At 39.1% G+C, this 922,746-nt stretch carries 757 protein-coding genes, 3 tRNA genes, 2 other RNA genes, 5 pseudogenes and 3 riboswitches (2 of these 770 cut by a window edge); of the genes and pseudogenes, 443 read left to right on the top strand and 324 right to left on the bottom strand.

The window, feature by feature from the left end:
- Positions 1-962 carry the 5' portion of a PDDEXK nuclease domain-containing protein gene (locus tag H9L23_RS14115; protein WP_187591021.1) on the bottom strand. It extends 22 nt beyond the left edge of the window, so the window shows 962 of its 984 coding nt (coding positions 1-962); its start codon is at positions 960-962; its stop codon lies off the left edge, out of view.
- Between the two features lie 128 nt (positions 963-1,090).
- Here H9L23_RS14115 and H9L23_RS14110 point away from each other — a divergent pair, with 128 nt between their 5' ends.
- The gene (locus tag H9L23_RS14110; protein ID WP_187591020.1) at positions 1,091-3,100 is read left to right on the top strand and encodes a thioredoxin domain-containing protein; all 2,010 of its coding nucleotides are present in this window, start codon (positions 1,091-1,093) and stop codon (positions 3,098-3,100) included.
- Between the two features lie 10 nt (positions 3,101-3,110).
- Positions 3,111-3,617: an FKBP-type peptidyl-prolyl cis-trans isomerase gene (locus tag H9L23_RS14105; protein ID WP_187591019.1), complete on the top strand. Its 507-nt coding sequence runs from the start codon at positions 3,111-3,113 to the stop codon at positions 3,615-3,617.
- A gap of 63 nt (positions 3,618-3,680) precedes the next feature.
- Here the strand turns inward: H9L23_RS14105 and H9L23_RS14100 are convergent, their stop codons facing one another.
- From H9L23_RS14100 to H9L23_RS14080, 5 genes are all read right to left on the bottom strand, one after another.
- Positions 3,681-4,313, bottom strand: coding sequence for a Uma2 family endonuclease (locus H9L23_RS14100; RefSeq protein WP_187591018.1), 633 nt, complete (start codon positions 4,311-4,313; stop codon positions 3,681-3,683).
- A 40-nt stretch (positions 4,314-4,353) separates the two neighbouring features.
- Positions 4,354-5,571, bottom strand: a complete 1,218-nt coding sequence (locus H9L23_RS14095) for an outer membrane beta-barrel protein (protein ID WP_187591017.1) — start codon at positions 5,569-5,571, stop codon at positions 4,354-4,356.
- Positions 5,564-6,148, bottom strand: coding sequence for an RNA polymerase sigma factor (locus H9L23_RS14090; RefSeq protein WP_187591016.1), 585 nt, complete (start codon positions 6,146-6,148; stop codon positions 5,564-5,566). Before H9L23_RS14090 ends, H9L23_RS14095 begins: the two co-directional genes overlap by 8 nt.
- 120 nt (positions 6,149-6,268) lie before the next feature.
- Positions 6,269-6,964 carry a DUF4397 domain-containing protein gene (locus H9L23_RS14085; protein ID WP_187591015.1) on the bottom strand — a complete coding sequence of 232 codons (696 nt, stop codon included), beginning with the start codon at positions 6,962-6,964 and terminating at the stop codon, positions 6,269-6,271.
- Positions 6,965-7,130: 166 nt separating this feature from the next.
- Complete coding sequence (locus H9L23_RS14080; protein ID WP_187591014.1) at positions 7,131-8,753, bottom strand: ABC-F family ATP-binding cassette domain-containing protein; 1,623 nt, start codon at positions 8,751-8,753, stop codon at positions 7,131-7,133.
- A gap of 445 nt (positions 8,754-9,198) precedes the next feature.
- Between H9L23_RS14080 and H9L23_RS14075 the strand changes: the two genes are divergently transcribed.
- The 4 genes from H9L23_RS14075 (at position 9,199) to H9L23_RS14060 (ending at position 11,932) form a co-directional block, all read left to right on the top strand.
- Complete coding sequence (locus tag H9L23_RS14075; RefSeq protein WP_187591013.1) at positions 9,199-9,798, top strand: hypothetical protein; 600 nt, start codon at positions 9,199-9,201, stop codon at positions 9,796-9,798.
- A gap of 286 nt (positions 9,799-10,084) precedes the next feature.
- Positions 10,085-10,645 (top strand): hypothetical protein, encoded by a 561-nt coding sequence (locus tag H9L23_RS14070; protein WP_187591012.1) that lies wholly within the window; start codon positions 10,085-10,087, stop codon positions 10,643-10,645.
- A 135-nt stretch (positions 10,646-10,780) separates the two neighbouring features.
- Positions 10,781-11,356, top strand: coding sequence for a nitroreductase family protein (locus H9L23_RS14065; protein ID WP_187591011.1), 576 nt, complete (start codon positions 10,781-10,783; stop codon positions 11,354-11,356).
- Between the two features lie 123 nt (positions 11,357-11,479).
- Positions 11,480-11,932 carry a 3-oxoacyl-ACP synthase gene (locus H9L23_RS14060; protein ID WP_187591010.1) on the top strand — a complete coding sequence of 151 codons (453 nt, stop codon included), beginning with the start codon at positions 11,480-11,482 and terminating at the stop codon, positions 11,930-11,932.
- 519 nt (positions 11,933-12,451) lie between these two features.
- Here H9L23_RS14060 and H9L23_RS14055 read toward each other — a convergent pair.
- From H9L23_RS14055 to H9L23_RS14040, 4 genes are all read right to left on the bottom strand, one after another.
- Positions 12,452-13,618: a DUF3298 and DUF4163 domain-containing protein gene (locus H9L23_RS14055; protein WP_187591009.1), complete on the bottom strand. Its 1,167-nt coding sequence runs from the start codon at positions 13,616-13,618 to the stop codon at positions 12,452-12,454.
- A 99-nt stretch (positions 13,619-13,717) separates the two neighbouring features.
- On the bottom strand, positions 13,718-14,605 hold the full coding sequence (locus H9L23_RS14050; RefSeq protein WP_187591008.1) for a polysaccharide deacetylase family protein: 888 nt from the start codon (positions 14,603-14,605) through the stop codon (positions 13,718-13,720).
- A 12-nt stretch (positions 14,606-14,617) separates the two neighbouring features.
- Positions 14,618-15,979: a M1 family aminopeptidase gene (locus H9L23_RS14045; protein ID WP_187591007.1), complete on the bottom strand. Its 1,362-nt coding sequence runs from the start codon at positions 15,977-15,979 to the stop codon at positions 14,618-14,620.
- A gap of 53 nt (positions 15,980-16,032) precedes the next feature.
- On the bottom strand, positions 16,033-16,911 hold the full coding sequence (locus H9L23_RS14040) for a polysaccharide deacetylase family protein (RefSeq protein WP_187591006.1): 879 nt from the start codon (positions 16,909-16,911) through the stop codon (positions 16,033-16,035).
- A gap of 177 nt (positions 16,912-17,088) precedes the next feature.
- Between H9L23_RS14040 and H9L23_RS14035 the strand changes: the two genes are divergently transcribed.
- Together H9L23_RS14035 and H9L23_RS14030 are read left to right on the top strand one after the other, a co-directional pair.
- Entirely contained in the window at positions 17,089-19,596 is a 2,508-nt protein-coding gene (locus H9L23_RS14035) for a S9 family peptidase (protein ID WP_187591005.1), read from the top strand.
- 466 nt (positions 19,597-20,062) lie between these two features.
- Positions 20,063-20,485, top strand: a complete 423-nt coding sequence (locus H9L23_RS14030) for a PepSY-like domain-containing protein (protein WP_187591004.1) — start codon at positions 20,063-20,065, stop codon at positions 20,483-20,485.
- Positions 20,486-21,105: 620 nt separating this feature from the next.
- Here H9L23_RS14030 and H9L23_RS14025 read toward each other — a convergent pair.
- Complete coding sequence (locus H9L23_RS14025; protein ID WP_187591003.1) at positions 21,106-21,942, bottom strand: M57 family metalloprotease; 837 nt, start codon at positions 21,940-21,942, stop codon at positions 21,106-21,108.
- A gap of 122 nt (positions 21,943-22,064) precedes the next feature.
- Here H9L23_RS14025 and H9L23_RS14020 point away from each other — a divergent pair, with 122 nt between their 5' ends.
- Together H9L23_RS14020 and H9L23_RS14015 are read left to right on the top strand one after the other, a co-directional pair.
- Complete coding sequence (locus H9L23_RS14020; RefSeq protein WP_187591002.1) at positions 22,065-24,890, top strand: S8 family serine peptidase; 2,826 nt, start codon at positions 22,065-22,067, stop codon at positions 24,888-24,890.
- A gap of 545 nt (positions 24,891-25,435) precedes the next feature.
- The gene (locus H9L23_RS14015; protein ID WP_187591001.1) at positions 25,436-27,088 is read left to right on the top strand and encodes a M28 family metallopeptidase; all 1,653 of its coding nucleotides are present in this window, start codon (positions 25,436-25,438) and stop codon (positions 27,086-27,088) included.
- An 81-nt stretch (positions 27,089-27,169) separates the two neighbouring features.
- On the opposite strand, the gene H9L23_RS14010 is transcribed toward H9L23_RS14015, so the two are convergent.
- Together H9L23_RS14010 and H9L23_RS14005 are read right to left on the bottom strand one after the other, a co-directional pair.
- Complete coding sequence (locus tag H9L23_RS14010) at positions 27,170-27,772, bottom strand: outer membrane beta-barrel protein (RefSeq protein ID WP_187591000.1); 603 nt, start codon at positions 27,770-27,772, stop codon at positions 27,170-27,172.
- A 319-nt stretch (positions 27,773-28,091) separates the two neighbouring features.
- On the bottom strand, positions 28,092-28,649 hold the full coding sequence (locus tag H9L23_RS14005; protein ID WP_187590999.1) for an NADPH-dependent FMN reductase: 558 nt from the start codon (positions 28,647-28,649) through the stop codon (positions 28,092-28,094).
- A 104-nt stretch (positions 28,650-28,753) separates the two neighbouring features.
- Between H9L23_RS14005 and H9L23_RS14000 the strand changes: the two genes are divergently transcribed.
- Entirely contained in the window at positions 28,754-29,956 is a 1,203-nt protein-coding gene (locus tag H9L23_RS14000) for an MFS transporter (protein ID WP_187590998.1), read from the top strand.
- Between the two features lie 53 nt (positions 29,957-30,009).
- Here the strand turns inward: H9L23_RS14000 and H9L23_RS13995 are convergent, their stop codons facing one another.
- The 8 genes from H9L23_RS13995 to pyrE form a co-directional block, all read right to left on the bottom strand.
- Positions 30,010-30,651, bottom strand: coding sequence for an outer membrane beta-barrel protein (locus tag H9L23_RS13995; RefSeq protein ID WP_187590997.1), 642 nt, complete (start codon positions 30,649-30,651; stop codon positions 30,010-30,012).
- Positions 30,652-30,812: 161 nt separating this feature from the next.
- Positions 30,813-31,442: a hypothetical protein gene (locus H9L23_RS13990; protein WP_187590996.1), complete on the bottom strand. Its 630-nt coding sequence runs from the start codon at positions 31,440-31,442 to the stop codon at positions 30,813-30,815.
- An 11-nt stretch (positions 31,443-31,453) separates the two neighbouring features.
- Positions 31,454-31,741 carry a hypothetical protein gene (locus H9L23_RS13985; protein WP_187590995.1) on the bottom strand — a complete coding sequence of 96 codons (288 nt, stop codon included), beginning with the start codon at positions 31,739-31,741 and terminating at the stop codon, positions 31,454-31,456.
- Positions 31,714-32,106 (bottom strand): hypothetical protein, encoded by a 393-nt coding sequence (locus H9L23_RS13980; RefSeq protein WP_187590994.1) that lies wholly within the window; start codon positions 32,104-32,106, stop codon positions 31,714-31,716. The genes H9L23_RS13985 and H9L23_RS13980 overlap by 28 nt, the downstream gene beginning before the upstream one ends.
- Before the next feature lie 311 nt (positions 32,107-32,417).
- Positions 32,418-35,018 (bottom strand): ATP-dependent chaperone ClpB, encoded by a 2,601-nt coding sequence (gene clpB, locus H9L23_RS13975; protein ID WP_187590993.1) that lies wholly within the window; start codon positions 35,016-35,018, stop codon positions 32,418-32,420.
- Positions 35,019-35,611: 593 nt separating this feature from the next.
- Positions 35,612-38,287: an alpha-L-rhamnosidase gene (locus H9L23_RS13970; RefSeq protein ID WP_187590992.1), complete on the bottom strand. Its 2,676-nt coding sequence runs from the start codon at positions 38,285-38,287 to the stop codon at positions 35,612-35,614.
- A gap of 144 nt (positions 38,288-38,431) precedes the next feature.
- Entirely contained in the window at positions 38,432-38,830 is a 399-nt protein-coding gene (locus tag H9L23_RS13965; protein ID WP_025146901.1) for an SRPBCC family protein, read from the bottom strand.
- A 36-nt stretch (positions 38,831-38,866) separates the two neighbouring features.
- Positions 38,867-39,532 (bottom strand): orotate phosphoribosyltransferase, encoded by a 666-nt coding sequence (gene pyrE / locus H9L23_RS13960; RefSeq protein WP_025146900.1) that lies wholly within the window; start codon positions 39,530-39,532, stop codon positions 38,867-38,869.
- A 279-nt stretch (positions 39,533-39,811) separates the two neighbouring features.
- Here pyrE and H9L23_RS13955 point away from each other — a divergent pair, with 279 nt between their 5' ends.
- Positions 39,812-39,988 carry a hypothetical protein gene (locus H9L23_RS13955; protein WP_162800095.1) on the top strand — a complete coding sequence of 59 codons (177 nt, stop codon included), beginning with the start codon at positions 39,812-39,814 and terminating at the stop codon, positions 39,986-39,988.
- An 8-nt stretch (positions 39,989-39,996) separates the two neighbouring features.
- On the opposite strand, the gene H9L23_RS13950 is transcribed toward H9L23_RS13955, so the two are convergent.
- Complete coding sequence (locus H9L23_RS13950) at positions 39,997-40,749, bottom strand: DeoR/GlpR family DNA-binding transcription regulator (protein ID WP_187590991.1); 753 nt, start codon at positions 40,747-40,749, stop codon at positions 39,997-39,999.
- Between the two features lie 55 nt (positions 40,750-40,804).
- Between H9L23_RS13950 and nudK the strand changes: the two genes are divergently transcribed.
- Together nudK and H9L23_RS13940 are read left to right on the top strand one after the other, a co-directional pair.
- Positions 40,805-41,383 (top strand): GDP-mannose pyrophosphatase NudK, encoded by a 579-nt coding sequence (gene nudK / locus H9L23_RS13945; protein ID WP_187590990.1) that lies wholly within the window; start codon positions 40,805-40,807, stop codon positions 41,381-41,383.
- Between the two features lie 100 nt (positions 41,384-41,483).
- A complete protein-coding gene (locus H9L23_RS13940) occupies positions 41,484-42,527 on the top strand; it encodes an NAD(P)-dependent alcohol dehydrogenase (RefSeq protein ID WP_187590989.1) in 1,044 nt (347 codons plus the stop codon).
- 75 nt (positions 42,528-42,602) lie between these two features.
- Here H9L23_RS13940 and H9L23_RS13935 read toward each other — a convergent pair whose 3' ends face one another.
- On the bottom strand, positions 42,603-43,478 hold the full coding sequence (locus H9L23_RS13935) for a hypothetical protein (RefSeq protein ID WP_187590988.1): 876 nt from the start codon (positions 43,476-43,478) through the stop codon (positions 42,603-42,605).
- A 498-nt stretch (positions 43,479-43,976) separates the two neighbouring features.
- Here H9L23_RS13935 and H9L23_RS13930 point away from each other — a divergent pair, with 498 nt between their 5' ends.
- A complete protein-coding gene (locus tag H9L23_RS13930; protein WP_187590987.1) occupies positions 43,977-44,588 on the top strand; it encodes an NUDIX hydrolase in 612 nt (203 codons plus the stop codon).
- A 146-nt stretch (positions 44,589-44,734) separates the two neighbouring features.
- On the opposite strand, the gene H9L23_RS13925 is transcribed toward H9L23_RS13930, so the two are convergent.
- The 5 genes from H9L23_RS13925 to H9L23_RS13905 all read right to left on the bottom strand — a co-directional run bounded on the left by H9L23_RS13925 (position 44,735) and on the right by H9L23_RS13905 (position 48,161).
- Positions 44,735-45,340, bottom strand: a complete 606-nt coding sequence (locus tag H9L23_RS13925) for a hypothetical protein (RefSeq protein ID WP_187590986.1) — start codon at positions 45,338-45,340, stop codon at positions 44,735-44,737.
- Positions 45,330-45,833 carry an RNA polymerase sigma factor gene (locus H9L23_RS13920; RefSeq protein WP_187590985.1) on the bottom strand — a complete coding sequence of 168 codons (504 nt, stop codon included), beginning with the start codon at positions 45,831-45,833 and terminating at the stop codon, positions 45,330-45,332. The genes H9L23_RS13925 and H9L23_RS13920 overlap by 11 nt, the downstream gene beginning before the upstream one ends.
- 382 nt (positions 45,834-46,215) lie before the next feature.
- Positions 46,216-46,677, bottom strand: a complete 462-nt coding sequence (coaD, locus tag H9L23_RS13915) for a pantetheine-phosphate adenylyltransferase (protein ID WP_187590984.1) — start codon at positions 46,675-46,677, stop codon at positions 46,216-46,218.
- A 153-nt stretch (positions 46,678-46,830) separates the two neighbouring features.
- The gene (rsmD, locus tag H9L23_RS13910; protein ID WP_187590983.1) at positions 46,831-47,364 is read right to left on the bottom strand and encodes a 16S rRNA (guanine(966)-N(2))-methyltransferase RsmD; all 534 of its coding nucleotides are present in this window, start codon (positions 47,362-47,364) and stop codon (positions 46,831-46,833) included.
- Entirely contained in the window at positions 47,355-48,161 is an 807-nt protein-coding gene (locus H9L23_RS13905) for a DUF3822 family protein (RefSeq protein WP_187590982.1), read from the bottom strand. Before H9L23_RS13905 ends, rsmD begins: the two co-directional genes overlap by 10 nt.
- A gap of 455 nt (positions 48,162-48,616) precedes the next feature.
- On the opposite strand from H9L23_RS13905, the gene H9L23_RS13900 reads away from it, so the two are divergent.
- The 3 genes and pseudogenes from H9L23_RS13900 to H9L23_RS13890 all read left to right on the top strand — a co-directional run bounded on the left by H9L23_RS13900 (position 48,617) and on the right by H9L23_RS13890 (position 52,241).
- Positions 48,617-49,756: a putative sensor domain DACNV-containing protein gene (locus tag H9L23_RS13900; protein WP_187590981.1), complete on the top strand. Its 1,140-nt coding sequence runs from the start codon at positions 48,617-48,619 to the stop codon at positions 49,754-49,756.
- A 305-nt stretch (positions 49,757-50,061) separates the two neighbouring features.
- A pseudogene (locus H9L23_RS13895) lies at positions 50,062-51,494 on the top strand (ATP-dependent DNA helicase).
- Between the two features lie 75 nt (positions 51,495-51,569).
- Positions 51,570-52,241: an MCP four helix bundle domain-containing protein gene (locus H9L23_RS13890; RefSeq protein WP_187590980.1), complete on the top strand. Its 672-nt coding sequence runs from the start codon at positions 51,570-51,572 to the stop codon at positions 52,239-52,241.
- Positions 52,242-52,805: 564 nt separating this feature from the next.
- Here the strand turns inward: H9L23_RS13890 and H9L23_RS13885 are convergent.
- A complete protein-coding gene (locus tag H9L23_RS13885; protein WP_187590979.1) occupies positions 52,806-53,651 on the bottom strand; it encodes a CvfB family protein in 846 nt (281 codons plus the stop codon).
- Positions 53,652-53,890: 239 nt separating this feature from the next.
- On the opposite strand from H9L23_RS13885, the gene H9L23_RS13880 reads away from it, so the two are divergent.
- The 4 genes from H9L23_RS13880 (at position 53,891) to H9L23_RS13865 (ending at position 59,146) form a co-directional block, all read left to right on the top strand.
- A complete protein-coding gene (locus H9L23_RS13880) occupies positions 53,891-54,493 on the top strand; it encodes an LURP-one-related/scramblase family protein (RefSeq protein WP_187590978.1) in 603 nt (200 codons plus the stop codon).
- A 162-nt stretch (positions 54,494-54,655) separates the two neighbouring features.
- Complete coding sequence (locus H9L23_RS13875; protein ID WP_187590977.1) at positions 54,656-56,392, top strand: ABC transporter ATP-binding protein; 1,737 nt, start codon at positions 54,656-54,658, stop codon at positions 56,390-56,392.
- Positions 56,376-58,136, top strand: a complete 1,761-nt coding sequence (locus H9L23_RS13870) for an ABC transporter ATP-binding protein (RefSeq protein ID WP_187590976.1) — start codon at positions 56,376-56,378, stop codon at positions 58,134-58,136. Before H9L23_RS13875 ends, H9L23_RS13870 begins: the two co-directional genes overlap by 17 nt.
- A gap of 119 nt (positions 58,137-58,255) precedes the next feature.
- Complete coding sequence (locus H9L23_RS13865; RefSeq protein ID WP_187590975.1) at positions 58,256-59,146, top strand: SMP-30/gluconolactonase/LRE family protein; 891 nt, start codon at positions 58,256-58,258, stop codon at positions 59,144-59,146.
- Between the two features lie 405 nt (positions 59,147-59,551).
- On the opposite strand, the gene H9L23_RS13860 is transcribed toward H9L23_RS13865, so the two are convergent.
- A complete protein-coding gene (locus H9L23_RS13860) occupies positions 59,552-63,634 on the bottom strand; it encodes a hybrid sensor histidine kinase/response regulator transcription factor (RefSeq protein ID WP_187590974.1) in 4,083 nt (1,360 codons plus the stop codon).
- Positions 63,635-64,382: 748 nt separating this feature from the next.
- Between H9L23_RS13860 and H9L23_RS13855 the strand changes: the two genes are divergently transcribed.
- From H9L23_RS13855 to H9L23_RS13815, 9 genes are all read left to right on the top strand, one after another.
- Positions 64,383-67,385, top strand: coding sequence for a SusC/RagA family TonB-linked outer membrane protein (locus H9L23_RS13855; RefSeq protein WP_187590973.1), 3,003 nt, complete (start codon positions 64,383-64,385; stop codon positions 67,383-67,385).
- Between the two features lie 28 nt (positions 67,386-67,413).
- Positions 67,414-69,021, top strand: coding sequence for a RagB/SusD family nutrient uptake outer membrane protein (locus H9L23_RS13850; RefSeq protein ID WP_246474692.1), 1,608 nt, complete (start codon positions 67,414-67,416; stop codon positions 69,019-69,021).
- 11 nt (positions 69,022-69,032) lie between these two features.
- Positions 69,033-70,142 (top strand): SusE domain-containing protein, encoded by a 1,110-nt coding sequence (locus H9L23_RS13845; RefSeq protein ID WP_187590972.1) that lies wholly within the window; start codon positions 69,033-69,035, stop codon positions 70,140-70,142.
- A 168-nt stretch (positions 70,143-70,310) separates the two neighbouring features.
- The gene (locus H9L23_RS13840; RefSeq protein ID WP_223190981.1) at positions 70,311-71,363 is read left to right on the top strand and encodes a glycoside hydrolase family 53 protein; all 1,053 of its coding nucleotides are present in this window, start codon (positions 70,311-70,313) and stop codon (positions 71,361-71,363) included.
- 138 nt (positions 71,364-71,501) lie between these two features.
- Positions 71,502-74,042: a membrane or secreted protein gene (locus H9L23_RS13835; protein ID WP_187590971.1), complete on the top strand. Its 2,541-nt coding sequence runs from the start codon at positions 71,502-71,504 to the stop codon at positions 74,040-74,042.
- A gap of 20 nt (positions 74,043-74,062) precedes the next feature.
- Positions 74,063-76,486: a DUF4982 domain-containing protein gene (locus H9L23_RS13830; protein WP_449426755.1), complete on the top strand. Its 2,424-nt coding sequence runs from the start codon at positions 74,063-74,065 to the stop codon at positions 76,484-76,486.
- Between the two features lie 265 nt (positions 76,487-76,751).
- A complete protein-coding gene (locus H9L23_RS13825) occupies positions 76,752-77,027 on the top strand; it encodes a hypothetical protein (RefSeq protein WP_187590969.1) in 276 nt (91 codons plus the stop codon).
- 136 nt (positions 77,028-77,163) lie between these two features.
- Positions 77,164-77,352 carry a cold-shock protein gene (locus tag H9L23_RS13820; RefSeq protein ID WP_090503206.1) on the top strand — a complete coding sequence of 63 codons (189 nt, stop codon included), beginning with the start codon at positions 77,164-77,166 and terminating at the stop codon, positions 77,350-77,352.
- A gap of 246 nt (positions 77,353-77,598) precedes the next feature.
- On the top strand, positions 77,599-78,270 hold the full coding sequence (locus H9L23_RS13815; RefSeq protein WP_187590968.1) for a hypothetical protein: 672 nt from the start codon (positions 77,599-77,601) through the stop codon (positions 78,268-78,270).
- Position 78,271: 1 nt separating this feature from the next.
- On the opposite strand, the gene H9L23_RS13810 is transcribed toward H9L23_RS13815, so the two are convergent.
- The 12 genes from H9L23_RS13810 to H9L23_RS13755 form a co-directional block, all read right to left on the bottom strand.
- Positions 78,272-78,613 carry a hypothetical protein gene (locus tag H9L23_RS13810; RefSeq protein WP_187590967.1) on the bottom strand — a complete coding sequence of 114 codons (342 nt, stop codon included), beginning with the start codon at positions 78,611-78,613 and terminating at the stop codon, positions 78,272-78,274.
- Between the two features lie 698 nt (positions 78,614-79,311).
- Positions 79,312-80,220, bottom strand: coding sequence for a bifunctional molybdenum cofactor biosynthesis protein MoaC/MoaB (moaCB, locus tag H9L23_RS13805; RefSeq protein WP_187590966.1), 909 nt, complete (start codon positions 80,218-80,220; stop codon positions 79,312-79,314).
- A 1-nt stretch (position 80,221) separates the two neighbouring features.
- Complete coding sequence (locus H9L23_RS13800; protein WP_187590965.1) at positions 80,222-80,665, bottom strand: molybdenum cofactor biosynthesis protein MoaE; 444 nt, start codon at positions 80,663-80,665, stop codon at positions 80,222-80,224.
- Between the two features lies 1 nt (position 80,666).
- On the bottom strand, positions 80,667-81,773 hold the full coding sequence (locus H9L23_RS13795) for a ThiF family adenylyltransferase (RefSeq protein WP_187590964.1): 1,107 nt from the start codon (positions 81,771-81,773) through the stop codon (positions 80,667-80,669).
- A 5-nt stretch (positions 81,774-81,778) separates the two neighbouring features.
- Positions 81,779-82,012, bottom strand: a complete 234-nt coding sequence (locus H9L23_RS13790; protein ID WP_187590963.1) for a MoaD/ThiS family protein — start codon at positions 82,010-82,012, stop codon at positions 81,779-81,781.
- Between the two features lie 4 nt (positions 82,013-82,016).
- On the bottom strand, positions 82,017-82,514 hold the full coding sequence (locus H9L23_RS13785; protein WP_187590962.1) for a molybdopterin-binding protein: 498 nt from the start codon (positions 82,512-82,514) through the stop codon (positions 82,017-82,019).
- Between the two features lies 1 nt (position 82,515).
- Entirely contained in the window at positions 82,516-83,256 is a 741-nt protein-coding gene (locus H9L23_RS13780) for a sulfite exporter TauE/SafE family protein (protein ID WP_187590961.1), read from the bottom strand.
- 3 nt (positions 83,257-83,259) lie between these two features.
- Complete coding sequence (locus H9L23_RS13775; RefSeq protein WP_187590960.1) at positions 83,260-84,438, bottom strand: molybdopterin molybdotransferase MoeA; 1,179 nt, start codon at positions 84,436-84,438, stop codon at positions 83,260-83,262.
- Between the two features lie 7 nt (positions 84,439-84,445).
- Positions 84,446-85,426: a GTP 3',8-cyclase MoaA gene (moaA, locus tag H9L23_RS13770; protein ID WP_187590959.1), complete on the bottom strand. Its 981-nt coding sequence runs from the start codon at positions 85,424-85,426 to the stop codon at positions 84,446-84,448.
- Entirely contained in the window at positions 85,423-86,013 is a 591-nt protein-coding gene (locus H9L23_RS13765; protein WP_187590958.1) for a nucleotidyltransferase family protein, read from the bottom strand. Before H9L23_RS13765 ends, moaA begins: the two co-directional genes overlap by 4 nt.
- Positions 86,014-87,129 (bottom strand): XdhC family protein, encoded by a 1,116-nt coding sequence (locus H9L23_RS13760; protein WP_187590957.1) that lies wholly within the window; start codon positions 87,127-87,129, stop codon positions 86,014-86,016.
- A 139-nt stretch (positions 87,130-87,268) separates the two neighbouring features.
- Positions 87,269-87,499: a hypothetical protein gene (locus tag H9L23_RS13755; RefSeq protein WP_187590956.1), complete on the bottom strand. Its 231-nt coding sequence runs from the start codon at positions 87,497-87,499 to the stop codon at positions 87,269-87,271.
- A 156-nt stretch (positions 87,500-87,655) separates the two neighbouring features.
- Here H9L23_RS13755 and H9L23_RS13750 point away from each other — a divergent pair, with 156 nt between their 5' ends.
- Positions 87,656-87,838, top strand: a complete 183-nt coding sequence (locus H9L23_RS13750) for a Sec-independent protein translocase subunit TatA/TatB (RefSeq protein ID WP_138821906.1) — start codon at positions 87,656-87,658, stop codon at positions 87,836-87,838.
- A gap of 51 nt (positions 87,839-87,889) precedes the next feature.
- Here the strand turns inward: H9L23_RS13750 and H9L23_RS13745 are convergent, their stop codons facing one another.
- The 3 genes from H9L23_RS13745 to H9L23_RS13735 are packed head-to-tail and all read right to left on the bottom strand — an operon-like array spanning position 87,890 to position 90,207.
- Positions 87,890-88,681 (bottom strand): molybdopterin-dependent oxidoreductase, encoded by a 792-nt coding sequence (locus tag H9L23_RS13745; protein WP_187590955.1) that lies wholly within the window; start codon positions 88,679-88,681, stop codon positions 87,890-87,892.
- Positions 88,665-89,381 (bottom strand): cytochrome b/b6 domain-containing protein, encoded by a 717-nt coding sequence (locus H9L23_RS13740; RefSeq protein ID WP_187590954.1) that lies wholly within the window; start codon positions 89,379-89,381, stop codon positions 88,665-88,667. The genes H9L23_RS13745 and H9L23_RS13740 overlap by 17 nt, the downstream gene beginning before the upstream one ends.
- A gap of 37 nt (positions 89,382-89,418) precedes the next feature.
- On the bottom strand, positions 89,419-90,207 hold the full coding sequence (locus H9L23_RS13735) for a DUF1223 domain-containing protein (RefSeq protein WP_223190980.1): 789 nt from the start codon (positions 90,205-90,207) through the stop codon (positions 89,419-89,421).
- 130 nt (positions 90,208-90,337) lie between these two features.
- Here H9L23_RS13735 and H9L23_RS13730 point away from each other — a divergent pair, with 130 nt between their 5' ends.
- Genes H9L23_RS13730 through H9L23_RS13715 form a run of 4 tightly spaced genes read left to right on the top strand, consistent with a single transcriptional unit; the run spans position 90,338 to position 92,173 of the window.
- Positions 90,338-90,937 (top strand): sigma-70 family RNA polymerase sigma factor, encoded by a 600-nt coding sequence (locus tag H9L23_RS13730; protein ID WP_187590952.1) that lies wholly within the window; start codon positions 90,338-90,340, stop codon positions 90,935-90,937.
- Position 90,938: 1 nt separating this feature from the next.
- Positions 90,939-91,205, top strand: a complete 267-nt coding sequence (locus tag H9L23_RS13725; RefSeq protein ID WP_187590951.1) for a zf-HC2 domain-containing protein — start codon at positions 90,939-90,941, stop codon at positions 91,203-91,205.
- 60 nt (positions 91,206-91,265) lie between these two features.
- The gene (locus H9L23_RS13720) at positions 91,266-91,544 is read left to right on the top strand and encodes a hypothetical protein (RefSeq protein ID WP_187590950.1); all 279 of its coding nucleotides are present in this window, start codon (positions 91,266-91,268) and stop codon (positions 91,542-91,544) included.
- Positions 91,545-91,591: 47 nt separating this feature from the next.
- The gene (locus H9L23_RS13715; RefSeq protein WP_187590949.1) at positions 91,592-92,173 is read left to right on the top strand and encodes a peroxiredoxin-like family protein; all 582 of its coding nucleotides are present in this window, start codon (positions 91,592-91,594) and stop codon (positions 92,171-92,173) included.
- A 920-nt stretch (positions 92,174-93,093) separates the two neighbouring features.
- Here the strand turns inward: H9L23_RS13715 and H9L23_RS13710 are convergent.
- A complete protein-coding gene (locus tag H9L23_RS13710; RefSeq protein WP_187590948.1) occupies positions 93,094-94,836 on the bottom strand; it encodes an ABC transporter ATP-binding protein in 1,743 nt (580 codons plus the stop codon).
- 127 nt (positions 94,837-94,963) lie between these two features.
- On the opposite strand from H9L23_RS13710, the gene H9L23_RS13705 reads away from it, so the two are divergent.
- Both H9L23_RS13705 and H9L23_RS13700 read left to right on the top strand, forming a co-directional pair.
- Positions 94,964-95,545 (top strand): Crp/Fnr family transcriptional regulator, encoded by a 582-nt coding sequence (locus H9L23_RS13705; RefSeq protein WP_187590947.1) that lies wholly within the window; start codon positions 94,964-94,966, stop codon positions 95,543-95,545.
- Positions 95,546-95,606: 61 nt separating this feature from the next.
- On the top strand, positions 95,607-96,578 hold the full coding sequence (locus H9L23_RS13700; RefSeq protein WP_187590946.1) for a quinone oxidoreductase family protein: 972 nt from the start codon (positions 95,607-95,609) through the stop codon (positions 96,576-96,578).
- Positions 96,579-96,720: 142 nt separating this feature from the next.
- Here the strand turns inward: H9L23_RS13700 and H9L23_RS13695 are convergent, their stop codons facing one another.
- Complete coding sequence (locus H9L23_RS13695; RefSeq protein WP_187590945.1) at positions 96,721-97,692, bottom strand: Gfo/Idh/MocA family protein; 972 nt, start codon at positions 97,690-97,692, stop codon at positions 96,721-96,723.
- A 284-nt stretch (positions 97,693-97,976) separates the two neighbouring features.
- Between H9L23_RS13695 and H9L23_RS13690 the strand changes: the two genes are divergently transcribed.
- The gene (locus H9L23_RS13690) at positions 97,977-99,065 is read left to right on the top strand and encodes a metallophosphoesterase (protein WP_187590944.1); all 1,089 of its coding nucleotides are present in this window, start codon (positions 97,977-97,979) and stop codon (positions 99,063-99,065) included.
- Position 99,066: 1 nt separating this feature from the next.
- Here H9L23_RS13690 and H9L23_RS13685 read toward each other — a convergent pair whose 3' ends face one another.
- Positions 99,067-99,426 (bottom strand): winged helix-turn-helix transcriptional regulator, encoded by a 360-nt coding sequence (locus H9L23_RS13685; protein WP_187590943.1) that lies wholly within the window; start codon positions 99,424-99,426, stop codon positions 99,067-99,069.
- Between the two features lie 77 nt (positions 99,427-99,503).
- Here H9L23_RS13685 and H9L23_RS13680 point away from each other — a divergent pair, with 77 nt between their 5' ends.
- Both H9L23_RS13680 and H9L23_RS13675 read left to right on the top strand, forming a co-directional pair.
- On the top strand, positions 99,504-100,388 hold the full coding sequence (locus H9L23_RS13680) for an NAD(P)H-binding protein (RefSeq protein ID WP_187590942.1): 885 nt from the start codon (positions 99,504-99,506) through the stop codon (positions 100,386-100,388).
- A gap of 545 nt (positions 100,389-100,933) precedes the next feature.
- The gene (locus H9L23_RS13675) at positions 100,934-101,131 is read left to right on the top strand and encodes a hypothetical protein (protein ID WP_025142793.1); all 198 of its coding nucleotides are present in this window, start codon (positions 100,934-100,936) and stop codon (positions 101,129-101,131) included.
- 6 nt (positions 101,132-101,137) lie between these two features.
- Here the strand turns inward: H9L23_RS13675 and H9L23_RS13670 are convergent, their stop codons facing one another.
- From H9L23_RS13670 to H9L23_RS13660, 3 genes are all read right to left on the bottom strand, one after another.
- Positions 101,138-102,097, bottom strand: a complete 960-nt coding sequence (locus H9L23_RS13670; protein ID WP_187590941.1) for an alpha/beta hydrolase — start codon at positions 102,095-102,097, stop codon at positions 101,138-101,140.
- A 114-nt stretch (positions 102,098-102,211) separates the two neighbouring features.
- Positions 102,212-103,741: an ArnT family glycosyltransferase gene (locus tag H9L23_RS13665; RefSeq protein WP_187590940.1), complete on the bottom strand. Its 1,530-nt coding sequence runs from the start codon at positions 103,739-103,741 to the stop codon at positions 102,212-102,214.
- Positions 103,742-104,419, bottom strand: a complete 678-nt coding sequence (locus H9L23_RS13660; RefSeq protein WP_187590939.1) for a phosphatase PAP2 family protein — start codon at positions 104,417-104,419, stop codon at positions 103,742-103,744.
- A 148-nt stretch (positions 104,420-104,567) separates the two neighbouring features.
- On the opposite strand from H9L23_RS13660, the gene H9L23_RS13655 reads away from it, so the two are divergent.
- Positions 104,568-105,404: a ThuA domain-containing protein gene (locus H9L23_RS13655; RefSeq protein WP_187590938.1), complete on the top strand. Its 837-nt coding sequence runs from the start codon at positions 104,568-104,570 to the stop codon at positions 105,402-105,404.
- A 107-nt stretch (positions 105,405-105,511) separates the two neighbouring features.
- On the opposite strand, the gene H9L23_RS13650 is transcribed toward H9L23_RS13655, so the two are convergent.
- On the bottom strand, positions 105,512-106,267 hold the full coding sequence (locus H9L23_RS13650) for a hypothetical protein (protein WP_187590937.1): 756 nt from the start codon (positions 106,265-106,267) through the stop codon (positions 105,512-105,514).
- 290 nt (positions 106,268-106,557) lie between these two features.
- Here H9L23_RS13650 and ssrA point away from each other — a divergent pair.
- Positions 106,558-106,924, top strand: a transfer-messenger RNA (tmRNA) gene (gene ssrA, locus H9L23_RS13645).
- 75 nt (positions 106,925-106,999) lie between these two features.
- Here the strand turns inward: ssrA and H9L23_RS13640 are convergent.
- A complete protein-coding gene (locus H9L23_RS13640) occupies positions 107,000-108,199 on the bottom strand; it encodes a pyridoxal phosphate-dependent aminotransferase (RefSeq protein ID WP_187590936.1) in 1,200 nt (399 codons plus the stop codon).
- A gap of 62 nt (positions 108,200-108,261) precedes the next feature.
- On the bottom strand, positions 108,262-108,654 hold the full coding sequence (locus H9L23_RS13635) for a DUF1573 domain-containing protein (protein WP_025142781.1): 393 nt from the start codon (positions 108,652-108,654) through the stop codon (positions 108,262-108,264).
- A gap of 172 nt (positions 108,655-108,826) precedes the next feature.
- Here H9L23_RS13635 and H9L23_RS13630 point away from each other — a divergent pair, with 172 nt between their 5' ends.
- Together H9L23_RS13630 and H9L23_RS13625 are read left to right on the top strand one after the other, a co-directional pair.
- On the top strand, positions 108,827-111,247 hold the full coding sequence (locus H9L23_RS13630) for an alpha-ketoacid dehydrogenase subunit alpha/beta (protein WP_187590935.1): 2,421 nt from the start codon (positions 108,827-108,829) through the stop codon (positions 111,245-111,247).
- A 455-nt stretch (positions 111,248-111,702) separates the two neighbouring features.
- On the top strand, positions 111,703-113,826 hold the full coding sequence (locus tag H9L23_RS13625) for a tetratricopeptide repeat-containing sensor histidine kinase (protein WP_187590934.1): 2,124 nt from the start codon (positions 111,703-111,705) through the stop codon (positions 113,824-113,826).
- A gap of 1 nt (position 113,827) precedes the next feature.
- On the opposite strand, the gene H9L23_RS13620 is transcribed toward H9L23_RS13625, so the two are convergent.
- The 9 genes from H9L23_RS13620 to H9L23_RS13580 all read right to left on the bottom strand — a co-directional run bounded on the left by H9L23_RS13620 (position 113,828) and on the right by H9L23_RS13580 (position 122,915).
- A complete protein-coding gene (locus H9L23_RS13620) occupies positions 113,828-114,583 on the bottom strand; it encodes a LytR/AlgR family response regulator transcription factor (protein WP_187590933.1) in 756 nt (251 codons plus the stop codon).
- Positions 114,584-114,706: 123 nt separating this feature from the next.
- Complete coding sequence (locus H9L23_RS13615; RefSeq protein WP_187590932.1) at positions 114,707-115,315, bottom strand: DUF1684 domain-containing protein; 609 nt, start codon at positions 115,313-115,315, stop codon at positions 114,707-114,709.
- A gap of 2 nt (positions 115,316-115,317) precedes the next feature.
- Entirely contained in the window at positions 115,318-116,415 is a 1,098-nt protein-coding gene (aroC, locus tag H9L23_RS13610) for a chorismate synthase (RefSeq protein ID WP_187590931.1), read from the bottom strand.
- Positions 116,416-116,541: 126 nt separating this feature from the next.
- Positions 116,542-117,810, bottom strand: coding sequence for a 3-phosphoshikimate 1-carboxyvinyltransferase (gene aroA, locus H9L23_RS13605; RefSeq protein ID WP_187595488.1), 1,269 nt, complete (start codon positions 117,808-117,810; stop codon positions 116,542-116,544).
- Positions 117,811-117,947: 137 nt separating this feature from the next.
- A complete protein-coding gene (locus H9L23_RS13600) occupies positions 117,948-119,087 on the bottom strand; it encodes a chorismate mutase (RefSeq protein ID WP_187590930.1) in 1,140 nt (379 codons plus the stop codon).
- A gap of 131 nt (positions 119,088-119,218) precedes the next feature.
- A complete protein-coding gene (locus H9L23_RS13595) occupies positions 119,219-120,052 on the bottom strand; it encodes a prephenate dehydratase (protein ID WP_187590929.1) in 834 nt (277 codons plus the stop codon).
- Positions 120,053-120,686: 634 nt separating this feature from the next.
- Entirely contained in the window at positions 120,687-121,649 is a 963-nt protein-coding gene (locus tag H9L23_RS13590) for a sterol desaturase family protein (RefSeq protein ID WP_187590928.1), read from the bottom strand.
- Between the two features lies 1 nt (position 121,650).
- Positions 121,651-122,709, bottom strand: a complete 1,059-nt coding sequence (aroB, locus tag H9L23_RS13585; protein WP_187590927.1) for a 3-dehydroquinate synthase — start codon at positions 122,707-122,709, stop codon at positions 121,651-121,653.
- A complete protein-coding gene (locus tag H9L23_RS13580; RefSeq protein ID WP_025142770.1) occupies positions 122,709-122,915 on the bottom strand; it encodes an RNA-binding S4 domain-containing protein in 207 nt (68 codons plus the stop codon). Before H9L23_RS13580 ends, aroB begins: the two co-directional genes overlap by 1 nt.
- A gap of 94 nt (positions 122,916-123,009) precedes the next feature.
- On the opposite strand from H9L23_RS13580, the gene H9L23_RS13575 reads away from it, so the two are divergent.
- Positions 123,010-124,194, top strand: a complete 1,185-nt coding sequence (locus H9L23_RS13575) for a proline dehydrogenase family protein (RefSeq protein WP_187590926.1) — start codon at positions 123,010-123,012, stop codon at positions 124,192-124,194.
- 341 nt (positions 124,195-124,535) lie between these two features.
- Here H9L23_RS13575 and H9L23_RS13570 read toward each other — a convergent pair whose 3' ends face one another.
- The 5 genes from H9L23_RS13570 to H9L23_RS13550 form a co-directional block, all read right to left on the bottom strand.
- The gene (locus tag H9L23_RS13570; RefSeq protein ID WP_187590925.1) at positions 124,536-124,856 is read right to left on the bottom strand and encodes a DUF962 domain-containing protein; all 321 of its coding nucleotides are present in this window, start codon (positions 124,854-124,856) and stop codon (positions 124,536-124,538) included.
- A gap of 8 nt (positions 124,857-124,864) precedes the next feature.
- The gene (locus H9L23_RS13565; protein WP_187590924.1) at positions 124,865-125,500 is read right to left on the bottom strand and encodes an HAD family hydrolase; all 636 of its coding nucleotides are present in this window, start codon (positions 125,498-125,500) and stop codon (positions 124,865-124,867) included.
- A gap of 128 nt (positions 125,501-125,628) precedes the next feature.
- The gene (locus tag H9L23_RS13560) at positions 125,629-128,337 is read right to left on the bottom strand and encodes a PQQ-dependent sugar dehydrogenase (RefSeq protein ID WP_187590923.1); all 2,709 of its coding nucleotides are present in this window, start codon (positions 128,335-128,337) and stop codon (positions 125,629-125,631) included.
- A gap of 273 nt (positions 128,338-128,610) precedes the next feature.
- Positions 128,611-130,020: a PQQ-dependent sugar dehydrogenase gene (locus H9L23_RS13555; protein ID WP_187590922.1), complete on the bottom strand. Its 1,410-nt coding sequence runs from the start codon at positions 130,018-130,020 to the stop codon at positions 128,611-128,613.
- 93 nt (positions 130,021-130,113) lie between these two features.
- Positions 130,114-130,296 carry a hypothetical protein gene (locus tag H9L23_RS13550; protein WP_187590921.1) on the bottom strand — a complete coding sequence of 61 codons (183 nt, stop codon included), beginning with the start codon at positions 130,294-130,296 and terminating at the stop codon, positions 130,114-130,116.
- A 353-nt stretch (positions 130,297-130,649) separates the two neighbouring features.
- Between H9L23_RS13550 and H9L23_RS13545 the strand changes: the two genes are divergently transcribed.
- From H9L23_RS13545 to H9L23_RS13525, 5 genes are all read left to right on the top strand, one after another.
- The gene (locus H9L23_RS13545; RefSeq protein ID WP_223190979.1) at positions 130,650-131,552 is read left to right on the top strand and encodes a helix-turn-helix domain-containing protein; all 903 of its coding nucleotides are present in this window, start codon (positions 130,650-130,652) and stop codon (positions 131,550-131,552) included.
- A gap of 117 nt (positions 131,553-131,669) precedes the next feature.
- Complete coding sequence (locus tag H9L23_RS13540) at positions 131,670-132,671, top strand: aldo/keto reductase (RefSeq protein WP_246474691.1); 1,002 nt, start codon at positions 131,670-131,672, stop codon at positions 132,669-132,671.
- Positions 132,672-132,853: 182 nt separating this feature from the next.
- Complete coding sequence (locus H9L23_RS13535) at positions 132,854-133,042, top strand: cold-shock protein (protein ID WP_187590919.1); 189 nt, start codon at positions 132,854-132,856, stop codon at positions 133,040-133,042.
- 4 nt (positions 133,043-133,046) lie between these two features.
- Positions 133,047-133,244 carry a cold-shock protein gene (locus H9L23_RS13530; protein WP_187590918.1) on the top strand — a complete coding sequence of 66 codons (198 nt, stop codon included), beginning with the start codon at positions 133,047-133,049 and terminating at the stop codon, positions 133,242-133,244.
- 259 nt (positions 133,245-133,503) lie between these two features.
- Entirely contained in the window at positions 133,504-134,280 is a 777-nt protein-coding gene (locus tag H9L23_RS13525; RefSeq protein ID WP_187590917.1) for a helix-turn-helix domain-containing protein, read from the top strand.
- Between the two features lie 266 nt (positions 134,281-134,546).
- On the opposite strand, the gene H9L23_RS13520 is transcribed toward H9L23_RS13525, so the two are convergent.
- Complete coding sequence (locus H9L23_RS13520; RefSeq protein WP_187590916.1) at positions 134,547-135,815, bottom strand: Hsp70 family protein; 1,269 nt, start codon at positions 135,813-135,815, stop codon at positions 134,547-134,549.
- 79 nt (positions 135,816-135,894) lie between these two features.
- Positions 135,895-137,988 (bottom strand): HRDC domain-containing protein, encoded by a 2,094-nt coding sequence (locus H9L23_RS13515; RefSeq protein WP_187590915.1) that lies wholly within the window; start codon positions 137,986-137,988, stop codon positions 135,895-135,897.
- 227 nt (positions 137,989-138,215) lie between these two features.
- On the opposite strand from H9L23_RS13515, the gene H9L23_RS13510 reads away from it, so the two are divergent.
- Positions 138,216-138,289, top strand: a tRNA-Ile gene (locus H9L23_RS13510).
- Between the two features lie 198 nt (positions 138,290-138,487).
- On the opposite strand, the gene H9L23_RS13505 is transcribed toward H9L23_RS13510, so the two are convergent.
- Positions 138,488-138,943, bottom strand: a complete 456-nt coding sequence (locus tag H9L23_RS13505) for a JAB domain-containing protein (protein ID WP_187590914.1) — start codon at positions 138,941-138,943, stop codon at positions 138,488-138,490.
- Between the two features lie 302 nt (positions 138,944-139,245).
- Between H9L23_RS13505 and H9L23_RS13500 the strand changes: the two genes are divergently transcribed.
- A complete protein-coding gene (locus tag H9L23_RS13500) occupies positions 139,246-139,908 on the top strand; it encodes a S1 family peptidase (RefSeq protein WP_187590913.1) in 663 nt (220 codons plus the stop codon).
- Positions 139,908-140,372 (top strand): hypothetical protein, encoded by a 465-nt coding sequence (locus H9L23_RS13495; RefSeq protein WP_187590912.1) that lies wholly within the window; start codon positions 139,908-139,910, stop codon positions 140,370-140,372. The genes H9L23_RS13500 and H9L23_RS13495 overlap by 1 nt, the downstream gene beginning before the upstream one ends.
- Positions 140,373-140,818: 446 nt before the next feature.
- Here H9L23_RS13495 and H9L23_RS13490 read toward each other — a convergent pair whose 3' ends face one another.
- The gene (locus tag H9L23_RS13490; RefSeq protein ID WP_187590911.1) at positions 140,819-141,583 is read right to left on the bottom strand and encodes a hypothetical protein; all 765 of its coding nucleotides are present in this window, start codon (positions 141,581-141,583) and stop codon (positions 140,819-140,821) included.
- Positions 141,584-141,637: 54 nt separating this feature from the next.
- Here H9L23_RS13490 and H9L23_RS13485 point away from each other — a divergent pair.
- A tRNA-Ile gene (locus tag H9L23_RS13485) sits at positions 141,638-141,711 on the top strand.
- A 118-nt stretch (positions 141,712-141,829) separates the two neighbouring features.
- Here the strand turns inward: H9L23_RS13485 and H9L23_RS13480 are convergent.
- Positions 141,830-142,720 carry a winged helix-turn-helix domain-containing protein gene (locus tag H9L23_RS13480; protein WP_187590910.1) on the bottom strand — a complete coding sequence of 297 codons (891 nt, stop codon included), beginning with the start codon at positions 142,718-142,720 and terminating at the stop codon, positions 141,830-141,832.
- A gap of 102 nt (positions 142,721-142,822) precedes the next feature.
- On the opposite strand from H9L23_RS13480, the gene H9L23_RS13475 reads away from it, so the two are divergent.
- Together H9L23_RS13475 and H9L23_RS13470 are read left to right on the top strand one after the other, a co-directional pair.
- Positions 142,823-143,893: a ligand-binding sensor domain-containing protein gene (locus tag H9L23_RS13475; RefSeq protein ID WP_187590909.1), complete on the top strand. Its 1,071-nt coding sequence runs from the start codon at positions 142,823-142,825 to the stop codon at positions 143,891-143,893.
- A gap of 142 nt (positions 143,894-144,035) precedes the next feature.
- Complete coding sequence (locus H9L23_RS13470; RefSeq protein WP_187590908.1) at positions 144,036-144,470, top strand: VOC family protein; 435 nt, start codon at positions 144,036-144,038, stop codon at positions 144,468-144,470.
- A gap of 118 nt (positions 144,471-144,588) precedes the next feature.
- Here H9L23_RS13470 and H9L23_RS13465 read toward each other — a convergent pair whose 3' ends face one another.
- From H9L23_RS13465 to H9L23_RS13450, 4 genes are all read right to left on the bottom strand, one after another.
- Entirely contained in the window at positions 144,589-145,989 is a 1,401-nt protein-coding gene (locus H9L23_RS13465; RefSeq protein WP_246474690.1) for a TolC family protein, read from the bottom strand.
- A gap of 76 nt (positions 145,990-146,065) precedes the next feature.
- Positions 146,066-147,430, bottom strand: a complete 1,365-nt coding sequence (locus H9L23_RS13460) for an HlyD family secretion protein (protein WP_187590906.1) — start codon at positions 147,428-147,430, stop codon at positions 146,066-146,068.
- Complete coding sequence (locus tag H9L23_RS13455) at positions 147,423-148,427, bottom strand: ABC transporter ATP-binding protein (RefSeq protein ID WP_187590905.1); 1,005 nt, start codon at positions 148,425-148,427, stop codon at positions 147,423-147,425. Before H9L23_RS13455 ends, H9L23_RS13460 begins: the two co-directional genes overlap by 8 nt.
- A gap of 149 nt (positions 148,428-148,576) precedes the next feature.
- On the bottom strand, positions 148,577-148,915 hold the full coding sequence (locus tag H9L23_RS13450; RefSeq protein WP_187590904.1) for a hypothetical protein: 339 nt from the start codon (positions 148,913-148,915) through the stop codon (positions 148,577-148,579).
- 852 nt (positions 148,916-149,767) lie between these two features.
- Between H9L23_RS13450 and H9L23_RS13445 the strand changes: the two genes are divergently transcribed.
- Both H9L23_RS13445 and H9L23_RS13440 read left to right on the top strand, forming a co-directional pair.
- Positions 149,768-150,163 carry a DUF5071 domain-containing protein gene (locus H9L23_RS13445; protein WP_187590903.1) on the top strand — a complete coding sequence of 132 codons (396 nt, stop codon included), beginning with the start codon at positions 149,768-149,770 and terminating at the stop codon, positions 150,161-150,163.
- Between the two features lie 156 nt (positions 150,164-150,319).
- Entirely contained in the window at positions 150,320-150,664 is a 345-nt protein-coding gene (locus H9L23_RS13440; protein ID WP_187590902.1) for a hypothetical protein, read from the top strand.
- A 283-nt stretch (positions 150,665-150,947) separates the two neighbouring features.
- On the opposite strand, the gene H9L23_RS13435 is transcribed toward H9L23_RS13440, so the two are convergent.
- Complete coding sequence (locus H9L23_RS13435) at positions 150,948-151,766, bottom strand: glycoside hydrolase family 16 protein (protein WP_187590901.1); 819 nt, start codon at positions 151,764-151,766, stop codon at positions 150,948-150,950.
- A 369-nt stretch (positions 151,767-152,135) separates the two neighbouring features.
- Here H9L23_RS13435 and H9L23_RS13430 point away from each other — a divergent pair, with 369 nt between their 5' ends.
- Both H9L23_RS13430 and H9L23_RS13425 read left to right on the top strand, forming a co-directional pair.
- On the top strand, positions 152,136-152,600 hold the full coding sequence (locus tag H9L23_RS13430; RefSeq protein ID WP_246474689.1) for a DUF983 domain-containing protein: 465 nt from the start codon (positions 152,136-152,138) through the stop codon (positions 152,598-152,600).
- Between the two features lie 48 nt (positions 152,601-152,648).
- Positions 152,649-153,521: a helix-turn-helix domain-containing protein gene (locus tag H9L23_RS13425; RefSeq protein WP_187590900.1), complete on the top strand. Its 873-nt coding sequence runs from the start codon at positions 152,649-152,651 to the stop codon at positions 153,519-153,521.
- A 251-nt stretch (positions 153,522-153,772) separates the two neighbouring features.
- Here the strand turns inward: H9L23_RS13425 and H9L23_RS13420 are convergent, their stop codons facing one another.
- Positions 153,773-154,669, bottom strand: a complete 897-nt coding sequence (locus tag H9L23_RS13420) for a helix-turn-helix domain-containing protein (protein ID WP_187590899.1) — start codon at positions 154,667-154,669, stop codon at positions 153,773-153,775.
- A gap of 539 nt (positions 154,670-155,208) precedes the next feature.
- On the opposite strand from H9L23_RS13420, the gene spt reads away from it, so the two are divergent.
- The 10 genes from spt (at position 155,209) to H9L23_RS13370 (ending at position 166,426) form a co-directional block, all read left to right on the top strand.
- Positions 155,209-156,414, top strand: coding sequence for a serine palmitoyltransferase (gene spt / locus H9L23_RS13415; protein WP_187590898.1), 1,206 nt, complete (start codon positions 155,209-155,211; stop codon positions 156,412-156,414).
- A complete protein-coding gene (locus H9L23_RS13410) occupies positions 156,411-157,532 on the top strand; it encodes a hypothetical protein (RefSeq protein WP_187590897.1) in 1,122 nt (373 codons plus the stop codon). Before spt ends, H9L23_RS13410 begins: the two co-directional genes overlap by 4 nt.
- Positions 157,529-158,518, top strand: coding sequence for an NAD-dependent epimerase/dehydratase family protein (locus H9L23_RS13405; protein ID WP_187590896.1), 990 nt, complete (start codon positions 157,529-157,531; stop codon positions 158,516-158,518). Before H9L23_RS13410 ends, H9L23_RS13405 begins: the two co-directional genes overlap by 4 nt.
- Before the next feature lie 20 nt (positions 158,519-158,538).
- On the top strand, positions 158,539-159,864 hold the full coding sequence (locus tag H9L23_RS13400; protein WP_187590895.1) for an inositol-3-phosphate synthase: 1,326 nt from the start codon (positions 158,539-158,541) through the stop codon (positions 159,862-159,864).
- Positions 159,864-160,319, top strand: a complete 456-nt coding sequence (locus H9L23_RS13395) for a phosphatidylglycerophosphatase A family protein (protein ID WP_246474688.1) — start codon at positions 159,864-159,866, stop codon at positions 160,317-160,319. Before H9L23_RS13400 ends, H9L23_RS13395 begins: the two co-directional genes overlap by 1 nt.
- A gap of 4 nt (positions 160,320-160,323) precedes the next feature.
- Positions 160,324-160,698 (top strand): GtrA family protein, encoded by a 375-nt coding sequence (locus tag H9L23_RS13390; protein ID WP_187590894.1) that lies wholly within the window; start codon positions 160,324-160,326, stop codon positions 160,696-160,698.
- Entirely contained in the window at positions 160,699-163,242 is a 2,544-nt protein-coding gene (locus H9L23_RS13385) for a DUF5686 and carboxypeptidase-like regulatory domain-containing protein (protein WP_187590893.1), read from the top strand.
- A gap of 10 nt (positions 163,243-163,252) precedes the next feature.
- The gene (locus H9L23_RS13380) at positions 163,253-164,542 is read left to right on the top strand and encodes a DUF4833 domain-containing protein (protein WP_187590892.1); all 1,290 of its coding nucleotides are present in this window, start codon (positions 163,253-163,255) and stop codon (positions 164,540-164,542) included.
- 326 nt (positions 164,543-164,868) lie between these two features.
- Positions 164,869-165,489 carry a sterol desaturase family protein gene (locus H9L23_RS13375; protein ID WP_187590891.1) on the top strand — a complete coding sequence of 207 codons (621 nt, stop codon included), beginning with the start codon at positions 164,869-164,871 and terminating at the stop codon, positions 165,487-165,489.
- A 1-nt stretch (position 165,490) separates the two neighbouring features.
- Positions 165,491-166,426, top strand: a complete 936-nt coding sequence (locus tag H9L23_RS13370) for a phosphatase PAP2 family protein (RefSeq protein WP_187590890.1) — start codon at positions 165,491-165,493, stop codon at positions 166,424-166,426.
- Positions 166,427-166,800: 374 nt separating this feature from the next.
- Here H9L23_RS13370 and H9L23_RS13365 read toward each other — a convergent pair whose 3' ends face one another.
- The 3 genes from H9L23_RS13365 to H9L23_RS13355 form a co-directional block, all read right to left on the bottom strand.
- Positions 166,801-167,502, bottom strand: a complete 702-nt coding sequence (locus H9L23_RS13365; RefSeq protein ID WP_187590889.1) for a hypothetical protein — start codon at positions 167,500-167,502, stop codon at positions 166,801-166,803.
- A gap of 667 nt (positions 167,503-168,169) precedes the next feature.
- Entirely contained in the window at positions 168,170-168,877 is a 708-nt protein-coding gene (locus tag H9L23_RS13360; protein WP_187590888.1) for a LytR/AlgR family response regulator transcription factor, read from the bottom strand.
- Entirely contained in the window at positions 168,874-170,547 is a 1,674-nt protein-coding gene (locus tag H9L23_RS13355) for a histidine kinase (RefSeq protein WP_187590887.1), read from the bottom strand. Before H9L23_RS13355 ends, H9L23_RS13360 begins: the two co-directional genes overlap by 4 nt.
- Before the next feature lie 109 nt (positions 170,548-170,656).
- On the opposite strand from H9L23_RS13355, the gene H9L23_RS13350 reads away from it, so the two are divergent.
- Positions 170,657-173,044 (top strand): TonB-dependent receptor domain-containing protein, encoded by a 2,388-nt coding sequence (locus H9L23_RS13350; protein WP_187590886.1) that lies wholly within the window; start codon positions 170,657-170,659, stop codon positions 173,042-173,044.
- A 710-nt stretch (positions 173,045-173,754) separates the two neighbouring features.
- Here H9L23_RS13350 and H9L23_RS13345 read toward each other — a convergent pair.
- Positions 173,755-174,129 (bottom strand): LytR/AlgR family response regulator transcription factor, encoded by a 375-nt coding sequence (locus tag H9L23_RS13345; RefSeq protein WP_187590885.1) that lies wholly within the window; start codon positions 174,127-174,129, stop codon positions 173,755-173,757.
- A gap of 363 nt (positions 174,130-174,492) precedes the next feature.
- On the bottom strand, positions 174,493-174,930 hold the full coding sequence (locus H9L23_RS13340) for a hypothetical protein (RefSeq protein ID WP_187590884.1): 438 nt from the start codon (positions 174,928-174,930) through the stop codon (positions 174,493-174,495).
- Positions 174,931-175,482: 552 nt separating this feature from the next.
- Between H9L23_RS13340 and H9L23_RS13335 the strand changes: the two genes are divergently transcribed.
- From H9L23_RS13335 to H9L23_RS13270, 14 genes are all read left to right on the top strand, one after another.
- Positions 175,483-176,379 (top strand): hypothetical protein, encoded by an 897-nt coding sequence (locus H9L23_RS13335; RefSeq protein WP_187590883.1) that lies wholly within the window; start codon positions 175,483-175,485, stop codon positions 176,377-176,379.
- Positions 176,380-176,481: 102 nt separating this feature from the next.
- The gene (locus tag H9L23_RS13330) at positions 176,482-177,093 is read left to right on the top strand and encodes a TetR/AcrR family transcriptional regulator (RefSeq protein ID WP_187590882.1); all 612 of its coding nucleotides are present in this window, start codon (positions 176,482-176,484) and stop codon (positions 177,091-177,093) included.
- Positions 177,094-177,137: 44 nt separating this feature from the next.
- Positions 177,138-177,356, top strand: a complete 219-nt coding sequence (locus tag H9L23_RS13325; protein ID WP_187590881.1) for a hypothetical protein — start codon at positions 177,138-177,140, stop codon at positions 177,354-177,356.
- Positions 177,357-177,367: 11 nt separating this feature from the next.
- Positions 177,368-178,654 (top strand): MFS transporter, encoded by a 1,287-nt coding sequence (locus tag H9L23_RS13320; protein ID WP_187590880.1) that lies wholly within the window; start codon positions 177,368-177,370, stop codon positions 178,652-178,654.
- Positions 178,655-178,830: 176 nt separating this feature from the next.
- Positions 178,831-179,010, top strand: a complete 180-nt coding sequence (locus H9L23_RS13315) for a hypothetical protein (protein ID WP_025142680.1) — start codon at positions 178,831-178,833, stop codon at positions 179,008-179,010.
- A 211-nt stretch (positions 179,011-179,221) separates the two neighbouring features.
- Complete coding sequence (locus tag H9L23_RS13310) at positions 179,222-181,975, top strand: glycoside hydrolase family 2 protein (RefSeq protein ID WP_187590879.1); 2,754 nt, start codon at positions 179,222-179,224, stop codon at positions 181,973-181,975.
- 374 nt (positions 181,976-182,349) lie between these two features.
- A complete protein-coding gene (locus H9L23_RS13305) occupies positions 182,350-182,667 on the top strand; it encodes a DUF6660 family protein (protein ID WP_187590878.1) in 318 nt (105 codons plus the stop codon).
- Between the two features lie 111 nt (positions 182,668-182,778).
- Positions 182,779-187,152: a CusA/CzcA family heavy metal efflux RND transporter gene (locus H9L23_RS13300; RefSeq protein WP_187590877.1), complete on the top strand. Its 4,374-nt coding sequence runs from the start codon at positions 182,779-182,781 to the stop codon at positions 187,150-187,152.
- Positions 187,153-187,163: 11 nt separating this feature from the next.
- A complete protein-coding gene (locus H9L23_RS13295; RefSeq protein WP_187590876.1) occupies positions 187,164-188,327 on the top strand; it encodes an efflux RND transporter periplasmic adaptor subunit in 1,164 nt (387 codons plus the stop codon).
- Between the two features lie 542 nt (positions 188,328-188,869).
- Positions 188,870-190,096, top strand: coding sequence for a Pycsar system effector family protein (locus H9L23_RS13290; RefSeq protein WP_187590875.1), 1,227 nt, complete (start codon positions 188,870-188,872; stop codon positions 190,094-190,096).
- Positions 190,096-192,135: a polyphosphate kinase 1 gene (gene ppk1, locus H9L23_RS13285; protein WP_187590874.1), complete on the top strand. Its 2,040-nt coding sequence runs from the start codon at positions 190,096-190,098 to the stop codon at positions 192,133-192,135. Before H9L23_RS13290 ends, ppk1 begins: the two co-directional genes overlap by 1 nt.
- 107 nt (positions 192,136-192,242) lie before the next feature.
- Complete coding sequence (locus H9L23_RS13280; protein WP_187590873.1) at positions 192,243-193,157, top strand: SdiA-regulated domain-containing protein; 915 nt, start codon at positions 192,243-192,245, stop codon at positions 193,155-193,157.
- 359 nt (positions 193,158-193,516) lie between these two features.
- On the top strand, positions 193,517-197,122 hold the full coding sequence (locus tag H9L23_RS13275; RefSeq protein ID WP_187590872.1) for a BamA/TamA family outer membrane protein: 3,606 nt from the start codon (positions 193,517-193,519) through the stop codon (positions 197,120-197,122).
- Between the two features lie 141 nt (positions 197,123-197,263).
- Entirely contained in the window at positions 197,264-199,687 is a 2,424-nt protein-coding gene (locus H9L23_RS13270) for a GAF domain-containing protein (RefSeq protein WP_187590871.1), read from the top strand.
- Between the two features lie 322 nt (positions 199,688-200,009).
- On the opposite strand, the gene H9L23_RS13265 is transcribed toward H9L23_RS13270, so the two are convergent.
- Positions 200,010-200,612: a GIN domain-containing protein gene (locus H9L23_RS13265; protein ID WP_187590870.1), complete on the bottom strand. Its 603-nt coding sequence runs from the start codon at positions 200,610-200,612 to the stop codon at positions 200,010-200,012.
- Positions 200,613-200,881: 269 nt separating this feature from the next.
- Here H9L23_RS13265 and H9L23_RS13260 point away from each other — a divergent pair, with 269 nt between their 5' ends.
- Positions 200,882-201,238: a response regulator gene (locus tag H9L23_RS13260; protein ID WP_187590869.1), complete on the top strand. Its 357-nt coding sequence runs from the start codon at positions 200,882-200,884 to the stop codon at positions 201,236-201,238.
- Positions 201,239-201,362: 124 nt separating this feature from the next.
- Here the strand turns inward: H9L23_RS13260 and H9L23_RS13255 are convergent, their stop codons facing one another.
- Both H9L23_RS13255 and H9L23_RS13250 read right to left on the bottom strand, forming a co-directional pair.
- Positions 201,363-202,664 (bottom strand): ABC1 kinase family protein, encoded by a 1,302-nt coding sequence (locus H9L23_RS13255; RefSeq protein WP_187590868.1) that lies wholly within the window; start codon positions 202,662-202,664, stop codon positions 201,363-201,365.
- Positions 202,665-202,671: 7 nt separating this feature from the next.
- Positions 202,672-203,325: a TetR family transcriptional regulator C-terminal domain-containing protein gene (locus H9L23_RS13250; protein ID WP_187590867.1), complete on the bottom strand. Its 654-nt coding sequence runs from the start codon at positions 203,323-203,325 to the stop codon at positions 202,672-202,674.
- Positions 203,326-203,550: 225 nt separating this feature from the next.
- On the opposite strand from H9L23_RS13250, the gene H9L23_RS13245 reads away from it, so the two are divergent.
- The 5 genes from H9L23_RS13245 to H9L23_RS13225 all read left to right on the top strand — a co-directional run bounded on the left by H9L23_RS13245 (position 203,551) and on the right by H9L23_RS13225 (position 209,861).
- Positions 203,551-204,405 carry an HD domain-containing protein gene (locus H9L23_RS13245; RefSeq protein ID WP_187590866.1) on the top strand — a complete coding sequence of 285 codons (855 nt, stop codon included), beginning with the start codon at positions 203,551-203,553 and terminating at the stop codon, positions 204,403-204,405.
- 257 nt (positions 204,406-204,662) lie between these two features.
- On the top strand, positions 204,663-204,803 hold the full coding sequence (locus tag H9L23_RS13240; protein WP_187590865.1) for a Sec-independent protein translocase subunit TatA/TatB: 141 nt from the start codon (positions 204,663-204,665) through the stop codon (positions 204,801-204,803).
- A 56-nt stretch (positions 204,804-204,859) separates the two neighbouring features.
- Complete coding sequence (locus H9L23_RS13235; RefSeq protein ID WP_187590864.1) at positions 204,860-205,072, top strand: hypothetical protein; 213 nt, start codon at positions 204,860-204,862, stop codon at positions 205,070-205,072.
- Between the two features lie 227 nt (positions 205,073-205,299).
- Positions 205,300-208,848 carry a PKD domain-containing protein gene (locus H9L23_RS13230; protein ID WP_187590863.1) on the top strand — a complete coding sequence of 1,183 codons (3,549 nt, stop codon included), beginning with the start codon at positions 205,300-205,302 and terminating at the stop codon, positions 208,846-208,848.
- Between the two features lie 2 nt (positions 208,849-208,850).
- Positions 208,851-209,861, top strand: coding sequence for a PorP/SprF family type IX secretion system membrane protein (locus tag H9L23_RS13225; RefSeq protein ID WP_187590862.1), 1,011 nt, complete (start codon positions 208,851-208,853; stop codon positions 209,859-209,861).
- A 120-nt stretch (positions 209,862-209,981) separates the two neighbouring features.
- Here H9L23_RS13225 and rpoN read toward each other — a convergent pair whose 3' ends face one another.
- Positions 209,982-211,454: an RNA polymerase factor sigma-54 gene (rpoN, locus tag H9L23_RS13220; protein ID WP_187590861.1), complete on the bottom strand. Its 1,473-nt coding sequence runs from the start codon at positions 211,452-211,454 to the stop codon at positions 209,982-209,984.
- Positions 211,455-211,621: 167 nt separating this feature from the next.
- On the opposite strand from rpoN, the gene mscL reads away from it, so the two are divergent.
- Entirely contained in the window at positions 211,622-212,011 is a 390-nt protein-coding gene (gene mscL / locus H9L23_RS13215; protein ID WP_187590860.1) for a large-conductance mechanosensitive channel protein MscL, read from the top strand.
- 41 nt (positions 212,012-212,052) lie between these two features.
- Here the strand turns inward: mscL and H9L23_RS13210 are convergent, their stop codons facing one another.
- On the bottom strand, positions 212,053-212,925 hold the full coding sequence (locus H9L23_RS13210) for a ChaN family lipoprotein (protein WP_187590859.1): 873 nt from the start codon (positions 212,923-212,925) through the stop codon (positions 212,053-212,055).
- Between the two features lie 131 nt (positions 212,926-213,056).
- Between H9L23_RS13210 and H9L23_RS13205 the strand changes: the two genes are divergently transcribed.
- From H9L23_RS13205 to tsaB, 8 genes are all read left to right on the top strand, one after another.
- Complete coding sequence (locus H9L23_RS13205; protein WP_187590858.1) at positions 213,057-213,818, top strand: LiaF transmembrane domain-containing protein; 762 nt, start codon at positions 213,057-213,059, stop codon at positions 213,816-213,818.
- A gap of 20 nt (positions 213,819-213,838) precedes the next feature.
- Positions 213,839-214,180 carry a DUF4288 domain-containing protein gene (locus tag H9L23_RS13200; protein ID WP_187590857.1) on the top strand — a complete coding sequence of 114 codons (342 nt, stop codon included), beginning with the start codon at positions 213,839-213,841 and terminating at the stop codon, positions 214,178-214,180.
- Positions 214,177-215,238: a sensor histidine kinase gene (locus tag H9L23_RS13195; protein ID WP_246474687.1), complete on the top strand. Its 1,062-nt coding sequence runs from the start codon at positions 214,177-214,179 to the stop codon at positions 215,236-215,238. The genes H9L23_RS13200 and H9L23_RS13195 overlap by 4 nt, the downstream gene beginning before the upstream one ends.
- Complete coding sequence (locus H9L23_RS13190; RefSeq protein ID WP_187590856.1) at positions 215,216-215,950, top strand: LytR/AlgR family response regulator transcription factor; 735 nt, start codon at positions 215,216-215,218, stop codon at positions 215,948-215,950. The genes H9L23_RS13195 and H9L23_RS13190 overlap by 23 nt, the downstream gene beginning before the upstream one ends.
- Positions 215,951-216,199: 249 nt before the next feature.
- On the top strand, positions 216,200-216,358 hold the full coding sequence (gene rpmH, locus H9L23_RS13185) for a 50S ribosomal protein L34 (RefSeq protein WP_010601723.1): 159 nt from the start codon (positions 216,200-216,202) through the stop codon (positions 216,356-216,358).
- 67 nt (positions 216,359-216,425) lie between these two features.
- Positions 216,426-216,824, top strand: a complete 399-nt coding sequence (locus H9L23_RS13180) for a ribonuclease P protein component (protein ID WP_187590855.1) — start codon at positions 216,426-216,428, stop codon at positions 216,822-216,824.
- Positions 216,808-217,038 (top strand): membrane protein insertion efficiency factor YidD, encoded by a 231-nt coding sequence (gene yidD, locus H9L23_RS13175; RefSeq protein WP_187590854.1) that lies wholly within the window; start codon positions 216,808-216,810, stop codon positions 217,036-217,038. Before H9L23_RS13180 ends, yidD begins: the two co-directional genes overlap by 17 nt.
- Before the next feature lie 250 nt (positions 217,039-217,288).
- Complete coding sequence (gene tsaB / locus H9L23_RS13170) at positions 217,289-217,984, top strand: tRNA (adenosine(37)-N6)-threonylcarbamoyltransferase complex dimerization subunit type 1 TsaB (RefSeq protein WP_187590853.1); 696 nt, start codon at positions 217,289-217,291, stop codon at positions 217,982-217,984.
- 2 nt (positions 217,985-217,986) lie between these two features.
- Here tsaB and H9L23_RS13165 read toward each other — a convergent pair whose 3' ends face one another.
- Entirely contained in the window at positions 217,987-219,399 is a 1,413-nt protein-coding gene (locus tag H9L23_RS13165) for a DUF5723 family protein (protein ID WP_187590852.1), read from the bottom strand.
- Positions 219,400-219,429: 30 nt separating this feature from the next.
- Positions 219,430-220,998, bottom strand: a complete 1,569-nt coding sequence (locus tag H9L23_RS13160; protein ID WP_187590851.1) for a hypothetical protein — start codon at positions 220,996-220,998, stop codon at positions 219,430-219,432.
- 90 nt (positions 220,999-221,088) lie between these two features.
- Between H9L23_RS13160 and H9L23_RS13155 the strand changes: the two genes are divergently transcribed.
- The 3 genes from H9L23_RS13155 (at position 221,089) to H9L23_RS13145 (ending at position 224,862) form a co-directional block, all read left to right on the top strand.
- Positions 221,089-221,475, top strand: a complete 387-nt coding sequence (locus tag H9L23_RS13155) for a DUF423 domain-containing protein (protein ID WP_187590850.1) — start codon at positions 221,089-221,091, stop codon at positions 221,473-221,475.
- Positions 221,475-223,955 (top strand): replication restart helicase PriA, encoded by a 2,481-nt coding sequence (priA, locus tag H9L23_RS13150; protein WP_187590849.1) that lies wholly within the window; start codon positions 221,475-221,477, stop codon positions 223,953-223,955. The genes H9L23_RS13155 and priA overlap by 1 nt, the downstream gene beginning before the upstream one ends.
- Before the next feature lie 250 nt (positions 223,956-224,205).
- Entirely contained in the window at positions 224,206-224,862 is a 657-nt protein-coding gene (locus tag H9L23_RS13145) for a protein-L-isoaspartate(D-aspartate) O-methyltransferase (protein ID WP_187590848.1), read from the top strand.
- 93 nt (positions 224,863-224,955) lie between these two features.
- On the opposite strand, the gene smpB is transcribed toward H9L23_RS13145, so the two are convergent.
- A complete protein-coding gene (smpB, locus tag H9L23_RS13140) occupies positions 224,956-225,405 on the bottom strand; it encodes an SsrA-binding protein (protein WP_055905348.1) in 450 nt (149 codons plus the stop codon).
- A 604-nt stretch (positions 225,406-226,009) separates the two neighbouring features.
- On the opposite strand from smpB, the gene H9L23_RS13135 reads away from it, so the two are divergent.
- On the top strand, positions 226,010-226,489 hold the full coding sequence (locus H9L23_RS13135; RefSeq protein WP_187590847.1) for a TlpA family protein disulfide reductase: 480 nt from the start codon (positions 226,010-226,012) through the stop codon (positions 226,487-226,489).
- Between the two features lie 123 nt (positions 226,490-226,612).
- Here H9L23_RS13135 and H9L23_RS13130 read toward each other — a convergent pair whose 3' ends face one another.
- On the bottom strand, positions 226,613-228,478 hold the full coding sequence (locus H9L23_RS13130; protein ID WP_025142639.1) for an Nramp family divalent metal transporter: 1,866 nt from the start codon (positions 228,476-228,478) through the stop codon (positions 226,613-226,615).
- A complete protein-coding gene (locus H9L23_RS13125) occupies positions 228,465-229,127 on the bottom strand; it encodes a metal-dependent transcriptional regulator (protein ID WP_187590846.1) in 663 nt (220 codons plus the stop codon). Before H9L23_RS13125 ends, H9L23_RS13130 begins: the two co-directional genes overlap by 14 nt.
- A 127-nt stretch (positions 229,128-229,254) precedes the next feature.
- On the opposite strand from H9L23_RS13125, the gene H9L23_RS13120 reads away from it, so the two are divergent.
- The gene (locus tag H9L23_RS13120) at positions 229,255-229,725 is read left to right on the top strand and encodes an Lrp/AsnC family transcriptional regulator (RefSeq protein ID WP_025142637.1); all 471 of its coding nucleotides are present in this window, start codon (positions 229,255-229,257) and stop codon (positions 229,723-229,725) included.
- A gap of 177 nt (positions 229,726-229,902) precedes the next feature.
- On the opposite strand, the gene H9L23_RS13115 is transcribed toward H9L23_RS13120, so the two are convergent.
- The 4 genes from H9L23_RS13115 to H9L23_RS13100 all read right to left on the bottom strand — a co-directional run bounded on the left by H9L23_RS13115 (position 229,903) and on the right by H9L23_RS13100 (position 232,433).
- Positions 229,903-230,313 carry a GxxExxY protein gene (locus tag H9L23_RS13115; RefSeq protein ID WP_187590845.1) on the bottom strand — a complete coding sequence of 137 codons (411 nt, stop codon included), beginning with the start codon at positions 230,311-230,313 and terminating at the stop codon, positions 229,903-229,905.
- Positions 230,314-230,385: 72 nt separating this feature from the next.
- Positions 230,386-231,033 (bottom strand): alpha/beta fold hydrolase, encoded by a 648-nt coding sequence (locus H9L23_RS13110; protein WP_187590844.1) that lies wholly within the window; start codon positions 231,031-231,033, stop codon positions 230,386-230,388.
- Positions 231,033-231,713 (bottom strand): uracil-DNA glycosylase, encoded by a 681-nt coding sequence (gene ung / locus H9L23_RS13105; RefSeq protein ID WP_187590843.1) that lies wholly within the window; start codon positions 231,711-231,713, stop codon positions 231,033-231,035. Before ung ends, H9L23_RS13110 begins: the two co-directional genes overlap by 1 nt.
- A gap of 201 nt (positions 231,714-231,914) precedes the next feature.
- Complete coding sequence (locus H9L23_RS13100) at positions 231,915-232,433, bottom strand: thioredoxin family protein (RefSeq protein ID WP_187590842.1); 519 nt, start codon at positions 232,431-232,433, stop codon at positions 231,915-231,917.
- A gap of 115 nt (positions 232,434-232,548) precedes the next feature.
- Here H9L23_RS13100 and H9L23_RS13095 point away from each other — a divergent pair, with 115 nt between their 5' ends.
- Positions 232,549-233,088 (top strand): DUF2892 domain-containing protein, encoded by a 540-nt coding sequence (locus tag H9L23_RS13095; protein ID WP_187590841.1) that lies wholly within the window; start codon positions 232,549-232,551, stop codon positions 233,086-233,088.
- A gap of 114 nt (positions 233,089-233,202) precedes the next feature.
- Positions 233,203-235,224: a M3 family metallopeptidase gene (locus tag H9L23_RS13090; protein WP_187590840.1), complete on the top strand. Its 2,022-nt coding sequence runs from the start codon at positions 233,203-233,205 to the stop codon at positions 235,222-235,224.
- Between the two features lie 359 nt (positions 235,225-235,583).
- Here the strand turns inward: H9L23_RS13090 and H9L23_RS13085 are convergent, their stop codons facing one another.
- On the bottom strand, positions 235,584-236,081 hold the full coding sequence (locus H9L23_RS13085; protein ID WP_187590839.1) for a YdeI/OmpD-associated family protein: 498 nt from the start codon (positions 236,079-236,081) through the stop codon (positions 235,584-235,586).
- Positions 236,082-236,256: 175 nt separating this feature from the next.
- On the opposite strand from H9L23_RS13085, the gene H9L23_RS13080 reads away from it, so the two are divergent.
- Positions 236,257-236,811 (top strand): pyridoxamine 5'-phosphate oxidase family protein, encoded by a 555-nt coding sequence (locus tag H9L23_RS13080; RefSeq protein ID WP_187590838.1) that lies wholly within the window; start codon positions 236,257-236,259, stop codon positions 236,809-236,811.
- Positions 236,812-236,915: 104 nt separating this feature from the next.
- On the opposite strand, the gene H9L23_RS13075 is transcribed toward H9L23_RS13080, so the two are convergent.
- The 8 genes from H9L23_RS13075 to H9L23_RS13040 form a co-directional block, all read right to left on the bottom strand.
- Positions 236,916-237,128: a hypothetical protein gene (locus H9L23_RS13075; protein WP_025142630.1), complete on the bottom strand. Its 213-nt coding sequence runs from the start codon at positions 237,126-237,128 to the stop codon at positions 236,916-236,918.
- Positions 237,129-237,267: 139 nt separating this feature from the next.
- Positions 237,268-238,977, bottom strand: a complete 1,710-nt coding sequence (gene lysS, locus H9L23_RS13070; protein ID WP_187595366.1) for a lysine--tRNA ligase — start codon at positions 238,975-238,977, stop codon at positions 237,268-237,270.
- 63 nt (positions 238,978-239,040) lie between these two features.
- Positions 239,041-239,397: a helix-turn-helix domain-containing protein gene (locus H9L23_RS13065; RefSeq protein WP_187595365.1), complete on the bottom strand. Its 357-nt coding sequence runs from the start codon at positions 239,395-239,397 to the stop codon at positions 239,041-239,043.
- Between the two features lie 4 nt (positions 239,398-239,401).
- Positions 239,402-239,695 (bottom strand): type II toxin-antitoxin system HigB family toxin, encoded by a 294-nt coding sequence (locus H9L23_RS13060; protein WP_187595364.1) that lies wholly within the window; start codon positions 239,693-239,695, stop codon positions 239,402-239,404.
- 57 nt (positions 239,696-239,752) lie between these two features.
- Complete coding sequence (locus H9L23_RS13055; RefSeq protein ID WP_187595363.1) at positions 239,753-241,669, bottom strand: AMP-dependent synthetase/ligase; 1,917 nt, start codon at positions 241,667-241,669, stop codon at positions 239,753-239,755.
- A gap of 646 nt (positions 241,670-242,315) precedes the next feature.
- Positions 242,316-242,642 carry a HesB/IscA family protein gene (locus H9L23_RS13050; protein WP_025142623.1) on the bottom strand — a complete coding sequence of 109 codons (327 nt, stop codon included), beginning with the start codon at positions 242,640-242,642 and terminating at the stop codon, positions 242,316-242,318.
- Between the two features lie 72 nt (positions 242,643-242,714).
- Entirely contained in the window at positions 242,715-243,128 is a 414-nt protein-coding gene (gene iscU, locus H9L23_RS13045) for a Fe-S cluster assembly scaffold IscU (protein WP_025142622.1), read from the bottom strand.
- 127 nt (positions 243,129-243,255) lie between these two features.
- Positions 243,256-244,467, bottom strand: coding sequence for an IscS subfamily cysteine desulfurase (locus tag H9L23_RS13040; RefSeq protein ID WP_187595362.1), 1,212 nt, complete (start codon positions 244,465-244,467; stop codon positions 243,256-243,258).
- A 117-nt stretch (positions 244,468-244,584) separates the two neighbouring features.
- Between H9L23_RS13040 and mce the strand changes: the two genes are divergently transcribed.
- Both mce and H9L23_RS13030 read left to right on the top strand, forming a co-directional pair.
- Positions 244,585-244,992 (top strand): methylmalonyl-CoA epimerase, encoded by a 408-nt coding sequence (gene mce, locus H9L23_RS13035; protein WP_187595361.1) that lies wholly within the window; start codon positions 244,585-244,587, stop codon positions 244,990-244,992.
- A 504-nt stretch (positions 244,993-245,496) separates the two neighbouring features.
- Positions 245,497-245,781, top strand: coding sequence for a hypothetical protein (locus H9L23_RS13030; RefSeq protein WP_187595360.1), 285 nt, complete (start codon positions 245,497-245,499; stop codon positions 245,779-245,781).
- On the opposite strand, the gene H9L23_RS13025 is transcribed toward H9L23_RS13030, so the two are convergent.
- Positions 245,778-246,476, bottom strand: coding sequence for a hypothetical protein (locus H9L23_RS13025; RefSeq protein WP_187595359.1), 699 nt, complete (start codon positions 246,474-246,476; stop codon positions 245,778-245,780). The two genes, H9L23_RS13030 and H9L23_RS13025, sit on opposite strands and share 4 nt — an antisense overlap.
- A gap of 7 nt (positions 246,477-246,483) precedes the next feature.
- Positions 246,484-246,651, bottom strand: coding sequence for a hypothetical protein (locus H9L23_RS13020; RefSeq protein WP_187595358.1), 168 nt, complete (start codon positions 246,649-246,651; stop codon positions 246,484-246,486).
- Between the two features lie 351 nt (positions 246,652-247,002).
- Here H9L23_RS13020 and H9L23_RS13015 point away from each other — a divergent pair, with 351 nt between their 5' ends.
- The 8 genes from H9L23_RS13015 (at position 247,003) to H9L23_RS12980 (ending at position 253,560) form a co-directional block, all read left to right on the top strand.
- Complete coding sequence (locus H9L23_RS13015) at positions 247,003-247,251, top strand: type B 50S ribosomal protein L31 (protein WP_025142617.1); 249 nt, start codon at positions 247,003-247,005, stop codon at positions 247,249-247,251.
- Positions 247,252-247,323: 72 nt separating this feature from the next.
- Complete coding sequence (locus H9L23_RS13010) at positions 247,324-248,496, top strand: putative sugar nucleotidyl transferase (protein WP_187595357.1); 1,173 nt, start codon at positions 247,324-247,326, stop codon at positions 248,494-248,496.
- 47 nt (positions 248,497-248,543) lie between these two features.
- On the top strand, positions 248,544-249,305 hold the full coding sequence (tpiA, locus tag H9L23_RS13005; protein WP_187595356.1) for a triose-phosphate isomerase: 762 nt from the start codon (positions 248,544-248,546) through the stop codon (positions 249,303-249,305).
- The gene (gene prmA, locus H9L23_RS13000) at positions 249,306-250,145 is read left to right on the top strand and encodes a 50S ribosomal protein L11 methyltransferase (protein WP_187595355.1); all 840 of its coding nucleotides are present in this window, start codon (positions 249,306-249,308) and stop codon (positions 250,143-250,145) included.
- Positions 250,146-250,241: 96 nt separating this feature from the next.
- Complete coding sequence (locus H9L23_RS12995; RefSeq protein WP_187595354.1) at positions 250,242-251,594, top strand: UDP-N-acetylmuramate--L-alanine ligase; 1,353 nt, start codon at positions 250,242-250,244, stop codon at positions 251,592-251,594.
- 112 nt (positions 251,595-251,706) lie between these two features.
- Entirely contained in the window at positions 251,707-252,027 is a 321-nt protein-coding gene (locus H9L23_RS12990; protein WP_187595353.1) for a helix-turn-helix domain-containing protein, read from the top strand.
- A 119-nt stretch (positions 252,028-252,146) separates the two neighbouring features.
- Positions 252,147-252,626, top strand: a complete 480-nt coding sequence (locus tag H9L23_RS12985) for an Lrp/AsnC family transcriptional regulator (RefSeq protein ID WP_187595352.1) — start codon at positions 252,147-252,149, stop codon at positions 252,624-252,626.
- A 4-nt stretch (positions 252,627-252,630) separates the two neighbouring features.
- Complete coding sequence (locus tag H9L23_RS12980; protein ID WP_223191072.1) at positions 252,631-253,560, top strand: EamA family transporter; 930 nt, start codon at positions 252,631-252,633, stop codon at positions 253,558-253,560.
- Between the two features lie 257 nt (positions 253,561-253,817).
- Here the strand turns inward: H9L23_RS12980 and H9L23_RS12975 are convergent, their stop codons facing one another.
- The 5 genes from H9L23_RS12975 to H9L23_RS12955 all read right to left on the bottom strand — a co-directional run bounded on the left by H9L23_RS12975 (position 253,818) and on the right by H9L23_RS12955 (position 259,889).
- Positions 253,818-254,936, bottom strand: a complete 1,119-nt coding sequence (locus H9L23_RS12975; RefSeq protein ID WP_187595351.1) for a GNAT family N-acetyltransferase — start codon at positions 254,934-254,936, stop codon at positions 253,818-253,820.
- Between the two features lie 72 nt (positions 254,937-255,008).
- The gene (locus tag H9L23_RS12970; RefSeq protein ID WP_187595350.1) at positions 255,009-255,203 is read right to left on the bottom strand and encodes a hypothetical protein; all 195 of its coding nucleotides are present in this window, start codon (positions 255,201-255,203) and stop codon (positions 255,009-255,011) included.
- Positions 255,204-255,290: 87 nt separating this feature from the next.
- Positions 255,291-255,857, bottom strand: a complete 567-nt coding sequence (gene scpB, locus H9L23_RS12965; RefSeq protein ID WP_187595349.1) for an SMC-Scp complex subunit ScpB — start codon at positions 255,855-255,857, stop codon at positions 255,291-255,293.
- A gap of 251 nt (positions 255,858-256,108) precedes the next feature.
- On the bottom strand, positions 256,109-259,114 hold the full coding sequence (locus H9L23_RS12960) for a two-component regulator propeller domain-containing protein (protein ID WP_187595348.1): 3,006 nt from the start codon (positions 259,112-259,114) through the stop codon (positions 256,109-256,111).
- Positions 259,104-259,889, bottom strand: coding sequence for a LytR/AlgR family response regulator transcription factor (locus H9L23_RS12955; protein WP_187595347.1), 786 nt, complete (start codon positions 259,887-259,889; stop codon positions 259,104-259,106). The genes H9L23_RS12960 and H9L23_RS12955 overlap by 11 nt, the downstream gene beginning before the upstream one ends.
- A 124-nt stretch (positions 259,890-260,013) precedes the next feature.
- On the opposite strand from H9L23_RS12955, the gene H9L23_RS12950 reads away from it, so the two are divergent.
- Positions 260,014-260,739: a ferritin-like domain-containing protein gene (locus H9L23_RS12950; protein WP_187595346.1), complete on the top strand. Its 726-nt coding sequence runs from the start codon at positions 260,014-260,016 to the stop codon at positions 260,737-260,739.
- Between the two features lie 19 nt (positions 260,740-260,758).
- Positions 260,759-261,604 carry a ferritin-like domain-containing protein gene (locus H9L23_RS12945; RefSeq protein ID WP_187595345.1) on the top strand — a complete coding sequence of 282 codons (846 nt, stop codon included), beginning with the start codon at positions 260,759-260,761 and terminating at the stop codon, positions 261,602-261,604.
- A gap of 275 nt (positions 261,605-261,879) precedes the next feature.
- Here H9L23_RS12945 and H9L23_RS12940 read toward each other — a convergent pair whose 3' ends face one another.
- Positions 261,880-263,004, bottom strand: a complete 1,125-nt coding sequence (locus H9L23_RS12940) for a CofH family radical SAM protein (protein ID WP_187595344.1) — start codon at positions 263,002-263,004, stop codon at positions 261,880-261,882.
- Positions 263,005-263,179: 175 nt separating this feature from the next.
- Here H9L23_RS12940 and H9L23_RS12935 point away from each other — a divergent pair, with 175 nt between their 5' ends.
- Both H9L23_RS12935 and H9L23_RS12930 read left to right on the top strand, forming a co-directional pair.
- Positions 263,180-264,424: a M16 family metallopeptidase gene (locus tag H9L23_RS12935; RefSeq protein WP_187595343.1), complete on the top strand. Its 1,245-nt coding sequence runs from the start codon at positions 263,180-263,182 to the stop codon at positions 264,422-264,424.
- Entirely contained in the window at positions 264,417-265,688 is a 1,272-nt protein-coding gene (locus H9L23_RS12930; RefSeq protein WP_187595342.1) for a M16 family metallopeptidase, read from the top strand. The genes H9L23_RS12935 and H9L23_RS12930 overlap by 8 nt, the downstream gene beginning before the upstream one ends.
- A 57-nt stretch (positions 265,689-265,745) precedes the next feature.
- On the opposite strand, the gene ppnP is transcribed toward H9L23_RS12930, so the two are convergent.
- Genes ppnP through H9L23_RS12915 form a run of 3 tightly spaced genes read right to left on the bottom strand, consistent with a single transcriptional unit; the run spans position 265,746 to position 269,931 of the window.
- On the bottom strand, positions 265,746-266,027 hold the full coding sequence (gene ppnP, locus H9L23_RS12925) for a pyrimidine/purine nucleoside phosphorylase (protein WP_187595341.1): 282 nt from the start codon (positions 266,025-266,027) through the stop codon (positions 265,746-265,748).
- A gap of 2 nt (positions 266,028-266,029) precedes the next feature.
- The gene (locus tag H9L23_RS12920; protein ID WP_187595340.1) at positions 266,030-267,925 is read right to left on the bottom strand and encodes a DUF3857 domain-containing protein; all 1,896 of its coding nucleotides are present in this window, start codon (positions 267,923-267,925) and stop codon (positions 266,030-266,032) included.
- A complete protein-coding gene (locus H9L23_RS12915; RefSeq protein WP_187595339.1) occupies positions 267,925-269,931 on the bottom strand; it encodes a DUF3857 domain-containing protein in 2,007 nt (668 codons plus the stop codon). The genes H9L23_RS12920 and H9L23_RS12915 overlap by 1 nt, the downstream gene beginning before the upstream one ends.
- A 251-nt stretch (positions 269,932-270,182) precedes the next feature.
- Between H9L23_RS12915 and guaB the strand changes: the two genes are divergently transcribed.
- The 10 genes from guaB to H9L23_RS12865 all read left to right on the top strand — a co-directional run bounded on the left by guaB (position 270,183) and on the right by H9L23_RS12865 (position 283,853).
- Positions 270,183-271,652, top strand: coding sequence for an IMP dehydrogenase (guaB, locus tag H9L23_RS12910; RefSeq protein ID WP_187595338.1), 1,470 nt, complete (start codon positions 270,183-270,185; stop codon positions 271,650-271,652).
- Between the two features lie 511 nt (positions 271,653-272,163).
- A complete protein-coding gene (locus H9L23_RS12905; protein WP_187595337.1) occupies positions 272,164-274,743 on the top strand; it encodes a TonB-dependent receptor in 2,580 nt (859 codons plus the stop codon).
- Positions 274,744-275,106: 363 nt separating this feature from the next.
- Positions 275,107-275,700 carry an LOG family protein gene (locus H9L23_RS12900; protein ID WP_187595336.1) on the top strand — a complete coding sequence of 198 codons (594 nt, stop codon included), beginning with the start codon at positions 275,107-275,109 and terminating at the stop codon, positions 275,698-275,700.
- Between the two features lie 198 nt (positions 275,701-275,898).
- Positions 275,899-276,360 carry a MaoC family dehydratase gene (locus H9L23_RS12895; RefSeq protein ID WP_187595335.1) on the top strand — a complete coding sequence of 154 codons (462 nt, stop codon included), beginning with the start codon at positions 275,899-275,901 and terminating at the stop codon, positions 276,358-276,360.
- Positions 276,361-276,418: 58 nt separating this feature from the next.
- Positions 276,419-276,958 carry a hypothetical protein gene (locus H9L23_RS12890; RefSeq protein ID WP_187595334.1) on the top strand — a complete coding sequence of 180 codons (540 nt, stop codon included), beginning with the start codon at positions 276,419-276,421 and terminating at the stop codon, positions 276,956-276,958.
- Positions 276,959-277,287: 329 nt separating this feature from the next.
- Complete coding sequence (locus H9L23_RS12885; RefSeq protein ID WP_187595333.1) at positions 277,288-278,916, top strand: acyl-CoA carboxylase subunit beta; 1,629 nt, start codon at positions 277,288-277,290, stop codon at positions 278,914-278,916.
- Between the two features lie 231 nt (positions 278,917-279,147).
- Entirely contained in the window at positions 279,148-280,104 is a 957-nt protein-coding gene (gene trxB / locus H9L23_RS12880; protein WP_187595332.1) for a thioredoxin-disulfide reductase, read from the top strand.
- Between the two features lie 634 nt (positions 280,105-280,738).
- Entirely contained in the window at positions 280,739-282,649 is a 1,911-nt protein-coding gene (locus H9L23_RS12875; RefSeq protein WP_187595331.1) for a beta-N-acetylhexosaminidase, read from the top strand.
- A 63-nt stretch (positions 282,650-282,712) separates the two neighbouring features.
- Complete coding sequence (locus H9L23_RS12870) at positions 282,713-283,309, top strand: hypothetical protein (RefSeq protein WP_187595330.1); 597 nt, start codon at positions 282,713-282,715, stop codon at positions 283,307-283,309.
- A 172-nt stretch (positions 283,310-283,481) separates the two neighbouring features.
- On the top strand, positions 283,482-283,853 hold the full coding sequence (locus H9L23_RS12865; protein ID WP_187595329.1) for a diacylglycerol kinase family protein: 372 nt from the start codon (positions 283,482-283,484) through the stop codon (positions 283,851-283,853).
- Here the strand turns inward: H9L23_RS12865 and H9L23_RS12860 are convergent.
- From H9L23_RS12860 to H9L23_RS12850, 3 genes are read right to left on the bottom strand one after another with little or no spacing between them, the layout of a single operon-like run.
- Positions 283,842-284,408, bottom strand: a complete 567-nt coding sequence (locus tag H9L23_RS12860) for a DUF922 domain-containing protein (protein WP_187595328.1) — start codon at positions 284,406-284,408, stop codon at positions 283,842-283,844. The genes H9L23_RS12865 and H9L23_RS12860 overlap by 12 nt on opposite strands.
- A gap of 36 nt (positions 284,409-284,444) precedes the next feature.
- The gene (locus tag H9L23_RS12855) at positions 284,445-285,044 is read right to left on the bottom strand and encodes a hypothetical protein (RefSeq protein ID WP_187595327.1); all 600 of its coding nucleotides are present in this window, start codon (positions 285,042-285,044) and stop codon (positions 284,445-284,447) included.
- On the bottom strand, positions 285,031-285,528 hold the full coding sequence (locus H9L23_RS12850; protein WP_187595326.1) for an RNA polymerase sigma factor: 498 nt from the start codon (positions 285,526-285,528) through the stop codon (positions 285,031-285,033). The genes H9L23_RS12855 and H9L23_RS12850 overlap by 14 nt, the downstream gene beginning before the upstream one ends.
- A 465-nt stretch (positions 285,529-285,993) precedes the next feature.
- Between H9L23_RS12850 and H9L23_RS12845 the strand changes: the two genes are divergently transcribed.
- The 4 genes from H9L23_RS12845 to H9L23_RS12830 all read left to right on the top strand — a co-directional run bounded on the left by H9L23_RS12845 (position 285,994) and on the right by H9L23_RS12830 (position 290,453).
- Positions 285,994-287,376 carry a dicarboxylate/amino acid:cation symporter gene (locus H9L23_RS12845; protein WP_187595325.1) on the top strand — a complete coding sequence of 461 codons (1,383 nt, stop codon included), beginning with the start codon at positions 285,994-285,996 and terminating at the stop codon, positions 287,374-287,376.
- 97 nt (positions 287,377-287,473) lie between these two features.
- Positions 287,474-287,974: a hypothetical protein gene (locus H9L23_RS12840; protein WP_187595324.1), complete on the top strand. Its 501-nt coding sequence runs from the start codon at positions 287,474-287,476 to the stop codon at positions 287,972-287,974.
- Positions 287,975-288,588: 614 nt separating this feature from the next.
- Complete coding sequence (locus H9L23_RS12835; RefSeq protein WP_187595323.1) at positions 288,589-288,951, top strand: BlaI/MecI/CopY family transcriptional regulator; 363 nt, start codon at positions 288,589-288,591, stop codon at positions 288,949-288,951.
- A gap of 5 nt (positions 288,952-288,956) precedes the next feature.
- Entirely contained in the window at positions 288,957-290,453 is a 1,497-nt protein-coding gene (locus H9L23_RS12830) for a M56 family metallopeptidase (RefSeq protein ID WP_187595322.1), read from the top strand.
- Between the two features lie 272 nt (positions 290,454-290,725).
- Here the strand turns inward: H9L23_RS12830 and H9L23_RS12825 are convergent, their stop codons facing one another.
- Both H9L23_RS12825 and H9L23_RS12820 read right to left on the bottom strand, forming a co-directional pair.
- A complete protein-coding gene (locus tag H9L23_RS12825; protein WP_187595321.1) occupies positions 290,726-293,386 on the bottom strand; it encodes a TonB-dependent receptor in 2,661 nt (886 codons plus the stop codon).
- Positions 293,383-294,339 (bottom strand): GLPGLI family protein, encoded by a 957-nt coding sequence (locus H9L23_RS12820; RefSeq protein WP_187595320.1) that lies wholly within the window; start codon positions 294,337-294,339, stop codon positions 293,383-293,385. The genes H9L23_RS12825 and H9L23_RS12820 overlap by 4 nt, the downstream gene beginning before the upstream one ends.
- Before the next feature lie 548 nt (positions 294,340-294,887).
- On the opposite strand from H9L23_RS12820, the gene rplU reads away from it, so the two are divergent.
- The 3 genes from rplU (at position 294,888) to H9L23_RS12805 (ending at position 296,772) form a co-directional block, all read left to right on the top strand.
- Positions 294,888-295,199 carry a 50S ribosomal protein L21 gene (gene rplU, locus H9L23_RS12815; RefSeq protein WP_025146774.1) on the top strand — a complete coding sequence of 104 codons (312 nt, stop codon included), beginning with the start codon at positions 294,888-294,890 and terminating at the stop codon, positions 295,197-295,199.
- Positions 295,200-295,252: 53 nt separating this feature from the next.
- A complete protein-coding gene (gene rpmA / locus H9L23_RS12810; protein WP_187595319.1) occupies positions 295,253-295,678 on the top strand; it encodes a 50S ribosomal protein L27 in 426 nt (141 codons plus the stop codon).
- Between the two features lie 236 nt (positions 295,679-295,914).
- A complete protein-coding gene (locus tag H9L23_RS12805) occupies positions 295,915-296,772 on the top strand; it encodes a hypothetical protein (RefSeq protein ID WP_187595318.1) in 858 nt (285 codons plus the stop codon).
- Between the two features lie 128 nt (positions 296,773-296,900).
- Here the strand turns inward: H9L23_RS12805 and H9L23_RS12800 are convergent, their stop codons facing one another.
- The 7 genes from H9L23_RS12800 to H9L23_RS12770 all read right to left on the bottom strand — a co-directional run bounded on the left by H9L23_RS12800 (position 296,901) and on the right by H9L23_RS12770 (position 305,310).
- Entirely contained in the window at positions 296,901-297,875 is a 975-nt protein-coding gene (locus H9L23_RS12800) for a polyprenyl synthetase family protein (RefSeq protein WP_187595317.1), read from the bottom strand.
- Between the two features lie 3 nt (positions 297,876-297,878).
- Entirely contained in the window at positions 297,879-299,033 is a 1,155-nt protein-coding gene (locus H9L23_RS12795) for a carboxypeptidase-like regulatory domain-containing protein (RefSeq protein WP_187595316.1), read from the bottom strand.
- A gap of 6 nt (positions 299,034-299,039) precedes the next feature.
- Complete coding sequence (gene rnr / locus H9L23_RS12790) at positions 299,040-301,172, bottom strand: ribonuclease R (protein WP_187595315.1); 2,133 nt, start codon at positions 301,170-301,172, stop codon at positions 299,040-299,042.
- Positions 301,173-301,576: 404 nt separating this feature from the next.
- Positions 301,577-302,629, bottom strand: coding sequence for a sialidase family protein (locus H9L23_RS12785; protein ID WP_187595314.1), 1,053 nt, complete (start codon positions 302,627-302,629; stop codon positions 301,577-301,579).
- Positions 302,630-302,636: 7 nt separating this feature from the next.
- Positions 302,637-304,340: an ABC transporter ATP-binding protein gene (locus H9L23_RS12780; RefSeq protein WP_187595313.1), complete on the bottom strand. Its 1,704-nt coding sequence runs from the start codon at positions 304,338-304,340 to the stop codon at positions 302,637-302,639.
- The gene (locus H9L23_RS12775) at positions 304,340-304,597 is read right to left on the bottom strand and encodes an Imm32 family immunity protein (protein WP_025146781.1); all 258 of its coding nucleotides are present in this window, start codon (positions 304,595-304,597) and stop codon (positions 304,340-304,342) included. The genes H9L23_RS12780 and H9L23_RS12775 overlap by 1 nt, the downstream gene beginning before the upstream one ends.
- Positions 304,597-305,310, bottom strand: a complete 714-nt coding sequence (locus H9L23_RS12770) for a 3'-5' exonuclease (protein ID WP_187595312.1) — start codon at positions 305,308-305,310, stop codon at positions 304,597-304,599. Before H9L23_RS12770 ends, H9L23_RS12775 begins: the two co-directional genes overlap by 1 nt.
- Positions 305,311-305,405: 95 nt before the next feature.
- On the opposite strand from H9L23_RS12770, the gene H9L23_RS12765 reads away from it, so the two are divergent.
- The gene (locus H9L23_RS12765; protein ID WP_187595311.1) at positions 305,406-305,903 is read left to right on the top strand and encodes a DUF1579 domain-containing protein; all 498 of its coding nucleotides are present in this window, start codon (positions 305,406-305,408) and stop codon (positions 305,901-305,903) included.
- A gap of 101 nt (positions 305,904-306,004) precedes the next feature.
- On the opposite strand, the gene H9L23_RS12760 is transcribed toward H9L23_RS12765, so the two are convergent.
- From H9L23_RS12760 to H9L23_RS12735, 6 genes are all read right to left on the bottom strand, one after another.
- Entirely contained in the window at positions 306,005-306,901 is an 897-nt protein-coding gene (locus tag H9L23_RS12760) for a DUF72 domain-containing protein (RefSeq protein WP_187595310.1), read from the bottom strand.
- Positions 306,902-307,045: 144 nt separating this feature from the next.
- Positions 307,046-307,270, bottom strand: a complete 225-nt coding sequence (locus tag H9L23_RS12755) for a DUF433 domain-containing protein (protein ID WP_187595309.1) — start codon at positions 307,268-307,270, stop codon at positions 307,046-307,048.
- A gap of 113 nt (positions 307,271-307,383) precedes the next feature.
- Positions 307,384-308,772: an arginine decarboxylase gene (locus H9L23_RS12750; protein WP_025146786.1), complete on the bottom strand. Its 1,389-nt coding sequence runs from the start codon at positions 308,770-308,772 to the stop codon at positions 307,384-307,386.
- 998 nt (positions 308,773-309,770) lie between these two features.
- Entirely contained in the window at positions 309,771-310,085 is a 315-nt protein-coding gene (locus tag H9L23_RS12745; protein WP_187595308.1) for a hypothetical protein, read from the bottom strand.
- Positions 310,086-310,178: 93 nt separating this feature from the next.
- Positions 310,179-311,111 carry a citrulline utilization hydrolase CtlX gene (gene ctlX / locus H9L23_RS12740; RefSeq protein ID WP_246474937.1) on the bottom strand — a complete coding sequence of 311 codons (933 nt, stop codon included), beginning with the start codon at positions 311,109-311,111 and terminating at the stop codon, positions 310,179-310,181.
- A gap of 118 nt (positions 311,112-311,229) precedes the next feature.
- Positions 311,230-312,681 carry an arginine deiminase family protein gene (locus H9L23_RS12735; RefSeq protein WP_187595307.1) on the bottom strand — a complete coding sequence of 484 codons (1,452 nt, stop codon included), beginning with the start codon at positions 312,679-312,681 and terminating at the stop codon, positions 311,230-311,232.
- Between the two features lie 382 nt (positions 312,682-313,063).
- On the opposite strand from H9L23_RS12735, the gene argS reads away from it, so the two are divergent.
- Together argS and H9L23_RS12725 are read left to right on the top strand one after the other, a co-directional pair.
- Positions 313,064-314,836 (top strand): arginine--tRNA ligase, encoded by a 1,773-nt coding sequence (gene argS / locus H9L23_RS12730; protein WP_187595306.1) that lies wholly within the window; start codon positions 313,064-313,066, stop codon positions 314,834-314,836.
- 418 nt (positions 314,837-315,254) lie between these two features.
- A complete protein-coding gene (locus H9L23_RS12725; protein WP_187595305.1) occupies positions 315,255-318,737 on the top strand; it encodes a gliding motility-associated C-terminal domain-containing protein in 3,483 nt (1,160 codons plus the stop codon).
- 149 nt (positions 318,738-318,886) lie between these two features.
- On the opposite strand, the gene H9L23_RS12720 is transcribed toward H9L23_RS12725, so the two are convergent.
- Positions 318,887-320,011 (bottom strand): AI-2E family transporter, encoded by a 1,125-nt coding sequence (locus tag H9L23_RS12720; RefSeq protein ID WP_187595304.1) that lies wholly within the window; start codon positions 320,009-320,011, stop codon positions 318,887-318,889.
- Positions 320,012-320,310: 299 nt separating this feature from the next.
- On the opposite strand from H9L23_RS12720, the gene mnmE reads away from it, so the two are divergent.
- From mnmE to H9L23_RS12700, 4 genes are all read left to right on the top strand, one after another.
- Positions 320,311-321,672: a tRNA uridine-5-carboxymethylaminomethyl(34) synthesis GTPase MnmE gene (mnmE, locus tag H9L23_RS12715; RefSeq protein WP_187595303.1), complete on the top strand. Its 1,362-nt coding sequence runs from the start codon at positions 320,311-320,313 to the stop codon at positions 321,670-321,672.
- A gap of 250 nt (positions 321,673-321,922) precedes the next feature.
- Positions 321,923-322,303, top strand: coding sequence for a helix-turn-helix domain-containing protein (locus tag H9L23_RS12710; RefSeq protein WP_187595302.1), 381 nt, complete (start codon positions 321,923-321,925; stop codon positions 322,301-322,303).
- Between the two features lie 11 nt (positions 322,304-322,314).
- The gene (locus H9L23_RS12705) at positions 322,315-322,758 is read left to right on the top strand and encodes a hypothetical protein (protein WP_187595301.1); all 444 of its coding nucleotides are present in this window, start codon (positions 322,315-322,317) and stop codon (positions 322,756-322,758) included.
- Positions 322,755-323,981, top strand: coding sequence for a site-specific integrase (locus H9L23_RS12700; RefSeq protein ID WP_187595300.1), 1,227 nt, complete (start codon positions 322,755-322,757; stop codon positions 323,979-323,981). The genes H9L23_RS12705 and H9L23_RS12700 overlap by 4 nt, the downstream gene beginning before the upstream one ends.
- A gap of 359 nt (positions 323,982-324,340) precedes the next feature.
- On the opposite strand, the gene H9L23_RS12695 is transcribed toward H9L23_RS12700, so the two are convergent.
- Positions 324,341-324,784: a hypothetical protein gene (locus H9L23_RS12695; RefSeq protein ID WP_187595299.1), complete on the bottom strand. Its 444-nt coding sequence runs from the start codon at positions 324,782-324,784 to the stop codon at positions 324,341-324,343.
- Positions 324,785-325,136: 352 nt separating this feature from the next.
- On the opposite strand from H9L23_RS12695, the gene H9L23_RS12690 reads away from it, so the two are divergent.
- Complete coding sequence (locus tag H9L23_RS12690; RefSeq protein ID WP_246474936.1) at positions 325,137-326,123, top strand: DUF932 domain-containing protein; 987 nt, start codon at positions 325,137-325,139, stop codon at positions 326,121-326,123.
- 591 nt (positions 326,124-326,714) lie between these two features.
- Here the strand turns inward: H9L23_RS12690 and H9L23_RS12685 are convergent.
- The 4 genes from H9L23_RS12685 to H9L23_RS12670 all read right to left on the bottom strand — a co-directional run bounded on the left by H9L23_RS12685 (position 326,715) and on the right by H9L23_RS12670 (position 331,029).
- Positions 326,715-329,387 (bottom strand): carboxypeptidase-like regulatory domain-containing protein, encoded by a 2,673-nt coding sequence (locus H9L23_RS12685; protein ID WP_187595298.1) that lies wholly within the window; start codon positions 329,385-329,387, stop codon positions 326,715-326,717.
- A gap of 10 nt (positions 329,388-329,397) precedes the next feature.
- Complete coding sequence (locus H9L23_RS12680) at positions 329,398-330,237, bottom strand: GLPGLI family protein (RefSeq protein WP_187595297.1); 840 nt, start codon at positions 330,235-330,237, stop codon at positions 329,398-329,400.
- A 52-nt stretch (positions 330,238-330,289) separates the two neighbouring features.
- Positions 330,290-330,628 (bottom strand): hypothetical protein, encoded by a 339-nt coding sequence (locus H9L23_RS12675; RefSeq protein WP_187595296.1) that lies wholly within the window; start codon positions 330,626-330,628, stop codon positions 330,290-330,292.
- A gap of 62 nt (positions 330,629-330,690) precedes the next feature.
- Positions 330,691-331,029 carry a hypothetical protein gene (locus H9L23_RS12670; protein ID WP_187595295.1) on the bottom strand — a complete coding sequence of 113 codons (339 nt, stop codon included), beginning with the start codon at positions 331,027-331,029 and terminating at the stop codon, positions 330,691-330,693.
- Between the two features lie 317 nt (positions 331,030-331,346).
- Here H9L23_RS12670 and H9L23_RS12665 point away from each other — a divergent pair, with 317 nt between their 5' ends.
- The 4 genes from H9L23_RS12665 to H9L23_RS12650 all read left to right on the top strand — a co-directional run bounded on the left by H9L23_RS12665 (position 331,347) and on the right by H9L23_RS12650 (position 335,505).
- Positions 331,347-333,269 carry a tetratricopeptide repeat-containing sensor histidine kinase gene (locus tag H9L23_RS12665; RefSeq protein WP_187595294.1) on the top strand — a complete coding sequence of 641 codons (1,923 nt, stop codon included), beginning with the start codon at positions 331,347-331,349 and terminating at the stop codon, positions 333,267-333,269.
- 11 nt (positions 333,270-333,280) lie between these two features.
- The gene (locus tag H9L23_RS12660) at positions 333,281-334,027 is read left to right on the top strand and encodes a LytR/AlgR family response regulator transcription factor (protein WP_187595293.1); all 747 of its coding nucleotides are present in this window, start codon (positions 333,281-333,283) and stop codon (positions 334,025-334,027) included.
- A gap of 544 nt (positions 334,028-334,571) precedes the next feature.
- The gene (locus H9L23_RS12655) at positions 334,572-334,805 is read left to right on the top strand and encodes a sensor histidine kinase (protein WP_187595292.1); all 234 of its coding nucleotides are present in this window, start codon (positions 334,572-334,574) and stop codon (positions 334,803-334,805) included.
- A gap of 445 nt (positions 334,806-335,250) precedes the next feature.
- Entirely contained in the window at positions 335,251-335,505 is a 255-nt protein-coding gene (locus tag H9L23_RS12650) for a hypothetical protein (protein ID WP_025145498.1), read from the top strand.
- A gap of 394 nt (positions 335,506-335,899) precedes the next feature.
- Here the strand turns inward: H9L23_RS12650 and H9L23_RS12645 are convergent, their stop codons facing one another.
- Positions 335,900-336,598 carry a sensor histidine kinase gene (locus tag H9L23_RS12645; protein WP_187595291.1) on the bottom strand — a complete coding sequence of 233 codons (699 nt, stop codon included), beginning with the start codon at positions 336,596-336,598 and terminating at the stop codon, positions 335,900-335,902.
- A gap of 425 nt (positions 336,599-337,023) precedes the next feature.
- Here H9L23_RS12645 and H9L23_RS12640 point away from each other — a divergent pair, with 425 nt between their 5' ends.
- From H9L23_RS12640 to H9L23_RS12590, 12 genes are all read left to right on the top strand, one after another.
- Positions 337,024-337,659: a response regulator transcription factor gene (locus tag H9L23_RS12640; RefSeq protein ID WP_029986051.1), complete on the top strand. Its 636-nt coding sequence runs from the start codon at positions 337,024-337,026 to the stop codon at positions 337,657-337,659.
- Positions 337,660-337,923: 264 nt separating this feature from the next.
- Complete coding sequence (locus tag H9L23_RS12635; protein WP_084153134.1) at positions 337,924-338,115, top strand: hypothetical protein; 192 nt, start codon at positions 337,924-337,926, stop codon at positions 338,113-338,115.
- Positions 338,116-338,224: 109 nt separating this feature from the next.
- Positions 338,225-339,817 carry a hypothetical protein gene (locus H9L23_RS12630; RefSeq protein WP_187595290.1) on the top strand — a complete coding sequence of 531 codons (1,593 nt, stop codon included), beginning with the start codon at positions 338,225-338,227 and terminating at the stop codon, positions 339,815-339,817.
- Between the two features lie 433 nt (positions 339,818-340,250).
- A complete protein-coding gene (locus H9L23_RS12625) occupies positions 340,251-340,637 on the top strand; it encodes a serine O-acetyltransferase (RefSeq protein ID WP_187595289.1) in 387 nt (128 codons plus the stop codon).
- 212 nt (positions 340,638-340,849) lie between these two features.
- Positions 340,850-341,254: a response regulator gene (locus H9L23_RS12620; protein ID WP_025145504.1), complete on the top strand. Its 405-nt coding sequence runs from the start codon at positions 340,850-340,852 to the stop codon at positions 341,252-341,254.
- On the top strand, positions 341,254-342,327 hold the full coding sequence (locus H9L23_RS12615; RefSeq protein ID WP_187595288.1) for a sugar transferase: 1,074 nt from the start codon (positions 341,254-341,256) through the stop codon (positions 342,325-342,327). Before H9L23_RS12620 ends, H9L23_RS12615 begins: the two co-directional genes overlap by 1 nt.
- 29 nt (positions 342,328-342,356) lie before the next feature.
- On the top strand, positions 342,357-343,040 hold the full coding sequence (locus H9L23_RS12610) for a TolC family protein (protein WP_246474935.1): 684 nt from the start codon (positions 342,357-342,359) through the stop codon (positions 343,038-343,040).
- 8 nt (positions 343,041-343,048) lie between these two features.
- A complete protein-coding gene (locus tag H9L23_RS12605; RefSeq protein ID WP_187595287.1) occupies positions 343,049-345,187 on the top strand; it encodes a GumC family protein in 2,139 nt (712 codons plus the stop codon).
- A gap of 78 nt (positions 345,188-345,265) precedes the next feature.
- A complete protein-coding gene (locus H9L23_RS12600; protein WP_187595286.1) occupies positions 345,266-346,477 on the top strand; it encodes an O-antigen ligase family protein in 1,212 nt (403 codons plus the stop codon).
- A gap of 106 nt (positions 346,478-346,583) precedes the next feature.
- The gene (locus H9L23_RS12595; protein ID WP_246474934.1) at positions 346,584-347,582 is read left to right on the top strand and encodes a glycosyltransferase; all 999 of its coding nucleotides are present in this window, start codon (positions 346,584-346,586) and stop codon (positions 347,580-347,582) included.
- On the top strand, positions 347,579-347,737 hold the full coding sequence (locus H9L23_RS26635) for a hypothetical protein (RefSeq protein WP_246474933.1): 159 nt from the start codon (positions 347,579-347,581) through the stop codon (positions 347,735-347,737). The genes H9L23_RS12595 and H9L23_RS26635 overlap by 4 nt, the downstream gene beginning before the upstream one ends.
- A 17-nt stretch (positions 347,738-347,754) precedes the next feature.
- Entirely contained in the window at positions 347,755-348,963 is a 1,209-nt protein-coding gene (locus H9L23_RS12590; RefSeq protein WP_187595285.1) for a glycosyltransferase, read from the top strand.
- A gap of 40 nt (positions 348,964-349,003) precedes the next feature.
- Here the strand turns inward: H9L23_RS12590 and H9L23_RS12585 are convergent, their stop codons facing one another.
- The 3 genes from H9L23_RS12585 to H9L23_RS12575 are packed head-to-tail and all read right to left on the bottom strand — an operon-like array spanning position 349,004 to position 352,048.
- Complete coding sequence (locus H9L23_RS12585) at positions 349,004-349,783, bottom strand: glycosyltransferase (RefSeq protein ID WP_187595284.1); 780 nt, start codon at positions 349,781-349,783, stop codon at positions 349,004-349,006.
- A gap of 17 nt (positions 349,784-349,800) precedes the next feature.
- Positions 349,801-350,655, bottom strand: a complete 855-nt coding sequence (locus H9L23_RS12580; RefSeq protein ID WP_187595283.1) for a glycosyltransferase family 2 protein — start codon at positions 350,653-350,655, stop codon at positions 349,801-349,803.
- 40 nt (positions 350,656-350,695) lie between these two features.
- On the bottom strand, positions 350,696-352,048 hold the full coding sequence (locus H9L23_RS12575; protein ID WP_187595282.1) for a lipopolysaccharide biosynthesis protein: 1,353 nt from the start codon (positions 352,046-352,048) through the stop codon (positions 350,696-350,698).
- A gap of 261 nt (positions 352,049-352,309) precedes the next feature.
- On the opposite strand from H9L23_RS12575, the gene H9L23_RS12570 reads away from it, so the two are divergent.
- Positions 352,310-352,819, top strand: a complete 510-nt coding sequence (locus H9L23_RS12570; protein ID WP_187595281.1) for a serine acetyltransferase — start codon at positions 352,310-352,312, stop codon at positions 352,817-352,819.
- On the opposite strand, the gene H9L23_RS12565 is transcribed toward H9L23_RS12570, so the two are convergent.
- The 4 genes from H9L23_RS12565 to H9L23_RS12550 all read right to left on the bottom strand — a co-directional run bounded on the left by H9L23_RS12565 (position 352,820) and on the right by H9L23_RS12550 (position 357,446).
- On the bottom strand, positions 352,820-353,713 hold the full coding sequence (locus H9L23_RS12565; RefSeq protein WP_187595280.1) for a glycosyltransferase family 8 protein: 894 nt from the start codon (positions 353,711-353,713) through the stop codon (positions 352,820-352,822).
- A gap of 3 nt (positions 353,714-353,716) precedes the next feature.
- Entirely contained in the window at positions 353,717-355,078 is a 1,362-nt protein-coding gene (locus H9L23_RS12560; RefSeq protein WP_187595279.1) for a UDP-glucose dehydrogenase family protein, read from the bottom strand.
- 130 nt (positions 355,079-355,208) lie between these two features.
- Positions 355,209-356,381: a glycosyltransferase family 2 protein gene (locus H9L23_RS12555; RefSeq protein ID WP_187595278.1), complete on the bottom strand. Its 1,173-nt coding sequence runs from the start codon at positions 356,379-356,381 to the stop codon at positions 355,209-355,211.
- A gap of 147 nt (positions 356,382-356,528) precedes the next feature.
- Entirely contained in the window at positions 356,529-357,446 is a 918-nt protein-coding gene (locus H9L23_RS12550) for a glycosyltransferase family 2 protein (RefSeq protein ID WP_187595277.1), read from the bottom strand.
- 286 nt (positions 357,447-357,732) lie between these two features.
- Here H9L23_RS12550 and H9L23_RS12545 point away from each other — a divergent pair, with 286 nt between their 5' ends.
- The gene (locus H9L23_RS12545) at positions 357,733-358,566 is read left to right on the top strand and encodes an LCP family protein (RefSeq protein ID WP_187595276.1); all 834 of its coding nucleotides are present in this window, start codon (positions 357,733-357,735) and stop codon (positions 358,564-358,566) included.
- Between the two features lie 142 nt (positions 358,567-358,708).
- Positions 358,709-358,924, top strand: a complete 216-nt coding sequence (locus H9L23_RS12540) for a hypothetical protein (RefSeq protein ID WP_187595275.1) — start codon at positions 358,709-358,711, stop codon at positions 358,922-358,924.
- A gap of 254 nt (positions 358,925-359,178) precedes the next feature.
- On the opposite strand, the gene H9L23_RS12535 is transcribed toward H9L23_RS12540, so the two are convergent.
- On the bottom strand, positions 359,179-359,490 hold the full coding sequence (locus H9L23_RS12535; protein ID WP_187595274.1) for a hypothetical protein: 312 nt from the start codon (positions 359,488-359,490) through the stop codon (positions 359,179-359,181).
- Positions 359,491-359,791: 301 nt separating this feature from the next.
- On the opposite strand from H9L23_RS12535, the gene H9L23_RS12530 reads away from it, so the two are divergent.
- The 3 genes from H9L23_RS12530 to H9L23_RS12520 are packed head-to-tail and all read left to right on the top strand — an operon-like array spanning position 359,792 to position 362,453.
- Entirely contained in the window at positions 359,792-360,769 is a 978-nt protein-coding gene (locus H9L23_RS12530; protein ID WP_187595273.1) for an aldo/keto reductase, read from the top strand.
- A 12-nt stretch (positions 360,770-360,781) separates the two neighbouring features.
- Positions 360,782-361,519, top strand: a complete 738-nt coding sequence (locus tag H9L23_RS12525) for an SDR family oxidoreductase (RefSeq protein WP_187595272.1) — start codon at positions 360,782-360,784, stop codon at positions 361,517-361,519.
- 19 nt (positions 361,520-361,538) lie between these two features.
- Positions 361,539-362,453 carry a helix-turn-helix domain-containing protein gene (locus tag H9L23_RS12520; RefSeq protein ID WP_187595271.1) on the top strand — a complete coding sequence of 305 codons (915 nt, stop codon included), beginning with the start codon at positions 361,539-361,541 and terminating at the stop codon, positions 362,451-362,453.
- 450 nt (positions 362,454-362,903) lie between these two features.
- Here H9L23_RS12520 and H9L23_RS12515 read toward each other — a convergent pair whose 3' ends face one another.
- Entirely contained in the window at positions 362,904-363,170 is a 267-nt protein-coding gene (locus H9L23_RS12515) for a hypothetical protein (protein ID WP_187595270.1), read from the bottom strand.
- A 397-nt stretch (positions 363,171-363,567) separates the two neighbouring features.
- On the opposite strand from H9L23_RS12515, the gene H9L23_RS12510 reads away from it, so the two are divergent.
- From H9L23_RS12510 to H9L23_RS12500, 3 genes are all read left to right on the top strand, one after another.
- Positions 363,568-363,954 (top strand): hypothetical protein, encoded by a 387-nt coding sequence (locus H9L23_RS12510; RefSeq protein WP_187595269.1) that lies wholly within the window; start codon positions 363,568-363,570, stop codon positions 363,952-363,954.
- A 213-nt stretch (positions 363,955-364,167) separates the two neighbouring features.
- On the top strand, positions 364,168-365,697 hold the full coding sequence (locus H9L23_RS12505; RefSeq protein WP_187595268.1) for a DEAD/DEAH box helicase: 1,530 nt from the start codon (positions 364,168-364,170) through the stop codon (positions 365,695-365,697).
- A gap of 58 nt (positions 365,698-365,755) precedes the next feature.
- On the top strand, positions 365,756-365,944 hold the full coding sequence (locus tag H9L23_RS12500) for a DUF3891 family protein (RefSeq protein ID WP_187595267.1): 189 nt from the start codon (positions 365,756-365,758) through the stop codon (positions 365,942-365,944).
- Positions 365,945-366,031: 87 nt separating this feature from the next.
- Here the strand turns inward: H9L23_RS12500 and H9L23_RS12495 are convergent, their stop codons facing one another.
- A complete protein-coding gene (locus tag H9L23_RS12495) occupies positions 366,032-366,184 on the bottom strand; it encodes a lmo0937 family membrane protein (RefSeq protein WP_187595266.1) in 153 nt (50 codons plus the stop codon).
- A gap of 436 nt (positions 366,185-366,620) precedes the next feature.
- On the opposite strand from H9L23_RS12495, the gene H9L23_RS12490 reads away from it, so the two are divergent.
- Both H9L23_RS12490 and H9L23_RS12485 read left to right on the top strand, forming a co-directional pair.
- A complete protein-coding gene (locus H9L23_RS12490) occupies positions 366,621-368,177 on the top strand; it encodes an ATP-binding protein (protein WP_187595265.1) in 1,557 nt (518 codons plus the stop codon).
- Positions 368,167-368,532: a response regulator gene (locus H9L23_RS12485; protein ID WP_187595264.1), complete on the top strand. Its 366-nt coding sequence runs from the start codon at positions 368,167-368,169 to the stop codon at positions 368,530-368,532. The genes H9L23_RS12490 and H9L23_RS12485 overlap by 11 nt, the downstream gene beginning before the upstream one ends.
- 66 nt (positions 368,533-368,598) lie before the next feature.
- Here H9L23_RS12485 and H9L23_RS12480 read toward each other — a convergent pair whose 3' ends face one another.
- The 7 genes from H9L23_RS12480 to H9L23_RS12450 form a co-directional block, all read right to left on the bottom strand.
- Positions 368,599-368,907, bottom strand: a complete 309-nt coding sequence (locus H9L23_RS12480; protein WP_187595263.1) for a hypothetical protein — start codon at positions 368,905-368,907, stop codon at positions 368,599-368,601.
- A 72-nt stretch (positions 368,908-368,979) separates the two neighbouring features.
- The gene (locus H9L23_RS12475; protein WP_187595262.1) at positions 368,980-369,420 is read right to left on the bottom strand and encodes an Hsp20/alpha crystallin family protein; all 441 of its coding nucleotides are present in this window, start codon (positions 369,418-369,420) and stop codon (positions 368,980-368,982) included.
- Positions 369,421-369,718: 298 nt separating this feature from the next.
- Positions 369,719-371,956: a xanthine dehydrogenase family protein molybdopterin-binding subunit gene (locus tag H9L23_RS12470; protein ID WP_187595261.1), complete on the bottom strand. Its 2,238-nt coding sequence runs from the start codon at positions 371,954-371,956 to the stop codon at positions 369,719-369,721.
- A 25-nt stretch (positions 371,957-371,981) separates the two neighbouring features.
- The gene (locus tag H9L23_RS12465) at positions 371,982-373,001 is read right to left on the bottom strand and encodes an FAD binding domain-containing protein (RefSeq protein WP_187595260.1); all 1,020 of its coding nucleotides are present in this window, start codon (positions 372,999-373,001) and stop codon (positions 371,982-371,984) included.
- Positions 372,994-373,506 carry a (2Fe-2S)-binding protein gene (locus tag H9L23_RS12460; protein ID WP_187595259.1) on the bottom strand — a complete coding sequence of 171 codons (513 nt, stop codon included), beginning with the start codon at positions 373,504-373,506 and terminating at the stop codon, positions 372,994-372,996. Before H9L23_RS12460 ends, H9L23_RS12465 begins: the two co-directional genes overlap by 8 nt.
- 83 nt (positions 373,507-373,589) lie before the next feature.
- Positions 373,590-376,109 carry an excinuclease ABC subunit UvrA gene (uvrA, locus tag H9L23_RS12455; protein WP_187595258.1) on the bottom strand — a complete coding sequence of 840 codons (2,520 nt, stop codon included), beginning with the start codon at positions 376,107-376,109 and terminating at the stop codon, positions 373,590-373,592.
- 42 nt (positions 376,110-376,151) lie between these two features.
- Complete coding sequence (locus H9L23_RS12450; RefSeq protein ID WP_187595257.1) at positions 376,152-376,658, bottom strand: RNA polymerase sigma factor; 507 nt, start codon at positions 376,656-376,658, stop codon at positions 376,152-376,154.
- Between the two features lie 218 nt (positions 376,659-376,876).
- Here H9L23_RS12450 and H9L23_RS12445 point away from each other — a divergent pair, with 218 nt between their 5' ends.
- The 3 genes from H9L23_RS12445 to H9L23_RS12435 all read left to right on the top strand — a co-directional run bounded on the left by H9L23_RS12445 (position 376,877) and on the right by H9L23_RS12435 (position 379,136).
- On the top strand, positions 376,877-377,776 hold the full coding sequence (locus tag H9L23_RS12445; protein WP_246474932.1) for an SDR family oxidoreductase: 900 nt from the start codon (positions 376,877-376,879) through the stop codon (positions 377,774-377,776).
- A gap of 245 nt (positions 377,777-378,021) precedes the next feature.
- A complete protein-coding gene (locus H9L23_RS12440) occupies positions 378,022-378,516 on the top strand; it encodes a hypothetical protein (protein ID WP_187595256.1) in 495 nt (164 codons plus the stop codon).
- Positions 378,495-379,136, top strand: coding sequence for an alpha-ketoglutarate-dependent dioxygenase AlkB family protein (locus H9L23_RS12435; protein ID WP_246474931.1), 642 nt, complete (start codon positions 378,495-378,497; stop codon positions 379,134-379,136). Before H9L23_RS12440 ends, H9L23_RS12435 begins: the two co-directional genes overlap by 22 nt.
- Before the next feature lie 102 nt (positions 379,137-379,238).
- On the opposite strand, the gene H9L23_RS12430 is transcribed toward H9L23_RS12435, so the two are convergent.
- Positions 379,239-379,868 (bottom strand): nitroreductase family protein, encoded by a 630-nt coding sequence (locus H9L23_RS12430; RefSeq protein ID WP_187595255.1) that lies wholly within the window; start codon positions 379,866-379,868, stop codon positions 379,239-379,241.
- A gap of 93 nt (positions 379,869-379,961) precedes the next feature.
- On the opposite strand from H9L23_RS12430, the gene H9L23_RS12425 reads away from it, so the two are divergent.
- Complete coding sequence (locus tag H9L23_RS12425; protein WP_246474930.1) at positions 379,962-380,315, top strand: winged helix-turn-helix transcriptional regulator; 354 nt, start codon at positions 379,962-379,964, stop codon at positions 380,313-380,315.
- Positions 380,316-380,447: 132 nt separating this feature from the next.
- Here the strand turns inward: H9L23_RS12425 and H9L23_RS26880 are convergent, their stop codons facing one another.
- Entirely contained in the window at positions 380,448-380,573 is a 126-nt protein-coding gene (locus H9L23_RS26880) for a hypothetical protein (RefSeq protein ID WP_262892389.1), read from the bottom strand.
- A gap of 168 nt (positions 380,574-380,741) precedes the next feature.
- Entirely contained in the window at positions 380,742-381,629 is an 888-nt protein-coding gene (locus tag H9L23_RS12415; RefSeq protein ID WP_187595254.1) for a helix-turn-helix domain-containing protein, read from the bottom strand.
- Between the two features lie 179 nt (positions 381,630-381,808).
- Here H9L23_RS12415 and H9L23_RS12410 point away from each other — a divergent pair, with 179 nt between their 5' ends.
- From H9L23_RS12410 to H9L23_RS12400, 3 genes are all read left to right on the top strand, one after another.
- A complete protein-coding gene (locus H9L23_RS12410; protein WP_187595253.1) occupies positions 381,809-383,326 on the top strand; it encodes an alpha-L-fucosidase in 1,518 nt (505 codons plus the stop codon).
- A 207-nt stretch (positions 383,327-383,533) separates the two neighbouring features.
- Positions 383,534-383,878 carry an L-rhamnose mutarotase gene (locus H9L23_RS12405; protein ID WP_187595252.1) on the top strand — a complete coding sequence of 115 codons (345 nt, stop codon included), beginning with the start codon at positions 383,534-383,536 and terminating at the stop codon, positions 383,876-383,878.
- Positions 383,879-384,129: 251 nt separating this feature from the next.
- Positions 384,130-384,885 carry a GH12 family glycosyl hydrolase domain-containing protein gene (locus H9L23_RS12400; protein ID WP_187595251.1) on the top strand — a complete coding sequence of 252 codons (756 nt, stop codon included), beginning with the start codon at positions 384,130-384,132 and terminating at the stop codon, positions 384,883-384,885.
- A 20-nt stretch (positions 384,886-384,905) separates the two neighbouring features.
- On the opposite strand, the gene H9L23_RS12395 is transcribed toward H9L23_RS12400, so the two are convergent.
- Positions 384,906-385,427 carry a CAP domain-containing protein gene (locus H9L23_RS12395; protein ID WP_187595250.1) on the bottom strand — a complete coding sequence of 174 codons (522 nt, stop codon included), beginning with the start codon at positions 385,425-385,427 and terminating at the stop codon, positions 384,906-384,908.
- Positions 385,428-385,957: 530 nt separating this feature from the next.
- Here H9L23_RS12395 and H9L23_RS12390 point away from each other — a divergent pair.
- The 30 genes from H9L23_RS12390 to H9L23_RS12245 all read left to right on the top strand — a co-directional run bounded on the left by H9L23_RS12390 (position 385,958) and on the right by H9L23_RS12245 (position 450,660).
- Positions 385,958-389,227 carry a SusC/RagA family TonB-linked outer membrane protein gene (locus H9L23_RS12390; protein WP_187595249.1) on the top strand — a complete coding sequence of 1,090 codons (3,270 nt, stop codon included), beginning with the start codon at positions 385,958-385,960 and terminating at the stop codon, positions 389,225-389,227.
- A 20-nt stretch (positions 389,228-389,247) separates the two neighbouring features.
- Positions 389,248-391,134 (top strand): RagB/SusD family nutrient uptake outer membrane protein, encoded by a 1,887-nt coding sequence (locus H9L23_RS12385; protein WP_187595248.1) that lies wholly within the window; start codon positions 389,248-389,250, stop codon positions 391,132-391,134.
- Between the two features lie 24 nt (positions 391,135-391,158).
- Positions 391,159-392,352, top strand: coding sequence for a DUF5000 domain-containing lipoprotein (locus H9L23_RS12380; protein ID WP_187595247.1), 1,194 nt, complete (start codon positions 391,159-391,161; stop codon positions 392,350-392,352).
- 42 nt (positions 392,353-392,394) lie between these two features.
- Positions 392,395-393,507, top strand: a complete 1,113-nt coding sequence (locus H9L23_RS12375) for a DUF4998 domain-containing protein (RefSeq protein ID WP_187595246.1) — start codon at positions 392,395-392,397, stop codon at positions 393,505-393,507.
- Between the two features lie 36 nt (positions 393,508-393,543).
- Complete coding sequence (locus tag H9L23_RS12370; RefSeq protein WP_187595245.1) at positions 393,544-393,987, top strand: hypothetical protein; 444 nt, start codon at positions 393,544-393,546, stop codon at positions 393,985-393,987.
- Positions 393,988-394,266: 279 nt separating this feature from the next.
- Positions 394,267-397,029, top strand: a complete 2,763-nt coding sequence (locus H9L23_RS12365; RefSeq protein ID WP_187595244.1) for a glycoside hydrolase family 78 protein — start codon at positions 394,267-394,269, stop codon at positions 397,027-397,029.
- 475 nt (positions 397,030-397,504) lie between these two features.
- Positions 397,505-401,692 carry a hybrid sensor histidine kinase/response regulator transcription factor gene (locus H9L23_RS12360; protein WP_246474929.1) on the top strand — a complete coding sequence of 1,396 codons (4,188 nt, stop codon included), beginning with the start codon at positions 397,505-397,507 and terminating at the stop codon, positions 401,690-401,692.
- 175 nt (positions 401,693-401,867) lie between these two features.
- Complete coding sequence (locus tag H9L23_RS12355) at positions 401,868-404,711, top strand: TIM-barrel domain-containing protein (RefSeq protein ID WP_187595243.1); 2,844 nt, start codon at positions 401,868-401,870, stop codon at positions 404,709-404,711.
- Between the two features lie 41 nt (positions 404,712-404,752).
- On the top strand, positions 404,753-407,917 hold the full coding sequence (locus H9L23_RS12350; protein WP_187595242.1) for a SusC/RagA family TonB-linked outer membrane protein: 3,165 nt from the start codon (positions 404,753-404,755) through the stop codon (positions 407,915-407,917).
- Positions 407,918-407,934: 17 nt separating this feature from the next.
- Positions 407,935-409,518, top strand: coding sequence for a RagB/SusD family nutrient uptake outer membrane protein (locus tag H9L23_RS12345; RefSeq protein WP_187595241.1), 1,584 nt, complete (start codon positions 407,935-407,937; stop codon positions 409,516-409,518).
- Positions 409,519-409,550: 32 nt separating this feature from the next.
- On the top strand, positions 409,551-410,786 hold the full coding sequence (locus H9L23_RS12340; RefSeq protein ID WP_187595240.1) for a glycan-binding surface protein: 1,236 nt from the start codon (positions 409,551-409,553) through the stop codon (positions 410,784-410,786).
- 69 nt (positions 410,787-410,855) lie between these two features.
- The gene (locus tag H9L23_RS12335) at positions 410,856-412,622 is read left to right on the top strand and encodes an alpha-L-arabinofuranosidase (RefSeq protein WP_223191071.1); all 1,767 of its coding nucleotides are present in this window, start codon (positions 410,856-410,858) and stop codon (positions 412,620-412,622) included.
- Between the two features lie 344 nt (positions 412,623-412,966).
- Positions 412,967-414,292, top strand: coding sequence for an alpha-L-arabinofuranosidase (locus H9L23_RS12330; RefSeq protein ID WP_187595239.1), 1,326 nt, complete (start codon positions 412,967-412,969; stop codon positions 414,290-414,292).
- Between the two features lie 15 nt (positions 414,293-414,307).
- Positions 414,308-417,157: a beta-galactosidase GalA gene (galA, locus tag H9L23_RS12325; RefSeq protein ID WP_187595238.1), complete on the top strand. Its 2,850-nt coding sequence runs from the start codon at positions 414,308-414,310 to the stop codon at positions 417,155-417,157.
- 46 nt (positions 417,158-417,203) lie between these two features.
- On the top strand, positions 417,204-419,957 hold the full coding sequence (locus H9L23_RS12320; RefSeq protein ID WP_187595237.1) for a glycoside hydrolase family 2 protein: 2,754 nt from the start codon (positions 417,204-417,206) through the stop codon (positions 419,955-419,957).
- A 19-nt stretch (positions 419,958-419,976) separates the two neighbouring features.
- Entirely contained in the window at positions 419,977-422,154 is a 2,178-nt protein-coding gene (locus H9L23_RS12315; protein WP_187595236.1) for a glycoside hydrolase family 3 C-terminal domain-containing protein, read from the top strand.
- A 20-nt stretch (positions 422,155-422,174) separates the two neighbouring features.
- Positions 422,175-425,156 (top strand): glycoside hydrolase family 2 protein, encoded by a 2,982-nt coding sequence (locus H9L23_RS12310; RefSeq protein WP_246474928.1) that lies wholly within the window; start codon positions 422,175-422,177, stop codon positions 425,154-425,156.
- 312 nt (positions 425,157-425,468) lie between these two features.
- Positions 425,469-425,741, top strand: coding sequence for a hypothetical protein (locus tag H9L23_RS12305; protein WP_187595234.1), 273 nt, complete (start codon positions 425,469-425,471; stop codon positions 425,739-425,741).
- A gap of 10 nt (positions 425,742-425,751) precedes the next feature.
- Positions 425,752-428,241 carry a glycosyl hydrolase gene (locus tag H9L23_RS12300; protein WP_187595233.1) on the top strand — a complete coding sequence of 830 codons (2,490 nt, stop codon included), beginning with the start codon at positions 425,752-425,754 and terminating at the stop codon, positions 428,239-428,241.
- Between the two features lie 33 nt (positions 428,242-428,274).
- The gene (locus H9L23_RS12295; protein WP_187595232.1) at positions 428,275-430,419 is read left to right on the top strand and encodes a glycoside hydrolase family 31 protein; all 2,145 of its coding nucleotides are present in this window, start codon (positions 428,275-428,277) and stop codon (positions 430,417-430,419) included.
- Between the two features lie 215 nt (positions 430,420-430,634).
- Positions 430,635-433,721 (top strand): SusC/RagA family TonB-linked outer membrane protein, encoded by a 3,087-nt coding sequence (locus tag H9L23_RS12290; protein ID WP_187595231.1) that lies wholly within the window; start codon positions 430,635-430,637, stop codon positions 433,719-433,721.
- Positions 433,722-433,747: 26 nt separating this feature from the next.
- Positions 433,748-435,457: a RagB/SusD family nutrient uptake outer membrane protein gene (locus H9L23_RS12285; RefSeq protein ID WP_187595230.1), complete on the top strand. Its 1,710-nt coding sequence runs from the start codon at positions 433,748-433,750 to the stop codon at positions 435,455-435,457.
- A gap of 87 nt (positions 435,458-435,544) precedes the next feature.
- The gene (locus tag H9L23_RS12280; protein ID WP_187595229.1) at positions 435,545-438,004 is read left to right on the top strand and encodes a glycoside hydrolase family 95 protein; all 2,460 of its coding nucleotides are present in this window, start codon (positions 435,545-435,547) and stop codon (positions 438,002-438,004) included.
- A 37-nt stretch (positions 438,005-438,041) separates the two neighbouring features.
- Positions 438,042-439,730, top strand: a complete 1,689-nt coding sequence (locus H9L23_RS12275; protein ID WP_187595228.1) for an alpha-L-fucosidase — start codon at positions 438,042-438,044, stop codon at positions 439,728-439,730.
- Between the two features lie 72 nt (positions 439,731-439,802).
- Positions 439,803-440,816, top strand: coding sequence for a GntR family transcriptional regulator (locus tag H9L23_RS12270; RefSeq protein WP_187595227.1), 1,014 nt, complete (start codon positions 439,803-439,805; stop codon positions 440,814-440,816).
- Between the two features lie 24 nt (positions 440,817-440,840).
- Positions 440,841-442,442: a glycoside hydrolase family 43 protein gene (locus H9L23_RS12265; RefSeq protein WP_187595226.1), complete on the top strand. Its 1,602-nt coding sequence runs from the start codon at positions 440,841-440,843 to the stop codon at positions 442,440-442,442.
- A gap of 291 nt (positions 442,443-442,733) precedes the next feature.
- Positions 442,734-445,850, top strand: a complete 3,117-nt coding sequence (locus tag H9L23_RS12260; protein ID WP_187595225.1) for a SusC/RagA family TonB-linked outer membrane protein — start codon at positions 442,734-442,736, stop codon at positions 445,848-445,850.
- A 26-nt stretch (positions 445,851-445,876) separates the two neighbouring features.
- Complete coding sequence (locus tag H9L23_RS12255) at positions 445,877-447,349, top strand: RagB/SusD family nutrient uptake outer membrane protein (protein ID WP_187595224.1); 1,473 nt, start codon at positions 445,877-445,879, stop codon at positions 447,347-447,349.
- Positions 447,350-447,406: 57 nt separating this feature from the next.
- Positions 447,407-448,888 (top strand): alpha-L-rhamnosidase N-terminal domain-containing protein, encoded by a 1,482-nt coding sequence (locus tag H9L23_RS12250; RefSeq protein WP_187595223.1) that lies wholly within the window; start codon positions 447,407-447,409, stop codon positions 448,886-448,888.
- Positions 448,885-450,660, top strand: a complete 1,776-nt coding sequence (locus tag H9L23_RS12245; protein WP_187595222.1) for a family 78 glycoside hydrolase catalytic domain — start codon at positions 448,885-448,887, stop codon at positions 450,658-450,660. The genes H9L23_RS12250 and H9L23_RS12245 overlap by 4 nt, the downstream gene beginning before the upstream one ends.
- Before the next feature lie 904 nt (positions 450,661-451,564).
- Here H9L23_RS12245 and H9L23_RS12240 read toward each other — a convergent pair.
- The 8 genes from H9L23_RS12240 to H9L23_RS12205 all read right to left on the bottom strand — a co-directional run bounded on the left by H9L23_RS12240 (position 451,565) and on the right by H9L23_RS12205 (position 465,806).
- Positions 451,565-453,775, bottom strand: coding sequence for a GH92 family glycosyl hydrolase (locus H9L23_RS12240; protein ID WP_246474927.1), 2,211 nt, complete (start codon positions 453,773-453,775; stop codon positions 451,565-451,567).
- Between the two features lie 87 nt (positions 453,776-453,862).
- Positions 453,863-455,377 carry a glycoside hydrolase family 28 protein gene (locus H9L23_RS12235; protein WP_187595220.1) on the bottom strand — a complete coding sequence of 505 codons (1,515 nt, stop codon included), beginning with the start codon at positions 455,375-455,377 and terminating at the stop codon, positions 453,863-453,865.
- A gap of 24 nt (positions 455,378-455,401) precedes the next feature.
- Positions 455,402-457,612 carry an alpha-N-acetylglucosaminidase gene (locus H9L23_RS12230; RefSeq protein ID WP_187595219.1) on the bottom strand — a complete coding sequence of 737 codons (2,211 nt, stop codon included), beginning with the start codon at positions 457,610-457,612 and terminating at the stop codon, positions 455,402-455,404.
- A gap of 35 nt (positions 457,613-457,647) precedes the next feature.
- Positions 457,648-458,871, bottom strand: coding sequence for an acyltransferase family protein (locus H9L23_RS12225; RefSeq protein WP_187595218.1), 1,224 nt, complete (start codon positions 458,869-458,871; stop codon positions 457,648-457,650).
- A gap of 70 nt (positions 458,872-458,941) precedes the next feature.
- Entirely contained in the window at positions 458,942-459,922 is a 981-nt protein-coding gene (locus tag H9L23_RS12220) for a purple acid phosphatase family protein (RefSeq protein ID WP_187595217.1), read from the bottom strand.
- A 197-nt stretch (positions 459,923-460,119) separates the two neighbouring features.
- Positions 460,120-461,793, bottom strand: coding sequence for a RagB/SusD family nutrient uptake outer membrane protein (locus H9L23_RS12215; RefSeq protein WP_187595216.1), 1,674 nt, complete (start codon positions 461,791-461,793; stop codon positions 460,120-460,122).
- Positions 461,794-461,811: 18 nt separating this feature from the next.
- Entirely contained in the window at positions 461,812-464,850 is a 3,039-nt protein-coding gene (locus tag H9L23_RS12210; protein WP_187595215.1) for a SusC/RagA family TonB-linked outer membrane protein, read from the bottom strand.
- Positions 464,851-464,918: 68 nt separating this feature from the next.
- Positions 464,919-465,806, bottom strand: a complete 888-nt coding sequence (locus H9L23_RS12205) for an inositol oxygenase family protein (protein WP_187595214.1) — start codon at positions 465,804-465,806, stop codon at positions 464,919-464,921.
- A 499-nt stretch (positions 465,807-466,305) separates the two neighbouring features.
- Here H9L23_RS12205 and H9L23_RS12200 point away from each other — a divergent pair, with 499 nt between their 5' ends.
- The 9 genes from H9L23_RS12200 to H9L23_RS26625 all read left to right on the top strand — a co-directional run bounded on the left by H9L23_RS12200 (position 466,306) and on the right by H9L23_RS26625 (position 476,450).
- Positions 466,306-467,313: a LacI family DNA-binding transcriptional regulator gene (locus H9L23_RS12200; protein WP_187595213.1), complete on the top strand. Its 1,008-nt coding sequence runs from the start codon at positions 466,306-466,308 to the stop codon at positions 467,311-467,313.
- A 125-nt stretch (positions 467,314-467,438) separates the two neighbouring features.
- Positions 467,439-469,067 (top strand): sodium/sugar symporter, encoded by a 1,629-nt coding sequence (locus tag H9L23_RS12195; RefSeq protein ID WP_187595212.1) that lies wholly within the window; start codon positions 467,439-467,441, stop codon positions 469,065-469,067.
- Between the two features lie 52 nt (positions 469,068-469,119).
- Positions 469,120-470,538: a glycoside hydrolase family 28 protein gene (locus tag H9L23_RS12190; RefSeq protein WP_187595211.1), complete on the top strand. Its 1,419-nt coding sequence runs from the start codon at positions 469,120-469,122 to the stop codon at positions 470,536-470,538.
- Between the two features lie 436 nt (positions 470,539-470,974).
- Complete coding sequence (locus H9L23_RS12185; protein WP_187595210.1) at positions 470,975-472,036, top strand: LacI family DNA-binding transcriptional regulator; 1,062 nt, start codon at positions 470,975-470,977, stop codon at positions 472,034-472,036.
- A 16-nt stretch (positions 472,037-472,052) separates the two neighbouring features.
- Positions 472,053-472,412 (top strand): hypothetical protein, encoded by a 360-nt coding sequence (locus H9L23_RS12180; RefSeq protein WP_187595209.1) that lies wholly within the window; start codon positions 472,053-472,055, stop codon positions 472,410-472,412.
- 62 nt (positions 472,413-472,474) lie between these two features.
- Complete coding sequence (gene uxuA / locus H9L23_RS12175; protein WP_187595208.1) at positions 472,475-473,638, top strand: mannonate dehydratase; 1,164 nt, start codon at positions 472,475-472,477, stop codon at positions 473,636-473,638.
- A gap of 170 nt (positions 473,639-473,808) precedes the next feature.
- Positions 473,809-474,720, top strand: coding sequence for a helix-turn-helix domain-containing protein (locus H9L23_RS12170; protein ID WP_187595207.1), 912 nt, complete (start codon positions 473,809-473,811; stop codon positions 474,718-474,720).
- A 300-nt stretch (positions 474,721-475,020) separates the two neighbouring features.
- Positions 475,021-475,692: a hypothetical protein gene (locus H9L23_RS26630; RefSeq protein ID WP_246474926.1), complete on the top strand. Its 672-nt coding sequence runs from the start codon at positions 475,021-475,023 to the stop codon at positions 475,690-475,692.
- Positions 475,662-476,450 (top strand): hypothetical protein, encoded by a 789-nt coding sequence (locus H9L23_RS26625; RefSeq protein ID WP_246474925.1) that lies wholly within the window; start codon positions 475,662-475,664, stop codon positions 476,448-476,450. The genes H9L23_RS26630 and H9L23_RS26625 overlap by 31 nt, the downstream gene beginning before the upstream one ends.
- Here H9L23_RS26625 and H9L23_RS12160 read toward each other — a convergent pair.
- The 4 genes from H9L23_RS12160 to H9L23_RS12145 all read right to left on the bottom strand — a co-directional run bounded on the left by H9L23_RS12160 (position 476,447) and on the right by H9L23_RS12145 (position 479,737).
- The gene (locus H9L23_RS12160; RefSeq protein WP_187595206.1) at positions 476,447-476,605 is read right to left on the bottom strand and encodes a hypothetical protein; all 159 of its coding nucleotides are present in this window, start codon (positions 476,603-476,605) and stop codon (positions 476,447-476,449) included. The two genes, H9L23_RS26625 and H9L23_RS12160, sit on opposite strands and share 4 nt — an antisense overlap.
- 101 nt (positions 476,606-476,706) lie before the next feature.
- Positions 476,707-477,342, bottom strand: coding sequence for a DJ-1/PfpI family protein (locus tag H9L23_RS12155; RefSeq protein ID WP_187595205.1), 636 nt, complete (start codon positions 477,340-477,342; stop codon positions 476,707-476,709).
- 78 nt (positions 477,343-477,420) lie between these two features.
- Complete coding sequence (locus H9L23_RS12150; protein WP_187595204.1) at positions 477,421-479,220, bottom strand: tyrosinase family protein; 1,800 nt, start codon at positions 479,218-479,220, stop codon at positions 477,421-477,423.
- Positions 479,221-479,251: 31 nt separating this feature from the next.
- A complete protein-coding gene (locus H9L23_RS12145; protein ID WP_187595203.1) occupies positions 479,252-479,737 on the bottom strand; it encodes a hypothetical protein in 486 nt (161 codons plus the stop codon).
- A 585-nt stretch (positions 479,738-480,322) separates the two neighbouring features.
- Here H9L23_RS12145 and H9L23_RS12140 point away from each other — a divergent pair.
- Entirely contained in the window at positions 480,323-481,510 is a 1,188-nt protein-coding gene (locus tag H9L23_RS12140) for an FAD-dependent oxidoreductase (RefSeq protein ID WP_187595202.1), read from the top strand.
- A 13-nt stretch (positions 481,511-481,523) separates the two neighbouring features.
- Positions 481,524-483,287, top strand: coding sequence for a flavin monoamine oxidase family protein (locus tag H9L23_RS12135; RefSeq protein ID WP_187595201.1), 1,764 nt, complete (start codon positions 481,524-481,526; stop codon positions 483,285-483,287).
- 799 nt (positions 483,288-484,086) lie between these two features.
- On the opposite strand, the gene H9L23_RS12130 is transcribed toward H9L23_RS12135, so the two are convergent.
- From H9L23_RS12130 to H9L23_RS12115, 4 genes are all read right to left on the bottom strand, one after another.
- Positions 484,087-485,280 (bottom strand): serine hydrolase domain-containing protein, encoded by a 1,194-nt coding sequence (locus H9L23_RS12130; RefSeq protein WP_187595200.1) that lies wholly within the window; start codon positions 485,278-485,280, stop codon positions 484,087-484,089.
- Between the two features lie 27 nt (positions 485,281-485,307).
- Positions 485,308-486,156, bottom strand: coding sequence for a helix-turn-helix domain-containing protein (locus H9L23_RS12125; RefSeq protein WP_187595199.1), 849 nt, complete (start codon positions 486,154-486,156; stop codon positions 485,308-485,310).
- 101 nt (positions 486,157-486,257) lie between these two features.
- Positions 486,258-487,052 (bottom strand): AraC family transcriptional regulator, encoded by a 795-nt coding sequence (locus H9L23_RS12120; RefSeq protein ID WP_187595198.1) that lies wholly within the window; start codon positions 487,050-487,052, stop codon positions 486,258-486,260.
- A 159-nt stretch (positions 487,053-487,211) separates the two neighbouring features.
- Positions 487,212-488,042 (bottom strand): SDR family oxidoreductase, encoded by an 831-nt coding sequence (locus H9L23_RS12115; RefSeq protein WP_187595197.1) that lies wholly within the window; start codon positions 488,040-488,042, stop codon positions 487,212-487,214.
- Between the two features lie 334 nt (positions 488,043-488,376).
- Here H9L23_RS12115 and H9L23_RS12110 point away from each other — a divergent pair, with 334 nt between their 5' ends.
- Entirely contained in the window at positions 488,377-489,009 is a 633-nt protein-coding gene (locus H9L23_RS12110; RefSeq protein ID WP_187595196.1) for a DUF5710 domain-containing protein, read from the top strand.
- A 7-nt stretch (positions 489,010-489,016) separates the two neighbouring features.
- On the opposite strand, the gene H9L23_RS12105 is transcribed toward H9L23_RS12110, so the two are convergent.
- A complete protein-coding gene (locus H9L23_RS12105; protein ID WP_187595195.1) occupies positions 489,017-490,147 on the bottom strand; it encodes a BamA/TamA family outer membrane protein in 1,131 nt (376 codons plus the stop codon).
- A gap of 204 nt (positions 490,148-490,351) precedes the next feature.
- On the opposite strand from H9L23_RS12105, the gene H9L23_RS12100 reads away from it, so the two are divergent.
- Positions 490,352-492,940: a phosphatidylglycerol lysyltransferase domain-containing protein gene (locus tag H9L23_RS12100; RefSeq protein WP_187595194.1), complete on the top strand. Its 2,589-nt coding sequence runs from the start codon at positions 490,352-490,354 to the stop codon at positions 492,938-492,940.
- On the opposite strand, the gene H9L23_RS12095 is transcribed toward H9L23_RS12100, so the two are convergent.
- The 4 genes from H9L23_RS12095 to H9L23_RS12080 all read right to left on the bottom strand — a co-directional run bounded on the left by H9L23_RS12095 (position 492,941) and on the right by H9L23_RS12080 (position 496,679).
- Positions 492,941-493,615 carry an AcvB/VirJ family lysyl-phosphatidylglycerol hydrolase gene (locus H9L23_RS12095; protein WP_187595193.1) on the bottom strand — a complete coding sequence of 225 codons (675 nt, stop codon included), beginning with the start codon at positions 493,613-493,615 and terminating at the stop codon, positions 492,941-492,943.
- Positions 493,616-493,622: 7 nt separating this feature from the next.
- Positions 493,623-494,330, bottom strand: a complete 708-nt coding sequence (locus H9L23_RS12090; RefSeq protein ID WP_187595192.1) for an AcvB/VirJ family lysyl-phosphatidylglycerol hydrolase — start codon at positions 494,328-494,330, stop codon at positions 493,623-493,625.
- Between the two features lie 2 nt (positions 494,331-494,332).
- A complete protein-coding gene (locus H9L23_RS12085; protein ID WP_187595191.1) occupies positions 494,333-494,902 on the bottom strand; it encodes an outer membrane beta-barrel protein in 570 nt (189 codons plus the stop codon).
- A 301-nt stretch (positions 494,903-495,203) separates the two neighbouring features.
- On the bottom strand, positions 495,204-496,679 hold the full coding sequence (locus tag H9L23_RS12080; RefSeq protein ID WP_187595190.1) for a PAS domain-containing sensor histidine kinase: 1,476 nt from the start codon (positions 496,677-496,679) through the stop codon (positions 495,204-495,206).
- Positions 496,680-497,000: 321 nt separating this feature from the next.
- Between H9L23_RS12080 and H9L23_RS12075 the strand changes: the two genes are divergently transcribed.
- The 4 genes from H9L23_RS12075 (at position 497,001) to H9L23_RS12060 (ending at position 500,053) form a co-directional block, all read left to right on the top strand.
- The gene (locus H9L23_RS12075; RefSeq protein ID WP_187595189.1) at positions 497,001-497,561 is read left to right on the top strand and encodes an RNA polymerase sigma factor; all 561 of its coding nucleotides are present in this window, start codon (positions 497,001-497,003) and stop codon (positions 497,559-497,561) included.
- Positions 497,554-498,327 (top strand): HEAT repeat domain-containing protein, encoded by a 774-nt coding sequence (locus H9L23_RS12070; protein ID WP_187595188.1) that lies wholly within the window; start codon positions 497,554-497,556, stop codon positions 498,325-498,327. Before H9L23_RS12075 ends, H9L23_RS12070 begins: the two co-directional genes overlap by 8 nt.
- A gap of 23 nt (positions 498,328-498,350) precedes the next feature.
- Positions 498,351-499,253 (top strand): DUF4097 family beta strand repeat-containing protein, encoded by a 903-nt coding sequence (locus tag H9L23_RS12065; protein WP_187595187.1) that lies wholly within the window; start codon positions 498,351-498,353, stop codon positions 499,251-499,253.
- A 74-nt stretch (positions 499,254-499,327) separates the two neighbouring features.
- Complete coding sequence (locus tag H9L23_RS12060; RefSeq protein WP_187595186.1) at positions 499,328-500,053, top strand: hypothetical protein; 726 nt, start codon at positions 499,328-499,330, stop codon at positions 500,051-500,053.
- Between the two features lie 722 nt (positions 500,054-500,775).
- On the opposite strand, the gene H9L23_RS12055 is transcribed toward H9L23_RS12060, so the two are convergent.
- Positions 500,776-503,418 (bottom strand): outer membrane beta-barrel protein, encoded by a 2,643-nt coding sequence (locus tag H9L23_RS12055; RefSeq protein ID WP_187595185.1) that lies wholly within the window; start codon positions 503,416-503,418, stop codon positions 500,776-500,778.
- A 351-nt stretch (positions 503,419-503,769) separates the two neighbouring features.
- Between H9L23_RS12055 and H9L23_RS12050 the strand changes: the two genes are divergently transcribed.
- Both H9L23_RS12050 and H9L23_RS27090 read left to right on the top strand, forming a co-directional pair.
- Complete coding sequence (locus H9L23_RS12050) at positions 503,770-504,483, top strand: 2-hydroxyacid dehydrogenase (RefSeq protein ID WP_394355248.1); 714 nt, start codon at positions 503,770-503,772, stop codon at positions 504,481-504,483.
- Complete coding sequence (locus H9L23_RS27090) at positions 504,480-504,767, top strand: NAD(P)-dependent oxidoreductase (RefSeq protein ID WP_394355247.1); 288 nt, start codon at positions 504,480-504,482, stop codon at positions 504,765-504,767. The genes H9L23_RS12050 and H9L23_RS27090 overlap by 4 nt, the downstream gene beginning before the upstream one ends.
- A gap of 116 nt (positions 504,768-504,883) precedes the next feature.
- Here H9L23_RS27090 and map (H9L23_RS12045) read toward each other — a convergent pair whose 3' ends face one another.
- Entirely contained in the window at positions 504,884-505,687 is an 804-nt protein-coding gene (gene map / locus H9L23_RS12045) for a type I methionyl aminopeptidase (protein WP_187595184.1), read from the bottom strand.
- A gap of 454 nt (positions 505,688-506,141) precedes the next feature.
- Here map (H9L23_RS12045) and H9L23_RS12040 point away from each other — a divergent pair, with 454 nt between their 5' ends.
- Positions 506,142-506,828: a DUF2461 domain-containing protein gene (locus H9L23_RS12040; protein ID WP_187595183.1), complete on the top strand. Its 687-nt coding sequence runs from the start codon at positions 506,142-506,144 to the stop codon at positions 506,826-506,828.
- A 126-nt stretch (positions 506,829-506,954) separates the two neighbouring features.
- Here the strand turns inward: H9L23_RS12040 and H9L23_RS12035 are convergent, their stop codons facing one another.
- Positions 506,955-507,701, bottom strand: coding sequence for an SDR family oxidoreductase (locus tag H9L23_RS12035; protein WP_187595182.1), 747 nt, complete (start codon positions 507,699-507,701; stop codon positions 506,955-506,957).
- Positions 507,702-507,782: 81 nt separating this feature from the next.
- Here H9L23_RS12035 and H9L23_RS12030 point away from each other — a divergent pair, with 81 nt between their 5' ends.
- The 4 genes from H9L23_RS12030 to H9L23_RS12015 all read left to right on the top strand — a co-directional run bounded on the left by H9L23_RS12030 (position 507,783) and on the right by H9L23_RS12015 (position 511,826).
- A complete protein-coding gene (locus tag H9L23_RS12030) occupies positions 507,783-508,160 on the top strand; it encodes a winged helix-turn-helix transcriptional regulator (protein ID WP_187595181.1) in 378 nt (125 codons plus the stop codon).
- A gap of 232 nt (positions 508,161-508,392) precedes the next feature.
- Complete coding sequence (locus tag H9L23_RS12025) at positions 508,393-508,947, top strand: YciE/YciF ferroxidase family protein (protein WP_187595180.1); 555 nt, start codon at positions 508,393-508,395, stop codon at positions 508,945-508,947.
- A gap of 15 nt (positions 508,948-508,962) precedes the next feature.
- Positions 508,963-511,155 carry a catalase gene (locus tag H9L23_RS12020; RefSeq protein WP_187595179.1) on the top strand — a complete coding sequence of 731 codons (2,193 nt, stop codon included), beginning with the start codon at positions 508,963-508,965 and terminating at the stop codon, positions 511,153-511,155.
- Between the two features lie 65 nt (positions 511,156-511,220).
- Positions 511,221-511,826 carry a hypothetical protein gene (locus tag H9L23_RS12015; protein WP_246474924.1) on the top strand — a complete coding sequence of 202 codons (606 nt, stop codon included), beginning with the start codon at positions 511,221-511,223 and terminating at the stop codon, positions 511,824-511,826.
- Here H9L23_RS12015 and H9L23_RS12010 read toward each other — a convergent pair.
- Positions 511,823-512,311, bottom strand: a complete 489-nt coding sequence (locus H9L23_RS12010) for an ankyrin repeat domain-containing protein (RefSeq protein WP_187595178.1) — start codon at positions 512,309-512,311, stop codon at positions 511,823-511,825. The two genes, H9L23_RS12015 and H9L23_RS12010, sit on opposite strands and share 4 nt — an antisense overlap.
- Before the next feature lie 324 nt (positions 512,312-512,635).
- On the opposite strand from H9L23_RS12010, the gene H9L23_RS12005 reads away from it, so the two are divergent.
- The 3 genes from H9L23_RS12005 to H9L23_RS11995 all read left to right on the top strand — a co-directional run bounded on the left by H9L23_RS12005 (position 512,636) and on the right by H9L23_RS11995 (position 514,181).
- Positions 512,636-513,097 (top strand): PA2169 family four-helix-bundle protein, encoded by a 462-nt coding sequence (locus H9L23_RS12005; RefSeq protein ID WP_187595177.1) that lies wholly within the window; start codon positions 512,636-512,638, stop codon positions 513,095-513,097.
- A 220-nt stretch (positions 513,098-513,317) separates the two neighbouring features.
- Positions 513,318-513,698 carry a LytR/AlgR family response regulator transcription factor gene (locus H9L23_RS12000; protein WP_187595176.1) on the top strand — a complete coding sequence of 127 codons (381 nt, stop codon included), beginning with the start codon at positions 513,318-513,320 and terminating at the stop codon, positions 513,696-513,698.
- Between the two features lie 15 nt (positions 513,699-513,713).
- Positions 513,714-514,181: a hypothetical protein gene (locus H9L23_RS11995; protein WP_187595175.1), complete on the top strand. Its 468-nt coding sequence runs from the start codon at positions 513,714-513,716 to the stop codon at positions 514,179-514,181.
- Positions 514,182-514,191: 10 nt separating this feature from the next.
- On the opposite strand, the gene H9L23_RS11990 is transcribed toward H9L23_RS11995, so the two are convergent.
- Both H9L23_RS11990 and H9L23_RS11985 read right to left on the bottom strand, forming a co-directional pair.
- Positions 514,192-515,331 carry a sensor histidine kinase gene (locus H9L23_RS11990; RefSeq protein ID WP_187595174.1) on the bottom strand — a complete coding sequence of 380 codons (1,140 nt, stop codon included), beginning with the start codon at positions 515,329-515,331 and terminating at the stop codon, positions 514,192-514,194.
- 237 nt (positions 515,332-515,568) lie between these two features.
- Positions 515,569-516,294: a LytR/AlgR family response regulator transcription factor gene (locus H9L23_RS11985; protein WP_187595173.1), complete on the bottom strand. Its 726-nt coding sequence runs from the start codon at positions 516,292-516,294 to the stop codon at positions 515,569-515,571.
- Between the two features lie 631 nt (positions 516,295-516,925).
- On the opposite strand from H9L23_RS11985, the gene H9L23_RS11980 reads away from it, so the two are divergent.
- Positions 516,926-517,417 carry an anthrone oxygenase family protein gene (locus tag H9L23_RS11980; protein ID WP_187595172.1) on the top strand — a complete coding sequence of 164 codons (492 nt, stop codon included), beginning with the start codon at positions 516,926-516,928 and terminating at the stop codon, positions 517,415-517,417.
- 540 nt (positions 517,418-517,957) lie between these two features.
- Here the strand turns inward: H9L23_RS11980 and H9L23_RS11975 are convergent.
- Positions 517,958-519,232 (bottom strand): peroxiredoxin family protein, encoded by a 1,275-nt coding sequence (locus H9L23_RS11975; RefSeq protein ID WP_187595171.1) that lies wholly within the window; start codon positions 519,230-519,232, stop codon positions 517,958-517,960.
- A gap of 137 nt (positions 519,233-519,369) precedes the next feature.
- A riboswitch (SAM riboswitch) is annotated at positions 519,370-519,476 on the top strand.
- Between the two features lie 323 nt (positions 519,477-519,799).
- Between H9L23_RS11975 and H9L23_RS11970 the strand changes: the two genes are divergently transcribed.
- Both H9L23_RS11970 and H9L23_RS11965 read left to right on the top strand, forming a co-directional pair.
- Positions 519,800-522,964, top strand: coding sequence for a SusC/RagA family TonB-linked outer membrane protein (locus H9L23_RS11970; protein ID WP_187595170.1), 3,165 nt, complete (start codon positions 519,800-519,802; stop codon positions 522,962-522,964).
- An 11-nt stretch (positions 522,965-522,975) separates the two neighbouring features.
- Positions 522,976-524,409, top strand: a complete 1,434-nt coding sequence (locus tag H9L23_RS11965; RefSeq protein ID WP_187595169.1) for a SusD/RagB family nutrient-binding outer membrane lipoprotein — start codon at positions 522,976-522,978, stop codon at positions 524,407-524,409.
- Between the two features lie 179 nt (positions 524,410-524,588).
- On the opposite strand, the gene H9L23_RS11960 is transcribed toward H9L23_RS11965, so the two are convergent.
- Positions 524,589-524,789, bottom strand: coding sequence for a YtxH domain-containing protein (locus tag H9L23_RS11960; RefSeq protein WP_187595168.1), 201 nt, complete (start codon positions 524,787-524,789; stop codon positions 524,589-524,591).
- A 453-nt stretch (positions 524,790-525,242) separates the two neighbouring features.
- Here H9L23_RS11960 and H9L23_RS11955 point away from each other — a divergent pair, with 453 nt between their 5' ends.
- From H9L23_RS11955 to H9L23_RS11920, 8 genes are all read left to right on the top strand, one after another.
- Positions 525,243-526,265, top strand: coding sequence for a GntR family transcriptional regulator (locus tag H9L23_RS11955; RefSeq protein ID WP_187595167.1), 1,023 nt, complete (start codon positions 525,243-525,245; stop codon positions 526,263-526,265).
- A gap of 9 nt (positions 526,266-526,274) precedes the next feature.
- Positions 526,275-527,867 (top strand): solute:sodium symporter family transporter, encoded by a 1,593-nt coding sequence (locus H9L23_RS11950; RefSeq protein ID WP_187595166.1) that lies wholly within the window; start codon positions 526,275-526,277, stop codon positions 527,865-527,867.
- Between the two features lie 387 nt (positions 527,868-528,254).
- A complete protein-coding gene (locus H9L23_RS11945) occupies positions 528,255-531,560 on the top strand; it encodes a SusC/RagA family TonB-linked outer membrane protein (RefSeq protein WP_246474923.1) in 3,306 nt (1,101 codons plus the stop codon).
- Entirely contained in the window at positions 531,560-533,491 is a 1,932-nt protein-coding gene (locus H9L23_RS11940; protein WP_187595165.1) for a RagB/SusD family nutrient uptake outer membrane protein, read from the top strand. Before H9L23_RS11945 ends, H9L23_RS11940 begins: the two co-directional genes overlap by 1 nt.
- A 17-nt stretch (positions 533,492-533,508) precedes the next feature.
- On the top strand, positions 533,509-534,744 hold the full coding sequence (locus H9L23_RS11935; protein WP_187595164.1) for a DUF5000 domain-containing lipoprotein: 1,236 nt from the start codon (positions 533,509-533,511) through the stop codon (positions 534,742-534,744).
- Positions 534,745-534,778: 34 nt separating this feature from the next.
- On the top strand, positions 534,779-536,002 hold the full coding sequence (locus tag H9L23_RS11930) for a DUF4998 domain-containing protein (RefSeq protein WP_187595163.1): 1,224 nt from the start codon (positions 534,779-534,781) through the stop codon (positions 536,000-536,002).
- Positions 536,003-536,255: 253 nt separating this feature from the next.
- Positions 536,256-538,301 carry an alpha-amylase family protein gene (locus H9L23_RS11925; protein WP_187595162.1) on the top strand — a complete coding sequence of 682 codons (2,046 nt, stop codon included), beginning with the start codon at positions 536,256-536,258 and terminating at the stop codon, positions 538,299-538,301.
- Positions 538,302-538,415: 114 nt separating this feature from the next.
- Positions 538,416-540,626 (top strand): alpha-galactosidase, encoded by a 2,211-nt coding sequence (locus H9L23_RS11920; RefSeq protein ID WP_246474922.1) that lies wholly within the window; start codon positions 538,416-538,418, stop codon positions 540,624-540,626.
- A 479-nt stretch (positions 540,627-541,105) separates the two neighbouring features.
- Here H9L23_RS11920 and H9L23_RS11915 read toward each other — a convergent pair whose 3' ends face one another.
- Complete coding sequence (locus H9L23_RS11915) at positions 541,106-545,185, bottom strand: hybrid sensor histidine kinase/response regulator transcription factor (protein WP_187595161.1); 4,080 nt, start codon at positions 545,183-545,185, stop codon at positions 541,106-541,108.
- 443 nt (positions 545,186-545,628) lie between these two features.
- Between H9L23_RS11915 and H9L23_RS11910 the strand changes: the two genes are divergently transcribed.
- The 12 genes and pseudogenes from H9L23_RS11910 (at position 545,629) to H9L23_RS11860 (ending at position 564,725) form a co-directional block, all read left to right on the top strand.
- Positions 545,629-546,102, top strand: a complete 474-nt coding sequence (locus H9L23_RS11910) for a CHRD domain-containing protein (RefSeq protein WP_187595160.1) — start codon at positions 545,629-545,631, stop codon at positions 546,100-546,102.
- A gap of 15 nt (positions 546,103-546,117) precedes the next feature.
- A complete protein-coding gene (locus tag H9L23_RS11905) occupies positions 546,118-548,952 on the top strand; it encodes a SusC/RagA family TonB-linked outer membrane protein (RefSeq protein WP_187595159.1) in 2,835 nt (944 codons plus the stop codon).
- An 11-nt stretch (positions 548,953-548,963) separates the two neighbouring features.
- Positions 548,964-550,715, top strand: coding sequence for a RagB/SusD family nutrient uptake outer membrane protein (locus H9L23_RS11900; protein WP_187595158.1), 1,752 nt, complete (start codon positions 548,964-548,966; stop codon positions 550,713-550,715).
- 16 nt (positions 550,716-550,731) lie between these two features.
- Positions 550,732-553,857, top strand: coding sequence for a SusC/RagA family TonB-linked outer membrane protein (locus H9L23_RS11895; protein ID WP_187595157.1), 3,126 nt, complete (start codon positions 550,732-550,734; stop codon positions 553,855-553,857).
- An 11-nt stretch (positions 553,858-553,868) separates the two neighbouring features.
- A complete protein-coding gene (locus tag H9L23_RS11890) occupies positions 553,869-555,692 on the top strand; it encodes a RagB/SusD family nutrient uptake outer membrane protein (protein ID WP_187595156.1) in 1,824 nt (607 codons plus the stop codon).
- Positions 555,693-555,913: 221 nt separating this feature from the next.
- Complete coding sequence (locus tag H9L23_RS11885; protein ID WP_187595155.1) at positions 555,914-556,189, top strand: hypothetical protein; 276 nt, start codon at positions 555,914-555,916, stop codon at positions 556,187-556,189.
- A 320-nt stretch (positions 556,190-556,509) separates the two neighbouring features.
- Positions 556,510-557,943 carry a zinc metalloprotease gene (locus tag H9L23_RS11880; RefSeq protein WP_187595154.1) on the top strand — a complete coding sequence of 478 codons (1,434 nt, stop codon included), beginning with the start codon at positions 556,510-556,512 and terminating at the stop codon, positions 557,941-557,943.
- A 51-nt stretch (positions 557,944-557,994) separates the two neighbouring features.
- On the top strand, positions 557,995-559,392 hold the full coding sequence (locus H9L23_RS11875; RefSeq protein ID WP_187595153.1) for an alpha-L-fucosidase: 1,398 nt from the start codon (positions 557,995-557,997) through the stop codon (positions 559,390-559,392).
- Entirely contained in the window at positions 559,392-559,886 is a 495-nt protein-coding gene (locus H9L23_RS26620; protein ID WP_246474921.1) for a glycoside hydrolase family 20 zincin-like fold domain-containing protein, read from the top strand. The genes H9L23_RS11875 and H9L23_RS26620 overlap by 1 nt, the downstream gene beginning before the upstream one ends.
- A pseudogene (locus tag H9L23_RS27085) lies at positions 559,844-560,982 on the top strand (beta-N-acetylhexosaminidase). The gene H9L23_RS26620 and the pseudogene H9L23_RS27085 overlap by 43 nt, the downstream one beginning before the upstream one ends.
- Before the next feature lie 18 nt (positions 560,983-561,000).
- Entirely contained in the window at positions 561,001-562,503 is a 1,503-nt protein-coding gene (locus H9L23_RS11865; protein WP_187595152.1) for an alpha-L-fucosidase, read from the top strand.
- A gap of 158 nt (positions 562,504-562,661) precedes the next feature.
- Positions 562,662-564,725 (top strand): glycoside hydrolase family 2 protein, encoded by a 2,064-nt coding sequence (locus H9L23_RS11860; RefSeq protein ID WP_187595151.1) that lies wholly within the window; start codon positions 562,662-562,664, stop codon positions 564,723-564,725.
- 761 nt (positions 564,726-565,486) lie between these two features.
- On the opposite strand, the gene H9L23_RS11855 is transcribed toward H9L23_RS11860, so the two are convergent.
- The 4 genes from H9L23_RS11855 to H9L23_RS11840 form a co-directional block, all read right to left on the bottom strand.
- Entirely contained in the window at positions 565,487-566,680 is a 1,194-nt protein-coding gene (locus H9L23_RS11855; protein WP_187595150.1) for a hypothetical protein, read from the bottom strand.
- A 15-nt stretch (positions 566,681-566,695) separates the two neighbouring features.
- On the bottom strand, positions 566,696-568,342 hold the full coding sequence (locus tag H9L23_RS11850; RefSeq protein WP_187595149.1) for a hypothetical protein: 1,647 nt from the start codon (positions 568,340-568,342) through the stop codon (positions 566,696-566,698).
- Positions 568,343-568,506: 164 nt separating this feature from the next.
- Positions 568,507-568,839 carry a hypothetical protein gene (locus H9L23_RS11845; RefSeq protein WP_187595148.1) on the bottom strand — a complete coding sequence of 111 codons (333 nt, stop codon included), beginning with the start codon at positions 568,837-568,839 and terminating at the stop codon, positions 568,507-568,509.
- On the bottom strand, positions 568,749-570,305 hold the full coding sequence (locus H9L23_RS11840) for a DUF4280 domain-containing protein (protein WP_187595147.1): 1,557 nt from the start codon (positions 570,303-570,305) through the stop codon (positions 568,749-568,751). The genes H9L23_RS11845 and H9L23_RS11840 overlap by 91 nt, the downstream gene beginning before the upstream one ends.
- 368 nt (positions 570,306-570,673) lie before the next feature.
- Between H9L23_RS11840 and H9L23_RS11835 the strand changes: the two genes are divergently transcribed.
- The 5 genes from H9L23_RS11835 to H9L23_RS11815 all read left to right on the top strand — a co-directional run bounded on the left by H9L23_RS11835 (position 570,674) and on the right by H9L23_RS11815 (position 578,607).
- Positions 570,674-572,014, top strand: a complete 1,341-nt coding sequence (locus H9L23_RS11835) for a histidine-type phosphatase (RefSeq protein WP_187595146.1) — start codon at positions 570,674-570,676, stop codon at positions 572,012-572,014.
- A gap of 119 nt (positions 572,015-572,133) precedes the next feature.
- The gene (locus tag H9L23_RS11830; RefSeq protein ID WP_187595145.1) at positions 572,134-574,956 is read left to right on the top strand and encodes a TonB-dependent receptor; all 2,823 of its coding nucleotides are present in this window, start codon (positions 572,134-572,136) and stop codon (positions 574,954-574,956) included.
- A 159-nt stretch (positions 574,957-575,115) separates the two neighbouring features.
- Entirely contained in the window at positions 575,116-576,348 is a 1,233-nt protein-coding gene (locus H9L23_RS11825) for a hypothetical protein (protein ID WP_187595144.1), read from the top strand.
- Positions 576,349-576,918: 570 nt separating this feature from the next.
- Positions 576,919-577,182 (top strand): hypothetical protein, encoded by a 264-nt coding sequence (locus tag H9L23_RS11820; RefSeq protein WP_187595143.1) that lies wholly within the window; start codon positions 576,919-576,921, stop codon positions 577,180-577,182.
- A gap of 21 nt (positions 577,183-577,203) precedes the next feature.
- On the top strand, positions 577,204-578,607 hold the full coding sequence (locus H9L23_RS11815; protein ID WP_187595142.1) for an alkaline phosphatase: 1,404 nt from the start codon (positions 577,204-577,206) through the stop codon (positions 578,605-578,607).
- Positions 578,608-578,779: 172 nt separating this feature from the next.
- Here the strand turns inward: H9L23_RS11815 and H9L23_RS11810 are convergent, their stop codons facing one another.
- Positions 578,780-579,562: an HAD-IIA family hydrolase gene (locus tag H9L23_RS11810; RefSeq protein ID WP_187595141.1), complete on the bottom strand. Its 783-nt coding sequence runs from the start codon at positions 579,560-579,562 to the stop codon at positions 578,780-578,782.
- A 191-nt stretch (positions 579,563-579,753) separates the two neighbouring features.
- Between H9L23_RS11810 and H9L23_RS11805 the strand changes: the two genes are divergently transcribed.
- Positions 579,754-580,284: a hypothetical protein gene (locus tag H9L23_RS11805; RefSeq protein WP_187595140.1), complete on the top strand. Its 531-nt coding sequence runs from the start codon at positions 579,754-579,756 to the stop codon at positions 580,282-580,284.
- A 9-nt stretch (positions 580,285-580,293) separates the two neighbouring features.
- On the opposite strand, the gene H9L23_RS11800 is transcribed toward H9L23_RS11805, so the two are convergent.
- The 4 genes from H9L23_RS11800 to H9L23_RS11785 form a co-directional block, all read right to left on the bottom strand.
- Entirely contained in the window at positions 580,294-581,022 is a 729-nt protein-coding gene (locus H9L23_RS11800) for an esterase family protein (protein WP_187595139.1), read from the bottom strand.
- A gap of 64 nt (positions 581,023-581,086) precedes the next feature.
- The gene (locus H9L23_RS11795; protein WP_187595138.1) at positions 581,087-581,674 is read right to left on the bottom strand and encodes a GDSL-type esterase/lipase family protein; all 588 of its coding nucleotides are present in this window, start codon (positions 581,672-581,674) and stop codon (positions 581,087-581,089) included.
- 228 nt (positions 581,675-581,902) lie between these two features.
- Complete coding sequence (locus tag H9L23_RS11790; protein WP_187595137.1) at positions 581,903-582,982, bottom strand: fatty acid desaturase family protein; 1,080 nt, start codon at positions 582,980-582,982, stop codon at positions 581,903-581,905.
- Positions 582,983-583,314: 332 nt separating this feature from the next.
- Positions 583,315-583,485: a hypothetical protein gene (locus H9L23_RS11785; protein ID WP_168202429.1), complete on the bottom strand. Its 171-nt coding sequence runs from the start codon at positions 583,483-583,485 to the stop codon at positions 583,315-583,317.
- Positions 583,486-583,796: 311 nt separating this feature from the next.
- Here H9L23_RS11785 and H9L23_RS11780 point away from each other — a divergent pair, with 311 nt between their 5' ends.
- A complete protein-coding gene (locus H9L23_RS11780; protein ID WP_187595136.1) occupies positions 583,797-586,403 on the top strand; it encodes a DUF7133 domain-containing protein in 2,607 nt (868 codons plus the stop codon).
- 68 nt (positions 586,404-586,471) lie between these two features.
- Here the strand turns inward: H9L23_RS11780 and H9L23_RS11775 are convergent, their stop codons facing one another.
- Complete coding sequence (locus tag H9L23_RS11775) at positions 586,472-586,639, bottom strand: hypothetical protein (protein WP_187595135.1); 168 nt, start codon at positions 586,637-586,639, stop codon at positions 586,472-586,474.
- A gap of 394 nt (positions 586,640-587,033) precedes the next feature.
- On the opposite strand from H9L23_RS11775, the gene epsC reads away from it, so the two are divergent.
- Both epsC and cysM read left to right on the top strand, forming a co-directional pair.
- Positions 587,034-587,846, top strand: a complete 813-nt coding sequence (gene epsC / locus H9L23_RS11770) for a serine O-acetyltransferase EpsC (RefSeq protein ID WP_187595134.1) — start codon at positions 587,034-587,036, stop codon at positions 587,844-587,846.
- Between the two features lie 10 nt (positions 587,847-587,856).
- Entirely contained in the window at positions 587,857-588,729 is an 873-nt protein-coding gene (cysM, locus tag H9L23_RS11765; protein ID WP_187595133.1) for a cysteine synthase CysM, read from the top strand.
- A 10-nt stretch (positions 588,730-588,739) separates the two neighbouring features.
- Here cysM and H9L23_RS11760 read toward each other — a convergent pair whose 3' ends face one another.
- The 3 genes from H9L23_RS11760 to H9L23_RS11750 form a co-directional block, all read right to left on the bottom strand.
- Positions 588,740-589,123, bottom strand: a complete 384-nt coding sequence (locus H9L23_RS11760; RefSeq protein WP_187595132.1) for a response regulator transcription factor — start codon at positions 589,121-589,123, stop codon at positions 588,740-588,742.
- Positions 589,124-589,132: 9 nt separating this feature from the next.
- Complete coding sequence (locus H9L23_RS11755; RefSeq protein WP_025142354.1) at positions 589,133-589,450, bottom strand: hypothetical protein; 318 nt, start codon at positions 589,448-589,450, stop codon at positions 589,133-589,135.
- A gap of 543 nt (positions 589,451-589,993) precedes the next feature.
- A complete protein-coding gene (locus tag H9L23_RS11750) occupies positions 589,994-591,580 on the bottom strand; it encodes a 7TM diverse intracellular signaling domain-containing protein (protein WP_187595131.1) in 1,587 nt (528 codons plus the stop codon).
- A gap of 158 nt (positions 591,581-591,738) precedes the next feature.
- Here H9L23_RS11750 and H9L23_RS11745 point away from each other — a divergent pair, with 158 nt between their 5' ends.
- The 3 genes from H9L23_RS11745 to H9L23_RS11735 all read left to right on the top strand — a co-directional run bounded on the left by H9L23_RS11745 (position 591,739) and on the right by H9L23_RS11735 (position 595,564).
- Entirely contained in the window at positions 591,739-593,355 is a 1,617-nt protein-coding gene (locus tag H9L23_RS11745) for a Na+/H+ antiporter (protein WP_187595130.1), read from the top strand.
- Positions 593,356-593,460: 105 nt separating this feature from the next.
- Complete coding sequence (locus H9L23_RS11740; protein ID WP_187595129.1) at positions 593,461-594,744, top strand: ATP-binding protein; 1,284 nt, start codon at positions 593,461-593,463, stop codon at positions 594,742-594,744.
- Positions 594,745-594,790: 46 nt separating this feature from the next.
- Positions 594,791-595,564: a GDSL-type esterase/lipase family protein gene (locus H9L23_RS11735; RefSeq protein WP_187595128.1), complete on the top strand. Its 774-nt coding sequence runs from the start codon at positions 594,791-594,793 to the stop codon at positions 595,562-595,564.
- On the opposite strand, the gene H9L23_RS11730 is transcribed toward H9L23_RS11735, so the two are convergent.
- Positions 595,561-595,785: a helix-turn-helix domain-containing protein gene (locus tag H9L23_RS11730; RefSeq protein WP_187595127.1), complete on the bottom strand. Its 225-nt coding sequence runs from the start codon at positions 595,783-595,785 to the stop codon at positions 595,561-595,563. The genes H9L23_RS11735 and H9L23_RS11730 overlap by 4 nt on opposite strands.
- A gap of 637 nt (positions 595,786-596,422) precedes the next feature.
- Between H9L23_RS11730 and H9L23_RS11725 the strand changes: the two genes are divergently transcribed.
- From H9L23_RS11725 to H9L23_RS11715, 3 genes are read left to right on the top strand one after another with little or no spacing between them, the layout of a single operon-like run.
- On the top strand, positions 596,423-597,193 hold the full coding sequence (locus H9L23_RS11725) for a TlpA family protein disulfide reductase (RefSeq protein ID WP_187595126.1): 771 nt from the start codon (positions 596,423-596,425) through the stop codon (positions 597,191-597,193).
- Positions 597,190-600,381, top strand: coding sequence for a SusC/RagA family TonB-linked outer membrane protein (locus tag H9L23_RS11720; RefSeq protein WP_187595125.1), 3,192 nt, complete (start codon positions 597,190-597,192; stop codon positions 600,379-600,381). Before H9L23_RS11725 ends, H9L23_RS11720 begins: the two co-directional genes overlap by 4 nt.
- A 9-nt stretch (positions 600,382-600,390) precedes the next feature.
- The gene (locus H9L23_RS11715; RefSeq protein WP_187595124.1) at positions 600,391-601,749 is read left to right on the top strand and encodes a RagB/SusD family nutrient uptake outer membrane protein; all 1,359 of its coding nucleotides are present in this window, start codon (positions 600,391-600,393) and stop codon (positions 601,747-601,749) included.
- Between the two features lie 249 nt (positions 601,750-601,998).
- Here H9L23_RS11715 and H9L23_RS11710 read toward each other — a convergent pair whose 3' ends face one another.
- From H9L23_RS11710 to H9L23_RS11700, 3 genes are all read right to left on the bottom strand, one after another.
- Positions 601,999-602,856: a hypothetical protein gene (locus tag H9L23_RS11710; RefSeq protein WP_187595123.1), complete on the bottom strand. Its 858-nt coding sequence runs from the start codon at positions 602,854-602,856 to the stop codon at positions 601,999-602,001.
- A 375-nt stretch (positions 602,857-603,231) separates the two neighbouring features.
- Positions 603,232-603,420 (bottom strand): hypothetical protein, encoded by a 189-nt coding sequence (locus H9L23_RS11705; protein ID WP_187595122.1) that lies wholly within the window; start codon positions 603,418-603,420, stop codon positions 603,232-603,234.
- Positions 603,421-603,452: 32 nt separating this feature from the next.
- Positions 603,453-603,764, bottom strand: a complete 312-nt coding sequence (locus H9L23_RS11700) for a hypothetical protein (protein ID WP_187595121.1) — start codon at positions 603,762-603,764, stop codon at positions 603,453-603,455.
- Between the two features lie 693 nt (positions 603,765-604,457).
- Between H9L23_RS11700 and H9L23_RS11695 the strand changes: the two genes are divergently transcribed.
- Positions 604,458-604,955, top strand: a complete 498-nt coding sequence (locus H9L23_RS11695) for a LytTR family transcriptional regulator DNA-binding domain-containing protein (protein WP_187595120.1) — start codon at positions 604,458-604,460, stop codon at positions 604,953-604,955.
- A gap of 14 nt (positions 604,956-604,969) precedes the next feature.
- Here H9L23_RS11695 and H9L23_RS11690 read toward each other — a convergent pair whose 3' ends face one another.
- The gene (locus H9L23_RS11690; protein WP_187595119.1) at positions 604,970-606,217 is read right to left on the bottom strand and encodes a sensor histidine kinase; all 1,248 of its coding nucleotides are present in this window, start codon (positions 606,215-606,217) and stop codon (positions 604,970-604,972) included.
- Positions 606,218-606,449: 232 nt separating this feature from the next.
- On the opposite strand from H9L23_RS11690, the pseudogene pxpB reads away from it, so the two are divergent.
- The 5 genes and pseudogenes from pxpB (at position 606,450) to H9L23_RS11665 (ending at position 612,699) form a co-directional block, all read left to right on the top strand.
- Positions 606,450-607,210: pseudogene (gene pxpB / locus H9L23_RS11685) on the top strand (5-oxoprolinase subunit PxpB).
- Positions 607,185-608,188: pseudogene (locus H9L23_RS11680) on the top strand (5-oxoprolinase subunit C family protein). Before pxpB ends, H9L23_RS11680 begins: the two co-directional pseudogenes overlap by 26 nt.
- Positions 608,189-608,190: 2 nt before the next feature.
- On the top strand, positions 608,191-608,946 hold the full coding sequence (locus H9L23_RS11675) for a 5-oxoprolinase subunit PxpA (RefSeq protein ID WP_317175296.1): 756 nt from the start codon (positions 608,191-608,193) through the stop codon (positions 608,944-608,946).
- Positions 608,943-610,127 carry an NRAMP family divalent metal transporter gene (locus H9L23_RS11670; RefSeq protein ID WP_187595117.1) on the top strand — a complete coding sequence of 395 codons (1,185 nt, stop codon included), beginning with the start codon at positions 608,943-608,945 and terminating at the stop codon, positions 610,125-610,127. The genes H9L23_RS11675 and H9L23_RS11670 overlap by 4 nt, the downstream gene beginning before the upstream one ends.
- Before the next feature lie 10 nt (positions 610,128-610,137).
- The gene (locus tag H9L23_RS11665; RefSeq protein WP_187595116.1) at positions 610,138-612,699 is read left to right on the top strand and encodes a M1 family metallopeptidase; all 2,562 of its coding nucleotides are present in this window, start codon (positions 610,138-610,140) and stop codon (positions 612,697-612,699) included.
- A 264-nt stretch (positions 612,700-612,963) separates the two neighbouring features.
- Here the strand turns inward: H9L23_RS11665 and H9L23_RS26870 are convergent, their stop codons facing one another.
- Positions 612,964-613,098 (bottom strand): hypothetical protein, encoded by a 135-nt coding sequence (locus H9L23_RS26870; RefSeq protein WP_262892388.1) that lies wholly within the window; start codon positions 613,096-613,098, stop codon positions 612,964-612,966.
- Between the two features lie 182 nt (positions 613,099-613,280).
- On the opposite strand from H9L23_RS26870, the gene H9L23_RS11660 reads away from it, so the two are divergent.
- From H9L23_RS11660 to H9L23_RS11640, 5 genes are read left to right on the top strand one after another with little or no spacing between them, the layout of a single operon-like run.
- Positions 613,281-614,663, top strand: a complete 1,383-nt coding sequence (locus H9L23_RS11660; RefSeq protein ID WP_187595115.1) for a mercuric reductase — start codon at positions 613,281-613,283, stop codon at positions 614,661-614,663.
- Positions 614,664-614,665: 2 nt separating this feature from the next.
- On the top strand, positions 614,666-615,625 hold the full coding sequence (locus tag H9L23_RS11655; protein WP_187595114.1) for an ABC transporter ATP-binding protein: 960 nt from the start codon (positions 614,666-614,668) through the stop codon (positions 615,623-615,625).
- Entirely contained in the window at positions 615,618-617,189 is a 1,572-nt protein-coding gene (locus tag H9L23_RS11650; protein WP_187595113.1) for an ABC transporter permease/substrate-binding protein, read from the top strand. Before H9L23_RS11655 ends, H9L23_RS11650 begins: the two co-directional genes overlap by 8 nt.
- Positions 617,189-618,337: an ergothioneine biosynthesis protein EgtB gene (egtB, locus tag H9L23_RS11645; protein WP_187595112.1), complete on the top strand. Its 1,149-nt coding sequence runs from the start codon at positions 617,189-617,191 to the stop codon at positions 618,335-618,337. The genes H9L23_RS11650 and egtB overlap by 1 nt, the downstream gene beginning before the upstream one ends.
- A 7-nt stretch (positions 618,338-618,344) precedes the next feature.
- Positions 618,345-619,319 carry an L-histidine N(alpha)-methyltransferase gene (locus H9L23_RS11640; RefSeq protein WP_187595111.1) on the top strand — a complete coding sequence of 325 codons (975 nt, stop codon included), beginning with the start codon at positions 618,345-618,347 and terminating at the stop codon, positions 619,317-619,319.
- Here the strand turns inward: H9L23_RS11640 and H9L23_RS11635 are convergent.
- A complete protein-coding gene (locus tag H9L23_RS11635) occupies positions 619,316-620,389 on the bottom strand; it encodes an aminotransferase class V-fold PLP-dependent enzyme (RefSeq protein ID WP_187595110.1) in 1,074 nt (357 codons plus the stop codon). The two genes, H9L23_RS11640 and H9L23_RS11635, sit on opposite strands and share 4 nt — an antisense overlap.
- A gap of 112 nt (positions 620,390-620,501) precedes the next feature.
- On the opposite strand from H9L23_RS11635, the gene H9L23_RS11630 reads away from it, so the two are divergent.
- Positions 620,502-620,978 carry a DinB family protein gene (locus tag H9L23_RS11630; protein ID WP_187595109.1) on the top strand — a complete coding sequence of 159 codons (477 nt, stop codon included), beginning with the start codon at positions 620,502-620,504 and terminating at the stop codon, positions 620,976-620,978.
- A 159-nt stretch (positions 620,979-621,137) separates the two neighbouring features.
- Positions 621,138-621,521, top strand: a complete 384-nt coding sequence (locus H9L23_RS11625; protein WP_187595108.1) for a VOC family protein — start codon at positions 621,138-621,140, stop codon at positions 621,519-621,521.
- 259 nt (positions 621,522-621,780) lie between these two features.
- Here H9L23_RS11625 and H9L23_RS11620 read toward each other — a convergent pair whose 3' ends face one another.
- The 4 genes from H9L23_RS11620 to H9L23_RS11605 all read right to left on the bottom strand — a co-directional run bounded on the left by H9L23_RS11620 (position 621,781) and on the right by H9L23_RS11605 (position 625,933).
- Complete coding sequence (locus H9L23_RS11620) at positions 621,781-622,977, bottom strand: acetate/propionate family kinase (protein ID WP_187595107.1); 1,197 nt, start codon at positions 622,975-622,977, stop codon at positions 621,781-621,783.
- Between the two features lies 1 nt (position 622,978).
- Positions 622,979-625,066 carry a phosphate acetyltransferase gene (gene pta / locus H9L23_RS11615; protein WP_187595106.1) on the bottom strand — a complete coding sequence of 696 codons (2,088 nt, stop codon included), beginning with the start codon at positions 625,064-625,066 and terminating at the stop codon, positions 622,979-622,981.
- A gap of 336 nt (positions 625,067-625,402) precedes the next feature.
- The gene (locus H9L23_RS11610) at positions 625,403-625,603 is read right to left on the bottom strand and encodes a hypothetical protein (protein WP_187595105.1); all 201 of its coding nucleotides are present in this window, start codon (positions 625,601-625,603) and stop codon (positions 625,403-625,405) included.
- Between the two features lie 111 nt (positions 625,604-625,714).
- Positions 625,715-625,933, bottom strand: coding sequence for a DUF6965 family protein (locus H9L23_RS11605; protein ID WP_187595104.1), 219 nt, complete (start codon positions 625,931-625,933; stop codon positions 625,715-625,717).
- Positions 625,934-626,250: 317 nt separating this feature from the next.
- Here H9L23_RS11605 and H9L23_RS11600 point away from each other — a divergent pair, with 317 nt between their 5' ends.
- Together H9L23_RS11600 and H9L23_RS11595 are read left to right on the top strand one after the other, a co-directional pair.
- Positions 626,251-626,913: a competence protein CoiA family protein gene (locus H9L23_RS11600; protein ID WP_187595103.1), complete on the top strand. Its 663-nt coding sequence runs from the start codon at positions 626,251-626,253 to the stop codon at positions 626,911-626,913.
- Between the two features lie 219 nt (positions 626,914-627,132).
- Positions 627,133-627,519 (top strand): LytR/AlgR family response regulator transcription factor, encoded by a 387-nt coding sequence (locus tag H9L23_RS11595; RefSeq protein WP_187595102.1) that lies wholly within the window; start codon positions 627,133-627,135, stop codon positions 627,517-627,519.
- A 48-nt stretch (positions 627,520-627,567) separates the two neighbouring features.
- Here the strand turns inward: H9L23_RS11595 and H9L23_RS11590 are convergent, their stop codons facing one another.
- Positions 627,568-628,149 (bottom strand): DUF4142 domain-containing protein, encoded by a 582-nt coding sequence (locus H9L23_RS11590; protein ID WP_187595101.1) that lies wholly within the window; start codon positions 628,147-628,149, stop codon positions 627,568-627,570.
- Positions 628,150-628,423: 274 nt separating this feature from the next.
- Between H9L23_RS11590 and H9L23_RS11585 the strand changes: the two genes are divergently transcribed.
- The 3 genes from H9L23_RS11585 to H9L23_RS11575 are packed head-to-tail and all read left to right on the top strand — an operon-like array spanning position 628,424 to position 633,408.
- The gene (locus H9L23_RS11585) at positions 628,424-630,808 is read left to right on the top strand and encodes a TonB-dependent receptor (RefSeq protein WP_187595100.1); all 2,385 of its coding nucleotides are present in this window, start codon (positions 628,424-628,426) and stop codon (positions 630,806-630,808) included.
- 23 nt (positions 630,809-630,831) lie between these two features.
- Complete coding sequence (locus H9L23_RS11580) at positions 630,832-632,073, top strand: DUF4374 domain-containing protein (RefSeq protein ID WP_187595099.1); 1,242 nt, start codon at positions 630,832-630,834, stop codon at positions 632,071-632,073.
- Positions 632,074-632,106: 33 nt separating this feature from the next.
- On the top strand, positions 632,107-633,408 hold the full coding sequence (locus tag H9L23_RS11575) for a PepSY-associated TM helix domain-containing protein (RefSeq protein ID WP_187595098.1): 1,302 nt from the start codon (positions 632,107-632,109) through the stop codon (positions 633,406-633,408).
- 226 nt (positions 633,409-633,634) lie between these two features.
- Here H9L23_RS11575 and H9L23_RS11570 read toward each other — a convergent pair whose 3' ends face one another.
- From H9L23_RS11570 to H9L23_RS11555, 4 genes are all read right to left on the bottom strand, one after another.
- On the bottom strand, positions 633,635-633,835 hold the full coding sequence (locus H9L23_RS11570) for a hypothetical protein (RefSeq protein WP_055910391.1): 201 nt from the start codon (positions 633,833-633,835) through the stop codon (positions 633,635-633,637).
- A 271-nt stretch (positions 633,836-634,106) separates the two neighbouring features.
- Complete coding sequence (locus tag H9L23_RS11565) at positions 634,107-634,826, bottom strand: DUF481 domain-containing protein (RefSeq protein ID WP_187595097.1); 720 nt, start codon at positions 634,824-634,826, stop codon at positions 634,107-634,109.
- A 43-nt stretch (positions 634,827-634,869) separates the two neighbouring features.
- A complete protein-coding gene (locus tag H9L23_RS11560) occupies positions 634,870-635,121 on the bottom strand; it encodes a hypothetical protein (protein ID WP_187595096.1) in 252 nt (83 codons plus the stop codon).
- 133 nt (positions 635,122-635,254) lie between these two features.
- Positions 635,255-636,604, bottom strand: coding sequence for an alpha-L-fucosidase (locus tag H9L23_RS11555; RefSeq protein ID WP_187595095.1), 1,350 nt, complete (start codon positions 636,602-636,604; stop codon positions 635,255-635,257).
- A gap of 193 nt (positions 636,605-636,797) precedes the next feature.
- Between H9L23_RS11555 and H9L23_RS11550 the strand changes: the two genes are divergently transcribed.
- Both H9L23_RS11550 and H9L23_RS11545 read left to right on the top strand, forming a co-directional pair.
- The gene (locus tag H9L23_RS11550; RefSeq protein WP_187595094.1) at positions 636,798-637,649 is read left to right on the top strand and encodes an SDR family oxidoreductase; all 852 of its coding nucleotides are present in this window, start codon (positions 636,798-636,800) and stop codon (positions 637,647-637,649) included.
- 28 nt (positions 637,650-637,677) lie between these two features.
- Entirely contained in the window at positions 637,678-638,502 is an 825-nt protein-coding gene (locus H9L23_RS11545) for an ion transporter (protein ID WP_187595093.1), read from the top strand.
- 58 nt (positions 638,503-638,560) lie between these two features.
- Here the strand turns inward: H9L23_RS11545 and H9L23_RS11540 are convergent, their stop codons facing one another.
- Entirely contained in the window at positions 638,561-638,869 is a 309-nt protein-coding gene (locus H9L23_RS11540) for a hypothetical protein (protein WP_187595092.1), read from the bottom strand.
- A 162-nt stretch (positions 638,870-639,031) separates the two neighbouring features.
- On the opposite strand from H9L23_RS11540, the gene H9L23_RS11535 reads away from it, so the two are divergent.
- The 3 genes from H9L23_RS11535 to H9L23_RS11525 all read left to right on the top strand — a co-directional run bounded on the left by H9L23_RS11535 (position 639,032) and on the right by H9L23_RS11525 (position 642,717).
- Positions 639,032-639,703 (top strand): DUF4142 domain-containing protein, encoded by a 672-nt coding sequence (locus H9L23_RS11535; RefSeq protein WP_187595091.1) that lies wholly within the window; start codon positions 639,032-639,034, stop codon positions 639,701-639,703.
- Positions 639,704-639,906: 203 nt separating this feature from the next.
- Entirely contained in the window at positions 639,907-641,856 is a 1,950-nt protein-coding gene (locus H9L23_RS11530) for a glycoside hydrolase family 97 protein (RefSeq protein WP_187595090.1), read from the top strand.
- A 264-nt stretch (positions 641,857-642,120) separates the two neighbouring features.
- Entirely contained in the window at positions 642,121-642,717 is a 597-nt protein-coding gene (locus H9L23_RS11525; RefSeq protein ID WP_187595089.1) for an FMN-dependent NADH-azoreductase, read from the top strand.
- A 103-nt stretch (positions 642,718-642,820) separates the two neighbouring features.
- On the opposite strand, the gene H9L23_RS11520 is transcribed toward H9L23_RS11525, so the two are convergent.
- The gene (locus H9L23_RS11520; protein WP_187595088.1) at positions 642,821-643,183 is read right to left on the bottom strand and encodes a response regulator transcription factor; all 363 of its coding nucleotides are present in this window, start codon (positions 643,181-643,183) and stop codon (positions 642,821-642,823) included.
- Positions 643,184-643,471: 288 nt separating this feature from the next.
- On the opposite strand from H9L23_RS11520, the gene H9L23_RS11515 reads away from it, so the two are divergent.
- Positions 643,472-643,783: a hypothetical protein gene (locus H9L23_RS11515; RefSeq protein ID WP_187595087.1), complete on the top strand. Its 312-nt coding sequence runs from the start codon at positions 643,472-643,474 to the stop codon at positions 643,781-643,783.
- A gap of 216 nt (positions 643,784-643,999) precedes the next feature.
- Here the strand turns inward: H9L23_RS11515 and mnmA are convergent, their stop codons facing one another.
- Complete coding sequence (mnmA, locus tag H9L23_RS11510) at positions 644,000-645,091, bottom strand: tRNA 2-thiouridine(34) synthase MnmA (protein ID WP_187595086.1); 1,092 nt, start codon at positions 645,089-645,091, stop codon at positions 644,000-644,002.
- Between the two features lie 433 nt (positions 645,092-645,524).
- Between mnmA and H9L23_RS11505 the strand changes: the two genes are divergently transcribed.
- Positions 645,525-647,810: a GH92 family glycosyl hydrolase gene (locus H9L23_RS11505; RefSeq protein ID WP_223191068.1), complete on the top strand. Its 2,286-nt coding sequence runs from the start codon at positions 645,525-645,527 to the stop codon at positions 647,808-647,810.
- Between the two features lie 149 nt (positions 647,811-647,959).
- Positions 647,960-649,366, top strand: a complete 1,407-nt coding sequence (locus tag H9L23_RS11500) for a DUF6794 domain-containing protein (RefSeq protein ID WP_187595085.1) — start codon at positions 647,960-647,962, stop codon at positions 649,364-649,366.
- 33 nt (positions 649,367-649,399) lie between these two features.
- On the opposite strand, the gene H9L23_RS11495 is transcribed toward H9L23_RS11500, so the two are convergent.
- Entirely contained in the window at positions 649,400-649,813 is a 414-nt protein-coding gene (locus tag H9L23_RS11495; protein WP_187595084.1) for an EamA family transporter, read from the bottom strand.
- A gap of 140 nt (positions 649,814-649,953) precedes the next feature.
- On the opposite strand from H9L23_RS11495, the gene H9L23_RS11490 reads away from it, so the two are divergent.
- The 5 genes from H9L23_RS11490 (at position 649,954) to H9L23_RS27080 (ending at position 652,799) form a co-directional block, all read left to right on the top strand.
- Entirely contained in the window at positions 649,954-650,283 is a 330-nt protein-coding gene (locus H9L23_RS11490) for an ArsR/SmtB family transcription factor (protein ID WP_187595083.1), read from the top strand.
- Between the two features lie 39 nt (positions 650,284-650,322).
- Positions 650,323-650,889: a DUF6428 family protein gene (locus tag H9L23_RS11485; protein ID WP_187595082.1), complete on the top strand. Its 567-nt coding sequence runs from the start codon at positions 650,323-650,325 to the stop codon at positions 650,887-650,889.
- 19 nt (positions 650,890-650,908) lie between these two features.
- Positions 650,909-651,328: an arsenate reductase ArsC gene (locus H9L23_RS11480; RefSeq protein ID WP_187595081.1), complete on the top strand. Its 420-nt coding sequence runs from the start codon at positions 650,909-650,911 to the stop codon at positions 651,326-651,328.
- A gap of 1 nt (position 651,329) precedes the next feature.
- Positions 651,330-652,394, top strand: coding sequence for an ACR3 family arsenite efflux transporter (gene arsB / locus H9L23_RS11475; protein WP_187595080.1), 1,065 nt, complete (start codon positions 651,330-651,332; stop codon positions 652,392-652,394).
- 84 nt (positions 652,395-652,478) lie between these two features.
- A complete protein-coding gene (locus H9L23_RS27080) occupies positions 652,479-652,799 on the top strand; it encodes a DUF5763 domain-containing protein (RefSeq protein ID WP_394355246.1) in 321 nt (106 codons plus the stop codon).
- A 632-nt stretch (positions 652,800-653,431) separates the two neighbouring features.
- Here the strand turns inward: H9L23_RS27080 and H9L23_RS11470 are convergent.
- The 3 genes from H9L23_RS11470 to H9L23_RS11460 form a co-directional block, all read right to left on the bottom strand.
- Positions 653,432-654,283, bottom strand: coding sequence for an SDR family oxidoreductase (locus H9L23_RS11470; RefSeq protein ID WP_187595079.1), 852 nt, complete (start codon positions 654,281-654,283; stop codon positions 653,432-653,434).
- Between the two features lie 100 nt (positions 654,284-654,383).
- The gene (locus H9L23_RS11465) at positions 654,384-655,217 is read right to left on the bottom strand and encodes an SDR family NAD(P)-dependent oxidoreductase (protein WP_317175295.1); all 834 of its coding nucleotides are present in this window, start codon (positions 655,215-655,217) and stop codon (positions 654,384-654,386) included.
- Positions 655,218-655,305: 88 nt separating this feature from the next.
- On the bottom strand, positions 655,306-656,217 hold the full coding sequence (locus H9L23_RS11460) for a helix-turn-helix domain-containing protein (RefSeq protein ID WP_187595077.1): 912 nt from the start codon (positions 656,215-656,217) through the stop codon (positions 655,306-655,308).
- 167 nt (positions 656,218-656,384) lie between these two features.
- Here H9L23_RS11460 and H9L23_RS11455 point away from each other — a divergent pair, with 167 nt between their 5' ends.
- From H9L23_RS11455 to fabF, 4 genes are all read left to right on the top strand, one after another.
- Positions 656,385-656,972: a TetR/AcrR family transcriptional regulator gene (locus tag H9L23_RS11455; RefSeq protein ID WP_187595076.1), complete on the top strand. Its 588-nt coding sequence runs from the start codon at positions 656,385-656,387 to the stop codon at positions 656,970-656,972.
- A 38-nt stretch (positions 656,973-657,010) separates the two neighbouring features.
- Positions 657,011-657,496, top strand: a complete 486-nt coding sequence (locus H9L23_RS11450; RefSeq protein WP_187595075.1) for a PaaI family thioesterase — start codon at positions 657,011-657,013, stop codon at positions 657,494-657,496.
- Positions 657,497-657,507: 11 nt separating this feature from the next.
- Positions 657,508-658,278 carry an SDR family oxidoreductase gene (locus H9L23_RS11445; RefSeq protein ID WP_187595074.1) on the top strand — a complete coding sequence of 257 codons (771 nt, stop codon included), beginning with the start codon at positions 657,508-657,510 and terminating at the stop codon, positions 658,276-658,278.
- A gap of 153 nt (positions 658,279-658,431) precedes the next feature.
- Positions 658,432-659,697 (top strand): beta-ketoacyl-ACP synthase II, encoded by a 1,266-nt coding sequence (gene fabF / locus H9L23_RS11440; protein WP_187595073.1) that lies wholly within the window; start codon positions 658,432-658,434, stop codon positions 659,695-659,697.
- 378 nt (positions 659,698-660,075) lie between these two features.
- On the opposite strand, the gene H9L23_RS11435 is transcribed toward fabF, so the two are convergent.
- On the bottom strand, positions 660,076-660,726 hold the full coding sequence (locus tag H9L23_RS11435; protein ID WP_187595072.1) for a YceH family protein: 651 nt from the start codon (positions 660,724-660,726) through the stop codon (positions 660,076-660,078).
- A 174-nt stretch (positions 660,727-660,900) separates the two neighbouring features.
- Here H9L23_RS11435 and H9L23_RS11430 point away from each other — a divergent pair, with 174 nt between their 5' ends.
- From H9L23_RS11430 to H9L23_RS11415, 4 genes are all read left to right on the top strand, one after another.
- Positions 660,901-661,524, top strand: coding sequence for a (2Fe-2S)-binding protein (locus tag H9L23_RS11430; RefSeq protein WP_187595071.1), 624 nt, complete (start codon positions 660,901-660,903; stop codon positions 661,522-661,524).
- Positions 661,521-662,504, top strand: coding sequence for an FAD binding domain-containing protein (locus tag H9L23_RS11425; protein WP_187595070.1), 984 nt, complete (start codon positions 661,521-661,523; stop codon positions 662,502-662,504). The genes H9L23_RS11430 and H9L23_RS11425 overlap by 4 nt, the downstream gene beginning before the upstream one ends.
- Before the next feature lie 2 nt (positions 662,505-662,506).
- Positions 662,507-664,630 carry a xanthine dehydrogenase family protein molybdopterin-binding subunit gene (locus tag H9L23_RS11420; RefSeq protein WP_187595069.1) on the top strand — a complete coding sequence of 708 codons (2,124 nt, stop codon included), beginning with the start codon at positions 662,507-662,509 and terminating at the stop codon, positions 664,628-664,630.
- Between the two features lie 508 nt (positions 664,631-665,138).
- Positions 665,139-666,185, top strand: coding sequence for an NAD(P)-dependent alcohol dehydrogenase (locus H9L23_RS11415; protein ID WP_187595068.1), 1,047 nt, complete (start codon positions 665,139-665,141; stop codon positions 666,183-666,185).
- Between the two features lie 48 nt (positions 666,186-666,233).
- Here the strand turns inward: H9L23_RS11415 and queG are convergent, their stop codons facing one another.
- Positions 666,234-667,169: a tRNA epoxyqueuosine(34) reductase QueG gene (gene queG, locus H9L23_RS11410; RefSeq protein WP_187595067.1), complete on the bottom strand. Its 936-nt coding sequence runs from the start codon at positions 667,167-667,169 to the stop codon at positions 666,234-666,236.
- Positions 667,170-667,306: 137 nt separating this feature from the next.
- On the opposite strand from queG, the gene H9L23_RS11405 reads away from it, so the two are divergent.
- The gene (locus H9L23_RS11405) at positions 667,307-667,513 is read left to right on the top strand and encodes a hypothetical protein (protein ID WP_187595066.1); all 207 of its coding nucleotides are present in this window, start codon (positions 667,307-667,309) and stop codon (positions 667,511-667,513) included.
- Between the two features lie 61 nt (positions 667,514-667,574).
- Here the strand turns inward: H9L23_RS11405 and H9L23_RS11400 are convergent, their stop codons facing one another.
- The 3 genes from H9L23_RS11400 to H9L23_RS11390 form a co-directional block, all read right to left on the bottom strand.
- Entirely contained in the window at positions 667,575-669,083 is a 1,509-nt protein-coding gene (locus tag H9L23_RS11400) for a bifunctional GNAT family N-acetyltransferase/carbon-nitrogen hydrolase family protein (protein WP_187595065.1), read from the bottom strand.
- A 225-nt stretch (positions 669,084-669,308) separates the two neighbouring features.
- Positions 669,309-670,331 carry a Holliday junction branch migration DNA helicase RuvB gene (gene ruvB / locus H9L23_RS11395; protein ID WP_025144690.1) on the bottom strand — a complete coding sequence of 341 codons (1,023 nt, stop codon included), beginning with the start codon at positions 670,329-670,331 and terminating at the stop codon, positions 669,309-669,311.
- Positions 670,332-670,362: 31 nt separating this feature from the next.
- Positions 670,363-671,256, bottom strand: a complete 894-nt coding sequence (locus H9L23_RS11390; RefSeq protein WP_187595064.1) for a 3-hydroxyacyl-CoA dehydrogenase family protein — start codon at positions 671,254-671,256, stop codon at positions 670,363-670,365.
- Between the two features lie 558 nt (positions 671,257-671,814).
- Between H9L23_RS11390 and H9L23_RS11385 the strand changes: the two genes are divergently transcribed.
- From H9L23_RS11385 to H9L23_RS11375, 3 genes are read left to right on the top strand one after another with little or no spacing between them, the layout of a single operon-like run.
- Positions 671,815-674,925: a SusC/RagA family TonB-linked outer membrane protein gene (locus H9L23_RS11385; RefSeq protein ID WP_187595063.1), complete on the top strand. Its 3,111-nt coding sequence runs from the start codon at positions 671,815-671,817 to the stop codon at positions 674,923-674,925.
- 11 nt (positions 674,926-674,936) lie between these two features.
- Entirely contained in the window at positions 674,937-676,538 is a 1,602-nt protein-coding gene (locus H9L23_RS11380) for a SusD/RagB family nutrient-binding outer membrane lipoprotein (RefSeq protein WP_246474916.1), read from the top strand.
- Between the two features lie 21 nt (positions 676,539-676,559).
- Positions 676,560-677,474 carry a DUF1735 domain-containing protein gene (locus tag H9L23_RS11375; protein WP_187595061.1) on the top strand — a complete coding sequence of 305 codons (915 nt, stop codon included), beginning with the start codon at positions 676,560-676,562 and terminating at the stop codon, positions 677,472-677,474.
- Positions 677,475-678,077: 603 nt separating this feature from the next.
- Here the strand turns inward: H9L23_RS11375 and pdxH are convergent.
- Positions 678,078-678,728 carry a pyridoxamine 5'-phosphate oxidase gene (gene pdxH, locus H9L23_RS11370; RefSeq protein WP_187595060.1) on the bottom strand — a complete coding sequence of 217 codons (651 nt, stop codon included), beginning with the start codon at positions 678,726-678,728 and terminating at the stop codon, positions 678,078-678,080.
- A gap of 46 nt (positions 678,729-678,774) precedes the next feature.
- Here pdxH and H9L23_RS11365 point away from each other — a divergent pair, with 46 nt between their 5' ends.
- Positions 678,775-679,338 (top strand): YqgE/AlgH family protein, encoded by a 564-nt coding sequence (locus H9L23_RS11365; RefSeq protein WP_187595059.1) that lies wholly within the window; start codon positions 678,775-678,777, stop codon positions 679,336-679,338.
- Positions 679,339-679,476: 138 nt separating this feature from the next.
- Here the strand turns inward: H9L23_RS11365 and purE are convergent, their stop codons facing one another.
- Together purE and H9L23_RS11355 are read right to left on the bottom strand one after the other, a co-directional pair.
- Complete coding sequence (purE, locus tag H9L23_RS11360) at positions 679,477-679,977, bottom strand: 5-(carboxyamino)imidazole ribonucleotide mutase (protein ID WP_187595058.1); 501 nt, start codon at positions 679,975-679,977, stop codon at positions 679,477-679,479.
- Between the two features lie 49 nt (positions 679,978-680,026).
- Entirely contained in the window at positions 680,027-681,166 is a 1,140-nt protein-coding gene (locus H9L23_RS11355; RefSeq protein WP_187595057.1) for a 5-(carboxyamino)imidazole ribonucleotide synthase, read from the bottom strand.
- A 54-nt stretch (positions 681,167-681,220) separates the two neighbouring features.
- Here H9L23_RS11355 and H9L23_RS11350 point away from each other — a divergent pair, with 54 nt between their 5' ends.
- Positions 681,221-682,411 carry a BaiN/RdsA family NAD(P)/FAD-dependent oxidoreductase gene (locus H9L23_RS11350; protein ID WP_187595056.1) on the top strand — a complete coding sequence of 397 codons (1,191 nt, stop codon included), beginning with the start codon at positions 681,221-681,223 and terminating at the stop codon, positions 682,409-682,411.
- Between the two features lie 244 nt (positions 682,412-682,655).
- On the opposite strand, the gene H9L23_RS11345 is transcribed toward H9L23_RS11350, so the two are convergent.
- The gene (locus tag H9L23_RS11345) at positions 682,656-683,372 is read right to left on the bottom strand and encodes a hypothetical protein (protein ID WP_187595055.1); all 717 of its coding nucleotides are present in this window, start codon (positions 683,370-683,372) and stop codon (positions 682,656-682,658) included.
- Between the two features lie 203 nt (positions 683,373-683,575).
- On the opposite strand from H9L23_RS11345, the gene H9L23_RS11340 reads away from it, so the two are divergent.
- Positions 683,576-685,771, top strand: coding sequence for a B12-binding domain-containing radical SAM protein (locus H9L23_RS11340; protein ID WP_187595054.1), 2,196 nt, complete (start codon positions 683,576-683,578; stop codon positions 685,769-685,771).
- A 40-nt stretch (positions 685,772-685,811) separates the two neighbouring features.
- Here H9L23_RS11340 and H9L23_RS11335 read toward each other — a convergent pair whose 3' ends face one another.
- The 5 genes from H9L23_RS11335 to H9L23_RS11315 form a co-directional block, all read right to left on the bottom strand.
- The gene (locus H9L23_RS11335; protein WP_187595053.1) at positions 685,812-686,084 is read right to left on the bottom strand and encodes a hypothetical protein; all 273 of its coding nucleotides are present in this window, start codon (positions 686,082-686,084) and stop codon (positions 685,812-685,814) included.
- Positions 686,085-686,150: 66 nt separating this feature from the next.
- Positions 686,151-686,540: a type II toxin-antitoxin system VapC family toxin gene (locus tag H9L23_RS11330; protein WP_187595052.1), complete on the bottom strand. Its 390-nt coding sequence runs from the start codon at positions 686,538-686,540 to the stop codon at positions 686,151-686,153.
- Positions 686,527-686,748, bottom strand: coding sequence for a hypothetical protein (locus tag H9L23_RS11325; protein WP_187595051.1), 222 nt, complete (start codon positions 686,746-686,748; stop codon positions 686,527-686,529). Before H9L23_RS11325 ends, H9L23_RS11330 begins: the two co-directional genes overlap by 14 nt.
- A 40-nt stretch (positions 686,749-686,788) precedes the next feature.
- Positions 686,789-690,016, bottom strand: a complete 3,228-nt coding sequence (locus H9L23_RS11320) for an amidohydrolase family protein (RefSeq protein WP_187595050.1) — start codon at positions 690,014-690,016, stop codon at positions 686,789-686,791.
- 14 nt (positions 690,017-690,030) lie between these two features.
- Entirely contained in the window at positions 690,031-690,999 is a 969-nt protein-coding gene (locus H9L23_RS11315) for a PDDEXK nuclease domain-containing protein (RefSeq protein ID WP_187595049.1), read from the bottom strand.
- Positions 691,000-691,115: 116 nt separating this feature from the next.
- Here H9L23_RS11315 and H9L23_RS11310 point away from each other — a divergent pair, with 116 nt between their 5' ends.
- The 10 genes from H9L23_RS11310 to rplT all read left to right on the top strand — a co-directional run bounded on the left by H9L23_RS11310 (position 691,116) and on the right by rplT (position 701,696).
- The gene (locus H9L23_RS11310; protein WP_187595048.1) at positions 691,116-693,008 is read left to right on the top strand and encodes a RecQ family ATP-dependent DNA helicase; all 1,893 of its coding nucleotides are present in this window, start codon (positions 691,116-691,118) and stop codon (positions 693,006-693,008) included.
- 147 nt (positions 693,009-693,155) lie between these two features.
- The gene (locus H9L23_RS11305) at positions 693,156-694,463 is read left to right on the top strand and encodes an MFS transporter (RefSeq protein ID WP_187595047.1); all 1,308 of its coding nucleotides are present in this window, start codon (positions 693,156-693,158) and stop codon (positions 694,461-694,463) included.
- Between the two features lie 22 nt (positions 694,464-694,485).
- Positions 694,486-695,223: a (Fe-S)-binding protein gene (locus H9L23_RS11300; RefSeq protein ID WP_187595470.1), complete on the top strand. Its 738-nt coding sequence runs from the start codon at positions 694,486-694,488 to the stop codon at positions 695,221-695,223.
- A gap of 459 nt (positions 695,224-695,682) precedes the next feature.
- Positions 695,683-696,579: a hypothetical protein gene (locus tag H9L23_RS11295; protein WP_187595046.1), complete on the top strand. Its 897-nt coding sequence runs from the start codon at positions 695,683-695,685 to the stop codon at positions 696,577-696,579.
- A 159-nt stretch (positions 696,580-696,738) separates the two neighbouring features.
- Complete coding sequence (locus H9L23_RS11290; RefSeq protein WP_187595045.1) at positions 696,739-697,830, top strand: acyltransferase family protein; 1,092 nt, start codon at positions 696,739-696,741, stop codon at positions 697,828-697,830.
- Between the two features lie 95 nt (positions 697,831-697,925).
- On the top strand, positions 697,926-698,420 hold the full coding sequence (locus tag H9L23_RS11285) for a hypothetical protein (protein WP_187595044.1): 495 nt from the start codon (positions 697,926-697,928) through the stop codon (positions 698,418-698,420).
- A 114-nt stretch (positions 698,421-698,534) separates the two neighbouring features.
- Positions 698,535-700,460, top strand: a complete 1,926-nt coding sequence (gene thrS, locus H9L23_RS11280) for a threonine--tRNA ligase (protein WP_187595043.1) — start codon at positions 698,535-698,537, stop codon at positions 700,458-700,460.
- A 17-nt stretch (positions 700,461-700,477) separates the two neighbouring features.
- Positions 700,478-701,047 (top strand): translation initiation factor IF-3, encoded by a 570-nt coding sequence (infC, locus tag H9L23_RS11275; protein WP_056872808.1) that lies wholly within the window; start codon positions 700,478-700,480, stop codon positions 701,045-701,047.
- A 29-nt stretch (positions 701,048-701,076) separates the two neighbouring features.
- Positions 701,077-701,277, top strand: a complete 201-nt coding sequence (rpmI, locus tag H9L23_RS11270) for a 50S ribosomal protein L35 (protein WP_010600880.1) — start codon at positions 701,077-701,079, stop codon at positions 701,275-701,277.
- A gap of 74 nt (positions 701,278-701,351) precedes the next feature.
- Complete coding sequence (rplT, locus tag H9L23_RS11265; RefSeq protein ID WP_025144714.1) at positions 701,352-701,696, top strand: 50S ribosomal protein L20; 345 nt, start codon at positions 701,352-701,354, stop codon at positions 701,694-701,696.
- Between the two features lie 382 nt (positions 701,697-702,078).
- On the opposite strand, the gene H9L23_RS11260 is transcribed toward rplT, so the two are convergent.
- Both H9L23_RS11260 and H9L23_RS11255 read right to left on the bottom strand, forming a co-directional pair.
- Positions 702,079-703,530, bottom strand: coding sequence for a DUF294 nucleotidyltransferase-like domain-containing protein (locus H9L23_RS11260; RefSeq protein ID WP_187595042.1), 1,452 nt, complete (start codon positions 703,528-703,530; stop codon positions 702,079-702,081).
- Positions 703,520-704,191 (bottom strand): 3'-5' exonuclease, encoded by a 672-nt coding sequence (locus H9L23_RS11255; protein WP_187595041.1) that lies wholly within the window; start codon positions 704,189-704,191, stop codon positions 703,520-703,522. The genes H9L23_RS11260 and H9L23_RS11255 overlap by 11 nt, the downstream gene beginning before the upstream one ends.
- Positions 704,192-705,021: 830 nt before the next feature.
- Between H9L23_RS11255 and mutS the strand changes: the two are divergent.
- The 4 genes and pseudogenes from mutS (at position 705,022) to H9L23_RS11235 (ending at position 709,502) form a co-directional block, all read left to right on the top strand.
- Positions 705,022-707,633, top strand: a pseudogene (mutS, locus tag H9L23_RS11250) (DNA mismatch repair protein MutS).
- A gap of 75 nt (positions 707,634-707,708) precedes the next feature.
- Positions 707,709-708,236 carry a C40 family peptidase gene (locus H9L23_RS11245; RefSeq protein WP_187595040.1) on the top strand — a complete coding sequence of 176 codons (528 nt, stop codon included), beginning with the start codon at positions 707,709-707,711 and terminating at the stop codon, positions 708,234-708,236.
- Between the two features lie 187 nt (positions 708,237-708,423).
- Positions 708,424-708,897, top strand: coding sequence for a TlpA disulfide reductase family protein (locus tag H9L23_RS11240; RefSeq protein ID WP_187595039.1), 474 nt, complete (start codon positions 708,424-708,426; stop codon positions 708,895-708,897).
- A complete protein-coding gene (locus tag H9L23_RS11235; RefSeq protein ID WP_187595038.1) occupies positions 708,897-709,502 on the top strand; it encodes a thioredoxin family protein in 606 nt (201 codons plus the stop codon). Before H9L23_RS11240 ends, H9L23_RS11235 begins: the two co-directional genes overlap by 1 nt.
- On the opposite strand, the gene H9L23_RS11230 is transcribed toward H9L23_RS11235, so the two are convergent.
- Positions 709,499-710,686: a DUF1624 domain-containing protein gene (locus tag H9L23_RS11230; RefSeq protein WP_187595037.1), complete on the bottom strand. Its 1,188-nt coding sequence runs from the start codon at positions 710,684-710,686 to the stop codon at positions 709,499-709,501. The genes H9L23_RS11235 and H9L23_RS11230 overlap by 4 nt on opposite strands.
- A 275-nt stretch (positions 710,687-710,961) precedes the next feature.
- Here H9L23_RS11230 and H9L23_RS11225 point away from each other — a divergent pair, with 275 nt between their 5' ends.
- The 3 genes from H9L23_RS11225 (at position 710,962) to H9L23_RS11215 (ending at position 714,000) form a co-directional block, all read left to right on the top strand.
- Complete coding sequence (locus H9L23_RS11225) at positions 710,962-712,386, top strand: glycoside hydrolase family 125 protein (RefSeq protein ID WP_187595036.1); 1,425 nt, start codon at positions 710,962-710,964, stop codon at positions 712,384-712,386.
- A 238-nt stretch (positions 712,387-712,624) separates the two neighbouring features.
- Positions 712,625-713,812, top strand: coding sequence for a GAF domain-containing sensor histidine kinase (locus H9L23_RS11220; RefSeq protein WP_246474915.1), 1,188 nt, complete (start codon positions 712,625-712,627; stop codon positions 713,810-713,812).
- A complete protein-coding gene (locus H9L23_RS11215) occupies positions 713,809-714,000 on the top strand; it encodes a hypothetical protein (protein ID WP_187595035.1) in 192 nt (63 codons plus the stop codon). Before H9L23_RS11220 ends, H9L23_RS11215 begins: the two co-directional genes overlap by 4 nt.
- Positions 714,001-714,140: 140 nt before the next feature.
- Here H9L23_RS11215 and H9L23_RS11210 read toward each other — a convergent pair whose 3' ends face one another.
- Entirely contained in the window at positions 714,141-714,494 is a 354-nt protein-coding gene (locus tag H9L23_RS11210) for a nuclear transport factor 2 family protein (RefSeq protein WP_187595034.1), read from the bottom strand.
- Between the two features lie 176 nt (positions 714,495-714,670).
- Complete coding sequence (locus H9L23_RS11205; protein WP_187595033.1) at positions 714,671-716,935, bottom strand: glycoside hydrolase family 95 protein; 2,265 nt, start codon at positions 716,933-716,935, stop codon at positions 714,671-714,673.
- A 221-nt stretch (positions 716,936-717,156) separates the two neighbouring features.
- Here H9L23_RS11205 and H9L23_RS11200 point away from each other — a divergent pair, with 221 nt between their 5' ends.
- From H9L23_RS11200 to H9L23_RS11165, 9 genes are all read left to right on the top strand, one after another.
- Entirely contained in the window at positions 717,157-719,310 is a 2,154-nt protein-coding gene (locus tag H9L23_RS11200) for a GH92 family glycosyl hydrolase (protein ID WP_187595032.1), read from the top strand.
- Between the two features lie 501 nt (positions 719,311-719,811).
- On the top strand, positions 719,812-720,417 hold the full coding sequence (locus H9L23_RS11195) for an RNA polymerase sigma factor (RefSeq protein ID WP_187595031.1): 606 nt from the start codon (positions 719,812-719,814) through the stop codon (positions 720,415-720,417).
- Between the two features lie 71 nt (positions 720,418-720,488).
- Positions 720,489-721,634: a FecR family protein gene (locus H9L23_RS11190; RefSeq protein ID WP_187595030.1), complete on the top strand. Its 1,146-nt coding sequence runs from the start codon at positions 720,489-720,491 to the stop codon at positions 721,632-721,634.
- 125 nt (positions 721,635-721,759) lie between these two features.
- A complete protein-coding gene (locus tag H9L23_RS11185) occupies positions 721,760-725,296 on the top strand; it encodes a SusC/RagA family TonB-linked outer membrane protein (RefSeq protein WP_246474914.1) in 3,537 nt (1,178 codons plus the stop codon).
- Positions 725,297-725,300: 4 nt separating this feature from the next.
- Positions 725,301-726,728 carry a RagB/SusD family nutrient uptake outer membrane protein gene (locus H9L23_RS11180; protein WP_187595028.1) on the top strand — a complete coding sequence of 476 codons (1,428 nt, stop codon included), beginning with the start codon at positions 725,301-725,303 and terminating at the stop codon, positions 726,726-726,728.
- Position 726,729: 1 nt separating this feature from the next.
- Positions 726,730-727,704 (top strand): DUF5117 domain-containing protein, encoded by a 975-nt coding sequence (locus H9L23_RS26600; RefSeq protein ID WP_246474913.1) that lies wholly within the window; start codon positions 726,730-726,732, stop codon positions 727,702-727,704.
- Positions 727,677-729,182, top strand: a complete 1,506-nt coding sequence (locus tag H9L23_RS26595) for a zinc-dependent metalloprotease (RefSeq protein WP_246474912.1) — start codon at positions 727,677-727,679, stop codon at positions 729,180-729,182. The genes H9L23_RS26600 and H9L23_RS26595 overlap by 28 nt, the downstream gene beginning before the upstream one ends.
- A 5-nt stretch (positions 729,183-729,187) precedes the next feature.
- Complete coding sequence (locus H9L23_RS11170; RefSeq protein WP_187595027.1) at positions 729,188-729,724, top strand: DUF3347 domain-containing protein; 537 nt, start codon at positions 729,188-729,190, stop codon at positions 729,722-729,724.
- Positions 729,725-729,982: 258 nt separating this feature from the next.
- Entirely contained in the window at positions 729,983-730,339 is a 357-nt protein-coding gene (locus H9L23_RS11165) for a hypothetical protein (protein ID WP_187595026.1), read from the top strand.
- Positions 730,340-730,652: 313 nt separating this feature from the next.
- Here H9L23_RS11165 and H9L23_RS11160 read toward each other — a convergent pair whose 3' ends face one another.
- The gene (locus H9L23_RS11160; RefSeq protein WP_187595025.1) at positions 730,653-732,473 is read right to left on the bottom strand and encodes a M60 family metallopeptidase; all 1,821 of its coding nucleotides are present in this window, start codon (positions 732,471-732,473) and stop codon (positions 730,653-730,655) included.
- A 321-nt stretch (positions 732,474-732,794) separates the two neighbouring features.
- Positions 732,795-733,955, bottom strand: coding sequence for an FAD-dependent oxidoreductase (locus tag H9L23_RS11155; protein WP_187595024.1), 1,161 nt, complete (start codon positions 733,953-733,955; stop codon positions 732,795-732,797).
- Positions 733,956-734,040: 85 nt separating this feature from the next.
- Between H9L23_RS11155 and H9L23_RS11150 the strand changes: the two genes are divergently transcribed.
- The 3 genes from H9L23_RS11150 (at position 734,041) to map (H9L23_RS11140) (ending at position 736,615) form a co-directional block, all read left to right on the top strand.
- Positions 734,041-735,000, top strand: a complete 960-nt coding sequence (locus H9L23_RS11150) for a helix-turn-helix transcriptional regulator (RefSeq protein WP_187595023.1) — start codon at positions 734,041-734,043, stop codon at positions 734,998-735,000.
- A gap of 165 nt (positions 735,001-735,165) precedes the next feature.
- Positions 735,166-735,795 (top strand): TetR/AcrR family transcriptional regulator, encoded by a 630-nt coding sequence (locus H9L23_RS11145; protein WP_187595022.1) that lies wholly within the window; start codon positions 735,166-735,168, stop codon positions 735,793-735,795.
- Between the two features lie 55 nt (positions 735,796-735,850).
- Entirely contained in the window at positions 735,851-736,615 is a 765-nt protein-coding gene (map, locus tag H9L23_RS11140) for a type I methionyl aminopeptidase (RefSeq protein WP_187595021.1), read from the top strand.
- A 164-nt stretch (positions 736,616-736,779) separates the two neighbouring features.
- Here the strand turns inward: map (H9L23_RS11140) and H9L23_RS11135 are convergent, their stop codons facing one another.
- A complete protein-coding gene (locus H9L23_RS11135) occupies positions 736,780-737,028 on the bottom strand; it encodes a hypothetical protein (protein WP_187595020.1) in 249 nt (82 codons plus the stop codon).
- Between the two features lie 250 nt (positions 737,029-737,278).
- On the opposite strand from H9L23_RS11135, the gene H9L23_RS11130 reads away from it, so the two are divergent.
- From H9L23_RS11130 to H9L23_RS11105, 6 genes are all read left to right on the top strand, one after another.
- A complete protein-coding gene (locus tag H9L23_RS11130) occupies positions 737,279-737,509 on the top strand; it encodes a hypothetical protein (protein WP_187595019.1) in 231 nt (76 codons plus the stop codon).
- 207 nt (positions 737,510-737,716) lie between these two features.
- Positions 737,717-738,283 carry an RNA polymerase sigma factor gene (locus H9L23_RS11125; protein WP_187595018.1) on the top strand — a complete coding sequence of 189 codons (567 nt, stop codon included), beginning with the start codon at positions 737,717-737,719 and terminating at the stop codon, positions 738,281-738,283.
- Positions 738,284-738,361: 78 nt separating this feature from the next.
- Positions 738,362-739,537 (top strand): FecR family protein, encoded by a 1,176-nt coding sequence (locus H9L23_RS11120; protein WP_187595017.1) that lies wholly within the window; start codon positions 738,362-738,364, stop codon positions 739,535-739,537.
- A 208-nt stretch (positions 739,538-739,745) separates the two neighbouring features.
- Positions 739,746-743,144, top strand: a complete 3,399-nt coding sequence (locus tag H9L23_RS11115) for a TonB-dependent receptor (protein ID WP_223191066.1) — start codon at positions 739,746-739,748, stop codon at positions 743,142-743,144.
- An 11-nt stretch (positions 743,145-743,155) separates the two neighbouring features.
- A complete protein-coding gene (locus tag H9L23_RS11110; RefSeq protein ID WP_187595016.1) occupies positions 743,156-744,934 on the top strand; it encodes a RagB/SusD family nutrient uptake outer membrane protein in 1,779 nt (592 codons plus the stop codon).
- A gap of 288 nt (positions 744,935-745,222) precedes the next feature.
- Complete coding sequence (locus tag H9L23_RS11105) at positions 745,223-746,143, top strand: metallophosphoesterase family protein (protein ID WP_187595015.1); 921 nt, start codon at positions 745,223-745,225, stop codon at positions 746,141-746,143.
- Between the two features lie 135 nt (positions 746,144-746,278).
- Here the strand turns inward: H9L23_RS11105 and H9L23_RS11100 are convergent, their stop codons facing one another.
- Together H9L23_RS11100 and H9L23_RS11095 are read right to left on the bottom strand one after the other, a co-directional pair.
- Positions 746,279-747,703: an MATE family efflux transporter gene (locus tag H9L23_RS11100; protein WP_187595014.1), complete on the bottom strand. Its 1,425-nt coding sequence runs from the start codon at positions 747,701-747,703 to the stop codon at positions 746,279-746,281.
- 408 nt (positions 747,704-748,111) lie between these two features.
- Entirely contained in the window at positions 748,112-748,531 is a 420-nt protein-coding gene (locus H9L23_RS11095; protein WP_187595013.1) for an acyl-CoA thioesterase, read from the bottom strand.
- Positions 748,532-748,809: 278 nt separating this feature from the next.
- Here H9L23_RS11095 and H9L23_RS11090 point away from each other — a divergent pair, with 278 nt between their 5' ends.
- From H9L23_RS11090 to H9L23_RS11045, 10 genes are all read left to right on the top strand, one after another.
- Positions 748,810-749,019, top strand: a complete 210-nt coding sequence (locus H9L23_RS11090) for a hypothetical protein (protein ID WP_187595012.1) — start codon at positions 748,810-748,812, stop codon at positions 749,017-749,019.
- A complete protein-coding gene (locus H9L23_RS11085; protein ID WP_187595011.1) occupies positions 748,988-749,230 on the top strand; it encodes a hypothetical protein in 243 nt (80 codons plus the stop codon). Before H9L23_RS11090 ends, H9L23_RS11085 begins: the two co-directional genes overlap by 32 nt.
- Positions 749,231-749,508: 278 nt before the next feature.
- Positions 749,509-749,793, top strand: coding sequence for a 30S ribosomal protein S15 (rpsO, locus tag H9L23_RS11080; RefSeq protein WP_025146265.1), 285 nt, complete (start codon positions 749,509-749,511; stop codon positions 749,791-749,793).
- A 175-nt stretch (positions 749,794-749,968) separates the two neighbouring features.
- Complete coding sequence (gene pnp / locus H9L23_RS11075) at positions 749,969-752,104, top strand: polyribonucleotide nucleotidyltransferase (RefSeq protein ID WP_187595010.1); 2,136 nt, start codon at positions 749,969-749,971, stop codon at positions 752,102-752,104.
- 138 nt (positions 752,105-752,242) lie between these two features.
- Positions 752,243-752,422 carry a hypothetical protein gene (locus H9L23_RS11070; RefSeq protein WP_025146263.1) on the top strand — a complete coding sequence of 60 codons (180 nt, stop codon included), beginning with the start codon at positions 752,243-752,245 and terminating at the stop codon, positions 752,420-752,422.
- A 3-nt stretch (positions 752,423-752,425) separates the two neighbouring features.
- Positions 752,426-752,902: a DUF6036 family nucleotidyltransferase gene (locus H9L23_RS11065; protein ID WP_187595009.1), complete on the top strand. Its 477-nt coding sequence runs from the start codon at positions 752,426-752,428 to the stop codon at positions 752,900-752,902.
- Positions 752,903-753,571 (top strand): ribulose-phosphate 3-epimerase, encoded by a 669-nt coding sequence (rpe, locus tag H9L23_RS11060; RefSeq protein ID WP_187595008.1) that lies wholly within the window; start codon positions 752,903-752,905, stop codon positions 753,569-753,571. It begins immediately after the preceding gene.
- A gap of 136 nt (positions 753,572-753,707) precedes the next feature.
- Entirely contained in the window at positions 753,708-756,128 is a 2,421-nt protein-coding gene (locus H9L23_RS11055) for a TonB-dependent receptor (RefSeq protein WP_187595007.1), read from the top strand.
- Between the two features lie 490 nt (positions 756,129-756,618).
- Positions 756,619-757,692, top strand: coding sequence for a 3-phosphoserine/phosphohydroxythreonine transaminase (serC, locus tag H9L23_RS11050; protein ID WP_187595006.1), 1,074 nt, complete (start codon positions 756,619-756,621; stop codon positions 757,690-757,692).
- Positions 757,693-757,769: 77 nt separating this feature from the next.
- On the top strand, positions 757,770-758,720 hold the full coding sequence (locus H9L23_RS11045) for a D-2-hydroxyacid dehydrogenase (protein ID WP_187595005.1): 951 nt from the start codon (positions 757,770-757,772) through the stop codon (positions 758,718-758,720).
- A 247-nt stretch (positions 758,721-758,967) separates the two neighbouring features.
- On the opposite strand, the gene H9L23_RS11040 is transcribed toward H9L23_RS11045, so the two are convergent.
- Both H9L23_RS11040 and H9L23_RS11035 read right to left on the bottom strand, forming a co-directional pair.
- Positions 758,968-759,492, bottom strand: a complete 525-nt coding sequence (locus H9L23_RS11040) for a hypothetical protein (RefSeq protein WP_187595004.1) — start codon at positions 759,490-759,492, stop codon at positions 758,968-758,970.
- 121 nt (positions 759,493-759,613) lie between these two features.
- Complete coding sequence (locus H9L23_RS11035) at positions 759,614-760,393, bottom strand: SAM hydrolase/SAM-dependent halogenase family protein (protein WP_187595003.1); 780 nt, start codon at positions 760,391-760,393, stop codon at positions 759,614-759,616.
- A 103-nt stretch (positions 760,394-760,496) separates the two neighbouring features.
- On the opposite strand from H9L23_RS11035, the gene H9L23_RS11030 reads away from it, so the two are divergent.
- From H9L23_RS11030 to H9L23_RS11010, 5 genes are all read left to right on the top strand, one after another.
- Positions 760,497-761,456 carry a PhoH family protein gene (locus H9L23_RS11030; protein WP_025146255.1) on the top strand — a complete coding sequence of 320 codons (960 nt, stop codon included), beginning with the start codon at positions 760,497-760,499 and terminating at the stop codon, positions 761,454-761,456.
- A gap of 94 nt (positions 761,457-761,550) precedes the next feature.
- The gene (locus H9L23_RS11025; protein ID WP_187595002.1) at positions 761,551-761,829 is read left to right on the top strand and encodes a hypothetical protein; all 279 of its coding nucleotides are present in this window, start codon (positions 761,551-761,553) and stop codon (positions 761,827-761,829) included.
- Between the two features lie 108 nt (positions 761,830-761,937).
- A complete protein-coding gene (locus tag H9L23_RS11020; RefSeq protein WP_187595001.1) occupies positions 761,938-762,882 on the top strand; it encodes a phosphoribosylaminoimidazolesuccinocarboxamide synthase in 945 nt (314 codons plus the stop codon).
- A gap of 45 nt (positions 762,883-762,927) precedes the next feature.
- Complete coding sequence (locus tag H9L23_RS11015; RefSeq protein WP_187595000.1) at positions 762,928-763,305, top strand: STAS domain-containing protein; 378 nt, start codon at positions 762,928-762,930, stop codon at positions 763,303-763,305.
- A gap of 71 nt (positions 763,306-763,376) precedes the next feature.
- Positions 763,377-764,282, top strand: a complete 906-nt coding sequence (locus tag H9L23_RS11010) for a ribonuclease Z (RefSeq protein ID WP_187595467.1) — start codon at positions 763,377-763,379, stop codon at positions 764,280-764,282.
- Positions 764,283-764,537: 255 nt separating this feature from the next.
- Here H9L23_RS11010 and H9L23_RS11005 read toward each other — a convergent pair whose 3' ends face one another.
- From H9L23_RS11005 to H9L23_RS10995, 3 genes are all read right to left on the bottom strand, one after another.
- Positions 764,538-765,491 (bottom strand): MlaD family protein, encoded by a 954-nt coding sequence (locus H9L23_RS11005; protein ID WP_187594999.1) that lies wholly within the window; start codon positions 765,489-765,491, stop codon positions 764,538-764,540.
- A gap of 172 nt (positions 765,492-765,663) precedes the next feature.
- Positions 765,664-766,440, bottom strand: coding sequence for an N-acetylmuramoyl-L-alanine amidase family protein (locus tag H9L23_RS11000; RefSeq protein ID WP_187594998.1), 777 nt, complete (start codon positions 766,438-766,440; stop codon positions 765,664-765,666).
- 10 nt (positions 766,441-766,450) lie between these two features.
- Positions 766,451-767,314 (bottom strand): N-acetylmuramoyl-L-alanine amidase family protein, encoded by an 864-nt coding sequence (locus H9L23_RS10995; protein WP_187595466.1) that lies wholly within the window; start codon positions 767,312-767,314, stop codon positions 766,451-766,453.
- Positions 767,315-767,388: 74 nt separating this feature from the next.
- Between H9L23_RS10995 and H9L23_RS10990 the strand changes: the two genes are divergently transcribed.
- The 5 genes from H9L23_RS10990 to trxA all read left to right on the top strand — a co-directional run bounded on the left by H9L23_RS10990 (position 767,389) and on the right by trxA (position 773,871).
- On the top strand, positions 767,389-770,049 hold the full coding sequence (locus H9L23_RS10990; protein WP_187594997.1) for a putative LPS assembly protein LptD: 2,661 nt from the start codon (positions 767,389-767,391) through the stop codon (positions 770,047-770,049).
- Between the two features lie 4 nt (positions 770,050-770,053).
- The gene (locus tag H9L23_RS10985) at positions 770,054-771,298 is read left to right on the top strand and encodes a competence/damage-inducible protein A (protein ID WP_187594996.1); all 1,245 of its coding nucleotides are present in this window, start codon (positions 770,054-770,056) and stop codon (positions 771,296-771,298) included.
- A 56-nt stretch (positions 771,299-771,354) separates the two neighbouring features.
- Positions 771,355-772,716, top strand: coding sequence for a dihydrolipoamide acetyltransferase family protein (locus tag H9L23_RS10980; RefSeq protein ID WP_187594995.1), 1,362 nt, complete (start codon positions 771,355-771,357; stop codon positions 772,714-772,716).
- 70 nt (positions 772,717-772,786) lie between these two features.
- Positions 772,787-773,401, top strand: a complete 615-nt coding sequence (locus H9L23_RS10975; RefSeq protein ID WP_025146244.1) for a hypothetical protein — start codon at positions 772,787-772,789, stop codon at positions 773,399-773,401.
- A 173-nt stretch (positions 773,402-773,574) separates the two neighbouring features.
- Positions 773,575-773,871, top strand: coding sequence for a thioredoxin (gene trxA, locus H9L23_RS10970; protein WP_187594994.1), 297 nt, complete (start codon positions 773,575-773,577; stop codon positions 773,869-773,871).
- A gap of 3 nt (positions 773,872-773,874) precedes the next feature.
- Here the strand turns inward: trxA and pdeM are convergent, their stop codons facing one another.
- The 4 genes from pdeM to H9L23_RS10950 all read right to left on the bottom strand — a co-directional run bounded on the left by pdeM (position 773,875) and on the right by H9L23_RS10950 (position 780,056).
- A complete protein-coding gene (pdeM, locus tag H9L23_RS10965) occupies positions 773,875-774,513 on the bottom strand; it encodes a ligase-associated DNA damage response endonuclease PdeM (protein WP_187594993.1) in 639 nt (212 codons plus the stop codon).
- 109 nt (positions 774,514-774,622) lie between these two features.
- Positions 774,623-777,100: a ligase-associated DNA damage response DEXH box helicase gene (locus H9L23_RS10960; protein ID WP_187594992.1), complete on the bottom strand. Its 2,478-nt coding sequence runs from the start codon at positions 777,098-777,100 to the stop codon at positions 774,623-774,625.
- Positions 777,101-777,435: 335 nt separating this feature from the next.
- Positions 777,436-779,025, bottom strand: a complete 1,590-nt coding sequence (locus tag H9L23_RS10955) for an ATP-dependent DNA ligase (RefSeq protein ID WP_187594991.1) — start codon at positions 779,023-779,025, stop codon at positions 777,436-777,438.
- 2 nt (positions 779,026-779,027) lie between these two features.
- Positions 779,028-780,056 (bottom strand): ligase-associated DNA damage response exonuclease, encoded by a 1,029-nt coding sequence (locus H9L23_RS10950; RefSeq protein WP_187594990.1) that lies wholly within the window; start codon positions 780,054-780,056, stop codon positions 779,028-779,030.
- Positions 780,057-780,211: 155 nt separating this feature from the next.
- Here H9L23_RS10950 and H9L23_RS10945 point away from each other — a divergent pair, with 155 nt between their 5' ends.
- Together H9L23_RS10945 and H9L23_RS10940 are read left to right on the top strand one after the other, a co-directional pair.
- Positions 780,212-780,823: a SatD family protein gene (locus tag H9L23_RS10945; protein ID WP_187594989.1), complete on the top strand. Its 612-nt coding sequence runs from the start codon at positions 780,212-780,214 to the stop codon at positions 780,821-780,823.
- Positions 780,823-781,533: a DUF3307 domain-containing protein gene (locus tag H9L23_RS10940; RefSeq protein WP_187594988.1), complete on the top strand. Its 711-nt coding sequence runs from the start codon at positions 780,823-780,825 to the stop codon at positions 781,531-781,533. Before H9L23_RS10945 ends, H9L23_RS10940 begins: the two co-directional genes overlap by 1 nt.
- A 34-nt stretch (positions 781,534-781,567) precedes the next feature.
- Here the strand turns inward: H9L23_RS10940 and H9L23_RS10935 are convergent, their stop codons facing one another.
- The 6 genes from H9L23_RS10935 to H9L23_RS10910 all read right to left on the bottom strand — a co-directional run bounded on the left by H9L23_RS10935 (position 781,568) and on the right by H9L23_RS10910 (position 790,072).
- Positions 781,568-783,736 carry a S9 family peptidase gene (locus H9L23_RS10935; RefSeq protein WP_187594987.1) on the bottom strand — a complete coding sequence of 723 codons (2,169 nt, stop codon included), beginning with the start codon at positions 783,734-783,736 and terminating at the stop codon, positions 781,568-781,570.
- A 98-nt stretch (positions 783,737-783,834) separates the two neighbouring features.
- Complete coding sequence (locus H9L23_RS10930) at positions 783,835-784,518, bottom strand: DUF4412 domain-containing protein (protein ID WP_187594986.1); 684 nt, start codon at positions 784,516-784,518, stop codon at positions 783,835-783,837.
- A 23-nt stretch (positions 784,519-784,541) separates the two neighbouring features.
- On the bottom strand, positions 784,542-785,318 hold the full coding sequence (locus H9L23_RS10925) for an enoyl-CoA hydratase/isomerase family protein (protein WP_187594985.1): 777 nt from the start codon (positions 785,316-785,318) through the stop codon (positions 784,542-784,544).
- Between the two features lies 1 nt (position 785,319).
- Positions 785,320-787,407 carry a ComEC/Rec2 family competence protein gene (locus tag H9L23_RS10920; RefSeq protein WP_187594984.1) on the bottom strand — a complete coding sequence of 696 codons (2,088 nt, stop codon included), beginning with the start codon at positions 787,405-787,407 and terminating at the stop codon, positions 785,320-785,322.
- 3 nt (positions 787,408-787,410) lie between these two features.
- Positions 787,411-789,444: a helix-hairpin-helix domain-containing protein gene (locus H9L23_RS10915; protein WP_187594983.1), complete on the bottom strand. Its 2,034-nt coding sequence runs from the start codon at positions 789,442-789,444 to the stop codon at positions 787,411-787,413.
- 292 nt (positions 789,445-789,736) lie between these two features.
- Complete coding sequence (locus H9L23_RS10910; RefSeq protein WP_025146232.1) at positions 789,737-790,072, bottom strand: MerR family transcriptional regulator; 336 nt, start codon at positions 790,070-790,072, stop codon at positions 789,737-789,739.
- A 116-nt stretch (positions 790,073-790,188) separates the two neighbouring features.
- Here H9L23_RS10910 and alaS point away from each other — a divergent pair, with 116 nt between their 5' ends.
- Positions 790,189-792,807, top strand: coding sequence for an alanine--tRNA ligase (alaS, locus tag H9L23_RS10905; protein ID WP_187594982.1), 2,619 nt, complete (start codon positions 790,189-790,191; stop codon positions 792,805-792,807).
- 64 nt (positions 792,808-792,871) lie between these two features.
- Here alaS and H9L23_RS10900 read toward each other — a convergent pair whose 3' ends face one another.
- The 3 genes from H9L23_RS10900 to H9L23_RS10890 all read right to left on the bottom strand — a co-directional run bounded on the left by H9L23_RS10900 (position 792,872) and on the right by H9L23_RS10890 (position 794,701).
- On the bottom strand, positions 792,872-793,375 hold the full coding sequence (locus H9L23_RS10900; RefSeq protein ID WP_187594981.1) for a hypothetical protein: 504 nt from the start codon (positions 793,373-793,375) through the stop codon (positions 792,872-792,874).
- A gap of 125 nt (positions 793,376-793,500) precedes the next feature.
- Positions 793,501-793,998: a hypothetical protein gene (locus H9L23_RS10895; protein ID WP_223191065.1), complete on the bottom strand. Its 498-nt coding sequence runs from the start codon at positions 793,996-793,998 to the stop codon at positions 793,501-793,503.
- Between the two features lie 109 nt (positions 793,999-794,107).
- Positions 794,108-794,701, bottom strand: coding sequence for a hypothetical protein (locus H9L23_RS10890; RefSeq protein ID WP_187594980.1), 594 nt, complete (start codon positions 794,699-794,701; stop codon positions 794,108-794,110).
- Positions 794,702-795,016: 315 nt separating this feature from the next.
- On the opposite strand from H9L23_RS10890, the gene H9L23_RS10885 reads away from it, so the two are divergent.
- The 6 genes from H9L23_RS10885 (at position 795,017) to H9L23_RS10860 (ending at position 802,574) form a co-directional block, all read left to right on the top strand.
- Positions 795,017-796,204, top strand: coding sequence for an ATP-binding protein (locus H9L23_RS10885; protein WP_187594979.1), 1,188 nt, complete (start codon positions 795,017-795,019; stop codon positions 796,202-796,204).
- A gap of 103 nt (positions 796,205-796,307) precedes the next feature.
- Positions 796,308-797,771, top strand: a complete 1,464-nt coding sequence (gatB, locus tag H9L23_RS10880) for an Asp-tRNA(Asn)/Glu-tRNA(Gln) amidotransferase subunit GatB (RefSeq protein WP_187594978.1) — start codon at positions 796,308-796,310, stop codon at positions 797,769-797,771.
- Positions 797,771-798,883, top strand: coding sequence for a TlpA disulfide reductase family protein (locus H9L23_RS10875; protein ID WP_187594977.1), 1,113 nt, complete (start codon positions 797,771-797,773; stop codon positions 798,881-798,883). The genes gatB and H9L23_RS10875 overlap by 1 nt, the downstream gene beginning before the upstream one ends.
- Positions 798,884-798,986: 103 nt before the next feature.
- Complete coding sequence (locus tag H9L23_RS10870; RefSeq protein WP_029274338.1) at positions 798,987-799,676, top strand: response regulator transcription factor; 690 nt, start codon at positions 798,987-798,989, stop codon at positions 799,674-799,676.
- 309 nt (positions 799,677-799,985) lie between these two features.
- Positions 799,986-800,708, top strand: a complete 723-nt coding sequence (locus H9L23_RS10865; protein WP_187594976.1) for an RluA family pseudouridine synthase — start codon at positions 799,986-799,988, stop codon at positions 800,706-800,708.
- Between the two features lie 75 nt (positions 800,709-800,783).
- Positions 800,784-802,574, top strand: coding sequence for a chloride channel protein (locus H9L23_RS10860; protein WP_187594975.1), 1,791 nt, complete (start codon positions 800,784-800,786; stop codon positions 802,572-802,574).
- A 162-nt stretch (positions 802,575-802,736) separates the two neighbouring features.
- Here H9L23_RS10860 and H9L23_RS10855 read toward each other — a convergent pair whose 3' ends face one another.
- Positions 802,737-804,140 carry a sigma-54-dependent transcriptional regulator gene (locus tag H9L23_RS10855; RefSeq protein ID WP_187594974.1) on the bottom strand — a complete coding sequence of 468 codons (1,404 nt, stop codon included), beginning with the start codon at positions 804,138-804,140 and terminating at the stop codon, positions 802,737-802,739.
- 105 nt (positions 804,141-804,245) lie between these two features.
- On the bottom strand, positions 804,246-805,493 hold the full coding sequence (locus H9L23_RS10850; protein ID WP_187594973.1) for a serine hydrolase: 1,248 nt from the start codon (positions 805,491-805,493) through the stop codon (positions 804,246-804,248).
- Between the two features lie 83 nt (positions 805,494-805,576).
- Positions 805,577-805,772, top strand: a riboswitch (cobalamin riboswitch).
- A 95-nt stretch (positions 805,773-805,867) separates the two neighbouring features.
- Between H9L23_RS10850 and H9L23_RS10845 the strand changes: the two genes are divergently transcribed.
- The 15 genes from H9L23_RS10845 to H9L23_RS10780 all read left to right on the top strand — a co-directional run bounded on the left by H9L23_RS10845 (position 805,868) and on the right by H9L23_RS10780 (position 821,158).
- Positions 805,868-807,904, top strand: a complete 2,037-nt coding sequence (locus H9L23_RS10845; protein WP_187594972.1) for a TonB-dependent receptor — start codon at positions 805,868-805,870, stop codon at positions 807,902-807,904.
- Positions 807,901-809,028 carry a YncE family protein gene (locus tag H9L23_RS10840; RefSeq protein WP_187594971.1) on the top strand — a complete coding sequence of 376 codons (1,128 nt, stop codon included), beginning with the start codon at positions 807,901-807,903 and terminating at the stop codon, positions 809,026-809,028. Before H9L23_RS10845 ends, H9L23_RS10840 begins: the two co-directional genes overlap by 4 nt.
- A gap of 9 nt (positions 809,029-809,037) precedes the next feature.
- Positions 809,038-810,174 (top strand): YncE family protein, encoded by a 1,137-nt coding sequence (locus tag H9L23_RS10835; RefSeq protein ID WP_187594970.1) that lies wholly within the window; start codon positions 809,038-809,040, stop codon positions 810,172-810,174.
- A gap of 35 nt (positions 810,175-810,209) precedes the next feature.
- Positions 810,210-811,343 carry a PKD domain-containing protein gene (locus H9L23_RS10830; protein WP_187594969.1) on the top strand — a complete coding sequence of 378 codons (1,134 nt, stop codon included), beginning with the start codon at positions 810,210-810,212 and terminating at the stop codon, positions 811,341-811,343.
- A 58-nt stretch (positions 811,344-811,401) separates the two neighbouring features.
- On the top strand, positions 811,402-812,334 hold the full coding sequence (locus H9L23_RS10825; protein ID WP_187594968.1) for a PKD domain-containing protein: 933 nt from the start codon (positions 811,402-811,404) through the stop codon (positions 812,332-812,334).
- An 18-nt stretch (positions 812,335-812,352) separates the two neighbouring features.
- Positions 812,353-813,456, top strand: coding sequence for a DUF5074 domain-containing protein (locus H9L23_RS10820; protein WP_187594967.1), 1,104 nt, complete (start codon positions 812,353-812,355; stop codon positions 813,454-813,456).
- 394 nt (positions 813,457-813,850) lie between these two features.
- Positions 813,851-814,044: riboswitch (cobalamin riboswitch) on the top strand.
- A gap of 98 nt (positions 814,045-814,142) precedes the next feature.
- Positions 814,143-816,011: a TonB-dependent receptor plug domain-containing protein gene (locus H9L23_RS10815; RefSeq protein WP_187594966.1), complete on the top strand. Its 1,869-nt coding sequence runs from the start codon at positions 814,143-814,145 to the stop codon at positions 816,009-816,011.
- Positions 816,012-816,051: 40 nt separating this feature from the next.
- A complete protein-coding gene (locus H9L23_RS10810) occupies positions 816,052-816,642 on the top strand; it encodes a DUF6580 family putative transport protein (protein ID WP_187594965.1) in 591 nt (196 codons plus the stop codon).
- 518 nt (positions 816,643-817,160) lie between these two features.
- A complete protein-coding gene (locus tag H9L23_RS10805; RefSeq protein ID WP_187594964.1) occupies positions 817,161-818,093 on the top strand; it encodes an ABC transporter substrate-binding protein in 933 nt (310 codons plus the stop codon).
- Entirely contained in the window at positions 818,094-818,684 is a 591-nt protein-coding gene (locus H9L23_RS10800; RefSeq protein ID WP_187594963.1) for a hypothetical protein, read from the top strand.
- Positions 818,684-818,869: a Sir2 family NAD-dependent protein deacetylase gene (locus tag H9L23_RS26965; protein WP_317175294.1), complete on the top strand. Its 186-nt coding sequence runs from the start codon at positions 818,684-818,686 to the stop codon at positions 818,867-818,869. The genes H9L23_RS10800 and H9L23_RS26965 overlap by 1 nt, the downstream gene beginning before the upstream one ends.
- Positions 818,827-819,375 (top strand): SIR2 family NAD-dependent protein deacylase, encoded by a 549-nt coding sequence (locus H9L23_RS10795; RefSeq protein WP_317175299.1) that lies wholly within the window; start codon positions 818,827-818,829, stop codon positions 819,373-819,375. The genes H9L23_RS26965 and H9L23_RS10795 overlap by 43 nt, the downstream gene beginning before the upstream one ends.
- Positions 819,365-820,090: a Dph6-related ATP pyrophosphatase gene (locus H9L23_RS10790; RefSeq protein WP_187594962.1), complete on the top strand. Its 726-nt coding sequence runs from the start codon at positions 819,365-819,367 to the stop codon at positions 820,088-820,090. Before H9L23_RS10795 ends, H9L23_RS10790 begins: the two co-directional genes overlap by 11 nt.
- A 131-nt stretch (positions 820,091-820,221) precedes the next feature.
- On the top strand, positions 820,222-820,731 hold the full coding sequence (locus tag H9L23_RS10785; RefSeq protein WP_187594961.1) for a YMGG-like glycine zipper-containing protein: 510 nt from the start codon (positions 820,222-820,224) through the stop codon (positions 820,729-820,731).
- A gap of 94 nt (positions 820,732-820,825) precedes the next feature.
- Complete coding sequence (locus H9L23_RS10780) at positions 820,826-821,158, top strand: Dabb family protein (RefSeq protein ID WP_187594960.1); 333 nt, start codon at positions 820,826-820,828, stop codon at positions 821,156-821,158.
- Between the two features lie 429 nt (positions 821,159-821,587).
- On the opposite strand, the gene H9L23_RS10775 is transcribed toward H9L23_RS10780, so the two are convergent.
- Both H9L23_RS10775 and H9L23_RS10770 read right to left on the bottom strand, forming a co-directional pair.
- Positions 821,588-821,839, bottom strand: coding sequence for a hypothetical protein (locus H9L23_RS10775; RefSeq protein ID WP_187594959.1), 252 nt, complete (start codon positions 821,837-821,839; stop codon positions 821,588-821,590).
- Positions 821,840-821,859: 20 nt separating this feature from the next.
- On the bottom strand, positions 821,860-822,552 hold the full coding sequence (locus tag H9L23_RS10770; RefSeq protein ID WP_187594958.1) for a DUF3291 domain-containing protein: 693 nt from the start codon (positions 822,550-822,552) through the stop codon (positions 821,860-821,862).
- A 129-nt stretch (positions 822,553-822,681) separates the two neighbouring features.
- Here H9L23_RS10770 and H9L23_RS10765 point away from each other — a divergent pair, with 129 nt between their 5' ends.
- The 9 genes from H9L23_RS10765 (at position 822,682) to H9L23_RS10725 (ending at position 829,630) form a co-directional block, all read left to right on the top strand.
- Positions 822,682-823,161, top strand: a complete 480-nt coding sequence (locus H9L23_RS10765; protein WP_187594957.1) for a GAF domain-containing protein — start codon at positions 822,682-822,684, stop codon at positions 823,159-823,161.
- Positions 823,162-823,174: 13 nt separating this feature from the next.
- Positions 823,175-823,780 (top strand): DNA-3-methyladenine glycosylase, encoded by a 606-nt coding sequence (locus H9L23_RS10760; RefSeq protein WP_187594956.1) that lies wholly within the window; start codon positions 823,175-823,177, stop codon positions 823,778-823,780.
- A gap of 54 nt (positions 823,781-823,834) precedes the next feature.
- Positions 823,835-824,323, top strand: coding sequence for a pyridoxamine 5'-phosphate oxidase family protein (locus tag H9L23_RS10755; RefSeq protein ID WP_025146202.1), 489 nt, complete (start codon positions 823,835-823,837; stop codon positions 824,321-824,323).
- 64 nt (positions 824,324-824,387) lie between these two features.
- Positions 824,388-825,683, top strand: coding sequence for a kynureninase (gene kynU / locus H9L23_RS10750; protein ID WP_187594955.1), 1,296 nt, complete (start codon positions 824,388-824,390; stop codon positions 825,681-825,683).
- A 6-nt stretch (positions 825,684-825,689) separates the two neighbouring features.
- A complete protein-coding gene (locus tag H9L23_RS10745; RefSeq protein WP_187594954.1) occupies positions 825,690-826,550 on the top strand; it encodes a bestrophin family protein in 861 nt (286 codons plus the stop codon).
- Positions 826,550-827,452, top strand: coding sequence for a histone deacetylase family protein (locus tag H9L23_RS10740; RefSeq protein WP_187594953.1), 903 nt, complete (start codon positions 826,550-826,552; stop codon positions 827,450-827,452). The genes H9L23_RS10745 and H9L23_RS10740 overlap by 1 nt, the downstream gene beginning before the upstream one ends.
- Before the next feature lie 42 nt (positions 827,453-827,494).
- The gene (locus H9L23_RS10735) at positions 827,495-828,178 is read left to right on the top strand and encodes a pseudouridine synthase (RefSeq protein WP_187594952.1); all 684 of its coding nucleotides are present in this window, start codon (positions 827,495-827,497) and stop codon (positions 828,176-828,178) included.
- A 38-nt stretch (positions 828,179-828,216) separates the two neighbouring features.
- Positions 828,217-828,951 carry a hypothetical protein gene (locus tag H9L23_RS10730; protein WP_187594951.1) on the top strand — a complete coding sequence of 245 codons (735 nt, stop codon included), beginning with the start codon at positions 828,217-828,219 and terminating at the stop codon, positions 828,949-828,951.
- A 70-nt stretch (positions 828,952-829,021) separates the two neighbouring features.
- Positions 829,022-829,630 carry a hypothetical protein gene (locus H9L23_RS10725; protein ID WP_187594950.1) on the top strand — a complete coding sequence of 203 codons (609 nt, stop codon included), beginning with the start codon at positions 829,022-829,024 and terminating at the stop codon, positions 829,628-829,630.
- Here H9L23_RS10725 and H9L23_RS10720 read toward each other — a convergent pair.
- From H9L23_RS10720 to H9L23_RS10710, 3 genes are all read right to left on the bottom strand, one after another.
- Complete coding sequence (locus tag H9L23_RS10720; RefSeq protein ID WP_187594949.1) at positions 829,620-830,990, bottom strand: MATE family efflux transporter; 1,371 nt, start codon at positions 830,988-830,990, stop codon at positions 829,620-829,622. The two genes, H9L23_RS10725 and H9L23_RS10720, sit on opposite strands and share 11 nt — an antisense overlap.
- 272 nt (positions 830,991-831,262) lie before the next feature.
- Complete coding sequence (locus tag H9L23_RS10715) at positions 831,263-831,892, bottom strand: AlbA family DNA-binding domain-containing protein (protein WP_187594948.1); 630 nt, start codon at positions 831,890-831,892, stop codon at positions 831,263-831,265.
- Between the two features lie 10 nt (positions 831,893-831,902).
- The gene (locus H9L23_RS10710) at positions 831,903-832,388 is read right to left on the bottom strand and encodes a DUF4442 domain-containing protein (RefSeq protein WP_187594947.1); all 486 of its coding nucleotides are present in this window, start codon (positions 832,386-832,388) and stop codon (positions 831,903-831,905) included.
- Positions 832,389-832,467: 79 nt separating this feature from the next.
- Between H9L23_RS10710 and H9L23_RS10705 the strand changes: the two genes are divergently transcribed.
- Positions 832,468-832,776 (top strand): phosphoribosylpyrophosphate synthetase, encoded by a 309-nt coding sequence (locus H9L23_RS10705; RefSeq protein WP_187594946.1) that lies wholly within the window; start codon positions 832,468-832,470, stop codon positions 832,774-832,776.
- 36 nt (positions 832,777-832,812) lie between these two features.
- Here the strand turns inward: H9L23_RS10705 and H9L23_RS10700 are convergent, their stop codons facing one another.
- Positions 832,813-833,133 carry a hypothetical protein gene (locus H9L23_RS10700; protein ID WP_187594945.1) on the bottom strand — a complete coding sequence of 107 codons (321 nt, stop codon included), beginning with the start codon at positions 833,131-833,133 and terminating at the stop codon, positions 832,813-832,815.
- Between the two features lie 79 nt (positions 833,134-833,212).
- On the opposite strand from H9L23_RS10700, the gene H9L23_RS10695 reads away from it, so the two are divergent.
- The 3 genes from H9L23_RS10695 (at position 833,213) to H9L23_RS10685 (ending at position 835,797) form a co-directional block, all read left to right on the top strand.
- Positions 833,213-834,445 carry an MFS transporter gene (locus tag H9L23_RS10695; RefSeq protein ID WP_187594944.1) on the top strand — a complete coding sequence of 411 codons (1,233 nt, stop codon included), beginning with the start codon at positions 833,213-833,215 and terminating at the stop codon, positions 834,443-834,445.
- A gap of 113 nt (positions 834,446-834,558) precedes the next feature.
- Positions 834,559-835,452 carry an oxygen-dependent coproporphyrinogen oxidase gene (hemF, locus tag H9L23_RS10690; protein ID WP_187595464.1) on the top strand — a complete coding sequence of 298 codons (894 nt, stop codon included), beginning with the start codon at positions 834,559-834,561 and terminating at the stop codon, positions 835,450-835,452.
- Positions 835,453-835,797, top strand: a complete 345-nt coding sequence (locus H9L23_RS10685) for a hypothetical protein (protein WP_187594943.1) — start codon at positions 835,453-835,455, stop codon at positions 835,795-835,797.
- Positions 835,798-835,804: 7 nt separating this feature from the next.
- On the opposite strand, the gene H9L23_RS27075 is transcribed toward H9L23_RS10685, so the two are convergent.
- From H9L23_RS27075 to H9L23_RS10650, 7 genes are all read right to left on the bottom strand, one after another.
- On the bottom strand, positions 835,805-835,960 hold the full coding sequence (locus H9L23_RS27075; RefSeq protein WP_394355258.1) for a PLDc N-terminal domain-containing protein: 156 nt from the start codon (positions 835,958-835,960) through the stop codon (positions 835,805-835,807).
- Positions 835,961-836,023: 63 nt separating this feature from the next.
- Positions 836,024-836,830 (bottom strand): endonuclease V, encoded by an 807-nt coding sequence (locus H9L23_RS10675; protein ID WP_246474911.1) that lies wholly within the window; start codon positions 836,828-836,830, stop codon positions 836,024-836,026.
- Positions 836,831-837,035: 205 nt separating this feature from the next.
- A complete protein-coding gene (locus tag H9L23_RS10670) occupies positions 837,036-838,271 on the bottom strand; it encodes a hypothetical protein (protein WP_187594941.1) in 1,236 nt (411 codons plus the stop codon).
- 96 nt (positions 838,272-838,367) lie between these two features.
- Positions 838,368-838,676 carry a hypothetical protein gene (locus H9L23_RS10665; RefSeq protein WP_187594940.1) on the bottom strand — a complete coding sequence of 103 codons (309 nt, stop codon included), beginning with the start codon at positions 838,674-838,676 and terminating at the stop codon, positions 838,368-838,370.
- Between the two features lie 19 nt (positions 838,677-838,695).
- Positions 838,696-842,607, bottom strand: coding sequence for a hypothetical protein (locus H9L23_RS10660; protein WP_187594939.1), 3,912 nt, complete (start codon positions 842,605-842,607; stop codon positions 838,696-838,698).
- Between the two features lie 187 nt (positions 842,608-842,794).
- Entirely contained in the window at positions 842,795-843,250 is a 456-nt protein-coding gene (locus H9L23_RS10655) for a hypothetical protein (RefSeq protein ID WP_187594938.1), read from the bottom strand.
- Positions 843,250-843,807 (bottom strand): Panacea domain-containing protein, encoded by a 558-nt coding sequence (locus tag H9L23_RS10650; RefSeq protein ID WP_187594937.1) that lies wholly within the window; start codon positions 843,805-843,807, stop codon positions 843,250-843,252. Before H9L23_RS10650 ends, H9L23_RS10655 begins: the two co-directional genes overlap by 1 nt.
- A gap of 696 nt (positions 843,808-844,503) precedes the next feature.
- Between H9L23_RS10650 and H9L23_RS10645 the strand changes: the two genes are divergently transcribed.
- The 3 genes from H9L23_RS10645 (at position 844,504) to H9L23_RS10635 (ending at position 846,705) form a co-directional block, all read left to right on the top strand.
- Complete coding sequence (locus H9L23_RS10645) at positions 844,504-844,818, top strand: DUF3892 domain-containing protein (protein WP_187594936.1); 315 nt, start codon at positions 844,504-844,506, stop codon at positions 844,816-844,818.
- A 229-nt stretch (positions 844,819-845,047) separates the two neighbouring features.
- Complete coding sequence (locus tag H9L23_RS10640; RefSeq protein WP_187594935.1) at positions 845,048-845,926, top strand: SMODS domain-containing nucleotidyltransferase; 879 nt, start codon at positions 845,048-845,050, stop codon at positions 845,924-845,926.
- Between the two features lie 8 nt (positions 845,927-845,934).
- Positions 845,935-846,705 (top strand): hypothetical protein, encoded by a 771-nt coding sequence (locus tag H9L23_RS10635; protein ID WP_187594934.1) that lies wholly within the window; start codon positions 845,935-845,937, stop codon positions 846,703-846,705.
- Between the two features lie 392 nt (positions 846,706-847,097).
- Here H9L23_RS10635 and H9L23_RS10630 read toward each other — a convergent pair whose 3' ends face one another.
- Positions 847,098-847,814 carry a hypothetical protein gene (locus H9L23_RS10630; RefSeq protein ID WP_187594933.1) on the bottom strand — a complete coding sequence of 239 codons (717 nt, stop codon included), beginning with the start codon at positions 847,812-847,814 and terminating at the stop codon, positions 847,098-847,100.
- A 71-nt stretch (positions 847,815-847,885) separates the two neighbouring features.
- Between H9L23_RS10630 and H9L23_RS10625 the strand changes: the two genes are divergently transcribed.
- Positions 847,886-848,284 (top strand): hypothetical protein, encoded by a 399-nt coding sequence (locus H9L23_RS10625; RefSeq protein ID WP_187594932.1) that lies wholly within the window; start codon positions 847,886-847,888, stop codon positions 848,282-848,284.
- A gap of 369 nt (positions 848,285-848,653) precedes the next feature.
- On the opposite strand, the gene H9L23_RS10620 is transcribed toward H9L23_RS10625, so the two are convergent.
- Positions 848,654-849,640, bottom strand: coding sequence for a hypothetical protein (locus H9L23_RS10620; RefSeq protein ID WP_187594931.1), 987 nt, complete (start codon positions 849,638-849,640; stop codon positions 848,654-848,656).
- A gap of 176 nt (positions 849,641-849,816) precedes the next feature.
- Here H9L23_RS10620 and H9L23_RS10615 point away from each other — a divergent pair, with 176 nt between their 5' ends.
- The 5 genes from H9L23_RS10615 to H9L23_RS10595 all read left to right on the top strand — a co-directional run bounded on the left by H9L23_RS10615 (position 849,817) and on the right by H9L23_RS10595 (position 854,758).
- A complete protein-coding gene (locus H9L23_RS10615; protein WP_187594930.1) occupies positions 849,817-850,812 on the top strand; it encodes a hypothetical protein in 996 nt (331 codons plus the stop codon).
- A gap of 367 nt (positions 850,813-851,179) precedes the next feature.
- Complete coding sequence (locus H9L23_RS10610) at positions 851,180-851,692, top strand: hypothetical protein (RefSeq protein ID WP_187594929.1); 513 nt, start codon at positions 851,180-851,182, stop codon at positions 851,690-851,692.
- 125 nt (positions 851,693-851,817) lie between these two features.
- Positions 851,818-853,041, top strand: coding sequence for a toll/interleukin-1 receptor domain-containing protein (locus tag H9L23_RS10605; RefSeq protein ID WP_187594928.1), 1,224 nt, complete (start codon positions 851,818-851,820; stop codon positions 853,039-853,041).
- Between the two features lie 4 nt (positions 853,042-853,045).
- Positions 853,046-853,960, top strand: coding sequence for a hypothetical protein (locus H9L23_RS10600; RefSeq protein ID WP_187594927.1), 915 nt, complete (start codon positions 853,046-853,048; stop codon positions 853,958-853,960).
- A gap of 18 nt (positions 853,961-853,978) precedes the next feature.
- Complete coding sequence (locus tag H9L23_RS10595) at positions 853,979-854,758, top strand: hypothetical protein (protein WP_187594926.1); 780 nt, start codon at positions 853,979-853,981, stop codon at positions 854,756-854,758.
- A gap of 119 nt (positions 854,759-854,877) precedes the next feature.
- On the opposite strand, the gene H9L23_RS10590 is transcribed toward H9L23_RS10595, so the two are convergent.
- From H9L23_RS10590 to H9L23_RS10570, 5 genes are all read right to left on the bottom strand, one after another.
- The gene (locus H9L23_RS10590) at positions 854,878-855,129 is read right to left on the bottom strand and encodes a HigA family addiction module antitoxin (protein ID WP_187594925.1); all 252 of its coding nucleotides are present in this window, start codon (positions 855,127-855,129) and stop codon (positions 854,878-854,880) included.
- 17 nt (positions 855,130-855,146) lie between these two features.
- Positions 855,147-855,407, bottom strand: a complete 261-nt coding sequence (locus H9L23_RS10585) for a hypothetical protein (RefSeq protein WP_187594924.1) — start codon at positions 855,405-855,407, stop codon at positions 855,147-855,149.
- A gap of 220 nt (positions 855,408-855,627) precedes the next feature.
- Complete coding sequence (locus H9L23_RS10580; RefSeq protein WP_187594923.1) at positions 855,628-855,969, bottom strand: hypothetical protein; 342 nt, start codon at positions 855,967-855,969, stop codon at positions 855,628-855,630.
- A complete protein-coding gene (locus tag H9L23_RS10575; protein WP_187594922.1) occupies positions 855,947-856,513 on the bottom strand; it encodes a recombinase family protein in 567 nt (188 codons plus the stop codon). Before H9L23_RS10575 ends, H9L23_RS10580 begins: the two co-directional genes overlap by 23 nt.
- A gap of 242 nt (positions 856,514-856,755) precedes the next feature.
- A complete protein-coding gene (locus H9L23_RS10570; protein WP_187594921.1) occupies positions 856,756-857,118 on the bottom strand; it encodes a helix-turn-helix domain-containing protein in 363 nt (120 codons plus the stop codon).
- Between the two features lie 428 nt (positions 857,119-857,546).
- Here H9L23_RS10570 and H9L23_RS10565 point away from each other — a divergent pair, with 428 nt between their 5' ends.
- The 3 genes from H9L23_RS10565 to H9L23_RS10555 are packed head-to-tail and all read left to right on the top strand — an operon-like array spanning position 857,547 to position 860,031.
- On the top strand, positions 857,547-859,289 hold the full coding sequence (locus H9L23_RS10565) for an integrase catalytic domain-containing protein (protein WP_187594920.1): 1,743 nt from the start codon (positions 857,547-857,549) through the stop codon (positions 859,287-859,289).
- Positions 859,289-859,516 carry a hypothetical protein gene (locus H9L23_RS10560; RefSeq protein ID WP_187594919.1) on the top strand — a complete coding sequence of 76 codons (228 nt, stop codon included), beginning with the start codon at positions 859,289-859,291 and terminating at the stop codon, positions 859,514-859,516. Before H9L23_RS10565 ends, H9L23_RS10560 begins: the two co-directional genes overlap by 1 nt.
- An 8-nt stretch (positions 859,517-859,524) precedes the next feature.
- Entirely contained in the window at positions 859,525-860,031 is a 507-nt protein-coding gene (locus H9L23_RS10555) for an ATP-binding protein (protein ID WP_187594918.1), read from the top strand.
- 820 nt (positions 860,032-860,851) lie between these two features.
- On the opposite strand, the gene H9L23_RS26590 is transcribed toward H9L23_RS10555, so the two are convergent.
- The 4 genes from H9L23_RS26590 to gyrA all read right to left on the bottom strand — a co-directional run bounded on the left by H9L23_RS26590 (position 860,852) and on the right by gyrA (position 865,802).
- Positions 860,852-861,538, bottom strand: a complete 687-nt coding sequence (locus H9L23_RS26590) for a tetratricopeptide repeat protein (protein ID WP_394355257.1) — start codon at positions 861,536-861,538, stop codon at positions 860,852-860,854.
- Positions 861,539-861,603: 65 nt separating this feature from the next.
- On the bottom strand, positions 861,604-861,996 hold the full coding sequence (locus H9L23_RS26585; protein WP_246474909.1) for a hypothetical protein: 393 nt from the start codon (positions 861,994-861,996) through the stop codon (positions 861,604-861,606).
- 99 nt (positions 861,997-862,095) lie between these two features.
- Entirely contained in the window at positions 862,096-863,184 is a 1,089-nt protein-coding gene (locus H9L23_RS10545; RefSeq protein WP_187594917.1) for a tetratricopeptide repeat protein, read from the bottom strand.
- 26 nt (positions 863,185-863,210) lie between these two features.
- Complete coding sequence (gene gyrA, locus H9L23_RS10540) at positions 863,211-865,802, bottom strand: DNA gyrase subunit A (RefSeq protein WP_187594916.1); 2,592 nt, start codon at positions 865,800-865,802, stop codon at positions 863,211-863,213.
- 665 nt (positions 865,803-866,467) lie between these two features.
- Here gyrA and H9L23_RS10535 point away from each other — a divergent pair.
- On the top strand, positions 866,468-867,679 hold the full coding sequence (locus H9L23_RS10535) for a TCR/Tet family MFS transporter (RefSeq protein ID WP_187594915.1): 1,212 nt from the start codon (positions 866,468-866,470) through the stop codon (positions 867,677-867,679).
- 134 nt (positions 867,680-867,813) lie between these two features.
- Here the strand turns inward: H9L23_RS10535 and H9L23_RS10530 are convergent, their stop codons facing one another.
- On the bottom strand, positions 867,814-869,166 hold the full coding sequence (locus tag H9L23_RS10530) for a PhoH family protein (protein WP_187594914.1): 1,353 nt from the start codon (positions 869,164-869,166) through the stop codon (positions 867,814-867,816).
- 753 nt (positions 869,167-869,919) lie between these two features.
- Between H9L23_RS10530 and H9L23_RS10525 the strand changes: the two genes are divergently transcribed.
- On the top strand, positions 869,920-872,079 hold the full coding sequence (locus H9L23_RS10525; protein WP_187594913.1) for an FUSC family protein: 2,160 nt from the start codon (positions 869,920-869,922) through the stop codon (positions 872,077-872,079).
- Between the two features lie 560 nt (positions 872,080-872,639).
- Here H9L23_RS10525 and H9L23_RS10520 read toward each other — a convergent pair.
- Positions 872,640-874,106, bottom strand: a complete 1,467-nt coding sequence (locus H9L23_RS10520) for a glutamate synthase subunit beta (RefSeq protein ID WP_187594912.1) — start codon at positions 874,104-874,106, stop codon at positions 872,640-872,642.
- 3 nt (positions 874,107-874,109) lie between these two features.
- Entirely contained in the window at positions 874,110-878,609 is a 4,500-nt protein-coding gene (gene gltB, locus H9L23_RS10515; RefSeq protein WP_187594911.1) for a glutamate synthase large subunit, read from the bottom strand.
- Positions 878,610-879,031: 422 nt separating this feature from the next.
- Here gltB and ffs point away from each other — a divergent pair.
- Both ffs and fsa read left to right on the top strand, forming a co-directional pair.
- Positions 879,032-879,131, top strand: an RNA gene (gene ffs, locus H9L23_RS10510) — signal recognition particle sRNA small type.
- An 86-nt stretch (positions 879,132-879,217) separates the two neighbouring features.
- Entirely contained in the window at positions 879,218-879,877 is a 660-nt protein-coding gene (fsa, locus tag H9L23_RS10505) for a fructose-6-phosphate aldolase (protein WP_025141909.1), read from the top strand.
- A gap of 822 nt (positions 879,878-880,699) precedes the next feature.
- On the opposite strand, the gene H9L23_RS10500 is transcribed toward fsa, so the two are convergent.
- From H9L23_RS10500 to H9L23_RS10490, 3 genes are all read right to left on the bottom strand, one after another.
- Positions 880,700-881,206 carry a D-glycero-alpha-D-manno-heptose-1,7-bisphosphate 7-phosphatase gene (locus H9L23_RS10500; RefSeq protein ID WP_187594910.1) on the bottom strand — a complete coding sequence of 169 codons (507 nt, stop codon included), beginning with the start codon at positions 881,204-881,206 and terminating at the stop codon, positions 880,700-880,702.
- A 141-nt stretch (positions 881,207-881,347) separates the two neighbouring features.
- Complete coding sequence (locus tag H9L23_RS10495; protein ID WP_187594909.1) at positions 881,348-882,634, bottom strand: sugar MFS transporter; 1,287 nt, start codon at positions 882,632-882,634, stop codon at positions 881,348-881,350.
- 93 nt (positions 882,635-882,727) lie between these two features.
- The gene (locus H9L23_RS10490; protein WP_187594908.1) at positions 882,728-883,846 is read right to left on the bottom strand and encodes a formylglycine-generating enzyme family protein; all 1,119 of its coding nucleotides are present in this window, start codon (positions 883,844-883,846) and stop codon (positions 882,728-882,730) included.
- A gap of 183 nt (positions 883,847-884,029) precedes the next feature.
- On the opposite strand from H9L23_RS10490, the gene H9L23_RS10485 reads away from it, so the two are divergent.
- A tRNA-Lys gene (locus tag H9L23_RS10485) sits at positions 884,030-884,102 on the top strand.
- 151 nt (positions 884,103-884,253) lie between these two features.
- Here H9L23_RS10485 and H9L23_RS10480 read toward each other — a convergent pair.
- The 7 genes from H9L23_RS10480 to H9L23_RS10450 all read right to left on the bottom strand — a co-directional run bounded on the left by H9L23_RS10480 (position 884,254) and on the right by H9L23_RS10450 (position 893,426).
- Positions 884,254-886,746: an Hsp70 family protein gene (locus H9L23_RS10480; protein WP_187594907.1), complete on the bottom strand. Its 2,493-nt coding sequence runs from the start codon at positions 886,744-886,746 to the stop codon at positions 884,254-884,256.
- A gap of 19 nt (positions 886,747-886,765) precedes the next feature.
- On the bottom strand, positions 886,766-887,155 hold the full coding sequence (locus H9L23_RS10475) for a hypothetical protein (RefSeq protein WP_187594906.1): 390 nt from the start codon (positions 887,153-887,155) through the stop codon (positions 886,766-886,768).
- A gap of 19 nt (positions 887,156-887,174) precedes the next feature.
- Positions 887,175-888,782: a hypothetical protein gene (locus H9L23_RS10470; RefSeq protein ID WP_187594905.1), complete on the bottom strand. Its 1,608-nt coding sequence runs from the start codon at positions 888,780-888,782 to the stop codon at positions 887,175-887,177.
- A gap of 484 nt (positions 888,783-889,266) precedes the next feature.
- The gene (locus tag H9L23_RS10465) at positions 889,267-891,090 is read right to left on the bottom strand and encodes an ABC transporter ATP-binding protein (protein WP_187594904.1); all 1,824 of its coding nucleotides are present in this window, start codon (positions 891,088-891,090) and stop codon (positions 889,267-889,269) included.
- 256 nt (positions 891,091-891,346) lie between these two features.
- A complete protein-coding gene (locus H9L23_RS10460) occupies positions 891,347-892,180 on the bottom strand; it encodes a carboxylesterase family protein (RefSeq protein WP_187594903.1) in 834 nt (277 codons plus the stop codon).
- 64 nt (positions 892,181-892,244) lie between these two features.
- Entirely contained in the window at positions 892,245-892,652 is a 408-nt protein-coding gene (locus tag H9L23_RS10455) for a VOC family protein (protein WP_187594902.1), read from the bottom strand.
- Between the two features lie 39 nt (positions 892,653-892,691).
- The gene (locus tag H9L23_RS10450) at positions 892,692-893,426 is read right to left on the bottom strand and encodes a helix-turn-helix transcriptional regulator (protein ID WP_187594901.1); all 735 of its coding nucleotides are present in this window, start codon (positions 893,424-893,426) and stop codon (positions 892,692-892,694) included.
- A gap of 1,086 nt (positions 893,427-894,512) precedes the next feature.
- Here H9L23_RS10450 and H9L23_RS10445 point away from each other — a divergent pair.
- From H9L23_RS10445 to H9L23_RS10425, 5 genes are all read left to right on the top strand, one after another.
- A complete protein-coding gene (locus H9L23_RS10445) occupies positions 894,513-895,232 on the top strand; it encodes a hypothetical protein (protein ID WP_187594900.1) in 720 nt (239 codons plus the stop codon).
- Positions 895,233-896,136: 904 nt separating this feature from the next.
- Positions 896,137-896,829 carry a cytidylyltransferase domain-containing protein gene (locus H9L23_RS10440; RefSeq protein WP_187594899.1) on the top strand — a complete coding sequence of 231 codons (693 nt, stop codon included), beginning with the start codon at positions 896,137-896,139 and terminating at the stop codon, positions 896,827-896,829.
- Positions 896,830-897,001: 172 nt separating this feature from the next.
- A complete protein-coding gene (locus tag H9L23_RS10435) occupies positions 897,002-897,901 on the top strand; it encodes an SDR family oxidoreductase (protein ID WP_187594898.1) in 900 nt (299 codons plus the stop codon).
- Complete coding sequence (locus H9L23_RS10430; RefSeq protein ID WP_187594897.1) at positions 897,898-898,824, top strand: NAD(P)H-binding protein; 927 nt, start codon at positions 897,898-897,900, stop codon at positions 898,822-898,824. Before H9L23_RS10435 ends, H9L23_RS10430 begins: the two co-directional genes overlap by 4 nt.
- A 17-nt stretch (positions 898,825-898,841) precedes the next feature.
- The gene (locus H9L23_RS10425; protein ID WP_187595462.1) at positions 898,842-899,765 is read left to right on the top strand and encodes a helix-turn-helix domain-containing protein; all 924 of its coding nucleotides are present in this window, start codon (positions 898,842-898,844) and stop codon (positions 899,763-899,765) included.
- Between the two features lie 148 nt (positions 899,766-899,913).
- Here H9L23_RS10425 and H9L23_RS10420 read toward each other — a convergent pair whose 3' ends face one another.
- The 3 genes from H9L23_RS10420 to H9L23_RS10410 all read right to left on the bottom strand — a co-directional run bounded on the left by H9L23_RS10420 (position 899,914) and on the right by H9L23_RS10410 (position 902,290).
- Positions 899,914-900,543, bottom strand: a complete 630-nt coding sequence (locus H9L23_RS10420; RefSeq protein ID WP_187594896.1) for an NAD(P)-dependent oxidoreductase — start codon at positions 900,541-900,543, stop codon at positions 899,914-899,916.
- Positions 900,540-901,358 (bottom strand): inositol monophosphatase family protein, encoded by an 819-nt coding sequence (locus tag H9L23_RS10415; protein WP_187594895.1) that lies wholly within the window; start codon positions 901,356-901,358, stop codon positions 900,540-900,542. Before H9L23_RS10415 ends, H9L23_RS10420 begins: the two co-directional genes overlap by 4 nt.
- Positions 901,359-901,426: 68 nt before the next feature.
- The gene (locus tag H9L23_RS10410) at positions 901,427-902,290 is read right to left on the bottom strand and encodes a helix-turn-helix domain-containing protein (protein WP_187594894.1); all 864 of its coding nucleotides are present in this window, start codon (positions 902,288-902,290) and stop codon (positions 901,427-901,429) included.
- A gap of 195 nt (positions 902,291-902,485) precedes the next feature.
- Here H9L23_RS10410 and H9L23_RS10405 point away from each other — a divergent pair, with 195 nt between their 5' ends.
- Complete coding sequence (locus H9L23_RS10405; protein WP_187594893.1) at positions 902,486-903,238, top strand: SDR family NAD(P)-dependent oxidoreductase; 753 nt, start codon at positions 902,486-902,488, stop codon at positions 903,236-903,238.
- 71 nt (positions 903,239-903,309) lie between these two features.
- Here the strand turns inward: H9L23_RS10405 and H9L23_RS10400 are convergent, their stop codons facing one another.
- The gene (locus H9L23_RS10400; RefSeq protein WP_187594892.1) at positions 903,310-903,744 is read right to left on the bottom strand and encodes a GNAT family N-acetyltransferase; all 435 of its coding nucleotides are present in this window, start codon (positions 903,742-903,744) and stop codon (positions 903,310-903,312) included.
- Positions 903,745-903,779: 35 nt separating this feature from the next.
- Positions 903,780-904,664: a pepsin/retropepsin-like aspartic protease family protein gene (locus tag H9L23_RS10395; RefSeq protein ID WP_187594891.1), complete on the bottom strand. Its 885-nt coding sequence runs from the start codon at positions 904,662-904,664 to the stop codon at positions 903,780-903,782.
- 221 nt (positions 904,665-904,885) lie between these two features.
- Here H9L23_RS10395 and H9L23_RS10390 point away from each other — a divergent pair, with 221 nt between their 5' ends.
- From H9L23_RS10390 to araA, 5 genes are all read left to right on the top strand, one after another.
- The gene (locus H9L23_RS10390; RefSeq protein ID WP_246474908.1) at positions 904,886-905,755 is read left to right on the top strand and encodes an alpha/beta hydrolase; all 870 of its coding nucleotides are present in this window, start codon (positions 904,886-904,888) and stop codon (positions 905,753-905,755) included.
- 366 nt (positions 905,756-906,121) lie between these two features.
- A complete protein-coding gene (locus H9L23_RS10385) occupies positions 906,122-906,514 on the top strand; it encodes a cupin domain-containing protein (RefSeq protein WP_187594890.1) in 393 nt (130 codons plus the stop codon).
- Between the two features lie 114 nt (positions 906,515-906,628).
- A complete protein-coding gene (locus H9L23_RS10380; RefSeq protein WP_187594889.1) occupies positions 906,629-908,329 on the top strand; it encodes a ribulokinase in 1,701 nt (566 codons plus the stop codon).
- Positions 908,326-909,027, top strand: coding sequence for an L-ribulose-5-phosphate 4-epimerase (locus H9L23_RS10375; protein WP_187594888.1), 702 nt, complete (start codon positions 908,326-908,328; stop codon positions 909,025-909,027). Before H9L23_RS10380 ends, H9L23_RS10375 begins: the two co-directional genes overlap by 4 nt.
- A gap of 294 nt (positions 909,028-909,321) precedes the next feature.
- The gene (araA, locus tag H9L23_RS10370; protein ID WP_187594887.1) at positions 909,322-910,812 is read left to right on the top strand and encodes an L-arabinose isomerase; all 1,491 of its coding nucleotides are present in this window, start codon (positions 909,322-909,324) and stop codon (positions 910,810-910,812) included.
- 122 nt (positions 910,813-910,934) lie between these two features.
- Here araA and H9L23_RS10365 read toward each other — a convergent pair whose 3' ends face one another.
- The 8 genes from H9L23_RS10365 to H9L23_RS10330 all read right to left on the bottom strand — a co-directional run.
- The gene (locus tag H9L23_RS10365) at positions 910,935-911,210 is read right to left on the bottom strand and encodes a hypothetical protein (protein WP_187594886.1); all 276 of its coding nucleotides are present in this window, start codon (positions 911,208-911,210) and stop codon (positions 910,935-910,937) included.
- Positions 911,198-911,392, bottom strand: a complete 195-nt coding sequence (locus tag H9L23_RS10360) for a transcriptional regulator (protein ID WP_187594885.1) — start codon at positions 911,390-911,392, stop codon at positions 911,198-911,200. The genes H9L23_RS10365 and H9L23_RS10360 overlap by 13 nt, the downstream gene beginning before the upstream one ends.
- A gap of 201 nt (positions 911,393-911,593) precedes the next feature.
- Positions 911,594-912,610 carry a zinc-binding alcohol dehydrogenase family protein gene (locus H9L23_RS10355; protein WP_187594884.1) on the bottom strand — a complete coding sequence of 339 codons (1,017 nt, stop codon included), beginning with the start codon at positions 912,608-912,610 and terminating at the stop codon, positions 911,594-911,596.
- A 105-nt stretch (positions 912,611-912,715) separates the two neighbouring features.
- On the bottom strand, positions 912,716-913,504 hold the full coding sequence (locus H9L23_RS10350; RefSeq protein WP_187594883.1) for an SDR family oxidoreductase: 789 nt from the start codon (positions 913,502-913,504) through the stop codon (positions 912,716-912,718).
- A 245-nt stretch (positions 913,505-913,749) separates the two neighbouring features.
- Entirely contained in the window at positions 913,750-915,945 is a 2,196-nt protein-coding gene (locus H9L23_RS10345) for a DUF5703 domain-containing protein (RefSeq protein WP_246474907.1), read from the bottom strand.
- A gap of 314 nt (positions 915,946-916,259) precedes the next feature.
- A complete protein-coding gene (locus tag H9L23_RS10340; RefSeq protein WP_187594882.1) occupies positions 916,260-917,687 on the bottom strand; it encodes a sialate O-acetylesterase in 1,428 nt (475 codons plus the stop codon).
- 167 nt (positions 917,688-917,854) lie between these two features.
- Entirely contained in the window at positions 917,855-919,879 is a 2,025-nt protein-coding gene (locus H9L23_RS10335) for an aceric acid hydrolase (RefSeq protein ID WP_187594881.1), read from the bottom strand.
- Positions 919,880-919,882: 3 nt separating this feature from the next.
- On the bottom strand, positions 919,883-922,746 hold the 3' portion of the coding sequence (locus H9L23_RS10330; protein ID WP_187594880.1) for a glycosyl hydrolase. 559 nt of this gene lie beyond the right edge of the window; the window shows 2,864 of its 3,423 coding nt (coding positions 560-3,423); the start codon falls outside the window, past its right edge; it ends in the stop codon at positions 919,883-919,885.

Here is a 922,746-nt window from a genome sequence, read left to right as displayed (position 1 = left end):
TGTTGTCTGTCCTGTTCTATAATTGCTTTTAATTCCTCTTCTTTTGGTAAATACAATAGATATTTACTGGCAAACAACTGATTTTTATCACTTAAAACTGAATATTTTACAATTGTTTCATCCTTTTCGGTGCAGAGTAATAATCCAATGGTTGGATTGTCGCCATCATTTCTTTTCAAATCATCATACATTCTAACATACATATCTATTTGTCCGATGTCTTGATGGTTTAAACTTGTTGTTTTAAGATCAATGATTACGAAGCATTTTAAAATATAATTGTAGAAAACGAGGTCTATAAAGAAATCTGAAGTATCTGTTACAATATGTTGCTGACGCGCAACGAAAGCAAATCCTTTACCAAATTCCAGTAAAAACTTTTGAAGATGGTTTATAATTGCAGATTCTAAGCTTTTCTCTGTATTTTTAGTATCAGGATCCAATCCTAAAAATTCAAAAATATAAGGATCTTTTATATAGTCTTGAATGTTTGGTTTCGGATTGTTCGTTTTTGGTCCGGTTAAGGAGCGTTCGTATGATAAAGAATTTATCTGCCTCTGTAATTCTCTACTGTTCCAACTTGATGTTATAGATTCTTCTATATAAAACTTTCTTTTTTCTTCAGAATCTAATCTGGATAACAGCCGATAATGTGTCCAACTCAATTCGGTACGCAATGCGTACCAAATTGGAAATGCAGAATAAAAAGATCGCATATTATTCAAATTTCTTTCATCAAAACCTTTCCCAAATTCCAAAGTTAATTGATTTGAAAGGATTCTTAAGGTTGCAGCGCCATACTCTGCACGTAATTTTCCCTGCTGTTCATCCTCAACAATAAGTTTTCCAATTTGCCAATACGATTCTAGCAATGCAGAATTTGCCGCACGAAATACTTTCAGGCGGGATTGGCTAATAATCTCTTTTATGGCATTAAATAACTCATTTTTGCTTAATTCCATTCATCGTATAGATTTCCAACTAAAGTATAAAAACAAAAACTAAATAGAAACAGGTTTGTAGATTATTAATAGATTTACACCTCAAAATTAAAATTCCATTTTCCCGCATACATTTTACATCACCTGTCATGTCAGAAACCAATAATTTAATACACGCTTCATCGCCATATTTACTGCAACATGCTCATAATCCTGTTAATTGGTATGAATGGGGGCAAGAGGCGTTAGCAAAGGCAAAAGCAGAAAATAAGCTCATTTTGGTGAGCATAGGGTATTCGGCTTGCCATTGGTGCCATGTAATGGAGCGCGAAAGTTTCGAAAACCATGAAGTTGCTGAAGTGATGAACCAGCATTTCATTTGTATTAAGGTAGACCGGGAAGAGCGTCCTGATATAGATCAGATTTATATGTATGCCATTCAGTTAATGACTGGGAGCGGAGGATGGCCTTTGAACTGTATCTGTTTGCCAGATCAGCGTCCGATTTACGGAGGAACATATTTCCGTAAAAATGATTGGATCAATATTCTTGAAAATGTTGCTGCACTTTGGGCAAATGAACCTGATAAGGCTATTCAATATGCGGAGCGTCTAACTTCAGGCATTAAAGACAGTGAAAAAATAATCCCGGCGCTTGAAACAGAAGAATACACTAACGATCATCTGACCGAAATTATTGAACCCTGGAAACGCCATTTCGATATTGGTTACGGAGGATACAACCGTGCCCCAAAATTTCCTTTGCCTAATAATTGGGTGTTTTTACTACGCTATGGTTTTTTAAAAGATGATGAATCTGTTTTTACAGCTGTTTGCCATACCCTTGAAGAAATGAGCAGAGGAGGTATTTACGATCAGATTGGTGGTGGTTTCGCGCGTTATTCGGTTGATGATAAATGGCATGTGCCACATTTCGAAAAGATGCTTTATGACAATGCACAACTGATCAGTTTATATGCAGAGGCTTATCAATGTACCAAGTTTGATTCTTTTAAACAGACCGTAGTAGAAACCATTAACTGGGTTTTTGAAGAGATGACTTCAGCCGATGGCTTGTTTTATTCGGCTCTCGATGCAGATAGTGAAGGTATTGAAGGTAAGTTTTATGTTTGGGATAAGGCGGAGTTCGATCAGGTTTTAGGTGAAGATGCAAAATTATTGGGCGCCTACTACAATATTACAGAAGAAGGCAACTGGGAAGAGGAACAGACCAATATTTTACGTAAAACCATCAATGATGATCAACTACTTGCCAGATTTGATATTGAAGCAGAAGTGCTTTACGATAAAGTAAAATCGGCTAAGGAAAAATTAATGGACGTGAGGAGTAAAAGGATCCGCCCGGGCCTGGATGATAAATGTTTAACCGCATGGAATGGTATGATGATTAAAGCTTTGGCAGATGCTGCACAGGTTTTAAATCACACACAATATTATGAAAAAGCATCAGCTGCAGCCACCTTTATTTTAAATCACCTCAAATCAGAAAAAGGTGGTTTATACCGCAATTTCAAAAACGGGAAAGCTTCTATTACAGGATTTTTAGATGATTACGCTTTTTTTATAGAAGCCTTGATTGCTTTGTATGAGTATGATTTTGATGAAAAATGGTTAGAAGAAGCAAAATTACTAACAGATTACGTAATCGATAACTTTACTGATGCAGATTCGCCTATGTTTTTTTATACCTCCGCAGAAAGTGAAGATTTAATTGCTCGTAAACACGAAGTAATGGATAACGTAATCCCGGCTTCAAATTCTACCATGGCACAAAATTTAAAGAAACTGGCTTTGCTTTTTGATATTGATGTTTATGCTGAAAAAGCTTCAGCAATGCTGGCTGCGGTTCAGCCGAAGATCAAAACTTATGGTTCAGCCTACTCTAACTGGTCTATTCAGTTATTGAACGAAGTTTACGGGATAAACGAAATTGCCATTACCGGCTTAGAAAGCGATTTGGTTAAATTAGAATTAAGCGGACATTATATTCCGAACAAAATTACATTAGGCGGAACAAAAAGTAACCTACCACTGTTAAAAGGTAAGCAAAGCAATGAAACAAAAGTTTATATTTGCCGAAATAAAGTATGCCAGTTGCCGGTTAACACTGTTGAGGACGCATTAGAGTATTTACAATAAATTAATTTAAATGAATATTTCACCAAACTCTGTAGTAGCGTTAACTTACGAATTGCATACTACTAACGAAGAAGGACAACAAGTTTTTGTAGAAAAAGCTGACGAACAAAATCCTTTAGTATTTTTATATGGCGTTGGCATGATGTTGCCTAAATTTGAAGAGCACTTAACTGGTTTAAAAACTGGTGACGAATATGGCTTTGAGCTATCTGCTGCAGATGGTTATGGCGATCTTGATCCAGGTGCTTTTGCAGATCTTCCAAAAACAATGTTTACTGAAGCAGGTGGCGAATTGCCAAATGTTGGTGATGTTATTCCTTTACAGGACAATAATGGTAACCAGTTCAGAGCAGGAGTTACTGCAGTTCATGATGAAACCATTTCAGTTGATTTAAACCACCCAATGGCTGGTAAAAACTTATTGTTCAGTGGTGTAATCTTAAATGTACGCGAAGCTACTCAAGATGAATTGGCTCACGGTCATGCTCACGGAGCTGATGGTCATTCAGGTCACTAAACAATAGATATAAACAATAAAGGGCTCAGGTTTAAAAACTTGAGCCCTTTTGCTATAATATTATTATAAATTCTTAAAAACCTCTTCTAAAATTAGCGTAAAACCGGGTAAAATAGGGGTAGTTACCTCTTCGCCTTCGGTAAGCAGTTTGGTGGGCTGAAATCTACCCTGATGATCCAAAATATACCTGAAAAATGATTTATCCGAAGAGCTTACAATCCAATATTCTTTAACACCTGCTTCTTCATAAACCTCATATTTGTTAATCAGTTCTTTTTTGTTGTTGCCCGGTGACAAAATCTCCACCAAAATATCAGGCGCACCTATACAACCACGTTCGTCGAGTTTACTCTGATCGCAAATTACCACTAGGTCGGGCTGTATAACGGTGTAAATCTCTTTGTCAATCTGATTTTTCTTAGCTAACCGGACATCAAATGGCGCCGAATAAACGCGACAGGATTTTCCTTGCAAGGTATTATATATTAGCCCGAAAATATTCGTTAAAACGCCTTGTTGAATATGGGAAGGGGCAGGACTCATTCTAAAAACACGTCCTTTAATAATTTCAAGGCGCTCTTCAAATTCAAAGCGCATATAATCGGCATAACTGTAAATAGCAGAGAAATCTATCTCATTAACTGTTTTAACAGGAGGGAGTTTATCTTCAGTTGAATATGGCTTGATATTCTTCATATTAGGTGTTTACCAAATATACTAAATATCTTAGTTTTCTCTAAAAATCGATTTTTAAACGCAGTCCACCATTGGTAAGATTGAGGTTTTCTTTTGAAAAAGTTTTCATCGGCAGTCTCAAAAAGGGCTCTATGGCAATGTTATTTTTTTTAGATATTTTCTGCTTGTAACCTAAAGAAAAATTATAGAATCCGATGTACTTATCAGGATCTATACTGGCTTCAGGCTGAGGCTCTGTGGTTTTTTCCTGAACAATAAATGTTTTCGAGTCAGCATAGCCATTAACAGGAGCAGAAGAAACATTCTGAACCTGGTTAACAATATAGTTGTTCTGTTGTGAGCTATTCAAAACAGCTAATGCCGAAACCCCGATATTGGTGTACAATTTTTCACTGATCTTATACTTTAATTCTAAAGGAATATTAATTCCACGCACTTTAGAATCAACCGATTCCAGGTTTCTGCCCGATAAAGTTTGTGGGGCGCCCGCGTTCAGCGATTCTGTGGTGCTAATGGCTGCATAAGAAACACCAGAATTAATAGACAGTTTATTTGCAATGGCATACGATAATGAAAAGCCATAGTTCATATTTACCTTATTATCATTACCCATTGCAGGGGCAACATATACATCAGGCTGCCATTTAGAGTTGTCATTAGTTTTAGATGAAGTTTTTTGCTGGTTGACACGACTATCCTGCGCCAATAACTCTTCGAACGTTGCTTTTTTATTCGGTAAGGCTTTTTTCTTTTCAGTTAAAATTTCGAAGTTTTTAGGGTTAAAAGTCGAAATATTAGTGCCTGCAAGTTTATTATCCAATAAATTGTTGTTTACAGGCAATAAACCTTCTGAATGATCTTCAAAAGTATAATTCTTGTTCTCTTCAACCGTCAGGTTTGTAATTTCTGTAATTTTATTTGGACGGTTGGCCGCAATAAGGTTATTTAAAACAGTGGTTGTATCATTTAATGGATTAGGGGTGTTTTTTGTAGGTGTACTATCACTAAGGTCAGTTGTTAAATTTGGTTGCGTTTTAGGCTTAGCTATGGCAAGATCAGTTTTTTGACCGGTATTGTTCAGGGCAAAAAATACCCCGCCGAAAACAAAAATCAGGGCAGCAGAAGCCCACATAGGCCAGTATGCTATCCTCCGTTTCTTATTCTCATTTCCCGAAAAGCGCTCCCAGGCACCAGTAGGATAAGTTTCCTCATGGTTTTGGAGTTGCGCGGTGATATGCTCAATTAATTCCTTATCCATTTTTCTCGTATGAATTGACCATGGTATTTAAATAAAGGGTACGTAACTTATTTTTAGAACGTGTTAAATACACACGGCTCGAACTTTCGGGGATATTCAGTATTTTCGATATCTCATCGTGTGCAAAACCCTCAATTTCGTATAAGTTAAACACCAGTCTTTGTGTATCTGGTAAGTGATTTAATAAATTCAAAATATCATTAACATGAAGTTCCGAAGCAACCGAAACCTGCGTAACCGGGTGTTCGCTTTCTGCAAGGTCATCTACATAAAACTGCACTTTCGAACTCCGTATTTTATCTATTGCTGTTCTTGAAGCGATCTGGGCAATCCAGCCTTTAAACGACCGCTGCAGTTCCTCCGGATTTTTAGGCGCCTTAAAGCCGGCAACATGTTTAAAAATCTTGATAAAACTGTCATTTACAAGCTCTTCACTATCCGAAGGGTTCTTGGTGTACCTTAAAATAATGCCCATTAAATAGCCATAAAATGATTTATACATCATTTCTTTACAGCTATTGTCGTTTTTTACACAGCCTTTTAAAATTTCCTCAAAACTGAGTATTTTTTTTATCACCCCTGTAAAGGACTATTTATTAAAGGTTTATCATGATTAATTGCTTGCAAATTTAAGAAAATAACACCACCCAATTTTTTGAGTGGTGTCAATTTTCAATCTCACAGGTAGTGTGATTTTTTATTTATTCGTCATAACCGATAAACCCAGTCCGGTAGTATCGGTTTTACTGGTTAAACCTTTGGCCCAAATGGTGTAAATCTTTCCTTTTTCAATTTTAATGGCTGGTAAGCTTACTTTAACCGTTCCACTTTGCTTTAATTGAAAAGTATAGCTGTCGTTAGGTGAAATATTGGTAAAAGTTGTAAACTCTTTAAAAGCTTTTGCTGTAAATAAAGGGGCATCAGTTCCTGCAACAGCTAAATCGTAAGTTGCAGTTCCAGGGCTTAAATTTACAAAACGAACTTTTGCCTTATCAGTTTCCGGAGCTTTTAAATCATCTTCCAGGATTAAAAGTTTTGTCGATTTTAAAGTATCAACCACAAACACCGAATAGAATGAGCCTGATTTTAAGCCTGCAGTTGCTGTAGTTACATATTTTAAAGAGTCTTTTTTAGCTACTCCAACCAACCTTGTTCCAGGATAGGCTGCATAATAGCCCAAATCTTTGGTGTAAGTAAAAAAGTTTATTTTTTGGTTGTCCAATATAAAATCCAAAGGACCAGTTCCAGGCGATGCATGAACAAAACCAATGCCTGCTGCTTCTATCGGATCGTTATTGAAATCCTTTTTACAAGCTGTAATGGTTAAAGTTATTGCAAATAGAGAGAGTATAATTTTTGCCGTAGTGCTAAAATTTTTCAAATTCGTTTTCATTTTAATGTTTAAATCAATTTTATGAACAAAATTGGTTAATGGCCATTAACGCTTTTTTCTTGTTAAACGGTTAATGGAATGAAAACGCTACAGCGGGTTTCAATTTTATAAAGAAAAAGCCACATGTTGTTGCATGTGGCTTTTAAAATGTGTTTATAATGAAGGCTTAAGCATACATTTCTTCACGAAGTTTTGCAACGTCGCTACTGTTAATATACTCATCGTAAGTCATTAATTTATCAATGGTACCTTTTGGAGTAATCTCGATAATGCGGTTGGCAACCGTTTCTGTTAACTGGTGATCTCGTGAGGTAAACAATATTGCGCCTTTAAAATCTTTCATCCCGTTGTTCAGTGCCTCGATCGATTCAAGGTCCAGGTGATTGGTTGGCTCATCAAACATTAATAAGTTCGCCTGTTGCAACATCATTCTGGAGAACATGCAGCGCATTTTTTCACCTCCTGAAAGTACTTTTACGTTTTTAAGCACCTCTTCGCCCGAGAATAACATACGGCCTAAGAAACTACGTACAAACTGCTCATCAGCATCCGTTCCGGAATATTCACGTAACCAATCCACAAGGTTTTCATCTTTACCAGCAAAATATTCAGAGTTATCGTTCGGGATATCAGCAGTGCTGATGGTAACGCCCCACTTAAATTCACCTTTATGATCAGTATCCCTACCGGTTAACACATCGTAAAATGCTGCGGTTGCTAAACTGTTCTGCGATATAACTGCAATTTTATCTCCTTTATTTACCATAAAGGTAACTTTGTCGAATAAAATGCCATCATTTCCACTTTTGCCTAAAGCATCAACCTGTAAAATCTGGTCGCCAGCCTCACGACCTGTATTGTTGAAGATAATTGCCGGATACTTTCTGCTCGATGCTTTGATTTCAGTAATATCGATCTTATCCAAAGCTTTTTTACGCGAAGTTGCCTGTTTCGATTTAGAGGCATTCGCACTGAAACGACGGATAAATTCCTGCAGTTCCTTCACCTTATCTTCCATTTTCTTGTTCTGGTCGCTGCGCTGTTTTAAGGCCAGCTGACTCGATTCGTACCAGAAAGTATAGTTACCGGTGTAAATGCTCATTTTCGCAAAGTCGATATCCACAATGTGGGTACAAACGGCATCCAAAAAGTGCCTGTCGTGACTTACTACCAATACGATATTCTGGTAATCGGCCAAAAAGTTTTCTAACCAGGCAATCGTTTCGATGTCCAAATCGTTGGTAGGCTCATCCAGTAACAAAATATCCGGATTACCGAACAGGGCTTGTGCCAATAACACACGTACTTTTTGCGTGTTATCCAGTTCTTTTAGTAATTTATAGTGGTTATCTTCAGTAATGCCCAAATTGCTCAACATGGTTGCTGCGTTGCTTTCCATGTTCCAGCCATCCATTTCAGCAAAAAGATTTTCCAGTTCTCCGGCACGTTCGCCATCCTTTTCTGAGAAATCTTCTTTCATGTAAATGGCATCTTTCTCTTTCATGATGGCATAAAGTTCTTTATGGCCAATCATTACGGTTTCTAATACCGAAAACTCATCAAATTCGTAGTGGTTTTGCTTTAAAACGGCCATTCTTTCGCCTGGAGTAAAAGCCACGCTACCAGAAGTCTGGTTAACCTCTCCTGATAAAATTTTAAGGAAAGTAGATTTACCTGCTCCGTTAGCCCCAATTACGCCATAGCAGTTGCCCTGGGTAAATTTTAGGTTAACATCTTCAAATAATGTGCGTTTGCCGTATCGTAATGATAAATTAGAAACTGAAATCATGCTGTAATTGAAATAAGCCGCAAAGATAGGGAAAAAGGTTGAGGGTAGGAAAGTGTTTAATGGTTTGATTGTTTTATTGTTGAAAGGTTGGAGGTTGGAAAGTTTGAAGGTGTTTGAATGTTTAAGGTTGAAAGGTTTTATTGTTGAAAGGTTGGAGGTTGGAAAGTTAAAAAGTTGGAAGGTTTTTGAATGTTTTAAGGTTGAAAGGTTTTAAGAATTTGGAAATGTAGGGGTTGGTGTTTTGTGGCAGATACAGCCCCGTTATTCGCTTTACTCCGTTGCACTACGTGTTCGCTACTACCGGGGTTTATTTTACAAAGTTGGGAAGCTTTTGGCCAATAGTTTAAAACCTATAGCCTTAAATTAACAACATTAATACATGGTTGATCAGTTTTTATCTTGGTAGAATTTTGTATTTTAGTAGTACACACAAAATGAAATCAATATGAAAAAATTAACACTAGGCATCATTATGTCTTCTATTTCCCTCGTGGCCTACAGCCAAAGTTCCCAGTATAAATATAAAGTAGATTTTTATGGAGATACTATACTAGTTGATGAGCGGGATAATACCATTGGCAAACAGAAGAAAGATTTTTTTGGTAATACCATCGTTGTGGATAAAGATGGCAAAACCATCGCCAGGCAAAAGCAGGATTTTTTAGGCAATACCATTTTAGAAAATGAAGCCGGAAAAACCGTGGGTACACAAAAGAAAGACTTTTCTGGTAATACCATATTAGAAACCGAACGAGGACAAAGCCTGGTACCAAAGCCTTTAGGCGGTTTGGTTCCGGGTGATGGGAACACAGAAGTTAGGGTGAGGCAAAAAACAGATGTATTCGGCAATATCACTATTGAAGACTACCAGGGACAAACGCTAAATGTTTATAAAACCGATATGTCGGGAAACATAATCATAGAAGATGGTAACGGCAAAACGATAGGCAAACAGAAAAAGAATTCTTTTGGCGAAACCATTATTGAAGATGAGCGTGGAAATGTATTGGCAAAATATAAAAAAGATGTTTTGGCGATACGGTGATAGAAGATGGTAATGGTAAAAAGATAGGGATTTATAAAACAGATATTTTTGGAGATAAAACTTTTGTTCCAGAACATTAATTAATTAAACCTCGCAGGTTTTTAAAACCTGCGAGGTTTGGACATCCCGATTATATACCAGCGTTGTAAACGAAAGCGGGGCTAAAGATCCGGTGAAAAACCGGGCCCCTGATTTCCAAAAAAAAACCTGAACTCAATAACTAAATGCAGTAACTATATTTTATGATCCCGGAGTTTTTATCTGCTAAAAATTTTATTTTAGCCTTATGCAAAATCATCTCTTGCTCGAAACCATTAAAACCACCCTTCAAAAAAGCAAAGTAGAAAAACTGGCTGCCATTGCTTCAGAAGAAACCTTTTCGGTAAAAGACCTGATCGATTTAAGTTTTTATCATGATGAACAGATCGGGTTTCGGGCGGCATGGATTCTGGAGAACGTTTATACCGCCCACCAGCTTCGCTTTTTGCCTCATACGATTTATTTCTTGGATAAACTCCCACAACAGCATAATTTATCAGCATTGAGGCACTATGTTAAAATTCTGGCCTTTATGACGAAGAAAAATGCTGCTGAAGCGGTTAAAAAGATCGTTGCCGGTTACGATACCGGTCATTTGGTAGAAGTGGTTTTTGCCTGGCTCATTGATGAAAAAATTCCTGTGGCCATAAAATCACACTGCCTTAATATTCTGGCAAATTTAAACACTAAACATCACTGGATCAGGGAAGAGCTCTTGCAAACCATGGATTTTCTGGTGGATAAAGAAAGCATTGCCTTTTTTGCTAAAGTGAAACAAATTAGGAAACAGCTTTCGGTTTGCAGTTAACGGTTTGTAGTTATCGGTTTCCAATTGATAGTTCTTAATTAACAGTTCAGCGTTTTCAGTTAACATAAAGTCAAATCTTTATCGCTTTTCAACCCTAAACCTTCTACCTTACGCCTTAAACCTTATATTTACAACATGAGTACTACATACGAAACCATCTCAAAAGTTATAAAAGAACGTCGCAGTATTTTTCCTGCAAGCTATATTAAAAAGGAAATTCCGGTTGAGGTAATTAATCAGATTTTAGAAACTGCTAATTATGCACCCACACATAAATTAACCCAGCCTTGGCGCTTTGTGGTAATCAGAAAAGCTGGCTTGGCTAAATTAGGCGAAGAATTAGGAAGATTATATAAGGCACTGGTTAGCCCGCAACAGTTTTTACAGAAAAAGTACGATAGCTTTGCTGAGAAAACCAGTCAAGCCGATTGCATTATTGCCATTAATATGCAGGTGAGCGGTAAAATACCAGAATGGGAGGAGTTGGCAGCAGTATCATGCGCGGTGCAGAATATGGCTTTAACTGCCGAAAGTTTGCAAGTTGGTGCTTATTGGAGTTCGCCACCCTTAATTGACGATTTGGGCGAATTTTTAGGCCTGGGTGAAAATGAAAAATGTATCGGCCTATTTTACATGGGCTATCATAACGAAAAACCCTGGGAACCAAATCGTACACCGATGAGCGAAAAGGTGAGGTGGATAGAGGCGTAGTCTTTAGTCAACAATCTTTAGTCCTGAGTCTGTTTCCTGGTTAATGGTTTGATAGTCCATGGCTATTACACTATGAACCATTCTACATCATCCATCTTACATCTTCCATTATCCATCATTAACATGTCTACATTAAAATCTAAACTCTATCAGCTTTGCTTAACTTTTATTCAAAACAGGATAGAAAATATCGAATATTCGCTGCAGCAAGCCAGGCAGGCATCTAATGATGATACGAAAAGCAGTGCAGGCGATAAATATGAAACTACCCGCGAAATGATGCAGCAGGAGATGGACCGTAACAATAAATTACTATATGAAGCGGGACAACAGAAAATTGCATTACAGCAGATCGAAAATGTAGAATCGGATCAGGTTGTTAAAAACGGTAGCGTGGTGTTAACGTCCGAAGGTAATTTTTACATTAGCATTAGTGCGGGTGAATTAAATGCCGACGATCAGAAATTCTTTGCTGTATCTCAGGCTTCGCCCATTGGCAAATTCCTGATCGGGAAAGCGAAAAACGAAAGTTTTAAGTTTAACGGCAAGGATTATTTAGTGAAAGAGATATTGTAGTTTTCAATTAGCAGTTTTGAGTACGTGCGTATGCTAGTTTGATGCGTGCGTATGTTAGTTTGATGCGTGCGTATGCTAGTTTGATACGTGCGTATGCTAGTTTGATGCGTGCGTGTGTTAGTTTGATGCGTGCGTATGTTAGTTTGATGCGTGCGTATGCTAGTTTGATACGTGCGTATGCTAGTTTGATGCGTGCGTGTGTTAGTTTGATGCGTGCGTATGTTAGTTTGATGCGTGCGTATGCTAGTTTGATGCGTGCGTATGTTAGTTTGATGCGTGCGTATGCTAGTTTGATGCGTGCAGGTGTTAGTTTGATGCGTGCAGGTAACCCTTTGGATCTGTTCGGTTCTGTTCAATAAACTGTGTTAAAAAGAAAATTAATATTTATTCCCGCTGATTTAAGGAGATGAGCGCAGAAGCAGTTTTCAGTTAGCAGTGTGCAACTCACAGTTAACCGATTTAAACAGTTAACCAGTTTAAACAATTAACCGATTAACCATTTCACAATTAACCCACTAACTATTTAATCCCCATCCTTTGCACAAAAGCTGGTACTAAATAAGTCTTTAAATCTGCATAAGGCACAAATACTACAATCTGTCCCTGGGCATAACTGGCTACTTCATAAGGATTGTACATAAAAGCAATGCCATTGGAGTTGAAATAAAAGTTATTATTCGGTTTTATAAAATCATCAAAAAGCACAGTACTTAATGCATCTTTGGCTTTAATATTATATTCTTTACGGAGATTGCGTTCTAAAATGCCTTGCAAGGTGTTCGAATCTATTTTAACAATGTCGCTAAGCACCATTTGTTTTTTGTTCTTTACATCCAGGCAATACATTACACTGCTGTAATTACCATGTGCACCACCGGTGTAAGCATCAGCCAGGAAATCAATCACCACATAACCATTATCATTATAACTCACTGATTGCTGAGTGTTGTTGGTGTAATTCATCCAGGCCTCAAAATCACCGCCACGGCCATCTTTTGATTGCTCAGCAACCTGCGATTTATAATCTTTAAAATAGTCAGCAGCAATATTTTTAAAACCGATTGAGCGGTCAACCTGCGATTTTATTCCTAATATCTTTTTAAGTTCAGTATTTAACCAGGTACCAGATTCATCGGTATTTTTACTTTCCAGGTACTCAAAACTGATTTGTGCTGCCGGCGATTTGGCCTGATTGGCAAAAGCTTTAACCGAATCTGCGTAAATGCCGGTATTGAACGGATAACTCCCGTCAGGATATTTTTCTGTTAGTATAATCGGGAATTTTTTCGCTTTATCTCCACTTTCCCATGTGCCATTAAAGCCATTTCCGGTCCATTTTAAGGCTAAATGCGGCGATTTAAAATCCTGGGTAAAGTACGATTCGTAATAACTGTATTCGGTAAGCACTAAGCTATCTTTACCAATCAGGGTATCGGTTGATAGGTTAAGCCATGAGCCATCATAATAATAAGATCCGCTTACATCATCATTAACCTTCTGCAGATGCACCACCACTTTTTTGCCGGCAATGGTGCCTTCTAATCTTTTATAAAAAGTTTTGGTTAGTTCTTTTTTAGTATTGCTTGTAGTATCTGTTGTTCCGGTATTATTGTTGCCGTTTTTAGGATTATTACAGGCAGATAATATCGCTAATCCGAAAAAACATAAGAAAAAAGAGTATTTCATAGGGTTGTTGTTACAGGGCTTTTTGTTGAAAGGCTTGAAGGTTTAACTTTTCAACCTTCAAACCTTTCAGCAATCAAACTTTACAACATTTAAACCTCTTTACTTAGATTTTGTTTTATTAAAGCTCTTGTTAATGCTGTAATATAAGTTTTTTGCGGTATATCTTCCCGGATCAATAATCCTTCTGATGGTATAAAGCGGATAATTTTCGTCTCTTGCGGTAGATAGGATGAAAGCGGCCTTAAAGCCATGTTCTTTTAACTTATGCAAGGTTGATGATTTGAAAACGCCGTAAGGAAAAGCAAAATATTCTACTTTTTTTCCGGTAATCTCCTCTAGTTTTTTGGTCGGTTCATCAATTTGGGTCGTCCAGTCGGCATCCGTAAACTGGGCGAAATTTTTATGGTCGTAGGTATGGCTGGCAATTGTATTTCCTTCGTCAGATAATTGTTTAATCTGCTCTTTCGTCATGTAACTGATTCTGCCCTTTCTACCGATAGATACCGTCATGATAAAATAAACACCTTTAAAACCATATTTTTTTAATGTGGCGTTTCCAACGGTGAATTGATCTTCATCGGTATCATCAAAACTAATAATGATGGGTTTTTCAGGCAGTTTCGCACCATAAACCAGGTAATTGTACAATTGGTCGGGCTGAATGGTATGGTAACCACTATCGGCAAGCATTTTTATATGTTCGCGAAATTTATCAGGGGCAATAATATCATCGTGTGCCCTTTTACTGTCGCTGGCAATGTTATTCCTGATCTGGTGATAGCAGAGTACAGGCACCTCTCTGCGGGCCATGATGGTTTTGTTATCAGCAGGTTTTGTGTTTGTTGAGTCTGTTTTAACCGCTTCTGTAGTATTTGCAGCAGATGAGGTTTTTTCTTTTTGTTTATTGCCCGAACAAGCAAATGAAAATGATGCTAAAAACAAAATGGATAGCAGGGTATGGGCTGCTGGTTTTAAATGTAAATTCAAGGTTTTTATAATTTATTTGATCAAAGATACAGCGTTTTCAGAAAGGATAAAGTCTTTTTCGTAAGCATCCCACTCTTTTTGGGTAATGCCCGATTTTAAAGCGTTTCTTTTAAAGAAATTGTAATCAGTTAATTCATTTTTAGTGGTTAAACAGGTATTTAAGAATTTAAACATGCGTTTTTCCCCAATCATCTGTTCTAAACCGCGAAGTAAAAATGGGCCGTAAGAATAACGGTAAGTGCCTGATATTTCATTAGCCTCTTTAATGCTATTTAAAGGTTTGGCCTTAAAGTTTTTTAATTGTTTCCCTCTTTCCGCAAAGTATTTGGTACTGAAAGTTTTTCCGAATTTTTCTTCAGCTGCTTTAACCGACAAATACTCGGCGGTTGATTCTAAAAAGAACCATAACAAAGTAGAATTGGGTTGTAACACATTTCCGAAATAATAATGGCCGATTTCGTGAGCAATAAACGGATAATCGGTAGAATCTTTAAGTTTATGATGTTCTACATCAATCATATCGCCTAATTTGATACCTGCAAAGGCAATTGTTGGGAAAGCCACAAAACCCCAGCTTCTGCCTTTATTAAATTTTTCTACAGGCGAATGCTCTATAAATACATTTTTAGTATCGTAAGGAATCTTTAAAACTTTAAAGTAGTAGGCTTTCATTTCGGCAATGTTATTTTCAAAAACCTCCAGCTGCTTATCATCCATCTGGCTGTTTAAAAATAATGCACCCCTGGTTTTTTGTACACCATAATCTCCGGCAAAAATCATTGGGGCAATGGGTAAATCAGATTTAAACCTGGCAACAGGTCCTGGTTTTGGCTGATCGCCGTTTATAAAGATCATTTTGGCATCTTTGCTGCTTACCTGGATATCAAAGGTCATCTGCTCAATCTGTCTGTCGTTTTTGACATCGTAAATAATAGGGTACCATTTAGACTGATCAGCAGCCCTCATGGTTTTGCCATTAAAGGCAATCAAACCTTTAAAATCAATAAAGTTCAGCGTGTCGGTATAAATGGGGAAAGCGCCGGTATAAGTGATGTGCAGTTTGCCCGGGTTTGCCATGGTGCTGTCCTTATATAAGGGGGCATAAGTTAAGCCTTCGCCACGCATGGCTCCACCATAAAAACCACTGTATTTTAAAGTTTGATTAACTGAATCCTTGATGGATTTAATGTTAAAACCTTTGTTTAATAATATTTGATAATCCTTCCCTAAGTTAGGAATATTGCTCAGCACAAAATCGCAGGTAATCTGTCCTGTGGCCATTACCACTTCAATTTTACCACTTAAATGCGGCGTTTGCGCATGGATTTTAAAGATCTGGAACAATAATAAAACGAGTAGCACTAATTTTTTCATATTGGTTCGGTATAAAAAAGAAAATCCCGATGTGAAAATCGGGATTTTTTTGCTTAAAAGCTATTTTTAATACTGTTACTTAATGTTTTTGGCGACCAGTAACCGCTGGCAATAATCCGGCGAATGGTAAACAAAGGATCCTTTTCGTCGCGCTTGGTTGATAATTGGTAAGCCATCCTGAAACCACGTTTTTTCAGTTCAGGGATTCCTTCAGCATTCCATAAACCAAAAGGATAGGCAAATTCGGTCATTGTTTTGCCAGTAATTTCTTCCAGTTTTTTAGTCGGTTTATCTAACTGCTCTTCCCAATCTTTACCAGCATATTTTTTAAAGTTTTTATGATCATAGGTATGACTACCGATGATGTTGCCTTCATCAGAAAGCTGTTTAATCTGCTCTTTGGTCATGTAATCAACAAATTTCCCTTTTCTTCCGATCGAAACCGTCATGATGAAATAAACCGCTTTATAGCCCAGTTTCTCTAAAGTAGGACGTACAATGGTAAACTGGTCCATATCCGTATCATCAAAAGTTAGCATAATTGGCTTGCTTGGCAGGGCAGCACCGGTATTGAGGTAAGCATAAAGCTGATCGGGCAAAATGGTGTGGTAACCACTATCGGCCAGCATTTTCATTTGGTCTTTAAAATTCTGAATTTCTACGATGTAATCTTTACCTACTTTTCCATCAGTTGGTTTCCAGTTTCTTACCTGGTGATAACATAAGATTGGCACCTGTTTTCTGGCCAGGATAGTTTTGGCATCGGCAACTTTTATTTTAGAAACGTCAACTGGTGTTCCGGTACTTGCTGCGGTTTTGGCCGTTTGCGCGGTAGCATCTTGATCAGCAGATTTTTCGGTTTGTGATTTAGACTGGCAGCTGGCAAATAAAATTACCCCAGCGGTTAGGATGGTTAAAAAGCTATATTTCATTTATTAGGGATGTATAGCTGCAAAACTATAAAATCCGTTACTTATTTAAGTATTAAAATAAAAGGTGTTAATAATTATTTTGCGTCAGCGAAATTGCGCTAACTATCGCATTTATTACATATTAAAGCCTGATTAATATGCTATTATTAAATAATTTAGCGGCTCAAACAAATTTTGATGAATAAACTTTATAAACTCCTGCTGTGTGCGCAGTTTTTATCCTTAACTGTTGCTGCACAAACCAAAACATTTACCATAACCGAAAACATTCAGCCCCAGCCTAAGGCAAATTATCAGCTTGCCTCGCGTTTTTCGCCAAATAAACTAAAGAAAATGGTTTATTCTACAGCTGTTGATCCCCACTGGCTAAAATTGAGTAACCGTTTCTGGTACACTTTCGAAAGTCAGAAGGGTAAATTCTGGTACCTGGTAGATCCGGCTTCAAAAAGCAAAAAAGTGATGTTCGACAATTCGAAACTGGCTGCAGATATTACCCTGATTGTGCGCGATCCGTTTGATGCGGAACATTTACCACTCGAAAACCTGAAATTTGCTGCAGATGAAAAAAGCATTTCTTTCGAAATCAAAAGCAGTGTTGATGAACTGAAAAAGGACCGGAAAGATAAAAAAGCGGCTGATTCTATGCAGAAGAAAATATACTCTTTTAAATACGAACTGGCTACTGCAAAGTTGACTGAGGTGCCAAATTTCAGTAAACCAAAGCCTAAACCAGCATGGGGTTCGGTAGCACCTGATTCGTCGGCCATTATCTTCTCCCGCAACTATAACCTGTATTGGATGGATAAAGAGAATTATAAAAAAGCGGTTAAAAATGAAGACGACAGTACCATTGTAGAACACCAGTTAACCAAAGATGGCGTTAAATTTTATTCGTATGGAAGCGATGGTGATGGCGAAAACAATATAGAAAACGAAAAAAATAATAAAAAGCGCCGTGGTGCTTATGTGCTTTGGTCGCCAAATGCTAAATATTTTGTATTGGACAGGACCGACTCACGTAAGGTTAAAGACCTATGGGTAATTAATAGTGTTACACCGGGGCGCCCGACTTTAGAAACCTATAAATACCAGATGCCCGGCGAGGCAGAAGCCCCACAGGATGAAGTTTTATTATTCGATTTTGCTGCAAAATCTTATAAAAAGCTTAATGTTTCCGCTTTTAAAGATCAAAGTGTTTCGGTTTGGAGTAAACCTTCATTAAATAAAGACCGCGATAACGAATTCCGCCCGTCTATCTGGCTAGGAAACGACAGCCGTTTTTATTTTTCCCGTACCAGCCGCGATTTAAAACGCATTGATATCGGTACAGTTGATATTGCTACAGGAAAAGTAACGCCAATAATCGACGAACGTTTTAACACTTATGTTGAAGTGAACCGACCGGGTTTGGTAAATGATGGTAAAGAACTGATCCATTGGAGTGAGCGCGATGGCTGGGCACATTTTTATCTTTTTGATGAAAACGGTAAACTTAAAAACCAGATTACAAAAGGGGCTTTCCATTGCGAGAGTATTGTAAATATCGACGAAAAAAAACGCGTACTTTATTTTACGGCTAACGGACGTGAGGGGAAAGAAGACCCTTATTACCTGCATTTGTACAGCATTAATTTTGACGGTTCGAACATGAAATTGTTAAATGCCGGCGATTTTGACCATTTAGCCAACATGAATGATAACAATACTTTTTTTGTTGATAATTATTCAAGGGTAAATACGGCACCAAAAGCCACTTTGTATGATGGAAGCGGTAAAAAAGTAATGGATCTCGAAACAACAGATCTTTCTTTATTAATGACAGCCGGATATAAATTTCCAGAACCTTTTAAAGTAAAAGCAGATGATGGCATTACCGATTTATATGGTGTAATGTATAAACCATTTGATTTTGATCCAAACAAAAAATACCCGATTATCGAGTATGTATATCCTGGTCCGCAAACAGAAGCGGTAAATAAGGCGTTCAGCAAAAGCATGGACCGCACCGAGCGTTTGGCACAATTTGGTTATATCGTAATTACGGTTGGTAACCGTGGTGGTAATCCATCCCGTTCTAAATGGTACCACACTTATGGTTACGGAAATCTGCGCGATTATGGTTTGGCCGATAAAAAAACAGCTATCGAGCAATTGGCGGCAAAATATTCATTTATCGACGAATCTAAAGTGGGTATTACAGGTCACTCGGGCGGTGGCTTTATGTCAACAGCAGCCATGTTGGTTTATCCCGATTTCTTTAAAGCTGCAGTTTCAAATGCAGGAAACCACGATAACAGCATTTACAACCGTTGGTGGAGTGAAAAACACCATGGCGTAAAAGAAACCATTTCTTTAAAAGGCGATACCTCTTTTAAATATAGCATTGATAAAAATCCTGATCTGGCAAAAAACCTTAAAGGTCATTTATTACTGATGCATGGCGATGTTGATAATAATGTGCATCCTGCTAACTCTATTCGTGTGGCAAATGCATTAATGAAAGCAGGTAAACGTTTCGATTTCCTGATTATCCCTGGTCAGCGCCATGGTTTTGGAGACATGACAGAGTATGCTTTCTGGAAACTGGCCGATCATTTTAATAAATACTTAATCGGCGATTTTTCTGAACCAAGTGATGTGGATCTGGTAGAAATGGACAGGGATATTGAGCAGAATGGGAAATAATCGTTAAGCAAAATACCTTGGTTCGTGTCCTTTAGAACCACTTTGAATTCTAATATTGGCCTATGGAAACATAGGCCAATTTTTTTGTGGTTAATCTGTGCATCCTTGGTGAAAAACCAGTAGCCCTGGCCGGTATTCTAGCGAACCATTTTTTATACATATAAATAACCCATTATCTTTTTTGAAAAGCTAAGTTCTGTAATTCTTGGGCAAGGGTAGTCCTGCTATCGCCTATAGTCCCGATTGGGTTTCTGCTGTTCAATTATGATGTCAGCTGTGCCGAGTGACTACCGGGCTTTGCAAGTTCCTAAGTGAAATCGGGAGTTATTTGGCTTTATCAGGTTTATTTAACTGGGGTGCTGTGTTTCTAAATATGATGTATCTTATTAAATTGAAGGTACTGATGTGCATCGAAACAATTGTGCAATGGACCTGTTATTTTAGTATGAATTACAAAAGCACAATTATGGCAGCATTCCTTTTAGTTGGAGGAATTGCCAGCAGCAGCGCTCAAGATATTGATCAAAAAAATGTTCCTGCGGTTGTTAAAGCTGCATTTAGCAAAGCTTATCCAAAAGCAACAGATGCAGATTGGGAAAAGAAAGGCGCAAATTATGAGGTCGATTTTGACTTGGGAAAGGTAGATCATAAAGCCACCTATACTGCTACAGGTAAAACAGTTTCTTTCGAGAAAGATATTCCAAATGCACAGCTTCCGGCAGTAATTGGCAAAAATATCAAAGCAAAATATCCAAAAGGCAGGATTGATGATGTAGATTGGATTAATACTGCAGGGAAAATAACCTATAAAATAGATATTGAAGGTACACCTGATGTTAATGTATGGTACGATGCCAACGGTAAGTTTATTAAAGAAGTTGCCGATTAACTTTTTCTAGCATAAATAAAAAATATCGGTACAGTTCACGGTTAATATCGGTGTTTATCTGTTGTTAGAAACTAGTTGCGATGGTTTTTTGTCCTCACGAACAACATTGAATAACAATATTGGCCTATGGTAACAATGACCATTTTTATACCCATGCCTTAGCTTCTTATCATTAACCACAGATGAAAAGGATGAACACAGATAAATAAACCATCTGTGTTTATCTGTGCTCATCTGTGGTTAAAAAATAATTTCTATACTTTCAATGACTAAATATTTGTGTTTAAAAAGCTAACAATATAGATATACTGTAGTTTAAAGGCTTTTTGCATTAAGATTCCCAATCGGGTTGGGAATGACGTAACGAATAAAAAATATATATGTTTATCTGTGTGTATCTATGGTTAGCAAATAGCCATGGTTCGTATCTCCACGAACCGTTTAAAATAGTGTTAACCTGTTGAAAAATATTCTGATTTTTTTATAATAATCTAAAAAATACCTCCGTAATAATCCGTGCATCCGTGGCTGAAAACAATAACTGTATAAAAAAAGCCTCCCGATTTTTACATCGTGAGGCTTTTTCTTAGGTTTTTAGGTAATCCTTGGGTGTTTTGATCTTATTTGTAAAGGTAATTAACGGCAATTACGTCGTTTGCATTAAAGGTGCGGTTACCACCATTAGAACAAGCTAACATAAATGAAGCAGCATCTGGAGCAGAAGGTGTTCCCGGGATTCTTACCGCACCCACATTAGATGCACCTTCGTTTCCTGCACCGCTTGAACCACAGCTAAATGCACGGTTCATGTAATCTGTATGGCGGAAGCCGATACAATGACCAACTTCATGCTGGATAACTGAAGCCAGGTACAATAAATTAGGGTTTGAACCATAAGCTGCCGAATTGGTATTCATTCTGATCTGATTGAACGGTTGACCTGATGAAGTAGGGAAGCCCGCAGAGCCTAAAGTAATAAAACCTCCGCTTGGTCCTTCGTTAAAACCAACAACATTAATGTTTCCGGTTGTTCCAGCGCTTGCCCTTTGGAAAGTAATACGTAAACCCAACGAGTTGTATCTCGAAATCATGGTGTTTACTGCATCACTATATACCTGTGGCAAATTGGTAACCGATACTGTAATTACGCGTGGTAACGATTTTACAACATTTGTGGTGCGGTACTGCTCCGTTTCGGCAATGTTTAAATTTGCGCCTGCGGCAGGTTCTGATAAATTATCATCTGTTAAAAGGATGTCGCCTTCTACCAGATATCCTTCGTCTATCTTACGTACATTGTCTGTACTAAAGCCTAATGATTTGATCTGTGATAATTTGTCAGCTGTAATATCAGTTTTGCTTTCTACCGCATTCTCTGTATTATTACTCTTACAAGAGTATAAAGTAGTGAATAAAAGACATGCAGCTGCGATCGATAAAAATTTGGTGTTTTTCATCTTGTTTAGGTTTGAAATTTTTTAAATTGAATAAGTTAGTTAATAATGTTTGTGGATTACCTTATAAATCCTAATTTAGGGAAGATAATTCATGTAAGCAAAATTTTATAATAAAATAATAATTGAAAGTCACTACTGTATTTTTAGTTTTATATTTTTGTCTGTCTGTATTTCGTTTAAACGCACAGATACAACCTGCGGGAATAGAAAAAAAAATTGAAAAATATATTTCTAAATCATCAACTTCTTTAAAATTAACTGATGATCAACCCGTTTTGGTAAGATTTAACCATGAGTTAAGTCCTGCAGAAATCAGGTCTTTAAATCCTAAAAAAAGGCTTTCGGGAGGTTATTATATTGTGCAGAAATCAGCCGTTTCAAACCTCTCTAACATTGTGGTTTATCAGGAACAAGCTAACGGGCTTTGGAAAGTGAGTGAAAGGCTAATGAAAGTGATGGATAAAGCCGGCAAAAAGAAAGATTCTATTCTGGTTAGGTTAGCTGTTAAAGCTATCAATACATTATCCGGCGCAGCTAAATCCTTAAGTATAAAATCAATAGATAAAGTCAATAATATTTATACCGTTTATATTTTACCAATTGATTTAATGTCGCTATTGGAAAAAGACGACATCCTATATGCCGATGTTTTGCCTGTAGCCAAAGAAGAGGTCGTAATTAACGGACTCGATCTCGGTTTAAACCAGATTTCGAATGCGCACAGCCTTTTTCCAGCTATTGATGGCACAGGCATTAATCTTTCACTTAAAGAGCAGATGTATGATGCAACTGATCTCGATTTATTAGGAAAAACGCTGCCAGGTGCGCTTACTGGTACAACACCCACCACTCATGCTACCATTATGGCTACTTTGGCATTAGGAAGCGGCAATTCTTTTATCCGCGGTTTGGGCGCTGCGCCTAAGGCTAAACTTGCTTATGCTGATTTTTCGAACCTGATGCCCGATCCGGTCAGCGATTTGAACAAACTTCAGATTAAGGTTCAGAACCATTCTTATGGTACTGATATAGATAACGATTATGGTATGGAAGCAGCTGCTTATGATAAACAGATTTTCGAAACCGATACCCTGATCCATGTTTTTTCTGCCGGAAATAAAGGAACATCAACACCATCAATTGGTTTATATCAAGGAATAACCGCCAGGGCTAATTTAACGGGTAATTTTAAGCAGGCTAAAAATTTATTGGTGATAGGAGGGATTAACCGGGAAAATATTTCTGAAAACCTGAGTAGCAAAGGGCCGGCTTATGATGGACGTGTAAAACCTGAGCTTGTGGCCCTGGGAGAAGACGGAACATCGGGATCTGCAGCCATTACCAGTGGTTCGGTAGTTTTATTGGAACAGTTTTATCAGCAGAAATATAAAAAAGCTGCTTCAGCGGCACTGATCCGGGCAACTTTAATAAATTCCGCCGATGATTTAGGAACGCCGCAGGTTGATTTTGTATATGGCTATGGCAAATTAAATGTGGCTCAGGCGTTAAAAACTTTAGACGAAAACCGCGTTTCTTTATACAATGTAGCTAAAAGCCAGGATCTGGTTGTGCCTTTGGTCATTCAGGCAAATGTTGCTGAAGTTAAAGTTACCATGACGTGGAACGATCCGCCTGCAACTGTAAATGCCGCCCAAAGCCTGATTAATGGTTTGGATTTAAGTCTCGAAAATCCTTCGGGGAATTTAACCCTACCATGGGTGTTAAGTACCTATCCTCATTTAGATTCGCTAGCAAAGCCAGCAGTGCGTAAAGCAGACTTAATTAATACGGTACAGCAGGTTAGTTTGGATAATCCCGATGCAGGCACTTACAATATCCATATTAAAGGTAATCGCATCACACAAGGAAACAACCAGGCCTTTGCACTGGCTTATCGTTATAAGCTTAAGAATACCTTTTCGTTTATCAGTCCTGATCAAAACGGATACTTTTTTGCCAATGAAGGCAATTATATCCGTTGGGAGAATACTTATTCCGCTAAAACCGGAAATTTATCGGTGAGTTACGATGATGGGGCAACATGGAAATCAATTGCGCAGAATGTTGACCTTAGCAGTGGTTTTTACAACTGGACGGCACCGGACCAGTTTTCGAAAGCGATCATCAGGATGGAAGTTGAAGGCAATACCATACAGAGCCAATCTTTTGTGATTTCGAGTCCAAGGACTTTAAAAGTTGGTTATGTATGCAAAGATGGCATTGTACTAAACTGGAATCCGCAACCTGGCGCTAAAGATTATACACTTTATCATATTGTAGATAACGTACTTGCCCCGGTATTAACCCTTACCGATACCATTACGAAAATTGACATCAGTAAGATTAAGAGCAAATACTTTGCAGTAGCAGCCAATGGGGTTGGTTTTACAGGTTTAAAAAGTTACACCATCGATTATACCCAACAGGGAATTGCCTGTTATGTAAAGAGTTTATTTGCATCAGTAGCCGATGATAACCGGATAAGGGTTGACCTGAGTATTGGAAGTACTTTGGATTTGAAGAATATCATCTGGGAAAAACAGACAGGTGCGAATACATTCAGCATTTTACAGCAGACTAAGCCTGTTCAAAATCAGCTTGATTATGCCATTTTTGATGATAAACCTAAAGAAGGTATACAATTTTACCGGGTAACTTTCGAAACGGCCAATGGGCAGGTGCAGAGCGACCTTGTTTCAGTAATATTTCTCAAAGCAGATCAGTTTTCTTTCTTTCCCAATCCCGTAGCCGATTATTTAACCATTTTAAGTGGATCTTTTGAAGATTACAGCCTTTCTATATTTAATATTTTAGGACAAAAGGTTTTCGAAGAAAAAGCCACAAGTTCGAATAAGTTTGCCCTTAATGCGCTATCTACCGGTGTTTATGTAGGGGTAATCAATAAAAATGGGCAACAATTGAAGAAATTTAAGTTGATTAAGAGATAAAGTTTACTCTCTCTTGACTTCGTCATCTCGAGCGGACCCGATAGCTATCGGGTTCAAAGTAGTCGAGAGATCTGTCTCGAGATAGATCTCTCCACTGCGGTCGAGATGACGGCGCTTTCTGCGTAAATCTGCGTGATCAGCGGGAACGGTTGCTCATTGTTTTCTCCCGCAGATTTAAGATGATAAGCACGGATTTTTTTTGTGTTGTGTAAATATATTCTGCGTGAATCTGTGTGATCAGCGGGAAACCTAATTGTTTTTGTTCCCCGCAGATTTAAGATGATAAGCACGGATTTTTTTTGTGTTGTGTAAATATATTCTGCGTGAATCTGTGTGATCAGCGGGAAATATATTGCGTATGTTTTCTTTCGCAGATTTAAAATGATAAACGCAGAGGTTGGTTTGGTGGCATGGATTTATTCTGCGTAAATCTGCGTGATCAGCGGGAAACATATTGCAATGTTTCTAATGTAAATGCATATATTCCTAATTTCTTCGTATTTTTCAGCATATACGATCAGTTATTAAAAATTAATCCCTTATAAATGAAAAAAATACTACTATTTTCAGGCTGCGCGCTGTTTTTCTTTGGTTCCTGTAAACAAAATGCCAAAAGTACCAATGCTGGTGCCGATTCTTTGGCGATAAAAGCCATTAACGATTCGAGTTTAACTCAATATTTATCGGTAATAGCCGCCAATAGTTTACAGGGAAGAAAACCTTTTACAAATGGCGAAACCAAAACCATAAATTATTTAAAAGCGCAGTTCGAAAAACTGGGATTGGAACCAGGCAATGGCAAGAGCTTTTTCCAGGAGGTGCCCATGGTGGAAATTAAATCTATACCAGAAGATAAAATGGTATTCAAAGGAAAAAATGCTTCCCTGACTTTGAATTATCTCACCGATTTTGTTGCTGGTACCAGAAGGGTGCAAGATGAAGTCAGTATTAGCAATTCGCCATTGGTTTTTGCAGGTTATGGTATTGTAGCACCAGAATATGGCTGGAACGACTACGCCAATCTGGATGTGAAAGGAAAAACCGTTGTGGTATTGATCAATGATCCTGGTTTTGCTGATTCTACTTTATTTAAAGGTAAAAATATGACTTATTACGGCAGATGGACTTATAAGTTTGAAGAGGCTGCCCGTCAGGGGGCTACGGGAATCATTATCGTACATGATACTGAACCGGCAGCTTATCCATGGACAGTGGTGCGCAGTGGCTGGTCGAAATCTAAACTTACTTTGCAAAGCGATGATAATGGGATGAACAGGGCAGTAGTAGAGGGCTGGATTACATTAGATAAAGCAAAAGCATTATTTGCAATGGACGGCAAATCTTTTGATCAACTGGCACTTAGTGCCCGTAAGAAAGGTTTTAAAGCGGTCGATTTGAACATTAGCACTTCGTTAAAAGTTAAAAATACCATCAAAAAATCAGTTACCTATAATGTACTGGCTAAAATTCCGGGAGATAAACGTAAAGATGAAGCGATTATCTATTCGGCACACTGGGATCATTTAGGCGTAGGAGAAAAAATAAAAGGCGATTCTATTTACAATGGAGCAGTTGATAATGCCACCGGAGTAGCAGCTTTGTTCGAAATTGCCTCGGCATTTAAAAAACTGCCTAAAGCTCCCGGACGTACCATTTTGTTTATTTCTTACACCGCAGAAGAACAGGGTTTATTAGGCTCAGAATTTTATGCTAAACACCCCACTTTCCCATTAGCTAAAACCGTAGCCAACATCAATATGGATATGATGGGCATCGCCGGTAAAACAAAAGATATCGTGGTGTATGGTTTCGGACAATCAGAACTGGAAGATTACGCGGCTGAGTCTGCTAAAAAACAGGGTAGGGTAATCGTTCCCGACCCGGTACCATCATCAGGTTTATATTACCGTTCTGATCATTTTAACCTGGCCAAAGTTGGTGTACCTTCACTATTTACCGGTTCGGGTGTAGATAACATCAAAAACGGCAGAGAATGGGGATTAAAACAAGTGGCCGATTTTACTAAATTCCGTTACCATTCGCCGCAGGATAATTTTGATGCCAAAACCTGGGATTTATCAGGCATTATCGAAGATGTAAGGATGCTTTTTGATATGGGATACCGCATCAGTAATGAAGATTCTTATCCGAAATGGAAAGAGGGATCTGAGTTTAAAGCCATAAGAGAAAAGAGATAAAACAAAAAGCGTCCCGATGTCAAATCGGGACGCTTCTTGAAAAAAAGTCATTTATTAAACATTTCCTGAAGGAAGGTTTAATTAAAAGTAGAACTGAACACCTAATCTTGGTGCAAAAGTATCAGCGTTTAAGCCAAAAGTATTTGTTTTAACTTTAGCGCCAGTTCCTTCAGCTTTAACAGTATAGTTGTCGTAGCTTAAACCTTTAACCGAAAGTTCGATACCGATTTTCTTGGTTGGGAAGAAAGCGAAACCTGGAGCAACTTCTACACCGATTTTAGTTGTAGTACCTAATTTAACTGCGTTATCGCCGTTAACATCAGTTGCTTTTAACTGACCGAAAGCCATAGGCACTGATAATTGTCCGAAGAATTTAAATTGATCTGATAAACCAACATAGTAACGTCCGAAAGGAGCAACTTTAAAAGCACCATTTTCTGTTCTGCTGCTTACTTTTTTATCGTACTCGTAACCAACACCTGTACCGATTGCAAAATTGTTGCTGATAAAATATCCAACACTTGGTAACACGCTGAAGTTGAAATCTGCTTTTGGAGCGCCATCAACTTTTGTAGAATTTACACCTACATTACCACCTAACATAAAATTTCCTTTTTCAGTTTGTGCTTTTGCACCATAAACTAAACCTGCTACTGCTACTAAAGATAATAATAGTTTTTTCATCTTTTTTATTATTTATTTGTTATTAAAATATAGTCAATTTTTACTATTTTAATATCTGACTATATTCGCCTAAAAGTCAACACTTGTGCCAAAAAACATCACCTGCGTCATCAAAAAATCAGTTTTTGGTCAACTACTTATCCCACAATCAGATGTGAATTTAATGTTAATTCAATATTATTTTAGTGTGACAAAAAATCAATCGATTGATTAATTTTTCAGGCATGACAAATTGACAATCTGACTTTTTTTGTATAAATGTCAGATTTTAAGGTAGCAGAAATGGCAGGTTTTTGGAGAAACCTTATTATGGTGTTGATTAAACTTTACAAGCTGAAATCAGATTTTCTATTTTCTTTTGGATAATGGAAATGGTTTTTTCGTCTGTTAAATTTCCCTCCTCATCAAACTTATTTTGTGCCTGTGCAATTAATACTTCCGGTTGTAAAACTGGATTCATATTCAAAAAGGTAAAAACGGGTAAAAATGCTGTTTGCATCCTAACCGTTCCCCACATTCCTTGTGTAGCACCCATTAAGGCAACCGGTTTATGCATCAATGGCGAATCTTTTCCGCGGCTGGCCCAGTCGATGGCATTTTTCAATCCACCTGGGATAGAATAATTATATTCGGGTGAGGCGATAATAAAAGCATCGGCAGCGGCTAAAGCCTCCCTAAATTTAGTTACGCTTACAGGTCGCTCTTCAGTTTCAGGTAAATCGTGGTCGGCATTATAAACGGGGATGTCATCATAGGCTACAATTTCAAATTCGATACCTTCGGGGATTAATCCGCCTGCCACTTTAAGTAACATCTCATTAAAAGATCCTTTTCTCAAACTTCCGCATAAACCAACAATTTTTCTGTTCTTTTCCATGACTATTAAACCGAAACATTATCAAAATGTTTGGTTTTTGCAAGGACAATATGTGTAGTTTAAAAATTTATAATCCTTATTTTTGACCCTATAAGCTATTCGTTATGACTGAAAATACATCTACCACCTCCATTATCGAAAAAACCGTTTTCCCGATACTTTTTGCCCTCAGTTTTTCGCACCTGTTAAACGATACCATACAATCTTTAATTCCAGCTATTTACCCCATTATCAAAACCAGTTATCATTTAAGTTTTTCGCAGATTGGTTTAATTACTTTAACCTTTCAATTGGCGGCATCGCTTTTACAACCATTTGTAGGTTTGTATACCGATAAAAAACCTCAGCCATATTCTTTAGCTGTAGGGATGGGCTTTACCCTGATCGGTTTGATTTCGCTTTCACAATCGGCCCATTTTTATACCATGCTGCTTTCTGTTGCTTTTATTGGGATAGGTTCTTCCATATTTCACCCTGAAGCTTCGAGGATGGCACATGCCGCATCAGGAGGGAAGAGGGGATTGGCACAATCAGTTTTTCAGTTGGGAGGCAATGCCGGCAGTTCTTTAGGACCTTTATTAGCGGCATGGATCATTGTACCTTATGGCCAGTTCAGCGTAATCTGGTTTTCGGTGATTGCACTTTTAGCCATTATGATCTTAACTTATGTAGGTAACTGGTATAAAGGCTTTATGCTTTCGAGAAGTAAAAAGATTAACATACAAACGGTGGTGAATCAGTTTTCGAGAAATAAGGTCATCTTCTCGGTATGTATTTTATTGTTGTTAATCTTTTCCAAATACTTTTACATGGCGAGTTTAACCAATTATTTCACCTTTTACCTGATCGATAAATTCCACGTTTCGGTGCAAACATCGCAGATTTATTTATTCGTGTTTTTATTCTCAGTAGCTGCCGGAACTTTGTTGGGCGGACCAATAGGCGATAAAATAGGGCGGAAATATGTAATATGGGCATCTATATTGGGCACGGCACCGTTTGCATTATTGTTGCCGCATGCCAATCTTTTCTGGATCGGTGTATTGATTGTTCCTATCGGGATGATTTTGGCATCAGCATTCTCCGCAATTCTGGTTTACGCACAGGAGCTCATCCCAGGCAAGGTAGGTTTAGTTGCCGGGCTGTTTTTTGGCTTTGCCTTTGGTATGGGGGGAATTGGATCGGCATTATTAGGGAAATTAGCAGACTCTACGAGTATCGAATATGTATTTAATGTTTGTGCGTTTTTGCCTTTAATTGGTTTATTAACAGGTTTTTTGCCGAATATAGAAACAAAGAAGAAATAAAAAAGCCCATCCATTTTTAAGGGGATGGGCCAAAGCTTTAATAGTTGAATAGGTTAAAATAGGATATAAATCTTAAAACCGAGGTTGTTGATAAATCCCTGACTACTTAAATTGAACGAAGTAAATTCGCTTTTGGTAAAATAATTATTAGCGTCAACCTCATTCTGTTCTGTTTTGCTATAAATGAAATCTGCAGATAATAAACTCGTTTCTAATGCAAATCTTTTAGAAACAAACCAGGTGATACCGCCATATGCGCCTACAGCATATTGGTTGGAAGTATAACTGGTTACTTGTGGGTAGGTGTTGTTGTATTGACTATCATTTTTACTGTAGGTATAGCCAGCTTTTCCACCTGCATAGGCAAATAAGGTTTTTACAAGAGGGAAATAGCGCTGATAGCTTAAGTTGCCACCATAGCTTTTTTGTTCTTGGCTGGTTGTGTTGTTACTGTTATAAGTACTTTTATTTAGGCCGTAAGTTAAATCCAATCCAATTTTGTTGTTGTCTTTAAAAAAGTAACCATAACCCAATGTGAATGAGTTGTTTTTCACTTTGTTTTCATAGTTGTTTCCAGAGAGTTTGTTCGTGCTTGAATTAATACCGAAGCTTACTGCATTTGTTCCTTTTGTTTGCGCGAAACCGCATAGGGAGATACCCACGGCCATAGCCGTAACTAATAATTGTTTTTTCATTTTCATTTGTGTTTTTGTGTATCCAATGATAAAATAAAAAAATGAAATAAAACTATGTTGTTAGTTATTTTTCTGCTAATGGATTGATTATCAGTTAAAAAAAAAGACACCGACCTATTTATTAGATCGGTGTTCGGTAATAAGAATGAATAGTTTGTATTTTACTTTAAATTTGCATTCAGGATAAAGTAATAAAGTTCAGTAGGAGAGAAATCGAAATCGCTGCCTGTTTTACCTGTAATTGATTTGAGCTTTCCATTTTCTTCTGGAAAAATGCTTCTGTAGTATTCGATCTGGGCACCGCCAATTGATTTGATCTTCCCGTTTTCTTCAGGGAAAATGCTTCTGTAATATTCGATGGTAACATTACCAATTGATTTGATTTTTCCATCTTCCTCAGGGAAGATGCTTCTATAATATTCGATAGGCATATCTCCGATTGATTTGACTTTTCCATTTTCTTCAGGAAATATGCTTCTGAAATATTCAATTTTTTTATCACCTACAGATTTAATTTTACCATTTTCCTCTGGAAAAATACTTTTGTAATATTCAAATTTCTTATCTCCAATGGATTTAATCTTTCCGTTTTCTTCAGGGAAGATGCTTTTGTAGTATTCAAAATCGGTGTTGCCGATTGATTTGATCTTTCCGTTTTCTTCGGTGAAAATGCTTCTGTAATATTTTATTTCTGTGTTTGCTATAATTTGTGCTTTTACATTAAATGCATAAGTTAAAAGCAGGGCTAAGCTTAAAACATTTAATTTTAGCCGGCTAAATATATTTTTCATTTTATTAAATGTTAAAAGTGATAATTGAAAGTAAATGTTGGTGTGAAATTCTGCAGGGCGAGCTTCAGATTATTGGTTTTGTCGTAGTTATAAAGTGATTCTTCAGCATAGTAATTTTGATGGAAGAAAGATACAACGGGCAATGAAAACTCCAATGCAGCATGTTTTGATATGAAATAACTAAAGCCAGGACTTATGCTTGCGCCCCATCCCTTTATTTTAGCATCTGTTCGAATCAGGTAACCTTCATCATCAATGCGGTTAAAAGTATTTACCTGTAGAAGTAGGTTGGCCTGCATGAAAAACTTAAACGATCTTTAACGTCGATGTATTTGCGTACGAAAGGAGAAAAACCAAGGCTAAATTCCTTTACTCCACGCTGTTCTTCGTAATATCCGTATTCTTCATTCCATGCGATATAATTTTCACCCCTGAGTTTTGAAAGATTTAAAGGGATCTCCAGGCCTATGGCAAAATTATTGGCTAAAAAATATCCTCCCCTTGGCGTTAAGGTAAAAGTGTTTAAGCTGGGTGATGAGCTGTTTTGTTTGGAAGTTCCAAAACTCAGGCTTCCTCCAACAAAGCCTCTTCCTTTTTCAGTTTGGGCATAGCTGCGCCAACTGATGGCGCATAGTAGCGCCATAATGATTAATTTAGGTTTCATTTTATTTGTGTTTTTGTGTGTAATCAATAATAATCATTATTGAAACAAAAAGCAAGAAAATGAACTAGCATATTAGTTAGGTAAATTGTGTTTTTGAATTAGGGGTAAATAAGCGGCTGTCATTTCGCGTGGACCCGATAGCTATCGGGTATAACGTAGTCGAGAAATCTGTCTGGGCAGATCTCTCCATTCCATTGCGTTCCATCCGATAGCTATCGGATCGAGATGACGAATTTTGGATTTTAAAGTAACCTGTCTTTTAAAGAAAAAAATCCCATAGAACTTAATCTATGGGATTTTGATTGTTATGTTTAATCTACTTTCTGGTTCAGGAACACAAAATTATGATCAAACATATCGAGCTTAATTTTGCTGTCTTTATCTATCTTACCCGCCAATATCTCTTTCGACAGCTCGTTCAAGATCCTTTTTTGGATCACCCTTTTCAAAGGTCGGGCACCAAACTGCGGATCGTAACCCAATTGTGCCAGCCAATCTAAAGCTTCATCGCTGGCTTCCATTTCTATACCCATTTCGGCCAGGGTTTGCTGTACGTGTTTAAACTGCAAGCTCACAATGTTCCTGATTTCGCTGCGGTTTAACGGGGTAAACATAATCAATTCATCAATCCTGTTTAAAAACTCCGGACGGATGGTCTGTTTCAACACCTCAAACAGTTCGTTTTTAGTTTTGGCAATGAGCTCATCGCGGTTTTCGTCACTTAAATTTTTAAAATTATCCTGGATCAAATGTGCTCCGATGTTTGAAGTCATGATGATGATGGTATTTTTAAAATTCACTGTTCTGCCTTTATTATCGGTTAAACGGCCATCATCCAATACCTGTAACAGGATGTTAAATACATCCGGATGCGCTTTTTCAATCTCATCAAGCAATACTACCGAATAAGGTTTACGCCTAACCGCTTCCGTTAATTGTCCGCCTTCATCGTAACCTACGTAACCCGGAGGCGCTCCAATCAGGCGTGACACCGCATGGCGTTCCTGATACTCACTCATATCAATACGGGTTAAGGCATTTTCATCGTTGAATAAAAATTCAGCCAGAGCTTTTGCCAATTCGGTTTTACCCACACCCGTTGTACCTAAAAAGATAAAAGATCCAATAGGTTTGCGTTTATCCTGTAATCCTGCGCGAGAGCGGCGGATGGCATCAGAAATGGCTTCAATTGCTTCGTCCTGTCCGGCCACACGTTGGTGCAGTTCATCTTCCAGGTTAAGCAGTTTTTCGCGTTCACTGGCAATCAGTTTCGTAACCGGAATGCCTGTCCAACGGCCTACCACACCCGCAATGTCATCTGCAGTAACTTCCTCTTTAAGCATGCGGCTATCAGTTTGCTGACTTTCAAGATCGGCTTTGAGTTTTTCGACTTTATCCTGCGCCTCTTTAATTTTTCCATAACGGATTTCGGCCACTTTGCCATAATCTCCCGCGCGTTCAGCCTGTTCGGCCTCTAATTTATAGTGTTCAATCTGCTCTAATTCGTTATTTACCGCATCTACCAGGTCTTTTTCACCTTGCCATTTCGCTTTAAATTCATCACGTTCTGCTGAAAGATTGGCAATTTCTTCTGAAAGTTCTTTAACTTTTCTGTCGTCCTTTTCGCGTTTAATGGCCTCACGTTCAATTTCCAAACGCATAATCTCACGGTCTAACGCATCCACATTTTCGGGCACGCTATCCATTTCCATACGTAATTTCGAAGCTGCTTCATCCATCAAATCGATGGCTTTATCTGGTAAGAAACGATCTGCAATATACCGCTGACTCATTTCTACAGCTGCAATAATCGCTTCATCTTTGATCCTTACTTTGTGGTGGGTTTCGTAACGCTCTTTCAATCCACGGAGGATCGAAATCGCATCCTGGGTATCAGGTTCTTCCACCATTACCTTTTGGAAACGGCGCTCTAAGGCTTTATCTTTTTCAAGGTATTTTTGGTATTCATCTAAAGTTGTTGCACCAATGGCACGCAGTTCTCCACGGGCAAGGGCAGGTTTTAAGATATTTGCTGCATCCATGGCACCTTCGCCACCACCAGCACCCACCAAAGTATGGATCTCATCAATAAATAATACAATTTCTCCATCACTCTGACTAACCTCCTTTACAACGGCTTTCAAGCGCTCTTCAAACTCGCCTTTATATTTCGCGCCAGCAATAAGCGAACCCATATCAAGCGAATAAACCACTTTACTTTTCAAATTTTCGGGCACGTCACCTTTAATAATCCTAAAGGCAATTCCTTCCGCAATGGCCGTTTTACCCACACCGGGTTCACCAATTAAAATAGGATTGTTCTTGGTTCTGCGCGATAAAATCTGGATTACACGACGGATTTCTTCGTCACGCCCGATTACCGGATCCAGTTTTCCGCTTTCTGCATACTCATTCAGGTTTCTGGCGTATTTGCTCAAAGCCTGGTAAGTTGCTTCGGCATTTTGATCAGTCACCCGGTTATCACCGCGGAGTTCTGTAATGGCTTTTTTAAGGTCTTTTTCGTTAACACCCTGTTCTTTTAATAATTTTGATGTGCTATCGTTAACGGCCAGAATTCCTAGTAACAAATGTTCAACTGAAACAAATTCATCTTTAAATTCTTTTAAAAATGTTTGCGCTTTCTGCAAAACGCTATTGGCATTTGATGACAGATAGACATTACTTCCACTCACTTTCGGGAATTTGGCAATCTCTGCATCTAAGTTTTGATTTAATGAATTAAGGTTAACGTTCAGTTTCTTTAAAACATAAGAAACCACGTTTTCATCAACAGTAAGCAGACCTTTGAGCAGGTGTGCCGTTTCAATAGCCTGTTGCTGATTGCCTTGGGCTATTTCAGAAGCCTGTTGAACTGCTTCCTGGGCTTTTATGGTAAAATTGTTGAAGTTCATATCCGCTTTAGGTCAAAACAAATGCCACTTCGATTTTGATTTTACAATCGGAAATTTTGTCGGTAAGTTTTTGTTTTTAGTGACTAAATTGCTGATAATTAGTATTTTGTGCTGAACTTTTGTCGTGATAGGGGATTTTTAAACCTCGCAGGTTTTCAAAACCTGCGAGATTTGTATTGAAAATTGCCAACTGTAAATTGATTTGGGCGTTACCCGATCCCGATGAAAAATCGTGAAAGGGCCGGGCTTTTCAGGGCTTCGCTTCGCTCCGGTACCGATGAAGGATCGGTACTGAACCCTTACAATCCCTAACGCGGTATATTGCAATTAAACCTCGCAGGTTTTTTAAATAAATCCGTCATCTCGATTGAAACGCAGTGAAATGGAGAGATCTATCTCGATTGATTTCCTTATTTAGGTAGACCTCGCAGGTTTTCAAAACCTGCGAGGTTTGAAGACAGAATTAAATTGCTGATTTTTATGTAAATTAACGTCCAAAGAAGTCAATTTTTTAAAACTTGACTTCTTTTTTACTCGCGCCATGGGCCATGGTTCGTGGCGACACGAACCATTTTTAAACTACAGGAGTTTAATTATTTCCCTACTTTTTGCTCAATTACATAATTACCGGCCGCTAAATCTATTTTGTTACCAGTGGCAGGTTTACCGTTAACAGAAATAGTAGCGTCTAAATTTACCGGTAAGTTAATGCTGGCGGTAGAGTTAGCCGGAATAATAATATCGTATCTAATCCCATCATTTATTCTTTTCCACGCACTGCTAATCTTTCCATAAGGACCAATGTGACTGGCTTCGAAAGAATTTAGACCTTCCATAATATGTGGGTCTAGAATTACATGTTTAAAACCAGGCTGTTTTTCATCTGGCTTAATACCACCCGGTGATTTATATAACCAGGCACCGATTTCTCCGAACATGATGTGGTTCATTGAGATATCTGATTTCGCATCAATCGGCCAGTTTTCGTATAACGTAGTGGCGCCATTTTCCATCCACCAGCCCCAGCTTGGATAAGTTTTTTGTGCCGCAACTTTGTAGGCAATATCGCTGTAACCATTTTCGCTTAAAGCATTTAAAATGGCCTTAGTGCCCAATAATCCTACATCTAAATGGAAACCATCAGCTTCTACACGTTTGGCCAGGTTTTTGGCAACAAGGGCAATTGATTCTTCCGGAACAATTTTCCAGTACAATGGAACGCTCATTTCGGTTTGGATGCCCGTGTTGTAAATCCCTTTTTCTCTATTCAGGTATTTTGCATTAAAGGCGTCTTTGATTTTTTTTGCCAAAGCCATATACTTTTCATAATCATCGTTTTTGCCTAAAATTTTGGCGGCTTTAGCCAAAATCACCACATCGGCATAATAATAACAGGTTGAAGTAAGCTCTACCGGTGATTTGGATTTTACCGGAATCCAATCGCCCAAACCCCAGGTTGTTAAGCCGGTAGGATAGGTCTCGTCGATGTGGTTTACATATTTCCGGATGTTTGAATAACAATCGGCAAGCAATTTGTGATCGCCGTAAAACAGGTAAACATTCCAGGGTATAATGGCGATTGTACTGGTCCAGTCTGGTCCGTTGCCCCATTCATAACCCCAGCCATCAGTAGGGATTATAGAAGGCAACACACCGTTTGGCTGTTGCTCATCACGGTGATCGGCCAGCCATTTTTCGTAAATGGTGATGCCATCAAACCCGTAAAGACCCGTTTCTATCGCAATCTGGGCATCGCCCGTCCATCCATTTTTCTCTCTTTGCGGACAATCGGTCGGGTAACCAAAAAGATTTGATAAGTATGAATTGTTGGTGGCGTAGTAGATTTTATTAATAATCGGTTCTGACGATTTAACATCGCCAACTACTGGTACATCGCTATGCATAAAATAGCCAACCAAATCTTCTTTTTTCAATTGTACAGGAGCAGAGCTGCTTACCTCCACATATTGAAAACCTTTATAGTTAAAATGTGGCATAAAACTTTGTGCGCCTTTTCCATTCAGGATTAAAATATCGGTTTGAAAAGGATCTGTATTATCTGTTGGGCGGTAATGGGCATCGATATTTGAGATATCCACACGTCCGTTAGGATATAAGCGCTCGCCGTGTTTAAGTTTAATAACCGTTCCGGCAGGGCCATTTACAGTGATTTTGCTTACACCCGAAATATTTCTACCCAGATCGAACAGGTAGGTGGTATCGTTAAACTTTTTAATGCTTTTACTGGTTATTTCCTCCACATTACGGATAGGGTGTAAGGCCTGTGCAACAATATTTTTTGATGGTGCAGAACGGAACATCACTTCTTTCCAGTCTTTATCATCAAAATTTGGGGTATTCCATCCTGTTTTTTCTAAACGCGCATCATAATGCTCAGCCGTGTAAATGCTGTTGAAAACAATAGGGCTCAAAGCAGTTTTCCAGCCTTTGCCCGATTTTATGGTTTCAGTTGTGCCATCCTCGTAAGTGATGCATACATCAAGACAAAAGGTAGGTCTGTTGCGCCAGGGAGCACGGTCGAAATACCAAACTGCGGTTGATTGATGGTTATACCAGCCATTGCCTAGTAATACACCAATGGCATTTTTACCCTGGCTGATGGCATCGGTTACATCATAAGTAACATATAGCGTACGCCTGTCAAACCGGGTGTACATTGGATCCATGCGGTGATTGCCGATTTTCTTTCCATTGATCGAAAGTTCGTATAATCCGGCAGCAGCAATATAAGCCCTGGCAGATTTAATTTTTTTACTGGTACTAAAGGTATTGCGGAAATAGGGTGCAGGTTTAAGTTTGGTATTTTCAGTATCCGAAATCCAGGCACCCTGCCAGTTTTCCATTTTCATCATCCCTGTTTCAAAACTGGCTATGGTGATTTTATCCGATTTTTTATTGTTCCCGTCGGCAATGTCAACCCGCCAGAAATATTTAGTAAAAGGTTTTAGTAACTGACCCGAATAAATAACCAAATTTTGGTCTGACTTCACCCAGCCCGTGTTCCATAATTTAGCATTGGCTTTTACCAGCGAACCGGAATCGGTATCAACCAGAATGCGGTAAGCACTTTGTTTAGCACCTTGATTGGCATCGTTCATTTGCCAGGTAAAACGTGGGTTCGGACTATCTAAGCCAATCGGGTTGACCAAATATTCGGTTTTTAAGCCTGTAAGCGATTGAGCTGATGTTTTAGAAAGGGGAGAAAGGGCAAAAAGTAAAGTTGTTATTTGTAAAAATTTGAGGTTCATAGTTTATGGCTTATCCAAAAACTAAGGTATTAAAATAATATGCGGATAAAAGAACCGCAATGGAATTTTTACGCATAAAAAAAGACGAAGATTAGTTCGTCTCATTTTATCTGTGCTATCACCTAAATCTGTGAAATCATTTTTTTAACCTAAGATTTCTTTCAGTTTTTCTGTCTGATGATCGGCCAGTTTTTGCAAAGGACCAGATGCCAGCATTTTCATCATCATGTTTAAATCTGCTGAGATGATATGTTTTGCAGTGGTAGTTCCATTTCCGTTATCTGCAACCGTCCATTTTAATTCTACATCAAAAGGTGCTTTCTCACTCGGAATTGCTGTTATTTCCTGGTTTTCTACACGGTTAGAAATCTTAATGGCCAATTTCGCCATATTCTGAATGGTAAACCGTGCATCATCTTCAGTTGATTCCCAGTTGTAAATGTTTTCTGGCATCAGTTGCTGATGATTGTTCATATTGGATAGAAAAGCATAAACCTCGGCAACGGGTTTATTAACTTCTACTGTGCTTTCAATAACAGTCATTATATATTTTTATAGATTTTAGTTCTTATTTCAAAATTAAGATTCCGGACTCAAAACCTGTCCTTGTCCCCATTCTGAAGGATTTAAGCGCCATTTACCTAATAACTCCATATCGCTTTTGGCAATAATGCTGTGCTCGGCAGCATAATCGATTAAAGCAGCATAATTTGATAAGGTAAGGTAACGGCATTTTGCAGCGGCAAAATTTTCGTCTGCTTTTTCGAAACCATAGGTGAAAATTGCAGCTAAACCCGCTACTGATAAACCTGCAGCCCTTAAAGCTTCAACAGCCTGTAAACTGCTTTTTCCGGTAGAGATTAAATCTTCGATTACCACTACACGTTGACCTTCTACTACTTCGCCTTCTATTAAACTTCCGGTGCCATGTTCTTTGGCTTTAGCTCTTACGTAGATAAAAGGTAAACCTAGTTCCTGCGCTACTAAAACGCCCTGTGGAATACCAGCGGTTGCAACACCTGCAATCACATCTACAGAACCAAATTCTTCCTGTATGGCCTGGGCCAATTTCTGACGGATGTAAGTTCTAACCTGAGGGTGGGAAAGGGTAATTCTATTGTCGCAATAAATTGGCGATTTCCAGCCTGATGCCCAGGTAAAGGGATTGTTTGGCTGTAATTTAATTGCTTTTATCTGTAATAAAAATTCCGCTACCTTTAATTCAATATCACTTTTATTATACATGGCTCAAAATTACAGATTTATTTGTGTTTGTCATAACGTTTATTAAACCCCTTTGTTTTGCATCGGGGAAAGAAAAATGTAGGAATCGGGATTTGATTTCGACATTTCAATACTACAAATATCGGAAATTTTGACCGATGCTAAAAGCTATTTCTTGCCACTTCCTGTAAATCAGGGTGATAAAGAAAAGCTGGGTTTACAAATAGGTTCTAATTAAGTAGGGGGTAGCTTTGTGTAACAATTATTAACCATCATCGTCTTAATCAAAATCTTAAAATCATGATCGTTTTAAAATCAGACTACTTCAGTTCGCACGAGCGCCTTACCCGTTTTATCAACGAAAACCACATTAAACGTGAGGATATTTTAGCAATTACACAGGCTCCAAGTTTCTTTACCATTTTTTTTTATGCTGATGATGCTGTTGAAGAAATTACGCACGGAATGTTCTCCTGATAAAAATCCTAAACAGTTACCGAAAACACGGATATCCGTTTCGCCCCGAATTCTGTTACTTCAGGCCCATTGTAATCGGTAACTAGAATATTTACGAGCGATAAATCATTAAATTTTAAATAAGAGGTTTTTCCTATTTTGCTGGCATCGCAAAGCATGTAAACGCAATCGCTTTGCGATGCCATAGCTAACGTATTCGAAGCTTCGTGCTCACTGCCCGCATATAATCCCTCGCCAGTGATCCCATCTACACCTAAAAAAGCTTTCGAAGCATGGTATCTGGCAATATGCTCCTGTGCCATTGTTCCATGAACTGCTTGTCTGCTTGCATCAACTTCCCCTCCTATAAGATTAATGGTTATCGGGCTATTCTGCAGCTCATTTACTACGGGTAGCGAATTGGTGATGACCTTTATTTTTTTGTTTTTGATAAACTGGCATAACCTAAAGGCCGTGCTTCCACAATCTATAAATATAACATCGCCATCAATAATGTCTTCGGCAACTCTTTTGCAGATCGCATCTTTTGCTTTTACATTAACTGCAGCTTTATTAACAAATGAAACCGGCTTGATTAGTTCACTTAGTTTCATTGCCCCGCCGTGGGTACGGTAGAGCAGTCCTTTAGCCGCCATAGCAGTCAGGTCTCTTCTTACGGTAACTTCAGATACATCAATTTCAGCTGCGAATTGCCTGATCTCAACTTCGCCAAACGCTTCTAACAGTTCGAGGATTTTATTCGCTCTTTTTTGAAATGTCATTTATAATGATTTAATTCGATCAAAAATAATCATAATCAATCAAAAATAATCATTTATGAAAAATATTAATATTCTCGATACTCAAATTTTATCCGATAACTGGTACACGCTCAAAAAAGTAAGTTTTGAAATGACCGGGATTGATGGTGTTAGATCTGTTTTAGATCGAGAAGCTTATGATAGGGGGAATGGTGCCACCATTTTATTGTATAATAAAGAATCTAAAACGGTTGTACTTACCCGCCAGTTCAGGATGCCTACATTTATTAATGGAAACAAAACCGGTTACCTGATTGAGTGCTGTGCCGGCCTGTTGGACCAGGATAATGCGGAAGATTGCATCAGAAGAGAAACTGAAGAAGAAACCGGATTTAGAATTGGTCAGGTAGAAAAAGTTTTCGAAGCTTATATGTCGCCAGGCTCGGTTACCGAGCTCTTGTACTTTTTTGTGGCAGCATATACACATGATATGAAAATACATGATGGAGGTGGGCTGCAGGAAGAAAATGAAGATATAGAAGTATTAGAATTGCCTTTCGAAAAGGCATTGGAGATGGTTATCTCCGGTGAGATAAAGGATGGAAAAACAATTATGCTGCTGCAGTATGCCCGGTTAAAAGGGCTGATGTTATAGTTCATTGTTTGAATTTTGCAATGAATTATTTGAATTGCGTAATCGTTCGTAACAAAGCACGCTTTACCTTTGTTATGGTACTAATTAATTTTAAATTTTTATGATAGCAACAAAAGGATATGCGGCACAAAATGCCGAAACAGATCTTGCACCCTGGAATTTTGAGCGCCGGGAAGTAGGACCTCATGATGTGCAGTTCGAAATACTTTTCTGTGGGGTTTGCCACTCAGATCTGCACCAGATTAAAAACGATTGGTTCCCGGGGATATTCCCAATGGTTCCAGGACATGAAATTGTGGGCAGGGTGATTAAAGTTGGCGACCATGTTAAGAAATTTAAGGTGGGCGATCTTGCCGGTACAGGTTGTATGGTAGATTCGTGCCAGGTTTGCGAAAACTGTAAGCAGGATCTCGAACAATATTGTTTAGAAGGCAACACACAAACTTATAATGGTTTAGAAAGAGATGGGAAAACACCAACTTATGGTGGTTATTCTGACTCGATTGTGGTGCGTGAAGAATTTGTATTACACGTATCTGATAAATTAAACCTTGCTGCAGTAGCACCGCTTTTATGTGCAGGGATTACTACTTATTCGCCATTAAGACACTGGAAAGTAGGAAAAGGACATAAATTAGCTGTATTGGGTTTAGGTGGTTTGGGCCACATGGCTGTTAAATTTGGTGTAGCTTTTGGTGCTGAAGTAACAGTATTGAGTACTTCGCCTAAAAAAGAAGAAGATGCTAAAAAATTAGGTGCACACCATTTTGTGGTAACTACCGATCCTGAGCAGATTAAAGCAGCTAAAGGTACATTCGATTTTATTTTGGATACCGTATCTGCTGAACATGATTTTAACATGTACCTTTCTTTATTAAGAACAAATGGTACGCATATCTGTGTGGGTGTTCCACCAAAACCAGCAGAAATTGCAGCTTTCAGCTTATTGGGTGGCAGAAAAAGTTTAGCCGGATCGGGTATTGGCGGTATTGCCGAAACTCAGGAAATGCTGGATTTCTGTGCAGAAAACAACATCGTTTCAGATATCGAAATGATTGATATGAAAGATATTCACACGGCCTACGATAGGATGCAAAAAGGCGATGTACGTTACAGGTTTGTAATTGATATGGCTACATTGTAGTTCAGATCTTAACAAAAGTTATGGGGATTTAGAGGTAGCAATATTTCTAAATCCCTTTTTTATTTAAGGATAAGCTTAATAATTTAAAGCATCTCCATTTTTCTTTACAAATTCGGCTAAAGGGATGTGGTGTTCTGATTCAACTTTCGCGAGCTGTCTTTCGTTTTCAGTTAATAAGTTATCTAACGTGTTCAGCGAATCTTTAAGGTAAGATATTGATAACATCCGTGAAATTCTGTTCCTGATTTTATCGGCAAGGAATATTTCGACCAATATCAAACTGATCAGAAAAAGGTAATGGTTGAAGATAATGTTATTGGTACTCTTAGAAAAAGTAGGCAGGCCTATCATGCCAAAAAATAAATCTATAATTAAAGGAATACCGATAATCGCAAGAAGCGAAAATCCGCTAACTTTTAAAGTAATTCCTTTTTCAGCATGCTTGATCTGTTCGTTAAAGGCCGAAAATTTGCTTTTAAACGGAATTTCCCTGTTGTTCTGTTGCTGCTCTAATTTTTGAAGTTCTTTACCATGCTCGATATCGATTTTCCGTACCTGCTCTACAATATGGGTTTCGGCATGGTTCAGCTTTTCCTGATCTTCTACAATAGATTCCTGTTCGGCAATAATTTTGTCCATTACCAGCAGGTCTTCCGGAATGCCATGACGAAGTTTCTGTTCTGCAGCCACAATGCGGTTATCCAGTTGTTTAAACTGTCTTTTAAGTTCAACAATTTCTTTGTTAAAATGCTCTTTTTTTGAGGTATAGCTACTTTCAAGGCTGTTGAGTGCCGAAACATATTCGAAATCTGCCAGAAGCTGTTCGTTACTGGCAAAACGCTGATAAAGCCCATTTAATTTGATGAAGAGCTCGCCTGTTGATTTTTCCGGGTTAGAAAGATCATTTCGGTATGCTTCCAGATCTTTTTCTGATAATGAAGGTATGGGCATAGTAGATTAAAAAGCTAAAATTATGAAAAATATTTATCGTTGAAGGAATTAAAAGCGTTGTTTTCCCTTTAAGTATTCCAATATTACTATTAAACCATTTTTTTTACAATCTAGTGTATCAAGGTTTTGATGGAGGAATATTTTTTGTTGCAACAACAATGTGTTAGTATTCAGTTATTTAAAATCAGTATTTTAATATGGCCGAAATATTTTTTGATTTTTTTTATCAGTTTAATAAATTATTATATATTTGTAGCAAGCAAGGGGTGAGAGCCTTGCATCAATCTTTGATTGAGAGCGTTAATTTAGATAAGGTTACAACATTAATTGTTGTAACCTTTTTTTATACCCTATAAAATAACTCAACAATTTTTCTACTTTAGGGGAAGCAAATGTATATTTAGCCGAAATTAAAATATCCTTTAAAGGTTACAGGAGAAGGAGCGATTTTGCTATAAGGGCCATTTATGCTCCATTTAAATATGCTTTAAAACTAATATGCCAAGAAATTATAGAATTTATATCAACGATAACACTTTGTTTATCTCCGATTTTTTACCTGAACAGAAAGAGAAAATCCAGCAGCTTGAATTTCAGGATTTTAATCTGCAAACGTTCTACAAGAAATTAAAAAACGGATCTAAAAAGAGCTATATTTTCTTGACAAAAAATCCAAAAGAAACCTTTCAGAAATTAAAGAAAGACTGTACCATTATTAAAGCTGCAGGCGGTTTGGTAGAAAGTGCAAATGGCAATTACCTTTTTATTTTCAGAAACAAAAAATGGGATTTGCCAAAAGGAAAGCTTGAAGATGGGGAGAAAATGAAGGAAACCGCTGTTCGTGAGGTAGAGGAAGAATGCGGAATCAGGGTTTTTAAGCGCGAAGAAAAGCTCTGCAAAACCTATCATGTGTATCCCATAGGAACCAAAATGGTGATTAAGAAAACCAATTGGTACAAAATGAAGGTTAAAGGCGAACCTAAATTGGTCCCTCAAAAAGAAGAAGGTATTGACGAAGCGGTTTGGTTGGATAAAAACCATATTTCGCCAGTGGTTAAAAATACTTTTCCATCTATTATGGATGTATTGAGGGCCGGTGGGATTTTGTAGAGTGGATCAGAAATTTAATCATGGTGTCACAATTATAAATTGAAATTTTAATGCACTTTAATTGTCAGATGGTGACATCTGACAGCACCGATGCCGTCTAAATTTAACCACAGATAAAAAGGATGAACACAGATCTAATTGCGCGATTACTCGTTATCCAGTTCATCAACCACTTTTTTAACCTGTTTTAGGTACTTTCCATAATAAAACCAGGCCCATAGTTCGGTAATGGCACCAATAATCAGAATGGTGATGAAACAGTTTAATAAGATGTATACAGGCGATAACTTGGTTAAAACCTTTGCGAAAACGGAGGCTTTTTCGATAAAGAGGTAAGCCGACATAAATCCAACAGCAAGAAAAGCAACAATATAAGTTAAGGCTTTATATAGCTCAATGTTCAGTTTCATTTCATAATAAAACCAGAGGATATTTTTGCGGGTGTCCATACTCATATCGTAAGAGTTTTTATAGAACATGTAAAACTTAAAAAAATAATAAGCGGTAAAACCACAGGTAATGGCGTAAGTGATGAGGTACGCCTGATTTATGGCCGTTGAAAAACTGGCTAAGTAAGGAATGAAAGCCATAAATGCCAGAAAGAAAAGCTGATAAAAAAACTCATGTTTCATTTTGGCCCTGATTTTATCAATAGGGGTATGCGCCTGTTTTATTTTAAGCATATCGGTAGAAATGTGGCTTCCTTCCGGAGTTTCAGCATTCCATTCATTTTTTAAATCGTCAAAATTCATAACCGTTTTTCTTTATGATGAACTGTAATTTTTCTTTTGTCCTGTTAAGCTTTACACGTGCATTAACCTCACTTATTCCCAGGTTTTCGGCAATATCACGATGGGATTGATTTTCGAGAAAAAGGAAGATCAATGCTTTTTCAATTGCATTTAATTCTTGTACAGCAGCGTATAAATAGGCCAGCTTTTCTTCTTTTCCTTCGTTTTCATTTACATCCATTACATCGATATGATCATCCAAAGGCGCTTTGTCGACTTTTCTATTGTCTTTTTTGAAATAGATTAAGGCTGTATTGAGGCACACGCGGTACATCCATGTGGTAAACTTGCTGTTTCCTTTAAAAGAAGGGTAGGCTTTCCATAGTTGCAGTACAATTTCCTGAAACAGATCACGTTGTTCTTCCGCATCTTTCATATACATTTTGGAAATTTTATGTATAATGGCTTTATGCTGGTTGATCAAGTTGAGAAATATGTTTTCTGTTTCTTTCATTGTATACCCAATTGGTAACAGATTTTTAAAAACGTTACAGGTTAAGTTAGAAATAATATTTAATTACTGATAAGAAGGGTGAACTTACTCTGGTCTTAGCGAGGCGAAGGTTTTAAATAGAAAAAAATAGTGTCTTAGCGAGACGTTAAGACCAGTTGTGAGTGCGTTGCACCCGATAGCTATCGAGTCCGCTCGAAATGGCGATCGGGTGAGGTAGTTGTGGATTAAGAAATGCTGATCAATCAGGTGGAAACACCCTACTGCACACTTATAAAAAACACCCCCGTCCTGCGGACACCCCTCTGAAAGAGGGGAATAATGTAACTAAGATGAACCTGGATATAAATCTGTGTTTATCCCTGCGCATCTGTGGTTAAGAAAACTATAAAAAACCAAGTGCCTCTTTGGGTACAAACGGGCTCACATCGCCATGGTTTCTTAAAATATCGCGAACAATGGTTGAGCTGATGGCAGAGTATTCGGGTTTACTTAAGAGCAGGATGGTTTCTACTTCTGGCATCATGGTTTGATTGATCTGCGCAATGGCCCTTTCGTATTCGAAATCAGCAGCAGAGCGAATGCCCCGCACCATATATTTGGCATTTATTTTTCGGCAGAAATCGACAGTTAAACCTTCGTAAGTTTGAATTTCGATGTTCTCATAACCTTTAAAAACGGTTTGTAAGATCTGAAGGCGCTGCTCGGCACTTAAAAAATTCTGTTTGGAACTGTTTAAGCCTATACCCACTACAATTTTGTCGAAAAGTGGGGTGGCACGTTGCAGAATATTTACGTGGGCGATGGTGATCGGATCAAATGAGCCTGGAAATAGCGCTATCTTCATGATTCAAATATAGATTTTTATAGTTAAAAGAGGAATAGTCAGGCGCAGGGCGTTTGGCGGGTAGCGTAAATTAATCGAATAAACAATAGACCAATGATCAATGAATCAAGTTACCAATAACCAATAACTAATGAACCAATGACTAATAAACGATTACAACTCAAAAAAGCTAAAAGAAGAATTGCCATATTTCCTGGTTTCGGTGTAACCGGGCTGACTGTTTAGTTTCATGTTACTCTGGTGTTCTACAATTAATAAACCATCTGGCTTGAGCAATTGCTGTTCTTTAACCATCACCGGAATCTGTGGGATATTGGGCATATTGTAGGGTGGGTCGGCAAAAATCAGGTCGTAACTGCCGGTCATTTGCTTTAATAGCTTAAAAACATCTCCTTTGCGTACATCAATCTGATCGAACTGATGCTGTTTGACGGTATTTTTCACCCAGTTTACGCAACCATAATCCATATCAATAGCTAAAATACTTTCTGCACCGCGTGAGGCAAATTCGAAGGTAAGGTTTCCGGTACCACAGAATAAATCGAGTACGGTACAGGTTTCGAAATCGTATTTGTTGTTCAGGATGTTGAAAAGCGCTTCTTTCGCCATATCTGTAGTAGGGCGTACGGGTAAATTTGCAGGAGGCTGCAAACGGATGCCCTTTAATTTGCCACCAATTATCCGCATAAATCTAAAGCAAGCAGGCCGCTGAAATAATGTTTAGGCATATCGGCCAATAATTCACTATTCTGTTTCCTGGTAGGGAAGAAGAAATAAAGTTGATTGAAATATTTTAAAAGGCAATTGTAATGTTCATCATCTTCGTTAATAATACCTTGTATATAAACAGGAACGGTATCATTTAAACCTAATTGTTCGATCATCAGCAACAGGAAGTAATTAAACTCTTCGGCAGTTTCTGATTCATAGTGGTTCTGAAATACGACATTTTTATTTTTGGTATACAGTACATTGAACGATACTGCTGTAAAATCGATCAGTAAAGATTCGTCGGCTAAATGACTAAATAAAGCCACCAGTGGTTCTGATTGTGGAAATAAATCGGTTTCCTGTGGTAAATTTGCTTTTACCTCATCATTTAAGCAAAAAACGGTATTAAAACCAAGCTCTTTATTGTGTTTAGTATAAACTTTAGCATCCGAGCCGAGGTATTGAGCATAAACAGCTAAATTTTCATCATCAAACCACTCATTCGGGATAAAAATGAAATTGGAGGTATGTATTGCTGCTTTTACCGCTCCGTAATTTAAAGAAAGATAGTTATCCGTTTCAAAAGCAGATTTTAAATCCTTCTGCACATCTTCACAACCCTGTTTATCAAAAATGATGTTAATCTCCTCGGTATCTTTACTTACCACGGCATAAGAAAAGCTGTCATTCGTTATTTTTAACAATAAATGGCAGTTTGCAGATGCATCTGTGTTAAAGTTTGGATCAACCAATAAGAGACTATTGTTACTCATTGAAACAAAAATAGAGTTTTTTAAGGATTAACGGTAAGATGAGGTTAAATTTTTGATTTTACCACAGAATTATTGGCTGATACCTTAAAAGGAAGCTTACTAGTTTGTTTTTTTACCACAGATAAAAAGGATAAACACAGATCACTTGTGTAAATTCTTAATTTGATAAGTGAACTGATATATCATTAGCCACGGAAACACGGAGTTCACGGAAACAATTCCTAGCCATTCTGCTTTCTAATTGCCCGGTGAGCCTTTTTACAACCTGAGACACCTTAGTTCACTCTAGTGAATTTATATTCGCCCAAAAATATACAATTAACTTTGTGCTCTTTGCGCCTTTGTGGTTAATATCCTTCTTTGTGCGCTTTGCGGTTAAAAACAATAGATTTTTTTTACCAAAATCAAACCTTTCGTCTATTCAAAAATCAAAATATTCGGCTTAAATTCGGAACATGAGTTACAAGCCTACCTATAAAGCTGCAAACACCATTGCGGCAACTATTGAGCAACATTTTGTTAAACTACACAAAAATGCAATTGCACAGGGTGAGATAGATTTGGCTACTCAGCCCGATAGGAAAATTATTGAAGCGATTATAGATGTTGCTTTTTGGAGCAGTCTGCGTAAGGAGGAAGGGCATTCACCGAGGATTTCGATTGCGTTTTTACCACCCGCACAAACTTCTAAACCTTTGGTTTTTGCAAAGAGACTACCGCTGAATGCTAATACCTTAACTAAAATAGCCCCTGGAATCGAACGCTCTGGAATTCACTTGGGTGTTTGGGAAGAGGATGGTGAACTTTATATCTGGGGCACAACTTTAAATATTCCCAATTTCTGCTTTGTGGTGGATGTTTCTGAACCCGGCTTAATCGTGATTAAACACCGCCGGATTTACGGCATCGGTAAATTTACCAATGTGGCTGTGTTAAAAGGCGAGCAAATCCGTATTGTTGATGATAGAAGCTGTACCAATAAGGATTGTCCGCCGATTTTACAGGCCTTGCTGGATTTAACCGTATTAGCGAGCTGGAACGATCCGATCAATATCCTGATCCAGTTTTCGGTTTCGATGCGTGCGCACGGCAGGGGTGGGGCATTATTGATTGTGCCGAAAGGAGATACAAAATGGGAGGAATCCATTATCCACCCGATACAATATTTGGTAGAACCTCCATTTTGTGGACTGTCAAACCTGGCGAAGCAGAACGGAAATCAGAGCGAAATTTTCTCGCAGGGTGCTGTTCGTCGCGAGGTTGAGCATTTGGCGGGTTTAACCGCGGTTGATGGTGCAACAATCATCAACGAAGAATTTGATCTGATTGCATTTGGTGCCAAAATCGGTCGTGCTAAAGGGAAACCTACCGTAGAGCAGATTGCTTTTTCGGAGCCGATTGTTGGTGGAGAAGATAAGATTTTATACCCCGGACAGCTCGGCGGAACCAGGCATTTCTCAGTTGCCCAGTTCGTGAACGATCAACCGCAGTCTATTGGTTTGGTCGCCTCGCAGGATGGCCATTTTACCATTTTCAGCTATAGCAAGAAACAAAATATGGTAATGGCACATCGTATTGAAACACTACTCTTATAACGAAAACTGTTTGATTGTTACATTGTTTTGTTGTTGAGGTAAGGAGGCGCTTAAAAAAGAGCACTATCTTTGCCTTTTAAACCGTATTGAAGCGGCATCCCCCGATTTTAGTGTCATTTTAATTGTCTCATAGGCTTAATCGGGGATACAGCGGAAAGACGGGCTACCGGAACTGATTAGCATTGCAATTGCTTTTCAGAATAAAAAAGATTGTTTTTTAAGAACGGTAGCTAAAACAATGAACCAATGATCAATAACCTATCAATTAATCACCAGTTAACCGATTTATACAATTAACCTTAATAATGATCCAAGATAAAAGCCAGCTTATTGCCTCAGCATACGAACATACACCTACCAAAGAACAATTGCTTTTTTGCGAGCGCATGTCGGTGTTTTTGCAACAGGAGGATGAATACCGCTGTTTTGTGCTAAAAGGTTATGCCGGTACAGGTAAAACCACTTCTGTAGCTGCCCTGGTTAAAGTTCTGGCCAAATTTAACCTGCGTAGCGAGCTGCTGGCACCGACCGGAAGGGCGGCAAAAGTAATGAGCCAGTATTCGTACCGCAAAGCTTTAACTATACATAAACGGATTTACCGGAAACGTTCAGCAGCATCGCCCGAAATGCAGTTCCAACTGGCTCCAAACCTCTCCGAAAATACCCTGTTTATTATCGATGAGGCCTCGATGATTGCCGATGAGTTTAATGAAACGGGTTCTTCAATATTGCGGGATCTGCTCGAGTTTGTGTACAATACTAAAAACTGTTTCCTGCTTTTTGTGGGTGATACGGCGCAATTGCCTCCTGTAGGGAGTTTAGATAGTCCTGCATTGAACGAACAATACCTGAAAGATAAATTTGCTTTAACAGTTTCGTCGGTTGAGTTGAAAGAAGTGGTGCGACAAGGAAAGAAATCGGGTATTCTGGCCAATGCAACCATGCTGAGGAACCAGATTGCCAAAAATCCAGACAATCCTCTCCCTAGATTTCTGACTAAAAACTACACCGATATTTACAACATGCCTGGTGCACGTTTAGTAGAAGGATTAGAGTATGCTTACCGGAAATTCGGAATGGAAAATACCCTGGTGGTGTGCCGCTCCAATAAATCAGCCAATGTGTATAACCAGCAAATCAGGGCGAGGTTGTTATACCGAGAAGAGGAATTAACAGGGGGTGATCAGATTATGGTGGTGCGTAACAACTATTTCTGGCTGCCTGATAATGAGGATACGGCCTTTATTGCCAATGGCGATATGGCAAAAGTGATCCGTGTAAGGGGGAGGAAGAGCGTTATGGTTTCCGCTTTGCCGATGCTACTTTAGAGTTTATGGATTTCCCGGCTGCCGGGCAGATCAGCTGTAAGGTGATGCTGGATACATTGAATTTAGAAAGTGCCAATTTGCCTTATGAGCAGAATAAGAAGCTTTTTGATGGCTTGAACGAAGATTATGAGCATATTGCCAATAAACGTCAGCGGATGTTGGCCATTAAAGCAGATCCTTTTTATAATGCGCTGCAGATTAAGTTTGCTTATGCGGTTACCTGCCATAAGGCACAGGGTGGACAGTGGGATGCTGTTTTTGCTGATCAGGGTTATCTTACAGAAGAAATGATCGATCTGGATTTTCTCCGCTGGTTATATACTGCCGTAACCCGTGCGAAAAAAGAGTTATATTTAGTCAATTTTGCGCCACAGCTTTTTGCTAAAACGGCGTTGGAAGACTATTTTTAACATAATGATTGCACAGATTGAATTATCCTGGTGTTTTTTGCATCCTTGTAGTCAAACTTACTAACCAAATTGTATATGAAATTTGCCTTTAGTCTTAAAAACAAGCTTAAAATTGCTTTCTTACTTTTCTGCATCATGTGCTGCACTTTATTGATCCGTTTTCTGGAAGATAAAAGCGTGGAGAAGATTAACGAATCTTTTATTTCGATGTATAATGACAGGCTTGTTCCGGCTACGGATTTATATTTCATTGGCGAAAATTTATACTATAAAAATGCGATTCTTCAGGAAGTATTGCTCGGAAACGATGTTTTACAGGGTTCAACGGCGCTTGTGAAAATGGATAAGCATAACCGTAAAATAGATTCAGTGATTAATAAATACGAACTTACTTTATTGGTAAAACAGGAGCAAAATTTTTTGAATGAGCTGAAAAAAGCATTAGTTGTTCAGCAGGGTCTGGAGGTGAAAATATTGAGTATGGTGGGATCAGAAAGTAAGGCTGTTTATGAATCGGTTGGACGAAATGCGGCAAACCAAACTTTAGCTAAACTCTCGGCACTCATTAAAATACAATCTAATGTTGGAAGCGAGTTGATTAAAGGATCTAAAATATTTGTATCCGGAACAAAGGTATATTCTACCTTACAGGTTATTCTGGCTATAGTGATCGGGATTATGATTGTGGCGATTATTTCGGCTTCGAATGCGGTTAAGGTTCAGAACGAGAAGTTTAATTTGAATTAGGTTTTTACAACGAAGGCACAAAGACACGAAGAAAGGTTCTCAATATTTTATCAGCCACGGAGGCACTGAAAACACGGAGATCCTTCGACTACGCTATCTTATACATACTCCACTAGCACTGCCGTCATCCGATAGTCATCGGATCCCGCGCAGGAGGGAATCTTAAAGCGCTCGCATTACGATTCCCAATCGAGTTGGGAATGACGACCTCTTGCAGCCTACATTTTGCCAAAAATATCTATCTCTATATTGATTTTATGAAATAATTATCCACTAGGATGACAAAACTCATGATCTGTTGCTGCGCAGGGTGGGAAGCTTTCATGACCCTCATGATTAGGCGCTGCGTATGGCAGGAAGCTTTCATTGTTTTTTGCCACGGAGGCACAGAAAACACGGAGATACTTCGACTACGCAATCATAGACAGAATCCATTAGCACGGTCGTTATTGCGAGGAGGAACGACGAAGCAATCTTTCCTGCTAGCGATCCTTGCCAGAAAGATTGCTTCGTCGGCTGAAAAAGCCTTTCTCGCAATGACGATTTGAGTATTAGAAATTTTTACTACTCGGCATCCTCGTCTGTAACCAATCTGATCGAATCATCAGAAAGTACAATTAAACGCTCTTTATACAATGATCCGATTGTTTTCTTAAAGGCACTTTTGCTGATCTGGAAACGGTGGTAAATATCTTCAGGAGAACTTTTATCACCCAATTCGATTACACCGCCACTTTTTTTCAACTCCCTTAACATCATCTCTTTCGAATCGAGGATATGGCCGTAACCACTTGGTTGCAGGGTTAAATCAATTTTGCCTTCCACACGGATTTTCTTGATCCAGCCTTTGCGCATTTCGCCAGGTTGAACATTGTCGAAAACCTCGTTATTATAAAGTAAACCAATGTAGGTATTGTTAATAATGGCATTATAGCCAAGGTCTGTTTCTTCAGTAATCAATAAACTTACTTCATCGCCTTCTTCGAAATCAAAACCATCCTCTTCCACAAAATCGTACAATTTAGAAGAAGCCAGTAAGCGGTCACTATTTTCATCCAGATACAGGTACACTACATATTTATAGCCTTTTTGCATTGGCCTTTTCTGTTCGCGGGTAGGTACATAAACATCTTTATCGATACCAAGATCCATAAAAACACCATCATCGCCATCAGATACCACTTTCAAAAAAGCGAAATCGCCCACTTCGGCATAAGCTTTTTGGGTAGTTCCGGTTAAGCGACCATCTTTTTGTATAAAAACAAAAACACTAATGTTATCGCCGATTTCGGCACCTTTTGGAACATATTGGTAAGGGAGGATTACCAGTTTATCGCCATCGGTTAAGTTTAATCCAGCTTCTGTTTTGCTTAAAATCCTTAACTCGTTGTATTTTCCTATTTCAATCATTTTATTGGGGTTTAACCATTTTCTTCAATGGCTTTTGCTGCAAAGGTAACAATGTTTATTGGTTCATTGTCATTGGTTCACTGGTCTTTTGTTCATTAGTTGGCATATTGCAGAAATGCCTCCATGTTAATATGTTCATCCGTGGCTCCTTCGACAGGCTCAGGATGACAACCTGTATTGGTGTGGGCAATGAAAAAAAATATATAATTTAGCGGCTTATCTAAAAATATATCTTAATTATGAACAAGCAGATTCCTCCATTTTTTTTAAGCGACGAATATTTTATTGATGAGAAAGTAAATTTTTTAAAGTTTGCAAATGAGTACAAGGTGTACAACGATCAGGGTGCCCAGATCGGGATTATTAAACAGCGTATTTCAGGTTGGCAAAAGGCGTTAACCTTATTGGTTGATAAACGTATGATGCCTTTTAAACTGGAAATTACCGATATCAACGACCAGTTACAGGCTACCATTACCAGGGGCTGGACTTTCTGGATGTCGAAAATTATGGTTACAGATCCGCAAGGGGTTGAAGTGGGTATAATCAAACAAAAATTTAAATTTTTCAAGCCAACTTTTACCATTTCGAGTCCGGCAACTGGAGAAGAAATTGCAAAAATATCCGGCGATTGGAAAGCCTGGAATTTTACCATCACCAATAATGCAGGTGCAGAAATGGGCAAGATCAGTAAAAAATGGGCAGGTGCCATGAAAGAAATTTTTACCACTGCCGATAAATACAATGTTTCCATCGATCCCAGCTATGCCGAAAGCAATCAGAAAGTTGCAATTGTAGCTACTGCGATTACGATTGATATGGTTTTGAAGGAGAGTAAATAGATTTAGTGAATGATTGAATGAGTGAATGATAAAATGATTTAATAAAATTCCCTAAAACATTCACTTACTCAAAATTCAATCATTCTCTAATTAATTATTTTCTCGTTTAATCATTTCTTTGGGCTAAATTTGGGATCTACAATTAAAGGTATCTTCATTGATATGAAAAAAACCAAAGAAGCCAAAAAGCCAGGTATTTTCAGTTTACTTGGAAATTATCGGGGCTTAATTTTTCTGCTGATCCTGTTTGCCCTGCTCAGTAATGGCATCAATTTGCTTTTACCAAAGATTATTGCCAGCGGTATCGACTCTTATACCAACAAAACCTTCGATTTAAAACACATCATGTTCCAGTTTTCGCTGGCCATTGTACTGGTTTTTATCTTTACTTATTTACAAAGTATTGTACAAACCTATGCTTCGGAGCGTGTGGCGAAAGATTTAAGGACTAAACTTTCTGATCAGATTTCGAGGCAAAGCCACGCTTATATTATTCAGGCCAATCCTTCTAAATTGCTTACCAATCTTACTGCAGATGCCGATTCAATCAAAATGTTTGTTTCGCAGGCCATTGTTTCTATATGTTCTTCTATCTTTTTAATTGTTGGCGCCAGTATTCTGCTGCTCATGATTAACTGGAAACTGGCATTATGCGTAATTGCGATCGTACCCATTATTGGCGGTGCATTTTTTTATGTATTGAGCAAGGTGAGGGTGCTTTTTAAAAAGAGCAGGGAAGTAATCGATTGGCTCAACAAGGTAATCAGCGAAAGTATAATGGGATCGGCTTTGATCCGCGTAATCAATTCGCAGATGCTGGAGTATAATAAGTTTTTAGATGCCAATGCCAAAGCAAGAGATTTAGGTATTTCCATCCTCCGGATGTTTGCGGCGCTGATTCCGGTTATAGTTTTTACTGCCAATTTAGCTGGATTATGTATTCTGGTATTGGGTGGTCACTTTGTGATTACCAATTCGATGACCCTGGGAGAATTTACTGCTTTCAGCAGTTACCTCACACTGATTATATTTCCGATTTTGGTAATTGGTTTTATGAGCAACGTAATTGCACAGGCTACAGCATCTTATCAGAGGATTGAAAGTGTGTTGAATGCTAAAGAAATTAATCATCCGGGTACATTAAGCATTTCCTTAAAAGGTGATGTAGAAGCAAAAGACATCAGTTTAAGTTTTGGACAAAAACCAGTTTTGAAATCGGTTTCTTTTTCTGGCAAAGCAGGCTCCAAAACGGCCATTATCGGTCCTACTGCTGCTGGTAAAACACAGTTACTTTATATTTTAACAGGTTTGATCGATGCTGATGCCGGGTCGGTATTGTACGATGGGCAGGAGATTAAACAGTATAAACAGGAAGATTTCCATCAACAGGTGGGTTTTGTATTTCAGGATAGCATTATGTTTAACATGAGCATCAGAGAGAACATTGCCTTTAGCGATACGGTTACAGATGAATCTTTAGCTAAAGCCATTGCCACTGCCGAGCTGAAAGATTTTGTAGATGCCTTGCCCGATCAATTGAACACGATTGTTTCGGAACGGGGAAATAGCTTATCTGGCGGACAAAAACAGCGGATTATGCTGGCGAGGGCACTGGCTGTAAATCCGAAGATCTTATTACTGGATGATTTTACTGCCCGTGTTGATACCAATACCGAGAAAAGGATTCTGGAGAATATCCAGCAGAATTATCCTGGTTTAACTTTACTTTCCATTACCCAAAAAATAGCTTCTGTTGAACATTACGATAAAGTAATCTTGCTGATGCAGGGGGAGATTATTGCAGAAGGAACCCATCAGGAATTGCTGAAAAGCAGTCCTGAATATGTTCAGATTTACAATTCACAACAGAGCACCAGTAATTATGAACTACAATCTTAACCAGCTTAGCAACAAGCAGGAAAAGCAATCGACTTTTAAAGCGCTGAAAAGCCTGCTAAAACTGATTTCTGCTGAGCGAAAAAACCTTTGGCTGGCACTGATTGCCATTTTAGTCAATTCTGGTTTATTGCTTTTAGGCCCTTTATTGGTCGGTCATACGGTTGATACCTACATCCGCACCAAACAGTTTCATGGTGTGCTTATTTTTGGCGGCATTTTGTTGGTGATGTACATGATTGCCATGGTTACAGGTTATACGCAAACCAGGTTGATGGGAGGAGTGGGGCAGCGGATGCTTTATACCTTACGTAACGCGATATTTAATAAGCTACAGGAACTTCCGGTTTCATTTTTTAACCAGAATAAAGCAGGCGATCTGATTTCGAGGGTAAATAACGATACAGACAAACTGAACCAGTTTTTTTCACAATCCTTGATGCAGTTTATCGGCAGTATTGTAACCATGATCGGTGCCGGTATTTTCCTGCTTTCCATTAACCTTGAATTAGGAGCTGCTACACTTGCGCCTGCCGTGGTGATTGTACTTTTTACGGTGGCTTTATCGCCCTGGGTAAAAGGAAAAAATGCTAAAAACTTAAAAAGTGTGGGCGGAATGAGTGCTGAAATCCAGGAAAGCCTCAATAATTTTAAAGTGATTATTGCCTTTAATCGCAGGGATTATTTTAGAAAACGTTTTGACGAAGCGAATAATCAAAACTATAAAACGGCAATCGGGGCAGGTTTGGCAAACAATATTTTTGTGCCTGTTTATGGTTTGTTATCGAGTATAGCACAGCTGATTACCTTATTGTTTGGTATTCATTTAATTTCAACAGGTAACTTTACCCTGGGATTGCTGGTGAGTTATATTGCGTACACGACCAACTTTTATAACCCATTAAGACAGCTGGCTGCACTTTGGACCAGTTTTCAAGTAGCGATGGCAAGTTGGGACAGGATATTGCAGATTTTATCGTTAGAAAGCAATCTGAAACAGATAGAGTTAAATGAAACCGTTACGTCTGATGCCTTGCTGGAATTCAAAAACGTGCACTTTTCTTATGATGATAGCAAGGAAATCCTGCATAACATTAATTTAAGGTTCGAAAAAGGTAAAACTTATGCATTGATCGGTCCAACAGGTGGTGGAAAAACCACAACAGCTTCGTTAATTTCCCGTTTATACGATGCTACCAAGGGAACAGTTTTATTAAATGGAAAAGACATCCGTTCATTTTCTGCAGAAGAAAGGACACAAAAAATAGGCTTCATTTTACAGGAACCATTTTTATTCACCGGAACCGTAAAAGAGAATATTTTATACGGCAACAGTCAATATAAAGAGGTTACTGATGAGGAGCTTGAAAAAATAATCGAAGAAGCTAACCTGAATGCTCTTTTAGCCATTTTTGATGAAGGATTAAATACACCGGTTACCTCGGGTTCTGATAGCATCAGTTTAGGACAGAAACAGTTGATTGCTTTTATGCGTGCGGTTTTACGGAATCCGGAACTATTGATTTTGGATGAAGCTACCGCAAACATTGATACCATCACTGAACAGCTTTTGGGCAGTATTTTAAACAAACTTTCGAAAGAAACTACCCTTGTTATTATTGCTCACCGTTTAAATACCATCGAAAACGCCGACGAAATTTATTTTGTAAATGAAGGCGAAGTGCAAAAAGCGGGAACACTGAACGATGCACTGAATATGTTACTGAAAGGGAAACGGGTAAGTTGATATATTTACAGGCATAGACCCCGCAAGTTTAATTCGGAGTAGTTAGATCCTTATATGCCTCATTGAGAGCTTCACCGTTTAAAAACCTGCGAGGTCTGATCAAACAATTAAAAACACAAATGAAAAAATATTTCTTCTCTCTGGCCCTTTCGGCCTTAAGCTTATCTTCTTTTGCACAAAGTGCAGAACAAAGTCTTTTTGTTCAGGATAGTTTAAAATTGATTTCTTCACAGTTTAAGTTTACAGAAGGTGCATCGGTTGATAAAAATGGAAACGTTTTTTTTACTGATCAGCCTAATGATAAAATCTGGAAATATGGCATTGATGGCAAACTGAGCCTGTATATGGATAAATCGGGAAGGGCAAACGGCACTTATTTTGATAAAAAAGGCAATCTCATTGTTTGTGCTGATGAAAATAACCAGATCTGGTCTATCGATAAAAACAAAAAGATAAAAGTGCTTTTTAGCGATTATGAAGGTAAAAAAGTAAACGGACCAAACGACATCTGGTTAGATAATAAAGGTGGTATCTACTTTACCGATCCATATTATCAGCGTGATTACTGGACCAGAAAATCGGCTGAAATTCAGGGACAAAAAGTTTATTATCTTCCGAAAGGTAAAAAAGAAGCCATTGTTGTGGCTGATGATGTAGTTAAACCAAATGGTATTGTAGGTACGCCTGATGGTAAATTCATTTACATTGCCGATATGGGCGCCAATAAAACATACCGTTATGCCATTGGCGCAGATGCCAGATTATCGGATAAACAGCTGATCCTTAACCAGCACTCTGATGGAATGACTTTAGATAGTAAGGGAAATATTTATGTAACCGGAAAAGGGGTGAATATCTATAAACCAAACGGTGAAAAAATAGGCCATATCGATGTGCCTGAAGAGTGGTGTGGCAATATATGTTTCGGTGGAAAAGGAAGAAATATGCTTTTTATTACGGCTTCTAAATCACTTTATGTTATTCCGGTAAACGCAAAAGGAGTAGAGTAACTAGTGGTTTTAGTCGTTTAAATGCATTTAAAGCCCGAAAAACGAGTATGAACTAGATCAAAATTTTTTTCTGTTCAGTTTATTCAACCCCTAAAAATATTAAACTCATTATTTAGTTTTGGGTTCCTACTTATAGGGATAGACGACTATGAAAAAGCCCTCTCAGGATTGAAGGGCTTTTTTACTTTTATTTCATCCTATGGATAAGATTTCAGATATTATAAAGTTTCTTTTAAGTGTACTGAACAGATAGGAAGGCAATTCGACTCCGCTATCGATGACAGAATCCATTGGTGCGGTCGTCATTCCCGCGCATGCGGGAATCTTAAAACGCTTGCATTACGATTCCCAATCGGGTTGGGAATGACGATCTCTCTCAGCCTAATATTCGCATACTAAACTATCTCAAGATTTTAAATTCTGCATGTAACCTGTTGGCGTTACCCCGAATTCTTTCTTAAAAGCTTTTGTAAAATATGATTGTGTTTGGATACCGATCTGATACATCACTTCTGTCATCAGCACATCTTCGGTTTTCATGATCTCAATTGCCTTTCTAAGTCTCGCCGAGCGTACAAACTCTCCTATAGATTGACCTGTGATCGATTTTATTTTCTGATAAAGCTTGGTTCTGCTCATACCGATTTCCTTACATAAATAATCGATATCCATTTCTGGGTTGATCATTTCGGCATCAATAATGGATAGTAATTTAGTTAAAAAGGCCTTATCCCTTTCCGAATGGGCGAGTGCTTTGGGTTCGTTATCCTTATTTTTTAGATAATGATCTTTCAGTTTCTGCCTTTGCTCAAAAATGTTTTTAATGGTGAGTTGCAACAGATTGATGTTGATGGGTTTAGTAAAATAAAGATCTGCACCCGATTCAGCGCCTTCAATTTCGGCTTCAATGCTATTTTTGGCCGTGAGCATTAAAAATGGAATATGGCTGGTTTCTATATCTTCCTTAATGCATCTGCAAAACTCAGTCCCGTTCATGCCGGGCATCATTACATCACTGATGATCAGATCAGGAAGGTCTGTGCGAGCCTGTTCAAGTCCTGAATGGCCATCCGAAGCTTCTGAAATAGCATAAAAGGGGCTTAAAGTATCTTTTAAGAATGCCCTTAGTTCTTCGTTATCATCTACAATAAGAATGCTGGTGGTGGCATTTGCCGGTGTTTGTTCAGTAGCTGATTGTGTTACTTCAGTTTCTGAGCGATAGCTGATGCTTTCTAAGCGGGTGCCACCAGGCTCGTTGTTTTGACTGAACTGTTCATTTAAGGTATAATCTGTTTTGCTGCCTGGTATACCAATAATAATCTCGGTTCCTTCATTCCGTTCGCTCGATACCTGTATTAAACCTTTATGCAGCAAGGTTAAACTTTTTACAAAAGCCAAACCTACGCCAGAGCCCAAATGCGTTTCGGTAATCCGGTAATAACGTTCAAATAAATGCTGGATAGAATCTTTCGAAATTCCGATACCACTATCCATTACGCGGAAATAGATGTAGGAATTGGCTTCATAATCACTTTTAATCAGTAATTGGTTTTCGAAAGCCGGTTTGCGATCGCTCAGATCTGTAAATACCTGAAGTTTAAGCGTTCCACCAGCTTTAGTATATTTAATGGAGTTATTAATCAGGTTGAGGATGATTTTTTCGATCACCTGCCTGTCGAACCAAATATCGGCTGGAAGATTTTCTTTTTCAACCGTAAAACTGATTGACTTTTCGGCCGCCATTTCCGAAAATTCTTCGGCCACTTCATCGATAAAAAGATTCAGGTTTCCGTTTACTACATTAAGTTTTAAGGCACCTGATGCTGTTTTTCTAAAATCCATTAATTCGTTAATGAGCCTCAGTAACCGGTTGGCATTGCGGTGAATAGTATTGTAATAACTCTGGAAACTTTCTTGCGTGTCTTCCCTCAACAGGCGCTCAATCGGCCCTAAAATTAATGAAAGCGGTGTACGGAACTCATGCGAAATATTGGTAAAAAACTGAAGCTGTGTCTGGTGCATTTCTTCCCTTTTTTCTTCTTCAATTTTTCTGATCTCTAACCTGCGTTTAAAACTCAATGCTAAATAGGTTAAATACAGGGCTGTGGCGATAACAACTAACCTAAACCACCAGGTTGCCCAGAAAGGAGGGGAAATGATGATTTTTAGCGTTGTTCCGGTGGTATTCCAAACATTATCGTTGTTTGATGCCCTCACCTTAAAAGTATAGGTTCCCGGATCGAGATTGGTATAAGATGCCTGTTTCGTATGGCCCGCAAAAATCCATTCTTTATCTTCACCCTCCAGTTTGTAAGCATAATTGTTGTTTTCATTCGCAACATAATTTAAACTGGCAAAACGGAACGATATCGAAGCCTGATCGTAATCCAGTTTGATTTCTTTGGTATAACTGATATCGTTTTCTAAAACGGATCCTTTTGTATTTGGTGAGATTTTCTGATTAAAAATCTGAAACTCCGTTAGGTAAACCGGTGGGATAAACTTGTTGGTCTGGATATCATCAGGAAAGAATGAATTGAAACCATTTACTCCACCAAAAAACATTTCACCATTGCGTGTTTTTAAATAGGCATTGGTTTCGAATTCCAGTCCCTGTAAACCGTCCCCTGTATTGTATTTTTTAAAGTTTTGGTGCTGCGGATTAAACCTGGTCAGGCCGTGGGCCGTAGAGATCCAAAAATTACCTTTGTCATCCTCCGTAATTCCTTTTATAAATTCGGTTGATAAGCCTGCTTTGGTCGTGTAAAGCTCAAAGTTGTTTTTAGTTCGGTTAAAACGGTAAAGTCCGGCCTGCCCGACCCACAAATTGTCTTTGCTATCAATAAAAATTACCCTTAAATCTGGACTTTTACCATCGCCCATAAAATAATGGGTAAATACCTGCGTATTGAGGTTATAACAGTTCAAACCACCGTCATCGGTACCAATCCACAGGTTTTTGTATTGATCTTCATTAACGGCAACAATATTGTTTCCGCTTAATTTACTTCCGTTTTTCCCTTCGGTAATGCGTTTAAATTGTTTGGTCTGCGCATCAAAAAGGTTTAATCCACCATAATAAGTGCCTATCCAGATGTTTCCATTACTGTCTTCGAACGTTTTCTGTACATAATCCGATGAAATAGAATTAGGATTTGCGTTGTGGTTAAAGCGGGTAAAAGAACCATCATTGTGCATCTGGTTTAAACCACCTGCCCAGGTACCAACCAGCAACATACCGTTTTTTATCTCAGTGATATCGAGAATGGCATCTGCACCAATGCTATTGGCATTGAAAGGGTTATAACGGTGGTGGATAAAGGTTTTATTCGTTTTGTTGTAAATGTCGAGTCCGCCACCGTCGGTTCCGATGTAGATGTTACCGGCTTTATCCTCATGAAAAGCCCTTACATCATTATAGCTTAAACTGTTTTTATTGGGTTCCTGGCGCACCAGTTTAAATTTTTCTGCCTGCGGACTATACAGATTTACCCCTCCACGGTGTGTACCAATCCATAAATTTCCTTGTTGATCAACATAGAGTGCCGAAACGGTGCGTTGCGATAAACTAAGTGTATTTCCTGCTTCATTCTGATAATGCGTAAATGTTTCGGTTTTGGGGTTAAAAAGGTTTAAACCTCCGTTAATGCCGCCAGTCCATAGATTCTTTTGCTTATCAAAAGCAATAGCCCTCACCAGGTTACTGCCAATACTATTGTTGTTTTTTTCCTGGTGCTGATAGGTTTTAATGGCGTTTTTGACAGGATCGTAATGGATTAACCCGTTTTCCTCTGTTCCAAACCAAAAAGAGCCATCCGGATCTTTTTTAATGACCCTGAAAGATTCATTTTCTAATGCTTTAATCGCTGTTTCACTACCTGATTTAGGGTTTAAAATGTGGATGCCCGCATCGGTAGCCATCCAGATGTTTTCATTAGCATCGCAGTACAGGTCGTTAATGTAATCTTTTCGGTCGGTTTTTTTCTGATCCGAATGGTATTCGAACCTGCCAAAAGTATTAAATTTTTGATCCAGCAAGTTTAGTCCGCCACCATAAGTGCCAATCCAAATTCCTTTTGCAGTTTCCTTAACCGAGGTAATGATGTTATTGGTCTGGCTTTTTTTGTCTTTGGAACGATAAGTGGAGAAATTGTTTTTCTCGGCATTAAACCTGTTCAACCCATCTGATGTACCGATCCAAAGGGTATGGTTTTTATCCTCAAATATGCACCTGATGAAATTATCGCTGATGCTGTTTCCGTTTTTGCTGTGTTTGAAAACGGTGATCTGATTGCCGTCGTATTTGTTCAAACCATCGCGTGTACCAAACCAGATAAAACCCCGGTAATCTTGAAAAATGCATTCGATGGTGCTGTTCGATAGTCCGTCTTCTACACTTACGTGTTTAAACTTTAAATTTTGCGCGCTGATATTCCCTATTGAAAAAGTAAGGAGGAGCAGGAGAATGGTTCTCGTTAACGCGTTCATTTAATCGTTTGGTGGGATGGTTCTGAGGCGATAAAGATAATTGATTTTTATGAACCTTTTTTTACGGGTTGGTGGGTTAGCCGCGTATCGTCATCACTAGACATAGTTTTCAAAAAATATTATCATAGTAATGATCTATTTCGATAGATCGTCATTTCGACCGCAGTGGAGAAATCTATAAAGTTTCTGATCAAAGATCTCTCATCCGAATTAAAGTCCTACCATGGAGATACAATTTTTCTATCGCTCTATGCCGCGAGGGCATGGTACTTTGGAGCGCCAAAGTACCCAAAGCGCTTTGTCAATCCAGCAATGTGGCTTCTCAACAGCCCCTGCTCATCAAAAAAACAGCGGCACTTTGTTTTGCTCGTTTCTGCTAAGTGGAAGTTTGTGAGGTATTTTCACAAAACCACTGCGTTTCAGGTTTGGAGTTGCCACTTGTTCCATTTTGCAACTGTTTTTTTGATTTTTCTGCCACTTGGGATTGACGGCGTGCATGGTTAAAACCCGTTCTTTATTAAAGTTAGTTAGCAAAATGCATAGAATGTTCTAAAAAAAAGGATATATCCAAACGGTTGGCTTGCGCGGGAATGACGCAAAGCGTTTAGAACGATTATATTAAAAAAGCCATTAATACGCTATTCAAACCAATAATATGTCGATTAGCACAAAAGAAATGAACAATAGCACAAAGCGGATAAAGCCATAAAGCCTTCATTTGTATCGTTAATTCTAACCATAATATTCTATGCACATTTTTACATCTTTCATCAGGAGTAACAAGCGGATGTTAATGCTTTTACTATTGATTTTTACCCATGGATATCTTTTTGCACAGCAAGCCACCATTACCGGAGTTGTTAAAACGGCGCCCGATAATTTAGGTATGCCGGGTGTAAGCGTTCGCTTAAAGGGAACCGCGATTGCCACCTCTACCGATGCTAACGGAAACTTTAGTATCAAAATACCTGCTAAAGCCGGCATCCTCGAATTTACCTCGGTGGGTTATAAGGTTCAGGAAATCCCTGTTTCTAAAAGCACCACTTTAAACATCACCTTAATAGAAGATGCTTCTACCTTAAATGATGTAGTGGTGGTAGGTTACGGAACTACGCGAAAACAAGATCTTACCGGTTCTGTTGCAGTGGTAGGTGTTAAAGATTTTCAAAAGGGGAGCATCAGCACACCAGAGCAAATGTTATCGGGTAAAGTATCGGGTGTTTCCATTACTTCAAACAGCGGTCAGCCGGGAAGCGGGAGCACCATTCGTATCCGTGGGGGTTCATCATTAAATGCCAGTAACGATCCATTATTCGTGATCGACGGGGTACCCTTGGAAAGTGGGGGTGTTTCGGGTGCATCTAATCCATTGAGTTTTATTAACCCAAATGACATTGAAACTTTCACGGTGTTAAAAGATGCATCGGCAGCAGCCATTTATGGTGCAAGGGCATCCAATGGGGTAATCATCATCACCACGAAGAAAGGTTTGGGTGATGCCTTAAAAGTGACTTTCAATTCGGTAAACTCGGTTTCTAAATTAACCAGACAACTGGATGTGTTAAGCGCTGATGAAATCCGTTCGATTGTAAATGCTAAAGGTACTTCTGCGCAAAAAGCACAATTGGGTACATTTAATACCAATTGGCAGGATCTGATTTATCAGGATGGTTTTTCAACCGATAACAACATCAGCATTAGCGGTGGAGTAAAAAAACTGCCTTACCGTTTATCCATCGGTTATCAAAATCAAACCGGCGTGTTAAGAACCGATCAATTACAGAAAACTTCAGCTGCCCTCGTTTTCAACCCAAGGTTTTTTGATAATCATTTAAAACTGGATATCAACCTGAAAGGAAGCATGCAGAAAACGCGTTTCGCCAATACGGCCGCTATTGGTGGTGCAGTGAGTTTCGATCCAACACAAGCTACATATACCAATAAATCAGACTATAATGGTTATTGGGAATGGTTAGATTCTACTACACCAACAGGATTGGTGAATCTGGTTGGCCGTAATCCGGTGGGTTTATTGGAGCAAAGAGAAGACCGTGCTAAACCTATGCGCAGTATCGGTAACGTTCAACTGGATTATAGTTTTCCCTTTTTGCCAGAATTACATGCCAATTTAAATGCAGCTTATGATGTAGCATCAGGAAAAGGTACAGTTTTTGTCGATCCAAATGCAGCAGAGGCATTTGTTGGTAACCTAAATGGTGTTGGTAACGGCGTAAATAACCAATACAAACAGAACAGGAGAAATACCGTTTTGGATTTTTACCTGAACTACATTAAAGAATTTAAATCGATTAAAAGTAGGGTAGATGCAACAGCAGGTTATTCTTATAATGATTATTTAACCACTCAGTATTATTATCCAAGTTTCGATGCCAATGGCAATAAGGTGGCCAATTCTGATCCGGCTTTTGCTTTTAACAAACCTCAATACCGTTTGATTTCTTATTTCGGAAGATTGAATTATAATTACGACGAACGTTTTCTTTTAACGGCAACGGTACGCCGCGATGGTTCGTCACGTTTTGGGCCTGCCTATAAATATGGTGTGTTTCCATCAGCAGCTCTTGCATGGACAATCAAAAATGAATCTTTCCTGAAGGATAACAAAACTATTTCTGCTTTAAAATTACGTATAGGGTACGGTATTACCGGACAACAGGATGGTATTGATAATTACGGGTACATGTCTACCTATGGTTTAAGTGCTTTAAATGCATCCTACCAGTTTGGAAATACCTTTTACCAAATGTATCGCCCGAGTGCCTACATTGCCAACATTAAGTGGGAAGAAACAGCAACAGCGAACATCGGTTTAGATTTTGGTTTACTGGATAATCGTATTACAGGTACTTTAGAGCTTTATCAAAAGAAAACCAGTGATTTGTTAAACAGAATTCCTCAGCCTGCCGGAACAAACTTTGCGGCCACGGCCATTGTGAATGTAGGGGATATGGAAAACAAAGGTGTTGAGCTTACCCTGGGATTTAATCCGGTAAAAGAAAAGGATTTCAACTGGGATTTCAGCTTCAACGCTACTTATAACAAAAATACCATCACCAATTTAACGGTGGTACCTAACGATCCAAATTATGCAGGTTTCCCAAGTGGAACGATTGCGGGCGGTGTTGGGGGACAAAATGCCTTTATCAATGCCGTTGGCGGACCGAAGAATACCTTCAACTTATTTGAGCAGACTTACGATCAGAACGGAAACCCGATCGAAGGCGTTTATGTAGATCAGAATGGAGATGGGGTAATTAACCAGAACGATTTCAAAAAAGGGAAACAGGCCGATCCTAAAGTGTTTTTAGGTTTTAGCAACAACTTAAGCTACAAAAAATGGAACTTATCATTCACTTTGAGGGCGAATTTAGGAAACTATGTTTACAACAATAACTATAGCCAGAGCGGTAATTTAAACCAGATTTTAGGTACAGCTATTATTTTAAATGCTTCACCAAATTACCTCACCACCAATTTTAAAACACAGCAGTTATTGAGCGATTATTATGTTCAAAATGCCTCATTCCTTAGAATGGACAATGTTAACCTGGGGTATGCTTTTGGTCAGATTTTAAAAACCAAAGCAAACTTAGCTTTAACGGCCAGCGTGCAAAATGTGTTTGTAATTACTAAATACAAAGGTTTAGACCCAGAGGTAGCCTCTGGAGTAGATAACAACATCTATCCCCGTCCGCGCATTTTCTCTTTAGGCCTAAATGTTAATTTTTAAGATCATGAACTGTATTAACAAAAAATATATGAAACCACGTGTTTTACAACTTTTTATGCTGGCTTGCACTGCGGTAATTTTTACCACATCGTGCAACAAACTGGATTTGGTACCTACCAATGATCTTACTGCAGATAAAGTATATACTTCGGCCGCTGGTTATAAACAATCGTTGGCTAAGGTTTACGGCGCTTTTGCCCTTACCGGAAATGCATCCGTTGGCCAGCCCGATATTCCGGTAGAGATTATCAAAGATGAAGGTAATTCCGATTTCTTGCGTTTATACTGGAATTTGCAGGAACTCACTACTGATGAAGCCGTTTGGTCGTGGCAGAACGATGCCGGTATTCAGGGCCTGCACGAAATGACATGGTCATCAATCAATTCGATCATCAATGGTTTATATTACCGTTCATTTTTTCAGATTACGCTTTGTAACGATTTCATCAATCAATCATCTGATGATAATTTAAGCAAAAGAGGAATAGTAGGTGCTGACGCTGATCAGGTACGCAGGTTCAGGGCAGAAGCACGTTTTATCAGGGCTTATCAGTATGCCGTATTGATGGATATTTACGGAAATCCGCCATTGGTTACCGAAACTACCGAAATAGGAGGCAAGGACTTACCAAAACAAGTTTCACGAAAAGATTTGTTTACTTATGTAGAATCAGAGCTTAAAGCCATAGAAAATGATTTAGCGGCACCTAAAGGAAATGAATATGGTCGTGCGGATAGGGCTGCATCCTGGGCATTATTATCGAGGATATATTTAAATGCTGAAATATATACCGGTACCGCCCGATATACCGATGCCATCACCTATTGCAACAAAATTACCGCTGCGGGTTATACACTTCATGGTAATTACCGCGAGTTAACCATTGCGGATAATCACTTAAATACAGATGAGAATATTTTTACCATTAATTATGATGGGACCAGTACCCAGAATTTTGGGGGTACTACTTACCTGATGCATGGACCTGCAGCCGTTCCTGCAGACGTATCAGGGTCAAATGGTAACTGGGGCGGATTAAGGATTACCCAGCAATTTGTAAATCTTTTTGCTGATAAAACAGGTGCAACAGATACAAGGGCACAGTTTTATATGTCGGGACAAAACATGGAGATAAATGACCTGTATACTTCTACCGATGGTTACTCGAGCACCAAATACCGCAACAAAACCCGTTCTGGCGGTCCGGCTCCGCATCAGGATGTTGCCAAAGATTTTTCAGATATCGATTTCCCTCTGTTCCGTTTAGGCGAAACCTATTTAACCTATGCCGAAGCTGTTTTACGTGGCGGATCAGGTGGTAGTTTAACGCAGGCCTTAACCTACATTAACCAGTTACGTACCCGTGCGTATAATGGCAATACAGCAGGAAATATCACTTCGAGTGCTTTAACCACCGATTTTATTTTAGATGAACGTGGTCGTGAACTTTGGTACGAAGCCACCCGAAGGACAGATTTAATCCGTTTCGGGAAATTTACCACAGCTGCTTATTTATGGGCATGGAAAGGTGGTGTTAAAGGTGGTACAGCGGTAAATAGCAAATACAATCTTTATCCATTGCCGCCAACCGATCTTTCGGCCAATCCAAATCTTCGTCAGAATACAGGTTATTAATCTAAATTATCATGAAAAAATCTATTCATATCCTATATACTTTGCTTTTAGTCAGCCTTTTCTTCGGTTGCAAAAAAGATGATAGCACAAATGTAGTTACCCCGCCAGGTGCAGGCAGTCTCGCTTTTAAAAGCTCTGCAGCCGCTGTGGTATTAACTTCAGCCACTGATGCCACCAATGTAGTTACTTTCAGTTTTAAGGCGGCAAACTTTGGCGTAAGTGTGATCCCAACTTATTCTTTAGAGTTTGATATACCTTCAGATACCTTAGGCGCAAATGCCTGGGCAAATGCAATAAGCGTTAAACTTGCAACAGGTACTTTAGAAAAAGCTTATTTGGGTGCCGATTTTAATTCGCTTCTGGCCAATCAATTGTTATTGCCAACAGGTGCCGTAAGTACCTTAGTTGTAAGGTTAAAAGCAGAAGTAACCCAAAATACAGGAACGGCTTCTACCATCAAACCAATCTACTCAAGCTTAACCATGACGGTTAATCCATACAAAGCTACCATCGAATATCCGGCGTTGATGGTAAAAGGAGGCAATTCCTGGAAAACACCAACCGCAAGGACAAATGGTTTTGTACTTACTTCAGCTAAATTCAATTCAAAATATGAGGGATATTTAAATTTACCAAATGCCGATGGCTATGGTGGCGACGCTTTTCAGCTGGTATCAACAAAAGATGCGAAAGTGTACGGTTGGGGAGGTACTTCAACAACCATGAGCTTAACCGGCGGTAATTTATACCTTACGCCAGCACCGGCTTACATGAAAGTAAATGCCGATGTAGATGCATTAACCATTACCTATACGCCCGTAAAATTCTTTATCTCTGGTGATGACAATGCCTGGAGCACTTCATCAACCCCATTGATATATAATGCAACAACCGGTAAATGGGTGGCCGCAAATGTTGCCTTAACCGCAGGAAAAACTTTCGTATTTACCTGTAATGGCGGTTACGATATCAGTTATAAAGTAGATGCCAATGGAGCTTTGGTTTATGCAGGTGCACCAACCTGGGGCGGTATTAATATCCCGGTTAGCAAAACAGGTGTTTTCACCGTTACTTTAGATTTAAGTGCCGGTGACGGAAATTATACTTATTCGATTAAATAAATTTCTCGTTTCGTCATTCCCAACCCGATAGCTATCGGGTCGATTGGGAACCTTAAAGCGCTGGCAGGTATATGGAGTATTGGGATTCCCGCCTGCGCGGGAATGACGGGCGATTTAGAATAAACTATAATACAAAGATTAAGTTCAAACTTGCTTAAGAATATAGAAATGATTAAAAAAATAAAAACCATCAACTGGCTGGGCCTTATAATAATGCTCAGTTTGATTAATACAGGTTGCAAAAAATCGGTTAAAGGCGAAACGCAGATTTATCCTGCTCCCGATCCGGTAGGCACTTATGCCTTAGGAGCCGATGTAAGCTGGCTGACGGAAATGGAAGCAGCAGGCAAGAAGTTTTACAATGCTGCAGGTGAACAACAGGATTTATTGAAGATTCTGAAAGATAAAGGCATCAATACCATTCGATTGAGGGTTTGGGTGAATCCGGCTGCCGGTTATTGCAATACCGCCGATGTTTTGGCTAAGGCAAAAAGGGCAAAAGCCATGAACATGCGTTTACTGATCGATTTTCATTACAGCGATTCGTGGGCAGATCCAGCACAGCAAAACAAACCTGCCGCATGGGCTTCGCAAGATTTTGCTACCCTGAAAACTTCAGTTTATAACCATACAGTTGAGGTTTTAACGGTTTTAAAAAACAATAAAATTGTGCCAGAATGGGTACAGGTAGGCAACGAAACCAATAACGGCATGTTATGGAACGATGGAAAAGCATCTACAAGTATGAAAAACTTTGCAGATTTGGTACTTTCGGGATATAATGGTGTAAAAGCGGTAAATCCGACCTCGAAAGTGGTGGTGCATATCTCCAATGGTTACGATAACAGCTTATTTAGGTGGATATTTGATGGCTTAAAGAATAATGGTGCAAAATGGGATGTAGTCGGCATGTCGATGTACCCTACCGCGGCAGACTGGTCGACAAAAAATACCCAGTGTTTGGCCAATATGACTGATATGGTTTCGCGATACGGATCGGAAGTAATGATTTGCGAATTGGGAATGCCAGTTTCAGAAGCAGTAGCCTGCAAAGCGTTTATTAAAGATTTAATCGTGAAGAATAAATCGTTGCCAAATAACAAAGGCTTAGGGGTTTTCTATTGGGAACCGCAATCTTACAATAACTGGAGCGGTTATAAATTGGGCGCTTTTGATGATTCGGGCAAACCAACGGTTGCAATGGATGCATTTTTGCCTTAATCCCCAACCCATAAAGGGGACAGGCATGAGGCATGTTGCCATGGTTCGTGAGGACATTTAAAAGGCTATAACTGGTACAGATTTTAAATCCGTAATTAATAAAGTCAGGATTGCAAATCCCGACTAAAAAAAATGTTTATGATTTTACTCAAAAAACTGTCGCTTTCCGTTGCTTTTGCCGCCATGGCAATTGTTGTTCATGCCCAAAATAAACAGGGTGTTTATGTAGATGCATCGGGTGTAATCCGTTGGGAGAAAGACCATAAAGAAGCCGCTTTTTTCGGTACAAACTATACCGCACCCTTTGCTTACGGTAACAGGGCCATTGTAAGGATGGGTGTAACTGCCGAACAAGCGATAAAAGATGATGTATATCATTTTTCGCGTTTGGGTTTGGATGCCTTCCGTGTACATGTTTGGGACCAGGAAATATCGGATGCTGAAGGAAACCTGATCAATAATGAACATTTGCGCCTTTTCGATTTTCTGCTGGCCGAACTTAAAAAACGTAAAATTAAAACTTTGGTTACGCCAATTGCTTTTTGGGGAAACGGATATCCGGAGAAGGATGAAAAAACAGGCAGTTTTGCTAATAAATATGGTAAAGATAAATCGGTAGTAAGCGAAGAAGCTTTTAAAGCACAGGAAAATTACCTGAAACAGTTCTTTAAACATAAAAATCCTTACACGGGTTTAACCTATCAGCAGGATGTTGATATTTTGGCTGCAGAAATCAATAACGAACCTCATCACAGCGGGCCAAAAGAAAGAGCTACGGAATATGTAAACCGCATGACCTCCGCCATAAAAAGTGTCGGCTGGACTAAACCTATTTTCTATAATATCAGCGAATCGCCCTGGTATGCCGATGCCATTGTAAAGGCAAATGTTCAGGGACATACCTTCCAATGGTACCCAACAGGCTTGGTTGCCGGCCATACGCTGCAAGGCAATTACCTGCCCAATGTAGCAAAGTACAAAATTCCTTTCGATACCATTCCCACGTTTAAAAACCGCGCTAAAGCGGTGTACGAATTTGATGCGGGTGATGTAATGGCGCCGATCATGTATCCGGCAATGGCCAGAAGTTTCAGGGCAGCTGGTTTTCAATGGGCCACGCAATTTGCCTACGATCCCATGGCAACTGCTTATGCCAATACCGAATATCAAACCCATTATTTAAACCTGGCTTATACACCTTCAAAAGCAATTAGTATGTTAATTGCTTCAAAGGTTTTTCATCAAACATTACGTTTAGATACGTTAAATAATGGCAATTCCTTAGGCCCGTTCAAAATTGATTATAAAAATTCACTGAGCGAAATGAATACTGCCGAAGAATTTTATTACACTAATTCCACCTCTTCGAAAATAATTAATGCCAAAAAACTAAAACATATTGCGGGGGTTGGAAGCTCAAAAATTGTTCAATATGATGGTAGGGGAGCTTACTTTATCGATCAGGTGGCTGCCGGAGTATGGCGTTTGGAAGTGATGCCTGATGCGGTTCAGATCAGGGATCCTTTTGAAAAAGCTTCGCCTGAAAAAGAAGTTACACGGATCATTTGGTCTACCTTGCCAATGGATATCGATCTGCCCGATTTAGGCTCCAATTTTACAATTATGGGCTTAAATCAAGGTAATACGGTTAATTCGGCAGCTGTTAAAAATGGGTTTAATGTTTCTCCCGGAACTTATCTGTTGGTAAAGAAAAACCAGAAAACCAATCTAAATGCGCAAAGCAGTTATCAGAATATTACCTTGGGCGAATTTGTTGCCCCCAAAGCTTCAAAAGGAGATGTATTTGTTAAACATCAGCCTTTAAGAGCAATTTCGGCAGGTATAGCCATTCAGCTCCAGGCAGAAATTACAGGCCTAACCGCAAAAGATTCTGCTTTTATTCAATTTAATGGCGCAAACCGCTGGCAAAATATTCCTTTACAAAAAAAACGGGAGTACGAATATGCCGCTACAATTCCTGCTGAACTGGTTAAAGATGGTTTACTAAAATACCAGATTATTATCCATAAGGCTAATGGGGATTACATTACTTTTCCGGGCCGTGTAAATGGAAATCCAAATGCATGGGATAAGCTCGAACCCGAAAGCTACCAGACTTATGTTGCAGCTAAAAATGCCAGGGTAGAAATCTTCAATGCAGCTTTAGATGGGGAAAACAGTAATATTTATAATCCAGATTGGGGAAATAGTAAAATAGAATACGTTTCAGATGAAAATCCATCTGTTTTAAGTATGAAGCTATCTATTAATATACCTAAAAGTATCCAACTGATGGGTTTTCAAAGCTTTTTCGTTGATAAAATGACTGGAAGAGCTTCGGAACTGAATAATTTGAGCAAAATGGTCATCAAAATAAAGGCAAATATCGAAAACACTAAAGTTAAGATGGGCTTAATTGATACCGATGCCCATTTCTTCTCCACCGAAATCCTTGCGGGAAAAGATTTTCAACTGATCGAAATTCCATTAAATCAGCTTAAAAATGATGCGCAATTATTGCTTCCGCGTCCTTATCCTGGCTTTTTGCCACTTTATTATCAATCACCAAACAAAGCTGCATTCGACTTAAAAAATGCCGAAAAGCTCGAAATTACTTTTGGTTATGGGGCTAGTCCCAAACCAATCAATATTGCTATCGAATCTATTTATTTAAAATAACCGTCAATTACATGTTCCGATTGAAGAAAATACTTTTTACCATTTTTATGGTTAGCCTTGCTTATTTAAATGCCGCTGCCCAAAGAACCGAAATCCTGTTAGATGAAGGCTGGAAATTCTCAAAAGGAAATTTCCCAAATGCTGCCGAAGCTGGTTTTAATGATTCGCGTTGGGAAACCGTAACTGTTCCACATGATTGGGCCATTAGCGGGCCATTTGATAAAGAAATAGATAAACAGGTAACCGCAATTACCCAAAATGGAGAAACCAAAGCCAGTGAGAAAACAGGTAGAACCGGAGCTTTGCCTTATATCGGTGAAGGTTGGTACAGGAAAAAGCTCAGTCTTCCGGCACTTAAACCAAACCAAAAAGTTTTGCTGCAAATTGATGGTGCCATGAGCGAACCACGTGTTTACCTCAATGGAAAACTGGTTGGCCAATGGAACTATGGTTACAATTACTTTTATATCGATATTACCAATGACCTAAAAGCGAATGCTAATTTATTGGCCGTTCACCTGAAGAATATGGCAAAATCGTCGCGTTGGTACCCGGGAGCAGGTTTGTACCGTAACATACATTTAATTATTAAAGAAGAAAAAAGCATCGATCAATGGGGGATCACTGTTACTACGCCAATTGTTAAAAGAGAATTTGCCAAAGTAAACATCAAAACTAAATTAACCGGTAAAGGTATGCGTTTGGTTACGCAGATTTTAGATAGTTTGGGTAAGCAGGTGGCTATTGATACTGCAAAGGGTATTTTTGGGAATGAGGCTGATCAGAATTTAGAAATCAATAACCCTGTTCTCTGGAGTCCGGAGCGCCCATATTTGTATACCGCAGTATCGAGTGTTTATGAAGGAAATGTATTGAAAGATGTCGTAAAAACAAGATTAGGGGTCAGAACAATCAATTTCAGCCCGGGCATCGGCTTTAGTTTGAACGGTAAAGTAAGAAAATTTAAAGGTGTTTGTTTACACCACGACCTTGGGCCGCTTGGAACGGCCATTAATACAGCTGCATTAAGAAGGCAACTTACCATCTTAAAAGAAATGGGTTGCGATGCCATCCGTAGTTCGCACAATATGCCTTCACCAGAGCAACTGGAATTGTGTGATGAAATGGGTTTTATGTTCCTTGCCGAAAGTTTTGATGAATGGGCGAAAGCCAAGGTAGAAAATGGTTACCACCTGTATTTTAATACCGATGCTGAAAAAGACATTGTAAACCTGGTGCAGGCGAATAAAAACCACCCTTGTATCGTAATGTGGAGTTCGGGGAACGAAGTGCCGGATCAGTTTGGTGGCGAAGGAGTTAAGAGAGCCAAATGGTTGCAGGAAATCTTCCACCGCGAAGATCCAACACGTCCGGTTACTGTTGGCATGGATCAGGTGAAGGCAACAATGCAATCAGGTTTTGGGGCGCTGATGGATATTCCCGGATTAAATTATCGGGTACATCTTTACGAGGAAGCCAATAAAGTTTTTCCGCAGGGATTTATTTTGGGATCAGAAACCGCATCAACCGTAAGCTCAAGGGGGATCTATAAATTTCCTGTTGTAAAAGGTTTTGATAAACAGTATCCCGATTTTCAATCCTCTTCTTACGACCTGGAATATTGCAGCTGGTCTAATGTTCCTGACGATGATTTTGTAATGCAGGATGATAAACCATGGGTGATCGGGGAGTTTGTTTGGACAGGTTTTGATTATCTTGGCGAACCCACACCTTACGATAACAGCTGGCCATCAAGAAGTTCATATTTTGGAATCTCTGATCTTGCAGGTTTACCTAAAGACCGTTATTACCTGTACAGAAGTCGCTGGAATAAAACAGCACCCACGCTTCACTTACTTCCACACTGGAACTGGGAGGGAAGAGAAGGCCAAACCACGCCCGTTTTTGTGTACACCAGTTACGATAGCGCCGAACTTTTCTTAAACGGAAAAAGTTTAGGGGTGCGGAAAAAAGATAAATCAAGCCCGCAGAACCGTTACCGGTTGATGTGGATGGATGTTAAATATGAGCCAGGGACTTTAAAAGTAGTAGCCCTTGATGGCAACGGAAAGCCAGTGGCAGAAGAAAAGATCACTACAGCGGGTAAACCCTATAAAATTGTATTAACGCCAGATAAAAAACAAATTAGCGCTGATGGCAAAGATTTATCTTTCGTAACGGTATCAGTTGTTGATAAAAATGGAATACCCTGCCCAACAGCAACCAATGCTTTAAATTTTGAAGTAAAAGGAGCTGGTGCATTCAAAGCAGTTTGTAATGGCGATGCCACTTCATTAGAATCTTTTGTAAAACCAACCATGAAATTGTTCAGCGGAAAGCTGGTAGTGGTGGTTCAATCGGGCAAAAAAGATGGTACAATTCAATTGAGTGTGAAAGGAAAAGGATTGCAAACCGGAAATGTAGAAATTGTTTCAGTGAAGTAATCAGGAGTTAATTGGTCGCGTCATTCCCAGCCCGACTGGGAATCTTAATGCTTTAATAAGGTGATTAGATGGTAAGTGGCATTAGGATTCCTGCCTGCACGGGAATGACGATGAAGGGTAGAATTTAGCCATTAATTAAAGATTCTTCATTGTATTTTATATCAACAGTAAATACATGTAGAATTGTATAGGTACTGTTACATTTTAATCTTATCTGGAATAATTTTTTAAATTAGCATATATTCATAAAAACCCTGATAAGCTTATGGAAAATCTAAAAGAAGAAACCAAAATCAAAGCTTTCCTCACCAGGATAAAAGCAGAGTGGCCGGGAGTGGTGGAGCGCTTTGAATTTAAAACAGGCAGTGTAATTTATGTTCATTTAAAAGAAGGAATATCCAGCATGGATTTTCTGGGCAAACTCTCCCGTAAAGTAGAGCGATTTGTTGATTTCAGCATGCCAATTATCCTTTATCACATTGAAAGTGATGGAATGAATTTAAGATCGCATCCCATCAATTGGTATTCTTCACTTAAGTAGAGAGATTCAATTTAATATTTTCAAATTTTGCTGTTTTAAATCTTTTTTTGCCGTAAACTCAATTTTGTTTGCCAGTAATTTTGGTTTTTGGGTTTTAATCCTATTTTTGAATTTTAATTTAAAAACATCCAGTATAATGAAAAACGGAACAGTAAAATTTTTTAACTCAGAAAAAGGCTTTGGCTTCATTAAAGAAGAAAACGGATCTGAGATTTTTGTGCATGCATCAGGCCTGATTGACGAAATCAGAGAAAATGATACAGTTGAATACGAAGTTCAAGAAGGCAAAAAAGGCCTTAATGCAGTGAAAGTAAGAGTTGTTTAATTCTTCCCCAAAAGATTTTGAGCAGGATTTAGTCCTGCTTTTTTTTTGTCCAAAATTCAGTATCCTGTTATTTAAATCAAATGATTTATTTACTGAACAAAAAGGCTGAAAAAATTTCTTTCTCATTTCTAGCCAATTACCGTTTTAAACTATTTTAACTGCGTATTACATCGTTGTTTTGTGGATTGGATTTTTATTTTTGCTATTGTCGATCTACTCGGCCGGAACTAAACAAATTAAGATTTTTTGCAACTTTCTATTTTTTCAATTCAGGAACCTGTTATCAGCAACAAACCTCTTGATCGGGGCACTTTTATGGCCGCGGCACAGTTTGTAATGGCGTTAAACTTTGAAGCCGAATTTGAGCTTTTAAGTTTATCGGCGATGAACACGCAGATGGGTACCGCAAAAAAGGGCGGACTCATATTTGTACGCAATGGCAAATTGAAAATGCATCCCGAAATTTATGATCATTTATCGTTAATATCCATATCTTCTATATGTGCAGGGAGCGTTTATTACCATGGTCTTGATAAAATTGAGGCTGAAATTGTAAATCTACCTTACAGCGACGGACTTTTAGATCTTGAAGGAGCAGAAGAAGATTATATGGCCTTTAAACGTTTGTGCAGTCCCGTTTCGAGGTTTTTTCTGTTACAGGCCAAAAAAGTGCAATGGTCGGCAATTCTATCCACTTTTAGGTTTTTTATGATGGAAGGTATATGGGAAGTGGTAAGCTATGTGGCAAAAGCATTAAATCAGGCTGATGCCGATGTACTTTCTTGCACTCAACTTTTAGAAAAGATGCAAAACGAAGAATGGTATCCTCAATTTCGTAGTTCCCTTAAAACATTTCATATTTCAAGGTACCCGTTAAGTAAAGTTGGACTTGAGTCGGAACTACCCGAAATGGCTTAAATTATTTCAGGTAATTTTCCAATAACGTACTAATCTCTTCACCGAGGGCTCTATTACCCATGTTATTAAGCTTTTGTTGCGAAGAATTGTGCTTTTCGATATATGTAGCCTCTGTTTTATTGAATTTAAGATAACCCTGCTCAAAATAACGTTCTTCAATTTCAGTAGAAGAATCCATCGATCTGAACCATAATTTAATCAAAGAACCTGTAAGCTTATCATAATAAAGCCAGTGGTAAGTTGCTTCTGCATCTGCATTGTCGGGCAGATCGAGACGTTGGATTTCTAGGATAGCGGTATCGATATTTTGAAAAAAATATAAGGTTTTGTATTTGGACGACATCCGGCAAAAATAAGACTTAATTTTTTATCACAAAAGAGATTTTTGCTGTTTAGATTTAATATTTTTTGGTTTAAACGAATTCGTCTTTCCGCCTGTGTCTATCGTGTGGACACAATTAATTATAATATTCTTCTACTGCTCTGTGCCGCGAGGGCATAGTACTTTGGAGCGCCAAAGTACCCAAAGCGCATTGTCAATCCAGCAAGGGGCCTTTTACACATACCCCATACACATCAAAAAAACAGTGGCACTTTGTTTTGTTTGTTAGTACAAGGTTAATGATGTTTGCAAATATGAAACACAAAACCACTGCGTTTGAGGTTTGGAAGTGCGATTTGTACTGTTGTACAACTGTTTTTTTGATTTACCAGCCCTTGGGATTGACGGCGTCATTCGGTAAGGTCTGTATTATTTCAAAGCAAGCTAGCATAGCGCCTTAGATGATGACTAAGAAGATGTGTCCACACGATAGGCGCAGGCGGGAATCTTAATGCAAATAAGGAGTTTATTAATAAGTTCAAAGATTTCTCCATTTCGCTGCGCTCCATCCGATAGCTAATCATTGGCTGGCGAGCCACCAGCCAGAGAACTTATTAATGTTATCGTTTTTAATTCGACTCCTAGGTTGGTGGCGCACCAACATCAACGTATTGTAACTAAATAATCAATTGGCTGGCGATCTACCACAGGAGAACATTTTAATGCTTATCTCCCTTAATTACTTTAAACAAATGTAAAACCTGTGGAAAAAGCGCATCCATACTTTCCTCAGCACCACTTTTTGATCCAGGGAAGGTTAATACCAATGTTTGGCCTATAAAACCTGCTACACCGCGCGAAAGCATGGCGTAGGACATGCGCTCCTGTCCGTAACGCCTTGCAGTTTCCATAATACCTTCAATATTGCGGTCAATTAAAGGTGCAATAGCTTCTGGTGTTACATCGCGGGGCGAGAGTCCGGTACCACCAGTAAAGATAACCAGTTGAAAACCCGCTTTATTTAATTCGATAGCCTTAATTCTAATTGCATCGATTTCATCCGGAACGATTTCATATTTCTGTGTATTAATTCCCCATTGCTCTAAACGCGAAATAATGGCTTTGCCGGAAGTATCCTGTGCTTTATTTCCGAATACTGAATCCGAACATACGACTACAGCGGCTTTTATTTCAGGGAATTTTACATTTTTAAGGTCAGATTTTCCGCCAGATTTTTTTAGTAACCTGATGTGCTCGATCTCCACACCCTTATCAATAGGTTTCAACATATCATACATGGTTAAAGCTGTAACCGAAGCACCATGCATGGCTTCAACTTCTACTCCTGTTTTGTAAATGGTGTGTACTTCAACGGTAATAATGATGGTTAAACCCTCAATTTGGTAAGTAATGGCTGTATATTCGATTGGTAGGGGATGGCAATCAGGAATTACATCACTGGTTTTTTTTACGCCGAATAATCCTGCTGCACGTGCAAATTCAAAAACATCTCCCTTGGGTATTTTACGTTGTTCAATGGCATCGATGGTTTCCTGCTTCGATACTTTTACCGTAGCGGTGGCAATGGCGATGCGCAGCGTGTTGGATTTTTTGGTGATGTTTACCATGTTATGTATTTTCTTTCCACTGATGTGTTTCGTCTTCGAATATTTCTTTGCCCCAAATTGGTAATTCGGCTTTTAAACGGTCTACTACTTCCGTACAGGCTTCCATTGCAGGTTTTCGGTGCGCTGAAGAGGTGAAAACAAAAAGGCAGATCTCGCCTGTTTTAACTGTACCTAAACTGTGGTAAATGTGCATACAGTTGAGCGGGTATTTTTCGAAAATGCTTTCCCTGATCTGGTGCATTTTTTCGAGGGCAAGTTCTTCATAAGCAGTATACTCAATCGCAGCAACAAATTTGGCATCAATCTCATCTTTTCTCACCTGACCCATAAAAATACTATGGCCCCCAATAGCGGTTTTGCTGCTGTGCTTTGCAATGCTGTCGGCTATAAAAGCAGGCTCAATTGGCCCGTTAACAAATATGTTTTTTATCGTTTTTTCGCTCATCTTAGGATTTGAGAAAATGATCTCTCCATTTTACAATACCACCTTTTAAACTATAGATTTTTTTGGCATCACCGTATTTTTCTTGCAATGCCTCTGCGGCAGCAACACTTCTAATGCCGTGCTGACAGATTAAAACCACGTGTTTTTGGTAAAATTCTTTATTTAAGAATGCTCCAAACTCCGACATGGGTACCTGTGTGTAAATCTGTTTATCCAGTACCGGAACTTCGTGTTTTTCGCGCACATCGATTAAAATGGTAGATTCTGACTGTTGCAGTTTTACCAGTTCGCTGGCATCAATTTCTATATATCCCTGTGGTCCTTCGCTGGTATCCTGATAATCCATATTTAAAAATTCATCAACCGTTTTGGGTAATGTATAACCGTTTCCGTGACTGATATTGATGGTATATTGTTCTTGTGTAAGTAAGTTATAATTTAATATTTTGTTGGTGAGCGGCTGACCGATTTTAGCAATCAGTTTAATAATTTCTGCTGCCGCCATAGTACCTAAAATACCCGGTAGTACACCGATAATACCATTTTCTGCACAGTTCGGTATTTCTCCTTTATTGGGTGGCACGGGGAAAAGATCGCGGTAATTGGTACTCGGCCTTAAGTGATCGGGTGTATTGAATATGGCCAACTGACCTTCAAAACCTGAAACTGCAGCAAATATAAGCGGTTTATTAAGCAGTGCACAGGCATCGTTGATCAGATACCTCGATTCGAAATTATCGGTACCATCCAGGATAAAATCGTATCTGGATACAATATCGAGGATATTGTTTTTTTGTAAACGTATCGGATGACGGATGATCCCGATCTGGGTATTCATTTCCTGGAGGCGCTTTGCTGCGACCTCCACTTTTAACTTTCCGATATCTGCGGTGGTGTACAGGATCTGCCTGTGCAGGTTGGATAACGAAATGGTATCATCATCTACAATTCCAATATGGCCAATGCCCGCTGCTGCAAGGTATTGCAGCAGCGGGCAGCCCAAACCACCCGCACCAATAACCAATACTTTTGCCCTTAAAAGCTGTTGTTGTGCTTCCTCCCCGAATCCTTTCAGGATAATTTGTCTGTTATATCGCTCTGCACTCATATCATTTAACCACCAGAAAAAGGGGGCATAATGGCTATAACAGCCTTTTTTGTGATTTCGGTATTCTCCTGAACAATGTTTTTGTTAAGGGCAAGTTTGTATTTCATGCCTTTTAAAGCAGGAAATTGATTTTCGATGTATCGTTTAAAGGTTTCAGTATCGGTGATTCCGGCGATATCAATTTTTTGATGCTTGATAAATTCAGTAATCTGGCCAAAACTGATGATTTCGATTTCCATGCTGCTAATTTACCTGTAAGATGCTAATTTTACTCAATCCTTTTACAAATCTTCTTCCCGTAGCGAAATCACTTGGTGTAATCATGGCAATATTTCCTTTTTCGGCCTTTGCCGGGTCGGTATCATAGCTTTTTAATACTAATATCTGGTTTCCGGTTGAAGAATTGAAAATCTCATTCCACGAATACACCACTTTATAATTATCCGTTGCGGTAAAAACGAGGTAATATTCGCTCAATGTTTTGGGCGAATTGGCATCAATTTCTACTTTGGCCAAAATATCTTTTAAAAGCACGCCTTTAATGTTTTTAATGCTGCTTTTACGCTGCATCAGGTGGTTAAAAATAGTCATACTATCCAAATTAACGGATTTATAGCTGCTTAAATTGTCTAAAGTAACGGTTAATGGTGCTTTAACCTTTCCTTCTATGGTAAATTGTTTGCTTTCCTGAGCTTTTGCGCTAAAACCAAAAAATAATAGTGCGATGATCGTAAATTTCATATTATGCATGTGTAAATAGTAATTTATAAGCAGCCAATGCCAATACACAGGCCAAAACATTTTTTAAAACGGTTTGAGGGAATTTTAAGGCACCAAAATAAGCTCCACAGATGCCACCAGCAAATGCAACTCCCACATAAGCGAGCATGTGGCTGTTAAATTCAAAGCCTTTAATCAATTGGCCACCTAAACCTGCCACAGAATTTACGAAGATAAAAGCCGCACTGATGGCTGCTGTTTGTTTCTGATCGGTCCATTTTAAGAGTAGCAGCACCGGCGAAAGGATAATTCCACCACCAATACCGATCATACCCGAAAGCAGGCCAATAATACCGCCAATAGCCAGCGATAAAGGAATATTTGAAGGTTTAAGATCTTTTGGATCGGTGTTTTTGAAAAAGAAAAAACGGATTACGGGGATGAGTAAAAGCACACCCAAAATCTTTTTATAAATGGAACTTTCAATCGCCATCATACCGCCAATAAAAGAGAGTGGGATAGAGGCAAGGGCAAAAGGCCAAAAGGTTTTCCATTTAAAATGCCCGCCACGGTAAAACTGGATAAAAGATGTAGAAGAAACAAAAAGATTAAGCAATAATGCCGTTGGTTTCATAATGGCTGGCGAAATGGCAAAAATGGCCATTAACGCCAGATAACCGCTGGCACCGCCGTGCCCCACAGAGGCATATAAAAAGGCAACGATAAAAAGTAAACAGTAAAATAGGATAAAACTTTCTTGCATGGTTTAGTTTGGTAAAATAATTACAGTTATGGTGTCGCCTTTTTCGAAATGTTCCTGTGTTTCGTTGAGGCAGATAAGGCAATTAGACTGCGCAAATGAACTTAAACGGTACGATTCCTGCGCACCAAGAGGTGTAACTTTTCCATTTTCATACTTCCCTTTTAGGAAATGTGATAAACCTGCAGGCTTTGTATAGGGGTGTGTAAGTTCTGCTTCTACTTCAATTACACTGTTTGTTTTTTGAGATAATGTTTTAACAGCCGGCAATACGTAATTGTAATAGCAGCTTAATACCGATGATGGGTTTCCCGGAAGTCCGAAAATTAATTTTTCACCATGTGTTCCAAAAAACAGTGGTTTGCCTGGTTTCTGTTTTACCTTATGGAAGATCTGTTTAACACCGCAATGGGCCGCTGCTTCGATCACGAAATCGTAATCGCCTACACTAACGCCACCTGTAAGTAAAACTACATCGCTGTTTGTTATTGCTGTTTGCAATACTTTTATAAGGATTTCGAGATCGTCGTCAGCTTCGTAAATATTGACCTGATTTATGCCTTCGTGTTTTAGCGCGGCAGAAAGTGAATAGGAATTCGATTCGTAAACCTGACCGAATGCCAGGGGCATGCCTGGTTTTTGCAATTCTTTTCCGGTTACAATAATCGATATTTTGGGCATAGGGTAAACTGTTACTTCGTTTACACCAATACCAGCGAGGAAACCTATGGCGGCAGGACTAAGCAAACTGCCTTTTTCCATGGCCAATGCCCCGGCTTTAATTTCTGAACCTTTATCCCGTGTATTTAAACCCAATTTTAAGTTAGGATCCTGTAGGGTGATTGTTCCATCCAAACGTGTTATTTTTTCCTGCATTACCACGGTATCGGCACCTTGGGGTAATGGGGCACCAGTAAAAATCCTGCTCGTTTCTCCGTTTTGGATGGTGATGTTTTTAGCCGTTCCTGCGGCCATTTCGCCAACTAAAATGAGCGTTTTTTTATGATCTTCAAATTTTAAGGCATAACCATCCATAGAAGATTGGCAAAAGGCCGGAATATCGAATCTGGCATAAACATCGGCCGCCAAAGTATGACCGGCTGCTTTTGAAAGGTCGATATTAATTGGATTTAAAGGACTGATATGTTGAGAAATGAGGTTTTTTGCTTCTTTAACGCTGATCATGAAAATTTTATCCTCCAATGGTAATCATACTTCTGTTTTGAATGGTTGTGGCATCTATTTTTTCGAAATCGCTGGCTAATTGACCACCTAAAGCCTTTTTTTTGCTCCAAATTGCCGATTGTATTAAGGGAAGTACTTCTTCATTTTTTCTCAATGCAGTAAGGAGGTCAGTTTCGGTATCTGAAAACAGGCAGTTTTTTAATTTCCCGTCTGCGGTTAGGCGCATGCGGTTGCAGGTACTGCAAAAAGGATGCGTCATGGTGCTGATGATGGCAAAAGAACCTTCGTGACCAGGGATCATAAAATGTTTGGCCGTATCGTTCTGTTCCCCTTTAATAGGCAATACCGTAAAATCCTTTTCAACAAGTGCAAGAATTTCGGCTAAAGAAAACATCTGGTTACTTGTCCACCTATTGCCGTTAAAAGGCATAAATTCGATAAAGCGTACCTGGATGGGATTATGTTTGGTCCAGCTGATAAAATCGTTGATTTCGTTATCGTTTAGGCCTTTCATTACCACCATATTAATCTTCACCCTGATTTTATGTTGCAGTAACAGTTCGATATTGCTGCGTACCTGATGGAATACATCCCTACGGGTAATCATAAAAAACTTTTCGGGCTGTAGGGTATCTAAACTGATATTGATGGTCTTAATGCCCGCCTCTTTTAATACCGGAAGCATTTCTGCAATGCGTGTACCGTTGGTGGTAATTACCAATTCTACCGGAAGTTTGCCCAGTGCGGAGATAATATGGGCGGCATCTTTTCTTACCAATGGCTCACCGCCTGTTAGTCTGATTTTTTTAACGCCATTGGCCACAAAAATCTCTGCCAGTTTGATAATTTCATCGGTTTGCATCAACCTCGAAGCAGGGGTAAAATCGTACTCTTCCTCCGGCATGCAATAAAAGCAGCGAAAATTGCAGTTATCCGTAAGCGATATCCGCAGGTAATCGTGTATTCTTCCGAAGGTATCTGCTATCATTGCTGGCTGATTAAATTGTTGTAATCGGTTTCTGTATCAATGTCAATTTCACCACCTTCAAAAACTACGGTTTCTACATCCTGTGGATATTGTTTGAGTAGTTTTTTTGCCCCTTCAGTTCCTTTGAGTGATAAAAGTGCATCAAAATAAACTTTTCCGAAGAGAACCGGTGTGCCGATCGTACCGGCATAGCCACTGGCAATCATGTTTTTACCAGTTTTATGATGCTTTTCGATCAAGTTATTAAAGGTACTCATTTTTATAAAAACCTGATCGGCTACTGCAATAATGATACTTTGTGTTTTGTCATTTTTTTCTATCACGGATGAAAGTCCGGCAACAATGCCTGATGCCATCCCGCTTTCCCAATCTTTATTGATTATGAAATTAACCTGATTGTTTTGGTGTTTCGCTAATATTTCTTCCGCATTTGCGCCTAAAACCACAGTAAGTGGAGTGTTATTTGCTGTTAAAGCTTCATCAATCACAGTTTGAAGCAGCGTTTTGCCTTTATAATCTAACAATTGCTTTGGCGTTCCCATGCGGGAGGAATTACCTGCTGCCAAAATGATGATTGTGGTATCCATCTAATTATTGGTTAATCCATAAACATGGATGGGGTTCTTTTTCTCTTTTAAGAAAATTGCCGATGCACCCGTAAATACTGATTTGATCTCTGCCAGGATGGAAATGGCAATTTCTTCAGCTGTTTCGGCACCTATATCCAAACCGATTGGACCGTATATACGAGTTTTATTTTCAGGTGTGGCGAGGTGCAGTTCCTCCAGCATCCTGATCAGTTTTTTCTTTGGTCCTAATGTACCAATATAAGGCGCGTTGGTATTTAATAAATATTTTAGCAGTTCGAGGTCGTAATTGTAATTATGCGTCATCAATACAAAAGCTGTTTGCTCATCAATATCAACCTGGCTTAGCACATTATCTGGTTTACTTACCACAATTTTGGTGGCGTTTGCAAAGCGCTGTGTGGTGGCATGGGTAGGCCTGCCATCAATAATGCTTACTTCCCAGCCCAAAAGGTAAGCCATTTCGGCCAGGGGTTGTGCATCATTTCCAGCACCGGCAACGATTAACGAAACAGGAGGGTGAATGAGTTCTATAAAAGCATCTATTTCCTGGTCACCATAAGGATAAACTTTAAATGTTGTTGTTTTATTGGCGAAAACTTCTCTGGCGTCATTGATGATGTCCTCTTCAATTTCCTTTGGTGTTTTTGATAGAATAGTATCTTTTTTAAACAACATGCTGGTGCCCAATTGTTGCTTTCCATTCAAATTAAAAAGTATTGCCAGCACGGCATCTTCCCTTTTAGCTTGTAATGTTGTTAAAATGGCAATGGGGTTTAATTGATCTTCTTCTATAATGGGCTCGAAAAGGATATGTACAATGCCGTTACAACCTAACTGTACGCCAAATTTGGCATCATCTTCGTCGGTGGTATCGTAAGTAATCAGTTTGTTTTCTTGCTGTACAATGGCCGAAAGGGCTTTCCGTAAGGCATCGCCTTCTAAACAGCCACCGCTTATCGCACCGGTTAACTGGCCATCTTCGGTAATGAGCATCCTGGCACCTGGCCGGCGGTACGAAGAACCTTCTACCTTAACTACCGTAGCCAAAGCTGTTTTTTTCCTATCCTTTGTCGCTTTTTGGTATGCTTTAATTATATCGGTAATTTCTTTCATTAGGGATTGATGCAATAGAATGGCAATTTAATGATAATCTATTACAAAAAGCAGAAAGACATCCCACTTTAGCACTCCAATTTAAAGCCAAGTTAGAATTATTTTCTGGGGAAAAAATATTATCGATTTCTCTTAAGAATCAAAAAGGCTCCGAATGAAAAATCTCCAGGTTAACACAGCGTAAACCAATGCTGTTAAAAAGCGCTGTAATTTCTTTAGTCCAGTCTCTCGGCGAATCTACGCGGAGGATTTTATCGCTGTCCCACAGATCGATGTTCCATTTAATTTCTTTAAAGCGGCTGTTCAGCAAAGGGCTGATTTCATTTAACTCGCTATCTGAGGATACATTTGTTTTGAAAACGGCTATCATAAAGAAGATTTTTAGGTTTGTTGTAGCTGTAGACGTATCACTTTAGATTTTACTTTAAATAAAATCATTTTTTTAAAAATATTTTAAATCCTTTACGGAGAACCGAAGCGATGTTTTAAACGTAAGTGTAAAAGAATCACTTAAATTGAAAGCAAAATGTTAAATACAACCATCGCCGCCCTGTTGGGAGGCCCCGAACTGATTATTCTTGGAGTTGCTGTTTTATTATTGTTCGGCGGCAAAAAAATCCCCGAATTAATGAAAGGCCTTGGTAAAGGAATAAAAGAATTTAAAGCCGGGCAGGAAGAAGATAAACCTGAAGTTCCGAAACAGGCTTAATAATTCAATTGCCCGATGGTTTGATCTGGAGGTTATTTATCTCCAGATCAGCTATAATCCTGAATAATAATCATAACCCTGCTCCGCCCAATAATCTTTTGGCCGGCTATTGCTAAAAGACATCATTCCGATCCTTTTTAAGTTTTTGATGCCATATTTTACAGGTATAATCAACCTTAAAGGCGCCCCATGTTCGGTACTAATGGCTTTACCGTTCATTTCATAAGCCAAAAGCGTTTGGGGATGCAATATGCTTTCTCTTTCTAAACCCACATAATAGGCGCCATTTGGGGTTTCCAAACCCATATATTGTTTTTCTGCTTCGTTTCCGAGTTGAAAATGTGTTAGAAAATCACTCAATTTTACTCCTGCCCAATGTTGGATCTCGTCCCAACCTTCCACACACTTAAAATCGTATACAATTTCAGTTTTGGGTAAGGCTTTTATCTCTTCTATGGTAATGTACCTGTTTTTCTGGTTATTAAGTTTAACCTGTAGTTTCCATGCAGCAATATCGAAGTCTTCATCATCTTCGATACCAATCAAACTGTTTATTCTTGGGTTTTTAGCCGCCCGGTCTACCGGATAAGTTTTAACCAGGTGTTTATTGCTGAAGAAGTTGCGGAAAAAGAGTTCTGTTTTGTTTAAAGCCCTGCGTAAAGGGACTCTTGCGCCTCCTGTAATACCAGCTGTTTCTTCAGGAGCATTTAAAAGCCATTTCCAGCCTACATAAGCACCACTTCCGAGCGCTAAAAAAGTACCGAAGGAAATAAAAGTACGTCTTCTTATTTTTTGATCAACGGTTAAAGGAATTTTAACCGTTTTTTTATGATTTGTTTTCATCTTTATCTTCAGTTTCAATCGTTAATTCCTGAACTCTCGGCTGAGCCTGATCTTCCACCACTTCAAATCCGGCAATTACAGCCCTAAAATTATTCCAGCCGGCCAGCGCCACCTGAACAATGTGGATCAGAAAGAAAAATACATAACCTATCGTTAATGCAAAATGGAGGATTCGGGCAAAATGATAGCCACCACATAACCAGCAGATCCAGTAAAATTGTACGGGTTTGTAAATGGCTAATCCTGTAATCACTGAGCCTAAGCCCATAAAAATGATGGCAGTATAGGCTATCCGCTGTGCCGCATTATATTTCTTTTGCGGGGGAACCGTTTTTCGGATATGAAGATCGTGTAGTAACACCAGCCACGCTTCTTTAAACGAGTTTTTATTAGGCAAAAGCTCACGCCATGCGCCCGAAAAAACGGTATAAATAATATAGAGCAGTCCGTTGATGAAAAAGAACCACATAAACAGAAAATGAAAGGCCATTCCTTCGGCCAAACGCTGTGGAATATGGAAATAATCATAAAACCATTCGGGGAAAAATTTAATAAGCGTAAACCCGAAAATGGAAATGCCATAAGCATCGTTTGCCCAATAAATGAACAATCCGCTCCAGATCATAATGGTAAGTACAGGGAAATTTACCCAATGTGTCCACCGCATTAAAAGCGAATGTTTTTCTTTGATTACTTTCATGATGGGGCGGTTTATAACTGATAAATGCAAAAGCTTATTATTTGGATTTATTGCTTAATTGGCTATCTAACAATGTATTTAGTTTTGATGCTGCGGTAATTTTACCCGTTTTGGTGTGCTGTAAAAAAGCGATCAGTTCTGAGGAAATTTCTCCGTTTGATTGATCTACCTGCACATTTACCGATCCATTGGTTTTGCCCTGCAGCTGAAAAGTGTCAAACTGCCGTACAATCTGAACATGGCTAAGTGTTCTACCTTTATTTTCACCTTTTAAAACTTTATTGCTCGCTTTTTGCGTTACCAAAGCAACTGCAAGCATATAACCATTGGTTTGCTGATTGGTATTATAATTTAAAGTGAGGTTGTGTTTGTCGGTTTTCCCTAATGAGATTTCTAAATGATCTGTTGATGGTTTTGCAAGCATTGCATTGATACTGTTCCGCAAAATTTTTTCATCCGAACCGATAAATTCCATACTTCCGTTTACCACTACCTGAGGAGTATATATCGTTTTAAGGTTGAGCCAATTGGCGTATTGATTCTGTCGGGCAGAAAATTTTGCATTGCTAAAGCTGTCTTTCCAACCCAGCCTGTCCCAATAATCTACATGGAAAGCAAGCAGATAAACAGGTTTTTTTGGGGTTTCCTTTTCAATCTCGGCCAGTAATGCATCGGCTGGTGGACAGCTTGAGCAGCCTTCAGAAGTAAAAAGTTCTACAACTGCAAAACCGGTATCAGTGGATTTTGGTGTAGTGTTAAGGTCTGCAGTAAAAGCAACGCTAATAACGCTTATCAACAACAGGGGCAATGCTATTTTTCTGATCATGGTCATCAATTTTAAGTTTAGTCGTTTCTGATTTACAATCCTTACAGAAAAAATAAAATAATTGTAAGGATGTGGTCCCGCATGCGACTAAAGGATTAAGCATTATATTTATACAAGATAATCTAAAAAGATGCAAAACGATACTGGCCAGGATATAAAGGCCGAAAAACTTCATTCAGATCCACTAAGCTGGGTTGAAAAATATGCTGACTATTTATATGGGTTTGCGATGTCGAGGCTGCGGGATGAAGAAGTGGCCAAAGATCTGGTGCAGGATACCTTTTTGGCCGGCTTGCAACAGGCGGAGCGTTTTAAGGGAAACAGTAACGAGAAAACCTGGCTCACCGCCATTTTAAAAAATAAGATTGCTGATTTTTACCGGAAACGTTCTTCAGGTGGCTTAAAAGAGCTAAAAGAAAAGGATGCTGTGCAGGAACAGCAGGATTTTTTTGATGCAGACACTGGCCATTGGAATGAAAAATACCGTCCGCAGGCATTTGGATTAGAGGTGGATAATCCCTTGCTGATGAAAGAACTTGGGGCAATACTGAATGGATGCTTAAGCAAGCTCCCCGGATTATGGTTTTCGGTGTTTTCGATGAAACATCTGGACGATCTTGCCTCGGAACTGATCTGTTCTGAACTTAAACTTACGTCGGCTAATTTTTGGGTAATTATGCACCGCACGAAACTTAACCTGAGGGCCTGCCTTCAAAAAAACTGGAACTGATATGAAAAGCGCACTGAAAAACATCATTTATAATTGCAATCAGGCTACTTTTCTGATCGAAAAAAAGCTTGCAGGAAAAATTACTGCTTCCGAAACCCTGCAATTGCGTATCCATTTGGCCGGTTGCTCCGTTTGTAAAATTTATCAGCAACAAAGTATATTAATTAACCAGGTGTTTGTGGGCTTTAATAACGAGGATTTTAAACTCGACGAAGCCTTTAAAAAAACACTGAAAGAAAATATTGAAAAAGAAATAAATAAAAATTGATTTTAATTGTAAGGTTTTAATTTTTGCTTCGACTAAGCGATAAATAAAACACAAAACAACATGAAAAATCAAATCTTAAAATCAGCAGGAAAATTGTTTATGGCTACTTTAGTTGTGGCTAGTCTTTCGTTACCAACTTTTGCTTCAGCAAATAGTCCGCTTCAGGAAAAAATGTCTAAAATGAAACAAGAAAAAATGGACAAAAAGAAGATGGATAAAATGGAAAAAAGTAAAATGGACAAAATGAAAACCGATTCGATGAAAAAAGCCAAAATGGAGAAATCTAAGATGGCTAAAGACAAAATGGCTAAAGATAAAATGTCGAAAAGTAAAATGTAAAAACAGCTTTAGGGAGGTTAAAACCTCCCTAAATTTAATCACTTAACATGAAAAAAATTATACTATTTCTAAGCTTAATTGTTGCTGTTTCGTTACAGGTAAAAGCTCAAAAAGGATTAAAAGAAGGAGATAAGGCCCCAATATTTACCGGGATCGATCAAAATGGTAAAACGGTGAGCCTGAAAATTGCACTTAAAACACACCGTTCTGTTGTACTGTTTTTTTACCGCGGGCAGTGGTGCCCGTATTGCAACAAACACATTAAAGAACTTCAGGATTCTTTAAACCTGCTGAGTGCAAAAGATGCTTATGTAATCGGTGTAACGCCCGAAACCAAAGAAAACATTGATAAAACCATTAAAAAGACCAAAGCAGGCTTTTCGATTGTGCAGGATAAAGACGACGAAATTATGAAAGCTTATGGGGTGAATTTTATGATGGACGAAGCAACTTTTACCAAGTATAAAGGTTATGGAATCGATTTGGAAGCTAACAATGGTAATAACCGCCATACGCTACCTGTACCAGCAACCTATATTATCGATCGATCGGGTAAGATCAGGTATGTTCATTTCGACCCAAATTATCAAAAAAGGGCTTCGGTACAGCTTCTGCTTTCGAAACTTTAAGAAACTTATAGATTAGTTTAAAAACACCCGGTTATTTTAATGTAGCAGGGTGTTTTTTGTTGGAATATTTTTCGGTATTTACATTTCCGTTTAAGAGCGGGAATTTATATAAATCTTAAACGCAATTCTTGCCAAATAAAGTTTTGAACGCTACTGTATCTTTTTTATGATTTGGAAATGGATGGCTTGTGGTTCTTGGCAGCTTAAGTCCCGCTTTACGCTTTATCCCGATAGAAAAAATCGGGATGTTCGCTACAATCAGGTTTATGAACTGCGTTTGGCACCTTGCAAACCGCAAAATGAAATGCTGGTTTAGCCATTTAGCCCCGGGTGAAGCGTTACCCCGAAGTTTCGGGACAGCAACGAGGCATCCCGAACTTTCGGGAAAGCGTAAAAGCGTAACACGGGAACCAATTTATTTACCTGCAGATTATTGCGCTCCAAAAAAAATCTATTGCTTTGTTTTTCCAGTTGGTGGGCCATCTGTTAGGGGAAAGAATTTATATAATTATTCTATCGCATCTGTTTTAAGATTTGGAAATGAAAGGGCAGTTGTTCTTGGCGGTTTGTGGCCCTGCTTTTGGTACAAGTTTCGATGAATGATCGAAAACTTTCCCCGACAATCAGGTTTATGAATAAGGGTTTGTGCACCTTGCAAACCGCAAAATGAAATGCTGGTTTAGCCATTTAGCCCCGGGTGAAGCGTTATCCCGAAGTTTCGGGACAGCAACGAGGCATCCCGAACTTTCGGGAAAGCGTAAAAGCGTAACACGGGAACCAATTTATTTACCTGCAGATTATTGCGCTCCAAAAAAATAAAATTTCTTGCTAACTGGTTTTTTACAATTAGGACCCCAGGCTTGATGGCCCGCCAACCTTACTGATAATAAACTACGTATCGTTAAATAAATTGTATGATTTTACCTGCGTTCCCCAATTTGCTGCCGCCACATTGAGTAATAAAGTCCCTTTTTTTCGAGCAGCTCGTTATGGCTCCCTGTTTCGGATACCTTTCCTTTTTCGAGCACGTAAATTTTATCGGCGTGCATAATGGTTGATAACCTGTGAGCAATGAGGATGGTCATCTGTTCCCTTCTGTCAGAAATTTCTCTTATCGTTGCGGATATTTCTTCTTCAGTAAGTGAATCGAGCGCGGAAGTGGCTTCATCAAAGATCAGTAACCTTGGTTTTCTCAACAATGCCCTGGCAATCGAGATCCGTTGTTTTTCACCACCTGATAGTTTCATGCCATTTTCTCCCAATACGGTATCTATTCCCTGAGCAGCTTTGGGAATAAGTGCTGTGGCTGATGCTTTGCGCAGTGCTTCCACAATATCCGCTTCACTTGCGGTAGGGTTTACAAAACGCATGTTTTCCCTGATCGATCCTGCATAAAGTTGAGTATCCTGCGTAACAAAACCAATTTGTCGGCGTAAAGGATTATACCTGATTCGTTTAGAACTGGTTTCATTGAACAAAATTTCGCCATCAACAGGAAGGTAAAGGCCCACTAAAAGTTTCACTAAAGTAGATTTACCTGAACCCGAGGGACCAACAAATGCTACCGTTTCTCCATTTTGTATTTCAAAAGAAATATCATCAATGGCATTATAACCGGCTGTTTTATGTCTGAAAATTACATTTTTAAATTCCAATCGGCTTAGTGCATCCAGTTCTACCGCGTTTTCCGGCCGGGTTTCTATAGGTTTTTGCATCAGATTATCGAAAGTTTTAAGTGATGCATCTGCCTCCCGATATAAAATAATCATGTTGCCCAGATCTTGCAAAGGCGTAAAAATGGCAGTTGAAATAAACTGCATAGCAATCAGCTCTCCCGTGCTTAATATTTTTCTAAAAATTAACCAGAGCAGGATAAACAATACCGATTGTTTCAACAGGTTGAGCAAATTACCCTGCAGAAAAGATAACATACTTACTTTTCTTGCCTTTAACATTTCGAGATCGAAAATTTTCAACGTCTGCACATTTAACCTTCTGATTTCGGCGAAAGTTAAACCCAAACTTTTTACCAGTTCAATGTTGCGCAGGCTTTCGGTAATTACGCCCGCCTGTTTATCGGCCTGCCGGTTGATAGACCGCTGAATGGCCTTAATTTTTTTGGAAAGTAAGCCTGTTAATGAGCCCAGGACTAATACACCAATAAAAAATACGGGTACCAAGAGCCAGTTTTTGTTCAAACTGTACCACAATAAAAAACCTATACCCACAAGCGATGAAAAAAGGATATTGATAAAGGCATTGATAAAACGTTCGGCATCCGTTTTTACTTTTTGAAGCACCGATAAAGTTGTTCCGCTGCGGCTTTCTTCAAACTCCTGGAAGGAGAGGCGAAGCGTTTGTTTTAGTCCGTCGTTAAAAATGTTCATGCCAAAACGGGCTACAGCTTTACGCGTGGTAAATTCCTGTACCGAACGGCAAAGCCTTGCTACCAGTGCAATGGCAAGTGCAATAAGCAACCAATATAAAACTTCGCTAATCAGTTGTTTTTCGCTTAAGTGATGTTTATTGGTGGAATAATTATCGATAATCTTTCCAAAAATGATCGGATCAAGCAGACTTAAAAGTTGTGCTGATGCTGCCAGCAGGAGCGATAAGATGATGAGTTTTTGATGTGGTTTGAGGTATTTTAACAATATTTTCATTTCAGCAGTATCACGGATAAGGTTTGGCTATTATTAAACGTGAACTTCCAATAATAGTTTCGATAAGATTGCTTTGTGTTACCTTTTCTGTTGATAATAAATTAAGTTTGTAAGAATACCCGAACAGATGCTTTTCCATTTTAAAGATAAATTTCCACAGTTAAATCCTTATTGGGATAAGTATCTTGAATTTCAGGAGCGGATTGAAGTTCCTGCGAAAACCATTTTACTGGAAGAGGGTAAAATATCCCGGCATTATTATTTTGTTGAAAAAGGATGTGTCCGCGCTTCACTGAATAAACAGGGCGATGATAAAACTGTACAGTTTTTCTTCGAAAAGGAAGGGCTTACCTCCCTCGAAAGTTTTTTAAAGAATACTCCAAGTCTTTTTAAAATCGAAACCATAGAGCCTTCTGTTATCTATCTCTTACATAAAACCAAAGTAAATGCCTTAATGGATGAGCTGCGTGAGGTGCCCGGATTTTCGGATGTGATTTTGAATATCCTGGCCGAAAGGCAAATGCATTATATGAATGAGTTTGTTTCCTTTATCAGAGATACACCCGAAGAGCGTTATCAAAAACTTTTGGCAGAAAGGCCACACATTGTTCAGCGCGTTCCACAACATTATATTGCTTCTTATTTGGGCGTAACCCGGGTACACCTCAGTCGAATAAAAAGTACCCTGCTCAAAAAAAGTAATCGGTAACAAATGTTATCGCTCCGCATTACAGCCAAATCTAACTTTGTATCAACAAAATACAAAAAAGATGAAAGCAGCAGTAATGTATCAAAAAGGGGAATTGCCCCAATATGTAGATTTTGAAGAACCAAGAGCACAAAACGATCAGGAAGTGCTGGTGAGTGTAAAAGCCGTCGCGATAAAACATTTCGATAAAGGAAGGGCTGCAGGTACGCATTATTCAAGCCATGCACCAAAAGCAACAGGCCGGGTAATTGGCGGTGATGGCGTGTGTTTACTCGAAGATGGAACGAGGGTTTACGGTATGGGAGTAAGTGGAATGCTTGCCGAAAAAGCAACCATCGATAAGCGCAGAATAGTAAAATTGCCAGAAGGATTAAGTGATGCAACAGCAGCGGCATTGGCCAATGCGGTAATCGGTTCGGCCATGGCATTGAAATTTAAAGCGGCTATCCAGCCTGGAGATGTGGTGTTGATTAATGGTGCAACTGGCTTTACCGGAATTGTAGCGGTGCAAATTGCGAAACATTATGGTGCCTCAAGGGTAATTGCAACTGGTAGAAATGTACAATCGCTCCAAAATTTGTTAATACTTGGTGCAGACGAGGTTATTCCGATTACCGGAGATGATATGCAATTTTTAGACAGTGTGAAACAAAGCCAACAGGAAAAGCCAACAGATGTGATGATCGATTACCTCTGGGGACCTACAGCCGAGTTGTTGTTGTCCAGTTTAATGGGACAGGGCTCGTTTACCAATAAAGTCAGGTTCGTTTCTGTAGGAAGCATGGCTGGTGATCTGATCCAGTTATCGGCCGCTAATTTGAGGAGTGTAGATCTTCAGCTTACCGGTTCAGGGTTGGGCAGTTGGAGCAAACAACAGGTGGGGCTGCTATTCTCTGAGATATTACCAGAAATGTTTCAGCTCGCAGCAGATGATAAACTGAAAGTAGAAACCATAGCCGTAAAACTTGTAGATATTGCCAGTCTTTGGAATCTTGAAGTTGCTGATGGCAAACGGTTAGTGGTAACCATTTAGAGGCAAAGTGATATACAATGACCATGGATTTTTAAGAATGTAATAAGCCTAGCAGGGTCGTCATTGCGAAGCCAATTTTTTATTGGATGAAGCAATCTTTATATCAAGGCGCTCAAGGATTAAAGATTGCTTCCTTTTTAGCTTATTTTTCCGTAAAATCATCCATTAATTTCATCGTAATCAACGCATCCTCACCACTACACGGATTTGGTCCTTTGTCCAAAAAGTAATCAACTACTTTTTCAATCATTGGTTGTTGTACATGTTGTAAAGGTTCGAATACAAATTCTTTCGTTTCATCAGTGGTAACCTTAATTTTATTGCCAAACATCGGGAAAGTGATGCTGCCTTTTGAACCATAAATTATACAGCTATCTGCCTGATCTCCCGGAGCAACCGAGAAACACCAGGTGCCGCTAAATACAACGCCATTTTCAAAAAGAATATTGCCCGCAACGAGGTCGTCAATTTCGGTATTTTCCTGTTGTTTGGTGGCAATGCCCGAAGCATTTTTAACCGGGCCAAAATAGTAGGTCATCAGATCTAATTGATGTGGTGCCAGATCATGGAATAAACCACCACCAGAAATGGCAGGGTTAATGCGCCAGTTATCATCCGTTTTTGCAATCAATACCGGGTTTGGTGGCTGGAGCATTTTTAACCTTACCAAACGGATATCGCCGATCGTATTTTTAGCCAGCAATTCCTTAATTTTTAAGAACATGGGCTGGGCACGGCGGTAATGGGCCACGCAAAGTTTTACATTGAGCTGGTTCGCGGCTTCGGTCATACGCTCTGCTGAAGCGGCATCCAAAGTCATCGGTTTTTCTACATACACCGGTTTACCAGCTTTTAAAGCTTCAATGGTATAAGCTTCATGTTGTAGGGGAGGTGTAGCGATATAAATGGCGTTCACTTCCGGATCGTTAATCAGTTGCGAAGCATCATCAAACCATTTTGCTACCCCATGCCTTTTTGCATAATCTGCTGCCTTAGCAGCATCACGGCGCATTACAGCAACGAGTTTAGAGCCGGCTACTTTATTAAACGCTGGTCCGCTTTTTACCTCCGTAACATCGCCACAGCCGATAATACCCCATCTGATTTCTTCCATTATACTATTGAATTTAAATGCCTGAATTTAGAAAATATTGACGGAAAGCCCTTATAAAAAAGAAAAGGGACTCAATTGAGATTGATCCCTTATCAACTAACCAAACAAATGAATTCCGGAAACCACGCCGGAATTAGGATATAAACGCAAGTACAGCTACATTGTTTTGAAGGAGTTAAATTATATCAATTATTTTATGGAGCATGTTAAAATGTGGTTAGAAATTACAACAGGCTTTTTTTAGATTTGTCGACCTCAAATTCTTAAAATAAACTAACCAAAAGATGAAAATATATAAAAAGGTCATTTTTGCCCTATTCCTGATGATTTCTATGCGCACTTTTGCACAGGTGGAGCAAGATGGGCCTTACATCTGGCGATCTGGTAATCAGATTATTAACCGGTATATTTTAGATAACGTGCTACATGTAGATTCTTTAAAAGAAGATGCGCTGATAGCCGTACGTTTTGCTAAAAATGTTGATTGGAATTTTAGCTTTAAACTTCATAAAAAGATTGTTGTGCCACCCGCTAGCTACTCAGGTGTAAATAAAATGTTCGTTCTTTCTGATATTGAGGGTGAATTTGAAGCTTTCCGGGCTTTAATGATCGGTAACGGGGTGATGGATGAAAAATATAACTGGACATTTGGCAAAGGGCAACTTGTAATTTGTGGCGATCTTTTCGACCGCGGAAAAGAAGTGATGCCCTACTTATGGCTTCTGTATAAGCTGGAAGAAGATGCCGCTAAAAAAGGTGGTTTTGTGCACGTAGTTCTTGGTAATCATGATATCATGAACATGGCTGGCGATTTACGCTATCATTCGCCAAAATACGCTGCTTCGGCTAAGCTCATGAACCTTGAATATGGAAAACTGATAGACGCTGATACCGAAATTGGAAAATGGTTGAGAAGTAAAAATGCGATTGAAAAAATAGGTGACAGGATTTTTATGCATGCCGGTATTTCGCCTAAAATTAATGCTTCAGATTTTTCTTTACAGGCCATTAATGATAAATGTAGAAGTTACTATGGCATAGCCACTAAAAAATTACCAGAAGAAGGACGATTATTAATGGGCACTTCGGGTCCGTTTTGGTACAGAGGCTACTTCGGAAAAGACCGCACCAGTCCTGCTACTGTCGATTCTACATTGGCGAAGTTTGCCTGTAAACAGATTGTGGTTGGCCATACCATTACTAAAGAAAATATTGCAGGATATTACAATGGAAAGGTAATCGGGGTTGATGTGAACGAACACAGCGGTGATCGAAAAGCAGTTCTATTTATAAATAATAAAACATTCGTGGTTGATGACAAAGGCAAACAACAGCTACTTGAAATCAAGGACGCTCCGGCAGCTATTGAATAGTTTAATCTATTTTAAAGTCCTGTGCAAAAGCCCAGTCTACCATGGCATCAAGTACGGTTCTTAATTGCTCGCCTTCATTACTCAAACGGTAAGTTACAAAAGGCGGCACTACGTTTTGTGCTTCGCGGATCACCAGGTTATCTTGCTGCATCTGCTTTAAATGCTGTATCAGCATCTTTTCCGTAATGGCTGGAATAAGTTTTTTCAATTCATTATACCTTTTCGTTCCACTTAGCAGGTGGTAGAGTATAATTGGTTTCCAATGGCCGCCAATTTTGCTCATCACAAAACTCACGGGGCAACTGGCCCGATTATTTTTCCTGTTTGCGTTTAAAGTCGAATTTTCTTTAATGGCTGTCATGATACATACTTTGGGGTAAGTACTTGTATAAAAGTAAGTGCAAATATACCTTTGTCTTAAATAAAAACACAACAATCATGAAAATAATAATAACAGGTTCTTTAGGGAACATTAGCAGACCATTAGCAACAACATTAATTGCACAAGGACAAGAAGTAACCGTATTAAGTAGTAATAGCGATAAAGCAGCAGAAATCACGCAAATTGGTGCACAGGCGGCAATTGGTTCAGTATCTGACGAAAATTTTTTGGTAAATACTTTTACAGGTGCGGATTTAGTTTACCTGATGGTGCCAACCGATTTTGGTGCAACAGATCTTCGTGGCTACATTAAAAGTATTGGCGGGCATTATGCAAATGCAATAAAAGCTGCCGGTGTAAAAAAGGTGGTTTTATTGAGCAGCATTGGTGCACATTTAGATAAGGGTACCGGACCAATTGCCGGTTTGCATGATGTAGAGCAACAGTTCGACCAATTGAAAGACCTGGATCTGCTTATTCTTCGTCCTGCATTTTTCTACATCAACTTTTATGCAAACATCGATTTGATTAAACATGCAGGCATTATCGGATCAAACTATGGTGCTGATCAATCGATCGTTTTAGTTGACCCGAAAGATATTGCTGCTGTTGCTGCAGAGAAAATACAGGAAGGTTTTACAGGAAGAAGCATTTTATACATCGCCAGTGATAAACGCAAACTGAGTGAAGTAGCACTGGCTTTGGGTACCGCAATTGGTAAAGCAGACTTACCTTGGATTGAATTCGAAGATACCCAGGCTTACGAAGGAATGGTTGGTGCAGGTTTATCACCAGAAATGGCCAGAAATTATGTCGAGATGGGCACTGCAATTAGAACTGAAGTTTTATGGGAAGATTACGAAGCGAAAAAAGTAACACCCATTGGTAAAATTAAACTGGAAGATTTCGCAATGCAGTTTGCTACTGTTTATAATGGCTAAGATTAATAACTAAAGTCGTCATTTCGATCCGATAGCTATCGGATGAAGCGCAGCGGAGTGGAGAAATCTTTGAACAAGTTATGTTTGAATATTTCTCCATTCTGCTTATAATTACATTGATGAGGATTTTAGTAATTGTTTTTTTGACCATATAAGATATTTAAGAGCATATAAGCTCCTATGAAATTTAACAGATGTTAGGTCGTTTTGGAAGATCTTTCGAGGTAGATCTCTCCGCTATGGTCGAGATGACGTGTCTATTATATGTCCGTATTAATACTCTTTGCTGTGTTAATCTGAATTTTCCGTGGTCAAAAAGGCTTAGCGTTATCTTCATGTAAAAAAGAAAAGGGATTCAATTTGAGATTGATCCCTAATCAACTAACCAAACAAATGAATTCCGGAAACCACGCCGGAATTATCATATAAACGAAGCGACGGGGAGATTGTTTTAACGATTTACCAATTCTGCAATATTTTTTTAAAAAAGCGAAAAATGACGAAGCATATCAGAAATTACGTGTTGCTTTTTTTAGCTTTGCAACATGCAAAACCTTCCGAAGAAGCTTCAAATCGATCTCATAGAACTTAAGGCCAAATACGCCTTTATTATGGACGAACTCGATGCTACTTTTGCAGAAGCTTACCTGTCCAAATCAATGGCCAAGCAAAGATTGGCCGAGCAGATGATGCTGGAAATCGAACGTATACTGAGCGAACAGAGTGGGGGACAGGAAAACTAGGAATACCTAATTTCCAGCAATCTTCTTTGCAGCAGATATATTAAAAGTACGTTTCTTATCGGCATCTTTAAAGTCTACCTCCATAAAATAACGTTTGTGTTTAACAATATAGTTTTCAATAAACCATAATATATCCGGGAGGTTTTCTGCCATAGGCGATCCTGCAATCTCATGGCCCATATCCTGCACATATTGAAAGTAATAAGGATAGTTGTTCTTTCTAAACCGGTGCGCCAGGTATTTCGATCCAAAAAAGCCGCGGTTAAATAATCTTACTTTGTTGTAAGGCACCAGTTTATCTGCCGTTCCATGGAAAAACATGGTTGGCGCAGGTGCGATAGTATATTTTGGCGCACCTTGATAACTTAAAATTGCCCCCGCGAAAGAAATTACCCCTTTATATTGGAAATTGGCCGGAAGTTTAGCTGAAAGTGGCGTCGCGTTCCGTTTATTATAATCGGCATGGAGCGCGGTAATAGCGCCTGCACTCGATCCCGAAATGATGATCATACCTGTATCAATCCCTAACGTTTTTGCATTTTTGAGCAGGTAATCTGTTGCCTTGTAAACATCTGCAGTAGCAGTATCAATTGCTGATCTTAAATTGGATGTATTAAAAGGAGTGGGGAATTTCTTGCCTTTAAGTCCCAATCGGTAATCAACCGAAACCACCTTAAAACCATGTTCAATTAAGGTGTTAAAGTAAGGTTCATAAAGTTTGCTGTCTCTGCGCCCCAATACAAAACCACCGCCAAAAACAAACAAAAGGGTTGGCTTTTTCTCCGTGATTTGTCCCTGATAATAAATATCAAGTTTCAGCAGTGCAGAATCGGTTTGTGAAAATATTTTAGTGTCTACATGGGATTTTTTATCCTTTAATAAAATTTGCCCGAAAGAAGACAGGGAGCAGAATAAAAAAACAAAGGAAAAAATGCTTGGCAGATATACTTTATTATTGGGCATCATCTATTTTTTAAGAGTTTCAATATCAAAACGTTTTAGATTTTAGCTAATTTATTGCATTTTCATTTTAACCGCAATTTTTAGTTAAAAGATTGCTTTTATCAGGCAAAAATGATTTTAATATTGTTTTTTATAGCCTTTCAGCTTAAAAATCAGGATGTTTTTACACAGCGATCCATTTCTTAAAATGGGTAGGATAAGTGGAGCACTGCAATTTTTAAAATGCTTTTTAGCAAAATCAAGATCCTTTTCGTCATAAAGATTGGATGGGACAATGTAATAGGCATTTTCTCCGGTAGCTAATTTTTGCTTAAACCGGTTCGACCAGTAATATTGGTGGAGATCATATATTTCTCCAATTCCGTAGGTATTTAGTCCTGTTTGAGTACCCACATAAAAATCTAAATGCGCAGCCGGAAACCACTTTGTAATGATCATCGTGTGGCCTGTGTTTCCTGACAATTGTTCACTTCTGTAAACCGAGTCGACTATTTTGCCGGTTTCTTTCCAGCCATATAAATCCAGTGTAGGATCGCCTTTGCCAAAATGCATGGTATCCTTATTTGGCGAGAAAGTGCCTTTATAAAAATTGATCAAAGGCAAAGCTGTTGCTATCACGATCAGGAAAAACCCAAGCGAAGCGATTATGATAAATTTTGCTTTAGGTGCGGGAAAAGATTCGAGCTTAACTGCGGATAGAAATATTAAGCAGGTATAAGCCGGACCAGACCAATGCGGCAAGGTATCCCTAAAAACAGAGAGGAAAATCAAGGTGCCAATAAGGGGCAATGCACAAAATAATAATACATTTATTTCACTTTTAATTCTCTGGTTTTTTTGCCTGAATAGCCCAAATAATCCCGCCCAGGCCATAAAAAATACAACAGGATTATTGTAAAAAATCTCACCAGCAATTTCCCTCGCAAAGGCCAAAAGATTTATGCCGGAATGAAAAAAGTTCACCCGGTCGCTATGATAGGTATAGGTAATAAAATGATGTTGTAAATTCCAGATGATGACCGGAGAGACCATAATCAAACTGATGAACATGGCAATGTATAGGCCCTTTTGCAAAAAGAAGTTTCTGTTGGTCAATAACGCCAACAACAGCACCGCAAACCAAATAAAAAGACCATGTACCTTGCACATGATGCATAATCCAGTTGCAAAGCCGAACCAGCACCAAAGGTTTAAGGTAGGAAGGCTCTTATTAATCGATCTGGTAATTTTAATCAGCAAATAGATACTCCAAAGCCAGAAAACCATTTGCGGACTATCGGGTAAAATAAAAGTACCGGCAATAATGCAGCAATAAAACGATGAGGTATACAATAGCACCGCATACCAGCCGACGCGGTTATTGAGCAATAATTTTCCTGTTTTAAAAACAATTAACGTACCTATTGCCGATGAAGCAATTGCTCCAAACCGGACTGCTAATTGGTGATGAATTTGCAGATTGACAGTGGTTATTCTAATAAGCCAGCCAACAAAAGGAGGATGATCGAAATAGTTCCATTCCAAATTTAGCGCGTAGGTCCAATAGTACACTTCATCATTACCCAAAGCTATAGAGGAGGCAATAATAACCTTCAATAAGCTAACTGCTATGATAAAAAGCCAGAGTTTAGTTGGAATAGTTTTCACTTAAATAGAATTGACCCGAGCGGCGAGTTTAAGCTTCTTGTATCGTTTGTTTACTTTGGCTGATCTGAAAAGTTTGAGGTCGTACACCTGGTGATAACTAATGAGTGCGCAGCAAATCCCTGCAATGGCTCCAAAAATTACATCGATCAGGAAATGTTGGGCCAGATATATGCGTGAATAGCCAATTAAAATGGCCATGAAGAGACAGAAAAGCGAGATATTCTTTTTCTTAAAAACCAATACCAAAACTGTGGCCATCGCAAAGGCCGAAGCCGTATGTCCCGAGGGGAATGAATTCTGATCATGCATCCTTACGCCGTCAACAAAATGACCATATTGGAACATCATCTGTTCAAAATAGTATTTTGGGCGGGGCGCATGGAATATTCTTTTTGCAATTTGAATCAGCAGTCCCGAATAAATATAGGCAAGGGTTAAGGTCATTGCTTTTTTCTTTTTACGCAGTAGCAATAAAATCACAGCAGCAACAATACTTACTAAACCATCTCCAAGATTTGTGACATATTTAAAGAAAACATCCAGCCAATTCGGATGAAATTGGTTAAAAAGAAGAAACCCCTCTGTTTTAGAAAAACAAAAATTAAAAATCAGGGCAGCTAAAATAACTGATGATAGGGTTAAAAAATAGCAGCGGAGTTTTCTCAGGCGCTTTAACATATTTCATATTAAAACCTAAAACTACAGCCTGAACATCACCTCAAGGTTAAGGATTTGTCATGTTTTTGTCACCCGTGAATCTTATCAAAACATCCTGAAAAATTGCTAAACCTGAGCGCTTTTCCCTATTTTTAGTTAAATATTCCTCATGAAAAAAACATTCCTTCTTTGCTTCCTGTTTATTGGCCTTTTTGTTACCAATAGCCTTATGGCTCAGCAAAAGAAGAAATTTAAAGTAATTGCCTTTTATACGGCCAATAGCGATCTTGCGCACATCAGTTTTGTACATGAAGCCAATGTTTGGTTGCCCAAAATGGCCAAAGAATACAATTTTGAGTACGATTCTACTGCGAACTGGAATAACCTGAACGAAAAATTCCTGGCTAATTATCAGGTTGTACTTTTTTTAGATACCCGTCCCGAAAAGCCGGAGCAACGCCTGGCCTTCCAAAAATACATGGAAAAAGGGGGAGGATGGATGGGCTTCCACTTTGCAGCATTTAGCCTGAACAATTCTGCTATTCCTCAAAACTGGGATTGGTATCACAATACATTTTTGGGCTCCGGAGAATATGGAAGCAATACCTGGAGGCCTACCAGTGCTATTTTGAAAGTTGAAGTCAAAAATTCGGTTACTGCAACACTGCCTGAAACTTTTAAGGCACAGCCTAATGAATGGTACCGATGGAAAAACGACCTGCGTAATAATCCAGATATCGACATCCTCTTATCAATCGATTCCACCAGTTTTCCGCTCGGTACAGGTCCAAAACAAAGTGAAATCTGGCACAATGGTTTTTATCCTGTGGTATGGAGCAACAAAAAGTTTAAAATGGTTTATGTAAACATGGGGCATAATGATATGGATTATGAACATCGTTACGATAATACCAATAAATCACTTTCTTCTTCATTTGGCAATCCCAATCAGGATAAATTATTAATTAATGCACTTTTATGGTTGGGAACAGGTAAAAAACGTTAAACTGCATAGTAAATCTACAGCATGAAAATAAATTTTTGTAGATCTGCGTTTCGGCATGTTGCTTCAATTAACCAGTTAACCAATTCAAACAGTTAACCCCTTATCTCTTAAAATTTAACTGATAATTTTTCCGAAACCATCACATTGTTTTTATAATATTCAAAAAACCAATTGCCGTTCTTTTTTAAAACCACGCCATTCGCATTTCCATTGCTGGCAATAAAACAATCTTCCACAGAAGTTTTAAACAAAGTCATCACAATTTTAGGTGTTGCATCAACCAGCTGATAACCATTTGCAGTAGCTTGTGCATATAATACCGCTTCTAATGGTTTTGTTTCTGTAGTTATTGGCTGAGTAGCAGGGCTAGGCGTTGATTCAGTTTTAACTTCTTTTATCGGTGCAGTAGGCGTTGGTACAGAGGCTTCCGGAGTGCTGCCCGCAGTATAGCGAAAATCCGATAATGAACTAAAAGCATCCCTTAAGGCCAAATTGTAGGAGGTTTTATATTCCTTCTCCCTGCTTTTGCCTTCCTTGCTTTTTAAAACCACGGTGCCTTTACAATCTTTAAGCAAAACAGTAAGGTTGGTCACAAACATGCTGTTTTTCTCATCTATATCTGCGGTTAATGCCTTGCATCTGTCGCTGGCAATTTCTGTTGGCAGGCTTGCATCATCAAAATAAACAGTAAAACCCATATCCTCAAATAAGGCCTTCGTAATCCCGTTTAAGTTGTATTGATTTGGCTGTTTTAGAAAAGCAAATTTCTCGGGCACAATAATGTACTTGTAATGATTAAGGTTAGGTTGTGCCTGTGCAGTAAAAGAGAGGGTCAAAAGAATGATAACAAGATATCTTTTCATAATGTTGATGGAGGATTATATTCCGGTTCAATTTATACAATGAAACGGAGAAAATCAAATTGTTGCTTTATTGGTTCAATAGTCATTTGTTCAGTGGTTCATTAGTCATTAGTTCATTGGTCATTAGTTTATTTATGATTGGTAATTGGTTCATTGATGATTGGTCATTATTTTATTGGTCATTGAAAATTGATGATTGGTCATTTATATTTTCCCCGCCATTTTAAAACTAATTTTGTATATTTGCAGTCCGGTTTTGCAATTGATTATTGTAGACTGAAACTAATACTGGGGCCGTTCTTGGATTTGACGGGGTGGCGAAGGTTATGTTAGCATGCAGTGCGTTGTTCGGAGAGCACTTAAAGTGAACGATCACATTTTAGTTGGCGAAAATACTTACGCCTTAGCTGCCTAGTTTAGAACTAGCTTAGCTTTTGTCCCTCTAACTGCTGCATTGTTGGGTTAGAATCCGGGGCATCGAAACAACAAAGCTGGCTTTAAGGAGATGTGACTTAAAGTGAGATAAAGCATCTAAGGATCTAAATAAGGTCGGTTTTCAGCCGGTTTATTTCCCGAAAATCAATTGAAAAATAAGCATGTAGAAGGTATAATTTATCTCACAACTGGACAAGGGTTCGACTCCCTTCGGCTCCACAAAAAAAACCTGCAAATTATTCATTTGCAGGTTTTTTTATTTATAAGTCAGATCATCCCTCTCACATCTTCCATCATTTATTCCGTTCTTCCAGGGTATTGCTGTAAGGCCACTTCCAAACAATCCATCGCTGCATTCAAATCGGCGGTATTTAAAACGTAAGCCATACGAACTTCATTTTTGCCCGAACCGGCAGTAGAGTAGAAGCCTGTTGCAGGCGCCATCATCACTGTTTGGTTATCGTGGCTAAATTCTTCTAAAATCCACTGACAGAATTTATCAGCATCATCAATCGGGAATTTTGCAACTACATAAAATGCACCACCCGGGTTCGGGCAGAAAACACCATCAATCTTGTTCAATCTTCCAACCAAAGTATCACGGCGTAAAGTATATTCCGTATTTACCTTTTCAAAATAACTATCTGGCGTATCTACAGCAGCAGCACCGGCAATCTGTTCTACCATACCCGGACTTAACCTCGCCTGTGCAAATTTTAATCCCGAAGCAATAACTTCCTTGTTTTTGGTGATTAAACAGCCTAAACGGGCACCACAGGCGCTATAACGTTTAGAAACCGTGTCCATAATTACCACATTTTCATCAAGGCCATCTAAGTGCATCGGCGAAATAAATTCCCTGCCATCATAGCAGAATTCGCGGTAAGCTTCATCTGAGAATAAAAACAGGTCGTATTTTACACATAGGGTTTTTAAGGCTTCTAATTCTTCTCTCGAATATAAATAACCGGTAGGATTGTTCGGGTTGCAGATGATAATTGCCTTGGTTTTTTCGGTAATCAGTTTTTCAAATTCTGCAATCGGAGGCAGTGCAAAACCATTTTCGATATAAGAAAGGATCGGTTTTACCACCACGTTGCTCATACAGGCAAAGCCATTGTAATTTGCATAAAAAGGCTCAGGAATGATGATTTCATCACCTTCATTCACACAGGTCTGCATGGCAATGGTAATCGCCTCAGAACCACCAACCGTTACCAATATGTTTTCTGGTGTAATGTTGTAACCCAGTTTATTATAGTATTCAGTCAGTTTTAAACGATAAGCAAGTGTTCCTTCTGATGGCGTATAGGCCCAAACATTAAAATCAATGTTTTTAATGGCGTTCAACATTCCTTCAGGTGTTTCTATATCAGGCTGACCAATATTTAAATGGTACACTTTTTTACCACCTTTTTTAGCTTGATCTGCGAATGGGGTTAATTTTCTGATTGGCGATGCAGGCATCTGCACACCTTTTTGTGAAATTTTTGGCATGGTACAAAAATAAAAAAGTCCCGATGAAAATCGGGACTTTTTAAATATTATCGGTTAAAAAATTACTTTGAAGCGGCAGCTACAGTTTCTCCTTTAATATAAAGCACCTTAATTGGCGTTTTAGCGTTTGAAGTGATGGTAACTGCTTTAGAGAAAGTAGATGGACCAGCAGCAGCGTTAAAAGTTACTGAAATTACACCAGTTTCACCTTTTTTCAATGGAGTAGAAGTGTATTTTGGAACAGTACATCCACAGCTTGCCTCAGCTTTAGTAATAATTAAAGGCTCTTCGCCAACATTGGTGTATTTAAAATCGTAAGTTACTGGTTTGTTTAAAACAATTTTACCGAAATCATGTGTTTCAGTTTCGAATTTAAACTCGGCAGGTTTAGCCTGTGCATTTGCAGCAATACCAAAACCTAAAACAAAAGCGAATAATACTAAGATCTTTTTCATGTTATTTGGGTGTGATTTATTTTTTTAATTTCTAAAACAAATTTAATGTTTTCCTAGTAAAACAAAAACTATTCCAAATATTATTTTCTTATCCCATATATAATTTTACAATCGAGGTTAAAGGCAAACTTTTAATTTTGTATATATTTGCCGCAACCAATCTTTGATTACTATGCCGAATGAAAAATTGATGACCAACGCTATTAATGCTTCCGAGCTGAGTTTTAACGATTTCAAATCAATTGTTAAAAGCGACTATAAAACAGCCTTTGAAAGTAGGCAGGCCAGTGTTTTAGGCCGTAGGGAGGTATTAACGGGGAAGGCTAAATTTGGCATTTTTGGAGATGGAAAAGAGGTACCGCAGATTGCCATGGCGAAAGCTTTTAAAAACGGCGATTGGCGCTCTGGTTACTACCGGGATCAAACTTTTGCCTTTGCAACAGGCATTTCTACCATAAAAGAATTTTTTGCGCAATTGTACGCAAACCCCACCAATGGGGCCGATCCTTTTTCGGGCGGCAGGCAGATGAACTGTCATTTTGCGACAAAATCGGTTAACGAAGACGGCAGCTGGAATGATTTAACACAGATTAAAAACTGTTCATCAGATATTTCTCCAACAGGAGGCCAGATGGCCCGTTTGGTTGGCCTGGCTTATGCTTCTAAACTATTCAGGGAAAACAGAGAACTTGATTATTTAAAACATTTTTCGGTTAATGGAAACGAAGTCGCATTTGGTACCATTGGCAATGCTTCAACCTCAGAAGGGGTATTTTTTGAAGCGATTAATGCAGCGGGTGTGCTGCAGATTCCAATGGCCATTTCGATATGGGATGATGCCTACGGAATCTCCGTTCCGGCAAAATACCAAACCACCAAAGAAGATATTTCTGAAGTTTTAAAAGGTTTTCAGCGTGAACCTGAAAAACCTGGATACGAAATATATAAAGTAAAAGGCTGGGATTATCCCGCTTTATGTGAAGTGTACGAAAAAGCCATTAATACTTGTAGGGACGAACATGTTCCGGTATTGATTCACGTTACCGAACTTACTCAACCTCAGGGGCATTCAACTTCGGGTTCTCATGAAAGGTATAAATCTAAAGATCGCCTGGCCTGGGAAACAGAACATGATTGTATCGTGAAAATGCGTGCCTGGATGCTCGATTCGGCCGTTGCCACAGAAGAAGAAATTGCCGAAATTGAAAAAGAAGCAAAAGTTTTCGTGCGTAATGCCCAAAAAGAAGCCTGGAATGAGTTTTTGGACAGCATTAAACCTGAACAAAAGCAAGCTGTAGACCTGATTAATGGGGTAGCTAAACATCAGCCTGAACTGGCTAAGATTTCAGCTAACTTGGCTTCCATTGCGGATGCACAGCGTAGGGAAGTTTTTGTAGCGGTTCGTAAAGCCATACGCATGTCGGCCAATAACAGTTCTGCAGAGCGTAATGAACTCTTAGCCTGGTACAAAGAACAGGAAGGACATAATTACGACCGTTATAATTCTAAACTTCATACTGATGGTAAGGAAAGTCCTGCAAAAGTTGCCGTTGTGGATGCAGAATTCGACGAGCTTTCTAAAATGGTTGATGGCAGGGAGGTACTTAATGCCTGCTTTAACGAAAATTTTGCCCGCGACCAGCGTTTGGTTGCTTTTGGTGAAGATTTAGGCAATATTGGCGATGTAAATCAAGGTTTTGCCGGTTTACAAGCCAAATATGGAGAATTGAGGATTACCGATACCGGAATCAGGGAAATGACCATTATGGGGCAAGGCATTGGCTTAGCCATGCGCGGTTTAAAACCAATTGCTGAAATTCAATACCTTGATTACCTTATTTTTGCTTTGAATGTATTAAGTGACGATCTTGCTTCATTGGCTTACCGTACCAAAGGCATCCAAAAAGCACCGGTTATAGTACGAACACGTGGCCATCGTTTAGAGGGAATCTGGCATTCAGGATCTCCGATTAGCATGCTTTTAGGTTCTTTAAGAGGAATGCACCTGTGTGTACCAAGAAATATGACCCAAGCTGCAGGGATGTATAATACGCTGTTTAGGGCTGATGAACCTGCAGTGGTAATAGAATGCCTGAACGGTTACCGTTTAAAAGAGAAATTGCCCACAAATGTTGGTGATTTTACCGTTCCTTTAGGAAAGGCTGAGGTTTTAGAAGAAGGAACTGATATTACGGTAGTTTCTTACGGTTCTTCACTAAGAATTGTTCAGGAAGCTGCAGAAGAACTCGCACTTTTAGGAATTTCGGTCGAAATAATTGATCCACAAACACTTTTACCTTTCGATATTAACCATGTTTGTGTAAATTCTCTTTCAAAAACCAATAAATTATTGGTGGTAGATGAAGATGTGCCGGGAGGTGCTTCAGCTTATATTCTGCAAAAAGTATTGGAAGAGCAAAAAGGTTATTTCCACCTGGATGGACAACCCAAAACATTGTCGGCCAAAGCTCATCGTCCACCATTTGGTTCTGATGGCGATTATTTCAGTAAACCATCTGTTGATGATGTAATTGAAGCAATTTACCAGATGATGCACGATGCAAACCCTTCAAAATATCCTGCATTTTTTTAAAGGGAAAAAACTTTCAATTAATAGAAACTACGATTTAAATCTTCTTGAATATTTTTTTGTCGCTTTATGCCTCAATGAAGTAAATAATTTTGTTTTTGGTAAAAATTCGGTTACCGGGTAATGGAATTTTTATATACTTTTATAAACCAAACAAATTTTTTATTTCAGCATGTTTTATATCATCCCAATTGTGAAACACTGTAATTTTCAAGGTTTTTCGTACGTATTTTCTAATAAAATTGATGACTGATTTTTATCGGAACGTAACTCGAAATATTGTTAATAAACAAGTAAATGTGTATGCCTTATTTTTTAAGGTTGTTATTGCATGCTTTGTGCTTTTGTTTTTTTGCACAACTGTGTCCGCTCAGATAAATACCACTCAAAAAAAACTCGATAGTCTTTTAACTGTCAATCAAAAGAACCAAAAAACAGACTCCACTAAAATCAAAATATTGACAGAAGTTTACCGTCAGTACATGAAAATGAGGAATGTTGAAAAAGCAGAAGAATACCTCGATAAAACCATTCAGCTTGCACATGAGAGAAATCTGAAGAAATTTTCTGCGATAGCCTATTACCGCAGGGGGATGATGTACCATGGCCGGTCTGATTATCAAAAAGCAGAAGAAAATTATTTGGTAGCGGTAACCGAATTTTCTTCAATTGGTAACCTTGATATGGAAGCTGGTACTTACCTCAATCTGGGGGCTTTGTATGGCAGCATTCCCGATTATGCAAAATCGTTAGAAGTTAATCAAAAAGCCATTGCCATATTTGAAAAAATGGGGAATGAAACCGATATGGCCAGTTGTTATACTAATATTTCAACGATTTACCAACGTTTAGGCAACCAAAGCCAAGCTTTAGTGTATATGAAGATGGCACTGAAAGTGTTTGCTAAAGAAAGTGGAAATGCGAGAGGTGTGGCCGTTGTTTATGAATTAATAGGTACTAATTATTTTGAAGCCTCCAATCATGAACTGATGGAAATGAACGTGCTCCCCAATCAGAAGGTTAAATTAGCGCTGGAATATTATAATAAATCGCTGAAGATAGCCGAAACTATTGACGATAAAGGAATTATAGCAACTGTAAAGCGGGATTTGGCCGATCTTTACAGCTCCGTTGGCCAAAAAGATGCCGCGCTTAAGTCTTATCAGAAATCGATTGAATTAAGTAGAACTGGTGATGATAAAGAAGCTTATGCTTCTACGCTGTATGCCTTAGGCAATTTTTATCAAAAAGAAAATGATTTTGAAAATGCCATCTCTTTATTGGGAAATAGTTTAAAAATTGCTGAAGAAAACAGGTTTTTGGATATAGAAAGAGATGCTAACCTGGGTTTAAGTACAGTTTATGAAAAAACCAAAAATTATAATAAATCATTAGCTTATTACAGGCAGTACATTGCAGTAAGGGATAAAATCTTTGATCAGGATAAGGAAAAGGAAATCACCAGGAGGCAAATGCAGGTAGATTTTAATGTAAAAGAGCGTGATTATTTGTTAAAACAGAAGCTTACCGAAGGAGAATTAAAAAGGCAACAGCAAGAGCTTATTTTAAAAAGGCAGCAACTGGCTTTAAGCGATAAGGAAAAAGCACTGGACCTGTTGACTTTCCAAAAAGCAAAGGCCGATCTTGATATTCAGCGTTTAGCCCAGGAGGGTAAATTTGCTAAGGCTAAATATCAGGCGCAGCTTACAGCCAGTGTAAAAGACAAGCAGATCAGCAAACAAGATCAGCAGATTAAATTTGATAAGCGCATTAAGTTGTTTTTAAGTGTTGCTACCATTTTGATTTTGATTATTGCGGTGGTAATCTTTTTGAACCAGAGAAAAACCACTAGGTTGAATAAGATTATCAATACTCAAAAGCGGGAACTAGAACATTTAAGTAAGGTTAAGGATCGTATTTTTAGTGTGGTAAGCCATGATATGCGTACGCCTGTAAATTCTCTGATCTCCTTTATGCAGCTGCTTGAAGGGGGTAATATTGAGCAGGAGAAATTAAACCGCTACGCGGCATCACTAAAAAATAACCTTACTTATACTTCAACCATGATGGAAAATCTGCTGAATTGGGCGGCCAGCCAGATGCAGGGATTTAATCCATACCTCGAATCGCTAGATATTCATTACCTGACAGTTGAGGTGATCCATTCCTTGCAGGATGGAGCTGATCAAAAGCAGATCAGGATTCATAATTTAATTCCCGATCAAAGTTTTTGTAAGGTTGACGAGAATATGTTTAGCCTGGTGATCCGTAATTTAGTGAGCAATGCGATTAAATTTACACCAATTGGAGGTTCAATACAGATTAGTTCGCTTGATATCGGTCAACAACAGGAAATTAAGATTTCGGATACAGGTGTCGGGTTAAACCCGGTTCAATTAAACCATTTCAACAAAGCGGGATATCTCGGTGCCGGTGTAAGTACTTTGGGTACGAATAAAGAAAAGGGTACAGGGTTAGGCTTACTGCTTTGCCGCACTTTTGTTGGTTTAATGGATGGAAATATCAATGCAAGCGCCAATCCTGAAGGGGGAAGCTGCTTTACCATTACATTAAAGAAATAAACTATTTTAAAAACCGGGAAAGGATTTTTTTATCAATTGCTTTCTCTAACAGTTCCTGCCGGTTAGATGCACTTATTGGAACGATAAAATGATGTTCTAAATGAACTTCATGATTGGTTAGCGTAGCAATATGGTTGATATTAATGATATACTGTTTGTGTACCCTGGAAAATATTTTGGAAGGCAGTTGTTTCTCCAGGTTTTTAAGGCTCACCAGTACAATGTGTTTATCGGTGCTGGTAAAGAGTTTAGAGAAATCACCCATACTTTCAATATAGATCACATCATCATATTTTAATTTTGTGATACCTTTGGTTTCCCTGAAAAAGAAATGATCATCGCCATCACTATTAGTGGATTTATCTACATGCTGAGGAATTTTTCCAACCAATTTTTTCAGCTCCAGGTATTCTATAGCCTTATTGGTGGCTTTTAAAATCCTTTCGAAAGTTGCCGGTTTAACAATAAAATCGAGCGCATCAAGGTTGAAACTTTCTGCCGCATATTCTGTAAAAGAGGTAACGAATATAAACAGAGGCTGTTGTTTAAGGCTTTTTAACAGATCCATTCCGGAAAGCTCAGGCATGTCGATATCAGAAAAGACAATATCAACAGATGTTGTGCTTAAAATCTGCGAAGCTTCAATACCACTACTGCAAACTGCCAGAATATTTAATGATGGGATTTTTTTAAGGTGCATTTCAATTGCATCTCTTTCAATTTCGTTATCATCAACAATTATACAGGTGTAGGTCATTTAGGGATATGGGATTATGTTGTCAACAACAGAGATCTAAAATTAATGTTTTGTAAATTACGCTAAAATGAGAATTAAAACACAATTAGGTCAACACTTTTTTGTTAAATGTGGTCTTAACGTTTATTTCTGATGTTTCTTTTCGCCTGTATATAATTTTTCGCCAGCTTTAACAGCCAATTGCAGGTCATTTTCTTCTGGCGGAACGGGACAACGGTAACCATCGCTATAGGCGCAGTAAGGATTATAGGCCTTGTTAAAATCGATTTCTATGTGGTTATTGTTGATTTCTTTTGCGTCCAGATCAATATATCGACCACCCCCATAAGTTTCCTTATTGTTGGTTTCATCCGTAAAAGGCAAAAATAGATGATCTTTATATACGGGGTTGGTAGATAAAGATATACTACGGTAAAGCGTCATTTGGATCGCTTTTCCATTTAAACTAAAATTTATATGGGCATAGCGGTAATAATCGCTGCTGCTGCCATCAAAAGTTGGCATTTTAAACACCTTTTCATTCTTTAGTAATTCTACTTCTGCCGATACTTTATAGGCGCTGTCAGCCTCATAAAAATGAAGATTTTGCAAATCACCTTTCTTTAATGGCGAACGATTGTCTTTTATAAAATCTTCTTTATAAACCTCACGGTGTTTGGCAATCTGATCAGCATAACTTTGAGCAAAAGTATTCATGCTGATCAGCAAAAGTAAAATGGTAATAAGTTTCATGTTTAAATTACGCTTGTTTTATTCCTTAAAAAGTGATCAGCTAAAACCAGTGCGGCCATGGCTTCAACAATTACTACTGCTCTTGGTACCACACATGGATCGTGCCTGCCTTTTCCTTTAATTTCTGACGCCTCACCAGCAGCATTAATGGTTTGCTGGTTGTGCATAATGGTGGCCACAGGCTTAAAAGCTACTTTGAAGGTAATGTCCATTCCGTTAGAAATACCGCCTAAAATACCGCCGGCATAATTGGTAGTGGTTTTAAATACTTTCGAATCTGCAGCTTTTGGCTGAGGAATGTCGTTATGCTGCGAACCACGTAATTCGCTTCCGGCAAAACCAGAGCCATATTCGAAACCATGTACGGCATTAATGCTCAACATGGCTTTACCTAAATCAGCATGTAATTTATCGAAAACAGGCTCACCTAAACCTGCCGGACAACCTTTTATTACGCAGCTGATTTTACCACCAACAGTATCGCCGTCTTTTCTTACTGAATCAATAAATTCGATCATTTCGTGTGCTGTTGCAGGATCGGCACAGCGAACAATGTTTTCTTCCCTGATGTTTAGCAGAGCTGATAAATCGTTGCTTTCTAAATTTGGTGCTTCAATAGTGCCTACTGAAGTTACGTGGGCGAAAATTTCGATGCCTTGCTGCTTTAAAAACAATTTCGCAACGGCACCTGCAGCTACACGGGCCGCTGTTTCGCGGGCAGAAGAACGTCCGCCGCCGCGGTGATCGCGAATGCCGTATTTTGCATCGTACACATAATCTGCATGGCTGGGGCGATAAACATCAACATTATGACCGTAATCTTTCGAACGTTGATCCTCATTCGGGATTAAAAGCGCAATAGGCGTACCTGTACTTTTTCCTTCAAAAACACCCGATAAAATCTGAACGATATCGCTTTCTTTTCTTTGCGTGGTAATTTTGGATTGACCCGGTTTACGTTTGTCCAGTTCCGATTGGATAAAATCCATATCGATATCCAATTGCGCCGGGCAGCCATCAATAATTACCCCAATGGCTATGCCATGAGATTCGCCAAATGTTGTAATGCGAAATAGTTGTCCGAATGAGTTGCCTGCCATATTATTTAGATGTTAGATTTGAGATATTAGACTTGAGATGTATAGCTCAAGCCCTATTCAAACCTCGTTAGCTTGTTATTTATTTGTCTTTATTAATCTCGTGTCTCAAATCTAGTGTCTCAAATCTCACGTCTCTCTCACCTCAAATCCAGCTTTCTTCAAATCTTCCCAGTAATAAGGATAAGATTTTTCTACTACCTGCATTTCTTCAATTTCAACTTCGTTGATCAATAGTGCGAGTGGAGCAAAAGCCATAGCCATACGGTGGTCCTCGTAGGTTGCGAAGGTAACTTTATCCGGGAAATGAAGGTTGTCTGTATTTAACGTATAAACCAGGTTATTTTCTGTAAAAGTAACACCTATTTTAGCCAATTCGTTCTGAAGGGCTGCAATACGGTCTGTTTCTTTGATTTTTAAAGTCTCTAAACCTGTAAAAGCCATATTTTTGCCCAAAGCAGCCGCAACAACTACAATAGTTTGCGCTAAATCCGGACAAGTTTTCAAGTCTAAGATTTCTTTGGTATCTAAAGTAAGCCCTAAATTGCTAATGGCTATACCTTTATCGGTTTTACTGGTGGAGATACCAAAAATCTTCATGATATTTTTGATCTGGCTGTCACCCTGTAAGCTTTTTTCCTTTAATGCAGGTAAAGCAATTTCTGCTTCATCAGCCAAAGCCGCAATGCTGTACCAGTACGATGCTGCGCTCCAATCAGGCTCAACCACCAAAGTTCCAGGTTTAAAAACCTGAGGTTTGATAGCAATTGAATTCCCGTGCCAGGTATGTTCAATGCCAACTTCTGCAAGCATATCTAAAGTCATGTCTACATAAGGTTTAGAAGTAAGCTCACCCTCGATCTCTAACATTAAACCTTGTGGCAGGATAGGGGCAATCATCAGCAAAGCAGAAATATATTGACTGCTGATATCACCTTTAATCTTTACCTGGGCAGTTTTTTGATCCAATGGACCAACAATATTTAAAGGTGGAAAACCTTCTGATTCTGCATAAGAAATATCAGCACCGATGGTTTTTAAAGCTTCGGCCAAAATCCCGATCGGACGTTGTTTCATCCGCTCCGTTCCGGTTAAAAGGAAATTCCCGTTTTTAGCAGAAAGATAAGCCGATAAAAAACGCATAGCAGTACCTGCAGGCCCTACGTCTACGGTTTTCGATTCTTCAATTTCTACTTCTAATTCTTCTTCAAGATTATTAAGGATCCCATTTAATGTTACTGTATCAGCAGCGTTAGAAAGGTTTTCGACTTTAACCAGTTTTTTGCTTAAAGCACTAATAATTAAGGCCCTGTTGCATTCGCTTTTTGAACCTGTTAATTGGATTTCCGTATTAATATTCTTGGTTCCTTTAAAAGAAACTAAGGCATTTTTCGACATTTTATTCTGTTTTATTCTTAAATGCATGTGTCAGATGTTTCCATCTGACACTTACATCAATAATGTTATATGTAGAGGATTTCTTTTTAAAGCCAGGTTTTACCCTACACCTTAAACCTTCCAGCCTTCTACCTTTCTTATGCTTTAACTTCAGTATGTTGTTCTGCAGCAATACCTTTTTCAGATTTGCCAGCGTTCATAATTTCAGTTTGTTTACGGATTGATTCACCGTGCATCAATTCTAAGAATTTCTCGGTAAAGTTTAGGTCTAATTTTAAAGCTTTTGCAAAAGCATGACCTTTTTTAATGATGGCATCCCAACGGTTAACCTGTAAAATAGTTACCTGGTTATCGCGTTTAAATTCGCCGATTTTTTCAACAATAGCCATGCGCTCACCTAATTTTTGCAATAAGATATCATCAATTTTATCGATTGATTTACGTAAATCAGCTAATTTATCTGCGAAAGCTTCGTTCGGTGCTTCTGGCTCACGTACGGTTAAACGGTCAACCAATTCTGCCAAAGCAGCTGGAGTAACTTGTTGTTTAGCATCTGTCCAGGCAACTGAAGGATCTACGTGAGATTCGATCATTAAACCTTGCATATCCAAATCCAATGCTTTTTGAGAAATGTAAGGGATTAACTCACGGTTACCACAAATGTGACTTGGATCGTTAATGATTGGCAATTCCGGGCAAAGTGTTTTTAACTGGATGGCCAGTTCCCACATTGGTTCGTTACGGAAAGAGCTTTTCTCGAAAGAAGAGAAACCGCGGTGAATGGCACCGATTTTAGTGATACCAGCACCATTGATACGCTCAATTGCACCGATCCATAATTGTAAATCAGGATTTACGGGGTTTTTGATTAATACCGGAACGTCATGTCCTTTTAAAGCATCAGCAATTTCCTGAACGGTGAAAGGATTTACGGTAGAGCGTGCACCAATCCAAAGGATATCTACGCCAGCTGCCAAAGCCTCTTCAACGTGTTTTGCATTTGCAACTTCTACAGCTGTTGGTAAACCTGTTTCTGCTTTAGCACGTTTTAACCATTCTAAACCAATGCTTCCAATACCTTCGAATTCTCCCGGACGGGTACGTGGTTTCCAGATACCAGCTCTCAAAACCGATACTTTACCGGTAGCAGCCAATAAATGTGCTGTAGTTAACAATTGCTCTTCAGTTTCTGCGCTACATGGACCAGAAATAATTAATGGTTCGTTGTTTACGTTTAACCAGGTGTTTAAAGGTTGGATGTTTAAATTAAGTTTCATGATGATGGGTTTGTTTAAAGTCCTTAGTCCGCAGTCGGAAGTCCGGAGTTATATTTTAATTATTTTATTATTACAAGTTTGAATGCTCTGCTATTTATATTCGGACTCCTGACTTCGGACTTCCGACTTTTTTATACTTTATCGTTCTTTTGATATTCTCCTAATATGTTAAAGTTCGATGTGTATTTTAGTGCCTTTCTGATCGCTTTATCGTACTTTTCGGTACTTGGCCATTCCAGGTCGACATAAAAGTAATACTCATTTCTTTTACCTAACACAGGCATAGATTGTATTTTTGTTAAGCTCACTTCCTGTTCGGCGAAGATATTCAGCACTGTAGCCAATGAACCTGCTTTGTGACCCACCTGGAAACAGATTGAAGCTTTATTTATTTTCTTTCCTTCGTCAGTTTTATCCTTTTTAAGGATCAGGAAACGGGTATAATTTTTCTTGTTCGATTCTACACGGCGTTCTAAAATGTTTAAGCCATAAAGTTCTGCCGCCAGGCTGTTTGCAATGGCCATAGTATCAGTTAATTTTTCTTCCTGGATGCGTTTTGCACAGGCCGCTGTATCATTACTTTCTACAATTTTAATATGTGGATAATCGTAAAAGAAATCGATGCATTGACGGATGGCAATAGGGTGTGAGGTAACCACTTTAATGTCGTCAAATTTTACCCCTGGCAATGCCATTAAGTGTAACTGAATCGGCAGGTAAACTTCGCCTACTACCGAAAAACCATAATCTCGGATTAGTGTGTAATTTGGTAATAAACTACCTGCAATGGAGTTTTCGATGGCCATTACCACGAAGTCTGCCTCGTTTTTTTCCAGTTTGTCGCAGGTTTCCTTAAAAGAGTTACACTCTACAGTTTCGATGCTCTTACCAAAGAATTTGTAGGCGGCTTCTTCGTGGAAAGATGCTTTAATACCCTGAATTGCTACACGTTTTGTCGTTTCCATTTTTGCGTTAAAACAAAAAAGTCCCGGCTGTTTGCCGGGACTTTTTTATACATTTTAATATTGTTATATATCTTTTTGCATATTAGCCCCGGCTCTCACTAAAATAGTAAAAGTAACCAAAGTAATATGTGCTAAAATTTTTCATTTCTTTTTTGTTGAGCCAAATGTAGTAACAAAATTTAATTTGTCAATAGGAAATTGAAAATATTTTTAATAAAATTTAATTTTGTTAAAAACGGACTGATTTATGGATTGGTCTTTTTGTACTTTAAAATAGTGCGAAAACGGATTTTTATATGGTTGGGGACGGGTATTACTATCGAATGAGTTCAATAAAGTCGTCGTCATCTCGACTGAAGCGCAGCGAAACGGAGTGATCTGTTTTGATAGATCTCTCGACTACGTTGCACCCGATAGCTATCGGATCCGCTCGAGATGACGGCAGCTATTATGTAGGCGTCTCATTTGAATTATTTTTATGAAATAATTGATCCACCGAATATCCGTCTTTTTGAATGCGAAAACATCATCTGTGTTAATCCGTGTACATCTGTGGCTAAAACTAAAAATAGCTAATATATATAACAAAAAAGGCCTGTGATGACACAGACCTTTAGTGAATAAATTATTTTTTTTATCCTGTAGAACTTAATTCTCCCCGATCGTTAAGTCCTTTTACTTTTTCTTGTTGCAGATCTTCGTATTTTCTCTTTTCCTCTTCACGCAATTCCTGCTGCATAATCTTTGCAATCTTGGTGCTTCCATCATGGCTCCATCCCGGTGGATTGAAAATGTATTTTACTTTATCCATAAAGGTAGGCGCCTTTTTAACATCGGCTGTTAAAGCAATAAATTCATGGAAAATAATATTTACGGGTCCGGTATCTTTTGGTTGTGTGGTTAAGCCATATTTCACTACATCCTCAGGCAATTCTTCCTGGAAAGTACCAAACCACCTGTCCCATAGGATTAAAACCATACCCATGTTTTTATCTAAATACCGTACGTTGCTGGCGTGGTGCACCCGGTGGTGCGATGGTGTAACAAAGATATATTCGTACCACTTAGGGAACTTAATATTATACTGTGTATGAACCAAATTCCCATAAATCTGGGTAACCAGGTAGGCAAAAAGGATATCAACTGCGGTAAAACCCATAAATGCCAGAGGCAGGTAAAAGAATACGCGGTACATGGGTTCGAAAACGGTAGAACGGAATCCTGTTGTGAGGTTAAAATGTTCTGATGAGTGGTGCGTAACGTGCATCGCCCAGAAAAAGCGGACGTAATGGCCAACGGTATGTAAAAACCAGTACAGAAAATCCTGTGCCAAAATTAACACTAACCAATATACCCAAACGTTAGGAATCTGGAACAAACGGAACTGGTAGCAATAAGCCAATAAGAAAAATGTACCTGTTTTTGTGGCCAGGTTGATTACAACTGCCGCCGTCATCAGGTAAATATTCGTCCAGGTATCGCGTTTGGTATATAATTTTCTGTCGTGCTGATAACTGAAATACATTTCAACCAGGGTTAAAACGATTACGAAACCAAAAAGCCCGATTACAGAAATATCACTTCCGGTAAAATTCATTTTATAAACTGTTATAATAATCTAAACTGCTTAAAATATTGGCTGTGCTTACACGGCAGTTAAACGTGCATTTGCCAGTTTTTTCTAAAAGTGAGAAGAGGATATTGCCGTCTTCATTCTTTTTATCACTCTGCATCAATTCAAAAAGGGTATCGAAACTTTCTTTTTTAATGTGATATTTAGGATATAACGATAAGATATAGCCACTGATGTCGTTCAGTTCTTCTTTCGTTAACGTACTGTTTTTGATCGATAATGCCGCCTCACAAATAAAACCGATGGCAATGGCTTCGCCGTGCGTTAACGGATTTTCGTCGTTTGCCAGAGAGTAGCCCTCAACAGCATGCCCAATGGTATGACCAAAGTTTAAAATTTTCCGAAGGTTTTTTTCATGCGGATCGATGGTTACCACTTCGTTTTTAATTTCTACCGAACGGTAAATATCTTCAGCAGCAGGAATAAGGTAATTGCTGGCTTTTAACTTTTCGTAATATGGTTTGTCATAAATCAAACCGTGTTTAATCATTTCAGCAAAACCTGATAAAAGTTCACGCTCTGGCAATGTTTTTAGGAATGCGGTTTCGATAAAGACCATCTGTGGCAGGGTAAAAGTACCCACCATATTTTTAACATTATCGATATCAATTCCGGTTTTACCACCTACCGAGGCATCAACCTGCGATAATAGGGTAGTAGGTACATTGATAAAATCGATCCCTCTTTTGTAGGTAGAAGCAATAAACCCGCCCATATCGGTAATTACGCCACCGCCCAGATTGATCATCAAACTTTTGCGGTCGGCTTCAAAATCCAGAAGGGTTTTCCAGATGCCGATACAAAAATCAATATTTTTATTTTCTTCGCCTGCTGAAGTTTCGATCAGGTCAAATTCAGAGAAATCGTCTAAAAGCGATTGAAAAAGAGGTAAACAGATTTCGCTGGTATGTTCATCAGCAAGTACAAAAACTTTACTGTACTTGTTGCTTTCTAAAAGTGTTTTTAAGGCGTCTAAATTGCTTTCGAAATAAAGCGAATGGCCTGCGCTCGTTAAGGTTTCCATTAAATTACTTCGATTTTATCTTGTTCAAAAGTGATGATATCGCCAACTCTGACTTTGTAGCGTTTGCGAAACTCTACTTCGCCGTTGCATTTTACCAAACCATCCATTACGGCAGCCTGCGCATCGCCACCAGTGCCAACCAAACCTGTCGCTTTTAGCAGCTGGATTAGTGGAATAAATTCGCCTTCTAATTTGAATTGTATCATTTTATGCAAAAATACGATTATTTAGAGGTTTTTAGTTTTAACAACCAATGCTTTTTATAATTTTGCACCAATCTGACTTATATATAGATAAAAAATGGATTTAGTCCCCAATAAACAACCAAATTTTGACAATACGGAAATTGCGTTCCGTCAAAAAACGAATCAGGAACTGAAAAAAGCATTTTGGCTTTTTAAAATGATCGGCAGTAATTTCCTCACTAAAGTTGGTCCGGCCATTACAAACTTTTTCTTAAATATTGGGCTGCCTATCCAGGGCGCAATTAAAGCCACCATTTTTCAACAGTTTTGTGGCGGCGAAACCATTGCCGAGTGTAATAAAGCCATCGAGCAGCTGGATAAAGGCGGCGTGGGCACCATTTTAGATTATTCGGTTGAAGGAGAAGAAGAAGAGCAGGTTTTTGATGAAACTTGTGCTGAAATTATCCGTACGATTGTTCGTGCAGATGGCGATGCTAAAATTCCGATCACCGTTTTTAAAATAACAGGTATTGGCCGTTTTGCATTATTGCAGAAACTGGATGCCAAAGAAACTTTAACCGCTACCGAACAGGCAGAATACGAAAAGGTAAAACTGCGCTGCGAAATGATCTGTAAAACGGCTTTTGATAGAGGCGTGCCGATTATGATCGATGCGGAAGAAACCTGGATCCAGAATACCATTGATGAACTGGCTTTAGATATGATGCGTAAATTTAATCGCGAACGCATTATTGTGTACAATACTTACCAAATGTACCGTCATGATAAACTGGCTGATATGAAGGCCGACCATTTAATTGCCAAAGCTGATGGCTTTATTTTGGGGGTTAAAATGGTTCGTGGTGCATATATGGAAAAAGAACGTAAACGCGCTGCAGAAATGGGTTATCCTTCGCCGATTCAGCCTGATAAAGAAGCTTCTGACCGTGATTATAACGAATCATTACGCTACTGTGTAGATCATATTGAAGAAATTGCCATTGTTGCCGGAACACATAATGAAGATAGCAGCCGTTTACTGACCTATCTTTTGGAAGAAAAAAATATCAGGCATAACCACCCGCACGTTTACTTTGCACAATTATTGGGCATGAGCGATAATTTAAGCTTTAACCTGGCTGATTCTGATTATAATGTGGCCAAATACGTGCCTTACGGGCCGATTAAAGCGGTAATGCCTTATTTGTTCAGAAGAGCACAAGAAAATACTTCAGTTGCCGGACAAACAGGCCGTGAATTAGGTTTGATTGAAAGAGAATTGAAAAGAAGAAAACTGTAGATCGATTTTCAGTTAACAATTGGCTAATTTTCAATTAGCAGAGTCGTCATTTCGAGAAGTGTAATTGTCATCCTGAGCGTAGTCGAAGGATCTCCACTACACTTCAGTAGAGATGACGATTTTCTTTTAGTTACGACGACAATTATTTCTTAAAATAGATACATTATTTTTTTGAAAATGGGCATGCAGTAGTTCTTAGGGGTGTGCAGCCCCGCTTTACGCTGTATCTTTTTGGCTGCCCTTCCACTTCGCTCCGGGCGACAGCCAAAAAGGATGCCGCTCCATCCGATAGCTATCGGATCGAGTTTAATTTGAAAGGTATTTTTTTAAACTACTCAAAACTATTTCTTTACAACAAAACCTTGTTTTCCTGTTAGTAAATCGTAAAACAGGATAAAATCACTTGCCAGGCTGTAACCCGGATACTGAAATGTAGCCGGCCTGTTTTTCTCAAAGAAGAAATGACCCACCCATGCGAAACCATAGCCTAATATGGGCATGGCCAGAAAGAAGTGCCAGTTATGAAAAAGAAAACCGGTAAAAAAAGCCAATATAACTAAGCCAGTTCCGATAAAATGCAGAATTCGGGAGGTGGTATTGCTGTGTTCTGAAAGGTAAAAAGGGTAGAATTCTTTTAACGATATAAACTTTTTCTCTGTCATACCCTAATTTATAAAATTCCGTTTGCTTTTAAAAACGATCCTAATTGAGCAGGTTTTTCTGTCATTAATAAGGTATTTAAACCTAATTTTTTAGCACCTTCAATATGCTGTGGACTATCATCGATAAACAAGGTTTCTGCCGGATTTAAGTTGTTTTCCTTTAGCACCTGCTCAAAAATATTGGAATTGGGCTTACGCAATTTCATGTGCTGTGAGAAATAAGCTTTCTCAAAATAGGCATCATAATTATTGATTTCGAAAGTAGTTTTCAAATAATTGATAATCCAATCGTAATGGATTTCGTTATTGTTGCTCAATAAAAAGGTGCGGTACTTTTCTTTTACCTGAAGCAGTAAATCATGGTTTTCCTGAATGGTACCGATTAAAAGACTGTTCCATGCATCATCAATCTGTTGATCAGTTAATTCAGGTTTATTGGCTGCTTTCCTGATCCCTGCCCTAAATTCAGCCGGAGAAATGGCGCCTGTTTCAAAATCATCAAATAATTGATTGTGTGCTTTATGAGCGAAGAAATTTTCTATATCGGTAATACCCAGTTTTTGAAAAGATGCCTGGGCTATTCTGAAATCGATATCAAATATAACGTTTCCGTAGTCGAAAATAATGTTTTTAATGTTTTGCATGGAAATCCTTAAAGTTTGCTGCAAAGATATTATTGCAGGATTAATGAAGAGTATTAAATCATCAATTTTTACAATAAAAAACCCGAAACCTATTGTTATAAGTTTCGGGCTAAGTTTTTTCGATTTAACTATTTAGGCTCTACCGTTATGGATTGAATAATCGGTCGGTTCTTTTTGTCGCCGGTTTTTAATTCTTTGAAAATAAAATAGATCGAGTGGAATTTTCCATCCGAAAGCATATTAATTGGAACACTTTTTCTGAAAGTAGATTTTCCGATCATAATACCATTACTACTATCCAATCTGATTTCTATTTCCCCGTCAGCACCCGGATCTAGATTTAAGAATGAAAATTCGAAGCCAGAAATACCGTTCAAATCAACATCTTTTATTGCTATCCAGCCATTATTTTTGCTTAAGATCAGTTTTTCGCCTCCAAACACATCTTTTCGTTCAAAGCCTCCAAAATTTTTAATGTCATCAGCTTCAATCACGTTGCTTTTTAAATTCACCAGGTTGGTGGTTGTTAACGGCTTCAAACCGGGAGCACCTGCATCAGTATACGTTGCTTTTAACGTTAAAACCGATTTCTTTTTATCTTTTGCTGCTGGTGGAACAATTTTGCCAGCTGTAGGTAATGATGCTTTAACAGCCTCTTTATTGCCCAAAGTCATAATCCATTCGGTAATTTTCTTCACTTCAGCTTCTTTCATTGCTGTGTGTGCCGGCATGGGTACTTCTCCCCAAACCCCTTGGCTACCACCAATTACTTTCGAAGCCAGGTAATCAACCGCTTTGGGATCGTTTTTATATTTGGCCGCAACTTTATCAAATGCAGGGCCTATAGAAACAGCAGATTCTTTGTGGCAGGTACTGCAATCCGATTTTAACATCAAAGCTTTACCAATCATGGTTTGCGCAGCTTGCTGGTGGCCCAGTTGTGCCCCGGCCATATCAGTTCCTTCGGTATAGGTATTTGAGATGTAGATGCGACTATTGTTTACTTTCGAACCTTTGTCGCTAACCAGAACCTTGTAATCAACCGGCTTGTTTGGGAAATAAAAACTCTTATTTCCGGCTAAATCAATTGTTACGTTCGGATGTTCGTTTCCTGCAAAAACAGGCGTTACAGCACTTTTTGCAGCAGCTTTACTTTTATCCATCACGGTAACGCTTACCGGATATTCGCCTGCTTTTGTATAGGTATATTGTAAGGTTGGCGAAGTGGTGGTTTTGGTTATGCCTTTTCCTAAATTCCAAATATAAGTTAAGGCATCTCCATCAGGATCTTTAGCGATCACATTAGCCGTCATTTTGTAAGGAAGCAATCCGCTTGTTTTTACAATATCCAGTTTTTCTACTTTTGGCGGACGGTTTCCTTTTAAATAATCGATTCTTGAGATGGCAGCATCAGGATTTTTACTGAACCAGCCTTTGCCATACTCTAAAATGTACAATTTTCCATCTGGACCTAACTCCATATCGATTGGTGCAGCCAGCGAAACTTTTGATAAAAAAGGTTCCATGCTCTGGTAATCGCCTTTATCGTTCATGGTTACCGCTTTTACCCAACCGCGTACCCATTCATAAATAATCAATTTTCCGTTGTAATAAGCAGGGTAGGGCGAGTTTGCACTGGCATAATACACAGGGCCAGCCATTGCCGTACGTCCTCCGGCACCTACCTGAGGAAATTCTAACGACTCGCCATAAGGATACCAGATAAAGGCTGGTTGTGCCGGAGGAAGCTGCTCCAAACCGGTATTATTAGGCGAATTGTTAATCGGTGCCTTAGGATCAAAAGCATTGCCATTTGCGCCGTTGGTAAAGTCGTAAGCTTTATAAGGGTAGTTATTGCCAATAAATAGCGGCCAACCAAAATTACCCGCCTTTTTAGCTTGGTTTACTTCGTCATAACCTCTCGGGCCCCTTAATTCATCATCATTAGTGGCATCCGGACCAACTTCACCCCAGTATAAAAAATTGGTTTTTTGATCTACTGAAATGCGGTAAGGATTTCTATCACCCATTACATAAATCTCTGGTCTGGCCTTTGGATCATTTTTTGGAAAAAGGTTACCATCCGGAATGCTGTAAGTTCCGTCTTCGTTTACTTTGATCCTTAAAATTTTTCCACGTAAATCGTTGGTGTTTCCAGCCGATCTTCTGGCATCATATTGTTCAAAGCCTTTTCTGTTATCAAGCGGGGCATAACCTTTGTTCACATATTGTTGTTTTGGTGCATCAAAAGGAGTGGAGTTGTCGCCAGTTGAAACATAAAGCAGATGATCTGATCCAAAAGCTATTGAACCGCCGGTATGGCAGCAGATTTCGCGTTGAGAATAGAATTCTAAAATGATTTTTTCTGATTCTTTTACAATCTGATCATTAACCAGCTTAAATCTCGATAAACGGTTTACTGATTTATCAAAAGGACTGTAAAAAAGATAAATGTATTTGTTTACCGCAAATTTTGGATCGGCCGCCATACCCAGCAAACCTTCTTCGGCATTCACATCAGGATTGCTGGTTTTGAAGTAAACATCAAGTTTGCCTGCTTCCTTAATTTTTTTAGTCTGGTTTTTATAAATTAATACTTCACCGCGGCGTTGCGCCACTAAAATATCGAGGTTTGGAAGAACGGCCATTTCTGTTGGTTCGGTAAATTCTCCCTGTGCAAGGGTAACTTTAACGAAGCGGTCCTGATCGGGTGTATCAATTTTATTTTTGTTAAGAAAATTGAAAGCCTTGCCCTGGTAAGTTTTTTTGTTGAATGTAGTCGCCGAAATTAATATAAACGCAATGGCAGATAACACTAAGGTAAATGTTGTTTTCATCTATTTGGTTGAGGTATTTTTAATAAATATAACGCATTGTTTTAAAAATTGAATCATTGTATCAAAATTTATGCGAATCAGTGAATTAGAGAATGATTGAATTAGAGAATGATAGAATTAGAGAATTATTGAATTAGAGAATGTTGGAATTAGAGAATGTTGGATTTATTGAAGTCATAAAAAATTCACTCAATCAATCAATCAATCTCTCATTCATTCATTCATTCACTCATTCATTCATTCACTCATTCATTCACTCAATCATTCATTCACTCACTTCGCCCTTAACATATAATCAGCCAGGCTCTCGATGTCCTTTTTGCTGATGGCACCATTCCATGCGGGCATTCCTTTATCTATTATTCCATTGCTGATGTTGTTGATAATCGATTGTTTATCTGCACCATGTTTGAATTTACCACCAACAAGGCTATAAACCGTCGCACTGCCCTGTAATTTATCGCCGTGGCAGGATGCGCAGAGCTGCTTAAACATCATAGCAGGGCCAGCAGTTGTAGTCGTTTTGTTGTTTGAAGTGATGGTTTGGGCTACCTGATTGTTTTTTGTAGTTGAAGGACGCAACCTGAGGATCATATCATAAGGTCTTTCGCCTTTACTTTCGGGCATATCGAAATTTGATGTTGAAATATATAGGTATCCGTCAGGACCGACCACTATTGATCTGATCCTGCCATATTGCTTTTTTAACAACACCTCCTGTTTAATCACTTTTCCTTTATCCATTTCGATCCTCAATATCGATTCGCCGCGTAAACAGGCAATAAGAAGATTATTTTTCAATTGAGGAAAAGCATTTCCTTTATAAAATATAGCCTCCGAAGGGCCAATTGAAGGCGTATACTCTAAAAATGGAGTTATCATGCCTGTTTTACTTTCCTGATGATGGATTACCGGCCAGCCATAATTGGCTCCTTTTTCAATAATATTAACCTCATCGCCACCTGTAGGACCATGTTCTGTATCATAAAATTTGTTTGTACCAGTTTCAAAAGCGAAACCTTGCGGGTTACGGTGCCCATACGACCAGATTTCTTTACGGGCGGTATCATTTTTAACAAAAGAATTATCCGACGGGACACTTCCGTCATCATTTAGCCTTAAAATTTTACCATTATAAGTTTTTAAATCCTGGGCAAGTACGGGCTGATCGGCATCGCCGGTGGAAATATATAATTTTTGGTCGGGTCCAAAAATCAACCGGCAACCAGTATGGTTCCTCGCAGCAGGAATCTGTTCAATTAATGTTTTAGGGTGGATAAGCGTGTCATTTTTAAATTCGTACCGCACTACACGGAGCCATAAGTGGTTGTTCTCTGCATAATTGTGGGCCAGGTATATAAAATGATTTTTGTTAAAAGCAGGGTGAATCACCATGCCCAATAAACCCGTTTTGGTTTCGGCTTTGATATCATTTACCGATAATACTGGCTTTTCATTAATTTTGCCATTGCGGTAAAGGCGTACCTGCCCGGGGCGTTCGGTAAACAACATGGTACGGTCTGGCAAAAACACGATCTGCCAGGGTACAGTGAGGTTGCTTGCCAATGTATCTATTTCAAAAAATACGTTTTCGTCTGCTCTATTAATATTAACGGTAAAGCTACTCGCAAAAACAAAGGCAATTATAAAAGCCACACAAACAAGGTATTTTATTTTTATCATAGACAGAAGATTGAATAAATCGTTTTACTAAATAAATATAGTATAAAATACTTGTTTAATTTTTTAAAGTCAGGTTGTTATTTGAGGTAGTATTTATTTAATTACCAGTATAGTCCCGTCGTTTTTAAGCTTATAGTAATATTGTTTTTCTTGTCTGCGCGTTAAGATTTCGATCTGGGCAACTTCTCCCTGTTTTCCGGTATCATCTTTAATCGTATCACCTTTTCTGATGCTTTCCAATTCCTCTTTAGTGCTGTTTTTGGTTAGTTGTTTCATGTTTTGGTAGTTTAGTGTCTTTTGTTTAACATCAGCTGATGTCAGATGTTTTGAAATTGGTTAGATTTTAATGAGTCGCTGTAACGGTGTATTACGATCTCAATTTAGATAAAATTCGGTATTCTTACAACCTGTGGTTGTATTTTGTAATAATTTTGTGTCAGTCTATTGTCATTACAAATTTAATCTGTAGCTTACAGAATGGGCGATAAATTAAATATGATTCTAGGAATAATTTTCCTTTTAGGTGGTTTTAGTGTTTTCTTTGTAATTTTTAGCGGTAAAAAGAGTTAGATCAATATTCAAAATAAATTCAATGGGCTGTTTTCTCTTTGAATTGTTTAATTTTGAATATGCAGCAAAATCCGGTATCCGGCAAAAAAGCGAATTCATTTTCTGGTATCCACATCGATCCTATTCAGTTCAGGGTTGCTGGGATGAATGATGATAAATGTAAGTTAACAGCTTATAACAGGAGGGATTTTTATAAAATTTCGCTTATTACAAAAGGCTGTAGCACTTTGTTATATGCCAACCGAGATATCGAAATCAGCAGACCTGCATTGGTTTTTACCAATCCGCTAATTCCGTATTCCTGGGATGCGAAGGAAGAGGACATGGTGTATGATGGCCATTTCTGTGTTTTCAGCGAAGATTTTCTGCACACGGGTGCGCGCATGGAAAGCCTGCAGGATTCTACTTTGTTTAAAGCAGATGGAAATCCGGTTTACCTGCTGGATGAGGAACAGTTAAAATACCTTAAAAGTATTTTTGAACGCATGCAGACCGAAATGGATGGCGATTATGTTTATAAATATGAGTTGATCCGTAATTATGTGAATGTAATTATCCATGAAGCCGTAAAAATGCAGCCTGCAGTGGCCTATTTTAATCCAACTAATGCTGCTTCCAGAATCACCAACTTGTTTTTAACCCTTTTAGAAAAACAGTTTCCTGTCGATTCCCCGCAAGATCCACTTAAACTAAAAAAAGCCGGCGATTATGCCGAACGACTTTCGGTGCATGTAAACCATTTAAATGCTGCCATTCAGGAAGTAACAGGCAAATCAACCACAACCATTATCAATGAGGCCATTATTGCCGAAGCCAAATCTCTTTTGTTGCATACTGATTGGAGCGTAGCCGAGATTGCTTTCAGCCTTGGTTTTGAGTACGCTTCGTACTTTAATAATTTCTTTAAAAAACATACGGGCTATACCCCGATGAAAATCAGGAACAATTCTTTACCTGTTTAGCTTTTTTTCTTTTTTCTTTAAGTTGATTTGTTTAATAAACACTTTGATTTGTATAATCGCCTGAGGTTTTCGGACTATACCTTTGCTTTATAAACTTACAGAAATTAAGATATGAGCATGAAAAGAATAAACTTAGGTAGTGAAGGACTACAGGTGCCCGTACAGGGATTGGGCTGCATGGGTATGACGACTATAGCTGGCGGAGATATTTACGGCAAAGCCAACGAAGAGGAATCGATTGCCACCATCCATCGTGCATTGGAACTTGGAATTGATTTTTTAGATACTGCCGATTTATACGGACCGCTGTTAAATGAGCGTTTGGTGGCAAAAGCGATAAAAGGTAACCGTGAAAAATATACCATTGCTACAAAATTTGGCTATGAAGTTGATGATAATGAGCAATTAACCTGGGGATTTAATGGTACACCAGCTTATGTGCAAAAAGCGATAGACCGTTCTTTAAAAAATCTTGATACAGATTACATTGATTTATATTACCTGCACCGTGTAGACCCTAATACACCAATAGAAGAAACGGTGGGTGCAATGGCCGAACTGGTTAAATCAGGCAAGGTAAAATATATTGGTTTATCAGAGGTTTCAGCAGAAACGATTAAACGGGCGCATAAAGTCCATCCCATCACCGCGGTGCAGAGCGAATATTCGCTTTTTGAGCGTGAGGCAGAAACCAGTGGTGTATTGGATACTTTAAAAGAACTAGGGATTGGTTTTGTTGCTTATTCTCCATTGGGAAGAGGTTTTATTTCAGGCGATATTAAAAGTCCGGATGATTTTGCTGCTGATGATTTCCGCAGAAGTATTCCCCGTTTTCAGGGCGATAACTTTTATAAAAATATTACCCTATTAAAGGAGATTGAGCTTATTGCTGCAGAAAAAGGTGTAACGCCTTCACAATTGGCTCTGGCATGGGTACTTGCTCAAGGAGTGCTGGCCATTCCGGGTACAAAAAGGATTAAGTATATTGAAGAAAATGCAGCTGCTACCAATATTACATTGAGTACAGCTGAAAAAGAAAAACTAGAATCCATCGTTCCTGCAGGCGCTACAGCTGGCGGACGGTATGATGATACCCAAATGCAGTTTGTAGATGCTTAAAAGCATCAGCTGGATATTTTGAAAGCCAAAGGTTTAATCTTTGGCTTTTTTAGTTTGGATAGGTTTTAAAGCTAAAATATGAACAATCTTAGGCTTCATCTACGCATTTAATGCTAAAATCTATTTAATGACTAAACATTTTTGGTTATTCGTATGTTTGATAGTTAAAAAAATCTAAATAAATGCAGGGCACAATAAAATTTTATAATGAATCTAAAGGTTTTGGGTTTGTTGTAACAGAAAACGGCGATGAAATTTTTGTACATGTTACAGGTTTGATCGATAAAGTAAAACAGAATGACCGGGTTGAGTTTGAGGTTGCGCAAGGTAAAAAAGGACCAAACGCTGTTAATGTGAAATTGATTAAATAAAAATATGAGGCTGGGTACCGTAAAATTTTATAATAGTGAAGAAGGCTTTGGTGGTATTACGCCTTCAAATGGCGGGATGGAAGTAAATGTTTTTGCACATGGGGTAGTTGGTGAAATTAAACCTAACAATATTGTTCAATTTGATATTGAATTTACAAAATCAGGAGTAGAGGCAGTTCAGGTAAGGGTTTTATCTGCCTAATCGAATAATCTTGTTCGGTTTTTAATTAGCTCAGATTGTCATTGTAAATGATGAAAAAGGTTCATCATTAGCCTAAGTATTTCAATTTGGAATAAAAAACATTCATATTTATCCAATAAATAAGGTCTTCTGACTTTTTAGAGGGCTTTTTTATGATATTTGTACGCTGAAAAAAGCTTAGGTTGCTACAAAATATAAAGGATGATGTAACCTAATTGAACTATTTCAGTCTTACTGATGTTTATCCTTTAGGTTTATTATGATACAATTAGAGCCAATTAGCGGGGTTTTTAATAGAGAACGTGCGTTGCAGGCAACATATCCCATGCGGATGTTGATTGTAAAGGAAGGTATTGGTTTTTTGTGTATGAACTCCGGAGACCATGAGCTTTTGGAAAAAAGAATATTTTTTATACCCGAAGAAGGTTTGGTAAGGCTAGAGGGGCAGATTAAATCTGGCTACTGGTTAAATTTTAGCAGCGTGTTGTATGCCGAGTTTTTATTACAGCATTTGGATCCCCTGGCAAAAAACCTGTTTCTCAATTTATCTTACAGGGATTTAACCCCTCAGGAATCGGTAAAAACTTACAGTTTGCTTGATCAGCTTAAAAAAGAAATCGGGGCAAAAAAAGATTTACGGTTTTTAGCACAATATTTATCGCTGTTTCTTGGTTATACTGCTGGTTTGGATGGTTATCTGGCTGCATTAACGTTAGATGAACTGCAACAGGTTTTACGTTTCAGGGCAATTTTAGATCAATATTATCGGGAAGAAAGGGCAATTCAGTTTTATGCTGAGGGCATGGGAATGAGCGTAGGTAAATTAAATAAATTTTTAGACCGCGTGCTGGGTAAAAGTTTAACCGTATTGATCAAAGACAGGATTATGAGAGAGGCAGAGGAATTATTGTTAAACAGCGATTATTCTGTTGATCAGATTTCAAGGATATTGGGTTTTGAACAGACTAATAAATTTTTAACCAGTTTTAGAAGACATAAGGGAATATCTGCACTGCAGTTTAGCAAGCTGGTTTAGAGCAAAAAGAAAATTGGTGCGTCTGGCAAAGAAATGGTCATCAATCTGATTTCACCTCTTCCAGAAAACAGGCTTTCCGGACCTCACAACATTAATTGCTTTAGCGCCTAACGCGCAAGGCTTTGCTCACTGCATCTATTATCAGCCGCACCAATTTTTCAACTGCTAAATTATAAAAATCTTCGTATAAAGAAGAAATTAATCTTGATTATGTTACAAAAGTGTATATTGGTAATTACAACAACCTGTAAGTGTAATGAAATAGCCTAGCCTTCAAATAAATAACCGCTATAGGCCAACCCTTTTGCCACACTTTTAAAATTATCTCCTGAGTTTAACGGAATATGTGGGAATTTATTTTTAAACAGGTTTTGTACTGCCGAAACCATTGATGTTCCACCGGTTAGGAACAAACAGTCGATATCCTGTGGATTGATTTTGTACGTTTCCATAAACTGGTTAAGGTAGGCATCAATTCTATTGATATCTTTTTCAATGATGGAGTTATATTGTTCCAGTAAAATGTTTTCATCAATTTCGATCTCCATATTGTGATAGGCAAATGTAGAAACTGGTTGATCGGAAAGTTCAATTTTTGTTTTTTCAATCGACCTAAACAGAGAGTAACCCAGGTTATTTTCGATCAAAGTGATCAGGTTTTTGAATTTTGGGTCGTTTTTAGAATAATAATAGTATTCTTCAATCTCTTTCTGGATTTTCAAGCCATTAAAGAAATTCATCTTATCCCAGGTACAGATATTGGCAAAAAGCGATTTAGGCACATTTAAAACTTTTCCGGGGGTAGCTTCATACATGGTGTTTTTACCGAAATATGGTGTTCCTTTATCCCACATAAAAGCAGAATCCAGGCTATCGCCACCAATATAAATACCACCAGACGCAATCATATCATTTTTCCGGTCTTTGCTGCCAACTTTATCGGGATCGAGGATAAGGTAGGTGAAATCGGTTGTTCCACCGCCCAAATCGGCAACCAGTACACGCTCTTTCTTTTTGATGGTTTTCTCGTAGGCAAAAGCTGCTCCGATGGGCTCAAACTGAAAACGCACTTCGCTAAAACCCGCATTCTCCGCCGCTTTTTTTAACCTGGTTTGTGCCAGGGTATCTTTCATGGTATTGTCATCATCAAAGAAAACCGGGCGGCCAATAATGGCTTTTTGGCAATCTTCTCCGGTAATTTGATCTGCTTTTTCCTTTAAATCTTTAAGGATCAGCGTAACCAGATCGGAAGCTGTATACTTTTTATTGTGGATCCGGGTTTCGGTAAAAGTGGTTCTCGAGAGGATCTGTTTGATGGATTTAATAAAACGGCCCTTCATGCCATCACTTAAATAGGCATCAATTGCTTTTTCGCCAACAATATGATTTTCGCCATCGATAATGCTTTTTACTTCTGTGAAATAGATTAAAGAAGGGATCGAAATCGTATCTATAATTTCTTTCTTTTCTTCATCATAAATGGATAATGCCGAATTGGTTGTTCCAAAATCGATTCCGTATAAAAACTTACTCATGGCTTGATGTATTGTGAAATGTAGCGATTGAAATGGGGCTGCGAAAGTATTAAAAAAAGGTGTACTGAACTAAATTTTTTTAAAATAACTCGCTTGTTCCCAAATGGTCGTTTACAATCCGCGTTATCTGCTGACCAAGTTCTTTGGCATTACCAACTCCTACGCTTTTAAGCGCTGCCAGTTGATCGGTTGTCCGTGGCATTCTTTCTGCGATAGAAAGCAGAGCCAGATCGGAAAGTACCGCATAATCTTGCGTACCCCTTTGTAAGGCAATGGTTTTGCGCCATTCGACAAGATTTTTATATACCTGTGGATTGGAAATTTCTTTTGGTTTAATGCTCGATTTAACGGGCTTTTTCTCTGGCTGTTTATTGCTTGCCGAATGTAAAGTATGGATATAATCTTTAATCGAAAAGGGATTCCAGGAGATTTTAAATAATGCCAGTTTGATCTGAAGTGCATCTTTAACTTCGTTTAATACCGTAAGGAGTTTGTCGGAATGGGTATCATTATAAAAATTGATCGCCACAATCCTTGCCATTAGTACAATGAGCTGTTCCAGTTTTGGAATGAAATAATCAGATGCTTTCTGCAAACGATCCATAAAGGCCGTTTCATCAGCCGGATTTTCGGTCGTGCTTATTTTTGAAAATTCCTTTGTTATAAAATTTCTGGCTACTTTAAAAATTTCATGTTGAAGAATCTGGTTTCCTTGCTCGTAGATGGATAAAAAAGCATTTTTTTCATCTTTATCGATCAGTTTAGATCGTCCCAGTTTTTCCCAATCTTTTGCCACAAGCGAAAAATCCAATAACTCGTGGATCAGGCCCCAGGCATACTGCTGACTATAACGTTCCAACAGGGCAGCGGTAGGTTTATCCTGGTGGCTGGTTTTGGTAAAACTGATGACTTTGGCATCGGTGATGATATTTTCGGAGGCTACAGGAGATTTTAGGATTAATCCTTCTAAACTTCTGCAACGGCTTAAAGCCACGTAAGCTTGCCCGTGGGTAAATGCGGTACTTACATCAACAATGGCATGATCAAATGTTAAGCCCTGACTTTTATGGACGGTAATGGCCCAGGCAAGTTTAAAAGGGTATTGTGAAAAGGAACCTGTGCTGGTTTCGTTTATTTTATTTTCTTCATCACTCAGGCTGTATTTAACATTTTGCCAGATTTCTTTTTCTACTTCGATCTCTTTACCATCATTAGAAAAACTGACTTTTATCGAATCCTGATTGATTGCCGTTATTTTTGCCGCTTTTCCATTGTAATATTGTCTTTTCCCTGAAGAATCATTTTTGATGAAAATAACCTGAGCCCCTAGCTTTAACTGTAATTTTTCGTCGGTAGGGTAGGCATCTTTGGGGAAATCGCCATTTATTTCTGCATTGAAATCAAAAATCTCACCTTCCAGTTTTTCTAAACAGCCTTGATTAATTTCGTTAACCAATTGGTTGTGAGTGGTTAATGTGATGTAATCATCTTTCCATTCCTGATCTAATGACGGATCATAACGCTCATTCAGTTTCTCCAGTAAACCGGTATCGAGTGTGTTTTCGCGCATGCCGTTCAGGATATCAAGAAATGTAGGGTCCGACTGGCGGTATACTTTATCCAGGGTGAAGGTAACCATTGGCGTAATGCGGAAAATTAAACTGTCAAAAAAGTATGGACTGGAATAATAAGCGCCTAAAATGTGCCATGCATCGTGAAAAATAGGGGAGAGCTGATAAAGATCACCGATCATTAAAACCTGCACACCACCAAACGGCCGGTTGGAGCCTTTAACCCGTTTTAGGGTACGATCGATAAAATCGATAATATCAACCCTGACCATACTAATCTCATCAATAATTAAGAGATCAAGACAGCGCAATAACCGTGTTTTTTCGTCTGAATATTTAAAATTGTTTTCTGCATTTTCATCCACCACCGGAACCAATGGACCAAAAGGAATCTGGAAAAACGAATGGAGTGTTACGCCACCTGCATTTATGGCTGCAACAGCGGTAGGTGCAACAACTGCAAAATTCTTTTTTGTGGTATCCCTAATCTTGCGGAGGAGGGTGGTTTTACCCGTTCCTGCTTTACCCGTTAAAAAAACGGGCTGATTGGTGGTTGCTAAAAAATCTAGAAGAAGTTGGTTGTCCGGATCGGGCGTATTCATATTAATTACAAAACTAACCTATTCAAAACTCATTTGAGGATAGATCAATGGCCCTTTTATCCACATTTTGAGTGCTCCGAAATACCTTGTGGAAAATAAAATTAAGATTAAGCGGTTGAAAATGAGTTTGTATAACGTATTTTAATGAAAAAATCCCAAAAACATTTTCGAAAATTCAATTCAAATTTGTAACATTGCACTCGCAAAAAAGGAATATCCTTTTTTCCGGGCCTATAGCTCAGCTGGTTAGAGTAGAAGACTCATAATCTTTTGGTCCCTGGTTCGAGCCCAGGTGGGCCCACTGCTTTAAACCCCTTTAAGGATAACTTAGAGGGGTTTTTTGTTGGGTGAAAAACTGTGCTACAGACCGTTTAAGGGTTGTTTTTTATGATGGTAGCAACTGCTACCGTTTCAAATATAACTAACGATATACTGTATTCAAAACTCCATTATCTGTTATTTTGTACTTGCATTTTGGCGCATTTTGGCGCGCGCCAAATCACATCATTCCATCATCAGCAAAACTATAGTAGCTATTTTCACTCAAAATGATGTGATCCCAGACATTAATATCAAGTAGCTTACCACATTCTACCAGTCGTTTCGTTAACTTGATATCTGCCTCACTTGGTCTGATTGAGCCACTAGGATGGTTATGTGTGAGTATTATTCCAGAAGCAGTACCTTTTAAAGCGACAGCGAACACTACCTTTGGATCAACGTATGTTCCACTCACTCCACCCATTGATATATCGACAATCCCAAGAACATGGTTACTTCGGTTAAGTAGTATGACTTTGAACTCTTCTAGAAACGCAATCCTGCCCATATCCCATTGTTGTTTTAAAAGACAATACGTTTGTTGCGATGAGGTTATTTTAGGACGTTCACTAATGTTGTAATCTGGCTTGTAGCTTACCTGTACTTCAGCTACCTTAAATTGTTCTTGTACCATAGTTGTATCTATTTAAATATGGCACATGTACCAAGCTTTCAACTCAACTAAATCAAGAAGCAACGGATATAAATAGCCTGTGTGGTGGCTACGTGAGCGTTTATGCCGGAATTTCTTGGAATGTGTTGAGGGGAGAAGCTTAAATTGGTGCTATAGTTAGATAGATACTACCTCTCCCTGCTTCTCAATATCCAGTTTTCAATCAATCCCTTGCTTTTAAGGGGCATGGTTTAGGTTTTGGATATCACAATTAATGAAATTTAAGTATTTCCATTTTGAGTATTATTCGATATTATTGTGGAATGAATACATCTAATCTCTCACAACTTCACAATATCGTTTTTACGGTTGGAAGAATAACTCCATCTGGAGTATCCTTACTTGGAACTTGCTTTTTATTAAACGAAAGTGGTTTACTGGCAACGGCTGCACATGTAACATCGAATGATGAACAAAATCTTGTAATCGTATTTTCTCAAGGCACAGACATCATGTCATATCAAGATACGTCAAACAATTCAGTTAACGCAATACCTGCTAGAATATACGCTGTTGATGCCGTAAGAGATATTTGTATTCTTAAGGTTGATCAAGACGTAAAATCAAATCTAAGAATCATTGGATCTGATCAAGCATCAATAGCTCAGCATTTAGATATAATAGGATATCCTCACTGTACTGAAGGTCGAAGAGTTTTAACTTATCAAAGCACTGTTGTTGGTGCAAAAGTATTAATCGAGTCTGCCAACATCAAATCAAAGCACTTAATTCTTAATATTCAAACTAAGCCTGGCCAATCTGGTAGCCCGATTTTTGATTCTGAAACAGGAGTTGTTGTAGCTATGCTAATTGGCTCTTATGCCCCAACTTCAAAGGGATTTATGATGATCGGAGATATCAATCCCCACACTCTTCACCAGACAACTCATGCTATCTCATCAGAATACCTAATTGAAATGATATAATGGAAGCACTAGACAACATTTTTACATTGGAGCCTAAAGAATTACTTGAAGGTTTACCAAATTTTCAGGTTAAACTTATCACTGAGATGTCTGAATCAGGATATGATTATCTTACCATAGCGGATAACTGGTTAAATACTAAACCGAAAGATACTGTTGGTTTTGGAGGGCAACCCCTTCCTGCAAGCAACAATATTTATAGAGACAAGATAATGCACGAACTTGAAAAGTTTATCTGTGGTGATGAGAAGTACGAAGACGAGAGAAAAAAACTAAGTGCGACTGCGGGTCAACCAATACAGTTTATTCTTGGAGGCATTTCGGCTGCAATCGGCTCTGTACTGGGAACAGCTGGAGCCTTTATTTTACCAGTAATAGTTCTATTGCTAATGACAGGAGGAAAGATATCCAAAAACGGCTGGTGTGAAGCTAGAAAAGAGTTAAGAGCGGCATCAGGTAACTAGTGATCCAACCAGTATTCGCCTATTTACGATCAATTGTGTATCCAGAGTGTGTATTTCAGTGAAAGTGACCCCTCTGTTTCGGGCCAAACTGGCCACCAATTTGATTACCGGATGATGCGTATCTAGTTCCTTTCCCTCCGAACAAATATACACTTCGGATCCAAATCCATTTTCCTCAAGAGTTCTCGGTTTAATCCTTCTCCCTGCCCGATTTATCCTCAATTTAGACCTTTCTAAAGATCAAAAGCCATTCTAAAGGCAAGGTAACGCTTAAAAAACATTGTAATCCCTTCAAAATAGCAAAGCGACAGTAGTCCACCCTGAATTGTAGATATGCTCCCAGGAGCGATTATTTAATGCAGAAACTAAAAGATTATTCCCAAAAGCAAGTCGTGAAAAAAGCTGATCGAAAGATCAGAACGGCCAGTTTGCCCCGGAACAGGTGGTCACTTTAAAGCGGAATGGGGTGACAGCTTAAACGCGGAACGGGCGGCCATTTTTGCCGAAATGCCCAGCCTTAAGAAACAACCATAGCAGAGTAGAGCGCAGATGTGTAAGTTTGGGTTGTTGTCTTTCAGGTAGTTAAGGATCAATTTCATCTTTTCATGTTCGTAGATCTTATGCAGTTTTGCCTTTTTCTTCATCGTACTGGTTTCGCGAACAGCTTGGAGAGGCTTTTCAATCTCTCTGCTGATCAAAGAGAACAAAACTCCTAAGTCACGACGTCTATCCATGTAATACATTCCTGACGACTTATATCGTTGTAGAAACTCTTCAATCCTTGTACGTTTTATAAGGGTGATATCACTGGAGAGTTCTTCCTTTGTTAGAAAAGCTTTGAAGTGACGATGAATGCCTTTTAGATTCTTTCTGTAGTAGTGGCTAACATCGGAATTTAGTTTGACTTCCAATGCCCAGTCTAGCAGGTAGTCAGTTGAAATGTCGAGATGATCTTCAACTGATATGTCTACAGGTGTATGTTTATTGTCGTGTGGATAATGACCACTTTCAAGAGCTTTAAGAACCTCAAACTCGAGTTGTTTCAATAGTTTGTTTCTTTCTTTAACCGTCTTAGCAAGGTTTGGCTTAACAGATGAATTGATGTTGTTGCCGTTGTATTCTCTTACTCTTTTACCGTTCCAATAGAACGTTACATAACTCCTTACAGTTATGTCATCGGATGTTACAATCCGTACTTCATGAAGTTGCATTTTGGCGCATTTTTTAATGATTCATTGATAAGAATCATGGAAAACAGCACCTCAGGGCCTATAGCTCAGCTGGTTAGAGTAGAAGACTCATAATCTTTTGGTCCCTGGTTCGAGCCCAGGTGGGCCCACTGCTTTAAACCCCTTTAAGGATAACTTAGAGGGGTTTTTTGTTACTCAAAAAAATGTATTAAAGGCTATGTAAATGCTGTTTCGACCGTTGCTCAGTTCCGGGCGGGGAGATTCTTTTTAAGCGCTAATTTCAAGCTTATATCCTTTGCCGCGTATCACAACGATTTTGATGTTGGGATCAAATTCCAGTTTTTTTCTAAGTTTTGATATGAACATATCCAGACTGCGCCCTACAATCACACCTTCATCTTCCCATATCTCTTTTTGCAGCCTGCTTCTTTCTATGGTCTCATTGGGAGACAGCGCGAAAATGAGCAATAAACGAGATTCAGTTCCGGTTAGGTCTGTTGTTTTTTCATTGATGATCAGCTTCCTATTCTTAGCATCAAACAACGCCGAACCCAAATAGAGCATATTTTTATCCTGATCTTTAGTTAAAGTTTTTCGCGGCTTAACCGATTTCAAAAATATAAATCCAACAAATGCTAAAAATGGCAGGCTGCCTAAAAGGTATCCACTCTTTGCTGTATTTATGCCCGTCGGTTTAAATTTAATATTGACCATGTAACGTGCTTTGGGTTGTTTTCTTCCTATACAAGCTACAATATCATCTTTCTTGTTTTTGGATATAGCATATCCATAGGCTACGCTGGAGTTGGCAGAATTAATAACGTTAACAATATAATCATCTGCGAGCGGGTCTTTCGCCAACAAACGCCGTATAGTATTCACCAGGGAGGCAGATTGAAAAGTAAGCTCATTCTCAAACCTGATTTGGTATTCATTTTCTGCGATCTTTTTTACAGGTAGTACCCTCGAAGTACTATCGCCCGACTGTAAGAGTAGCTCATGTCCGATCCTGCGGAGCAAAACTTCCCTTCTGGCAGTAGTAAAGTCGTCGCCACCGTTTATACTGAAAGCCAGGCAGACTACAGAGATAAACGAGAGTAATAGCAATCCGAGCAGGTATTTGCGTGTTCCGGAGAAGAGATTTCGGCTAAGATGCATAGTGTCAATTTTTTATTTACAAAGTTTACATTTTTATTTACAATCCAAATCGCTCGAGCCGAAAAATATCAAGGTAATTTCGCTGAATCAATTAGATAAGATATGAAAAATAAAAGAAATGTTTTGTACAGCCTGATGATCACGCTGGCAGGAGTAAGCTATTTCCCTGTACAGGCTCAACAAAAAAATGGCACTCAGGATACCAATGAAACTAAAAACGTATCCAGTTCTCATAGCCCAAACAGCATCGTTCGTGCAATTAAACAAGATCGAAAGGGCAACATTTGGTTGACTTCAGGAGAGGGGGTTTTTAAATATGATGGAAAATCTTTTACTAATATTACAAGTAAAGTAAGTTCGGCCCGTTTTTTTGCTGTTTTAGAAGATAGAAAAGGAAATTTTTGGTTCGCCACCATTGGTTCCGGGGTTTATTACTACAATGGGAAGTCATTTCATAATTTTACGACCAAAGATGGGCTTGCCAGTGACCGGGTTGGGAATATTTATGAAGATAAAACCGGCAATATTTGGTTTGGTACTGAAAACGGAGCAAGCCGTTACAATGGAAAATCTTTTCGGAATTTTAAAATGAACGATTCTGCGCCCGCCACACAGGCTGATTCTGTTCATGTTTCAGCTTACCAACACCCGCTTCCAAAAGACAGTTGGATGCATAATGATGTTAACGCTATCATTGAAGATAAAACAGGGAAACTTTGGTTTGGTACAAGGGGCTATATCTCCGTTTATGATGGAAAGACATTTACCACAATAACCAATAAAGACGGAAAAGCTTTTGCAAATGTTCGTTCTATATTGGAAGATAAAAAAGGCAATATCTGGATTGGTGGAAGTGACGGCCTTTGGCGATATAACGGCAATACGTTTACCAATTTCACGCAGAAGTTTGTTGGCTATGTCTACGAAGATAAAAAAGGCAATATTTGGACTAGTTCGGAAAGTGGTAATGGCCAGGGGTGGGCACTATCGCGGTATGATGGAAAGTCTTTATCTGATAAAAAAACAATTGTAACTGAGATAATAAATAAGCCAATGATCTTCGGGATTTTAGAAGGTAATGATGGAAATATTTGGTTTGGTGCTAATGGCTTATATCGTTATGATGGAAAAACCATTACCGACTTTAAGAGTGAAGAGGGTAGGAAACACTGAGTATAGCAACTCGTTGTGCACATCCAAAGTTGACAGAAATTCTTAATTAGCTATGATCAAATCTAGCATTGTATTAATACTGATAAACTATATGATAAAAATCTAGTCTCCAATGATTAATTTAGTTTAAAAAATATATACCATGAGAGCAATTAACCCCTGGATCAACTTTAATGGCAATGCCGAAGAAGCGTTCAATTTTTACAGATCTGTTTTTGGTGGCGAGTTTACCAAAATTATCCGTTTTAAAGATTTATCAGGCCCCGATTTTCAGGTTGCAGAAGATGAGGCCAATAAAATTATGTATATCGGCCTGCCGCTTGGCAAAAACAATGTGTTGATAGCTAATGATGTTCCCGGATTTTTAGGGCCGGTAAGCGAAAATGAAAACCGGTCTAAAATATATGTAAACGCCGAAAGTAAGGAAGAAGCAGAGAAAATATTTAACGGATTATCAGCAGGCGGAGAAGTGGAAGGACCGATTGGCGAAAGCCTATGGGGTACTTATGCCGGAATGTTCAGGGATAAATATGGTATTGAATGGATCATAGAGTTTGATCCTGATTATAACCGTTAAGCTGGCTTGTTCTTTTTTACTCAGGCATGTTTAGGGTATAAAAAAGGTAAGACAAAAAAATAGGCTGTCCATTTTAAGACAGCCTATTTTCGTAAATTAAACATCTTTTTTAAGATATTTAATTCATTATTTCTCTCGTTCCAGCCTTATAATACAATTCTGCCAGTGTTTTCTGGTAACTAGCTACCATACTTTCCTGCTTAATTTTCATATCTATCAGTTTAGTTTCCCTGCTATTGATTAAAAAAAGCGTGCTTTCGCCAAGACTAAATTTTTGGTTCTCTCCATTGACAAGGATCTGCTGGTTTTCGATGCTTTTTACCTGAACGGCGTGCTGTGCAGCATAAGCGGAGAGATCGTTATAAGAAGCAATAACATTGTTCCTGATTTCTCTTCCAAACTGTTTAATGTCGTAATCAAGCTCTAACTGTTTGATCTTCACTTCACGCAGTTTGCCACGTTCTGACCGAAGGAAAAGCGGAAAAGCGAATTCTATACCGAACTTATAATTGCTCCAGTTAAAATCGTAATTTTCGGGTACATTGCTCTTAAAACCGGTACGGTTGGAAATCAGGTTACCAATTAAATTGAGCTTAGGTTTTAATAGTTCCTGACGGTAACTTTTCTCAATAGCCAATTGTTCACCTTTACTTCTCAGTTTTAAAAGTTCGGGATGTTGATTGGCCGCCTGACCTAAAAGCGTATCCAATAGCATGGGATTAGGTCGGCCAATGGCTAAAGTCGTATTCTGTGGAATAGCTTCAACCGGGAGCTCCAATGGGTTGCCTTCGTTATTCCAAAGGTGATTAGAGAGGATCAGCCTGGCATTTTGAAGCTCAATAGCCGTTTTTTCCTTTTGTATCATCCGTTCCTGTACTGTAATGTAGGCCTCAACAGAATCAATGACAGGTTTGTCGCCAATTAGCGTTTGTGCACTCAGCGCTTTGAACCTGCGTTGTGCCAGGTCCAGTCCCTCGTTTACCAGGCCAAATTGTTTGTGGGCATAATACCAGTTCCAATAGTCCTTCACTATTCCATACCAAACGCCATTGATCTGTTTCAGCTGATCAGCCTCTGCATATTCAACCATTATTTTTGATTGGCGGAGGGTACTTCTCCTTGCATCAATAATCAGTCCTTGTCCTAATGGAATACTTAAACCGATGGCAGATAAACCTTGCTGGCCAGTTCTGTTTTCGGGATTGATGTAGTTGCCCACATTGCGGTCGTAGCCCAGTTTAAGATCTGCTCCGGCAAGCCACAGCGGAATTTTCAGTTCACTGTTCCATTTGTTATAATATTCGGTATCGCCAAATAATTTTCTGCTGAAACCTGCCTTTAATGCCGGATCAAAATAACCTAATGACTGCAGTACCTTTGCCCTTGCAGATTCACTCAATAGCGCAGCCTGTTTGATCACCGGATGATACCTGAAAACCATTTGTTGCAAGTCTTCAAGGCTGAAAACTTTGCCACTGTCTACCTTTTTTCTTACAACAGGATCTTGTGCGAAGCTCATCTTGACCGATAGCAGTATTAAGACGAGCACAATTAGTACTCTTTTAAAAGCCATTTTCATTTTACAACCTCCAAAGCTATTTTTTGTCTTTCGTGTTCGTTGAAGGTTCTTTATCCAAACTTGGTGGAAAGCCGTTCAATTGTCGCCATATTTCATACCAAAGGGGTACTGATCGGAGGATAATCCTTCCGTAAACGCCTGAGCCCTGTCTTAATTGAGGTGGCCAGGGTTCGTCTTTGGTTGGGACTGGATTGGTTTGGCTAACTAAAAGACGGTATTTCCCACCAGTGCTGCTCGTGCGGTCGATGGAAAATACTTTGCCTGCAAAAGTACCCACAGCTACCGATGGCCAGCCTGAAAACTGTACCGATGGCCAACCTTCAAATTGCAAACGAACATCGCTGGTGTCTAATATCAAAGGAACGTCCATTGCACTTACATAGAGTTCTGCAGCAACCATTGGCGATCTTGGCTGTAGAGTAGCTACCGATTCACCTTCCTTGATATTCTCGCCGATACCCGCTTTTAAGGTTTTAACGATAAAGCCGCTTTGAGGAGCCCTTACCACATAGAGGCCACGCCTGATGCTGAGGTTTGAAATATCGTTGCGTAATTTTGCAATATCTCCCTGTGCACTTGCTTTGCCGGATATGGCCGAACTCATGTCTGATTGTGCTTTCGACATCGATTCCTGGTATTTTGCCCTGATATTATCGAGCTCAATGGAAGCATTTAATAAGTTTTGTGCAGAGTTATTCAATTTATTCCGCTGACTGATTACTTTGGCGTTATCTTCCTGTAGTTTAAGTCGGCGCGTCTCAATATCAGTTAGCGAGAAAAGCCCGTTTTTGTAACCCGTTTCATACCTTTCTAAACGCACTTTTGTGGTTTCATAAAATTTTTGGACTGCCAATAATTCCGCACTATCAATACTTACATAATTTCTGGCTTGTAATACTTTATTCTCTGCCGCTTTCATTTGAAAATGCAAGCCATCGGTAAGTGCTTTCATTTGCGCTTTGGTTGCATCAATTTTCTGCCCTGCAGCGGTTTCACTGCCACGCTTGGCATCAAGTTGCTCGTTTAGCCGTGTAGGGAGTTCGGGATCAAAATAAGATTGACTGGTTTCCGAAATCAAAAGTATGGTATCGCCTTTTTTTACTTCCTGCCCTTCACGAACGGCCCAATGCTCAATGCGGCCACCAATCTGGTTCTGCACGGTTTGAGGTCGATCTTCGGGCCTAAGTGCAGTAACGGTGCCACGCCCGGGTATGGTTTGTCGGTAGGGAAGGAATAATAATAAAACGAAAAATGCCATGATGAAAAGCAGGATTCTACCGAGTCTTTTCGGACCTTTTGCATTTATAATTTTACTGTTGGCATGTACCGAAAGTGATTCCCAGTTTTGGAGTTGAGCCAGGTTATTGCCTGTGTTAGCCATGGTTAATTTCTCCTTCCTCCAACTCCAGGTCGGTTACTACAGCTAGCTTTTCGCTACCTGTAATCATGTCAAACACGGTATTCAGGTTAGTCATTAGTTTTTCAATGGCATAGCTAATCTGTACAATAATTACCTCAGCCGCTACAAACTGTCCAAAAGTCATTTGCCTTTCTACAACGAAATAAGATCCCAAAAGTAATAATGCGCCCATCAGTATGGTACGCATGGCCACCGCACTGATGAAAAATTTTTTCAAAATGCCGAAATGGTTGTTACGGGCTTGTATGTAGTTTGCTGTGATTTTATCCGTCCTTTCAATAATCTCTTTTCTTTTGGTTTCGCTCTGCCTGTAGGTATCCAGATCGGAAGCAATATCTTCCAGGTAAGCAACCACTTCATATTTATAGCCTGATTCTTCAATGCTCGTTTCTACACCACGGCGATAATATAAAACAAGAATCAAGGCGATTACAATCAGCACAAATGTGCCAAAGGCCATAAAAACAGGGTGATAAAAGGAAAGCAGTATCACACTAAAGAATATCAATACGGCTGCGGCAACGATATCAACCAGTAGTTTAGTCAAGCCCTTTTGTATGGTGAGGATATCAAAAAAACGATTGACAAGCTCGGTGGGATTTTCTCCTTCAAGTGCTTTCTTTTTAATTCGTGGCAAACGGAAGGCAAACTCGAGAGCCGCTTTGGTGAAAATCTTTTGTTCAAGAAATTCAACCAGCGTTAATTGACCGATGAGCAGTAAACCGCCCACAACAATACCAACCAAAATGACTGCAATAAGGATATAGGTGGAACTGTACATCGCTCCGTTGGAGAGCAGGTTGAAAACGGCACTTGTTCCAAGTGGGAGCGAAAGGCCGATTAAGCCAATTAAGATGGCATAAACATAAATGTAGTTGATGGTTTTGCGTTCCAGATGGAGCATAAGCACCAATCTTTGCCATGGCGAACGGGCGCCGGCAGCGTGATTATTTTTCATTAATAATTAATTCAGCGATATAAATTATGGCCCCAGTGATCTGGAATAATTTAACTGGTGGATAAATGTGGTGTAATTGTTAGCCTGTAATATCTCCATTAACACAGCATAAAGTATGTTTAAAGGCATTTTTGATTTTGAATCAGTATTTAAGAAAGTGCGTCAGGAGGCGGAGTGGGGACGTTCTTCGCAGGGAAATTGCAAAGGCCAAAGCACCAGGTATATTTATTTGCAGGAGATTGGCCTGCCAAAAAGGAATGTAAACATGCTGCTGGCGATGAATCGCAGATCAACAGTTTTTTCTTTAGTTTATCAAAAGACTCCTCTTCTTTTCCTTTATTTTCTTCGCTGCTTTTTTCTATAGCATAGTTATGATCAGAAGATAAGAATGTAGCCAGAGAGAATGCAAAAAATTTCGTTGCAAGCAGACCCAGTACCAACAGGCCAAAAATGCTTCTCCATAATTTTTTTCTCAGGTAATTCATCATCTGTAATACAAATATATGGCGGAAAAACAATGATTAACCTATTAAAAAAGCAGATTGCGCCATTTTTTTAAAAGCCTGACATAAATTTTATACTAGTATTAAAACGGGATTAGAAAATGGGCTGATATATATTAACTAGGGATAATATGGCGAAAAAAATCATCACTCAAGATCTTTTTAGCAGATGCCAATTTTACTTTTGTATTATGATACGATATTTATTGATTATTACAGTTTTGTGGAAACTATTAGTCCTAACTTTTAAAATAAGGTTCTGTCTAAAAGACGTAGAATTTCTTTGCTTTAAAGTAATAAAAAAAATAGAATTATCAGGTATTAATTAAGGAGATTTCTAATGTAGTAATTTAAGAATATCAAAGAAAAAGCATAGTTCGTCAAAAAGATTTGGTATTTTTTTTAATGTAAACTACTTTGCAATTAAACCTCAAACCGGAAACAACTATTTATTTTTTTATGCTAAAAATTACACCACAACGTGCAGTTTCAATTTTACTTGTGATCACAGTCGTCCTGTCTTTATTATTAATCACTAGCTATTTTATAAACAACAAAAAAATGGCTTATGTCGATTCAATGAAAATATATAACGGGTACGTAGGGATTAAGCAAGCAAAGATCGAATTTGAAAAAGAGGTAGAGTTTTACAAAAGTAGAAATGAATAAAAAACTCCTTCAAAAAATCGAAGAACTCAACCTTTAAATTATTCAGCAGGATAAAAGAATCACCGAAGAGAAAAAAAGTAAACTTTCACTTCAGGAAGATATAGAACTACTTAAGATACAGATGAAAAAACTAATGGAAAAAGCTGATCACTAAGGGATTGTTTAGATATGAAAAATAAGGATTATATTCCAACTAACATTTATGATATTGCGGCGGTTGAACGTTTAAAACATTTACCATTTGAGTCAGTTAAGCAAGATGTTCCGGCATTATTGGAATGGTTGCAAGATACGCATTGGGATGTGGCTGAAGGCATTGCTAAATATTTGGTGCCTCATGTTAATGAAATCACAAAAGAATTATTATTTATCCTGAACTCCAACGATGGCATGTGGAAGTATTTTGTTATCTATAATTTAATTGCACGTTCGCAGCATGAACTTGACCCCGTATTAATAGAAACCCTGAGAAGAATTGCTGAATATCCATCAGGTATTGATACGGAGGATGCAGTTGATGAAGCAGCAAAGGATATTCTCATGAATGAATCTTTATGTGGTTAGAGATGAGCTGTGATTAACGTTCCGGAAAAATTAAATAATATGACCAACTATAGAATTTTATTTTACTTCCTCTTCTTTATATTGACTTCGTGCACTCAGCATACTAATTTGTATAAAAGCGTATGTGATCAAGATAAGGTATATAGAAAGATAGACATGAGTGACCTTTTGACATATATAAATGACTATAATGGGGAATATGTTGAGCTTGAGGGGAAGTATAAATCAGGTTTTGAAGAATCTGCATTGTATGATAAAAGCAATTTTGATGATAATGATACCAAACGCGCTTTATGGGTTAATTTTGATGATTTCATTATTAGATGTCCGCTTATTTCATCCAGAACAAAGTTAGATCTCTTCAGTAGGGAGAAAAGTTATCGAAATATGATCAATAAAACTGTCATATTACATGGAAGAATAGATATTAACCAAAAAGGACACTTATCCATGTATAGAGCTTCTCTTAAGGATATTACATTAGTGGTTATTAAAAGATAAGTAATTATAAAAGACAGGTGTTTTGTATTGCAGGATTTTGTTAATCAGTGTTATTACAAGGGGGCGTGATTGATTCATTAGCAAATAGAGTTAAACGCTCAATTGGTTCATATCAATTTTACTGGTCTTGGCATTATGCTAAGGTAAGCTTTGTGAAATTTCGATCAGTTATTCCAAATAAAGAATTAATGAAATAAGTTTTGTTGAAATAATCATAATAAAAAGAGACTGATCACAACGCGATGCAGTCTCTTTTATATTTTTAGAAAAACTATTTAAGGCCTTAGCTAATATTATACACCCTCACATAATCTACATTCATGCTGGTTGGCAAGGCAGCATCGTTAATCGTTTGTCCTGGAAGGTTTCCGCCTACAGCCATATTAAAAATGATAAAAAACGGTTTATGAAATTCGTCGGTTCCGTTGATGTTATTGGTGGTGTTACCCGTTGCATATAAATTACCATCAACATACCACCTGATACCGCTGGAAGTCCATTCTACCGCATAAACATGATAATCGCCGGGAGTGGTGGTGGTATTATTGCTATAATACACATAGCCATTATAGTCCCAGTGGATGGTGCCTAAAATAGAATTACTGGTGTTTACATGTTCCATAATATCGATTTCGCCACATTTTGGCCATCCTACGCTTCCTATATTGCTGCCCAGCATCCAGAATGCAGGCCAGGTGCCTTGTACCATGGGCAGTTTCATCCGGGCTTCAATACGACCATACTTAATAGAGAATTTTCCGTTGGTATTGATCCTGCCTGAGGTATAAGGCTGACCGCCTACCGATTCTTTTCGGGCGGTAATAATCAGGTTGCCATTGTTAACGCTTACGTTGCTGGTTTGATAAAATTGTTTTTCGTTATTTACACCCAGGTTTCCGTTTTCATAATTCCACTTGGCGGCATTTAAGCTGTTGCCATCAAATTCATCCTGCCAAACCAGTGTAAGTGCTCTTGGTGTAACCTTTTCGTCAATAGGGATAGCGGTATCGTTTTTCTCGCTTTTTTTGCAGGCCGAAACCAGCACTGTTAATAGCAGCATAGTGCCTGCCATTTTTTTTAAATGATTAGATTGCTTTCTCATAATTTGGTAAATAATTGGTTAGGGATTTAATAATTGGTTAAAATTAATCTGATTGGGATGATAAAGGGGAACAGCTAAAATCTTTAAAAAATATCCTAATGTTTCGTATTGTTTGTATTTATTTAATTTCATTGATGTATTACCAATAAGCTTAAAATAATGCGTTTTTACACTTTAGATGAAATAATTAGGATAATTAATAATTATAGGTTTATTTGTGTGTTAGTATTAATACTACAATGTATGTAATTAAACTTACAAATCAAAAAATAGGATGTCTTCTTGATTAAGTAAATAGTACCATTAATAAGTTGATTGACACAATTAGATGTGTTTGTTTGTTTTTACTTTTGATAAACGATATTTTTTATGGAAAACAGCACCAACAGTCGATTTTCAGATTTGAAGTTAAGCCAGCAGACGGCTGCTGTATCACAGTGGAGTGGCTTTATTCACTCTAAATGTCCAAGATGCAGAATGGGTTCGGTTTTTACCGGAGCGGTATATGGATTTAAAATTCAGAAAATGAATGAAGTATGTAGTGTTTGTGCCTTAAAATTTGAGCGTGAGCCGGGCTACTTTTATGTTTCCATGTTTGTAAGTTATGCCATGAACGTTGCCGAAATTATTTCGATAAGTGTTGGGGCTTATATTTTGGGACTTGATATTGTATATGAAAATTTATGGTATTTCGTTTTGGCCATATTTGCTGGAATAGCAATACTATCGCCTTTTAATTACCGCTATTCAAGAATGGTATTACTTTATTGGCTTTCTCCCGGCTTACATTACGATCCATCACGTATTGTAGAAAATAATACGAAAATAAGCTAGTAAGTTTGAGCAGGTTTCTGAAATGAGTAAATTCGCAATAAATTTGCGATGAAAAAACTCATACCCATTTTAGATTCTTGCACCCTAACGGATAATAAACGGGCTGATATTTTGGTCGACCGGTTGCAGAACTATTTGGATAAACATCGTAATCTCGTTTTTCCGCACCGGCATAAGTTCTATCATTTTGTGCTTTTTACTTCGGGTACAGGCAGCCATTCCATCGATTTTAATACCTACAGTGTAACGCCCTGGCAAATTTATTTTATGTCGCCTGGCCAGGTGCATACCTGGCAATTCGATGCAGGGATTGATGGTTATATCGTTAATTTCGAAAGGGATTTTTTTCAGTCTTTTTTACTGAAACCTGATTACCTGGACAGTTTTTCCTTTTTTACAGGAACCGATCATTCAAACGTAAAAGAGCTCCCAGCTGAAATTAGAAATGCTGCTGAGGTAATCTGCAGGCAATTGTATGCTCAGGTTAACGATTCTCTACATAAAAACATTGATTTTCAGAAAGTGCTGCTGTTATCACTGCTGATGCTTGTAGAACAACACACGCCGGCTTTACAGTTGCAACAGTTTCAAACGCATAATATGGTGGTGCTGCGCAATTTTCAGAACCTGGTTGAAGAGCATTATCTATTGAAAAGATTGCCTAAAGATTATGCCGAAATGCTCCACCTTACACCAAATCATTTAAATGCCATCTGTAAAGAACTGATCGGTACACAGGCAGGCGAGGTAATCAGGGAACGCGTTTTACTCGAAGCTAAACGTCTTTTGGTGAGTGGTGAGGTCAATATTTCGCAGATTGCCAACGAACTCAATTTTAATGATAATTCTTACTTTACAAAATTCTTTAAAAAGTATACAGGTTTAACACCAGAGCAATTTAAAAAAGAGCATTCAGCGTAGTATTTTTTACTGATAATTTTATCGGCAAAACTCTTCACTCGTTACGTCATCCCAACTCAATTGGAGGTCTTAATGCCTGGCAGTGCACTTTAAGATTCCCACCTGCGTGGGAAAGACGAATTTATATTAGATTTCTTCACTCGTTACGTCATCCTCAACTTGATTGGGGATCTTAATGCCTTGGTAATTGGTTCGCTAAGCAATTCAAAATTCAGGCATGCCCAGGAATCACTAACTTCTCATCAGTTAACCTAAACCGCAATATTATTCGACATTTTATACTCAGAAGGGGTAACTCCCGTCTGTTTTTTAAAGTATTTGCCAAAGAACGAAGAATTGCTAAAACAAAGTTCTATCGCTACTTCCGAGATATTCATTACATGGCTGGTTAACAGTAATTTGGCCTCCCTGATTACCATTTCATCAATAATTTCGCCAGCCGTTCTATCTGTAACCTGTTTAACCACCTGCGATAAATGTCTCGGTGTAATACGCAGGCAATTGGCATAATAGATTACCCTTTTTTCCGTTTTAAAATTTTCTGATACCAGTGCTAAAAACCGGTTTGTTAATTCGGTGCGGCTGTTATGTACAAATGGAGCTGGATTTTTCTGTTTGTTTTTAAGAAGGAAAATATCATAAAGAAGTTCCAGAAAGCTATTGTGCACTATGTTTTTAATCTGTGGCGTATCTTTCGAAACATTAAGTTTCTTATGGAGCGCCAGCATATCGTAATAGATAAAGTTATATTCCTCTTTTGATAATGAAAATTTATGTGACTGAATATCTTTCGACATCCGGTATGTTTCGCCGCTGTTAAAAAATATGCCTTTATTTTTAAGGTAGCTTTTATTAAAATGGATACTGATAAATGAAACACTGCTGTTATCTGTAATCTCATAAACAGAATGTGGCAAAACCAGTAAAATATCCCTGTGGTTGAGCACATAATCTTCAAAATTGATCTTGATATTAAGTTTGCCTTTAGTAATCAGTATGAGGGCATAACTCGAAACGCGGAAAGGCTCCGAACTGCAATAATGTGGATCATTGCTGTTATGGATTTTCGCCATCAGGCCATCATTTAAAGAAAGCGCTTCCTCATGATTTTTTTCTGAAAAAGTTTTATTAAGTAACGGTTGCTGCATAAAATCGTTCAGTGTTTTTTAATAATTTCTTAACAGATACCATCATCTTTTACACACCTGTTCCAGCCATCTTTTTTCGGATGGATTTCGCCCTTTATCTGTCGGATTTTGTACCCGCAAATGTAATGTTCAAGATCATTTTTGCAAGCATATTTTTTTAAAATGACTAATTTCTGATTGATTTTTATGTTTTTGATTAATAAAATATTAGTTTGTATTTTGTTAAAAAACAGCTATTTATGTGATTTATAGTGTGTTTTAGGCTCTTTTTAACTTTTTTACTATTTTATAATAAAAGTCAGAATGTCAATTGGTCAATTCATCTGAATGTCACAATTTGCCGATCCAACTTTTTGACCAATATATCCCACATTTGAACCTTTTTTTCGCTTCATTTCCGCGTTAAAATTGTGTTATCAAATCGTTTGGTTAATGCGGCTTTAATCTATGGAGTCGATTCTGATTTCAATAGCAATATCGAAGCGCGGTCCAGACTTTCAGAACAGGGTTTTAAAAACTGAAGAACAATAACGTTCAGTATGCGTAAAAAATTACAAGATAGAATTGCCTCTTTTAAGGATGCAGCTATGATAAAAGAAAAGGGATTGTATCCTTATTTCAGGTCGATAGAATCTGCCCAGGATACCGAGGTGGTGATCGATGGAAAAAAGGTACTGATGTTTGGATCGAACTCTTATTTAGGGTTGACCAATCATCCCAAAATAAAGGAAGCGGCCAAAGCCGCCATCGAAAAATATGGTACAGGTTGTGCTGGCTCGAGGTTTTTAAATGGATCGTTGGATATTCACTTAGAATTGGAAAACCGCCTGGCAGAATATGTTGGAAAAGAGGCTGCAGTGCTTTTTAGCACTGGTTTTCAGGTAAATTTAGGGGTCATTTCATGCCTGCTTGATCGTAACGATTATTTGTTATTAGACGAGTACGATCATGCTTCTATCATTGATGGTAGCCGCCTGGCTTTTGCACGTACCATTAAGTATGCGCATAACGATATGCAGGATCTCCGTCGCAAATTGAGCCGTTTACCTGAAGATGCCGCTAAACTGATTGTTTCTGATGGTATTTTCAGCATGGAAGGTGATCTGGTTAACCTACCCGAAATGGTCGAAATTGCCAATGAATTTGGTGCAAACATCATGATGGATGATGCACATAGTCTTGGCGTAATCGGTTTTAACGGTTCAGGCACCGCTTCTCATTTCAACCTGAACGAAGAGGTTGACCTCATAATGGGCACTTTTAGTAAATCGCTGGCTTCATTAGGTGGTTTTATTGCAGGCAGCACTGAAACGATCGAATTCATTAAACACCGTGCACGCTCACTAATGTTTAGTGCCAGTATGCCGCCATCGGCTGTAGCGAGCGTAATTGCTGCGTTGGATATTATCGAATCGGAGCCAGAGCGCATCGATAAACTCTGGGATAATACCACTTATGCTAAAAAACTTTTGGTAGAAGCTGGTTTTGATATCGGGCATAGCAATAGTCCGATTATTCCCGTGTACATCCGTGATAATACCAAAACCTTTATGATCACCAATATCCTTCAGCAGAACGGGGTTTTTGTCAACCCGGTCGTTTCTCCCGCAGTGCCATCAGATTCATCTTTAATCCGGTTTTCTTTGATGGCCACGCACAGCTTCGAACAGATTGAAACGGCTATTGAGCAATTAAGTGCAGCTTTTAAGGCCGTTAACGTAGAATTAGTAGGAAGCCAATCATGAGAGAACTGATCAAGGTTTCTGATAAAAAAGCATTGGCAGCATTTGTCGATTTCCCGCATGAGCTGTACGCCGGCGACGTAAACTATGTGCCAGAACTATTTATTGCACAGCGCGATCTGCTTACTCCAGGTAAACATCCTTTTTACGAACACTCTGAAATTCAGCTTTTTTTGCTTTATGATGGAGGCAAGGTGATAGGACGTATTGCAGCAATCAACAATACCAATCACAATAAGGTGTACGAATCGAAGGATGGTTTCTTTGGCTTTTTCGACTGTATTAATGATGCAGCGGCAGCTAAACAGCTTTTTGAGGCGGCACAGGAATGGTTAAAGGAAAGGGGATTGACCAAAGTTTTAGGCCCGGTTAATTTTTCTACCAATGAAGTGTGTGGATTATTGATCGAAGGTTTTGACGGTCCGCCGGTGGCCATGATGCCTTACAATGCACAATATTATCTGCCGCTTTTAGAGCAAATGGGCTTTCAGAAAAATGTTGATTTAAGGGCTTATCGTTATACCGCTGGCACTTATAGCGACCGTTCGGTGAAACTGATGGGCAGGATAGAGGAGCGTTTGCAACGGAATGATATCATTCTCCGTAAAATCAACATGAAGAAATTCAAGGAAGAATGTAATGCCGTAAGAGATGTGTATAACAAAGCATGGGATAAAAACCTGGGTTTTGTACCGATGACGGATAAAGAATTCGATTATACGGCGAACGACTTAAAAATGATCCTCGATCCCGAATTTTGCATCCTTGCCGAGCAACATGGTAAAATTGTGGGTTTTGCACTGGCCATTCCAGATATCAACCAGATTCTGATCAAAATTAAACGAGGCAGGTTATTTCCTACAGGCTTGATTAAACTTTTGGCCAACAAAAAGAAAATCGACGGCATCCGTATTTTATTGCTTGGTGTGGTTGATGGTTACCGTAAAATGGGTATCGAAGCCTGTTTATATGGCAGGATCATCAAACATTTCGAAGCCAAAAAAATGAAATATGCCGAGGCAAGCTGGACTTTGGATCATAACGACCTGATCAATAAACCGATTGAAGATATCGGCGGAAAACTGTACCGCAAATACAGGATTTTAGAAAAAGAGATATGAAAAAGCGGGTGTTGATTACAGGGGCAACGGGATTTGTGGGTTATCACCTGATTAAAGCTGCTTTGGCCAATGGGATGGAAGTGTATGCCAATGTACGTCAGTCAGCGAATACTGATCACCTGAAAGATCTTGAGATCAATTATGTCGACCTGGATTTCGAATCGATCTACTTGTTAAAAGAAAATATCGAAGAGAAAAAGTACGATTATATCGTGCATGCAGCTGCGGTAACCAGGGCAAAAAGTTTAGGCGATTACAATAAGATCAACGCAACATATACGAGAAACTTAGCAGTAGCAGCCTCTAAATCAACACACAACATTCAAAAATTCATATTCATCAGCAGTCTGGCAGCATTGGGCCCGTTAAAGCAGAAAAATGAAAGATTGACGGAAAAAAGTGCATCCAATCCGGTAACCCAGTATGGCATCAGCAAAGCATTAGCAGAAACCTATCTGGCACAGGTTCCTAATCTGCCCCTGATCATATTCAGGCCCACTGCGGTTTATGGCCCACGTGAGAAAGATATTTTCATACTGATTAAAACCCTTAAAGCCGGGCTGGAGCTTTACATCGGCAAGCAGGAGCAGGAATTGAGCTTTATCTATGCTACCGACCTGGCTGATGTAATCATAAAAGCACTTGCATCTGACGTAGTTGGTAAAGCTTACAATATATCCGACGGGGCAGTTTACAATCGGTCATCGCTTGCAAATTATGTAAGTAAAGCCTTAGGCAAAAAAACAGTAATGGTAAATGTACCGGTACCGTTGATTAAAGGGCTGGCCTGGGGAATGGAGCGCTTATATGGCGTATTTAATAAAATACCAGCTTTAAATGTAGATAAGATAAAAGAACTCACCGCCTTAAACTGGGGCTGTGACATCAAAAATATTCAGAACGATTTTGGTTTTGTTCCTCAGTTCGGTTTAGAACAGGGCTTAAATGAAACCATCAACTGGTACCGAAAAAACAATTGGTTATAAGATTTTAAATAAAAATTAGCATGAAACAACAAGTAAAAGCAGCTGAAGGTAAGCTGGGAATATTAATGCCAGGATTAGGCGCTGTAGCTACAACCATGATTGCCGGAGTTGCTGCCATTAAAAAAGGCATATCGAAACCAATCGGTTCGTTAACGCAGATGGGTACTATCCGTTTAGGTAAAAGAACAGAAAAAAAAGAGCCAAAAATTAAGGACTTTGTGCCTTTAGCCAATCTGGAAGATTTAGTTTTCGGTGGCTGGGATGTGTACGAAGATAACGTGTACGAAGCCGCATTAAATGCCCGTGTATTGGATGCCAACCTTTTGCGCGATGTACGCGAAGAGTTACAGGCCATTAAACCGATGCGTGCCGCTTTCGACAGAAACTACGTAAAAAATCTTGATGGTAAATATGTAAAAGACATCGATAACCGTTACGAACTGGCTTTAGCGGTAATGGAAGACATTAAAAATTTCAAAGCTGCAAACAACTGCGACCGTATTGTATTGGTTTGGTGTGGTTCTACCGAAATTTATTTCGAAGCATCAGAAGTGCACGAATCGCTTGCTGCATTTGAGCAGGGCTTAAAAGACAACGATCTTCGGATTGCGCCAAGTATGATTTATGCTTATGCTGCCTTAAAATTGGGTATTCCATTCGCTAACGGAGCACCAAACTTAACGGTAGATATTCCTGCATTAATCGAGTTAGCTAAAGAAACCGATACGCCAATTGCAGGTAAAGATTTCAAAACTGGTCAAACTTTAATGAAAACCATTTTAGCACCAGGTTTAGCCGCACGCTCGTTAGGGGTAAACGGTTGGTTTTCTGATAATATTTTAGGTAACCGCGATGGTTTAGTATTGGATGACCCGGATAACTTTAAAACAAAAGAGGTATCTAAACTGGGTGTGCTGGAAGATATCTTTAAACCAGAAGTTAACCCGGATTTATATGGTGATATGTACCACAAAATCAGGATCAATTACTATCCGCCTCACGGTGATAACAAAGAAAGCTGGGATAACATCGATATTTTCGGTTGGTTGGGCTATAAAATGCAGATCAAAATCAATTTCCTTTGCCGCGATTCCATTTTAGCTGCACCAATTGTGTTGGATCTTGCTTTGTTTATCGATTTGGCTAAACGTTCTAATATGTCGGGTATTCAGGAGTGGTTATCATTCTACTTAAAATCGCCACAAACAATCCCTGATGTACCAGCAGAGAACGACATCTTTAAACAGTTAATGAAACTTCAAAATACCTTACGTTACATCATGGGCGAAGAGTTGATCACCCATTTAGGTCAGGATTACGAAGAAGAACTGATAGAAACCGTATAGTGTTTATCCACAAATTTCTTTCAACGGCCCTGGGCATTGGTTACATCGGTAAAGGTGCCGGTACTTACGCTGCAATAGCAACATGTATCTGCTGGCACCTTTTCCAGGGGCCTTATAGTAATCCATATTTATGGCCGGTACTTTCTACCATGTTCATCGTCATGATCGGGATCATGAGCGCCGACCGGGTAGAAGAGATTTGGGGAAAAGACCATAACAGGGTAGTGATTGATGAAGTGGCGGGAATGTGTATTACCCTGTTATTTGTGCCTTTAAAATGGCAATATACCCTTATTGGGCTTGTTCTTTTTAGGTTTTTTGATATTCTGAAACCCTTTTATATCCGAAAACTGGAAGAACTTCCAGGCGGTTGGGGCGTAATGGCCGATGACGTACTCGCAGGAATTTACGCGAATATTCTTCTTCAGCTGGTAGTGGTTTTTGATTTTTTTTAGATACATGCTTACCTTCCTTAAAGCACAGGCATCATCCTTAATGGCTTCGGCAACCGATTTTGGTATCACCATCATTGCTGTGAACTTTTTTGGATTATGGTACCTGGCAGCAAGCATTATCGGGACCATTTCAGGAGGAGTTGTTAATTTTTTTGTCAACCGTAAATGGGTCTTCCAAAGCGAGTCGAAGGAGGTAAAGTGGCAGGTATTCAGGTATATTTTAGTGTGGGCGGGCAACCTGGCCATCGTTACTGCCGGTGTGTATGTTTTTACCCATTTTTTTAATCTCAATTACGTACTAGCTAAAGTAGTGAGCTCGGTTTTAACCGGCATCAGCTACAATTATATCATGCAAAGGCAGTTTATTTTTACAAGTTAAATGAAACCTATCTATTCGTTTTTTTTATTTCCGTTACTCGTTTTCATGGTGCAGGTAAACGCTTTTGCCCAAAGAACTGTGGTTTCCGGAACCGTGCGCGATGCCGTAACCAAAGAAACACTGCCCAATGTCTCCGTTTTTTTTAAGGATACTCAAATTGGTACACAGACCGACGTAAACGGGAAATATACAATCGTTTCGCCTAACCCTCAGAGCGAACTCAGTTTCAATTACGTGGGTTACCGAACTGTTTTTAAAAATATTATGCCTTCTGCTACGCAGGAATTTGATGTGGCTTTAGTGCCTGATGCAAGAGCCTTAGATGAAGTGATTATTGTGGGTGGCAAAAAAGTACGGTACCGCAATAAAGATAATCCTGCGGTCGAACTCATTCGTCAGGTAATTGCCCATAAAGATGAAAATCGCATCAAGAGTTATAATACCGCATCTTTCAGGCAATATGAGAAGATGCTGTTCAGCCTGAGCAACGTTTCGGATAAATTTAAGAATAAAAGAATGTTCAGAAATTATCAGTTTTTGTTTCAGGAACAGGATTCGACTTTAATCGGTGGAAAAAACCTGTTGCCAATCTACATTCAGGAGAAACTGGCCGATAATTACCTCAGTAAAAACCCAGAAAAGAATAAAACCATTGTAATTGGCGAAAAACAGGTTCAATTTGATAGCCGTTACATCGATAATAAAGGATTGAAGACTTATTTCGACCGGATGTACCAGGATATAGATATCTATAAAAACAACATCTCGGTCATCAGTAACGAGTTTTTGAGTCCTATTGCCGATGGTGCACCTTCTTTTTATAAGTTTTTCATCACCGATACCATTAAAACACAGAAACCTGAAATTATAGAACTGTCTTTTACGCCTCGCAATACCGGTGATATGCTTTTCGAGGGGAAAATTTATGTCACCAACGATAGTCATTACGCCGTTACCGGTGCTTCATTTGGTGTAAACAAGAACATCAACCTTAATTTTGTACGTGCACTTAAAATCGATCTTGATTTTGAAGCCAACGATAAAGGTAAATACAGCTTAAGCAAAAGTAATTTACTGGCCGATTTCGGTATCGGTAAAACCAAAGGTATTGGTTTTACCGGCGAACGTACGGTTACTTTTAAAAATTACCAGTTCGATACGGCTTTACCCGATACTATTTTTCAGGGAAAAAGTACCGTGGTACTGGCCGATGCTGGGAAAAGAAACGACCAGTTCTGGGACAAAAACAGGCTCGATACCATCTCCAAAAACCAGCTGAAAATTTACGGTAATATTGATACGCTGCAAAATCTGCCTTCCTTTAAACGCACGATGAAAATCGTAACCCTTTTATTTGCAGGTTATCAGAATCTGGGCCCTTATGAAATCGGCCCGGTAAATACTTTTTACAGTTTTAACAATGTGGAAGGTTTAAGGCTGCGGGTGGGAGGAAGAACCACGCCAGAGCTGAGCAAACGCTATTATTTCGAAAATTACCTGGCTTATGGCATTAAAGATGAGAAATGGAAATTTTTCCTTTCCGGTACCTATTCGCTGAACAATAAATCAATTTACGAATTCCCTCAGAATTATATCCGGGCCAGTTTTCAGCGCGATACCAAAATCCCCGGACAAGAACTCCAGTTTGTGCAGGAAGATAACTTTTTACTATCCTTTAAAAGAGGCGTAAACGATATGTTGCTTTACAACGATTTTTACCGTGTGGATTATGTAAAAGAGTTCGAAAACCATTTTTCTTACAACCTGGGTTTTAAAAAATGGAGCCAGACTCCCGCCGGCGGATTGAGCTACGTAAATGAAAATAATCAGTTTGTAAATCGCTTAACTACCAGCGAAGTTTCGCTTCAGTTAAGGTACGCCCCGAATGAGAAATTTTACCAGGGAAAAATATATCGTGTGCCTATTGCCGATCGTTATCCGGTATTTAATTTACGTTATACCGCCGGTTTAAAAGGTGTTTTGGGTGGCGAATATAATTACCATAACTTATTGGGAAGCATTGATAAGCGTTTTTATTTATCACAGTTGGGATATAGCGACGTAACTTTAGAGGGCAGTTATATTGCCGGAAAAGTGCCTTTCCCTTTATTGGATATACACCGTGCCAACCAAACTTATGCCTATCAGCTTAACTCATATAACCTGATGAATTTCCTTGAGTTTGTGAGCGATCATTATGTGAGCATCAATATCGACCATAATTTTAACGGCTTCTTTTTTAACAAAGTGCCTTTGCTCAAACGTTTGAAATTAAGGGAAGTGGTATCATTTAAAGCATTATATGGCGGTTTGAGAAATGAGAATAATCCAAATTTCCAATCTGGTTTATATCAATTGCCGGTTTATGAAAATGGTGCACAAAGAACTTATGCATTGGGCAACAAGCCCTATATGGAAGGCAGTGTTGGGGTAGGTAATATCTTTAAACTATTAAGGGTCGATCTGGTAAGACGTTTCAATTACCTCAACAATCCTGAGGTTTCGGAATGGGGAATAAGGGCAAGGGTAAAATTTGATTTTTAAAAAATATGTAATGGAAACAAAATTAAGGGACAGCCTCCAGCAGGGCATATATAAAGTAATCAATCCTTTTGTAAAGGGCTTGATTAAAATAGGTTTAACGCCCAATATGGTAACCACTATTGGCCTGATCCTAAATATCGGCGTGGCCATCATTTTTGTACTGGGAGCCGAAAAATCAAACCGTGGCGATATGTCGTACATTGGCTGGGGAGGAGCATTGGTGCTTTTTGCAGGTTTATTTGATATGCTCGATGGTCAGGTGGCCCGTTTGGGGAACATGAGTTCGAAATTTGGGGCATTATACGATTCGGTACTTGATCGCTACAGCGAAATGATTATGTTTTTGGGCATCTGCTATTACCTGGTTGCACATCATTACTTTTTAAGTTCTTTGTTTGCCTTTATCGCCCTGATTGGTTCGATGATGGTGAGTTATACCCGCGCAAGGGCCGAAGGTTTAGGAGTAGAATGTAAAGGTGGTTTAATGCAGCGGCCAGAACGTGTGGTTACCATTGGTGTTTTTGCCATTGCCTGTGGTATTGCCGGGCACTTTATCGGTGGCAATTATAAAGTTTATTTGCCGGGCATATCTTTCCATGTTTTTGAAACGATGTCGATATTTACCTTGCCCATTACCATTATGGCTTTATTGACCAACATTACAGCGGTTAAACGTTTGCAGGAAGCTAAAAAAGGTTTGGAAGCCCAGGAATTTAACGAAAGAAAAGGAAATAACAGGGCGGCATTAATTGCCGGACTGGTTTTAATGACAAGTTTAAGTGGCATGCTTTCTTTTAATGCAAATGCACAGGGAAGCGACCCTTCGCCGATTACTTTTCCAACGCCTAAAGAAATCAGTAATCAACTGTTTTATTTACAGCGCGATCCAAATACCAATACCATTATCTGCCAGTTAAATGTAGACAAACGTGGGGTAGTGAATAAAGATCAACCTGTAAATGTGTTTTGGATGCGTTACGGCGATAATGGAGAAAAGAAAGATTTAAGCTATATCCAACGGAAATTTGCCTATGGCATTATTAGCAAAGATTTGGGCAATGGTAATTTCGAACTTCGGTTTACCTCGCATAAAAAATTGCCGATGTATCTGAATAAATCAGGCGCAGACAAGAAATACCATGTTTTTGCAACAATTAACAATAAAAAAATGCAGTTGGAGCGAATATTCCTGCGGATTGAAGGAGGTACCTTCTGGTTTCCAAATGTAAAATATGTAGAAATAAGAGGAGTTGATGCAGAAGAGCCTTCAAAGGTACTGATTGAAAGGATTAAGGTTTAAGAGAGGGCGTTGAGCGTTGTGCGGGTGGCGTTCCCACCCAATTCGTCATTACGAGAAGGCTTTTTCTGCCGACGAAGCAATCTCTCTCTAATCGTCATTTCGAGCGGACCTAATAGCTATCGGGTGCAACGGAGTCGAGAAACCTATAGTAGTTTGTCATCCTGAGTGCAACGAAGAACCCGGAGGCTCTGCGAAGCAAATCTTTTGTTATGCATTGGGTTCCGTGTTTCATCGGTTAGGGATTCTTCACTGCGTTCAGAATGACAAAGGGTTGTATGAATGACGGCCAAAGGATAAACCGAAGACCAGTTAAAATAATTTACCAAATGAAAAAGAATTTTGTTTCAAATTCTACCGCATCCATCAGGATGTTCAAAAACGACTTTTTAGAAAGTTTATCTAAAGTGAGGTTTTATGTGCCGTTAATTGTTTACGTGCCTGTTATTGGTTTTCTGTTTTGGAAAGCATTAGCAGAAATACAAATGCCGGTTTTAAACTTTGCAGGCTGGTTTCTACTCGGCCTGGCCATCTGGACCATTACAGAATATATCCTGCACCGCTATGTTTTTCATTTCGAACCAGATGTAGAGTGGGGAAAGAAGATCCACTTTATTTTTCATGGTGTACATCATGATTACCCCAATGATGCTAAAAGGTTGGTGATGCCACCTTCAGCCAGTATCCCAATGGCCTTAGGCTTTTATTTCCTCTTCGATTGGATATTGCCTGCAACCACCGTTTATCCGTTTTTCTCCGGATTTATGATCGGTTACCTCTTTTACGATATGGTACATTATGCGCTTCATCATGCCAATTTTAAAAGCGGTTTCTGGAAAAAGTTAAAACATCACCACATGCTTCACCATTATTCAGATTCGACCAAAGGCTATGGGGTAAGCTGGACTTTCTGGGATCACATTTTCAGGTCGAATTTTGATAAAAAATAATATGCAGCAAGAAGTTTTGCTTAAAAACAGTTTTTATAACCTTCGTAATGTGTACTTCACCACTGCCATTTCGATCGGATACCTTTTGCTGTCGGCATTGTTAGTGGGTTTCAAAACCGATCAGCTTGTGCTGATTTTTATTTTTAACAGCCTGTTTTATATCTCGGCCGGAACAAGGCGTTTTATTCTGGGTTTTTCGATTTTCATTGTGTATTGGATCTTGTTCGATTACATGAAGGCTTTTCCAAACTACCTCTTTAATAAGGTTCATATCAAAGATTTATATGAACTGGAGAAAAGCATCTTCGGCATCAATTATAATGGAATAAAACTTACCCCAAACGAATATTGGAAACTGAATAGCGTCGCATTTTTAGATATATTGACCGGCCTTTTCTACCTGATGTGGGTGCCTGTTCCATTGGCTTTTGCTACGTATCTGTTCTTTAAAAACAAAGAACAATTTGTTCGCTTTTCACTCACTTTTGTTTGGGTAAACCTGTTGGGTTTTGTGGTTTATTATGCTTTCCCGGCAGCACCGCCCTGGTATGTGCAACAACATGGATTTGAATTTATAGCCAAAACTCCTGGCGATACTGCGGGGTTGGCCCGGTTCGATCATTATTTTAACATCACACTTTTTCAGGGAATATACAGCAAAGGTTCTAATGTGTTTGCAGCCATGCCATCACTTCATTCTTCCTATCCGGTAATTGTTGCCTATTATGGTTTGAAAAACAGATTAGGGAAGATCAATTTTTTCTTCCTGATCGTAATGATCGGAATCTGGTTTTCAGCCATTTATACCAGTCACCATTATACCCTTGATGTTTTGGCAGGGATAAGCTGCGCCACGATTGGTATCATCAGCTTCAATTACCTGGTTAAGAATACCAGACTGAAAAATTTTATCTGGTATTTTGTTAAAAGGATATAACAATGAGGTAAGATGGGAAATGTAAGATGGACGATGGGGTGGTGCGAAATTTAAACAAACAGTACAAAAAACAAAGGCTTCTTAATGCGCTTAATTCCTTAATAGTAAATTTCCAATAATCAGAAGACGAGGTTCAGGGAAATGACATAAGATTCTTAGTGCCTTCGTGTCTTGGTGGTTAATGATAGAAAATGTGAAGTGGCTAATAGTGCCTTATAATCAAAACTTTCATAATTATGGTTGCTAAGGGGACGATTAAAGTTTATTGTCATTCTGAGTGCAACGAAGAATCTTTTGCAATAATGTAGGTTAATATGTTTATCGGTTGCAGATTCTTAACTGCGTTCAGAATGATAGTAATTTAATCTTAAATTCTACGATCCCACTTTAAGATAAACATTTTCCTGATTCCTGTTGGCCTCTGTATCACGGACAGCGATAACACTATGGGCCTTCGCAAAATAATAAAATTCTACACTTGCTATAAGGATCAGGGCGTAGCCAAAAAGTTCTAAAGATTCTTCCGAAACATTTTTCACATCACGTGTATATTGTGCTTCCATTACCGCCATCCAGAAAACTTTTCTTCCGTATAAACGGGCAAAAATATAGGTTGTAAATATACCAGATAGAAGGATGCCGAAGGAGAATTTAGAAACAAAATCGTTCATGTTGGAGAGGAAAATATCTTTCTTCTTATAAATTAGAAATGCGGCTAATATCAATAAGCTAAATGCAGCTGTTTGCCAGGCACCGTCGTAAATGTGTTCATCTAAAAGCGCATCCTGTTCTCTGATCAGCGAAGCAAAAGTAAAGGCAAATAGTCCAAATGCCAGCGGAAACATCGATTTGTATTTAAATGAAACACGCAGGTAAATTAATGAGCAGGCCAATAGCATAATGCTTTGAACCGTTTCTACCACAGAATCTTCAGTGAACTTGCTTTGGCCCATTTCATGATTAACGTTCCATTTTAAGAATTCGGCAGCGAGGTAAATGATTACTCCATATACAATAAATCTGATAATCGCTGTTTTGAAGCCTTTTGCGCTTGGTTTTATAGTTTTCTTTAACATATTTAATACAATTTATGCTTTGCTGGAACGCAAGCAGACTGCGCTGTTTACAATCATCTGAGTAGTGTAAAAGCGAAAGCAAAAATCGTTTTCCAAGTATTGTCTTGAAAGGTCTAAAACTCCTATAAATTAGTCAAAATGTATGAATGGGGCATGTTTACAATGTTATGGCAATTATGATGGAAGATGGAAAATGTAAATCGATGATCAATAACCAAAGATCAATAAACAACGACCAATAATCAATTTGCAATGACCAATAGCGATCGCCTCTACAAATCTTAATGATCTTAACTTCTTAATGGTAAAGCGTCTGAAAGTCGGGAGACCGAAGTCCGAAGACAAATAGCATATCAACAGCCAATTTTTCTTAATGTTCTTAACTTCTTAATGGTAAAGCGTCTGAAAGTCGGGAGACCGAAGTCCGAAGACAAATAGCATATCAACAACTAATTTTCTTAATGTTCTTAACTCCTTAATGGCAAAAGAGTGCGAAAGTCGGGAGATCGAAGTCCGAAGACAAATCGCATATCAACAGCCAATTTTTCTTAATGTTCTTAACTTCTTAATGGTAAAGACTGCAAAAGTTAGATGATCGAGATATATTATGAAATTAAAGCACAACACTTTGCCCTCTTTGTGATTTTGTGCTTAATCTTTAAAGGATTTACTCAAAATGCTTTTCAAATTGTTGTTTAAAATCCTTATATCGCGATCTCCCGATTGGTAATACCTCTCCGTTTTTGAGCTGTAAATTGTAGCGGCTGCCCGATGAAACCAGGATCCGATCGGCCTGTACAATATTAATGATATAAGATTTATGAATACGTTCAAAACCCGATGGCAGGATTTTTTCCAATGCATCCAAACCTTTATCATGTAACTCCTTTGTACCATCTAAAAGGTGGATTTCACTATATATCCCTGCGCCTTGAATATAGCCCATCAGATCAAGATCAATCAGTTTTATACTTCCGGTTTTTCTCACCGATAAATAGCGGATCGAATTGTTGCTTTCTTTTTTTAGAGTAACTGCCCGGTTGAGGGCAAGAAAAAGCCGTTCACGGTCAAAAGGTTTTGGTACAAAATCCAATACACCAAGCTCAAATGCCCGGAGTGCATTTTCGGTATTAGCCGATACCACAATGGTTTGAAAAGATCTCGATGTCATGGTGCTAAGTACCTCAAAACCATCGCGTCCGTTAAGGTTTAAGTCTAACAATAAAATGTTTATCTTTTCCTTTTCTAAAAATTCTATTCCCTTTTTTAACGAATCAATAATGCTGATCGTGGCATTTCCTTCGAAAAAATCGTTGGTCATGCGTTCAATTCTTCGCGCAATCCGCGCCTCATCTTCAATAATCAGTATCCTCATATTGTTGTGTCTGATAGGGTAATTTTACTGATCCAGCCCTGGTTTGATGCCGAAGAACTAAAGGTCCACCTGCCCGGGTAACTTTCTTCCAGTCTTGCCCTGATGTATTTAAAACCTCCGCCACCAATCCGCTCATCTGAAAGTTCCCTGTTTTCGCCAATTGTTTCAAAAACATATTCCTTGAGGTGTAGATCTTCACTATATGTTAGCCTGAATTTCATTGTGCCATCATGATAGGGCGCATTGTGGGTAATTCCGTTTTCCAGCAAAGTGTGAATGATCGCCGGCGGTATCAGTTCATCATCCTTTATCCCAAAATCTTCCCATTGATAGGCAATTTCTTTTCTAAAACCCATTACTTTCAGGTGCATCTGGCAGAGTGAAATTTCCTGCCGGATAGGGATCAGGCTTTCCTCAGCAATTTTGTTCATGATGTCGAACTCAGTGGCAAGTGCCTGGATAAATTCGGCTCCTTGTTTGGGCGAATCTTCCACCCAATCCATCAGTGAAGTAAGCGTGTTTTTGATAAAATGTGGTTGTATGTTCTTTTTGATCAGCTCCAGCTGCAGACGTGAGGAAAGCAATAGCGACGATTCGTGCGCCAGTTCAATCTCCCGCATTTTGATGGTGTGGAGATAAAGCATCGCAAACACAATAAAAGTATAAAAGATAAAAATGCCAAAATCGTAAACCAGGTAGCTGTTCATCACTGTGCTGGCAAGCATGCCCGCCAGGACCAAAAAACTTCCCTTTTCTTTTCTGTAAATGGCTTCTAAAACGATAATCATTGTGGTAATCCACATGGCGAAACTATAGTACCTGGCCGAGATATCATAATGTCCATAATGATAAATATAGATCGAAACTAAGGTTACAAGCAGTGCCGAAAGCAATAATAATTTCCTTTTCAGGCTGAATTGGATACTAAAATATAGTGGAACCAAGATTGATATCGAAAAGGTCAACCATCCGATAATTTCCAGACGGATAAAGAACTGCGGATAGGGGATTTCGATGTAATATTTAATGTACTCCATAATCAACAGCGAAAAGAAAAGGAGACAGATTATCGAAAATATCATTACCGGATAAGATCTTTTATGACTATTGAAATATAGAAAAGCATAATAAAAGAAGGCGATAAAAAATGCCCCGGCCATAATGAACATCACTGAAGATATGACCAAAGGCCTTTTGATCAGGTTGATATAGGTATCCAGTTTGAGGCCTATGCCACGTTGTAATTTAGGGTAACTGAACTGGGTAGTACGTAAAGCTACTGTATGCATTCCTATATTTGAAAGCGAATCGGGGAGGAGGAAATATTGACATTCTGTTCCTGGAATCTCTTGTTTATTTATTAAGCCCGGTTTTCCGTTATTGCCGATTTTTACGCCATCCCAATAAATTTCATAAGCACCAAATGCATCCACCTGAAGTCCTAAACGACCACCAGCGTTGGAAATCAGTTTTACATTGGCCCTTACCCAGAAGATGTTTTTGCCTGTAAAACCACGGTCAACCGACCATCTTTTTTGATCTAAGTTTTTGACCGACCATTTAATACTGTCTCCCGTTTTAAAAACAGGATCAAATTCATCATAAAATACCTGCCGCTTGCACGAAGTACATAATATAGCAAAGAAGAGCAGAAAGTAGGCAGGTTTCATAGATTAAAAGTAGGATAAAGATAGTCCCTGCCAGTGCATTTCAAAAGGATATAGAGCCGTTCACATGTTTTTTTATCAATTTGGTATTTCCTCATGCTAATCTTGCAGCATGAAACACATCGTTACGCTTTTACTCTTAAGTTTTTATACTACAGTTTTTTGCTTTGCACAGGCGCCAAAGCACACCGTAAATGGGCAGATCAAAGAACGTTCAACTAAAACTGAAATACCCTTTGTAACCCTGGTTATTCTTGATGGGCAAGGTAAAAACCTTGTTTCGGGAATGGCCGATGAGAAGGGAAAATTCTCACTCACCTTTTCAGATGCAAATGAAGTAACTATCCAGTTTAGTTTTATGGGTTATGCAAAATTAATCAAGACATTGATTTTGGCGGAGGGAAAAACAACAACCGATTTGGGAACCATACTGATGGAACCCGATCCAACCTTGTTAAAAGAAGTTTCCGTTACCTCAGAGAAGTCGGCAATCAGTTTAAAACTCGATAAAAAAGTGTTCGAAGTAGGGAAAGATATCCTTTCGCAATCGGGATCTGTATCAGAATTGCTTTCTGGCGTACCTTCGGTTAGTGTAGATCCGGGTGGTGCCATAAGTTTACGCGGAAACAGCAGTGTATTGGTGCTGATTAATGGCCGTCGTTCAGGATTAACCGCAGGTGGCGCGCTGGAACAGGTAGCCGCCGACCAAGTTGAGCGGGTGGAAGTGATTATCAATCCATCATCTCGGTACGATGCCTCTGGCTCTGCAGGGATTATCAATATCGTATTAAAGAAAAATAAAAAAAGCGGCTTTAATGGACAGATCAGGCTTGTTGGCGGTACACCCAACGAAACGAGGGTTTCGCCCAGTTTGAATTTTAAATCCAATAAAATCAATCTTTTTTCTACCATTGGAGTACGTTTCTCTGATTACGTAGGCCTTTACACTACCGATCAATCGGTAAGACAAAACGGAACTTCGGTATTGCTTAACCAAAGGCAGGACGAAAACCGACATGATGATGGGAGAATGGCCTATTTTGGGGTAGATTATCAACCCGATAGCCTGAATACCCTTACATTGGCTTATTTGTTAAATGCAACCAAAGATCATGATAAAACAAGGTTAGGTTATGATTATTCGATAATGGGTGCCGGATTAGATAGCGCACTTCATAGAAACGGAGAATCGTGGGAGCGGAGAAACTATAATCAGTTAGAGTTTAATTATACCCGGCTTTTTAAGAAACCGGGAAAAAAACTCACGGTAGATATGCAATATGATTTTTGGAACAGTGATAAAGATTGGAACCTCTCTACCCAAAAAACGGTACCTGCATTACAGGAACTGCCACAAATCCGCACCAGCTCAATTGGCGCTAACCGGGATTTTGCTGCTCAAAGCGATATGACTTTTCCATTAGATAGTAATGCAGTGCTCGAATATGGTGTTAAAGGTGAAAACAGAAGCGTGAGCAGCGATTTTCTTGCTCAGAGTGAAACTGCAAATGGATGGACAACCATTGACGGCATTGACAATGGGGTCATATATAATGAATTAATCGGAAGTGGTTATATACAATTGAGGAATAAAACGGGCCATTTTTCCTATCAGCTTGGTTTGAGGGGGGAATATACAAGGGTTAAAATAGCTGATAGAAACGATGCTTACAATAACCTTAAAAATTATTTTAAACTTTTTCCTACCGTGCATCTTAGTTATGGGGCCGTAAAAGGAACCACTTTACAATTGAGTTATAGCAGAAGAATCAATCGCCCGGCACTTAACGATCTTTATCCCTTTAACGAACTCACCGATTTTAATTCGCGTTATGTGGGTAATCCTGAACTTAATCCTTCTTATGCAGACGTTTTCGAATTGGGATTGCTTACTCATCTGGGTACTTTAACCGTAAATCCATCAGTATATTACCAACACCAAACAGGCTTAATTATCGATTACAGTTACCGCGAAAACGGACTCTTTATCTCTACTCCGGTTAATATCGATCTGGAACAGCGATCGGGTATAGAACTTTCCCTGCTTTATAATCCGTATAAATGGTTACAGATAAACATGGAAATGAATGCCTATAGGTTTCGTCAGGATGGATTTTACAGCAGTCAGGATTTTGCATTTTCTGGCCATACCATTACGGGTAGGTTTGGTACACAGGTAAAACTGCCCGGTAAATCAAGTGTGCAGCTGCGTTATAATTTTTCCGGACCAAGAGATGCGGCTCAAAGTAAAAGGAAGGCGATCCATGGCATAGATCTGGGGCTGGCACAAAATTTCTGGAAAGACCGTGCAAGCCTGCTTTTCGATGTAAGCAACCTGTTCGAACTTCGAAAATTCTCCACTACAACAACCGGGCAGGATTTTACCGTATCTCAGATCAGTATTCCTAATGGGGCAAGATATCGGTTAACTTTTGTGTACCGCTTAAACTTAACAGGAGACCAGGGCATAAGACAGGCAAAAAGTGATAACAGAAATTAATACTGCGCTAAGCTTAAATACTGCGCTAAGCTAAATTAAACAGGCATTTTGTTTGCATTAAGTAATATACAATTCAACGTTTATCTTTAAAAAGATAAACACATTAGGGACAAAAAGGCCGCGGATGCGGCCTTTTTACAATATTAGAGCGGAAAAAAAAAGTTTTTACACTGAGATACTTATAATAGGATGGTGTGGACTTTTAATATAAATGGGGAAATTTTTCCCCATTTACCCCATTAACCGACAGAGAAAGTGATTGCGTTTTAAAATCGAAAATGCATTTTTTGCTAAATGCAGCTTTAAAAATCATCATGAGGTGTTATGCCAGCGTTAATCTAATAAAAAGAGGGTACTGGGTATATCCCTGTACTTTTCCCCTCTTTTTGCAATAACTGGTACTACCTCAACAAAGAGATAGCGTAGAAATAAAGAGTCATCCCTTACTCATTTGATCTCAACAGTTAACGCCTGATGATCAACGCTCTTAATGATCTGGTGTAAACTTACAGCAAGGCCGGATATGATAAAATGAACAATAGTTCAATAGGCAGTTTTACTCCATGAACAGTTGAAATAATTCGATAAAGGATTTAACGCTTTTCTACTTTATGTGATAGCAGCATTGCCAACCCTGTTTTAAACGGATAAAAAGAAATGTAAACGAAGTTTTGATTTAGCACTTTATCCTTCTAAGCAAATGCTGTGTTTTAAATTTTTGAAATTAAATTCTTTACAACATCATGAAAGGTCCTGAAATCAACGGGTTTAACCAATAATTCGTCGCCGTTTTTTAAATCGCTGATGGTGTAAACGCTGTGAGAACTGATGAACACGATAAATTTTACGTTGTTTCTAAGCATTCGCGCAATGTCGAATCCCGAAACATCCATTTCAATATCTAAAAAAAGAAAATCTACCTGTGGGTAGCTTTTAAAAGCGGCCATTGCATCTACCGGACTTGTAAAACTTCCTTTTAATTCGAGATTTTCGATATTGGAAATATAGCGTTCTATAATCTTAATGAAAATAGCCTCATCATCTAAAATTACACAGCTGTATGGTACGGTTGAGGTATTCATCATCCTATTTTTTGTGGTGCAGGATCAAGCTTCATCAGCTTAAATGAGCTGATTTTCTTTATGTTAATTTAAGAAATAATCACGAGAATATGAATAATTCCAATAACAATTTAAGTTTTTTAAAGAGAAGGTTTAAATAAAGCAAAAAAGGTAAAGCAGGCAAAACAAACAGGTAGTAAAAATTTAAGTCACTAATCCAAATACTTTTCACAGATTAAATCAGGATTCGTCATAGACTTTTTGGCGAGGTTAGCTTTCCTGCATTGGTGGCCATGCTATAAAAATTACTTAATCGTCTGAGCCTAAAAAAAAACTCCAACAGGTTTAGCCATTGGAGTTTTTAGGTATCCTTAAGAAGGAGTAATATTATTTGTTCAATTGAACCAGTGTTTGCGTGTTTTGGTTTTCTAAAGCCCTGTCAACATTTGGTAAACGCATTTTTGCGATGTTGTTCTCCACATTTAGAGATGGGTTTTCTGCTTTTGCAAGTGCTGCAATGTCTCTTGTTGTGCTTGAAAACATTTTCAGCGATAACAAGAATAAACGGTTGTCATATTCAGTTGTTGCACGTTCACTGTAGTTATATTGAACGTTATCCAATAAAACCAGTTTCGCAGTAATTTGGTCCAGTACCTCTTCTGATAGATCTAGCCCCCTAATACCAATAACACGGTTATTTTTTACAAAATAATCCAAGCCGTTAAAAGTAATGATGGTTAAATTATTTCTGTTAATGATGTATTCCGGTTGTGATAGATTGCCATTCCTGCGGTTCCTGTTTTGCTCACTTAATCTTTCAATCATTTTATTTCCATTTATCCTGTCAACGTTTTCAAATAGAGCTATTTGTCTATTTTGATTTTGTTGAGCCATCAGCTGTATTGACGATGAAGAAATTAAGGCGGTTAAAAGGACAACAAAAGAAGTTGATCTAGCAATTTTCATGGCGCAAAGGTAAACTATAAAAATTTATTTCCGAACTTTTTGTATGTTTAATATTACAGTTTTAGATCAATTATGAAATTTTGTTGATGACAAAAATCAACATATTGGTTTAATCTTGTATTTTAAGTTAGTAATAATTGCCTAAAGTGTGTTTTATGACTTGATCGATCGCGGTAGTTGTCATCATTTTAACAATTGTTAAATATTTAGCTTTTAACCTAATCTTAACACCAGCTTTATATATCAGCTTTACTTTTGTGGTGTAAAATATTTGGTTAGTATTATACAGGTTTAGTTAGTTGATAGAAAAGGCCGCAATGGATGTTGTGGCCTTTTTGATTTTACGTCATCGTCAAACAAAATAGCTGGTTTTACGTTTTTTCTGTACACCAAAAACAAATACCATCTTACATGAAAAAGATCTCTATATTATTGCTCTCAGCAATATTCTTATCGCTGGGCTGTAATGCCCAAAATCCCATTTCTTTAAATCCTGCACCTATAAAAGTTGAAAAAAAAGCAGATTATGCCACTGTGCAGCCCTACTACCAGATTGATTTTAGTGCTGCTTTATGTATGTTCGAAGTGAGGGTTAACGATGTATTGGTATTTACACTTGATTTACCCGGGCAGGCTTCTTCAACGATCCCGATCAATTCGGCTATTTTACAAAGTGGAAAGCAGCAGATTAGCATCAAAATGCTTCCGATGTCCGGTCAGAAAATATTAAACCCTAACGCCACTTTTCAATACAGCATCAAAGTTTATGATGCAGCTAAAAACCTCGATTTTAAAGAACAGCTTCCAGGCGAATATGCTGTTGAAAAGGTAAATCCTGCCAAAAAACAAGCTTCACTTAGCCAAACAGCTACTTTTAACGCCGAAGTGCCATATAATATCAGTGCTTATCAAACTGGTACAGATCTTAAATCGGTTGCCGGATTAAATGATAAATTGCGCCAGGCTTATCAAAAATTGTCTGAACTGATTGCAAAAGGAGATTTAGAACAGCTCAAAAAACTAATTGCGAATAGGGAACAGGTAGCTGCGGTAACCATGTACCTGAGCAAAGAAGAAACCGATGGAAGGATGAAGAGCATGTTGGGCGATTTAAAATCTGGCTTTAAGATGCTGCCCATTCCTCCAAATGCACAGGTGAAAATATTCGGTAATGGTAAGATAGCCAGTATGGTTACGCCACAAGGCGGTTCAGTGATCAAACTCAGAAATGAAAAGGCGCAGGAAGAAATGGAACTCGAATTTACTTTTTACATTCCCCAGGGAAAAACAGAACTGGAGATTATTTAAAAGAGCTAAAGCAACAGCAAAATCATAGCTCAAAAAATATTTCCTGATTTATTTGTTAATAAATGAATAATCATTTAGTTTTGTCGAAGTTTATATTTGATCATGCGGACAAGGGATATCAATAAAGAGCAGTTAGTGAAGCAAAAAGCCATCGAAACCATTGTAAAATATGGTTTGGAAGGTTTTACCATCAATAAACTGGCAAAAGCCTGTGGCATATCGGTGGGTACGCCTTATGTGTACTATAAGGATAAAGACGATCTGATAGTGAAAATTGTAATGGAAGAAGGGGCGAGGATGGAAGAGGCTATGCTGCTCGATTTTAATCCGGAAGCTTCGCTGGAGGATGGGTTGCGCATCCAATGGCGGAATCGCTTTAAATACATGATTGAAAATCCATTGCTTGGTCAGTTTTTTGATCAGATCAACAGTTCTACTTATCAGGATCAGTTTTTGAAAATGTTTAATGGTGAAGAGGGGAACTTAATGAGCCTGTTTAAAAAAGACCTTACTACTTTCATCCAGAATGTGGTTAAAAGAGGCGAAATGGACGAAATGCCTTTCGAAGTATATTGGTCCGTAGCTTATTCGCCGTTGTATTCCTTACTCCGTTTTCACCACAGAGGAAAGAGCGTCGGTGGTAAACCTTTTCAGATTACTGAGGAGATATTGTGGGCAGCGTTCAACCGCGTTGTAAAGGCTTTAAAAAACTAAAGCTTTTTTTTGAAGTTTATTATTAAATAATTATTCATTTATTAATGGAAAATTTTGATCACATCTTACTGTTTAAAACTAATCTCGAAGCTGCCAATAAGGAGCTTTTAAGGGATGTTTTTGCCAAAGAGGGGATAACAGAGTGGAATATCGATCTTGATGATGAAGACCGTGTACTGCGCATTATATCTACCGCTTTAAAACACAATTACATCATACAATTAATTAGGGGTTGCGGCTTCGAATGCTGTACACTCACTTAAAAAGAAATAAAATGAAAAATAAACAGGATATTATTCCATTCACACCTTATCAAAAAATTGTGGTGTTTATACTGGCCATGACCCAGTTTACCGTAATACTTGATTTTATGATCATGTCGCCATTGGGCGATATGCTTATGAAATCGCTCGATCTTAAACCTGCTGCCTTTGGTGTGGCCGTATCGGCTTATGCTTTTAGTGCGGGGATTTCGGGTTTGCTTACTGCAGGTTTTGCAGATAAATTCGACCGTAAAAAGCTTTTGATCTTTTTTTACTCCGGCTTTATTATTGGTACTGTTTTATGCGGATTGGCCACCACTTATCCCATGCTTTTGGCAGCAAGGATTATTACAGGGCTTTTTGGGGGAGTAATCGGTTTTATCTCACTCGCCATTATTGCTGATCTGTTTGCCCTTGAGCAGCGCGGGAGGGTAATGGGTTTTGTGCAAATGGGTTTTGGTGCCAGCCAGGTGTTGGGCATTCCCATCGGTATTTATGTGGCAAATGCCTGGGGCTGGGAATCGCCGTTTTTATTAACAGCCGGAATCGGACTTATTATTGCGATTGTGATTTTGCTTCAATTAAAACCGGTTAATCAGCATCTTTTGATTCAACGGGATCAATCGGCACTGAAACATTTATGGCATACTGTTGCGAAACGTGATTATCGTATTGGCTTTGCCGCAACAGCAGTTTTATCGGTGGGCGGTTTTATGATGATGCCTTTTGGAAGTGCATTTGCCGTGAATAACCTGGGCCTAACCAATGCACAGCTACCGATATTATTTATGACTTCTGGCATCTGTTCTTTGGTGATTATGCCACTTATCGGCAGATTAAGTGATAAAGTAAGCAAATTCAAACTTTTTACCATTGCAACAATATGGCTGATGTTTGTATGTGTGATATACACCAATTTATCAACCACGCCATTTTACCTCGTGCTCGTATTTAATGTGTTGATGATGATGGGGATGCTGAGTAGGATGGTTCCTTCGAGTGCGCTAACAAGTGCGGTGCCCGATATGGCCGATCGCGGCGCTTTTATGAGCATTAATGCCTCATTACAGCAAATTGCAGGCGGTATTGCCGCTACAGCTGCCGGGATGATTGTGGTGCAACAAACCAAATTTAGTCCCCTGGAACATTATAACATGGTGGGTTATGTAGTAGTGGCCATCTCTGCACTTAGTATATTATTATTGTTCAGGGTAAGCCAGATTATCGCCAGGAAAAATATGAGTAAAACTGTGTTGCCGGAAATTGCTGAAGAAACAGTTTTAATGGAGGGAATTTAATGCAACAGGACAAAATTGCACCTTGTTTGCAATAAATCGCCTAAAAAAACGTCTTTATTGGGCTGTAACAGCTGATTGTAAATAAAATGATTAGTTTTGCGGCCTGCTTATTGTTGAGCAGAGCGTATAAAAAATGAATTATGGATGGTCTATCATCCTAATAAGAAAAAAACATTATGGACAAATTTAAAGAAGTACAGAATCTGATCGCTTCAGTTGAGGCAGATGTAACCAAGTTTTATGATGGTGGAAATGCTGCTGCAGGTACACGTGTACGTAAAGCAATGCAAGATCTTAAAGTTTTAGCTCAGGATATCAGAGCTGAAGTAACAGAGAAAAAAAATAGCGCGAAATAATTAAATTATTGCGTTTTGGGAAAAACGAAAGCCTTCAGCCTTACAGCTGAAGGCTTTTTGTTTTTGTATGGTTTTTGAACCGGCTATTGTATCAAAGTAGTTAACTGGTTCTACATCAGCATAAATTCCATTATCTTGTAAACGCCAGATTTAAAGGCCTAAAAAAGGCAATTAAATTTCAGGATGGTTTAATGCTAATCCCAAATATATCATGATCAAAAGATTATTCCCTTTGCTTTTATTATTGGTTTCATACCATGTTTTTTCGCAGGAAACCACCAGAACTTACCTTTCGGGAACAGATAAAGACCATACTAAACAATGGGATTTTTATTGTACAGCTGGCCGTAAAAGCGGCGTATGGACCAAAATACAAGTACCTTCCAACTGGGAATTACAAGGCTTTGGAAGTTACAATTACGGGCATGATAAAGACAAAGCCAAAGAGCAGGGTATTTACCGCCATGAGTTTGCAACAGGTAAAATAACCGGGAAAAAGGTATTTATCGTGTTTGAAGGTGCTATGACGGACACCAAGGTAACCATTAATGGGAAATTAGCCGGAGATGTGCATCAGGGAGGATTTTACCGTTTCAAATATGATATTACAAAACTTTTAAAACCTGGAGGAAAGAATTTGTTAGAAGTTACAGTAGATAAGATGTCTGCTAATGCTTCCATCAATAATGCAGAAAGGAAAAGTGATTTTTGGGTTTTCGGTGGTATTTTCAGGCCTGTTTATCTCGAAACCGTTCCAAATAAATTTATAGAAAGGGTTGCGGTTGATGCAAAGGCAGATGGTTCATTTCAGGTTGATGTATATGGCCAAAATCTAAATGCAAACGATATAATCGAAGCCCAGGTAAAGAATTTGAATGGCGAAAATGTGGGTAAGCCGTTTTCGATAAAAGCAAACCCAGTTGATAGTACCCAAAAATTAAAATCCAGTCTTTCGCATCCTTTGCTGTGGAGTTCAGAATTTCCGAATTTATATCAGGTGGTGGTTCGGATTATAAATCAGCAAAAGCTCGTTCATCAGGTGAAACAAAAATTTGGTTTTCGTACGCTGGAAGTACGCAATGGGGATGGTTTTTATGTTAATGGCGTTAAAATACTTTTAAAAGGGGTTAACCGCCACAGTTTCTGGCCCGAAACCGGACGTACATTAAGTCCTGCGGTACATTTGATGGATGTAAGGCTGATGAAGGAAATGAATATGAATGCTGTACGAATGTCGCATTACCCACCCGATGCCGAATTTTTGGATGTTTGCGATTCGTTAGGGCTCTATGTAATTAATGAATTAACGGGCTGGCAGGCTAAATATGATAATACTGTCGGGCACCGATTGGTTAAGGAACTGGTGATCAGGGATGTGAACCACCCATCCATTATATTTTGGGCCAATGGCAATGAAGGCGGTTTTAATACCGATCTCGATAACGATTATGCCTTATACGATCCGCAAAAACGTACTGTAATTCACCCTTGGGAGAAATTTAACGGAACGGATACCAAACACTATCCCGATTACAATTACATGGTTAAAGCGGCTACATCGGGAAAGGAAGTTTTCTTCCCGACTGAATTTATGCATGCCCTTTACGATGGTGGTGCAGGTGCAGCTTTGGATGATTTCTGGAACCAGATGCTGATTCATCCACACGGTGCAGGTGGCTTTATATGGGCATTAGTGGATGAAAATGTGATCAGAACGGATAAGAATGGCATTTACGATGGTGACGGAAACCACGCACCAGATGGTATTGTTGGCCCTCACCGCGAAAAAGAAGGCAGCTTTTATACTATAAAAGAAATATGGTCGCCGGTTTTTGTCGATCTTCCAAAAATTGATGAAAAATTTAATGGTAAAATCCCCATAGCCAACAGGTTCGCTTTCACCAGCCTTGATAAATGCACTTTTAAATGGAAACTGGTTAATTTTCCTACCGCCAAAGATGCCTCAACAAAGGCAATTATCACTGCAACCGGATCTGCTACCTCAAACCTTAAACCTGGCACAAAAGGCACACTCAATTTGCCCTTGCCTCAATCATGGTCGCAGAGTGATGCTTTGTATTTAACCGCTTATGGTCCCGATCAGAAAGAAATATTTACCTGGAGCTGGCCGATAAAAACTGCTCAACTGATTACCGCTAAACAAGAAAATACGACTTCTGGTGCTGTTGCAAAAGCTGAAGAAACAGGTTCATCACTTTTAGTAAAACAGGATGGCAATACCTATTATTTTGATAAAACAACCGGTTATCTGGAAAAAGTAGCTAAACCCAACGCGAATATTTCCTTATCAAATGGCCCTTTGTTAGCTGGTGTAAATACAGCATTGAAAAAATTCAGCTTTAAAGCCGAGGGACAAAAATACATTGTAGAATCTGACTATCAGGGTACGGGCAACCTGCATGCAAAATGGACATTTGAACCCGGAAAACTGGTAAAACTCGAATATGAATTCAGCCAGCAGGGAGATGCTGATTATATAGGCATTACTTTTAATTATCCGGAAGAAAAAATTACAGGGATTAAATACCTTGGCCGTGGTCCGTATCGTGTTTGGAAAAACAGGTTAAAAGGCCCGCAATTTGGCGTTTGGCAAAAAGCTTATAACAATTCGATTACAGGTGAAACTTGGGGATACCCCGAATTTAAAGGTTATCATGCAGAAGTAAACTGGGTAGTGGTAGAAAATAAGGAGGCGGCATTTACCGTTTATATTCCCGATCAGGATACCTACCTGCAAATGTACCTCCCCGCACGTGAAGCTGCTGCGCTAAGCAATAACAATGTAGAACCCGCTTTCCCCGAAGGAAGTATAGGTTTCTTAAAAGGCATCAGTGCCATAGGCACCAAATTCCAGTCGGCTTTAGTGATGGGGCCTCAAAGTCAGAAGAATAAAACGGAAGGTAAAACCTTCAACGGGACTTTACTTTTCGATTTTGTTCATTAATAACACCAAATGAAAAATATTTAATCCTTTCTTGTAAAAACCTATGGCAATACAAAAAAAATCGTGCTTTTTCCTGCGAAAATCTTCTATGCCGGATAGGAGGGTGTGGATAGCGATGGACAAATTGCAGGTGCGATATTTGTTTTACAGGCCTTTTCGGGGGAAAGATGCCGGTCAATGTCATTAAGTTAAGGTTTTAACCACAGATGTACACAGATAAACACGGATTTTTACATCTGTGTGCATCCTTTTTATCTGTGGTTAAATTATTTTCACCCGTGCCGATAGCTTAACTTAATGAAATTGAGGTGCCGGTGGGCGGATAGGGGGAACCCTCTCCGCTTTTCGCGTAATATTCACTACATTTGCTCCCAATGAAATACTTTGTGCTTTTATTTTCCGTTTATCTCATCCTTCTGGGCGTTACGCCTTGCCAGGATAGGGATGATATGGTTACAAGCGCTCAGTTCGAAACTGTTGTGCACCGCGATGCGGCCAAAGGCGAGCATGCTGGTGGCGAAATGTGTCCGCCGTTTTGCAGCTGTGCCTGCTGTTCAGTGGCACAACATTTCCCTCTTGAAAAAACAACTACAGTGGTCGTTCCTGTTTTTCAGCAATCTTACCCGGGCTTTTACTGCTCTGATTTAAAAAAACAGCCTGTTGATGTTTGGCAACCGCCTAAACTCGTATAATTAATATTTCCTATATGGCCTAAGGCCATAAATTTTAGCCTGCACCACGCAAGGGTTTTAGTCCCAAGCGTATGTCATCCTGCTATTCATTAATTTTTGATTATACCCATAATGCTGAACAAAATAATACAGTTCTCCATCAGGCAGAAATTGCTGGTGGGGATTATGATGCTGGCGTTGATTGCCTGGGGCATATATTCCTTAAAGCAACTGCCAATTGATGCACTTCCTGATATTACCAATAACCAGGTACAGATTATTACCAATTCGCCCAGCAACGGGGCCGAGGATATCGAAAGGTTTGTAACCTATCCGGTAGAACAAACCATGGCCACCATACCCGGCATCGAAGAAATCCGTTCTTTTAGCCGCTTCGGACTTTCGGTAGTTACCGTTGTTTTTAAAGAAAACGTAGAGATTTACTGGGCGAGGCAACAGGTGAGCGAACGCTTGTCCGAAGTAGAAAGGAATATCCCAAAAGGAATAGGAACGCCAGAGGTTGCGCCTTTAACCACTGGTTTGGGGGAGATTTATCAATATGTAATCCACCCCAAAAAAGGATACGAAAAAAAATATGATGCTACCGAACTCCGTACCATTCAGGATTGGATTGTACGCAGGCAGCTTTTAGGGGTAGAGGGAATAGCCGATGTAAGCAGTTTTGGGGGATACCTCAAACAATACGAAATTGCCCTCAATCCAGATAAACTCCGGAGTATGGATATTTCCATCAGTGATATATTTACCGCGCTCGAAAAGAATAACCAGAATACGGGGGGTGCTTACATCGATAAGAAACCAAACGCTTATTTTATCAGGAGCGAAGGTTTGATCAACAGCATCGAAGATATCGAAAACATTGTGGTGCGCACCAATGCGAACAGCATCCCGGTGTTGATCCGTAATGTGGCCGAAGTACGAATTGGTGCGGCAACCCGCTATGGCGCCATGACGAGGAACGATCAGGGTGAAGTGGTTGGTGCTGTGGTAATGATGTTAAAAGGTGCCAATTCATCAAAGGTAATTGCCAATGTGAAAGCCAGAATGACGCAGATCTCCAAAAACCTGCCCGAAGGTGTTGTGGTAGAACCCTTTCTCGATCGCACCAAACTCGTAAACAGCGCCATTGGTACAGTAACCAAAAACCTTGCAGAAGGTGCTTTGATTGTGATCTTTGTATTGGTGTTGCTGTTGGGTAATTTCCGCGCAGGCTTGATTGTAGCTTCAATAATTCCACTGGCGATGTTGTTTGCCGTATGTTTAATGAACCTTTTTGGCGTAAGCGGAAACCTGATGAGCCTTGGGGCAATAGATTTTGGATTGATTGTAGATGGTGCAGTGATTATCGTAGAAGCATCGCTCCATCACCTTGGCCTCCGCAAAAACAGAAACCGGCTAACTCAACAGGAAATGGATGCAGAGATTTTCGAATCGGCCTCAAAAATTCGAAACAGTGCGGCTTTCGGTGAGATCATTATCCTAATCGTTTATCTGCCTATTCTTGCTTTGGTGGGTATTGAAGGCAAAATGTTCAGGCCAATGGCACAAACCGTTGCTTTTGCCATTCTTGGTGCCTTTATTCTATCACTCACTTATGTACCCATGATGAGTGCGCTGTTCCTCAACAAAACCATTAGTACGAAAAGGAACATTTCCGATAGGATTATGGCTTTCTTCCAGCGGGTTTACACGCCATTGCTCAATTTTGCCATCAGGGCAAGGGTATTGGTGGTAGGTATTGCACTGGCACTATTTGCCATCTGTTTAATCATTTTCAATTACCTGGGCGCCGAATTTATCCCCACTTTAGAAGAAGGAGACTTTGCCGTAGAAACGCGGGTACTCACCGGAAGCAGTTTATCGCAGACTATCGAGGCCTCAACCCGTGCTGCAAAAGTGCTAAAAGCCAATTTCCCGGAGGTAAAGGAAGTAATCGGGAAGATCGGTTCGAGTGAAATTCCTACTGACCCGATGCCGGTTGAAGCCTGCGACCTCATGATCATCCTGAAAGATAAAAGCGATTGGACAAGCGCTTCAACAAGAGAAGAACTTGCACAGAAAATGCAGCAAAAGCTCGAACAATATATTCCCGGGGTAACCTTTGGTTTTCAACAGCCTATCCAGATGCGTTTTAATGAGCTGATGACGGGGGCACGGCAGGATGTAGTAATCAAAGTTTACGGAGAAGATTTTGCCAAACTGAGCAGTTATGCTTCAAAAATTGGTGCAATCGCAGGTAAAATAGAAGGTGCTCAGGATGTTTATGTAGAGCAGGCCTCAGGACTTCCGCAGGTGATCATTAAGTTTCACAGGGATAAAATCGCGCAATTTGGGCTTAATATAGAAGATGTGAATACCGCTATCCGCTCTGGTTTTGCAGGTGAAGTGGCTGGATTGGTATTTGAAGGCGAGAAACGTTTCGATATGGTGATACGTTTGGAAAAAGAAAACAGACAGTCGCTGGAGGATGTGAAAAATCTTTTCGTTACCGCTCCCAACGGAAACCAAATCCCTTTAGAACAGCTGGCCGATATCGATTATAAAGAAGGCCCTAACCAGATACAGCGTGATGATGCCAAAAGGCGAATTACCGTTGGTTTTAACGTAAGGGGAAGGGATGTAGAGAGCATTGTGAAAGAAATCCAGCAGAAAATAGATAATGAAGTGAAATTTGCGCCGGGTTATTATCCAACTTTTGGCGGTACTTTCGAAAACCTGCAGGCCGCAAATAAAAGGCTCGCTATTGCTGTTCCTTTGGCTTTACTGCTGATTTTATTATTGCTTTACCTCACCTTTTCATCCATTAAACATGCCTTATTAATCTTTACCGCCATTCCTTTATCGGCCATTGGTGGCGTATTGGCATTATGGGCAAGGGGAATGCCTTTTAGCATCTCGGCAGGCATCGGTTTTATTGCCCTGTTTGGTGTAGCCGTACTCAACGGGATCGTACTCATTAGTGAATTTAACAGGTTAAAAAAAGAAGGAATGACAGATATAATAGAAATTATCAAAACCGGAACTTCGATAAGGCTTCGTCCGGTTATTATGACTGCGCTAGTGGCCTCATTAGGTTTTTTACCGATGGCGATTTCAGGCGGAAGCGGTGCAGAAGTGCAACGTCCATTGGCAACCGTGGTAATTGGTGGTTTGCTTTCTGCCACCTTACTTACTTTATTGGTACTGCCTATCCTTTACATCTGGATAGAAAAAATGGGGAAGAAAAAAATTAAAATTGCTCCGGTGGCTGGTTTGTTTATCTTAATTACATCTTTATTTGCGGTTCCATCTTCACAGGCGCAAACTACAGATTTAAGCTTAAATCAGGCGGTATCATCAGCACTGCAAAATAACAAAGTGGTTAGTAATGCTAGTTTGAACGTGGATTTACAGGAACAGTTAAAGAAAACAGCTTTCGAAATGCCCAAAACCGATATCTCAATGATGTATGGGCAATACAATAGCCTGATCAAGAACGACAAGAACTTCACGCTCTCGCAAACCATTCCTTTTCCTACGCTTTTTTCAGCAAATTCGGCACTGGGAGATGAGCGAATCAAGGCGAGCCAGTTTCAGGTGGCGTCGACTAAAAATGAGTTGGTTTACCAGGTGAAAACCGTTTACACCAATCTCCAATACCTTTATTCTAAAGATAAACTGTTGTTACAGCAGGATAGCATTTATAAAGGTTTTGTTAAATCAGCCTCGCTGAAATATAAAACCGGAGAAGGTAATCTTTTAGAGAAAGTAGCGGCAGAAACCCAGTTGAAAGAAGTACAAAGTCAGTTGGAACAGAACAGGGCTGATATCGAAATTTACAACAGTCAGCTTGCCACACTTTTGGGAAGTACGATAAATATTAGCGAAAAAGACCTTAAAGAAAAAAGTATCGTTCCGGTATCAGATAGTGCCTCCGTAAAAGATAATCCGCTATTGGCTTATTTCAGGCAGCAGATTGTTATCGCCGATAAACAGCGCAAAGTCGAACTGGCAAAAGCGCTTCCTGATATTACTTTGGGCTATTTTAACCAATCGCTTACCGGTTTTCAGAATGTAAATGGCAGTGAGGTGTATTTTGGTCAGGATAAACGTTTTCAGGGTTTTCAGGTAGGATTGGCTTTTCCATTGTTCTATAAATCTTATTCGGCAAAGGCTAAAGCGGCAGCCATTAGTAAAGATATTGCCACCAGTGATCTTGACCTGCAGGAGCGCAGGTTAACCGGACAATATCAGCAGGTACTCCGCGAATACATTAAAAACAAAGACCGCTATGGTTATTTTCAATCCTCAGCGCTGCCAAATGCCGCATTGATTTTAAAGAACAGCCGCATTGCTTACCAGAACGGGGAAATCGGTTATTCCGAATATTTGCTCAATTTAAAGCAGGTAAACACCATTTATGAAAGTAACCTGATGGCTTTATTACAGCTTAACCAGAGCATTAACCACATCGAATTCCTCACCGGTAATTCCAATTCATTATAATTAAGAAGAACATGAAATCCATATATCAATATTTAAGTCTGTTAACTTTAGTGCTTTACCTCACTGCCTGTGGAAGTCCTAAAGAAGAAAAAGCACCAGAAAAAGAAACAGTTCACGAGGAAAGCGATATTGTTACTTTAACGCCAGAACAACATAAACTGGCCGAAATTACTCTGGGTGAAATTGAGTTAAAAGAGCTGAGCGGTACCACCAAGGTAAACGGAATGCTCGATCTGCCCCCACAAAGTTTGGTTTCCATTTCTACCCCTTTAGAAGGAATCGTGAAAAGTACCTCCATGTTGCAGGGAATGCGGGTGAAAAAAGGTGAATTGGTCGCCGTAATGCAAAACCCCGAATTTATCCAGATGCAACAGGATTACCTGGATTACAAAAGCCAGTTACAGTTTTTAACACAGGAGTTGGATCGTCAGGAAGAGTTGGCAAAAGAAAATGTAAACTCCAAAAAAGCACTTCAAAAAGCCCGGAGCGAATACCAGAGTGTAAGTGCGCGTTTATTGGGGCAAAGGTCTAAACTTTCGCTGATCAACATTGATTTTGCTGCTTTAGAAAAAGGAAAGATATTAAAAACCTTTAACCTTTATGCGCCAATGGCAGGTTACGTAACGCAGGTAAATACCAATATTGGTGCTTTTGCCAGCACAACTGATGAATTGTTTAAAATTGCCGATACCGAACATTTACATGCGGAGCTTACCGTTTTTGAAAAGGATGTGCCCAAGCTTAAAATTGGTCAGAAAGTACGTTTTACCCTGGCCAACGAAGAAAAGGAACGCATGGCAACCGTGCATTTAATCGGTCGCGAAATTAGCAAAGAACGTACTGTTCAGATCCATTGTCATTTAGATAAAGAAGATACCCAACTGCTCCCGGGTATGTACCTTAAAGCCTATGTAGAAAGCGGTGCTAACAAGGTTGAAGCTTTGCCCGATGCTGCTATAGTTGAATTTGAAGGCAAGAAATATGTATTTATCGAACAATCTGCCTCTAAACTGGCTTATCGTTACCGCATGATGGAAGTAAAAACAAATGTTGCCGAAAATGGCTACACGCAGGTATCATTTGAAGAAACAGTAACCAAACCCAAAGTGGTGGTAAAAGGCGCTTATGATATTTTGAGTAAAGTGAAAAATGCAGAAGAAGATGAGGGGCATTAGTTTATTGGGTAGGATGGTTAATTGGTTAACTGTTTAAATCGGTTAATTGTATCAGGATCAAATACAAGGCAATACGTCATCCTGATCCGATAGCTATAGGATTTCTTTCAGGATCTATTTTTATAATAAGATACACTCCAGCCGTCATCTCTACTGAAGCGCAGTGGAACGCAGAGATCTATATGAAGCCTAACTTAATAGATTTCTCCACTACGGTCGGAATGACGGCTTTTTAAATCGGTTCGTCATTGCGAGAAGGTACGACGAAGCAATCTTTCCTGTCTGCGATTCTTGCAAGAAAGATTGCTTCGTCGGCTGAAAAAGCCTTCTCGCAATGACGACTTTTTTGATTTAAGACTATAGATTGCCGACAAAGGACTTCGGACTCACGACTATGGACTTCCTACTCCAACTATTTCCATCATCAAAAAATTAACGTAATTTTATAATCATAAAAAAATTAAAACAATTTTAGTGTAAAAAGATTTTAAGAAAATGCATTTTCCCCAAAATAACTTATTATTACCACCATATTTACGTTCATGAACTATAAACAATTGCAGGAAGATGTAGAAAAGCACGTTAGCGATTACTTCCATACCCATAACGATCCGCGGTTGGTTTATCATAATTTTGAGCATACCCAGGAGGTTGTAAACGCGGCACAACAAATTGCCAATCACTATCAGCTTAACGAACAGGATTTTTTCACGGTAACCGTTGCCGCCTATTTTCACGATACCGGCTATTTTGAAGATGCCTTAAACCATGAGGCAAAAGGTGCAGAACTGGCCGATGATTTTTTAACCAAACACAAGGTAAATCAGGAAGTACGCGATAGTGTAAAGAGCGCCATACTTGCGACAAAAATTCCACAGCAACCTAAAAATGAAATTGATAAGATCATCTGCGATGCAGATCTTTTTCACTTAGGATTGGCTGATTTCCGTGCAAAAGGAAAACTGATGCACAAGGAAAACGAACTGATTTATAAAAAAGACATCAGTAAACTCGAATGGCGCAAAAAAGATATCCAGTTTATGGAATCGCACCATTACCATACCGATTACGCCAATCTCTTAATAAGTGATCAGAAACAGAAAAATATCGAAAAACTGAAAAGTAAATTAACATCACAGGAAGAGATCAGCACCGAACTTGAAGAGCCTAAAAACTTTGCACCGGTAATTATCAAAGACAAAGATAAAGACAAAAAGAAAAAAGATAAAGACGACAGACCTGATAAAGGGATCGAAACTATGTTCAGGATTACTTCTGCCAATAACCAGCGTTTGAGCGATATGGCCGATAATAAGGCGCATATATTGATTACCGTAAATTCTATCATGCTATCGTTAATTGTGAGTTTGCTGTTAAGGCGTTTAGAAGATCACGGAAACCTGATCATCCCGACTTTTATTCTCCTGATGGTAAGTTTAACCTGTGTGGTGGTTTCCATTTTATCAACACGTCCATCCATTCCTAAAGGCGAATTTACCCAGGAAGATATGGACAAGAAAAAAGTAAACCTATTGTTTTTCGGTAACTTTTATAAAATGAGCCTGCCAAGTTATACCGAAGGCATGATTAAGGTGATGAACGATAAAGACTTTTTATACGGAACCCTCATTACCGATGTATACTCGCAAGGAGTAGTACTGGGCCGCAAATATAAATTGATCCGCCTGGCTTATAATATTTTTATGTTCGGCTTAATTGCAGCCGTATTGGCATTTGTAATTGCTTACGCAGCTTACGGTAAACTTTAATGGAAACAACAACCGAAACCTCTTTTTTCAATAGAGATTTAAGCTGGTTAAAATTTAACGAACGTATTTTAATGGAAGCTGAGCGTAATACCGTTCCGCTTTTAGAAAGGATCAAGTTTTTATCAATATTTTCTTCTAACCTCGATGAGTTTTATCGGGTGAGGATGCCCGTGCTGCTTGCCCTGGAAAAACTGAGCAATAAAGAAGATAACGACATCCAGATCGACGATAATTTGCTGAATACTGCCAATCGGTTTATTTCTGATCAGCAACAGCGTTATGGGAAAGTACTCAAATCGGATATTATTCCACAGCTTAAGGAAAATATGATCAATTTAATCTACGGTCAGCCCTTTCCTAAAGAGATTCAGAAAAGCGTAACCAGGTATTTTTTGAGTCAGGTAATGGCCTTTTTGCAGCCTGTTCATATTAATCAGGATACTAATTTTTTCCCTTCCAATAACGAACTCTATTTTCTGGTTACCCTAAAAAAGAACAACGAAACCGAAGCTATTATTTTAAATATTCCTTCCAATCAGTTACCACGTTTTTATAAGGTAGAAGCAGGAGAGGAAACTTTTATCGTCTTTCTGGATGATATCGTTCGTTTTCATTTGGACAGGGTTTTCCCGGAAGGAGAAATTACCGGATGTTACAGTTTCAAGATTACCAGGGACGCCGAAATCGACCTGAAAGACGAATATTCAGGCAGTTTATCCGAACAGCTGGAGAAACAATTGCTCAAACGGGATTCAGGTCTCGCTACCCGTTTTCTTCATCAGCCGGGCATACCAGCTAATGTTTTCGAACTGCTTAAAAAGCTGTTCAACCTTAAAAAAGCCAATAGGATAGAGGGCGGACAGTACCACAACCTGAAAGATTTTATGGGTTTTCCGGTGAATTTACCAAAGCTATCCAACCAGAATTGGCCAAAACTCTGTAATACCGATCTGATTGACGGATCTTTAACCGAAGCCATTTATAAAAACGACATCATTGTACATACGCCTTACCAAAGTTACGACAGTGTATTGCGTTTTTTTAACGAAGCAGCTATTGATGAAGAGGTAAGGGAAATATATGTTACACTTTACCGAGTGGCCAGCGATTCGAAAATTGTTAATGCTTTGATCAGCGCTGCAAAAAATGGTAAAAAAGTAACCGTTCTTGTAGAGCTTAAAGCCCGTTTTGATGAAGCCAACAACATCAAGTGGGCAAAAAAAATGAAAGAGGTGGGCGTTGATATCATTTATAGCGTAACCGCTTTAAAAGTACATGCCAAAGTAGCCCTGGTGAAACGTCAAACAGGCGACAGGATGCGTTATTCGGGTTTGTTTGCCACCGGAAACTTTAACGAAAGCACCGCTGCTTTTTACACCGATCATATTTTAATGACGGCCAATAAAGAAATGCTGCGTGAGGTAGAGTTGCTCTTCATTTTCCTTGCCAAAAGGGTTAAACCAACATCGGCAGACCTGATTAATTTCAAGCATTTATTGGTGGCTCAGTTTAACCTGCAAAGGGTTTTTCTGGAGCTGATCGATCGGGAGATTGAACATGCCAAACAAGGAAAACCTTCGGGCATTACCATTAAAATGAACAACCTGGAAGAAAAGGTTTTGATCAATAAACTTTATGAAGCTTCGCAGGCAGGGGTAAAGATTGATATGATTGTGAGGAGCATTTGTCGTCTGGTTCCGGGGGTAAAAGGAATGAGCGAAAACATTAAAGTTACCCGCATAGTTGATCGTTATTTAGAGCATGGACGTGTTTTTATCTTTCACAACCTGGGCAAAAACGACATGTATCTCGGTTCGGCCGACTGGATGAACCGGAACATTTACCGCAGGATCGAAGTTTGTTTTCCCATTTATAATGAGCAGATTAAACAGGAAATGATCGACATTATCGAAATCCAGAAACATGATAATGTGCAGGCTGTTTGCATTGATGAACACATGGATAACATTCCGGTTAAAACTGGCGAGGTTCTTGTTTCCTCTCAGCATGATATTTATGAATTATTGAAAAATAAATAAGCGTGATATCACGCCCGTGCCGTGGTCTGGTCACCACAGGCCACATGATTTTACTTTTATTGATGGTTTGTGAGGACACAGACCATGGACATTAAAATTTTACCCTTATGAAATACAATAAAACTTTTTTGGCCTCAGGTCTTCTAATAGCTTCTGCTTTTTTTAGCGTATCCTGTGTTAACGGTAACCGCAATGACAAACAAAGTGATTCAACCACCACAACATCGTCAACAAGCGAAGCAGCAAAATCTGATTTTCCTTACGATCTGGCCAATCCGGTAAAATACAACATGCCGCATAATCTTTTCGAAATTTCCGGTATTGTATTTCATAACGGCGATCCAAAAGAAGTATTTGCCATTCAGGATGAAGATGGAGACCTTTTTCATTTAGGCCTTGGCGATAAAGAATCAAAATTCACCAAATTTGGTGCTAAAGGTGATTACGAAGATGTAACCATCATCAAAAATTATTTCATTGTGTTAAAAAGCAATGGCGAACTGCATACTTTCCCAATTTCCGAATTAGGCAAACCAGAAGCCAGTAACGTAAACAAAACCAAAGATCTTGTACCCAAAGCGGAGTACGAGGGATTGGCAGCCGATGAGAAAAACAACATGATTTATGTGTTAACTAAAGATAGCAAACCCGATTCTAAAGCAAAGGCATCGAGCATTTATGGTTTTAAAGTTGGCAATGATGCTTCATTAACAGCAGCCGGAGAATTCAGCCTTTCGCATAAAGCGATCGAAAAAGCATCAGGAAGCTCAAAATCAAGGTTCCGTCCATCAGCATTGGCTAAAAATCCAAAAACCAACGAGTGGTACATTCTTTCATCAGTAAATAAACTGTTGGTGATTACCGATGCTGATTTTAAAGTTAAAGCAACACAAGCATTAGATCCGAGCTTATTTAACCAACCAGAAGGTATTGCCTTCGACCGTGATAACAACCTTTATATTTCTAACGAAGGCGGAACCCTGGCCGCGGGTAATATTTTACTGTTTAAATTGAAAAAGTAATTAGTATAGCTACTCATCGCGTTAAGCTGCAAAAGGCCGTCATTGCGTGAAGGCTTTTTCAGCCGACCAAGCAATCTTAATGCATTCGCTGGTAGCGATTTTGTAAGATTGCTTCGTGCCTCGCAATTGACGACCTGGCTATCAGGTCTGTTATTTGTGATATTTTAGCATAACGACTTATTATAACAAAAACTTAATGTCCTTAACTTCTTAATGGTGATGTTTCAACTTATTGTAAATTTCTTTAACCACTAAGGAGTTGAGGTAGTTAAGGATGCTTTTTTAATAATAAAAAGAGATTCTTAACATAAAAAACCTCAAAAAAATTAAAATAACTATCTTTATACAAATGTTACACTATGATTAAAAGATTTACCCTTTTTACCATCTTATTTTTAATCAACTACATTGCCTTTGCACAGGATGATGTAAAATACCGTGTAATTCTTTTTGGCGACGCAGGCGAAATGAACCCTGCCCAGATGCAGGATTTAAAAAATGCTGCAAAACAGATCTTACCTAAAAAAACAACCGTAGTTTACCTGGGTGATAACATTTACCCAACAGGAATGGGGCTGCCAGGTAGTTTGGAAGAAGAAGAGACCAAAAAAATATTACGCTCGCAGTTCGAGCCGATGCGTAAAATGGGAGCCGCAGTTTATTTTGTACCCGGCAACCACGACTGGGATAAATCCGGGCCTAAAGGCCTTGCCAAAATTAAAGCACAGGGCGATTTCCTTGCTGCCCAAAATGACCCTTTGTTAAAATTGATTCCCGGAAACGGATGTCCAGATCCCGTAGCAATAAAACTTACAGATAAACTAACCATTATTGCTTATGATAGTGAATGGTGGCTTTTTCCATATAATAAATCCAATCCAGATGGCGATTGCGACTGCCGCACCAAAGACGAAGTAGTTGTAAAAATGGAGCAATTGCTCGAAGAAAACAAAGATAAAGTGATCCTTTTGGCTTCGCACCATCCGTTTCAGAGTTACGGTCCGCATGGGGGCTATTTTAATTTAAGAAACCACCTTTTTCCATTAACCTCATTAAATAAAAACCTTTACATTCCTTTACCAGTTCTAGGTTCCGTTTATCCTTTGCTGCGCTCCACTTTGTTAAGTCCCGAAGATTTAAACCATCCCGCCTATAAGGATATGATTAAATCAGTAACCGGTGTGTTTGGCGATTATCCAAACGTAACCTATGTTGCCGGGCATGAGCATGGACTTCAGTTAATAAAAGGAAAACAATTGCAGATCATCAGTGGCTCGGGTTCAAAAGTATCGCCAAATAAAGAAGGTAAAACCTCTCTTTTTCACGAAATGCAGCAAGGTTACGTAGTAGCCGATCAGTTAAAAAATAATGATATGCGCTACGAATATTACATCTATTCGGATACCAGCGTTAAACGAGTTTACAGTTATATTAAAAAATTTGAGGCCATCCCTAAAAAGGTGCGCAACAGGGATAAACCGATTACTGCCGATAGCATTTTCGTTCGTATTAAACCTGAATACGATAGCGTAGGCCGTTTTCACCGTTACGTTTTCGGCGAAAATTACCGTAAAGAATACGCTGAAAAAACAAAAGTTCCTGTGCTGCGGATTTCTCAGATGATGGGTGGTTTAAAAGCAACCCAACGTGGTGGCGGTAACCAATCGCGATCGTTGCGTTTAGAAGATAAAGACGGCAAAGAATATGTATTGCGCAGCGTAGAAAAATATCCCGAAGTACTTTTGCCCGCTGCCTTACGCGAAACTTTTGCCAAAGATGTTATTAAAGATAACATGTCGGCACAACATCCCTTTTCGGCTTTGGTAGTACCCGATCTGGCCAAAGCAGCTGGTATTGCGCACAGTAATCCAATTATCGGCTGGGTTTCTCCGGATGATAATTTAGGAGAATTTGAGCCTGCTTTTGCCAATACGCTTTGTTTATTTGAAGAGCGTGAACCTACCGGAGATTCAGACAATTCTCCAAAAATGGATAGAAAGCTAACTGACGATAACGACAATAAGCTGGATGGACCATCATGGGTGAGGGCAAGGGCATTTGACGTACTATTAGGCGATTGGGACAGACACGAAGACCAATGGCGCTGGAAAGCAACCAAAACCAAAGACGGTCAGATTTATACCCCGGTTCCGAGAGACCGCGATCAGGTATTTTTCAGATCTGATGGTTTTTTACAGCGTTATACACAATCTTCTTCTTTATTACCGATGATGCAGGGCTACGAACGTGGCATCCAGAATATCAATTGGTTTTTGTGGGAAGGAAGGGAAATTAGCAGTCGTTGGACAGCCGACATTGATGAAAAAGAATTTGATCAGATTGTAAAAGATTTTTGCGCAAACTATAACGATGCTGTTTTCGAAAAAGCATTGAAAAAACTGCCTGAGCCTAGTTATTCATTACACCATGATGCATTTTTGGCCCAGTTACGCAACAGAATCGCCACTTTGCCTAAACTAATGAATCAATATTACCACTTCTTTAACCGCATTGTGGATATCGAGGTGACCAATAAAAATGAGCTGATCCAGATCACCGATGCAGATGACAATGGTTTACGGGTGAAAATCAATAAAATTTCAAAGGAAGGGAATATTAAAGACGAACTCTTCGACAGGAAATTTGATCCCAAAGTAACTAAAGAAATCAGGGTGTATATGCACAACGGAAACGATAGCCTGATCCTGAACAATAAAAACTCAAACATTAAAATCCGGATTATTGGTGGTAAAGGCAATAAAGTGTACGATTTTGCCAATAGCAACAGTTTGGTAAGGTTATATGGCAGAAAAGATAAAGCCACCTACAATGGAGAAGATACGGATAAGATCAGAAAAATAATCTCTAACGACACCTCGAATTTCAGTTACATTCCTAAAGATATGTACCGCCGTAACTCGTGGTTAATCAACGCAGGTTACAATCAGGATGATGGAATATTGTTGGGTTTAATTTACAAACAAACCAATCCTGGATTCAGGAAACAACCTTATGGCAATTCGCAAACCGTTTCTTTTCTCCATTCTTTCTCTACAAGAGCTTTTAGGTTCAATTATAAAGGCGAATGGTTAAAAGCATTGGGTAAAGGTGATATTGTGGTAAAAGCCGATGCCTTTGCACCAAATAATACACAGAATTTCTTTGGTTTGGGCAACGAAACGCACTTTGATGAACATGGTGACGATATCAGGTATTATCGCGCACGTTACAACCTCTATCAGGTTGATGCTGCTATCAGGTGGCGCCGCCCTAAATCCAGTTTTAGTGTTGGCCCATCATGGCAATATTATAAATATAATAAAGAAGACAACGACGGGCGTTTTATCGAGAATCCATCACTTTTGCATTCTTCCGATTCATTGACCGTTCGTAACGAAAAGATGTTTGCAGGTGCATTTATTAATTTTACTAATAATACCCGCGATAACGACCTGCTGCCAACCCTGGGCAGTTATGTAGATTTTAAACTCCTGGGTTATAAAGGCGTTAACCAATATTCTAACTCTTACGGACAATTTACTGCGAGTATTGCACTGTATAAAAACCTGGATGGCAGAAAAAACTTCATTTTGGCAGATCGTTTTGGCGGTGGAGTAACCGTGGGTAAACCAGCCTTTTACCAGGCGCTTTATCTGGGCGGACAGGGCAATTTGCTCGGTTATCGCCAGTTTAGGTTTGCAGGTGAACATACTTTTTATAACAATCTGGAGCTTAGGGCCAAACTTGGCGACCTGGTAAGTTATGTTTTACCCGGACAAATTGGCTTATTGGGTTTTTATGATGTAGGTAGGGTATGGAAACGTGACGAACCATCAACAATATGGCACCACGGCGTAGGAGGGGGTGTTTATTTTGCACCGGCATCACTCACAGTTGTGCGATTTGTGATGGGACACTCCTCTGATGGCTGGTATCCTTACGTATCCCTTAACTTTAGGTACTAAATTTGTGTAACATATTTATAGATGTAATATCCAACTATTACGTTCAGCAGACGAACATTGCTTTAGCGAGTGTGTATCTTTGCAAAGAATTAGTAATTAAATAGATAACTATAATTTTTACACTATAGCAAAACTTATACAATGAATACCAATGTAATACAGATACATAAAAACGAATGTATACATTGCCAGGTAGAATCATCTCTGTCTTTCCGCCCCCTTGTGGAGTATTTAAAAGGCAGGTTGAAAACAGAAAAATCAGTAAAATCAGAATTTTACAGGTTTTTACTTCAAAAAATTGAAAAAGACGATGTGCTGCTTGGCAACATCAGTGCAGAAGAATTATCCAAATACAAAGATACCTTAGAATTAATTTTTACCATTCTAACCCCTTTAATGGATAACGAAGATGATTTGTTTTGGGCTTTAAGTACCCCGATTCCTGATCAGATTTTCTTCAGTACCAATGCATTCTATAAATTTTTTAAGGATCACGATCCTAAAAATAAAGTAACGAAAGATAACGAGCCGGTTGAGAAAAAACAGCTAAAATTTATCTACAATGTTATTTTAGGTCGGTTTTATAATTTTACTCCGGTACTGAAAAACGAGATTATTTATGCCCATATCAATCCCGAAACTAAGCTTACGCAATACTATAATATCCAAACGGATACCAAATTTGTAGATATCCTGCATAAAGGCGATCTGCCTGAGCTTAATTTCGAAGAACTAGGCATGCATTTTCAGAGCGAAACCGAACTGGAATACTTAGTGGAGCATTTGCCATTAAATAATTTTCATTTCGAAGGGTTCAGCATTATCTCCATAACAGATGTTACGCTGCAACATGCCATTGATGGTATTCGCGATGCGCTGGTTAATCATAATTATCAAACGGAGGCCTACAAACACGTTATACATGCCTTAAAAACGCTAAGTGGCAACGGAAAGGTTGAATTTGGTTTAATGCCATTTTTAACTGTGAATAACAAACTGGTTTTCGATAACCAGGAATTTTCGCAGAGCATGCTGATCAATTCAGCGAAATCATCCAATCTCGAAGAGGAAGTTTTTTATTCGCTGGTAGAAAAATATAAGGAAAATCCACGTGCAATCTTTGTAAGTGCGATTAATGACGATCAAATCAGCAAAGATCCATTTTTAAGGGTTTTAAAAGAAGCTGGTGTTTGTTCTTATTCTGTGCTGCCGATCTATTACAACAACCAATTAGCTGGTGTTTTAGAGGTGTATTCGGAGGAAGAAGTACTGGTTGATGATAAATTGTTGTCGAGATTGCGTCCGGCCATGCCTTTAATCGGTCAGCTTTTCCAATACAGTATCGAAGAGTTTGATGCCAAAATGGATGAGGTGCTGATGGATAAGTTTACCGCTTTGCAACCTTCTGTACAGTGGAAATTTAACGAGGCCGTTTGGCATTTCCTTCAAAATAGTGGCAATCAGAAGTTAAAGGAAATTGAAACCATCACCTTTAAACACATGTATCCCTTATTTGGTGCAATTGATATCCGTAATTCGACCATAGAGCGTAACAAAGCTTTAAAGGATGATATGGAAGTGCAGTTAAACAGTTTAATTGATACTTTAAAGGCCATCCGTAAGCATGTTTCGTTAGAACTTACCGATAAACTTTTGTTCAACTGTAAAGATTGGATTAAACGCATCGGTGATTTTGCTTCTTCAAATGAAGAAAATAAGCTAAATGAGTTTTTAGAAATAGAGGTTTATCCGTTTTTATCGATTATAAAGGGGAACTACCCTGCAACTGCAGAATTTGTAGACCAGTACTTCGAAGTAATTGTGCCTCAAACAGGTGCTGCCTTTGCCAACCGCAGGCAACTGGAAGTGTCGATGCAATTAATCAATACTGAAGTAAGTCAATACCTCGAAAAATCGCAGGCAAATTTACAGGCTTCATATCCTTGTTATTTTGCTAAATTCAGGACAGATGGGGTAGAATACGACATTTATATTGGTCAGGAAATTGCACCTGATAAACCTTTTGATCTGTTGTATTTAAAAAATATCCGTTTATGGCAGTTAACTTCCATGGTGGATATTGCACGTTTATCAAAAGGATTAATCAGTGATATGCCACGTTCATTGGAAACTACACAGTTGATTTTCATCCACTCTAATGCGATCGATATCAGTTTCAGAAACGATGAACGCCGTTTTGATGTAGAAGGTGCTTACAATATCCGTTACGAAGTAGTGAAAAAACGCATCGATAAAGTATTGATTAAAGGTACTACCGAACGTTTAACGCAGCCACACAAAATTGCGATGGTTTATTTCAATCCTGAAGAAGCCAAAGAATATACCGAGTACATCAAGTACATGCAGGTTCAGGGTTATTTAAACGACGATTTGGAAGAATTAGAATTAGATGAACTGCAAGGTGTTTCTGGCTTAAAAGCTTTAAGGGTAGGTGTGAAATATTTAGAGAATAAAACAACTGCCAAAACTGATGCTGCAAAAAAGCTTAAGCCTAAAGAGTTAAAATCTATCGAGAAAGAAATAGCTAAAGTGTTACAGCGATAAGCTATTTAATATAATTGTAAATCCTCTGGTAAATGCCAGGGGATTTTTTGTTTCTAACCACTGACGAAATAGAGAAAAGTTCGTCATTTCGAGGAGGAACGACGAAGCAATCTTAGTGCACACGCTGGTAGCGATCTTTGTAGGATTGCTTTCCCGAAAACCGGATGGTTACCGACTGAAAAGCCTTTTCGCAATAACAGACTTATTATTTAAGGCCAGGCCAATAATTTTATTCATTCCATCGCCCATCTTACATTTTCCATAACAAAAAAAAGCTTCCTGGTCAAAATCAGAAAGCCCTTTTTGTTGTATTTTTTTGTGCTTAGTTAATTGCTGCAATTTCTTTTTCTATGGCAACCGTTTCTATCGAGCTGATATTGGTTTTCAAAGCTGCAAATCTATCAATGGTTAATTTTTGAGAGTTACCCATTACCAAAGTATGGTTATCGGTTGATCCGCTTAATTTCAAATCTGCCTCATCAGCAATTACGGTATATAAACCTTCAGTACTTGTATTGATTTCAGCATGGGCATTTCCTTTTAAAAAGATCTGTAAGTATTTTGTTTTTAATTTTCCTTCAGTTTTAACAACAGCATTTTCTGAAGCTTCTATTCTGTAGATATCGTTTACATAAACAGTTAATTTAGTTTTATCAGTGCTGGTCGATGTAATCTTTAAATTATCACCATCCTGCATAATTTTTGCTGTTCCGGTATTCTCGTCAGTATAAGAAACACCAGCTGCATTTCGCTGAACAATGGTAAGCTCTACATTTCCTTTTACAGAAATTCTTTTAAAAGCCGATATTTTAGAAATCGTTACAGGCTCTTTTTCAGTTGCCGATACACTTGTTGCAAATACAGCAGAAGATAAAACGATTGCTGTTAAGGATGTTGCGATTAGGGTTTTGATTGAGGTTTTCATAATATTTTTATTTAAAAATTAAATGTTAATTAGTTGTTATTTAAATGTTTAAGTCTTTTTTGTTATGTTTTGTAGATAAGACGCCAACAACCGGAAAACGTTGCAGCACATTTAAGCCTTTTATACAATCAACAGGTAATACTCGACGAACGGGCTTTAATTCAAGACGAAACGTGCAACATTTACATCTGAATTGTAAAATATTTTAAGAACGACTTTTCAGTTATTCTTTTTATTTATCTTTAAACAGATTTTAGTCTGCTTATTTTATGAAGAAAAAGGTTGTACTTGTTCAGGATAATAAAGATATCTTAGATATTATGGACCAGGTATTGGAAGAAGAAGGTTATGATGTTACCGCATCGTTAACAACCGAACCTATAGAAAAAATAGATGAAATAGCACCTGATGTTGTAATTGTGGATGATCACATCAAAGGCAAAAAGAAAGGATCGGAAGTGATTAAAGAACTTAAATCTGACCCTGAAACGGAAGATGTATCGGCCGTATTAACCTCCACATCAAATAACTTACCTCAACAGGCCGAAGATTGCAAAGCCGACGATTATATTGAAAAACCATTTGATATCGATCACATGGTTGAAGTGGTGAAGAAAAATACTTAATAAAGCATCGTCATTTCGATCCGATAGTTATCGGATGGAGTGCAACGGAATGGAGAAATCTATAAGAGCATTTTTATTAAATTTAACTTACAGATTTCTCAGCTACGCTCTAAATAACGACTCATTACTCAACATGAGGTTTAAAAGTATCCGTTTTAACCGTTGCCTTTAATTCGTGCAAAATGGTATACAAACCAAAATTGGTCCGGTTAACGTAAATAAAATGTTTTACCCCACGTGCCTGTTTAAATTCAGGCATTTTCGAAATCTTTTCGCCATATAAATATAACTGCTCAAAAAAATCAGGCTTGCTAAAATCAAATGTGGCGCTGGTATAAGGCTTGGCAAACAAACTGATCATTTCGCGGTACGATTTATAATAAAATTCAACCTGTTCCGGAGTATCGTCCGAATGTATCATATCCAGCTTCCTAAACGCATCAATGGTTTTGTTCTTATCATTGATCACATCGGTGGAGATCAGAGAAAAAAACGGATAATAAAAATCATCCGGCATTTCTTTAATACAGCCAAAATCGATTACGCCAAGATTTTCGTCGGGCGTGATCATAAAATTGCCAGGGTGTGGATCGGCATGTACAGCTCTTAATTCGTGCTGTTGGAAATTGTAGAAATCCCACAAAGCCTGCCCGATTTTATTCCTGAGTTCCTGGGAGGGATTGGTTTGTAAAAACTCTTTTAAATGCAGGCCATCAATCCAATCCATGGTAATAATCCTTTTTCCTGATAATTCAGGATAATATTTCGGGAATACCACATGATCGAGGTTTTTACAGGCTTCAGAAAATTCGATCGAACGCCTTACCTCCAGTTCATAATCAGTTTCTTCCAGCAAGCGTTCTTCAACCTCTTTAATGTAAATGCTCAGTTCCCTTTCCGACATGCCCAATAAACGGAAGGCAAAAGGTTTCACCAATTTTAAATCAGATGAAATGCTATCACCCACACCTGGGTATTGAATTTTAACTGCAAGTTTTTTACCATTAAGCGTAGCTTGATGCACCTGGCCGATTGAAGCCGCATTGCTCGATGCTAAATTAAAGCTGTCGTAAATATTTTCTGGTGTTTTACCGAAATTCTTAGTAAAAGTGCGTACAATCAACGGACCCGAAAGGGGTGGGGCATTGTACTGCGACTGGGTAAATTTATCTACATAAGATTTTGGCAGGATATTTTTATCCATACTCAGCATTTGTGCAATTTTTAAGGCACTGCCTTTTAATTCACTTAACGATTTATAAATGTCAGTGGCATTATCCTCGTTAAGCTGCTCGCGGTCCATTTCTGGATTAAACAGTTTTTTAGAATAATGTTTAATATAATTGCCCCCGATCTGGATACCGGTTTTAACAAATTTCGCTGAACGTTCTACCTTGGTAGTCGGAATACTTTTTTGTGTTTTCATCTAATCTTTAAAACCTCATCTTATCTGCAAACTTCCCATTTCTTGATAAAAACTTGCCATATTCCAATAAATTATCGATTGGTGAGTGCTGAAAAAGATCAAAAGTAACATTGATGCCTTTTTCTATCGCTTCGTCGCTTTTTTCAAAACCTTCGCTGTCATCATTGATCCAGAAATTAACAATAAAAGCAAACTGGACCCACAACGCATCTTTATATCTTTTAGTTAAAAAACGGCGTTCAGCAAGCTCACCGCTGTCTAAACCTTCATCGATAATCTCCTGTGCAAAGTTTTCGAAAATCGGTTTTACCCCGGCGAGTACATCGGGTGTAGAAAATTTTCCACGGTGATTTTTTAAACTATAAATCACAAAACTTCTTTCGTTTTTCAGGTTTTCCAGATAGCTGTAAAAGAAAGAAAGCATTTTTTCTCTGGCTGTATACTGTAGCCAAACTTCCTGTTCTTTGATTTTACTGATCGTTTCGAAAGTAAGTTCGAACCAGATTGTTTTCTCTATGCTTTCGAAAGAAGAAAAAAACTGATAAAAATCCGCCTCGGTAATTTTAAGCTTTTTTACAAAAACATAAACCGATTTTGGTTTTTCATTGTTGGTTAAAACATAATCTAAATATGCTTTTCTGATTTGTTGAGCGGTTGCCATATAGCTGTTTTTTACAAGTATAACGTTTAATTTATTTGCTTGTTTTCAACGCGGCTTTTTTGTCGATCATAAAAATGTAATAATAGCTTTCAAAATATTTGAAAGTTGGTTTTTGACTAATTTACTTAGTTTTAAGCTGATTGAATTGTGGATAATTATTTTAAATAAAACTAAAATAATTAGTATTTTTGTATTGAATTCTTCCCCTAATTAAAGCAAGATAATATGATTCAGTTAAATGATTTTTTATATGGCAAAATGGAATTGCCAGAGGTATTTTCTGATCTGTTAGAAACTGATGCTTTAAAAAGGTTAGCGGGCGTACATCAAAGTGGTGCGATATTTTTGGTTAACCCTGATATTTCCCATTCAAGGTTGGAGCACGCCATTGGGGTAACCATGTTAATCAGAATGCTTGGTGGTTCAGAACTGGAGCAGATTGCCGGTTTACTACATGATATTTCGCATACCGCTTTTTCTCATGTGGGCGATTATGTTTTTGGCAACACTGATGAAGATTACCACGAAAAGGTTTTTGCAGAGATTTTGTGTAAATCTGAAATTCCAGATGTTTTATTGAAATATGGGTACAATATTAATCAGATCCTTTATGGAAGTTTTGCAATTTTGGAGCAGCCTTTACCAGCGCTCTGTGCCGACCGTTTAGATTATACCCTGCGTGATGGCATTCATGGTGGTGTGATTTCGCGTCAGCGGGCACGCGAGTTTTTGACCGCTGTGGTTTTAAAAGACGGAAAAATTGCCGTAAATAATGAAGCAGAGGTAGCCTGGATCAACGAAGCATTCGAAAAGTTAAATAATGAAGTTTTTAAATTACCGCTTCACCTTTATGCCAATGGCAAAATAGCAGAACTGATTAAGAAATTTTTGGATAAGGGTTTATTGGTTGAAAGTGATCTGTTTAAAACCGATACCATGTTGTTGAACAAAATTAGGACAACCTACGAGGGGTATGAAGCCATTAAGTCGATTAAACAGTTAAAAGGTTTTGCAGAGTTTATGCGCCATGGCGCCGTACCGAAAATTAAAACCAGGAAACTGGATGCGCTTCTGGTGTAGGCGGTGAGTGATTGGAGATAAGCCATTAGTGTTAAAAGGATATCTGTTCAAAGCGATATGTCATCCAAGAGATTATTTGTTTATAAAAATTAATATGGATATCAGAGGATTTTAGCGAATTGACAGGCTGCGAAAAATCGTCAACAATTAACCATAACCAGTTTACAATTGGCAGTTTGCAATTACTAATGAACTAGTGACCAATGAACTAATAAACCAATGAACTTTTCTACCTATATTGTACAAAATTTAATATTATGTCTGCAATAGAAATTATTTTAATCGGTGTGGTAGTCCTGTTGATTTTTGGGGGTAAAAAACTACCTGAGTTAATGAGGGGAATAGGGAAGAGCGTTAAGGAATTTAAAGACGCCAAAAACGAACCACCGGTTAAATAAATAAGGTTTGTAAAACATTTGTTTAATGGCGCTGTTTTTAATCAAATAACCTCAACATGGAAAATCAAAAACAAGACCAGGCAAAATCAAAATCTGATTTCACAACAGAAAATGCTAAACATCCTGAAAAAGGATTAAACAACTGGAATGATCGTTTAGATGAAAACCTGGAGCCTGAAGATCAAAATAACAGCATCGCCGACGAAAAAGCAAAAGATTTTTCTGAAAAATATGGAAGCGGTGATCAATCTGACGAAAGCAATAACTGAATATTTATTATATAATGGTTTGATTATTATGGGCTAATTGCTTTTATTCAATAATAATAATGTTGAGCTCTTCAAAATTTTTACACCAGTCCCGGGAGTTTATTACACGAAACAAGATTTTCTCGCTTAAAAAATGTTAATTTTTTTCCATGTGATTTGATTAATGGTATATTGCATATCTATATCAAACAAACATGTATAACGTTTTCAAAATAAGCTGATAAGTAATGAACAGGCGTTGGTTATTGGTTTTATTTTTTTTGCTATTTGCATCATCTTTATCTTATGCCCAAAATACTTCTAACAAGGGAAAGGATTTTTATGTTACATATACAGGCCATGTTGATGGCAAGAAAACAAGATTAACTTTATTTTTATCTGCTGATAGGGCCACAAAATATCAGGTTACTGTGGGTAATAATGTGGTTTCGTCGGGTACTGTTCCTGCCAATACCTGTTTACCTGTTATTATCGATCCAAATGTTGCTGCCAGCGACGCCTACATTGGGTCTAATGATGTGATTGAAAGTAATAAAGCCATTCACGTAACCACTAGCGATAATCCAATTTCATTATATAGTGTAATTGCCTATCAGGCCCGCACAGGTGGTACTATGGTGCTTCCAACCAATACTTTAGGTAAAGAGTATTATACTTATAGTTATCAAAGCGCTAATACCAATGGTAATTATGCCGAATTTACCATCGTTGCTGTAGATGATGATACCGAAATAGAAATCACGCCTACAAGTGGCAATGCGGCTCATCAGGCCAATCAAACCTTCACAAAAACATTAAATAAGGGAGAGATTTATCAATATCAGGCTACCAATGATTTATCTGGCAGCCATATTAAATCTACTAAGGGATGTAAACCGATTGCGGTTTATTCTGGTAATACCTGGGCATCATTTTGTGAGCAGGGAAGCAGTAGAAATCCAAGTGGTGGCGATAACCTTTATCAGCAGTTGTTTCCGGTTACGGCCTGGGGAAAAAACTTTGTAACTGCACCTTTTTACAATACAACACATGGCAATACGGATGTTTTTCGGGTAATTGTTTCTGAAGATAATACGGTTTTAACCGTAAACGGAAGTACAACGGATGCCAACGGAACCTCGTTGAGGAATCCTTATCAAAAAGGCGCAATTGTTACTTTTTTTTCTACTTCAGCTAATGTGATTTCCGGTAGTAAACCCATTTCTGTGGCACAATACCAAACTTCTCAAACCTGTAATTTAAGCAATCGGACAACACCAAACGCAAACGATCCCTATGTTGGTGATCCAGAAATAACTGTACTTAACCCGGTTGAGCAGACCTTAAGTAATATTACTGTTTATTCGAGATTGGATAATGTGATTACGAATATCAATAAGTTTTTCATTAATGTGATCATTAAAACTGCGGATATTCCTTCATTCCGTTTAGATGGAAATCCAGTTTCAAATTTTGTTGCGATAAACGGCGAGTATAGTTATGCTATTGTTGATGTGAGCTTAAGTCAGCAGGCACAGCACCGCTTATCTGCTGCAGGAGGTTTTTCGGCTATTGCTTATGGTTATGGCTCGGTTGAATCTTATGCCTATCTCGCCGGTGCCAACATTCAGAATTTTACCTTTCAGCCTGTAAACGAAGCTACTGGAAAAAATGTAACCAGCGGATGTTTGGGCGAAATCATCAAGTTAAAAATCAATCTTCCTTATCAACCCACCCAATTGGTTTGGGATGTACATAATGGTGATGGCGTAATTACCGAAACAGCACCTACGTCGCAGGGTACATTCACCAATAACGAGGTTACGTATTATACTTATTTTTACCCTAAAGAAATCAAATACGATACACCTGGAGATTACCAGTTTAAAGTAATATCGACCAAACCCACTGCCGATGATTGTGGTAATATCGAAGAGCTTGTAGCCGATTTTACAGTTGATAATCAACCTTCGTCTATTGCCGATGTTCCTGAAACCGGCTGTCAGGCCAGTGGCGTTCAGTTTACAGATAAAAGTAAATCCAATTCCGATTCGAGAAGCATTACACAATGGTTATGGGATTTTGGTGATGGAGAAACTTCAACAGAACAAAATCCGGTTCATATTTTTAAAAAAGCAGGACAATTTAAAGTAATTTTAACAGCTACAACCGATTCTAAATGTACAGATGTATCTGAAGAATATCCTATCCTGATCAATCCTCAGCCGGTATCTGATTTTGAGGTAAGTAGCTTGTGCACAGATAAACCGATCAAAATAACTGAAAAATCGACAATAGAGAATCCAGCGAAAATTGTAAAATGGACCTGGAATTTTGGCGATGGTTCTGCAGATGATACCAATCAAATTCCAGTGCATCAGTATAGTGCTACTGGTTCTTATACCATTACCTTAACCACCGTGAGTGATAAAGGCTGCGTAAGTGAGGTAAAATCAAAAACGGTAAGCGTAATCAATCCCCAGCAAGCTGATTTTATCCTTCCTGATTTTTGCCTGGATGATGGAGTGGCCAAATTTAAAAATACCTCAAAAAATGCAGATGGAAGCATTACTGATTTAACCGCTCAGTGGACTTTCACCTTTAATAATAATACTGTAGCAACCTCAACTGATTTTAATGGTTCCTTTTCACCTATTGTTACCGGTGATTATAATGTAGTTTTAGTTGTAAAAAATATAGATGGCTGTGAAATGTCAAAAACGCTTACATTTACCGTAAATGGGGCGGTTAAAACTGCCGATTTTGATATTGTAAAAAATAACGTTTGTGTGAGTGATAAAATCATCATAAAAAATACTTCAGCTACTTTTGCAGGCAAGATTACCAAAATTGAGATTTATAGGGATTACCCAAATGAAACCAGTATTTATAAAACTATTCCTTATCCGGATGACAGCGATATAGAGATCCAGTACAATACTTTTGGAGGCACTGCAGATCGAAGCTTTAATGTCAGGCTTGTAGCTTATTCAGGAGAAAGTTGTTTTAAACCCGTAGATAAATCAGTTACGTTAAAACCAGAGCCGCAATTGGAGTTTGATACTATGCCTGCTGTTTGTGAAGCCGATGGAACAGTGCTCATTATACAGGCGAGGCAGAAAACCGAAGAAGAAGTGACCGGAGGTAGCGGCGAATATGCCGGAGATGGCATGAAGGCCGACGGAACCTTTAACCCTAAAATCGCTGGGGTTGGATCACATACCATTACTTATACCTTTAAAGGCGCCAACGATTGTTCTTCTTCAATCAGCAAAAACATCGAAGTGTATGCATCTCCTGTGGCCGATGCAGGTAATTTGATCTATATCCTGGCTGGCGGACAGATCGAAATCCCTGCAACTGCTGAAGGAACCAATTTAAAATACGAATGGTCGCCGGCAACTGGTTTAAACAAAACCAATGTGTTAAATCCAATCGCTTCACCCGAACAGGATACAGAATATACTTTAACAGCAACTACTCAGCCCGATGGTTGTGCAGCTACTGCTAAAGTTTTGGTAAAAGTGTTGCAGATGTTAAATCCACCCAATACCTTTACACCAAATGGCGACAACGTAAACGATACCTGGATTATCAAGTATTTAGAATCATATCCTAAGGCCACTGTTGATATTTTCAATAGAAATGGCCTTAAAGTATTCTCAAGTAAAGGGTATAAAGTTCCCTTTGATGGAACTTACCAGAACGAACCGCTTCCGGTTGGCGTTTATTATTACATTATTAACCCGCAGAACGGACGAAAAACTATAACAGGACCTCTCACAATAATCAGATAGAATTGAAAAAGATCATAGCTTTATTTACGCTTTTTATAACTTTTAATAGTTTTGCGCAGCAAAAACCACAGTACACCCAATATATTTTTAACCAGTACCTCTTAAATCCTGCACTTTCGGGTATTGAAAATTACCTCGATTTTAAAGCGGGTTACCGTAAACAATGGTCGGGTATTACCGATGCACCTCAAACGTCTTTTGTATCAGCACACTGGGCATTGGGTGATAACCAGTTATGGAGTAATGCATTGACTTCTTTTCCTGAGCAAACGGGTAATCCGATGGATAGGAACTATATGCAGAACTACATGTCGTCACCATCTCACCATGGGATGGGAGTAACGGCTGTATTGGATAAAACCGGACCTATAAAACGGTTGGATGCTAATGTAACCTATGCTTATCATTTACAATTGAGCAATAATTTTAATTTATCGGCGGGTGTTGCTGCAGGGATATCGAGTATTTCATTGGATGTTAACGCACTTACTTTTGATACCCCGATTGATCCGATTATGAACAGGGCGCTGATTAATCAGGTAAAACCCGATTTAAGCATAGGTTTATGGTTGTATGGTGCAAGGGTATTTGCAGGTTTATCGGTACAACAGATTTTGCCGCAAAAATTAAGCTTTACGGGCGATAATACCTATAATTTAGGTAAAGAAGCACCACACTATTTTGCTACCGGAGGTTATAAATTCTTTGTAGATGATGAGATTTCAGCTATCCCTTCGATAATGGTAAAATATGTATCGCCGGCACCTGTCTCTTTTGATTTAAACATGAAACTGGCTTTTAAGGATAAAGTCTGGTTGGGAGGAAGTTATCGTAAAGATGACTCTTTTGCCGCAATGGCGGGTTTTAATATTGGTAAAATGGTTAACCTCACTTATTCTTATGATTTTACCACTTCTCAATTAAATCAGGTCAGCAACGGTAGTCACGAAATTGTGCTGGGTATATTGCTCAATAACGTTTACAAAGTGCCATCGTATATTAAAATGTGGTAATTAAGTTAACAGTTGGTAATTTTCAGTTGAAAATTCTATCGTTACAACGGATAGTTTATGCCCACGGTATGTTGATCCTTTTAGTATTAACCAACTGTAAACTTCTAACTGTAAACTGACTTATAGTTCTTTTCTTAACCTTGCAACCGGAATATTCATTTGCTCGCGATATTTTGCAACAGTTCTTCTGGCAATGTTATAACCTCTTTCTTTTAAAATTTCGGTTAATTTTTCGTCAGCCAAAGGTTTGCGTTTATCTTCATTGCCAATGCAATCTTCCAATATTTTTTTAACCTCTTTATTCGAAACTTCTTCACCGTTTTCGGTCTGAATAGCTTCCGAGAAGAAAGATTTAAGCAGGAAAGTACCAAATTCGGTTTGTACATATTTAGAGTTTGCCACCCTCGATACGGTTGAAATATCCATATCGATTTTATCAGCTATATCTTTTAAAATCATCGGGCGCATTTTACGCTCATCAGCCGTTAAAAAATATTCGTACTGGTAGTGCATAATGGCGTTCATCGTTTTCAACAAAGTCTGTTGTCTTTGTTTAATTGCATCAATAAACCAACGTGCCGAATCCAGTTTCTGTTTTACAAACTGAACGGCTTCTTTCAGCTTTTTATCTTTTGATGAAGCTTTATCATAATGCTCGAACATTTCCTGGTAGGATCTGCTTACCTTAAGTTCCGGGGCATTTTTCGAGTTTAAGGTTAAAATCAGTATGCCATCGTTATTGCTGATGTGAAAATCAGGGATAATCTGCATCTGTTTGGTAGTCACCTGGTTGGCATCGCCTGGTTTCGGGTTTAAACGCAGAATTTCGTTCACCACCTCTTTCAGTTCTTCGCTATCTAAACCTAAGCTTTTTTCTAATTTATCGTAATGTTTGCGTGTAAACTCATCCAGGTAATTTTCTACCACATTCATTGCTTTAATGATAATGGGATTGCCCGGATCTTTCCTTTTCAACTGGATAAGCAAACATTCTTTTAAATCTCTGGCTCCAATGCCCGGAGGATCAAAACTTTGGATCAGTTTTAACATTTCCAGTACGTCTTCTTCTTCTACCATTACATTCTGTGAGAAAGCAAGGTCATCGATCATTGAACCCAGCGGACGGCGTAAATAACCATCATCGTCTAAACTGCCGATAATCTGTTTACCGATAATGAAATCCTGATCAGATAGAGGAATGAGATCTAGTTGCTCCTGTAAACTTTCGAAAAATGTACTTTCAATGGCGATTGGAGTTTCTTTTTTCTCCTCATCATCATCTCCATTGTTGTAATTAGTGCTGTAATCGTTGGTAGAATCATCCTGCAGATAATCATCCACATTAAATTCATCCATACTGGTATCTTCTGATGATTGTTCGTAATCCTCAGGACCATCATTTAAATCGTCGTACTCGCTTTTAGGCTCGTCCTGAGTCATTAAACTAGGATCTTCAAGCGCCGGGTTTTCTTCCAGTTCTTCTTTTACACGCGTATCTAAAGCAACGGTTGGCACCTGTAACAGCTTGATAAACTGAATTTGCTGTGGTGATAACTTTTGTAATAATTTTTGTTGTAGATGTTGCTTTAGCATATTAAATATAAAAGAATAGGGCAAAAATAAACAATAGATTTCAGATATTCTTCGCAATTGCTCTAAATGCTATCGATATGTCCGGTTTTTTAAAATTATCTGCTAAACATTTGGATTGAATTTAATGTTTGCTATTTTAGTAAATAAATAAACTAAAATTAAAAAATATGGGATTTGTAAAAGAATTTAGAGATTTTGCAGTTAAGGGAAATGTGCTCGATTTAGCTATCGGTGTAATTATTGGTGCAGCTTTCGGTAAGATTGTGAGCTCATTGGTTGAAGACATTATTACTCCTGCAGTTTTAGGCCCTGCATTAAAGGCAGCTGGTTTAGAAGACCTCAGTAAACTTACCATTGCGGGTACTGCTATTAAGTATGGTAATTTCCTTTCGCAGGTGATTTCTTTTATCATTGTTGCACTGGTTCTTTTCCTGATTATTAAAGCAGCCAATAATTTGAAAAAGAAAGAAGAAGCCGCTCCGGTTGTAGCGCCTGTACCTACAAAAGAAGAAGTGCTTTTAACAGAAATAAGAGATTTACTAAAAGCCAAAGCATAATAAAAAAGCTCCGCAGACTGATCCCACCTGCGGAGCTTTTTTTAATAACTCCTTTTTAACGATGGATCAGTAATAATGATGTAATCGCCCAGGTTTTTGAATTTGTCCCAATCAGGACTGGCGAAACTTGCGTCAGAAAAGGATGAGATGTTCAGGATTTTCAATTTTGGATTGGCTTGCGCCAGTTTGGCCAAAGTGCCCAGTTTTTCATCACTATGAAAACGGCCGTTAAGTTGTAAAACCTTTATTCCTTTATTTGCTTTTGTAAATTTATTGATCGACCAGGCCATGGTAGCATCCCATAGATTTTGTGTTTGGTAAATCTGCATCGGTCCCATGTTATGGCCACCTAAAGTTTCTATAAATTTTTCATAATACCTTCCTTTAGCCGTATCAATAGGTAGCGGTGGCAAAAAGTTGAATGATGTTTTTGGGAATTTTTCCAATACTTTTAATCCGCCCATGGTAACCGCATTGCTGTATCGGGTTGCAGCATTGGCTGCAATCACTTTTAAGTGGTGCTCTTTGGCGTATTCTACCAAAGGTTTATAATCTTTGTAATTTCCCCAGGCTCTCCCTTCTTTGATAAAGTTCTTTTCCGAAATCAGTCCGGCTAAATATTCATCCAATTCCGGCTGTACATCAGTGTGGAACATTTCTAATGACAAGGCCGTTTTTTGAGGATAGGCTGTGCCCAATTTCTTAAATATTTCAGCCTCCAGGTAATGCCCGATGGAATCGTTGTGGTCTTCACCAAAAAAGAGCACATCGTTAGCTTGCATATCCGCAACAATATCATCAATGGTTACGGTTTTTTGCTTTTTTACATCGTATATTTTGTAATGGCTGCTAATTTCCTGTGCATATACTGCTGAAGAAATGCTTAAAGCCAATATTAATAAGAATAATTTCATGCCCTCAAAATAGCAAAATAATTTTCACCGATAAAATTAGGCCATTTACCGCCTTTTGACCAGTTCTTGCGCCTGGTGTATATAATGCGTAAGCACTTATCAATACTTTTGGATTATTAAATATTACACACATGAATAATCTTAATCATAACGATAATAACAACACCAAAAATCCCGGGCGGGCTTTAAGTGGTTTCATCATAGCGATCGTTGGGATCGCACTTTTGTTAAATAACATGCATTTAGATATCCCGGAATGGGTATTGAGCTGGTCTAATTTTTTAATCTTAATCGGTGTATTTATTGGCGTTCGCCGTAACTTTAAAGGAATAGCCTGGTTAATCCTGATTTTGATCGGCGCTTACAATACTTTAGATAATATGAATCTTGATTTTGATCCATCTAAGTATGCTTTAGGCTTCGGTTTGGTGATTGTTGGAGCTTTTATGATTTTCAGGCCAAAAGATTCACAATTATTTGGCAGAAAGCGTAAATATAAAAATAAAGCCAATTTTGATTTTAGTGAAAGTACTAATGATAAAACGGCAAATAATAACGATATTATTGATGTAACGGCCATTTTTGGGGGAAGTACGCAGACTGTTTATTCTAAAAACTTCCAGGGAGGTGATATTATGGCAATTTTTGGTGGGGCAGATATTGTGATGACGCAGGCCGATTTTCCTGAAACAGTATCGCTGGATGTTACTGCCGTTTTTGGAGGGATTAAATTAATTGTTCCACAAAATTGGGCCATAAAATCAAACGTCACCGCATTATTCGGTAGCGTAGAAGATAAAAGATCTCATTTAATGCCCGTATCAGAAATGACAAAAACATTGATTTTGGATGGTACAGCGTTATTTGGGGGGATCGAGATCAAAAGTTTCTAAACATATAAAAAACATCGCCTATGAAATGGTTTGCAGTAAATTGTATCTATCAGGTAATTTGTGGTGAAGGAAAGCACACGCCTCAGTTTAATGAGCAAACGCGTTTAATACAGGCAGAAGATATTGCAAGGGCCTTAGATAAGGCAAAATTGAATGCCGTACACTTTAACCCTCCCTTTAATAACTGTAAAGGCGATAAAGTTGTATGGAAGTTTATAGGTGTAGGAGGAATATCGGCAGTTGAAGAACCAGCTGATGGTGTTGAAGTAAGTTCGAGGATTGTTGAACCGAAATCGGTAGACAAATACCTCGAAAAGCTCAAACACCGAAATAAATCATTAACTAATCAAAAACTGCTTTGACAACTAGACCTTTATCCGTTCCACAGATACAAAAAACATCGCTTGCACTGGCAATCGTATGGACAGTATTGTGTGGCGTTGGATTACATTATGTGGTAAATTTCTCCTGGTGGATATCCGTAGCCGATAGCCTGATCAATAATTTTTTATTGGCATTGGCCTGCATCGGGATCAGCAATATGCTGGGTTATTATCAGCCAAAAAATGAACGTATCCTCTATGTACTGATTATTACCCTCGCCCTTACATTTGTAATTATTTATGCCGCAAAATATAGCATGCTTTATATTTTTGCCGATTACAAAGAGTACAAAGATTTTTATAATTTTTCATTTGCTTTCCGCGGACTGATTTCTTTTATGTGTTTGGCCTGGTGTTCGTTGGCCAATATCTTATGGTATAGGTTAGAAGAACAATCAGAAACGCACGAAAGGCTTTCTGCAGCCAAAAGTCTCGCAAAAGAAGCCGAACTGAATAAATTAAGGCACCAGTTACAACCACACTTTCTTTTTAACAGCTTAAATTCGGTATTTGCCCTCACCATGGTTAACCCGAAAGAGGCAGGGGTGATGATTATGAAACTAGCTTCTTTCCTCCGCGGAACTTTAAAACGTGATGATGAATTATGGGTTTCGGTAGAAGAAGAAATGGAGTACATCCAGTTGTACCTCGATATCGAAAAAGTAAGGTTTAGTCATAGGTTAAATATTGAAGTGAATGTTGCCGAAGATACTTTGAATCTTTGTTTGCCAGGAACCTTATTGCAGCCCATTGTAGAAAATGCCATTAAATTCGGACTTTACAATACTTCTGCCGGAATTACGATTAAGGTAGATGTTACTGTAGAACATAACATTTTACAACTAAGGGTACAGAATCCGTTTGATCCTGAAATGAAGGCTGCTGGAGGAACCGGATTTGGTTTAAGTGCCATTAAACGTAGGTTATATCTGTTATTTGCAAATACCCATTTATTACAAACCGATATTGAGGCAAATAATTTATATATTACCACCCTAAAAATTCCACAAAAAAATGATCAGAACAATACTAATTGACGATGAGCCTTTAGCAAGAGATATTGTAAAATATTACCTTTCAGATCATGCAGAAATAGAGATTGTAGCCGAATGTGGTGATGGGTTTGAAGGATTAAAAGCAATTACCCTACATAAACCCGATTTGATTTTTCTGGATATCCAGATGCCCAAAATAAGCGGTTTCGAAATGCTCGAACTCGTGGAAGATAAACCTGCCGTAATTTTTACAACAGCTTTTGACGAGTTCGCCATTAAAGCATTCGAGGTGAATGCGGTCGATTATCTGCTAAAACCGATTGATAAATCACGTTTTGATGCAGCCATTAAAAAGCTGCCGAACAAATTAAACCAGACAGAAAATACCGAAGCGGTTTTAGATGCAGCAGCCTTAAGCCCGGCCCAAAACAATAGGGTAGTGGTTAAAAAGGATGGTGTAATCAAAATTATCCCTGTTGCCGATATCAATTATTTGGAAGCAGATGATGATTATGTAAAATTGAGTACGGTTGATGGTTCGTTCTACAAAAATAAAACCATGGCCTATTTTGAGCAGACACTTGATGCAGGTCAGTTTATCCGTATACACCGTTCGTACATCATTAACCTGGCACAGGTAACTAAAATAGAGTTAAAAGAGAAAGATAGCTATGTGGTGCTGTTAAAATCGGATATCTGGTTGCCGGTTAGTAAAACTGGCTATGTAAAACTGAAAGCGGCGTTGGGATTGTAAAAAAGAAGAACTGCTTATTTCGTTCCATTGGAACGAATCATAGGTAGAAAAAATGCAATAGGCATATTTTCGTTCCGTAGGAACGTTTCGTTAAAAACAATCATTTATAAACGAACCATTGGCCTTATTTTTCAAAAGATTTTTTACATTTGCATTAAATAGAAAAAATAATAATTAATCACTCTTGCATTTGTAGAGAAATCGCTTTATATTTGCACCTCTTAATTTTACAATAGATAATATACAGTCATGAAAAGAACATACCAACCTTCGCAAAGAAAGAGAAGAAACAAACACGGCTTCCGCGAAAGAATGGCAACAGCTAACGGCAGACGAGTATTAGCATCACGTCGTGCTAAAGGAAGAAAAAGATTAACAGTTTCTGACGAACGCAAGCATAAAGCATAATTTTTGATTGCTTTTCCGTTAATCCGGAATTGGCAGATCAAAATCTGCAGTTATCAATCAAAAATATATGTACACATTCAGGAAAGAAGAACGGTTATGCAGCAGGAAATATTTAGACCTGTTGTTTAAAAACGGTTCTTCTTTTTTATTATACCCTTTTCGGGTTTCCTATCTTTTTGTCGATCAACCAGCTGATTTGCAGGCACAGGTGGTCATCAATGTTCCTAAAAAAAGATATAAACGGGCTGTCGACCGTAATCTGCTCAAGCGCCGCATCCGCGAAGCTTATCGCTTAAATAAACAAGATAAATTATACCTTCCACTACCTGCTGATAGGGGTTTGCTTTTGTTTTCCATCCAGTTTGTGGGGAAGGATAAATATGAATTTGCCTTTATCGAGAAAAAACTGATCGCTACTTTCAAGCGTTTCCAAAATTTAATCCAGCCCAATGAAATTCATCAATAAAGTTTTCGGCTGGTTCTTTCTAGGTTTGATCAAAATTTATCAGTACGCCATTTCACCCATGCTTGGCGCAAATTGCCGCTTTACACCAACCTGCTCGCAATACGGCATAGAAGCGATCAAAAAACACGGACCATTTAAAGGTGGCTGGCTGGCATTAAAACGCATTGGTAGATGCCATCCCTGGGGCAAACACGGACATGATCCGGTCCCATAATGAGGTTCATTAGTTTATTGGTTAATTTGTCATTAGTTTTTTCCGAATCGCTTGATCGATTGGTCTAAAAATTCCGTTTTTTACTTAATAATCACAATTTAAAGATTCTGGTAAAGATCCTTCGACTACGCTCAGGATGACATAACTCGAAGGTTAATTGACTATAGACTTAAGACTCTAGACTTCGGACTAGCAACCTCCATCTTCCATAATCCCTCTTACATCTTCCATTTTTACTTATCTTTGCCCTATGGCTAAAATACTTCAAATAGAAACGGCTACAGCAATTTGTTCTGTGGCATTATCTGTTAACGGCGAAACAATTTCATTTAAAGAAGAGCAAGGACAAAATTTGCATGCGGCAAATTTAACCCTGTTTATAGATGAGGTAATTAAAACTGCTGGATTAAATTATTCAGAATTGGATGCCATCGCCGTAAGTAAAGGCCCGGGATCTTATACGGGGCTTCGGATCGGTGTTTCTACCGCCAAAGGGCTCTGTTATGCCTTGGATAAACCTTTAATCGCCATTGAAACATTAGAAATGATGGCTGCTGGTTTCTTGTCTGAAAATCCTGATTATACAGGCTTAATCTGTCCGATGATTGACGCCCGTAGGATGGAGGTTTATACTACAGTTTTTGATCCTTTATTAAATGTATTATTGCCAACTGAAGCTAAAATTATCGACGAAACGAGTTTTAACGACTTCCTTACGCAACAAAGCATTACCTTTTTGGGCGATGGAGCTGCCAAATGCGCCGAAGTTTTAACTCATCCTAATGCAAGGTTCGATGCCGCTAATTTTAATTCTGCCTCATACATGTCGAAATTAGCCAGTCAAGCCTTCGATAAAGGTAATTTTGAAGATGTAGCTTACTTTGAGCCTTTTTACCTGAAAGATTTTGTAGTTACACAATCAAAAAAACAACAGGTACAGGGTTAAGCTTATTTTCTTTTAAAGATCGAAAACAGACTTTTAAAGAAACTTCCACCATCACTACTATCGTTTATACCTGGTATCACATCGGCAAATTGTGGATGGTTAACCACGTTGCCAAATTTAATGCCTACACCCATATAAAAAGAAGCACCATTAGGTCCGCTGCCTACACCAGCATCGTTTTTAATTGTTCCGAGGGCTTGGAAACTGGTTGCAACTAGATTGTCAGTACCTAAAAACAGTTCGAAATTGGGCGTTTGGTATTTACCCTGCAAGCCAACCATAAAAACACCGTTTAAATTATACAAAGGAGTTACACTTCCTGAAAAATCGTTGACAATAAAGGTATTTACAAAAGCAACATCTCCACCTTTATAAAACAGGTTTTTCGAAACGGCCAATGCTGGTTTGTAAAAACCATAGCGTTTAGACATATAAACATCCAGTTTAGCGTTGGTAGGGGCCAAAAACTTCTTAGGTTGCTCTGCCAGTAAAAAAATATCCTTTATTTCCTGATTGGTATTCGATTGGTTGTTTTCCAGGTTTTCAATCAGTTTCGATCGATTTATTGTAGTACGTTGCGTATTGCTGCGCCACCAGATAAAACCTAAATCTTTAACATTAGCCATTAAAAATAAACCTTTTTTCGTGGTATAATTTGTTCCAAAACCTAATGATAACCCCGGGTTTTTAAAATTGGGGAAGAAGTTTTTCTTATCTACCTCATTAAAATCAGTGAAGTTGGCCGAATAAGTTCCATCCAAACCAATCAGCATGGATGATGCTTCCGGATCGATATAGAGATAGGAATTGGAAATATCGAGTTTATTATACAGAATTCCGCTTAATAAACTGGCTTTTAAACCAAAAGCTAGTCTTTTGTTCCAGTTTTCGCGGTAGGTAAAGCTGAACTGGTGGTAGCTTTGTTCGTATCCTTTGGTATCGAATATACCTGTATATTGCTTATTTGGTGTGAAACGTTCAAAAGAATCAAAAATAGCCAAAGTTTCGTTGGTATAGTCTACATGGGCATCAGACCTGATCTGCCACGAAAAGCCCATTTCTTTTTGATATTTATATGATTTGAAAAGACGGAAAGTAGCCACATAAATATTACTGTTTTCGAAGAAATGGTTAATTTCTCCAGTTCCAATAGGTAAACCTGCGGTATTGTACTGGCCCTCTTGCGTTAATCTCCGAACAATATATTTAGAACTGCCCTTATTAATCGCATTCACGCCAAAATATGGAAGCAAGAAATTTGAAGAAAATTTTCGCGACGAATCTAGTGTGAAAGATTTTTGAGAAGGGTTTTCGAAAGCGTCAAACATGGTTCTCGTCCCGAATAGTGCATATTGTTGTGCATTTGCAACCCCGAAGCTGGTCAATGCCAGTAACGCAAGTAAAAGTTTCTTCATGTAAATAGTTTTATCTGGGATGATTTCTTATTAACGGTTACTTAACGAATCTGGTATTTCTGGTTTTAAATATTTGTTTAAAAGCAAGTTAGTAATGAACTTGTTCCGGTCTGCACTCATCTGGTAATAAAAAGTATCAAAACTTTTTAAACCGCTATCGGCCCTTAAATGTTTATAAAACCCCAACTGGATATTGTTTCTGAAAATATCAGCTGAGTTTTTGGTATTGATGTAATAACTCACATTCGAAGTGGTCGAAATCTGGTTAACTGCATCTAAATATTGTGGCGTTTGGATCAAAAGCCTGTTGTTTTTATAATCACTTAAAAACGACTGTAAGGTACTGGCGTTATTGGCCACAATTAAATTGTTATCTACAATAGTATAATATGGTCTTCCGAACTTTTTAAAGGGCTCTCCAAAATAACTGTATAAAATATCTGCTGATTTAAAAAGTTTGATCTCTTCGTTATAATCAGCACTCACATCAAGCAACAGCTGTTTTACCTTTTCGCCATTTGATAAGGAGATTGCCCCTAATTTTTCGGTAGTGCTTAACTGGAAAAGTATAAATTGGTTCTTCGTATAAACCGGGAATATATAATTCAGGTCTATTCTATATTCATCCTTTACCTTTTTGATAACTGTACTGCTTTTTTCATTTAATTTCGCCTGTTCTTGCCAGTTATTTAGCTTTTTTAGCCATTGTTTATAATCTTCATAAGCATATAGGACATAATTTGCAGTATTATCAGGCAGGATATTCTGTATCGAAGTATTTTGTGGTACTGTATTTTCGAACAGTTTAAGGTAGTTTTGCTGATCTTTTAACTCCGTATTTCCACTGAAAAGGATTTTTTCCTTACTAAAATTGTAATTGAGTACCGCAAAACTGTTCTGTTTATTGAAAATTGCAATTTCTCCGTTAATATTTCCGGCAATAATATTCTTTAATAATAAAGGAGCCTGGTTAAAGTTGATGTAAACATGTGCCAGCACATTTTTAATCTGGCGGTTATTCTCCTTAATATACTCGGTAAATGGATTTTCGGTTAAACGTACATTGGCGTTGTTAATTAACTTTAATGAGGTAGAAACGGTTAACACCTGTCCATGAACCCCCAGATAAACCGACAAGCTATCATTTAACTTAACCGTATAAAGTTCTTTTGAATTTTCGCTGATTGCCTTTTTGGTTTTTAGCTGTTCGTAAAATTTTTTAATGTCGTTATCCGGTTGGATCTGTAAGGTAATCAGGAAATTTAAAGTCTTATTCGAGTCGGGGAGTATGCTAATGTACACCTGTTGATCTTTCAGGTATTTGTTAAGACCATTATCATCGATAACGCCGGTTTTTAACAATCTCAAAAGGTTCATTTTATCTTTCCCCAAAACCTGCTGGATAAGGTGCTGGCCTTCCATGATATCGTAAAAACCTTTATCATTCTGAAAAGAAAATACCAGGGCGGCATTATTGGTTGCAGATTGTAGTGCCAGGTCTTTCGCGTCATTATCCGTACCCAATTTCGAAAAATAGAGGTAAGCCATAAAGGCTACACCTAAAAATAATGCACTTGTTAGAATTACGATTTTTTTCATCTGCTGTGCAACAAATTTAATTTATTACATTGATTAGTGAGAAGTTCTTTGTCAATTTATTAATTTAGCGATTGCTACTAGCAAATCATTATGAATAAACGAATAATCCTTACTGCTTCTTTTTTTGGTGCTGTTGCTGTTTTACTGGGTGCCTTCGGGGCACATGGCTTAAAAGCTTTAATCGATGCACCATCATTGGAAATCTGGCAAAAAGGTGTTGATTATCAGTTCTATCATACCTTTGCGTTATTATACCTTTCTACTTTTGCCCGCTACCGGAACAAGCTGATTAATATCGCTTATTTCTGTTTTACATTTGGGATTATTCTTTTTTCGGGCTCGCTGTATTTGTTGGCAACGCGGAGTATATCGCACCTGGGTTTTACGGAATTTATTGGTCCGTTAACGCCTATCGGTGGACTTTTATTGGTGTTGGGATGGATTATGCTCTTTTTTGCAGCATTTAAAGATAAATAATGAACAGTTTCGAAAACGATATTTTTGCAGAAAGAGAAACACTTTTTGTTGAAGTTATTTTGCCTTTATCTTTGGCGAAAAACTATACTTATCGTGTACCTTTTGATTTAAATGACCAAATTGCCGTCGGTAAACGTGTGGTAGTTCAGTTTGGCAAGCACCGCATTTATACAGCTTTGATCAGTGGTATTAGCACCGTTCCGCCAACCGTGTACGAGGCAAAATACATTATCGATGTTGTGGATAATGAGCCTGTAATTACGCCAACCCAGCTTAAATTCTGGACCTGGATGACCAATTATTACATGTGCAATGAAGGGGATGTGATGGCGGCCGCACTGCCGGCAAGTTTAAAACTGGCGAGCGAAACCATTTTGATCCTCCGTGAGGACTATAATGAGGATACTGAACTTACTGATAAAGAGGAAATCATTGTTAATGCATTAAAACAACAAGAAAAACTGACAGTTAACGATGTTTCTAAACTACTCGGGCAGAAAACCGTTTATCCGATTATCAATCATTTATTGGATAAAGAGTTGATTCTGGTGGCCGAAGAGGTGGTGCAGAAGTATAAACCATTACTTAAATCGTTTGTTATATTGAACGATTTTTACAGCGACCAGGAAAATTTAAAGCAACTGTTCAATGTACTCGATAAAGCGCCGAAACAACTGGATGCCTTACTGGGATATCTTAAACTGCAAAAATCTAACCTGCCGATTTCTAAAGAACAGCTTTTGGCCGAAAGCAACTGTGGACCAGCCGCATTAAAAGCCTTAACCGATAAGGATATTTTTGTGGTAATGAAGAGGCCCGTAAGTCGTTTGGCTGCCCATGATGAAGAATTTAGTGTAAATTTCCAATTAAATGAAGGTCAGCAGAAAGCTTTAAGTCAGATTAATGAGTATTTTGAAGAAAAAGAGGTGGTTTTGCTGCACGGGGTTACCGCATCAGGAAAAACACAGGTTTATATTAAACTGATTGAAAAAATTATCCAGAATACAGATGGACAGGTATTATTCCTGCTTCCTGAAATTGCCTTGACCACACAGATTGTAGAACGGATTAAACGTTATTTCGGTAATTCGATAGGGGTGTACCATTCTAAATTCAACAATAGTGAAAGGGTAGAAATCTGGAATAAGGTAAGAACAGGAGCATATAAAGTAATCCTAGGCGCACGTTCAGCTGTTTTTCTTCCGTTTCAGCATTTAAAATTAATCGTGGTTGACGAAGAGCATGAACCCTCATATAAACAATATGATCCGGCTCCACGTTATCAGGCCAGAGATGCAGCCATTTATTTAGGATACCTGCATCAGGCAAAAGTGGTTTTGGGTTCGGCTACACCATCTTTAGAAAGTTATTACAATGCCTTACAGGGCAAGTACGGACTGGTAGAGATGAAAGAACGTTTTGGTGGAGTTCAATTGCCAAACCAACAGGTAGTGAGCATTTCGGAAGAAACGAAGAAAAAAACAATGAGTTCGTATTTTTCGAGCGTATTGATCAAGGATATCGATCTGGCGCTTTCTAAAAAAGAACAGATTGTGTTGTTTCAGAACAGGAGAGGTTATGCCACCATTCTCATTTGTGCCACCTGTGGTTATACGCCGAAATGTGTAAACTGCGATGTAAGTTTAACCTATCATAAAAGCAGTGGAAAATTACATTGCCACTATTGCGGTTATCAGCAGAGCAGTGTTAATATCTGTCCGGCATGCGGTTCTGTGCATGTGGAGCAAAAAGGATTTGGTACCGAACGTATTGAAGAAGAACTCAGATTACTTTATCCAGAAGTGACCATTGCCCGTTTAGATATGGACAGTACGCGAACCAAAAATGGACTGCAGCAGATTTTAAACGACTTTCAGGAAAAGAAAACAGATATATTAATCGGTACACAAATGGTGGCCAAAGGACTGGATTTCGATAACCTGAACCTGATTGGTGTAATTAATGCCGATACTTTGCTTGGTTATCCTGATTTCCGTGCTTACGAGCGTAGTTTCCAGTTATTGGCGCAGGTTGCAGGCAGGGCAGGTAGAAGGGCCGACCAGGGAAATGTTTGCATCCAGACATACGATGCCGAAAACCGGATCATCAAACAGGTGGTGAACAACGATTATGAAGGCATGTACAACGATGAGATTGCGGAACGGGAGAAATTCTTGTATCCACCTTTTTCGAGAATGATATTTTTGTACATCAAACATAAAGATTCTCATGTTTTAGATCATGCTGCTTTTACATTAGCCAATATCCTTAAAGCAAAATTTGGTAAAAGGGTTTTAGGTCCCGAGCAGCCACTGATAAGCCGTGTGAGAAATCTTTACATCAAACAGATCATCATCAAAGCAGACAAACATACTGCCATTCAAAAAGTTAAAGATGCGTTAAGAGAAACCCTGACCGAATTTAATGCAACCAAAGAATTTAAAGGGGTTTTTACTCAAATAGATGTCGATCCGTATTAAGGAATGATTCAATGAATGAATTAGAATATGATTGAATGATTCAATGAATGAATTCGAGAATGTTAGACCAATCATATAAAACTCAATCATTCAATCATTCAAAACTCAATCATTCAATTATTCTATCATTCAATCCTTCTTTAAATGTGGAAAATGTATCATTCTCTAATTCAGGTGATCATTCACTAATTCAATCATTCTCTCATTTTACCCTTGTATCACCGTTTAAGAAACGCTAATTTTGAAGCTCATGGCGTATAAATTTGTTGATAATTACCGAGAACGTGGTGCGAGAAAAAATCTGGTAGAGCTGTTAAGATCTCGTGGGATTGAAGATGAAAATGTGTTAAAAGCCATTGGTAAAGTTCCACGGCATTTCTTTTTTGACGAAACTTTCTGGAATCAATCTTACAAGGATATTGCCTTTCCGATAGGTGATGGTCAAACCATATCACAGCCTTATACCGTTGCTTACCAGAGTGAACTGCTGCACATTAAAAAAGGAGATAAAGTACTCGAAATAGGAACCGGTTCGGGGTATCAAACCTGCATTTTAATGGAACTTGGTGCTACGGTTTTTACGATAGAAAGACAAGAAAATATTTATAACAGAACCATTCAGATTTTGCCTGGAATGGGCTATAGGCCAACTTTTTATTGTGGCGATGGTTCAAAGGGAATTGCTCAGCATGCACCTTACGATAAAATTATTGTAACCGCAGGCGCACCCTTGGTACCCGAAATTTTACTGAAACAGTTAAAAATAGGTGGTATTCTGGTTATACCGGTAGGCGATGAAAAAACCCAGAAAATGGTTACAGTGATCCGCGTAAGTGAAACGGACTACGAAAAAATTGTGTTGGATACGTTTAGGTTTGTGCCTTTAGTGGGCGATCAAGCGTGGTGAGGTTAGTTGGGAGTTTGGAGATTGGAGTTTTGAGGTGAATTCCAACTTAATGTTAAGTACCTCCCAACTCTAAACCCCCAACTCCAAACTAAATTATCTTTTCATCGCTCTATCCAGCTCACGTTTCGTATCCCTATCCTTAATGCTGTCGCGTTTGTCGAATTCTTTTTTACCCTGTGCTAAAGCGATTTCCATTTTGGCGAAACCTCTTTCGTTAATAAAAATGCGTAAAGGGACTATTGTATAACCTTTTTCTTCGCCTTTAAGCTTTAATTTCCTGATTTCTTTTTTCTGTAGCAGTAATGCACGGTCACGCTTAATATCGTGGTGATAAAAAGAACTGTGACTATATTCCGAAACATGGAGATTGCGAACATACAGGTTGCCACCAATAAACATGCAGAATGCATCTGTCATGTTGGCTTTACCTTGTCTGATAGCTTTAATTTCAGTTCCTAAAAGGGCAATGCCGGCTACGTATTTATCTAAAAGATTGTAGTCGAAATAAGCTCTTTTATTCTTTATGTTGATGTCGTTTTTCAAAATTTAATAAAGTATATGGTATTGTAATATCCAACAATTATTTAATAAAATAAGTGCGGGGTTGCAAATATCCTAAAAATTGGTGTGAAAATTTAATTTTTAATTGTAAGGATTAAAGAAGTCAAGTTTGAATATGCAAATTACCATTAAAACTTGACTTCTTTGGTTTAACGGATACGATTTGGAAATGTTTGAGCTATCACTTTTGGCCTAATCAGTCCCGCTTTTTGCTGCAACAAAAGCAGAAAAAGCTTTTGGTTTCCGCGTCATCCGATAGCTATCGGATCGGGTTTATTTAACACGGGCTGGTGCAAGAAAACCTTTCATTCGCCTACCAAACCTGTGTTCAATAAACCCGACAGTAGCGAGCATCCCGATTTTTCATCGGGATAAAGCGAATGGCGGGACTACAGTAGCTATGAAAAACTGACATTCGTTTTCAAATTATGATACTTGTAAAAGAGAGAAGTCAGGTTTAGACAGGCGATATGTCCATTAAAACTTGACTTCTCTTACATTAAAAATGTTCATCAGTTTGTAAAAGCTAAGGATATATTATTATGTTCGTATTTATTCAATTAAGTTTGGAGATAAAATATCTAAAATGAAATTCAGAAACCTACTTTTAATCTTATTATTATCCCTTACTTTCCAGGTAAGAGCACAGCAGCCAACTTTGCTGCCACAATTTACTTTTTACCGCCTGGATGGAAAAGCTTTTTCTAATACTGATATTAAACAAGGCAAAAAGAATCTTTTTATATTATTCGATTGTACCTGCGAGCACTGCCAGCGCGAAAGTAAAATCCTGAATACCAATTATGCCAAGTTTAAGGATGTAAATATTTACATGATTACTATGGATGAAGGTTATATCATTCCGCAGTTTTTTAATTCTTATGCCAAAGGTTTAAATGCAAAACCTAATGTGCTTGTATTACAAGATAAAAAACGAATATTTATTCCAACCTTTTTACCAAAACAATACCCAGCCATGTACTTATATTCGCCAGCAGGTAAATTATTAATGTACCAATCAGGCGATGGCGGCATTAACAAGCTGATGACGGTGGTGAATAAATAATAACTATTTTCTTTACTACAGGTAAACACAGATTCGTATATAGCTGTGTTCATCCTTTTTATCTGTGGTTAGTGATAATTTAGCTCTCGGTATGGCGTGAGCCAGGGAAGTAGCTAAATAGACTTACCTGATAATCAATACAGGAATATTCACCTTGTGCCTCACCGAATCAACTGTGGTACCAAAAATAAGGTCTTTTAAGCCTTTATGTCCATGTGCACCCATTACCAACAGCTCCATTTCATTCCGGTTACTAATATCGGCTATGGCTTTCCCGGTGTTCCCGAAACCGATAAACGGGGTAGAATCGTAACCTAAATCTTCCAGATTGATGCGGTATTTCTCCAGGTTTTCGGCATCGCTCATCGTTTCATGGTCCATTACATCATTGCCATGGTAACGTGCAGCAGCGGTTTCTACTACGTGGATAAGATAATAATGTGCATCCTTACCACCTTGAATCAGAGCATGTCGGATAGTGTTTTTATCATTCTTAGAAAAATCAACCGCAATACCGATCCTTTTGTAACTGATTTTATCAATTTTGCCTATATCCAAAGCATTTCCATGGGGTACAAGTTGTCGTGAGGCATTCTTTTTCTTTTCCAATAAAGGATGGAAGAAAACGTACAGTAATAATAAAACGATTAAGATTAAAGCTGGTACTACAATCACATAAATCCACCAGTTATTGGCTTCTTTTGCCCAACCGCTTATTTCTTCAATAACCAGTTTTACATTGAGTGCAATAATGGCGATGGCGCTTGCCCAGGCTAAAACCTTTACCCATGGTTTGATCGCAAAATCTTTCATCAGTTTTTTGTCTGAGGTAAAGTGGATCAAAGGAATTATGGCAAAGCCCAACTGCAAGCTTAAAACTACCTGACTCAACACTAATAATCCTCCAAGGGCATCATCGCCATAATGCAGAATGGTAAAAAATGCAGGGATAATGGCCAATAAACGGGTAATTAAACGGCGCAACCAGGGCTGGATCCTTAAATTAATGTGCCCTTCCATAATAATCTGTCCGGCTAAAGTTCCGGTAACCGTAGAACTTTGTCCGGCTGCAATTAATGCGATGGCAAATAGGGTTGGGGCCACACTTCCAAAAATATTCGAAAGTAACTTATGGGCATCCTGTATTTCGGCCACTTCGTGCAAACCATTTTTATAGAAAGCTGCTGCAGCAAGAATTAATATGGCTGCATTAACAAAAAAGGCCAGATTTAGTGCTACCGTGGTATCAATCAGGTTAAATTTTAAAGCTTCTTTAATCCCTTTATTGCTCCGTTCAATTTTTCTGGTCTGTACCAAAGAAGAATGAAGGTAAAGGTTATGCGGCATCACAGTTGCACCAATAATCCCGATAGCAATATAGAGCGCATCACCATTTAAGATAGAAGGTTCAAATCCCCTGGCTATTTCTTTAATGGATGGTTCTACAATAAACATTTCGACCAAAAAGGATATTCCTACAATAAAAACCATCGAAACGATAAAACCTTCCATGGCCCTCATGCCTTTATTTAATAGAAAAAGCAGTAAAATGGTATCGAAAATGGTAATGGAGATGCCCCAGATTAACGGTAAACCAAATAACAGCTGTAAGCCGATGGCCATTCCAATGATTTCTGCCAGATCGCAGGCAATAATAGCGGTTTGTGCCAATCCAAACAATGGAATATTCGCCCAGCGGGGATAAGCCTGTTTTGAAGCCTGGGCCAAATCCAATCCCCTTACAATACCTAAACGAGCGCTTAAAGACTGTAAAAGCAATGCAATAAGGTTCGACATGAGTAAAACCCATATCAGTTGGTAACCGAATTTACTACCACCAGCCAGATCGGTTGCCCAGTTGCCCGGATCCATATAACCCACACTGATTAAATAGGCCGGACCAATAAAGGCCAAAATTCTTTTCCAGCCTTTTCTTTTATCTGTATTTACGCTTTGATGTACTTCACTTAGGGATTCAGTTTTTGCCATTACTGCTGATTAAAATATGTTTTGCAACTTCTCTACTAATATTAACTTGTTTTTCGGATAACAGGATCTCAACTGAACCGTCGAAATCGGTAACATCACTAACCTGGATTTGTTTGCCCAGGGTAAGCCCTAATTTTTCTAAATGTTTTAAAAAAGCAGAACTGTGCTGACTCACGCCGGTAATGGTGCCCGAATCTCCTACTTTTAATTCGATGAGTTTAATAAACTGGGTTTTGGCAAATCTTCCGTTTTTATCCGGGATCGGGTCGCCATGGGGATCTGCTTTTGGGAAACCCAGAAATTCGTCTAACCTTTCAATCAGTTCAACCGATTTGATATGTTCTAACTCCTCTGCAACATCATGAACCTCGTCCCACTTAAAGTTTAATTTATCTACCAAAAAAACTTCCCAAAGGCGGTGTTTGCGTACAATATCAATCGCCGTATTTTTTCCAATCTCTGTTAAGGTTACCCCCTGGTATTTTATATAATCAACCAAACCTTTATCAGCTAACTTCTTAATCATGTCGGTTACAGATGCTGGTTTTGTTTGCATCTGCTCTGCAATGGCATTGGTTTGAACGTTAGTTGTTTTCTCTGCCAAATGATAAATCGTCTTTAGATAGTTCTCTTCGGTATAACTTTGCATTTATGTTTATCTAATTTAATTTTTAGGTAAATCTAAAAATTTTTATTTAAAATATATATGATAAATTATGTTAAAATTTAGAATATAATTTGGTTATGTTTGTATTCTCAAATACCTTTAACACCGTATGGCATCTGAATTAGATAAAATTGATTTTAAAATTTTAAGGATTCTTCAAGAGAATGGAAGAATTACCAATTTACTTTTATCACAAGAAATTGGTTTATCACCAGCACCAACTTTAGAGCGTGTACGCAAGCTCGAAATGGCCGGGTATATTAAAAGCTATCATGCCCTGGTGGATGAAGAAAAACTGGGTTTGGGCATCAAAACTTTTATCCAGATTCAACTCGATTTTCATAAAAATAATACCATTCAGATCTTTTTGGATGAAGTAAATCAGATCAAGGAAATTACCGAATGCCACCACGTTACCGGACAGGCCGATTTTCTATTAAAGGTTTACGTGAAAGACATCAAGGCGTATGAGCGTTTAATTATGGATAAAATCAGTAAGATTTCTGTGGTGAAAACATTCCAGACGATGATGATCATGTCTACCACCAAGAAAGAACCAATTGTACCTTTAGAATACTAGCTTTCATACGACTGCAGGAATTAAACGAACTAAGGTGTCCTAAGGTGACTAAGGTGGTTATATGTCTTATCACCTGAGTAGAACTTGATAACCTAGGTTGAGTATGCATACTTTTATTGTTTTTTTACCACCTAAGTCAACTGAGATCATCTAAGTTGGGCGTTCATATCTTTATGTTTAATTGTTAATGTCGTACATAAATTCATTAACAAAGCTCTTTTTTCCATTATGAACTATATTGGTTGAATTGAAATTAATCAACAAGCCTTTGGGTATTTTAAGTAGTTTCATATAAGTCAAAATCTGTGCTTCATGAATGGGTAATATATTCTCAACTGCTTTTAATTCCAATACTAAGCAGTTTTCAATTACCAAATCAACCTTAAGTGCTGTATCTAATAAAACATCTTTGTAAGAAAGTATAATAGGGTGTTCGGCAGTAAAATTTATACCCTGCAATTGTAATTCCCACATTAAGCATTTTTGATACACGCTTTCAAGGAGGCCAGGACCGAGAATTTTGTTTACTTCAATACAAGCACCTGTAACCTTGTATTCCAACTGGTCGAGAAATGTTTTGTTCATCATAAAATCCATCAATTAGTTGATAATGTTTCTGGGATGATTTAAACAATTCGTTGATTGAGTCTGTTGATCGAATTATAAAAGCAATTTATTAATAATTCCTGAAATTTCTACTGCATTTTGATAAACCATGAAGTGGGTTCCGTTTTCGATTACGAAATCAGGTGTTGCTTTTTTCGAATAGAGAATTTTATCATTCGTGCCATGGATATGAAAAATTCGTTCTGGTTTAATCTTATTCTGCCAGCTTAATATGCTTCCAATTGCCCATTTCAAAAAAAACGGGTCTGTATCCTTAATAATTTTGCTCAGTAATGTTTTTTCGCTTCCAGATCGTGTACCGAAATAATAATTTTGGGTGAGTTTGTTCGATGATTTTAAAAGCTTTGCCGGAATAATATTCAACAGGCCTAAACTTCCTGCGAAACGGTAAAGTGCGGGTAGATGAATGCTTAACATGGTACTAGAAATGATAATAGTCGTGGTGGGTTTTAAAACCTTTGCTATTTCTACAGCGATCATCCCTCCAAAAGAAACCCCTACCAAAGCAAAAGGTTGAGCTTTGTCGATAACTTTGCTCAACCTTTCTGCATAAGCTGCAAGTGATTCATTTTTAACCGGACTAATCCAATCTAGATGGATAATATTGATTTTTTCATCCAGCTTAAGCTTTGAAAAAATCCTTTTGTCGGCACCTAAACCACTGATAAAATAAGTATTCACTAGGCTGGTAAATTCCAGTCGATTGGTGGTAAATTGTTCTGTACCAGAAGCTGATTTGCCTTAGAAAAATGTTTCGATCCAAAAAAGCCATTGTAAGCCGAAAATGGCGATGGGTGGGCAGCTGTAAGTACATAATGTTTCTTTTGATCTATTAATGCTGCCTTTTGCTGTGCATATTTACCCCATAACAAGAAAACAATATGTTCGCGTTTTTGAGATAATGCCTTAATAATTTCATCGGTAAAAATTTCCCATCCGCGGTTTTGGTGCGATCCGGCCTCCGAAGCACGAACTGTTAGCGTTGCATTCAATAACAATACACCTTGCTCTGCCCAATGGGTTAAATGTCCGTGGTTTGGTGTTTTAAAACCTTCAATATCGGTTTCCAGTTCTTTATAAATATTTTTTAACGAAGGTGGAACGGTTATACCACGTTGTACCGAAAATGATAATCCATGTGCCTGACCTGTGCCATGATAAGGATCCTGACCTAATATCACCACCTTCACCTGATCAAAGGGAGTAGTATTTAATGCATTGAAAATATCAGCTCCCTTAGGATAAACCGTTGCACCATTGTTTTTCTCTTCCTGTAAAAAAGACTTCAGGTTTTTCATGTAGTCTTTTTCAAACTCTTCTTCTAAAACGGCTAACCAACCTGGTTCTAATGCTGCAGACATAATATTGATGTAAGATGTATAATGTAAAATGGATTTGGAGAAATGTCTTGTAAATAAATTTTTAGTCAGTGGTTTGATAGATCATGGTCAATGGTCAGGGTGGCTAAGCATAAGGCAATTGGTTACAGCCTATGAAAGACTTAGGCTATCAGCCATGATCCATTAGATTATTAACCATGAACCATAATCCCTCTCAAAAGTTTAAGATTTTTTCTTGCATATAGCAAGTAAATCACCCTCAAGACTTGTTTTTGGGCCTTCAATAATTCTTCCCAGTTCTTTTCCTTTTTTATCAAAAACAATAAATGTGGGTACCCTCGAAATATCCAGGCCGTCTAGAATGCCATTCTCCGCTTTTTTGTTACCGTCAACCGCAATAATTTCTACATTTTTCTCTTTAAAATGTAAGGCATCTAAAATTTTAAAGAAGTTCGGAACATTGGCTTTACTGTCGCCACACCAGGTACCTAAAACAATTTTGATTTTTTCGTTTTTAACCAGTTTTTTCAGTTCGATCATGGTTGCTGCGTCCGGAACATAAGCGGCGTACAGCGGATCGTACATTTCCTTAAATTCAGGAAAAGCAGTAATTCCCTCACGCGTACAGGTGTTAATCAGGATATCTTTATTGTGGACTTGATCGTGGATTTTTTTATTTACTTCTTGTGCAGAAACGTTCATTGCAAGTACGATTAGGGTTATAGATAATAGGATTTTCATATTGATGTGCGGTTTTTTTTGAGCTTTGTAATTTTTAATGAAATTATTGTTTTAAAATCTAATTTCTGCCATTTAAACACGATATTTGCAAAAAAAAATAATTAGAATAAAATTTATGCCAAATATTATCAGATTAATTGCGGGGTTTGCTTTACTGGGTGGCGCAGTAGCTTTATTTATTTTCGGTTTCTGGCCGTGGGGCATTATTGCCATTTTATTGGGAATAATTGTCCTGGTAACTTATTTCTTTAATGAGAATATGCTTTTAGCACAATGGTTCCTCAGAAAAGATAACATGCCTAAGGCAAAAAAGTTTTTAGATCGGATTACCAATTACGAAACCCAATTGATCAAAGTTCAGCACGGTTACTACAATTTATTGATTGGTTTAATTGAAAGCAGAACAGCTCCGATGCAAAGTGAAAAATATTTCAAAAAATCTCTTGCTTTAGGAATGCAGATGGATCATAACATTGCTTTGGCAAAACTAAGCCTGGCCGGTATTGCAATGGCTAAACGCAACAAACGCGAAGCAACCATGTATCTTGCGGAAGCGAAAAAAGCAGATAAAAATAAATTACTGGCCGATCAGATTAAACAGATGAAAGATCAGATGGGCATGATGGACAAACAGCAGCAAGTTCGTTACAGGTAAAATTTAAAAGCCATTTCTTAACCGGAATGGCTTTTTTGTTTCAGCTCGTTTTGTTTATTGAAAATTGCAGCATATAAATTACTATTTTTATGGATACCTAACTTTTAAATATTCATGAAAAAAGTATTTTATTTACCCATGCTGGCTTTTTTAGCCATTTTAGGTGCTTGCAATAACAAAAAAGATGCTGAAGAAAACAGTGAAAGCTTTTCATCGGCCAATCCTTTTTTTAAAGCAAGCGAACTTGCCTTTCAGGCTCCAGCTTTCGACAAAATAAAAAACGGTGATTTTAAACCGGCATTGGAAGAAGGGATGAAGCAGCAAATGGATGAAATCCGTAAAATTGCTGAACAGGCCGATGCACCTGACTTTGAAAATACCATTCTGGCCATAGAAAAAAGCGGACAACTGCTGAACCGGACAAGTACGGTTTTTAACCTGCTTACAGGCGCCAATACTAATCCCGAATTGCAAAAGGTTAAAGAAGAGGAGGCTCCTAAATTAACAGCAAACACCGATGCCATTTATTTAAATACTAAACTTTTTAACCGGGTAGAAACCCTTTACAAAAAGAAGGATCAGCTGAAACTGGATGCCGAATCGTTGCGCTTACTGGAGTGTTATTACCAAAAATTTGAATTGGCAGGGGCAAAGCTATCTGACGCTGATAAAGACAAACTTAAAGAGCTGAATAAAGAAGAAGCTACTTTGGGCGCGAAGTTTACCGCACAGTTACAGGCAGCAGGTAAAGGTTTAAAAAATACTACCCAACAACCCGAATTGCAATCAATGACCGATCGTAACAAGCGGGAGGAACTTTTTAATAAATCATGGAACAGGGCAGAAAAAGGTGATGCAAACGATACCCGTAAAATAATTTCAAGAATTGCGCAGATCCGTTCTGCTCAGGCAGCATTGCTTGGCTTTAAAAATTATGCAGCCTGGAAATTGCAAAATCAGATGGCTAAAACACCTGAAGCAGTAGAAGATTTTTTTAGTAAGGTTATTCCAGCTGCTACCGCGAAGGCAAAAAGTGAAGCGGCAGATATACAGGCCGTAATCGATCAGCAAAAAGGTGGCTTTAAGCTAGAGCCCTGGGATTGGGACTTTTATGCCGAACAAGTTCGTAAAGCAAAGTTCGATCTGGATGAAAACGAGGTTAAACCTTATTTCGAGTTAAATAAAGTGCTTATTAACGGTGTGTTTTATGCTGCCACACAACTTTACGGCATTACTTTTAAAGAACGTAAAGATTTACCTGTTTACCAGAAAGATGTTCGTGTTTTTGATGTGATGGACAAAGATGGAAAACAGCTGGGTTTGTTTTATTGTGATTATTATAAGCGTGATAATAAGGATGGTGGTGCCTGGATGGATAACCTTGTTCCCCAATCTAAGCTATTCGGCACAATACCAGTGATTTATAACGTTTGCAACTTTGCAAAACCCGAAGCCGGAAAACCAGCATTAATCAGTTTTGATGATGTTACCACCATGTTTCATGAATTTGGCCACGGTTTACATGGTCTGTTTGCCAACCAGCAGTATCCCAGTCTTTCGGGTACAAGTGTAGCCCGTGATTATGTAGAATTTCCATCCCAGTTTAATGAGCATTGGGCTTCCGATCCAAAAATACTGAAGAATTATGCCCTTCATTATCAAACCGGAGCACAGATGCCACAAGCTTTGTTAGATAAAATTAAAAAGGCGAGTTCATTTAATCAGGGTTATATTTTTACTGAAGCTTTGTCAGCAGCCGATCTGGATATGCAATGGCACACGATTTCTCCGGGTTCACCATTGCAGAATGTCGACAAATTTGAAGCCGAAGCTTTAAAGAAAACCAATTTAAATTTATCGTATGTGCCGCCACGTTACCGCTCCAGCTATTTTCTGCACATCTGGAGTAATGGCTACGCTGCAGGTTATTACGCCTATAGCTGGACTTCTATGCTTGAAAATGATGCCTTTTCATGGTTTCAGGAAAATGGAGGATTAACCAGGGCAAATGGTCAGCGTTTTAGGGATATGATTCTGTCCAAAGGAAATACGGAAGATCTTGGTAAAATGTTTTTTAATTTCAGAGGACATAATCCTGATATTAAACCAATGCTGAGAAAGCGAGGATTATTATAAAATAATATCATAGTACAAAGGACAGTTAACAATTGGCCTTTGTACTACAATGAAATGGGCTGCATAGGCTTTATCTTTGCAATATTTATTGTGCGATCTATATTTCCGCATAGCTAGGCCGCAGTACAGCATCTCCGTTCTACTCAAGTCCGGCCTAACAAATTTTTCGGGCTATACTATCCTGGCCCTACCACTGACTTCGAAAGAAAAATTTTCAGCCGGTGCTTTTTGTTTCTTTTTGGCAGCAAAAAGAAAGAGCCATTCGGCGGCGGCGAGCCGAGGCAAGACAGTGCTGATGGATAAAAGCACGTTCAATATTTCATTCAAATTTATTTTGGTTGCATTGTAGCTATATTCTACTAAATCCCATCCCTACCAATAAACCGTTCTTTACCTAAAAGGAACTGGATAGCTTTTTTTACATTGCGATCAATTGACTCTTCCGTTTTAAGGTTGGCTATATAACGTATAATTTCTTTCTGTAAATGAGGGGCAAGGCTATCAAATACATCCCTGGCCTGTTTATTGTCTGCTAAGGCCTGTACCAGTTTAGGATTGATACTAATTGTCCTTTCTTCCGTATCAAATTCAATTTCGAAAGTTGCGGTATCGCCAATATCTTTTCCGGCTGCTTTTCGCATGGGGGTATTGAGGTACAAACGCCAATCTCCGGCATATTTAACCAGCGTTTGTTTAAACTCATGACCATCAATTTTCATTTTAACCGGAAGCTGTCCCTTGTTTTTTCCCGATTGGTGAAAAATATAATTTAGTGCTTCTTCTGATACAAAAACAAAAGGATTGATGCCTATAATTTTAATCTCAGCCTTAAAAGCTTTCGGTTTTTTGATATTCATTAATTAAAGATATTGCCTTTGATCAAAACGCCATAATTTTTAGCCAATAAATCAAACACTATATTTTATCTCTACGCTCTCCGCCGAACGTCCTTCGCCTAAGGCTCCCCGCAAAAACTCAAAACTCAAAACCAAAACCCAATTTCTATTGTAGTAAATATAAAATCTTAATCCTATGGCAACATCACAAGAAGGAAGTACTAACAATACTCAGGAAGAAAATAATATTAAAGATCTTGGTGGCAAAGCAGCCATCGAAAAACTTAGGGAGTTGGCAGAAAAAGCAGAAAGTTGTTTTTTTTGTACCAATATTAAAACGGGGATACCATTATCAGTTAGACCAATGGCTATTCAACAGGTGGATGATGAAGGGAATATCTGGTTTATGAGCATGAAAGACAGTCATAAAAATGAAGAGATTTCTACTGATCCATTTACACATCTGTTGTTTCAGGCAGGTTCGCATTCAGGTTTTGTAAATATTTACGGTATTTCAGAAATCAGCAGAGATCAGGCCAAAATTGACGAACTTTGGAGTCCGTTTATTAAAACCTGGTTTCAGGGAGGGAAAGACGACCCGAATATTACACTGATCAAAGTAATCCCATCAGAAGGTTATTATTGGGATACCAAACACGGCACTGCCGTTGCATTTTTGAAAATGGCTGCATCCGTAATTACCGGGAAAACAATGGATGATTCGGTAGAAGGGACTTTAGAGGTTGATTAGTGAGCTTAACTGTTTTTAATTGGTTAACCGGTTAATTGTATAAAGCGGTTAACTGCTTAATCGTTAAATTAACTATTAACTGAGAATTGTAAATTGAATACTGACTATTTATCTCCTAAATAATCGAATCCTTCAAATTCTTCTCTTTGAGCTCTTTTGCTTAAGATATCTTCATCTTCGGCCTGAACCCTCGAGAAAAATAAAGCCTCAGCCTGGATTCTTTTTATTAATTGGCGCACTAAAGTTAAATCAAAAGCATCTTTGCTTAATTTAATGCAGTATTCTCTTTCGTTGATTTCTAAACTTGACGTATTCATAAGGCAATGATTTTTAATTATCGATTGCTGTAAATATAGAAAAGGCTTGCTAAACAATTGTTAGCAAGCCTTTTAAGTTTTTGTTATGTTTGTGTTAACACTAAATTCGTGTTCTCACCGTTGTGAAAGCCTTTTTTGACTATTTATGCGATAAAAACAAGCCATCATCGGTTTTGGCAACTTTTAAAATTCCCTTACCGGTTAATGCTTTCAGGGTAGTATCCCATTTTTTATTGCTCCAATCGGCAAGTTTAGCTTTAATATCTGTTAATAAATATTGTTCCCCTTCCGAAACCAATGCAAATAATTCTGTTTCCTCTGGTGATAATTCAATTTTCTTTTTCTCCGGACGCATCTGCGGGAAGAATAAAACTTCCTGGATGGTACTCTGATTGGTCATTAACATCACAATACGATCGATACCAAAACCTAAACCTGAAGTAGGGGGCATACCATATTCTAAAGCGCGAACGAAATCATCATCCATTGCCATCGCTTCGGCATCACCACGATCAGCAAGTTTCAACTGATCTTCAAAACGTTCTTTTTGATCAATTGGATCGTTAAGCTCTGAATAAGCATTTCCGATTTCTTTACCGTTCACAAATATTTCGAAACGCTCCACCAAGCCTTCTGCACTACGGTGTTTTTTAGCCAGCGGTGTCATTTCTATTGGATAATCGGTAATGAATGTAGGCTGTATTAAATTAGCTTCTACTTTATCACTGAAAATTTCATCTACTAATTTACCACGGCCCATAGTAGAATCGGTTTCGATGCCTAACGATGCACAGGTTTGCAAAAGCTCCTCTTCAGTCATTTTCGAAACATCAATTCCGGTATATTTTTGGATCGATTCGTACATGGTTAGTTTTTCGTATGGCCCTTCGAAATTGATTTCATTTTCGCCAACTTTAACTACTGCCGAACCATTGGTTGCTATGGCTACTTTTTCCAAACATTCTTCAACCATAGCCATCATCCAGATATAATCTTTATAGGCTACATAAATTTCCATTGAAGTATACTCCGGATTATGCGTACGGTCCATCCCTTCGTTACGGAACATTTTACCGAACTCATAAACGCCATCAAAACCAGCAACAATTAATCTTTTAAGATAAAGCTCATTTGCGATACGCAGGTAAAGCGGCATATCCAAAGTATTGTGGTGCGTAGCAAAAGGACGGGCAGCTGCACCACCGTGTATAGGTTGTAGGATAGGGGTTTCTACTTCCATCCAACCTTGCTCATCAAAGTAATTGCGCATACTGTTAATTACCTTGCTGCGTTTGATGAAAATCTGTTTGTAATCAGGATTTACCGTTAAATCTACATAACGCATGCGGTAACGCAATTCAGGATTGGTAAATCCATCGTACACATTCCCTTCATCATCACGTTTTACAATCGGTAGCGGACGTAAAGATTTAGCTAAAACAGTAAAACCGGTAACATGGATGGAGATTTCTCCCGTTTGGGTAGTAAAAACGTAACCTGTAATCCCAATGAAATCGCCAATGTCCAATAGTTTTTTAAATACCGTGTTATATAAGGTTTTATCATCACCAGGACAAAGCTCATCTCTCTTTAAGTAAATCTGGATACGACCTGTTGAATCTTGTAATTCAGCAAAAGATGCAGCACCCATAATATTACGTCCCATAATACGACCGGCTAAACTAACGGTCTTATAGGCGGTTTTATCTTTTTCGTAGTTTGCTAAAATATCGGCAGCTGTAACGTTAACTTCATAAGCTTCTGCCGGATAAGGCTCTATGCCCAACTGGCGTAATTGCTTTAACGACTCACGTCGTAATACTTCTTGTTCTGATAATCCTATACTCATTTCGGGTATTTTTTGCAAAAGTAATGATTTTGCAGGGTTTTATTTTTGTCTTAATGTATAATTTTAATATGCCTGGATAAGCACATCTGTAGGTATATTGAAACTTTCGTGTAATTGCCTGATCATATCGAGTGATAATTTCCGCTTTCGGTTTAATATTTCACTTGCTCGGCTTTTTAAACCAACAACTTTGGCTAAATCACTTTGTTTATAGCCCATTTGTTCCATTCTAAACTTGATGGCCTCAATTGGGTCAGGAAAACCAATAGGGAAATGTTTGTCCTCGTAATTTTCGATGAGGATCGCTAATACCTCTAATTCATCACCTTCGACCGAGCCTTTTTTAGCATCGAAAATAACTTCGAGCCTTTGTAAGGCTTGAGTATAATCATTTTGATTTTTGATCGGCTTAATATTCATGTGTTTAGATTTTAGTAGCATCTATTTTATCATATTCAGCATGAGTACCAATAAAACGTATCCAGATCATCTGATAATCATAATTGATTTTGATAATCAACCGATAATTATTGCCTTTAATATTAAAAACAATTCTATTATCAGCTAAGATACTTGCACTGGGATAATCGCTTTTTACATCATTAGGCTTTTCCCAATTGCTATTGCTTGTTTCCTGGTACCACGATTTCAGTTGTTCTTCACAATCTGGATGCCTTTCCCAAAAATCACGCAGTATTTTTTTAGCGATTATTCTCACTTAGATAAATATTGAACAAATATAAGAAAAGTTCCCTAAATGGGAAATTTTTAATTGCTAGGATTCCGCTTCTACACCTTCCTCATACATCTCGTTAATGGCCTCAGCATATTTCTTTTCTACAATGCGGCGTTTAACTTTCATGGTTGGCGTAATTTCTCCTTCATCGATGTTAAAAGGATTACGTTTGATCTTGAAGTTTTTAATCCGTTCAAATTTGGCCAGTTCGTTAGAGATTTTCTTGATGTCCTGTTCCATCCAGTCGATGATTTCCTGATTTCGGATAAAAGGATCAGTTTCTTCAAAAAAAGATGGTTGAAGTTTAAAGGTTTCTTCTAAAGTTTCCCGGTTAGGGATAATGATGGCAGTAATAAATTCTCGTTTATCGCCGATCAAAAACAATTGATCAATTTTTGGACTTTTCAGGTAGATATTTTCTACAGGAGTTGGATATACGTTTTTGCCATAGGCATTTACGATCATGTTTTTTAAACGATCTGTAATCTGCAGGTTTCCTTTATAAAAACGACCAATATCACCTGTATGGAACCACATATCTCTATCTATAGCTTCGGCAGTTTCGGCAGGTTTGTTAAAATAACCTTTCATTACGCAGTGACCACGTACAATTACTTCCCCTTCGGCACATTCAAAATCTTCTTCAAAAGTATGGTGTGTTTGGATGCTCAGTATGACTTTGCTTTCTACATCCTGTATGCCTACTTCAATACCAGGGATCACACGGCCAACGGTACCATAAACCTGTCTGTGGTATTCGGTTACCGACATTACCGGAGAAGTTTCTGTTAAACCGAAACCTTCCAATATTTTAATGCCCAGATCGCCAAAAAACTCACCCACATTTTTGGGTAAGGCAGCTCCGCCCGAAATCATGAATTTTAATCTTCCGCCCGTTTTTTCTTTGATTTTACTGAAGACCAGTTTCTCGGCAATTCCTTTTTTTGCTGATAAAATTAATCCGGGGTTTTTGCCTGCTTCTTTTGCAACACGGTATTTATTGCCGGTTTCTAAGGCCCAGGTAAATATTTTTGCTTTGGTGCCACCACCTGCAGTTCCTCCTTTTATCGCCTTATCGTGTATCCGCTCCAGTAAACGGGGTACGCAGCTCATTACCGTCGGACGCACTTCGCCCATGTTCTTTGCCAATAATTCTAAACTTTGGGCAAAAGCAATTTTACAACCCTGTGCACAGCAAACATGGTAAGTGGCTGTACGTTCAAATACGTGCGATAATGGTAAAAAGGAAAGAAAAGTTTCTGTTTGGTCGATCACCGGGATCTGCTGCAAACACACCTCCACATTCTTCACGAAATTATAATGGGTTAGCATTACACCTTTTGGTGTTCCGGTGGTACCCGAGGTATAAATTAACGAAGAAACATCCTGTGGTAATACCAAACTTCTGCACTGTTCTATTTCAGCTTTCTCAGCAGCCGTAACCTGGTGTTTAAGTGCCAGGATATCAGAAAAAGCAATTACTTCTACGTTTACATCTGCAGGAATAGTAACTTTTTCAAAATCTTTAAAAGCGGGGATAATATATTTTAGTTCCTTGCAATTGGCAGCAACCTTTAATACTTTGCGGTATAGGAAATTATTCCCAACAAGAATGGCTTTTATACCCGAATCGTTAATGATATAAGACACTTCCTGCTCAGAAAGAGTTGGATAAATGGAAACATTGATCACACCGATCTGCTGAATACCCTGATCGTAATACACATATTCCGGAGAATTTTCGATCATTAAACCCAAACGGTCACCTTTTTTTATACCTTTTTCTAAGAAGAAGGCAGAAACAGCATCGGCCCTTTTTAAGGTGTCTTCATAAGAAATTTCAGCCCATTCTGCACCCTGTTTATGGATCAAAAAGGTTTCTTGTGGTTTGTGTATATTTTTTACAACATTCCGCAACAGGGTAGGAACTGTTGAAAATTCGTTTATTAATGGCATTGCTCGTAATTGGTTCGCTGAATATAATTAACAATAATAACGCTTTTTGGTTTAAAAATACAAATTGGGGTTAGGGTTTCTTCCATACCTGTCATCCTGCGGGATAATTTATTTTATAAAAATCAATATTAATGACAGAAGAATCTTTGCGAATAGATAAGCCGCCAAATTCGTCATTGCGAGAAGGCTTTTTCAGCCGACGAAGCAATCTTTCTAACAAGGATCGCTAACAGGAAAGATTTCTTCGTTGTTCCTATACCTTTACTTTTATAATATCACTTGTTCACCCATCTGCTCAGGCTTGCCTCGGCTCGCCGCCGCCGAAGGGCTCCTTCTTTTTGGCGTCAAAAAGAACCAAAAAACGCCGGCTGAAAATTTTTCTATGGAAGCTATTGGGATGGCTGGGTCTGTGGAATCCGAAAAATTTATTAGGCCGGATTAAAGTGGAACGGGGATTCGGTGCTTTGGCCTAGCTGGGTGGAAATACATAAAGTGATTAAGTTGTTATGTGAAATCTTCCTTATCAGCGCTTCAATCTGCTTAATCTGCGGGAAAACATGTGTGGTTAATCTTATGAATACAAACCTCTTAAAACGCAAAAAAGGTTCCATAAAATGAAACCTTTTTAAATAAGTTATTGATTCGATTAAACTGAGAAACTTTCGCCACAGCCACAGCTACGACTTGCATTTGGGTTGATAAAGTTGAAACCTTTTCCATTTAAACCATCGGTGAAATCTAATTCGGTTCCGGCCAAGTAAAGGAATGATTTCATGTCCAAAGCAATTTTGATTCCTCTGTCTTCAAAAAACTGATCGCCTTTTTGCTCTTCGTTATCAAAATCTAAATTGTATGATAAACCCGAGCAACCACCACCTTTTACCGAAACGCGTAAAAAGTAATCAGAACCCATTTCCGAATCCTGCATTAAATGAGTGATTTTTTCTTTTGCTTTATCTGTTATCGTGATCATAGTATCGAGTATTTAGTATCAAGTATCGAGTATCAAGATTCGATACTTGATACTCGATACTTACTACTGATATTAGTGGTGCGATTTTTCTAATACAATAGCTTCTAAGCCATTTTTAACGCGGTAATCGTTAATCGCAGATTTAATTGCATCTTCTGCCAAAACCGAGCAGTGGATTTTTACCGGAGGTAAAGCCAGTTCTTCAACAATATCCATGTTATCGATAGATAAAGCCTCATCAATTGTTTTTCCTTTTAACCATTCTGTAGCTAAAGAAGAAGAAGCAATTGCCGAACCACAGCCAAATGTTTTAAATTTAGCATCGGTGATTACGTTATCTTCTCCAACCTCAATCTGTAAGCGCATTACGTCGCCACACTCAGGTGCACCAACTAATCCTGTTCCTACAAATTTGCTGTCTTTATTTAAAGTACCTACGTTACGTGGGTTATTGTAATGGTCAATTACTTTTTCTGAATATGCCATGATTTTATTTTTTTAATCTCCTTACGGAGCAAATTTTTTAATTAGTTTTCAACTTGGAGGTTGGCGATTTGCGTAAAGCGTTTGGTGATTAACCTTCTACCTTAAGCCTTCCAGCCCTCTACCTTTCTTAGTGTTCTGCCCACTCAATTTTACTCAAATCGATTCCTTCTTTAAACATTTCCCAAAGTGGAGAAAGTTCTCTTAAGTGGTTAACCGCTTTTTGAGTTACTTCAATCGCCTGATCAATTTCTGCTTCAGTTGTAAACCTTCCTAAACCGTAACGGATAGATGAGTGTGCTAAATCATCAGATAAACCTAAGCTTTTCAATACATAAGAAGGCTCTAGAGATGCTGAAGTACAAGCAGATCCTGAAGATACCGCTAAATCACTCATCGCCATCATTAAACCTTCACCCTCAACATATTTGAAAGAAATATTGGCTACGTGTGGTAAACGGTGTTGTGTATTACCATTAACATAACTCTCTTCCATTTTGTTTAAAGTAGTCTCTAACTTATCACGTAAAGCTGATAAACGGATCGATTCGCTTTCCATCTCTAAACGGCAAAGTTCACAGGCTTTTCCTAAACCAACAATACCAGGAACGTTTAAAGTACCCGAACGCATACCGCGCTCATGGCCACCGCCATCCATTTGTGCAGTTACTTTAACCCTTGGGTTTTTACGACGAACGTAAAGTACACCAACACCTTTCGGACCATACATTTTGTGTGCCGAGAAAGCCATTAAATCTATACCATCAGCATTTACATCAACCGGAATTTTACCAACTGCCTGCGTAGCATCAGTCATAAATAAAGCACCGTGTTTGTGTGCAATGGCTGCAATTTCTTTAACGGGTTGTATTACGCCGATTTCGTTGTTGCCATACATGATTGAAACTAAAATAGTCTCTGGAGTCATAGCAGCTTCCAATTCAGCTAAATCAATTAAACCGTCTTCTTTAACACCTAAATAAGTAACGCGTGCGCCATTTTTCTCTAAGTGTTTGCAGGTATCTAAAACTGCTTTATGTTCAGTAACCGCAGTAATAATATGGTTACCTTTTTCTTTGTACATTTCAAATACACCTTTAATCGCCAGGTTATCGGCTTCGGTAGCACCTGATGTAAAAATAATTTCTTTTTCAGTACAGCCGATTAATTTGGCTACCTGCTCACGTGCATAATCTACACCCTCTTCAGCCACCCAGCCAAAAGCGTGATTACGACTTGCGGCATTTCCAAATTTCTCAGTAAAGTAAGGTAGCATTGCTTCCAGCACACGTGGATCTAACGGTGTTGTCGCATTATTATCTAAATATATCGGCTGTTTCATCTCTATTCTGTTAATTATACCACAAAGATACGAAAAAACTTATTTAACAATTATAAATAATAGCTATGAGCTTATAGATAAAAGCCGCATTTTTACATTCACATAACCTTATAATCTATGAATAAGATAGAACACATCGGCATCGCGGTAAAAGACCTTAACAGTTCTATAGAGATTTATCAGAAACTGCTTAATACCGATTGTTATAAAACGGAGCAGGTTGCGTCCGAATCAGTCAATACAGCTTTTTTTAAAACAGGCGAAAATAAGGTAGAGCTACTACAAGCTACTGCTCCGGATAGTGCAATTGCCAGGTTTATCGAAAAAAAAGGAGAGGGGATTCATCATATTGCTTTCCTTGTCGATGATATTCTGGCCGAAATGGAGCGTTTGCACAAAGAAGGATTTGTATTGCTTAACGAGTCGCCCAAAAAAGGAGCTGATAATAAAATGGTGTGTTTTGTGCACCCTAAAGATACCAATGGCGTGTTGATCGAAATTTGCCAGGAGATTAAATGGATTTAAGGGATGGAAGATGTAAAGAAGATGTAAAATGTAATGATATAAAATGGATGATGGTTTTTATGCGCCACTTATTCCCCTCTTTTAGAGGGGGGTGCAAGGGGGGTGTCAGATTGTTGCTTTATGAAAACGAATGGTTCCCTATTCCGTAGCACCTGCAGTCCTGCTAACCGCTGTAGTCCCGATGAAGAATCGGGAGCTGCCGCTTTTATCAGGTTTATTTAATTTTGGACTGTGCTTCTTAGCTTTTGTATATCGCCTAAACCTAATTTTTGATAAAAACTGATCCCAAAATCATATCATCCTAAAAATCTTTCCCCTACAATCATAAAAATCCTATTCTAACACACTTTATCTTGAAATCCTGCAAAACACACTTTAATCTTGAAATCCTACAATCTTAAAAATCCTATTTTAACACACTTTATCTTGAAATCCTGCAATCTTAAAAATCCTATTTTAACACACTTTAATCTTGAAATCCTACAATCTTAAAAATCTTATTCAATGTCATTAATTAGCATCATCAGTAAAGATTTCGATATACCCGATCAACTTTCCGAAAGCCAGTTACGCGCTGCAATGGTCGATGCTTTTGCTTACCTCATTGATAACGATTTCCCAAAACTCATCCAGATATTATATAAGGCAGATGTAGATCAGTATAAATTAAAAGAATTGTTAGAGACGGTAGAAGGGGTTAGTTCTGCCGAAATAATTGCTGATAACTATATCGCGCGTCAGAAGGCCAAAATAGAAACCTGGAAAAAATATAGTCCGAAAAAGGATTAGGGTGTTTCTTCCTGCGAAGGATTAAAGCGGTTGTACATATTCATATCAAAAAACGAAATGGAATTAATTTTGTCTGCTTTTAGTACAAGGTCGGTTTTCAATTCATCTGTATTCGCTACAGAACCATCTTCAATGTAACTGGCATACACCGTTAAATATTGCGTGGTAAAAACCAGTTCTTTATCGTCAGCTTTGCGGTAACCGCTAAAGGCAGGGGTAATGCGGATGTAACTTGTGGTAAATGGTTTTGGCAGTTCTTTCACCCAGCCAATATAAAATTTGCCGCTATCCATGGTAAACTGTAAAAGGTGTGCGTCAAAAAAAGATGAGCTTAATAACAATTCAAATTCATTTCCAGAAGTAGCTATGGCTTTTTTAATGGCCTTAAGGCGGTTGATAAAAAGATTCGCGATTTCTGTGGCGCCTACAGCAACCAATAACGATAAGCTCGTGGTGCCAAAATAAGGCGCGTGGATGGGAAGCAATTTGCTGAGCTGTTCAACAGTTTCGGGCCAGATGGCAATAAAAAATGCCCTTAATATAAAACATGCACCAAGTAATAAGATGCCAGCAAAAGCAGAATTTAATAAGATACGCTGACTTTCGAGCCGGTATTGAACGTACCGCAGGTACCTGAACCTGATTAATATATAGTAGCCGCCTACAAGAGGGAATAAAAGTAGGTTAAAAGGCATCTATAAGTTATTTCTTATTTTTATCTTTTTCTATTTTTTTGAAGATATTCGATTGCATTAATGCGCCCACCATTTGGATAACCCTTGGCTGTGCAAAAAAATCAGGACTTTTAATGTAGAGCTTTCCGCTGCTATCGGCATGGATAATGCCATCAAATTCGCTGTGTTTTCTCATATATCAAATTTACATATATTTTTTAAATATCTGAAAAACAATATTTAAGTAGAAAAAGTTTAGCTTTGCATCGATCTGTTTTAAAGCACTTTTGGTTAAACCGGAAGTAGAAAAGCCATATAAATTAAAATTCTTTATTTAGGCTTGTAAATCAAAAATAAAATTAGGATATTTGCATCCTCTAAAATAGAGGTAGAAAGACTAATAGGAAATGTCATAAGCGTTGTTGCCAGCAAATTGCAAGAATGTTCTTGATGCTTTCACACAAATAACTAAAAATAATATTCAAATGAAACCATCGAAGCATTAGCGAGATAGCTTCATCACAATTAAAAGAAAATAAAAAACACGATGAAAAAAGATTTGCACCCAACAAGCTACAGACCAGTTGTTTTTAAAGACATGTCTAACGAATATGCTTTCTTAACAAAATCTTGCGTAGATACTAAAGAAACAATTAAATGGGAAGATGGTAACGAGTATCCTCTTTATAAATTAGAGATTTCTCATACTTCACACCCTTTTTATACTGGTAAAATGAAATTGGTTGATACAGCAGGACGTATCGATAAATTCAAAAACCGTTACGCTAAGAAATAATTTTAGCTGTAAAAAGCATTTTTTGAAGTCCCTTTGCCAAAAGCATCGGGACTTTTTTTATTTTTGCAGCTTATGACAATCAATCTTTTTGATGATGCCAGCTGGATGTCCCTACGTCCGCTTACTTTTACCAGGCCTGTGGCCAATCTACGCATAGGTATTTTAACCATTGCAGAGAAATGGGCCAAATATTTAAAGGCCGATTTTGGCTTTCAAACCCAGGATTACCTCTCTGCAAAATTTGCAACAAAGCCTCAAGCCAATTTATTCATAAACGGTGCTGTTTGTCCTGATGAAGACTTGCTCAGTGCCGTTACGGCGCTCAAAACAGGAGAATTCTTATCTGCTGGAGATGATGTTTTGGCTTTTTGTTGTAGCGAATCATTAACTTATCAACAGGCTCAACAGCAGTTAAAACCGATTGAATATCAATTGAATTTTACAAAGATTGTTTATCCTGAGCACATTTTTGGCCATAATCCGGCTGAAATCAGAAAAGATTTTAAATTGTTAACCGAAGGACGCAGCTCTGCAAAACTAAGTGGTACCAACCAATTGCTGGGGGAGGATATTTTTCTGGAAGGAGGTGCAAAAGCCGAATGCAGCGTATTTAACAGTACTTTTGGACCAATTTATATTGGTAAAAATGCAGAGGTTTGGGAAGGTTCTTTAATCAGGGGTTCTTTTGCGCTTTGCGATAATTCATCCATAAAAATGGGTGCTAAAATATATTCAGGTACTACAATAGGTCCGAATAGCCGTGCAGGAGGTGAAATTAACAATTCGGTAATCTGGGGCAATTCGGCAAAAGGTCACGAAGGTTATTTAGGTAATTCGGTAATGGGCGAGTGGTGTAATATCGGTGCTGATACCAATAACTCGAATTTAAAAAACAACTACGCAGAAGTAAAACTTTACGATTACGAAAGCAAAAAAATGCGTAACACCAACCTGCAGTTCTGTGGATTGATTATGGCCGATCATGCCAAGTGCGGAATTAATACCATGTTTAATACCGGAAGTGTAGTAGGGGTTGGTACCAATGTTTTTGGTGCTGGTTTACCACCAAACCATATTCCTGATTTTAGTTGGGGAGGTGCAAGTGGTTTTGAAACCTACAGACTGGATAAAATGTTCGGAACGACCGAAAAGGTTTTCGCCAGAAAGAACATAGCTTTTGATGAAACAGAAAAGAATATTCTTGATAAAGTATTTGAATTAACCGAATCGTATAGACGATTTTAAAATAAAACCTGATCTTAAAAGATCAACCAACCATTAAATAATACAAAATGAGAAAAAAGATTGTTGCCGGTAACTGGAAAATGAACTTAGATTACAACGAGGGTGTTTCGTTGTTCAGCGAAATCGTAAATATGGTTAAAGATGAGCGTAAAGGCGATCAGCTGGCTATTATTTGCTCGCCATTTATTCATTTAAACAGCTTGGCAAAATTGGGTGGTAACGATGTTAAAATTGGCGCTCAAAACATTAGCGATAAAGAAAGCGGAGCTTACACAGGTGAAACTTCAGCTAAAATGGTGAAATCTGTTGGTGCAGAATATGTGATTTTAGGTCACTCAGAACGCAGACAGTATTTTGCAGAAAGTGATGAGTTATTGGCTGGTAAAACCAAAACTGCTTTGGCACACGGTTTAACCCCGATCTTCTGTATCGGCGAAACTTTAGATGAGCGTAACAATGGAAGTTACTACGAAGTATTAAAAAAACAATTGGTAGAAGGTATTTTTAGCTTAACCGAAGAAGATTTCAAAAAGATCGTGATCGCTTATGAGCCGGTTTGGGCTATCGGAACAGGCTTAACTGCTTCACCAGAGCAGGCACAGGATATTCACGCTTTTATCCGCAGTGAAATTGAGGCAAATTATGGTTTCAATGTGGCTGATGATACAACCATTTTATATGGCGGTAGCTGTAACCCGGGCAATGCTGCAAGTTTATTCTCTCAAAAAGATATTGATGGTGGCCTGATTGGTGGTGCATCGTTAAAATCACGCGATTTTACAGATATTATTAAAGCATTAAACAGCTAAATGCAATACACTAAAGCAATATTTACATTCAAAGGTATCGAAGACTATCAACAGGATTTGCTCATCAGCGATCTTGCCGATTTAGGCTTCGATACTTTCGAAGATAGTGAGGGTGGTTTTACGGCTTTCGTAATTAAGGATAATTTTAACGAGCAGGAATTAAAAGAACTTTTGGCCAATTATAGCGAAGAATTTGCAACAGATTATACCTTAGAAGATGTTGCCGATGAAAACTGGAATGCCGAATGGGAGAAAAACTTCAGTCCGCTGATTATTGATGATGTATGTTATGTAAGGGCAACCTTTCACGAGCCACAGTCATCATATCCTTACGAGATTGTAATTGATCCAAAAATGGCTTTTGGCACCGGTCACCACCAAACCACTACCATGGTAATGCAGTATATTCTAGCAGCCGATCTAAAGGATAAAAATATCCTCGATATGGGCTGTGGAACCGGAATCTTAGCTATTCTGGCTGCAAAATTGGGTGCTAAAAGTTTAATGGCCATCGATTATGATGATATCTGTTACGAAAGTACCATCGAAAATGCTGCATTAAATAATGTAGATAATTTAAAGGCGCTTTGTGGAAGCAGGGAAGTCATTCCTGATGAGGAATATGATGTTATTTTTGCCAATATTAACCGGAATATCCTTTTAGATCAGATCCACCGTTACGCTGAGGTTTTAAAACCAGAAGGCAAAATTTTCTTCAGTGGCTTTTATTTAGATCCTGATCTCGGAATGATTACTGCTGAATGTTCTAAATATGGCATTAAATACGTTGATCATAAACAGAACGGCGATTGGGTAGCGGCACAGTTTGAGAAAAAATAATGATTGAATTTTGAATGAGTGAATGATCGAATGCTTCAGTTTTCGATGAATTATCATTCAGTCATTCAATCCTTCTCTCATTCAAAATTAATTTATATGCGCATACATTTTATAGCAATCGGTGGAAGTGCCATGCACAACCTGGCCATTGCCCTTCATAAAAAAGGATATCAGATTTCGGGTTCCGATGATGTAATTTTTGAACCTGCAAAATCCCGTTTGGATAAGTATGGCCTTTTACCTGCCGAAATGGGTTGGGATGAAAACCGTATATCCAAAGATTTAGACGCGGTAATTTTAGGTATGCACGCAAGGATCGATAACCCGGAACTGTTAAAAGCGCAGGAACTGGGCGTTAAAATCTATTCTTACCCCGAATATATTTACGAACAGAGCAAAAATAAACTGCGTGTAGTAATTGGTGGCAGTCATGGTAAAACAACCATTACCAGTATGATTTTGCACGTGCTAAATTATTACAAGCGCGATTTCGATTACCTTGTTGGAGCACAATTAGCAGGTTTCGAAACCATGGTAAAAGTTACCGAAGAAGCACCGGTAATGATTATAGAAGGTGATGAATATTTATCGTCGCCGATTGATAGAAGACCTAAATTTCACCTTTATAAAGCCAATGTTGCCGTAATTAGCGGTATTGCATGGGATCACATCAATGTGTTTCCAACTTATGCTGATTATACGTTGCAGTTTGATAAATTTATCAATACCATTGAGTCTAATGGAACATTGATTTACTGTAAAGCAGATGCTGACCTGAATGAAATTGTATCCAATTCACAAGCTAATGTAACCAAAATCGGTTATGGTATTCCTGAACATGAAATCAGAAACGGAATAACTTACCTGCTTCCGGAAGAAACGGCGCTGAAGATCTTTGGCGATCACAACCTGATGAACCTGAATGCAGCCAAACTGGTGTGTAAAGAATTGGATATCAATGAAAAAGAATTTGATGCCGCTATTGCCTCATTTACTGGTGCTGCCAAGCGTTTAGAGGTAATTTCAGCAGATGAATCGACCAATGTTTACAAAGATTTTGCACATTCGCCATCAAAATTAAAAGCTACAATTGATGCGGTTAAAGCGCAGTTTACGGATCGTAAATTAGTAGCCTGTATCGAACTGCACACTTTTAGCAGTTTGAATAAAGATTTTTTGAAAGAATATACCGGTGCAATGGATAAAGCTGATGAGGCAATTGTATTTATTGACATTAAATCATTCGAGCAAAAACGCATGGAACCTTTTTCTGAAGATGATGTGCAACAGGCTTTTGCTAATCCAAAACTGAAATTCTTTAACGATGCTGCTAAGTTAAAAGCTTATTTATTGAGTTTGAATTACAAAGATACCAACCTATTGATGATGAGTTCTGGTAATTATGCAGGTTTCGATCTGCCTGAACTGGCGGCTGCTTTGGAGAAGTGAGACTTGAGATATGAGATTTGATACAGATAACTACCTCTCAAATCTCATATCTATCATCTCAAATCTCTTATTGTGTCTCAAATCTCACATCTAGTATCTCATATCTAATCAAATGAAAAGCATCGGAGATCGCATTAAACAAAGCAGACTGGCCTTAGGATTAAGTCAGGCTGATGCTGCCAAAAAATTAAATATCTCTACCCCGGCTTTCTGCAAAATAGAAACGGGCCAAACCGACCTCAACATTTCCCGTTTACTCCAGATTTCTAAAACCTTTAAAGTACCGGTTGTGCAATTAATCGATGGTCAATCGATAGGGGCAGAGCCTTCTGCAGAATTGGCCGCACTTAAAAAGGAACTGATCGAAAAAGAAGAAGAAATTAATAAACTCCGAAAAAAGGTGATCGATCTATACGATAAACTCGGAATATAAAATTTGGTCTGCTGCTTGTTAGGCCGACTAATTATCATAATAAAGATATTAAATAGAATAAAATTCATTTTTATTGTAAATATTTTGAATTTTATTCTAAATATTTCTAGCTTTATTGAATGGTAATCGAAAACAATTTTAGTCTGGATCATATCGATCTGGCTATACTCAAACTCATGCAGGATAATGCCCGGATCTCGAATGTAGATTTAGCCAAGGCATTGGATCTTGTTCCTTCAGCTGTGCTGGAACGCGTAAAAAAACTCGAGAAAAAGAATGTAATTACCGGTTACAATGCCAAAGTAAATCCTGTTGCAGTTGACTTAAAGTTATTGGCTTTCATCTCCATGAAATCTTCGCAAAGTTTCAGTTGTAATGATACGGCCAGCGAACTGGCAAAAATCCCAGATGTACAGGAAGTGCATGTAATTGCTGGTGATGATTGTTTCCTGGTGAAAGTGAGAACGACTGATTCTGCATCATTAATGGCTTTATTACGTGATGAATTTAGCAAAGTTCCCAATATTTTATCCGTTAAGACAACGATTGTGTTAGAAACGGTAAAAGAGCAGCAACAATTGGTAATTCCTCAAAAATAAAGTCATGACAAATTTAAATAAAACGGCATCTCCGGTAATGGTTTACCTTGCCTTTGCCATTGTATATATTGTGTGGGGTTCTACCTACTTTTTTATCCAGAAAGCACTGGCCGGTTTTCCTCCTTTTATTTTAGGTATAGTGCGGTTTACAATTGCAGGCGTTTTGTTATTGGGTTGGTGCAAGATAAAAGGTGAGCAGATTTTTAACCTAAAAACCATTAAAATTGCTACGGTAAGCGGGATTTTAATGTTGGGCTTAGGGAATGGCATCGTAATTTGGGTCGAGCAGTTTATACCAAGTGGTTTGGTAGCCATTATGGTGGCATCGGCAGCAATATGGTTTGTGATTCTGGATAAATCGCACTGGAAAGAGAATCTGAGCAATAAATATATCGTTTCAGGTTTAATCATTGGATTTTTAGGGGTTGTGCTCTTGTTTGGCGATCAGATTAGGCTGGCGCTTGATAAACCCCAAAGTAACCTACAGATTATTGGTATGGTACTGCTGGTTTTTGGACCAATTGCCTGGGCTGGGGGATCGCTTTATTCAAAATATCACCCCACTACGGAGAGTTCAGTTTCAGTAAATACAGGCTGGCAAATGTTAATGGCGAGTTTGGCTTTTTTACCCGGGGCATTCGTGAAATCAGAATTTAAATTACTGGATTGGAGTAGTATATCGCTGGATGCCTGGTTATCCATTATCTACCTGATTTTATTCGGTTCAATTGCGGCGTTTAGTGCCTATGTGTGGTTGCTGAAAGTGCGTCCGGCTACGCAAGTGAGTACTTATGCTTATGTAAATCCTGTGGTGGCGGTATTATTGAGTTTAACTTTTACCAATGAGGTAATCGGGCTTACACAGGTAATTGGCTTGGTGATTATTTTAGGAAGTGTGTTGTTGATTAATCTTCCGAAGTATAAAAGTGCGTAGGTTAAACTTAAACGTCATTTCGACTGAAGTGCAGTCCCGAACGTTCGGGATAGAAATGTGCTGCATAGGGCTTAGAAGTTTAATTGATCCGTGTTTTCAGTGAATCGGTGGCATGAAAATAAAAAAGGTTCGTGGCGACACGAACCTTGGCGAACAAAAGTTTAAGTTACATTTCCCCGTGTTTCCGTGAATCAATGGCAGGAAAATAAAAAAGGTTCGTGGAGACACGAACCTTGGCAAGTGACTAAGCCATGAGGTTAAAAGACCTTGCGCATCGTTAAATGCTTTTTGCCAAAGGTTGCACCAGTAGCTTTATGGATGGCAATCATCTGTTCGTTAAAGTCACCTACCCAGCTCAATTCGAGTTCTTTGTACTGGTTTTTAGGTAATACATACTCTCCCAAACGGATAAAGAGGACTGATTCTAAACCATGTTTCTGGAATTTAGGTTTAGTACCCATCACAATGGCCCTCATGCGGGTAACGCCCACCCAGCGGCGGTACGCGAATTTTAATTTTTCTATTAAACCTAATTTACCATCAAAGCCCTTAATCATCTGGTTGGCATCAGGAATCAATACCACAAATGATGCTGGCTCTCCATTAAAATAGGCAAACTGGATCAAATGTTCATCCATAATGGGTTCCATGCTTTTAAAGCTTTCCTCAAGCGTTTCCTTTTTAATGGGAACAAAGTTTTCGAAATCCTGCCAGCCATCGTTATAAATTTCCATCAAATCGTTAATGTATTTGCTGGCATTTGCCTTGCTGAAATACTCGAAAGTGTAACCGGGTTTATTTCTTACCCAATTGGCAATTTTGGTAAAACGTTCAGGGAAAGGAATGGTAAGGTTAATGTGGTTGGTTAACTGTTCATATTCGGTAACAAAGCCATATTTTTCGAAAAACTTTTGATAGTAGGGAAAGTTATAGTTCATGCCAAAAGAAGGAGGAGTGAATCCCTCAACCAACAGACCCCAAAAGGTATCATTTTCGCCAAAATTAATGGGTCCATCCATGGCTTTCATTCCATTTTCAGTTAACCATGCTTTAGCGGTATCAAATAAAAGAAATGCCGCTTTTTCATCATCAATGCATTCAAAGAAACCCATTCCACCAGTTGGTTGATCGTAATGATAGGCTTTTTTCTCATTGATAAAGGCTGCCACACGGCCGATAAGCTTGCCTGCATCGTCTTTTAAAACCCAGCGGTTACATTTACCATGTGCAAAAAAGGTGTTTTTTTCAGGATTAAAAACATTCTCTACTTCGCTATCCAACGGACAGATCCAGTTTTTATCGTTTTTATATAAGAGCTTGGGCGTATTTAGAAAGTCTTTTTTTAATAATGGATTATTTACCGGTATAACTTGCATGGGCACATTTTAAAATTAAAAAGCATCCTACCAAGCGGGCGGATGCTTTTTCAAATATATGTTTTTTAAATATTAATAATCGTCGTCGTCATCGTCGAAGTTATCGAAGTTGTCAAGGTCATCTAATGGCATGTCAAAATCGTCATCATCGTCGTCCTGAGGCTTCTTTTTCGTTGTTTGAATATCGTCATCATCTTCAAGATCATCATCTTCGTCTACCTGTTTCTTGGTAGTCGGCTTTGTTGGGAGTTTCTTTGGCGCTTTCATAACACAAAAATAAAAATTGCTTTTATAGTTTAAAAATACAAAAAAAACTTTTTTAATAACAACCTGTAAGCAAAGAAATTAAATTATTTATTCAACATTTTCACCAACTGTATTTTCCTCTTTTACAATGTCTTTTAATTGTGGAAGCTGGTTAAGGTTATTTAGACCGAAATAATCCATAAATAATGAACTGGTACTGTAAAGGATTGGCCTGCCTGGTGTTTCTGCCTTTCCATCAATACTAATCAGCTCTTTTTCAAGCAGGCGCTGCACCGAGTAATCGGAATTTACGCCCCTGATCTGTTCAATTTCGAGTTTGGTAATTGGCTGGCGATAAGCAATAATGGCCAGGGTTTCCATAGCAGCCTGACTTAGTTTTTTCTTCGACCGGTGTAACTGTAGCTGGTTAACGGTTTCGTGGTAATCTTTTTTGGTCAGAAATTGATAACCGTTGTTTAAATAAACCAGTTCGATTGCAAAGTCTTCGTGACTGTATTTTTCTTTAATCTGTTCTATACTTTCGAATACCTGTGCTTCGATAAATTCTTCATTAAAGATAGCATTGAGGGCAAGTATGATTTCCTGCACGCCTATACTTTGACTGGAAGAAAATACAAGGGCTTCGATGTGCCTGGTGATGTTTTGATTGGGCATATACAAAAATAGAATTTTTGGGCATAAAAAAAGCGGTCTCGCTTTTAAAAACAAGACCGCTTTCAACACACAAATGAAACCTGAATTAAGATATAGTTTTAGGTTAGGTTATTAAATATCTATATCAATTCTATAAGAACGTCTTTGATAAACACTATCGTTTATTTCTAACACAAGTTTAAGGCTAAAGAAGGTTCGATCAAGGTTCTATTTAGTGAGTGGTATTAATAATTGAGTAAACGGTAAAATTTCTATTTTAACGGTATAGAAATGGATACTGTGGTACCATTTGTAGTGTTTTGCCGCACGTTTAAGTGTATAGGTTTTGCTCCAATCTGCCCTAAAAGGTGTAATCTTTCTTTTGTGAGCTGCATACCTTTACTAATATGGGTTTCCTTTTTATCCTTTAAAGAATTGTCAATGCCTATCCCGTTATCGATAATTTCGATGTTTAAATAAAATTCGTCCTGCAGTTTAATGTTGATCTGGATTTCGCCACCGGTTTCTTTTGGCATAATGCCGTGCCATATCGCATTTTCTACATAAGGTTGTAACAGCATAGAGGGTATAAAGGTTTCTTCTCTATCAATATCTTCGTCGATATTAAAAATATATTCCAGTTTATCACCAAAGCGGTTTTTCTCCAGTTTTAAATAAAGATTCAAGTATTCTAATTCTTCTTCTAATGAAATATAGCTTTTCGTACAGATTTCGAGGTTTTTTCTGATTAATCGCGCAAAACCAGTTAAAACTTTATTTGCAGAGGCAGTATTTTGTGTATTAATATAATGTTGAATGGAATTCATTACGTTAAACACAAAATGCGGGTTCATCATGGCCTGTAGCGCCTGCTGTTCGAGCATTAATACCTTGTTTTTGAGTAATAATTGTTCCTGCTCCTTATCTTTTTGCTTGCGTGTGATATAAACGGCCACTTTATAGAAGATATATGCCACCAAGAGGATTAAAATGGATAAAAACCAAAGACTTTGCCAGAAATGTTTTTTAATGGTGAAAGATATTTTTGCCGATTCGCCCCAGTTGCCATTCTGACTTTTGGCACTCACCTCAAAAACATAATCGCCGGATTGTAATGAAGAGAAATCCAGTCGCCTGGTCCTTGTTTCTATCCAGGGCGAATTTTCATTTAAACGATAACGGTAGGTAATATCACTGGTGGTAAAATCAACCGCGCTAAAGGTGAACAAAATGGTGTTGTTACCCGTTTCGAAAGTGAAATTGCCCTGATCTACCGGTAATCGTTCGTTATCTTTAATGATAGAGGTAACATAAACTTTAGGTAGGTTTTTAATGATATTTTTATTGTTGTATTTGAATAAAATTAAGCCTTTATTGGTGGCAAAATACGCCGTACTATCGTCGATAAATAAACTATTGATATCGTCACTCAACAGATCTTTGCCATAATCGAAATTAGCAACACTAGGCTGGTTGGGGTAATCAGCAATTTTATTAACGCCTTTATTAGTTAAAACCCATATCTCGCTATTTTTTACGAATATTTTTGTACAGATGTTATTGGTCAAGCCATCTTTTTGGGTAATCTGGCGTGTAATCTGACTGTTTTTATAAAAAATCAGCCCATACCCATCAGTGGCTAAAATCAGCGTACCATCAGGGAGCTGCTGAATGTCGTTTATCCTTTTGGTAAGTAGCGGATGGTTCTGGTAATGTTTGATCAGTTTTCCTTTATAAAACTGAGACAAACCATTAATGTTCGAAAACCATAAACTGCCTTCACAATCATAAAAAACGTGGTAGGAGCGGTCTTTAAAAAAATCTTCTTTTTCGCGGTATTTAGCAGCGTTAAACTCAAATTTGTTCTCTCTATCTGATAAGAAAACTACTCCTGATGACAGGGCCAGGGCAAGTTGGTTGTTGTTTTCGCTTATGCTGAAGTGTTTGATCACAAACATGGAATTGTTCGATTCCTTTAAATAACTTACTTCATCACTGCCGTTGTAAATGTTTTTAAAAACACCCATTCCATAATCAGACGCAAAATAAATGGATTGATCTTTTGGATCGAATGTAATCTGTTTAATGGTTTTATATTTCTTAAAATCATCGAGGCCAATTTCGTTAACCTGATAATTGTTGATACTTATTACATCGATTACAGCATCATCAGTACCGAGCCAAAGGCGGTTTTTGCCATCTTTGGTGATGCTTTTGATGACATTACTGCTTAAGCCCGATTCAGCATCGATAATAGAAAGTCGGTTATTCGCATTGGGCAGCATGTAAATCCCCTGGTTGGTTGCAAACCATATATTTTGGTTATTATCTTTAATCACCTGGTTTACGGCAATATCTTGAAGATATTGAACAGTTTTTCCATTTTTATCGAGGGCAAAAGCACCGTTTGCATTTGATAACCAAACTTCCTTACTGGTTATATCGTAATAGAAATAGCCTGACATGTTTTTGATCAGGTTCTGCGGAATGGGGATCAGATCGTTAATGGTTCCATGCCTGTATTGCTTCAGTCCGCCATTATCCAAATAAAATAATGAACGGTGGCTGCTATTGGTTGCGGTCATATAAGAAAGTGGCTGTACTTTTGATTTGATCATGGAAAAAGTTTTTCCATCAAATTTCTGTACGCTTAAATCACTATAAGCAAATATGTTTCCCTGTTCATCCTCGTGGATAAAAGCATTGATGAATTTATCATTCTGATTAGGAGAAATATATTTTTTAATCGTTTTTCCATCCCAGCAAACAATCAGGTTGGCGTTGGTGCCGAGCCAGATCCTTCCGGATTTATCAACAAGGAAGGAAACAATTACGGTGTTGAAATTTAGCTTTTTAAGCAGTTCATCGTTATCCTGGTTGTAAAATTTACCTTCTTTAAGGTAACTAAGTTGACCATTCAGTGCAAAAAACCATAAACGTCCATCTTTATCCTCTTTCATCTGGAGGATCTGCGTATCGGGTAGGCCATCTTCGATGGTGAAATTCTGAAAATTTGTTCCATCAAAACGACTCAATCCATTATCTGTTGCAATCCAGATAAAGCCTTTTTTATCCTGTAAAATATAATAACAGTTGTTGCTGGCCAATCCATTTTTCGAATTGTAGTGAGGGAGATAAGTGGTTTGGGCAAAGGTATTTTCTGCGCCAGAAAAGGTAAAGATCAGCAATAAAAAAGCAATAAAATTACGGCTGAAGTTGAGCTTCAGAGTAGCTTTTTGAGCTAAAAATAACGCTTTTTTATGTGGATTAATGATCACTGTTTGCTTTGGTAAATAATTTTATTTTTTCAAAAAAATCGCTTGCCCTTCTTCTCGAAATGTTGATGCTTTCACCATTTTTCAGGAAAACCTGAAGTCCGTTTTTAGAATTATATTCTTTTAAGTGGTTGAGGTTGATGATACTCGATTTGTGAATCCTTACAAACTGATCGCCTGGTAAAAGTTCTTCAAACTCCCTTAAAACTTTCGAAACGGTAATTTTATCGTGGTTATTTAAGTGTACGATAGAATAATTACTGTCTGCCTCGATGTAAATAATATCATCAATATCGATCATTTTAAAGCCCTGCCCATAGGGTAAGGTAAGCTTCCTGATTTCGGTTCTTGAACTTAAACTAGAGGCAAGATTATTGATTCTTTCATCGTTTTCATTCTGACCTTTAAACAATTTAATGTGCTGAAAAACCTTTTCTACAGCTGTTTTAAGCTCGTCGATATCAATTGGTTTCAGCAAATAATCGAGTGCATTGGCTTTGATTGCTTTTAGGGCATACTGATCGTAAGCTGTGGTAAATATAACAGCTGCATTGTGTTTTTGTGCATCGGGGATCAGGTCGAAACCATTGCCCCCGGGCATGGCAATGTCCAGAAAAATTAAGTCTATAGGATGATGTGCTAAAATATCCTTCGCTTCAGCAACCGACCTTGCTATGCCCGTAATTTCTACCTGTGCACAGTTCTGTTGCAGTAAAAAAAACAATGATGATCGGGCAAACTCCTCATCATCAACAATAATGGCTTTTAGTGTAGTCATAGTTATAGGTTGGTGAATGTATTAAAATGCCTTTACAAAAAAAAATGCAAATAGAAAAAACCAGTGTTCTGATTGTCACGTATGTATCATCAAACGAATTCAAAACCACTAAACATAGATTACTATGAAAAACAATGAACTAGAAACAAAAAATGAACTTCAAGATGAACGTTTATTAAACAGCACTGTGGGCAGAAGATCTTTTCTTCAGTATGCAGGTGCTAGTGCTGCAGCTATTGCATTGGTTGCGGCAGGTTGTAAAAAAGACCGTGGCTACGAAAATCCAACGATGGATGGAGCAACATTAGATTTTAAAACTGATGTAGGTGTATTGAATTATGCTTATGCTTTGGAACAATTAGAAGCTGCATTTTACATTAAAGTTGCTTCTGCACCACCTGCAGCATTTACAGCTGCCCAGAAAGCATATTTTCAAGATGTTCAGTTTCATGAAATTGCACACAGAGAATTCTTTAAAAAAGCATTGAGTACTGCAGCAATCGGCAGTTTAGAGGTTGATTTTTCAAGTATCGATTTTACAAGTGCTTCAGGTGTTTTAGCTGCAGCTCAATCATTTGAAGATTTAGGTGTTGCTGCTTACAATGGTGCTGGTGTACGCATTACTACTACTGATTATCTTGTTTTGGCAGGTAAAATTGTTTCAGTAGAAGCCCGTCACGCTGCATGGGTTAGAGATCAGATTTCTAATGGAAGTTTTGCTGATTTAAATAGCTTAACAGCATTAGGAGCTAGTAATTCAGCAGGATTAGATGGAGCCTTAACACCAGATAAAGTTTTGGCAATCGCTGGAAAATATGTAAAAACCAAAATTAACGTAATCAACCTTTAATCTTTAAAACTCAACAATCATGAATATCTTAAATATATTAGACGAAATAGAAAAAGTGGACGGCGAGATCTATGAAAGATTAAGTCCGCGTAGATCAGCAATGAAAGATTTTTTCAATGTTGGTAAAAAAATATCAATGGCAGCATTACCGCTTGCTTTGGGTTCAATGTTCCAAAAAGCTTATGGACAAACTAACCCTAGTACAGTTAATGATGTATTAAATTTTGCATTAGCATTAGAGTATCTTGAATACAATTATTACAACCACGCTTTAACAAATTCTACCATCACTTTCCCTACTTCAGCTTCAAATGCAGCTATCACTACGATTAGAGCCCATGAAAGAGCTCACGTTGATTTATTAAAAAGTGCATTACAAATTACAGGTGCTGATGGTTATGTAGATGCTGATTTCGATTTTACAGCTGGAGGAGCGTTTGGAGATGTTTTTAGTAATTATCAAACTTTCTTAAAAGTGGCCTTAGCTTTTGAAGATACTGGTGTACGTGCCTATAAAGGACAAGCGCCGATTTTAAAAGGCAATGCAGTTTTAACTACCGCTTTACAGATCCACTCAGTAGAAGCCCGTCACGCATCGCATATCCGTCAAATGGTTGCTGCTTCTCTAGGTGTTGCTTTAAAACCTTGGATCAGTTATGCAGCTAATGGTAACGATACCGGAATTTCAGCAGTTGATGCTGTTTATGCAGGAGAACAAAATACAATGCAGGCTGGTATTGAAATTAATGGATTGGGTGGAGCTTCACAAACTCAGGCAGCAGAAAGTTTCGACGAATTTTTAACTGGTGCAGCTGTTAAAACAATTGCAAACCAATTTATCAAAACCGGTAAAAAATTAGCTTAAAAAAATATTTACATTATTGATTAGGTAATGTTTAGTTTAAGGTAGGGAGGTAAAACTTGGTTTTACTTCCCTTTTTTGATCAGGATTTATAGGATTGTTTGATTTTCAGAATCGGTGAGTTGCAATGAAGGTTTTTTCATTCATGATGCATGCGTTCATAATAAGAATCTAAACATCTATCAATATTCTTTTAGGAAACCCTGCTACTTATCGTTCAAAATTGGTCATTGATCATTTTCAACCTTTTCCATCCCACATCTTCCATTTTACATCCCTTAATACGTAATCACCTGCTCTTCTAAATGCTCCGGTAAATCCCTGTAGTTGTATTTCTGTCCGCGTAACTGTGGTTCGAAACCTGCAGCTTTGATTGATTGCTGGATACCATTTGCGGTAAAACGGTGTGGTGCACCAGCGGCCGATACTACGTTTTCTTCAATCATGATCGATCCAAAATCGTTTGCACCTGCATGTAAACACAATTGTGCGGTAGTTTTTCCAACGGTTAACCAGCTGGCCTGGATATTTTTGATATTAGGCAACATGATGCGGCTCAAGGCAATCATACGGATGTATTCATCGGCAGTTACGGTGTTGCTGATTCCGCGAAGTCTTTTTAATAAAGTACCATCGTCCTGGAAAGGCCATGGAATAAAGGCTAAAAATCCATTTGCATCAGCAGGTTTTTCGCTTTGTACCTGACGGATCCAAACCAAATGCTCAAAACGTTCTTCGATGGTTTCAACATGGCCGAACATCATGGTTGCAGAGGTAGTGATATCCAATTGGTGACAGGCACGCATCACATCAAGCCATTCCTGTCCGCCGCATTTACCTTTAGAAATTAAACGCCTTACACGGTCGTTTAAAATTTCAGCACCAGCACCCGGCAGCGAATCCATTCCCGCTTCTTTAAGTACTTTTAATACTTCAGTGTGCGTCATGCCTTCCAGCTTGGCTACGTGTGCAATTTCCGGCGGACCTAAAGCATGCAATTTTAAATCAGGATATAATTCTTTTAATTTTTTGAAAAGATCGGCATAAAAGGCCAAACCCAAATCGGGATGGTGGCCGCCTTGTAGTAACAATTGATCACCTCCCAAACGAAAAGTTTCTTCAATTTTTACCTTATAGGTTTCGATATCCGTAATATAGCTCTCATCGTGACCAGGCCTGCGAAAGAAATTACAGAATTTACAATTTGCAATACAAACGTTGGTGGTGTTTACATTACGATCGATCTGCCAGGTTACTTTGCCACTGGGTACTTGAATTTTTCTTAACTCATTCGCTACAAACATTAAAGATGCAGTATCGGCATGATGGTATAAATGTACCCCTTCTTCGAGGCTTAAAAAATCAAAATGTAATGCCCTGTGTAGTAAATCGGCTGTATTCATAATACAAAGATAAAGAAAAGTCCTTAGTCGCGAGTCCCAAGTCGTCAGTCTTTAGTAAAAGATTGTTGTCTTTAAGAGGTAATTTTTCGCACGTTTTGTTTTTTTATCTTCCCTCTTACATTTTCCATCTTCCAATTTCCCTTAAAACAATATCTTTACGGTTCTAAAATTAGATATGGTAGATTTTAATCGTTTTACACTGGCCAATGGGTTAAAGGTTTTAGTACATGAAGATGCTACAACCCCAATGGCAGTTTTAAATATTTTATATGATGTGGGCGCCCGTGATGAGGACCCGAACAAAACCGGTTTTGCACATTTATTTGAACATTTAATGTTTGGTGGGTCGGTTAATATTCCTAGTTACGACGAACCTTTGCAGAGGGTAGGAGGCGAAAACAACGCTTTTACGAGTAATGATATTACCAACTATTACATTACGCTACCTGCTGAAAACATCGAAACTGCATTTTGGCTGGAAAGCGACCGGATGTTAAGTTTAGCTTTTTCTGAAAAAAGTTTAGATACGCAAAGGAATGTAGTAAGCGAAGAATTTAAGCAACGTTACCTTAATCAGCCTTATGGCGATGTTTGGTTAAAATTGCGTCCACTGGCTTATAAAAAGCACTCTTACCGTTGGGCAACCATCGGAAAAGAGCTTTCGCACATCGAAAATGCCACTATGGATGATGTAAAAGCATTTTTCAAAAAACACTATACCCCACAAAATGCCATTTTGGTAGTGGGTGGAAATGTGAAAACGGAAGATGTGAAAAAACTGGCCGAAAAATGGTTTGAGCCCATTCCGGCTGGTGAGAAATATGTACGCGATTTGGTTCAGGAAGAGCCACAGACTGAAGCCAGAGCAGAAACTGTAAAGGCAAATGTACCGCTTAACGCCATTTATATGGCTTTTAAAATGCCGGGACGTTTAAATCAGGATTATTACGCTTTTGATTTGTTATCTGATATTTTATCCCGAGGACAATCTTCTCGTTTATACAACAGTTTGTTGAAAGAGCAGCAGCTTTTTAGCGATATCAATGCCTATATATCCAGCAGTTTAGATCCGGGTCTGTTTATTGTAGAAGGTAAACTGGTAGAAGGTGTTACTGTAGAAGCTGCAGAAAAGGCCATCTGGGCAGAACTGGATAAAATTAAAGCAGAACCTGTTTCGGCTGCAGAATTAACTAAGGTAAAAAACAAGGTAGAATCGGTACTTGTTTTTTCTGAAATGAGCCTGTTGGATAAAGCAATGAACCTTGCTTACTATGAGCTATTGGGTGATGCTGCTTTATTGAACCAGGAAACCGAAGAGTTTTTAAAAGTTACAGCAGAAGATATTCAACGTATTTCTAATGAAACTTTCAGTCAAAATTCATCATCAACTTTATACTATTTAACCGAAGAAAATGCTTAACAGAGAACAGGCGCCTGATTTTAAGCAGGTATCGACTATAAATTTTATCCATCCAGAAAAAAAAGCACTGGATAATGGTGTTCCCGTTTTTACCATTTATTCTGGCGAACAGGATTTAGTGCGTATCGAATTTATTTTCGAAAATGTAAACTGGAAACTGGAGAAACCATTGCAGGCCATTGCGGTAAGTGCTTTGATCAATAATGGAACGAATAAATTAACCTCTAAGGAGATAGCCGAGCAGATTGATTTTTATGGGGCGTTTTTTCAAACGGAATACGTTCAGGATCAATCATCAGTTACACTTTATACGTTAAACAAACACCTAAAGTCGGTTTTGCCTATAGTGAAAGATGTTTTATCAGAAAGTCAGTTTCCACAGCAGGAACTTGATATTTATATCCAAAACCAGAAACAAAAACTGCAGGTAAACCTAAAGAAAAATGATATTCTTGCGAGAAAAGAGTTTGCGCATGCTTTATTTGGTGATACCGCTTATGGTGTAAATATACAGGCTGAACATTATGACGCGTTAAAACGTGAAGACCTGATCGAATATTTTAAAGCAGCTTATGCACCGAATAACTGCACCATTATTGTTTCCGGAAAGTTTGATGAGGCAAGTTTTAATTTGCTGAATGATGCATTTGGTAAAGATTGGGAAAAGAGTAATGTGGTTAAAAACAGTTTTGATTTCGCTGCAACTGCAAAACAGACTATTTACACCGAAAAACCAGAAGCTTTACAGTCTGCTATCAGGATTGGTCAGCTGGCCATTAACCGCAAACATGAAGATTTTTCGGGACTACAGATCTTAAATACCGTTTTAGGTGGCTATTTTGGTTCGCGTTTAATGAACAATATCCGTGAAGATAAAGGTTATACCTATGGCATTGGCTCGGGCATTTCATCATTGCAGCAAGCTGGTTATCTGTTTATTTCTACCGAGGTAGGTGCTGATGTTTGCGCTGCGGCTTTGACCGAAATTTATAAAGAAATAGACATCTTAAAAAATGAACTGATAGGGGAAGAGGAGTTGAACCTGGTTCGTAATTATATGCTGGGTTCGATGCTGGGGAGTTTAGAAAATGTTTTTTCGCATGCCGATAAATTCAAGAATATTTATTTTTCGGGACTGGATTACGATTATTATACGAGGTATATCGAAAAAGTGAAGACCATTACTGCCGAAGAATTGTTGGCGTTGGCTAATAAATACCTCATTAAAGAGAACTTTACGGAAGTAGTGATTGGGAAGAAATAATTGCGAACAGCATAATTAAAAAAGTCAGGTTTTTAAAAACCTGACTTTTTTTTAAAACTACCTGTACTGGCATAAATATGCCGTTTGTACAGTCGTTTTTACCTTAAATGATGAATTTGCAGGAACCTCGAATTTATTGCCCGCTTTAAAACTTTGCCATTCGGTGGCCTCTGGAAGTAGGGCTTCTAATTCACCTTCTATAACTTGCATAATTTCTTTTTGAGCAGTACCAAAGGTATATTCTCCTGGATTAATAATGCCAACGGTCGATTTTCCATCGGTGGTTTCATAACCCAAGGATTTTACATTGCCATCAAAATATTGGTTTTCGGTAATCATAATTATAAGGTTTTAGCTAAAACAGCTTTTTGTTTATCGGCCTGATAGATTTTTTTATAAAAATCTACATACTCACCATATTTTTCTGGTGGGTACTTTTTATTGTTCATGGTTTGCGTGCGGTTATACACAATCATATTGTCTTTTACACTGAATTTAGCGCTGTACGACCCAAACTCCGAAGTAATGGTAATATCTTTAGGGATAAATTCTACATTATAACCCTTTGGAAGGATATAATTGATTTCGTCATCATCATTATAGCTAAAAGGAACGGCAAAATAGGTTTTTCGGTTCTCTACTTTAAGCGGTACACTTTCGCGACGGTTGATCTGGTTTACGACCAGAAATAATTTATCGCCACCTTTGGTTAATATCGGATTGGTTTTAAAATTGATCTCTTCTGTAAGCACAGGAACTGTTTTATCTGCCTGCAAATACTTATAACTGCTTAGCGCTGCAACCGGAATAGGACTATCTTCAATAATTCTTTTCCTCAGTTCAACAGGTTCCATCAGTGTCATTGGAAAATTTTCTTCAAACTGGGCATTGGCATAAGTAGATCTGATTTCGGAATCTGCTGTACCATCTTCGGCCAGTATAATCTTGGTTTTTCTAATCTGGTAGTTTTCCTTTGCATTATAAACAGGGGTATGTACAATTTTACCTCCGTTTTCGGTAACCATCAGTACATTTCGGTCAGAATTACTGTAACCAATAAAACCCATAGGTTTGTACTGACTGGTGCACTCTAAAAAGGTAGTATCCTTCTCGAGTGGCACACATAAAATCATGTGATTGGCTTGTCCCATGCTCGAATAATCAGGGTTTAGGCTAGGCATATCATTTCCAATTACGATTAAGTTTGAAGCGATACCTGCCTCGTTCAGCAATGCTTTCATATAATTAGAGAGTGCTTTGCAATCACCGTAGTTTACCTGTGCCACTTTTTCGGCTAAAATAGGCCTAAAGCCACCAATACCCAGCTGAACACTTACATAACGGGTATTCTGCTGTAAATGGTTGTATAGGATTTTGATTTTCTCTTTCGGCGTTTTGGCATCTTTAATTAAATTCTGAACCATCAATCTGGTTGTTTCCGGAAGTTTGTTCCCGCCTAGGTTCAGGGTATATAACCATGATCCGAAGTTTTTCCAGTTATCAAAATTCCCTGCAGAACCATCATATTCGAATTGATTAGGTGAAGCTTTAACCCATGCCGCAATGTTATCTATCCCCGTGCTTAGCGGTTCATCTGCCAGGGCTGCAACATTGGTACTTTTCCATTTATACTGTATTTTTTCTCCGTTCAGCACCGAGTCTGTTTGTAAATTACGACTCGTGAGGTACCTCATTTTATAATTCTTGGCCTTTTGGATAGTATAGGCTGATTTTTCTACCGATACGCCAAAGCCTTTTAAATCATGCCACGAAGGAAAAGAAAGCAAGCCGTTATAATCCTGGCTATAACTGTATTCGATGGTATATGGATAGTTTAAACTTACAAATTTTAAAAGCTTAAGCCTGTTGTCTTCAAATATCGAAAAATCAGAGATCAGGCTTTGATCTTTTATATCCGAACTTTTATAATCCTTTATCTTTTTGCCTGTAGCATCGTAGAGTGTTGCTTTGATGTTATAGATGCTGCTAAATTTATCATAAACCTCTGCCATTTCTCCATATTGATCGCCTGCCTTATTCAAAATGGTCATCGCTACTTTATAATCCATTTTTGCAGCTCCCAATCCCTTAACATCAAAAAAAGATTCTTCATTCCTGATCACCACAACTGCATCTTTTTTCAGGCTTTCCGGAATTTTTGCCACATCGTAATCTGTTTGTGCAAATGCGGTATTAAAGGCTGTTAGCCCAAGCGCTAAACTTAAATAATATCTCATTATCCTTTCTTTTTAAATACAATCTGCTCGGCCTGTTTTTCTACCACGGTTTTAAATAATTCTTTCAGATCGAAATATTCTTCCGGCGTATAAAATGATTTATTTACGTTAATGCTGCTTTTTACCATCAGGGTTTTGCCTTCTGCAATATAGTTAATGGTAAAGGTTCCGTTATCTTCGGGAAGCTTGAAAATACCACCTTTAGGAAGTTTGTCAATTTCATAATCTTCAGGGAAGTTTACCGTAATGCGGTAACTCTCTTTAAATGGGTAGGCAAAATCAACAGGGAATTTACGCTGCTCCAGTTTAAATAAATTCTCTTTTGTTCTTTCGAAAAGGAGTGGAGTAAAGTACACCAGGTTGCCGGCTTCTTCCACATTATCTTCAATTACCGCATCCATACTTTCGCTCAATAATTCGTCTAGGTTATCAAGGTTGTCGATTTTGTAAGCGGAAACCTCAAGGCCCGTTTTATCCTTTTTAAAACCTTTTATAAACTCGGTTTCGTTATTGGTGGTCCTGTATTTATTGCGCAGGTTTAAAGCCGCATAACCTTTAGAATACTGGTTAATTTTTCCCGACAGTTTATGCTCTTTATCAAGCACCATATTATACACAAAAATCTTTTCGCTCGGTACATTAGGTTCGGTAGAAAGCCATTTGCCATCGTTGTTTTTTAAATCCATATAAAAGCCCTGGTGGCTCAGGTTTTCGTAATCCAACATTCCGGCCGGTAAATCTTTATCTGTTGCATCAAGATAATAAAGTGTATTGCCGATCTGCGTAACAGCGATTACATTGTTAAATGCGGAGATTAACGGATAACCGGGGTGTGTGCCATTATCTCTTGTACTGATCAGCACCGGATAGGCTTCAATTTTTGCCTCTTTCAATAAACCCAGCAAAGCCAGGTTAATATCGCCTGATGATCCTGTTTTCTTTTCAAAGAGATTTTTAGGATTTGTTTCGTTTGAATATTTCGAATATTGCTTATTCCATTTTAAACTGCTTTTAACATAGTTGAAAATAAGTTTAACGGCTGTTAATGTATCTTTTTCTCCTTTCAAAATACCAGGCAGAACCGATTTTGCATAACCGTTACGGTTAATGTAACCGCCAAAGTTTTCATCCTGGGCCAGCTCATTGATGATTTTGGACCATGAACCATTATAATCATGATATACATCCCCGGGAAAGTTGGTTGCCCTTAATTCAAATTCAATCTTTGGGTTATAGTCATCCATGGTGGTTACATAAGGCTCATCTTTTAAAGCAGGAATATTCGCCGCACAATATTTATCGTATACTGCGTTTGAATTTACACCCGGTACATAAGAAGCACTGATATTTTGGTGAAGCGGATGATCAACCTGATAATAACCGCTCATGTTGGTTTTATAAGTCAGGTATTCTGGTATCCTTACATTATATTCCGACCAAAGAGTAGGAACACTCGACTGAAAGCGCCAACCGCGTAGTGTAAAAATAAAATCAGATTTAATTTTATACTTAAACTCGATGATCGAACCTTCCTTTACATTAGGAAGTGCAAACTTTTTAATCACATAGTTTTTGTTAAACTCTTCGGTAAATTTGGCATCCTTGTTAAGTTTGCTGGTCACCATTTTACCATCAACCATGTTATAGGTTGCTGCATCCATGTAGTTGAGGTCTTCTTTTGCCGAATTGCTGTTTTTATAAAGTTCTACTTTAAAATTGGCAAGGTCATAGCCGTTTTTGTTTAAAATCTTGTAACGGATATGTCTTTCAAAAACATAAACAAATCCACCTGATGACGGACCTATTTCAAAATAGCAGTCGCCAACATCAAACAGTTTGATAGCTGAAGCCGAAGAGTCTTGTCCCGAAGCTTTGGTTTCGAATTCTGCCGGAGCAATTTTGCCAAATTTAAATTCTCTTTTTACGGATTGGCCCGTTTGGGCATAGAGGGTACTAACCCCAATGCATAGCATTAAAGTCAGAAATCTGAGAGCATTTTTCTGCATTATTTAAAATAGTTTTTTGGTTAATGCAATTATAAAAAACATTCTCCGAATTATTTTAAAATAATTTTAGGGTCGATTTAAATAGTGTATAGGTAAGAGCAGGGTGGATTTTAAAAAGAAAAGCGATTAATACATCCAGGCGGGGAATTGTCAGCCAAGCTCAATATTTAAGCAATTTTATCTTTGGGCTTTTATTTTCGCCTTATTTTCGTATCTTTGCCTGGCAAATAATAAATCCTAATTTATTTGCTATGCAACTCGATTCCACAAAATTTATTGCCACAGGTTTAACTTACGACGACGTACTATTAGTACCCGCATATTCCGAAATTCTGCCCCGTGAAGTAAATACATCCACTTTTTTAACCAAAAAAATCAAACTTAATGTTCCGTTGATTTCTGCCGCAATGGATACTGTAACAGAGGCCGAGCTTGCCATTGCAATTGCACAAAATGGTGGTATCGGGATGTTGCATAAAAACATGACTATAGACAGACAAGCTGCTGAAGTACGTAAAGTAAAACGTTCTGAAAGCGGTATGATCCAGGATCCTGTTACTTTATTGGAAACCGCTGTTGTAGCCGATGCTTTCAAAATTATGAAAGAGCACAAAATTGGTGGTATTCCGGTGGTGAGCAGCGATAATAAATTGGTTGGTATTATTACAAACAGGGATTTACGTTTTCAGAAAGATATGAAGAGGCCAATTTCTGAGGTGATGACAAAAGATAATTTAATTATTGCACCAGAGGGTACTACTTTAGTCCAGGCTGAAGAGATTCTTCAGAACCATAAAATCGAGAAACTTCCGGTAGTAAGTAAAGACGGTTACCTAAGTGGTTTAATCACATTTAAAGATATTTCGAAAGTTAAAAATTATCCTGTAGCCTGTAAAGATGAGCGTGGTCGTTTACGTGTAGGTGCTGCCGTTGGCGTAACTGCCGATACCATTGAAAGGGTTGATGCTTTGGTTGCAGCGGGAGTTGATGTGATTACCATTGATACCGCTCACGGTCACTCAAAAGGGGTAGTTGATAAATTAAAAGAAGTAAAAGCTAAATATCCTGATTTACAGGTAATCGTTGGTAATATAGCTACGGGTGCTGCTGCAAAATTCCTGGCTGATGCTGGTGCTGATGCTGTTAAAGTGGGTATTGGTCCGGGTTCTATCTGTACCACCAGGATTATTGCTGGTGTTGGGGTTCCTCAATTATATGCAGTTTACGAATGTGCTAAAGCATTAAAAGGTACAGGTGTACCGGTTATTGCTGATGGTGGTATTAAACACACCGGCGATATTGCAAAGGCGATTGCTTCGGGTGCCAGTACGGTAATGGCAGGTTCGTTATTTGCAGGAGTAGAAGAATCACCAGGTGAAACCATTATCTACGAAGGACGTAAATTTAAATCTTACCGTGGTATGGGATCGATCGAAGCCATGGAGCAAGGTTCTAAAGACCGTTATTTCCAGGATGTAGAAGATGATATCAAAAAACTGGTTCCTGAAGGTATTGTTGGTCGCGTGCCATTTAAGGGTACCCTGGCAGAAGTAATGTACCAGTATATTGGTGGTTTACGTGCCAGTATGGGGTACTGTGGAGCAGCCAATATAGAAGCATTACAAGAAGCACAGTTTGTACAGATTACTGCTGCAGGCATGCGAGAAAGTCATCCACACGATATTACGATTACCAAAGAAGCGCCAAATTATACGAGATAAGATGCATATTCAAGCAATCTAATTGCGTAATGTTTTTAGCAAAATTTAAATTACAGCGGGGCGTCGGTTTACGATAGCCCCGTTTTTGTTTTAGCTCAAACCTCGCAGGTTTTCAAAACCTGCGAGGTCTAAAAAGAACTGCCAACTGATCTGGGCGTTCCCCAAGCTGCGCAAGGGTCGGGCTTTTTCAGGGCTGCGCTTCGCTCCGGTACCGATGAAAAATCGGTACTAAACCCTTACAATCCCTAACGCGAAAACCCACTGTTTTAAAATAAACCTCATAGATCTTCAAAACCTATAAGGTCTAATATTATAAAAATCACAAAATAAAATTTGGCAGCTAATATTTTTTAATATATTTGTCGACTAAATCCATAGGATTTATATGATAATTATGAAAACAAACCATAAATCACGCTCATATTGTTGTTTTAACCATTCTCAAACAGTTATCGGATATTTTCGAACGGGTCGTTAATCAACAATATTAAAACAAACTATACAAATAATCATGAACAAACGTTTACTCTTTTTCTTTTCATTTTTGCTTTCGGCAGGCATTGCTTTTGGCCAAAGCCCAATAACAGGTATTATAAAAAAGTCAAGTGGTGAGCCGGTACCACGCGCCACCATAAAAGTAAGGGGCACTAATATTACAGTAAGTGCCGATGATAACGGTGCTTTCAAAATCGACGCAAAACAAGAACCACCATTTTACCTTCAGGTAAGTTCGGTAGGGTACAAACCACAGGATTTTCAGATTTTAAGGTATCAGGATACGCCGATTGAACTGGTTTTGGTAGAAAGTGCCCTTTTAGACGAAATCGTGGTAACTTCACGCAGACGTTCGGAGGTTTTACAGGATGTGCCCATCCCGATTACGGTAATCGGTGGCCGAGCAGCAGAAAATGCTGGTGCTTTTAACGTTAACCGTTTAAAAGAATTAGTTCCTTCGGTACAGTTATATGCTTCGAACGCCAGAAACACGACATTAAATATCAGGGGATTGGGTTCAACCTTCGGTTTAACTAACGATGGTATCGATCCGGGCGTAGGTTTTTATGTAGATGGTGTTTACCATGCACGCCCGGCTGCAACTTCAACAGACTTTCTTGATATCGAGCAGATCGAAATTTTACGTGGTCCGCAAGGTACCTTATTTGGTAAAAATACCACTGCCGGTGCATTTAACATCACCACAAGCAAACCAACTTTAACGCCAAGTGCCAAAGTAGAACTAAGTGCAGGAAATTATAATTTCATCCAGGCCAAAACTTCAGTTTCTGGCGCCCTTGCAAAAGATCTTGCTGCAAAAATCTCCATTTCGGGTACACAACGCGATGGTACCATCTGGAATACCAGGGAAGAACGTAAATACAGCGGACAAAACAACCTTGGTTTTAAAAGTCAGTTATATTACACACCTTCTGATAAATTACAGGTATTGTTAAGTGGCGATGTGAGCATTCAGCATCCTGCAGGTTATCCATTGGTAATTGCAGGTGTAACTACGACTGAAAGAAGTGCTTACCGCCAGTATGCCAAAATTGTGTCTGATTTAGGCTATCAACAGCCGAAAATTGATCCTTTTTCAAGAGAAATTAATACCAATACGCCATGGAGGCATAATCAGTCTATTGGTGGTATCTCTTTAAACGTAGATTATAAAATAGGTAACGGAACGCTAACTTCAACTACTGCATGGAGATTCTGGAACTGGGATCCTACAAACGACAGGGATTTCTCGGAGTTAGCAGCATTAACTAAATCGCAGGGTACTTCACGTCACGATCAATACTCGCAGGAGATAAGGTATGCAGGAAACATAACCGATAAATTAAGTGGTGTAATAGGCGTGTATCTGTTGGGTCAGAATTTAAAAGGACTGGCACAAACAGAAGAAGTGGGTAAAGATCAGTGGAGATTTGTGCAAACCAGTAATACAGGTAGTCAGGCTTTATATTCAACACCAGGTTTATTGGATGGTTTCGGGATTAAAACCAACTCTACCATTAAATCTTTAAGTGCAGCTATTTTTGCACAGGTAGATTGGGAAGTGTTAAAGAATCTGCACGTTTTACCAGGTCTAAGATATACTTATGATAAAAAAGATGTTGATTACGACAGGGTAACTTATGGCGGTTTACAAACCACTGATGCGGCATTATTGGCGCTAAAAGCGGCTGTATATGCAAATCAGCAGTTTACAACCAAGGTAGATAACAACAATTTATCGGGTAACTTTACCGTGTCTTACCGTCCAACGCATAACTTAAATGTTTATGGAACTTTCTCTACCGCTTACAAACCGGTTGGTGTTAACGTAGGTGGTTTGCCAACTACCTCAACCGGAGCAGCCGATTTATCGTTAGCAGTGGTAAAACCAGAGTATGTTCAGCATTATGAGTTAGGCGCTAAAACAAAGCCGTTTAAAGGTGCAATTGTAAATCTTAGTTTATTTAATACTGATATCAAAGATTACCAAACCAATGTTCAATCACCACAACTGGGCGTAAACAGGGGCTACCTCTCAAATGCTGAAAAAGTAAGGGTAAAAGGATTGGAAATAGATGGAACTTACCAGTTAGAAAGGTTTTTAACCTTAAATGCTGCTTTGGCTTATTTAGATGGCAAATATGTGAAATTTACCAATGCACCACTTCCATTAGAAGAAACAGGGCATACCGAACTGGTAAATGGCGTAGCTACCCAGGTTGCATTTAAAGATGCTTCGGGTGGCAGATTACCAGGTGTATCAAAATGGAATATTTCTGGTGGTACAGAATTAAGTACAGCAGGAAAGCTGGCTACTAAAGAGGGCAGGTATTTTATTGCTGGTGATGCCAGTTACCGTTCAGAATATTCTTCAAATCCTACACCCTCAAGTGTATTAAATGTTAAAGGGTATGCCTTATTCAATGCAAGGTTGGGTTTCAAATCCGATAAGTTCTCACTATTTGTTTGGAGCAGAAACATTGCCAATAAAAACTACTATGAGCAATTACAGGCTGCGGCAGGTAACTCTGGCTTGTATGCTGGTGTACTAGGCGATCCAAGAACTTATGGCGCAACCATCCGTTATGCTTTCTAATATTTAAATTAATCTTTTCTCTCTTATATTTGGTTAGAAGGAGTGGTGTAATGCCGCTCCTTTTTTTATACTGGAAAAAAACTTAAATGTCCTCAGGTGGCTTAGGTAGTCAATATTGTTTAGAAAATCGGTGGGCTGGTTTTAATGGAGGCTGCAGTCCCGCTTTCCGTTTCAAGTCCTCGCTGCGCTGCGGGCTTTCTCTGCAATCAGGTTTATTTAACAAGGTTGGTGGTTCTTGGGAGGGAAAATAATGCATTCACCTTCTTCGGGTTATTACTTGTAATAAGTCCTGTAACAGCTTTGTGCAGAATTAAAATTTATAGAAAGCCGATAAAATCTTAACTTCGATAAATTTTAGACTAAATGAATAAGCTTAATTCGGTTTGTGTGTATTGTGGCTCAAACTTTAACGGCGATGTACAATTACGCAATGCAATAAAACAGTTGGCAGAAACATTAGTAAAACAGCAGATTAAGTTGGTTTACGGTGGTGGTAGTGTTGGGGTTATGGGTGTTTTGGCTAACGATGTACTGGAACTTGGCGGTTTGGTTACTGGTATCATTCCACAGTTTTTAATGGATAAAGAGGTCGGACATAAAGGGGTAACCGAAATGATCGTAACCGAAAATATGCACCAGAGAAAACAGAAAATGGCCGATTTAAGTGATGGATTTGTAGTTCTACCCGGCGGTTTTGGTACACTCGAAGAGTTTTTTGAAGTGCTTACCTGGTTGCAGCTTGGCCTGCACAATAAGCCAATTGGCGTGTTAAACGTAAATGGATTTTACGATCCGTTATTTGCCCAAATGGAAATGATGGTGCAGAGCAAATTTTTAAAACCTGCCAACCGCGACCTGGTTTTTAACGAAGCAGATGCCGAAATTTTAATCGATAAGATGGATAATTTCTCAGCCATTCCGGATGAAGTGTGGTTTAGGGAAAGGAATTTGAGTTAACTGCAGTTTAGCCAGTTGCCCATGGTTAATCGTTTAATGGCTAAAGATTAATAGTTCATAGTTTGATAGCTTGGATATATTAACCATGAACTATAAGACCATAAACTATCAACCAAGGCTATAACGAACACAATCTCAACATATAATCAATAACCCGCCATCCGCAAAACGTTTGGCGCATTAAAAAATATATTAAAAATGCAAATCATTACCTCCCACGCAGAATTTGAACAATACCTTGGCAAGGAATTAGGCGTTTCTTCATGGCACACCATTACTCAAGAACAAATTAACAAATTTGCCGACGCTACCTTAGACCATCAATGGATTCATATTGATGAAGAGCGGGCACAAAACGAAGGTCCATTTAAAGCTACTATTGCACACGGTTATTTAACCTTATCTTTAATTCCTTATTTATGGAAAGAAATAGTTGATATCCAGAACCTGAAAATGGAGATCAATTATGGTATTGAAAGTTTAAGGTTTGCACAAGCAGTTACCGTAAACAGTAAAGTAAGGTTAAAAGCTAAATTAGCTTCAATTATTAACCTGCGTGGCGTAACCAAGGTGAATATGGCTATCGAAATGGAAATTGAAGACCAGAAAAAGCCTGCATTTAATGGAGAAGTAGTTTTCTTATACCATTTTATCAATTAGTTATAATGCTGTAGCGTGTAGCTGATTTTTAACGTTTTTAATAAAAATAATGATTCAAATGAAAAAGATCAGCACATCGCTTAGTTTAATTTTAGTTAGTCTGGTTGTCCTTTCCTGTCAGAAAAAGAAAGTGGAAAACGCAGCTGCCGATTCATTTTTACCCATGCAGATCGGCAATTTATGGTATATGAATGCACAATCTTATACCGAGATTAAAGACACCGTTAGGATTAACAAAAAGCTTTTTTACCAATTTTATTCCCTGGTTGGTGGCGATGCAAGCAGCACGTTTTATTTGAGGATGGATGAGAACAACAAACTGATCGAAAGTTATCCAGACGATCCTACCAGGACCTATATCCGTGCTGATTTTAATGCCAAAATAGGAGAGAAGTTCTTTACTACAGGCGAAAAGGATGAAAACGATAATGAAGTAACTGTTGTTCAAAAATCAGATCAGGAAATGACCTTTTCGTTCGATCCTGTTTATCATCCCAATTTAAAAGGACATCCATCAGAAGTAAAATACATCAAAGGCAAAGGCTGGGCCGAAAAGTATCAAAAAATAAAGATTGACGGAGTAGTTTATCAGAAGTAGTTAAGCGTTTGGCGTTCGGCGGATTGCGTTAAGCGTTTTGCGGTTAGTGCATCTTATAATTTAAACTTCTCCATGTTCTCTGTGGTTTTTTCTCTGTGATCTTGGTGGTTAAAACAAAGGCGGTTAATAAAGCTTAGCGATCTTTGCAGCTTTACTCAGCGCACTTTGTGGTTAAAAAAGTTATGCATGCACGGAAAACAAGGAGATTTTTCACCTAATCTCAATGCTATGTCCTCTTTTCTCTATGAGCTTTGCGGTTAAACCGCGCCGTAGACCAGAAACCGATTTGGTCAATGCTGTTTTTCTAAAATTAAATTTAAATTGCCTCCATGAATATCGAATTCAATAAAAACGAGGATGTTAACAAACAGTTGGTTTACGAACTGAAAACCAAACTCAAAAAGATCCATCTTGGTGGAGGCGAAAAGAATGCCGCTAAGCAAAAAGAAAAAGGAAAACTTTTAGCCCGTGAGCGCATTGCCTATTTAATTGATAAAGATTCTGACTTTTTGGAGGTCGGGGCTTTTACTGCCGATGGGATGTATGCCGCGCAGGGTGGATGTCCATCTGCAGGGGTAGTATGCGGTATTGGCTATGTAAGTGGCAGACAATGTATGATTGTTGCCAACGATGCTACTGTAAAAGCTGGCGCGTGGTTCCCGATGACTGCTAAAAAGAACCTTCGTGCGCAGGAAATCGCCATGGAAAACCGTTTGCCTGTAATTTACCTGGTTGATAGTGCAGGGGTATACTTACCTATGCAGGATGAAATTTTTCCCGATAAAGAACACTTCGGACGGATGTTCCGCAACAACGCCATCATGTCGTCCGAAGGGATTGTGCAGATTTCGGCTATTATGGGGGCTTGTGTAGCTGGTGGTGCTTATTTGCCAATTATGAGCGATGAAGCCATGATTGTGGATAAAACCGGTTCGGTATTTTTAGCAGGTTCCTATCTTGTAAAATCGGCCATTGGCGAAGAAGTTGATAATGAAACTTTGGGCGGGGCAACCACACATTGCGAAATATCGGGTGTTACGGATTATAAACACCCTAACGATCAGGCCTGTTTAGATAGCATCAAAAACATCATGAGCATGCTGGGTGCACCAGAAAATGCCGGTTTCGATCGCATTGCGGCTGTTAAACCAAAAGAAAAGGAAGAAGAACTGTATGGTATCTTTCCCGAAAACAGGGATAAACCTTATGAGATGATGGACGTAATTAACCGTTTGGTTGATGGATCCGAATTTGAAGAATATAAAAAAGGTTATGGTCAGAGCATTATCTGCGGTTTAGGCCGTATAGATGGCTGGGCGGTAGGCATTGTAGCTAACCAGCGTAAAGTGGTAAAATCGAAAAAAGGGGAGATGCAGTTCGGCGGTGTAATTTATTCGGATAGTGCTGATAAAGCTTCGCGGTTTATCATGAACTGTAACCAGAAGAAAATTCCCCTGGTATTTTTACAGGATGTTACTGGTTTTATGGTGGGCAGCCGGTCAGAACATGGTGGTATAATAAAAGATGGTGCAAAAATGGTTAATGCCGTGGCGAATTCTGTAGTACCCAAATTTACCATTGTTTTGGGCAATTCTTACGGCGCCGGTAATTATGCCATGTGTGGCAAGGCCTACGATCCACGTTTGATTTATGCCTGGCCAACAGCTAAAATTGCCGTAATGGGTGGCTCACAGGCCGCGAAAACATTATTGCAGATTCAACAAGCCTCTTTAAAAGCAAAAGGAGAGGTGATTACGCCTGAAAAAGAAGCTGAACTATTAAAAGAAATTACCGATAAATATGATAGTCAAACTACACCTTATTATGCAGCAGCAAGGCTTTGGGTTGATGGGATTATCGATCCTTTGGAAACCAGGAAAGTAATTTCGATGGGGATCGAGGCCGCTAACCAATCGCCGATTACCAGAAAGTTTAACGTAGGGGTGATACAAACTTAGTAGCATAAGTGCTGGCAGATGTTACCATCTGACAATTCCTTTTATTTTCACCACCTAAGTCACCTGAATGCACCTTAGTTTAATGCTTGGCGCCAAACGCTATCCGCTTTTCGCCATGCACACCATGCTCCGCTGTTAATAAGTAAACTATGTTGACAATGTACGCTTGTTAACAATTGTTTAAAGCATTAAATTTGCACTACGATTAATGAATTTCAAACACACAATATAATGTCACAAGAAAACGAGCACGTTCAGTGTTTAATTATAGGTTCTGGTCCGGCAGGATATACTGCTGCAATTTATGCAGCCAGGGCTGATTTAAAACCAATTATGTATACTGGTATGCAAGCTGGCGGACAGCTTACGCAAACTACAGATGTAGAAAATTTCCCGGGTTATCCACAAGGCATTATGGGACCAGAAATGATGGAAGATTTTCGCAAACAGGCAGAGCGTTTTGGTACCGATATCCGTTTTGGTTATGTAAGTTCGGTTGATTTCTCTTCAACACCACATAAAGTTGTGGTTGATGAAATTAAAACCATCACTGCTGATACTGTAATTATTGCTACCGGTGCAACTGCCAAATGGCTGGGTTTACCAAGCGAGCAACAATATAATGGTTTTGGTGTTTCGGCATGTGCGGTTTGCGATGGTTTCTTTTTTAAAGGACAGGATGTTGCCATTGTAGGTGCTGGTGATACCGCTGCAGAAGAAGCAACGTATTTGGCTAAACTTTGTAAAACTGTGCATTTATTGGTGCGTAGGGATGAGTTTAGAGCCTCAAAAGCTATGGTGAGTCGTGTATTGGCTACTCCGAATATCATTGTACATTATAATACCGAAACCCAGGAAATTTTAGGTAACGGAAAAAATGTAACCGCCGTTAAAGTTTTAAACAATAAAACCGGTGTTGAAACAGATATCGCTGTTGAAGGTTTCTTTGTAGCCATTGGTCATAAGCCAAATACCGATATTTTTAAAGGTCAGTTGGATATGGATGAAACCGGTTACTTAGCTACCAAACCAGGTTCTACCTTAACCAATATCGAAGGCGTTTTTGCCTGTGGCGATGTGCAGGATATGTACTACCGTCAGGCAGTAACTGCTGCAGGTTCTGGTTGTATGGCTGCGCTTGATGCCGAAAGGTATTTGGCCGCTAAAGAGCATCCGGTAGAAGCTTAAGAATAATTTAAAATATTTTGAAAGAGAGAAATCAGCGATGGTTTCTCTTTTTTTGTGATTAATGTTTTGTGGAAAGCAATTGCAGTAGTGCTTTTTAATGTTAGTCCTGCTTTTCATTACAAGTCCGCACTCGTGCCTCGCTTGCGTGCTTTTCATTTCAATCAGGTTTATATACACAGATTTGTGCTACTATTGAAGTTATCATAGCATAGCGCCTGCTGTTTCTTCTGCAATTTGCAACCCCAAATAGTTCCATTGACTGTGCCGCCTAAACCCGATCAAAGCGGGATGCCCCGATTTTCCATCGGGAGCAGAAGCGGGAGCGGGACTATCGTAGCCTAAACATTACTGTACCTGATTTCCCAAAAAAAAAGTCGTCATCTCAACTGAAACGCAGTGGAATGGAGAGATCTACTAGCTTTGCTGAGCCTTCGGGTTCTCGGCTGCGTTGCACCCGATAGCTATCGGGTCCACTCTGAATGACGACCTCTTAAGATTAAGATTTATAGGCCTTACATAGTGCAGTCAAACGGTTGATTTGTATTGTAACAAAAATGTGGGATTTGGAATCTGCCCATAATCTCTATCTTGGTTTAAATAATCAAATAAATACTGTAAAAACCTAAACACACACATGAACAAAGCATTTTCGATTTTTATTGGAGTATTAATCAGTGCAAGTGCATTTGCACAAGGCGATCCTAATTTGGGGATCATCCCTGCACCCGTAGCCATTACCAGGGCAAACGGAAATTTCATTTTGGATAAAACAACTGTTTTGGTAAATCAGAGCATCGATGGCGCAAAAATGGCTGATTTGTTAAATGCTTTTATCGTTACCAAAGCAGGTTTCGCCTTAAGGGAAACCAAAACCCCTCAGGCTAACCAAAAAGCAGTCGTACTCACATCTGTTGGAGCAGATCAATTACCTGCCGAAGGTTATACCATTAAAGTTACCCCTACACAAATTGTTTTAACAGGAAAAGGCGCAGGGCTTTTTTACGCAGTACAATCGGCCATGCAGATGATGCCGGATAAAGTTGCTGATAAAATTACCATCCCTGCGGTTAACATTAACGATTATCCGCGTTTTAGCTACCGCGGAACTATGCTGGATGTTTCCCGCCATTTCTTTCCAATCTCTTTTATCAAAAAATATATCGATCAGCTGGCTTATTATAAAATTAATACTTTCCACTGGCATTTGACTGATGATCAGGGATGGAGACTGGAAATTAAAAAATATCCTAAACTTACTGAGATAGGTTCTTCACGTAATGGCAGTATTATTGGTAATTACCCCGGCAATGGCAATTACCTTACACCGGTTAAAGGTTTTTATACCCAGGATGAAGCCAAAGAAATTGTTAGATATGCTGCAGAGAAATACATTACCGTAATTCCGGAGATCGAATTGCCGGGCCATGCTTCTGCTGCAATTGCTGCATACCCTGAATTAAGCTGTTTCCCTAACCGGGATACTTTTGTAAGCGATAAAACACCATGGGCAGGTAGTAGAAAAGGCAAACAGGTACAACAAACCTGGGGTGTTTTTGACGATATTTTCGTGCCATCAGAAAATACTTTTACCATGCTGAATAATATCCTTGATGAGGTAATCGCTATTTTCCCGTCTAAATATATCCATATCGGTGGTGATGAAGCACCAAAAACCTATTGGAAAGAATCTACTTTCTGCCAGAATCTGATGAAAGAGAAAGGCCTGAAAGATGAACACGAATTACAGAGTTATTTTATCCAGACGATTGAAAAACATGTAAATGGCAAAGGACGTTCGATTATTGGCTGGGATGAGATTTTAGAAGGTGGTTTGGCGCCAAATGCAACCGTAATGAGCTGGAGAGGCGAAGACGGCGGAATTGCAGCTGCACAACAAAAACACGACGTAATTATGACCCCGGGATCGATGGGTTTATATATCGACCATAAACAATCTAACTCTCCTGATGAGCCGGTAACCATTGGTGGATTTGCCCCTTATCAAAAAATATACGCTTACGATCCGATTCCGAAAGTATTAACGGCCGATGAAAGGAAATACATTAAAGGGGTGCAGGCCAATATGTGGACCGAATATATTAAAACCACAGCTAAAGCCGAAAACCATGCATTCCCACGTATACTGGCACTGGCCGAAATTGCATGGTCACCGGTTGAACGTAAAGATTTAAAGAACTTCTCTGAGCAGCGATTACCGGTACATTTGGCGCGTTTAGATAAAATGGGGGTTAATTTTTGGGTGCCTACACCCATCGGACAAAGTGATAAACCTTTAACCGGTGGCGATTTTACCATCGATTTAAAAGCACCGGTAACCGGAGCGAAAATTTATTACACTATTGATTTGGCACGCCCATCAGAAAATGCATTTTTATACACTGCTCCATTTAAAATCACCGTTCCACAGGGAGAAAAAAGGGTTTTAAAAACCATTGTAATTGCACCAAGTGGCAGAAGAAGTGTAACTGCCGAAACGGTTTTAAACAACGGAGCACCTGAAGTTAAAGCGGAAGCGAAGAAATAAAATTTATTGCTTTGATAGGCTAAAATACTTAATTTGGGGCAACCAAAAATGAACCCAAATAGAATGAAACTACAAAAATATACATTACAGCACCTTTTGTTAATTACAGGGGTGCTGTTTTGTTTTGCTTGCACAGAAGAAAAACCTAAAGAAATTAAAATTGAAACGGTTAAAGTAGAAAAGAATCCTTTCCGCTTTTATAAAGATATAGAAGTAAAACCAGGATTAAATTTCGAAATTGTAAGCTGGGGAAAAGGAGTCGACTCAATTGGAGGGTACCAGATATTAATGTCTGATTCTATCCGCAACAATTACAGATCGGCTGCGGTAGACCGTAAAGGTATCATCACCGATGCATGGAATATGGATCTTGATAATGATGGCAATCCTGAGTTATACATTCAGTTGTTAAGCAAAAAGAATGTTTTAGATTTAAATGTGTTCGAGTATGCGGGAGGTGATTTCAATAAAATCGGTTTCCCATCTTTAAGTACAAACCAGAAAAAAGGTTATACAGGCAACGATAAATTTTTCATCAAAAACGGAGATCTTTTCCGCTCTTTTCCTGTAAAAGATGCAGCAGATAGCACTAAAACGATTAATAAAACCTATCAATATAAACTGAGTGGAAATAGTTTTTCTACGAGTGAAGTGAAGTAGGCATTCCTCGAAATCGTCATTTCGAGCGGACCCGATAGCTATCGGGTGCAACGCAGTCGAGAAATCTATCGAGACAGATCTCTCCGTTCCGCTGCGCTTCAGTCGAGATGACGGCACACTTTATGTGTCATCCCGGCGTAGTTGAGTAATCTTCATAGTTTAATTCAAATTAATGGACAATCAAAAATTTTCAATTATCGATCGCATCAGGAGCTTTAAATACGCATTTAATGGCTTAAAGCTATTTTTTATGAACGATCATAATGGGAGGGTTCATTTGTTTGCCGCAATAGTTGCCATTGGACTGTCTTTTTACCTCAAAATATCCAATTTGGAGTGGATCGCGATCTTATCGGTGATTTCTGCGGTTTTTGTCGCCGAAATCATCAATTCTGCCATCGAGAAACTGGCTGATGTGGTTTCGCCTGATTATCATCCAAAAATTAAGGTGGTAAAAGACCTCGCTGCAGCTGCGGTGCTTGTTGCTGCATTTTTAGCAGTGGCGGTTGGGGCCATTGTATTTATCCCGAAACTATTTTTGTAATTCGGCCATTGCCGCCCTTGATTCCTCAATTTTATCCTGAATAATCTCATCCCACCTGGCCTGCATTTTATGATTGCTGCCATGTTCGGTTTCATCGTCATAATTGCGTTGCATGGTATCAAAAAAACTGCTGATCTGGTTGGCCAGTTCGGAAATTTGAGCTTTGTAATTATTTACCGAATAATTCCGGTTTTTTAATACTCTTTCGGCCTCTAATAGTAAAACATACTGAATATTGGCATGTCCTTGCTCATGATGTAAAAGGCTTTCCCTGATTTCGGGATCCTTAATTTTATCCCATTTCACCCACGACCTGGTTTTATCGATACTAACATCGTTTTTTAGCTTAATTACTACGCGATTACGGTAAACCGTACTTTCATAACTGTATTTCCATGTCATGGCGGTTAAAGCAAAAAATGGCGAACGAGTATCAGCCTTTCCTTTAAAATGGGTTTCCCAATCCAGTTGTACCGGTTGATTGAGGTCTTGTTTAAAAGCAAAAGTGCAGGGCAAGGCAAGCAAAAACAATAAGGGTATAATCAGTTTTTTCATGTGTTGATTTTTACAACGAAAAAACCGTGCCTAAAATTATTCTGGTGTAGAAATCTGTCCGCTAATGCGTTCAAATTTCTCGATCAATAAAGCAATACGTTCTTTCTCCCTACTCATTACCGCTTTTCTTAATATGGTTGAGCAGAATATCATCCACAATGCAGTTAAACCTACAGCCAAAACTTTTTGAACCGTGTTAAAGTGCGACAGGATTTCTACAAAATAGAAGATAATGCCTAAAGAAAGTGCAATTACATAGAACCAGTACAGCGAGTTATATAGCTTGTAACGGTTTAATTGATAGGTTTTTAAGTTGTTAAGGTATTCGTGCGGATGCGCGGTAAAATCGGTTTTAGAAATCAGCCTGTAATCACGATAGAGTATAAGGGTATATACACCAATGGCAATAATCGTAATGCTGATGCCCACGTGGGTAGTCCACGATTCGAAGTGAAAAAATATCCATAAGGCCGCGATGGCAATAAATGAGGCCAACATCCCCAAAATGTTCAAAGCAGATTTTAGCTTTAATCCATTTACTTCTTTCTTCGCTTGCTGCAGCATTTCATCGGCAGAAACCTTAACTTCTACCTCGTGCTTTTGCCACAACTCCTGTATTTGATCAAACGCTTGCATACTGGCTATATAATTCTGTTAATTTTTGTTTAATTCGGTGAATTTTTACCCTTAAATTGCCTTCGCTTATCCCAGAGATATCGGCAATTTCGTGGTATGGCAACTCATCAAGCACCATGGTAATAATCAAACGGTCGTTTTCTTCAAGCTTCGATATACATTTATAAAGTAAGGCCACCTGTTCGTTTTTTTCTGAAAATTCCTCTACCTTATTTTCAATAATATTTTCTGTTAATTCGTCTTTAGCCTGCCTTTTTTCCGATCTCAAATACGTTAAACAGGTATTTACGGCAATTCTGTAAATCCATGTAGAGATTAAAGATTTGTTCCTGAACTTATCCAGGTTTTGCCAAACCTTTAAAAACGTTTCCTGCAAAAGATCATTTGCAGCGTCGGTATCGCCAGTATAACCATAACATAAATGGAATATCTTTTTGGAATTTGAATCAAAAATCTCTTTAAATAACTTGTCTTTTTGTTCCATTTAGGGATGATAGTTGCGTTTTAGATGAAGATGTACACTTTTTGTTACACCTGAGGCCCAAAAATAATATATTTTTTGATGCCATCGAGTTAATTTTTTAACCGCAGATGTATACAGATAAACACAGTTTCTAACATCGGTGTGCGTCATTTCTATCTCCCGAAAGATCGGGACAAGTTGTGTTTAAATTATTTTTGTTTTACCGAATGGCTTAACTCAACTGCAATGAGATATCTTTCAGTATAATTGAGTTGATTTTTTAGCCACAGGTGAACACAGATAAACACGGATTTTTTACATCTGTGTGCATTCTTTTTACATGTGGTAAAATTATTTTTGCTTTACCGAATGGCGTAACTCAGCTACAATGAGATATTTTTTAAGGTCAGCTGTTATCAAAATTTGTTACACGGCGTAAATATCGTAGTTTTACCAAATTAAGAGTACCACAAACTTTTTATATTCATGAAGAAAAACAAACTCACGCTTTTTATTTTTATAGCGCTGATTGCGGGTATTGCACTGGGCTACATTTTAAATGTAAACTCAATCGATGTTTATAACCAGAACATACTCAACGCTGATGCGAAGGTTAAAAGTATAGAGGTAAGCATTGCCAAATCAACCGATACCACAAGCATTGCTTACACACAGTTAAAAGCCGAAAAAAAGATCAATTCGAAAATCAAAAAAGAGAACGAAGACATCAGGGAGAAAAAGTTAGAATATTTTACGCTGTTGAGCGATATTTTTCTCCGACTGATTAAAATGATTGTAGCCCCGTTGGTATTTACCACCCTGGTGGTAGGTGTAGCCAAAGTTGGCGATATTAAAGCAGTAGGCCGTATCGGTGGTAAAACATTGGGTTGGTTTTTGGCCATGTCGTTAATGTCGCTGGTGCTGGGGATGATCCTGGTAAACTTGTTTGAGCCGGGAAGGCACATGAAGTTATCCTTACCCGATCATTTAGTAAATACAGGCATCCAGAAAGCCGCTATGAGCGTTAAAGATTTTATTGCCCATGTTTTTCCGAAAAGCATTGCAGAATCGATGGCAAACAATGAAATTTTACAGATTGTGGTATTTTCATTGTTCTTTGGTGTAGCAACAGCCGCCATTGGCGATATGGGTAAAATAGTGATCAAAGCATTCGATGCCATTGCACACGTGATCTTAAAAATGACCGGTTATGTGATGAATTTTGCTCCATTGGCCGTTTTTGGTGCCATGACAGCGATTATAGCCAAACAGGGACTTAATGTACTGCATACTTATGCCATATTTATCGGCGAGTTTTACCTGGGATTGGGTATTTTATGGTCAGTATTGATTTTTCTGGGCTTTTTAGTGTTGGGAAGACGCATTTTCCGCTTGGTAAACGATATGAAGGAACCAGCTATTCTGGCTTTCAGTACGGCTAGTAGTGAAGCTGCATATCCAAAAACCATGATGCTTTTAGAGCGTTTTGGCTGTAAAGATAAAATTGTAAGTTTCGTTTTGCCTTTGGGTTATTCGTTTAATCTTGATGGTTCGATGATGTACATGACTTTTGCTTCCTTATTTATTGCACAGGCTTATGGTATTCATTTGGGCTTTGAACAACAAATTTCGATGCTGTTGATCCTGATGTTAACCAGTAAAGGTATTGCAGGCGTGCCAAGGGCATCTTTGGTGGTTATCGCCGGTACCATTGCCAGTTTCAATATTCCTGAAGCAGGTTTAGCTTTACTGATCGGTATCGATCCGCTGTTGGATATGGGGCGTTCTGCAACCAATGTGGTTGGAAACAGTATTGCTACCGCTGTGGTAAGTAAATGGGAAGGGGAGCTGAAGGAGTCCGAAGTCTAGAGTCCTGAGTCTTATAACATTCATTCAATAATTCTCTCATTCAATAATGCTCTAAATCAATCATAAAAAATTCAATCATTCAAAATTCAATATAAAAGTGTCAAGTAGAGGAAAAAAAATATTCTTAGCCATTACCATCATTGTTCCGATGATTATTTATTGTTACATCTATTACAAACCGATTATCCAGAACGCACCGTTCAGAAAAGCTGACTTTGTATCAATGGAATACAAATGGGGCGTAAAAGATAGCTTAGAAAATAGTTACAATTCTGCAACTGGCGAATACCAGTATGTTACCAGTGCAGATTCTATCGTTCGCAAGAAAGTTTTTTTAAAAAGCGATGATATCCTATATATGCATGGTAAAGCCAATGAAATCGGACTTTGGAATTTTCCGGATACCATTGGGAAAAAAAGTGCAAAATCAATGGCCGTACCCCGTTACGATCTGTTTTTCAAATACAAGGAAAAATCTAAACATGTTGTAATCTATGGCGATTTCGATGGTAATCCAAAATTACTGGATGCCGCAGTAGAAATGAGAAAAGTGATCATTGAAACCTTAAATCAGGCAGAGAGAAGAAGCGGGAAGTAGTCCGGAGTCCGAAGTCGGTAGTACAGAGTCGATTAGCTATTCCTCTTGATTTGTCACCCTGAGCGGAGTCGAAGGGTATTTTAGTTTGGAGTCCAGAGTTAGAAAATACCATACATAAGGTCGTCATTTCGAGCGGAGCGTAGAGCAGTCGAGAACCACGTAAGTGCTCAGCGAAGCTAAATCTGTCTAGATAGATCTCTCCATTTCACTGCGTTTCAGTCGAGATGACGACCATTCTTATTTAAGGCTGTGGTGTTGAAAGGTATTTAAGGTGGAGTTAGAGCCGGGCGTTTGGCGTCAATTAACCGGTTTAAACAATTAACCTATTTCCATCGATTGCCTCACTGAGTGGAGTAGAAGGGTACTTTAGTTTAAAGCTGGGCGTTTAGTATCAGTTAACCGGTTTAAACAATTAATCGATTCACCCAACTTGGCGTTTGGCGCCGATTAACCGATTTGAACAATTAACCCGTTAGCCGCTAAGCTATCAACCATGAACCAAAAAAACATCAACCAATAAGTTAGTTTAGCGTTCAATTAACCGGTTCTAACAATTAACCATTTAACCATTTTTTATTAGGATGTTTTCGTATATTTACGATATATTCGTAATAATGGAAAAATTAACGTTACAGGAAGAAGAGGCCATGCTGGCCGTTTGGCAAATCGGTAAGGGGTTTATCAAAGATTTTATGGATGTACTTCCTGAACCTAAGCCACCATATACCACACTGGCATCAACCGTTAAAAATTTAGAGCGCAAAGGTTATCTGGTAAGCGAACGTTTTGCCAATGCCAATCGTTACAGCGCAAAAGTTAAAGAAACAGAGTATAAAAAACGCTTTATGAGCGGTTTCGTGAATAATTATTTCCAAAGCTCTTATAAAGAACTGGTTGCTTTTTTCGCCAAGGATAAAAAAATCAGTGCCGAAGAGCTAAAGGAGATTATCAATTTGATTGAAAACCCTCAAAAGTAAATGCCATGCCACATTTCTTTATCATCCTATTAAAGATTAACCTGGTGCTGATTTTATTTTCGGCAACATATTATCTGGTGCTGCGCAGATTAACGTTTTATTCCATCAACAGGATTTTTCTGTTGTTTGGGATTCTGTTTTCTACAGCTTACCCATTTATTAACCTCACCGAATTTTTTGCTGGTCAGAAAGCAGTCCCGGCCTTTGTACCCCGATTAAATCAACAGGTGAGTCAATTGGTGCAGCAAGATGCTGTTTCGGTATTCTGGCAGGTATTAAGCTTGCTTTTTTATGCAGGGGTGCTGGTAATGGCCTTAAGGTTATTGATACAGTTTATCTCGCTTTACAGAATGCATAAAAACTCTTCGCCTGAGCATCTGGATGATTATAAAGTAAGGGTTTTAGACGAAGAAGTGAGTCCGTTTAGTTTTTGGCAGACTATTTATATCAATCCGCGATTGCACAAAAAGCAGGACTTGAACAATATCCTCGAACATGAAAAAGTACATGTGGAAGAATGGCATACGATAGATATCATCCTTGCCGAAATCTGTGTAGTTTTTTATTGGTTTAACCCGGGTGTTTGGCTGATGAAAAAAGCGGTAAGAGAAAACATTGAGTTTATTACCGACGCTAAAATTTTGAAAAAGGGGATCGATAAAAAAGCTTACCAGTATAGTTTGCTGGATGTGGGCACGTTACAGCCATCAGTAGCTATTGTTAATAATTTTAACCTTTCTGACCTAAAAAAGCGGATCAAAATGATGAATGCCAAACGTTCGTCCAGGGTGAATTTAACACGGTATTTATTTGTACTGCCAATATTGCTTTGCGTTACCCTGGCATTTACCATTGACAAAAAGGAGGTTAAAAAACATTTGGCACCTTTAACCAAAATGGTGGCTGAGGTTTTACCTGAAAAAGTGACCAAAGTACAGCTAAAATCAAAAACGGTTTTAAAACCAAAAGCAAAAAAGAAAATATCGATTGATACGCTGAAAGTGCCTGATACGGTTACTAAGATGACTTTTATCATCAAAAGCATTACCAATGGGGTAGATTCTTCACGTAAATCGGTTGAAGAGGTTCTAAAAGGCTTGGGTAAAAAAGTAAAAATAATGAGTTTTAAAACGGACGGTGATTTTAAAGGCAAAACTTTTGTTCAGCACTTTAGCTTTACGGATACGGTAAAACCGGATCATAAAAACATTGATGTAAAAGTTTTAACTAAAAGTGGCGGAGACCTGGAAGAACTGCCCATGCCCGGGAAAAAAGGAGTTGGGTTTATGTATATTGTAAAATCAACCGCCACAATCTCTGATGCAAAAGATGGAAATCAGCATCCAAAGGCTACTGGAATAATGGTAGCAGAAAATACCTCTTATTTTCTAAACGGCAATAAGATTACAAAAGAGGAACTGGATAAACTAAACCTGAATAAAGTTTCTGATATGAAAATTGATAGAAATAATCAGGCTATTCAGATTACTACAAAACCGTAATTCTCCACAGTTTCCATCATTTCGAGCGCAGCAGTCGAGAGCCACGATTGCTTAGCGAACTAAATCTACTATAGATTTCTCTCCTGAAGGTTCGGGACTGTGCTACAGGAGATAACTAATAGATGATTTGAATTTAGTAAGATCGTCATTTCGACCGCAGTGGAGAAATCTTTGAACTTGCTTTAAAAGATCTCTCCATTCCGCTGCGCTTCAGTCGAGATGACGACTTTAGGGGATGCTCCGTTTGCTCCTCGCAATGAAGCATCTATTCATTAAAAACTAAAAGTCGCCTTCAACATCGCCACCCTTCCAGGAATATAATACGTTCCCGTAGTAAGTGAATTTGCTGAAAGATAAACCGCATCAAAACTTTTGATATTCGCCAGGTTGGTGATGCCAAATTCAAAATCTGTTTTTATTTTCAGGTATTTGTATTTGATATTCATATCCGCAAAAAGATATTTTAGATTAGGCTGTGTAGATTGATGCGTAAATAAATGTTCGGCCGATAAGTTTACATATACATTTCTAAAAGTGGTAATGGCCAGGGTAGATTGTTGCCTGAGCTGCTGAAAATTCGTTTTAATCGCATCAGCAACCTTAGCTTTATTGTCCGTTACCGAAAAATTTGCCAGGTAAGACCAATTGATAAAGTTGGTGAGTTTTGCTTCTATTCCCAGTTTGTAAGAAATGGTTTGGGCATTAAATGCAAAAAGCTCATTGTTCTGCAGTTGATCATACTGGCTTTGCGAAAAACTAATGCCTCCATTTACTGTGCTTTTCAGCGCAAAAAGATATTTGCTGGCATTCGCATTAAAAGATAGGGTGCGGATATGGTTGCTCAATGGCAGTACCACTCTTTGCTGGATATTATTGCTTAAACTGTATGATGAAATGGTGTTCAGTTCGGCATCACTGTAATTGGTAGTTAAATTTATAAATAACATCTGCATGGCTTTCCTGAAATTGAACCCTGCACCAATGTTATGGGTTTTCGATTCCGAAATCGGTGCGTTATTGGCGAAAAGAGAGCGGTAGTTTTTTAATACGGTGCCCCGGTAAACGTCGTCAATTCCACCTAAATCGTTCCGGAAGCTGTAATTTGCTGTTACATAATTTTCAACACTGGTTTGGTATTTTATATTCAAAGAAGGGTTTAGAAACAATTTATTCAGGCTCTTATCCAATTCATTAATGTCATCACTGTATTTAATGAGGTTATAACTCAATGGCAAGCTTAAGCCGGCTTTTAATTTATCGTTGGTAAATTCGTATGTGGCATCGGCATAAATCTTGGTTTTTAGCCAATCAAGGTCATTTACGGTATTGCCCGATACGAGTTCGGTTTGCTGGTTGTTCTGCCTACGGTAAAGTTCCGAATTGAGCTGTTGCTGCTGCACATTAAAACCTGCCTTATACGTTTGTACAAAATGGTTATTTACAAAAGCAAAAGAAGCGTAGTTATTGGTGTACCAGGTTGGTATTTTGATATACTGGCTTAAACCAAGATAAGTGTTTCCGTTGTTTAAAATATCAGCGTTAAGACCGGGTGTTATGTTTAAGCTTTCAGGCTGAGTAGTACTATTTAAATAGGAGTAGAGGTTAATAACATCTTCTGACTTTAACTTTTTACGGTAATTAAACTCGTTTGAAATATCGAGTGTTTGCTGGCGCAATACCTGATTGGCAGCCACATGATTGATTATAAAAGCCGACGACGTTTTAAAAGGCGCATAATCGAGTACAAAATTATTATTCAGGTAATATTTGTCTGCATTTCCGTTCAGGTTAAACTGTGCCCGTAGTTTTTGCGGGTTGATGGCATTGTTCTGCGATTCTGCATAACTGATGGTCTGGTCTGAAAGATAAGTCTGCGAAAATTTATTGTACTGCTGATTGCGCTGATCGTACAGGTACGAAAGGTTTGCCCTTAATTGCAGATCCTGGTTAAACTTGTACAGATTATTTAAGTTCACTAATCCTGCTTTATTAAAAAGATACCTGCTTTGCGGAAGGGAGGGCACGCCAGCGGCTCCGGTAGAAAGCAGGCCACCTGGTCTGTCATTATCCAGCTTTTTTAAATAATCAGATAGGTTGTGCGAGGTAAGGTCAATCCCCGGGTCATTGCCAATATTATTGCCCTTAATATTATTGATGAATTTTAGCTTTTTATTGAATAACATGGCCGTTAGGTTTTCATCAAAACGATTTGGCATTCCTGCACCAACAGTGGCATCGCCCATAACTTTAAGTTTAGCTTCATCTTTAAGCACCAGGTTAAGTGCTACATCATCGCTCATGTTGTTTTTGCGCATCATTTTAATTGGCTGATCATTCTGGATAACCTGTACCTTATCTACAGCGCCCTGTGGAATACTTTTAGTGCCAATGTTATACTTGTCATCCAAAAGGTTATCGCCATCTACATATAGGTTAGAAATGGATTTTCCGTTATAACTGATTTTTCCATCTTCTGCAACTTCTATTCCTGGCATTTTTTTGAGTACATCACCAATGCTTCTGTCCTGTTTATCCGCGAAATCAGATGGCCTGTAATTTAAGGTATCGCCTCTTGCCGTTAAAGACGGACGGTTTTTTACCGTTACTGTTTCTAAAGCTGTTTCACTGTTCTGCATAACGAGGTCATAACTTTTGCTCACGTTTGTAATAATCGTACTCAATTTTTTATATCCAATGCTCGAGGCCTCTATTTTATAGCCATTAATCTGATCGTTTTTTATTGCGATGCTAAATTCGCCATTGCGGTTGGTTCTGGTAAAATTAATCGTATTTCCCTCAGGATCTTTTAAAATTACGTTGACAGATTCTATGCCTTTTCCATTGGCATCTTTAACCAAACCTTTAATCGGTTTTTGTGCCCAGCTAGAAAAAGATATGAAAAGGAACAATAATGTTATGGCGAAAATCTTCATTTTTTCTCCGGAATTTCGATGGGATTGTTAATCTCTGGCTTTGTTGCGGCGGCATTTCCGGCAGGACGTGAAGTATTATTGCTTCTAAACGAGCCTTGCATGCCACTTGCGGCCATTTGTGCCTGCATAAAACCCTGCGGATCCTTATCTCTTGCCTCCCTAAGTTTGTCTAATTCTTTTCGGGTGGTTTTAATGGCATCTACAGGTAATTTAATTTCTGATTCCAGGTAAGTTGTACTCATATCCATGCCCACCATTTTTACTACACCAACACCTCCGTTCGGAGAAGCAATTTTAAGGTCGTCGGCATTGGTCTGGCCACCATCGTCTTTTACATTTTCAAGTCCTGCAAAGTCGAATTTCACTTCTTTTTTTTCATCGTAGGCTGTTACAATTAAGCCAGGTAATCCGTTTAATTTCCACGGACCGCTTTGGAAAGGGATTTCGGTAGCAAACCAGGCTATCCAGTTCCGGCCTTTAAATCTGGTAGTCGCTTTCTGGCAGGGGATGCCCGAAAAACTCATGGTGTCTTTTAATATTTTCCAATCTATCTTCGGTGCGGTTTCTTCCACCAGGTAATTATTAAAAATGCGTTCCTTGGTAATCATTTTATGCTCATTGGCGAAAAAGAAATAATCTACCTGGGTTAATGGGATTTTTGATTCACTTTTAACCTCAATTTTCATGTTACCATTACCGGTTTGGTTTTTTATCTGCTCCTGTATCTGCTTTTGCATATTTAACGATTGCTTCAGTTTATCGTAGCTGGTATAAACCGATGCATTTTTTCCGGTAACCAATAGCATGTTTTCAACCCTTGGTTTATCGCGCTGGGTAGTATCCTGGATGTGTGTAAATGTGTAACGTACTCTTGCCAAAGCTTTATCCGGACTTTGGGCTTTTACAGAGAGGGCTAGCACAGTGGCTAAACAGAAGGGTAATATTCGTTTCATAATAATTGTTTTAAGTCTATTTGCTTTTCGTAAATCTACGAATATTTCGTAGATATAAAATTGATTTAACATTTTTTAACGAAAAGGAGATGGAAGAGGTAAAATTTAAAATGAAACCACTTGCTCCAGAGAAATCTTTAAACCAGATTATTTTTATCTATCGGTTGGTATATTACCGAGTGAAACCCAATGTTATGTTATTAGATTTTTAATTATTATTTGGAAAGGGGCGGGCAGTGGTCCTTGGCGGATTTCAGTTCCGCTTTCCGTTTTTTCCGATGAAGGATCGGAACCACTGCATCCGATAGCTATCGGATCGGGTTTAGAAACAATGGTTTAGTGAATTACAGGGTGAAATATTCATATAATTACCTAAATTGCTTTCCGAAAAAAGCTATTAAAATAGTAGCCAAATCGATCTTGAAATCCTGAAATCTTCAAAATCCTGATTTGGTGAAAAATATTTTCGATATGTGTTTGTGTGTTAATTGAATTTGTTCTATATTTGCACCTCGTTAAATAAAAATTAAAAAACTAATATTTAAACAATGTACGCAATAGTAAATATAGCAGGGCAGCAATTTAAAGTTGCTAAAGACCAGCACCTTTTTGTACACAGATTACAAGGAGATGAAGGCGCTAGTATTGAATTTGATAATGTATTGTTGGTTGACAACGGTGGTGCAATTACTGTAGGTGCTCCTGCAGTTAAAGGTGCTAAAGTTTCAGCTAAGATCGTATCTCATTTAAAAGGTGATAAAGTAATCATTTTCCACAAAAAACGTAGAAAAGGTTACAAAAAGAAAAATGGTCACCGCCAGTTTTTCACTAAGATTCAGATCTCAGACATCACTCTATAATTAATTGTTAACCCAATAATTCGCTTTTTTGGCGAGTTACAAAATATAAAATCATGGCACACAAAAAAGGAGCCGGTAGTTCGAAAAACGGACGTGAATCGCATAGTAAGCGTTTAGGTATTAAAATTTTCGGTGGGCAATTAGCTATCGCTGGAAACATTTTAGTACGTCAACGTGGAACCAAACACCACCCTGATAAAGGTGTTGGTATCGGAAGAGACCATACTTTATTTGCTTTAGTTGATGGTACTGTTATTTTCAGAAAGAAACAAGATAACAAATCTTATGTTTCTATCCTTCCTATCACCGACGCTGAAATCGAAGCAGCAGTAGCTAAAGCACCAGTTGCTAAAAAAGCGGTTGCAAAGAAAGAAGTTGTAGCAGAAGAAGTTGTTGAAGCAGCTCCGGCTAAAAAAGCACCTGCAAAAAAAGCAGCTAAAAAAGACGAAACTACTGAAGAAGCTGCACCTGCAGAATAATTAGTAATCAGTTATAAAAGAAAAGTCCCGATGCAAATCGGGACTTTTTTTGTTTATAGATAGTTCAGTAATCATTAGCTCATTGGTCATTAGTTTGATAGTTCATAACTTAGCGGTTAATTGACTTTAAACGCCAAACGCTCATCTCCAACTCAACTGATGTGTTAAACCATGTTAAATAACAAAAATTAACATTTCTCCGATTTAGATTTGACCATTGATTTAAAACAATTCAAATGAATCTGAAGAAAATATCCTTATTAGTCACACTACTTATTTCTGGTCGGTTGTTGTACGCACAAGATGTGGAAGAAAATATCCGCATGGTAAAACCGTTTAAAGCCGATGGCATATCGAGCGAATGGAACGAGCCACTTAATCAATACAATGATGCCACGAAACTGGCTTTTGCCTTAGCCAACGATGATAAAAATCTCTACATCATTATCGAATCGTTAGATCCTCAAACCACTTTTAGCGTGTTGAGGGGTGGCATTACCTTAAACATCAATACGGCAGGCAAGAAAAAAGACGGCATGAAGTTAACTTTTCCGTTAATGGAAAGACCACCAATGCCGAAAGATGGTGAAGAACACCGAGATCATGCGCCTTCACCGGAAGAAAGGGAAAATGAAATACATGATCCAGCTGCCATGAATAAAAGCATCCGGGTTTCAGGTTTTAAAAATATTCCTGATGGAGAACTTCCTGCAATTAATCAAGATGGTATTGAAACAGGTATGAGTATTCACCCAAACAGAGACCTGATTTATGAGCTCAGTATTCCATTGACGCAGTTAGAAGTAGGTTTGGATCTTAAGAAACCTCTCGTTTACAATATCAAAATTAACGAACCAGCTAAATCTGGTTTCAAAAGAGAGGGTGCTCCTGAAGGAGGAAACAAAGGTGGGGGAAGATCTGGCGGCAGAGGTGGAATGGGAGGTGGAGGAGGCATGGGCGGAGGCGGCCGTGGCGGAATGGGCGGTGGAGGCAGAGGTGGAATGGGTGGCGGCGGTCAGCGACCAATGCAGGGAGGCGAATCTTCTGCTAAATCAGCAGATTTTTGGATAAAATATAAACTGGTAAAGGCTTAAATAAAATTACTTCATTTCGAGCAGATCCGATAGCTATCGGGTGCAACGTAGTCGAGAAATCTATTTTAATAAAATCATCTTTATAGATTTCTCCAATTCGCTGCGCTATAGTCGAAATGACGAACGCTTTAATACTCCCTGGCCATTAATTGCTCGGTAAGCGTTAAAAGATTTGCTTTCCGTTCATCGCTCACATTAATCTGTTCAAATACCGCTAAGGCTTTGTTACGGTAGTAATTCATGTTTTCTTTGGCAATTTCCTGGATATCTAAGGTATCGTAAACCTGACGAACAGTATCTACTTTTTCTTGTGCGTTAAATTCTTTATACGATGTCCAGGTATCTAATGAAGCACGGGTTTCGCCATCTGCTAATTCGAAAGCTTTTAATAGTAAGAAAGTCTTTTTATTGGCAATAATGTCTCCGCCAACCTGTTTTCCAAATTTTTCGGGATCGGCATAAACGTCTAAAATGTCATCCTGCAACTGAAAAGCAATTCCGATATTTTCGCCAAACTGATAGATTAAATCGGCATCTTTTTCTGAAGCCCCGGCAATAATAGCGCCCAATTTTAGTGCACCACCAAGCAATACAGCCGTTTTTAGCCTGATCATGTTGATGTATTCTTCAATACTTACGTCGTCACGGCCTTCAAATTCCATATCCAGCTGCTGACCTTCGCAAACACCCTGGGCTGTTGCATTAAAGGTATCTAAAACGTCTTTCAGGAATATAGGATTTACTTTAGCAAGGTTTTTATTGGCTTCTACCATCATTACATCACCACTTAATATGGCTACGTTGGTACTCCATTTCTCATGTACGGTAGCCTGCCCTCTGCGGAGTGGCGCATTGTCCATAATATCATCATGAACGAGCGTAAAATTATGGAAAACCTCAATCGCCATGGCGGCATGAACCGATTGGTTTGCATCTTCTCCAAATAATTCGGTAGCCATTAAAACCAGCAATGGTCTTACACGCTTTCCGCCAAGGTTAATAATGTAAGTAATCGGATCGTAAAGTTGTTTAGGGTGATCCGGAAACTTTAAATTTTGTATTGCAGTATCTAAAATTTGCTGTAGTTGTTCTGTAGTATGCATTGACTATTTTATTGTTGGGGCCTCCTCTAAAATTTTTATGGCCTCTTCTTCTTTTGCAGTTCTTTTAATAGTAGGATTCGATCTCCAAAAATCGGCATTATAAACCATATTTTGTGTTGTTTTTACATCATTGGTTTTATTTTGGATCTCTTTTAAATCTTTATTATAGGCATTGTCATAATCCATCACATATAAAGTGCTATATAGTTCGAGGTTTTTTGTACCTAAGCCCAATACCGTCATTCTACTTTTTAAGGTCAGTACGGAAAAATCCAAAATGCTTTTATTATTGCTGTTAACGGAGTATTGCGAAATTAAATTTGCCTCTTTTAGTTTTGCCCCTAATACACCTTTACTAGTTAAACCGAAATTTTTGATGGTACCATCGATTTTTAAAATGTTATAGGTATCTGTATTTAAATAGTAATCTCCTTCAAAATATGCCTTTTCATATTTAACTTTTAATTTGCAACTAATCACTGCAATTTCATCATCGCCGGATTTATATGTGCTTTTTATTTTGAAAGTATATAGCGAATCTAATTTTGAAGATAATGGTTTTGCATAATAACTATTGGATAAATAACCCGAAAGGGTAAATACGGAAAAGCTTAAATTTGAATAAGAAACATGACTATCGTTTTTTAAATACCTGCTTTCGGTAGGCAACCATTTCATAAGTGAGTAGTTTTTCCAATCCGCATTAAAGAATATTTCGTTTAAATAGGTAGGCCGTTCGGCCTCATAAGCAATCTGGCGGAAAAAAGCTTTAGCATAGTACGATTCATCAACGCTTTTTACGGCTTTTGCATAAGCACTTTTCATTAACGAAAGCGCATTATTACCTACAACAACTTCTTCGAGGTTTTGTACAATAGCCTTTAATTTTAGATTTAAAAAGGTATCGTTTGCTTTGATTTTTATGGGTTGATAACTGATATGTGAAATTGTTAAATCACAAGGCAGCGAGTTTACAGCGAGTTCAAATTCCCCGTTTTCATTACTAATCGTTTTATGGTTTGCATCTGCCTGAACGGTTACATAAGCCACTCCGCTATTCGATAATTCATCAGTAATTTTTCCTTTTATCGTTTGAGCCAACAATAAATAGGGAAATAACCAAAAAAGGATAATGTTAAAACAAAACTTTAATTTCATTAAAATTTAATCAGGAATCAGCGTAAAATCGATTTGACGTTTAGAAAGATCTACTTTTTTAACCCTGATCATTACTTCATCTCCGAGCTGATATTTTTTCTTTTTGCGTTGGCCTACAATGCAGTAGTTTTTCTCATCGAGTACATAAAAATCATCAGATATATCTCGTAAACGGATCATACCTTCACATTTGTTCTCTTCAATCTCTACATACATACCCCATTCGGTAACACCAGAAATGATGCCTTTATACTCGGTACCAATGTTGTTTTCAAGGTATTCGGCCTGTTTGTATTTAACAGATGCACGCTCGGCATCTGCTGCTCTTTTTTCCATTGCCGAAGAATGTACAGAGGCCACTTCATAAAACTCCATATCGGCAGATTTACCTCCATCTAAATAGGTCTGTAAAAGCCTGTGTGCCATCACATCCGGATAACGGCGGATAGGGGAAGTAAAGTGGGTATAATATTCAAAAGCAAGGCCATAATGGCTGGTTTTCTTGGTAGAATAAATTGCCTTAGCCATTGATCTGATGGCCAGCGACGTTAAGATATTCTGTTCTTTCTTGCCTTCTACATCAGCCATTAAATTATTTAGCGATTTTGCAATTTCTTTATCCGATTTGGTATTGATTTTATAACCGAAACGGGAAGCAAATGTGGCAAAAGTATTCAGCGTTTCCATGTTTGGCGAATCGTGCACACGGTAAACGAAGGTTAATTTATCTTTTCCTTTGGTTTTCTTTGCGATAAACTCGGCAACTTTACGGTTGGCCAGAAGCATGTAGTCTTCAATCAGTTTATGGGCATCTTTACGTTCTTTAACATAAACACCGATCGGTTTTCCTGATTCATCAAGTTTGAATTTAACTTCAGTACTTTCGAAACTGATCGCACCATTTTTGAATTTACGGTCGCGGAGGATATAAGCCAGTTCATTTAATTTCAGGATTTCCTGGGCATAATCTCCGGCTTTATTCTCGATTACTTCCTGTGCTTCTTCATAACTGAACCTTCTATCAGAATGGATTACCGTACGGCCATACCATTCATTTTGAATATTGGCCTGTTCATCAAGTTCAAAAACAGCTGCAAAACACAATTTATCTTCATTTGGACGTAATGAACAAACGCCATTACTTAAACGCTCGGGCAGCATCGGTATCACCCGATCTACCAGGTAAACCGAAGTAGCACGGCTGTAAGCTTCTTTGTCTAATTCTGTCCCCTGGATTACATAATGCGAAACATCGGCGATGTGTACACCGATTTCGTGGTTTCCGTTAGGAAGTTTTTGGTAAGAAATGGCATCATCAAAATCTTTCGCATCTGCCGGATCTATGGTGAAGGTTAATACATTTCTAAAATCTTTTCTTTTCGCAATTTCGGCTGCCGGGATTTCTTCAGGGATTGCATTTGCTTCGCGTTCTACCTGTGGCGGAAACTCCAGTGGGAAACCGTACTGCGCTAAAATCGCATTCATTTCGGTATTGTTCTCGCCCTGGTTACCCAATACGTGTTTAACTATACCAATTGGATTTTTGGCGCTTTCAGGCCAATCAGACAAGGTTACCAATACCCGCTGACCGTTTTTTGCGTCGTGGGTATCTGCCAATGGCACAAAAATATCGTGCATCATTTTTTTATCATCCGCAATTACAAATGCAAAACGATCGGAAATTTTAATTACACCTGTAAAATCTGATTTTGCCCTTTTAATAATTTCGACAACTTCGCCGTCGTTTTTACGACCGCTTTTCTTTGCGAAAACATAAGCTTTAACGGTATCGCCATGTAAAGCATTTTTAAGTTTTCGGGGAGCAACAAAAACGTCTTTTTCAAACTCATCTTCCGGAACAATATAAGCCGAACCATCGGCAGTCATATCAACCGTACCAATAATGAAGTTTTGTAGCTCTTTAAGTTTAAATTTACCTTTTTCGGGTTCTAAGAAAATTCCCGCACTTTTCCCTTCTTTTAAGATCTCAAGAATGGTTTCTCTCGATTCCTGATCGTTCAAATTTAATTTAGCCGAAACCTGCTTGTAATTTAGCAACTGATTACTGTTCTTTTCAAAAACATCACTAACCAATTGATTCAGAACCAATTTTATATTTGCCGATTTTTTCTTTGCCATACGCTAATACTGAATTTATCGAAGATACAGAAAATATGTAAGATGGGGGATGGAAATTGGATAATGGGGAGTTCAGTAGCTCATTTGCCATTGGTTTATTGGTAGCTGAAATTGCAGACGAGTTACGGTTCATTGTTGATAGCAAAAGCGGTTAATTAGTTCATTGGCCATCGGTTAATTATTATTGTGAATTACTGGTCGGGATTATTGTTGATAGTTTGATGGCTAATTGTCAATAGCTGAGGTGCTGAGGTAAAATGACTATTTGACTATCGACCATGAAACATTAACCAAATAAATAATATTTCATTTTAAACCTTTATTCTGAATTCCTTTCCATTCTACGGACTACGGACTACGGACTACGGACTACGGACTACGGACTACGGACTACGGACTACGGACTACGGACTACGGACTAATCTAATCTCTGCATAAGTAATCCTCTTTCTTTCAGAAGTATAGCTTAAGTGGATATTCCCTTTTTTATCCTGAATAATGGCCGGGTAACTGTATTCACCTTTATCGTGTTTTTCTAAAGTGTAGATGTCCTGCCAGTTTTCACCATCCGAAGAAATGGCGAGTTTTAGGATCGAACGGCCTTCCCACCAGTTTTTGCCTGAGGTTAAGGGATTATAGATTAGTAATTGCCTTCCATCGGTTAAAGTAACAGCGTCGCTGCCCGAATTTGGGTTGGGTAAGATTGTTGCTTTTAATTTAGACCAGGTTTCGCCATTATCTTCCGACCAGCTTTCTACAATTACATTTTGCCTGCTTCTGCATAATAATTGCAGTTTTCCTTTAGGGTAGGTTAAAATGGAAGGTTGTATAACCCCAAAAGTATCACAATTGATTTCGATTTTCTTCCAGTTTTTTGCCTGGCCGTCTGATTTTTCAATGTGGATTTTCCATGTTTTTTCATCCAGACTCTCCGTGCTTGATGGATAAAGAATCGTTCCGTTTTTAAGCTGAACGGGTTTGTTTTTTATTGGCCCCAAAAAGCCGGAAGGAAGCTTTTTTGCCACAGACCAGGTCTTACCATCATTGGTAGAAGTTTTGTACTCTGCCCACCATTCCCTTGGGTTTGGGCCAACTTTATAGTGTAAAAATAAAGTTCCGTTTGTGGCTTTAAATAATACCGGATTCCAGCATGCTATTGGAAGATTGGTATTTGTGGCGCCTGTTGCGATTTTAACTGGTGTAGTCCATTGGTCATGATCTTTTGTCGCTATCCAGATGGCCACATCATTACTTCCTTCGTGTTTTCCACCAAACCATGCTGCCATTACTTTACCATCATTAAGTTGTACGAGCGTAGAGGCATGGCAAGCTTCATAAGGTGCCTGATCGAAAATGCTTTCTCTCGTAACGATCTGAACCTTTGTTTTTTGTTGAGCGAGGCAGGTAAAAGAAAATAGAGCGGTAATGAAAAATGAAATTATTTTTTCCTTAAACATAGCTGGATTAATTTCCCGGAATGGCTGCGATTAATTTTCTTGTGTATTCTGCTTTCGGCGCATTAAATATCTGCTCGGGGAAACCTTCTTCTTCGATTTTTCCTTTGTTCATCACTAAAATACGGTCTGAAATGTGTTTAACAACAGCAAGATCGTGGGAGATGAAGATATAAGTGAGTCCGAATTCTTGTTGCAGATCTCTGATCAGGTTTAAAACCTGTGCCTGTACCGAAACATCGAGAGCAGAAACCGATTCGTCGCAGATGATAAATTTAGGTTCTAAAGCCAAGGCCCTGGCAATCACCACACGCTGTCTTTGTCCGCCGCTAAATTCGTGTGGGTAGCGGTTAAAATGTTCTTCTTTTAAACCTACTTTATTGAGTAATTCTAGTACCTTCTGTTTGCGTTCGGTATCGTTGCGGTGTAGTTTATGCACCTGTAAAGGTTCTAAAATAGATTGACCGATGCTTAACCGTGGATTTAAAGAAGCATAAGGATCCTGAAAAATGATCTGGATATCTTTCCTTAATTTACGCAGATCAGTTTTGCTGATGTGCGTAATGTCGTTGCCGTTAAAAATAATCTGACCAGAGGTCGGTTGGATTAATCTTAAAATGGTGCGCCCCAAAGTGGTTTTACCACAACCCGATTCGCCTACCAACCCTAATGTTTCTCCAGGGAAGACTTCAAAATTTAATTGATCAACAGCTTTAACATAATCAGTGGTTTTTCCGAATAAACCGTTGCTGATGGGATACCAGGTGCAGAGATCCTTTATCTGGAGAAGCGGTTTTTGTGCATATAATTTTTCCCTTCTTGCTGCAATTTCAGTAGCGGTTAACTGGTTTGAGGCCTGCAAATGCGCGGAGGCATCGTCAATTTTGCCGGTAAGGAAATCGGCCACCACAGGTAATTTTTTTAACTGCAGGCTAGGGGAAGGGCGACAGGCAAGCAAACCTTTGGTATAAGGGTGTTGAGGATTCTCGAAAATGGATTTTGCATTACCCTGTTCTACAATTTCGCCTTTGTACATTACAGCAACTTCGTCGGCAATTTCGTTCACCACACCTAAATCGTGCGAAATAAAGATCATCGCCATATTCCGTTCTGTTTTCAGTTTTAAAAGCAACTGAAGTATGGTTTTTTGAACGGTTACATCCAAAGCAGTTGTGGGTTCATCTGCAATCAATAATTTTGGATCGCAGCTTAAAGCCATGGCAATCATTACCCGCTGCTTTTGTCCACCGGAAATCTGATGCGGATAACTATCGAATATTTTTTCGGGACGGGGTAATTGTACCTCGTTAAAAAGGTCAATAGTGTGTTTTTTTGCTTCGGCTTTATCCACTTTTCTGTGCAGCATAATGGCTTCTGCCACCTGATCGCCACAGGTAAAAACAGGGTTGAGGGAAGTCATGGGTTCCTGAAAGATCATTGAAATCTGATTTCCCCTGATCTGGCGGATTTCATTAGTATCAAGGTTAAGCAGACTAACATTCTCAAAATCGATATCACCCGTAATTTTTGCAGCTTTTTCGTCGTGCAAGCGCATAATAGAAAATGAGGTAACCGATTTTCCGGAGCCAGATTCGCCTACAATACCTAAAACAGTTCCTTTTTTTACGTTAAAACTGATCTGTTTTACAGCTTTAAACCAGGTTTTTTCATCCTGGTTATAAAAATCGATATTTAGGTTTTCAACGTTTAGCATCAGATTTTAGTAATCAGGAGTTCTTTTGAGCCTGTTTCTAGGCTATTATATTCATCTAAATGAAAATGATGGTCAACCGGAGTTTTATCCTGTGCTAAAAAGAGTAAGTGTTTTGCAAGAGAAACCAATCCTTCTTTATTAGCTGCAATAATAATTTGATTTTCGGTTACTTCAGTTTTGATGATAAATCCATCCTCCCAACTAAAAATCATTCCTCTTTCTTTGGAGTATTCTGGAATATTTAATTCAATTTTCATTACGTTACAATGGTAATGTTTTCTGCTGAAATTATATCCATTCCCTTAAATTTTAATAACACCTGTGCGGTAGTAATTACATCTTTCTGGCAATAAGTGACAATCCTTTCCAGATTCTTTTCTTCATAATAAACCTGCCGTACCTGCGAACCGTTAATGTCGTCTTTTGGAGTTGGGATATCCAAAATAGCTGCCAGCAAGTTTAATGATGTGAAATGTTTGTAATCGCCGAATTTCCAGAGTTCCATGGTATCGATATGGTTTACTTCCCATGGTTTTTTGCCGGAAAGTTGCAGCTGAACGGGAATTTCTATACCATTAACCAATAACCGGCGACATAGATAAGGGAAATCGAATTCTTTTCCATTGTGTGCACAAAACACCAAAGTGGGTGCTTGTTTGCTTAGTAAACTGGAGAACTGTAAAAGCATTTCCTTTTCATCATGACCAAATATAGATTTGATTCGCAGGGCGTAAGATTGTTCCTGTACATTAAAAATTCCCAGACTAATGCAGATAATTTTACCGAATTCGGCCATGATGCCTGCTTTTTCGTAAAATTCTTCAGGACTTTGGTCAGAACTTCGCTGATAATGTGTTTTTTGTTCCCAAAGTTCCTGGAAATGTGGGGGTACATCCTGAAATGACGGGTATTGCGGAACAGTTTCGATATCGATAACCATTACCTGATTGAGATCTAACGTTTTTAGCATACATAAGTAGTTTTCAATAAACAATTTACAATTTTCATTTCATAATCCTGTAGATAAATAATTTAACATAACAACAATATTCTATAGCTTTGATTATGGCGATAAGTAAATTTGAACAATCTTTAGCAGATGGCGCTCACAAACAATTGCAACGATTAACTGGAAATTGGAAAGGAACAACCAAAACCTGGTTCGAAAAGGATGTGCTGGCAGATGAATCTCCATCTGAAGCACAAATTACGTCTATTCTAGGCGATCGCTTTATTTCTCTTGATTATCGGGGAAGTTTGGAAGGAAAAAATTTTATGGGCAAAATGATTATCGGTTTCGACATTCCGTATCAAAGATTTACGACGAGTTGGATGGATAGTTTCCATACAGGCACTCAGATAATGCTTTCGAGCGGCGAAGCTATAATAAATGGTTTCTCGGTTTTTGGCGAATATGGGAGTCCGGAATATGGTGAACAGCTCTGGGGCTGGAGAACGACATTGGAAATTATTAGCGATGATGAATTTGTATTAACCGCATACAATGTTTCACTTGAAGGGGAAGAGGCAAAAGCGACGGAAACGGTTTATAAGAGAAAGTAAAATTTATGTAGATCGTCATTCCCAACTTGATTGGGAATCTTAATGATGATTGTGAAATGCATTAAGATTCCCGCATGCGCGGGAATGACGTACATAAAGAATTAAAATAAACCTGGCGCTGCCTGATTGGCCATCACCGGGATTTTTAAATCGGTTCCAACCGCTTTATTTAGTTTTTCGGTGGAATAAGCAGAAAATAATGGAGAAGAAAGTTCCACATTCTGGTGCACAAAAAAGTATAGGTTCTGTAAACCCTGTTCTTTCCAGCTTACAATCCTTTCGATCCAATCATCTAAGCGTTTTTTGTCGATTTCATCATCATTAGCACCTACGAAACGTATAAAAGCCGTTGGAGTGGTTAAACGCATGTGCAGCATGTCTCTTCTGCCTGAAGTATCAACAATGATGTTGGTTATACCGTTATCTTCGAAAAGTTTGGCAAATTCGTTTGCAATGGCGGGGTTGGTAAACCATTCTGTATTCCTCACTTCAACGCCCAGTGGAATTACCTTTGGAAATTCATTGATCACGATTTTTAACCTTTCAAAATCTTTGGGTTTAAAATTATCATGAAGCTGAAGAAAAGCCATACCCAGTTTATCTTCAAAATTACTGATGGCATCGCAATATTGCTCAACAGGTTCTTTAACGTTAATCAATCTTTTAAAGTGACTGATGGTATTGGTGAGCTTTGGGAAAAATTTAAAATCTGCAGGTGTTTTTTGCGTCCACGTAATTACCTGTTCGCTGGTTGGCATGCCGTAAAAGGTGGCATTTAGTTCGATCGAATTAAACTGGGTTGAATAGTAGGTTAATTCATCCTTGGTTCCTTTCGGATAAAAACCTTTTAAATCGGCTTTATTCCATTTTGCACAGCCTACAAATGCCTTAAAATCCTGTTTAGGTTTATTTGTTGCTAAAATTGATGCTGTTTCAGGAGCATCTGCAGGAAGGGTATAATCTATAATCGAAGGGTCGTCTACTTTACCGAATTGCATTTTAAAAGGTTTTAAGTGTAAGGTAAAAGGCTAAGCCAAAAAAATACCTGAGCTTATTCAACTGAGGTATTTATATATTGTAAAAATAAGAAACTTGTGCTTTGCTTTAGCTTATTGTGGAAAGTTTATCTTGCACGCAGTCAATTATGACTCATTTATTTTTTGAGCGGAGTATAACAAAGCTGACCTAATGTCCTCTTTTTCTAATACAGGATGTTCCTCCAGGATTTGTTCTTCATTCATACCGGCTGCCAATAATTCAAGTATATCAGAAACTGGAAACCTTAACCCACGTATTGTAGGTCTTCCACCCATCAAACCATTTGTAGAAGTGATCCGATCAAATAATTTAATCTGTTCTTGCGCCATACTCAAATATAAAAAAAATACCCCAGTTTAAAAACTGAGGTATCTATGTAATGTGATATAAAATTTTATTTTTCGAACATTTTACAAACTGTAAGCTCCCACTGAAAACTAAACTAGTAACCCAGTATCTTCAGCACTTGCTTACTGTTCTGCTCTTCCCCAAAAACCTCAAAATTGAAGCTTTCATCACGGTTCCTGCGAATCAGTACATGTTTTGGGCTAGGCAATAAACAGTGATGGATACCACCGTAACCACTTAATACCTCCTGGTAAGCCCCGGTATGGAAGAAACCTAGATACTGTACTTTACGCGTTTTTGGCATAAATACACTGTTCATGTGTGCTTCCTGGTTGTAATAATCCTGCCCATCGCAGGTAATACCGCCTAAGTTAACACGTTCGTATTCCGCATCCCAATTGTTGATTGGTAATAAGATGTATTTTTGGTTCAATGCCCAAACATCAGGTAAATTGGTAATAAAAGAACCATCCAGCATCAACCAGCGTTCGCGATCATTCTGTTGTTTACGTCCCAATACCTTATAAAGGATACCCGATGCTTCAGCTACGGTATATTTACCAAATTCTGTAATGATATCCGGTTCCATTACTTCGTGAATGGCGCAAATTTCTTTAATCCTTTTCACAATTTCGTTTACCATATATTCGTAGTCGAAATCGAAAACCAATGAATCTTTAAATGGCATACCGCCACCAATATCCAGGGTATCTAAATCAGGATTGATTTTTTTGAATTTGCAATAAAGCGTTACATATTTCTCTAACTCGTTCCAGTAATATGGCGAATCGGTAATACCCGAGTTGATAAAGAAATGCAACAATTTAACCCTGAAATTAGGATTATGCACGATTTTATTGTTGTAAAAATCGATAATGTCTTCCATACGTACACCCAAACGCGAAGTATAAAACTGCGAATCAGGCTGCTCTTCTGCCGCGATACGGATACCCAGGTTACAAGGCGTATCAATATCCACCTCATCATCAAAAAGGTTAAATTCCTCTTTGTTATCTAAAACCGGGATAATATTGGTGTAGCCATCATGCAACATATCAATAATATATTGCTTGTACTGGTAGGTTTTAAAGCCGTTGCAGATAATGGTGGTATCTTTTGTTAACACACCTTTTTTCTCCAAAGCATCAACCATTGGCATATCAAAAGCCGAAGAAGTTTCTAAGTGGATGTTGTTTTTTAAAGCTTCCTCTACAATATGTTTAAAATGTGAGCTTTTTGTACAGTAGCAATACTTATAATCGCCACGGTAATTGTTCTTTAAAATAGCGGTCTGGAAAAGAATCTTCGCCTGCTGAATCTTCTTACTTACCATCGGTAAATACGTGAAACGTAGGGGAGTACCGTATGTTTCAATCATTTCCATCAGGTTTAAATCCTGAAAATATAATTCATCATCTATAACATCGAAACCCTCTTGCGGGAAACCAACACTTAGATCAAGAAATTCTGAGTAACTCTGCATTTACTTTTAAATAATTTTTGCAAAAATGTAATTTTAAATCGAGAATTAATCTTTAATAAAAATATTTTTACTGTAGAGAAACGGTTAGGCTAACTACAAAATTTCAGCACAAATTGTTTTTACGAAAAAATAGGGTAGATTGTTTTGTTAATGCTTTGTAGTACAGTTAGATAAGGAATTGGGTTTTGCTTAATGATTTGGAAAGCAGGTTTCTGTTCTTATAGGTTGTGGTTGGCCCTGCTCTCCACTTTATCCCGAAGAAAATTCGGGATGTTCGTTCCGGTCAGGTTTATTGAAATTAGGGCAGTGCTGCTATTTGAGGTTTAATAGCGAGTGCCCTTTCTCTGCATATTTTCCGTGTTCTCCGTGTTTCCGTGGCAAAAATAAACATAGTTCGTGGAGACACGAACCATGGCGGACGGGTGTTTTAGTGATTTGGAAAGCAGGTTCCTGTTTTTATAGGTTGTTATTGGCCCTGCTCTACACTCTATCCCGAAGAAAATTCGGGATGTTCGTTCCGATCAGGTTTATTGAAATTAGGGTAGTGCTGCTATTTACGTTTTAATAGCGAGTGCCCTTTCGCGGCATATTTTCCGTGTTCTCCGTGTTTCCGTGGCAAAAATAAACATAGTTCGTGGAGACACGAACCTTGGCGGACGGGTGTTTTAGTGATTTGGAAAGCAGGTTCTTTTTTTTATAGGTTGTGGTTGGCCCTGCTCTCCACTTTATCCCGAAGAAAATTCGGGATGTTCGTTCCGATCAGGTTTATTGAAATTAGGGTAGTGCTGCTATTTACGTTTTAATAGCGAGTGGGATAATTTTTAAAGAAAAAGTTGTCATTGCTTCGTCGGCTGAAAAAGCCTTCTCGCAATGACGGAAAACTAATTTACCTGGCAAATGTATCTCCGCCAGCATACATCTTTTCTGTGTTCTCCGTGTTTTCGTGGCAAAAACAAAAGTGGTTCGTGGAGACACGAACCACGGCGAAGGAAATTTTTTTAGCCTTTAATAATTTCCTCGTTTCTCTCAAGGTCAGTTTTAAATTTTTCAGCCCATTCTTTTAAGCTCAACGCTGTTTCCTCTTTTTCATCATCATATACAATCCATGCATTTGCATCTGTTGAGAGTTTAATCAGTGTTTCTATATCACTCTCTGTAATGTAAGATTGTCCAAATTTTCTTTCTCCATTTATTACTGCATGCCATAAGGCATATTCTAAATTGCGTATCCAACCTGCAGAATAGCAATATTCTGAAATTTCACTCATGAAATCTGCCAATTTCAATTCTGTTTCTGTTAAATCCGATTCCATTTAAATATAAAATTAGGATATTATTTTCCGTGTTTTCAGTGCATCTGTGGCAAAAATAAAAATGGTTCGTGGAGACACGAACCATGGCGGGAATTAATCTTTACCTGGCAAATGTATCTCCGCGAGCATACACCTTGCACTGCCACCACCATTTTTTTCGATGGTGTAAAGTGGGGCATAAATAATTCGGCTATACTTTTCAAGTGCAGCAATTTGCTCAGCATCTAATGATAAATAAGCCTGTTCAGACATTACCAATAAACTTTCGCCGGTTGCATTGCTTACCTGCAGCATGTTACCCGCAAATTTGTTCATCTGCTCTAAACTGATCTCTATAATTTCTTTTCCTGTACCTTTTAAACTGATGGTTACATTTAATCTTTCTTCAGAATCTTTAATTGAATCGAGACAGATCACCGCAAAACGGTCGCCGATGCACATCATTACATTGGTGTGGTAAATTGGGAAATTTGTAGCATCAACCGCCTGAAAAGCCACGGGCTCATATCCCGTAAGCATACAGAAATTGTTCAGCACTTCTGCATCGGTGCGTACACTTAAACAAGCATAAGCAATTTTATTGGTACGGTCTAATACCATACTTCCAGTGCCCTCTAAAAAAGCATATTGTTTCTCGTAAAAGCTTAAATCACTAATGTGGTTTACCTCGAATTTGTTTTTTAGTCCATCCAAAATTTCATTGCGGCGCTCTAACCTGCGATTTTCGGAAAACATGGGATAAAGGTATACCGAGCCATCCTCGTGAAAGGAAACCCAATTGTTCGGGAAAATAGAATCCGGCGTTTCAGGTTCTAACGTATCATTCACTACAGTAACATCGACATCATTATTGCGCAAAAGATTAACAAAAGCATCAAATTCTTTTAAGGCCTGTTCTTGTACATCGCTATCTGCAGATGCAATTTGGAACATGTTATTTCCAGCCGTTTGCTCGTTGAATTTAAAATCAACAGGGCGGATCATGAGGATATGGTTTGTCGTTTGGTTCATTGGTTCACTTGTCATTTGTTAATTGGTCATTTGTTCACTAGTTCATTTGGGGGGCTGCTCATTGGTTCATGTTGATCATTATACTAGGCGTTTAAGCCTATACACCACAACAAATGAACCAATGGCAAATGAGCTACTGAACTAAATCATCCCTCAATATTGGCAAACTCATACAATGGAAACCACCGCGTGCACGTGATAATTCTGCCGAAGGCATTAAAATCAGTGTATCGGTTATCGTTTCGGCGCTTATTTTGCCGCTTTCTAAATCCCGGATCAGGTCTTTCACGTCAACCACATCAAATCCGGCAGCTTTAAAAGCTTCAACGGTTTTATCGTTTCTATCGTAGCCTAAAACCACACCTTCTTTAATGGCCAAAAGATTGCAGGAATCTGTCCATTGCTCACGCGAATCGTAAGGGAACTGATTATTTCCACTGTAGATAATTTTGGTCGGTTCGCTGCTTTTTAAGTCGTTCTGACTAATATCATTCAACAAAGCTTCTACATGTTCGAAATGTTTTGGCTCCTGTGGATTGGCTTTTGTAAACTGAATGGCAGTAGTTGCTTCCAGTTTTTCGGGCTCTTTTAAAAAATTAATCGGCTCATAAGGATTGTATTTTGGAGAATGTGCAATCGAATTTAAAATTACCCAGGTATTGCGTTTCACCTGCGTAAAAACAGTGTCCAGGTGCATATAATCGCGTTTGCTTGGTATTTTTACTACCGTAACTTTTTCTACCACATCCTGATCGAACAACAATTTAATGGCTTCGTTTGCACCATGTTCAGAGGTTCTTTCACTACAACCAATCAATACGTGGTTTGGACTTACCATCATCACATCGCCACCTTCTAAGGTGGTGCTGAACGCAGGTTCGTCTCCGGGACGTAAGAAGTGCATGGTTACGTCCGGAATTTCCAGAATGTTATCGCGATAAGCTTCGAACAGCGGATGGTTGAAGAAAATATAACGCATTAGGAGCGTTTCGCGTACACGTGCTTTTTTAGCAGGTTTGTTTAACAGGACATGATTATTGATCGTAATGCCCACATCCCTGGTAAAAATCAGATTGGGGATCGGCGCAAAAATCATGGTATCGTTGGCCAATGTACCGGAGATAAAAATCTCGGCCAATTGTTTAGGATCAGTATTGGTTAACTCTAACTGTACTTTATAGGTACAACCTTCTATGGCACATACGGCCGCAACCAGTTTTTTCCGGATGGATTCGTTTTCGAGCATTTCGCTCAGCAGGTTCTGAATCTCGATGACAGATTTAGAATTGTGGAAATCAGGGTGATTGGGTTTATAAAAATTACGATCAGACGCTTCTGAATCTATTTCGTCCAGTTTTCCTTTAATCTTATCAGGATCAAGAAAATACATCAGCAGTTTTATATAATAATCGTATTCGCCCTTACGGATGGTATCTAAATGTACAATATCTTCAAAAAGCCAATCTTGTGCTTTAGAAGGTACCACTTTGCCCAAACCACTGTCCGGACTATGTATTAATAATTTACGCAACCTGCCGATTTCGGTGTTTACGCTCACTTTAAAATTTGGGTTTTGCTCGCTCATAAATAAGTTAGTTGTTACAAATCTATTAGAATTTTTGAGAGTCTGAAAGTCCGTGGTCCGAAAGTCGGAAGATATAGTTTGAAAGTAGATGGTCTGAAATTTTGAAGCCTAATAAGTTTTATGTTACAGGCATCCTGTCTTCCGACCCCGGACTTCGGTCTCCGGACTTTTTTATTGCAAAGAACTAAATATAATAAACCTTATTGTAGCGGCAGCTCCCGATTCCTTCAATCGGGACTATAGCGAAAAGAAGGACTATCGGCACCGACAGGCACTACAGTACCTTTCCAAACCCCTTAAAACACTGAAAATTGAAATTTTAGCTGAAAAATCTTCAGACTTCGGACTCCCGACTTCGGACTTTTTTCTCTATTTTTGGCACATGAATTTTATTATTGCCGCAACACAGAAAGCCATTCTTGAACTTTATAAAGAAGAAGTTGCTGAAAGTGTAATCAACATACAAGATACCCGTAAGGAATTTGAAGGACAGGCAACGATTGTTGTTTTTCCGATTACTAAAATTTCGAAGAAATCGCCTGAGCAGACTGCAAACGAAATTGGAGAATACCTGGTTGCCAATGTAGCCGATGTAACCAAATTTAATGTGGTTAAAGGCTTTTTGAACTTAAGTATTGCCGAAAGTTATTTCTTAAAACAGTTTAACGAAGAAATTTTAAAACCCGATTTTGGTGTATATGCACCGAATGGTAAAAAAGTGATGGTAGAATATTCTTCTCCAAATACCAATAAACCGCTTCACCTGGGCCATGTGCGTAATAACTTGTTGGGTTATTCGGTTTCGGAGCTGTTAAAAGCCTATGGTTACGATGTGGTAAAGGTAAATCTGGTTAATGATCGTGGTATCCACATCTGTAAATCGATGTTGGCCTGGCAAAAATGGGGCAATGGCGAAACACCTGAAAGTACTGGTTTGAAAGGCGATCATTTAGTTGGAAAATACTATGTGATTTTTGATAAAGAGTACAAAAAAGAAATTGATGCTTTAAAAGCGGAAGGACAAACTGAAGACGAAGCGAAGAAAAATGCACCGTTGATTAAGGAAGCACAACAAATGCTTTTGAAATGGGAGCAAGGTGATGAGGAAGTGGTTTCGCTTTGGAAAACCATGAACGAGTGGGTTTACGCGGGTTTTAATGTGACTTATAAAAACCTGGGCGTAGATTTTGATAAATTCTATTACGAAAGCAATACCTATTTATTAGGAAAAGGTACGGTTGATGAAGGTTTGGCCAAAGGCGTTTTCTTTAAAAAAGAAGATGGTTCGGTGTGGATTGATTTAACTGCTGATGGTTTAGACCAAAAACTGGTTTTACGTGCTGATGGAACTTCGGTTTACATTACACAGGATTTGGGTACTGCCGAAATGAAACACGACGATTTCAATATGGATGAGTCGATTTATGTGGTTGGTAATGAGCAGGATTATCATTTTAAGGTGTTATTCCTGATTTTGGAGAAACTGGGCAAAAGCTGGGCAAAAGGTTTATACCATCTATCATACGGAATGGTTGATTTACCGAATGGCAAAATGAAAAGCCGCGAGGGAACCGTTGTTGATGCAGATGAACTGATTGAAAGCATGGTAACCACCGCCCGCGAGAAAACAGAAGAATTGGGTAAAACCAACGATTTTAGCGAAGAAGATAAAGAAGAACTATATAAAAATATTGGTTTAGGTGCCTTGAAATACTTTTTATTAAAGGTTGAACCGAAGAAACGTTTATTGTTCAATCCTGCTGAAAGTATCGATTTTCAGGGAAATACTGGTCCGTTTATACAGTATACGCACGCGAGGATTAAATCGTTGTTAAGTAAAACCAATTATCAGTTTGCGGTTGGCAGTGAGCAGTTTTCGGGTATATCGGAAGTAGAATTGGAAATGATCTTACAATTGGCTAAATATCCTGAAGAAATTGCGATTGCAGCTAAGGCTTATAGTCCGGCAAGTTTGGCCAACTATTTATACGAACTGGCGAAGCTGTTCAACAAGTTTTATCATGAGGTACCGCCGATCGTAAAAACCGAAGAGGGTGATGTGAAACAGTTCCGTTTAAATTTAAGCAAGAAAACTGCTGATATTATACATGCAGGGATGTTGATTTTAGGGATTACTTCGCCGGAGCGGATGTAAGAAAGATGGATTACGGAAGAGGTGAGATGGAAGATGGGATGGGCGCTTGAATATGCGTTATCTCGACTGTAGTGCAACGGAATGTCTGCCAGTACAGGTGGGGAGAGATCTACAAACTCTTTAGCAAAAAGATTCTTACTGCGTTCAGAATGACAGTAAAAAATAAAAAAGCATCGCAAGGTTAAACCTTGCGATGCTTTTTGTTTTCTGTTAAAAATTAAACAGTTGTAACGCTCAATTTAAAAATCCCATCTAAGGCAGTTACTACACTTTCCGCTTTTAAATACGCTAAGCAGGTTAAGTTTAATTACAGCTTACCTGTGCGTGTTTTCTTTTTAAGCGTGGTTTTCGGAACGATTTTGAGATTTGCCTACGATGCGTTATTAAAATAAGATAATCTTAGTAGATTTGTTTATCTATGATTAGGTTAACGTTTAAATTTATTCTCGCTTCATTTTTATTTGCGATTTTTATCCTTTTTTCTTTAGACACTCATGCAGAGGTTTTTATTGTAACTTCAAACGCAGATGCTGGTTCGGGAACTTTAAGAGATGCATTAATCAAAGCGGCTGCTAATGGCAGTACCGATAAAGACTTTATTCATTTTAATTTAGCAGATCAAAGTGAAGGCGGAAGAACAATAACCTTGTTAAGTCAATTGCCAGATGTTTCTTCAAATCTGGATATCGATGGATCGACACAAACTGGAATTGTTTTTGGTCGCAGTACAGCTAAAATTCAAGTTATAGCGGCTTTTACCTTTCAGAACTCCTATATTGGTCTTAATATCAATACTGTGAATGATGTAGGTATTTATGGTTTGTACATTCGGAATATCACAGTTTTTAATCTTTCTTCGGGTGTAATATTTGAGCGGGTAATAGGTGTCGCGATGACGGCATCAAAAAATATCAGGTTAGGTGATGTGGGCAGGGGTAACGTAATTTGTGGTTTTAATCGTGATCTGGCCTCAAATTTTCGCCTGTCATCTAATAACGACAGTTATGTTGAAAATTTTTCGATGAAATCTACTTTCCTGGGTGTGGAAGCCGATGGTTTAACGGAACCTCCGCGGACAAATGCCTTGCAATCATATAATGCGTACATGCAAAATCTATATGGCATTGTAAATATTGGAGATGGTACGCCAGGAGGACAGAATGTAGTTGCTAAGGGTTTTTATGTCAATCAAATTAACACCGGGCAATATGCAGATCCAATATATACTACTCCGGCATTTATCAATTTCAAATACAATATTCTTGGCAATAATTTAGATTTGAGTGTAGCTAATAATTTAGCTGCTAATGCGGGTATTTACATTGGTTCCAGTGCGCCTTACACGTTGAGCACCATTAAAATTGAAGATAACGTTGTTGGTGGTTCAACTGCTATTCAACTTAGCGGAGTTAAAAATCCGGTGGAAATTAAGAGGAATTATATTGGCGTAAGCCGAAATCTCATTAAAATAACAAATGTTCAGACTGGTATTTTTGTTTACTACGTTGATAAAGTACAAATAGGAGGTGATAACCCTGCTGATGCAAATTATATTGGGTATTGTAAACCCATTAACGTGTGGCCAAATACTTCTGCTGCAATTAATAAAAACAGTTTTTTTTGTACAACGAATTCTTATCCCATGATTTTAGATAATTATGGAATGAGAACTCCACCAAAGGTGGAGATTACCGGTACAACTGCTAGCACTTTATCTGGTACGGCTACACCAAACTCAACAATAGAACTTTTTTACAGCGACTTGTGTGGAACATGTTCTCCTGAAACCTATTTTGCCACTGCAGTAGCGGACGCGAGTGGAAATTGGCAATACAGTGGTGTACTATTAAGATCGGTAATTGCATCAGCTACATTAAATGGTATAACTTCCGAATTTACCCGAATCAGGGTTGATGTTTCGGGCGTTAAAGTTATTAATACATGCGGTAGTACTGGCTCTATTACAGGTCTGTTGCCCTTAAGTGCCTCATACGTAGAATGGCTGGATGCTACAGGAAATGTTGTGGGTAGGGGAAAAGATCTTTTAAATGTGCCAATTGGTACTTATCGGTTAAAGGCAACCAATGGAGATTGTAGTGAAGTAACACCGTGGTTTGAAATTAAAAAGGGATTGATAACAAATGCCACAAATGTTCAGACACGAAATCCAGCTTGTGGTACCGGTGGCAGCATCAGCGGTTTACAGGTTGTAAATAATACTTCATCACCTACAGTTTATAGTTGGAAAAATGAATTGGGTACAGAAGTAGCTACAACACTAAATTTAACCAATGTTACACCAGGAAAATATACTTTAAGCATATCCACATTGGATAATAGTTGTACAGATACTTATGGGCCGGTTACCTTAATTACTACTACCGGACCAAACATTAGCCTGCTTTCCCTATCAATAAAGCCAGCTAATTGTGGTACAAATTCTGGCAGCATTACTGGAATTATAGCAACTGGAAGTGGCACTTTGACTTATAAATGGAAAAACGGCAACAATGTGCAGGTTGCAAGCATTAAGGATTTGGTAAATCAGCCGCCCGGCAAATACACTTTAGAAGTTTCAGACCAATCTAGTTGCGGAGCAGTAATTACACCGGTCATTACCATTCCGGATGCCAATGCCATTACCATTGATGATAGCCAGAAACAAGTTTTCAATCCTAATTGTTCCGGTAGTAATGGAAGTATAAAAGGTTTGCTGATAACCGGAGCTAATTCCTATACCTGGAAAAATATTGGTGGTCAAGTAGTTGGTAATCAGTTGGATTTGGATGGTGTGCCTTCCGGAAGTTACCAGTTAACAGCTTCAAATCCGTCATGTAATAAAACTTATGATCTTACCTTAGTTACGCAGCCAAATTTGATCGATGCCAGGGGCATTACAAAAATAATTACCGATGCCTCTTGTGGATTAAATAATGGAAAAATCATAGTTACGATGCAAAATACAAGCCATCTGCCAAAAAGTTATAGATGGGAAGACAAATCGGGTAACACTGTTGGGGGTAATACGGCTGTACTTGAAAATGTTGATGCTGGAGATTATAGTGTTTATGGAATAGATGATAATGGTTGCGAAATATATCTGATTACTTACAGCATTAAAAGACAAGCTGAACTTGCTTTAGTAAATAGCAATGTTCGTATTGCAGATGATAATTGTAATCAAAGATTGGGAAGTATTACTGGAATGCAAATTAGTGGTGGCTTTGCACCTTATAGCTATAAATGGACTAATAGCGCTGGTATTCAGGTTGGCAATAATTTAGACATATACAATTTACCCAAAGGTAATTATAAACTGGAAGTTACTGATGCTTTAAATTGCTCGCCATTGATTTCGAATGTTGTGGTAGATAATCTTACCAGCCAAATTACAGCACCAACTGTTACACCAATTCAACTTTGTTCACCGGGTGAGGCAACTTTGCGGGCAAGTGGATCGATAAAAGCCACCAGCTATGCCCTTTATGAAAGTGAGGAGTCTTCATTTCCTATAGACGTTTCTGTTAGCGGGATTTTTAAAGTTGATGTGAGAGGTGATAAAAATTACTTTATTGCTCAACGCATCGGCGATTGCGAAAGTATAAAATTGGAAGTGAAAATAACAGTAGGCTTATCAGGATTAACTGTAGCAAATTCGATTTCACCTAACAACGATGGTATTAATGATATTTGGAATTTGAAGGGTATTGAAAATTATCCCAAGGCACAAATTCAAATTTTTAATAGAGTTGGAAACAAAGTTTATGAATCTGTGGGATATAACATGCCATTTGATGGAACGATTAAGGGTTCCAGACTTCCGGTAGGTGTATATTACTATATCATAAAATTAAGTCAAGCGTGTGAAATAGTTACAGGCTCGATAACTTTACTATATTAATATTTACCTGGTAAGCAAAAAAATAAATGCAACATCTTTAATTGGTGAATTGGTATAATATATAATGTAAAAAGGATTAATAAAAAAAGCATCGCTAGTTTAATCCAGCGATGCTTTTTGTTTTCTATTTAAAGACTAAAGACTAAAGACTATTTCCCTTCAATCCCCGATTTCGTTGCAACAGGTTTCTTCTTTCTAAAAGTTGCAAATGTCATCGGGCTTTTGGCCGGACGTTCATCGCCCAGCAGTACACCCCATTGTTTAAATGATTCGGTACGGTCGAAGATAACTTTGAGTACAGCTACAATTGGCAAAGCAAGGAACATCCCGGAGACGCCTGCAATGCTTCCGCCAATAAATACCCCAAGGATGGCAAACATAGCATTTATTTTTACTTTAGAACCTACAATCCTTGGCATCAGGATGTTGTTATCCAGAAACTGAACAAAGGCAATCACACCTAAAACCGTAATTACCGGCCATAATTCCTGTGAGGAGGTAAGCGTTAATAATACGCCGATTACATTACCTATTAAAGCCCCTACATAAGGAATCAGGTTTAAAATAGCGAAAATTACGCCTATTAAAAGCGCATGTTTAATACCGATTAACATTAATATCCCACCCAATAAAATGGTCATATAGGTAATCTGGATCAGTAAACCAATGAGGTAACTTTTTATGATCGATTCAGTTTCATAAATGGCTTCTTTTACTTTTGGATGGTCATCGGTTTTAAACCACATAAAAATGAAGCGCAATAAAATGTCTTTGTAAAAAAGCATCAGGTAGATGTAGATCGGTAACAGGCCGATAAATACAAAAATACCACTTAGCGTTACCGCGGCACCTCCTGCAAGCGAAGTGCCCATGTTCATCAGGTCGTCGCTTTTGCCCTGGATAAAGGCTTTTTGTTGTTTATCATCATAATGCGTTATCCTGCTGATCCAGTCGCTTAAAGAGTTAATGTGCTGTGTTACATTGGCTTTGATCTGTGGAAAATCTTTTACCAAAATACCGATCTGATTGGAAAAGAACCAAACTATTAAGGCAACAAATAGCGCAACCAATAATATTGGAAGGATAATGGCCAACGTTTCCGGAATTTTTTTCCTTTTTAAAAAGCGGTAAACGGGCAATAACATAATGCTGATGAAAAAAGCCATCAACATCGGCATTATGATGTCTCTACCGATTACCATCACCGCTACAATGGCCATAAGGCCCAATAATTCAATAGATCGTTTAACGGTTAGGGGCAAATTGTTAGTCATAGAAAAGTTTATCTGATTAGGATTTAAACACAGTTGTTGTAAAAAAGTTTTATTGCGATGTAAAACGGAAGAGGTATGATAGATGATGTTGCGTGTTTAGCGTATTGCGCTTGGTGTTAAGCGTGAAAGGTAGGGAGTCGGTAGTCCGGAGTTAATGAATCGAATGTTACAAATTAACCACTAGGCTATCAACTATCAAACTATTGAGCAATGAACCAACAACCCAACTTCAAAAAAATTACTTCCCTTACACGATATACCGACAGATTAGACTTATTTTTGCAGCTTTAATACAACACATGAATAACGATCAAGATACCATTATTGCTTTATCTACTCCTTCGGGTTCGGGGGCTATTGGCGTAATCCGCCTGTCTGGTCCTGATGCGATTTCGCTCACCAATACCGTTTTTGCCGGAAAGGATTTAGAAAAGCAGGCTACGCATACTTTACATTTTGGACTGGTTAAAGATGGTGATCATATTATTGATGAGGTAGTTGCAGGATTGTTTGTTGCGCCTAAATCGTACACTAAAGAAAACGTGGTCGAGATTTCCTGTCATGGGTCTAATTACATCATCCAGCAAATTATTAATCTGTTGATCAGCAAAGGGGCACGTGCAGCCAAACCTGGTGAATTTACTTTACGTGCTTTTTTAAATGGTGCTTTCGATTTAAGTCAGGCAGAAGCTGTGGCCGATTTAATCGCTTCAAATTCGAAAGCTTCGCACGATGTGGCCATGCAACAGATGCGTGGTGGTTTTGCCAATGAGTTAAAAGGCCTGCGTGAACAATTGATTCATTTTGCTTCGATGATTGAACTGGAACTGGATTTTGCGGAAGAAGATGTGGAGTTTGCCAATCGAGAGCAGTTGAAAAACCTCGTGAACAAAATCAATTACGTTTTGCAAAGGTTGATTTCCTCTTTTGAAATGGGGAATGTGATCAAAAACGGTGTTCCGATTGTAATTGCCGGTAAACCTAATGTGGGGAAATCTACCTTACTTAATGCTTTATTAAACGAAGAGCGTGCCATCGTATCCGACATTGCAGGTACCACACGCGATACCATTGAAGATGAACTGACCATTGGCGGCATTGTTTTCCGTTTTATCGATACCGCCGGAATCCGCGATACGGCCGATATTGTTGAAGCTTTAGGGGTAGAGCGTACTTTAGAAAAAATGAAACAGGCTAAACTGATCATTTATATGGCCGACGCTGATCAAAGCCTTTCAGAAATTAAAGAACAGGTGAGGGGCCTCGAACAATTGGCTATTCCTTACCTTATTCTGGTTAATAAAGCCGACCTGATCTCTGCTGATCAACGCAAAACTTTCGAGGGTTTAAACGCTGTTTTTATATCTGCAAAAGAGAAACAGGGTATCGATGAATTGAAAACAATCTTGCTGGAGCAGGTAAACCTCCACCATATCAATACCAGCGAAACCCTGGTAACGAACATCCGCCACGTAGAGGCCTTAAAACAAACCGAGCATGCGCTGCAAAGGGTATTGGCTAATGTTGATAATCCGGTTACTTCAGATTTTTTGGCCATGGATATCAAACAGGCTTTACATTACCTTGGGGAGATAACAGGGACGGTTACTACGGATGATTTGTTAGAGAATATTTTTACGAAATTTTGTATCGGAAAGTAACGACATCAAATAACCAAAAATAACAATAGATAAAATAATGTAATTGCCTGTAAATATGTGACTTGTCACTTTTTTTGCAGGTTTTTTTATTTGGATATATTGCGATGTTTTAAGTAAGTTTGTCCCTCAGTTGTCCCCCAAATTAAAATTTAATGTTTTAATCTCTTGCACTTTGTTAGATATGGAGAGATCATTTGGCTTAGCAACATTTATTCTGTCTTATTTAGTCTTATCAGTTAATAATGAAGTTATGAGCACCAATATTTCGGTTCCCAGAAGATGTGAATTTTGCGGTAGCCTCTTTATGGCTAAAACTACTGTAACAAGATTTTGTAGTCACAGTTGTAATAGTAAAAATCATAAGAGGAAGGTTAAAGAAGAGAAAATAAAGGCAAGTAAGGTTGAAACAATAGAACGTACAGTGGAAATAAAAAAGCAATCTGTAACGAAGGAATTTTTGAAAGTTAAAGATGTAGCAGATTTATTAGAATGTACACCCGAGGCTGTTTATGCAATGATTCACAGTGGACGTTTAAAAGCTACAAATCTTGGGATAAGAAAGTTCAGGATATTACGCGCTAATCTTTTGGCGATTTTTGAACAACCAAATACTTTACAGCCGCTCCCCTGAAAGTTAATAAAGTGAAAAATTCAGAAGATGAAATTTTGACTAGAGAAAACTGTTACTCAATAAACGAGCTGAAAAATATATTCAAAACTACAAGAGATGCCTTATATATTTTGCTCAAAAGAAAGGGGATTCCCAAAATCAAAATTGGAAAGGAAATTTTCTTTGATCAGCGTGCATGTGACCAACTCTATAAGAAATGGATACTACCTAAAGATCCTAGTATTTTAGCTAAAGATAAGGAGTATAATACTAAGCTTGCGTTGAAACCGTTGGATAAAAAGGATTGTTATACCATCAGGCAGTGTGAGGTAAAATTTAATGACAAGCGTAGTAATCTTTATAGTTTTTTTGATAGGAGGAAAGTTCCAAAGGTTAAAATAGGAACTGTAAATTACTATTCAAAAATAGCCGTTGATAGAGTATTTAAATCATTAAAAAGGGGGGATGGACAGTGAGCAAGGTAACATTAAGAAGTAAGAAAATAGGGAAGGGCAGGAAATCTTTATTCCTGGATATATATCCACCCGTAATTAATCCTGATACAGGGAAGTTGCAGAGAAAACATTATTTAAAGATATTTCTTTACGGTAATCCCAATACAACTCAGGAACGGTTTCATAATAAAGAGACCTTAGAACTTGCTAGAACAGAAGCAGCATTGCGTCAGGTAGACGTGCAGAATCTCAGGTTTGGGTTTTTATCCCAAAGAATGCTCAATGGTAATTTTATAGAATTTTTTGAATTAGAACGAAGCAAAAGACCTAATAACTCTAATAGTGACAACTGGAAAAGTGCTATTTCTTACTTTAAGGCATTCGTAGGTGAGAAAATTTTATTTCCGCAATTAAATGAAACGCTGTGTGAAGAGTATGCTGATTATCTTTTATCAGCCCCTGCAATTGGAAGAGCGGGAAGACCTATAAAGATTAATACGGCTTATAGTTATTTTGCTAAGTTTAAAGCTACTTTAAAGGTGGCATTTAAAAAAAGATTAATACCTGTTAATCTTGGTCAAATAATTGACAGCATTACTCCAGAAGACACACACAGGGAATTTTTATTTCAGGATGAACTTCAAATATTAGCTGATACTCCCTGCGACTCAGATGTAGTTAAACGCACGTCGCTTTTTTCAGTATTAACTGGCTTGCGTTTTTCAGATTGCCTTACGTTGGATTGGTCTGAGATAAGGGGTAGTAAGGGAAGATACTTTATTCAATTTTCTATTGATAAAACAAGGCAGGCTGAATATCACCCGATTTCTGACCAAGCTGTTACGCTGTTGGGAAATCGTGAGGTAGGTATAGTTTTTAAAGGGCTATCTTATCATTTAGCAGACAGGACATTGCCTGGATGGTTAAAAATGGCTGGAATTGGTAAGCATATTACTTTCCATTGCTTTAGGCACACCTTTGCTACACTGCAGCTTTTATTTGGTACTGACATTGTAACTCTTTCAAAACTACTTGGTCACAAAAATATTAAAACTACTATGATCTATGTGAAAATTGTAGATAAGCTTAAAAGAGATGCATCTGATAGAATTAGAATTATTTTAGACGATAAGTGGCTAAATCTAAAAAATGAAATCTTAGTAAAATCAGACAATATTCAATATGGTTGGAATAATCAAAATGTGACTTCTAATATTAAGCTAGTATGGGTACCAAATAGCTAAGCAGGCTGTTAATAAAGCCTTAGCGTTTAATTCTGGGCGGGAATCGAACTATTGATCTAAACCACTGGAATACTGTTGTTTGCATTTTATGAATCCAAGTACGCACGAATGACGCGTAAGTAGATAACATAAAATTTAGGCTGAACTTCTACGTAAAAATTACCTGCAATGTTTTCATTTAATGATACAAGCACTACAAATCCTTATCAGTATAAAGGTACATAATTTGTTTATCCTGATCAAGTGTGATAATTGAATCTTTAATCAAATAAGACATCAGGCTTTTTTAGTAATATACCGGCAGGAAAAACAGAATCTTTTATGCCATGTCCCAAATTATTAAAGATTTTTTTTTCACGTTAGTCATTAACAATTTTAATCTCATAAATCTTTTCTAGAAACGAATCAATTTTGTCGGCGCTATCTAGAGTTAGCAATTTCTCTCTTTGCTTTTGGCTGAGAACACACACACCAAAATTCTTAATGTAATTCTTTGCTATTGAAAAAAACTTACCAGAATAGGGTTTACTCGTATGCTTGATGTAGAACCAAAAAATCCTTGACATTAAAATCCTCTGTAATACTAAAAGATCGTCTACAGATTCGGAAATTATTGCATACCCGTTGTAGAAAAGTAAATCTTTTTCATCCGTAAAAACAAAGTACGGCTTATCAGAAATATAAGGAAATAAAAGCTTATTTCCACTAATTGTTAATGCTTGATTTCTCCCAAAAGCATACCACTTTTCGTAAGTCTTGTTCCCATTATCCCTCGATAAAAGCAGTAATTTATGCTTTTTCATATATTGATTGTGTATTTCGGTGAAAGTGACCCCTCTGTTTCGGGCCAAACTGGCCACCAAATTGATTATCGGATGATGCACATCTAAGTTCCTTTCCCTCTGAACAAATATACACTTCGGATCCAAATCCATTTTCCTCAAGACTTTTCGGTTTAATCCATCTTACTGCCGGATTTATCCTCAATTCAGACCTTTCTAGCGATCAAAATCCATTCGCAGGTACTGGAACGCGTAAAAAAACACCATACCCCCTTCAAAACAGCGAAGTGACCGTAGTCCATCCCGAATAGTAGATATGCTCCCAGGAGCCTTTATTTTATGCAGAAATTGAAAAATTATTCCCGAAAGCCAGTTGCGAAAAAAGCTGATCGAAAGATCAGAACGGCCAGTTTGCCCCGAAACAGGTGGTCACTTTAAAGCGAAATGGGGTGACAGTTTAAATGTGGAACGGCTGGCCATTTTTGCCGAAATGCCCACCCTGGCTGATGGAATTGAACCTCAGTTGTCAGTACCCGATTATTTTGCAACCATCATGACAGATACAGAGGAAATATTGGGTGTAGTTGGCAAGGATTATCACATCGTACAGAATACAGATGCATTTTCGTTTTTCGACAGCATCGTAGGCAACGATACAGATATACGCTATGAAACTGCGGGTGCTTTAGGGAAAGGAGAGCGTATTTTTATTACAGCAAAACTTCCCGGTTATATCAGGGTAGGAAAGGATGACCTGATCGAGCAGTATGTTTTTCTGACGACCTCACATGATGGATATGGTAGTATTACAGCAGCTTTTACGCCAATCAGAGTGGTTTGCCAAAATACCTTAAATGCAGCCATCCGATCTAAACAGAATAGTATAAAAATCCGTCACACCGCAAGTGCTTTAGAAAGATTAAAACAGGCGCACCATTTAATGGGCATTAGCAGCAGTATAGCCAATGAGATCGAAGCGCTTTTTAATCATTGGTCAAAGGTCCGCATTACCGATAAAGAGCTTAAAAAATTGATAGGAATTGCAATGGCACCCAGTAAAGAAGTGCTTAGCTGTTTGCAGGAGGAAAAATTCCATCACCTGTCCAGCCACTATTTGAATATTGTAGAAAGCGTTTTTGATTACGCACTCGCAGTGCCTTCGCAACAGCAAGTTACCACAAAAGGAACATTGTTTGGCGCTTATAATGCCATAACAGGCTATTTCCAGAATGTGAGAAATTTTAGCAATGAGGAAAATAAACTCAAAAGCATCATGTGGGGTACTGGTCTACAGCGTGCACAGACTACATTCAACCTATGCGAAATATTTGCCCATAGTGGTAGCCTTCAGCTAAATTGATGAAGTGGCCGTAAGGCCATTTCATTTTTTAAATTCTTCCGGCGCGCTCCGCGCATTAAACCTCTTCAGGTCAATAAATCTTCTCCTCAATATCAAGGGTTTCAAGATATGCAAAAATGTTGGAGTGCGATATGGGTTTAAATTGAGGTACCCCTTTTTGTTTGTCAAATCTGATTGCTGTCAAAACCGAGGCAAGTCAATATAAAGCTGCCGCTTTCTTAAAGGCTCCACTAATATCAAAAAGATCATTTTTGGGTAAATTAATTTGATCAGAACTAGAATGGGAATGATAAGAACTAATCCTGCCAAAAATCCAATTTCTTTGCTCTGCTGCCAAAATTATTTACAGCATCTACAAGACCGAGAAAAACCTCCGAAAACCACAGGTAAAATAACAATTATTAAGGCAATGCATGCTAGTGTAAAGCCAATTTCCTTGCCAGGATTTACTTCCAGATAGCTATAGTTTTCATAATTTTTCTGATTTAAAATTAAATATAGTACTAATCACCACTATAAAAACCAAAGGTTTATATTTGATAGCCCTACATCATTGTTTATTCGTACAATACAACTATTTGAAAATTTTTGCTAAAAAGTAAATGAATACTTGATTAGAAAAGTTCTTGGTCGCAATGGCATTTGGTAAGTTGATAATTGGTTCGCGGACGAATTAATCTGCTGGTATTCTCGTTGATTAATCAAATTCACGCATTGAAATTCGAAGAAGCTTTTCCAGTTGGTGGGCGCATATTTTAGGTTGAAATCTAAAAATTGATTGCGGATAGGTTGTTGCAAAAACTGACGGTAAGAAACGAAATTATAGGTTAAGGCATAAGAAAGCTCTGAATTCAAATTGTGTAGCCATTCGCCCTTTATTTTTTCGTTTGCCGATTCATTTTCAATCGGGCCACTTAAACTTTCTTGTTTATTTAACGATCTGCTTAAGTCTCCGGCCACCGATAGTGTAATTTTCGAAAATAGCTTTTTTCTTAAGCTTAATCCCGTGTTCAGCAGGTAAGTTTTAAAGGGCGTAATTTCGCCGTTATAGAAATTGTTTCCTTTCTGCATGCTTAAGCTTCCATGCGCAGCAATATTTATTTCGAGTGGAAAAATGTATTTGGAAATGTTGCCATTTAATGAATATTGATCTATCGTGTTCCTGAAATCGATAGCCACTGATTTTGTCAGTCCGCTATCCAAAGTATAAGAATTGATAAAGTTTTGACTGGTTCTGTCGAAACCAAACATTAGGTTGAAAAAAAGCATTTTTAAGGGTATTCGGTTAGAATACCTCAAATTAATGTTAGTCATATCTGTTTTCGGTAAAGGCGTGTCGTTAAAATTAAATTGCCTGTAGTTGACCAAGATGGTGCCGCTGTAAATATCATTAACTTGTCCAAATTGCGTTTGTTGGGCAAATCTGGCATTCAGTTCACTATGCTTTCCCAAGGTTTTTCTAAATTCTAGAATCGGATTCAACACAAAATAGGTATTCGTTTTAGCGGTGCTTTTCTGTGCGTCGGAATAACTGATGTTGTTAAAAGTTGGACTTGCCTCCAGATTGAACGATCCATTTTTCAAAGGATAAAGTGCCGAAATTCGGCCATATAAACCTAAATTATCAAACCCGATATCGTTTTTGAATTGGTTCCCAACTGATCTGATATTATCGGTGCTATCGGTTTTATATAGATGGCTGTTTAACCGACTGTGTTCGTAAGAAGCGCCGGCTGCTGCGGATAAAACCAAGCGATTAAACCTAGTTTTAAAAGTGGTAGATTGATTGATGAAGATGTTTTTAGTGCTGGCTTGCTGGTTTAGCGCTAAGAAGTCAGCGCCACCATTTACAATATTTTGCTGAATTCCTGGCGCAATTTTCAGGTTTTCATCTACTTTATGATATTGTACCAAACCATTGTATTGCAAAATGTTATTCACTCCTAAAGCCTTTACCAAATTGGTTTCATTACTAAAGGATACCTGATTTGTAGGTTGGCTCTGCCCGAAAGCTTGCTCATTTTGTATTGTATTGCCATTCCTTTTCCATTTTGGAATCTCGAATTTTGTAATTGATTTCAAATAAATGGATTTGCTGTTTTTTTCGAGCTGCGCTTCGGCGTGCCACTGATTTAATTTGTAAACGTTGTCTTGAAATTCATTAAACCGGATGGTATCGGTATTGCCTAAAAAATAATTTACTGTGTTATTGTATTTAAATTTTCGTTTCAACTGGAGTGTGGATAAATTTAAGCGCAATCCCCAATCGGCTTTCATTTTTATCAAAACATTTAGGCTGCCAGCATAATCATTATTTAATAAATAATACTTTTCTTTCATGTTTGGCAGGGTTTCACTTTCCATTGATAGGAAGGTTTTGGGTAGTTTTAATGCTACTTCATTATTAAAAGACTGACCTAAAACCGCTTGTTCGGCTTCAAGATTTTCGCCAATGTTATTGGTTTTAAAGGTGTTGATAGCTTTAACTTTCTTATCGAAGATTAGGTTATTTAGCTCGGCCACATAAGCCTTATTGCCTGCTCCCAGATAAGCCGAATTCACCATCATCGTCTTGGCGCTATCGGTAAGTTTAATGTTCAGCGAAACATTGTTACTGCTTACAAACCCATTCAGTGCCTTTACAGGTTGGTCGCGTTCTATCACCTGCACCTGCTCTACAGCATTTACAGGAACATTATTGGTGGCCATTTTGTAGCGACCATCTAATAAATTATCCCCATCGATATAAACATTGTTAATGCGCTTGCCGTTGTAACTTATAGCGCCATTTTCATCGATTTTAATGCCTGGTAAGCGGCTAATCACATCGCCAATCACCCGATCGTTAGATTCTTGAAAACCTTTAACCCTATATTTCAAGGTATCGCTCGATAGGCTGACTTTAGTGTTTGATTTGATGGAAACCTCCGCGAGCTTATAACTTTTTTGCCTAAGCACTACGTTTACCAGCTCGTTGTTCTTTTGTTCAATGGCCTGGTAAAACTGCAGGAAACCCATTGCAGTTACTTTTATAGAGTAGCTTTCATTACTGCTTTTGAAATCACATTTAAACAAACCCTTATCATTTGTTGTACCAAAGATAATGCCTGCCCCAGTTTGGTTTACAATAGCTATTGATGCCGAAGCAACCGGATTGCCGATACTATCTTTTACCGAACCACTTATAGATACGGTATTTTGTGCGGATAAAAATGCCGCACAAAATAATAATGGTAAACATAAAAGGAAGCCTTTCTTTAACAAATCTTTGAGCTTAATCGGTTAATTCCAAGGGATAGTTAATGGTAAATTTTTTCTTTGGGCCAGCGTTGCTATTCCCTCCGTTTGAAGTCACCTTATCAACTACAATTCCGCTATCATTGCCGAACATGTTAAAACCATCAGCCTGTGCTTTCTTCATTTGCTCATACTCTTTTTTTGTTGTTGAAATTGCATCTGATGGAATATTGATTGACTTAACATTTTGCAGATTCCCTTGAGTGACCAATTTTGTACAGGTGAATTTTATGAAATGACGGTCATCATAAGCTTCTAAGATTAATCCGGGCAAACCCTGTAGTTTCCACGGGCCAAAGCTTGCCGGAATATCTGTTGTAAACCAGGCTGTATATTTTCTTCCTTTGCAAATACCAGTGGCCTTTTGGCAAGTGTAACCCAACAAATCTTTGGTTTCCTTCTCAATCTTCCAATCGGTTTTATCATCAGTTTCGGTAATTAAATAACGTTGTTGGGGGGTATTTTTTACAATTGCAATCTTGCCATTTTCGATGTAAATATCATCTTCGGTAACGGGCAAATACGTCCCCATATCAACTACATCACTGTTTTTGGCTTCTGCTGCGGCTAAAATAGCCTGAACGGTAGAATCTTGCTTCACTCTGGTTTGACTAATGTAAACACTTTCGCGGGTATTAAAAGAAAGGATAAAATCTTCACTATATAACCTACCCGTTTGGGTACTATCTTTAATGTGGTAAAAATTATAGTAAGCAATCGCGGTAGGTTGATCTGTTCGCTCGTTGCTTTTATATTTAAAGGAATATAAAGCACCTAATAGTAATGCTGGTAATATAAACTTGAAGTATTTTTTCATTTTGTTTTTAATTAAAGAAACCATCCTCTTACTTTATTTAATTTTTTATAAATTATGGTTGGTTATGGTAGCAGCCGTCAGAACTAGCATTAATCCCTTGCCAAAAAAAGTTGTTGCCAACCAAGAACATGCTCAGGTTATCAGTACCATCGGGAGCAAATACGTGAATTTGCCATTTAACACCACAAGGATCTGTGTATAGGAAAACTTTCTCTCTGCGAAATATGGCACTGGTTTCATTTACAACATGCACCTTCACTATCCTTGTAGGTAATACACTTGTTTCAACGGAGTTGTTGATGGTAGATAACATTTTAGCTGGTTTAGCATCACTAGCGAATGATGCAGTTCCTAACACGGCAAAGACCAGTAAGATTAATATTTTTTTCATGATTTTTTATTTTTATTTTATAGATTAAACACTACTTTGTTGGCTGGTAGCTTTACAAAGGATTACATTCTGTAGCAACCCCAGTAGTCAGCCATTACATTTCCACGAAAATGAATGTTCGCGGTTTGCCATAATGAGTAGTTAGATGCGCTGCTCGGTCCGGAAACGTATACAACGTATGATTTGCCACAGGCATCAGTAAAGGTGAAACTCATTTGCCTGCGAAAGAAACCCAGTTTTTCTGTGCTTAGTTGTCCAGTTTCAATGCTATTACTTCTTTTAAATGTTGTTGCAGCTTCAATTTTAGTTTCAGTAGTTGCATTTTCTTTTGAAGTTAAATTATTGGCTGAAGCGCTAAAGCCAATCGCGGTGCAAATCAATGCAAAGAATAGTTTTTTCATAACTTTTTTGTTTTAAGTAAATGGTGAATAGTTTTTAGAAATCAGAGGATGGTTTCTTATTTCCGATTTGAATTTGTAGAGAAATGTGTTTCAAAAAAAATACTAACCTACAACTGCTGATGCGCAACTGATATTCGATTGGTTTTTTCGTATTTCTGCTTATCAACTTGAATAAGTTTTCTGAAAAATCAAATAAGTATTGAAATTACACGGATATGGAATGAAAATCTACGAATGTTCAACTGATTCTTTTAAGGAAGTCTGTATTTATATATTTAGAGAATATTTACAGTTTTAATAAGCCAATCTCCGCATTAATGAATATCACTGCAAGAACTGCATTAGCCATTTGCTCTATCTTGAGTTCCCTGTTTATTTCCTCTTGCAGAAATCAGGAAAAAAAAAGCAAAGGCCAGCAAAAGGCCAATCAAATTGTTATTGGTAAAAAAGATTATTTATCGTTCATCATCGCTTTTGACACCATCCCGGCGGCTAAGATTAAAAAAATGATTTATAAAGAAGATAGTCTGTTAAGTAATTCGGAAAATAAAGAGGCTAATCCATATTATCACTATTTCAAAGCCAGAAAATATGGGCTGGAAAAAAAACGCGACAGTGCGATAACTGAATATCAAAAAATAAAATCTAACAAGCCGAATGATGAATTAGCGCTTTTGAAAACCTATGGAATTCTTGTTCAGATTATGGGTAATGGATCAATGGTTGAGTCTGCCTTAACGGGCAAAATATTTACTGCTATAAAATTGGCAGAGGGTGCGAATAGTAGATTGACCTATCATTTTTACGATTTGCTGGCACAAGCTTATTTCCAAAATCAGAATGAGAAAAAATCATTGGAATATGCATCCATTTACTTTGAAAACCATCCGTTCAAATCTCATCCGGCAGTTAAACAGCGCTATTTTGATATTTCTTTTCTATTGGCTTCCCGTTTGAAAAACTTCAGGAAAATGGAGTTTTACAATAACCAGGCTCGGATATTGGCCAAGCAAATTGGAGATAGTTTAGCCCTATCTCGCACTTACGATAACCAGGCACAGATTTATAGTCAGCAAGGCCTATCTTCAAAAGCTGTGGCTTCTAGTAAACTATATTTTAACTACCTGAAGAGAACTGACAACCTCAACGATATTGCTTTTAACAATCTGGCTACTAGTTTTATCAGGAACAATCAACCCGATTCTGCCATTAAATATTATAAAGAAGGAATTGCATTCGAAAAAAATGATTTATCTGGGAAGCAAAAAAAAGTTTATTACGATGGGCTAATTGATGCGTATAAACTAAAAGGCGAATATGCCAAAGCACTGGAAGCTGCAGAGGCTTCGCATAAAATTGAATTGAAAAATAATGAAGCCATCGAATCGGTTAAGGTTGCAGAAATGCATGAACAGTACGAAACAGAAAAAAAAGATCAGAATATCGAAGAATTAAAAAGTAGGAATAAACTGAATGAAACGATTATAAAGCAACAACGTTCATCGATGTTTCTACTTGTACTCATTTTTATAGGTGTGATTTCCTTCTTTTTCATCGTCTATCGCCAGCAGCGCTTGAAATCGAAGAACAATTTGTTAAGATCAGATAATCAACGACTTAATGTGGAGCAAAAAATGCTTCAAGCCCAGTTAAATCCTCACTTTATTTTCAATGCAATTGCTAATTTGCAAAGCATTGTAGCTTCCGGACATATTGATGAATCGGTACGCTATCTTAAATCGTTTTCGGGGTTGCTACGCGGTATTTTAGAACAAAACAGGAAAGATTTTATCGAAATAGCCGAAGAGGTAACTTCATTGAATAATTACATCCAACTGCAGCAAATGCGCTATGCAGGCGTGTTCGATTATCAGATTGATGTAGATCAGCAACTCAATGTACATGAAACACTAATTCCGCCCATGCTGATCCAGCCCTTCGTTGAAAATGCAATTGAGCACGGTTTCCGAAATATTGCCTACAAAGGTTTACTCCTGATTTCTTTTGTATTAAAGGGTGATTTGTTGTTGATTGAAGTAGATGATAACGGTAGTGGGCTGGTACAAAAGCCAACAGATAAGCCAAAAAAACAATCTTTGGCTCAAACTATATTAAAAGAGCGGTTTGAATTACTGTTTAAATCAAATCACCAGCATGCAGAATTTGAGTTGAGAGACAAAAAAGCACTTGGCTGCAGAGGAGTTAGCGTCGAAATTACAATACCAGTCATTAACGATTAAAAAAGATTATTATGAAACTTTATATCTTGGAAGATGAAATCCGCATTTTGCAACATATTTTGCAAATTGTTAAAAAAATAGATTATTTAGAAGTTGTTGGCTTTGCTGCTGAAATAACAGTGGCCGGAAAGGAAATTCCTACACTAAAGCCAGATATTATTTTGGCTGATATCCGCTTAAAGGATGGCGACAGTTTTAATCTTTTTCATACCATTGGAATAAACGATTTTCAGGTAGTTTTTCTCACCGCCTACGATCAATATGCGATACAGGCCCTAAATTTGGGCGCTTTTGGTTATTTGCTTAAACCCATCGATGAGGTATCGCTAACCACCACTTTAAATAAATGTTACCACCACCGGGAGCATGAAAGTTTCGGCCAACAACAACTCGCCATTGCGAAAGACCATTATTTGGCGCAAGGTGTAGGGGTAAGCAAGCGCATCGCGTTAAAGAGTGTAGAATATATTGAAGTGGTAGCAATAGAGAACATCATGTTTTGCAAAAGCGATAAAGGTTATACCAGCTTTTTTTTGAATGACGGGCGTGAAATTGTGGTATCAAAAGGCCTGAAGGAATATGAGGGATTACTTACGCCCTTCGGCTTCTTAAGGTGTCATCAATCCTATTTGGTTAATTTTAAATACGTAAAGAAATATTATCGGGAAGGTTATTTGCAAATGGAAAATAAGGAAAACATCCTGGTTTCCAGCAGGAAGAAAGAGGAGGTTTTACGGTATCTGGAAAATATTGCTTAATTATAAGATGGAAAAAGAAGACTGGATTTTGCACTTAGTGATTAGAATATCGGCAATTCCAATTGTATTTATTATACTTTAAGATATTTACAGCTTTCGATTCGTTGATGACCTGCTGTGTTCCCCACATTTAAGTTGTTCCAAAATACAGTATATTTAGATTCACATTTTTTAATCTATCTTAAGGAAAAATGAAAATAATCTGCTTTATTATCGCCCGATTAACAAATTTAGCTTGACTGGAGATGCTATTTTTTCACAATGATTGAGTGAGATGGATAGATGAGTGAAAGGCTGGATAGGTTGAGGGAAGGCCGGGGGCAAAAAACGGCGGTAAAGTGTAAGATTTTTTGTCACAGCATCAAACGGAAAGATGTTGAAAGAAAAATTGCCTACATCAAGACCCCGTTTCAATGGAAGGATAGCCTGTTTCATTTCGTAAAGAGTAATGATCCAGCCATTAATCGAAAATGCAATACTACATGGATTAATCGAATCCCAGCAACCCGATACGCATTTTAGCTGTAGCCCTAAATTTTGAAGCATGGCATATTTGTATAACAGTTGTGATAATGGGGTTGGATATCAGAAAAATATAAAACCACTGCTTCTCAAAGGGATAAAAGAGAAATCTATCGGACTCCAATCTATTTTGGAGCGGGTAGAAATGATCAACAGGCAACAGATTGATTTTAAGGCAAGTTTTCAGATCGGCCCGGGCGATAACGGGCGGGGTACTGTTGCTACGATCTGTTTACCAGTGGTTAAGGCAGAATAGCAGAAATCGGATTTCATTTAAGTAGATGAAATCACTGGGTAAATGCTAAAGCAGAAGGTACATTATATTGCTGCTTCTATTCTGTCAGAGACTATCCCTGTGTAAACACATTTCAGATTAGCCACTAGCTCCGTTTAACCTGTCTTCTTATTTTTTAAATAATCAGAAAGTCATCTCGATCTCTTACTGCAGGCTTGCACGAATAAGCGAGATAATGACTGATTTGTAAAATAATGTAGTTTAAATTATACATTATTCATAGGAGTTAAATTTTAGAATCTATCGGGTTTATACTGGGGAAAAAAACACTTTTTTCATTTTTTATGGCTTAAGAATTGACAAATGTCAACAATACAGCCATTTATATGGTCCATGAAAATCTGGTTGATTCTATGGCACAAAAATTGGAATTAGGTACAATTTAGTCACCTATCTTTACTAACCTATGTTTAATAATACCGAATTCGAAAATTTCAAAAAAATTATTTTAAAGCGCCTGAAGCCAGCCCTTAAGCCTTTAAATATAGAGAACGACTTTCTTGAAATCTCAACAAGCTATATGGGCAAGGCTTACGAAGTACGCATCATGGGCGGACGAGATGTCCAAGGAAATTATTTTTGGGAGGTGGTCAGGGTGGTAAACAGAAGTATTATCCCATCAAGCCTTGAATTTAATTTTCCCAAAGCAGATACAGGCTAAGTTATTTAATCAATTGTGAAATATACTAAAACGTTTTATTTAAAGCTCAGTACGCTTGTATTCTGCAACTGATAAACCCTGACCTGCATGTGTAATGCCATTAAGCGATAGGGAAAGTGGATCGATCATATCCGGATTTCAGGCTTATGTGGGCTTAAATTACACGAAATAATAACCTAAATGACTATAAAGGGCTATATAATGGTGACCATTGCTGCGCTACTTTTGTAGTCTTCATAAATCACGGGATCGATTTTTTTAACACCGCCTTTCGGATGAAAGGTGGTGTTTTACACTGACATTCCCGGAATTAAATCAGGCAGATAGCAGTTTAAATCTGCTTGTAAGCGTTAAAATAAGCATCGCAAATTGTGGCCATCTATTAAGACATTGCTTAGAGGTGAACGTTGTATTTCATTGGTATGTTGATTCTTACCCTTGTTCCCCTGTAATTTTCGATAATCAGTCCTGCTTTCAAACGTTCCGTTCTTATCCGTATATTTTCCATGCCCACACCGGTAGATCTCTGGGCAGCCGGGTCGAAGCCTGTACCATTATCTTTTATGGAAAATATGAGCTGATCTTTTTCAACCTCGATAAGGAGCTTAACTTGGGTTGCCTGAGCATGTTTAAGCACATTATGGGCGATCTCTTTGGCGATCAGGTAACAATCGCGTCTGCTCTGGCTTTGCAGTTCAATAGATGGAATAAATGCGGGAAGTTCGGAAGTGAATGCAGTATCAGTATGTTCGAACAGCTTTCTGATCTGGTCTTCCATAAAATAGATCAGGCTTTCCAGGTGGTCGCTATCTGTATTTGAACTCCAGATGATTTCCCTGATTTTCAATGTAATCTCGCCGATCATCTCTTCCATAATTTTAAGTTCTCTAACTGCGGGTTTCGAACGGGCTGAGTGTTCTGCATATAATTTTATCGCAGTAAGGCCTGATCCGATTTCATCATGTATTTCGCCACTGATCCTATCTCTTTCTGCTTTGATTAATGCAGCCTGGTTTTTATACTTCCTTTTAAATTTTACGGCAGTTCTATAATATTTTAAAAAAAAGACTGATAGTAATAAGATTAAAAACAATAAAAAAAATGAAAATAAATCGAGAGGTTTTTGATAAAAATTTAACTGCATATTTCTTGCTCAAAAAAAGTTAATGACGGTTGATGGTGCGTATTTGATGTTTTATGTATTATTAATAATACTCATTTAATTGATTTTTGTATATCATTGTATTGGTGTATCTCTTATAAAATGTATGACTGATAAACCAATAACGTCATGTTGGTACAGGGTAACTGCGTGATATCAAAGGGCATAGCTAAAACTTTTCTTTTTTATAGGTTTGTCACGTTCGGTTAATGCCGGATAAAAAGTTGTCTCCCTTCAAAATAATCCCCAATCCATCAGTGGTATTAACATGCCGTGTGCCGGATTGATATAAATCGTTGAAAAATCTGAATGGGATAGACGCATGTAACAATATTACCTAAAAAAAACGCATTATTATGATTTCAGTGTCAATTGTTGAAGACCACAACCTTTACCGGAACAGTTTAGCCAGTTCTATCCTCGAAAATAAATCCTTTGAGCTCAAAGGGGTTTATGCCACTGCTGAAGAAGCCCTAGAGAAATTGCCAGTTGAATGTCCGGATATAGCTATAGTAGATATTAAGTTGTCTAATATGTCGGGGATAGATCTTGTTATGCAGAGTAGAGAAGGTTTAAACAAAACGCTATTTTTGATGTGTACCGGTTTTCAGAATGATGAGAAAATTTTTAGTGCTTTACAGGCTGGCGCATCAGGTTATATCATTAAAGGTTCTACCTCCGCAGAGATCCATGAGGCGTTGATAGAACTCTATAACGGAGGATCGCCCATGAGCCCCTACATCGCGCGTAAAGTCATCAGTCTTATCCAGGGGAGTAAACCTGCCAGGAAAAAAATTGATTTAGGCCTTAGTGAGCGCGAGCTGGAAGTGCTGTCGCTGTTAAGTAAGGGTTTATTGTACAAGGAGATTTCTGAAATGCTTTTTATAAGCCCCAACACGGTAAAAAATCATTGTAAGAACATTTATAAAAGGCTGCATGTGCAAAACAAAATTGAAGCCCTTAATAAGTTTAAAGATTACAGTTATAATTAAATAAGATAACGAACCATTGCGCTGTGCCGGGCCAGCCTGATCTGGAAAAGCATTACCGGTTTTTTTTGGATCGGTTTGATCGACTCCCTGGTCTACTTAAACGACATTTCTTAACTGAATAAGAATAGTTGAAAACCTTTAAGGAATATACCTGTTGTTCCCTAGTTGTCAATCCCTCAATAACCGTCAGCTTATCCCGCTTGATCTGATGTTTTTATTGTGCCATTTTCCTGGCTGGCAATCATAAAGTTTAAGTATCCCGATATGATCAAATTAGCCTATAGTACGCCCATTGCAAGATTAGATAAAATTAAGATTGGCGATGAGGTCATGGATGAATATCAATCCACTGGAAAGGTGATCCAGATTACAAAAAATATTAAAGATAAGTCTACTGAATTTATTTTTTTGCTGGATAGCAAACAGACCATTTTCATCATGTGTGCATCTGCATAATCACCCGTTTTACCATTTTGTGTTCGAGCGTATTAATTTTTAGGTACTTATGTTGGTTTACAGGCAATCAGAATATAAAATTGCTATCTTGTAGGCCAATCCCCACCTGATGAAGAAATGCCATTTTAGGAAATTATCTTTTGCTGCTGCTTTTGTTACTGTTACCTTATTTTCAAACTGCAATAAGGCGGTAATTACCTCCCCTGAAAATACTGTTGACAATTCTTTATTGAGCGATGAACCTTTTAAGGCTTACCTGGGTGTAAATGCCTTTGAGTGGAATTTTACTTCGGATGCAAACCATGGCCAGATCGAAGAATCGAGGTTCCAGACCATTAAATCCTTTACTGGTATCAGGCACTACCTCGACTGGCAGAGAATTGAAAATAAAGAAGGATCATTTACTTACAGCCCCTCTCATTGGGGTGACTGGGATTACGATCAGATCTACCAGCGAATGAAAGATGCCGGAAAATATGTTCTTTTAGATCTAAAAGGTTGTCCGGACTGGCTTTTGGCCTCTTATCCGATTGGTAAAAGAGATGCAGAGAATGTTCCTGCTCCTTATGGGCTGGATAGGGCGGTACCGGCTTCTTACATTAAGCAGGCACGTGCGGCTTTTCAACTGGCAGCTCGTTATGGTTCAAACAAGGATGTTGATAAGGGGCTGCTGCTTGCCGACCCCACCGTACGCTGGAGAGATGACCCGCAGAATATGCCAAAGGCAGGTTTAGGGCTTATTACCTATATGGAATGCGATAATGAACGTGATAAATGGTGGAAAGGTCCGCTTGCCCAGCAGTCGGCAGAAGAATATGCAGCCAATCTTTCTGCTTTCTACGATGGCCACAAAGGTACGCTTGGCAAGGGGATAGGCGTAAAGACTGCCGACCCCAATATGATTGTGGTGATGGGAGGCCTTGCCGATCCAAATCCGGAATTTGTTCGCAAGATGGTTCAATGGTGTAAAACGAACCGGGGGATGAAGGCAAACGGGCAGATCGATCTCTGTTTTGATGTGATCAACTATCATCAGTATTCCAACGATGGTTTTCAAAACTATGGCAATCCTACAGCAGGCATGGCACCAGAGCTTTCTGACTTGGGTAAAGTTGCCACCCTTTTTAAGGAATTTGCAAAATCGGTAAACGGTGGCATCCCTGTTTGGGTAACCGAAACCGGTTTTGATGTTGGAGAGCATACCTCGCAAAGGGCTTTAAAAATCGGTGATAAAAGTGCATTGGTTACCCAGGCAGACTGGAACCTTCGCACAGCATTGTTATATGCAAGAACGGGACTTACGAAATGTATATTTTATATGCTCGAAAATGTGGATGTTAACAGCTGGACACAATATACTTCATCGGGTTTTATCAATCCTGATTATTCAAAAAGACCATCTGCTGATTATATACTCCAAACCAACAGGCTTATGGGTGATTATCATTTTTCTTCAACGCTTAACAAGGACCCCCTCGTTGATGTATACCTTCTGGATGGTAAAAAGACCTATGTGCTAACCATACCAGACCAGGTGGGCAGAACAAAATCATACGATCTGGATCTCGGGCAAAGTAAAGAAGCCATAATTTATACCCTTGCCATTGGCAAAGATGAAATGGACCACAAAACCGTATCCACCAAAAACGGCTTATTACAGATCCAGGTAACCGAAACACCAGTTTTTGTACAGCCAAAATAGGTAAGATGGAAGATGTAGCATGGAAAATGGATAATGGAAATAAAACCATTATCCATTTTTCGTTTAAACGGGAGATGCAGCATTTGCCTATGCATGATTAAAACTCATTCTTACCTATTTTAATTCGATCATTTTTTTATTGGTACTTAAGGGCTATTGAGTGCGGAAGGCTTAACCGATAGCTTTGTAGAAGCTAAGGCTTAAGATCTACACGCGATATCGTGTGTCCGTTTTTTTGCATGCGCCTTAATATTTATGAATATAAATACGAATAATAATGATATCTGAGGGGCAGAATCAATCACTTGATGTCTTTCAGGACTGGAAGAACAATAAAGGAAACTTCAAGTCCAGGATGATCATGCTCTTCTACCGAATCTCCTCCTTAATTTACCGGTATAAAATTTTACGGTTTATTTTTTTCTGGTACTTAATGCTCTACAAGTTTGCTGTTGGCTGGCTCATGAATATTGGTATCAACTCAAGTGCGGTTATTGGCAGGGGGTTTAAGATTCAGTATGGCTTCGGAACGGTGATCGGTAGTCACACCGTAATCGGCGAAAACTGTAACATCAGGCAACTTACCAACATCAGCTCCAAGATGAAAGAGAATGGAAGTTACAGCAGGGCACCCAGAATTGGTAATAATGTAGATATAGGCATTAACGTAGTAATACTCGGTGATGTGATTATTGGCAATAATGTAACCATAGGAGCAGGCTCAGTGATTACTAAAGATGTGGAGGATAATTGTGTGATGGTGGGTAATACGGCTACTGTATTGAAGAAAAAATATATTATCTCAGTCGAAAAATCATAGTACAAAACTATTCAGTTTCCCTCAGTGGCCTTTTAAAACATTATCCGGTTAAAAACAGGCCTTACCGTATTTCATTCCCATATTTTGCCGGAATTAGCCCTATTGGGCTATTGCTCAAGGGTGGGGGATATAAGACCTTTACAGCGATCTATGAAACCTATAACTCCCGGCAATTACGTGAAAAATATTAGCGTCAACAACTTAATAAATCAATGAAAAATCTCATTTTAAAGGACAGCATGAAGCGTTATACCAAGAAGCATATTCTTCTGGTGGATGGCGGATTAAACCTGGGTAAGTTAATGAACTTCATCCTGGCTCCCGAATACAGGCTGACCATCAAAACCAGCGGAATAGATGCTCTGAGCTGGCTGGAGGAAGGCAATGATCCAGATCTGATCATTACCAGCTTAAGAATGCCTTATTTTGATGGGAGCGCTTTCATCCAAAACCTTAAGTGCAGCGGTTTTTACCGTAATACGCCGATTATGGTTCTTTCGGGAGAAGAAAACCTCGAAGAAAAAGTAAAAAGTATGTCATTCAGGATTGATAGTTACATGGAAAAACCTTTCAATCCAACAGTTTTGAAAAGCCAGATTAGCCTTTTGATTGCATAATGAACGCTCAGGACAAAGATAGTGCTATGGCCAATGTGAGGTCAGTGTATTTTGGTAAGTTATTGAGGGATGTGATGTTCGAAAGCCTGGGAGGCTATACCAAAGAACTTATTTTTATTGATGACTTTCAGTTTTATATTCAGCAGCAGACTTTTTTAAGTCTTCCTGACCTGGTAATGATTGAGGTGGATGAGAACCCTGAATGGTTTAACCAGGTTTCTTTTATCAGAAACCATCCTATACTCAATCATCTCATCGTTGTACTTATTGGTACCACTGAAAATGCAGATTGGAGAAAGAAAGCACTTCAGGTTAGGGCAAACGATTATTATCTGTATCCCTTTCCGCCATCAGATTTTATTTCAAGGATTGCTTTTCTGGTTAAGTTTAAAGCAGTGAAACCCAATGTACTTGAGATTTCTGCAAAGATGCAGGAACGTTATACTATACCCGTAAGTAAGCGGGTATTCGACATTATCGCCTCGGGGCTGGCTTTGCTCATCCTCTCGCCGCTGTTTATCATTATTGCTATCATGATCAGGCTGGAATCGAAAGGCGACATCATTTATAAAAGCAAACGCGTGGGGGCAGGCTACAAGATTTTCGATTTCTATAAATTCAGGTCTATGCGTAGCGGAGCCGATAAAATGGTAGCCGAACTCTCATCGCTGAACCAATATGCCAATGAAGGAAATAAAAACGGAAAATCGGCTTTTGTAAAGTTTACGAACGATCCGAGGATTACCAGGCTTGGTAAAATACTGCGCAAAACCAGTATTGACGAGCTTCCACAATTGATCAACGTTTTTATCGGCGACATGTCGCTGGTTGGCAACCGGCCGCTTCCTTTATATGAGGCCGAGCAGCTCACCACCAATAAATGGTCTTCGCGTTTTAACGGGCCTGCCGGTTTAACCGGGCTATGGCAAATCAGCAGAAGAGGGAAAAAGGAAATGTCGGAAAGTGAGCGTAAAGAACTTGATAATTATTATGCCAACCATTATTCCATTTTCCTCGATTTCAAAATTATTTTAAAAACCATTCCGGCACTGATCCAGAAAGAAGAAGTTTAAACAGATCAGGCACAAATTATATAAAAATCATGATGAAAAACATTTCACTTATAGCCCTTTTATTATTCGCACTGGGCGGTACAAAACTATCAGCGCAAGAGTCAATCCTTGGTCAGGTAAACAAAGCAGATATTGAGCAGTATATCGCATTGGCAAAGCAGAATTATGTAAAGCGAAAAATCCAGGGAGTCTCTACAGAGTCGATGAAAAATGATGTGTCAATGGCGAAAGTATCTTATCTGGATATTTTCAATGCATCCTATTTCTACCGTCCGCAGGGTAATACGGTAATCGATCCGGTAAATCCCTACAACATCAATGGTTTCCAGTTCGGTGTTAACATCAATCTTGGGGCCCTGCTTCAAAAGCCCTTTATCTTAAAAAAGGCAAAAGCAAACTATAAGGTGGCGCAACTGGAAGCATTAGACTTTGATACGCAGCTGGTGGTTGAGGTTAAAAAAAGATATTATAACTATCTGCAGGAAAAAGCGCGTTTAAAAGTGCTTACCCAAAGTGCATCCGACAGTAAAGGTGTGGCAGAAAGTTTAAGAAGAAAATTTGAGCGCAGCGAGACTTCCCTTGAGGTATTCAACCAATCGAGGGTTACGCAATCGAGTGCCGAAACACTAAAAGTAGAAGCCGAAGGGAATTTCCTTAAAGCAAAAGATTTATTGGAAGAAATTATAGGGCAGGAAATCCCTGCAGGAAAATAGATATGGTAATGGATTTGAAATTGTTTTTGCTCCGTGTCTCCAGGCTCAAATGGCTGATCATATTATTGCCTGTATTGGCCATTTTGATCTCTTTTTTACTGGTGAAAAATCTTCCCAAAAAATACGAATCTGTAACACAGATTTCGACTGGTTTGCTTGATCCCTCTAAAAAGGTGATCAGCAATGAAACCGTCGATTTTTTTGCTGTGAACCAGCAGTTCGCCAATCTGGTCGAAAAATTTACCATGAAAAGAATGGTTAATCTGCTTACCTATAAGCTTATTATCCATGATCTTGGCGATCAAAAAAACGCATTTAAACACCTTCCCGAATCTTTATCTTCAAAAAGCAGCACGGAGCTAAAAAAAATATCATCGCTTTTTGAACGAAAACTTGCAGCTAACGCGCTATTGACCCTTGATGATGACAAGGGTGCCGTAAAACTATTTAGTATTGCGGAGGATATGGGCTATGGTGAGGAAAAGATGCGGGATGGTTTGGAAGTATCACACGCTGCAAACAGTGATCTGCTCCTGGTAAGCTTTACTTCGGAGAATCCCGCATTATCAGCCTTCACGGTGAATACACTATCAACTGAGTTTATCAGCAGCTACAGCAATGATGTCTCTTTAAATCAAAACTCGTCGGCGAAAATCCTAGACTCTATGCTGCTGAGCAAGAAAAATACGATGGATGCCAAAAATAAACTGCTGTCTGATTTTAAGCGTACCAAAGGCGTTTTGAACCTGGATGAACAATCGGCAACGGTTTATAATCAGATTTCGCAATATGAGGCCCAGCGTGCTGAGGCCATGCGGGTTATCCAGTCGAATGCAGGCGGAGTGGCTACCATCGAAAGCAAACTCCAGGGCAGCGACCGGTACGTTAATGGAAGCAGCAAGGCCAACAACCGTGAGATTGTGGAACTCAAAAGGCAGTTGCAGGTGGCCAATAACCTCTATATTGATGGCGGATTTAAACCTGCCATGCAGAAAAAAATTGATTCACTGAACAGGCTGGTCAATATTAAAAGTGCAGCCAATGTAGATGAGAATGTGATTGATACACGGGTTTCGAAGCAGGATCTTGTTCAGCAAAAGGTAGGTTTGGAAGTTTCTTTGCAACAGGCCAGGAGTAGCATCAGAACGCTTGATGGTCAGCTCCGCATTTTAAGGGAACGTTACAAAAGCATGGTGCCCTTTGATGCGGATATACAGAATTACCAACGTGATGCAGAACTTGCAACAAAAGACTATATGCTGGCACTCGACCGGTTTAACACCGCAAAAACAGATCAGAAATTAGGCCTGAACCTGGAAATAGAGCAGGTGGGTTTACCCGGAAATCCAAAACCCACCAAAAAAGCATTATACATTGCCGGAGCAGGTACAGGTACTTTTGCCCTTTGTTTAGGATTTGTATTTCTATTGGTGGTGGTCGATTCATCTATCCGTAACCAGCAGAGTTTGGAGGCCGTTACCGAAAGTGTGGTTATCGGCAATGTAAATGAGATCGCAGGTACGGAACGTATAGCCAGGAATATTTGGGGCGATAAATCAGCTGGGGGAAAATACCTGGTATTCAGGGAACAGATCAGGTCGTTAAGGTTCGAAATTGCTTCGCAGATGGAAAAAAGCGAAAGTAAAATCCTGGGCATTACGAGTTTGGCCAGTGGAGCAGGAAAAACTTTTTTAAGCCATAGCCTTGCCTATGCTTTCGCCTTAACTGGTAAAAAAGTGTTGCTGATTGCTGATGAGCAGATTCAGGCTAGTTCTAGTGAAAAGGGCCTGATTGCAAATCTGAGTTTCCAGAATTTTCTGATCAAAAAGGAATTCCATACCGAAGATCTGATTACGGTGATGAATAAAAGTGTTGAACGCAATTCATTGCTCGAAATTCAGAATGTAAGCAATTTAAGAGATGGTTTCGAAGTGCTCAAAAAAGAATTCGATTTCGTTATTATTGATGTGAACAGTTTAAGGGAAGTTAACATTTCGAAAGAATGGTTATTGTTTACAGAACAGAATATTGCGCTTTTCGAATATGGGGCTAAGGTAAATGAGGCCGACCGTCCCTTGATGCGTTACATCCGGGAACAACCTGGTTTTATGGGTTGGGTTTTCAACAAGGTAAATGATGTTAAATAATACACCCTTGCACAAAAACGGTTTACGATACTAATGAAGCGGTTCTTATATTTTTTTCTTATTGCGTACTGCTTTTTTTTGTTTTTGGTATCCCGTGAAATTGGTGGTCTGCCTTACGGTCTGATTATCGATATTTCTTTTGTGCTGATCCTGATCACCGCGCTTGCCACCACGCCAAAAGAAGATTGGAACGGGCTTAATGTAAGTTTATTTTATACACTGTTATTGTGGTTACTGGTTAGTCTCTTTGAGGGTTTTAATCCGGGTGCGAGCAGTTTGGGCTGGATCAATGAAATCCGCAGTACAGCCATATATCCTTTTGTAGCGGTACTTCTGGGACTGGTGATTTTCAGGACGCGCAGAGACCTTGATCTGTTTCTTATTCTCGTCATGGTATGCTCAACACTTGCATCATTAAACGGTATTAAACAGCTTTACCTCGGGCCAAGCGACAATGAACGTAAATTTTTACTGGAGAATGCCAGCACCCATCTTTTATGGGGACACCTCCGCGTTTTTTCATTTTACAGTGATGCAGGACAGTTTGGTGCATCTCAGGCCCACATTGGCTTAATGGCGATTATTCTTTCGCTTGCACCAATTAAAACCTGGAAGAGGATACTGCTTCTTTTGTGTGGTGCAATCAATATATACGGTATGCTTATTTCGGGCACACGCGGTGCACTGTTCGCTATTGTTATTGGTGGTTTTGTGGCTATTGCACTGGGCAAAAATTACAAAGCACTCCTTTGCGGAGGTTTTTTGGTTATTGCACTGCTCGGCGTATTGAAATTTACCACAATCGGAGATAGTAATTATCAGATTTATCGCTTACGGACAGCCATGAACCCGGAAGATCCTTCACTGAATCTCAGACTTTCCAATCAGCGGAACCTTGCCCTTTATATGCACGATTATCCATTCGGCAACGGGCCTGGGGTTACCGGCTATTATGGTAAACTCTATAATGGTGACAAGTATCTTTCGAGGGTGGAGCCAGACAGTTATTTTGTGAAAATATGGATGATGTACGGCGTTGTGGGGCTCACCATGTGGTTTAGTGTGATGATGTACATCCTTGGAAGCTGCTGCGGCATGGTATGGCAGATAGAAGATAAGGTATTAAAAGTGAAAATGATCGCCCTTACTGCTGGTTGTGCTGGTATTTTATTCTGTAGTTATGGCAATGAGGTAATGAACCTGATTCCAAGCTCAATTGTAGTTTATCTTTCCTGGGTATTTATCTACAAGTCGCCATTGTTAATCCCCGGTAAAGAAATTTTAACTTAACTATATGCCTTTCGAATATTTTATCATTCCCGGAATTATCTGCTTTTTAATAGGCTTTTCGAAGGCCAAACGTATTTATTTATCCAAAAAACTGTAAAGAAAGAATATGATTGTAAATATTTTATGGCTGTTGTTTCAGGTTCTGATCGGTTACAACCTCGTTTTTCCGATATTTCTTTATGCGGGGTATCTATTGGCAGGCAGGCGAACCTTTGTTAAAATAAGGGCGGATGAATATGATTATGCCGTAATTGTAACTGCTTATGAACAGACTGATCTTTTACCTGCCGTAGTAGGCTCGCTGCTGAAAATGGAATATTCCAATTACCTCATTTACCTAGTATGCGATAATTGTGATATTTCTAACCTTCATTTTGCAGATGAACGTGTGGTGCTGCTTCGTCCTGAAAAGGTACTGGCCAGCAATACCCGTTCGCATCTCTATGCCATTTCTAACTTTAAACGTCCTCATGAACTGTTGACGATCATTGATAGTGATAACCTGGTAGACCGCCGCTATTTAAAAGAACTTAATGTTTATTTCGACAATGGTTTTCATGCCGTTCAGGGCCAACGCAGATCAAAGTCTTTAGAAACCACCATTGCATCTCTTGATGCCGCAAGGGATCTTTATTATCATTTCTTTGACGGGAAAGTAATGTTTGCTTTAGGCTCTTCTGCTACACTAGCCGGATCGGGCATGGCTTTTAAAACAGCTCTTTATGTTGAATCTTTTATCAATCACGACCTTCAGGGAGCTGGTTTCGATAAAGTGTTACAGGCGAAAATAGTATCTCGGAATCTCCGGATTGCCTATGCACCAGCTGCGGTAGTTTATGATGAAAAAACAGCCAACCGCACACAGCTGGAAAATCAGCGGTCACGCTGGATCAATACCTGGTTTAAATATTTTAGCCTTGGCTTTTCAATTATCGCCAGGGGCTTTACCAACCTCAGCTGGAACCAGTTCCTGTTCGGTACAATTCTTTTGCGCCCACCACTTTTCCTTTTTATACTGCTATCTATACTCTGTTTTATAATCAACCTCATTTTTGGGGGATTGGCCTATGGTTGTGGATCTTCGCTTTTTTGGCTTTTGGAATGAGCTTTTTTGTAGCATTAAGACATGGAAGGGCCAATAGAAATATCTATTTGGCACTGGTGGGTATCCCTTCATTTATATATGTTCAGGTTCGCTCGCTCATGCGTATCAGGCATGCCAATAAACGTTCGGTAGCCACCAGACATATCATCAAATAACCTAATCAGAAACGGATTTGAAAAACCAGAACATCATCATTGTGGGGCAGCAGCCCTGGGATACGGAGATCGGTAGTAACTGCAAAAATATTGCACTCGAATTTTCTAAACAGAACCGGGTGCTCTATATTAACCCGCCGCTTGACCGGATTAGTAAAATCAGGCATGCACATGACAAAAAAGTGCAGAAACGCATTTCGGTTATTCGCGGCAGGCAAAGTGGTTTGGAAGAAATCAGTCCCGGGCTTTTTACGCTCTATCCGGATTGCCTGATCGAATCGGTGAACTGGCTGCCAAGGGGATTTATTTTTAAGACCATTAACCGGTTGAACAACAAACGCTTTTACCGTTCTGTACAATCTGTGATCGAAAATCTGGGTTTTAAAGATGCAATATTGTTCAATGATGGTGATATGTTCAGGAGTTTTTATCTCACCGAACTCTTGGAGCCGGCAGCTTCCATTTATTATTCGCGCGATAATATGATTGCCACTGCTTACTACCGTAAACATGGGCTGGCCTTAGAACCACTTTTAATAGTGAAGCATGATCTTTGTGTCGCAAATTCAGAATATCTGGCTGCTTATTGCCGGAAATACAATCCCAACTCAGCCTATGTGGGGCAAGGATGTGATTTTAGCCTTTTCGACCATTTTTTACGACATCCGGCACCAGTTTTGCCGCCAAAATTTTCAGCTAAGGTAATCGGTTATGTTGGAGTACTAACCTCAGCAAGGCTGGATATAAGCCTCATTGCAGGAATAGCCAAACAAAGACCTGAATGGAATATCGTATTGGTAGGCCCTGAAGATGCGGATTTTATGTCCAGCGAGCTCCATAAGCTTGCCAATGTTCATTTTATGGGCGCCAGACCTACCGACGAACTGCCTATGCACATTAATGGATTTGATATATGCTTCAACCCTCAGTTAGTGAACGACCTTACCATAGGGAACTATCCCCGGAAAATTGACGAATACCTGGTGATGGGCAAACCCACCATTGCCACTGCTACTCCTTCAATGGAGGCGTTTAAGGAACATGTTTCCCTGGCAGAGGGTGTGGAGGGATATATTGCAGGAATTGAAAATCTGCTTGGTAGTAATACGGCAGAGAAAGCAGGTCGCAGAGTTGCTTTTGCGCGCTCACATAGCTGGGAAAAATCCGTTCAGGAGATTTACGATGCCCTGGCCCTGGTGATTAAAAAAAAACGTTCAGCATCCTGATCAAACAAAAGCCAGGCTTTTAATGCATCATGTATGGGCATCAAAGCTTACGCAATGGTGGCTGCGTAACAATATCAAAATTATACTTCAGCTGTCTGTAGGTATCCCTGATCAGTTTAATGAATATCCCTTTGCCTTCGCGCCAGCTCGCTCTTGTCATGGTGCTGGGTTCCTGAGCTGAGTTTTTTTGAATAAGCAGCCTGCTAAAATCGTTATAAAACAAACCCTGCGCCTTGTTCTGCAAAAAGGAGATACACATTCTGTATTCGGTCAGATCTCCTTTTAAACCTTCGGGATACCTGCCAAACTTTTCGAAAAAAGTTGATCTTCTAAGGTGCGGATGGTCTGAATAAAGATATATTTTGCTGTAATCTGTTCCAAAGGTGGGATGGTACATCTGCGAAAAATGTGCGTCATAAGGTTTTAGGTACGCGTATGGTGCATAGGCGTAGAACCTGATGATATCCAGTTCTTCTTTCGTTTTCAGGTGATTCAGTCCCTGCAAAAACTGGTGGGGAAATTCATTTGAAGGTTCAAAATCCTCCTGAATATACAGGGTATAAGGTTTGGTAACTGCATCCTGACCTTTGTTAATATTGTGGCCCAATCCCCGGTTTACCGGAGTGGTAATGAGTTTAAAGTCAAAAGTTTCTTGTAGCGACCTGAGATTAGCAAGGTGTTCATCCTTGCTTCCATCGTCGGAAACCACAATTTCGCCAAAGCTGCATTTTAGCGCTTTTAGTTTATGCAGCAGATTGCTTAATGATGTGCTTCTGTTGTAGTGTGTAATGAGCAGGGAAACCTGGAAAAAAGTGTACATGTTGGTAAAATAAATCTTTAAATTTTTTTAGTATCGTGCGGCTTGTGCGGGGTTAAGAGGGATAGCAGTTTTTTAGATTCTATAGAAATCCTTGATAATAAAGCCTGTCCAAAGCTACCATCGCGCTGCAAGGTGCGTGGTGCGGTCCAGGCCCGGGAACGGTTCCGTTTAAGTTGTCGTACTTTTCCAAACTGCATCAGATCAAAGCACAACCGGCCGTCTTCTCCTCTCACATTAACCATCACATAACCAACTTTCATTCCATATTCGCGGATATAACCCATGCTTATGCCAAAGGCATTTAGGTATGGTCGCTTCACATGCCTTAAGGCAGCAATTGCATCCTTCATTTTTTCGAGCATGGCCAGTTTCCATCTGGGGAAACCCGGTTCGGGAATAAAAGAATAACGGCCATAAACACAAACAGTGTCCGGGCTGCTCAAAACAGCTAACATATCATCCAGCCAGTGCTGCGGGTAAATACAGTCTGCATCAGCGAGCAAAATATATTTTCCCCTGGCATTTTCCATTCCCATCTGCCTGGCTGGTCCACAACCCTGAATTTTCTGGAAATAACTTTTAATATTCAATTTATCCAGCGTTTGCTGCGTTGCGTCGGTAGAGTTATTGTTTACCACGATAATTTCGAGTGGAACTTTGGTCGCAAGGTCAGCTAAGCTGGCGATGTTACGAATAATATTAACTTCTTCATTCCAGGCGGCAATTACAATGCTCACCAGTGGCTTCCCGGTTTGCAATACATCAAGTTTTTGATTGATTTCCGTAAAAACGCCTTCTGGTACATCAGCTGTTTTCGTAAAGGAAAGATCATATTTTTTGATCCAGTTGGGTGAATTGAAAATATTGTACATCGTATGCCTTGTTATCTTGTTTATTTGAGCTAAATATTAATCAGCGTAAATTTTTTGCCTGCTTAAGTCCCATGGTTACAAATCTGGCCAGTTCGCGGTAACCGCTGAGGTAACTGTTTACAAGGGAGAACTTTTTAAAGTCTTTATTGATATAGTAGTAGGAAATCCCTATTGCTGTAATGGTCGGGAAAAATGTTCCGATCACAATGCCATAAACATTTCCCAGCAGGTACACGCCAAGAAAATCGGTCGAAAGGTTGACCACCAGCATCACGATTACTTTCATGAAATTGATCTGTGGCCTGTGAATGGCATCAAGTGCAACGCTCATAAAGCGATCTGCAGGGTAGAGCAATGCAAAGGTGGTGAAAATCCTGAAGATGTTAATCGCAGTATCGCCCGCTGGCGTATTGTTATACTGCCCGCCACCAATGATACTCATGGCCAGACCTGCGGCAATGTAGGCCACCACGAGTACAGGGAACAAACAGATGGTGATTGTTCCGATGTATTTTTTCATAATTTCGATGACTTCTTTTTTGTTGCCACTGTTATAAGCTTTTGAAAGCGAAGGCATAGCCGTAGCCACAAAACTGCGCAGCGGTATTTCAACCACTTCCATTAGTCGTTTACCGAGGTTGTAAATGGCGAGTGATGATGGGCCAAGCATGAAGTTGATCACAAACGTATCGGTTACGCCAAAAAGACTGCTGCTGATCGATGTTCCAACAGTATATTTTCCAAAATCGAAAATCTCCCTGATGCATTCTTTTTGCTTCCTGAAAAAGTAACTGATGCCAGACCAGCCCATAAACAGTGTTAGAAGACTGGTTAATAGGGTAGCGGCAATGTTCGCCATCATCAGGTTCTGCAGCGAATTTAGGTGTAAGATATTAAGCGTAACCAAAAGAGTGATCAGCAAAAGTACCTGCGACATCCTGATGTATAAAAGTGTATCAAACCTGAGCCCACCTTGTGCAATACACATGGCTACTACCATGGGTAGGGAGCAGAGCAGGTTTATGGCGTAGTATTTAATAAAAAAGGCCAGACTCTCATCGGTACTGAAATGGCTGAAAAAGACTAGAGGAATATTAATTGCCAATAAAAACAGGGTAATGAGCGCCGCGATATACCAGGTAGAACCAATTACTTCCTGGCCTTTCTGTTCACTTGCGCCTGCATAAAACTTTACAAATGCCGTGGTCAGAAAGCCTTGTCTGAATGTATCAAGAAAGGAAAGCAGCGCCTGAAAAAAAAACCAGATGCCAATTTCTTTAATGGATAACGACCGGTAGAGAATGGCTGTAAAAAGGAAGGTGAGCAGCGACATTCCCCCTGTACCCATTAAAGACAGGAAGTGTATATTTTTTAATTTAGAAATGAATTTCATTCAATAAAACAGTATTTTTCTTGCTTATCTGGTAGTCCAGGGTATATTGGAATTATATTTTAACCTGATCAAAACTACTCATCCAAAGGGGCTATGTAAATAGCCCTTAACTACTAATGCAAGCGTCGGTTTAAGGTGTTAATTTTGGATAGTTTCCGGTAAACAATTGGTTGATGCCTAGCGGCGCACCCCCGGGATCATTTAATATGAATACACGAATAAAAATATCAATGCCGGCAATCGGGTTCCGGTTCTTTTAATATGGGGATAAGAAAATATATCCTTCAGGACTGGAATGCCAATCTGGCCAATCCTACAAAGGGCAAATATATCGTGGTGCTTTTTAGGATTGCACAGCTCATCGTTAAAAGTAAGCTGACCAAAATTCTCTTTTTTTGGTACCTGTTGTTTTACAGGGTGTTTATCGAATGGTTTATGTGTGTGGAACTGAACTGGAAAACTTCAATAGGGAGCGGCTTCCAGCTGTGGCATGCAAGTGGCGTGGTGATCCACCCCGATACGGTGATAGGTGAGAACTGCTCGGTACGCCAGTGTACAACGATTGGGATAAAACAGGATTTTAGCGCATCAGGGATCATCAAAGCACCAGTAATTGGTGATGCTGTAGACATCGGCTGTAATACCGTGATTATCGGCGATATTGTTATCGGGAAAGGGGTAACCATTGGCGCAGGCTCGGTAGTGGTAAAATCCATTCCTGCAGGTGTGATAGCTGCGGGGAACCCGGCAAGGATTCTCCGCAGTATTTAATTACCTGAAAGCCAGAACGAGCTTTTTTTCTATTTTGTTATAGATCTTTTTTAACTTACTTACCGCATCACTTCGGGTGCCGAAGTTTGCCCATTTAGTTTGGTTCAGGTAATGGAAAAACTGGGTTTTAAATTGTTCCTGACCGGAATAACCCTTATATATTGGTTTCATGCCGGTAAAATGGATCAGGTATGGGGTAGGCGTGTGGTTTTTTGCAAACCAGTTCCATAAAGGGTCAAGCTCAAACCAGTCTTCATTGAAAACAACATTAAGTGTATACTGCTCTGCAAAATTAAGGTGTTCGGCATTTTCGGCTGCACAGGCAAAAGCCCGGGCGGTAATGTTGCGTTCACGCCAGCGCTGTGGTTTAAGCAGCATCATGCCCGCATTAAGGTATTTGCTGTTCGGATTAAGGCCAAGTTCCCTATAATTATTGATGCCCCCCCAGGGAGAACTCACTACTCCCGAAAGATCTGGAACTGCACCCAAATCGTATTCGCCTATATCGGTATGCCACAACTTTGAAATATCATTCAACACAATCATATCTACATCCAGGTAAATGGCCTTTGTAGCTTCCTGTGGAATAAAATATGGGATGCACAGGCGCATATAAACATTGGCGGGAAAGGAAGACTTATCTCTCGGCAGCTTAAACTGCTTTGGCAAAGCTTCTTCTATGGGGATCCAATGCAGGGTAAGTTTAGTTGTAGAAAGGCTGGAGATTACTTTAAGCCTGTTTTTCTCGCTGATATGATCAGAGACGATATACAGGTTTATTTCTTCTCCTGAATGGTGATTTTCTTCTAAGGATCTTAACATCGCGGCCATCAATACGACAAACTGGTTGTCGCAAATGGTTACAATGGTTATACCTTCGGGTTGATTTATCATGGGTTATGAATGTTCTTGTTTGGTTATGGCAAAAGACTGGTGAGGGGTTTGAACCTTGGAAATTAACTTTCTTCCTATACTGTTATAATAATAACCGAGCTCGGCCATTTTCTCCAGTTCAAAAAGATTTCTGCCATCAAAAATTACTTTTTCCTTCAGCAGGTCTTCCATTTTCTCAAAATCAGGGTTCCTGAACAGCGACCACTCAGTTGCAATTAGCAAGGCATCTGCACCTTCGAGCACAGCGTATTGATTTTCAGCATAAGAGATCCGGTCGTTAAATATAGCCCTTACATTTTCCTGTCCCTCCGGATCGAAAACACTGATGCTCGCCCCTTTTTTAAGGAGGGTTTCGATCAGATAAAGTGCCGGAGCTTCCCTAATGTCGTCTGTTTCAGGTTTGAAAGAAAGTCCCCAGAGGGCGAAATGTTTTCCCGAAATATCATTTTTGTAAAAGTTCAGGAGTTTATCTGCCAGGATTACTTTTTGTTTTTCATTGATTGTAATCACCGACTTCAGGATCTCGAAGTTGTATGCATGTTCATCGGCTGATTTTACTAATGCCTGCACATCTTTTGGAAAACACGATCCGCCGTAACCAATACCGGGGAACAAAAAGCGTTTGCCTATCCGTTCATCAGTACCAATGCCCCTGCGTATCGCATCTACATCGGCGCCAACCAGTTCACATAGGTTGGCAATCTCATTCATAAAGGTAATTTTGGTGGCCAAAAATGAGTTTGCAGCATATTTGGTCAGTTCTGCAGAGCGTTCGTCCATAAAAATAACCGGATTTCCCTGACGTACATATGGTGCATAAAGCGCTGACATGATTTTTTTTGCCCGCTCGCTGGTGGTACCAATTACCACACGGTCGGGTTTCATAAAATCTTCTACGGCAACACCCTCCCTTAAAAATTCGGGATTGGAAATCACATCAACGTCAACGGTAGTAATACTTTCAAAAACCGCCTTAACCTTATCTGCTGTTCCTACCGGAACGGTCGATTTGTTTACAATAACCTTATAACCGGTGATGAGCAGCGCAATATCTTTTGCCGCACCAAGGATATAGGAAAGATCAGCAGCCCCATCCGCGCCTGGAGGAGTAGGTAGCGCCATAAATATAATTTCGGCATGATGTACTGCAGCTGAGAGATCGGTGGTAAACTGAATGCGTTTCTGAAGGATATTTCGGTGGAAAAGCAGTTCGAGCCCAGGTTCATAGATGGGCAGTTCACCCTGTTGCATCTTTTCTATCTTTTGGATGTTGATGTCTACACAGATCACATCATTTCCTGTTTCTGCCAGGCAGGTTCCTGTCACCAATCCTACGTAACCGGTGCCTATAACTGCAATTTTCATGTTTCTTTATGGTTAATAGCGTTTAATTTTTAATTGAAATGGCTGTTCCCAGCAGTGACGAAAATAGGCTTCAACTGGCTTTTAAGAAATAGCCCTTTACTACCAAAAAATGCTGTTCGATCAACATTCGTTAGGCCATTTTCCGTTTGGAGCGTTCCCATGCCGCACTCTGGTTTTGATTGATGTACCTCAAGATGCCCGCCGCTACCGCATAGTTCATCATGCAGAAATAATAGGGGATAAAAAGGGTTTTGATCCTGATGTTTTTTCGTTCCATTAAAAGCCCTAGCAGGGCTAAGGTGTAAAAGATACCTTGTGCCATCAGGAGGAGCGTATAAAATTGATGACCATGCTGGAATACAATCCAGATATTTGCCAGCAAGGCCAGTATGAGTAAGAAAGGAGTGATGGTCCACCTCAATACCCGGTGCGAAAGGTACTGAAAGGTTAATATGGGATAGTGAAAGGGGTTGGCGGCAATTTTTAGCCTGAGGATCGACTGAATTCCACCAGCAGCAATCCTGATCTTTCTTTTCAGTTCTTCAGCGGTATTTTCTGATGCAGTTTCGCTGGCATAAGCCGCGGGTTCATAAGCAATCAGGTAACCTTTTTCGGCAATCCTCATCGCAATCATGTGGTCATCAATAATCGTGTCCGATTCGATGGGTTCATATAAGGAAGCTCTAATGCTGAAGAGTTCTCCTGCAGCACCAACATTAGAGTACAGTTCATAATCCCATTTTTTAAGTCTCGATTCGTATTTCCAGTAAAAACCTTCTCCTGCCGAACTGGCATCAGCATGCTGATTCACCAAAATCCGCTTTTCACCAGCAACAGCACCCACTTTTGTATCCTGATAGTGTTTTACCAGCTCCAGCAGGGCCTCCCGGTTTAAAAAGGTATTGGCATCAGAAAATACAATAACCTCTCCCTTTACCTGCGGCATTGCCCTTTTAATTGCCGCCATTTTGCCGCCACGGTCGCTGTTATGCATCAGCACGATCTCCTGATAAGGATGAATGAGCTCTGGCGTGCGGTCTGTAGATCCGTCTGTCACGAATATAATCTGCAGCCGTTCCTTGGGATAATCTAACTGCAGTGTATTTTTTATTTTATCTATTATCGTTACCTCTTCATTCCAGGCAGCTACCAGTAAGGTAACCGTTGGTAAAGGTGCCCCGGAAATAAAACTTTTAGGTCTGGAAAACGACCGTTTAATTTTAATGAGTATGAAAAGCAACAGGCCATAACCTACAAAGGTATAGGTTATGATAAAAAGGCAGGCCCAGAAAAAAATGATCATTATATCAGGTATGGATTAAGCCGGAAACAATTAAGTAGGACAAAATGCTACCTGTTTCCGATCGGAACGAAGTTAGGTTTAGTAAAATTGCGCCTCAATAGTCCTTTAATACCATTATGTAAAATGTTATTTGAGGCAAACTATCTCTTACAATGTTAATTTGGTACGGCTTCCGATATGGTTTTTTGAATGGAAAGAGTTCCATAGCAACGCCTTTATTACATAAGGAACAAGATCGGATCTTCCTTTTACGAGGTAGCCAATCAATTGTTTTGGAACTGCCAGCAGGAGGTAATAGGTGCTAAATAGCATTACATTGATCCAATTGGTATTCCGCCGCATAAACAACAATCGGTTGCGTGCAATGAAGTAGGTTTTAGTCGGGCTTTCCTTTCCTACACTCATCGATTCTTTATGGAGAATATGTGTTTTTCCGCTAAACCAGATTTTTTTGCCTGCACGTTTAAACATTTCGCACCAGTCTAATTCTTCATAATATAGAAAATATTGTTCTGGCATCATACCGATTCGGTCGATATCTGTTTTTCTGCACATCATTGCGGCGCCATGACAGAAAGAGGTTTGATGACTGGAATTTGCGTACTGACCTTTATTTAGATCTCCCAATCCAATGGTTTTATTTCTTCCAGTGATCAGGTTTATTGGCGTATAACCAGCGTATTGGATAATATCCGGATCATCATGATAAAGTATTAAAGGGGAGAGGATCCCAATTTCTGGGTGGGCAGCCATTTCTGCGATAAGCTGTTTTATAAAACCTGGGATAAGTTCCGTATCATTATTGATCATCAGAATATATTCTCCGGTAGCATGGTTTAGGCCCAGATTATTTCCGCCTGCAAATCCTAGGTTCACATCCGAGCGGATATATTTCAATTCAGGATAATGCGTTTTAAACCGGGTTTCATGATCCTCCTCACTCGCATTATCGATCAGGATCACCTCTATTTCATCTGTTGAGCAGTGCTTTTTGATAGAACTCAATAGGTCTAGAGTAACCCTGGGCTGATTATAGTTAACGGTAATGATTGAGGTTAATGCCATTTCGACAAACCTAGCTAATGCTTACTTATCGGACTATAGCCTTTTTGGGTGATTTTTTTGGCTAATCAATTAGGGGATAGTTAAAGATAGACCAGTGCCACGCCATAATATCGGTTAAATCAATTCATAAAGACAGATTATCTGTCCTCATGAGCGGCACAGTGCTGGCATGATTTATAAATGGCGAAAAAAGGCTATATGGTAGCTTCAATGTTCATGGTAGTTTTGTGATGTAACACTAAAGGCTTAATTATTAACCAGATCGTTATAAATTATACATGAATAAATGAGAAACCAAATTAGATTCGTAATGATATTCCTGCTGGTTGCATTTGCAAATTCGCTTTATGCGCAGCAGATATTGCTTATCGGCTCCGATTCACGGGATGAAAATAAGAGAGGCAATGCAGATCTGATCATGGTTATCACCGTAAAGAACAAAGAAGTAAAATTAACTTCTATTCTGCGTGATACCTATGTTTACATTAAAGGCTATGGCAATCAGAAACTCAATGCCGCTTATCGCCTGGGTGGGAGGAAATTATTGATTTCTACCATCAATGCAAATTTCAAAACCAGGCTGGCGTCGTCCATCGTCACCGATTTTAACAATACCGCGCGGGTAATCGACTCTTTCGGAGGAATAACATTGACTATAGATAAAGGTATACATCATTACGTGAATAGTTATATTGGCGAACAATCGTACCTTAAAGGGGTGCCGCTTTTACCCCTTAGCCGAACGGGAACAATTAAAATGACCGGTGATCAGGCCCTAGCCTATGCCCGTGTAAGGGTTGCCGGAACCTGTTACGATGACCATGCCAGGGTTGAAAGGCAAAAAAATGTGACCAAAGCGGTAATTAGTTATGCCGTGAAAAATAAATCGGTCGCCTTAAAAAATATATCAGATTTATGGTCTATGATTGATACCGATATTAATCTGAAAGATTACATCAAAACCTTTAGTTCTTTTTTAAATAAGCAAAGGCTGCCCAGGTCACAGGTGTTTCCAAAAGGAAATCTGTATACAAATGAGCGGATTAACGGTGTTGGCCTTGTTTTGAAAATCAGGGATTTCAAGCGGGCATCCTTTTACCTAAATGATATGATAAAATAAAGGATAGTGTAAAATACACTGTGTAATCTCGCCGTCGTCTTTGGGCATCTGCCGGAGGCTCAGGACGGATTATTTTGGAAATTGCTGAATCTAAAGAGCAGTTGGGAGGAGTCGTTGGTACTTGTTTTTAAAAGAAATTTCAATGGACGTAGTCAAAAGAAACATTTTGATTGCCAAGGGGAATGGTACATGTCCTATGTTTGCTTATGGATTTGGATGTGGCCAGAATATATGGCGTTTTATTACCCCTTCATTCGAGCAGGCCTATAAAATTATTCTGTTAGACTACATTGTTGCAGGCAAATTTGACCTGAACTCGTACGACCCTGGAAAATCTGCTTATAATGAAACTGTTTAATTTGGACTGGTTTTGTAAGTTTGATTTCATGATGGGTTCTGTCGAGAAATGCTGGTTTTGCTAACAAAAGCAATCGTAATTACTTGAATTATGATTTTTTTTCAACTGACAAAAAGATTATTTATTTAATGAATTCGGTTCTGGCCTTGCCCTCGGCATCTGTTAACTGGATACCTAGTATTTTAGCGGCTGTGGGGCTCCATCTTCAAGATTAATGGATTCCAGAACAATTTCGGGTTTCAGGACCCCTTTATTCAACAGTCTGATAATTTTAGCGAAATCTTCCCGTATCTCGGTTCGGAATTTTTCGGTTCCCTTGCCAGTCCAAATGCTGTAAAACAGCTTTCCTCACGTTTGGCCAATAGTTGAGCCCCGACAGGTTTGCGATTAGCGCCAAAAACAACATCACCACAGAACTGCTCATATTTAGCGCATAGAATTGCGTAGCTCACCAATATCCCCCTGGGCTTAAGCGTGGCGAAAAAAGATGCATTTGATATTTCCATTTCCCATGTGCCAATAAATTGCTTTAACGCTTGTAATGCCGGATTGATATTATTTTTCATTGGATGATAAGTTGATAATGATATTTATAGATATTCTTTTTTATTGATTTTTTTGTTCAAAGATTCGCTCAACTAAATTGACCTTTATACAAAGATCGAAACTAATATAGTGTCTAGGGAAGTGTATGATCGACTATATTAGAGGGTGAGTGCGTCAAAAATTATTTTCTGTAGGTTTTGCCATCCGTTAAGACGTTTGGAAATCTGACTACAATAAATACCAATTAAGCTACTTTTTATAGAACGACAATCAGGAGTTTTGTACTTGAAGTTTATTTAGTCTTAGAGATAAAAAAAGGGTATGCAAAAAAGAAAATTAGGAAATAGTGGATTGGAGGTTTCCGCATTAGGCTTTGGCTGTATGGGTTTAAACTTTCTGGATGGCAAAGGTCTTAATAACAAAGAGTCCATCAAGTTACTTTGCAATGCAGTTGAAAGAGGTATTACATTTTTTGATACTGCGGAAGCTTACGGACCTTATACCAACGAAGAAATCGTTGGTGAGGCATTACAGCCTTACAGAAAAGATGTAGTGATCGCTACAAAATTTGGTTGTAAAGATGCCAGACCGGCAGTAGGTCTGGACAGCAGACCTGAAACGATCAGAGCAGTAACCGAAGCATCTTTGAAAAGATTAAAAACAGATTACATCGATCTGCTTTATCAGCATAGAGTTGACCCTAATGTTCCGATAGAAGATGTTGCGGGAACAGTAAAAGACCTGATAAAGGAGGGCAAGGTAAAATATTTCGGTCTATCGGAAGCAAGTGCCAAAACGATCCGAAAAGCACATTCAGTTCAACCTGTATCAGCATTACAAAGCGAATATTCTCTGTTCTGGCGAGATCCTGAAGAAGAAATCATACCTACATTAGAAGAATTAGGAATTGGTTTTGTTCCCTTCAGTCCTTTAGGCAAAGGCTTCCTCACAGGCATCATCAACAAAAAACTGGAAGATATCGACCGCAGAAATATTATTCCCCGCTTCACTGAAGAAAATATAAAGGCTAATATGGTTTTGGTTGATGCACTTTCTGAGATTGCCCAACAAAAAAATGTGACGACCGGACAATTGGCATTGGCCTGGCTTTTAGCTCAGAGGCCCTGGATAGCGCCAATCCCTGGCACTACGAAATTGCATCGTTTAGAGGAAAACATTGGCAGTACAAATGTTATGTTGACCGCTGATGAACTTGCAAAAATTGACACCACAGTAAGTGGGATTACACTTGTAGGCGACCGATATCCTGAATTTTTAGAAAAACAGATAGACAAATAAAGACTAACAGCAATGCAAAATATTAAAGGAAAAGTAGTCGCTATTACAGGCGCAAGCAGCGGAATGGGTAAAGCCATTGCAATAGAATTAGCAAAAAATGGTGCAAAGGTTGTCTTAGGTGCAAGGCGTACAGAACAGTTACTGCAAATAATTGACGAAATTAAAAGCACAGATGGTGAAGCCACCTGTGCTCAAATTGATGTAAAGCATAAAGCTGATCTGGTCAGGTTGGTCAATACTGCAGTTGAGCAGTACGGAAAATTAGATGTCATTGTAAACAATGCAGGTGTCAGCCAATTAGCCCGGATTGATGAGTTGGATATTGACAGTTGGGAAGAAATGATCGATATTAACCTCAAAGGAGTTCTGTATGGGATGGCGGCCGCGATTCCTGTTTTCAAACAACAACAGGCGGGACATATTGTCAATATCATCTCAACTTCAGGAATAAAAATTGTCCCGATGCAGGGCGTTTATGCGGGAACTAAAAATGCCATCCGCACTATTGCAGAAGCGTTCCGTCAGGAGTCAGATGGAAATATACGCATTACAGGTATCTCGCCGGGATTTGTGAGAACAGATTTTGCGAATAATATCAAAAACCAGGAAATGAAAACAGCTGTTCAACAGGGAGTGGAACAGATAGCTATAGATCCCATAGCCATTGCCAATGCTGTAATTTATGCAATAAGTCAACCTGTGGATGTTGAAATTGGAGATGTTGTTATTCGCCCGTCAAAACAAAATTGATTAAATTCGTAGACGAAAAATGCAACAACAATCCAACATCAATCACATTAAAAGTATATCGCAACTTGCTCGGGTATTGAGGCTTCCTGCGCCGCCCCACCCGTTGATTACACTAGTTGATTATAATCATGTTCCGATTGAAACGTTTCCAAAAGGACAAAAAATAAGCCTTGATTTTTACAAAATTTCCTTTAAACCAACATTCACAGGACACATAAAATACGGACAGGGTTACTACGATTTTGAAGAAGGTGGATTAGCGTTTTTGAAGCCAAAACAAATCGTTTTTTCGCCCAAAGAAACAGAAAGCTACGAAGGAATTGCTTTGTATTTTCATCCGGATTTTATCCGGACTTATCCATTGGGAAAAACAATAAATCAATATGGCTTTTTTTCTTATGATGTTTCAGAAGCCTTGTTTTTATCAGCAAAGGAAAAAGAAATTATAGCCAATTTATTTGCTACAATAGCGAATGAATTAAGCAGCAATATTGACCATTTCAGTCAGGATGTTTTGGTGTCACAGCTAGAATTGTTACTGAATTACAGTAATCGTTTTTACAACAGGCAATTCATTACAAGAAAAGCAATTAATCACGATATCATAACATCTTTGGACAAACTTTTAGACGACTATTTCGAAGAAGAGAATACTCTGAAAAACGGCTTACCATCCGTAAAATATATCAGTACAGAATTAAAGCTATCGCAGCGCTATCTGAGTGACATGTTGAGTTCATTGACAGGGTTAAACACGCAACAGTATATTCAGAACGTGATCATAGAAAAAGCCAAAGAAAAATTATCAACTACAAATCTTTCCGTTTCGGAAATTGCTTATGAACTGGGCTTTGAGCATTCACAATCGTTTAGCAAGCTTTTCAAAACCAAGACAAATGTTTCGCCTTTGGAATTCAGACATTCGTTTAATTAAAGACGGCCGAAAGCGTATGAACAAAGGCCATTTTCTCCCAACATCAGCTTAATAATGTGGCTGCGGGATTGCTCTTATCAAACATTCATTGAAGATTCAATATAAGATATTTTATCCATCAATTTTCGTCCGATAAGGGCTGGACAACCTTTGATAGCAAAGGGCAGCAGAGCATAAGATTTTCCTCGGATACCGCGTGGTCGATAAAGCCATTAACCTCATCCAATAGCGTTTGCATAATCGTCATGACCTTGACCATTCTTTCCATTAGGGTTGAAATACTGCTGAGCTGGTCGATGATTTTGCGGCGCGGCACCCATAGTTTGAGCCCTGTGAGGTTTTTGACAAGGTACCGTGCTATCCGCGTAGCGTCCAGTTTATCGTTTTTTTTCCTGATGAGACCTAAGGAGTTTTTGATGAGTAGGGCAGGTTCCAATACAATTTTGGCTCTCAGTTTTGATAGGGTACCGATGAGTAGTTTCCACAGATGCCAGTGTTTTCCATTCCAAAGACGGCAAATCTGGTTTTGAAGACCGGGATTTCTTTTATACCTAAAAAAAAATCTTTGATCGATTCGTTGTTTTTGGCTGCCTTGCCGTTTATCACCTTTCTGCTGCCGGATTTTACACAATAATTGAAAGTGGCTTTTGAGACATTAATGCCGATAAGTATTTGACCGGAGCCAGCTTCTTTTCTCTCATCATATCTGATAAACATGATTATTTAAAATTAATCCAGGAGGGCTATGCTAGTATATGAAATTCAGATTACTCCAAAGTCCTTTTTAGCCTGTAGATTCTTCATTTTAACTTTTCCGATAGGTCACTTCTTACATGATAGGGTAAGCATCTTTGGGCTTAGCAATCTTTGCCAGGTCTTTCCTAATTCTTCACTAAAGTCATTCCCAAAAATGTCCATATCAATGGTTTGAGTGATCTGATAGTAAAATTAAGTTCGGATACTGCCAGCTTTAAAAACAATGCCTCAGCCACAATCAGGAACCTGGAGAATAAGAAAATGCTTAAAATCAACAGTAATAAGCGTAGCTAAGATTAATGATACCTGCTATACTTTGAAATAATTTTCTTTTGGATTATTTTTATAAAAAAAACACATGAAAAAGATCGGGATAGCTTTCTTATTATTTTTTATCGCGTATTCGGTACAGGCGCAAATCTATAAGCCCGTTACCAGCAAAAACAAAACTTATCTTGCGACGGTGAGAGGACTGTCTTATTCCTATAAAAACGGAACGGTCACCTTGAAAAATAATGGCAGTTACGATCTGGGGACAGTAAGTATAACTGCTTCTTCCACAGCAGACACCACCTTATTCGGAATCGCCCTGTTTGAAGATGGGCTTAGCAAAGGTGAGACAGCAACTTCTGAAGTTTATTTTACCACAGGTGAGGGAAAAGATACACATGAAATTCCTTTATCAAAAATAGACCAAAAGCATCTTGTATTCTCCTTCGACAAAGCAGTTAGGGCAATGCCATAGTTTATTGCCCAAGCTATTTTAGCTGAATTTCTTGTTCAATAGTCTTTTTTTGACGGATAGTTTTAGAAAACTGCGGTAACAGGCAATCTTTTAGGGAATCATAGCTTTACAATTTCGTTGCTGCTGTGATCCGGCTGTAATTTATACACGCAAAGATTTTTATGATCCCGCTTTGTTTCAAAACTTTCAGCTTGTGTCCATGGTTTTAATACCATGCAGATTTCATCCCCTTCGGCTGCGCAAAGTCCAGCGAAAAAATTATATCCCTATCAGCAGCTTGCTATTGAAACCCTCTTTGAAAAAATGCAAAGTGGGACTGACCAACTGCGTATTCTCTATCAGTTACCTACAGGTGGCGGTAAAACAGTTATTTTTTCCGAAATTGCTGACCGCTTTATCAAAAAATATGGAAAGAAGGTCATCGTTCTTACCCATAGGCAGGAGCTGTGCCGGCAGACTTCGCTGGCGCTTAAAAATACAGGCGTTATTAATAAAGTTGTGGGCAGTACGGTTAAAAGAATTCCTAAAAAAGATTGTTATCACTGTTATGTGGCAATGGTCGAAACCCTTAAGCACAGGATCGATGATGGCCTTATCGATACCAAAGGAGTGGGTCTTGTGATTGTGGATGAAGCCCATCACAATTCTTTTCATAAACTGCTAAAGAAATTTCCCGGTGCCGGCGTAATCGGTGTAACGGCAACCCCCTTTTCGGCAGATGTATCCAGACCCATGAAAAACTTCTATGATGAGCTGGTGCTTGGAGAGCCGGTAAGCTCGCTGATCGAACATGGTTTTTTAGCAAAACCAAAGAGTTTTGGTTATGAAGTGGAACTTAATACCTTAAACAGGGGCATCCATGGCGATTTTACAGTGAGCAGTTCTGATGAGCTTTACTCATCCAAAGTGATGCTCGATCTTCTGGTTCATGCCTATAGGGAACATTCTCTGGGGAAAAAGACATTGATTTTCAATAACGGGATATTTACCTCCCGAAAAGTATTGGAAGTTTTCCAGGAGGCTGGTTATCCCATCCGGCATCTGGATAACCAGACAGACAGTGCGGAAAGAATTGAGATATTAAAGTGGTTTAAAAAAACAAAAGGAGCCATACTTACCTCGGTTTCCATTCTAACGACCGGTTTTGATGAACCATCGGTACAATCGGTTATCCTTAACCGTGCAACAACCTCGGTTACGCTTTACCACCAGATGATCGGCAGGGGAGCAAGGCGTTTGCCCGGTAAAAAAACATTCAGCATTTTAGACCTGGGCAACAATGCAGAAAGGTTTGGAGAATGGGATGCGCCAATAGACTGGCAACATATATTTGAAAACCCTGAAATTTATCACCATATCCTTGCGAAAAGCAGTGATGATATCCATCAGATGCCTGCAGAAATGAGAACCAGGTTTCCCAACAGTGTGGGTATTTTCTTTGATGTGCTTGCAGCTTATCAAACGGCTATGGAGAAAGGAGAAAAAGCAAGAACGGTGCTGCGAAGTTCCATTAGGCAACATGCACTCATGTGTGCCGATAATGCGGACACGGTAAGTATGGCTCTCGAATTATCCCGGGAACTCGATAAAGAGATCGACTGGAGGATCAAACAATATGGCAAATGCCTGGGTACGGTGACCAAAAATTATATGAAGTGGCTGGGGAGCGACTATCGGGGCCGTTTGCGCGGCCTGATCGAAAAAATAATGTCGGGTCGGGCCGCAATGCGTGCAGCAGTATAATATAAGTATAGGATAACCAATATTTATATACCGTGGAATTTAGGAGAGAGGAAAGATTGTGATTGTTAACTATTGCAATAGCGGTTGGGAAATCATCACCCAACGCGGCCATGGGCTTCTGGCCATACAGATCTGTGCAAGATGGAAAATTTCCGGGCAGCCTTACCGATGGGTAGAAACCCTTATTGCCACCACCGGGCATGATGAGGTGTTTAACGAATTTACACTTTGTTCACCCAAAGGGTAAGGAGACCGCGGACATTTTTTGTCCGCGGTTATCCTGCTTTTCGTTGGTTCGATGCGGCAGCCATTTGGAACCGGTCGCAAATTAATTTTAAGCTGCTCCCCTTATCAAACGGAGTATTATGGCAATTACTGCGATTACCAGCAGGGCGTGGATGATCCCGCCAGTGTAATATCCGCCAAAAAAACTGATTGCCCATATAATGACAAGCACAACTGCAACTAAATAAAGTAAGTTTCCCATGTTTTTAAAATTTAAGTTTTATACACAACAGGATTTATTCTTATTAGTTTTAAAGATTTGCATAAGACTTTTAACCACCCCATGGACTCCAAAAACTGCCATCAGCCGGAAGGGGCCTGGCGGTTCCGTCAATGAAGAAAGTCTGTTTCGCTTCTATGCTTGACACCTTACCGGTCAGGTTGTCCCGCCTGTGATAGGTTACAAGAACATTGCTGTCCTGATGGCCCTAAACTTGACCATCGAAGCCCCGCCTACAATGTATAGGCGATATCAACCTGATGGCAGGTAAGTGAATTTGTTTGTTTTTAAAAACCAACTGAGCCCTTTTTTAGTTTATATCCTAACAAAATGAGCTCAGCGGAAAATTTCCTGGGCAATAAACAGCGTCTGTGATTTTATCCCTGCCGCAGGTTTTGAAACTAAATGTAAAGCGTCTATGATATCAAATGAACCTGAAGAACGTGGTTCTGTATTTTCAGATAATGACATTGGTCAGGGATTGATGAGCCAGGCACTGGACGCATCAATTTCGGGCATCATCATTACCGATAACCGCCAGCCTGACAATCCCATCATTTATTGCAATGCTGCATTCATAAAGATCAGTGGCTATACCCGTACAGAGATAATAGGCCATAATTGCCGGTTTCTTCAGCGGGAAGACCGCTCTCAGCACGAGCGTGCATTGATTCGAGAAGCAGTAAAAAACGGGGAGGCCTGCGTGGTCGAGATCAGGAATTACAAAAAGAATGGAGAACTGTTTTATAATGAACTCACTATATCTCCCATTCATGATAAGGAAGGGCATGTTACCCACTTTGTTGGCGTGCAGAATGATGTTAGTGCAAGGAAAAAGGTTGAACAGGATTTGCGCCAGCAACAGGGGATTATGGAAAAGCAGATAGCCGATCGTACCAGGAGTCTCAAAGAAAGCGAAGTCTTCCTTTCCAGTATCATCCAAACGGTGAGGGAAAGCCTTCTTGTGCTGGATCCGGAATTTCGGGTGGTGAGTGCCAATGATCATTTTCTGAAAACCTTTAAGGTAAGCAGTGAGGAAACAGTAGGCACTATGCTTTACGAACTTGGGAACCATCAATGGGATATCCCAAAGCTTAAAGAACTCCTGATCAATATTCTTCCAACAAACAACCCGGTAGAGGACTTTGAAGTGGAGCATGATTTTCCGCACATCGGCAAAAAACTTATGCTGTTGAATGCCCACCGTGTGGAGCTGGAGGGGCAGTTTAAGGACCAGATTTTACTGGCAATAGAGGATATTACTGATAGAAGGGAAATTGAGCGGAGAAAGGACGATTTTCTTTCCATTGCCAGTCATGAGCTGAAAACCCCACTCACTACTGTTAAGGGCTATGTTCAGGCTATGGAGCGAATGGTAAACGGGGCTACGGATGAAAAACTGCGTACCTACCTATCCAAAACATCACGTTATCTGGACCGGCTGAACTCGCTCATAGCGGAGCTTTTGGATGTTTCCAGAATCCAGACCGGAAATATTGAGCTGCACAAGATGCCGTTCGATTTTGATAGAATGGTAAGGGAAACGATCGAGCCCATTCAGGCGGCTGCCAACAATCACCGTATTTTATTGGAGGGATCATCCGGTATTTCAGTTGTAGGAGATGAATCGCATATTATTCAGGTGATCAACAACCTGCTCTCCAATGCTATAAAATATTCACCAGATGCACAGCAGGTTGAAGTGCATATTGCGAGGGTCAGTGATTTTATCAAACTTTCGGTTACCGATCATGGAATGGGCATTAGTCCCGAAGACCAGAAGAGGGTTTTTCAGCGGTTTTACAGGGCAGGGGATATCCAGCAGCGCTTTCCAGGCATGGGGATAGGACTTTATATTTGCGAACAAATCATCAAGAACCATAAAGGGACAATCTGGGTGGAAAGTGAAAAGGGAAAGGGTGCTACTTTTAGTTTTACCTTACCGGTAAAAGCGAAGGAGGAAGATGGAGAATAACAAAAAAATACTGATCTGTGATGATGATGAGGGGATACTGGATATGCTGGAAATGGTTTTTGAAGATAGTCCATATATCATTATACCCGAGCAGAACAGCCTGAACGTGAAATCTATAGTGGAGAAAGAAGTTCCCGATCTTGTGATCCTGGACCTTTGGATGCCTGTGCTTTCCGGCGACCAGGTACTCAAGAACCTGCGTAAGAGTCCTTCCACCAAAGATCTTCTGGTAATCATCATCTCTGCGAGCCGCGAAGGCAGGCAAATTGCCAGCGATGCCGGTGCAACGGGTTTTATTGCAAAACCATTCGATTTTGATGAGCTGATGGGAATGATCAGCGTTCATATCGGGTAAAGCGCCGGCGCTTGGTATTGCGAATTCATCCAGAGGGAGGGATGCCTCAGCCTGTTGCCTGTCCGGTTAGATCAATGGACCTATATCTTTATTTTCAAGGTTGGCAATACGAAAGACTTCTTTGGAGATGATGGCAATATTTTCTTTCAACTCGTCCAGAGTGCAACTGATGAGGCCAGAAGGAACGGGAAGGCCCATTATTTCTTCCAACAGTTCTATTTTTAGGTAGCACCCGGCAACCTCTTTCGTGCTTCCCTTCAGGCGCTGAAAGATTTCATCTGCTGAAGACCGATCGTTGCCCAGGCAAAATCTGCCATAGGTGATATGTCCCTCTGACCCTTGTAAACTGATGTTAATTATAAAACGGGTATCCATACTGAGTTTTTGGTTTAAGGATTATGTAGTGCATTAACAATAGAAAGTGCCGCATTTAGCGGCACTTTGGGATTATTGTATCTCGATTTGTCTGGAAACCGCTTTGGCTTCCTCCTTTTTAGGAATGTTGAGTTTGAGTATGCCGTCTGTATAACTCGCCTGGATCCGGTCAACATCTGCACTCTCGGGAAGGGTAAATGATCGGGTAAATGCCGAATAGCTGTATTCCCTTCTGTTATAGGTTTTTCCTTCATTATTACTTTCGGTCCTCTGCTCGGTTGAGATGGTCAGGATGTCCCTTTCAACCGATACCCTGAAATCTTCTTTCTTCAGGCCCGGTGCGGCAAGTTCAATATGGTATTCCTCACCCGACTCTGAAATGTTGACAGCAGGTACACTGCTCAGGCGACGGTCGCTGAAAAAGGTATCGCCTAATACCGATTCAAAAATGTCATTGAAGCCTGGCAGCAATGAACTGTTCTTTTTTTCTGGATTGAATTTAACCAATGTCATAGTTTTTTCTCCTTTTAATGGTTTAATAATAAATGGACTATAAATCAATTAATTTTCTCATAAGCCTTCGTCCGAAGGACTGAACAAATATAATCAAGTGCTGTGCCAATGCGGTTTTTAGGGATTCAACACAATTTTTTCTGAAATATTTTCATTTTTTCTGAAATTTTTTCAGTTCCATTGCTGAAATTTTTTCAGTTGGAAGATGGGCATAACATAGTTCTATATAACCGCCACCGGGCCCGCAAGTTTTATTTTGAAGGGCCGGTTTATTATGGAATCATCCTTTAAGAGGCGCTTATATCAGTTCGTCGAAATGGACCGGCAGCTTGTAAATACGCTTACCAGTTGCATGATAAATGGCATTCGAGATTGCTGCCGGCATGCCTACCAGGCCAATCTCCCCAACTCCCTTGGTGCCGAGCTCATTGATAAGTGTATCTTTTTCATCAGCAAATATCACCTCGAGTTCGCCGATATCCGCATGTACGGGTATGTGGTATTCGCCAAGGTTTGCATTGATGTATTTGCCCAGCCCGGCATCCATGATCGTCTCTTCATAAAGGGCCTTACTGATCCCCCAGATCATTGAACCCAGGATCTGGCTTTTGGCGGTTTTAGGATTGATGATCTTTCCGGCGGCAACCGCGGTTACCGCTCTGGTTACTTTAACAGTCCCCAGGTCCCGGTCAACTTCTACTTCTACAAAGGAGGCGCTGTGGGTTGCGAGGCTATACTTTTTGAGCTTGAGCATGTGGGGTTTTCCCATCTGTGTGGTGTGGATGGCAACGCCTTTGTTGAAGGCAATAATATCTTTTAATGAAACTTTTACCTTCGGGTCTTTTTTGAGCATCATGAGGCCTTGCCCAAAGAATACCTCTTCTTCTCCCGATTTTTTAAACGGAGAGCCGTCCATCTGCGCTGCTTTTTTTAGTAGTTTTTTACGGAGTGCCCTTGCCGCGACTAGGATGGCCACGCCGGTAGATGATGTGATCGCGGAGCCTCCCTGGAACATTGAAAAAGGCTTTTTGCTGTCTCCGTAGCGGAATTCCACATCTTCTATGGATAGACCGAGTTCGTCGGCGGCTATCTGTGTCATCACCGTTAAGGTCCCTGTCCCTATATCTGTTGTGGCATTGTCGATTACCATCTTTCCTTCGCCATCGATCATCACCTTCACCCTTGCCGGAAACTGAAAGGCATCCCAGATCCCGGTGGCCATGCCATAGCCAATAAGTTTATTGCCGCGCTGCATGCTCCCTGGTTCAGGGGAACGTTTCTGCCAGCCGAATTTTTCAGCCGCCTGCAGGTAACATTCCCTCAGTGCCTTGCTGGTATATGGTTTTTTGCTGGAGGGATCCATATCTGAATAATTGATCAGCCTCAGTTCCAAAGGATCGATTTTAAGTTTATAGGCGAGCTCGTCCATGGTACACTCGATGGCATGAAGGGCAGTGCTTCCGCCCGGTGCCCGCATATCCATTGGTGTAGGGACATCGAGTGGGACAACTTCCTGCTCGAAAAGGGTATTTGGGGCGGGGTAGAGTCTGTGACTCCAGTTGGATGTAGGCTCGGTGTAATCCTCAAAACTGGAGGTTTCGGCAAATGTGCTGTGGCCAAGGGCGGTGAGCCTGCCGTTGATGTCTGTTGCGAAGCGGAGTTGTTGTACTGCGGGTGGCCGGTGGCTAAAGGAAAACATCTGCTTTCTATCCAGCACCACACGTATATTGCGTTTCAGGTGCAGCGCTGCCATCACGCAGAGAAAAAGTTGGTACTGTGGCCTGAGCCCTGAACCAAAAGCGCCGCCAACAAATGGTGCCAGTACGCGTACATCTTTATAATGCAGCCCGAAAACGTTGGCAATGAAAAGCTGATTATTGATTGTACCCTGGGTTTTGTCGTATATAGTCAGCTTTCCATCCCCTTCAAATACGGTTGTGGTGGCGAACAGTTCAATGGGATTATGGTGTTCGGTACCGTGGTGATATTTTGCGTTGATCTTTACCGCCGCGTTTTCAAAGGCAGTTTCAAAATCGCCGGTTGGCGGTGGGGGAGGTGGTTTTAATGCAGTGGCGAATCCCTTTTTTGCTGCCCTTGACCTATCGAGGTGATCTTCAAGGCAGGTTTGGTGCGCTTCCCTGCTGTACTGGAAGATAATCTGCGTGGAGGCATACCTCGCTGTTTCAAAATCTGAGGCAATAACCAATGCAATGGGCTGGCCGTTATAAAGTATGTTTTCATCATACAACGGCTTGAAAACGGTGCCCGGAGGAGCATCCATATCGGTATACTGCAGATCGAACCAGGCAAGTTTGGGACGGTTAAGGTGGGAGATTACTTCAACCACACCGGGTATAGCCATGGCCTTTGTGATATCGATGTCCGTAATTTTTCCTTTGGTGACAGGACTGCCCACGATATAACCGTGGAGGAGATCGCTAACCTGGTATTCTGCTGCATACTTTGCCGCTCCGGTAACTTTTGCCTTTCCTTCCAAACGGCTCAGGGGCTTTCCTACAGTTTTATTTGTATCCATTATCAATGTCTTTAGGTGGGGATTGTTAAGCTGAAGGCTGTGCGCCCGGAAGCTGGGAAGCGGGGTTGAGTGCCATCATCCCGTTTCTAACCACCGCATTTTTAGCCAGTTTTATTTTAAAATCGTTATATCCATATCCCTTGGCGCCTTTTAGGATAATTTCTGCTGCTGTTGAAAAGTTTTCTTTGTTTGCAGGCTTGCCACGCAGAAATTCCTCCGCCTCTGCTGAACGCCAGGGCTTGTGCGCTACACCTCCAAGTGCGATTCTCGCTTCAGTGATGATATCGCCTTCCAGCTCAAGGGCTGTGGCTACCGAAACCAGCGCAAAGGCATAGGAGTGCCGGTCGCGGAGTTTAAGATAGGAATAATTTAAAGGGAAACCTTTTTCTGGCAGATCAATGGAGGTGATCAGCTCATCAGGCATTAAATGGTTATCCAGATCAGGGCGGTCGCCAGGCAGACGGTGAAAATCGGCAAAGGCAAGAGTGCGCTTTCCCTCTTTGCCAACTATGTTTACGGTAGCTTCCAGGGCGGCCAGGGCCACACACATATCCGAAGGAAATACCGCAATACACTCTTCACTGGCTCCAAGGATGGCATGCATCCTGTTGTAACCCTCTTTGGCCGGGCATCCCGAACCCGGCTTTCTCTTATTGCAGGGCACCTGATGATCATAAAAGTAGTAACAGCGCGTACGCTGCAACAGGTTGCCGCCATTGCTGGCCATATTTCTGATCTGCGCTGAGGCGCCTGCCAGTATGGCTCTCGAAAGTAGCGGGTACCTGGTCTCTACGCTGGGATGGTAAGCGGTGTCGGAATTCTTAACTGCAGCGCCCAGCCTGAGTCCGCCATCACTGCGTCCGCGGATTTCTGAAAGTTCGGAAAGGTGGTTGATGTCGATGAGCAGGGAGGGATGGACAAGGTTGTATTTCCAGAGGTCCAGTAGGTTTGTGCCTCCAGCAATGAATTTGGCCTGGCTGTTATCACAGGCAAGTTTTATTGTGCCCGAAACATCTGAAGCCTGCTGGTAGTCGAAATTATTCATAGCTCCCCCCGTTTTTTACCTGCATAACCGCATCAATTATCCCCACATTGGCCCCGCACCGGCAAAGGTTGCCACTCATCAGTTCTTTTACTTCTTCGCGCGTGTTTGCCTTTCCTTCCTTTAGCAATCCTATTGCGCTGCATATCTGTCCGGGTGTACAATAGCCGCACTGGAAGGCATCATGGTCGATAAAAGCCTGCTGCAATAGATGGAGTTCATTTCCGTTGGCAATTCCCTCTATGGTGGTGATTTCAGCACCATCTTTCATTACTGCAAGGGTAAGGCAGCTTAGTACCCGTTTGCCATCGCAGATAACCGTGCAGGCACCGCACTGGCCATGATCACAGCCTTTTTTTGTTCCTGTCAGGTCCAGATGGTCACGCAGGCAGTCCAAAAGGCTCACCCATGGGCGGATAACGATATTACGGTCTTCTCCGTTGATCCTGAATGTGATTGACCGGGTATCTGACGTTCCTTGCTGGGATTTTTGAGGTTCTGTTTGCATAGTATAATCTGTTAACTGGATTATCTTGCTAACAATAGAATTGAAACATTGGTTTTTAATTTATTGATAAGGGGTATCAATAATCAGCTTCGTATTTTAGCATACTTTTTGAGGTATGCGGCCAGAAATGGTGCTGTCTTGCTTTCCTTGCAGTTTATCAGGCCATCAACACTACCGCTGTATACGATCCTGCCGCCTTTCTCGCCTGCCTCCGGTCCGATATCGATAATCCAGTCACTCTGGGCAATAACCTGCATATCATGTTCAACCACTACAACTGTATTTCCTGCATCGGCAAGTTTGTTGAGCTGGGCCAATAGCCGTTCTACATCTGAAGGATGCAGTCCGGTAGTGGGTTCATCCAGCACATAAAGTGAAGACCCTTTCTGGCTTTTCTGCAGTTCGGTGGCCAGCTTGATCCGCTGCGCTTCACCTCCCGAGAGTTCGGTTGCCGCCTGTCCGAGCCTCAGGTAACCAAGTCCTACCTCCCTTACAATATCCAGCGCCCGGTAAACAGCGGGATCCTCGTCGAAAAAATCGCAGGCCTGCTCTACGGTCATTTCCAATACCTGGGCAATGTTTTTATCCTTATAGGTGACCTCAAGGGTTTCGGGATTGTACCTTGATCCGTTGCAGGTGGGGCAGGGGCTGTATACGCTCGGCAAAAACAGCAATTCTACCATCACAAAGCCTTCGCCCTGGCAGTGCGGGCATCTTCCTTTTGCCACGTTAAATGAAAACCGGCCTGCATCATACCGGCGTTTTCTGGCGAGCGCAGTATCTGCAAAGCGTTTCCTGACCTGATCGAAAAGACCGGTGTAGGTTGCAAGGTTCGATCTCGGGGTGCGCCCGATCGGCCGCTGATCTACAACTACCAGGCGGGTAATCTGTTCCAGCCCACCCGATATCTTTCCCTCAACTGGTGCAGTGGTTTTTAGCTCTGGCGCCGCTGAAACAGGTTCTGTTTCAGTATCCAACTTCTGGCCAAGCCCATCGGCAACAAGGTTCACGAGCACCTGGCTAACCAGGCTGCTTTTTCCAGAGCCCGATATTCCCGTAACGCAGGTAAGTACGCCGATCGGAAAATCAACATCAATATTTTTGAGGTTATGACGGCCTGCCCCTGAAATACGGAGCTGGCCAGTGGCCTTTCTGGGCGGATTGATAACCGGCTTTATATCATTAAATAAAAACCGGGCGGTAACTGATCTTTCTGCTTGTTTTAAGCCCTTCAATGGTCCGCTGTATAATATATGGCCTCCCTTTTCACCAGCACCCGGTCCAACATCGACTATCCAGTCGGCATGCCTGATCACCTCCACCTCATGTTCCACAACAAAAATACTGTTTCCGGCATTTTTCAGTCTGTCCAGGATCCCTAGTAACGCCTTTGTGTCGGCGGGATGGAGTCCGGCAGAGGGCTCGTCGAGAACATAGATTACACCAAAAAGATTGGAATGGACCTGGGTGGCCAGTCTCAGCCGTTGAAGTTCTCCCGGAGATAAGGTCGGCGTAGTGCGTTCAAGGCTCAGGTAACCCAGCCCCAGTTCGAGCATCACTTCGATCCGTGAAAGGATATCCATACAGATCCGCTGTGTTACAATCTGTTTTTCTGACTGCTGACCTTTCTCAGAACGGGCATACTTTCTGAAAATGGTAGAAAGCTCAGTGAGTGACAGCCTTGAAAGTACGGCAATGTCCTTTCCATCGAAACTAACCGAAAGTGATTCTTTTCTAAGCCTTTTACCAAGGCACAGCGGGCAGGGGGCGCTGACCATATACTTGCTCACCCTTTTCTTCATCAGTTCGGACTGGCTGGAGGAAAAAGTCTTAAGGACATAAGGCTTCGCACCGATAAAAGTACCCATATAATCCGGGGTCTTTTTATTTTTTATGGCCCTTGCTGTCTCTTCTGGAGATAATCCTGGGTAAACGGGGACTGTCGGGGTTTCTTCTGTAAAGAGTATCCAGTCACGGTCTTTTTTAGGAAGATCTCTCCAGGGTATATCGACATTATAACCCATCGATACCAGGATATCTCGCTGGTTCTGCCCCTGCCAGGCGAGTGGCCAGGAGGCAACTGCCCTCTCACGAATGGTGAGCGTGGGATCGGGAACCATTGTTTTTTCGCTTACCTCGAACACGCTGCCCAGTCCATGACATTCCGGGCATGCACCCTGTGGGGTATTGGCGGAGAATCCTTCAGCATAAATGATAGACTGGCCTTTTGGGTAATCACCGGCCCTGGAATATAACATGCGCAGCAGATTGGAAAGCGTAGTCACACTGCCCACCGAAGAGCGGGTACTTGCGCCGCCGCGCTGCTGCTGGAGTGCAACAGCTGGCGGCAGTCCGTCAATTGAATCCACCTCGGGTACGCTCATCTGGTTGAACAGTCTGCGGGCATAAGGAGATACCGACTCAAGGTATCTTCTCTGGGCTTCGGCATATAAGGTTCCAAAGGCCAGAGAAGATTTGCCTGATCCTGATACCCCGGTAAAAACCACAAGCTGGTCCCTCGGAATGTCTAAACTGATATCTTTTAGGTTATGTTCCCTTGCACCTCGTACCCTGATCATATTGCCTTTTTCTTTCCCTGCCATATTTTTGCTTTGCTTTATGAGGCACCTTTTATATCCGCTGTTCTAGGGCTGGTATGTTTTCAGGTATTTTTTTAGCATTTCCCTTGCGATATGGATCCTGGTTTTCACCGTTCCGATTGGCATATTGAATTCATCTGCTATTTCCTGATATTTATGTCCTTCAAAATAACGGATAAAAGGGGTTGAATAGATTTCCGGGATCGAGGCAAGTGCCTTTTGTATATCACCTAAAATAAATGTCCCTGTTGCTTTATTGGCCGAAGCACTTACCGCGAGGTCTTGTGAGCTGATTTCATCGGTCTGGGTGATCAGTGCATTTTTCCGGGTGTTTTTTCTGTAGTCGTTAATAAAAGTATTGCGCATGATCACAAACAGCCATCCCTTTATATTGGTTCCTTCTTCAAAATTCTTGTAAAAACGGATCGCCTTGATCATGGTATCCTGTACAAGGTCATCCGCATCATCTTCGTTTTTGGTATAACGGATCGCGTGGCGGCGAAGTGCGGGAGAGTGCTCTTTGATCAGTGTACCAAATTTTAGTTCATTCATTTACAGGTGGATGTTTTTGTCCGTTATCTTTGCCAATTTTTTTGTTTTCAGATAACATGAAACCCGTGGATTTTGTTTTGCAGTTAAAGATTTTCGGTTATGGCCAGCATGATCTAATTAGGGGACATGCCTGTCCTTGTTGTATGGATTTTTTTTTATTTCCCGAACAATTGCCGGAGCTGTCCTGTTGGATTTAAAGAACATTAATCAAAAACGACATGACTGAAAAGAAAATACCAACATTGCAGGATCCCAGGAACATGTATCCTGCGCCACCGTTTAATAAACAGCCGCAGGAAGTTCCCGGACTTGCATCGAAAATGGACCCGGTGCCTGATCATGGGGAAAAAAGTTATAAGGGTTCCGGAAGATTAGCGGGGCGCAGGGCACTTATTACCGGAGGGGATTCGGGCATAGGCCGTGCAGCAGCGATTGCATACGCCCGTGAAGGAGCGGATGTGGTGATCGGTTACCTTCCGCAGGAACAATCAGATGCCGATGAGGTACTTAAGCTAATAGAAGAGGCAGGGAGCAAAGGTTTTGGCATCCCTGGTGACATTACCAGCCGCGAATTCTGCGAAACGCTGGTGGCACAAACCGTGGAAAAACTGGGCGGAATTGATATACTGGTCAATAATGCCGGGCACCAGCAGGCGGTAGATTCACTGCTTGATATCAGTCCGGAAGCGTTTGATGTGACCATGAAAACCAATATCTATGCACCATTCTGGATCACCAAAGCAGCTTTACCGCATCTGGAACCGGGATCGGTAATTATTTCAACGAGTTCGGTACAGGCGTATGACCCTTCGGAGAACCTATTTGATTACGCCCAGACCAAAGCGGCCAATGTGGCCTTTGTAAAATCGCTGGCCAAGCAGCTGGGGCCAAAGGGCATACGGGTAAACGGCGTAGCACCTGGTCCTGTATGGACACCGCTGCAAACCAGTGGCGGGCAGCCGCAGGATGCCATTGTGGAATTCGGTAAAGCTACCCCGCTCGGTCGTCCCGGTCAGCCGGCAGAGCTTGCCTCAATCTACGTGCAGCTGGCCGATGGTTCTGCCAGTTACGCAACCGGACAGATATATGGTGCAGCCGGTGGAAACGGCCATCCATAAGTTTATTTCATTAAATGATAAAAGGGGCATTCTTAAGGAATGCCCTTTTTTGTTCCAATAGTTATTCAATCCAATTGTTCTTGCTAATCACAAATACTCCAGTTTTTGATTGATCAGTAAGCATATACGATTATGATTTAGAATAATTTGAGCTAAGTTTCTGTTCTTTAAATTTTAAATAATTGCTAATTTATTTAGTAAAAATAATTATATTTGATCTTTGAAGATGATAAAATATCTTTTATATGACGGAGCTGGACTATTTTTTTGAAGGTGAAGATGGGGGATCGGAACTTTATCAGCTGATCCGGTTCGGGGCAGGAGAGCCCTGGAGGATCGTGCTGGACGGGGAACTGCTCGGCAGTCTGGAAAAGCTGCAGGGCACCTGGAGGCAACTGAGCGGAGATGATCTGAACAAGCAACTTTTTAGCATGCTTACCGGTCACATTGATGCGCAATATTTCAACAGCCTGCCTGGGGAAATCTGTTCGCGCTGGCCAAACCTAGTCGAAAAAGTCATGTTCAGGTCTGATGCAGCCTATATGGTGATCTGTAAAGAGGGGATCAGCTTTAAAAGTTTTGAGCGTATATTTTCACGGTTTGTGCCCGGTCTGCTCAAAGATGAATGGACGGTTAGCTTCCAGGTTTTCAATCATGATTTTTCGGACGACTTCTCACTGGACGCCCGGCCCCTGGTTTATAAGAAAGAATCATTTGGATGGGAAGAAGTGAACAGGTAATGGAACAATTGAGTTTTTTTTCACATAGCGGACAGTCTGCAGGGTTACCGGGAGATGTGGTAGACTATCATGCTGGTTTTATTGATCAAGAGAAAAGTGATTTGTTACTCAAAACCCTGATACGGGATACGCCATGGCAACAAAGGCTTGTGAAGATGTACGATCGCGAGGTACTTACGCCCAGGCTCACTGCCTGGTATGGGAATACCGATGGTATTGATTACGGAGCCCTTGGCAAATCCACTCCGATGGATTGGACAGCATCACTTTTGGAACTTAAAAAATTGGTAGAGCCGGTTTCGGGCATAAGCTTCAACAGTGTACTGCTCAATTATTACCGTAACGGCAGGGATTCGGTCGCCTGGCATAGTGATAAAGAAACGGTAATGGGATCGCACCCCATTATAGCTTCGGTTTCCTTTGGCGCAGTCCGAAGTTTTGATATTAGAAAAAAAGAGAATCACCATGAAAAATATTCTGTGCGGCTTGAACATGGATCCCTTCTGATCATGAAAGGAGATCTGCAGTCTGGATGGGAGCACCGGATTGCCAAGACCACTGAAAATATTGGACCAAGGATCAACCTGACTTTCAGGCGGATCATGGATCCATCTACCTGATAAGTCAGGTTTGATTAAAAAGGGAATAGCGGATGTTGAAAAAAAGCATTGCTGTGAAGATCTGCAAAGCAATGCTGATTCTCTTATTTCACCTGAAATTATTTATTTTACAAAGCTGACTAGCTGCGAGAGCGGCAATCTTACCTTTTTCAAACCTGCGTAAAAGTCACCTTCCTCATCCCGGTAGCCCAGTGCCAGGGTTACCACAGCGGTCAGCCCCAAAGGTTTCAGTCCAAGCAGCGAATCAAATTTTTCTATATCAAAACCCTCCATTGGCGTAGAATCGATCTTAAGTTCAGCAGCTGAAATCAGTGCGGTTCCCAAAGCGATATAAGCCTGCCTTGCCGCCCATGCTGCATTATCCTCATCCTTACGGGAAAGTATGCCACCAACCAGCGCGGCTTTAAAGTCAGAAAGTGCCTCGACAGGAATTTCCCTTTGTGTGGCGATTTGCAGCATATAGGCATCAATATGTTCTGCTGTTATTGCGGTTAAGGCCGCAAATACAAGCAAATGTGAACAGCTTGCAATCTGGCTGTTGAAAGATCCCTCACCCAAAGATTCTTTAACAGAAGGATTTTCGACTACGAATATCCGGTAAGGCTGCAGGCCGGTAGAAGATGCTGACAGGTTAATGGCTTCCAGAATTTTATCCAGGTCTTCTGCTGAAACTTTACGGTCACTGAATTTTTTGGTGGCGTAGCGCCATTTTAAGCTTTCTATTGTATTCATGATTTAATTTTTTTATTTCTGGCGGTAAAATTGCAAGTTTTGGTTTACTTTTGTCACTATAAGACAAAAAGTAACGGTGACAAAAAGGTAACCATGAAGCAGATTACAAGAGAACCCAGCCACGAATGCAAAATGGCCATTATGGCTGTACACGATGCCATCGACGTTTTGAGCGGTAAATGGAAGATCACCATCATTACCTGCCTGCTCTTCGGTCCGAAAAGATATTCTGAGATTATGCGGGATGTAAAAGGCATTTCCGGAAAGGTGCTTAGCAGAGAGCTGAGGGAAATGGAAACCAATCTGCTTATCAGCCGAACCGTTATAGATACCCAGCCCATTACGGTAAGTTATGCGCTCACTGAATACGGCCAATCGGTGCAGCCCATCATAACTGTACTTTCTGCCTGGGGACAGACGCACCGGGAGCAGATCAGTAAAAAATAATGTAATTTAGGTTTTTTAAAAAAAATCGTTCTCTATTTATTCAGGCCTGATTAATCCCCGAATGTTGGTCATTTCAAATGTCTTTCATGCTGGGATTAGCAGTAAGTTGAACTAATTTTTATGTTTATTGACTTAAGGCTGTCCGCTTCTACCTGCCGCGACATAAATCTGTCCTGTAGAATAACCGGCATCGTTAGCGGCCAGCTGCACATCAATTGAAGCCAGTTCAGCAGGTTTTCCGGCCCTGCAGTAAAGCATCTTGATGTCTGTAAATGTCTGACTGTTAATTTTTTACTGTTTTAATTGTATTTTAAGATAAATCAGGCTTTCCATTTCAGTTATTTTCATTTAACTATGCTTATTCCATTCGGGTTTGTCTTTTATTGTGAGGATTTAGATCCTTCCCGTTGAGTTTTTAATGGTTGTTTACAAGGTAAAACCTACAATATAAATTTGTTTTTTATAAGTTCGTGGAGACATTCCGGTTATTTTCTTAAAGGATTTGGAGAAGTATGACAGGGTATCGAAACCTGTTTGCGCAGCAATTTCTGAATAGGCCAGTTTGCTGGTGGCCAATAAATATTGTGCCCGCTCTATCCGTTTGCCAAGTATATAATTTACCGGGCGCTCTCCGGTAAAGATTTTAAATTGCCGTGAGAAATAATCAGGATGCTGATTAATACGGGCAGCAAGTGCAGTCACAGATAATTCCTGATGCAGGTTAACCAAAATATGTCCTATCGTTTCGGCAATTTTAGATGGTGCATGTTGGATTCCCTGTGCGAGATGTTGCTGGGATTTTAGAAAACGACCCATTAACTGAAGCAATATGCCCTGGGTTTCGATATAACTGGCTAAGTTCTGCCTGTTATTCAGTTCCTGATATTCTTTATAATAAATATTCTTTTCATATATTTTGGGGTCATCAGACCTATTGATCCCCCGGCCAGGATTGATTTCGAGCAGATGTTTAAAAAGATCAATGTCCAACTGTGTTGCCTTGATTTTCGAAACTACCCGGCTTCTGGCAAAAAGCGAAACCCCATCTGCAGATTCTTCGAAAAACTGAACAAAATACTGGCTTAAATGGCTGCTGCAACTTAAACTACAAAGGGTGAAACTAGGTATAATATAAAGGTAACCTGGCTCTAGCTTTAAAAAATTAACCTGGTCAGATATCTCACCTGCTCCGTCATCTATATAATATATACGGTAATAAGGACTGATTACATTTCGATAATCCCATTTATGCGTTAGTTTTACGTGGTCTACATTCAGCAGGGAAAAAGTGTTCTGTAATACTCTTTTAATCATTTTTAAATGTCGGATTTTTACAACAAAAAGTCTAATTTATTCAAATATACATCGGTTAAGATCTTTAATTTTGATCATAGTAACCAAATATATAACCGGGGAATAATTCCGACTTTCCATATTCTGTCGGCCGTAACTGGAGATATCTTGTGTTTAAAGATTATTTAAACTATCATAAAATGAGAAAAACATTATTATTAGGTCTTATGGCTTCTTCCCTGATGCTTGGCGTAAAGGCACAACAGCATAATAACAAGGTTGAAAAAATCGTTTTTAAGCCTACAGATGAGTCGTTAAAGCAGTATGAGTATCCAGAATGGTTCCGTGATGCTAAATTTGGTATCTGGTCGCATTGGGGGCCTCAGGCTGTTCCAAGGCAAGGCGATTGGTATGCAAAAAATATGTATATCCAGGGCAGCGAGCAGAATAAATACCATGTTGCAAAATATGGAACGCCTTCTAAATTTGGTTACAAGGATCTTATCCCGCTCTGGAAAGCAGAGAAATGGAATCCAGAACAATTAATGGCGTTATATAAGAAAGCCGGTGCCAGGTATTTTGTAACCATGGGCTCACACCATGATAATTTCTTTCTGTGGAACTCCAAAATCCATAAGTGGAATTCGGTAAATATGGGTCCACATAAAGATGTTGTTGGTTTATGGCAAAGAGCCGCAAAAAAAGAAGGCCTTCGTTTCGGCGTTTCTGAGCACCTGGCAGCCAGTTTTAACTGGTTTCAAACCAGTCACGGTGCGGATAAAACCGGGCAATTTGCTGGTGTTCCTTACGATGGCCGTGATCCTCAATATTCGGATCTTTACCATTTACCAGCTGATTCGGCCAATATTAAAGATTGGCTCACTAATAATCCGGGATGGCACAATCAATGGTTAAAGAATGTGAATGAACTGATCGATAACTATCATCCAGACCTGCTTTATTCAGATAGTAAGCTTCCTTTTGGAAATATTGGAAGGGAGATGGTGGCGCATTATTATAACCAGGATATTGCAAAAAATAAAGGTAAACTTGAAGCGGTATATACGCCCAAGGAAGCATCTGAAGGAAAATGGGCACAGGATGTAGAACGCGGCGTGCTTGATTCGATCAGCCCTTTTCCATGGCAAACCGATACTTCGATAGGAGACTGGTATTATAGAACAGGGCAGCGGTACAAAAGCGCGAATGAAATTGCCCAACTTTTGACAGATATCGTCAGTAAAAACGGCAATCTGCTCATCAATGTTGTACAAACCCCGGAGGGAGATCTTGAACCTGATGTAATTAAAATTATTACTGAAATAGGGGAATGGACCAAAATGAACGGAGAAGGTATTTATGGCTCCAGGCCTTGGAAAGTGTATGGAGAAGGGCCGTCTACCATTAAATCAAATCAGAAAAAGGGCCATTTCGGCGGTTTAACAGATACCCGTGAATACCAGTCAACTGATATCAGGTATACAACAAAAGATAAAAATCTTTTTGCTTTCTGTTTAAATATTCCGAAAGGCGATATCAAAATGACACTGCTTGGGGCGAAATCGAAATATCTGGATAAAGGAATTGTTTCGGTTACAATTCTTGGTAGTAAAGAGAAACTAAACTGGACACAGGAAAACGATGCGCTGGTGATTAAGAAACCAGCTGATTACCCTGCATGGGCAGTAACAGGTTTCAAAATAGAATTTAAAAAATAGGTTCAAAAACATTAATCTGCTAACAATCAAGCGCAAGGTATGGTAACTGTATATTCAGTAACTGGGAGCGATGAAACCGGAAATATACAAAACGGTTATTATGTTCCCTTGGTCTGCTTTGCTGCTATCATCCTACTTGGGTTAAGTGAGCACCGGATTAAAAAAAGAAAATAGCATTAACAAATCTGCTCCAGTTATACCGTAAAAATGAAAAGATATTGCCTTGCACTGGATTTGGTAGATGATCCAAATCTGATAGCAGAATATGAAGCCTACCATCAAAATGGCTGGCCCGAAATTAAGCTAAGTATTACCGAAGCAGGTATTCTGGATATGGAAATTTACCGCTTTTCTAATCGTTTGTTCATGATCATGGAAACGCAAAATGATTTTAGTTTTGAAAAAAAGGCTGATATGGATGCCGCCAATCCTAAAGTTAAGGAGTGGGAAGAGCTGATGTGGAAATATCAGCAGGCGCTGCCTTTGGCAAGGCCTGGAGAAAAGTGGGTGCTGATGAAAAATATATTTAAGCTAAACAATCGGGAAATATGATAACAGGTAATGAGCATGCTGATTTATAAAAGATAGCTACTGATCTACGTCCGTTTATTTTTGTTGAACCGGGAATATGGAACGAGATCCGTAATGCAGATCGAAACAACAATTTATCCACTATAGATTAGAATTAATGGCGTTAACTTAACAATTAAACCCCTAAATGGAAACAAAACATACCTACGCTGCTGTCGTTTTGTAAATACATTTGGATAGAAAAAATTACTAGCCAAATTCTAACCCATTTTATGAGAAAAATTTTAACAAGTGTTGCAGTATCCATGCTTTTGTTTACTGCCTGCAAAAAAGACCAGCCTGTTGCAACAACTGAACCCGGACAGGTAAAAGCCGATTGGACCTCGGATAACAGCACATCCAACTACACCAGCAAGGCTTATGCACCTTACACCGTATTTAATAATGTGTGGGGTGCTAATCCTGGTTACCAGAGTATTTGGGCCAATAACGGTAATAACTGGGGTATTTGGTCTAACCATCCAAATACCTCAGGCATAAAATCTTATCCCAATTCTGAACGTAAAGTACAACGTTTATTGAGCAGTTTGAACAGTTTAACCTCTCATTATGATGTTACGGTACCTGCCGACGGATCGTGGGGTGCTGACTATGATGTATGGACAAGCAATGATAAATACGAAATTATGCTTTGGATGAATTATAGAGGCAACGTTGGTCCTATAGCCAGTTCATATCCGGGCGGTGTGGCCCAGGTAAATGTTTCTAATAAAACCGTTGGCGGGCATACCTGGAATGTATATAAAGGTCCTGTAAGTTCGAGTGGTAAACAGGTTTTTTCTTTTTTACGCACCAGTAATTCAACTTCTGGAGATGTGAATATCAAAGATATCATGAATTACCTTAAAAACGACCTGACCTGGATCGGTAATGAGACAATAGACCGTGTACAATTCGGTTTTGAAGTAACCAGCACCGTTGGTGGAAGAAACCACCAGGTAAATAATTATACCGTATCTTTTAATTAACCAATTTTAAAACAGGCACACTAATTTTTTCTACCTAAATCCATTACCCAGTAGGTGCCTGCTTTGCCGGCACCTACTTCATTATATGTGGTATCCATCATCGCTTTGCAGTGGCTTTCGCTGGCTAACCATCCCGCTATTACCTCATCAGCACTGGTGTAATTTTTTGCTATAACCTCTCCAACCTCAGTTCCGGCATATCCCTGTTGTCTGGAACGCTGTATCGCCGGGATGCCTTCGGGTGTAATGTGGCTAAAATAATTCCGGTTCAACATATCTTCAGCATGTAAGGTTGCAGTTTTTTCGAGTGCAGTATTCCAGGTTACCTTTTGTGCAGGTGGCATAATGTCTGTTCCGCAGGTGCAGCCTTTTTCTCTCAGCTGGTTTAATCTGGTCAAAAGTTCGGTCTCCAGATCTTTTTTAGATGCTTCACTGTTTTCCTTTTTACAGGCGGAAATCGTTGCGGCGAACATCAGCATAATTGTACTGGCGAAGTAGATTATAGTTTTGTGATGAGTTACAGAAAAATAGTGATTGCGCATGATAAGATTAAAATAAAGTCATAGGCCTCTACTAAGATACATACAGAAAACCATAAAAGTTATTAAATGAACTGGATTCTGATTTCTTTAAGCTCCTATTTTAGTTGAATGCAGGTACTAAAAGTGATGAAAAATCAAAATATGTATCTGATTGATCAGATTGTGTATTTCACAGACTAGGTTTCGCTCTTAGCTTTATAGTGATAACAAACTGGTAACCAAATATTAAATTTATGACAAGGCTTACGCTCACCTGTCTTTCATGGAAAGAAAGGATCAGCAATATAATTGATTTTAGATCAGTTAATCGCTGTTTGCCAATTAACTACAATTTCAACTTCCAAATTAGGAAATGCAGGTACCTGCAGATTTAAGCTATTCACACATCGTGCTGTAAGAAACACCAGCGCATTATAATTTAAATTGATCATTTTACTAGCATAAGTAATTCAATAGTGAGCATTAACTACGCTGAAAATTATTGTATTACAGAATAACTAATCAAACCAAATTAACCAAATATGTACAAAATGTTTACTGCATTTATTTGCGGCAGTGCCTCCTGCTGCCCATATAAATTCAAAATTACCAGGAGCCTGGTCACGCTATTGCTCATCGCTGCAGGTACTCAAACTGTTAGTTCAAAAGAACTGATTATTTATAACCCTCATACTTCCAGCTTTTTACCTGATTCATCAAAATCTGTTGTTTTTTCAGCTGCTATATTGAAAAAGGAAATAAGGGGAACAGTAAGAGATGCTGTAGATGTAATGGCAGGGGTTTCAGTAATCATAAAGGGAACAACTAAAGGTGTAACCACGAACCTGAGTGGAAAATATATACTCGATGTGCCGGATGAAAATGCAGTGCTTGTTTTTTCAATGGTAGGCTATAAAAGCCAGGAGATCGCCGTTAAGGGCAAAGACGTTATCAATGTAACACTGGTAGAATCGAATAATACGATGGATGATGTGGTGATTGTAGGCTTCGGTACGCAAAAACGGACAGATCTTGTGGGATCTGTAACCACCATTTCTACTAAAGACCTCAAAGTACCATCGAGTAACCTTACCACAGCTTTGGCAGGCCGCGCGGCTGGTATTATTGCGTATCAGCGCAGTGGCGAACCCGGGCAGGACAATGCCGACTTTTTTGTTCGCGGAGTAACCACTTTCGGCTATAAAACTTCTCCGCTCATCCTCATTGACGGAATGGAGCTCACCACTACTGATCTGGCCAGGCTCCAGCCCGATGATATTTCTAGTTTTAGTATTATGAAGGATGCTACTTCAACAGCTGTTTATGGCGCCAGGGGGGCTAACGGAGTCATACTGGTCACCACAAAACAAGGAGTGGTTGGGAAATCAAAACTGTCTTTCCGATTAGAAAATTCGGCTTCTGCACCCACTACAGATGTTGAACTTGCTGATGCCATTACCTATATGAAACTTTCCAACGAATCCATTCTGACCAGAAACCCGCTGGGTACAGTTCTTTATCCTGAAGAAAAGATCGAAAATACCATATTGGGTAAAAATCCGATTGTATATCCTTCCAATAACTGGAAAGAAATGCTTTTCAAAGATTACACAATGAACCAGAGGGCAAACCTCAGCGTGAGTGGCGGGGGTGGTGTAGCGCAATATTATGTTTCAGGATCTTACAATAAAGACAATGGCATACTTAAGGTAGATCAAAGGAATAATTTTAACAACAATATCGATTTGAAGAGTTATACACTCCGCTCTAATGTTACCATTGATGTGACCAAATCGACCCAGATGATTGTGAGGTTAAACGGCAATTTTGATGATTATACCGGCCCTATAGATGGTGGTGCCGAAATGTACCGGAAGGTAATGCGGTCTAACCCGGTGCTGTTTCCTGCTTTTTATCCTAAAGATGATCAGCATCAGTTTGTAAGGCATATTATGTATGGTAACTACGGTGCTGGCAATTACATTAATCCTTATGCCGATATGACCAAGGGTTATAAAGATTACTCCAGATCACTGATGCTGGCACAGCTGGAGCTTAAACAGGACCTTTCGGGACTGGTAAAAGGTCTTTCATTCAGAACAATGATGAACACCAACCGCAGCTCCTTTTTTGATGTGAGCAGGTTCTATAATCCATATCTCTATACCTTAAGTGGTTATGATCAGTTGAGCAATACTTATAAGGTGAATAACATCAACGAAACCTCGGCTACCGAATATTTAGGTTATCAGGAAGGTCCAAAAACGGTAGAATCTACTTTTTACCTGGAATCTATGCTGAATTATAACCGTCAGTTCAAAAAACATGGTTTAAGTGGGCTTTTTGTGTATATGATGAGACAAAACCTGGTTGCGAATGCAGGTGATCTTCAACTGTCTTTGCCTTTCAGGAACCTTGGGGTATCGGGCAGGGCAACCTATTCTTATGATAACCGCTATTTTGCCGAATTCACTTTTGGGTACAACGGATCCGAAAGATTTGCCGAATCACAGCGTTTTGGTTTCTTTCCATCGGGAGGCGTGGCCTGGACGATTTCCAACGAGGCATTTTTTAAGGATCTTAAGCCCATTGTATCCAATCTGCGTTTAAGGGCCACTTATGGTCTGATTGGTAATGATGCTATTGGATCGCCTACTGACCGCTTTTTTTACCTTTCGAACGTAAATATGAACGATGGCTCAAAAGCTGCTTCTTTTGGCAATGGCATTGGTACTGCGCCATATACCGTAAATGGAGTAACTGTTTCGCGATACTCCAATCCGGATATTACCTGGGAAAGGGCAACCAAGCGAAACCTGGCATTAGAAATCGGTCTCTTTAACCGGTTAACCGTACAGGCCGAGTATTACGATGAGGTACGTAGGAATATTCTGATGACCCGTTCTGCGATACCGGTTACCATGGGCGTATCTGCACCTGTAAAGGCAAATGTAGGGGAGGCCACCGGCAGGGGAACGGATATTTCGATGGATTACCAACAATCGCTCAGCAATAAGATCTGGTTTTCGGCCAGGGGTAACTTTACTTATGCAAGCAGTAAATTTAAGGTTTTTGAAGAACCCCAGTATAAAGAAACCTATCGCAGCCGGATTGGTTACTCGCTTAATCAAACATTTGGATACATTGCCGAGCGCTTGTTTATCGATGATCAGGAAGCTGCCAATTCGCCTAAACAGAATTTTGGGCCTTATGGAGGAGGTGATATCAAATACCTAGATGTAAACCGCGACGGACAGATTACCGAGGCCGATCAAGTGGCCATAGGAAACCCCTCAGTGCCGGAAATAACCTATGGATTTGGGTTTTCACTCGGCATCAAGAGTTTTGATTTCTCCGCCTTTTTTCAAGGGCTTGCCAATGAATCATTTTGGGTTGACCCGGCAGCAACATCTCCTTTTGCTCCATTTTACTACAATGATGCAGAGAGAGGATCAGGAATTCAGTATAGTAATCAATTGTTAAAAGCATATTCAGAAAGTTATTGGTCTGAGGATAAACGGGATGTACATGCGCTTTGGCCAAGGCTTAGTTCAACAGTGAATGCAAACAATACACAAACCAGTACCTGGTTTATGCGCGATGGTTCCTTTTTAAGGCTAAAACAGATCGAATTTGGCTATACCCTTCCGAAAAAACTACAAAACAGGATAAGGGCTTCTAATTTCAGGGTTTATGCCAATGCAACTAATCTTTTAAACTTTAGCAAGTTCAAACTGTGGGACGTAGAGATGGGAGGTAATGGCCTCGGCTATCCTGTACAGCGGGTTTTTAACCTGGGCCTCAACTTATCATTCAATTAACCTGGCCTAACTATAACTATATGAAAAAATATATCACCAGCCTTACTTTAGCACTGGTTGCAATAATAATATTGGCATCCTGTAAAAAGTATTTAGATGTGGTTCCGGATAATGTGGCCACCATTGATAATGCATTTACCATGCGAACCCAGGCAGAAAAATACCTGTTCACCTGTTTTTCTTATCTGCCACGCGATGGTAGTTTAAATGATGATCCTGCTTTTTCCGGTGGAGACGAGATGTGGCAGATAGAAGGACGAAAAGCTTATTTTGATATGGCTAAAGGTCTTCAGAACAAAGTATCGCCCCTGGGAGACCGCTGGCCGGTATTGTACCGTGGAATCAGGGACTGCAATATCTTTCTCGAAAACATTGGTAAAGTACCCGATCTCAGTGAGACAGAAAAGTTGCGATGGATTTCGGAGGTGAAATTTTTAAAAGCCTATTATCATTTCTACCTCTTGAGGATGTACGGACCAATTCCATTAGTACGCGAAAATTTACCTATCGATGCCGACATCAACCAGGTGAAAGTACTCCGAAACCCTGCTGATGAATGTTTTGCCTATGTTGTACAGTTGATTAATGAGGCAACACCTGGATTACCCCTCACTATTGCCGATCCCGGCCGTGATATGGGAAGGATTACACAACCTATTGCTCTTTCACTTAAAGCGCAGGTGCTCATCACAGCTGCAAGCCCTTTGTTTAATGGCAATACTGATCAGATGGGGATTAAAAACCCCGACGGTACAGCCCTGTTCAATACCGTTTATTCGAAAACGAAGTGGGATTCGGCCGCTGTGGCTTGTAAAAAGGCAATAAGCATTTGCCATAGCGTGGGAATAAAACTATTTAAGTTCGTTCCCGACGCAGCAACACCAAATTTATCGCAGGCCTTAAGAACGCAAATGAGTATCAGAAACAGTGTTGCACAGAAATGGAACAGCGAAATTATCTGGGCCAATACACAAAGTAATGCTTCTGGCTTACAAAGCCTGATATCTACCTGGTGGGACCCTGCTTTACTTGATGGAACTACGGCTCATGGAGAACTTTCTCCACCATTAAAGATAGCCGAAATGTTTTATACCCAGAACGGTGTACCGATAAACGAGGATAAAAGCTGGAATTACGAAGAGCGTTATGGCATTAAAACGTCAAGGCCCGAAGATAAATATTATCTAAGGGCAGATTACACCACGGCCAACCTTCATTTTAACCGTGAACCAAGGTTTTATGCCGATCTGGGTTTTGATGGTGGCATTTTTTACGGACAGGGAAGATATGATGATGCAAACCCTTCAAACCTGTTTTACCTGGAAGCGAAGTTTAAGCAGCGGAATGGTTTCGGAAAACCCGATTTTTCGACAGTTACAGGTTATTACATTAAAAAACTTGTCCACTACCAGAACGTAATTGGTTCGGGAAACAGTTATACCGTTAATGCCTATCCGTGGCCGATGATCCGCTTGGCAGATCTTTACCTGATGTATGCAGAGGCGTTGAATGAATCAGAAGGACCTGTAGCGGATGTTTACACTTACCTCGATTTGGTCAGGGAGCGTGCAGGGCTTAACTCCGTGCAGTCATCATGGACCAATTTTTCTACCAATCCCGATAAATTCAGGTCTAAGGATGGACTGCGGACAATTATTCACCAGGAACGGCTGATTGAGCTCGCTTTTGAATCAAAGCGTTTCTGGGACCTTCGCCGGTGGAAAACTGCTGAAGACGAGTTGAATATCCCGATAAGGGGTTGGGATTTAGGGCAGCAGCAATCTGCTGCATATTATCGTCCTACGGTTATTTTCAATCAAACCTTTGGCATTAAGGATTATTTCTGGCCTATTAATGAAAGTTATATTGTAACCAACAGAAACCTTGTCCAAAATCTTGGATGGTAACTTTTTAAAGCTAAAAAAACGAATATGAAAAAAGCATATTATATACTTATCTGGGCCTTTGTCATCGGTCTTTATGGCTGCGGAAAAGATGAACGGTTAGATTATACCGACCCTAATGCGCCAGCACCAGCCCAGGTTTCGGCAGTAAAGGCAACGCCAACTGCCGGTGGGGCAACCGTTACTTATACACTTCCTTCAGATCCGAATCTATCTTATGTAAAGGCTGTTTATGAAATTCAGCCTGGGGTTTCACGCGAAGCAAAATCTTCTATCTATGCCAATAGCTTAGAACTGGTTGGTTTTGGTGATGAGCTCAGCCACGAGGTTAAATTGTACAGTATCGGAAAAAATGAAAAAGAATCGGCCCCAGTTTCCATATTTGTACAGCCAAAAACACCACCAGTAAGGTCGGTTTTTTCCAACATAAAATTAACCGAAACCTTTAGCGGGGTAAATGTGGTTTTTCAAAATCCCGATAAGGCTAATCTTGCAATTGTGGTGATGGTTGATAGTACCGGTAAAAATACGTGGTCGACCATTAATACCCAATACACCAATGCAGTTGAGGGAAATTTTTCAGTACGTGGGTTCAAGTCCGAAGAGCGGAAGTTTGGTGTATTTGTCCGCGACCGCTGGAACAACAAATCAGATACCTTGATTAAAAAACTCACCCCGAAATTTGAAATCGAGATACCTAAAAACCTGTGGACGAATTTAGATCTGCCTAACGATCAGAAAGGTGTTGCCGATCCGGCTTTTAAGGTCGAATATATCTGGGATGGGAAATGGGCATCATTGGGAAATCAATGTTATGCATCGCCAAATGCATCGGTTCTGCCACAGTCGCTTACGATAGATTTAAAACAAAAAGTGCTGATGAGCAGAATTAAGGCACATCAGGCACCTAATACCCATATTTACGTGGGTTCGGCCTTCAAAACTTTTGAACTCTGGGGATCTAATGCGCCAAATCCGGATGGCAGCTGGGACAGCTGGCAAAAATTAGGAACTTTCAGATCATTTAAACCATCAGGCTTGCCTTTGGGGCAAATGAGCGATCAGGATAGGAATTATGCCAACTTTTTGGGAGAGGATTTCGACTTTGATACACCACCACCAGCCGTGCGTTATATCCGCTGGAAAACCACAGAAACATATAGCAGTACAGGCCAGGTAGTTATTGCAGAATTAAGGTTGTTCGGACAAATTGTGCCATAATAGCTGCTCAATATTGGGAACCATTAATAATAATAATACATTATGAAAAAGAAATTTAATAATAGATTGGTGCTTTTTTTCTTGCTTGTTGCTTTGGCCGCATGTAAGAAAATGGATAGTACTTTTAAACCGTTTATTGTTCCCGGTGGACTTACCTATACCGGAAAAGCAACCTCGCCTGTGGTTTTTGCCGGGCGCAACAGGGTTAAGATTGCCTGGCTTAGGGGGGCAGACCCCAGTGTAACCAAAGCAAAGGTTTTTTGGAACAATTATGCCGATTCGGTAAACGTTGCTATCCCGGCAACTGGCGATACCATTAGTACAATTATTGAAAATCTGATGGAAAAATCTTATTCCTTTATCATTAAAACTTATGATGATAAAGGAAATTCCTCGATTCCGTTAGAACTGTTGGGAAAAAGTTATGGCAGCAGGTATCAGGCGCAAATCCTTACCAGGCCGGTAACAAAGTCGTTAATTGATGCAAATGGTGCCATTATTATCGAATGGGGCGCCGCCAACCGGGCAGGAGGGGCAATTGCAACCGAAGTAAGCTATACAGATGTTTCAGGGCAGGTGCAAAAAAAACGCTACTCTACTGCTCAGGCTTCTTCAAAAATTCTGGATATTAAACCAGGAACAACTTTTAGTTACAGTACCGTATATCTTCCGGATACGTTAAGAAGCATTGATACTTTTTATACCGGTTCAACTGAAATTAAACAGTTTCTTTTTAGTAAAGATACCTGGAGTATCCAGGCATTTTCCAGCCAGCACGATGCCAGTACGGCCAATCGGGTATCTAATATCATAGATGGCGACCCGGCCACACGTTGGCACACGTTGGTTAATGCTGCCTCAGCCTACCCACATTTTGTAACCATTGATATGAAAGGCGAAAAATCGATTACCAGTTTTACCATATACAGGGCCAAAGATGATGTTAGGGGCGTAAATACATTTAAGCTTTCTTTAAGTAAAGATAATGTCAACTGGGTTGATTATGGTCCTTACACCTTTGATCCGTTGACCAATAATGGTCAGTTTTATGGAATAACCGGATTACCTAAAGCCAGTTATTTCAGGTTTACAGGCCTTACAGGAGCAGAAAAATATATGGTGATGGGTGAAATAGATGTTTTTGGCCTTAAATAGCGGGGCCATGCTGTTGTTTGATTTTTCAGCTTGCAGATGATCTTCTCTGAATTAGAAACTTTAAAGTGTAAATGTATTTTGGTCAATGAATTTATGGCCGAACATGGCGGATTTTCCCCCGCCATGCGGCCTTTTTTTGCCCAATCGAGCAAGCGTATAGATGAAGCCTATGCCATGTGTAACATAAAACTGCTGAGGGCAATTAGCAGCGATATTGATTATCAGATCATCAATCACATGCCTTTTTCTATGGCTTTGAAAATGAGACAATTCCTAAAGGATGAGCCCGGTGCAGATTTCCATGCGATTGAAATATTACAGACAGAAACCATTAAAAAAATCCTTCTGGCGGAAGAAATTGCTAACGGAGAAGAATATTGGCTGGTACATAATTATTTAAATAAGCCTGAAACTAATCCGGTTAGGGAAGAGGAGGCTCAAAAACTGAATATTCTATTGTCCGCATTTCAAGGGGTTTAATTTAATTATGGTAGCATTTTCAGATACCCTTAAATGTTGAGATGAGAAAGCAGAAGATTGCCGTGGTGCGCGGAGTACATTCTTGATGAATGACCAAAAATCAAATTGTGTATTCGAATTATCAGATCATATATTTTCTGATGGTTTTTAATGGTTAATTTTAGCGCCAGCGATCAGCCAAATGGTCGTTTGCTAACCAAACTGAAACTTAGCCGGATGGAAATTACTTTAACCCTTCTCACTTAGAGGTGTTTGAAATCATTATCCGCATTTTGTACTATGAGACAAACCAAAACCTTTATTGCTGCTGCCACTAAAAAAGTACTGATCGCATTTGGATTAACCTGTATGCTTACCCAGCTTTATGCGCAGGTAAAGGTAACCGCATTAAAGTGCGAGTACCGCGAAAATCCGCTCGGAATTGAAACGCTAAATCCAAGACTGAGCTGGCAATTACGATCGCAGCAACAAAATGTACTGCAAACTGCCTACCGTATTTTAGTTGCAGATAATGCAGCATCGCTTGCAAAAAATATTGGCAACGTATGGGACAGTAAAAAGGTGCTTTCAGATGCTTCCATTCAGATCAGATATAATGGTGCCAAACTTCAGCCCACCAAAGTATATTATTGGAAAGTGATGGTGTGGGATAACCACAAAAATGTCTCTGCATGGTCTGTTCCAGCTAACTGGCAAATGAGCCTGTTGGGCAATTGGAACGGAGCCAGCTGGATTGCTTACGAACGCCTGGCTGATAACCAACGTTTTCTTCCCGCTCAGGGTGATAACAATCCCGTTAAGAATAAGGTACTTCCGATATTGAGAAAGGAATTTACGGTTAAAAAAACAATAAAAAGGGCTACCGTTTATGTGGCTGGTCTGGGGCATTTTGAGCTGAGTTTAAATGGGCAAAAGGTTGGAAATCACTTTATGGATGCTGGCTGGGTAGATTACGAAAAACAGGCACTTTACGTCACTTTTGATATTACTAAAGACTTAAAACAAGGCAATAATGTATTCGGGATGATGCTTGGAAACGGCTTCTATTATGTTCCTGACGAGCGTTACCATAAACTCACTGTTGCCTATGGTTATCCAAAGATGATTTTACGCACATCAATCGAGTTTACCGATGGCTCAACAGAGAATATCATCAGCGATGATTCATGGAAAGCTACAACGGGCCCGGTAACCTATTCCAGTATTTATGGTGGGGAAGATTACAATGCCATGCTCGAACAAACTGGCTGGAAAATGTCTGGTTTTAATGATTCAGCCTGGAAGAATGCGCTAGTGGTTGATGGCCCTGAAAAACTCACCTCACAAACCGCAACGGCACTTAAAATATTTGATACTTTCACTCCAAAAAAAATCAGTCAGCCTAAAAAGGGCGTTTGGGTATACGATTTAGGGCAAAATGCATCGGGTATTCCAAAACTGATTGTAAAAGGGAAAGCTGGAGATACCGTAATTATGAAACCTGCAGAACTATTGGCGAATGATGGAACCATTACTACACAGCCCATTGGAACCCCTGTTTTCTTTAAATATACCCTTAAAGGTTCTGGAACAGAAAGCTGGCAACCGCAGTTTATGTATTATGGTTTCCGGTATATCCAGGTAGAAGGCGCAGTACCCGAAGGACAACCAAACCCCGATCACCTTCCTGTGGTAACCGGTGTTTTTGGCTTGCATACCCGAAATTCGGCCGCAACTATTGGTTCTTTTTCGTGTTCAAATGAACTTTTTAACAAAACCTACAAACTGATCGACTGGGCCATCCGGAGCAATACATCAAGTGTATTTACCGATTGCCCTCACCGAGAAAAGCTGGGCTGGTTAGAAGAAGCACATCTGGTAGGTCCGTCTATCCGTTATAATTATGATATCGCAAGTCTTTGCAGAAAAGTGGTTAAGGATATGATCAACGCACAAACGCCGGAAGGCCTGGTAACCAGTACCGCACCTGAATATGCAAGGTTCGGCGGCCCTTTCCGCGATTCGCCAGAATGGGGAAGTAATTCGATTATTATGCCCTGGTACATGTATGAGTGGTATGGAGATCAGGATGTACTGGAAGAAGCTTACCCGATGATGAAACGGTATTTAGCTTATCTGGAGACCAAAGCAAAGAATCACATCCTTTCTCACGGATTGGGTGACTGGTACGACATTGGACCTAAAGAACCAGGGCCATCGCAGCTTACTCCAAATGGAGTAACTGCCACGGCCACTTACTATTACGACCTGACACTGATGGCAAAAATAGCCATATTGTTAGGCAAACCCCTTGATGCCGACGCTTATCAGGAACTGGCTATTAAAGTAAAAAAAGCCTACAATACTACATTTTTTAAAGATAAAACTAAACAATATGCAGGCGGAAGCCAGACCGCAAATGCAGTATCGGTTTACATGGGATTGGTAGAACCTGAAAATAAAGCTGCGGTGATTGAAAATATTGTAAAAGAGCTTAAAGGCAGAAACAATACCTTAACTGCCGGGGATATAGGTTATCGTTATTTGCTCCGCGTACTGGATGATGCTGGCCGTTCAGATGTTATTTATGATATGAACAACCGCTCTGATGTGCCAGGTTATGGTTATCAGCTGGCCAAAGGGGCTACTGCACTTACCGAATCATGGCAGGGAGCAGAAAATGCATCCAACAATCATTTTATGCTCGGACATTTAATGGAATGGTTTTACAGTGGTTTAGCAGGAATCCGGCCTGCTGCGCATTCAGTGGGTTTTCGCCAGATCGATATCCGGCCGGAAGTGGTGGGCGATGTGAATGCTGCAAAAGCGGAGTATGTATCGCCTTATGGACTCATTAAAAGCGAGTGGAAATTGGTTAACGGAACATTTGAGTTAAAAACTGTGATACCGGCCAATACAAGCGCTACCGTTTATCTGCCTGCAACTTCGGGCTCGCGAATTACTCAAAATGGAAAAAACATTGCTTCTAAACAATTAAAAGAAGGTAAGGTGTTGGTTGAGGTAGGTTCTGGTGAGTATGTATTTACGGTGAAAGGTAAATAAATTGTTAGAGATTAGTAACCTAAGTTTGTCATTCTGAGTGGAAATTTATCATAAAAAATCAATATAGATGATGTTTGCAGCGCCTTAGGTTTTGGAAATAAATGTCAGTATTCCATGGCGTGCAACAGTCCCGCTATTTGTTCCAGCCGATGAAGAATCGGCGTTCACTGCTATCGGGTTTATAATGAAAGCTTTGTTCTCCTAATATACCTGGCAAGCCAATCTTAGAGCTAAATTATTGCATGAAAAAATAATGTAAATTATATAATTGATTGATTTTTAGCTATTTAATAGACCAAACGGTGGCGGAAATTTATTTCATAAAAATCAATATGATTCACAGCGAGATTTTAGCGAATTGATAGGCTGCGAAGAATCGTGATTGCTGAAGTTTTTTTGGATCTGTTAATGGGTAACACAGCTAAGAATCTGTTCCACAATACCACCATTCTTTATCAGCGAAAATTATGAGTTTATGTCGTTTTATTGTTACCTTACAGATCCATTAACCAAACCAAATATTTTTTCGATTAAAATGCGTTTTAAAATCATCCCGATCTTATTGCTGATCTGTAATTTTGCTTATGCACAGCAAACGCAACTGCAATTTTCGAGACTTGATCTTTCCAACGGACTTTCTAACAATCAGGTAAACGCCATTTACAAAGATACGCAAGGTTATATGTGGTTTGGTACCATGGCCGGCCTTAATCGTTACGATGGTTATCAGTTTAAAGTTTTTAAGCACAATGCCAGAGATCCGAAATCACTAAGCGATGATTTTATCAATGGCATAAGCGAACTTCCGGACGGAAAACTCTTGATTGATACACGGGCGGGTTTAAACATTTTTGATCTCGAAAAACAGCAATTTTCTCATGATATTGACGCTCATTTTAAAAGTCTCGGCATACCGACTACAAAAATAACAGGTACTAAAAAAGACAAACTTGGCAATTTCTGGTTCAATGCTGGTGCAGAAGGTGTATTTATTTACAATTCCCTTAAAAAAACAATACTTCATTTAAAATGTGCAGACGGTAATCCAAATGCACTGGGCTCAGCGCCAGTCACCCATATCCAAAGCGGTGCAGATGGCGATATGTATGTTTTACATACAGACAAGTCATTCGAACATTTAGCGATCAGCACCGTAAAAATCAAAGCCCGCTATTATGGAATTAAACTGAAATATAAAGCTGATTTTAAGCCCCTGCGCTTTTTTATCGATAATAAAGGAGTGGTTTTTATCTGGAGTTTTAATGATCAGGAAGGGTTAACTTATTATCAGCCAGAACTTAATGTAGTGAAATACCTCAGCCAAAAAGCAGGAGGCTTAAATAATAATCTGGTAACCGGGGTAATTCAGGATGAAAATGGCGCAATATGGATCAGTACCGATCATGGTGGCATCAATATTTTAAATAAAGAAACGCTTAAGGTAAATTATGTGCAGAACAGGGAAGACGATCCGAAAACCTTAAGTCAGAATAGCATTGTGAGTCTTTATCAGGATAATGTTGGCATTATCTGGGTGGGTACTTTTAAAAAGGGAATCAGTTATTACCATAAAAACATCATCAAATTCCCGCTATTCAGGCATTTGGCGTCTGATAACCGGAGTTTGCCTTATGATGATGTAAACCGCTTCGTGGAAGATGAAAATGGCAATATATGGATCGGCACCAACGGGCAAGGGCTTATTTATTATAACAGAAAAACACAAAGTTTTAAAAGTTACAGGCATCAGGCCAATAATCCCAACAGCATCAGCAACGATATTGTGGTCAGCTTATTTATTGATGATGAAAAAAAACTCTGGATCGGGACTTATTTTGGCGGCTTAGACTGTTTTGACGGGCAGAATTTTAAAAATTACCGTCACAGCACTGGTAATGCCAATAGCATTGGTGATGACCGGATCTGGGATATTATTGAGGGCGACGACCGGAAACTCTGGATCGCTACCCTGGGCGGAGGTGTTGATGTACTCGATCGATCAAAAGGTATTTTTTCGCATTATAAGGCTTATTCATCTGCAAATAGTGTGGGCTCTAACTTTATTACGGCGCTATTAAAAGATAAATATGGTAATGCTTATATCGGCACCTCATCCGGTTTAGATTTTTGGGAGAAAAAAACCGGTAAATTCAAACATTTTATTGCAGATCCTCACCTTAAAAACTCACTCAGTAACGGCAATGTGTACGACATTTTAGCCGATAGTTATGGTTTCATCTGGGTAACCACCAGAGATGGACTGAACCGCTATAATCCAGTAAATAATCAGTTTGAGGTGTTCAGGGTTGATAAAGGACTTTCTGATAACAACACCTTAAATATTCTTGAAGATAAAAACAAAAACCTCTGGGTAAGTACTACCAGGGGTTTGACGTTTATCAAAGTAAAAAAAACGGCTAAAGGTTTTGCTTATACTTTTAGAAATTACGATCAGCAGGATGGTTTACAGGGGAGGGAGTTCAATGTAAATTCGGCATATATGACCAAAAGTGGCGAACTGATATTTGGAGGAGCCAACGGCTTTAACCTTTTTAAGCCAGAAGACATCAGAACCGATCATACGAAACCGGAAATTGCCCTTTCTGACTTGCAGATTGCCAATAAAAGTATTGCTGTAGGTGAAGAAGTAGATGGTGAGGTAATTTTGGATAAAACCTTAAACAGTACGCCAAACCTATCTTTAAACCATAAAAACAATGTTATTTCGATTGAATTTACGGCATTAAACTACTTTAATCCCGATAAAATCAGGTACAGGTACATGCTGGAGGGTTTTGATAAAACCTGGCAGGAACCTTCAGGCAATTTACGAAGGGCAACCTACACCAACCTCGATCCAGGCTCGTATGTGTTTAGGGTTTCTTCTACCAATTCGGCAGGCGATTGGGTTCCGAACGAAAAAAGAATTTCTATCAAAATATTACCACCCTTTTGGAAAACGCCATTGGCCTATCTGCTTTATTTTGCATTTGCCGGGGCTGTACTTTTCCTGATCAGGCGCCGTGGTATCCAAAAATTGAAACGCGAATTTGCATTGGAGCAGGAGCGCCACGAAGCCAAACGCATGCACGACCTCGATCTGATGAAAATCAGGTTTTTTACCAACGTAAGTCACGAGTTTCGTACGCCTTTATCGCTGATCATTACTCCAATGGAGAAACTGATCAAACAAACGGACGATGAAGGGAAAAAACAGCAGCTGCAGATGATTCATAGAAACGGACGGCGTTTGTTGAACATGGTTAACCAGTTGCTGGATTTTAGGAGAATGGAAGTGCAGCAGCTAAAACTGGATTATAAACTCGGTGATGTGGTCGATTTTATCAAAGACTTAACTTATTCCTTTACCGATATAGCCGAAAAGAAAAATATTAAATTCCATTTCGAATCGGAGCTTACCAGTTTGATTACCGCTTTTGATTATGATAAGATAGAGCGTATACTGTTTAATCTGCTTTCTAACGCATTTAAATTTACACCCGAAAGTGGGGCGGTTAATGTTTTATTAAGTTCAGCCCTAAACGAATCTAATCAAACCTGTCTTTTAATCAGCGTTAGTGATAACGGGATCGGTATTGAGGCAGATAAACTAAACCGGATATTCGACCGTTTTTTTCAGAGCGACATCCCAGGTTCACTTGTTAACCAGGGCAGTGGAATAGGTTTGTCCATTACCAAAGAGTTTGTACGCTTGCATGGTGGCGAGGTTTGGGCCGAAAGCAAAGTAGGTGAGGGATCTACCTTTACCGTTAAAATTCCTTTTGATGAGGCAGACGTAACCATTGTAGAAAACAGTAAGCTAAGTTTTACGGTTAAACCGCCTTTAAAGGAAATAACCGAAGAAAATAATCCTGTTACCCTTTCCGGATTCGATAAAAAACCAGTGCTGTTGCTGATAGAAGATAATGATGATTTCAGGTTCTACCTGAAAGATAATTTGAGCGAATTTTATCAGATTTACGAAGCAGCGAACGGGAAAGAAGGGTGGCAAAAGGTTTTGTCGGTTCATCCCGATCTGGTGGTGAGCGATATCAGTATGCCCGAAATGAATGGTATTGATTTATGTAAAAAAATTAAAGGTGATGTGCGCACGGCAGATACCCCTGTAATATTGCTCACCGCGCTTACAGGCGAAGAAGTGCAGCTTTCTGGCCTCGAAACCGGTGCCAACGATTATGTAATGAAACCTTTTAACTTCGAAATCCTGCTCTTCAAAATCAAAAACCAGTTAAAGCAGTTAGCGTCTTCGAAAATCAAATATAAAAAGCAGGTTGATATTAGTCCTAAAGCAGATGAAATTGAATCTGTTGATGAAAAATTTATGAGGCAACTTTCGGCACTGATCGAAACCAATGTTTCCAATGCCGATTATTCAGTAGATCAGCTCAGCCAGGAAATGAACATGAGCCGGGTAAGCCTTTATAAAAAAGTATTGCTGTTAACCGGAAAATCTCCGGTAGAATATATCCGTTTTTACCGCCTCAGAAAAGCGACCCAGCTTTTAAAAAAATCGCAGTTAACCATTTCCGAAATTGCTTACGAGGTGGGTTTCAACAACCCAAAATACTTCACCAAGTATTTTAAGCAGGAGTTTAACATGTTGCCATCGGTATACATTGCTCAAAAATCCATCAAAAAGTAATTTCTGTATTCTTGTAAAGTGCTGTTTTGTAGGGTGTTTTATGTTGGGTTAACATTTGCATACCTATTCTTAAACATTTGCATACCACGCTTATTTCGGTAGCCCTTTACCTTTAGCTTATTAAATAACCAAATATTCTGCGGCACCATTTAACACTGGTTGCCTTATAAGCTTTATGAGAAAATATTATTCCTTCCTAAGTACAGTTGTATTTTTATTTGCCTTTCCTGTGTGCGCTTTTTCGCAAACCATTCATTATCAAAAAACCGATAATGGAATCATTGTGCGTCCAGGTATTAATAACATTGCCATTGGTAAACAGATTAAAATAGAAGTCATCACCGATCAGATTATCCATGCCGTAATTACACCAGGTGATCAATTTTCGCTTGAACCCAGTTTGATGGTTCTTCCGGTAAAATCTAAACCAGAGTGGACAGTTACTGAAAATGCAGACGGAATCAGGCTGACCACAAAATCACTATTGGTAAAGGTTGATATTCACTCAGGTCAGATTCAATACCAGGATTTAAACGGAAAAAATATACTCGAAGAGAAAATACAAAATGCAAGATCTTTCAAAGCCGTTTCTAACGATGGAGAAGCAGGCTATCAGATTACGCAGGTTTTTAATTCGCCAAATGATGAGGCGCTTTATGGCTTAGGACAACATCAGGACGACATGATGAACTACAAAGGCAAGCAGGTTCTGCTTCTTCAGAACAATACCGATGTAGCGATTCCTTTTCTACTGAGCAGTAAAAACTACGGTATCCTTTGGGATAATTACTCCATCACCAAAGTGGGCGATGTACGGGATTACCAACCACTATCAAGTTTGCGACTATTTTCTAAAGATGGCGACCAGGGTTGGTTAACCGCTACCTACAGCGATCAGAAAAAAAATGCGGCAAGCATTACAAGAGCTGAATCGGATATCGATTATTCTTTTTTAAGTGATATGAAAAAATTCCCCGACAGCTTTAAAATGGCCAACGGAAAAGTACTTTGGGAAGGCAAAATATCATCTGGATATACAGGCTTGCAACACTTTCATGTTAAATATGCCGGTTACATTAAAATCTGGATTAATGGAGAGCTGTTGGTAGATAAGTGGAGACAGGCATGGAATCCGGGTACTGCTGTTGTAGAAACAGAAATGCAGAAAGATAAAAAGTACGACATTAAAATAGAGTGGATTCCTGATGGTTCAGAATCTTACCTGGCGATAAAATGTTTAACCCCAATACCAGAAGGTGAAAAAAATCAGTATGCTTTTTCTTCAGAGGCCGGAGATGAAATTAACTATTACTTTGTTTCGGGAGCCAATGCCGATGAAGTGATTAGCGGTTATAGAACCCTTACCGGTAAAGCAGTGCTGATGCCAAAGTGGGCCATGGGCTTTTGGCAGAGCAGAGAAAGGTATAAAACCCAGGAAGAGCTTTTGGGCGTGGTGAAAGAATTTAGGGACCGTAAAATCCCGATTGATAATATTGTGCTCGATTGGCAGTATTGGAAACCCGATAGCTGGGGAACGCATGAATTTGATAAAAGCCGTTTCCCCGATCCTGATGCGATGATTAAAACCCTGCATGAAACCTACAATACCCGTTTGATGATTTCGGTTTGGCCAAAATTTTATTCCGGCAATGCCAATTACGACCTGATGAACAAAAATGGCTTTTTGTATAAACGCAATATTGCCGATGGAAGAAAAGATTGGTTAGGCTATCCATCTACTTTTTACGATGCCTTTAACCCGGAAGCCCGTGGCTTGTTTTGGGACCTGATGAACAAAAACCTTTACAAAAAAGGAATAGATGCCTGGTGGATGGATGCTACCGAACCGGATATCCATTCTAACCTGCCTATCGAAGAAAGAAAACAGCTGATGACGCCAACATTTTTAGGTTCTGCTACGAAATATTTCAATGCTTTTCCACTTCAGAATTCGAAAGGCGTTTACGAAGGGCAACGGAAAGCTAATGCGAACGATAGGGTATTTATTTTAACAAGGTCTGCTTATGGTGGTCTGCAAAGGTATGCAGCAGCCACCTGGAGCGGCGATATTGCCTCCCGTTGGGAAGATATGAAATCGCAGATTTCGGCAGGAATCAATTTTTCATTGTCCGGCCTTCCTTACTGGACCATGGACATCGGTGGTTTTTCAGTAGAACGCAGGTATGAAAAACCAGATGCAGCAGATCTGGCCGAATGGAGAGAACTCAATACCCGCTGGTACCAGTTTGGTGCATTTGTTCCCTTGTTTAGGGGGCACGGCCAGTTTCCGTTTCGCGAGGTTTACAATATTGCACCAGCCGATCATCCGGCTTACAAAAGCATTTTATTTTACAATAAACTGCGCTACCGTTTAATGCCCTACATCTATTCATTAGCAGGAAATACCTACCAAAAAGATTATACCATTATGCGTGGCCTGATTATGGATTATGGAGCAGACGAACAGGTTAAAAACATTGCCGATCAGTATATGTTCGGTCCTTCGCTGCTGATTAATCCGGTGTATAAATATGGCGCCACCAGTAGAAAAGTGTATTTACCAAAATTAAATGGCTGGTATGATTTATACACGGGCGCTTATGTTAAGGGTGGACAGACCATCAACGCTAAAGCGCCTTACGGCCAGATGCCTGTTTATGTAAAAGAGGGTGCTATTATTCCTTATGGACCTGAAATTCAGTATACAGCCGAAAAACCTGCCGATCCGATTACGCTTTATGTGTATACAGGAAAAGATGGAACATTTACACTTTATGAAGATGAAGGTTTAAACTACAACTACGAAAAAGGTGCTTTTTCTACCATTGAGTTTACCTACAGTGAAAGTGCTAAAACCTTAACCATTGCCGATCGTAAAGGGACATTTAAAGGCATGTTAGAAAACAGAACATTCAATATTATACGCATTACGCCTAAAAAGGCAAAAGCTTTAAATTTTAATCAAACACCGGATAAAACCATACACTACACCGGCAAACAAACAATAACCAAATTTTAACTAACCAGATTTATGAGACAATTATTTACAAAACTAAAAAGATGAGGCGTACATTAAACAAAACAGGAATTGTATTGCTGATGTTTCTTTTCACGCTTATCCATTTCAGTTCTGCTGTTTTTGGGCAAGCGGTTCAAAAAACAGTACGTGGTAAAGTAACCAGTAGCGACAATATTAAAGATGCTATTCCAGGGGTAAGCATCTCCCTAAAAGGAAAAAAAACACAATTGGCCATTACCGATGGGGCAGGTAATTTTGTGGTAAAAGTGACCACGGGCGATGTACTCGTATTTAGTTACATCGGTGCAGAAGCAAAAGAAGTTACCATTGGCAATCAGGATGTAATTAACGTGAGCCTGGTTACCACCATCAATAAACTTGATGAAGTGGTAGTGGTAGGTTACGGAACGTCTTTACGTAAAGACCTTACCGGTTCGGTATCATCCATACGGGCAGATGATATTGCTAAATCGGCAGCAACTACTTTCGACCAGGCTTTGCAGGGGCGTGTAGCCGGAGTGGTCATCAATACCAATTCTGGTCAGCCTGGTGGTGGTATTTCGGTACAAATCAGGGGAGTTTCTACCTTAGGTGGTAATCAGGAACCTTTATATGTAGTTGATGGTGTATTTTACGGTGGTGATGTTAACGGTGCCATTTATACAGGCGGTAGCCCGGGAACCAATCCGCTGGCCACCATTTCACCCTCAGATATAGAAAGTATCGATATTTTAAAAGATGCTTCTGCAACGGCTATTTACGGTAGTCAGGCCAGTAACGGTGTAGTAATTGTAACCACCAAAAAAGGAAAATCAGGTCCGCCGAAGGTGAGTATCGATGCTTCTTATGGCATACAGCAATTGCCAAAATATTTACCGGTAATGGAACTTCCTGAATATGCTGCATTTAGAAATGTAAGGGATGTATTGAACGGGGCAGTACCAAATCCTCTATTTGCCGATCCCTCTGTATTAGGGCCGGGCACAAACTGGCAAAAAGCCATTTTTGGTACGGCACCTGTAGAAAATTATAACCTTTCGGTAAACGGTGGAGACGGAAGAACAACCTACATTTTGAATGCAGGTTACCTTTCGCAGGATGGTATTGCAGTAAAATCTGATTTTAAAAGATATAATGTAAGGCTAAATGTGGAAACCAAAGCAACTACCTGGTTAAAACTTTCTGCCAACATCTCCGGAAACCGCATTAACGAAAACATCAATAACCAGGATGGTAATTTAGTGCAACTGGCTATCAGACAGTCGCCTGATATTGCTGTTGTAAACCCTGATGGTTCTTATGGTGGGCCATCAAGTCCGCTTTTTACCTTAACCAATCCATTTGCGTTAACGGAGATCAACACCAATACCCGAACAAGGAGCGAAGTTTACGGGAGTGCTTTTGCAGACATTACTTTCCTGAAAGATTTTGTATTAAGGAACGAGATTGCCGTAAACTACAATTTCGGACAGATTGAACAGTTTGAGCCAGCTTATCAATTCGGTCAGTTCCCTAAAACCAATAGTTTTGGCCGGAGGGGTACTACAGCTTATAACAACAATACCTTTCGTACTTATTTAACCTATAACCACACTTTTGCTTCGAAATATAAACTTAACGGTACTTTAGGACACGAATCGCGTTTAAATACCAGCAGTTTTGTTGATGCTACCGCAACCGGTTACTTTCAGTCTGTAAATTCTGAACTGAACCTGGGCGATCCGGCAAAAGCAACTTCAACCAGCGGTAAAAGCCAGCAAGCCATCGATTCTTACTATGGCAGGTTCAACTTTACTTATGATGATAAATATACCTTAACCTCTACCGTGAGGTACGATGGTTCATCGAAATTCTCCCCAGATAATCGGTGGAATTTTACTTATGCCGTAGCATTGGCCTATCGTTTAAAACAGGAAAATTTCCTGAAATCGGTTGATTTTATCAGCGATCTTAAGCTCCGTGTGGGTTATGGTCTGGTAAACAACCAAAACATTGCCGATTATGTTTATGGGACCTCTTATCGCACCACACAAACGGCTTTAGGACTTGGTGTACTCTTGGATAATGTACCTAACCCGGATGCCAAATGGGAAACCACTAAATCATCAAACGTAGGTATTGATGCCAGTTTCTTTAAAGACAGGTTGCAGTTTACGGTAGATGCTTATTATAAAAATACCAATAACCTGCTAAACAGCTTGTCGTTACCACTTTATTCGGGTACTACACCACAGGATCAGTTTACGGTTGCAAAATTAAATGCACCGACCAAAAATATTGGCTCTATTGTAAATAAAGGGATCGAATTCAGCGTAAATTCTACCAATATCAAAACAAAAAATTTTAGCTGGACCACCAATATTACTTTATCGAGAAATTTAAACAAAGTAACCAGTTTAATTACCGAAAACACCAATTTGCCTCAATACCTGGGTACCGATATCGTTCAGCAGGTTGCGGTAGGCAGGTCAATCGGTGAGTTTTATGGCTACATCGCCGATGGCGTATTTAAAGATGGCGCCGATTTAACCAATAGCGCTAATCAAGGTGCCATCGGTGTAAACGGGGTTTGGGTTGGCGATATTAAATTCAGGGATTTAAACGGAGATAAAGTAATCGACAGTAAAGATTTAACTTATCTGGGTTCACCGCTGCCGAAATTCCAGTATGGCTTCACCAATACTTTCAAATATAAAGCATTCGACCTGACCGTATTTTTCAACGGAAATTATGGCAACAAAATCTTTAACCAGTTAAAACGTACAAACGAAGATCTTCAAAGTGGTTTCGGATTGTTGCAATCGGTTAACGATTATGCCCGTATTGGCCTAAAGGATCCAAATGGAAGTGCCACCGATATTAATAATGTATATGTCACCAATCCAAATACCACTGTTCCACGGATTTCAACTTCGACGTTAAACGGTAACAACAGGGTTTCTTCGAGGTATATCGAAAACGGATCTTACCTGCGTCTTAAAAATTTAGTACTGGGTTACAGTGTGCCGTCTAAAATAGTCCAAAAAGTAAAGCTCAGCTACCTAAGGGTTTATGGCAACGTAACCAATCTGTTTACCATAACCGATCATACAGGTTACGACCCTGAAGTAGGTTCGAGGTTCCAGAACGCGCAGTCGGCAGGAGTTGATAATGGAAGATATCCATCATCACGTACCTACACCTTTGGTATTTATGCCGGTTTTTAACATTAATATTTATAAAGATGAAAAATAAAATATATTTCACAATAGCCCTGTTAACCGGCTTAACATCATTTTTAGGATGTAAAAAAAGCTTTTTAGACAGAACGCCACAGGATAAAGTTACCCTGGAAAGCTTCTTTAAATCAGAAGGCGACCTGCGCCTGGCCACTGGTGCCCTGTACGGAACACCCTGGTTTGATTTTAACGATAAATCAATCCTGGTTTTAGGCGATGCCATGGCAGGCAATTTGTCGCGCACCAATTTTGTTTCTTATTCTACCTTCGCGGTAAACAGTTCGGATGCAAGGATTAACGAAGCCTGGCGCTCGTTATACAAAATTATAGCCTATTGCAACCTGAATATCATTTACATTACCCAGAATACTGATCCATCGGTGAGCGCAATAGCGAAAAATAATGCCATAGGAGAGCTGCGTTTTTTAAGGGGTACATCCTATTTCTACCTGGTACAGTATTTCGGCGAAGTACCCATCATTACTGATAACCGTACCCTTGCCGAACAGCCTCAGGTGAACAAACACCTGGTTAAGGATGTTTACCGCTTCATTATCGAAGATTTAAAATTCGCTTCTCAAAATCTACGTACGGTAATTGATAAAGGAAGGGTAAACAAATGGTCGGCAGAAGGCATGCTGGCTAAAATTTACCTTACCCGTTCGGGCCTGAAAGATGATGGGACTGGTACAGGAACCGGACAGCGTGACGTGGCCTTGTTGGATAGCGCAAAGAAATATGCCGGCGATGTTTGTAACAACAGTGGTTTAAAATTGCTTCCAAGTTATGCTGATCTTTTTAAGATAGAAAACAACAATAACGAGGAAAGTTTATTTGCCCTTCAGTTTATTGCCAGTCCGAACAATTATGGCCTCGGCAATAGTACGCAAGGTTATTATGCAGCAGAAGGCAAACTCACCAACGCAGGTGATGGATATGGCGCTGCCAACACCCCAAGTATCGATATTTACAATAAATATGATGTAAAAGACCTGCGCCGTAAAGCCACGTTTATGCAGAATGGCGATTTCTATCCCGAATTATTAAAAAAAGATGGTGGTTACAGGGTTACTGATGAAAGGCCACATGTGAAAAAATATGTGGTGGGTACCAATGATGATAACCCCGGACAGGTATACTCGCTTTCTACCAGTTCTGCAGCATATATGCTCAGGTTGGCTGATGTTTACCTGATTTATGCTGAAGCCATATTAGGCAATTCGCCCACCACTACGGATGCCGATGCTTTAAAGTATTATAATCTGGTGCGTACAAGGGCAGGTTTAGATGCTAAAACTTCACCTGTTTCAAAAGCAGATGTTTTAGTGGATAGACAATTGGAACTGGCTATTGAAGGTCAGTATTGGTTCGATCTGCTCCGCGAGCATGATATTAATCCGGCACAAACCATTTCTAAAATTGCTGCACAGAACCGTGGTCGCTTAACTTTTAATTCGGCTACAAATGTAAGGGTAAACGAAGATCAGTTTTCTACACCAAGCGATGCATCTTTTAAGTTGCCTTATCCGCTGGCCGATCTTACCACCAATCCATTGCTAAGTCAGCCTGCAGTACCATATTATAAATAACAGCTATAAGTTTAATTTTAAATTAAATCATAATGAAAAAGCTTATAAAAAGCAGATCTGGAATTATTGTCATCCTATTGATGATGGTATTGGCCATGCAAACTGCATGTAAAAAAAGTGACAACGAAAAACCACCTGTAATAACCAGAATAAGGGCAATTTCAGCTGCTCCTAACGATTCTACGCTAACTAAAGTAGGTTCGGGGCAAAATATTGTAATCCAGGGTGAAAACCTCAAAACGGTTTCGGCTGTGTATTTTAGCGGTTTTGCAGCAACTTTTAATTCGGCCCTGGTTGGAGATGATAATTTCGTAGTCACCGTTCCTTCCATTTTATTTTCTAATATTCCTAAAGGGCAGGAAAACACGATCCGTTTAGTAACCAAATATGGCGAAACAACCTTTACTTTTCCGGTATCACCACCACCACCAGTAGTAAGTAGTGTGAGTAATGAGTATACCCCTCAGGGGCAAACCATCACTTTATATGGTCAATATCTTTATCTGATCAAGAGCATTACTTTTCCGGGTGGGGCAGATGGTACCAATGTGGTTTCTAAACCCGATGGCACTTCGTGCACCGTAACCATTCCATTATCGGCCACCTCAGGCGATATTGTGGTGAAAACACAAGGCGGAACAAGTACCTACAGTTCTTACAATGATCAGGTAACCGGCATGTTATGCAATTTTGATAATGTAAATAATTACAGCTATGGCGCTTCAATAACGAATAGTCAGGCTTTATTTCCGGGTGCACAGGGTAATTATGCAAGGATGTTTACTGGCAGCATATCGGCCTTTAATTATGCATGGTATGATGCCAACCGGTCTATAAACCTTAACCAGGTACAATGGGTGCCACAGGCCAATCTCGCCGATCCGGTTTCGAGTTATGTACTCAAATTCGAGATTTCGGTTAAGGAACCCTGGGGTGGCGGAGGACTGATGATCCGCCGTAACGAAGGGTCGTGGCTATACCTGGCCCGTTACGAACCTTGGAAAGCTGAGGCTACGAGAATTTTTAAATCAAATACCTGGTATACCGTAACCATTCCTTTAACCCAGTTTAAAACCAAAACAGGTAATGGAGAGGGTACAGGAACTTCTGCGCCAACTTTAAATGACCTGATTACCTCATCGAGCAGTGTGACCAATACGGGCAAAGGCGCCATTGTTTTTATGTACATCAACGATACCGCAACCCCGGTAACCACCAAGTTTGATGTGGGGATTGACAATATCCGGATCGTAAAATTGAAAAAATAGTTTTCCGGTTGGTACCGGATAAATGTGTCCGGTACCAACTTTTAACAAAACCTTTTTGACCTGCTTTAAATGAAAACTTCTGTAAACCATAAACATCAAGTGATTGGCGTTTGCATGCTTTTGAGCATTTTGGCCATCACTTCCTGTAAAAAGAATAATAATGAGCCCATTCAGGAACCACCTGTAGTAACGCCACCCAATACCGGGACCATTATTCCACCTAAAGAGGTAACTACCGCAACAACTGTTGGTTTTTTTATGGATAATTGGGAAGGCAAAACCTTTGTGGCACCATCTTTTGTTGATGCCGCTAAACCAACCGGAACTGTTGCAGTAACCATTAATGCTGATTACAGCGAAACCGTTGGTAAAGTTTCCAAATATCTTTTCGGCAACAACAGCAATCCTTACATCGGCCAATTGGGTGCCGAGGCCACTTTGATTAACCATGTAAAAAACCTTTCGCCAAATATTATCCGTTTCCCTGGAGGCAACATTGCCAGTGTTTTTTTCTTTAATGCCAATCCCGGACAAAAACCTGATGATGCACCTGCCACCTTGTACAATACTTCTGGTGCTCCGGTTAATGCAGGTTACTGGTATGGTAAAAACACCGCCAGCTGGACATTTTCTGTAGACAGTTATTATAGCTTTTTACAGCAAACGAATAGCACAGGTATAATCACCGTTAATTACAGCTATGCCCGCTACGGGACCAGTGCACATCCTGATCAGGTGGCTGCTCATTTGGCTGCCGATTGGGTGCGTTTTGATAAAGGAAAAACCAAGTACTGGGAAATTGGAAATGAAGATGCCGGACCATGGCAGGCTGGTTACAAAATCAATACCGCTACCAATAAAGACGGACAGCCAGAAATTATCAACGGCGCATTATACGGTAAACATTTTAAAGTTTTCGCAGATTCTATGCGCAAGGCTGCGGCTGAAATCGGTTCAGTGATTAAAATTGGTGGTCAGCTGATCCAGTACGATGCCTCAATAGGTAATAGCAATGTTGTAGATAAAACCTGGAATTCCGGTTTTCTTTCGGCAGCGGGCAATGCGGCCGATTTTTATATCGTGCATACCTATTATACGCCTTATGCCCAAAATTCTTCTGCTTCAGTGATTTTAAATACAGCCGTTACCGAATCAAAAATGATTATGGATTACATGAAAAAAACAACCCAGGAAAACGGTGTTGCTTTAAAACCGATCGCCATGACCGAGTGGAATATTTTTGCAGAAGGGTCTAAACAGCAGGTATCGCACATTGCTGGCATGCATGCTACAATGGTATTGGGCGAACTGATTAAAAATAATTATGGCATGGCCAGCCGATGGGATTTGGCCAACGGTTATGCCGGAGGCAATGATCACGGCATGTTCAGTTTGGGCGATGAAGGTAACGGAACCACTAAATGGACGCCAAGGCCTGCATTTTACCACATGTACTATTTTCAGAAAATTTTCGGTGATAGAATGCTTAGTTCTAGTGTTTCCGGATCAACCGATGTGGTGAGTTATGCCTCAGGTTATGCTTCTGGTGCAGCCGGAATAGTGGTGGTGAATAAAGGTACAACAAGCCAGGTGGCCACCATTAACATCACAAATTTCGCGCCGGGCGCAAGGTATTATTATTATACCCTAACCGGTGGAGATGACAACGGCGAATTCTCTCAAAAGGTATTTGTAAATGATAATGGCCCAACAGGTGTTTCAGGCGGACCTGCCAATTACCAAACTTTAACCGCAAAATCGGCTTTGGTTGATGGAGGTATAAAAGTTTCTTTACCGGCTAGGTCAGTTGTGTTTATAGCGGTAGATAAAAAGTAGTTATTCATGTTACGAAAAACATTCCTTTACCTACTATTGCCATTTTCAGTTTTAATGACACATAGTGATGTGTTTGGACAAAACCCTCAATCGTTTTTTTTACAGGATTTACAGCGTAAAAAGGTTGATAAACCTGCCTATATCAAACATTCAATTCCTTTAAAACCTGCTTCGGTGAATATTAAAGTTGATTATAAGGCCGAAGCAGGCCTGGTTTCCAATTACCTGTACGGAAACAATTCTAATCCCTACATGAGCCAGATTGTAGATCAGCCGGTGCTGATGGATCATATTAAAACACTTTCTCCAAATATCATCCGCTTTCCCGGGGCAACCTCAGCAATGTGTATTTCTGGAACACCTCGAAAGAAAACAGGCCAAAAGATGTCCCCGAGGTTATTTTATATGGCGATCAGCGTAAGCAAAAGCCCGAAAGGTTATGGTATGGAATTACCGATAATCCTTCCTCATTATCACTATCGAACTATTATCAATTAATAAAGGAAACCAATAGTACGGGTATTATCTGCGTAAATTACAGTTACGCCCGTTATGGTACTGGCAATAAACCCGTGCAAAATGCAGCGCACCTGGCGGCCGATTGGGTCCGTTTTGATAAAGGAAAAACCAAATTCTGGGAAATCGGTAATGAAAATTACGGTACCTGGCAGGCTGGTTATAAAATAGATACTTCTAAAAACAAAGATCACCAACCAGAAATGATTTCAGGCAAATTGTATGGCGAACACTTAAAGGTTTTTGTCGATTCAATGAAAGCTGCTGCAAAAGAAATCAACAGCGAAATTTTTATCGGTGCAGTGGTGATTGAAACCGCCAAAGAAAAATCGTGGGAGGGCGGCATTACCAAAAACTGGAATGATGGATTGCTAAAGACCGCTGGTTCTGCTATAGATTATTATGTGCTGCACAGTTATTACACCCCTTACGAGCAAAATTCTTCGCCAGAAATTATTTTAAATACAGCAAAAACAGAAACCCATAAAATGGCAGCTTATATGAAAGAGCTGTCCAGAATTTACCAGCTTCCCGAAAGGCCTTTGGCACTTACCGAATGGAATATTTTTGCCACGGGTTCAAAACAATCCTGTTCTTTTATCAATGGCATGCACGCAGCCATTGTTTTGGGCGAACTGGCTAATTTAAAATTTGGTATGGCCAGCCGATGGGATCTCGCCAATGGATATGCTCATGGCAATGATCATGGCATGTTCAATAAAGGCGACGAACCTGGCGTTCCACTCTGGAATCCCAGGCCGGTATTTTACTACATGTATTACTTTCAGCGGTTTTTTGGTGATCAACTCCTCACCACCAAGGTAAGTGATAACAATGACATACTGGCTTATTCCGCTAAGTTTAAAAATGGAGAACTGGGAGCTGTTATTGTAAATAAAGGCAATGTACCGCAGGTTATTGATCTTGATATCACCGGATTTAAATCCACAAAAAAATATTACCTATACAGTTTAACGGGTGGAGATGATAATGGCGCTTTCTCTCAAAAAGTGTTGGTTAACGGCAAAACCACAAAATTTGCAGCAGGCGGACCCGAAGATCCTAAAAAGATAAAAGCATTATCGGCCACTGTTACCGGAAAGATAAAGTTCGAATCTCAGCCATTTTCAGTCCAATACCTGTTAACAGAATAAATACACAACACACAGATGAAATTATATAAAATATGGGCTTTACTGCTTTTGCTTAAACTGATTCAGCCAGTCCTATCATTCGCCCAAAACCATAACCCGGTAAAACGCGAACATCTATTGATCGATACCGGTTGGCGTTTTGCGCTGGGTCACCCGTACGATGTTAAAAAAGATTTTTACAATGGAACAGGTTATTTTTCTTATCTGGCCAAAACAGGCTATGGCGATGGTGCCGCAGATCCCAACTTTGACGACCGTACCTGGAGAAAACTCAATCTACCCCACGATTGGGCTGTAGAACAGGGATTTGATCCCAAAGCAAGTTTAAGCCATGGTTTTAAAGCGATCGGTCGTAATTTTCCGGACGCCAGCGTGGGTTGGTATCGTAAATCTGTTTTTATCCCAGCCAAAGATCTGGGCCGCAAGATCAGCATTGCTTTTGATGGTGTATTCAGAAATTCTATCATTTGGGTAAACGGCCATTACCTGGGTACCGAACCTAGCGGTTATCATGGTTTTGAGTATGATATTACCGATTACTTAAACTATGGCGGCGAAAATGTAATCGCTGTACGCGCAGATGTAACCATCGAAGAAGGATGGTTTTACGAAGGTGCGGGCATTTATCGTCATGTGTGGTTGAATAAAACAGATCCCTTGCATGTAGTGCCTAACGGCACCTTCGTACGCAGTAAGCTCGAAAATAATCAGGCTGTTGTTACCGCCAGCGTTACCTTAAAAAATGAGGCCCTGGACAACCAAAAGTTTAACATTAAACAAAGCATAGCCGATGCTGATGGCAAGGTGGTGGCTTCAGGAGAACTTCAAAACCTTGAACTAAATGTATTAACCGAAAAAGAATATACTTTAACCATTCCAATGGTTAAGCCACGATTATGGGATCTTGAAAATCCCTATTTGTATCAATTGTTAACCACCATTAGCAAAAATGGAGAAGTAATAGATGAATATAAAACCACTTTTGGGATCAGGACGATCAGGTTCGATGCCGATAAAGGTTTCTTTTTAAATGGAAAGCGGATAGAAATTAAAGGTACAAATAATCATCAGGACCATGCCGGCCTTGGTGTGGCCCTGCCGGATGAATTACAATATTTTAGAATCAGTAAATTAAAAGAAATGGGCAGCAATGCCTACCGTTGCTCACACAATCCACCAACGCCAGAGCTGTTGGATGCCTGCGACAAACTGGGCATGCTGGTAATCGACGAAAACCGATTGATGGGTATAACCGATCAGAACCTGGCTTACCTTAAAAAACTGATCATCCGCGACCGTAACCATCCGAGCATCATCAGCTGGTCTATCGGTAACGAAGAATGGAATATCGAAGGCAATATTACCGGTGCACGCATTGCCAAAACCATGCAGGCCTTTGCCAAAACCATCGATACTACCCGGGCAATTACTGCTGCGGTGAGTGGGGGCATAGGAAACGGAATTTCGACAACCATAGATCTTTTAGGTTATAATTACGTGGCAACGAAAAACACAGATGAACAGCATAAAAAGTATCCTGCGCAGTTTAGCTGGGGTACCGAAGAGGGTTCTACCGTAGCCAGCAGGGGCCTATATGTTACCAATATGGCTCAGCACGAAATTGCGGCTTATGATACCAGGCAAAACGAAAACTTCCTGAGTTTAGAAGATGGTTGGAAACATTATGCCTCACGCCCTTACCTGGCTGGCATGTTTGTATGGACAGGTTTCGATTACCGCGGAGAGCCAACACCATTTGGATGGCCATCGGTACTTTCTTATTTCGGAATGCTTGATTTATGCGGTTTTCCCAAAGATAATACCTGGTATTTAAAATCATGGTGGACAGATAAACCTACTTTGCACCTCTTACCACACTGGAACTGGAAGGGTAAAGAAGGTACACCAATCGATGTGAAAGCCTATAGCAATTGTGATGAAGTTGAATTGTTCCTCAACAAAAAAAGTTTGGGCAAAAAACGCATGGAACCTAACGGCCATTTAAGCTGGACGGTAAACTATGCACCTGGCACGCTTGAAGCAATTGGCTTTAAAAACGGCAAAAAAATATTGACCGATGTGGTAAAAACCACTTCAGAGCCTACCCAAATAACCATTACACAAGAAACCATTCCGGTAGCAAACTCTAATATTGCCATCCTCACCGTTGATGTTCGTGATGTTTCGGGCAAGAGTGTGCCGACCGCAGTTAACGATATCGATTTCGAAATCAATGGTCCTGCTAAAATTATTGGTGTAGGTAATGGTAACCCCACTTCTTTAGAACCTGATCAGTTTATAGAACAGGTGAGTGTTGTTCGCATTAATAACCTCAAAGAAAAAGCAATTTCAGCCATTGATGACCTCTCAAAGTTAACTACAGCGACCACTGACTGGGATTACGCCTTTAAACAGGAAAGAACACAAGAATTTGGTAAAAAAGTGACAGCATTGATCTATCGGGGAGATTTCGATTTAACCGATTGGAGTGATCAGACCAAAATCACTTTTTTTTATAAAAGTCTGGGTAAAGAGCAGTCCATTTACATCAACGGCAAAAAAATAGCTTATAAGCTTTTGGCTAATAAAAAAGGAAATGCTTTTACACTCGACCGATCGGTATTAAAAGCCGGAAAAAATACCATTGCCATATTGGCTATACCGATTTTGAAAGTGCAAAGCTGGGATAACATCAATACCGACCCAGGTGCAATTCAGGTATTAAAACCAGCAGCAGGCTGGAAAAGAAAACTATTTAGTGGTTTGGCACAGGTAATTGTACAATCAACAGGCGATAAAGGAGAAGTAAGCTTAACAGCTTCATCTAATGGATTAAAACCAGCCAAAATTAAGCTTAAGTTATAAATTGACGGCAGATTTCAGGCTACCACACAAATACATCAAAGAAAACATGATTAAGAAACTCTTTTTGATAGCTGTTATTATTTTTCTTACACAAAGTATCCATGCACAGGAAACACAGTACCAATATTTATCCGGAACAGATAAAGACCATACCCTAACCTGGGATTTCTTCATAAATACCGGGATGAAAAGTGGGCATTGGGATAAAATACAGGTGCCATCCAACTGGGAACAACAGGGTTTCGGTACCTATAACTATTATCAGGATACCAAAAACCCTGAAGAAACCGCGCAGTATAGGTATAAATTCAACGTATCAAAAAACAATGCAGGTAAAACGGTTTTTATTGTTTTTGAAGCCGCAATGACCGAGGCAGAGGTGAAAATTAATGGAAAGTTGGCTGGCCCGATACATCAGGGTGGATTTTATACTTTTCAGTATGATATTACCTCGTTATTAAATTTCGGGGGAGATAACCTCTTAGAAGTAAAAGTGAGCAAACAATCAACCGATCAATCCATTAACAAAGCAGAGCGGAAAGCAGATTTTTGGCTTTTTGGAGGGATATTCAGGCCTGTTTACCTCAAAATTTTACCAAAGGCCAATATCGATAGAATCGCGGTTGATGCCAAAGCAAGTGGCGCATTCAATTTAGATGTTTATACAGCAAATGCAGAAATTGGATCGGTTTTAAAAGCCCGGGTGCAGAAACTGAACGGTGAAAATGTAGGGGCTGAAATTTCTTCTAAAATAATTTCAGTAGAAAAGGCTGCAACACTTCGCGGCCAGTTTAAAGATATTGCCCTTTGGAATCCGGAATCGCCTAATTTATACCAGGTGGTGGTTTCTTTAAATGACAGCAAAGGTCATTTGATCCATCGCACGAAACAAAAATTTAGTTTTAGAACAGCAGAACTTAGGCCACAGGATGGCTTTTATGTGAACAATAAAAAAATCATTTTCAAAGGTGTTAACAGGCATAGCGAATGGCCCGAATCGGGTAGAACGCTTAGTAAAGCGCTCAATATTCAGGATGTAAAACTGATGAAGGAGATGAACATGAATGCCGTTCGCATGTCTCACTATCCACCCGATCCCAGCTTTTTGGATGCCTGCGATTCTTTAGGACTTTTTGTAATTAACGAACTTACCGGATGGCAAGCCAAATATGATACCGAAATCGGTACTAAACTGGTAAAGGAGCTGGTTGTACGTGATGTAAACCATCCCTCAATTGTAATGTGGGCCAATGGTAATGAAGGTGGGTTTAATTATGCACTGGATAGCCTTTACGCCAAATACGATAACCAAAAAAGGCTGGTGATTCACCCCTGGGAGAAATTTAACGGTACCGATACCAAACATTATCCCGATTATAATTACGTAACAAATGCAACTTTATATGGCCGCGAAGTATTCTTCCCAACAGAATTTATGCACGGGCTGCATGATGGTGGGCATGGCGCCGGTTTAGACGATTTTTGGTCGATGATGATGAAACATCCTTATGCCGCAGGCGGTTTTTTATGGTCTTTTGCCGATGAAGGTGTTACCCGCTTAGACCGGAACGGTGAAATGGATATTCAGGGCAATTCGGCACCTGATGGTATTTTAGGGCCACATCGCGAAAAGGAAGGGAGTTTTTATACGATCAAAGAAATCTGGTCGCCTGTGCAGATCAGTTTAAAAGATTTACCTGTCAATTTTGACGGAAAGATAGCAGTAGCCAATCAATACCATTTTACCAACCTTAACCAAGGTAGTTTTGAATGGCGATTGGCTAAACTTCCTGCTCCGGGAGATCAAAATAAACCCACAGTAACTGCATCGGGCAAATTGAAGGGAAACAATTTACTGCCGGGAGAAAGTGGTTTTTTAACCCTTCCACTTCCGGTAAACTGGAAAAATAATGATGTTTTGTATTTAACTGCATTCGATCAGTATCAGCAGGAACTGTTTACCTGGAGCTGGCCTGTTAAAATGCCAGCAGTGCCTGTAGTTACCGGAAACATCGAAAAATCTAAGATTCAGGTGGCTGAAACCAATAAAGTACTCACTTTAAATGTTAATGGAATTACCTACAATTTCGATAAAAATACTGGTTACATTCAGGATGTTATCAACAAAAAATCGAAAATTTCTATTTCAGGCGGACCGGCATTGGCAGGTGTTAAATGCAGCTTGAAAGATTTAAAACACTATGCCATCGGAGATGATTATGTGGTAGAACCGGTTTACAATAGCGAGGCTAAATTTAAAGTAAAATGGATTTTCAGTTCTGGCAAGCCTGTAAAATTAGATTATGAGTATTCGATCAACGGAGAAGTAGATTTTATGGGCATCACCTTCAATTATCCCAAAGAAAACATTACGGGGATGAAATGGGAAGGCAACGGACCTTACAGGGTTTGGAAAAACAGGTTGAAAGGAACAAAATTCGGTATTTGGGATAACGATTTCAATAATACCATTACAGGAGAAAGCTGGCATTATCCCGAATTTAAAGGCTATTATGCTAATGTCTATTGGGTAACCATTAAAAATAAGCAGTCGCCTTTTACCGTGTATACCACCAACAAGGGCACTTTTTTTCAGATGTTGAAACCGCAAAAGGCTGTGGGCGCTACCAACGATAATACCCATCCGCCTTTTCCGGATGGCGACCTGGGCTTTTTAGATGCGATCAGTCCGATCGGAACAAAATTTCAATCTGCAGATAAAATGGGCCCGCAAAGCCAGAAAAATATGCAGCTAAATTATACCTGGAACAAAGGCAGTCTTTGGTTCGATTTTAAGTAAACAGAATTTTATAGATACAATGAATAAAAAAGTAATCGGTTTCGCCGGAAGTATTTTAAGCAGTGTTTTATGGCTTTCGGTATTAACAGCCCAGGCACAAAACCTCGTTAATCCCAAAACAGAAGCAAAAATAACCGCTTTAATCAAAAAAATGACCCTGGCCGAAAAAGTTGGTATGCTCCATGCAAACTCTTCTTTTACTTCTGCAGGCGTAAAACAGTTAGGCATTCCGGAACTGGTAACTTCAGATGGGCCTCATGGGGTTCGCCTGGAGCATGGCCGCGGATGGACACCCTTAAAAAATGTAAATGATGCAGGAACTTATTTACCTACAGGAAATGCCCTTGCTGCCACCTGGAATCCCAAATTGGGCTACGATTTTGGAGCGGTTTTAGGTAGTGAAGCCAAATTCAGGGGCAAAGATGTAATCCTAGGCCCCGGCATTAATATTATCCGTTCGCCTTTAAACGGCCGTAATTTCGAGTACCAGAGCGAAGACCCTTACCTTATTGCGCAAATGGCAGTGGGCTATATCAAAGGGGTACAAGATCAGGGTGTTTCTGCGTCGTTAAAACACTTTGCAGCCAATAACGAAGAGGTGGATAGGGGAACGGTAAACGTAGAAATGAGCGAGCGAGCCCTGCGTGAAATATATTTGCCTGGTTTTGAGGCAGCTGTTAAAAAAGGGCAGGTAAATACCGTAATGGGTGCCTACAATAAATTTAGAGGGCAATATGCAACCGAAAATAAGTACCTAATCAACGATATCCTTAAAGGAGAATGGGGATTTAAAGGTTTGGTGATGAGCGATTGGGGAGCGGTACACAATACCATGGAAGCCCTCGAAAACGGAACCGATTTAGAAATGGGCTCCGATCTGGGAACGCCACCATTAAAATACAGTCAGTTTTTTCTTGGTGATACCGTAATTACACTGGTGAAAAACGGGAAGGTTCCGATAACCCTTATCGATGATAAAGTGCGCCGCATTTTGAGGGTGATGTTTAAAACCAATATGATCGGTGCTAAACGTACCGTAGGTGCATATAATACCAAAGCGCATCAACAAACTGCTTTAAAAGTTGCCGAAGAAGGTATTGTACTGCTAAAAAATGAGGATAATGTACTTCCGTTAGCTAAAGAAAAAATTAAAAGTATAGCCATTATTGGTCAAAATGCCGATCGGGAAAATGCGATGGGCGGCGGAAGCTCGCAGGTTAAGGCCAAATATGAAATTACCCCTTTACATGGAATTAAAAATTTGTTGGGCAATGGTGTGAATGTACAATATGCGCAAGGGTATAAAATTGCACGCAACGGGCAGGCCGATTCAGCTTTGATTAACGAAGCAGTTAAAATTGCCACTAAAGCAGATGCAACTGTAATTTTCTGCGGATGGACACATGGTTACGATTACAAAAAATGGGACGATAACGCTTACGATGCCGAAGGGGTAGATAAACCGGATATGGATATGCCTTTTGGTCAGAATGAATTGATAAAAGCCGTTTTGAAGGCTAATCCGAATACTATTATTGTTTTAATGGGCGGTGGACCAATAGATGTGCGCGAATGGGTTGGAAAAAGTAAAGCCATTATAGAAGGCTGGTACCCGGGCATGGAAGGTGGCACAGCCCTGGCCAAAGTTATTTTTGGTGAAGTAAATCCATCGGGTAAACTTCCGATGACTTTTCCTAAAAAATTAGAAGATTCTCCTGCACACAAACTTGGTGAGTTTCCTGGTGTAAATGGCGTTGTACATTACAAGGAAGATATTTTTGTGGGTTACCGTTATTTCGATACCTATAAAGTTGAGCCCCAGTTTCCGTTTGGCCATGGATTATCTTACACCACCTTTTACTACGAAAATGCAGCTATTCAAAGAACGGGAGATAAACAGGTTACCGCCTCGGTTACCCTTAAAAATACAGGGAAAAGAGATGGTGCCGAAGTGGTACAGTTTTATGTAGAACCCATCAATCCACGAGTATCCAGACCTCGAAAAGAATTGAAAGGGTTTCAAAAAGTGTTCTTAAAGGCTGGGGAAACCAAAACCATAAAGGTTGTACTGAATAAGGATGCTTTTTCTTATTACGATGAGAAAAAGAAAACCTGGGTTGCCGATAATGGTAAATATCTGATTGCGATCGGTAATTCATCAAAAGATATCCAGGTAAGCAAAGAACTTGTATTGTAATTAATTTTATGCTGCTGAAAATGAAAAGATACCTGTCGGTTTTTTGCTTTTTTTCCTTGCTGATGCCATTTATTGGCTTTTCACAAGAGAATCTGCCTGTAAAATCTATTTCGCTTAATGGAAAGTGGGAAATGGGCTTCGGGCGAAAATATACTTCATCAGTAATTGTGCCCGGGATCCATAACGATCCGGCAAAAATTTCAAACGAAGTTTTATGGTATAAAAAGGAAATTAAACTTCCCTTAGGTAAATGGACCGGCGCTACACTAAAACTAAATGGCGCACGTTTTAGACCACAAATTTACATAAATGGCACTTTGGTTGGAGAACAGGAAGGCGGAATGGCGCCTGTTTTTTTTCAGCTAAAGCATCCAGACATCAGGCCTGGCCAAACAATAACGCTGGAAATCGCCCTTGCATCGCTCAAAAATGTTCCACAAACGGATGCCTCTTACACACCAGGTTCAGATCAGTGGCGTTCCGACGTGTCGTCAGGTTTATGGGATGAAGTATTGCTCAAACTTCATGGTAAGGTAAATATAGAACGGATCATTCCATTTATTAACTATGATGCGCAAAAAGTAAGTTTTAAGTTTGATCTGAATGGCAGAACTGATTTTAGGGGAAAAGCTGAAATAAAAATCTTAGATCATACAGGGAAAATTTTACTCACCGGAACCAAAACTATTTCAGGTGCGCACGATTCCATAAATGTTTTAACAAAAGGCATCCTAAAAAACTGGTCGCCAAAAAATCCTAACCTCTATCAGGTTCAGCTAAAGGTATTTGATGATCAAGCCCGATTAATGGATAAATCTTCCATTCCCTTTGGACTTAAAAAGTTCGAAATCAGAAACAAAAAATTCTACTTAAATAACCAGCCTTTTGTAGCTAAAGGCGGTACAATTGTTTGGCACCGCTGGGTGCGGAGTAAAGAGGGGCGTACACTTGGATACGATTCTGCCTGGTTTAAAAAGAATATTATTCAATTATCTAAAGATCATGGTGCAAATTACCTGCGGTTCCATTTAGGGCTGCCGCCAGAGAAATTTCTGGATATGTGCGACAAAAATGGACTGGTGGTGCAATACGAATGGAATTTTTTTCATGGCATGCCAGCATCAAAAGAAAGTTTGTTGATCCAATATAAAAGCTGGCTCGATTTAGCCATGAGGCATCCCTCCATTTGTTTGATCCACCCTTATAATGAAACGGTGGGCGACCAGTTAAAGACCGTTTGGACTGCACTTGATCAATTATTGCCTGCCTACCCGGCACTGATTTTAGAAGATAGAGATGTAATTCATATCCATAAATACTGGTGGAGCATGTTCGAAAACGTTGGTCTGTATTATGATGATGCCAATGTTTTCCCCAAGGCCATTATGGCTGATGAGTTTGGCGGTAATTATTTAGATGAAAATGGAGATTTAGGAGGCTACCCATCTCTAAAAGAAAGTTACCTGCGCTTTTTGGGCCGTAAACATACCAAAGAAGAACGGCTCGAATTTCAGGCTGCATCTAATGCGAGAATTGCTGAATACTGGAGGCGTATCGGCGCTGCTGGTTTTGCCCCTTTTTGTGCATTAGGGAGTAATGAAGATGGTAATACCTGGTTTTTAGGCCCATTAAAAGAGGGTAAGGCTAAACCAGTTTGGGATGCATTAACTGCTTCTTTTTCACCCAGAAGTGTGAGTATTGATTTATGGGATAAGAATTTTGAGCCTGCACAAACAATAAAATTACCAGTTTATCTGTTTAACGATGAAAGCGATCAGGCTATGTTATCTGTGTTAGTTACCGTAGCAGATACTACCGGAAAAATTTTAGTGAAACAAAGTTTCAGTTCTCAGGTAAAGCCATTCAGTCAGAGCGTAGAGCAGGTTCCCTTAAACCTGCCGGGTATTACTGGCCGATACCTGATCAAAGCCGAGTTGCTTAACCCACCAAAAGAAGTCAAATATCCTGTAATATCTAAATGGGCCATACATATTTTTAAGGCAAAAGTTCCTGGTCATATTCAAAATATTAGGGTAGGGATTTCTTCCAGTCAAAAAGAGTTAAGCCAGTTTTTAGATCATTTTGGCATTAAAAAAGTTGCGCTAAATGATCCGTCTGCCGACATGATATTAACTTCCAAAACAGATTGGAGCGAATTGGCGAATGGAGACTCCCTTATGTTAAAAACTTTGGCGAATGCAATTGCTAAAGGAAAATCTGTAGTAATGCTCGATGTTGGAGACCGTCCCTTAGGTCAGGGCTATCCTAAAAAAGCAGGAGATCTTGGGCCTTTGCAAGGCGTTGCCAGCGTATATAAGCCAAAGGTGAATACCTATCAGCTTTTTAATGGCATTTCGCTAAAATTCACAGAAACAGCAGAACCTGAAAGTTATATTCATCCTGACCGGGAGAATAGCGAACTTTGGTACAACCTTCCTGCTGATTATACCAGGATTTGGAACGGTTTACGTGGAGGACTTATCGTTCCGGCTTCAAATATGGAATTTAAGGGCTTAAGCGCTGATGCATTTATAGCCCAGTGGCAGGCAAGAGGAGCAGAAAAAGAAAAAATCAAAAACGGATCATATTATGCTTACGAGCTGCAAGGGTTTTATAGTTTTTCTGCTTTGCCAAATGATGAAGCAACGAAGAAAAAACTAAAAGATAAAGTATATTTTTTAGTGCAGGATGCACCATCACTTTCCAATTCGATTAATTTAAATACTCCGGTTTTAATCACCGATTTAAGCAAAACTTACCAGGACTCGAAAAATGGTCTTGCCGATAAATTTATCCCATTGGCCAGTTCGGCTAAAAACTTAACCCAAACGCCAATTGCCTTAATTGGTTTTGGTACAGGTAAGGGTAAATTGATTGTTTCTCAGTTGCTTACCTCTGGGCGATTGGCAAAAGGTTTTGGTGAGGAAAGTCTGTACGGAATACGATATGATGAAGCTACAGTGCAATATGTATTAAACATGATGAGCTTAGTAATCAAATAATGCATTAATCAAACTGATTACATCTATAGGCAGATTGCTGATTCACCTCCTGCATAAAATGATCATAAAAATCAGAATATGTATCTTTATGATCAAAATGTACATTTTAAAATCGCCATATCAGGGCTAGATTTATTGTTCTACACTAATGCTGATTAGTTGATAACCAAATAGAACGATTTATGAATATCCTGATGTCCACTTTTCTTTCAAGAAAGAGCCGGTCTTTCTTTGATGGCAAATGCTCCAAAGTATCCGATCTAACCCATTCCATTGTAAGTTTTGCGGTAAATCGCTTTAATTGGATCGGATATGGAATTTGGAAAAGAAACAGATCGCTCAACCTTAATCAGGGTAATGGAAGGACATGCGACTGCTTTTCGCCTCGTTTATGATACCTGCAGTACCCAATTGTACAACTTTGCTTATCGGTTTCTTAAAAACAAAGAACTGAGCAAAGAAATTGTGCCGGAAACCCGCTATACCTTACCAAATGATCCTGATTTATACTATTTACAGACAGAATATACCAATAAATATAGGCAGGTAATTAAATATAAAACTTCTTTATTGATCCCTATCTAACAAACACACAATGAACAAAACCTTTTACCCAGCTGTTTCCCTACTATTCAGCTTCTTTTTTCTGGTCGGAAACAGCTTTGCCCAGATCAAAGCAGAAACCGATCCCGAAAAGGTTTTTCTCAACCCACCCGAAAGTGCCAAACCGGGGGTATTGTGGATGTGGATGGGCGCCAATTTAAGCAAAGCAGGTATCACCAAAGATTTAGAGGCACTAAAAAAAGAAGGTTTTAACCGCACAACCATGTTCAGTTTGGCTGATGTGACCACACCATGGGCAGGAGAAATCGGGAAAAGCCCAACACCAGAAATTGTTTCATGGACAGAACCTTGGTGGGCACTGGTACGTCATGCCGCACAGGAATCAAAACGGCTCGGTATGGATTTCGGGATGTTCAACGGGCCATCATACGAATCAAGCGGCGGTCCCTGGATTACACCTGAACTTTCGATGCAGGAGATCTGTTGGAACGAAGTAAAGGCAACCGGCGGTAAACATATCAGCATCAATATAGGCAAACCAAAAGTAAACCCGAGGGGCAAATCACCTTTTCCGATGTACAATCCCGAAACAGGTCTTGTAGAAAAGCCGGAAATTGCTGCCCGAAATACCTATTATAAAGATATTGCCCTGTTGGCGCTGCCTGCAAGCGGTGCTATTCCGAAGGAAAAAGTAATCGACCTGACTGCCAAAATGCAGGACAACGGACAGTTGGAATGGGATGCACCCGCAGGAGAGTGGACAATTTACAGGTTCGGTCATACCACTAGTGGAACCCTGATGCAGCCTGCACAATGGAAAGCAACGGGTTTGGAATGCGATAAAATGAGTGAAGAGGCAGTTACTTTTCATATAGACCATGTAGTTGGGGAGATTAAAAAACACATTGGCGATTATATTGGCAGCAGTTTTACCCATGTTCACTTTGATAGCTACGAAGCCGGGGAGCCAAACTGGACCCCCAAAATGAGGACAGAATTTTCTTCGAGAAGAGGATACGATCTGCTTCCCTACCTGGCTACATTTGCCAAACGTAGCGTTGGAAGCAAGCAGGATTCATTGAGATTCAGGGAAGATTTTAGCGCAACCATTAAAGATTTATACCGTGATGTATATTTTGCTACTATAGCCAAAAAGCTCAAAGAAGCTAACCTCACCTTTCTGGCAGAACCTTATGGCGGACCATGGAGACAGGATGATGTAATGCCTTATGTTGGCAAGGTAATGACGGAATTTTGGACACACAAAGGTAAATATTCGCCTTACGAATTAGATCCAACCGTAGCGGCCTTAAGAAAATCTGGTCAGAATATTATCGAAGCCGAAGCTTTTACCGGAGATCCTACCGATAGTAAATGGGATGAAACACCTGCCTGGCTAAAATCAATGGGCGACGCCTCTTTTTGTGCAGGCGTAAACCGGATGATCTTACACCGTTTTGTACAACAGCCTTGGGATGATCAATATAAACCGGGAGCAACCATGGGCCAGTGGGGGACGCATTTCGATCGCACCCAAACCTGGTGGGAGCCAGGAAAAGCCATGGTTGAATATTGGAAACGCTGCCAGGCATTACTGCAATGGGGCGGTATCAATAATACTGAAGGCGATTTTGCAACAAGTGATAAAGCAGGAAATGTAAACATCAAACACATTCACAGGACCCTGGCCGATGTTGATATTTATTTTGTGGCTAATGTAAACCGGGCAAAGGGAAATGCAAAATGCAGCTTTAAAGTTTCGGGTAAACAACCTGAATTGTGGGATGCCGTAACAGGTAGCAGAAAAGACCTGCAGGAATTTGAACAGGCAAACGGCATGATCACCATTCCGCTTGAATTCGATGATTCGCAGAGCTGGTTTGTGGTATTCAGAAAGCCACTTGCAGAAAAAAAAGGAGAAGTTAATTTTCCTGTTGCAAAACAACTATCCATTCTTGATGGATCCTGGTCGGTTAAATTTGATGCCGCATGGGGCGGGCCTAAAAATCCGGTGAAGTTCGAAAGCTTACAGGACTGGACAAAAAATGAAGATAAAGGAATAAAATATTATAGTGGAACAGCACTATACACTAAACTTTTTGTGATGCCAAAACAGGCAGAAAACAATAATGATCTGCTGCTGGATCTTGGTACAGTCAAACACATTGCCAGCGTAAAAATTAACAATGTAGATCTTGGTGTGGTATGGACGGCACCCTGGAGCGTTAAGATCCCGGCAAAATTATTAAAGGCCAAAAACAACAAATTAGAGATTGAAGTGACCAATGTTTGGGCCAACCGCTTAATTGGCGATGAGCAGGAACCCGCTGATATGGAATGGCTTCCTGGCCACATGAACAGCGGTTCATTTTTAAAAGAATTTCCGGATTGGTTTTTAAACAAAACCGCACGCCCCTCGAAAGGCAGGTATGCTTTTACCACCTGGAACTATTTCACAAAGGATAGTGCACTGATTTCTTCGGGTTTAATTGGCCCTGTTCGGCTCATGACTACAAAATAACGATACCCATATTCATACGAATTTATAAATTATATGAAGTTTAAAAAATACATCTTCCTAAGTTTTGCGCTCTTTTTAACCCTCAGCCTCCATGCCCGGCAAACCAATTGGGTGGAAGTTGAACCTGGGATCTGGAAAGCTGTTATCGGCAAACCCGAACCCTACAACCTGTTAACTGCATCGGGTGTTGGCCCGTATCATGAAGGACTCACCAAACTAAAACCAGCTGAATTTCCACTTTCAAAAAACGAGATTACCGCAAAGATTATAGATGGCAAAACTTACCTGAGATTTCCTTTAGATCGTGGGGAGCAGCTATATGGTTTCGGCCTTAACTTTAAAACGGTAAATCAGCGCGGGAGGATTTTAGAACTCCATGTAGATCATTACAATGGCAGCGACAATGGGCGCACCCATTCGCCAACGCCTTTTTATGTGTCTTCAAAAGGTTACGGCATATTCATCAACAGCGCCCGCTACCTAAAGGTTTATGCGGGGGCAGCGGTACGCCGCGATAGTAAAAATCCCCCTGTGGTACAGGACCGGAATACCGATCCGGACTGGAATCCCCACCCATATTCCGACGGTGTAGAAATATTGGTCCCGGCAGAAGGAGTTGAATTTTATGTGATTGGCGGTCCGACAGCGATGAATGCTGTTCAGCGTTTCAACCTGTTTAATGGGGGAGGTTGCTTGCCGCCACGTTGGGGACTTGGATTTACCCAACGCCTGGAACGGATGACAGACGCGAGTGGAGTAGCCGCCGAAGCAAAAGCTTTTGAAGATAAAGGTTATCCCCTTGATTTTATTGGCCTGGAACCCGGATGGCAGAGCAAATCGTACCCCAATACATTTGAATGGGATGCTAAACGTTTTCCGGAACCGGAAAAACTGGTGAAAGAAATGCTTCATAAAAACATCAGGCTAAATTTATGGATCAATCCTTATGTTTCTCCGGATGCGCCGATCTATAAAAAAATACTGCCTTACACTGCATCGCATACCGTTTGGGCAGGCCTGGTACCAGATCTGAAAACCGATAGTGCACGGAAATTTTTATTCGGAACCCTGGAGAAAAATAAAATTGATATTGGCATCAGTGGTTACAAAATAGATGAAGTGGATGGTGGCGATAGCTACCTTTGGCCAGATTTGGCAACTTTTCCATCAGGTATCCCTGCTGAACAGATGCGCCAGACTTATGGACTGCTGATGCAGCGTTACACCACCGAGCTCTATCAAAAAAGGAATTTAAGAACCTATGGCCTGGTCCGTGCCTCTAATGCCGGGGGCGTATCTTTTCCTTATGTAATTTACAATGATTATTACAACCATCAGGATTTTATAACTGCCCTGATCAACAGTGGCTTTTCGGGTGTATTATGGACTCCCGAAGTAAGGGCATCCAATCTGCCCGAAGAGTGGGTACGCCGTTTTCAATCAAATGTATTTTCGCCCATGGCGATGATCAATGCATGGGCCAGTGGCACCAAACCATGGACTTTTCCGGAGGTTGCACCCATTATCAAACGGTTTGCTTTGTTGCGTATGCAGATGATGCCTTACTGGTACAGTGAATTTGCCAGGTATCATTTTGAAGGTATTCCTCCCTTCAGGGCCATGAATCTGGAACCCGGTTTTCAGGATCTGGTTTCGGTAAAAGAGGCCAAAAACTTAAACCTGGAGGAAAATCCTTATGCTAAAGCAATTACAAGTGAAATCAAAGATCAGTATATGGCTGGCGAGAATTTACTCGTGGCCCCAATGTTTACCGGACAGAAAAGCAGAAAGGTGATTTTACCCGCCGGGAAATGGTTCGATTTCTACACCGGAAAATATGCAGGTGGTGGCGAGGTGATCAACATCACCCCAGGGCTAGATCAGATTCCGGTTTATGTAAAAGACGGTGGGATCATCCCTATGGGAAAACCGTTACTGCATGCCCCAAAGGCAGGTGAAAAAGTTGACCTCGAAATCAGGTATTATGGAACAAAGCCAGGAGAATATAAATTGTATGATGATGATGGAGAAACTTTTAATTACCAAAAAGGCGACTATAGTTTCAGGACCATTAAGGTGTCTAAAGTAAATGGAAAATTGTTGGGAAGTATCAGTAAAGCTGAGAAAAATAAGCCTAATTCTGTTGGTAAAATAACCTATAAAATGATGACGCTATAATTTCCAAAAAGTGCATTTTCCTTACTGTTGAGGTGCTTTTTTATATGTAAATATTACTTAAACGTTTACGTAAAAAATCTAAATAAATGTTATTATAACGTTTATTTATTCTGAAATTTAGACTGTTAACCAAGCATTAATTTTACGGCTTCCATCTGTGTGTTTTACGCACATCACATCCCAAGTTTATTGCTAACCAATCTAACCAAATTATTATGATGAGTAAATCAAAACTTTATTATTTGCATCGCTGCAAAACTACATTAATTGTATTGTTGCAGATGTTATTATTATTCGGTTACACTTTCGCCCAAACCAGTGTTAGGGGAACGGTAACTGATGTTAAGGGAGGCGTTCTGCCCGGGGTATCCGTGAAGATAAAAGGAACCCAGCTGGCAACCTCTACAGATGGAAACGGAAAATATTCCATCGCTGCATCACCTTCGTCGGTTCTGGTGTTTTCATTCATCGGTTCCGATCCTAAAGAGGTAACCGTAGGCAACCAAAGCACCATAAATGTAACCCTGGCCGAAAGCCAGAATTCGCTTACCGATGTTGTGGTGATCGGTTATGGTACTAAGAAAAAGATCGATCTAACCGGTACCGTAAATTCCCTTCAATCTGATGAAATTACGCGTGCCCGCGCAACCGGGGCGCAAGAAGCTATGCAGGGCAAACTACCTGGTGTCGACATTAAACGAAGTTCTGGCAAGCCCGGTGCCGATTTTAGTATCGAAATCAGGGGGGCTAACTCCATTACCGGAAACACACAGCCTTTATATGTTGTAGATGGAATTCCGGTTGGCCAGAATGGTAGTGCGACCAATCCCATAAACGATATCAATCCTTCAGATATAGAACGGATTGATGTACTTAAAGATGCATCATCAACAGCAATTTATGGTTCCAGAGGCTCAAACGGTGTAATTTTGATTACCACTAAACGTGGCTCAAAAGGTGCTGCCAAAATTACTTATGATGCTTATGTGGGAATTGTAAACCCTTATAACCTGCCTCCGGTTATGGATGGCCCCACCTTTGTCAATTATGTACGCGATTATTTTTATGAGTTGCCCAGGGCTACCGCAATCCGCAATAATCAGCCCATTCCAACAACGCCAATCGCCGATAATACCATATTTTCTGCTACAGAGTTAAGCAATATTGCAAACGGCACTTACACTGATTGGATCGATTTGATTAAACGGAACGGTATTTCTGCCAACCAGAATCTGGCGATAAACGGTGGCGACGATAAAACCAATTATTTTGTCGCAGCAGGCTATCAGCTTTACCAGGGTACCATGAAGGCCGAAAGCACAAAAAAATACACTTTAAAAGCTGGCCTTGATAAAACATTAAACAAGACTTTCAAAGCAGGGGCATCGGTATATGCTACTTTTGCCGATATCCATCCAAGTAGTGGTGAGGCCTTCCGGAGCGCCTACAGGCTCCGCCCTACAGGTAGTGCCTACAATGCCGATGGATCGGAAAGGTTTTTTGCATACGAATCTGAAGCGCAGATTACCAATCCTTTATTTGAGTTCAGGAACGAAATCAGGCAACAACAATACCTGCATGTGCTGCCCAATGTATATGCTGAGGCAAACATCATAAAAGGACTTAAAATCAGGAGCTCTTTTAGTCCGGACATTACCTTTCAAAAGCAAGGACAGTATAACGATACTTTCTCCAAATCAAGATTGGGTACCTTGCCCAACAGTGCTTCCACAGCAGCCAACCAATGGGTAAATTATACCTGGGACAATCTTTTAGTATATAATAAAGAAATTGGCAAACATAAATTTGATGTTACTCTCGGTAACAGCTTTGAGTACCATCAGCAGGATTTTACTTCAAATGCGGCCACCGGACTTCCATTTAACTCTTTGTGGTATAACCTTCAATCGGCTACAACCGTTAACGGCATTGCGCCTATAATTACGGTAAGCAGTGGTTACAGCAAACAAAATATTACTTCTTACTACGGTAGGGCTAATTATACTTTTAACGATAAGTATTTATTTACCGCTACCATCCGTGCAGATGGCAACTCAATATTTGCGCCGGGCCGTAAATGGGGTTATTTTCCATCAGGTGCATTTGCCTGGATCGTTAATAAAGAAAGTTTTTTAAGTGAGGTAAAAGCGATTGACCTGCTAAAACTGAGGTTATCTTACGGTAAATCGGGTAATGCGGCATTAAGTAGTTATATCCAGCCTTACTTTACCCAATCATTGCTTAATCAAACGTTATACGATTTTAACGGAATTGGTGCTAACGGATTTGCTCCTGCTTTTGGAAATCAGAACACGACCTGGGAGAAAACAGACGAATACAATTTAGGTTTAGACATGTCAATGTTTAAGAATAGAGTTGGTTTACAATTTGACTTGTATCGTAAAACAACAGATGGATCTCTCCTGAATCAACAAATTCCGCTCGCAAATGGTTATCCCAGTACGCGTGCTAACTTGGGTACAATTCGTAATCAAGGCGTTGAAGTTGGTCTAAATACTGTTAACATTAAGTCAGACAAATTTAGCTGGAACACCAGTTTCAACTTTGCTTTTAACAAGAACAAAATCCTCGAATTATATGGAGATGGAAGAGACGATCCGGGCAATGGGTTTTTTATCGGTCAGAAATCAAGGGTGGTGTACCGTTATAAAATAATTGGTGTTTGGCAAAACGAAGAACTGGTTGCAGCCAAGAGTTATGGAAGAATCCCCGGCCAGTATAAAATCGAAGATATTAGTGGCCCTAATGGCGTTCCGGACGGGAAAATCGATCCTAATGACAGGCAGATTATTGGCAGCGATATGCCAAAATGGTTTGGTGGCCTGACCAGTACAATGAATTATGCCAACTTTGATTTCAGTGTAACGCTTTACACCCGTCAGGGTACTTTCGAAAACAGTGTGTTTTTGGAGCAGGCCATGAACGGCGATCAGGCCAGGGCGCGTTTTGGTGCTTTTGACAGGGACTACTGGACCCCTACAAATCCAAGCAATACCTGGGCAAATACTGCAATTGAGCAAGATGGAGATGCCAGAACAGTGGCTCAGTTCCAGAACAGTTCGTACACCAAAATCAGCAACATTACTTTGGGTTATACCTTGCCTAAAACCATGCTGAGCAAAGTTGGGATACAAAGTCTCCGTATTTATGCCAATGCATTTAATCCCTTCATATTTACCAAATTTATAGGCTGGGACCCTGAAAATCCGAGTGGAAACTCCTTCCTGAACCAGGATTTCAGAACCCGCACTTTCATGTTCGGTTTAACATTAACCTTATAAACGGCAGTGATTATTTAACAATAGATATGATGAAAAATACCAACATAAAACACATACTAATCAGTTTATCAGCTTTGCTGCTTACCGTAGCGGGCTGTAAAAAATTTACAGATGAATACAATCCTGCAAATCGAACTGCTGAAGGTTATTATGATAAATTTTCAGGTTTCGAAGATTTATCCAAGTCTAATTATGCTACTCTGAGGGGGATAATTAACTTTCCTACATTTTTTAATTTAGGTACCGATACATATAGCACGCCTAATGTTAATGATAACAACGGAGAAAATTTATATAATGTAAATCTCAATTCGCAAAATCCGAATTCATTATCTCTCTACGGGCAAATGTATGCTGCAATCAATATAGCGAATAATACAATATACTGGGCTACGCAAGTAACTGATGGTAATGCCACAACTTTAAACATACGAGCTGCTGAAGCAAAAGCACTCCGGGCATTTTATTATTATTATCTAGCAGAAACTTTTGGCGATATTCCTTTAGTTATTACACGTACAACTGTCCCAACACTCTCATATACCAGAGCGCCAGAAAAAGATATATATGGGCAGGTAATCAAAGACCTTAATGAAGCCATTGCCGTTTTGCCGGCAACCACAACTGATTTTGGAAGGGTAACCAAAGGTTTTGCACAACATTTGCTGGCTAAGGTTTACCTTACCAGGGGATATAAATCATACGGAGAGGGCAATGCCGATTTTACCCAGGCAGCTAACCTGGCAGAAACAGTAATTACTTCTGGAACCTATTCCTTAAAAACAAAATTTTCAGATCTGTTCGATCCAACAGTGGCAAACTATCAGAGCAGCAACGAAATTATATTTTCTGTTCAATACAGTACAAATCCCCTTTTTAACGGCAGTGGAAACAGTTTGCAACAATGGTTTCTCTGGGATGTGCAAAATACTGCACTATTGGGAAGGAGTGTTTTTTATGGGAAAACAAACAATGCCATTGCACCCGATCCCTATTTTTTCAGTCTATTTAACAAAACAAGCGATAGCCGATACTTAGCTACTGTATACGATGCCGTAATTACGCAGGTTGCCGGAAAATACAACAACAAAGATTTTGCAGTGGGCGATACCCTCATCTATTATCCGGTGGTACCGTTCACCGCGGCACAAAAAGCTTTACGAAAATATATTGTAATTAATCCTGATGAGTATCGAAGTTCTCCATTTATTAATGGAGTGCGCAATTATCCACAGTTTAAAAAGTTCCGCGATCCTTTTGTAAGCGGTTATGTAGATAATGGCGGGGCAAGGGATACCTATGTGTTTAGGCTCGCCGAAACCTATCTGATTGCTGCCGAGGCTTATGTAAAATTGAATAACCAGGGCAAAGCGCTTACTTATATGAATGTATTGAGAACCAGAGCAGCCAAAACAGGGATTAATCCGGTATCGAATGTACTTTATGCCACAGAATTACAATACACCGGAACCGTTACACTCGATGCCATTTTAGAAGAGCGCGCACGCGAACTGGTTGGGGAAGAATTTAGGTGGTACGAGTTAAAGCGGATGTACGAAACAGTTGGCAACGTAGCTACAAATAAGCTCCTTACACGTTCTGTTTTATACAACGACGAATTAAAGGCTGCGCAGGCTGGCAAAACTGTACTGGATGCCAAATATCTTTTACGACCAATACCTCAATCACAAATCGATTTAAACAGAGGACCATTTCCACAAAACCCTGGTTATTAATCATATTTATGGAAACCTTAGGCCATTGAAGGATGAGGTTTCCGTAGTTTGCTTTACCATTATATTTTAACCTTAAAATTGCATTTTATGTATAGATTTTGTTTTTTAAGCCTCTTTCTCTTCGTTTTAAACTTTAATCAAATCTTTGCCCAAAAACAAAAACTTTGGTACAAAAAGCCTGCAACCGAATGGACGGAAGCTTTGCCCATTGGTAACGGACGCCTGGGCGCCATGGTTTATGGGGGGATAAAGGAAGAACTGCTCCAACTGAACGAAGCCACTCTATGGTCGGGCGGCCCGGTAAAAGAAAATGTAAACCCAACAGCCTATACTTATCTGCCACAGGTTCGCGAAGCTTTGTTTAAAGAAGATTTTGCCGCTGCACGAAAACTTGCTCAACAAATGCAGGGCGTTTATTCGGAAAGTTACCTGCCGCTTGGCGATCTAAAAATTAAGCAGGATTTTGGCAACAGTGAGGCATCGGCTTATACACGCGAATTGAATATTGAACGTGCAGTTGCCACAACCAGTTTTACAGTAGATGGGGTGAAGTACAAACGCGAAATTTTTTCGAGTGCTCCGGATCAGGTGATGGTAATGCGGATTTCGGCTAGCAAACCGCAAATGCTTAATTTTTTGGTTAGTACCCAAACACAATTGCGTGCGAAAGCTAGTGTTTTATCAGCTGATATTTTATCATTAAAAGGAAGGGCGCCAGCCCACGTAGATCCAAATTATGTAAAAAATACCAAAGATCCCATCCGGTATGGAACTGATCAGGATTGCGCCGGAATGCCTTTCGACCTGCTTGCCAGGGCGGTAAGTAAAGATGGCAAAATCACTGTAGATACTTCAGGGATTACCGTAAGTGGTGCTACAGAGGTATTGGTATACATTGCTGCGGCAACAGGCTTTAATGGTTTTAACCATTGTCCTGATTTAAATCCAACCGATCTGGCCAGAAAGAAACTTGATGCTGCAACCCAAAAAACATGGTCTGTTTTATTGAATGCACATTTAAAAGATTTTCAAAATTACTTTAACAGGGTATTTTTTGAACTGAATCCACATGAACAATCAAAAACCAACCTGCCAACAGATGAAAGGCTGGAGGCTTATACTAAAGGGGCAACCGATCCCGAACTGGAAGCCATGTATTTTCAATATGGCCGGTACCTGTTAATCAGCAGTTCGAGGGTTACGGGGGTACCCGCCAATTTGCAGGGCATCTGGAACAAAGAGATGCGCCCGCCATGGAGCTCTAATTATACCACCAATATTAATGTACAGATGAATTATTGGCTGGCAGAAAGCTGTAACCTGTCTGAAATGCATACGCCACTTTTTGGATTGATCAAGAACCTTTCGGTAACCGGCGCAAAAATATCTTCCTCATTTTATCAAACAAAGGGCTGGGTTACCCACCACAATAGCGATATCTGGGCATTGGCAAATCCGGTAGGCAATTTAGGTGCAGGCGACCCAAAATGGGCCAACTGGCCAGTGGGAGGCGATTGGCTCAGCCGTCATTTATGGGAACATTACGAATTTACCCAGGATAAAGCGTTTCTGGCTACCACGGCCTATCCTTTAATGAAAGGAGCTGCCGAATTTACATTAGGCTGGCTGATTCCCGATCAAACAGGGCATCTGGTAACTGCACCTTCCTTCTCTCCTGAAAATGATTTTTTTTATGGCAACAAAAAGGTTGGGCAGGTATCGGTTGCCACTACAATGGATATTGGCATCATCAGGGATTTGTTTGATAACCTGATTGCCGCCAGCAAAATTTTAAATACCGATAAAGCCTTCAGGGATACACTTGTTGCAACAAAAGCCAAGCTATTGCCTTTCCAGATCGGGAGCAAAGGCCAGTTGCAGGAGTGGAATAAGGATTACGAATCTCCTGATCCGCACCACAGGCATGTTTCGCATTTATATGCATTATATCCCGCCAATCAGATTTCGGCAATAAATACGCCAGAACTTGCTGATGCGGCAAAAAAAACACTCCAACTGCGTGGTGATGACGGTACCGGCTGGAGTTTAGCCTGGAAGGTAAATTTATGGGCAAGGCTTTTAGATGGTGACCATGCCTACCAGCTTTACCGCAACTTGTTCAGGATCACCCGACAAAACGGTACAAATTACAGCGGAGGTGGTGGTATCTATCCCAATATGTTCGATGCACACCCACCTTTTCAGATCGACGGGAATTTTGGCGGTACATCAGGTGTAGCCGAAATGTTATTACAGAGTCAGGATGAATATATTTATTTGCTTCCTGCATTACCAAAAGTTTGGGCAGCCGGAAAAATAACCGGATTGGTGGCCAGGGGAGCTTACACCGTAGATGTGAACTGGGCTGGTGGCAAACTCACTACAGCTACAATTACGTCGAAAAAAACAGGAATGTGCAAGGTTTTATCTGCGCAGAAATTACAAATCAAGAATATAGGACAGATTAAAACTACGAAAGTGGCAAAAGGATATATGCTTCAGTTTAAAGCAACGGCAGGCCGCATATATACTTTATCTGCATTATAAACACAGCCATAAGTGCATTAAATTATAAACAAACAAAATGAAAAGAATAACATTCACTTTAATGGCACTGGCATTTTTAATTCAGGCTTATGCCCAAAATACAGCCCCTGAAGTACAGGATGAAAAAAAGATGGAGTGGTGGAAGGAAGCCAAATTCGGGATGTTTATCCACTGGGGTATTTATTCGGTTCCGGCAGGGGTATACCAGGATAAACCTGTAAAAGGCATTGGAGAATGGATCATGAATACGGCCAAAATTCCGGTGGCCGAATACCGCAAATATGCACCACAGTTTAATCCTGATCGCTACAATCCCGAAGCCTGGGTTAAAATGGCTAAAGATGCAGGTATGAAATACATTATCATTACCTCCAAACACCATGATGGTTTTGCCCTGTTCGATTCAAAAGTGACCACATGGGATATTATGGATGCCTCGCCATATAAAAAGGATATATTAAAACCACTGGTTGACGCCTGCAGAAAAGCCGGCATAAAAATCGGGTTTTATTATTCGCAGGCCCAGGATTGGACACACCCGGGAGGTGCTGTAAGCGGTGGTGCATGGGATGAGGTGCAAAAGGGCAGTTTCGATACCTATCTTGATAAGGTATCTATTCCACAGGTGAAAGAAATTTTGTCTAATTATGGTGAACCTGATATTTTATGGTGGGATACCCCGCAGAACATGACGCCTGAACGTGCGGCTAAATTTGAAGTCATCCTAAAAGATCATCCCAACCTGATTACCAACAATAGATTGGGTGGAGGTTACAATGGTGATACCGAAACACCAGAACAATTTGTACCATCAACAGGTTTTCCGGGGCGCAATTGGGAGGCCTGCATGACGATTAACGATACCTGGGGCTTTAAATCAACCGATCAGGATTGGAAAAGTACCAAAACCCTGATCCGTAACTTAACTGATATTGTAAGTAAGGGCGGTAATTTTCTGTTAAACGTTGGCCCCGATGCCCGTGGAGAAATACCATCAGCCAGTATGGAACGTTTGGCCGAAATAGGTAAATGGATCAGGCTAAACCAGGAAGCTGTTTATGGCACAACAGCAAGTCCTTTTCCTTACCTGTCGTGGGGGAGGGCAACGCGTAAGCAGCAAAAACTTTACCTCCATGTTTTCGACAATCCGAAAGATGGTAAGCTAAAAGTACCCATGTTGAATAAAGTAAAAAAGGCTTACCTTTTAAGTGATGCTGCAAAAGTATTAAAAACCACAAGATCGGGTAAAAATCTGGAAATTATGCTGCCAAAGCAATTGCCTGATACCATTAATACAGTTGTGGTAGTCGAGTTTATCGGCGAACCTGATGTAGCACCATCGCCTGTTGCAGGCAAAAAAATAACCGCTTCATCAGAACAGTCGGGAGCAGGTGCAAAAAATCTTCTGGACGGCAACAGGTTAACCAAATGGGAAGCCGCTAAGGGCCTGAAAGATGCCGTTTTAGAAATAGACCTGGCTAATGATTTTAACATATCAACCCTTATTGTTGATGAACCATGGCATCCATGGGAAAATAAAAAACAGGAAATTAAGCTGGAATACAAAAAAGGTGAGACCTGGTTGCCGGTTATGAAAACGACTACCGGAGGGATTGGATTTACTAAAAATTTTGCGCCCGTTTCTGCCCGATATTTCAGGCTTACCGTGCATAATGCGCAAACACAGCCAACGCTTTTAGAGTGGCAACTATATGGTAACGAATAATGATCGCCGCAAAACGGGTTTGATATAAGCCTTTGGAAAATTTAAATGACCAAAGAAATAATATGAATGAAGATGATGGATTACAGAATAACGATAAACGAAGAAGATAAAGTTACAAAGGTGCAGCAGATTGCAAACCAGATGATTCAGGATATAGAAAAAGGTATACTGAAAAGAAATGCGCAGGTGGCTTCTATAAATGAATTTAGCAGGGCCCATCATGTAGCCCGTGAAACTGTGGAGAAAGCTTACAAAATCCTTCGCAAAGATGGGTACCTGGTTTCAGTTCCCGGTAAAGGGAACTTTGTGGAAAAGGGGCCTGGCAGCATGGTAAAGATATTAATGATCCTCAATAAAATGAGCCCTTATAAAAAAGAGGTTTATGAGGCATTTATAGAAGAATTAGGCGATAGGGCGCAGGTACACCTCGAAATACACCATTATAACCCGAAAATATTCCGAGATATTATCCACGATAACCAGGGTAAATATCATTATTATGTGATTATGCCACATTTTTATTCAGGTACTGATGAAAATGAATATTTAGATGTTTTAAAAAGTATCTCACCCAATGAGCTCGTCATTCTGGATAAAGAGATCAATCTTAAAGGTGCCTTTATTTCAGTGTTTCAGGATTTTGAAATGGATATTTTTGAAGCCATGGATAAAAATGCAGGCCTATTTGCGAAATATAAAAGCATTTCGGTTATTTTTCCGGAAAACAACCACCATCCGTTTGAGATTACCTCTGGTGTGAAGAAATTTTGCGACCATTTTGAAAAAGACTTTGATGTTTTATCGGATATCAACCAGGTCGAAATTTCGAAGGGCAAGTGTTTCATTACGCTTACAGAAATAGATCTTGCCACACTAATTAAGAAGTTGAGGGCAACCAATTTTATCCAGGGTATAGATGTAGGTATTGTTTCGTTCAATGAAACTGTTTTTAAAGAATTACTCGAAATAACCGTAGTATCTACCGATTTCTCGGCTATGGGGAGCCGTGCAGCAAAAATGATTATCGACAAAAAGTTTAAACAGGTTCGCAATTCTTTTAATTTTATTAAACGGGCATCGCTTTGATTTTTTTTAATCTTTTGTTTGATTATGCTACAGCTATTTAGGATCATATCTCTTTGGATCATCCTGGGCCTGTCTGCACAGTATGTGCTGGCTCAGGAAGGCAATCAAAATGTAAAATGGGGAAACTGGCAGAAATGGGGCGATCAGGGCAATGGCACCTATAGAAATCCAATACTGCCAGGCGATTATAGTGATATCGACTGTATCAGGGTGGGTAATGACTATTATGCAATTTCTTCTACCTTTCAATTTTCGCCCGGAATGGTCATCCTGCATTCTAAAGATCTGGTAAACTGGACCATTGCCGGCCATGCTGTAAATGATGTGTCTAAGATCTCCCCAAAATTGAATTGGGACAGGATGGATAGCTATGGAAAAGGGATCTGGGCAGGATCAATAAGATATCAGGCCGGAAAATTCTGGATTTATTTTGGAACTCCTGACGAGGGTTATTTCATGACCTCTTCGAAAAACATCAAAGGACCCTGGTCGCCTTTGGTTAACGTATTGGCCGAAAAAGGTTGGGACGATTGCTGTCCTTTTTGGGATGACGATGGTCAGGCTTATCTGGTGGGAACTAATTTTGCCGATGATTATAAAATCCACTTATTTAAGCTGAGCCAGAACGGAGAAAAAATGATCAAAGGGTCAGATCAGGTGATCTATCAATCCAAAGGGAGTGAGGCCAGTAAGCTTTATAAAATTAATGGCCTGTACTATCATTTTTTTAGTGAGGTAAAAGCAGATGGACGGGTAGTAATGATCAGGAAGGCGAAAAAAATATCGGGTCCGTATAGCCCGGCAAAACAAATTGGACATGCACAGAAAAATTTTCATGAACCCAACCAGGGTGGAATTATAAATGCCGTAAATGGAAAATGGTATTTCCTTACACACCACGGCTCTTCCGGAGATTGGTCTGGCCGTAATATGAGCCTGTTGCCCGTTAATTGGGTAAAAGGATGGCCAATATTAGGCAAGGTAGGGAAAGATACAGTGGGTAATATGGTGTGGAGCGGCAAAAAGCCTGCTCCTGGGAGAAAAGTGCTGCCAAAATCCAGTGATGAATTTAACCTGGGCCAGATGCAGCAGCAATGGGAATGGAACTATCAGCCCCGGGCAGAAAAATTCTCACTAAAAGCAAGAAAAGGGTGGTTAAGGTTATGGGCTTTCACGCCTTTAGAAAAAGATAATCTGCTAAAAGCCGGAAATACTTTAACGCAGCGTAGTATGCGTACACTTAAAAGTGAGGCAATTGTAAAACTTGATCTTAGTGGGGTGACAAATGGACAGAAATGTGGGATAACACATTTTGGCGCACCTGAATATGCTTCGTTTGGCGTCGAAAATAGAGATAATAAGCAATTTATAGTGTTAAACCTGAAAGGTAAAGTTATAACCGGGCCAAAAATTGAAAATAAAATGATATGGCTAAAGTCTACATGGGGGCTTGATGGTCTTAGCCAATATTACTATAGTACAAATGGATCGGATTTTATTGCTTTTGGAGATCAGTACCAATTGAAATGGGGAAGCTACCGTGGAGATCGTATTGGTATTTTCAACTATAATAATGATAAAGAATCGGGATATGTAGATGTTGATTATTTCAGATATACCTACTAATTTAAAATAACCATTAGTACAAAATTTTCATTTTGCCAATATAATTTATTTACCAGCTGGCTTTAAAAGGACATAACAAAAAGCATCTAAATCCTTCTCCTCATTATATTCTTTTATACTAAGCGATCTATTCTCATTTTCTCTGAAAGAGGTTGCAGACCACCATTAATTGATAAAAAAAATCAATATGGATATGGTAATGCTCACTTTATGCATTTTTTGAGCATGCTTCTGAGGCTAATTTTACTAAAGTTAACCAATCATCATTAGTTGCTAACCAAATAACAGATTATGAGAATTTTTACATTAATCTACCACAAAACAAAAGGTAGGCCCAACTATTTAATAGCGCTTTTTGCAATGGCAATCAGCCTGTTTATTGCCCATCCATCATGGGCCCAAAACCCGTCGTTAACCGTTTCGGGGAAGATCACTTCTACCTCAGGCGAAACACTTCCAGGTGTAAGTGTGAGTGTAAAGGGCGGGCAAAACGTAACCTCGTCAGATGGAAATGGCGTTTATAAAATTACGCTTGCTAACCCAACAGCAACGCTGGTGTTCTCATTTGTAGGTTTCAAAACCATCGAAGTGCCCGTTAACAATAGAACAAGCCTTAATGTGAAGTTAACTGAAGATAATCAATCATTAGATGAGGTAGTGGTGGTAGCTTATGGCAGTACCACGCAAAGAAGCTCAACAGGTTCATTACAAACAGTAAACGCAAAAGAACTTCAGGATATCCCGGCGGCACAGATTACACAAAAACTCCAGGGAAAACTTGCCGGTGTGCAAATCAATCAGGCATCCGGCAAACCAGGTCAGGGCTTACAGGTACGTGTTCGCGGCAGTGCATCTCTTTCTACCGGTTCAACGCCTTTATACGTGGTAGATGGTTTTCCCATAGCTGGCGATATCAGTAACATCAACCCCGATGAGATCGAAAATATTACGGTGTTAAAAGATGCAGCCTCAACTGCGCTTTATGGTTCGCGGGCCGCTTTTGGTGTGGTGGTAGTCACTACTAAAGGAGCTAAATCCGGGCAAACCAATGTTTCTGCAAATGTTTACACAGGTATACAGCAAGTACCCCAAAAAGGCCGTCCGGATATGATGAACGGTACAGAATGGGCACAGTTCAAAAAAGAATATTATGAAGATTTAGGTCAGCCTGTACCTGCTGCGCTTCAAAACCCTGCACAATATGGCGAAGGATACGATTGGTACGATGCCATGTTGCGTACCGCACCTTTAACAAATTATAGTGTTTCAATAAATACCAATAAAGAAAATTTTAGCAGTGCCGTTGTTGCAGGCTATTTTAAACAGGAAGGTGTCCTTTTAAATTCAGATTATGAACGTTTTTCAGTTCGTCTCAACTCGGTTTTCAAAGTAAACGATCAGGTTAAGGTAGGTTTCAATCTTGCGCCTACGCATACTGTAAATAATTCTCCATCTACCGATGGGATGTTTTTTGGTGGTGGCGGTTTAATTAACAACGCGCTTTTAACTCCGCCTGTTCTTAACTACCAAAACCCTGATGGCACTTATCCGGTTACGGTTACCACGGCTGGCATTACGGCTTTCCCTACACCCAACTGGGTAAGATCCATTCAGGATATTACCAATAAAAGCAAAGACAACAGGATCCTGTCAAACGGATACATCGAATATGAACCGATTAGCAAACTGGTACTTAAATCAAGCATAAATGTTGATTTTGGTCAGTCATTGTTTCATTCTTTTCAGCCCTCAACAGCTTCAAGGGCATTTGCTTCTACACCAAGTGCGCTTTCTGCTGGGTTATTCGATTCTAACTACCAATATCAATCGTGGTTATCAGAAAATACCGTAAGCTATTCAAAACAGATTAAAGACCACGGATTTGATGTTTTAGCGGGTTTTACCAAACAGAAATACCGCAGTGATTACAGTGCCATCAGTGGATCAAACTACCCTGACGATCGGATTGAAACCATTGCCGGGGCATTAATTAAAAATAATCCTTCTTCAGATATTGTAGAATGGGGCCTGACCTCTTTTTTAGCACGTCTTAATTACAATTACAAAGGGAAATATTTAGTGGCAGCCAGCATCCGCAGGGATGGTTCTTCGCGATTTGGTTCGGCCAATAAATGGGGAAATTTCCCTTCGGTATCTGCAGGATGGGTATTAAGCCAGGAATCGTTCTTGAGTGATTCGAAAATCATCTCATTTTTAAAATTACGCGGTAGTTATGGTGTAATAGGCAACAATAATATTGGTGATTACCGGCAATATGCTACCGTATCAAGCGGCATAAATAGTCCTTTCGGCTCTACAACAGCTAGTGGGGTAGCCGTAACCAATTTAGGAAATGATGAATTAGGATGGGAAAATACCAAACAGTTAGACTTTGGAATTGACCTTTCTATATTAAATAACCGCATCAGTTTTACTTACGATTACTACACCAAGAAAACCTCCAATCTTTTGTTTTCGCTAGCTGTACCACGCGAATCCGGATTTTCAAGTTTTACCGGGAATGTTGGCGAAATAAAATTCTGGGGTCATGAATTTGCCATTAATTCGAATAACCTGATTGGAAAATTTAAGTGGAATACCAATTTTAATATTGCTTTTAGTGATAATAAAGTATTGGCGCTATCATCGCTGAGCGACCGTTTGTACACGGGTAACGGTACAGCAAGATCAATCACACAGGTTGGACAAAGGATTGGGCAGTTTTGGGGACTTATACAGGATGGGGTATATACCGATCAGGCCGATTTTGACCGTTCTCCGAAAAGTGTTAACTCGCAGGTGGGGACAATAAAATTCCGCGACCTTAACGGTGATGGGGTAATTAAATATGGTGATGAAGAAGGAGACAGAACAGTGATCGGAAACCCGTTTCCAAAATTTGTTTTCGGATTAACCAATAGTTTTACCTACAGGAATTTCGATTTTGCGGTGGTAGCAAGCGGATCTTATGGCAATGACATCGCCAGGATGATGGATGAAGGTACAACCAACTTAGATGGTGTATTTAATGTACTTAAAGAAGTGAAAGACCGCTGGCGTTCGCCACAAAACCCGGGCGCAGGCAAATATGGAAAAACAACAGCATCAACAGGTGATGACCGCGCTCAGTTCCATACCCGCTTTGTTCAGGATGGAAGTTATTTAACCATTAAGAACATTACCCTTGGTTATACCGTTCCGGTAGCGAAAATAAAAGCACTCAAAAGTGTTAGGGTTTATGCAAGTGTGCAACAGGCCTTTGTTTTTACCAATTATGATGGTGTAAATCCAGAAATTGGAACCGATTTAAATGGAAATGCACCAAATTCACTGTCGCAGGGCCTTGATTTTTCTGCCTACCCGGTTCCAAGAACATTCACTTTTGGGTTAAACGTAAATTTTAAATAATCATCTGACAATTAAATCTGACGATCATGAATAAAAATATTTTTTTGGCTATCCTGCTGCTGACTTCATTAGAGGCCTGCAAAAAGGGTTTTTTAGAAACACCTTCTAAAACATCATTAAGTACCGCCATTTTCTTTAAAACAGAAAGTGATTTTCAACAGGCCATTAACGGTGCTTATGCGCCCCTTCGAGGCCTTTACGGTGGACAGAATGGTGCATGGGCAATGGCTGAGCAGCGTTCTGATAATACTACCTATAAATACAATCCAAACGACAGGGGAAGTAACCAGTCTGAATATATTAAAGATTTTACCGATGATGCCAACAATCCGGTTTCGGCAAATAAATATTTTACCGATTATTCCATCATTGCCCGTGTAAACCAGGTGCTCGAACCGATTGATGGTATTGATTTTAATGCGGCTTCAAAGAATAATATTAAAGGACAGGCCTATTTTTTAAGGGCATTTGCCTATTTCGATCTGGTTCAATACTTTGGTAAAGTGCCTTTGCACCTTAAACCGGCCAAAACGCTTGATGAAACCTCACTTCCGTTAAGCAGTGTGGAAAATGTATATGCGCAGATTATTGCCGATGCAAAACAGGCTGCAACGTTGCTGCCGAATAAGGCTACGCAAGAGGCAGGTAGGACAACCTCGGGCGCTGCCAAAACATTGCTTGGCAATGTTTATATGGTTTTAAAAAGATGGGCAGAGGCAGAAACAATCCTCAAAGAAGTTACCGGATATAACCTGGTATCAGATTACAGTGAAGTGTTTAATCCGGCAACCAAAAATAATATTGAATCTGTTTTCGAAATACAATATAAAGAAGGAAATGAAGGACTTTCGAGCAACTTCTTTTATACATTTTTAATTCAACCTATTTCGGCAGAAGAGATCAAGGCTGTAACTGGTATAGCAGAAGTGCCAAGAACCATACAGGGGTTTAATCTTCCAACACCTGATATCATTGCCGCTTATGAAGCAAACGATAAACGTAAAGATGCATCAATCGGTTACCTCACTGCTGGTGGTGTAACTTATCCATACATCAAAAAATACAGCCATCCGCATGCGGTTACCAATAATACTAACGATAACTGGCCGGTTTACCGCTATGCAGAAGTGCTATTGTTCTTAGCTGAGGCTGTAAACGAGCAAAACAGACCAGGAGAGGCCTTAACCTATTTAAATATGGTGAGGGCAAATCCAAGAACAGGATTAACTGCAAGTACAGCATCAGGGCAAACCGCTGTCAGAGATGCCATACTAAATGAAAGGAGGGTAGAGCTGGCTTTCGAAAATAAAAGATGGCCCGATCTGGTAAGAACAGGTAAAGCTGATGAGGTGATGAAAGCTTTTGGTACCAGATTTAAAGCAAATCCGCTTAATTATTATTTCCCGGCTGGCATTACACCATCGCCATCATCTTATACCAATATCAGGATATTATTTCCAATACCGGCATCAGAAGTGGCCTTAAATCCTTATTTTTAAATTATTCAGAAGGAAACAACCAGCGTGTTGTTTCCTTCTTTGTATTATCCCAATATCATGTTCCATTCCAAAAGATATTTTATCGTTATCCTCTTATTGCTTAGCAGTTCTTTCTGCTTTGCTACACCAGCTGCACTAAAGCCAGTAGATTTAAAGTGCGAATTGTTCTATAATCCGCTGGGCATAGATGTTGCCCATCCAGGCCTCAGTTACACACTGAGTGCTGAAAATAGTAAACGCGGATTAAAACAGCTTGCCTATCAGATATTGGTTGCTGATACTGAATTATCGCTGAAAAACGATAAAGGCAATCTATGGAATTCGGGAAAGGTGGCCTCCAGTCAGATGGCATACATCAGTTATATGGGCCAACCGCTAAAATCAGGAAAAAAGTATTGGTGGAAGGTACGTGTATGGGATAACAATGGAGCGGTTTCCGGATGGAGCAATGCCGCAAGCTTTACGATGGGGTTACTAACGGCTAAAGATTGGGTAGCCAATTGGATTACTGCGGCAGGGGCCGAAAAATTTTCACTTAGTCCGTTTGGATACCGGGCCAAAAGTGCTGCTTCACAAACAACCACGAAGTGGGTACAGGTTGACCTAAAAAAAATATCGCCGATTTCTTCCATCAGGATCACTCCTATGTTTTTTGAGGATCGTGCAGGTTATGGTTTCCCATCCAACTTTAAAGTCGAAATAGCTGATGAAGAAGATTTTAAAAAGGCTACAATGGTTGCCGATTACAGCAAAAGGGCGTTCAATAACCCCGGGTGGAAACCAGTATCGTTCAGTATTAAAAATGCAACCGGAAGATTTGTAAGGATAACGGCCAATAAATTATGGGGTTGGGAGCAGAATTATCAGTTTGCCCTGAGGCAGGTTGAAGTGTTCTCAAATGGCAAAAATATCGCTTCAGGAAGTCCTGTGCAAGCACTCGATAACAACGAAGCCAATGGATGGGATAAACAAAACTTAACTGATGAGCCCTTAGATAGATCAGCTTTGCCCAACTACTCGTCGATGGCCTTGCGGAAAGATTTTTCGATAAATAAAGGCCTGTCGCGTGCTGTGATCTTTGTGAGTGGTATGTCTGAATTTGAACTTTCCATCAATGGCCAAAAAGTAGGAGAAGATTTACTAAACCCAGGGTGGACGGATTATAAAAAGACCATTTTGTACAGTACTTATGATGTTACGGCAAAACTAAAGGCCGGTAACAATGCCATCGGCATTATTTTAGGAAATGGCATGTACAATATCCAGCCAGATTCGGTACGCTATGTTAAATTCCTTAACTCTTTCGGACCACTAAAAGCAATTGCACAACTGCGTTTAGAATATGCTGATGGAACGGTGAAAACAATCGGCACCGATAAAACCTGGCAGGTGGCACCTGGCCCAATCACTTATTCGAACATGTTTGGCGGGGAAGATTATAACGCCAACCTGGAAGCTGCAGGCTGGAATAAGAGTGGATTCAAAGCCGGTAAAAACTGGAAATCGGCTGCCCTATCTTCAGGTCCTGGGGGAGGTTGAGCGGATTATCTTCTGCTGCTCCGGCGGTTAAGGTTATCGAAACCAAACCATTTGTTAAGGTAATAAAAATTAAAGATAACCTGTTTATTTACGATTTCGGACAAAATGCTTCCATGATGCCAAAACTTACGGTTAGTGGTCAAAAAGGAGCTTATGTGCGGATGATCCCGTCGGAACTTTTAGGCGCCGATGGCCTGGTTGATCGTAAATCGGCTACCCAGGATGGTGCACGACCAGCCTGGTGGCAATATACCCTTGCTGGCAGTGGAATCGAACACTGGAAACCAAAATTCTTTTATCAGGGTGCGAGGTATTTACAGGTTGAGTTATTTGCGGCCAAACCAAACGGACAACTACCAAAGGTAACGAATATAGAAGACCTCATTGTACACTCATCATCTACGCCTGTAGGTAAATTTTCTACCTCAAATACTCTCTTTAACCAAATTTACGAATTGGTAAGGTGGGCACAGCGAAGCAATATGCAGAGCCTGATGACCGATTGCCCGCACCGTGAAAAAATGGGCTGGCTGGAAGAGAATCAATTAAACGGACCAGCGCTGAGGTACAATTTCGATATGTCGCCGCTTTTCCGCAAAACGATGAGCGATATGGCAGATGCACAGCTGGAAAATGGGTTTATCCCCAATATTGCACCCGAATATTTTATAGCAGGTTCTCCGGAGCTGACTAATGGTTTCCGTAATTCTACCGAATGGGGAAGTTCATTTATTATCGTTCCATGGCAACAATACCTGTTTTCTGGCGATATTTCCCTGCTCGAAAGATATTATGAACGAATGAAAAAGTATGTTGCATTTTTATCCTCAACAGCTAAAGCTAATATCATTGTTACGGGACTTGGCGATTGGTATGATATCGGTCCGAAGCCGGCATGGGGTTCTCAGCTCACTCCGGTATCTTTTACCGGAACGGCAATATATTACTACGATAACCTGATTATGTACAACATTGCCAGGCAGCTCGGTAAACAGGCCGATGCAGATGCGTACCGTGCATCTAGCGAACAGATCCGTAAATCATTTAACGATAAATTTTACAACGCTACATCTGGATTATATGCCACAGGCTCGAACACCACCTGCGCTTTACCTTTATTTCTCAATATTGTAGAACCGCAAAACAAACCTAAATTGTTAAATGCATTGGTGGATAGTATCAGAAAAAATAACAATAGTTTTAATTCTGGTGAAGTGGGATACCGTTTTTTACTGAGGGCTTTGGCGGATGGTGGATATTCGGATGTGGTTTACGACATGAACAACCAGTCTGATAAGCCTGGTTATGGTTACCAGATTAAAAAGGGTGCCACCAGTTTAACCGAAAAATGGGATGCCGGTGTGGGCGATTTCGGCTCTCAGAACCATTTTATGTCCGGGCAGATTAACGAATGGTTTTTTAACGACTTAATTGGCATTAGCCCTGACGAATCTGGCGCTGGTTTTCGTAAAATCATCATCAAACCAGCTTTCGTTTCAGATCTTAAATGGGTAAAGGGCTCTTTTAAATCCATTAGCGGCGACATTTCCTGCAGCTGGAAAAGAACAGATAATGCTGTAGAACTGGATATTTCGGTTCCGGTAAATACCTCGGCAACGATTTACCTTCCATCCACCAGGCCCGAACTGGTAAAAGAAGGTGGCTTAGCTGTAAATAAAGCTGATGGTTTAAGTTTTTTAAGGGCCGAAGCTGATAAATTCGTATATCGAGCCGAATCCGGGAATTATCACTTTGTGATTAAGGACAAGTAGTGGGGAAAGTGAGGTTTTTAAGAATTAATTACAACAACAGATTCGAATATAGCAGTTGTCCAATAAAACGGTCGTCTAATAAATCGGTCGTCTAATAAAGCGGTCGTCTTTCCCGCGCAGGCGGGAATCTTAATGAATGTAACCTAAAATGGCCATGCTAACGCATTAGGGTTCCCAATCAAGTTGGGAATGACGTAACGTGCTATATCACATTCCAATATAGTTGTTGTTCAATAAAGCGATTGTCCAATAAAACGGTCGTCTAATAAAGCGGTCGTCTTTCCCACGCAGGCGGGAATCTTAATGAAGGGACCTATAAGGCCATACCCAGGCATTAGGATTCCCAATCAAGTTGGGAATGACGTAACGTGCTATATCAGATTCCAATATAGTTGTTGTTCAATAAAGCGATCGTCCAATAAATCGGTCGCTTTCCCGCGTAGGCGGGAATCTTAATGAAGGGACCTATAAGGCCATACCTAGGTATTAGGGTTCCCAATCAAGTTGGGAATGACGTAACATGCTATATCAGATTCCAATATAGTTGTTGTTCAATAAAGCGATTGTCCAATAAAGTAATCGTTCAATAAAGCGGTCGTCTTTCCTGCGCAGGCGGGAATCTTAATAAAGGAACCTATAAGGCATACCGAGGCATTAGGATTCCCAATCAGGTTGGGAATGACGTAACGTGCTCTATCAGATTCCAATATAGTTGTTGTTCAATAAAGCGATCGTCCAATAAATTAATCGTCTAATAAATCGGTCGTCTTTCCCGCGCAGGCGGGAATCTTAATGAATGAAACCTAAAATGGCCATGCTAACGCATTAGGGTTCCCAATCAAGTTCGGAATGAAGATACGTGCCCGAAAAGATTCCAATATAAAGGTTGTTCAATAAAAAACACTTATTTTTTTATCGGATGATCTTCCAAATAGAAAATAATCTTCCCACCATTGATAAGGGTTTGGTGTGAAAGCTGATTTTTATTAAAAACTTTTCCATTTAAACTAATTTTTGCGATATAAATGGAATTTTTACTCTTTTTAATGGCGGTTACGCTCAATTTTTTACCGTTTTTAAAGGATATGGTCGTATTTTTAAATAAAGGACTTGTAAGCTGGTAGGTGCCCGAAACAGGATCAACAGGATAAAAACCCATCGCTGCAAATACATACCATGCCGACATTTGTCCGGCATCATCATTGCCACTTAAACCGCCCGCACCTTCATCGTATTCTTCGGCTAAAATGCGCGATACCTGCAACTGTGTTTTCCATGGCGAGGCCGTATAATTGTATAAAAAAGGAATCTGGTGGCCAGGCTCATTGCCATGCCAGTATTCTTTTTTGGCAAAGAGCGAATCGAGTTCGTTTTCGAGCTTCTTACTTCCACCCATTAATTTGATCAATCCGGGCATATCATGTGGAGCATAAAAAGTATACTGCCTTGGAGTACCTTCGGTTATATAAGGTTCGCGGTGATCGGGATAAAAAGGCTGGTACCAATTACCATTGGCATAGCGCCCCCTCACCATTCCAACCTTTGGATCAAAAACATGCTGATAATTAAGTGCACGCTTAGCGAGTTCCCGGTAATCGCTTTGTTTGCCCAGATCTTTCGCAATGGTTGCCAATGCATAATCATCGTATGCATATTCCAGAGTCCTGCTTACCTGTTCCTTTTTATGAAAAGCATTTGGTATACTATCTTCCAATGGAATATAGCCATATTTCAGGTAACTGTTAATGCCACGCCTGCCTTTTCCGTTTAAATAATCGGCCGAATCGGGCATTTGGAATGCATTTTGCCTCATTAAGCGGTAGGCTTCATTGATGTCGTAATTGCGGATCCCTTTGTTGTATGCAGAAGCGATAAAAGCAGTGGCATGGTCGCCGATCATGGCGGCGGTATAACTGTTCCAGCAGGGGAAAATAGGCATCCAACCGCCTTGCTGACCTTTCAATACCATGGAATTTACAAAGCTATTGGCCAGATTGGGTTGCAGTAGCTCAATTAACGGCAATTGTGCACGGTAAATGTCCCACATCGAAAAATCATCATAATAACTTCCCTTGTCAATTGTTTTGTTCTGGTATTTCCCTGCAAACTGGGGGTATTTTCCATCCACATCATTATATAATCTGGGGTGTTGCATGGCATGGTAAAGGGCTGTGTAAAAGATTTTTTTCCCTTTTTCATTGCTGTCGCTAATACGCACCTGCGATAAAGCTTTTTCCCAGCTTTGATTGGTTTGTGCCAGAACAGCATCAAAACCGTTGTTTTTAATTTCGCTTTCGAGGTTGGCTTTTGCTGCGGCGATACTGGTAAAGGAGGTGCCGGAATAAACAAGTAGTTGTTCTCCTTTTTGCAGTTTGAAGCCGACGTAAGCACCAATATCTTTCTTATTACTGATGCTTTGTTGATGGGAGGTATGTCCTTCGCTGTAAACACCTGCTGTAGTAAAGGCTTTTTTAATACGGATGAAAAAATAACCGCTAAAACCGGCCGGTTCTCCCCAGGCCTGGTAAATGCGGTGAACAGGGTTGTAACCTGAAATTTCACCTTTTTTTGCATCAATTTGGATAAAGCCCTTATTCTGATCGCTGTTTGGGCTTACCAGGATGTAAACGCTATCGCTTTTTAGTGCAGTGATGCGCATTACACCACTTCTAAGTGTGGCGGTAATTTCTGTTAAAAGTTGATGTTTAGGTAATTTTAGCTTGTAATAGGATGGGGTAGAAACTTCGTTTTCATGAACATAATCTTCCGCGTATCGATTGGCTTCGGTTTCAAGGCGACCAGAAACAGGCATGATGGTAAAACTTCCATAATCCTGGGTGCAGGAGCCACTGATCCAATGTGTGGCCCTAAATCCATAAAACTTTTTATTATTGTAATAATAGGGCGCTAGGCATTTTTTTTCGGTAAGCTGGGTCTGTGGCGTCCATTGTGTCATACTAAAAGGTGGTGCAACCGCCGGAATGGTATTGGCCAGGCGCTCGGTTTTATCTTCAACGTGTTGACTGGCCAATGTGGTGCTGGCCGAAGTGCCGGAAAATGGCTGAACGTAGGGGATTACCTGCTGTTGCTGCGCAGAAACGGTATTAATATGCATGATTAACAGGAGCAATAGACATTGCAGCGTTTTCAAAGCATTTTTGTATTTTAAATCAATTAACAACATATTGATGCTTGTTATAAATTAGGGGATTTCTTTTATTGCTTCTTTATTTAAGTGCAATTTGGTGTTTTTAATAGAAACCTGACCTGTTTTTTTTAAGATGACCTGATGAGGATTTTCTCCTTTTTCTAACTGTAACCCGTCAATATTGATTGAATTTACATCATCAAAAACTACAGCAGGCCTGAAATCGGGTGTTTTAACATTCAGTTTGATGTTTTTAAAAGAGATACCTTTTGCATGGCGAACATAAAAGCCCCAGGCAGGCAACTCGCCAAACATGCTAAATTCAGGATAGCCGGCTTCATTTTCGAATACACTATCCAGTTTATCGATGGGGATGTTTGCCACTTTTTCAGATCCACCACCGCCATAAGTAATTTCGATATCTTCGAGTAACACATTTTCAACCAAATGACCAGGAATACCGGTAATGGATGCCGGAAGTAAGTTATGTGGTGCTACTTTAGGCAGAGGTCCTTCAAGCGGGTAACCTGCATCGGGCTTGAAGTTGGGGATATTGGCTTTTACCTTTGCAATGCGGATATTTTTTATGCTGCTGTACTGGTCAGTTTTGTTTCTGTGCCCTAAACGGATGAAAATGGCATTGCCGGTGTATTTAGCGTTAACACCTTCAATATCTACGCTATCAATAAAACCACCATCAACCGCTTCGAGCGCAATGGCAGAGCGATAGGTATTGTAAACGGTAATATTGCGTACTTTAATGTTTTTGAAACCGCCGTAAGAGCCCGTTCCAAGTTTAAAACCACTGGCACTGGAGCGGATAATACAATTGGCTACATATATATATTCGCAGATGCCCGGACTTCCTTCAGATTTTAAGCAAATGCCATCATCGGCTGCATCGATATTGCAATTGGTGATGCGCACATTTTTGCTGTTTACAATATCGATACCATCGTTATTCCAATAAGCGGTACTTTCTACTGTAATGCTATCGATATTGAGTTTATTGCAGTTTACGAAATCCTGAACCCAACCCGCACTGTTTTTAACGGTGATATTTTTAAGGGTAATATTTTCGCAGTTAGAAAATGCAATTAAGCGTGGTCTGTTGCTTTCTGATGGTCTTTTTACCTGCCAGGTTTCATCTTTCAATACACCCTGATGCAGGAGCAATAACAGATTTTTAACCACTTCGACACCGCGGCCATTAATGGTTCCTTTGCCCAAAATGCTTATGTTTTGCTGTTTTTTTGCGGAAATCAGCGGTTTAGCATCTTGTTTTCCATAATCTAAGCGGTTAATACTGCCCAGTAGTTCTGCGCCCTCTGCAAGGTACAGCATCACATTCGATTTCATTTCAATAGGGCCGGTAACGAACTGTCCGGATGGAACAATAACACGTCCACCTGCTTTTGCAGCCGCATTAATGGCCTGCTGAATGGACTTGCTGTTGGTATGTTTTAAACCAGGTTTTGCCCCAAAATCGACGATGTTGAATGATTGCTGTTGTGCGCTGGCATTTGAAACGAACAAAAATAGAATAAATAGACAGGTAAGGGCTTTCATCACTTTGAGTAAAAATTTCTTAGTTTACTGATGTACTTTTTGCATTAAGCTGCGGTACTTTTTATGCATTTGAATTGCTATACTTACAGGATTTCCAATGGTATTAAGCGGATAATCTTTTCTTCGGTTTACCCAGCTCCATTCCCAGGCACTTACCTTTTGGTTAAATTGTTTCATATCCAGTGCTTTTCCCTGTTGCATAGCCTGTGTTGCCTGTTCGAAAAAAAGTACCCATCGCGGTTTATAAAAATCACTTAACAACCCGCTCCATTGCCGGCAGGCATATTCGTTTAAAGGACTTTTTGCATCGCCCCATAAAGTAATCAGATCTTTTGCGTTCATTTCGTAAAGCGCTTTTTCGGCATCATTATTTCCCCAGGCCCTGGCCTGGCTAACCCATGGCCCAAGCATGAAATCTTTTCGGGTAGCGAGTAATCTGTCCATGTCATCAATTAGCTGAAGGAATTTTTGACTTTCTGTTTGAAAAGTAGCCATGTCCTTTTTTTCATAAGCAGCCACAAAGCGGCGCTGTAGGGGAAGGGCATAGTTGGCCATCACCTGGCGGGTTACATCTACTACATCATATTGAAAACCATCACTATTGCCACAGGTTGGGGCAGCTTTTATCAGTTCATCCCAGGCCGGTAACAGCTCAGCTTCCCGGTAATTTAGGGTTGTTTTGGCCCATCGGGTCAGCGAATCGAAGGTTGGGCGGGCCTGAATAATGGATTCTGCACCATCCCTGATGTATTTATAGGCAGGCACATTGTAAACTGTTTTTCTCAGAATTTCCCAGGCCTTTTGGGCATTGGGGTTGTTTTTGCCATATCTGTTCAATACAAAATTGGGTAGCCATGTATTAAGGTCTATCGGTTTAGCCTGCCAAACATTGGCCATCATCAATTCGTACAATACCGGATTTTGTTCTATTCCTTCCATGGTGAGGCCGATGCCTTTCATTTTGCCACTTTGTGGGTGATTTAAAGCTTCGGCGGGTGCGTTTGCAATAACATCCATACGCCCGAAAAGATTGGTGTTTCCGCCAAAATTGTGCAGCATATTCCAGATCCACGGTTTGCCATAAAAACCTGAGGTGCGTTTCCATACAGGTTCTATTTCTGTGGCCAGATCCAATAAAATCATCTTATCATTGGGTACAGCTTTTAAAAGGGCTTCTGTTTGTGGCTCCTTCCAAAATTTTCGATCACTGTAAAATAACCAGCCCTGCATTACCCATACAGCCTTGGGGTCGGCCTGGCTCATGCCATCATAAACCCTTGCGCTCAGCTTTCCTAAAAATTCGGGATCGGCTGACGGCGGTTCGTTTTCGTTAAAGGTATCGGCAGAGTACAGGTGGTCGGTACCCAATAACTCAGTTTGCTTCTGTAAGAATTTTTTTCCGATTTCCGCAAACATCGGGTCTTCTGAATCTAAGATATAAGTATCGGCAAAACCATTGGTCCAGTTGGTTGCTTTGAGTTTAGCCTTAGGGAATTTCTTTTTAAATGCGGCAGGTACATGGCCCGTAAAGGCTGGGAGAACAGGTTTCATACCAAGCGAACGCTGTCTGGCAAGGATTTTCTTCTGCAGTTCGAAATGACTTTTCATCCAGTCGAGTGGTAGCGGGCCGCCCCAGCCATCGATGTTGCCCATCCAGAACCAGGAAAAATAAGCTGGGCCTGTAAAGAAATCCTTAAGGTCGTTATCGCTGAAGCCCATTTCTTTGTATAGCAGGTACCAGGTATATTCTTCCCCGGTAATGGCGAGCGGCATATTAATGCCATGAAGTGCCATCCAGTCTATTTCTTTTTCCCATCTCGTCCAGTCCCACCAGCTCATGCTGTAGTTAAAAGTGCAATAGTTAAGGTAATAACGGTATTCGTAAGGGGTGTTTTTCCTGATTTTGTTTTTAACTTCCGGTAAATTTTGAGGTAATTTAAGGTTAACCCCGTTCCAGGTTACCTGGCAATGCGCATATTCCGTTAAATAATAATAAAAAGCTGATGCGATGGCCACCCCACTGCTTCCCCTCAATACAATCGTATTTTTTTTACTTTCGATTTCAAAAACATCCAGGCCATTTTCAGCCGCAATGCTTTCGGTTAAAAAAAACTGATGCTGTTTTGGTAAAATCCTTTTAATCAGTTCATTTGAAGAGGAAAGATAAGCCTGCGCTTTTGCCTGGGCTGAGGCCAGGACAAAAAATGCAGCAAGAATGTATATTTTATGTTTCATCTATGTGTTTTTTTAATGGTTTTTACTGCTCTGGCTTATACTTTTAAAAACCATTTTTTATCATACAGGAATTTTAATATTCCAAGCTGGATTAGCAGCACACCTAACCATAACGCTGCCGTTTGCCAATCAGACGGTATTTTGGCTATTATACCACCAAAAAGAAAATGCGAGCTTGATTCGAAATTAAAGAGCCCGTGCGCACAAACGTAAATCAAAATAGAATTTGTACCGATCCAGATAAAGGGCAGACTCCATTTTTGATAAGCCTTAACATCAATAATATAATAGAAGAAGGAGAATAGCACCAGACTGAATCCACCGGCAACCAGCACAAAAGAACTGGTCCACATATTTTTGTTGACCGGAAAAAATGGGTTCCATAGTAAACTAAGCGAAACCAGTATAATGCCAGCTATAAAGAGATATAAAGCTTTCCGCGCCAAACTGAAGCGACTGTTTTTTGTATTTAGGAATGTCCCGGTAAATACTCCTAAAAGTGCTGTTGCAATGGCCGGGATGGTGCTCAGCAAACCTTCGGGATCATAAACCATACGGTGGAGTTTACCAGGCAAACATAAACGGTCTATATAAGCAGCCAGGTTACCTTGAGGCGTTAAAACGTTACTTCCGAAGCCAGGAACAGGTATGGCAATCATGATGATGTAATAGCCCAATAAGATGCCTATTAGCCAGATGAGCTGTTTGCGCAAAGAAAAATTGAGGTAAATTAAAGCTGCAAAAAAAGTGGATAATGCAATGCGGCCAAGTACGCTGGCAAACCGGGTGTTTTCGTAACCATCCCATTTGAAAAGGCCATTTACCACCATTCCGAGGAAGATTAAAATTAATGTTCTCCTGACCAGTGCGTAATAAATGGCTTTTGCCGATTTTTTTTTATCATTTCCGGAATTTAAATGTTTTTCGTAAGAAAAAGGCATCGAAACACCAGAGATAAAGATGAAAAGCGGGAAAATCAGGTCGTAAAAGGTAAAACCATTCCAGGGGGAGTGGTGCAGCTGATTGCTGAGGCCAACAAACAGCCTTTCGAAAAAGGATAATTGACCATTGCTGGCAATGGTCCAATCATTGGGATTCCTGATCAAAGCGTGTTTTTTCATTACACCATCGGCCAAACCATGGAAAATACCTTCTCCGCTAACAATCCAGAACATGTCGAAACCGCGTAAGGCATCTAAAGAAAGTAGTCTTTTCTTTTTTGGTAACAAAGCCTGTGGTGCAGATTCGGTAATGGCCATAATATCTTTAAGTTAAGGATGGGTAATTTTGGTTTTCTAAAAATAAGCGCTGCAGAGAGAAAAATGCGATTTATTTTTTGATAATGGTATTAAAAATAATTTCTCCTTCATCATTAATGGTTTGTACGCGGATCAAATCTTTACTGACCGAAAATAGCATAAAACCATAAACTGAAGCCACCATCTGGGCATTATCAATGAGTTTTACAGGTGTTTTTTCTGAAGCCGCCCCTGAAATGAAATGATGCGTTTTGCCTTCCGGTTTAATGTATTGCAAGCTGTGTTCATGCCCGGTGAGGTACACATCTACGCCATAATGGTCGAGAATGGGTTTTAAGGAGCTTCGGATGGCTTTGGTATCATATCCGTCTGTCCGGCTTCCTCCGGTATACATAGGATGGTGACCCACAACAATTTTCCAACGGATGCTCGGGTCATTATCGCTTAAAACCTTGGTGAGCCAGTGTTTTTGTTGTGTGGTATCCTGACCTTTTACATTGGGGCCATATTCAGCATTTTTGTAAAACTCGGGAATTAGGGGATTGGTATCAATAAAAGCAATCAATACCTGATTATTCAGATCGCCATTGATCGGGAATTTTTTTGCATAATAACGGGCAGGCATTTTCCACCTTCTGCTGATCTTAGAGTAGGCCACCTGGGCATCCGGATTGGATTTATAATCGTGGTTACCCAGCACCGGGTACCAGTCCCATTGCAAAGAAAATGCCGTGTAAATATCTTCAAACGAATATTTAAAAAGCGGATCATGTTCGCTGATTACACCGCTAGGATAAAAGTTATCGCCGGTAGAGATGATAAACTGTGCTTTCACATCCGCTGCGGTAATGCCCATTTGCTGTGCTACCTGTTTCTGGTGGTCGGCTCCATTACGGCCCCAATCGCCCATGGCAATAAAATTAAGTGCGGAAGATTCTTTGGTCAGGCTTTTGGTTGGAGGAATATTTTCCGAGGGATTTTTTAACAAAACCTGCGCCTGTACAGAACTATATATAAATACGGAAATAAAAAAAAGAAAGTGTTTACTCATGAAGTTGATTTTATTTTGAAAAAACTTTGGAAAGCGTGGGTTTGGACAGGAGCAAATAAATTTCTCTGGCTGTTGGCACAGGTAAAAATAATTTAACCACCACTTGTCCCGATCTTTCGCGAGATAAAAAGGATACACACAGATATAAAAATCTGTGTGTATCTGTGGTTAAAAACCTTAGGTTAATGATATTGGGCCTAGTTGTATCCCGGATTTTGCACCAGGGTATTATTTGTTGCAATGGCCGTGCTTGGTATCGGGAAAATACGGCGATAAGTATCGGCATTGGTTTTCGATAAACCATAACTGTTTTCGAATTTACCAAACCTGATCATATCATTACGATGCCAGCATTCCCAAGCAAATTCTTTCGAACGTTCGTTGTAAATAACATCTAAAGTTAAGCTTCCCAAAGCAGGAGAAGTGGTACGGTTACTTCTTACGCTATTTACCAAACCAATTGCGGTAGCTCCCAATGTTGGCGTTCCGCCTCTGAATATGGCCTCTGCTTTCATCAGGATAATATCCGAATAACGGAATAAAGGCATATCGTTATTTTGGTTACGGTTAGTTGGGTTGGTATAATCGGCAATAAATTTAATGTTGCGGTAACCGGTATTCCAGGCAATTTCGTCTTTACCCAGGTCATAAGAACCTGCTGCCAAACGCGAGGCAGTAAGAGGAGTTAAGTTTAACGCGTAGGTGTACGCTGTAGCAGGACTTCCACCGGTATAAAACTGATCGTAACCTAAGTTGGTGGTGCTTACCATAATAGGGCTACCATCTGGCCAATATTGCGGGCCTGTAAGCCATTGTTTATTGCGGATATCGTTTGCATCGTTAAAATTTGCATAAAATTCAGTTGTTGTCATTCTCGGGCCACTTGGTTTATTGTTTGACAGGCCACCACCGCTGCTTTGGTTCATTACCGGATTGGTAAAAGAACCTGCCGTAGAACCTGAATACTGATAACGGATTCCCAGGTTTCGGTTAAGATCATACCGGGCCATAAACATATTGCCGGAAGAGGTAGACGCATCAAACGGGATCGCAAAAATAAATTCCTTTTGCGATGGTCCGTTTGTAGGATAAAACATCTGCAGGTAGCTCGACATGGGCTCAATATTGTACAAGCCCGAACTGATCACCTGGTCGCAGGCCGCGATACAATCATCGTAACGTGCCGTACCGGTGTAAACAGCCGCGTTCAGGTACATTTTTGCCAATATAGAATAAGCAAGGTATTTGGTTGGTAAACCATAAGTTGAAACACCCGTTGTCGATTTTAAATAGGGGATAGCTGCTTTAAGTTCGCTTTCTATATAATTAAATACCTGTGCACGGGGTGTATTGGTTTTTAATGCGGTAGCGCCATACAAAGTATCTAAAGGTACATTGCCGTACATATCCATCATCATAAAATAGGATAGTGCACGCATGGTTTTCAATTCTGCAAGGTTGGTATTTTTTGCTGCACCTGCCGGGGCCGATGCATTAATAATAGAGATGGTTTGGTTAGCCGTTCCAATAATATTGGTTAAGTAACTCCAGCCGGCTGCAACCCAGGCATTATCTTTATTCCAGGTATGGCGGTGCAGCTCCAGGTATTTATTTCCATCAATCCAGTCCGAAGCAAAAATAGGCAGTACCGATTCATCTGTAGATGAACTTTGCAAAAAGAAATAGGTAGTCGCGTAATCGCTTCTTAAATTGATGTATACCGGACCTGATGCCGAGGTTAACTGGGCAGCTGTTTGCGGATAAGACTCCGGTGTAAGTTCGGATGTAATGGGAATTTCGAGTTTTTGGCAGGAAGTAAATATTAATGCCCCTGTTAGTGCGCACAATATTCCAAATAATATCTTTTTCATGTCTTTAAAATTTATCTTTTAAAATGATGCGTTAAGGCCTAATAAAAAGGTACGTGTTTTAGGATAGAAGTTGTTATAATCTATACCCGGGGCAACGCCACCCTGGTTAATTTCCGGATCGATGCCTTTGTAGCCTGTAATGGTAAACAAGTTGTTGGTTGACAGGTAAAGCCTAACTGTATTTACATATTTGACCGGGTTTTTGAAATTATAGCCCAATGTGGCATTATCCAGGCGCACGTAAGATCCACTTTCAATGTAGCGGTCTGAATAGAAGGAGTTCCTGGTATCGGATATCTTATCATCTGCTGCACTGTTCAGGATATTATTCACAGCTGCACCGGCCGTATATGATAAATCTGCTCGGGTTGCATTAAATATTTTGTTTCCAAATGTTCCTCTTAAAAAGATGTTTAGCTCTAATGCCTTGTATTTAAAGGTATTGCTCCAGCCCATTAATACTTTTGGCTGCGCATTGCCCAGATAAAAGTAATCGGTACCTATACTTGGGGTTGTGGTAGTAGAACCATCATGTTTGTAAAAGAGTGAATTGCCACTGGCATCTTTACCCGCATATTTAAGTGAGAAAAACTGACCAAGTGGATAACCCACTTTAAGGATCTGTAAGGTTGCATTGGTTTGTCCCGGACCTTCAGGATCGGAGTAACGTACCGAATCACCGTTAGAATACGGACCTTTTAAACTGGTGATTTTATTCTTGTTATAAGCCATGTTAATGGTACTCGCCCATGAAAAACTTTTGGTATTAACAGGTGAGGCTGTTAAGCTCACCTCAATCCCTTTATTGTTAATGCTGCCACCGTTCGCCCATATAGCTCCACCTGGAACCAATGAGGCCGAAACATTGTATTTGAAAAGCATATCGGTTGTGTTTTTATCGTACACATCTACACTTCCCGTAATTTTATTGTTTAGGATACCAAAATCAACACCAAGGTTTTTGGTTGCTGTTCTTTCCCATTTAAGATCAGGATTTGAACCCTGAATTGGAGCATAGGCTGCTGCCTGAACGCCATTGTTGTAATAAGTACCGCTTATGCCATAAATTAATTGTCCGGTATAGGCACCAATACCCGATGAATTTCCGGTTACTCCATAACTGGCACGGATTTTTAAATCACTGATCACAGATTGACCTTTCATAAATTCTTCTTCGCTCACTCTCCAGGCTAAACCAGCTGAAGGGAAATAACCCCATTGATTATTTTTTCCGAAAACAGAACTCCCGTCACGTCGGATCGATCCCTGAAACAGGTATTTGTTTTTGTAGTTATAGTTTACCCTAAAAAAGTCAGAAATCATCAATATTCTGCCGTAGGTTAAGTCATTACCTAAATTAATACGGTAGGAAGAAATGGCGTAAGGATTACCCAATGCAAGGTTTGAAAAGCCAATGTAATCCGTTGGGAAATTGGTACTGGAGGTTTGGAAACCATCTCCGTAAACGTTATCCTGGTAAGTGTAACCCAATACCGCATTGATGCTATGGTCGCCGAGTTTCTTATCCCAGGTTAAAAATGTTTCAAGCGTTTTGTTGGTGTTTTCGTAATTGCTGCGCAAAGCCGATCCGTTGGTGCCAAATAAACCACCAATAAGTGTATGTGCTATCCCAATCCCCGGATCAGGGTTATTGTAAAAATTTGAAGTTGGATATTTGCCAAAATAGCTGCTGTAAAATTCACCATGTGCAGCGGTTGTTTTCTGGTAAGATAAATTAATGTTATAAGTAAAGCCGAAAGGCAGTTTAACCTCTGTATTAAAACCTCCCAGTAATACATTGTATTTGGTTTCATCCTGTGCATTATCAGCAATGGCAACCGGATTAAAATAACCCGAGTTATTCAGGTTTTCGAAGTAGCTTCCATCTGCATTGTATATAGGCGATACCGGCAAACGTTTAGCCGCCTGTAATAAAACAATGTTCTGCAAAGGTTCGTTGATCGATTTGCTACTCGAGTTAGATAGGTTTAAACTGAATTTTACCTTATCGTTAAAGGCATATTGATCAATATTCAATCGGCCGATAATACGATTTAATGAACTTTTACTTAAAATACCTTCCTTATTAAAGTAGTTTAAACTGGCACTATAGTTACTGTGCTCTGCACCTCCGCTAAAAGAAAGGTTGTGGTTTTGAGAAAAAGCTGTAGAACGTTCAATCGATTTCATCCAGTCCGTACTTGCGCCGAGGTCATCATTTGGCGAAAATGCGGCTTTATTGGCTGCAAGGAATGACTTTAATTGGTCAGCATTCATCAGGTCAAGCTGGTTACTCACTTTTTCAACTGCACCGTAGCCGCTGTAGTTTAATTGTGGCTTGCCCGATTTACCACGTTTAGTGGTCACCATAATTACCCCGCTCGCTGCACGGTTACCATAAATTGCAGTTGCTGCAGCATCTTTTAATACATCGATTGATTCGATATCGGCCGGTGCAATGGCTGCAATATCTGCACCTGGTATACCATCAATTACATAATATGGTGCCCCGGGACTGTTAACTGTTGATGCACCACGTAATATTACGGCTGCTGGTTTGTTAGGATCGCCACTGGCACTGATATTCATACCGGCAACCTTACCTTGCAACAACTGCCCAACATCAGCAATGGCCCCTTTGTTAAGCTCCTCAGGCTTAACTGAAGTAATGGCACTTGATAAAGTTTTACGTGAGCTCTTACCATAACCCACTACCACCACATCGGTTAATGAAGCAGTGGCTTCTTTAATGGTTACTTTATAGTTGGAGGCTGTGCCAATGGTAATTTCTTTGGCCTCATAACCCATAAAGGTAAATACGAGTTTATCGCCATTTTTAGCAGTAATGCTAAATGCACCTTTGTCTCCGGTAACCGTCACTTTGCTGGTGCCCTTAACCGCAACTGAAGCACCAATGATGGGCATGTTGTCGGTATCCATCAAATTTCCGGTGATTTTTCGTTCCTCCTGCGCAAAAGCAGGATTAAAAGCCTGGCTAATGAGTAAGAACAGCAAAAAGATGCTGCCATACTTTAAGCTTGTACATGTAAATCTCATGATTTTTGTAAATTTAGGTTCATAAATGGTTTGTTTAATTTGGTTATGTATGATTTTGAGATAGAATGTTAAAATTTAATGGTAGCTGGTAAATATTTAGCCACAAGTGCCTTATAATAAGGCTCCAGTTCGGCCCAGCTTTTTTGATTGGGGTTTTTGGAATACAGATCGTAAGGATTAAACAGGTTCACCCATTTAAACATTTCATGGTCTTTTTCATTCATCAGGTGATCGTAAGCGTTTTCGCGGTGCTGCGAATAAAAAGAGTGGTAACGTAACATATACAATCCTGGCTCAGGAATATAGGGTTTCATCATGTGGTACACATATTCATCGTGCCCCCACGACATGTCTACGTTATCAAGACCGCAGTTTTGTGTATATACCCCTAACTTTGTTTGGTAGATTTCGTTGTTGAAATCCGGATTTTGACTAAAAAATTCCGGATAAACAATTTTATCCGAATAGGCACAGCCTACCGGAAAAGTATCGCCTACCACAGCCCACTGCGGCTCTCCGAACAAACATAATACTTTACCCATATCGTGGATGAGGCCTACAAGTACCATCCAATCAGGGTGACCGTCATTTCTAATGGCTTCTGATGTTTGCAAAAGGTGCTGCATCTGGTCTAAATCTGTATCAGGATCAGAATCATCCACCAATTTGTTGAGGAAATCAAACGCACTCCAGATCGGCATTTCCTGTTTGTCGAACTTTAAATAATCTGCTTTTTTCTGTTTTACGAAATCGTAGGTTTGATAAGTATGGTTAAGCCTGTAAAATTCCTTTACACTGTCCTTTTCTGTTTCTTCGTAATTTCTGAACTGTTCTTCTGTTTTTTCAGCATTGATATTTTTAGGGTCGGGATAACGGATCAAAATATCCTCTTCCCACTGATCAAGGTTTTGTAACGGATTTTGGTCATCCTTCGAAGCTGCGCTTTGGTTTCTCATAAGGCTAGAAATTGATTTGGTTAAAAATTTTCGTTGGTTCGTAAGTTAAAGTTGAGTTTTTGAAAGCTTAAACTTTTATATTTTGCCAATTTTATTTACTTAAACGATTACGTAAAATCTTATTTTGGTCTTTATAATCCGACTTAATTTGTTTAAATTTAGTAGGTTATGGCAATTCTTGATTTTACAGGTGCCATTTTCTGCCTGAAGCACCTGGACTGGAAATATGCGAAAGAAAAAAAATAAACGTTCTTGTTACGATTATTTTATATTTTCGTTTGTTAACAAATGCCTTTTCCTGTTAAAGGAGGTGTTTGAATGCTGTAACCAAATAACTTATTATGAACATCAATTCGCCTGGAGCCATACCAATATGCCAGGGCTACTGTTTGTTTTTGATGAAGATACTGGTGAAGAAGAGGATAAACCGTTGTTACGGCGATAAACTGCCAACGATGGAAAATAATCCTCAAAGAAACTAACAAATACACTATTAATCATGGCGGAAGCAGTAAATATTAAGCGTTTGGCTCAGGAGTTGAATATTTCCATAGCCACCGTTTCCAAAGCCCTAAACGACAGTTATGAGATCAGTTTAAAAACAAAGAACAGGGTATGGGATCTTGCCAAGCAACTTAACTATACCCCAAACCCGGCAGCAAGTAATTTAAGGAGCCATAAAACCAAAACTATAGCCGTGGTAATTCCCTGTGTAGCCAATAACTTTTTTTCTTTAGCGATAAAAGGAATTGAAGAAATTGCCCGCCAGTATGGTTACCACGTACTTATTTATCAAACCCACGAAAATATAGAGGCAGAAGTAACCTTTACCAATAGTTTGCTCAGTGGCCGCGTTGATGGAATCCTTACATCAGTATCAAGCAGTGAATACAACAGTGAATATTATGCTAACCTGGTTAAAAAAATTCCTTTAGTGTTTTTCGACCGCGTGTACGAAAACCTGGATGCGGTTAGGGTAACCACCGACGATTATGATATTGCTTATGAGGCCACCAAACACTTAATTGAGTGTGGTTGTACAAAGATTGCACATTTATACGGCTTAGACAATCTTCCGGCAGGCAAGGCCAGGTTTGCTGGTTATGTTGATGCCTTAAAAGCCCACGAGTTGGATGTTAATGAACAATTTGTGGTTAAATATCATGATGATGAAACTAAGAATCTGGAAAATATTAAGGCCTTACTGGCCCAACAAAAGCCTGATGCACTTTTCTCTTCCATCGAAGAATTTATCATTCCCGCTTATACTGCCTGTAGAGCATTGGGCCTGCGGATCCCTTTTGATGTAAAAATGCTGAGTTTTTCGAACCTGAGTACAGCGCCGCTTTTGGCTCCCTCGCTCACCACCATTACGCAGCCGGCCTTCGAAATAGGCCGTGAAGCCGCAAAGTGCCTGTTTAAAATCCTTAACAATAAACAGCTGGATGATGAACAGAATATTGTGTTAAAATCAATGCTGATCAAACGCGAATCTACAGGCTGTTAACCGATATAAAATCTGGCCATTTAAGCTGGCCACGCGAAAACGTTTACGTAATTAAATAACAGGATTAAGCTTCCAACTTTGGGATTTTTTCTGATTTTTAAAAAAACCAAATATAAAAACACGCTATGAACCACCTGTCTGCATTCGATTATGCCGTTTTCCTGATGTATTTTATTATTGTTTCGGTGTATGGCTATTGGGTTTATCGGAGCAAAAAGAAACAGCGTACAGATACGAAAGATTATTTTCTGGCCGAAGGTTCGCTAACCTGGTGGGCAATAGGGGCATCTATTATTGCATCGAACATTTCAGCTGAGCATTTTATTGGCATGTCGGGTTCGGGTTTTGCCATGGGACTTGCCATTGCCAGTTACGAATGGATGGCGGCCGCTACTTTAATTATTGTGGCCATCTTTTTTCTGCCCATTTATATCAAAAACAAAATTTACACCATGCCCCAGTTTCTGTCTAACCGTTATAACAATACGGTAAGTACACTGATGGCGGTTTTTTGGTTACTCGTTTATGTATTTGTAAACCTGACTTCTATTTTTTTCCTTGGTGCCATTGCCATCGAAACCATTACCGGCGTTCCTTTTAATATATGCATTATCTTTCTGGCCATCTTTTCGGCCATTATTACCCTTGGCGGGATGAAAGTAATCGGGTATACCGATGTAATTCAGGTGTTTGTGCTGGTTGCAGGCGGGTTAATTACCTGTTATATGGCGCTAAAGCTTGTTTCCGAAAAACTGGATGCCCCAAGTGTGTTTGCTGCGCTTCCTTTGCTCAAGAGTGAAGCATCCGATCACTTCCACATGATCTTTTCGAAAGGAGATAAGTTTTACCACGAACTGCCTGGTATTGCAGTATTGGTTGGTGGTTTGTGGATCAATAATTTAAACTATTGGGGCTGTAACCAATACATTGTACAACGGGCATTGGGTGCCGATTTAAAAACCGGGCGCAGTGGATTAATATTTGCCGCATTTTTAAAATTGCTGATTCCGGTAATTGTTGTAATCCCGGGTATTGCGGCTTATGTGCTTTATCAGCGTGGTTATTTTCACTCCGAAATGTTGGATGCAGCAGGAACGGTAAAACCCGACCATGCTTATCCGGTATTGATGAATTTACTGCCTGCAGGGATAAAAGGCCTTGCTTTTGCTGCTCTTACGGCAGCTATCGTTGCTTCGCTCGCGGGAAAATGCAACAGTATTGCCACCATTTTTACCCTTGATATTTATAAAAAATTCATCAAACCCGAAGCTTCAGAAACGCGTTTGGTTTCGGTTGGAAGATGGTCGGTGGTGATTGCTTCTTTAATTGCCATCGTTATTGCACCTGCACTGCGTAGTTTCGATCAGGTTTATCAGTTTATCCAGGAGTATGTCGGGTTTATTTCGCCAGGGGTTTTTGCCATCTTTTTATTGGGTTTTTTCTGGAAGAAAACCACCTCACGTGCGGCACTTACCGCGGCATTGTTAACCATCCCTTTATCTACCTTATTTAAATTTCTGCCTGCACTCACCGGTGGTGCTATCGCCGAAATCCCTTTTTTAAACCGGATGTCGTGGGTGTTCCTCATCATTCTTGTGCTGATGGTGCTGGTTACATTAACCGATCCAAAAAGCAAGGATAATCCGCAGGGGCTCGAAATCGATAGCAGCATGTTTAAGGTTACGCCTGCATTTACCATCGCTTCGGTGATTATATGTGGCATTCTTGCAGCACTTTACACCGTTTTCTGGTAAGCTAAAATTAATTTGAAAGCCAACGCGCACATCATTATCTCTAACAAATAAAATGAAAACTAAGATCCTGTTTGTTTTTGCGCTCCTGATATCTTTCGGGGCAGCAGCTCAAAATAAATTATACAATATTAAAAACTATGGTGCGGTTGGCGATGGTAAAACGAATGATGCCATTGCGATTCAGAAAGCCATAGATGCCTGTGCAGCAGCTGGTGGCGGACAGGTAATTGTACCTGCCGGACATGTATTTTTAACTGGTCCGTTTAATTTAAAATCGTTTATAGATTTAAGGGTGGAAGGTGGTGCAAAACTTCTGGCCAGCCCCGACGAAAAATTATATACCCAAAGTGCGTTTAGAGAAAATAAAGGTGAAGGTACCATCTGGATTGGAGGAGAAAAACTTGAACAGGTAAGCATTAGCGGAACAGGAGTAATTGATGGCAACGGCATTTCGTTTATGGGTGAAGAATTGAGCGATTCGTATGTACTGAAACCTTTTAATGTGGTAGATCCAAGGCCGCATTTACTTACCTTGATTGGTTGTAATAAACTGAATATAGATGGGGTAACTTTTCAGAATTCGGCCTATTGGACGGTGCATCTGGTAGGCTGTAACGATGTATCCATATCGAATATTACCTTGCTCAATAGCATTAAGATACGAAACAGCGATGGCATCGATCTTGATCATAGTAAAAATGTAAGGATCAATAACTGTTATATCGAATCAGGTGATGATTGTATCTGTCTGAAAAACAGACGGGAATATGAAGAATACGGTGCCTGCGAAAATATTGTGATCAGCAATTGTACCATGACATCCAGCTCCTGCGCCATTAAAATTGGTTCAGAAAATATGGATCGCATCAGCAACGTGTTGATTAATAACTGTAATATTAGAAAGAGCAACCGGGGTATAGGCATCCAGAACCGCGACGAGGGGACGGTAAGCAATGTTGTTTTCTCCAATTTGCTGATCGAATCGAAACTTTTTTCGGATGTGTGGTGGGGCAAGGCCGAACCCATTTATATTACCGCTTACCCAAGGGCAACCAGCAACAACAAAGATGCGGGCTGGCGTTTACCAAAAGGACAAAGCAAAGGAAAGGTAGGAGCGGTAAAGAATATCTATTTCAGCAATATCCGTTGCACCGGAGAAAGTGGTGTGTACATCAGTGGCGAAAGTCAGGATAAAATTGCGGATATCTATTTCGATCAGGTGACGGTACATCTTGATAAAACCACAAAAGAGGCCGGTGGCGTGTACGACCGCAGACCGAGTAACGTAGAAGGCCTTGTTAAAAGCGCCGTTGCAGGGTTTTACTTCGAAAATACCGGATACGTTTGTGTACTAAATAGCAATGTGGTATGGGGCACCAATAAACCTGATTATGCTGGCAAAGCGATGGAACAAAAAAATGTAAGTAAACTCAAAATGGTAAATTTTAGCGAAACCACCGTAGGTAAGTAAATAATCGTAATGCAGGCGCTTTAAGATTCCCGCATGCGTGAGAAAGACGACCATTTTAAGGATTGAGCTCTGCCATTTGCCATGGAGACTCTGATAATACCGAAATTTTCCTGCGATTGTCATCCTGAGCGTAGTCGAAGGATCTTCATAGGTAAAATACATGTTCACTATAATTGTAATTAAACCCTTTAGGCTGTCTGTTTTTCAGTCCTGTTTTGCTATGTCAAAATCTTCCGTTTTACTTAAACGTTTACGCAAATAAATACCTCAAAAATCATTTAAAGGCCTTCTTTTTTTAACAACTTCGCTATACCATATTCGGTACACGAAGCTCAAAAGCATCTGATCGGTAATTTAAAACTAACCAAATATTTATCATGAACTATTGGTTTATGGTGTCTGCAGGAGCAGGAATGTAATTATTAAATAAATTAAAGTGAGAGAAAAAAGGTTATCCATAACTGATATTGCCAGGCAATTGGGAACTTCAACTACAACGGTTTCATTTGTGATTAACGGGAAGGCAAGGGAGAAAAATATCAGTCAGGTACTGATTGATAGGGTGGAACACCTGGTTTCAGAATTGAATTATCAGCCAAATGCCTTAGCCAAAAGTTTCCGCACCGGTAAAACCATGACGATTGGTTTTATTGTTGACGAAATCTCTCAGCCTTTTTTCTCGGGCATTGCAAAATATATCGATGAGAAGGCATCTGCTCACGGTTATAATATTCTCTTCAGTAGTACCAAAAACAGTAAAAAAAGAGGAGGAGAGGTATTGCAGGTTTTTAATGAAAGGCATGTGGATGCTTTTATCATTGCCCTGCCTAACGGACTTGAAAATGAAGTAAAGGAAGTGATTGGCGGTGATGTACCTGTGGTGTTGTTTGACCGGTATATTTCAGGTTTTGAAAGCGATTACGTATTAATCGATAATGAAAGTAGCGCAGCCGAAGCCACTCAGCACCTGATTGACAGCGGTTATAAAGAAATTGCCTTTGTAACGATAGAAACCGATCAATCGCAGATGTTAGACCGCACAAAAGGTTATGAGAGAGCCATTGTTATCGCAGGACTAAACCCGATTGTTAAACGTATTAATTATGAGGGAAAACCGGAAAGTGTGGCCGAAATTGCCGCCTTCCTGCAGCAGAACAATCAAATTGATGCCGTTGTTTTTGCCTGTAATTACCTAAGTATGGATGGTTTAGACGCGATGCGGCAGCTCAACCTTAAAATAGGTGAAAATATAGCCATGGTTTCGTTTGATGACCTGGAGGTCTTTAAATATTTTATGCCATCTATAACAGCAATAGCACAGCCACTTGAAGAAATTGCTGATCAGATTATGGAGATTTTGATGTACCGGTTAACCAATAACACCAATAAAAATAAAATAAAAGCGGTACTAACTACCCAGATGGAAATACGCGATTCGTCGCAGTTTAAAAAAACATCAGATGAGGTTCAACCAGAAGCCCTAACGGTCGGTAAATAAGCTTAAAAGGGTAGCAATGGTAAGCGGGAAAGAAAATATGGTAAAAGAGGTAAATGTATTGGTTGATCTGCCGGATTTCGGCATTGTAACGTTACCATTAGCTTATACGTGGCGTGTTGATGGCAACAGGCCCGGCGTTTATGTGGCAAGCTGTAAAATCATGCTCAGTACAGAAAACCAGCCTGAGTGGCTTTATACGTCAACATTTAATATTACTTATGGCCAAAATGATGATAGTAACGCCAGTATGGTTTCGGTATGTACAGATCAGGAAAGCACAAACCGCTACCATGAAATGATGCTGAGTATTGTATCTTCTTATATTAAACTCCGGGAAGATAGCCTGTGTTTAACTCAGCAAAAGCTTAGTGTGTAACCACATTATCAGAGTAATCCCTCTATCGTTGTAATCATATAAATCTGTGTAATCATACATTTATGAAAAAATTAGAACAAACCTGGCGTTGGTATGGACCTAACGATCCGGTTACCTTGCAAGATGTTAAACAGGCGGGTGCTACAGGTATTGTAACCGCACTGCACCATATTCCACATGGCGAAGTTTGGCCACTAGAAGATATTAAAGAAAGAAAAGCCATTATTGAAGCCGCCGGCTTAACCTGGTCGGTGGTAGAAAGTGTGCCTGTGCACGAAGCGATTAAAACCCGCAGGGCAGATGCAGGTAAATTTATTGAAAACTATAAAACTTCACTTAAAAATCTTTCTGCTTGTGGCATAAAAACCGTGTGCTACAATTTTATGCCGGTACTCGACTGGACGCGTACACAGCTGGATCTCGAAATGACCGATGGATCGAAAGCCCTTTATTTCAACTGGATCGATCTGGCTATTTTTGATCTTTACATCCTGAAAAGGGACGATGCCGAAGCCGATTATTCAGATGCTATCTTGCAAAGAGCCAAAGATAAACATGCTACTTTATCAGAGCAGGATCTGGTTGATCTTCGCATTAATGTGCTGATGGGAATTCCTAATGAAAAGGAAATAGAATTAGAAACCCTCCGCAATAGCATTAACGAATACAAGGCTATCGGTACACAGGGTTTAAAAGAAAACTTAAAGTATTTCCTGTCTTCCATTGCTGAGGTTTGTACCGAAGAAGGTATTAAAATGACCATCCATCCTGATGATCCTCCTTATGCCATTTTGGGTTTGCCCCGGATTGCAAGTACATTGGAAGATTTTAACTACATTATTAAAGCGGTGGATCAACCTTTTAACGGCGTTTGCTTTTGTACGGGTTCTTTAGGGGCTGGGGTAGATAATAATGCATTGGAGATTTTTAATGCAGTAAAAGAGCGTGTATATTTTGCGCACTTACGTAATGTGAAGAAAGATGAAGATGGCAGTTTTTACGAAGCCGACCATTTAGGTGGTGATGTAAACATGTACGAAATCATGAAAGCGCTAACTGCAGAAAATGCTTTACGCAATATACCCATTCCTTTCAGGCCAGACCATGGGCATCAGATGTTAGATGACCTTGCTAAACAAACCAATCCAGGCTATTCGGCAATTGGCCGTTTGCGTGGGCTGGCAGAGTTGCGTGGTCTCGAAATTGGTGTTACAGGAAATTATTAGTGTATTTTAATATGTCGAAGCTCAAACCTATTTAGTTTAGCAGACTAAACATCGTTTTTAATTTTGCATATTTTGGAATTTTTGATGCACTTTTTGATATAATTTATCAAAACTGATTGTGCTTGCCGGAGTTTTGTTTAGCTTAGATATTCTGAATAACTAACCAAATTATGGACACTTTCCGCAAATACATCACCCCGGGTACCGAAGCTGATGCAAAACAGCCTGATTGGGGAATTTCTATATTAAATGTGGGCCATTATATCCATCCGGCAGGGAAAAAATATCCGGATGCCGTGCATCCCGATGCTTACTTTTTTGATTACTCCAAAGGCAGGGTACTTTCAGAGTATCAGCTAGTTTACATCGCATCAGGTACAGGTACTTTTGAAGCCGAATTTATAGGTAAGGTAGATGTGCAGCCTGGAACCATTTTTTTCCTGTATCCAGGTATCTGGCACCGCTTTAAACCAGATGAAAAAAATGGATGGAGCGAGTATTGGGTAGGGTTTGGCGGAAGTTATGCCAACCACCTCATGAAACAGGATTGTTTTAGTGCAGAACACCCATTAATTTACATGGGTTTTAATGCCGAATTTATTAATATTTTTATCCAGTTGATTGATACCATTAAGTTTGATGGAATGGGGAGCAACCAATTGGCAGGCTGTTTAACCATTCAGCTTTTAGGGCTTGTATATGCATCTGCACTTTTAAAATTACAATCGAGCAGCCGCAAGGCACAAATTATCAATAACATTAAATACAGCATTCACGAAAACCTGAATAGTGATATTTCTCCCGAAAAACTTGCCGAAAAACATAATGTAAGTTATGCCTGGTTTAGAAAATCATTTAAAGAAATTACGGGTCAGTCGCCCGGCCAATATCAATTAAACCTCAAAATACAAAAAGCGGCAAAAATGCTGCTCGAAACTGATCTCGGTATTTCTGATATTGCCTACCAAAATGGCTTTGAATCTGAATATTATTTTTCCAGGTTATTCAAATCAAAGATGAGTCTTTCGCCATCAAGATATAGAAAGGAATTTTTAAACAGGCAGGTCAATAATTCCATTTGAATGGATTTATAAAATTGATTTTAAATAAAGGAAAAAATTTTAACCCAATAATAAAAATCAAAATATGAATCTCAATGATCAAAAAGTGTATTTATTCATATCGGGCCAAGCAGTAGATTTAGCAGGAAATAATTCCAGGATTTTACCTAACCAGATAAATAAAAATTGCAGGATCTTTTTACGTTAAAACATTTATTAAAAATGTTTCCGGTTGTTTAATCATTAACGGGAAGCCACGGTATCGGTAAAATTTCAGATAAACATCATTCTGTCCATAAAAAATAGAAACAAAAAATAAAGATGCGCAAAAATACATTGAAGATTGGTCTGTTCGGTATCGGCCTGGATACTTATTGGGATCAATTTGAGGGCTTGGAGACCAGATTAAAAAACTACCTTTCTATTATTGAAGAAAAAATTGCAGCTTTTCATCCTAACCTAGTTAACCTTGGGATTGTAGATAATATTGATAAAGCTTTTGATGCCGGCGACCGTTTCAGGAGCGAAAGCGTAGATCTTATATTTCTTTATGTAAGCACCTACGCACTTTCATCAACGGTTTTACCTGTAGTGCAAAAGGCAAAAGTTCCTGTAATCATTTTGAATATTTCACCGGAGGCCGCTATTGATTACGAAAAATTTAATCAAATGGGCGATAGTGTAAAAATGACAGGAGAGTGGCTGGCATTTTGTTCTGCCTGCCCGGTTCCCGAAATTGCAAACGTCTTCAATCGCACCGGTATAAAATTCCACCAGATCACAGGTATGCTCCACGGCGATGAAGAATTATGGAATGAGGTAGCCCAATGGGTGGAGGCCGCAAAAGTAAAAAATATTATGTCTAACAACCGGATGGGCTGTTTGGGGCATTATTATAGCGGTATGCTCGATATTTACACAGATATAACCAAACAGTATGCTTATTTCGGGGGCATATCGAAATGCTTGAGGTGGAGGAATTGGCCTCTCTGAGGAAAACGGTAACAACAGAACAGGTTGCCGAAAGAATTGAACATTTCAAAGATCAGTTTGATGTACAGGCCGATTGTTCTCCCGAAGATCTTCAGGAATCTTCAAGAACCTCCGTTGCCATGGACTTACTGGCAGAGAAGTATAAACTTGGATCATTTGCCTACTATTATAAGGGAACCGGTAATAAGGATAACGAAGATACAATCAGTTCTATCATTTTGGGTAATTCATTACTTACAGCGCGTGGAATTCCGGTAGCTGGAGAATATGAAATTAAGAATGTTCAGGCCATGAAAATAATGGACAGCTTTGGGGCGGGAGGCTCCTTTACAGAATATTATGCTATGGATTTTAAAGATGATGTAGTTTTAATGGGGCATGATGGCCCTGGTCATATTGCCATAGCCGAAGGAAAAACAAAAGTGAAGCCACTTAAGGTGTACCATGGAAAAGTTGGCAGGGGTTTATCAGTAGAAATGTCGGTGAAGAATGGTCCGGTTACCTTATTGTCTGTGGCCGAAACCAAAGATGGCAAGCTTATACTTTTAGTAGCGGAAGGAGAATCAGTGAAGGGACCTATTCTCCAGATTGGAAATACCAATAGCCGGTATAGATTTAGTATTGGTGCACGGAGGTTTGTAGATGCCTGGAACCTTAACGGGCCGGCCCACCACTGTGCTGTGGGCATAGGACACATTGCCGATAAGATAGATAAGCTTGGCGAATTGTTGGATATGGCTGTAATCAGGGTGTGTTAATATACTGGAATGAGGTTACAAACAGCCAAATCAGGAGATAAATAAAAACAGGCCGCATTCATCAGTTTGAGCTGGATGTATTCCTGTACTGATTTTCCGGCATCTTTTTTAATTAGATCGCTAAAATAATCGGATGTAAAATATCCGTTGATCATTTAGTTTATTTGATTGATAGTCATTATAAAAATAACAAACCCTACCTGGCTTTCGGGGTGGGGTTTGTTATTTACTGTTTCTTCTTCGCATTAGAGATGTTTTAGGGTAAAATCGTATCAGGTGGTAATGGTGCATCACGGTTGTAAACCATGATATCGGCCACTTCCTGTGCAATTTTAGCACCATCTAATTTTTCGATAAGGTAAAGTGCGCCATCGATCCCTGAAGTAACACCGCCAGTTGTTACGTAATTGCCATCTGCTACATACCGCTCATTTTTGATAAAATTGATATCAGGATATTCCTTCTGGATATCTTCAATTGCAGCCCAGTGGGTGGTTGCATTCTTTTTGCTGAGCAATCCTGTTTTTGCCAGAATATAAACACCAATACAAACTGACATGATCACAATCTCCGGATTTTTGGCTTTCCCGATAATCCATTTGATCAGTTTATCCGAGCCACTGCCAAAAGATAAGGTACTACCTTCGGGCATAATCTGGCCTGGAATAACGATAATATAGGGCTGAGGACAATTTTTTAACGTAAAGTCGGGTGTAATGTTGACAACTAAACGTTCACTTTTGATTTTTTTAGCAGATTCTGCAACGGTGAATACGTGGTATTTATCCTGGTTATAACGGTTTGTTTTTACAAATACGTCGAGCGGGCCGTTCATATCGATCAGTTCAACACCCGGATATATTAGGACAGCCACATTTATTTTTTTATCCATTGTGGTCATATTTATGACATTAAAGCTTTAATAAAAAAGCTGCCCGAAATGGAGGCAGCTTTTTATCAGTCATTTGATTTATGAAACCTGCATATTGAAGGCCGAACTGTTCATCAACATGGGTGCCTCTGCAACCAATCCTTTTCCAAGGCTATCAGCCATCAGCATCATATTACCGGGTGCACGTGCAGTGAGCAATTTGTTGGCGTTTGCCTGGTTGGCAACGGTAAACTTGGCAAATTCCGTTTCATTGCCCGATCTTCCGTTGATCTGTACATCAAAAATAGCCCTGGCAATTTCATCCTCCGTAAACTGGTAGAGCGTAAACGATGCAGATACTTCGAGGTGTGTTAAACAGTTTTTGCAGGCCACAACGCGCCACCTGCTCAGCACTGGTTCAGCGCCCAGGAAATGTCGAATGCCATCTATGGTAGCGTATGCAGAAAGTACGAATGAACCATTTATTTTAGCCCGGTTGATGCCATTTATGGTTAGCACCTTATCGCTTTTGTGTACTTCCTGTGGGGCAGATGCTTGCAGTTTCAAAGCACTTGCCTGGTCAGTATCATCAAGTGAGAGGCTCTCGTAAGTAAAGCCCAGCTGGTTCTCTATGTCGAAAACATCGCTCGAGCGGAAATAGCGTTCTTGCCCGTTCTCCACCATTTTAAAAGGGAAAAGTGGCGAATCCATGGTCAGCTGCTCGCTCGGTTCGTAGCCTACAGGTGGTTGCTGCCCTTCGTTATTGGTCCCAGGATATTGCTGGTCGGCAGGGAAGCCCGGTACCGAAAGGTCAAGATTGGTGGTAGAATTGTGTTTTTTCTGCCACATCCAGAATATGCGGTCTACATTGCAATGGTGGAAGAAGAAAATCGGGTCGAGGCCTGCAGTTTCGTTTTCGCCCATATCGCCGTTAGCGTTTGATGGTACATTGGGATTTGGAGAGTTGGGGTTGGCATCCTGTCCGGGCATATTAACGCCGCCTACCGAAAGGTGGATACTGCCATGTGGCGATTCAAGCGATTGTGCATTAATATTATTGTATTTGGGATCGTTCCACTCGCTGCGGGAAGTATTGTTAGAGAATACCGTATAGCAAGGTGCATCGAGGCTTTTTTTATAACTGTCGTACACACCACCCCTGAACTTGCCTACGGGTGTGAGTGGATTGTTGGGGTTAAACTGACCTGGTATTTCTACTGTACCACTCAGCCAGCCGATCACATTATCGTTCAATAATTGAGTGGTCAGCTTTACGTTGATGGTATTGGTGCCCGGTATATAATAGGCACTGTTATTAAGTTCGGCTGCTGCACGGTCGGTAGGTCGGCCCACCAGGCCTGATAACGGATATCTTACAGTTTCGTAACCCTGAGGTTTGGAATAAGAACTTACTTCCACATAATCATGCAAAGCCACTGGCAATACAAAAGATTTTAAAGGATTAGGGATGGTTACATTATTCGAAAAAGTGAAATATTCATCGGTAAGAACGGGCGGTACACCTAAAAACTCTTTGCTGCCATCCGGCTTAGTAATTTTATAGGTTTGGTCCCAGTAAGGGAGCATTACGCTTTCGCAGCCGGGAACGCTTTGTAGCGCTTTTTCCAGTTTATGCAGGTACACCCGGTGCCAGGTAGGGAAAAGTATATTGCCATGGTTGCAATAACCTCCCCAATAGCTGCCATCATAAGCGCCGCGGCCTACAAAAGGCTCCCCGTGGAAACCACCTAGCGTCATAAATGAATTGGGATGATCAGCTGGCAATGCCTTGATAAACTGCCAGGCTACTATAAGCTTTTCCAGCTCTTCGGGCTTGCCGTTATTAAAATCGTTGTAAATGTTTTGAATCGACCTGCGTACTTTTAGTGTTGATTTCATTGGTTAGTTTTTTTTATTTGAATGGATATGTTTATGATTGGGTAACTTGCTGTTTGCCAAATGCAAAGCGTAACCGGCCAGCTGAGAGGCTGTTGAGCAGTGAGCCGCCGATGATAAAAGCCATGCCAATCATTAGCAAACTTTGTTCAGAAGGAAAAAGCACACGGGCCGCGATTAGCGATAGCGCGCCAAGCAGACTGATGGAAAATGGAAGATAGCCAACCCGCGGCGCCCTGCGGAACAACAGGAACATGTGTACGCCCAGCATTATAAATAGTACCGGGAGCAGCCAGCCCATGTAGGGCAGCCTCGCAATACTGAGAGAGCCGAACATGCTCATGTATGCCGCCCAGCACATCGGGCATTTTGGAAAAAAGGCAATGAGTACACTCAGCAATGTCGAAAAGAAAGATTGCAGTACTGTTTTGGTTTTAGCAGGTACCGGAGGCGGTACAACTGCCTGTTTCTCTGCCGGAGCGTTGCAGCAGCATTTGGGCGTTAAATCTAGATGGTTCATATAGGATGTTTTTTCTTGTTTAGTCAACCAGTTTCTGATATTCGGCAAAGAAGAATACGGCTACACCAACCGGGCTTGTGCCAGTAGTAAACAGGAGTACAGCTATTGTAAATAGTATGGTTCACGGTGGAGCGGTAATTTTCTATTGCGTTGATTTATAAAGCGTAACCTAAAGATAGAGCCTGGAGGAGTTAGAAAAAACCGTTTTAATACTGTTTTTTATATGGATTATTTTTTTATATTATCGTTTTAACCTGAAGACTGTCGTGTCTGTATAATCTCATCCTTAAAATACTTAAAACTGAGTATAAAAAATGGAGGGTTAATTGTTTAGTTTTGGTGTAACCTAAACCAATTAGGAATATTTTTCAAGACTCCATACGTTAAATTAATCTCTCATGTATAAGCTCATCCCACCAACATTCCTGCTGCTTTAAGTGTAATCCATCTCGGCAATGTAGTTGAATAATTCAATTGCTGAATCGTTATAATATACCTCACAGGAGGAGAAACGGATATCTGGCAATGGGCTTTGGTATCGTCTCTTTACCTGTCCCAAACAACCAAACCAAACAAACAAAATTTATGAAAACAGAAAACTACGATGTAATCGTTATTGGCGGAGGCGCCATAGGCTTAGCTACGGCCTGTCAGCTCGGCAAGCGAAAGGCTTCCACACTGGTACTCGAACAATTTACTTTCGTAAACCAGTTGGGCAGCTCAGCAGGGGTATCGCGCCAGTTCCGGATTCCTTATCCGGATGAATATATGGTACAGATGGCTTTAGATGCGCAGCCCTACTGGGACGAACTGGAAAAGGAAACCGGCACATCCTTATTGGATAAAGTAGGGACACTCTGGTTTGGAGATCCTACAGTACACTCAACCGAAGGCAATATTGCTGAAGCAGAAGCCGCGCTAAAAGCCTTAAATGTTCCATACACTACGCTTACGGCAAAAGAAATTGAAGAAAAATACCACTTTAAAAATTTACCTGAAACCTATACCGGATTGTTCCAGCCAGATGGCGCCAGCATCAATTTCAAAGCCGCCATCGAAGCGCTTTTGAACCTTTGCAAAAAAGAAGAAACCGTTCAGTTAGAAGAAAATTCACCGGTGCTTAAGATTAACCAGATTGGTGAACTTTTCGAAATTGAAACCCCGAATGGCATTTACATCACTAAAAAACTGTCGATTATCCCCGGTCCCTACATCAACAGTGTAATCAACCTGCTCGATTTCAAAATAGAAGCAACTTATTGGAACATGTCATCCGCTTATTTTAAAAAAACTGATCCCAATATACAATACCCAACCTGGTTTGTATTCCAAAATGCAATAGGCGAAAATGGCAATCAATTTTATGGTTTCCCTTCGGTAGACTGGGACCATCCTGAATACATCCGCGTGGCACCCGATTTCGTGATCGAACCCATTGAAGAACCCAGCGACAGAACCTTGATTCCAAATCCGCAAGAATTGGGTTATACAGCTGAATGGGTAAAAGAACACATGACAGGTTTGAGCACCGAGCCAGAATATACTTCAACCTGTTTAATTGCCCTTAGTAAAATCCCGAACAAAGAACTGCTGATCGATTTTGCGCCCAAATATGTGCCAAACCACCAAAACATTGTGTTATACGCCACAGGATGGGCAGCGAAATTTACCCCTTTCTTAGGGAAAGTTATGGCCGATCTGGTATTAGACGGACACACCGATTTTGATATCAGTCCTTTCCAGTTAGGTTATAAATATTTTAAAGCATTCTAAAAAACATCTCAAAATGAATAAAAACACACCTTTAAATACAGGGAAACAACCTGATTTAAAAATAGAAGTTGCCATTATCGGCGCCGGAACCTCTGGCTTATATACTGCTTACCGTTTGGTAACGGATAAAAAATATGCCGCCAGCGACGTACAGATCTTTGACATGAACGATAAGCTGGGCGGAAGGTTAGAATCGGTAATTATGCCAGGCATGAATTTCTGGGGCGAGCTGGGTGGCATGCGTTACCTCACTTCGCAGGAAATTGTAACCACTTTAATTGAAGGTTACCCGCTTTCGGAGCCAGATTTATCGAAACGCATACCAGTATTGAAAGATAAAATGACGCCTGTGCCATTTCCTATGGGCAGTCCGGCAGAACTGATTATGTACCTTAGGAAAGAACACTTTAAACAGGATGCCTGGACGGTTGCGCAGGCAGCTGGAGAAAAACTGAGTACCCGCTATTACCTCAACGACGACGATTTCGGTTTCAGTTCAGATCAGTTGTTCAACAAAATTATATATGAAGTTTTAATGGCCGATCCTTATGTGGCAGAAACTTATGGTAAAAAAATAATTAAAGGAGCCTCGATCTACGATTATTCTTTTGAATTAACGAGCATAGACTGGGACGATATTAAACCTAAACTGGTATATAATTTTCCTAATTCGCCTTATGATCAGCGTAAAGTAAACGACTTGGGTTTCTGGAATTTAATTAAAGATCAGGTTTCGCAGGAAGGTTATGAGTTTTTAGCTAATGCGGGTGGCTATTATTCGAATACCATCAACTGGAACTCGGCAGAAGCTTTTCCTTACATGGTGGGCGATTTCACTGCCGGAACGATTTACAAAACCATCGAAGAAGGTTATGATAGCATTGCTTATGCGGTAGCCAATGCCTATACCGATTATGAAGGCAGCTGCATCTGGTCGAAAAATAAACTGCTTACTTTCACCAAAACGCATCCTTTAACAGAAACGCATAAATACCAGCTCACTTTTTTAAACCTCGAAACCAATACCAAATGGAATGTGTATGCGAATACACTGGTATTGGCGATGCCGAGAAAATCGCTGGAGTTGCTGGATCAGGAGAATTTCTTTTTCAATGTGAACGAAAATTCTTACCTCAATTACAATATCCGTTCGGTAATTATGGAGCCTGCTTTTAAAATATTAATGGGTTTCCAGTACCCCTGGTGGAAGGATCTGGACATCGATTCAGGTCACTCGATTACCGATTTACCGATGAGGCAGTGTTATTATTTCGGTACCGATCCGGAAACGAACAATTCGATGCTCTTGGGCAGTTATGGCGATATGGAAACAGAAACTTTCTGGAAGGCTCTTACCGATGATAAATTGCTTTTCGAGGTAAAACCAGCCAAATCGGCATCTTTAAAAGAATTGCACCAGCTGGATAGTGTACAGGCCACTAAACTGATGGTAGATGAATTAATGACCCAGCTGCGTGAGCTGCACGGGCAGGAGGTAACCATCCCAGAGCCTTATGTAACCTATTTCAGGGATTGGACAGATGAACCTTTTGGCGCAGGATACCATGCCTGGAAGGCAGGTTATTCGGTAGAAAGTGTAATGCCATACATGCGTAAACCCGTTGATGATGAGCAGATCCACATTATCGGCGAGGCGTATTCTGATCAGCAGGGCTGGGTAGAAGGTGCATTCTGCGTCGCGGAAAAAATGTTGCAGGATTATTTTGGACTGGACAGGCCGGTGTGGCTGGATCCAAAATATTATTTAGGTTGGTAGGGAAGGAAGTGATAAAAATTATCGCATAAAGCAAAGGGTATTCAATTATTTGGATACCCTTTTTTGTGAAATTCTTACATACTTTTCCTACGAAAATTTCATAGGCCAGTAGTAAGATATTCACGTTAATTAAACTGCGATAAATCGTCATTTCGACCGTAGTGGAGAAATCTTTATACTACCTTTTGAAAATATTTATAAAGCGTTAGTCATCCGATAGCTATCGGATCCCGCGCAGGCAGGAACCTTAATGCATCTAATATACTTTTGTGTTGCCCCATGCTCGGGCTTGCCTCGGTTCGCCGCCACCGAAGGGCTCTTACCTTTTTCTTGATAAAAAGGTAACCAAAAATCAAGGCTTGCATCTTTCCTTGTAAAAAGCTACGAAAATCTTGATTGCTGCAGTATCGAGGCTCTTACCCTTGCTTATCCCTGCGCGCACGCTTGATCCTGCCTTGGGCTGTGGGGTATGAAAAGGAGTGCAAAGATTTTCGTGCTTTTTCCAGCGGAAATCTGCCAGGCCGGTAGCAGGGCGTACAGGATTGTCCGTATTAATGATGCGATAAATCGTCATTTCAACCATAGTGGAGAAATCATTGTAATTTAACTTTTGAAAGTATTTATAATTCGATCGTTATCCGATAGCTATCGGATCCCGCGCAGGCGGAAACCTTAATGCTTTCACTATTAAGGTTTAATTTAAACTTATGTTTCTTATTGCATTGGGTCTTATATTTTCTTATCTGTCTTATATGGTGAAAAATGTAGTCTAAGTTTTTAAGCTCTCTTATTTAATGTCTTATTTTTCATCAGTGTATTGCACAAGCAAGTTAATAATGGCAGTTTTATCTTCGAGGTATTTATTACACATAAAAATTCCACCGAGCCCTGTTTTTGGATTAAAGAATAAAAAAGAACTCACACCAGGGTCGTCGCCATCGTGGCCAATGGTACCATTAGTGTACAGGTTCCAAAAAATGCCTTTGTTGCGTTTTGCTAAACTGATTCCTTTGGGTGGTTCATTTGCAGAAAACTGCGGGCTAAACATAGTCTTGTAGGAAGAATTTTTTAACAAAGATTCATCTCCATGGTAGCCTTTAATCATGGCCATTATATATTTACTAAGTTCGAGCGTATTGGTGCGCAAGCCTCCTTCAGGATAGGTAATAAAATGATAATAAGGAAATGCGGCATTGCGCTTATAATATGGCCGTGCATAATCTTTTAAATCTGCTTTATTCAGTTTCCATGCAGAATGGGGCATCCCAAGAGGTTTTAAAATGTATTTCGTAACAAAATCTGCATAAGGCATACCAGATTTAATTTCGATTAAATAAGCCGCCAATGCAGAAGCAATGTTGCTGTAGCTGGAAGAGAGTCCCGGAGCATCCTTTCCGAAATTTTCCTGATGGTAATATTTTCCTTCAGTAGATAAATAGTCATACATAAATCTACCTAGCGCACTATCGCTAACCTGTTGCCGGTAACCCAGTTCCTGTAGTACCTTATAAGCAGAACTATCAAAAGGGGCTAAATCGGTATCAAAATGATATACATTGGGGAAAACAGAAGGATTATCTACAATGCCAGAGCTGTGGTTGCTAAGGTGGCGGATGGTAATGATTCCATTGGGGGCATTCGGGTTAGTAATTTTAAATGGAAGTATGGTGTTGATATCAGCATCGAGGTTAAAGTAACCCAGTTCTACAGCTTTCATCAGGGCCACTGCAATAAAGGTTTTACTTACCGAACCGATATTCTGTATACTATGGCTGCTGTATTTTGTATGTTGCTCCATGTTGGCATAACCAAAATTATGCTGGTAGACGATTTTATGGGCATCAACCAATACCACCGACATACCGGGCAAACTATCTTTTTCATACAAACCCTGCAGTGATTTGCTTAGCAATTGTGCTTTGCTTTGACTCCATGCAATATTATTACAGGTTAATACAAGCAAACCTATCCATATAAACTTCCATTTTTTCATGTAATCATATTTTAATCTGCAGCAAATTTACAGATCGGCCAGCTGAGAAGATTGTAAAAAACCGAAATGCCCCGATGCAGGTAAAATGTAACCACTCTGATCAAAGAGGGAAGGTACTTCGTTCATAATGCGCTGATAAGACCTGATAAAGTGAGACTGGTCGTAATAACCATGGCGGTGGGCAAGCGCACTTAAATAACCACGTGATTGAAACTGATCAAGTTCATCGATAAGTTTCCTGAACTGCAAAATCTGCTGAATCTCTTTTGCAGTAGGCCCAACAAGTTCTTTGAATTTCTGTTCGATACGGCGTTGGGTATATCCTGATGGCAATACCAGGTTGGCAACGCGCTGTTCCTGAGCAGGTAGCTTTTCGAGCTGGTTGAAAGCCCATTGAATTAGCGAAGTATTGGCATTTCTTTGCAGATAAATTTGCAGGTTTTTATAGAGTTCTGCTGCTACAAACTCTGGTGCAGCCTGGTTTACATTCAACAGCCTGTTATACAGTTTTAGATTTAGGTATTCCAAACTGATTACATTGTTGACGAGCTCTTTCATCGGGAAATTGGTAATAAGTGCAGGCAGCCATGGTTTTACCTGAGCCATTACGGCCCTTGTATGCGGTGATAAGGTAATGCCAACGCGCCTGGTCATTTGCCCTGCAAGATAAATGCCTGCCTGTAAGTTAATTAACTGATCTTCAATTTTTAAAGAAACACCATTCCCGTCAATAAAAACGATTGTACAGTAACCATTCGGAAGCGCATATTTAACTGGCGTGTAAAAGGGATTCGGTATATTGTTGAGTGTCCAGAATTTTTGGATATAGCCGTGATAACGGTCTGGAACAGAAAGCTCGCTGTAATAGGTGCTCATTTTTTATTGCTGATCGGTCAACTTGCAATCATATCATACTAATATCTTAATTTAATAATTGATATCAAATTTGATCAGGTATAAATACAGTTTCTTCAAAATTATTGTGAATGCAAAAGTACCGACGGTGCCATCCCAAATGCTTTTTTAAAGGCAAAAGAAAAGTGCGAAAGGTCTTCGAAACCTACCTGGAGGTAAACCTCTGTGGGTTTCTGTTTTTTCTTCTGGATCAGGAAATGCGCTTCCTGTAAACGTTTTTGGATCAGCCAGCGCCTAGGCGCTTCTTTAAAAGTTTTTTCAAAATCGCGTTTAAAACCCGAAATACTTCTCCCCGTAAGGTAGGCAAAACGCTCTATGCTTACATTAAATTTGAAGTTCCTGTTCATAAAAGATTCCAGGTCGATTTTTCCGGGTTCGCTGAAATCGAAGATCACATTCCGAAGTTCCGGGTTGGTTTTAAGCAAGAGCAGTACCAGCTCTTTTTTCTTCAGGAACATCAGTTCGATGCTTTCGGTATCGGTGCTTTGGATATAAGGACTTACCGACTGTACATAATTTGCAAATAGCAGATTGGGCTCGAGTGGGATAATTGCACTGTTTATGGAAGAAACTTCTTCATGATAACCGTATTCTTTTTGAAAAGCTTTTAAAAAATCCTGGTTTAAAAAGGTAGAAACCGTTTTAAATTCACCACCTTCCGGGCCTTTTTTAAAATACCTGGCTAAACTGTTTCTTTTCGCAAAACAATAATCACCATTTTTTAGATGATATTCTTTATTCCCATCATAAAATGAAATGGAACCTGCAACGATATAAATAAAGATATGCTCCGGAATAAACTGCTCGGCCGAAATGGTAGGCTGGTAGTGGCAGGAGCTGGCCATTGATTCGTTCATATTGTTGTATTTTATAAATCGATCGTCATCTCGACCGGAGCATGGCGGAGAGGAGAGATCTATCTAAATAGATTTCTCGACTTTGTTGCACCCGATAGCTATCGGGTTCGCCCGAAATGACGATCACGCGTTGAATTTCTCAGAATGACAGATTTTTTCTTAAAGATACTTTTTATAACTCTCTTTAATCGTATTTACATAATCCTGATCAGACAATGTTTGCCTGTTTGCCATGCGTTTTTTAAAATCATCGTTTCCTACCACATACCTTAAGGTATCTTTCTCATCTGTGGCAGCTTCGTAAATTGCAGCTGCAACTTCTTCGGCGGTAGCCAATTGCAGGCCAGATAAACTGGCGAAAAGCTGTCCGGCTGCCCCAATAAAATGATTGTAATCTTCGATTACCGGTTTGCCTGAGAATTTTTCGCCGCTTACTGCACTAAAGTTAGTAGTAGTACCACCAGGCTCTACAATTTTTACCCCGATGTTAAGGTCGGCAAGTTCGAATGATAAAGATTCTGAAAAACCTTCTAACGCAAATTTTGAAGCAGCATACAGCGAAATTAATGGCAGTGTAAATTTACCTGCTCCAGAGCTGATGTTGATAATGGTACCCGATTTTTTCTCCCTAAAATGGGGAAGAATAGCCCGGATGGTGTCCATCACGCCAAAAACATTAATGTCGAATTGTGTTCTTACCTGTTCTTCGGGCGTTGCCTCAAAAATCCCGAATTCGCCATAACCTGCATTGTTTACCAGTACATCTATACCGCCAAATTTTTCTATTCCCTGCTGTATGGCCGATTGAATGGTTTCTTGTTTTTGTACATCAAGTTTAGTAATGAAGATACTTTCATTATGGATTAAATCCTGCTCTTTTTCAGGATTGCGCATGGTGGCAATGACATTCCAGCCATGAGCGGCGAAATGTTTAGCGCTTGTTTTTCCGATACCTGATGATGCTCCGGTAATTAATATGGTCTTTTTCATGTTCTTTATTTTATAGCACAAAGTTGATGATTAATTGAAGTTGCTGTTTTGTTGTACGGTCCAATATGTTTTGTTGTACAGCTCGAAAAATGTAAAATGGATGATGTTAGATGGATGATAGAGAGACTCAAATTGCATACCCTGCGCATTCCGCTTTGCATGCTTTGCGTTTAAAATTTCCACTTTGCCATGGGCACCATACTAACTAATGACCAATTAACTAATGACCAATGACGAATAGACCAATGACCAATAAACATTTTCATAACATAAAATTCCCCTTTAGTAATAGATAGTTTTTAATTATTTTCGTCCTGCAAGCTTAAACCAAACCATGCCTTATATCCTAAACGTTCCCTTTGCTGATAAAGACGAGGCCAAAGCGCTCGGGGCTTACTGGCTTATTGAAATCAAAAAGTGGGTTATTCCCGATCACATTGCAGATATCAATCGTTTTGCAAAATGGATCCCTTCAGGGCGTTTAGATTGCATTGTCAGGAAACCTTATTTATTGGCTAAAGCCACCAGGATCTGCTGGAAATGCGGACAAAAAACACCGGTAATGGCTCCGGCTGCCGTAAATTACTATCATTTAGAACAAGTAGACGAAGATGATCCTGATGGTGGTGAGGTTGCCTGGGTTAAGGGCGAAAATCCAACCTTGTTTAGTTATCTCCAAAGTGCAGATCTTCCTGCTATGGAATATTTAAAGAAAGTTCACCCACAGTTTAAATATAGTTTTTCAAAAGCCATTCAATTTTCGTATTGGGCAAATACCTGCAAACATTGCGGCATATTACAGGGTGATTTTGAACTGCATGATGAACCTGGAGGACCGTTTTTTCCAATCGTTTACGATCCCGATGATATCGGGATTACCTCTTTTGAACTGGAATTTGATTATGCCATTGAAGGCGAATATGGTGGCCAGCAGTTTGAAGAAATGGATTTTTCTGAGTTTTTGTAATGTTATTTTAAAAAGCTTCTCCAAGGCTGATATAAAAACCGCTCTGTCTTTCTTCGCTTTTTACCTTTGTACCGATGCCGTAATCCATGCGCACGCTTAATCCTTTTGCCGGATCGAAAAAGTACCTTAAACCCGCACCTACATCAGGCTTAAAGTTATTCAATGCGAAACTGGTACGGCCCCAAACGGTGCCCGTGCCTGCAAACAGCACTGCACCAAAACGGTTGTTAAATCTATAGCGTAGTTCGCTCTGTATGGCCAGCAAATTACGGTCACGGTACCTGCCCGAATAATAACCACGCATCATTTCGTCATTTCCCAATTGCGGAAGGATATAAAAAGGATAATGCTCGCTTTGTAAGCCTTGATAAATACCCTGTGCACCCAATACAAATTTTTCGCCCAGGTTCCAGAAGTTGCGTACGTTAGCCCCGAGCTGGCTCCCTGTAAAATTTGTACCGCCAAAAAAGTCGGGTGCATACTGATAGGTAAGCCTGCCAAAAAAGCCTTTGGTAGGGTAGTTGTTCGAGTTTCGGGTATCATAACTTTGCGAAAGGCCTATAAAGATTACTTTTCCGCCTCTTTTACCTTGAATTTCGGGCCGTTGGGTAAAAATTTTATCAGGTGACCGATCATCAAAAATATAATTTTCATATCCTAAAGAAACGCCTGAATAAAAATTCTTGATAAAGGTTCGTTCCAGGTCGAGTTTTACCTTAAACTGTTGTTGCTGTAATTTATCTTCATCCGCTTTTTTAGTTCGGTTGCCAATCCCATAAAAATTAAAGGGCATTTTCCTGAATCGGATTTCGGCGATGGCATGGTAAATATTGCCTTTGCTCCAGGCATCGCCCAAAATGCTGAAATTGTAGGTTTTTTTTGTAGAGTAGGAGGCTGTACCCGAAAAATTGGAGCTTCGGTTGGTGGTATCTTTACGGTCGGCATAAAAAGAAAATAAGGCACCTGTTCCAAATTCAAAACCGGTTTCCTGCGTGTAACCGAGCACCGGAATGGGCATAAAACTTGATTTCCGTGTGGTATCTTTCTCGTTTGATAACAACTTCTTAATCAGTTTGATCTGGGCCTGACACTGGAACATGATAAGTAGACCCGTTGCCAACAGCAGCATCTTTTTCATGGCGCAAATAAAGTAAATTATTTCAGGATTTTTATGAACTGTAAATGAAGACAGACCTGTTTTATTGCTTTCTGTAACTTATTTTTTTTCTTAGTCTGTTAATTCATTAAAATGTTCCTATTTTTAGACATAACTAATTATTGATTAATTTTTACAACAGGCATTTTGCTTATTCGTTATAGAATAGTAAACAGCTATATTTTTATGCATAAAGCAAAGTCTTTTCTTTCCAACCTGGTCTACAATAAATTTTTCTGGCAATTTTTCCTTGCTGTTTTCATGCTCGGTATGGCTGTATTCTTTATCCGGAACCAGCATGTAGAAGTGATACAGATTACCAGGCAACTGGATACTGCCGTGCCGCTATATGTGGTATTGGGTATTTTGCTTACCGGTGTTTACATTTTAGCACAAGGGCAGATGTATGTACACAGTTTTAAAGCCCTTAATGTTCATATTTCGCTAGGCAATGCCATAAAACTTTTTTTAAAGCGTAACCTCATCAGTGTTTTTTTGCCTGCCGGAGGTTTTTCGTCGCTTATATTTTTTACAAGGGAAATTGAAGAGAAAGGGATTTCAAAATCCAAAATCCACTTATCATCCACCTTATTTGCATTTTGCGGTATTCTTTCCGTTGTAGTGGTGGCCATTCCGGTATTGGGTATCGCGCTATTATCTACCCGATTAGGACGGGTAGAAATCATCAGTTTTATATTCCTGTTGCTTTTAACCGCATTTCTTTTTGTCACCATTTATTCCATTTCGAAAAAAGGCTGGGCTTATCAGTACATTTCGAAGATCAGGCCTTCATTGGTTACCGTTTTCGATGATATGATCGAAGAACACATCAACAGGAAACAGTTTTGGTTAACGCTGCTGGTTTCTATCATCATTGAGTTTATCGGCATCCTGCATTTATACATCTGTATGCTGGCGCTAGGTTTTCAGGCCAGTTTACCAGCTGCGATTGTAGGTTACATTGTTATGGTGATTTTGCTTATTGCCTCACCGTTTTTAAGAGGATTAGGGACCATTGAGGTCTCGCTTACTTTTATACTCGGGCAGTTTGGTTTTCCGCTTATTGCTGCGGCAACCATCACGCTAATGTTCCGCTTTTTCGAATTCTGGTTACCTTTAATTGGCGGCATCATCAGTTTTATACTCAAAAAGGATAGCATTATCTTACGTGTACTGCCTGCCTTTATCATTTTGATTTTGGGCGTGGTGAATATCATTTCTTCGATAACCCCGTCCATCCCAACCAGGCTTAGACTGGTAAGGGACATCTTGCCTGAAGACTTGATTGTAACCAGTAATGCGCTGGTGCTAATTTTTGGGCTCATACTGGTGATGGTGAGTATATTTTTGCTACAGGGATCGAAACGCGCCTGGTATGTGGCTTTGTCTCTTACCTTGTTTTCCATCCTTGGCCACTTATTAAAGGCTGCCGATTATGAAGAGGCCATATTGGCTTTAATTGCAGGATCGACGCTGTTTTATACCCGCGATAATTATAAACTTAAACCGCATCCAAAATTTGTAAGGGTGAGTTACTGGGTATTTTTATACGCCATTGCAGCAGTGTTTGCCTACGGTGTGCTTGGTTTCTATTTTATGGAAAAAAGGCATTTTGGGGTAGAATTCAAATTTGTTGATTCGGTAAAAGCCGTTTTAAAGGTAATTTTCTTTATTGATGATAAAGCGCTTAACCCGCTTACCAAATTTGGCACCCATTTCGAGCAGTCGATTTATGCGGCCAGTGGTTTAGTAATTCTTTTTATCATTTTTAGTTTGCTAAAACCATACTTTTTTAAACCTTATAACAGTCCTGAAGATTTTGTTGAGGCAGATACTTTGTTAAGTGAGAAAGGAAATTCGGCACTCGATTATTTTAAAACCTATCCTGATAAGTTTATCTATTTTAACGAGAGCCGTACCGCATTTATCAGTTTTAAGATTACCCGGCATTTTGCCCTTGTACTGGAAGATCCTGTTGCAGACAATGCAGAGGAAAAAATTGCCATGATCAAAAAATTTGAGGAAAGGTGTAAGGAGACCGGATTTATAGCGGCTTACTATAGGGTACCCCACGAATCGTTATGTTTATATAAATCAATCGGTAAAAAGTTTATTCCGATAGGTGAGGAGGCTGTTTTAGATCTTACTTCCTTTACTATCGATGGCGGTAAAATGAAAACCACCCGGAGCGCCATCAATAGATTGAGTAGTGAAGGATTTATTTTTAAGGTGTACAAAGGACTACAGAAAGAAGGATTGCTCCAAAAACTTCAAACTGTTTCGGATAACTGGCTGAGGGATTTAAACCAGAAGGAAGTGGCTTTTACGCAAGGTGTTTTTGATAAAACGATATTGAAAAACCAAACCATTTTGACCATTGAAGATGCAGAAGAAAAAGTTTATGCTTTCTTAAACCTTGTACCTGATTATGCACCGGGAGAGGCCACTTACGACCTCATCAGAAAAGAGACCGACGCACCAAACGGCGTGTTGGATATGCTGCTGGCCAAAACATTTTTATACCTTAAAGAAGAAGGTTTTAAAAGTGTAAACATGGGCCTGGCGCCGTTATCGGGAATAAATGGCGAAGATTTTACGCAAAAAACGATTAAATATGCTTACGATAACCTGAAGGCTTTTGCACAGTTTAAAGGCTTGAGGAAATATAAAGAAAAATTCTACCCATCATGGAATAAAAAATACCTGATATACAGCCATCATTACCATCTGTTACAGGTGCCAAATGCCTTAAAACGGATTTCGGAAGGCAGTTAACTATAGGCCGTTTTGGATGGCAGCAACTACTTTTTTGGTATCGTTATTAAATTTGTGCGATCCGGGTATCAGGCTTTTGGTGATGTTTTTCTTATCCGGAATGGCTTTGTAGACATCACTGTCTTCATCTTCACCAAAAATAAACAAGAGTTTTCCGCTGATTTTATTGATTTCGGGCAAAACCTTGTATTTGGCATTTTTACTGCCGAAACCCATCATATCGGATATGTGGATCACAAAATCAGTTGAATTTGACGGAGAAAGCAAAATGGTGGATTTCAATTTAGGCTGTATGTCCTTTGCTAAACGTGGTATTAAAAACAAGGCAGCATCAGCACCGAAAGAATAACCCAGAATCGAAAATTCATCTTTATCCCAGTTTTTTAAGTAAGATTCTATTACGGCATTCAGGTCTTGCGCCAATTTATCGGGTGTTTTTTGATCCCAGAAATACTTTCTGCTGTCTAAAGCAACCACTGCATAGTTTTTATCATGGAGCGATTGTACAAGGTCTTGCGAAAAACTGTTCATGCCACCATCGCCGCTAAGGTAAAAAATAATGCTTTTTGCCGTTGGTTTTGCTTTTGCTGTTAAGGGGAGTTTTGATGTATCCTGCGCCCGGGTAAAAAGTGCACAAAACAATAAGGTGTAAGCAATGGAAATTCTATAAATCATTTGATATTTATTTCAATACGGCTACTATTTTATTGTAAGCAGCCGTTTGGTAACGGTGGCTACCGGGAATACTATCGATGACCACATTTTTTTGATTGATATTTTTTAGAGGTTTATCGGTTTCCTCTTCTCCATAAAAACAGAATATGGGAATGTTTATTTTTTTTATTTCGAGATCTACCTTATAGGGATAATTATCGCCCGAGAGATTGGCAAGGTCACCAAAACGCACTTTAAAAGCACTGGTAGCATAAGGCGAAAGCATTTGTAAAGCTTTAACATGCCTTTTGGCACGGTAAGGGAGTCTGCTGTAAATAAATGGTATTACGTCGGCGCCAAAAGAATAACCACATAAATAAATCTGGCGGGTTTTATACTTAAAAGCGTATTTGCGGATCAGTTGAACAACATCACGCTCGGTCTGTTCTGGTGTTTTCTGTTCCCAGAAATAATCCCGCGAATTTATCCCGATAGTATAAAAGCCGTTTTCGGCAAACTTTAAAGAGAGCTCATCTTCAAATTTTATCCAGCCGCCATCGCCTGACAGGAAAATAAGCAGTTTTTTTGCCTGCGTATCTTTAGCTGGATATAAAAAAACAGGAAGATTAAATTCTTTACCTTCAATGGCATTGTTTTCGTGCACCCTGGCGCGCTTAAACAAAGCACAACCACTTAAAGTGCTTACCAATAAAAGTAAAAAACCTATTTTTCTCATCTTTATAAAAATGTAAAACCCAGCATAAATGAGAGTCCATGCGGATTGATATCCAGATCATTCGTACTCATTTTGTAACCTTTTAATCCAACTGCCAAAAAAGTATTTAATTTAGGCGTAATACTGTATTTAGCGCCTAAACCGGTATATACGTAAAAACCTTCTTCGCTTACCTTACTTTTAATATCAGGTGTAGGATCTTCAGCAATGTCGTATTTATTAAAAGAAATACCCAGCGAAGTTTCTACATAAGGCCTGATTTTTTTGGTGGTTTTAAAGTTATATTTTAAGTTACCGTATATGGGCAAAAACTTTAATTTGTACAATACGTAACCATTATCGTGATGGATAGGGGTGGTGGCATATTCAATCCCAAAACCAGGCTCCAAACCATTGGAAAACAAGTAATTTACTTTTAACGAAGGAGCATAAAAAAGATTACTATGGGTAGACCTCAACAGCTCAAAAGCAGGCGAAACCGAAAATGTTCCGGTGTTGGTTTTGTCTTGTGCAAAGGAAAGAAAGGGAAGAATGAGCAATAAATTGCCAAAGAGTATTTTTTTGAGTGTCATTGTTTCTAAAATGTTACGGTAAACATAATAAAAAGCTTTGATTGGTCAATAGTTGATTGTTTGGTTAAGCGGTTAATCGTTTAAATTGGTTAATCGACTAAATTGGTTGATGTTCATAGACAGATTTTAGTAAGATAGGTCGTCACTCCCGCGCAGGCGGGAAACTTAAGGCTATTGCTATAAACCTAAAGCTAAAATGCACTTCAACTCCGCTCAGGGTGGCATTTCGTGTGAAAAATCGACTTTATTTATTAATCGTATAATAGACTCAGGACTCAAAACTGAAGACTCCAGACCAAAACTAAACAGGTAGCGTAAAACAAAAAGTACTTCCCTGGTCAGTGCTTTGCTCAACCCAGATTTTTCCACCATGCCTTTCAATAATTTCGCGGCAAACATATAGGCCTATACCAAAACCTGCAATGAGGTTATTGTTCTGTCCGCGGTAGAATCGGTCAAAAAGTTTTGAAATTTCTTCCTGTGGAATACCTGTACCTTCATCGCTAACACTAATTTTTAGCTGATCGCCTTCAATTATTGTCGATATCCTAACCTGACTGCCCAGGTTCGAATATTTTACGGCATTACCAATCAGGTTATTAATTACCTGTGCCAGCTTACCCATATCACCATTAATGTTTACAGGTGCTGATTCGGGAAATACAAAGCGGTGCTGGCTGTACAGCATCCGGGTTTCTTCTGCAATTTCCTGTAAAAATGTGGCAAAATCAAAAGGCTCTTTCTCGATAAACATTTTTCCCGATTCCAATCGCGCAAGATTTAAAAAGCCGTTGATCATGTTTGTCATCCGGCGGCTCTGTTTAATCGATTGTCCCAATATCTTTTTTGTCATTGGGTCTTCTTGAGCCGGATTGCTTTTTTCCATTAATTGGAGATAAGCGGTTAAAGAGGTGAGCGGTGTTTTAAGTTCGTGACTTACCATGCCGATAAAATCATTTTTACGCTGCTCATTTTGTTTGATTTCGGTAATGTCGCGGGTAGTACCTGCTACGGCTTCAACTTCGCCTTTATCATTCAGTATCGGAGTGAAAATATAGTCGTAAACCCGTTTTCCAAGTACTGCATGAGGAAAGGAAACTTCACCGCGAATGGCTGTTTTAGTGGTACGCACATGATCTATCTCCCGCTCGTGCATTTCGGCATGCCAGGGTTCATATCCATTTTGGAGCAGACCTTTTCCAATGGCATCATCCCAGCTTTTGCCCCACATCGAAAGGAGCGCCTCGTTAGCATAAATAAAATTATATTGAAGATCAAAAACATACATCAGGTCGGGCGTGCTGTTTGCAATGGTTTCATAAACCCGTTTTTGCTGGTCGGTACGTTTCTTAGCCAGTTTAAGCGCCTCTTCGGCACGCTTGGTTTCGGTAATGTCGCTGGCGGCACCAAACCACTCGCGCACATTTCCTTTATGATCCAGAATCGGTACCGCGCGCGATAGTGTCCAGCCAATGCTGCCATCGGCCCGGAGCACCCGGTGTTCGAGCTGAAAAATTTTATTGTCTCTTCTTGCTTCTTCAACAGCTGTTTTAACCTGATCATGATCAAGCGGATGGATGTATTTAGCGATCCAGTCTGCCAACGGTTCGTTGGTGTCGGCTAGAAAATCCCTTCCTTCCAATTGTTTCATCTCGCGCCAATCGGCACTCATAATATACACGATATCAGAAATGGCCGTTATTAGCGCCCTAAAACGTTCTTCGTTTGCAGCTATTGCTTTTTTACTGACATACTTATCTTCAGTTGCACTGTTCATATTATTGGAAGGGAATTAATCTCAACACTAAATTACTTTTAAAAGCTGATTTTCAAAAAAACTAATCCGTGAATGGCAATTATTTCCATTAACAGATGAATGCGCTAAAAATAAATATTTTAAGAAGTTATCGTACTGGATAACAATATTTCATAATTAGCTATTTAATAGGCTTAAACGTGATTTTTTGACTATTTGTTTGATTAGATTTACTTCATTTTTATTTTTTTTAGATTTTTTTGGAAAAAGGATGCAACACTATTGTACATGCTGCGACTAGAGAATAGAAACGTATTAGAAAGATAAATTAAAAGCTCAACATTGCGCACTGCTGAACAGATAACCGATCAGGAATTAATTGTACTCTGCCTTGAGGGCAGTGATGCAGGCTATACCGGACTTTATAACCGGTATGCCAGAAATATCTATAACTCGATCAGCCGGATTGTGAGTCATACGGGGGAGGCAGAGGACATCCTGCAGGATATTTTTTGTACCGTGTTCAGCGATATAAGCAAATTAAAAGGGGTGCTCAGTTTCGAGGCCTGGGTACGGCGGATGGCCATTAACCGCTCTATTTCCCATTTAAGGAAAAGAAAAATAATGTTTTCTGATCTTGGTGACATGGATGTGGAAGATGCGGGAGGAAACGATAGCGATGATATGGAGATTTTTGATTGCAGGGTAGAGGATGTGAAAAAAAGCATCGAAGACCTTTCATCAGGTTATAAGACGATTTTAAACCTGTATGTTTTTGAAAAAATGACACATGAAGAAATTGCGGTAATGCTCGGACTTTCGGCCAGTACGGTGAGGACGCAGTACCACCGGGCAAAAAAACGTGTTTTATTATCACTAAAAGACAAATGTTATTATGAATGATCAGATAAAGGATTTTGTGGAACAGCACCGGGAGGAATTCGATCATCTCGAAGCACCGGCCTTTGATATGGACCGCTTTAAGCGGATGCAGGTTCAGCCTGAACAGCCAAAGGCAAAAACGGTCAGGTTATTTAACAGCAAATGGCTGGTTGCGGCATCGGTGGTGCTGGTAGCGGCTACTGCATGGCTTTTTTTTTACCCGCAAACGCAAGTAGAAAGAACTTCATACTCGAAAGGGAGTACTGCTACTTTACCAATCAGGCCTGAAGGAAAAACAAATAAGGCTTTAAATGAGCAAAATACTCCGGTTCAAACTGCAAAGGTTAAATCAGATCAGCCTGAAACCATAAAGGAAAAGCCAAAATACACCAGCCAGGGTGGAGAGTATGCGGAGTTAAAGGACAGTAGTTCGGCCAGTGTGAGGTTGCTGGCGATATTAAAAATCGAAAAGAGCAACAAAATTAATAACCGCACGCTGGATATGTTATCGAAAACGCTTAATCATGATGGAAACACCAATGTACGTTTGGCTGCGCTAAATGTATTGCAAAAATACAGCACTGATAAATATGCCTCTTCGTTGCTTATCAGTTCGTTGAACAAGCAAGACGACCCAATGGTGCAGCTCGGTTTGGTTAGCTTTTTAGGAAAAATGAAAAATGCAGAAATTGGCGAAAAACTTTATGCACTGGCCAATAATCCTGAAACATTTGCAGCAGTACGTGATGAGGCCTATAGTGCCTTATTAAATCAAGACAAATTATAAAAAAATAAAACAACAATAAAATTATGAAAAAGCAATTTATCGTTCTTTTTTCTCTGCTTGCCATTGCTGTATCCGCATCGGCACAGAAAGAATACAAATTAAACAAAAATTCAGGGCAGCTCAACCTGAATATCCCAGGCGCCATAGTAGAAGGTTACAGCGGAAATGAAATTATATTTTCGATCCCTAAAGGAGAAAAGGAAGAGGTAGATGAGCGTGCAAAAGGCTTACGTGCCATCAGCGGATCGGGTTTTACCGATAATACAGGTTTGGGGATAGATGTTTCTGAAAAAGGAGCCGAAATCAATGTAAATGTAGTAAACAGGGAGATCAAAGGCATATTAACCATTAAAGTGCCTCAGAATATCAAGATTGTTTTTACTAACAAAAGCAATGTATACCAGAACGAAATCATCCTGAAAAACCTGAAAAGTGAAATAGAGGTTTCTACCAGCTACAACAAAATCAAACTCGAAAATAACAGTGGTCCGATGAATATTAAAACACTTTATGGTTCGGTAGATGCCATTTTTACAGAAGCCATTAAAGGTCCGGTATCTATTGTTTCAGTATATGGTTATGTAGATGTATCGCTTCCTGCCAATACAAAAGCAAACGTAGAACTGGGCACCAGTTATGGCAAGCTTTACGCTGCGGAAGGTTTAAAAATCGCAATCGATAAAACTGAAAAAGCAGATCGCAGTGGCTTTACTTCGATAGGTGGAAGCGAGAATGTTGGTCAGGTAACTTCGGTACGCACAGGCCAGTCAGTAAGTACGTTAACTACAGTAAATGGCGATGGAGCTGTTTTTGGATACAGTACAGGCAGCCGTAGTTCTGAAAACATTAAGGGCAAGATTAATGGTGGTGGTGCTGATCTGATCTTAACCTCACGTTACAAAAATGTATACCTGAGAGAGAAATAATAGCGCTCTTTAGGTTTCTCTTTTCATCTGCCTAAAACCGCTTATCTGAGGCAAAGGCAATAAAGCATTTTTTTATGAAAACAATATTATATTGGCTTTTTATGGCCATGGTGCCGGGTATTGCCCTTTCGCAAACCAAAATCAATAAATCTTATCCCGTGAAAAAGGGTGATGTAGTGGCACTCCATTTTGATTATCCCAAGGTTGTACATGTTTCGAGCTGGGATAAAAATGAAATTGGTATAGAAGCTACGGTAAAGATTAATGATGGTGAAAGCGACTCGGCTTTTACCCTCGAGGAAAGTAGCGCTGATGGAACGATTACCATCAAAAATAAACTCGATATGGATAGAATTCCTGATGCTTATTATGTAAAGGAGAACGGCATTAAAACACGCTTAAACTCGAAAGCTGATCTTGATGCTTACATCAAAGAAAAAGGAGGTGCCAAAATATCGAGCTACCAAACGAAGGATATTGAAATTACGATCAACATTAAACTTCCGGCCGGGATCAGCACCGAGGTAAGTTCTGTTTATGGTATTGTGGAGATTAAGGATTTTAAGGGACCTATAAAAGTTGATGCAAGGTATGGTGGGATTGATGCGAGTATTAACCAAAGTGCCATCGGTAAAATTAAACTCACCAACCGTTATGGAAAGATTTACACCGATATGGTGCTTAAACCAACAGAAATGAAAGAGGAAAATTTCTTTACTTCTTTAACGGCAGCGCCAGGTGTTGGTCCGAGTTATGATTTAAGTTCATCTTATGGTAATATTTATTTAAGAAACCAGTAGGGATGGAAGATGGGGAAGCGGTTAGTGTTTGGCGATAGGAGCTAATCAATCGCTTCATCCCTTTTTGTCATTCTGAATGCAATGAAGAATCTTTTTTCATAAAGGAATTAAAATCATTAAGAGAAATACAGAGTGCAATCGCTCGTTCCGTCATTTCTCCAGCAGTGGAGAGATCTATGAGTTTATTTAGCTCAAAGATTTCTCCATTTGTTTTTAGCCACAGATTCACAGAAAACACGGAGAATTTTATTCTAATTCTTCAGCCAAATTCGTCATCCCTCGTTCCGTCATCTCGACCGTAGCGGAGAGATCTATGAGTTAAATTTTAATGGAGAAGCATCCGGTAGTTTTTTTATCATTAAGAAGTTAAGGACATTAAGGGGAATTGTAAATAGTAATCGCTCGTTCCGTCATCTCTTTAGCTCGTTCCGTCATCTCGACCGTAGTGGAGAGATCTATGAGTTTATTTAGCTCAAAGATTTCTCCATTTGTTTTTAGCCACAGATTCACAGAAAACATGGAGAATTTTATTCTAAATTCTTCAGCCAAATTTGTCATCCCTCGTTCCGTCTCGACCGTAGTGGAGAGATCTGTGAGAATCGTTATTCCCACGTGCTCCCGGAATTAGGATTCTTTTATCCAAATCTGAGATGATGACAATTCGCCTTTACACTCCCTTTCTCGGTGCGCTCTGTTGTGTGCCCGGCGGTATAAAAGCTAGCTTATCCTCCAAACTTACGCACACGATAAATCAGCGAAAGCATAAAATATCGCCCTAAACGGTTTACCTGCCTGTCCACAATCACATTGTCGAACACATCCCTCGAGATACCCGAATTCTGATCAAAAAGATCGAATCCTTCAACACGGATAGCAGCCATATCGTTCTTCATAAACTTATATTCCATGGATAAACGCAGCAATGTTGGATTGCGTACTGCACCATTATCGAAACCGGAGTTAACCTGTTTGGTAAAATCATAACCTAAAGTAAGGTCTTTGAAAAAGTAGTTACGGCCTTCTATGCCACACTCAAAGCGGTTCGATTGGCGGTCTGCAAAACTATCGCTCGAGTAATTGGTGAGGTTTTGTGAGTAAGAGGTTTCTACCTGAAAATTGACAATATCTTTTAAATCTACCCGAAACTCCAGTTCCTGGCGCCACGATAAGTTTTGCGCTTCAATCCGGCTGTCATCTGTAAAAGTAATGTTATTGTTCAGCTGTCCGGAACCCGAATAGCCAATGGTGAATTTCCGCTCTGCAGAAAGCGGTTTGCTAATGTTATAATCGCCCTGAAGGGTGTAATAACCATCCGCATTAATGTAGCTGGTAAGCTGGTTAACCGTTCCGGGCACACGCTGTTTTGTGGTTACAATCCTGTCGTTTGTACGCTCATATTTAAAATTCGCCTGGATGACTTTCCCTGCGTTCCAATCGGCCTGTTTGTAATGCGCATTAAGACTTTGGATAAATTCGGGCTTCAGGTTTGGGTTTCCAGTAACTACATTCTGCAGGTTCGAATTATCTGATATCGGCTGCAACTGTAAAAAGCCAGGTTGGTTGTTCCGTCCCCAATAATTGATGTCGAATGATTCCTGGTTAGAAAATTTATATGAGAAACGGCCCGAAGGAATAAAGTTAAAAGTACGGTTAACCGTTTGGATGTTGTTACTCAGGTTTTCTCCACGTAATATGGCCGGTTGTACATTAAGGCCGAGGGTATAGTTGAGTTTCTCGCCAATGTAACGGTAATTTAAGCCGACTTTATTAGTAATAAACTGATAATCGTAAACATTACTCAGGTTGGGATTAAATACCTGATTGCCACCTGCCACATCATAAGCATCACGCGAATTGTTTGTTGATGAACGGTTCCAGTTATAGTTTACCTCCAGAAAAGTCTTTTTCCAGATCGGTTCCATGTACGAAACACCTGCATTTAATCCGAAATTTCGGCTATCCTGGTTGTTCAGCTGGTTTTGTAAAACCGAATCTGCCGCATTATTGTGCGTATTGATGTACTTGTTATATACATCCTTATAATTTTCCCCGTTTGAATAGTTGATGCTTCCCCATGAAGTAATATTACGGCCCTTTTTCTCAAATTTATGATTAAAAAAGAAATTAGTCCGTGCATTGATATTTTTAGATGTATTAAAGTTTGTACTCTGCCTGTTGGTAGCAAGCGTATCCTGAGTGATCTCCGAGCCCCCCGCACTGTTTCCGCTATTGTTGCTGTAAGAGAAATTCGGCGAAATCTTCAGGTAGTTCATCGTATCAATTTTGTATTCCAGGTTGCCTCCAAACCAATGGTTATTATTATTACTTCTGCTATTGCTGTTGGCATTTTCTAGCCGGTTTATGGGATTTTGACCTGCATCCTGTAAAACACTCTGTGTATAGGTAGAGCTGATGGTATTGTTTTTATTGTTGTTAAAATTGTAGGCCGCATCAGCTGAGAGTTTAGTGCTGAACTCATTTTTGTAGTTCAAACCTAAGGCATTTCTGGTATTGATGCCGTCGCCACCGCCGCCACGCATATTGGCATTGGCCGATGTGCCGTCAAAAGAAAATTGCCGTTCGCCTTTCATGCTGTTTCCCCTAATGCTGGTGTTGTAACGGTCTGAATTGCCAACCCCTGCTGATGCACGGGCAAAATATCCTTTCTTTTTATCTTCTTCAATGGTCAGGTTCAGTACCTTTTCCGGTTCTCCGGTTTTAATACCGGTGAGTTTTGCCTGATCGCCATAATCGTCGATGAACTGTAGGTTTTTGATGATATCGGCAGGCAGGTTTTTAATTGCTGTTGCTACATCAGTTCCAAAAAAATCCTTTCCATTTACACGTATTTTGGTTACAGGTGCGCCCTGACTGGTTACATTACCATCTTTATCTACCTTGATGCCCGGTAGTTTTTTCAGCACTTCATCTACCGCATCACCATCTCTTACAGGAAAAGCCTTTGCGTTAAAACTCACCGTATCTTCTGTTACTTTTACTGGTGGAACACCTGAAATTACCACACCATCGAGCGTATTGGAAGAAGGCTTAAGTTTAATGTCGGTAATATTCAGTAGTGCACCTTTTTCGATAAGGTATTGTTTAATAAAAGTATCGTAGCCGATAAATGCAGCAGAAAGGGTAAATTGCTTAGACCTGATTTTACTCAAAATAAAGGTGCCATCTGGATTGGCTGAAGTCCCAACACTATCGTTGCCTGATTTTATCCGCACCACCGCACCAGGCAGCGGCAAGCCTGCAGCATCCAGAACAATACCTTTTACAGTATAATTCTGTGCGTAACTGTTTATAAAAATACCCGCTAAGAGCAGGAGTAAGCAAAACGATTTAGTAAATACCCTCATGAATTATTTGTGTGTGCCATAAAAATACGGAGCAGTTAGCTAATCGCATGGAGCGTAATCAACATGTTACCAATGAAGTATGGTGTAAGATATGTAATGGAAGATGGCTTATGGGGAGCCGGGAGTTTGAAGTCCATAGTGCTAAGTCTGGAGTCCAAAGTCAATTAACATTGAACCAGTTTGGAATTTGGAGTTGAGAGTTAGTTAACCGATTAACCAGTCCATAGTCCAGAGTCTGGAGTCCAAAGTCAATTAACAATGAACCAGTGTGGAGTTGAAAGTCAGTTAACCGATTTCAACAATTAACCGATTAACCGGTTTAACTAACAAACTAATCGTATTTTTACCATAATGAAGATTGTATTTTTTTCTGCCAAGCCCTACGACAGGCAATTTTTTGAGGATTGTAATAAACGTTATGATTTTGAACTGGAATTTTGGGAAACCCATTTAGGCCCTCACATTGCCGATGCCATACAACCGGGCACAGATGCTGTTTGTGTATTTGTAAACGATAAATTAACTGCTGAGGTGATTGCCGTACTGGCGCAAAAAGGAGTAAAGATTATTGCACTGCGTTGTGCAGGTTTCAATAACGTAGATCTGGAAGCCGCAAAGCGGTACAATATCCGCGTTTGCCGTGTTCCGGCTTATTCGCCACAGGCCGTTGCTGAACATGCTGCGGCAATGTTGCTTACGCTAAACCGTAAAACACATAAAGCTTATAACCGGGTACGCGAGCAGAATTTTTCGCTTTCCGGCTTAATGGGCTTCAATCTTTTTGGTAAAACAGTAGGGGTAATCGGCACCGGTAAAATTGGGGCAGCTTTTTGTAAAATCATGCTGGGCTTTGGTTGTCAGGTACTGGCTTACGATCCTTTCGAGAATGAACAATTACAAAATGCAGGGGTAAAATACCTTCCTTTTCATGAAGTAATTAAAGATGCAGATATCATTTCACTGCACTGTCCGCTTACACCAGAGAACCATTACTTGGTCGGGGCTGCCAGTTTATCTTCGATGAAAAAGGGAGTTACATTAATCAATACGAGTCGTGGGGATTGATCCACACACGCGAAGTAATTGATGCACTAAAAACGGGGCAGGTTGCGGCATTGGGCATTGATGTATATGAGCAGGAAGAAAAACTGTTTTTTAAAGACCTTTCTACCAGTATTATCGGGGATGACGATATTCAGCGGTTGATCAGTTTCCCGAACGTATTAGTTACGGGACATCAGGCCTTTTTTACTCAGGAAGCATTAACTGAAATCGCTGAATCAACCCTGGGGACGGTTAAAGCTTTGTTAGCAGGTGATGGGGCAGAGAAGGCTGCAGTATTGGTATAAGCGGGTGGCGTTGGGCGTATGGCGCCTTGATTGATGGTTTATAGATTACATCATCATCTATAAACCATCAACTACTTGAACATAATGTTATGCCCTCTGCACTTTCCTCTATGTTATTACGCGTAATATGAAGTATTCAGGTTAATATTCTTCTTCTCCGCTTCCTCTATTGGCGCGTAGTTAGAAAGAATTAATGCCTCGCCCTTTTTAACACATACATCATGCTCGAAATGCACTGAAGGACTGCCATCTGCAGTTCTGATTGTCCAGCCATCATCATCCAGGAACACTTCTTTTTTACCCATATTAATCATCGGTTCGATAGCCATTACCAGATTTTCTCTCAATAACATACCCGTGCCTTTACGGCCATAGTTAGGCACTTGCGGATCTTCGTGCATGTCTCTTCCCAAACCATGGCCAACAAGATCTCTCACCACACCATAACCTTGTTTTTCATTATAGTTTTGAATGGCATAACCGATATCGCCTAAACGTTTACCTACTACCGCTTCCTTAATCCCTACAAAAAGTGACTCTTTTGTGGTTTTAACAAGATTTAATATTTCTTGTGATACTTCACCGATGATAAAAGTATATGCATGGTCGCCGTGGAATCCGTTTTTAATGGTACCCACGTCTACGGAAATGATATCGCCATCTACCAGTTCATAATCGCTCGGAAAACCGTGTACCACCACGTCATTTACCGAAGTAATGATATGAAAAGGAAAGCCATTATAATTATAAAAAGATGGAACAGCACCATTATCGAGTATAAACTCATTGGCCAGTTTATCAATCTGTAGTGTAGTAATTCCCGGTTTGATTATTTTGGCAACCTCTGCCAGTGTATCGCTTACCAGTAGTGCGCTGATCTGCATCAACTCTACTTCTTCATTGCTTTTGTATAAAATCATTGCTGCAAATTTACAAAAAGATGCGTGTAAGAGGAAATGATGAAGATTAGATTGTTTGATTGCTGAAAGGTTGGAAGTTATGTAAAATTTGAGATGTAAAATGGATGATGGAAGCTAAATTGTGCTTATTGTTGCAAGGTTGGAAAGTTGCAATGTTGGAAGTGATGTAAAATGTGAGATGTAAAATGGATGATGGAAGCAAATTGGCGCTTGATTGTTGAAGGTTGGAAAGTTGCAATGTTGGAAGTGATGTAAACTCAGGTGCTTTTAGGTGGCTTAGGTGGTGAAAAATGATGTAAGATGTGAGACGGGAAATGGAATATGGATGATGGAAATGAAAACCGTTAAGCCTTATATCCCTTATATGGTAAAAAAAATACTTAGCTTTATTACGCTGACATGGAAAATATCCTTCATCCTCCCGTTATATTTGAAAAATAAATAACACCATTACATGCCAGCTACACCTATAAAAATACAACGTTCCAATATCGATTTTCTAGTACAATTAAAAAAGAACAATAACCGCGAATGGTTTAACGAACGAAAAACCGAATTTCTTGCTGAACAGGCTAATATCGAAAACTTTGCTTCCGCTTTACTAACCGAATTAAATCTTCATGATGTAATCGAAACCCTATCCGGTAAAAAAAGCCTCTACCGCATTTACCGCGATACCCGCTTTTCAACCGATAAAACTCCCTATAAAACCCATTGGAGCGGTAGTTTCAAACGCGCGGGCAAAAGCAGGCGTGGTGGTTATTATTTCCACATCGAGAAAGGAAATACATTTGTAGGCGGCGGATTCTGGGGACCTTCGCCAGCCGACCTGAAACTCATCAGAGATGATATTGCCTTTGATGCACAGCCCCTGCGCGATATCATGAACGATAAAATTTTTATATCTTCCTTTGGCAGCTTAGCAGGAGAACAACTTAAAACCACACCCAAAGGCTTCGAGGCCGATCATCCCGATATCGATCTTTTACGTTTTAAACAATTTTTATTGGTGAAGAAATTTGATGACGAAACAGTATTAAGCGATAATTTCGTCCAGCAAATGGGGCAGGCTTTTAAAGATATGCGTCCATTTTTCGATTACATGAGCAGTGTGTTAAGTGGCGATGCAAATGGAGAATAGCGCATATTGCATTTACTCCTGAACCGAAACTAATAATTGCTTCGCGAACAATCATCCGCGAAGCAATTTGATATAATACCCCTTCTTAATGTCCTTAATTCCTTAATGGTAAAAATCGAATTCAGACTAAACTTTAAGGCTCATACCGCCATCCATAACAATTTCTGCTCCTGTAATAAATGTGGCAGCATCACCGCAGAAAAAAGTAACCATTTTAGCCACATCTTCTGCTTTTCCAATTTTTTTAAGCGGAATACGATCAATCATCCACTGGTTAAGTGCGGCTAACTGTTCCTCATCCAGCCCTTTTTTATTCATAATTTCTGTAGCAGTTGGCCCCGGACTAACGCTATTCACGCGAATCTGCTTTGGCGCCAGTTCTACTGCCGCAATACGCATAATTGAATTTAATGCGGCTTTGCTCGACGAATAAATTGAAGTATTTGGAAAATCCATGCTGGCCGTATTTGATGATAGGAATACAACAGATCCACCATCATTTAAGAGAGGAATAAACTTACTCAACGTAAAATAGGCACCTTTAAAGTTCACATCCATAATGGTGTCAAAGGTTTTTTCAGTAGCATCTGCTATACTGCTCTGTTCTACCACACCTGCATTAATAAATAGGATATCAATTTTTCCAAAGGTTTTTTGTACTTCCCTTGCTAGTCCTTCAATTGCGTTAACCTGGCTCTGGTCTGCTATTAAACCCTTAACACCAAGTTCTGCAGCAGCCTTTTCAACAGCATCTTTTCTTCTTCCGGTAATGATCACCTCAGCACCTTGTTCTTTTAATACTTTTGCGGTAGCATAACCAATTCCGCTATTTCCGCCGGTTACCAGCGCTTTTTTTCCTTCTAAATTATTCATGATAAAAAAAATAAATTAACGATGCAAAAATACCGTTATATTGGTATACTTTTGTAAGTAGTATCACAGAGTATACCAGTTATGGAAACAGAAAAAAGAAATCAGATCGCTGCCGAAATATTGTCTAATCCCCGCAACCAGCAGGAAGAAATACAGGCCTTACAGGATACGCTTTATGTGCTTGGAGGCAAATGGAAACTTCCGATTATCAATTCCATCTGTAATGGCAATAAAAGGTTCAGGGATATTGAAAGAAGTATACCTGGCATTACCACGAGGATGCTTTCAAAAGAATTAAAAGAAATGACGGCCAATCAACTGATCAAAAGAACTGTTATAGATGATACTCCGGTAAGCATCGAATATACTTCTACTGATTATTGCAGGTCTTTTGGGGATATCATCCTCGAAATGATCAAATGGGGAAAGCAACACAGGCAAAAGTTGAAAGAAGGGTAGGTTTTTAGGTTAATCGGTTAATTGTTTAAACCGGTTAATCGACGCTGAACGCTAAACGCCAGACTCCCGACTCCAGACTAGTTTATCGGTTAATCGACTATGGACTCCAGACTCCAGACTTAGGACTATGGACTCCAGACTACCTTCCGACGCCTACCAAAACTAAACACAGAAACATAAAACTTAAGCTGAAATAAAAGGTTGTAGCTATATACCTTAAACAGCTTATCCCATGAAAAAAAATGAAACCATTGGCGATCCTAAATTCGCAACTAAAACAACGGCACAAGATGCGCCTGCTTTAAACGGATTATTTAAAGATGCCATCGCCGATTTATATTGGGCAGAAAATCACCTGGTAAAAGCATTACCTAAAATGATTTCGGCCGCTACTGCCCCCGAACTTAAAAATGCAATAGAATCACATCTCGAAGAAACTAAAGTCCATGTTACCAGGCTAGAGCAGGTATTCGAACTTTTAGGTGAGAAAGCCATCGCCAAAAAATGCGATGCCATGGAGGGAATTACCAAAGAAGCCGAAGGAATTGTAGAAGAAACAGAACCAGGTACCGCCACGCGTGATGTAGGTATTATCCTCGCTTCGCAAAAAGTAGAACATTACGAAATTGCAAGTTATGGCGGACTTTATCAGTTAGCTACCACACTTGGCCTAACTGATATTGCCGATATTTTAGCGCAAACACTTGCCGAAGAAAAACTGGCCGACAGCAAATTGACCGATATAGCAGAAAACGAAATTAATTACAAAGCAGCTGAAGAAGCTTAAAAGGAATAAAAAAAAATGGCTAAGAAAACATCAGATAAAAAAAATGCACTGCCACAGCAGGAAAACGATAAGACCAAAAAACTCGAATCGTTTATAGCCGACGCCAGCGGTGAGTTAATGACCACCAACCACGGGCTAAAAATTAACGACGATCAAAATTCTTTAAAAGCAGGCGAAAGGGGAGCAACCTTATTGGAAGATTTTATTCTCCGCGAAAAAATCACCCACTTCGATCACGAACGCATACCCGAAAGAATTGTACATGCCAGGGGCTCTGCCGCTCATGGCGTATTTAAAGTGTACGAAGATATGTCTGAACTGACGCGTGCTGCTTTTCTTTGTGATCCAGGTGCCGAAACCCCTGTTTTTGTACGGTTCTCTACGGTTGCAGGCTCACGCGGATCATCAGATTTAGCCCGTGACGTGCGCGGTTTTGCGGTGAAATTTTATACCCAGGAAGGTAATTTCGACTTGGTGGGTAACAATATGCCGGTATTCTTTATTCAGGATGCACTTAAATTTCCTGATCTGATCCATGCTGTAAAACCCGAACCAGATAACGAAATGCCGCAGGCAGCTTCGGCACACGATACTTTTTGGGATTTTATTTCCCAGATGCCAGAATCAGCGCACATGGTGATGTGGGCGATGAGTGACAGGGCTTTGCCGAGAAGTTACCGCATGATGGAAGGTTTTGGTGTACATACTTTCAGGTTTGTAAATGCTAAAGGTGAAGCAAATTTTGTTAAATTCCATTGGAAACCCCTCCTTGGCGTGCATGCTGTAGCATGGGATGAAGCGCAGACGATTTCCGGTAAAGATCCGGATTTTCACCGTCGCGATTTATGGGATGCCATCGAGGCCGGTGCTTTTCCTGAATGGGAATTGGGGGTGCAGGTTGTTCCGGAAGCCGATGAGTTTAAATTCGAATTCGATCTTCTGGATCCAACTAAACTGATTCCGGAAGAATTAGTTCCTGTACAACGGATTGGCAAAATGACGCTAAACCGCAATCCCGATAATTTTTTCGCCGAAACCGAGCAGGTTGCTTTCCACGTTGGGCATGTGGTTCCGGGAATTGATTTTACCAATGATCCTTTATTGCAGGGCAGGTTATTCTCTTATACCGATACGCAGTTAATCCGTTTAGGTGGACCAAATTTCCATGAAATTCCGATTAACCGGCCTGTGGTTCCTGTACACAATAACCAACGCGATGGCTACATGCGCCAAACCATTAACAGGGGTAAAACCAGTTATGGACCAAATGCCATTGCAAATAATGATCCTCAACAGGTTAAAGCTGCTGATGGCGGATTTACCAGTTATAATGAAAGGATCGATGCGAGGAAAATAAGGGCCAGGAGCAGAAGCTTTTTCGACCATTTTTCGCAGGCCAGGTTGTTTTTTAACAGTCAGAGTGAAGCCGAGAAAAACCACATTGTTGATGCTTTAAGCTTCGAGCTGGGTAAAGTTAAAGCGGTGGAGATTAGAGAGCGGATGCTTGCTGTGTTGGTACAGATTGATAAAAAACTTGCTGCTGAAGTAGCTTTTGCCCTTGGTCTGCATATTCCAAAAATTCCGTTGGAAGATTTGAACAACAGTATTCCGGCAGATGGGGATCGCGCTGATTATGCGTCCTCAAATCCAGAGGGAAGTTTGGCAAAATCTGAAGCTTTAAGCATGGCCGGTACCATAAAGGACAATATTAAAACCAGAAAAGTAGCCATTTTGGCTGCTGATGGAGTAGATGGTGCTTCATTAAGCAAAGTTAAAGATACACTGATTGCCGAAGGTGCAGTAGTACATATTATTGCGCCTAAATTAGGACAGATCATTTCGAAAGAAGATCAGCAGATTACTCCCGATGAAAGCTTTTTAACGGCTGCATCAGTATTGTATGATGCGGTTTATGTACCAGGCGGTGGCAATTCGGTAGCAACATTAGAAGCCGAAGCCAATGCGGTCCATTTTTTAAACGAAGCTTTTAAACATTGTAAAGCCATTGCTGCAGACGAAGAGGCACTTCAGGTATTGGAATCGACTTATTTTTTCAAAAAGTTACCTGCAGAATATTCAGAAGAAACAGTATTGCGTGAGGGTGTAATGGTAGGCAAAGATTTAAAAACACTTACCGCTACCTTTATCAGAATGATTGCGCAGCACCGTTTTTGGGACAGGGAAAATCCAAGAAAAATTCCTGCCTAATTATAGTTCAATCCATAAAATGATCAGCGGAGCTAACCTTCCGCTGATCTAATCCCAAAATTACTATGGAAAATCAATCAGATCAGAATATTATCCCTCAACAATATACAGGCACCAGTATGGATGCTTTGGAAGAGCGGATTAGCGCTTCAACAGAAGAGGCCATAACGCTTTTTAACCGCACTGCTACTAAACTTTTATCCATAAACGATTGGGGCAAATATGCAGGGATGTCTGCTTTTCAGTTGATGGATCCTCACGGTATTAAAGCCGAAAGAGCAGCTGAAGAAGGAGATTTTATCCGTATCGATATACCAGGTCCTGGTACACATACTGGAAAAGGATACGATTGGGTGCGTATTCAGGAAATAAAAAGTATTAATGAGGGCGAATGCCAGATTTTGGCAATTATTGTGAGGCCATGCGCCCATCCGCTTGAAAAAGAAGGTAAAACAGCACATTTCTTAAAAGATACCGCAACCTCTACTTTTATCGTTAAAAGAAATGGTGTACGCATCACCGCCGAGGAACATGGACGCAATGAGGTACCCAATACCGAAACAGGAAGTGTGTATGATAAAGGAAGAAACTTCATAGTAGGCATGGCTGGTAAACTTGGCCTTTCATACCCACAATGGAAAAGCCTTGTTAAAGGCTTATTAAAAGATTAAGTATCTTCGATATGCGCCTGTAGCATCTCAATCCCGACTTCATTTCCTTGTATTGCGGCAAGCTCAACAGCACGCTTTCCGGTATGGTCTACAATGGTAGGGTCTGCACCATGTTCAAGCAACAGCCGTAACACTTCATTCCGGCCAAACATTGCGGCAAACATTAACGCTGTTCCGCCATTTCCGTGCTGAAGATTTAAACTGGCTCCATTTTCCACGAGCAATTTTGCAATAGGCAAATAACCCTTAAAACTGGCCCCCATTAAGGCCGTATTTCCACCAAAATCTGCTGCATCAATCGCTGCGCCGGCATCAATTAAAATCTTTGCTGCTTCAGGCTGGTTATTGTAGCAGGCAATAATTAAAGGCGTATAACCTTTATCGTCGCGGTGGTTTAAATCAACACCTCTCTTAATCAGTTCATTTATTACATCCAGTTCGCCTAGTCGGGCAGCAGGTATAATCAGTTCATTTATATTCTCCATGTTGCTATAACCCTTGTTATGGTTTAAAGTTTTAAGAACAGGATTAATCTGCGTTAAAAATTTATTATTTTTTTAAAACAAATTTAATTCTGCCACGTTTAATGTATAGTTTGTTTGGTTAGTTTTATCGGTGGATGCCTATAAAACATCATTATATAGCCTCATAGTAATATGGGGCTTTCTCATTTTCTGAGTTTCTGGATGCCTTTTCTTATTCATTCCAAAATTTCTGCCTTTCTTTATTTTTTTTACAAAGGTTGTAAGATAATCTAAACTATTCTTCCCAAAGCACTGTTGTTACTTTAAATATCTACAATATATATTATGGAAAATCAAGAAAAAACAGTGGAAGTATTAAACGATCTTATTCAGATTAATAACGACAGAGCAGATGGCTTTGATAAAGCCAGTGCAGATTTAAAAGACGAAAACATCGACTTAAAAGCAACATTTGATAAATTTTCTTCAGATAGCAGGGCCAATGTAACTGAACTTGCTGGTTTAGTTGGCAGAAATGGCGAAAATCCTGATACTGGAAATACCATCTTAGGAAGTTTACACCGTGCATGGATCGACATTAAAGCTAGCTTTGGTGGTGATGACAGACACAGTATTTTAGCAGAATGCGAACGTGGTGAGGATGCCATTAAAAAAGCTTACCGTGATGCGCTTCAGGAAAACGAATTGGGAGAAAACATCAGAGAGGTGTTATTAAAACAACAATCAGCTATCAATACCAGCCATGATGCCATTAAAGCATTAAGAGATGCGCACGCTTCATTGTAAGCTAAATAAATAAAATAATAAAAAGCCGTGCTGATTTACAATCAGCACGGCTTTTTATTTAAGGTCAAAAATTTCCAAAACAGTACTTAATACAGCTTTAAGAATTACATCCTCGTATTTAATATACAGCTGCTACCGTACTTTTACCTTTTTTATCGCTAGCTATTGGAAATTATAAGGATTTTGCCAACATTTGTATAGTCTACTTTAATCTACAAATATGTATTACAACTGTTCGATAGTTGATGATGAACAGCATGCCATCGATGCGCTGAACGATTACATCAACGAAATTGATTTCCTAAAAGTGGCCAGTACCTTTAATAATCCCCTCGATGCCCTGCAGATAATAGGCAAAGGAGATAAAATAGATTTTCTTTTTTTGGATATCGACATGGACGGAATGGCAGGTACTGAGCTTTCTAAACATTTAAGGGAAAAGGCGAGATTTGTAATTTATGCTTCTTCCAACCTGGAGCAGGATGTGAGAAAGATAGACCCCAGCTTTGAATGTTACCTTGGTAAACCAATATCGATGAAACGTTTTACCAATACCATCGAAACACTGGTTAGGCTTAATAATCTTCCTGTTAAAAACTGATATATCTAACGTCTCATGATAGAACTCACTTACCTTTTTCGGCACGAATTTAATAAAGATCAATCTTATCAGCTCATGCAGGCCAGCATGGAAGATCCCTGGCTGGTATTATGTGGAAATGATGTATTGGGTATTATAGATGAAGTTAAAGGAAAGTGGCTTCAGATTGTAGGAGAGGGGATACCCGAGGCAGCAGTTGAAGCTATGGGTGAGCTGATTAAAAAACAACAGTTTAGCTGGTTGCCCAACCTGATCAGTAAACAATGGCCGGATTATGTAATGGAGGTGATCGTAAAAAGCAAGAACCGTTACGAAGTGATCTGTCATGCCGATGCCTGCATTAAATTATTTAAGCAAAGGTTTACCCCCGGAATCCATGCACTGGCCAAAAGGGAAGAAGAGATTATTTTCAAAGTATCATCCTTTAATACCGCAACTGCTTATGAAGTAACCAAATTGCCCGCTGTTGACCGGTACGTTTAAACAACAGCTTTTATAAATGTGTTATTTCCTGCAACTGATCTGGAAAGGCTGCCTCTAAAGCCTTTTCTTTAATTTCGATACTCAAGGTATAAAAACCTTCTTCATCAATAAAGGCTTTCATTTGTGCCGCCCTGCCATAAGTATAATCCAATCTGGTTCTGATATTATCTAATCCGGAGCCAAATCCAACCTCGCTTTTAACCAAACCTGGTAAATTTCTGCTTTCTATTTTCAGGTTTTCGCCATCCATATAAATATCAATGGTGGCTTTGTTGTCCCTGTCGAACAGGTTACCGTGTTTAAACATGTTTTCCAAAATGGTTAATAATACCAATGGAATAAGCCTGATGCCGAGTACATCCGGTGAAAAAGCCAGTTCAATAAAGATCTGCCCCTGCGTAAGCTGATGCAGTTTGATCAGGTTTTGGCACTGGGTAATTTCTTCATTAACTTTAATGTAACCTTCCTGGTGTTCGGTAGTGGCTGCAAAGCGCATCATATCAGATAGATATACCATCACCTGGGCATCTTCTGGAGAATGTTGCCTGATTTTTTGATGGATAAACTCAAAAGTATTAAAAAGCAAATGTGGATTGATCTGCGCTTTTAAAAAAGCATTTTTCGACATTAAGAGTTCTTTATCTGTTCTTTCTTTATCCAGTAGCATTTGAAAACGCTGTTTTTCAATCCGTTCTTTTTCGGCTTTTTCGCTCAAATAACGCTTTAAAAAGAAATAACCTGTTGAGAAGAGCATAAAAAAGGATGCACGCCATGCAAGGTTAATAATCCGCTTTAGAAATGGCAGTTGCACTCCTGTTAATAAGTTTGTGTAATGCGCAAGAAAATTGTCAAACTGATACACGAAAGACATATAAACAGCAATCTCTAAAATAATGAATAAAGGCACTTTCCAGTATGCATTACGGTAAGGTTGTGTACCTATTCTTAAAAGGTTTGCATGGATATAAAAGAAAGCAATGTTAATCACGTAGTGAACAGCATAATTTCCGAATTTTCCAAAAACACCAAAAAACAGACCAACGAGTACCGTTTCCCAAAAAATAAAGCATGTCCACGAAATAATATGGATTTTATATTCTGATACCCAATTTTGGATCAGGTTATTTTTCCAATTTAAACGATCTATCATGATAATCTTACCATATATATAATAAATAAAGTTACAGGGCCATTTTGCAGGTAGTTTTCAGAAAAACAAAAAGTATGAAAACCATCAAATTAAACAAAAGGACCTTGTTCGTATTTAAAAATAATAACTTTAAAAATACAAAACTACACTTTTCTAACACTTCTGATCCTACGACTACTACACTTACCCTCGGAACTACAGGTTTTGCACCTCATTAAATGTTGTGATCAGCAGCCATTATTTTTTGCGGCTGCTGATAATCAGTTTATCCGTAATAAATTCACGGAAATCGTTATTATAAATATCGCCAACCGTAAAACTCGTCTGGTTAGAAAGTGTAATTCTCGTTCCATCAATATGCAGGATATGTTCAATCGCAATAATATAGGCCCTGTGTAACTGTATAAAACCTTTTTTAATGCTTAACTGCTCTTTTACATCCTTTAAACTCAGGTAGGCAATAATCACCTTGTCTTTTGTATGTATTTTAATGTAATTGTGAAAGCTTTCAAAAGCAATAATATCTGCATAACGTACCAGTACAGCTTTATGTTCTTCCGATTTATTTTTGACCAAGAAATAGGTCTCATCATCTCCACTTTCCAGCTCCTCTCCAAAAAGGCGGTTTAGGGTAAGTGCAAATTTTGCATAACCATAAGGTTTTAATAAGTAGGCATCAGCATCAGCCTCAAATGCCTCAAATGCATATTCCTGATGTGATGTAGTAAATATGAGTTTCCTTGTCTTTGAACGTACAGCTTTTGCAAGTTCCAAACCAGAAATCTGTGGCATTTGCACATCCATAAAAATAACATCAACCGTATCTATCTTTTTAAGTTCCATTAAGGCCGTTAACGGATCTGTATAGCTCGCCACCAACCTCATATTCGGCGTATCTTCAATGTATTTTTCCAGTCCTGTTATCGAACTCTGCTGGTCATCTATGGCTATACACTTAATCATCTCCTAATCTTTCTTTTGCATACATAACGAAATTACACCTTTTCGTAACGAAAACAGAACAGTTTATACGCATTTGTATCGGGTTTTCATTTTCTTGGCTAAATTAATGTAAAAATGTGTATTATGAAACATACAGGAATGATTAAATAATATTAAGCAAAAATAGTTTGTGCTAATAATCAATAGTTAAAAGATGATTATAAAAAGCCATTATCAGCTAAAAAACTGCGTTCAGGTACTTAATAGAGGTGTTTTAATTCTCCATTAACAATTATTGAATTGGGCTGAAAGGTAATTAACCCGGAATTTTAACCATTTATAACGAAAATGCGCCGATCTGTGTAACCTTGTTCTTAAATAGATATCTAAGTGCGATATTCGTTTGAGGTTAAATAAAGGACTATTAATGTTCTTAATGGCCTTTATTGAGAAAATTAATAAACACGCTCATATCTACATCTACCTATCAAATCTATATTTAAATTAAATCTCTTTCCTATCTAAAATGACGCTCTCATTTTAGATAGGATATTTTCCGGATTTTTTTGCATCAACTCCGTGTATTAAGCTTGATGATACCTGATGATTTTCATAAATTCGTTATCACTACGGATCATCTAAATAGCAAATTATGACATTTAAAAATATTGTTCTTTTGCTCAGTACAGTGTCGACAGCACTTATTGGCGGACTGTTTTATGCTTATTCCTGTTCCGTTTTGCCCGGACTTACACGCCTTTGTGATCTTTCTTTTCTTCAGGCTATGCAATCTATCAACAGGGCTATTTTAAACCCGTTATTTTTTGTTTCTTTTATGGGAACGCTGATCTTATTGCCGGTAAGCGCTTGGTTTTTTAAAGATCAAGGGAATGTGTTTTATTTACTTCTCGCAGCTGCATTGCTATATTTTGGAGGTGTTTTTTTGGTAACCGTGGTTGGAAATGTTCCACTTAATAATTTGCTGGATGGCACAGACTTAAGCAAGTTGGATGCCCAGGGATTAACCACACTGCGCAATAAATTCGAACCCAACTGGAACCTGTTTCACCGTATCAGGACCATCGCCTCATTTATCTGTATTGTGCTGGTAGCTTATGCGGCTATATTGAGCAGGAATGTTTAATTTATTGATGATTTTGTTTAATAGCGTAAATCCATCCAGGGTAGTCGTCATTCCCGCCCAGGCCTATCGAGTGTACACATCTTTTTTAAATTTTTTGTGGCGTTATGCTAACTTGCTTTGAAATAACACAGCCCTAACCGAAGAACTCCGTCAATCCCAAGTGGCGGAAGGATCAAAAAAACAGTTGCACAATAGGAAACTGGCACTACCAAACCTGAAACGCAGTGGTTTTGTGAAAATATCACTCAAACTTTCATTGAGCATAAACGAGCAAACCCCGAAGGGCTCAATCAGACAAATGAAAACCTATTATACTGCTGATTAAACAAAGTGCCGCTGTTTTTTTGATGAGCGTGAGATGGTGAGAAGCCACATTGCCGGATTGACAAAGCGCTTTGGGTACTTTGGCGCCCCAAAGTACCATGCCGCCGTGGCATAGAGCGGTAGAAGAATATTATAAATAATTGTGTCCACACGATAGGCGAAGGCGGGAATCTTAATGAAATAGGCTTTCAAGGTATCTTCAACGCCTTCCAATTACTATTTCTTCAACAACGTATCAATCTCGGTATTAAATTCCTTTACAAATTCATCGTAAAACTTTCCTGTTGCAGGACCATTAAAACCCGTGTGGATCTGTGCTACATTGCCCTGTTTATCGATGATTATGGTGGTTGGGAAAGATAAAAACGAATCAAGTGCAGGTAACGATTCAGAAACAACCTGTTTATCGGCTGTGCCGGCAAGCACCTGATCGTATTCAATACCAAAACGCTCGCGGAAACGGGTCATTACTTTTTTTGCATATTCGGGCTCAGTTGAGCGTTCGTAATGTAAAGCAATAATTTCTACACCACGTTTTTTATTGGCTTTATACCATGGAGCAATAAAAGTAGCTTCATCTACGCAGTTAGGGCACCAGCTTCCGGTAATGGTTAAAATCACTACCTTGTTTTTGTATTTCTCATCTTTCAACGAAATCTTTTTACCATTTACATCAGGAAAACTGAAATCGAGGGTTTTGTATCCTGATTTAAGATAGGTAAGCTTATAAGGGTCGGGAAGGGCTGCATCTTTGTTTTTGGTTCCGGTAAAAGCCTGACTTCCCCTTGCACCCAAAATTTCACCACTTAAAGTACCGTCTGGCTGAAAGGTACCTTTGTAATAAGCAGGAGAGGAGCCGATGAAACTCGAAAGCTGGAATTCGTTGCCTTCTACCACGCCTTCAAGATAACGAGAATCGCCGGTTACACGCAAAAAAGTGCCGGTAAGTTTATTTCCGGTCTGTTTAAATAAACCCACTGTTTTTTCATCTTTACCATTAGGCGATTTAAAAACGACATCATAACTGCCAGAATAATCTGCCGTAGCAGGCTTATTAAGTGTTTCGAAACGGTAATTTTTACGTTCAGCTACAATGGTTAAAGGTTTGCCTGCTTTATCCTGTTTTCTTAATGTGCCGTTTAAATGATCGGCATCTACAAGGGCAAAGGCAAGTTCATTATCAAACTGATCAAGTTTTACAAATAAAGAATCAGCCGTCTGTTTTACCAAACCACCCTCAAATCTTTCTTCCGCATTGCGGAAATAGAGTTTTTGTTGTCCGTTTTTTTCTTTGATTTCGAAGTTAAAAGGAATATTGAGTCCTTCTTTTACTTTGGCAACTCCACGCCAAATGCCCAGTGCGACGAAGGCCTTAGTCGTTTTTTCTTTAGCCTTTCCCTGCCCGTTGTTGGCCAATACAGCCTGTTGTTGTGCAAAGGTTAAGGAGGTTGATATGGCCAGTGCGGCGGTTAATAGGGATTTTATGTTCATCGGGACGTGTGTTAATCGACTAAATTAGTCGACAAATATACGGACGAAATAGCCAAAGAAAAAATATTTGAATAAAATTCTATAAAAACTATAGGATAAATGGAATTAATTATACCTTTGCCCCAGTTATTTTAAAATACTTATCAAGAAAGGCGGAGGGAATGGCCCTGTGAAGCCTTAGCAACCATCTATTAAATAGAAATGGTGCTAATTCCATCCCAGATGAATCCGGGGTAGTTAAGTCAGTTGTTTGCGTTATCCTTATCAAAATATATGGAGCACTTCTGATTTAAAGGGGTGCTTTTTTTTTGCCTCCAATGCGTTCCTGATCAGTAAAAATGTTTTATAGAAAATCATTGAAATGAAAAAAACAGACGAGTTAAAATCCATTGATGCAAACCCTAATGCATATTTCCGAATGCGCACGCCCTGTTAAAGTAGCGCTATTTTAACAGGCTTTTTTGATCTAACCATTCCTTCTTATTCTTTAATGAAACGCGGTATTTAGCTGTGGTGGAATCGTTTTGCCAAATTTTTATCCTTAATCTAATCATTAATTACACACACATGTTCACAAATTTTAAATCAATAGCGTTTGTTTTGCTGCTTTTTATTACGCAGCAATTGTTCGCTCAAAATGCCATCATCACCGGAACGGTGAAGTCGGCAGATGGTGAAACACTTCCAGGTGTTTCCATTTTTATAAAAGAAACCAAGCAAACCACTATTACTGATGGTAGAGGTGCTTTTTCAATCAATGCACCAGAAAAGGGCACATTGGTATTTTCTTACATCGGTTTTAAAACCCAGGAAGTACAGATCAGTAAAAACGGACCGATTTCGGTTGTTCTTCAATCCAGCGATAATGCGCTTGACGAAGTGGTGGTAACGGCCCTTGGAATTTCAAGGGAGAAAAAATCATTGGGTTATGCCGTTCAGGAATTGAAAGGAGACCGTATAGCCGAAGCTAAAGAATCCAACCTGGTAAATGCCCTTGCCGGAAAAATTGCCGGTGTTAGGGTTACCAATAGCCAGGGAAGCATGGGTTCATCACGTGTGGTGATCAGGGGAGAAACTTCCATCGCAGGAAATAACCAGCCTTTATTTGTGGTTGATGGGATTCCAGTGGATAACTCACAGTTGAATTCGGCTGGTGCCAGGGATTACGCCAATACCATTTCAGATATCAATCCGGAGGATATTGAATCGATGAGTGTTTTAAAAGGTCCAAATGCGGCTGCATTGTATGGCTCAAGGGCTGCAGCAGGGGTTATCCTTATTAAAACCAAAACCGGTAAATCGAAAAAAGGATTGGGTATTGCCATCAATTCAAACGCGGTTTTAGAAACATTGCTTACGCTACCGGTATATCAAAATGCTTTCGGTCAGGGATCGGAAGGCAAATTTAGCTATGTAGATGGTGCTGGCAAAGGACTAAATGATGGGGTAGATGAGAGCTGGGGACCGAAACTTGATGGCAGGTTAATCCCGCAGTTTTATTCCAAAGGGGTACCTGTTCCGTTTATCGCACATCCGGATAACGTACGCGATTTCTTCCAGACAGGTTATTCATTAAACAATGGGGTATCTATTGCCGATGCAGGTGAAAAATATGATTATCGCATTTCTTACAATAACCTTAAACAGGTGGGAATTGTACCGAACTCAGGTCAGGGGAAAAACTCATTTGTATTAAATACTACATTAAAAATTACACCGAAATTAAGTTTAACTGCTAACGCGAATTATAGTAAGCTTAACTCTGATAATTTACCAGGCACAGGTGGTTCACGCTCAACCAGTACCATGTTACAGTTTACCTGGTTTGGTCGTCAGGTTGATATTAACCAGTTAAAAAACTATTTGGATGAAAATGGAAAAACGTTTAACTGGAACAACAGCTACTATAGTAACCCATATTGGGTTGCTTATGAAAATACAGTATCGCAAAACCGTAGCAGGATTATTGGAAGTTTAGCCCTTAATTATAAAATTATCGATGGTCTTGATTTTAATTTCAGATCAGGTACAGATTATTACAACGACAGGCGTAAAGTTAGAATCGCTTATGGCACCAATGGAACACCTTTTGGATCTTATACCGAAAGTGCCTTTACGGTAAGCGAAAATAATACCGATGCAACGTTAAATTTTAACAAACAGTTAAACGATGATTTTAGCTTAGAATTATTGGGTGGTGGTAATATCCGCAGGCAATACATTGAGCAAAACGACCAAAGTGCGCCTAAACTGGCTATCGCAGGACTTTACAACCTTAAAAACTCACGAGATCCCTTGGTTTCATCCAATAATTTATCGCGTTTAAAATCATATAGTGTTTATGCATCAGGTCAGATCGGTTTCAGAAATTATCTTTTCGCCAATATCACGGCACGTAACGATTGGTCATCTACCTTGCCTGCGCAGAACAGGTCTTATTTTTACCCATCATTTAACGGAAGTTTTGTAGCAACGGAAGCATTCGATATTAAAAGCGAAGCCCTTAACTATTTAAAAATACGTGGCGGTTGGTCTAAAGTGGGTAAAGATGCAGATCCTTACCGTTTAATCAACACTTATGTATTTAGTGCGCCGTTTTATGGTAATCCTCAGCTTACAACAGGTTCTATCGACCTGAATCCTAACTTAAAGCCTGAAACGACCACCTCTACAGAACTTGGGCTTGAAGCGGTTTTCTTTAATAAAAGATTACGTTTCGATTTAAGTGCATATAATACGAATAGTTACAACCAGATTTTAGCTGCTGATGTAAGTCAGAGTACAGGTTTCAGCTCGAAATTGCTTAATGCCGGCAAAATCAATAACAAAGGGATTGAAGCACAATTGGGCATTACGCCAATCAAAAAAGCTTTTACCTGGGATGTAGATTTTAATTTCGCAGCAAACAGGAGTAGGGTAATTGAGTTGGATGCCGAAAAATTATTAACCAATTATGTGGTGGCATCAAATTCGGCGCAGGTAATTGCAACGGTTGGTCAGCCTTATGGATCATTGTTCGGGACAGCATTTTTAAGGGATGGTAACGGAAACATCATCGTTAATGCCACAGGTGCACCTGCTACAAACCCAACTAAACAGGTATTGGGGAAATATACGCCAGATTGGATCGGTGGGGTTTACAACACCTTCACCTATAAAGGTATCAGCTTAGGCGTATTGGTTGATGCCAGCATTGGAGGCTCTATTTATAACGGAACTTATGCTACAGGAACTTATACTGGCGTTTTAGCTTCTACACTTCCGGGAAGGGCAGCTGAATACGGTGGAATTTCCTATTATTATCCTGGTAACGATAAAGCAAACGGTACTGTGCGGGTAAATGGATCTGCACCTGCAGGCGTTACGGTGTATGATGACGGGATTATTTTTGATGGCGTAACCGCTGATGGCAAACGTAATGAGAAGATATTGCCTGCCCAACAGTATTACAAAACCTTCAGAAATATAGACGAAGCAAATATTTTCGATGCGTCTTATGTTAAACTCCGTGAGGTGAAATTAAGCTATAATTTACCTGCAAAATGGCTCCGTCCGTTAAGTTTACAAGGCGTTTCGGTATCGCTTGTTGGCCGTAATCTGTGGATTATTCACCGGAATACTGTTGATATCGATCCGGAAGTAGCCTTTAACACCGGTAACGGTCAAGGTTTAGAAAGTTTATCTAACCCAAGCACACGCAGTTATGGTATCAATCTGAATGTTAAATTTTAAATATTTCCATTATGAAAAATAAGAAACTATATATACTGGCCATTTTGGCAATTGCATTTTCATCATGCAAAAAAGAACTGGATGAGGTGAACATCAATCCAAATGCGCCGGAAATTCCACAACCCGATTATTTGCTTACCGGAACCACAAAAATTACTGCCGATACCTACTGGGGTGTAACCAATAACATGAACTCGAGCCTGCTTTTTGCACAGCAATGGGCCAAAGTGCAATACACAGAAGAAGACCGTTTTATTTATTCGAACAGTAGTTTTACCGCATTATGGTCAACAGGGTATGCCCAGAGCATTGCCGGTTTTAATAAAATTATCGAACTGGGCGATGCACAGGGCAATTCGAACTATAAAGGCGTAGCGCTGGTACTAAGATCATGGACATTTTTGTTGCTTACCGATGCTTATGGGGACATTCCTTATTCGCAGGCGGGGAAAATAAAACAGTTTGTTACACCGGTTTACGATAAACAAAAGGATGTTTATTATGGTATTCTGAACGATTTAAAATCTGCACAGGCAGCCCTGGATCCTGCAGGAAAGGTTATTGCCGGTGATGTGATTTACGGCAACAATATTGCCTCATGGAAAAAGTTTGCCAATGCTTTACGCCTTCGTATTGCTTTACGCATTGCAGATAAAGATCCGGCCAAAGCCAAACAGGTGATTGATGAGGTACAGGCAGAAGGAGGTGCTTATATCAGCAGTAATTCAGAAAGTGCAATACTCAAATATGATGTTTCGCCACAGCAAAATCCGGTAGCGGCTTCATTCGAAACCAGAAATGATTATCGGATCAGCAAAACCATTGTAGATAAACTGTTTTCGCTAAACGATCCAAGGTTACCTGTTTATGCCAGTAAAACGGAAAATGTTACGCCGCAGGTTTATGTGGGGATCCCGAATGGTTCTACCAACTCTGAGGCCAGTGCAATAGGATTGGCAAATTCTTCAAAACCAGGTGCTTACTTTTTAGATGCCAAGGCACCAGCTGTAATTTTCAGCTATGCCGAATTGCTTTTCGATAGGGCAGAAGCAGCAGCAAGAGGTTTCACTACGGAAAATGCCGAAAATTTATATAAACAAGCTATCACGGCTTCGTTTAACCAATATGGTATATCTGGGACAGCCGTAGATGATTATATTAATCAGGTTGCGGTACAATATAATGCTTCCAATTATAAAAAATCAATTGGTGAGCAAAAATGGATTGCCTTATTTGGTCAGGGCTTGGAAGCCTGGGCAGAGCAACGCAGGTTAGATTATCCACAGTTAACCGCTTCTGTAAATACCGTTTTGAATGGTAAGATTCCGGTACGTTTTATTTATCCGGGTACCGAGCAATCATTAAATGGGCAGAATTATAAAAATGCAGTTAGTAGTCAGGGTGCAGATTTATTAACCACCAAACTTTGGTTTGATGCTTTTTAGTTTTAATTCGGAAAAAAGAGGAAGTATCTTTAAATACGACAGGCTTTAAGATTCCCGCCTGCGCGGGAAAGACGATCGCTCCGTAACAAAAAAACGTCCCGGTTTTAAGCCGGGACGTTTTTGTTTGATCAGAGAAATAGGTATTTAGCCTCTTCAGGCTCTTTATTTCTGCAAGGCAGTCATCTCGCTAAATCTTCAGCGGCATTACTCACCCTTGATTTCAGGTCTTCTGTATAACCCTTTGCTTTATCGGCCCATTCTGGTGCACGATCAAACAATTCATCAACGATTGATTGTCCTGTAATCGGATCTTTTTTAGTGATATATTTTACGCCGGCATATACTGCAGCGCCAATAATTGCTGTTTTTAAAATTCCCATGTTCTTTTCTTTTTTTAATTAAACATTTTGAGACCGTTAAAAGTTTTAGACAATTTTTAATAACTATTGTTACAGCTACTCTTATTTGATGTTGCATTAACTTTGCTGTTTTTTTACCACGGAAACACGGAAACCGAAGAAAAATAGCTCGTGATAATCAGTGTTTCCGTGGCAACTATTATTATGTTTTGATGGGGGTGACATCGACCGATAGAATCTGTGTTTATCTGTTTGCATCTGTGGTAAATTTATGATGCAATTTATGATAGACTAGTTGAGGTGGTCTGCGGGGGCACAGGCCACGGAGAGGAATTACGAAGGTCTTAGCGGGACACTAAGACCAGCTGGGATCGAAATAACGATCATTATTAAATTTTTACAGATTATCTCCATTAAATTTATATATTTCGGGCAATTAACCTCCGGTAAATCGATTAAACCAAATATTACTGCATGAATAAGGAAAAGTTGTTCAATGAAATTAAAGATTTGAGCATCATAAATTCTTTCTCGAAACACGAACAGCTTGTACAGGGAATCATTAATGGCCTTAATCATAAACTGATTGCCAAGGGCGACATGCTGCCTTCGGTTAACGAAATGATGCGGGAAACCGGTTTTGCCAAAGAAACCATTGGTAAGGCCTATAAAGAGCTGATCAGCAGAGGGATTTTGGAGTCGAAAAACAGGATGGGCTATTTTGTAGCCACTGATGATACCGAACAGCACCTGAAAGTTTGTCTGTTAATTTACGCTTTCGACACCTTTCAGGAAACTTTTTACCAGAACTTCCGCGATCATTTGGGCGATAACATTCAGGTTGATGTATATTTTCACCACAATAACTTTAGCGTTTTCGAATCGATCATCAACAGCAACAAAGGCCAATATGGTTTATATGTAATTGCACCGATAGAAAGTAATGCAGCCAAAGAAGTTTTGGAGCAATTGCCAAAAGAAAAATTATTGATTGTAGATCGTTATGTAAAACTGAAAGGCGATTATTCCTATATTGTTCAGGAGTTTGAAAAGGCTTCTTATAATGCTTTTTTAGAATTGGCTCCCAGAATTAAGGAGTTTTCGGAATTTGTTTTTTTCTTTAAACCTTCTTCTGCTGAGCCGAATGAAGTATTGATTTCCTTTAAACGTTTTATAAAAGAATTTAACATCAATGGGGTAATCAAAAACAGTTACGAGGCAGGCAGTATTGCACCCGATAAGGTTTATTTTACCATACACAACCTCGAACTTTGGGAAATGCTGAAAGATACCAGGGTAAAAGGATTAAAAGTGGGTAAAGATCTGGGTATCCTTTCACATAACGATGATAACGTTAAAGAGATCATATTTGATGGGATTACTACTTTTTCAATCGATTTTGCGCACATGGGCCGCTTAGCTGCCGAGTTTGTGCTGAACTTAAAGCCGATTAAACAGGTAATGGAAAATAAACTGATCAGAAGAAATTCACTTTAACACCATCGCGTGGGAACAACGGCTATCATCAGTTTTATCCTGTTCACGGTTCTGGCCGCGACCATTTCTTATTTCAAAACTAGGAAAACACAAAGATCGACAATAAGTGGTTTTTTCTTTGCCAACCGCACCAATGGTTTTATTATTATCGGTGCTTCACTGTTTTTCAGCAACATCAGCGCCAACCAGTTTATCGGCGAAAACGAATCAGTGTACATCAATAACATGTCGGTAATCGGGTGGGGGATTTCCTCCATTTTTGCCATGATTATCGTTTCTGAGTTTTTTATTCCCATTTATTTTAAAACCGGGATCCGTACCATTCCCGATTTTTTAGAGAAACGTTATGATAAACAGACCAAAACACTGGTTTCGGTTGTTTTTCTGTTTAGTTATATCATTAACCTGCTTCCTTCGGTACTTTATGGCGGTGCCGTTGCCTTTAGCAACCTGATCGATCTTTCCGGTTTTCATCTTTCCTATTGGGAGAGCATCTGGGTTTTTGTGTGGATTATGGGACTGATTGGTTCGGTTTATACTATTTTGGGCGGATTTAAGGCCATTACCATTTCTGATACCGTATTGAGTGCCGGTATGCTGATCCTCATTATTGCCCTGCCATATTACGGATTACGTTATTTAGGACAAGGCGATTTTTTCAGCGGACTTTCTACTGTTCTGTCTACCAAAAAAGAACACCTTAATTCGATAGGAAGCAGCAAAGATGCCGTTCCTTTTTCCACCCTGTTTACCGGTATGCTCATCGTTAACCTTTACTACTGGGGTATGGAGCAGTACATTATCCAGCAGGTGCTGGCCGCCAAAAGTTTGGAAGAAGGCCAAAAAGGGATCGCATTAACCTGTTTTGCCAAATTACTTTGTCCATTATTAATTAATATTCCTGGTTTAATCGCGGTGCACCTTTATCCGGTTTTAACCAATACCAACCAGGTATTTCCTTTGCTTATTAAAGATGTATTGCCGCCACTTTTAATGGGTTTATCGGCCTGTGTTCTTTTTGGGGCTGCCATTACCACCTTTAATGCCGGACTCAACAGCTCGAGTACCTTATTTCTTCTGAACTTATATAAACCTTTTATGGAAAAAAAAGGTAAAATCTTATCGGATAAGAGTTTATTGAGAACCGGGCGGTTGTTTCAGATTTCTGTATCCTTATTTGCCATGGCCTTTGCTCCATTTATTATTTTCTCGAAAAATGGTTTTTACGAATATTTGCAGAAAATCAGTGCAATTTTTAGTCTTCCCATCTTCACCATTATCTTTTTAGGTTTTATCACCAAAAAAATGCCACCTATTGCTGCAAAAATAGGGATGCTTTTCTTTATTTCCTGTTATGTATTAAGCGAGTGGGTATTTTCTATCCACCTGCACTACCTGCATACATTGGCCATCATCTTTATCATCACCGTTTTATTGATGTTATCCATTTCGAAGCTGTACCCCAAACAAATTCCATATACTTTGATACTTGATAATAAAATTGCAATTATTCCCTGGAGGAATAGGCATTACTATCATGTTGTATTAGTCTCACTAATGGCGCTTGTCTTTTTTATTTTCTCCTCCTATATACTTGCTTAGTCCTGTATTTCAATTGTTTATATATTTTTTTTCCACGCTTGGAATATTAAATATTTTGTTTATCATTGTAATTGAAAATAATAGGATAGGATAGTATAGGATAGTTGAATTTGTTTATCTGCGTTCCAGCGTTTGTTCCTTTTTAAAGAGGGGAATAAAAGGTAAATAAGATATTAAAAATCATTCACCTACCTAAACTAATGTTTTCATTAACCAAATAATCCCAAAATATGAGAAATTTTACAACTTATTGTGCAGCAATGCAAAGCCTACCTTCAATTGCTAAAGGATGGCCGGCAGATCTACAAAATCTTAAAAAGCATTAATTTCTGTCGATCTACATCTATCTACAATTTTTTAATTCATCATTTAAAAGCTTATTAGCAAATGAAGCAATTATTTTTGTTTTGTGGGCACCTGTCGGTGTCTGGCAGGCTAAAAAATGCACTGGTATTGACAGGTTCGATGCTTGTATTTTTCCTGATTTTTATGCCCCTAAAAGGTTATTCCCAAACAGGGAAGAAAACCATTACGGGTAAGGTTACCGATACGTTAGGGGTGGGGCTGCCCGGCGTAACTGTGGCAGTAGTAAACAAGGTTAACGTAGGCACGCAAACCGATAACAACGGAAAATTTGTGCTCGATGTGGCTCCAGGCGAAATCCTCCGTTTTTCTTATGTAGGTTACCGCGAACAGAGGGCAACGGTTGGCGCAGGTAACGTAATCAACATTAAACTAACTGAAGAAAATATGCTTTCGGAAGAGGTGGTGATTACCGCTTTAGGGCAAAAGCAGCGTAAGGAGGCTTTGGTAGGTTCGGTTACCACGGTGAAAGTGGGCAACCTTAAAATACCATCGAGCAATTTAACCAATGCACTTTCAGGTCAGATAGCGGGTGTAATTGGTTATCAGCGCAGCGGACAGCCTGGCCAGGATAACTCGCAGTTTTTTATCCGCGGGGTAACTACTTTTGGTTACAAGCAGGATCCGTTGATTTTGATCGATAACGTAGAGTTAACGAGTTCGGATCTGGCGCGTTTACAGGTTGATGATATCGAAAGTTTCTCCATCCTGAAAGATGCCAGTGCAACCGCATTATATGGTGCCAGGGGAGCGAATGGGGTAATTTTAGTGGCCACCAAATCCGGTAAAGAAGGTAAGGCTAAAATTAGTTTCCGATTGGAAAATTCTTCTTCACAATCTACCCAAAATTTAGAACTTGCCGATCCGATTACTTATATGAGGCTCTTTAATGAGGCTACCATAGGCAGGGGAATGGATCCGATGTTTACACCGAACCAGATCATCAATACCCAGGCAACGGTAAATAAAAGCCCGGGTTATAACGAATATGTTTACCCGGCGGTTGATTGGTTGGGCTTACTATTTAAAAAGAGAACGAGTACGCAACGTGCCAACATGAGTGTAAGTGGTGGCGGTGGTGTAGCCAGGTATTATATTGCGGGTTCTTATAATTTGGATAATGGCGTACTTAATCAGGATGACAGAAACAATAACGATAACAACGTAAAATTCCGGAATTACCAGTTGCGCTCTAACATCAATATCGATTTAGGCAAAACTACCGAGTTGGTGGTGCGTTTATCGGGTAATTTTAGCGAATACAATGGTCCGTTGGCTACCGATGGTGGTTTTTCGACCGATCTTTACAATATTGCCGTGCATACCAGTCCGGTTATATTTCCGGCTTATTTTCCTGCTGATGCGGCCAATCAAAATGCACAGCACATTTTATTCGGAAATACCGGTGGTACAGGGGTAAACAGTATTTTGTACAACAACCCTTATGCCGCATTACTCCGCGGACATAAAAGTTCAAGTGAATCGCGTATGTCGGCACAACTGGAACTGAACCAAAAACTCGATTTCTTAACAGAAGGACTTTCGTTCAAATCGATTTTTAGCACCAACAGGTATTCTTACTTCGATTCATCAATGGCATATTCACCATTTTATTATAACGTAGGTTCGTATGACAAAGGAAGCAATACTTACGTGTTAAACTGGTTAAACTCCGCTACCGGAGATCCATCTAAAGTTCCCAACATTGCACAGGAATATTTAAGTTACTATCCGGGTGATCCGAACATCAGTACCTTTCTTTATGGACAGGCTTCCGTAAACTACGATCATACTTTTGGTCAGAGCCATACCATTAGCGGTACATTGATTGGTACTGCACAACAGAACCTTTATAACAATGCAAAAGATCCAAAAACCAATACCCGCACTTTACAATACTCGCTTCCTTACCGAAACTTAGGTTTGGCAGGACGATTAACTTACTCGTACAAAAGCCGTTACTTTTTAGAAACCAACTTCGGGTACAACGGATCGGAGAGGTTTTCGGAGAATCACCGTTTTGGTTTCTTCCCAACCATTGGTGCGGGATGGATTGTATCGAACGAAGAATTCTGGAAAGGCGGAATCTCTAATGTGGTTAGCCGATTGAAATTGAGGGGCAGTTTTGGTTTGGTGGGTAACGATGCCATCGGATCGCAACGCTTTTTCTACCAATCAGATGTGAATTTAAATGGTGGTGGAAATTATGCTCAATTTGGTTATAATGGTGCGGCTACCCGACCAGGGGTATACATTAACAGTTATGAAAATACAGATATTACCTGGGAAACTTCGCGCCAAACGAACATAGCTTTAGAAGCTACGCTTTTCAAAAACATGAACATTATTGCAGAGGTTTATAATAACGATCGCTACAATATTTACATGATCCGTAAAAACGTACCGAGTACGCTGGGACTGGAGGCGATTGATCCAAACACCGGCGCTCCTGATATTGGTGCAAACATTGGTAAGGCGCGATCAAGAGGGATCGATTTATCGCTTGATTATAAGTTTAACGTAAATGCATTTTCCTTTGCGGTACGTTCTAATTTAACCTTTGCCAAAAATAAATACATCAATTACGAGGAGCCGCAGTGGGCAGAAGCTTATCGGTATACCACGGGACAGCCGATTAGCAGAAACTACGGTTACATTGCTGAGCGTTTGTTTGTGGATGATAAAGAGGTGGCAAATTCACCAACCCAGATTTTCTCAACAGGTGGCAAACCGCCAAGAGCAGGCGATATTAAATACCGCGATTTAAATAATGATGGTAAAATTGATGATGCTGATAAAGCTTACATTGGTTTCCCTCAATCGCCAGAAGTGGTGTATGGTTTCGGTTTCAGTTCTTCATACAAAGGTTTCGATCTATCAGCCTTTTTTACAGGACAGGATAGAATGACTTTCTTTATCGATCCAACCAAGGTGAGTCCTTTTGTACCGAGCAATCAGCAGTATATTTATGGTAACACGCAATTGTTAAAAGATTTTGCCGATAACCACTGGTCGCCGGAAAACCAGAATTTATATGCGCTTTATCCACGATTGGCGGTAAATGCTGCAGATCTGGAAAACAATGCACAAACCAGTACCTGGTGGATGAGAAACGGCCGTTTGTTAAGGCTTAAATCGCTTGAGCTTGGCTATACCCTTCCACAGCGCATTTCGAGTAAGATCAAGCTTAACTCCTGCCGCATTTACTTAAATGGTTTAAACCTGATTACCTGGAGTCCATTTAAAATGTGGGATCCAGAACAAGGCGGAAACGGTTTTGCCTATCCAATACAAAAGGTATTCAATGTTGGTCTTAACGTAACCTTATAATGAAAACGATAAAAATATATTTTACATACGGCTGCATCATGATGGTATTGGGTACTTTTGTATCCTGTAAAAAGTACCTTGATATCACACCCGATAACTTAGGTACACTCGATTATGCGTTCAGGAACAGGAATGAAGCCGAAAACTATTTATACTCTTGTTATGCTTACCTGCAGCGCATGAATGATGCGGCTTCGAACCCGGGTTTTACTACTTCTTCGGAGCTGATTTATTCGAACACACTAGATAATTACCTGAATTTTAACCGTACAGGTTTCAACCTGTTAAGGGGAACACAAACCGCGGCAAACCCAGGTTTAAATGCATGGGATGGGAGCGAAGGCAGTTACAGTCTTTGGCGTTCCATCAGAATCTGTAACATCATGCTCGAAAATATCGATAAACCGATTGATCTGGGTGCTGCAGAAAAACAACGCTGGATTGCCGAAACTAAATTTTTAAAAGCCTATTATCATTATGTGCTTTTTAAAATGTACGGCCCGATTCCTTTGATTAAAACCAATCTGGCCATCAATAGCAGTACTGATGAAGTACGTGTAAAAAGGGCACCAGTTGACGAAACCGTTGATTATATTGTATCTCTATTGGATGAAGCCATCCCTAATCTACCTCCGGTAATCAGCAGTCAGGCAACAGAATTGGGTAGGGTAACCAGTGTAATTGCGTTATCGGTTAAGGCTGATGTATTGGCAACAGCCGCCAGTCCGCTTTTTAACGGCAATCCTGATTATGTTAGCTTCAAAGATAAAGACGGAATAAGTCTTTTCCCGGCAGCTTTTGATGCGCAAAAATGGAAAAAAGCTGCTGATGCAGCAAAAGCAGCCATTGTAGCTGCAGAAGGTCAGGGTATTAAATTATATACCTTCCAATCGCCAACAACGGTAGGGAAATTATCTGATTCGTTAAAAAGAGAATTGGATGTACAGAACGCAGTTACTGAAAAATGGGAGTTGAATTCGGAGATTATCTGGGCTTCCAATCCGGAGTTTAGTTACCAGGGCTTTGCAACACCAAGGCTTACTGCAAAATCGGCAGTAAACAACTTCTCTAACCCTTCTACTTTTTCTGCACCGATAAGTACCCAGGAACTTTTTTATACCGTAAATGGTGTGCCGATCAGCGAAGATAAAACCTGGGATTATGCAGGAAGAAATACCATTAAAGTGGGTGATAATGCCAGCCGTTATTATATTCAGCAGGGTTACGAAACCATTAAAGGTCATTTTGCACGCGAAACGCGTTTCTATGCAGATATCGCTTTTGATGGCGGGATCTGGTTTGGTAATGGAAGAAATAATCAGGACGATCCGGCCAATCCATTATACTATGTTTCGGCCAGGGGAAGCGGGCTTGCGGCACCCAGTGATAACATCCGTTTGAACATTACAGGTTATTGGCCAAAAAAACTGGTGAGTTATGCTTCAGTTTATGATGATGGCTTTCAGCCTTCTGCATTCCGTTTACCATTGATCAGGTTGGCAGGTTTATATTTACTTTATGCTGAAGCCTTAAACGAGGTAAGCGGGCCCAGTACAGAAGTGTTTACCTATATCGATAAAGTTAGGCAAAGAGCAGGTTTGCAGGGCGTACAGGCATCGTGGACAAACTTTTCAAAAAATCCGAATAAATTTAATAATAAAGACGGTTTAAGGCAGATTATTCACCAGGAAAGAAGGATTGAGCTATGTTTTGAAGGCCAAAGTGGCTGGGATTTAAGAAGATGGAAGGAACTTCAGTCGGTTTTAACCGCACCGATACAGGGTTGGAGCATTAATAATGCCGAGGCCATTAATTATTACCGTCCAACTACCCAGTTTATCCCTGTTTTTGGCTTAAAAGATTATTTATGGCCGATCAGAAGTTACGATCTGGTTGTAAATCCAAACTTAGTTCAAAATCCTTACTGGTAGTTTAAAATATTAAAGATATGAAACGTATTAAATATAGTATTTACCTGGCGCTTATCGTTTCCGTATTGGCCAGTATTGCGGCCTGTAAAAAAATGGAAACCTATAACGATCCGGCTTCGTCTGACATGACAAAGCCTGGGGTGGTTACCAATGTTAAAGTAGATAATTTTAATGGCGGTGCTTACATTACCTATTCTTTGCCAAACTCAAAAAACCTGTTATATGTATTGGCGCAGTATAAAATAAACGGGGTAACCACCCGCGAAACCAAATCGAGTTATTATTCTGATTCGATTATGGTGGATGGTTTTGCCAAAAAGCAGGGTTACGATGTTACCTTATATGCCGTAAGCAGGGCAGAGGTTAAATCTGATCCTGTGGTGGTAAGAGTTAATCCCGATACCCCACCTTATTTACTGGCTAAACCGACTATTAACGCTGAAGCCGATTTTGGCGGCATCAAAATTACCGGTACAAATCCAGCTAAAAATAACCTGGGGATTATCCTTTTAGGTGTTGGCAATAATAATGTTTCGGATGTAATCGATCAGCATTATGGCAAAACAGAAGTAATCAACTATTCAGTAAGGGGCTACGCGCCTGTGGCGAAGAAAATCGGATTTTATGTAACTGATAATTTCGGAAACATCTCTGATACTACTTATACAACTGTTACACCTTTCTTTGAAACCTTACTGGATAGAAATAAATTTTTCCAGTACAGGCTTCCTACAGATGGCGTGATTGCCTATGGCTGGGATCTTCCTTACTTATGGGATGGTAAAACAGATGGTAACTCTAACGGGTGGCACACGGCGCCGGGTGGTGCAATGCCTGCAATCGCTACATTTGGTTTAGGAGTAAGCGCAAAACTAAGCCGCTTTATTTTATGGGAAAGACCAGATGGGGGCGATAAGTATGCTTATGGGCACGGAAATCCTAAAGTATTTTCGGTATGGGGTTCTGATGCAGCTGCTCCACGCGATGCGCAACTTCCTTTATCAGCACCAGAGGGCACCATTATCGGCGACTGGATTAATATGGGTAATTATAATTATCCAAATCCTCCCTCAGGTTTAGCGCCTGTTGCACATACCACGGCAGACAACGATTTCGTAAAAGCAGGTGTAAGTTTCAATTTCCCGTTAAGCAATCCAAAAGTACGCTATGTACGCCTTTCGGTCAGCACAACATGGTCTAACGGTACATTTGCGCACGCAATGGAAATGGCTTTTTACGGCGATCCAAGGTAGTTAACAGATAATATAAAATGATAAATTTTCAGATATGAAAAGTATATATAAAATTAGCGGTCTGTTCTTTTTGCTGTTAACAGTAATTATCAGCTGTACCAAAGATGATCTTGCCTTTAAAGAATATTTAAAAGATGGTGAGATTGTGTACCCCGGCCGCGTAGCAAACATTGTAACCAAACCGGGCAATTTAAGAACTGCACTGTGGTGGAACCCAAGTCCAGACCCAAGTATAACCAAATATGTGGTATATTGGAACAACAGTGCCGATTCGGTTGTAGTTACACCTACCACCCATAATCCACTGGATACCATTAAAGTAACCATCCCGAATTTGAAGGAATATACTTATACTTTTACGGTTTATTCTTACGATGCGCAGGGGCATAAATCGATCCCGATTGAAGCCAGAAATGTAAGGGTTTTCGGTCCATTGTATCAATCAGGCTTATTAAACAGGCCTTATAATGTGGTAGATCCATACTTAATTAACAGCACCAATTCAGTACAATTAAACTTTAAAGCACCAGATACCATTAATGTAAATACAGTGGTTAGGTATACTAATGTTGCTGGATCAACTGTTGATAAAATACTTTTACCGCTTGATACTGCCATCACGCTGAGCGATTATAAACCAGGTACAAGCATCCAGTACAAATCATCTTATATTCCTGGTAAAGGTTCTTTGGATGTATTTGCTGTGAGTGATTTCTCTGTTTTTCCAGAAATCGTACCAAGATATGTGCTTTGTAACCGATCGCTTTTTAACGAAGTTCATTTACCAGGCGATGCGCAGACTTACGAGTCGGGTACCAGCATCAGTAAATTGTGGGATGGAAGCGTTGGACCGCAGGGCTATCCGAATATTTTCCATAGCGCAGGGAACAGTGGTATGCCACATGTAATTACCTTCGATTTAGGTAAAATATACTTCAATTTATCCCGCATCGAAGAAACCGGAAGAGATTGTTGTAATAATCCAGATCGTTTTGAAGTTTGGGGAACTGCCGATATAAGCAATGCCACTACAACATTATCTGCAAGCGATAATGGCTGGCCCGCGCAGGCAATAAGTAAAGGATGGACGCTTTTAAAAGACGTAACCAGAACTGATGATGGAAAAAATGCTTTTACTTCGGAATTGGATAACGGAGGTAAACCGATTCGTTATATTCGCATCAGGATTAAGCATGTAACCACTGGCGATGGCAATTATAGCAATATGAGCGAAATCAGGTTCTGGAATATACAATAACCTTTTTTAAAGGACCGTCCTGACTGAGATATTTAAACAGAACTGTCGTCATCTCGACTGGAACGCAGTGGAATGGAGAGATCTATCTCAACTTCGTTGCGCTCCGCTCGAAATGACGAACCCTGTGACCATATCCATTCTTTTAACCACAGATGAAAAGGATGCACACAGATATAAAATCAGTGTTTATCTGTGTGCATCTGTGGTTAAAACTTTTTTAAGTATGAGTAAAACAAAACACAAATGATACTACATGATTTTTAAATTTTTATTCAAACATCAGGCACTTTTAATTTTATTCTTGCTTGTCCTTTCGGGCAGTTCTGCTTCGGCAATCCTAATCAATTATGGTAAAAATGGAAAAATAGACTACAACCTCAAAATAGGTACTTTTAATGTTACTTATGGAGCAAATCAACTGTTGTTAAATGGTTTTTCGCAAGCCGAATATCAGAAAAAAAAAATCAGCTCTAAAGATTATAAACAGATTAGCTATAGCAAAATAGCCATTAAAGATGCTTTTGGCAATGGTTTTAAACATGTTTTCCTGTTAAAACAGTCGGGTTTGCCCGATATGCAACAGGTATTTTATACCTACAGCGGTAAAGATTATTTTATGATCGGTATTATCCTGGAAGGGATTAATTTGTCCGTTAACCACATTGTTCCGCTAAACGGAAACCTGATTGATGGTGAGACTTCAGAAACACCCACCAGTTTATTCGTGCCCTTTGATAACGATACCTTTATTTCTTACAATACCGTATCCTTAAAAGCGAATGTTAGCAACCCAAGTTCAGAGGTTAGTGCTTTATACCACGATCAATCGCGAAAAGGTTTTGTAATTGGTTCTATCGACCACACTAACTGGAAAACAGGCATCATTACCACAATGGACAACGATAAAAAAATTGGTATCCAAGCCATTTGTGGTTATACCGAAGAAAACATTACCCGAGATAAAATTTCGCATGGTTATTTAAGTGGCAACTCAATCAGTTCGGCGAAAGTATTTTTCGGTGCTTTTGATGACTGGCGTTTGGGCATGGAAACTTATGCCAAACTGAACAGGATTTCGGAACCACCCATTGTATTTAAATGGAAGAAAGCCACACCAGTGGGCTGGAACAGCTGGGGTGCCATGCAGGAGAAAATCACGCTCGAAAAAGCCAATCAGGTAACTGATTTTTTTGCCGATAGCCTGAAAAGTTTCAGGAGCGGGGGCGTAGCTTATATCGATCTCGATTCGTACTGGGATAACCTGTTAAAAGGAGGTTTAACCGGCGATTACTCCAAACTAAAAGCCTTTGCAGATCATGCCAAATCAAAGGGATTAAAACCGGGCATCTACTGGGCACCTTTTGTTGATTGGGGTTTTGCAGGCGGAGGCAACCGTAAAGCCGATGGAACAGATTATACTTTTGCAGAAATGTGGACGAAAGTAGGTTCAGGTTACCATGATATAGATGGGGCAAGGGCATTAGACCCCACGCATCCGGGCACGCAACAACGCATTGCAACCGTAATCAATAAGTTTAAGGAATGCGGTTTCGAAATGATTAAAATCGATTTTTTAGGTCATGCGGCGATAGAATCCGATCATTTTTACAATCCGAAAATCACCACTGGCATGCAAGCCTATAAAACCGGAATGGAGTTTTTGTTAAAACAGCTCGATGGTAAAATGTTGGTGTATGCTGCCATTTCACCAAGCATGGCTTCTGGCCGGTATGTGCATGTCCGCCGGATTGCCTGCGATGCCTTTAAATCGATAAAAGATACCGAATATACTTTAAACAGTGTAAGTAATGGCTGGTGGCAAACTTACCTTTATGATTATATCGACGCCGACCATGTGGTATTTTCCGATCAATCCGATGGCGAAAATACAGCCAGATTTTTATCGGCTATTGTTACGGGTACCTGCATCGCTGGTGATGATTTTTCGCGTCAGGGAAAATGGACAGGCACGGCACAGCGTTTATTGAACAATACCGGAATCCTGAAGATTCTGGAAGATGGAAAGGCATTTACTCCTGTAGAAGGAAACAAGGGCAAATCAGCCTCGTCATTTTTTATTAAACAGGTGGGTAATGTAAAATACCTGGCCGTATTTAATTATGGCGATACGGAGCAGCGCTTTAATCTCGATTTTACACGCCTGGGCTTGGAGAAAGATAAAAAATACGGCTGTGAAAATCTAATCGATCGAACCAAAACCATGTTAAAAGATAACCAGGCACTTAAATTACCCGCAAAAGATGCGCAGATTTTTAAGTTAACCTCAGATCAAAAATAGATATACATTCATTCATTCAACAACTCACTCATTCAACAACTCATTCATTCAATAATTCTCATTCAATCAACCCTCTATCTATAAAAACATTAGTAATTACTATTGAAAACACAAATGAACAGATCACATCAAACTACAGGTTACTTCAGGCAGGGCGCATTGGCAATGGCCATTTCTCTTTTTGCCATGGCGAACAGCAAGGCTCAAACCATTATACCCATCGAAACCGCACATAATGCACTGGTTTTGCAAGCCGATGCGAAAAAAGATGTAAATACCATATTTTTTGGAAAAAAACTCGCCAATAAACAGGAATATGCACAGGTTAACAGTCAGTACAAACAAACAGAAGACTATACCGGGCAGTTAAATTCGGCTTATACGCCATCTGGAACAAGAAATCTCGTTGAACCAGCCATTAGTGTTACCCATGCCGATGGTAATAATTCGCTAGATCTGAAATATGTTGATCATAGCGTTACCGCAATTGATGATAATGTAAGTTTGTTAAAAATCAGGCTAAAAGACCCGGTTTATAATTTCGAAGTAACGCTGTTTTATAAATCTTTTTACAAACAGGATGTAATAGAGCAGTGGACGGAAATTAAACACAACGAAAAAGGTACCGTGGTATTGAATAAATATGCTTCTGCCAACCTGCATTTAAAATCGCCACATTTTTGGCTTAACCAGTACCATGGCGATTGGGCTAAAGAAATGCAGCCCGAACAGAGTGAAATTACCCACGGCATTAAAACTTTGGATAGTAAATTGGGTACCAGGGCCAACCTTTTCCAGCCCTCAGTTTTTATGATTTCGATGGATAAACCTGCTGAGGAAAATGAAGGTAACGTTTTATATGGCGCTTTGGAGTGGAGCGGTAATTTCAAGGTCGATCTGGAACTCGATTATCAGGATAACTTGAGAATTATTGCCGGAATGAATAATTATGCTTCGCCATATAGCTTAAAACCGGGTGAAGTTTTTACAACGCCAGCGTTTTTATATACTTTTTCTGATCAGGGAAAAGGCGATGCAAGCAGAAAATTGCAGAACTGGGCACGTAATTATAAAATATTGGATGGTAAGGGTAGTAGATTGACCCTTTTGAATAATTGGGAGGCCACTTATTTCGACTTTAATGAACAAAAACTGGCCGATTTATTAAAAGATACCAAAAAATTGGGTGTCGATTTCTTTTTGTTGGATGATGGTTGGTTTGGAAACAAATATCCACGGAATAATGACCGTGCCGGACTGGGTGATTGGCAGGAAAACAAAAAGAAGCTGCCAAATGGCATTGCCTCATTGGTAAAAGAGGCCGACAATGTTGGAACCAGGTTCGGGATCTGGATTGAGCCTGAAATGGTGAGCCCTAAAAGTGAATTGTACGAAAAACATCCTGATTGGGTAGTGAAACAGCCGAACCGTCCGGAATATTATTTCAGGAACCAATTGGAACTTGACCTTTCGAACCCAAAAGTGCAGGATTTTGTTTTTGGAGTGGTTGACGATCTGTTTACCAAAAACCCTAAACTGGCCTACATTAAGTGGGACTGTAATGCGGTAATTTATAATGCTTATTCTGCGCATTTAAAAAATCAGTCGCACTTTTATATTGATTATGTAAGGGGTTTGTATAGCGTTTTAAAGCGTATCCGTGCCAAATACCCAACCGTACCGATGATGTTGTGCTCAGGCGGAGGCGGCAGGGTAGATTATGCAGCCTTACAATATTTTACAGAGTTTTGGCCCAGTGATAATACCGATCCTTTGGAACGGATTTTTATGCAATGGGAATACTCTTATTTTTATCCGGCCATCAGCAGTTCTAACCATGTAACCGATTGGGGCAAACAATCCATTAAGTTCCGTACGGATGTAGCCATGATGGGTAAATTAGGTTTCGATATTGTGGTGAGTAAACTGCCTGAAAAGGAACTTCAGTTTTGTCAGGAAGCCATTAAAAACTATAATGAAGTGAAAGGAATTATCTGGCAGGGCGAACAATACCGTTTGGCCGATCCACGTGCAGGCAGCGTAGCTTCGATGTTATATGTAAACGAGCAGAAAACGGAAGGTGTAATCTTTAACTACCTGGTAAACTACCGTTATGGAGAGGGCAGTAAATATCCAATTAAACTAAACGGATTGGATGCGGCGAAAAAATATCAAATCAAAGAGATTAACCTTTTTCCGGGGACAAAATCGTCAATTGATGGCAGCAAAATTTACACAGGAGATTTTTTAATGAAGGTTGGTTTTAACCCTGTTTTAACTACCGATAGAACGAGTGTGGTGCTGAAGTTTGAGGAGGTGAAGTAATATAGTCCGTTATTAAGTGTAAATCCGTCATTGCGAGGAGGCATATCCCGTGGTTCGTGTCTCCACGAACCACTTGTACAATACCGATTGCGTTTTATTCTCCGTGGTTTCCGTGCATCCGTGGCTGTTTTAACCACCGAGTGCAAAGAGAAAAAATCACAGAGGGCATTGAGTTTGGGCGATTAACTTAATTCCATGGTTTGTGTCCTCACGCACCACTTGCGAGGTTTTATTCGTAACTGAATTAAAGAACTAATAGGCCCTTCGACTACGCTCAGGCTGACGTAACGAAGAGATGAACCTTATAATAGATTTAGCCTTGCTGAACACTTCGTGGTTCTCGGCTTCGTTGCACCCGACAGCTATCGGGTCCGCTCGAAATGACGATTTTTCTTATGATGACCATCCGCGAGTAATTGACTCCGGACTTAAGACTTTGGACTAAAGACTACTCCAAACTCCCAACTAAAAACTCCAAACTACTCTTCCCCATTCATAAATTCCCTTGGTCCTTTCCCAAACTGCTTTTTAAACTCCCTGCTAAAGTATTTCGGATCGTTAAAGCCCACCTGATAAGCCACTTCATAAATCGTAAACCTGTTTTGTTTAAACAGTTCCATCGCTTTTTTTAAGCGGATCGATTTTACAAAATCATTTACCGAAAGGTTGGTGAGCTGCCTGATTTTTTTGTACAACACTGGTTTGCTCATGCCAATCATCGAAGCCAGCTCAGATACCCCAAAATCTTCATCGGCAAGGTGCTGATCGATATAGCCCAGTAGTTTTTGCATAAAAGCTTCATCAACGGCATTAATGGTAAGGTCTTTAGGAGGCAGGTGGATATGTTTCAGAAACTTTTGGCGCATTATCTGCCGCGACATCAGTAAATTGCGTACGTTGAGTAAAAGCAGCTCCGGACTAAAAGGTTTAGTGATATAAGCATCGGCACCGGTTTCTAAACCGCTCACCTGGTGGATGTGCGAAGAACGGGCGGTAAGAATAATCACCGGGATATGACTGGTGCGCTCGTCCTGTTTAAGGCGGCGGCAAAGTTCAATACCATCCATTACCGGCATCATAATATCACAAATGATTAGGTCGGGCAGGGTTTCAACAGCCGTTTCCCAGCCCAGTAAACCGTTTTCGCTTTCGGCTACCTGATATTGGCTGCCCACCAATGAGGTAATCAGCGACCTGATCTCCCTGTTATCTTCCACCACCAAAATGGTTTCAGTAGCCGGATCCATTTCTTTTTCAGGATTTATCAGCGTAATTATTTCTTCCGCCTGTTGTGTGTAAAGATCAGGATGGGCAGGATAATCTTTTATACCATCAAAAAGTGCTGTTTTGAAATGCGATTTCCCCTTTTTTAACTTTACGGTAAATTTGGTGAAACCCCTTGAGCCATTTTCGGCAGGTGTACTTTCTACCGTAATACTTCCCTGATGCTCTTCTACAATCGCTTTTGATAAGGCAAGCCCGATACCCGACCCAATTTGACTCTGCTGTTCATCTACCTGGAAATAATCGCTAAACAAACCTTTAAGGCTTTCGGCAGGTATACCCACACCATTATCCGAAATGCTGATGGTTACATCATCATCCGATTCGAGAACAGAAACTGAAATCAGGCCGCCTTTATCACAGAATTTAAAAGCATTGGATAACAGGTTGAATAATACTTTTTCGAGCTGTCGTTTATCAAAAAACAGGTTGATATTTTCCTGTTCATGTATAAAATCATACTGAATGCCATTAGCCTGCGCTAAATGAGAAAAGGAGATAAAAATCTCATTGATAAATTCGATGATATTATCTTCGGCAACATGCAGCGTAAGGTGTCCGGTTTCGGCTTTTCTAAAGTCCATCAGTTCCGTAATCAAACGCATTAACCTGTTGGCGTTGTTTTTTATGGGAATTAGCTGCCTGTTTAGCTCAGTATCGGTTTGGTATTGATTGGAAAGATTTTCTAATGGGCCAAGAATCAGGGTAAGCGGGGTTCTGATCTCATGCGCTACATAAGTGAAGAAATTAAGTTTCATTTTCTGCATATCTTCAGTACGTTTTAATAATGCACGTACAAAAAGATAACGCACAATCAGGAACAATAACCCGGAAAAAAAGGCCAGGTAAATGAGGTAAGCCCACCAGGTTGCCCAAAAGGGCGGTAGTACTGTAATTTTGAGTGATGCGGCTTTACCACTTGGGGTTCCATCGTTATTATTGCCCGTAACCATAAAGGTGTAATTGCCTGAAGGGAGATCCGCGTAACTTACACTCGGGACATCAGTTTTTGTCCAGGCTTTACTGTGGCCTTTAAGGATGTAACTGTAGCTGTTTTTTTCGGGTTTGATATAGTTTAGCAGTGCAAAGTCAATGCTGAAATTGTTCTGGTCGTGTTTAAAGGTAATTTGTGGTGTGTTTTGAATAGCTCCCCTTAATATTCCATCACTACTGTTTACTTCTACAGGTTGATTGAACAGTTTAAGTCCGGTAAAAGTGATGGGGGCAACATTTTTGTTGATGTCGATCTGTTTCGGATAAAACGCAGTCAATCCATCGTATCCCCCAAAGAACAATTCACAATGGCTATCTTTTAAAAAAGAACTGATGTTAAAATTGTTTCCTGCAAGCCCATCGCTTTTGGTGTAGTTGATGAATTTTCCTGTACTGGTAACCAGTTTGGATAAGCCCTTATCTGTGCTGATCCATAAATTCTTTTCCTCATCTTCGATTATTCCAAATACATTGCTGTTTGGCAGTCCATCTTTTTCATTATAATTTTTGAACTTTCTGCTTTTATTGTCGAAGATGCTCAATCCACCCAAAGCTGTTCCGATACCGATATTTCCATTTTTCAACTGCATGATGCAATTGATATATTCTGACTTCAGACCTTTGGCATTGGCTTTATTCTGATAATAAGCTGTAATTCTTTTTGAGCTAGGGTTGTATACATATAAACCTGCCCGGGTGCCGATCCAGAGGTTTTTGGCCTGATCCTCAAAAATCACCTGGATATATTTATTCCGTATGCTTTTCTCTAAAATGCTTTTAACGGTCGTGCCGGCATACACACCATTTGTTTTATATAGGGTAGATAAACCATCTCTGGAGCCCACCCAAACCATTCCGTTGCTATCTTCCGTTATTGCGATGACTTCGGCACCGCCAGGCGAATTTTTTACATCCTTAACATTGATTATTTTTCTGAAATTTTGCGCAGATGGATTAAAAACATACAGACCGCCACGGTGTGTACCCACCAATAACTGTCCCGTTTTATCGAGGCATAATGTTTTAATCAGATTAGAGTTCAGTCCGTTGCTATTATTTGGCTCCGATCTGTAATAGGTAAAGGTATTTTTGCTGCGGTTTACATAATTTAAGCCACCACCTTCCGTTCCGATCCAAAGGTTATGGTATTGATCTTCGGCCATGGCACTCACAATATTACTGCTCAGGCCCTGTTGTTTTTTAGAATTCCGGTATACCGTAAACGGCGTGGCGGAGGGATAAACCACATTAACGCCTTTATAAAAAGTACCTACATACATGGAACCGTTTAAATCCTGTAAAATACTGTGGATGGAGTTTTGACTCAGTCCGCTGCTCTGTTCCGGATCGTAACGGTAATTGCTGAATTTCCGTGTATTGGGATCGAGGATACTCAAACCTTCCTGTGTGCCGATCCAGATGTTGCCTCTTTTATCACAGGTGAGTTTACGGATGTCGTTATTTACAATTGAATTAGCATCTGTAGCACTGGTTTGGTAACGGGTAAAGGTTTTATGTTGGTAATCGAATAGGTTTAAACCATTATAGGTACCCAGCCAAAGGCGCTTTTGTTTATCGATGACGATACTTTTTACCGCGTTAGAACTAATGCTGTTGGAATCGCCGGCCTTGTGCCTGAAGATTTCGAAATGGTATTTGCCCTTTACTAGGTAAATGCGCACTAAACCGTTAACAGTTCCTGCCCAAATATTCTGCTGATCATCTTTAATTACAGAAAGAATGTAATTAACGCCTGTTTTGCGCTCCGGCTTATCAAAAAGGAATTTTTTGAATACCTGTTTCTCTGCATTTAATACCAGGTTGAGGCCATTGTAGGTACCTATCCAGATATTTTTTTGCGGGTCTTCGTACACACACTCTACCGAATCGCAACTGAAAGATTGTGAAGAGCTTTTTTTGTTGATCCTGATAAAACGATCGCTTTTTTCATTATAGAGATTTAGTCCATTTTCGGTACCTACCCATAACCGTCCTTTACTGTCGCTTAATAGAGTGGTAATTACATTATCCGAGATGCTGTTCTGGTTATCGGAGCTGCTATTGTAAATTTTAAAACGGTAGCCATCGTAGCGGTTTAGTCCATGCCGGGTTCCCATCCAGATCAGCTGGTTTTTATCCTGTGCGATGGCCATCACCGAATTCTGCGACAAGCCATTCTCCATCGTAAGGTGATTAAATACAATGGGCTTTTGTGCATAAAGGGATGTGCATATCAAAAGCATCAGGCAGAATCCTATTGCGCTAAAACGCGGCTTCATCATTTAGGTTAGTTTTATTTGGGATCGTTGTATTTCACTTTAAATATAGGGCGAATTGATTAAAATATGGAAGAATTGCCGTTTTTCTACCCTTTCATTTACAATTTTCGACCTTTTTCATTTTTCGCCCAACTAGTTTTGGTAAAGCGAATTCAAGGTGATAAAAGAGCAAACACCAACTGGAATTAACCATTCCTGTAATTGGCTTAGCCAAATGTAACTAACAACCAACGCTGTGGGCAAATCTGATATCAACCCATCCGATAGCCAACAGTAAATATTAACCAAACCAACCATGAAACAAAAATTACTTTTAGTAAAAGCAGTGCTTTTAAAGTTTAGGAGTTTGAAGGTGATATACCGGCATATTGTGTCTGTGCAAAATCACCAGCAAAAATGGATGATCAATTAAATCAACATCCCTAAACAATCAACTCCTAAAATTTATGAACCTATTTACACTAAAAAGGCATTGCCTGATGCCTGCACTTGCGCTGCTGTTTTTTAGCGCCTGTAAGAAAAAAGAAGTGGTATCAGATATCTATACCATCCGACAATGGAAATCAGATTTATCAGTAAACAATGTTGTACCGGCAATTACGGGTAGAACAGACCATGCGGTAGCGGTATGTTATTTAATGACCGATAACAAACTTTATTATTACCTCTATTTTGATACACCGCTCAATAATGGCGATACGCCAACCAAGGCAATTATTTACAGTGGGGTTGCCGGAGCCAATGGTGCTGTTTTAATTGATTTGAATAATGGAGCCTTTAATACCGCCAGGGAAGTAAAAGGTTTTGTTGAGTTATCGGCACAAACCATAGCCGATTTAAATTCTAAAACACTTTACCTGCAGATTGCCTCCAGTCAGCAAGCTACAGGTTTGGTAAGGGGAACATTAACATCATATTAATAAACAGCCGATATTATGAAGAGAAAAATTACAAATATTAGGCTGAAATGGATGATAGGCTTGTTAAACCTATTGCCTGTTTTTGCTTTTGCACAGCAAAAACCGGTAACCAATACTGCCGTAATGACGGATAGCTCGCTGATCAGGAAATTTGATCCAAAAAGCTTCCTTGAAAGTAAAGTTGATAAATGGAATGGAACAACTAAAAAAGTCAACCTGATAGCAGGTGCTGCTACGATATATGGTGATGACATCAATTCTACTCCGGTATCTGATGTAACGAATACGGTAGCTGGCCGTTTAACCGGTTTGTATACACTGCAATCGTCGGCACGTACTGGTTTTGATGTAACGCAATTGGTGCTCCGCGGGCAATCGCCACTTATCGTAATTGATGGGGTACCCAGATCGTTTACCAATTTCAATCCTGATGATGTAGAAAGTATTACGGTATTGAAAGATGCTTTGTCAACTTCGATGTATGGCATGCGCTCATCAGGCGGTGTAATTTACATTACTACAAAAAAGCAATCAAAAAACAATCCTTTCGAAATTAATTTTGGAGCAGAGTACGGCGCTCTTCAAAACCTCTTTACACCCAAATTTATTACTGGTGGCGATTATGCCCGTATTTATAACGAAGCGCAGTTAAACACAACCCCTGGCAGTACGCCAGTATACAGCGATGCAGTAATCAGTGCTTATGATAACAACACCAATAATCCGTTTTTGCAGCCTAATAACAATTGGTACGATCTTGTTTATAAAAAGAACAGTGCTCAAAAACGTTATCACTTGGGTGTTGCTGGTAATTCAGAAGCTTTTAAATATTATGCCAGTTTAGAGCATTTTGCATCTGATGGTAATTTTGTAACCGATGATAACAATGTTTATAATACCAATAACTTTTATAAACGTTATAATATCCGTACCAATGCAGAAATTAACTTTAATGAAGATATTTCCTTACAGTTAAACATCTTCGGTTCAGTAGAAAACAACAACCAGCCTGGCGGTTACGCCTTGTCCATTATGAGCCAGGTTTATTCAACATCGCCATTGGCCTATGCCGTTAAAAATCCAGATGGTACTTATGGCGGCACCGCTTCTTTAACCAATAATATTTTGGCAAACACGATCAACTCAGGTTACGTGATGACCACCAACCGTACCTTAAATTCTGATGTAGCGCTAAAATATAAATTAGACGATATAACCAAAGGTTTATGGGCAAAAGCAGGTTTATCGATAGCAAACTATTACAGCGAAGCTACTTTAAAAACAAAAACATTCGCCATTTACTACCCAACCATAAGTGGTGGAGCAATCAGTTATACCAAATCGGGCACGGATAGCAAAGTGCTTTTAGGTGGTGGCAGTTCGGAGGTAACCGACCAGTTAAAGCAGACCTATTACAATTTTATGTTAGGCTATTCGAGGGATTTTGGAAGCCATCAACTGGATTTATTGGGGGCTTATAACGGAGATAACAGTTTATCCAGCGGTCTGCTAAGCAACGGTCAGTTAAACAATATCCTCAAAACTGCAGGTTTGTCTGCTAAGTACAGTTACAATGATAAATATTTTGCTGAGACTGCTATTTCATATAGCAGTTTTAACAAATATGCTGATTCGCAAAAATGGGTATTTCTTCCATCAGTAGGTTTAGGCTGGGTAGCTTCAAAAGAAGAATGGTTTAATCCTTCAACAGTTAACTTTCTGAAATTTAGGGCTACTTATGGTTTAACAGCTAAAGCTAACCTTTCTGATTATTTCTCTTACCTCCAGCGGTATTCGATCAGCGGTTCAGGTTATGTTTTTGGCACAGGGCAAACTACAGTGGGTACAGCAGTTCAGGGTAGCCTGGCCACCACAAACGTAGGCGCCGCAAAGGCCAAAAAGCTCGAAGTTGGTGCTGATGCAGCATTTCTAAACAATAAACTAAATGCAGGCCTAACTTATTATAACAATAAATATTACGACTTGTTAATTTCCAGGCCGTATGCAAGTACCATTATAGGTGCCGATTATCCAGATCAGAATCTTGGCGAAAACAGGTTTTCAGGTATAGAAGGTACAGTTGATTTTATGGGCAGATCAGGCGATTTTGGCTACAAAATAGGGGTAAACGTTAGTTTGCAAAAAAATAAAATTTTATATGCTGGTGAGCCGGATTATCCATATAGCTGGATGTACACCGCCGGCCAGGCTTCTGGTACCTTCGGTTACCAGTCTATAGGTTTTTACAAAACAGGAGAAAATGCGGGCAATACACCAACACTATTGGGCTATACACCTGTTGCCGGTGATATTAAATACCAGGATCTAAATGGTGATGGTGTAATTTCATCACTCGATCAAAAGAAAATTACCAGCGATAAAGCGCTTGTTTACGGAGGCCTAAACCTGGCTTTCAACTACAAAGGATTTGATTTTTCGGCCCTGGTACAAGGCGTTTTTAACAGAGAAGTATTGCTGAATACAGCTTATATGCTGGCCCTGAACAACAACACCGGTTATGTTTTGGATTATACTACCCAAAACAGGTGGACCCCAAGCAATCAGGAAAGTGCCACATTGCCTCGCTTAACATTGGGAACCAATTTAAATAACAATGTTTCCTCTACTTTCTGGTTAAGAAACGGCAATTACCTCCGGTTGAAAAATGTGGAGTTGGGTTACTCACTTCCAGCACATCTGGTAAGCAGGTTAAAAATAAAAAAACTTAGGTTTTTTGTAAACGGCTACAACATGCTTACCACTTCAAAACTCGATTTCGATCCCGAATCATTGGTGAACAGTTTCCCTAATCAAAGGGTAATCAACGGTGGTATATCATTAACCTTATAGAAAACAGATTTATGAAAAAATATTTTATAGTTGCCTTCGTATCTGCTGTGTTGTTTGGCGCATGGGGATGTAAAAAATTAAGCGAGGATACACCTTTAGAACTGATTGGTCAGGATGTTATTTTTGATAAAACAGATTCGCTGGGTGTAAATGCCGAAAAATTCCTGAACAGTATTTACGCAGGCCTGCCAAACGGAAATAACAGGATTTCGAATAACATACTGGATGCCGGTACTGATGATGCGCTACCCAATGCCGTCGGCGATGCCGTGCAATACTTTAGCAACGATGGGATAAGTCCTTCAAATGTAGTAGATAATGTATGGGCGAAAAATTACGCCAACATCCGCAAAACAAATATCTTTTTGGCCAATATTGATGTAGTTCCCTTAAACCTTAAAGGTTATAAAGAGAGGTGGAAAGCTGAAGCGCATTGCTTAAGGGCAATGTCGTATTTCGAACTGATTAAAAGATGGGGAGGTGTTCCCTTAATCGGTGATAAGATTTTTAATGCAGAAGAAACCATTAATGTTCCGCGCAATACCTACCAGCAATGTGTAGATTATATTTTAAGCGAACTTGATGCTGCAATGCCTTATTTGTTAACCGCAAATTCATCAACCAACGGTACATTTGCAGCAAACTTTTATGGTCGTTTTGGCCGTGGTGCAGCAATGGCCTTAAAAAGCAGGCTGCTGCTATATGCTGCAAGTCCGCTTAATAACCCTGGTAACGATCTTAACAAATGGACCAGCGCTGCTGCTGCTGCAAAAGCAGTAATGGATAGTGTAACGGCAACTAAATTTACTTATGCTTTAAACAGTGCCGCAACAACAGGACATTATACCACAACTACACTTGCCGGGGTAGCACCAGGTGCAACACTTGCCACCTATGTTACCAACGTTAATAAATTCTTAAGTGTTTTTACCACAGCAAGTAACAACGAAATTATTCTGCCTTATATGACGGCGAATAACTCTACTGTGGAAGCATATAATGATCCGGTAGGTTATACCCGTGCGTCATTTTCAGGCAAAACCAATCCCACCCAGGAACTGGTAAACGAGTATGAAATGACTAATGGTAAACTGATTACCGAAACAGGCTCTGGTTATGTAGCTACCAATCCATATTACGATAGAGATCCGCGTTTTCCTGCAACCATTACTTTCGACGGACTTTATTGGCTGAATAGAAAAGTACAGACTTATGATGGAGGATTGGACAGGCCATTTGGTTACGGAAGGGTAACAAAAGGTGAAACCCGTACTGGTTATTACATGCGTAAGTTTATGACCAGCAATTCGAGCGGAACATCTTACTCAAATTACCCTCACATTTTCCCAATCATCAGATATGCAGAGATTCTGTTAAACTATGCTGAGGCTCAAAATGAGGCCGTAGGAGCAGACGCCAGTGTATATGCCGCAGTGAATGCCATCAGGACCCGCGTAGGTATGCCAACCTTACCTGCAGGATTAACACAAGCGCAGATGCGTGATAAAATCAGGCATGAGCGAAGAGTAGAATTTGCTTTCGAGGAACACCGTTTCTGGGATATCAGAAGGTGGAAGATTGCCGCAACAGTACTCAATGGAACACTCCATGGGGTTCAGGGTACAATATTAGGGGGTGTAGTTACCTACAAAACGGTAGACGCTGCTAATACCAAATTTGAGGCGAATAAAGGCTATCTCTTTCCGATTCCATTAAATGAGGTGATATCAAATAAATCGATGGTTCAAAACCCTAACTGGTAAAATTAGCGCAAAGCACATGAAAAAAATTATAAAAACAATAATCTTGTTTGTCGCGCTTATGGTTTGCAACAGGACCTTCGCACAAACCAGTAAAACAATAACAGGAACCGTTGGTGATGGCAATGGCCCCATTCCAGCAGCCACTATTTTCGAAAAAGAGTTTACCAGTAATGGTGTTTCAACTGATGAAAAGGGGCGTTTTACTTTAAAATTAAGAGGCAGCCAGGCCGTTATCGTTGTCAAATCAGTTGGATATCTTTCACAGGAAATCAATGTGTCGGCAAAATCCAGCATCAGCGTTATTTTGAAAGATGATGCCAAAGGTTTAGAAGATGTGGTGGTTCTGGGGGTTGGGCAATCGGCTAAAAAGATCACTGTTACAGGAGCGGTAAGCTCAATTTCTGGTGAAAAAATCCGTCAGAGTCCATCTGCAAGCCTACAGAACAGTTTAGCAGGCCGTTTACCGGGTTTCTTTTCGCAGCAACGTAGCGGTCAGCCAGGTAATGATGGTGCTGCTTTTCAGATTCGTGGCATCAGTACTTATGCCGGTGGTACCACGCCATTGGTTATTGTTGATGATGTGGAGGTAAGTGCTGATCAGATCAGTTCTATCGACAATAATGAGGTAGAAAGCGTAACGATATTGAAAGATGCCTCAACCACAGCCGTATATGGTATCAGGGGGGCAAATGGTGTGGTAATTATCACTACCCGTAGGGGACAAAGTGGTAAGCCAGCTTTAAATGTAAAGAACGAAAGTGGTCTTCAGATGCCTACACAGCGTCCGGTGGTCAATTCGGGTTATACCACCTTAAATTTATTCCGCGAGCGACTGGCCGGTCTGTATAACAATCCTGCTACTTTATATCCAAATTTCTTTTCGGGAGATAACCTTCAGCACTACCTCACAAACGATGATCCTTACAATCATCCGAATGTGAACTGGTGGGACGAAGTGATTAAGAAGGTGAGTTTACAGAATAAGATAAATTTCGACATATCAGGCGGTACCGAAAAGGTAAAATATTTTGTCAACCTAGGTTACTTATACCAGGGCGGTTTATTTAAGGATTTTTCCGAAGGTCAGGGGTATAACTCCAACTATTTATACAACAGGTATAACTTCAGATCGAATGTGGATATTACCCCTAACAAAAATTTAAAGATCAAGATTGATTTGTCAGGGAAATTTGGGGTAACCAACGAGCCGAATGATAAACCCTGGAACAATGGCGGTACCATATTTCAATATTTATGGAACGGTGAGCTGTCTTCATTCCTCTATCCGATATACTGGCCAAACGGTTTAATCGCCAGCTCTGCCGCAACAGGAACCAAGCCTAATCCGGTAGCAAACTTAATGTATTCGGGTTACAACCGCAGTTATAACAACAATATCGCTGCAGCCACAAGTGCCAATCAATTGTTGGATATGGTTACGCCAGGATTATCAGCCAACTTCCTGGTATCTTATACCGGAGATTATAGTTTTACCCGGAATCTAACCCGCGCATCAAGCGAAATTTTAGCATATAGCTATGATCCGGCTACTCAGAAATACAACCCTACTACACCAAACCTCTACCGGATGGGGGTTTTAAGCAGGAGTACCGTTTTTAACAATACAAGGCGCACCACCACCATACGTGGAGGGTTGAACTACAACCGAAGCTTTGGAGATCATAATGTGAGTGCTGTGGCCCTGATCAACCAAACGCGTACCAACATTTTACCTGTAGGTACAACCACTGTTACTTTAATCGATCCATATAATATACAAGGTTTTACCGGTAAAGCTACCTATGCCTACAAGCAAAAATACCTGCTGGATTTAACTGCTGCTTATAATGGATCTGACAGGTTTAGCGAAAACAACCGTTTTGCCTGGTTCCCTGCGGCGAGTATCGGGTGGAATATCAGTGAAGAAAAATTTGTTAAGGACAATTTAAAGTTTATCAGCTTCTTAAAACTAAGGGCTTCTTATGGTATAACCGGGAACGACAATATCGGTGTATCAAGTTTAATTTATCAAAAAAGCTATTCAACTGGTGCAAGCGGTATTGTTTTTGGCGAAACACCACAGTCTTATACCGGTATTGTTGAGCCGACCCTTTCTAACCAAAATGTAAAATGGATGACCGTTAATGATTTGGATGTTGGTTTGGATGCTAAGTTTTTCGGAAGTAAACTGTCTTTAACCTTAGATTATTTCAATAAAATAACCAAGGATATTTTTACTACACCAGGTTTGGTGCCTGCATCTTTTGGTGCAACATTACCTCCATATAATTTAGGCCGCGTACATAATACCGGATACGAAGTCGATTTAACTTATCGTGATAAAATCGGAGCTAATTTTGAGTTTTTCGTAAATGGAAATGTTACCTACGCTAAAAACAAGGTATTATACAGAGATGAGCCAGCTTTCCTTTATGATGGCTTGGCCTTAACAGGTAAACCGGTAGGGGCTGTTTTTCAGTACACTGCCGATGGTTATTATGAAAGTTTATCCGACTTATACAATGCTCCCCGTTTAGCGGCCTCGGTTCCATTATCCACCCTGCAATTGGGCGCTATAAAATATAAAGATTTAACAGGAGATGGTATAATTGATGCCAACGACAAGCAATACATCGGTAATAATAACCCAAATTATACAGGAGGTTTAAGTTTTGGATTTTCTTATAAAGGTTTTGATGTCTCAACACTGTTTCAGGGTTCATTCGATTACATCATCAACATGAACAGGGGGGCGTTGGCTTACGCACGTCCGGACCGGGTTTCGGTTCCCTGGAACCTGGGCAGATGGACACCGGTAACGGCAGGTTCAGCTTCATTTCCAGAGCTTTCGGGAAGTGCGCAAAATGGTTTTGATGGTTCGGGAAACTACTGGTCTACCTTCTGGTATGTTCAGGGCGATTATATCAGGTGGAAGAATTTTGAAGTGGGCTACAGGATTCCTTCGTCTTTTGCCAGGAAACTACATGTAAATAATATCCGTGTTTATGCCAATGGTTATAATATGGGCATCATTTACACTAAAATTCCATCATTTATCGATCCTGAATCAGCATTAACGGCATCAGCAGGTGAATATCCTCAACAACGCGTATTGAACTTCGGGATACAATTTGGACTATAAATTTAAAAGATATGAAAACTAAAATATTTACAATAGCAATCGCATTATTAGTCGGGATGTTGTTGTTCTCCTGCAAAAAAGGTGGTTTCCTCGATTCACAGGTGGAAGTGCTTTCGGAAGAAAATGTATTTGCCGATAGTACAATGACCTTTAATTTTCTTAACAACATTTACTGGAACACCGGTTTGGATATTCATCCTTACCGGAATACCATCGGCGGTTTCTCTGGCGGTGGCCCGGGTACAAGTGACTGGAATGATGCCTTCGAAACCCTAACATCTAACGCAGCCAGTGGTTTTTCAGGGCAGGATGCTTTTTTAAAGGGTACATCAACCAGTTCAAGTCATCCTTTGCTGGCCATGTGGACTTTGATGTACAAAAAAATCAGGGCAGCAAATAAATTTATGGCCAATGTGCCTAATTCGCCTATTTCGGCAACGAGAAAAAAAGTTTTGATTGCGGAAGCCAGGTTTTTAAGGGCATTTTATTACCAGATGCTTGTAAGGTATTATGGCGGCATACAATTGGTGGGTGATGATGTGAGCGATGATTTTCCAACTTATGAATATAAACGTAATACTTATAAGGAATGTGTAGACTACATCGCTGCAGAATACGATAAGGCGGCGATTGATTTGCCAAGTGCAGCTACATTGGAAGCCATAAATTATGGTAGAGCTACTTCAGGAGCTTGTAAGGCCTACAAAGCAAGGTTGTTCGTAACAGCAGCAAGTACATTGTTTAATGGCAGTCCGGCAAGTACTGATGCAACAGTGCGTCCCTTTATATGTTATACTGCTAATTATGATGCCACGCTTTGGCAAAAGGCAGCTGATGCTTGTAAAGCCGTGATGGATTTGCCAGAATATACACTGATTGTAGATAATGCAACCAAAGCAGGTGATGGCTTTTTTAAACTATTTACTAGCGGTAGAAAAACCAGTGAGTTTATTTTCGTTTACAACCTGGCCCTTGCGGCGGCTAATGCATCCGACACCAACGGAGGATTAGAACGTCCCTTTTTTCCATGGTCAATTACGGCCAGGGGAGCAGGAACTACCACCGTTATGAATCCAAGTCAGAATGTGGTGGATGCATTTGGAATGGCAAATGGAAAGTTGATCAGTGATGCTTCATCAGGATTTAATATTTTAGATCCTTATAAAAACCGCGATCCAAGGTTCTATAATTCTATTATTTATAATCAGGCTACCATGACGAGTCGGTCTACAACGGCCTTAACCACAATCAATATTTATACTGATGCCAATAACAATCCCGTAGGCGATGGTATCCAGCCTTACCATACCAAAACCGGTTATTATACCCGTAAAATGTGTAATGATCGCTTGCCCTTTGCCAGCTTAACTGTTGCACGAGCCCTACCCATGATGCGTTTAGCCGAAATGGTATTGGGCTATGCTGAAGCTTTGAATGAACTGGGAAGAGTAGAAGAATCGGTAATAGAGGTAAATAAAATCAGGAACAGGGCTGGTATTACCGCTGGCTCCGATAACCGCTACGGCATTCCTGCAGGAGTAACACAAGATCAGCTAAGAACTTTGATCAGAAACGAATATCGGGTTGAGTTCTATGGCGAAGGCCATTGGTACTACGATACACGCAGATGGAAAACAGCTGAAATTACGGAAAAAGGCAACTTGTTACTGGCCAAAGCGAGGCAAAATGCAACAGGTAGTCCATATCCTTTTGCTTATACCTACGAAAATGTATTGTCGATGAATTTCATAGCACCTGCCATGTATTTTGTGCCAATCCCATTGAGTGAGGTATTGAAATCAAAAGGATTATTGGTACAAAACCCGGGTTGGTAAGTGAGTTTGGCATTCATCAGGTCGTCATTGCGAGGAGGAACGATGAAACAATCTTTTATACTTGCAGATTTTGCTTGAAGATTGCTTCGCCGGCTGAAAAACCTTTTCGCAATGACGAACCCAATATGAAATAATGAATCTGGATGACTAATGAACTAATGACCAATGAACCGTTGACCAATAAACAATTGCCAATCAGTTAACCGATTAACCCACACAAAATGACTTCAACAACCAAAATCAGAACACTCGAGCCCATTATATTCTATTCTGGTAAACAGGATGAATTACAGATTTTTTTGAACGAAACCGAATTTGGCGAACTCATCATTATTTCACTTTCTGACGATCAGCTTTTGGTGAAAGAGGTATTATTAGAAGAAACCAACGAAAAACTGGAATGGAAACAGGATCGAAAAGGGCTGCGGATTTCGGTACCTGAAGGATTACAAAAAAGCGGAGGAAATATGGGGCGTGCATTGAAAGTAATGTTTTAGTCGGAAGAGTCGTCATTGCGAGGAGGAACGACGAAGCAATCTTTCGTGCCAGCGATTCTTATAAAAAAGATTGCTTCGTCGGCTGAAAAAGCCTTCTCGCAATGACGACTCTTGGAGACTTACACATCGCCCCGGAACTTCTCTGTCACTAATATTGATTTTTATGCAACAAGTTATTCCTCGAAATGACGGAAATGCATGACTAATAAACCAATTGCAAGTGAACGAATGAACTATTAACCAATAAACTAATGACAAGTGAACGAATGAACCATTGACTAATGAACCAATAAACAAATCAACCATAAAAACCATTAACAATGAAAAACAAAAAACAACTTTGCTTTGCCTTGCTTTTGACAATTTCGAGCGGCATTTTAATGAGTAGCTGTAAAAAAGCCCAGGTTTCAGAACCAGAAACCAACCAGGCAAAATTAACCAAATCGACGCTAAGCTCTACCACGCCTGGCTTTGTAACCAATACCAAAAATCTTAACATTGTCATGTTTGTGCCTACCGATAATCCGGCGCTTCCTGATTACAAAACCAGGTTGACGACATTGTTTACGCATTTTCAAAACTGGTTTCATACCGAAATGTTAAGGTACGGTTACGACAAATATTTGGGATTAGCCAGGGTTGATTCTACCAACCTCATTAAATTCATAGAGATTCCTGCCGCAGGACCACAGGCAGATTATCCTTATGATTCGAGCATATCAGGAAGCAAAATCCTGAATGAAATAAATGCCTACAAAGCTACGCATGCGTCAGAATTTTCCAATTCTTCCCACATGCTCATTTTATTGCCACAGCGAACCGATGGAGGCGGGCAACCATTTTACGGATTGGGTAAAAATTGCTTCGCACTGGATAATGTAAATATGGCGGTTGATAAAATTCCGAATCCTAACTCTAACTATTTGGGTGGAATGTTGCACGAACTTGGCCACGGCTTAAATCTTCCGCACGATCATGCTAAATATGCCTCAGAAGAGCCTACTTTAGGTACTTCTTTAATGGGATCCGGAAACGTAAGTTTTAGCAAAGGTCAGCCTACATTTTTAACCGGGGTTGATGCGGCTATTTTAAACCGCAACGAGGTTTTTCAAAATCCATTACCTATAGAAATACCTTACGAAAGTGCTACCACTACAATTAATGCCAATGCAACGTTCAATAGCACGACTCAGGCCTTCAACTTATCGGGTAGTTTTACCAGCAACAAAGAGGTTACCGACATTTTAGTTTATATGGATCCCAACGTAAACAACGAAGGAACAGGGGTGAATAAAGATTATAATGCCGTTACCTGGAGGTTTACACCTGGAACAGGAAATACCATTGCCGGAAACATTCCATTAAGCGAACTTTATTATAAAACTAATGAGCCTTATGAGTTAAAAGCCAAACTTCTGCTTAAAAACGGAAACGTAATTACCCAAACTTATACCTTTTCTTTTTTAAATGGTGTACCACAGATCGGTGCAAACGGTTCAGCTAAATTTTTCCAGAATGCCAGTTATGGAGGTTATGGCATATCATTACCTGTTGGCCAGTACACCACCGCCGATCTGATCAGCCGTGGCATTAGCAATAACGATGTCTCATCAGTTAATGTAGGTTTAGGGGTGAAAGTGATTATGTATGACGGAGATAACTTTACCGGAAGCAGCATCGAGTTAACCTCTTCGAGCAGTTATGTTTCTACTTTTAACGATAAAGCATCATCCATAAAAGTGATTGCCCTTTAATGATTATATTTATAACAGGCTGATGATAAACGCTTCAAATCCTATTCAAAAATGAGAAAAACGCTTTTTTTAAGCCTGTTGTTTGCACTGTTTGCCGAGCTATTGTTTGGGCAAACAGTGCAAAATAATGCGTTGGAACAGTTTAGAGAGGAAAAATTTGGCATGTTTTTACATTGGGGACTGTATGCCCAAACTGCGGGCGACTGGAAAGGCCATAAAGTTAAAGGTGGAGAGCATTTTATGCTTTATGAGCGTATTCCCGTACAGGAATATGGAACCATTGCTAGTCAGTTTAACCCGATAAAATTTAATGCAGATGCATGGGTAAAACAGGCCAGGGAAACTGGTATGAAATATATTGTTTTTACGGCCAAACATCACGATGGTTTTGCCATGTACAATTCGGCCAGCAGCGATTATAATATTGTAAAAAAAAGCCCTTTTAAGTGCGATCCGATAGCCGAACTCGCCAAAGCCTGCAAAAAATATAAAATTACCCTTTGCCTTTATTATTCTTTGGGCAGAGATTGGCAGGATCCCGATGTGCCCACCAACTGGCCGGTAAAAGCGGGCAGGAGCAATACCTGGGATTACCCAAATGAAGATGCAAAAGTGTTTAACCGCTATTTCGAAAGAAAGGTTAAACCACAGATTACAGAACTCTTAACCAGCTACGGCCCGATTGGCGTACTATGGTTCGATACCCCCGAACTGATCAGTAAAAAAGAAAGCGCCGAACTTAAAGCTTTAGTTAATAAACTGCAACCAAACTGTTTGGTAAACAATAGAATTGGAAATGGATATGGCGATTTTTCAATTTCAGAACAATCATTAACGCCCTCATCAAAACAAGCATGGGAATCCTGCTTAACCATCGGACAAAACTGGGGTTATAACCGTCACGATAGCCTTTGGAAATCCCCGGAAGTACTGGCCCGTCACCTGGTAGAAGTAGTGGCTAATGGCGGTAACCTCTTATTAAATGTTGGCCCCAAAGGCGATGGAACTTTTCCCGATTGGGCTACCGAAAGATTAAAAGCGGTTGGTAAATGGATGGATGTAAACCACGAAGCCATTTACAATAGTCATCCCTGGTTAGTGGTGAAAGAAAATACCAGGGAAATAAATAACAATGTCAGTATCGAAGAAAGTAAAAGCGCCATTAAAGATGCAGTTTTTGATGGTACACCCAAAAATATCGTCCCTGACGTGTATTATACCAGCAAAGATAAAGTGGTATATGCTTTTTTAAGAAGCTGGCAATCAGCAAACGTAACACTCAAACAGATTAATAAAAATAAAATTAGCATTAAAAATATTGAATTATTGGGCAATAAAAACAAAGTTCGGTGGGCGCTAAGTGATCAGGAACTGAAGTTGAACCTGCCAGATGATTTTAAGAAAAAAAATATAATTCCTGTTTATGTATTAAAAATAACGACCAATTAATGAGGTTTTTATATCTATCATTTATACTATTTATTTACACGGATGCACTGGCGCAGCAACAGGCAGCCATTATCCCTATGCCTGTAAATTTTATTGCCGGCACGGGCTTTTTCACCCTGAACAGCAAGGTTACTATTGCTTACAATAGCGATCAGTTAAAAACGGTTGCCTATTACTTTCAAAATGAACTGTTGAGCCAGAAAGGGATCACTATACAACAAAAAAACGGATCGGCAAAGATCATGCTGATGCTAAAACCAAAGAAGAAAAAAACCGATTCGAGCGCTTACCAGATCAGCATTAAAACCGATCAGATTATCATTTTAGGAAATCATCCACAAGGGATTTTTTACGGTTTAATTTCAGTGCTTCAGCTCATGCTAACGAGCAAAAACAATCAGCTTCCGGTTGCCGAAATAACGGATGCACCTGCTTATGGTTGGCGGGTTTTATGTTGGATGAATCACGTCATTTCTTTGGTAAAGAGAAAGTAAAATCCATTTTAAACTGGATGGCTTTTTATAAACTCAATACTTTTCATTGGCACTTAACTGATGAGCCTGCCTGGCGTCTGGAAATTAAAAAATATCCCAGTTTAGCACTCATTGGGGGCATTGGCGATTATCTGAATCCTGATTTTCAGGCACAGTTTTATACCCAGGCCGATATTAAAGAAATTGTCGCTTATGCGGCCGAACGTTATATTAAGGTGATCCCTGAAATCGATATGCCCGGACATGCCACTGCAGCCAATAAAGCCTATCCCGAATATTCCGGAGGTGGTTCGGCAGGTCATCCCGAATTTACCTTTAATCCCGGATTGGAGAAAACGTACACTTACCTCACTGATATTTTAAAAGAAACCAATGTGCTTTTTCCCGCTGCATTAATTCATTTGGAGGCGATGAAGTGAGTTTTGGTAATGAAAAATGGAATAGCAATCCGGATATTTTAAAGCTCCGCGAGCGCGAAAACCTGAAGGACAATGCTGCGGTAGAAAATTATTTTATGAAACGAATGGCTGATTCCTTATATCAGCTCAATGCCAGGGCTATTTTTTGGGATGAAATGGCCGATGTCGGTCTCCCCAAAGATAAAACCATTATCTTCTGGTGGCGACAGGAAAAACCCGAACAACTCCGTACCGCTTTAAGCAAAGGCTACCCAACGGTTTTATGTCCAAGGTTACCCTTATATTTCGATTTTGTTCAGGATAGCACGCATCAATATGGCCGGAAATGGAATAAATTATACAATCCCATTGAAAAGGTTTATGCGTTTGACGCAAGTGCTTATGCCGAAAATGACAGGGAAAAGTCACTCATTTTAGGTATTCAAGCCAACCTTTGGACAGAAACAGTAGATAATAATGCCCGTTTGGATTACCTGCTTTTTCCGCGGATTGCGGCGCTGGCCGAAGCTGCCTGGACACCTCAACAAAAGAAAGATTTTAAAGTTTTCAGCAATCATTTAAATCAACATTTATTGCTTTATAATAAAGCTGGGTTATATTATTATGATCCTTCAAAAACATTGCTGCACCCCGAAATTCCGGTAAAAAGAAAGAAACCATTGAACTATAAAGATTAACACGCACAAAATTTGAATATGAAAAATAGATTAAGGTATTTATGGCTTGCAATTGCTACAACAGCTGTGGTAAGCCATGCAAATGCACAGTGGACAGGGCCCAAAAAACAACCTGCCGAAAAAGTTGAAGTGAAATATGGTACTTTAACACCACCTCACCGTACCGATGCCGATATGCAGGCTTTTCGCAGTTATGGCTTAGGCCAGTTTATCCATTGGGGAATTTATTCTATCGCCGGTAACGAATGGAATGGAGTGAGTGCAAGGGGAGGCGCAGCTGCTTCTGAATGGATTCGTTCATGGGGTGGACCAACAGCACCGAAAGATTGGACAAACACTTACGATAACCTGTACAAACAGTTTAACCCTAAAAATTTTGATGCCAAACGCTGGGCCAAACAGGCAAAAGACATGGGGGCGAAGTATGTGATCTTTACCACCAAACACCACGATGGTTTTGCGCTCTGGCCTACAAAATATTCTGATTATAATATTTCAGCATCTCCTTATAAAAAAGATATTGTAAAACAGATTGTAGATGCTTACACTGCCGAAGGCATTGATGTTTATCTCTATTTTTCTATTCTGGAGTGGAACAATCCAAATTATATGGGCAAAGCCCCAAAAACGGATGAAGAAAAAGCAAAATTTGATAAATTTCTGCAATATACCCGCAACCAGCTCTTAGAACAGTTGGATAATTATCCTAAAATTAAAGGTTTCTGGTTCGATGGTACCTGGGATGCCTCATGGAAAAGTGCTTACGAATTTACGTACAACCTGGAGAAAGAACTCCGTGAAAAACATCCGGGTTTGATCATTGGTTCCCGTTTCCGTAACGATGAGCATGGATCACGTCATTTCGATTCAAACGGCAATATCCTGGGTGATTATGAGCAGGGCTGGGAACGCAAACTGCCTGCCGAATTCGAATGGTTAAACGGTAATGATTGGGATGCGGTAATGACCATTCCGCCAAATGGCTGGGGATATATGAAAGATTGGTCGGGCATTTATACTAAAAACACTGATGATTTATTGGATATGCTGATGCATGCTGTATCGATGAACGGTAATTTCGTGTTAAACTTTGGTCCGGATGGAAATGGAAACATGCATCCCGAAGAAGATAAAATTGCAAAAGAGATCGGCGAATGGATGAAACTAAACGCTGAAGCGGTTTATGGTGTTCGTCATGTAGCATTAACACCTTCTAAACTGGGTTATTTTACCCAAAAGGGAGATAATTTGTACTTAACCGTATTTAACAGACCTGTAAATGGCATTGTGCGCATCGCAGTACCTAAAAATGCCACACAGGTTCCGGGCACAGCTGCGCTTTTAATCGGTGATAAGAATTTAGCCTTAAAGCAATCGGATATCGGGTTGGACCTTGATAAAAATACTTATTACGATGTTACATTACCAAAGGATTTTCAAGCCAGCAGGGCCTTTGTAATCAAAATGAAACTGGTAGCGCCCAAGGCAAAATCAGCAAAACTGATGGATGCGAAGATGTAGTAAAAATTGTCCGTCATTGCGAGACACGAAGCAATCCTGCAACTAATGGCAGGAAAAAATAGCGGAAGCATTAAGATTGCTTCGTGCTTCTCAAACGCGATTCCTTATATAAACCAATAATACAACTTGAGGAATACAAACCTCAATTATACAGTAGAATGAAGATAGATACTTTAAGATTTAAAAAATCACTTTTAATTACCCTGTTTACCATAATGGCAGGCTTTTCATCAGCCCGGCAACAGGCCAGGATTACCTTACCTTTTAATGCCGATTGGTTATTTAAAAAAACAAAAGACAGCGCCGCCACCAAATGGGATAAAGTAACCCTTCCACATACCTGGAATGCTGTGGATATGCAAAACACCAAAAACTTTTACGAAGGCGAAGGCATTTATAAAAAAGATTTTGTTTTTGGAAACGAGTACAAAGACAAACGTCTCTTTTTAAAGTTCGAAGGCGTAGGACAAACTGCCGAGGTTTATGTAAACAATAAACTGGTTGGCAAACACAAGGGATCTTACAGTGCTTTCTGTTTAGATATTAGCTATGCGGTAATAATTGGTAAAAGTAACACCATTATGGTGAAGGCAAACAATACGGCAAAAAGGGATATTATCCCCGTAAACCATTTCCTGTTCGGTATTTATGGCGGCATTTATCGTTCGGTTGAACTTATTGCAACAAATAAACTCAACATTACCACTACCGATTATGCCTCGCCCGGGATTTATATCTCGCAGAAAAATGTTTCTGAAAAATCGACAGATATTTCGGTTGAAGTTAAAGTAGAAAACAAATTAGCCACTGCAACGGATGTGTCGATCAAAACCACCATTTATGATCAGGTGGGGAAAGACATAGCACACCAAACAGAAAATTACAATGTAAATACCCAGGGCAGGCAGGCTTATATCCAGCAAATGACTGTTCAAAACCCAACACTTTGGGATGGTTTTAACAATCCATATCTCTACAAGGTAGTTACGCAGCTTATTAAAGATAATCAGGTAATTGATGAGGTTTCGCAGCCATTGGGCATCCGTAAGTTTGAGCTGGTGGCCGGAAAAGGCATGATGCTCAACGGAAAACGTTATAACATGTATGGTGTTTCGAGGCATCAGGACCGCTGGCAATATGGCAATGCCTTAAGCAATGCGCAGCATAAAGAAGATTTGGATATCATTAAAGAAATGGGCGCTACCACCATCCGTTTAGCGCACTATCAACAATCAGAATACCTTTATTCGCAATGTGATAGCATGGGTTTTATCATTTCGGCCGAAATTCCGTTTGTAAATACCTACACAGGCGAAGAAGGTGAGAATGCCAAGCAACAGTTAATGGAGCTGATTAAACAGAATTACAATCACCCCTCTATTTATTTATGGGGTTTACATAATGAAGTGTATGGCAAAACGCCAGCCGATTTCCCTGCAGTATTAACCCGCGACTTAAATGATCTGGCCAAACAGATTGATCCTTATCGCTCTACCATTACGGTGAGTGGTTATGGTGAGATGGATCGGCCGACAAACCTAAACGCCGATGTGCAGGGCATGAACCGGTATTACGGCTGGTATGAAGGTAAAATAGGTGGTTTAGACAAATGGGCCACAGATCTTGAAGCGAAATATCCGAACAATAAAGTTATTTTATCAGAATATGGTGCCGATGGCAATATTTTGCACCAGCAGGAGCAGGCCGGTTTAAAAGATACCTACAATTACACCCTGCCCGATTATCCGGAAACCTACGAAACGAAAACGCATGAAATCCAATGGCCCATAATAGCCAAACATCCTTACATTCTGGCTTCTTATGTGTGGAATATGTTCGATTTTGCCACCCCGATGTGGAATCGTGGCAGCATGCCCGCCCGCAATATGAAGGGCCTGGTAACCTTCGACCGCAAAATAAAGAAAGATGCTTTTTACTGGTATAAAGCCAACTGGAGTAAAGCACCTGTACTCTATTTAACTGAAAGAAGGGCGAAAATACGCAAACACCAGGTTACCGAAGTGGTGGTGTACTCGAATATCGGTGCCCCAAAACTATGGTTAAACGGAAAAAAAGTAAATGCCGAACCTAAACTGGTAGATGGCAATGTGTTATATAAATTCGAAAATATAACCCTTAAAAAAGGTACAAATACAATTGAAAGCACGGTAATAAAAGATGGCAAAACCATAAAAGATAACATCAGCTGGGATTTCAGATAAAGATTTAAATGTAAGCCATGGTATGCTGGTTTGATTAGAATGTCCAAAATTTACCATAAACCGTTTAAATAATCAGATTGGTTACCTGATATTTTGCGGTAATTACATTTATTTGGTTAGTTAATGATTGCGTAACGATGGATGTTGTTGCGCAATCTTAATTTAAATATTCGGATTTTTTTAACCGCAAAGTTCGCAGAGAATTGGGCGCAGAGGTCGTAAAGTTGGGGTGTGATATAATACGGGGACGGATCGCGATGAATATTCCGTGTTTTCCGTGAATCCGTGGCTGTTCTTACCACAGAGTTCACAGAGAAAAGATAACAGAGTATATTGAGTTGGGCCGTTAAGTAAATGTAAATGCGATCGTCACTCCCGTGCAGTCAGGAATCTTAGAGCGCATTGCATTACGATTATCTTCGATGAGTAATCGTGATTCCTTGGTTCGTGTTTCAACCTACCACTTGCGTTACCCCCGGTGTTGGCGCACGCGTACCGCGTGTGCATTTTCATTTCAAGGTTGCATTTCTTTTAATTTAATTAGCCCCTTACATTACAACAATCTTTAATACTATAATACTGCCAAATTAACAAAGACAGATACAAAAAGACTTTGATTCACATACTATCAGGTGTTTTCTTTTGTTATTTTTTATTTAAGTGATTGCTGATGTTACGATCTCTTAAAAAGAATGGAATTAATGGTTTTGTTATAATTTCACAGTCGGGATAATTGCGCTAGCGAGGGGGGTGGAGTTCCACTATTCTAGATCTGCACCTATCGGTGGTGCCTCTTCATGCAATTTTGCTATAATCTCTTTCATTTTAGGCAGGCCGAAATAGTTGTGCTGCTCAATTATTTTAATTACCTCGGGATGCGAAACCGAAAGATTATATAAGGATGAGCCTGCGTTATTCCATACATCTGATGATGCTAGAGATTTATATTTTTCTATAGCAGGGTTTTCGATATTGGCAATGTTGGCTACAATTTCAGCTTTTTCTACTTCAGTGAATTTTTTGGAGGGATCTTCTTCGAAGATTTTATAGCTAGGATCCTTTGCATCTCCATCGTATAGTGTATACATAAAGCTTCCAAGTGCATAAATGAAACGATTATCTGTTGCACTAGTGTTGCCTTCAACATATTTCAATAAGCTCTTTCTAATCTGCAACTTGCAATCCTTATTCTTAATAAAAAATAAAGAAGCTATAAATTCTGGGAATTTAGTATTCTCTTTATAAACTGAATCTAATACCATTTTGTTGATTTTTGGTTCTTTGTCATAACCATAATCAATAAGTAGTTTGCTTAAAATAAATTGCTCATTATTAAAAAGCCAAGCTAAGCTTGCTTTATCATTATTGAATAAATATTTATTTCTATGAATAATATAAGGTTCTATATTGATTTTATATGTATTATCTTTGTTTATTTTAATCAAATATTTTAAAGGTACAAACTCGAAAAAAAGATGTTCTTTTCTCAATAAATAATAATTTTGTGTGTATGCAAAATCTTCGAACTCATCTTTAATTAAGCTTTTATAATCATCATTTTGCCTCCCAAAAAGGGTAATATATTTATCTTTAACATGTATTTTATAATACTGATTTTTTAAGTTATCAATACAAAATAATTCTTTAATTTTTTGATTAAATACTTCGTCGGTAATAGATCTAAAACCACTACTTTTTAACCCTTCAAAGATTATCATTGAGGATAATTCTAAATCTCTAGCTGTTAAATGATATGGATTTTCAAATGATAGTTCATCACTTTCTATTCTTTCTTGATCTTTTAAATGTTTTTTGATTTCTTCGAGTAGAGTTATTGGCATGTTATTAGCATATGTTACTTGATTTGTTGTCGGAAAATTTTGTTTTGTCTTGTTCTTACAGCTACTTGCAATTAATAGCAATAGACATGTGAAAAATATTTTGTTTGTTTTCATACTGTATTAGTAAGATTATGTCGATTTATTTTCTTTTTTTGGCAATTCTTTAATGTTATATTTTTTATTTATTTCTGCAGAACCCGTATATATATCACTATCCTTCAGTTTATCAGTGTCTTTGATTTCATAGTCTGCTGGTATGTAAAAGCCTTCGAACGTTTTAGTTACACCGTCATATGTAAATGAGTTTCCGTAGCTGCTAAATCGAATAGAATCTCCTTGATTTCCTCCAATCAAGATAAAACGACCGTTTTTAGTTTTACCGTATAAAAAGCCTGTATGTCCCTTACCTGAACCATTTGTTGCTTTATATATGACCATACATCCGTAAATAGCCTTTGGTATCTTTTTATATTTATAATGATTGACAGGTGTAAGTGATAATGCAGAATTAGTATAATTATATGGCTTTTGGGTCTTTGGATTTTTTGTTTTACTAATACACCAGTTCATAAATGCAGCACACCATGGTCCATTGATACCGTCGGTTGGTTCGGCTTTAATTGTACAAAACACCAGATAGGATTTAGCTTTTGAATACATGGGGTCCGTACCTTCATCACAACCCTTCATCGCTTTTGCTTCTTTGAGAGCTATTTCCATCCATGGTGCTCGGTTACTTATTATTTTTATTTCGATTTCTTCCCAATCACAATCTTTTACTCTAAATATTTTCGAAGTAAAATCATCAAATGCATCTTGCTTTTGGATATAACTGTTCGCAACTTCATTACCAACGCCTGCAGAAACATCTTTGGTTTTCGGTTTACCATTACTCATCCCTATCAACCCCTTCCATTTAAAAAAGGCCATTGAGGTTAATACAGCGATTTTAATATCCTTCGAAACAATGTCAGAATTTTTAAGAATATCAGTTTTTTCATATTTTAAAGTATAGGCATTTGCTTTGGTATAATTTTCCCTTCCGGTAAGCTGGATCAAACCTTTGCCCCTGAAATTCCAGCCATCGCCTTCCTGGGTATTTCCGACCCTATTATTTACACTTCGGTTTTTATCGGCATAGGCTAAATTGGCTATCGCCTTTTGATCCGCCGCATGGTCTTTGGTCCGCCCGTATTTATAAGCATCTTCATGATGTTTGGTGAAATAAGAAAACGGGGGACTGTCGCGCTCGCCTGTTTTTTTATTCAGGTTGCCATTGATGAGTGTATCAGCACTATAATTCATGCTTTCACCACTTTTTAAATGTAATTTAGTGCTTGATTCGACCCTGATCTGGGCAAAGAAATGTGCTTTTACCCAGCAAGTATTCATGCCAAGTTCTGCCATATATTTATTGTAGGTATTGGCAACTGTTGTGAGTATTTCATTATCTGCATCTCCAAATATCTGTTTCAATTCTGCAGGGGTAATATCTTTATTGCACCTTGGGCAGCTGCCGCTATTGTGTCCTTCCTGTCTCCCAATCCCCACCAGCACCTTACCACCATTTGCGGGTACGTCATTTTTAAAAGCCACCAAGGTGTTGCTGATGCCAAAAAACTCCATTTCTTCGATCACGGCATAAAAACGGTGCAGTTTTTCGCTATAACTTTTTTCCCAGCTTTTGGCCAGGGTAAAATCAAATTCAACTATGCCGTCAGGGTTTAAAGGATATTCTTTATGATGTACCAACGTGTCTTTTCTCAGGTTATCCATGCCTAAGCGACTTTCTTTACGGTATATTTTTACGGAGATATTCTTTGCACTCAGGTTCCGGGTGCGGATGCGGCATTGCATCTTACTGCCGTACAAGGCCTGTATAACTGCTTTACCTTCGGTTAAAAATTCAATGCTTACAATTTCTTCATCCGTAACCAGTTTTAGTTTTTGAAGGGGCTGGGGATATTCCCGTTTAAAATTTCATATTTTTTATCGGCAGCATGGATCTTGAAATAAAATTCTGTTCCTTCTTTTAACAGTTTTGAATATTGGGCGGCATGTGGTACAAAAGCATATTTTCCGGTATCCAGTATCTGGTTTTGGGGCACCTTAAAACCGTTGATGATATGTATGGCTTTGGGCTTACCTTCGCTATCGATATAGCCGTATTCCAGGTTAACGGTTATGCCCTCTGCTGCTTTAAATTTAAGGTAAGCGTGGTTTTTTTCTCCCCAGCCTGTTTTTGTCTTTTTGCCTCCTTCGGGTATTCCCATTGTGCGAGTATAAGCTCGGGCTGAGCAACGGTTATTTTAACCGATACCTTTGCGCTTGGTTGTACCAGATAGGCCTGTACCGTATATTCGCCTGGTTCTTCGAAATGATGGCTTACCGTTTCACCTGTTTTGGTTTTAAATGCTTCAACGGGTTTGCCTTCATTGTCTTTACAAATCCATTTTACAGCAGCACTTTCTTCGGGAAGGGCAGGCAAAACCTTAAACTGGTCTTTTACGCTAAATGTGACCGATTCTTTTATCCTTGTGCTTTCAACAGAAGCGATGACCGATGTAAGCCCGTTCTTGATGGCCTGTATTTGCTCTGATTGTTTTGGAACACCATTAAAACAGGCTGATACTATGTAGGAACATTCATCATTACAGATTATCTGTGTAATGTTCCCGGTAAGGGTTAACAGGGTAGGTATGCCCGGACCACCTGTTTTGGTTACTTCCCAGCTAATGGTGCTGATATCGCCAGGTACAGGCAGGGCTGGAAAAAGGCTTTTAAGCCTGAATTCTATAGGTACCTGGATCCTCACTTTAGTTTTTCCATCAACTGTGGTTACGGTTTCGATCCCGTTTTCTTTAACTGTATAAGTTTTAGTTACTTTTTTATCGCCATTGGTTTTGCCATAAGCCTCGATGAGGTATGTCCCCGCTTTTTTGAAAGTGATAGTGATGGTTTCTCCTGCATCGCTCCGCAATTGCATGGGCTCGCCGTTTATGTCGTAAACTACCCAGTTTACACCCTGTTTTTCTGCATCGCTGGGCTGTCCGTTAAACGCTGCCTTGAAGGTAACAGGGCTATTGATCGGTTGCAGTTTACTATAGGTTAATGGGGCAATTGATTTTACTGTTGCACCGTCTTCGTCCTCGTTTTTTGCCACAGCAGTGGTATAAATTAACTCCTCTGTAATCAAAGGACCATCAGCTGCCCAGTTGCCTGCTTTGGCATTTTCCAGTTCACGGGAAGTAATATTAACCTGTTGACCATGCTGTACAATTTTTATATTTCCGCCTTTGGCCGTGCATATTGCCGTACTTTTGTCGGTTAACACATAAGCGCCATTTGGAAGTTCTACTTTTTCATAATAATCTTTCCATTCCAATTTTGCCGTGCATGGCACGGGTTTGCTTGGATCTGGTACTTTGCATTGGCCAAAGTTCAGGTTGAGCAATTTATTTTCTAAAGTGGTTGCAATCAGTTTGGTTTCACCGTTATCGTTGATCACGTATTTATTATGGCTAAGTACTTTCAATGGCTTGGGCGAAGAATCGACCGCTTTATCGCAAGTACATTTTGCACCATGGCATGCCAAAATCTCGGTAATTTCTGTTTTTGGTATGGAGCTGGCCGAGTCTTGTGTGGCAGGCTGCCCTGATACCTTTGGGATATCGGAAACTTCAATATCAATGATATGATCTTTATCATTAATTGGTTCAGGATCTGTGCTCCAATTCATTTTGGTTATATTTAATTGGTTGTTATTTGATCTTAAAAATTTAAATCAAGTAATTACTTAAGATCATTAGGCAAAAGTTAAACCACAGATTTTGTATTGGCATTAATGGTTCGGTGTATTGTTTTTTATATAAGCTACTATGCAGCAAAGCCTTTAATTAATAACCATTAACCTATATTTTTTGAATGTTAATTTTTTGAAGAATAATGATATTATTGGGGACAGCAAAGATGAAGTGTGGGCATTTTTCCCCATATAATTTTTAATGGGAAATTATTTCCACAGTTTTTTGTTTTTAAAATCAATTAACAAGGCTGATAACTTAACTTAATCTTAATATTGGAAAGCTAAATTTGCGCTCAATTGTTATGAGAAAAAAACTACTTTACCTGCTTTTATTGGTTCCTTATTTTGGTTTTGCGCAAGCACCATCAACCGCATTACTGGGAACAAAAACACTATACCTACCAAAGCAAACGAAATTTACACCTGTACCTGGCGGTTACAAAGCTGTGTACATCAACTTTGTGGGCAGGCATGGTGCCAGGCATTTAACCAAGGATATTAAACTTTCTTATGCCTACGCTACCGTATCAAAAGCGGATAGTTTAAATGTGTTAACCACGGCAGGGAAAACTTTAAAACAGTTTATCTTAAACCTGGGCAAAGAAGAAGAAAACCATGTGGCTTCTATTTCCGAAAGCGGTGCAAACGAGTTAAGGGGCATTGCTGAAAGGATGTTCACGAACCAGAAAGATGTTTTCACTTCAGACGAGAAGGTTTTGGTTTCGACAACTAAAAAAGGACGTACAAAAGAAAGTGCGGAAGCTTTTCTGGCCGGACTTAAAACCAAATCGGCTCCTTTAAGCCAGAACATCACTTTTAATTATGCAGATGATGACCACCTGCGTTTCTACGATTTTTCTAAAACCTACGATGAATTTAAAGAAAACGGAAACTGGACAATTGCTTATCAAAAACTTGCTAAGGCAAAAAAACTAAATGATATTGCCAACCGTTTTGCCCAAAAGTTCTTTAAACCCAATTACCTGGCGAAGTTAAGCCAGACCGATAAAATCAATTTTGTAGAAGATGTTTATGGTTTCTATACCATTCTGAATGCGGTAAGTGCCGAAATTAAAGCAGTTGGTTTAAGCCCGAAAGACCTCAATTTTAAAACTTTTTTTACCCCGGCAGATTTAGCGGCACTAAATACTTTGGGCAATGCTGAAGACTTTTTAAAGAAAGCCCCGGGTTTAAACAATAACGGCATCCAGGTGAGGGTAGCTGCACCTTTACTGGCTGATTTTATCAATACGACTGATGCTTATCTAAAAAACAAACCTGTTATAGCCGATTTGCGTTTTGCGCATGCCGAAACCATTGCGCCTTTCGCCGCATTAATGGGCATACATGGTGCAGCAGAGGCTACCAACAATATTTTAACCTTTGAGCAGGTTTGGAAAGCCGAAAATGTAATCCCTTTCAGTGCCAACATCCAGTGGATTGTTTATCAAAACCCAACGAATGGAACACATTTAGTAAAGTTTTTATTGAATGAAAAAGAAGTTGCCATTAACGGTTTAAGCACCAAAACCTTTCCATATTACAACTGGATAGCTGTAAGGGAACATTACCTCAAAAAACTGAAAACGCTTAACTTGGGTCTTCAGGATAACATGCACGAATATTTACTAAAGTTAAAATAAAGGTAACCACGGTGCAGATTCCTTAATAAAATCACCATAAAAAATTAACATAAACTTAATCTGTTTAGGTGTTAGTGTTAAAGTTCGAAGAGTTCCTTTGCGGGTAAATAAAACCCTGTATGAAGAAACTCTTACTCACACTTTTTAATGTGATTTTATGCCTCGTTGCACTTGCCCAAAACAATGGTACAGTAAGGGGCATTGTAACTGATAAAGATTCAAAAGAAACCCTGATAGGTGCTACCGTAACGCTTAAAAACGAAAAGAAAACTTTTAAGCTTGCTGTAAGTACTGGCCTTGACGGAAGTTATGTTTTCAAAAACGTGCCTGCCGGAAAATATGAGGTGGAAGCCAAGTATATAGCTTATAAGGATGAAGACAAAGATTTTGACCTTAAAGCCGGAGAGGTGAAAATTATTTCACTCCAGATTGAAAGCAAATCGAGCAGTTTGGACGAAGTTAAAGTATCTGGCAAATCTGATGAGGGTAGTGATTATAAATCGCGCTCCATCGAACGTAAATCCGATCAGGTATTAAATGCAGTTTCGGCCAGGGCCATCGAAATTTCTCCCGATTTAACCATTGCCAATGTTACCCAAAGGGTTTCGGGCGTATCCATCGAAAGAAGCAATAATGGCGAAGGCCAGTATGCCATTATCCGTGGTATGGACAAACGTTATAACTATACCCTGGTTAACGGCGTAAAAATCCCAAGTCCGGATAATAAAAACCGTTATGTACCATTGGATATTTTTCCTGCCGATATAGTGGATAGGATGGAGGTTTATAAATCTTTAACTCCAAATCTGGAAGGTGATGCCATTGGTGGCGGAATTAACCTGGTTTTAAAAGATGCACCTGATCGTTTAACCATCCGTGCTAATGCGGCAGTTGGTCTTGCAGGTACTTTTGCCATTAAAAATAACTTTACCGCTTTCGATCATTCGGGAAGTGCCAGTTCATCTCCCCGTATTGCCAACGGAAACAATTACTCGGCAAATATTTCAGATTTCACTAACGGAGGTTTTAATTACGAAACCAAACATACCCCTGTTTCGACCGTTTTTGGTTTCAGCATTGGCGGTCGTTCAGCCAATAAGAAATTTGGTGCATTGGCAGCCGCAAGTTACCAGAATACTTTCCGTGGAACGAATACCATTTTTTACGATACCGATGTAGACCGTGCCACTAATGAACCTGCTTTAAAAAGTGTGCAGAGCAGAAGTTACAGTATTCAGCAAGAGCGTACCGGTTTGCATGCTAAATTGGATTATAAATTTAATAAAGATCACAAAATAGATCTTTATGCCTCTTATATGAACCTGGCTCAAAACCAGTTCCGTTTTCAAAGCGATACTACTTTAAATTTAGGTAGGGTTGGTGCAGGTACAGGTCGTGTAAGCAATACTTACAGAAGCAGCCGTGTGGTGCAACAGATTTTTAGCACCAATTTACATGGTGAGCACGAACTGGCTGATCATTTAGATATGAACTGGTCGTTGGTTTATGCAAAAGCTGATGCAAATGAGCCAGATCGTGCTACTTTGAACATTGTTACCGGTAGAACAGCAATATTAGATGCAGCTGGCAATAAAATCGGTGCTACGCAAAACCCGGCTTTGTTTAACTCAACCGGTGCAGCACAATCGCATGTTTGGGCAAAAAATGCTGACGAAGATAAAACCGCCTATCTGAATTTTATCTATAAACCAAAAATCGGTGATACCAAAGTAGAATTTAGCGTGGGTGGTATGTACCGCGATAAAACCAGGACCAGCAGTTATGATGATTATTCGTTAAAACTGGCTGGCAGCACTACACAGGTTTACGATGGAAACATCAACAACAATACCTTTATGGTACAAACTGTTGGAGGGTCGCCAAACGATCCATTGAACTATAATTTTAAAGAAAAAATTGCTGCAGGTTATGCACAGTTTAAATTTACGATCGGCAAATTACAGACTTTAGGTGGTGTGCGTTACGAAAATACACAACAAAATTGGGTAACTGCTGCCAAAGTTAACCAGATTGTTGGTGCCGTTGGGTCGAAAGAATATGCGGATCTATTGCCAAGTTTAAACTTTAAATATGCATTGGGAGATAAACAGAATTTACGTTTATCTTATTACTCGGCCATCAGTCGTCCTGGATTTTACGAATTAATCCCGCATACAGGCGGCGACCCAGATGCAGATTACCAGGAACTGGGAAACCCGAACTTAAAACGCATCACTTCTGATAATTACGATTTAAGATATGAGTTTTTTCCAAAACAGTTAGATCAGTTATTGGTGGGTGTTTTCTATAAAAACATCAAAAACCCGATCGAATTTGCCCTGGTAAACCAGGCTACCAGTGTGTTTTATACTGCGGCAAACTTTGGTAACGCCTCTAATTATGGTTTTGAAATGGATTTTACCAAATACATCAATAAATTTGGTTTCCGTGCAAACTATACTTTTACCGATTCTAAAATTACCACAACCAAAACGGTTTTGTATAGAGATGCTGCAACTACTTCTTTAACACAACGTACCGAAGAGCAAACCCGTCCTTTACAGGGCCAGTCTAAACACATCGGTAACTTATCATTGTTGTTTAAAGATGCCGTTTCAGGTTTAGATGCGCAATTAGCTGCCGTTTATACTGGTCCGAGGATTTATACCGTATCACCTTATCTTGATAACGATATCTGGCAAAAAGGGACGGTTACCTTAGATCTGTCAGCAGAACAGAAAATATCGAAAAGCTTTTCGGTTTACGTAAAAGTAAACAACCTTTTAAATACCCCATCAGAACTCGAAATCAGAAGACCTTATCAGGTAACTACTGCTACTGTTAATCAGGATGTGGCTAATCAAACCGTTGGAGAGAACGTTTTCATCCGTAAAGATGAGTACAAACAATTTTATTTATTGGGCTTACGCTATAAATTATAAGATCATGAAAAATATTCTAAAATCAGTATCCATTTTCGGATTGGTTATTTTACTCGCTTCATGTCATAAAGATGAACTATTGACCCTTTCAGTCCCTGTAATTCAATCAGGATCTTTAATTACTTCCGAAAATCTTCCGGGGGAAGTATCAAAGGAACCATGCAGGCCGGAAAAACCTATTATTTTGATAAAGATATCACCGTAAATGATGGCGATACCTTATTGATGCAAAGTGGCGTTACTTTAATCGCTGTAGGTGATGGAACGAAAGATAAAGCGCCTCAAATCACGGTTCATGGTACTTTTATTAGTTTGGGTACCAAAGAAAAACCAAATTACATCACGGTACAGAATGCTGCAACCTACCATACTGAAGCTAATTCAGCAAAGTATGACAATGTGTTCAAAGGCTCATGGGGTGGTATTTTAGCCAGCCCGGCACCTGTTACAACAGCTAAACCCAATCCAAAAGGAGGCGATGTAATTATCAAATGGACGCACATCGAATTTGCAGGTGCGGCATCTTATGGTAACGACGCATCGATATATAAAGACGGCGATGCCCGTTATACCATTTATTTCGCCAACATTGAAAAGGATTTCATTTTGGAAGATAGCTGGGTTTTTGGCAGTGCAGATGACGGAATCAGAACGGTTGGTGGTAAAATATCAATCATGCGGAATACTTTCGAGCTTTGTGGTAAAGCAGGTGGAGAGTGTTTTAACATGAAAAGCGGAACGGTTGGCGATTTAGCTTACAATATGCTCATCGGTTCGGCAACCAACGCACTTAAAGCCTCAAACTCCGGAGCAACCACCATTCAGTGTAATGTAAATATGTACAACAATACCATGACCAATTGTGGTTTTCGTCAAACTAAAACCGGCCGTGGCGGATCAATCAATTACGAACAGGGCGCAAGAGGTTTAATTTACAACAACCTGATCTCGAACTGCCGTTTTGGATTAAGGGTTACCACTGATGCCGATCAGGTAAACATTAAATACAATAACCAATATTACTATGGAAGCACTTCGGGTATATTGGCACAGTTTTTAGCGAGTGACGGGGTAGCGAAAGCACAATCAGCAGATATCAAAAGCGCTACCGCAAAAGATAAAAATCCATTGTTTTTTAGCTACAATGCCGATCAATACGATTTTACCGCAAACCCTGGTCCGATAACAGCATCGCTTATGCCAGCTTACATTACTACAGTTGGAACATCTAATTTTGGTTTACAGACCGGTTCGCCAGGGCGTAACAAAGCCAAAACAGATTTTACGCCAATGGCTGCTGTTAAAACTACCGGTAACTTTGGTGCTATTATTACCCCTCCGGGAAGTGATATTGGCGCTTACCAAACCGACGGAAGCGGAAATCAGCATTAATGCTTAGATAAACTAAACTACTTACTGGCCTTAGCATCCCGCTAAGGCCTTTTTTGTTTGTTTTTGCCACGGAGGCACGTAAAACATGGAAGGCTTTTTGAATATAGATTTTGCTAAAGTGAAATCTTCGAACATTCAAAAGCATTGAGCTCCGTTACTATTAGGTATTTTAATAAAAAGGGTCGTCATTGCTAGGAGAAACGACAGCCTGCCCCGATTTCTCGGGGAAGCAATCTTTTATACTTGAGGACCTTGCTATCAAGATTGCTTCATCCAATGAAGAATTGGCTTCGCAATGACGATCTCTCTAGATGTATTATTTCCTAAAAATTTTCTGCGTTTATATTGATTTTATGCAATAGATTAAAGTTAATAATGAAAATCTTTTCGACTTGTTATTCCCATTTTAACCCCATCCCTTAATATTCAATTAAAATTACAGGCCTTATTTAACTATTTCATAACCCTATCTCCTCATCTAGTTAATAGCTTCATTTCATCTTTGTAAACAGAATATCAGGATCAAGCTCCTGATAGATAATCCCGAGGTGAATAATTAAGCTAAATGATATGAGATTGGTTTCATGTGTAGGTCTTTTAATGATAATACCGGCAATTGCACTGTTAACCCACAGCAATGAGCCTCAGGTTAATAAATTAGGTACTATTGAAGCGCATCAGCAAAATAATGTTGGAGCTATAACACCTAAAAAGACATCACTAACTGATTCTGCTCAGCTTTCTAAAACTGATCAATTGCCTGCTCAAAATCAGCTTAATTTTACGGCGAAAAGTGCTGTTAAATCCACTCCCGTACTCACCGATAGTAAATAAGCATTATTGCTTTATTAAAATATGAATAGAAGATCGTTATTAAAAGGTGGCTTATTGGCTGGCTTAAGTGTACCACTTGTTGGGTTAAAAGAGGTAATGGCCGCTCCGGTTGGCGGTACAAAGAAAGCAAAAAACATCATTATGATGGTGAGCGATGGAATGAGTACAGGTACTTTAAACATGGCAGATCTCTATGCCAACCGTGCCTATGGACGGAGCAGCAAATGGTTGGGTTTATACCGCGATAACAAAGCTGTTCGCGCTTTGATGGACACCGCTTCGGCAAGTTCGATGGTTACCGATTCTGCTGCGGCGAGCTCATCATGGGGTGGAGGCATGCGTGTTAAAAATGGTTCGTTAAATGTTGGAATGAATGGCGAGAAACCTCAGCCTATCCTTCAGAAATTTAAAGAAAAAGGTAAGAAGGTAGGTTGTGTAACTACTGTTCCGATTACACATGCTACGCCGGCAGGATTTTGTGTGAATATTGATAACCGTGGCGGACAGGATATTATTGCTGAAATCTATCTTGGTTTAAAATTCGACGTGATGATGGGCGGTGGTAGTAAATATTTCGGAGAACACCGGGCAGGAGGGAGCCTGATTCCAAAATTTCTTACCCAGGGATATAAAGTGGCCGAAAACAGGAACGAAATGCTGGCTTTAGATAAATCGAAGCCTGTTTTAGGTTTATTTGCTGAAGATGGATTGCCTTATGAGGTAGACCGTATGCACGATACAGAATTGCAGAAAACAATTCCTACACTTGCTGAAATGACCATGAAAGCGATTGAGTTAATGAAAGATCATAAAGATGGTTTTGCATTACAGGTTGAAGGTGGAAAAGTAGATTGGGCAGCCCACTCAAACGATTTGGGTGGATTGATTTTCGACCAGCTGGCCTTTGATGAAGCAGTGGGTAAAGTAATCGAATTTGCTGAAAAAGATGGTGATACCTTAGTGATCATCACCACCGACCATGGCAACTCAAATCCGGGTTTGTTTTACGCTGATGAAGCCAATAAAAAATTCGATAGTCTTCAGCGTTTTAAGCATAGCAATACCTGGTTACTTGCACAATTGAATCAATCGTTCAGCGAGCAGAAGATCATGGATATGATTAAAGAAAATCAGGGCATCGAAATGAAAAGCGAAGATGTAAAATCGTTGCTAAGCCATTTTAAAGATATTGTTCCGGGTCAATTGTATAACGAAGCCAATCTTCCTTTTTACGAATATGGAAAAATTTTAGGCAAATACACCGATGTACAATGGGCAGGGATGAACCATACAGGCGATTATGTAGAACTGACCATGTTCGGCCCGGGATCTGAGCAGCTAAAGCCTTTTGTTAAAAACTACGAACTGCACAACTTCATGTTAAAAGCGGCCGAAATGCCAGAACATTTTTTGTTAGGGAAATAGTTCATTGGTTCATTAGTCATTTGTTCATACGATATTCTCGCGCGGTGTCAGATGTTACCATCTGACACTTTACTGAATTCATAATATCTCTAACTGTCAGATGGTAACATCTGACAGTACATTTTATCGACTCTGATTTTTAGGCTCTGGACTCAAAACTCCCGGCTCCAAACTACTTCTCCTCCCACCAGGTTAATGGAAACTTAATCTCATCAACAGAACTGGCAATCATATCAGGTTTAAAAGCATAATGACCCAAAGTATCTTTGCTCGATATGCCTGAAAGTACCAAGATTGTTTTATAGCCCATTTGCACACCACCCTGAATGTCGGTTTCCATCGTATCGCCGATGACCGTAGTTTCGCTTGTTTCCAATCCTAAAAACTTACGGGCAGAGCGCATCATCACGGGGCTTGGTTTACCCGTAACAAACGCTTTTCTGCCTGTGGCTTCTTCAATCATGGCGGTGGTTGCAGCGATACCTAAATTATTCCATCCGGGTTTTTTAGGCGAGGGATCCCTGTTAGTGGTAATAAATTTTGCTCCTGCAAGGATCATATCTACAGCCCTTTGAACCATTTCAAGGGTGAAATTTCTGCCTTCTCCAAGTACCACAAATTCCGGGTCGGTATTTACCAATGTGATGCCATGATCGTGTAAACTGCTCAATAAACCACCTTCGCCCAATACATAAGCCGTACCTTTTGGGCTTTGATCCGAAAGAAATTTAGCCGTAGCCATCGCACTCGTATATACATGGCTTTCTTCAACTTTTATTCCCAGTCCCTTTAATTTGCGTACCACTTCTAATGGAGTTCTCTGGCTGTTATTGGTCATAAATGCGAAAGGGATTGCCTCATCGATCAGGTTTTTAATGAATTTGTCTGCTCCGGATATGAGTGCCTCTCCGCTATAAATCACCCCATCCATATCTATTAATAATCCTTGTTTCATGTTTTTTGTAGATTTAATCAGCTTGTATGCAAACTTAATGTTTTCTTGTTCAATCAACATTAAATTATAGGTTTTCAACTTTCAAAATCAGATAATTTTATTTCTTTCAATAGCCTTGTTTTATTTAACATAAACTTAATATACAGGTTGTAGCGTTACCCTGTTTTTCACCGTATCCTTTACAAAACTAAATGATGAAAAACGCTTTCAAAACAACCGCTATTCTTTTAATTGCATTAACAATGCTGTTCGCCTGTAAAAAGAAAACTGAAGATCCGATGGATTTTACGGTTGATGATCAAAATTTAACCGCTTGTCCGCTGGGTACATCCTGTCATTTTCAGTATGCAAATAATGCTTCGATGGACGGTAACTGGTTAAATACAACAGTTGGGCAGCACCGGATTTTTTGGGCCAGGAATGCAGGGAAGTATACCACAAGCTGGATGTATTTTCAAGCTCCTATGGCAGGAGATAAATTTTTATTGAACGATGCAGATGTGCAGGCCGGTAAGGTAAAATTCGTCTCTGGCTGTCCTACATGTTTTGGTATCGAACTTAAAGCATTAAAAGGAACGGTTAAAGGAATAAAAGTGGCTAAAAATAATGCTGAACCTGAAAAGTGGTTGTTAGAATCGAATATTGTTCTATCTGTGGCAGGATCAAATGTACCTTATGATACCATTTATGTTAAGCAGTATTATACGCCTGCAATACAATAATTATAGACCTTAAATGTACATCGGTGCCATTTTTCGCCAGTAATGGGGGCGGTGTGCATTGCTTTCCCAGGTGTGGAACTGGTTGGGTACACCTTTCTCCCATAAGAGGCTGCTGAGGTGTTGGTTTCCGCTTAAAAATGGATCTGTTTCGCCCACGGCCAGAATAATTTCTATATTTCTCACTTCCGAAAGCAATTTATCATCATGAAGGTTGGCCAGGTATTGCGCCGGCATGTTGAAATATACTTTTTCATCACGGAATCCGTTCAGCAGGTCCCTGAAATCACCTATATTATCCGTAAGATCGTACCTTCCGCTAATGCCCACCGCCTTTTTAAATAACCAGGGATATTTCATCGCCAGATTGATGGCATGATAAGCACCCATGCTACAACCAGCTGTTTCTATATAATTACCATCATTCTTCTGGTAGATCAGCGACATTACTTCTTCTAAAAGATATTTTTCGTACTGTAAATGGCGCTCAATCCTAACGGAAGGAAATACATCGTCATTATAAAAACTTTCGCCATCAATACTATCCACACAGAAAACCTGAAGCTCGCCATTTTCGATTTGTTGACTCAGCGAAGCGATAATCCCCCAGTTTTCATAATCGTAAAACCTGGCCATACGCGTGGGAAAAAAGATAACTGCCCTTCCGCTGTGCCCGAAAACCAGCAGCTCCATATCCCGTTGCAGATTATGGCTGAACCATTTGTGGTATTCCCTGTTCATCTGTTAAAAACTTTATGGAAAAATAGGGCTCCGATGTTATCAGGATATTAATTAACAGTAATGATTAACCTATTTTTTCCTTAACCGATTCTGTCCACAGGCGGTAGCCTTCCTCGCTTAGATGCAGCCCATCGTGATCGTAAAGTGAGGCATTCGGATAACCCGATTTATCCAGCATTTTCTTAAATACATCGATAAATTTCCAGTTACCATTAAGTTTGATAATCTCGCTCTCAATAAGGTTATTGGTGTACCTAAACTGATCGGCAATATGCCAGCGGTGGATACTTGGTTTTAATGAAATAAAATAACAGGGCAGGTTTCCAAACCTGAGGTTAACTTTTACCATCAGTTGCTGGAAAAATATAAAGATTTCTTCAGGATTTCTGCCATCGCCCAAATCGTTATCACCGGCATAAACCATAAGGGCTTTTGGCTTGTAATCGGTCATAATCCTCTCGAAAAACCATACACAGGCAGCTAAAGTAGATCCTCCAAACCCCAGATTGGTTACTTTGGTGAAGTCGAAATCATCTTCCAGGCTGTTCCATAAACGGATAGATGAACTTCCATAGAAAATAATCCCGGCATGCTCACGGTCTAAGCGATGCTTTCGTTCTAATTGCTTAACCTCTTCTTCGTACCAATACATATTGCTAAAGATAAAAAGATCTGCCTTTTGTAGGAATGGGGGATGTGTTAAGTTTGTGTAAAGACGGTAGGTTGGTTAATCGGTTAACTGGCTCGGAGCGCCGAACGACAAACACTTAACTAAAATACTCTTAGACTCCGCTCACAGCTCAATTTCTATTGGAGAATCGATATTTTTATTAATCCTATAATCAATTTGGACTAAAGACTCGTGACTAAAGACTTTCGACTATTCAACCCTTCCCATCTTCTTCAATATCCTAAAGTGCGAACGCAATGCTGATAAGAAGGTGGTGTTTTCATGATAGGGCAGCCCGAATTCAAGCGCAGTTTGTTTTACAATGCCCGATATCCTTCCATAATGCACGTGGCAGATTTTAGGGAAAAGGTGGTGTTCTATCTGTCGGTTTAAACCGCCCAGAAAAAAGGCAGAAACCCGGCACTCTGTTGCAAAGTTGGCCGTAGTACGCATCTGGTGTTCTGCCCAGGCTTCTTCCATATTGCCTTCTGCATTGGTAATAGGGAAAGTTGTACCTTCTACTACGTGTGCCAGTTGAAAAACAAGGCCCATTGTTAAGCCCTGGGCCATGTGTAATATTACAAAACCGATAACAACCTGCCACCACAATAGTGGTATCACCAGTATAGGTAATCCAATAAAAATGAAATAGTAAAGGAATTTGTAGAAAAACAGGTTAAAATATTCAACTTTTGGGTGTTTGCTCTGGTGAGCGCCAACACTTTTCTGGAAAAACTTTTTATAATCTTTCCTGAAAACCCAGGATAGCGAAGCAAGGCTGTACAAAGGAAAAGCATACCATTGCTGAAAACGCTGGTGTGGTTTTAATTCATCTTCATTACATATACGGATCAGTCCCGGCGCCACTTCGATATCTTCATCATGCCCTGGAATATTGGTATAAGTATGGTGCACCACATTGTGGGTGATGTTCCAAACGTAAGGACTTGCACCTACCATATTAAACAAAAAACTGAAAAACGAATTGGTGCGTTTAGAACTCGAAAAAGAACCGTGAATGGCATCGTGACAAATGTTAAAACCGATAAAGGCACAGGTTGCACCCATTAAAATGGTTAAGCCAGTAAGGATGAGGGCATGTAAAGGTAAAAGCAATATCATTAAATAAAGGGCCAAAAATACCGTAAGGAACAAACAGGCTTTAAACCACATCAGTTTGTTGGCGTTGGTACTTCTGTTGTTTTCCTTAAAGTCGTTGTTTACCCTTCGGCGTACCTCAGCGTAAAAGGAGTTTCCCGGTAAACATGGGAATTTTGCTTTTGATTTCATGATCTTGTGCTCTTATCTACCCCATGTACAAGGTCGATACTCCAAGTTCATTAAGCTTTTTTGTTTCGCGAAACAATTTTGTCCCGCTGCTAATACAAACGTAAACGCGCCTGTTTTAGTTTTCCACGAAGGTAATAACTTTCCTTATTGATTTAACTACATGAAACGTTAAATAAAGGCCGTATTTAGTTAAAAATAGTCCACACACAGAGATAAAACACTAATTGTGTCTATAGCGAAAGGTGCCGGTGGGTTATGAGATTAATAATATTAGACAATATACTTTCAGCCCACACCATTTTGCAGGATATATAATCTAATCAAGATACAAGCTACTCGCTGTAATTCCTCTTATCAGCAGCATAAATATGGTACCAAATGTACAGAATCCATATTAACACCACTGTGCTGTAAACCAGTTCGGGATCAAATGAATCCTTTGTAAGTATCAATGCAATGGAGGAGATCAGGGCAGTCAGGAAGAAATAAAATATATTTTTCATAACGTACTGATTTAATGAATGTTGGATTTAGTAAATATAATAAAATATCTGTTGTTTACCAAATAGAAATGGCGATAATTTACTTATTTCTTAAAATTGATTGTTTTTAATGGTTTTTAGTCTGCAATCTCCTGTGATTATTACGGTTTACCCTGTTTATTTTGCAATCTAGCTGCTTTTCTTATAAAGAAATGCTAATTTTTAACATCTGGTCAGTTTCACTATCCAATTAACACAAAATTGTGGCAAAAGGTAATTTAGATTTTTTTGTATGTTTACCACACAACTAACCAAGAAACAATAACACACAAATGATCAAATTTTCTCTTAGCTTAATTTCTTTCGCTTTGTTCTTTTTTGGAATAAAAAGCTTTTTTCACGAACCAAAGGTACAGCCTGTACCACCATCAGAATTAACCATAACCAACTTCGCTGGCCCCGATGTTACGCCGAGTCCGGCTTGTTTGGCCGTTGCCCCAACAGGTGAGGTTTATGTAGGGGTTGATATGATCGGCTCTCTGGGTAAGGACCCGGGCAAAGGCCATATCCTTAAACTCATCGATAAAGACAATGATGGCAAAATGGACCAGCATATTGATTTTGCTGAAGTAGATAATCCCCGCGGTATCATTGTGCAGGGAAGTCAGGTTTTCGTATTACATACCACTTTTTCTAAAGAAACAAAACAGGCCACAGGCATGAATTTAGTTGTTTTTGAAGATAAAGATGGCGACGGAAAAGCAGATGGCCCTGAAAAACCGCTTATCGAACACATCAGTAATGCAAAATATATCCGCGAACGTGGAACTGACCATGCCACCAATGGCATCAGGATGGGAATTGACGGCTGGATTTACATTTCTGTAGGAGATTTTGGCTTTCATGACGCGGTAGACCGTTCAGGTAAAAAACTGACCATGTTAGGCGGTGGTATTTTGCGTGTACGCCCGGATGGAACCGAAATGGAAGTTTATACCCACGGTACGCGTAATGTATATGATGTAGCCATCGATCCATATATGAATGTTTTTACCCGCGAAAACACCAATGATGGCGGAGGATGGAACGTGCGTTTTTCGCATCATATTCAATCTGGTGAATATGGTTATCCGGTTTTGTTTCAGAATTTTACCGACGAAATTATTCCTGCACTGGCCGATTTAGGTGGTGGATCGGGTACTGGTGCTTTATTTATGGATGAGCCGAACTGGCCTGAAAAATATAACCACGTACCGATGATGGCCGATTGGGGCAGAAGTATGCTTTATATCCACAGGGTTACAGCTGATGGACCAACTTTTACCCAAAAGGATGAAGAATTTATCAAGCTTGCACAGATTACCGATCTTGACGTGGATGGATCAGGAAGACTTTACCTTTCGGCATGGGATGGTGCAGGTTATTCTGGAAGTCCTGATAAAGGATATATTGTGCGTGCCGTACCAAACAACTGGACTTATAAAGCTTTTCCGGATGTTAAGAAACTTTCCATTAAAAAGTTAACAGAATTATTAAAATCCAATAGTGCAGTTGCACGTTTAAGTGCTTCACAGGAACTGGTTTCGCGTAACAATAAACAGGCAATTGAAACGGCTTTAAAAACCGCTTCCGATCAAACTTTAGCGCTCGATGTGCGTATCGCTGGCTTATATACTTATGCACAGCTAACCAAAGAAAACGGTATTGAAACTTTAATAGGATTTACAAAAGACAATGCCTTAAAAGAGTTTGCCTTAAAAGCACTTGCTGACCGTAAAACTTACATTAGTAAAGTACCTGTTGAACCGTTTTTAGAAGGATTAAAAGATGCTTCGCCTCGTGTTCAGGCTGCTTCGATTATTGGTTTAAACCGTTTGGGCAGGCCAGAAGTTGCCAATGTACTTTTACAAACTAAAGTTCCGGCTTCATTTGTAGCGCCTGCAAAAGGCACTGAAGGTCCGCACGCTACACCAAATGCAGCCATTATATTGCCACACCTGGCAGTGCGTGCTTTGGTTGAGCTCAATGCCGTTGATGCGCTGCTCGCTGCTGTTAAAACAGAAAACCCAACACTTGCACTTTGGGCATTGCGTTACATGCACGACGAAAAAGTGGTTAATGGTTTAATTGCTAACTACAAACAATCAACAGATGAGAAATTGAAACAGCAGATCCTGGTTACTTTGGGCCGTTTGTATAAAAAAGAAATCGCTTATGATGCATCCTGGTGGTGGGGCACGCGTCCTGATTCGCACGGTCCTTATTTTAAGGCGGTAAGTTGGGAAGGTTCACCTGCGATAGAGAAATTTTTAAAAGAGGAGGCAGCAAAAGCTGGTGCACAGGGCAAACAGTTTTATGTTGATTTAAATTCGCGCCAGCGGATGGATATCGCTGAATTTGCCGAAGAAGAAAAAGTGGCTGCAACAGAAGAACCAAAAATTGATCTCGAAAAAATTAAAAACAAAAAAGGTCAGGTAGGTAAATCATCTATTGAAGATGTATTGTTGGCCATCAATAAATTACAGGGCGATCCTTTAAAAGGCAGAAATATATTCAACAACCAGGGCTGTATCGCCTGCCATAGTTTAAGCAAAACCGAAAAAATGAAAGGTCCGTTTATGGGGCAGATCGGCTCGATCATGAACCGCGAACAGATTGCAGAATCGATTTTAAAACCAAGCGCTTCTATATCGCAGGGTTTTGCCACGGTAATGATTACTGCAAAAGGCGACCGAACTTATATGGGCTTTATTACTGAAGAAACGGCTGCTAAAGTAGTGATGCGTAATATAGCAGGTGAGGTTTTCACTATCAAAGCAGGTGATATTTTATCACGTAAAGAAATGGAAAACTCGATGATGCCTGAAGGTTTGGCCAATTCTTTATCTTACGAAGAACTAGCCTCTTTAGTTACCTTTTTATCAGAACAGAAAAAATAATAAATAATCGCATTTCCGGTCGTAATACCGATCGGAAATGCGATTTTAATACAAGGGTATTGCTTTTGCTAATTCCTGCGGATAATAATAATTTCCCCGTTAACCAACTGAAAAATATAACTGGAAATGCTCACCGACTTAAAAATCGCAATGCGGTACACCAGGCCAGACTTTTTATCATAAGTGATCTCCTCACCGATATAAATCCTATCTAATTCTTTTATAGTCGTTTCCACAGTTATCACCATGTATTGGTAACATTGCCATATTGGTCTTGTTTTGAGAAAATGAGTTATTCTTATTCCTTAAAGGAGTAGTTGTTGGTTCATTGGTTATTGGTTGATTGGTCGCATCGTCATCTCGACCGGAGCAACGCGAAGTGGAGAGATCTATCCAGACAGATTTAGCTTCGCTGAGCCTTCGGGTTATCGATTGCGCTGCACTTCTCCAATCTCCAAGCTAATCGACTTCCGACTATGGACTGCTGACTCCGGACTTTTTTGTTATTTCCCCGCAATTTTTATAATAAAACTTGGTCAGTTGTTTTGGTTTAAAAAAACAAAACCTACATTAGCGATTAAATCTATATATCTAGTCGATGAGCAGATCGGCCAGGTTTGACTACCAGTTATGGATAACCATTTTTTTGAACAAATATTTAAAAACCCACTTGAGCAACACAATATACCACCGAATGAAGTAATATCCCGTTGGGCAGAGAAACTGATCCAGGTACTTTTTCCGGAAAATGCACCCAAAGTATTTTCAACGATTGAGGAAGTTAAAGATCAGGTATCAGCTTTAGAGCTCGAACTTTATGATATTATTTCGGCAAGTTGTAAATTAAGAAACAGCGAGTGTAAAAATGCAGCAGGTCAGTTTTTTGCCGAACTGCCAGCGCTTTACCGTGTATTAAATACCGATATCTTGGCCATTTATGAAGGCGATCCGGCGGCACAGAGCAGGTTCGAAGTGATCAGGACTTATCCTGGTTTTTATGCCATCTGTTTTTACCGGATTGCGCATTTACTATATAATTTTGGGATACCCTTGGTGCCCAGGATTTTGACTGAATATGCCCACTCTAAAACGGGTATCGATATCCATCCGGCAGCGAGCATTGGCGAATATTTTCACATCGATCACGGTACCGGAATTGTAATCGGCGAAACCAGTACAATTGGCCGTTATGTTAAACTTTATCAAGGTGTTACCCTTGGTGCGCTGAGTGTAAAGAAAACATTGGCTGGCAGCAAACGCCACCCAACAGTAGAAGACCGGGTTGTGATTTACTCAGGTGCCACCATATTGGGCGGCGAAACCATCATCGGGCATGATAGCATTATTGGGGGGAATGTGTGGCTCACCGAAAGTATTCCAGCTTTCTCCACCGCATACCACTCTCCAATCATTACCATAAGAAACCATAAAGAAACCAATTAATACAAATATAATGGCAGGAATAATCGATCTGATCGGAAATACGCCAATGGCCGAACTTCAAAAAATGAATATCAATCCGGCTGTAAAGGTTTTTGCAAAATTAGAAGGCAATAATCCGGGCGGTAGCGTAAAAGACAGGGCATCGCTCAATATGATCAGAAGTGCAATAGAACGTGGCGAAATAGCAAAAGGTACTAAATTGGTGGAGGCTACAAGCGGCAATACCGGAATTGCATTGGCCATGATTGCCAGTTTATACAATGTAGAAATCGAACTGGTAATGCCAGCCAATTCTACCCGCGAGCGTAAGGTGACTATGGAAGCTTTTGGAGCTAAGGTAACTTTATTGGAAAGTATAGAAGATTGCCGCGATTATGCAGAAGAAAAGGGCAGTAGCAAGGGATATTTCCTCTTAAACCAGTTTGCCAATCCTGATAATTACATGGCACATTATAAAACCACTGGTCCCGAAATATGGAAAGATACTGAAGGACAGATTACACATTTTGTAAGCTCGATGGGAACAACAGGTACCATCATGGGCTGCTCGAGGTTTTTTAAAGAAAAAAATAAAGATATCCAGATTGTAGGCTGTCAACCTACTGAAGGTTCCTCTATACCGGGCATTAGAAGGTGGCCAACAGAATATCTGCCAAAAATATTCGAACCCGAACGTGTTGATCGTGTGATGGACATTGCGCAGGAAGAAGCCACTATCATGTCGAGGAGGATGGCTAAAGAAGAAGGTTTGTTTGCGGGCATGAGTTCGGGCGGAGCCTGTGCAGCAGCACTTAAACTGGCTTCAGAACTGGATAAGGGAACTATCGTATTTATTACCTGCGATCGTGGCGACCGTTACCTCAGCAGTGATCTATTTGGCTAAACACAAATAACTAGTGTTTTTCTGGTCTCATGAGCATTTTTACCCTTTGGATAATGGTTTCCATTTCAAATGGTTTTTCTATATAATCATCCCAATGGGCTTTATAGTAAGATTTATGCTGAAAGCCATTTCTGGATGACATTAATAATATAGGAATGGCTGCATGCACCGATAGTTTTAATTCGGTGCATATCGATCGTCCATCGGTAGTGTTCAATAATACATCAATTAAAATTACGTCGGGTGCAAAATTTGCTACTTCCGAATGTAAATCTATTGTGCTGGTAAGCCCAAGTACGGTATAGCCTTCAAATTCGAAGATCATCTTTATCGCTTCAAGCGTTGCATGATGATCTTCGATAATTAATATTTTAGGTGTGTTTAGTGAGCGCATTTAAGGGTTTTAAGGATAACTGAGGCTGCCGGTTCCACGCTTTTTCAGCAATAATTCAAAAATTTTAGAATCCGATTTGGTTAGGCTATCAAGCGAGTTGCGCAGGCTCTGGTTAACGAGGCTCAGGTTGGTAAACATCTTCCGCAGGGCTTCATTTTCATCCCTCAGTTCCAAAAGCTCATTGGCTACACTTCCAAACTCTCTTATCCAGGCATCAAATAAAGGTTTGTCAATAGCCAGTTCGGCGCAGATTTCTTCAGGCTCCCGGCCATCATAAAATTCCTGGATACAACCAATGATTTGGGCAGGTGTGTTATTTGGTTTCATAGTTTGTTTAATATGTTGTTATGCAAAAGGATAAACTGTCCCGATTTACATCTTAAGCAGCACAGCATTATTTTAAATGTTACATTATAGAGATAGGGACAAAGGAATAGCGCGTTTAAGGCTGATCAAAATTTTTATCTACGCAGTAATACGCAGTGTTTTTAAGTTGTTGGTTTACAGTTATAAAAATAAAAGAGCATTGTAATTCATTTTCCTGGGATATGGTTTTTGATAAATTAACGTTTTTACTAAGCCATGCCGTCAGTCGTGTAACAAATCATCCCGGATAAGACCGTTTCTGTCGACATGGCTAAAATTTAAGTGCAATTCAGACAAAAAGATTAGTCCGTTTAGTTTATACGGCATCGCACCGTGTGCACTCTTTTATGCTATATGCAAAGAGGGTGCGGTAGCTGGTTTTAGCTCATACGCATTTCTACGCAACATTGTTCAATTGGTTGTAGTAAAGCGTTTTATGTAGTCTTGTTAAGTTAATAGTTAAAGTAAGGTAAAAGACTTTTAAGCACTATTTTTGTATATTATTTAGGACAATTTGTTTAGGTTTGACATCCACGACTGCATATTCATTTCTCCGTCAATCCCTAACTTTTTCCGCACCCTGTATTTACGGCTTTCCACTGCACGTACACTCAGTTTGCAGGTCCTGGCTATTTCTTTGGTATCAAAATTTAACCTGATATAAGCACAAAGCTCTAACTCTGCAGGCAGGAGCTGTGGTGCGATTTGGAGCAATGAGGTTATAAACTGGTTCTCTGTTTCTTCAAACTTTTTCATAAAAGAAGGATCATGTGATTTTGCAAGCTCGGTGAGCTCTTTTAACGATAAATGCTCAACAGGTTTTTGGTTTTTCTGATTGAGCTGTTTGCGATAGCCTTCCATCTGTTCGTGCATCAGGATACGTTGTTTACGGAAATGTGCGTTGTGACGTGCCAACAACCTCAACCGCTGTCCAAAAAGCCCTAAACTGATCAATATTCCTTCAACAATCACAGCCATGGTGAGCAGGTTGAAACTATAAGATTGAAAGGGGATGATGGCCATTAAACAAAAAACCAGGTAAATAGAAGCCAGGGCTACCGGAATCCAGCCAAACACGTAACACCATATCAGCGGATTTTTTTTGGCATATCCGCGTATAATAATAACCTGAATACTGCTGAATAGAAAAAGTAAGGAAGTTAATAAAAATAATACCTGCGTAAGTAAATTGGTAAAGCTCCGTGCATCCCATAAAGAACTGATCAGTATGATGCTCCAGCCAACCAACAGTACGTTAAATATCTTATTAAGCTGTGGTAACTGCCGTTTAAGTTTTAAGAAATGATTGTTGAACAGGATGGTGCAGATGTAACCCAGCGCTATAAAAAAATGGGCATGTATCAGGATAAAGCTGGCTACTGCTTGTCCGAACAATAAACCATAACCCTGCAGGTAACAAACCATTACAATAAAGTAGAGCAAGATAACACGGGCAATGTACAGGGCAAAAAGTTTGCTCCGCGTAATGAAGTACATGAAAATATGAAAAATAAGGATCATCAGCGCAATCCCCACATAAATCAGTTGGATGCTATAAGCCTTAATAAGCGCATGGTTCAATACCGATTCGGTAACCAGTTTAGCAGGCACCAATAGGGTATTCATGGCCTGCATCCTGATATAGATATCGCCAACGGGTGCTTTAACCTGCTGTAGGGGAAAGGCATAACCCGTGCCCAATAAAGCATCGCTTTTTTTGAGGTTAAACATACCAGAGCTGATCAGCCTGACTTTTCCCTCAGCATCCCGATAATATAAACTAATAGAATCGATATTGGCATAACTGATAAAAAGATAGGGTTCGGTTTGGCTGTTCCGTTTAAACCTAAGTTTCATCCACCACACCTTTCCCCTGGTACCTCCATTAAAGATTGCTGAAGTCCCTTTTGAAAAACGTGCTGCCTTAAACTGTTCTACTTCCTCAAATGAGGCTTTTCCAAGGCTATCTTGCCAATAATACCCTGATCTGCCAACATTAACAAAGGATTGCTTCTCGACCTGGATAACCGGTTGAGCAATGCATAGACTGTTTTCGATAATGAAAACGATAAGAAAGAAAATGGTCTTCATTAATTAAGCCAATGTAAAAGAGTTGGGATGACCTATTACAAGGGAGAAATTATGGCTTTATAATAGAAAAAACAAATTTAATATTAAAAAAAGAACAATTTATTACCGTTTGCCGTTCGTTACAAAAGTTGTATTTTAGAACCAAGCCAGAAATATTTATGCACCAACTGATTATACAATATGCTTTTTTACTTGCGGTAATTCTTTTTGTTGTAATGCTGGCGCAAAAAATACATGTGGCTTATCCCATTTTATTGGTTATTGCTGGCCTGGCTTTAAGTTTTGTACCTATTCTTCAGGATATCCAGATTGAGCCTGAACTGATATTCGTGATTTTTTTACCACCTTTATTATATGAAGCAGCCTGGAATACCTCATGGAAAGATTTTTGGAAGTGGCGGCGGGTCATCAGCAGTTTTGCTTTTCCAATTGTTATTTTTACTTCTACCATTGTAGCCTTAATTTCGAGCAGTTTAATTCCGGGTTTTACTTTAGCCCTTGGATTTTTATTGGGAGGGATCATTTCTCCGCCAGATGCAGTATCTGCTTCAGCCATTCTTAAAAATGTGAAAGTACCTAAAAGGCTCACCACCATTTTGGAAGGCGAAAGCTTGCTTAACGATGCGTCCAGTTTGGTGGTTTTCCGCTTTGCGCTGGCTGCGGTAATGACCGGCAGTTTTGTGTTTACCGAGGCTGCCGGTAATTTCGTAATGGTTATTGTGATGGGGATTTTAATCGGTATTGGGGTAGCACTTGTTTTTTATGCCTTGCACCGCTGGTTGCCAACCACTACGAACATTGATATTATCCTTACTTTTTTAACGCCCTATGTGATGTACATGACAGCAGAGGAATTCCACTTTTCGGGAGTGTTGGCAGTAGTAAGCGGAGGTTTGTTCCTTTCTTCTCAAAGAGATCGTATTCTTACCCATCGGAGCCGTTTGCAGGGCATAAATGTTTGGGAAGCAGTTGCTTTTGTACTCAATGGTTTTGTTTTCTTGTTGATTGGTTTAGAATTTCCTGTAATTATACATGGTTTGGGTAGCGAAGGCCTTTTACCCGCCATCCGTTATAGTGCCATTATTTGTATGGTTTTAATTTTGGGCCGATTGGCCAGTACTTACGGTGCCTTGTTTTTTACCCGCTTTATTAGTCGCTACATTACTACTGCAGATCCAAACCCTGATTGGAAAGCACCACTACTTTTTGGCTGGGCAGGTATGCGGGGGGTAGTTTCTTTGGCAGCAGCACTTTCTATTCCCGTAGCTTTAAAATCAGGCGAAGCCTTTCCTCAGCGCAACCTGATCTTATTTATAACCTTTAGCGTAATATTGGTTACGCTGGTATTACAAGGTTTAACATTGCCCTGGCTTATTAAATGGGTTGATATGCCCGATCCTGATTACACTGTTTCTTTTGAGCAGCAAAAACAGATGGTGAGGAAGAAATTATCCATGCTATCGCTCAAAATCCTCGATGAAAAATATCACGATGCGCTTGAGCATAATGATATGATCAGGTCGATAAAAATCCGCATAGAGGCCGAAATGGAATTGCTTAGGGATTGGGAGAAGGAAGAAAATCCGAAGAGGGCCGAAGATTTTTACCACGATTACCGCTTAGCGCTCGAAGATATCATGAACGAACAGCGGACTTTGCTAAAAGGCTTGAACAAGAAGGAACAGATTAACGACCAGTTGATTAAAGAACAGTTAGAACTGCTTGATCTGGAGGAAGAAAAATTGCGCAGGCATTTTAGTCAAAAAGATGAGTAACGGTTGATTTATTTGGCCTGAATTAAATATGTTTAAAACTTAAAAATCCTATTGCTTCCAATCATCAGATTTAATAATATATTTGCTAATTAATTTAGCAAGTATATGTCGGTAAAGGTTAACATCACTTCAAAAGGAATACAAAAAGTACTAAAAAACTATAATGAGAAACAGGCTATCGCCGAGTACATCTGGAATGGTTTTGATGCCAATGCCGATACCATCGAGATAGATTATGTTGCCAATGCACTTGGCCTTTTAGAAAGTTTAACCATTGCTGATAATGGCTACGGGATTAATTTTGAACGTTTACAGCAAAAATTTGATCCCTTTTACGAATCTGAAAAATCATTACAGATTGTAGCGCCAAAACACACTTCAAAAATGCACGGACGTAACGGGGTAGGGCGGCTTACCTTTTTTACCTTTGCTCACAATGCTACCTGGCAAACCACTTACCAATCCGAACAAGGTTTCTGTTATGGCGAAATACAGATCAGTACCGGCGGTTTAAATAGTTATAGTCACGATTTTACCGCTAAGCCAACCGTTACGGGTAAAATCGGCACCACGGTTTCTTTTACCAACCTTCGCATTGGAGAGCAGGAAATGAATGAATTGGTTTTGCCATACCTGATCAATGAGTTTTGCTGGTTTATCGAACTGAACAAGCATAAAAACTATTCGATCATTGTTAATGGCGAAACTTTTGATTTTAGCAGCAATGTAAAAACTTTGGAAGAATTTAATCTTTTTTATCCAGATACCTCGGTTACTTTTAAAATTAAGTATGTGCACTGGAAAGAGAATCTTCATAAAGAACTATCTAAATATTATTTTCTGGCAGGAGGGGAAGAGATTTATAAAGATTATACCACACTGAACAAAAAGAGTGATGATTATTTCCATAGCATTTATATTGATAGTGATTTTTTCAGGGATTTTGATTTTAAGAGTTTCGAAAATGAAGGACAGGTGGCCATATTCGGCGCAGCTAAATCTTCTCCTGAATACCGCTTTTTAATCAAAGAACTGACTGCTTACCTTAAAGAAAAACGCAAACCATTTTTAAAGGAATATGCCAATCGCCTGATCGAAGCTTACGAGCAGGATGAAATATTTCCGGTTTATGCCGATGAAAATGAAAAGCAGTTAAACAAGCCTGAACTGGTTAGCCTGATTAAAGCTTTGTGCGAATTAGAGCCAAAATTATTCAATAGCTTAAATACCGATCAGAAAAAAACTTTGGTTCGCCTGATCGGCCTTTTAATGCTTTCCGATCAGCGGGATGAGCTTTATGAAATGTTCAGTGGAATGATGGAGCTCGAAGCCGATGAGCAGAATGAGCTTCTATACCTTATCAAAAGACTGCATCCTATAAAAGTTTAGATTGCATCTGTTGATTATTTAGTAATTTGTTGCCAACAAAAAGAAGATGAAAAAAAGCCTGTTATCGATCGGTATATTTTTAGTTAATATCACCCTGCTGTTTGCGCAGCACAAAGAACGCAAGCTTAATATTGTTTTTATTGGCAACAGCATTACCCAGGGCGTTCAGTTAACTAATGTTACAGATGCTCCGCCTGCTCATGCAGTGGATTATCTGTCAAAACAAAAAGGAGTAGGCGATGTCAAATTTAGTAATCAGGGACATAGCGGTTATACTACCCTTGATTTTTTACCCGGTGAAGAACGTACCTTTGCTAAGGTTGAAGAGGCGGCAAATGCATTTACCGATAAAGAGGCGCTGCTCATTTTTTCCATTAAACTCGGTACCAACGATAGTGCCATTCAAGGGCCGCATGGCGCGCCGGTATCGCCTGAACATTATATCGGAAATGTAAAAACGATTGTAGATAAGCTCCTGATCGATTTTCCAAACGCAATTATTGTATTACAGCATCCTATCTGGTATAGTCCCAATACTTACAACCGGTCGAAATATATGGAAGAAGGCTTATTGAGGTTACAATCTTATATTCCAGAAATCGATAGTCTTGTATTAAGTTATCGTGTAACCAATCCTAAGCATGTTTTTGTTGGAGATAAAAAGGCATTTACTTATTTTAAAAAGCACCACCTCACCGAGTTGATTCCGGAAAAAGGTCAGGCAGGTACTTTTTACCTTCATCCCAATAAATTGGGTGCAGCCTCATTGGGCACATTTTGGGGAAAAGCTATTGAGCGTGTAGTAAAGAGGAATTTTTAAAAATCCAGTAAATCTTTTGGATGGATATCAAGTCCCTTTGCCAGTTCAAAAATGGTAGATAACTGAACATCAAATTTACCATTCTCGATTTTAGAAATGTTGCTGTCGTCAATGTCGCAGTTTCTTGCCATTGCACGCAAGCTCAAGCCCTTACTGTTTCTAATTTTCTTTAAATTAAAACCGAAATTATTCTGAATAACTGAGCCTTCCTTCTTAATCATCGAGGTTAAATAGTTGAGGCCTCAAAGTCTCCAACTTATTTAAAATATTTGCGGTTATATATTACCGTATTTTAATTTATTTTTTTATATTTGATTTAATAACAAGGTATCAATAAGGGGTTTAAGTCTTATTACCTTTTGGCTGCTAAAGCAGGATAACAGCATCGTAATGGATGTTTGTTATATCTGTTGCCATTTTAAAGGTTTTTGCATTGCCTTTTTCTTTACTTATTATTCATATTAAAAATGAGACAGGAAACTAACGTATTTATCAATCCGTTTACCTTTAATCAAGGTAGTTTTCCTGCTGTTGCTATATCCCAAAATCATCCCTCATCCCATGTTACAATTCCACAGAAATGCCCTTTTAACTGGTTATATCCTTTAAAGCCAAAAAATCCCGTTTAGGCACCGTTTTGCCCTATATCAACAGTAAATTCTTAAGGTTAATAATGGTTATAACTGTTGCTTATAGGGCATTTTTCAGCACTAATTTTCTTATTTAATAAAAAGGTTTAATCGCCTGCCAGTAGATCAGGATGTTTATTGGCCGGCGGGTTACGATTGCTGCCACCAATTAATTGGAGCGGATGGGATCGTATGGCCTAAAGTTAAAATTATTTCATTTAAATAACCTATGCGAAAAAGTATATTTTTTAACGTAGTGGCATCGCTATGCCCTAAAAGTTCAACATTGCCAGATCCATTTAGTACCAAAAAGGATTTTTTAGCATTAAAGCAAGGGGATGGTCATCCACGTCAATATCCGGAGGATTTAAAAAACTTATCCTTGCTCTCTGCTTTATCCAGAAGCGAAATGATACTGAACCGTTTAAAACGAAAAATCAGTTTACGGATGCAGGTTGCTACATTTTTAGTTTTACTATCCTGCAGTGCTGCTGCACAAACAGCCATCATCGAGCCATTAAAAATAGGAGATAAGCTGCCTGAAGCCGTTTTGAATGCTTCATTTTTATGGATCAATCAAGGATCAAAAGTAGCCGATAGCTTAAAACTCAACCAGTATAAGGATAAAATTGTCCTGCTCGATTTTTGGGCATCATGGTGCAGTACCTGTATTTATAAGTTTCCGCTGTTGGAACAATTACAGCAAAAATACAAGAACGACCTGGTGGTTATTCTGGTCGATTCGAGAGAGACTAAAGATACCCCTGAGCGTATTTCAGGGATATTGACAGGGGCGAAGGCTCCATTTCAAAAAACAAGTTTGCCCACTATCTATGGTGATACCCTTTTAACCAAAATTTTTCCCCATCGTTATCTGCCCCATTATGTATGGTTCGGCAAAGACGGCACATTAAAAATGATCTCTTCAGCTGAACTGTTAAATGCCGAAACGGTGAACGCATTACTTTATCAACCACTTAAAACGCCTCAAAAACAATGAAAAAACAACTCTTAACCTTATTTTTAATTTTATGTTTTAGCTATAGCTACGCACAATATCTGGTAAAAGGCCAGGTTTTAAGTGCAACAGATAGTATCGGGATATCAGGTGTAACCGTTAATATTTTACCTGGTAATTTTCATACAGAAAGTGATGCTAAAGGTAATTTCCAGTTTAATTTGCCAGCTGGCGAATATGAACTTAACCTGAGCCATATTGGCTACGCCAGACAAAAAATTGCCATAAAAGTAACTCAATCTGTTAACCTTAATTTATACCTGAAGCCTTCCGCAAACGAACTTAAAGAGGTGGTGGTGCATACAGGTTATCAGGATCTTCCGAAGGAACGTTCAACCGGTTCTTTTGTCAGTATTAATGCTAAAAAACTGAACGAACAGTTTAGTGCCGATGTTTTAAGCCGGTTGGAAGCGGTTGCCAATGGCGTTTCGGTAAACCACCGTTCGGGTGCCAAAGGTAAATTAATGGTCCGTGGCTTAAGCACCATAACCGGACCGGGCCAACCGCTGGTGGTACTCGATAATTTTCCATATCAGGGCGATTTAAATAATATCAATCCCAACGATGTAGAAAGCATTACGGTACTGAAAGATGCCGCTGCAAGCTCGATATGGGGCAGCCGTGCAGGTAATGGCGTCATTGTCATCACCACCAAAAAAGCAAAAGCAGGACAATCGCTCAGCATCGATTTTTCGGGCAATTTTAGCATTACACAAAAACCTGATTTATACGCATTAAGCCAGATGAATACTGCTGATTTTATTGCTGTAGAACAGTTTTTGTACGATAAGGGTTATTACAATTCCAAAATCAATTCTACTGCTAAACCACCATTATCGCCGGTTGTAGAGCTTTTGGTAGCTAATAAAAAAGGAACATTAAGCAATCAGGATCTGCAAGTGGCTTTAGCAAAGCTCGGTGAGCAGGATACCAGGCGCGATATCCTTCAAAGCAATTATCAAAATGCTATTGACAGGCAATTTGCCTTATCGCTAAGGGCGGGCGGCAAGATAACAGATTGGACTTTTAATGTCGGTTACGATGCCAACACCTCTTCTTTAGCGGCGCAAAGCAACAGGTTGAATTTAAGCAGCTACAATACCATTCGTTTATATCCATGGTTAACAGTTGATATAGGGCTCCGTTTAACCCAGTTTAAAAGTGGAAATGGCAAAGCAGGTTATAATGACATGCGCAATAATGCTAATGTGGTATATCCTTACCTGAACCTGGCCGATGCCAATGGAAATGCCCTGCCTGTAGCCAGAAATTATAGCCTGTCTTACCTTAATGGTTTAAATTATAATCTCTTGTCTGATTGGAGATATTATCCTTTAACCGATTACCTCGAAAATGATATTAAACAGACCACCAGAGATGTTTTAAGCAATTTTGGTTTAAATGTAGACGTATTTAAAGGTTTTAAAGCCAGTTTAAAATATCAATACGAACTTCAGCAGCTATATGGCCGGAGTGTTTTTGGTGCCAATAGTTTTACAGCAAGAAATTTAGTGAACCTCTTTACACAAATAACGAACACGGGTACTGCTATTTATAAGGTGCCCAAAGGTGGCTTGCTTGATGAAACGGAGAGTTTGCTCCATGCACAAAACCTTCGCGGACAGTTAGCTTATAGCAGAAGTTTTGGTGTACATGAAATTAATGTGATTACCGGGACAGAATTAAATGAAAACAAAACCAAATATTCAGCTAGTCGGTTATTTGGGTATAATGATGAAAATACCACTTTTAGCTATCCCGATTTAAGCAATACCTACCCAACTTTTGTTAACGGCACATCAAGTTTTATTGATAAAGGACCAACTGACAGGCAGTTATACCTTAACCGCTTTGTTTCTTATTATGGCAATGCTGCTTATACCTATAAACAGCGTTACACGGTATCGGCCAGTGCGCGGAAAGATGCCTCAAATCTGTTCGGATTAAAAACAAATGATAAATGGAAGCCCCTATGGTCGGCTGGATTGGCCTGGAACATGACGAATGAGCCTTTTTTTAAGGTAAGTTGGGTGCAGGAACTGAAACTGAGGGCAAGTTACGGGTATAGCGGAAATGTTGACCAGACTAAAACAGCCATTACTACATTAACCGGTAGTGTGATTTCGCCTTATACAGGTACTGTAGAATCGAGGTTTAAGGAGTTTGTCAATCCCGATCTGCGTTGGGAACAGGTAAGTACTTTTAATTTAGGCCTCGATTTTTCTATACTTGATAATCGCCTGGCGGGTAGTGTAGAGGTATATAAAAAACGTGCTACAGATTTATATGGTACAAGCCCCGTTGATTATACTGCTGTACCGACGTCTATTCTCTCCAAAAATACAAGTGCTATGGAGGCGAAAGGATTTGATCTTTTACTGCGGAGCAAAAACATCATCGGGAAATTCAGCTGGTTGAGCGATCTTAACTTTAGTTTGTACCGCGATAAGATTCTGGAGGTCTACCAACCCAGCCTCAACGGGAGTTCGTTTGTAGGTTATGGCAATTCTATTATATTGGCCAAAGGTTACCCGGTATATTCACTTTTCAGTTATAAGTGGGCAGGCCTCGATCCCCAGAATGGTAATCCACAGGGGTATTTAAATGGCACTGTTTCTACCAATTATAATGCTATTGTTGGTTCGGGTACAACCTTTAACGATCTGGTTTATGCCGGTCCGGTATTTCCAACCGTTTACGGCAATATGGGCAATACTTTTAGTTATGGCGATTTAAGTTTAACCTTAAGGCTAAGTTATAAGTTTGGTTATTATTTTAGGCGTGCAAGCATTGATTACAGTAAGCTCTTTAATGATGGCATTAGCCATGCAGATTATGCTTTAAGATGGCAAAATCCGGGTGATGAAAACCTCAGCAATGTACCCTCAATGGTGTACCCCGCTTTGAGCAATAGAGATAGTTTTTACACTTTTAGCGAAACGCTGGTAGAAAAAGGCGATCATATCCGCATTGCTTATATCTCCGTAAGTTATCAGCTCAGTAAACAAAAGTTAAAGTTTTTGCCCTTTCAATCGGTACAGTTACAGGCCAATGCTGCTAACCTGGGCATCATCTGGCGGGCGAACAAAAAAGGCTTAGATCCTGATTATACTGTTGAAACCGTTCCACCATCTAAATTTTTCAGTTTTGGTCTACGTGCTACATTTTAAATAAAAACCATGAAAAAATTATTCTGTTATTTAATTGCCATGACCCTGGTATGCGGTTTAAACGGCTGCAAAAAATACCTTGAGGCAAAACCAGACTCTAAACTGGCTACCTTGCAAAGTTTAAAGGATTTGCAATCCTTACTGGATGATGAATTACGCTTAAATTTAACCTCTGTTTATTCTGGTGAGGTCTCCGCAAACGATTATTATGTTACCGATGTCGATTTAGCGGCTCTTAGTAAAGATGGCGACAGGCGAATGTACAATTGGGAAGCCAGTAACGTTTTTCAAAGCACTTCTAACGATTGGTATTATTCGTACCTCCCGGTATACTATGGGAATTCGATATTGGAATCGCTGCCCAACATCGAACGTAACAACAGCAATAGTGTTGATTATGACAATATAAAAGGGCAGGCTTACTTTTTTAAAGGCTTAGGTATGTTTTCTGCATCAGCAATCTGGTGCCAGGCTTATGACGAAAGTACCGCGGAGCAACAACTGGGTTTGCCAATTAGAACAGGTACCGATTTTAATGTGCCATCGGTAAGATCGAACCTTGCGGCTACCTGCCAGCAGTTAATTGCCGATTTAAAACAAGCCGCTGCTTTATTAAAAGTTAAACAGGTGCATGTGATGCGCCCCGGTAAAATAGCTGCATTTGCCATGCTCTCGAGGGCTTATTTATACATGAATAAATATAGCGAGGCTACCTTATATGCCGATTCGGCGCTGCAGTTAAACAATCAGCTTTTAGATTATAATACCTTAACTGCCAGTGCCGAAAACCCGGTGCGCGAATTTAATACCGAGGTGTTGATGCATTTATCGATAAATACACCTGCAATACTCAACCCCAGTGTGGCAAAAATACCCAACGAGCTATACACACAATATAAAATTGGTGATTTAAGGAAAACAATATTTTTTAAAAGTGCAGCTAACAATACCTGGACATATAAAGGAAGTTATACCGGAAACCTTAACCTGTTTTGTGGACCAGCCATTGATGAAATGTATTTAAACCGTGCCGAAGGTTATGCCAGGGCAGGTAAATTAACCGAAGCATTGGCCGACCTAAACCAGTTATTAGTGAAAAGATGGAGTAAAACAGCCGTTTATATTCCTTACCAAAGCAACCAGCAAGAAACAGTACTTAACTGGGTGTTAACCGAAAGAAGAAAAGAGTTGCTGATGCGTGGTTTAAGGTGGATGGATGTTAAACGACTAAACCGCATGGGTGCCAACATTGATATGGCCAGAAGCATGAATAGCAATGGCAAAACATTAAAACCAAACGATTTAAGGTATGCTTTGCCGATACCTGAAAGTATAATTAACCTCTCGGGCATAGAACAGAATCCTTAATTATCAGAAGCGGGGAAATTTTTCCCCGCTTTGTAAATTCTATTTTAATTGTTGTTAATTGTGAAAAGCTAATACATATTTATAAAAATCTTATTTAAGATTGTGAAATATGATCAAATCATTGTGAAATGCTAATACATGATTGTGAAAAGCTAATATATAATTGTGAATTATTATTATATCATTGTTAAATGAGGATGTATAATTGCTAAACTCAAAAATGCCGAAATAATATATTGTCGTATTCCTTTACAAACTACCTTGGTAGTCAAAGAAATCCTCACTGGTTAAGTATATTCTTAAATTGTTAATGATAATGGTTCCAGTACTATCTTTATGATAGGTTCCTGTAAAACCATAAATTGGAACATTTTTATTTGTTGAAAGTTCTACAGCAGTTACCCCCATAATTGGACCTACAGCAGTTCCTTTTGCATTACCAGTTATGTCATAACGAACACCATTTCTTACTAAATCAGGAAAAAGCTCATACATCTGAGATAAATATGGAGTTACGTTTGTGCTTGCATCAACTATCGTTAGCGTGGTAGGAGAATTTTTACTTCTAACAACTATACCTTTATAAACGACCTGGTTAGGTCCGCCTTCAGAATATGATTCAGGTAAATAATCATTTAATTTTGGCCTTTGGGCCTGTTTTGGTGAACCTGTTAATGGATCGATTGCTTTTGTAAAGAAATCGCTGTATGCCTGTGAAAAATTAGAGTAACCAGTACTGAAGTTTGCCGGGGTGCCATTTAAAAATCGTGTTAAAACTATGTAAGGGCCAACAGTCAATACCTGGGCACCAGGTTCCTGTGGGCTTGCTCCAAAGATCTCCAGCGCAGCTTCACCATTCTGATAGGGACCGGAATAATAGGTTATTGCATTAAATGTAACACCACCGCCTAGACTTGAGTAGTACTGATTTGGGCCTGTTTGTGTAATATCCATACCTTGACCAGCGCCTGGGACATTAGCGAGTTTACCGTTGCCTTTATTTTTAAAGGTACTCGTCTCAGATTCTGATGCTGACTCATCTTTCTTACACGATGCAAAAAAAAGTAATGTCGCAGATAAATAAATTAATGTTTTCTTTTTGTTCATAGTTTTTGTTTTTTTGTAAAACTACAATATATAATGGTTTTTATTATGTTGATGTAAAATAAAAATTACAATATTTTTCATCAAATAACGGTAGAAAAAAAATACATAATCCTACATGTGTAATCCGTTAAAAATAAGCGATTCATGTCTTAAATGATATTTGATGAGTTAGATCTATTTCGAAAAAACCATAGGTTTAGTTTAAGGGGCTTTAACTGTAGATTGAAAATCTACATTATTGTGTTAAGAAAATTAATGTGGGTAACTTATAAATTATGGAGGGAGAAAAACAATTTTAGATTTAAAAAGGCCTTCTCAAAGAAAGCCTTTTTAAATAGGGCTAGGTATTTAGAGCAAATACCTAAAAATTATTGTTTAAACCTCAGCGCTAAAATGTGTTTGTATTGGGGGTGATTTTTTTAATGCAGCCTTTATATAATTTTTAACTTCAGTTGCAATATCAACTAACCCAATTTGTTCTGCATAAAAGATTGTGAACCTTTTTTTGCGTGTATCATTGAGCGGTGATTTGGCACGCGCAACTGCATCAATATTACTTTCCATAGTGGCGGGGAAATTTTTCCCCGCTTTGTACACTATTGTTTTCTTGATACCGCATTATCAGTCAAAAATTCGGCGCTTTTGTCTGAAATGTAGTTGTTAAAATCGTTAATGTCTCCATTATATTCATATCTGCAAACTAAATTGCCCGAACTGCCACAGCTAGGGGTAGAACTATCAACTTCTTCCCAATTTGCAATATTGTGTAAATCAGCTTCTGAAGAAGAACTGCTGAGGTACTGATACTGTGTTACTGTTTTTGTAGTTGTTTTGAAAGCATTTAGCGTAAAGAATGAGCCGAACCCAATTAGGGCTACAAGGCTGAACATCAATTTTCTATTTTTCATAGGTTAATACTGTTTTATTGCATTTGAAAAAACAGCTAAAAAAGTTGGTTAAGGAATTGTTGATTATATTCTTGATGAGCGTATGATGTAATTGGCAAAATAGCTTCTCTAAACTTTGTGAATTCGCTTGAAAAAGTTTTTTTACTGTTAGTAAATGTTGAACTAATGAAAGGGGCCTGGCGTGCTTTATTGAAACAAACATAGGGTTGATTACTGCGAAGAGAATTAAAAAAAGATGTTTTATTCCTGAACGATAACAAGTTTTATGCTGAGTGATACACGCTTGTCTTTTTGGATAGTATTTTGCTGTATGTTTGATTGATGCTAAATTTTGTCATTTGATTTTTTAATCAATGGCCACTTTTAGTTCTATTAAATTAAGCGCGCTCTATGCTTTTAAGTAATAACCAAATCACATACCCATCAATTTATTACAGGGTATTATTTTATCTTTTATCTGCTCACTTTATTGTTGCCTATGGTGAGCCTGAGAATCTATTTGAGCTTCTAAAACTTTCATATTACTATTTTGCGCTGAGTGGTAGTTATATAATCACGCTATTTATTGGTGAATATGTTTTTAACGTTATCAAATATTTAGATCGGTTATACCCGCAATTTCCCGACTTTTACAAGCGGATTATTTATCAAGCTTTATGGGGAATAATTGTTGCAGTTCTATTAGCGGTTATTATGATAGCCATCTATTTTTGGTTTATAGGGCGGAATATCCCCGCAACAAGCTATTTTCGTTACGGCTTTATAGTTGGGTTTATTTTATCTCTTAACGCACTTTATTTAATTATTGGCTTGGTGCAATACCAAAACCATCAGGTTAAAATAAGGATACCGAACAAAGAAAAACGGACAGATATTATTGATTTTAACAAAGATATTGTTGCTATTTATCCTGTTGGACGCGGCTTTATTGCTGTTTTAAAGAGCGGCGAATCAATCATCTGGACAAAAACAATTGGGGAGAGTTTAAAGGAGCTGCCTGCAAACGAATATTTCCTGATTAACCGGTCGGATATAATAAGCCGTTACGTTATTGAGGGTTATGAGCCAAGCCATTCGCGAAGGTTGAAGCTGATTTTAAAAGCATCTTTTACATCAGCCAGAGAATTTTATGTAAGCCAGCGCAAAGCCATTGAATTTAAACACTGGTACAAAAACGATTCTAAAAGTTGATTGCTATTAAATGATCATGACTTAATTTTACCCAGGCTAAATTTGAAGATACTGCCTAAACCGGGTTCTGATTCTACCACAATTTGTCCGTTCATTTTTTCTACCAGGTTTTTTACGCTGGCCAGCCCTATGCCTGTTCCCTTTTGGTCAAAACGGTCGGTTTTATTCAGGGTAACATGTTTATCAAATATCCTGGTTAAATGGAGGTTATCAATGCCGATGCCATTGTCGTGTACCTCAAAATGATATTGATGATCACTTTCCTCAAACATGATTTTAATTTCAACCGCTGCTTTGTCGTTATACCTGATGGCGTTGGTTAACAGGTTTAAAAAAATCTGTTCAACAGCAATAGTAGAGCAATAAATGGGTTGTGTTAAAGTAGGGAAGGTGATGTTTACCCCGGTATCAACTTTGATCATTGTCGAAATCCTTTCCAGTAATTCATGCAGATGTATTTCGGCCTGCGCAGAAGTAAGCAACTCCGGTTTAAAAGAATAATTGAGCATATCATCCACCAGGTTGAGTAATTTCTGTGCCGAAGAAAGACTCATGTCTACCAGTTTCAGGTTATCGGTATCACCTGATTTGAGCAGTCGTTTCTGCAGCATTTGCGAAGTCATTTTTATCGAACTCAGCGGGTTTTTAATGTCGTGAGCCGCAGAAAGTGCAAACTGCCTGATAAATTCGTTTGTTTCTTCTAATACACTGTTCGCCTTTTCCAGTTCTACAACTTTTCTTTTAAGCTCTAACTGTGTCATAACCTGTTTGGCCAGGATCCTGAGCGACTTTTGCTGCTGTTCACTCAGTTCGCGTGGTTTACGGTCTATTACACAAAGTGTTCCCAGTGGAAAGCCCTCGCTATTAACCAGAGGTACACCAGCATAAAATACAATATTCGGGTTTCCGGTTACCAATGGATTATTAGCAAAACGGTGATCGAAACGGGCATCATTTATAATCATCAGCTCGGTTGGCTGCATAATGGCGTGCGAACAAAAAGCCTGTTCTTTAGGTGTTTCTGTCGTATTTAAACCGAAATGGCTTTTAAACCATTGTCTTTTATCATCCAATAAACTGATCAGCGCAATTGGCGATTGACAGATTTCGGAAGCCAAAACCGTAAGTTCGTCAAGATCGATATCTGGAAGCGTATCCAGAACCCCGTAAGATTGTAGCGCCTTTAAGCGTAAATGCTCATTATTAGGTTCAGGAAAAACGCCCATGCAGAGGTATTGAAATTTATTTGTGAAATCAGACAAAGGTATAAATTAAAATGGTCTTAATACCCTGTCTCTATACTTATATATATTCCTGATTGATCTATTTACAATGAGCTGTGTCAGAATTTTCAGTTGTATAATATCTTTTTTTAAAGATAAAATTGACAAAACTTTGCGATTTTGATATTATATAATCATTTTTATGGCTAAACATTAGTCTCTACGCCATTAATAAAGATGATTTAGGCTAAATTTGATCAGGTTTGTTGATATGGCTGAACAGCATGCGTATTTTTCTGCAGATTATCCGGTAAATATTTATGCATTAAGTGAACAATCGGTAACCATCGAGTTTGGAACCTTAATCAGTGAGGAATTATTGAATATAATTACCGGTTTTAATCAGTTTTTGTTGCAAAATCCCTTTGCCGGCTTAATTACCACTGTTCCTGCTTATTCCAGTTTAACCGTTTTTTTTGATCCCTTAACGGTAGCAGGATCTGATCTTCCCGGCAAATTTTGTTACGATAAAGTATCACAATACCTTAAAAAAATCGGTCAGAACAAAAGAGCAGCATCCTATATTCTAAGCGATAGAGTTGTGATCCCTGTGTGTTATGGAGAAGATTTCGGGCCGGATATTTCAATGGTTGCACAAACGAATAAGCTCAGCATAAAAGAAGTAATTGAAATACATGCTGCCGGGGTTTATACCGTATTTATGATCGGTTTTGTACCGGGTTTTGCTTACATGGGTGGGATGGATGTTCGTTTAACTACACCACGGAAGGCTGTTCCCGATGCAAAAATACCAGCCGGTGCGGTCGGTATAGCTGGGGGCAAACGGGTATTTATCCTTTGGAAACCCCTGGCGGATGGCAGATTATAGGACGGACTCCATTAAAAATGTTCGATGTTAACCGTTCACAGGCTTCTTTATTAAAAGGGGGAGATCAGGTTGTTTTTAAGCCCGTAAACATTGACGAATTTAATATGATGCTGCAAAATGAATATGAAAATCAGCATCATTAAACCTGGTATGTTAAGTTCTGTGCAAGATCTGGGCAGGTACCGGTATCTTTCGCAGGCAGTACCTGTTTCAGGCGCGATGGATCAACTGGCACACCGGCTGGCCAATAAAGCAGTAGGGAACGATGACAGGCTGGCAACCATCGAATTTAGCTATGCAGAGGTATCCTTTAAAGCCGAAACAGATGTTTTGGTTGCTTATTCGGGGACGGAGCTTTTCTGATTTATAAAGACGAATTAATGCCTGCAGAAAAACCATTGTTTTTTCGCGCAGGATCCATTATAAAAGTTATTGCAAACCCTGTAGGAGTGTGGACCTATCTTGCTGTTGCGGGAGGGTGGAATGTGCCGGATGTGATGGAAAGCAAAAGCACTTACCTTACGGCTGGTTTTGGTGGTTTAAATGGCAGAGCGCTCCGAAAAGGAGATGTTTTGATTAATAATCAGTCCTTGAGCCAGGTTGCTGAGCAGCTATTTGATCAGCTGAATAAAAAAGCAATCATTTATCCAAACTGGCGCATTTCGCGCGAGAGTTTACTACCTGAAGATAGAAAAATCGTACGGGTGGTGTTAGGAAATGAGATCAATTGGTTTGATGCCACTTCGATCATTTCGTTTTTAACCAAAAATTATAGCATTGATCGAAAAAGCAACCGCATGGGTTACCACCTGTTGGGAACACCATTGGTGCGGAAAGTGAAAAAAGAACTGCTTAGCACGGCTGTAACACCAGGAGTAATTCAGGTAACGGGAAGTGGTGATTTAGTGGTATTGATGGCTGATTGCCAAACAACTGGTGGTTATCCACGCATCGCGCATATCGCTGCGGTAGATTTACCTGTATTTGCCCAGTTAAAACCTGGCGATATAGTTCGTTTTTCCGAAATTTCGGCCGAAGAAGCAGAAGTACTTTATCTTGAACGTGAGCACGATTTAAATTTGATTACCACGGCGATAAGCCTTAAATACATTAAAATATGAAGATGATCGATCTTAATTGTGATATGGGCGAAGCTTATGGGAACTATGCGATGCCCAATGATGATCGACTGATGGATTATATTTCATCTGCAAACATTGCCTGTGGTTTTCATGCCGGCGATCCTGCTGTAATGCAACAAACGGTTGCTTTGGCCATCAAAAAAGGGGTAGCTATTGGCGCGCATCCCGGTTTGCCCGATCTGCAGGGTTTTGGTCGCAGAGAAATGAAGATCACTGCAACTGAAGCTTATCAGCTAACCTTGTATCAAATTGGTGCTTTAAGTGCTTTTGTTATAGCCGCGGGTGGTAAATTGAATCATGTTAAAGCACATGGTGCGCTTTATAACATGGCGGCAAAAGATGCAACATTGGCCAAAGCGATTGTTCAGGCCGTTTACGATTTCGACCCTGACTTGATGCTTTATGCTTTAGCCGGGAGTAAAATGATTACTGAAGCAAAAGAAAAAGGAATTGTAACGGCATCAGAAGTTTTTGCCGATCGTACTTATCAGGATGATGGTACACTTACGCCGCGTTCGAATCATAATGCGATGGTAACCAGTGAAGAAGATGCCATCAACCAGGTTTTAAATTTTGCTTTAAAACAAGAAGTAAACAGTATAACGGGTAACCGCATTAAGGTTGTTGCTGAAACAGTTTGCCTGCATGGCGATGGCGAACATGCCTTAGCTTTTGCCAAACTCATTGCTGAAAGGTTAAAAAAAGAAGGTATTTCCATTAAAGCGCCAAACCGATGAAGCCAAAATACAATTGGAGTGTACTGTTAGGAGCCGCTTTTTTAATGGCCTCATCGGCTATCGGACCAGGCTTTTTAACACAAACGGCTGTTTTTACACAGCAATTAGGTGCAAGCTTTGCTTTTGTTATCCTGCTTTCCATCATTTTAGATGCCATTGCACAACTGAACATCTGGCGGATTATTGCTGTTGCAGATAAACCTGCACAGGATATTGCCAACAAAGTATTTCCAGGTTTAGGTTATTTTATTTCTTTTCTGGTTTTTCTGGGTGGACTGGCCTTTAATATCGGCAATATTGCAGGCGCAGGTTTAGGTTTAAATGTGCTGTTCGGCATCAGTGTAGGTCAGGGTGCGGTAATCAGCGCTATTATGGCTATTGGGATTTTTATCTATAAAGAAGCAGGTAAGGCCATGGATGTTTTTGCCAAAACCATGGGACTGATTAAAATTGTACTGGCATTAATCATCGCTTATACCAGTTCGCCACCATTGGCAGAAGCCGCGTTAAGGGCGGTAAATCCTACCCAGTTTAGTTTTACAGCGGTACTCACCATAGTAGGCGGTACCGTAGGCGGTTACATTACCTTTTCGGGTGCCCACCGTTTATTGGATGCGAGGCAAACCGGAATCCAAAACCTGGGTGCCGTAAACAAAGGCGCACTAAGCGCAATAGGTTTGGCTTCTGTGATGCGTTTACTATTATTTATTGCCGCTTTAGGGGTGGTAAGTAAAGGATTTACTTTAGATCCTTCCAATCCGGCAGCATCAGTATTTAAACTGGCCAGTGGTGAAATCGGTTATAAGATTTTTGGGGTAGTGATTTGGGCAGCAGGGATATCTTCGGTAGTAGGCTCGGCTTATACGTCTATCTCATTTATTAAAACTTTCCATCCACTCATTTTAAAATTCAACCGGGAAATTATTATTGCCTTTATATCCATTTCCTGCGTTATTTTTATCCTGATTGGTAAACCCGTTAAAATATTGCTTGCTGTTGGTGCAATTAACGGTTTTATTTTGCCCATTGCCCTGGGGATAATGCTTATTGCCGCCTATAGAACAAAAATAATTGCAAATTATAAGCAGCCTATCTGGTTAACGCTAACGGGCCTGGCTGTGGTAATTACCATGGTTTGGATGAGTTATGGTACCATTTTACAAATGATTAACGGAGAATAAAAATTATACAATGAACATCATCACAAAATATTTTAGCCTTTTCTTTCTTTTAAGTTCTACCGCTTTTGCACAGCAGGCCGGACTGAAAATAGCGGTTGAGCCAGGGGTTTCGCTTGCACTGGCAAATGCCCGAAGTGCCAGCATCAGCGGCATTCAGTATCAGCTCCATTTTACTATTCCTGCTGAACAAACAGCTCCGATTCAATCAACAGAAAGTATTGATTTAAAGCTGAATAAATTAAATCAGTTACAAATTGACTTTAAGCAAAATGCCGATCATTTAAAAACGCTTACCGTTAATGGGAAAGCCATAGCCATCGAATTTAAGGACGAGCATATCCTCATTAATCAGCAATATTTAAAGGTGGGCAATAACCACATCGAAATTGCTTTCATTGCGGGTAATGAGTCGTTGAACAGGAATAAGGATTTCCTGTACGCACTTTTTGTGCCCGATCACGCCAGAACGGTATTTCCTTGTTTCGATCAACCTGATTTAAAAGCTAATTTTTTACTTTCGTTAACTGTTCCAACTGATTGGAAAGTAATGGCTAATGCGGTTAAGAACGATTCGTTGAAACAGGCGAATGCGATAACTTATCATTTTAAAAATTCTGATAAACTACCCACTTATTTATTCTCATTTACGGCGGGAAAATATATTCACCTGACTAAGAAAATGAAAGACCGTGAAATGGAATTTCTTCACCGTGAAACTGATTCCGCAAAAATTAAACTCAGTGTCGATTCTATTTTTGTAGCCCACCGTGATGCCATTGATTTTTTAGAGGATTGGACATCGATAAAATATCCTTTTCAAAAAATAGGTTTTGTAGGCGTTCCCGATTTTCAGTTTGGCGGTATGGAGCATCCAGGCGAGGTACAATATAAAGCATCAGCTTTGTTTTTGGATCAGGGCGCAACCAAAGATCAGTTTATTTCGCGATCGAACCTCATTTCACACGAAACTGCACACATGTGGTTTGGCGATCTGGTAACCATGAAATGGTTTAATGATGTTTGGATGAAAGAGGTATTTGCCAATTTTATGGCTGATAAAGTAACCGAAAAGCTGATGGGCAAGAGTACTTTCGATCTTAAATTCCTTCAGGATCATTATCCTGCAGCTTATGGTGTAGACAGGACATTAGGCGCTAATCCCATCCGTCAGCAATTGGATAACCTCCAGGAGGCCGGCTCGATGTACGGCAATATCATTTACCATAAAGCGCCTATCATGATGCGTCAGTTGGAATTGTTAATGGGCAAAGAGAACTTTCAAAAAGGAATCAGGGAATACCTGAAAAAATATGCCTACAGCAATGCTACATGGAACGATCTGATTGCTATTTTAAGCAAATACACTAAAAGTGATTTATACAGTTGGAATAAAGTTTGGGTAAATGAACCTGGCAGACCGGTTTTTACTTACGAAATTAAATACGAAGGTGATAAAATTAGTAATTTAAGCTTTAATCAAATTGGCGAAGTTGGCGGACAAAGGGTATGGCCACAATCTTTTACCATAAAGCTGGTTTATCCTGCATATAGCAAAGTTTTGACTGTTAATTCCATGACGGCCAAAACGATTGTAGCAGAAGCAAATGGCCTTCCAAAACCGCAATATATTTTGTTTAACGCTAATGGGGCAGGTTATGGTCTCTTTCCCGTCGATAAACAGATGATGGCTGATGTTTATCATATTACCGATCCATTGGAACGGGCCTCAGCTTACATTAACACTTATGAAAATATGCTTTCGGGCAAAGGTTTTAAGCCTTATGAACTCCTGGTGATATTGCTTAAAGGAATTGCGGTAGAGAAAAACGAAATGAATCTGCGCTTGCTCACCGGTTATATGACCAATATTTACTGGACATTCCTGAAGGCAGATAAGCGGGAATCTATTAACGTTTTAATGGAGAAAACCATTTGGAGCGCCTTAGAAAAAGAGCAACTGGCAAACAATAAGAAAATTCTGTTTAATGCATACCAGAACATTTATCAAAGCCCCGAAGCAGGAAAACGTTTATATGATATCTGGTTAAAACAATCAGCCCCAGAGGGTGTGAAACTTCAGGAAGATGATTATAGTTCGCTGGCTTTAACTTTAGCGCTTAAAACAGATACGGTTAATACCATCTTAAAAGAGCAGCTATCGCGGACAAAAAATGAAGACCGTAAAAACCGTCTCATTTATTTAATGCCTGCGCTATCGTTAGACGTGAAGGAGCGGGATAATTTTTTCAATGGCTTAAAAGAGCGTAAGAATCGCCAAAAAGAAGCTTGGGTAAGCACTGCTTTGGCTTATTTGCATCATCCGATCAGACAGGTTACCTCAGAAAAATACCTTGGAGAGAGTTTGGAGTTGTTGACAGAAATACAAAAAACCGGAGATATATTTTTCCCTCAATCATGGTTAGCTGCTATATTTTCGAGCTATAATGGTAAAAAGGCTTATGCTGTTGTACAGGATTTTTTAAAATCTCACCCTGATTACAACCCCAAACTAAAAGATAAAATTTTGCAGACCACCGATAACCTTAAAAGGGCACAGCAGATTGTGAACTAATATCATTATATCACTGTTTGGTAACTGAATTTGTTACATACAGGTTTTCTGAGAATTTATACTTTTGTTGCGAGAGCGTTAATTTAGATTGAAAGGGGTAAACATGAATTTGTTTGCCCTTTTCTTTTTTAATTAGCCATCATCTCGAATGAAACGCAGTGGAATGAAGAGATCTATCTAGACAGATTTCTCGACTGCGTTGCACCCAATAGCTATCGGGTTCGCTCGAAATGACGAAACTCTGGATGTAGTTGAGGTACGGACTTAATTAAAAGACTCCGTCTGGCTATTCAAATCGTCCAATAAACTGGTTAAAACCATTTCTCTTTTATCTTCAATTGAAAGATCATCCTGAATATAAACAGTAATATTTGTGTTGTCTGCGGCTTGAGTATGCATGAGTTAGGGATTTATGTTTGTCAATTTAATGTCTACAATTATTTAACGTCGATTTTTGAATATGGTTTGTAACTTTTTTATTTGAACTTTAATAATATAACCAGTTTAAGAATAAATCATTTTTTTGGTCAAACATTGATCAACTTATTCGGGTTATCATTAGAACAAAACAAATCCTATCAATGAAACATTACGACGCGATAATAATCGGAGCGGGGCAGGCAGGCACACCATTGGCTAAAAAACTTGCTGAAGCGGGTAAAAAAACAGCTATAATTGAAAAAAGATTAGTCGGGGGCACCTGTATCAACGATGGCTGTACGCCGACAAAAGCCATGATTGCTTCTGCTAAGGCCGTATATCAGGCTAAAAAAGCTTCAGCATTAGGTGTTGAGATTGGATCTGTCAAAATTGATTTTAAGAAGATAAAACAGCGAAAAGATGATATTGTAGAACAGTTTAGGGCATCATCAGAAAAGGGAATTAACAATACCAAAGGGCTCCGGCTCATTTTCGGAACAGCAAAATTTAGTGCAGAAAAAGAATTAACCATTGCCCTTAACGATGGTGGCGAAGAAATGGTGACTGCAGATTGGATTTTTATCAATACCGGCGCAAAAACGGCCATACCTGAGATAGAAGGATTAGATGAAATTGATTATCTTACATCGACAACAATTTTAGATATAGAAAGCGTTCCAGAGCACCTGGTGGTGATTGGTGGTAATTATATCGGACTGGAATTCGGGCAAATGTTTAATCGCTTTGGTAGTAAAGTAACCATTTTGGAAAAATCATCAGGCATATTGGCAAAAGAGGACCAGGACATTGCATCGGCCCTCACCGAAATCTTAACCGATGAAAAGATCGAAATTATTACCGATGTGAAGATTGATAAAATCAGTCAGGATAAAAAACAGCTTCATCTTTCAATCCAATCGGGTAAAACAAAAAAGAACATTACGGCAAGTCATGTATTAATCGCAGCCGGACGCGTACCACAAACTGCTGATTTAGGCCTCGAAAACTGTGGCGTAAAACTCGATGATAAAGGCCATGTGCTTGTGAATGAAAAGTTGGAAACTAATATTAAAGGAATTTATGCATTGGGTGATGTAAAAGGTGGACCTGCTTTCACCCATATTGCCTATAATGATTATACTATAGTTTACCGCAACCTGATTGAAAAGACGAAATATTCTATTCACGATCGTCCTGTGCCGTATTGCATGTTTACTGATCCTCAGCTTGGTAGGATAGGTATTTCAGAAAAAGAGGCAAAAGAGAAGAAATTGAATTATAAAGTTGCCTTGATCCCAATGTCGCAGGTGGCCCGTGGCATCGAAACCAATGAAACGTTAGGACTGATGAAAGCAGTTGTAGATGCTGACACGAAGGAGATTTTGGGTGCAGCTATCCTGGCTTCAGAAGGTGGAGAGATTATGTCTGTGCTCCAAATGGCCATGGAGGGCGGTATCACCTACGATAGGATCAGGTATTGTGTTTTTGCACATCCAACCTATACCGAATCGCTGAATAACCTGTTTATGAAACTCGATAAATAAATATGATCGAATTAAAAGGGATAAGTAAGAAATTTGGAGATACCCAGGCGGTAAATCATGTCTCTTTTAAGGTGGCCGAAAAGGAAACATTGGTACTGTTGGGTACCAGTGGTTGTGGTAAAACCACTACTTTGAAAATGATCAATCGTTTAATTGAACCCGATAGTGGCCAGATTTTTATTAATGGAGAAAACATCACCGATCAGAATCCTGATGGACTACGCAAGGGGATAGGTTACGTGATGCAGAATATCGGATTATTTCCGCATTATACCATTGCAGAGAATATTGCGCTTGTGCCTAAACTTTTGAAATGGGAGAAGGAAAAAATCAAAACCCGTACAGAGGAATTGATCCAAAAACTTCATTTGCCGGAAAGCACGCTGGCAATGTATCCGCATGAGTTAAGTGGCGGACAGCAACAGCGTGTAGGCCTGGCCCGTGCACTGGTTAGCGATCCATCAGTATTGTTAATGGATGAGCCCTTTGGAGCTTTAGATAACGTTACCCGTACCAGTATCCAAAAAGAATTTAAAGCGCTTGAAGAGTTGAAAAGGAAAACGATTGTGATGGTAACACATGATGTTCAGGAAGCTTTTGAACTGGCCGACCGAATCTGTTTAATGGATAAAGGTGAGGTGGTTCAGATTGGAACACCCAAAGAATTGTTGTATCGGCCAATAAACGATTTCGCAAGGAATTTTCTCGCAGGCCAAAGGCTCGCATTAGAGTTTAAAGTAATTAATATTCAGGATATCTGGACTTATTTACCTGAAGAAACTATTCAGGATGGAGAAAGTAAATCTGCTGATTTAAGTATTTGGGAAGCCATGGAATTATTAAGGAATAATAACACGTCTGAGCTTTTCGTTTCAGGTGCTGATCAGGCAATTAAATCGATCAATTTCGGGCAGTTAACCAAAGCATTTAACCAATACCAAAACGCACAGCTACATGAATGAGCAACAGCAAACCCTATGGCAGTTTATGTCCGGGCAATCTGATAAATTGCTCAGTCAAACTTTGCAGCATGTGGGATTAACCTTTATTTCTTTAATCCTAGCTATTGCCATTGGCTTGCCCTTAGGTATACTGATTGCCAGAAAAAGGAAACTTTCGGGAACGGTTTTGGGCATTGCAGGTGTATTGCAAACCGTACCCAGCATCGCTTTATTGGGTTTTATGATTCCCGTTTTAGGGATTGGTGCCAAACCGGCCATCGTTGCTCTGCTTATTTACGCCTTGTTACCGATTATCCGGAATACCTATACCGGCATTATTGGCATCGATCAGCATGTTAAAGAAGCTGCCAGGGCCATGGGGATGAGTAAAGGCCAGATTTTATTGAAAGTAGAATTGCCTCTCGCTATGCCCGTTATTTTGGCTGGTATCCGTACCGCAACCGTAATTAATGTGGGTGTGGCTACTTTGGCCTCATTTATCGCAGCGGGAGGCCTTGGCGAGTTTATTTTTGGCGGTATTTCGCTTAATAATACCAATATGATTTTAGCTGGGGCCATTCCAGCCGCTTTGTTGGCTATTATACTTGATGCTTTGCTTTCCCTAATCCAGAAAATGGATTTTAAGAAATTGAGGAAGGCTTTATACATTTTTCCAATTGTTATTTTGGTTTTGGGCGGTTTTTATGCTTTACCAACCGCCTATGGCTCTACTTTAACAGCCGGATTTACTCCCGAATTTATGGGCAGGCAGGATGGTGATCTCGGATTGAAATCAACCTATGGTTTAAAAATCCATACCATCGTGATCAGCGATGCGGTGATGTACAAAGCCGCTTTTGCAAAAGAACTGGATGTGATTAGCGGTTATTCTACCGATGGCCGTTTAAAAGCTTTCGATCTCAAAATTTTAAAAGATGATAAGAATATTTTTCCGCCTTATTATGCCGCGCCGATTGTTCGGGAGGAAGCCTTAAAACAATTCCCCGAACTGGAAAAAGCCCTGAATTTACTCGCCGGAAAAATTACAGATTCAATCATGACCGATCTGAATTACAGAACAGATTACCTCCATCAACAGCCAGAGCGGGTGGCGAAGGATTTCCTGATCAGCAATGGCTTATACAAAGCACCTAAAAATGGACATAATGGTACGGTGCGGATCGGTTCGAAGATTTTTGGTGAACAATATATTCTTGCCGAAATGTACAGCATGTTGATTAAAGGCAATACAGATTACGATGTTGCAACTAAAACCGGACTGGGCGGAACGAAAATCTGTTTTGATGCGCTGATGAACGATCAGATCGACTTTTATCCTGAATATACCGGAACAGGACTTCTGGTTTTGTTGCAGCCAAACCCAAAAATTGCAAAGGAAATGGCGCACGATAAAGAGAAAACTTACAATTATGTGAGTGCTGAATTTGATAAAAAATTTAAAATCAAGTGGCTTAAACCAATAGGTTTTAATAATTCTTACGCTTTAATGATGCGGCAAAAACAATCAAAAGAACTGAATGTTAATAGCATCACAGACCTCAAAAATTATTTAGATAAAAATTAATGACACTGGTAGAAGAATACTTACAGATTCGGAAATATTCCGAGCAGATTTGTGAACCTTTACAAACTGAAGATTATGTGGTGCAGCCTGTTGTAGATGTAAGTCCACCTAAGTGGCATTTGGGGCATACTACATGGTTCTTCGAAACCTTTATATTAAAGCCGTTTTCGGTTAACTACCAGGTACATAACGATGATTATAATTTTGTTTTTAATAGCTACTATGAAACTGTCGGTAACCGTGTAATCCGTACCGATCGGGGCAATTTAAGTCGGCCAAGCGTAAACGAAATTTATCAATACCGGGCTTATGTAGATGAAGCCATGACAAAATTTTTGGCTGCTCCCTTAAAAGATGAAGTAAAAGAGTTATTGATTTTAGGCTTTAACCACGAACAGCAGCATCAGGAACTCTTGCTAACGGATATTAAATATATTTTAGGCAATAATCCGCTTTTTCCAGTGTACTCGAAAGGCAAAAAAGAGGTTTTAGCCAATGAAACAGCAGCTGGTTTTATCAATATCCCGGAAGGAATTTATGAAATTGGGTACAAAGGAGACGATTTCAGCTTTGATAATGAATTAAACAGGCATAAGGTTTACCTGCACGATTTTTCTATTAGTAAAACATTGGTTAGCAATGCTCAATTTTTAGAATTTATCAAGGCGGGGGGATATGAAAATTTTAATTACTGGCATGCTGAAGGTTGGGATTGGGTAAAGAACAACCACATCACCTCGCCCATGTATTGGCATCTGATTGATGAAGAATGGTTTAATTACACTTTTGCCGGACTTTTACCAATTGATCCTGATGCGCCTGTAAGCCATTTAAGTTATTACGAAGCTTATGCCTACGCCAGCTGGAAAGGCATGCGTTTGCCAACCGAATTTGAATGGGAAGTAGCGGCAAAAAGCTTTAATTGGGGCGAAAGGTGGGAGTGGACTGAAAGCGCTTATCTCCCTTATCCTGGCTTTAGTAAAGCGCCAGGGGCCATTGGCGAATACAACGGCAAGTTTATGGTCAGTCAAAAGGTGCTCCGTGGAGCATCCATAGCCACCCCGGAAAATCATTCACGCATTACTTACCGAAATTTCTTTCATCCGCATTTAAGATGGCAATATACAGGCATACGCCTGGTAAAATAAAATTAGTATGAGCACGACCACCATTGAAACAACAACAGGCAATAAGACACAATTTCTTCAGGAAACCTTAACAGGATTACAATCTGAACCGAAATTTATGCTCTCCAAGTATTTTTATGATGCTACAGGAGACCGTATATTTCAGCAGATTATGGAGATGGAGGAATATTATTTAACCAATGCAGAAATGGAAATCCTCCAGTATCAGTCTGCGCAGCTTTCGCAGGCCATATCTGCCGATGGAACTGCCTTCGATCTGATCGAATTGGGCGCTGGCGATGCTACCAAGTCCATTCACCTGCTAAAATCCCTGCTAAATGATCAGATGGAGTTTAGTTATTTCCCGATTGATATATCTGAGCATGTAATTTCAGATCTTGAAGAGAATTTGCCTAAAAAACTTCCTGAACTAGATATTAAGGGATTGAACGGCGATTACTTTGATATGCTTAAAAAGGCTACTGAATTGTCTGATCGTAGAAAAGTAGTATTATTTATGGGCGCAAACATTGGCAACATGACAATTACTGATGCTGAAAGTTTCTGTTCTTCATTAAAACAGCTGCTTTCTCCTAACGATCTGCTTATTATTGGTTTCGATCTCAAAAAAAATCCACAACAGATTTTAGCTGCCTACAATGATAAAGGTGGAATTACGAGATCGTTCAACCTTAATTTGCTTCAACGCATCAATAAAGAACTTGATGGTGATTTTAACCTTGAAAATTTTGAACACTACGCCAATTACGATCCGGCATCTGGTGCCTGTAAAAGTTACCTCATCAGTTTAAAAAACCAGATCGTGAATATTGGCCGTAATGCCATTCACTTTATCGAAAACGAATATATTTTTATGGAAATCTCACAAAAATATTCTTTAACCGATATTGATCAACTGGCAGCAAAAACAGGTTTTAAGCCACTTCAGCGTTTTTTTGATCAGCACCAGTATTTTGTAGATGCCATTTGGAAGGTAGATTAGTTTTTGCCATCCAAAACTTGTAACAGCCGGCTTAAATCTTCTTCTGTATTATAAAAATGAAACGAAATTCTTGTGCCCGTTCCTCGGGGTGAGCAGAGTATTTTAGCTGCTGCAAGTTGGTCAACTGTTTTTTGTTCCAGTGGCAGGCTCATAATATTTGACTGATATTTTCGATACAACATCCATTCGGGGATTAACCCTCTCGAACTGAGTTCCAGCCTTGCTTTATCACTGAGTATCTGGTTAGTTTTTTCAATCCAGTCAAAACCAATGGCCGTAAGATAGTTTAAGCTTTCGTTTAAGGTGCCGAAGTTTAAACTATCCAAATGTCCTGGTTCGAAACACATGGATAAATGATCTTTGCCTTTTAAAAAAGGAGTTGTTGGCAGGGCAGCAAGCTTATTGATATTGTAAATGGCATCTTTTATCTGGTTGGAAAGAAAAGCATAACCATTTCCATATCCACCCAAAAGCCATTTGTAACCACTACCGATTAGCGCATCCAAACCTGATTTTTCGAAATTAAAGTTAGCGTTCCCTAAAAATTGCGTGCCATCACCAATTAATAAAAGATCGGGGTAAGTGGTTTTTAATTTCAGGATAAAATCATCGTCCATTCTTAAACCACTGATGTATTGTATCATACTAAAAGCAAATATGGTGGGCTTAAAAGTATCGATAGCTTTAATGATATTATCCTCAAGATTTTCATTAATTGGGATAATGTGATGATCGAAACCCATACTGATAACAGGATAACTCACCGATGGATATTCCTCTTCGAGCAGCAGAAAACGATGATGTTTGTCTAATCCACTTAATAAAGTATTAAAACCGACAGAAAAGTTTTGCACCAGAAAGGTGTTTTCTGGTTTTGAACCAAAGATTTTGGAGATGTTGTTTCTAAGCTCACCAATTACCGGTAGGTTTTCCATTCTGAAAATGCTGCCGTTGGCCACAAAGGCTTCATCATGTTTATTTCTCCAGGCTGCTAAATTGGTTGATAATATACCAGAGTTAGCGGTATTTAGATAGGTGTAGTTTTTGAGGATCGGAAAAGAAAGGTTCATGCCCAAAATTAAAAGAATTATGCATTAAATGGTTATGTGATCCGTTGAAATTCAATTTTATACAAACCTATGAGATTCACGTTTGTTAGATTAATACAATCCTTAAAATATTATGGAAAATCAAACATCAATATTGGTTACCGAACTAAAAAAATTGCTAAATGGCGGTGGAGCGCATGTGGGATTGAAAGATGCCATGGCAAACCTGCCTTTTAATCTTTTAGGAGAAAAACCTCATAATTTACCCTACAGTATTTGGCAGTTGGTAGAACACATTAAAATTGCACAATGGGATATGCTCAAGTTTAGCAAAGATGGATCACATCAGTCGCCGAAATGGCCGGATGAATATTGGCCAAAAGAAACTGCGCCAAAGGATGAAGCAATCTGGAATAATACACTTAAACAGCTTGAAAGTGACCTAAAAGAATTCATTGCCTTATTGGATTCAGCAGATTTATTTGAGCCGATTCCGCATGGAGACGGGCAGAGTGTTTTGCGTGAGGCTTTACAGATTGCAGATCATAACGCGTATCATATCGCCGAAATTGTGGTTATCAGGCGTTTATTGGGCGCCTGGAAAAGTTAAAAGTTTTAACAGAGATTACCGGTACATATAAAGTTTAAATAATCAATGATCTTGTCTCGTTTGGGTGTGTTATTTGCCGCTTAAGCGGACTAATGCAACCAAAATATTCAGCTAAATTTAACTTTCCGTTCTCCCAAAAATGAATTTAAAAATTAAGCCATGTTAGAAAATTCGAAAGCATTTAGCTCGTTTTCTGTAGATGATGTACAGAAAGCAAAAGATTTTTATCAGGGGGTATTAGGCCTCGAAGTTAAAGATAATCCGATGGGGGTAATTGAAGTGGTGGTTTCCGGATCATCAAATATATTGCTTTACCCTAAGCCTAATCATGTTCCGGCAACTTTTACGGTACTTAATTTTCCGGTCGAAAATATAGATCAGGCTGCCGATGAACTGATTGCAAAAGGGGTGAAGTTCGAGATCTATAATCAGGAGTCGATTAAAACTGATGAAAAAGGCATTTCGCGTGGTAACGGCGGACCAAATATTGCCTGGTTCAGGGATCCGGCGGGTAATATTTTATCAATTTTGGAAACGGCCTAATCTACGAACTTCGGGATTTTGAACTCTGGTTTGTGGAGTTAAGGGTTTTTAACCACAGATGTACACAGATAAACACAGATTTTTATATCTGCGTTTATCCTTTTTATCTCCCGAAAATCGGGACAAGTAGTGGTTAAATTATTTTTAATAACATTGCACCATGAATTCTATGTGCCGTCCCAGCGGGACGCATCATGGTTAGCAAATAAATTATTCTATTCAATGGTCGGTGGCTCACCGACCAATAATTTAATCTAGCTTAGTCTAACAGCCCATAACATTGATGCGCAATTTCATATTCCTCGTTGGTTGGAATAACCAGTATTTTCACTTTTGAGCTGGCACTATTGATTTCTTTCAATTCTCCTTTGTAGGCTATGTTCTGATCTGGATCTAATTCAATGCCCAGGTAGTCGAGTTCGGTACAAACGGCTTCGCGCATATTGCTGTCGTTTTCGCCAACTCCTGCGGTGAATATGATGGCATCTATACCGTTGAGTACGGCCGCATAAGCGCCAATAAACTTCTTGATGCGGTAAGCATATAACTTAAGGGCTAAAATCGCAGCAGCATTTCCCTCGCTTAACAGTTTTCTGATGTCGCGCATATCGCTCGAACCACCCACGCCCAATAACCCTGATTGTTTGTTCACCAAAGTGCTTAATTGATCCAGGGTATATCCTGAATGTTCCATCAAATGAAAAATAACCGATGGATCGATATCTCCTGAGCGGGTGCCCATCATCAATCCACTTAAAGGCCCGAAGCCCATGCTGGTATCAATAGATTTTCCGTCTTTAATTGCAGCCATGCTACAGCCGTTACCCAGGTGAATACTGATAATTTTAGAATTTTCTTGATTTAACCACTTAATAGCCTGTTCGCTCACGTATTTATGGCTGGTACCATGAAATCCATAAACCCTGATGGAGTGTTTCTTATAATACCATTCCGGAATAGCATAACGATACGCTTTTTCTGGCAGGGTTTGGTGGAATGCAGTATCGAATACAGCAATTTGTTTGGCATTTACGAAAGTCTGCTCGGCAACCTCAATGCATTTATAATTCACCGGGTTGTGTAGCGGAGCAAGCGAAAACAGTTTTTTGATTTGTTTTTTTACTTCATCAGTAATAAGCGTGGCGCCTGTAAAATGTTCACCCCCATGCACTACACGATGACCAACTGCGGTAATGTCATCAGGACTGTTAATTACGGCGTATTCACTCTGTGTTAATAATGTTAAAACTTGTTTTAATCCTTCGCCATGGTTGGCTATAAAACCCGATTCTTCAATGCTGTGCTTTTCACCATTGCGGTAAACCGTATGTTTGATAAATGAACCTTCGATGCCGATACGTTCTACCAGTCCGCTGCAAACTGGGGCTTTTTCGGGCATTTTAAAAAGTTGGTATTTTAAGGAACTACTTCCTGAATTGATGACTAAAATGTTCATATTAAATGTCTTGGCATTGGATCGCTGTAATCACAACGGTATTAAAAATATCATCTACGGTACAACCACGGCTTAAATCGTTAATCGGTTTATTTAAGCCCTGTAACATCGGGCCAATGGCTAATGCACCAGTTTCTCGCTGTACAGCTTTGTAAGTATTGTTTCCGGTATTTAAATCTGGGAAAATGAGTACACTTGCCCTTCCGGCCACTTCAGATCCCGGTAGTTTTTGTTTACCCACAAGTGGGTCTACGGCAGCATCATATTGTATCGGCCCTTCTATTTTTAATTCCGGATGCCTCGCTTTAACGATTGCGGTAGCTTCCCGAACACGTTCTACATCTTCACCTTCGCCTGATGTACCGGATGAGTAAGAGAGCATGGCAATGCGTGGTTCTATACCGAATTTGGCACTGCTTTCTGCAGAAGAAATCGCAATTTCAGCCAGTTGCTGGGCAGTAGGATTGGGGTTAACCGCACAATCGCCGAATATAGCCACACGTTCTGGCAAACACATAAAAAATATTGAAGATACTACCGATACGCCCGGTTTGGTTTTAACAAATTGCAAAGCCGGCCTGATGGTGTGCTGAGTAGTATGTACGGCACCCGAAACCATTCCGTCTGCATCTCCTTTGTACACCATCATGGTCCCGAAATAGGAAACATCGGTCATCATATCCCTCGCCATTTCGAGGTTTACATTTTTGGCTTTGCGAAGTTCATGCAAAGTATCAACATAATCATTATAATGTGCCGATTGGCCCGGATCGTGGATTTTAAGTGTATTAACATCTAAATTCAGTCCCAACCTTTTTATGCTATTGATAATTTCAGCAGGATCGCCTAATAAAGTAATCTCGACAATGTCCTGGGCTATTAGTTTTTCAACGGCTTTTAAGATACGTTCATCATTTCCTTCAGGCAAAACAATGTGTTTTTTATCCCGTTTGGCCCATTTAACCAATTGGTACTGGAACATGTGCGGCGTAATGCCCTGGTAACTGAAAGTGATAATCTTATCATCAAGTGCTTTAATGTCTACATATTTTTCGAAAAGCTCAATCGCCAGGGCAATTTTCTTTTTATTTTCGATGGTAATCTTCGAGTGGATTCCGCCAATGGTTGTGGTGGTTTCGAAGGTTCCTTTTTGTACAGCAATAATGGGGATGATGGTCTGTAAACCTTCTATCAATTTAATGATAGGCTCATCTGGTAAACTGCCTGCTGTTAACACAATCCCGGCAATTTTAGGGTAATTAGCCGATAAATTGGCCTGTAAGGCGCCGATAATAATATCCCCTCGGTCGCCAGGGGTAACAATAAGCAGGTTATCTTTAATGTGCCTTAAAAAATTGGGCAACATCATTGCACCTGTTACAAAATTATCAACCTGATTATCCATCAGTTCGGCGCCAAAAAGCACTTCGCCGCCTAATGCCAGGGTAATTTCTTTCATGGTAGGGCTCTGTAATCCTGTCTCAGTAGGGATTACCGCAATCAGCAGTTCTGCTGGTAATTGGTTGGTTAAGGCCTGCTTGATACGTTCTGCTTCTTCTGGATTTACCATATTGGCCACTACGCCTAATACCTGTACATCGCGCAACAAGAAATTACGGTAAATATTAATGGCCGTTTTAAAAAGCTGGCTGGCCGTTTTATTTTTTCCAGATACCACGATCAATACCGGGGCGCCCAGGTTTTTGGCCATTAAAGCATTCGATTCGAATTCAAAAGCCATACCTTCACCTAAGAAATCGCTTCCCTCAATTACCGTGAAATCGTAATTATCTTCCAGTTTTTTATACTTGCTGATGATAGTATTGATGATGGCGCCGCTATCTTCCGATTGGTGAAGCATTTCCTGCCGGGTAAAAGCAAAAGCATCTTCATATTTAACAGGAAGCGAGAAATAATCCAGCATGGCTTCTACATGTTCATCTCTCTGGTTTGGATCATCCTGAGCAATAATGGGTTTAAAATAACCTACTTTTTGGGTTTTAGCCAACAGCATATTGATCATTCCAAAAGCAATAACTGATTTTCCGGTATAGGGTTCGGCCGAAGCGATGTATATATTTTTAGTCATAAAATAGGGAACAATTAAAGCAATAACCAATAAGGCCCAATATAGTTGGAAATATTTATTTTAAAAATTTAAGAAGATTAAGTTTTTGACGTCAGTAAAAATAATTTGCTAAACCAATTGGTTGCGGCAGGAGCAGGCGAAGATGATCATAAGTAAAACTTTGACTTCACCGTAATATACTGGAAAAAAGATTTTTTAGGTAAGGGACAAGCTGCAATACAATTTGTATCTATGTTCGAGAATAATAAATAGGGGATAATTTATTATTCTAACGCATTGAAGAATCTTTAACTATAGAATGCTGTAGTTAAATTACTTTTTATAGATCCTTAATTTTCATTCAGGATGACAAATTGATCGGTTCTGATACGATGGATTGATCGTAAAATCATACCTTCTGCATTCATAAGCTATTGCCATAGCACTCAACTGTTTTAGTTCTTCATTTTCGGTAGCAGTGAGACTGTATTTCGAAGATAATAGCGCAATGCGGTTGATGACTAATTTATAATCAGCGTCATTTAGAATGGTTTTCATCTGTTGTTGTTAAAATTTGTGTGGGATCAAAAATCAACAAGAGAACAACTTTATGAAAAGAAAAGTTTTAAACGGATGTGGAAATTTTTTTCTGAATTAAAACTACAATTTTTAAGCGTTGGACTCAATAAGAAGCTTCAGCATTTTTAACCTATGGACAATTGGAATATTCACTTTTGCTTCAGGATTTGCCTTTAATGGTGTTAAATGACTTTCCAAAAAATGCTCGTAATCGGTAATCACAGTGGCTTCGTTTAAATAAATAGGCACCTGTTGTTTTCCGGCCTGGGCAAAAAAATCTTCTAACTGTTGTATTTCTGGGATGGTCATGATGCAAAGTTAGTAATTTAGTCCTTAGTCTTATAGTCGAAAGTCCGAAGTCGGAGGTCTGAAGATAAAGTTTCAAAAATTAGCTACCTGGCTCTATGTGCGCTGTGCTTTTTCTCAGCGTTATCCGTGGCTGAAAAAAGTTTAAAAAAATAACTGCACAGCTCTATGTTCTTTTCGAAATTCCTCTGCGTACTTTGCGGTTCACCAAACGCCAAACGCCTCACGCCAACCCCTTGCCGTACTAAAATAATTAGCTTAAATTTGTTTGCCCTATTGATGATTTGTGTATGCTACCGCATAAAATGGATAACAGTGAAATGAAAAAAGATATTCTCCCTGTCGGGATAATCCCTGATATTACAGCGCTAAAGAAAGAATATTACCGAAAAGAAACACCATGGCACCGTGATTGGAAGCTGGCTTTTCCACCTTCTTTCAGGGAGATTGCCTTTTACGATGCTGCAAATACGGATCTCCACCGTGCAGATGTGTTTACTCCCGCTGGTTATACCATTGAATTTCAAAATTCACCAATTACCGTTGCCGAACTCCAAAGCAGGGAAGCTTATTACCCCAACCTGATCTGGGTGTTGAATGGTAAAAAATTTAAAGGTTTCAAAATCCTCAAGCACCTGCCTGATGTAGATGATCCAAAAATCGCTGATTATGAATTTTGCCATTCCGATCACCTGTCGATGGTACGTAAAGCCGAGTTGATGCAGGGAATAAGCAACCCTAAAATACTCAACTTTTATCACCCCGAGCTTAAGGACATTAAACTGACTTCTAATCTATACTCTTTTTGCTGGAAACAACCGCATAGTGTATGGTATTTAGCTACCGCAAAAATAATTGTAGACTTGGGAGGACATTTTTTGTATGAGCTAAAACAGCGGAAACAAATAAATGGTAATTATCCTTATCTAAAAATGATCAGCCGGAAAACCTTTATTAACTGGCATACTCCACCAGAACTATAAGTCTTAAAATGCAGCAAATTTGCGGTAGAACAATATCATACAGTCATGTACGGTAATAATTACATTCGGCGGGGTTCAGCGATTACTTCGATGATTTTGAATTTTTTTTGACTTATATCAAGATTATTCTTACACAAATTAGGGTTGCGCGCTTCTTTTTATATTAATTGATGAGGTATTAGGCATATTTTTGGCATCCCTATCTAAAAAAATTAAATAATGCAACCATTTAATACCGCTCAACTCAAATGCATCATTATTGACGACGATCAACTCAGTATCGATATTTTAAGCAATTTTATTGCACGCATTGAAGAATTAAAGACTATTGCAACTTACACCGACCCGATTGATGGCATTTTGGCCATTAAAGAAATAAATGACCTGGATATTTTGTTTCTGGATATTGGAATGGAGGTTTCAGGCCTCGATGTGGCCAAAGTAATACGTAATCATGTGCGTTATCTCGTATTTGTTACCGGCCATGAAAAATATGCATTGGATGCTTTTGCCGTTTATTGTGATAAGTTTATCGTTAAGCCCATCACTTATGAGAAAATAAACTCGGCAATAACAGATATTATTCAGAAGGAAACAAGATTATAAAAACGTATTAAATCTCCTGGTACCAGAGATTTAATACGTTGCATTGAATTATTTCATGCTATCATTAATCTTATTGATCATCACCAGGTGGCTCTGAACAGTGGGAGCTGTTTTGGTGGCAAATGCTTTCAGATCTGCATCTTTACCATCCTTCGATTCATCTTCCATCAATTTTAAGGTCGATTTGTGCCCGTCAACCATAGCATCAACATAAGCTTTATCGAAATCTGAACCTGTTTTTTTACTTAGGTCTTCCATTTTTTTCTTGTGCTCATCGTCAACTGTGCTTGGCAGGGTAATGTTTTTCTGTTTTGCAATGGCCATAAGTTCTGCATTCGCCATACCGTGATCTTTAACCATCATGGTTGCAAATTCCTTAACCTGTGCGTTGCTGCTTTTTTCGAGGGCCAGTTTGCCTAATTCTACTTCGGCCATGCCGCCAACAGCTGCCTGAGTGGTAAATTTAGCATCCGCATCATCAACTGCAATTCCACCAGTGGCAGCAACATTCGAGGTAGTGTCTTTTGCCATGTTTAAACTATCGGCACTTTCTTTGGCATCTTTGTTTCCACCACCACAGGCCTGAAAGGCTAGGGCTGAAACGGCCATTACATAAATTAACTTTTTCATATACATTGGTTTTGTTGTACATCAATAACATGCAGTGTGGCAAAAGGGTTTTAACCTTTTTTTATTAAGGAAAGTTGATACTAATGTTCAGTTGGTCAGCGTAATTAAGGAATTTCAGTCAATCGAAAAGGCCTGTCAATCGAACCAATGTTTAATTCTTATTTGGACTTGATCTAAATAGAGGCTATATTTGCGGCAGATAAGAAAGCCACACGGTTCGGACCCGTGTGGCAAAACCGGAATCCGGCTCACCTTTAATCTCTAATTAAAAGCCATGCAAATTAAGAAAATTTTGCTACTGGGCATGCTATGTGCCTGCGTAATTTTTACTTCTGCCCAAAATCGACTCTCCAGCATTTCGGGCCAAATCAAAAGTAGTTCTGGCGAACCCATCCCAGGCGCTACGATTAAAATCCACAAAACCAATTATGGTACCATCACAGATCAAAAAGGAAGTTTTAACATTATGAATATTCCTTTTGGTAATTATACCCTGCAGGTATCGGCAATCGGTTTTAAAACACAGAAAAAAGAAATTAATGTAACCGACGGTGCAGTTGCAAGTTTCAATTTTAGTTTGGACGAATCATCAGAACAGATGGAAACCCTGAATGTAATCGGTCGCACGGCCAACCAGCAAGTAAACCGCCAGGCATTCAATGTCACCTCCATCGACGCCAAAAAACTGCATAACAGTACGCTCGATATTTCTCATGCTCTGGACCGTGTTTCGGGCGTAAGGGTAAGAGAAGCCGGGGGACTGGGTTCGAGAATGGATTTTTCGCTAAACGGTTTTACGGGCAGGCAGGTTAAGTTTTTTATTGATGGGGTACCGATGGATAATTTTGGTTCATCATTCCAGATCAATAACATCCCGATTAACCTTGCACAGCGTGTAGAAGTGTATAAAGGCGTAGTTCCCGTTTGGCTGGGCTCTGATGCTTTGGGCGGTGCAATCAATATTGTAACCGATAATACCATGAAAAGTTATATGGATGCTTCTTACTCTTATGGCTCGTTTAATACCCATAAAACGGCTATAAATGCAGGATATACTGCAGCATCGGGTTTTAAAGTGCAGATTAACGCTTTCCAAAATTATTCTGATAATGATTATAAAGTAACCACTGATGTGGCAGCTTTTAACGGTCAGTATTTTAGGAACCAGGTGGTTAAACGTTTCAATGATACTTATCATAATGAAACTTTAATTGCCAGTGCGGGTGTGGTGAATAAATCATTTGCCGATCAGTTGATGTTCGGGCTTACCGTTGGACAAAACTATTCGGAAATACAAACAGGGGCAAGGATGATCAGTGTGTTCGGTGATTGGCATAGAAAGGGCAGTATTTTAATGCCGACCGTTAAATACGCCAAGAAAGATTTATTTACAAAAGGTTTAGATCTTCGCGTAAACGGAAATTTTAATTTTGGTACTGAGCAGAATATCGACACGGTTTACCGCCGTTACAACTGGTTTCAGGATTATAAAGAATACCCTGGTGCAGGCAGTGAGCGCGAACGTTCGATGTACAAATTCCGCAACAACAATGGATTGGCTACCGCAAACCTGAGTTACACCATTGATGAGCACCATTCATTATCGTTAAATAATGTGTTTAACAGTTTTAACAGAAAAGGTTCTGACGAGCTTTATCCTGATGCTGAAAAATACGAACAGCCACGCATTAACAATAAAAATGTACTGGGTTTGGGCTATAAATACAGCGCTTCTGAAAAATGGAATACTTCGGTATTTGCGAAACAGTTTTATCAATCTAACAAGTACTCACAAAGTTATAACCCAAGTGGCAACTGGGGTGATATAGCTTATTTAACGCAAAAGAACAGTTATAGTAAAACGGGTTATGGCATTGCATCTACCTATTTTATTGTTCCAAATTTACAGGTTAAGGCATCTTATGAAAAAAGTTACCGTTTGCCGGAAACCGATGAACTTTTTGGTGATTTATTAAATCTTGAGGGAAATATCGATTTAAAGCCTGAACAAAGCAATAACTACAATTTAGGTTTTAGCTATCAGGCGCAGTTAAATAAAATCCACCGTTTTAGTTTTGATGGCAATCTAATGTACCGGGATGCGAAAGATTTTATCAGGCCATCTTTAAATAACAACCAAACCAAGCAGGTAATGGGCAACCTGGCCGATGTAACCAATTTGGGTTTCGAGTCAGAAATCAGGTATTCATTCAAACAGTTATTTACAGCAGGCGTAAATGTAACTTATCAGAATTTAAGGAATAATACCCGTTTTGAGCAGGGACAAACGATGCAGAGTCCTTTATTTAGAGACCGGATTCCAAACATGCCTTATCTTTTTGGTAATGCCGATGCGTCGCTTTTCTTTAACAACTTTGGTAAAAAAGGCAATACGCTAACCCTGGGTTATAATGTGCTTTACGTTCACGCTTATTATCTATCGTGGCCAAGTCAGGGTACTTCTGATACCAAATATGATATCCCCAGACAATGGATGCAGGACGTAAATGCTGTTTACACTTTGGGTGGTGGCAGATACAACATCGGGTTAGAATGCAAAAATCTATTGGATAACCGCATTTACGACAACTTCTCGCTGCAAAAACCAGGCAGGGCATTTTATGCTAAAGTGAGATACTTTTTTAGCAACAACAGATAACTACAACCTTAAAATATTATAACATGAAAATCAGACATATACTACCTTTTTTAAGCTTATCATTCATCATTCTATTTTCTGGCTGCGATAAAGAGCTGGATTCATCAGAAGTGATAGATGTAGACACCGAACTTACCGGTGCAACCAAATTTGTAATTTCTGCTACACCAATAGGTACATCGGGTATTGCCGATTACCTTTTAACGGCAAACTCGTTAGAGTCGGGTATGATTACAACACAAGGTAATGGAATAGAACAAGATGGATCGTACCGTTATTACCTCACCCACAAAAACCGTTTTTTTAGTTTGTTGTATGGACAGGGAAACCCGGGCGCTGTAACCTCATACCGTTTAGATGGAACAGGAAAACTTAGCAAGTTGACCAACTTCCAAAGTGAAACCGTGCATCTGTTTGCACCTGTAAAAGATGATGTATTTACCATCAAAGTTCCCCGTTCGGGAAATGAATTTGCGACTATGTTCAGGATCGATGCCCGCAAATACCAGATTTTTAGTGAACAGCAGGTAAATATTGTAAAGCTTGCTGGGAATGGAGAAAGGGCTCACTTTACCTGGGCAACGCAGGTTGGAGAGAAACTTTTTGCGCCTTATATGAGTATTAAAGGGGCTGCGCCGGATGTATTTGGTACTTCATATCCAGATAGCTCCTGGGTAGCAGTTTATAGTTATCCTGATTTGAAACTGGAAAAAATTATCCGCGATAACCGCACGAGTTATATCGGCGCTTATTTTGTTAACGGACTGGTCGAAATTGATAATGGAGATGCTTATGCTTTCTCATTTGCAGCGGCAACCAACGCAGGTGTTCCGACTTCTAAAAATCCATCGGCCGTTATCCGCATCAACAAAGGGACTACTGAATTTGATAAAAACTATTTCTTTAATGTACAAGAGGTTTCTGGCGGCCATCATATCGCGGGGCAGACTTATTTAGGTAAGGGCGTATTTATCCTTCAAATGTATCCACAGCCCAATTCATTAGCAGGAACGGCAAGAAAATTTGCTGTGGTTGATGTTTTCAGCAAAAGCTTTAAATGGGTAACCGGCATTCCTGCTGATATTACCAGAACAACCACCATTAATAATTATGCACCAAAAGATGGCAAAACGGGATACATAGGGATCACTACTGCCAGTGAAGGAAGTTATGTGTATGTATTCGATGCAGAAATTGCAGCTGCTAAAAAAGGCTTAAAGGTTGAAGGTGGTACCATCACTGCAATCAACGCCCTTCAATATTAAACTTAAAACTTTCACCCTCAACAAAACAGAACAATGGCAACGCTAAACAAAACTATTCCGGCAAAGAAAAAAAATAAAGATTCGTTATTTAACAGAATCAATAAATGGCTTCACCTCTGGCTTGGCCTAATTTCGGGCGTCATTGTTCTTATTGTTTGTATAACGGGCTGTATCTGGGTTTTTAACGAAGAAATTACAGGTTTATTGGAGCCTGAAACCAAAGTTGAAAAGCAGGATAAACCTGTTATCACGCCATCGCAACTGAGCGCCATTGCTTTTAAACTTTATCCCGAAAAGATTCCCTCTTATGCGCAGTATCAGCAGGGAAGAGCGATCAGTTTAAATCTGAGGGGTAAAAAAGACGAAGGCAGAAGAGGTGGCGGAACAAGTTTAAAAATAAACCCTTACACTGGCGAAGTGATCAGTAAAGTGGTACATAAAAAGGGCGAGGTAGATTTTTTCAGGTTTATTCTTAATGGTCACCGTTTTTTATGGCTGCCTTACGCCGTTGGCAGACCAATTGTAAACTATGGAACCATGGTATTTGTGGTTTTATTGATTACCGGATTGATCTGGTGGTATCCTAAAAAATGGAACAAATCAACCCGTGATAAAAGTTTTAAAATTAAATGGGGCGCCTCATTTAAAAGGGTAAACCTCGATTTACATAATGTGCTTGGATTTTATTCCTTAATCTTTTTGCTTTTTATAGCGTTAACCGGAATGGTTTATGGCATTAAATGGTACAGCGAGGGTTTATATTGGGTAACTTCTGGCGGAGAAAAACTGGGCGATTTCCAGCGTTTGGAATCTGATTCTTTAGCATTAGGTAAATTTTATACCCCACAGAAAGCAATGGACCTGGCCTGGCAGAAAGTAATTACCCGTCACCCGAAATCGCAGGGCTTTTACTATAATTTTCCTGATACCTCAAAGGCAAAAGCCACGATCAATATTACGGTTTACCCCAATACAGGTCAGTTTTACAATAATATCGGTTATACTTTCGATCAACATACCTTAAAAGAATTTAAACGCGAAGGTGTTTACTCAATACCTTATGAAGAGGCAGGGTTTGGAGGGAAATTGCGAAAAATGAATTACGATATCCATGTAGGTAGCATTTTAGGCTTTCCAGGTAAGGTGATGGCTTTTTTAGCTTCCTTAATTGGTGCAAGTTTGCCGATAACTGGTTTTTTGATCTGGTATGGCAGGAAATTCAAGAAAAAACTGGCTAAGAAAGCGCCCATTTTAACTGAAGGTGGCAATAACAAAGGTAATTTTAAGCCGGGGGCTAAAATTCCGGTAAAAAAGGTGGAAGAGGTACTGGAATAAAACTTCTCACTTAAATGAAATCGTCATTCGGGAGAAATTTATCCCATAAGAATTATTATTCCTAACCCGATAGCTATCGAGTTGATTGGGGATCGTAATGCAAAAGGCTTTAAGATTCCCGCCTGCGCGGGAATAACGACTTTTCTTATTGATTTCTTTTTAAGGTTTTTAATCTTTAAACAAATAAAACCCGGATCTTCGTCCGGGTTTTATTTGTTTAAATGCTTTACAATTTTACCTTTTTAGCTTTTGGTTCAGGTTTTTCGGGTAATTGTATCGATAAAATCAAATCAATGCTTTCCGAATTGGTTTCATAATCGGCCGCAATTTTTTCCCATCTTTTTAATTCTGCCTGTAAGGTTTCGATTTCCTTACCTAATGATTCGATCTTATTCTGGATTGATTTTCTAACGTTAGTATTTGCCATAACACAAAATTATCATTTGAAGGCATATCTTCGAACTTCTTTTTGCAAGTTGTATCAATAAAAATTGCTAAGTGTTCTATTTCAGTGGGTTTTATTCTTATAAAATTTTCAACAATGGTTAGGAACAGTTGGGCCAGGTTAATTTATTTGTTAATCGGTTAATTGTTTAAATTGGTTAACTGGTAACAAACGCGGGACTACTACTGCCCTTCGACACCGCTCAGAGTGACTAATCTAGATAATCGACTATAGCTCGGGACTACCGACTTAACTAAAAATACTTATCAAGCGTTAACCCATAAGTAAGGTTCAGGTTTTCGCTTCTTGTAATGTTCAATTTATTATAATTCAGTGCCGTGGTGAGGCTTATCCATTTGCGAAGTTTTAATCCAAGTGTGGTGGTAGAGCGGATGATGTGATCGCCTTTTCTATCGAAAGAGTTTTGCAAAAAATGATTTCCGTCAATCGTAATTAATTCTTTAATGGCGAAATGGTACTGTAACCTTAACGAATTCCGATAAGTGTGGTAACTATCGCCTACAATTAAGCTACTTTGATCAAATAATACCCCGTCGCTCAGGTTGATATAGGCATTGGGTTTGTCCAACACGCTATAGGCGATGCCTCCGCCTGCAAGCACCTGGTTTTTTAATTTTAAAGAATAACTCGTATTGTAATTCACTAAACCCCAGTAATAAAAATGCGGTAAGGTTTTGTACAGGTTAAAGTTTAAGGTGGTCGAAAAGTCGTTGTTGGTTAAATCACTGTTCTGTTTGCCATAAAGCCATGCGGTAGTTGAATTTAAAACAAAACTTTTCTTTTTCATGCCAAAATTAAGCGCATTGTTTAATAAATAGGCACGGTCTTCATTGGTGCGGTTAATCGATCCGGTCGAAGTAAGCAGTACATGGTAATTGGTACTATCGGTATATTGAGCGTATGACTTGAAATAACACAGAAAAAAGAAAAGTGGCAGTACAATAAACTTCATAAGGAACTTAACATTTATCGCTGTCAATATGTTTAGTCAGAATTTAATTCTGGTCATACCATTTGGGTACAGGTATATATTCCCGGTTCCAGATGATTTCATTATTTTCATTTTTATAACCCGCAGAGATCAGTTCGATACGCGGCTCTTCTTCTACAATTTCCTTTTTAAACTGGTAAGCGTCAACGGCTAAATGCTGATAAAGTTTATCCTGTTCTATTTTATTATCGGTTAATAAGATTAAAGCATTTTCGCCTGTTTCAAGAGTGTAGATAAATGTACTTTTTACTTTCATGATATTCTTTACTTGAAGACAATAAAAACCACGATATGTTTTGTTCATCTTTCGTTGAAGACTATAAAGCTCCATTAACAAAAAAAGCCTGCAGGATTTAACTTGCAGGCTTTCGCTGATTAATATAGGTAGATTAATTTAACGTTAATTCGATTACAGGGATTTCAAAATCAGGCTTTTTCTTTGGTAGTTTTAATACCAGCGTATTACCCGTTGATTTTTCATTGTCGATTTGTACCTCCGAATTATCGTGTAAAAACTGGGCATATTTCGTTTTGTCTTTATAACCTTCTAAAGTAATGGAGCCGGTATTTGGGTATTCAAACAGGTGCACATATAGTTTTTTTATGTCTTTATTATAAGTAAGCTTAATGCCTTCAGGTGCCTTAAATTCGGCAGGGGCAAAAGTACAGTGGTAAATCGATTTCGAATTGGCATGCATCCAAAGCCCTAAACTATCTAAAGCAGTATTGGCACGGTTATCAAACTCACCGCGGGCAGTAGGGCCAACATTAAGCAATAAGTTGCCCCCATTGGCTACCGAAGTGATCAGTAAATCCAGTAATTTTCTGTTTGTTTTCCAGGTATTTTCATCGCGGTGGTATCCCCATGATCCGGAGAAGGTTTGGCAGGTTTCCCAAACTTTTCCACGGTATTTTTCCAGTTCTTTCGGACCAACCTGTTCAGGGGTTTCAAAATCGGTACCATCTTCGTAATCGTTCAGGTCTAAGCGGTTATCTACAATAATACCCGGTTGCAATTTTCTAATCTGTTTAAGCAACTCTACCGATCCCCAATCGTTGCGGCCTTTGCCATATTTGCCAGGATAGGAGAAATCGGCCCAAAGAATGTCAATTTTTCCGTATTTGGTGAGCAACTCTGTAACCTGATTATACAGGTATTTACGGTATTTGGCCATATCCCTGTTTTTATTCAGCGCTGCATAAGCTTCATCAGTTTCTGGTTGCGGTCTTAATGGGTGATATTTGTCGACAGGAAAATCAGGATGGTGCCAATCAATTAGCGAATAATAAAAGCCAACTTTAATGCCTTCTGCGCGGAAAGCATCTAAAAATTCTTTTACCAGGTCTCTTTTAGCCTGTGTATTCGTGGCTTTATAATCAGTATACTTACTATCAAATAAAGTAAAACCTTCATGGTGTTTGGTCGTTAATACCGCGTATTTCATCCCTGCCGCTTTAGCTTCTTTCGCCCATTTTTTTGGATCAAATAAATCCGGGTTAAACTGATCGAAATATTTCTGATAATTCTCGTTGGTAATCCGCTCGGCATTTCTCACCCATTCGTGGCGGGCAGGTAAGGCATAAAGTCCCCAGTGGATGAACATCCCGAAACGGGCATCTGTCCACCATTCCATTCTTTTAGTTTTTTGAGCTGCGGTTTCGTTGCCCAGTCGTTTTTGGGCAAAGCCAGGCAAGGTTAAGCTTAAGGCCAGCAAAACTGATAAAATCGGTTTTCTCATTTGTGATTGTTTTTGGTTAGGATAAAGTGCTAATTTACTGAGCTATGGGCTTCAAAAATGTTGGGATATGAGCAAAATATTAAGTTAAATTGGTTTAAAAATTCTGCAGTGGATTTGAGTACAGGAAAACTTTGCCGTTGAAATCTTTGTTTAAAGAACGATAACAAAATTTTAACCTGATAAAGCTAAAGCAATGAACACTCAAAAAACGCCGGCTAAACAAAATAAACAACCGGGTATTGAAGCCAGGATGGATCCTAAGCCCGAAGTGATCAAAGCTGATTATAAAGGAGCCGGAAAGCTTAACGAAAAAGTGGCACTAATTACAGGCGGCGACAGTGGGATCGGTCGTTCGGTGGCGGTGCATTTTGCCCGGGAAGGTGCCGATGTGGCCATTGTTTACCTGGATGAAGATATCGATGCAAAGGAAACGCAAAAAATGGTTGAAGCTGAAGGTAAAAAGTGTTTATTGATTAAAGGTGATGTTAAAAAGCCTGCTTTTTGCAAAAAAGCGGTAGAATCGACGGTTAAAAAATTTGGCAAGATCAATATTCTGGTGAATAATGCCGGTATGCAGGTACCGCAAAAAGATCCGAAGAAAATTGACGACAAACAATTGGAAGATACTTTCCGTACCAACATATTCGGTTATTTTTATTTTGCAAATGAGGTATTGGAGCATTTTCACACAGGCGATTCGATTATTAACACCACCTCCGTAACCGCTTACCGTTCTTCGCCAAACCTGATCGATTATTCTTCAACTAAAGGCGCAATTACTTCTTTTACACGGTCACTGGCTACAAACCTGGCCAAAACAGGTATCCGTGTTAATGCCGTTGCACCCGGGCCGGTATGGACACCACTTATTGTATCCACGTTTGATCAGGAAAAAATAAAATCATTCGGATCTGAAACGGCGATGGAGAGGGCAGGGCAACCTTCAGAATTAGGACCAGCCTATGTTTTCCTGGCTTCTGATGATGCTTCTTTTATTACCGGACAAGTGATTCACGTAAACGGTGGGGAAGTGGTAAATGGTTAATGCTTACCTTTAGCCTAAATATCATACTATGGCATCAGATCAACCAAAAGATTGGCGTTTTAAACTGCACGAGGTAATTTACGAATCGAATACCCCAGCGGGCAAAGCCTTTGATGTTGGTTTATTGATCGCCATTTTTTCCAGTATTATTGTCGTAATGCTCGATAGTGTGGTAAGCATCCACTTAAAATATGGGAAACTGTTCAACATCACCGAATGGATTTTTGCAGCACTCTTCACCATCGAGTATATTTTAAGGTTGGTCAGTATCCGCAAACCGATCAGGTATGTATTAAGTCCGTTAGGCATTATTGATCTCATTGCATTACTGCCCTCATATTTAAGTATATTTTTTATCGGCGCACAGTCGTTGCTTGTTTTCAGGGCCTTAAGGTTGCTCCGTGTCTTCAGGATCTTTAAACTTGGTCACTTTTTAACCGAAATCAATTTTTTAACCCAGGCCTTAAAAAACAGTGTACGCAAGATCAGTATATTCCTGCTTACCGTTTTAACTATTACCGTGATTCTGGGCTCGATTATGTATCTGGTAGAAAAGCGTGAAAATGGGTTTTCCAATATTCCGGAAAGCATTTATTGGGCCATTGTAACCATCACTACAGTAGGTTATGGTGATATTTCGCCCATTACACCGCTTGGCAAATTTGTGGCTTCTGTGGTCATGTTGATTGGTTATGCCATTATAGCGGTACCTACCGGAATTATTACCCACGATATCGCCGTTGCTTCCCGGCAGAAAAAAGAAATGCCGGAATCGTGCCCGAGCTGTAGCAGGGAAGGACATGATAGCGACGCCCTGTTCTGTAAATATTGCGGATCATCACTATTTAAATAAAAAAAATGCCAGAATGATGATCAATCTGGCAATACTCATTTATATGTGCGTTTCTGAATTATAACATTTTACTATCGTCTTCATCATAAGCATTGGGGTCTTTATCCAGTTCCTCAATATCTGATTCATTGTAATCCCCGGTTTCTTCCTGGTCTTCATCATCCTCTTCATCTTCCGGGCCTTCAATTTCTTCATTTAATTGTGTGCCTTCACCATCGGCAAATGGGACCTCATCTTCGGTATATTCATTATCATCAGGTTCAGGCGTGGTATGCCCTTCAGCAGCATTTCCCTGCGATCGGTTGATCTGAAACTGTTCGATGTTTTGAATTTCTTCTTCTGGTTGATTATTTTCTAGATTTTCCATGGTATGTTCTTTATTAATAGAACAGGTTCAAATCCGATTAAGTTTAAACAAAATATATATTTAAATATTTGCCGCTGTTGGCTTCCTGAGCAAGATGGGTTATTTTTCAAACTTTTTGATTGCTGTAAAGGTTGTAATACTATACACCAGAACCATTTAGCCATGAAAAATCATCTTTATACCATTAAAACAGCGGCAGTTGGAATTGTCATTTCAGTTATCTCGTTTAGTGATCCTGCTCAGGCCAATTTACCGCATCACATTACCATCAATCAACAAGATAGTTTAACAACAGCAGGTTTTTTGCAGCAGGCTTCTGTTTTAGGGACGAAAGCGTTATTAACCGGGAAACTGGCCTTCGATAAAGCCACAGATAAAAAAATCAAATCATTTGGTCAGATGATGGTTGTTTCTCATACCAAAGCCAGTGAAGAACTCAGGACGCTGGCGAAACTTAAAAAAGTTGATCTGCCAATGAGTTTGCCTGAAGGAGGACAACGGCCTGATGGGAGGGTGGATTCATCTCCCGAAAACCTGAGGGATACTTCACGCACTAAAAATGCAGCAGGCGAAGCAGGCAATACAGGGCAATCGAAAAAAACAGGGTACGGCGAAGCCGATGTAACCAATACAACAGAAAAACTTAAGGGCTTAAACGGAACTGCTTTTGATCAAGCCTATATAGAAATGACGGTTGCTGATCATCAAAACGCAATTGCATTGTTCGAAAAAGCTTCCCAATCTACCGACAATGTCATAAAAGCATACGCTAATAAATATTTGCCGGAACTGAAAAAACACCTGAAACAGGCTAATGCTTTAACCGGAAAATAATTTTTCAATAACACTCAATAAAATAGAAGGGCTGGTTTAATTTATTAAGCTGGCCCTTTGTTTATATGGTACTTTTTGATCAATTACTTATGAAATTTTCGATAATCCTTTAAAAAGCCCTTGCGAAATCGAAAACTGTGGTTAACTTTATTTAACTAAAACGATTTATCTAACCTGTTTAAAATACAAATACCTGATGAAATATGAGAAAACACTTATCTCTATCTATTTTATTGCTGTTTTTTACAATAAAACTATTTAGCGCACCTATTGAACTCTTATCGCCCGATAAGCGCATTAAAATATCTGTAAATATTAAAGATAGGATCGCTTATGCCATTACTTTTAATGGCGAACCCTTTTTGGCCGATTCATATTTGCAATTAAATCTCGATCAGGCTAAACTCGGTTTCAATGCAAAACTCATCAAAAAGACACTTTCTACTGTAAATACTACTTCTAACCCGGTAATTCCACTTAAAAATAGTACAGTGGTAAACCATTATAACCTGTTAAAACTCGATTTTAAAGGCGATTTCAGTGTCGAATTCAGGGCTTATAACGATGGAATTGCTTATCGTTTCATTACCAATAAAAAAGATTCGATCACAGTAAACAGTGAAGATGTGAAACTCAACTTTAACGATAACGTTAAAGCCGCATATCTGGAAACGGGTAGTTTTAAAACTTCTTACGAAATTCTATATCGTCAGGATGAACTGGGAAAGGTAAATAAGGATAAAATGAGTGTACTGCCAATTTTATTCAGTACGGGTAAGTATAAAGCGCTATTATCAGAAGCTGATCTTTATGATTATCCCTGTTTGTTTGTAAAAGCAGTAAGTGATAAAAGTGTCGATGCTGTTTTTCCGAAATTGCCTTTGTCTTTTGGTGAAGATGGTGATAGAAGCAAGAAAATTTTAAAAGAAGCCAATTATATTGCCAAAACAACCGGGAAAAGATCCTTCCCATGGCGATTTTTGGTTATTACCGATAAGGACACCCAATTGGCGGCTAACCAGATGGTGTATAAATTAAGTACGCCCAACCAGTTGCAGGATACCAAATGGATTAAACCTGGTCAGGTAACCTGGGAGTGGTGGCACAACGCTTATGTTTATGGGGTCGATTTTAAATCGGGTTACAACCAGGATACCTATAAATATTACATCGATTTCGCATCCAAATTCGGGATTCCTTACATCATCATGGACGAAGGTTGGGCGAAAACAACGCTTAATCCTTTTGAACCAAACCCCACCATCAACCTGCAGGAACTGATTGCTTATGGTAAACAGAAAAATGTAAAAATCGTACTTTGGTTTACCTGGCTGGCAGTAGAAAATAACTTCAATATTTTCGAAACGCTTGAAAAGTGGGGCATTGCAGGGGTAAAAATCGATTTTATGGATAGAAGCGACCAGTGGATGGTAAACTATTATACCCGAGTAGCCAAAGAAGCGGCCAAACACCATATTTTAGTAGATTTTCATGGCGCATTTAAACCTGCTGGTTTAGAGGTGGCCTATCCAAACGTGCTTTCTTATGAAGGGGTTATTGGAATGGAGCAAAACATTGGAGGTGGCCTGGCTACACCCAACAATAACTTATTTCTGCCTTTTCTGCGTAATGCTGTTGGTCCGATGGATTATACTCCCGGAGCCATGCGTTCGGCACATAAACAGGATTACAAACCGAGCTGGGTAAATACCATGAGCATTGGCACCAGGGCACACCAATTGGCCATGTATATTGTTTTCGAAAGTGGTTTGCAAATGCTAGCCGATAATCCTTTTAATTATTTACGCGAACCGGAAACCACTTCTTTTATTACCAGTGTTCCGGTAACCTGGGATGAAACCAAAATTTTGGAGGCAAGCGTGGGCGAATATATCGTTACTGCCAAACGCAAAGGCGAGAAATGGTTTATTGGCGCAATGGGCAATGATCAAAAGCATGACCTAAAAATTGAAACCAGTTTCTTAAAGCCAAATACAAACTACCAGATTACGCTAATCAAAGATGGGATCAATGCCGATTTTCAGGCTATGGACTTTAAACGTATAGTAAAGCCGGTTAAAGCAGGCGAAACAATTGATATCAATATGGTAAAAGATGGCGGATTTGTAGCGGTGATCGAGTTAGTTAAATAGTGTAATTGTTAATGCGATATCGTCATTCTCGCGCATGCAGAAATCTTAATGCAAATAATCACACCTTAATGTATTAAGATTCCCAATCAAGCCGATAGCTATCGGCTTGATTGGGAATGACGACTTTTCAATAGATCATTTAAACTCCCTTTTTATTGGAAAAGAATAGCTGCTATGCTAAAGGATAGCGCTATCCTTTGGTATAGTAATAGCTTTTTGATACTTCGTATCCATAATTTTGTCGGGCATAAAAAGGCAAAAAAAATGAAAATATTACATCTTATATCAAGCCCAAGGGGCGGAGCATCTTTCAGTGTTAAATTGGGAAATGCCATAGTAGAAAAATTACAGGCTGCAAATCCTGACAGCACTTTAGTTACCCGTAATTTAGCCGAATCTCCATTTCCACATCTGGAAGAGGTTCACATTAATTCTTTCTTTACACCCAAAGAAAACCATACACCGGAGTTCGTTGAAGCTATAAAACATTCTGATGAGGCCATTGCTCAACTTAAGGATGCCGATGTACTGGTAATCGGAGTGCCATTGTATAATTTTGGTATTCCTTCTACTTTAAAATCATGGATTGATCACATTGCTCGTGCAGGTCAAACATTCAGTTATTCTGAAAATGGTCCGGAAGGTTTGGTGAAAAACAAAAAACTGTATCTAGCCATCTCTTCGGGTGGTATATATTCAGAAGGACCAATGAAAGCTTACGATTTTACTGAATCTTATTTAAGATCGGTTCTTGGTTTTATGGGGATGACCGATATTACGGCCTACAGGGCAGAAGGCTTAAGTATACCAGATCTTAAAGAGGTGGCATTGGATAAAGCGATCGAAAGTATAGTATTTTAAGTCATTGTTTAATGGTCATTAGTTCAATAGTCATTAGTTCATTGGTAAATTCGTTGATTGTATAAATCGACTTAGGACTATGGACTAATGACATTGGACTAAACTAAGCTGCTAAATATTTCTCAACCCTGCTTGCAAAATCGTTTAAATCAAAAGGTTTGTTGATAAAATCTTCTGCATCACACTTTGCCTTAACTGCATTTAAATGGTTATTGGCCGACATCATCATCACCGGGATGTTGTGTGTTTTAATGTTCCGTTTTAAGCTATTACAGATATCTAAACCATTTCCATCAGGTAGCATAATGTCTAAAATTACCATATCTGGTAAGCTTTTTCCCATTTGAAGCCAGAAATCGTTTGTATTGGGACAGGTTCTCACTTCGTAAAGTTCTTCAATTAATAAGAATTCGATAATTTCCCTAATGTTCGGGTTATCTTCCACTACATAGATGCACTTTTTCATAAGCTCTACTGTTTATGATAGAATAACCTGTCTCGTTATCAGATGTTTAAAGGAGTTATGCACATTAATAGAGTTATCAACCTTTAGTATCTGATGTCATGCTTTTATCCAATTTTACATTTTACTAAAAAAAATATAATAATAATTTTTATTACTAATATTTTTAGTATAAATTTGTTTAAGAGACACCGATATGTTAAGTGATATCAATAGCGTAAACTAAACATATTAAACTGATTATTTTAAACAAAAGGCTTTTTGACAAGTTTGTTTGCTAATATATTTTCTATGACCGTTACCGTTTTACCCATATTCCAAACAGATTTTATTCCAGATCCTTCATTAGGGAAGATTATGAATGAGCGATTGCGCATTGCTGCGGCAGATCTGCAGGATATTCATTTACAGCACCTGCATGCAATTGGGCAACGGAGTGATGACGTAGTAGTTTATTTGAGCTACAATCCAAAATATAAAATGAGGTGGCGGGTGGTGAACGATGTTCCGGAAGAAGTAGAAGGTTTTGTTACGCAGATTTGCGGTAATTTAGGCTACATTCAATGGAAAACAGCCGGAATTAATGTTTTTAAAGGGATTTAATAGTGAACTCGCAAAGCCCTTTTTGTTGGCGGTAGCACTATCCGTATCGTCATTTCGAGCGGAGTGCAACGGAGTCGAGAAATCTGTCTAGTGAGTAATTCTGATTTAGATCTCTCCATTCCACTGCGTTCCAGTCGAGATGACGACTTGGTTTATAAAAAATGTTATTGCTAATTAGCCTTACAGTATTGTTAGTAAGACACAGGCTTTTATCTATTAAACCAAAAACCCACCGCCTAATAAATCGTTTCCTTCGTAAAATACTGCCGATTGGCCCGGTGCAATTGCCGAAACATTATGATCGAACACTACACGCATTTTATCTTTCTCCTGAACAATTGTACTTAACATTCCCGCATCTTTATAACGGATTTTCGTAATGACATCATTCATCGGTTCTTCAATGCTGGCATATTTAACCAGGTTTACATTACGTACCATTGCTTCTTTACGCTCCAGTTCATCGGCCTTGCCTAATACAACGGTATTGCTTTCTGGCAAAATCTGGGTTACAAACATTGGCTCGCCAAATGCTACGCCCAAACCTTTGCGCTGACCGATGGTATAAAAAGGATAACCTTTATGTTGTCCTACTACCATTCCATTACTTAAAATGAAATTTCCGCCGGCTACTCTGTCTTCTAAATCTTCTACTTTATGTTTTAAGAAAGCCCTGTAATCGTTATCAGGCACGAAACAGATTTCGTAACTCTCCGATTTTTTGGCCAGTTCTTCCTGTCCCATATCTAAAGCCATTTGTCTGATGTCAGATTTGGCAAAACTGCCCAAAGGGAATTTCGTACGCGAAAGATTTTCCTGCGAAACACCCCACAATACATAAGATTGATCTTTGTTTTCGTCTTTTCCTTTCGAAATTACATAACGGCCGCTATCTTGCTGACGGATATTGGCGTAATGCCCCGTTGCAATAAATTCGCAGTCCAGTTTATTGGCACGTTTTAAAAGCGCTTCCCATTTAATGTGCGTATTGCACAATACACATGGGTTTGGTGTTCTTCCTGCAAGGTATTCATCAACAAAATTATCGATTACATAATCGCCAAATTCATCGCGGATATCTAAAATATAGTGTGGAAAGCCATAGTTTACGGCAAGTGTACGGGCATCGTTAATGCTATCCAGCGAGCAACAGCCAGTTTCCTTACTGCTACCGCCAGAGGTGGCATAATCCCAGGTCTTCATGGTTAAGCCAATAACCTCATAACCCTGCTCATGCAACATTACAGCCGCTACCGAACTATCAACCCCGCCACTCATGGCAACCAGAATTCTACCGTGTTTACTCATCTTAAAAATATAAGGATGCAAAAATAAGGTTTATTTAGCTGAAATTATTTAAAGGAAGTCAGTTACTTGTAAAAAGCGGCAACTAAATTATTTGCGTTTATTTCTTAGTTGTATTAAGGTGGTCAATATTATTTGGAAAATGAGCGGTTTAGTGTTAATGGCTGCCGGTAGCCCTGCTATCACTTCAAGTCCTCGCTGCGCTGTGGGCTTTACGCTTATATCAGGTTTATTTAACAGAGCCTGTAGTCTAAGCAACATAAACCCCGCAGGTTTTTAAAACCTGCGGGGTTTGAAAATGCAATAAATCGTATCTTCAACAATCTAAAATGTATTTTTTGTTTTACTTAAACGTTTTAGTCTTAGGTTTTATGCATATTTGGAGATAAATTTATACCTTAGAATTTTCAACAAAACAAGCTAATTTTAAAAAGATATGATTAAAAAAGTTATCCTGCCTTGTCTTTTGCTCTCAGCCATGGTGGCATCGGCACAGCAGAACCTGGTGCAGTATGTTAAGCCCATTATCGGCACCTCTAAAATGGGACATACCTATCCGGGTGCTACCGTTCCCTTTGGTGCGGTGCAGTTAAGTCCCGAAACCGATACTTTATCTTACGAAGTAAACGGAAAATACAATGGCGACGTATATAAATACTGTGCGGGTTACAAGTACGAAGATAAAACCATTACCGGTTTTAGTCATACACATTTTAGCGGCACAGGCCATTCTGATCTGGGCGATTTTCTGATCATGCCTACACAGGGAAAATTACAATTAAACCCTGGTACGGCATCAAATCCAAAAGGCGGTTACCGTTCGGCGTTTTCTCATGCCAACGAAGTTGCAGAGGCTGGCTACTATAAAGTGAAATTGGATGACGACAACATCACCGCAGAACTCACCTCAACCACAAGGGTAGGGATGCACCAATATACTTTTCCTAAATCGGATCAATCGCACATTATTTTGGATCTGATGGCTGGTATTTACAATTACGAGGAAAAAACCGTCTGGACTTATGTTCGTGTGGTAAATGATACTTTAATTACAGGGTACCGCCAAACCAATGGTTGGGCCAGAACGAGAACGGTTTATTTTGCGATGAGCTTTTCTAAACCATTTAAAAGCTACGGACGTAAAAGTTACGATGCCAAACAGGCTTACAGAGGTTTCTGGGGTAAATTTAACCAGGAACAGAACTTCCCTGAAATTGCAGGCAAGAAGTTGAAAATGTTCTTCGATTTTGATACGCAGGAGGGAGAGAAGGTCAAAATTAAATTTGCTTTGTCTCCGGTTAGTCAGGAAAATGCTTTAGAAAACATGCGTGCAGAAATTTCAGGCTGGGATTTTGAAAAAGTAAAAGCACAGGCACAAGCTACCTGGAACAAAGAGTTGAATAAAATCCAGGTAACTACTTCTAACGATAATAAAATAAACTTTTATACCGCTTTATACCATGCTTACATCAATCCAACAACCTATACCGATGTTAATGGCGAATATAAAGGTTTAGATCAGGGTGTACATAAAGCTGATGGTTTTACCAATTATACCACTTTCTCGCTATGGGATACTTACCGCGCTTTACACCCATTCTTTAATATTACGCAACCGGGCCGAAGTAATGATATGGTGAAATCGATGCTGGCGCATTACGATCAGAGCAGTTTGCACATGTTGCCAATATGGTCGCATTATGCCAACGATAACTGGTGTATGAGTGGTTACCACAGCGTTTCAGTAATTTCTGATGCGATTATCAAAGGAACTTATACGGGAGATCCGAACAAAGCATTGGATGCCTGTATCGCAACAGCTAAACACCGCGATTATGAAGGTATTGGCTATTACATCGATAAAGGTTATATCCCTGCGGAAAAATCGGGCATTTCAGTTTCAAACAACTTAGAGTATTCTTACGATGACTGGTCTATTGCACAATTAGCAAAGAAATTAAATCGTATGGATGTTTATAACGAATTTATCAAACGTTCTAACAACTGGAAGAACAATTACGACAGTGCTTCGGGTTTTATGCGTCCGAAACTGGCAGATGGAACATTTAAAAAAGAATTTGATCCGAAAGATACCGAAGGACAAGGGTTTATTGAAGGAAACAGCTGGAACTATAGTTTCTTCGTTCCGCAAGATCCTGCTTCACTGATCGAAATGATGGGCGGTAAAAAGAAATTCGCCACCCGTTTAGATACTTTATTTACCATGCATTTACCAGATGAGTTTTTCGCTCATACAGAAGACATTACCCGCGAAGGTATTATAGGCGGCTATGTTCATGGAAACGAACCGGCACACCACATTGTATATTTTTACAACTGGACCGATCAGCCATGGAAAACACAGGCTCAAGTTCGTCATATCTTAAACATGCAGTATAAACCTACTGCTGATGGTTTAGGCGGAAACGACGATTGCGGGCAAATGAGCGCCTGGTACATGTTTTCTTCTTTAGGGTTTTATCCGGTAGCACCAGGTTCTGATATATATTCGTTAGGAAGTCCTTTGGTTAACAATGCGGTAATCAATTTAGAGAACGGCAAAACTTTCACGGTCGAAGCCATTAAACAAAGTGATAAAAATGTATATGTAGAAAAGGTTTTATTAAACGGCAAAGAAATTACCGATCATAAAATCAAACATGCTGACATTACAAACGGTGGAAAGCTTAGTTTTTACATGAGCTCGAAACCGAAGAAATAATATTTCTTACTCCAGAATGAAAAACCGTTGACTAATAAAGTCAACGGTTTTTTTGCTTTAAATGAAAACAATGTTTAATACCTGTGGAATTTAAGATCTTTTAACATCTATTAGCAAACCGATTAACTATTTTTAGATATTTTAATAGCATGATAAAAATAACGCTCACATTCGCATTTCTTTTATTACTAGGCATTCCTACTTTTAGCCAGTCCTCAACCTCTCGAGTTCCAATCACGGAAGTTTTTTCTTCCAACGGAAAATTTTCGGTTAAATCTTATTCGTATGATGATGAATTTCCAACAACCAGAGGTAGATCTATCGTGTATAAAGGCGATAAAGTAATGTATGAAATCAACCGTTCATTTGATGTATATACTTTTGACAGGTATTTCTTAACCATTTCGAATGACGGCTCCACAATAGCTTATCTGGCAAATGCGACTTATCGTGATGATGGTTTTAAGAATGTTATTATCTATAAGGACGGAAAAAGAGCAGAAACTTATACTACAAAGGAATTTTCGAGCTGTAATTCTGATGTAGAGAAATGCAATCTGTTTTACGATAATTCGCGTACGGTAATCGATTATCAAAAAAGTAAACCGGAGCTTATCATATTTAAAGAAGGCACAACAGATGAAGAAAAGTTTTTAAACGAGCAGTATGTGCTTAACTGTAATGATATTATTTACTGTGTAGATACAAAGAAGATGGTAACGTTATACGATCTTAAAAAGTGTGAGATTATATCAAAAGTTCCTTTCGCATCTGTTTATCAAAAGCTCAAAAAACTTAAACGCGAGATCCCAAAAACCGATTTTTTCGAATATGCGTATAAATACATTCCAGATTTTGTGATCAGGCAAACCCAAAAAAAACTTGCAGTTGAGATGGAAAATAAGACCGGGTTAAAGTATGTGGGTATAAACACCACCGACTTTTTTAATTATAAAATATATCGGATCGTTTTAGCGGGCTACCTTACAAAAAACGGCAATTTTGAAATTGATACATTAAGTTGTGCCAAAGAAATTGATGAAAATAAGATTAGGGAAATAATGACAAGGAATACTTTCGATGCCGGTTTTATATCTGAAAAAATAGAAAAACAATATTTCAGGTTCTTTTCTGGCGGTTTCAGGAACCCTGTTGATTCTCTGGCTAAACAAGAGCTTTTGGTAGAGAAAGAAGAGCAAAAGAAGGAACGTGCCAGGCGGCTAACATTAGATTCTATTAATCATGTTTATATTCCCGTTAATCTTAACGATTGTTTTCTGCAGTTAAATAAAACTTTAAAACCAGTTGACCGGGAGATGATTAAAAATTTTAAAGAAAGAAGCGATGTATTGAGCTTACATCATGGATTGGGTATGTGGATCAGGAATAATTGGGGATTATGGGGAGGTTCCAGGTTACAAAGTTACTTTGCGCAAAGGGGTTTTTCTGAACCTGATGGGGTATCCGGTATCATTTTAGATGAATATTATGGCTGGCTTAAGGGAAATCAGGAAGCTGGATCCAATTTTGAATCAAAGTATACCATAAAGAACTAATGCACAAATAAATGATGCCGTTGTGAGTATGGCTTAAAGTAATATCACCAAACTACCTCCTACAATCATCCCTCCACCAATTAATGTCTTCGTATCAATCGGTTCTTTTAAGATCAAAAATGCCAAACCCATTGCAATGGCTACACTTAACTTATCAATCGGGGCTACTTTAGAAACATTACCCGTTTCGAGCGCTTTAAAATAGAAAATCCATGATAAGCCTGTTGCCAATCCCGATAAACCTAAAAAGATCAGGTTATTTTTACTCAACGTTCTAAGCTGATAAATTTCTCCGGTTGCTAAAACAATGCCCCAGGCAATAAACAGGATGACTATCGTTCTGATGGCTGTTGCCACATTGCCATTAACGCCTTTTAGTCCAACTTTGGCTAAAATGGCCGTTGCAGCAGCAAACAAGGCCGAAAGTATTGCATAAAATTTCCACATGATTTAAATTTTAATTTAAAATACAAAATATTTATACACTAAGTAAAGCATCGAATCTATAGAAATTCTGTAGCGCTTAGGGGTAGGTTTAAAATAAATTTTGATATCTGATTTATCTATCGTAATATTGCGATATAATTATGGGACTTACAAAAACAGAAATCTTTACCGAAGAGCAAAATCAAATGGCAGCTTTGCTAAAAGCGATGGCACATCCAGCCCGGATAGCCATTCTGCAGCGTATCCTGAAATCAAATACCTGTATTTGTGGTGATCTGGTTGAGGAATTGGGTTTAGCACAGGCGACCATTTCTCAACATTTAAAAGAACTCAAAAATGCCGGTATTATACAAGGGACCATTGAAGGAGTGAGCGTTTGTTATTGTATTGAACCCAAAACCTGGACATTACTTCAAAATCAGTTGGGTAATTTCTTCTCATCGTATAAAGGAGAACAAAACTGCTGCTAAAAAAATTTTTATATAAATCAATCGTTAAATTGCAATATTATGATTAATACTTCCTCAATAGAATGGAGCAGCTTTAAAGCTGAACTTCTACAATATCCCGGATTGCTGTTGCAGTTCCAATATGCTACTGATAAGTGGGTAAATGCCAATTACCACATTACTGAAATTAAACAGGCGACGATTACCTCAGTGGATTGCGGAGGGGTTATGAATGCCTGGACGGAAATTATTGTGCAGTTATGGGAACCCACCGAAGAAGAAGAGGGCAGGGCCATGCAGGTTAAAAAAGCATTGTCAATTATCGATCTGGTTGAAAGTAAACTGGCTTTAAATCCAAAAGGCATTGTGAAAATTGAATTCGGTAATTCAGAATTTGATACCAGACAAATGTATCCTGGTGAATTTAAAATTGACGGCGACAATCTGATCATAAACCTGACGCCCGATGCTACGCAATGTAAGGCGATAAACCGCGGCGGAAGTTGTGGTACAACTGCAACCGGTGAAGAGTGCTGTGCACCTGCTCAGCCTGAAAAAAGAAAAATCGAGTTAGTTAACCTCACTGCTGATCAAAACAGTTGTACACCGGGCAACGGTTGCTGTTAAGAATTTAAATTTTAAAAGAATGAAAAATGTATTGGTGCTTTGCACCGGAAATAGTTGCAGGAGTCAGCTTGCAGAGGGATATTTAAAATATTTTGCTCAAAACAAAGCAAAAATCTATAGCGCAGGTATCGAAGTGCATGGCGTAAACCCCAGGGCAGTTAAAATAATGGCAGAAGATGGGATCGACATTTCCAGCCAAACATCAAATAATATAGAAGAATATTTTGATGTTCCTTTTGATTATGTGATTACAGTTTGCGATCATGCGAAAGAAAGTTGTCCTTACTTCCCAACGCAGGCCATAAAACTGCACCAAAACTTTCCCGATCCGGCTAAAGCAGTAGGTACTGAAGCCGAAATTATGGCGCAATTCAGAAGTACGAGAGATTTGGTTAAAGCTTACATGGAGGATTTTGTAAACGAAAATTTAAAAGGATAACATGTTGGCAAATAATTGTACGCCTGTAGTTAAACGAAAACAGCTCAGTTTTTTAGACCGCTATTTAACGATCTGGATTTTCTTATCGATGCTTTTAGGTGTATCGCTGGGCTATTTATTTCCTTCTTCCACTGTGTGGATCAGTTCTTTTTCCAATGGAAATACCAACATTCCTCTGGCAATTGGATTAATCCTGATGATGTACCCGCCATTGGCAAAAGTAAATTATCAAAACCTGGGCGAGGTATTTAAAAATACCAAGGTTTTGGGGGCTTCGCTGGTTTTGAATTGGATCATTGGCCCATTTTTAATGTTTTTCCTGGCGATTATCTTTTTACATGGTTATCCTGAATACATGGTCGGTTTAATTATGATCGGTTTGGCCAGATGTATTGCCATGGTGGTGGTGTGGAACGATCTTGCCGAGGGAAACCGTGAATATGCTGCTGGTTTGATTGCCCTGAACAGTATTTTTCAGGTATTGCTTTACAGTGTATTCGCCTATTTTTTTATTACCATTTTGCCGCCTTTATTTGGTTTAAAAGGCTTAGTTGTATCCATTTCTATTTTAGAGATTGCAAAAAGTGTAGGGATTTACCTGGGCATTCCATTTTTAACGGGCATTTTAAGTCAAAAAATACTGATTAAATGGAAAGGCGAAAAGTGGTTCCGCTCAATTTTCATCCCAATGATTTCTCCGATAACCTTAATCGCGCTGTTATTTACCATTGTGGTAATGTTCAGTTTAAAAGGAGAATTAATTGTGCAGATCCCAATGGATGTGCTGCGAATTGCCTTGCCATTGGTAATTTATTTTGTGGTAATGTTTGTGATCAGCTTCTTTGCCGGCAAATATTTTGGTGCAGATTACAGCAAAAGTACCGCTATTGCTTTTACCGCTACCGGCAACAACTTCGAATTGGCCATCGCAGTGGCCATTGGTGTATTCGGCATCCATTCGGGTCAGGCATTTGCTGGTGTAATCGGTCCGTTGGTAGAAGTACCAGCATTAATTGTGCTGGTTAGTTTGGCGAAATGGTTACGGAGGAGATATTTTGATGTGTAAGATTATCAATATTTAATCCTAAATTAGAAATCTAAATTTTATCCTAAGCTCTTAATCTAATTATCTCTGAAAACAATTTACGTCTTGCTATTGGGTAGCTTATTGCTGTTTGGTAGTTTTTCACCAAAAACAAATCTAAGAAAAGAACCTGTTGCTACTTGCTATGGATTAAGTCCCTGTGATGCATGTTCTACCTGCTCGAGCTGCAAATACTGCAATAACGGTGGAACCTGTGGCATCTGTAGTTCAAAAATCTCAAGATCGAAAAGTTTTTATAGCCAGCCAAAGAAAGTCAGTAGTTCTACATCAGTTTATGTTGGGCAATGCAAAGCATTAACAAAAAAAGGGGCGAGATGTAAAAGAAACGGGGATAGTAGTGGTTATTGTTGGCAACACGGTAAATAAAAATAAACAGTTTATCGTCCATAAAACTTTATTTTCTATGTTCCAATTGATCTTAATAGTCCTTGCTCAAGCGCAATTTATAGGCTTTGGGTTTTGGAGTATCTGGTATTGTGTTTTTCATGTATCTCCAACTATACAAAAGTTAGATCGTACACCAAGTTTAGTAATCAAGTATGCTGCATTTATTTACTTTATCGTCAAGATAAGTTTAGCCCTGTTTAACATTTTCTCCTCTAAAGCTGAAGAAAGATACGGCTATGTAGATTTTTATTTTGGACCTGGTTGGTTCATTTCATGGTTCGATGTGATCTGGTACCTGATATTAAGCCAATTACTTTGGATCAGTTTTTTCTTAAAATCTCGATGGTACAGGCTTTTCAATGGTTTGCTAGCGATTATTCCACTTTTTTTGATAAACAGATTCTTGGAATGGTACGACTCAACTACTTATAATAAATATTTGAGCATTGAACAAGTAAATATTGCTGTCTTTTACTTGATCAATTTGAGTATTTATTTAATGATGATGGTCGTCATCCAATTTTTTATGGATAGATGGAAAAGATTTAGAAACAAGTTTTTAACATAATTATCAAGAACCGACTAGCTGCCAGTTCTTGATAAAATAATAATTAAGCGCCAACCTCGTCAAAGTTAGTGGCAGTAGCCAGATATTTCCAATTGGCCATATCTCTTTGTACATCTGCAATTTTAGCATCTGCAACCTGATAAGCATCAGGCCCAAGGAATAAATGAAGCGGCGGATTTTCGCTTTTTGCAGCTTCAATAATTACCTCAACCGCTTTTGCCGGATCACCAGGTTGTTGGTTGTTGATGTCGTTTTGGTGTTTAGCCTGCGATTCGCGTACCTCTTTATAAGCATCAATTGGTGCACTTGGCACTGCTAATGATCCTTCTGTTAGAAACGCAGTTCTGAAATAACCTGGTTCTACCACTGTTGCTTTGATGCCCAGTGATTTTACTTCAGCTGCTAATGACTCCGTAAAGCCAACTACTGCAAATTTTGTAGCACAATAGATTCCGAAGCCCGGGAAATTGCCTGAAAATCCACCTATCGATGAAATATTGAAAATATGCCCAGATTGTTGTTTTCTTAATTGAGGAAGCACTTTTCTGATCACATTTAAGGAACCGAAAACGTTTACATCAAAATTTTCTCGCGATTCTTTATCGCTTAATTCTTCCAATGCACCAACCATGCCGTAACCAGCGTTGTTTACCACTACATCAACCTGACCAAATTTGCTAATGGTTTGACTCACTGCAGTCTCTACACTTTCTTCATTAATTAAATCAACGCTTAACGGTAAAAAGTTTTCGTGTTCACCAACCGCTTTGATTAAATCGTTTAAATTTCTTGAAGTTGCGGCAACATTAGTGCCGTTGTTTAATAATGTTTTTACTAAGGTTAATCCCAGACCTTTGGACGCGCCTGTTACAAACCAAACTTTTTGATTTTCCATGATATTGTTTTTTAGAATGAAATGAATTGATTGGAAGGCAGTCCCAAAATACTTCGGAACTGCACCCGTTTTGAATGCTAATTCGCCATTAGCTTATAATTTAATTGTCGAAATCTGTCGAAATCGTGATGGCTTTCCAGTCTTTAAACTCTTTTGTTAAAGCCTCAATCTTACCGTTTGCCCTTTGAAAAGCATCATTTCCTAATAGTAAATGTACCGGTGGATTAGGCATACTGGCCAGCGAAATCATGGCAGCAGCGGCTTTTTCCGGATCTCCAGCCTGTTGGCCATCCATTTTTAAATATTTGGTGTGTATTGCCCTTACCTCTTCATATTCAGCAAGTGGATTAGCAGCCAAAATCAACGAATCGGTAGTTAAGAAACTCGTTCTGAAAGCTCCGGGTGCAACCACAGTTACTTTTACACCAAATTCTTTAAGGTCTTCGGCCGATACTTCCGATAATGCAATAACCGCCGATTTTGTTGCAGCGTATATTGCCCAGCCAGTTGCGCCTGCAATACCTGCAATTGATGCAATGTTGATGATATGCCCCGAGTGTTGTGCCCTTAAATAAGGTGAAGCTTTTCTGATTACATTTAACGTTCCGAAAACATTAACATCAAAACTATTGCGTGTTTCGGCATCAGTTAATTCTTCAATGCTGCCTCCGATGCCATAGCCAGCATTATTGATCACCACATCAATCCTTTCGAATTTTGCAATGGTCGCATTTATTGCGTCCTCCACACTTTGTTCGTCGGCCAGGTTAACAGCCAGTGGGAGGAATTTTCCCGTATCTGCATTTACAGCTTTTTTAAGCTCATCAATATTTCTTGAAGTAGCCGCAACAGATTGGCCAGCTTTCAATAATTGATTTACTAAACTTAATCCTAAGCCTTTTGAAGCTCCGGTAATAAACCAAACTTTTTTCATGCCCATAATTTTCTTCTTTTTCTTAACACAAAATTACAGTACAAATGGCTTCAGCTTATTACGTCAATCAAACTTATGATTACGAAATTCAAACAATTCGATAGGAAGTAGGGGTATGGTTGGTCAGTTTTTTAAAAAAGTTATTAAAATGTGTTGGTTCTTCAAAGCCCAGGCAATAGCCTATTTCCGATATGTTCCAGTCCGTATGTTTTAATAAAGCCTTTGCTTCGCTCAATAAACGTTCTGTAATATAGTTTGTGGTGGTTTTACCGGTAGTTTCTTTAATGGCCCTGTTTAAATGGTTTACATGTACCGAAAGTTGCGCGGCATAATCTTTAGCCGAACGCATGGTAAGCCTTTGCGTAGTAGTTTCAATGGGGAACTGGCGTTCCAGCAGTTCTGTAAAAACGGAAGTAATTCTGGTATTGGCGTCAGTATGTTTGAATAAACTTTCTGATGGTTGTGTTTTTAAGGCAAAGTGGGTAATCTCGGTAATGTAATTCCGAAGCAGGTCATACTTGTAGATATAATCTGTATTAATCTCTTCAACCATTTTGGCGAAAATAGCCTCTATCTGTTTGTCCTGTTGTTCGTTTAATATATATGCAGGTTTTCCGCCAGGAGTAAACATGGGTAAATCGCCGATGTTTCCACGGATCTTTTCCGTAAAAAAAGCTTCAGTAAAAATGCAGAAATAACCGGTTACATCACTTTGTTTTCCACTGGCCAGTTCCCAGGTATAAGGAACCAGGGGATTGAAAAAAATCAGCGCTGTTCCATCTATCTCGATACTTTTATCGGCGTAATGGTATACATTATGACCACGGGTAAGGCAGATCTTATAATAATCCCTTCGGTTGTAACTCATCGGTTTTGAGTCGTCCCTTAAACAATCTTCCAGTTTAAAAACGTTAAAATGCCCAACGCCATTCTTTAGATTATCCGGCATGAAACTAAATTTGTTCTGATAAAAGTCTTCTATGCTTTCTGGTTTGTTCATAAATCAAAGTTACAAAATTCAAACGTAAAACAAATAATGTGCTTTTATCTGTTGATTAAAACAAGTCGTAAATTAATTTACTTCAAGTAAAAGGAGATTCTGATGATAAAATAATTTGTCATTAATATACCGATTGGTATATATTTACATCGTCAATTCAGAACAACATGACCAAAGCAGAAAAAACGAGAAATTTCATTGTAGAGAAAACCGCGCCAATTTTTAATATGAAAGGTTATGCAGGTACTTCTTTAAATGACATTACGGCTGCTACAGGTTTAACCAAGGGTAGTATTTATGGCAACTTCGCCAATAAGGATGAAGTAGCACTGGCAGCTTTTGATTATAACCTGAATAATGTATCAAGCAGGATAGAGGCTGAAATGAACCGGCAGGCCAGTATAAAAGATAAGCTTTTGGTGTACATCGATATTTATCAGAAATTTATTGATGGTTCGGTGTCAGAAGGTGGCTGCCCGGTTTTAAATACTGCAATTGATGCCGATGATACCCATCCCAAATTGCGGGGAAGAGTGTTAAAAGCTGTTTTAGACTGGAAAAATAAAATCGCTAAACTGGTTGAAGCCGGGATTGCCAATAAAGAAATCAATGTAAATCATAATCCCGAACAAATTGCCTTAACCATTATTGCCATGGTAGAAGGAGGCATCATGATTTCCAAACTAACATCAAAAACCGAATACTGGAACCTGATTATGGGCTCCTTAAAAAAATATGTAGATAGCCTCGGCTAAAAATTTTTAACCAAAAATATACCGATTGGTATTTTAATATGGAAAGAAGCAGAACAATAACCTGGGATGACCCGATGAAAGGCGCAAAAGAAGCCATGCAAATGGATGGAATTGCTTATTTAAAAGCCATGAGTGATAACAAATTTCCTTTGCCACCACTTTTACATACGCTGGATTTCAGCGTTAGTATAATTGAAGCCGGAAACGTAGTTTTTGAATTTACACCACAGGAATTTCATTACAACCCGATCGGTACCGTGCACGGAGGAGTAATTACAGCCATTTTAGATTCGGCGATGGGCTGTTCTGTACACTCGCTTTTACCTGCCGGGAAAGGTTATACCACTTTGGAACTTAAGGTGAATTTCCTGAAAGCCATCACCATTAAAACCGGAAAATTAAAAACCATTGCTAAAGTAATCAATCTGGGCGGTCGGACTGCCTTGGTAGAAGCACAATTGGTTGATGAAAATAATACTGTTTACGCTCATGCAGTGAGCACTTGTTTAATCTTAAAATTTTAAAAAATATAAAAATGAAAACTTCACAAAATACTGTTTTATTGATCGGCGGAACTGCCGGTATCGGTTTAGAAATCGCAAAACAATTAACTGCTTTAGATAATCATGTGATTATTACCGGCAGAAACCAGGAAAGACTGGATACAGCTGCAGCATCACTACAAAATGTAACCACCATTCTGTCTGACGTGAGTAAAGCCGGAGATGTAGATCAATTGGTAGAAAGGATTAAAGTAGATTTTCCTCAGTTAGATATCATAATCAACAATGCTGGTAGGGCAATTCTTTATAATTTAGCAGACCAAGGTCAGGATGCTTTTGCAAATGCAGAAGATGAAATGCTGACCAATTACCTGTCAATCATCAGGATCAACCAAAAATTATTGCCTGTTTTATTAGCGCAAGAATCATCTGCTATTGTAAATGTATCTTCAATTGTGGCTTACGTTCCTGGTATTACATTACCAACTTATGCAGCCAGTAAAGCAGCACTTCATTCGTACAGCACTTCTTTAAGGTTAAGTTTGGAAGAAACATCGGTAAAAGTTTTCGAGTTGATGCCTCCATTGGTGGATACCGAATTTTCGAAAGAAATTGGTGGACATAACGGCATCAAACCATCTGTGGTAGCCGACGATTTATTGGCTGCCTTGGCAAATGATGAATACGAGATCAGGGTGGGTGATACCGCTAAGATTTACGAACTCTTCAGACAATCGCCAGTAGATGCTTTGAATGTAATGAATGCCAGCAGAAAGGCCAATATTGATTCGGTTCAACATTAACCTTAAATGAACAAGTAAGGATTTTCCTTTGCTTTTATTATGACATTTCTCACCGCAGGAATGCTTACTTTCGCGGCAGTAAGTGTAAAAACTCAAATGATCGGCCATATTAAATGGCTGATCATTTGAGCTTAGTGACTAAAAAACAATAAAATGAAAAGAGTAGTAGTAACAGGTTTAGGTGCGATAACCCCGCTTGGCAATACTGTTGAACAATTTTGGCAACAAATATTAGCTGGAAAAAGTGGCATTGGCCCAATTACAAAATTTGATTCGAGTAAATTTAAAACACAATTCGCAGGTGAAGTAAAGGGTTTTAATCCTGAAGAATACCTGGAGAAAAAAGAGATTAAAAAGTACGATCTTTTTACGCAATATGCCATCGGCTCGAGTGATCAGGCGATAAAAGATGCCGGATTGGATTTCAGTACCATGAACGATGATCAACTGGCCGAAGTTGGGGTAATCTGGGCAACCGGAAATGGTGGTATTGGTACTTTTGAATCACAGTTGGAAGAATTTCATGCCGGAGACGGAACACCAAGATTCAATCCTTATTTCATTCCGAAAATGATTGTGGATATCGCTGCCGGAGCGATTTCTATCCGTCATAAATTACGCGGACCAAATTATTGCACGGTTTCGGCCTGTGCATCGTCCAATACCGCAATTATTAATGCATTTGACACCATCCGTTTAGGAAAGGCAAGTGTGATGATTGCAGGTGGTTCGGAAGCTGCTTTGACCAAATCATCAGTTGGTGGCTTTAATGCAGCCCAGGCTTTATCTAAAAACAACGAAGATCCTCAGGGTGCTTCTAAACCTTTCGATAAAGATAGGGATGGTTTTGTGATGAGTGAAGGTGCCGGTGCTTTGGTTTTAGAAGAACTGGAACATGCTTTGCAACGTGGTGCCCATATTTATGCTGAAATTGTTGGCGGTGGAATGGCTGCTGATGCCTATCACTTAACAGGAACACCTCCGGATGGGATTGGTGCTGCTCTAGGGATGAAAAATGCATTAAAAGATGCCAATATTACTGCTGATAAAATCGATTATATAAATGCGCATGCTACTTCAACCGGTCTGGGAGATTTAAGTGAATTAAATGGTATTAATACGGTTTTTAATGGTTTACCTGTGGTAATAGGTGCCACAAAATCAATGACAGGTCATTTGTTGGGTGCTGCCGGTGCTGTGGAGAGTTTGATCAGTATTCTTTCAATAAGGGATAATATAATTCCGCCTACCATTAATACTAAAAACCTGGACGAAAACATTCCGAAAGGCTTGAATATTGTATTGGGCGAGCCAATTAAAAGGGAAATCAATTATGTATTAAACAACACTTTTGGTTTCGGTGGACATACGGCGAGTACGATTTTTAAAAAGTATGAAGACTCGTCATCTCGACTGTAGCGTAGCGGAATGGAGAGATCTACCTTTACTGGTCTTAGCGTCCCGCTAAGACCTTTTTTTTGCGATTTGTTTTTGCTACGGATTCACTGAACACACGGAAATATCAAACTCCCATTCTGTCATTCTGAACGCAGTGAAGAATCTTTTTAGGCAGTGCGATGGGACGCAGAGATTCTTCGTTATACTCAGAATGACAAAATCTTTACTGGTCTTAGCATCCCGCTAAGACTTTTTTTGTTAAGTTTTGTTTGCCACAGAGACACCGAAAACACGGAAGAGTTTGGGACATAGATTTCTCGACTACGCTGCACTTCGCTCGAAATGATGGAGTTAGTTCGGGTTAGCACCAATGAACCAATGGCTAATGAACAACTGAACTTACTTATCCATCAACAAATTAACCAGTTCTTTTAACTCCTCTACCTCCAATTCCAGTTTTTCGATGCGGTTTTCCAATTCAGTGGTATCAAAAGTTGGTGCTGCAATTGTTTCGGTTTCTGGTTCGTTAGTGGTTTCAGCTTGTTCTCCTAACAGGTGAATGAAACGTGCTTCTTTCTGTCCCGGTTTTTTAGGCAGTTGTTTTACAAATGCAGGTTCATCATCTGATAATTTTTGAAGTTGTTCTAAAACCTCTTCTATGCTCTCAAATTCATATAATCTACCTGAGTTACTATTGATTTCGCCTGGTGTTAACGGTCCGCGTAAAAGTAACAGGCAGATAATGGCCAGTTCCGAAGGCAATAGGGGATAAACTATCGCCAGATTATGTTTATATTTTGTAGCGCGGCTCGATCCTCCTGTGGCGGTCGAGATCAGGCCTTTTATTTTAAGTTGGTTTAACGTAAGGGTAACTGTTTCCTCATCGTAATTTACCACAGGATTTCTTGAACTTTTTTGATTACAGGCAGCTGTTAAACTGTTCAAAGTCATGGGATAATAATCGGGCGTGGTGCGGCTTTTTTCGATCAATGCACCTAAAATGCGTTGTTCTTCTGCAGATAAATCGGGAAGTGGTTTTACGTTGTCCATTTTATAAAAGTATAAATTGGCTGAATATTTTGAAAATTATTTTGTTAATCATTTATTTCTAGGAAGTTATCTGAAATATTACCGGATAGAACAATTCTAAATTTCTGATTTACTATCATTTGAACTTTAGAATTACGAACTTAGAAGAACATCCTAAAGCTAATCTATTCAAATATGAAACCTTCTGATCAAAAACCAAATAAGGGCGACAGCAGGCGCGATTTTCTTAAAAAAAGTTCCGTAATTACCGCCATTGCCTTAACGCCGGGAATCGCAGTTAAAGCAGCTGAAAGTAATACAGATGAACGTTTTGCCGAGCTATTCGAGAAAATCCCATTAAATCTGACCGTAAATAATAAAGCATACAAAGCATCAGTTGAGCCAAGGGTAACCCTTTTGGATTACCTGCGCGAAGAACTACATTTAACCGGAACCAAAAAAGGCTGCGACCATGGTCAGTGTGGTGCCTGCACTGTGCATGTAGATGGACAGCGGGTAAATTCCTGTTTAAGTTTAGCGGTGATGAATGAAGGAAAGAAAATTACCACGATAGAAGGCTTGGCAAATGGGGATTCGCTACACCCGATGCAGGCAGCTTTCATTAAACATGATGGTTTTCAATGTGGTTACTGTACATCCGGGCAGATCATGTCGGCAGTGGCTTGTATCCGCGAAGGACATACCAGTTCGAGGGCAGAAATAAGTGAATATATGAGCGGCAACATCTGCAGGTGCGGGGCTTACCCAAATATTGTTGATGCGATTGTTGATGTGAAGGAAGGAGGTGCAACGGTATGATCAATTTTCAATATTTAAGAACGACTTCAGCTAAATCAGCCATTGCTTTATTGTTAAAGGATAAGAATGCCAAATTTTTGGCTGGTGGTACCAACCTGATCGACCTGATGAAAAGAGGGGTTACCGCACCCGAAAAGCTCATTGATATCAACCACGTTCCGTTAAAACAGATCGAACAGATTGGAAATAAAATCCACATTGGCGCTTTGGCTACCAATACGGCTGTTGCAGATCATGCTTTGATAAAAGAGAAGCTGCCATTGCTTTCTTGGGCTTTACAGGCCGGTGCTTCAGCGCAACTACGCAATGTGGCTACTGTGGGAGGGAACATGATGCAGCGTACCCGTTGCGGTTATTTTTATGATACCGAAATGCCCTGCAATAAACGCCAGCCCGGTACAGGATGTGGTGCTATGGAAGGTTTTAACCGCATGCACGCCATCTTTGGAACTTCCGAAAAGTGCATTGCTGTTCATCCAAGCGATATGTGTGTCGCTTTAACTGCTTTAGATGCTGAAGTGGTACTGGCCAATGGTAAAGGTGAACGTAAGATAGCTTTTAAAGATTTTCACCGCCTGGCGGGAGATACGCCACAGTTGGATAATAACTTAAAAGCAGATGAAATGATTATCCGTGTAGAAATACCGGTAAATAATCTTGCTAAAAACTACCATTATTTAAAAGTACGCGACCGTGCTTCTTATGCTTTCGCCCTCGTTTCGGTAGCAGCGGCATTTGAACTGAACAATAATAAAATTACTGATATCCGTTTGGCTATGGGCGGTGTTGCACACAAACCCTGGCGTTTAACGGCATCCGAAAATTTCCTGAAAGGAAAAGAAGCTACTTTATCGAATTTTGAAAAGGCAGCAGGATTGGCCATGACGGGTGCTAAAGGTTTTGGCGAGAATAATTTTAAGCTGAAACTGGCTCCAAATACAATTATCGAAGCGTTGAATCTTGCAAAATCTAAAGCTTAGTTATGGAAAAGAGAATTTTAAAAGAAGATACCGATCGTGTAGATGGCATTTTAAAGGTTACCGGACAAGCTAAATATTTTGCAGAATACGAGCTTCCTGGTTTAACTTATGGCGTGTTGGTAACCAGTACCATCACTAAAGGAAAAATTACCGGACTTGATACCAGGGCAGCCGAAAATGCACCTGGTGTAATTGCTGTTGTTTCGCATTTAAATAAACCATCTGCAGCTGCTTACGAGCAGGAAGGTGGTCCGCAGATGAAAATTTTTTATACTGATAGGATTTTTTACAATGGGCAGCCTATTGCCATTGTGGTGGCAAATACCTTCGAAAGGGCAACTTATGCAGCTTCTTTAGTAAAAGCAACTTATGCTAAAGAAGAATTTAATACCGATTTTGCAAAGGCTTTAAAGGATCCTAAAGCAAAAAAACTGCAAGGGCAGGCTGATTATAAGCGGGGTATAGAAAATGCCTATAAAACAGCTGAAGTAAAACTCGAAGAGCGGTATTTTTTACCGATTGAAACGCATAATCCAATGGAACTGCATGGGATTATTGCCGATTGGCGTCCGAACAACCAGCTTACTGTTTATGCTAAAACGCAGGGTGTAAAAGCTACTCAGGGTACTATTGCCAATGTTTTTAAAATTCCGATCGAAAATATCCGGGTAAACTCGGAGTTTGTTGGAGGCGGTTTTGGTATGGCTTTACGTACCTGGCCATTGGAAATTGCAACAGTAATGGCCTCCAAACTTATTGGTAAACCAGTAAAGGTGGTTATTACGCGGATGCAGATGTTTACCATGGTGGGTAACAGGCCGGCAGCCATCCAAACCATTGGTTTGGGAGCAGATAAAAATGGAAAATTAACAGGTATCACACACCGTGCTTATGGCGAAACTTCTACTTATGAGAATTTTACCGAAGGTGTAGTGAACATGGCGAAGTTTATGTATCAATGCGATAACGTAAATACTTCTTATGCCATTGTTCCGGTAGATCTTGGAGTACCGATCTGGATGCGTGGTCCTGGTGAAGCAACCGGAGCTTTTGCTTTAGAAAGTGCGATTGACGAAATGGCGCATGCTTTAGATATGGACCCTTTGGATTTTAGGATCAAAAACGATCCTGAAACCGATCAACAAAAAAATAAACCTTTTTCAAGCAAGAATATTAAAGAAGCTTATAAAATTGGTGCTGAAAAAATAGGCTGGAGCAACCGGAAAAACAAACCGGGTAGCCTGGTCGAAGGATCATGGCAAACAGGTTATGGCGTAAGTGTTGGCGTGTTTAATGCCAACAGGGGGAAAGCCAGTGTTAAGGGAGTTTTAAAGGCAGACGGATCGTTACTTTTACAAAGTGCAACAAGCGATATAGGCCCGGGTACTGGAACCGGAATGACTTTAATTGCCAATAAACTGATGAAAATCCCGGTAAATAAAATTACTTTCGAACTGGGCGATTCTTCTTTGCCACCTGCTCCGAGCCAGGGTGGTTCTGCTACCTTATCTACTGTAGGCTCAGCTGTAAACGATGTTTGTGTGGCCCTGAAATCAGCTATTGCCGAACTGGCGGCAAATTCGAACATGGATGCAACAGCTAATTTTGTTGAGGTATTAAAAAAGAACAATTTACCTTCTATAGAGGTAACTAAAGAAAGCCAGAGTGGTAAGGAAAAAGATAATTATTCTATGTATTCCTTTTCAATCCACTTTGTACAGGTAAAAGTTCATGCTTTAACGGGTGTGGTAAAAGTGAGTAAAATTGTTTCTGTCGGCGATTCGGGCACTATTGTGAGTCCGAAAACAGCCCGTAGCCAGATGCTGGGTGGTGCAGTAGGCGGTATTGGTATGGCTTTAACTGAAGAATCTATTGTCGATCACCGTTACGGAAGATACATCAATAACAACTTTGCTGATTATCACGTTCCGGTAAATGCCGACGTACCGGAAATTGATGTCAACTTTATCAACAAACCCGATCCTTATATCAACCCTATGGGTGCAAAGGGCATGGGCGAAATTGCTTTAATCGGTTTTTCGGCAGCGGTTGCCAATGCGGTTTTTAATGCAACAGGTAAAAGGATCAGGACGTTGCCAATAACGCCTGATAAGGTATTGGCATAGTCATTCCAAAGGAGTCATTTTTTTGAAAACTTGAGTCTTATACAGATTTGTCATCCTGAGTATAGTCGAAGGATCTTTTTCTTATGATGGATACTGAAACAAGTTCAGTATGACGGATCTAGCAGACCTCGCAGGTTTTCAAAACCTGCGAGGTCTTATTTTAAGCGGTAGGTTTGTGTTAGGGATTGTAAGGGTTTAGTGCCGATTTTTATCGGTACCGGAGCGAAGCGCAGCCCTGAAAAGCCCGACCCTTTCCCGTATTTCACGGGATTGGGGAACGCCCATATTATTCTCAGTTGAGAGTTGCATAAATAGTTCTACGATTCTATCGTTTTATAAACGATAAGTTATTCAACACTCGTTAGAAACGAGCGTTAGCGGCAGAATTCCTGTACAATCACCCTCTATGGAGGATAGTAATTGCAACAATATGGCACCTGCCGAAATGAACCCGAGCTGACAAAGCATAATGCTTAATCTTCTAGCTTTGAACAAAATTTAAATATATATGATAGCTGCAAAAGGATACGCTGTTCACAGCCAAACTGATAAATTGGCTCCATGGAATTTCGATAGAAGGAATGTTGGGCCGAAAGATGTATTAATAGAAATTTTATTTAGTGGAATATGCCATTCTGATATCCACCAGGTAAGGAGCGAATGGGGACCAGCAAGGTATCCGATGGTTCCGGGACATGAAATTGTTGGACGCATTACTGAAGTGGGATCAGCCGTTACTAAATTCAAAGTAGGCGAATTAGCAGGGATTGGCTGTATGGTAGATAGCTGTAAAGAATGCCCTACCTGCAAAGGTGGTCAGCAACAGTTCTGCGAGAAAGGCGAAACCGTTTGGACTTACAATAGCGTAGAACGCGATAAAACTACACCAACTTATGGCGGTTATTCGAACAAAATTGTTTGTACGGAAGAATTTGTGGTGCATGTTTCAGATAAATTACCTTTGGCAGGTGTTGCACCATTATTATGTGCAGGTATTACCACTTATTCGCCGATTAAGCGTTGGGGAATTACAAAAGGACATAAAGTTGCGGTTTTAGGTTTGGGTGGTTTGGGCCACATGGCGGTTAAATTTGCGGTTGCCTTTGGTGCTGAAGTAACGGTTTTAAGTACTTCTCCATCAAAAGAAGCCGATGCCAGAAATTTAGGTGCACATAACTTTGTGATCACTAAAGATCCTGAGCAATTAAAACAATATGCCAAACATTTCGATTTCATTATCGATTCGGTTTCTGCACCGCATGATTACGAAATGTATTTCAAATTATTAAACGTTAATGGTGTACATATCTGTGTAGGTATACCAGCTGAACCTATAAAATTCCCGGGCTCGGGCTTGATGCATGGCAACAGGGTTTTAACAGCTTCTAGTATAGGTGGGATAGAAGAAACACAGGAAATGCTTGATTTCTGTGCAGCACACGATATTGTTTCTGACGTGGAAGTGATTAACATCAACTACGTTAACGAAGCTTATGAACGCGTATTAGCCAGTGATGTGAAATACCGTTTCGTAATTGATATGGATACATTGTAACACAATTAAAGCAGCCAGGTTTTTAAGCCTGGCTTCTTTAATTTATGACTATGCAGGTTTCAAAAAATCGATATTTCTTTTAAGTCCCGCATATTTGGTACGTTTTACTGCTGATCCTTTAAAAACCTTTTTAAAAACATCATCTGTAATTTCAGTTAAATCTTTTGCATTCAGGTCCAATAAACCATTTTCAGGTTTAAAAGCACTTTCATTGTGCGCCTTCGAAAAACGGTTCCAGGGACAAACATCCTGACAAATATCACAACCGAACATCCAGTTGCTCATTTTATCCTTAAACTCGTTAGGGATTTCATTTTTAAGCTCAATGGTGAGGTAAGAAATGCATTTAGTGCCATCTACAATTTGCGGGGCAATAATTGCATCAGTAGGGCAGGCGTCTAAACAGCGTGTACAGCTTCCGCAATAATCGGCCTGATAAGGATGATCATAATCTAATTCCAGGTCGACAATCAGCTCTGCCAGAAAGAAAAAAGAACCATTGGTTTTACTGATCAGGTTAGAGTTTTTCCCGATCCAGCCAATTCCCGATTTTTTTGCCCAGGCACGGTCTAAAACAGGCGCCGAATCTACAAAGGCCCTTCCTGAAACTTCGCCGATATTTTCCTCAATAAAATAGGTAAGTGCTTTTAGTTTATCTTTAATAACCGTGTGGTAATCCTGTCCGTAGGCATATTTGGAGATTTTTGGTGCGTTTGGATCCGATTGTTTTTCTTCGGTATAATAATTTAGCGATAAAGAAATTACCGATTTGGCGCCTTCAACCAAAAGTGTCGGGTCGAGGCGTTTATCGAAATAGTTTTCCATGTATTTCATCTCACCATGGCGATTTTGATTAAGCCATTTTTCTAACCTTGGTGCTTCTTCTTCCAGAAACTCGGCTTTAGAAATGCCACAGGCCATAAAACCCAAACGAAGGGCTTCATCTTTAATCAATTGGCTATATTTTGCAGAATTGTTGTACACCGAACTGCAAAGATAAGGCTTAGGATTTAAAACATTTTCATTTATCGCTTGTTCTAAATACAGAAACTAAATTAATTGATTATCGCGCTTCCTGATCTGGATTTTACCTGAATGGAAGGGCTTTTTAAAGATAAGATATGGAAAACATCGATCCACAACATACGGAATCAGGAGAAGCTCCTAAGCCGATTGAAAAAGATTACGAAAGTCATAAAGAAGATCCGGGACCAGCAAAACCAGCTGTTACCGAAAAAGATGAAAATGGTGGTGGACAGGCCCTGAAATGGGTGCTACCAATAGCCGTTATTATTGGCCTGATCATCTGGTTTATAATGAGAAAATAATTAGCTTTAGATTAAAATGAAAATGCCGGCTCATTAATTTGACCGGCATTTTTTTATGGGGTTATTTTAAGAGTTTTACCTGGTAAAGGTCTTTTCTGCGGTCTTTTAATACTTTTACTGTTCCGTAGTGGTGTAATTCATCCAATAAGTGTAAATCAACATCAACTACCAAAACCATCTCTGTATTTGGCGTAGCTTCAGCTTTAATGGCATTGGTTGGGAATGCAAAATCAGAGGGTGTGAAAACAGCCGATTGCGCAAACTGAATATCCATATTGTTTACTTTTGGTAAATTACCTACACAACCAGCAATGGCTACATAACATTCATTCTCAATTGCTCTGGCCTGTGCGCAATGGCGAACACGTGTATAACCGTTTTGTGTATCTGTTAAAAAAGGAACAAAAAGGATTTGCATGCCCTGATCAGCATAAATGCGGCTCAATTCAGGAAATTCTACATCATAACAAATCAAAATACCTACTTTACCGCAATCCGTATCAAAAACCTGAACCTTATCTCCACCAATCATTCCATAATATTTTTGCTCATTAGGGGTAATATGGATTTTCCTGTATTCATCTATTTTACCTGTGCGATGACAAAGGTAGGTGGCATTGTAAAGTTTCCCTTCAACCAGTAATGGCATACTTCCTGTAATAATGTTTACATTATAACTCAGGGCATACTCATGCATTTTCTGTACAATTTCTTCTGTTTTTTCGGCAAGCTTGCGCATGGCCTCAATTTCGGGCAAATGATTGTAGGGTTGAAGCAAAGGCGTGTTAAATAGCTCAGGGAACAATATAAAATCCGATTTGTAGCCACTCAGCGCATCAACAAAAAATTCTACCTGCTCATAAAATGCCTCCATATTAGGAAATAAACGCATTTCCCATTGTACTAAACCTAAACGAATGGTCATTGCAGAACGGGCAGAAGCATCTATACCTTGATAATAAATGTTGTTCCACTCAATTAAAGTGGCATATTCTTTTGATTCTTTATCACCTGGTAAATAGTTTTTTAATACTTTTCTTACGTGAAAATCATTGGAAATCTGAAAAGTAAGGGTAGGATCGTAAATTTCCTTAGATTTTACCTTGTCAATGTATTGTCGTGGACTAAGTCGATCTGCATATTCATGGTATCCTGGTATTCTACCTCCGGCAATAATACTTTTAAGGTTTAAACTTTCGCAAAGCTCTTTTCGGGCTTCATATAGCCTTCTTCCCAAGCGCAAGCCGCGAAATTCTGGGTGAACGAAAATTTCGATCCCGTAAAGCGTATCACCATTTGGATCGTGCGTAGAAAAGGAATAATCACCCGTAATGAGTTTATAGGTGTGCCTGTCTCCGTACTCGTCATATTCTACAATAATGGCTAACGAACAGGCAACCACCTTATCGTCAACTGCAATACAAAGTTGTCCTTCGGGAAAAATATTTAAAAGTTTGGCGATACTAGATTTTGGCCAGATGGAACCACCCATGCTGTCGTAAGCCTGAAGCATAGATTCTTTAAGATCTGCGTAATCTTCGAGCGTTAGTTTACGTAATTCAATATTCATAATGTTTGATTTCTACCTTAAGGAACACCAAAAGGGCTTAAATGTTCAAATGGATTTTATTTTTAGTATAAAGCATTGAACTGAAGCGCGGGGCTAAGTAGATATTTCTTAGTGTTGTCGTCATCTCGACCGCAGTGGAGAGATTTTTGAATTCAGGTAAATAGATTTCTCCATTCCGTTGCACTCCAGTCGAAATAACGACCTAACTAGGGAAGTGCAAAGTTGTTAAAACAACTTCCCCGTTTGCCCCGGATAATTCTTCTTTAAATGTTTATACGCTGCTTCGGTAACCTCCCGGCCACGTGACGTACGCATAATATAACCTTCCTGGATCAAAAACGGTTCGTAAACTTCTTCAATAGTGCCTTCATCTTCTCCTACGGCAGTTGCAATGGTTTTTAAACCCACCGGACCACCTTTAAATTTATCGATAATGGTAACCAGAATCCTGTTATCCATTTCGTCTAAGCCGTGTTCATCTACATTGAGTGCATTTAAGGCATAACGGGCAATTTCGGTATCTATATTTCCGTTTCCTTTAATCTGTGCAAAATCCCTTGTTCTCCGCAAAAGTGCATTGGCAATACGTGGTGTGCCACGGCTACGGCGGGCAATTTCGTAAGCACCTTCATCGCTGATCGGTGTTTTTAATATCTCAGATGACCGTAAAACAATTGTCGTTAGTAGTTTAGCATCGTAATAGGCTAAGCGGGCATTAATACCGAAACGCGCCCTTAAAGGAGCCGTTAACAATCCGGAACGGGTAGTGGCGCCAACAAGTGTAAAAGGGTTAAGTGATATCTGCACTGAACGGGCATTAGGACCGGTTTCAAGCATAATATCGATCTTAAAATCTTCCATGGCCGAATACAGGTATTCTTCTACCAGGGGCGATAAACGGTGAATCTCATCAATAAAAAGGATATCGCCTTCATCTAAGCCTGTTAACAAGCCTGCTAAATCGCCGGGTTTATCTAAAACAGGACCAGAAGTTACCTTAATACCCGTAGCCATTTCGTTGGCAATGATATGAGAAAGGGTGGTTTTACCCAATCCCGGAGGGCCATGCAAAAGCACATGATCTAAAGCTTCTCCACGGAGTTTTGCTGCCTGAACAAAAATCTTCAGGTTTTCCATCACTTTTTCCTGTCCCGTAAAATCTTCAAAAGCCTGCGGCCTTAAAACCCTTTCAATATCACGATCGGTAGGGGTTAAGTTGTTTGCTTCAGGATCCAGATGCTCATTCATACAGCAAATATAAAATTAAATGCTAAAAAAATTAGGATTTTTTAAATTTATCCGAAACTACCAAGTCTTTTGAGCCCGCTGTATATTGATAAAAGCCTTCGCCGCTTTTGGCGCCCTTTTTACCTGCAGCAACCATATTTACCAGTAAAGGGCAAGGCGCATATTTCGGGTTACCAAAACCATCATGTAACACTTTTAAAATGGCGAGGCAAACATCCAAACCTATAAAATCTGCCAATTGCAACGGACCCATCGGGTGAGCCATTCCCAGTTTCATTACAGTATCGATTTCGTAAACACCCGCAACTCCTTCATAAAGGGTGTAAATGGCTTCATTGATCATCGGCATTAAAATGCGGTTGGCTACAAAACCAGGGTAATCATTTACTTCTACCGGTACTTTTTCTAAACTTTGAGAAAGCGACATAATGGTATTGGTTGTCTCATTACTGGTGGCATAACCTCGGATAACCTCAACCAGTTTCATTACCGGAACAGGATTCATAAAATGCATCCCAATTACTTTATCTCCTCTGCCAGTTACTGCAGCAATCTGCGTAATGGAAATGGAAGATGTATTAGAGGCCAGGATGGCATGTGCCGGAGCATGCTCATCTAAATCTTTAAAGATTTTAAGTTTCAGCTCAACATTTTCTGTTGCGGCTTCTACCACTAAATCGACATTTTTAATACCATCTTTTATTGAAGTATAGGTGGTGATGTTTTGAAGCGTACCGTTTTTCTGCTCTTCAGTCAAGGTACCTTTGGTAACTTGCCTGTCGAGGTTTTTATTAATTGTTTGGATGGCTTTATCTAAAGCAGATTGGTTAATGTCGATCAGGTTTACCTGATAATTGAATTGTGCAAAGGTATGGGCTATACCATTTCCCATTGTTCCAGATCCTATAACTGCAATTTGTTTCATGTTTAACGGATTTAAAAAAGCGAATTTACTTATTTGTAGCTGAGTTACGCTAATCTTTATCTATTATAAAATTGGATCTATAACAGGGGATTTGGGTTGGGAATTTGGCTTATTTAAACTCTTTTTTTTGGATTTTGCAGATCGGGTTGGGGTTTAATTGCTTTTCTGTTTTGTTTTTTATTTTGTATTTGATGTATGTGATTATTCTTATTCTTTAATGAGTGTTTCATTGATTTTTTTATACTCTTTTAATAAAATTTATCGAAAATTTTGTTAAAAAGTGTGATTTAACATTGTTAAAATGGTTTATCGATACAAAATATCTGTTTATCGTTTCTTAAAATTTTAGTTGTTGCCATTCTTTTTTATTAGAGGCTGAATTATTAATCGCCGCATTTATTCGTAACGGACCGGATCTTCTCTCATTTCCGCGTAAGGTGAAAAATTTAACTAACCATCTTATAGTTTTCAATTGAAGCTTAGCATTAGGTTGCGTTACGGTTTATGTAGTGATTAATTTTTCAGACACATTATTAACTTATTAAACTAAAAATGTAAATGAAAAGAAAACTACTAAAGTGTTTGTTGTTCTTTATTGTTTTGCTGGTAACCAAAGTTTCGGCGCAAGAAAGAATTGTTACAGGAGTGGTATCGGCCAAAGAAGACGGCTTACCGCTTCCCGGGGTAAGTGTAAAAGTAAAAGGTACAAGTAATGGCGTAACCACTGGCGCCAACGGAGTTTATTCCATCAAAGTAGCATCGGGTGCCCAAACCCTTGTATTTACTTTTATCGGTTACAAAACAAGAGAACAGAATGTGAATACCAAAAACATTGATGTAACGCTTGAATCTGATGTAAACAGTCTGGATGAAGTGGTAATTGCAGCCGGAGGTATTAAAAGAACAGCCAGAGAGCAGGGGTATGCTTCTACCAGGATAGATAACGAATCGTTAACTGCTGGTAAATCACCAACCATTGCGGGAGGTTTGGTAGGTAAAGTGCCTGGTTTGCAGATCAATGCGGTAGGTAGCGGTGTAAATCCCAGTTACCGTTTGGTATTGAGGGGTAACCGCTCCATTACCGGTAATAACCAGGCGCTTATTGTATTGGACGGGGCTGTGGTACCCAATGCCATCCTGGGAAATTTAAATCCTGACGATATTGATGATATTACGGTATTAAATGGAGCAAGTGGTGCTGCATTATACGGTTCTGATGCTTCTAACGGGGCCTTGATTATCACCACCAAAAAAGGAAAGATCGGAACGCCGGTAATCAAAGTAGCTAATACTACGGTTTTGGAGCAAGTGAGTTATTACCCATTATTGCAGAACCGTTTCGGTTCAGGTTCTACATCTGGTGCACAGGTTTACGATCCGATAGAAAACCAGCAGTATGGTCCTGCATTTGATGGAACATTGAGGGCCATTGGTCGCGTTACCGAAAGCGGTGCGCAACAGTATACGCCTTATTCGGCTACCGATGATAAATACGATTTCTGGAAGACAGGAGTATCTAACCAAACCGATTTTTCGATTTCATCGGCTGATGAAAAATCATCAACTTACTTATCTGCACAGTATTTAGATGGATCTGGAACCACACCAAAAGATAAATACACCAGAGCAGCCATAAGATTTAATGGTTCGCGCAATTTTAGCAAAAGGTTTACTGCAAATTATAATGCCAGTTATACACAGAATAAGTACGATATTACCAGTGCAACTTCTACAGTTTATGATAACCTCTTAAACACACCTGCCCAGATACCTTTGTTGTCGTATTCAAACTGGCAGGATGCAACAGGCTGGGACAATCCTGATAGCTATTATAATGATTATTACAAAAACCCTTACTGGTCTATAGATAATTACAGGCAAAATACCACCAACGATTATTTGACCGGGTTACTGGAGTTGAAATATAAAGCAGCTGATTGGTTGGATTTTACTTACAGAGCTGCTATCTCTAACCGTTATTACAAGAATAAGAATAGCACAACAGGTTATAATTATACACAGTATACTTTAGATCATTCGGCTAAAACAAACCAAAGCAGTGGGGTGAGTGATGAGATGCTGAACACCAGTAATTTTAGTACCGACTTTTTTGCCAATATTAAAAAAGAGGTGAAAGATTTCTCTTTCAATGCTTTGCTTGGAACATCTTTAAAAAGTTATGTCTATAAAGACCTAAATGCATCAGGCAGTGGTTTGCAGGTAAGTGAACTGTATAATTTGGGTAACATTACCGGAACACCATCTGCTGGTGAAGCCAACTACAATACGCGTCAATATGGTGTATGGGCCGATGTAACCATTGGTTATAAAAAATACCTGTATGTGCATGTAACAGGCAGGAACGATTGGGTGTCGGTGCTTGCTCCGGCCAACAGATCATTTTTCTATCCTGCAGCAGATGTGTCGTTTATCCCGACTGATGCTTTTAGTTTTCTGAAAAACAGTAAAGTTTTAGATTACCTGAAAATCAGGGCAGGAGTTTCGAAAGTGGGTAATGTAAACGTGGGTAATACTACAAACGGTGGTGCTTATTCGTTGCAATCTACCTTCGATTCTCAAACAGGCTATGGTTACGGCACAGGATATACACCTAATAATACGTTGGTATCGAGTAATTTAAAACCAGAGATTACTACTGGTTATGAAGGTGGTGTAGATTTCAGGTTATTTCAGGGGCTGGTTGATGGAACGGTAACCTACTACAATACCAGTTCAACAGGGCAGGCCATTACTGCTGGCGTTCCTATCACTACAGGTTATAACTATTACCTTTTAAATACCGGAGAATTGACCAATGAAGGTTTGGAAACGGCACTGCACTTTACGCCGATTAGAAAAGGAGACTGGAAATTAACGCTTGGTGGTAACTATACTTATAATAATAACAAATTAGTATCGCTTTCTAACGATTTAACCCGTATTGGGGTGAGCAACAGTTCAACCATTTTTGGTCAGGTGGGTAGTGTTTATCCGGTAATTATCGGGTCTGATTATATCCGCGATTCGGAAGGCAGGGTAGTGGTTGATAAAAACACTGGTTATCCTGTAGGAAAAACGGAAGGAAATATTTTGGGTAATACCATTCCTAAAAACAGATTAGGGCTCGATTTTCAACTTTCATACAAAAGTTTGACCTTATCTGGATTGTTTGAGTACAGGTCTAACTATGTACAATATAGCACGGCAGGTTCTACTTATGACTTTTCTGGTTCATCGGCCAGAAGTGCTTATTACAACAGAGAAAAGTTTGTTTTTCCTAATTCATCATATTACGATTCGGCCAGTGGAACTTATGTGGCCAATAACAGTGTTACGGTATCAGATGGCGGTGCGGGCTTTTGGACGAGCAGCAGTTTGTATTCAAGTGTAACCAGTAACTATGTGTATTCGGGAAATTACTGGAAATTAAGGGAGCTGGCTTTGGCTTACAAACTTCCATCTTCAGTATTACGCAATGTGAAATTTATTAAGTCGGCTACCATCAGTGCACAGGGTAGAAATTTATTCATCTGGTTGCCAAAATCTAACGAATATGCCGATCCTGATTACAGTAATAACGGATCAGACAGTAATGCTGTAGGTATTACTTCCTTATCGCAAACACCTCCAACCCGTTACTATGGTGGAACTATATCATTAACTTTCTAATGACAAGAATTATGAAAAGATTTTTAAAATTAACTTTCCTTCTAACCATTATTTTTGCTGCTCAGGGCTGTAAAAAAAGTTACCTGGATATCAACGACAATACCAACTCGGCAACCTCTTCTTCTCCTGAACTGGTTTTGCCTGCTACCTTAAATAATACGGCTTCAAACTTTATTACCTATTTCAATTATGGCGCATGGATGGCCGGGTATCAGGCCAATGCAGGTGGTTATTCTTTTTCAGGATCAACCTATTTTACCTATAACTGGAATTCGGGTACCAACAATGGCTTATTTAACAGTGCATTTTCCGATTTAAGAAGTTACCAGTATATCATCACTTCAACTTCAGGGGTTAGTAAATATGTATTGTTTAATGCAGTGGCGAGGGTAATGAAATCATATTATTACCAGATCCTGGTTGATGAATATGGTAATGTGCCTTATACAGAAGGTTTGGCGGGAATTGATAACCTTACGCCACATTACGATGATGCAGCAACCATTTACAAATCGTTGGTAACAGAGATTGATGCTGCTATTGCGCAGCTAAAAGCAAATGGCTCGAGCACTGTGGTAAAGGCTTTAGGTTCGGCAGATGTGATGTTTGGTGGCGATGTTACCAAATGGATCCAGTTTGCAAACAACGTTAAACTGCGTATTTTAACAAGGGCACAGGACGGACCTTTAGCTTCGTTTGCAGCTACTGCTTTTGGCACTTTCTCTTCCGAAGGTTTTTTAACCGATGATGTGTTGATTAATCCTGGTTATGTAAGTACCAGTGCACGTCAAAATCCGCTATGGAATACTTATCATTCTACCTATACAGGAAGTAATGGTGCTTATGCAGCTCAACAGATCCCAACGAAATGGATTTTTTCTTTCTATAACGGCACAAAACTAAGCGATGCAACACGTGGCGCACTGATTTATAAAAATTATGCTGCTAACACTACACCAACCAATCAATTGGGCAACGAAAGCAATGTGCCTTCGTGGATTTCCGGCTACCCGGCCTGGTATATTGGTGTTGGAACAGCCCTAAGTGCACCAAATGCTCAAGGAATCATAAAAAGCAGGGTAATGGGACAGTTGATTATGCCAGCTGCTGAAACTTATTTTTTACTTGCCGAAGCAGCTTTAAAAGGTCATACTTTATCAGGTGATGCAGCAAGCAATTTCGATAACGGGATCAGGGCTTCATACAATTACCTTCAAAAATCGGGCGCAACCACTACATCGGCTACCAGTGCTGTTTTAGATGCCTACCTCACTGCTTACAAAGCTGCAAATTCGGCTAGTTATCTGGTTAATTACAGTTTAGCAACTACTGCAGCACAACGTTTGGAAGCCATTATTACACAAAAATACATTGCCCTCAATTTTATAAATGGTTTCGAAGCCTGGCAGGAGTATAAAAGAACAGGCTATCCGGCCATATCGGGCACGGCAGCCAATACAACTTTTGTGTCGTTGCAGTCTTCGGCCACAGCAGCAGACCGCTTGCCTGTACGAAACCTGTATCCAACAACAGAGTATAATTTAAATCCGAATGTTCCCACTGGTTTGAACGCTTATACTTCAAAAATCTTTTGGGACGTAAATACTAACTAGTTTTTAGATATGAAAATAGATATGAAAAATTATAAAAAATTAGGCTTTGCACTGTTGGCTATGGCAGTGGGCTTTTCATCATGCACCAAGCAGGATGGTATTTATGCCGAAAATGGATCTAGCGGTATCGTAGAATTAGCTGATCTGCCTTCAAGAACAAGTTCTACCTCTTATGCTTCGGTAACTAAATCTTTTGATGCGGTAACAGAAGTAGATTGCCCGATTTTAATTAACTATACTGGTGTAGATGGTGCTCCGGATGATGTAACTGTTACTTTAGGACTTGATGCTACAATAGTTAGTGCAATGTCGACTTCTACTGCTGTTTTAACCAACCTGGATGCTAGCCTATACACTGTTCCATCTTATACCGTTACTATACCAAAAGGACAGAAACAGGGCATATTTCACATCAAACTTAAAACAAGCGCATTCGATTTTAGTAAAAGTTATGCTTTGGGGGTAGTAGTCAAATCTACTTCAAGAGGAACCGTTAGCGGCAATTATGGAAGTGGTTTATTTAAAATTAATGCCAAAAACGCTTACGATGGGATATATACCGTTGGAACAGGAAGCAGCGTAACGCGTTATACAGCTCCGGGGGTACCTGCAAACGATGCTTTGAGTGGAAGTATTGCCGGTAACCCGAATTTAACCCTGAGTACAGTAAGTGCAACAGCGGTAGAAATTACCAATTTAAAATGGGCTGGCGGAACATCAGGCGTTTCGGGTATCGATAACCTGAGGGCTACGGTAGATCCTGCAACAAATCTGGTAACCATGACTTCTTTGGGTAATGCCACACTTGCAAATTTAGCGGGTAAGGATAATAAATACGATCCTGCTACTAAAACGTTTACGTTAAACTTCAGGTGGAACCCGGCTACAACAACCAGGGATGTAAGCCTGGTGATCAAGTACGCAAGTGCGAGGTAAAAAGTATTTGAAATTAAATTAATAGGATAGAATTGATTTCAGTTTTATCTTATCACATTGAGCCTGTCGGAAGGCCTTACTATAAGCTTGAAAAGTAAGCCGTTTGACAGGCTCATTAATGAGAATTGCCATAAGGTACTGCGTCTTTCCCGTGCAGGCGGGAATCTTAAAGCTTATGGATTACTTGTAATCATTAGGTTTTAAAAACGGGTTTTAAAATGACTATTTAGCGGACAAATGTATATCTCCTAACGTTAAATATTTACTTGTTTTATTGTGATTTAAAATGCTGATTAACAAAAATATAACGTTAATTTTTGTTAAATAAAATGTAACAGTTAAGATGTGTTTTTTTTATCGACACAAAGCAATTATTCGTCGATACCTGCTTCATTTTAATGTCTTTTTTAAGGATTTTTGATGCATCAGGAAAAACAAAAAAGCAAAAAGATTGCTTTTAAAATAAAAGAAAATTACCGTCGGCATTTATAAAAATGCAGACGTTTTAATAAAGGTACTTCCTAGTAAATTTAGGTTAGTTAATGATTAGTTAAAATAGAGATCTTGCTGGATAGCCGATCTCTATTTATTTTTTAAATCCATTTATGGTGCTAACCTGGTTTTGGTCCAGATACCTTTCACTAGTTCGAAGTTTATCCTGTCGTGCAGCCTGCTTCTTCTTCCTTGCCAAAACTCAATTCTGGTTGGTTTTACAATATAACCGCCCCAATGCGCTGGTTTAGCAACGCCCTTATCGGCACTTTTAGCTTTAAGTTCTTCAAATTTTTCTTCCAGAAATGATCTGTTTGGAATAACCTGGCTCTGAGGCGAAGCAACAGCTCCAATCTGGCTGGCTATCGGTCTGGTGTTGAAGTAAGCTTCAGAAGTTTCTTTATCTAATTTTTCTACTGTCCCCTCAATTCTCACCTGTCTTTCCAGTTCAGGCCAGAAAAATACCAAAGCTGCAAAAGGATTGCGTTTTAGCTCTTTCCCTTTGGCACTCAGGTAATTGGTGAAAAACCTAAAGCCATCTCCATCAACTCCTTTTAAAAGTACAATACGGGCATCAGGTCGGCCAGCTTTATCGGCTGTAGCCAAAGTCATTACATTGGGTTCGTGTATCTGGGCATCAACCGCGTGTTGAAACCATTTTTGAAACTGGACAATCGGATCTTCATCAACGTCAGATTCATCTAGCGAAGCGCTTTTGTAATCTTGGCGCAGGTTTTGTAGAAATTCATTTGTAACTTGCATACAACAAAAATAGGCATCTTTTACGGTGTAACAAATGATTATCATCATGCTGAACAATATAAAACCAAAAACCGGCCGCCTGCTCATCTCAGAACCTTTTATGGCCGATCCTAATTTTAAAAGATCTGTGGTATTGTTAACCGAACATGGTGATGATGGTACGGTGGGCTACATCCTTAACCAGGTAGGAAACCTGATCCTGAATGATGTAATCCAGGATTTATGGGATGCAAAAAACTATATTTATTTCGGCGGACCAGTTGCTGCAGATACCTTACATTTTATCCATAGGTGTTATGATAAATTGCAAAGTGGCGAAGATATCGGAAATGGTTTGTATTGGGGCGGAAATTTCGAAACACTTAAAATCCTCTTAAATACCAATGCCATTAGCAAGGATGAAGTGAAGTTTTTTATGGGTTATTCAGGCTGGGACAAAGGTCAGCTTGACCGGGAAATAGAGCAAAATGCATGGATGGTGAGCGATAAATTTGATCCTGAACTTATTTTCAGCAGTGATGATGAAAAGTTATGGCGTGACGTAATCGTAAACTTAGGTCCAAAATATGCACATATCAGTAATTTTCCTGCTGATCCGAGTTTAAATTAGTTTGGAGTGTTGATTTTCTAGACAAGCCTGGGCAGAGCGTCATTCACAACTTGATTGGGAATCGTAATGCAATAAGCTTTAAGATTTCCGCCTGCGCGGAAATGACGCCTCTTTTTAAGAATTTGTGTTAGTCCTTTATTACATTGTTTCAGCACTTTCTTCAACTTTCCTTCTCAACTCATCTTTATAAGCCTGCATTTTAACCGTTAAAGATTCATCAGCCGTTGCTAAGATCTGTGTAGCCAGTAAACCAGCATTTTTAGCCGCATTTAAGGCTACTGTAGCTACAGGAATACCATTTGGCATTTGTAAGATCGATAAAATACTATCCCAGCCGTCAATAGAGTTTGATGATTTAACCGGAACGCCTATCACAGGTAAAGTAGTGATCGAAGCCACCATACCAGGCAAGTGGGCAGCGCCACCGGCACCTGCAATAATTACTTTTAAGCCACGGCCCTGTGCTTCTTTAGCATAATTAAACATGCGTTCTGGTGTTCTGTGCGCAGAAACGACCGTGATTTCATAATTAATTCCAAATTCTTTTAATACATCAGCAGCATCTTGCATTACAGGTAAATCCGATTTGCTTCCCATGATAATTCCTACTAATGCCGAACCTGAATTTTCTTGACTCATATATGTTTTGTATTTCTTTAATTTTTAAAAATATGTAATCGGCAAGGGCCTATGCGATTACTTTTAATGTTTTTTGTACGAACCTTGCTTTTTCTATCGCTTTATCTCTGTCGATATCTACAATGGTTACATGTCCCATTTTGCGGAAAGGCTTTGTATATTTTTTACCATAAAGGTGAACATAAACACCATCAATGGCTAGTATTTTTTCTAAATTTTCATATTTGGCCACACCCTCATGACCTTTTTCGCCAAGCAGATTAATCATAATGGCGTTGGTAATACTACTGGTATCGCCAAGTGGCAGGTTATAAATTGAGCGTAAATGCTGTTCGAATTGAGAAACATAGTTGCCTTCAATAGTCTGGTGACCGCTATTATGTGGACGAGGGGCTACCTCATTAACCAGTAACTCTCCATCTTTGCAAACAAACATCTCAACCGCTAAAATCCCGGTGATATTCATTGCAGAAGCGATATTTTTGGCAATATTTTCTGCTTTTTGCTGCAAACTTTCAGCAAAAGTGGATGGAGAAATCAAAAATTCTACCAGGTTGGCTTCAGGATTAAATTCCATCTCAACCATTGGAAAGGTTTTCATATCGCCATTGGCATTACGGGCTACAATTACCGCAACTTCTTTATCAAAATCGACCAGTTTTTCAATAATACAAGGAGTATCAAAAGCATTGTCAAGATCTGCCGCACTATTGATTTTCATCACGCCTTTACCATCATAACCATCTTTCCTCAATTTCAGAATGTAAGGAAAATGAAAAGGACTATTCTCCATATCTTCCTTTGTATTTACAATCTGGAAAGGAGAGGTTGGAATGTCGTTTTCTTTAAAAAACTGTTTTTGTACACCTTTATCCTGAATTAAACGGATTACCCTCGATTGAGGAAATACCTTTTTACCTTCTTTTTCGAGCTGCTCAAGCGCATCGATATTTACTTTTTCAATTTCGATGGTAATGATATCGGCTTTCTTCCCGAAGTTATAAACGGTGTCAAAATCGGTAATAGAGCCATTTTCGAAATAATTTGAGATATGTTTACAGGGAGCATCAGGATCAGGATCTAAAACCAAAGTGCTTACATTGTAGTTGATTGCCTGTTGGATGAGCATTCTGCCCAATTGTCCGCCGCCTAAAATACCTAATTTTAATTCGCTAATCTGTTTTGCCATGCGCTTGAAATTAATGCTATTTTTGCACAAAAGTAACCATAATAAATTTTATTGATGAATGCTGATGCAATAATTATTGGTGCAGGTGCTTGCGGATTGATGTGTGCGGTGCAGGCAGGCTATCTGGGTAAAAAAGTAATTGTGCTCGAAAAAAACGAAAAACCTGGTGCCAAGATTCTGATTTCTGGAGGCGGCCGGTGCAATTATACCAACCAATTTGCATCAGCTGAGCAGTTTATATCTGCCAATCCTCATTTTATTAAATCTGCCTTTACCCAGTGGACGGTTGATGATACCATCAGTTTTTTTGAAACTTATGGCATTGAGGGCAAAGAAAAAACTTTAGGACAACTATTTCCTGACGATAAGAATGCAAAAGATGTGGTGCAGGTTTTTACGTCTATCTGTGAAGATTTCGGACAGGAAATTAGGTGTAATGCTGATGTAAGGGACATTGAAATATTACCTGATGGCTTTAAAGTAAGTTATGAGAAAAACGGTAAAACAGTTATTTTAACAGCAGCTAAACTGGTGATTGCCGCTGGTGGTTTACCAATCCCGAAAATGGGAGCTACTGATTTTGCCTTGCGTTTTGCCAGAAAACACGATTTGAAAATTGTAGAAACTGCTCCGGCTTTGGTTCCTTTAACCATTACCGGCAAGGATGAGGAATGGTTTGCACAGCTTTCGGGCAATTCTGTTTTTTGTGAAGTCAGCAATGATGAAATCTCTTTCGAAGAAAATATCCTTTTTACCCACTGGGGATTGAGCGGTCCGGCTATTTTGCAGATTTCTTCTTTCTGGAGGAGGGGTGAAAGCATTAACCTGAATCTGTTGCCACATCAGGACATTGCAGCATTATTGGATGAAGAAAGGAAAATAAATGGTAAAACTTTATTGTCGACACTGTTGAACCGGATTTATACCAGGAAATTTACCGATGCATTAGGCAAGTTTTTACCTTTAAATAAACCCGTTGCTGTACTAACCAGAGGTGAAATCGATTTAATTGAACAAACGATCCATCATTTTAAAGTGAAGCCCGCAGGCGATAAAGGTTACGACAAAGCCGAGGTAATGCGCGGTGGAATTGATACTAACGAAATTTCTTCTAAAACGCTGGAGTGTAAAAAAATACCGAACCTGTTTTTTGGAGGCGAATGCTTGGATGTAACCGGTTGGTTGGGTGGTTATAACTTTCAATGGGCCTGGGCCAGTGGCTTTGTAATTGCGCAGCATATTTAAACCTTTAGCGGTTATGCTAATTGTATAACTTAGATGTTCTCAGGTGACTAAGGTGGTCAATATTATTTTGAAATAAGCGGCTGTAATACTTCGGATGGTGCAGCCCTGCTATCGTTGCAAGTCTTCACTCGTTCCTCGCTCCAGGCTTTTCACTTTATCAGGTTTATTTAATCTAAAACACTGGTTATTAAGGGGTAGTTGAAATAAACCTCGCAGGTTTTCAAAACCTGCGAGGTTTGCTCCACTACAAATAAACATTTGGCATAATTTCCCAGGCCCAAGGCTTTTTAAATGTCCTAAACGTTCTCAGTTCAGAAAAATATAATACTTCACTTGTTCTGCGGTTTGCAATATCCCTTCTGTGCAGGTTACCAACGGTGGTAAATAATTCCCGTGTTTTAAAATCGTAAACCCTTTCAGTCATATCGCCACTGTTTTGATTAAAGTAAAGATTGATGACACTGGTTAAAAACCAATCTTTGTTTTCGAATTTAAAAGTATAGCCCAATTCCCAGCGCCACTCTGATCCTCCTTGAAAACGGAGATAAAGTTGTTGGTCTTTAATCGCAATTTGCTGTAGTGGGTCGCCCAGTTTACCACCTTCTTCGGAGCGTAAGATAAAATCATTGTTCTGCGTAGATAAGCTTAAAACACCTGTCGATTTATTTTTAAAAAATATAGCCAATATCCTGGGCTTTTGCGTTTCTTTTATAATGGCGCTGCTGTTGTCGCCATAAACCCGGGTTTCGTCAACCGGTTTGTTGTATTCAAAAACCACTGCTAAATCCGCTGAACCATCATTATTTAAGTCGCCACTAACCTGGTCGATAATCATCCAGTTGGCTGGTGTAAATTGTTCAACAGAAGTGCCTTGTGTTTTAATTTTAGGAAATATAAATGTTTTTTGCGCAAAGGCGATTTGCACACAGAGCATCAGGATGTAAAAACAAAAAACTTTCATTCAGGTAGAAAAGGTATTGATGTAAGGTTAAAACGTTTGGTTTGTGCTTTTAGTTTGCCTTTTAGCTCAAAGGTCAATACAGCCACGGAATCACAGAAACATTGAAAATTAATCGCAGTTTACCTTCAGCTAGTGTAATGGTGTTAAAATTACACCGCTAAACTTCCAAAAATCCCGTACTTTTGCAGAAAAAACAATTCCTTTTGAAAACCGAAATCCTTGCCATTACGCCGCCGTTTACCCAACTGAATACGCCATATCCAGCAACGGCCTATATAAAAGGTTTTCTGAATACTAAAAATATCAGCTCAACACAGGCCGACTTGGGAATTGAAGTAATTTTGGAATTGTTCTCTAAAAAAGGATTACAAGATTTATTTAGGGTAGATAATCAAAAACCTAAAAGCGACAATGCCAAACGTATTTTTGCTTTGCAGGATGAATATTTAAAAACCATTGATGCCGTAATCGCCTTTTTGCAGGGCAAAAACCCAACTTTGGCTTTACAGATATGTAGCGATGACTTTTTACCCCAGGCTTCACGTTTTTCGCAATTAGAAGAGTTAGACTGGGCTTTTGGGGCAATGGGTACGCAGGATAAAGCAAAACATCTGGCCACACTTTATCTCGAAGATATATCCGATTATATTGTAGAGTGTATCGACGAAAATTTTGGTTTTAGCCGATATGCCGAACGTTTAGGCAGAAGTGCAAATTCTTTTGATGAGTTATATAATGCATTATTAAGAGAATCTACTTACATCGATCACATCCTGATTTCGGTTTTAAAAGAGAAAATTGAAACGGTACAGCCTAAATTATTTTTGATTTCAGTTCCTTTTCCGGGCAACTTATACAGCGCTTTTCGCTGTGCGCAATGGATAAAGGCTAATCATCCTGAAATTAAAATTTCTATGGGTGGTGGTTTTCCGAATACCGAGTTAAGGTCGTTATCAGATGTAAGGGTTTTTGAGTTTTTCGATTACATTACACTGGATGATGGCGAGTTGCCGATAGAATTGTTGTACCATAATATTACACATCCCATCCCGGCTGAAGCCCATTTTTACAAAAGAACTTTTCTGCTTGAAAATGGTAAAGTAGTTTACCGTAACGATGCCTTCAGAAACGATTATAAACAAGCTGATGTAGGCACACCCGATTATACAGGCCTGCTTTTGGATAAATATATTTCAGTAATTGAAATTGTTAACCCGATGCACCGCATGTGGAGCGATGGACGCTGGAATAAACTCACCATGGCGCATGGCTGTTACTGGGGTAAATGTACTTTCTGCGATATTTCTTTAGATTATATTAAAGTTTACGAACCGGTTGCGGCTAAATTGATTGTAGATCGGATTGAGGATCTATATGAGAAAACCGGACAGAATGGTTTCCATTTTGTTGATGAAGCAGCACCACCAGCATTGATGCGCGAAGTAGCTTTAGAAATTATCAGAAGGAAATTAGCGGTTACCTGGTGGACAAATATTCGTTTTGAAAAGAGCTTTAGTCAGGATTTATGTTTGTTGCTCAAAGCTTCCGGATGCATTGCCGTTTCAGGCGGATTGGAAGTAGCATCCGATCGTTTGTTAAAACTGATCGATAAAGGGGTAACCGTAGAGCAGGTGGCTAAAGTTACCCGCAATTTCACTGAGGCAGGAATTATGGTTCATGCTTATTTAATGTATGGTTATCCTACGCAAACGGTGCAGGAAACGGTTGATAGCTTAGAAATGGTACGTCAATTATTTGAAGTAGGCATATTACAATCGGGTTTTTGGCACCAGTTTGCCATGACAGCACATAGTCCGGTGGGGATGTACCCTGAAAAATTTGGCGTGGTAAAAGAAACCGAAGCAATCGGAACTTTTGCGAATAACGATATTAATTATACCGATAAAACAGGGATTGATCACAATAAATTCAGCTATGGATTAAAGAAATCACTCTTTAATTTTATGCATGGCATCTGTTTTGATTACGAATTACAGGATTGGTTCGATTTTAAGATTCCAAGAACGAAAATTCCTGCTGATTTTATTGAAAAGGCATTAAACGACGGCGATCATTTTAATACGAAACCAACTGCAAAAGTAGTGTGGATAGGAGGAAAGCCATCTGCCGACTATTTTACAAAATCGAAAAAAGGAAATACCTGGGAAATGGCCTCTCTTACCTTCCACGATAAAAAGGAAACTTTTACGGTTCAAACCAATAAAAGAGAAGGCGAGTGGTTAACTGCTGTTTTGAATAAAATTTCGATTTCGAATGAGAAAGTATATACTTTTCAAGAAATTAAAACCGATTTTGAAACAGAGTTGGAAAACTTTGAACTTTTCTGGTATTCAAAACCCATAAATACGTTAAGGGAATATGGTTTGCTAGTGCTTTAATGACGATTTAATCGTCTTTCTATCGCAAACATCACTAAAATCACATTTTCATTTTAAAATGCGTAAGAAAATAGATAATACAGATGAGTATAATCGAATTTACGATGAGCAATACCCATGATATAATGGATTTCCGGTTTTTCATCAACGCTATAAAAGAAGTGATGTAAGCCATCGCAATAAGTGCAAGGAATAAGTTTACAGTCTGGATGCCCAAAATGTAATAGCCGCTATAAGAGAAAACCAGTATGCTTAATATTAAGAATATAACTGAAGCGGTAGTATAAAGTTTATTTGGTTTCATAATATTCATTTGCGACAGCTTTACGCTCTTATTTGGAATTTAGAATTGCAAATATTCAGGTTTGAGATTTATAATTTACCAGGCCAATATTTTTAATCCTGAGATTTCTTGAAAATGCTTATCTCTTGTGCTTAGCTTAAGTTTATGCTGTATTGCCGATGATGCTATCCAAATATCATTTTCGGGAATAGGAGTACCTTTTCTTCTTAAATCGACTTTGATTTTACCATAGATAAGTGCTGTTTCATCATCTATATGCAAAATATTGTAAGCTGCAATAAGCTCTTTAATATTGGCAAGATTTTGTTCAATCTTAATTGAATATTCAGCACCATAGCAGAGTTCTCCAATAACAATTGAAGATAAATATATTTCAGATTTATCTATGTGGTTTGCTACACTAACATCGCCTTTAAACAGTGCAGAAATGATATTAGTATCTATTAATACCCTATTTCCAGCCATCTAGATCGATGTTTTCACAATCTTGTTCAACAGCTTTATCAATCAGATCCATATCTGACTTCGAGATCAGGCCAATAAAATCATGAGCTGACTTTTTTTTATCAGTTAATACTGATTTTTTTAAAACCTTTACAATATTCAAGTCTTCCAAATTCTTAAGAAGTTGGTATGCTTTATTGTTATTGATCTGTAGTAATACGGTTTCCATAAATCAAATTTACTTAAAATTAGATTATTATACTAAATAATTAATCACAGTGCGGAACGGTAAAAGTCCAGGTTTCTGATTCTCCGTTTGGAATAATATAGCTATTTCCCCTGATATTCTCGAACCACAGCCTGCCACGAAGTTTTTCTCTTGTACCTACTTCGTTCAAGGTGGCACTATCATAAAGGCGGCCATTGATCATGACATATTTGATTTTCTCTGAATTTCTAATATCATCCAAAGGGTTAGCATCCATAATTACCATATCTGCCAGTTTACCAACCTCTAATGAACCAATTTCTTTATTCATACCCAAATAGCCTGCTCCATTCAATGTTGCTGCCCTAATGGCCTGCAACGGACTAAATCCACCTTGAACCAACATCCACAGTTCCCAATGTGCTCCTAAACCTTGTATTTGCCCGTGTGCACCAAGGTTAACCTTGGTACCACCATCTGCAATTTGTTTAGTGGCTTTTGCAATATCAATGTGGTTATAATCACTGTATTCGGAAGTAGTCCTGCGTCTTGCCCTTGCATCAATAATGGAGCGTGGGGTGTAAGTCATTAATTTTTCGTTTTCCCAAACGTTGGTTCTATCGTACCAGTAGTTTTCACCCCACTGACCGCCATAAGCCACAATTAAAGTAGGGGTGTAGCCCACTTCGGTATTGTTCCAAAGCGTAGTTACATCTTTATAAACCGGTAAAACCGGGATACTGTGCTCAATTCCGGTATGCCCATCAGCAACCATATTCATATTAGTAAAAAACGTTGAGCCGCCTTCAGGAACAACTTCCATTTTTAACTGTCGGGCAGCTTCTAAAATCTGTTGACGCTGCTCCCTGCGTGGCTGATTGTATGATTTTACCGAAAACGCACCAACGGCTTTTAACCTGCGTAAGTTGGCTAATGCATCGTCTAAACTGTTAATCACAACCTTGAAATCACCATCGGCACCATATAAAATAGAGCCGGTAGAATAAACCCTCGGACCAACCATTCTACCAGCCTTAAGCATTTCGCTTTGGCTAAAAACCATTTCTGTATTGCTCGATGGATCGTGTGAAGTGGTTACGCCAAAGGCTAAATTGGCCATATAACTCCAGTCGCTCTGTGGTGTAATCCCATCCGGACTGGTGCGTAAATGTGCATGAACATCAACAATGCCTGGCATAATGGTTTTGCCATTTACATCAATTACTTTGGCATTGGCCGGGATGGTTATCGCATCCGATTTCCCGATTGCAGTAATTTTATTACCATCGGTAAGAATGGTTCCATTTTCAATTACTTCATCACCTTTCATTGAAATGATTCTTGCACCTTTTAAAGCCACAATTCCCGTAGGAACATCTGATTTTAATACCAGGTTGATATCGGTTGATGAAGCTTCGGTTTTAGGCGTGGTGCCATCAAAATTGAAAGCACTGTTTACATCTATGGTGAAATATTTTGGTCCTAACGTCCAGTGCAGGTTTTTGCTATCAACACTCCATTGGATATAGGTTCCGCCATCGGTAGTTACTTTGGTAACCGGAATCGCTTTATTTCCTGCAGAAGCATCCTGGGCAGTCCCCACATTGATCATCGGTGTGATGTAAACATTGAACAACTCATTAAATGCGAGCCATTTATTATCAGGGCTGATGATGAACTGATTGGCATATTGAGACGTAAAGTGTGTTCTTTCATTTGCACCGTTTAAATCAATGCTTTTTAGGGCTTTTTTCCCATCTGCATAACTTTGGAAATAAATGCGGGTGTCGGTATTGTTAAACTGCGGACGGATGCCGTTATCAGAAACCAAGGTTTTTGCGCCTCCGTTGGCCGGCATCATGAAAATACCTGTTCCGCGGCCATAATTATAGCCCAAAACATCATTTCCACTTCCTTTTCTGAAAACGATCCTATCACCTTTGGTTGAGTATTGCGGAGAATAATAAAAACCTTTTTCGTCGCTTAGGGTGATGGTTTTAGCCGATTTGAGATCGGTTCTTTTTATTGCTCCACGCAATTCATCACTCCAGGTGGTATAAACCACATATTTTCCATCCGGACTAAAAGCCGGTTCGAATTCGAAATCCAAACCATTCGTTAATCTTTCTGGTGTTCCTGCGGGTAATTCTTGTTTGTATAAATATCCTGCTGCATTAAAAACAATGGTTTTTCCATCAGGGGAGGTGGTAAGTTGTCTCAACATTTTAGCAGAAAATTCATTGCTGAAAACCTGCTGTTCAAAATGTAAGGCTTGTTGTACAGTTTGAATGGTATTCGCCTGAAAAGGAATGGTGCTGTTGATCAATGTACCTATTTCGGTTTTCCTGATTTTTCCTTTGGCATAAAAAACGATGCTTTTGCTGTCTGGTGTCCAGGCGAAATTCGGATAAACGCCAAAAATTGCCCAGGTTTCCTGCTGATCATGTGATAAATCTTCGTTTACAGGCCATTCTTCACCAGTTTTAAGATTTTGAACATATAAAGTAGATTTTAGCCTTACCCGTTTTACAAAAGCAATCATATTTCCATCAGGCGAAACCTGCGGACGGCAAGCGCCTCCCTGCTCATTAATCAAAGTAGTTAATTTTCCTGTCGTTAAATCTAGCTGACGGATGGCATAAATGGTTCCGTTAGGATCTTTGCTATATTCGAAGTTTGGGCCAGGGCTAACATCTTCACTAAAATAAACATATCTTCCATCTGGCGAAACATTTGGCTCACCAGCATCCTGCTGATCGTTTTTACGTTTGGTTAACTGCACACCATCGCCGCCGTTTATGCTGTACATCCACATTTCACCGGCACCTAACGATCGGCTGGCCGTAAAGTGTTTTCTGGCCACCAGGTATTCGCTATTAGGCATCCAGGTTGCATTATTCAATAACCTGAAACTCTCTTTGGTAATCTGCTTTTTGCCTGAACCATCACGGTTCATGATCCAGATATTATCACCTCCGCTTTTATCGCTTGTGTAAGAAATGTATTTTCCATTAGGGCTAAATCTTGGCTGCACATCCCATGCTGCACCTCCGCTGATCAGTTTTGCCACGCCACCACTAATGGGCATCACGTAAATATCGCCCAGTAAATCAAAAGTAATTTCCTGTCCGTCGGCACTTACATCAAGGTTCATCCAGGTGCCTTCATCTGTGTTTAGGGTGAAGTTTTTTGTAGTGCCCTGGTATTTTTCAATGTCCCATTTTTTTTCCTGGGCGTAAGAACTGAAAAATAATAGCGAAAGAGCGGATAAAAAATAGAGGTGTTTCATTATATATTGGATGGTTATTTGAATAATTCGTGTATTTTTCTTTGAAGTAATTTTTTGTCGGGTAACTGTGTTTTGTATTCTGCTACCAAAGTAGGTGAGAGGCTCCGGCTCAACGCATATTCTACCACTTCGTTATCTTTATCCTTACAAAGCAGAATACCAATGCTTGGATTTTCATTTGACTTTTTAACATCTCTATCTAAGGCTTCCAAATAGAAATTTAACTGACCTAAATGTTCAGGCTTAAATTTATCTACCTTTAATTCAAATGCAACTAAACATTGTAAGCCACGGTGGTAGAAAAGAAGATCAATATAGAAATCGCTATTACCAACCTGTATTTTATATTCTTCACTAATAAATAAAAAGTCTTTTCCGAGTTCAAGAATGAAATTTCTCATTTCCTGAACCAATTTTTTTTGTAAATCGCTTTCGTTATGAGGCTCAGGGAGATTTAGAAATTCGAATACATAAGTGTCTTTAAAGCTGTTTTCCAGATCGGTGTGTAATTCTCTCAACACTGTTGAGAGTTTTGTATTTCCTATAATTGATCTTTCAAAAAAACCAGATGAGATCTGACGATCTAATTCTCTAAAGGAATAATTTTCTTTTTTAGATAGTTTAATATAAAATTCTCGAGATTCAGGGCTATTACATCGTGAAAAAATGGCTAAATTGTGTGACCAGCTAATTTCTCTCACCAGTGGTGAGAGTTTTGGGTAATCTTTATAACTTTCGTAAAACTGCTTCATTCGCCAAAGATTTTTGTCAGAGAAGCCTTTTAAATCAGGTTCATTTTTTGATAAAAATTCTGCTAGTTGTTTTACTACTGATTGCCCCCATTCGACATTTTTAACTCTATTATGTATATACTCGCCAATATTCCAGTATAGGTTTATTAATGTTGAATTAACAGTTTTCAATGCCACTGCCCTGGCATTTTTAATTAAGCTGACAATATCTGCAAACTGCGTTTCTAACATTTAATCCTTCTTATTTAGCAAAGTTAATAATCTTTTCTAAAGATGATTTTTTTCAATTTCTAACAATAATAAGTGGCGATTTTGGATTAAATGTATAGTTTTGATACCGCCGATTTATGACAGCAATAGAGATTTTACAAAAATATTGGGGACACCAAGCTTTCAGGCCGCTACAACAGGATATTATTACCTCTGTTTTAGAAGGAAATGACAGTTTAGCGCTGTTGCCTACGGGTGGGGGCAAATCGATCTGTTTTCAGGTTCCTGCCTTAGTCAAAGAAGGAATCTGCATTGTAGTTTCTCCCTTAATTGCCCTGATGAAAGATCAGGTAGAAAACCTCAAATCGAAAGGGATCGAAGCCATTGCCATCTATGCGGGGATGGGGAAACGTGAAATCGATATTTTATTGGACAACTGCATTTACGGCAAAATTAAATTTCTTTATTTATCGCCAGAGCGTTTATTAGCTGATTTAGTGCGCGTTCGCATTTCGTACATGAATGTAAACCTGATTGCGGTTGATGAAGCACATTGTATTTCGCAATGGGGTTACGATTTCCGTCCGCCGTACCAGCAAATTGCTAAACTCCGCGAAATTCTTCCTAATGTTCCGGTGCTGGCACTTACCGCCACAGCAACTGATTTTGTAAGGAAGGATATTATCGAGAAACTGGAAATGAAAAACCCGCAGGTTTTTGTTAAAAGTTTTGCCAGGGACAATCTGAGTTATGTGGTTTTTGGTAATGAAGATAAATACAGAAAACTCATCGATATCTGCCAGAATGTGAAAGGAACAGGACTGGTTTACGTGCGTAACCGCAGGGAAACTGCTGAAGTAGCTAATTTTATTAATAGAAACCAGATTAAAGCCGATTTTTACCATGCAGGGTTAGAACGCGATGTTCGTTTCCTGAAACAGGAAGAGTGGAAAAACAATAAAACCCGCATTATGGTGGCTACCAATGCTTTTGGGATGGGCATCGATAAAGCAGATGTTCGTTTTGTGGTGCATTTAGACCTGCCCGAAAGTCTGGAAGCTTATTATCAGGAAGCAGGAAGGGCAGGACGCGATGAAAAAAGGAGTTATGCCGTTTTATTGGCCAATCAATCTGATATCCTTGGCTTAGAATCCCGGTATTTAGATAGCTTTCCTTCACCGGATGAAATCAGGAAAACCTATCATTATCTGGGCAATTATTTTCAACTGGCATTTGGCGCCGGCGAAGGCTTAACCTTTAATTTTGATGTTGCTGATTTTTGTAAGCGTTTTAATATCAGTGTATTAAAAACGATTTCTGCCCTTAAGTTTTTGGAGCATGATGGTTACCTCACCTTATCAGAAAGTGTTTTTTTACCTTCAAGGATGATGTTCATCGCCAGCCATGAAGATATTTACCGGTTCCAGATCGAAAACAGGGCTTATGATAGCATTATCAAAACCATTCTGCGCTCGCATGGCGGTGCTTTTGATGGTTTTGTGAAAATCAATGAAGCCGATCTGGCCAAGAAAACCGGACTTTCTTATAAAGAGATTGTCGCGCTCCTTAATAAATTGCAAAGCATCGAATTGCTTACCTATATTCAGCAAACCGATCAACCGCAATTGCAATATGTTAGGTCACGGGCTGATATGGATCATTTCGACCTGGATGTAAAATACCTCGGACTGAGAAAAGAAATTTTACACAAGCAGATTAATGCGGTGGTGGCTTATGCCTCCTCTAATTTGTGTAGGAGTGTTCAGTTGCTTAACTATTTTGATGAACACCACGCTACAAAATGTGGTGTGTGCGATGTTTGTCTGGCAGAAAAAAGAGCAGAAAACCAAAGTCAAATGGGAGAGGAAATCGAATTTGAAATCATTTCTTTACTGCAACAGCAGCCTTTAAGTCTTGATGATTTGGTTACCAATATTAAAAATGGTGCTGAAGCTGAAAGAATTGATGCGATAAGAGAATTATTAGATGCTGGTAAGATTAAAACTGATGGGAAGAAATATTATCTTTAGATGTGAGATGTGAGATGTGAGATGTGAGATGTGAGATGTGAGAAAAATGCCAGTTAAGTTACCAATAAAGTATTAGTTTTGTAATGAACTATTTAATCGGTGGAATCAAATTAATCAACGCAATCACCAGCGAAGCGAAAAAACTAAATGATAACAAAAAATAATAAGAAGACCATCCGCTCATGGGCATTCTTTGATTGGGCAAACTCTGCCTATAACTTAGTCATCACCTCTACCATTTTCCCGGCTTATTACACCATTATTACCACTACAAAAGAGCATGGCGATAAGGTGCAGTTTTTCGGAAGAACTTATATCAATACTTCTCTTTCTAATTATGCCTTATCATTTGCTTATCTGATTATGGCTTTTGCATTGCCGATGCTTTCGTCAATTGCAGATAGAAGGGGGAATAAAAAATCCTTTATGAAGTTCTTTACCTATATGGGTGGATTAGCCTGTATCGGTTTGTATTTCTTTAAACTGGATACGCTCGAAATGAGCATTATTTTATTTGCTTTGGCAGCTATGGGCTACATAGGAGGGGTTTTATTTAGCAACTCTTATCTTCCAGAAATTGCAACAGAAGAGCATCAGGACCGTGTAAGCGCACAAGGTTTTTCTTATGGATATATTGGATCTGTAATATTACAGTTAATCTGCTTTCTGTTTGTGTTAAAACCAGCGTGGTTTGGTATCAACGATGCATCATTTCCGCCCCGACTGTCCTTTTTACTGGTTGGTGTATGGTGGATTGGTTTCTCGCAGATTCCATTTAAAATACTTCCAAATGGAACCCCACAAAATGATAAAGTAAAAACCAATATTTTTAAAGATGGCTTTAGCGAGCTTACCAAAGTATGGGGACAGCTAAAACAGATCAACAAACTAAAGGGATTTTTATTTTCTTTCTTTTTCTATTCGATGGGTGTGCAGACCATTATGCTTGCAGCCGCAGGTTTTGCCGAAAAAACCTTAAAATTAGGAACTGCAAAACTGATTGCCGTAATATTAATTATTCAGTTAGTAGCCATTCCTGGTGCTATGCTGATGTCGTTTCTTGCTAAAAAAATAGGTAACGTAAACGTGCTCATTATGGTTGTTTTAGTATGGATAGGTTGCTGTGTTTATGGTTATTACATTACAACTGAATATCAATTTTATTCATTGGCAGCAATTGTTGGTTTAATAATGGGTGGAATTCAATCTTTATCACGTTCTACTTATTCTAAATATTTACCTGTTGATACAAAAGATAGCACTTCATTTTTCAGTTTTTACGATGTAACCGAAAAATTAGCCATTGTAATTGGTTTATTCAGCTTTGCCTACATTGAAGATTTAACCGGAAATATTCGCTACTCGATTATCGCTTTGGCATCATTTTTTATTGTTGGATTAATCTTTTTAGTGCTTTTAAGAAAAATCGAACGTAAAGAATCGCTAAAATTGTAAGTTTGCAGTCGTTTAGAATATGATGAAAGTAGAATTATTTGTGCCTTGTTTTGTAGATCAGTTATATCCGGAAACTGCTTTTAATACCTTGAGGTTATTGGAAAAATCGGGATGTGAGGTAACCTACAATTCAAAGCAAACCTGTTGTGGGCAACCGGCATATAATGCGGGTTATTGGGATGAAGCTAAAGAAGTAGGTACAAAGTTTCTGAATGATTTTACCGAAAATACTTATGTGGTGGCACCATCTGCGTCATGCATAGGCATGGTGAAAGGTGGATTTAACGATCTGTTTACCAATACTATTGTGCATAATAAATGCAGAAGTCTGCAATCAAACATCTGGGAGCTTTCTGACTTTCTGGTCAACGTAGCCAAGAAGGATTATTTCGGTGCCGAACTGGAAGGTAAAGCAGTTTACCACGATTCGTGCAGTGCTTTACGCGAATGCAAAATCAAAGATGAACCACGCCAATTACTTTCGAAAGTGCACGGTTTGGAGATGATCGAAATGGAAGATACCGATATGTGCTGTGGTTTTGGTGGTACTTTTGCAGTGAAATTCGATGCCATTTCATCAGCCATGGCCGAACAAAAAGTTAACCACGCATTGGCGCAGCAAGCCGATTATATTATTTCTACTGATTTATCTTGTCTTTTACACCTTCAGGGCTATATTGATAAAAATAACCTGCCTATAAAAACCATGCACATTGCCGATGTGCTTTGTAATGGGTGGTTGGAAAGTACAGAATACTAGTTTAATCCTCTCACGTTTAATTCGGGATATTTATTTTTTAGCGCTTACGCTCGTTTCTAACGAGCGTTGAATAATTTATCGTTTAACTATTTATGCATTCGTTTGGAAACGAGCGCAAGTGTTTTTCTATTTCAAACCTCGCAATTTTTTTGCACTGCTTTTTCTAAAATAAACCTGACCGTCAGCGTTATCCCGATTTAAAGATCAATTTTAAATTAAATGGTATATTCCATCGGGATTAAGCAGAGGGCAGGACTAGCGCAACCAAAGAACTACTGCTATTGCTTTTCAAAAACAAGCTCTATTGTAAAAAATAAATTACATCTGCATTTAAACAGCTTGCTCAGCCAATCCAGGTATTGATTTTAACACAATTTAGCACGTTTTACGTTATAATCTGCAATACCTTTGTTAAACCTTTTACAGGCTTTCGTATCTAACAGACAAAACAAAATCATAATGAAAAAAATATTCATCGCTTTATTAGGAGTAATGTCGATTGCAAGTGTTGCAAATGCACAAAAAAAGACTTCTGGAGCAATACAGTTCGAAAATACCATCGATCCGGCGGCTATGGCATCAGCCAGCGGTATACAGTTAACCGATCAGATGAAAGCCAGAATGCCTTCATCAAGCAAAACCAATTTTGAGTTATTATTTACCGCTACAAACGCCAGTTATATGCCCGTTGAAGAAACGGAAGATAGCAATGGAGCAGGCGGCGGTGGCGGCGGAATGGGCCGTATGATGATGCGTTTTGGTGGTGGTGGAGGCAACCGCGAATATTATTATACTTTCGCAGATAAAAGCCTTACCGAAGTGTTCGACTTAAACGATACCACTTATTACATGCCAAGTAAGTTAACATTATCTACTTCTGGTCCGATTGGTTCGATGCGGATGGGTGGTGGAAACCCGAACGATACCACTAAAGCTAAACCAGCTCCGGCACCTACTATTGAAGTGGTTAAAACGGATTCTACTAAACAAATTTTAGGCTTTACCTGTCACCAGGCGATTGTAAAATCGACAAGGGCTATTAAGATTCTGGATATGGATAAAAATGTAGTGGAAGAAACTAAAATCTGGTATACTAAAGATTTAGGCTTCGACTTTTCTCCAAATCCAAATATGTGGACAGAAGGTGCTGTTTTGGCCATTGAAGGCAGGGGAAACAGCTCGATTGCAAAAAGCATTGAATATAGAAACGTAAGCTCGAAAGATGTAACCGCGCCTAAAAAAGCGAAATTGATAACTCCTGAAGAGTACAAAACTAAAATGGAGAACATGATGAAACGTTTCAGACAGAACAGGCCAGGTGGTGGAGGTCAGGGAAGAGCATTTGGAATGAATTAAGAAACAAAAACCACCATAATTTTCTATTAAGCCCTGAAGTTTTTAAGCTTCGGGGCTTTTTTTGTATCATTTTTGAAGATTATGCTTCATCGCCCGCTGTAATTTGTCATATAAAATGAGAATGGTTATTATTGAAACAAAATTAAATAGCCTAACCAAGTGATTACAGCAGAAAATAAGACTAATATTTTAGCAACCAAACAGCATTTTGAGATTTTAGATGGATTACGAGGCGTTGCAGCCATTATTGTGGTGATTTACCATTTTATGGAAATTGCAATTACCGATTATAACAAGAATTTTTTGTCGCATGGTTTCCTTGCGGTCGATTTCTTTTTTTGTTTATCGGGTTTTGTAATTGCTTACGCTTATGATAACCGTGCGCCACATATCGGCTTGTTCCAGTTTTTTAAGTTGAGGTTAATCCGTTTGCATCCGCTGGTTGTTATTGGCTCCGTTTTAGGACTGCTCACGTTTTTATTTGATCCATTTAGCGATTTTTACAGCATTTATGGCTTCGGCAAAACAGCATTGTTGTTTTTAGCATCAGCCTTTTTAATCCCTTATCCGGTAATGCCGGAACGTTATACCAACCTTTTTTGCTTAAATGCACCTGCCTGGTCGTTGTTTTGGGAGTATATTGCCAATATCTTTTATATCCTCATCCTGTACAAACTGAATAAAAAAATATTGATTGTTTTGGCATTAGTTGGGGCGGCATGGCTTGTTTATATCGGTATAAAGGTTCCAAATGGAAATTTAGGTGGCGGCTGGGGCGGACAAAATTTTTGGGATGGAGGAGCGCGGGTACTTTATTCTTTCTCTGCCGGCATGCTGGTTTACCGTTTCAACTGGATTATTAAAAATAAATTAGGCTTTTTGGGTGTGAGTGTGCTTTTGCTTGTTGCATTTCTATTCCCTTATGCCGATCGTTATAACTGGATTACCGAACCGATAATTGTGTTATTTTATTTCCCGTTTTTGGTTGCCTTAGGTGCTGGTGCAGCACTGAATCCTGCCTCAAAAAATATTTGTAAACTTTCTGGTGAAATATCATACCCCTTATATATGACGCATTATCCGTTTGTTTGGGTTTTCTTAACTTATGTTGCCGTAGTTAAACCTGAAATGTCAACCTTATGGGTGGTTATTCCTGTTTCGGTATTGATTTTAATCGTGCTCGCTTATCTCATTATGAGGTTCGTAGATATCCCATTGCGTAAATATTTGAAAGCCAAATTTTTGCTTTAATGTTATGATTGGTTCGTGGAGACACAGCAAGGCTGCGCTGGGAAATGAAACATGGCGGCAGTAAATAATTTAAAGAATATTAAAGACAACAGAATATGAAATCATTAAAACTCGCTTTGTTTTCCCTTTCCTCAATGCTGCTGTTTAGTTGTACATCATCAACCAGCGATTATGCCTATAACGAGAAAGCAACTTCAATTTTCTTAAGCCAGATGAAGCAGATCGACGAAACAGATAGTGTTTTCAAAGATACCTCGAAGGTATATGTTAAAGGCTTTCCTGATTCTATTTCTTTATCGCACAAAGCAGAAAACCTGATCAATAATTCGAAAATGGATCTTGCTAACCTGGCAGATCTAAAACCCGGTAAAGCAGCTGAAAAATTTAATGAAAACGTAATTGCCTACCTGACAGCTATAAACGATTATGGTAAAACGGCAAAGCAAATGCTGCAGACAAAAACCATTAACGAAAAGAAAAAATTACATAATCAGCTGATGTTGAAGTACGAAAAACTGAATACTTATCCTGATCGTGTATTGGAGATACAGAAAACATACCTCAACGAGGTGGGGCTGCAAGCCAGATAGAATTTTAAGTTTATCCATCGTTAACGGTATAAAATTCGTACCTTTGCACAAAATAAAATCACATTGTAAGTGATCTTTAAAACATTTTATTCAAACTTTAAATCATAGTTGTAGATGATTAACATTACTTTACCTGACGGTTCTGTCCGTCAGTACGAAAAGGGCACTTCTGCCCATCAAATTGCATTGTCAATTTCCGAGGGCTTAGCCCGTAACGTGTTAGCTGCAGAGGTTAATGGCGAGGTTTGGGATTCAACAAGACCAATCGAATCTGATTCGTCAGTTAAATTGTTAACCTGGAATGATGCAGCCGGAAAATCAACTTTTTGGCATTCATCGGCCCACTTAATGGCCGAAGCTTTAGAAGCGCTTTATCCGGGCACCAAGTTTGGTATCGGTCCGGCAATTGAAACCGGTTTTTATTATGATGTAGACTTTGGCGACCGCGAATTTTCTTCGGATGATTTCAAAGCGATCGAAACCAAAATGATCGAACTGGCCAAACAAAAGGAAACATTTGTGCGCGAAAGTGTAAGCAAAGCAGATGCGGTAAAATATTTTACCGAAAAAGGCGATGAGTACAAATTGGATTTAATTGACGGCCTGGAAGATGGCAAAATCACTTTCTATACCCAGGGTTCATTTACCGATTTATGCCGTGGTCCGCACATTCCGAATACTGGTTTTGTAAAAGCAGTAAAACTGATGAATGTGGCTGGTGCTTACTGGCGCGGCGATGAAACCAAAAAACAGTTAACCCGTATTTATGGGGTAACTTTTCCTAAGGCGAGCGAGCTTACCGAATACCTGTTGATGATCGAAGAAGCTAAAAAGCGCGATCACCGTAAATTAGGAAAAGAGTTAGAATTATTTGCTTTCTCGGAAAAAGTAGGCATGGGCTTACCTTTATGGTTGCCTAAAGGAACTGCTTTGCGCGAACGTTTGGTTAACTTTTTAACTAAGGCACAGGCTAAAGCGGGTTATGAGCAGGTAGTAACACCTCATATTGGGCATAAAAATTTATATGTAACTTCTGGTCACTGGGAGAAATACGGTAAGGATTCTTTCCAGCCGATTAAAACCCCGCAGGAAGGAGAGGAGTTCTTCTTAAAACCGATGAACTGTCCGCACCACTGCGAGATTTACAAAACAAAACCGCGTTCTTATAAAGATCTTCCGGTTCGTTTTGCAGAGTTTGGTACCGTTTACCGTTACGAACAAAGTGGCGAATTACATGGTTTAACCCGTGTACGTGGCTTTACTCAGGATGATGCACACTTGTTCTGTATGCCGGAGCAGGTTAAAGAAGAATTTAAAAAAGTAATCGATTTGGTACTTTATGTATTTAAATCGTTAGGTTTTGATAACTATACTGCCCAGGTTTCGTTAAGAGATCCGGAGAACAAGGCTAAATACATTGGTTCTGATGAGAACTGGAGATTATCTGAAAATGCAATTATCGAAGCAGCTGCAGAAAAAGGCTTAAATACGGTTGTAGAATATGGTGAAGCCGCTTTTTACGGTCCTAAGCTCGATTTTATGGTGAAAGATGCTTTGGGTAGAAAATGGCAGTTAGGTACCATTCAGGTTGATTATAACCTGCCTGAGCGTTTCGAACTGGAATATACTGGTAGCGATAACCAGAAACACAGACCGGTAATGATCCACCGTGCACCATTTGGTTCATTGGAAAGATTTATCGCCGTACTTATCGAGCATTGTGCCGGAAACTTCCCGTTATGGTTGAGCCCGGAGCAGTTTATTGTTCTTCCTATTTCAGAAAAATATGAAGAATATGCAAAAAAAGTTTTAGATGAGCTAAATAATTCCGATATTCGCGGGCTGATTGACTTCCGGGATGAAAAAATCGGTCGTAAAATACGCGATTCGGAAGTTAAAAAGATCCCATACATGCTCATTATCGGTGATAAGGAAATGGCAGAAGGAAAAGTTTCTGTACGTAAACATGGTGAGGGAGATTTAGGCGAAATGACGTTGGAAGAATTCAACAATTTATTAAGAAAAGAAATAACAGTTTAAATTAAAACAGTACAAATTTGGCATTAGGAAGACCAGGATTTAACAGGGGACCACGTCCACCTTTTAAGAAAAAAGAAGCAGAGCATAACATTAATCAGTATATAAAATCGCCCGAAGTGCGTTTAGCTGGCGATAATGTTGAACCGGGGATTTATCCTTTGGCGAAAGCTTTGGCGCTTGCTGATGAACTGGAACTGGATTTGGTAGAAATTTCTCCAAATGCTGTACCACCGGTTTGTAGGATTATTGATTACAGTAAATTTGTTTACGAACAAAAGAAAAAGCAGAAAGAGATCAAATCTAATGCTAAACAAACTGTAATTAAGGAGATTCGTTTCGGTCCTAATACCAACGATCACGATTTCCAGTTTAAATTGAAGCACGCGGTAAGCTTTTTAGAGAACGGTGAGAAAGTTAGGGCTTATGTGCATTTTAAAGGAAGGGCAATTGTATACAAAGAGCAGGGTGAGATTTTATTATTAAAATTTGCTCAGGCTTTGGAAGATGTAGGAAAAGTAGAGTTATTACCTAAATTAGAAGGTAAACGCATGTTCTTAACAGTTGCGCCTAAAGTAGCAAAAAAATAAAAATAGGTTTATAAATTAAAAAACAGGTTATGCCAAAAATGAAAACCAATTCCAGTGCTAAAAAGCGTTTTTCGCTTACTGGAACAGGTAAAATCAAAAGAAACAAAGCATACAAAAGTCACATCTTAACAAAGATGAGTACTAAACGTAAACGTGCTCTTGGAAATGCAGGAATTGTAACTGATGCAGATTCAGGTAACGTTAAACGTATGCTTTGCATCGGAAAGTAATTTATTAATTTCACCAGGTATCAGGCATTAAAGTTCCTTAAATTGGACGCCGCTTACCAAAAAACAACAACAACATGCCACGTTCGGTAAACGCAGTAGCTTCGAGAAGAAGAAGAAAAAAAATCCTTAATCTAGCCAAAGGCTATTGGGGAGCAAGAAGTAAGGTTTATACTGTTGCTAAAAACACAGTAGAAAAAGGTTTGCAATATGCATACCGTGACCGTAAAGTTAAGAAAAGAGAATTCCGCGGATTGTGGATCCAACGTATCAACGCTGGTGCACGTCAACACGGTATTTCTTACTCTCAATTGATCGGTAAACTAGCTTCAAAAGAAATCGGTTTAAACCGTAAAGTATTGGCTGATTTAGCAATGAATCACCCAGAAGCTTTCAAAGCTGTAATTGATGCAGTAAAATAGAAATTTTCGCTTAAGCGATAATCATATTTAGAAAAGGTTCCGATGCAAATCGGGACCTTTTTTTGTTTTATTTTGTTCGTCATCTCGATCCAATAGCTATCGGGTCCGCTTGCGAGATGAAGGAGATTTATGGATAGGCTTACGAGGTCTATCTGCACATTGCCCATCAGACCTCTTAAGTCTGAAAACGCTTACCGCTATGCGCGTATGCTAAACATTTTTTTACCATTAAGACGTTAAGCACATTAAGGTTTTTCTTGTACGCTATCTAGCAATGAACAAATGGCTCATGACCGTTTGAGTTTGTAGTTGGGGTTCGGCGTTTGGAGTCGATTAACCGATTTAAACAATTAACCGGTTAACCCACCTCTGATGAATTTTCCTACCCCAAACTATTCGTAAACTTCATTCTGATGCCGCTTTGGAAGTTCTGGATAATCTTAAAAATTTCAATCAATGTTACCTTTTCGATTTTAGTTAAAGCATCAATTTCAATAAAGTTGTTTGGTGCAGCCTGATCGTTGACAATCAGATTGGCCTGGTGTTTTAAACGTAATCCCATCAGGTAATAGTAGGATTGTGAGAGTTCGTTGTATTGCGCTTCACTAAAAACGCCTAATTCTTTCAATGCTTTTAATCGTTCTCCGGTATTTTCTTTTTGGAAAATCCTGTTCTGTAACGCATAAACCCTTGCCAGATCGACAATAGGAGTCATAGCCGTTTTAATATCGAATACTTCTTTCTTGTGGATTTTCTGTGTTCTGATATTCCTGAAATAGGTAAGTGGTGGTTCGTAAAGCAAAGCATTTTTGGCCAGGTACACATAAAACTTTTCAATGGGTTTCTGTAGTTCCTCATCCACAAAAGCCCTTAAGCTTTGCATAATGTCTAAATCGCCATATATTGCCCTGCAGTCGAAAAATGCTGCAAATTTCACGGCAGCTTCGGGTAAAGCTTCTTCAATCCAGTTTTTATAATTGTATTTCCAGTGCGAAAGAGAATGCGTCCAGTTTGGATTGGTAGCCATATAATCACCGTCACAGTATACAAAACCTACAAAATTTAATTTATCAGAAACCTGTGTGGCGAAATCAAGGAAATAGGAGCGCACAGCGGCCCTGTTGTCTTCAGAAGTATCTTCATAAATAATGGCATTGTCCTGATCGGTTTTAAGACTTAATTCCTTTCTGCCCTCACTGCCCAAAACCATGAAAACAAATTTAGCAGGTGGTGGTCCCAGTTTATCAATTACTTCTTCAATAATTTTAAAAGAAATGGTATCCGCAATGGTGGTTACCACCTCGTTTACAATTTTAGCATGTACACCTCTTGCCAATAGCTGGGCAACAATATTGGGCACTTTTTGCCATTTCAGTTTCAGGTCGCTGGTATTTACAGCCGACTTTACTGATTGAATAAAAACCAACGGAGATTCGGCTTGTTCGCTTAATAACCTGTTTCTGCTCAGAAAACCAACATAATTGCCATTATCATTTACCAAAAGGTAACGCGATTTTTTGCTAAACATCATCAGTATGGCTTCATATACATAAGCCTCAGGCGAAATGGTGACGATGTTGGTATCCATTACTGCATCAATTGGTAGGTTGGTGTCGAGCTGCCTGGCAATTACATCATCCCTTAGGGTAATATCGGTTACGAAACCCAGATAAAGGTCTTGATCATTTTTTATAAAAAGACAGCTGGTTTTATGTTCTGCCATTTTAATTGCAGCTTCAAAAATAGGGGTGCCGGGACTGCAACTCACAATTTTTTTGAACGTGATATCCCCTATACGGGCGGTATAAATCTGATCTGCTAATTTATCTTCCATTAAAAAATCCCTGTAAAATCCTTTTAAAGGAAAATGGTTTTTTCTTTTCCTGATTAAAAGTGTGTTCTTGCTGGTAAGCTGAAGTTAAGCTTATTTTATCTGTTTCTAAAAGATGAAAAAAGATTTTGGCTGTATTTAAAGCATCGGATAATGCATTATGCAGATTTTCAGGTATTTCGTTAAATAAAACTGTATAAAATTTGTCGAGTTTTAAATGACTGATCACCGTATTGGTAATGTATGGCGAACTTGCTTTCATGGTACAGAAAAAAGGCAGGTTTTTAAATGTACTTTCTCTTCCGATACGATGTAATTCTACATTCACCATGTGGTAGTCGAGTTCAATAAAGTGTCCGATTACTAAAGGCTGGTATTTTTCAATATCCCGGTCAAATTCCAGCATTACTTTTTCTTTCTGCTCGCCGTGAAGCTGTAGATATTCTGGAGTAATCTGATGGATTTTTAATGCGGCTTTATCCATTTTAATTCCATCACTGTTGAGGTAATGGTTTGCCCTTTTAATTTCTTTGTGCTGCTTATCGTAAATAATCCAGGCAATCTGGACGATATGGGGCCAGTTTTTTTCGTTTGCATAAGGTGCCGACCAGTTTTTGGGTAAACCAGATGTTTCGGTATCAACAACTAAGAAATATTCCTGCAATTTTAGATGGTTAGGTAAATAGTAGCACGATGGTATTTCAAAGATAATTATTATTCGGTAGCTGCGTAACAAAAAATCGGATGATAGCCATTTTTAACATGCTAACCTTACAGGGGATGAAAGTAACACGTCCAGGTAATAAAAATCACTGGTTTTAGGGGATTAGTTTAAGGTTGTAAAAACCACAGCCCCGTGTTTAATAAACCTCTATTTCAACTGGATTTGAAGGCTTTTTCTTTTTAATTGGCAAAATAAGGCCCTTGCCCTGATAATTGGCCCTATATATAATTTAAATTAATGCCTCTCAGAAGCTGTTATGTTATAAAAATATTAAAAACTCAGCTATATCATCCTATTAGCAGTCATTAATTTGCAGCAGGTATTGTTAATACTCAAGTTTAAAGATAGCCGCACACTGATTAAAGCAGGTTGATCCGCAAGATTTATAAAGCAGTCTATCATATCTTTACAGCTAGTTTCGTTTTATTTAATCAGCCCCGGCAAATACGGTACCGAATGAATCCAGATATGTCTTATCCTTTACAATAGCTTTCTGGCTACTTTGATTATGATCCTGCGGGAACCAATCCTTGCAGAGCATCTGCTGTAGCACAGGGTTAAAGCAGGATCTGTTGTTTAAATTGTATAAACTGGTTAACTGTTAGAACAATGGTTAATTGTTTAAATTGTATAAATTGGTTAATTGTAGCAGATGCGTTAATTCCTACGATTAACCGATTAAACCACCAATTTTTTTTAACTTTTCAACAAAACAGTTGTAAAATGCTTATTCGTGTTATCTTTATGGCTTTTGTAAATTAATTTCAGTTTTGGCTAAAGACACGAATAAAGAAACCCCGTTAATGCAGCAATACAACGCAATTAAAGCGAAGTATCCGGGCGCACTTTTACTATTTAGGGTTGGCGATTTTTATGAAACCTTTGGCGAAGATGCCATTAAAACGGCACAGATTTTAGGTATAGTATTAACCAGAAGGGGTACAGGCCCAAATGGCGGTGCATTAGAATTAGCAGGTTTTCCGCATCATTCATTAGATAATTATTTATCTAAACTGGTTAGGGCAGGGCAACGTGTGGCCATCTGCGATCAGCTCGAAGATCCTAAAACCACAAAAACTATTGTTAAACGTGGTGTAACAGAGCTGGTTACCCCAGGTGTTGCTTATGGCGATAATATTGTAAACCAGAAATCGAACAATTTCCTTGCCTGTGTTTTCTTCGATAAAACACAGTTAGGAATTTCATTTTTAGATATTTCAACCGGCGAATTTTTAATTGCCCAGGGCAACAGCGATTATATTGATAAACTTTTGCAGGGTTTTAAGCCTACAGAGGTGATTTTCCAAAAATCGAAGCGACAGGCTTTTACCGAAAATTTTGGAGATCGTTTTTATACTTTCGGTTTAGATGAATGGCCTTTCACCACCGATTTCGGTAACGAAACTTTAATGAAACACTTTGAGGTTTCATCTTTAAAAGGTTTTGGGGTAGAACGTTTGCAGAGCGGAATTGTGGCGGCCGGTGTGATATTGCACTATTTGGGAGAAACCGAACACCGTAACCTGCAACACATCAGCTCGATAGGTCGCATTGAGGAAGACCGTTACATGTGGTTGGACCGTTTTACGATTCGTAACCTGGAATTGGTGAGTTCACCTAATGACAATGCAGTAACCCTTTTTGATATTTTGGATCACACTTGTACCCCGATGGGTGCACGTTTGTTACAAAAATGGATTATCATGCCTTTAAAAGAGCTTAAACCGATTCAGGAGCGACTTGGAATGGTAGAATATTTTGTAAAACATGAAGAATTACAAGAAGAGTTTTTAAATAATATTAAACAGATTGGCGATTTAGAGCGACTGATTTCTAAAGTAGGCTTACAGCGTGTTGGTCCGAGAGAACTGGTGGCTTTAAAACGTGCGTTATACCATATTGAAGCCGTTAAAAAATTAGCCGCGGACTCTAAAAATCCTTTCCTGACCAAAATAGCGGATCAATTGAATCCTTGCTTGGCGATTAGAGAAAGAATTGAAAGGGAACTGCAACCTGAGCCACCAGCTTTATTAATCAAAGGAAATGTAATTGCTGACGGAATTGATGAAGATTTAGACCGCTTGCGCAAAATTGCTTTCGGTGGCAAGGATTATCTGGTGCAAATACAGAAACGTGAGGCAGAAGCAACAGGCATCCCATCCCTAAAAATTGCCTTCAATAACGTTTTTGGTTATTATTTAGAAGTTACCCATACCCATAAAGATAAAGTACCAGAGGGCTGGATCCGTAAGCAAACGCTGGTGAATGCAGAGCGTTACATTACACCTGAGCTTAAAGAATACGAGGATCAGATTTTAGGAGCTGAAGAAAAGATTCAGGCCATCGAAATCCGTTTGTATAACGAACTGATGTACGAAACCGCCAGTTACATCAAACCGATCCAACTCGATTCGTTTTTAATTGCTCAGCTGGATTGTTTATTGTGTTTTGCACAGCTGGCCGCTAAAAACCATTATAACAAGCCTAAAGTTACCGAAAATAAGGTGCTTGATATTAAAGGCGGCCGTCACCCGGTAATTGAAAAGCAATTGCCTGTAGGGCAGGAATACATCACCAACGATGTGTATCTGGATACCGATAGTCAGCAGATTATTATGATTACCGGACCCAATATGGCTGGTAAATCGGCTATTTTAAGGCAAACAGCTTTAATTGTTTTAATGGCACAAATGGGCTCATTTGTACCTGCCAAAGATGCCGAAGTAGGTTTGGTAGATAAGATTTTTACCCGTGTGGGAGCTTCAGACAATATTTCGTCGGGAGAAAGTACGTTTATGGTGGAGATGAATGAAACGGCCAGTATCTTGAACAATATTTCGGATAACAGTTTGATTTTATTGGATGAGATTGGTCGTGGAACAAGTACTTACGATGGTATTTCGATTGCCTGGGCCATCGCCGAGTTTCTACATCAACACCCTACATCAAGGCCGAAAACGCTTTTTGCTACCCATTACCACGAACTGAACGAATTGGCGAACACCATGCCGCGCATTAAAAACTTTAATGTTTCGGTAAAAGAGATGACGAACAAAGTGATCTTTTTACGGAAACTGGTTCCGGGGGGAGTGAGCATAGTTTTGGTATTCATGTGGCTAAAATGGCTGGTATGCCACCAAAACTGATCGGTCGAGCAAACGAGATATTAAAAAAACTTGAAATTGACCGTACTGAAGGACAAAGCATTAAAGACAGCATTAAAAAAGTGCAGAATCAGGCTTACCAGTTGCAAATGTTTGCTATTGATGATCCTGTTCTGGTAAAAATTCGCGATACCCTGAATAACCTGGATGTGAATGCATTAACGCCAGTGGAAGCACTATTAAAATTGGACGAAATACAGCGATTGATTAAAAATTAGGAAAGGTGTGGGGTGTGAGGTTTAAGGCATAAGGTCTTAGTCTTCCAATACCCCAATGCCATTAATATTGATACAATGGAAATAACCTTAAACCATTCACTTTATACCTTAGGCCTCAAAAAAAATGTTTTTTATTTAATAGCGATCATGCTATTTCTATCATCCTGCGGATCAAGAAAATATACCGTTAAAAGTGACACCAAAGCTTCTAAAGCTGCTGATGCCATGGCGAATTTAAAAAGCAAACAACTTTACCGTTTTATTACGGATTGGACAGGGGTGAGGTACCGTTTTGGCGGATTGGACAAGAGCGGTATCGATTGTTCGGGTTTTGCCTTTTTATTGGAGAAAGAAATTTATGGAGTTACGCTACCCAGGATTTCACGCGATCAGGCTAATGCGATTAAAAGAAAGGATGTCGACAATTTAAAAGAGGGTGATCTCGTATTTTTCTCTTTTGGTGGTAATGATGTAGATCATGTGGGGGTTTACCTCAATAATGGTTTTTTTGTACATGCAAGTACCACAAGAGGGGTAATTGTCGATGATTTAACCTTGCCAGCTTATCAGAAGGTTTTGGTTAAATCGGGATCGGTTAATTAGTTTTTTTCAGGGCGTCATTTCGACTGAAGTGCAACGAATGGAGAAATCTTTAATATTGGTTTATTCATTCCAAACCCGATAGCTATCGGGTTGATTGGAGATCTTAAATCCTCTTGCATTACGATTCCTGCCTTCGCGGAATGACGAGCACTTTAAAACAAACTTTATTATTTTTCGTTATTCATTTATGCGTATATTTTTCATAATCTGCTTATCTTTAATTACTTATTCTGTTGATGCGCAGGTAAAACTTCTCAAATTGGATGATTTGGATAAACGCATCGCCAATGGAAAAGATACTACTTATGTGATTAATTTTTGGGCTACCTGGTGTTCGCCATGTGTTGCAGAGCTGCCGAATTTTGAGAAATTACGTTTAGCGAATTTAAAGAAGCCGGTTAAAGTACTTCTGATAAGCCTGGATTTTAAATCAAAACTGCAAAAGGAAGTGATCCCATTTGTGGAGAAGAATAAGATTAATGCTGAAGTATTTCTTTTAAATGAACCCGATCAGCAGCAATATATCGAAAGAATCGACAAAAAATGGTCGGGTGCTATTCCGGCTACGCTGTTTGTAAACAAAAACACCAGACGTTTTTACGAAAAGGAATTTACGGAAACGGAACTGAAAAATACTTTGTTAAACTTAAATAGATCGTGATGAAAAGATTGATTTTAATGGCTTTTATGCTTATTTCAGGAGTTGTATTGGCTCAAACTGAAGGTTATAAAGTAGGCGATGTGGTTAAAGATTTCTCCTTGAAGAATGTAAACAACAAAAACGTTTCACTCGCCGATTATAAGGATGCTAAAGGTTATATTGTTGTTTTTACCTGTAATACTTGTCCGGTAGCAAAGGCCTATCAAGATCGCATTGCGGCATTAAATACCACTTACATAGCTAAAGGTTATCCTGTTGTGGCCATCAATCCTAATGATGCAGGAGCCGTTCCTGATGAAAGTTTTGAAAAGATGCAGGCTTTAGCCGCTGAGAAGAAATTCAGTTTTCCGTATCTCTTAGATCCTGACCATATCGTAACCAAACAGTTCGGTGCAACCAGAACACCACATGTATTCATCTTAAAAAAAACTGATAAAGGAAATGTGGTAGAATATATTGGTGCTATTGATAACGATCCGGAAGAGGCAAATGCTACGAAAACCGAATATGTTAAAAATGCCATAAATGAGTTATCCCTTGGCAAAAAGCCAGTAATCTCCTCTACCAAAGCCATTGGCTGTAGCATTAAGTGGAAAAAAGGTTAAACGTAACTTAACCACCACTGCCGGTGTGTTTCTTTATACTTTTTAAACCACCGGCATGGTAAATACAATAATGCCACCACGCAAATCCATATTAAATATACGATAGGCAAACTAAAGCCAAACGCTGCAGGCCTAAATAAAAACGGCACCTGTATAATTTCCTTGGTGTTATGCCCGGTGGCGAAAAATACTACAACAAGGATGGTATGCAAGAGGTAAAAGTGAATTACATAGTAAAAGAATGGCACAGAACCATAAACTGAAGCTATTTTAGTAAACCAATTATTAATTCTTTCTGTAAAAGCTAAAATCAACATCGCCGTACCCACAGTCATAGAGATGTATTGTAGCGATGGCGGGTATTTGCTCACGTTGAAAAAGGCTAAAAGATTTTTAAACAAGTCTTGATATTCTTTTCTCGGAACAGGATCACCATAAACATTGATCAACCTTAAAGCAATAAAAAGGAATATGGTTACGGAGCCTGCAATCAATAAATTGCGTTGTCTACGTTTTACTTCATAACTTTTCTTAAACCAGGTCCCAATTCCATAGCCCACAAACATAACACCTGTCCATGGGAGGATGGCGTAGAAGACACCAACTAAATGATTGGCTGATAAAGGGACAACCGTTCCGGATGCAGTAAAGAACACTTTTAAAATCAATCCACCGGTTGGATCCTGAGGGGCAGGGAATAAATTAAAAATATTGTGTCCAAAAACCATTATTACCCCACTAATCAGTACCGTTTGATATGAAATACGGCTTGCGAGGGCTAAAAAGATCATGCTCCAGCCGATTGCCCAGATTACCTGGAGAATAATGAAGTTGTATTGCAGATTAAAAGTTAAGCCTAATGATATAATTGCGATTTCGATAAATATAAGCCAAAGACCACGTTTAAATAAAAAAGCACTGGCCTGTGCCGGCGTTTTATTCTGTGCAGATAAATAAGCGGATAAGCCCGATAGAAAAACAAAAGTAGGCGCACAAAAATGGGTAATCCAACGGGTAAAGAATAGTATTCCTGAAGTGGTTTCGGGATTTAGCGGATCACCTGTCATCGCCCCAATATGGAAGAAATCCCGTGTATGATCTAAAGCCATAATAATCATCACGATTCCACGTAATATATCAATAGATAAAATGCGTTTGGATAGGATGGAAGGATCTGTATTCATGACAATAGGTTTGGTTTCTTAAAGATACAAAATCAATTTATTTTCGCGGATGTTTAACCCTTTAGGATTGTACTAATTATATAACAACAAGTTAAGCTAAAGAAAATCGATTTAGGAGTATTTCAATTGCTGTTTATCATTTTGATGTTCCAAAAATTATAATAATATTTGTTAAGCGCTAACCGAATAAAATCTTCTCCTTTTTATTGAGTAGAATCAATATCAGACAGATTTCGGTTAATTAAAACGGAACCAAATTATCATAACACATCATAATGAAAAGAAGAACATTTATACAAAACACAGGCTTATTAGGAGCAGGAGTTGTCGCATCGAAATTTTCTTTTGCGGCTAATCTCGCACCAGAGTTTCCTGTGGTACGCGTAGCTGCAGCAAAACGACATTTTCAGAGCAAGGCCGTAGATGCTGCTATCAAAACTTTCCAGGCTAACGTTAAAAACCCTGAACTGGCCTGGTTATTCGAAAACTGTTTTCCCAATACACTCGATACTACCGTTTACCATTCTGAAAAAAATGGCCGACCAGATACTTATGTAATTACCGGCGACATCGATGCCATGTGGCTACGCGATAGTTCTGCGCAGGTTTGGCCTTATCTTCAGTTTGTAAATGAAGATGAACCACTTAAAAAACTAATTGCAGGTGTAATTATCCATCAGACACAATGCGTTTTAAAAGATCCTTACGCCAATGCTTTTTATGGCGACGCCACCAAAGTAGGTGAGTGGAAAACAGATAAAACAGCTATGCAGCCCGGTGTGCACGAACGTAAATGGGAAATTGATTCATTATGTTATCCGATCCGCCTGGCCTATCATTACTGGAAAAAAACAGGCGATAAAACACCTTTTGATGCCGATTGGAAAAAAGGAATCGAAGCCACTTTAAAAACATTTAAAGAGCAGCAGCGCAAAGCTGATAAAGGCCCATATCACTTCCAGAGAGAAACTACACAACCTACAGATTCGTTACCGATGGCTGGTTATGGTTTTCCGGTAAATCCGGTGGGTTTGATCTGTTCGGCTTTCCGCCCGAGTGATGATGCCACCATTTTTCCTTTCTTAGTCCCATCTAATTTCTTCGCGGTATCTAGTTTAAAACAGGCTGCTGAAATGATCAAGGCTTTGCAAAGCGATAAAACTTTAGAAAGCAATTTGTTAAACCTTGCTGATGAGGTGAGTGCTGCTTTGCAGAAACACGCCATCGTGAACCATCCAAAATATGGCAAAATTTATGCTTTTGAGGTTGATGGTTTTGGAAGTTCCTATTTAATGGACGATTCTAATGTACCGAGTTTATTGGGTTTACCATATTTGGGTGCAATGAAGATTGATGATCCTATTTATCAGAATACCAGGAAATTTGCCCTTTCTAAAGACAATCCTTATTTCTTTAAAGGTACAGCTGCAGAAGGAATTGGTGGTCCGCATGCAGGACAGGACATGATCTGGCCGATGAGTATCACCATGCGTGCATTAACTTCAAAAGACGACGCTGAGATTAAATATTGTATCGATACTTTGCGTAAAACACATGCTGGCAAAGGTTTTATGCACGAATCGTTTAATAAAGATAATCCTGCAAACTTTACAAGAGCATGGTTTGCCTGGTCTAACACCTTATTTGGTGAGCTGCTTTGGCGCACCTATCATGAAAAGCCTGCTTTATTAAAGGCGTAACATATACAAGCATATTGATCAGTGATATCATTTTCGCTGATCAATATAGTCTTGCTTTATTAAAATTATCTTTGTAGCATTTACCCGGTTTATAGCATACATTATGATTATTTACGTGGATTAATACGTTCATAAGTGTTAAATTTACGTTTTTTGTAAAACATGCGTTAGAATATTTAATCGATAGTTATTACGAGAAGAAATATTTGTAAATTGCAGCTAGATTATTCATCCCGCTTTGCAAGATCCCAATAGAACCATCCTTTCTGATATAGAGAGTATCAACAAAATACCTGCTGTTGCACATATTTTAGAAATTGTGTGCCGGACAACTGGAATGGGCTTTTCTGCTGTGGCCAGGGTAACTTCAGATAAATGGACTGTATGTGCTGTTCTTGATGAAATTAATTTTGGTTTACCGGTAGGTGGAGAATTGAAGTTAGAAACAACCATCTGTAACGAAATAAGGCAGCATCAGCAAGCGGTTGTGATTGATCATGTTGACGAAGATGAGAATTTCAGGGGGCACCATACACCAACAATGTATGGCTTTCAAAGTTATATTTCCGTTCCGATTATTTTAAAAAATGGCGACTTTTTTGGTACACTGTGTGCAATTGACCCTAAACCGGCCAAGCTTAAAAATCCTACTATAACAGGGATGTTTACCATGTTTGCCGATTTAATTGCATTTCATTTAGATGCACTTGAACAAATAGCCAAAACCGAATTGGAGCTGAAAGAACAACAAGCGGTTGCCGTTTTAAGGGAGCAGTTTATTGCCATTTTAGGCCATGATCTTCGGAATCCTTTAAATGCAATATCGAGTAGCGCCCAATTGTTATCGCGTTTGAATTTAGACGAACGTGGAATCCGTATTGCAAAAATTGTTAAAGACTCTTCATTCAGGATGAATGGCCTTATAGAAAATATGCTCGATTTTGCCAGTGGCCGTTTAGGCGAAGGGATTGCCATCACCAGAACACCCGATGAGGACCTGGAAAAACTGCTTATCCAGGTGGTAGACGAAATGCAAACCATTTGGCCGGGCAGAAATATTGAATTAAATTTTGATTTTCGTCACCCGGTTAATGCCGACGGAAAGCGGTTGGCGCAACTTTTCTCTAACCTGCTGGGCAATGCCTTAAATTACTCACCAGCAGATTCTCCCGTAGTAATTACAGCTTTTAGCTCTAGTGAAGAATTTAACCTCTGTGTCGCTAATAAGGGCAAACAGATTCCTGCGGCTACCATGGAGCGCTTATTTCAGCCTTTTTCGAGGGGAGAGGTAGAGCCAAATCAAAAAGGACTTGGTTTGGGTTTATATATTGCATCAGAAATTGCCAATGCACATGAGGGATCTTTAGAAGTTTCTTCTACTCCGGAAAAAACCTGTTTTATCTTACATATCCCATATAAAAAATGATAGCTGTACACGATCAGTTACCAACCTCTACGCTGCTGGAATTGAAAGTTGGGGATGATATTTCCAATGGAAACCAATCAGGCAAAATTAAAAATATCGAGATCAGTGAAACGGATGAATTTTTAATGTTTCTATTCCAATTAGAAAATAGTCACATTATCATTAAAAAGCTAAAACAGGTTTGCTAGTTATTCCGTTCGTCATTTCGACCGAAATGCAATGGAGCGAAGAAATCTGCTGCTAAATTCCTTTTATAGATTTCTCCACTGCGGTCGAAATGAGGTAGTTTTTCAGGATGACAATTGCATATAAAGCCATCTTATTAATCTTATAAAATTGGCCTCGGATCGAATATTACCTGAAACGATTGAATTTTTTCATCTACGATTTTGTACCAACCACAAGAAAAGATTGTTTTTGCACCCATATTAATATCATACCAAAGGCAAACCTCTTCCTGATCTACAAATACTTTTTTAATATCATATTTGAATTTCATCTTTTTCATGTCTTCTATGTATACATCGGCACCATTTCTTTCGCCCATAACGCCTTTAAAAGTCATGTCGTCTTTCAATTGCTGTCTGGCCAGATCAAAGTCTTCCGAATTTAATGCATTGATAAAATCAAGTACAACAACTTTAGCATTGTGCTCGGTCAGTATTTTATTAGATGTACTCATGGTTTTCCTTTTAGATAAAGACGAATATCAGACTAGAAATGTTTGAAAATTAATAGTTGAATGAGTGAATTTTGAATGATAACATGTTCCATTAGCCTCTTATTCAGTCATTCCTTCATTCAATAATTCTATCCTTTTCTCATTCAATCATTCTATCCTTCACTAATTCATTCACTCTATCCTTCAAAATTATACATTTTCCCAACCTGCGTTTTAAAACTGTATTTAAAATCGTTTCCTGATTTTTCTTCTGTAATTCCTTTAATTTTTTTCAATGCATTCGGACACCTCACGATACAATCTTCACCAGATAGTGATTTGATTGATAGTTTTACAATTTTACCATCCTTCCATTGCAAATTGGTAATTTCAAAGTTGCCTCGTGCTTTTAGTCCCTGGATAGTCCCCGCCGACCATTGATCGGGTATTGCAGGCAAAAATTGAAGTTCGCCTGTTTGGCTTTGCAATAACATTTCTGAAATGCCTGCAGTGTAGCCAAAATTTCCATCTATTTGAAAAGGTGGGTGCGCACAGAAAAGATTAGAATAAATTCCTCCACCTTTGTTGTAATCAGTGCCTGAGCCACCAACTGGCGTAATAAAATTCTGCAATATTTTATAGGCATGATTACCATCCTGTAACCTCGCCCAGAAATTCATTTTCCAGGCCATTGACCAACCGGTTGATTCATCGCCACGTGCAGTTAGGGTTACTTTTGCAGCTTTAGCCAATTCAGGCGTTTTAATGGTACTGATTTCCCTGCCAGGATGTAAACCAAATAAGTGGGAAATATGTCTGTGTTGATCTTTCGGGTCATCACGATCGGTTTCCCATTCCTGCAATTGGCCCCACTTCCCGATTTTTGGCTTTAACAAATGTGCTTTAAGATCGGTTATATGGTTTTTATAATCCTGATCGATGCCTAAAATTTCAGCAGCTTCAATATAATTGGTAAACAAATCGAATACAATCTGTTGATCGTGGGTTACACCGTCTTCAGTTGGCCCGTGCTCTGGCGACCAGCCCAAAGGGGATACCAAAGTGCCATCAGGTCTTCTTTTCAAATGGTCATCCCAAAATTCTGAAATTTCTTTAATAATAGGATAAGCGAAGTTTTTCAAGTATGCCTTATCTTTTGTAAAGGCATAATGCTCCCAAAGGGCCTGAGCATACCATGCACTTCCTGGGGTGTTCCATAAAAAACTCATTCCACCGAAAATATTATTTTCCGTTTTAACCGTCCAGCCACGGGTGTTTGGGTATTGTTTGCGTGTTGCAATAGCACTTACTTCACGCATGCTGTTAATATAATCAAGATATGGAATATGACATTCGGAAAGGTTAGTGGGTTCTGCCAGCCAATAATTCATCTGGATGTTGATATTGGAGTGATAATCGCTTCCCCATGGAGGTGTATTGCTCTCATTCCAAAGCCCCTGTAAATTGGCAGGTAAACCGCCTTGTCGTGAAGAGCTGATCAACAAATACCTTCCAAATTGAAAAATTAAAGCTTCCAGATCGTGATCAGGAGTTTTTTTGTAATTGATGAGTCTTTGGTAAGTCGGTAAACTATTGTTGTTTACGTTGCTTTCGCCTAATTTGATATTTAGACGGTTAAATAACTGTTGATAGTCCTCAATGTGGCTTTTTAATAGGTTTGCATAACTTTTAGGTAATGTATTCTTAAGGATGCGGTCTATTTTTGGTGCGGGTTCTTCACCTTTCCATTGCTGTTCGCGTTTATTGCTGTAATTGGTTGCTGCAGTAAAAATAATGGTAATGGCATCTGCCTGATCTATTTTTAATTTTTCACCATCTTCATCCTTTACCGGGTAACTTTTTCCGCTTTCAATTTTCACCACTGCAGTAGCCTGGTAAGGCATTCCATTTGATAATTTGCCACTAAATTCAACTTTATTTCCATTAACCGTTATTTTTCCACCATGCGCGTTTTTTAGCCTTATGGCAACGGAATATTTGCTTTTTTGATCAGCAGTAAGTCTTAAAACCATTACTTTATCCGGGAAGCTGCAAAAATACTCACGTTTAAAATTTACTTCTTTTTGCGTATAACTGATGGAATGTACCGAATTGGCAATATTTAATTCGCGTTTATACCCGGTAAAACTTTGATCTTTCTGGTCGAAATCAATAAAAAGATCACCAAAAGCCTGATAGGTACCCCGGTCATTTTCGTCTCCCGTCCAAAGGGTATTATCGTTAAATTGAATATGTTCGTTGTTTACACCTCCAAAAATCATCCCGCCAATGCGGCCGTTGCCAATAGGGTAGGCTTCCGTCATCCAGTTTTTGGCGGGTTTATTATCCCATAGCAATAAAGGGCTGGTTTGTTTCTTTTGTGCAAATACGGCATTCGAAAAACTAAATGCAAAGCAGGAAAGTAATGCAATGCGCATCACTTGCTTAAGTTTTAAAAGCATGGGATATTTGATTAGTGTGTTTTCAAAGATATATATTATCACCTAAAAGTTTTTGCTGCCAATAAGCGAATGCATCTCGATTATTGGCATATTATTCAGTTATTTAAGCATTTTATTTTTATTAATGCAACAGATTTACCAGGTAACTATTCTGATATTTAACAGCTGGATTTAATAGATTTTCTATATTTGATAGTACACACTAAATCGTTTTATGTAAAATGAAATCGCTAACCAAATTTCTATTCTGTATTTTATTTCTAAATGTATTGAGCGGTTATCCTGCTCAAAGCCAAAGCAAAACGTCTTTCACTAAATATGTCAATACTTTTATCGGCACGGCACCGCTAACCGATCCTAAAATATTGGGTTATGCGCTTCCACAAGGCTGGCGCTCCTGGGCTGGTTTAACTTTTCCAGGCAGTTCATTACCCAATGCCATGGTACAGTTAAGCCCGATTACCGAATTTGGTTCTGGTGCAGGTTACGAATATGAAGACGACACCATTTACGGCTTTGCACACACCAATAAGGGCCACTGGAACCTCTGCAACATCCCGGTTTTGCCGCTTTCCAATCCTACAAATAAGTTTGGCTCTAAATTTTCTCATAAAAACGAAAGTTCTGCACCTGGTTATTACCAGGTTTATCTGGATGACTATAAAGTAAATGTAAAGCTCACTTCAACCTTAAGGGCTGGATTTCATCAATATGAATATAAAAACACCCGCGACCGGCAAATACTTTTTTTAATGGGTAAAGCCAATAGTGGCGTTTCTACCTGGAATATCGAGCAAGTGGGTACTTCGGCCATACAGGGCTTTCAGGGTGGAGAGAATATTTATTTTTATGCAACGGTAAATGGCAAGATAGATAAACTCGATCAAACAGATGTAGGCAAACGTTCTGGTTATGCCATTATGCATCTGGCTGATGGAAGTGCAGGGCCGGTGGAATTAAAAATCGGACTCTCTTTTGTAAGCACGGCTAATGCTAAAGAAAATTTAGAGAAAGAAATCGGCAATAAAACTTTTACGCAAATCCGTAATGAAGCTACTGCAAAATGGGAGGCCCTTTTATCCAATATCCAGGTAAAAGGTGGTACAGAAAAACAAAAACAAATGTTGTATTCGTGCCTATACCGTTCATTTTTATGGCCGGCCTTGCGCAGCGATGTAAATGGTGAGTTTAAGGATGCAAAACACAACATCATCAAAGGTAATTTTAATTATTATACAGAGCCATCGCTTTGGGATACCTACCGTAATAAAGACGTGCTTTTAGGTTTAATTACACCTAAAGTTACTTTGGATGTGATCAAATCAATGAAGGATGTGGGTGATAAAACGGGCTTTATACCAACCTTTTTCCATGGCGATCATGGGGCATCATCTATTGCCGGTGCTTATTTGAGGGGAATTGATGACTTCGACATTAAAGGCACTTATCAGATTTTGTTACGCAATGCCAATGTTGAAGGTGGTGCCCGGCCCTTTATTAAGGAATATATCGAGAAAGGTTATATCTCCGATCCTGACGTTAAAAATCCACATGTAGAAACGAAAGCAAAAGCAGGCGTTTCTAAAACGTTAGAATATTCTTACGATGATTATTCGCTGGCACAGATCGCGAAGAAACTCGGTGACAGCACCAATTACCGCATTTTAATGGCCAGATCTAAGAATTATAAAAACATGTTCGATCCCGGTACCCGTTTTATGAGGGGAAGATTGGATAATGGTGATTGGATCAAGCCTTTTAATCCGCAGTATCCTTATTACGAATACATGTACAGGGAAGCCAATGCCTGGCAGGTTTCGTTTTATGTACCGCATGATATGAAAGGCCTTATTGAGTTATACGGCGGTGCAGATGGTTTTGAATCGAAATTGGATTCGTTATTTACTTTACCCTGGAACCCGAAATACATAGCCCGTAATGTAGAAACCATGATCGGACAGTACTGTCAGGGTAATCAGCCTGATCACGAAGCGCCTTTTGCTTATACTTTTATTGGTAAACCCGAGAAATCGCAAAAAATCATTGATAAAATCCTTAATGAACTTTATGGAATAGGTAGCGATGGTTTGGCACTTTCGGGTATGGATGATGCGGGCGAAATGTCGGCCTGGTATGTGTTTAGTTCGCTGGGATTGTATCCGTTTTCTGCAACCGATCCAAATTACATTGTTACCGCACCGCTTTTTGATGAAGTAAAATGGAAAACCAGCACGGGTAAATTATTGACTATCAGCAAACCGGGCAAGGGCAGAGGCATTACTGAGATTAAAGTAGATGGAAAAATCAATCAGGGGTATTTTATTTCTCATGATTTGTTTAGGAATGGTGGGAAAGTGGAGATTGTGACAAAGTGATACACTAGACCTCGCAGGTTTTATAAACCTACCAGGTCTTTTTAGAACAAAAGCTCCGAATTCATTTATCGAGTTCGGGACTTTTTGTTTTAGAAAATATTATTAACTGTTTCTGGAAATGTAGGGTTCCACTTTTCATCGCATTTTAAGTCCCGCTTTTCGTTTTATTCCGATGAAAGATCGGAATGTTCACTCCAATCGGGTTTATTACCGAGCATCGTTGCACAATGGCTGCTATCTAAATCCAACGATAGCGAGATGTTGATTTTTCATCTGCAGAAGCGGAGGCGGGCCTGCATTGGCAAAAAGCTGCTCTAAATGTTTTTCCAAACTACTAGATAAAATCTATTATTCGTTTTTAAGCAATTATATAACGATCAATTACATCCTTTAGGCTTAATTTTATCGTTTCTACCTAATTAATGAGACAATTTCTCTTAATAATGTTAAAAATGAGTACGGATTGATTAATAATTCTGCTTAATTTGTAGATTTGACGAAATGTCCCCTGATAATCTGCACGATAAAGAAGAATTAAAGTATTTAGAAGACCTGAAAGATGGCCATCGTGATGCTTTTGATTTTATTTATGTCAGGTACAGTAAAATGCTGCTTCCAAAAATGCAGCGCATGGTTAAATTGAATGAGGTTGTTGATGAGCTTTTGCAGGATGTTTTTCTAAAAGTTTGGCTCAACAGGGCCAAAATCGATCTTGATCAATCATTTAAAGGCTGGATTTTCACCATTGCTCAGAATACTGTTTATGGTTACTACCGTAGTTTGGCGCAGGATGTGAAAATGCAAAAACATTTATTGGAGACTTTTGCCGAATTTTACGACCAGACGGAAGATTATATTTTCAACAAAGAAAGGGTCGAATTGCTTAACCAAGCTATCGAAAAACTTCCCGCACAGCGGAAGGAAATTTTTAAACTTTGCCGTATCGAAGGTAAAAGCTACCAGGAAGCGGCCGAAATTTTATCATTAAGCCCCTCTACCGTGAGCAATCAATTGGTTAGCGCTACCAAATACATTAAACGTTACGTCTTTTTTCATTCTCAGGAGTTTATTGTTTTCTGCATTGCAGCCTATTTGAAAGTTAAATAAAAATATTTTTAAAAAAAATCTAAGTGCGATAGTGTGTTTGTCCATCTCGTGCATATTATATATTGACAACGATGGAGAAAAGACCTTTAAGCCCAAAATTATTCGAAAGATTTCTTGCCGATCAGAGCAATGCTAAAGAACTGGAGCAATTGTTTAATTACTTTGGTGAAGCGGATCAACAGGAACTTGAAAAGCTGATCCAAAAAGGATTTGAACAGGAAACTGAACTAAATGTTGCTGCTGAAGATGAAAGACTAGCCCAGATCCATGCAGGCTTATCGGATAAACTTTTTGCAAAACCGGAAAAGCCAATTTTAAAGGTGCTGAAATCCGGTCGTTTTATGAGGATAGCTGCTGCGATACTGGTAATTGTTTCGGGTACCTTATTGCTTACACGGTTTTTAAACAGCAGCAATGGGATTGTTCCAGGTTCTGCTAAAGCGGTACTGAGCTTAGGTGGAAAGGAAAGTGTTTCAGCTGGAAGAAAGGACACCGTACTTTATCGCAGCAAAGGGGTTACAGTAAGTACCAAAGCAGATGGTACAATGGTTTTTATGGCCGTAAATGCTGATTCTGCTGAGGCTTCGAAACTGAACACCTTAAACACCCCTAACGGCGGCGAATACCGTGTTACTTTGAGCGACGGCTCTGAGGTAATGCTCAACGCCGGCTCTAAACTTAGCTTTCCAACTGATTTCCGCGGATCAGAAAGAAAAGTGTATGTAGAGGGGGAAGCTTTCTTCAAAGTGGCCAAAAATCCGCTAAAGCCATTTATTGTCAATGTGTCTGGCAACGAAATCAAGGTATTGGGTACGCAGTTTAATGTAAGCAGTTATCCTGAAGATGAAGGTACACAGACAACACTGTTAGAGGGGAGCATCAGGTTTACCAATGGAAATGGCGATCAGGTGGTATTAAAACCTGATCAGCAGGTGATTTCTCATCATGGAAAATTAGACTTGCAAAATGTTTCGGCAGAAGATTTTAATGCCTGGACAAAAGGCGAGTTCTTATTTAATGATGTGCCCTTATCAACGGTGATGCAGAAACTGGCCAGGTGGTATAATGTGGAAGTAGATGTAAAATCTATTCCGCAAAAGAACCTCTACCTTAAAATATCCCGAAAGGCGGATATTGATGAAGTGCTGGATGCTATTGCTACGGCCACTGATTACAGGCTAAAAATCAAAGAAAATAAGATCGTGTTTAAAGAATAAGGTTGCTCCGTCGTCGATCAATTAACCAAACCAAACTAAATTTTATGACAAACCATTACTTTCGCCTCGTCCGGTCCGGATGCAGGTATTTACTGAACTGGCCAAGCGTTTTTTGCTTTATCGTTTTGTTATCGATAAACGCAAAAGCACAAAATACCCAGTACACCTTTACACAAGCGCCCTTAAATACCGTTATCTCACAAATTTCGGCGAAAACAAAATATGAATTTGTGTACGATGCGGCGCTGGTTAAAAAAGCCAAACCCATCAACTTTACCCTGAACACAGCAGATATTAAAACGATTATGGATGCAGTGGTTAAGGGACAGGATTTTAACTACGAAATCAGCAACAACCGCACCATCATCTTAAAAATACCAAAGGAAGATATTGCAGATGAATATGTGCTGCATGGTATGGTTACCGATAGTTTGGGTTCGCCATTGCCGGGTGCTTCTGTAAAAATCAAAAACACCAATAAATATGTCCTTACGGATGGTAACGGGCACTTTAATCTTAATTTAAGTAACCAATACAATACGCTCGAAATCAGTTATATCGGATACCTTTCTTCAACCCAGGGTTTCGATCGCAATGCTGCTTTAAAGGTGGTAACCGTTAGGTTAAGTGCCAACGCATCTTTACTGGCAGAGGTTGTGGTAAATGGTTTTCAAACGCTTCCACTCGAAAGGAATGCGGGTGCCTTTTCCATTGTTGATCAAAAAAAATTGAATGAGCAAATTAACCCGAGTATTTTATCTGCTTTAGAAGGCCGAGTTGCAGGTTTAGCTTATGATAAGAACCCTTATGGGCTAGGTGCCGATAAACAGGTAATACGCGGAAGAGGTACATTTTCAATCTCACAAACTGGTGTAAGAACTGACCCTTTAATTGTAATTGACGGATTACCTTCAGAAACCCCTTTGGAAGAGGTAAACCCCTATGATATCGAGTCGGTAACGGTTTTAAAAGATGCAGCAGCTTCTTCTATTTACGGTTCCAGATCAGCCAATGGCGTAATCATCTTAACCACAAAAAAAGGGAATAGTCCGGCTAAAATCTCTTTAAACACCGATTTTTTTATAGACACTAAACCTGCATTCAATTCTATGCATTATGCGTCTACCTCTGATATTTTAGACCTGGAAACAGATGTATATAATAAAGAGCGTGCCCGTTATACCACAACCGAATCGATGTTTGCCGCTTATGGCACGGTTGCTAATGGATCAATCAAATATTATAGCCCGCTTTACCAATTGTACCGTGATCGTGATGCCGGAAAGGTAACATCTGATCAGGTTAACCAACAACTGACTTCCTGGAGAAATGCTGATTACTATGAGCAGTATAGGGATAATGTCTGGCAAAATGCATTCCGCCAGCGTTACAACCTTTCTTTTAGTTCTTCAAGTGCAAAATCAAATACTTATACCTCTATAAACCTCGATAATTCAGCTCAAAAAGTAATCAAGAACAATGATCAAAAGCTGAACATTTATTTTAAAAACACTTACAACATAAATAAATGGTTAACCACTACACTTGGTTTTAATGGCACTTATACAAAGTCGGTTTCAACTGATGCATCTTATGATTCCTATAATGTTATTCAGCCTCGCTATGCTTCTATTATTAATCCTGATGGAAGCTTAGTATATGCAGATTATGTGAATTTGCCAGATGGCATTGCCGGTGCAAATGTTAATGGCGCAATGGTTGCCGCTTTGAAAAACAATCCGCAGTTCCGCTCTTACCGTTTTAATATTTTGGAGTCGCTGGATGAAGGCCAGGTTAATTCAACCAATATTGCACTAAGGGGTTTTGCTAATATTCAGGCAAAACTAATGGAAGGGCTTAATTTATCCAGTCAGCTTCAGGTCGAAAACACATCAGCTAAATCGAACCAGTATTATGATGTAAATTCATATAAAATGCGTGCAGCTTATAACGCGCTTATTGGCTATACACCTGCCACTAATGTATATACATACGGACTTCCGACGGGTGGTAGATATGGCCAAATGGAGAGTGGCAATAATAGTTATACTTTCAGGAACCAGTTGAGTTTCGACCGTACTTTTGATAAGGGAAAACATGCCATATCTGCCATTGCCGGTTTTGAGATGCGTCAAACATTTTCGCCAAGGGGTATCGAAGACCTGAGATATGGTTATGATCCAATTACACTTACCTCAACCTTAATCAATACCCAGGCCGCCAGTCAAACAGGTTTGCCAAGTTATATTTATGGAGGGAGCAGAACAATATCTGTTTTAGGCAGAACGCAGACTGAAATTAAACACCGAAATCTTTCTACTTATGCCAATGCGGGTTATACTTATTTAAATAAATACAACATTACAGGTAGTGTAAGGGTAGACCAAGCCGATTTTTTTGGAGTAGATCCTGAATATAAAAACAGGCCACTTTGTTCGGTTGGTACCAGCTGGAATGCCAGTAACGAAGAATTTATCCAGGAACAAAAATGGATCAGTTTGTTGAAATTACGTGCAACTTATGGTGTTAATGGAAACCAGAATTCGGAAAGTTCTAAATACTTAACGGCCAGAAGAAGAAGCGATAACCTGTTTCCATCCTTACAGTATATTGATGTAACCGCTTTACCCAATCCAAAACTACGTTGGGAAAAAACAGAAACCTATAATGGTGGTGTAGATTATGCCTTCTTATCGAACCGTTTAAGGGGAAGTATAGACGTATATTATAAAAAGAGTACTGATTTAATTGTAACGGCAGAATTAGATCCAACAGTTGGTGTGGCTTCGAGGATGATCAATAATGGTACTTTAATTAACCGCGGTATCGAATTTACATTAGGTGGCGATTGGTTAAGATCGGGTGATTTAACCTTAAGCGCTACTTTTATTCTGGGCTTTAACCGAAGCCGTATCGGTAAGGTAAATAGTGCACTTTCTACGGCTGGAAATTATATTTCTTCTCCTGCAATCTATTATATAGAAGGTTCTGCCTACAACACGTTATATGCCTACCGCTATGGAGGCATGGTAAATGGTTATCCTTACTTTTTAGATGATAATGGTAAAGCCAGCATCGATTTTGATACCAGTGGAAATCCCATCATTTCCAGTATCAAAAGTATTAACAATTTTGCCAGTTTGGTTAATATGGGAAGTTTAACTCCAACCTATACCGGATCATTTTCACAACGGATTGCTTACAAAAATTTCGAATTGGGTGCTCTACTGGTATTTTCAGGGGGTAACGTAATCAGAAGTGATGTAACTAATATCAGTGCTTATGATGTAACCGATGAGAACATTACCCAGCGTTTCAAAAATGGAAATGTACCTGATGTACCCCGAATACTGGTTGATTACCCGGAAGCTTTGATTAACAGTGCCAGCGCCATTAATACCATGTGGCAAGCTGCAGATATTAACGTGGTTAAGGGCGATTATATCAAATTAAGAAACATTTCCTTATCCTATAACCTGCCTAAAAGTATGATTGGTAAATTCAAACTTCCATCTGCTAAGTTCACCGCTCAGGTCAGCAATTTATGGTATGCAAGTGCAGCAGGGGATGATATCGATCCGGAATCCTATTCAGGTATTACAGGCACAAGAACCCTCGAAAATCCTAAATCATTTGTATTTGGCCTAAACCTAACCTTTTAACAAAATGAAAAGAAATATAACAATTATAGTATTCCTTGCCCTTATTTTAACGGGTGGGTGTAAAAAATATACCGATCTCACTCCAACAGGTTCGTTACTTGTAGAAACGGCACAAGATTATTACGAATTGGTTTCTTATCCCAACAGGGCTTACCTCATCAGCAATTTTCAGTACCTGGTTGATGATATGTGGATGAAAGAATCGAATTTTGTAGGCGTAACACCAAACATTAATACTGTTCATTTTAGTTTTAATGAAAGTGTAGATCGGGTTTCTTTAATTAGCAGCTCAAATTTTTACGAACGTGCTTATGTGTACATTAACCGCTGGAATACCATTATCTCTTTGGTTGATGGCAGTAAAGGTGACGATAATGTAAAAGCACTGGCTAAGGCCGAAGCTAAGGTGCTGAGGGCTTTCGATCATTTCCTTTTGGTAAATGTGTATGCCAAAGCTTATAATGCGGCTACTGCAGCTACTGATGGCGGAATCTGCATTATGGATAAATATGATTTAGAAGCTCAACCTGTAAAATCGACTGTTGCCCAGGTTTACGATTTCATCCAGAAAGATATAGATGATGCACTTCCATACTTGCAGGCACAACCATCAGATCCATACCATCCATCACTGGCTTTTGCATGGGCATTAAAAGCCAAGGTGCATTTGTTTAAAAAAGAAATCGCGCAAGCCAAAGCAGCGTGTGAGAAATCACTTTCTTATAACAACCAGATTTTCGATCTGGTTAACTATACCACAAAACAGGGTGGGCCATCGGTTACACCGGTTATTGCCCCCAACAACCCTGAGGTTTTGAGTTACATGTACATCCAGGGCTATAACGAAACAAATTTTGGCTATACCTGGTTAATCAGTCCGGAGTTGAGGGAATTGTTCGGCACCAACGATGCACGTTTCAATATGTTCTTCAACACCACCAGCGCCAGCTTTTTGGATATCGGTTCAAATGCAGCATACTACAGTGTTTTCTATACCAGGTTCTTTTATCCAACGGTGGGTTTAAAAACCACCGAAGTGTATTTAATGCAGGCCGAGTGTTTGGCAAGAGAGGGCGATTTGGCAGGTGCCATAGCGGTGGTAAACAAACTCCGTGAAAAACGCATCGTCTCAGGTACCATCACGCTTCCCGTTCCGGCAACGAGAAAGGAAACCATGGACATTATCATCAATGAACGCAGAAAAGAACTGTTCCTTGGTTTTAACCGCTTTATGGATTTGAAACGCTTAAATACCGAGCCTGAATATGCAAAAACAGTGGTGCGTAAATACCCGATTGTGAACAAAACCGTTCCACAGCAAACTTACACCTTGTTGCCCACCTCGAGGCTGTATATCATTCCGTTTCCGCTTAACGTACTTAAGAAAAATCGTAACCTAACCTTAAATACCGACGAAAAACTTCCGTTTTAATATGAACATTAAACACCTTATATTTCCAGTTGCGCTCTCGCTCTCTTTAACTGCATTCGGACAAAAAACACCGGTAGTAGCAAAGACCGATAGCACCACGAAGAAAGGGCCGGTTGATTACCAGAAAATCATTCCGGCAAATGCAATAGGCCAGAACGGACTCTTTAACATCAGGCAGGTAGACCAGAAATGGTTTTTCGAAGTGCCCGATAGTTTATTGGGCCGTTACCTGCTGGCTGTTACGCGTTACGTTACCACGCCTCAGGGTTTTGGTAGTTTTGGCGGGGAAAAAGTGAACGAGCAGACCATTTATTTCCAGAAGGGTAATAACAATAACCTCTTTTTAAAAGGTGTGGTATACCGCCAGGAAACTAAAAACACTTCTGAAGCCATTTACCAGGCGGTTATGCAATCGCAGGAAAGTCCGATTGTTGCCAGTTTCGACATCAAAGCGCGCAATCCGGTCAATGGAAATTATGTAATCGAAGTAACCGACTTTTTTAAAAAGGATGTTCCGGTCGTTTCAATTGCAGCCGAAGAGAAAACCGAGAAAAAACTCGGTAGCTTGGCCGACGACCGCTCTTTTATCGAAAAAATAAGCTGTTATCCGCTTAATGTGGAAGTTAAAACAACCAAAACATATTCTGGTTCTGGCTTAGGGGTTCCGGCGGGTGCTTTAACCGGTGCGATTACCTTGAGGTTAAATATATCGCTGCTGTTATTGCCAAAAATACCGATGAGAAAGCGAATAGCTGATGAAAGGGTTGGCTTTTTCAATAATAAGTATATCCTTTTTGATGAAAATCAGCAACGGACACAAACCAAATATTTGGTTCAGCGCTACCGCCTGGAACCTAAAAAAGAGGATTTGGCTAAATACAAAAAAGGCATATTGGTGGAGCCACAAAAACAGATTGTGTATTATATCGATCCGGCTACACCTAAAAAATGGCGCCCGTATTTGATTCAGGGATAAACGACTGGCAAAAAGCTTTTGAGCAGGCTGGTTTTAAAAATGCCATTATCGGAAAAGAATGGCCGGAAGCCGATACTACCATGAGCCTCGAAGATGCCAGGTTCTCGGTGATCAGGTATTATGCTTCCGAAACACCAAATGCTTACGGTCCACGCATCAGCGATCCGCGCAGTGGCGAAATTATGGAAAGCCACGTAGGCTGGTACCATAATGTAATGAAACTGGTGCACGATTGGTACATGGTGCAGGCTGGTCCACTTGATCCAAGAGCGCGCAAAATGCAGTTCGATGATGAGCTGATGGGACAGCTGATCCGTTTTGTTTCTTCACATGAACTAGGTCATACACTGGGCTTAAAGCACAATATGGGTGCAAGCAGCCAAACGCCTGTAGAGAAACTGAGGGATAAGGCCTGGGTAGAGAAAAACGGACATACCGTTTCGATTATGGATTATGCACGTTTCAATTATGTAGCACAGCCCGAAGATCACATCTCGCCAAAAGGAATTTATGCACGCATTGGTGCTTATGATGAGTGGGCCATTAATTGGGGTTATCGTTATTTCGATGGAGCCAAAGATGAGTATGCAGAAGAAAAAATCTTAAATAAAATGACTACTGATACCTTAACCCGAAACCCGCGTTTGTGGTTTGGAGGCGAAGGTAAGGATGAAGATCCACGCAGTCAGGCAGAAGATTTAGGCGATGATGCCATTGCGGCCAGCGACTACGGAATTAAAAACCTGAAAAGGGTAGTAGCCAATCTAATTGAATGGACAAATGAACCCGGAGATCAATACGATAACCTTGCCCAGTTGCATAAAGCGGTGGTAAGGCAATATGGCCGTTACCTGTATCATGTAATGAAAAACATCGGCAACCGCTATGTTACTAAACGAAGCGTAGACGAAAAAGGAGTGGTTTATGCCGAAATTCCCAAAGCAAAGGTGAAGAGCGTGGTTGATTATGTAGGCCGCCAGTTATTCGATGCTCCTTTATGGATCTATCCGAAAGAAATTGCGCAGTACATTGATATGAAACCAATGGATGAGATTTCTGATCAGCAGACGCAGATTTTAAATATGTTTTTAAGTCCGGGTTTGTTGTTTAACCTGAGCCAGAAAGCTTTGAACTCTGCAGATCCTTATCCTGTTAGCGAATTTTTAAACGATGTGTTGCCTACTGTATGGAAGAAGCCTTCACTCGATCCCTTAAAAGATACCTATCTGCGAAGCTTGCAACGTTCTTACCTCGAAAAGGTGGGCATGCTGATCAACCCCAAAGATATTGCCGATGGAAAAGCAATGAATAGCGCCCAGCGCAGCGATGTAAGACTGGAAGCCATCGCCCACATCAAGGCCATCAGGAAAAGGGTAGAAGAACTTCTGCCACAAACCACAGGCATTAATGCCACACACCTGGCGGATATCAGGACCGAAATTGATAAAATCCTTAAAAAAACAACTTTAAATCCTTAACCCAAATGAAAAAATATACATGGGCCATCATCATAGCGATGGCCGGCTTAAGTTTTAGTGTAAGTGCGCAGGTAAAAACCTCTGCCCAGGAAGTAGCCACACCCGAACTGGCACAAAAAAGAGAAGTTTTAAAAGAAGCGATTGTAATGAATTACCTGGGTATTAAAAACAGTCTGGTCAAATCAGATTCCCTACAGGTGATTAAATTTGCGACAGAATTTGCTTCACTGCTCAACCAGTTTAAATTTAAAAAATTATCGCTGGATGAGATGAATGCAGCCACAACTACACGCGAAGAAATTAAAACGCTTGCATTGGCCATTGCCGCCACAAAGTCCATTAATAAGCAGCGCAGTGAAATGGATAAATTATCGGTTAAACTGTGGTCGGTTATCGAAAGGTTTAAGCCAGAGAAAACTACCCTTTACAAACAGGTTTGCCCAATGACGGGGACGACGTGGATCAGCGATGATAAAGCGATTCAAAATCCATATTACCCTAAAAACATGCTTACCTGTGGAGAAGTAAAAGCAAGTATTTAATACCACACAAAAATAATAGTTAATGATTAAAAGCGGTTTTCTGGATAGAAACCGCTTTTTTTGAAATACAGCCGTCATCCGGTAGCTATCGGATCCCGCGCAGGCGGGAACCTTAATGCGTTCGCTTCGCCCGTAGCCCCTTTCACAATATTTAGTTAAGACGAAGCGTAATTCAGTTTGGCGAGAATGATATTTACTTTAGGGAAAGCCATACTTCACTAGGCGAATGCACTGAACAACAGTGCGTAAGCAATATTTATGTGTGCGGATGCGATATACAAATGTGCGGATGCGATATATAACCGTGCGGATACGATATACAACTGTGCGGATGCGATATATAACCGTGCGGATACGATATACAACTGTGCGGATGCGATATACAACCGTGCGGATGCGATATACAACCGTGCGGATGCGATATATAACCATGCGGATGCGATATACAACCGTGCGGATGGGATATATAACCATGCGGATGCGATATACAACTGTGCGGATGCGATATATAACTGTGCGGATGCGATATACAACTGTGCGGATGTGATATTTAACTATGGGGAAGTAATATTTAACTTTGCGGATTTAATACTCACCTTTACTGATGGGGTTTAAGGCGCTGCTTAATAAACTGTGTTTTAGCATCAATCGGTCTACAACTTTGTACTATTCCATTAATAATACAGGCATAAAAAACAAAAGATTTTTTCGTTCGGGAAGCTGTGAAGAATATCCTGATACCTGGGATTGGCTACGGACGTAATGCTCAGATTTTTAAGGAAAACGGAATCGAAGTTACAGGCATCGCGGGCAAAAAATAAGCACGCTGTGATCTCTGTGCCTTCTCTCAGTGTTCTCTGTGGTAAAAAACAACGGGCTATATTGTAAAAAAAAGAGGACCGCATTACCGATCCTCTTTCATTAAATTTTAATTATATAAACCCAGTTCTGCCAGGGCTGCAAACTGCAAACCATCCTGTGCTGAATTGGCAATTACTTTGAGGTATCTTAACGTTTTGCTTCCACCAAAGTCGAAATACTGAACCCCGGCAGCATTTTGCGCTACGTAATTGTTTACCGCCGTAAAATTAACATTATCGGTACTGGTTAACACCTGGAAATTTTTAATCGCTCTGCTTAAGCTGTTCCGCTGCACCAAACTTAATCCTTTAGCCGTTTTGTTTGAACCAAGGTCGATTACGATCTGATGTGGATAGCTTGCTGCAGTACTGGTCCACCTCGAATGCCAGTAAGTACTCTGGCTTCCATCAATTAAAGTTGCCGCACGGCCATTTACAGCACCTTCGCCACTGGTTTCTTCAGAGCTGAAAGAATTGATGCTCCAGCCGCTTTTACTCAGTTCGCTTAAAGGTGCCACATTATCCTGCAAGGTAGAAGGATCAGTTGTTGGTGCAGGTAAACCTAAAGCAGCCATATCAGCATAAATTTGGGTGGTAGCTGCAGCAGTAGAGAGGTTTAATCCCCATTTCTGAAAGAAATTACTTAAGTTTTTGCCTGATAAGTTACAGGCTTTCAGCATAAAATAGCGCATACGGTCGTCGTCATTTGCCAATGTTGGATTTTCAACACGCATATTTTTGGCCAATGTTCTGTAGAAATTGTCGCCATAAGCCAATGTAAGCTGCTGGAACATACATAAGCGGATAAATAGATCGGTGAGCGGGTTAGCATAACTTGTTGAGCCATTATAATCTTTAGTGCCTGCTGCTTTACCTAAATAAGTAAAGGCTTTCGGCCAAACGCCATCATTTACCAACCTGTTAACAGACGGGGTGAGGGTACGCTGAACATATAAACTATAAAGGTTTACGGTAACTTCGCCCAGGGTTCCCCAGCGCCACATCATCTGGTGTTGATGCCCAAGTTCATGCCATAATCCCCATCCATTGGTACCCACGGCATCTAACGTTAGAATTGCATTTACATCAGAGGTAATGTAGGCCGTACGGTAATCGTAGGCGAAGAAATAATAAGCAGGATCTTCATGCTGCGTGAGGAGGTAGGTATGCACATTTTTTGCATGGGCGGGTAGCGAATTATCCAAACCATTTAAATCATCTTCGAGTGCGATTATCTGGGTGATTTTATTGAGTATGGCCGCCTGATCTTCGTTCTGGTACTGGATGGCTTTGGTACGCGATACCACGATTACACAATTAGATCCCTCCAATACTACATCAGGGGTAGTGTAGGTCGTTAACTGACTGATCCAATCCGAATTGGTAGTAACACCCAGTTTAAAATAAGGCGCATATTGATAACCGGTATTGAAAGTTACTTTCGCTGTAGATCCGGTAGTAGCGTTAGTGTACCTTAACCACAACAAACCACCTGCGGCATTGGTAATGGTATTGGTGCCTGCAGTTAACTGTACCACTGTAGGCTGTGCGTTCCATGTGCCATACCTGGAGTAGGTGCCAATAAGTAGTTTTGGCAAGCGTGTTCCTGCTGTTTGCTCTACAGTAATGTTTAGAGTGGCATTTGGTGCCATATAAAGTCCTGTAGCCGTAAAATCTGTCAGATTATAACCGTTTTTTAAGCGGTCTTTTTCAATTGAAGCATTAATTTTTTCGGTAACATTAAAAACGTTAGTTTGGCTGGCAGATAAGAGGGCCGCACGGTTTGTGGCTTTGCCATTATCAGCTTGTTCTGGCAGTACATTGGCCTTTTTACAGGCAAAAAGGCAAGTTATTGCCATCATGGTGAAAAGTAGGGATGTTTTTTTCATTGTTTTTAGGTTAAGTAAATATTTGGTTGTTATAATTTGAGTTATTATATCGATGCCATTCCAACTATTCTGCCCTCTCTTTCAAACCAATGTTATAATCACCATAGGTCTGCCTGCACTGTCATTCGAATGTATTTATAATTACATGCAGTTAAAAGAAAAAAGACTGCGCAAACGTTTGCCTGACGGGTTAATAATTGTTTATTCCGGGCCAGCGTCCATAAAAAAAGCCAGAATTTCTTCCGGCCGTTTGTTGGTAAGCTTGGGTAAAAAATAGAATTGTTTTATTGGTGTCCTTTGCAGATATGCTTTTATCCCGTTTTACGTATTACGGCCTAACAGTTTCAGCATTTTTTCCTGCGCATCGTCTGCATGCATCCAGTCTGCCATTTCAAGCGAATCCTGTGTGGCTTCTGCAGCCCTTTCCAGCATCTTTTTTTCGTAGGCAGAAATGGCTGTTTCGAGTGTTGCAACATCATGGCTGGCAAGCCATTCGCTTAAATCAAGTGCATCCAGCATGGCCAGATTTACTCCTTCACCCGATGGAGGCATTATATGCGCGGCATCTCCCAATAGCGTAACATTCGGTTTTGCATCCCAGGTTTGATCTAATGGCACTACATATTGCGGGCGTAGTATAACCGGCGTGCTTGCTTTTTCAAATAATTCAAACCAGATCTCGCTCCAGCCTGTAAATTCTCTTTTAAACCATTCAAGTATCCCTTTATGGTCAGAAAAATCAAGCCCGTTGTTTTTTATCCATTGTTCATCTTTTTTGCTGCTGGTATAAAAGTCAATACTGCCATCACCTTTTGATGATATATGCAAGGCCTTGCCATCACCATGGACATATATTTTCCCGCCATTTAATAAATTATGCATATTGGGGATGACTGATTCGGCATGTTGTACATTTCCCTGCAAGATGATGATGCCGGCATAGGAAGCTTTTATGGGCGTTACAAACGGACGTATTTTAGAATTAGCACCATCAGCTCCGATTACCAGGTCGGCGGTGGATGTTGTTCCGTTTTTAAAGGTGATTTTCCATTGTCCGTTAACCTGCTCCATGGTTAAAAACTGACTTTTCCAAACCACAGTACAAGGCTCCAGCGAATTTAATAACAGGTTTCTTAATGGCCCTCTGTCAATTTCCGGCCTGAAGTATTCATTATCAAAATCATCGTTCAATGTTTCGGTGTGCTCATCAAAAATGATGTTGCCCTGCGGATCAATAATTCGCCCCTGATCTGCACCAGGCCGGTAAGTTTCTTTAAAAGCATCCATCAGTCCGGCTTTTTCAATAGCCTTTAAACCAGACTCGAAATGGAGGTCGAGCGTAGCTCCCTGTACGCGTATGGTAGGGTCTAAATCCCTTTCATATACCTTTACGTCAACACCTTTAAGCTGTAAAAGTCTGGCGAGGGTTAATCCACCAGGACCGCCGCCAATAATGGCTATTTTTTTATTTTCCAGTAACATATCTTTTTGTCCTTATTTATTACGCACAAAAATGCTTACACTTTTATAGGTAAAATAGTTACTTTTAATATTAAAACAGTCGTAAATGAAAATATCGATTACCGATACCGGATCAGGAATTGCCAATAAACTTGCTGAAGCAATAGGGGCACGGGTAGATGGAAGATTCATTTACATTCCTGAAAATAAGGGTGGCGGTTACATTACCGGCTTTTCGTGGGGAAAAGATTTCCGCGTAATGATCAGGAACTATTATCTCCATGAGGAAATTTATATCGAACGTACCAACGAGCTGGTGGAAGGGCAGGAAGATGTGATTTTCCTGTTAAGCGGAATTTTTCCAACGCCTGTAAAGTCTGAAAAGCAATTGTATGCAGAACATTCAAACGTGTTGATCTGTATGCATGCTGTTTCATCGGTTATGGCCATGCCTTCAAATACGGTTTTTGGAAGTGTTACCATTGCCGTTTCGAGGCATTACCTCCGCTTGCTTTTTAGCAAGGTAGATCATCCTGTAATAGAAAGCATATTGGGATCGAAAGATAATTTTGTCTTTGAAATCAGCATTTCTCCCGAAATGATCCAAACAGCCGATGAAATGATCCATCAGCCAATGCCCCAGGTTATCGAAAGCCATTATTATAAACTAAAGTGCGAGGAACTGTTGTGTTATATTTTCACGCTGTTATTGCAAAGGGAAGCTATACCTGCGAGCAACATGCATATTGATGATATTAAAGCCATATACGCCATTAAATACCACCTGCATTCTCACCTTGCCCAAGCTCCAAATATTGCTGCACTTTCCAGAGAAGCAAATATGAGTGAACCAAAACTACGGAAACTGTTTAAGCAAACTTTTGGAAAAGGCGTTTTCGAATATTACCAAAGCGCACGCATGCTCGAAGCAGCAAAATTATTAAAAGAGAAACGACTTTCTGTTTCGGAAGTAGGTTATCAATTGGGTTTTACAAACCTAAGTCATTTTACGAGAGTTTTTGAACAGCATATTGGGATTAAACCGAAAAAGTATTCGCTAAGCTAAAATAAATGCAATTTCAATTTCATAAATTATAGTATTTACAGAATCAGGCCTCATATTCTCAAAAAAAAATATTATAGCTAAACATTTATCATGAAAGTTTTGATTAGCCACTTAATGATTTGAAATATCACACAGAAAATTGCAAATTGCGGTAAAAATCATTCAATGGGCAGAAAAATAACCGACGGACCGCTTAGAAATAAGGAAAGAACGAAACAAAAACTGATAGATTCGCTTGGTGTTATCCTTATCGAAAATGGTTTTAAAGGTTTAAACGTGATGCAGGTGGCTGCAAAAGCCAATGTAGACCGTAAACTTGTGTACAAATATTTCGGCGGACTCGAAGGACTGGTTAAAGAGTACCTTTTTACCAAAGATTACTGGAGGTTTAGTGATGAGCAAACTGCAGCGGTAATCGAACAAAGCAAAACAGATTTTGGAAAAAAAATGGCTTATCAGCTGTTAGAAGATCAGTTAAATGCTTTAATGGCAAACGAAGAGATGAGGAAAATTGTTACCTGGGGACTTTCTGAAGATTTTGAACCTTTAAAAGAACTTAACCGTGAGCGTGAAGAAGTAGGCGAAAAACTTTTTGCAGCAGTGTACGATGATCATTTTAAAGACAAGGATAAAAATATCAGGGCAATAGAAGCCATTTTAATCAGCGGCATCTATTACCTTTCATTATATGCTCAAACTAACGGAACTTTTTGCGGCATTGATGTTAAGGCAGAAAAAGGTCAGGATGAAATTAAAAAATCACTTAAACAGATTATTGACTGGGCTTATTCTTAAGTCTGCTTAAAATAGCAATAAGCCATTATCTTTGATAGAGGTAAAAAACCTAAATATGTCTATAACTACTGAAAGTGAAAAAACAGGAATGGAACAGGCAAGCGCTGCTGTAGCCATAACCCTTAAAAAGATGCGTGAATTTGCCAAACCGGGCATTTCAACAAAGGAACTGGATGAATATGGCGGCAAATTGCTGGCAGAAATGGGTGCACGCTCTGCACCTCTCTTAACCTATGGTTTCCCCGGATATACCTGTATCAGCATTAATGAAGAAGCTGCACACGGTGTTCCGTCAATAGATAAAATCCTTAAAAACGGCGACCTGATTAATATAGATGTTTCTGCCGAATTAAATGGCTTTTGGGCTGATAATGGAGGGTCGTTTATTATTGGAGAAGATATTTATGGACATGGCAGGCTTGTAGCAACATCAAAAGAGATACTCAAAAAAGCCATCAGTAACATTAAAGGCGGTGTGCGGATAGCTGAAATTGGGAGATTGATAGAAACTGAAGCAAAAAAAGCAGGCTATACGGTAATCAAAAACCTAACTGGCCATGGTATTGGGCGTAATCTGCACGAAGCACCTCACGAAATTGCCAACTATTGCGACCGGTTTAATATTACCCGTTTCAAAAAGAATCAGGTGGTGGCCATAGAAACATTTATTTCAACACGATCAACCATTGCGGATACACAAGCTGATGGCTGGACATTATGTGGCAATAAAGGAGGTTTTGTTGCACAACATGAACATACCATTATGGTAACCGGAGGAGAACCTGTAATATTTACCGCTGAAAACGGTATTTGGGATTAAAGCCTGATTACTAAAGTAACATCTTCATTCTCAACTTGATTGGGATTTTTAAGGCAAGCAATTTAAGATTCCCGCCTGCGAGGGAAGGACGATAGCCCTAGTAGAATCTGCAAATGGTAGACCAGGTCAATCGGAAATTTATGTAGTATAATTTTATAAGGATATTAATCCGCAAGTTTTGTCGTAATTTCTTTCAAAACATTCATACTAAAAGTATGCCTGCCAACCAGCCAGCGCTCAATTTCAAGGGGATTAATATCGACCAGCACAGAAAGGTCGTTTTTGGTAAGTCCTTTATCTGTAAGTGTTTTGGCAGTTTTATCGGCAACTTCAAAATTTGCGCGTGCAAGTTCCTCAATGGCTGGATTTCCAGTTTCTTCAAGCCAGATGGATACAAAATCGTTTTCTTCCATTCGATGTAATTCCTTAATAATCAGGCAAAATTTTATATGCTTTGCCCGTTTAATCTATTTTTAGGCGAAATTAACAATATTCGTTTGAAAATATAATGGAGATATAAACAATAGTGCATTTTGCTGACCGCTTAGTAGCATAAACCAGTACATCTTTTACAGAGATGTTGTTTAATTGATAACATAAATAGCGCACTAAGTTAAAATAGGTTCTCTTGCTTTGCGCTCAATAATAAGATTAGATTCTAACATGGAAAAAATACCGACAAAGATCAGCCTGGATCTTCAGAAATTCATCGACAAATTTGAACCAAACAAATTTAAACTGATGGCAAACGGAATCGAAATCAGGGGAGTGAACGACATTCACCGTACCATCACAGGGGCGAAAGACCTTATTAAAAGGTTACAACTCAATCTCATCGTAGCCCATAATGCAGAAATGCTGAGTTACCGTGGATTTGAGGTTAACAACTTATAAACAATAACAATCTTAAAAAAAAATAACACTAAACAATTGTTTAGTGTTATTAAACTGTATATTTTTATTCTGATTAATTGATCATACGCCTCACAAGATTGACAGTGTGATTTGTCATAATTTTTCTGCTTAACAAATTGATAATATAGGAAGAATGGGATCTTTAATATTTAAATGTTTTTTTTGCAAAGAAAATAAGTTAGGGTAATGGGCGATTATAATCTGAAGAGCGATGATGAACTTTTTCTTCTCACCAAGAAAGGAAATCACCGTGCCTATGCCATACTTTACGAGCGTTATTGGGCCATTCTGTTTAGGTATGCCCGTAAAATACTCCAGAACGATGAAGAGGCCAGGGATGTAGTGCAGGATGTATTTGTGATGCTGTGGTCGAAAGCAGAAAACCTTGAGATACAGATTTCTCTTTCATCATTTCTATATGCCGCTACCCGCAATAGCATCTTAAAAATTTTTCAGCGCGGAAAAGTAAAAGATAGCTACCTTAATTCATTAAGCGCATTTATAGCAACAGAAAACAATACTACCGATCACCTGGTACGCGATCGCGAACTGGCTAAAAGAATTGAATTTGAAATAGCGGCATTGCCACCAAAAATGAGGGCCGTATTCGAACTCAGCCGGAGATCGTATCTGTCTCACCGTGAAATTGCCACCCAGATGGAAATTTCGGATAAAACGGTAAAGAAACAGATGGCAAATGCCTTAAAAATTCTCCGTTTAAAGCTAGGCACATTCCTTTTTTTATTTTTTTAATTTTTTTTTCATTTCATCTACTCCCTACAGGCAGGCAAACGTTCATAACCATACATTCACCAATTGAGGAAAAATAGTATGGAGCAAAAACTGGCCAAAGAACTGCTTGATAGATACCTGGAAGGCAGGTGCAGTCCTAAAGAGGCCAACCTGGTAGAATCCTGGTATTTGAGGGAAACGGAAAATCCTCAAACACTTCAATCCGAGCCAGATTACGAAGGGCTTGGAAAATCGATGTGGAAGGATATACAGCGTGAAAACAACCAGACCAGAAAAGTTACCCCATATTACAAATGGGCCGCTATAGCTGCATTCGCTATCATTGGACTCGGTTTGTACCATTTTGCAAATACACCAACTGCCGCACCGGTTCAATCGGCTGCAATTTTTTATAAACATGATATCGCCCCCGGAAAAAACAAGGCATTTTTAACCCTTGCCGACGGAAGCCGGATAGCCCTGGATGATGCAAATAATGGAAAAATAGCGGATCAGGCAGGAGTTACCATATCAAAAACTGCAGATGGCCAATTATTGTATCAGGTTTCTGATTCAGCTAAGCCCACTCAGGCTGGCTTTAATACGGTTGAAACGCCTAAGGGAGGTCAATACCAGGTTAATCTGCCTGATGGAACAAAAGTATGGCTAAATGCAGGGTCTTCTCTGCGTTATCCTGCTCAATTTGCACTTAATAAACGAAGGGTTGAGCTCAAGGGCGAAGCCTATTTTGAAGTGGCCAAAAGAACGATAAAAGGAAGCGGACCTGCAAAACGTTTACCATTTATCGTAAAAACCAATTCGCAGGAAGTAGAAGTATTGGGTACACATTTTAACATCAACAGTTATCAGGAGGAAGGTGATACCAGAACCACCTTACTCGAAGGCTCGGTAGCGGTCCATTCGCTTTCCACTGCTCCAAATGGATTATCAATTGCAAATCAAATCCTTAAACCAGGAGAACAGTCTACGTTAAGAGGCGAATCTATTAAGGTAGCTACCGTGGATACTGAACAGGTAATGGCCTGGAAAGAAGGATTTTTTATGTTCGATGATGAAAACCTGCAAAGCATTATGCATAAAGTGGCCAGGTGGTACGATGTGGATGTGGATTTTAAGGATAATAGCTTGAAAACAAAAAGCTTTAGCGGTACGGTTTCGAGGTTTTCTAATGTATCACAGCTGCTTAAAAAGATAGAATTAACGGGTTCGGTTCACTTTAAGATCGAAGAAAGGAGGATTGTAGTAATGAGATAAACGCCAAAACTGCAGTCAAAAAAAAAGTCAGCAATGCTACCAACATTACTGACCCTTAACCGGTATAACCGGAAAATATGCTTTGGCTGAGTTAAAATACACTATTTGCGATAGAATAATTTAAACCAAAACAAACGAACAAATGTATACAAATTCTGCTAATATTTTTTGCAGGTACAGACCCTGCGCGACCAAATTTTTGCTAGTGATGAAACTCATAATAGTTTTGATGGTAACCTGCCTGCTACAGGTAAACGCCTCAACAAGCAACGCCCAGAGTTTATCTTTGGTCCAAAAAAACATCACCATTAAACAGGTCTTCAAGGCCATCCGGAAACAGACCGGCTATAACGTGTTATGGGAGGCCGATAAACTCCAAACCAACAAAACAATTGACGCAAAATTTGAAAATGCTTCTTTAAATGAAGTATTGGGCAAATGTCTGGAGGGTAAAGCGCTTACTTATGCCATTGACGAGAAAACAATCATTATCAAAGCCAAACCTTTGTCTCTGTTAGATCGGCTGATCAACATTTTACAGGCAATAGAAATTAACGGAAAAGTGCTCGACGAAAAAGGGGGCACCTTACCCAATGCATCCATTCTGATTAAAGGCACCAAAACCTATCACAAAACTGACGAAAACGGAAACTTCAAATTCAGCGTGCCCGATGAAGGCGCAATACTGGTCGTTTCTTATTTAGGTTATAAAACTCAGGAAGTAGCGGTTTCAAAAAGCGGGGCGGTAAACATTACCCTTCAGCCTGATCTTGCCGCCCTGGAGGATGTGGTAGTAGTTGGATACGGAACCCAAAAAAGAGCAAATCTTACCGGAGCAGTAGATGCGATCACTGCAAAACAGCTCGAAAACAGGCCAATTGCCAATTTAGGGCAAGGTTTACAGGGATTAATCCCAAATCTGAATATTTCCATCGCCAATGGCAGACCGAATACCGCACCTGATTTTAACGTTAGGGGTTTTGCTTCCATCAATGGCAGTGGTGCACCACTTATTTTAGTCGATAATGTTCCTTTTAGTGCATCGGATCTGTTAACACTAAATCCTGCCGATATAGAAAGTGTTTCAGTTTTAAAAGATGCAGCCGCTTCCGCTATTTATGGTGCCAGGGCACCTTTTGGGGTGGTATTGGTGATTACCAAATCAGCCAAAAGCAATAAGCTCAATGTTGGTGTAAACAGTTATATGGCTTTCCGTACGGTAGGTAAATTGCCTGAAGTGGTAACCGATCCTTACGAAGTACTTAAGGTTAAAAATGAAGCTGCCTTTCCGCTGTATAATCCAGCTTACAGTGCTGCACTTGTTGAAGCTGCCCGGTTGCGCTCACTCGATCCATCGAGGCCAGATGTAATTGCCGACCCCACCGATCCGAACAAATGGTTTTACATCGGATCAACCGATTGGTTAAAAGAAGCCTACGAGCAATCTGCACCAACCTATAATGTAGGCGTAAACGTTTCGAAAAAGGCAGATCAATTGAGCTATTACTTGTCTGCAAATTATTACAGACAAAAGGGAATGATCCGGGGTGCTGATGAAAACAACAACATCTACAATTTAAGGGGAAAAGTAGACCTGAACATTACCAAATGGCTTACACTTTCAAATAACACCATGATCACCTCAAAAACTTATGAGGCCCCGACTTTTATAGATGGTAATTATTTCTGGAACATCAACCGTACCAATGTAACCGATATTCCGCGTAACCCTGATGGTTCCTGGACATCTGCCGGTGCAGCACTTTTAGGTGCTGTTCAGGAAGGTGGAAGAAGAACGATGAGTGCCAATACCGTTCAGACCACGTTTTCTTTTGATGCTTCCTTAATCAAAAATATCTGGAGTTTAAAGGGAGATGCAACTTTTAGAAGGGTAGACAGTTTGGGTAAATCGTATGAGATCCCGGTTCCTTATAAAACAGGTCCCAATTTAGCCCCTCCATTGCCTACCACAACTTCTGCAACCAACCAGAATGGCAATGTAAAGTATAATGTCATCAACCTTTACACCCAGGCGCAAAAACAACTGGGAAACCATTATATATCAGGTTTGGTGGGCTACAACCAGGAGCAGTTCAGAAATGCAAGGTTTTTGGCCTCACGCAAGCAATTGATTTCCAGTAATCTTCCTTCTATTAATCTCGCCACAGGCGATCAGACCGTTACCGAAAATGTTGCGGAGTGGGCCGTTCAGGGGCTTTTTTACCGTTTAAATTACAATTTTAAAGAGCGTTATCTTTTAGAGCTAAATGGCCGTTATGATGGATCTTCGCGTTTTGCACCGGGCAAACGCTGGGTATTTGTGCCTTCTGCTTCAGCAGGATGGATGATTTCGCAAGAGCAGTTTTTTGCCCCTGTAAAAGAAGCGTTATCTATGGATATGTTTAAGATCAGAGGTTCTTACGGGGTACTGGGTAACCAGGCAGCTGCCAATGAATATGATTACCTGGCAAAAATGACCAGTGGAAAAACGAGCCAGATCCTGGGAGGTAGTCAACCCATTTATGTTAATCCACCGGCAGCAATATCAAATAATTTCACCTGGGAAAAGGTATCAACCATCAATCTGGGTGCCGATTTAAGTTTCTTTAAAAACAGGTTAGAACTAAATTTCGACCGTTACACTCGCTTTACCAAGGATATGCTGGTACCAGGAAAACCATTACCTGGCGTTTTTGGCGCAAATTCGCCAACGGCAAACGCGGCCGATCTTAAAACGAAAGGCTGGGAACTGAAACTTGGCTGGAGAGACCAGCTGATGTTGGGTGGCTCACTACTAACTTATAATGTAGTGCTGGCGGTAAGCGATAGCAGATCGTACATCACACGTTTTGATAACCCAAATAAGCTGATAAGCGATTATTACGAAGGAATGGAAATTGGCGAAATCTGGGGTTTAGAATCAGAAGGGTTTTTCCAGAATGCCGACGAACTGAAAAATCATGCCAATCAAACCGCAGTAGGAACAGACGATCAGCGTTACCAGTATTTTGTAGGTGATATGAAGTTTAAAGACCGTAATGGTGATGGTAAGGTAGATTTTGGAAATAAAACGGTTGATAATCCTGGCGATTATTATAAACTGGGCAATAGCCGGAGCCGTTTGCCCTACAGCGTCGATCTTTCTGGCGCATGGAAAGGCTTCGATTTAAGGGTATTTATACAGGGAGTAGGCAAAAGAGACTGGTATGCCGCAGGAAGCAACATTTATTTCTGGGGAATTTATGCGCAGCCATGGACTAATGTTACCGTGCAAAACCTCGATCACTGGAGTCCCGAAAATCCAAATGCTTATTTCCCGAGGATAAAAGCCTACGCTGCCGAAGATACAGGAGAAGAATTGGGGATACCTAATACCCGCTTTTTACAGGACGCATCATACCTGAGGGTAAAAAACATCACCCTGGGTTATACTTTACCTAAAGGTTTACTGAAAAAATTAAAACTGGAGAATGTACATTTTTATGTGAGCGGCGAAAACCTGTTCGAGCATTCTAACCTTAAAGTAAAGCTCGATCCCGAGGGACTTAACGGCAATATTTATCCTTTTCAACGTACCTATTCATTCGGTTTAAACTTTAATTTTTAACCTTAAAACAGATGAAAACAAAATACTACATCCATATTCTATTTTTCTTAATCATTGGAGTATTGGCAGGTTGTAAGAAAGATTTTCTTGACAGGATTCCGGAAACCACCATTACACCGAATCAGTTTTTTAAAACCACAGCAGATCTGGAAACCTATACCAATGGATTCTACGGCATGTTTGGTCCAGCTACCAATGATCTTTTTTCTGATAACATCTCTGTTAACTTAGGCGGTAGCGAGCTGGACAACATGATCAGGGGGAAAATCAATTCGGCAAATGTTGGCGGATGGAAATGGGATAACCTTCGCAGTATTAATTACCTGCTCAATAATCTTCAGCAGGTTCAGGGTGATCCGGCCACCATTAAACACTTTGTAGGCATAGCCCGTTTTTACAGGGGCATATTCTATTTCAACATGATTGCACGTTATGGTGATGTTCCTTATTATTCTACGGTGTTGAATCCTGATGATCAGGCCCAATTATATAAAGCTAAAGATCCGCGCACTTTAGTTGCCGATTCGGTAAAAGCCGATCTTGAATATGCTGCAGCCAATGTAATGGCAACGGGTACGACCACACGCATTACCAAATGGGCGGCCTTAACGGTACTCAGCAGATTTTGCCTCTTCGAAGGTACTTTCAGGAAATACCATGATGAACTTGGTTTGCAGGCCACTGCCAATACTTTTTTACAAAGGGCAGAATCGGCTAGTAAAGAGGTAATGACCGGCGGATTTAGCATTTACAATACCGGAAAGAAAGGCGAAGATTATCAAAAACTTTTTACCAGCCAGGATTTGAGCGGCAACAAAGAAATGATATTTTATGATGATTACGACAAGGCATTAAACCGCGCTAACAGTACCCATTATGTTTTCGATTGGCAATGGGCTTTAAGCAAAAGTTTGATCGATACTTACCTGATGACGGATGGCACCGCTTTTACTTCAACTGCAGATTGGGATAAAAAAACTTATGCAGAAATTTTTAATAACCGCGATCCACGAATGGCGGTAACCATTATGCCTCCGGGCTTTTCTACCACACTCGGCGGAATACCCAATAAAACGAGACCAACTTTTGGGGGGTATCCACAGATCAAATTTTATGCAATAGACCCCACCACCAAAGTGTATACTGAGTTTACCGATCTGCCGATTTTACGTTATGCAGAGGTTTTGTTAAACTATGCGGAGGCAAGGGCCGAGTTGGGTTTACTTAACCAAAGCGATGTAGATAATACCATTAATGTTTTGCGTAACCGTGCAGGCGTAGCACCATTAAACATGGCCGCTGCCAATACTACACCCGATGCGGTTTTAGCAGCCATGTATCCTCAGGTTAACAGCGCCAATAAAGGTGTGTTGTTGGAAATCCGCAGAGAACGTAATGTAGAACTGGCCTGCGAAGGTTTCAGGTTTACCGATTTATTGCGCTGGAAAGCAGGTAAACTGCTTGAAAAACCTACACAAGGCATGTATTTAACTAAATTAGGCGCTTATGATGTTACTGGTGATGGGGTAGAAGATATCGCTGTTTTACAGGCACCAAATCAGGAAACACCACTTGATGGTCTGCCTGCTGATGTGAAAGCCAAACTGGTAAAATATTACCTGAGTGATAATAGTTTTTACTTAAGCAACGGAACTTCCGGATTTATTATGTTTCCGGAAAACCTAAGTTCACCAAGATCGTTTGTCGATCCGAAATATTATTATTTCCCGATACCCATGCAACAGATTTTACTAAATCCACAGCTTAAACAACCAACGGGTTGGCAGTAAAACATCAAAAATAGAGAATTGTCATCCTAAGAGATAATTTATTACATAAAAATCAATATGAATGACAGATTTTGTGGCAATATGATAGACTGCGAGGGATCGTCATTCCCAATTTCGATTGGGAATCGTAATGCATGCGCTTTAAGATTCCCGCCTGCGCGGGAATGACGATTGTTCTAATGGAATCTATCAAAGTTAGCTTGTCGAAGGACTTGACGACATCCGCTGTAAAGTGCTTCGACAGGCTCAACATGACGAAATATCTTTAATTGAATATTCAAAACACACATGAAAAGAAGAAATTTATTAAAATCGATTCCTTTAGCTACAGCTGCGCTTGTACTTGGTGATCTGAAAAATGTAGCCCTGGCTGCTCCACTTGAGAAAAACCTCAATAAGAAACCTATCTTAACCATTGCACACATCACCGATGTACACATCAGGAATGGAGATGATGCGCCTGCTAGATTTGAAAAATCCCTGAAAGAAATCAAAAAACAGAAAGTGGATTTTTTTCTTAATGGAGGCGATAGCATTCATGCTGCGGATTATAAGGACATTAAACGGGATAGTGTAATAGAACAATGGGGAATCTGGGATAACTGCATCAAACAGATTTCAGAATACGAAGTACACAGCTGTATTGGTAATCACGACATCTGGTGGGCTGCACCATCTACAGATGATGAAATGTACGGTAAGGACTACGTGGTTAGGAGATTAAAAATTCCTAACCGCTATTACAGTTTCTCTAAAAAAGGTTGGCATTTTATTATTTTGGATGGCAATAATAAAAATACTGCTCTGGATAGCGAACAGTATAAATGGCTGGAAAATGAACTGGAAAATTTACCAGCCAATACCCCGGTTTTGCTCATGTCTCATTACCCCATATTAACCGTTACCGGTACCTGGGAAGGTGGTCAGCACGGCGACCATAAGGAATTAAAGGCATTGTTTTACAAACACAAAGATAAAGTGAAGGTTTGTCTTAGCGGTCACCAGCATTTATTGGATAGGGCCTGGTACAATGGTGTCGAATATTATTGTAATGGCGCCATGAGTGGTTTTTGGTGGGGCAAAGGAGATAAAAGATCTGCAAAACCTTATTATTATCAGGAAACTGCACCAGGTTACGCTATTTTAAAGCTCTATAGCGACGGTACTTTAGAAAACAATTACATTGAAACTGAGCAACCCGAAGTATAGGACTAGGGTTAACTAAATCGTCAATGACGAACTTTTTACGAAGGTTTTTTTACCTATTGTAAAAAAAAATAACCACAAATAAGCAGGATAACAATATTTACTCAATAAAACATCCGTGCTTATTTGTGTTGAAAATTAAACCTTAATTTTCTTCCATTTCCCTTTTTTAAAAAGGATAAATGCCGCTATTGCAATACCTGCTTCGGCCGTAGGAATGGCAATAAAAACACCGGTGGGACCCATTTCTAAATATTTTGCTAAAAAGTAAGCCAATGGAATCTGGAACAACCAAAATGCAAAAACGTTTATTTTTGTTGGTGTCCATGTATCACCAGCACCGTTAAAGGCACTGCTAAATACCATCGCTGCACCATAAATCACAAAACCGATGCTTAAAATTTTTAAAGCTTTGCTTGCTATCGTTATTACTTTTTCATCAGAAGTGAAAAATGCTGCGAACAGGTGCCCACAGGTGAGAAATAACACACTTACCACGGCCATGAAAATCAAAATATATTTTAGTGTTTGGAAAACCGATTTTTCAGCCCGGTCTACATGTCCGGCACCTAGATTTTGACCAACTAAAGTAGCCGCTGCATTACTCAGCCCCCATGCTGGCAACATAAAAAACATCATCAGGCGCAATGCTGTTTGGTAACCTGCCGATCCCGCATCTCCACCAGTGGTTGCCACCAATTCAGCCAAAAATACCCAGCTGCAACTTGCAATTACAAACTGAAAAATAGCAGGAGCAGCAATCTTAACAATCGCTTTAATCTGCATAAAATCTGGAATAAAATGACTGATACGTATCTTAAGCGCATTTTTACCGCTAAATAGATTGTAAACCTGGTAGCTTACGCCCAAGCCACGACCAATGGTTGTGGCAATTGCAGCGCCTGTTAAACCAAATGCCGGTACTGGTCCAAAACCGTTAATAAAAATGGGGCAGAGGATGATGTTGGCAATATTGGCGATCCATAAACTGCGCATTGCGATTGCAGCATTACCTGCACCTCTAAAAATACCATTGATCAGAAATAATAGTACAATAATGATACTTCCGCCCATCATAATGCGTACGAAGGTGGTTCCATGATCTGCAGTTTCTGTTGAAGCACCCATTAATAACAGGATATCTCTTGCATAGATTAATCCTGCAATGCTGATCAGAATGTTAACCGCAACTGCAATTACAATGGTTTGCATACCTGCTTTTGATGCCGCCTCCGGGTTTTTCTCGCCAATTCTCCTGGCAACAACGGCTGTTGCGGCCATGCTTAAGCCAATGGCCAAAGAATAAATAATGGTTAAAACCGATTCGGTTAAACCAACGGTTTGTATGGCATGGCTGCTGTTTTCCAGGTGGCCTACAAAATAAAGATCGACTAAGGCAAAAACCGATTCCATGGCCATTTCCAACATCATGGGAATGGCCAATAAAATGATGGCGCGTTTAATACTAATTGAAGTGAGGTCAACTTCGTGACCTTTTAAAGACTGGACAAGGATATCGAAAAATGACGATAGTTTGCCCTTTGCCTTTGCAGACTGTGACATATAATAAAAATAAATTGTGATGTATAAACCAATGATACGCTGTTAAGCGCACATACCTAAATTGAAATGGAGGGAATCCTCAGTTAATTAAAACCTCAAACGGATTGCAGATACTATCATGGCTCTGGTCTTTTTGATAAAGCAAAGATAGGTAAAATTTTGAATTGTCAAATTTTGATGACTAATTTTTAAGAAAGTGATTGGTTTTTATGGTTTTTTGCTACGGAGACGCGGAACGCCCTGATTTTATATTTAGTTAAGTTCTTTAGTCTGGTCTTAGCATTTCGCTAAGACCCATTTTATCTCATAATTTTAGCCACAGAGGCACAGAACTCACGGATTTATAATCACTATTTCTAAATGGGTGAATTACTCTATCTATGTAATCTCTTAAATCTGTGTAATTACCTAAATGCTATAGGCTTTAATCATTTCTTCGGTAACTTTTGTACCTCTGCTAGTATTTAAATCAATCAGTACGTAATCAAAAATGCCATCTGAAGCTACTTTTCCTGTTTTTTGATTGATGATTTCGAATTGTACTGAACAACCTTTATCGTTCATGTTCAGAATCCCTGTTCTAATCAGCATTAAATCGTTCATTAATAATGGGCGTTTAAAATTGATATCAACATGGCTTACCACCCAGCCTAAATCCTGTTTGGTAAAGTGCTCCCAGGGCATACCGTAAAACTTTTCCATCTGCTCATAACGAGCCGCCAATACATAATCCAGATATTTACTGTTGTGTACGTGGTTAAACATATCGATATCATCGGGACGGACACGTAATTCGCTTTCGAAAATGCTATATTGATTCTTTTCCAAGGTTAAAATGTTTTCAGCAAAAGTATGCAATTGTATATTTTTATTGCTCTTTTTTCATATTTTTGATATGAAATAGGAAAACTCAAATTATATGATATCAATACTCCACGCGAAACAATTGTGGAGGAACGTGATGCTGTTTATTTGAGCCGCACGCCTGAGCAACGCTTTTTTGGTGTTTTGCAACTCAACCACAGTTATTATGAATGGTGGCCAGCCTTTAAAATCTCCTCAAGGAAAAGGCATTATCATCCGTAAGTCGGCCATATAATGGCTTTATGTCTTTTGATAAAGAAAATCCTGAAATGCTTTTGTTGCTGGAAACATTTGAGCAATTTAACGTTAATTACCTCATTGTTGGTGGTTTTGCTGTTAACCGGTATGGTTATAACCGTACCACTGGCGATTTAGATATTTATCTCAAGGATACTAACGAAAACAGACAAAATCTGATTTATGCCCTTGTTAAAATGGGCTATGGCAGATGACGGCATGTATGCAGATTTAATGACAGATATCCCCGGCCTTGATAAACAAAAATTCGATGAGTATTTTCAAATGGCTACTGTAGATGAAATTAATGGTATAAAAGCAAGGTTTCTGCATTATAACCATCTTTTGGATAATAAACGGGCTACTAACATGCCTAAAGATCAGCTAGATGTTTTAGAATTGGAGCGTATTAATAAGAAAAACTAAGCCTATTGCACCGTCTTAAGTTATCTAAACCCGACTTAGCGGAAATCCTTTTTGCTTTGCTGCCGAATTAGATTGCTCAGTCTTTCCTCTTCTGGATAACGACAAAGGAAGTAGAATGGCAAAAAGATTGTAGCGAGGGCGGGAGTGAAGCAGCCGATAAAAACGAGACTTTGCTTTCCAAATAATCAATCGGTTAATAATACTTGTTTTTAACCAATAATAACCTTATCTTTGCGCCACAATTAATTAATTTTTATTGCTTTAATATTATTCAAGAAATGTATTTAAGTCCAGAAAAGAAAGCCGAAATCTTTAAACAACACGGCGAAGTAGAAACCAACACTGGTTCTGCAGAAGGTCAAGTAGCGTTATTTACATACCGTATTGCGCACTTAACAGAACACTTAAAGAAAAACCGTAAGGATTTTTCTACTCAGTTGTCACTTCAAAAATTGGTAGGTAAACGCCGCGGTATTTTGGCTTACCTATACAAAAAAGATATTGAGCGCTACCGTGCTATCATCAAAGCTTTATCGCTTCGTGATATCATTAAACAAAAATAAGCGAATTTTATCAGCGAAAGCCATTCTTAAGGGAGTGGCTTTTTAATTTCCTGTTAATTTTTTTAACGGGATTTGTTATGATAGGCTTTTTTAATCTTATCTTCGTTTGCAAAAACAAAAACATATATAAACAACGGTGTGTAGAAAGAGGAAAACACACCATAATTCTAATTAAATGAATGTAATAAAAAAATCGTTCGATTTGGGCGATGGCAGAATTGTAGAAATTGAAACTGGTAAATTGGCTAAACAAGCTGATGGTTCGGTTGTGGTAAAAATGGGCGATACGATGTTGTTAGCAACGGTAGTATCAACTGTTGGTGCTAAACCAGGTACTGATTTTTTACCTTTATCGGTTGATTATCAGGAAAAATATGCGGCTACAGGTCGTATTCCAGGAGGCTTTTTACGTCGTGAGGCAAGATTATCTGATTACGAGGTATTAATCTCTCGTTTAGTGGATAGAGCTTTACGCCCAATGTTCCCAAGTGATTATCACTCTGATACGCAGGTGATGATTTCTTTAATCTCTGCTGATAAAAATATAATGCCTGATTGTTTGGCAGGTTTAGCAGCATCAGCTGCATTATCGGTATCTGATATTCCTTTCAATGGTCCAATTTCTGAAGTACGTGTTGCTAAAATTGATGGTAAATTAATTATCAATCCTAAAGCCAGCGAATTAGAACGCGCAACTTTAGAGTTCATGGTTGCTGGTTCGGCCAACGATATAGGCATGGTTGAAGGTGAGTGCGACGAAATTCAGGAAGACGAAATGGTTGAAGCTTTAAAATTCGCACATGATGCAATTAAAGTTCAATGTGCCATTCAGGTTGAATTAACTGAAGCTACCGGCAAAACAGTTAAACGTGAATATAACCACGAAGACCACGATGCAGATTTAAAAGCTAAAGTTTATGCTGATACTTACGATAAAGTTTATGCGGTAGCGAAAGCTGGTGGTAATAAAGATGTTCGTAAAGAAGGTTTTACAGCTATTATTAACGAATTCTTCGAGGCAATGCCAGAAGATACTGCTGATTTAACCAAAGCAATGGCTAAACATTATTACCATGATGTTCAGTACGATGCCATCAGAAATTTATTGCTAGATGAAGGTATCCGTTTAGATGGTCGTAAGACTACAGAAATCCGCCCAATCTGGAGCGAAGTAGGTTATTTACCTGCTGCTCACGGTTCAGCTGTATTTACACGTGGCGAAACTCAATCTTTAACATCGGTTACTTTAGGTAGCAAAGATGATGAGCAAATGATTGATGGTGCTTTCTTTAATGGTTACAACAAATTCTTATTGCACTATAATTTCCCTGGTTTCTCAACTGGTGAGGTTAGACCAAACAGAGGCGCTGGCCGTCGTGAAATTGGCCACGGTGCTTTAGCACAACGTTCGTTGAAAAAAGTATTGCCTCAAGGTGAAGCAAATCCTTATACTATCCGTATCGTTTCTGATATTTTAGAATCTAACGGTTCATCATCAATGGCAACTGTTTGTGCTGGTACATTAGCATTAATGGATGCAGGTATTAAAATCAAATCGCCGGTTTCTGGTATCGCAATGGGTTTAATTACTGATGAGAAAACTGGTAAATACGCAATCCTTTCTGATATTTTAGGTGATGAAGATCATTTAGGTGATATGGACTTTAAAGTAACTGGTACTGAACATGGTATTGTTGCTTGTCAAATGGACTTAAAAATCAATGGTTTATCATACGAGGTTTTAACTAAAGCTTTATTACAGGCTAAAGAAGGTCGTTTGCACATCTTAAACGAGATGAAGAAAACCATTAGCTCGCCTAATGAAGATTACAAACCACACGCTCCACGTATCGTATCTTTAACTATCGATAAAGAATTTATCGGTGCCATTATCGGCCCTGGAGGTAAAATTATACAAGAAATGCAACGCGAAACCGGTGCTTCAATCTCTATCGAAGAAGTTGATGGTAAAGGTATCGTAGAGGTATTTGCTGATAACAAAGCAGCTATTGATGCAGCGGTCACCCGTATCCGTAACATTGTTGCTAAACCAGAAATTGGTGAAGTTTATCAGGGTAAAGTAAAATCAATTATGCCGTTTGGTGCATTTGTTGAGGTTATGCCAGGTAAAGATGGTTTATTACACATCTCTGAAATTTCATGGGAACGTTTAGAAACCATGGATGGTGTATTAAAAGAAGGTGATAAAATCGAGGTTAAATTATTAGACATCGATAAACAAGGTAAAATGAAACTTTCTCGCAAAGTTTTATTGCCAAGACCAGAAAAACCAGCTGCGCCACAAGCATAGAAAAAGTCCGGAGTCGGAAGTCCGGAAATATATAAAACCCTTTCAGTTTACTGGAAGGGTTTTTTGTTTGTAGAAAAAATAACTTCGGCCTTTCTAACTAAAAACTTTCGCAGTTCTTTTGTAACTTGCAGTATTGCTATGAAAAAAGGAAATCATATTGTTGAAGAACCAGCTGCTAATTATCTAAAAGCTGAAGAAGATCTGTTGAAAAAAGCGCTATCCAGTTCATATACAGAGCGTTTTCATACCATGGCGAGATTAATGAAATTAAACATGATCTTAAAATCAGCAACCATTGTCCATAAAAAAATAGATTAATAAATGGATGTTTTTGATGATGAAATACTAAAGTTGTGGCGTTCCCTCTTGAAAAACAAGGTAATGTTTATCATGATAGGTGGAGTGGCAACAAATCTGCATGGATTTCATCGGACAACCGATGATATTGATATCTGGATAAAAGATAACCTCGAAAACAGAAAAAACTTGAGAAATGCTTTTAAAGAATATGGCCTTGGAGATTTTGAAGCCCTGGAAACTATTCAATTTATCCCAGGCTGGACAGATTTCTATCTTGATAACAGTTTGCGAATGGATATCATGACCTCAGTAAAAGGATTAGAGGATTTTGGTTTTGATAAATGCTTAGAATATGCCTCTATTGCAACAATTTACGAACTGGAAATACCGTTCCTACATATTAATCAACTAATCGATTCAAAAAAGGCAGCTAATCGACCGAAAGATCAGATTGATATCATTGAACTGGAAAATATTAAGAAACTAAGAAATAATTAAATGAAATACATCATTGCCCCATCCATACTTTCTGCCGATTTTGGCAACTTACAACGCGATATTGAAATGATTAACAAAAGTGAGGCCGATTGGTTTCATGTTGATGTGATGGATGGTGTGTTTGTCCCGAATATTTCTTTTGGCTTCCCGGTAATGGCTGCTGTAAAAAAGCATGCTACCAAACCATTGGATGTACATTTAATGATTGTAGAACCTGATAAATACATTGAGGATTTTGCTAAAGCAGGGGCAGACCGGATCACCGTACATTACGAGGCCTGTACACATTTGCACAGAACTATCCAGTTGATCAAGGCATCTGGTTGTAAAGCAGGTGTTGCTTTAAACCCTCATACTCCTGTAACCTTACTGCAGGATGTGATTGAAGATCTGGACCTGGTATTGATTATGTCGGTTAATCCGGGTTTTGGTGGACAAGCGTTTATCCATAATACCTACAAGAAAATTAAAGATTTAAAAGGCTTAATTCAAGGTGTAAACGAAAATTTGGTTATTGAAGTAGATGGTGGTGTGGGTTTACAAAATATTGCTACATTAGTATCAGCAGGTGCCAATGCTTTCGTGGCCGGAAATGCGATTTTTGCAACAGATAATCCAACGGAAACGATTACTAAGATGAAACAGTTAACCAGTAGTATAAGCATTTAACTGTTTTATTGCTAAATTGTTCCAGTGATAAGGAGTATAGCTTTATAATTGTCTCGATACTTAATACCCTTATACCTTACTTTTTATCTTGATACTTAATATTTTTATCTTGATACACTACATCTAGATACTAAAAATGCTCAAATTTCGGCTAATCCTGTTTTTATTAATTGCTGGTTGCAGTTTTGCTGTGGCTCAGCCTTTAGTTAGGGTTTCGGGCATTGTTTATAGTGATGAAAAATTGCCCCTTTCACAGGTTACCGTTATTGTTTTAGGTCAGGCGCAATCAACCGTTACAGATGAATTTGGCGTTTATACCATTTATTCAAAATCGAAAACATTTAGCATAAAATATTCGCTTTTGGGTTACCAGCCACAAACCATTAAATTTAATGAGCGTTCGGGTGCGCGGATTGTTAAACAAGTAAACTTAGTCGCTAATATTAATGAGCTGGAGCAGGTAAACATTACCAATAAACAGAACCAGTTAAGTAATACCACAACAATCAATATTGCCGATGTATCCTCCATGCCATTGGTTTCAGGAAATTTCGAAACCATGCTCAAAACCCTTCCAGGAGTATCAACCAATAACGAATTAAGTGCGCAGTATAGCGTTAGGGGTGGTAATTTTGATGAAAATCTGATTTATATCAACGATGTAGAAATTAACCGTCCGGTACTAATCCGTAACGGGCAGCAGGAGGGACTCAGCTTTATCAATTCAGATCTGGTAAGTAAGGCCAAATTCTCAGCCGGAGGTTTCGAAGCAAAATATGGCGATAAACTTTCTTCTATTTTAGATATTAAATATGATAAACCCGATAGTAACCAAACTACTTTCAGCACAAGCCTTTTAAATACCTCATTAACCACTAAAAAAATATTTAAAAACAGTTTTTTACTGGCTGGTTTACGTTATAAAAATAATTCGAGTGTGCTCATTAAACAAGATGAAAAGGGGAGTTATAACCCCAATTTTGCCGATGCACAACTTCTGTATCAATACGATTTTTCGCCAAAATTCAATATCAGTTATTTTGGTAGTTTTAATCTTGGTCAGTTTAAATTGGTACCCACCAACAGGGAAACACAATTTGGAACTTTAAGCACTACCTTAAGGTTAAATGTAGATTATACCGGACAGGAAATTGATGATTACCAAACCTTAGGTAGCGCTATTACTGCAACATACTCGCCAAAACCAAATTTGGTCATCAAGTTTATCAATAGCTATTTTAATACCATTGAAAGGGAACGTTTTGATATCAACGGAAGTTATATTTTTGATGAAGTGGATAATAGCTTTCCCGGAGAGAATTTTGGACCTGTAAGTAAAAACAGAGGAATTGGCAGTTATTATAATTATGGTAGAAACAGCTTGAATACCCAGGTATTTGCCTCAGAAATAAAGGTAGATCAGAATTTTGATAACCACGTTTTTTCCTGGGGCTTAAAATTCGATAAATCCAGTTACAACGATCAGTTAAACGAGTATAATTATACCGATTCTGCAGGATTTATTTTACCTAATAACGCTAAAAATATTGTATTACAGAACGTAATCAATGTAAAAAACAATATTGATATCAGAAATTATAGCGCTTACATCCAGGATAGTTATTCGCTTTCGAGTTCGGCAGAATTACAGTTAGGTGCACGGGCAACTTATAGTTCTTTAAGTAAACAACTGTTAATCAGCCCAAGGATGTTGATTGCCTACAGACCAAATTCGAATAATAAGATATTGAGGTTTTCTGCCGGAGTATACAAACAACCACCATCATACCGCACCATACGCGATTTTTCCGGGGAATTAAATATCAATCAGAAGGCCCAAAGTTCTTATAATACCTCATTGGGTTATGAATATGCTTTTGATGCTTTCGGCACGAGGCTGAAGTTTACTTCTGAAGCCTATTTTAAATATTCAGACAGGTTAATTCCTTATAAAATTGACAACCTCAGGATAAAATATCTCGCTAATGAAGTATCACGTGGTTACGCCTATGGAGCCGATTTTAGCATAGGCGGCGAATTTGTAAAGGATCTGGTTTCCTATTTCAGGATGTCGGTAATGCACGCCAATGAAGATATAATCGGTGATAGTTATGTTGAAAACGGCGTAACGGTTTACCCCGGTTATTTAAAACGGCCAACCGATCAGCGCTTAAATTTTTCTATATTTTTTCAGGATAAATTGCTCAATAGTCCGACTTATAAGGTGCACTTAAATGCCCTTTACGGTTCAAAGTTGCCAATTGGTCCATCACAAACACCGCGATATTTAGATAAGTTTTTTATTCCGTCTTATAAACGTGTAGATATCGGTTTTTCAAAGGATTTTCTTGATGATGCAGCTTTGCATAAACCCAAATTTCTCGATAAAAATTTCAGTTCGGTTATTTTGTTTTTCGAGGTTTTTAATATGTTGAATATTAATAATACCGTTTCTTACCTCTGGCTAAAAGATGTAGATAATGTACAGTATGCCATCCCAAATTATTTAACCGGCCGGCAGTTTAATTTAAAGTTGATTGTGAAATTGAAAAACTAAGCTTAAACGGCAAATTCTTTTAATTTATCGTCAAACTTTAAACTCCCAACTGAGAACTGCAAAACTGATTTGGGCGTTACCCAATCCCGTGAAAAACGGGAAAGGGTCTGGCTTTCAGGGCTGCGCCTTCGCTCCGGTACCGATGAAGGATCGGTACTGAACCCTTACAATACCTAACGCAAACCCATCGTTTCAAAAGTATCTTCAAATTTTAAAAAGCTGGTGTGGTTATTAGTGCAAATTTTCAAATCGTATGATCTTACTGAGCTGGATTGCGAGATGATTTGCCGTATTTAAACCCATTAGCCTTATGTAACCTAATGGGTTTGTTTCGTCTAAATTCAGTAAAACGATTTAATTGTAAAAACTGCAATAAATGGATCGATTTATGGCTTTTTTTTAACAAAATTTAATTTTTTAGGTGACGATTTTGTGGGCATAACTGCTTTAAAAATTTTACATTTACGCCCATAAAACATTATATAATAAGATGAAGCATAATTTTGGCGCAGGCCCTTGTATTTTACCTCAAGAAGTGTTTAAACAAGCAGCTCAGGCTGTTTTAGATTTTAACGATGGATTATCAATTTTAGAAATTTCGCACAGAACAACCGAATTTGAGGCAGTTGTTGCTGAAGCTGATAAGTTGGTAAAAGAATTATTAAATGTGCCATCCGGTTATTCCGTTTTATTTTTACAGGGTGGAGCAAGTTTACAGTTTGCAATGGTACCAATGAACTTATTGGGCGATGCACAAACAGCAAGTTATCTGGATACAGGTGTTTGGGCAACCAAAGCGTTAAAAGAAGCTAAATTGATCGGTAATGTAAACGTGGTAGCTTCCTCAAAAGATGCAAACTATACCTTCATTCCAAAGGATTTCGAAATCCCGGCTGATAGTGCTTATTTCCACTATACATCAAACAACACCATTTACGGTACTGAGCTTTTCGAAGTGCCTAAAACCGGTGTTCCTGTAGTTTGCGACATGTCATCAGATATCATGAGCCGTGTAATTGATGTTTCTCAGTTCGATTTAATTTATGCCGGAGCACAAAAAAATGTTGGTCCTGCAGGTTTAACCATTGCTATAGTTAAAGATGAAATTTTAGGTAAAATTGACCGCAAAATTCCATCGATGTTAAACTATCAATCGCATATCGATAATGGATCGATGTATAACACACCTCCGGTTTTCTCTATTTATGTTGCATTATTAAACCTTCGTTGGTTAAAATCAAAAGGTGGTGTTGCTGAAATTGAAAAAGAAAACAAACAAAAAGCTGAGGCACTTTACAGAGAGATTGATCGCAACCCATTATTTAAAGGAACATGCGCTGTTGAAGACCGCTCCAGAATGAATGTATGTTTCGTAATGGAAAATGCAGAATTGGAAAAACCATTTTTAAAATATGCAGAAGAACAAGGTATTGTGGGTATTAAAGGACATAGAAGTGTTGGTGGTTTCCGTGCTTCGATGTATAATGCCCTTCCAATTACTAGTGTACATGCTTTGGTAGAGGCTATGCAGATATTTGAAGAACAACAAGCAAAAGCAAATTAAGAATTAATTTTAACCGCAGATGATTATGCGATTATTTAATCGGTATAATCAATCAAATCTGTGCAATCATACATACAATGATTAAGATATTAGCAAACGATGGGATTGATCCGATCGGAAAAGAATTATTAGAAAAAGCAGGTTTCCAGGTTGATACAGAAACCATTCCGCAAGATAAATTAGCCGAAGCATTAAAAAACTATGATGCCATTACCGTGCGTAGTGCAACAAAAGTTAGAAAAGAATTAATTGATGCTGTACCCAATATCAAATTAATTGGCAGAGGTGGAGTAGGTATGGATAATATTGATGTAGAATATGCCCGCAGTCAGGGTGTTGCAGTGGTAAATACACCAGCAGCATCTTCACTATCTGTAGCCGAGTTGGTGTTTTCTCATTTATTTACCGGTATCAGGTTTTTACAGGACGCTAACCGTAAAATGCCTGTTGAAGGTGCTACTCAATTTAACAACCTTAAAAAAGCTTATGCTAAAGGAACCGAATTAAGTGGTAAAACCATTGGTATTATAGGTTTTGGCCGTATTGGCCGTGCAACTGCAAAAGTGGCTTTAGGTTTAGGTATGAATGTATTAGCTTACGATTTATATCCATCAGAATCTGAAATTACTTTAGAATTCCAGGGTGGTAAATCGGTGAGTATTCCAGTTAAAACGGTTTCACTTGATGACGTAATTACAGGAAGTGATTTCTTTAGTTTACATACGCCATTTGCGGATAAACCGATTTTAGGCGCAGAAGAATTTGCTAAAATGAAAAATGGGGTAGGTATTGTAAACTGCTCACGCGGTGGAACAATTGATGAAGTTGCTTTAATTGAAGCTTTAAACTCTGGTAAAGTTTCTTTTGCAGGTTTAGATGTTTTCGATAACGAACCTACACCATTGGCCGAAATTTTAACACATCCTAAAATCTCCTTAACACCACACATTGGTGCATCAACCAACGAAGCACAAGAACGTATTGGTACGGAATTGGCTACTTTGATTATTGAGCATTTTAAGAAATAATTGTATTTAAACCTCGCAGGTTTTGTAAACCTGCGAGGTTTTTCTAAACTAGTCCAACGCATTTGTTGTAACCCAGTACCGATAACCTAAAATCGCTTTCTGAAAAGTGGTCAGCTTGCTCGGGTCCTTTTTATACAAACTTGGCAAAATCACTTTGTTTATCTTCGCCAGGATTTTAAACAGTCCTTTTTTCATAATTTGTTTATTGCTTTTAAAGGTAATGAAGTGGCAAAAATCTTATTGTAATTTAAGGCTTGATTTTAGCGGTTTCATAATGCTGCAGTTTTTTATTGAAGAAATAAAATCCGCCAGCCATTATCAAGAGTAGAAATGCAATGATGTAGTTTGATAAATTTCCTTTGCTCTTTTTATTTAAGTCTTCTTTAAGCTGTGCATTTTGATCCTGAAGTTTTTTAATAGTGCCCATATAAGCTTCAATACGCTCCTGGGAGTTATCTGCAACAGCCACTTTCTGTTGGTTTTGCAGGTCTTTGTAATCCATTAAAATTTTCAGTTCCTTAAAAATATTATTATCAGTTAATACCACCTGACGAAGAATTTCATTTGAGTTTTTAATATCTTTCTTCGTTTGCCAGCCAAAAATGCCCGAACGCTGTGTTAAGCTTTCATCATATTGGCCAAATTTCGCGCTTCGCTCTTGAAGCAATGAGTTTACTTTAACCCGTTGTGCCGCATAGGCAGCAGTATCCTGTTGCGCAAAAGCTTGAAAACTAAATAAGATAAGCGAGAACAGATAAAAATATTTCTTCATGTGGATATAAACGCGAAAAGGGTAGAAGTTGTTTTAGTTGGGTCACTGGTTCATTTGTCATTGGTTCATTAGTCGGGTTGAACTAGTGAAATCAAGCTTTAGTCTTTATGCTTTAACCTCATTAAGAATGAAACTCAACCCTCACAATATCACCAAGATGCAAGCCTAATAATCCACTCGCTTTTCCTTTATTAATGGCAATTTCGAGGTGGTTACTAATGCCAAACAGGCAAAGTTTTTCACCTTCCTGCACTTCATTGTAATGCCAGCTCAGTTGAGTAATGGTTTCGCTTTTTCTGAAGTGTAAAGTAAAATCGCGGTTTTTCTGAATTTTGGTGAAAAGATCCTTGGTAATATTGGTAATTACGTTGCAAAAGGTATCAATGTACACCACACTTCCGCGGATCACATCCCGCTCAATTACAGGGTGTAAAAGCATCTTTTGCTCAATCTCTGCTACAGGTAAACCAATCTCTTTCAGTTTGCCTCCTTTAGCCAGGTGTGTAGCCGCTTTAACAAAAATATCAACCAATGGGAAGTGCAGGTATTTCAAATCCTGCATAATGTTCAGTTCTACTACATCCTCAGGAACATCATCAAACAGAAGCGAGAAAATACCATTATCTGCACCAACAAAATAATGATCACGGTGCTTCACGGCAATATACTTGGTATTTTCGCTATATACAGAATCAATCCCTATCAAGTGTACCGTATTCTTCGGGAAATATGGATAAGCGTTTTTTAAAACGAAAGCCGCGTAAGAGATATTGAAAGAAGGAACTTCATGGGTAATATCGACTAAATTAACATTAGGCATAAGACTCAACAGACTACCTTTTAGAGCACTCTGGTAAAAATCTTTCAAACCTAAATCTGTTGTTAAAGTAATTATCCCCATTAAAAATTCATTATTATTGCTTATTCTTGTGTACAGGCCTAAGCGTCTGCAAATATTCAAATTTTAATTAATATACCCCGATAACTTTTTAAAATACTACAGTTTGAACGAATTAAAATTAACCCTGGATACCGTAAATCCTGCTCACTTTTGGGGGCCGAACAATGAGAATTACGAAATGATTAAAGGTGCTTTCGCAAAGTTAAAACTGGTGGCGAGAGGTAGTGATGTTAAGGTTCTCGGTGATGAACAGGAACTTAAGGCATTCGAAGAGAAGTTTAACCAGCTGATTGCGCACCTCGAAAAATATAGCTCACTAAGCAATAATGATGTAGAAACCATACTGGGTGCAAAGGCAGCCGGTGTTGCAAAAAAAGATGTAGAACAACCAACAGGCGGTGGCGGAGAAGTAATTGTTTTCGGTACCAACGGCTTATTGGTAAAAGCAAGAACCGCAAATCAGCGTAAAATGGTAAGCAGTATTGCCAAGAATGACATCCTTTTTGCTATTGGTCCAGCCGGAACAGGTAAAACCTACACCGCAGTTGCTTTAGCGGTTAGAGCTTTAAAGAATAAAGAAATTAAAAGGATCATTTTAACGCGCCCGGCTGTTGAAGCAGGGGAGAACCTGGGTTTCTTGCCAGGAGATTTAAAAGAAAAAATCGATCCCTATTTGCGTCCGCTTTACGATGCGCTGGATGATATGATCCCTGCAGAAAAATTAAAATTCTATATCGAAAACCGTACAATTGAAATTGCTCCATTGGCATTTATGCGTGGCCGTACTTTAGATAACTGCTTTGTGATTTTAGATGAGGCTCAAAATGCGACTGATATGCAGTTAAAAATGTTTTTAACGCGTATGGGCCCAACGGCAAAATTTATTGTTACAGGTGACGTTACACAGATCGATTTACCTAAAAAACAAATGTCTGGTTTATTTAACGGCTTAAGGATTTTAGAAGATATTAAAGGTATAGATATTATCTATTTAAGTGGAGAAGATGTGGTAAGGCATAAACTGGTAAAAGATATCCTGAAAGCTTACGGTGATATTCAGTAAATGGGAAATGTAAGATGGATCATGTAAAACGGGAAAGATTGAAGTCTTTTAAAAACGTCATCCATCTTACATCAATACATCTTACATCATAATTATGGAAAGTATTAATTTAGAAAATAATTTGAAGCTTTCTTTTGAAAAATTGCCTCATACCATACGGCTGATCATTTCAAAAACTGATGAAGAATGGGTTTGTAAAAAGGAAACACTTAAAAAGCTGTTCGAATTTGTTAATATTGATCAGGCACACGTCTTTAAAGGAAGGCTTCAGTTGATTAAAATTGATGATCGTATTACAATTCAGATCAAGAATGAAAATATCAGCACCATTTCAGCGAAAACTTTTAAAGAGGTATTGAATAAATTAAAATAATCACCCCCCGTAGCTTATTAACTGCGGGGGTTTTTAATAAATTATATCTTCGGACTTCTGACCTTGGTCTTCGGACTTTCGGACTTTTTCCCTATTTTTACCCCCCTCATGAAAGCACTAAAAGAAACCCACTTCAATTTCCCGAATCAAAGTAATTTTTACAAAGGTAAAGTACGCGATGTATATACAATTGCCGATCAATTGATGGTCATGGTGGTATCCGATCGTATTTCTGCATTCGATGTAGTATTGCCCGAAGCGATTCCATTTAAAGGACAGGTATTAAACCAGATAGCGGCTAAATTTTTAGCAGCTACACAAGATATCGTTCCCAACTGGGTTTTGTCTGTTCCAGATCCAATGGTTACAATTGGTCGTATCTGCGAGCCGTTTAAAGTAGAAATGGTGATCAGAGGTTATTTAGCCGGACATGCCTGGAGAGAATATAGCGCAGGTAAACGTTCTGTTTGTGGTGTTGCTTTACCTGAAGGTTTAAAGGAAAATGATAAACTTCCTCAACCCATTATTACCCCAACAACAAAAGCTTCAGTAGGGCATGATGAGGATATCTCAAAAGAAGATATTTTGGCAAAAGGCATTGTTTCGATTACAGATTACGAAAAATTAGAAGAATATACTTACGCACTGTACCAGCGTGGAACAGAGATTGCCGCCAAAAGCGGATTGATTTTGGTGGATACAAAATACGAATTTGGTTCGGCTGATGGTGTAATTTACCTGATCGACGAGATTCATACACCAGATTCTTCCCGTTATTTTTACGCGGAAGGTTATCAGGAACGTCAGGATAATAATGAGCCGCAAAAACAACTTTCGAAAGAGTTTGTAAGAAAATGGCTGATTGAAAATGGTTTTCAGGGAAAAGATGGTCAGCTTGTACCCGAAATGACACCTGAAATTGTAAACTCGATTTCTGAACGTTACATCGAACTTTACGAACAGATTGTTGGTGAGGCGTTTATCAAAGCTGATGCTGATGCAATTTCCAGCCGTATTGAGGCTAATGTTTTAAAGGCTTTAGAAACTTTATAAAATTCGAAAGAAATTTCTACATTAGTAAAATTAAAGATTAGAGAGATGAAATTTTCAGTAGATAAACACGATAAATATGTAAGCTTAAAGTTAGAAGAACCTAGGTTTACAAATGATAATGCCCCAGGCTTGAAATCAGAATTCTATTTACTTAATGCAGAGGGCTTTCAGAACATTATTGTTGATTTAAGCCATGTTACCGAATGTAGCGACGCACAGGATCTAAGCTGCTTATTGGTTGGCGACAGGCTTTGCAAATCAGCAGGCGGATTATTTATCGTAACGGGAATTAACGACGAGCTGGCATCAATTATCGAATTATCAAACATATTCCAATCTGTAACGTTTGTTAATACATTAGACGAAGCAACAGATTTCATTTTTATGGATGAGTTGGAAAAAGAATTTAGAGGCGCTAAATAACATATAATTTAAATAACATTACGGGCCTCGTAGTTTCTAAAAATCTACGGGGCTTTTTATATCTGATCATGATGAAGTTTGAAGTTACCATTTTGGGAAGCAGTTCTGCAACACCTGTTTATAACAGGAATCCATCGGCACAGCTTTTAAATTGTAACGAAAAATACTATTTGATCGACTGTGGTGAAGGCACACAACAACAATTAGCCAGGTTTAACCTTAAGGCAGCCAGGATTGATTACATTTTTATCAGTCACTTACACGGCGACCATTATTTTGGTTTGATCGGATTGTTATCAAGTTTGCATTTAAACGGCAGGATAAAGCCAATACAAATATTTGGTCCTAAACCTTTGTTGGAAATCTTAGAGATCCAGTTTAAATATTCTGATACCGTTTTAAGATATCCCATTGAGTTTTTTCCGATCGAAGCCGATCAATCTACCCAGATTTTTGAGAACAGTGACCTGATCGTTAAAACCATTGTTTTAAATCACCGTATCCCCACTACAGGTTTTATTTTTCAGCAAAAGAAAAGACAGCGAAAACTGATCAAGGATAAAACAGACGAAGTGCCTATGGTTTATTATACTTCGCTAAAGAAAGGCATTGATGTAGAATTACCAAATGGTGATATTTTACGCAGCGCCGATTATACTACAGAAGCCGATGCACCGCGCTGTTACGCTTATTGTTCTGACACTTTATTTGATGAACGATACTTTTCTACCATAAAAGATTGCGATACGCTTTACCATGAAGCGACCTTTATGCACGATCTTTTAGATCGGGCTAATGAAACACACCATACTACCGCTTTGCAGGCAGGAGAGGTGGCCAAAATTACAGGAGCAAAGAAATTGCTTATCGGGCATTTCTCTTCACGTTATAAAACTTTGCAGATGCTTTTAGAAGAAGCACAATCTGTTTTTGAAAATACCGAGTTAGCAGTTGAAGGCAGGACTTTCCAGCTTTAATTTTTTTAAAAGCTCCATCCCATAGAATGGTCGTGCTCCCGATTATGTTGCACTCCGCTACCATAGATCAAATCCACTTAGTACGTGTCGTCATTCCCGCGCATGCGGGAATCTTAAAACGCTTGCATTACGATTCCCAATCAAGTTGGGAATGACGATCGAATAAACAACTCCGTGCCTCCGTGACAAAAAAAATAGCGCACAAAAAAGTCCTGCAATTAGAAACCGCAGGACTTTCTGATTTATAAAAATTAATTACTTGTCTTTTTTGTTTCCACCTCCAAATACCGAGAAGTGAACGTAACGTTTAGGATTTGCTTTTAAATCGATCATCAACTCATCCAGGTTTTTTGAAGCATTGTTTAAATTCTGATACATTTTATCATCGTTCAACAATAAACCTAAACTACCTTTTCCGCCCTTAATACCCGAAATTACGCTTTGTAAATCGGCTATGGCATTGTTCGCATTATCTAAGGTTTGCTTAAAATTAGCAGCAGCAAACTTATCGGTAACGGTATTGATATTGGTTAAAATATCGCTGATTTTTTGGTTGTTGTTATTTAAGTTAGCGGTAATGCCTTCAACATTTCTAAAAATTGCTTCAATACGTTTACTTTCTGAACCTACCAGGCCATCAACTTTTTTAGAGGTCGTTTCTAATGAAGCCAAAGTACCTGCAATGCTGTTAAAGCTTTTATCAACGTTTTTCTGAAAACTAGGGTTCAGGATAGAGTTAACACTGCTCAAAATAGAATCCATTTTACCAATAATCAGTTCCGCTTTTTTCTGTACCGGCTGAACCTGCTCCATTAATCCTTTTTCTACATTCGCATTTAAAGTATAACCATCTTCAGCCATTTTTTTAGAGTTACCTAACGACATCACAATTGCCTTACTACCCAAAAGATCGGTACCCTCTAAACGGGCAATACTGTTTTCAGGAATCTCATATTTACTGTTAATGCTTAAAGTAGCTAAAATTGTACCTCCCGGCTCTAATTGTAATTTTGCAACGCGACCTATCTGGTAACCGTTAATTAATATGGGTTTAGAAACAGTTAAACCATCAACCCTTGTATATCTTGCAAATAATGTTGTTTCGTTTGAGAAAATGGAGTTACCTTTTAAAAAATTATATCCAATAATTAGTAAAGCTATCGCAAATGCGGCTAAAATACCTACTTTGGTTTCGTTCTTAATCTTCATAAGTGTTTTTATTTAATGGCTGCAGATTTTAGTTAGTCCTTAAAATCTGCTGGAGCGCAATTCTTTTTTGTAACGTTAAACTTTATAAATACACAAAGCTTACGCAATTGTTTTGTTTGGTACCTGATTATATTTTTTGTAAAGTTAAAATAACTATCATTTATAATGCCACTTATTTAACTTCAATATTTTTTTTATATGTTTTTATTGCTTCAAGAATAGAATTAGCAATTTCACTCTGACCTTTTTGCGAATTAATATATTTTTCTTCTTCAGTATTCGAGATAAAACCTACCTCTGTTAAAACAGCCGGCATCCCGCAACGCTGCAATACCAGAACGCCCTGTTCTTTAACGCCACGGCTAAATCTTTCATCCCTGCTGATGTAACTGTTCTGTATCAGTTTCGCAAATTTAATGCTTTTATCACGAAAGGTGTTTTTTAATAGCGACAAAAGGATAAAACTACTGGGGTTACTGGGGTCGTAACCATCATATTTGCTTTTGTAATTCTTTTCCAGCTTAATATCGGCGTTCTCACGGATGGCAGCATCCTGCTCTTTTAACCGGTGCGAACCTGCTACCAAAGTTTCTACTCCTTTAATATGTTTGTTTCCCGGAGGCATCGAATTGCAATGAACAGAAATAAAAAGATCAGCATTGGCCTCGTTTGCAATTTCTGCACGGCGGTAGAGGTCAACATCAATATCTGTTTTACGGGTAAAAATTACTTTAACTTCAGGCAGTTCTTCTTTGATGAGTTCGCCCAGTTTTAATGCAACTTTTAACGAAATATCTTTTTCTTTGGTAAAACTGCCCGAAGCACCAGGTTTCCGACCGCCGTGGCCTGGATCGATTACGATGGTTTTAATTTTATAGCCTTGGGCAGATGATTGTTTAAAAGCAAAAATTGAGAGGAAAAGTATTGTTATCAGAAGTTTAATCTTCATTTATCGGTGATTAAAATGATGTTTCGGCTATGCGTTTATAATTTTTAATTGCCCTGATGATACCGCCTACAATTTCGTTCTGTCCTTCTTCCGAGTTCATGTAGTCCTCATCTTCCGGATTGCTCACAAAACCAATTTCAGTTAATACTGCCGGCATGGCTGCACGAGCCAGAACCGCAAGGCTTTTTTCCTGCACACCACGGTTGATACGGCCAGCGTTAACATACTCTTGCTGTAACATCGAAGCAAACTTTAAACTCCTATCCCTATTGGTTTGTTTCATTAAAGATAACATAATATCGTTTTCAGGCGTATTTGCGATAAAACCCTCATAGTTTTTCTGGTAGTTATCTTCGAGGAACATTGACGCATTTTCCCTTTTAATTACCTCATCCTGTTCGCCTAAACGACCTGTACCCGATACAAAAGTTTCTGTTCCCCTGGTAGAAGTGCTTTTCGAAGTAACCGTGCGGTAAACCGGAACTTTTCTGCCACGCACTTTTTTATAATAATCAACCACCCTCGAAACCCGCACAGGCATATCATTTAAGTGGATGGAGATAAACAAATCTGCCTTTGCATTATTGGCAATGTTGATCCTTTCGTATAAAGGAATAAACACATCAGTTTGCCTGGTGTAAATTACCTTAATATCTTTCAAACTGTCTTGTAAAGCCTTGCCGAGGTTAAGTGCAGTTTTAAGCGCAACGTCTTTTTCTTTTGAATACACGCCATGCGTGGCGCCGTCTTTGCCGCCGTGACCGGCATCAATTACAATTGTTTTAATTTTATATTCTTGCGCAAAGGCTTGATTATCAATTGTATTTGATAATACTAAACAAATAATAAATGTTAAAATGGATTTAAGATACATCAATGGTATATTTTTCACTAATTTTGAACGTTTTTGATTAAACATTTGTGCAAAAATAACATTCAAATACGAATTTGAAACTTCTTAAGAGCTCTATTTTACTAATTTCTGTCATTTTATTAACACTTGTTGTTGGTAAAGCTAACGCATTTTCTCGTTTTTCATTGCAACAGATTATTCAGCAAGACACCACAAAAAAGGATACGACCAAAAAAACGGGCAAAAATAACAGCAGTATCGATCAAAAAGTGGAGTACAAAGCGGAGGACTCCGTAAAAATGAGTGCTGATAAAAACATTGTTTATCTATACGGCAACGCCCGGGTTATCTATGGTGATTTTGAGCTAGATGCGAGTTACATTAAATATGATAAAAAGCAGAATACCATCTTTGCAAGGGGTGTTAAGGATCCAAAAACCGGAAGATATACGGGTAGACCGATTTTTAAATCTGGTGCTGATGGTACCGCAATCGCTGATTCAATTTTTTACAATTCAGAAACCACACGGGCCAAAGTTTATGGTGTTTTCTCTGAACAGGAGGGTGGATTCTTTTCTGGTGGACAAAGTAAAAAACAGATCGATGATGAGCTGCACATTAAAAATGTGATGTACAGTACCTGTAATTTGCCGCATCCTCACTTTGGATTAATGATATCTAAAGGTGTGGTAACGGAGAAGCAGATCATTACCGGACCGGTTTACATGATTATTGAGGATATACCCACCTTTTTAGGGCTTCCGTTCGCATTTTTCCCCAAGCAGAATAAACGTACCTCCGGTGTTATTTTGCCCACACCAGGTGAAGATGCCACCAGGGGATTTTTCCTTCAGAACGGGGGATATTACCTTGGGTTGAACGATTATTGGGATGCCAAATTAATGGGATCAATTTATACCAATGGTTCTTACGAAACCAGTGTATTGAGTAATTACACCAAACGCTATAAATACAACGGTAACATTAATTTATCTTATTCGAGTTTTAAGGATGGTTTAGAAGGTACTGAAGCATTTGCTAACCCAACCAAAAACTTTAGTATTAACTGGAGTCATAGCCAAAATGCCAATGCCAATCCTGGTACTACGTTCAGCGCGAGCGTAAGGTTGGTATCAACCGGAAGAAAAGGTTATTACAAAAACACAGCAGCAGGTACTACTTACGATATAAATACCATTGCAACAAATTCTACAAGTAGTAGTATCAGTTATGCCAAAGCCTTTTCAAATGGTATGAACTTCTCTATGGCGGCTTCAAGTGATCAAACCTTAAGTACCAGGGCCATATCTTTAAGGTTGCCCGAAGTAACATTTAACGTACCTACCTTTAACCCTTTTAGCTCGAAAAATGCCGTTGGGGAGCAAAAATGGTATCAGAAAATAACAGTAGGCTATAGCTTACAAGGAACCAACCGGATTGATACTTTTGATAGTTTGCTATTCCAAAACGATGGTTTAAAGCGTTTAAGAAGTGGTTTTTCTCATAGTATTCCTGTAAATATGTCGTTTACTGCCCTAAAATATTTAAATTTTAGTTTAGGCGGTACTTATAACGAGGTTTGGAATTTCCAGAGTGTAAACAGAAGATATACAGAATTTGCTGATAATACCTATAGCTTTAGAGAAGATACGTTAAGTGGTTTTAAAAGAGCTGGTAGTTATAGTTTATCAACCAGTTTATCGACTAAAATCTATGGAAGAAGAGATTTTAACCCACAGGGGAAAATCCAGGCTTTAAGGCATGTGATGACACCAAATGTTTCATTCTCTTATTCTCCTGATTTTACTAAAGCTGGATCAGGGCCTTACAGGCCTGCAATCAATCAAAATGGTGATCCGATTTTAGTGAACGGACTACCTTTAAAATATTCCATATTTGATGGTATGGCACAGCCCGGATCTTTCGGTGGGCCTAATGCCTCCATTGGTTTTGGATTGGATAATACCGTCGAATTGAAAGTCCGGAATAAAAATGATACAACCGGTACAGGCTCTAAAAAAATCCCTATCATTCAGGGTTTAAGTTTTAGCGGATCATATAATTTCCTGGCTACTTCGTATAAATTATCTACTATCGGTTTTAGCGGGCGTTCGCAGTTTACGGATAAATTGGGCATCAACTATAACGGTACATTAGATCCTTATTCGCTTACTGCAGATACGATACCTGGTTCTACATTAAGGATCAGACAGGACCGTTATTTCTGGCAGTCGGGTAAATTTTTACCACGTTTGGCCAATTTTGGTTTCTCTTTTGATTACAGCTTAAATCCGGAGGCTTTAAAACGTAAAAATGAAGCTAACGATAAGTTGGGTGAAGCGGCCAATAAAAAAGGTTTAACGGATATTCAATCGGAGCAACTGGCTGCCATAAGCCGAGATCCGAATGCATTTGTTGATTTTAACATTCCGTGGAATTTCTCGTTCTCTTATAGTTTCCAGTATTCTAATGATGGAAATACGACTACAACTTCAAATACCTTAAACTTTAATGGCGATGTTAACTTAACACCAAAATGGAAGGTGACGTTTAACTCCGGTTATGATTTTAAGAATAATGGTTTAACGCCGATGAACCTGGCTATATACCGCGATTTGCATTGCTGGGATATGAGTGTAAACTGGGTTCCTTACGGGGCTTATAAAAGTTATTCAGTAACCATCAAAGTGAAGGCATCAATATTGCAGGATTTGAAATTGAGCAAAAGACAAGGTTTTTACAGCACATACCGATAAATTTATGCTAGCCGAAATTATTACCATTGGCGATGAGATTCTCATTGGCCAAATTGTAGATACCAATTCTGCCTGGATGGCCAAACAGTTAAATCTGATCGGTGTTTCCGTGAAACAGATTACTTCAGTTTCTGATGATGAACAACATATTCTTGAAGCTTTAGCACAGGCCGAAAAACGGGCTGATATTATTTTAATTACCGGTGGCTTAGGTCCGACTAAAGATGATATCACCAAAAAAACACTGGCGAAATATTTTAATATGGGTTTCCGCAATGATGCCGGGGCGCTTGAAATGGTCCGTCAGATTTTTGAGAAATACAAACGTCCCTTACTGGATGTTAATATTCAACAGGCTGATGTTCCTGATGGCTGCGAAGTAATTGTAAACAGAAACGGCACGGCACCATGTATGTGGTTTGAGCAAAATGACCGGATTTTTGTTTCTATGCCCGGTGTACCTTACGAAATGATGTATTTAATGGACGACGAAATCCTGCCAAGGATTACCAGCAGGTTCAAACTTCCATCTATTGTACATAAAACTATTCTAACCGCAAATATTGGTGAATCGTTTTTAGCCAAAGAAATCGAAGAAATTGAAGACAGTCTGCCGCCTCATATTAAATTGGCTTATCTGCCAAAATTAGGTCAGGTTCGTTTGAGGTTATCTGCTAAAGGAAATGATGAAGCTAAATTAAAAGCTGAGGTTGAGGTTTATGCCAAACAGATTATTGCCAAAGTAAATCAATTTGTGGTAATTGATGAAGATATTGCTTTGGAAAAAGCAATCCTTAACATTATGAAGGAGAAAGGTTTAACTTTGTCAACAGCAGAAAGTTGTACTGGTGGCTATATTGCACATTTAATTACCCAACATCCCGGCTGTTCTTCAGTGTATTGGGGCGGGGCAGTAGCTTATGCTTATGAGTTAAAAGAATCTATTCTTGGGGTAAAAGAAAGCACGTTAAGCACTTTTGGCGCGGTAAGCGAGCAAACCGTTACCGAAATGGCCGAAGGTGCCATAAAACATTTTAAAACCGATTATGCTATTGCGGTTAGTGGTATTGCTGGTCCGGATGGTGGAACAGAAGATAAACCTGTAGGTACGGTATGGATTGCAATTTCTTCAAAGCATAAAACGGTGGCTAAGGTGTTTAATTTCAGTAACAAACGTATCCAGAACATCGAGCGTTCGGCAGCATCTGCATTAACCATGCTATTAAATCTACTTAAAGAAGCAGTTTAGAAAGAATAAAAACTGTATTTTTGTGGCGTTACCAATATAAAATACTGTAATTTAATATGGCTCAATACGAACTATTGTTACCAAAAATGGGTGAAAGTGTTGCGGAAGCAACGGTGATTAAATGGGTAAAACAACCGGGTGATACTATCGATTTAGACGATACCATTCTCGAAATCGCTACTGATAAGGTAGATTCTGAAGTTCCTTCCCCTGTAGCAGGTAAATTGGTAAAACAGTTATTTCAGGAAAATGATGTTGCCCAGGTTGGCGATGTAATTGCCATTATAGAAACAGCAGGTGGAGAGCATCCAACTGCTGAAACACCTGTTGCTGAAACACCAAAAGCAGAAGAAAAAGTAGAAACCATTCCTGGTATCGAGCAGCTTCCATCTGAAAACAAAGCAGTAGCAACTGATTTCAGTGCTTCTGAACGTTTTTATTCTCCATTGGTGAAAAGTATCGCCGCCCAGGAAAATATCGCGTTGGCAGAGTTAGATGCGATTAAAGGCTCAGGTGCTGATGGCCGCTTAAATAAAGACGATCTGCTGGATTATATTGCCAATAAAAACGGAGGAGCAATTGCTGCAACTAAGACGGTGATATTAACTCCACCTGCACCTCCTGTAAGCGAAACAGCAGTACCTAAAACTGCTCAAACTTCTGAAGCTGTACCTTCTTCTAATAAAACCTCTACCACCAGCGTAAGTGGTGCCGACGAAATTATAGAAATGGACAGGATGCGTAAACTGATTGCCGATCACATGGTAATGAGTAAAACCACCTCGCCGCATGTAACTTCGTTTGTTGAAGCCGATGTAACCAATATGGTTTTATGGCGCAATAAAGTAAAAAACAGTTTCGAGAAACGCGAAAATGAAAAAATAACCTTTACACCAATATTTGTAGAGGCTGTTGCAAAAGCAATAAAAGATTTCCCGATGATCAATGTTTCGGTAAACGGAACACAGATTATCAAAAAGGGCAATATCAATATCGGTATGGCTGCGGCTTTACCAAGTGGAAATTTAATTGTTCCTGTAATCAGAAATGCCGATCAGCTAAACCTGGTTGGCCTGACAAAAGCGGTTAACGATTTAGCCATTAGGGCAAGAAATTCTAAATTAAAGCCTGATGAAACACAGGGCGGAACCTTTACATTAACCAATGTGGGTAGCTTCGGAAACGTAATGGGCACACCGATTATCAATCAGCCACAGGTAGCTATTTTAGCAGTTGGTGCCATTAAAAAGAAACCGGCAGTTTTAGAAACCGAACACGGTGACGTGATTGCGATCAGACACATGATGTTCCTTTCTTTATCTTACGACCATAGGGTAGTAGATGGTTCATTAGGTGGTATGTTTGTACGTAGGGTAGCCGATTATTTAGAAAGCTGGGACCTGAATAGAGAGATTTAATCAGTTTACAGTTTCAATTAAATTTTTAAGTTGGTTTAATGCCAGCAATTTACCAGTTTAACAATTAAGAATGTTAGCTTCAAATTTAAAATCGATAGTTTCAGATAATGTATTGCATGCCAAATGGTTAAATACCTTATCTTATATGGAAAATGCAGGTGCAAAGAAGATTTCAGCTTCTGAGCATAAAGAAAATGTAAACCTGATCATCCTCAAACATGCGGCAGAGGAACACAGACACGCCTATTACTTAAAAAAACAGATTTCGAAGGTTGATGAGGCACTTTGTAAAACCTACACCAATGCCGAACTGCTTTCTCCGAACCATACCAAATACTATTTACATGCTTTGGACATAGCGGTTTGCCGTTATTTAAAAGCTGTGTTTAATCTGTCAGGTTACGACTTAAAGTTTGCTGCATATTTATTTGTTACCTATGCCATTGAAGTACGTGCTGATGAGCTGTATCCAATTTACCAAGCCGTTTTAGATGAAGCGAAAAGTAAGGTAAATGTGAAATCGATCATTCTGGAGGAAGAAGGCCATTTGGAAGAAATGATGAACCAATTGGTTAGCTTTTCTGATGATTGGGAAAACCATGCAGCTGAAGTAATTAAAATCGAAAAAGCTTTATTTGATAATTGGGTTACTGCCTTAGCGGCAGAATTGCCTGTAAGTGCTTAAATTCAGATATTCGTCATTGCGAGAAGGCTTTTTCAGCCGACGAAGCAATCTTATTGATTGAAAGTTTCTAAGAACCACTATTTGAAGATTGCTTCGTCGTTCCTCCTCGCAATGACGAATTTTCGTTTAAAACCAATCCAGTTAATCTTTGTTTCTAAATAAAGACAAATATCATGGCTAAATTTTCAGATTTAATTAATGGCGATAAGCCTGTGTTGGTTGATTTTTTTGCAGAATGGTGCGGCCCGTGTAAAATGATGAAGCCGATCTTAGAGCAGTTAAAGGCGCAAGTTGGCGATTCAGTTTCCATCATTAAAGTAGATATCGATAAGAATCAAACTGCTGCTTCTTCGTTCAATGTTCAAAGCGTTCCAACCTTAATTCTTTTTAAAAACGGGATACAGGTTTGGAGGCAAAGTGGCGTTTTACAGGCGTCTCAACTGAAGCAGGTAATTGATGCGCACGCTTAAATATTAAACTTCTACCACACTTTTTGGTGTAATTGCAAAAATACGTTCGCTTGTTTTTGGATAAATATTATAAAGTCCCGTAAACAAGCTAAAAGCAGGAAGTACGGCGTAGTCCTTGCCGAAATAAAAACACGGAAATTTCAATCTTTGCTTTGCTTTACCTACAATGGTAACTCCAGGATGAATATGGCCGCTAATGGGATATAATTCTTCTTCAGTACAATTGGGTGCATCGTGTATAAAGCAAAATGGACCTAAGCAAAAACTGGGCTCATGTATATTGATGTTCATTGCAGCATAATTCGCATGAGATAGCCTGTCGTGATTACCTTTTACCAATAAAAAATCCAGTTGCTGATATTGTTTTCTCCATTCGGCAAATTCTTCAATATCTGTGTTTAGGCCGTGATGGAACATGTCGCCATTAATTAATAATGTTTTTGGATGATAGTGCTTAATCAGTAGGCTTAGGCGCTGTAAATCTGTTTGTGCAATGGTGGCGGGTACCTGCAGGCCAGCCTGACGGAAATGTGCCGATTTGCCCAAATGTAGGTCGCTTATTGCTAAAAGTTGATGTTTGGGTAAAAATAAAGCCCTTTCTTTATCTAAAATCAGTTCCTCACCCTGGCTTGTAATGTTCATTAATAATGCGTAAAAATTTCACCATTTAAGAAATATAAAGTATAGTGCCATCACATAATTACTTATATCTTCTTAAATGCTTTATATTGTTCAAAATAATTTATATGTTTTATTTAATTTTCTCTGATTCAGCCTTCATTCTGGCAATCCTTTGTTCTAACTCTTCCGAACTCATATTCTCCCGCAAACTATCTACTTTTATTGGAAAAGAAAGTGGGGTAAAACTTTTCGGATTGGTGATGATAATCGCTCCGTTCTGAATCCTTTCTAAAGCGGCTGCTAACCTGGGTTCTTCCAGCTGCTGATAAAAAACCTCATCATAAGCCTGTCGCAAAAGTAAATTATGTTTGTCGTAATCACTAAAAACATTAAAAAACAAACCTGCCGATGACTGGAGGTGTTTATTTGCGACGTATTTTCCCGGATAACCCTGAAAAACCAATCCCGAAATACAGGCAATATCCCTAAATTTCCGCCTTGCCATTTCAGTAGAGTTAATACTTAATGTAATATCTTCCGTTAAATTTTTAGGAGAGAAAACTTCATAGGCAATCGATTCATCCATAGGGATTTCCGTTTCGCTTAACAGTTCGAAACCATAATCGTTCATGGCGATGGAAAAACTGATGGGAAGCAGTTTACTTAAACGATAGGCGACTAACGCCGCTAAAACCTCGTGTACCAAACGGCCTTCAAAAGGGTAGGCAAATAAATGAAAACCTTCTTTATTGTTGATCAGCTCAATTAACAATTCATCGTTTCTAGGTACATGAGAGCGTTTCTCCTGTAATAAAAACAATGGGTAAACAGAATCCAGTTCTTCGTCCTGATGGGTTTTATCCAAAGCTTCATTATATTTTTTACGGAGTACAGAACCTAAATTGGATGATAAGGGTAGTCGACCACCGTTCCAGCTTGGCGAAATGGCGTTTTTTTGCTTGCTTACCCTCACTACAACTGTCATGTCTTTCACCTGGATAAATTCCAAAACCCTTCCGGCCAGGCGGAAATTATCGCCGGCTTTTAAGCGGGTAACAAAATATTCTTCCACCATGCCAATGTATCCACCCGAAATGAATTTCACTTTCAGCATGGCGTCACTCACAATGGTACCTATGTGTAAACGGTGCCGCATGGCCAATTGACGGCTTTTTACTTTCCAAAGTCCGTCCTCATCTTTTACTACCTTTTTAAATTCGGTATAAGCACTTAAACTATCTCCTCCTGAAGTAATAAACTGCATTACCCAGGTCCATTCTTCCGGGAGAATGAGTTTGAAAGCATGGGTGTTTTTAATTTCTTCGTAAATAATTTTATCATCAAATCCATCGCCTATGGCCAATGTAACCAGGTATTGAACTAAGGTATCAAATACCATAATAAATGGCTCCCTGCTTTCTATATTATTCGTTTTAGCCGCTTCTTTAATGGCCGCGGCTTCTACCAGTTCTAAGGCATGGGTGGGTAGGAAATAGATTTTAGAAGTTTCATGCGGGGAGTGACCAGAGCGACCTGCCCTTTGCAAAAAACGCGCTACGCCCTTTGGCGAACCTACCTGTACAACGGTATCAACCGGTTTAAAATCTACGCCCAAATCTAAGGATGAGGTGGCAATAACTGCTTTGAGTTGCCCGGTATGCAAGGCATCTTCAATCCAGTTACGGAGCTCAAAATCTATCGATCCATGGTGTATCGCAATTCTTCCGGCCAGTTCAGGTTCGATATTCAGTAAATGCTGGTACCACATTTCCGATTGGCCGCGGGTATTGATGAAAATTAAGGTTGTTTTGCTCTTCTCAATAATCGGCAAAAGTTTATAAGCCAGTTTCAAGCCTAAATGCCCGGCCCAGGGCAGTGTCTCAATATCGTCGGGTATAATGGATTTAATTACGATTTTCTTTTCTAAATCGGCTTTAACAATGATGCGTTTAGCTTCCAAATTGGGTTCTAACACATCCAAAGCCTCGTCAATATTGCCAATAGTAGCCGAAATCCCCCAGATCCTTAAAAACTGGTTTTTCTCTAATTTTTGTAAGCCTTTAATTCGCGAAACTGCTAACTCAACTAATACCCCACGTTTACTGCCCAAAAGTTCATGCCATTCATCAGCAACAATGCATTTAAGGTTTCTGAATAATGTAGAAGAGCCCTTTTGTGCCAGCAAAAGGTGCAGACTCTCCGGAGTAATCAATAAAATTTCGGGCATCGATTTTTTTTGTTGTACTTTTTCGGCCTGAGAAGTATCGCCATTGCGGACACCCACGTGCCAATCTAGCTCCAGTTCTAATAAAGTTTCGCGCATGGCCCTTGCAATATCTTTGGCCAGGGAGCGGAGCGGGGTAATCCAGATTAACTGTAAGCGGTCTTTTGCTTTTTTATTACTGGCTTCTGATGCATTTAAAGCCTCAATCACCACCGCTAAAAATAGGGAAAAGGTTTTTCCGAAGCCTGTAGGTGCATTTACCAAACCGCTATAGCCATTAAGATAATACTGCCAGGCATCTTCCTGAAACTGGAAAGGCCTGCGTTTATTAGCCTTTAACCAGGCTTTTATCTTTTTATAACCTTTGGTTTTGGTTTGGTCCATACTTAATGTCTTTCCTTATAGGTTTTATATTGATAAGTTTTATTGTTTTGAAAAGCAATAACAGTAGTCTTTCGGTTACAGCAGCCCCGCCATACGCTTTACCTTTTTTGTGATTTTTCTTTTAACATTAATTATATTCCAGCAAAAAAGGGTGCCGCTGCTGTCGGGTTTAAAATCGTTGGGCAACCTGTCCAAACTAAATCTATCTCCTCGGTCTGTGTTCCACAGACCGAATTTTGATTTTGATAATGATGTTCTGTGAGGACACAGATCATGGAAAAAATATTTTCTACAAACCTCGCAGGTTTTTAAAACCTGCGAGGTTTGAAACCGCATTACAAGGTAGATTGAAGCAACTGCCTCAAGTCTTCCAAAGTGTTAATTTCATCTGCTTTTTTATCTTTTCGCCACCGCAATATACGTGGAAAACGTAAAGCTAAACCTGCTTTATGCCTTTTACTTTCCGCAATTCCTTCAAAAGCAATTTCGAAAACCAGTTCAGGTTTTACCGTACGTACCGGACCGAATTTCTCAATCGCATTACGGGTGACGAAAGAGTTCACTTCTTTAATTTCTTTATCTGTTAAGCCCGAATAGGCTTTTGCAATGGTTACCAGGTTTTCTCCATCACGAACAGCAAAAGTATAATCCGTGAAGAAATTTGCCCTTCTGCCGCTTCCTTTTTGAGCGTATATCATTACTGCGTCTACGGTGTAGGGATTGATTTTCCATTTCCACCAATCGCCGCGCTTCCTGCCACTATGGTAATGGGAACTCAGCTTTTTGAGCATGATCCCTTCGCTATTGATCGACCGCGAAGTTTGCCTTAATTCGGCCAGTTCCTCCCAGGTATTACAATTGATTACAGGAGAAATAATCACCGGACTTTCATCTAATCCGCCAATCAATTGCTCCAATATTTTTCGCCTTACGCTTAAAGGTTCCTCCCTGAAATCTTTGGCTTCATATTCTAGAATATCATAAACAAAAAAGCCAATAGGAGCATCTTCAAGCTGTTTTTTATTAATCGTTTTACGGTTTAAACGCTGCTGCAAGGTACTGAATGATAACACCTGTTTATCCTGTACCGCCAAAATTTCGCCATCTAAAACCACTCCATCGGGCAAAACATCGATCATAAAATGCAGTTCAGGAAATTGTTCTGTAACCAGTTCTTCGCCACGGCTCCAGATAAAAAGCTCGCCGTTCCGTTTTACAATCTGCCCGCGGATACCATCCCATTTCCATTCGGCCTGCCATTCCGAAATATCGCCCAGTTTTTCTGGTTCCTGTTCTAGTGCATAAGCCAGGCAAAAAGGATAAGGCCAGGAGTTATCGGTATTTACATGGATGCCATTTATTAGTTCATGAAAGGTGATTTCGTAAGGATTCCATTTACCCATAATGCTATGCATAATCTGCGCACTATCGAAACTGCTTTGTTTGGCCAGGGCATTTACAAGCATCTTATTGGAAACGCCAATCCTGAAATTACCGGAAATCAACTTATTGAAAATAAAACGTTCCTGGGTTTCGAGTTTGTTCCAGGCACTTAAAATGAAATCCTTTTTGGTTTCATCATCTTTACCTTCGAGGTCGTGCAGTTCTTCGATCCAGGTGTGCAATTGAAAGTCTGATGTGTTTTCGGCAGGGGGCAATAATAGCGCAATGGTTTCACTTAAATCGCCTACATTGGAGTAGCTTTCTGCAAATAACCATTCGGGTGTCTCGGTAATGTCTATCGCCCAATATTTTAGTAAGGCCGATTTAATCGGTCTTTTAGGTTTTTTACCTGTAAATAAAGCAATTACCCATACTTTATCCTTATCGTCGGCATGGTTAAAATAATCAACCAATGCTGCGATTTTATCGTTGGTTTTATTGCTCAGTTCGAGCTGCTGGATCAGTTTTGCAAAACGTTTCATGGCTATTTATTTTCGTTTTGCTCGGCTAAATCAACTTTGTTTTCTTCGTCGTCTTCCTGGCCAAACCTGGTTAAAACTTCTGCGGCTTCTATACCCTCATCATTTAAAAAGCGGCTAAAAGCAGCCGTGAAGCCATGGGTAACATATACTTTTTCGGCACCTGTTGCGGTAATGGCTTCCATTAAACCAGGCCAGTCGGCATGATCACTGAGTGCAAAACCAGCATCAGCACTTTGCCAGCGGCGGTGCGCCCTTACCTGCATCCAGCCAGAACATATCCCGGTAACCGGATGGGATAAATTTTTGATCCAGCGGCTATCACGCATTGCAGGCGGTACAATTACAATTCCTTTTTGTAATTCATCTTTAGTGGTTTCGGGGGTAATCCTAATGGTTTTTGGAAGGTTTACACCAGCTTCTATAATCACTTCATTTAGATTGGCAATACTGTTATGTACATAAATAGGGGTATCGCCGGCCAGGTTTTTTATTAAACGCTGTGCTTTGCCCAAACTATAGGCAATCAATACACTTGTTTTCTGTTGATTGATATTATCATTTACCCAGTTCCTGATGCCGTTAAAAACAATTTCCTGTTTTTGCCATTTGTAAACCGGTAGGCCAAAAGTACTTTCTGAAACAAAAGAATGGCATTTTACAGGCTCAAAGGGTACAGTAATGCCGTCATCTTCAATTTTATAATCACCAGAAATCACACAAACTTCGCCTTTATATTCCAGGCGTACCTGTGCCGAACCAATAATGTGCCCGGCTGGGAAAAAAGAAATGTTTACGCCATTACGGGTAATGCTTTCTCCATATTCCAGGGTTTCTACATTTAAATCTTCACTGATCCTGCGTTTGATGATGGGTTTGGTTAAAGTATGGCAGAGGTAATATTTGTTCCCGAACCGCACGTGATCGCTATGGCCATGTGTGGTTACAGCATAATCTACAGGCCACCAGGGGTCTACATAAAAATCGCCCTGCTTACAGTAAATGCCTCTTTTGGTAAATTCGATTAACGCCATAGCTACTAAACAATAAATTTATGGATTAGTTTTAAATCAATATCGGGTAAATACCCGATAATTTAAAATATCGGCTAATTACCCGATAAATCGAAATATCGGCTAATTAGCCGATATTAGTTTTGTAATATGAATAATAAGTTCGATATTGTAGTATGATTTGTATTGTAACAGGTGATATTGTAGGTTCGAGAAAGATTAAAGACAGCTGGTTATTGAGTTTAAAAACGGCATTAAAAGTAACTTCAGGGCAACATGCTAAGTGGGAAATCTTTCGTGGGGATAGTTTTCAGGTTGAGGTTGAGCCGGAAAATGCAATTAAAGTGGCAGCTTATTTAAAAGCTTGTATAAGAGTAAACAAACCTGCCGACGTAAGGATGGGCATTGGTATTGGGGGGATAAAAAACAAGCGTAAAAAGCTTTCCGAATCAAGTGGAGATGCCTTTATTAACTCGGGGGCAGCCTTTGATAGTTTAAAACAGGCCAAAACCAATTTAGCCATTAAAACAGATTATCCTGATTTTGACGAGGAAATTAATGTGGTAATTAAACTCTCTTTAATTGCCATGGACAGCTGGGGGGTAGTAGCCGCAGAAATGGTAAAGCTTGCACTCGAAAATGAAAACCTGTTACAAAGCGAACTTGCAGCCATTTCAGGCAGAACGCAATCTTCGGTAAGCGAAGCGCTAAAACGCGCACATTATACCGAAATAATGGAAATGGACAGGCTTTACCGTAAAAAATTGAACCAAACGATTTTGAAATAATGGATATCTATTTAATCAAACTTATTATTGCCCACTTAATTGGTGATTTCTTTTTGCAGCCAAATGCCTGGGTAAAAGATAAGGAAAGAAGAAAATTAAAATCAACCAAACTCTATTTGCATGTAATGATACATGTGGCCCTGATATTTGTTGTTTTTTTTAGTTTTGATGTTTGGAAAACGGCATTAACAATAGGTGTGATCCATTTAATTATTGATGCATTAAAATCAATCTTTCAGACGAATAAAAATGCCCGTTTACTCTTTTTTGCTGATCAGGTTTTACATTTTAGCTCAATCGTGGCGGTATGGCATCTTTTTTACAAAGGAAGCCTGGATGTTGGTTTTTTAAATGATCCGCATACCTGGGTGCTAATTTCAGGCGCTTTGTTTTTAACCATGCCTACATCGATTGTAATGAAAGTGATCATTGCTAAATGGATCCCGGATAATCAGCCTGATAGCCCAAAATCATTAGAGAATGCAGGTAAATACATCGGGATATTGGAAAGGACATTGATTTTTCTATTTATACTTACCAATCATTTTGAGGCCGTTGGTTTTTTACTTGCCGCAAAATCGATATTCAGATTTGGCGATCTAAAAGAAAAACACGATCTGAAATTAACCGAATATGTACTGATCGGAACTTTATTAAGCTTCGGTATAGCCATTGTAACAGCTATGCTCACCCAAAGCTTTATTGCATAAAAAAAGCAGCCCGAAAGCTGCTTTTTTAAATTTTCTATCTTGCTCCAGGAGGGCAGTTTTCTTTTAAAAACTTGGTGTAGGTTAACGATAAATGCTCGCTTGTTCCTTCACCTTCTGAGATACTATGTGTACGGTTAGGGTAGCTCATCAGTTGAAAAACCTTTCTGTTTTTAATCAGTTCATTGATTAGCATCTCGGCATTTTGATAGTGTACATTATCATCGCCGGTACCATGGATGTACAATAAATTTCCTTTTAAGTTTTTGGCATAAGTAATGGGAGAGCCCTTTACATAAGCTTCTTTACTTGGAAAAGGTGTACCCATATAACGTTCCTGATAAACATTATCGTAAGTTAACTGGTTGCCAACTGCTGCAATGGCAATACCTGTTTTGTAAATTTCAGGATATTGGAACATCAGGTTTAAGGTAGACGAACCGCCACCGCTCCAGCCCCAAACGGCTACACGGTCTTTATCCATAAAAGCGTTAGTCGCCAATAGTTTTTTAGCTGCCATGGCCTGGTCGCGGATATTAAGCACACCGATGTTTTTATAAATGCTTTTACGCCATTCACTTCCCTTTGGTACAGGAGCACCTCTGTTATCCATCGAAATATAGATATAACCATCTTTGGCCATGTCGCCAGCGTATAGGAAGTTTCTTCCGGCGCCATAAGTATCTGCTGCTGTAGGCGAAGCAGGTTCACCATAAACATAAAATACAACCGGATATTTTTTAGCAGGATTAAAATTATCAGGTTTTTTCATCCATCCATCCATCTCAATGCCATCTTCTGTAGTTACTTTGAAAAACTCAACTTTGTTTTTAGGCGCTTCCTGTTTTGATAATTGGGTAGTAACACTTCCATCCATCGTAAATGGATTACCTGTGGTAAAATTCATCCACTCGGTAATTGGTCTTACGATTGAACTGTTATAGGTATGACGGGCAAAAGCTGCATTTGGAGAAATGTCATAATTATGCGTTCCAGGTAGGATAGAAGGGGTAACCTGCTCTAATTTTCCTTTTCCATCCAACTTGGTTTTAAATAGATATTTCTGAGTGGCATTGGTTGGTGACGCAAGAAAATAAACCGTATTGTTTTTTACATCAATCAATTTCACATCAATTACATCATAGTTACCTTTTGTAACCAATGTTTCTTTTTTTCCATCAATACTGATCCTGTACAAATGGTTCCAGCCATCTTTGTCTGATACGATGGTAAATTCTTTATTGTCGTTTAACCATTTCCATTCATCCTGTGCATCAATCCAGGCTTTTGCCTTTTCAGTATAAACTGCTTTTGCATCTCCGGTACTGGCATTGCAGATAAATACTTTACTTTCGTTCTGCTCACGGTTAAGCTGTTGTAGAATAATGTTATTACTATTTGGTACCCATTGCATCCGTGGAATGTAATGCTGGATGTTATCGCCAGGAACGTCTAACCAGTTTGTTTTCGCGCTGGCGATATCAACTACACCAACTTTGCAAACCGAAGGATTTTCGCCAACTTTTGGATACTCAACCGGAATGGTATAAGGATAAATAGAATCGGTATTGTTGATCATCAAAAAGTTTTTGATCCTGGTGGCATCAATTTGCCAGTAAGCAATTGATTTCCCGTCAGGGCTCCATCTAAAACCATCACGACAATCGAATTCCTCTTCATAAACCCAATCAAAGGTACCATTGATCATGCGGTCTGTACCATCTGTGGTTAAAGCTTTAGCACCAGTTCCGTCAATATTTTCTACATATAAATTATGTTTGCTTACATAAGCTACTTTACTTCCATCAGGTGATAATTTAGCAAACATTAAAGATGATGCTGGTTTATCTTTCCCGATTTGGGTAATTTTATTAGCCGTTAAATCAGCCAGCCAATAATCGCCGCGGGTATCGTAACGCCAAACTTTTTTACTGTTGGTGTAAATCAATGCTTTTGTACCATCATCAGATAATTGAAAACTTCTTACCGCAATGGTATTATCTTTTCCTGCAGGCGTTAATAACGCTCTGGAAATAATTGTTTTTTTATCGCTTTTAGGGAGGGTAACCGAAATAATTTCTCCGCTTGCAATCTGGTAGTAGGAGTTACCATCTTTTGCCCAGTTGATACTTTGGGCTTTTGCATCAATTAGCGTACATATCGCGATGCAGGCTATTGATAATCTGAGTAATAAGTTTTTAATCATATATAATTTTGAGGCATAAAAAAAGCTTTTTAACTTTTCGGCTAATTTAAATAAAAAGCCGGCAGTTAAAAAGCCATTAATTAGCAAGATTTGGTTAATTATTCACCACCACCTTGCATTTTTGCTAAATCTTCCATTGTTACTACTTCATAACCTGTTGGTACTTCTTTCGAGATTGCACCAACTTTACCTTCAACAACCGATTTTAAAGTTGTAGTAGTTTCAACACCTCTTTGAACCAATGTATATTTTACAGGGAAAGCCGTTAAACCAGGGAAATAGTTTTGAGAACCTACATTTGGTAATTCGATATCTTTTGTAGCCCAAAGTTCAAGGGTTGCACCTTTATCATCTTTATAAGAATACTTTTCAGCACTAAAACCACCAATAGTCTGTTTCTCGCCTGTAGCTTTGAAATCAGAATATTTAGGGATAGCACCCATTGCTTTTTCAATATCAGCTTTAGTTTGTTTAACTGCAAATTGTTTTTGGGCAACCGGCACATCAATTAAAAGCAAACCTGTTTTTTCATTGTTATCAGAAACGATACCAATTAAAGCAGGACCTTGTTCCATTTCGATTTTGGTTAAACCATTATTAAATTTAACTTTCAATTCTGCAGGTGGCTCTTGTCCGCCCATTGCAGCTTTTTGCTCTTCTGTTAATTTATACGATAAGCCGTAGGTAATGGTACCTTCAGCTATTTTCTTTTGCGCATGGGCGATGATCGCGCTACTTACTAAGATTAAAGCGACAACGCTTGTTTTGATTGATTTGAACATGTTTTTTATTTCAGTTTAGTTTTTTACCAGTTAATTTTCTCTTTATTTAAAAATGAAGAAATTCCTTTTTTAAAATCTTCACTCTCCCGTACACGGGCATTGATCTGTACCGCAGTTTCCAGGCATTTTTCAAGCAGGGGATTGTTAGTCTGTGTAATTAATTGTTTTGTAACCATTAACGAATTACCAGAACTTCCGTTACACAAACTTAGTGCAAATTCTCTTACGTTTTGATGAATTTCGGATGAATTTGTTACAAAGTTTATCAAATTATATTTAAGTGCCTGCTCAGCAGAGAAGGTTTTTCCCGTTAAAAGGATTTCTTTAGCAACCGATTCGCTCACCTTTTGTTTTAAAAAACAGGAAACAATAGCAGGAACAAAGCCTATTTTAACTTCAGTGTAGCCAAAATTACTCTCAGGGGTTGCAAAAACAATGTCGCAGATGGTTGCTAAACCACACCCACCCGCAATAGCATGACCGTCTACCTGTGCGATAACAACCTTTGGCAGGTAATATATGGTTGTAAATAATTTTTTGAGTCGGTTAGAATCGGCAACATTTTCTTCAAAACTATTTTGCTGCAACTGTTGCAGGTATCCTAAATCGGCACCGGCACTAAATGAACCACCATTTGCATTTAAGATAACTACCTTAACCAGGTCATCTTCTGCTGCACGGATAAATGCAGCTGTTAACGCTGAGATGAGTTGAGGATTTAAGGCGTTTCTTTTGTCAGGCCGGTTAATGGTTATGGTTGCAATTCTTTCTGCAACTTGATATAAAACCAGATTTTCCATGTTATTGGGTTAGTTGCACCAAATATGCTTTATTTTTCTTTAAAATATGAGCATTTAAATGATAATTCTTTGCGTTTTTTTTCAAATTCTCGATCTTATAATCCTTATTGGTGGCATCGATGATGATGTTTTCATATTTTATTTCAGGAGCCAGATCAGATAAACCAAATCTGGTATTGCCACTGATCCAGAGACTCGAAAAAGTAGCGTTTCCGGTCAGTTTTTTATAATTTGAGCGATCATCAATCACCAGTATTTTATAATGATGAAATATGAGCTGATGATCTTGCATCACAAAATTTTTAAGTGCCGTATCTTTCTTTAAATTAACAAAACAGATGTTGTTTATTTGGAGTTGTGTGAGCGCCGGTTTTACAAAAAAGTCATAGTTTTTATCCGTAATTTTTAAATCGGTAACCAGAATGCTTTCTTTTCCGGTAATAAATGCCGCCGCATAATTTTTCCTTAACGAAAAGAAAATAATCTTTTGTTGATGGTGTACCGCTAAGTCGTCATAAGTAATTAACACCTGATAGCAGACAAAAATCAGGAGGGATGAAAATATAAAACGTTTATTGAAATTGGCCAGTCCATAAATAAATAGTCCGAGCGCCAAACTTAACAACATAAATTCGGGCAGATTGATCCATATCGATGAGAAAGTGGCGTAAGGAAGATCGGCGATCCATTTTAATACTGAATTGGTAAAGTTGATCAGCCATTCGAAAATTGGTGCTAAAAAACTAAACCATGGTACCAAAATAGCAATTCCGAGGTACATCATGAGTACCAACGGTATGGTGATAAAAAGATTTCCGAAAAGAAAATAAAGTGGAAATTGATGGAAATAATAAATACTTAAAGGAAAAGTAACGATTTGAGCCGCTAACGACATGGCAATAAAACTCCATAAGCTATCGGTCCATTTATGTTTGAAGTAGATGAGGTTATAAATTTTTGGCTGAAGATAAACCAAACCAAAAACAGCAAGATAGGAGAGCTGGAAGCCAACATCCCAAATTAAAAACGGATCATACAGCAGCTGACAAAATGCAGAAAAGGCCAAAACATTATAACTGTTGGTATTCTTGGATAAGACTTTAGCTGTTATCAGAATACTGATCATGATGGCCGAGCGTACAACCGAAGGAGATAGACCTGTTAATAGTGCATAAGCCCATATTAAAGTGCAGATGAGGATAAGCTTTATGATTTTTAATGAACGTTTTCTGTTCAGAAACATCAGCATAAAATCCAGTACAACATAAATAATGGCTACATGTGCCCCTGAAACCGATAGGGCATGTATGGTTCCTGTTTTACTATAAGCAGAAAGCGTCTCTTTACTTAAATCGGCTCTGTAGCCCAATATCAATGTAGAAGCCACTGCAAAAGCCTCATTGTTTTTAATCAGTGTCCGATATTTTTCTACCTGCTTTTCCCTTAACCATAAAGCATATTTTATAATTGGGTTACCAATATTACGATTGGTTTTAATCAGATGCTCCTGATCAATAAAAGCCTGATGATAAATATTTTGATGCGAAAGCCAGGCCTTAAAATCAAATTCTGCAGGGTTATATGGAGGCTCTATTTCCGTGTACTTTGTCGTGATAATGATTTGGTCGCCATACTTTAGCTGAATTGGTTTTAGGCTATCCAATCTTAAAGCCACAAGCAGTTGACCTGATAACCTAATCTGTTTATCATTTTGGAAACCAGAAATTACCTTTGCCTTAAAACGTAATATGTTACCACTTTGCTGTGGTTCGTCTTTTACCCAAATTTTTAGGGAAGTATATTGTCCCTTTCCAAAATAATTGCCTTTTAGTGTTTGATTGTTCAATAAACAAAGTGAGCCACCAAGATTAAAGAAAAATACAATAAGTAAAGCGCCAATTATTCCTTTGTAGCGGTATGCTTTTAGCCTTTTATAGATAATGTTTAAATATAAAATGCCTAAAAAGTTGATTAAGAGTAGGATTTCAAGCAGCTGTAAGCATATTTTTGAAGGAAAGAAATAAAAAGTACCTATCCCTATCAGGAAGGGAAATAAAATTCTTACAAATACGTATTCGGCTTTAAACATTACTTAAAATTGGTAACGTACCTGAACTTTAATTTCCGATTTTTTATTGCCTTTAATCTCATCCAGATAAGTGCCTACCGTTTCAACATCCTGATAAATAAACAACCCATAACGCATCCAGATATTTAACTTCTTAGCCAAATTGTATTTCAGGTTTAAATAAGTCCGATAACCTTTCCCACTGTACATTCCAAAACTAAAACTGTACAACACATCATCTTCATAAGCGTAAATCCTGCTGTTGTAACTTGGCGTGTTGAAATAGGCTAGCCTTACATTACCGGTAATTTTAGAAAACAGGGGAGAATAATCAACATCCTGATAAATCAGGTAACCTAATTCACCACTAGCATCGCCTTTTTTATACTGAGAAACTTCTGCGCGGTTTTGGAAGCTCCAGTTTTTATTGAGTAGCCAGTTTACTTCAACCCGGTACCCCTGTCTTTTTACATCATCCAAGAAGTTTATTGGCACATCCAGATCGGTATTCTGCTGTTTTTTTTCCGTTTTAAACCGGGCTAAAATTTTAAAAGTTTTGCTTGGCGTATAAACAGCCTGGGCCAGAGCCTCGTAACCTTTAGAGGGTTCATCAACACGGTATTTTAGCCATGGGAACTTGAAATAATCACCATAGACTGAAAAAGCCCATTTTTTGTTCGGATTTACATTTAAACCAACATACAAACCTTTTTCATTTACCGCTTCACTCGATTCGGATACAGCCTGATTGAAGAAATTATGGTAATCTTTTGCATAATCGCGATAGGTTAAAGCAGCAGAAACCGCTTTCGAAATACTAATAAGCATCCCGTTGATATAAGCGAAACCGCCACCCGAACCTTTAGCCCCTTCGCCATAGAGATACATGTTTTTATAGGTATAATTATAAAACAACCCCAAATTGGTTAACGATTTGCCTGTAAAACTATATTGATCATAAGCAGCTGTTTGTACCACAAAATCATTCCCATAAGTACTCTGATAAGCAACTGCACCTACACCAAATTCATTTTTGGTGTATTGGAGAACAGCTCCGTATAATTGCTGTTTTAAAACTTTTTTATTTTTTATTTCAGAAGGCGTCCGGTGTAATCCTGTTTGATTAATGGTCGATTGAACCAAATTTCCTTCCTTATCCATCTTCTGGCTGGCATCAAGATTCCTAAAGGAAATAAATGGCGTGATATCTATATTTTTGAAAAGATTAATGGTAGCCGATGCGCCCCTAAAAAAGGAATATTCGTTAGTAGAATTATAAGGCCTTAAACCCAGATCTTTTTTAGCCACGCTGGTTACATCCGGTCCCTTACCAAAAGAAAATCCCGACCATAAAGTTAAGCCTTGACCAAATTGTAAAGTATAATCGCCAACGACCAGTTTTTTGATCCTGCCCAATTTAAATAAGGCGACATTGGCCGAGTAAAAATCGAAAGGTTTGTCAATAAATTTTTCACCGGCATCTTTATCTACTGTAATGCCGGCAGAAAGTATAGTGCTATAATTAAACCGATAACGTGTTTGAAATCTTTCAGGAGTGCCTAAATATCGGTTTCCGGGCAAATCGGTAAAACCTTTTTGCTTTTCTAAAGTCTGTGCATAGCGCATCATCAGGTCATTTTCGCCAAGCTTAAAAATATTTTTTAAATTGAGCTGCTGATACTCTGGCTGAATGTTTACCGCCACAAAAGGCAATAAATTTTGCACCGTTTTAACATCAAAACCATCAACGCTCTGTAATTCCAGCGCATCAACAAATTGTCCGTTTTCTTTAACATAAGAGAAAAAGTTGCTGATCTGCAAAGGCGATAGAAATACCAGACTCTTTAATTCTTCTGGAGAAGTATGGTTCAGATCAATTGGATGTTTGCGATACCTCATTAACACGTCAACCAATTCAGTCATGTCGTAATCATCCGGTAAACTTTCAGTAACACTTTCCAGAATATCGCGGATATCAATTTCCGTTTCATTATTCTGTTGTGCATTGGCGATGAATCCCATCATCACAAAAGCAATAATTAAGATCCTAGCACGCATTTGTAAAAGGATTGGACGGTGAAGAAAAAACTATAAAAATGGCCAAACAGCCATTGCAAGCTAGTCTATAACTAGTTGGCAGATTATTCTGGAGAGAAAAATAGTTGAAGGAAAAATCGATCAACAGCAGATACCATATTTTCATAAGCGGAGATTAAGCCAGTTAAAGAAAATAGGGTGATGGTTGATTAATTAAAACTAATGTATAAATTTATTTTAAAAACTACAAAAAAAAATAAATATAAAAATACATTTTTTGTATGATTAAGCTGTAGATGGTGATGTAGGTTTTTTAAAGCTCGTCGGCAAGGTTAACTAAAAAACCTTTCAGTTTTTCCAATGAATCGATAATCTTCTGATTCTCTTTTACATCAGATTTATTATTTTTCAGGTATTCTTTAGCGCCTTTTAAAGTAAAACCCTTTTCATCAACCAGGTTGAAGATAATTTTTAGGTTTTCTATATCTTCCGGAGTAAAAAGACGGTTGCCTTTTTTGTTTTTCTTAGGCTGAAGGATATCGAATTCTTTTTCGTAAAAACGGATCTGAGATGCGTTTACGTTAAACATTTCAGTCACCTCGCCCATGGTATAATACATTTTATTAATGTCTCTTTCTTTATACGGCATAACTTGTGCTTGATTATGAGTGTTTTATATCGATTAATTAAAGTATTCAAATGTAGCTCGATTTTTCCTTATTAACGCAATAAAATTTTAATTTTGTTCCCTCCAATAATATTGAAATGACAGCAAAAGAGATTAGACAGGCTTTCCTTAGTTTTTTTGAATCGAAACAACATCATGTTGTTCCTTCAGCACCGATTGTGGTTAAAAACGACCCAACATTGATGTTTACCAATGCGGGTATGAACCAATTTAAAGATTTGTTTTTAGGAGAGGCCGTCATAAAATATTCTCGTGTTGCAGATACGCAACGCTGCTTACGTGTTTCTGGTAAACATAACGACCTGGAAGAAGTAGGTATCGATACTTACCACCATACCATGTTCGAAATGCTGGGCAACTGGAGCTTTGGCGATTATTTTAAAAAAGAAGCCATTGCCTGGAGCTGGGAATTATTAACCGAGGTTTATAAAATTCCGAAAGAGAAATTATATGTAACCTATTTCGAAGGTGATGAGAAAGAAGGTTTGGAAAAAGACCAGGAAGCATACGACCTTTGGAAACAATATGTGGATGAAAGCCATATTTTACCGGGAAACAAAAAAGACAATTTTTGGGAAATGGGCGATACCGGACCATGTGGACCATGTTCTGAAATCCACGTAGATTGCCGTACCGACGAAGAAAAAGCATTGGTTGATGGTGCCACCCTGGTAAATGCCGATCATCCTCAGGTTATCGAAATCTGGAACAATGTATTTATGCAGTTTAACCGTTTAAAAGATGGTTCATTACAAAGTTTACCAGCAAAACATGTAGATACCGGAATGGGTTTTGAACGTTTGGTACGTGTTTTACAAGAAAAAACTTCAAATTACGATACCGATGTTTTCCAGCCAATGATCCAGTTTATTTCTGATAAAGCAGGAATTAAATATGGCGCCGACGAGAAAACAGATATTGCCATGCGGGTAATGGCCGATCATATCCGTGCCATTTCATTCGTAATTGCCGATGGTCAGTTGCCATCAAATAATAAAGCAGGTTATGTAATCCGCAGGATTTTACGCCGTGCCGTACGTTATGCTTACACTTTTTTGAACTTTAAAGAGCCGTTTTTGAATCAATTGGTGCCTTTATTGGCTGAGCAATTTAAAGGTGTGTTTGATGAATTGATTTCACAACAGGATTTTGTTCAGAAAGTAGTTTTAGAAGAAGAAGTTTCATTTTTAAGGACTTTATCTACGGGAATCCAGCGTTTTGAGAGATATCAGGCTGCTAATAATGTAGTGGAAGGCGCTTTTGCTTTTGAATTATCAGATACTTTTGGTTTCCCGATCGATTTAACTGAGTTAATGGCAAGAGAAAAGGGCTGGAGTGTTGATTTAATTGGCTACGAGCAAGCTTTGAAAAAACAAAAAGATGATAGTCGTGCCGCAACAGCCATCGATACAGGTGATTGGATTGTGGTTAATACAGAAGATCAAAGCGAATTTGTGGGTTATGATGATTTAGAAATTGAAACCGAGATTTTAAAATACCGTAAAGTTAAAGCCAAAGGGAAAGAACAATATCAGATAGTTTTACGCCAGACACCTTTTTATGCAGAAAGTGGTGGTCAGGTAGGCGATACAGGACGTTTAGAAGATCATAGCCGTCAATTCTGGGTAGATATTACCGATACTAAAAAGGAAAACGGACTAACGGTTCATTTTGCAGATATATTGCCTGATCATTTAGAAGGTAAATTTTGGGCAGTTGTAGATGAAGATAAACGTGTTTTAACGGAAGATAACCACTCCGCAACTCACTTGTTGCATGCAGCCCTTAAACAGGTTTTAGGCAAACATGTTAACCAAAAAGGTTCATTGGTAAATGCTGATTACCTGCGTTTCGATTTTTCTCATTTCGCGAAGGTAACTGACGAAGAATTGGCTCAGATTGAAGTGATTGTAAACCAAAAAATCCGCCAGAATATTAAATTAAAAGAGCAAAGAAATGTTCCTTATCAGGATGCTATCGAAAGTGGCGTAACGGCTTTATTTGGTGAAAAATACGGCGATTTTGTCCGCATGATTACTTTTGACGATCATTTCTCAAAAGAACTTTGCGGGGGTACGCATGTAAAAGCTACCGGACAGATCGGTTCATTCAAAATTATTTCTGAAAGTGCTGTTGCCGCAGGTGTACGTCGTATTGAGGCCATTACTGCTGATAAAGCAGAACAATATTTCTTGGATCAGAGGAAAGAATTAGGTCATTTAAAAGCATTATTAAACGGAAGTAAAGATTTATCTGCTTCTGTTCAGGCTTTATTGGATGAAAATGCAAAACTGAAAAAGGAAATCGAAAAATCGACAATTGAACGTGTAAACACTTTAAAACATGAAATTGTACACCATGTAAGAGGAATTAACGGAATCAACTTAATTGCAAAACACATCGATCTTCAAAGCGCAGAAGCGGTTAAAAACCTGGCTTTTTCTCTAAAAGACATGATAGATAATCTTTTTCTTGTTTTTACTACTGAGATTGATGGTAAGCCAGGTATAACCGTAATGCTTGCTGATCATTTGGTTAAAAAAGGATTAAACGCTTCAAATATTGTCCGCGAACTGGGTAAGGAAATCCAGGGCGGCGGTGGCGGACAACCATTTTATGCTACTGCAGGCGGTAAAAATCCGGCAGGGCTAAAGGTTGTTTTGGAAAAAGCAGAAAGTTTTATTCCGCATAGTTAATGATCACTGAAATAAATTAAATGTGTTTAAAATAAAAAAGAGGCCCTAAAGCCTCTTTTTTATTTTAATGTCTGCCATGTTTTTCCCGGTGTCCTCTGGAGAATAAACTTGGATTTACCCTTCTATCATGATGTCTGTTATCTACACGGTAAGATCTATAATTGTTTCTTGGTGCACGGTATCTGATCCTATCACCGCCACCATAAGATGAGCGATAATAATTGGTTCGGCTTGCATAAGTAACCCTGTGGCTATTGTAATTGCGGTATGGATTGTTTCCGTACATTACAATTTTCCTTCCATGATGTAGGTCATAACCTCTGTATCTTGCTGGTAAATACCTAGAACGAGTCCACCTGTTTCCGTTCAAATAAACAAACTGCCTTTGTGGAACATAATAGTAAGATTGTACTTCTGGGAGGTAATAATAATCAACGCTCTGATAACCTGCCGGAACCCATGCAGGCTGCGCGCCAATATTTAAGTTGATACTTACCTGAGCGTTAGATTGATTAGATGTTAAAGCCACGATACCTAAAATCGCGGAGATGATGAATAGCTTTTTCATAATAATCTATTTTATTTGTGTGTACTTCATCAATTCAAACGCTGTGCCAAAACTTCTATTGTAACAGATATATGAAAAAAGGAGCTTCTTTCGAAACTCGCTTTAACTTAATTTAATAGGATAGACTAATGTTTGCCTTTACCATTTCCATGACCTTTACCGTTATTCCCTTTACCAAAGAGTTTTTTAGCTTGTCCTGGAGGCATACCGTGTGGGTGTCCTTTTACCACATAGTATTTACTTTCACGGCTATCTCTAATCACCGATTGACCTTTATTGCCTTTATATTTTGCATACTTTACTCTGTCGTTTTTGAAATTCAAATATGGCTGAGGCGAATTAACTACAACTTTATAGCCGTTATATAAATCATAATTGCCATATCTGCTAGGTAAAGCATTCGCAAAAACCCAATCATTTCCATTTAGGTATACAAACTGTTTTTTTTGAACATTGTAATAGCTTTCAACATCAGGAAGATAATAATAATCTACATGATCATAACCGGTAGGCCCCCATAATGGTTGTGAGCCGATGTTGACATTTACATTTAACTGTGCTTTTACCGGGATGCTGAGAAATGAAACCACCATTACTACAGCAATTAAAAATAACCTTTTCATAATCAATTTAATTTGTGTGTTTATTATTTATACCAAACACGTGCCAGAAATCATCAAATAAAAAAGGAGCCTCTTTCGAAACTCCTCCCATCACAACTAAATATTAATTTTAATGGCGCTCATTACCGCGTCCTTCTCCACGGTTTCTTTCTGGGCGATTATCGTGACCATTTTTAAATTGAGGACGGCCATTATTTTGAGCGGGTTTTGTTACATTTTTTTGCACTACACGATTAGGACGGTTATTGATAACAGTAACATTTCTTGTAGGTCTTTGATTATAATTAGGATGTCCTTTTACAACATAGTACTTAGTATCTCTACTATCCCTAATAATGGTTTGACGGCCACCATAGTTTTTATATTTACTATACCTGGTTACATATATGTTATTTCTCAAATAAGGTTTAGGCTCATTAATTACCACTTTATAAGCGCGGTATAAATCAAAGTTTCCATATTGGGCAGGTAAACTGTTTGTCCAAACCCAACGCCCGCCATTTGCATAAATGTATTGGCCTGAAGGAACATAATAATAAGCATCTATATCAGGGAAATAATAATAATCAACGTGGTCGTAACCTGTTGGACCCCAAACTGGCTGTGAACCGATATTAATATTTAAGCTAACCTGCGCTTTTGCATTGTTGATGCCGAATAATGAAACCATCAGTACTGCGGCAAATAAAACTAACTTTTTCATAACTTTTCAATTTAAAGGTTTTTTGTGTGTTTGTTGAAATAGACTACGGTACTTGTTTGTAGTTTAATTACAAGATCCCTTTTAACATTTTTTTAACTTTTGATTTCACTGATTAATTTTACTCAGCTTATTGAGTAAATTGTTAAATTGCTTGTAATTTGTTTATATACAGCATTTTAGTAAATAATTTTTAGTTAATTTAAACGCTCAAAATTCCATTATTTAATGTTAATAGTCAAATTAAAAATAAGTAACATTTGTAATTACTTAACATATTGAGTAAATTTACTCAGCTTATTGAGTAAATTGTAAAATATGTTTCAAAGATCTCATTTTCAGAAACTTGTAAAGGTGATGAAAGAACCAAAAAGGTTTATTCAGGTACTTGTTGGCCCCAGGCAGGTAGGTAAAACTACATTAATGAGTCAACTGGTAAAGGATCTGGTTGCACCTTGTATATTCGAATCTGCTGATGCTGTTGCAGCCTCAGACAGAACGTGGATTGAGCAAATTTGGAACAATACCAGGGAGATTATGAAAGAACCTGATGTTAACGAATATATTTTGGTAATTGATGAAATCCAGAAGATTGATAACTGGAGTGAAATTGTAAAACGCCTTTGGGACGAGGATATGCGTAATGACGTAAATATAAAGGTCATTTTACTCGGCTCATCAAGATTGTTAATTCAGCAGGGATTGACTGAGTCGTTAGCAGGAAGGTTTGAATTAACTTATCTAGGACATTGGAGCTTTGCAGAAATGGAAAGTGCTTTCGGCTTTACTGCAGAACAGTATGTTTGGTTTGGGGGCTATCCAGGATCGGCTGGATTGATCATTGATGAAGAGCGATGGAAGAGCTATGTTTCTAATGCTTTAATCGAAACCAGTATTTCTAAAGATATTTTAATGCTTACCCGGGTAGATAAGCCTGCCTTAATGAAACGGTTATTTGAACTGGGGTGTTTGTATTCCGGTCAGATCCTGTCTTACACCAAAATAGTAGGTCAGCTTTCTGATGCAGGTAATACCACCACTTTATCCCATTACATGGAATTATTGGATACTGCTGGTTTGCTGGGTGGTATAGAGAAATTTGCGGCTGATGTAATCCGAAAACGATCCTCTAGTCCAAAATTTCAGGTGCATAATAATGCTTTGGTAAGTGCTCAAAGAAATGAATTTTTCGGAGAAATAAAAAAGCAACCTGCAGAATGGGGTAGGATGGTCGAATCTTCAATTGGGGCACACCTTTTAAATTCCTCTTTTGTTGAGGGTTATAAAGTATTTTATTGGCGGCACCGAAACGATGAGGTAGATTTTATTTTAGAAAAACGCGGTAAAATAATTGGTATTGAAGTTAAAAGTACCGGGTTGGTAACCAAAACCTCAGGCATGGATGCTTTTAATAAGATGTATAAGCCAGATAAAATGCTTTTGGTTGGCGCAGGTGGCTTGCCGTGGCAGGAATTTTTGAAAATTTCTCCTTCAAGCCTTTTTTAACGAAAGACTAAATAATAACTATATTTGACACATTAAATATTTAACCAGGGATAAAATTTATCTCTGGTTAATAAAAATCTATAAAACACACAAAAGCTTTTAAATGCCTTTACAAGAAACAAGCCTGCAAAACACTTTCGAACTCGTTTCAGGACTAGAAATACACGTTCAGTTAAATACAAATACCAAAATATTTTCAGCTGATAGTGCATCTTTCGGGGCTTTGCCTAATCAAAATATATCGACAGTTTCACTGGCCCTGCCGGGTGCGTTGCCAAAGCTTAATAAAGAAGTGGTAGCAAAAGCGGTCCGGATTGGATTGGCTTTAAACTGTACCATCAATCAGGTTAACCATTTCGACAGGAAAAATTATTTCTACGCCGATCTGCCAAAAGGCTATCAGATCACGCAGGATAATCAGCCTATCTGTGTAAATGGCTTTTTGGAACTTCAGCTTGCTGATGGCTCTATAAAAAGGATCGGTATTAACCGGATCCACTTAGAAGAGGATGCAGGAAAAAGTATCCACGATCAGGATGATAACTATTCGCTGGTTGATTTAAACCGTGCCGGCGTGCCTTTAATCGAAATTGTGACAGAACCTGATATTCGCAGCTCGGAAGAAGCTTCTGTATTGCTGAGCGAAATCAGGAAACTGGTAAGGCATTTAAATGTGAGTGATGGTAACATGGAAGAGGGCAGTTTGCGTTGCGATGCCAATATTTCAATACGTCCGCAGGGCACTACTGAGTTTGGAACACGCTGCGAAGTAAAAAACCTAAACTCGATGCGTAACGTACGTAGGGCTATGGATTTCGAATTTGGACGTCAGGTAGAAGTGATCAATAATGGTGGAAGGATTATTCAGAGTACCTTGAATTTTGATGCTGATAAAGGCACTACTTCTCCAATGCGTACCAAAGAAGAAGCCAATGATTACCGTTATTTTTCTGATCCTGATTTACAGCCGATTTATATTTCTGATGAATGGTTGGGAGAGATTAAATCATTGATGCCCGCTTTGCCAAACGAAATTTCGGAGCAAATGATTGCCGAATTTGGGATCAGCAAGGCAGATGCAGCATTATTTGCAGAGGATTTAGGTCTTTTGGTTTATTTTAATGCAGCCAAGCCAGTTGTAAATAATAAAAAAAGCCTGATTAATTGGTTAATCGGTCCAATAAGGGCTGTTTTAAATGAAAAAGGGATCAGCATTGCTGAGTTTAAGGTAAAACCTGAGCAATTGGCTGAGGCAATTAACCTGGTTGATGATAAAAAAATCACCCAACAGATTGCCATTCAGCAATTATTACCAGCTGTTGAATTAGAAGAAAATGCAAAAGTGACCGATTTGGCACTATCATTAAACTTACTTATTTCTGATAATGGAGATGAATTGAGTGGTTTTATTGATGAAGTGTTAAATAAATATCCTCAGCAGGTAGAAGCGTACAAGAAAGGTAAAAAAGGCGTTTTAGGGTTGTTTGTTGGCGATGTAATGAAACTGGCCAAAGGTAAAGCCGATGCAAAAAAATTAAATGAATTAATACTTGAAAAACTGAAATAATGAGACTAAAACAATTGAGCCTGATCATGCTGATCGCGATTGCCTTCACTGCATGTAAACCAAAAGACAGCTTTACCATTGATGGAACTTTCAAAAATCCCGGAACGGAAAAGAAAGTGTTTTTATATGGCATGCAAAACAGCAATATGGTTGCAATTGATTCGACCAATTTATCTGAGAAGGGAGAATTTAAGTTTATACGTAAAACCCCATCGGTTGATTTTTTCAGGGTATCATTAGGTAACCATGAATTTATGCTGATTGCAAAAAATGGTGATGATATTAAACTTGAAGCTGATATAGCGGATAAAACGATGGCTTACAAAATTTCTGGTGCAAACGAAGTTGAAAAACTATCAGAGCTGAATGCCATCAGAAACAATTTTGCAAAACAGGTAGAAAAATTGCAGGCAGATTTTGAAGCAAAAGTAGCCACTCAACCACAAAATAGAGCGGCTGTGTTAGAATCGATGAAACCACAATACGAATCTTATATCAATCAGTTAAATACCCAGATCATTAAATTTGCTAAAGATAATAAAGGAACACTTGCCAGTTTTTATGCGATGAATACTTTAAGTCCGCAGGAATTTGAAGCCGAACTGGTTCAATTTGCTGATGAAGTTAAAGAAGAAATTAAAGGTAATGCTACAGTTGATGCTTTTGTAAAGCAGATGGCTTTATTAAAGGCTGTTCAGGTAGGTCAGGTTGCGCCTGCATTTACCATTAATACCGCAGATAATAAACCGGTAAGTTTATCAGATTATAAAGGAAAATATGTGCTGATCGATTTTTGGGCTTCATGGTGCCAGCCATGCCGTCAGGAGAACCCGAACGTAGTTAAAGTTTACAATAAATACAAAAGCAAAAACTTCGATATCATTGGTATTTCTTTAGATACCGACAAAGCAGCATGGTTAGGGGCGGTAAAGGCTGACGGATTAACCTGGACGCACGTTTCAGAATTGAAAGATTTTAATGGCGAAACGGTTAAAAAATACCAGGTACAAGCCATCCCAACTTCTTACCTGGTTGATCCATCAGGAAAAATTATAGCTAAAAACTTGCGTGGTGATGAATTAGAGGGGTTTTTAGCCAAAACGTTACGTTAAAACAAATTCCATGTTAAACTAATTTAAGTAATTAACAATTTCTTAACTTAGGCTTAACTAAATATTGCATCATAGACACTACTTTCGTAACAAATATTTAACTATGAACAACGCAGGTCAGAAAATATTAATTGTTGATGATGAACCAGATATTCTGGAACTTATTGAATATAACCTAAAAAAAGAAGGTTATCAGGTTTTCACAGCTACCAATGGCCAGGAAGGAATTACTGTTGCGAAAAAGGTTCATCCGGATTTAATTATCCTGGACATTATGATGCCTAAAATGGATGGGATAGAGGCTTGCCGTTTAATGCGTGCAATTCCTGAATTTAAGAATACCTTTATGGTTTTCTTAACCGCCAGAAGTGAAGAATATTCTGAAATAGCAGGTTTTAACGTTGGTGCCGATGATTATATCGCAAAACCAATTAAGCCGCGTGCTTTGGTTAGCCGCATTAATGCTATATTAAGAAGAAATACAGGGACAGAAGAAGTATCTGAAAACAAGTTGGAAATCGGTGATTTAGTTATCGATCGCGAAGCTTACCTGGTTTTTCAAGGTGGAAACAAAGTGGTGTTGGCCAAAAAAGAATTTGAACTTTTATACCTATTGGCTTCAAAACCAGGAAAAGTTTATACCAGGGAGTCGATCCTTAAAAATATCTGGGAAGACTCGGTAGTGGTAACCAATAGAACCATTGATGTGCATATTCGCAAACTAAGAGAAAAATTAGGCGAAACTTATGTATCAACTGTAAAAGGGGTAGGTTATAAGTTTGAGTTGTCTTAATTTTTTTTTTACCACAGATAGACACAGATTAACACAGATTAACACAGATTTTTTTTCTGGTGCTTAATCTGTGTTTTTTTATGCATTGTAATTTCGCGTCATTCCCAACTTGATTGGGAATCGTAATGCAATAGGCTTTAAGATTCCCACCTGCGTGGGAATGACGAATCGCCCAAAGCCGTTATCTAAACTTCTTTTTTTATTAAACTGACTACTCAAGAAGAAGATTATCAAGTTAAAGTTGTGGTTAATTTCTGAACCAATAAAAAATAAAATCGTACTTTTGCGCTTCATTAATTACAGCACAGTTTGAAATTTCCAAATTTTAAAGACCTTATTCTTTTCGAAGACAACGATTTTATTGTGATCAATAAACCTCCATTTCTGGCCTCGCTTGACGAGCGTGGTGGATCAGGAGAAACCAATGTATTGCGCTTAGCTAAACAATACAGTGATGATGCACAGGTTTGTCACCGTTTGGATAAAGAAACTTCTGGCGCTTTAATTATCGCTAAAAATCCTGAAGGTTACCGCCATGCTTCGATGCAGTTCGAAAGAAGAAAGGTGAGTAAGACCTACCACGCTGTAGTAGACGGACATGTTATTTTTGATGATTTAACTGTTGATCTACCCATTTTAAACGATGGCAATAAAAATGTAACCATTGATAGGGCTGAAGGTAAACGGGCAGAAACGATATTTAACTCTTTAAAATACTATAAACACTATACTTTGGTGGAGTGTAAGCCGATTACCGGTAGAATGCACCAGATCCGTATTCACCTGGCTACACAAAGGGCGGCTATTGTGGGCGATGATATGTATAAAGGTAAACCGGTTTTTCTTTCCTCGATTAAAAGAGGTTATAAATTAACCAAGGGTGAAGAGGAGCAACCAATAATGAAACGTTTTGCTTTACATGCCCGCCATTTGGTTTTTAAAGGACTCAACGATCAGGATATTGTGATCGATGCGCCATACCCAAAGGATTTTGCAACATTAATTAAATTATTGGACAAATTTGATGCATAAAAGAAGCCTTTAAATTGGCTTCTCCCTTTGTTTTTGTTACTTTTGGGCATCGCCCTCTATTTAAAAAACAATAGAATGTACATCAGATTTGTAAATTACCTTGATAAGATTAACCAGTACCGAAAATCTAAAATATCAAACCGTAATTTCTTAGTTATCCTTGCTGTAATTGTCGGGGTTTTAGCCGGATTGGCTGCCGCTGCTTTAAAAAGTTTAACCCATCACATCGAAGAATTTCTTCAGTCTGATTGGCATTGGAAATATAAATACTACCTGTATTTCATTTTTCCAATGATTGGTATCTTTTTAACTGTTTTGTACATTAAATACTTTATCCGTAAAACTAAGTTCGAAACTGGTTTAACACCGCTACTTTATGCCATTTCAAAAAAATCGAGTAAGGTAGAAGCTCATAACATTTATTCGCAGATTATAACCGCAGCGGTTACCGTTGGTTTTGGTGGCTCGACAGGTTTAGAGGCACCAATTGTAACCAGTGGCTCAGCTATTGGCTCCAATCTTGGCCGTGTATTGGGCTTATCATACCGCGAAATTACCATGTTGGTAGCCTGTGGTGCAGCAGCCGGTATTGCGGGGGCTTTTAATAGCCCGGTAGCGGGGATTGTTTTTGCCATCGAAATTCTATTGCCTGAATTTACCATTCCAGCATTTATTCCGCTTCTGTTATCAGCGGCAACGGCAGCAGTAGTGGCAAGGTTATTTTATACCCAACAGCTTTTCTTTTTGGTTACTGAAGGGTGGAAGGTTAATGCCCTATTTTACTATGTTATTCTAGCCTGTTTTATTGGTTTATTCTCTATCTATTTTACCAAAGCCAATTATGCAGTAAAAGGATTGTTCTATAAAATTAAACATCCTTACACCAAAGTAATTGTAGGCGGTTTAATGCTTGGTGCATTGGTTTTTCTATTTCCTACATTGTATGGCGAAGGGTATATCACGATAAAAGGCTTGCTTAAAGGTGATTATCATACGGTGATCAATAATAGTATTTTTGCCGATTATAGCTCAATTTCTGCCGTAGTTGTGCTGTTTACGGTAGTTACCATTTTTATGAAATCCATTGCTACCCTGGTTACTTTAGGTGCCGGTGGTAATGGAGGTACATTTGCGCCCAGTTTAATTATGGGTGGCTTAATCGGGTTTATCTTTGCTTATGTGGTGAACCTTTCGGGTATAGCACAATTAAACGTTTCTAATTTTATTGTAGCTGGTATGGCTGCTGCTTTAGGTTCCATTATGCATGCCCCTTTAACGGGTATTTTTCTGATTGCCGAAATTACCGGAGGATATATTTTAATGGTGCCATTGATGATTACCACTGCAATTTCTTATGCTATTAACCGCAGTTCACAAAAACATTCCATTTATACCAAAGCACTTGCCGATAAAGGAGAATTACTATCGCACGAGGATAAGGATACAACGGTTTTAAACCAGATGAAACTGAAATACCTGATCGAGAAAAGTTATCCTCAGTTACAGATGAATGACCTGATTTCGGTTAAGATGAATGAAATTTTGCAATCGCATAAAAATATCTGTGCGGTTACAGACGAATTAGGTGATTTTAAAGGTATTATTTATATCGAAGAGTTATTTAATGAGATGATCAACCATCCTGATAAAGGAAATTTAATGGCTTCTCATTTGGTTCAGCCTGCACCGAATACGATTACAGAAAGTGATGAGCTTAAAATGGTATTGGAGAAAATGGAACAGGATAATGTATGGATTTTACCAGTGCTTACCGCACAGAACCAATATTTAGGTTTTGTTTCAAAAACGGCAATCTTTAATAAATACAGGGCATTGCTGATGAGGCAGAATGATTATATGGGATAAGAAGGGTTAGAATGTTCAATGTTGTAAAGTTGAAATGTGCTGTTATAACGTTTAATCAAGCTCGGAAACCCTTGCAACCTTCAAACTTTAAAACATTTCAACTAAAAGGTTGGAATATTGTCCGGAGAACCTTCAAACATTCCAACCCTCAAACTTTTCAACTTATTCAGCTCTCTTTAAGCCGAATTTCTCTATTTTACTGTATAAGTGACTTCTTTGAATATCAATCTCATCAGCAGTTTTTGATACGTTCCAATTGTTTTTTTCCAGTTTAAATTTGATAAATTCACGCTCTGCGTGGTCTTTATAATCCTGGAAATTGTTAAATGAATCGAAAGATGAGGTTAATGCCGAACCGCCTGCTCCGGCAATCTGTGCACTGGTTGCCGCACCTATATTTGTTCCGCCACCTGGGTTAGCAAATGCACGAACATCATTTTCCGTAATTACCCTGTCGCTTAGAATGATCAATCGCTCAATCATATTGTGCAGCTCACGTACGTTACCAGTCCATGGTAAAGCCTGTAATGCAGCCATTCCGCCATCATTTATTTTCTTAACCGGCATTCCATAATCGCTGCAGATACTCTCTAAAAAGTTTTGTGCAATTACAGGAATATCATCCGTACGTTCTGTTAAATGTGGAACATGGATATTAATTACATTTAATCGGTGGTATAAGTCCATACGGAAATTACCATCTTCAATTTCCTTTAATAAATCTTTATTCGTCGCCGCTAAAACACGCACATTTACTTCAATTTCCTTTTCACCACCAACACGCGAAATTTTATGTTCCTGTAAGGCACGAAGAACTTTTGCCTGGGCTGATAAACTCATGTCGCCAATCTCATCCAGAAATAAAGTGCCGCCATTGGCGAGTTCAAACTTACCAATACGCTGTTTAACAGCCGAGGTAAATGAACCTTTTTCGTGACCAAACAGCTCACTTTCAATCAGTTCAGATGGAATTGCAGCACAGTTTACTTCAATTAAGGGACTATCTGCACGGTTTGATTTTTCGTGTAACCAACGGGCTACCAGTTCTTTACCGCTACCATTTGCGCCGGTAATCAGTACACGGGCTTCAGTAGGGGCAACACGCTCGATGGTTTCCTTGATTTTGGAAATACTTTCCGATTCGCCTAAAATTTCACGGGTTTTGCTTGCTTTACGCTTTAAAACCTTGGTTTCGGTAACTAAGGTTCCACGGTCTAAACCATTTCGAACGGTAATCAGTAAACGGTTTAAATCAGGTGGTTTCGAGATGAAATCGAAAGCTCCTTTTTTACTGGCTTCGATGGCCGTTTCAACGGTTCCATGTCCGGATATCATAATAAAAGGCAGATCTGGCTTGATAAGTTGTGCCTGTTCGAGCACTTCCATACCGTCCATCTTATTCATCTTGATATCACAAAGAACCAGATCGAAATTTCCTTTTTTGATCATTTCGAGTCCGTCGATACCGTTATCGGTATCTTCCACATCGTAATTTTCGTATTCCAGAATTTCGCGCAAAGTACTCCTTATCGCACGCTCATCGTCAATTATTAATAGTTTAGCCATTAGAGATGTATTCTTCTATTTGAAATGCGAATATATTATTTTTTAATTAATGTATAGTTTTTTATACAATTTATAGGCTATAAACCATCAATTAAGCGAAAGGTTTTAGTGATTGTAATCCATTTTGAATTTACTCAGATCTGGTTTATGCTTTTTGGTTCTTTTTAATTCAAGATTGTAAATGCTTTGACCAAGATTTTTCATAAAAGGGAAGCAAACCGTATCATATTCGTATTTATTATCATTGAAAATTCCATCTTCGTTACTTTGAATAACGGCAGTCAGAAAATATTCAACTCCATTTTTAAAATCAACGAAATAAGAATTGTCGATAATGAAACCGTAACTGTCGCCATATTTATTAAAAATCCTGATGTTTGGATCTGGCGTTACCAGTTCGCGTCCGTAATAAAGCATTTTTGCATAGGTAGGCCAAAATTCTTTCGGATCATATTTTGGAAAATTACTTTCCGTTGGGTATTTGCTCATGTAGGTGTAAATCAGCTTATAATCTTCTGCAGTCAGGCTAAACCGTTCATCAGCTGAAAAAGCTTCCGGAAAGATTAGTTTCTGCATCAGTTTTTGCTGATCGTTGATGGCAAAGGCATTTTTTCCTGCCAAACTAAATGGCCTATTCACCAGTTTATCGGCACTGTCTAAATAGCCTTTACCCATTATCAGGTTGGTTAATTGCAGTTCATAATCTTTTGGATCATATTGTGCCGGTTGATTATACACCAGTTGGTCTCCGTTATAAAATTTATTTGGATTGGTATGTTTGGCTGATTCGCCTGCATCGCCAATAGCCAAACGGTTCAAAATCCGGCTATCGTTTAGGCCGTTTGCTTTTAATTTTTCGTTAATTTCGGCACGGCCAATAAATTCAAATAAACGGTTAAAGGCATCATTATCGCTGGTAAGCAAAATTTTTTTAACATAATGCTCAATAGAAGGTAAACCATTTTTAGCACTGGTATCTTTTAAAACTTTGGTTTGCCCTTTATACGCACTATCCGTAATCATAGTGCTTTTAGCGGTTAAACCAGTATTTTTTAACTTATTTACTTTCTCGAGGGCAAAAATTACGGCCGCAAGTTTAACCGTACTGGCAGGATAAAAATAATGATGCGGATTTAAATGGTAGCTAAAAGTTTTAAATGTGGGTTTATTCTTCGCGTCACGCTTTATTTGGGTATAGAGAATCTGTATTTGATTATGTTCTGGGTGATTGAGCACAGCCGAAAAAAGTTCGGGTTTACTCTCCATCAATTTCTTTAGGAAAACGGTATCGGTTTTTTGTGCCATAACAGATAAGCTGATCAAAGAAAATGCAATAATTAAAATCCTTTTCATGGGGGGAAATTTGAATCCTAATTTAGCTTTTTCTGTTAAAAAGAGCGGTTTCCATCATCCATTTTACATGTTGTTTAATTTTGCTACCTTTGCAGCGCTTTTGGTTTCCGGCTTTACACCCGGAATTAAAAGGGAATACAGTGTAAATCTGTAACTGTCCCGCAGCTGTAAGCTCCTTAACGGATTTCCAATCAATCTGCCACTGTTCCGACTTGTCGGGATGGGAAGGCCGGAAACCCGGGAGTAAGTCAGAAGACCTGCCTTAGCATTATATTTCATAGCTTTCGGGGATTGAAGCTAAGGGGTGATGTACTTACGTAACCGTATTTCATTTCTTTTCCATCTGTTGGCTGTGGGTTAAACTCACAATCAAAATGACACAAAAACATTCTGCCTATGCGGGCACAATGCGGTTTTTTCTATTTTCTTCCATTTTGTGGACAGGATTTTTATTGCCTTTAAATACCTATGCGCAAACTGACAGTACCAAAAAAGCAACGCAGCTGAAAGAGGTTCAGATCAGGGAGTACCGTTTAACCGAGCAAAGCAAATCACCAACACCGCTTCAGATCTTATCTGGCGAAGATCTGAAAAGAATCAATAGTTTATCAGTGGCTGATGCCATCCGTTACTTTTCGGGTGTACAATTGAAAGATTACGGTGGGATAGGTGGTTTAAAAACCGTAAATGTTCGAAGCCTGGGCACCAACCATACCTCAGTTTTTTTAGACGGCATCCAGATTGGCAATGCACAGAACGGGCAGGTAGATTTAGGGAAATTCTCGCTTAGCAATCTCCAGGAAATTGCTTTATATAGCGGGCAAAAGCCAGAATTACTTATTCCGGCTAAGGGTTATGCTTCGGCAAGCAGCATTTATTTAAAAACCAAAGAACCTGATTTAGAAGGAAACCAGCAACAGCAATTTGAGCTGGGTTTAAAAAGCGGATCGTTTGGATTGATCAATCCTTCCTTAATTTATCGCTATAAAATTAACCAGAATTTAAATGCCAGTATCAGTACCGAATATATACATGCCGATGGGAAATATAAATTCAGGTATACCAATGGTGTTTTTGATACCACTGCGGTAAGAAATAATGGCGATGTAGAACGTTTTCGCTTACAGGCTGCATTGTTTGGCAAATTTAAAAATGGAAAATGGCACGCTCAAGCTTATTCTTTTTTATCAGACAGGGGATTACCAGGTGCAATTGTGGCCAACAGGTTCGATTTTACGCAAAGAATATGGGACCGCGATTTCTTTATCCAGGGGAGTGTAGAGAAAAACCTATCCGATAAATTCAGCATTCTCGTAAATGGAAAATACGCTTATGTTTATCAGCGTTATTTAGACCCCGATTATGTAACCACCACAGGCTTTTTAGATAACCGCTTTAAAGAGCAGGAAGCATACTTATCTGTTTCTGGAAAATATAAAATCAATTCGGTTTGGGAAGTGGCTTATGCATCTGATTATACCTATCAAACATTGGATGCCAATATTTATCGTTTTCCTTACCCAGGCAGGAATACCTTTTTAAATGTGATAAGTTCATCGCTAACACTAGAACAGCTCACCATCCAGGCAAATCTATTGAGCACCACTGTAATGGATCAGGTAAAATTATATTCTTCAGCGGGTAACAAGCAGGTTTTTAGTCCAACGGTAATGCTGTCGTGGAAGTTGTTAAAGGATCGGGACATCAGGATCAGGGCATTTTATAAAGACATTTTCAGGATGCCTACTTTTAATGATCTGTATTATACTTTTATTGGTAATACACTTTTAAACCCTGAGTACACTAAACAATATGATGTTGGTATAACTTATTTCAAAAACTTTAAAAACCATAAATTAAAGTTTATCGATATCCAATCTGATGTTTATTACAATCGGGTAAAAGATAAAATTGTGGCACAACCGGGGGCAAACCTGTACCGCTGGATTATGTACAATATCGGTTTGGTCGATATTCATGGTTTAGAAATTAATACCAAAACCGCATTTGAGCCTTTTGCTGATCTACTGGTTAATATTGGACTGAATTACACCTATCAAAAGGCAGTCGATGTAATTTCAAAACTGGAAGAAACTTATCAGGATCAGATTCCTTATATCCCCGAAAACAGTGGTTCATTTTTAGCACGCCTGGATTACCAAAACTGGCATGCAAACTATGGTTTTATTTACACAGGTTTCCGATATAATCAAAGGGCAAACAACATTTATAATTACATGGAGCCCTGGTATACCCATGATGCAGCCATTGGTTATGAGTTTAAACTAAAAAAAGGAAGTATCAATATCAATGGTGAAGTAAATAACCTGCTTAACCAATACTACGACCTTATTCCAAATTTCCCTATGCCGGGTAGAAATTACAGGCTAACCCTAAATTATAAGCTATGAGGCCTTTAAAATCTACGATATACATATTGCTACTGCTGATTATTGGCGCCTGTAGAAAAGATCCCCAGCCTTTGCCTTCAGAAATTAGCAGGGTAGAACCAGAGCCAACTTCTGCTATTAAAGGTTTTTACCTGGTTAATGAAGGCAATATGAATATGAACAAGGCCTCTTTAGATTATATGGACCTTGTAAATGGCATTTATACCCGCAACTTGTACAATCAGGTAAACCCAGAGGTAACCAAAGGTTTGGGCGATGTGGGAAATGATATTGGACGTTATGGAAACAAGCTTTATGTAGTGGTTAACGTATCGAATAAAGTTGAGGTGTTGAATGTGAAAACCGGAAAGAAAATCGGACAAATCAATATCACCAATTGCCGTTACATCACTTTCAGTAATGGCAAAGCTTATGTAAGTGCTTATTTAGGTAAAGTTGGCGATCCAAAGGCACCGAATGGTATTGTGGCAGAGATAGACACGGCGGCGCTCATCATAAACCGTACTGTTGAGGTAGGCAGACAGCCGGAAGAAATGGCCATTATCGGCACTAAATTATATGTAGCCAATTCTGGTGGTTATAGTCCGCCGGATTATGAGCATACCGTATCAGTAATCGATCTACCCAGTCTTAAAGAAATTAAACGCATTGAGGTTGCCATTAACCTGCATCGCATTAAAGCTGATCGTTATGGCGATTTGTACGTGACCTCACGTGGTGATTATTATACCATCACTTCAAAGCTTTTTGTAATTGATACGCAAACCGATCAGATTAAAAAAGTATTCAATATTGCCGCTGGTAATCTGGTTATTGATGATGATTACGCCTATATCTATAGCACAGAATGGAACTACATAGAGGGTAAAAATAAAATTAGCTATAACATGATCAACGTAAAGGACGAAACGATAATGGAGCGCAAATTCATTACAGACGGTACTGACAAGGACATTAAAATCCCTTACGGAATTGCCGTTAACCCTACCAGTAAAGATGTATACGTAACCGATGCTAAAGATTATGTTACACCCGGAAAATTACACTGTTACAGTCCGGAAGGCCGCTTGAAATGGTCGGTTACCACTGGCGATATACCAGCCCACATTGCATTTATAAACTAAATATATACCATGAGAAATTTTTACACCAAAACAGGTTTAATCCTTATTACTACAGCGGTTATACTGCTTGCTTCATGCAAGAAGGAAGATGTTGAAGAACCTGAGAAACCGAAAACATCAGCAGTAAAAGTTCCTGTAATCTCTGAAACCAAAGGCATTTATATGCTTTGCGAAGGATTGATGGGGAATAATAACAGTGCCATTTCTTATTATGATGTAGCAACCAAAACTGCAGTTGCCGATTATTACAAACAGGTAAATGGTGTATCATTAGGAGAAACTGCAAACGATTTAGAGCAATATGGAAGCAAAATGTATTGCGTCGTAGCAGGTATTCAGGGTACAAAACAATCGTTTTTGGATATTATTGATATCAAATCCTGTAAATCACTAAAAAGGATTCCATTTAATTCTGCAACGGATGGTTATGTCCCAAGGTTTGTAGCTTTTTATAAAGACAAAGCTTACGTTTCGAGATATGATGGAAAAGTGAGCCGTATCGATACTGCATCAATGGCTATTGATGGTGAAATTACCCTATCTGAAGGACTTGAACAACTGGCAGTAGCTAACGGCAAGTTATATGTATGCAATTCGTCACATCCTTATTACCAGAACGGAGCAAAAAACAAGGTATCAGTAATCGATTTAGCAACCTTTACCAAAACAAAAGATATTGCCGTAAACAATAATCCCGTAAGGATACAAGCGGCTGATAATGGTGATTTGTTCGTGGTATGCTGGAATGATTATATCATTAATAACAATCCATCACTGGATAGGATCAGCAGCGCTACGGATACCAAAATTGCATCCTACAGCTATGATCTGGGTGCTATTGCCATCAATGGATCAACAGCTTATCTATCTAAAGATATTTACAGTAGCCCCGATATTAAAGCCCTTAATACCACTAGTGGCGCCTTAGGTGCAAGTTTGATTACTGATGGGCAGGTTATCAATACCATTTACGGAATCACCATTAATCCATTCAGCAAAGAGGTAGTGGTTGCCGATGCCAATAACTATAATAACAGCGAAGGCCTTACATATTGCTTTGGAACAGATGGAAAAGTAAAGTTCAGCTTTAAAACGTCGGGGCTGCCGCAACATGCCGTATTCAATTACAATTATAAATACGAATAATAAAAAGCATCCAAAAAATATATAATCAATAACACATGAAAAAAACTTATCTAATAGTAATGCTCGGTATTGCAACCCTGATTTACAGTTGTAAAAAAGACACTGAAGTTGCACCAGATGTTAACCTCACCATCAAAGTAGAAACCATGACTTCAAAAGTAAATACCAAAATCGCTTTTGCTGCAGGAACTAACAATGGCATTGGATTTAATCACCAATGGAAGTTGGATGGTAAAGTGGTAAGCAGTGTCTATAATTACGATTTTACGCCAAGTAAAGCCGGCACTTATGTTATTGAGTATACCGCAAGTAACAACACCGGTTCGTTTGCTCACAAATACACAGTAACTGTTCCGGTTCCGGTTGTAGAAATTACACCCAATAGCACCAAATATATCACCGCTGTTTTCGAATATTTGCCAGCACCTGGCCAGTTTATTAATGAGAGTTTGGGCAGCCTGGTTGGTGCACAAAAAATTATAGGTGATGTAAGCAAAACCGGTCTCATCAGTTTAGGAGGCTTTGGTGGTTATATTATTTTTGGCTTCGATCATTCTGTAGTGAATAATACAGGCGCAGATCTGGCTATTTACGGTAATCCGATTGGTGGTACAACACCATGGGCTGAGCCGGGAATTGTAATGGTAAGTCAGGATGTTAATGGAAATGGAAAACCTGATGATGAATGGTATGAACTGGCTGGTAGCGAATACAACAATCCATTAACCATTAAAAATTATGAAATCACTTATACCAACCCAAAAGGTTTTGCCAATGTAAGCTGGACGGATAATCAGGGAAATAGCGGTACCTACGATGTAAACAATTTTCACAAGCATAATTTCTACCCTGAATTTGCGCCTGATCAGGAAAAATTAACATTAAAAGGAACCTTACTGACCTCTACATGGGGTAAAAACGGAAGTATTTTTATTAATAATGCTTTTCCATGGGGTTATACCGATAGTTGGTCGATAGATGATGATTATGCCACTAAAAGATATAATAGCTTCGATTTAGATTGGGCCCTTGATAAAAACGGAAAGAAAATAGCTTTAAATACCATTGATTTCGTGAAAGTATATACCGGACAAAGGGAAAAAGGGAATACACTTCTTGGAGAAATATCTACCGAAGTAAAAGGTGCTGTGGATTTAGGCATCAAATAGCTTTCTAGGAAAAAGATTATAATGAATTAACGCTCTTATCTAATTCAATTATCTTAATATGAAAACAAAACCTATAATAACCTTGGCAATATTGTCAGCTATGCTTTTTTCGTGTAAAAAAGAAAGTGCAGTTGAAAAAGATGGCGGAGGAGAAAAGCCCGTTGCTACACAATCTCCTTATTTAAACAAAATATACGAATTTAAACAGGCGCCAGGTCAGTTTACCAACGATCTTGTTAAAACCGATATATTAATTGGTAGTGCTGGTAATGGTCTGGTTTCACTTGGTGCCTATGGAGGTTTTATCGTATTCGGTTTCGATCATAGCGTTACCAATGCAGCCGGAGCCGATCTTGGCATTTACGGTAATCCGTTAATTGGTGTGGATATGGAGTTTTCCGAACCGGGAATTGTGTCTGTAATGCAGGATGTAAACAAAAATGGATTACCTGATGATATTTGGTATGAACTCGCCGGAAGTGAATACAATGCCTCAACTACCATCAAGAATTATAAAATTACCTATTACAAACCCGCAAAAATAACTGATGATATCCGCTGGACAGACAACCAGGGGAAAGAAGGATTGGTGTTGAGAAATCAATTCCATGCACAGGATTATTTTCCTTCATGGGCAACCGCTAATGAAATTTCTTTTACCGGAACTTTGCTTAAAAACACACTTACCTCTGGTGAGATCATCACCAATAAACCTTTTGCTTTTGGCTACTCCGATAATGGATCAAGTGATTACATCGCTTTGCAGGAGTCGTTGGGAAGAGGATATAACTCCTTCGACATTGATTGGGCAGTAAATGCCGCCGGTGAAAAAGTTAATCTCACTGCTATCGATTTTGTAAAGGTATACACTGCACAGAATAATAATGGGAATCCTTTTAGCCCTGATAATGATAATGAACGGTCGCGCTATTTGGGCGAAATCTCTACAGAATTTGGTGGCGCGGTTGATCTTAAACTTTTAAAAAAATAAATAACACAATATATTATAATGAAACAATTAAACTTTAAACAATTACTGATAGGGGCATTAGTTTTAACTACCGGATTATACGGTTGTAAAAAGGACAGTGTAGAAAACCTGCAGATAGATCCGGTTACAGGTAAATACGAAAATGGCTTTTTTGTAATTGGAGAGGGCTCTTATGGACAAAATGCTGGTACAGTGAGTTTTTACCGTTATGGTGAAGATACCCTTAATATCAGGGCTTATGAAAAGGAAAACCCGGGTAAGATATTGTCAAATGCGGCTAAAACGAGTACGTTGCAGTTTGCCTCAATAATTAACGGTAGCATATATCTCATGTCCAAAGTAAACGGCCCGATTGTGAAAATAAACGAATACAGCTTAAAAGAAGAGGCAAGATACGTACAGGAGGCCAGCAACTGGAGAAGTATGATACAGGTTGATGGAAACAGGGGATTGGTAAGTGCAAATGACGGCGTTTACCAGATTGATCTGAATACATTGGCCGTGCAAAATAAACTGACTTCAGTTGGTGCGGTGAATACCGGCGATATGTGGAAAAAAGGCGATTACGTTTACCTGTTACAGAGCAATGGTGCTAAAATTGTATACGCTAATAATTATTCACTGGTAAAAAGTTTCTCCAGCATTAACAGAGGTTTTGCTCAAACACCTAATGGAAAAATCTGGGCTTCTACGGGTAGCCGGTTAATTGCCATTGATAATAACTTAGATACAGCAGGTATAGCATTACCTGTATCAATAGGAACATTTGGATTGGATGCACCGACCCGCATTACCGCATCAGCAAAAGAAAATGCTATTTTCTATCATTCAGGAAAGGCAATTTATAAATATATTGATGGTGATAAAACGTCGTTATCACAGCCATTTATTAATATTACCGAAGATCCTTTTATGGTTTACGGAGCCATCCGCTACGATAAAAACAAAGATTATATCGTGGTAAACGGAATCCAAAATTATGGGGCAGCCGCTACTGTAAACTACTTATTGATTTACAATGCATCTACAGGTGCATTGGTAAAAAGAATTAAATATGGCGGCGATGGCGTTACTACCGATTTTACAAAGATATTTTTTAATGATTTAGCCATTTTCCATTAAAATATTATAATGCCTCAAATGTTAAAGGTCTGCAAAATCATCATTGCAGGCCTTTTTTATAAAGCTTGATTTTAATACTACAAACCCTCATTTATAAACCCGGTAGTAGCGGCAGCCTCCGGTTTTTCATCGGAGCTACAGCGGATAACGGGACTGTTGTTTCCGAAGCATCAATGACATTCATTTTCAGAAAAAAGCTATACTTATTCTTTGTGTCCAGCTAGAGCCTATTTTTTTTGCCACGGAGGCACTGAAAACACGGAAGATATATTGTGAATCATATCAAATGATACTCAAATAGTATATAGTTAGACGCGATTTAGCATAATAATAAGCTTTAAATATGCGCAAAGCTACCCCATGCTTTCCACTCTTTGCTCTATGCTTTTTTTACTACCTTTGCGCTGCTTTTGGTTTCCGGCCTTACAACCGGGATTAAAAGGGAATACAGTGAAAATCTGTAACTGTCCCGCAGCTGTAAGCTCTATAACGTTTTTCAATCTATAAGTCACTGCCCAATTCACTACTGAGCGGGAAGACAGAAAACCGGGAGTAAGTCAGAAGACCTGCCTTTAGCGTTTAATTTCATAGCTTTCGGGGATTGAAGCTAGGATTGAGATATTAACGTTGTTCGTATTTTCATTTCCTTTTCTAATCTGTTGGCTGTGGGCAAAACTCACAATCAAATGAACAAAAAAAGTATGCTAACTGTAGCAGGGCTGGGGCTCGCGCAGTTAATGATTGGCCAGGTGGCTAATGCTCAAACTCAAGACAGTTTGCAGCTCAAAGATGTTGTAATTTCTGCAACTAAAAATGATCAGAAGCAATCGCAAACCGGTAAAGTGGTTACCATCATCAGTCGCGAAGTATTGGATCGCAGTAACGGTAAATCATTGCCTGAACTTATTAGCGAGCAGGCAGGGATTATTGTAGCAGGTTCAAGCAGCAATCCGGGATTAAACAAATCGGTATTTTTTAGAGGAGCAGGAAGTGCTTATGCCGTGGTTTTAATTGATGGTATTGTGCAAAACGATCCATCAGGAAACGGAGGTGCATTCGATTTAAGATTGATTTCTATCGATCAGATTGATCACATCGAAATTTTAAGGGGTGGTCAGTCTACCATTTATGGTTCTGATGCCGTTGCTGGGGTAATCAACATCATCACTAAAAAAGGTGGCCCAAAAGGAAATACCATATATGGTGTTGCCAGTGCAGGCAGTTACGAAACCTACAAAGGAACCATTGGTTTGAACGGCGGTGTTGAAGGTTTTTCGTATAACATTAACTATACCCATGCCAAAACAGACGGCATTTCTGAAGCGGCTACACCAGTGGGAAGTACAGCTACATTTGATAAAGACGGATTTAAAACCGATGCCTTAAATGCAAATTTCGGGATCAAACTGGACAATCACTTCTCTGTAAATCCATTTGTACGTTATTATTATGGCAATTACAAGTTTGATGGAGGCGCTTTTACCGATGCAAACAATTATTCGATTCTGAAAAACTTTGCTGCAGGTACCAATGCCAAATATGAATTTGCAACTGGTAAAGTAACCTTGAATTATAGTTTTGAAAGTACAAGAAATGATGCGCACAGCCAATATCCTAGTGTTAACGAAGGCAGGGTATCATTATTGGATTTATTCTACAACCAAAAACTAGGTAATAAATTAGATTTATTGGTGGGTATCGATAACCGTGTAATGAAATTATCATCAGCAACCAATAAACCTGAAACCAACATTTTTGCCGCTTACGGATCATTATTTTTACACGATTTAAGTGTATTTAACCTTGAAGTTGGCGGACGTTACAATAAACACGAACAATATGGCGAAAACTATACTTATTCTATTACCCCAAGCATCAACATCATTAAAGAGATAAAATTATTCGGAACGGTTTCAACCGCATTTAAAGTTCCTACCTTAAACATGCTTTTTGGTCAGTTTGGTGCTAATTTGGATTTAAAGCCTGAAAAATCGCAGAATTACGAAGCTGGTGTTAATTTTAGCTTTGCTGATGACAAATTTAGCTTGCGTTTAGCAGGTTACAAACGCGATTTAACCGATGCAATCATTTATGCTTACCCTAATGGATACATTAACCAGGTAAGTCAGAAAACCAAAGGTTTCGAAGTTGAACCAGCGATTAAATTCGGCGTGTTTAACATCAATGGTTATTATGCTTATGTAGAAGGAAATGAGTTCAACTTTGTTGATAATGCTGTTGCTGACTATCTTTTCCGCAGACCAAAACATACATTTGGGATTACTGCGGGCGCACAGGCTACAAGCAATTTATATGTAAGCGCCAACTATCGTTATTTCGGCAAACGTACCGATGGTAATTTTACCACCTATACAGTAGATAATTTACCTGCTTATAAATTATTAAATGCTTACGCAGAATATGCTCTGGCTAAAAAACGTGTAAAACTGTTCTTCGATGCCAAAAACATCCTGAACGAAAAATACAACGAGATTATTGGTTACAACAGCTTAGGTTTCAACTTTAATACTGGAGTAATTTTTAATATACACTAATAAAATTTAACTTTGCAGTATACACATTAACCAAAATAAAATGTCTCATTTAAAATTTAATCCACGCACTTTAATTTTGTTGCTGATGATTCTGGCCATAACGGCTTTCCGTTTGCTGGTAACATTCAACTCTGATGAATTAAAGTTTGCCAATTTCTCATCCATAGGAGCAGTAGCTTTATTTGGAGGAGCATATTTTAAAGATCATCTTAAAGCTTTTGCCTTTCCAATATTAAGCTTGTTATTAAGCGATTTCATTTTATCAATCACTATCTTCAGTAAATATAGCAGTGGTTTTCTTTACGAAGGTTGGTACTGGACTTACATAGCCTTCGCTTTAATGGTATTGGTAGGTAGGGTAATGCTTAAAAAAGTGAACGTGGTAAATTTATTGGCTTCAACCCTTGTGATTGTGTTAATCCACTGGATTGTGAGCGACATCGGTGTTTGGTTTAAAAATCCAGCCTATACACAAGATTTAGCAGGTTTTTGGGCATGTTTGGTTAAAGCAATTCCATTCGAGATCAGGTTCCTGGAAGGAACAGTGATCTATGGCGCATTGCTTTTCGGTGCTTTCGAAATCTTAAAAGCAAAATACCCGGTATTAAAATTGCAAACGCAAAAATTATAATTACCTGGTTGGTAGTTCACCAACCAAACGAAAATAAACATAGAAATCCTCTTTTGATTTAATTCAGAAGGGGATTTTTTTACTGTGAGTTTTTCGTCATGTTGTATCGATTTATTCTATAGAAATAGTTTCGGCATCATGTTAAATCTCCTTAAAAAAACCATTAGGTTCTACCGAAGAACGCCGTCAATCCCAAGAGCCGGGGAAATCAAAAAAACAGTTTCAGTTCAGATAAATTAGCACTAACAAACCTGAAACGCAGTGGTTTTGTGTTCATAAGCGATAATTTAATTTTAAAGAAAATATTGAACACAAAACGAAGTGCCCCTGTTTTTTTGATGAGCATTGGATAGCGCAAAAGGCTCATTGCCGGATTGACAAAGCGCTTTGGGTACTTTGGCGCTCCAAAGTACCATGCCCCCGCGGCAGAGAGCGGACGACGAATTCTTATATTTGTATCAACTAGCACAAAAATTTTTTATCTTCGATAGCTAATTACCTTTTACATCTTCTATCAAATGAAAGTCGTTTCCTTTTTACCCGCTGCCACCAAAATGATCTACGATATGGGCCTGCAAGAACACCTGCATGGCGTAACCTTCGAATGTCCAAAAGAAGCTGCCGATCAGCCAAAGGTGGTTCGTTGCATATTGGAGGGTAAAAATTATTCCAGTATCGAAATCGACCGTATATTTTCAGCTTCAAAAGCACAGGGCAAAAGTTTGTACTGGGTAGATGATGAGCTTTTAGAAAGTATTTTACCAGATATCGTTTTTACACAAGATATCTGCGAGGTTTGCAACATCGATACTGTTTGCACCGAAACTGCCGTAATGAAGCTTAGCAAGCAGCCTACGCTTGTTCCTCTATCACCAAATAACCTTCAGGATGTTTTTGAATGTGCCATTACCATTGCAAAAGCTTTAGGCAAAGAAGAAGTGGCCTTAAACTATCTTGCAGGCTTACAAAAGAAAACTGATTCTATTTTAGATCAACTCAGGGCAAACCGTGCACCTTTAAAACGGGTGATGCTGATGGAATGGATCGAACCGATTTACAACTGTGGTCATTGGATTCCTTTTCAAATTGCTGCTGCGGGTGGGGTAGATATGCTTTCCAATCCTGCCGGCGATTCTATTGTTACCCAATGGGATAAAATTTTGAAATACAATCCCGAGGTTCTGGTGATTGCTCCATGTGGTTTCGATAAGAAAAGAAGCCTGGAAGAAATGGAACTCTTAACCGCTAAACCTGGATGGGATAATTTAGAAGCCGTAAAAAATAATCAGGTTTACATTGCCGATTTTGATATGTTTACTCAGCCAAGTGTTGGCACTTTGGTAGAAGGAATCGAAGCTTTAGCCTGCATGTTCCATCCGGAAATTTTTAAAGCTGACGAAAATTTATCTAAAAAGTTTTTGAATTTTGCTACTGTAAATCAACTTCATTAGATGAAATACCTCTTTTTAATACTCACCTGTATTTTCTTTTATTCGTTTTGCCGCGCACAGGATAGAAAATATACAGATTCCGCAGTAGCAGAATATATAGATGCTTGTAAGTGTGTGTTGAAATCACATGATGGAAAAGCAACCGATTATAAACGTATTCGAAAAACGGATTTTTATAATTTCGCGAGGAAAATTTTATACATATCTTTTAAGAATACTGACACATCTAACCATACACCATATTTTAAAAACGGGTTGTTGAACGATGAAGTTATAAAAGAAAAACACTTGTTGTCAAGTCAGGAAACTGATTCATTGAATAAAACACTTTTTAATTATAAATATAAAGGCAATCCGATAAAGATTTTGGTTTTCGAATGTAAAACACCAGAGAATGCAATTGTTTATCTCGATGAGCATAATAATGTAATTGCCGCAATAAATATTTGTTTTTCTCAAACAGGATACTATACATGGGTAAATGACTTATATAATGGTACACACGGACCATCTTTATACGATACCTGTTTTGGGAAATACGAACTTCTTGCCAAACTTTTTAGATCTGCAGGAATTAAAAATATTAAATAATGAAATTAAAGCTGGTTGTATTAACAGGGGCAGGGATCAGTGCCGAAAGTGGGTTAAAAACATTTAGGGATGCCGATGGATTATGGGAAGGTTACAATGTTTACGATGTGGCTACCCCGAAGCCTGGGAAAAAGATCCGGAACTGGTTCAAAAATTTTATAATGAGCGAAGAAAACAGGTTTTAGCTGCCCAGCCTAATCAGGCCCATCAATTACTGGCTGAACTCGAAAAAGATTTCGACGTGGAGATCATCACCCAAAATATAGACGACCTGCACGAAAGGGCAGGATCTACGAAAGTTACCCATCTTCATGGCGTAATTACCAGATCGCAGTCCGATTTACGGCCTGATTTAACCTATCCCATCGAAGGTACGGAAATAAAAACGGGCGATTTATGTGAATTGGGATCTCAGCTCAGGCCTCATGTAGTATGGTTTGGCGAAGCCGTGCCGATGATCGAGGTGGCTGCACTAATTTGTAAACAGGCCGATATATTTGTGCTGATTGGGACTTCGTTAGCTGTTTACCCTGCTGCAGGTTTAATCGATTTTGTCCCCTCCGTCGTCGATAAATACATCATCGATCCCCGCATACCAGATGTTAAACGGTATAAAAATGTGATCAATATTGAGAAAAATGCCGTTGAAGGCGTAGCCGAACTAAAAGTAATCTTGTCCAATGGCAGATAAAAAAATCTGTATTTTTAACTGGAGCGGCGGTAAAGACAGTACTTTGGCACTTCATTATGCTTTACAGGATCCTACTATTGAAATCCGTTACCTCATTACCACGGTTACTGAAAAATATAACCGCGTTTCCATGCATGGTGTTAGAGAAGCTTTGTTAATTAAACAGGCAGAAAGCATTGGCATTCCATTGTATCAAATCCGCCTGGGTGAAATGCCAGATGTGGAAAGTTACGATAGTACGATGAAAATGCATCTGTCTAAATTTAAAGAAGAAGGTATCACTCATTCTATTTTTGGTGATATTTTTTTGGAAGACCTCCGTCAGTACCGGGAAAATAAACTGGCTGAGATAGGTCTTCAGGCAATTTTTCCTTTATGGCAAAAAGATACAAAGAATCTGATCAAAGAATTCTTAAACCTGCGCTATAAAACCATCATTGTCTGTGTACAACAAAATCTCCAAAACATTTGTGGAAAAGTAATCAGTATAGATTTAATCAGCAAACTTCCTGCAGATATCGACCCCTGTGGTGAAAATGGAGAATTTCATACTTTCGCTTTTGAAGGTCCTATTTTCAAGAATAAAATACCATTCACCATCGGAGAGCAGGTATTCCGCACCTATAATGCACCTGCCAAAACAACACCGGATGATAATTCACCATGTTCATCTACAGCACTTTCAGGCTTCTGGTATATCGATTTATTACCATAATTTTTCATTTTCAAAACTTTTTGGCATCATTTTTTCTTTAGTACATGTAATTAACTAAATCACACATCCCAAATGAAACCTGTTTAGCGAGGTTAGGTAGCTGAACAAGCGTCATGAAAAAATTAAATGTTATGAAAAAGATATTGGTAGTAATCGCATTAAGTTCATCTGTTTTGTTTGCTTGTAACAATAAAGCAAAAGAGGAAGCCGCATTAAAACAACAACAGGCAGAAAAACAACTGGCTATTAAAGCTGTAAAAGATAGTTTGAGGTTAGACAGCTTTAATAAAGCTGCTGCTGCAAAAGTGGAGCAGGAAAAAGAGGCTAAACATCAGGCAGAATTAATAGCAGCCAGAAAGGCGGGAGCAGCGTCGTCTAGATCATCAAGATCGTATGCAAGCTCTGGTGGTAGTTCAAGTGCTGCTTATGGTGGTACGCAACCAACAGCTAAGAAAAAAGGCTGGAGTGATGCCGCTAAAGGTGCAGTAATCGGTGGTGTTGGTGGTGCCGTTGGTGGTGCTTTAATCGATAAGAAAAAAGGTAGAGGTGCTATCATTGGTGGATTAGTTGGAGCTGGTGGCGGTTATTTAATCGGTAGAGGCGAAGACAGAAAATCTGGCCGTGTGCAACCAAAAAACTAATAAGTTTTAATTAAAATATTAAAGTCCCGGTTTATATCGGGACTTTTTTTATGCCCAATAAAAAAGGTTTAATATATTTACGAAAAAAGTTCCCATGACAGAAACCGCAGATAAAGGCCAGATCCAACACTTTGTAATGTTTTGGTTAAAGCCACAACTTACTAAGGCTGAAATAGCAGACTTTGCTAATTTTTTCGAAAGTTTAAAGCTAATTAAATATATCAAAACCTTAAATTATGGTTTAGCTGCCAGTACACCGGTACGTCCTGTTACCGATAATTCATTTACCTATTCGCTTACCATTACTTTTGCGAACATTGCAGATCATAACGCTTACCAGGAAGATAAAACACATTTGGACGCGGTAGAAAAATTCTCTCAAAACTGGTACAGGGTAGTGGTGCACGATACGGTAATTTCTGTTTAAAGCTCAATTTGTTATTTAGAATAACCAGGCTAGGTTTTTGATGATATATTGCGATTGCAAGCCGAGAGGAGTCGTTATTCCCAACCCGATAGCTATCGGGTTGGGAATCGCAATGCAAGCATTTAAGATTCCCGCATGCGTGGGATCCGATAGCTATCGGATGACGGCCTTACTACAGGATTCAACATCCTAAATCTCCATCTTCACCCTAAAATTACTAAACCTCCCATTTATTTGGCTAAATTAAGTGCCGAAATTATATTTTGTGAAGTAATTTAAATATCAATATATCAATTACTTATCTTTATTTACCTTAATGATAGGTACCAATTTAGGGTTGATTTAACGTCAAAAAAACCTGTAAATTCAGAATATAATTTTGAATACGTTTTTAATGTACTGTAAATCAGTATATTAAGTTGATTATTTCTAATATTGATGTCTGTTATACGCTGCTGTAAAGTCAGTACGCATAATTTTAAACTTAGAGATGACAGTCTGGATAAATTCTTCATCTAAAATTTCGAACACATCATTTACGCCTCCTCCACTCAGGTCAAGCTCAGCCAATTTATAACTTTGCTCAAAAGTACCCTGTTCAAACTTGATGATAAATTTCTGATTCATTGAAAAAATGGTAATCTTACATTCCGGGTGTGGAAGCTCCGCTACTACTCTCATGTTTTAATTTTAAATTTTAATTATATTATATTGATTTCAACGCCATTTAATGAGCCCCAGCTATCGATAATTCCGAAACGGGCAAACAGCTCTTCTTTATACCATTGGCGTTCTCTGGTAAGTTTGATCACATCTGAATGATCGTGTGATTGATAAGCATAAGCTTTCATGCTTTCCGCATCTTCCCATATCGAAAAAGTGGCCTGATCAAAAAATGGATTTTCGCCAATGCCAGCTGAAAGGATAAAACCAGGAGCACTCCTCATAGCATCCGCTGCCCTTTTTACATTGTGCCTAAACTCTTTTAACTTTTTAAACCTGATGGCTGCCCTGGTAATCACGGCAATTTTACCGCTATGGTTTTGATCTGTTTTTTGCACCTTAAATGGTTCTTTTGCTGACCATAAGCCATGGCTGGATAAAGGCTTAAGTAAGATCGTAAAACTTTCAATGCCAAAGATATTAAACCATTTCATTGCGAATGATTCATGATAGAAGGTGTCATAATCTTCCCGGTTATCCCAGGTAGTCAATATGGCCCAGTGTTTATAATCAGGGGCAAGGTCTACCTGTGCATCCCGGCCGCTGCCCATCAGTTTCCAAAACCTGCAGCTTTTGTTTAGCCATAATGGGATCCGGAGAATTGCCATCCCGATAAAGGCAAAAGGGATGGTAAAGCCACGGAATTTCGTAATGGTTAATGCTACAATCATAAATTAGTAGTTGATTTGTCAAAACTAAGGAATTTAAAGATAGCTTATCGTTCAAATTTTCGTCATTAAAACCAAAGTATCTGTACATCTCACAAATCATGATTAACTTTGAATTACACAAAAAATAAAATGGCAGAAGATTTAGTTATTACCAGGGATACTTCGAAAAAAGAACAATATCAATCCATTATTCCTCAGATTGAAGCTTTGTTGTATGGCGAAACAGATTTTATCGCTAACCTGGCAAACGTTGCTGCAGCACTTAAAGAGCAGTTTGGTTGGTTTTGGGTAGGTTTCTATCTGGTTAAACAGGATGAGCTTGTCCTTGGTCCTTTTCAGGGTCCGGTGGCCTGTACAAGAATTAAAAAAGGGAAAGGGGTTTGTGGTGCTTCCTGGGCTGAAGCTCAAACCATCATCGTTCCTGATGTGGATGAGTTTCCGGGGCATATAGCCTGTGCATCAGCTTCGAAGTCTGAGATCGTTCTTCCTTTAATTGTTGCTGGTGAGGTAATTGGAGTACTTGATGTAGATAGTGAGGTGCTGAATAAATTTGATGAAACAGATGAGTTTTATTTAGAGCAGGTTATCACTATTTTATTAAACAGATAATTCATATAAAATATTGAAATTAGACCCTGGATATTACCTGAATGAAGATGTAGTTGGTCTGGCCAAAGATTTGCTAGGTAAGGTTTTGTACACTAAAATCGGCGATGAAATCACTGCTGGTATCATTGTAGAAACAGAAGCCTATTTCGGGGTAAAAGATAAAGCGTCTCATGCTTATGGCGGTCGCCGAACTAATCGCACAGAAACCATGTATGGCGCTGGTGGCATTGCTTATGTTTACCTCTGTTATGGCATGCATCATCTTTTTAATGTAGTTACTTCAACAGAAAATGATCCGCATGCAGTTTTGATTAGGGGAATCGAGCCTTTGGTGGGTATTGAGATTATGGAAGAACGGAGAAACATGCCTCATACAAAAGGGGCTATTTCGGCTGGACCCGGATCTGCGGCAAAAGCATTGGGGATCAACAAAACCTTTAATGCAAAAAATCTTTCTGGTGATGATATCTGGATCGAAGATCATGGTATAAAATATAATGAAAATGATATTGCTGCTACACCCCGTGTGGGTATTGCCTATGCAAAAGAGCATGCCTTGCTGCCCTGGCGGTTCTTCGTAAAAGGTAATAAATATGTAAGTAAACCAAATAAGATTTAATTCATGCAAACCTTTTAGGCTGCTTCCTGTTTTTCTTTCATAATACTAAAAATCATGAAAAACGAGAAAAATATAGCAATCCTTAAAGAAATGGCAGAAAGTGTAAGAACTTGTATGTTTACTACATTTTCTTCGGGAGACGAATTTGGAAGCAGACCAATGGGGACTGCAAAAATAGAAGATGATGGCAGTTTGTGGTTTTACACCAATGAGTATTCGCCTAAATCAAAAGAGATTTCAAAAGAAAATAATGTGCTGCTGGCTTATAGCGATCCTTCTAAAAATACTTATTTAACGGTTAAAGGTAAAGCAGAGCTTGTGGATGACAAAGTGCGCAAAGAAGCTTATTTCTCGCCCTTTGTTAAAGCCTGGTTTCCTGATGGTATTGAAGATCCGAGATTAATTCTGATCAAAGTTACACCAGAAGAAGCTGAATACTGGGATGCATCATCTTCAAAAATCGTGGTGCTGTTCAGCATGTTAAAAGCGGTAGTAACTGGTGATACGCCGGATTTAGGTAAGCACGACACCATAAAATTTTAACAAAATAAAATAATGAGAAAGCAGGATTGGAAACAATGCCTGCTTTTTTTGTAATATTGGGGCAATGAATTTCGAAAACTCCCTTTCATTTGCCAAAACACAAGATGATGCTGATCAGCTTCATCAGTTTAGGTCTCAATTTTTATTTCCAAACCATAACGGGAAAGATTTTATTTACCTGTGTGGTAATTCTTTAGGGCTTCAACCTAAAGTGGCGTCTGAGGTGTTAAAACGTCAATTGGATAACTGGGCCAACTATGCTGTTGAAGGCTGGTTTGATGGTAATGAACCCTGGATGTTCTATCATAAAGAACTCAAAAAATTAATGGCGCCAATTGTTGGTGCGTCACCGGCTGAAGTTTGCCCCATGAATACCCTCACCGTTAACCTGCACCTGCTTATGGTGAGTTTTTACCAACCCAAAGGCAAGCGTTTTAAAATCATTATGGAGGGTGGTGCATTTCCATCTGATCAGTATGCGATAGAAAGTCAGGTGAGGTTTCATGGCTTTGATCCAAAAGAAGCGATTATAGAGGTTTTTCCCCGTGAAGGTAAAGAAGTGCTTCGGACAGAGGATATCGTTGCTCAGATCAAAGAAAATGCTGATCAAATTGCATTGGTAATGTTCGGTGGAATTAATTATTATACCGGGCAATGGTACGATATGGAAACCATTACCAAAGCCGGTCATGAAATAGGAGCCATTGTAGGCTGGGATCTGGCGCATGCAGCGGGGAATGTTCCGGTTAAACTTCATGATTGGGAGGTAGATTTTGCTTGCTGGTGTTCTTATAAATACCAAAATTCAGGCCCTGGAGGCATTAGCGGGATTTTCGTACATGAGAAACATTTTAACAATACCAGTTTAAACCGTTTTGCAGGCTGGTGGGGTTATCAGGAAAGTAAGCGCTTTAAAATGGAAAAAGGTTTTGTTCCTGAAGCAGGAGCTGATGGGTGGCAGATAAGCTGTACGCAGGTAATGCCAATGGCTTTGTTTCACGCATCTCTTCAGATTTTTGAGCAGGCAGGTTTTATTGAACCTCTAAGAAAGAAAAGTATTACTTTAACTCAGTACCTTGAATTTATTGTAAATGAAGTAAATAAGGATTTAGGTTTTGAGCAATTTAAAATTATAACACCCAAAAACCCTGATGATAGAGGCGCTCAGTTATCCATCATTGCCGAGCGCAATGGTAAGCAGATTTTTGATGGTTTAATGGCTAATCATGTACTCGGCGACTGGCGCGAACCTGATGTAATCCGTTTAAGTGCCGTGCCGCTCTATAATTCTTATGAGGATGTTTACCTGGCCGGACAGGTGTTATTAAAAGTGAGTAGAGATATTTTAATTAGCCGGTAATAAGAAATGATCAACTACAACCCTAAAAACTGGAGTACCTTCATTTTTCATATCCATAAAAGCGATACTTTTAGAAAATTGTGGCCTTTAATGCTTTCAATAGCTATTTTCTCAGGTTTAGTTGCTTTTGCCGAACTGAATTTTTTTCAGCTTTCTAAAAGTAGTTATGTAACGAATGTAGGCATGATGCACAGCTTACTGGGTTTCGTTTTATCCTTGTTGTTAGTTTTCAGAACGAATACGGCATACGACAGGTGGTGGGAAGGCAGAAAACTGCTCGGATCATTAACCAATGTGAGCCGTAACCTGGCCATGAAAATTAAAGCACTTAAACTTCCCGAGGAGGATGTGCGTTTTTTCGAATATGGCATTCCTAAATATGCTTTTGGCTTGAAGGAGCACTTGCGCGAAAAATTATATTTCGGTAAAAATAGTCTTTTGATTGAGGTTGAAGAGGGTAAACATATCCCAAACCAGATTGCTGGCAGTTTAATCAAGAGGTTTTACGGTTTACTGGAAAAGGGTTTGATTTCGCAGGAACAGTTTATTGTGTTATCTGGCGATTTTAATCAGTTTACCGATATCTGCGGTGCCTGCGAAAGAATTAAAAATACACCGATTCCATTTTCTTATAGCGCTTTTATCAAAAAATTTATCTTCATTTATGTAGTCACTTTGCCTTTTGGCTGGGTGTTCAGTTTAGGTTATTTTGTGGTGCCGATCGTACCCTTTATCCTCTATGTATTAGCGAGTTTGGAGCTGATAGCTGAAGAAATAGAGAATCCATTTGGTTATGATGCAAATGATCTTCCGGTAGATCAGATCTGCACCAATATTGAAAAACATGTGGGGGAGATTTTAGGTTAATGATCAAAATTGCCTGGCACCCGATTTACGCACATCCTTTACCAGAGGGACACCGGTTTCCTATGTTGAAATATGAGCTGATTCCCGAACAGCTTTTGCACGAAGGAACCATTGAGCAGGATAACTTATTTAGTCCCGAGCCACTGAGTGAAAAAATTGTCCTGTTAACGCACCAAAAAGCTTATTGGGAGCAGTTAAGGGATTTAACGCTTTCTGGCAAAGATCAGCGGCGTATTGGCTTCCCTTTGGATGCACAGCTTGTAGAGCGAGAACTGAGGATTGCACAAGGCACAATTGATGGCGCTTATTTCGCCATGGATAATGGAATTGCATTTAATGTGGCCGGAGGAACGCATCATGCAGGCAGCAATTGGGGTGAAGGGTTTTGTATGTTGAATGATCAGGCTATTGCAGCTAACTATTTATTAAATAATAATTTAGCTAAACGTATCTTAATTATTGATTTAGATGTACATCAGGGGAATGGTACGGCAGAAATCTTTCAGCATGAACCCAGGGTATTTACTTTTTCGATGCACGGCGATAAAAATTTCCCTTTCAGAAAAGAAATTTCGAGTCTGGATGTGCCACTTGATGATGGCGTACAGGATGAAGCCTATTTATCAATATTAAATGGTAATCTCAAAATGGCATTCGAAAGTGCTAAACCTGATTTTGTGTTTTACCTTTCGGGCGTAGATGTGCTTTCAACGGATAAACTGGGTAAACTGGCATTGAGCAAGGCCGCTTGTAAAGAACGCGATAGAATGGTGCTGCAGGCCTGTAAAGATAAAAACCTGCCTTTACAGGTCAGTATGGGCGGGGGCTATTCGACGGATATTAAGGACATTGTTGATGCACATTGCAATACTTATCGATTGGCTTTTGATTTATTTGCATAAGCCGTCCCTCAAAAAACATAATATCCTTATCTTCGCGGCAATATGTTGGAGATTATTTACCAGGACGAGAATTTAATTGCAATTAACAAGCCACACGGCCTTTTGGTTCATCAATCTTCAATTGCCAGAGATGCGACCGAATTTGCTCTACAGATGCTGAGGGATCAGGTGGGCAAACATGTTAGTCCGGTACATAGGTTAGATCGCAAAACCAGCGGTATCTTATTGTTTGCTTTTGATAAACCTTCTGAAATTGCTATGCATCAGCAGTTTATGAATGCAGAAACTGATAAGAAATATTTAGCGATATTACGAGGTTTTACACCTGATGTGATGGATATTGATTATCCCCTTGCAAAAGAAAACGGAACCATGCAGGATGCCTTTACCTCATTCAGAACGCTTCAAAAAGCAGAGGTAGAAGTAGCTTTTGGTAAACATCCAACTTCCCGGTACTCATTGGTAGAAGCTACTCCTAAAACCGGAAGAATGCACCAATTGAGGCGTCATTTCAGTCATATTCTTCATCCGATTATTGGAGATCGCACGCACGGTTGCAACAAACAGAATAAATTTTTCAAAGAGCAATGGGAGATGACGACCATGTTGCTGCACGCTTCTGAACTGGAATTTATTCACCCTGTTACTCAAGAAAAAATACATTTAAAAGCCGGTTTACACGACGAATTTAAAAGGGTAATGGATTTCATGAAAATGAAGCACTAACACAATTTTTGTCATTAAAATCTGTTTATATAGCATCTATGATTAAATACCTACGATTTACACTCCCAGTTTTAGCGCTTTTTGCAGCCAGTTGTTCTTCTGTTTATATGCCAAACGTTCCAAATACGCCAATGTTAAGTAAACAGGGCGAATTTAGCGGAGGCGCTCACATTTCATTAAAAGGTAATGCCAGTGTGAATGGTGCTTACGCCGTTTCAGACCATGTTGGTTTATTGTTTAGTGGTTCCAGAATGAACAGCGAAAGAAAAACAAAAGATTTTGGGCATAAATTAATTGAGATCGGTGGTGGTTACTTTGATACTTTCGGACCTGATAATAACCGGATTATAGAAATTTATGCTGGCGTAGGTAAGGGTTGGAGTGATATTACTTTCCGCGATTTCAAAAATGACGTGCTGATCAGTAATGAGGTTCAGGATGTAGATTACCGAAAAACATTTTTACAGGTAAACTACAGTTCTAAAAAGAAAAATAACCTGCGTTTATTTGGAACTGATTTCCCGATCAATTATGGTACTGCATTGCGAATCAGTCATGTAAAAATGGACCGGTTCTTTTTAAATGGTGTAGTACAGCCTAAAGAAGATAATATTTTCTTTGAGCCTGTGTTTTTTACACGTATGGCGCTTAGCAAAACTTTCCAGCTACAATATACCACCAGTAGTAATATTGGCTTAAAGAGCCGCAAATACATGTCTGCGGGCAACTCTATCTTTACTGTTGGTGTAGTGGTAAATGTTGGCGGGAAATAATTTCTGACTAATTTTCTTTATACGAAGGATAAATTTTATTTTGCAACAAAGCCTTCAACAATAAAGATCTATGCTTAAATTCTTAAGGGCAATTCTGCCAATTTTGTTTCTATCGCAAATTGCGATGGCCCAGTCTGATTATGTGGTATTGAATACAGGAGATACAATTCATTGTAATTTTCAAAGAGGAAAAAAAGGCATGCTGATGTTTAACCCGATTGCTGGAGGAATAATGAGGCCAGTTATTGCGGATAGTATCAGCGCATATTTTCTAAAAAAAGATAAATCTGTTTTTATTGCTAAAAAATTGCCAGGAGAAGATAAAAAAAAGTTTTTAGCAGCCTTAGAACAAGGAAGAATTGACCTTTACCAATTAGCTCAAACTTATAAAACAGCTGGTTTCTCTATTTCCGGCATGCCTGGTTCTAGTTATGGGGCGGCCACTGTAGGGAGTTTTGATCTGTACGCAAAAAAAATAAATACAGATAGCTTGTACACTATCAAAACAAATACAATATTCAATAAAACTTCAGCTAAACAAAGGAAGGAAGCGTTTAATACCTTAATCGGCGATGATAAAGATTTATTGGATTTCTTTTTGGCAAAGGAGGAATTTAGTGTAGAAGTGATTAGAAATACGATTATGCTCTACAATAAACGCAATCCTGTTAAACAATAGCAGAATCACGGTTTAACTTCTTTGTTTTATTCTGAAACCTTAAAAACAATAAGATAGAGGCTGTTAACAAACCGAGGGTTAATCCATACCAGATTCCATTAACACCCAGACCAAAATAAAATCCCAATAAATATCCCACTGGGATTCCAACTACCCAATAGGCTAAAAATGTGATAAAAGTTGGAATGTTTACATCACCAATGCCACGCAATACACCTAAACCCACCACTTGTGTACCATCGAACAATTGGAAAAAGCCTGCAATAATTAATAGTTGTGCGGCAATAGGGATTACTGCTGCATCTTCGGTATAAATAAAAGGCATGATGTTGTTGGCCAGTACGAAAATAATGGCTGTAAACGACATAAAGAGTAAAATAACATGGTAACTCGCAATTGCTGATTTTCGTAAATCGTCGAAATTATTCTTACCAAAGTTGTTTCCGGTTTTAATTGTTGCTGCAGAAGCTACACCACTGGCAATCATGTAGGTCATGGCAGCCAAACTGATTGCAATCTGATGCGCGGCCTGTTCTACTGCACCAATGGTGCCGATTAATACAGCAGCACCGCTAAAAGCGCTGATCTCGAAAGAATATTGCATGGCAACCGGCATTCCGATCTTCGCAATTTTAATGGCCCTTAATTTGTCGAAAAATGTAGCCTTGAAACTGATCAGATACTTTTTAAAGTGTTGTGAACGCAACACATAAAAAGACATTACAGTCGCCATCAGGATCCTGTCGATCAAAGTGCTTAAACCAACGCCGCTAACACCCATTGATTTAAAGCCGAATATGCCTTTAACAAAAATAATCCCTAAAATAATGTTCAGGGCATTTCCCCAGATAGAAACGAACATGGCTTGTTTGGTAAACCCAAGACCTTCTGCAAATTGTTTAAAAGTTTGAAAAACCAATAATGGGATAATGGATACTGATAAAAGGTTGAGGTAAGGTTTTGCATAACGCACCACTTCCGGAGTTTGCTCGAGGTGATCGATTACGAAAAATATTCCCAATTGCACCAATATGTATAATAATATCCCAACACAGATATTGATGATTAAACTGTTTGATAAGAGTTTTCCGCATTCATCATAATTCTGACGACCGTTTTCCTGGGCAATCAATGGGGTTAAACCATAAGAAATGCCCAAACCGATCACTAAAATGAGCATAAATATGCTGTTAACCAGCGAAACAGCCGCTAATTGAATGGTATCGGTAAAATGACCAACAATAATACTATCGGTCATGTGCACCAATGTATGACCTACCTGAGAGCCTACAATCGGCAGTGCCAAATGAAGATTTTCTTTGTAGTATGGTTTATACCTGGTGTAAATTTTAGAAAACATAGTCTGCAAAGGTCGCGTTTTTAAAGCTCAAAAAATAGAGATGTAGAAAAGTTAATGTACAATTCCCCGAGTTATCGTCATTTCGAGCGTAGTGCAACGGAGCCGAGAAATCTACAGAATTAAATCTTTCTCCCGAACTTCCCGGATTGCACTTCATCCGATAGCTATCGGGTTGATTGGGAATTTTAATGCAATAAGCCTAAAGATTAAGATTCCCGCCTGCGCGGGAATGACGACTGCTTTAATGGAGCGCTATTATAGTCATATTTTAACTACCTCACCGCTGTAAAATACTCTTCCTTTTCGGTAGTATGCGATTTAATCACATTGGTTAAAATTAAATTAACCAAAACCTTTTGGGCTTTCCGATAAGAACTTCGCAGCAGCTTGCTAAATTCTTTCAGGGTTATTTTATCATTCTGCTCCAGGTATTCGAGCAGCTTTTTTTCGTTTTCAGAATAGGAGATAAGCACACCATTGCTTTTATATTCCTGTTTCAATACTTCAACAATGATGCGGCTGGCGAGCACACATTTATCATCAATGCGGATGTAGGCCCACCATTTTTTCTGGTCATCAAGTGCGTAATGGGGTTTGGTATCGCTTTCAGGAATATTTACTACTAAAACCAGTTTATCATCGACATAAATTTCTTCAAAATGTGGTTCGATAGCAGGTTTACAAAACTGGTGTGCAGAAGTTAAAATCATGTATTTTTCTTCTTCTTCCGATTTTACGCCTTTAATCGAGCCATCATCGGCTACGCCTATCAATAACTTACCACCTTTATTATTGGCAAAAGCAACTAAACTTTTGGCAATTTTTTCGGTACTGGTAATGGTTTTCTTAAAATCGAGCATCACACCCTCGCCCTGCAAAATTAAACTCTTAATACTCGGCATAATCTAAAAATTAGTAAGCAACCCTCGGCGTTTCGCCCTGGTGCAGGTTTCGGATATATACTTCATTCATCACGGTAGCACACAACTCTCCATTTTTGTTGGTAATTTCCATTGGATAGGCTTTTACAAATTTCCCAACGGTTTTTAAAGCATGCTCAGCCTCATTCAGCATTTCGTCAGTTACCGTTATGGTAAAATATAAGGTAGAGCGGCCTGGTTTTAAATATTGTATAGAGGCACTTTTTAGCCAAACACGCACTTTAAATCCGCGCCTTTGCATCAATTGATCAAACAATAAGGCATAAAAAGGATCGGTTGCGGCATAAATAGTTCCTCCAAAAATAGAGCCATTATAATTTTTATTCAGGAAACTCTTACTTAGTTTGACCGTACAGCTTCTAAATTCATTTTCAAATTTCTGAACCCAAATGCGCTGAAAAAACAAAGGCGGGTAAAAGCGCATTACCCATTTCAGGGTGTTTTGAGAAATAATCATATTTACTAATATCAGAAAGTTTTATCACCTTTTAAAGTTTTGTCGATGTTGTTTTAGTAATATTTCCGTAATTTAGGTTATGCATGTTTACGATACGATTAGCGGCGCTTTAACAGATTTAGATAGTCGCGGTTACAATTTGGATTTCAATTTAACACCTGATGGTTTGGAGTGCAAATCAATTGATCTGTTCCTGATGCCTGAAGAATTTGAAATTGAGGAAGTTTACCGTTTTGAAGGGATGACCGATCCTGCCGATAGCGCCGTTGTATATGCCATCTCATCAAATGTTGGAAATTTAAAAGGGGTTTTGGTGGATGGCTATGGTGTATATGCCGAAAATGTATCGCCAGAGCTCTTGAATAAATTAAAAATCCATCACGAATAGTGATTATTCTTTTTTGTAATGGCTTAATATTCAAAGTTATTCATTAAAAAACAACCGGTTTGAAGAAAAAAAATAAAACCAAATGATGATAAGGTTGTTAGGATGATAGATAACAATAAAAACTATGAAAAAAATGATTTTAAGTCTTGCTTTTGCAGGTTCTCTTATGATAGCCACATCAGCATGCAATTCGTCAAAAAATATGGCTGGTTCTTCAGACAGTACTAAGATGGATTCGACAACTACGGCACCAATGGATACAACATCTAAAAAGATGCCAGACACGACAACAAAAATGCCACCTGACACCACAAAAAAGAATCCTCCTATGTAGGATCTTAAAAGCCACTCTGACACAGAGTGGCTTTTATTTTTAAAAATCTATTTTAAATATTTGTGTTATTGCGTACTTTCAGCGTTTAAACCAAATAATTAAATGGATCATCAAGCAAAAACCAACAGCCGTAATGTAATTTTCTTAGTTATTGTAGCCGCTCTGGGCTATTTCGTTGACATTTACGATCTTGTTTTATTCTCCGTTGTACGTCTTAAAAGCTTTACTGATATAGGTGTTTCTGCTGAACACATGCGTACCGAAGGGGAGTATGTAATTAATATGCAGATGTTCGGTTTGTTGCTTGGAGGATTGCTTTGGGGCATTATAGGCGATAAATTTGGTCGGATTAAAGTGTTGTTTGGCTCTATCTTAATGTATTCGTTGGCCAATATAGCCAATGGTTTTGCAACTGATGTGCACACTTATGCCATTATCAGGTTTATAGCGGGCATTGGCCTGGCTGGAGAACTTGGAGCCGGAATTACTTTGGTTACCGAAACCATGGATAAAGAAAAACGTGGATACGGAACCATGGTTGTGGCGGGTATCGGATTATTGGGTGCAGCGGCTGCAGCTACGATTGGAAAACATTTTACCTGGCAAACTTCTTATTTTGTGGGTGGCGGAATGGGACTGTTGCTGTTACTTTTACGTGTTGGTACTTTCGAATCGGGAATGTTCAAACATGCTGAACAAAGCTCTGAAGTTTCGAAAGGCAATTTCTTTATGCTTTTTTCGAATAGAAAGCGATTTTTAAAATATCTGGCTTGTATCTGTTTAGGGCTTCCGCTTTGGTTCATTGTAGGGATTTTGGTTACCCAATCGCCAGAGATTGGAAAAGCACTTGGTGCAAAGGAACTGCTTAACGCGGGTACGGGCATTATGTATACCTATTTTGGTATCGCCATTGGCGATGTAGTTTGCGGCTTTTTGGCGCAGGTATTAAAGTCCCGCAGAAAAACAGTTCTTATTTTTCAAAGTCTTTCGGTAATTACAGTAATTGTGTATTTAACCAGTACAGGCTTAACCGAAAGCAGTTTTATTCTGATCTGTTTATTTATGGGTTTTGCAGTTGGCTATTGGGCAACATTTGTAACCATCGCCGCCGAACAATTCGGTACAAATATCAGGTCTACTGTAACTACAACAGCGCCAAATTTTGTCCGTGGTGCTTTAATTCCTATAACCTTAGTTTTCGAGTTTTTTGTTCACCGTTACAATATAGTTTCGGCCGGATTTATCGTAATGGGGATTGTAACGATAATTGCGATGGTTTCGGTGGTTTATTTAAAAGAAAGCTTTAACAAGGACCTTAATTATTTAGAAAATTAGCGTTTGATTAGACTCCGGACTAACAGCAATGTCAATAAAATGTACTATCTAAACATAAATCAATATAGCTGCTTTAATAGGCTTAAATTTGTATGGAAATAGAAAAGGCCGTCATGTTTAAAGAAGAAGTAGCAGAGCGATATAAGCAAATTCAGGATGAAATTTGCCGTGGATTGGAAATTGCCGATGGCAAAGGAAAATTTGAAGAGGAACTTTGGGAGAGAAGCGGTGGGGGAGGCGGCCGTACCCGGATTATGCAAAATGGTGCGGTTATTGAAAAAGGTGGGGTTAATTTTTCTGCAGTACATGGCAAATTGCCCGAAGCTGTAAAAAAAGCTTTTAACGTTACCGAAGATGATTTTTTCGCAACCGGCGTTTCTATTGTGATCCATCCAAATCATCCTTTGGTGCCAATCATCCACATGAATATCCGTTATTTCGAATTAAATGAAGAAACCCGCTGGTTTGGTGGTGGTATCGATTTAACGCCGCATTATGTGTTCGAAAACGATGCCCGTTTTTTTCACCATAAATTAAAACAGGCCTGTGATGATTTCAGTACTGATTTTTACCCGAAATTTAAAACTCACGCCGATGATTATTTTTTCATTAAACACCGTGAAGAAACCCGTGGCATTGGTGGTATTTTTTATGACAGATTAAAGCCTGAGAATACCAATTTATCGTGGGAGCAGATTTTAGATTTCTCTGCGAATGTTGGCGAAACATTTTTACCGATTTATACTGAATTGATTGATCGAAACCGCGATAAAGAATTTACCGAAGCACACAAAGAATGGCAATACCAACGCCGTAGTCGTTATGTAGAGTTTAACCTGGTTTACGATTCGGGCACAAAATTCGGACTGGAAACCAACGGACGAATTGAATCTATTTTGATGAGTTTGCCACCTCAGGCGAACTGGGGTTATAATGTGCAACCTGAAGTTAATTCAGAAGAATATAAGACGGTGCAACTACTTAAAAAAGGAATTAACTGGGTTTAAATGACTGAATTAAGCGAATTCGAGCTATTGTTGCTTAAAACGATAATTAATGATAATTCAGATAAATTTAATTATTTGCATGCGCATTTAGAATTTATAAGAATTGAAACTACGAGGCTAACAGGTACAGGTTTGTATATAAATTTTGGGTACCTAAAAGACTTTGAAGAAGAAGAATTTGCAAATGGTTTACTTAGTGCTGAACCCAAGCTAACTAATCCGAGGCTGAAAAAAGAATTAACGTATTGCCTGGATATTACAAATGGTAAAATAGATTTTTTAGAAATTTTAACAAACGAAAAAGAAATTTGGGACGGTAATTTGGATTATTGCAGTTTGAACTAAATTGGATTTAATTTTCTCCTAGAATTTTTTTTCCAATCAAAAAGTAAATCAAAGAACCAAAAAATGGCAAAAACAACACCACATTTGTCCACATCCATTTTTGCCTTCTTTTACTATACGGAAATTTTGAGATCTCTAATATGACATAAATGTTTACCAACATGATGAGCATTACGATAATAGCGAGGATTGTTAAATATGCGTTCATACGTAAATATAGCAAATTCTAAAACAAAGTTAATGGTGTTGATACCTCGTGAAAACCAGCTTTTAATTTGCCAATCCTGAAATCGTTGACAATGTTGTGCACCATACGGGTTGGTTCAGGAATGCGGTAATTACCTATGCAATTTTTAAGTATTTTAAGACTCTGATCTGCAGTAATTAAATTACCTGCAGATACATACACCGGCGCGCAGTTTATTTTTGTTCTGAGCGCAAAGCCGAGCAGTTCATTAGCGTTATTTTTAATTTCTGAAGTCATCGACTTTATATTCTCCGGAATATGATTTTTTCCATGTAAAAGACTCTTGGCACAGCCAATTGTAGGTTGATTTGCCAGAATTCCAAAATGCGAAGCAACACCCATTCGGCGTGGATGCAAAATTCCGTTGCCATCCAGCACCACAACATCTGGTTTATCCCTGATCAGCTCCCATACCTTTAACAATGCAGGAACTTCTTTAAAGCCGAGGAAACCTGGCTTGTAAGGGAAATTGGTTTCATAGGTTTCTAAAGCGAAGGATTTCAAAACCATACCCGGATACGTGAGTATAACAATTCCGGCATACATGGTTGAGCTGTTTTTATTGAAAGATATATCAGCGCCTGCAATCGTTTCAATTTTATTCAGAGGCTGAAACTTTAATTGTTTGGCAAGTTCAATCTGATAAGCAGCAGCATCTTCAAAGCTGTAGTGGTCGTACATGTTTGTAGTGTGCGAAACAAATTGTGACAACTGTCTAAAACGAAAAGTGATAGGTCTAAATATATTTTCTTCCATATCCAAAGCATTTAAGGCTATTTTAATCATCAGTTTATATAAAAAGTGTCTAAAACAAAATGTGATGAATTGATAATTTGAAATGTTAATAAAACAATTGATGATAGGGGATTTAAGTTTATAAGTTCGACTCTACTTGTAATTGGAAAACAATCTTAATAAGTTCCTGCTTTCTGTCATCTATATTTTATTGCAGGCTTTTTCACGATTTTAAAATTTAAAGGGTTATGTGTTTTTATGTTAGTATCCTTTCAATCTCACTCTTCCATTTTACGAAACCATCCGCTGGTTCAGTATAATCATGATAGACCCGGCTGAATGAATCTTCTTCTATGATTAGGTATGCTGTCCTACCTTTAGATTTGATGAGGTTGATTATATCCTCCATTTGTTTTAATGTTGATTTTAAAACATCAGGGGCTTTTTCAATGCTCCAGATATAGGTTGCTTCTGCCGTGTTAAGCGTTTCCCAAACAATATGGTAGTTCATTTCGCCTTGAATCAAAAAGAAGAATGAAAAAGGGTTCTGGGTAAACCGGAGCTTCATCACCTCAGTGGCGTGTTTACTAGATAAATACCTCAAATGTTTGTAGTGCTTGGTAGCAGAGACATTTAAAAGGTCTTCCAGGAAATTATTGTCATTGATATAAAAGGTACCTGGTTTTAGTTTATTGTCGGTAAAAGCATCGAAATATTCCTCCATCGTAAACAGATTCTTGTCAACGTTTATGGCTGTTTTTTTCTTAGCTGCCCTGAGGAAATCAAATTTTACATTTTCGATCAATTCCCTGTTGATCTTGTCTATTTCTGGTGATGTGGCAAATTTGGATATGATCTCGTTGTCAGATAGTTCTGCCGTGGCAGTGACTTGGATTTTTTTTGTTTTGAGGACATTTGCAAAATAGTTCTTTATCGCGTCAAATTCTTCCCTGATATCCTCATTTAAAATGGTGAACTGGGAGGGCTTGTTTTGTCCTTGAATGGTGAGATTAAATGATACACCGCCGGAAATGAAATGTACATTTTTTAGCGCAATAAAAAAAGTTTCCGTAAAAGTCCGTTTTTGGTGTGGCCGTACAAATAGTTCTACTCCGGGATAATGTGTTACCCTGTTTGTTGGAATATACCTAGGATGATAAAACGAACTTTGCCTTCCACCTGACAAGGTTTCTAGAAGTCCTCCGGTATCAATACTTTTGAATGTTACTGTTTTCAAGGTATTGAGGATGCCAGAAATTTCTTTCTGGTTACTTTCAAATTCCGTTTCCCCGGTATGATAGGATAATACCTCACAGAATATTTTACGCTCGTGCTCAAAATATCTTTTCACTATGAACGTCCAGTATGCCGGGGATTTAAAACCTTTCTTGGCGATCTCAGGTAGTCCGATCTGTTCAAAGGTCATTGGACGGTCTGGTGTCAAATATGCTTTATCGTGGTTAAATAATATCTTTAGTTCCTGTCCGTCCATTGTTTAGTGTTTTTTTGATTTAGCCGGTTCTTAAATATATGGACTTTTAGCGAGAATGGATACCAATTAGCTCGATGGCCAGTATTGCAGAAATAATTAATGTTCTGTTAGAGAGAACAGTCCATTTGTAATAAGTTCTATTACCGCGTGTATCTCCATATCTATCTCCGTTGTCGAGCCCGTGTGATAAACAATTAAAAAATCTTTAGCAATAATCCTTAAAAAACATTTACCATCCTGATCTTTCAAGCCGAACGTAGCGTTTTTGACGTCGTCATTTACATTGTCCCTTACCATGACAATTCCACCCATTTGACGGGTGAATTGAAACACGAATGCTAGCGACCCATCTCCAGTGACTAAATCACCATCTAATAACTCTTTATAATAGTCTATATCTTCCATTTATGATGCATTTATTAACTCATTTTTCTACATGGTCTTTCGCCATCTCAATAATCTTTTCTGCATAGTCCTGTTCATGATAAATGGATTTATCCTGCAGGCCAATATTAATCCATGAAATAAAATCCCGGTAGCGTGGATGAGAAAATTTCGCCAACTTTGTATGCAAAGACCTGCCTATGTTTTTCTCAAGCTTTGCTAACCACTTCTCTTCAGCCTGATATGAGATATCCAGGCTTTTTCTGTAGGTATTTAACTTCCAGAGGTCAGAAATAGACATCGCTATCAATTCAATTATGGCGTTCTGATCGATAAGTGGGAGGGAGACACCCGGTAGTAACTCAATCGTCTGCTCTTCAACTGCGACTGGGAGTGGCATGTAATTTGAAATATCGCCTTCTTTTTCATCCATGATTTTATCGAGCTCGATTAGCATTTCTTTTTGTACTCGGAAAGCCCCTTTTGCAGTTCCATTTACGACATTTACAATCGTAAAGAAATCAGCAGGAAAATGGCTCAACGGGCTAATATACATCAGTAACAACCTGATATTTTCAGGGTCACTGAGATCACCGCCTTCTACACCAAAAGTGACATAGGTTAGGGTATGGGTTTCCCTGAAACTGCTAGGCAGATAGAATTTAAATTTACCCGTTTTTTCGATCTCCGTAAATAAACGCCTAAAACTGCCCATTATAAGACTCTGGCTTTCCTCCCACCATGCTGCAATAGCTTTTCTGCCTACTGCAACGGGTTTCTGCAGATGCAGCGGATGTTCCAGTACATAAACTATTCCATGGTAAAGCCTCTGATATGCCTCAAGTTCTTTTGAAATCAGTTCTGAAGTTTCAAAGTAAACATGTGAGCCCTCTTCGATTGTTGCAAAAGCTGCCTGCATTTTCTTTAGATCCAAAAATACCTCCTTAAAATTAATCAGGACAAGTTTTTTCTTGTGTGCATCATCGGAAAGGAAAAGATTCGGAATCTGAACCCAGACATTGCTCATAGGTGAAAACCATTTGTCGATAATGCGCTGTTCTGTAGTGAATTTAGCAAGTTGACCTACGGATCGATTGAAATTTGGATATTTTTCCCTGGTTGCATAGCGGTTGGACAAGTCTTTTGTTGCCAGGTCAATTTTCTTGCCATGAGCCATTGCCTTTTCCCCTTTGCCTTCAAATATCAGATCGATATACTTGTTGGTGTCCATAACAAAATCAAGATTCGTCTTACGCAATTCCAATAACTGGGCCTGCCATTCAAAAGCAGAAGATGCCTGATAATTGGAGGATATTACCGAAATCCATATTTTGTTGAGATGGACATCGAAAGCATTACCAATGTTTTGTGGAGGCATTGTCTTATGGGCGTTATCCCTCGAATACTTGACAATTTCAAGATTCGGGTAGGGCAGTATTTCTACATCGGTACAATAACATTCATATCCTGGCAGAATTTGTGAAATGTCGGTAATCCGCTTAACGCTCAGGTTGTTGGCCTCACCAACATCCTCATGGGATAGTATATAATTAATGTGCAGGTTATTGCCATTTTCATAAATTCGGATACTATCTGTTTTGACCTTTAACAGGCTCATGATAGTTCCCCTATGCTCGGAAACAAATTTTTTGTAAGCATCCGGCATGCGGAGCTGCAGGAATGCAAACAGGTCTTTGGAATCCTCAAGATCATTTTGTTCCAGATAGGCCAGTAGCTCCAGGTTATCGTAAGACCACTCGAAATCAAAGTCAACTTCCAATAGATCAAACCAGCGCACAAGAAACTCGATTCCTTTGACCGAATCCGGTATTTTTTTTCGCTTATGGAGCGACTTTCCAAGCTGCTGGGCAAAATGGTAAACGTCGGTATCCTTGATACTGAAACCACCAAGTTTTTTTCTACGCTCCGCAAAGGCCTTGAATGCAGGAGCCATATCTTCGCTTAGAGAATCGGCAAGGTCTTCGATAACATTGACTTTAGAAAAAGGTGTACTTTCAATAATAAATATTTCGATTCCGCCCGCTTTTAGTGCTCCATCAAAAACCTCCATATTATCTAGCCAGTAACGTTGCGGCTCGCCGTGAATAATTCCATCCATTGCAGTTACCATTTCTGACCAGTTGCCATCAGCCAGTTTTTGCGCAAATGAAGTATAGAAATCATTCTTTTCATCCTCGGTAAGCAAGAGTTGCGTATTCGCAAAGAATTCGTGATGCTGGTTCTTCTGGAGGATATCATAAAGCCTGATTAGGCTCGGGAGCGTACCGCTATGCCGGTTGAGCAGTTCGTTCAGATATTTGGAGCGGACAGGATGAAGGCCCACAATATACTGCGAAGAAAAACTGATGAAATATTCATTTTCCAGAAAATTAAGCACGATTTCCCGGTCCGTATCAAAACCAATTTCCTTTTTGATATAATCAAGAAGGCTTTCGGTCCTGATTGATAACTGCAACAGATCGGACAAGGCAACCAGCCGGAGAATTTCCAGTTTTGCAGCGGCAGAGTTATCTAAGGAGATCGTATTGAGTTGATAGCGTAGCCTATCCTCAATCATTTGTCCACTGGTAAGCAACACTGTATATTCGATCAAAAGCCCGTCGCGATGTACGCTTTCCCAGGCTGGTTCCCAGGAAATTACGCTCGGATTAATCTTTCCCCTGGCCTTCAATTGTAGAAATATGTCATGTGCTTCACTTTGGGTAAGAAAAATATCAATGATCTGGATACCCAACCTAGAGACGTCTGCTCCATAGCGTTGCCAGTCTTCATACCTGCTGGTAACCATAAATTTTACTGGGAGTCCGGCTGTTCTTTCCGCTAAGGTGCCCCATTCTTTTGTCTGTATATTCAAACCATCCAATATGATCAGCGGTATTGTTCCTAAACATACCCTTGAAGCGATAAATTCGGTAAGTGAATTGACCTCTTCCATATTCCTGCAGGTGTTTAGCTGGTATATGGTATATTCCTCACGAGAATTGAATCCGACCTGCCAGGCAATTGTAGATTTACCCTGTCCGCTCGAGGAACGAATAACAGTAATGTCGTTTGCTTTTAGGCTCTCCCAAACCAGTTTTTCCCATTTCTTCCTCCTTGCAGGTAAGTTATTGGCAATGTGGGCAGGCCTACAGGCTTTACCGTCAAAATAGCCCTCCAGGTTTGCGGTTTTGTTAAGACTATAGTCAATCAGGGAAATCCATTCGTGCTTTATCGCCAGATTGCTTGGTGCTTTTGAAAAGCTGTCTGTAATTTCCGTAAAAAGTACAGACAAATCTTCATTTATGATTACCTTCCTATCGATGGACCAATCGAAAATGTGATAGAACAGTGTCCGGAGAAAAATAGCTTCTGTGCCTTTGTTGATTTTCCAAGTACCTAGTAAAAGCGATGAGATATCTTTGTATAATCCTTCTATATCTTTTCGTTCAAAGGTAATTGCATTAAGAAAGTCGCTGGAGGAGTATGATCCATAGTTATTGATAGATTTTAACCTGTCTTCCCAATAACGGAAAGTTGTTTCATCAAGACGATGGTCTGCCAATGCAGCGAGATGCCCCTGTGCAATGCCCATATTATGGACAAGTTTGAAACGACTGCTGGGGTCTGCAATAAATACTTCGAGAAAGTTCTGCAAAACACCCATTTCCCAAAAGGACGAAGCATTTAGCTTGTTTTGGGATGTTTTAAGCTGAATGTAGATGTTTTCATCGATGCTGAGCTTGGTTCCGTTCACATCGATATCCTCAATACCTTCGAGCCGTATTGATGACATGGTCTTGGAGCACGTCAGATGACTCAAGATGGTGTAGGCCGAATACAGCACCTGGAAATGTATCCCGCGGAGATTTATTGCTCCACCTATCCGTTTTGCTGCAATCTGTTCAAGATATTTGGCAGCATCCTGAGGTACATGGGAATTGTTTTTCATCTTGCTTATTCTTTTTTTGTTAGAGAGGATTGGTTACAACTAGTGTTGTCCAGTGAGATTTTTACCGTTGTAATTTATCTGTTTTTATTACAAATTTAGCTCGTTAGGTTAGGGTTTTACTCAACGCTATTCCCGAAGGTGAATTCTGGACGTGCTAAACTATAAAGAGATTTATATATTGCGGTATCTAAAGGGACAGACCAAAATTCCGTTTTTCGTTTTTACTAATCGTAGATGCAGATTTAATCCTATCCCTGATTTCTTTCATGTCATTTTCTGAAACTGTACCCAGTAGCCTTGAAGGATCGTTATTTAAAATACCTTGAAGCCATTCCGCTGTACGACTCTTAAGCTTCGAACAGTCCACAAAACAATCATAATCAAGGAAATCGCAACCCTCTGCCGCTATTTCATAATTGAGATCGATAAGCTCTTGAGTGGTAAAAATATAGGGATTGATAGCCGTATTGATGAATACCGTTGCGAAGTGTAGCTTATCCCAGGATGCACCTACTAAAATCAGCCGTTTCTCTTTTGGAGGATCAGTGTCGGTGACATATACCTTGATAACCGAACCGACCTGGATATTTCGTTCAGCAAAGCCAGCCTTTAGCCCATCAGGTATAAAATCCGACAATGACATTAGAAAATATTTTGATCGTTTTCTGCGTTGAGTTCGATGTAGATAATCATATCATCGCTGGTTCCTGCAGCTTTGGCGATATTTATGTATGACATTTCGATATCCGGTTTTTTGGCAGCTTCAGTCCATGCATCATCATGGGATTTGTCCACTAGCTGCTCAAAATTAAGACCTTCGTTCTCTTCGATTGAAGCACTGAGCAGCTTGATCTCTGAATCGGAAAGCTCATCGACATCCGCCGGTTGCTTAGCGGTCACGATCGGCACATTGGCATCTCTGCGTACAGCAAATAAGCCAGACATATCCATAGCTTCCTGGAATGGGTGCGATCCCTTTTCTGCTGCTTTGAAAATATCATAAAGAAAGGAGGGGACAGGGCCAAAATTCATAGCCTGGTAAGCATCACCGGTTATCGGTCTGCCATAGCTTTTAAGGTGGTTCTGATCCGCGAAATAAAGGATTTTGAAAGTCTTGTGATAGTCCGCTTCACCCAGGTTGTTCAGGACGTACAACGCAGCATTCAAAGTTTTGTTTTTATCAACGTTAAATCCTTGCATGGTACAAAGTTAAATAAAGTAATTGAGAAATGCTAATTTTTTTAGCTTGTTGCTTTGCTGCTAATTTATTCATTTTTATTGGAGAACGATGTGTTATAATTCAGGTCTTAAATTCTAGTCCGGTTAACTTCTTTATCAATATTTTCATTTTTGTTGAATGTCTTTTGGTGATATGTACTCTATATAATAGGATGCCATTTGTTCCGGTACATTGCTATGGATTAGCGCAACAAAAATGGAATATTTTGATATATTTTTTGGACGAAGAATATCTAGTTGGCAGTGGGAGTACTCCTAATAATGCTAAAATGACATGATATTTGTATTATTAATCATGCTTTTGATGGCGGATGTGATGAATTTGTCAGTAGAATTTAACTGGCATTCTAGTTGATATTTGCTTTGTTCACCAATTTATAAACACGAAAGAGCGGTCCCCATTGGGACTAAAAAGGAATAATGTAGTAACTAAATCCAACTACGCCGGAGGCTATTCACCTCAAAAGACAGTCACTTATTTGCGAGCGCAAAGATAGTATAGATTTTTTTATTACAAAATTTTTGTGTGTTTCTGTCGGGATTTCGGTTGGTTCAACATCCGTATAGGAAAGTCCATTGAACATATTTTGATAAATCTCCGGTATAAAATAACAATTGCCGGTCTGGATGAAATAGGCCAGTACATAAATTAATATTATGAGTTTATTTTACGTAACAGCAATTAGACATAGCAGTGATCCTGCTTTTATCAGTCATATTTTGATCCATTCTCCTAATGGTAAAGGAAGAATGAACAAAGGTGTCATATTGTCCAAAGCAGATGTAATTAACCATCTTGAGAATGGCCACGAATTCAAAACCGCAGTATTTAATTATTCTACAGGGCAGTGGAATAACGGCGCCGATATAGGAACAGTCAGAATAGGGCTGACGACCTACCTTAGAACGGATAAAGATTCAACCACAAAGGATAATCTAGGAAATTTATTGTTAATAGACGAGCTACGGTAATTACTTGTATTCTTTAATGAATCCAGTGGGTTATCCGCTGGATTCATTTGAAACCAATTTGTGTCTTTTACCTGCTGTTGATAGGGAAGGTGTTTATTGAAGCTTTGCCTATCTGTTTATATTATTAATATTAGTATCTCGCATGTGGCGACTCTTTTGGGGGTTTTACGGCTTACCGTATTGGGGTTTTACCTTTCTAATTTAACTTTATTAAAGATTTTATTTTCATATGGCCAAGACATTAGAACAAGGATTTGATACTTTTATTTCATGGTTAATCCCATTAAAAACAGAACACGACAAAGCGGCGTCTCATAAAGACTCCGTGCAGCGATGTTTAAAAAATAGTCACGAATGTACTAGGATGTTTGAAACTGGGTCATTTGGGGCAGGAACAGGTGTGCGTCATTTCAGCGATACAGACTATTTTGCTGTAATTCCAACTAGGAACTTAAAGGAAAATTCGGCGACTTCGTTAACGATAATAAAAGAAACACTACAGAATTCCTTTCCAAGAACGGAAGGGATTGCTGTCCGTTCCCCTGCTGTAAAAATTCCATTTGGAACTTACGCTTCCGAGACAATGGAGATTACCCCGTGTGATAGCAATGGTGTTGTTAAAACAGCATATGGCAATTTCAATCAATATCAGATTGCAAATGGCGAAAATGGCTGGAAGAATTCAAGCCCCAGTGCTCATAACGCGTATGTATCATATCATGATAAAAGGCTTTCCGGCAAACTGAAGCCTTTGATACAACTCGTCAAAGCTTGGAAATATTATAATGATGTACCACTTACCTCATTCTATCTGGAACTTAGGGTAACTCGTTATGCCGAATCAGAAACCTCAATTGTTTATGATATTGATTTGTATAGATTTTTTAAATACTTAAATGATTATGATATACCTTCGGTGAATGATCCACTTGGCATAACAGGCAGAATAACAGGAACAAGTACATCACTCAAGCGGGAAACAGCGTTGTCTAAAGTTAGGGCGGATTTTAAAAGGGCAGAAGCTGCTTATACAGCTCGTAGCAGTGATTTGGATTTATGTTTTGAAAAGTGGAACATGTTTTTTAATTATGAATTTCCTAGCAGATAATAGCGTTTATGAAATCTAACTATGACCGAGTAACAGATATCAACAATTACAAAATGTATGTGCTGTATGGATCAACATTAATAACACTGTTGCTAACAGTAAATGAGAAAATTGAATTTACGAAAAATTATCCCTGGGCATTAGATTATATTTCAGTTGTCATAGCGATAAATCTGATGTTGATTGTTCTATACCTTATCCTCGACTTTCGGGCGACCTATGTTTTTTCGAGGGCGGAGCGTACCAGAACTTTGCAATACCTGGACAACTCTTTTGATACGAATTTCGCAGGAAGAAAGGTTGAAGGATACTTTAGTCAAGATACACTGAATGCTGGGTTTTATAAACTATCGGTGAACTGCTTTGAAAATATATTTCACACCTTTAGCATAGCAAAGGAAATGCAATTTAAAACCTACTTTAAAGCGGGTGTGGTAATTATTGTGTTTATGTTTTCTTCCGCTGTCGGCGATAAAGGGCTTGTAAGGTCACTAATTGAAGCGATTCTTCCGCTGACACTCTTACAGGATGGTATTAAGTTAGCACTTTTCATATCCAGATTAGAATCTTTATTAGATAACTTTAAGTCTTTTTTTACAAGTATAAAAACCGCGGGGTTTGAAAATAAGGAGCCTGAAGCAATGAGATATGTGATCGAATACGAAACAACCCTTTCCTGGGCATCCATACCCATGGACAGTTCGATTTTTAAATTATTCCAGAGCCAGCTTGCAATTGACTGGGACGAGTTAAAATCAGAATACAATATAATTGATTAGTCTGCAACTGCATAATTTCGCTACCATGTTTCAAAAACAACGGTGGTTTATAAACTCAATGAAATGGAACTAATTATTTATTCAAAAATGATAGAGAACGCGATTAAAGGCTTGACCATTTCTTTTACGAATTTTTGGAAGCTGTTTATTTTCGCAGCCTGATACATCATAGGAAAGGCTACGAACAAAATCCACATTACAATGCAACGGCATAGATATAAACGAACGCCCTGTTAAACAACAAAGACAACATACTGCCCGCTGATTTCCTAATACATTTATAAGAAAGCAGCCAGACAATTGCCACCATGATCCAGAACATATAGGCTTGTTCCCTTGTATTGAATAGAGTACTGAATTCAGTGTAGAATTTGGTAAACATCTGAGTAAAATTATGCAAAGCTTTTATCACTCATCCATATTTCCATCTCATCAGCAAAGTCCAGGTGATTTAACCGGAATTCCGAATACTCATCATCGCTAAAATCATAATTCGCCCATTTAGAAATATAATTTTCAAGAATATTATAAAGCGCTTGGTCGATTTGTTGCAATTCTCTAATTTGTACGCTATAATCAAACGCAGGATTTGGATCGCATTTAAAAGCAAAATACTTTCCGATAAAAGTGCGAACAGCTAAAATATTATAAACAGTTGGAGCTATTTTAAAATGGCGTTTAATCTTCTCCCCAATCCCAGATTCTGCCTTATAGTAATTATAGTCAAACAGAAATTTTGAACGGTCAAATCCGCGGTTTAAAAATATCGGCAACATCAAGGTGTGGGCTATACAGTTTGCAATGTGCTCAGCCAATTCCGTATCGAATAACTTAACCAGTGAAATACTTCCAGAAACAGAATTTCTTAAACTGCCTGTAAGATTTACACCGCAGGCATCAATGTAGCCGTGCAGAAGCTCATGAGTAAAACTATCAATGCAAAATTCACCCGCAGGGATATAAAAAGTCATTCGATTTCCAATCGTGTAAACAGAATGTTCTCTGTTATTCGAAGGTTCAAACGAGATGTTAAACTGTGAATCGACTGTTTGAAAAAGGTCTTCATTTCTTGAGTCAATGAGCTTTGATTTGTATATTGCGTTACTCATCGAGATAAAATTATCTTTGAAAAGTTGAATATAAATTAAATCTTTGATAAAGAACGAAAACTAATGCCTCCATGATTGAAATCACCATCGGTATCTTAGGTCTCCTAATCGCCTGGTTTACCTACCAAAAAACATTTCTGGATAAGCCTAAAGAAGAAATCGAGCACTTCACCATTCAATTTAGAGCAACGCAGACGACCTCGGTTAAAGTTCGGAACGACCTAACAAAACTTTCTAAAGAATATGGTATGGGTTCTAGTGAATTATTCCCAGGGACGACTATCGATCGCTACATCATACTCATGACGGATAGTTACGAAAAAAATCTAAGCGATGAGCTATTAACAAAAATATTGGAAACAAAACCGTCTCGTTCGCTGCTCAAATCGATGACCAGCAGTCTAGAAAAACAACTTGCTGAGCTGATCACCTTAGAAACCGGGATCAATGCGCAATTGCTGTCGATTTAGTTAAAGGATACATTTGATAAAAAAAATCAATTTAGCAACACCGAAACAATTCTCGTTAAATGGAAACGAATGCAACACCTGGTGATCTCGCCAAATATGTTTATAATGAATGGTAAACAAATACTTAATGCTTTCTTTTACTGTTATACCGTACTTCGATATAACATAATATTTAAAGTTTTGCTTGCGGCACTAGCTTGTAACTTTCTATGGTATACGATTTCTGCCTTAAGCGTCTTAAGAAGCTTTCTGCAATGGTATTGAGCTAACAATCTCATTTTTCTGCTCATACTTTTAATACTTGTAACCCTTTAAAATGTCTTCGGAACTCGTCGTTAGGATAATGATTTTAATCATTAGAAATCCTACTTAAATTTCTTGCTGCTCGGTAAGTTCTTTGTATAAAAATTCGTTAAGCAATGTTTTTGACTCAGGACTAAGCCTGTTGTTATGACTGTAATTTGGGAAATAGCTAAAATTACCTTGATAAGAGACTAAAATGCCGCTAACGCAATCTTTAATCAGCTTGTTGGAATAATATAGTCCAGAAGAAATATCGTGAAAGACCGCTCCTGGATAAAACTCTTCAAAAGGTTCGTCGTCGTGTAAAATACCCGCCGATCCATAAAGCTGTTTGTAAACGTCTTTAGTATCAAACCAGCTTTCAAAGGTTAGATGCATACAGACAATATAAGGAATATTATTTTTGGTTAACTCAGTAGCATATTTTAGTTTGGAAAAAAGATTGCTTTTTTCGCCTGTAAGTCTTCTATAGTCAAAATTTATTTTACGGTATGGACTGATGATATTCACTTTGGTTAAACCTGAGTTTTTACCTCTAACAGTGAAGTTGATTTCGTTATTAAATTCAAAAGAAGTACCCAACTCTGGATTTGTGATAAGCCAGTTTTCTATGTTGCTTTTTATAGCGGCTAGATCATGCGATATCCCAGTTAGCTGTTCATGCTGATATTCAAGTTTTAACAGATAATCTTTGGTTATTTCATGTAATACCCCAGCAAGTTTGTCCGAATAATCTAAATCTAGTGCATCTTTGCGGCTAGGGTTAAGTCTAAATACCTCTGCAATTATTTTTTCATTCGCACTTAACATAGACCAATCAGGAGTGTAGGGAGAATCCGGAAAAGCTCGAGGCTCGTGCTTGAGTTCATTAAATAGCTTTGAGAAGAAAATTCCGAACCTATATTCGATGATTTCGGAGAGAAATTCGGTTCTGTCTTTGATGGCCTTTAAGTTTTGTTCAACTGGAATTCCAGAACTTGCCGCGAATGCCTGTATAGTTGCTTCATCTTCTGGTTTATCTTTAAAAAACGCTGTATATAAACATTCCTTCATGAACAAATATAAACATTACAAAATCCGTTACTGATGGTAGACTGCAAATCATAGGTGCAATGAGTTAAGAGATAACATAAATCAGCATTATTAAAAGACCAAGCTAATTTTTCCCATGATAATTTTTTCAATAAAATAGCCGATTTTTGCATAGGTTAACACTCTAAAACCTCAACATGGAATTCAAGACACGTACTCTCAACCAACTTGCCAAAATGATTTGTGGCGATCCTAAGGACAATAAAATATCGTATTTCCGCTATCGTAGCAGTTATTATTTGACGGAATTCTTTGGAGATGTTGATACAGATTATGCCCATGATGGCTCGACAAGGCCTATTTGGGTATCTGAAACACTTTCGAAAATATTGCAGGAACCAAGCACAACAGCTGACATGCCTTCAGATATTTTTTGTCGCGTTATTCAGTTGCTGATGGAAAAGGCCGATCCTTTTAATGAAGATAAAGAAAGAATCAATGCGCTAGAAGAGCTAAACACTGCATTGTCCCGAGAGGATTTTGAAGCATTTTATGCTGCTGATAATAAGTGTTATTTAAAACACATTCCTTCACAGAAAGTCCTAAAACCGTCTGCTAACCCACATCGGCCTTTTACAAGTTTAGAGATAAAAAGAAGGGAATTACTTGTCAATTATTTGAACAATTGTTCTGAAGATGATCTTATCGAAGAAATCCTGGTGCCACTATTTAGGCAGTTAGGGTATTATAGAATTTCGATTGCTGGACATAAGGATAAGTCGCTAGAATATGGAAAAGACATTTGGATGAAGTTCATGCTGCCTACGCAACATTGGTTATATTTTGGGGTACAAGTTAAAAAAGGTAAACTTGATTCTTCAGGAATGACTAAGGGAGGTAACGCCAACATTGCAGAAATTCACAATCAGGTTCTGATGATGCTAGCTCATGAAATTTTTGATCCTGAAATTGGAAAGAATGTGCTTGTTGATCATGCCTTTATCATTGCTGGCGGAGAGATCACAAAAGCAGCAAAAAACTGGCTCGCAAATGCACTAGACAAATCTAAGCGCAGCCAGATTTTATTTATGGATAGGGAGGATATCATTAATCAGTTCATCGTGAACAATTTACCTTTGCCTATTTCAGCTGTGCCGGCTGAGCCTGAAGAATATGATGGCCTTCCCTTTTAATGTAGGCTTTTAGCTATATATTTGTAGCCGATTCTTTGACATTAGGAGATTTAAGATAGCCCTCGGGTCAGGCGTGGCAACTTGCAATGTTTTGTGGCCAGTCGCTCTGCTAGTATTAACTTTCATAGTAATGAAATATTTATCAACAAGACCTAGAAAGGAGATCACGATTATGGAAACAAGTAATATGAAAACAAAAGCAACAAATGGAATACATGCAATATTGGAAACCGGCTGGGCGATTGGTACATCCATTGCAGGGAACCTAGTCCTTTAATTTGACAGTTAAAATTGAGAACGTTTCTCGATAGACATTTATAATAGGGCAAAATAATTATCTTTGAGAGTTAACAATCTCAACTGAATTATGCCTAACCTTTCACCACAACTTTTTGACAACGCATTAAGTTATCTGGATCATCAACAAACCAAGGTTCATTATAAATATGTTGTAAATAACATTAAGGATAGTGCTGCTAGATTAGTGATTGAAAAATTATTGAATGAGGGATTGATTAAAAAGGTTGAAAACTCAGACTATTATAAGATCACAGAATTTGGACGCGACGTCGTAAATGGTGGCGGCTATCGACACTATGCAGATGCAAAAGATTATCATGCACCATCCACGGTTCGCTACGATACAATGAGGAAAATTTCCGGAATAAACCAAGTCTTAAAAAGGAAACAAAGTGAGCAAATATTATTACCAGTTCCCCCGGTCGAAAAGAAAAATAAAAGAAGAAAAGTTTTAGATTTTCTTGCTCATCCGGACACGAAGACAGTTATTCAAACCATAGTATGGATTATAGCGATACTTACTGGCGCTATCACCTTCTTTAAATGGGTATTGCCATATTTAAATCATTTAAACAAATAGGATAAGGTTTACTTTCAGGATTATTACCTCATTTACCAGGCAAAATTCTAATATTTTTTCATTGTAGGGAAATCCAATAATTTTACTAAAATGAATTTGATTACTTTTATTGATCAAGATTTTATATGTCAAAAACACCAACCGTTTTCTTATCTTATTGCTGGGCCAATCATGCCGAAGCTGAAGAAATTTATAATGATCTGAAACAGATTGGGATATTGTTGAAAAAGGATAATCATGAAATTTCTTATAAAGACGATTTAAAGTCTTTTATGCGATCTATCAGGGATACTGATTATTCTATTCTGCTAATCAGTAAGGATTATCTTCAGTCATTGAATTGCATGTATGAAGTAACTCACCTGCTCAAAGAAAAGAATGTACAAAAGAAAATTTTACCGGTAATTATAGATGATACTTCGATATTCAAGCCTTTAGACAGGATTGCCTATATAAAATACTGGGAGCAAGAAAAAAAAAACCTTCAGGGACAATTAATAAAAATCGATCCTTTAAATGCATTGGATGTCTATGCTGATCTGAAGCTGATCAATGAGGCTTCGCAGTCTATTGATAATTTTATCACTTTCATTACATCGATGTTGATTGTCAAATATTCGGAGCTGCGCCCAACGAATTACAGCCATCTGCTGAAAGCTATGGGTATTGAAGATGTAAAATATTTAACGGATTTGATTGCTGTAGTGCAGACCAAATCTGTAGAAAAACGGGAACTTCTTTTGGATGAATATATCACCAAATTTCCTCCAAATACATTTTATCACACCTCCAAAGCCGTTACCTGCACAATGGCAGGGAAGTTCGAGCAGGCCAAACTAAATTATTTACAGGCTATAAAACTGAAATCTGATAACTATGAAGCCCTAAACAACCTCGGGATGTTGTATAAGGATGTTTTTAATAATGTTGCCAAGGCTCAGGAATGTTTTGAAAAGGCTATTAAAGTTGAGCCGAAATTGACTATAGCCAGATTAAATCTTGCGGTACTGAGAAGCCAATACTTTAAAGACCTAAAAAGCGCAAAATTTCAGTACGAGCGAATTCTTAGTTATGATCCAAAAGAACCCAGGGCACATAACAATCTTGGGAATTATTACCGTGATATAGTGGGAAAGACAGAAGATCATGAAAAAGCGGAATTTCATTTCAAGAAAGCAATCGAATTCGACCCGGATTATTTAGAGGCACACATGAATTATGCAAATTTCTTAAAGTTGAATGGTAGAATGAATGAGGGCAATTCTCTATACAGAAAGGCGCTGGAGCTTGATAAGGATGGTAAATTTGCCGAAGTAATCAAAACAATGTTAAATTCAGTTAAAGGATGACGATATGGTGCTTTTGTTGGAATGCAAGGTAGAGAGCGATACTTTAATTGATGACGTAATTGAATGGCGGGTCAATAGTTATGTTTTTAAGCTTTATCCTAGCGAGAATAAAAAGTTTGACCGCATTTCCGTTGAATGTATATTTCCTAATTACAATGAATACGTACCCAAAGTTTCATTTGATGAAGGAGAAATAGCCACAATAGAATTTCCTGAAGAAAACTTTTACACTGAACAGGTTTCAATGCTTCAATATATTGAATCTTTTTCCTCTTTGGATCATGGAGTGAAAAAAATCCATTGGGAAAATCCCTCCATAGAGTGGATTGCTGAAAACGATGAGGAACGCATCGCAGTAAATGCTTACCACAAAAATAGGGACTATCCTGATAACATCAGGAAGATTACACTGGGCTGGTTTCAAAATACAATCATCCACCGAAGAATGTTGGGACACTTGACCGAGCCTTTTTCTTATTATAGGATTGGAACAAATCATTACAACCAACACACTTATATTCAGGCTTTTTTGCATTTCTTTATGATGTTGGAAGGGATTTTTGGTACAGATAACACGAATAAAAAAATAATGATTAGAGCCTTTCTCGATGCTCCCTATCTCGCCAATGGTATCAACGAAGTCCTAGGTTCTTTAGAGAAGCTGCGTCATAAAAAGCATAAGGACTGGTTTGACAACTACACGTTTATAAATCCGGATATTGGCAAAGAGCCAATAAAAAAAATGATCAACATTTTCTATGATGAAAGGGGTAAGCTTGCACATTTTTTAAACACCAATAGTGATCAGAAAAGAAACAACTTTGAAGATAGGAAATACCAGTCATTAGCTTGGGTGGCTATGTCGGTATGCCATTATTGCTCGATAAAATTGAGACTTGACCCATTTATCAGGAGGTAAAATTAAAGGAATCTGGTTATGAAAAATGGAATCTGCAAATTGTGTCTGGAGGAAAAGCCGCTCATTGGTAAATCACATATTTATCCGCAGTTTTTGTATCAAGGTGTTTTTGATGAGACCAACAGAACGGTGTTACAATATTTGAAAAACGACGGTCATCAATTTTTTCAGACTGGCTTTTATGATAAGTATATTCTTTGCGAATGTTGTGATAATGTTATTTTAGGTTCGTTAGAACGTTATGCCGCTTTAGTTTTTTATAACCCCCATACCACTAATTCTGTAAGTATAACAGAAACCAGGGAACGGAAGGATCTAACCGTAATGAACGTACAGAATATTGACTACAAAAAGTTCAAACTGTTTGTGCTCAGCTTGCTTTGGAGGGCCCATATTTCTACAAACGGATTTTTTAAAGAGGTAGATGTCAGTCAAATTGAACCACAATTGCGCTCAATGCTTTTTAATAATGAGCTTGCTAATGATAAGGATTTCCAGCTTAGCATTACCCGTATCGATCGGCCAAACGGGGCAGCCATCGACATAATTCCCAACCCCAAGGTTAATTTTAAGCAAAAATTAAAAGTTGCAATCTTTATTATTGGCGGATTGGTCTATGCAATAGAATTGGAGCGGGATTCGGGTTTCAGTTTTTTCCCGGACTTTTCGTTAAAACCAACAAATGAAATACTAATTCCAAGATTGAGTCATGGCACTGCCCGTGCATACCTAAAGGCCCTTGGCATTCCCGATAAGCATGCAAATTATTTTAGCGGGACTAAGCAATCTTCAATTTAGGCTATAAGCCTTTAAACCTATTTGACCTTACTAGCTTTGATTAAAGTTGTTTTGAAAATCTAATGGAGTAAACTTATTATTGCAAGATAATAAACAATAATTACAGAATTTATAGTTCTCTAAGTTGTTGCTCCATTTAAAAAAGAATTTTGTATTCTAATCCACAATTCAGAATTTCCTCCGAACACCTGAGAAATCTTAATTGCAATTTGTTTCGTAATGAGATTTTCACCACAATAAATTTTGTTGAGCTCATCTGTAGAAATTCCCAACAAAATTGCTCCTTCTTCGATTGTCAGGCCCCGTTCTTGTATAACTTCATCCCTCAATAGTTCACCAGGATTAATATGCGGTCCGTTATGTCTTTTCACTCTGAATATATTAGTTATTAATACCTCTTAGCTGAATTTAATATATGGTTCTTCATTAGCTCATCTCTGTGCTCCTCAAGCCATTTTAGTACAATCGCATTCAATAATTTGGTAGAGGAGAGACCATGATCAGGAAAATCTGTAACTATATTTTTAAGCTTTATGATAATACTATTATCAAATTGGACAACTTTAGGGTTGTTTAAAACGAAACTTTTAGCGGTTTGTAAAGTATTTTCTAAAGAAAAAATATCTTTATCTTTTAATGATTTTGCCATAAAAACTAAACGTGGTACTCCACAAGTCGTTTTAGAGGTACTGGTATACCCGGACACGAACAGGTGAAGCCCACGCTTATTTGCGTGAGCATTCATCCCATCTCTCGTGTCCTTAAAAATTACCAGTTTTCTAAAACGAGAATTAGAGAATTACTCAAATATTTTCGTGCCAAATATACAAAAGCTTATTTAAAAATAGATAGACCAGTACTTTCTTAATTTAGCTTACAACTTTTTCTAATTCCTCAACCCATCCAAGCTCTATTTTATGCAATTTAGAAATCTCGCGCATTACTGTCAGACTACTGTGATAAGAATTGTCTCTTGCAATTAAAATTTCTTCTCGTCTGGAGATGCAGTAATCGGTATCGATTAATTGTCGCGAGTAAGATTTTGGATAAAATTGCTTTATATACATGAGACGTCCGTAGGCAGCAAGTAGATTGTTAAAAATTCTCTTATAATCTTCAATGATCAAAATTTGTTCAAAGCCAAGAGGATCCTGATGTGGATGATCAGCTAATTGTTTAATGATATTATCACTCATGTTTTTTGCTTTCATTTTTTACATAATTGTAGAGTGTGGGCTTAGATATTTCCATCATAGAACATATTTCCTTTATCGTATGCTCTTTTGAATGATATAATTTCAATGCTAGTTTTTTCTTGTCACCATTTAAAACTTCAGGTCTTCCACCAATTCTTCCACGTGCACGGGCAGCACTAAGTCCTGCATTCGTCCGTTCTCTTATAAGATTTTTTTCGAATTCCGCTAGCGAACTAAATATGTGAAATATAAGCTTGCCGGATGGGGAAGAGGTATCTATCGATTCAGTAAGAGATTTAAGTGAGACTCCTTGCTGGTCAAGATAACCAACCCAGTCTATCAGATTCTTGATTGACCTGCCCAATCTATCAAGTCGCCATATTACAAGAGTATCTCCCTTTCTCAAGTGTTCCCTTACTTTTGAAAGACCAGGTCTGTCAGAAGTAGATCCGCTAATTTTATCGCTAAAAATCTTCGCACAGCCAGCTGATTTTAGCGCGTCTTCCTGAAGATTTAGTGTCTGATCATTTGTCGACACCCTTGCATATCCTATTAACATACATAAAAGTAAATAAACTCAACTACACATACTATTAATTAACTTTGAATATTTTACCGACTTTATTTACTCCTCTGATAGGCATTTATAGCGGTTACCTCAAGATTGGAGATGGAGTAAATAAAACGAACGTTTTATTTACCATACTGAGTGTTTTTTATTTAGCAAGTCAATCAGTCGAATGATATATAAGTTCCGAAATCTTTAAATACCAGATCCTTAATTTTTATAGTTCTTATTGATTATTTCAATAAGGCAGAATGAATATTGTCAGATTCAATAAACTTATCTATAACTTCCTTAATAATTAAAAGACTTGATTTTGGTAATTTGCGTGCCTTTTGTATAGAAATATCAAAATCTTCTAGATTTATTTCATCGTTAAATTTGGAATCTATAAGCTCTTCATACCTGATCTCCAAGGCAATACTCAATCTTTGTAAAACAAAACCGTTTGGTTTGGAAAGCCCATTTTCATAGCGTGAGATTTGAGAAACAGTGATTTTGCTCTTATCGGCCAATTGTCGTTGGCTAAATTTTTTATCGATTCGAAATTTCTTCAGTCTCTCCCCAAAGAATGTGCTACTATTTTCTTGAAATTTCATAATGCAAATTCAAATAACATTTTTTAAATTAATGCAAAACACAAATCATTGATTTGCAGGTGTTTGCTGGTATTTTTAATATCTTCTTTACCCTTATTGAAAATATTAATAAATCATTTTACTATTTGAATGTTAAAATAATCAAATATATTATGAATGACAATAAATTAGCGGGGCGAGACCGTCTCAAATACCTACCGATGATTTGTTTCTGTAATAAGGTATTCATCAGACCGGAACTACTTGGTACTTTTTTTCGGCTTCCGGCTTCCTGGGTTCAGAGTTGGATTTTAGATAATGTGTCGAAAAATTGTACGATGCACATAGCCTCGAAATATTGGATAAATATTGATTCTTTACTTCTTGACGCCACAACACTTCATGTTCCGGGTACGTCTCAACTTTTATCTTTTTATTTTGCAAAAAAAATGGAAAATAAAACTCGTTACGATAATCTATCGTACCTCTACAAAGCAATGGAAATATTTGTTGGGAAGAAAGAAGCCTTTAAAAGAGTTGCAGAGTTATGGACTAATACATGTCCAAAGAAAATGATAAGTATAGAAGCATATACAAATTCAGTTTCAATATTCGAGTTTCTGTCAGGTTTAAAAGAGATAACTCCAAAAGAAAAATTCTATCTCTATTACAATTTTTTGATTAGTTCAGATCTTGATGAACTTCCATCATTTGTTACATATTCGTTTAAATCGTTCAACAATAAATATTGTAAATATATCAATTCCGGAGCAAAAATATTTTTCCATGAAAATCATGGTAATACTTACGCTGAAAAATTGCTGACAAGCGAAGATGAGAAAATGATAAAAGAGCTTTATCAGAATGGTGTAAGATATTCCTATCGTCAAATTAGCCGTTTCGTGAATACAGCAAGGATTCTTAGAGGGGATAAAGCCATTTCAATACATAAAGTTATAGATACAATAAAGGATGGTGATGGCTTTTCAAAACTCTATTTCAGAAGGAATGGAAGGGAATCTATTAATGCAGCCATTTATCACCCAGGGAGAGCTTCTGTGTCCAGCCCTGGGGCTCAATATCAATTGGATGGAACCAGGCTAAATATTCTCTATAAAGATCACAATAATGAAATAGGTTTTCTAAATCTAATAGTTGCGATCGATATCTATTCAAGAAGAATAGTATCTCATTTCATGGCAAAGTCGGAGAATTTCCTAGCTTATAAAACTATTATTATAGACTCAGTAAAAAATACCGGCTTTCTACCCGCTGAAATTTTAACAGATAACCTCCCTGCACTTAATAGTAGACCTGGAATAACATTCTTCTCGAAGTTGAAACGATTAGGTGTATACTGTAGAAGGCATTCAAAGTTAAACCCCAGTGACAAGGGCCATGTTGAAAGTTGGTTTGGTGTTTTTTCTAGCCAATTTTTGAAGGACGTTCCTGGCTTTCTAGGAGATGGCATAACCAGTAAAAATAAGGATGGTAAGCCGAATTCAGATTTAAAGGAAAAATATCGCAATAAAGCAAACATTATGACACGGCCTGATCTTGAATTTTTAATAGAATCCAAGATAAAAGAATACAATTCGTCTTACCTATATAATAATGCTCATCCCAACGAATTATTTTGGGAAGGCAAAGCATCTAAATCGATCCCAGTTCCCCAATATTTGTATCCATATATTGCGTTCGTAGAAAAGGAAAAGTACATTAAAAAAACTGGCTTCAGATTACAGGCAAAAGGATTTTATTTTGACTACTGCTTTCCAAATAAAGATTTAGCAATTTTTGAAAGATACCTTGAAACGACAATAGTTATCCGATATAATCCAAATAAAATGGACTCAGTGTATTTGTACAAAGATGAAGTGACACAAAATTACATGCTCGAACTAAAAGTAAATGAACAATTACCCATGGCATATACGGATCAAACTGAAGACCAAAAAATTAAATGGAGAATATTTTCAAAAAATCGGTATGATATGAAGAGGGAACTAATGCAAAAAAGTTTCAGTAATTGTAAAAAAAAGTCGAGGAAATCAAGTAGAGCTTTACCACTTGAAGCCTTGTTATATACCAAAGATTCAAAAGAGGAAATACATAATTCGGAAAAGAAACATATTCTGAAAGGATCTAAAGACAAGATAGTCTTTAAAACAATGTTTAGAGTCAAAAAATAATGGACGAATACGAATTCAATGTCAATCATTTTGATTTAGAAAAAATCAAAAAATTCGAACAGCCTGTAACAATTCGAACAGAGAACTTTGAGACAATTACCTACGCTTGCCGAGAGGCGCAGGCTTATAGTAGAATGACCGCCATTATTGGTGATTCCGGTTATGGAAAAACTAAGGCTATTCAAGATTATGCAGAAACCAATAATAATGTCTATGTAATCCCTTGAAAAGTCATATGACTCCTAAAGTATTCTATCAGGAACTACTTAGCACAATTGGATTTAGGAATAAACATTCTGGCAAAAGCTTGTATCATATTATAGACAGCATAGCTTATTTTTTAAATTCCGCAAGGGGTAAAAACCTTATCGTGTTTGATGAGGCAGGAAAGTTCAGTCCAAGGGAATTACTTTATATTCATGATCTAAGGGACTCAACTTTACAAAGTACTGGCTATATTTTGACAGGACCTCCATATTTTGAGAGAGATGTACTGAAAAATGTTAAAAATGAATTAAAAGGTATACCGGAATTTCATCGTAGAATTAATAATTGGATCGAACTTGGTTTACCTTCATATAATGAAAAACTGGCACTATGCAAGCACTATGGGATCATAGACTCAAGATTAGTTCAATCTCTATGCAAATCGGTAGAATTTGAGACTCTTTCTTTATTATATGATGCAATCTTTAATTTTGGTTTGCTGGTATTAAGAGAACTTGGTAATGATAATAACTAACTTGATACCTTAGTTTACTTATCTTTAAAGCAAGGTTAATGCTCTGTGCAATAGGAGCGATTAAAGTGGGGGGAGGGGCGCTGATAAATTAATTTAGGTAATTATACGCAAAGCTAACCAATCATAAAAACGTCTCCAAAAATAAACATTAATCAGCCTCAATAGAGGCTTTTTTTATTTGCCATGAAAAAACTATTTAAATTATTTTTTAGTAAGAAAAACAATAGCCTTAAACAACGGGCTAATTCCAAAACTTCAAGTAACCCTCTTATAATTGAGATGCACGCTCAGAGGGCTAGATCTTTCAGAATATAAGCCAGAACTACAAGTGCATAGAACTATAGGGTAGATGAAGATGATATGTGTATATCTATATCAGGGAATATAGCTAACGAAACGGAAACATCTATTTATCAAGCTAATGGTATAATGACAATCCCAAAGATATGTATACTTAAATCAAAGGAATTGTCTAATGATTTACTTGCCCTTTGATTTCTTCTTATCAGGGGCTTGCGTTAAAGCTGATGCTGCTTTGTGCCATAAGCGTTTATTTTTTGTTTAATACACTTCAAAATAATTGAAGTCTGCATTTTCCCAAATAAATTAAGCCTTACTTTTGCGGGTAAACGAGAGTTTAACCAAGTATATCAAAAATTGTCATCAAATGTTTTATGAACATTCCATTAAATGTTTCAAACAGATCATGTTTATTACTACAATTCGTTTAGATATTTGTTTTTAAAAATGTCTTATAATTAATATTATGTTAAGTTGAATTTTCTAACACCATCCTATCTCCGTCTGATTCTCTGTAAAATTATAATTCCTGAAGTTTGCGGTTAAGTTCCTGTACCTTGTTTGTTGCGCCTTTTTTGTTATAGATATCAATCAGCAACTGTACAGTTTTTTTATCGTTCGGATTAATTTCGTTGGCACGTTGTAAAGCAAATTGTGCGCGGTTAATTAAACCTTTATATTTTTCGGTTTTATCTGCATCGCTTTTACGCAAAGTTTCGTTCGCCGTATTGATGTAAGCTAAACTCAATTGGTACAAGGCGTCAAAATAATTCTGATCAGTTGATAAAGCTTTATCATAAGCTAAAATTGCTGTAGCATTATTTCCGCCAACCTGTTGCAGGTAACCGTAAAGAAAATATAGCAGTTTATTTCCTTTTTCTACTTTTAAATTATTTTCAATCAATCCCTGTGCTTTACTGTAATTTTCTGTGTCAAGCAACAAGTTTATATAATCGTTCGTTAAAAAACGGTTAAATGGATTTAAAACTAATCCATCTTCTAAAGTTTTGATGGCGGTTTCGTTATCTGATTTCACCACATACATCTGCGCCATTTTCTGAAAAACAGATGGGTTTTTAATCCCATTTTCTTTTGCACGTTTAAAATAAGTTAAAGATTCATCATAAGATTGAATGTTTAACGCACAGATCGCGGTATTTAGTGCCAAAGTGGTATCGGCAGGAAAATTATCTGATACTTCTTTCAGGTCAGCGAATGCTTCTTTAAATTCATTGTTAAAATAGGCTTCATTGCCTTTATCCTGCTTTTTGATCAGGATGTTGTGGTCAGACGCCTTAATAAGCCCCCATTATCGTTGTAGCGGTCTAATGATTTTGCTTTCGCAACCGCTTCTACTGCGCTATCATAAAATTTATTCGCATTGTTGGGGTCAGTATCAATCAATGATGCAAATGACGTCAGATAAGATTTTATAGACCAAGTTTCGGTCCAGTTTTTGGTTTTAGTATCTTTTTCTGCAGATTCTATTGATTTCAGGCCTTCAGTAATAATACTTAACTGCTTTTTCTCATCCTCTTTGTTGGCTATAGAAGCCTGAAGTTTGCCAACTGAATTTCTGGCAATCAATATCTGACTTTTTTGGGCTACAGCATTGAAAGAGACGAAAATTAAGGCGGCTAAAGATATTTTAAAGCAATTCTGCATAATGTATTGATGTGATAAAACCGTAATGAACCATAAAAATAAACATAAAAAAAAGAGCCCCGAAATTTCAGGGCTCTTTTTTTAACTCGGATCAATAAATTATTGTTTAGGCAATGCGTCTAAACGTTTCTTGATATCTTCGTAATTTTTAGTGTCGTTTCTGAAACCGTAAATGGTTTTTAAGGTTTCTAAAGCGCCTTGGTTTTTAGCATCAACCTCAAGGGCTTTTTTGTAAAAAGGAAGCGATTTATCTAATAAGGCATTCATTTTACCGGTTACTTCGTTAAATTCTTTCACTTTTTTAGCATCAATCTTATTTCTGTCAGCCTGTAATTTTAAAGCCTGGCTGAAATAAATATTTCCCAATAATACCTGATAATTGGGATTATTTGGTTCTTTTGCTGCCAAAGCGGTCAACATTTGCTCCGATTTTGCAGCATCACCCCTATCAATATAAATCTGGGTTTCAGTTTTAATCCAGTCTGTATTTTCAGGGAATTTAGCAGAAGCTTCTTTGATCACTGCTAATGCAGCAGTAGTATCTTTTTGTTTGCTTAAAGCAGCGTTAATGATTTCAGAATATAAATCTTTAGACTGTGGTGAGTTTAAAGAAATTACTTTTTTAAACTGGGTAATCATACCTGGATAATCCTCAATGTTTCTTGCTGCAATACCTGCGTTTAAATACATCGCGGTGTCCTGTGGATTAATTACGGTTGCGGCAACAAATTTTTCGTAAGCCGTTTTGTAATCTTTTTTGTTGTAAGCAATTACGCCACCGTTTCTAACTGCATTGATTACATTGGTTTCAGCAGAATTGATGTTGTCTTTTTCAGTGCCTTTGGTATCCAGTTTTTTAGCCTCAACAATAGCTTCTTGAGCAATCTTAAGGTTTGCATCAGCATTTGTAGTGCTGGTAGAATCTAAAATCGCTGCAGAAGAAGCAAATAAAGCGCGGTACGACCATGCTTCCGGCATTACTTTAGATTTCTCATCAGCAATAGCTTTATCGGTATGGGCCAAGCCTTTTGCCAACGCTTCAAGTTTTTTTGCCAACGGTGTTGTTGCACTTGAAGAAGTTAGCTGGAACAAACCCCAGTCGTTTTTTGCCGCGGTTATTTCACTTTTCTGAGCAAAAGCAGCGCTTACCGCACCTGCTAGAAATATACTTAGAAATACTCTTTTCATAATTTTTATTCTAATCTTAATTTTAGTTAATTTTCTTCTTCCGTTTCGTTATCTGATTCGCCTTCTTCTTCAGTATCATCAGCCTCCGGAGTAGTATCGGCTTCTATTTCTTCACCGTCTGTAACTACAACATCTGTTAAATCTACTGTTTCTTCTTCGTCCTCTTCGTGATCAATTTTGGTAACCGATGCAATTTCGTCATCACCTTTTAACGATATTAAGCGAACCCCTTGTGTGGCACGACCCATTACCCTTAGTGCTGATACCGGAATTCTGATTACAATACCTGAACGGTTAATGATCATCAGATCTTCGCTATCGGTAACATCCTTAATTGATACTAATTGTCCGGTTTTTTCAGTAACGTTAATTGTTTTTACCCCTTTACCACCACGGTTGGTTACACGGTAATCTTCAATGTCGGTACGTTTTCCGTAACCTTTTTCTGATACTACTAACACCGTAACTTCAGGATTGTTTACAGCAATCATGCCAACAACTTCATCCTGATCGTGAGCAAGCCTAACACCGCGTACACCAGTAGCTGTTCTACCCATAGGACGAACCGTACTTTCGTTGAAACGAATTGCCCTACCAGAACGCAATGCCATTACAATTTCGCTTTGTCCGTTAGTTAAACAGGCTTCCAGTAATACATCACCATCATTAATGTTGATGGCGTTGATACCATTTACACGTGGACGTGAATAGGCTTCAAGAGAAGTTTTCTTAATGGTACCTTTTTTAGTACACATAATGATGAAATTGTTCTCTAGGTACTCCTGGTCTTTCAGGTTTTTAACCTTAATGTAGGCTTTAATTTTTTCCTCTTTCGGAATATTGATGATGTTCTGGATCGCTCTTCCTTTACTGGTTCTCGAACCTTCCGGAATTTCATACACCCTAAGCCAGAAACACCTTCCTGCTTCGGTAAAGAACAACATGTAATTGTGGTTGGTGGCTACCAGCATGTGCTCAATAAAATCTTCATTTCTTGAGGTACTGCCTTTAGAACCTTTTCCACCCCTGCCCTGTGCTTTAAATTCGCTTGCCGGGGTGCGTTTTACATAACCTTCGTGAGAAATGGTGATCACAACTTCTTCATCGTCGATAAAATCTTCCATACTCATATCTTCAGCTGAGTGAACGATTGTAGTTCTACGTTCATCGCCAAATTTCTGCTTCACCTCTTCCAGTTCATCCTTGATAATCTGCATACGCAAACCTTCATCTGCTAAAATAGATTTCAAGTACTCGATGGTTTTCATTAATTCAGCATATTCTTCTTTAATTTTATCACGCTCTAGTCCTGTTAAACGACGTAAGGTCATATCCAGTATAGCACGTGCCTGAAGATCGCTTAATCCGAATTTCTCCATTAAGCCTAAACGGGCTTCCTCTGGTGTTTCAGATGCACGGATCAATTTGATTACCTCATCTAAATGATCTAAAGCAATTAAATAACCTTCTAAAATGTGTGCTCGTTTTTCAGCCTCAGCTAATTCGTATTTGGTACGGCGAACAATTACATCATGACGGTGATCCACAAAATGTACAATCAAATCTTTAAGATTCAACATTTGCGGACGGCCTTTTACCAATGCAATATTATTTACACTGAAAGAGGTTTGCAGTGCAGTATACTTATATAGGTTGTTTAAAACGATAGAGGCATTAGCGTCACGTTTGATTTCGTAAACGATACGGATACCATCTTTGTTCGATTCATCTTTGATGTTCGAAATGCCTTCCAGTTTTTTCTCACCCACCAATTCAGCAGTACGCTCAATCATCTGGGCTTTGTTAACCTGGTACGGAATTTCAGTAACAATAATTACTTCACGGTCTTTAATGTTTTCGATCTCTGCTTTTGCACGCATTACAATACGTCCACGGCCAGTTTCAAATGCTTCTTTTACACCTGTATAACCATAGATAATACCACCTGTAGGGAAATCCGGAGCTTTTACAAACTTCATTAATTCCTCTATCGTAATATCTCTATTGTCGATATAGTTTATAACACCGTCAATTGCTTCAGTTAAATTATGCGGCGCCATATTGGTGGCCATACCTACTGCAATACCAGAAGAACCATTAACTAAAAGGTTAGGTATTTTTGCAGGTAAAACCGTTGGTTCCTGCTCTGTATCATCAAAGTTTAATTGAAAATCTACCGTATCTTTATTGATATCTGCAACCATTTCTTCGGCAAGTTTGCTAAAACGTGCCTCGGTATAACGCATTGCAGCCGGCGAATCACCATCGATGTGGCCAAAATTTCCCTGACCATCTACCATTGGATAACGTAAACTCCAGTCCTGAGCCATACGAACCATGGTAAAATATACGGATGCATCACCGTGTGGGTGATACTTACCTAAAACCTCACCCACAATACGGGCCGATTTTTTATAAGGTTTTCCGCTGGTTACACCTAATCCCAACATGCCGTAGAGCACACGGCGGTGTACTGGTTTCAATCCATCGCGTACATCAGGCAATGCCCTTGATACGATTACCGACATTGAATAATCAATGTAGGCCGATTTCATCTGCTCTTCTATGTTAATTTGAATGATTTTGTCGTTCTGCTGATTTTCTAAATCTTCTGCCATAAATTATTATTCTCGTTACTTAAAACGATATTAAAAAAGGGTATTACTATAACCTTGCGAATTTAACAAAATTATGCCGAATTAAGGCATTGTGGAAAATTTTTGACCTTTGTTATAGGTTTTTCACTCCCGATGTAATTTTAAGTTATTGAAGGCTAGTTTAAGAGTTTTTGATTTAGACCTGTTTAGGTTTTTGAAAACCGCGATGTTTGTCAGATTGGGTTGATATTTTTTTGGAAATGTAGGGTGCTGTGTTAATGGCGGTCTGCAGCCCTGCTAACGCTTCAAGTCCTCCCCGATGAAACCTGTGAAACAAGCAAGCACACAATAAAAGACAAGCAGACAGTGCTTAAATCGGGTTGCGGGCTTTTCGCTATATCAGGTTTACGAATAAGGGTTCTGTATTTATATACTGATTTAAACCTCACAGCTTTTTAAAACCTGATAGGATTGATAATTTTTTTTTTGGAAATGTAGGGTTTATTGCTAATGGCAGTTTGCAGCCCTGCTAGCGCTTCAAGTCCTCTCCCGATGAAAAAATCGGGATCCGGGCTTTCCGCTTTATCAGGTTTATAAACAGGGGTTCTGTATTTATATGCTGTTTGTCGAACTAAAATTTACATTCTTAAGTAATTCTGATACTTTTGCTTTAAACCTTTTATAACATGGCAAACGAAAAGAAATCTGCAATGAGTTTTATTATGGTCACCCTCCTGATCGATTTTACAGGCTTTGGGATTATTATTCCGGTTTTGCCAAAACTTATACAGGATTTTACAGGCGGTGGTTTTGGTTTGGCAGCAGAATACGGCGGTTGGCTCACTTTAGCTTATGCATCCGTTCAATTCATTTTTTCGCCGATTATTGGTGCGTTAAGCGATCGTTACGGTCGGCGGCCGGTATTATTGAGTTCGTTGTTTGGTTTAGGTATTGATTATATTTTTCTGGCTTTCGCGCCTTCAATTGTCTGGTTGTTTGTTGGAAGGATTATTGCCGGAATTACCGGTGCGAGTTTTACCACCGCACAAGCCTATATCGCAGATGTTTCACCTCCTGAAAAAAGAGCACAGAATTTCGGCCTGGTTGGTGCTGCATTTGGTGTAGGCTTTATTTTAGGTCCGGTTTTAGGTGGTGCATTTAGTCATTTTGGTACCCGGGTTCCTTTTATGATTGCTGCAGGTTTATCGCTAATCAACTGGCTTTATGGTTATTTTATATTACCTGAATCATTACCGGTTGAAAAACGCAGGGCTTTTGAATGGAAAAGGGCAAACCCAATTGGTTCATTGGTAAGTATCGGTAAATATCCGGCACTGTTGGGTTTAATGATTACTTTATTCCTACTGTATTTTGCCAGTCACTCGGTTCAATCGAACTGGACATTTTATACCATGGAAAAATTTAACTGGGATGCATCCTGGGTGGGTTATTCCTTAGGATTTGTAGGTTTAGTAATCGGAATTGTACAAGGTGGATTAATCAGGGTGATCCTACCGAAAATTGGAGAAAAGAAAGCTGTTTATTTTGGTTTGATTTTATATGTAATCGGTTTTGTAGCTTTTGCATTTGCCAGTAAGGGCTGGATGATGTTCGCTTTTATGGTTCCTTATGGTTTGGCCGGCATAGGCGGACCAGCGATGCAGGGTTTAATTTCTAATCAGATCCCTGCAAATGCACAAGGAGAGATGCAGGGTGTTTTAACAGGTTTACAAAGTTTTGCAGCTATATTTGCGCCCTGGGCAATGACACATATTTTCGCCTATTTTATAGAGGGTAAAGCACCTGTTTATTTCCCCGGGGCACCGTTTATATTGAGCGCAGTGTTAACGTTGATAGGCTTATTTATTTGTTTGAGAAGTTTGAAGAAATATCACTGAGTTATGGACTTTTGACCATAGATATACACTGATAAACTCGGATTTTTATAGCTTTAATTATGAGTAAGTTATAAAAACCATATTTAACAGATTTCTCCACTGCGGTCGGAATGAAGATATTGTTGGATCATTCGCTATAACAACTCGTTCGCTAAATTAGCCAATTCACTCCGCTCCCCTTTTTGCAAAGTAATATGGGCATAAAGCGGATGATTTTTAGCGTTTTCGATTAAATAAGAAAGACCGTTACTTTCTGAATCGAGGTATGGTGTATCAATCTGATAAATATCGCCTGTAAAAACAATCTTTGTGTGCTCTCCTGCCCTCGAAATAATCGTTTTAACCTCATGTGGGGTAAGGTTCTGCGCTTCATCGATGATAAAGAAGATTTTGGTCAGCGTTCTGCCTCTGATAAAGGCTAATGGTGCGATGGCTATTTTTTCGGTTGTAATCAGTTCATCGATCTTTTCCGACATTTTATCATCACCAGTAAACTGTTCTTTAATAAAGCGAAGGTTGTCCCAAATCGGGGCCATAAAAGGATCTGTTTTTGATTTTGCATCGCCGGGGAGAAAGCCAATGTCTTTATTGCTCAGTGAAACGATTGGCCGGGTAACATAAATCTGCCTGAAATTTTTACGCTGTTCTAAAGCGCTGGCCAACGCCAATAAGGTTTTTCCAGTTCCGGCATTGCCCTGTATACTTACCAGTTTAATTTCAGGATCTAAAAGGGCATGAATGGCAAATGCCTGTTCGATGTTTTTTGGTTTAATCTTAAAGATAGCATCGGTAGATACTGCCGAAATAGTTTTTAAGCTGTTATTGTAAAATACGTTTGCTGTTTTTCTTTTGTTTTTAAGGATATAGAAGTGATTGCCGTTTTTAGGTGGTAAACCTATTTCGCTTGCATCGATAAAGCGCTCTTTTTTTACTTCTTCAATCACTTCGATAGGGAAATCAACCAGTTCTGTTTTGCCGGCATAAAGCTCATCTACATTTTTGATTTTACCGGTTTCGTAATCTTCAGCATTTAAATCGAGTGCTTTTGCTTTTAACCTCAGGCAGATATCTTTCGATACCAGCACTACTTTTTTATCAGGATGTTCTTCCTTTAAACTTAAGGCGGCATTTAAAATTTTATGGTCTGTTTTGCCTTTTCCGTAAACTTCTTCTGCATCTACAATTAAAGGTTTTTCGTTCAACACTACTCTAAATTTACCAGAATCTGGACTTTTTAGCGAAATCCAGTCGCTGATAATTTTTTGTTTAGAGGTTTCATCAATCAGGCGGATAAAACTTCTGGCCTCAAAGTTTCTGGTATCATTACCGCTTTTGAAATTATCAAGCTCTTCTAAAACCTGAATGGGAATGGCCACGTCATGCTCATGGAAGTTATTTATCGCATCATGATCGTATAAAATAACCGAGGTATCTAAAACGAATATCTTTTTTGACGGATTGGAGATTGATTTACCTTTTTTGGCCATTTGGTAAATTTAATATTTTAGGGATAATTAGCAGAAGATTTGGCTATTCTTTTTTGATAGGCTAACCAAAATTTGGGCAAAATAAAAACGGGGACCTTCCTCTTTCGATTCTTTTCCCCGTTTTAACTTTAAAAACAACCATAGCTGTATTTTAAAGCACCTAATTCTTGTTACTTTGATTTTTCCGTTTTCGTTAGGTTTTGCAACTTTTGCGATCCGTGAAAATTTATTTCCAACTCTTCCGTCCGTAAACTTCTTAGTTTTCAATAATCTCTGTTTGGGCCTGTTCGATTTTCTTATTCTCCAACCTTGCGGTGGTCATATATATTCTTACTCGGTTTAACCCTTTCTGAAATTAATCGTTTTCCCTGTAAACTATCCGAAACAATTCCCCTTTCGGTTCTTTATCTCTTTTGGATTGTTTTATCAGAATTCAAAGTACTTCGTATTTGATATGATCTAATTTAGCATGAAAAGGCCCATTTGTCAAGAGAAAAACGTATGTTTTTATAAACAAAGTTGTTAACTTAAAATAGCTGGTTATCAACATCTTAATTTCTTAAAATAGCCATTCTAACTGCTTACTTGTGCTTTGAATAACTTTATTAACAATTCTCTGGTAAGTACTTATACACATTTACTATTGTTTTGTTAGTCAGCTATTTAAGTCTTTTCTGCTTAAAAGTTTAAAAAAAGCAAAAAACTTAATTTTATTCGCAACAAAAAACTTCGCTATTATGTTATTTTTGTAACATGCAGATCAGGCAACCCATTAGAAATATACAAGACTTTTTACTGAGTACGTATTTTGCCGACGGTCTCCGTATTACCATTGGTGTGCTGCTCCCCTCTTTAATTCTGGCCCAGTTCGGTATGTTAAAGTACGGGATGACCTTATCGCTTGGGGCATTGTGTGTAAGCGTGGTTGATAGCCCGGGGCCAATGGTACACAGGAGAAATGCCATGCTGGTTACCACTGCATTAATCTTTACTTTTTCCATCCTAACTGGTTTAACCAATAGAAGCCATTATTTTATTGGCTTTCTTTTGGCCATATCAAGCTTTGTATTTTCAATGTTTTACATTTATGGCATCAGGGCAGCATCAGTAGGTACTGCAGTGCTGCTGATTATGGTGCTGAGCATTGATGATATCAGGCCCTGGCAAGAAGTATTGTTATATGCGGTAATGGTACTTGCAGGAAGCCTTTGGTACACCGGTTTGAGCTATTTTGTTTACCGTTTACGTCCATTCCGTCTTGTACAGCAATCGCTAAGTGATTCTATATTAGAAGTTGCCGAGTTTTTACGCGAGAAAGCCAAATTTTATCATCATAACAATAATTATGATAAAACATATTCCGATCTGTTACAACTTCAGGTTTCCGTTCATGAAAAGCAGGATGCGGTAAGGGATTTACTTTTCAGAACACGCGAAATTGTAAGGGATTCTACGCCTGAAGGAAGATTTTTGTTACTGGTGTTTGTAGATATGGTCGATCTGTTCGAACAGGTAATGTCTACTTACTACAATTACCAGCAGCTGCATGATCAGTTTGATAAAGCGGGGATCCTATCGGATTATGAAATGGCCATTAAACGGATTTCTTATGCGCTTGATGATATTGCTTTTGGCTTAAAAAGTGGCAGGACACCAGTAATTTCGAAACGTTTACTGATTGAAATTGAACGTTTGAAGATCAAAATTAATGACCTGGAGAAAAACAATCTAAACCAGGAGTACAATACATTAGGGATTATTGCCTTAAAAAACATTGAAGTTAATATTGAAAATATACTGGCGAGGGTGAAAACCATTTTCAGCTATTTCAAAATGCGCAACAGCAAAGATATCCGTCAAGCTGATGTAGATACAGAGAAGTTTATTACCAGACAAAAATTTGATTTTAAGCTTTTTACAGAAAATCTAACTTATAGCTCATCTACTTTCAGGCACTCGCTACGGGTTACTGTGGTGATGTTGTTGGGTTTTGTGGTATCGCAGCTGCTTAAATTTTCGCATAGCTATTGGATTCTGCTTACCATTCTGGTGATTTCGAAACCGGGTTTTAGTTTAACGAAAGAACGTAATTATCAGCGTTTGATCGGTACAACCATAGGTGCATTTATTGGTATGGGCGTGGTAAGCTATATCCACGATAAAAACACACTGTTTGTCATCCTGCTGATCTGCATGATCGGTTGCTATAGTTTCCAAAGGAAAAACTATGTGGTGAGTGTACTCTTTATGACGCCATATATTCTGATCCTTTTCGATTTTCTGGGCATGGGATCAATCGCGCTAGCGCGTGAAAGGATTTATGATACTTTTATAGGCTCCGGCATTGCCTTATTGGCCAGTTATTCTTTATTTCCGACCTGGGAGTATGAAAAACTTAAGGAGGCCATGCTCAATATCCTGAAAGCCAATAAGGCTTATTATGAGCAGGTAACGAAATTGTATTTCGAAAAAAATTACAACAGAACAGAATATAAACTCGCCCGGAAAGAAGTTTATGTGAGTACTGCAAATTTGGCTTCCCTATTTCAGCGGATGTTTTCGGAGCCGAAAAGCAAGCAATTATTCATAAAAGAAGTCCATCAGTTTACCGCGCTGAGCCATTTGTTATCCTCTTACGTGGCCACACTTTCCTTATACAATAAGGAGCATGAATTTATTTTTGAAAGTTTCGATGCTTTAAAGCCAATTGCGAATAACACCAATTATTTGCTGGATACAGCTATTGAAAATCTGGAGAAAGGAACGAGTACCATTGATAATGTGCCGTTAATCAGGCTAAATGATACCAGTTTAGCAATAAAAAAAGGTGAAGATCTGATACCGGAACAATTTGACCTGATCCAGAAAGTAGCTTATGATATTTATAAGTTATCGGTGAAGATTAAGCTTTAATATTGCTCATTGGAATTTAATAAGTGTTTGGTGAGCCACCAAACATGGAGTTGAAGTGTTATTTGTACTGTTATGCTGCTGTTTTTTTGATTTCCCGGCCCTTGGGATTGACACCGTCCTTCGGTAAGGACTATGTTATTATCAAAGCAAGCAAGCATAGTGACTTAAATGATGCTTAAAATATGTGTAAGATTGATTTCCAGAAAATCGGGACTGGCTCTCGGCTGAAAAGTCTTCTCGCAATGATGATGCTTATATATTGACCCTCCTATTATATTCTCCGTGATTTCTGTGTTTCCGTGGCAAAAAATAACTATGATGTGTAATAATATACGTCTTAGTAGGGCGCTTAGACCAGAATAAGTTTAAACTGTGTAGGCGCTGGCATCATTAATAGAACAGTCGTCATTCACGCGCAGGCGGGAATCCTAAAGCAACTTACAAACCCTATCAAGGCATTACGATTCCCAATCAAGTTGGGAATGTCGTATTGACCATGTAAACCAAAAAAGGTCGTGGTTTAACACCACGACCCTAAAAATATAGAACTGTAAACTTATTTAAGCGTAAGCAACTGCATCTTTTGATGCCAGTTTAGTGGTACCCATCAAATACTCATCTACCTTACGGGCAGCTTCTCTACCTTCTGAAATGGCCCAAACCACTAAAGATTGTCCGCGGCGAACATCACCTGCAGCAAAAATCTTTGCAATATTGGTTTGATAGGTGTGCTCAGAAGCTTTCACGTTTCCGCGATTATCCAACTCTACTCCTAATTTTTCAATTAAGCCTTCTTTTTGCGGATGTAAGAAACCCATGGCTAACAATACCAGTTCGCATGGAAGATCCCTTTCGGTACCAGCCACTTCTTTAAATGTAACCGGACGACCGTTTGCATCAATTTCCCATTCCACATCAACTACTTTTAATGCTTTAAGGTTTCCATTTTCATCAGCAATGAAGTTTTTGGTATTTACCGACCATGCCCTTTGTGCACCTTCCTCATGAGAAGAAGTATTTTTTAGCAACATCGGGTAATTTGGCCAAGGCATGTGTTCGTTACGTGCCTGAGGAGGCATCGGCATAATTTCGAATTGTGTAACCGATTTCGCACCGTGACGATTTGAAGTACCAATACAGTCCGATCCGGTATCACCACCACCGATTACAATTACATTTTTACCAGTAGCCATAATCTCTTCCACTTCAACAGCCCTGTTTGCCACACGTTTATTTTGTTGCTTCAGGAAATCCATAGCGAAGTGAACCCCTTTAGCAGAACGGCCATCAATTGGTAAATCGCGAGGAATGGTAGAACCACCAGCCAATACAACGGCGTTGAAATCTCTTAATAAAGTACCAATTTCCACATTTTCGCCTACATTGGCATTGCATTTAAAAATAATGCCTTCTTCTTTCATTAAATCGATACGGCGATCTACCACATTTTTTTGCAGTTTAAAATCAGGAATTCCATATCTCAATAAACCTCCGGGTGCATCATCACGTTCGAAAACGGTAACTTCATGCCCTACTTTATTTAATTGAGCAGCAGCAGCTAAGCCCGCCGGACCTGAACCAATTACAGCTACTTTTTTACCGGTTCTGATTAATGGTGCCTTAGCTTTGATAAAACCTTTTTCGAAAGCAATTTCGATAATGTGTTTTTCAATTTCCTCAATCGAAACCGGTGGGCGGTTAATACCCAATACACATGCAGATTCGCATGGTGCCGGACAGATCCTGCCAGTAAACTCCGGGAAATTGTTGGTACTTAATAAAATATTTGCAGCCATTTCCCATTTTCCCTGATAAACGGCGTCGTTAAATTCTGGTATCACATTACCCAAAGGGCAACCTGACTGGCAGAACGGTACGCCGCAATCCATACAACGGGCAGCTTGATTGTTTAATTCTTTTGCGGGTAATTCATTTAAAAATTCCCCATAGTGTTTTACACGTGTTGCAGCCTCTTCTCTTGTGGGCGCAACTCTATCGTATTCTTGAAATCCTGTTACTTTTCCCATGGCCTAGTGTGTTTTTACTTGTTGATTACGTTTGCTTAAAACTGCTTTGTATTCTTTAGGGAATACTTTTACAAAATGAGCGGATTGTGTTTTCCAATCACTTAAGATAAATTCAGCAACCCTACTATCAGTTAAGCGGATATGCGTTTTAAGTAAAGCTAAAATGCGTTCTTCATCTTCAGCCTGTAATGGATCTAAATCGACCATTTCTTTATTACACTTACGTGCAAAAGTTCCGTTGGCATCATAAACCCAGGCCACACCACCACTCATACCAGCAGCGAAATTGCTTCCGGTATCGCCAAGGATTAACACTTCACCACCTGTCATGTATTCGCAACCATGGTCGCCCACTCCTTCTACAACCGCCGTTGCACCAGAATTACGTACCGCGAAACGTTCACCTGCCTTACCGCGGGCAAATAACTCACCAGAAGTTGCGCCATAAAGGGCTACGTTACCGATAATGATATTCTGTTCTGGTATAAAAGTTGAATTGGAGAATGGATAAATGGCTAATCTTGCTCCCGAAAGTCCTTTACCAACGTAATCATTGGCCTCACCTTCTAACGATAAGGTTACGCCACGGGTATTGAAGGCTCCGAAACTCTGCCCGGCCGAACCAACAAACTTAAAGTTAATGGTATCAGGAGGTAAACCAGCACCTAAATGCACTTTTGAAATCTCGTTTGATAACATAGTACCCAATGCACGGTCGGTGTTTTTAACTTCGAAGCTTGCAAAAACAGGCTCATTATTTTCAATTGCAGGTTGTGCTGCTGCGATTAATTTGTGGTCTAAAATATGATCTAAACCATGATCCTGACCTTCGGTATTGAATAAAGGCAAGCCATTATCTTCAGCTTTATATAAAATTGCCGATAAATCAAGGTGTTTTAATTTCCAGTCTTCAGCAGGTAACTCACGTGCTTTTAAAATATCTGCCTGACCGATCATTTCATGAATGGTTCTGAAACCTAATTCAGCCATAATCTCACGTAATTCTTCAGCAAGGAAATGAAATAAGTTTACTACGTGGTCCGCATCACCGGTAAATAATTTTCTTAATTCCGGATCTTGTGTAGCTACACCAACCGGGCAGGTATTTAAATGGCATTTACGCATCATAATACATCCCGATGTTACCAGTGCTGCTGTAGCAACACCCCATTCTTCTGCACCTAATAAAGCAGCGATAGCGATATCTCTACCTGTTTTAAGCTGACCATCGGTTTGTAACACAATACGGTTACGCAATTTGTTTTTTACCAAAGTTTGGTGTGCTTCTGCCAATCCAAGCTCCCAAGGTAGACCAGCGTGCTGGATAGATGTTAGCGGAGAAGCTCCTGTACCACCATCAAAACCAGATACCAGAATAACATCGGCATGTGCTTTAGCCACACCCGCTGCAATGGTACCTACGCCTGCTTTCGAAACCAGCTTCACATTGATTCTTGCTTCACGGTTGGCATTTTTTAAGTCGAAAATCAGCTGGGCTAAATCTTCAATCGAATAAATATCATGGTGAGGAGGAGGCGAAATTAAACCAACGCCTGGTGTAGAGTGACGTACTTTTGCAATCCAGTCATCAACCTTATGTCCAGGTAACTGACCGCCTTCTCCAGGTTTAGCACCTTGAGCCATTTTAATCTGTAACTCATCGGCATTGGTTAAATAGTAACTGGTTACACCGAAACGTGCAGAAGCTACCTGTTTAATGGCCGAACGCATACTGTCGCCATTTGGCAATTTAGTATAACGCATTTCATCTTCACCACCCTCTCCGGTATTGCTCTTTCCACCGATACGGTTCATGGCAATGGCTAATGTAGAGTGCGCTTCGTGAGAAATCGAACCGAAGGACATTGCTCCTGTTGCAAATCTTTTTAAGATTGCCTCGGTTGATTCTACCTCGTTTAAAGGAACTGAAGGACGGCTATAGTTAAATTCGAACAATCCACGGATGGTGTAAGCCTGTTGCGTTTGCTCATTAACCAGTTTAGAGTATTGTTTAAAGATGCCGTAATCATTTTTACGCGTAGCGTTCTGTAATAAGTGAATGGTTTGCGGATTAAACAAATGCGCTTCACCTTTACGACGGAATTTATAAGTTCCACCTGCAGGTAATAAGTTTTCTGTCTGCGTTAACGGACCAAAACTGCGGTGATGTTTAATTAAGGTTTCTTTTGCAATTTCATCCAAACCTAAACCACCGATACGGGAAACCGCACCTGTGAAATAAGTATTGACTACTTTTTTGTTCAAGCCTAAAATTTCGAAAATCTGCGCACCCTGATACGATTGCAGGGTCGAAATTCCCATTTTAGAGAAGATTTTTAGTAAACCACTATTTACTGCATAGATATAATTTTTGGTCAGCTGTTCTGCCGATAAGCCAGATTCTTGTTGGAAACCGTTAATGGTCTCTAAAGCTAAATAAGGATTGATCGCCGTAACACCAAAGCCCAATAAAGTAGCGAAGTGATGTACTTCCCAGATATCGCCAGCTTCGATTACAATACCCACAGCACCACGGTATCCTTTGCGGATCAAATGATGGTGTACTGCCGAAACCGCCAATAAAGAAGGCATTGCCGCATGTTCCGAATCGATTGCCCTGTCGGTTAATACAATTACCTGGAAACCATCTTCAACGGCATCAACCGCATAACGGCACAAACGGTCTAAAGCTTTCGCCATAGCGCCAGGTTTACCGTCGGCCCTGAAATAAGTCTGCAAAGTTTTCGCCTGGAAAACCCCGGTATCAATACTTCTCAGCTTTTCTAATTCCTGATTGGTTAAAATCGGGTGTTTAATGGCTACACAGTGTGCCTGTTTCGGTGTTTCATCCAGCAGGTTACCCATGCTGCCCATAAAACTGGCCAAACTCATGACCACTTTCTCGCGGATCGGATCAATTGGTGGGTTGGTTACCTGTGCAAATAACTGTTTAAAATAAGAAGATAAGTGTTGAGGACGTTTTGATAATATAGCCAGAGGGGTATCGGTACCCATTGAACCGATTGGCTCTTTGGCTTCGATGGCCATTGGTTTAAGCAAAAGATCTATATCTTCCCTGCTGTAACCAAAAACCTGCTGATATTTAAAAATAGATTCGTCAGATAAACCTGTGAACATTACACGTGGTTCAGGTAATTCTTCCAAACGGATCTGGTATTGATTAATCCAATCGGCGTAAGGGCTTTTGCCGCAAACCTGTTGTTTAATTTCGTTATCGCTGATGATTCTGCCCTGCTCCATGTCTACCACAAACATTTTGCCAGGTGTTAAGCGGCCTTTTTCGATTACTGTACTCTGATCAATAGCCAATGCACCAGCCTCTGAGCCCATAATAACGCGGTCATCTGAAGTAATGGCATAACGCGAAGGGCGAAGACCGTTACGATCTAAAGTGGCACCGATCAATTTACCATCGGTAAATGCAATGGCTGCAGGTCCATCCCATGGTTCCATTAAAGTAGCGTGGAACTCGTAGAATGCCTTTTTAACAGGATCCATATCTTCATTACCATCCCATGCTTCCGGAACCAACATCATTAATACATGAGGTAAAGTTCTGCCCGCATGAAGCAATAATTCAATCACGTTATCCAAACAGCCTGAGTCGGAGTTGGTTTCGTCGATTACCGGCAATAACATATCCAGTTCTTCTGGTGTAAAATAAGCCGAAGCAAATGATTTAACACCAGCCCTGAACCAGTTTAAATTTCCCTGTAAAGTATTGATCTCACCATTGTGCGCAATAAAACGGAATGGTTGTGCCAATCTCCAGGAAGGGAAGGTATTGGTTGCAAAACGAGAGTGGACTAAACCCAAAGCCGAAACCAGGCGTTTATCGGTCAGGTCGGTAAAATAAGTACGTACCTGTAATGAAGTAAGCTGTCCTTTATATATAATGGTTTGCGCCGAAAGCGAAACGATATAAAAATCTTTACCACCATGAACGGTGTTAACGATTAGTTTAATCAGATAATTTTTAAAAATGTAGAGTTTACGCTCGAAATCTGCCCCAGGTGCTACTGCATAAGGGCGGGCGATAAATACCTGCTCAATTTCAGGTTCAACTGAAAGGGCCATGCTGCCAATGTCTGTGGTATTAACATCAACCTTTCTAAAGCCTAAAATTTCCAGGCCTAATTTTTCGGCGGCACGGTAAATCAATTCTCTGCACTCTTCTCTGGATCTGATATCCTTAGGCATAAATAACATACCCACACCATAATTATTGGTTTCAGGCAGGCTAAAGCCAGCTTTTAAACATTCATCATAGAAAAATTCGTGAGGAATCTGAATCATAATACCAGCACCATCGCCAGTATTCGGTTCTGCTCCACTTGCCCCTCTATGATCCAGGTTTTCTAAAATAGTAAGTGCATCAGAGATGATTTGATGCGATTTTCGCCCTTTCACATGTGCAACGAACCCAATACCGCAGGCATCGTGTTCAAATTGCGCATCGTACAATCCACTGTTTGGTTCCATTCTTTGCTCGTTAGTTGTTAGTGTATAGGAAACACTAAGATAGGAAAAACAATTATAAAATTACAGAGTTGATACGTTTTTTGGAAAAATTTTAGTCCTTATGTAATTTAAAGTCATAAAATTAGAATATTTTTAATTTTTGATATTAATAATTATCAAATTTGTAATGACAATATCGTATAATAATTAGCTCTTTTCAGAGAAAAACAATCCTAAAACGTTTTAATTATGAGTTTATTTATGAATTCAGCGTTTATATATAAATATATTGCATTAACCTCACAGATCAGCTCCTATTTTCTGCCATTTTAAAAATACACATTTAAAATTTATTAATTTACTAATCAGCAACATAGCTTAAAAGCAAAAAAAAATAGAAAAATGCATTTCGTGAAACAACTTCTTTTTCTACCTTTGTGGCCGGGCAAGTCTTTTACGACCAGCTCCCTTTGAACTCCCCCAGGATGGGAACATAGCAAGGGTAGAAGGTTGTAGCGGTGCGATAGAAGGTGCTTGCCCTTTTTTTCTTTTCCCTTAATCCCCTGAAGGGGGAATTAAATTCTTCAGGGTTGAATCGTAGAAACTCAAATATTTAAGAATTTATAACCATGAAATTTTTTATTGACACAGCGAATCTTGATCAAATCAAAGAAGCGCAAGATCTTGGCATTTTAGATGGCGTAACCACTAATCCTAGCTTAATGGCTAAAGAAGGTATTACCGGCGAACAAAATGTAATCAACCATTATAAAGCAATTTGCGATATCGTTGATGATAACGTAAGTGCTGAAGTAATTGCAACTACTTTCGATGAGATTGTTAAAGAAGGTGAAGCTTTAGCGGCTTTAAACCCTAAAATTGTAGTTAAAGTTCCGATGATTAAAGATGGTGTTAAAGCCATTAAATATTTCTCATCAAAAGGAATTAAAACCAACTGTACTTTAATTTTCTCTGCCGGACAGGCTTTATTGGCTGCAAAAGCAGGAGCTACTTATGTTTCTCCGTTTTTAGGCCGTTTAGATGATATTTCGAGCGATGGTTTGGTATTAATCGAAGATATCAGAACTATTTTTGATAACTACGGTTACGAAACTCAAATCTTAGCTGCTTCCATCCGCGGACCATTGCACATTGTAAACTGTGCTAAATTAGGTGCTGATGTAATTACTGCGCCATTGGCTGCAATTGTTGGCTTATTGAAACACCCTTTAACCGATAGCGGTTTAGCTACTTTCTTAGCTGACCATGCTAAAGCAGCGGGCAAGTAATATTTAAAGTCGGGAGTCTTTAGTCCTAAGTCTTGAGTCGGGTTTCCGGTTTAAGACTTAGGATTTTTTTTGTTTTATGGATAATATAAGATGTATAATGGATGATAAGCAAATTGCAGGTTACATTTCCCGTCTCCCCTCTTACATTTTACATTTTTTCTACCATTAAGAAGTTAAGGCAATTAAGGTTTTATCGGCGCTTGGTATTGGTCATTGTGAATTGATGATTGGTTATTAATTTCTTCCCATTTACATGTTTTTTGGAGAGCAAAAACAGTGCTTATCGGTTACGATAGTCCTGCTTTACATTGTATTCCGGTGATTGTCCGGGATAAAATTAATAGTTATTGAGACCGGAATGCCATTGCAATCAGGTCTAGGTGGCAGTAATAGAAGTTCTTTTGTCTGTTTAGAAATTCCGCAAAAATGATTACGCGTTATTTTGCGTTAACGATGGAAACGGCATCCTTTTTGGCTGTCATCCTGAGGGATAATTTATTTCATAAAAATCGATATAAATGACAGAAGGTTTTAATGCGGTTTATTGGCCGGGAGGAATCGTCATTGCGAGAAAGGCTTTTTCAGCCGACGAAGCAATCTTTCTAGCAAGGATCGCTAGCAGGAAAGATTGCTTCGTCGTACCTCCTCGTAATGAAGACTTTTCTTCGCATCTGTCAATGGTAACGTAGTCGAAGGACAGCCAAAAAGATATAGTGTACAGCGTGTTAAAACGCCCAAATGATCATGCTCAAGCCAATGGTTTTGATCAACAAATCAAATAACTCCGGACTTATAATTTTTTATGCCCCCTAATAGGAGACTTTAGACTAAAGACTCCCGACTAAGGACTTCTTTAACCTTCTCATAATTAATCTGCTCATCGGGTTCAATCAAAATCCCCTTCACTCCTGCTCCGTTTGCCGCTTCAACATCACGTGGTTTATCACCGATCATCACTGATTGTGCCGGGTCAATATCGTACATATCAATGGCATCTAAAATCATTCCGGAGGCTGGTTTTCTACATTTGCATTCGCCGCCAACGGTTGGGTGGTGCGGACAGTAATAAAACCCGGCGATATCGGCTCCTTTGGCCACAAAAGCATTTCTTAACAACTGGTGCATAATGGCCAGTTCCTGTTCGGTATAACGTTTCAAGGCAATGCCGCCCTGGTTGGTAATTACGATTAATAAATAACCTTCGTCGAAGAATTTTTTGAGTACAGGGATCTGGTATTCTAATATTTTAAAATCTTCTACCCGGCAGATGTAATCGTAAATTTCGTGGTTAAGTACACCGTCGCGGTCAAGAAAAATAGCTTTGTTCATTGTTAAGATATGAGATTTGAGACATGAGATTTGAGACTTAGCCCTCTATTATAATTTCGCCAAAATAAGCGAAAATTAAGGATAAAAGAAAGCCCAATCTTTACAAGACCGGGCTTAATCATAAAATTTATTTGGTTTTGGTTATTTTAACTTTAGTCCGGCTTTATGGCCTTTTATAGCAAAGAACAAAATATAAAGGTAACAAGGCAATACGGTTAACAGATAGGCTAACTGAAAATTGACATGTAATTTTTCATTTAAAAAGGCATACAACAATGGCATTATGGCACCACCTGCAATACCCATTACCATAATGGCTGAACCAATTTTGGTAAATTTTCCTAAATGACTGATGCCAAGCGGGAATATAGCTGGCCACATTAATGAGTTTGCCAAACCAAGCAAGGCTACAAAAATTACAGCGAACCAGCTCGAAATGGCGAAAGATAAAACCGTAAATATAATACCTAAAATGGCGCAGATGCGAAGTGCTTTTTGCTGAGAGATGTATTTTGGAATGGTGATAATCCCGATGATATAACCGATTAACATACTAAAAAGGGTAATCGAGGTTAATTTACCACTAATTTCTACGCTGATGCCCAATTCGCGGCCATAAATGCCGATAATATCGCCTGCCATTACTTCTGCACCAACATATACAAAAATACAAAGTGCACCTAAAAATAAGTGAGGAAACTGAAAAATACTGCTGTGTTTCACTACTGCACCTTTACTTTCGTCAACGATATCTTCTTCAACCTCTACCTCTGGCAGATCAGTAAATTTGATAAAAACAGCAAACAGACAGAAAACGATGGCCAAAACAATGTATGGCATATTTACACGACCTAAAACATCATTCAACAATTGCTCGTGTACCGCACCTGTAGCTGCTTTGATCTGTTTTTCTACCTCTGAAGCGTTTTTCAAAAATAAACTGCCCATAATCAAGGGAACAATCATTCCGGCGAATTTATTACAGATCCCCGCAATACTGATCCTTTTTGCCGCACTTTCGATTGGGCCAATAATGGTTAAATAAGGGTTAGAAGCCGTTTGAAGCAAAGCCAGGGCTGCCCCCTGAACAAAAATACCAGTCAGGAATAAACCGAAAGTACGTGTTGATGCTGCAGGGATAAATATTAATGAACCTAATCCTAAAATCACCAGACCTAAAACAATTCCATTTTTAAAGCCCACCTTTTTCAGGATCCACGATGATGGCAAAGCTAAAAAGAAGTAAGCCATATAAGAGGCAAAGGTTACAAAGAATGCCTGTAAGTTAGATAGGCCGAAAGATAATTTAAAGAATGGGATGAGTGTGCCGTTTGCCCAGGTTACAAAGCCGAAAATAAAAAATAAAGCACAGATGATAATTAATGGCTTTGGCCCCTGCGTGTGGCCCGATTTGGTTGTTTGTTGCATAAAGGTTGGTTCGGTTTAATTTGTTGCGGCCAAACTAAACAATAATAATTTAAAATATAGGGGTCAAACGTTTGCGTGATTTTAAATTTATTTTTAATTGGAACTTACACACCTGAAACCCGTGTGTTCCAGGCCCGTATCGGTAGAGGTTTTCATTCTTGAGGTTACGCGGTATCCTTTGCAATAAGAAGCATTGCACATAAACGAACCTCCCCTAACCACTCTTTTGGGTACTGTTGGTTCCATGGGGTCGTAACTGTCTGTGGGGCCCGTAGGATTGTTGCTTACACCCTGCAGTGTGGCATAATAATCAGGGCGGTACCAATCGCTGCACCACTCCCATACGTTGCCCGCCATGTCGTACAATCCATATCCATTCGCTTTGAACTGTTTTACAGCGGCTAATCCGTTGTGCCCATCCCAATCGGTATTTTTGACGGGGAAACTGCCCTGCCAGGTATTGGCTTTAGCTTTGCCTTTTTCGATATCCTCATTTCCCCATGGGTATTTCTGGTCTTTTAAAGCACCTCTTGCAGCATATTCCCATTCTGCTTCAGTAGGTAAACGTTTGCCCGACCATTTGCAATAAGCCATGGCATCATCCCACGAAACATGTACCACCGGATAGTTCTCTTTTCCTTTGATATCGCTTTTAGGGCCATGCGGATGTTTCCAGTCGGCACCTTTAACCCAGCGCCACCATTGTGAGGCATCGTTTAAAGAAGTGATGCTTTTGGGTTGATAAAAAACCAAAGATGCCGCCACAAAAACGCTATCGGGTGGTTTCGGTGTACCTGCCGGAAGTTGTTTCTTCATTTCTTCCCAATCGGGCTTGCGCTCGGCCGTGGTTTTGTAACCCGTTGCATCTACAAATTTTTTAAAATCGCCATTGGTTACTTCGGTTACATCGATCCAAAATGAGGATAATTTAACCTTGTGCTGAGGATATTCATCATCCCTGCCCTCTTTATCAGAGGCGCCCATTGCAAATTCGCCTGCGGGAATTAAAACCATGCCCTCGTGACTCACTTTATTGGAAGCAAAACTGGAAGAATCTTTTACGGCACCAAAACGGCTGGGCATATTCTTTTCGCATGAAGCCAGTGAATCCTGCCTGTGTTTAGCCTTTTCTTCTTCTTTGGCACGATTAGATTTACAAGAAAATATAAACAGGAGCGGCAAAAAAAACAGGAAAGAAAGAAATTTATACATGGCAGAGATTAAATATGGAGCGATAAAAATATCAAATCTATTTAAAAAACAGAAGGTAAATAATTAATTCGCCTATAAATCAATACAGTAAGGGATTTGGTGATTTTTTATTTGCATGAAATACATCAGAACCCTATATTTGCACCACTTTAAAGGAAACGCACAACGTTTTTAAACAAAGTAGATTCCGTAGCTCAGCTGGTAGAGCATTACACTTTTAATGTAGTGGTCCTGGGTTCGAATCCCAGCGGGATCACGAGAATAAATGAAACCTCTGTAAGTTATTACTTGCAGAGGTTTTTTAATTTTGGCGTCCATACAACTTGTCAAAGTCAATATAGCTGTCAAATAAAATAATCAATTTTAAGAGATAACAGTAGGAACTTTAGTGACACAGCGTCTTCTATTTAAATTCCAAATCCAATTTTTGTGGTTGCTTCTTTCTCAGCTCCTTTTGGCAATAAATTAAGCAAACCACTATTTATCTCTGATAGACGCTCCCAATTATTACTTTCGATTGCAAAATTTCCTGCATCAATTAAACTTTTTGCTTGTGCTTGGTCATTCATTCTAGTCTGACTATTTTTACACCATTGAAAAATATTTGATAAAAATTCTGGAGTCCTCCATCTAATTTTCCCAACAATAGAATGTATTTCATCCGACTTTTCTTGAATTTTCAAAGGGCTATTTGTGGCAAAAAACACACTTTCTTGCGCTACTATGTCGTTAAATATTTTTCTCTCATGATCGTTACCGTTCTCATCCAATATTTTTTTGCATTCATCTTTTATTTCGAAGTAGTGTGCTTTTACTTGTTGAATTCTTTTATTTTTTGTCGCACTATCAATTTCTTGAGCAATTTTTCTTTTCTTATCTTCCAATTGATAACGTTTGTCCGTAACATCATCACCTGTTAAACTTTCAGTTTCTTCACTTACGGATTCCATTTGTTTTTTCAGTTTACTTAAAGCGCTCGCTGTTTCATAATCTTCTCTATCAGTTGCTTCTTGTATTTCTAACTCTAATTTATCCGATAAATCTTCAACTTGTTCTTTTAAGAATTCTATTGTCGTATGCCTTTCTTTCGGATTAAAGGTTTGTTTAAATTCTTGATCTGCCATATTTAGATAAGCCGAAATTGTAATGTCTCTTGATTCCGAAATTGAAATTGTGATTTCTATGTCCGAACCCTTTGCAATATCTCTTGTGATTTGAGTCCCTCTAATTTCCATAAAACCTATACCTTTATTGGCTTCAGGTAGTGCTAAATGAGAACCCTCTAGAACATTAATGTAAATAAAATCATCATTGTTTCCTTTTATTAAACCCTTATTTAGTGGAAAACTCGTTCCTTGTGAACGTAGTGGTAGAATTGAATTTTTAAAGAAAATCGCCTTTAATCTTGTTTTCCCTGGGTTGTCGTAATCATCTACTTCTAAACAAATATCTTCTGGAATTGGTTGTCCGCTTATTCCAAAGCCACTATTAATTCCTATTGGTTCAATATCTGTTTCAATAATATTATTTTCAATGTCATAAATTACAAGTGAAAAGAAATTGAATGCTCCATTGACTAAAGGCAAATCTTCACTTATCCTTTCTGAAAGATTTTTAATTCCGCTATCAAAACCACCATCCTGTCTTGTTATTCTATACAAAAGTCCGTCTGTGTTTCCAGTAATTCTTGCAGAAAATAATTCATCCTTTTCTTTTGATGCTTTATTGTATGATGTTTTTACCGAAATACTAGAATGTTTGGCTTTTCCAGATTTCTCTATTTCTTTGCGTTTTGTCGCTGCGTAATAAGCCGCACCAATTGCAACTGCTGTTGTCGGGTCTATTTCGCAGTTTACTGATATTTGTAAAACTTCTTCTACTCGTGTTCTTACATAAGGTATGTACGTAGATCCACCAACCATTAATATAAATTGTAAATCAATCTGTGTTAATGAATTTCTAGTCAGAATTTGTTTAATCATTTCATTAATCCCATCAATATTTGGTCTAATGAGTTCATTAAATTCAGAACGAGTAATTACTATTTCTATATCAACATCATTCCCATCTTCATCCTCAAAACCAGAGACTTCGATTTCTGCAGAAGTTTTTGCTGAAAGAATAATTTTTGCATCTTCTGATAATCTTAAAAGCTTTAAATAGACAGCATTTAATTTACCTGAAGCACTTTTCATCTTCTCTTCCAAATCTGAAAACTTATAATTTTCATAAAGTTTAGGAATTATAATTTTTTCAACTATTAAATTATCAAAGTCAGCCCCACCTAAGAAATTATCACCTTCATGGTCTAAAACTTTCATCTCTCCGTCTTTGATTTGGATCAATGCAACATCAAAAGTTCCACCACCGAGATCATAAACTAACCATTGTCCTTCTTGCATTTCCTTTTCTTTCTTCATATTGGCATAAGCCAAGCTTGCTGCAATTGGTTCTTGTAATAAAACAACTTGTTTGAATCCTGCTAAGATACCTGCTTCCTTTGTTGCGTTTGATTGTATCGTATCAAATGAGGCTGGAATAGTAATTACAACAGCGTCTAGGCTGTCTCCTGTATTTACAAATGTTTTTAATTCTTTTAGTACTTGTGCAGATAACTCTATAGGTGTTTTTGATTGATTTAAAGATTTTACAGGAAAACTTTCAGATGTTCCCATTTTCCGTTTAAAAACACTTTTTACATTTTGTGGCTCTCTTTCGGCAAAAACTCGAGCTTGTTTGCCTACAAGTATTTTATCTTTTTTATATCCAACTATTGAAGGCAAGGTTCTTGACCCCATATCTTGTGGATTTGAAAAGATAAAAATTTCTCCTTTCACAAATTTTGCTATGGCACTGTTAGTTGTACCTAAATCTATTCCGTAATTAATTGTATTTTCCATTTGTATATCCTTGTACTTCTTATTGAACATTATTTGACTGAACTATCACAACTGCTGGCTGTACAATTACTTTAATTAACTTTTCATTTTCTTGATAAGCATAAAATATAATTGGTTTTATAACTTCTATAATTTCAAGATTTTCAACACCAGTCCCTGCAATTGTAGCTTCACAATCTGTTCTTGTATCTGTGTAATGTTCATCTATCGGATTATGGTACGATAACCCAATAGTAGATGTTCCTTTAAAAAAATCATTCTCCATAATACTTTTCATCTTATTGATGTTTCTCTGAATAGAATTATCTTCTTTGAGATTTTGAGATTTTTTCTCGATTTCAAATATTTGATTCATAAAATCAAGATAAGACTGGGGCACTTTGACCGTTACTTTTTTTATTTCTTGCATTTTTTTATTTTTAAATATATCAGGCACTTGGTTTTGAAAATGTCCAACCTTGTTTCATTCTTTCACTTAAAATAGGGTGATTTTTTAAAGATGAATTAGAACCATCTTTGATGCCGTGCTTTTCAACAGAATTACTCTGAACCATAGTTCCAATAACCCAACCTATAACACCACCTATTATACCACCTAATATGAAGTGACTTTCCTCTGTTATAGCTCCCACAATAACACCTAATACTAAAAAAGCAAAAAAGTATATAGAGAACTGATTACTACCTTTTGAATGCACTTCTTTGCAAGATTTGCAACGGGGAATGGTTACTGTATTATAAGAAAACTCAACTTTTCTTGGAATATAACTTCTATATGTTTCTTTATATATCGTTTTTAATATTGCTGAATTATCATCTGGATTATTAACGTCACAAAAATAACATACTAAAATACCCTTATGCTTTTTTTCAAGATTTTGAAGATTTAATAAATCTTCATTAAATTTCCTTTTATCAACACTGCTTACATCAATTTGTAGGGCAATCTTTATTGAAGCAATAGCATTTTTTATATCATTGTGTTTATTCCACATAGATATTGATATACCTCTAATCGAATAAGCTATTTGAGTTCTGGTATCATCAGCAAAAGCAGATAAAGAATTTAATTCACCAACACTAAATAATTTGCTTATTTTCTCATATACTGAGGCTGAGGATAAACTTTTATCCTCTATTTTATTGTCGTATTTCCCTAATAATGTAAGAATATCAGACCATTTTTTTAAGTATGGGGCATTCTTAAGCTGCTCAATTTTCTCAAGATTTCTTTTACTTATTATTTCGAAGTTTCTTTCAAATGTTGGTCTATCCAGTCCACTTATATCTAATGTTAATAGGTACTCTGTTAAATCAGTGGACACTTGCGTTGTATCAAATGTATCCCAAATGGCATTTGATAAAAAATTGATTGAATTTGCAACCTTTAAAATCTGACTTTGAAAATACTCTGGCAGATAATGGAGTAAATGAGCTGAAAAATAAGTTTTCACCAATGAAACAGTTTCATGAATATTATCTTCAACATATCCACTATTGCCGTTTTTTAAGTCTTTTGTGATCTCATCTATTTCCAGTATTCTACTTTGAAGAATACTAGAAATGCTTTTATAAGCTAGATTAATATCCTTTTGAGCAATCAATGAGGATGTATTTAAAATTGCTTTAAGTTCTATTTCGTTTCCATTTTCGAAAGCAGATAAAAGGGCTTTATCAAATTTTTCAGCAAAATAATGGCTTATGAAAGCTTTGAATTCTGAAAGATTAAAAATACTATCCTGTTTAAAATTTTTAAAAACTTTGCTATCTCCATTTACTAAAAAAGTATTAAGCATTTTATTTGATAACAGATACAAATAGAATTCTGTAAAATCACGATTTGCAAGCTCATCTATAACCCTATCACAGTCGCTTTTTGTAAGTAAAAGCCCGTAATATTCAAAAAAACCACTATCAGACAAATCTATTTCTGCATGTAACTTGCGCTTTGCTTTTTTAACTACTTCACTATTTATCGTTGATGCATCACTAAATTCTAATAAATCTAATATTTCAATTGGGTTGATATACTGCATATATAATTCTACGTATTTTTTAATCTAATATCTTGTTTGTTATTTTATCTTACTAAGAATGGATATGTTTTCAGAATTCAAATAAGTTAATAAGCTATTTATTTATTATATATAATTTAAAGCTTTGTGTAATTGTTATTTAACAATAAAGAATATTAGTTTTTTCGATCTGATTCTAAATTAAAAATACTTTACTGTAATTTATTTTTTCCTTAATTATTGTTTACCAATAATGACATTTTATTTTTAGTTTAATTTACGGGAATCCGTAATTATAATTTACTTATGACGGATAACTAGTTACTTCTACAGTTTCCTTAAAATCAGATTTACATGCACCCATCCTGTAATACTTATAACATGCGGGAATGATTGTTAAATTGAGAGTCATTTTTTTTAGGTGAGTTAACTGTTCTTATTTTGAATATTTTTGTGGCAAAAAAATCTTTTAGATTAGCTTCCTTTCTATGTTTGGTTTTCAAGTCTACACCTCAAACTGCAAACCACTCAAATACCTGTACAATCCCTGTTCACTCCTCATCAGTTCCTGATGGGTACCCGATTCAATAATCTGTCCCTTTTCCATCACCAGAATCCTGTCTGCTTCACGAATGGTTGATAAACGGTGCGCAATGATGATAGAAGTACGACCGGCCATTAATTCTTCAAGCGCTTCCTGTACCAAACGTTCCGATTCAGAATCGAGCGAAGAAGTGGCTTCATCTAAAATTAATATAGACGGGTTTTTTAACAGCGCCCGGGCAATGGCAATGCGCTGACGTTGCCCGCCTGATAGTTTTACTCCACGTTCACCAACCACGGTTTCGTAGCTTTCAGGAAATGTGCTGATAAAGTCATGTGCATTGGCCCGTTTCGCGGCCTGTATAATTTCTTCTTTGGTGGCCGTTAACTTGCCATAAGCAATATTTTCCAATATCGTTCCGCCAAATAACATCACATCCTGCGGTACAATCGCGATCTGATTCCGGATATCCGTAAGTGAATAAGCCGAGGCAGGTTTGCCATCGAACAATATTTCGCCACTTTGCGGATGGTAAAATTGCAGTATCAGTCCTGCAGTGGTCGATTTACCCGAGCCACTTGGACCTACTATCGCTATTTTTTGTCCGGCTTTGGCCTCAAAAGATACCTGGTTTAATACTTCTACTTCCGGCCTTGAGGGATAGGCAAAATTGATGTGGTTGAAAGCGAGATTCCCCACGATTTTTTGTTTGACCACATTATCCTTTTCCGCTATCGATACCGGTTCTCCCTGCTCTCCCAATATCTCCAGCACCCTTTCGCTGGCGCCAACAGCCTTTTGCAGGTTGGCAAAAAGTTCGGGAAAACTGCCCAGCGAACTGCCGAGGAACATGGCATAAAGTGAAAATTTCAACAATTCGCCAAAGGTAATTTCCTGCTGACTCACCAGGATACAGCCGTAGCCGATTACTCCCAGTACACTTCCAAAAACGCAGAGCACAATAAAAGAAACAAACATGCCCCTGTATTTCGCACCTTTAATGGCAATATCGGCAACTTCGCGGATGGTATTCTTGTAACGTGTGGCTTCGAATGCTTCGTTAACAAAGGCTTTTACATTCGAAATGCCTGATAAGGTTTCTTCAACGATACTGTTTGATTCGGCCATTTTATCCTGGGCCTGGCGCGAAATCTTTTTAATAAAGCGGCCAAATAACACCGCAAACACAATCATTACGGGTAAGATTAAAAGCAGGGCAAATACCAGTTTTTTTGAAATGATGGCCATAAAAACAATCCCGCCCACAAACAATACAAACTGCCGCAACATCTCTGCAATGGTGGTGGTTAACGTATCCTGAACCTGCGACAGGTCGGCAGAGATTCTGCTGTTCAGTTCACCTACCCTGCGGTTCGAAAAGAAGTTCATCGGCAAGGTAATCAATTTGAAATAGGTGTCGCGCCTGATGTCGGCCAGGGAACGTTCTGCTACATTAACAAACCATAAGATTCTGAAATAAGAGACCACCGCCTGTACTGCCAATACAATAAAGGCCAACATTAAGATGCCCTGGATGGTGCCCGGCAGGTAACTATTGCTGTGTTTACCCTGTGCAGTATCGATTAAGGCGCCTATAAAAGACGGGAAGGCCAGTCCAACCAAGCTCGATAAAAAGAGGAAAAACAACGCCGCAATGAATTTGCCGCGATAGGGTTTTAGGTAAGTAAGCAAACGGGCAACATTGCCCAAACTTTTCCTGTTTATTTTTGCTTTTGATAATTCAACGCCCGGTGCATTTCCGCTGTTTAACTGTTTTCTTGCCATTATTTTTATCTTGCTCTTATTGGGATATGGTTTCCTTCTATTGCTAATTTTTGTACGAAGAAGGATTTTGATAGTGAAGACGGATCAATAGCAAAAATACTTTAAATATCTTCAGAAATTTAAGCAGGTTACTCTCCTTACCTGTTTTTGAAACCGGTTATATAATTTTTACCAATTGACTGCAAGGATACCGATAGAGATCAGTTTGAGATAGTGCGGGGGCAATCGCAATGGGTATAACTAAAATGGTAAGTATTTAATGGTGTTGTTTGAACAGCCATTTCGGGATTTCTTCATCTAGCAATAACGGAATGGCTATATTATTATGATCCAGTTCGGGATAGGTAGTGAAAATGACCCTTTTATTTTTTTTGAGTTTTGCAAAAAGTGCCACACTTCCGCTGTACGGATTTTCTGTATCTTTTGCGCCATGGATTAACCAGATATTGCTGTTTTTTAAAGCTTCTACATTCGAAAAATCGGGAACTGCTGCAACCGAAACCATACCTGCAAACTGTTGTGGTGCAATGCTGAGCATATTTTGTGCTGTAGATGCGCCCATTGAATATCCAACGAGGTAAATTCTTTTGGGATCTATACCGGCATATTCTTTCTGCAGCGCAGTGATGAGTTTCATCACCGTATAAACTTCCTCAGATGGCTTTGCGGATAACAGGCCATTTTCAGCCACAGCATAATCAGAGGAGCGCGTGCTGAATTGCGGCGCCAGAACAAAACATTTATATTTTTTATAAATTTCATCCCTTATCCATATTCGTGATAAAGGTTCGAGCTGTTTTTCATTATCGTTGCCGATACGTGTAGAATTGTGCAGCACGATCACCAATGGATATTTTGTACCTTGTTTATCATTTTCAGGAAGTAAAAAACGGTAGGGCAATTCCCTGCTTCCCTGCCTGTATGTCCGCTTTTCAAATTTATCTGCAGGGAGGTGGTTAAGTATAGCCCTCGTTTGTGCAGCCCTTGCGCTGTCGATTTTAACCATACAGCTGTTTTGGGTTTGGGCAAAAGAAAAATTTGCGGTGAGTAAAGCGGTTAGGCAGAGGATGAGTCGGAACTTGTTGTGCATAGCATTTAAAAAGCGTTATACCGCGAATATAAATTTATTTAGTGATCCTGCCCAACTTATTGTATTACTTCTCTGCAAACTTCTCTATAGCTTCGGGCGTTACCGGAGTAAAAAGGTTCACCAGGTTGCCATCAGGATCTCTTAATAATAAAGATTGATTGCCCCAGGGCATAATAGTGGGTTCTTGCACGATTGTGCTTTTTAAGGAATCTGCTAATTGTTCGAAACGCCGCTGCACATCGTCAACCCTGAATTCGATAATCATGCTACGGTTCTGTGCAGGTTGGGCAATACCATCACCGCCAAAAAACTGTAAAGTCCGTGTACTCCCAATGGCTAAAGTTGCGCCCGGAGTTTTTAATTCGGCAAAATCAGGCGTGTACCTGGTGGCCGTTAAACCTGTTAACTGTTCATAAAAACTGATGAGTGTTTCTACCTGGGCGGTAATGATGCGGGTGGATATTAAATTCATTGCTAATTATTTTAATTGTGCAACGAAGGTATCTGGTGCTTATGACAACTGTTTGTCAGGGCTTGTAAAGTTTTTTTCTTTTTCCTGTAAATATTCCTGCAGACTGAGCTGATGCGTGGCAAATTTAAGGTCGGTAGAATAAACTGCCTCTATCCTATCTAAACGGAACATCCTGAAATCATTTCTTAACCGGCAAAAGGCAATCAGCGTCCAGTGTTGTTGCATGCTATAATAAAACGCAAAAGGTTCGATTAATCTTGCTGAACTTTCATTTTTACCTTCCGCCTTGTAGTGAATCCGCAATACACTAAAACTGGTGAGTGCATTTTGGATAGTGGCTAATGAATTGCTGGTGGGCTGCTCCATACTTGCAGGACTCACAGCAACGCGTTTAGAAAGCAGTTCTACTTTATCTTTGGTGCTATAATTCAGCACAGCTTTTACCTTATCTACCGCTTCCTTATAAGTATCGATCAATGAACTGTCTTTATTCAAGTTGATCAATTGCTGGGCGGTGATCAGCGCATTGGCCTCCTGTTCGGTAAACATTATCGGGGGAATTTTATAACCTTCAGCCAGTGAGTAACCTTTTCCTTCGAAACTGGCGATGGGCACGCCAATTTGTTCCAGCACCCTGATGTCGCGGTAAATGGTGCGCACACTTACCACAAACTTTTCTGCCAGATCGTTAGCGTTTATCAGTCGTCTGGTTTGCAGTTGCAATAGGATGGCGCTCAGGCGGGTAAGCCTTTTCATATCGGTGTGGGTGCTCATGGGGTTCGGAATGTGTGGCCAAATATACGAAAGGGATAGGCAGCCTGAGATTTGTAAAAAGGTATGATTAGCGTATTATTTTTTTGAAAACGAATGTCAGTATTTCTTTGGGGGCGGCAGTCCTGCTATCGCTGTTAGTCCTCCCCCGATGAAACCTGTGCAACAAGCAAGCACTCAATAAAAGACAACATAAACGGTGCTTAAATCGGGCTCCGGGCTAACCTGCTCTATCAGGTTTATTTAACAATGTTTGGTTTTTCATGGCAGTAAACCTTTGCCTGGCACCCATTAGCCACGGATGCACGGATGAACACAAAAGATTTTTTAAACGATGATTGCTTTCCATGCCACAAACCCTTGTTCATAGCCCCGATTGGATGGATGCCCCCGATTTTTCATCGGGGCAGGAAGTAAAGCGGGACTATAGGTACCGACTGGCACAGCAACTGCGCTCCAAATGATCAACTCATCTTAATAATCAGCCACAGATGCACGGATGAACTCGGAAAAATTTTTGAAACGATAATTGCGTTCCATGCCATAAACCCTTGTTCATAGCCCCGATTGGATGGATGCCCCCGATTTTTCATCGGGGCAGGAAGTAAAGCGGGACTACCAGTACCATGCAGCACAGCAACTGCGCTCCAAATGATCAAACATCTTAATAATCAGCCACGGATGCACGGATGAACACGGAAGATTTTTTAAACGGTGACTACTTTCCATGCTACAAACTCCATCGCTGGCGCACGCGCAATGTAATTAAGTTAAGGTTTTTAACCACGGATGTACACAGATAAACACGGATTTTTATATCTGTGTTCATCCTTTTTATCTGTGGTTAAATTATTTTTCGCCTTCGCTGGCGTACGTGTGCCGCGTGTGAAACTTACGCTCAATATATTGTCTTTCCACCAGTCATAAAACATTTCACAGTTAAAACGATATCTTACCGTTATCTTAAACCCCTGAAATTATTTTTTTCTAAATTCTTCTTTTCCAAAATATTTCGTATTATTACCTAAGCTTTATCCCAAGCATAAACATCCCGAGTTAATTTATTGTTTTACCTAATTTGAAAAGCTTATGGCAAGCTCGGAAGGCGGCTATGCAAAAAATGCGGCCAATTTAAAAGATTTAGTTATCCGTTTAAAAACATTGGGAAACACCTACAAACCGCCCCAACCTGCTTATGAAATTAAAGCATTGGAGCAATTATCAAAAGATGCAGATGCTGCATCGCGTGCGGTGAGTAAGGTTTTGCCGGTATATGCAAAAGCGGTTGATGAGCAGGAACTTATTTTTAAACCACTTGGCAGCTTAATTACCAAAAGCTTTAATTATTTAAAGGCTGCAACAAAAAATGCAGCAGAATTACAAACTGCCAAAACAATTGCAGATCGGTTAAGAGGGGTTTCTAAAAATCGAAAAATAAATGATGATGGTACTACAAGTGCTCACCAGTCATCCACATCTTATGATAACAAGATAGAAAATTTTAAGCAGTACATTGATGTTTTGGCTGCCAGCCCTGTTTATAAACCTGCAGAAAAAGAGATTGGTATTGCTGCTTTCCAAACCTTGCTTGAAAGTATGGAGCATAACATTACCGCTGTAGCGCTTGCCAAAACGCCTGTTGATGAGGTAAGGAAAAAACGCTTTGAAATTTTTTACGGTCAGCCAAATGGTTTGATCGATATTGTATCCGGAGTAAAAAATTACATCAAAGCAGCGCTAGATAAAAGCCACCCTCAATATAAACACCTTATGGGCTTAACTTTTACAAGAACAAGCGCAAAATCGTAAGTATTCATCCCCCCTGTTTTTGAAGTGGAGCCTATTCAGTTGTGAGTAGGCTCTTTTTTTATATTGAACAACCCTTTAATTTAATTAGTCAATGTACATTTTTAATTAAAGCATGTACATTTTTAATTTATGTCTGTACAATTTTAATTAGTGCATGTTTATTTTTAATTAAGACATATAAATATCTAATTAATGCATGTACATTTTTAGTACATGCATGTACAATTTTAATTCATGCTTATGCATTTTTAGGTCGTAACTATATATCATCCTTTTTATGATATCAAATCAAATTTATAAACCTACGGGCACAGCAACTGTGCTCCAAATGATCAACTAATGGTTAGCCACGGAAACACGGATGAACACGGAAGATTTTTTTGAAGCGGTGATTGCTTTCCATGCCACAACCTCATGTCCTTAGCCCCGATTGGATGGATGCACCCGATTTTTCATCGGGGCAGGAAGTAAAGCGGGACTATCGGAACCGACCAGCTGTAGCCTTGCGCTCCAAATGATCAAACATCTTTATGGTTAGCCACGGAAACACGGATGAACACGGAATATTTTTTTGAAACGATGATTGCTTCCCATTCCACAAACCCTTGTTCATAGCCCCGATTGGATGGATGCCCCCGATTTTTCATCGGGGCAGGAAGTAAAGCGGGACTACCGGTACCGACCAGCAATAGCCTTGCGCTCCAAATGATCAACTAATGGTTAGCCACGGAAACACGGATGAACACGGAAAAACTTTTGAACATCTTAATGATTAACCACGGCATGAACACGGAAGATTTTTTGAAGCGGTGATTAAATTTGAAATACTACAGAATAAAAAAATGATAGAGCTTATTAATGTCCGATTCGTACATTAGGCCTATAAACCCACAAAATATTAACGATGAGCAATTATTCATTAACAGCACTCCTTTCCATCCCTGAAGAAGCTGGATTTTATTTTCCTAACAGACATTTTGAATACATTTCGAGTAAACCACTTTATCAGATCATGATCGAGAAACTCGAAGCAATTGGTAAAATTGATAAAATCATCATTAATACCGATTCAAACATGCTAAAAAGCTATTATTCGCGCTCAAACAAAACAAAAGTAATCGACGTTTACCGTGCCGAACCCCAGGAAGTAGAATTGGAACTAACTTCGGACAGGTTGACTACCGAATTACTTAAACATGCAGAAGGTGAGCATTTTCTGCAGCTTGGTCCAATTTTCCCTTTTCTGAAACTGGAAACAATCGAGCGGGCCATTCAGATGTATGATGAGTACGTGGTTAATGCTGAAGACCCTAGGTACGATTCTGTATTTTCGATAAGGACGCTGAACCGCAGGTATTACGACAGTGATACCGATTTTATACGTGAAGACCGACCTAATACTTTTGTGGAGGATGGCATATTGCATATTTTTAACCGAACTGCATTCCTGGCCAATGGTAACCGTAAGGTGGGTAAAAAGCCGTATTCATGCGGGATTGATGAAATCGAAAATTTAGCGGTTGATTCAGAAGAGAACCATCAGCTTGCAGTTTTCATCAGCGAGCATCGCAACCGCTTTCCGCGTGTATTCAGGTAGATAAGGTTGATTTAAAATTATTTTAAACCAAATGGTTATGAAAGCCTCGCAGCAATGTGGGGCTTTTCGGTATAATCAGGTTAATAATGGTTTCGGCTAAATCAAACGCAGATTTGGATAAATCCTGTTGCTTAAAGCTATTGATATTTGTATTAACAAAAGAAAATCAATTATGCGCGTATTTGTTACAGGAGCCACAGGCTTCGTAGGTACTGCCATTGTGCAGGAATTAATTAACAACGGCCATCAGGTATTGGGATTGGCCCGCTCGGAAACTTCGGCTCAAAAACTGATCGATGCTGGTGCGGAAGTTCACCGTGGTGACCTGGAAGATCTGGACAGTTTGCGCAGTGGAGCGGCAGCTGCAGATGGCGTGATCCATGCGGGTTTTATCCACGATTTTACCCGCTTTGCGGAAGTTTGCAAGGTCGATCAAACCGCTATAGCAACCATTGGTGAAGTACTGGCCAGCGCTAACCGCCCCCTGATAGTTACTTCTGGTACGGCCCTGGTGAGTCCGGGTAAACTGGCCACCGAAGATACCCGCTCCCCTTATAATCCGGCATGGCCAAGGGCTTCGGAACAGGCTGCCGATTCGGTAGCAAAGCTGGGCGTGCGTACAGCAGCCATCCGCTTATCGCCATCGGTACATGGCGAAGACGATAAACATGGATTTATCCCCATATTGGTTAACATCGCCAGAGAAAAAGGCATTTCAGCTTATATTGGGGATGGACTTAACCGATGGAATGCGGTACACCGTTTGGATGCCGCACGTTTATACCGTTTGGCTTTAGAAAACATCACCGCAGGCACTTGCTTTCATGCGGCTGCTGAGGAAGCCATTACCGTTAAAGCGATAGCCGGGGCCATAGGTAAACAACTTAATATTCCGGTGGTATCAATCACTCCAGAAGCAGCTGCAGAACATTTTGGCTGGTTCTCTCAAATGGCTGCAATCGACTGTCCGGCATCAAGCAAATGGACACAAGAGCAACTAAAGTGGCAACCAGCGCAGGCTACTTTACTTACTGATATTGAAAACGGCATTTATACTCAAAATAAACCATGAAAATAGTTGTAACCGGTTCCTTAGGGAACATCAGCAAGCCTTTAACTGAAATGTTAATTGCCCGGGGCCATGCGGTAACCGTGGTGAGCAGTGATGCGAAAAAACAGGCCGATATTGAAAGCTTAGGCGCTACAGCTGCTATTGGTTCAATTGCCGATGTTGCCTTTTTATCCAGCACTTTTAAAGGTGCAGATGCTGTTTATACCATGATTCCGCTCAGTTTTACGGAGCCAGACCTGGGCGATTATATGCACCGCATGGCTTTAAATTATAAGCAGGCCCTTAAAGAAGCCAATACCAAACGAGTAGTGTTACTAAGTGGTTGGGCGGCAGACCTGGTTAAGGCTGAAAATGTAGAATACCTGTTTGATGGTCTGGAAGCTTCCATTACCATCATGCGACCGGGAGCCTTTTATACCAATTTTTACCAATCGATGGATTTGATTAAAGGAAAAGGTTTGACCGGAAAATTCCTGACCTTGCGTTATTCGGGCCTTGGGACTTTGCTTAGCGGAAAAACAGGACTTTTAATGGGGAATTATGGCGGAGATGACCGGATTGTTTTTGTATCGCCAAAGGATATTGCGGCGGCTGTTGCAGAAGAAGTGTTATTATTGCCCGAAGGGAAAACCATCCGTTATGTGGGTAGCGAAGAAATGACCTGTAATGAAGCTGCAAAAATTATTGGTACTGCCATAGGAAAACCTTGGTTAAAATGGATATTGCTATCTGACAAGGAAATGTTACAAGGCTTAAAGATGGCCAAATTACCAGAAAAACTGGCCGAAACTTTAGTAGAAATGCAGGCCGCCATGCACAGTGGTAAAACCCTGGAGAACTTCCATCGAAACCATCCAAAAATGGGTAAAGTAAAACTCGCTGATTTTGCAAAAGAGTTTGCCGAAGCTTATCATAAAAAATAACGAACTTTAGCATGGCCATGAACAATAATCCGCTTTACCGTTTCAGTAGCATTACCGAATATCACCGCGCTGCAGGATTGCCTAAACCCGCACACCCGTTAATTAGCCTGGTGCACATGGATGAGCTAACCAGACCATTAGACGAAGGCTCGTTCAGTCTGATTTACGATTTTTATTCCATCTCGATGAAAAGGGTGAAGAATGCCAAATTTAAATATGGGCAGCAGGCCAGTGATTTTGATGAAGGTGTACTGTTCTTTATGTCGCCAGGCCAGGTATTCGGGATGGAAATTGAAAAAGGTGTAGCGCGCCACCCTCCCGAAGGTTGGATGATATTGATCCATCCCGATTTTTTATGGAATACTCCGCTGGCGAAAACCATAAAACAATACGAATTTTTCAATTATTCGGTATATGAGGCACTCTACCTATCCGATAAGGAAGAAACAATGCTGAGCGCTATTGCAGGGAATATCGAACAAGAATATCACGCTAATATCGACCTGTTTAGTCAGAGTGTGATTATTGCCCAGTTAGAACTGCTGCTCACCTATTCAGAAAGGTATTACCAGCGCCAGTTCATTACCCGTAAAATGATCAACCACGAAATATTAACCAAACTGGAAGATTTGCTTGCAGGTTATTTTGATAGCGGTATGCTTGCCGAAAAAGGCCTGCCCAGCGTGAGTTATATTGCCGAAAACCTGAATATTTCTCCAGGTTACCTCAGTGGCTTGCTCAAATCGCTAACCGGACAAAATACCCAGCAGCACCTCCACAATAAACTGATCGAACTGGCGAAAGAAAAACTCTCTACCACGAATTTATCGGTGAGTGAAATTGCCTACGAGTTGGGTTTCGAGCACCTTCAATCCTTTAGTAAACTGTTTAAAACCAAAACCAATCTTTCGCCATTGGAGTTCCGTCATTCTTTTAATTAGTTTTTACTCCGGGATATTTCACTTTAGGTGCTGAAATTCTTTCAATCGGTGGACTTACCAATATCAGTTTGATGAATAAATTTTTCAGTAAATGGTTCGGGTATCAAATGTTTTATCTCTGTTTAGATGCCCGAACCATTTTGCTACACTATTTCCTGCTTACAGGTACCGGATAATGAAAAAGCATGGTGGGTTGTTCTGCTTCTTTGATCAGTAATCCGGCTACATCCTTTCTTGATATTTTACCAACTTTCATCGATTTGAAAAGCGAAGTGATCACTTCATAATCACTTTCAGGGCCATCAGTCAGGATTCCGGGCCTGATAAACTCCCATTTCAATTTACTTTCTTCCATGATTTTTTCCATCCTGGTTTTATCTTCATACTGATCTCTGAGGAACAAGCAGATCACCATTTTCATAAAAAAATTAAGAAAGGGTTTACTGTTGCCAACGCCAAAACCCGATACCCAAAGTATGGGGATATCTGCTCGCAGGTGCCCGCTTATTCCTACCAAAGCATTAGCCGTATCAGAGAAAAGTGTGGTGCCCTTTTTCTGTTTTGTACCAATGGTAATTACGATGGCATCAGTATGTTGCGTTGCCTTAAGCAGGGTTTCTTTGGATGTGGAACTACCGTTGATCTTTTTAAGCCTTGGATGATCAGGTAAAGCGTCTGTATTTCTCGATAATGCAATAACATCATGACCGCTCTCTAATGCTTTTTCAACAGCAAGCAATCCAATTCCTGCTGATGCACCTATAACTGTTATATTCATGATGGATCGTTTTGTTGGTCAGCAATGGTTTCGAATAATAAATTTGCCGTTCCGGGTGAAGTGACTAATAGGCTGTCGTCGCCCCAGGTCCATTGTTTACCATCAGTAGTTAATACATCTGCGCCAGCTTCTTTCGCAATCAGCATTCCAGCCAGCCAATTATAGGCATCCTGCCCTTCCTGATAAAAAACATCAATTCTCCCTGCTCCCACGTAAGCAAGTTGCAATCCATGTGGTCCGTAATTACGCACCACTCCAAAATGATCTAACAATCGCGTTACAGCTGTACCGGTTTTCTCATTAAGCGCTTTGATGCCATTCTCCTGATGACCATATTCAAATACGGCGACCATAATGCTGCTGTCTTTTTTAGTACCTGGTTTTATGCTTTTGCCATTCATAAAAGCACCCTTACCTGGCATGGCCCAAAACATTTCGTTGGCAATGGGATCAAAAATGACTGAAAAGTTAGGCTGTCCATTGCGGATCAAAACCAGATTGATCGTCCAGCCATTGATGTGTTGAAGATATTGAATGGCACCATCCATAAAATCACACAACCAATAGTCATCCGTATTAATGGCGCTTGCCTGTCCCTCAAAATCAAATTCTTCTCCTAAAAAAGGGATTTCAGGATAGTATGGATTAATTTCATCTTCCAATAATTTAAGGCAACGCTCATCTATGGTTTTTAATTGCCTTAAAAGGTCGGTTTTATCTGTGGGTATGGTATTCTTTTTATAGTCCTGAAGAAACAGGTTACCTGCTTTTCTTACCGCTTCTATAATCACGGGGACTACGATTTCTTTTTGCATATCTTTTTTTATGCAAAGTAAAAGTACAGGAGAATGTTATTGTAGGTTTTATAACGGTAAGGATTGGTCTAATCGCGGAATTTATTGCGAAATGCCAATGGAGTGTAACCAGTGGTTTTGCGAAACAGCTTGCTAAAATAAACAGGATCATCATATCCTGCTTCATAACCTATCTCCTTAATGCTTAAATTACTAAAATAAAGGAGCCTTTTTGATTCTAAAATACTTCTTTGCTGGATATGCAGCGATACGGGTTTACCTGTAATACTTTTTACGGTATCGTTAAGGTGACTAACAGAAACAGCGAGTTCTGCAGCATATTGCGAAGGCTGTTTCCAGTTTCTATAATGATCCCTCAGCAGGCGATTAAAATTTTGCTCGATGATGCGGCCACGTTTCTCTTTGCCAGATTGCCCGGTTGCAGATGAATTAATGGCAACAATATTCAATAAGGCCGATAACAGGTTGTGGCTTGTGCTGATGGCAAGCCTGCTGGCATCATGATGCAAGAGGGTTTGATGAATCAGCACCATTAAAGATTCAATTTGCCAAAAGAGAATTGCTTCATTAACAGGTAAAGGACAGGGCAGCGACTGTTCATATAAATAGCGTAGTTCTTCGTTCATTAACGCTGGATCGAAACTTACAGACCAGCCTTTTAGTTCCGCATGTTCGATAATGTGGTGAACCTGCCCTGGAGATATAGACAAGATTGCTGGAGCGGTTACCAGTTTTTCTTCGAAATCGATATTAATGCGCAATGATCCTGACGTAGCAAACATCAATAGAAAATGGTTGTCGCGGTGAGGAGCATACACATCATGTTCTTCTTCTGAGTTGCCGCTATTAATACTCATAATGGCCACACCACCCCTTGCATTTGGTGTTAATTCGTGTTCTTCGATTATTTCTTTCCGACGCTTAACAGCCATCTGTTTATGAATTGATGATTATTGAATTTGCAATTTGCCAAATTTAAGAACAATAGCATTATTTTATTGCAATGATCTATTGCAAATTCTGCTCTGTTACCCAAATTGACAATTAACTACATCTTGTTAAATCACTTTTAGCTGACAAACATTCTATTATGGTACACGTTGAATAATTAGTTAAAAATTATAATCATGTCTATATTAGAAAATAAAGTTGCCGTTGTTTCGGGAGCTGGTTCAGGAATCGGACGTGCCATTGCGATCACTTATGCAAAGGAAGGCGCTAAAGTAGCGGTTGCCGATATCAATGGCGCACATGCCGAAGAAACTGTTAAAATGATCAAAGATGCTGGTGGCGATGCTTTTGCCATTATTGCCGACTCATCAAAAGCTGCCGACAATAAAACCATAGTAGAAAAAGTAGTTGCGCAATATGGCCGACTGGATATTGCCTGTAATAATGCGGGGATGGGTGGTCCTGCCAAACCAACCGGCGAATATGAACCCGAAGAGTGGGATCGCGTAATTGCTTTAAACCTGAACGGTGTATTTTATGCCTGCAGATACGAACTGGAGCAGATGGAGAAAAACGGTGGCGGATCGATCATCAATATTGCATCTATCCATGGCCAGGTGGCTGCACCGAACAGTCCTGCTTACACCGCTTCAAAACATGCAGTAGTTGGACTTACTAAAAATATAGCTGCGGAATATGCACAGAAAAATATCAGGTGTAATGCCGTTGGCCCAGGTTATATTCAAACTCCATTGCTTTCTGACAACCTGGATAAAAAAGCTCAGGATGCCATTGCTGCCAAAAACCCTATAAAAAGATTGGGAACTGCACAAGAGATTGCAGACCTTGTTACTTTTTTAAGTTCTGATAAATCATCTTTCACCACAGGAAGTTACATCATCTCAGATGGTGGATATACGGCGGTGTAGAAGGTTTTAATATATCATTCGCAAGAAAGCGTTAAAAGTAATTTTGGCGCTTTCTCTTTTCCGGTGATCCATTATTCAAATCTTTTCGCAAAATATATACGTTTATGCCCTTTAGGAAAATCCGTTATTTCTCCAATCACTTCATATCCATTTTTCAGATAAAATCCTTCAGCCTGAAAGTCGAAAGTGTCCAGCATAGAAATTGTCGCCCCACTATTTAAGGCAATTTTTTCTATATATTTTAGTAGATGTGAACCAAGTCCTTTTCTCCTATAGTCCTCTTTAACCCAAAGAAGATTGATTTCTAAGCCATTCCAACACCCAACTCCTCCTAATATCCCTCCAATCTCAATACCCGCTTTATCTTTGGCCACAAACTCAAGTGGTGTCCAAACTTTAGCAAGTGCAGGTACCCTGTTAAAATTATACTCGTCTATCCCGTCGATAATCTTCCTTAGGTTTTCCTTTTGACAAACCTCAATGGTATAATTTAATTCCTCGGTCATAGCTGTAATTTAATGTGCTTCTGTCAATAATTGGGTCAACGTTCAACAAATAATGCCTTATCCTCAAGATCGAAAGTTATTCTTTTTCCCAGCCAGTTGATCCAGATAATGCCATCATAAATAAGCCCCTCTACAAATTGTACAGGATTATCTTTCACCAACACAGTTGGCTGATCACTGGCTGTTATACTTTTTAATTTTGTAACGTAGATAGTAGAAGCAAATGTTTCATTTATTTCGCTCTTTTTTTGGATTTTCTTTACCTGCGTAGTATCTGATACATCTATATCCAAAGCCTTAAGATATTTCGTGTTAAGCCTGTAAACGTCTTTCCCTGCACCAGCGTCAAGTGAGAGCTGTAAAGTCAGCTTGTCGTTTATTTTAAAATAAGAAAAAATAGTAAGCGATTTTTCCCGCGATTGTTCCAGTTGAATGCTTAACTTCTTCGCTGTCTTTTTTATGATGGCCAGCGATGCTGGTGATTCAAGTCTCAATACCTTTTTCTCAAAATCAATCGTAAAAGGTCTGCCTTCTAAAAGTTTAAGGGATATAATGCCATCAATGCCACCAAAATCTGCATCAATAAAGCTTACTTCCTCTTCGGCCTTTTTAAACGTCCCCATTTCGAAATTTGGAACATGATAAAGGTCTATATCCAACCGCTCACCGGTTGCCCTGAAAGCGGTATAGCCTCCATCCTCTTTTTTAGCATGTTTAAGCTGATCAAAAAACTTCTTGGTAAATGCAGTAACGCCTGTGCCTGTATCAAAAATAAAGTTACCCTGTACGTCATCTATCTTCGCCTTTACCAGGAGATGCCCTGAGGGTAAAAGTTGGAAGGGGATTTCGTTTTTGCTGACAGACTGAGAAAAACCAAAAAGTGGAAATAAGATTAAAAAACAAATTGTAGCGGCTTTCATGTTGCGTAATTAGATGAATAATTTTATAATGTTAGATGGGCACTAAATTATAACTTTCCAATAAAGGATGACAGTTTTCAGTATAATTATTCTTTAAACGGAATGAAAATTTAGCTTCCATAACATGTTTTTAGCCATATTGAACCAATAGATCCGAAGAAATCACTAATTTTCGCCAGATCTGATCAATGAGCATTGTTTCTACCTAAAATCACTATTTAATGAAAGCACATACCTATAAAATATTTATCGTTGCATTATTCGTTTTTTGCCAGCTAATGGCTTTTGGACAAACCAAAAAACAAAAAGGTGCCAGTAACAGCAAACCTTTTGTGCTTGGCGTGATAGATGAAATCCAGTCAAAAGAACTGGCGGAGAAAAGGATCCTGAACATATACCTTCCTGAAGGTTATAATCCAAACGACAGTACCAAATATCCTGTAATTTACCTGCTTGATGGTTCAGCCGACGAAGATTTTATCCATATTGCAGGGCTTGTTCAGTTTAATAGTTTCGAATGGGTAAATCAGGTTCCGAAATCAATTGTTGTGGGCATTGCAACGGTCGACCGCAAAAGAGATTTTACCTTTCCTACCAAAATCGAAAGCGATCAGAAAAAATACCCCACAACTGGTCATTCAGATCGATTCATCGCTTTTATCGGTAATGAACTTCAGCCTTATATTCAGCAAAAATATAAAACAAATGGAGCCAAAACCATCATCGGGCAATCGCTGGGTGGGTTATTGCTCACAGAAATCCTGTTAAAAAAACCTTCATTATTTAACAATTACATCATCATTAGCCCAAGCTTGTGGTGGGACAATGGATCGCTGTTAAATGAAAAAGCAAATTTAGCCAATCAACCAACACAGGTTTACATTGCAGTAGGCAAAGAAGGATTAACGCCAACAGCCATACCAAGGGTTATGGAAGTAGATGCAAACCTTTTAGCAGAAAAAATAAAAGAAGCTAAAGCGAAGAATGTAAAGGTATATTTCGATTACTTGCCTTTAGAAAACCATGGCACCATCCTGCATCAGGCGGTGTCCAATTCGTTCCGCTTTTTGTATCCAGCAGCTGCAAAATAATGATTCCGGACTTAACCTTATATATTCAGTTCTAAATGGATATCTTCCGGCTCTTCAGCAAATAATACCTGATCCAATTCATTACAGGTACTGCCTCCCTCTTCAAATAAAAATCGACTCCTCATTTTTTGCTTAAACAAATTACATATTCTTTAAAATCTGTAATAATGGTAGGATAAGCGGTAATCCGTATAACTAAGCCAACAATTTATATCTTCAAATTTCTATTTATATAATATGGCTTCAAATTATGCTTTAAAATATTAGATCTGGTAAAGATGTAAAGTATATTGTAGCAATCATAACAATTAGGTTTCAATTTAACTTATACCAGCGCTCAGGAACATAAATATAAAAAATAACAAAATGGAAAATTTAGAAAAAGAAGGCTTTAAGCCTGCACCTTCAGCATATTTTACCGGTAATGCTTTTGTAAAAGCCTTGGTTATTGCTGATGCCGTTACCAATTGTAATGTAAGTGATGTAGCTTTTGAAGCCGGCTGCCGGAACAATTGGCATACCCACCCTTCCAACCAGATATTGATTATAAAAGAAGGAACCTGCTATTATCAGGAAGAAGGCAAATCAATTCAAAAAGTGGCTACAGGCGGCGTAATCAATATTCTTCCCGGCGTTAAACACTGGCACGGTGCATCACCTGATGCTCCGATGGTGCATATTGCGATCAACATCAACACTGATAAAGGTATTGTAGATTGGCTGGAACCTGTAAGTGATCAAGCTTATAACGGCAATTAAATAAACGGCTATCTGACCCATTCAGATAGCCGTTTTTATTTGCTGTAATTTAAAAAATCACTTAAATTTTTTATTTCAAATAAATAAACGTTAATTAGACGATTATTTATTGTTATGAGCACAGCAAACTATGTAATTGGTGTAGATTACGGGACGGATTCTGTCCGGTCCGTTTTAGTTGATACCGCTAACGGGAAAGAGATTTCAGCTTCCGTTTTCCTTTACCCACGATGGCAAAAAGGCCTGTACTGCAAGCCGGCTGTAAATCAGTTCAGGCAGCACCCCCTGGATTATATTGAGGGTTTAACCCACACCATAAAAGATTGCCTGGCTAAGGCCGGAGGAGCTGAAATTGCGCATTTAGTGAAAGGGATTTCGATAGATACCACCGGATCTAGTCCGGTTGCAGTTGATGCAGCAGGTACACCTTTGGCATTAACACCAGGTTTTGAAGAAAATCCAAATGCCATGTTTGTACTTTGGAAAGACCACACGGCAGTTAAAGAAGCAGCAGAAATTAATGAACATGCCAAAAAGTTTCCGGTAAATTACCTCAAATATGTGGGCGGAATTTATTCGTCAGAATGGTTCTGGTCTAAATTGTTACGCACTTTAAGAGTCGATTCAGCCATTAAAAATGGCGCAGCATCATGGGTAGAACATTGCGACTGGATCCCGTTTTTACTTTGTGGTGGAAACGATATAAAAGAAATGAAACGTAGCCGCTGTGCCGCCGGACATAAGGCACTTTGGGCCGAAGAGTTCAACGGCCTTCCTCCTGAAGATTTCTTTAGCAGCCTTGATCCGCTTTTAGCTGGTTTTAGGGATAAACTCTTTGTAGATACGGATACTTCTGATGTCGCTGCGGGAACGTTAAGCGAAGAATGGGCCTCGAAATTAGGTTTAAGTACCGATGTAGTGGTGGGTGTAGGCGCATTTGATGCACACATGGGCGCTGTTGGCGGCCAGATTGAACCTTATTACCTGAGTAAAGTAATGGGTACCAGTACCTGCGATATTTTGGTTGCTCCAAACCAGGACCTGCATGGCAAACTGATTAGTGGTATCTGCGGGCAGGTAAACGGATCGGTAATTCCGGGTATGGCCGGATTAGAGGCCGGACAGTCGGCATTTGGCGATGTGTATGCCTGGTTTAAAAATTTAATCAGCTGGCCTTTAAATCATTTACTAACTGAATCTAATTTAATTGATGAGGCAACAGCCATTGCTTTAAAAGATGAATTAGAAGGTAAAATTATTGCAAACCTGAGTAAACAGGCCGAAGCTTTAGAAGAAGGCGATTATGCTGAGCTTGCTATAGACTGGTTAAACGGCAGAAGAACACCAGACGCCAACCAGGAGCTAAAAGGTGCAATAACTGGATTGGGGTTAGGAACTGATGCGCCAAGGTTTTTCCGTGCATTAGCTGCGGCAACCTGTTTTGGTGCCAAAGCCATTGTAGATCGCTTTAAAGAGCAGGGCGTTCCGGTAAAAGGCATTATAGGTATCGGTGGTGTAGCCAAAAAATCATCATACATCATGCAAATGATGGCCGACGTATTGGAAATGCCAATCAGGATTCACCGTTTTGAGCATACCTGTGCCTTAGGTGCGGCCATGTTTGCTGCGGTTGCGGCTGGTATCTATCCTAACATCGAGGAGGCAATGGCTGCCATGGGAACCGGTTTCGAAAAGGAATACAAACCTAATGTCAAAAAACAAAAACTTTACCGTCTTCATTATCAGCAGTATCTGGGATTAGGCCGATACCTGGAGAAATACAATAAAAAAGATGTAAAACCCTATTTATCATGAGCAACTATCAGGATATAAAAGAGCAGGCTTACAGGGCTAATATGCAATTACCCAAATTGGGTTTGGTATTATTTACTTTCGGTAATGTGAGCGCTGCAGATCGTGCTAAAGGCGTATTTGCCATTAAGCCGAGTGGTGTTCCTTATGAGGATTTATCTCCAAATGATATGGTCATCGTTGATTTTGATGGAAATACTGTTGAAGGCAGTTTACGGCCATCTTCAGATACCAAAACCCACGCCGTTTTATATAAACATTGGGAAGATATCGGTGGGATTGTGCATACCCATTCTACTTATGGTACAGCCTGGGCCCAGGCACAAAGGGCCATTCCTATTTTTGGTACTACACATGCCGACCATTTAACGGTTGATATTCCCTGTGCACCACCAATGGATGATGAAATGATCAAAGGAAATTATGAATACGAAACAGGTTTTCAGATTATGAATCACTTTGAAAGCCTGGGGTTAAGCCATAAAGAAGTCGAAATGATTTTGGTGGGTAACCACGCTCCTTTTACCTGGGGCAAAACGGCCGAAAAAGCGGTTTATAACAGTGCTGTTTTAGAAACTGTTGCACAAATGGCTTTGTTAACTGAACAGATTAATGCACAGGCTCCGAAACTGAAAGATTCGTTAATTAAAAAACATTTTGAAAGGAAGCATGGTGATGGCGCTTATTATGGACAGCGCTAGTTTAGTCTTTAGTCTTGGATGCAGAGATGGAGTTGTATAATAGTTTTGGAAAGCAATTGCAGTGGTGCTTAGGGAACGAAAGTCCCGCCATTTGCTATAGTCCCGATGAAGAATCGGGAGCTGCCGCTGCTGTCGGGTTTAACATTGTAAGGTTTTCCTAAGTAAGCTAAACAGATGAAAAATAGTAACCTGCTTTTCAAAAAAGGAATAAAATTGGATTTAATAAACCTCGCAGGTTTTTAAAACCTGCGAGGTTTGAAAACAGATTATAAATTAAAAACAACATAAATAGTAATGATTGATTTAAAAAAATTACAAGTTTGGTTTATTACCGGTACGCAACATCTGTATGGTGAAGAGACCTTAAAACAAGTGGCAGACCACGCTCAGCAAGTTGCTGATTCTTTAAACCAAAACGGAAATATCTCTGTTTCGGTGGTTTACAAACCGATTGTAAAAACCACGGAAGAGATTTTCGAAACTTTACAGCAGGCCAATATTGATGAAAATTGTATTGGTGTTATTACTTGGATGCACACTTTCTCTCCGGCTAAAATGTGGATTAGGGGATTAAATGTGCTACAAAAACCTCTATTACATTTACATACGCAATTTAACCGCGATATTCCCTGGAATACCATTGATATGGATTTTATGAACCTGAACCAAAGTGCTCACGGCGACCGCGAGTTTGGTTTTATGGTTAGCCGTATGCGTAAAGACCGTAAAGTAGTGGTTGGGCATTGGCAAGATGAAGAAGTTGCAAAACAGATTGATACCTGGTGCAGGGCTGCTGCCGGATGGCATGATTGGCAAGGTGCTAAATTTGCCCGTTTTGGCGATAATATGCGGTATGTTGCAGTAACCGATGGTGATAAAGTAGAAGCTGAAATGAAATTTGGTTTCGCGGTAAATACTTATGGCATAGGTGATTTAGTAGCGGTAATTAATGAAATAAATGAGGAATCTATTCAAGCGTTATTAAAAGAATACGAAGCGACTTACGAAATAGCTGCCGACTTAAAAGTTGGTGGTGCCAGACATTCGTCTGTTTACGAGGCCGCTAAAATTGAGCTGGGTTTAAGGAAATTCCTGGAAGACGGAGGTTTCAAAGGTTTCTCTGATACTTTTGAAGATCTGCATGGCATGATTCAGTTGCCGGGAATTGCAGCACAACGTTTAATGGCCGATGGTTACGGTTTCGCTGGTGAAGGTGACTGGAAAACCGCTGCTTTGGTACGTGCCTGTAAAGTAATGGGTGCTGGTTTAGCGGGTGGAAATGCATTTATGGAGGATTATACCTACCATTTCGATCCGGCAAATTCAATGGTATTGGGCTCGCACATGCTTGAAGTTGATGCTTCTTTGGCAAGTGGCAAAGCCAGTTTAGAGGTTCATCCTTTGGGTATTGGTGGCAAAGCAGATCCTGCGCGTTTGGTTTTTAACGTAGGTGGTGGAGATGCTTTAAATGCATCTTTAATTGATATGGGTAATCGCTTCCGTCTGTTAGTGAACGAAGTAAAAGCTGTAGAGGCGGAACATGATTTACCAAATTTACCTGTAGCCCGTGTACTTTGGAAACCATTGCCTGATATGAAAACAGGTTGTGCAGCCTGGATTTACGCTGGTGGTGCTCACCACACTGCTTACAGTCAGAATTTAACTACCGAACATTTATTGGATTTTGCCAATATTGCTGGCTTAGAATATGTAAATATCGGTGCAGATACTAAAATCAATCAATTCAGAAATGAATTGCATTGGAATGAGGTTTTTTATAAATAGTTTTTTGGTTAATTAACGCTCAATGTTCAGGCCGGTAATTTTAGGATTATCGGCTTTTTTTTGCTCCTGATAATGAAATTTGTTTATTGGTCGGTGAGAGACTAACCAATAGAATAATTAAATTATCCTTTAACAATAGAAGTAAAATCAGAAAAATCCTCTACTTTAAATGCCCTGATATCTCTTACAGACTTCCTGAACCAATCAATATTTGATAGAATATGAATGGCTTTATAAACTGCGGTTAAATTTCCTTCTGTAACATATGTACTTCCCTGAATCCAATAAAAGCCGCTATTATTCAAATGACTTTTTATTTCAGCATAGGCACTATGATATTTTTCACCATATTCTTTTTTTAAATCAGATATGGTCATATCAAAGCTTAATGCGTACATGCTTCCTCACCTAAAAATCTAAAAAGATCTTCTTTCTCAAAAAAAACTTCACCATCATCCGATTTGGCAGTGATAACAACACCTGCAAATGGATTTTTTTCTATTTCTATTATAACCCCATCAATCCAGTCAGTCCTATCGGTTACTTGTGGAGAAATTGAAACTTTATCGCCTATTTTCATAACAGATTTATTATTTAAGCTAATGATTACAAATATAAGTATTTTATAGCTATATTATTTAAATGATAAAATCGTGATTCTAGAGAATCGGGAGTAGGAATGACAGCCTTTTTCTACTTTTCTGGAAAGCAATTTTTCCTGTTTAGAAACCCTGCTATAGAAATTGCTTCATCCAATGAAAGATTGGCTCTGCAATGACGATTACACTATACTCACCATTGCTTTTATCACCCCGTTTTTTGGATCAAGCCAACTTTCAAACTCATCTTTCACCTCTTCAAATTTAACTTTATGGGTGATGTAATTGGTTGGATTAACCAGACCGGCTTTCATTGATTTGATTACATGTTCAAAATCTTCTATTGTGGCATTTCTGCTGCTCATTAAGGTCGATTCTCTTTTATGAAACTCCGGATGGTTAAAGATTAAATCGCCTTTTTGTAATCCAATTAAAACAAACCTTGCACCATGGGCCATATAGTTGATGGCATTATTAATTGCTTTCTGATTGCCCGTAGCATCAATTACAACCGTAGGCATATCTCCATTTGTAATATCACTCAGTTGCTGAACCACATCAGCTGAAAGCGCGTTAACCATATAGGGCACTTTCAATTTATCTTTACAGAATGCCAAACGGTCGTCATTAATATCTAGTGCGATTACGTTGGCTCCAGCAATCCGGGCAAACTCCATGGTGCCTAAACCAATTGGTCCGGCGCCAATAACGAGTACAAATTCTCCGGGCTGAACAGCTGCCCTTCTAACCCCATGTGCCCCAATGGCCAAAGGTTCTACTAAGGCAAGTTCATCGTAACTAAGCCCTTCGCCATGTAAAAGCGTTCTTGATGGAACCTGTAGGTATTCGCGCATCCCGCCATCAACGTGTACACCGCAAACCTGCATTTTTACGCAACAGTTTGGTTTATTCATCCGGCAGGCAATGCACTCGCCACAATTGAAATATGGAATAAAAGTTACAGCCTCTCCTATTTTAAAACCTTCAACTCCATCAACCTCAACCAGTTCACCAGAAAGCTCGTGCCCTAACACACGGGGATAATTAAAAAAGGGTTGAGTACCTTCAAAAGCATGTAAATCGGTTCCACAGATGCCGATCCGTTTAATTTTTATAATGGCGTGATCTTTTTTTAATTCAGGTTTTTCTGTTTCAGAATATTCAAAAGTTCCGGGCGTAGTACAGGTAAGGGTTTTCATTCTTATTTTAATGATTGAATTTTGAATGAATGAATTATTGAATGTTGGTAGCGATTTTAAAATCATTCTATCATTCACTCAATTTATCATTCAATAATTAATTTTCTAAGCGTTCGCTAAAGCTCTATCTAAATGTACATAACCACCATCAACATGGATAATTTGTCCGGTGGTATGACTCGATTTGTTTGACATTAAAAAAGCGGTCATGTTTGCGATTTCTTCTGCAGTTGTCATTCTGTTTTCCAATGGAATTTTTGAAGTAATTTCCTTTAGTTTTTCTTCCGCATTGTCTAAAGTCTCTATCCAGGTTTCGTAAGCAGGTGTCCAGCATTCGGCAACAACCACTGCATTTACACGGATCCCATATTTTAGCAGTTCTACAGCCCACTCGCGGGTTAAAGCATTTCTACCACCATTTGCTGCAGCATAAGCTGAGGTATTTCCTTGTCCGGTTTCTGCTGTTTTTGAAGTAATGTTTACAATAGCACCCTTGCTTTTAATCAGTTCTGGCAATGCATGGTGTGCCATTAGATAATAATGCACCACGTTTTTATGCAAAGAAGCCATGAAATCCTGGTAATTTCCACTTTCTAAACCTACCCCATCATTAACCCCTGCATTGTTTACTAAACCATCAATTCGTCCAAATTTAGCAACGATTTCTTTAATTACCTTTCCGCAATCATCCGGATTGGAAAGTTCTGCAACAAACTGTTCTGCTTGTTTGCCCTGAGCAATAATTTCATCCACTACTTTCTGGTTATCTTCTGCTTTTCTGCCAACAATAACAGCAATCGCATCTTCTTTAGCAAATACTTCTGCAATGCTCCTGCCAATGCCTTTTGCAGCACCAGTGATGATAATAACTTTTTCTTTTAACTGTAAATCCATAGTTTTTTTAATTAGTGAATGAGAGATTGATCGAATGAGTGAAGGTAAATCGTCACTCAATCATTCAAAACTCACTCATTCTATCATTATTTTTAATTAGTGAATGAGGGATTGATCGAATGATTGAAGGTAAATCGTCACTCAATCATTCAAAATTCACTCATTCTATCATTATTTTTAATTAGTGAATGAGAGATTGATCGAATGATTGAAGGTAAATTATCACTCAATCATTCAAAACTCACTCATTCTATCATTATTTTTATATCTGCTTTCCTTGATGCTGGTAATACTTGTAAATCTACTAATTTTCCGTTCTTTAATTGTCCTTCAACAGTGGTTTGGTAAGGCGCATGAAGTTTAAAATGCACATCCCAATCTTTAGGCCATGCAGGGAAAAGGTAAATTTTTTTACCATCTACCTGCATCAGCATCTCCTGTAAACCGATCATGCCTGAGCCGCCCCAATTATGGTCTGGCACCCAATCAAAGCCTGGTCCCCAGAATGCAGGAAACCTCCTTCCAGAGTCTTTTAACTTTGCTGTGGTTAATTTTGCAGCGTCTTCAGTTAAACCTAATCTTGCTGCAAAAATATTATCCTGTTTCCAGCCTACATAACTGCGGAATTTCAATACATCCGTATCATATTTAAAAGTATTGATAGCGGTATCCAAACCGGGTTTTCCCATGCCGTAAATTCCCCAGGGATATACCGGATACAACTGCGGACTTTCGGTATTGTTGATCCGCTCCCATAACTTTGCCGGAGCAATTGTTGTGTGGCCGTCGAATACCCTAAAACTAATTGATGGAATGATTTTTAGCATTGCGCTCCATTCTGTCTTTTGTTTTTCAGATAAATTAGGCTGCTCCAGAAGTCTTTCCAAAACGGTTTTTAAAGCTGCAATGGTTGATGTGGAGTTGTAGGCCATTTTATAGGTTTCGGCACCAGAGCCCGGGTACAAAACCAAATGTCCATCGGCATCTAAAGCTTTTGCCCCGCGTTGTTTGGCTAAATAGGTATAGTGTTCTTTGAAAAATGTTAAAGAACTTTCAATCAATGGAAGATATTTTTCGATGTGATTGCCATTATATCTTCCTGTTTCCAAAATCATCATACAGAACTCTAAAACAGTATCCCACTCATACTCTAACCAAGCATTGTATTCCATACCTTTGTTAAAGTCGGCAGGTCGTTTCCAGCCATATTCGGCAGGGTTTGGTAATCCGAAATTTTCTAATTGCTCTGTAAAACCGGCACCCTTATGTCCCCATGCAGACTCCGTTCTGATTTCAGCATTTTTTAACAAATTCAGGTAGAAATCGAACTGGGCCTTCATCATTTCAAAATCGCCGCTTTTTAACATCGGCCAATAAACCAAACGCTGGTTTTGGGCGGTATGTGTTCCGCCTCCCCAGTTCCTGAAATCAGGTGTGTAATTTAATGCGGTATCTGTAAGCTGTGGATCGAAGGTGAATAGACCGCCGTTGAATTTTGTAGGATATTTGCCAAATGCATTGCAACCCAACATGTACCTGAACAGCTGATAATTTTTAGCCGATTGATTAGCAGATTCATCTTTTGAATTAATATAAATGAAACTTCTTTTCCAGTAATCGTTCCACCATTTTATACTTGCTTTCTGGCTATTTTTGTTGTTTATAACATTTAAGCTTTGCTCCCATTGCTTTGCAGAGGTTTCTGTACCAGTATTTAATGTAATGGTAATACTGGTAGCATTTGAAGGCTTTTTACTTTTCAAAACCCAGGCTTTAAAAGGTGTACTTAAATAAACACCTTCATAATTCCTCGCCTGAATCAAATTATCACCTTGTATTTTACCGCCAAAAATCAGATTTTTTAAAGGATTGAACAATTCGGTTTTCCTGTCATCAAGACCTTGCTGTTTTACTGTAATATCGAATACCGTTTCGGGTTTATTTTGATGGAAAAACTGAACGGTATTGTTTTTAAATGCAATTTCATCTTCAAAGGTTTTTACAATACCCTTAGGCGCCCATTTATACGAATTTTGGTTGTTCTCTTTGCCTTTAGTGATGCGGTCTTCAAAGCGCCAGCTTTCATAACTGGCTTCGGTTGTGATGTTTTGACTGGATTTAATGTCTAAATGAATAACAGGATTGAAAACATCCGCCCAAACACTAATTTTAGTATTTAATTTACCGTTTTCGCCTGAAATTTGAGCATAACCATCTTTTAAAATCAGTTCTTGCCTGAATGTTTTTCCCTGGAAAGGGTTCGGGGATAATTTGAGTTTTACACGACCTAATTTGAGTAAAGTATTATTCTCGTCGAAGGTACCACTTTTGGATAGGTAGAGGTAAACATTACCATTTTCTACCCAGAGATTAAGGCCGATATCGCCACCACCTACAGGCATCGACTCTGAAGAATTAATACTTTGGGTATTCCAAACCACATTAGGTGGGGATTTTTCTTGTGAAAAGGCATTTGATTGTATAGACCACGAAGACACGAAGAGCACAAAGAAAAGTTGAAGGTTTTTTGACCATTTAAGGAATTTAAGAACATTTAAGTTCTTAAATAAAATACTTAGTGCGCTTTGTGTCTTTGTGGTTATTCTTTTTTGGTGTATGTTATTTGACCATCTAAGGCACCTAAGCACACCTGAGGCACGGTTCAAAAATTTTGACCATATAAGACAGATAAGAACGTTTAAGTTCCTAAATAAAATACTTAGATTGCTTTGTGTCTTTGTGGTTAAAATCATCATTAGTTATCCCAATCATCAGTGCGGAATGAGGAAACAGGTAAACCATCGTTCCCAAATAAATCGCCGGTTACAAAATCTTTAAAGGCATAACGAACAGCTACCGGTACCTTAACCTGCTCTGCTGAAACGGTGATGCTACTTCCGGTTATGGTTGCTTTTGCGGGGTAAAATTTATGGTCTGCTCCTGCTACTTCAAATAAGGCCAAATCTTTGCCAAACGAAGTTAGACCATTTGCTGCATTTTGAAACTTGATGACCGCTTTATTTTTATCAACCGTGAAAGAGTCATAGTTTGGACTTAATGCACCAAAACCTTTTATGCCGTAAGTTTGGGCCAAGGCCAGGTAAGCTAAACGTATTCCACCCTGTTTTTTATTTGCGGGATGGATTGATTTTTCCTCGCCAATATCCATTAAAACTGCCATCCCCGAATTTGGAATTTTAGTTTGGGATTTACGTTGCGCATCTCTTAAAAAGGCCGAGTTAAATTTCCCGCCAATATGATAAGGTGGCAATTGGGTATAGTTGTAGGGCGCGATTTGAGCATAATAGAAAGGAAAATCACCATTATCCCAGTTTTTTCTCCAGGATGCAACCATTGCAGGGAATAAATCTTCGTAGCGGTCTGGACGTTCGTAATTCGATTCGCCCTGATACCAGATGGCGCCTTTGATGCCATAACCGATTACCGGATAAAGCATACCGTTATATAAAGTTGTGGGTGTTCTGCTTACTTCTTTTATGGTGTCGGTTTTTGAAGGGATTTTAATCTCAGGGAATGCTTTTAAATCCTCTGGCGACATCCAGGCCTCAATGGTAGAACCTCCATAACTATCGTTGATGATCCCGATAGGAACATTTAACATTTCGCTTAATAGAGAGCCAAAATAATAGGCAGTGGCACTGAAATTGGAAACGGTTTCAGGCGCAGCTAATTTCCATTTTGAAGGTTTGCTGTTTTCTTGTCGTTCGGTGATGGAGGAACGCGGAACAGTATAAAGTCTGATATTTTTATTAGTAGATTTTAAAATTGCTTCGTTGGAGCCAATTATCGGCTGACTTTTAAAGCCTTTCATGGGCATTTCCATGTTCGACTGGCCACCACAAAACCAAACTTCGCCAATTAAAATGTCGGTCAGGACAAGTTTTTCACCATCGTTTAATTCAATATTGTATGGGCCACCAGCTGACGGAGTAGCAACTTTTATCTTCCATTTACCATTCCGATCAGAAGTAATCGTGTAGTTCTGTTTGTTCCAGGAGGTGTTGATTTTTACTTTGGTAGAAGGTTTGGCCCAGCCCCATATTGCAACATTGCTTTGTTGCTGTAACACCATGTGATCGGTAAAAATCGATGCAGGTTTAACGGTGGCTGATGCAACAAGGCAACATGCGAGATTTAAGAATATGATGAGTTTTAATTTCATTAGTTTTTTCTTTATTTCTTTATAAAATGATCGTCATTCCCGCGCAGACAGAAACCACGCAGTGCTCAGCGAAGCTAATCTTAATGCAACCTACAGCCCCTACCAAGTCATTAGGATTCCCAATCAACCCGATAGCTATCGGGTTGGGAATGATGCCCCTTATTATATCATCTACTTACAGGCAACCATACCGACATTTCTGAATGACCACGGTTTCCCCAGGCAAAGTATGGTACCAGTTTAATTGCTGTTGTTGTATTTTTATCTTCAATTGGCCTGTACAACACATTTTTCCAGTTGTTTGGCTCAACCATTTTTGCATTTCCTACTAAACTCATCATAACAGCGCCATCAATATTAATCGGTTTAGCCTCAAATTTGGTCGAAGCCGGAATAAAGGCGTTAAAAATACTTTTACCAGGTAAATCTGTCGATTCTAAACAGTAAACAATTGGTCCGCGTTTTACCGCTACCTGATTTCTGTTTTCTTCGACCAGTGGATTAGCTTCGATCAAAGTAGCCTCCATTGGGAGATTTAGTTCCACCACATCGCCCTTTTTCCAAACGCGGCTGATTTCTGCATAAGTTCCGGAAATGGCTTTAATATTTTCAGTTTTTCCATTAATGGTGATCTGTGCATCATGCGTCCATGACGGGATTCTCAGAAATAATGAATAAGCTTTGTTTGCTATTTCTTTTATAGTGATTTTGATCTTCCCATCCCAGGGATAATTGGTTTCCTGGGATAAAGAAATTTTCTGACCATTAGTTAATGTAGTACTTAAGTTATTGCCACCATATAAATTAAACCAGAGACCTTTATCTGAACAGCTGTAAGCATAATCACTCACTTCAGCTATCGTCCTGACCACGTTTGGCGGGCAGCAATTGGATAATGCGATATAGGGCAACCTATCTTTCGACCAGCGTTGCTTAAAAGGTAAGTCGTCTGATTGAGCCAAAGGATTGGTGTATAAAAAGTTTTTCCCATCCAAACTAATTCCAGACAAAACGCTGTTGTGCAAAGCCAGTTCCATCACATCGGCATATTTTGCATCACTTGTAATCTGCAACATGCGCCAGTTCCAAAGTACGTTGCCGATGTTGGCGCAGGTTTCGTTATGTGCGGTAAAATTTGGCAATTGAAAATCACGACCAAAAGCCTGGTGAATTTTCTGCACATCGGCCGGATTATAGGATGTGCCATCGGGCGATGTTCCATCATAAAGTGAACCACAACCACCCGTGATGTACATTTTGTGCTGATTGACATCATCCCACATTAAGTTAAGGGTATTTAATAACGAATCTTTGCCCGTTTCGGCATATAAATCAGCGACGCCAGCATAAAGGTAGTTTGCACGTACGGCATGGCCCATGGCTTTGGTTTGCTGCAAAAAAGGGATTCGGTCCTGGTTGTCATCTGTACCATCATCAATTTTTCCTTTAATCGCAATTAAATGCTGCGCCAGTTCTAAATAACGTGGGTCTTTAGTTGTACGGTACATTTCTACCACGCCCATGTAATGTGAAGGACATATTGCATTTCTTGCCAAAGTTGGTGATGCCGATTTATAGAAATTATATAAATAATCGGTTGCCTTTTTAGCAATGTTGAGCAGTATCATTTTTCCTGTTGCACGGTAATGGATGCAGCCTGCCGTCATTAAATGGCCAATATTGTACGATTCGAAGCTCAAACGATCTTGAAACTGGTTTTTAGAGCCTGTTTTGCGCTGCTCGATCATTGCTTTGGTATAAATGTAGCCATCTTCGCGTTGCGATTTACCGATTATGGCAATAGCATTATCCATCATTTCGTTCAGCTTTGGATTTTTCGTAGAAGCATATAAAACGGCCACGGCCTCCAAAGTTTTATAATAATCGCCATCATGAAAAGATGGTCCGGAGTGTGAACCTGTATCTAAACCTGCGGCAATTTTGAAATTTTCAAAAGCATGACTGATTTTCGGATCGTTATAAATGGCCCACATATTCGGTACCATGGTTTCGGTGGCTACCTTAAAACGATCGGCCCAAAATCCTTTTGTCCAGGTTACATCTGTCATATTGATACTGTGCAGTTTTGCGTAAGGAGAATTTGATGTATTGACCAAAGCCTTATCTTGTGCCTGCACGCAGAGCGAGATCAAACACAATGTTATAAACACACTATTTTTTAATGCTTTCATATCTTATTTTTCTTCCATTTGAATCAGCACCGGACCTAATAATCCAGCGGGATTTAATGGCTTCCCCTCCAAACGGAAAGGTGCCGTGGTTTTTGTAATCCTCTTATCTTCTGGTAATTTACTATCGCCAATTAAACGGTTAGCCCAGGTATTCGTAACTTCGATTTCTATTTTGTTATCGCCCTGTTTTAATGCTTTTGTGATATCCAGGCGGTGTGGTGCAGTCCATAAGGTGCCACAGTTGATGCCATTGATTTTTACTTCAGCAATACTGGAAAATTCGCCTAAATCAATCCATGTTTTATCATTCGGATTTCCATTGAAATTGAACGTTTTGGTGTAAACAGCTGTTCCGGAATAATATTTAACCAAACTATCCGTGTTTGTTGTCCAATCGGTTAAATCGCTAAAAGTTACTGGTTTTGATGGTCCTCCATAAGCGATATCGAATTGAGCTAGCCATGATTTGGAAATATCCTGAATGGATTTGAATCTGCTTGAATTTGATCCGATATTTAATTGAGTTAAATCTGTTTTCTCTTTAAAAATCACGAAAATTGAACCGTTTGCCGGCAATTTCAGATTAAAATAAGTTCTACCATCTTTAAACGACCAACTTTTTAAATCAATATTATTGTTTGTGGCCACATCATAAATTCGAGGAATTCTACCAATCATCCGAAACGAAAAATTAAATTCCCTTTCCTTATTCTCTTGATTCGTAATAAAATAAATATCATTATCAATAGTTTTTCTGTGTGCAAATGCTACATTTCTAGTTGGTAAAATGTGGGAGCTTAACAACGGTTGAAATTCGTTGATATCTAAATCCTTTTCCAAACCAAGACTTGTAAAATCATTACCTTCAAACGGAGCTTTGAAAATTTGTCCTAAACCAAGTTTTCTAGTATAAATTGGCTTACCGCCATTTTTGAATGACTCAAAGTTTCCTCCCCAAATTTCTTCAACAACTTTATCAAATTCAATCTTATTAACCTGCTTAATTCCAGATTGATATAGTGGCTTATCTCCAACAATCACTTTCGCCCCAGCTCTAATCAATTCTGAAAGCTTTTTAACTACTTCATAACTCATGTATTGATAATTTGGGTTCATTTTCATGTTGCCAGGGAAAACCAATATTTTATATGTTGCGCCACATTGGAACACCACATTACCATCTTTAACTATTGCTGTTTTTAAAACATCGGGATTAAAACTATCGTAAGCATAACCACGCAGAGGATTTACCCAATTTTCAGGATCTGCCATGTTTGCAGAATGGGTAACACCGGCCGGGATCTGCCGCAATGGCTCCCCAACATTTGCAAGACGCTTCTTTTCAGCTTCCACTACATCAGCACCAAAAATACCGGGCAAGGTTTCTACCAAACGGTCAGGCAAAACAGAACGGCGGGGTAATTCTTCGCCAGTAAAAACGGCGATATCTACAACGGGTTTTCCTTGTTGTAGCAGGTTCTGTGTTCTTTCAGCATAATCTATCCATGCTTTTCCGGCTTTCCACCAGGTTTGATCGCGTTGAAAATATAAACCTACGCCATCTAAGGTCATTCCGGGTTTCCTATCCGTCCAGGGATTGTGTGTAAAAACGTGATAGACGAGTTTATTGAAACCGAGGGCGTAATTTCGATCCTGCAGGGTTTTCATATTGGCCGGACTTTCATTCCAGTCCATTCGGACCGTGGTAAAAGCCTCGGCCTGGATAATGTTTTTACCATAAATATGTGCTCCGGAAATGGCATCCAGCATATCATTCGGTTTGTCGTGTGTTGGACTGTTTAACCAAAACTCGCCCATGGGTACATCAACTGTTTTATAATGCATCAATCCATCACTCATCATCGTTGGTGCAATGCTTTCAGCCGTAAAAGTTACGCCCTGCTCCTTGGCCAGTTTTGCAAGGGTTTTATAAAACTGGTCGACAACCAATTCAGAAATGGTTTTTCTCACATCATAGAGGAAGTTTTCGGATACAGCGGTACTTTCCACAGGTAAACCGGTCATGATAGGCAGATATGGTGTTAAATCGTAACCTCTGCGTTTTAAAAACTCCGCTTTAAATATTGGCGACCAATTCTGGCTACCGCATTCCCAGCTATCAACATGGAAAATACTCAAAACTTTCTTTGCAATTTCGGGGCCGCCATGTTTAAGTGCGGCTCCATACCAATTGTTAAATTGTAATTTTACCGCTCCGGGGTTAAATTTATCGCATTCTAATCCCTTTCCACCACCACCAGTGGCATTGGTATGTCCGGTTGAAGTATGACCTATCCGTAAAATTGTCCAGTTACCCTTTGGTGCTTTCCAGTTTAAGGTTCCATCTGGATTTAATTTATCCGTTAGGTTAATGATCTTATTCAAGGGCACGCAAAGGTTTTTAGCAATTTCTGCTTCGGAGCTTCTTTTGCTGATCCGCCATACTGAACCATTTTTGCCTTCGAACTGGTTAATCTGTGCTTCAGAAGACAGTTCAAGATTTACTAGTTTTAAAGAAGGTTTCCATTTGGCTGCATCCAGATCCTCTGAACCTGGCTCCGAACCCTTTTTATCATAAACAAACCTGAAAAATTTTGCGGTGGTAGGTACAATGGAATGGGTAACATCTTCATCAGTATCCTGCCAGCCATGTCGCGGGGCTTCCAACCTGCCAACGGAGCGAAAAACTTTACCATCATCGCTTACTTCGATGGCCAAACGTTGTGCCTGATAGTTATTTCCACTCACTTTAATGGTGACTGTCCTGCAGGTGAAAGGTTTTTCAAATTCGTATTGAATGTAACAAGGCTCATTTGAGCCAAAGTTTTTCTTATTACCCGGTTGCACTAAACCCGTGGCATCGGCTC

The organism is Pedobacter roseus, from assembly GCF_014395225.1.
In the GTDB taxonomy this organism is placed as follows: domain Bacteria; phylum Bacteroidota; class Bacteroidia; order Sphingobacteriales; family Sphingobacteriaceae; genus Pedobacter; species Pedobacter roseus.
The sequence above is the reverse complement of the archived record's forward strand: the minus strand, read 5'-3'. Positions and strand labels throughout refer to the sequence as shown.

Excerpts from the sequence above, each read along its gene's own strand:
- H9L23_RS11555 (WP_187595095.1), bottom strand. The coding sequence starts at position 636,604 with ATGAGAAAACCGATTTTATCAGTTTTGCTGGCCTTAAGCTTAACCTTG.
- H9L23_RS11905 (WP_187595159.1), top strand. The coding sequence starts at position 546,118 with ATGAAGAGAAAAATTACAAATATTAGGCTGAAATGGATGATAGGCTTG.
- H9L23_RS12200 (WP_187595213.1), top strand. The coding sequence starts at position 466,306 with ATGGCGGAAGCAGTAAATATTAAGCGTTTGGCTCAGGAGTTGAATATT.
- H9L23_RS11070 (WP_025146263.1), top strand. The coding sequence starts at position 752,243 with ATGAAAAAAGGAAATCATATTGTTGAAGAACCAGCTGCTAATTATCTA.
- H9L23_RS13330 (WP_187590882.1), top strand. The coding sequence starts at position 176,482 with ATGCGGACAAGGGATATCAATAAAGAGCAGTTAGTGAAGCAAAAAGCC.
- H9L23_RS12290 (WP_187595231.1), top strand. The coding sequence starts at position 430,635 with ATGATGAGTAAATCAAAACTTTATTATTTGCATCGCTGCAAAACTACA.
- H9L23_RS12975 (WP_187595351.1), bottom strand. The coding sequence starts at position 254,936 with ATGCAAGTTATACCGGTAAATAATCCATTATTAAAAAAAGACTTTCTA.
- H9L23_RS11210 (WP_187595034.1), bottom strand. The coding sequence starts at position 714,494 with ATGAGTACATCTAATAAAATACTGACCGAGCACAATGCTAAAGTTGTT.
- H9L23_RS11845 (WP_187595148.1), bottom strand. The coding sequence starts at position 568,839 with ATGGGAATACCCGAAGGAGGCAAAAAGACAAAAACAGGCTGGGGAGAA.
- H9L23_RS12065 (WP_187595187.1), top strand. The coding sequence starts at position 498,351 with ATGAAAAAGCAATTTATCGTTCTTTTTTCTCTGCTTGCCATTGCTGTA.
- H9L23_RS13555 (WP_187590922.1), bottom strand. The coding sequence starts at position 130,020 with ATGATAAAAATAAAATACCTTGTTTGTGTGGCTTTTATAATTGCCTTT.
- H9L23_RS11640 (WP_187595111.1), top strand. The coding sequence starts at position 618,345 with ATGAGCACGACCACCATTGAAACAACAACAGGCAATAAGACACAATTT.
- H9L23_RS11960 (WP_187595168.1), bottom strand. The coding sequence starts at position 524,789 with ATGGGAATTTTAAAAACAGCAATTATTGGCGCTGCAGTATATGCCGGC.
- H9L23_RS13065 (WP_187595365.1), bottom strand. The coding sequence starts at position 239,397 with ATGAATATTAAGCCGATCAAAAATCAAAATGATTATACTCAAGCCTTA.
- mce (WP_187595361.1), top strand. The coding sequence starts at position 244,585 with ATGAATAAGATAGAACACATCGGCATCGCGGTAAAAGACCTTAACAGT.
- H9L23_RS11130 (WP_187595019.1), top strand. The coding sequence starts at position 737,279 with ATGGAAAAAATACCGACAAAGATCAGCCTGGATCTTCAGAAATTCATC.
- H9L23_RS11670 (WP_187595117.1), top strand. The coding sequence starts at position 608,943 with ATGAAGCCAAAATACAATTGGAGTGTACTGTTAGGAGCCGCTTTTTTA.
- H9L23_RS13935 (WP_187590988.1), bottom strand. The coding sequence starts at position 43,478 with ATGCCCATACCTTCATTATCAGAAAAAGATCTGGAAGCATACCGAAAT.
- H9L23_RS10415 (WP_187594895.1), bottom strand. The coding sequence starts at position 901,358 with ATGCAAAAAGAAATCGTAGTCCCCGTGATTATAGAAGCGGTAAGAAAA.
- H9L23_RS10460 (WP_187594903.1), bottom strand. The coding sequence starts at position 892,180 with ATGCACAACAAGTTCCGACTCATCCTCTGCCTAACCGCTTTACTCACC.
- H9L23_RS10580 (WP_187594923.1), bottom strand. The coding sequence starts at position 855,969 with ATGAAAGCAAAAAACATGAGTGATAATATCATTAAACAATTAGCTGAT.
- H9L23_RS12340 (WP_187595240.1), top strand. The coding sequence starts at position 409,551 with ATGAAAAAGCTTATAAAAAGCAGATCTGGAATTATTGTCATCCTATTG.
- H9L23_RS12040 (WP_187595183.1), top strand. The coding sequence starts at position 506,142 with ATGCCAGCTACACCTATAAAAATACAACGTTCCAATATCGATTTTCTA.
- uxuA (WP_187595208.1), top strand. The coding sequence starts at position 472,475 with ATGAAAAAATTAGAACAAACCTGGCGTTGGTATGGACCTAACGATCCG.
- H9L23_RS11590 (WP_187595101.1), bottom strand. The coding sequence starts at position 628,149 with ATGAAAAAGTTAATTTATGTAATGGCCGTTTCAGCCCTAGCCTTTCAG.
- H9L23_RS13690 (WP_187590944.1), top strand. The coding sequence starts at position 97,977 with ATGAAAATATATAAAAAGGTCATTTTTGCCCTATTCCTGATGATTTCT.
- H9L23_RS13680 (WP_187590942.1), top strand. The coding sequence starts at position 99,504 with ATGAAAATAATAATAACAGGTTCTTTAGGGAACATTAGCAGACCATTA.
- H9L23_RS12030 (WP_187595181.1), top strand. The coding sequence starts at position 507,783 with ATGGAAACAGAAAAAAGAAATCAGATCGCTGCCGAAATATTGTCTAAT.
- H9L23_RS13135 (WP_187590847.1), top strand. The coding sequence starts at position 226,010 with ATGAAATTCAGAAACCTACTTTTAATCTTATTATTATCCCTTACTTTC.
- H9L23_RS13785 (WP_187590962.1), bottom strand. The coding sequence starts at position 82,514 with ATGAAATTTACGATCATCGCACTATTATTTTTTGGTTTTAGCGCAAAA.
- H9L23_RS10785 (WP_187594961.1), top strand. The coding sequence starts at position 820,222 with ATGAAAAAGATATTGGTAGTAATCGCATTAAGTTCATCTGTTTTGTTT.
- H9L23_RS13670 (WP_187590941.1), bottom strand. The coding sequence starts at position 102,097 with ATGATGCCCAATAATAAAGTATATCTGCCAAGCATTTTTTCCTTTGTT.
- H9L23_RS12610 (WP_246474935.1), top strand. The coding sequence starts at position 342,357 with ATGATGAAAAACATTTCACTTATAGCCCTTTTATTATTCGCACTGGGC.
- H9L23_RS13505 (WP_187590914.1), bottom strand. The coding sequence starts at position 138,943 with ATGGTACAAGAACAATTTAAGGTAGCTGAAGTACAGGTAAGCTACAAG.
- H9L23_RS12415 (WP_187595254.1), bottom strand. The coding sequence starts at position 381,629 with ATGATTAAAAGAGTATTACAGAACACTTTTTCCCTGCTGAATGTAGAC.
- araA (WP_187594887.1), top strand. The coding sequence starts at position 909,322 with ATGATTGATTTAAAAAAATTACAAGTTTGGTTTATTACCGGTACGCAA.
- ruvB (WP_025144690.1), bottom strand. The coding sequence starts at position 670,331 with ATGAATGAGCATCTGGATCCTGAAGCAAACAACTTAACCCCTACCGAT.
- H9L23_RS14110 (WP_187591020.1), top strand. The coding sequence starts at position 1,091 with ATGTCAGAAACCAATAATTTAATACACGCTTCATCGCCATATTTACTG.
- H9L23_RS10935 (WP_187594987.1), bottom strand. The coding sequence starts at position 783,736 with ATGATTAAAAACTTATTACTCAGATTATCAATAGCCTGCATCGCGATA.
- H9L23_RS10560 (WP_187594919.1), top strand. The coding sequence starts at position 859,289 with ATGGACGAATACGAATTCAATGTCAATCATTTTGATTTAGAAAAAATC.
- H9L23_RS11565 (WP_187595097.1), bottom strand. The coding sequence starts at position 634,826 with ATGAAGTTTATTGTACTGCCACTTTTCTTTTTTCTGTGTTATTTCAAG.
- H9L23_RS12250 (WP_187595223.1), top strand. The coding sequence starts at position 447,407 with ATGTTCCATTCCAAAAGATATTTTATCGTTATCCTCTTATTGCTTAGC.
- H9L23_RS13055 (WP_187595363.1), bottom strand. The coding sequence starts at position 241,669 with ATGCCATTAATAAACGAATTTTCAACAGTTCCTACCCTGTTGCGGAAT.
- H9L23_RS10545 (WP_187594917.1), bottom strand. The coding sequence starts at position 863,184 with ATGAAAAGAGTATTTCTAAGTATATTTCTAGCAGGTGCGGTAAGCGCT.
- rsmD (WP_187590983.1), bottom strand. The coding sequence starts at position 47,364 with ATGCGGATAATTGGTGGCAAATTAAAGGGCATCCGTTTGCAGCCTCCT.
- H9L23_RS11820 (WP_187595143.1), top strand. The coding sequence starts at position 576,919 with ATGAGATTGGTTTCATGTGTAGGTCTTTTAATGATAATACCGGCAATT.
- H9L23_RS12170 (WP_187595207.1), top strand. The coding sequence starts at position 473,809 with ATGGACACTTTCCGCAAATACATCACCCCGGGTACCGAAGCTGATGCA.
- H9L23_RS12580 (WP_187595283.1), bottom strand. The coding sequence starts at position 350,655 with ATGTACAATATTTTCAATTCACCCAACTGGATCAAAAAATATGATCTT.
- H9L23_RS14075 (WP_187591013.1), top strand. The coding sequence starts at position 9,199 with ATGAAAAAATTAACACTAGGCATCATTATGTCTTCTATTTCCCTCGTG.
- H9L23_RS12140 (WP_187595202.1), top strand. The coding sequence starts at position 480,323 with ATGAAAACAGAAAACTACGATGTAATCGTTATTGGCGGAGGCGCCATA.
- H9L23_RS12255 (WP_187595224.1), top strand. The coding sequence starts at position 445,877 with ATGAATAAAAATATTTTTTTGGCTATCCTGCTGCTGACTTCATTAGAG.
- iscU (WP_025142622.1), bottom strand. The coding sequence starts at position 243,128 with ATGGCATATTCAGAAAAAGTAATTGACCATTACAATAACCCACGTAAC.
- H9L23_RS11620 (WP_187595107.1), bottom strand. The coding sequence starts at position 622,977 with ATGAACATTTTAGTCATCAATTCAGGAAGTAGTTCCTTAAAATACCAA.
- H9L23_RS12615 (WP_187595288.1), top strand. The coding sequence starts at position 341,254 with ATGAACGCTCAGGACAAAGATAGTGCTATGGCCAATGTGAGGTCAGTG.
- H9L23_RS12535 (WP_187595274.1), bottom strand. The coding sequence starts at position 359,490 with ATGAAAAATAATATCAATCCGGCATTACAAGCGTTAAAGCAATTTATT.
- H9L23_RS10600 (WP_187594927.1), top strand. The coding sequence starts at position 853,046 with ATGGTGCTTTTGTTGGAATGCAAGGTAGAGAGCGATACTTTAATTGAT.
- H9L23_RS13200 (WP_187590857.1), top strand. The coding sequence starts at position 213,839 with ATGAAATGGTTTGCAGTAAATTGTATCTATCAGGTAATTTGTGGTGAA.
- H9L23_RS12035 (WP_187595182.1), bottom strand. The coding sequence starts at position 507,701 with ATGAATAATTTAGAAGGAAAAAAAGCGCTGGTAACCGGCGGAAATAGC.
- H9L23_RS11295 (WP_187595046.1), top strand. The coding sequence starts at position 695,683 with ATGAAAAAAATATTCATCGCTTTATTAGGAGTAATGTCGATTGCAAGT.
- H9L23_RS13495 (WP_187590912.1), top strand. The coding sequence starts at position 139,908 with ATGGAAGCACTAGACAACATTTTTACATTGGAGCCTAAAGAATTACTT.
- H9L23_RS13765 (WP_187590958.1), bottom strand. The coding sequence starts at position 86,013 with ATGGATACCACAATCATCATTTTGGCAGCAGGTAATTCCTCCCGCATG.
- H9L23_RS10825 (WP_187594968.1), top strand. The coding sequence starts at position 811,402 with ATGAAAACAAAACCTATAATAACCTTGGCAATATTGTCAGCTATGCTT.
- H9L23_RS13500 (WP_187590913.1), top strand. The coding sequence starts at position 139,246 with ATGAATACATCTAATCTCTCACAACTTCACAATATCGTTTTTACGGTT.
- H9L23_RS12275 (WP_187595228.1), top strand. The coding sequence starts at position 438,042 with ATGAAAAGAATAACATTCACTTTAATGGCACTGGCATTTTTAATTCAG.
- H9L23_RS13760 (WP_187590957.1), bottom strand. The coding sequence starts at position 87,129 with ATGAAAGAAATTACCGATATAATTAAAGCATACCAAAAAGCGACAAAG.
- H9L23_RS26600 (WP_246474913.1), top strand. The coding sequence starts at position 726,730 with ATGAACATTAAACACCTTATATTTCCAGTTGCGCTCTCGCTCTCTTTA.
- H9L23_RS10910 (WP_025146232.1), bottom strand. The coding sequence starts at position 790,072 with ATGCCGTATAAAGAAAGAGACATTAATAAAATGTATTATACCATGGGC.
- H9L23_RS10980 (WP_187594995.1), top strand. The coding sequence starts at position 771,355 with ATGGCTCAATACGAACTATTGTTACCAAAAATGGGTGAAAGTGTTGCG.
- H9L23_RS13560 (WP_187590923.1), bottom strand. The coding sequence starts at position 128,337 with ATGAAAACAACATTTACCTTAGTGTTATCTGCCATTGCGTTTATATTA.
- H9L23_RS13305 (WP_187590878.1), top strand. The coding sequence starts at position 182,350 with ATGAAATACTTTGTGCTTTTATTTTCCGTTTATCTCATCCTTCTGGGC.
- H9L23_RS12775 (WP_025146781.1), bottom strand. The coding sequence starts at position 304,597 with ATGAAAATTGAATTAAATATTCCAGAATACTCCAAAGAAAGAGGAATG.
- H9L23_RS11570 (WP_055910391.1), bottom strand. The coding sequence starts at position 633,835 with ATGGCAAATACTAACGTTAGAAAATCAATCCAGAATAAGATCGAATCA.
- H9L23_RS12445 (WP_246474932.1), top strand. The coding sequence starts at position 376,877 with ATGACTGAAAAGAAAATACCAACATTGCAGGATCCCAGGAACATGTAT.
- H9L23_RS13810 (WP_187590967.1), bottom strand. The coding sequence starts at position 78,613 with ATGTCGTCCAAATACAAAACCTTATATTTTTTTCAAAATATCGATACC.
- H9L23_RS10850 (WP_187594973.1), bottom strand. The coding sequence starts at position 805,493 with ATGAAAAGGATTTTAATTATTGCATTTTCTTTGATCAGCTTATCTGTT.
- H9L23_RS13865 (WP_187590975.1), top strand. The coding sequence starts at position 58,256 with ATGAAAAAATATTTCTTCTCTCTGGCCCTTTCGGCCTTAAGCTTATCT.
- H9L23_RS12230 (WP_187595219.1), bottom strand. The coding sequence starts at position 457,612 with ATGAAACATAAAATATACATTCTTGCTGCATTTTTTGTCCTGGCCTCA.
- H9L23_RS12060 (WP_187595186.1), top strand. The coding sequence starts at position 499,328 with ATGAAAACAATATTATATTGGCTTTTTATGGCCATGGTGCCGGGTATT.
- moaCB (WP_187590966.1), bottom strand. The coding sequence starts at position 80,220 with ATGGTAAACATCACCAAAAAATCCAACACGCTGCGCATCGCCATTGCC.
- tpiA (WP_187595356.1), top strand. The coding sequence starts at position 248,544 with ATGAGAAAAAAGATTGTTGCCGGTAACTGGAAAATGAACTTAGATTAC.
- H9L23_RS14100 (WP_187591018.1), bottom strand. The coding sequence starts at position 4,313 with ATGAAGAATATCAAGCCATATTCAACTGAAGATAAACTCCCTCCTGTT.
- H9L23_RS11975 (WP_187595171.1), bottom strand. The coding sequence starts at position 519,232 with ATGAACATAAAATCCCTATTAACCGCCGCACTGGCCATATCAACCTCC.
- H9L23_RS10350 (WP_187594883.1), bottom strand. The coding sequence starts at position 913,504 with ATGGATTTACAGTTAAAAGAAAAAGTTATTATCATCACTGGTGCTGCA.
- H9L23_RS12470 (WP_187595261.1), bottom strand. The coding sequence starts at position 371,956 with ATGGATACAAATAAAACTGTAGGAAAGCCCCTGAGCCGTTTGGAAGGA.
- H9L23_RS12865 (WP_187595329.1), top strand. The coding sequence starts at position 283,482 with ATGGACAATCAAAAATTTTCAATTATCGATCGCATCAGGAGCTTTAAA.
- H9L23_RS11545 (WP_187595093.1), top strand. The coding sequence starts at position 637,678 with ATGGCATCAGATCAACCAAAAGATTGGCGTTTTAAACTGCACGAGGTA.
- H9L23_RS12670 (WP_187595295.1), bottom strand. The coding sequence starts at position 331,029 with ATGAAAAAACTATTCTTTGCATTGATTTGCACCGCGATTGGCTTTAGC.
- H9L23_RS11320 (WP_187595050.1), bottom strand. The coding sequence starts at position 690,016 with ATGAAACACCTCTATTTTTTATCCGCTCTTTCGCTATTATTTTTCAGT.
- H9L23_RS10720 (WP_187594949.1), bottom strand. The coding sequence starts at position 830,990 with ATGTTTTCTAAAATTTACACCAGGTATAAACCATACTACAAAGAAAAT.
- H9L23_RS13730 (WP_187590952.1), top strand. The coding sequence starts at position 90,338 with ATGCAAAACGATACTGGCCAGGATATAAAGGCCGAAAAACTTCATTCA.
- H9L23_RS12720 (WP_187595304.1), bottom strand. The coding sequence starts at position 320,011 with ATGACTAACAATTTGCCCCTAACCGTTAAACGATCTATTGAATTATTG.
- H9L23_RS11115 (WP_223191066.1), top strand. The coding sequence starts at position 739,746 with ATGAAACTCATAATAGTTTTGATGGTAACCTGCCTGCTACAGGTAAAC.
- H9L23_RS12620 (WP_025145504.1), top strand. The coding sequence starts at position 340,850 with ATGAAAAATCTCATTTTAAAGGACAGCATGAAGCGTTATACCAAGAAG.
- H9L23_RS13570 (WP_187590925.1), bottom strand. The coding sequence starts at position 124,856 with ATGACAGAGAAAAAGTTTATATCGTTAAAAGAATTCTACCCTTTTTAC.
- H9L23_RS12505 (WP_187595268.1), top strand. The coding sequence starts at position 364,168 with ATGCAGATTTCATCCCCTTCGGCTGCGCAAAGTCCAGCGAAAAAATTA.
- H9L23_RS12295 (WP_187595232.1), top strand. The coding sequence starts at position 428,275 with ATGAAGTTTAAAAAATACATCTTCCTAAGTTTTGCGCTCTTTTTAACC.
- H9L23_RS11380 (WP_246474916.1), top strand. The coding sequence starts at position 674,937 with ATGAAAAGATTTTTAAAATTAACTTTCCTTCTAACCATTATTTTTGCT.
- ppnP (WP_187595341.1), bottom strand. The coding sequence starts at position 266,027 with ATGATTACCGAAAACCAATATTTTGATGGCAATGTAAAATCCTTGGGT.
- H9L23_RS10625 (WP_187594932.1), top strand. The coding sequence starts at position 847,886 with ATGATTGAAATCACCATCGGTATCTTAGGTCTCCTAATCGCCTGGTTT.
- H9L23_RS11215 (WP_187595035.1), top strand. The coding sequence starts at position 713,809 with ATGATAGCTGTACACGATCAGTTACCAACCTCTACGCTGCTGGAATTG.
- H9L23_RS14040 (WP_187591006.1), bottom strand. The coding sequence starts at position 16,911 with ATGAAATATAGCTTTTTAACCATCCTAACCGCTGGGGTAATTTTATTT.
- H9L23_RS12380 (WP_187595247.1), top strand. The coding sequence starts at position 391,159 with ATGAAAAAAGCATATTATATACTTATCTGGGCCTTTGTCATCGGTCTT.
- H9L23_RS13940 (WP_187590989.1), top strand. The coding sequence starts at position 41,484 with ATGATAGCAACAAAAGGATATGCGGCACAAAATGCCGAAACAGATCTT.
- H9L23_RS12265 (WP_187595226.1), top strand. The coding sequence starts at position 440,841 with ATGCTACAGCTATTTAGGATCATATCTCTTTGGATCATCCTGGGCCTG.
- H9L23_RS13470 (WP_187590908.1), top strand. The coding sequence starts at position 144,036 with ATGAGAGCAATTAACCCCTGGATCAACTTTAATGGCAATGCCGAAGAA.
- H9L23_RS11910 (WP_187595160.1), top strand. The coding sequence starts at position 545,629 with ATGAACCTATTTACACTAAAAAGGCATTGCCTGATGCCTGCACTTGCG.
- H9L23_RS11105 (WP_187595015.1), top strand. The coding sequence starts at position 745,223 with ATGAAAAGAAGAAATTTATTAAAATCGATTCCTTTAGCTACAGCTGCG.
- H9L23_RS13270 (WP_187590871.1), top strand. The coding sequence starts at position 197,264 with ATGAATACCAATGTAATACAGATACATAAAAACGAATGTATACATTGC.
- H9L23_RS10555 (WP_187594918.1), top strand. The coding sequence starts at position 859,525 with ATGACTCCTAAAGTATTCTATCAGGAACTACTTAGCACAATTGGATTT.
- H9L23_RS11955 (WP_187595167.1), top strand. The coding sequence starts at position 525,243 with ATGAATAAGGAAAAGTTGTTCAATGAAATTAAAGATTTGAGCATCATA.
- H9L23_RS13860 (WP_187590974.1), bottom strand. The coding sequence starts at position 63,634 with ATGAACGCGTTAACGAGAACCATTCTCCTGCTCCTCCTTACTTTTTCA.
- H9L23_RS13715 (WP_187590949.1), top strand. The coding sequence starts at position 91,592 with ATGAAAAAAATTATACTATTTCTAAGCTTAATTGTTGCTGTTTCGTTA.
- H9L23_RS10355 (WP_187594884.1), bottom strand. The coding sequence starts at position 912,610 with ATGAAAACCCTTACCTGTACTACGCCCGGAACTTTTGAATATTCTGAA.
- pta (WP_187595106.1), bottom strand. The coding sequence starts at position 625,066 with ATGACTAAAAATATATACATCGCTTCGGCCGAACCCTATACCGGAAAA.
- H9L23_RS10495 (WP_187594909.1), bottom strand. The coding sequence starts at position 882,634 with ATGCAACAAACAACCAAATCGGGCCACACGCAGGGGCCAAAGCCATTA.
- H9L23_RS13365 (WP_187590889.1), bottom strand. The coding sequence starts at position 167,502 with ATGTTAAAGAAAACTATAAAACCAAGCGCAAAAGGCTTCAAAACAGCG.
- H9L23_RS12980 (WP_223191072.1), top strand. The coding sequence starts at position 252,631 with ATGACAAATTTAAATAAAACGGCATCTCCGGTAATGGTTTACCTTGCC.
- H9L23_RS11085 (WP_187595011.1), top strand. The coding sequence starts at position 748,988 with ATGCCCTTGTTAAAATGGGCTATGGCAGATGACGGCATGTATGCAGAT.
- H9L23_RS14080 (WP_187591014.1), bottom strand. The coding sequence starts at position 8,753 with ATGATTTCAGTTTCTAATTTATCATTACGATACGGCAAACGCACATTA.
- H9L23_RS10930 (WP_187594986.1), bottom strand. The coding sequence starts at position 784,518 with ATGTTCAAATCAATCAAAACAAGCGTTGTCGCTTTAATCTTAGTAAGT.
- H9L23_RS13650 (WP_187590937.1), bottom strand. The coding sequence starts at position 106,267 with ATGAAAAGATATCTTGTTATCATTCTTTTGACCCTCTCTTTTACTGCA.
- H9L23_RS12575 (WP_187595282.1), bottom strand. The coding sequence starts at position 352,048 with ATGAAATTCATTTCTAAATTAAAAAATATACACTTCCTGTCTTTAATG.
- H9L23_RS11160 (WP_187595025.1), bottom strand. The coding sequence starts at position 732,473 with ATGAAAAAAACATCCCTACTTTTCACCATGATGGCAATAACTTGCCTT.
- H9L23_RS12345 (WP_187595241.1), top strand. The coding sequence starts at position 407,935 with ATGAAAAATAAAATATATTTCACAATAGCCCTGTTAACCGGCTTAACA.
- H9L23_RS12985 (WP_187595352.1), top strand. The coding sequence starts at position 252,147 with ATGGTAATCGAAAACAATTTTAGTCTGGATCATATCGATCTGGCTATA.
- H9L23_RS13580 (WP_025142770.1), bottom strand. The coding sequence starts at position 122,915 with ATGATACAATTCAAATTAGAAGGCGAATTTATTCCACTAATCCAGCTG.
- H9L23_RS10490 (WP_187594908.1), bottom strand. The coding sequence starts at position 883,846 with ATGTATAAATTTCTTTCTTTCCTGTTTTTTTTGCCGCTCCTGTTTATA.
- H9L23_RS12070 (WP_187595188.1), top strand. The coding sequence starts at position 497,554 with ATGAATGATCAGATAAAGGATTTTGTGGAACAGCACCGGGAGGAATTC.
- H9L23_RS13315 (WP_025142680.1), top strand. The coding sequence starts at position 178,831 with ATGGACAAATTTAAAGAAGTACAGAATCTGATCGCTTCAGTTGAGGCA.
- H9L23_RS10615 (WP_187594930.1), top strand. The coding sequence starts at position 849,817 with ATGGAATTCAAGACACGTACTCTCAACCAACTTGCCAAAATGATTTGT.
- H9L23_RS13120 (WP_025142637.1), top strand. The coding sequence starts at position 229,255 with ATGGCATCTGAATTAGATAAAATTGATTTTAAAATTTTAAGGATTCTT.
- mnmA (WP_187595086.1), bottom strand. The coding sequence starts at position 645,091 with ATGAGTAAACACGGTAGAATTCTGGTTGCCATGAGTGGCGGGGTTGAT.
- H9L23_RS12970 (WP_187595350.1), bottom strand. The coding sequence starts at position 255,203 with ATGAAAGCGCCAAAGAAACTCCCAACAAAGCCGACTACCAAGAAACAG.
- H9L23_RS11490 (WP_187595083.1), top strand. The coding sequence starts at position 649,954 with ATGGGACTTACAAAAACAGAAATCTTTACCGAAGAGCAAAATCAAATG.
- H9L23_RS12350 (WP_187595242.1), top strand. The coding sequence starts at position 404,753 with ATGAGGCGTACATTAAACAAAACAGGAATTGTATTGCTGATGTTTCTT.
- H9L23_RS11285 (WP_187595044.1), top strand. The coding sequence starts at position 697,926 with ATGAAATCATTAAAACTCGCTTTGTTTTCCCTTTCCTCAATGCTGCTG.
- H9L23_RS14000 (WP_187590998.1), top strand. The coding sequence starts at position 28,754 with ATGACTGAAAATACATCTACCACCTCCATTATCGAAAAAACCGTTTTC.
- H9L23_RS11885 (WP_187595155.1), top strand. The coding sequence starts at position 555,914 with ATGACTTCAACAACCAAAATCAGAACACTCGAGCCCATTATATTCTAT.
- H9L23_RS11760 (WP_187595132.1), bottom strand. The coding sequence starts at position 589,123 with ATGCGCTCACTAAACACACCTAAAATATTAATTATCGAAGATCATCAT.
- H9L23_RS10535 (WP_187594915.1), top strand. The coding sequence starts at position 866,468 with ATGGCAAACGAAAAGAAATCTGCAATGAGTTTTATTATGGTCACCCTC.
- H9L23_RS13545 (WP_223190979.1), top strand. The coding sequence starts at position 130,650 with ATGCAGCAAAATCCGGTATCCGGCAAAAAAGCGAATTCATTTTCTGGT.
- H9L23_RS10995 (WP_187595466.1), bottom strand. The coding sequence starts at position 767,314 with ATGTATCTTAAATCCATTTTAACATTTATTATTTGTTTAGTATTATCA.
- H9L23_RS12090 (WP_187595192.1), bottom strand. The coding sequence starts at position 494,330 with ATGAGAAAAATAGGTTTTTTACTTTTATTGGTAAGCACTTTAAGTGGT.
- egtB (WP_187595112.1), top strand. The coding sequence starts at position 617,189 with ATGACACTGGTAGAAGAATACTTACAGATTCGGAAATATTCCGAGCAG.
- H9L23_RS11730 (WP_187595127.1), bottom strand. The coding sequence starts at position 595,785 with ATGATTAAGAAGGAAGGCTCAGTTATTCAGAATAATTTCGGTTTTAAT.
- H9L23_RS12400 (WP_187595251.1), top strand. The coding sequence starts at position 384,130 with ATGAGAAAAATTTTAACAAGTGTTGCAGTATCCATGCTTTTGTTTACT.
- H9L23_RS12110 (WP_187595196.1), top strand. The coding sequence starts at position 488,377 with ATGCCTTATATCCTAAACGTTCCCTTTGCTGATAAAGACGAGGCCAAA.
- H9L23_RS13205 (WP_187590858.1), top strand. The coding sequence starts at position 213,057 with ATGAATAATCTTAATCATAACGATAATAACAACACCAAAAATCCCGGG.
- H9L23_RS13950 (WP_187590991.1), bottom strand. The coding sequence starts at position 40,749 with ATGACATTTCAAAAAAGAGCGAATAAAATCCTCGAACTGTTAGAAGCG.
- H9L23_RS13655 (WP_187590938.1), top strand. The coding sequence starts at position 104,568 with ATGAAAAAAACATTCCTTCTTTGCTTCCTGTTTATTGGCCTTTTTGTT.
- H9L23_RS12565 (WP_187595280.1), bottom strand. The coding sequence starts at position 353,713 with ATGATAAATCAACCCGAAGGTATAACCATTGTAACCATTTGCGACAAC.
- H9L23_RS10585 (WP_187594924.1), bottom strand. The coding sequence starts at position 855,407 with ATGGCAAAATCATTAAAAGATAAAGATATTTTTTCTTTAGAAAATACT.
- H9L23_RS12875 (WP_187595331.1), top strand. The coding sequence starts at position 280,739 with ATGAACAAAGCATTTTCGATTTTTATTGGAGTATTAATCAGTGCAAGT.
- H9L23_RS10465 (WP_187594904.1), bottom strand. The coding sequence starts at position 891,090 with ATGGCAAGAAAACAGTTAAACAGCGGAAATGCACCGGGCGTTGAATTA.
- H9L23_RS12205 (WP_187595214.1), bottom strand. The coding sequence starts at position 465,806 with ATGAGAAACCAAAGCGCAGCTTCGAAGGATGACCAAAATCCGTTACAA.
- H9L23_RS12945 (WP_187595345.1), top strand. The coding sequence starts at position 260,759 with ATGAATATCTTAAATATATTAGACGAAATAGAAAAAGTGGACGGCGAG.
- H9L23_RS12150 (WP_187595204.1), bottom strand. The coding sequence starts at position 479,220 with ATGAAATCAACACTAAAAGTACGCAGGTCGATTCAAAACATTTACAAC.
- H9L23_RS14105 (WP_187591019.1), top strand. The coding sequence starts at position 3,111 with ATGAATATTTCACCAAACTCTGTAGTAGCGTTAACTTACGAATTGCAT.
- H9L23_RS12155 (WP_187595205.1), bottom strand. The coding sequence starts at position 477,342 with ATGGATAAAAAAATAAATGTGGCTGTCCTAATATATCCGGGTGTTGAA.
- H9L23_RS11790 (WP_187595137.1), bottom strand. The coding sequence starts at position 582,982 with ATGAAATCAAAAGCAAAATTCCCATGTTTACCGGGAAACTCCTTTTAC.
- H9L23_RS12260 (WP_187595225.1), top strand. The coding sequence starts at position 442,734 with ATGAGAATTTTTACATTAATCTACCACAAAACAAAAGGTAGGCCCAAC.
- H9L23_RS12195 (WP_187595212.1), top strand. The coding sequence starts at position 467,439 with ATGAACCACCTGTCTGCATTCGATTATGCCGTTTTCCTGATGTATTTT.
- H9L23_RS12930 (WP_187595342.1), top strand. The coding sequence starts at position 264,417 with ATGCTTAACAGAGAACAGGCGCCTGATTTTAAGCAGGTATCGACTATA.
- H9L23_RS12430 (WP_187595255.1), bottom strand. The coding sequence starts at position 379,868 with ATGAATACAATAGAAAGCTTAAAATGGCGCTACGCCACCAAAAAATTC.
- H9L23_RS13390 (WP_187590894.1), top strand. The coding sequence starts at position 160,324 with ATGCTTACCTTCCTTAAAGCACAGGCATCATCCTTAATGGCTTCGGCA.
- H9L23_RS12335 (WP_223191071.1), top strand. The coding sequence starts at position 410,856 with ATGAAAACTTCTGTAAACCATAAACATCAAGTGATTGGCGTTTGCATG.
- kynU (WP_187594955.1), top strand. The coding sequence starts at position 824,388 with ATGAATTTCGAAAACTCCCTTTCATTTGCCAAAACACAAGATGATGCT.
- H9L23_RS12940 (WP_187595344.1), bottom strand. The coding sequence starts at position 263,004 with ATGAATACAGCCGATTTACTACACAGGGCATTACATTTTGATTTTTTA.
- H9L23_RS13230 (WP_187590863.1), top strand. The coding sequence starts at position 205,300 with ATGAACAGGCGTTGGTTATTGGTTTTATTTTTTTTGCTATTTGCATCA.
- H9L23_RS11405 (WP_187595066.1), top strand. The coding sequence starts at position 667,307 with ATGGAAAACATCGATCCACAACATACGGAATCAGGAGAAGCTCCTAAG.
- H9L23_RS12555 (WP_187595278.1), bottom strand. The coding sequence starts at position 356,381 with ATGATCATTTTTTTCTGGGCCTGCCTTTTTATCATAACCTATACCTTT.
- H9L23_RS13380 (WP_187590892.1), top strand. The coding sequence starts at position 163,253 with ATGGAAACAAAATTAAGGGACAGCCTCCAGCAGGGCATATATAAAGTA.
- H9L23_RS13600 (WP_187590930.1), bottom strand. The coding sequence starts at position 119,087 with ATGAAACTTAATTTAAACATCCAACCTTTAAACACCTGGTTAAACGTA.
- H9L23_RS10395 (WP_187594891.1), bottom strand. The coding sequence starts at position 904,664 with ATGAAAGCCGCTACAATTTGTTTTTTAATCTTATTTCCACTTTTTGGT.
- H9L23_RS13850 (WP_246474692.1), top strand. The coding sequence starts at position 67,414 with ATGAAACCACGTGTTTTACAACTTTTTATGCTGGCTTGCACTGCGGTA.
- H9L23_RS11245 (WP_187595040.1), top strand. The coding sequence starts at position 707,709 with ATGGAAATAACCTTAAACCATTCACTTTATACCTTAGGCCTCAAAAAA.
- H9L23_RS13180 (WP_187590855.1), top strand. The coding sequence starts at position 216,426 with ATGTACACATTCAGGAAAGAAGAACGGTTATGCAGCAGGAAATATTTA.
- H9L23_RS10895 (WP_223191065.1), bottom strand. The coding sequence starts at position 793,998 with ATGAAAAGGTTATTTTTAATTGCTGTAGTAATGGTGGTTTCATTTCTC.
- rpmI (WP_010600880.1), top strand. The coding sequence starts at position 701,077 with ATGCCAAAAATGAAAACCAATTCCAGTGCTAAAAAGCGTTTTTCGCTT.
- H9L23_RS13635 (WP_025142781.1), bottom strand. The coding sequence starts at position 108,654 with ATGAAAAAGATCTTAGTATTATTCGCTTTTGTTTTAGGTTTTGGTATT.
- H9L23_RS11595 (WP_187595102.1), top strand. The coding sequence starts at position 627,133 with ATGCAACCATTTAATACCGCTCAACTCAAATGCATCATTATTGACGAC.
- H9L23_RS10890 (WP_187594980.1), bottom strand. The coding sequence starts at position 794,701 with ATGAAAAAGTTAGTTTTATTTGCCGCAGTACTGATGGTTTCATTATTC.
- H9L23_RS12650 (WP_025145498.1), top strand. The coding sequence starts at position 335,251 with ATGTTTAATAATACCGAATTCGAAAATTTCAAAAAAATTATTTTAAAG.
- H9L23_RS13995 (WP_187590997.1), bottom strand. The coding sequence starts at position 30,651 with ATGAAAAAACAATTATTAGTTACGGCTATGGCCGTGGGTATCTCCCTA.
- H9L23_RS10450 (WP_187594901.1), bottom strand. The coding sequence starts at position 893,426 with ATGAGCACCCACACCGATATGAAAAGGCTTACCCGCCTGAGCGCCATC.
- H9L23_RS10900 (WP_187594981.1), bottom strand. The coding sequence starts at position 793,375 with ATGAAAAAGCTATTCATCATCTCCGCGATTTTAGGTATCGTGGCTTTA.
- H9L23_RS10390 (WP_246474908.1), top strand. The coding sequence starts at position 904,886 with ATGAAAGCACATACCTATAAAATATTTATCGTTGCATTATTCGTTTTT.
- H9L23_RS11980 (WP_187595172.1), top strand. The coding sequence starts at position 516,926 with ATGACATTTAAAAATATTGTTCTTTTGCTCAGTACAGTGTCGACAGCA.
- H9L23_RS10830 (WP_187594969.1), top strand. The coding sequence starts at position 810,210 with ATGAAAAAAACTTATCTAATAGTAATGCTCGGTATTGCAACCCTGATT.
- H9L23_RS11560 (WP_187595096.1), bottom strand. The coding sequence starts at position 635,121 with ATGAAAGTAAAAAGTACATTTATCTACACTCTTGAAACAGGCGAAAAT.
- H9L23_RS12885 (WP_187595333.1), top strand. The coding sequence starts at position 277,288 with ATGAATATCGAATTCAATAAAAACGAGGATGTTAACAAACAGTTGGTT.
- H9L23_RS11745 (WP_187595130.1), top strand. The coding sequence starts at position 591,739 with ATGCACCAACTGATTATACAATATGCTTTTTTACTTGCGGTAATTCTT.
- ppk1 (WP_187590874.1), top strand. The coding sequence starts at position 190,096 with ATGGAAACAACAACCGAAACCTCTTTTTTCAATAGAGATTTAAGCTGG.
- H9L23_RS11605 (WP_187595104.1), bottom strand. The coding sequence starts at position 625,933 with ATGACCATCCCAGAAATACAACAGTTAGAAGATTTTTTTGCCCAGGCC.
- galA (WP_187595238.1), top strand. The coding sequence starts at position 414,308 with ATGAAATTATATAAAATATGGGCTTTACTGCTTTTGCTTAAACTGATT.
- H9L23_RS13870 (WP_187590976.1), top strand. The coding sequence starts at position 56,376 with ATGAACTACAATCTTAACCAGCTTAGCAACAAGCAGGAAAAGCAATCG.
- H9L23_RS10945 (WP_187594989.1), top strand. The coding sequence starts at position 780,212 with ATGATTTGTATTGTAACAGGTGATATTGTAGGTTCGAGAAAGATTAAA.
- H9L23_RS13080 (WP_187590838.1), top strand. The coding sequence starts at position 236,257 with ATGGCAACATCACAAGAAGGAAGTACTAACAATACTCAGGAAGAAAAT.
- H9L23_RS10755 (WP_025146202.1), top strand. The coding sequence starts at position 823,835 with ATGAAAAACGAGAAAAATATAGCAATCCTTAAAGAAATGGCAGAAAGT.
- tsaB (WP_187590853.1), top strand. The coding sequence starts at position 217,289 with ATGGCTAAAATACTTCAAATAGAAACGGCTACAGCAATTTGTTCTGTG.
- pnp (WP_187595010.1), top strand. The coding sequence starts at position 749,969 with ATGAATGTAATAAAAAAATCGTTCGATTTGGGCGATGGCAGAATTGTA.
- H9L23_RS12120 (WP_187595198.1), bottom strand. The coding sequence starts at position 487,052 with ATGAACGAATCAATGGCCAGCTCCTGCCACTACCAGCCTACCATTTCG.
- H9L23_RS13240 (WP_187590865.1), top strand. The coding sequence starts at position 204,663 with ATGTCTGCAATAGAAATTATTTTAATCGGTGTGGTAGTCCTGTTGATT.
- fabF (WP_187595073.1), top strand. The coding sequence starts at position 658,432 with ATGAAAAGAGTAGTAGTAACAGGTTTAGGTGCGATAACCCCGCTTGGC.
- H9L23_RS10375 (WP_187594888.1), top strand. The coding sequence starts at position 908,326 with ATGAGCAACTATCAGGATATAAAAGAGCAGGCTTACAGGGCTAATATG.
- H9L23_RS12800 (WP_187595317.1), bottom strand. The coding sequence starts at position 297,875 with ATGCATACTACAGAACAACTACAGCAAATTTTAGATACTGCAATACAA.
- H9L23_RS11695 (WP_187595120.1), top strand. The coding sequence starts at position 604,458 with ATGATAGCCATCTATTTTTGGTTTATAGGGCGGAATATCCCCGCAACA.
- H9L23_RS12435 (WP_246474931.1), top strand. The coding sequence starts at position 378,495 with ATGGGAAGAAGTGAACAGGTAATGGAACAATTGAGTTTTTTTTCACAT.
- H9L23_RS13705 (WP_187590947.1), top strand. The coding sequence starts at position 94,964 with ATGCTTTTCCATTTTAAAGATAAATTTCCACAGTTAAATCCTTATTGG.
- H9L23_RS13845 (WP_187590972.1), top strand. The coding sequence starts at position 69,033 with ATGAAAAAATCTATTCATATCCTATATACTTTGCTTTTAGTCAGCCTT.
- H9L23_RS12270 (WP_187595227.1), top strand. The coding sequence starts at position 439,803 with ATGATGGATTACAGAATAACGATAAACGAAGAAGATAAAGTTACAAAG.
- H9L23_RS11945 (WP_246474923.1), top strand. The coding sequence starts at position 528,255 with ATGAAGCAATTATTTTTGTTTTGTGGGCACCTGTCGGTGTCTGGCAGG.
- H9L23_RS12100 (WP_187595194.1), top strand. The coding sequence starts at position 490,352 with ATGCATAAAGCAAAGTCTTTTCTTTCCAACCTGGTCTACAATAAATTT.
- H9L23_RS10405 (WP_187594893.1), top strand. The coding sequence starts at position 902,486 with ATGTCTATATTAGAAAATAAAGTTGCCGTTGTTTCGGGAGCTGGTTCA.
- H9L23_RS11170 (WP_187595027.1), top strand. The coding sequence starts at position 729,188 with ATGAAAAAATATACATGGGCCATCATCATAGCGATGGCCGGCTTAAGT.
- cysM (WP_187595133.1), top strand. The coding sequence starts at position 587,857 with ATGGCAGGAATAATCGATCTGATCGGAAATACGCCAATGGCCGAACTT.
- H9L23_RS13375 (WP_187590891.1), top strand. The coding sequence starts at position 164,869 with ATGAAAAAGAATTTTGTTTCAAATTCTACCGCATCCATCAGGATGTTC.
- H9L23_RS12550 (WP_187595277.1), bottom strand. The coding sequence starts at position 357,446 with ATGGCATTAACCTCAATCATTACCGTTAACTATAATCAGCCCAGGGTT.
- H9L23_RS10640 (WP_187594935.1), top strand. The coding sequence starts at position 845,048 with ATGGCCAAGACATTAGAACAAGGATTTGATACTTTTATTTCATGGTTA.
- H9L23_RS13820 (WP_090503206.1), top strand. The coding sequence starts at position 77,164 with ATGAAAAACGGAACAGTAAAATTTTTTAACTCAGAAAAAGGCTTTGGC.
- H9L23_RS13115 (WP_187590845.1), bottom strand. The coding sequence starts at position 230,313 with ATGATGAACAAAACATTTCTCGACCAGTTGGAATACAAGGTTACAGGT.
- H9L23_RS10455 (WP_187594902.1), bottom strand. The coding sequence starts at position 892,652 with ATGAATTTAATATCCACCCGCATCATTACCGCCCAGGTAGAAACACTC.
- H9L23_RS13335 (WP_187590883.1), top strand. The coding sequence starts at position 175,483 with ATGAAAAAGATCTCTATATTATTGCTCTCAGCAATATTCTTATCGCTG.
- H9L23_RS26585 (WP_246474909.1), bottom strand. The coding sequence starts at position 861,996 with ATGCAGAATTGCTTTAAAATATCTTTAGCCGCCTTAATTTTCGTCTCT.
- H9L23_RS13965 (WP_025146901.1), bottom strand. The coding sequence starts at position 38,830 with ATGACTGTTATTGAAAGCACAGTAGAAGTTAATAAACCCGTTGCCGAG.
- purE (WP_187595058.1), bottom strand. The coding sequence starts at position 679,977 with ATGAGTCAAGAAAATTCAGGTTCGGCATTAGTAGGAATTATCATGGGA.
- H9L23_RS11180 (WP_187595028.1), top strand. The coding sequence starts at position 725,301 with ATGAAAAGAAATATAACAATTATAGTATTCCTTGCCCTTATTTTAACG.
- H9L23_RS13310 (WP_187590879.1), top strand. The coding sequence starts at position 179,222 with ATGATCAAAAGATTATTCCCTTTGCTTTTATTATTGGTTTCATACCAT.
- H9L23_RS10805 (WP_187594964.1), top strand. The coding sequence starts at position 817,161 with ATGAAAGTCGTTTCCTTTTTACCCGCTGCCACCAAAATGATCTACGAT.
- H9L23_RS13905 (WP_187590982.1), bottom strand. The coding sequence starts at position 48,161 with ATGAGTAACAATAGTCTCTTATTGGTTGATCCAAACTTTAACACAGAT.
- H9L23_RS11455 (WP_187595076.1), top strand. The coding sequence starts at position 656,385 with ATGACCAAAGCAGAAAAAACGAGAAATTTCATTGTAGAGAAAACCGCG.
- H9L23_RS10845 (WP_187594972.1), top strand. The coding sequence starts at position 805,868 with ATGACACAAAAACATTCTGCCTATGCGGGCACAATGCGGTTTTTTCTA.
- H9L23_RS13475 (WP_187590909.1), top strand. The coding sequence starts at position 142,823 with ATGAAAAATAAAAGAAATGTTTTGTACAGCCTGATGATCACGCTGGCA.
- H9L23_RS12015 (WP_246474924.1), top strand. The coding sequence starts at position 511,221 with ATGGAAAATCAATCAGATCAGAATATTATCCCTCAACAATATACAGGC.
- H9L23_RS12845 (WP_187595325.1), top strand. The coding sequence starts at position 285,994 with ATGAAGAAAAACAAACTCACGCTTTTTATTTTTATAGCGCTGATTGCG.
- H9L23_RS11365 (WP_187595059.1), top strand. The coding sequence starts at position 678,775 with ATGCTGAACAATATAAAACCAAAAACCGGCCGCCTGCTCATCTCAGAA.
- H9L23_RS11550 (WP_187595094.1), top strand. The coding sequence starts at position 636,798 with ATGAACACTCAAAAAACGCCGGCTAAACAAAATAAACAACCGGGTATT.
- H9L23_RS14060 (WP_187591010.1), top strand. The coding sequence starts at position 11,480 with ATGTCTACATTAAAATCTAAACTCTATCAGCTTTGCTTAACTTTTATT.
- H9L23_RS11540 (WP_187595092.1), bottom strand. The coding sequence starts at position 638,869 with ATGGAAAATCTAGAAAATAATCAACCAGAAGAAGAAATTCAAAACATC.
- H9L23_RS13155 (WP_187590850.1), top strand. The coding sequence starts at position 221,089 with ATGAATAAACGAATAATCCTTACTGCTTCTTTTTTTGGTGCTGTTGCT.
- H9L23_RS12225 (WP_187595218.1), bottom strand. The coding sequence starts at position 458,871 with ATGGCCATTACCGAATCTGCACCACAGGCTTTGTTACCAAAAAAGAAA.
- H9L23_RS12465 (WP_187595260.1), bottom strand. The coding sequence starts at position 373,001 with ATGAATAATTTCGACTACCAGCAGGCTTCAGATGTTTCGGGCACAATA.
- H9L23_RS11580 (WP_187595099.1), top strand. The coding sequence starts at position 630,832 with ATGAAAATCAGACATATACTACCTTTTTTAAGCTTATCATTCATCATT.
- H9L23_RS13735 (WP_223190980.1), bottom strand. The coding sequence starts at position 90,207 with ATGATCAGAAAAATAGCATTGCCCCTGTTGTTGATAAGCGTTATTAGC.
- H9L23_RS26620 (WP_246474921.1), top strand. The coding sequence starts at position 559,392 with ATGAGGTTTTTATATCTATCATTTATACTATTTATTTACACGGATGCA.
- H9L23_RS12475 (WP_187595262.1), bottom strand. The coding sequence starts at position 369,420 with ATGACATTGGTTAAATTCAATCCAGAAAAAAAGAACAGTTCATTGCTG.
- H9L23_RS10670 (WP_187594941.1), bottom strand. The coding sequence starts at position 838,271 with ATGGACGGACAGGAACTAAAGATATTATTTAACCACGATAAAGCATAT.
- H9L23_RS13925 (WP_187590986.1), bottom strand. The coding sequence starts at position 45,340 with ATGAATTTTGACGATTTAAAAAATGAATGGAATGCTGAAACTCCGGAA.
- H9L23_RS14045 (WP_187591007.1), bottom strand. The coding sequence starts at position 15,979 with ATGAAAAAATTAGTGCTACTCGTTTTATTATTGTTCCAGATCTTTAAA.
- H9L23_RS12750 (WP_025146786.1), bottom strand. The coding sequence starts at position 308,772 with ATGCAGAGTTACTCAGAATTTCTTGATCTAAGTGTTGGTTTCCCGCAA.
- H9L23_RS12130 (WP_187595200.1), bottom strand. The coding sequence starts at position 485,280 with ATGAAAAAATGGAAGTTTATATGGATAGGTTTGCTTGTATTAACCTGT.
- H9L23_RS11165 (WP_187595026.1), top strand. The coding sequence starts at position 729,983 with ATGTGTGCGGATGCGATATACAAATGTGCGGATGCGATATATAACCGT.
- rpoN (WP_187590861.1), bottom strand. The coding sequence starts at position 211,454 with ATGCTAAAGCAACATCTACAACAAAAATTATTACAAAAGTTATCACCA.
- H9L23_RS13880 (WP_187590978.1), top strand. The coding sequence starts at position 53,891 with ATGAACAAGCAGATTCCTCCATTTTTTTTAAGCGACGAATATTTTATT.
- nudK (WP_187590990.1), top strand. The coding sequence starts at position 40,805 with ATGAAAAATATTAATATTCTCGATACTCAAATTTTATCCGATAACTGG.
- H9L23_RS12095 (WP_187595193.1), bottom strand. The coding sequence starts at position 493,615 with ATGATTTATAGAATTTCCATTGCTTACACCTTATTGTTTTGTGCACTT.
- H9L23_RS10870 (WP_029274338.1), top strand. The coding sequence starts at position 798,987 with ATGAACAACGCAGGTCAGAAAATATTAATTGTTGATGATGAACCAGAT.
- H9L23_RS12695 (WP_187595299.1), bottom strand. The coding sequence starts at position 324,784 with ATGAAAAAGCATAAATTACTGCTTTTATCGAGGGATAATGGGAACAAG.
- H9L23_RS10525 (WP_187594913.1), top strand. The coding sequence starts at position 869,920 with ATGCAGATCAGGCAACCCATTAGAAATATACAAGACTTTTTACTGAGT.
- H9L23_RS13300 (WP_187590877.1), top strand. The coding sequence starts at position 182,779 with ATGCTGAACAAAATAATACAGTTCTCCATCAGGCAGAAATTGCTGGTG.
- H9L23_RS12305 (WP_187595234.1), top strand. The coding sequence starts at position 425,469 with ATGGAATTTGGAAAAGAAACAGATCGCTCAACCTTAATCAGGGTAATG.
- H9L23_RS12190 (WP_187595211.1), top strand. The coding sequence starts at position 469,120 with ATGAAAACTAAGATCCTGTTTGTTTTTGCGCTCCTGATATCTTTCGGG.
- aroC (WP_187590931.1), bottom strand. The coding sequence starts at position 116,415 with ATGGCAGGCAACTCATTCGGACAACTATTTCGCATTACAACATTTGGC.
- H9L23_RS11145 (WP_187595022.1), top strand. The coding sequence starts at position 735,166 with ATGGGCAGAAAAATAACCGACGGACCGCTTAGAAATAAGGAAAGAACG.
- H9L23_RS13295 (WP_187590876.1), top strand. The coding sequence starts at position 187,164 with ATGAAATCCATATATCAATATTTAAGTCTGTTAACTTTAGTGCTTTAC.
- H9L23_RS13190 (WP_187590856.1), top strand. The coding sequence starts at position 215,216 with ATGATCAGAACAATACTAATTGACGATGAGCCTTTAGCAAGAGATATT.
- H9L23_RS12530 (WP_187595273.1), top strand. The coding sequence starts at position 359,792 with ATGCAAAAAAGAAAATTAGGAAATAGTGGATTGGAGGTTTCCGCATTA.
- H9L23_RS11675 (WP_317175296.1), top strand. The coding sequence starts at position 608,191 with ATGATCGATCTTAATTGTGATATGGGCGAAGCTTATGGGAACTATGCG.
- H9L23_RS13520 (WP_187590916.1), bottom strand. The coding sequence starts at position 135,815 with ATGAGTAAGTTTTTATACGGAATCGATTTTGGAACAACCAATTCGGCA.
- H9L23_RS12905 (WP_187595337.1), top strand. The coding sequence starts at position 272,164 with ATGAACAAACGTTTACTCTTTTTCTTTTCATTTTTGCTTTCGGCAGGC.
- H9L23_RS13590 (WP_187590928.1), bottom strand. The coding sequence starts at position 121,649 with ATGAATTTTACCGGAAGTGATATTTCTGTAATCGGGCTTTTTGGTTTC.
- H9L23_RS10420 (WP_187594896.1), bottom strand. The coding sequence starts at position 900,543 with ATGAATATAACAGTTATAGGTGCATCAGCAGGAATTGGATTGCTTGCT.
- H9L23_RS10635 (WP_187594934.1), top strand. The coding sequence starts at position 845,935 with ATGAAATCTAACTATGACCGAGTAACAGATATCAACAATTACAAAATG.
- H9L23_RS11900 (WP_187595158.1), top strand. The coding sequence starts at position 548,964 with ATGAAAAAATATTTTATAGTTGCCTTCGTATCTGCTGTGTTGTTTGGC.
- H9L23_RS11015 (WP_187595000.1), top strand. The coding sequence starts at position 762,928 with ATGAAATTTTCAGTAGATAAACACGATAAATATGTAAGCTTAAAGTTA.
- H9L23_RS12625 (WP_187595289.1), top strand. The coding sequence starts at position 340,251 with ATGCTCTACAAGTTTGCTGTTGGCTGGCTCATGAATATTGGTATCAAC.
- H9L23_RS12855 (WP_187595327.1), bottom strand. The coding sequence starts at position 285,044 with ATGCAAGCGTTTGATCAAATACAGGAGTTGTGGCAAAAGCACGAGGTA.
- H9L23_RS14095 (WP_187591017.1), bottom strand. The coding sequence starts at position 5,571 with ATGGATAAGGAATTAATTGAGCATATCACCGCGCAACTCCAAAACCAT.
- H9L23_RS10480 (WP_187594907.1), bottom strand. The coding sequence starts at position 886,746 with ATGGAAAATACAATTAATTACGGAATAGATTTAGGTACAACTAACAGT.
- H9L23_RS11635 (WP_187595110.1), bottom strand. The coding sequence starts at position 620,389 with ATGAACCTTTCTTTTCCGATCCTCAAAAACTACACCTATCTAAATACC.
- H9L23_RS13340 (WP_187590884.1), bottom strand. The coding sequence starts at position 174,930 with ATGATTGAAAGATTAAGTGAGCAAAACAGGAACCGCAGGAATGGCAAT.
- H9L23_RS26635 (WP_246474933.1), top strand. The coding sequence starts at position 347,579 with ATGAGCTTTTTTGTAGCATTAAGACATGGAAGGGCCAATAGAAATATC.
- rpe (WP_187595008.1), top strand. The coding sequence starts at position 752,903 with ATGAAATACATCATTGCCCCATCCATACTTTCTGCCGATTTTGGCAAC.
- H9L23_RS14010 (WP_187591000.1), bottom strand. The coding sequence starts at position 27,772 with ATGAAAAAACTATTATTATCTTTAGTAGCAGTAGCAGGTTTAGTTTAT.
- H9L23_RS12050 (WP_394355248.1), top strand. The coding sequence starts at position 503,770 with ATGAAGATTGTATTTTTTTCTGCCAAGCCCTACGACAGGCAATTTTTT.
- H9L23_RS12660 (WP_187595293.1), top strand. The coding sequence starts at position 333,281 with ATGAAACTTTATATCTTGGAAGATGAAATCCGCATTTTGCAACATATT.
- H9L23_RS13660 (WP_187590939.1), bottom strand. The coding sequence starts at position 104,419 with ATGTTAAAGCGCCTGAGAAAACTCCGCTGCTATTTTTTAACCCTATCA.
- H9L23_RS12395 (WP_187595250.1), bottom strand. The coding sequence starts at position 385,427 with ATGCGCAATCACTATTTTTCTGTAACTCATCACAAAACTATAATCTAC.
- H9L23_RS11350 (WP_187595056.1), top strand. The coding sequence starts at position 681,221 with ATGAATGCTGATGCAATAATTATTGGTGCAGGTGCTTGCGGATTGATG.
- H9L23_RS11970 (WP_187595170.1), top strand. The coding sequence starts at position 519,800 with ATGTTCACAAATTTTAAATCAATAGCGTTTGTTTTGCTGCTTTTTATT.
- H9L23_RS13025 (WP_187595359.1), bottom strand. The coding sequence starts at position 246,476 with ATGCCTTTTAACCTACTTTTATTCCCTCTTGTAGGCGGCTACTATATA.
- H9L23_RS10765 (WP_187594957.1), top strand. The coding sequence starts at position 822,682 with ATGGCAGAAGATTTAGTTATTACCAGGGATACTTCGAAAAAAGAACAA.
- H9L23_RS11100 (WP_187595014.1), bottom strand. The coding sequence starts at position 747,703 with ATGTCACAGTCTGCAAAGGCAAAGGGCAAACTATCGTCATTTTTCGAT.
- H9L23_RS27075 (WP_394355258.1), bottom strand. The coding sequence starts at position 835,960 with ATGTTGGTAAACATTTATGTCATATTAGAGATCTCAAAATTTCCGTAT.
- H9L23_RS13420 (WP_187590899.1), bottom strand. The coding sequence starts at position 154,669 with ATGCAGCAACCGTTACTTAATAAAACTTTTTCAGAAAAAAATCATGAG.
- H9L23_RS10340 (WP_187594882.1), bottom strand. The coding sequence starts at position 917,687 with ATGAAATTAAAACTCATCATATTCTTAAATCTCGCATGTTGCCTTGTT.
- H9L23_RS12235 (WP_187595220.1), bottom strand. The coding sequence starts at position 455,377 with ATGAAAGCCCTTACCTGTCTATTTATTCTATTTTTGTTCGTTTCAAAT.
- H9L23_RS13615 (WP_187590932.1), bottom strand. The coding sequence starts at position 115,315 with ATGAAACTTATTACCATTTTACTTTTGCTGATCAGCATGAATACTTTT.
- H9L23_RS11625 (WP_187595108.1), top strand. The coding sequence starts at position 621,138 with ATGTTAGAAAATTCGAAAGCATTTAGCTCGTTTTCTGTAGATGATGTA.
- H9L23_RS14055 (WP_187591009.1), bottom strand. The coding sequence starts at position 13,618 with ATGAAATACTCTTTTTTCTTATGTTTTTTCGGATTAGCGATATTATCT.
- H9L23_RS13980 (WP_187590994.1), bottom strand. The coding sequence starts at position 32,106 with ATGAAACCTAAATTAATCATTATGGCGCTACTATGCGCCATCAGTTGG.
- H9L23_RS11855 (WP_187595150.1), bottom strand. The coding sequence starts at position 566,680 with ATGAAAACAAACAAAATATTTTTCACATGTCTATTGCTATTAATTGCA.
- H9L23_RS12425 (WP_246474930.1), top strand. The coding sequence starts at position 379,962 with ATGAAGCAGATTACAAGAGAACCCAGCCACGAATGCAAAATGGCCATT.
- H9L23_RS12665 (WP_187595294.1), top strand. The coding sequence starts at position 331,347 with ATGAATATCACTGCAAGAACTGCATTAGCCATTTGCTCTATCTTGAGT.
- H9L23_RS11720 (WP_187595125.1), top strand. The coding sequence starts at position 597,190 with ATGAAAAAACAACTCTTAACCTTATTTTTAATTTTATGTTTTAGCTAT.
- H9L23_RS13710 (WP_187590948.1), bottom strand. The coding sequence starts at position 94,836 with ATGAAAATATTGTTAAAATACCTCAAACCACATCAAAAACTCATCATC.
- H9L23_RS10940 (WP_187594988.1), top strand. The coding sequence starts at position 780,823 with ATGGATATCTATTTAATCAAACTTATTATTGCCCACTTAATTGGTGAT.
- H9L23_RS10475 (WP_187594906.1), bottom strand. The coding sequence starts at position 887,155 with ATGCAAGAAATAAAAAAAGTAACGGTCAAAGTGCCCCAGTCTTATCTT.
- H9L23_RS12585 (WP_187595284.1), bottom strand. The coding sequence starts at position 349,783 with ATGTACACTTTTTTCCAGGTTTCCCTGCTCATTACACACTACAACAGA.
- H9L23_RS13430 (WP_246474689.1), top strand. The coding sequence starts at position 152,136 with ATGGAAAACAGCACCAACAGTCGATTTTCAGATTTGAAGTTAAGCCAG.
- H9L23_RS13100 (WP_187590842.1), bottom strand. The coding sequence starts at position 232,433 with ATGAAAATCCTATTATCTATAACCCTAATCGTACTTGCAATGAACGTT.
- H9L23_RS12900 (WP_187595336.1), top strand. The coding sequence starts at position 275,107 with ATGAATAAGCTTAATTCGGTTTGTGTGTATTGTGGCTCAAACTTTAAC.
- H9L23_RS13235 (WP_187590864.1), top strand. The coding sequence starts at position 204,860 with ATGGAAAATCAAAAACAAGACCAGGCAAAATCAAAATCTGATTTCACA.
- H9L23_RS10740 (WP_187594953.1), top strand. The coding sequence starts at position 826,550 with ATGATCAAAATTGCCTGGCACCCGATTTACGCACATCCTTTACCAGAG.
- H9L23_RS13740 (WP_187590954.1), bottom strand. The coding sequence starts at position 89,381 with ATGAAAGTAATCAAAGAAAAACATTCGCTTTTAATGCGGTGGACACAT.
- H9L23_RS13890 (WP_187590980.1), top strand. The coding sequence starts at position 51,570 with ATGAAATTTGCCTTTAGTCTTAAAAACAAGCTTAAAATTGCTTTCTTA.
- H9L23_RS13040 (WP_187595362.1), bottom strand. The coding sequence starts at position 244,467 with ATGAAACAGCCGATATATTTAGATAATAATGCGACAACACCGTTAGAT.
- spt (WP_187590898.1), top strand. The coding sequence starts at position 155,209 with ATGCGTAAAAAATTACAAGATAGAATTGCCTCTTTTAAGGATGCAGCT.
- H9L23_RS11400 (WP_187595065.1), bottom strand. The coding sequence starts at position 669,083 with ATGAATATTGAATTACGTAAACTAACGCTCGAAGATTACGCAGATCTT.
- H9L23_RS10780 (WP_187594960.1), top strand. The coding sequence starts at position 820,826 with ATGACAGAAACCGCAGATAAAGGCCAGATCCAACACTTTGTAATGTTT.
- H9L23_RS13930 (WP_187590987.1), top strand. The coding sequence starts at position 43,977 with ATGCCAAGAAATTATAGAATTTATATCAACGATAACACTTTGTTTATC.
- H9L23_RS11825 (WP_187595144.1), top strand. The coding sequence starts at position 575,116 with ATGCAGGCCGGAAAAACCTATTATTTTGATAAAGATATCACCGTAAAT.
- H9L23_RS13385 (WP_187590893.1), top strand. The coding sequence starts at position 160,699 with ATGAAACCTATCTATTCGTTTTTTTTATTTCCGTTACTCGTTTTCATG.
- H9L23_RS11055 (WP_187595007.1), top strand. The coding sequence starts at position 753,708 with ATGCTCAAATTTCGGCTAATCCTGTTTTTATTAATTGCTGGTTGCAGT.
- H9L23_RS11465 (WP_317175295.1), bottom strand. The coding sequence starts at position 655,217 with ATGAAAAAAGTTTGGTTTATTACCGGAGCTTCAAAAGGCTTAGGATTA.
- H9L23_RS12215 (WP_187595216.1), bottom strand. The coding sequence starts at position 461,793 with ATGAAAAAGATATTATTTGGAATATTGTGCGCACTAACAGGGGCATTA.
- H9L23_RS12805 (WP_187595318.1), top strand. The coding sequence starts at position 295,915 with ATGAATCTGAAGAAAATATCCTTATTAGTCACACTACTTATTTCTGGT.
- H9L23_RS12125 (WP_187595199.1), bottom strand. The coding sequence starts at position 486,156 with ATGAGCACCTATTACAGCGAGCTTTCTGTTCCAGACCGTTATCACGGC.
- H9L23_RS11010 (WP_187595467.1), top strand. The coding sequence starts at position 763,377 with ATGAAGTTTGAAGTTACCATTTTGGGAAGCAGTTCTGCAACACCTGTT.
- H9L23_RS12755 (WP_187595309.1), bottom strand. The coding sequence starts at position 307,270 with ATGGCGCAAGAACAGATTAAATTATTTGATCGGATCACTTCTACAAAT.
- H9L23_RS11135 (WP_187595020.1), bottom strand. The coding sequence starts at position 737,028 with ATGGAAGAAAACGATTTTGTATCCATCTGGCTTGAAGAAACTGGAAAT.
- H9L23_RS12440 (WP_187595256.1), top strand. The coding sequence starts at position 378,022 with ATGACGGAGCTGGACTATTTTTTTGAAGGTGAAGATGGGGGATCGGAA.
- H9L23_RS10840 (WP_187594971.1), top strand. The coding sequence starts at position 807,901 with ATGAGGCCTTTAAAATCTACGATATACATATTGCTACTGCTGATTATT.
- H9L23_RS13990 (WP_187590996.1), bottom strand. The coding sequence starts at position 31,442 with ATGAAAAATATATTTAGCCGGCTAAAATTAAATGTTTTAAGCTTAGCC.
- H9L23_RS11445 (WP_187595074.1), top strand. The coding sequence starts at position 657,508 with ATGAAAACTTCACAAAATACTGTTTTATTGATCGGCGGAACTGCCGGT.
- H9L23_RS11515 (WP_187595087.1), top strand. The coding sequence starts at position 643,472 with ATGACCGTTACCGTTTTACCCATATTCCAAACAGATTTTATTCCAGAT.
- H9L23_RS12870 (WP_187595330.1), top strand. The coding sequence starts at position 282,713 with ATGAAACTACAAAAATATACATTACAGCACCTTTTGTTAATTACAGGG.
- H9L23_RS12915 (WP_187595339.1), bottom strand. The coding sequence starts at position 269,931 with ATGCAGAAAAATGCTCTCAGATTTCTGACTTTAATGCTATGCATTGGG.
- pdeM (WP_187594993.1), bottom strand. The coding sequence starts at position 774,513 with ATGAACATTACAAGCCAGGGTGAGGAACTGATTTTAGATAAAGAAAGG.
- H9L23_RS13720 (WP_187590950.1), top strand. The coding sequence starts at position 91,266 with ATGAAAAATCAAATCTTAAAATCAGCAGGAAAATTGTTTATGGCTACT.
- H9L23_RS10800 (WP_187594963.1), top strand. The coding sequence starts at position 818,094 with ATGAAATACCTCTTTTTAATACTCACCTGTATTTTCTTTTATTCGTTT.
- H9L23_RS11840 (WP_187595147.1), bottom strand. The coding sequence starts at position 570,305 with ATGAATTGGAGCACAGATCCTGAACCAATTAATGATAAAGATCATATC.
- H9L23_RS10605 (WP_187594928.1), top strand. The coding sequence starts at position 851,818 with ATGTCAAAAACACCAACCGTTTTCTTATCTTATTGCTGGGCCAATCAT.
- H9L23_RS12160 (WP_187595206.1), bottom strand. The coding sequence starts at position 476,605 with ATGATCAACGGATATTTTACATCCGATTATTTTAGCGATCTAATTAAA.
- H9L23_RS12890 (WP_187595334.1), top strand. The coding sequence starts at position 276,419 with ATGAAAAAGATCAGCACATCGCTTAGTTTAATTTTAGTTAGTCTGGTT.
- H9L23_RS13445 (WP_187590903.1), top strand. The coding sequence starts at position 149,768 with ATGAAAAATAAGGATTATATTCCAACTAACATTTATGATATTGCGGCG.
- H9L23_RS11530 (WP_187595090.1), top strand. The coding sequence starts at position 639,907 with ATGAGAAAACACTTATCTCTATCTATTTTATTGCTGTTTTTTACAATA.
- H9L23_RS11035 (WP_187595003.1), bottom strand. The coding sequence starts at position 760,393 with ATGGGGATAATTACTTTAACAACAGATTTAGGTTTGAAAGATTTTTAC.
- moaA (WP_187590959.1), bottom strand. The coding sequence starts at position 85,426 with ATGATAGCAGATACCTTCGGAAGAATACACGATTACCTGCGGATATCG.
- H9L23_RS10955 (WP_187594991.1), bottom strand. The coding sequence starts at position 779,025 with ATGAAACGTTTTGCAAAACTGATCCAGCAGCTCGAACTGAGCAATAAA.
- map (WP_187595021.1), top strand. The coding sequence starts at position 735,851 with ATGTCTATAACTACTGAAAGTGAAAAAACAGGAATGGAACAGGCAAGC.
- H9L23_RS12770 (WP_187595312.1), bottom strand. The coding sequence starts at position 305,310 with ATGCTAAAAACGTTAGATCTCAATCAGGTAATGGTTATCGATATCGAA.
- H9L23_RS13145 (WP_187590848.1), top strand. The coding sequence starts at position 224,206 with ATGGCGTATAAATTTGTTGATAATTACCGAGAACGTGGTGCGAGAAAA.
- H9L23_RS10915 (WP_187594983.1), bottom strand. The coding sequence starts at position 789,444 with ATGCGTGCTAGGATCTTAATTATTGCTTTTGTGATGATGGGATTCATC.
- H9L23_RS14085 (WP_187591015.1), bottom strand. The coding sequence starts at position 6,964 with ATGAAAACGAATTTGAAAAATTTTAGCACTACGGCAAAAATTATACTC.
- H9L23_RS10815 (WP_187594966.1), top strand. The coding sequence starts at position 814,143 with ATGAACAAAAAAAGTATGCTAACTGTAGCAGGGCTGGGGCTCGCGCAG.
- alaS (WP_187594982.1), top strand. The coding sequence starts at position 790,189 with ATGACAGCAAAAGAGATTAGACAGGCTTTCCTTAGTTTTTTTGAATCG.
- H9L23_RS10630 (WP_187594933.1), bottom strand. The coding sequence starts at position 847,814 with ATGAGTAACGCAATATACAAATCAAAGCTCATTGACTCAAGAAATGAA.
- H9L23_RS11740 (WP_187595129.1), top strand. The coding sequence starts at position 593,461 with ATGTCGGTAAAGGTTAACATCACTTCAAAAGGAATACAAAAAGTACTA.
- H9L23_RS11390 (WP_187595064.1), bottom strand. The coding sequence starts at position 671,256 with ATGAAACAAATTGCAGTTATAGGATCTGGAACAATGGGAAATGGTATA.
- H9L23_RS10440 (WP_187594899.1), top strand. The coding sequence starts at position 896,137 with ATGAGCAATTATTCATTAACAGCACTCCTTTCCATCCCTGAAGAAGCT.
- mscL (WP_187590860.1), top strand. The coding sequence starts at position 211,622 with ATGGGATTTGTAAAAGAATTTAGAGATTTTGCAGTTAAGGGAAATGTG.
- H9L23_RS14030 (WP_187591004.1), top strand. The coding sequence starts at position 20,063 with ATGGCAGCATTCCTTTTAGTTGGAGGAATTGCCAGCAGCAGCGCTCAA.
- H9L23_RS11505 (WP_223191068.1), top strand. The coding sequence starts at position 645,525 with ATGATTAAAAAAGTTATCCTGCCTTGTCTTTTGCTCTCAGCCATGGTG.
- rplU (WP_025146774.1), top strand. The coding sequence starts at position 294,888 with ATGTACGCAATAGTAAATATAGCAGGGCAGCAATTTAAAGTTGCTAAA.
- H9L23_RS11125 (WP_187595018.1), top strand. The coding sequence starts at position 737,717 with ATGGGCGATTATAATCTGAAGAGCGATGATGAACTTTTTCTTCTCACC.
- H9L23_RS13750 (WP_138821906.1), top strand. The coding sequence starts at position 87,656 with ATGTTAAATACAACCATCGCCGCCCTGTTGGGAGGCCCCGAACTGATT.
- priA (WP_187590849.1), top strand. The coding sequence starts at position 221,475 with ATGAACAGTTTCGAAAACGATATTTTTGCAGAAAGAGAAACACTTTTT.
- H9L23_RS13795 (WP_187590964.1), bottom strand. The coding sequence starts at position 81,773 with ATGAGTGCAGAGCGATATAACAGACAAATTATCCTGAAAGGATTCGGG.
- H9L23_RS12480 (WP_187595263.1), bottom strand. The coding sequence starts at position 368,907 with ATGGATACCCGTTTTATAATTAACATCAGTTTACAAGGGTCAGAGGGA.
- H9L23_RS10410 (WP_187594894.1), bottom strand. The coding sequence starts at position 902,290 with ATGGCTGTTAAGCGTCGGAAAGAAATAATCGAAGAACACGAATTAACA.
- gatB (WP_187594978.1), top strand. The coding sequence starts at position 796,308 with ATGCCTTTACAAGAAACAAGCCTGCAAAACACTTTCGAACTCGTTTCA.
- H9L23_RS12780 (WP_187595313.1), bottom strand. The coding sequence starts at position 304,340 with ATGCTAAACGTTGAAAACCTAAATATCGATTTTTATAACCAGGATGAA.
- H9L23_RS11110 (WP_187595016.1), top strand. The coding sequence starts at position 743,156 with ATGAAAACAAAATACTACATCCATATTCTATTTTTCTTAATCATTGGA.
- H9L23_RS10655 (WP_187594938.1), bottom strand. The coding sequence starts at position 843,250 with ATGTCATTGTCGGATTTTATACCTGATGGGCTAAAGGCTGGCTTTGCT.
- uvrA (WP_187595258.1), bottom strand. The coding sequence starts at position 376,109 with ATGGCAGGGAAAGAAAAAGGCAATATGATCAGGGTACGAGGTGCAAGG.
- H9L23_RS13360 (WP_187590888.1), bottom strand. The coding sequence starts at position 168,877 with ATGAGGATACTGATTATTGAAGATGAGGCGCGGATTGCGCGAAGAATT.
- H9L23_RS13755 (WP_187590956.1), bottom strand. The coding sequence starts at position 87,499 with ATGATAGCCGTTTTCAAAACAAATGTATCCTCAGATAGCGAGTTAAAT.
- H9L23_RS11895 (WP_187595157.1), top strand. The coding sequence starts at position 550,732 with ATGAAAAAAATTATAAAAACAATAATCTTGTTTGTCGCGCTTATGGTT.
- coaD (WP_187590984.1), bottom strand. The coding sequence starts at position 46,677 with ATGAAGATAGCGCTATTTCCAGGCTCATTTGATCCGATCACCATCGCC.
- H9L23_RS13745 (WP_187590955.1), bottom strand. The coding sequence starts at position 88,681 with ATGAAAACAAATCATAAAAAAACGGTTAAAATTCCTTTAACCGTTGAT.
- H9L23_RS12820 (WP_187595320.1), bottom strand. The coding sequence starts at position 294,339 with ATGAAACGAATATTACCCTTCTGTTTAGCCACTGTGCTAGCCCTCTCT.
- H9L23_RS11205 (WP_187595033.1), bottom strand. The coding sequence starts at position 716,935 with ATGCTTTTAAAACTTAAGCAAGTGATGCGCATTGCATTACTTTCCTGC.
- H9L23_RS10885 (WP_187594979.1), top strand. The coding sequence starts at position 795,017 with ATGTTTCAAAGATCTCATTTTCAGAAACTTGTAAAGGTGATGAAAGAA.
- H9L23_RS12830 (WP_187595322.1), top strand. The coding sequence starts at position 288,957 with ATGCCACATTTCTTTATCATCCTATTAAAGATTAACCTGGTGCTGATT.
- H9L23_RS12450 (WP_187595257.1), bottom strand. The coding sequence starts at position 376,658 with ATGAATGAACTAAAATTTGGTACACTGATCAAAGAGCACTCTCCCGCA.
- H9L23_RS10335 (WP_187594881.1), bottom strand. The coding sequence starts at position 919,879 with ATGAAAGCATTAAAAAATAGTGTGTTTATAACATTGTGTTTGATCTCG.
- H9L23_RS13095 (WP_187590841.1), top strand. The coding sequence starts at position 232,549 with ATGCCAAATATTATCAGATTAATTGCGGGGTTTGCTTTACTGGGTGGC.
- H9L23_RS12365 (WP_187595244.1), top strand. The coding sequence starts at position 394,267 with ATGAGACAAACCAAAACCTTTATTGCTGCTGCCACTAAAAAAGTACTG.
- H9L23_RS10435 (WP_187594898.1), top strand. The coding sequence starts at position 897,002 with ATGCGCGTATTTGTTACAGGAGCCACAGGCTTCGTAGGTACTGCCATT.
- H9L23_RS10360 (WP_187594885.1), bottom strand. The coding sequence starts at position 911,392 with ATGAAAATAGGCGATAAAGTTTCAATTTCTCCACAAGTAACCGATAGG.
- H9L23_RS12545 (WP_187595276.1), top strand. The coding sequence starts at position 357,733 with ATGAGAAACCAAATTAGATTCGTAATGATATTCCTGCTGGTTGCATTT.
- H9L23_RS11425 (WP_187595070.1), top strand. The coding sequence starts at position 661,521 with ATGATCAATTTTCAATATTTAAGAACGACTTCAGCTAAATCAGCCATT.
- H9L23_RS12570 (WP_187595281.1), top strand. The coding sequence starts at position 352,310 with ATGGGGATAAGAAAATATATCCTTCAGGACTGGAATGCCAATCTGGCC.
- H9L23_RS11090 (WP_187595012.1), top strand. The coding sequence starts at position 748,810 with ATGTCTTTTGATAAAGAAAATCCTGAAATGCTTTTGTTGCTGGAAACA.
- H9L23_RS11935 (WP_187595164.1), top strand. The coding sequence starts at position 533,509 with ATGAAACGTATTAAATATAGTATTTACCTGGCGCTTATCGTTTCCGTA.
- H9L23_RS11025 (WP_187595002.1), top strand. The coding sequence starts at position 761,551 with ATGGAAAGTATTAATTTAGAAAATAATTTGAAGCTTTCTTTTGAAAAA.
- H9L23_RS11535 (WP_187595091.1), top strand. The coding sequence starts at position 639,032 with ATGAAAAATCATCTTTATACCATTAAAACAGCGGCAGTTGGAATTGTC.
- H9L23_RS11860 (WP_187595151.1), top strand. The coding sequence starts at position 562,662 with ATGAAGATAGATACTTTAAGATTTAAAAAATCACTTTTAATTACCCTG.
- H9L23_RS13435 (WP_187590901.1), bottom strand. The coding sequence starts at position 151,766 with ATGAGAAAGCAATCTAATCATTTAAAAAAAATGGCAGGCACTATGCTG.
- H9L23_RS11710 (WP_187595123.1), bottom strand. The coding sequence starts at position 602,856 with ATGAACAAAAAGAAAACATTAATTTATTTATCTGCGACATTACTTTTT.
- ung (WP_187590843.1), bottom strand. The coding sequence starts at position 231,713 with ATGTCTGCAGCATTAGAACCAGGTTGGTTAGCCGTTTTAGAAGAAGAG.
- H9L23_RS12355 (WP_187595243.1), top strand. The coding sequence starts at position 401,868 with ATGAGAAAATATTATTCCTTCCTAAGTACAGTTGTATTTTTATTTGCC.
- H9L23_RS11525 (WP_187595089.1), top strand. The coding sequence starts at position 642,121 with ATGAAAATATTACATCTTATATCAAGCCCAAGGGGCGGAGCATCTTTC.
- H9L23_RS13800 (WP_187590965.1), bottom strand. The coding sequence starts at position 80,665 with ATGAGCGAAAAAACGATAAAAAACATATTTGTTAACGGGCCAATTGAG.
- H9L23_RS13370 (WP_187590890.1), top strand. The coding sequence starts at position 165,491 with ATGCAGCAAGAAGTTTTGCTTAAAAACAGTTTTTATAACCTTCGTAAT.
- H9L23_RS10820 (WP_187594967.1), top strand. The coding sequence starts at position 812,353 with ATGAAACAATTAAACTTTAAACAATTACTGATAGGGGCATTAGTTTTA.
- H9L23_RS12240 (WP_246474927.1), bottom strand. The coding sequence starts at position 453,775 with ATGCATATTAATACCGTTTCTGCGCAGCAACAGCAGGTAATCCCCTAC.
- H9L23_RS12675 (WP_187595296.1), bottom strand. The coding sequence starts at position 330,628 with ATGAAAAAAATATTAATCTTACTGGTCTTTGCCGTGTTAGGAACTGCA.
- H9L23_RS11715 (WP_187595124.1), top strand. The coding sequence starts at position 600,391 with ATGAAAAAATTATTCTGTTATTTAATTGCCATGACCCTGGTATGCGGT.
- aroB (WP_187590927.1), bottom strand. The coding sequence starts at position 122,709 with ATGGAAACCTTAACGAGCGCAGGCCATTCGCTTTATTTCGAAAGCAAT.
- rpsO (WP_025146265.1), top strand. The coding sequence starts at position 749,509 with ATGTATTTAAGTCCAGAAAAGAAAGCCGAAATCTTTAAACAACACGGC.
- H9L23_RS11755 (WP_025142354.1), bottom strand. The coding sequence starts at position 589,450 with ATGAAACCAAATAACACACCTGCCCAAATCATTGGTTGTATCCAGGAA.
- H9L23_RS13125 (WP_187590846.1), bottom strand. The coding sequence starts at position 229,127 with ATGCAAAGTTATACCGAAGAGAACTATCTAAAGACGATTTATCATTTG.
- H9L23_RS11200 (WP_187595032.1), top strand. The coding sequence starts at position 717,157 with ATGAAATCGCTAACCAAATTTCTATTCTGTATTTTATTTCTAAATGTA.
- H9L23_RS13010 (WP_187595357.1), top strand. The coding sequence starts at position 247,324 with ATGACAATCAATCTTTTTGATGATGCCAGCTGGATGTCCCTACGTCCG.
- H9L23_RS13920 (WP_187590985.1), bottom strand. The coding sequence starts at position 45,833 with ATGAAAGAAACAGAAAACATATTTCTCAACTTGATCAACCAGCATAAA.
- H9L23_RS10975 (WP_025146244.1), top strand. The coding sequence starts at position 772,787 with ATGTTAGCTTCAAATTTAAAATCGATAGTTTCAGATAATGTATTGCAT.
- H9L23_RS12370 (WP_187595245.1), top strand. The coding sequence starts at position 393,544 with ATGATCTTCTCTGAATTAGAAACTTTAAAGTGTAAATGTATTTTGGTC.
- H9L23_RS12860 (WP_187595328.1), bottom strand. The coding sequence starts at position 284,408 with ATGAAAAAACTGATTATACCCTTATTGTTTTTGCTTGCCTTGCCCTGC.
- H9L23_RS11325 (WP_187595051.1), bottom strand. The coding sequence starts at position 686,748 with ATGGAAACCGTATTACTACAGATCAATAACAATAAAGCATACCAACTT.
- H9L23_RS11990 (WP_187595174.1), bottom strand. The coding sequence starts at position 515,331 with ATGATAGATCGTTTAAATTGGAAAAATAACCTGATCCAAAATTGGGTA.
- H9L23_RS12385 (WP_187595248.1), top strand. The coding sequence starts at position 389,248 with ATGAAAAAATATATCACCAGCCTTACTTTAGCACTGGTTGCAATAATA.
- H9L23_RS12360 (WP_246474929.1), top strand. The coding sequence starts at position 397,505 with ATGTCGTTTTATTGTTACCTTACAGATCCATTAACCAAACCAAATATT.
- H9L23_RS13490 (WP_187590911.1), bottom strand. The coding sequence starts at position 141,583 with ATGCAACTTCATGAAGTACGGATTGTAACATCCGATGACATAACTGTA.
- H9L23_RS11835 (WP_187595146.1), top strand. The coding sequence starts at position 570,674 with ATGAGAAAAAAACTACTTTACCTGCTTTTATTGGTTCCTTATTTTGGT.
- epsC (WP_187595134.1), top strand. The coding sequence starts at position 587,034 with ATGGATAACCATTTTTTTGAACAAATATTTAAAAACCCACTTGAGCAA.
- H9L23_RS11735 (WP_187595128.1), top strand. The coding sequence starts at position 594,791 with ATGAAAAAAAGCCTGTTATCGATCGGTATATTTTTAGTTAATATCACC.
- H9L23_RS13855 (WP_187590973.1), top strand. The coding sequence starts at position 64,383 with ATGCACATTTTTACATCTTTCATCAGGAGTAACAAGCGGATGTTAATG.
- H9L23_RS12950 (WP_187595346.1), top strand. The coding sequence starts at position 260,014 with ATGAAAAACAATGAACTAGAAACAAAAAATGAACTTCAAGATGAACGT.
- H9L23_RS11355 (WP_187595057.1), bottom strand. The coding sequence starts at position 681,166 with ATGGCAAAACAGATTAGCGAATTAAAATTAGGTATTTTAGGCGGCGGA.
- H9L23_RS11875 (WP_187595153.1), top strand. The coding sequence starts at position 557,995 with ATGAGAAAAACGCTTTTTTTAAGCCTGTTGTTTGCACTGTTTGCCGAG.
- H9L23_RS13515 (WP_187590915.1), bottom strand. The coding sequence starts at position 137,988 with ATGAATACGCCCGATCCGGACAACCAACTTCTTCTAGATTTTTTAGCA.
- H9L23_RS11575 (WP_187595098.1), top strand. The coding sequence starts at position 632,107 with ATGGCAACGCTAAACAAAACTATTCCGGCAAAGAAAAAAAATAAAGAT.
- H9L23_RS10385 (WP_187594890.1), top strand. The coding sequence starts at position 906,122 with ATGGAAAATTTAGAAAAAGAAGGCTTTAAGCCTGCACCTTCAGCATAT.
- H9L23_RS11750 (WP_187595131.1), bottom strand. The coding sequence starts at position 591,580 with ATGAAGACCATTTTCTTTCTTATCGTTTTCATTATCGAAAACAGTCTA.
- rnr (WP_187595315.1), bottom strand. The coding sequence starts at position 301,172 with ATGGCAAAGAAAAAATCGGCAAATATAAAATTGGTTCTGAATCAATTG.
- H9L23_RS11780 (WP_187595136.1), top strand. The coding sequence starts at position 583,797 with ATGATCAAATTTTCTCTTAGCTTAATTTCTTTCGCTTTGTTCTTTTTT.
- H9L23_RS12635 (WP_084153134.1), top strand. The coding sequence starts at position 337,924 with ATGATCAAATTAGCCTATAGTACGCCCATTGCAAGATTAGATAAAATT.
- H9L23_RS12000 (WP_187595176.1), top strand. The coding sequence starts at position 513,318 with ATGTATTACAACTGTTCGATAGTTGATGATGAACAGCATGCCATCGAT.
- guaB (WP_187595338.1), top strand. The coding sequence starts at position 270,183 with ATGCAACTCGATTCCACAAAATTTATTGCCACAGGTTTAACTTACGAC.
- H9L23_RS12935 (WP_187595343.1), top strand. The coding sequence starts at position 263,180 with ATGGTAGATTTTAATCGTTTTACACTGGCCAATGGGTTAAAGGTTTTA.
- H9L23_RS11315 (WP_187595049.1), bottom strand. The coding sequence starts at position 690,999 with ATGTTAGAAACGCAGTTTGCAGATATTGTCAGCTTAATTAAAAATGCC.
- H9L23_RS11300 (WP_187595470.1), top strand. The coding sequence starts at position 694,486 with ATGAAAGTAGAATTATTTGTGCCTTGTTTTGTAGATCAGTTATATCCG.
- H9L23_RS12640 (WP_029986051.1), top strand. The coding sequence starts at position 337,024 with ATGATTTCAGTGTCAATTGTTGAAGACCACAACCTTTACCGGAACAGT.
- H9L23_RS13440 (WP_187590902.1), top strand. The coding sequence starts at position 150,320 with ATGAGTGACCTTTTGACATATATAAATGACTATAATGGGGAATATGTT.
- H9L23_RS11985 (WP_187595173.1), bottom strand. The coding sequence starts at position 516,294 with ATGATTAAGTGTATAGCCATAGATGACCAGCAGAGTTCGATAACAGGA.
- H9L23_RS11725 (WP_187595126.1), top strand. The coding sequence starts at position 596,423 with ATGCGAAAAAGTATATTTTTTAACGTAGTGGCATCGCTATGCCCTAAA.
- H9L23_RS10650 (WP_187594937.1), bottom strand. The coding sequence starts at position 843,807 with ATGCAAGGATTTAACGTTGATAAAAACAAAACTTTGAATGCTGCGTTG.
- H9L23_RS10570 (WP_187594921.1), bottom strand. The coding sequence starts at position 857,118 with ATGAAATTTCAAGAAAATAGTAGCACATTCTTTGGGGAGAGACTGAAG.
- H9L23_RS13530 (WP_187590918.1), top strand. The coding sequence starts at position 133,047 with ATGAGGCTGGGTACCGTAAAATTTTATAATAGTGAAGAAGGCTTTGGT.
- H9L23_RS10715 (WP_187594948.1), bottom strand. The coding sequence starts at position 831,892 with ATGCCGAGTATTAAGAGTTTAATTTTGCAGGGCGAGGGTGTGATGCTC.
- H9L23_RS11865 (WP_187595152.1), top strand. The coding sequence starts at position 561,001 with ATGAAAAATAGATTAAGGTATTTATGGCTTGCAATTGCTACAACAGCT.
- H9L23_RS11850 (WP_187595149.1), bottom strand. The coding sequence starts at position 568,342 with ATGGATAACCTGAGAAAAGACACGTTGGTACATCATAAAGAATATCCT.
- H9L23_RS10810 (WP_187594965.1), top strand. The coding sequence starts at position 816,052 with ATGTCTCATTTAAAATTTAATCCACGCACTTTAATTTTGTTGCTGATG.
- H9L23_RS13250 (WP_187590867.1), bottom strand. The coding sequence starts at position 203,325 with ATGGCAACCGCTCAACAAATCAGAAAAGCATATTTAGATTATGTTTTA.
- H9L23_RS26880 (WP_262892389.1), bottom strand. The coding sequence starts at position 380,573 with ATGCTTTACTGCAGGGCCGGAAAACCTGCTGAACTGGCTTCAATTGAT.
- H9L23_RS13480 (WP_187590910.1), bottom strand. The coding sequence starts at position 142,720 with ATGCATCTTAGCCGAAATCTCTTCTCCGGAACACGCAAATACCTGCTC.
- H9L23_RS11195 (WP_187595031.1), top strand. The coding sequence starts at position 719,812 with ATGTCCCCTGATAATCTGCACGATAAAGAAGAATTAAAGTATTTAGAA.
- H9L23_RS12710 (WP_187595302.1), top strand. The coding sequence starts at position 321,923 with ATGAGCACCAATATTTCGGTTCCCAGAAGATGTGAATTTTGCGGTAGC.
- H9L23_RS26870 (WP_262892388.1), bottom strand. The coding sequence starts at position 613,098 with ATGCATACTCAAGCCGCAGACAACACAAATATTACTGTTTATATTCAG.
- H9L23_RS11485 (WP_187595082.1), top strand. The coding sequence starts at position 650,323 with ATGATTAATACTTCCTCAATAGAATGGAGCAGCTTTAAAGCTGAACTT.
- H9L23_RS10530 (WP_187594914.1), bottom strand. The coding sequence starts at position 869,166 with ATGGCCAAAAAAGGTAAATCAATCTCCAATCCGTCAAAAAAGATATTC.
- H9L23_RS12210 (WP_187595215.1), bottom strand. The coding sequence starts at position 464,850 with ATGAGATTTACATGTACAAGCTTAAAGTATGGCAGCATCTTTTTGCTG.
- H9L23_RS11520 (WP_187595088.1), bottom strand. The coding sequence starts at position 643,183 with ATGAAAAAGTGCATCTATGTAGTGGAAGATAACCCGAACATTAGGGAA.
- H9L23_RS11005 (WP_187594999.1), bottom strand. The coding sequence starts at position 765,491 with ATGAAGATTAAGAACGAAACCAAAGTAGGTATTTTAGCCGCATTTGCG.
- H9L23_RS11660 (WP_187595115.1), top strand. The coding sequence starts at position 613,281 with ATGAAACATTACGACGCGATAATAATCGGAGCGGGGCAGGCAGGCACA.
- H9L23_RS11700 (WP_187595121.1), bottom strand. The coding sequence starts at position 603,764 with ATGAAAAATAGAAAATTGATGTTCAGCCTTGTAGCCCTAATTGGGTTC.
- H9L23_RS12990 (WP_187595353.1), top strand. The coding sequence starts at position 251,707 with ATGAAAAGCATCGGAGATCGCATTAAACAAAGCAGACTGGCCTTAGGA.
- H9L23_RS11810 (WP_187595141.1), bottom strand. The coding sequence starts at position 579,562 with ATGAAACAAGGATTATTAATAGATATGGATGGGGTGATTTATAGCGGA.
- H9L23_RS12525 (WP_187595272.1), top strand. The coding sequence starts at position 360,782 with ATGCAAAATATTAAAGGAAAAGTAGTCGCTATTACAGGCGCAAGCAGC.
- H9L23_RS11650 (WP_187595113.1), top strand. The coding sequence starts at position 615,618 with ATGAATGAGCAACAGCAAACCCTATGGCAGTTTATGTCCGGGCAATCT.
- H9L23_RS11150 (WP_187595023.1), top strand. The coding sequence starts at position 734,041 with ATGAAAATATCGATTACCGATACCGGATCAGGAATTGCCAATAAACTT.
- H9L23_RS13325 (WP_187590881.1), top strand. The coding sequence starts at position 177,138 with ATGGAAAATTTTGATCACATCTTACTGTTTAAAACTAATCTCGAAGCT.
- H9L23_RS13245 (WP_187590866.1), top strand. The coding sequence starts at position 203,551 with ATGATTCAGTTAAATGATTTTTTATATGGCAAAATGGAATTGCCAGAG.
- H9L23_RS11260 (WP_187595042.1), bottom strand. The coding sequence starts at position 703,530 with ATGGAAGATAAATTAGCAGATCAGATTTATACCGCCCGTATAGGGGAT.
- H9L23_RS13885 (WP_187590979.1), bottom strand. The coding sequence starts at position 53,651 with ATGATTGAAATAGGAAAATACAACGAGTTAAGGATTTTAAGCAAAACA.
- H9L23_RS13290 (WP_187590875.1), top strand. The coding sequence starts at position 188,870 with ATGAACTATAAACAATTGCAGGAAGATGTAGAAAAGCACGTTAGCGAT.
- H9L23_RS11120 (WP_187595017.1), top strand. The coding sequence starts at position 738,362 with ATGGAGCAAAAACTGGCCAAAGAACTGCTTGATAGATACCTGGAAGGC.
- H9L23_RS14005 (WP_187590999.1), bottom strand. The coding sequence starts at position 28,649 with ATGGAAAAGAACAGAAAAATTGTTGGTTTATGCGGAAGTTTGAGAAAA.
- H9L23_RS10365 (WP_187594886.1), bottom strand. The coding sequence starts at position 911,210 with ATGTACGCATTAAGCTTTGATATGACCATATCTGATTTAAAAAAAGAA.
- H9L23_RS11795 (WP_187595138.1), bottom strand. The coding sequence starts at position 581,674 with ATGTATTGGTACGAAGAAGAGGTTAAGCAATTAGAACGAAAGCATCGC.
- H9L23_RS13840 (WP_223190981.1), top strand. The coding sequence starts at position 70,311 with ATGATTAAAAAAATAAAAACCATCAACTGGCTGGGCCTTATAATAATG.
- H9L23_RS13565 (WP_187590924.1), bottom strand. The coding sequence starts at position 125,500 with ATGCAAAACATTAAAAACATTATTTTCGACTACGGAAACGTTATATTT.
- H9L23_RS11800 (WP_187595139.1), bottom strand. The coding sequence starts at position 581,022 with ATGAACAGGGAATACCACAAATGGTTCAGCCATAATCTGCAACGGGAT.
- H9L23_RS13825 (WP_187590969.1), top strand. The coding sequence starts at position 76,752 with ATGGAAAATCTAAAAGAAGAAACCAAAATCAAAGCTTTCCTCACCAGG.
- H9L23_RS13130 (WP_025142639.1), bottom strand. The coding sequence starts at position 228,478 with ATGGCAAAAACTGAATCCCTAAGTGAAGTACATCAAAGCGTAAATACA.
- H9L23_RS12785 (WP_187595314.1), bottom strand. The coding sequence starts at position 302,629 with ATGTTTAAGGAAAAAATAATTTCATTTTTCATTACCGCTCTATTTTCT.
- lysS (WP_187595366.1), bottom strand. The coding sequence starts at position 238,977 with ATGAGTATAGGATTATCAGAACAAGAAGTATTACGACGTGAGTCGTTA.
- H9L23_RS12680 (WP_187595297.1), bottom strand. The coding sequence starts at position 330,237 with ATGAAAAAATACTTCAAGTTTATATTACCAGCATTACTATTAGGTGCT.
- H9L23_RS12605 (WP_187595287.1), top strand. The coding sequence starts at position 343,049 with ATGGATTTGAAATTGTTTTTGCTCCGTGTCTCCAGGCTCAAATGGCTG.
- H9L23_RS11500 (WP_187595085.1), top strand. The coding sequence starts at position 647,960 with ATGATAAAAATAACGCTCACATTCGCATTTCTTTTATTACTAGGCATT.
- H9L23_RS13535 (WP_187590919.1), top strand. The coding sequence starts at position 132,854 with ATGCAGGGCACAATAAAATTTTATAATGAATCTAAAGGTTTTGGGTTT.
- H9L23_RS10445 (WP_187594900.1), top strand. The coding sequence starts at position 894,513 with ATGGCAAGCTCGGAAGGCGGCTATGCAAAAAATGCGGCCAATTTAAAA.
- fsa (WP_025141909.1), top strand. The coding sequence starts at position 879,218 with ATGAAATTTTTTATTGACACAGCGAATCTTGATCAAATCAAAGAAGCG.
- H9L23_RS11230 (WP_187595037.1), bottom strand. The coding sequence starts at position 710,686 with ATGAATACAGATCCTTCCATCCTATCCAAACGCATTTTATCTATTGAT.
- H9L23_RS11630 (WP_187595109.1), top strand. The coding sequence starts at position 620,502 with ATGGAAAATCAAACATCAATATTGGTTACCGAACTAAAAAAATTGCTA.
- H9L23_RS10855 (WP_187594974.1), bottom strand. The coding sequence starts at position 804,140 with ATGGCTAAACTATTAATAATTGACGATGAGCGTGCGATAAGGAGTACT.
- H9L23_RS12955 (WP_187595347.1), bottom strand. The coding sequence starts at position 259,889 with ATGACTACACTAAAAGCCATTATTGTTGATGATGAGGAGTTTGCCCGA.
- H9L23_RS11020 (WP_187595001.1), top strand. The coding sequence starts at position 761,938 with ATGAAAGCACTAAAAGAAACCCACTTCAATTTCCCGAATCAAAGTAAT.
- H9L23_RS11330 (WP_187595052.1), bottom strand. The coding sequence starts at position 686,540 with ATGGCTGGAAATAGGGTATTAATAGATACTAATATCATTTCTGCACTG.
- H9L23_RS12825 (WP_187595321.1), bottom strand. The coding sequence starts at position 293,386 with ATGAAGATTTTCGCCATAACATTATTGTTCCTTTTCATATCTTTTTCT.
- H9L23_RS13345 (WP_187590885.1), bottom strand. The coding sequence starts at position 174,129 with ATGATGAATACCTCAACCGTACCATACAGCTGTGTAATTTTAGATGAT.
- H9L23_RS13075 (WP_025142630.1), bottom strand. The coding sequence starts at position 237,128 with ATGAATACGTCAAGTTTAGAAATCAACGAAAGAGAATACTGCATTAAA.
- H9L23_RS11385 (WP_187595063.1), top strand. The coding sequence starts at position 671,815 with ATGAAAAGAAAACTACTAAAGTGTTTGTTGTTCTTTATTGTTTTGCTG.
- H9L23_RS11495 (WP_187595084.1), bottom strand. The coding sequence starts at position 649,813 with ATGTGGAAATTTTATGCAATACTTTCGGCCTTGTTTGCTGCTGCAACG.
- H9L23_RS11925 (WP_187595162.1), top strand. The coding sequence starts at position 536,256 with ATGATTTTTAAATTTTTATTCAAACATCAGGCACTTTTAATTTTATTC.
- H9L23_RS12375 (WP_187595246.1), top strand. The coding sequence starts at position 392,395 with ATGAAAAAGAAATTTAATAATAGATTGGTGCTTTTTTTCTTGCTTGTT.
- H9L23_RS11805 (WP_187595140.1), top strand. The coding sequence starts at position 579,754 with ATGATGAAAAACGCTTTCAAAACAACCGCTATTCTTTTAATTGCATTA.
- H9L23_RS13260 (WP_187590869.1), top strand. The coding sequence starts at position 200,882 with ATGAAGAAAAAGGTTGTACTTGTTCAGGATAATAAAGATATCTTAGAT.
- gyrA (WP_187594916.1), bottom strand. The coding sequence starts at position 865,802 with ATGGCAGAAGATTTAGAAAATCAGCAGAACGACAAAATCATTCAAATT.
- H9L23_RS13695 (WP_187590945.1), bottom strand. The coding sequence starts at position 97,692 with ATGGAAGAAATCAGATGGGGTATTATCGGCTGTGGCGATGTTACGGAG.
- H9L23_RS13525 (WP_187590917.1), top strand. The coding sequence starts at position 133,504 with ATGATACAATTAGAGCCAATTAGCGGGGTTTTTAATAGAGAACGTGCG.
- rplT (WP_025144714.1), top strand. The coding sequence starts at position 701,352 with ATGCCACGTTCGGTAAACGCAGTAGCTTCGAGAAGAAGAAGAAAAAAA.
- H9L23_RS12410 (WP_187595253.1), top strand. The coding sequence starts at position 381,809 with ATGAGAAAAACATTATTATTAGGTCTTATGGCTTCTTCCCTGATGCTT.
- hemF (WP_187595464.1), top strand. The coding sequence starts at position 834,559 with ATGTTTAAAGAAGAAGTAGCAGAGCGATATAAGCAAATTCAGGATGAA.
- H9L23_RS11600 (WP_187595103.1), top strand. The coding sequence starts at position 626,251 with ATGAAAAAAGATATTCTCCCTGTCGGGATAATCCCTGATATTACAGCG.
- H9L23_RS12135 (WP_187595201.1), top strand. The coding sequence starts at position 481,524 with ATGAATAAAAACACACCTTTAAATACAGGGAAACAACCTGATTTAAAA.
- H9L23_RS10575 (WP_187594922.1), bottom strand. The coding sequence starts at position 856,513 with ATGTTAATAGGATATGCAAGGGTGTCGACAAATGATCAGACACTAAAT.
- H9L23_RS11420 (WP_187595069.1), top strand. The coding sequence starts at position 662,507 with ATGGAAAAGAGAATTTTAAAAGAAGATACCGATCGTGTAGATGGCATT.
- H9L23_RS12835 (WP_187595323.1), top strand. The coding sequence starts at position 288,589 with ATGGAAAAATTAACGTTACAGGAAGAAGAGGCCATGCTGGCCGTTTGG.
- H9L23_RS10500 (WP_187594910.1), bottom strand. The coding sequence starts at position 881,206 with ATGAACAAAGCTATTTTTCTTGACCGCGACGGTGTACTTAACCACGAA.
- H9L23_RS13020 (WP_187595358.1), bottom strand. The coding sequence starts at position 246,651 with ATGAGAAAACACAGCGAATTTGATGGCATTATCCATGCCGATAGCAGC.
- H9L23_RS10660 (WP_187594939.1), bottom strand. The coding sequence starts at position 842,607 with ATGAAAAACAATTCCCATGTACCTCAGGATGCTGCCAAATATCTTGAA.
- H9L23_RS13985 (WP_187590995.1), bottom strand. The coding sequence starts at position 31,741 with ATGCAGGCCAACCTACTTCTACAGGTAAATACTTTTAACCGCATTGAT.
- H9L23_RS13970 (WP_187590992.1), bottom strand. The coding sequence starts at position 38,287 with ATGAACCTCAAATTTTTACAAATAACAACTTTACTTTTTGCCCTTTCT.
- H9L23_RS11435 (WP_187595072.1), bottom strand. The coding sequence starts at position 660,726 with ATGGACAACGTAAAACCACTTCCCGATTTATCTGCAGAAGAACAACGC.
- H9L23_RS13700 (WP_187590946.1), top strand. The coding sequence starts at position 95,607 with ATGAAAGCAGCAGTAATGTATCAAAAAGGGGAATTGCCCCAATATGTA.
- H9L23_RS13275 (WP_187590872.1), top strand. The coding sequence starts at position 193,517 with ATGATTAAAAGATTTACCCTTTTTACCATCTTATTTTTAATCAACTAC.
- H9L23_RS11040 (WP_187595004.1), bottom strand. The coding sequence starts at position 759,492 with ATGAAGAAATATTTTTATCTGTTCTCGCTTATCTTATTTAGTTTTCAA.
- prmA (WP_187595355.1), top strand. The coding sequence starts at position 249,306 with ATGCAATACACTAAAGCAATATTTACATTCAAAGGTATCGAAGACTAT.
- H9L23_RS12085 (WP_187595191.1), bottom strand. The coding sequence starts at position 494,902 with ATGACACTCAAAAAAATACTCTTTGGCAATTTATTGCTCATTCTTCCC.
- H9L23_RS13685 (WP_187590943.1), bottom strand. The coding sequence starts at position 99,426 with ATGACAGCCATTAAAGAAAATTCGACTTTAAACGCAAACAGGAAAAAT.
- thrS (WP_187595043.1), top strand. The coding sequence starts at position 698,535 with ATGATTAACATTACTTTACCTGACGGTTCTGTCCGTCAGTACGAAAAG.
- H9L23_RS14035 (WP_187591005.1), top strand. The coding sequence starts at position 17,089 with ATGAATAAACTTTATAAACTCCTGCTGTGTGCGCAGTTTTTATCCTTA.
- H9L23_RS11045 (WP_187595005.1), top strand. The coding sequence starts at position 757,770 with ATGATTAAGATATTAGCAAACGATGGGATTGATCCGATCGGAAAAGAA.
- H9L23_RS10425 (WP_187595462.1), top strand. The coding sequence starts at position 898,842 with ATGAACAATAATCCGCTTTACCGTTTCAGTAGCATTACCGAATATCAC.
- H9L23_RS13400 (WP_187590895.1), top strand. The coding sequence starts at position 158,539 with ATGAAACAACAAGTAAAAGCAGCTGAAGGTAAGCTGGGAATATTAATG.
- H9L23_RS11225 (WP_187595036.1), top strand. The coding sequence starts at position 710,962 with ATGAAAAGAAGAACATTTATACAAAACACAGGCTTATTAGGAGCAGGA.
- H9L23_RS13160 (WP_187590851.1), bottom strand. The coding sequence starts at position 220,998 with ATGAAAAAAATCGTAATTCTAACAAGTGCATTATTTTTAGGTGTAGCC.
- H9L23_RS11890 (WP_187595156.1), top strand. The coding sequence starts at position 553,869 with ATGAAAACTAAAATATTTACAATAGCAATCGCATTATTAGTCGGGATG.
- H9L23_RS11240 (WP_187595039.1), top strand. The coding sequence starts at position 708,424 with ATGCGTATATTTTTCATAATCTGCTTATCTTTAATTACTTATTCTGTT.
- H9L23_RS11310 (WP_187595048.1), top strand. The coding sequence starts at position 691,116 with ATGACAGCAATAGAGATTTTACAAAAATATTGGGGACACCAAGCTTTC.
- H9L23_RS12595 (WP_246474934.1), top strand. The coding sequence starts at position 346,584 with ATGATTGTAAATATTTTATGGCTGTTGTTTCAGGTTCTGATCGGTTAC.
- H9L23_RS10735 (WP_187594952.1), top strand. The coding sequence starts at position 827,495 with ATGTTGGAGATTATTTACCAGGACGAGAATTTAATTGCAATTAACAAG.
- H9L23_RS12520 (WP_187595271.1), top strand. The coding sequence starts at position 361,539 with ATGCAACAACAATCCAACATCAATCACATTAAAAGTATATCGCAACTT.
- H9L23_RS12220 (WP_187595217.1), bottom strand. The coding sequence starts at position 459,922 with ATGAGTAAACACTTTCTTTTTTTTATTTCCGTATTTATATATAGTTCT.
- H9L23_RS13210 (WP_187590859.1), bottom strand. The coding sequence starts at position 212,925 with ATGAAATTATTCTTATTAATATTGGCTTTAAGCATTTCTTCAGCAGTA.
- H9L23_RS10875 (WP_187594977.1), top strand. The coding sequence starts at position 797,771 with ATGAGACTAAAACAATTGAGCCTGATCATGCTGATCGCGATTGCCTTC.
- H9L23_RS12490 (WP_187595265.1), top strand. The coding sequence starts at position 366,621 with ATGATATCAAATGAACCTGAAGAACGTGGTTCTGTATTTTCAGATAAT.
- H9L23_RS13780 (WP_187590961.1), bottom strand. The coding sequence starts at position 83,256 with ATGCAAGAAAGTTTTATCCTATTTTACTGTTTACTTTTTATCGTTGCC.
- H9L23_RS14025 (WP_187591003.1), bottom strand. The coding sequence starts at position 21,942 with ATGAAAAACACCAAATTTTTATCGATCGCAGCTGCATGTCTTTTATTC.
- H9L23_RS12765 (WP_187595311.1), top strand. The coding sequence starts at position 305,406 with ATGGCGATAAGTAAATTTGAACAATCTTTAGCAGATGGCGCTCACAAA.
- H9L23_RS10470 (WP_187594905.1), bottom strand. The coding sequence starts at position 888,782 with ATGCAGTATATCAACCCAATTGAAATATTAGATTTATTAGAATTTAGT.
- H9L23_RS11585 (WP_187595100.1), top strand. The coding sequence starts at position 628,424 with ATGCAAATTAAGAAAATTTTGCTACTGGGCATGCTATGTGCCTGCGTA.
- H9L23_RS12460 (WP_187595259.1), bottom strand. The coding sequence starts at position 373,506 with ATGCAAACAGAACCTCAAAAATCCCAGCAAGGAACGTCAGATACCCGG.
- H9L23_RS13265 (WP_187590870.1), bottom strand. The coding sequence starts at position 200,612 with ATGAAAACCTCAATCAAAACCCTAATCGCAACATCCTTAACAGCAATC.
- H9L23_RS13405 (WP_187590896.1), top strand. The coding sequence starts at position 157,529 with ATGAAAAAGCGGGTGTTGATTACAGGGGCAACGGGATTTGTGGGTTAT.
- H9L23_RS10985 (WP_187594996.1), top strand. The coding sequence starts at position 770,054 with ATGCTAGCCGAAATTATTACCATTGGCGATGAGATTCTCATTGGCCAA.
- H9L23_RS12145 (WP_187595203.1), bottom strand. The coding sequence starts at position 479,737 with ATGAACCATCTAGATTTAACGCCCAAATGCTGCTGCAACGCTCCGGCA.
- H9L23_RS10775 (WP_187594959.1), bottom strand. The coding sequence starts at position 821,839 with ATGAGAGTAGTAGCGGAGCTTCCACACCCGGAATGTAAGATTACCATT.
- H9L23_RS12515 (WP_187595270.1), bottom strand. The coding sequence starts at position 363,170 with ATGTTTATCAGATATGATGAGAGAAAAGAAGCTGGCTCCGGTCAAATA.
- H9L23_RS12405 (WP_187595252.1), top strand. The coding sequence starts at position 383,534 with ATGAAAAGATATTGCCTTGCACTGGATTTGGTAGATGATCCAAATCTG.
- H9L23_RS11000 (WP_187594998.1), bottom strand. The coding sequence starts at position 766,440 with ATGAAGATTAAACTTCTGATAACAATACTTTTCCTCTCAATTTTTGCT.
- H9L23_RS12760 (WP_187595310.1), bottom strand. The coding sequence starts at position 306,901 with ATGCAATTCGGTAAAGTAGACGACCCTTCGATTATAGATTATACCCTT.
- scpB (WP_187595349.1), bottom strand. The coding sequence starts at position 255,857 with ATGCCCAATCAAAACATCACCAGGCACATCGAAGCCCTTGTATTTTCT.
- pdxH (WP_187595060.1), bottom strand. The coding sequence starts at position 678,728 with ATGCAAGTTACAAATGAATTTCTACAAAACCTGCGCCAAGATTACAAA.
- H9L23_RS11190 (WP_187595030.1), top strand. The coding sequence starts at position 720,489 with ATGGAGAAAAGACCTTTAAGCCCAAAATTATTCGAAAGATTTCTTGCC.
- H9L23_RS13050 (WP_025142623.1), bottom strand. The coding sequence starts at position 242,642 with ATGATCACGATAACAGATAAAGCAAAAGAAAAAATCACTCATTTAATG.
- trxB (WP_187595332.1), top strand. The coding sequence starts at position 279,148 with ATGTCACAAGAAAACGAGCACGTTCAGTGTTTAATTATAGGTTCTGGT.
- H9L23_RS11460 (WP_187595077.1), bottom strand. The coding sequence starts at position 656,217 with ATGAACAAACCAGAAAGCATAGAAGACTTTTATCAGAACAAATTTAGT.
- H9L23_RS13280 (WP_187590873.1), top strand. The coding sequence starts at position 192,243 with ATGAAATACAATAAAACTTTTTTGGCCTCAGGTCTTCTAATAGCTTCT.
- H9L23_RS12300 (WP_187595233.1), top strand. The coding sequence starts at position 425,752 with ATGAACAAAACCTTTTACCCAGCTGTTTCCCTACTATTCAGCTTCTTT.
- H9L23_RS13320 (WP_187590880.1), top strand. The coding sequence starts at position 177,368 with ATGAAAAATAAACAGGATATTATTCCATTCACACCTTATCAAAAAATT.
- H9L23_RS11915 (WP_187595161.1), bottom strand. The coding sequence starts at position 545,185 with ATGATGAAGCCGCGTTTTAGCGCAATAGGATTCTGCCTGATGCTTTTG.
- H9L23_RS12115 (WP_187595197.1), bottom strand. The coding sequence starts at position 488,042 with ATGAAAAAGACCATATTAATTACCGGAGCATCATCAGGTATCGGAAAA.
- trxA (WP_187594994.1), top strand. The coding sequence starts at position 773,575 with ATGGCTAAATTTTCAGATTTAATTAATGGCGATAAGCCTGTGTTGGTT.
- H9L23_RS12310 (WP_246474928.1), top strand. The coding sequence starts at position 422,175 with ATGAAAAGATACCTGTCGGTTTTTTGCTTTTTTTCCTTGCTGATGCCA.
- H9L23_RS11415 (WP_187595068.1), top strand. The coding sequence starts at position 665,139 with ATGATAGCTGCAAAAGGATACGCTGTTCACAGCCAAACTGATAAATTG.
- H9L23_RS12895 (WP_187595335.1), top strand. The coding sequence starts at position 275,899 with ATGCAAATCATTACCTCCCACGCAGAATTTGAACAATACCTTGGCAAG.
- H9L23_RS10745 (WP_187594954.1), top strand. The coding sequence starts at position 825,690 with ATGATCAACTACAACCCTAAAAACTGGAGTACCTTCATTTTTCATATC.
- H9L23_RS10770 (WP_187594958.1), bottom strand. The coding sequence starts at position 822,552 with ATGATTGTAGCATTAACCATTACGAAATTCCGTGGCTTTACCATCCCT.
- H9L23_RS12735 (WP_187595307.1), bottom strand. The coding sequence starts at position 312,681 with ATGAGCGAGCAAAACCCAAATTTTAAAGTGAGCGTAAACACCGAAATC.
- H9L23_RS12725 (WP_187595305.1), top strand. The coding sequence starts at position 315,255 with ATGATTAGGTTAACGTTTAAATTTATTCTCGCTTCATTTTTATTTGCG.
- H9L23_RS12320 (WP_187595237.1), top strand. The coding sequence starts at position 417,204 with ATGATTAAGAAACTCTTTTTGATAGCTGTTATTATTTTTCTTACACAA.
- H9L23_RS13085 (WP_187590839.1), bottom strand. The coding sequence starts at position 236,081 with ATGAATATCAAAAAACCGAAAGCTTTTAAGGCTGAGATTAAAATTATA.
- H9L23_RS11920 (WP_246474922.1), top strand. The coding sequence starts at position 538,416 with ATGAACAGATCACATCAAACTACAGGTTACTTCAGGCAGGGCGCATTG.
- H9L23_RS10610 (WP_187594929.1), top strand. The coding sequence starts at position 851,180 with ATGCCTAACCTTTCACCACAACTTTTTGACAACGCATTAAGTTATCTG.
- H9L23_RS11830 (WP_187595145.1), top strand. The coding sequence starts at position 572,134 with ATGAAGAAACTCTTACTCACACTTTTTAATGTGATTTTATGCCTCGTT.
- H9L23_RS11450 (WP_187595075.1), top strand. The coding sequence starts at position 657,011 with ATGGAAAGAAGCAGAACAATAACCTGGGATGACCCGATGAAAGGCGCA.
- H9L23_RS12745 (WP_187595308.1), bottom strand. The coding sequence starts at position 310,085 with ATGGAATCGGATTTAACAGAAACAGAATTGAAATTGGCAGATTTCATG.
- pyrE (WP_025146900.1), bottom strand. The coding sequence starts at position 39,532 with ATGTATAATAAAAGTGATATTGAATTAAAGGTAGCGGAATTTTTATTA.
- H9L23_RS14070 (WP_187591012.1), top strand. The coding sequence starts at position 10,085 with ATGCAAAATCATCTCTTGCTCGAAACCATTAAAACCACCCTTCAAAAA.
- H9L23_RS11965 (WP_187595169.1), top strand. The coding sequence starts at position 522,976 with ATGAAAAATAAGAAACTATATATACTGGCCATTTTGGCAATTGCATTT.
- H9L23_RS10835 (WP_187594970.1), top strand. The coding sequence starts at position 809,038 with ATGAGAAATTTTTACACCAAAACAGGTTTAATCCTTATTACTACAGCG.
- H9L23_RS13900 (WP_187590981.1), top strand. The coding sequence starts at position 48,617 with ATGAGTTACAAGCCTACCTATAAAGCTGCAAACACCATTGCGGCAACT.
- H9L23_RS11665 (WP_187595116.1), top strand. The coding sequence starts at position 610,138 with ATGAACATCATCACAAAATATTTTAGCCTTTTCTTTCTTTTAAGTTCT.
- H9L23_RS12920 (WP_187595340.1), bottom strand. The coding sequence starts at position 267,925 with ATGAGATATTATTTAAGTTTAGCGCTTGGGCTAACAGCCTTTAATACC.
- H9L23_RS13725 (WP_187590951.1), top strand. The coding sequence starts at position 90,939 with ATGAAAAGCGCACTGAAAAACATCATTTATAATTGCAATCAGGCTACT.
- H9L23_RS10790 (WP_187594962.1), top strand. The coding sequence starts at position 819,365 with ATGGCAGATAAAAAAATCTGTATTTTTAACTGGAGCGGCGGTAAAGAC.
- H9L23_RS12010 (WP_187595178.1), bottom strand. The coding sequence starts at position 512,311 with ATGGAGAATATAAATGAACTGATTATACCTGCTGCCCGACTAGGCGAA.
- H9L23_RS10430 (WP_187594897.1), top strand. The coding sequence starts at position 897,898 with ATGAAAATAGTTGTAACCGGTTCCTTAGGGAACATCAGCAAGCCTTTA.
- H9L23_RS11995 (WP_187595175.1), top strand. The coding sequence starts at position 513,714 with ATGATAGAACTCACTTACCTTTTTCGGCACGAATTTAATAAAGATCAA.
- mnmE (WP_187595303.1), top strand. The coding sequence starts at position 320,311 with ATGAATAACGATCAAGATACCATTATTGCTTTATCTACTCCTTCGGGT.
- arsB (WP_187595080.1), top strand. The coding sequence starts at position 651,330 with ATGTTGGCAAATAATTGTACGCCTGTAGTTAAACGAAAACAGCTCAGT.
- H9L23_RS11305 (WP_187595047.1), top strand. The coding sequence starts at position 693,156 with ATGATAACAAAAAATAATAAGAAGACCATCCGCTCATGGGCATTCTTT.
- H9L23_RS11930 (WP_187595163.1), top strand. The coding sequence starts at position 534,779 with ATGAAAAGTATATATAAAATTAGCGGTCTGTTCTTTTTGCTGTTAACA.
- H9L23_RS10960 (WP_187594992.1), bottom strand. The coding sequence starts at position 777,100 with ATGGACCAAACCAAAACCAAAGGTTATAAAAAGATAAAAGCCTGGTTA.
- H9L23_RS10665 (WP_187594940.1), bottom strand. The coding sequence starts at position 838,676 with ATGGAAGATATAGACTATTATAAAGAGTTATTAGATGGTGATTTAGTC.
- H9L23_RS12020 (WP_187595179.1), top strand. The coding sequence starts at position 508,963 with ATGGCTAAGAAAACATCAGATAAAAAAAATGCACTGCCACAGCAGGAA.
- H9L23_RS13675 (WP_025142793.1), top strand. The coding sequence starts at position 100,934 with ATGCAAAACCTTCCGAAGAAGCTTCAAATCGATCTCATAGAACTTAAG.
- H9L23_RS12280 (WP_187595229.1), top strand. The coding sequence starts at position 435,545 with ATGTATAGATTTTGTTTTTTAAGCCTCTTTCTCTTCGTTTTAAACTTT.
- H9L23_RS11335 (WP_187595053.1), bottom strand. The coding sequence starts at position 686,084 with ATGAATATTATGAAACCAAATAAACTTTATACTACCGCTTCAGTTATA.
- H9L23_RS12315 (WP_187595236.1), top strand. The coding sequence starts at position 419,977 with ATGAATAAAAAAGTAATCGGTTTCGCCGGAAGTATTTTAAGCAGTGTT.
- H9L23_RS13595 (WP_187590929.1), bottom strand. The coding sequence starts at position 120,052 with ATGGAAACGACAAAACGTGTAGCAATTCAGGGTATTAAAGCATCTTTC.
- H9L23_RS12485 (WP_187595264.1), top strand. The coding sequence starts at position 368,167 with ATGGAGAATAACAAAAAAATACTGATCTGTGATGATGATGAGGGGATA.
- H9L23_RS13015 (WP_025142617.1), top strand. The coding sequence starts at position 247,003 with ATGAAAAAAGATTTGCACCCAACAAGCTACAGACCAGTTGTTTTTAAA.
- H9L23_RS12005 (WP_187595177.1), top strand. The coding sequence starts at position 512,636 with ATGGAAAATCAAGAAAAAACAGTGGAAGTATTAAACGATCTTATTCAG.
- clpB (WP_187590993.1), bottom strand. The coding sequence starts at position 35,018 with ATGAACTTCAACAATTTTACCATAAAAGCCCAGGAAGCAGTTCAACAG.
- H9L23_RS13835 (WP_187590971.1), top strand. The coding sequence starts at position 71,502 with ATGATTTTACTCAAAAAACTGTCGCTTTCCGTTGCTTTTGCCGCCATG.
- H9L23_RS13410 (WP_187590897.1), top strand. The coding sequence starts at position 156,411 with ATGAGAGAACTGATCAAGGTTTCTGATAAAAAAGCATTGGCAGCATTT.
- H9L23_RS13090 (WP_187590840.1), top strand. The coding sequence starts at position 233,203 with ATGAAAAAAGTATTTTATTTACCCATGCTGGCTTTTTTAGCCATTTTA.
- H9L23_RS10380 (WP_187594889.1), top strand. The coding sequence starts at position 906,629 with ATGAGCACAGCAAACTATGTAATTGGTGTAGATTACGGGACGGATTCT.
- H9L23_RS13455 (WP_187590905.1), bottom strand. The coding sequence starts at position 148,427 with ATGAAAAATAATCACGCTGCCGGCGCCCGTTCGCCATGGCAAAGATTG.
- gltB (WP_187594911.1), bottom strand. The coding sequence starts at position 878,609 with ATGGAACCAAACAGTGGATTGTACGATGCGCAATTTGAACACGATGCC.
- H9L23_RS13640 (WP_187590936.1), bottom strand. The coding sequence starts at position 108,199 with ATGCCAAAAATTTCACAAAAAGGTGTGCAGATGCCTGCATCGCCAATC.
- H9L23_RS13955 (WP_162800095.1), top strand. The coding sequence starts at position 39,812 with ATGATCGTTTTAAAATCAGACTACTTCAGTTCGCACGAGCGCCTTACC.
- H9L23_RS10710 (WP_187594947.1), bottom strand. The coding sequence starts at position 832,388 with ATGATTATTTCTCAAAACACCCTGAAATGGGTAATGCGCTTTTACCCG.
- H9L23_RS10400 (WP_187594892.1), bottom strand. The coding sequence starts at position 903,744 with ATGACCGAGGAATTAAATTATACCATTGAGGTTTGTCAAAAGGAAAAC.
- H9L23_RS10520 (WP_187594912.1), bottom strand. The coding sequence starts at position 874,106 with ATGGGAAAAGTAACAGGATTTCAAGAATACGATAGAGTTGCGCCCACA.
- H9L23_RS11155 (WP_187595024.1), bottom strand. The coding sequence starts at position 733,955 with ATGTTACTGGAAAATAAAAAAATAGCCATTATTGGCGGCGGTCCTGGT.
- H9L23_RS10565 (WP_187594920.1), top strand. The coding sequence starts at position 857,547 with ATGGAAAATAAAACTCGTTACGATAATCTATCGTACCTCTACAAAGCA.
- H9L23_RS13165 (WP_187590852.1), bottom strand. The coding sequence starts at position 219,399 with ATGAAGAAACTTTTACTTGCGTTACTGGCATTGACCAGCTTCGGGGTT.
- H9L23_RS10925 (WP_187594985.1), bottom strand. The coding sequence starts at position 785,318 with ATGGAAAATCTGGTTTTATATCAAGTTGCAGAAAGAATTGCAACCATA.
- H9L23_RS11430 (WP_187595071.1), top strand. The coding sequence starts at position 660,901 with ATGAAACCTTCTGATCAAAAACCAAATAAGGGCGACAGCAGGCGCGAT.
- H9L23_RS13425 (WP_187590900.1), top strand. The coding sequence starts at position 152,649 with ATGAAAAAACTCATACCCATTTTAGATTCTTGCACCCTAACGGATAAT.
- H9L23_RS10695 (WP_187594944.1), top strand. The coding sequence starts at position 833,213 with ATGGATCATCAAGCAAAAACCAACAGCCGTAATGTAATTTTCTTAGTT.
- H9L23_RS10860 (WP_187594975.1), top strand. The coding sequence starts at position 800,784 with ATGTACATCAGATTTGTAAATTACCTTGATAAGATTAACCAGTACCGA.
- H9L23_RS13550 (WP_187590921.1), bottom strand. The coding sequence starts at position 130,296 with ATGAAACAACTAACCAAAAACAGCACTAAAGAGGAATTGGAAAGCATC.
- H9L23_RS11815 (WP_187595142.1), top strand. The coding sequence starts at position 577,204 with ATGAATAGAAGATCGTTATTAAAAGGTGGCTTATTGGCTGGCTTAAGT.
- H9L23_RS26965 (WP_317175294.1), top strand. The coding sequence starts at position 818,684 with ATGAAATTAAAGCTGGTTGTATTAACAGGGGCAGGGATCAGTGCCGAA.
- H9L23_RS11655 (WP_187595114.1), top strand. The coding sequence starts at position 614,666 with ATGATCGAATTAAAAGGGATAAGTAAGAAATTTGGAGATACCCAGGCG.
- H9L23_RS11610 (WP_187595105.1), bottom strand. The coding sequence starts at position 625,603 with ATGAAAACCATTCTAAATGACGCTGATTATAAATTAGTCATCAACCGC.
- H9L23_RS13630 (WP_187590935.1), top strand. The coding sequence starts at position 108,827 with ATGCCGAATGAAAAATTGATGACCAACGCTATTAATGCTTCCGAGCTG.
- H9L23_RS26595 (WP_246474912.1), top strand. The coding sequence starts at position 727,677 with ATGGCGCCCGTATTTGATTCAGGGATAAACGACTGGCAAAAAGCTTTT.
- H9L23_RS13350 (WP_187590886.1), top strand. The coding sequence starts at position 170,657 with ATGAAACACATCGTTACGCTTTTACTCTTAAGTTTTTATACTACAGTT.
- H9L23_RS11785 (WP_168202429.1), bottom strand. The coding sequence starts at position 583,485 with ATGAAAAATATATTTTATTTCTTCCTGACTGCCCTGATCTCCTCCATT.
- serC (WP_187595006.1), top strand. The coding sequence starts at position 756,619 with ATGAAGCATAATTTTGGCGCAGGCCCTTGTATTTTACCTCAAGAAGTG.
- H9L23_RS11940 (WP_187595165.1), top strand. The coding sequence starts at position 531,560 with ATGAAAACGATAAAAATATATTTTACATACGGCTGCATCATGATGGTA.
- yidD (WP_187590854.1), top strand. The coding sequence starts at position 216,808 with ATGAAATTCATCAATAAAGTTTTCGGCTGGTTCTTTCTAGGTTTGATC.
- H9L23_RS10730 (WP_187594951.1), top strand. The coding sequence starts at position 828,217 with ATGATTAAATACCTACGATTTACACTCCCAGTTTTAGCGCTTTTTGCA.
- H9L23_RS13030 (WP_187595360.1), top strand. The coding sequence starts at position 245,497 with ATGTCATTAATTAGCATCATCAGTAAAGATTTCGATATACCCGATCAA.
- H9L23_RS11470 (WP_187595079.1), bottom strand. The coding sequence starts at position 654,283 with ATGGAAAATCAAAAAGTTTGGTTTGTAACAGGCGCGTCCAAAGGTCTG.
- H9L23_RS10950 (WP_187594990.1), bottom strand. The coding sequence starts at position 780,056 with ATGGCGTTAATCGAATTTACCAAAAGAGGCATTTACTGTAAGCAGGGC.
- H9L23_RS10685 (WP_187594943.1), top strand. The coding sequence starts at position 835,453 with ATGACTGAATTAAGCGAATTCGAGCTATTGTTGCTTAAAACGATAATT.
- argS (WP_187595306.1), top strand. The coding sequence starts at position 313,064 with ATGAATTTTATTATTGCCGCAACACAGAAAGCCATTCTTGAACTTTAT.
- H9L23_RS13460 (WP_187590906.1), bottom strand. The coding sequence starts at position 147,430 with ATGGCTAACACAGGCAATAACCTGGCTCAACTCCAAAACTGGGAATCA.
- H9L23_RS11705 (WP_187595122.1), bottom strand. The coding sequence starts at position 603,420 with ATGGAAAGTAATATTGATGCAGTTGCGCGTGCCAAATCACCGCTCAAT.
- H9L23_RS12850 (WP_187595326.1), bottom strand. The coding sequence starts at position 285,528 with ATGGAACAAAAAGACAAGTTATTTAAAGAGATTTTTGATTCAAATTCC.
- H9L23_RS10705 (WP_187594946.1), top strand. The coding sequence starts at position 832,468 with ATGCATGTTTACGATACGATTAGCGGCGCTTTAACAGATTTAGATAGT.
- H9L23_RS10595 (WP_187594926.1), top strand. The coding sequence starts at position 853,979 with ATGAAAAATGGAATCTGCAAATTGTGTCTGGAGGAAAAGCCGCTCATT.
- H9L23_RS10920 (WP_187594984.1), bottom strand. The coding sequence starts at position 787,407 with ATGTTTAAAGCCGAATACGTATTTGTAAGAATTTTATTTCCCTTCCTG.
- H9L23_RS13465 (WP_246474690.1), bottom strand. The coding sequence starts at position 145,989 with ATGAGCTTCGCACAAGATCCTGTTGTAAGAAAAAAGGTAGACAGTGGC.
- H9L23_RS12540 (WP_187595275.1), top strand. The coding sequence starts at position 358,709 with ATGGACGTAGTCAAAAGAAACATTTTGATTGCCAAGGGGAATGGTACA.
- H9L23_RS12795 (WP_187595316.1), bottom strand. The coding sequence starts at position 299,033 with ATGAAATTAAAGTTTTGTTTTAACATTATCCTTTTTTGGTTATTTCCC.
- H9L23_RS11235 (WP_187595038.1), top strand. The coding sequence starts at position 708,897 with ATGAAAAGATTGATTTTAATGGCTTTTATGCTTATTTCAGGAGTTGTA.
- H9L23_RS13355 (WP_187590887.1), bottom strand. The coding sequence starts at position 170,547 with ATGAAACCTGCCTACTTTCTGCTCTTCTTTGCTATATTATGTACTTCG.
- H9L23_RS12080 (WP_187595190.1), bottom strand. The coding sequence starts at position 496,679 with ATGAACAGTGCAACTGAAGATAAGTATGTCAGTAAAAAAGCAATAGCT.
- H9L23_RS26630 (WP_246474926.1), top strand. The coding sequence starts at position 475,021 with ATGCGCAAAAATACATTGAAGATTGGTCTGTTCGGTATCGGCCTGGAT.
- H9L23_RS14065 (WP_187591011.1), top strand. The coding sequence starts at position 10,781 with ATGAGTACTACATACGAAACCATCTCAAAAGTTATAAAAGAACGTCGC.
- H9L23_RS12995 (WP_187595354.1), top strand. The coding sequence starts at position 250,242 with ATGCGCATACATTTTATAGCAATCGGTGGAAGTGCCATGCACAACCTG.
- H9L23_RS11880 (WP_187595154.1), top strand. The coding sequence starts at position 556,510 with ATGAAAAACAAAAAACAACTTTGCTTTGCCTTGCTTTTGACAATTTCG.
- H9L23_RS13540 (WP_246474691.1), top strand. The coding sequence starts at position 131,670 with ATGAAAAGAATAAACTTAGGTAGTGAAGGACTACAGGTGCCCGTACAG.
- H9L23_RS13575 (WP_187590926.1), top strand. The coding sequence starts at position 123,010 with ATGGATTTAGTCCCCAATAAACAACCAAATTTTGACAATACGGAAATT.
- rpmA (WP_187595319.1), top strand. The coding sequence starts at position 295,253 with ATGGCACACAAAAAAGGAGCCGGTAGTTCGAAAAACGGACGTGAATCG.
- H9L23_RS10620 (WP_187594931.1), bottom strand. The coding sequence starts at position 849,640 with ATGAAGGAATGTTTATATACAGCGTTTTTTAAAGATAAACCAGAAGAT.
- H9L23_RS13790 (WP_187590963.1), bottom strand. The coding sequence starts at position 82,012 with ATGGAAATCGAAATCATCAGTTTTGGCCAGATTACTGAATTTATCAAG.
- H9L23_RS13450 (WP_187590904.1), bottom strand. The coding sequence starts at position 148,915 with ATGATGAATTACCTGAGAAAAAAATTATGGAGAAGCATTTTTGGCCTG.
- H9L23_RS10645 (WP_187594936.1), top strand. The coding sequence starts at position 844,504 with ATGAGTTTATTTTACGTAACAGCAATTAGACATAGCAGTGATCCTGCT.
- H9L23_RS11375 (WP_187595061.1), top strand. The coding sequence starts at position 676,560 with ATGAAAAATTATAAAAAATTAGGCTTTGCACTGTTGGCTATGGCAGTG.
- H9L23_RS12025 (WP_187595180.1), top strand. The coding sequence starts at position 508,393 with ATGAAAAAAAATGAAACCATTGGCGATCCTAAATTCGCAACTAAAACA.
- H9L23_RS12495 (WP_187595266.1), bottom strand. The coding sequence starts at position 366,184 with ATGGGAAACTTACTTTATTTAGTTGCAGTTGTGCTTGTCATTATATGG.
- H9L23_RS12630 (WP_187595290.1), top strand. The coding sequence starts at position 338,225 with ATGAAGAAATGCCATTTTAGGAAATTATCTTTTGCTGCTGCTTTTGTT.
- H9L23_RS26625 (WP_246474925.1), top strand. The coding sequence starts at position 475,662 with ATGCTTGAGGTGGAGGAATTGGCCTCTCTGAGGAAAACGGTAACAACA.
- H9L23_RS13875 (WP_187590977.1), top strand. The coding sequence starts at position 54,656 with ATGAAAAAAACCAAAGAAGCCAAAAAGCCAGGTATTTTCAGTTTACTT.
- H9L23_RS12655 (WP_187595292.1), top strand. The coding sequence starts at position 334,572 with ATGGCATATTTGTATAACAGTTGTGATAATGGGGTTGGATATCAGAAA.
- aroA (WP_187595488.1), bottom strand. The coding sequence starts at position 117,810 with ATGTCGAAAAATGCCTTAGTTTCTTTTAAAGGAACCAAGAATATTAAT.
- H9L23_RS11480 (WP_187595081.1), top strand. The coding sequence starts at position 650,909 with ATGAAAAATGTATTGGTGCTTTGCACCGGAAATAGTTGCAGGAGTCAG.
- H9L23_RS13620 (WP_187590933.1), bottom strand. The coding sequence starts at position 114,583 with ATGACCTACACCTGTATAATTGTTGATGATAACGAAATTGAAAGAGAT.
- ctlX (WP_246474937.1), bottom strand. The coding sequence starts at position 311,111 with ATGACAAGTGAACCAATGAACCAAACGACAAACCATATCCTCATGATC.
- H9L23_RS12285 (WP_187595230.1), top strand. The coding sequence starts at position 433,748 with ATGATGAAAAATACCAACATAAAACACATACTAATCAGTTTATCAGCT.
- H9L23_RS12105 (WP_187595195.1), bottom strand. The coding sequence starts at position 490,147 with ATGAAAAAGATGCTGCTGTTGGCAACGGGTCTACTTATCATGTTCCAG.
- H9L23_RS12560 (WP_187595279.1), bottom strand. The coding sequence starts at position 355,078 with ATGAAAATTGCAGTTATAGGCACCGGTTACGTAGGATTGGTGACAGGA.
- map (WP_187595184.1), bottom strand. The coding sequence starts at position 505,687 with ATGATTTTATACAAAAGCAATGAAGAAGTAGAGTTGATGCAGATCAGC.
- H9L23_RS12510 (WP_187595269.1), top strand. The coding sequence starts at position 363,568 with ATGAAAAAGATCGGGATAGCTTTCTTATTATTTTTTATCGCGTATTCG.
- H9L23_RS11345 (WP_187595055.1), bottom strand. The coding sequence starts at position 683,372 with ATGAAAGTTTTTTGTTTTTACATCCTGATGCTCTGTGTGCAAATCGCC.
- H9L23_RS14015 (WP_187591001.1), top strand. The coding sequence starts at position 25,436 with ATGAAAAAAATACTACTATTTTCAGGCTGCGCGCTGTTTTTCTTTGGT.
- H9L23_RS10725 (WP_187594950.1), top strand. The coding sequence starts at position 829,022 with ATGCTTAAATTCTTAAGGGCAATTCTGCCAATTTTGTTTCTATCGCAA.
- H9L23_RS12180 (WP_187595209.1), top strand. The coding sequence starts at position 472,053 with ATGGTAAGCGGGAAAGAAAATATGGTAAAAGAGGTAAATGTATTGGTT.
- H9L23_RS12390 (WP_187595249.1), top strand. The coding sequence starts at position 385,958 with ATGTTTACTGCATTTATTTGCGGCAGTGCCTCCTGCTGCCCATATAAA.
- H9L23_RS10675 (WP_246474911.1), bottom strand. The coding sequence starts at position 836,830 with ATGATTAAAATAGCCTTAAATGCTTTGGATATGGAAGAAAATATATTT.
- H9L23_RS13775 (WP_187590960.1), bottom strand. The coding sequence starts at position 84,438 with ATGATCAGCGTTAAAGAAGCAAAAAACCTCATTTCTCAACATATCAGT.
- H9L23_RS13255 (WP_187590868.1), bottom strand. The coding sequence starts at position 202,664 with ATGAAAACACAAAAAAGTATTCCGACTACCAAGGTAGAACGTTCAGCG.
- H9L23_RS11065 (WP_187595009.1), top strand. The coding sequence starts at position 752,426 with ATGGATGTTTTTGATGATGAAATACTAAAGTTGTGGCGTTCCCTCTTG.
- H9L23_RS12055 (WP_187595185.1), bottom strand. The coding sequence starts at position 503,418 with ATGAGGGTATTTACTAAATCGTTTTGCTTACTCCTGCTCTTAGCGGGT.
- rpmH (WP_010601723.1), top strand. The coding sequence starts at position 216,200 with ATGAAAAGAACATACCAACCTTCGCAAAGAAAGAGAAGAAACAAACAC.